The organism is Burkholderia sp. AU27893, assembly GCF_002223205.1.
Classification (GTDB): Bacteria; Pseudomonadota; Gammaproteobacteria; order Burkholderiales; family Burkholderiaceae; genus Burkholderia.
This window is the reverse complement of the sequence record NZ_NKFD01000004.1, coordinates 1,948,119-2,738,653: the sequence shown is the minus strand read 5'-3', so window position 1 is coordinate 2,738,653 and position 790,535 is coordinate 1,948,119. Positions and strand designations below refer to the sequence as shown.

At 66.3% G+C, this 790,535-nt stretch carries 729 protein-coding genes, 1 tRNA gene, 13 pseudogenes and 2 riboswitches (1 of these 745 only partly in view); of the genes and pseudogenes, 409 read left to right on the top strand and 334 right to left on the bottom strand.

The genetic code is table 11. The annotated features are described in order from the left end of the window. Together CFB47_RS32255 and CFB47_RS32250 are read right to left on the bottom strand one after the other, a co-directional pair. Positions 1-163: SDR family NAD(P)-dependent oxidoreductase (locus CFB47_RS32255; RefSeq protein WP_143330890.1), on the bottom strand; the 163-nt coding region annotated here is incomplete at its 3' end. Positions 164-215: 52 nt separating this feature from the next. Then, a complete protein-coding gene (locus CFB47_RS32250) occupies positions 216-956 on the bottom strand; it encodes an acetoacetate decarboxylase (protein WP_021157498.1) in 741 nt (246 codons plus the stop codon). A gap of 443 nt (positions 957-1,399) precedes the next feature. On the opposite strand from CFB47_RS32250, the gene CFB47_RS32245 reads away from it, so the two are divergent. Continuing rightward, entirely contained in the window at positions 1,400-1,981 is a 582-nt protein-coding gene (locus CFB47_RS32245) for an undecaprenyl-diphosphatase (RefSeq protein ID WP_089443706.1), read from the top strand. A 33-nt stretch (positions 1,982-2,014) separates the two neighbouring features. On the opposite strand, the gene CFB47_RS32240 is transcribed toward CFB47_RS32245, so the two are convergent. From CFB47_RS32240 to CFB47_RS32230, 3 genes are all read right to left on the bottom strand, one after another. Then, positions 2,015-2,239: a hypothetical protein gene (locus CFB47_RS32240; RefSeq protein WP_089463484.1), complete on the bottom strand. Its 225-nt coding sequence runs from the start codon at positions 2,237-2,239 to the stop codon at positions 2,015-2,017. Between the two features lie 173 nt (positions 2,240-2,412). Continuing rightward, the gene (locus tag CFB47_RS32235; protein ID WP_089463483.1) at positions 2,413-3,234 is read right to left on the bottom strand and encodes a siderophore-interacting protein; all 822 of its coding nucleotides are present in this window, start codon (positions 3,232-3,234) and stop codon (positions 2,413-2,415) included. 38 nt (positions 3,235-3,272) lie between these two features. Continuing rightward, a complete protein-coding gene (locus tag CFB47_RS32230; RefSeq protein ID WP_089463482.1) occupies positions 3,273-3,956 on the bottom strand; it encodes a PadR family transcriptional regulator in 684 nt (227 codons plus the stop codon). Between the two features lie 817 nt (positions 3,957-4,773). Here CFB47_RS32230 and CFB47_RS32225 point away from each other — a divergent pair. The 4 genes and pseudogenes from CFB47_RS32225 (at position 4,774) to CFB47_RS32215 (ending at position 11,909) form a co-directional block, all read left to right on the top strand. Beyond that, entirely contained in the window at positions 4,774-5,775 is a 1,002-nt protein-coding gene (locus CFB47_RS32225; RefSeq protein WP_089463481.1) for an FHA domain-containing protein, read from the top strand. Beyond that, positions 5,772-8,633: pseudogene (locus CFB47_RS32220) on the top strand (TOMM system kinase/cyclase fusion protein); the annotation flags it as partial. The gene CFB47_RS32225 and the pseudogene CFB47_RS32220, both read left to right, overlap by 4 nt. A gap of 130 nt (positions 8,634-8,763) precedes the next feature. After that, a complete protein-coding gene (locus tag CFB47_RS41380; protein WP_089457240.1) occupies positions 8,764-10,218 on the top strand; it encodes an aldehyde dehydrogenase in 1,455 nt (484 codons plus the stop codon). Between the two features lie 77 nt (positions 10,219-10,295). Continuing rightward, entirely contained in the window at positions 10,296-11,909 is a 1,614-nt protein-coding gene (locus CFB47_RS32215) for a GMC family oxidoreductase (RefSeq protein WP_089463480.1), read from the top strand. 67 nt (positions 11,910-11,976) lie between these two features. Here the strand turns inward: CFB47_RS32215 and CFB47_RS32210 are convergent, their stop codons facing one another. Next, entirely contained in the window at positions 11,977-12,864 is an 888-nt protein-coding gene (locus CFB47_RS32210) for a transporter (RefSeq protein ID WP_089463479.1), read from the bottom strand. A gap of 360 nt (positions 12,865-13,224) precedes the next feature. Here CFB47_RS32210 and CFB47_RS32205 point away from each other — a divergent pair, with 360 nt between their 5' ends. Further along, positions 13,225-14,199, top strand: coding sequence for a helix-turn-helix domain-containing protein (locus CFB47_RS32205; RefSeq protein WP_089463478.1), 975 nt, complete (start codon positions 13,225-13,227; stop codon positions 14,197-14,199). A 153-nt stretch (positions 14,200-14,352) separates the two neighbouring features. On the opposite strand, the pseudogene CFB47_RS32200 reads toward CFB47_RS32205, so the two are convergent. The 5 genes and pseudogenes from CFB47_RS32200 to CFB47_RS32180 all read right to left on the bottom strand — a co-directional run bounded on the left by CFB47_RS32200 (position 14,353) and on the right by CFB47_RS32180 (position 19,298). Then, positions 14,353-15,443 (bottom strand): annotated as a pseudogene (locus tag CFB47_RS32200) (porin). Positions 15,444-15,618: 175 nt separating this feature from the next. Then, positions 15,619-16,341, bottom strand: a complete 723-nt coding sequence (locus CFB47_RS32195) for an SDR family NAD(P)-dependent oxidoreductase (RefSeq protein WP_089463477.1) — start codon at positions 16,339-16,341, stop codon at positions 15,619-15,621. Then, positions 16,319-17,440, bottom strand: a complete 1,122-nt coding sequence (locus CFB47_RS32190) for a 2,3-butanediol dehydrogenase (protein ID WP_089463476.1) — start codon at positions 17,438-17,440, stop codon at positions 16,319-16,321. The genes CFB47_RS32195 and CFB47_RS32190 overlap by 23 nt, the downstream gene beginning before the upstream one ends. A gap of 1 nt (position 17,441) precedes the next feature. After that, a complete protein-coding gene (locus CFB47_RS32185; protein ID WP_089463475.1) occupies positions 17,442-18,746 on the bottom strand; it encodes an MFS transporter in 1,305 nt (434 codons plus the stop codon). A gap of 18 nt (positions 18,747-18,764) precedes the next feature. Beyond that, positions 18,765-19,298 (bottom strand): 2,4'-dihydroxyacetophenone dioxygenase family protein, encoded by a 534-nt coding sequence (locus tag CFB47_RS32180; RefSeq protein ID WP_089443698.1) that lies wholly within the window; start codon positions 19,296-19,298, stop codon positions 18,765-18,767. 178 nt (positions 19,299-19,476) lie between these two features. Between CFB47_RS32180 and CFB47_RS32175 the strand changes: the two genes are divergently transcribed. Next, positions 19,477-20,469, top strand: a complete 993-nt coding sequence (locus tag CFB47_RS32175; RefSeq protein WP_089463474.1) for a helix-turn-helix domain-containing protein — start codon at positions 19,477-19,479, stop codon at positions 20,467-20,469. 77 nt (positions 20,470-20,546) lie between these two features. Here the strand turns inward: CFB47_RS32175 and CFB47_RS32170 are convergent. From CFB47_RS32170 to CFB47_RS32160, 3 genes and pseudogenes are all read right to left on the bottom strand, one after another. Next, positions 20,547-20,687, bottom strand: a pseudogene (locus CFB47_RS32170) (GMC oxidoreductase); the annotation flags it as partial. A gap of 120 nt (positions 20,688-20,807) precedes the next feature. Then, positions 20,808-21,755 carry an aldo/keto reductase gene (locus CFB47_RS32165; protein WP_089463473.1) on the bottom strand — a complete coding sequence of 316 codons (948 nt, stop codon included), beginning with the start codon at positions 21,753-21,755 and terminating at the stop codon, positions 20,808-20,810. A gap of 378 nt (positions 21,756-22,133) precedes the next feature. After that, positions 22,134-22,754 (bottom strand): LysE/ArgO family amino acid transporter, encoded by a 621-nt coding sequence (locus CFB47_RS32160; protein ID WP_089443687.1) that lies wholly within the window; start codon positions 22,752-22,754, stop codon positions 22,134-22,136. Positions 22,755-22,864: 110 nt separating this feature from the next. Between CFB47_RS32160 and CFB47_RS32155 the strand changes: the two genes are divergently transcribed. Continuing rightward, positions 22,865-23,758 (top strand): LysR family transcriptional regulator ArgP, encoded by an 894-nt coding sequence (locus CFB47_RS32155; protein ID WP_089443686.1) that lies wholly within the window; start codon positions 22,865-22,867, stop codon positions 23,756-23,758. Between the two features lie 51 nt (positions 23,759-23,809). On the opposite strand, the gene fnr is transcribed toward CFB47_RS32155, so the two are convergent. From fnr to CFB47_RS32140, 3 genes are all read right to left on the bottom strand, one after another. Then, positions 23,810-24,556 carry a fumarate/nitrate reduction transcriptional regulator Fnr gene (gene fnr, locus CFB47_RS32150; protein WP_059523493.1) on the bottom strand — a complete coding sequence of 249 codons (747 nt, stop codon included), beginning with the start codon at positions 24,554-24,556 and terminating at the stop codon, positions 23,810-23,812. A 103-nt stretch (positions 24,557-24,659) separates the two neighbouring features. Continuing rightward, on the bottom strand, positions 24,660-25,127 hold the full coding sequence (locus tag CFB47_RS32145; protein ID WP_089463472.1) for a universal stress protein: 468 nt from the start codon (positions 25,125-25,127) through the stop codon (positions 24,660-24,662). 576 nt (positions 25,128-25,703) lie between these two features. Then, positions 25,704-26,114 carry a DUF3005 domain-containing protein gene (locus CFB47_RS32140; protein ID WP_089463471.1) on the bottom strand — a complete coding sequence of 137 codons (411 nt, stop codon included), beginning with the start codon at positions 26,112-26,114 and terminating at the stop codon, positions 25,704-25,706. Positions 26,115-26,391: 277 nt separating this feature from the next. On the opposite strand from CFB47_RS32140, the gene CFB47_RS32135 reads away from it, so the two are divergent. Together CFB47_RS32135 and epsC (CFB47_RS42080) are read left to right on the top strand one after the other, a co-directional pair. Then, positions 26,392-26,625 carry a hypothetical protein gene (locus tag CFB47_RS32135; RefSeq protein WP_011356723.1) on the top strand — a complete coding sequence of 78 codons (234 nt, stop codon included), beginning with the start codon at positions 26,392-26,394 and terminating at the stop codon, positions 26,623-26,625. A 137-nt stretch (positions 26,626-26,762) separates the two neighbouring features. Then, positions 26,763-27,683, top strand: coding sequence for a serine O-acetyltransferase EpsC (gene epsC / locus CFB47_RS42080; protein ID WP_089463470.1), 921 nt, complete (start codon positions 26,763-26,765; stop codon positions 27,681-27,683). A 43-nt stretch (positions 27,684-27,726) separates the two neighbouring features. On the opposite strand, the gene CFB47_RS32125 is transcribed toward epsC (CFB47_RS42080), so the two are convergent. The 3 genes from CFB47_RS32125 to CFB47_RS32115 form a co-directional block, all read right to left on the bottom strand. Further along, on the bottom strand, positions 27,727-28,530 hold the full coding sequence (locus tag CFB47_RS32125) for an SDR family oxidoreductase (protein ID WP_089457253.1): 804 nt from the start codon (positions 28,528-28,530) through the stop codon (positions 27,727-27,729). Then, positions 28,530-29,162 carry a GTP cyclohydrolase I FolE gene (folE, locus tag CFB47_RS32120; RefSeq protein WP_089463469.1) on the bottom strand — a complete coding sequence of 211 codons (633 nt, stop codon included), beginning with the start codon at positions 29,160-29,162 and terminating at the stop codon, positions 28,530-28,532. The genes CFB47_RS32125 and folE overlap by 1 nt, the downstream gene beginning before the upstream one ends. A gap of 96 nt (positions 29,163-29,258) precedes the next feature. After that, complete coding sequence (locus CFB47_RS32115) at positions 29,259-30,185, bottom strand: LysR family transcriptional regulator (RefSeq protein ID WP_089443679.1); 927 nt, start codon at positions 30,183-30,185, stop codon at positions 29,259-29,261. A gap of 116 nt (positions 30,186-30,301) precedes the next feature. Between CFB47_RS32115 and pobA the strand changes: the two genes are divergently transcribed. The 7 genes from pobA (at position 30,302) to CFB47_RS32080 (ending at position 37,247) form a co-directional block, all read left to right on the top strand. Then, entirely contained in the window at positions 30,302-31,534 is a 1,233-nt protein-coding gene (pobA, locus tag CFB47_RS32110) for a 4-hydroxybenzoate 3-monooxygenase (protein ID WP_089463468.1), read from the top strand. 141 nt (positions 31,535-31,675) lie between these two features. Then, the gene (locus CFB47_RS32105; protein ID WP_039344485.1) at positions 31,676-32,392 is read left to right on the top strand and encodes a 3-oxoacid CoA-transferase subunit A; all 717 of its coding nucleotides are present in this window, start codon (positions 31,676-31,678) and stop codon (positions 32,390-32,392) included. Between the two features lie 11 nt (positions 32,393-32,403). Beyond that, positions 32,404-33,060, top strand: a complete 657-nt coding sequence (locus CFB47_RS32100) for a CoA transferase subunit B (RefSeq protein WP_089463467.1) — start codon at positions 32,404-32,406, stop codon at positions 33,058-33,060. Between the two features lie 88 nt (positions 33,061-33,148). Then, the gene (locus CFB47_RS32095) at positions 33,149-34,522 is read left to right on the top strand and encodes a 3-carboxy-cis,cis-muconate cycloisomerase (protein WP_089463466.1); all 1,374 of its coding nucleotides are present in this window, start codon (positions 33,149-33,151) and stop codon (positions 34,520-34,522) included. Beyond that, positions 34,522-35,307 (top strand): 3-oxoadipate enol-lactonase, encoded by a 786-nt coding sequence (gene pcaD / locus CFB47_RS32090; RefSeq protein WP_089463465.1) that lies wholly within the window; start codon positions 34,522-34,524, stop codon positions 35,305-35,307. The genes CFB47_RS32095 and pcaD overlap by 1 nt, the downstream gene beginning before the upstream one ends. Before the next feature lie 10 nt (positions 35,308-35,317). After that, positions 35,318-35,704: a 4-carboxymuconolactone decarboxylase gene (gene pcaC / locus CFB47_RS32085; protein WP_046548861.1), complete on the top strand. Its 387-nt coding sequence runs from the start codon at positions 35,318-35,320 to the stop codon at positions 35,702-35,704. 184 nt (positions 35,705-35,888) lie between these two features. Then, positions 35,889-37,247: an MFS transporter gene (locus CFB47_RS32080; RefSeq protein ID WP_089463464.1), complete on the top strand. Its 1,359-nt coding sequence runs from the start codon at positions 35,889-35,891 to the stop codon at positions 37,245-37,247. A gap of 60 nt (positions 37,248-37,307) precedes the next feature. On the opposite strand, the gene CFB47_RS32075 is transcribed toward CFB47_RS32080, so the two are convergent. Further along, positions 37,308-37,556 carry a hypothetical protein gene (locus CFB47_RS32075; protein ID WP_046548863.1) on the bottom strand — a complete coding sequence of 83 codons (249 nt, stop codon included), beginning with the start codon at positions 37,554-37,556 and terminating at the stop codon, positions 37,308-37,310. 110 nt (positions 37,557-37,666) lie between these two features. Next, positions 37,667-38,281 (bottom strand): LysE family translocator, encoded by a 615-nt coding sequence (locus CFB47_RS32070; protein ID WP_089457258.1) that lies wholly within the window; start codon positions 38,279-38,281, stop codon positions 37,667-37,669. Between the two features lie 1,061 nt (positions 38,282-39,342). Between CFB47_RS32070 and CFB47_RS32065 the strand changes: the two genes are divergently transcribed. The 11 genes from CFB47_RS32065 to CFB47_RS32020 all read left to right on the top strand — a co-directional run bounded on the left by CFB47_RS32065 (position 39,343) and on the right by CFB47_RS32020 (position 54,793). Then, positions 39,343-39,699: a helix-turn-helix domain-containing protein gene (locus tag CFB47_RS32065; protein WP_085546120.1), complete on the top strand. Its 357-nt coding sequence runs from the start codon at positions 39,343-39,345 to the stop codon at positions 39,697-39,699. 286 nt (positions 39,700-39,985) lie between these two features. Further along, the gene (locus tag CFB47_RS41890; protein WP_256946790.1) at positions 39,986-40,621 is read left to right on the top strand and encodes a hypothetical protein; all 636 of its coding nucleotides are present in this window, start codon (positions 39,986-39,988) and stop codon (positions 40,619-40,621) included. Beyond that, positions 40,602-42,551 (top strand): Mu transposase C-terminal domain-containing protein, encoded by a 1,950-nt coding sequence (locus CFB47_RS32055; protein WP_089463463.1) that lies wholly within the window; start codon positions 40,602-40,604, stop codon positions 42,549-42,551. The genes CFB47_RS41890 and CFB47_RS32055 overlap by 20 nt, the downstream gene beginning before the upstream one ends. Beyond that, positions 42,541-43,470 (top strand): TniB family NTP-binding protein, encoded by a 930-nt coding sequence (locus CFB47_RS32050; RefSeq protein ID WP_256946789.1) that lies wholly within the window; start codon positions 42,541-42,543, stop codon positions 43,468-43,470. The genes CFB47_RS32055 and CFB47_RS32050 overlap by 11 nt, the downstream gene beginning before the upstream one ends. Next, positions 43,467-44,435, top strand: coding sequence for a TniQ family protein (locus CFB47_RS32045; RefSeq protein ID WP_089463462.1), 969 nt, complete (start codon positions 43,467-43,469; stop codon positions 44,433-44,435). The genes CFB47_RS32050 and CFB47_RS32045 overlap by 4 nt, the downstream gene beginning before the upstream one ends. A gap of 131 nt (positions 44,436-44,566) precedes the next feature. Continuing rightward, the gene (locus CFB47_RS32040) at positions 44,567-44,803 is read left to right on the top strand and encodes an antitoxin Xre/MbcA/ParS toxin-binding domain-containing protein (protein WP_089463461.1); all 237 of its coding nucleotides are present in this window, start codon (positions 44,567-44,569) and stop codon (positions 44,801-44,803) included. 31 nt (positions 44,804-44,834) lie between these two features. Beyond that, on the top strand, positions 44,835-45,605 hold the full coding sequence (locus tag CFB47_RS42170) for a TniQ family protein (protein WP_089463460.1): 771 nt from the start codon (positions 44,835-44,837) through the stop codon (positions 45,603-45,605). Between the two features lie 464 nt (positions 45,606-46,069). Next, positions 46,070-47,920, top strand: a complete 1,851-nt coding sequence (locus tag CFB47_RS32030; RefSeq protein WP_089463459.1) for an ATP-dependent endonuclease — start codon at positions 46,070-46,072, stop codon at positions 47,918-47,920. Between the two features lie 82 nt (positions 47,921-48,002). Next, positions 48,003-50,282: a hypothetical protein gene (locus tag CFB47_RS41375; protein WP_179259013.1), complete on the top strand. Its 2,280-nt coding sequence runs from the start codon at positions 48,003-48,005 to the stop codon at positions 50,280-50,282. A gap of 535 nt (positions 50,283-50,817) precedes the next feature. Beyond that, positions 50,818-51,645, top strand: a complete 828-nt coding sequence (locus CFB47_RS32025; RefSeq protein ID WP_143330888.1) for a hypothetical protein — start codon at positions 50,818-50,820, stop codon at positions 51,643-51,645. 13 nt (positions 51,646-51,658) lie between these two features. After that, positions 51,659-54,793 (top strand): DEAD/DEAH box helicase, encoded by a 3,135-nt coding sequence (locus CFB47_RS32020; RefSeq protein ID WP_089463457.1) that lies wholly within the window; start codon positions 51,659-51,661, stop codon positions 54,791-54,793. A 989-nt stretch (positions 54,794-55,782) separates the two neighbouring features. Here CFB47_RS32020 and CFB47_RS32010 read toward each other — a convergent pair. From CFB47_RS32010 to CFB47_RS32000, 3 genes are all read right to left on the bottom strand, one after another. Then, a complete protein-coding gene (locus CFB47_RS32010) occupies positions 55,783-56,187 on the bottom strand; it encodes a DUF2384 domain-containing protein (protein WP_089457286.1) in 405 nt (134 codons plus the stop codon). A gap of 598 nt (positions 56,188-56,785) precedes the next feature. Further along, complete coding sequence (locus tag CFB47_RS32005) at positions 56,786-57,229, bottom strand: nuclear transport factor 2 family protein (RefSeq protein WP_373453168.1); 444 nt, start codon at positions 57,227-57,229, stop codon at positions 56,786-56,788. A 180-nt stretch (positions 57,230-57,409) separates the two neighbouring features. After that, positions 57,410-58,294: an NAD(P)H-binding protein gene (locus CFB47_RS32000; protein WP_089463455.1), complete on the bottom strand. Its 885-nt coding sequence runs from the start codon at positions 58,292-58,294 to the stop codon at positions 57,410-57,412. A gap of 87 nt (positions 58,295-58,381) precedes the next feature. Here CFB47_RS32000 and CFB47_RS31995 point away from each other — a divergent pair, with 87 nt between their 5' ends. Beyond that, on the top strand, positions 58,382-58,987 hold the full coding sequence (locus CFB47_RS31995) for a TetR/AcrR family transcriptional regulator (RefSeq protein WP_089463454.1): 606 nt from the start codon (positions 58,382-58,384) through the stop codon (positions 58,985-58,987). Positions 58,988-59,041: 54 nt separating this feature from the next. On the opposite strand, the gene CFB47_RS31990 is transcribed toward CFB47_RS31995, so the two are convergent. Beyond that, the gene (locus CFB47_RS31990; protein WP_089448761.1) at positions 59,042-59,422 is read right to left on the bottom strand and encodes a helix-turn-helix domain-containing protein; all 381 of its coding nucleotides are present in this window, start codon (positions 59,420-59,422) and stop codon (positions 59,042-59,044) included. Between the two features lie 100 nt (positions 59,423-59,522). Between CFB47_RS31990 and CFB47_RS31985 the strand changes: the two genes are divergently transcribed. The 7 genes from CFB47_RS31985 (at position 59,523) to CFB47_RS31955 (ending at position 66,282) form a co-directional block, all read left to right on the top strand. Further along, a complete protein-coding gene (locus tag CFB47_RS31985) occupies positions 59,523-60,638 on the top strand; it encodes an NADH:flavin oxidoreductase (RefSeq protein ID WP_089463453.1) in 1,116 nt (371 codons plus the stop codon). Positions 60,639-60,743: 105 nt separating this feature from the next. Continuing rightward, the gene (locus CFB47_RS31980; protein WP_089463452.1) at positions 60,744-61,130 is read left to right on the top strand and encodes a nuclear transport factor 2 family protein; all 387 of its coding nucleotides are present in this window, start codon (positions 60,744-60,746) and stop codon (positions 61,128-61,130) included. 14 nt (positions 61,131-61,144) lie between these two features. Then, positions 61,145-62,002 carry an alpha/beta fold hydrolase gene (locus CFB47_RS31975; RefSeq protein ID WP_179259012.1) on the top strand — a complete coding sequence of 286 codons (858 nt, stop codon included), beginning with the start codon at positions 61,145-61,147 and terminating at the stop codon, positions 62,000-62,002. Positions 62,003-62,453: 451 nt separating this feature from the next. Then, the gene (locus CFB47_RS31970; protein WP_089463450.1) at positions 62,454-63,566 is read left to right on the top strand and encodes an alkene reductase; all 1,113 of its coding nucleotides are present in this window, start codon (positions 62,454-62,456) and stop codon (positions 63,564-63,566) included. Positions 63,567-63,650: 84 nt separating this feature from the next. Continuing rightward, positions 63,651-64,301, top strand: coding sequence for an NAD(P)-dependent oxidoreductase (locus CFB47_RS31965; protein ID WP_089463449.1), 651 nt, complete (start codon positions 63,651-63,653; stop codon positions 64,299-64,301). A gap of 293 nt (positions 64,302-64,594) precedes the next feature. Further along, complete coding sequence (locus CFB47_RS31960) at positions 64,595-65,569, top strand: LysR family transcriptional regulator (protein WP_089463448.1); 975 nt, start codon at positions 64,595-64,597, stop codon at positions 65,567-65,569. A gap of 398 nt (positions 65,570-65,967) precedes the next feature. Continuing rightward, the gene (locus tag CFB47_RS31955) at positions 65,968-66,282 is read left to right on the top strand and encodes a hypothetical protein (RefSeq protein WP_089463447.1); all 315 of its coding nucleotides are present in this window, start codon (positions 65,968-65,970) and stop codon (positions 66,280-66,282) included. Here the strand turns inward: CFB47_RS31955 and CFB47_RS31950 are convergent. After that, complete coding sequence (locus tag CFB47_RS31950) at positions 66,279-66,719, bottom strand: hypothetical protein (RefSeq protein ID WP_179259011.1); 441 nt, start codon at positions 66,717-66,719, stop codon at positions 66,279-66,281. The two genes, CFB47_RS31955 and CFB47_RS31950, sit on opposite strands and share 4 nt — an antisense overlap. A gap of 963 nt (positions 66,720-67,682) precedes the next feature. Here CFB47_RS31950 and CFB47_RS31945 point away from each other — a divergent pair. Further along, positions 67,683-68,939 (top strand): MFS transporter, encoded by a 1,257-nt coding sequence (locus CFB47_RS31945; protein ID WP_089463445.1) that lies wholly within the window; start codon positions 67,683-67,685, stop codon positions 68,937-68,939. Between the two features lie 6 nt (positions 68,940-68,945). Here CFB47_RS31945 and CFB47_RS31940 read toward each other — a convergent pair whose 3' ends face one another. From CFB47_RS31940 to CFB47_RS31930, 3 genes are read right to left on the bottom strand one after another with little or no spacing between them, the layout of a single operon-like run. Next, positions 68,946-69,680 carry a polysaccharide deacetylase family protein gene (locus tag CFB47_RS31940; RefSeq protein WP_089463444.1) on the bottom strand — a complete coding sequence of 245 codons (735 nt, stop codon included), beginning with the start codon at positions 69,678-69,680 and terminating at the stop codon, positions 68,946-68,948. Positions 69,681-69,703: 23 nt separating this feature from the next. Further along, entirely contained in the window at positions 69,704-70,270 is a 567-nt protein-coding gene (locus CFB47_RS31935) for a hypothetical protein (RefSeq protein WP_256946788.1), read from the bottom strand. Further along, positions 70,270-71,415 carry a glycosyltransferase gene (locus CFB47_RS31930; protein ID WP_089457295.1) on the bottom strand — a complete coding sequence of 382 codons (1,146 nt, stop codon included), beginning with the start codon at positions 71,413-71,415 and terminating at the stop codon, positions 70,270-70,272. The genes CFB47_RS31935 and CFB47_RS31930 overlap by 1 nt, the downstream gene beginning before the upstream one ends. Before the next feature lie 605 nt (positions 71,416-72,020). Here CFB47_RS31930 and CFB47_RS31925 point away from each other — a divergent pair. From CFB47_RS31925 to CFB47_RS31915, 3 genes are all read left to right on the top strand, one after another. Beyond that, complete coding sequence (locus CFB47_RS31925) at positions 72,021-73,325, top strand: dicarboxylate/amino acid:cation symporter (protein ID WP_089463443.1); 1,305 nt, start codon at positions 72,021-72,023, stop codon at positions 73,323-73,325. Between the two features lie 543 nt (positions 73,326-73,868). Next, the gene (locus CFB47_RS31920; RefSeq protein WP_089463442.1) at positions 73,869-75,803 is read left to right on the top strand and encodes an SMP-30/gluconolactonase/LRE family protein; all 1,935 of its coding nucleotides are present in this window, start codon (positions 73,869-73,871) and stop codon (positions 75,801-75,803) included. A gap of 353 nt (positions 75,804-76,156) precedes the next feature. Then, a complete protein-coding gene (locus tag CFB47_RS31915) occupies positions 76,157-76,996 on the top strand; it encodes a peptidylprolyl isomerase (RefSeq protein ID WP_089463441.1) in 840 nt (279 codons plus the stop codon). Between the two features lie 33 nt (positions 76,997-77,029). Here the strand turns inward: CFB47_RS31915 and CFB47_RS31910 are convergent, their stop codons facing one another. Both CFB47_RS31910 and CFB47_RS31905 read right to left on the bottom strand, forming a co-directional pair. Beyond that, complete coding sequence (locus tag CFB47_RS31910; protein WP_089463440.1) at positions 77,030-77,467, bottom strand: N-acetyltransferase; 438 nt, start codon at positions 77,465-77,467, stop codon at positions 77,030-77,032. 108 nt (positions 77,468-77,575) lie between these two features. Then, positions 77,576-78,481, bottom strand: coding sequence for a LysR substrate-binding domain-containing protein (locus tag CFB47_RS31905; RefSeq protein ID WP_089457299.1), 906 nt, complete (start codon positions 78,479-78,481; stop codon positions 77,576-77,578). Between the two features lie 162 nt (positions 78,482-78,643). Between CFB47_RS31905 and CFB47_RS31900 the strand changes: the two genes are divergently transcribed. The 3 genes from CFB47_RS31900 (at position 78,644) to CFB47_RS31890 (ending at position 81,618) form a co-directional block, all read left to right on the top strand. Further along, a complete protein-coding gene (locus tag CFB47_RS31900; protein WP_089463439.1) occupies positions 78,644-79,144 on the top strand; it encodes a lipocalin-like domain-containing protein in 501 nt (166 codons plus the stop codon). A 349-nt stretch (positions 79,145-79,493) separates the two neighbouring features. Next, positions 79,494-80,789, top strand: a complete 1,296-nt coding sequence (locus CFB47_RS31895) for an MASE1 domain-containing protein (RefSeq protein ID WP_089463438.1) — start codon at positions 79,494-79,496, stop codon at positions 80,787-80,789. 13 nt (positions 80,790-80,802) lie between these two features. Then, the gene (locus tag CFB47_RS31890) at positions 80,803-81,618 is read left to right on the top strand and encodes a carboxylesterase (RefSeq protein WP_089463437.1); all 816 of its coding nucleotides are present in this window, start codon (positions 80,803-80,805) and stop codon (positions 81,616-81,618) included. 84 nt (positions 81,619-81,702) lie between these two features. Here CFB47_RS31890 and CFB47_RS31885 read toward each other — a convergent pair whose 3' ends face one another. Then, the gene (locus CFB47_RS31885) at positions 81,703-82,323 is read right to left on the bottom strand and encodes an FMN-dependent NADH-azoreductase (protein WP_089463436.1); all 621 of its coding nucleotides are present in this window, start codon (positions 82,321-82,323) and stop codon (positions 81,703-81,705) included. Further along, entirely contained in the window at positions 82,323-82,772 is a 450-nt protein-coding gene (locus CFB47_RS31880; protein WP_089463435.1) for a GNAT family N-acetyltransferase, read from the bottom strand. The genes CFB47_RS31885 and CFB47_RS31880 overlap by 1 nt, the downstream gene beginning before the upstream one ends. Positions 82,773-82,856: 84 nt before the next feature. Here CFB47_RS31880 and CFB47_RS31875 point away from each other — a divergent pair, with 84 nt between their 5' ends. Beyond that, complete coding sequence (locus CFB47_RS31875; RefSeq protein WP_089463434.1) at positions 82,857-84,269, top strand: PLP-dependent aminotransferase family protein; 1,413 nt, start codon at positions 82,857-82,859, stop codon at positions 84,267-84,269. A 324-nt stretch (positions 84,270-84,593) separates the two neighbouring features. Here CFB47_RS31875 and CFB47_RS40810 read toward each other — a convergent pair whose 3' ends face one another. From CFB47_RS40810 to CFB47_RS31825, 9 genes are all read right to left on the bottom strand, one after another. Beyond that, positions 84,594-85,130 (bottom strand): hypothetical protein, encoded by a 537-nt coding sequence (locus CFB47_RS40810; protein ID WP_143329544.1) that lies wholly within the window; start codon positions 85,128-85,130, stop codon positions 84,594-84,596. Between the two features lie 565 nt (positions 85,131-85,695). After that, on the bottom strand, positions 85,696-86,721 hold the full coding sequence (locus CFB47_RS31865; RefSeq protein ID WP_089463432.1) for a MerR family transcriptional regulator: 1,026 nt from the start codon (positions 86,719-86,721) through the stop codon (positions 85,696-85,698). A gap of 113 nt (positions 86,722-86,834) precedes the next feature. After that, on the bottom strand, positions 86,835-88,301 hold the full coding sequence (gene xylB, locus CFB47_RS31860; protein ID WP_089463431.1) for a xylulokinase: 1,467 nt from the start codon (positions 88,299-88,301) through the stop codon (positions 86,835-86,837). Next, the gene (locus tag CFB47_RS31855; RefSeq protein ID WP_089463430.1) at positions 88,298-89,233 is read right to left on the bottom strand and encodes an AraC family transcriptional regulator; all 936 of its coding nucleotides are present in this window, start codon (positions 89,231-89,233) and stop codon (positions 88,298-88,300) included. The genes xylB and CFB47_RS31855 overlap by 4 nt, the downstream gene beginning before the upstream one ends. 30 nt (positions 89,234-89,263) lie before the next feature. Further along, positions 89,264-90,457, bottom strand: a complete 1,194-nt coding sequence (locus CFB47_RS31850; RefSeq protein ID WP_089463429.1) for an ABC transporter ATP-binding protein — start codon at positions 90,455-90,457, stop codon at positions 89,264-89,266. Positions 90,458-90,748: 291 nt separating this feature from the next. Next, the gene (locus CFB47_RS31840; protein ID WP_089463427.1) at positions 90,749-91,783 is read right to left on the bottom strand and encodes an NAD(P)-dependent alcohol dehydrogenase; all 1,035 of its coding nucleotides are present in this window, start codon (positions 91,781-91,783) and stop codon (positions 90,749-90,751) included. Positions 91,784-91,793: 10 nt separating this feature from the next. Next, positions 91,794-92,633, bottom strand: coding sequence for a carbohydrate ABC transporter permease (locus tag CFB47_RS31835; RefSeq protein ID WP_089463426.1), 840 nt, complete (start codon positions 92,631-92,633; stop codon positions 91,794-91,796). Next, the gene (locus tag CFB47_RS31830; RefSeq protein WP_256946786.1) at positions 92,621-93,589 is read right to left on the bottom strand and encodes a carbohydrate ABC transporter permease; all 969 of its coding nucleotides are present in this window, start codon (positions 93,587-93,589) and stop codon (positions 92,621-92,623) included. Before CFB47_RS31830 ends, CFB47_RS31835 begins: the two co-directional genes overlap by 13 nt. Further along, on the bottom strand, positions 93,573-94,838 hold the full coding sequence (locus CFB47_RS31825; RefSeq protein WP_261317208.1) for a sugar ABC transporter substrate-binding protein: 1,266 nt from the start codon (positions 94,836-94,838) through the stop codon (positions 93,573-93,575). The genes CFB47_RS31830 and CFB47_RS31825 overlap by 17 nt, the downstream gene beginning before the upstream one ends. A 160-nt stretch (positions 94,839-94,998) precedes the next feature. On the opposite strand from CFB47_RS31825, the pseudogene CFB47_RS42165 reads away from it, so the two are divergent. Together CFB47_RS42165 and CFB47_RS31820 are read left to right on the top strand one after the other, a co-directional pair. Next, positions 94,999-95,088: pseudogene (locus tag CFB47_RS42165) on the top strand (STM2901 family protein); the annotation flags it as partial. 3 nt (positions 95,089-95,091) lie between these two features. Further along, positions 95,092-95,457, top strand: a complete 366-nt coding sequence (locus CFB47_RS31820; RefSeq protein WP_089457314.1) for a DUF1493 family protein — start codon at positions 95,092-95,094, stop codon at positions 95,455-95,457. A gap of 129 nt (positions 95,458-95,586) precedes the next feature. Here CFB47_RS31820 and CFB47_RS31815 read toward each other — a convergent pair whose 3' ends face one another. From CFB47_RS31815 to CFB47_RS31790, 6 genes are all read right to left on the bottom strand, one after another. Further along, positions 95,587-96,546, bottom strand: coding sequence for an amidohydrolase (locus CFB47_RS31815; RefSeq protein ID WP_089463425.1), 960 nt, complete (start codon positions 96,544-96,546; stop codon positions 95,587-95,589). A gap of 1 nt (position 96,547) precedes the next feature. Continuing rightward, the gene (locus CFB47_RS31810) at positions 96,548-97,495 is read right to left on the bottom strand and encodes a YncE family protein (RefSeq protein ID WP_089463424.1); all 948 of its coding nucleotides are present in this window, start codon (positions 97,493-97,495) and stop codon (positions 96,548-96,550) included. Between the two features lie 51 nt (positions 97,496-97,546). Then, on the bottom strand, positions 97,547-98,839 hold the full coding sequence (locus tag CFB47_RS31805) for an MFS transporter (RefSeq protein WP_039344369.1): 1,293 nt from the start codon (positions 98,837-98,839) through the stop codon (positions 97,547-97,549). 122 nt (positions 98,840-98,961) lie between these two features. After that, a complete protein-coding gene (locus tag CFB47_RS31800) occupies positions 98,962-99,879 on the bottom strand; it encodes a dihydrodipicolinate synthase family protein (protein WP_089463423.1) in 918 nt (305 codons plus the stop codon). Positions 99,880-99,887: 8 nt separating this feature from the next. Beyond that, entirely contained in the window at positions 99,888-101,060 is a 1,173-nt protein-coding gene (locus CFB47_RS31795) for an L-rhamnonate dehydratase (protein WP_089443636.1), read from the bottom strand. A gap of 67 nt (positions 101,061-101,127) precedes the next feature. Further along, positions 101,128-102,183 (bottom strand): 4-hydroxythreonine-4-phosphate dehydrogenase PdxA, encoded by a 1,056-nt coding sequence (locus tag CFB47_RS31790; protein WP_089463422.1) that lies wholly within the window; start codon positions 102,181-102,183, stop codon positions 101,128-101,130. 115 nt (positions 102,184-102,298) lie between these two features. Between CFB47_RS31790 and CFB47_RS31785 the strand changes: the two genes are divergently transcribed. Beyond that, the gene (locus tag CFB47_RS31785; RefSeq protein WP_089457319.1) at positions 102,299-103,246 is read left to right on the top strand and encodes a LysR family transcriptional regulator; all 948 of its coding nucleotides are present in this window, start codon (positions 102,299-102,301) and stop codon (positions 103,244-103,246) included. 408 nt (positions 103,247-103,654) lie between these two features. Here the strand turns inward: CFB47_RS31785 and CFB47_RS31775 are convergent, their stop codons facing one another. After that, positions 103,655-104,932 carry an MFS transporter gene (locus CFB47_RS31775; protein WP_089463421.1) on the bottom strand — a complete coding sequence of 426 codons (1,278 nt, stop codon included), beginning with the start codon at positions 104,930-104,932 and terminating at the stop codon, positions 103,655-103,657. Positions 104,933-105,125: 193 nt separating this feature from the next. Here CFB47_RS31775 and CFB47_RS31770 point away from each other — a divergent pair, with 193 nt between their 5' ends. Beyond that, positions 105,126-105,812, top strand: a complete 687-nt coding sequence (locus CFB47_RS31770) for a hypothetical protein (RefSeq protein WP_089457321.1) — start codon at positions 105,126-105,128, stop codon at positions 105,810-105,812. Between the two features lie 39 nt (positions 105,813-105,851). Here CFB47_RS31770 and CFB47_RS31765 read toward each other — a convergent pair whose 3' ends face one another. The 3 genes from CFB47_RS31765 to CFB47_RS31755 all read right to left on the bottom strand — a co-directional run bounded on the left by CFB47_RS31765 (position 105,852) and on the right by CFB47_RS31755 (position 108,665). Next, complete coding sequence (locus CFB47_RS31765; RefSeq protein ID WP_089463420.1) at positions 105,852-106,937, bottom strand: ATP-binding protein; 1,086 nt, start codon at positions 106,935-106,937, stop codon at positions 105,852-105,854. 1 nt (position 106,938) lies between these two features. Continuing rightward, positions 106,939-107,676, bottom strand: coding sequence for a response regulator (locus CFB47_RS31760; RefSeq protein WP_089463419.1), 738 nt, complete (start codon positions 107,674-107,676; stop codon positions 106,939-106,941). A 95-nt stretch (positions 107,677-107,771) separates the two neighbouring features. After that, a complete protein-coding gene (locus CFB47_RS31755) occupies positions 107,772-108,665 on the bottom strand; it encodes a LysR family transcriptional regulator (RefSeq protein ID WP_226207436.1) in 894 nt (297 codons plus the stop codon). A gap of 173 nt (positions 108,666-108,838) precedes the next feature. On the opposite strand from CFB47_RS31755, the gene CFB47_RS31750 reads away from it, so the two are divergent. Further along, complete coding sequence (locus CFB47_RS31750) at positions 108,839-109,852, top strand: NAD(P)H-quinone oxidoreductase (protein WP_089458909.1); 1,014 nt, start codon at positions 108,839-108,841, stop codon at positions 109,850-109,852. Positions 109,853-110,026: 174 nt separating this feature from the next. Here the strand turns inward: CFB47_RS31750 and CFB47_RS31745 are convergent, their stop codons facing one another. After that, positions 110,027-110,182, bottom strand: coding sequence for a DUF3309 family protein (locus tag CFB47_RS31745; RefSeq protein WP_089443626.1), 156 nt, complete (start codon positions 110,180-110,182; stop codon positions 110,027-110,029). A gap of 206 nt (positions 110,183-110,388) precedes the next feature. Between CFB47_RS31745 and CFB47_RS31740 the strand changes: the two genes are divergently transcribed. The 6 genes from CFB47_RS31740 to CFB47_RS31715 all read left to right on the top strand — a co-directional run bounded on the left by CFB47_RS31740 (position 110,389) and on the right by CFB47_RS31715 (position 115,948). Next, positions 110,389-111,063, top strand: a complete 675-nt coding sequence (locus CFB47_RS31740) for a histidine phosphatase family protein (protein WP_089463418.1) — start codon at positions 110,389-110,391, stop codon at positions 111,061-111,063. Between the two features lie 19 nt (positions 111,064-111,082). Continuing rightward, a complete protein-coding gene (locus CFB47_RS31735; protein WP_089463417.1) occupies positions 111,083-112,114 on the top strand; it encodes a phosphotransferase in 1,032 nt (343 codons plus the stop codon). A gap of 43 nt (positions 112,115-112,157) precedes the next feature. After that, positions 112,158-112,922 (top strand): SDR family oxidoreductase, encoded by a 765-nt coding sequence (locus CFB47_RS31730; protein WP_089463416.1) that lies wholly within the window; start codon positions 112,158-112,160, stop codon positions 112,920-112,922. A gap of 7 nt (positions 112,923-112,929) precedes the next feature. Further along, entirely contained in the window at positions 112,930-113,688 is a 759-nt protein-coding gene (locus tag CFB47_RS31725; protein WP_089443622.1) for an SDR family NAD(P)-dependent oxidoreductase, read from the top strand. Positions 113,689-113,721: 33 nt separating this feature from the next. Continuing rightward, complete coding sequence (locus CFB47_RS31720) at positions 113,722-114,966, top strand: acyl-CoA dehydrogenase family protein (RefSeq protein ID WP_089463415.1); 1,245 nt, start codon at positions 113,722-113,724, stop codon at positions 114,964-114,966. Between the two features lie 76 nt (positions 114,967-115,042). Further along, a complete protein-coding gene (locus CFB47_RS31715; protein WP_089463414.1) occupies positions 115,043-115,948 on the top strand; it encodes a LysR family transcriptional regulator in 906 nt (301 codons plus the stop codon). 78 nt (positions 115,949-116,026) lie between these two features. Here CFB47_RS31715 and CFB47_RS31710 read toward each other — a convergent pair whose 3' ends face one another. The 5 genes from CFB47_RS31710 to CFB47_RS31690 form a co-directional block, all read right to left on the bottom strand. Then, positions 116,027-117,049: an AraC family transcriptional regulator gene (locus CFB47_RS31710; protein WP_089463413.1), complete on the bottom strand. Its 1,023-nt coding sequence runs from the start codon at positions 117,047-117,049 to the stop codon at positions 116,027-116,029. A 100-nt stretch (positions 117,050-117,149) separates the two neighbouring features. Beyond that, entirely contained in the window at positions 117,150-118,346 is a 1,197-nt protein-coding gene (locus CFB47_RS31705) for a porin (RefSeq protein ID WP_089463412.1), read from the bottom strand. 137 nt (positions 118,347-118,483) lie between these two features. Further along, on the bottom strand, positions 118,484-119,674 hold the full coding sequence (locus tag CFB47_RS31700) for an MFS transporter (RefSeq protein ID WP_089463411.1): 1,191 nt from the start codon (positions 119,672-119,674) through the stop codon (positions 118,484-118,486). Continuing rightward, positions 119,671-121,089 carry a D-arabinono-1,4-lactone oxidase gene (locus tag CFB47_RS31695; protein WP_089463410.1) on the bottom strand — a complete coding sequence of 473 codons (1,419 nt, stop codon included), beginning with the start codon at positions 121,087-121,089 and terminating at the stop codon, positions 119,671-119,673. Before CFB47_RS31695 ends, CFB47_RS31700 begins: the two co-directional genes overlap by 4 nt. Before the next feature lie 74 nt (positions 121,090-121,163). Then, the gene (locus tag CFB47_RS31690) at positions 121,164-122,390 is read right to left on the bottom strand and encodes an amino acid deaminase/aldolase (protein WP_089463409.1); all 1,227 of its coding nucleotides are present in this window, start codon (positions 122,388-122,390) and stop codon (positions 121,164-121,166) included. 430 nt (positions 122,391-122,820) lie between these two features. Between CFB47_RS31690 and plcR the strand changes: the two genes are divergently transcribed. Continuing rightward, positions 122,821-123,540 carry a phospholipase C accessory protein PlcR gene (gene plcR, locus CFB47_RS31685; protein ID WP_089463408.1) on the top strand — a complete coding sequence of 240 codons (720 nt, stop codon included), beginning with the start codon at positions 122,821-122,823 and terminating at the stop codon, positions 123,538-123,540. 66 nt (positions 123,541-123,606) lie between these two features. Beyond that, positions 123,607-124,983, top strand: a complete 1,377-nt coding sequence (locus tag CFB47_RS31680; protein WP_089463407.1) for a pectin acetylesterase-family hydrolase — start codon at positions 123,607-123,609, stop codon at positions 124,981-124,983. Between the two features lie 109 nt (positions 124,984-125,092). Here CFB47_RS31680 and CFB47_RS31675 read toward each other — a convergent pair whose 3' ends face one another. From CFB47_RS31675 to CFB47_RS31660, 4 genes are all read right to left on the bottom strand, one after another. After that, entirely contained in the window at positions 125,093-125,416 is a 324-nt protein-coding gene (locus CFB47_RS31675; protein ID WP_089463406.1) for a DUF4148 domain-containing protein, read from the bottom strand. Positions 125,417-125,691: 275 nt separating this feature from the next. Then, positions 125,692-126,807 carry a J domain-containing protein gene (locus CFB47_RS31670; protein ID WP_089463405.1) on the bottom strand — a complete coding sequence of 372 codons (1,116 nt, stop codon included), beginning with the start codon at positions 126,805-126,807 and terminating at the stop codon, positions 125,692-125,694. Positions 126,808-126,893: 86 nt separating this feature from the next. After that, positions 126,894-129,278 (bottom strand): DNA polymerase II, encoded by a 2,385-nt coding sequence (locus CFB47_RS31665; RefSeq protein WP_089463404.1) that lies wholly within the window; start codon positions 129,276-129,278, stop codon positions 126,894-126,896. Between the two features lie 140 nt (positions 129,279-129,418). Further along, a complete protein-coding gene (locus tag CFB47_RS31660; RefSeq protein WP_089463403.1) occupies positions 129,419-129,715 on the bottom strand; it encodes a hypothetical protein in 297 nt (98 codons plus the stop codon). A gap of 351 nt (positions 129,716-130,066) precedes the next feature. On the opposite strand from CFB47_RS31660, the gene CFB47_RS31655 reads away from it, so the two are divergent. From CFB47_RS31655 to CFB47_RS31625, 7 genes are all read left to right on the top strand, one after another. Next, the gene (locus CFB47_RS31655; RefSeq protein WP_089457341.1) at positions 130,067-130,270 is read left to right on the top strand and encodes a cold-shock protein; all 204 of its coding nucleotides are present in this window, start codon (positions 130,067-130,069) and stop codon (positions 130,268-130,270) included. Between the two features lie 234 nt (positions 130,271-130,504). Further along, positions 130,505-130,657 carry a hypothetical protein gene (locus CFB47_RS41370; protein ID WP_179250093.1) on the top strand — a complete coding sequence of 51 codons (153 nt, stop codon included), beginning with the start codon at positions 130,505-130,507 and terminating at the stop codon, positions 130,655-130,657. Between the two features lie 405 nt (positions 130,658-131,062). Next, positions 131,063-131,341, top strand: a complete 279-nt coding sequence (locus tag CFB47_RS31645; protein ID WP_089428589.1) for a hypothetical protein — start codon at positions 131,063-131,065, stop codon at positions 131,339-131,341. 47 nt (positions 131,342-131,388) lie between these two features. After that, a complete protein-coding gene (locus CFB47_RS31640; RefSeq protein WP_089443608.1) occupies positions 131,389-131,598 on the top strand; it encodes a hypothetical protein in 210 nt (69 codons plus the stop codon). A gap of 33 nt (positions 131,599-131,631) precedes the next feature. Continuing rightward, the gene (rpsU, locus tag CFB47_RS31635; protein WP_006754722.1) at positions 131,632-131,844 is read left to right on the top strand and encodes a 30S ribosomal protein S21; all 213 of its coding nucleotides are present in this window, start codon (positions 131,632-131,634) and stop codon (positions 131,842-131,844) included. 9 nt (positions 131,845-131,853) lie between these two features. Then, complete coding sequence (locus CFB47_RS31630; RefSeq protein WP_089463401.1) at positions 131,854-132,060, top strand: hypothetical protein; 207 nt, start codon at positions 131,854-131,856, stop codon at positions 132,058-132,060. 46 nt (positions 132,061-132,106) lie between these two features. After that, on the top strand, positions 132,107-132,418 hold the full coding sequence (locus CFB47_RS31625; protein ID WP_089457344.1) for a hypothetical protein: 312 nt from the start codon (positions 132,107-132,109) through the stop codon (positions 132,416-132,418). A gap of 89 nt (positions 132,419-132,507) precedes the next feature. Here CFB47_RS31625 and CFB47_RS31620 read toward each other — a convergent pair whose 3' ends face one another. Beyond that, the gene (locus CFB47_RS31620; protein ID WP_089463400.1) at positions 132,508-134,082 is read right to left on the bottom strand and encodes an EAL domain-containing protein; all 1,575 of its coding nucleotides are present in this window, start codon (positions 134,080-134,082) and stop codon (positions 132,508-132,510) included. Between the two features lie 488 nt (positions 134,083-134,570). On the opposite strand from CFB47_RS31620, the gene CFB47_RS31615 reads away from it, so the two are divergent. Beyond that, positions 134,571-134,867, top strand: coding sequence for a hypothetical protein (locus CFB47_RS31615; RefSeq protein WP_089463399.1), 297 nt, complete (start codon positions 134,571-134,573; stop codon positions 134,865-134,867). 34 nt (positions 134,868-134,901) lie between these two features. Here CFB47_RS31615 and CFB47_RS31610 read toward each other — a convergent pair whose 3' ends face one another. Continuing rightward, positions 134,902-135,207, bottom strand: coding sequence for a hypothetical protein (locus CFB47_RS31610; protein ID WP_089463609.1), 306 nt, complete (start codon positions 135,205-135,207; stop codon positions 134,902-134,904). Between the two features lie 74 nt (positions 135,208-135,281). Continuing rightward, positions 135,282-136,328, bottom strand: a complete 1,047-nt coding sequence (locus CFB47_RS31605; protein WP_089463398.1) for an AraC family transcriptional regulator — start codon at positions 136,326-136,328, stop codon at positions 135,282-135,284. Positions 136,329-136,422: 94 nt separating this feature from the next. Between CFB47_RS31605 and CFB47_RS31600 the strand changes: the two genes are divergently transcribed. Further along, on the top strand, positions 136,423-137,442 hold the full coding sequence (locus CFB47_RS31600) for a sterol desaturase family protein (RefSeq protein ID WP_089463397.1): 1,020 nt from the start codon (positions 136,423-136,425) through the stop codon (positions 137,440-137,442). Between the two features lie 91 nt (positions 137,443-137,533). Here CFB47_RS31600 and CFB47_RS31595 read toward each other — a convergent pair whose 3' ends face one another. The 3 genes from CFB47_RS31595 to CFB47_RS31580 form a co-directional block, all read right to left on the bottom strand. Further along, complete coding sequence (locus CFB47_RS31595; protein ID WP_089463396.1) at positions 137,534-139,153, bottom strand: histidine-type phosphatase; 1,620 nt, start codon at positions 139,151-139,153, stop codon at positions 137,534-137,536. 180 nt (positions 139,154-139,333) lie between these two features. Further along, positions 139,334-139,768, bottom strand: coding sequence for a phosphatase (locus CFB47_RS31590; RefSeq protein ID WP_089457348.1), 435 nt, complete (start codon positions 139,766-139,768; stop codon positions 139,334-139,336). A gap of 326 nt (positions 139,769-140,094) precedes the next feature. Next, positions 140,095-141,453: an NAD(P)/FAD-dependent oxidoreductase gene (locus tag CFB47_RS31580; protein ID WP_089463394.1), complete on the bottom strand. Its 1,359-nt coding sequence runs from the start codon at positions 141,451-141,453 to the stop codon at positions 140,095-140,097. 101 nt (positions 141,454-141,554) lie between these two features. Between CFB47_RS31580 and CFB47_RS31575 the strand changes: the two genes are divergently transcribed. Next, positions 141,555-142,508: a LysR family transcriptional regulator gene (locus CFB47_RS31575; RefSeq protein WP_046548935.1), complete on the top strand. Its 954-nt coding sequence runs from the start codon at positions 141,555-141,557 to the stop codon at positions 142,506-142,508. A 21-nt stretch (positions 142,509-142,529) separates the two neighbouring features. Here the strand turns inward: CFB47_RS31575 and CFB47_RS31570 are convergent, their stop codons facing one another. Next, positions 142,530-142,733: a hypothetical protein gene (locus tag CFB47_RS31570; protein ID WP_179259010.1), complete on the bottom strand. Its 204-nt coding sequence runs from the start codon at positions 142,731-142,733 to the stop codon at positions 142,530-142,532. Between the two features lie 194 nt (positions 142,734-142,927). Here CFB47_RS31570 and CFB47_RS31565 point away from each other — a divergent pair, with 194 nt between their 5' ends. Together CFB47_RS31565 and CFB47_RS31560 are read left to right on the top strand one after the other, a co-directional pair. Beyond that, positions 142,928-143,845, top strand: a complete 918-nt coding sequence (locus tag CFB47_RS31565; protein ID WP_089463392.1) for an AraC family transcriptional regulator — start codon at positions 142,928-142,930, stop codon at positions 143,843-143,845. Positions 143,846-144,108: 263 nt separating this feature from the next. Beyond that, positions 144,109-144,996, top strand: a complete 888-nt coding sequence (locus CFB47_RS31560) for an NAD(P)H-binding protein (RefSeq protein ID WP_089463391.1) — start codon at positions 144,109-144,111, stop codon at positions 144,994-144,996. Positions 144,997-145,021: 25 nt separating this feature from the next. Here the strand turns inward: CFB47_RS31560 and CFB47_RS31555 are convergent, their stop codons facing one another. Together CFB47_RS31555 and CFB47_RS31550 are read right to left on the bottom strand one after the other, a co-directional pair. Then, a complete protein-coding gene (locus tag CFB47_RS31555) occupies positions 145,022-146,224 on the bottom strand; it encodes a benzoate/H(+) symporter BenE family transporter (protein ID WP_089463390.1) in 1,203 nt (400 codons plus the stop codon). 185 nt (positions 146,225-146,409) lie between these two features. Continuing rightward, on the bottom strand, positions 146,410-147,435 hold the full coding sequence (locus tag CFB47_RS31550) for a fatty acid desaturase (RefSeq protein WP_089463389.1): 1,026 nt from the start codon (positions 147,433-147,435) through the stop codon (positions 146,410-146,412). A gap of 300 nt (positions 147,436-147,735) precedes the next feature. Between CFB47_RS31550 and CFB47_RS31540 the strand changes: the two genes are divergently transcribed. Further along, on the top strand, positions 147,736-148,560 hold the full coding sequence (locus CFB47_RS31540) for a phosphate/phosphite/phosphonate ABC transporter substrate-binding protein (RefSeq protein ID WP_089463388.1): 825 nt from the start codon (positions 147,736-147,738) through the stop codon (positions 148,558-148,560). Between the two features lie 159 nt (positions 148,561-148,719). Here CFB47_RS31540 and dbpA read toward each other — a convergent pair whose 3' ends face one another. From dbpA to CFB47_RS31515, 5 genes are all read right to left on the bottom strand, one after another. After that, positions 148,720-150,117 carry an ATP-dependent RNA helicase DbpA gene (dbpA, locus tag CFB47_RS31535; RefSeq protein ID WP_039344267.1) on the bottom strand — a complete coding sequence of 466 codons (1,398 nt, stop codon included), beginning with the start codon at positions 150,115-150,117 and terminating at the stop codon, positions 148,720-148,722. Continuing rightward, positions 150,114-150,311 (bottom strand): hypothetical protein, encoded by a 198-nt coding sequence (locus CFB47_RS31530; protein WP_011356541.1) that lies wholly within the window; start codon positions 150,309-150,311, stop codon positions 150,114-150,116. The genes dbpA and CFB47_RS31530 overlap by 4 nt, the downstream gene beginning before the upstream one ends. 277 nt (positions 150,312-150,588) lie before the next feature. Continuing rightward, positions 150,589-152,232: a malate dehydrogenase (quinone) gene (mqo, locus tag CFB47_RS31525; RefSeq protein ID WP_089463387.1), complete on the bottom strand. Its 1,644-nt coding sequence runs from the start codon at positions 152,230-152,232 to the stop codon at positions 150,589-150,591. 511 nt (positions 152,233-152,743) lie between these two features. Beyond that, entirely contained in the window at positions 152,744-153,049 is a 306-nt protein-coding gene (locus tag CFB47_RS31520) for a hypothetical protein (RefSeq protein ID WP_089463608.1), read from the bottom strand. Positions 153,050-153,119: 70 nt separating this feature from the next. Then, positions 153,120-153,608: an Lrp/AsnC family transcriptional regulator gene (locus CFB47_RS31515; RefSeq protein ID WP_039344260.1), complete on the bottom strand. Its 489-nt coding sequence runs from the start codon at positions 153,606-153,608 to the stop codon at positions 153,120-153,122. Positions 153,609-153,723: 115 nt separating this feature from the next. Between CFB47_RS31515 and CFB47_RS31510 the strand changes: the two genes are divergently transcribed. Beyond that, a complete protein-coding gene (locus CFB47_RS31510) occupies positions 153,724-154,761 on the top strand; it encodes a histone deacetylase family protein (RefSeq protein WP_089463386.1) in 1,038 nt (345 codons plus the stop codon). 143 nt (positions 154,762-154,904) lie between these two features. Further along, positions 154,905-156,038: a branched-chain amino acid ABC transporter substrate-binding protein gene (locus CFB47_RS31505; RefSeq protein ID WP_089463385.1), complete on the top strand. Its 1,134-nt coding sequence runs from the start codon at positions 154,905-154,907 to the stop codon at positions 156,036-156,038. A 68-nt stretch (positions 156,039-156,106) separates the two neighbouring features. Here CFB47_RS31505 and CFB47_RS31500 read toward each other — a convergent pair whose 3' ends face one another. Then, positions 156,107-156,976: a mechanosensitive ion channel family protein gene (locus tag CFB47_RS31500; protein WP_089463384.1), complete on the bottom strand. Its 870-nt coding sequence runs from the start codon at positions 156,974-156,976 to the stop codon at positions 156,107-156,109. A gap of 350 nt (positions 156,977-157,326) precedes the next feature. Between CFB47_RS31500 and CFB47_RS31495 the strand changes: the two genes are divergently transcribed. Further along, the gene (locus tag CFB47_RS31495) at positions 157,327-158,691 is read left to right on the top strand and encodes a M23 family metallopeptidase (protein WP_089463383.1); all 1,365 of its coding nucleotides are present in this window, start codon (positions 157,327-157,329) and stop codon (positions 158,689-158,691) included. 60 nt (positions 158,692-158,751) lie between these two features. Here CFB47_RS31495 and CFB47_RS31490 read toward each other — a convergent pair whose 3' ends face one another. From CFB47_RS31490 to CFB47_RS31480, 3 genes are all read right to left on the bottom strand, one after another. After that, on the bottom strand, positions 158,752-159,591 hold the full coding sequence (locus CFB47_RS31490; RefSeq protein WP_089463382.1) for an AraC family transcriptional regulator: 840 nt from the start codon (positions 159,589-159,591) through the stop codon (positions 158,752-158,754). Positions 159,592-159,738: 147 nt separating this feature from the next. After that, complete coding sequence (locus CFB47_RS31485) at positions 159,739-160,596, bottom strand: fucose-binding lectin II (RefSeq protein ID WP_089463381.1); 858 nt, start codon at positions 160,594-160,596, stop codon at positions 159,739-159,741. A gap of 143 nt (positions 160,597-160,739) precedes the next feature. Continuing rightward, the gene (locus CFB47_RS31480; RefSeq protein WP_043178912.1) at positions 160,740-161,129 is read right to left on the bottom strand and encodes a fucose-binding lectin II; all 390 of its coding nucleotides are present in this window, start codon (positions 161,127-161,129) and stop codon (positions 160,740-160,742) included. Between the two features lie 971 nt (positions 161,130-162,100). Between CFB47_RS31480 and leuA the strand changes: the two genes are divergently transcribed. After that, positions 162,101-163,810: a 2-isopropylmalate synthase gene (leuA, locus tag CFB47_RS31475; RefSeq protein ID WP_179259030.1), complete on the top strand. Its 1,710-nt coding sequence runs from the start codon at positions 162,101-162,103 to the stop codon at positions 163,808-163,810. On the opposite strand, the gene CFB47_RS31470 is transcribed toward leuA, so the two are convergent. Together CFB47_RS31470 and CFB47_RS31465 are read right to left on the bottom strand one after the other, a co-directional pair. Beyond that, positions 163,728-164,783: a LysR family transcriptional regulator gene (locus tag CFB47_RS31470; RefSeq protein WP_089463379.1), complete on the bottom strand. Its 1,056-nt coding sequence runs from the start codon at positions 164,781-164,783 to the stop codon at positions 163,728-163,730. The genes leuA and CFB47_RS31470 overlap by 83 nt on opposite strands. Before the next feature lie 113 nt (positions 164,784-164,896). Then, positions 164,897-165,670, bottom strand: a complete 774-nt coding sequence (locus tag CFB47_RS31465; protein WP_089463607.1) for a helix-turn-helix domain-containing protein — start codon at positions 165,668-165,670, stop codon at positions 164,897-164,899. 134 nt (positions 165,671-165,804) lie between these two features. Between CFB47_RS31465 and CFB47_RS31460 the strand changes: the two genes are divergently transcribed. From CFB47_RS31460 to CFB47_RS31445, 4 genes are all read left to right on the top strand, one after another. Further along, positions 165,805-167,220 (top strand): efflux transporter outer membrane subunit, encoded by a 1,416-nt coding sequence (locus tag CFB47_RS31460; RefSeq protein WP_256946785.1) that lies wholly within the window; start codon positions 165,805-165,807, stop codon positions 167,218-167,220. A gap of 58 nt (positions 167,221-167,278) precedes the next feature. Then, the gene (locus CFB47_RS31455; protein ID WP_089463377.1) at positions 167,279-168,397 is read left to right on the top strand and encodes an HlyD family secretion protein; all 1,119 of its coding nucleotides are present in this window, start codon (positions 167,279-167,281) and stop codon (positions 168,395-168,397) included. Next, on the top strand, positions 168,394-169,986 hold the full coding sequence (locus CFB47_RS31450; RefSeq protein ID WP_089463376.1) for a DHA2 family efflux MFS transporter permease subunit: 1,593 nt from the start codon (positions 168,394-168,396) through the stop codon (positions 169,984-169,986). Before CFB47_RS31455 ends, CFB47_RS31450 begins: the two co-directional genes overlap by 4 nt. Before the next feature lie 274 nt (positions 169,987-170,260). Next, positions 170,261-170,665 carry a peptide ABC transporter ATPase gene (locus tag CFB47_RS31445; protein WP_089463375.1) on the top strand — a complete coding sequence of 135 codons (405 nt, stop codon included), beginning with the start codon at positions 170,261-170,263 and terminating at the stop codon, positions 170,663-170,665. A 137-nt stretch (positions 170,666-170,802) separates the two neighbouring features. Here the strand turns inward: CFB47_RS31445 and CFB47_RS31440 are convergent, their stop codons facing one another. Continuing rightward, entirely contained in the window at positions 170,803-172,401 is a 1,599-nt protein-coding gene (locus CFB47_RS31440) for a tetratricopeptide repeat-containing glycosyltransferase family protein (protein WP_089463374.1), read from the bottom strand. Positions 172,402-172,868: 467 nt separating this feature from the next. On the opposite strand from CFB47_RS31440, the gene CFB47_RS40805 reads away from it, so the two are divergent. Then, positions 172,869-173,009, top strand: a complete 141-nt coding sequence (locus tag CFB47_RS40805; RefSeq protein ID WP_256946784.1) for a hypothetical protein — start codon at positions 172,869-172,871, stop codon at positions 173,007-173,009. Between the two features lie 126 nt (positions 173,010-173,135). Here the strand turns inward: CFB47_RS40805 and CFB47_RS31435 are convergent, their stop codons facing one another. From CFB47_RS31435 to CFB47_RS41875, 6 genes are all read right to left on the bottom strand, one after another. After that, on the bottom strand, positions 173,136-173,522 hold the full coding sequence (locus tag CFB47_RS31435; RefSeq protein WP_179257696.1) for an antitoxin Xre/MbcA/ParS toxin-binding domain-containing protein: 387 nt from the start codon (positions 173,520-173,522) through the stop codon (positions 173,136-173,138). Between the two features lie 85 nt (positions 173,523-173,607). After that, a complete protein-coding gene (locus CFB47_RS31430; protein ID WP_089428561.1) occupies positions 173,608-173,928 on the bottom strand; it encodes a helix-turn-helix domain-containing protein in 321 nt (106 codons plus the stop codon). 95 nt (positions 173,929-174,023) lie between these two features. Beyond that, a complete protein-coding gene (locus CFB47_RS31425) occupies positions 174,024-174,344 on the bottom strand; it encodes an XRE family transcriptional regulator (RefSeq protein WP_089428560.1) in 321 nt (106 codons plus the stop codon). Further along, a complete protein-coding gene (locus tag CFB47_RS41885) occupies positions 174,341-174,676 on the bottom strand; it encodes a type I toxin-antitoxin system SymE family toxin (protein WP_256946783.1) in 336 nt (111 codons plus the stop codon). The genes CFB47_RS31425 and CFB47_RS41885 overlap by 4 nt, the downstream gene beginning before the upstream one ends. A 284-nt stretch (positions 174,677-174,960) precedes the next feature. Then, positions 174,961-175,452, bottom strand: a complete 492-nt coding sequence (locus tag CFB47_RS41880; RefSeq protein WP_256946782.1) for a response regulator — start codon at positions 175,450-175,452, stop codon at positions 174,961-174,963. Next, positions 175,449-176,054, bottom strand: a complete 606-nt coding sequence (locus CFB47_RS41875; RefSeq protein ID WP_256946781.1) for an ATP-binding protein — start codon at positions 176,052-176,054, stop codon at positions 175,449-175,451. Before CFB47_RS41875 ends, CFB47_RS41880 begins: the two co-directional genes overlap by 4 nt. Positions 176,055-176,056: 2 nt before the next feature. On the opposite strand from CFB47_RS41875, the pseudogene CFB47_RS31410 reads away from it, so the two are divergent. The 3 genes and pseudogenes from CFB47_RS31410 to CFB47_RS31400 all read left to right on the top strand — a co-directional run. Continuing rightward, positions 176,057-176,443 (top strand): annotated as a pseudogene (locus CFB47_RS31410) (MarC family protein); the annotation flags it as partial. Between the two features lie 126 nt (positions 176,444-176,569). Then, the gene (locus tag CFB47_RS31405; RefSeq protein WP_089463371.1) at positions 176,570-176,776 is read left to right on the top strand and encodes a type II toxin-antitoxin system VapB family antitoxin; all 207 of its coding nucleotides are present in this window, start codon (positions 176,570-176,572) and stop codon (positions 176,774-176,776) included. Continuing rightward, a complete protein-coding gene (locus CFB47_RS31400) occupies positions 176,773-177,153 on the top strand; it encodes a type II toxin-antitoxin system VapC family toxin (protein ID WP_089463370.1) in 381 nt (126 codons plus the stop codon). The genes CFB47_RS31405 and CFB47_RS31400 overlap by 4 nt, the downstream gene beginning before the upstream one ends. Before the next feature lie 100 nt (positions 177,154-177,253). Here CFB47_RS31400 and CFB47_RS31395 read toward each other — a convergent pair whose 3' ends face one another. The 3 genes from CFB47_RS31395 to CFB47_RS31385 all read right to left on the bottom strand — a co-directional run bounded on the left by CFB47_RS31395 (position 177,254) and on the right by CFB47_RS31385 (position 179,410). Next, complete coding sequence (locus tag CFB47_RS31395) at positions 177,254-177,742, bottom strand: heme-binding protein (RefSeq protein ID WP_089463369.1); 489 nt, start codon at positions 177,740-177,742, stop codon at positions 177,254-177,256. Between the two features lie 144 nt (positions 177,743-177,886). Continuing rightward, complete coding sequence (locus CFB47_RS31390) at positions 177,887-178,723, bottom strand: ion transporter (protein WP_089463606.1); 837 nt, start codon at positions 178,721-178,723, stop codon at positions 177,887-177,889. 87 nt (positions 178,724-178,810) lie between these two features. Further along, the gene (locus CFB47_RS31385) at positions 178,811-179,410 is read right to left on the bottom strand and encodes an NAD(P)H-dependent oxidoreductase (protein ID WP_089463368.1); all 600 of its coding nucleotides are present in this window, start codon (positions 179,408-179,410) and stop codon (positions 178,811-178,813) included. Here CFB47_RS31385 and CFB47_RS31380 point away from each other — a divergent pair. Further along, positions 179,404-180,438: a LysR family transcriptional regulator gene (locus CFB47_RS31380; RefSeq protein ID WP_256946780.1), complete on the top strand. Its 1,035-nt coding sequence runs from the start codon at positions 179,404-179,406 to the stop codon at positions 180,436-180,438. The genes CFB47_RS31385 and CFB47_RS31380 overlap by 7 nt on opposite strands. 37 nt (positions 180,439-180,475) lie before the next feature. On the opposite strand, the gene CFB47_RS31375 is transcribed toward CFB47_RS31380, so the two are convergent. Continuing rightward, a complete protein-coding gene (locus CFB47_RS31375) occupies positions 180,476-181,285 on the bottom strand; it encodes a TlpA disulfide reductase family protein (RefSeq protein WP_089463366.1) in 810 nt (269 codons plus the stop codon). 503 nt (positions 181,286-181,788) lie between these two features. Between CFB47_RS31375 and CFB47_RS31370 the strand changes: the two are divergent. Then, positions 181,789-183,100: pseudogene (locus CFB47_RS31370) on the top strand (MFS transporter). Between the two features lie 98 nt (positions 183,101-183,198). On the opposite strand, the gene CFB47_RS31365 reads toward CFB47_RS31370, so the two are convergent. Beyond that, positions 183,199-183,789 (bottom strand): DUF4410 domain-containing protein, encoded by a 591-nt coding sequence (locus CFB47_RS31365; RefSeq protein ID WP_069250552.1) that lies wholly within the window; start codon positions 183,787-183,789, stop codon positions 183,199-183,201. Between the two features lie 222 nt (positions 183,790-184,011). Further along, positions 184,012-185,019 (bottom strand): hypothetical protein, encoded by a 1,008-nt coding sequence (locus tag CFB47_RS31360; protein WP_089463365.1) that lies wholly within the window; start codon positions 185,017-185,019, stop codon positions 184,012-184,014. Positions 185,020-185,211: 192 nt separating this feature from the next. Between CFB47_RS31360 and CFB47_RS31355 the strand changes: the two genes are divergently transcribed. Further along, on the top strand, positions 185,212-185,937 hold the full coding sequence (locus tag CFB47_RS31355; protein ID WP_089463364.1) for a class I SAM-dependent methyltransferase: 726 nt from the start codon (positions 185,212-185,214) through the stop codon (positions 185,935-185,937). 157 nt (positions 185,938-186,094) lie between these two features. Here the strand turns inward: CFB47_RS31355 and CFB47_RS31350 are convergent, their stop codons facing one another. The 4 genes from CFB47_RS31350 to CFB47_RS31335 all read right to left on the bottom strand — a co-directional run bounded on the left by CFB47_RS31350 (position 186,095) and on the right by CFB47_RS31335 (position 189,388). Further along, complete coding sequence (locus tag CFB47_RS31350) at positions 186,095-186,571, bottom strand: GNAT family N-acetyltransferase (RefSeq protein ID WP_089463363.1); 477 nt, start codon at positions 186,569-186,571, stop codon at positions 186,095-186,097. 283 nt (positions 186,572-186,854) lie between these two features. Then, positions 186,855-187,856: a zinc-dependent alcohol dehydrogenase family protein gene (locus CFB47_RS31345; protein WP_089463362.1), complete on the bottom strand. Its 1,002-nt coding sequence runs from the start codon at positions 187,854-187,856 to the stop codon at positions 186,855-186,857. 62 nt (positions 187,857-187,918) lie between these two features. Continuing rightward, positions 187,919-188,221 carry a helix-turn-helix transcriptional regulator gene (locus CFB47_RS31340; RefSeq protein ID WP_089428545.1) on the bottom strand — a complete coding sequence of 101 codons (303 nt, stop codon included), beginning with the start codon at positions 188,219-188,221 and terminating at the stop codon, positions 187,919-187,921. Positions 188,222-188,350: 129 nt separating this feature from the next. Then, positions 188,351-189,388, bottom strand: a complete 1,038-nt coding sequence (locus CFB47_RS31335; protein ID WP_089463361.1) for an aldo/keto reductase — start codon at positions 189,386-189,388, stop codon at positions 188,351-188,353. Positions 189,389-189,519: 131 nt separating this feature from the next. On the opposite strand from CFB47_RS31335, the gene CFB47_RS31330 reads away from it, so the two are divergent. The 3 genes from CFB47_RS31330 to CFB47_RS31320 all read left to right on the top strand — a co-directional run bounded on the left by CFB47_RS31330 (position 189,520) and on the right by CFB47_RS31320 (position 192,262). Then, on the top strand, positions 189,520-190,407 hold the full coding sequence (locus tag CFB47_RS31330) for a LysR family transcriptional regulator (RefSeq protein WP_089463360.1): 888 nt from the start codon (positions 189,520-189,522) through the stop codon (positions 190,405-190,407). Between the two features lie 182 nt (positions 190,408-190,589). After that, positions 190,590-190,889, top strand: coding sequence for a helix-turn-helix transcriptional regulator (locus CFB47_RS31325; RefSeq protein ID WP_089463359.1), 300 nt, complete (start codon positions 190,590-190,592; stop codon positions 190,887-190,889). 20 nt (positions 190,890-190,909) lie between these two features. After that, entirely contained in the window at positions 190,910-192,262 is a 1,353-nt protein-coding gene (locus tag CFB47_RS31320) for a pyridoxal-dependent decarboxylase (protein ID WP_089463358.1), read from the top strand. A 3-nt stretch (positions 192,263-192,265) separates the two neighbouring features. On the opposite strand, the gene CFB47_RS31315 is transcribed toward CFB47_RS31320, so the two are convergent. Continuing rightward, positions 192,266-193,183, bottom strand: a complete 918-nt coding sequence (locus tag CFB47_RS31315; protein WP_089463357.1) for a LysR family transcriptional regulator — start codon at positions 193,181-193,183, stop codon at positions 192,266-192,268. A gap of 141 nt (positions 193,184-193,324) precedes the next feature. Here CFB47_RS31315 and CFB47_RS31310 point away from each other — a divergent pair, with 141 nt between their 5' ends. The 6 genes from CFB47_RS31310 (at position 193,325) to CFB47_RS31290 (ending at position 201,871) form a co-directional block, all read left to right on the top strand. Continuing rightward, positions 193,325-194,548 (top strand): Zn-dependent hydrolase, encoded by a 1,224-nt coding sequence (locus CFB47_RS31310; RefSeq protein ID WP_089463356.1) that lies wholly within the window; start codon positions 193,325-193,327, stop codon positions 194,546-194,548. 119 nt (positions 194,549-194,667) lie between these two features. Beyond that, positions 194,668-195,135: a cupin domain-containing protein gene (locus CFB47_RS31305; RefSeq protein ID WP_089463605.1), complete on the top strand. Its 468-nt coding sequence runs from the start codon at positions 194,668-194,670 to the stop codon at positions 195,133-195,135. A 328-nt stretch (positions 195,136-195,463) separates the two neighbouring features. Beyond that, positions 195,464-197,935 carry a GH92 family glycosyl hydrolase gene (locus CFB47_RS31300; RefSeq protein ID WP_089463355.1) on the top strand — a complete coding sequence of 824 codons (2,472 nt, stop codon included), beginning with the start codon at positions 195,464-195,466 and terminating at the stop codon, positions 197,933-197,935. 67 nt (positions 197,936-198,002) lie between these two features. Beyond that, complete coding sequence (locus CFB47_RS31295) at positions 198,003-200,669, top strand: GH92 family glycosyl hydrolase (protein ID WP_089463354.1); 2,667 nt, start codon at positions 198,003-198,005, stop codon at positions 200,667-200,669. Positions 200,670-200,864: 195 nt separating this feature from the next. Continuing rightward, positions 200,865-201,035, top strand: coding sequence for a hypothetical protein (locus CFB47_RS41365; protein ID WP_179259008.1), 171 nt, complete (start codon positions 200,865-200,867; stop codon positions 201,033-201,035). 14 nt (positions 201,036-201,049) lie between these two features. Next, positions 201,050-201,871 (top strand): SDR family NAD(P)-dependent oxidoreductase, encoded by an 822-nt coding sequence (locus CFB47_RS31290; RefSeq protein WP_089463353.1) that lies wholly within the window; start codon positions 201,050-201,052, stop codon positions 201,869-201,871. 157 nt (positions 201,872-202,028) lie between these two features. Here the strand turns inward: CFB47_RS31290 and surE are convergent, their stop codons facing one another. The 3 genes from surE to CFB47_RS31275 all read right to left on the bottom strand — a co-directional run bounded on the left by surE (position 202,029) and on the right by CFB47_RS31275 (position 204,023). Beyond that, complete coding sequence (surE, locus tag CFB47_RS31285; protein ID WP_089463352.1) at positions 202,029-202,808, bottom strand: 5'/3'-nucleotidase SurE; 780 nt, start codon at positions 202,806-202,808, stop codon at positions 202,029-202,031. Positions 202,809-202,987: 179 nt separating this feature from the next. Then, entirely contained in the window at positions 202,988-203,296 is a 309-nt protein-coding gene (locus CFB47_RS31280; protein WP_089463351.1) for an AzlD family protein, read from the bottom strand. Further along, the gene (locus tag CFB47_RS31275; protein ID WP_089463350.1) at positions 203,289-204,023 is read right to left on the bottom strand and encodes an AzlC family ABC transporter permease; all 735 of its coding nucleotides are present in this window, start codon (positions 204,021-204,023) and stop codon (positions 203,289-203,291) included. Before CFB47_RS31275 ends, CFB47_RS31280 begins: the two co-directional genes overlap by 8 nt. 124 nt (positions 204,024-204,147) lie before the next feature. Here CFB47_RS31275 and CFB47_RS31270 point away from each other — a divergent pair, with 124 nt between their 5' ends. The 3 genes from CFB47_RS31270 to CFB47_RS31260 all read left to right on the top strand — a co-directional run bounded on the left by CFB47_RS31270 (position 204,148) and on the right by CFB47_RS31260 (position 206,256). Continuing rightward, the gene (locus CFB47_RS31270) at positions 204,148-204,606 is read left to right on the top strand and encodes an Lrp/AsnC family transcriptional regulator (protein WP_012365188.1); all 459 of its coding nucleotides are present in this window, start codon (positions 204,148-204,150) and stop codon (positions 204,604-204,606) included. A gap of 234 nt (positions 204,607-204,840) precedes the next feature. Next, on the top strand, positions 204,841-205,410 hold the full coding sequence (locus CFB47_RS31265) for a hypothetical protein (protein ID WP_089443768.1): 570 nt from the start codon (positions 204,841-204,843) through the stop codon (positions 205,408-205,410). Between the two features lie 144 nt (positions 205,411-205,554). Beyond that, entirely contained in the window at positions 205,555-206,256 is a 702-nt protein-coding gene (locus CFB47_RS31260) for a YebB family permuted papain-like enzyme (RefSeq protein ID WP_089463349.1), read from the top strand. Positions 206,257-206,359: 103 nt separating this feature from the next. Here CFB47_RS31260 and CFB47_RS31255 read toward each other — a convergent pair whose 3' ends face one another. From CFB47_RS31255 to CFB47_RS31235, 5 genes are all read right to left on the bottom strand, one after another. Further along, the gene (locus CFB47_RS31255) at positions 206,360-206,545 is read right to left on the bottom strand and encodes a hypothetical protein (RefSeq protein WP_089463348.1); all 186 of its coding nucleotides are present in this window, start codon (positions 206,543-206,545) and stop codon (positions 206,360-206,362) included. Positions 206,546-206,598: 53 nt separating this feature from the next. Then, complete coding sequence (locus CFB47_RS31250; protein WP_089463347.1) at positions 206,599-207,231, bottom strand: LysE family translocator; 633 nt, start codon at positions 207,229-207,231, stop codon at positions 206,599-206,601. A gap of 200 nt (positions 207,232-207,431) precedes the next feature. Next, positions 207,432-208,265 (bottom strand): hypothetical protein, encoded by an 834-nt coding sequence (locus tag CFB47_RS31245; protein ID WP_089463346.1) that lies wholly within the window; start codon positions 208,263-208,265, stop codon positions 207,432-207,434. Between the two features lie 150 nt (positions 208,266-208,415). After that, on the bottom strand, positions 208,416-208,748 hold the full coding sequence (locus CFB47_RS31240; RefSeq protein WP_089463345.1) for a DUF2322 family protein: 333 nt from the start codon (positions 208,746-208,748) through the stop codon (positions 208,416-208,418). Between the two features lie 198 nt (positions 208,749-208,946). Next, entirely contained in the window at positions 208,947-209,648 is a 702-nt protein-coding gene (locus CFB47_RS31235) for a flavin reductase family protein (RefSeq protein WP_089463344.1), read from the bottom strand. 226 nt (positions 209,649-209,874) lie between these two features. On the opposite strand from CFB47_RS31235, the gene CFB47_RS31230 reads away from it, so the two are divergent. Then, entirely contained in the window at positions 209,875-210,201 is a 327-nt protein-coding gene (locus CFB47_RS31230) for a thioredoxin family protein (protein WP_039369742.1), read from the top strand. 10 nt (positions 210,202-210,211) lie between these two features. Continuing rightward, positions 210,212-210,631 (top strand): secondary thiamine-phosphate synthase enzyme YjbQ, encoded by a 420-nt coding sequence (locus CFB47_RS31225; RefSeq protein ID WP_089428528.1) that lies wholly within the window; start codon positions 210,212-210,214, stop codon positions 210,629-210,631. A 53-nt stretch (positions 210,632-210,684) separates the two neighbouring features. Here the strand turns inward: CFB47_RS31225 and atsR are convergent, their stop codons facing one another. The 3 genes from atsR to CFB47_RS31210 are packed head-to-tail and all read right to left on the bottom strand — an operon-like array spanning position 210,685 to position 213,923. After that, on the bottom strand, positions 210,685-212,505 hold the full coding sequence (gene atsR / locus CFB47_RS31220) for a hybrid sensor histidine kinase/response regulator AtsR (protein ID WP_089463343.1): 1,821 nt from the start codon (positions 212,503-212,505) through the stop codon (positions 210,685-210,687). Continuing rightward, positions 212,502-213,005: a molybdopterin-dependent oxidoreductase gene (locus CFB47_RS31215; RefSeq protein ID WP_089457438.1), complete on the bottom strand. Its 504-nt coding sequence runs from the start codon at positions 213,003-213,005 to the stop codon at positions 212,502-212,504. The genes atsR and CFB47_RS31215 overlap by 4 nt, the downstream gene beginning before the upstream one ends. Before the next feature lie 42 nt (positions 213,006-213,047). Then, complete coding sequence (locus CFB47_RS31210; protein WP_089463342.1) at positions 213,048-213,923, bottom strand: helix-turn-helix domain-containing protein; 876 nt, start codon at positions 213,921-213,923, stop codon at positions 213,048-213,050. 360 nt (positions 213,924-214,283) lie between these two features. On the opposite strand from CFB47_RS31210, the gene CFB47_RS31205 reads away from it, so the two are divergent. The 21 genes and pseudogenes from CFB47_RS31205 to CFB47_RS31110 all read left to right on the top strand — a co-directional run. Then, positions 214,284-214,871, top strand: a complete 588-nt coding sequence (locus CFB47_RS31205; RefSeq protein WP_089463341.1) for a tetratricopeptide repeat protein — start codon at positions 214,284-214,286, stop codon at positions 214,869-214,871. A 123-nt stretch (positions 214,872-214,994) separates the two neighbouring features. Then, complete coding sequence (locus tag CFB47_RS31200) at positions 214,995-215,822, top strand: hypothetical protein (RefSeq protein ID WP_089457441.1); 828 nt, start codon at positions 214,995-214,997, stop codon at positions 215,820-215,822. Between the two features lie 114 nt (positions 215,823-215,936). Then, a complete protein-coding gene (locus CFB47_RS31195; RefSeq protein WP_373453163.1) occupies positions 215,937-216,206 on the top strand; it encodes a hypothetical protein in 270 nt (89 codons plus the stop codon). 343 nt (positions 216,207-216,549) lie between these two features. Then, a complete protein-coding gene (locus CFB47_RS31190) occupies positions 216,550-219,609 on the top strand; it encodes an ATP-binding protein (RefSeq protein WP_089463340.1) in 3,060 nt (1,019 codons plus the stop codon). 115 nt (positions 219,610-219,724) lie between these two features. Next, positions 219,725-219,892, top strand: coding sequence for a hypothetical protein (locus CFB47_RS41360; protein WP_179259007.1), 168 nt, complete (start codon positions 219,725-219,727; stop codon positions 219,890-219,892). 437 nt (positions 219,893-220,329) lie between these two features. Next, positions 220,330-221,001, top strand: a complete 672-nt coding sequence (locus tag CFB47_RS31185; protein ID WP_089463339.1) for a response regulator — start codon at positions 220,330-220,332, stop codon at positions 220,999-221,001. 166 nt (positions 221,002-221,167) lie between these two features. Further along, on the top strand, positions 221,168-224,176 hold the full coding sequence (locus CFB47_RS31180; protein ID WP_089463338.1) for a hybrid sensor histidine kinase/response regulator: 3,009 nt from the start codon (positions 221,168-221,170) through the stop codon (positions 224,174-224,176). Positions 224,177-224,751: 575 nt separating this feature from the next. Continuing rightward, positions 224,752-225,321, top strand: a complete 570-nt coding sequence (locus CFB47_RS31175; protein WP_089463604.1) for a fimbrial protein — start codon at positions 224,752-224,754, stop codon at positions 225,319-225,321. A 114-nt stretch (positions 225,322-225,435) separates the two neighbouring features. Next, positions 225,436-226,176 (top strand): molecular chaperone, encoded by a 741-nt coding sequence (locus CFB47_RS31170; RefSeq protein WP_373453162.1) that lies wholly within the window; start codon positions 225,436-225,438, stop codon positions 226,174-226,176. Between the two features lie 88 nt (positions 226,177-226,264). Next, positions 226,265-228,934 (top strand): fimbria/pilus outer membrane usher protein, encoded by a 2,670-nt coding sequence (locus tag CFB47_RS31165; RefSeq protein WP_089463337.1) that lies wholly within the window; start codon positions 226,265-226,267, stop codon positions 228,932-228,934. Positions 228,935-229,146: 212 nt separating this feature from the next. Continuing rightward, positions 229,147-230,097 (top strand): fimbrial protein, encoded by a 951-nt coding sequence (locus CFB47_RS31160; RefSeq protein ID WP_179259006.1) that lies wholly within the window; start codon positions 229,147-229,149, stop codon positions 230,095-230,097. A 218-nt stretch (positions 230,098-230,315) separates the two neighbouring features. After that, positions 230,316-230,540, top strand: a pseudogene (locus tag CFB47_RS31155) (integrase core domain-containing protein); the annotation flags it as partial. A gap of 178 nt (positions 230,541-230,718) precedes the next feature. Beyond that, the gene (locus CFB47_RS31150; protein WP_089463335.1) at positions 230,719-230,916 is read left to right on the top strand and encodes a hypothetical protein; all 198 of its coding nucleotides are present in this window, start codon (positions 230,719-230,721) and stop codon (positions 230,914-230,916) included. 303 nt (positions 230,917-231,219) lie between these two features. Beyond that, a complete protein-coding gene (locus CFB47_RS31145; RefSeq protein ID WP_089463334.1) occupies positions 231,220-231,747 on the top strand; it encodes a CS1 type fimbrial major subunit in 528 nt (175 codons plus the stop codon). Positions 231,748-232,013: 266 nt separating this feature from the next. After that, complete coding sequence (locus CFB47_RS31140; RefSeq protein WP_373453167.1) at positions 232,014-234,173, top strand: TcfC E-set like domain-containing protein; 2,160 nt, start codon at positions 232,014-232,016, stop codon at positions 234,171-234,173. 4 nt (positions 234,174-234,177) lie between these two features. Then, positions 234,178-234,864, top strand: coding sequence for a pilus assembly protein (locus CFB47_RS31135; protein WP_089463332.1), 687 nt, complete (start codon positions 234,178-234,180; stop codon positions 234,862-234,864). Beyond that, positions 234,864-235,355: a hypothetical protein gene (locus CFB47_RS31130; RefSeq protein ID WP_089463331.1), complete on the top strand. Its 492-nt coding sequence runs from the start codon at positions 234,864-234,866 to the stop codon at positions 235,353-235,355. The genes CFB47_RS31135 and CFB47_RS31130 overlap by 1 nt, the downstream gene beginning before the upstream one ends. Before the next feature lie 111 nt (positions 235,356-235,466). Continuing rightward, positions 235,467-235,979 (top strand): hypothetical protein, encoded by a 513-nt coding sequence (locus tag CFB47_RS31125; RefSeq protein WP_373453161.1) that lies wholly within the window; start codon positions 235,467-235,469, stop codon positions 235,977-235,979. A 45-nt stretch (positions 235,980-236,024) separates the two neighbouring features. Continuing rightward, positions 236,025-236,681, top strand: coding sequence for a hypothetical protein (locus tag CFB47_RS31120; protein WP_089463329.1), 657 nt, complete (start codon positions 236,025-236,027; stop codon positions 236,679-236,681). A gap of 194 nt (positions 236,682-236,875) precedes the next feature. Further along, on the top strand, positions 236,876-237,835 hold the full coding sequence (locus CFB47_RS40800) for a hypothetical protein (protein ID WP_143330887.1): 960 nt from the start codon (positions 236,876-236,878) through the stop codon (positions 237,833-237,835). Positions 237,836-237,949: 114 nt separating this feature from the next. Further along, positions 237,950-238,213: pseudogene (locus CFB47_RS31110) on the top strand (IS5/IS1182 family transposase); the annotation flags it as partial. A gap of 390 nt (positions 238,214-238,603) precedes the next feature. Here the strand turns inward: CFB47_RS31110 and CFB47_RS31105 are convergent. Continuing rightward, on the bottom strand, positions 238,604-242,002 hold the full coding sequence (locus CFB47_RS31105) for a GLUG motif-containing protein (RefSeq protein WP_089463602.1): 3,399 nt from the start codon (positions 242,000-242,002) through the stop codon (positions 238,604-238,606). A gap of 1,059 nt (positions 242,003-243,061) precedes the next feature. On the opposite strand from CFB47_RS31105, the gene CFB47_RS31100 reads away from it, so the two are divergent. From CFB47_RS31100 to CFB47_RS31050, 11 genes are read left to right on the top strand one after another with little or no spacing between them, the layout of a single operon-like run. Then, positions 243,062-244,471: an undecaprenyl-phosphate glucose phosphotransferase gene (locus CFB47_RS31100; protein ID WP_089463327.1), complete on the top strand. Its 1,410-nt coding sequence runs from the start codon at positions 243,062-243,064 to the stop codon at positions 244,469-244,471. Between the two features lie 35 nt (positions 244,472-244,506). Further along, entirely contained in the window at positions 244,507-245,739 is a 1,233-nt protein-coding gene (locus CFB47_RS31095) for a polysaccharide biosynthesis/export family protein (RefSeq protein ID WP_256946779.1), read from the top strand. Next, entirely contained in the window at positions 245,736-246,227 is a 492-nt protein-coding gene (locus tag CFB47_RS31090; RefSeq protein ID WP_179259005.1) for a low molecular weight protein-tyrosine-phosphatase, read from the top strand. The genes CFB47_RS31095 and CFB47_RS31090 overlap by 4 nt, the downstream gene beginning before the upstream one ends. Before the next feature lie 7 nt (positions 246,228-246,234). Next, complete coding sequence (locus CFB47_RS31085; protein WP_089463325.1) at positions 246,235-248,508, top strand: polysaccharide biosynthesis tyrosine autokinase; 2,274 nt, start codon at positions 246,235-246,237, stop codon at positions 248,506-248,508. After that, complete coding sequence (gene wecB / locus CFB47_RS31080) at positions 248,505-249,683, top strand: non-hydrolyzing UDP-N-acetylglucosamine 2-epimerase (protein WP_089463324.1); 1,179 nt, start codon at positions 248,505-248,507, stop codon at positions 249,681-249,683. The genes CFB47_RS31085 and wecB overlap by 4 nt, the downstream gene beginning before the upstream one ends. A 26-nt stretch (positions 249,684-249,709) precedes the next feature. Then, positions 249,710-250,954: a UDP-N-acetyl-D-mannosamine dehydrogenase gene (gene wecC / locus CFB47_RS31075; RefSeq protein ID WP_089463323.1), complete on the top strand. Its 1,245-nt coding sequence runs from the start codon at positions 249,710-249,712 to the stop codon at positions 250,952-250,954. A gap of 19 nt (positions 250,955-250,973) precedes the next feature. Then, a complete protein-coding gene (locus CFB47_RS31070; RefSeq protein WP_143330886.1) occupies positions 250,974-252,260 on the top strand; it encodes a hypothetical protein in 1,287 nt (428 codons plus the stop codon). Beyond that, the gene (locus CFB47_RS31065) at positions 252,257-253,507 is read left to right on the top strand and encodes a hypothetical protein (protein WP_143330885.1); all 1,251 of its coding nucleotides are present in this window, start codon (positions 252,257-252,259) and stop codon (positions 253,505-253,507) included. The genes CFB47_RS31070 and CFB47_RS31065 overlap by 4 nt, the downstream gene beginning before the upstream one ends. After that, positions 253,504-254,520 carry a glycosyltransferase gene (locus tag CFB47_RS31060; RefSeq protein WP_089463320.1) on the top strand — a complete coding sequence of 339 codons (1,017 nt, stop codon included), beginning with the start codon at positions 253,504-253,506 and terminating at the stop codon, positions 254,518-254,520. Before CFB47_RS31065 ends, CFB47_RS31060 begins: the two co-directional genes overlap by 4 nt. Continuing rightward, entirely contained in the window at positions 254,517-255,281 is a 765-nt protein-coding gene (locus CFB47_RS31055; protein ID WP_089463319.1) for a WecB/TagA/CpsF family glycosyltransferase, read from the top strand. Before CFB47_RS31060 ends, CFB47_RS31055 begins: the two co-directional genes overlap by 4 nt. Further along, complete coding sequence (locus tag CFB47_RS31050; RefSeq protein WP_179259004.1) at positions 255,271-256,020, top strand: heparin lyase I family protein; 750 nt, start codon at positions 255,271-255,273, stop codon at positions 256,018-256,020. The genes CFB47_RS31055 and CFB47_RS31050 overlap by 11 nt, the downstream gene beginning before the upstream one ends. A 96-nt stretch (positions 256,021-256,116) precedes the next feature. On the opposite strand, the gene CFB47_RS31045 is transcribed toward CFB47_RS31050, so the two are convergent. Next, a complete protein-coding gene (locus CFB47_RS31045; RefSeq protein ID WP_089463317.1) occupies positions 256,117-257,133 on the bottom strand; it encodes a 1-aminocyclopropane-1-carboxylate deaminase in 1,017 nt (338 codons plus the stop codon). Positions 257,134-257,330: 197 nt separating this feature from the next. Between CFB47_RS31045 and CFB47_RS31040 the strand changes: the two genes are divergently transcribed. The 8 genes from CFB47_RS31040 (at position 257,331) to CFB47_RS31005 (ending at position 266,321) form a co-directional block, all read left to right on the top strand. Next, positions 257,331-257,831 (top strand): Lrp/AsnC family transcriptional regulator, encoded by a 501-nt coding sequence (locus CFB47_RS31040; protein ID WP_089463316.1) that lies wholly within the window; start codon positions 257,331-257,333, stop codon positions 257,829-257,831. A gap of 201 nt (positions 257,832-258,032) precedes the next feature. Continuing rightward, positions 258,033-259,109, top strand: coding sequence for a linear amide C-N hydrolase (locus CFB47_RS31035; protein ID WP_089463315.1), 1,077 nt, complete (start codon positions 258,033-258,035; stop codon positions 259,107-259,109). A 235-nt stretch (positions 259,110-259,344) separates the two neighbouring features. Next, the gene (gene poxB / locus CFB47_RS31030) at positions 259,345-261,066 is read left to right on the top strand and encodes a ubiquinone-dependent pyruvate dehydrogenase (RefSeq protein ID WP_089463314.1); all 1,722 of its coding nucleotides are present in this window, start codon (positions 259,345-259,347) and stop codon (positions 261,064-261,066) included. Positions 261,067-261,377: 311 nt separating this feature from the next. Continuing rightward, positions 261,378-261,593, top strand: coding sequence for a GNAT family N-acetyltransferase (locus CFB47_RS41870; RefSeq protein WP_256946778.1), 216 nt, complete (start codon positions 261,378-261,380; stop codon positions 261,591-261,593). A 345-nt stretch (positions 261,594-261,938) separates the two neighbouring features. Next, on the top strand, positions 261,939-262,529 hold the full coding sequence (locus CFB47_RS31020) for a class I SAM-dependent methyltransferase (protein ID WP_089463313.1): 591 nt from the start codon (positions 261,939-261,941) through the stop codon (positions 262,527-262,529). A gap of 154 nt (positions 262,530-262,683) precedes the next feature. Then, positions 262,684-264,120 carry an alkaline phosphatase gene (locus CFB47_RS31015; protein ID WP_089463312.1) on the top strand — a complete coding sequence of 479 codons (1,437 nt, stop codon included), beginning with the start codon at positions 262,684-262,686 and terminating at the stop codon, positions 264,118-264,120. A 32-nt stretch (positions 264,121-264,152) separates the two neighbouring features. Then, on the top strand, positions 264,153-265,544 hold the full coding sequence (locus CFB47_RS31010; protein ID WP_089457449.1) for an alkaline phosphatase: 1,392 nt from the start codon (positions 264,153-264,155) through the stop codon (positions 265,542-265,544). 33 nt (positions 265,545-265,577) lie between these two features. After that, complete coding sequence (locus CFB47_RS31005) at positions 265,578-266,321, top strand: hypothetical protein (RefSeq protein WP_089463311.1); 744 nt, start codon at positions 265,578-265,580, stop codon at positions 266,319-266,321. 121 nt (positions 266,322-266,442) lie between these two features. Here the strand turns inward: CFB47_RS31005 and CFB47_RS31000 are convergent, their stop codons facing one another. From CFB47_RS31000 to CFB47_RS30980, 5 genes are all read right to left on the bottom strand, one after another. Beyond that, entirely contained in the window at positions 266,443-267,582 is a 1,140-nt protein-coding gene (locus CFB47_RS31000; protein WP_089463310.1) for an acyltransferase, read from the bottom strand. Beyond that, positions 267,579-268,388 (bottom strand): OXA-1043 family class D beta-lactamase, encoded by an 810-nt coding sequence (blaOXA, locus tag CFB47_RS30995; RefSeq protein ID WP_089463309.1) that lies wholly within the window; start codon positions 268,386-268,388, stop codon positions 267,579-267,581. Before blaOXA ends, CFB47_RS31000 begins: the two co-directional genes overlap by 4 nt. A 163-nt stretch (positions 268,389-268,551) precedes the next feature. Beyond that, entirely contained in the window at positions 268,552-268,764 is a 213-nt protein-coding gene (locus CFB47_RS30990) for a hypothetical protein (RefSeq protein WP_089463308.1), read from the bottom strand. A 10-nt stretch (positions 268,765-268,774) separates the two neighbouring features. After that, positions 268,775-269,764, bottom strand: a complete 990-nt coding sequence (locus CFB47_RS30985) for an RDD family protein (protein WP_089463307.1) — start codon at positions 269,762-269,764, stop codon at positions 268,775-268,777. A gap of 504 nt (positions 269,765-270,268) precedes the next feature. Next, positions 270,269-271,420 (bottom strand): porin, encoded by a 1,152-nt coding sequence (locus CFB47_RS30980; protein WP_089457452.1) that lies wholly within the window; start codon positions 271,418-271,420, stop codon positions 270,269-270,271. Positions 271,421-271,991: 571 nt separating this feature from the next. Here CFB47_RS30980 and CFB47_RS30970 point away from each other — a divergent pair. The 3 genes from CFB47_RS30970 (at position 271,992) to CFB47_RS30960 (ending at position 274,900) form a co-directional block, all read left to right on the top strand. Next, positions 271,992-273,029, top strand: coding sequence for an ABC transporter substrate-binding protein (locus CFB47_RS30970; RefSeq protein ID WP_089457453.1), 1,038 nt, complete (start codon positions 271,992-271,994; stop codon positions 273,027-273,029). A 69-nt stretch (positions 273,030-273,098) separates the two neighbouring features. Continuing rightward, positions 273,099-274,064: a proline/glycine betaine ABC transporter permease gene (locus CFB47_RS30965; protein ID WP_089443502.1), complete on the top strand. Its 966-nt coding sequence runs from the start codon at positions 273,099-273,101 to the stop codon at positions 274,062-274,064. Positions 274,065-274,078: 14 nt separating this feature from the next. Further along, positions 274,079-274,900, top strand: a complete 822-nt coding sequence (locus CFB47_RS30960) for a glycine betaine/L-proline ABC transporter ATP-binding protein (protein ID WP_089457455.1) — start codon at positions 274,079-274,081, stop codon at positions 274,898-274,900. A 151-nt stretch (positions 274,901-275,051) separates the two neighbouring features. Here the strand turns inward: CFB47_RS30960 and CFB47_RS30955 are convergent, their stop codons facing one another. Then, entirely contained in the window at positions 275,052-275,984 is a 933-nt protein-coding gene (locus tag CFB47_RS30955; protein ID WP_089463305.1) for an MBL fold metallo-hydrolase, read from the bottom strand. 1,295 nt (positions 275,985-277,279) lie between these two features. On the opposite strand from CFB47_RS30955, the gene CFB47_RS41355 reads away from it, so the two are divergent. From CFB47_RS41355 to CFB47_RS30930, 4 genes are all read left to right on the top strand, one after another. Next, complete coding sequence (locus tag CFB47_RS41355; RefSeq protein ID WP_218829432.1) at positions 277,280-278,260, top strand: hypothetical protein; 981 nt, start codon at positions 277,280-277,282, stop codon at positions 278,258-278,260. Positions 278,261-278,371: 111 nt separating this feature from the next. Continuing rightward, entirely contained in the window at positions 278,372-278,980 is a 609-nt protein-coding gene (locus CFB47_RS41865; RefSeq protein ID WP_256946777.1) for a hypothetical protein, read from the top strand. A 3-nt stretch (positions 278,981-278,983) separates the two neighbouring features. After that, a complete protein-coding gene (locus CFB47_RS30935) occupies positions 278,984-279,676 on the top strand; it encodes a C39 family peptidase (RefSeq protein ID WP_089463302.1) in 693 nt (230 codons plus the stop codon). Between the two features lie 8 nt (positions 279,677-279,684). Further along, entirely contained in the window at positions 279,685-280,401 is a 717-nt protein-coding gene (locus CFB47_RS30930; RefSeq protein ID WP_143330883.1) for a hypothetical protein, read from the top strand. Positions 280,402-280,506: 105 nt separating this feature from the next. On the opposite strand, the gene CFB47_RS30925 is transcribed toward CFB47_RS30930, so the two are convergent. The 6 genes from CFB47_RS30925 to CFB47_RS30900 form a co-directional block, all read right to left on the bottom strand. Continuing rightward, on the bottom strand, positions 280,507-281,871 hold the full coding sequence (locus CFB47_RS30925; protein WP_089443497.1) for an acetate kinase: 1,365 nt from the start codon (positions 281,869-281,871) through the stop codon (positions 280,507-280,509). A 277-nt stretch (positions 281,872-282,148) separates the two neighbouring features. Then, positions 282,149-283,816 (bottom strand): GMC family oxidoreductase, encoded by a 1,668-nt coding sequence (locus CFB47_RS30920; RefSeq protein WP_089463300.1) that lies wholly within the window; start codon positions 283,814-283,816, stop codon positions 282,149-282,151. Positions 283,817-283,831: 15 nt separating this feature from the next. Then, positions 283,832-285,049, bottom strand: a complete 1,218-nt coding sequence (locus CFB47_RS30915; protein WP_089457462.1) for a mandelate racemase/muconate lactonizing enzyme family protein — start codon at positions 285,047-285,049, stop codon at positions 283,832-283,834. Beyond that, on the bottom strand, positions 285,046-286,377 hold the full coding sequence (locus CFB47_RS30910; RefSeq protein ID WP_179259002.1) for a nitrate/nitrite transporter: 1,332 nt from the start codon (positions 286,375-286,377) through the stop codon (positions 285,046-285,048). Before CFB47_RS30910 ends, CFB47_RS30915 begins: the two co-directional genes overlap by 4 nt. Positions 286,378-286,509: 132 nt before the next feature. Next, on the bottom strand, positions 286,510-287,934 hold the full coding sequence (gene aldA / locus CFB47_RS30905) for an aldehyde dehydrogenase (RefSeq protein ID WP_089463298.1): 1,425 nt from the start codon (positions 287,932-287,934) through the stop codon (positions 286,510-286,512). A gap of 323 nt (positions 287,935-288,257) precedes the next feature. Continuing rightward, positions 288,258-289,196 carry a LysR substrate-binding domain-containing protein gene (locus tag CFB47_RS30900; RefSeq protein ID WP_027782159.1) on the bottom strand — a complete coding sequence of 313 codons (939 nt, stop codon included), beginning with the start codon at positions 289,194-289,196 and terminating at the stop codon, positions 288,258-288,260. A gap of 212 nt (positions 289,197-289,408) precedes the next feature. Between CFB47_RS30900 and CFB47_RS30895 the strand changes: the two genes are divergently transcribed. Then, positions 289,409-290,284 carry a LysR substrate-binding domain-containing protein gene (locus tag CFB47_RS30895; protein ID WP_089457465.1) on the top strand — a complete coding sequence of 292 codons (876 nt, stop codon included), beginning with the start codon at positions 289,409-289,411 and terminating at the stop codon, positions 290,282-290,284. A 170-nt stretch (positions 290,285-290,454) separates the two neighbouring features. On the opposite strand, the gene CFB47_RS30890 is transcribed toward CFB47_RS30895, so the two are convergent. The 3 genes from CFB47_RS30890 to CFB47_RS30880 form a co-directional block, all read right to left on the bottom strand. Then, complete coding sequence (locus tag CFB47_RS30890) at positions 290,455-290,808, bottom strand: hypothetical protein (protein ID WP_089463297.1); 354 nt, start codon at positions 290,806-290,808, stop codon at positions 290,455-290,457. Then, a complete protein-coding gene (locus CFB47_RS30885; protein ID WP_256941084.1) occupies positions 290,805-291,575 on the bottom strand; it encodes a hypothetical protein in 771 nt (256 codons plus the stop codon). Before CFB47_RS30885 ends, CFB47_RS30890 begins: the two co-directional genes overlap by 4 nt. Before the next feature lie 63 nt (positions 291,576-291,638). Continuing rightward, the gene (locus CFB47_RS30880; RefSeq protein WP_143330882.1) at positions 291,639-292,358 is read right to left on the bottom strand and encodes a hypothetical protein; all 720 of its coding nucleotides are present in this window, start codon (positions 292,356-292,358) and stop codon (positions 291,639-291,641) included. 229 nt (positions 292,359-292,587) lie between these two features. Here CFB47_RS30880 and CFB47_RS30875 point away from each other — a divergent pair, with 229 nt between their 5' ends. Beyond that, positions 292,588-292,845 carry a type II toxin-antitoxin system ParD family antitoxin gene (locus CFB47_RS30875; protein WP_089457468.1) on the top strand — a complete coding sequence of 86 codons (258 nt, stop codon included), beginning with the start codon at positions 292,588-292,590 and terminating at the stop codon, positions 292,843-292,845. Positions 292,846-292,847: 2 nt separating this feature from the next. Beyond that, positions 292,848-293,141 carry a type II toxin-antitoxin system RelE/ParE family toxin gene (locus CFB47_RS30870; RefSeq protein WP_373453160.1) on the top strand — a complete coding sequence of 98 codons (294 nt, stop codon included), beginning with the start codon at positions 292,848-292,850 and terminating at the stop codon, positions 293,139-293,141. A gap of 161 nt (positions 293,142-293,302) precedes the next feature. On the opposite strand, the gene CFB47_RS30865 is transcribed toward CFB47_RS30870, so the two are convergent. From CFB47_RS30865 to fae, 4 genes are all read right to left on the bottom strand, one after another. Then, a complete protein-coding gene (locus CFB47_RS30865; RefSeq protein WP_256946802.1) occupies positions 293,303-294,637 on the bottom strand; it encodes an MFS transporter in 1,335 nt (444 codons plus the stop codon). A 167-nt stretch (positions 294,638-294,804) separates the two neighbouring features. Next, positions 294,805-296,256, bottom strand: a complete 1,452-nt coding sequence (locus tag CFB47_RS30860) for an NAD-dependent succinate-semialdehyde dehydrogenase (RefSeq protein WP_089463294.1) — start codon at positions 296,254-296,256, stop codon at positions 294,805-294,807. Positions 296,257-296,317: 61 nt separating this feature from the next. Then, positions 296,318-297,340 carry an aldo/keto reductase gene (locus tag CFB47_RS30855; protein WP_089463293.1) on the bottom strand — a complete coding sequence of 341 codons (1,023 nt, stop codon included), beginning with the start codon at positions 297,338-297,340 and terminating at the stop codon, positions 296,318-296,320. Between the two features lie 48 nt (positions 297,341-297,388). Further along, positions 297,389-297,913 (bottom strand): formaldehyde-activating enzyme, encoded by a 525-nt coding sequence (fae, locus tag CFB47_RS30850; protein WP_011356415.1) that lies wholly within the window; start codon positions 297,911-297,913, stop codon positions 297,389-297,391. Between the two features lie 324 nt (positions 297,914-298,237). Here fae and CFB47_RS30845 point away from each other — a divergent pair, with 324 nt between their 5' ends. The 3 genes from CFB47_RS30845 to CFB47_RS30835 all read left to right on the top strand — a co-directional run bounded on the left by CFB47_RS30845 (position 298,238) and on the right by CFB47_RS30835 (position 300,442). Then, entirely contained in the window at positions 298,238-299,158 is a 921-nt protein-coding gene (locus tag CFB47_RS30845) for a LysR family transcriptional regulator (RefSeq protein ID WP_089443484.1), read from the top strand. Between the two features lie 231 nt (positions 299,159-299,389). Further along, positions 299,390-299,740: a hypothetical protein gene (locus tag CFB47_RS30840; protein ID WP_089463292.1), complete on the top strand. Its 351-nt coding sequence runs from the start codon at positions 299,390-299,392 to the stop codon at positions 299,738-299,740. A 141-nt stretch (positions 299,741-299,881) separates the two neighbouring features. Further along, positions 299,882-300,442: a hypothetical protein gene (locus CFB47_RS30835; protein WP_089463291.1), complete on the top strand. Its 561-nt coding sequence runs from the start codon at positions 299,882-299,884 to the stop codon at positions 300,440-300,442. Here the strand turns inward: CFB47_RS30835 and CFB47_RS30830 are convergent, their stop codons facing one another. After that, positions 300,443-301,318, bottom strand: coding sequence for a LysR family transcriptional regulator (locus CFB47_RS30830; protein WP_089428468.1), 876 nt, complete (start codon positions 301,316-301,318; stop codon positions 300,443-300,445). Between the two features lie 161 nt (positions 301,319-301,479). Here CFB47_RS30830 and CFB47_RS30825 point away from each other — a divergent pair, with 161 nt between their 5' ends. Both CFB47_RS30825 and CFB47_RS30820 read left to right on the top strand, forming a co-directional pair. Next, on the top strand, positions 301,480-302,799 hold the full coding sequence (locus CFB47_RS30825; RefSeq protein ID WP_089457473.1) for a DUF3422 family protein: 1,320 nt from the start codon (positions 301,480-301,482) through the stop codon (positions 302,797-302,799). A gap of 34 nt (positions 302,800-302,833) precedes the next feature. Then, positions 302,834-303,037 carry a hypothetical protein gene (locus tag CFB47_RS30820; RefSeq protein ID WP_089463599.1) on the top strand — a complete coding sequence of 68 codons (204 nt, stop codon included), beginning with the start codon at positions 302,834-302,836 and terminating at the stop codon, positions 303,035-303,037. Between the two features lie 75 nt (positions 303,038-303,112). On the opposite strand, the gene CFB47_RS30815 is transcribed toward CFB47_RS30820, so the two are convergent. The 6 genes from CFB47_RS30815 to cynR form a co-directional block, all read right to left on the bottom strand. Beyond that, complete coding sequence (locus CFB47_RS30815) at positions 303,113-304,885, bottom strand: phospholipase effector Tle1 domain-containing protein (protein ID WP_256946776.1); 1,773 nt, start codon at positions 304,883-304,885, stop codon at positions 303,113-303,115. A 249-nt stretch (positions 304,886-305,134) separates the two neighbouring features. Continuing rightward, on the bottom strand, positions 305,135-305,590 hold the full coding sequence (locus tag CFB47_RS30810; RefSeq protein ID WP_089463290.1) for a DUF3304 domain-containing protein: 456 nt from the start codon (positions 305,588-305,590) through the stop codon (positions 305,135-305,137). A gap of 17 nt (positions 305,591-305,607) precedes the next feature. Continuing rightward, a complete protein-coding gene (locus CFB47_RS30805) occupies positions 305,608-306,087 on the bottom strand; it encodes a DUF3304 domain-containing protein (protein WP_089463289.1) in 480 nt (159 codons plus the stop codon). A 16-nt stretch (positions 306,088-306,103) separates the two neighbouring features. Then, the gene (locus CFB47_RS30800; protein ID WP_089463288.1) at positions 306,104-307,150 is read right to left on the bottom strand and encodes a DUF4123 domain-containing protein; all 1,047 of its coding nucleotides are present in this window, start codon (positions 307,148-307,150) and stop codon (positions 306,104-306,106) included. Beyond that, positions 307,147-309,699 (bottom strand): type VI secretion system Vgr family protein, encoded by a 2,553-nt coding sequence (locus tag CFB47_RS30795; RefSeq protein WP_089463287.1) that lies wholly within the window; start codon positions 309,697-309,699, stop codon positions 307,147-307,149. The genes CFB47_RS30800 and CFB47_RS30795 overlap by 4 nt, the downstream gene beginning before the upstream one ends. 204 nt (positions 309,700-309,903) lie before the next feature. Next, positions 309,904-310,800: a transcriptional regulator CynR gene (gene cynR / locus CFB47_RS30790; protein WP_089463286.1), complete on the bottom strand. Its 897-nt coding sequence runs from the start codon at positions 310,798-310,800 to the stop codon at positions 309,904-309,906. A 113-nt stretch (positions 310,801-310,913) separates the two neighbouring features. On the opposite strand from cynR, the gene CFB47_RS30785 reads away from it, so the two are divergent. The 3 genes from CFB47_RS30785 to CFB47_RS30775 all read left to right on the top strand — a co-directional run bounded on the left by CFB47_RS30785 (position 310,914) and on the right by CFB47_RS30775 (position 312,655). Next, positions 310,914-311,573, top strand: coding sequence for a carbonic anhydrase (locus CFB47_RS30785; RefSeq protein WP_089463285.1), 660 nt, complete (start codon positions 310,914-310,916; stop codon positions 311,571-311,573). Between the two features lie 36 nt (positions 311,574-311,609). Next, the gene (gene cynS / locus CFB47_RS30780; RefSeq protein ID WP_089463284.1) at positions 311,610-312,080 is read left to right on the top strand and encodes a cyanase; all 471 of its coding nucleotides are present in this window, start codon (positions 311,610-311,612) and stop codon (positions 312,078-312,080) included. 107 nt (positions 312,081-312,187) lie between these two features. After that, positions 312,188-312,655: a nucleoside deaminase gene (locus tag CFB47_RS30775; protein WP_089463283.1), complete on the top strand. Its 468-nt coding sequence runs from the start codon at positions 312,188-312,190 to the stop codon at positions 312,653-312,655. Positions 312,656-312,817: 162 nt separating this feature from the next. Here the strand turns inward: CFB47_RS30775 and CFB47_RS41345 are convergent, their stop codons facing one another. Continuing rightward, positions 312,818-313,186, bottom strand: a complete 369-nt coding sequence (locus CFB47_RS41345; RefSeq protein ID WP_179258964.1) for a hypothetical protein — start codon at positions 313,184-313,186, stop codon at positions 312,818-312,820. Between CFB47_RS41345 and CFB47_RS30770 the strand changes: the two genes are divergently transcribed. The 4 genes from CFB47_RS30770 (at position 313,179) to CFB47_RS30755 (ending at position 316,719) form a co-directional block, all read left to right on the top strand. Continuing rightward, positions 313,179-314,279 (top strand): ABC transporter ATP-binding protein, encoded by a 1,101-nt coding sequence (locus CFB47_RS30770; protein WP_242808629.1) that lies wholly within the window; start codon positions 313,179-313,181, stop codon positions 314,277-314,279. The two genes, CFB47_RS41345 and CFB47_RS30770, sit on opposite strands and share 8 nt — an antisense overlap. A gap of 10 nt (positions 314,280-314,289) precedes the next feature. Then, complete coding sequence (locus CFB47_RS30765) at positions 314,290-315,276, top strand: ABC transporter permease subunit (protein ID WP_089461740.1); 987 nt, start codon at positions 314,290-314,292, stop codon at positions 315,274-315,276. Continuing rightward, positions 315,273-316,112, top strand: coding sequence for an ABC transporter permease subunit (locus CFB47_RS30760; RefSeq protein WP_011353448.1), 840 nt, complete (start codon positions 315,273-315,275; stop codon positions 316,110-316,112). The genes CFB47_RS30765 and CFB47_RS30760 overlap by 4 nt, the downstream gene beginning before the upstream one ends. A 172-nt stretch (positions 316,113-316,284) precedes the next feature. After that, entirely contained in the window at positions 316,285-316,719 is a 435-nt protein-coding gene (locus tag CFB47_RS30755; protein ID WP_089463282.1) for a GNAT family N-acetyltransferase, read from the top strand. 146 nt (positions 316,720-316,865) lie between these two features. On the opposite strand, the gene CFB47_RS30750 is transcribed toward CFB47_RS30755, so the two are convergent. From CFB47_RS30750 to CFB47_RS41860, 3 genes are all read right to left on the bottom strand, one after another. Then, positions 316,866-318,149, bottom strand: coding sequence for a cystathionine gamma-synthase family protein (locus CFB47_RS30750; protein ID WP_089463281.1), 1,284 nt, complete (start codon positions 318,147-318,149; stop codon positions 316,866-316,868). A gap of 146 nt (positions 318,150-318,295) precedes the next feature. Next, entirely contained in the window at positions 318,296-319,186 is an 891-nt protein-coding gene (locus CFB47_RS30745; protein ID WP_089457484.1) for a LysR family transcriptional regulator, read from the bottom strand. 16 nt (positions 319,187-319,202) lie between these two features. Further along, positions 319,203-319,325, bottom strand: a complete 123-nt coding sequence (locus tag CFB47_RS41860) for a hypothetical protein (RefSeq protein ID WP_256946775.1) — start codon at positions 319,323-319,325, stop codon at positions 319,203-319,205. On the opposite strand from CFB47_RS41860, the gene tam reads away from it, so the two are divergent. Then, positions 319,324-320,109 carry a trans-aconitate 2-methyltransferase gene (tam, locus tag CFB47_RS30740; RefSeq protein WP_089463280.1) on the top strand — a complete coding sequence of 262 codons (786 nt, stop codon included), beginning with the start codon at positions 319,324-319,326 and terminating at the stop codon, positions 320,107-320,109. The genes CFB47_RS41860 and tam overlap by 2 nt on opposite strands. Positions 320,110-320,149: 40 nt before the next feature. Here tam and CFB47_RS30735 read toward each other — a convergent pair whose 3' ends face one another. Beyond that, positions 320,150-320,740, bottom strand: coding sequence for a GNAT family N-acetyltransferase (locus CFB47_RS30735; protein ID WP_089443461.1), 591 nt, complete (start codon positions 320,738-320,740; stop codon positions 320,150-320,152). Between the two features lie 379 nt (positions 320,741-321,119). Here CFB47_RS30735 and CFB47_RS30730 point away from each other — a divergent pair. Beyond that, positions 321,120-321,383, top strand: a pseudogene (locus CFB47_RS30730) (porin); the annotation flags it as partial. 150 nt (positions 321,384-321,533) lie between these two features. Here CFB47_RS30730 and CFB47_RS30725 read toward each other — a convergent pair. From CFB47_RS30725 to CFB47_RS30710, 4 genes are all read right to left on the bottom strand, one after another. After that, positions 321,534-323,984 carry a phosphocholine-specific phospholipase C gene (locus CFB47_RS30725; protein WP_089463279.1) on the bottom strand — a complete coding sequence of 817 codons (2,451 nt, stop codon included), beginning with the start codon at positions 323,982-323,984 and terminating at the stop codon, positions 321,534-321,536. 44 nt (positions 323,985-324,028) lie between these two features. Further along, positions 324,029-324,166 carry a hypothetical protein gene (locus CFB47_RS41855; RefSeq protein WP_226239565.1) on the bottom strand — a complete coding sequence of 46 codons (138 nt, stop codon included), beginning with the start codon at positions 324,164-324,166 and terminating at the stop codon, positions 324,029-324,031. 169 nt (positions 324,167-324,335) lie between these two features. Next, the gene (locus tag CFB47_RS30715; RefSeq protein WP_089463277.1) at positions 324,336-325,016 is read right to left on the bottom strand and encodes an HAD family phosphatase; all 681 of its coding nucleotides are present in this window, start codon (positions 325,014-325,016) and stop codon (positions 324,336-324,338) included. A gap of 23 nt (positions 325,017-325,039) precedes the next feature. Continuing rightward, positions 325,040-325,981 carry a choline ABC transporter substrate-binding protein gene (locus CFB47_RS30710; protein WP_179259028.1) on the bottom strand — a complete coding sequence of 314 codons (942 nt, stop codon included), beginning with the start codon at positions 325,979-325,981 and terminating at the stop codon, positions 325,040-325,042. Positions 325,982-326,252: 271 nt separating this feature from the next. Here CFB47_RS30710 and CFB47_RS30705 point away from each other — a divergent pair, with 271 nt between their 5' ends. The 3 genes from CFB47_RS30705 to CFB47_RS30695 all read left to right on the top strand — a co-directional run bounded on the left by CFB47_RS30705 (position 326,253) and on the right by CFB47_RS30695 (position 328,359). Then, positions 326,253-326,933 carry an MgtC/SapB family protein gene (locus tag CFB47_RS30705; RefSeq protein WP_089463275.1) on the top strand — a complete coding sequence of 227 codons (681 nt, stop codon included), beginning with the start codon at positions 326,253-326,255 and terminating at the stop codon, positions 326,931-326,933. Positions 326,934-326,976: 43 nt separating this feature from the next. Continuing rightward, complete coding sequence (locus CFB47_RS30700; RefSeq protein ID WP_089463274.1) at positions 326,977-327,744, top strand: DeoR/GlpR family DNA-binding transcription regulator; 768 nt, start codon at positions 326,977-326,979, stop codon at positions 327,742-327,744. Positions 327,745-328,035: 291 nt separating this feature from the next. Continuing rightward, positions 328,036-328,359, top strand: coding sequence for a winged helix-turn-helix domain-containing protein (locus tag CFB47_RS30695; protein WP_034188511.1), 324 nt, complete (start codon positions 328,036-328,038; stop codon positions 328,357-328,359). Positions 328,360-328,468: 109 nt separating this feature from the next. On the opposite strand, the gene CFB47_RS30690 is transcribed toward CFB47_RS30695, so the two are convergent. Further along, positions 328,469-329,815 carry a DUF2325 domain-containing protein gene (locus tag CFB47_RS30690; protein ID WP_089463273.1) on the bottom strand — a complete coding sequence of 449 codons (1,347 nt, stop codon included), beginning with the start codon at positions 329,813-329,815 and terminating at the stop codon, positions 328,469-328,471. A 120-nt stretch (positions 329,816-329,935) separates the two neighbouring features. Continuing rightward, complete coding sequence (locus tag CFB47_RS30685) at positions 329,936-330,148, bottom strand: hypothetical protein (protein ID WP_256946774.1); 213 nt, start codon at positions 330,146-330,148, stop codon at positions 329,936-329,938. A 194-nt stretch (positions 330,149-330,342) separates the two neighbouring features. Here CFB47_RS30685 and CFB47_RS30680 point away from each other — a divergent pair, with 194 nt between their 5' ends. Continuing rightward, a complete protein-coding gene (locus CFB47_RS30680) occupies positions 330,343-331,227 on the top strand; it encodes a patatin-like phospholipase family protein (RefSeq protein ID WP_089463272.1) in 885 nt (294 codons plus the stop codon). 150 nt (positions 331,228-331,377) lie between these two features. On the opposite strand, the gene CFB47_RS30675 is transcribed toward CFB47_RS30680, so the two are convergent. From CFB47_RS30675 to CFB47_RS30665, 3 genes are all read right to left on the bottom strand, one after another. Beyond that, a complete protein-coding gene (locus CFB47_RS30675; RefSeq protein ID WP_089463598.1) occupies positions 331,378-332,859 on the bottom strand; it encodes an aldehyde dehydrogenase family protein in 1,482 nt (493 codons plus the stop codon). 22 nt (positions 332,860-332,881) lie between these two features. Continuing rightward, positions 332,882-333,832 (bottom strand): agmatinase, encoded by a 951-nt coding sequence (gene speB / locus CFB47_RS30670; protein WP_089463271.1) that lies wholly within the window; start codon positions 333,830-333,832, stop codon positions 332,882-332,884. 166 nt (positions 333,833-333,998) lie between these two features. Then, on the bottom strand, positions 333,999-334,883 hold the full coding sequence (locus CFB47_RS30665; RefSeq protein ID WP_089443450.1) for a helix-turn-helix transcriptional regulator: 885 nt from the start codon (positions 334,881-334,883) through the stop codon (positions 333,999-334,001). A gap of 198 nt (positions 334,884-335,081) precedes the next feature. Here CFB47_RS30665 and CFB47_RS30660 point away from each other — a divergent pair, with 198 nt between their 5' ends. From CFB47_RS30660 to CFB47_RS30645, 4 genes are all read left to right on the top strand, one after another. Then, positions 335,082-335,426, top strand: a complete 345-nt coding sequence (locus CFB47_RS30660; RefSeq protein WP_089457499.1) for a cupin domain-containing protein — start codon at positions 335,082-335,084, stop codon at positions 335,424-335,426. A gap of 85 nt (positions 335,427-335,511) precedes the next feature. Continuing rightward, positions 335,512-336,969 carry an FAD-binding oxidoreductase gene (locus CFB47_RS30655; RefSeq protein ID WP_089463270.1) on the top strand — a complete coding sequence of 486 codons (1,458 nt, stop codon included), beginning with the start codon at positions 335,512-335,514 and terminating at the stop codon, positions 336,967-336,969. 103 nt (positions 336,970-337,072) lie between these two features. Continuing rightward, positions 337,073-338,263, top strand: coding sequence for an MFS transporter (locus CFB47_RS30650; RefSeq protein ID WP_089463269.1), 1,191 nt, complete (start codon positions 337,073-337,075; stop codon positions 338,261-338,263). A 133-nt stretch (positions 338,264-338,396) separates the two neighbouring features. Further along, the gene (locus CFB47_RS30645) at positions 338,397-339,317 is read left to right on the top strand and encodes a LysR family transcriptional regulator (RefSeq protein ID WP_069250655.1); all 921 of its coding nucleotides are present in this window, start codon (positions 338,397-338,399) and stop codon (positions 339,315-339,317) included. Positions 339,318-339,336: 19 nt separating this feature from the next. Here CFB47_RS30645 and CFB47_RS30640 read toward each other — a convergent pair whose 3' ends face one another. Further along, positions 339,337-340,167, bottom strand: coding sequence for a helix-turn-helix transcriptional regulator (locus CFB47_RS30640; RefSeq protein WP_089463268.1), 831 nt, complete (start codon positions 340,165-340,167; stop codon positions 339,337-339,339). Positions 340,168-340,405: 238 nt separating this feature from the next. Between CFB47_RS30640 and CFB47_RS30635 the strand changes: the two genes are divergently transcribed. The 4 genes from CFB47_RS30635 to CFB47_RS30620 all read left to right on the top strand — a co-directional run bounded on the left by CFB47_RS30635 (position 340,406) and on the right by CFB47_RS30620 (position 346,341). Continuing rightward, the gene (locus CFB47_RS30635) at positions 340,406-342,139 is read left to right on the top strand and encodes an amidohydrolase (protein ID WP_089463267.1); all 1,734 of its coding nucleotides are present in this window, start codon (positions 340,406-340,408) and stop codon (positions 342,137-342,139) included. Between the two features lie 216 nt (positions 342,140-342,355). After that, complete coding sequence (locus CFB47_RS30630) at positions 342,356-343,471, top strand: polyamine ABC transporter substrate-binding protein (protein ID WP_089463266.1); 1,116 nt, start codon at positions 342,356-342,358, stop codon at positions 343,469-343,471. 98 nt (positions 343,472-343,569) lie between these two features. Then, positions 343,570-345,150: a DUF3138 family protein gene (locus CFB47_RS30625; protein ID WP_089463265.1), complete on the top strand. Its 1,581-nt coding sequence runs from the start codon at positions 343,570-343,572 to the stop codon at positions 345,148-345,150. 114 nt (positions 345,151-345,264) lie between these two features. Beyond that, positions 345,265-346,341: a C45 family peptidase gene (locus tag CFB47_RS30620; protein WP_089463264.1), complete on the top strand. Its 1,077-nt coding sequence runs from the start codon at positions 345,265-345,267 to the stop codon at positions 346,339-346,341. Between the two features lie 147 nt (positions 346,342-346,488). On the opposite strand, the gene CFB47_RS30610 is transcribed toward CFB47_RS30620, so the two are convergent. From CFB47_RS30610 to CFB47_RS30595, 4 genes are all read right to left on the bottom strand, one after another. Continuing rightward, positions 346,489-347,874: an MFS transporter gene (locus CFB47_RS30610; RefSeq protein ID WP_089463263.1), complete on the bottom strand. Its 1,386-nt coding sequence runs from the start codon at positions 347,872-347,874 to the stop codon at positions 346,489-346,491. A gap of 176 nt (positions 347,875-348,050) precedes the next feature. Then, positions 348,051-348,371 carry a hypothetical protein gene (locus CFB47_RS30605; RefSeq protein ID WP_089463262.1) on the bottom strand — a complete coding sequence of 107 codons (321 nt, stop codon included), beginning with the start codon at positions 348,369-348,371 and terminating at the stop codon, positions 348,051-348,053. Positions 348,372-348,428: 57 nt separating this feature from the next. Further along, positions 348,429-348,797: a hypothetical protein gene (locus tag CFB47_RS30600; RefSeq protein ID WP_089463261.1), complete on the bottom strand. Its 369-nt coding sequence runs from the start codon at positions 348,795-348,797 to the stop codon at positions 348,429-348,431. A gap of 31 nt (positions 348,798-348,828) precedes the next feature. After that, positions 348,829-349,221 carry a helix-turn-helix domain-containing protein gene (locus tag CFB47_RS30595; RefSeq protein ID WP_089463260.1) on the bottom strand — a complete coding sequence of 131 codons (393 nt, stop codon included), beginning with the start codon at positions 349,219-349,221 and terminating at the stop codon, positions 348,829-348,831. 136 nt (positions 349,222-349,357) lie between these two features. On the opposite strand from CFB47_RS30595, the gene CFB47_RS30590 reads away from it, so the two are divergent. From CFB47_RS30590 to arsH, 5 genes are read left to right on the top strand one after another with little or no spacing between them, the layout of a single operon-like run. Next, positions 349,358-349,990, top strand: coding sequence for a glutathione S-transferase C-terminal domain-containing protein (locus tag CFB47_RS30590; protein WP_089463259.1), 633 nt, complete (start codon positions 349,358-349,360; stop codon positions 349,988-349,990). Between the two features lie 60 nt (positions 349,991-350,050). Continuing rightward, positions 350,051-350,383, top strand: a complete 333-nt coding sequence (locus tag CFB47_RS30585; protein WP_089463258.1) for a helix-turn-helix transcriptional regulator — start codon at positions 350,051-350,053, stop codon at positions 350,381-350,383. Then, positions 350,380-351,450: an ACR3 family arsenite efflux transporter gene (gene arsB / locus CFB47_RS30580; RefSeq protein ID WP_089463257.1), complete on the top strand. Its 1,071-nt coding sequence runs from the start codon at positions 350,380-350,382 to the stop codon at positions 351,448-351,450. Before CFB47_RS30585 ends, arsB begins: the two co-directional genes overlap by 4 nt. Before the next feature lie 20 nt (positions 351,451-351,470). Next, a complete protein-coding gene (gene arsC, locus CFB47_RS30575) occupies positions 351,471-351,893 on the top strand; it encodes an arsenate reductase (glutaredoxin) (RefSeq protein WP_089463256.1) in 423 nt (140 codons plus the stop codon). Next, a complete protein-coding gene (gene arsH / locus CFB47_RS30570) occupies positions 351,886-352,608 on the top strand; it encodes an arsenical resistance protein ArsH (RefSeq protein ID WP_089463255.1) in 723 nt (240 codons plus the stop codon). The genes arsC and arsH overlap by 8 nt, the downstream gene beginning before the upstream one ends. Positions 352,609-352,689: 81 nt before the next feature. On the opposite strand, the gene CFB47_RS30565 is transcribed toward arsH, so the two are convergent. Continuing rightward, complete coding sequence (locus CFB47_RS30565; RefSeq protein WP_089463254.1) at positions 352,690-353,700, bottom strand: sodium:calcium antiporter; 1,011 nt, start codon at positions 353,698-353,700, stop codon at positions 352,690-352,692. Between the two features lie 81 nt (positions 353,701-353,781). Next, positions 353,782-353,949: riboswitch (yybP-ykoY riboswitch) on the bottom strand. 119 nt (positions 353,950-354,068) lie between these two features. On the opposite strand from CFB47_RS30565, the gene CFB47_RS30560 reads away from it, so the two are divergent. From CFB47_RS30560 to CFB47_RS30540, 5 genes are all read left to right on the top strand, one after another. Continuing rightward, positions 354,069-354,344, top strand: a complete 276-nt coding sequence (locus CFB47_RS30560; RefSeq protein WP_089463253.1) for a metal/formaldehyde-sensitive transcriptional repressor — start codon at positions 354,069-354,071, stop codon at positions 354,342-354,344. A gap of 12 nt (positions 354,345-354,356) precedes the next feature. Continuing rightward, positions 354,357-355,640: a CDF family Co(II)/Ni(II) efflux transporter DmeF gene (dmeF, locus tag CFB47_RS30555; protein WP_089463252.1), complete on the top strand. Its 1,284-nt coding sequence runs from the start codon at positions 354,357-354,359 to the stop codon at positions 355,638-355,640. Positions 355,641-355,642: 2 nt separating this feature from the next. Further along, on the top strand, positions 355,643-355,828 hold the full coding sequence (locus tag CFB47_RS30550; protein ID WP_089463251.1) for a DUF1289 domain-containing protein: 186 nt from the start codon (positions 355,643-355,645) through the stop codon (positions 355,826-355,828). 86 nt (positions 355,829-355,914) lie between these two features. After that, positions 355,915-357,123, top strand: coding sequence for an MFS transporter (locus tag CFB47_RS30545; RefSeq protein WP_089463250.1), 1,209 nt, complete (start codon positions 355,915-355,917; stop codon positions 357,121-357,123). Positions 357,124-357,378: 255 nt separating this feature from the next. After that, a complete protein-coding gene (locus CFB47_RS30540; protein ID WP_089463249.1) occupies positions 357,379-359,193 on the top strand; it encodes an ExeM/NucH family extracellular endonuclease in 1,815 nt (604 codons plus the stop codon). Between the two features lie 247 nt (positions 359,194-359,440). Here the strand turns inward: CFB47_RS30540 and CFB47_RS30535 are convergent, their stop codons facing one another. Continuing rightward, a complete protein-coding gene (locus CFB47_RS30535) occupies positions 359,441-359,671 on the bottom strand; it encodes a hypothetical protein (protein WP_256946773.1) in 231 nt (76 codons plus the stop codon). Between the two features lie 234 nt (positions 359,672-359,905). Between CFB47_RS30535 and CFB47_RS30525 the strand changes: the two genes are divergently transcribed. After that, positions 359,906-361,750 carry a peptidase S10 gene (locus CFB47_RS30525; protein ID WP_089463248.1) on the top strand — a complete coding sequence of 615 codons (1,845 nt, stop codon included), beginning with the start codon at positions 359,906-359,908 and terminating at the stop codon, positions 361,748-361,750. A gap of 53 nt (positions 361,751-361,803) precedes the next feature. Then, positions 361,804-362,235: a 2-oxoglutarate dehydrogenase gene (locus tag CFB47_RS30520; RefSeq protein WP_069250688.1), complete on the top strand. Its 432-nt coding sequence runs from the start codon at positions 361,804-361,806 to the stop codon at positions 362,233-362,235. A gap of 80 nt (positions 362,236-362,315) precedes the next feature. Here CFB47_RS30520 and CFB47_RS30515 read toward each other — a convergent pair whose 3' ends face one another. Then, complete coding sequence (locus CFB47_RS30515; protein WP_089457525.1) at positions 362,316-363,320, bottom strand: helix-turn-helix domain-containing protein; 1,005 nt, start codon at positions 363,318-363,320, stop codon at positions 362,316-362,318. Between the two features lie 177 nt (positions 363,321-363,497). Here CFB47_RS30515 and CFB47_RS30510 point away from each other — a divergent pair, with 177 nt between their 5' ends. Together CFB47_RS30510 and CFB47_RS30505 are read left to right on the top strand one after the other, a co-directional pair. Then, complete coding sequence (locus tag CFB47_RS30510; protein ID WP_089463247.1) at positions 363,498-364,745, top strand: D-arabinono-1,4-lactone oxidase; 1,248 nt, start codon at positions 363,498-363,500, stop codon at positions 364,743-364,745. 33 nt (positions 364,746-364,778) lie between these two features. Beyond that, on the top strand, positions 364,779-365,558 hold the full coding sequence (locus CFB47_RS30505; protein WP_089463246.1) for an SDR family NAD(P)-dependent oxidoreductase: 780 nt from the start codon (positions 364,779-364,781) through the stop codon (positions 365,556-365,558). A gap of 127 nt (positions 365,559-365,685) precedes the next feature. Here CFB47_RS30505 and CFB47_RS30500 read toward each other — a convergent pair whose 3' ends face one another. Both CFB47_RS30500 and CFB47_RS30495 read right to left on the bottom strand, forming a co-directional pair. Continuing rightward, positions 365,686-367,218 (bottom strand): amino acid permease, encoded by a 1,533-nt coding sequence (locus CFB47_RS30500; protein ID WP_089463245.1) that lies wholly within the window; start codon positions 367,216-367,218, stop codon positions 365,686-365,688. Positions 367,219-367,558: 340 nt separating this feature from the next. Continuing rightward, entirely contained in the window at positions 367,559-368,569 is a 1,011-nt protein-coding gene (locus CFB47_RS30495; RefSeq protein ID WP_089463244.1) for a GlxA family transcriptional regulator, read from the bottom strand. An 88-nt stretch (positions 368,570-368,657) separates the two neighbouring features. Here CFB47_RS30495 and CFB47_RS30490 point away from each other — a divergent pair, with 88 nt between their 5' ends. Then, on the top strand, positions 368,658-369,758 hold the full coding sequence (locus CFB47_RS30490; RefSeq protein WP_089463243.1) for a DJ-1/PfpI family protein: 1,101 nt from the start codon (positions 368,658-368,660) through the stop codon (positions 369,756-369,758). A gap of 16 nt (positions 369,759-369,774) precedes the next feature. Here the strand turns inward: CFB47_RS30490 and CFB47_RS30485 are convergent, their stop codons facing one another. Next, positions 369,775-371,259: an aminotransferase class V-fold PLP-dependent enzyme gene (locus CFB47_RS30485; protein ID WP_089463242.1), complete on the bottom strand. Its 1,485-nt coding sequence runs from the start codon at positions 371,257-371,259 to the stop codon at positions 369,775-369,777. Positions 371,260-371,457: 198 nt separating this feature from the next. On the opposite strand from CFB47_RS30485, the gene CFB47_RS30480 reads away from it, so the two are divergent. Further along, positions 371,458-372,072 (top strand): NIPSNAP family protein, encoded by a 615-nt coding sequence (locus tag CFB47_RS30480; RefSeq protein WP_089463241.1) that lies wholly within the window; start codon positions 371,458-371,460, stop codon positions 372,070-372,072. Between the two features lie 19 nt (positions 372,073-372,091). Here the strand turns inward: CFB47_RS30480 and CFB47_RS30475 are convergent, their stop codons facing one another. The 5 genes from CFB47_RS30475 to CFB47_RS30455 form a co-directional block, all read right to left on the bottom strand. Further along, a complete protein-coding gene (locus tag CFB47_RS30475; protein WP_179259001.1) occupies positions 372,092-372,424 on the bottom strand; it encodes a TrfB-related DNA-binding protein in 333 nt (110 codons plus the stop codon). Further along, positions 372,425-372,682, bottom strand: a complete 258-nt coding sequence (locus tag CFB47_RS30470; protein WP_089463240.1) for a PAAR domain-containing protein — start codon at positions 372,680-372,682, stop codon at positions 372,425-372,427. Positions 372,683-372,761: 79 nt separating this feature from the next. Next, a complete protein-coding gene (locus CFB47_RS30465; RefSeq protein WP_256946772.1) occupies positions 372,762-374,243 on the bottom strand; it encodes a virulence factor in 1,482 nt (493 codons plus the stop codon). Beyond that, entirely contained in the window at positions 374,240-376,552 is a 2,313-nt protein-coding gene (locus tag CFB47_RS30460; RefSeq protein WP_089463239.1) for a hypothetical protein, read from the bottom strand. Before CFB47_RS30460 ends, CFB47_RS30465 begins: the two co-directional genes overlap by 4 nt. A gap of 19 nt (positions 376,553-376,571) precedes the next feature. Further along, positions 376,572-379,340 (bottom strand): type VI secretion system Vgr family protein, encoded by a 2,769-nt coding sequence (locus CFB47_RS30455; protein ID WP_089463238.1) that lies wholly within the window; start codon positions 379,338-379,340, stop codon positions 376,572-376,574. 805 nt (positions 379,341-380,145) lie between these two features. Between CFB47_RS30455 and CFB47_RS30450 the strand changes: the two genes are divergently transcribed. From CFB47_RS30450 to CFB47_RS30345, 21 genes are all read left to right on the top strand, one after another. Next, complete coding sequence (locus CFB47_RS30450) at positions 380,146-381,402, top strand: MFS transporter (RefSeq protein WP_089463237.1); 1,257 nt, start codon at positions 380,146-380,148, stop codon at positions 381,400-381,402. A gap of 147 nt (positions 381,403-381,549) precedes the next feature. Continuing rightward, positions 381,550-382,479 (top strand): LysR family transcriptional regulator, encoded by a 930-nt coding sequence (locus CFB47_RS30445; RefSeq protein ID WP_089463236.1) that lies wholly within the window; start codon positions 381,550-381,552, stop codon positions 382,477-382,479. 115 nt (positions 382,480-382,594) lie between these two features. After that, positions 382,595-383,089 carry a hydroxyquinol 1,2-dioxygenase gene (locus tag CFB47_RS30440; RefSeq protein ID WP_089463235.1) on the top strand — a complete coding sequence of 165 codons (495 nt, stop codon included), beginning with the start codon at positions 382,595-382,597 and terminating at the stop codon, positions 383,087-383,089. A 38-nt stretch (positions 383,090-383,127) separates the two neighbouring features. Then, a complete protein-coding gene (locus CFB47_RS30435; protein WP_089443413.1) occupies positions 383,128-384,147 on the top strand; it encodes a hydroxyquinol 1,2-dioxygenase in 1,020 nt (339 codons plus the stop codon). A 51-nt stretch (positions 384,148-384,198) separates the two neighbouring features. After that, positions 384,199-385,665 (top strand): aldehyde dehydrogenase family protein, encoded by a 1,467-nt coding sequence (locus CFB47_RS30430; RefSeq protein WP_089463234.1) that lies wholly within the window; start codon positions 384,199-384,201, stop codon positions 385,663-385,665. Positions 385,666-385,673: 8 nt separating this feature from the next. Then, positions 385,674-386,741, top strand: coding sequence for a maleylacetate reductase (locus CFB47_RS30425; protein WP_089443411.1), 1,068 nt, complete (start codon positions 385,674-385,676; stop codon positions 386,739-386,741). Positions 386,742-386,769: 28 nt separating this feature from the next. Then, positions 386,770-386,913, top strand: coding sequence for a hypothetical protein (locus tag CFB47_RS41340; RefSeq protein ID WP_179259000.1), 144 nt, complete (start codon positions 386,770-386,772; stop codon positions 386,911-386,913). 5 nt (positions 386,914-386,918) lie between these two features. Beyond that, a complete protein-coding gene (locus tag CFB47_RS30415; protein ID WP_046549162.1) occupies positions 386,919-387,230 on the top strand; it encodes a YciI family protein in 312 nt (103 codons plus the stop codon). A gap of 3 nt (positions 387,231-387,233) precedes the next feature. Continuing rightward, positions 387,234-387,569 carry a Rieske 2Fe-2S domain-containing protein gene (locus CFB47_RS30410; RefSeq protein WP_089463232.1) on the top strand — a complete coding sequence of 112 codons (336 nt, stop codon included), beginning with the start codon at positions 387,234-387,236 and terminating at the stop codon, positions 387,567-387,569. A 197-nt stretch (positions 387,570-387,766) separates the two neighbouring features. Beyond that, on the top strand, positions 387,767-388,855 hold the full coding sequence (locus CFB47_RS30405; RefSeq protein WP_089463231.1) for a porin: 1,089 nt from the start codon (positions 387,767-387,769) through the stop codon (positions 388,853-388,855). A gap of 183 nt (positions 388,856-389,038) precedes the next feature. Beyond that, positions 389,039-389,854 (top strand): MipA/OmpV family protein, encoded by an 816-nt coding sequence (locus tag CFB47_RS30400; RefSeq protein WP_089443468.1) that lies wholly within the window; start codon positions 389,039-389,041, stop codon positions 389,852-389,854. 8 nt (positions 389,855-389,862) lie between these two features. Continuing rightward, the gene (locus CFB47_RS30395) at positions 389,863-390,537 is read left to right on the top strand and encodes a response regulator transcription factor (RefSeq protein WP_089463230.1); all 675 of its coding nucleotides are present in this window, start codon (positions 389,863-389,865) and stop codon (positions 390,535-390,537) included. A gap of 60 nt (positions 390,538-390,597) precedes the next feature. Beyond that, positions 390,598-391,950, top strand: coding sequence for a cell wall metabolism sensor histidine kinase WalK (locus CFB47_RS30390; protein WP_089463229.1), 1,353 nt, complete (start codon positions 390,598-390,600; stop codon positions 391,948-391,950). A 1,400-nt stretch (positions 391,951-393,350) separates the two neighbouring features. Further along, positions 393,351-394,985, top strand: coding sequence for a phenylacetate--CoA ligase family protein (locus tag CFB47_RS41850; protein WP_143330881.1), 1,635 nt, complete (start codon positions 393,351-393,353; stop codon positions 394,983-394,985). A 439-nt stretch (positions 394,986-395,424) separates the two neighbouring features. Further along, positions 395,425-395,528, top strand: a riboswitch (SAM-I-IV-variant riboswitch). Positions 395,529-395,570: 42 nt separating this feature from the next. After that, positions 395,571-395,903 (top strand): hypothetical protein, encoded by a 333-nt coding sequence (locus tag CFB47_RS41335; RefSeq protein WP_179258999.1) that lies wholly within the window; start codon positions 395,571-395,573, stop codon positions 395,901-395,903. A gap of 309 nt (positions 395,904-396,212) precedes the next feature. Beyond that, positions 396,213-397,094: an NmrA family NAD(P)-binding protein gene (locus tag CFB47_RS30370; RefSeq protein ID WP_089463226.1), complete on the top strand. Its 882-nt coding sequence runs from the start codon at positions 396,213-396,215 to the stop codon at positions 397,092-397,094. A 31-nt stretch (positions 397,095-397,125) separates the two neighbouring features. Beyond that, positions 397,126-397,500: a hypothetical protein gene (locus CFB47_RS30365; RefSeq protein WP_089463225.1), complete on the top strand. Its 375-nt coding sequence runs from the start codon at positions 397,126-397,128 to the stop codon at positions 397,498-397,500. 72 nt (positions 397,501-397,572) lie between these two features. Then, positions 397,573-398,286, top strand: coding sequence for an SDR family oxidoreductase (locus CFB47_RS30360; RefSeq protein ID WP_089463224.1), 714 nt, complete (start codon positions 397,573-397,575; stop codon positions 398,284-398,286). Positions 398,287-398,443: 157 nt separating this feature from the next. Further along, positions 398,444-398,905: a MarR family winged helix-turn-helix transcriptional regulator gene (locus tag CFB47_RS30355; RefSeq protein WP_089443404.1), complete on the top strand. Its 462-nt coding sequence runs from the start codon at positions 398,444-398,446 to the stop codon at positions 398,903-398,905. A 430-nt stretch (positions 398,906-399,335) separates the two neighbouring features. After that, a complete protein-coding gene (locus CFB47_RS30350; RefSeq protein WP_089463223.1) occupies positions 399,336-400,148 on the top strand; it encodes a hypothetical protein in 813 nt (270 codons plus the stop codon). Positions 400,149-400,222: 74 nt separating this feature from the next. Beyond that, the gene (locus CFB47_RS30345; protein ID WP_256946771.1) at positions 400,223-400,390 is read left to right on the top strand and encodes a helix-turn-helix domain-containing protein; all 168 of its coding nucleotides are present in this window, start codon (positions 400,223-400,225) and stop codon (positions 400,388-400,390) included. A gap of 308 nt (positions 400,391-400,698) precedes the next feature. Here CFB47_RS30345 and glmS read toward each other — a convergent pair whose 3' ends face one another. After that, positions 400,699-402,528, bottom strand: a complete 1,830-nt coding sequence (gene glmS / locus CFB47_RS30340) for a glutamine--fructose-6-phosphate transaminase (isomerizing) (RefSeq protein ID WP_089463222.1) — start codon at positions 402,526-402,528, stop codon at positions 400,699-400,701. 156 nt (positions 402,529-402,684) lie between these two features. Here glmS and CFB47_RS30335 point away from each other — a divergent pair, with 156 nt between their 5' ends. Beyond that, positions 402,685-403,176: an Lrp/AsnC family transcriptional regulator gene (locus CFB47_RS30335; RefSeq protein WP_089463221.1), complete on the top strand. Its 492-nt coding sequence runs from the start codon at positions 402,685-402,687 to the stop codon at positions 403,174-403,176. Between the two features lie 59 nt (positions 403,177-403,235). Here CFB47_RS30335 and panB read toward each other — a convergent pair whose 3' ends face one another. Then, positions 403,236-404,093 carry a 3-methyl-2-oxobutanoate hydroxymethyltransferase gene (panB, locus tag CFB47_RS30330; RefSeq protein ID WP_089463220.1) on the bottom strand — a complete coding sequence of 286 codons (858 nt, stop codon included), beginning with the start codon at positions 404,091-404,093 and terminating at the stop codon, positions 403,236-403,238. Between the two features lie 77 nt (positions 404,094-404,170). On the opposite strand from panB, the gene CFB47_RS30325 reads away from it, so the two are divergent. Beyond that, entirely contained in the window at positions 404,171-404,989 is an 819-nt protein-coding gene (locus CFB47_RS30325; protein ID WP_089463219.1) for a helix-turn-helix domain-containing protein, read from the top strand. 19 nt (positions 404,990-405,008) lie between these two features. Here the strand turns inward: CFB47_RS30325 and CFB47_RS30320 are convergent, their stop codons facing one another. Further along, on the bottom strand, positions 405,009-405,542 hold the full coding sequence (locus tag CFB47_RS30320; RefSeq protein ID WP_089463218.1) for a methylated-DNA--[protein]-cysteine S-methyltransferase: 534 nt from the start codon (positions 405,540-405,542) through the stop codon (positions 405,009-405,011). Beyond that, positions 405,539-407,023, bottom strand: a complete 1,485-nt coding sequence (locus tag CFB47_RS30315) for a bifunctional transcriptional activator/DNA repair enzyme AdaA (protein WP_089463217.1) — start codon at positions 407,021-407,023, stop codon at positions 405,539-405,541. Before CFB47_RS30315 ends, CFB47_RS30320 begins: the two co-directional genes overlap by 4 nt. A gap of 321 nt (positions 407,024-407,344) precedes the next feature. On the opposite strand from CFB47_RS30315, the gene CFB47_RS30310 reads away from it, so the two are divergent. Beyond that, positions 407,345-408,637, top strand: a complete 1,293-nt coding sequence (locus CFB47_RS30310) for an MFS transporter (protein ID WP_089443395.1) — start codon at positions 407,345-407,347, stop codon at positions 408,635-408,637. A gap of 78 nt (positions 408,638-408,715) precedes the next feature. Here the strand turns inward: CFB47_RS30310 and CFB47_RS30305 are convergent, their stop codons facing one another. Continuing rightward, on the bottom strand, positions 408,716-409,819 hold the full coding sequence (locus tag CFB47_RS30305) for a LacI family DNA-binding transcriptional regulator (RefSeq protein ID WP_089457553.1): 1,104 nt from the start codon (positions 409,817-409,819) through the stop codon (positions 408,716-408,718). Positions 409,820-409,901: 82 nt separating this feature from the next. On the opposite strand from CFB47_RS30305, the gene CFB47_RS30300 reads away from it, so the two are divergent. After that, the gene (locus tag CFB47_RS30300; protein WP_069250721.1) at positions 409,902-410,738 is read left to right on the top strand and encodes an NAD(P)-dependent oxidoreductase; all 837 of its coding nucleotides are present in this window, start codon (positions 409,902-409,904) and stop codon (positions 410,736-410,738) included. A gap of 19 nt (positions 410,739-410,757) precedes the next feature. Here the strand turns inward: CFB47_RS30300 and CFB47_RS30295 are convergent, their stop codons facing one another. The 3 genes from CFB47_RS30295 to CFB47_RS30285 all read right to left on the bottom strand — a co-directional run bounded on the left by CFB47_RS30295 (position 410,758) and on the right by CFB47_RS30285 (position 412,563). Then, positions 410,758-411,078: a DUF1330 domain-containing protein gene (locus CFB47_RS30295; protein WP_089463595.1), complete on the bottom strand. Its 321-nt coding sequence runs from the start codon at positions 411,076-411,078 to the stop codon at positions 410,758-410,760. Positions 411,079-411,289: 211 nt separating this feature from the next. After that, positions 411,290-411,988, bottom strand: a complete 699-nt coding sequence (locus tag CFB47_RS30290; protein ID WP_089463216.1) for a hypothetical protein — start codon at positions 411,986-411,988, stop codon at positions 411,290-411,292. Between the two features lie 104 nt (positions 411,989-412,092). Continuing rightward, positions 412,093-412,563 (bottom strand): MerR family transcriptional regulator, encoded by a 471-nt coding sequence (locus CFB47_RS30285; protein ID WP_089463215.1) that lies wholly within the window; start codon positions 412,561-412,563, stop codon positions 412,093-412,095. Positions 412,564-412,640: 77 nt separating this feature from the next. Here CFB47_RS30285 and CFB47_RS30280 point away from each other — a divergent pair, with 77 nt between their 5' ends. Continuing rightward, complete coding sequence (locus CFB47_RS30280) at positions 412,641-413,885, top strand: NADH:flavin oxidoreductase/NADH oxidase family protein (RefSeq protein WP_089463214.1); 1,245 nt, start codon at positions 412,641-412,643, stop codon at positions 413,883-413,885. A 170-nt stretch (positions 413,886-414,055) separates the two neighbouring features. Here CFB47_RS30280 and CFB47_RS30275 read toward each other — a convergent pair whose 3' ends face one another. From CFB47_RS30275 to CFB47_RS30240, 8 genes are all read right to left on the bottom strand, one after another. Further along, positions 414,056-416,173 carry a TonB-dependent siderophore receptor gene (locus tag CFB47_RS30275; protein WP_089463213.1) on the bottom strand — a complete coding sequence of 706 codons (2,118 nt, stop codon included), beginning with the start codon at positions 416,171-416,173 and terminating at the stop codon, positions 414,056-414,058. Between the two features lie 53 nt (positions 416,174-416,226). Further along, positions 416,227-418,341, bottom strand: a complete 2,115-nt coding sequence (locus tag CFB47_RS30270; protein WP_089463212.1) for a TonB-dependent receptor domain-containing protein — start codon at positions 418,339-418,341, stop codon at positions 416,227-416,229. Positions 418,342-418,515: 174 nt separating this feature from the next. Next, positions 418,516-418,959 (bottom strand): DUF2946 domain-containing protein, encoded by a 444-nt coding sequence (locus CFB47_RS30265; RefSeq protein ID WP_105749923.1) that lies wholly within the window; start codon positions 418,957-418,959, stop codon positions 418,516-418,518. Next, the gene (locus CFB47_RS30260; RefSeq protein ID WP_089463211.1) at positions 418,937-420,406 is read right to left on the bottom strand and encodes a PepSY domain-containing protein; all 1,470 of its coding nucleotides are present in this window, start codon (positions 420,404-420,406) and stop codon (positions 418,937-418,939) included. The genes CFB47_RS30265 and CFB47_RS30260 overlap by 23 nt, the downstream gene beginning before the upstream one ends. 242 nt (positions 420,407-420,648) lie before the next feature. Next, positions 420,649-421,134: a hypothetical protein gene (locus CFB47_RS30255; protein WP_089463593.1), complete on the bottom strand. Its 486-nt coding sequence runs from the start codon at positions 421,132-421,134 to the stop codon at positions 420,649-420,651. A 103-nt stretch (positions 421,135-421,237) separates the two neighbouring features. Then, positions 421,238-421,783: a hypothetical protein gene (locus CFB47_RS30250; RefSeq protein ID WP_089443330.1), complete on the bottom strand. Its 546-nt coding sequence runs from the start codon at positions 421,781-421,783 to the stop codon at positions 421,238-421,240. Further along, on the bottom strand, positions 421,780-422,031 hold the full coding sequence (locus CFB47_RS30245; protein ID WP_089463210.1) for a hypothetical protein: 252 nt from the start codon (positions 422,029-422,031) through the stop codon (positions 421,780-421,782). Before CFB47_RS30245 ends, CFB47_RS30250 begins: the two co-directional genes overlap by 4 nt. 94 nt (positions 422,032-422,125) lie before the next feature. After that, positions 422,126-422,449 carry a DNA-binding protein gene (locus tag CFB47_RS30240; protein WP_089443328.1) on the bottom strand — a complete coding sequence of 108 codons (324 nt, stop codon included), beginning with the start codon at positions 422,447-422,449 and terminating at the stop codon, positions 422,126-422,128. A gap of 591 nt (positions 422,450-423,040) precedes the next feature. Between CFB47_RS30240 and CFB47_RS30235 the strand changes: the two genes are divergently transcribed. After that, entirely contained in the window at positions 423,041-423,673 is a 633-nt protein-coding gene (locus CFB47_RS30235; protein ID WP_089463209.1) for a LysE family translocator, read from the top strand. An 18-nt stretch (positions 423,674-423,691) separates the two neighbouring features. Here the strand turns inward: CFB47_RS30235 and CFB47_RS30230 are convergent, their stop codons facing one another. Beyond that, positions 423,692-424,666, bottom strand: a complete 975-nt coding sequence (locus tag CFB47_RS30230) for a LysR family transcriptional regulator (RefSeq protein WP_089463208.1) — start codon at positions 424,664-424,666, stop codon at positions 423,692-423,694. Between the two features lie 271 nt (positions 424,667-424,937). Here CFB47_RS30230 and CFB47_RS30225 point away from each other — a divergent pair, with 271 nt between their 5' ends. Continuing rightward, positions 424,938-426,266: an MFS transporter gene (locus CFB47_RS30225; protein ID WP_089463207.1), complete on the top strand. Its 1,329-nt coding sequence runs from the start codon at positions 424,938-424,940 to the stop codon at positions 426,264-426,266. A gap of 128 nt (positions 426,267-426,394) precedes the next feature. Further along, on the top strand, positions 426,395-427,561 hold the full coding sequence (locus CFB47_RS30220) for a Xaa-Pro peptidase family protein (protein WP_089463206.1): 1,167 nt from the start codon (positions 426,395-426,397) through the stop codon (positions 427,559-427,561). Between the two features lie 66 nt (positions 427,562-427,627). Here CFB47_RS30220 and CFB47_RS30215 read toward each other — a convergent pair whose 3' ends face one another. Then, positions 427,628-429,256: an NADP-dependent glyceraldehyde-3-phosphate dehydrogenase gene (locus CFB47_RS30215; protein ID WP_089463205.1), complete on the bottom strand. Its 1,629-nt coding sequence runs from the start codon at positions 429,254-429,256 to the stop codon at positions 427,628-427,630. A gap of 126 nt (positions 429,257-429,382) precedes the next feature. Then, positions 429,383-429,865 carry a hypothetical protein gene (locus tag CFB47_RS41330; protein WP_179258998.1) on the bottom strand — a complete coding sequence of 161 codons (483 nt, stop codon included), beginning with the start codon at positions 429,863-429,865 and terminating at the stop codon, positions 429,383-429,385. Positions 429,866-430,175: 310 nt separating this feature from the next. Here CFB47_RS41330 and CFB47_RS30210 point away from each other — a divergent pair, with 310 nt between their 5' ends. Both CFB47_RS30210 and CFB47_RS30205 read left to right on the top strand, forming a co-directional pair. Further along, positions 430,176-432,305 carry a TonB-dependent siderophore receptor gene (locus CFB47_RS30210; RefSeq protein ID WP_089463204.1) on the top strand — a complete coding sequence of 710 codons (2,130 nt, stop codon included), beginning with the start codon at positions 430,176-430,178 and terminating at the stop codon, positions 432,303-432,305. Positions 432,306-432,349: 44 nt separating this feature from the next. Beyond that, positions 432,350-432,865 carry a hypothetical protein gene (locus CFB47_RS30205; protein WP_256946770.1) on the top strand — a complete coding sequence of 172 codons (516 nt, stop codon included), beginning with the start codon at positions 432,350-432,352 and terminating at the stop codon, positions 432,863-432,865. Positions 432,866-432,884: 19 nt separating this feature from the next. Here CFB47_RS30205 and CFB47_RS30200 read toward each other — a convergent pair whose 3' ends face one another. Further along, complete coding sequence (locus tag CFB47_RS30200; protein WP_089458925.1) at positions 432,885-433,832, bottom strand: LysR family transcriptional regulator; 948 nt, start codon at positions 433,830-433,832, stop codon at positions 432,885-432,887. A gap of 509 nt (positions 433,833-434,341) precedes the next feature. On the opposite strand from CFB47_RS30200, the gene CFB47_RS30195 reads away from it, so the two are divergent. Together CFB47_RS30195 and CFB47_RS30190 are read left to right on the top strand one after the other, a co-directional pair. After that, positions 434,342-435,370: a DUF1338 domain-containing protein gene (locus CFB47_RS30195; RefSeq protein WP_089463203.1), complete on the top strand. Its 1,029-nt coding sequence runs from the start codon at positions 434,342-434,344 to the stop codon at positions 435,368-435,370. Between the two features lie 393 nt (positions 435,371-435,763). Continuing rightward, positions 435,764-436,069, top strand: coding sequence for a hypothetical protein (locus CFB47_RS30190; protein WP_143330880.1), 306 nt, complete (start codon positions 435,764-435,766; stop codon positions 436,067-436,069). A 105-nt stretch (positions 436,070-436,174) separates the two neighbouring features. Here the strand turns inward: CFB47_RS30190 and CFB47_RS30185 are convergent, their stop codons facing one another. From CFB47_RS30185 to CFB47_RS41320, 6 genes are all read right to left on the bottom strand, one after another. Further along, complete coding sequence (locus CFB47_RS30185) at positions 436,175-436,423, bottom strand: GlsB/YeaQ/YmgE family stress response membrane protein (protein ID WP_256946801.1); 249 nt, start codon at positions 436,421-436,423, stop codon at positions 436,175-436,177. 132 nt (positions 436,424-436,555) lie between these two features. Continuing rightward, positions 436,556-436,777, bottom strand: a complete 222-nt coding sequence (locus CFB47_RS41845; protein WP_089463201.1) for a hypothetical protein — start codon at positions 436,775-436,777, stop codon at positions 436,556-436,558. A 56-nt stretch (positions 436,778-436,833) separates the two neighbouring features. Then, a complete protein-coding gene (locus CFB47_RS41840; RefSeq protein ID WP_256941090.1) occupies positions 436,834-436,965 on the bottom strand; it encodes a hypothetical protein in 132 nt (43 codons plus the stop codon). Between the two features lie 26 nt (positions 436,966-436,991). After that, positions 436,992-437,189 carry a CsbD family protein gene (locus CFB47_RS30175; protein WP_009694074.1) on the bottom strand — a complete coding sequence of 66 codons (198 nt, stop codon included), beginning with the start codon at positions 437,187-437,189 and terminating at the stop codon, positions 436,992-436,994. A 56-nt stretch (positions 437,190-437,245) separates the two neighbouring features. Continuing rightward, complete coding sequence (locus CFB47_RS30170; protein ID WP_089443316.1) at positions 437,246-437,596, bottom strand: BON domain-containing protein; 351 nt, start codon at positions 437,594-437,596, stop codon at positions 437,246-437,248. Between the two features lie 62 nt (positions 437,597-437,658). Continuing rightward, positions 437,659-437,823, bottom strand: coding sequence for a hypothetical protein (locus tag CFB47_RS41320; protein ID WP_179243696.1), 165 nt, complete (start codon positions 437,821-437,823; stop codon positions 437,659-437,661). A gap of 369 nt (positions 437,824-438,192) precedes the next feature. On the opposite strand from CFB47_RS41320, the gene CFB47_RS30165 reads away from it, so the two are divergent. The 5 genes from CFB47_RS30165 (at position 438,193) to CFB47_RS30150 (ending at position 442,995) form a co-directional block, all read left to right on the top strand. Continuing rightward, positions 438,193-439,725 carry a helix-turn-helix transcriptional regulator gene (locus CFB47_RS30165; RefSeq protein WP_089463200.1) on the top strand — a complete coding sequence of 511 codons (1,533 nt, stop codon included), beginning with the start codon at positions 438,193-438,195 and terminating at the stop codon, positions 439,723-439,725. A 140-nt stretch (positions 439,726-439,865) separates the two neighbouring features. After that, positions 439,866-440,057 (top strand): CsbD family protein, encoded by a 192-nt coding sequence (locus tag CFB47_RS30160; protein WP_089443314.1) that lies wholly within the window; start codon positions 439,866-439,868, stop codon positions 440,055-440,057. A 420-nt stretch (positions 440,058-440,477) separates the two neighbouring features. Next, complete coding sequence (locus CFB47_RS30155) at positions 440,478-441,629, top strand: branched-chain amino acid ABC transporter substrate-binding protein (protein ID WP_089463199.1); 1,152 nt, start codon at positions 440,478-440,480, stop codon at positions 441,627-441,629. Further along, a complete protein-coding gene (locus CFB47_RS40785) occupies positions 441,626-441,826 on the top strand; it encodes a hypothetical protein (protein WP_256941091.1) in 201 nt (66 codons plus the stop codon). Before CFB47_RS30155 ends, CFB47_RS40785 begins: the two co-directional genes overlap by 4 nt. After that, a complete protein-coding gene (locus CFB47_RS30150; protein WP_089457572.1) occupies positions 441,823-442,995 on the top strand; it encodes an FAD-binding oxidoreductase in 1,173 nt (390 codons plus the stop codon). The genes CFB47_RS40785 and CFB47_RS30150 overlap by 4 nt, the downstream gene beginning before the upstream one ends. Positions 442,996-443,103: 108 nt before the next feature. Here CFB47_RS30150 and CFB47_RS30145 read toward each other — a convergent pair whose 3' ends face one another. Beyond that, a complete protein-coding gene (locus CFB47_RS30145) occupies positions 443,104-444,285 on the bottom strand; it encodes a serine hydrolase (RefSeq protein WP_089463198.1) in 1,182 nt (393 codons plus the stop codon). Between the two features lie 365 nt (positions 444,286-444,650). On the opposite strand from CFB47_RS30145, the gene CFB47_RS30140 reads away from it, so the two are divergent. From CFB47_RS30140 to CFB47_RS30110, 4 genes are all read left to right on the top strand, one after another. Continuing rightward, positions 444,651-445,778 (top strand): aminotransferase class V-fold PLP-dependent enzyme, encoded by a 1,128-nt coding sequence (locus CFB47_RS30140; protein WP_089463197.1) that lies wholly within the window; start codon positions 444,651-444,653, stop codon positions 445,776-445,778. Between the two features lie 177 nt (positions 445,779-445,955). Next, positions 445,956-446,366, top strand: a complete 411-nt coding sequence (locus CFB47_RS30135; RefSeq protein ID WP_089463196.1) for a GNAT family N-acetyltransferase — start codon at positions 445,956-445,958, stop codon at positions 446,364-446,366. 508 nt (positions 446,367-446,874) lie between these two features. After that, the gene (locus tag CFB47_RS40780; RefSeq protein WP_143330879.1) at positions 446,875-452,739 is read left to right on the top strand and encodes a hypothetical protein; all 5,865 of its coding nucleotides are present in this window, start codon (positions 446,875-446,877) and stop codon (positions 452,737-452,739) included. Then, positions 452,736-455,042 carry a glycosyltransferase gene (locus CFB47_RS30110; RefSeq protein ID WP_089463191.1) on the top strand — a complete coding sequence of 769 codons (2,307 nt, stop codon included), beginning with the start codon at positions 452,736-452,738 and terminating at the stop codon, positions 455,040-455,042. Before CFB47_RS40780 ends, CFB47_RS30110 begins: the two co-directional genes overlap by 4 nt. Before the next feature lie 269 nt (positions 455,043-455,311). Here CFB47_RS30110 and CFB47_RS30105 read toward each other — a convergent pair whose 3' ends face one another. Next, entirely contained in the window at positions 455,312-455,770 is a 459-nt protein-coding gene (locus CFB47_RS30105; protein ID WP_089463190.1) for a GNAT family N-acetyltransferase, read from the bottom strand. Positions 455,771-455,983: 213 nt separating this feature from the next. Here CFB47_RS30105 and CFB47_RS30100 point away from each other — a divergent pair, with 213 nt between their 5' ends. Then, positions 455,984-456,358: a VOC family protein gene (locus tag CFB47_RS30100; protein WP_089457580.1), complete on the top strand. Its 375-nt coding sequence runs from the start codon at positions 455,984-455,986 to the stop codon at positions 456,356-456,358. Positions 456,359-456,552: 194 nt separating this feature from the next. Then, entirely contained in the window at positions 456,553-457,230 is a 678-nt protein-coding gene (locus CFB47_RS30095) for a hypothetical protein (RefSeq protein ID WP_089463189.1), read from the top strand. A gap of 86 nt (positions 457,231-457,316) precedes the next feature. Here the strand turns inward: CFB47_RS30095 and CFB47_RS30090 are convergent, their stop codons facing one another. Further along, on the bottom strand, positions 457,317-458,288 hold the full coding sequence (locus CFB47_RS30090; protein ID WP_089457582.1) for a LysR substrate-binding domain-containing protein: 972 nt from the start codon (positions 458,286-458,288) through the stop codon (positions 457,317-457,319). Positions 458,289-458,424: 136 nt separating this feature from the next. Here CFB47_RS30090 and CFB47_RS30085 point away from each other — a divergent pair, with 136 nt between their 5' ends. The 3 genes and pseudogenes from CFB47_RS30085 (at position 458,425) to CFB47_RS30075 (ending at position 461,585) form a co-directional block, all read left to right on the top strand. Beyond that, complete coding sequence (locus CFB47_RS30085; protein ID WP_089463188.1) at positions 458,425-460,725, top strand: NADP-dependent malic enzyme; 2,301 nt, start codon at positions 458,425-458,427, stop codon at positions 460,723-460,725. A gap of 153 nt (positions 460,726-460,878) precedes the next feature. Further along, positions 460,879-461,013 (top strand): annotated as a pseudogene (locus CFB47_RS41835) (GNAT family N-acetyltransferase); the annotation flags it as partial. A 110-nt stretch (positions 461,014-461,123) separates the two neighbouring features. Continuing rightward, positions 461,124-461,585 (top strand): SRPBCC domain-containing protein, encoded by a 462-nt coding sequence (locus tag CFB47_RS30075; RefSeq protein WP_179258996.1) that lies wholly within the window; start codon positions 461,124-461,126, stop codon positions 461,583-461,585. A 17-nt stretch (positions 461,586-461,602) separates the two neighbouring features. Here CFB47_RS30075 and CFB47_RS30070 read toward each other — a convergent pair whose 3' ends face one another. Beyond that, positions 461,603-461,758: a hypothetical protein gene (locus CFB47_RS30070; protein WP_242808535.1), complete on the bottom strand. Its 156-nt coding sequence runs from the start codon at positions 461,756-461,758 to the stop codon at positions 461,603-461,605. Between the two features lie 7 nt (positions 461,759-461,765). Continuing rightward, on the bottom strand, positions 461,766-462,695 hold the full coding sequence (locus CFB47_RS30065; protein ID WP_089443296.1) for a LysR family transcriptional regulator: 930 nt from the start codon (positions 462,693-462,695) through the stop codon (positions 461,766-461,768). Between the two features lie 258 nt (positions 462,696-462,953). Between CFB47_RS30065 and CFB47_RS30060 the strand changes: the two genes are divergently transcribed. From CFB47_RS30060 to CFB47_RS30040, 5 genes are all read left to right on the top strand, one after another. After that, positions 462,954-463,865 (top strand): DMT family transporter, encoded by a 912-nt coding sequence (locus tag CFB47_RS30060; protein WP_179258995.1) that lies wholly within the window; start codon positions 462,954-462,956, stop codon positions 463,863-463,865. A 62-nt stretch (positions 463,866-463,927) separates the two neighbouring features. Then, complete coding sequence (locus CFB47_RS30055) at positions 463,928-464,953, top strand: alpha/beta fold hydrolase (protein WP_089463185.1); 1,026 nt, start codon at positions 463,928-463,930, stop codon at positions 464,951-464,953. A 430-nt stretch (positions 464,954-465,383) separates the two neighbouring features. After that, positions 465,384-466,583, top strand: coding sequence for a PLP-dependent aminotransferase family protein (locus CFB47_RS30050; RefSeq protein WP_089463184.1), 1,200 nt, complete (start codon positions 465,384-465,386; stop codon positions 466,581-466,583). A gap of 12 nt (positions 466,584-466,595) precedes the next feature. Next, the gene (locus CFB47_RS30045; protein WP_089443292.1) at positions 466,596-466,787 is read left to right on the top strand and encodes a hypothetical protein; all 192 of its coding nucleotides are present in this window, start codon (positions 466,596-466,598) and stop codon (positions 466,785-466,787) included. A gap of 96 nt (positions 466,788-466,883) precedes the next feature. Next, a complete protein-coding gene (locus CFB47_RS30040) occupies positions 466,884-467,480 on the top strand; it encodes a pyridoxamine 5'-phosphate oxidase family protein (RefSeq protein WP_089463183.1) in 597 nt (198 codons plus the stop codon). Positions 467,481-467,496: 16 nt separating this feature from the next. On the opposite strand, the gene gcvA is transcribed toward CFB47_RS30040, so the two are convergent. After that, positions 467,497-468,390: a transcriptional regulator GcvA gene (gcvA, locus tag CFB47_RS30035; protein WP_089463182.1), complete on the bottom strand. Its 894-nt coding sequence runs from the start codon at positions 468,388-468,390 to the stop codon at positions 467,497-467,499. Positions 468,391-468,524: 134 nt separating this feature from the next. Here gcvA and CFB47_RS30030 point away from each other — a divergent pair, with 134 nt between their 5' ends. Together CFB47_RS30030 and CFB47_RS30025 are read left to right on the top strand one after the other, a co-directional pair. After that, positions 468,525-469,229: an SDR family oxidoreductase gene (locus CFB47_RS30030; RefSeq protein ID WP_089463591.1), complete on the top strand. Its 705-nt coding sequence runs from the start codon at positions 468,525-468,527 to the stop codon at positions 469,227-469,229. 200 nt (positions 469,230-469,429) lie between these two features. Then, positions 469,430-470,707 carry an epoxide hydrolase family protein gene (locus tag CFB47_RS30025; protein ID WP_089463181.1) on the top strand — a complete coding sequence of 426 codons (1,278 nt, stop codon included), beginning with the start codon at positions 469,430-469,432 and terminating at the stop codon, positions 470,705-470,707. A 186-nt stretch (positions 470,708-470,893) separates the two neighbouring features. Here the strand turns inward: CFB47_RS30025 and CFB47_RS30020 are convergent, their stop codons facing one another. Then, positions 470,894-471,334, bottom strand: a complete 441-nt coding sequence (locus tag CFB47_RS30020; protein WP_089463180.1) for an RICIN domain-containing protein — start codon at positions 471,332-471,334, stop codon at positions 470,894-470,896. A 201-nt stretch (positions 471,335-471,535) separates the two neighbouring features. On the opposite strand from CFB47_RS30020, the pseudogene CFB47_RS30015 reads away from it, so the two are divergent. The 16 genes and pseudogenes from CFB47_RS30015 to CFB47_RS29940 form a co-directional block, all read left to right on the top strand. Further along, positions 471,536-471,781, top strand: a pseudogene (locus CFB47_RS30015) (transposase); the annotation flags it as partial. A gap of 243 nt (positions 471,782-472,024) precedes the next feature. Further along, the gene (gene fabI, locus CFB47_RS30010) at positions 472,025-472,834 is read left to right on the top strand and encodes an enoyl-ACP reductase FabI (RefSeq protein WP_373453159.1); all 810 of its coding nucleotides are present in this window, start codon (positions 472,025-472,027) and stop codon (positions 472,832-472,834) included. Between the two features lie 61 nt (positions 472,835-472,895). Then, positions 472,896-475,244, top strand: a complete 2,349-nt coding sequence (locus tag CFB47_RS30005; protein WP_089463179.1) for a DUF3141 domain-containing protein — start codon at positions 472,896-472,898, stop codon at positions 475,242-475,244. 19 nt (positions 475,245-475,263) lie between these two features. Next, positions 475,264-476,202: a phosphate acetyltransferase gene (locus tag CFB47_RS30000; RefSeq protein ID WP_089463178.1), complete on the top strand. Its 939-nt coding sequence runs from the start codon at positions 475,264-475,266 to the stop codon at positions 476,200-476,202. Between the two features lie 4 nt (positions 476,203-476,206). Beyond that, entirely contained in the window at positions 476,207-477,385 is a 1,179-nt protein-coding gene (locus CFB47_RS29995; protein WP_089463177.1) for an acetate/propionate family kinase, read from the top strand. Between the two features lie 28 nt (positions 477,386-477,413). Then, entirely contained in the window at positions 477,414-477,668 is a 255-nt protein-coding gene (locus CFB47_RS29990; protein WP_089443285.1) for a hypothetical protein, read from the top strand. A gap of 268 nt (positions 477,669-477,936) precedes the next feature. Continuing rightward, positions 477,937-478,980, top strand: coding sequence for an alpha/beta fold hydrolase (locus tag CFB47_RS29985; RefSeq protein ID WP_089463176.1), 1,044 nt, complete (start codon positions 477,937-477,939; stop codon positions 478,978-478,980). Next, positions 478,980-479,522, top strand: coding sequence for a cytochrome P460 family protein (locus CFB47_RS29980; RefSeq protein WP_089463175.1), 543 nt, complete (start codon positions 478,980-478,982; stop codon positions 479,520-479,522). Before CFB47_RS29985 ends, CFB47_RS29980 begins: the two co-directional genes overlap by 1 nt. Before the next feature lie 284 nt (positions 479,523-479,806). After that, complete coding sequence (locus CFB47_RS29975; protein WP_089463174.1) at positions 479,807-480,151, top strand: DUF4148 domain-containing protein; 345 nt, start codon at positions 479,807-479,809, stop codon at positions 480,149-480,151. Between the two features lie 84 nt (positions 480,152-480,235). Further along, positions 480,236-481,027: an alpha/beta fold hydrolase gene (locus CFB47_RS29970; protein ID WP_089463589.1), complete on the top strand. Its 792-nt coding sequence runs from the start codon at positions 480,236-480,238 to the stop codon at positions 481,025-481,027. A gap of 76 nt (positions 481,028-481,103) precedes the next feature. Beyond that, positions 481,104-482,504, top strand: coding sequence for an amidase family protein (locus CFB47_RS29965; RefSeq protein WP_089463173.1), 1,401 nt, complete (start codon positions 481,104-481,106; stop codon positions 482,502-482,504). A 422-nt stretch (positions 482,505-482,926) separates the two neighbouring features. Next, positions 482,927-483,397 carry a rhodanese-like domain-containing protein gene (locus CFB47_RS29960; RefSeq protein WP_089443279.1) on the top strand — a complete coding sequence of 157 codons (471 nt, stop codon included), beginning with the start codon at positions 482,927-482,929 and terminating at the stop codon, positions 483,395-483,397. Positions 483,398-483,425: 28 nt separating this feature from the next. Beyond that, positions 483,426-484,364 carry a serine O-acetyltransferase EpsC gene (gene epsC / locus CFB47_RS29955; protein WP_089457594.1) on the top strand — a complete coding sequence of 313 codons (939 nt, stop codon included), beginning with the start codon at positions 483,426-483,428 and terminating at the stop codon, positions 484,362-484,364. An 8-nt stretch (positions 484,365-484,372) separates the two neighbouring features. Next, entirely contained in the window at positions 484,373-484,594 is a 222-nt protein-coding gene (locus CFB47_RS29950) for a helix-turn-helix domain-containing protein (RefSeq protein ID WP_006484517.1), read from the top strand. Between the two features lie 138 nt (positions 484,595-484,732). Then, a complete protein-coding gene (locus tag CFB47_RS29945) occupies positions 484,733-485,665 on the top strand; it encodes a family 2A encapsulin nanocompartment shell protein (protein WP_006479760.1) in 933 nt (310 codons plus the stop codon). After that, positions 485,640-487,640: a family 2A encapsulin nanocompartment cargo protein cysteine desulfurase gene (locus CFB47_RS29940; RefSeq protein ID WP_089463172.1), complete on the top strand. Its 2,001-nt coding sequence runs from the start codon at positions 485,640-485,642 to the stop codon at positions 487,638-487,640. Before CFB47_RS29945 ends, CFB47_RS29940 begins: the two co-directional genes overlap by 26 nt. Positions 487,641-487,700: 60 nt before the next feature. On the opposite strand, the gene CFB47_RS29935 is transcribed toward CFB47_RS29940, so the two are convergent. From CFB47_RS29935 to CFB47_RS29905, 7 genes are all read right to left on the bottom strand, one after another. Then, a complete protein-coding gene (locus tag CFB47_RS29935; protein WP_089463171.1) occupies positions 487,701-488,594 on the bottom strand; it encodes an acetylglutamate kinase in 894 nt (297 codons plus the stop codon). 70 nt (positions 488,595-488,664) lie between these two features. After that, positions 488,665-489,186 (bottom strand): PTS sugar transporter subunit IIA, encoded by a 522-nt coding sequence (locus CFB47_RS29930; protein WP_089463170.1) that lies wholly within the window; start codon positions 489,184-489,186, stop codon positions 488,665-488,667. Between the two features lie 132 nt (positions 489,187-489,318). Next, positions 489,319-489,537 carry a hypothetical protein gene (locus tag CFB47_RS29925; RefSeq protein ID WP_256946769.1) on the bottom strand — a complete coding sequence of 73 codons (219 nt, stop codon included), beginning with the start codon at positions 489,535-489,537 and terminating at the stop codon, positions 489,319-489,321. Between the two features lie 58 nt (positions 489,538-489,595). Further along, entirely contained in the window at positions 489,596-489,967 is a 372-nt protein-coding gene (locus CFB47_RS29920) for a DUF6697 family protein (protein WP_089463169.1), read from the bottom strand. A gap of 540 nt (positions 489,968-490,507) precedes the next feature. Next, positions 490,508-492,148 (bottom strand): chaperonin GroEL, encoded by a 1,641-nt coding sequence (gene groL, locus CFB47_RS29915; protein WP_039354347.1) that lies wholly within the window; start codon positions 492,146-492,148, stop codon positions 490,508-490,510. A 12-nt stretch (positions 492,149-492,160) separates the two neighbouring features. Continuing rightward, entirely contained in the window at positions 492,161-492,451 is a 291-nt protein-coding gene (locus CFB47_RS29910; RefSeq protein WP_011694564.1) for a co-chaperone GroES, read from the bottom strand. 143 nt (positions 492,452-492,594) lie between these two features. Beyond that, entirely contained in the window at positions 492,595-493,878 is a 1,284-nt protein-coding gene (locus CFB47_RS29905; RefSeq protein WP_089463168.1) for a lipase family protein, read from the bottom strand. Between the two features lie 390 nt (positions 493,879-494,268). On the opposite strand from CFB47_RS29905, the gene CFB47_RS29900 reads away from it, so the two are divergent. Continuing rightward, entirely contained in the window at positions 494,269-494,949 is a 681-nt protein-coding gene (locus CFB47_RS29900; RefSeq protein ID WP_089463587.1) for a class II aldolase/adducin family protein, read from the top strand. 120 nt (positions 494,950-495,069) lie between these two features. Further along, on the top strand, positions 495,070-496,206 hold the full coding sequence (locus CFB47_RS29895; RefSeq protein WP_089457600.1) for a sigma-54-dependent Fis family transcriptional regulator: 1,137 nt from the start codon (positions 495,070-495,072) through the stop codon (positions 496,204-496,206). Here the strand turns inward: CFB47_RS29895 and CFB47_RS29890 are convergent. From CFB47_RS29890 to CFB47_RS29875, 4 genes are read right to left on the bottom strand one after another with little or no spacing between them, the layout of a single operon-like run. Further along, the gene (locus CFB47_RS29890) at positions 496,197-496,985 is read right to left on the bottom strand and encodes an ABC transporter permease (protein WP_089463167.1); all 789 of its coding nucleotides are present in this window, start codon (positions 496,983-496,985) and stop codon (positions 496,197-496,199) included. The genes CFB47_RS29895 and CFB47_RS29890 overlap by 10 nt on opposite strands. A gap of 16 nt (positions 496,986-497,001) precedes the next feature. Then, positions 497,002-497,817: an ABC transporter permease gene (locus CFB47_RS29885; RefSeq protein ID WP_089463166.1), complete on the bottom strand. Its 816-nt coding sequence runs from the start codon at positions 497,815-497,817 to the stop codon at positions 497,002-497,004. Further along, positions 497,817-498,923 carry a PhnD/SsuA/transferrin family substrate-binding protein gene (locus CFB47_RS29880; protein ID WP_089443269.1) on the bottom strand — a complete coding sequence of 369 codons (1,107 nt, stop codon included), beginning with the start codon at positions 498,921-498,923 and terminating at the stop codon, positions 497,817-497,819. Before CFB47_RS29880 ends, CFB47_RS29885 begins: the two co-directional genes overlap by 1 nt. A 31-nt stretch (positions 498,924-498,954) precedes the next feature. Then, positions 498,955-500,031, bottom strand: a complete 1,077-nt coding sequence (locus CFB47_RS29875; RefSeq protein WP_089457604.1) for an ABC transporter substrate-binding protein — start codon at positions 500,029-500,031, stop codon at positions 498,955-498,957. A 455-nt stretch (positions 500,032-500,486) separates the two neighbouring features. Between CFB47_RS29875 and CFB47_RS29870 the strand changes: the two genes are divergently transcribed. From CFB47_RS29870 to CFB47_RS29835, 8 genes are all read left to right on the top strand, one after another. After that, positions 500,487-501,659 carry an LLM class flavin-dependent oxidoreductase gene (locus tag CFB47_RS29870; RefSeq protein ID WP_089457605.1) on the top strand — a complete coding sequence of 391 codons (1,173 nt, stop codon included), beginning with the start codon at positions 500,487-500,489 and terminating at the stop codon, positions 501,657-501,659. Positions 501,660-501,709: 50 nt separating this feature from the next. Beyond that, positions 501,710-502,756, top strand: coding sequence for an ABC transporter substrate-binding protein (locus CFB47_RS29865; protein ID WP_039354360.1), 1,047 nt, complete (start codon positions 501,710-501,712; stop codon positions 502,754-502,756). A 33-nt stretch (positions 502,757-502,789) separates the two neighbouring features. Then, entirely contained in the window at positions 502,790-503,593 is an 804-nt protein-coding gene (locus CFB47_RS29860) for an energy transducer TonB (protein ID WP_089457607.1), read from the top strand. Between the two features lie 41 nt (positions 503,594-503,634). Continuing rightward, positions 503,635-504,351, top strand: a complete 717-nt coding sequence (locus CFB47_RS29855) for a MotA/TolQ/ExbB proton channel family protein (protein WP_089428299.1) — start codon at positions 503,635-503,637, stop codon at positions 504,349-504,351. Beyond that, positions 504,351-504,761, top strand: a complete 411-nt coding sequence (locus CFB47_RS29850; RefSeq protein ID WP_089443264.1) for a biopolymer transporter ExbD — start codon at positions 504,351-504,353, stop codon at positions 504,759-504,761. Before CFB47_RS29855 ends, CFB47_RS29850 begins: the two co-directional genes overlap by 1 nt. A 34-nt stretch (positions 504,762-504,795) precedes the next feature. After that, complete coding sequence (locus tag CFB47_RS29845; RefSeq protein ID WP_089457608.1) at positions 504,796-505,872, top strand: ABC transporter substrate-binding protein; 1,077 nt, start codon at positions 504,796-504,798, stop codon at positions 505,870-505,872. Next, the gene (locus tag CFB47_RS29840; RefSeq protein WP_089463165.1) at positions 505,869-507,086 is read left to right on the top strand and encodes an MFS transporter; all 1,218 of its coding nucleotides are present in this window, start codon (positions 505,869-505,871) and stop codon (positions 507,084-507,086) included. The genes CFB47_RS29845 and CFB47_RS29840 overlap by 4 nt, the downstream gene beginning before the upstream one ends. A 213-nt stretch (positions 507,087-507,299) precedes the next feature. Further along, complete coding sequence (locus tag CFB47_RS29835) at positions 507,300-509,612, top strand: TonB-dependent receptor (protein ID WP_089463164.1); 2,313 nt, start codon at positions 507,300-507,302, stop codon at positions 509,610-509,612. A gap of 45 nt (positions 509,613-509,657) precedes the next feature. Here CFB47_RS29835 and CFB47_RS29830 read toward each other — a convergent pair whose 3' ends face one another. Beyond that, on the bottom strand, positions 509,658-510,617 hold the full coding sequence (locus CFB47_RS29830) for a LysR substrate-binding domain-containing protein (protein WP_089457611.1): 960 nt from the start codon (positions 510,615-510,617) through the stop codon (positions 509,658-509,660). 184 nt (positions 510,618-510,801) lie between these two features. On the opposite strand from CFB47_RS29830, the gene CFB47_RS29825 reads away from it, so the two are divergent. From CFB47_RS29825 to CFB47_RS29815, 3 genes are read left to right on the top strand one after another with little or no spacing between them, the layout of a single operon-like run. After that, positions 510,802-511,923: a M20 aminoacylase family protein gene (locus CFB47_RS29825; protein ID WP_089458929.1), complete on the top strand. Its 1,122-nt coding sequence runs from the start codon at positions 510,802-510,804 to the stop codon at positions 511,921-511,923. A 50-nt stretch (positions 511,924-511,973) separates the two neighbouring features. Next, the gene (locus tag CFB47_RS29820; protein ID WP_089457612.1) at positions 511,974-512,762 is read left to right on the top strand and encodes an ABC transporter substrate-binding protein; all 789 of its coding nucleotides are present in this window, start codon (positions 511,974-511,976) and stop codon (positions 512,760-512,762) included. A gap of 52 nt (positions 512,763-512,814) precedes the next feature. Then, entirely contained in the window at positions 512,815-513,999 is a 1,185-nt protein-coding gene (locus CFB47_RS29815; RefSeq protein WP_089463163.1) for a porin, read from the top strand. A 53-nt stretch (positions 514,000-514,052) separates the two neighbouring features. Here the strand turns inward: CFB47_RS29815 and CFB47_RS29810 are convergent, their stop codons facing one another. Then, the gene (locus CFB47_RS29810) at positions 514,053-515,072 is read right to left on the bottom strand and encodes an NAD(P)-dependent alcohol dehydrogenase (RefSeq protein ID WP_089457614.1); all 1,020 of its coding nucleotides are present in this window, start codon (positions 515,070-515,072) and stop codon (positions 514,053-514,055) included. A gap of 126 nt (positions 515,073-515,198) precedes the next feature. Between CFB47_RS29810 and CFB47_RS29805 the strand changes: the two genes are divergently transcribed. Beyond that, positions 515,199-516,110: a LysR family transcriptional regulator gene (locus CFB47_RS29805; RefSeq protein ID WP_089463162.1), complete on the top strand. Its 912-nt coding sequence runs from the start codon at positions 515,199-515,201 to the stop codon at positions 516,108-516,110. A gap of 45 nt (positions 516,111-516,155) precedes the next feature. On the opposite strand, the gene csgH is transcribed toward CFB47_RS29805, so the two are convergent. The 6 genes from csgH to CFB47_RS29775 form a co-directional block, all read right to left on the bottom strand. Continuing rightward, complete coding sequence (gene csgH, locus CFB47_RS29800; protein ID WP_089463161.1) at positions 516,156-516,476, bottom strand: curli-like amyloid fiber formation chaperone CsgH; 321 nt, start codon at positions 516,474-516,476, stop codon at positions 516,156-516,158. Between the two features lie 71 nt (positions 516,477-516,547). Then, positions 516,548-517,921, bottom strand: a complete 1,374-nt coding sequence (locus CFB47_RS29795) for a hypothetical protein (protein ID WP_089463160.1) — start codon at positions 517,919-517,921, stop codon at positions 516,548-516,550. A gap of 131 nt (positions 517,922-518,052) precedes the next feature. Then, positions 518,053-518,595: a hypothetical protein gene (locus CFB47_RS29790; protein ID WP_089463159.1), complete on the bottom strand. Its 543-nt coding sequence runs from the start codon at positions 518,593-518,595 to the stop codon at positions 518,053-518,055. 28 nt (positions 518,596-518,623) lie between these two features. Beyond that, a complete protein-coding gene (locus CFB47_RS29785; protein ID WP_089443253.1) occupies positions 518,624-519,523 on the bottom strand; it encodes a CsgG/HfaB family protein in 900 nt (299 codons plus the stop codon). Between the two features lie 62 nt (positions 519,524-519,585). After that, a complete protein-coding gene (locus CFB47_RS29780) occupies positions 519,586-520,008 on the bottom strand; it encodes a curli assembly protein CsgF (protein WP_223274286.1) in 423 nt (140 codons plus the stop codon). 45 nt (positions 520,009-520,053) lie between these two features. Beyond that, positions 520,054-520,659, bottom strand: a complete 606-nt coding sequence (locus tag CFB47_RS29775) for a CsgE family curli-type amyloid fiber assembly protein (protein WP_089463158.1) — start codon at positions 520,657-520,659, stop codon at positions 520,054-520,056. A 589-nt stretch (positions 520,660-521,248) separates the two neighbouring features. Here CFB47_RS29775 and CFB47_RS29765 point away from each other — a divergent pair. From CFB47_RS29765 to CFB47_RS29740, 6 genes are all read left to right on the top strand, one after another. Next, positions 521,249-523,207, top strand: coding sequence for an arylsulfatase (locus CFB47_RS29765; protein ID WP_089463156.1), 1,959 nt, complete (start codon positions 521,249-521,251; stop codon positions 523,205-523,207). Positions 523,208-523,223: 16 nt separating this feature from the next. Beyond that, positions 523,224-524,273, top strand: a complete 1,050-nt coding sequence (locus tag CFB47_RS29760) for a formylglycine-generating enzyme family protein (RefSeq protein ID WP_089463155.1) — start codon at positions 523,224-523,226, stop codon at positions 524,271-524,273. Beyond that, the gene (locus CFB47_RS29755) at positions 524,270-525,079 is read left to right on the top strand and encodes a MetQ/NlpA family lipoprotein (protein ID WP_089463154.1); all 810 of its coding nucleotides are present in this window, start codon (positions 524,270-524,272) and stop codon (positions 525,077-525,079) included. Before CFB47_RS29760 ends, CFB47_RS29755 begins: the two co-directional genes overlap by 4 nt. Next, positions 525,073-526,059, top strand: a complete 987-nt coding sequence (locus CFB47_RS29750; RefSeq protein ID WP_089463153.1) for a YkgJ family cysteine cluster protein — start codon at positions 525,073-525,075, stop codon at positions 526,057-526,059. Before CFB47_RS29755 ends, CFB47_RS29750 begins: the two co-directional genes overlap by 7 nt. A gap of 65 nt (positions 526,060-526,124) precedes the next feature. Beyond that, complete coding sequence (locus CFB47_RS29745; protein ID WP_089443247.1) at positions 526,125-526,451, top strand: antibiotic biosynthesis monooxygenase; 327 nt, start codon at positions 526,125-526,127, stop codon at positions 526,449-526,451. 197 nt (positions 526,452-526,648) lie between these two features. Further along, positions 526,649-528,349, top strand: a complete 1,701-nt coding sequence (locus tag CFB47_RS29740; RefSeq protein WP_089463152.1) for a hypothetical protein — start codon at positions 526,649-526,651, stop codon at positions 528,347-528,349. A 147-nt stretch (positions 528,350-528,496) separates the two neighbouring features. Here the strand turns inward: CFB47_RS29740 and CFB47_RS29735 are convergent, their stop codons facing one another. After that, a complete protein-coding gene (locus CFB47_RS29735; RefSeq protein WP_089457624.1) occupies positions 528,497-529,429 on the bottom strand; it encodes a LysR family transcriptional regulator in 933 nt (310 codons plus the stop codon). Between the two features lie 204 nt (positions 529,430-529,633). Between CFB47_RS29735 and CFB47_RS29730 the strand changes: the two genes are divergently transcribed. The 4 genes from CFB47_RS29730 to pdeR all read left to right on the top strand — a co-directional run bounded on the left by CFB47_RS29730 (position 529,634) and on the right by pdeR (position 538,137). Beyond that, positions 529,634-530,407: a putative hydro-lyase gene (locus CFB47_RS29730; protein ID WP_089457625.1), complete on the top strand. Its 774-nt coding sequence runs from the start codon at positions 529,634-529,636 to the stop codon at positions 530,405-530,407. Between the two features lie 91 nt (positions 530,408-530,498). Continuing rightward, positions 530,499-531,797, top strand: coding sequence for an MFS transporter (locus CFB47_RS29725; RefSeq protein WP_089457626.1), 1,299 nt, complete (start codon positions 530,499-530,501; stop codon positions 531,795-531,797). Positions 531,798-531,919: 122 nt separating this feature from the next. Next, positions 531,920-535,570 carry a hydantoinase B/oxoprolinase family protein gene (locus tag CFB47_RS29720; protein WP_089463151.1) on the top strand — a complete coding sequence of 1,217 codons (3,651 nt, stop codon included), beginning with the start codon at positions 531,920-531,922 and terminating at the stop codon, positions 535,568-535,570. A gap of 563 nt (positions 535,571-536,133) precedes the next feature. Next, entirely contained in the window at positions 536,134-538,137 is a 2,004-nt protein-coding gene (gene pdeR / locus CFB47_RS29715; protein WP_089443239.1) for a cyclic di-GMP phosphodiesterase, read from the top strand. A gap of 48 nt (positions 538,138-538,185) precedes the next feature. On the opposite strand, the gene CFB47_RS29710 is transcribed toward pdeR, so the two are convergent. Continuing rightward, complete coding sequence (locus tag CFB47_RS29710) at positions 538,186-539,049, bottom strand: crotonase/enoyl-CoA hydratase family protein (protein WP_089443238.1); 864 nt, start codon at positions 539,047-539,049, stop codon at positions 538,186-538,188. A 489-nt stretch (positions 539,050-539,538) separates the two neighbouring features. Here CFB47_RS29710 and CFB47_RS29705 point away from each other — a divergent pair, with 489 nt between their 5' ends. From CFB47_RS29705 to CFB47_RS41315, 4 genes and pseudogenes are all read left to right on the top strand, one after another. Further along, positions 539,539-541,509, top strand: a complete 1,971-nt coding sequence (locus CFB47_RS29705) for an APC family permease (RefSeq protein ID WP_089463150.1) — start codon at positions 539,539-539,541, stop codon at positions 541,507-541,509. 6 nt (positions 541,510-541,515) lie between these two features. Further along, positions 541,516-541,806 (top strand): annotated as a pseudogene (locus CFB47_RS29700) (DUF1840 family protein); the annotation flags it as partial. A gap of 150 nt (positions 541,807-541,956) precedes the next feature. Next, on the top strand, positions 541,957-543,861 hold the full coding sequence (locus CFB47_RS29695) for a DUF3857 domain-containing protein (RefSeq protein ID WP_089463586.1): 1,905 nt from the start codon (positions 541,957-541,959) through the stop codon (positions 543,859-543,861). A gap of 56 nt (positions 543,862-543,917) precedes the next feature. Next, entirely contained in the window at positions 543,918-544,085 is a 168-nt protein-coding gene (locus CFB47_RS41315; RefSeq protein WP_179258994.1) for a hypothetical protein, read from the top strand. A 94-nt stretch (positions 544,086-544,179) separates the two neighbouring features. Here the strand turns inward: CFB47_RS41315 and CFB47_RS29690 are convergent, their stop codons facing one another. Continuing rightward, positions 544,180-545,229, bottom strand: a complete 1,050-nt coding sequence (locus CFB47_RS29690) for an AraC family transcriptional regulator (RefSeq protein WP_089463148.1) — start codon at positions 545,227-545,229, stop codon at positions 544,180-544,182. Between the two features lie 70 nt (positions 545,230-545,299). On the opposite strand from CFB47_RS29690, the gene CFB47_RS29685 reads away from it, so the two are divergent. Beyond that, positions 545,300-546,511 carry an MFS transporter gene (locus CFB47_RS29685; protein WP_089463147.1) on the top strand — a complete coding sequence of 404 codons (1,212 nt, stop codon included), beginning with the start codon at positions 545,300-545,302 and terminating at the stop codon, positions 546,509-546,511. Positions 546,512-546,542: 31 nt separating this feature from the next. Here the strand turns inward: CFB47_RS29685 and CFB47_RS29680 are convergent, their stop codons facing one another. The 4 genes from CFB47_RS29680 to CFB47_RS29665 all read right to left on the bottom strand — a co-directional run bounded on the left by CFB47_RS29680 (position 546,543) and on the right by CFB47_RS29665 (position 549,918). Next, positions 546,543-547,388: a helix-turn-helix domain-containing protein gene (locus tag CFB47_RS29680; protein WP_089463146.1), complete on the bottom strand. Its 846-nt coding sequence runs from the start codon at positions 547,386-547,388 to the stop codon at positions 546,543-546,545. Between the two features lie 48 nt (positions 547,389-547,436). Beyond that, positions 547,437-547,994, bottom strand: coding sequence for a carboxymuconolactone decarboxylase family protein (locus CFB47_RS29675; RefSeq protein ID WP_089457633.1), 558 nt, complete (start codon positions 547,992-547,994; stop codon positions 547,437-547,439). Positions 547,995-548,107: 113 nt separating this feature from the next. Continuing rightward, positions 548,108-548,869, bottom strand: a complete 762-nt coding sequence (locus CFB47_RS29670) for an isocitrate lyase/phosphoenolpyruvate mutase family protein (RefSeq protein WP_089463145.1) — start codon at positions 548,867-548,869, stop codon at positions 548,108-548,110. Beyond that, the gene (locus CFB47_RS29665) at positions 548,866-549,918 is read right to left on the bottom strand and encodes a trans-acting enoyl reductase family protein (protein ID WP_089463144.1); all 1,053 of its coding nucleotides are present in this window, start codon (positions 549,916-549,918) and stop codon (positions 548,866-548,868) included. The genes CFB47_RS29670 and CFB47_RS29665 overlap by 4 nt, the downstream gene beginning before the upstream one ends. A gap of 118 nt (positions 549,919-550,036) precedes the next feature. Here CFB47_RS29665 and CFB47_RS29660 point away from each other — a divergent pair, with 118 nt between their 5' ends. Further along, positions 550,037-550,630: a TetR/AcrR family transcriptional regulator gene (locus CFB47_RS29660; protein ID WP_089443229.1), complete on the top strand. Its 594-nt coding sequence runs from the start codon at positions 550,037-550,039 to the stop codon at positions 550,628-550,630. Positions 550,631-550,666: 36 nt separating this feature from the next. Here CFB47_RS29660 and CFB47_RS29655 read toward each other — a convergent pair whose 3' ends face one another. Then, the gene (locus CFB47_RS29655) at positions 550,667-551,134 is read right to left on the bottom strand and encodes a MarR family winged helix-turn-helix transcriptional regulator (protein WP_089463143.1); all 468 of its coding nucleotides are present in this window, start codon (positions 551,132-551,134) and stop codon (positions 550,667-550,669) included. A gap of 81 nt (positions 551,135-551,215) precedes the next feature. Between CFB47_RS29655 and CFB47_RS29650 the strand changes: the two genes are divergently transcribed. Together CFB47_RS29650 and CFB47_RS29645 are read left to right on the top strand one after the other, a co-directional pair. After that, a complete protein-coding gene (locus CFB47_RS29650; RefSeq protein ID WP_089463142.1) occupies positions 551,216-551,584 on the top strand; it encodes a hypothetical protein in 369 nt (122 codons plus the stop codon). Between the two features lie 88 nt (positions 551,585-551,672). Continuing rightward, complete coding sequence (locus CFB47_RS29645; RefSeq protein ID WP_089463141.1) at positions 551,673-552,290, top strand: glutathione S-transferase family protein; 618 nt, start codon at positions 551,673-551,675, stop codon at positions 552,288-552,290. Between the two features lie 128 nt (positions 552,291-552,418). Here CFB47_RS29645 and CFB47_RS29640 read toward each other — a convergent pair whose 3' ends face one another. The 5 genes from CFB47_RS29640 to CFB47_RS29620 all read right to left on the bottom strand — a co-directional run bounded on the left by CFB47_RS29640 (position 552,419) and on the right by CFB47_RS29620 (position 557,492). Continuing rightward, positions 552,419-553,141: an HAD family hydrolase gene (locus CFB47_RS29640; RefSeq protein WP_089463140.1), complete on the bottom strand. Its 723-nt coding sequence runs from the start codon at positions 553,139-553,141 to the stop codon at positions 552,419-552,421. 22 nt (positions 553,142-553,163) lie between these two features. After that, positions 553,164-554,135 carry an ornithine cyclodeaminase family protein gene (locus CFB47_RS29635; protein WP_089463139.1) on the bottom strand — a complete coding sequence of 324 codons (972 nt, stop codon included), beginning with the start codon at positions 554,133-554,135 and terminating at the stop codon, positions 553,164-553,166. Positions 554,136-554,244: 109 nt separating this feature from the next. Further along, a complete protein-coding gene (locus CFB47_RS29630; protein WP_089443223.1) occupies positions 554,245-555,375 on the bottom strand; it encodes a DSD1 family PLP-dependent enzyme in 1,131 nt (376 codons plus the stop codon). Positions 555,376-555,503: 128 nt separating this feature from the next. Then, on the bottom strand, positions 555,504-556,430 hold the full coding sequence (locus tag CFB47_RS29625; RefSeq protein ID WP_089443222.1) for a LysR substrate-binding domain-containing protein: 927 nt from the start codon (positions 556,428-556,430) through the stop codon (positions 555,504-555,506). A gap of 147 nt (positions 556,431-556,577) precedes the next feature. Continuing rightward, a complete protein-coding gene (locus CFB47_RS29620; protein WP_089463138.1) occupies positions 556,578-557,492 on the bottom strand; it encodes an NAD(P)/FAD-dependent oxidoreductase in 915 nt (304 codons plus the stop codon). Between the two features lie 162 nt (positions 557,493-557,654). Here CFB47_RS29620 and CFB47_RS29615 point away from each other — a divergent pair, with 162 nt between their 5' ends. From CFB47_RS29615 to CFB47_RS29600, 4 genes are all read left to right on the top strand, one after another. Beyond that, positions 557,655-558,095: an Rrf2 family transcriptional regulator gene (locus tag CFB47_RS29615; protein ID WP_089463137.1), complete on the top strand. Its 441-nt coding sequence runs from the start codon at positions 557,655-557,657 to the stop codon at positions 558,093-558,095. A gap of 252 nt (positions 558,096-558,347) precedes the next feature. After that, the gene (locus CFB47_RS29610; RefSeq protein ID WP_089463136.1) at positions 558,348-558,935 is read left to right on the top strand and encodes a DUF2760 domain-containing protein; all 588 of its coding nucleotides are present in this window, start codon (positions 558,348-558,350) and stop codon (positions 558,933-558,935) included. Continuing rightward, positions 558,932-560,773 carry an Hsp70 family protein gene (locus CFB47_RS29605; protein WP_089463135.1) on the top strand — a complete coding sequence of 614 codons (1,842 nt, stop codon included), beginning with the start codon at positions 558,932-558,934 and terminating at the stop codon, positions 560,771-560,773. Before CFB47_RS29610 ends, CFB47_RS29605 begins: the two co-directional genes overlap by 4 nt. Before the next feature lie 5 nt (positions 560,774-560,778). Next, entirely contained in the window at positions 560,779-563,523 is a 2,745-nt protein-coding gene (locus tag CFB47_RS29600) for an Hsp70 family protein (RefSeq protein ID WP_089463134.1), read from the top strand. Positions 563,524-563,676: 153 nt separating this feature from the next. On the opposite strand, the gene ctlX is transcribed toward CFB47_RS29600, so the two are convergent. Next, entirely contained in the window at positions 563,677-564,681 is a 1,005-nt protein-coding gene (gene ctlX / locus CFB47_RS29595; protein ID WP_089463133.1) for a citrulline utilization hydrolase CtlX, read from the bottom strand. 59 nt (positions 564,682-564,740) lie between these two features. Further along, a complete protein-coding gene (locus CFB47_RS29590) occupies positions 564,741-565,820 on the bottom strand; it encodes an ornithine cyclodeaminase (protein ID WP_089463132.1) in 1,080 nt (359 codons plus the stop codon). A 297-nt stretch (positions 565,821-566,117) separates the two neighbouring features. On the opposite strand from CFB47_RS29590, the gene CFB47_RS29585 reads away from it, so the two are divergent. Both CFB47_RS29585 and CFB47_RS29580 read left to right on the top strand, forming a co-directional pair. Then, the gene (locus tag CFB47_RS29585) at positions 566,118-566,549 is read left to right on the top strand and encodes an Lrp/AsnC family transcriptional regulator (protein ID WP_039354504.1); all 432 of its coding nucleotides are present in this window, start codon (positions 566,118-566,120) and stop codon (positions 566,547-566,549) included. 401 nt (positions 566,550-566,950) lie between these two features. Next, entirely contained in the window at positions 566,951-567,649 is a 699-nt protein-coding gene (locus CFB47_RS29580) for an isoprenylcysteine carboxylmethyltransferase family protein (protein WP_089463131.1), read from the top strand. Between the two features lie 107 nt (positions 567,650-567,756). Here the strand turns inward: CFB47_RS29580 and CFB47_RS29575 are convergent, their stop codons facing one another. Genes CFB47_RS29575 through CFB47_RS29560 form a run of 4 tightly spaced genes read right to left on the bottom strand, consistent with a single transcriptional unit; the run spans position 567,757 to position 571,366 of the window. After that, on the bottom strand, positions 567,757-568,350 hold the full coding sequence (locus tag CFB47_RS29575; protein WP_089463130.1) for a peroxidase-related enzyme: 594 nt from the start codon (positions 568,348-568,350) through the stop codon (positions 567,757-567,759). Beyond that, entirely contained in the window at positions 568,347-568,877 is a 531-nt protein-coding gene (locus CFB47_RS29570) for a CMD domain-containing protein (RefSeq protein WP_089463129.1), read from the bottom strand. Before CFB47_RS29570 ends, CFB47_RS29575 begins: the two co-directional genes overlap by 4 nt. A gap of 45 nt (positions 568,878-568,922) precedes the next feature. Then, positions 568,923-570,353: an NAD(P)-binding domain-containing protein gene (locus tag CFB47_RS29565; RefSeq protein WP_089463128.1), complete on the bottom strand. Its 1,431-nt coding sequence runs from the start codon at positions 570,351-570,353 to the stop codon at positions 568,923-568,925. Then, positions 570,350-571,366 (bottom strand): LysR family transcriptional regulator, encoded by a 1,017-nt coding sequence (locus CFB47_RS29560; protein ID WP_089457652.1) that lies wholly within the window; start codon positions 571,364-571,366, stop codon positions 570,350-570,352. Before CFB47_RS29560 ends, CFB47_RS29565 begins: the two co-directional genes overlap by 4 nt. 355 nt (positions 571,367-571,721) lie before the next feature. Here CFB47_RS29560 and CFB47_RS29555 point away from each other — a divergent pair, with 355 nt between their 5' ends. From CFB47_RS29555 to CFB47_RS29535, 5 genes are all read left to right on the top strand, one after another. After that, entirely contained in the window at positions 571,722-572,915 is a 1,194-nt protein-coding gene (locus tag CFB47_RS29555) for an ABC transporter substrate-binding protein (RefSeq protein WP_089443208.1), read from the top strand. A 40-nt stretch (positions 572,916-572,955) separates the two neighbouring features. Next, positions 572,956-574,767: an ABC transporter permease gene (locus CFB47_RS29550; RefSeq protein WP_089463127.1), complete on the top strand. Its 1,812-nt coding sequence runs from the start codon at positions 572,956-572,958 to the stop codon at positions 574,765-574,767. 11 nt (positions 574,768-574,778) lie between these two features. After that, positions 574,779-575,636, top strand: coding sequence for an ABC transporter ATP-binding protein (locus CFB47_RS29545; RefSeq protein WP_089463126.1), 858 nt, complete (start codon positions 574,779-574,781; stop codon positions 575,634-575,636). Next, positions 575,633-576,397: an ABC transporter ATP-binding protein gene (locus tag CFB47_RS29540; RefSeq protein WP_039354526.1), complete on the top strand. Its 765-nt coding sequence runs from the start codon at positions 575,633-575,635 to the stop codon at positions 576,395-576,397. Before CFB47_RS29545 ends, CFB47_RS29540 begins: the two co-directional genes overlap by 4 nt. Before the next feature lie 96 nt (positions 576,398-576,493). Next, entirely contained in the window at positions 576,494-576,940 is a 447-nt protein-coding gene (locus CFB47_RS29535; protein ID WP_089463125.1) for a hypothetical protein, read from the top strand. A 41-nt stretch (positions 576,941-576,981) separates the two neighbouring features. On the opposite strand, the gene CFB47_RS29530 is transcribed toward CFB47_RS29535, so the two are convergent. Then, on the bottom strand, positions 576,982-578,403 hold the full coding sequence (locus CFB47_RS29530; RefSeq protein ID WP_089463124.1) for a sensor histidine kinase: 1,422 nt from the start codon (positions 578,401-578,403) through the stop codon (positions 576,982-576,984). Then, complete coding sequence (locus CFB47_RS29525) at positions 578,390-579,055, bottom strand: response regulator transcription factor (RefSeq protein ID WP_089463123.1); 666 nt, start codon at positions 579,053-579,055, stop codon at positions 578,390-578,392. The genes CFB47_RS29530 and CFB47_RS29525 overlap by 14 nt, the downstream gene beginning before the upstream one ends. Before the next feature lie 271 nt (positions 579,056-579,326). On the opposite strand from CFB47_RS29525, the gene CFB47_RS29520 reads away from it, so the two are divergent. After that, a complete protein-coding gene (locus tag CFB47_RS29520) occupies positions 579,327-580,343 on the top strand; it encodes an ABC transporter substrate-binding protein (protein WP_089463122.1) in 1,017 nt (338 codons plus the stop codon). Between the two features lie 111 nt (positions 580,344-580,454). Beyond that, positions 580,455-581,765, top strand: a complete 1,311-nt coding sequence (locus tag CFB47_RS29515) for an MFS transporter (RefSeq protein WP_089457659.1) — start codon at positions 580,455-580,457, stop codon at positions 581,763-581,765. A 12-nt stretch (positions 581,766-581,777) separates the two neighbouring features. Here the strand turns inward: CFB47_RS29515 and CFB47_RS29510 are convergent, their stop codons facing one another. Further along, entirely contained in the window at positions 581,778-582,455 is a 678-nt protein-coding gene (locus CFB47_RS29510) for a hypothetical protein (RefSeq protein ID WP_089463121.1), read from the bottom strand. A gap of 227 nt (positions 582,456-582,682) precedes the next feature. Here CFB47_RS29510 and CFB47_RS29505 point away from each other — a divergent pair, with 227 nt between their 5' ends. Next, complete coding sequence (locus tag CFB47_RS29505) at positions 582,683-582,958, top strand: YlcI/YnfO family protein (protein WP_089463120.1); 276 nt, start codon at positions 582,683-582,685, stop codon at positions 582,956-582,958. Continuing rightward, positions 582,955-583,254, top strand: a complete 300-nt coding sequence (locus tag CFB47_RS29500) for a type II toxin-antitoxin system RelE/ParE family toxin (protein ID WP_089463119.1) — start codon at positions 582,955-582,957, stop codon at positions 583,252-583,254. Before CFB47_RS29505 ends, CFB47_RS29500 begins: the two co-directional genes overlap by 4 nt. A 59-nt stretch (positions 583,255-583,313) precedes the next feature. On the opposite strand, the gene CFB47_RS29495 is transcribed toward CFB47_RS29500, so the two are convergent. Further along, a complete protein-coding gene (locus tag CFB47_RS29495; protein ID WP_089463118.1) occupies positions 583,314-585,119 on the bottom strand; it encodes a sensor histidine kinase in 1,806 nt (601 codons plus the stop codon). After that, on the bottom strand, positions 585,116-585,760 hold the full coding sequence (locus tag CFB47_RS29490; RefSeq protein ID WP_089463117.1) for a response regulator transcription factor: 645 nt from the start codon (positions 585,758-585,760) through the stop codon (positions 585,116-585,118). The genes CFB47_RS29495 and CFB47_RS29490 overlap by 4 nt, the downstream gene beginning before the upstream one ends. Before the next feature lie 323 nt (positions 585,761-586,083). Here CFB47_RS29490 and CFB47_RS29480 point away from each other — a divergent pair, with 323 nt between their 5' ends. Together CFB47_RS29480 and CFB47_RS29475 are read left to right on the top strand one after the other, a co-directional pair. Beyond that, positions 586,084-586,536, top strand: a complete 453-nt coding sequence (locus tag CFB47_RS29480; protein WP_089463116.1) for a hypothetical protein — start codon at positions 586,084-586,086, stop codon at positions 586,534-586,536. Positions 586,537-586,638: 102 nt separating this feature from the next. After that, the gene (locus CFB47_RS29475; protein WP_089463115.1) at positions 586,639-588,657 is read left to right on the top strand and encodes an LssY C-terminal domain-containing protein; all 2,019 of its coding nucleotides are present in this window, start codon (positions 586,639-586,641) and stop codon (positions 588,655-588,657) included. A 16-nt stretch (positions 588,658-588,673) separates the two neighbouring features. On the opposite strand, the gene CFB47_RS29470 is transcribed toward CFB47_RS29475, so the two are convergent. From CFB47_RS29470 to CFB47_RS41310, 6 genes are all read right to left on the bottom strand, one after another. Further along, positions 588,674-589,003, bottom strand: a complete 330-nt coding sequence (locus tag CFB47_RS29470; protein WP_011356110.1) for a DNA-binding protein — start codon at positions 589,001-589,003, stop codon at positions 588,674-588,676. After that, positions 589,000-589,332 (bottom strand): type II toxin-antitoxin system RelE/ParE family toxin, encoded by a 333-nt coding sequence (locus CFB47_RS29465; RefSeq protein WP_089463114.1) that lies wholly within the window; start codon positions 589,330-589,332, stop codon positions 589,000-589,002. The genes CFB47_RS29470 and CFB47_RS29465 overlap by 4 nt, the downstream gene beginning before the upstream one ends. A gap of 355 nt (positions 589,333-589,687) precedes the next feature. Next, the gene (locus tag CFB47_RS29460; RefSeq protein ID WP_089457664.1) at positions 589,688-590,242 is read right to left on the bottom strand and encodes a protein tyrosine phosphatase; all 555 of its coding nucleotides are present in this window, start codon (positions 590,240-590,242) and stop codon (positions 589,688-589,690) included. Between the two features lie 211 nt (positions 590,243-590,453). After that, positions 590,454-592,904: an alpha/beta hydrolase fold domain-containing protein gene (locus tag CFB47_RS29455; protein ID WP_089463113.1), complete on the bottom strand. Its 2,451-nt coding sequence runs from the start codon at positions 592,902-592,904 to the stop codon at positions 590,454-590,456. Continuing rightward, entirely contained in the window at positions 592,891-594,606 is a 1,716-nt protein-coding gene (locus CFB47_RS29450; protein ID WP_089463112.1) for a GMC family oxidoreductase, read from the bottom strand. The genes CFB47_RS29455 and CFB47_RS29450 overlap by 14 nt, the downstream gene beginning before the upstream one ends. A 26-nt stretch (positions 594,607-594,632) precedes the next feature. After that, positions 594,633-594,779 (bottom strand): hypothetical protein, encoded by a 147-nt coding sequence (locus tag CFB47_RS41310; RefSeq protein ID WP_179258993.1) that lies wholly within the window; start codon positions 594,777-594,779, stop codon positions 594,633-594,635. Positions 594,780-594,924: 145 nt separating this feature from the next. Here CFB47_RS41310 and CFB47_RS29445 point away from each other — a divergent pair, with 145 nt between their 5' ends. Then, positions 594,925-595,956, top strand: a complete 1,032-nt coding sequence (locus tag CFB47_RS29445; protein ID WP_089463111.1) for an AraC family transcriptional regulator — start codon at positions 594,925-594,927, stop codon at positions 595,954-595,956. A gap of 55 nt (positions 595,957-596,011) precedes the next feature. Continuing rightward, positions 596,012-596,521 (top strand): GNAT family N-acetyltransferase, encoded by a 510-nt coding sequence (locus tag CFB47_RS29440; RefSeq protein WP_089463110.1) that lies wholly within the window; start codon positions 596,012-596,014, stop codon positions 596,519-596,521. Between the two features lie 16 nt (positions 596,522-596,537). Here the strand turns inward: CFB47_RS29440 and CFB47_RS29435 are convergent, their stop codons facing one another. The 3 genes from CFB47_RS29435 to CFB47_RS29430 all read right to left on the bottom strand — a co-directional run bounded on the left by CFB47_RS29435 (position 596,538) and on the right by CFB47_RS29430 (position 598,493). Continuing rightward, positions 596,538-597,491 carry a leucyl aminopeptidase gene (locus CFB47_RS29435; RefSeq protein WP_089463109.1) on the bottom strand — a complete coding sequence of 318 codons (954 nt, stop codon included), beginning with the start codon at positions 597,489-597,491 and terminating at the stop codon, positions 596,538-596,540. A gap of 58 nt (positions 597,492-597,549) precedes the next feature. Beyond that, complete coding sequence (locus CFB47_RS41830) at positions 597,550-597,672, bottom strand: hypothetical protein (protein ID WP_006766865.1); 123 nt, start codon at positions 597,670-597,672, stop codon at positions 597,550-597,552. 365 nt (positions 597,673-598,037) lie between these two features. Continuing rightward, positions 598,038-598,493, bottom strand: coding sequence for an Lrp/AsnC family transcriptional regulator (locus tag CFB47_RS29430; RefSeq protein ID WP_011356102.1), 456 nt, complete (start codon positions 598,491-598,493; stop codon positions 598,038-598,040). 117 nt (positions 598,494-598,610) lie between these two features. Between CFB47_RS29430 and CFB47_RS29425 the strand changes: the two genes are divergently transcribed. Both CFB47_RS29425 and CFB47_RS29420 read left to right on the top strand, forming a co-directional pair. Then, entirely contained in the window at positions 598,611-599,156 is a 546-nt protein-coding gene (locus CFB47_RS29425; RefSeq protein ID WP_089463108.1) for an alpha/beta hydrolase, read from the top strand. Positions 599,157-599,382: 226 nt separating this feature from the next. Beyond that, entirely contained in the window at positions 599,383-600,651 is a 1,269-nt protein-coding gene (locus tag CFB47_RS29420; protein ID WP_089463107.1) for a YbfB/YjiJ family MFS transporter, read from the top strand. Positions 600,652-600,671: 20 nt separating this feature from the next. On the opposite strand, the gene hpaC is transcribed toward CFB47_RS29420, so the two are convergent. Further along, complete coding sequence (gene hpaC / locus CFB47_RS29415) at positions 600,672-601,217, bottom strand: 4-hydroxyphenylacetate 3-monooxygenase, reductase component (protein ID WP_069252858.1); 546 nt, start codon at positions 601,215-601,217, stop codon at positions 600,672-600,674. Positions 601,218-601,569: 352 nt separating this feature from the next. Between hpaC and CFB47_RS29410 the strand changes: the two genes are divergently transcribed. Continuing rightward, positions 601,570-602,202 carry a response regulator transcription factor gene (locus tag CFB47_RS29410; protein ID WP_089457670.1) on the top strand — a complete coding sequence of 211 codons (633 nt, stop codon included), beginning with the start codon at positions 601,570-601,572 and terminating at the stop codon, positions 602,200-602,202. A gap of 46 nt (positions 602,203-602,248) precedes the next feature. On the opposite strand, the gene CFB47_RS29405 is transcribed toward CFB47_RS29410, so the two are convergent. The 5 genes from CFB47_RS29405 to CFB47_RS29385 all read right to left on the bottom strand — a co-directional run bounded on the left by CFB47_RS29405 (position 602,249) and on the right by CFB47_RS29385 (position 606,410). Beyond that, on the bottom strand, positions 602,249-602,992 hold the full coding sequence (locus CFB47_RS29405) for an SDR family NAD(P)-dependent oxidoreductase (RefSeq protein WP_089463585.1): 744 nt from the start codon (positions 602,990-602,992) through the stop codon (positions 602,249-602,251). A 59-nt stretch (positions 602,993-603,051) separates the two neighbouring features. Next, the gene (locus CFB47_RS29400) at positions 603,052-604,176 is read right to left on the bottom strand and encodes an amidase (RefSeq protein ID WP_089463106.1); all 1,125 of its coding nucleotides are present in this window, start codon (positions 604,174-604,176) and stop codon (positions 603,052-603,054) included. Positions 604,177-604,214: 38 nt separating this feature from the next. Then, positions 604,215-604,736: a nuclear transport factor 2 family protein gene (locus CFB47_RS29395; protein WP_089463105.1), complete on the bottom strand. Its 522-nt coding sequence runs from the start codon at positions 604,734-604,736 to the stop codon at positions 604,215-604,217. A gap of 8 nt (positions 604,737-604,744) precedes the next feature. After that, complete coding sequence (locus CFB47_RS29390) at positions 604,745-605,122, bottom strand: hypothetical protein (protein WP_011356094.1); 378 nt, start codon at positions 605,120-605,122, stop codon at positions 604,745-604,747. Positions 605,123-605,216: 94 nt separating this feature from the next. Then, complete coding sequence (locus CFB47_RS29385; protein WP_089463104.1) at positions 605,217-606,410, bottom strand: acyl-CoA dehydrogenase family protein; 1,194 nt, start codon at positions 606,408-606,410, stop codon at positions 605,217-605,219. Positions 606,411-606,553: 143 nt separating this feature from the next. Here CFB47_RS29385 and CFB47_RS29380 point away from each other — a divergent pair, with 143 nt between their 5' ends. Further along, a complete protein-coding gene (locus CFB47_RS29380; protein ID WP_089463103.1) occupies positions 606,554-608,137 on the top strand; it encodes an ATP-binding protein in 1,584 nt (527 codons plus the stop codon). 59 nt (positions 608,138-608,196) lie between these two features. On the opposite strand, the gene CFB47_RS29375 is transcribed toward CFB47_RS29380, so the two are convergent. The 3 genes from CFB47_RS29375 to CFB47_RS29365 all read right to left on the bottom strand — a co-directional run bounded on the left by CFB47_RS29375 (position 608,197) and on the right by CFB47_RS29365 (position 610,546). Further along, positions 608,197-608,583, bottom strand: a complete 387-nt coding sequence (locus tag CFB47_RS29375; protein ID WP_089463102.1) for a tautomerase family protein — start codon at positions 608,581-608,583, stop codon at positions 608,197-608,199. 179 nt (positions 608,584-608,762) lie between these two features. Next, positions 608,763-609,266: an aromatic-ring-hydroxylating dioxygenase subunit beta gene (locus CFB47_RS29370; RefSeq protein WP_089463584.1), complete on the bottom strand. Its 504-nt coding sequence runs from the start codon at positions 609,264-609,266 to the stop codon at positions 608,763-608,765. Beyond that, positions 609,263-610,546, bottom strand: coding sequence for a Rieske 2Fe-2S domain-containing protein (locus CFB47_RS29365; protein WP_089463101.1), 1,284 nt, complete (start codon positions 610,544-610,546; stop codon positions 609,263-609,265). The genes CFB47_RS29370 and CFB47_RS29365 overlap by 4 nt, the downstream gene beginning before the upstream one ends. 139 nt (positions 610,547-610,685) lie before the next feature. Between CFB47_RS29365 and CFB47_RS29360 the strand changes: the two genes are divergently transcribed. Continuing rightward, on the top strand, positions 610,686-611,606 hold the full coding sequence (locus tag CFB47_RS29360; RefSeq protein WP_089443179.1) for a LysR family transcriptional regulator: 921 nt from the start codon (positions 610,686-610,688) through the stop codon (positions 611,604-611,606). Between the two features lie 256 nt (positions 611,607-611,862). Here CFB47_RS29360 and CFB47_RS29355 read toward each other — a convergent pair whose 3' ends face one another. Next, entirely contained in the window at positions 611,863-612,855 is a 993-nt protein-coding gene (locus tag CFB47_RS29355) for a PDR/VanB family oxidoreductase (RefSeq protein WP_089463100.1), read from the bottom strand. Between the two features lie 178 nt (positions 612,856-613,033). Then, a complete protein-coding gene (locus tag CFB47_RS29350; protein WP_089463099.1) occupies positions 613,034-614,431 on the bottom strand; it encodes an MFS transporter in 1,398 nt (465 codons plus the stop codon). 409 nt (positions 614,432-614,840) lie between these two features. Here CFB47_RS29350 and CFB47_RS29345 point away from each other — a divergent pair, with 409 nt between their 5' ends. After that, a complete protein-coding gene (locus CFB47_RS29345) occupies positions 614,841-615,959 on the top strand; it encodes a porin (protein WP_089463098.1) in 1,119 nt (372 codons plus the stop codon). Between the two features lie 77 nt (positions 615,960-616,036). Here the strand turns inward: CFB47_RS29345 and CFB47_RS29340 are convergent, their stop codons facing one another. Beyond that, complete coding sequence (locus CFB47_RS29340; protein ID WP_089463097.1) at positions 616,037-617,071, bottom strand: LysR family transcriptional regulator; 1,035 nt, start codon at positions 617,069-617,071, stop codon at positions 616,037-616,039. Further along, a complete protein-coding gene (locus CFB47_RS29335) occupies positions 617,068-618,042 on the bottom strand; it encodes an AraC family transcriptional regulator (RefSeq protein ID WP_089463096.1) in 975 nt (324 codons plus the stop codon). The genes CFB47_RS29340 and CFB47_RS29335 overlap by 4 nt, the downstream gene beginning before the upstream one ends. 159 nt (positions 618,043-618,201) lie before the next feature. Here CFB47_RS29335 and CFB47_RS29330 point away from each other — a divergent pair, with 159 nt between their 5' ends. Both CFB47_RS29330 and CFB47_RS29325 read left to right on the top strand, forming a co-directional pair. Next, positions 618,202-619,326: an NAD/NADP-dependent octopine/nopaline dehydrogenase family protein gene (locus CFB47_RS29330; protein WP_089463095.1), complete on the top strand. Its 1,125-nt coding sequence runs from the start codon at positions 618,202-618,204 to the stop codon at positions 619,324-619,326. Then, positions 619,323-620,330, top strand: a complete 1,008-nt coding sequence (locus CFB47_RS29325) for a 3-hydroxybutyryl-CoA dehydrogenase (protein WP_089463094.1) — start codon at positions 619,323-619,325, stop codon at positions 620,328-620,330. The genes CFB47_RS29330 and CFB47_RS29325 overlap by 4 nt, the downstream gene beginning before the upstream one ends. A 131-nt stretch (positions 620,331-620,461) precedes the next feature. Here the strand turns inward: CFB47_RS29325 and CFB47_RS29320 are convergent, their stop codons facing one another. Together CFB47_RS29320 and CFB47_RS29315 are read right to left on the bottom strand one after the other, a co-directional pair. After that, on the bottom strand, positions 620,462-621,799 hold the full coding sequence (locus tag CFB47_RS29320; RefSeq protein ID WP_089463093.1) for an MFS transporter: 1,338 nt from the start codon (positions 621,797-621,799) through the stop codon (positions 620,462-620,464). Between the two features lie 145 nt (positions 621,800-621,944). After that, positions 621,945-622,835 (bottom strand): LysR family transcriptional regulator, encoded by an 891-nt coding sequence (locus CFB47_RS29315; RefSeq protein ID WP_089463092.1) that lies wholly within the window; start codon positions 622,833-622,835, stop codon positions 621,945-621,947. Positions 622,836-622,936: 101 nt separating this feature from the next. Between CFB47_RS29315 and CFB47_RS29310 the strand changes: the two genes are divergently transcribed. The 11 genes from CFB47_RS29310 (at position 622,937) to CFB47_RS29260 (ending at position 635,122) form a co-directional block, all read left to right on the top strand. Next, positions 622,937-624,490 carry an AMP-binding protein gene (locus CFB47_RS29310; protein WP_089463091.1) on the top strand — a complete coding sequence of 518 codons (1,554 nt, stop codon included), beginning with the start codon at positions 622,937-622,939 and terminating at the stop codon, positions 624,488-624,490. Between the two features lie 11 nt (positions 624,491-624,501). Then, the gene (locus tag CFB47_RS29305) at positions 624,502-625,689 is read left to right on the top strand and encodes an acyl-CoA dehydrogenase family protein (protein ID WP_089457681.1); all 1,188 of its coding nucleotides are present in this window, start codon (positions 624,502-624,504) and stop codon (positions 625,687-625,689) included. After that, the gene (locus CFB47_RS29300; RefSeq protein ID WP_089463090.1) at positions 625,686-626,837 is read left to right on the top strand and encodes a CaiB/BaiF CoA-transferase family protein; all 1,152 of its coding nucleotides are present in this window, start codon (positions 625,686-625,688) and stop codon (positions 626,835-626,837) included. The genes CFB47_RS29305 and CFB47_RS29300 overlap by 4 nt, the downstream gene beginning before the upstream one ends. A gap of 44 nt (positions 626,838-626,881) precedes the next feature. Continuing rightward, a complete protein-coding gene (locus CFB47_RS29295) occupies positions 626,882-628,180 on the top strand; it encodes an MFS transporter (RefSeq protein WP_089463089.1) in 1,299 nt (432 codons plus the stop codon). A 119-nt stretch (positions 628,181-628,299) separates the two neighbouring features. Further along, entirely contained in the window at positions 628,300-629,361 is a 1,062-nt protein-coding gene (locus tag CFB47_RS29290; RefSeq protein WP_089463088.1) for a porin, read from the top strand. Between the two features lie 39 nt (positions 629,362-629,400). After that, positions 629,401-629,784 carry a BON domain-containing protein gene (locus tag CFB47_RS29285; RefSeq protein ID WP_089463087.1) on the top strand — a complete coding sequence of 128 codons (384 nt, stop codon included), beginning with the start codon at positions 629,401-629,403 and terminating at the stop codon, positions 629,782-629,784. A 387-nt stretch (positions 629,785-630,171) separates the two neighbouring features. Next, the gene (locus CFB47_RS29280; protein ID WP_143330878.1) at positions 630,172-631,299 is read left to right on the top strand and encodes a porin; all 1,128 of its coding nucleotides are present in this window, start codon (positions 630,172-630,174) and stop codon (positions 631,297-631,299) included. A 39-nt stretch (positions 631,300-631,338) separates the two neighbouring features. Continuing rightward, entirely contained in the window at positions 631,339-631,569 is a 231-nt protein-coding gene (locus tag CFB47_RS29275) for a DUF3311 domain-containing protein (RefSeq protein WP_089463085.1), read from the top strand. Beyond that, positions 631,566-633,044, top strand: a complete 1,479-nt coding sequence (locus CFB47_RS29270; protein ID WP_089463084.1) for a sodium:solute symporter — start codon at positions 631,566-631,568, stop codon at positions 633,042-633,044. Before CFB47_RS29275 ends, CFB47_RS29270 begins: the two co-directional genes overlap by 4 nt. Before the next feature lie 56 nt (positions 633,045-633,100). Beyond that, on the top strand, positions 633,101-634,573 hold the full coding sequence (locus tag CFB47_RS29265; protein ID WP_089463083.1) for an amidohydrolase family protein: 1,473 nt from the start codon (positions 633,101-633,103) through the stop codon (positions 634,571-634,573). Positions 634,574-634,657: 84 nt separating this feature from the next. Beyond that, positions 634,658-635,122, top strand: a complete 465-nt coding sequence (locus CFB47_RS29260) for an Ivy family C-type lysozyme inhibitor (RefSeq protein ID WP_089463082.1) — start codon at positions 634,658-634,660, stop codon at positions 635,120-635,122. A gap of 145 nt (positions 635,123-635,267) precedes the next feature. Here CFB47_RS29260 and CFB47_RS29255 read toward each other — a convergent pair whose 3' ends face one another. Next, on the bottom strand, positions 635,268-635,789 hold the full coding sequence (locus CFB47_RS29255; protein WP_089463081.1) for a GNAT family N-acetyltransferase: 522 nt from the start codon (positions 635,787-635,789) through the stop codon (positions 635,268-635,270). A 203-nt stretch (positions 635,790-635,992) separates the two neighbouring features. Between CFB47_RS29255 and CFB47_RS29250 the strand changes: the two genes are divergently transcribed. Continuing rightward, a complete protein-coding gene (locus CFB47_RS29250; RefSeq protein WP_039364182.1) occupies positions 635,993-636,376 on the top strand; it encodes a hypothetical protein in 384 nt (127 codons plus the stop codon). A 78-nt stretch (positions 636,377-636,454) separates the two neighbouring features. On the opposite strand, the gene CFB47_RS29245 is transcribed toward CFB47_RS29250, so the two are convergent. The 3 genes from CFB47_RS29245 to CFB47_RS29235 form a co-directional block, all read right to left on the bottom strand. Beyond that, on the bottom strand, positions 636,455-637,225 hold the full coding sequence (locus CFB47_RS29245; protein WP_089443156.1) for an ABC transporter substrate-binding protein: 771 nt from the start codon (positions 637,223-637,225) through the stop codon (positions 636,455-636,457). A gap of 142 nt (positions 637,226-637,367) precedes the next feature. Continuing rightward, positions 637,368-638,597 carry a cyanate transporter gene (locus CFB47_RS29240; RefSeq protein WP_089463080.1) on the bottom strand — a complete coding sequence of 410 codons (1,230 nt, stop codon included), beginning with the start codon at positions 638,595-638,597 and terminating at the stop codon, positions 637,368-637,370. Positions 638,598-638,792: 195 nt separating this feature from the next. Further along, a complete protein-coding gene (locus CFB47_RS29235; RefSeq protein ID WP_089463079.1) occupies positions 638,793-639,650 on the bottom strand; it encodes a helix-turn-helix transcriptional regulator in 858 nt (285 codons plus the stop codon). Positions 639,651-639,745: 95 nt separating this feature from the next. Between CFB47_RS29235 and CFB47_RS29230 the strand changes: the two genes are divergently transcribed. After that, complete coding sequence (locus CFB47_RS29230) at positions 639,746-640,639, top strand: SDR family oxidoreductase (protein WP_089463583.1); 894 nt, start codon at positions 639,746-639,748, stop codon at positions 640,637-640,639. A 55-nt stretch (positions 640,640-640,694) separates the two neighbouring features. Here CFB47_RS29230 and CFB47_RS29225 read toward each other — a convergent pair. The 4 genes and pseudogenes from CFB47_RS29225 to CFB47_RS29210 form a co-directional block, all read right to left on the bottom strand. Further along, positions 640,695-640,814, bottom strand: a pseudogene (locus tag CFB47_RS29225) (zinc-binding dehydrogenase); the annotation flags it as partial. 10 nt (positions 640,815-640,824) lie between these two features. Continuing rightward, positions 640,825-642,210: an FAD-containing oxidoreductase gene (locus tag CFB47_RS29220; protein ID WP_089463078.1), complete on the bottom strand. Its 1,386-nt coding sequence runs from the start codon at positions 642,208-642,210 to the stop codon at positions 640,825-640,827. Positions 642,211-642,431: 221 nt separating this feature from the next. Further along, positions 642,432-643,010 carry a hypothetical protein gene (locus CFB47_RS29215; protein WP_089463077.1) on the bottom strand — a complete coding sequence of 193 codons (579 nt, stop codon included), beginning with the start codon at positions 643,008-643,010 and terminating at the stop codon, positions 642,432-642,434. A 48-nt stretch (positions 643,011-643,058) separates the two neighbouring features. Then, entirely contained in the window at positions 643,059-643,523 is a 465-nt protein-coding gene (locus CFB47_RS29210; protein ID WP_089463076.1) for a GNAT family N-acetyltransferase, read from the bottom strand. Positions 643,524-643,672: 149 nt separating this feature from the next. Between CFB47_RS29210 and CFB47_RS29205 the strand changes: the two genes are divergently transcribed. Further along, positions 643,673-644,311, top strand: a complete 639-nt coding sequence (locus CFB47_RS29205) for a LysE family translocator (RefSeq protein ID WP_069252865.1) — start codon at positions 643,673-643,675, stop codon at positions 644,309-644,311. A 97-nt stretch (positions 644,312-644,408) separates the two neighbouring features. On the opposite strand, the gene CFB47_RS29200 is transcribed toward CFB47_RS29205, so the two are convergent. Then, positions 644,409-645,620, bottom strand: coding sequence for a hypothetical protein (locus CFB47_RS29200; RefSeq protein ID WP_089463075.1), 1,212 nt, complete (start codon positions 645,618-645,620; stop codon positions 644,409-644,411). Between the two features lie 619 nt (positions 645,621-646,239). On the opposite strand from CFB47_RS29200, the gene CFB47_RS29190 reads away from it, so the two are divergent. The 4 genes from CFB47_RS29190 to CFB47_RS29175 are packed head-to-tail and all read left to right on the top strand — an operon-like array spanning position 646,240 to position 651,345. Continuing rightward, positions 646,240-647,028: a DUF3348 domain-containing protein gene (locus CFB47_RS29190; protein ID WP_089463074.1), complete on the top strand. Its 789-nt coding sequence runs from the start codon at positions 646,240-646,242 to the stop codon at positions 647,026-647,028. A 10-nt stretch (positions 647,029-647,038) separates the two neighbouring features. After that, entirely contained in the window at positions 647,039-650,086 is a 3,048-nt protein-coding gene (locus tag CFB47_RS29185) for a DUF802 domain-containing protein (protein ID WP_089463073.1), read from the top strand. Between the two features lie 3 nt (positions 650,087-650,089). Then, the gene (locus CFB47_RS29180; protein ID WP_060343323.1) at positions 650,090-650,734 is read left to right on the top strand and encodes an OmpA family protein; all 645 of its coding nucleotides are present in this window, start codon (positions 650,090-650,092) and stop codon (positions 650,732-650,734) included. Beyond that, positions 650,731-651,345, top strand: a complete 615-nt coding sequence (locus CFB47_RS29175) for a DUF2894 domain-containing protein (RefSeq protein WP_089463072.1) — start codon at positions 650,731-650,733, stop codon at positions 651,343-651,345. Before CFB47_RS29180 ends, CFB47_RS29175 begins: the two co-directional genes overlap by 4 nt. 13 nt (positions 651,346-651,358) lie before the next feature. Here CFB47_RS29175 and CFB47_RS29170 read toward each other — a convergent pair whose 3' ends face one another. Together CFB47_RS29170 and CFB47_RS29165 are read right to left on the bottom strand one after the other, a co-directional pair. Further along, positions 651,359-651,931 (bottom strand): NADPH-dependent FMN reductase, encoded by a 573-nt coding sequence (locus CFB47_RS29170; protein ID WP_089463071.1) that lies wholly within the window; start codon positions 651,929-651,931, stop codon positions 651,359-651,361. Between the two features lie 63 nt (positions 651,932-651,994). Further along, positions 651,995-652,585 carry a histone acetyltransferase gene (locus tag CFB47_RS29165; protein WP_089463070.1) on the bottom strand — a complete coding sequence of 197 codons (591 nt, stop codon included), beginning with the start codon at positions 652,583-652,585 and terminating at the stop codon, positions 651,995-651,997. 709 nt (positions 652,586-653,294) lie between these two features. Between CFB47_RS29165 and cml the strand changes: the two genes are divergently transcribed. Further along, entirely contained in the window at positions 653,295-654,527 is a 1,233-nt protein-coding gene (gene cml, locus CFB47_RS29160) for a CmlA/FloR family chloramphenicol efflux MFS transporter (protein ID WP_089463069.1), read from the top strand. An 87-nt stretch (positions 654,528-654,614) separates the two neighbouring features. On the opposite strand, the gene CFB47_RS29155 is transcribed toward cml, so the two are convergent. Next, a complete protein-coding gene (locus CFB47_RS29155; protein ID WP_089463068.1) occupies positions 654,615-655,898 on the bottom strand; it encodes an isoprenylcysteine carboxylmethyltransferase family protein in 1,284 nt (427 codons plus the stop codon). A 120-nt stretch (positions 655,899-656,018) separates the two neighbouring features. Then, complete coding sequence (locus CFB47_RS41825) at positions 656,019-658,394, bottom strand: collagen-like triple helix repeat-containing protein (protein ID WP_089443141.1); 2,376 nt, start codon at positions 658,392-658,394, stop codon at positions 656,019-656,021. A 358-nt stretch (positions 658,395-658,752) separates the two neighbouring features. Here CFB47_RS41825 and CFB47_RS29145 point away from each other — a divergent pair, with 358 nt between their 5' ends. Beyond that, positions 658,753-659,151: a carboxymuconolactone decarboxylase family protein gene (locus tag CFB47_RS29145; RefSeq protein WP_047851740.1), complete on the top strand. Its 399-nt coding sequence runs from the start codon at positions 658,753-658,755 to the stop codon at positions 659,149-659,151. Between the two features lie 57 nt (positions 659,152-659,208). Here CFB47_RS29145 and CFB47_RS29140 read toward each other — a convergent pair whose 3' ends face one another. Genes CFB47_RS29140 through CFB47_RS29130 form a run of 3 tightly spaced genes read right to left on the bottom strand, consistent with a single transcriptional unit; the run spans position 659,209 to position 662,673 of the window. Beyond that, complete coding sequence (locus CFB47_RS29140; protein ID WP_089463067.1) at positions 659,209-660,192, bottom strand: alpha/beta fold hydrolase; 984 nt, start codon at positions 660,190-660,192, stop codon at positions 659,209-659,211. 7 nt (positions 660,193-660,199) lie between these two features. Beyond that, the gene (locus tag CFB47_RS29135) at positions 660,200-661,774 is read right to left on the bottom strand and encodes an NAD(P)/FAD-dependent oxidoreductase (protein WP_089463066.1); all 1,575 of its coding nucleotides are present in this window, start codon (positions 661,772-661,774) and stop codon (positions 660,200-660,202) included. Then, entirely contained in the window at positions 661,771-662,673 is a 903-nt protein-coding gene (locus CFB47_RS29130) for an SDR family oxidoreductase (RefSeq protein ID WP_089463065.1), read from the bottom strand. The genes CFB47_RS29135 and CFB47_RS29130 overlap by 4 nt, the downstream gene beginning before the upstream one ends. A 103-nt stretch (positions 662,674-662,776) precedes the next feature. Here CFB47_RS29130 and CFB47_RS29125 point away from each other — a divergent pair, with 103 nt between their 5' ends. Continuing rightward, positions 662,777-663,427, top strand: a complete 651-nt coding sequence (locus CFB47_RS29125) for a TetR/AcrR family transcriptional regulator (RefSeq protein WP_256946768.1) — start codon at positions 662,777-662,779, stop codon at positions 663,425-663,427. Positions 663,428-663,739: 312 nt separating this feature from the next. Here CFB47_RS29125 and CFB47_RS29120 read toward each other — a convergent pair whose 3' ends face one another. Both CFB47_RS29120 and CFB47_RS29115 read right to left on the bottom strand, forming a co-directional pair. After that, on the bottom strand, positions 663,740-664,003 hold the full coding sequence (locus tag CFB47_RS29120) for a fucose-binding lectin protein (protein ID WP_039356445.1): 264 nt from the start codon (positions 664,001-664,003) through the stop codon (positions 663,740-663,742). A 231-nt stretch (positions 664,004-664,234) separates the two neighbouring features. Continuing rightward, positions 664,235-665,185 carry a LysR family transcriptional regulator gene (locus CFB47_RS29115; protein ID WP_089463063.1) on the bottom strand — a complete coding sequence of 317 codons (951 nt, stop codon included), beginning with the start codon at positions 665,183-665,185 and terminating at the stop codon, positions 664,235-664,237. Positions 665,186-665,311: 126 nt separating this feature from the next. Here CFB47_RS29115 and CFB47_RS29110 point away from each other — a divergent pair, with 126 nt between their 5' ends. From CFB47_RS29110 to CFB47_RS29100, 3 genes are all read left to right on the top strand, one after another. Further along, positions 665,312-665,956, top strand: a complete 645-nt coding sequence (locus CFB47_RS29110) for a glutathione S-transferase family protein (RefSeq protein ID WP_089443133.1) — start codon at positions 665,312-665,314, stop codon at positions 665,954-665,956. A gap of 35 nt (positions 665,957-665,991) precedes the next feature. Beyond that, complete coding sequence (locus tag CFB47_RS29105) at positions 665,992-668,112, top strand: pyridoxamine 5'-phosphate oxidase family protein (RefSeq protein WP_089463062.1); 2,121 nt, start codon at positions 665,992-665,994, stop codon at positions 668,110-668,112. A gap of 122 nt (positions 668,113-668,234) precedes the next feature. Further along, positions 668,235-668,438: a DUF2970 domain-containing protein gene (locus CFB47_RS29100; protein ID WP_043178166.1), complete on the top strand. Its 204-nt coding sequence runs from the start codon at positions 668,235-668,237 to the stop codon at positions 668,436-668,438. Positions 668,439-668,487: 49 nt separating this feature from the next. On the opposite strand, the gene CFB47_RS29095 is transcribed toward CFB47_RS29100, so the two are convergent. The 7 genes from CFB47_RS29095 to CFB47_RS29065 all read right to left on the bottom strand — a co-directional run bounded on the left by CFB47_RS29095 (position 668,488) and on the right by CFB47_RS29065 (position 677,833). Then, entirely contained in the window at positions 668,488-669,627 is a 1,140-nt protein-coding gene (locus CFB47_RS29095) for a porin (RefSeq protein WP_089463061.1), read from the bottom strand. 325 nt (positions 669,628-669,952) lie between these two features. Continuing rightward, on the bottom strand, positions 669,953-671,278 hold the full coding sequence (locus CFB47_RS29090) for an NAD(P)/FAD-dependent oxidoreductase (protein ID WP_089463060.1): 1,326 nt from the start codon (positions 671,276-671,278) through the stop codon (positions 669,953-669,955). Then, complete coding sequence (locus tag CFB47_RS29085) at positions 671,275-671,967, bottom strand: S8 family serine peptidase (RefSeq protein ID WP_089463059.1); 693 nt, start codon at positions 671,965-671,967, stop codon at positions 671,275-671,277. The genes CFB47_RS29090 and CFB47_RS29085 overlap by 4 nt, the downstream gene beginning before the upstream one ends. Beyond that, a complete protein-coding gene (locus tag CFB47_RS29080; RefSeq protein ID WP_089463058.1) occupies positions 671,960-673,687 on the bottom strand; it encodes an ABC transporter ATP-binding protein in 1,728 nt (575 codons plus the stop codon). The genes CFB47_RS29085 and CFB47_RS29080 overlap by 8 nt, the downstream gene beginning before the upstream one ends. Positions 673,688-673,736: 49 nt before the next feature. Further along, positions 673,737-675,668, bottom strand: coding sequence for a sigma-54-dependent Fis family transcriptional regulator (locus CFB47_RS29075; protein WP_089463057.1), 1,932 nt, complete (start codon positions 675,666-675,668; stop codon positions 673,737-673,739). A 232-nt stretch (positions 675,669-675,900) separates the two neighbouring features. Then, positions 675,901-676,221 (bottom strand): high-potential iron-sulfur protein, encoded by a 321-nt coding sequence (locus CFB47_RS29070; RefSeq protein ID WP_089463056.1) that lies wholly within the window; start codon positions 676,219-676,221, stop codon positions 675,901-675,903. Positions 676,222-676,339: 118 nt separating this feature from the next. Continuing rightward, positions 676,340-677,833, bottom strand: coding sequence for an aldehyde dehydrogenase (locus CFB47_RS29065; protein ID WP_089457709.1), 1,494 nt, complete (start codon positions 677,831-677,833; stop codon positions 676,340-676,342). A 447-nt stretch (positions 677,834-678,280) separates the two neighbouring features. On the opposite strand from CFB47_RS29065, the gene peaA reads away from it, so the two are divergent. The 8 genes from peaA (at position 678,281) to CFB47_RS29025 (ending at position 689,328) form a co-directional block, all read left to right on the top strand. Further along, on the top strand, positions 678,281-679,894 hold the full coding sequence (gene peaA / locus CFB47_RS29060; RefSeq protein WP_179258992.1) for a quinohemoprotein amine dehydrogenase subunit alpha: 1,614 nt from the start codon (positions 678,281-678,283) through the stop codon (positions 679,892-679,894). Between the two features lie 71 nt (positions 679,895-679,965). Beyond that, a complete protein-coding gene (gene peaB / locus CFB47_RS29055; protein ID WP_089457710.1) occupies positions 679,966-681,396 on the top strand; it encodes a quinohemoprotein amine dehydrogenase maturation protein in 1,431 nt (476 codons plus the stop codon). Between the two features lies 1 nt (position 681,397). After that, positions 681,398-681,721, top strand: coding sequence for a quinohemoprotein amine dehydrogenase subunit gamma (qhpC, locus tag CFB47_RS29050; RefSeq protein WP_014900223.1), 324 nt, complete (start codon positions 681,398-681,400; stop codon positions 681,719-681,721). Positions 681,722-681,749: 28 nt separating this feature from the next. Beyond that, positions 681,750-682,868, top strand: a complete 1,119-nt coding sequence (gene peaD / locus CFB47_RS29045; RefSeq protein WP_089463055.1) for a quinohemoprotein amine dehydrogenase subunit beta — start codon at positions 681,750-681,752, stop codon at positions 682,866-682,868. A 45-nt stretch (positions 682,869-682,913) separates the two neighbouring features. Continuing rightward, complete coding sequence (locus CFB47_RS29040; RefSeq protein WP_256946767.1) at positions 682,914-684,686, top strand: AMP-binding protein; 1,773 nt, start codon at positions 682,914-682,916, stop codon at positions 684,684-684,686. A gap of 486 nt (positions 684,687-685,172) precedes the next feature. Next, positions 685,173-687,404: a TonB-dependent siderophore receptor gene (locus tag CFB47_RS29035; protein WP_089463054.1), complete on the top strand. Its 2,232-nt coding sequence runs from the start codon at positions 685,173-685,175 to the stop codon at positions 687,402-687,404. A gap of 59 nt (positions 687,405-687,463) precedes the next feature. Further along, on the top strand, positions 687,464-688,096 hold the full coding sequence (gene pnuC / locus CFB47_RS29030; RefSeq protein ID WP_089463053.1) for a nicotinamide riboside transporter PnuC: 633 nt from the start codon (positions 687,464-687,466) through the stop codon (positions 688,094-688,096). Positions 688,097-688,137: 41 nt separating this feature from the next. Next, positions 688,138-689,328, top strand: coding sequence for a phosphotransferase enzyme family protein (locus CFB47_RS29025; RefSeq protein WP_089463052.1), 1,191 nt, complete (start codon positions 688,138-688,140; stop codon positions 689,326-689,328). Positions 689,329-689,471: 143 nt separating this feature from the next. Here CFB47_RS29025 and CFB47_RS29020 read toward each other — a convergent pair whose 3' ends face one another. Continuing rightward, positions 689,472-689,921 (bottom strand): OmpA family protein, encoded by a 450-nt coding sequence (locus CFB47_RS29020; protein WP_089463051.1) that lies wholly within the window; start codon positions 689,919-689,921, stop codon positions 689,472-689,474. Between the two features lie 15 nt (positions 689,922-689,936). Further along, entirely contained in the window at positions 689,937-690,506 is a 570-nt protein-coding gene (locus CFB47_RS29015) for a M35 family metallo-endopeptidase (RefSeq protein WP_256946766.1), read from the bottom strand. 550 nt (positions 690,507-691,056) lie between these two features. Between CFB47_RS29015 and CFB47_RS29010 the strand changes: the two genes are divergently transcribed. From CFB47_RS29010 to CFB47_RS28990, 5 genes are all read left to right on the top strand, one after another. Next, positions 691,057-692,385, top strand: a complete 1,329-nt coding sequence (locus tag CFB47_RS29010; protein ID WP_089463050.1) for a TolC family protein — start codon at positions 691,057-691,059, stop codon at positions 692,383-692,385. Between the two features lie 34 nt (positions 692,386-692,419). Then, positions 692,420-693,895 (top strand): efflux RND transporter periplasmic adaptor subunit, encoded by a 1,476-nt coding sequence (locus CFB47_RS29005; protein WP_089463049.1) that lies wholly within the window; start codon positions 692,420-692,422, stop codon positions 693,893-693,895. 125 nt (positions 693,896-694,020) lie between these two features. Beyond that, positions 694,021-697,233 carry an efflux RND transporter permease subunit gene (locus tag CFB47_RS29000; protein WP_089463048.1) on the top strand — a complete coding sequence of 1,071 codons (3,213 nt, stop codon included), beginning with the start codon at positions 694,021-694,023 and terminating at the stop codon, positions 697,231-697,233. After that, positions 697,233-697,916, top strand: coding sequence for a heavy metal response regulator transcription factor IrlR (gene irlR / locus CFB47_RS28995; RefSeq protein ID WP_039349341.1), 684 nt, complete (start codon positions 697,233-697,235; stop codon positions 697,914-697,916). The genes CFB47_RS29000 and irlR overlap by 1 nt, the downstream gene beginning before the upstream one ends. Further along, a complete protein-coding gene (locus CFB47_RS28990) occupies positions 697,913-699,343 on the top strand; it encodes a heavy metal sensor histidine kinase (protein ID WP_089463047.1) in 1,431 nt (476 codons plus the stop codon). The genes irlR and CFB47_RS28990 overlap by 4 nt, the downstream gene beginning before the upstream one ends. A gap of 79 nt (positions 699,344-699,422) precedes the next feature. Here CFB47_RS28990 and CFB47_RS28985 read toward each other — a convergent pair whose 3' ends face one another. Further along, positions 699,423-699,710, bottom strand: coding sequence for a DUF4148 domain-containing protein (locus CFB47_RS28985; RefSeq protein ID WP_089463046.1), 288 nt, complete (start codon positions 699,708-699,710; stop codon positions 699,423-699,425). A 298-nt stretch (positions 699,711-700,008) separates the two neighbouring features. Between CFB47_RS28985 and CFB47_RS28980 the strand changes: the two genes are divergently transcribed. Further along, a complete protein-coding gene (locus CFB47_RS28980) occupies positions 700,009-700,257 on the top strand; it encodes a hypothetical protein (protein ID WP_256946765.1) in 249 nt (82 codons plus the stop codon). A gap of 199 nt (positions 700,258-700,456) precedes the next feature. Here CFB47_RS28980 and CFB47_RS28975 read toward each other — a convergent pair whose 3' ends face one another. Then, on the bottom strand, positions 700,457-701,617 hold the full coding sequence (locus CFB47_RS28975) for a porin (protein WP_089443123.1): 1,161 nt from the start codon (positions 701,615-701,617) through the stop codon (positions 700,457-700,459). Positions 701,618-701,934: 317 nt separating this feature from the next. Between CFB47_RS28975 and CFB47_RS28970 the strand changes: the two genes are divergently transcribed. Both CFB47_RS28970 and CFB47_RS28965 read left to right on the top strand, forming a co-directional pair. Continuing rightward, positions 701,935-702,210, top strand: a complete 276-nt coding sequence (locus CFB47_RS28970) for a DUF4148 domain-containing protein (RefSeq protein WP_089463045.1) — start codon at positions 701,935-701,937, stop codon at positions 702,208-702,210. A gap of 65 nt (positions 702,211-702,275) precedes the next feature. Further along, entirely contained in the window at positions 702,276-702,779 is a 504-nt protein-coding gene (locus CFB47_RS28965) for a hypothetical protein (RefSeq protein ID WP_089463580.1), read from the top strand. A gap of 22 nt (positions 702,780-702,801) precedes the next feature. On the opposite strand, the gene CFB47_RS28960 is transcribed toward CFB47_RS28965, so the two are convergent. Further along, complete coding sequence (locus CFB47_RS28960) at positions 702,802-703,527, bottom strand: ZIP family metal transporter (protein WP_089463044.1); 726 nt, start codon at positions 703,525-703,527, stop codon at positions 702,802-702,804. 187 nt (positions 703,528-703,714) lie between these two features. Then, entirely contained in the window at positions 703,715-705,010 is a 1,296-nt protein-coding gene (locus CFB47_RS28955; RefSeq protein WP_011356015.1) for an O-acetylhomoserine aminocarboxypropyltransferase/cysteine synthase family protein, read from the bottom strand. Between the two features lie 132 nt (positions 705,011-705,142). On the opposite strand from CFB47_RS28955, the gene CFB47_RS28950 reads away from it, so the two are divergent. Then, entirely contained in the window at positions 705,143-705,811 is a 669-nt protein-coding gene (locus CFB47_RS28950; RefSeq protein ID WP_089463043.1) for an O-methyltransferase, read from the top strand. A 9-nt stretch (positions 705,812-705,820) separates the two neighbouring features. Here the strand turns inward: CFB47_RS28950 and CFB47_RS28945 are convergent, their stop codons facing one another. The 4 genes from CFB47_RS28945 to CFB47_RS28930 all read right to left on the bottom strand — a co-directional run bounded on the left by CFB47_RS28945 (position 705,821) and on the right by CFB47_RS28930 (position 710,036). Continuing rightward, positions 705,821-706,981, bottom strand: coding sequence for a DUF1176 domain-containing protein (locus CFB47_RS28945; RefSeq protein WP_256946764.1), 1,161 nt, complete (start codon positions 706,979-706,981; stop codon positions 705,821-705,823). Between the two features lie 300 nt (positions 706,982-707,281). Continuing rightward, complete coding sequence (locus tag CFB47_RS28940) at positions 707,282-708,511, bottom strand: RtcB family protein (RefSeq protein WP_089463041.1); 1,230 nt, start codon at positions 708,509-708,511, stop codon at positions 707,282-707,284. A 53-nt stretch (positions 708,512-708,564) separates the two neighbouring features. After that, a complete protein-coding gene (locus tag CFB47_RS28935; RefSeq protein WP_089463579.1) occupies positions 708,565-709,707 on the bottom strand; it encodes a slipin family protein in 1,143 nt (380 codons plus the stop codon). Positions 709,708-709,965: 258 nt separating this feature from the next. Continuing rightward, positions 709,966-710,036, bottom strand: a tRNA-Cys gene (locus tag CFB47_RS28930). 335 nt (positions 710,037-710,371) lie between these two features. Between CFB47_RS28930 and rtcR the strand changes: the two genes are divergently transcribed. Then, on the top strand, positions 710,372-711,988 hold the full coding sequence (rtcR, locus tag CFB47_RS28925) for an RNA repair transcriptional activator RtcR (RefSeq protein ID WP_089463040.1): 1,617 nt from the start codon (positions 710,372-710,374) through the stop codon (positions 711,986-711,988). A 66-nt stretch (positions 711,989-712,054) separates the two neighbouring features. On the opposite strand, the gene CFB47_RS28920 is transcribed toward rtcR, so the two are convergent. After that, on the bottom strand, positions 712,055-712,642 hold the full coding sequence (locus CFB47_RS28920) for a nuclear transport factor 2 family protein (protein WP_089463039.1): 588 nt from the start codon (positions 712,640-712,642) through the stop codon (positions 712,055-712,057). A gap of 128 nt (positions 712,643-712,770) precedes the next feature. Between CFB47_RS28920 and CFB47_RS28915 the strand changes: the two genes are divergently transcribed. Beyond that, positions 712,771-713,313: a MarR family winged helix-turn-helix transcriptional regulator gene (locus CFB47_RS28915; protein ID WP_039349302.1), complete on the top strand. Its 543-nt coding sequence runs from the start codon at positions 712,771-712,773 to the stop codon at positions 713,311-713,313. Between the two features lie 58 nt (positions 713,314-713,371). On the opposite strand, the gene CFB47_RS28910 is transcribed toward CFB47_RS28915, so the two are convergent. Further along, positions 713,372-714,583, bottom strand: coding sequence for an IscS subfamily cysteine desulfurase (locus CFB47_RS28910; RefSeq protein ID WP_089463038.1), 1,212 nt, complete (start codon positions 714,581-714,583; stop codon positions 713,372-713,374). Between the two features lie 255 nt (positions 714,584-714,838). On the opposite strand from CFB47_RS28910, the gene CFB47_RS28905 reads away from it, so the two are divergent. The 4 genes from CFB47_RS28905 (at position 714,839) to CFB47_RS28890 (ending at position 718,099) form a co-directional block, all read left to right on the top strand. Continuing rightward, positions 714,839-715,387 (top strand): flavin reductase family protein, encoded by a 549-nt coding sequence (locus tag CFB47_RS28905; RefSeq protein WP_089463037.1) that lies wholly within the window; start codon positions 714,839-714,841, stop codon positions 715,385-715,387. A gap of 36 nt (positions 715,388-715,423) precedes the next feature. Further along, positions 715,424-716,902, top strand: coding sequence for a 4-hydroxyphenylacetate 3-hydroxylase family protein (locus CFB47_RS28900; RefSeq protein WP_089463036.1), 1,479 nt, complete (start codon positions 715,424-715,426; stop codon positions 716,900-716,902). Between the two features lie 48 nt (positions 716,903-716,950). Then, positions 716,951-717,337, top strand: a complete 387-nt coding sequence (locus CFB47_RS28895) for a cupin (RefSeq protein WP_089463035.1) — start codon at positions 716,951-716,953, stop codon at positions 717,335-717,337. Between the two features lie 72 nt (positions 717,338-717,409). Continuing rightward, positions 717,410-718,099 (top strand): DUF2848 domain-containing protein, encoded by a 690-nt coding sequence (locus CFB47_RS28890; protein ID WP_089463578.1) that lies wholly within the window; start codon positions 717,410-717,412, stop codon positions 718,097-718,099. A 24-nt stretch (positions 718,100-718,123) separates the two neighbouring features. Here the strand turns inward: CFB47_RS28890 and CFB47_RS28885 are convergent, their stop codons facing one another. Next, complete coding sequence (locus CFB47_RS28885) at positions 718,124-718,888, bottom strand: bifunctional 2-polyprenyl-6-hydroxyphenol methylase/3-demethylubiquinol 3-O-methyltransferase UbiG (protein ID WP_089463034.1); 765 nt, start codon at positions 718,886-718,888, stop codon at positions 718,124-718,126. 13 nt (positions 718,889-718,901) lie between these two features. After that, entirely contained in the window at positions 718,902-719,528 is a 627-nt protein-coding gene (locus CFB47_RS28880; protein WP_047851713.1) for a LysE family translocator, read from the bottom strand. 172 nt (positions 719,529-719,700) lie between these two features. On the opposite strand from CFB47_RS28880, the gene CFB47_RS28875 reads away from it, so the two are divergent. From CFB47_RS28875 to CFB47_RS28865, 3 genes are all read left to right on the top strand, one after another. Then, entirely contained in the window at positions 719,701-720,501 is an 801-nt protein-coding gene (locus CFB47_RS28875; RefSeq protein ID WP_089463033.1) for a helix-turn-helix domain-containing protein, read from the top strand. A gap of 125 nt (positions 720,502-720,626) precedes the next feature. Further along, positions 720,627-721,046, top strand: coding sequence for an ATP--cob(I)alamin adenosyltransferase (locus tag CFB47_RS28870; RefSeq protein ID WP_089443112.1), 420 nt, complete (start codon positions 720,627-720,629; stop codon positions 721,044-721,046). A gap of 95 nt (positions 721,047-721,141) precedes the next feature. Next, the gene (locus CFB47_RS28865; protein WP_256946763.1) at positions 721,142-722,137 is read left to right on the top strand and encodes a LysR family transcriptional regulator; all 996 of its coding nucleotides are present in this window, start codon (positions 721,142-721,144) and stop codon (positions 722,135-722,137) included. 263 nt (positions 722,138-722,400) lie between these two features. Here CFB47_RS28865 and CFB47_RS28860 read toward each other — a convergent pair whose 3' ends face one another. Then, positions 722,401-723,309 carry a LysR substrate-binding domain-containing protein gene (locus CFB47_RS28860; protein WP_089463032.1) on the bottom strand — a complete coding sequence of 303 codons (909 nt, stop codon included), beginning with the start codon at positions 723,307-723,309 and terminating at the stop codon, positions 722,401-722,403. 108 nt (positions 723,310-723,417) lie between these two features. Between CFB47_RS28860 and CFB47_RS28855 the strand changes: the two genes are divergently transcribed. Continuing rightward, positions 723,418-724,500, top strand: a complete 1,083-nt coding sequence (locus tag CFB47_RS28855) for a tartrate dehydrogenase (protein ID WP_089463031.1) — start codon at positions 723,418-723,420, stop codon at positions 724,498-724,500. Between the two features lie 249 nt (positions 724,501-724,749). Next, positions 724,750-726,060 carry an MFS transporter gene (locus CFB47_RS28850; RefSeq protein WP_089463030.1) on the top strand — a complete coding sequence of 437 codons (1,311 nt, stop codon included), beginning with the start codon at positions 724,750-724,752 and terminating at the stop codon, positions 726,058-726,060. A gap of 77 nt (positions 726,061-726,137) precedes the next feature. On the opposite strand, the gene CFB47_RS28845 is transcribed toward CFB47_RS28850, so the two are convergent. From CFB47_RS28845 to CFB47_RS28825, 5 genes are all read right to left on the bottom strand, one after another. Next, positions 726,138-726,932, bottom strand: coding sequence for a polysaccharide lyase family 7 protein (locus CFB47_RS28845; RefSeq protein ID WP_089463029.1), 795 nt, complete (start codon positions 726,930-726,932; stop codon positions 726,138-726,140). Between the two features lie 339 nt (positions 726,933-727,271). Continuing rightward, on the bottom strand, positions 727,272-727,769 hold the full coding sequence (locus CFB47_RS28840) for a shikimate kinase (RefSeq protein ID WP_089463028.1): 498 nt from the start codon (positions 727,767-727,769) through the stop codon (positions 727,272-727,274). A gap of 225 nt (positions 727,770-727,994) precedes the next feature. Then, positions 727,995-729,329, bottom strand: coding sequence for an argininosuccinate synthase (argG, locus tag CFB47_RS28835; protein WP_021157353.1), 1,335 nt, complete (start codon positions 729,327-729,329; stop codon positions 727,995-727,997). 331 nt (positions 729,330-729,660) lie between these two features. Then, entirely contained in the window at positions 729,661-730,731 is a 1,071-nt protein-coding gene (locus CFB47_RS28830; RefSeq protein WP_089463027.1) for an FUSC family protein, read from the bottom strand. 163 nt (positions 730,732-730,894) lie between these two features. Further along, the gene (locus CFB47_RS28825) at positions 730,895-732,427 is read right to left on the bottom strand and encodes a sensor domain-containing diguanylate cyclase (protein ID WP_089463026.1); all 1,533 of its coding nucleotides are present in this window, start codon (positions 732,425-732,427) and stop codon (positions 730,895-730,897) included. Positions 732,428-733,016: 589 nt separating this feature from the next. On the opposite strand from CFB47_RS28825, the gene CFB47_RS28820 reads away from it, so the two are divergent. The 4 genes from CFB47_RS28820 to CFB47_RS28805 all read left to right on the top strand — a co-directional run bounded on the left by CFB47_RS28820 (position 733,017) and on the right by CFB47_RS28805 (position 737,155). Continuing rightward, complete coding sequence (locus CFB47_RS28820; protein WP_089443104.1) at positions 733,017-734,552, top strand: amino acid permease; 1,536 nt, start codon at positions 733,017-733,019, stop codon at positions 734,550-734,552. 264 nt (positions 734,553-734,816) lie between these two features. Further along, positions 734,817-735,062 carry a DUF3717 domain-containing protein gene (locus tag CFB47_RS28815; protein ID WP_043178075.1) on the top strand — a complete coding sequence of 82 codons (246 nt, stop codon included), beginning with the start codon at positions 734,817-734,819 and terminating at the stop codon, positions 735,060-735,062. 250 nt (positions 735,063-735,312) lie between these two features. After that, complete coding sequence (locus tag CFB47_RS28810) at positions 735,313-736,230, top strand: LysR family transcriptional regulator (protein WP_011355987.1); 918 nt, start codon at positions 735,313-735,315, stop codon at positions 736,228-736,230. 109 nt (positions 736,231-736,339) lie between these two features. Next, positions 736,340-737,155 (top strand): alpha/beta fold hydrolase, encoded by an 816-nt coding sequence (locus tag CFB47_RS28805; RefSeq protein WP_089463025.1) that lies wholly within the window; start codon positions 736,340-736,342, stop codon positions 737,153-737,155. Between the two features lie 40 nt (positions 737,156-737,195). Here CFB47_RS28805 and CFB47_RS28800 read toward each other — a convergent pair whose 3' ends face one another. Beyond that, positions 737,196-737,549 (bottom strand): hypothetical protein, encoded by a 354-nt coding sequence (locus CFB47_RS28800; RefSeq protein ID WP_089463024.1) that lies wholly within the window; start codon positions 737,547-737,549, stop codon positions 737,196-737,198. Between the two features lie 307 nt (positions 737,550-737,856). Continuing rightward, entirely contained in the window at positions 737,857-738,477 is a 621-nt protein-coding gene (locus tag CFB47_RS28790; RefSeq protein ID WP_089463023.1) for a TetR/AcrR family transcriptional regulator, read from the bottom strand. A 95-nt stretch (positions 738,478-738,572) separates the two neighbouring features. On the opposite strand from CFB47_RS28790, the gene CFB47_RS28785 reads away from it, so the two are divergent. Then, on the top strand, positions 738,573-739,814 hold the full coding sequence (locus CFB47_RS28785) for a glycosyltransferase (RefSeq protein WP_089463022.1): 1,242 nt from the start codon (positions 738,573-738,575) through the stop codon (positions 739,812-739,814). Between the two features lie 20 nt (positions 739,815-739,834). On the opposite strand, the gene hutC is transcribed toward CFB47_RS28785, so the two are convergent. The 3 genes from hutC to CFB47_RS28770 form a co-directional block, all read right to left on the bottom strand. Continuing rightward, the gene (gene hutC / locus CFB47_RS28780; RefSeq protein WP_039349239.1) at positions 739,835-740,530 is read right to left on the bottom strand and encodes a histidine utilization repressor; all 696 of its coding nucleotides are present in this window, start codon (positions 740,528-740,530) and stop codon (positions 739,835-739,837) included. 182 nt (positions 740,531-740,712) lie between these two features. Next, complete coding sequence (locus tag CFB47_RS28775; protein WP_089463021.1) at positions 740,713-741,840, bottom strand: porin; 1,128 nt, start codon at positions 741,838-741,840, stop codon at positions 740,713-740,715. 185 nt (positions 741,841-742,025) lie between these two features. Next, positions 742,026-742,340 carry a hypothetical protein gene (locus CFB47_RS28770; RefSeq protein WP_089443098.1) on the bottom strand — a complete coding sequence of 105 codons (315 nt, stop codon included), beginning with the start codon at positions 742,338-742,340 and terminating at the stop codon, positions 742,026-742,028. Between the two features lie 336 nt (positions 742,341-742,676). Here CFB47_RS28770 and kdpF point away from each other — a divergent pair, with 336 nt between their 5' ends. Beyond that, a complete protein-coding gene (kdpF, locus tag CFB47_RS42160) occupies positions 742,677-742,757 on the top strand; it encodes a K(+)-transporting ATPase subunit F (RefSeq protein ID WP_076841383.1) in 81 nt (26 codons plus the stop codon). On the opposite strand, the gene CFB47_RS41305 is transcribed toward kdpF, so the two are convergent. Next, positions 742,727-742,897, bottom strand: coding sequence for a hypothetical protein (locus CFB47_RS41305; protein ID WP_174975849.1), 171 nt, complete (start codon positions 742,895-742,897; stop codon positions 742,727-742,729). The two genes, kdpF and CFB47_RS41305, sit on opposite strands and share 31 nt — an antisense overlap. Here CFB47_RS41305 and kdpA point away from each other — a divergent pair. From kdpA to CFB47_RS28710, 12 genes are all read left to right on the top strand, one after another. Next, on the top strand, positions 742,896-744,599 hold the full coding sequence (kdpA, locus tag CFB47_RS28760) for a potassium-transporting ATPase subunit KdpA (protein ID WP_089463020.1): 1,704 nt from the start codon (positions 742,896-742,898) through the stop codon (positions 744,597-744,599). The genes CFB47_RS41305 and kdpA overlap by 2 nt on opposite strands. 10 nt (positions 744,600-744,609) lie before the next feature. Beyond that, positions 744,610-745,311 carry a potassium-transporting ATPase subunit KdpC gene (gene kdpC / locus CFB47_RS28755; protein ID WP_179258991.1) on the top strand — a complete coding sequence of 234 codons (702 nt, stop codon included), beginning with the start codon at positions 744,610-744,612 and terminating at the stop codon, positions 745,309-745,311. Between the two features lie 56 nt (positions 745,312-745,367). Beyond that, a complete protein-coding gene (gene kdpB, locus CFB47_RS28750; RefSeq protein WP_089463576.1) occupies positions 745,368-747,416 on the top strand; it encodes a potassium-transporting ATPase subunit KdpB in 2,049 nt (682 codons plus the stop codon). Between the two features lie 80 nt (positions 747,417-747,496). Next, positions 747,497-749,203 (top strand): DUF4118 domain-containing protein, encoded by a 1,707-nt coding sequence (locus tag CFB47_RS28745; protein ID WP_089463019.1) that lies wholly within the window; start codon positions 747,497-747,499, stop codon positions 749,201-749,203. After that, entirely contained in the window at positions 749,200-749,952 is a 753-nt protein-coding gene (locus CFB47_RS28740; protein ID WP_089463018.1) for a response regulator, read from the top strand. The genes CFB47_RS28745 and CFB47_RS28740 overlap by 4 nt, the downstream gene beginning before the upstream one ends. A 273-nt stretch (positions 749,953-750,225) precedes the next feature. Beyond that, on the top strand, positions 750,226-750,999 hold the full coding sequence (locus CFB47_RS28735) for an ABC transporter substrate-binding protein (RefSeq protein WP_039344924.1): 774 nt from the start codon (positions 750,226-750,228) through the stop codon (positions 750,997-750,999). Positions 751,000-751,173: 174 nt separating this feature from the next. Further along, complete coding sequence (locus CFB47_RS28730) at positions 751,174-751,863, top strand: ABC transporter permease (RefSeq protein WP_089463017.1); 690 nt, start codon at positions 751,174-751,176, stop codon at positions 751,861-751,863. Next, a complete protein-coding gene (locus tag CFB47_RS28725) occupies positions 751,860-752,573 on the top strand; it encodes an ABC transporter permease (protein WP_089463016.1) in 714 nt (237 codons plus the stop codon). The genes CFB47_RS28730 and CFB47_RS28725 overlap by 4 nt, the downstream gene beginning before the upstream one ends. 33 nt (positions 752,574-752,606) lie before the next feature. Then, entirely contained in the window at positions 752,607-753,374 is a 768-nt protein-coding gene (locus CFB47_RS28720; RefSeq protein ID WP_039344915.1) for an ABC transporter ATP-binding protein, read from the top strand. 93 nt (positions 753,375-753,467) lie between these two features. Continuing rightward, positions 753,468-753,902, top strand: coding sequence for a cupin domain-containing protein (locus tag CFB47_RS28715; protein ID WP_089443093.1), 435 nt, complete (start codon positions 753,468-753,470; stop codon positions 753,900-753,902). A gap of 313 nt (positions 753,903-754,215) precedes the next feature. Next, positions 754,216-754,353 carry an HHHH-motif protein gene (locus CFB47_RS41820; RefSeq protein ID WP_167316040.1) on the top strand — a complete coding sequence of 46 codons (138 nt, stop codon included), beginning with the start codon at positions 754,216-754,218 and terminating at the stop codon, positions 754,351-754,353. A gap of 61 nt (positions 754,354-754,414) precedes the next feature. After that, positions 754,415-754,882, top strand: a complete 468-nt coding sequence (locus tag CFB47_RS28710; protein WP_089443092.1) for a DUF3761 domain-containing protein — start codon at positions 754,415-754,417, stop codon at positions 754,880-754,882. 105 nt (positions 754,883-754,987) lie between these two features. Here the strand turns inward: CFB47_RS28710 and CFB47_RS28705 are convergent, their stop codons facing one another. Beyond that, positions 754,988-756,343 carry a polyhydroxyalkanoate depolymerase gene (locus CFB47_RS28705; protein ID WP_089463015.1) on the bottom strand — a complete coding sequence of 452 codons (1,356 nt, stop codon included), beginning with the start codon at positions 756,341-756,343 and terminating at the stop codon, positions 754,988-754,990. A 288-nt stretch (positions 756,344-756,631) separates the two neighbouring features. Between CFB47_RS28705 and CFB47_RS28695 the strand changes: the two genes are divergently transcribed. The 10 genes from CFB47_RS28695 (at position 756,632) to CFB47_RS28650 (ending at position 765,397) form a co-directional block, all read left to right on the top strand. Continuing rightward, positions 756,632-757,297 (top strand): glutathione S-transferase family protein, encoded by a 666-nt coding sequence (locus CFB47_RS28695; protein ID WP_089463013.1) that lies wholly within the window; start codon positions 756,632-756,634, stop codon positions 757,295-757,297. 218 nt (positions 757,298-757,515) lie between these two features. Further along, positions 757,516-757,887 carry a hypothetical protein gene (locus CFB47_RS28690; protein ID WP_089463012.1) on the top strand — a complete coding sequence of 124 codons (372 nt, stop codon included), beginning with the start codon at positions 757,516-757,518 and terminating at the stop codon, positions 757,885-757,887. Positions 757,888-757,901: 14 nt separating this feature from the next. Continuing rightward, on the top strand, positions 757,902-758,285 hold the full coding sequence (locus CFB47_RS28685) for a hypothetical protein (RefSeq protein WP_089463011.1): 384 nt from the start codon (positions 757,902-757,904) through the stop codon (positions 758,283-758,285). 89 nt (positions 758,286-758,374) lie between these two features. Further along, entirely contained in the window at positions 758,375-758,806 is a 432-nt protein-coding gene (locus CFB47_RS28680) for a lytic transglycosylase domain-containing protein (RefSeq protein ID WP_039344980.1), read from the top strand. A 277-nt stretch (positions 758,807-759,083) separates the two neighbouring features. Beyond that, positions 759,084-760,325, top strand: coding sequence for a cyclic nucleotide-binding domain-containing protein (locus CFB47_RS28675; protein ID WP_089463010.1), 1,242 nt, complete (start codon positions 759,084-759,086; stop codon positions 760,323-760,325). Positions 760,326-760,338: 13 nt separating this feature from the next. Beyond that, positions 760,339-761,103: a flagellar motor protein gene (locus CFB47_RS28670; RefSeq protein ID WP_039344897.1), complete on the top strand. Its 765-nt coding sequence runs from the start codon at positions 760,339-760,341 to the stop codon at positions 761,101-761,103. Positions 761,104-761,142: 39 nt separating this feature from the next. Then, positions 761,143-761,823: an OmpA family protein gene (locus CFB47_RS28665; protein WP_089463009.1), complete on the top strand. Its 681-nt coding sequence runs from the start codon at positions 761,143-761,145 to the stop codon at positions 761,821-761,823. A gap of 169 nt (positions 761,824-761,992) precedes the next feature. Beyond that, positions 761,993-763,855 carry a methyl-accepting chemotaxis protein gene (locus tag CFB47_RS28660; protein ID WP_089463008.1) on the top strand — a complete coding sequence of 621 codons (1,863 nt, stop codon included), beginning with the start codon at positions 761,993-761,995 and terminating at the stop codon, positions 763,853-763,855. Between the two features lie 105 nt (positions 763,856-763,960). Continuing rightward, positions 763,961-764,749 (top strand): hypothetical protein, encoded by a 789-nt coding sequence (locus tag CFB47_RS28655; protein WP_089463575.1) that lies wholly within the window; start codon positions 763,961-763,963, stop codon positions 764,747-764,749. 192 nt (positions 764,750-764,941) lie between these two features. Further along, positions 764,942-765,397: a GNAT family N-acetyltransferase gene (locus tag CFB47_RS28650; protein WP_089463007.1), complete on the top strand. Its 456-nt coding sequence runs from the start codon at positions 764,942-764,944 to the stop codon at positions 765,395-765,397. 555 nt (positions 765,398-765,952) lie between these two features. Here the strand turns inward: CFB47_RS28650 and CFB47_RS40770 are convergent. Both CFB47_RS40770 and CFB47_RS40765 read right to left on the bottom strand, forming a co-directional pair. Further along, on the bottom strand, positions 765,953-766,993 hold the full coding sequence (locus CFB47_RS40770) for a hypothetical protein (protein WP_143330877.1): 1,041 nt from the start codon (positions 766,991-766,993) through the stop codon (positions 765,953-765,955). A gap of 344 nt (positions 766,994-767,337) precedes the next feature. Further along, positions 767,338-771,834: an H-NS family nucleoid-associated regulatory protein gene (locus tag CFB47_RS40765; protein ID WP_143330876.1), complete on the bottom strand. Its 4,497-nt coding sequence runs from the start codon at positions 771,832-771,834 to the stop codon at positions 767,338-767,340. A gap of 694 nt (positions 771,835-772,528) precedes the next feature. On the opposite strand from CFB47_RS40765, the gene CFB47_RS28630 reads away from it, so the two are divergent. Continuing rightward, positions 772,529-772,882, top strand: a complete 354-nt coding sequence (locus CFB47_RS28630) for a hypothetical protein (RefSeq protein ID WP_256946762.1) — start codon at positions 772,529-772,531, stop codon at positions 772,880-772,882. A 208-nt stretch (positions 772,883-773,090) separates the two neighbouring features. Here the strand turns inward: CFB47_RS28630 and CFB47_RS28625 are convergent, their stop codons facing one another. The 4 genes from CFB47_RS28625 to CFB47_RS28610 all read right to left on the bottom strand — a co-directional run bounded on the left by CFB47_RS28625 (position 773,091) and on the right by CFB47_RS28610 (position 777,290). Continuing rightward, positions 773,091-774,332: an amidohydrolase family protein gene (locus CFB47_RS28625; RefSeq protein ID WP_089463004.1), complete on the bottom strand. Its 1,242-nt coding sequence runs from the start codon at positions 774,330-774,332 to the stop codon at positions 773,091-773,093. Between the two features lie 12 nt (positions 774,333-774,344). Next, positions 774,345-775,661 (bottom strand): MFS transporter, encoded by a 1,317-nt coding sequence (locus CFB47_RS28620; RefSeq protein WP_089463003.1) that lies wholly within the window; start codon positions 775,659-775,661, stop codon positions 774,345-774,347. A 138-nt stretch (positions 775,662-775,799) separates the two neighbouring features. Next, complete coding sequence (locus tag CFB47_RS28615; RefSeq protein WP_089463002.1) at positions 775,800-776,711, bottom strand: LysR substrate-binding domain-containing protein; 912 nt, start codon at positions 776,709-776,711, stop codon at positions 775,800-775,802. Positions 776,712-776,816: 105 nt separating this feature from the next. Continuing rightward, a complete protein-coding gene (locus CFB47_RS28610) occupies positions 776,817-777,290 on the bottom strand; it encodes a cupin domain-containing protein (protein WP_179258990.1) in 474 nt (157 codons plus the stop codon). Between the two features lie 155 nt (positions 777,291-777,445). Here CFB47_RS28610 and CFB47_RS28605 point away from each other — a divergent pair, with 155 nt between their 5' ends. The 4 genes from CFB47_RS28605 (at position 777,446) to CFB47_RS28590 (ending at position 780,141) form a co-directional block, all read left to right on the top strand. Then, positions 777,446-778,189: a helix-turn-helix domain-containing protein gene (locus CFB47_RS28605; protein ID WP_179258989.1), complete on the top strand. Its 744-nt coding sequence runs from the start codon at positions 777,446-777,448 to the stop codon at positions 778,187-778,189. Positions 778,190-778,406: 217 nt separating this feature from the next. Next, complete coding sequence (locus tag CFB47_RS28600; protein ID WP_039344965.1) at positions 778,407-778,817, top strand: TIGR02594 family protein; 411 nt, start codon at positions 778,407-778,409, stop codon at positions 778,815-778,817. A 143-nt stretch (positions 778,818-778,960) separates the two neighbouring features. After that, positions 778,961-779,593 carry a glutathione transferase gene (gene yfcF, locus CFB47_RS28595; protein ID WP_081421180.1) on the top strand — a complete coding sequence of 211 codons (633 nt, stop codon included), beginning with the start codon at positions 778,961-778,963 and terminating at the stop codon, positions 779,591-779,593. Between the two features lie 119 nt (positions 779,594-779,712). Continuing rightward, a complete protein-coding gene (locus CFB47_RS28590) occupies positions 779,713-780,141 on the top strand; it encodes a VOC family protein (RefSeq protein WP_089462999.1) in 429 nt (142 codons plus the stop codon). Positions 780,142-780,205: 64 nt separating this feature from the next. Here the strand turns inward: CFB47_RS28590 and CFB47_RS28585 are convergent, their stop codons facing one another. The 5 genes from CFB47_RS28585 to CFB47_RS28565 all read right to left on the bottom strand — a co-directional run bounded on the left by CFB47_RS28585 (position 780,206) and on the right by CFB47_RS28565 (position 785,842). Beyond that, entirely contained in the window at positions 780,206-781,642 is a 1,437-nt protein-coding gene (locus tag CFB47_RS28585) for an efflux transporter outer membrane subunit (RefSeq protein WP_089462998.1), read from the bottom strand. Positions 781,643-781,661: 19 nt separating this feature from the next. After that, positions 781,662-783,236 (bottom strand): DHA2 family efflux MFS transporter permease subunit, encoded by a 1,575-nt coding sequence (locus CFB47_RS28580; protein ID WP_089462997.1) that lies wholly within the window; start codon positions 783,234-783,236, stop codon positions 781,662-781,664. A 13-nt stretch (positions 783,237-783,249) separates the two neighbouring features. Beyond that, positions 783,250-784,344 carry an HlyD family secretion protein gene (locus tag CFB47_RS28575; RefSeq protein ID WP_089462996.1) on the bottom strand — a complete coding sequence of 365 codons (1,095 nt, stop codon included), beginning with the start codon at positions 784,342-784,344 and terminating at the stop codon, positions 783,250-783,252. Between the two features lie 64 nt (positions 784,345-784,408). After that, the gene (locus tag CFB47_RS28570; protein ID WP_089428111.1) at positions 784,409-784,840 is read right to left on the bottom strand and encodes a MarR family winged helix-turn-helix transcriptional regulator; all 432 of its coding nucleotides are present in this window, start codon (positions 784,838-784,840) and stop codon (positions 784,409-784,411) included. An 81-nt stretch (positions 784,841-784,921) separates the two neighbouring features. After that, positions 784,922-785,842: a LysR family transcriptional regulator gene (locus tag CFB47_RS28565; RefSeq protein ID WP_089462995.1), complete on the bottom strand. Its 921-nt coding sequence runs from the start codon at positions 785,840-785,842 to the stop codon at positions 784,922-784,924. Positions 785,843-785,932: 90 nt separating this feature from the next. Here CFB47_RS28565 and CFB47_RS28560 point away from each other — a divergent pair, with 90 nt between their 5' ends. The 3 genes from CFB47_RS28560 (at position 785,933) to CFB47_RS28550 (ending at position 788,272) form a co-directional block, all read left to right on the top strand. Beyond that, positions 785,933-786,361, top strand: a complete 429-nt coding sequence (locus CFB47_RS28560) for a MarR family winged helix-turn-helix transcriptional regulator (RefSeq protein ID WP_089428109.1) — start codon at positions 785,933-785,935, stop codon at positions 786,359-786,361. 188 nt (positions 786,362-786,549) lie between these two features. Further along, positions 786,550-787,797 carry an aconitase X gene (locus tag CFB47_RS28555; protein WP_089462994.1) on the top strand — a complete coding sequence of 416 codons (1,248 nt, stop codon included), beginning with the start codon at positions 786,550-786,552 and terminating at the stop codon, positions 787,795-787,797. Next, on the top strand, positions 787,790-788,272 hold the full coding sequence (locus tag CFB47_RS28550) for an aconitase X swivel domain-containing protein (RefSeq protein ID WP_089462993.1): 483 nt from the start codon (positions 787,790-787,792) through the stop codon (positions 788,270-788,272). The genes CFB47_RS28555 and CFB47_RS28550 overlap by 8 nt, the downstream gene beginning before the upstream one ends. On the opposite strand, the gene CFB47_RS28545 is transcribed toward CFB47_RS28550, so the two are convergent. Continuing rightward, entirely contained in the window at positions 788,224-789,318 is a 1,095-nt protein-coding gene (locus CFB47_RS28545; protein WP_089462992.1) for an AraC family transcriptional regulator, read from the bottom strand. The genes CFB47_RS28550 and CFB47_RS28545 overlap by 49 nt on opposite strands. A gap of 85 nt (positions 789,319-789,403) precedes the next feature. Here CFB47_RS28545 and CFB47_RS28540 point away from each other — a divergent pair, with 85 nt between their 5' ends. Beyond that, positions 789,404-790,535, top strand: the 5' portion of a protein-coding gene (locus CFB47_RS28540; RefSeq protein WP_089458945.1) for an NADPH-dependent 2,4-dienoyl-CoA reductase. The gene runs 902 nt beyond the window's last position; 1,132 of the gene's 2,034 nt are visible here — the first part of the coding sequence; the start codon lies at positions 789,404-789,406; its stop codon lies off the right edge, out of view.

Here is a 790,535-nt window from a genome sequence, read left to right as displayed (position 1 = left end):
CGCCCGCCTTGACGATCTCGTCGGCGACCGCGTTCGCGCCGTCCTGGTTCAGGTCGGCGATCGCGACGGCCGCGCCCGCTTTCGCGAGCTCGAGTGCGATTTCCTTGCCGATGCCGCTTGCGGCGCCCGTGACGACTGCGGTCTTGCCATTCAGGTTGCTCATGTTCGAATTCCCGTGGTGAAAGGATTGACAGGGAGAAAGGACTGCGGACGTGTTACTGAGCCAGGTAATCGTAGACGACTTCGCCGAGGCCCAGTGTCAAATCCGCGACGATGTGGCGGGCTTCGACGATTTCGAGCACGGGCAGGTCGGCCACGGGCGCGAGCGCATGCGGCGCCAGCTCGAGCGATGCGGGGCCCGTCCATGCGCCCTTCATCTTGATGTCCTGCATGTAGTAGCGCACCAGTTCGCAGACGCGCGCGGTGCCGTCGACGTGCGGGATGATCTTCAGCAGGAAATTGGGGCCGGCGAGACGCTTGGTCTGCTCGTCGATGTCGAGTTCCTTGTGCTTGTAGCCCATCGTGCCGGTGGCGACGCGCACCTTGCCGTAGTCGAGCGTGCCGAGGAGGTGGTCGGTGTTCACGTGCAGCGTGGGCGATGCGAGCTTCTTCGGGAAGCCCCACAGTTCGCGGCCGCCGGCGATCGGCGGGTGATCGTCGAGATACATCGCGAGCGTATAGCCGCCCGGCTGGCCGTTGTATTCGACGGGAATCACCTGACCGCTTTCGGTGTAGTCGCCGAAGCCGGTCGAATCGGCCATGCGGATGAATTCGTAATGCACGAGCGGCTCGGTGACCTGCAGCGGCTCGGGGACGATTTCGCGGAGACGGTCCGGATCGGTGCGATACGTGATGATCAGGAACTCACGATCGACGAAACGGTAAGGGCCCATCGGGAAGGCGGGGCTGGTCAACGGCATCGCAAACGCTTTCGATCGGACATCGCTGGGTTTCATGCGGACTCCTTGTTGTTGATCGCTTCGTGGATGAGTGCTCGTAAGCTCGTAATCCTATGCCTGTGCGTGACCGTTGTGCGATGCCGCATTAGGAATTAATTGTTGCCGATTTCGCAGCATTCGCCGCGTAAATATTGAGATGAATGAGGTAAACGGCCTGGGTGGCATCCGGCGCCCCGATGTTTGCACACGTCGATGACGCCACGATGTGAAAAAGGTGAGTCTTTACGGGACGCCTGGTGAGCCTTTCCGGGAGACGGTCCCGCAGGAATGTGACAAATGTGTGAACTTGTGTTGCAGTGCGGGCTCTAAGCGCGTTCGCGGCGGCGGGCTTCGTCGCGCGCGGCCGTCTTATTAAGCATCGCTTAAGCGGGTGCGCCTTAGCATCGTTCGTATCAGGCCGGGCAACCGGCCGATTTTTTACGCCCCACGCAACCGGATTCATGCAGACCCTCAATCTCACCCTCTTTTCCGCCATCAACGCCGGGGTTGCGCCGCAGCCGGGCGTTGCCCGCCTCGCCATCTTCGCCGCCGACTGGCTCGTCTATGCGTTGCCCGCGATGCTGCTGCTGACCTGGATCTTCGGCACGCGCCCGACGCGGCGCCAGGCGATCGAAGCCGGCGTCGGCGTGTGCGTGGCGCTCGTGCTCGCGCAGGTCATCGGACATTTCTGGTTCTCGCCGCGCCCGTTCATGGCGGGCGTCGGCACGCAGCTGATTCCGCACGCGCCGGACAGCTCGTTTCCGAGCGATCACATGACGTTCGCGTGGAGCATGGCGGTCGGGTTGATGCTCGGCGGCACGACCCGGTTCACCGGGTTCGTGATGGTCGCGATGGCCGCGGCGATTGCATGGGGACGTATCTATGCGGGCGTGCACTGGCCGTTCGACATGGCGGGCGGCGTGCTGGTCGGCACGGCCGGCGCGCTGGCCGCGCACCTGTACGGGCAACGCGTGATCGCGCTGCTCGAACGGCTCGGCGATTCGGTGCATGCCGCCGTGATGGGCCGCCGGCACGCGCCGTAAGTCGTAAGTAGCAGGAGATCGGGCAGGACGCCGTCAGCCGGGTGTCTTGGCCGATTCGGCCGATGCGGACGGGCCAGCGCCCGCATCGTGCAGCTCAGCGGTATCGGCCGGGTGTTGCGCGGCGTCGCGGTCGAGTGCGCTTTCCTTCAGGATCGCGCACATCGCGACGAACAGCGCGAGCACTACCGCGGCAAGGCCGCAATAGCCGACGATCTTCAGGTGGCGAAGGAACGGCGAAGCGTGGCTTTCTTTTGTCATGACCGGGCGCTCCTGGGCGGGCTGCGGCGGCTGTCGCCCGACAGCGGCGTCGCACCCACAGATATATACCAGTCGCGATCGCGGTGCCAAGCCCGCTGGTGCGCCGACGCCACGATTGTGTCATCGGCCGGTCAATCTCAATCGGGTACCCGTTTGCCGGGCACCCGCATCCATCAGTCTTCCAACGTTTCGTGCACGGCCGCCGCGCCGCGCTTCCAGTAGGCCGCCGCGCGGATGCGCGACTTGTCGACGCCGCGCTCGCCGGTCAGGTGCTGGCGGACCGCGCGCATCGACAGCGCTTCGCCCGCCGCCCACACGTAGCCGTCGCCGGACGGCGGCAGCGGCAGGTCGCGCACGGCATTCAGCAGCACGTCGTCGTCCGCCGCGTCGGCTTCGGCGCGGAAGCGCCAGATTTCATGCACGTCGGCGCGCGTGTCGAACGCGATCTGCGCGGTGCGATCCGCGACTTCCATCACGACGGCTACGCGCGCGCCGGCCGGCAATTCCTCGAGACGCCGCGCGATCGCCGGCAGCGCCGTATCGTCGCCGATCAGCAGGTGCCAGTCGAAACCGGTCGGGACGACGAACGAACCGCGCGGGCCGCCGATGCCGAGCCATTGGCCGACACGTGCCTGGGCGGCCCACTGCGACGCGGGGCCCGGGTGGTTCAGCACGAATTCCAGATCGAGTTCGCCGGCGGCGCGGTCGAAGCGGCGCGGCGTGAAGTCGCGCGCGACCGGCTTCGGTTCGCCTTCCGGAAATTCGGGACCGTTCGCGCCGAGCGTCGGCAGCACCGGCCGTTCGGCGCCGGGCGGCGGGAAAAACACTTTCACGTGATCGTCGAACGACGCGGATTCGAAATCCGCGAGATCGGGGCCGCCGAGCGTGACGCGCAGCAGGTGCGGCGTGACGGTGTGCACGCGCAGGACCTGCAGCAAGCGGAACTTGAGGGTATGGCGCACGCGGGTCACGGTGCGGTCGGATGTGTTCTGCATCAGTCCGTTCTCCTTAGGGGTTGAAGGGGCGGCGCGGATTACGCACCGGTGCCCCCTTCGATTTCAGCCGTCGCGCGGCGCATGATGGCGGCGATGCGGCGCTGTTCGTCGGCGTCGGCGGCGCTCTTGTGCAGCAGCGCGCGCTTGAGTGCGAGACGCGCCTCGACGAACTCCGGCAGCCAGCCGGCTTGCGCGTCGTCCGGCGTTTCGTTGCCCGCCGATTCCCCGGCGAACGCGCGGCGCATGAATTCCATCTTGCGTGCGAGGTGCGTGAGGCGCGCGAACAGCGTGTCGACGCGCTCGCGTTGCGCGTCGAGATGCGCGCGGCCGGCGTCGGTCAGCGCATAGCGCTTGCGGTTGCCTTCCGCCTGCGACGCGACGAAGCCGACTTCTTCGAGATACGTGAGCGCCGGATACACCATGCCGGGGCTCGGGCTGTAGAAACCGTTCGAACGCGTGTCGAGCGCCTTGATCAGCTCGTAGCCGTGGCTCGGTTGCTCGGCGACCAGCGCGAGCAGCAACAGTTGCAGATCGTCGGAGCTGAACTGGCGGCCGCGCGGCATGCCGTCGTCGCCGAAATCGCCAAAGCCGCCGCGCCCGCCACGGCCGCCGAACGGGCCACCGCCGAACGGATCGTGGCCGCGGCGATGGCGGCCGATTGCGTACCAGAGACCGGCGAACCCGTCAGGGCGGGCATGGCCGCGGGAGGGGTTGTGTCGCATGATCGTGTCCTATATGTCGTAAAACATATCTAAAGATATATATCGAAAGATAGGTCGTCAAGGGGATTTATTGGGGCTGGATGGCGGGGCGGGGGTGAGGCTGGTGGCTTGCGGCGGAGACTGCCGTCGATGCGCTTCATCGGGTTCGTCGGCGAGTCGGCCGCGACGATCAGACAGTCGATGCATTGCCGGCTTCTGCAGCCTGCGCCAGCCGTTGATCGTGAGGCAGCCGCGTGCCGGCATGTATCCACATGCCGATGACATCGCGAGAAAATGACCGTGACACGCTTGAACCTTGCGGCAATTCATGTAATGCAATCTACTAAAACACCGGAAAACATTATTTAATTAGCTTGAACTGTTTAATTTATTTCCTGTTGATCAAACAAAACTTCCGCGCCAGCAAAGGTATTTAAATGCCCCCCCGTCATTCAATGTGGTGTTTCTGCTTGATGCAAGCCTGTCATGGGTTGCGAGGCGGTGAAGATTTTCGACCCTTTATATTTGAAGTGAAGATTCGTCGAAAATGTAAAGCATTGCAATATCAAAACGGGATTTGAGTATTTCGATTGCGATGCGGGATTTTGTTTGGCAGGATTTTAATCAAGTTGCTCGAATTTAAAACAACAAAACCACCGACCATTCAATTAGCCGAAATGACACGCGCCGGATGAGCAACGATCCGAAAGGAAGTTGGTGAAGAAACTGGTAACGAGGCGGCGAACGGTCCACACCGTTCGCGATCACTGAATCAATCGCTTTCCCGGGCGTCGACGCGTCACTCGAGCGATCCGGGCGAATCCGATACGGGGCGGCCATGGCGATACTCAAGAACGATTTTTCCGGGCAAGCGTGCCTGCTCCGCGCGTATCACGTGTTCGGCCGCGATGCCGCGCGCTGCGATACGGTCATCCGCGACGCGTCGGTGTCCCGGGTCCATGCCCATATCCGCTGGGTCGGCGGCCGATGGGAGCTCCATGATCACAGCAGCAACGGCACGTCGGTATCGGGCGTGCCATTGCGCGACGGCGAGCACGCGGTGCTGCAGCGAGGCGACGTGATCCGGTTCGGCAGGGCGGGTGTCGCGCCCTGGCGCGTCGCGTCGCTCGACGATCCGGCCGATACGCTGTGGCCGGTACGGGGCGCCGTGCACCCGATCGTGCTCACGCCGCGCCAGATCCTGGCCGCCCACGCCGCGCAGCCGGTCACGATCGTCCGGTCGCCGGCCGGCGATTGGCTGTGCGACGACACGTTGCCGCCGCGCGCGCTCCATGACGGCGATGAAGTGTCGACGGGCGACGTGACGTGGCGCGTGGCGCTCGTGCGCCACGGCTCGACGATGACGCTGCGCGCGCCGGCCGATCCGGCCGTGCCGGCCCGATTGCTCGAATTCTTCGTCAGCCGGGACGAAGAGCATGCGCGTGCGCTGCTGCATGTTCGCGGCGGCGTGGTCGATCTCGGCGAGCGCGCGCATCACTACAGCCTCGTCACGCTCGCCCGCGCACGTTCGGCCGACATGCAGGCCGGCTACGATGCTGCCACGCAAGGCTGGATCGAACTCGACCGGCTGGCGCGCATGCTCGGTATCGATACGTCCCATCTCAACGTGCAGATCCATCGCGCCCGGAGCCAGTTCGCGGCGCTGCCGGGGCTGGACGCGAGTCAGCTGGTCGAGCGGCGGCGCGGCAGCGTCCGCTTCGGCGATTTCCCGTTCCGCGTCATGCGCGGCGAGCGCCTCGAATGCCAGTCGGTGCCGGGCGTCGAGCCGCGTATCGGCATGCATCGTCCGGCGCCGGATCCGGTCGTCCATTGCTCGTGAACGCGGAACGACAGCCCGGGTTGTCGACCGCGACACACGCACGCGTCGCGCCGCACGCGCATGAATCGCAGCAACTTGCCGCGCCGTTCGCGGTGCTGGCCGGCAAGCGGCATTACCGGCTCGGTGCGCTGCTCGGCGAAGGCGGCAGCGGCGTGGTGTTTCGCGCGACTTGCGGCGAGACGGGGCAAGACGTCGCGATCAAGCTGATGCGGGACGAGGTCGCGTGGACCGAAGCCGAGCGCGCCCGCCAGCGCATGCGCTTCCGGCGCGAGACGAGCCTGTGCGAGGCGCTGCGGCACCCGAACATCGTGGCGCTGCTGGACCAGGGGGAAGCACCCAATGGGCGGCTGTTCGCCGTATTCGAATACGTGCACGGCCAGACCCTGCGCGACCGGCTTGCGATGGAGGGGCCGCTGTCGGCCGTCGACACGGGAAGGCTGATGACGGAGGTGCTCGATGCGCTTGCAGCCGCGCATCGCCGCGGCATCGTCCACCGGGATCTGAAGCCGCAAAACATCGTGCTCGCAATGGCCGACGACGGACCGCACGCGAAGCTCCTCGATTTCGGGATCGGCGCGCTGTTGCCCGGCGCGACAGATAGCGCGCCCCAGGACGCGACTCTCGGGGCCGAGGTGCTCGGCTCGCCGTCATACTGCGCGCCAGAGCAGCTGCGCAACGAACCGCCGACGCCCGGAAGCGACCTGTACGCGTGGGGCCTGGTCGTGATCGAATGCCTGACGGGCGAAGTCGTGATGCAGGGCGCCAGCGTGGCCGACGTACTTTATCAGCAGCTCAGTCCGGTGGATGTCGCGCTTCCTCCGGCGATCGCGTCGCATCCGCTCGGCTCGGTGCTGCGGCGTGCGTTGAGCAAGCATCCGGCGCAGCGTGCCGCCTCGGCCGACGAACTCGCCGAGCAGTTTCGCGTGCTCAATTTCGCCGCGCTGGTCGGTCCGTTCGATGCCGGCCGTGCAAGCCGGCCTATGCGCCCACCCCCGTGCATGCCGCACGGTGAAGCGATCGCAACGGCTGGCGAATACCGGCAGGTCACCACGCTCTGCTGTTGCGTGACGATCGCCGGAGACGGCCGGCAACGTCATGCGGGCACCGATCACGGCGCCCTGCTCGATCGCTACGAGGCGCAATGGTTGACGAAGTGCGCGGATATCGCCGTCGGCTATGGCGCGCAGGTCGACGAGCGGCTCGGCGACACGCTGCTGTTCCATTTTGGCCTGCAAGGCGATATCGACCGGCCTGCCCGCCGCGCGGCGCGTGCGGCGCTGGACATGGTGCGGGTGGCCGGGCGCGCGCGGCTGCCGGCGCCGGCCGAAGCCGGCTGTACGGACAGCGGCGAAGGCTGGCGCGTCGAAGTGGCCGCCGCGATTCACGTCGGGCAGGTGCTCGCGCCTGCGTCGCAGAGGCCGGGCGGATCGACGCCGGCCGCCGCGTCGCGGTTGTTGCGGCTGGCCGGGCCCGGGCAGATCCTGATCAGCGACGATGCGCGGCTCGCGCTCGAACGGCATGCGGATTTTCGGCCGACAGCGTTGCAGCTGGCCCAGGCGGGCCTCGCGCCACAGCCAGTGTATGAACTGCTCGGCGAGCGGCGGGCCGATACGCCGTTCGATTCGCTCGACGGCGGTATGCGGGCACCGATGATCGGCCGCACGCGCGAACTCGATGCACTGCTGCGTGCGTGGCAGGAGACGCTTGCACGTCATCGTCGCGCAATGCACGGTGTGCCGCCGCGACTTGTCGTCGGCGACGCGGGAATCGGCAAGTCGCGCCTCGTGCACGCGCTGTGCGAGGCCGTGCGGACACAGGGCCACGCGTTCGCGCATTGCGGATGCCAGCCGGAGCGGGAGAATCATGCGCTCTTTCCGATCTTGCGGTTCATCGGCGCGCATTGGCAGCTCGACGCCGACAGTCCGGCCGACATCACGCGCGCGGCGATCGACGCGATGCTGGCGGCGCTCGAATGCGATCGGGCGGTGGCCCGTGTCGCGCTTGCGACCTGGCTGGGGCTGCCCTGCGATGCGAAAGCGGCGAGGCGGACGAGCGAGTGCGAACAGGACGCGCTGTTTGATGCGCTCGAGCAATTGATCGTGTCGCTCGGCAATGGCGCGCCGGTGTTGCTCGTCGTCGAGGATGTCCAGTGGATCGATCGCTCGACCGAGGATTTTCTGGCGTACCTGCAGCGCTCGCCGCGTGCGGCGGCGCTCTGCATCGTGCTCACGTCGCGTCCCGCCGGGCTCGCGCGCTGGCGCGGCACAGCCGAGCGCCTGGTATTGCGCCGCCTGCCGCGCGACGATGCGCGGCGCCTGATGTCGGCGTATCTGGGCCAGGGCGCGCTCGATCCGACCTGGATCGATCCGCTCGTCCGTCGTACGGCGGGCATTCCGCTGTTCATCGAGGCGATCGCGCGCGAGCTGACGATGAGCGGCGCGGACGGCTCGCTCGCGGCGCTGCGGACGATGGACCCGTGCCCGCTTCCGCTCAGTCTCGGCGGAATGCTCGGTCGCGCGTTCGACCGGATCGACGACGCGCGCGGCACCGCGCAGCTCGCCGCGACGATCGGGCTCGAGGTGGATGCACACCTGCTCGCCGCGGCCTCGCCGCACGATCGCGCGACGCTCGACGCGCACCTGCAGCTGCTGCTCGAAGAACGGATCATGTACGCGCGGCATCGGCGCGATCGCGTGTTCTATTCGTTCCGCCACGCGTTGATTCGCGACGCGGCGTACGCGTCGATGCCGCCGGCCGTGCGGTGCGCCAACCATGCGCGAGTCAACCAGGCGCTGGCCGCGCATGCCGATCGCGGTGCGGATGCGCCCGCGTTCGGCGCCGACGAACACGCCACGCGCATGTGCATCTGAATCCTGCATTCGATGCACGGATGTCCCAGCGGCGCCGCCACCCGCGTCCTACAGTGGGCCAGATAGGCCGATCGGGTTTTCAGCGCCGGATCGGCCTTCAACAATCTGGAGACACCCCATGACAGCCGAGTACACCCTTCAACACCGGATCGCGGGCGACGCGTGCGACGCCGCGCGGGGCGAGTGGTTCGAGAAATTCGAACCGTGCACCGGACACCTGCTTGCGCGCGTGGCGGCCGGCACCGGCGCCGACGTCGACCGGGCCGTGCGCGCGGCCCGCGCGGAATTCGACGGCGGACCCTGGAGCCGGTTGCCCGGCGCGGCGCGGGCGAAGCTGCTGAACCGGCTGGCCGACCTGCTCGAGCAGGATGCGGAACGCTTCGTCGAACTGCTGGCGCGCGAACAGGGGCGCCCCGCCATGGAGGTGCGCATGATGGACCTGCCGATGTCGATCGACACACTGCGCTACTTCGCCGGATGGGCGGACAAGCTTGAAGGCCGCCAGATTCCGACCGGCGGCTTCATGGGGCGCCCGACTGTCAACTACACGGTGCGCGAAGCAGTCGGCGTCGCCGGCCTGATCGTGCCGTGGAATGCGCCGCTGATGATCGCGTGCTGGAAGCTGGCGCCCGCGCTCGCGGCTGGCTGCACGGTCGTGATCAAGCCGTCGGAGGACGCGCCGCTCGCGGTCGGGGCGCTGGCGGACCTGGCCGTGCAGGCGGGCTTTCCGTCGGGCGTCGTGAATCTCGTGCATGGCATCGGTGCGTCGGTCGGCGCCGCGCTGGTCAATCACCCGGGCGTCGACAAGATCAGTTTCACCGGCAGCACCGAGGTCGGCCGCACGATCGCGCGCCAAGCCGGCGCGCAGTTCAAGCGTCTGACGCTGGAACTCGGCGGCAAGGCGCCGCAAATCATCTTCGACGACGCGAATCTCGAGCAGACGATCGCCGGCGTCGCGATGGGGCTGTTCGTCAACCAGGGACAAACGTGCGCAGCCGGCACGCGCGTGCTGGTGCAGCGCCGCCACTACGACGACGTCGTCGGCGCGCTCGCGCATGCGGCGCGGTCGGTCAGGGTCGGCACGCCGTTCGACCCGGCGACGCAGATGGGCGCGCTGATCAGCGCCCGCCATGCCGACCGCGTGAAGACGCATATCGCCGTGGCGCTTCACGACGGCGCGACGATGGTCGCGGGCGACGAACCGGTGCCGTCGCAAGGCTTCTTCGTGCGGCCGACGGTGTTCGCGAATGTCGATCCGGCGATGCGCATCGCGCGCGACGAAGTGTTCGGGCCGGTCGGCACGATCATTCCATTCGATACGGAAGACGAGGCCGTCGCGCTGGCGAACGACACCGTCTACGCGCTGTCCGCGTCGCTGTGGACCCGCGATCTTGCGACCGCGCACCGCACCGCGGCCCGGCTGCGGGTCGGCGCGGTCGCGGTGAACGCGTGGAGCCCGCTCGACGCGCGGCTGCCGTGGGGCGGCTTCAAGGAGAGCGGCGTCGGGCGCGACCTGTCGCAAAGCGGGCTCGATGCGTACCTGGAGGAGAAGGTCGTCACGATCGCGATGTAGCCGTGCACGTGCCGGCTCGGAGACACAACAACAAGATCGCGGGCATTGCTCGCCCGCCTATCCCATTCGACAGACACATGACTACTCAAGACCTGACCTTCGATTACGTCGTCATCGGCGCGGGTTCCGCCGGTTGCGTCGTGGCCGCGCGGTTGATCCAGCAGAACGCCGGTTCGGTGCTGCTGCTGGAAGCCGGCACGCGCGACGACAATCCGTTTCACCGGATTCCGGGCGGCGTGATGCAGGTGTTCCAGAAGAAATCGTGGCCGTACATGACCGAACCGCAGCCGAACGCGAACGGTCGCAGCATGATCATCGCGCAGGGCAAGGTGCTGGGCGGCGGCAGTTCGGTCAACGGGATGATCTACATCCGCGGGCAGCGCGACGACTACGACGACTGGGCGACGCAGTGGGGATGCACGGACTGGCGCTACGACGACGTGCTGCCGTATTTCATGAAGGCGGAAGCGAACGAAAGCCTGGGGCCCGCGTATCACGGCCAGACCGGCCCGCTGCCCGTCAGCGAGAACCGCTATCGCCATCCGCTGACGGCCGCGTTCATCCGGGCGGGGCAGGAAATGGGGCTGCGCTACGTCAACGACTTCAACGGCGAAGTGCAGCAGGGCGTCGGCTATTACCAGACGACGACGCGCAACGGCGAACGCGCGAGCACCGCGCAGACCTATCTGGCGTCGGTGCGCAATGACGCGAAGCTGAAGGTGGTGACCGGCGCGCTCGTGCACCGGATCCGGACCGATGCGGGGCGTGCGGTCGCGGTCGAATTCAGCGAGGGCGGTCATGCGCCCGTGTCGGTGCGCGTGCGCAACGAGGTCGTCGTGAGTGCGGGAGCGATCGGGAGTCCGAAGGTGCTGATGCTGTCCGGCATCGGGCCGGCGGAGCATCTTGCCGCGCTCGGGATCGATACGGTTGCCACATTGCCGGTCGGCCGGAATTTCCACGATCATCTGCACATGTCGGTGCAGGCGTCGATTCGCACACCGGCGAGCCTCTACGGCGAGAACACCGGGCTCCGGGCGATGCGCCATTTCCTGCAATGGAAGTGCTTCAGGAGCGGGCTGCTGATCAGCAACATCCTCGAAGGCGGCGCATTCATCGACACGCTGGGCACGGGGCGGCCGGACGTGCAGTTCCATTTCCTGCCGTTGCTCGACAATTTCGACAACACGCCGGGAGAGAAGCCGCCGGCGAGCGAGCACGGCATGTCGGTCAAGGTCGGCCATCTGCAACCGAAATCGCGCGGGCGGGTGGCGTTGCGCAGCAAGGATCCGGCGGACCTGCCGACGATCGACGCGAATTTCCTGAGCGACCCGGCCGACCTCGACGGCCAGATCCGGGCCGTTCAGGCCGGGCTCAGGATCCTGTCGGCGAAGGCGCTGCAGGCGCACGTGAAGGAAATCGTCGCGCCTGCCCGGATCGATCCGGACGACCTACCGGCAATCGAGCGATTCGTGCGGCAGGACATCAAGACCGTCTATCACCCGGCCGGCACCTGCAGGATGGGTACGGACCCGCGGACGTCGGTGGTCGACCAGAAGACGCTGCGCGTGCACGGCTTCTCCAATCTGCGCGTGATCGATTGCTCGATCTGCCCGCAGGTGCCGAGCGGCAACACCAACGCGCCGGCAATCATGATCGGCGAACGCGGCGCTGACCTGCTGCTCGGTCGGTGAAAGAGGCGGCGCAGGGCTGACCTGCGCTGACTTCGCGTCGGGCGATGCCGACGCGGTTTCGTTCGAATCAGAGCGGAAACACGGCCTTGAGCCAGAACGCCGCGCCTTCCGGGCGGTTTCGCACATCGGTTTCCGTCTGGTATTTGGCGGTCACGAACCAGCCCTTCCCGCTGTCGTACTTGATCGACGGGCCGATCGCGAACGCACGGCCGCGATTGCCGGCGATGGTTTGCCCGGCCTGTGAGTCGTCCGTCATCTGCCGGTAGATATAGCCGCCCGCGCCGACCGTCAGCCCGTTGCCGATACCCCAGCCCGCCAAATAGTCGACGATGAATTCCTGGCCGGACCGGTAGTCCGTCGCGTGGTTGCGCTGGTTGAAGGTCCACATCAGCTTTGCATCGAACACCGGCCCGGTACGGCCGCCATACGAGATCCCCGCGATCGGCTGGATCGCCCAGACGTGTCGGCCGATGTTGGCCAGGTCGCTTTTGTCGTAACGGCCAGTCGGCGCGAAGAAATCGACGGCGAGCAGCGTGTGGAGCGTCGGCGTGACGTGCCAGCCGAGCGCCGGCCCGAACGTCATGTCGCCGACACCGGTCCGCCGCTGCGATTGCCCGCCCGCGTGCACGTCGAGCGTGACGAGCGGAAGCAGCGCATGCATGGCCAGCGACGCGCCGGCAAACGTGTAGGGCGTGACCCACACGATCCGTGGCGTCACCGAATAGGCAGTGATGCCGAAGTCCGGCGGCGCGACGTTGCGGCCGTCGTTGTCGCGCAGTTCGCCGGCGTGGTAGCGCTCCGCGTAGATCAGTGCATAGAGCCCCGGCGGCGGCAGTGCGCAGCACAGGTAGCCTTCCGCCCCGGTCGGATAGACGGAGCCGCCGCCTTCGGTTGCGTGAGCGCCGTGCGCGACGACAAGCGCGGACAGCATCACGGAAAGGGATCGTCGTTTCATCGGTTGTCTCCTCCTGCGGCGCACGGCCGGAAGCCGTCTTTCCGCCCGTCAGCAGGGTGCCGCGCCAGTTTTTCGCTCGCATGTGTTTGCGTGCAGAGCCGTCAGGAGTGCGGTGCATCTAGGGGAAATCTTTACAGCGTCAGGTAGCCTTCCGGCCACCCATGGGAGTTGTGCGAATGGTCTTTCGCATCGATGCGCCGTACGCTACGAGCCGATCCCCTCTCATCGGTGCTAGCCGGGCGCGTGTCGTCGCACATGACCGGAAGTCGGGCGAGTTGATCGTCGCGCCCGCTGCATGCGCAGGCAGGCGGCCACGCAACGGATGTACTTGAAAGCCGGATTTTTCTGGAGGCGAACGTCATGATCGATTCGGAAGCGCATCCGACGCTGCAGGCGGCCGGCGTGTCGTGCTGGTCGGAGCAGATCCGGCATCGGTTCTTTCCGCTGGAGCTGAACGCCGGCGCGTCCGGCGAATTCGATGCGAGCGTCGACGTGTTCGATCACGCGCGCTGCCGCGTGGCGCGCGTTGCGGCCAGCGCGCACAGCGTCTCCATCGGGCGCGACGCCTGCAAGACGCTGAAGCACCGCTATATCAAGGTGATCTGGCAACTGAGCGGCGTGGCGAGGCTCGAGCAGGGGGCGTGCGAAGTGATCGTGCCGCCCGGGCATTTCACGCTGTACGAGGCGAGCAGCCCATACTGGATTCAAAACGACGCACACGGCGAATTCGTCACGATGCTGTGCGAAGTGGCCGACCATGACGTGCTGCTGGCGTTGGCCCGGCAAGCGATCGGCCGCGCGATGCCGACGACGGGCGGCGCGGCCGTGGCGCTCGCGAGCCTGCAGGCGATGATCGCCGAGGGCCGGCGCATGAATCCGCGCAGCCGCTTCGGCGTGCTGGAACTGGTGGCGACGTTGCTCGCCGAGACCATCGATTTCGCGGACGGCACGGCGCCCGCTTCGCGGCGCAAGATCCGCGAGACGTTGCTGCGCGACGCGCAGCAATACATCCATCGGCATCTGGACGACGGCGAACTGTCGCCCGATCGTATTGCCGCCGCATTGAAGGTGTGCCGCCGCACGCTTTACCAGGCATTCGAATCGATCGGCGAGCGGCCGCAGGCGATGATCCAGCGCCTGCGGCTCGAGAAGTGCCACGAAGTGCTGTCGCAAACCGGCGCCGACGGTGCGAGCATTACGCGCCTCGCGCTGCAGTCGGGGTTTTCCGATCCGGCGTATTTCGCGCGCCTGTTTCGCCGGCGCTTCGGCGTCACGCCGTCGCAGTGTCGGGATGCGGCGATGCAGGACGGGGGCGGTGCGGGATCGTCGGGTTAGTCGCGGTGTGCATTCGTTGCGATTCGAACCGACTCGATCGGAGGATGGCCGGCAGCGTGTGACGACGAACGCGGCAGCGCGGGCCGACTCCGCGCCTGCGTCGTCAGGCGATCCAGACACAGGGTCGCTGCCAGAATCCGCCGAGAAGGCGGCCTAGAACCGCGTGCTGAACCCGACCCGCGCGATCGACTGCAGCGCGCCGCTCGACGCGCCGTTCGCATCCATCACGCCATTGATCTGCGCGTTGCTGCCGTGGTTCGCGCGCTGATGCACGCCCGCGACGTACACCATCGTGCGTTTCGACAGCCAGTACTGGACGGCGGCGAGCACCTGGTGCGCGTGCGCGTTGTCGAGCGTGTCGTTGCCCTTCATGTACGTGTAACTCGTGCCGATCACCCACGCCGGCGATGGCCGCCATGCGGCACCGGCTTCCGCCGACCACGCACCCGCGCCGTTCTGCGCGTTGCGTACGGTCGTGAAGAGCGCTTTCGCGGTGACCGTGCCGAGCGTGTAGTGCACGCCCGCGCCCCAGTTGCGCACGCTGGTCGGCGGCAGCCCGTCCGTCGCGCCGTACTTCTGGTTCGTATAGGCTGCGCCCGCGCCGAACGGGCCGTTGTCGTAGCTCGCGCCGACGCTGACCGTGTTGTTCGCGCCGACCGACCCCGCGACGTTCCCGAAGCCGTACAGCGCGCCGACGGTAAGGCCCGACAACGACGGGCTCGTGTACTTGACCGAATTCGCGACACGATTGCTGCCCGCGACGCGATCCCAGTCGAACGCGCCGGTCGGATTGTTCGGCAACGCGAGCTTGTCGAACGGCCCGTTGCGAAAGCCGTACAGGCCGACGAGATCCTGCGCGATCTCGTTGCCGCTCGCGGCCAGCGAATCGACCATGAACTCGTACTGGTTGCCGAGCGTCAGCGTGCCGTACCGGTCGTTCTGCAGCCCGACATAGGCCGTGCGTGCAAACAGCCCGCCGCCGATGATCGAGCCGTTGCCGAGCGAATACTGGTTGACGAGCCGGAAGATCGCGCGCGTGCCGCACCGAGATCCTCCTTGCCTTCGAAACCGAGCAGGTTCGGGAAGAAGATGTTGTCGTCGAACTTCGCGGCGCCGTGGCCGCCTTGATTGCTGACATAGCTGATGCCGGCATCCATCAGCCCGAACATCGTCACGCTGCTCTGCGCGAACGACACGACGGGAATGGTGCATGCCGCAAGCGCCAGAAGGGTCCTTTTCGTCATCTCCAATGTGCTCCTCACATGCTTCCGATCGAGTCGGATATTTTTGATTGGACTACTGATTGATATGAACAAAGTTGAGCCTGACGAATCCCGGCTCAGTGACAACCGAAGGAAATCGATGTGTGACGGGCATCGGCAGCAATCGCGGGCGTGCCGATGCCCGCTCGGCAGCGCACTAGACCGTCGAATACCCGCCATCGACCGGCACGACCGCGCCGGTCACGAACGACGCGCTGGGCGAGCACAGGAACAGGATCACGTCCGCGACTTCGTCGGCCGTGCCCCACCGCCCGAGCGGCGTGCGTTCGAGGATGCGCCGCGACGCCTGCATGTCGGCCATCAGGCCGCTGCTGAGCGGCGTATCGATCCAGCCGGGTGCGACGGCATTCACGCGAATGCCGCGATCGGCCCACGCCTGCGCGAGCGAGCGCGTGAGTTGTGCGATGCCGCCCTTGCTTGCGCTGTACGCGGGCCGGTCCTTGCTGCCGAAGTACGTGTACATGGACGCGACGTTGACGATGCTGCCGCCGTGCGCCGACAGCGCCGGCCGCGCGGCGTCGGAGGCACGCATCACCGAGGTCAGATTCACGTTCAGCACGAGCTCGAACTGGTCCATCCGGTATTCGTCCGCGTGCCGGCTGATGCCGACCCCGTTGATGAGCACGTCGAGCCGCGGCAGCGCCGCGATCGTGCTCGTCAGCGCATCGCTGTCGGTCACGTCGAGTTCCACGCAGCGAACAGCCGCATGCACGGGCGCGTGCGGGCCGGCTGCATCGAGCCCGAGCGCGACGACCGACGCGCCGGCTTCCGCGAACCGCATCGCCGTGCGCGCACCGATGCCCGACGTGCCGCCCGTCACGACGACGGACCGGCCTTCAAACGCCCACTGACGACTCATGCTCGACGCTCCCGATGGTCTGTGCGCGACGGGCCGGCCGTTGCGCGGGTGAAACGAGGATCTTGATTTGCGCGCGGTCGGCGAGCAGCGCGTCGAAGCCGTCGGCAACGGCGTCTTCGAGCGACACGGTGCGCGTGACGATCGACGTGAGGTCGAGCGCGCCCGTCGCGACGATGCGCAGCAGGTCTTCGTACGCATGCCGGTAACCGACGCTCGCCGTGAAGGTCAGCTCGTCGTTGACCGCGCGGAACGCGTCGAAGCCGGCATGCGGCATCAGGCCGACCATCACGACGCGGCCGCCCTTGCGCAGTGCCCCCATCGCCGATTCGAACGTGGCCGGCAGCCCGGCGGCTTCGAAACTCGCGTCGACGCCGAGCCCGCCCGTGACCGAGCGGATCGCGTCCTGCAGCGCGGATGCACCGAGTGCGCGCGCGTCGAAGATATGCGTCGCGCCGACGCGCGCGGCCGCCGCGAGCCGTTCGGACGAGACGTCGACGGCCACGATCGTGGTCGCCCCCTGCAGTTTCGCGAGCATGATCAGCAGCAGGCCGATCGGCCCGAGGCCGAACACCGCACAGGTTTCGCCGAGCCGCAGTTCGCCACGCCGCAACGCGTGCAGCGCGACGGCCGCCGGCTCAATCACCGCGGCCTGTTCGAGACTCACGCCGTCAGGCAGGCGATGCAGCATGTACGCCGGCACGACCGCGAAGTCGGCCATGCCGCCGTCGCCCATTAACCCGGCGAAACCCATCGATACGCACAGGTTGTACGACCCCGTGCGGCAATACGCGCACTGGCTGCAGCGATACTCGGGCTCGACCGCGACGCGATCGCCCGCGCGCAGCGCCGTCACGCCTTCGCCGACTTCGACGACGGTGCCGCAGAATTCGTGGCCGAGCGTCAGCGGCGCGGTGCGGCGCGACAGCGGATGCGGCGTGTCGACCGGAATCGCGTGCGGGCCGTCCGCATATTCGTGCAGGTCGCTGCCGCAGATCCCGCAGTACGCGACCGCGATGCGCACGTCACCGGGGCCGACGCGCGGTGTGTCGATTTCCACGAGACGGACGTCGCGCGGGCCATGCCATTGAAGTGCCCGCATGTCAGTGGCCTCCGAAATTCTGTGCATCGAGATGGCTCGCAGCCGAGCCGGCGAGTGCGCGCTTGCGCAGCACGGCGGGCGCGGTCTCGACGAGGCCGAAGGACAGCACGCACGCGAGGATCGCGCCGGCAGCCGACGTCCACATCGCGAACTGCAGGCCGTACGTGTCCGCCGCGAAGCCGGCGACGGTCGGTGCAACGAAGCCGCCGATCAACTCACCGGCACCCATGATCAGGCCGAGCGCGCTGGCGATCGCGCGCGGCGGCACCGTTTCGGCCGGGATCGTCGCCATGAACAGCGTGAAGCAGCCGAGGCCCGTGTACGTGGCGAACACGAGCGCGCCGAGCGCCCACAGCGAGCCGGCATGGATCATCACGACCGGGCACGCGGCCGCGATCAGCGCGAACGCGATCATCGTCGGCTTGCGGCCGATCCGGTCGGAGATCGCCGGCACCGCGAAGCCCCAGAACACCCACGCGGCGCCGAGGCAGGTCATCACGACGCCCATGTCGGACGGCGAAAGATGGCGGCTTTCCACGAGGAACACCGGCGCGAACGAGATGATCACCACGAACCACGTGAGAAAGAAGCAGCTGATCAGCACGCAGAGCAGGATGTTGCGCTCCTTCAGCAGCGCCCATCGATTGACTGCCGCGCCGCTCGCGGCCGGTGCGCCGGCGGGTTCGGCCTGCGCGTGCCGCACGCCGCCGGGCGGCGCCTCGCGCACCCAGCGCCAGATGCAGAATGCGATCAGGACGCCGGGAATACACGACACGTAGAATGCCTCGCGCCAGCCGTACGTGGTCGCGATGCCGATGACCACCGGCGGGCCGATCATCGCGCCGAGCAGGCCGGCAGCGGAGCCTTGCAGCAGGCCCATGTTCAGCCCGCGGCGGCTCGGCGTCGAGCTTTCGACCATCAGCGATTGCGACAGCGGCAGCACGGGGCCTTCGGCGATGCCCATCAGCGCACGGAACGCGATCAGGCTCGCGAAGCCGCCGACGAGCCCCGACAGCGCCGAGCACGCGGAAAAGCCGAGTACGGCCGCGATCAGCAGCGGCTTGCGCGTGCCGCGCGCATCGGACCACGCGCCCGTCGCGGCGCCGGACAATGCCCACGTGAGCGCGAGTGCGGACGACACCATGCCGAGCTGCGTGTTCGTCAGGTGGAGCTCGGCCGACATGAACGGGAACAGGAACGACAGCGCGAGGCGGTCGAAGAACACGAAGCCGAACGTCATGAACAGGATCAGCAGCAACCTGTTCTCGTACGTCCACGCGGATCGGGAGGAGGTGGAGGATGTCATGATGAGCCTCGCCGCACGTCAGCGGAACAGCTTCTCGATTGCTTGCGCGCCGAGGCCGACCCGCTCGTAATGCGCCTTGCACATCGCGATGTACGAATGCACGTCGAAGTAGCCGTCGGGGTTGCCTGCTTCGTCGAGCCAGATCAGCGGCCCCTTGACGATGAAGAACGCGCGCATCGGCTCCGGGTGATCGAACGCGACGAGCGTGTGGCCTTCGCCCGGCGTCTCGTACACGAAATCGCCGCGTGTCGCGGTCCATTCGTGCTCCAGATAACCCCACTTGCCTGACAGCGTGTAAGCGAACACCTCGTGCGGGTGATAGTGCCGGTTCACGAGCCCGGCTTCCTTGGCCATCAGGATGTCGCACCATTTGTTCTGCGACGGGGAGATCCACAGCGGCCGCGACGAAACCGTTTCGGTGAACGGAACGTAATAGCGCTCGTCGTCGGTGGCTGCGTCCGCGATGTACGCTTCGGGCAGTGCATCGGGCTTGAACGGATTGGCAATCGGCGGGATGTTTTGCCAGAATTCGGCTACGGCTTTGTCGACCACGGTTTGTCTCCTTGGGTATCGGTTGTCGTGGGCTCGACTTTAGCCAGCCGGTGCGCGCCGCTCTTGACTGGGCTGGACGAATTGCTTGACCGCGCCGGACATTGCATCGCACCAAAATCCAGACGAACCATCCCCCAATCCGTGCCGCTCCGCACGACAGGCGCCCGCAGGAGGCGACGTGACGAATTCGACCGTTTTTTCCCGCACGCGAGGCTCGACGGCCGACGTGCCGGCGCGCGACAGGATGGCGTACTGGGATGCGTTCAATGCGGCGACGCTGGTCGGGCTGCGCTGTTCGTCGCTGTCGCCGGCCGGGCTCGAGGTCGAGAAGACCGACATCGCGTTGCCGGGCCTCGGCATCGCGGACATCAGCGGCCAGGATCACGTGATCGAGCGCAGCCCCGCGCTGGTGCGGCAGTTGCCGAAGGAGTCGCTGTTCGCGTGCCAGATCCTGAGCGGGCGCGCATATTTCATCCAGCGGGACCGTTGCCTGCTCGCGGACGCCGGCGATGTCGTCGTCTACGACACGCGCGTGCCCTATCTGTTCGGATTCCTGACGCCGATGCGACAGCTGCTGATCGATATCCCGATTACGACGTTCGACGACCGGCTCGATGCGGAACTGGCGGCGCTGCCGCTGCGGATCGCGCCGAAACCGGGCGCGGGCGCGATGCTCGGCGCGACGTTGCGCGCGAGCGTCGAGCGCTTCATGAAGGATCCGGTCGAGCGTGACGCCGCGCGGTTCGCCGAACACACGCGCACGCTGATCGCGGAACTCATCGATGCGGAGGTGAATGGCGCGGGCGCGTCGCGTGCGTCGCTGTCGTATCTGCTGACCGCGAAGCAGTACATCGCGACGCATCTGGGCGACCCGGAACTCGGGCCGCAGGCCGTCGCCGATGCGGTCGGGCTGTCGTTGCGGCATCTGAGCCGGCTCTTCGCGGCCGAAGGCGAGTCGATCACGCAGCACATCTGGTCGGAACGGCTGTCGCATGCGTATCGCGAGCTGACCGATGCGCGGCTGCGCAAGACGAGCGTCGGCGAAATCGCGTTTCGCTGGGGCTTTTCGAGCCAGGCTCATTTCAGCCGTGCGATTCGCGAGCGCTATGGCGCGTCGCCGATGGCGCTGCGCGAGGCGGTGCGGGCGGACGGGGGTGATTCCGGCAGGTGATGCGGATGGAGCGGCGGCGCGTGTTTCACGCGCCGTTTTTATTGTCGGGAAGGAAAACGCCCGCGCGCCGCGTTGCGTTACTCTGCCAGCATGAATTCGGCGCAGCGCTCCGCGATCATGATCGTCGGCGCGTTCGTGTTGCCGGACACGATGCGCGGCATCACCGACGCATCGCAGATTGTGCGGCGGGCCACCCGGACCCGAGCCGTTGTATCCACCCGCCGTTCACGAATGACCCGCCCCCGCGAAGGCTGTGATGCGAGCGCGCACACGATACCGGCCGATCGCGGAGCCGCGCAGAATGCACGATCCGATCGACCGGCTCGCTACCACTAACTTCAGCCTGCGCTCGCCTCGTCGATCCGGCGAATGTCATCCTGATCGAGCTGAACCCGGATCGCTTCGCCGAGCGATGCCAGCTGCGCCAGCGACGTCGCGCTGGCGATCGGCGCGGTGATCGTTGGCCGCGCGATCTGCCATGCAAGCGCGATCGCGGCCGGCTGCGTGCCGTGCTTCTCGGCTACCGCATCGAGTGCCGCAAGAATACGCAGCCCGCGCTCATTGAGATACCCGGCGACGCGATCGCCGCGCACGCTCTTCTTCAGGTCGGCCTCGCTGCGGTACTTCCCCGACAGGAATCCGCTCGCGAGCGCATAGTAGTTGACGACCCCAAGCTTCAGGTCGCGCACGACCGGTTCGAGATCGCGCTCGTAGTCGGCGCGGTTGAGCAGGTTGTATTCGGGCTGGATGACCTGGTACGCGGGCAGCCCGTCGCGCTTGCTGATGTCGGCCGCTTCACGCAGCCGTGCGCCGCTGTAGTTCGATGCGCCGATGATCCGCACCTTGCCCGCGTCGATCAGCGTTTGATAGGCGCCGAGCGTTTCTTCGAGCGGGGCCGTATCGGCGAGGTCGCGATGCGAGAAATACAGGTCGATGTAGTCGGTCTGCAGGCGACGCAGCGAATCGTCGGCGGCTTTCAGGATGTTGTCGCGGGTCAGCCCCGCGCGCGCGGCGAGCAGGCCGACCTTGGTCGCGATCACGACCTGCTCGCGCTTGCCGGAACGCTTGAGCCACTTGCCGATGATCGTTTCCGACTCGCCGCCGCTGTTGCCGGGAACCCAGGCCGAGTAGACGTCGGCCGTGTCGATGAAGTTGATGCCGGTGTCGGCGAGCGCGTCGAGCAGCGCAAACGACGTGTTCTCGTCGACGGTCCAGCCGAAGACGTTGCCGCCGAACGCGAGCGGCGAAACCTGGATGTTAGATGTGCCGAGGGTGCGTAGTGCCATGTTCTGCTCCGATATCTGCGGGTGACGGAATGGAACTGCGGGATGGGCCGAGACGATCACGGCGAGACGACGGGGTACGTGGTGCGGTCACGCCGTTGTCGCGGGACGCAGGACATTCTCGCCGATCGCTTCGAATCGTGCAGGCGGCGCATCGTCGCGATGGCGGACGGCATGACGCGGATGGCGGACAACCCGTCCGCTGTGTGGGTGTTTCGCGTGGTTGCGTTCGATCGGGAACCGATTTTTTGTCGCGGCTGGCGCGAGGTGACGCGCAGCGGTGGGTGGCGGGCGGCGGGCGGGAGCGTGGATGCTCCGGCATTGCGCCGAAGCGGGCGGGACGACGGGCGGCAAGCGGCCGCCCGCGCATTGGCGAGCCGGTCAGCGCAACTGCACCGCCGCGAGAAACAGCACCATGCTGCCGATCGCGCCATCCAGCACACGCCACGCCGTCGCCTTGCGGAACCACGGCGCCAGCAGTCGCGCACCGTAGCCGAGCCCGAGGAACCACACGACGCTGACCGACATCGCGCCGATCGCGAACGCGAGCCGCGCGCCTTCCGGCTCGCGTGCGCCGGCCGTGCCGATCAGCAGGAACGTGTCGAGATACACGTGCGGGTTGAGCCACGTGAACGCGAGCGTCATCAGCACGATCGCGAGGCCGCTCTGCGGCGGCGGCGCGACCGCGTCGCCGCGCACGTCGAGCGTTTCGTGGCCGGGCTTGAACGCGCGGCGCAGCGCATTGATGCCGAACCACGCGAGATACGCGAGGCCGACGTACAGCACCGCATGGACGAAGGTCGGATAGCGTTCGACGAGCGCCGACGCGCCGCCGACGCCCGCGCCGATCAGGATCATGTCGGACAGTGCGCACAGCAGCACGATCTTGCCGACGTGCGAGCGCATGATGCCCTGCCGCAGCACGAATGCGTTCTGCGCGCCGATGGTGACGATGAGTGAGCCGCAGAGTGCGGCGCCGTGGGAAAAAGCGAGCCAGTTCATGATGGGTGACAGCAGTGGAAGCAGTAGACGAATGAATCGGGTAGCGCTAGTCTGCGGTCAGCCTGAAAATAAGAGAAGCTAAATCACCTAATGCCGATTAAGGAAATCTAATGCTCGACTACGCGTTGCTCGATGCCCTCGCGGCCGTGATCCGGCACGGCTCGTTCGAGCGGGCGGCCAAGGAGCTGAATGTCACGGCGTCGGCCGTGTCGCAGCGCGTGAAACTGCTCGAGGAGCGGGTCGGCAGCGTGCTCGTCAAGCGCGGGCAGCCATGCGTCGCGACGACGTCGGGCGCGCTGCTGTGCCGGCATACCGAGCGCGTGCAACTGCTCGAGGCCGAACTGGGCGGCCGGATGCCCGCATTGCCGGGCCAGATCGCGAGCACGTGGCCGACGTTGCGCGTGGCGGTCAACGACGACAGCGTCGCGACGTGGTTCATCGACGCGGTCGGGCCGTTCTGCACGGAGCGCGAAACGTTGCTCGACCTCGTGATCGACGACCAGGATTACACCGCGTCGCGCATTCGCGACGGCAGCGTGCAGGGCGCCGTGACCGCGCAGGCGGAGCCGATCCAGGGGTGCCGGTCGGAGCGGCTCGGGCGCATCCGCTATCGAGCGGTGTGCTCGCCGGCGTTTTACGAACGCTACTTCGCCGCGGGCATCACGCGCGATGCGCTGCGCCGCGCGCCGTGCGTGATGTTCAATCCGAAGGACGGGCTGCAGGCGCGTTTCATCCGGCGCGTGACGCGCGCGGATCTCGATCCGCCGCAGCACTGGATACCGCATGTCGCGGGCTACCTGCGTGCGTGCGAAACGGGATTGGGATGGGGGATGTGTCCGGACCGGATGGTCGACCGCCAACTGGCGGCGGGTGAACTGGTCGACATGTCGCGCGGGCGAACGATCGACATCGACCTTTACTGGCAGAGCTGGCGTTTGTCGATCGGCTGGCTCGACGATTTCAGCGCGGCGCTGAAGGCGCGCGCCGCGCTGTTTCTCGATTGACCGATCGCGTGACGCAGGCGGCGCGCGAGGTGCGCGCTGTGCGGCGTCACATCAGACGTGATGCAAGCCGTCGAAATCGACGATCTGGACGTGGCGGCCCTGCATCTCGATCAGGCCGCGCTTCTGGAATTTCGACAGCGTGCGGCTGACCGTTTCGAGCGTCATGCCGAGGTAGCTGCCGATGTCTTCGCGCGTCATCCGCAGATTGAATTCCGACGGCGAGTACCCGCGCTTCAGGTAGCGCGACGAGACGTCGAGCAGGAACGCGGCGACACGCTCTTCGGCATTCAGCGAACCGAGCAGCATCGTTTGCGACGTTTCGCGCACGATCTGTTCGCTCATCAGCTTGTGCATGCGCAACTGCATCGAACCGGCTTCCGAGCACAGTGCCTTGAGCGCGCTGTACGGAATCACGCAGACCGAGCTGTCTTCCAGCGCGACCGCGGTGCGCGGATGCGTGTCGTCGCAGATGCCGTCGAGGCCGAGCGCTTCGCCGGCGAGATGCAGGCCGGTGACCTGCTCGCGGCCGTCGTGGCGCGTCGCGACGGTTTTCAGCGAGCCCGAGCGCACGGCGTACAGGTTGTCGAATGCGTCGCCTTCGCGGAACAGCGCTTCGCCGCGCTTGACGGGGCGCGCCGCGCAGATGACCGACTCGAGGCGGCTGAGCGCTTCGGGTGCCAGGCCCTGCGGCATGCACAGGTGCCGCATGGCGCACGTCGAGCAGTGCGCGGCCTGGCGAGGAGCCCAGCTGCCGGCATGAGGCGTGGCGGCGGGACGTGTGGCGACGGGCGTCAGCATGATCGTTTACTCCGGCGTTGAATCGACGGAATCATTGTCCCACCGCAACTTGCTGCTGTCGGGTGACAAAACGTCGCGACTGCCCGCGCATGCCGAACGCTGCTTACGCGGCCGTTTCGTCGACGTTGGCGGCCGCCGGAATCAGCAGCACGGGCAGCGTCGCGTGGCGCACGCACTGCTCGGCGATGCTGCCGAGCACGAGGCGGCGGAACCCGCGGCGGCCGTGCGTGCCGAGCACGATGAGATCGGCATCGAACGCTTTCGCGCCCTCGAGGATCAGCGACGATACGTCGTTGAGCGACGTTGCTTCGCCCAGCTTCGTCTCGCCCTTCACGCCCGATGCCTGCATCAGCGCGGTGAAATCCTTCGCGAGTGCGTTGCCCTGCGCGACGAGCTGATCGCGCAGCACGGACGGATCGTAGCCGGGCACGTTGTAGTAGATCGCGGCGTTCTCGACGACGTAGAACGGTTGCAGCTCGGCGCCGTGCGATTTCGCGAGCGCCAGCGCGGCATCGAACGCATGGCGGGACGTGTCGCTGCCGTCGACGGCAACCAGAATACGCTTGTACATAGTGTCTCCGAGTGGCGGGTTGAAACGAAGTCGGCCGGATGGCCGTTGGGGCTGGGCAATGCGCAATGCTGCGAGGCAGAGTAAACCAACGGCCGGGACTTTGCAGTGAGGTGCCGGTCGTGCCGCCCGGCGGCGCCGCTGCCGTTGCCGCGGTGCATGGCCACGCACCTACGCATGCTGCGACACGCGACGCGTGTCGTGCGACGTGGCGGCCGCTGTTGTCTGCGGCGGGAAGGCATGTGCGCGCATCGGTGTCGCGTGTGGCGCACGCATACGCCGCGCCGCGCACGCCGATCACATCGACACGACACGACACGACGGTCACGCGGATGCATTGCCCGCATCGCCATTCAAGCGCAACCGCGCCGTTTCGACATGACCTCGATCAACGCATGTGCGTCAGTGCAATTCACGGCGTGCATGGTGCCGCCCGCGCTGCTGCGCGGAATCATTCGTTCGTGCATCGTGCGGTTGCCGGCACACGATCGGCGCACGGTCGCGTACGCCGATCCCCGGCCATCGGCTGTCGGCCGATACCGATCCGCAAACGAACGACCGATTCAAACGCCGCGCCGGCTATCTCGGCACGGCCGTCAGCTCGAAGACGCGCTCCGGCCGACGCTGGTGGCCGGGCCAGTACGTGCTGCCGTACATCCGGTGGACGGGGCCGAACAGCGCGTCGCTCGTGGGCGGCGGCGCGTCGAAGCCCTTCTCGATCACCATGTAGCCGGCGCGCAGCGCGAACGCCGGATGATTGCCGCCGGGGCGGCTGTCGAAACCGGCGAAGCCGTCGCCGGCTTCCGGCATCGCATTGACGAGCGACGCGTTGCTGCGCGTGATTTCGTCGGGCGAGATCGGCCCGCCGCCGGCGAGGCGCGACGCCTCGCGGTTCTTGCCGTCGGTGTCGACCGTGCTGTCGTGCGTGGCGTCGTTGTCGAGCTCGATGCTGCGCGGACGCGAACGACCGGTTTGACCGGATGATTCCATCGCGGCTCTCCTCGCGGCGAAGCGTTCCGGATCGAAGCAAATCCCGTTCCGGGCATGACGGGAAAAGGCGCGCGGGCGATCGCCGCGGTCGCCCGACGCGCACTGATTTGTCGTGATTTATTTCAGCTAGAAGACGCGTTTTCTACAGAGTATGATTCTTTTCCTGCGAAGCGGCGACAGGGGATTCAGTCGCGCCGCCTCTGCCCGCACCGGGGGGCCGAGCACCCTTAAAGACGGGTAGTGAACAACAAAGCAAGGGACTAGAGGTGGCGGATTCATGCAAGCGACTACTGCCTTCACGCACCGCGGTTATCTGTTGAACTGCGCGCCCGCGCGCGCCAGCGACGGTTCGTTCAAGCCCTACGTCGTGATCTCCCGATCGAGCGACGGGGAACTCGTTGCGAACCGATTTTTCCCGATCGAGCTCCAGTTCAACGACGAAGGCGACGCGATCGCGCACGCGCGCGACTGGGCCGTGCGATGGATCGACGCGAGCAGCATCACGATCTGACGCCGTCGCGATCCCGTGCCATCGTCCGTCCGGCCGAGCCCCGGCGTGCCGCTCCCGGACAAAAAACGCGGTAATCTTGCGGAACCCGTCACTTTATTAGCGGCCGTGCGACCGAGCGCGGCCGCCTGCATTGGCATATGTCGACATCACCCGCCCGTCAGTGGGGCCTTGAAGAAATCGTCGCCGGCTTGCGCGAGTCGCGCGAGGAACTCCATCGCACGCGCCATCCGCGCGGCATTCGCGAGCTGCCGTCGCGCGATGCGATCTGCAAGATTGTGACCGGCCTGCGCGCGTCGATGTTTCCGACGCACTACGGCGCAGCGGATCTGACCGACGAAAGCGTCGACTTCTACGTCGGCCACACGCTCGAAAGCACGCTGCGCATCCTGTCCGAACAGATCCGCCGTGCGTTGCCGTTCCTGCCCGAGCATGCCGATACGCCGTTCGCCGAGCTCGACGAACGCGCGTTCGAAATCGCGCGCGAATTCGGCCGGCAGTTGCCGGCGATCCGCGCGCTGCTCGTCAGCGATATCCAGGCCGCGTATGCGGGCGATCCGGCCGCGCAGCACATCACCGAGATCCTGCTGTGCTACCCCGGCGTGCTGGCGATGATGCATCACCGGCTCGCGCATGCGCTGCACCGGCTGGGCGTGCCGCTGCTGGCGCGGTTCATCAATGAAATCGCCCATTCGGCGACCGGCATCGACATCCACCCGGGCGCGCAGATCGGCCCGAGCTTCTTCATCGACCACGGCACGGGCGTCGTGATCGGCGAGACGGCGATCATCGGCGAGCGCGTGCGCGTGTACCAGGCCGTCACGCTCGGCGCGAAGAGCTTCCCCGCCGATGGCGAAGGTGCACTGGTCAAGGGCAATGCGCGGCACCCGATCGTCGAGGACGACGTGGTGATCTACGCGGGCGCGACGATTCTCGGTCGCGTGACGATCGGGCGCGGCTCGGTGATCGGCGGCAACGTGTGGCTCACGCACAGCGTGCCGCCCGGCACGAGCGTCGCGCAGGGCAAGGTGCGAGAAGGCGGGAGCGCCGACAAGCCGTAACGCGGCGCGCGCCCGACAGCCGCCGGCCGTCGACGCGCACCGGTCAGTGCTTGCCGTCGGGCGCGCGGTGCTTGTACAGCACGTCCTGGTCGACGCGGATCAGGTTCTGCCCCGCATCGACGACGAAATCCACGCCGTTGTACGCGTTGCCCGTCAGCATCAGGATCGCGCTCGCCACATCGTCGGGGCCCGCGATGCGCGCGAGCGGCGTCGAGGCGCGGCTCGCGTGCTCGAAGTCGGCCTGCGTCTGGTCGTCGCTCGGCAGCATCAGCCCGGGGAACACCGCATTCACGCGCAGCACCGGCGCGGACGACAGCGCGAGCATCTGCGTGAGGTTGCCGAGCGCGGCCTTCGCGACCGTATAGCTGAAATGGTCGCGGTGAAAGTTTTCCTTGATCTTCTGGTCGACCACGTTCACGACGACACCCTGCGCGCCGGCCGCGCGGGCCCGTTCGTAGAACGCGCGCGTGAGCAGGATCGGCGCGCGGCAGTTGACGGCCCACGCCTGGTCGAACGCCGCGAGGTCGAAGCTCGGGAAATGGTCCTGCCAGAACACCGACGCGTTGTTGACGAGCACGTCGAGGCGCCCGAAGCGCGCATACACCTGGTCGATCAGCGCGGTGATCTGCGCGGCATCCGACAGGTCGGCCTGCAGCGCGACCGAATCGTGGCCGCGCTCGGCGATCGCACGGGCCGCCGCCTGCGCGGCATCGGCCGAACGGTCGTAATGCACCGCGGTGCGATAGCCGTGCGCGGCGAAATACTCGGCGAACGCGCGCCCGGCCCGGCGCGCGGCGCCGGTCACGAGCACGACGGGCGCGTGCGCCGCTTGCTTCGTTTGCTCCATTACGTATTCGTCAGATTCACGGAAGAAGGATTCGCGACGATCGACAGGAATTCGCGCCGCGTCGACGGATCGGTGCGGAACGTGCCGAGCATGCGCGACGTGACCATCTCGACGCCCGGCTTGTGCACGCCGCGTGTGGAAATGCACTGGTGCGCGGCCTCGAGGATCACGCCGACGCCCTTCGGCTGCAGCACGTCGAACAGCGTGTCGGCGATCTGCACGGTCATCTTTTCCTGGATCTGCAGGCGCTTCGCGAACGCGTCGACGAGGCGCGCGAGCTTCGAGATGCCGACCACGCGATGATTCGGCAGATACGCGACGTGCGCGCGGCCGATGATCGGCACCATGTGGTGCTCGCAGTAGCTCTCGAAGCGGATGTCCTTCAGCACGATCATTTCGTCGTAGCCGTCGACTTCGCTGAACGTGCGCGCGAGGATGTCGCGCGGCTCCAGCGCATAGCCGGCGAAGAACTGCTCATAGGCGCGCACGACCCGTGCGGGCGTGTCGATCAGGCCTTCGCGCGCGGGATCGTCGCCGGCCCAGCGCAACAGCACGCGAACGGCGTCTTCCGCTTCTTCGCGGCTCGGTCGGGATGCGATCGGCTCGGGCCGCGCGGACTTCTTTTTAGCCATCTATTTGCTCCATCGAATGCCGCCGCCGGAGCGGCGCGGAATCCGGGCATTGTTTCATGCTTTCGCGGGGCGCGTGTGCGGCCCGGGGCCCGGCCCTCACTTCGGCCATTCGTCCTGCTCGTCGTTGAACAGCGACGCGACGACGCCGCGCAGCCACGCGGTGCGCGGATCGTTGTGATACTTGCGATGCCAGTGCTGCTTCAGGTCGAAGCGCGGCAGCGCGAGCGGCGGCTCGACGGGCACGATGAACGCGTGTTCGGCCGCGTACGCATAGCCGATCGCATGCGGCACCGTCGCGATCAGGTCGGTGCGGCTCAGGATGAACGGCAGGCTCATGAAGTGCGGCGTCTCGAGCACCGCGCGGCGCTGCATGCGCTGCTTCGCGAGGTATTTTTCGAGCACTTCCTGGCTGCGGCCTTCGGCGCGCACCACCGCGTGCCCGCACGTGAGGAACTGCTCGACCGTGAACGGCGGCGCCTGCTCGAACGGATGGCCGCGCCGCATCAGGCACACGAACCGGTGCGTGAACAAGCGCTGCTGGAAGAAGTTGTTGCCGTCGAGATCCGGGAAGTAGCCCACCGCGAGATCGATCGAACCGGCTTCGAGCCCACGCCCGACTTCGTCGTGCGCGAGCGAGACCGAGCGCAGGTTCGCGTGCGGCGCGCGCGTCGCGAACGCCTGCAGCAGCTTCGGCAGGAACACGATCTCGCCGACGTCCGACAGCGCGATCGAGAACGTATGCGTGCTCGCGACCGGGTCGAAGTCGTGCGGCGCGACGAGGCCGCGCTCGATCTGCGCGAGCGCGTCGCGGGCGGCCGGCAGCAGCGCGAGCGCACGCGGCGTCGGCTCCATCCCGCGCGACGTGCGCACGAACAGCGGATCGCCGAAATACTCGCGCAGGCGGCCGAGCGCCGTGCTCACGCGCGGCTGGCTGACGCCGAGCAGGTCGCCCGCGCGGCTCACGTTGCGCGTGTCGTCGAGTGCGACGAGGTAGGGAATGAGGTTCAGATCGAGCGCATCCATCGCCGGGCCAGTATCGTCAAAACGTATACAACATATCTCCTGAATCGCATTGCCGCATAGTCGGGAAAGCGCTCAAATGGGTTCCATTACTCGAACCAATGTTCAGGAGACGAACAATGCGCACCCAAGTCGCGATCATCGGCGCCGGCCCGTCCGGCCTTCTGCTTTCCCATCTGCTGCGCCTGCAAGGCGTCGATTCCATCCTCGTCGAAGCGCGTTCGCGCGAATACTGCGAGAACCGCATTCGCGCCGGCGTGCTGGAGCAGGGCACGGTCGACACGCTGAACGAAGCCGGCCTCGGCGACCGGATGCGCCGCGAAGGGCTCGAACACCACGGCATCGAACTGCTGTTCTCGGGCCAGCGCCACCGCATCGACCTGTCCGAGCTGACCGGCGGGCGGGCGATCACCGTCTACAGCCAGCACGAAGTGGTACGCGACCTGATCGCGGCCGGCGTCGAGCATGGCCACGCGATGCACTTCGAGGTAAGCGACGTCGCGCTGCACGACGTCGAGGGCGAGCACCCGTTCGTCACGTTCAAGCACGCCGACGGCCGCGACGACCGCATCGACTGCGACTACATCGCCGGCTGCGACGGCTTCCACGGCATCGCGCGCCAGACGATTCCGGCCGAGCGGCTGAACACGTTCGAGCGCGTCTATCCGTTCGCGTGGCTCGGCATTCTCGCCGACGCGGCACCGTCGCTCGACGAGCTCGTCTACGCGCATCACGACAACGGTTTCGCGCTGTTCTCGATGCGCTCGCCGACGGTCACGCGCCTGTACCTGCAGTGCAAGCCCGACGAAGACCTCGCCGAATGGTCCGACACGCGGATCTGGGACGAACTGCACACGCGTTTCTCGAACGACACGGGCTGGACGCCGACCGAGGGCCGGATCACGCAGAAGAGCGTGACGCCGATGCGCAGCTTCGTGTCCGAGACGATGCAGCACGGGCGCCTGTTCCTTGCCGGCGACGCCGCGCACATCGTGCCGCCGACCGGCGCGAAGGGGATGAACCTCGCGGTGGCCGACGTCCGTGCGCTGTCCCGCGCACTCGGTGCGCGCTACCGCAACGGCGACGCGACGCTGCTCGACACGTATTCCGCGACCTGCCTCGAGCGCGTGTGGCGCGCCGAGCACTTCTCGTACTTCATGACGAACATGCTGCATTCGTCGCCGGAAGATTCGCCGTTCGTCAATCGCCTGAAGTTTGCCGAGCTGAAATACGTGACGCGCTCGCGGGCCGCCGCGCAGTCGCTCGCCGAAAACTACGTCGGCTTGCCGTTCGACGACGCGGCGACCCCCGAGGCAACCCGCCTTGACAACGCGCTGTGCGCGACTCTATGATCGGCCATCGTTCGCTAATCGAATCTAGGTTCGAATAGCGAACAAAACCGGGGTCGACATCGGCCCCGGCGCGGCACGCGGCACGCGCGTGTCCCCTCGACAGGCCGCGCATCGAGCCGCGGGTTCGTATCAGGAAGAGACATGGTCAACAAGATTTTCGAATCGCTTCAGTCGGCGGTGGCCGACATCCACGACGGCGCGACAATCATGATCGGCGGCTTCGGCACGGCAGGCATGCCGTCCGAGCTGATCGACGCGCTGATCGAACAGGGCGCGCGCGACCTGACGATCGTCAACAACAACGCGGGTAACGGCGAGACGGGCCTCGCGGCGCTGTTGAAGGCGAAGCAGGTGCGCAAGATCATCTGTTCGTTCCCGCGCCAGAGCGACTCGCAGATATTCGACGGGCTGTACCGCGCCGGCGAGATCGAGCTGGAACTCGTGCCGCAGGGCAACCTCGCGGAGCGCATCCGCGCGGCGGGCGCCGGCATCGGCGGCTTCTTCACGCCGACCGGCTACGGCACCAAGCTCGCGGAGGGCAAGGAAACGCGCGTGATCGACGGCAAGCCGTATGTGTTCGAGACGCCGATCCACGCCGATTTCGCGCTGGTGAAGGCGTACAAGGGCGACCGCTGGGGCAATCTCGTGTATCGCAAGACGGCACGCAACTTCGGGCCGATCATGGCCAGCGCCGCGAAGGTGGCGATCGTGCAGGTGTCGGAAGTCGTGCCGCTCGGCGCGCTGAACCCGGAACACATCGTGACGCCGGGCATTTTCGTCCAGCGCATCGTCGAGGTGCCGCAGGCCGCGCACGCGGCCGAGCTGGCCGCCGAACACGCCACGTCCCAAGCCGCCTGAGGAGACCCGACATGAAACGACTGACCCGCGATGAAATGGCCAAGCGCGTCGCCCAGGACATCCCCGAAGGCGCGTACGTGAACCTCGGCATCGGCGTGCCGACGCTGGTGGCGAACCACCTCGACCCGAGCAAGGAAATCTTCCTGCACAGCGAGAACGGGCTGCTCGGCATGGGCCCCGCGCCCGCGGCCGGCGAGGAAGACGACGAACTGATCAATGCCGGCAAGCAGCACGTGACGCTGCTCACCGGCGGCGCGTATTTCCACCACGCGGATTCGTTCGCGATGATGCGCGGCGGCCACCTCGACTACTGCGTGCTCGGCGCGTTCCAGGTATCGGCGAACGGCGACCTCGCGAACTGGCACACGGGCGCGCCCGACGCGATTCCGGCGGTCGGCGGCGCGATGGACCTCGCGAGCGGCGCAAAGCAGGTGTTCGTGATGATGGAGCACCTGACGAAGCAGGGCGAAAGCAAGATCGTCGCGCAGTGCTCGTATCCGGTCACCGGCGTGCAGTGCGTGAGCCGCATCTATACGGATCTCGCCGTGCTCGACGTGACGGCCGACGGCCTGGCGGTGAGCGAGATCTTCACCGACCTGTCGTTCGACGAACTGCAGAAGCTGACCGGCGTGCCGCTGATCGACGCGACGCAAAAGGCCGCTGCCTGAACCCCGAGCGTGCCGGCGCGTGCGCTTGCGCGCAGGCCGGCACGCTTGGGTGGACAATAGGCGCACGCCGTTTCCCCTATCTGATGCCATGCTCGAAGACAGCGCCCGCCTGACCTCCCTCATCTGCGGCACCGAGCCGCTCAACCGGATCTGGTCGCCCCGCGCGACGATCCAGCGGATGCTCGACGTCGAGGCCGCGCTCGCGCGTGCGCTCGCCGCGCAGCAGGTGATTCCCGCATCGGCGGTCACGCCGATCGAACGCGCATGCGAAGCCAGCCGGCTCGACGCCGACGCGCTCGCGCACGGTGCGGCGCTCGGCGGCAATCTCGCGATTCCGCTCGTCAAGCAGCTCACCGCTCAGGTGAAGGCCGACGACCCCGAGGCCGCGAAGTTCGTGCACTGGGGCGCGACGAGCCAGGACATCATCGATACCGCCACCGTGCTGCAGTTGCGCGACACGCTCGACGTGCTCGAACCGATGCTCGACGAAGCATGCGCATCGCTCGCGGCGCTCGCGCGCACACATCGCGCGACGCCGATGATCGGTCGCACGTGGCTGCAGCAGGCGCTGCCGATCACGCTCGGCCTGAAATTCGCGCAATGGCTCGATGCGCTGCTGCGCCATCGCGCGCGCTTCGCCGAATTGCGCGAACGTGCGCTCGTGCTGCAGTTCGGCGGCGCGGCCGGCACGCTCGCGAGCCTGCGCGAGCACTCGGCCGGTGTCACGGCCGCGCTGGCGGCCGACCTGAAGCTCGCGGCGCCGGCGGTGCCGTGGCACACGCAGCGCGACCGCATCGCGGAAGCCGCGTCCTGCTTCGGGATGCTGACGGGCACGCTTGGCAAGATCGCGCGCGACGTATCGCTGCAGATGCAGACCGAAGTCGGCGAGCTCGGCGAGCCGGCCGCCGCCGGCAAGGGCGGCTCGTCGACGATGCCGCACAAGCGCAACCCGGTCGGCTGCGCAGCCGTGCTGACGGCTGCCGTGCGCGCGCCGAATCTCGTCGCGACGGTGTTCGCGGGCATGGTCCAGGAGCACGAGCGCGCGCTCGGCGGCTGGCAGGCCGAGTGGGATGCATTGCCCGATCTCGCGCGCCTGACCGGCGGCGCGCTGGCGCAGATCGCGCAGATCGTCGCGGGCCTCGACGTGAACACCGAACGCCTGGCCGCGAACCTCGACCTGACCCGCGGGCTGATTCTCGGCGAAGCGGTGATGCTCGCGCTCGGCGACAAGATCGGCCGGCTCGACGCGCATCACGTCGTCGAACACGCGTCGAAGGAAGCCGTGCGCACGGGCGCGACGCTGTTCGACGTGCTCGCCGCCGACGCGACCGTGTCGGCCCACCTGTCGCGCGACGCGCTCGCGCGGCTGCTCGATCCCGCTCATTACGTCGGCGAGGCGCAGGCCTACGTCGACGCCGTGCTCGCGCTGCATGCGGGCACGCAATCACCAGGAGAACATTGATGCCTTTCGCCACTGTCAACGGCGTGAAACTGCATTACCGGATCGACCGTGCCGCGCGCGACGACGCGCCGTGGCTCGTCTTCTCGAACTCGCTCGGCGCCGACCTGCAGATGTGGGCGCCGCAGATCCGCCCGCTGACGCAGCACTTCAACATCCTGCGCTACGACACGCGCGGCCACGGCCATTCCGATGCGCCGGCCGGTTCGTACACGATCGAGCAGCTCGCCGGCGACGTGATCGGCCTGCTCGACCACGTCGGCATCGCCCGAGCGCATTTCTGCGGGATCTCGATGGGCGGGCTGACGGGTGCGGCGCTCGCCGCACGCTTCCCGTCGCGCATCGTTCGCGCGGTGCTGTCGAACACCGCCGCGAAGATCGGCTCGCCGGAAGTGTGGGCGCCGCGGGCGCAGAAGGCGCGTGCCGAAGGGATGGCCGCGCTCGCCGACGCCGTGCTGCCGCGCTGGTTCACCGACGCGTTCGTCGAACGCGAGCCGCGTCTGTTCGATGCGATCCGCGACACCTTCGTGCATACCGACAAGGACGGCTATGCGGCGAACTGCGACGCGCTGAACGCAGCCGACCTGCGCGAAGAGGTGAAAGGCATCGCGCTGCCGGTGCTCGTCGTGACCGGCGCGAAGGACATGTCGACGCCGCCCGACCAGGGCCGCGCGCTGACCGCCGCGATTCCGGGTGCGCAGCACGTCGAATTCGACGCCGCGCATATTTCGAACATCGAGTGCACCGACGGCTTCAACCGCGCGCTGCTCGATTTCCTGACTGCGTGAGGCACCGGCGATGGATGACCAGGAACGTTATGAAGCAGGGATGAAGGTGCGTCGCGCGGTGCTCGGCGACGCGCACGTCGACCGTTCGCTCGAGAACCGCACCGAGGTGACCGACGAATTCCAGAACCTGATCACGCGCTATGCATGGGGCGAGATCTGGACGCGCGACGGCCTGCCGCGCCATACGCGCAGCCTGCTGACCATCGCGATGATGGTGGCGCTGAACCGCGGCGAGGAACTGGCGCTGCACCTGCGTGCCGCGCGCAACAATGGCGTGACGCGTGACGAGATCAAGGAAGTGCTGCTGCAGACCGCGATCTATTGCGGGGTGCCGGCGGCGAATTCCGCGTTCCATCTCGCGGACAAGATCTTCAAGGAGCAGGATGGGGCCGCCTAGGTGCGGCCGGTTAAGTACCTGTAGTCCGATGTTGAGTCGAGGCCCGCGGATGGTTCGCGGGCCTCGGCGATGAATGAACGTGCCGGCAGAGCATCGGCGCGCGGCGCACCGGATGGCCGGTGCGCGAATAAAGGCAAGACGTGGTTCCGAGGCCGCGTCGCTTGTATATATCAGGAGACTCGCGATGAATCGCACACCCGTGGTCGATGTCCAGACCTTCATCAACGAGCAGCCGTTCGGCGGTTTTCAATGGCTCGTATTCCTCATGTGTTTCGTGATCGTGCTGCTCGACGGCTTCGATACGGCTGCGATCGGCTTCATCGCGCCGTCGCTGCTCGGCGAATGGAACCTCACCAAACCCGATCTCGCACCGGTGCTGAGCGCCGCGCTGTTCGGTCTCGCGTGCGGCGCGCTCGTGTCGGGCCCGCTGTCCGACAAGCTCGGGCGCCGCTCGCTGCTGCTCGGCTCGGTGTTCCTGTTCGGCGTCGCATGCCTGATGTCCGCCTTCTCGACGACGATCGGACACCTGACGATCCTGCGTTTCATCACCGGCGTCGGGCTCGGCGCGGCGATGCCGAACGCGGTCACGATGATGGGCGAGTTCTGCCCGGACAAGCGCCGCGCGACCGTGATCAACCTGATGTTCTGCGGCTTCCCGCTCGGCGCCGCGTTCGGCGGATTCCTCGCCGCATGGATGATTCCGCATTTCGGCTGGCGCAGCGTGCTGATCCTCGGCGGCGTGACGCCGCTGCTGCTCGGCGTGCTGTTGCTGCTGAAGATGCCGGAATCGGTGCGCTTCATGGTCGCCAACCACCACGCCGTCGACAAGGTTCGCGCGACGCTCGCGCGTATCTCGCGCGATGCGCTGAACGCCGGCTCGTTCGCGCTGACCGAAGCCGCGCCGCAGACCGGCAGCAAGGGCCTCGGCGTCGTGCTGTCGCGCTCGTACATCGTCGGCTCGGTGATGCTGTGGCTCGCGTACTTCATGGGGCTCGTGATCTTCTACGCGTCGATCAACTGGATGCCGATCCTGCTGAAGGATGCCGGCCTGACGCCGAAGAGCGCGACGCTGATCTCCGCGCTGTTCCCGCTCGGCGGCGTCGGCGCGGTGCTGTGCGGCGTGCTGATGGACCGCTTCAACGCGAACCGCGTGATCGCGGTGTGCTACGCGCTGACGGCGGTGAGCGTCTACGCGATCGGGCAGGCGGCCGGCAACGTCGGGCTGCTCGTGCTGGTCGTGTTCGTGGCCGGTGTGCTGATGAATACCGCGCAATCGTCGATGCCGGCGCTCGCCGCCGCGTTCTATCCGACCGAGGGGCGCGGCACGGGTGTCGCGTGGATGCTCGGCGTCGGCCGCTTCGGCGGGATTGCGGGATCGTTCCTCGTCGCCGAGCTGACGCGCCGGCATTTCTCGTTCGCGGGCGTGTTCGCGACGATCGCCGTCGCGGGCTTGCTCGCGTGTGTCGCACTGCTGATCAAGCAGATGGCGCGGCCGCATGACGTGACGCAGCCGGCAGGCAAGATTGAATCGCTCGGGCATTGAGCGAAGCGCGGGCCGGTGCGATGCGCCGGCCCCCTGGGACGGCGGCCGTCGGGCCGCCGGCTATTCCTCCGTGTCGTGTTCCCTCACGAAGTTGCGCAGATACGCGCGCAGCGCGGCCTCCCGGCCGCGATGATCGGCGAGGTTCGCGGCGCCCATGTCTTCCTCTTCACCGAACATCGTCGGCGGCGCGCTGTAGATACCGATCTCGATGTCCTCGCGCAGCACGCGAATCTCGTGCGTGAGCGGGTGATACTCGGCGATCCAGTGCATCCCCTCGATGTGCTCGCCCGCCCTCAGCAATGGCTTCATCGACACTCTCCCGGCAGCAGCGGCGCAACCGGCGAAACGGCTGCGCGCGCCCGTAACAAAAGGGTACGCCTGCATCGGGCGAATCTCAACGGGCGCGCGGTGAGCGCTCACTACGCCAGCAGGTGCGCGACCAGCGGATACAGCGACAGGATCAGCAGCACGGCCATCGTCATGTTGAACATGCGCAGCGCGCGGGGGTTCGACAGGAAGCGGCGCAGGCCGAGGCCGAAAGCGGCCCACAGGCAGATGCACGGGAAGCCGATCAGGATGAACACGACGGCCATCCAGGCGGCGTTCATCCCGTAGTCGGCGGACAGGCGGACCGTCGTCGCGGCGGTCAGCACCATCATCCAGGCCTTCGGGTTGATCCACTGGAACGCGGCGGCTTCGATGAACGTCATCGGACGCGGCTTGCCGCCGTGGGCCTTCACTTCGCCCGACGTGCCGATGCGCCACGCGAGGTAGAGCAGGTACGTGACGCTCGCGACTTCGAGGATCGTGTACAGCAGCGGCAGGCGCTTGAACGCTTCGCCGAGGCCGAAGCCGACGCAGAGCATCAGGATCGCGACGCCGATGCTGATGCCGAACAGGTGCGGCATGGTGCGGCGGAAACCGAAATTGACGCCGGATGCGAGCAGCATCGTGTTGTTCGGGCCGGGCGTGATCGACGTGACGAGCGCGAACAGCATGCCGGCGGGCAACGCGCTGAGGGTGAGGAATTCCATCGCGGATTCTCCGTTCGGTTCTGGACTGGGATGGAGGTCAGTTTAGCGACGGTTTTCTGTACAGTACCGGTACAGTTGGTTTGACGAATGCCGGTACGGGAGAGGGGGTGGAATTGTTGTGGGGGCGACGCTTGTGTGGGCTCTCAGAAAAGATGTCCGTAGTCTCAATAAGTTGTCTTTGAAGAATTGGCTACCTTTCATGCGTTCGGCATGTAATCCGTAGGGATAGGCGGAAAATGATCGGAGAATATTTGGCAGTGACGGTCTACGACGCAATGTTTAGTCGATGGTGTCAGATCGATGCCGCCGCATTGACGACGCTCAATCGCCGTCTCACGTCTGGGCGTGTCTTCACAAGCCAATGAGGAGGTCGATGCTTAGTTCAGGGCGCAAGCCATCTGCCGAAGCTACTCGGCTCGTTCGGCTAACCCTCCCGCGCAGGTCGATGTGGTACTTGAGCGCATCGCCAAGATTGGCTTCTACGGCTGCTCTGAGTCGGAGGTTGTCGTGATCTTGCTTTAGCGAGAACTTGATCGAATCGCCGGGGATAGCTTTGTCGATCGTCTTGATTACCTGACGAAGTAGACCTAGAGGCTCTGTGCAGCCTTTCTGCGGCACACGCTTCAAATTGTCATACCAATCGCGGCAATGTGAGCCATGGCTATTTGTGTCGCTTTGCAACCCGGCCCACACTTGTCCTGGGAGTGTAACTTTCGCGCAACGGATGCTTTTCGGCCGGCCGGCACCGTTCATCCGTCACCGCAAATCTGCGTGTCGTTTGAACACCTATAGATTAATTTTCGTCGATTTCCTTGCGTATGCCGTTCAGAAGTTTGACGAATGAATCGACCCTACTCGAGAAACATACGAGCCGACACTTGTACAAAAAGGGAAATAATTTTCTTCTCCTTTTCAGCGTTTCCATAACGCCTGACTCTATTTTTTGATTCGAACGATGGTTCTTCCGCCTTTGTTGTCGCGGAGAAGAAGAAAAAATTTACTTGTCCGCCGGCTGGGTCACCACATACATTGAGAGATAGGACATGTGTAGGTGCAAGGCGATGACTCCATTCTCAAATGCATTGGCGTACTACCGAAAGCGAGCTGGTCTCAGTCAAACGAATGTGGCCAAGCAACTTGGGGTCGCGATTCAATATGTCTGGAAGCTCGAGCGCGCGGTTAAGCCGCCGCCATCGACCGAACAAATTGAGCGGATAGCTGCGGTACTCGGCATGAGCAACGCCGATGTCGCTTCATTGCTCGAGGCCGCTCTGGACTCGCAAAGGAAATTGCAGTTACCCGACGACCTGCACTCAGATACGTTGCGCCTGATCAATCGCCTGGTGCGGGCGTCGACGCGTCTAAGCGGTGACGAAGTCACCTTGCTTGATGAACTGGTGGCGAGGCTGGATCGGTAACGTCATCCTGAAAATGCCTTTTCCCATCAACCAATTGAATTAGGAGTACTGCCTATTCGAAAGAAAAGAAAAAACCAACCCTTTACGACGGATTGGTTCTTTCGACCCGACTGAGCGGGAGCACAACTGAAACCTAAGCGACTTCAGTATAGCTCCCTCCTCATCGGCGTCAAGGCCCAACTCGTCTCCTCGTTGCGTGGAAATGACATCCGCGCGGCCGGCGCTCGTCCATTCGGACTGGCGCTCCCCACATCCACGCGCCCGAAAGGGCGCAGGAGACATCATCATGCCTTCGTACGATACCCGCAGTGGCGGAAATTTTCGAGGTTTCACGCCCTCTGTCAAAAACGCTTGCTCGATGCCTTGGTATTCCCTTGCGGAAGAGGCGACGACCCTCTTGCTCGAGTTCAGCCCAGAAGTACTGCGCTTTCGTAGCGCTCAAGATAGAACATTTGTTCTCCGTGAGGCCGGCCAGGTTTTTCGGTACACGCCGGATTACGAGATTGTGCGGCGCGACAGTTCGACTGTCTTCGTCGAAGCCAAGCCAACAAAGGATCTGCAGAAGCCTTCAGTGCAGGCCCGCATGGCGCGTGCGAGAGCCGTCCTTGCCGAGCATGGACACGCCCTCTTCATTTGGGATGAACGTACCTACATCTCCGGCACTCGTCACGAGACTCTGCGGCTCTTGCGGCCGTGGCTGGGGCGAATTTCGTCCGAACGGATCCGGGAAGCACAGTGGCTCGTTGAAAAGAAGTATCCGAAAACCCTCCGAAACCTCGTGCATCTGGCCCGTTCACGCGACGTTGCGTTGACCTGGATCGCCAATGGCGCCGCGGGTATCGATCTCGATGTGCCGCTGACCTCCGACGCAGCCATTTACGTCGCTCCTTCGGAGGTGCGTCATGCAAAAATTTTTGCTTAAGCGTGGCGTCGAGTTCCGTGAGGGCGAGTATGTCTGGCGCGTTCAGACTGCGCTGCCCGATGGTCGAATCGAGCTCAGCTCCGACTACAGCTCGCCAATACGCCTGCACGAAACTGAAATATGGGCACGCCACGGTAATGGGACATGGTCCGTCAGTATCGAATCGCTACGTGAGACGGCTGCGTCGCCGATTGTTGTTGCTCGACGTGATGTCACCACCTTCAAAGAAGAAGATCTTGTCGTGATGCGTGCGCGACTCGTCTACCTAAGAGCCGTCGAGGAGGCGAAGTGCTCGCGCGTCCACGAAGTCGAGACCGTCATCAAACGGGTGGCGTGTGAGGTTGGCGCATTGATACCGCCAACCTATCGATCCTTCTGTCGGTGGAGAGAACGCTACCAGCCGTCACGTGATGTCATGGACGTGGTGCCGCGCCATGAAAACAAGGGACGACGCGAAATCCTCGATGGTCGACTGCTCTCGCTGGTGGAAGATGTCATCGAAACGCACTATCTCAATGGCCAGAAACTCAACGTGGCGAGATTGTACGATCAAGTAGAGGATGCCATTGACGCTCATAACGAACGTGACCTGGAAAATCCGTTACCCACGATTAGTAGAGCGACGCTTTATCGTCATGTTGGGAAACTGAACAGCTATCTCGTCACCGCGGCCCGGGAGGGCCGCACCGAAGCACTGAAGCAGTATCGACCGGTGTTCCGTCGGCTCAAAACAAAACGACTCAACGAGCGGTGGGAGATTGACCACACGCCGGTGAACTTGCTGTGCGTCTGTGAGCGCACCCGTATGGTCATCGTCCGTCCCGTACTGACGCTCATCATTGATGCGCACACTCGCATGGTGATGGGGTTTCATATCGGGGCGCGCTCACCTGGCCAGGAGGAGGTTGGATGGGCAATGCAAATGGCCATGCTCAGCAAGCGCGATCTACTGAACCGATTAAGCCTCGGGCATCTTGAATGGTTGGCGCGAGGTGTAGCCGAGATGATCTTCGGTGACAACGCGTGGGAATTCCACGGCGGCGCCACACGAGCTGGCTGCGACGAGTTGGGGATTTCACTCGTGTACTGCCCGAGCCGTGCACCATGGTTCAAAGGCCGTGTGGAGCGGTTCATGCGCACGATAGCGGAACAACTCTTCCATTTGATTCCGGGGACGACTTGGTCGAATACCAAGGATCGTGGAGAGTACCCGTCTGAGAAGCTTGCGTGTGTGACCCTCGAACAGCTAACGGTGTTTGTCGTGCGCTGGATTGTGGAGTGTTACCAGCACGCGCCACATCGTGGCTTGAAGGGCAAGACACCGTTTCAGGCATGGCAGGAAAGTGCACGGCTGACCCCTATCTACATGCCGGCCGATCCCGATCAGCTTTCCGTCGCGTTCTCGGACACCATCATACGTCCGATCACGAACAGTGGCGTGACGTTTGATCACCTGTCGTACAACTCCAGTGCGTTGCAACTGCTTCGTCACAGCATATCGGACGACGAAAAAGTCAAGGTTCGGTATTTCAACGAGCAGACCAGCTTTGTCTACGTCTACGACCCAAGGCAGAAAGAATACCTTCGCGTTGATTGCACCGATCCAGACTACACGAAGGATTTGACCAGATGGATGCACAACGAAGTCACGGGCGCCATGCGAGACAGCAGCGTCGATATCAACCCTGTCTCGCTTCGAAAAGCGCGTATCCGTCTCGCAGACGACATTGCCAAGGCGGAGCTTGATCAGAAACTCAAGAAGCGCAAATGGGTTGCGCAGATCAAGGGGAAGTCGAGCAAGGATCTTTTGTTGGGAGCCGCTGGTGGGAACGTCGTGGACGATTTCGCCCAGTCCGATCAAGTGGACTCCATGGTCGTTAGATTCGATAGTGTTCCTGAATTTTCTGTTACGAAGCGCAATGAACGGTAAGGAGCTGATCATGAAGCGATTTAATGTCCGTAAAAGCATTGTCGAACATCCCGATTTCGTTACTGCGCTCAAGAGTATCGAGGAGATCCATCAATGGCTGCGGGAATCCGGTGAAGCAGGATGTCTGGCGACGATTGGGGCGTCGGGAGCCGGAAAATCGACCGTGCTCGAATGCTATCGTGCCCAATTCCCGGTGCGAGAGGAGGTGTTGCGCCGGCACGTGCCGGTTCTCTATGTCATCGTGCCTGCAGTACCGACTGTCAGATCGCTGGCTGAAGCTATGTTGATTGCCTTGGGTGAAATCGCGCAAGCTGGTCAATCGAGTGCGCGCCTGACAGAGCAGATTGTCAAACTGGTACACGGCTGTGGCGTGGAGATCATCATGCTCGACGAGTTTCAGCACTTCGTCGAGGGCGATCGCCGTTCGCTGAGACAGGTTGCGAACTGGCTGAAGGTGCTGCTGGACCGGCTCCCAGCTGCTGTTGTGCTCGCGGGGCTGCCGTCGCTGCTGGGTGTGCTGCGAGTCAATGGGCAATTGCGGCGCCGGTTTTCTCGCGTGACGGAGATGCGCCCGTTCAATGTGAACACCAACGAAGGCGCCCAAACGTTCATTGGCGTGATGCAGGCGCTCGCCAAAGATATGCCATTGCCGATGACGGATATTGTCGACAAGCGTGTCGTGATGAAGTTGTACTACGCAACTGCCGGACTGGTGGACTACATGTGCAAGCTGTTGAATGGTGCTTACCAGGTTGCCGAGAGACGCGGTGGGAGAAGTGTCACGCTGAACGATTTTGCCGCGGCGTTTCGCGTTCATATCTGGAAGGATGCACCACCTTCTCGCGATCCCTTCGATTCGAAGTTTAATGGCGTTCCGCTTGACCAACCGGGTGAACCGTTTGCGGAGGACGTGCAATGACGACCCCTCTTCTTCTTGGCGTTGCTCCGCATCGGGGAGAGTCGCTTTCGTCGTTGCTGCATCGCGTTGCCGAGGTCAACGGGTTGAGTGGACCAGGGATGGTCCTGCGCCGCGCCGGCGTGGCTGCTGCTCGGCCGCGCTTTGCCTCGGAGGTCGATGCGGTTGCCCGTGTTTGCCGGCTTTCCCCGAAACTGCTCCGTGCGATGACACCGATGAACATAGGCGCGATGGACTGTAACGGGGTGAAGCACCCGAAGATCAGCTTGTACGGTCACTGGGTTGAGCCCGATGCAATCCTGGTCGGCGCCAATGAGCGCGTATGCCCGATGTGTATCGCCGAGCACCGACATGTGCTGGGTGTGAATGCTTACGTATTTGCGACGTGCTGCGCTGTCCACGGCGTCCAACTCCTCGATCGCTGTCCGGGCTGTCGACGTGATGTGTCGTCCATGCGACCGGGTCTGGCGCGTTGTCAGTGTGGGACGGATCTCGGGTCAGCCGCGTGTCAACTCGCGACGCCGGACGAATTGATGATCACTAGGCTCATCGATCGGCGCTGGCGCATGAGCTTCGAACATGACGTGCCGGACTGTCCGCCAGGCGTCCCTTCCGATTTCGCGGCGCTTGACCTTGGGGAGTTGCTGCGCGTGCTTTCGTTTCTCTATCGCGCCAGTGGTGCAACGATCGGGTCGACAGACAAGGGGCTGCGCTCGAAGGCCATTTCTGAACTGACGCCGCGCATGCAGAAAATCGGGCGGATCATGTCGGACTGGCCTCGGGGATTCGTGGAACTGGTCAACGCAGAACGGCAATACCGACCTCGGTCGGGTTCGATCTTGAGCTCGGTCAGGAGCGTTGAGCACATTTCCTTGCGTTTGTTCACGGAGTTGCCGGAGCCGCCATTCGCGTTCCTTCATCGCGCATTGGTCGACGCAATCGGCGGTCCAGTGGTGCAGGCCGTGTGACGCGGTGTTGTCGATGACCCGTGGCGATCCGATTCAAATCGGATCGCCACGGGTTCCGACGTGGGACTTCGAATCGGGGCGAGGTGGACATCATGAAAACGTGTCGTTGCGGCACATGGCGATCCGAATGTATGGTCGAGCCCGTGCCTGAAGCGATCTGGAACAGGCTCGTCAATCTTGTGCAGAAAATGGTCGACGAGTCAGGCGAGTCGGAGGGATTTGATGCGGAAAAGTGGTTGTGTACGTGGCTACACGAAGAGGTGCCGTCACTCGGGTGGAAGAAGCCAGTTACGTATCTCGATACCACCGACGGAGAGGAACTGGTGGCCCGGACGCTGCTGAGCATGCAGACAGGCGCCTACCGCTAGGAACGAGCACCGCATCGATCTGGAGTTCGATATGGAAAATCGAAGTTGGATGTCGTGCTCCGCAAGGCCAGCGAATGCGATGTTACGGCTGCCGCTTGCGCTTCGCGTCGAACCCTATCCCGACGAGTCGTTGTCGTCGGTGCTCATGCGTCTGGTGGACGCCAACGGTCTGAGAAGTGTTGGGGCGTTGCTACGCGACGCGGGTTGCGTTGCGTTCGGTCCGTTGGTTTCCGCCGAGATTGCAGAGCTGTCGCGTGTTTGCCGGATCGGGCAATCGACCATGAGATCGATGTGCCCGGTCGAAGTCGGTGGGCGAGCACGAGGGGCCGCCTTCAGTTACGCGGTGGGGCGTCACGTGATTGAGGCCCGGCACTTGCTTGTTCGAGCGCGCGAGCGAATCTGTCCGATGTGCCTGCTCGACGGCGGAATAATGCTTGCCGCCCATCGTCTTACCTGGATGACGGCATGTCCCGTGCATGCTGTTCAACTGCTTGACGTTTGTCCACAGTGCGAGAAGCCGATCATGGTGACGCGGCCGAGCATGGTGCGGTGTCGATGTGGTTCGGCTTTCTCGCACATTTCTCCTGTGGCGAGCGTCCCCGAGGAGATTGAGAGTGCACGCTGTCTGTACCAGTGCTGGCGTATGTCGGCGGCTACAGAATCCGGATTATCCGAAGGTCTAGCCGCGGTAGAGGAGCGAATAGACTGCCAACACGCCGTTGAAATGAGGCCGGGCAGTGGCAGGGTCGACCGGCGACGCGTTCCATTGCGTCAGATACGGTATGCGTTGGGTTTTATCTGACTCCGCAAGGAGCGTCACGGCATTGGGTGCGCATGTCGATAATTTCCAGTCGATGCAGCCACTGTTTCGTGCCAAGCAAGTGAAGCTGCACTCGTGATCTGATGGCAGGAACAACGGCTTCACTTCGTTCCGGTTGCACAGGGCCAGGACGTTGCAAGGAGGACGAGCATTCGGGAGATCCACCCCATAATAAGTTTCGAAATAGCCGACCAAGCAGTTCCTGATGCCGTTGGCTATTGATGACGCCACGTTGCTGTATCGAAACTAAGGCTGATCCTATTGTGATATATGGCCGACCATATCGGTCGACCGCAAGGTTCGGCAAGTAGTCAGTCGCGGCTATCTGGTTGTTGACGTAAGATTGGCGATGACTAGTCGTACTACGACGTCATCGAACGAGACAAATGAAGCTGATGTACTGAGGAGCCAGCGTTCAAGACAGTTTGATATCGGGGAGAAATCGCATGCGCCTGTGTCGCTTCGAGGTCAGAAATTTTAAGTGCGTCGAGTATGCCAGCTTGGAGTGGGAGGACTTGCTGGTGCTGATCGGTGAAAACAACGCCGGCAAGTCAACCATCCTGTCGGCCATTGCTGCTTTCCTGAGCGGCAGCGCTATTAAAGACCCATCGTTGTTCCGGCGACATCTGACCGATGTGGCGAACGCGATCGAGCTCATTGGACATTTCGACGGTCTCAGCGACGAAGAGACAACTCAGGTAGCAGTTCGTGGTCGCATGAACGGCGACCGCTGGGTCTTGAAGAAGCGCTACTGGTTCGAGCCCGGCGAGGACGGCGAATCGGGTGGGTGGAAAGAGGCGCTGTATTCCTTCTCCGGCGCGGAGCGATTTGAAGGCTGGCCAGAGGCTGACGCGACTTGGAATGCATTTCCAGAGGAATATCAGCCGCTCATTGCGGCGCTGCCAAATCGCGGAGTTCGCCCTACGAACGCTGCGAGAGAGACGCTGCGCGAGGCGGTGCGACGGCAACGGCCTGACCTCGTGGCTTTCGGGGCGCCCAATTGGGTGCCAAACCCAGGTGGCGGCGGAAATTGGAAAAGCAACGCCAACTCCATCCTGCCACGCCCCATATTGGTACGGGCGGTGCAAGAAGCTAGCGACGAGACCAACGCGAAGGATGCGTCGACCTACGGCAAGTTGGTGAATCTCATTGTCGAGCGAAGCTTGGCACAGCGCCCGGAAATGGTTCGGTTGCAAGAGGCGTTGGACGAGGTGTTGGCCTTGTTCCGCCCTGACGAGGCCAATCCTCAACGCCAAGCCCAGGAGGTTCGGGACCTACAGGACCGGATCAACCGGAGCCTTAACGAAGTAGTAGGAGGCCAGGCGCTGATTCGTACGGAAGCGCCGGAGATTCGATCGATGGTGCTGCCATCAACGTCTCTGGTCATCCGTGACGTGGAAGCAGGCATCGATACTGACGTTGGACACCAAGGACACGGCCTTCAGAGGACATTGGTCATTACCTTGCTGCAATCACTGGCCGATGCGCAGGCGCAGGTTGTACCTGGTGCGGCCCTCGCACCGGTAAGAGCCAACATCCTGCTGATCGAAGAGCCGGAGCTATATCTTCATCCGCAAATGGAGCGGTTGATGCGTGACGTTCTGTATCGTTTGGCTGAACAAGCTTCTACCCAAGTGGCATGCTGCACTCATTCACCAGTGTTCCTTGATATCGCCACCAAATATCGAGCTATCGTTAGGATGTTCAAGACGCCACAAGGTGACGCGGCTGCGCATCAGGTGACCCAAGATCTCTTTCCCGGGCAACCTCTCCAAGCCGACAGGCAGCGACTGAATACTGTGGCACGCTTCGATCCTACCGTGAACGAGCTTTTCTTCGCCAAACGGGTCGTGCTTATGGAGGAATTTAGCGCTATTGCAGCTTTCGAGCGAGGCGCAGAGCTAATGGGACTGTTCGAACGACATCTACGACTTCGGCGCGAGGTGTCGCTTGTGGACTGCAACGGCAAATCGAACGTCCCAGCGTTTCAGCGCGTGCTGAACGCATTCAACATCCCCTATCGCGTACTGCACGACGAGGATCCTGGCAATCCGGCCGAGCAGGCAAACAACCAGAATATTCTCGCCCTGTTAGTCGCTGGTGCCAATCAACGGCATTTGGTTGCGCCAGATCTGGAGGGCCTCTTGGGATATCAAGCGCCTCGCAAAAACAAGCCTTTTCTAGCCGTCAGGACCGTGGAAGATCTCCATGCTCAAGGCCAGCTACCAGCTGCGTTTCGGGAGGCCGTTTGCATGGCCTACTTTGGTCAAACTGCCGAACCGCTGCCGCCTCCCTGATCGCTGAACTCCCCAAATTAAGTTTGCAGGCAAGCTAACGAGTGATGTGTTGGGCTGGTGAAGTTGAAGGGGAAAAATGTGTATGGAAGACTTTAAATCGACTCCTCAGGCACCGAATGTATTTCTCGCGTTAAACACGCTAGGCTGGAAGGCCTTTCAAGATCTTTGCGCCCAAGTATGTGAGGTAGCGTTCAACCGTACCGTTTCAGTTTATCGCGAAGCGCAGGATGGTGGGCAGGATGCTGTCTTCATGCTTCCCGCAAGGGACGGGCGTGACCAATCCACTGAAGCAACTGTCCAATGCAAATTCAGTAGTCGGGCAGACGGCAGGCTGAGACCATCCGATATATCCGACGAATTGGATACTGTCAGGAACCTTGTTTCCGCCGGCAAAGCATCTGTCTACTACTTCATTACCAACCTTGGCATAGATGCTCCCGTAGCGTCGGAGATTCGAGACGCGCTGACTGAAGCCGGGGTTCTTGAGCCTCACGTTCTTGGGCGCGAGTGGCTCACGCTTCAAATTAAAAGCAGCTCGCGACTACGGGCGTTAGTGCCACGCGTCTACGGCTTGGGTGATCTATCAACTATTGTCGACGAAAGATGTGCAGCGCAAACGGAAGCCCTTCTCGGACACTTATTGCCAAGCTTGAAAGTTTATGTGCCCACCGGGGCGCACAGGACTGCCGTCCGAGCGCTCGGCGAACACAAGTTCGTTTTGCTATTGGGTTCTCCCGCCGCGGGCAAGTCAATGCTGGCGGCAATTCTGGCAACCACCGCGATAGACAGCGAACATCATCAAACTTTCAAGTGTGAAGGCCCTCTTGAGCTACGATCCCGTTGGAATCCGCATGAGCGAAATCGCTTGTTCTGGATAGACGATGCCTTCGGTCCGAATCAGCTGAGAGATGACTATGTCGACGCTTGGATCGAATTTATGCCGAAAATGAAGGCAGCGATTGAATTGGGCAATCACTTTATCCTCACGTCCCGTACACACATTTGGAATGCGGCAAAGCACAAGCTCGGCACCAGAAATCACCCCCTTCTTGCGGATGGTCGGGCGGTCGTGGACGTAGGTTGGCTCAGTCCCGAGGAGCGGCAGCAGATCTTGTACAACCACATAAAGGCCGGAATCCAGACGAAGACTTGGAAGCAGGCGGTGAAGCCTCACCTGCAAAGCTTGGCCGAACAGCCTTACTTGCTTCCAGAAATCGCGCGAAGATTAGGGGATTCGAGCTACACAACCGGCGTTAAGTCGCTGCCCGACGATCTATTTCGTTTTGTGCATGAGCCTCAGGAATTCCTAAAGGAAACGATTCTCGAACTCACAGCCGCGCAGCAAGCGGCGATGACGTCCGTTTTTCTTGCTCGCTCCGTGCTCCCTGATCACTCGGCCGGCGATTCGGAGTGTAAGGTGGCCGCAGACAAATTTGGAGTGCCGGTTGCGTCCGTCATCGAAGCACTGGGTCAGCTTCAAGGCGTTTTCTTGCTAAAACGCTTGGAAAGCGGGCAAATGTGTTGGGGATTCGTTCATCCTACGTTCGCAGACGCGATAAGCAGCATCCTGAGTGTTAGGTCAGATTTGGTCGGCCTATACGTTCGCGGCACACGCCTTGAAAACCTACTCAGCGAAGCCGTCTGCGAAGGAGCACCAAGCGTGCGCGACGCTGTAGTAGTGCCTGCTACGAGCTTCGACAATCTAATCGGACGCTTAGCCGATGCGCCGGATGCGGCAGGACTTAATGAGAAATTGTTTCTATTTTTGGTGGGGCGATGTCCGGAGTCTGTGGCCAACAAGGTCCTCGAACTCGACCCCTCCATTCTAAGAAGGCACGGCGACGAACGTTCCTGGCATAAGGTCGGGTGGAACAATCGTATTCGACTCCACGGGCTTGCTCATCGACTTGGAGTTCTGGAGGACAGTGTGCGTTTGGCAACGAGCGACGAGCTCCAAGAAGCAGCACTTCGCAATCTCGACCTGTCTTTCCTCCAGGACGACGACTTGCTCCGGCTTATTCCTCCTCTAGAACTGATGCGCCTTACCGGGAAACTACTCGGATTGCTGGACGAGAATATTGGTGACCGTATATCGAACCTCGCTGATAGCGCAGATCCAGACAGCGATCTCGACGATCATTTTGACCCAGTCTCTAGTTTCCTTCGCGACATCGAAGATCTGATTCCTGACGACTTGCAGAGCAGAATCCAAGAGTTACAAGATGAGTTGGCAGACGCTAAGAGATCGGTCAAGTCAACGGAGTCAGAGGACAGTTCAGCTAGCTTTTGGGAGAAAGTTGCACCTGCGAAAGTAAGAGACGTTACGGCAGGGCGGTCTATCTTTTCCGACGTCGACGATTAACATGAACGAATCGGGATCTGAACTATCACTCAGAGCTAGATCAAGTCGCAGGTACGAGTACTGGACTCGATCGCATTGGTCGTATAGATAGTCTTCCGGGTGGCTTACCGACAGCAACAGCGATTCTGGCCCAACGGGAATATCGCTGATACCTCAAGTGGGAGGTGGCTGTCATCTTTGACAGCTGCAGAATTTAGAGACTGTTTGCGACAATCGGACGTGAATCTCGCCTGGATGGCAGCACGGCCTCGGCGCCACTCGTTCCAATTGTCGGCCAATGTGGTGTGCTGATGGCCATCCCTACTAAATCAGCCATGCCGCAGTGACATAAAGGCTCCCATCTTATCCACTATCATCGGTATCCGACCTGCCTGCTAGGGTCTCACCTCCCTTCTCCACACACAAGCTTGATTAAATTAGCTAAAGCAGTAGATGATATGGGGAAGTTGGAGCTCTCCAAGCGGATGATGAGTGTTGGTGCAGTGTGTGAGAGACGATAAGAGTAGCGCCGAGGGGCCGTCGTAGACCAGACGGTTTGAAGAAAACGACCAAGACGTGTGTTCTTGGCAAAAAATCGAATTGTATGCTGCCTTCTTCCACGAAGCAGAACTATAAGTCCGCCGAGGCGGGTGTTGCGTACCTGGGGCTTTGTGTCGCTGACGAAGCCGATTGCATCGATTGGTTGAAGGGCCCAGTTCGCAACCGCGCGTATGACGCGGAGGAAGTTGCCGCCCTGAACGATTTCATGCGAGTCGAGGGGTTCGACGATACAGCGCTACACGCGGCGCTCATGGCTCCAGATGAGCAACTCTCGGAGAATGACATCGGCGAAGCAATGGCGGAACTCGCCTTGCAGTCACAGTTGCAAGCCATCTGGCCGACAAACCGTAGGCGAGACATGCGGTCAGTTCGCGCGAGCCTTCCAGGCGCTGACATAGTGGGTTTTATACCGTCGGATGACGGTGGCTACCGGTTCCTGTTTGCCGAGGTGAAGACCTCATCGGACTTGAAAGTTCCCCCGGCGGTCATGTACGGGAACAAAGGGTTAGAATACCAACTTTATACGCTTGCCACCGACTGGCGAGTGCTCAGGCGCCTTTTGTCGTACACATACAGCCGGGTTCGCGAGACCTCGCTTATGCCCGTCTGGCGGGAAGCTTTCAAGCGTCTTGCGAACGAATTTCCGACGGGGGCAGAGCTCGTCGGTGTCCTCGTTCGAGACACTACTCCGCAGGCGAAAGATGTTGCTCATCACGCCGGGGCGTTGTCGGGCAAGTTGCCGAACGTAGATTGCGTTTCGCTTCTCGCTCTGTATATCTGCGTTCCAGCCAAAAATTGGTCGCTACATTGCACACCGCTTTGATAGGTACAGCATCGTGGCTACTTCTGAAACCCTGCGAAGCGTCGAACGTGCACATGCCGAGGCGCAAAAGCGGCGTATCTATGAGACGTTTGGCCTATCGCTTCGCGATGAGGTTAGGGACGAACTCGCCTCAGTCATTGCCGAGCTTGCAGTTCTTGATGCCATGGGGCCGAATCAGCTTGCCCCCGAGCTTCGCAACCGGGCAGCAAAATCGTATCTCCTGCTTAAAGATGAGCGTCCCGACGATGAGCCACCAGAAGACCATCTGACTTGGCTGTTGCGGACAGCTACGCTCGCCATCATTGCTGATCGCCCGGCTGAAGCCCGCAGATTTCTGCGGACCGAGATGGCATCCATTTCTGCACCCCGAGAGCATTGGCTGCCATATGTGCGTCAGTCTGTTGCGTTTGCCTGGGTTGGCTTGTTGCGCAAGGACGGCCGCGACGACATTGATGCCACGGTCTCAATAATTGCGAGTCTGAGGGCGCAGCAAAAGACATACGAGAGTCGATGGCTCCAAGGACGGGGCACGCGGGAACAGAAATCTGCCGCCCTTGAGCTTGTGGGGCTCTACAATCTCGCCAGTGCGGCTGACCGGATGGCGTCCTACACGATAACTGGACGCAGTGAGGGTGCATCAGATATTGGCGCGCAAACCGACATGCAGTTCGAGCGTGCAATCGAGGCGTTTGAGCGCGCTCGCTCGTTAGATTTGCTCGACGTTGGGATTCTGTTGCATGCTGCCGCGAAGCAGTTGATAGCTAACTCGGTTCGCACCGCGGTTCGAGGTGCAAATTCTCTAACGCAGCGATTTGCTAATTACCTTGTAAATCGACCACACAATCCAATCTTCGAACTGCTTCCGCCTCAGCGGGCTGCCTTGGCTGAGGAAGGGCTCATTTCAACAGCCCGCCGCTCGATAGTCGTAAATTTACCGACATCTAGTGGAAAGACGCTTATTGCAGAATTCTCAATACTGCAAGCGATAAATGACCTGGGCAGCTCTAAAGGTTTTGTTGCTTACATTGCGCCAACGCGTGCTCTAGTCAATCAAATCTCGGCGAAGCTACGTCATGATTTCGGAGAGTTAGGTTTACGCGTTGAACGCCTATCTCCGGCATTGGAATTCGATTCTATCGAAGCGGCTATTTTGGACGCTGAGTCTGCTGAGAATTCCGAACCACCGGTCAATGTGCTTGTTTGCACACCCGAGAAATTTGATTTACTGATGCGTCGCGATGACATACGCGACAAGCTCGGCGTGCTTGCATTGGTCGTTGTTGATGAAGCGCACAATGTAGGTGGCTCAGACGACCGTGCCATCAAACTTGAATTGCTGTTGGCGATGCTGAATCGAGAGCATCGAGACGCGCGCTTTCTACTTTTGACGCCGTTTATTAAGAACGCAAAGGAAGTCGCGACGTGGCTCGATCAGGTAAATTATCAGGATTACTCCATCGCGGCGGATTGGGTGCCGAATGATAGAGTCGTCGGTCTCGCCCTGCCCCCTCGCGATAAGGCGAAGCGTGGGAAACTGCTAGAGGATATTCAATTTCGCACGCTGCATACGCCGAGGCGGACACTTTTCGTCGATGAAGTGGTGACGCTTCCCGGCGTGAGCCCATTGCTTGGACTTACGGAATCCGTATCCAAGACTGCGGTAAATAAGCTTGCTGTTGCTACTACTCAGGTTTTGAGTACGCGTGGCCCTACAGTTTTGTTGTGCGGTCGCGTTGACGCGACATGGGATGCTGCGAAAACGCTCGCGATGTATTTTGACAATCTTGGCGAACAGTCAAATACAAGGCGGGCTCTTGCTGCACGCTTTGTTGAATATGAGTTGGGAAAGGACTTTCCATTGGCCGACTATATAAACGTCGGTGTTGCGGTCCACCATTCGGGATTGCCTGAGGAGGTTGCCCAATTCATTGAGTTGCTTTTTTCCGAACGACAGCTTCACACTCTTTGCTCAACCACCACACTTGCGCAAGGGGTGAATTTCCCGATTTCGAACTTGGTGTTGGCGACGATTTCCCAACCGTATAAGTCGAAGATGGATTACTCCGAATTCTGGAATATTGCTGGACGCGTGGGGCGTGTTGACCAGGAAGCAGTCGGTGTTGTTGCACTCGCTAGCAGCACGCAAGAACAGCAAACCAAGCATGAGAAATTTGTAAGTGAAGCTCTCGAGAATCTCGCATCGAGGCTACTTGCAATGGCACAAAAGCTGTATGACGAGCGCGCCCTAAAAGGGCTAAGGGATTTCGTGTGGCAACCGGAATGGTCAGCCTTCGCTCAGTTCATTACTCACACGTTCCGGCGTGTCGGCCCCGTGAAATTTGCAGATGAGTTGGAGCTTATCTTGCGCGGAACATTGGGCTACAAAGCTCTCCGTGAGAACAATACGGTGCTGGCGCGACACCTGCTGATTCAAACGCAGCAATACGCACAAGGCTTTGCCTCGGACATGGGGGCGGTCAAGTTAGTCGATTCGACAGGATTTTCTATAGAAAGTGTTCGTCGTGCGTTGAGTGACTTGGCACAAGTTCATGCGCCTGAATCACTCTTGAGCGGAAGTCTACTGTTTAATGGAAAAAATAGGACTTTGAAGGAAGTCATGGGAATTTTGCTCAAGATTCCGGAAATTCGCGAGAATCTGGAATTTGGCAAGGGCTCGGATGGCAGCAAGTTAGCGTTCATGGTTGCAGATTGGGTGAACGGCCGCCCCATTCCTGACATTGCGAAGGAGTACTTCGAGGGTGAAACAGACGTAGAGAAAATTACGGAATGTATGAGAAACGTAAAGAAGATATCTACGTCAGCATCATGGGGGCTTGCTTCATTGATATCGATGAAGTTTGGTACGAGCCTTGAGTCAATGAGTGACGAACAGCGCCGCGAGGCGGCTAATGTTCCATCTATGGCCTTGTATGGTGTCAATCGCGACTCTGCGATCGCTTTGCGTAGTGCCGGGGTGCCACGCAATGCTGCGTTGGGCCTTGCTGCTAGGTCGTCACTTGGGCAGGGCGGAAGCGTTTATCGATTGCGCGAAGAATTAAAAGGCAGTCGTGAAACGTGGGCGAGTGCCCTTGGGAAGCAGCGTGGCGCAGACTATCACCAAGTATGGTCTATGTTAGAAGGTGTTTGACGAGCGTAGGTTAATTATTTGTGCGCGGTCTTTTGTTGTATGCGCTTTAAATGTATTTATCATGTATCTGGCTGTTATGTTCTATTCCCTGTCGGTGTGGGGAAATAGAATATTGCTTGTTTGAATTTAATGGCAAAAAACTCCGCCTGACCATTTGGCTCAGTGGCCTGTCGGGAATCGGTCAGTTTCTCTTCGGGCGTCCGCGATATTCGCAGGCGGGGACTTTGCCTCCTTTGCGGCCGATGTATTGTCGGTCGACTTGAACAGAGGGGCATCGATCTCAAAGGTGCTGACCGGTTTACCGGTGCGGACATCTCTCATGCCATGATTTGTGTGGGTAAGTCGAGTGTGATCGACTCCACTGGCGACGGTGTTCACGCACGCAATCTTGAGCGACTTATTCTTGATCCAGGCTGCGCTGGTCATGTACTTCGACCGGCGAAGCCGCTGACTACTGACCAATTGCACTCCGTCATTTCTTTCGCCAGAGCAGCGGTTGGTAACCTCGGTTATCAGATCGCAGACATGATCGCGTTATAGAAACGTAACAAGTCGTGCCAGCGGATCGCTTCCTGCGGTCGCTCAACTCTAAAGTTAAGCTTCGCATGAAGCCCATCAGAAAGAGCCCGATCAAGTTTGCAACTGAAGATATCCTAGTTACCGTTCGCCTCTGGCCGATACCTGCGGCGAACGCCGGTCACGAACCGGTCTCAATTGTGCGCTACACCCGATATCGAGGTCCACGAACTACCGTTCGTGGGTGCGTACGGGGCTGAAATGCCCAATTTTCGAGTGGGCATACGGTTAAGTGGGTGCTAAAAAGAAAATGCCCGCTCATCGAGCGGGCATTTGGGGAGGTGGGGCAGGAACATACCGTGGAATCACGTCCAAGCCGGTAAGCCCCGCACCCTGTTTTCTTTCGCCGAACGCAAGTTAACTACGATGTGAGAGTAGCCGCAATTTTGCGGACCCGCAACGTGTGTCTCCGGCTATCCAGCCGCACCGGCCTCGAGCGATGTGACGTAACGCAGCAGGTCTTCAGTGCGTCCCTCCGATATCAGCTCTTCGGCAGTCTTGTAGCCAAAGGTCGGCAGCGGTTCATTGCGATACCAAAACAGCGTGCTCCGTATATCTCCGGAGATATCGGTTGCAGCTCGGATGACCCGCAGCGCGTCTCGAAGATACTTTTGCACGCTTTCGGCGCCGGGAAGACGACTGATGGTATTGCGATGGACATGGGCCAGCCGTGCGAGTGTCTGCATATCGATATGCAGGGCGGCCGCGAAGCGTCGCGCCGAGACGATCGGCGCAGCGCTCTCCGAGTCCTTCAAAGACGCCAGGAAGTGATCGAAATCGAGGGGTGGCGTTGAGTCTCGGGCCAGACCGGGGTTCATGGAAGCTTTCTCGGCGCACACTATATGCACATTTATAGCACAAGAAGTGCCGACATCGCTGGCCGCTGAAACGCTCATCCATTGTGCTGCCGGTCGCCGAGTTCCGCCGAGGCGCCTAGGTAGGGGCGTGACATTCCGAAGGACATCTTTCCTGAGACAAGAAGCATGCGGTGTTCTCAAAAAAGATGTCCAAGTCCTTGATCTGTCTAGGGGGCCAAAGACACTTTTTCTGAGAGCCCACAGTGCTGTTCTACCAATTTTTTGTCCTATGGCCTTTTCGTCAGACGTAGCTCCTCAATTGCAATCATAGAGAGAGCGTCGCGGTGCGTACCCCAACCTTCCACGTGGCCGATAACCACTGGCCGTGCGCTACCCGGTGTATCTACCGCGCGGCTGTTGTTGGCTGAACCGCTGTCGGCAGCTTGTGCGAGACTTCGAGCACTTGCCTGTCACGCTTGCCGCGCAATACGTTGTGGTCCTCTCCGTACCGATCACTTATCCAGATGCCAGGCGGTCGGATGTCGTCGTGGAAGCGCGCCATGCCGGGAATCCATCGATGTAACTCCCGGCATGAACAGATCTGAATGTTTATTCTGGATCAGAACATAGTGTTCGAGTGAGGAATATTTTCAGGAATGGGCTGCAGAACGTCCCAGTGTTCTACGATCTTGCCTTGATCCAAACGGAAAATGTCCATTACGGCCTCTCCTCGCGTACCTGGCTCTCTAATTAAATGGACGTGCAAGATCACATAATCACCGTCGGCGAATACGCGCACGATGCGGCTATGTGACTGTGGGTACCTTTGCTTAAAAGCAGCCATGAATTGACGGAATCCTTCCTTACCATCCGCGATATGGGCATTGTGCTGCGTGTAGGTTGGACCCATCAAAGCGATCGCCGCTTCTGCGTCCTTGTCGTTCAGCGCCTCGTTATAGAAGGTGACGACGGTCGCCTTGTTTTTTTCGATTTGCGTGGGTTCGTCCGCATGAACGATTGCCGCAGCGAAGGTGATGCTTACGCCAAGAATGAGAGCCTTCATGAGAGACATTATTTAACTCCGAGTGATGTTCGGCGGTGGCTGCACCGGACGCTATATCTATACTTGCAGGCACGATAGTGCCGTAGCAGAAGTCAGCCTCTAGCGTCGAGTGAACCCCCGACCCTTTCGCCGTGCCCCTGTCGCCAATTGAAATTCAGACAGAGCACTTGTGAGGCAAATCTACTTCTTGAAAATGGAGATGTTTTCGGCAAGCCATTGGGTCAGGGGCAAAGGAGCTTCCCCCGTCACCTCCTGGACAGTCGTGGTTGTTTCACTCATTGCGGAGTCACGGAACACCTGATCTAGACCGACAAGCAAATCGGCGACGTATGCGGGCAACCCTTCCGCCAGTAGAACCTCTCGCTGCTGCTCGAGGGTCCGCTCTGCGTAAATAACATTACGACCTAGCAACTGTGAAAGTTCGTCGGCAATTTCATGCATCGTCATGGCACGCGGACCCGTGAGGTGATAAACCCGCTGGGAATCGGGTTCGACGTGCTCAAGCAAAGCAATGCGTGCCACTCTCGCAACGTCGCGCGTATCGATGAAATTGACCCGTCCATTACCGGCAGCGCCAGCCCACGAATCTGAAGCGATGGCAGCGGCGGACCGTTTGAGAACGTCCATAAATGTGGATGGTCGCAGTGTTGTCGAGGCCACGGCTTGTCTGGCCAGATGCTCCTCGATTTGCATATGCCATGCCATCGGGTTCAGGCGGGTCGGAGGCCCAAAGGACGAGAGCTTGACGATGTGACGAACCCCCGAAGCGACAGCGGCATCAATCAGCGCGACTTCGTTTGCCACCTGCTGCAATGATGTGCCATGTGAGACGAACAGGCGCTCCGTACCTCGAAGCGCATCGACGAGCGTACGCGGGTCACTGAAGTCCACTCCGGCTGCGTTCACTCCCGGTGGCAAATCAAGTGCATCGGGTGTGCGGGTCAAAGCGACGACGTCGACCGACTCTGAGGCAAGAAGGCTGATCAGCGACGAACCGACGCGGCCGGTGGCGCCGGCGATTGCGATACGTGGTCGTTGAGACATGACGGGTGAACCGACGGTCATGACGAGTCCCTTGATGTATCATGGAATGAACGGTACAAGAATGTTGGAACTATCGTTCCAACTTGTCAAGCTGTTCCTGAGGATTCCATGAGCGGAAAGCCGCAATTCGACGAAGCGGCCGTAATCGATGCGGCCATGAAGGTCTTTTGGCGCCACGGCTATGCAGCGGCATCAATTAATGACCTTACCGAGGCGACGGGCCTATCCCGCTCCAGTCTCTACCAAAGATTTGGTGACAAGGACGGTCTCTTCCGGGAGGCGCTCGCAGCGTACACAAAGCGAGTGCTCAGTCGGATGAACGGTGTAGAAGCGGATACGGCGCGGGGGCGTCTCGAAGGGATCCTGCGGGCCTACTTGCCTGCGCTCCCCGATCGGAAACGTCCAGCGGGTTGCCTGATATCGCGAAGCTGCGCGGAAATGGTGGATCTCACAGCGGACGGAAAGGCAGCTGCGCGAGCAAGTGCGGAGCTCCAGTACGAGATGCTTGCAGGCGTCCTGCGCGATGGGATCACGAATGGCGAGTTGCCGAACGACACGCGCGTTGACGCACTTGCGTGGCTTTACCTCGGGGTCTTGCATTCAATTGTGAATTTGCCGCAGGCCGGCGCAAGTGCCGACGCGCTCGATCGCATGATTGATATCGCCATGTCGGCGTGGCCACCTTCCCCGCACGCTCAGCCAGCGGCAACATAGGCCGCAGGAAATCGGTCAATACCCTGCGGAGCAAAGGTTTGGGCGCGTTTGCCGTCAATCTTGCGGCTGCGACGCCATGCGTGCATCGAACGCTTCGCGTGCGGTATCGAATTCGCCGAGATGTTCGAGCATCCAGTCATGGAGCGCCTTGAGGGGCCGTTGCAGCGCACGCCCCAAAGGCGTGATCTCATATTCGACCGCCACCGGCGAAACGGGTATCACCGTCCGGGAAACAAGTCCGTTTCGCTCGAGCCGGCGCAGACATTGCGTCAGTGCTTTCTGGCTAACGCCCTCCAGATGCCGCTTGATCGCGTTGAAACGCAACGGCCCGCTATCCAGCACCGTGAGGACCATCATCGACCACTTGTCGGATATCTGGTCGAACAGAAGGCGTGTCGGACAAGCGGCCGGAAAACGTTCAGGCTCAGCGGACATGGTTACCTCGAATATCCCTAGTGGAAGAAAAGTGCGTTATTGACACTAAGTTTACGAAGTATACCATCGAGCCTGGTTTCATCACCGGACGGCTCAACTCATGCACGCATCTCCCGAAATCCTGTTTCGGCCCTTCTCGGTCGGTTCGCTTACGCTACCGAACCGGATCGTCATGGCTCCCATGACCCGCTCCTTCGCCCCGCACGGTGTGCCTGGGCCAGCGAATGCCGCTTACTACCGGCGCCGTGCCGAAGGCGGCGTTGGCTTGATCATTTCCGAAGGCACCGTAGTCGACCGGCCCGCGTCCCGCAACGACCCCGATGTTCCTTCGTTCCACGGCGAAGCGGCGTTAGCCGGTTGGCAAGGTGTGATCGACTCGGTGCATGACGCTGGCGGCAAGATGGGCCCCCAGTTGTGGCACACGGGCGCGGTGAAGGGTTTTCAGACCGAATGGACGCCGAACGTGCCGGTGGAAAGTCCCTCTGGCTTCGATGCGCCCGAGGTCCAGCGCGGCGTGGCAATGAGCGATGCCGACATTGCCGACACCATCACCGCTTTCGCCAAGGCAGCCAGCGACGCCAAACGGCTCGGTTTCGACACCGTCGAACTGCACGGGGCGCATGGCTATCTGATCGATCAGTTTTTCTGGGCGGGCACCAACCTTCGGACGGACGCATACGGCGGACCAGACATTGGCGAGCGGGCGCGGTTTGCGGCGGAAATTATTGCGGCTGTCCGAGCGGCAGTGGGCCCTGGTTTTCCCATCGTTATTCGATTGAGCCAGTGGAAACAGCAGGACTATTCAGCGCGTCTGGCACGCACACCAGAGGAAATGGCGCAGTGGCTGGAACCCCTCGTGGCCGCCGGCGCGGATGTACTGCATTGCTCGCAACGGCGCTTCTGGGAGCCGGAGTTTCCCGAAGTCGATGGGGACGAGGGGCTTAACTTCGCCGGCTGGGCAAAGAAGTTGACCGGGGCCGCCACGATCAGCGTCGGGTCGGTTGGGCTTTCCGGCGAATTTATGAGCTCATTTGGTGGAGAAAAATCTACCAGCGTGGGGCTGGATGCGCTCATCAAGCGGATGGATCGGGGCGAGTTCGATCTGGTCGCGGTCGGGCGTGCGTTGATTTCTGATCCGCACTGGGTTGAAAAGATTCGCTCGGGAGAAGGCGAATTGCGAGGGTACGAGATCACGGCGTTGGGGGAGCTCGTTTAGCGAGCTTGTGATCTTGCTTGTGTCGGAGTGCTCCGGCCAGCGCAAACGGCTGGGGTCAACCTAAGGCTCGCGTGGGCCATCAACATCAACCTAAGGAAGGTTCGTATGTCGGATACGTCGCAGATTGCTCTCATCCGGAAGTTGTACAGCGCCATGGGAGACGTGAATACTTTCAAATCGCTCCTGGCGGATGACGCCGAGTGGGACATCACTGAAGGATTCCCCAACGGGGGCGTCTATCGCGGACTTGATGAGACGGTCAATGGTTTCTTCCCATTCATGGCCGATTTCGACGAGTTCTACGCGAAAGGGGACGAGTTCTTCGAGTCGGGCGATCACGTGATCGTTCTCGGACACTATTTCGCCCTTTCGAAGAGGGGTCGAAGGGTGCAATCCCGATTCGCCCATTTCTGGTCGATTCGAGATGGAAAAGTCGTGCGCCTGCAGCAGACCGCCGACACCCTTCTCATCGCACAAGCTCTGGGAAAATGACTGGAGCGCCGCGAATGGAACGAGTAAAACTGAACGGCGCGGACGTCGAATACGATGTCCGCGGGTCTGGGGCACCAGTGGTATTTATCCACGGAGCGATTCTGTCGGATGGGTTCGTGCCAGTGATCGAGCAGGCTGGAATCGCGGAGAATTTCCAGACCGTCCATTACCGGCGCCGTGGCTACGCCGGCAGCTCACGGGCTGTGGCGGGCATGACGATGCAGGAGTGGGCTGGTGACTGCATCGACTTATTGGATCACCTGGGCATTGCGTCGGCGCACGTGGCAGGGCATTCCTTTGGCGCAGGCATCGCATTGCAGATGGCGATCGATGCCCCGAGCAGAGTGCGGACGCTGGCATTGCTGGAGCCGCCGCTCGGGTCATTGGTACCGTCCGGGGCGCAGTTCGCGGAATGGACGACGACTGTCCGCGAGATCTACGACTCAGGAGACAAAGCTGCGGCCGCGGACATGGTCTTGGCAGGCGCGTATGGACAGGACTACCGGCGAATCACCGACATCGCACTGCCTGCGGGTGCGTTCGATCGCGCGATATCCGATATCGACACGTACTTTCAGGTCGAACTCGGGGCCATGCTGCGCTGGGATATCACAACCGAAGGCCTGAAAGATATTCGACACCCGGTGCTGTCGATGCGCGGCAGCGATACATTGCCGGTGTTCTTTGAGGGCGCCGATCTAATGCAGCAGTGGATTCCAGAAATCGACACGGTGTCGATCCCGCGCGCGAGCCACGACTTGCCGGGCAGGAATCCCGCCGCCGTCGCCACTGGTCTCGTCGAGTTCTTCACGACCTGCGAACCAGCACCGGTTGAGCGCGCCGGCGCCCGCCGGATGCGCCGGGCCGGGTAGGATCCGGCCGCGATTCGGATCTTGGCCTGCGCCGCTCGGAACACCGGTCAGCATAGCGGCGCAGGCCAAGCACCCACACGTTCCCGGACCGGAGCTCGTCGCGCAGTCCAGCAGTAAGGCAAGCTCCCAGAAGTGGCGATTTGCGATGGAATCGCCTGCCGCACCGGCGCGCCAGCAAGTCGTCCGGTCTAGCGTCGGAAACCGTGATGGCCTTCTTCGCTTTCAGCTTCTGGGAGGTTTTCACCGCTTCTAAAAAGGGGCAAGACGCACCCCGTATGAGTGCTTTCTTCTAATTCGCCACACGGCAATTATTTTAGTAATACTAATCACATAGATGATACGACTGCGGCTGACTCACCCAATCGCACCGTGATGGCGCCGCTTACTCGCCTATCAAAGATAGAGATGTTTTCGTTACACGTTGCCGCAGCCACATGCAAAGGACCTTCTAATGTCCCTGTTATCACTCTTCACGCCGCTTAAAGTCGGACGCTACAAGCTGGCCCACCGTGTCGTGATGCCTCCGCTCACACGCATGCGCGCCGGCGCCGGGAATGTTCCGAATCAGCTCGCCCCCGAGTACTACGGCCAACGTGCTTCCGAAGGCGGCCTCATCATTGCCGAAGCCACACAAGTCACGCCCAATGGACAGGGTTACCCTGCAACCCCCGGTATTCATTCCACGGAACAGGTGGCTGGCTGGCGGAAAGTGACCGATGCAGTGCATGCCAAGGGAGGCATCATCTTTCTGCAGCTGTTGCATACCGGACGGGCGTCACATTCGAGCTTCCAACCGAACGGCGAACTTCCTGTTGCACCATCGGCGATCGCGATAACGGGTCTAACCGCGCTGACCCCGGAATGGAAGTCGGTGCCTTACGAGATACCGCGTGCACTGGAGCTGGACGAAATTCCGGGGATCATCGAAGCCTGGCGCGAAGGCGCGCGCGACGCCATGGCAGCCGGTTTCGATGGTGTGGAAATTCACAGCGCGAACGGCCTCCTATTGCAGCAGTTTCTGGACGACAGCTCTAACAAGCGCGCCGACATTTACGGAGGTTCGGTCGAGAACCGGGCTCGGCTGCTCGTCGAGATCACGCAAGCGTTGATCGAGATCTGGGGCGCCGATCGCGTTGGCGTTCGCTTGTCACCATTCGGTACCTTCAACGACGTGGGCGATTCCGATCCAATTGGGCTTTACGGGCACGTACTCACGCGCCTGAGCAAACTCGGTATCGCTTACGTCAGTTTGATCGAGGCGCGTAGTGCGAGCGCCGGACTGGAGATCAATACCCCCCAGTCAGTCAGCCAGCTTCGTCCCTTCTGGCCGAAGACCCTGATCCTCGCCGGCGGATTCACCGCGGAGTCGGCGGACGAGGCCATCCGCTCGGGGCAAGCCGACGCGGTGGCATTCGGCAGGCAGTTCATCTCGAATCCGGACCTGCCTGCGCGCCTCAGGCGTGGCGCGCCGCTCAACCGCTATGACCGTGCAACTTTCTATGGCGGCGGTGCAGCAGGTTATGTCGATTACCCCGTGCTGGATACGGCGGGGCATACGGAGTGACGTCGAGGTTCACGGCACCACGGGCGTCGTGAATCTCCCGGCCATTCAACCAACAGAAGTGCGAATCCTTAAGGGACATTGAATATGAAAGTCGTCGTTCTTGCCGCCACCGGCCAGGTTGGCCGCACGGTCCTCAGCGAACTGATCAGCCGCGGTCATCAAGTCACCGCAGTCGCGCGCACTCCGGAGAAGCTTCCCAACAGCATCCATACCGTACGCGACGATCTGAGCAGCGCCGATCGAATTGCGGAGATCATCGCTGGGGCCGATGCAGTCGTCAGCGCCTTCGGACCTCCGAAGGAAGACGCACGTTTCTTCAGCGACGTGAGTTACACGGATCAACTGGCGCACGTGATCGAGCGGGCGATTGCCGCTGTTCGCAAGGCTGGCGTTCCCCGCCTCCTCATGGCAGGCGGATGCGGCTCGCTGTGGTTTTCGCCAGGTGTGACGGTCCTGCAATCCGGTCACTGGCCCGAGAAGGCGGTTCCGATTGCGACCTCCCATTTCAAGGCTTTTGCGGCGTTGAGAGCATCGGATATCAACTGGACTTATTTCAGCCCGCCGATGCAGATAGATCCGGGCGTGCGCACAGGCAAATTCCGTCTTGGCGGCGATGACCTCATCGTGGACGAGCAGGGCAAGAGCTGGGTCTCCTTCGAGGACTATGCAGTTGCGCTGGTCGACGAGTTGGAGCAGCCTGCGCACGAGCGAGCGCGCTTCACGATCGGCTACTAAGAAGTCCTCGTACGCATGGGCGGTTGCGCTGCGCATCCTGATGCCCGCGTTCCCGCCACGAGTTATCGGGATACGAAGGTGTCGCTTGCACGACACCATCGAGCAATTGCACGCTGCACCGGCTTCGGAATAACCTCGCTTCCAGGACGGCATCTCTCGGGCGTTTTTGCCGGGCACGCGCACCGGGTTCGGGACACGGTCGACTCAATCCCGATTTTTGACGACATGCGTTCCATTCGCGAGGTGATCGTGGTGGACATCCGACATGGTTCCTCCATCTTGGCGAGCCGGTAATGGACACGTTTCAATGCATGCGCATCTTTGCGAAGGTCGCGAACGATGGAGGTTTTTCCGCGGCGGCCAAGCGGCTCAACGTGAGTACGCCTGCCGTCTCGCGTGCCGTCAGCCAACTCGAAGCACATCTGGGCAGCCGGCTCTTGAATCGGTCGACGAGGCACGTTGTGCTGACGGAGGCGGGCGAGCGTTACCTGCGCCGATGCCAGGTGATTCTCGCGAGCCTCGATGACGCGGAATCCGAGGCGCGATCGGCGACGGCGCACCCCACCGGACGGCTGCGTGTTCACGCGCTATCGAGCTTCGGCCATCAACTGGTGGTGCCTGCCATACTGAAGTATCAGCAGCGGTTTTCTGAACTGAGGGTCGAGGTCACGATGACCGGCGCCATTCCCGACATGCTGGACGGCGGGTATGACGCGTCGATCGTTCTCGCGCCGGAATTGCCTAGCTCCGCGGTGGTTAGTCTGCGGCTCGGGAGAATACGCGGGGTCGTTTGCGCGTCCCCGCGATATCTGGCGAACCACGGCGTCCCGACAGTGCCTGAAGACTTACGCGAACATCAGTGCCTGCAATTGACCACGTCCGTGTTCCCGTTTGATAAGTGGGTATTCAAAGGTGCCGACGGCACGTTCCCGGTGGATATCGGTTCGTCTCGCCTGACGGTCAACGCGATGGAAGCGCTGGAACTTGCGGTAGCAGGGGGCCTTGGCATCGCGATCCTGCCCGCTGGCGTTGCGCTGCCCGGTTTGCGCTCGGGGGCGCTGGTATCGCTTCTTCGAGGATATGAGGCGCAGCGCGTGAACGTCTATGCGTTGTATCCGTCCCGACGCTTTCTCGACGCAAAGATCCGGACGTTCATCGACCTCCTCCGCGAAGAGGTGCCGTCGATGCTGGAGGCGGACGCGCGTGCACTCGCAGCGCTTGACGGATGCGAGCTCACGAGCTCTCCCGGGGCCGGGTGCCGATCGTGATGCCACCTCGATTCTTCACGAGTGGTCAGATACGACTACCCCTTCTCATGGTCGACATGGGCTCCCTGCCGAGAAATCACGTATCGAGCGGATAACCTTCCAAAAGACGACTTTTCTGAGAGTTTCCGTGCCCAAAGACAACTTTTCTGAGACGGGCAGCATGCGGTTGTCTCAAAAAAGATGTCCAAGTCCTTGATCTGTCTAGGGAGCCAAAGACACTTTTTCTGAGAGCCCACAGCTTGTTGGTTCTGAGAAAAGATGTCCGTGGTCTCAATTAGTTGTCGTTGAATAAAAGGCGGCATATCGGCGGGTCACGTCGTAACGAGTTCACGTGGCTCGTGACTACAAGCCCTCGCGCCTATGCAGCCACATCAAAGGTCCTTGGTCACGTTCCTCGCGTGCTTATCACCCCAGGGCTGCATCCTGAACTGGTCGAGCAGCGTGCGGGCGAGCTCCCTCAGTTGCTCAAGCAGATCGAGAAAGCGATGGCCATCGGTGAGGTGGGAATGGATGGCTCCTATCGCTTCAAATCGAGCTTGTCGTCTCATGGAGAAGATGTCTGCGGTCTGAATAGGCTGTCGTTGACGAATGGAGAGGGATGTCCGGCTTCTACCCTGGATTCCAGCTCGGACCTTGCGCTGTCGCGGCATCGTGTGGTGTTCGGCAGCGCGCTGGCCGCGATGGAGGTATCGGATTTCGGACACCGCACCTAGATGATTCGGCTCCATGAACCGCTTTCCGCTTTCTCCGGCTCGACGAATGCCCAGATCGAGCCGCAGCGGGTGCAGCGACAGTACATTGCAGAGCCCGCCGAATCGGGGCCTTCGGATGCAAAGTGAGGTTGAGGAACGTCGGAGAGGACGCCGCTTGCGATAGCCGCGTCGCGACGATGGATGTATTGCCGGTACTCCTGATGCGATACGAACGCCTTGGGCTCGCCGACGCAGAGACAATGGATGCAGGCCGGAAGCAGGCGCGCGATCGCACCGTTGCATTGTGCTTCAGTCCCTCGCGTAAGTTTCAGCCATGCACCGCGCGGGACTTTTGCGTCCACACGCGTGCTTTCGCGTTCAAGCCACACGCGTAATTGATGCAGGTCGATATCTCGCTCGCGGTAGCGGCGCAGCATGGTCTCAATATCGGGGTCCATTGCGGTCGTCCACATGAATGTCGGCGGGCGTCGGCCGGCAGAGACAACGCGATCGGCATCGCCACCACGATGCCGATCGCAAAATTGCCGCGGCTCGGTTTTCCTCAGGATTCGGATAGGACGGGTAGCGATCCGACACCTTCCCGATGATGTAATGGATTCGCGATGAAAAAGACCTGCTTCAGGCAGTCGGCCGTCGAAAATTTGAATCGCTGCTTCAAAACGCCGTGTGCAATTCTAGCGGCATCGACAGGACGTGAGAGGGACCGTCGATCGCGACACGATTGGCGCCGTTGGCGCCGGCCACCGCGCGGACCGACCGGGGTGTGCCGAGCTTCTCAGCCTACTCGCCGTAACTGGCCGTACTGCTGTACCGGACGGACTGCAATGTCTGCCATACCGATTGCTGGAATGGGCTGCCGGGCATGTCGAGTGTCAGGTCGAACCGCTTGCGTGTCCCGGCGAAGTACTCGCCGATCTCGCGCTCGGCCTGGCGTGTGTAGGCGTTTTCTCCCGTCAGGATGCGTGTTTATGCCGGTATGCGACTTGTCGTGTTGTCCATCGGCTTCCGCAACGGCAACCTCAACAACGGGTGCCTCGAACCTGCGACCGGAAAGCCGTGCGACGAGGGCTCGAGGCGCGGCCGTTCCCGGCGATCGCGCACAGCCAGGCAACGGCTGACCGGCTCACGTGAGCGGGCGCATTTTCCGTGATGTCGGCCGACTTCCCGTCTGGCCTGCCACGCAGTCGACGTATTGACGCCCGACAGCAGGTTGACTAGATTCCTCACATGAACGCACTTTTCGTCACGACCACGACTACCACCACGACCGCCAATGGCGGGCCGGGAGGAGGTCGCGCGTCGTAGGTCAGTGTGTCGAACCCACCCCAAGCCCCGCCGGAAACGGACGGGGCTTTTTTCATGCTCCGTCTGGCCGGCATTAAACGTCAGCGGAGAACGTGATGGATGATTGCGATCGCCGGGTGCCCGGCGACAGAGTCGACCCGTTTCGCCAGAAGCACAACAAACCGGCCGCCTGGCTCACCGGAATCGCGGAGGGCGTGCCGACGTCGACGCGGCTGCTGCTGATCTTCCAGTTCCTGGTGAACCTGTCGGTGTTCGGATCGCTGCCGCTGCTTGCCGCATTCCTCGACATGGAGCGCCATCTGGATGCGAGCAGCGTCGCCAGTGTGCTGACGATGAGTCTGCTGGCGAGCCGGCTGCTACCGCTGGTGCTCGGGGCGTCGACGGATCGCTTCAGCAGTCGCGTGCTGACGACACTCGGCCTGCTTTGCCGTGCGGCGGGGTTCGTCGGGTTTGCGTATGCGCGGTCGCTGCCGGGCCTGTTGACGTGGGCATGCGTGTCAGGGCTGGGCGCCGCGCTTTACGAAACGACTGCGTATTCGATCTTCGGCTCGCTCGACGGCGCCGTGCGTCCCAAGGTGTTCGCGTTGAACAATCTGGCGCTCAATCTCGGCGCGTTGATCGGCCCGGCGCTGCTGTTCGTCGTGCCGAACACGAACGGGGCGCTGCCGTTTCTGGTGAGTGGCGCGGTGTTCGCGGCGCTCGCGCTGATTGCGCCGTGGATCGCGGGGCGAAGCACGCACGATGCAGGCGCTGCGCACCCGCTGCGCGGCGTGCTGGTCGCATTCGGCGACCGGCGGTTTCGCCGGCTCTGCTGGGCGCTTGTCCCGTTCTGGATCGTGTACACGCAGATCTACGTATTCATCCCGTTGACCTTTTCGCATGGCGCGCACGGCTACAACGGCGTGCGACCGTTCTACATCACGAATGCGCTGATCGGAATCGCCACTGCGTGGCTCGGCATGGGCTGGTTTCAGCGCACGAACTGGCGATCGATGATGGTGATCGGGCATGTCGCGTTGTGCGGCTGTTTTGCGATGGCGGCGCTGTTGTTCGTCCGCGATCGGGGCGCGGATGCGTCGCTCGTGATCCTGGTCGTGATCGCGATCGTCTTCACGTTCGGCGAAAGCCTGATTCTTCCCGCGTCGAACATCGCACTCGCCGACCTGACGACGCACGGCAATGCCGGCAGCTATTTCGGCGCGTCGGCGATTTCGTGGGCGATCGGCGGGATGCTCGGCAACTTCATCGGCAGCGTCGCCGCAGGCTGGAAGACGCTCGCGCCGGGATGGTTCCTGTTTATGGGAATCGCGCTGGTGGGTCTGCTGACATTCTGCCGGCAGCGGCCGAAATAGCGTGACCTACCCGCGCCGCTGAACCCGCGCCTTCGCACACTTGAACCACAGCCGCATCGCGCCGACCCCGCCCGCGACCGTCATCCGCGGCAACAGGAACCGATCGTCGTTCACATCGGCGCAGCCGCGCCGGGTCGTCGTCGCGTTGCGGTAACCCGCGGCGGCGACCTGATCACGCACGCGCGGGTCCAGGTCGCCGTACGGGTAGCAGAACGATTCGACCGTCTGGCCGCTCAACGCCTCGAGCCGCTGCTTCGATTCGACGATCTGAACCTCCGACACGTGCGCCGGCACGTGCGACAGCGCGACATGATCGAGTGTATGCGAGCCGATTTCATGACCGTGATCGCGCCATGCGAGCATGTCCGCGTGCGTCATCAGCGGCGAGCGTGCGGTATCGGCGGCCGCATCCCAGTCGTTCTCGCCGCCGAACCGGCCGGCGACGAAGTAGCAGGTCGCGGTGAAGCCGAGCGCGTCTAGCACGGGCATCGCGTGCGTCAGCACGTTGAGAAAGCCGTCGTCGAACGTGATGCCGAAGACCTTCCCGCTGCGCTCGCCGCGCAGGTACGGCTGCAGTTCGCGCACGCTCAGGCCGCGGTAGCCGAGCCGCCTGAACAGCGTCATCTGGCGGCGGAACGCATCGGGCGCCACGCTCAGGCTGCGCAGCCGGTCGGTCGGCGGCGGCAGCGTGCGGATCTGGTGATACATCAGGATCGGGTAGCGCGTGGCGGACAGCAGCATGAGCGGCTCGCGGGAACGGGGAATTACGCGGCCTTGCGGAAGATCCGCAGGGTCTTGAAGTCGCCGATTTCGACGAAGTCGGCATGTGCCGCCCATTGCTCGATGATCGGCTCGGCCTTCCGGTACGCCGACGAGCCTTTGTAGAACAGCAGGTGGCCGTCGCGCGCGGTGTGCCGTGCGAACAGGTCGAGCACTTCGGCGTCGGTCTTCGCGCCGTAGCGGCTGTTCGTCTCGTCGCGGAATTCGCATAGATGGAACAGCGTGACGACGTCGAAGGCCGGCAGCAGGTCCGAGTTGCTCGTATAGATGTCGCCGAAATAGGCCAGATAGGTCTTGCTCACCTCCGGTTGCCGCGTGACGAGATCGACATACGACTTGTATTCCTTCGGCGACGCCGTCACGCCGAAGACGGTGTTGTTCAGGTGCGGCCGCGCGCATTCCACGCCGACATGATGATGGCCGCCGGTGCCGAAGTGATAGATGCGGATACCGTTGAGGCGCGCGGTTTCCAGCCATTCGACGAAGTGCACGTCACACGGGCACTCCTGCGTGCGCAGGTCCCAGTACTTCTTCCAGATATTCATTGCCATTAAACGGACCTCATGGATGTCACCCGACGATACGGATTGTGGCGAATCGATTTCTGATAGACGGACAGCGTCGCGTCGATGAATCGTTCGAACGAGAATTCACGCTTGCCCTTCAGCCGCGCACTGCGCCCCATCGCGCGCACGCACCCGGGCTCGCGCACGATCGCGCGCAGGATTTCCCCGATCGCTTCGGGCTCGCGCGGCGGCACGACCCAGCCGTCCACGCCCGGCTCGACGTTCTCGGGCAGGCCGCCCACGCGCGTCACGATCGCGGGGCAGCCGAGCGTCATCGCTTCGCGGCACGCATACGACAGGCTCTCGTGGTACGACAGCACGAACGACACGTCGATGATCGAGAACGGTGTCCGCACGTCGTCGAGCCGGCCGGTGAAAACGGTGCGCGCGGCCATGCGGTGCAGCGCGATCTGTTCGCGTTGCTCGGCGGTCGGCTCCGCGCCGACCAGCAGCACGCGAAACCGCTCGCGCTCGTGTTCGGGCAGGCGGCCCAGCGCCGCGATCAGGTCCATCCAGCCTTTCTCCGGCGCGGTGCCGGCGCTGCTGCCCAGCACGATCGCGTCCGCGGCGGATGGCCCGAACAGCGCGATCTTGCGGCGACGGATTTCGTCGCTGGCCAGTCGTTCGGCGGCCTGCCGGCGCACGCCGTGCTTGACGACGGTGACGTTCCCGTACGGCGACCGGAGCGCGAGCATGCCCGCGACGTAGTCGCTGACCGCGATGGTGTGGTCGGTGGCGAGGCGTGCGCGCAGCACGTTGCCGAAGCTGTCGGCGCGGTAGGTGTTGTGCTTGGTGAGCACGACGGCGGGCCGATACCGGCAGCCGAGCAGCGCGAGCATCACCTGCCGGTGATCGGCGGACCCGTTCACGTGGATGACGTCGAAGCGCTCGGCTGCGATCCGCTGGCGCAGCCGGAGGATTTCCTGGCACAGCCGGTTCCAGCGCGGTTTGAATTCCATGTCGAAGATGGCCACGTCGGGACTGTCCTTCAACAGTCGCGACAGGCGGCTGCCCTCCGGTGACGCGACGGTCACGCGATGGTGCCGGCTCATCGCGGCGGCGAGATCACGGACGTAGGTGTCCTGGCCGCCGCCGTAGTCGCCGTGGAAGTTGGTATACAGAATGTTCATCACGATGCCGCCTTTTCCCGATCATTCATTGGGCAGGACTGCTGAGAAAATAAGCGCGTCCGCCTGTTGAAAGCAATGACTCGAACCTGGTCCCGCGTGGTCGATGCGGGATCGCGCATCGACGCCCGGGCGGGGCGTCACCGCGAATCGTTTCCAAATATTACAGAAGCATTACGTACCGTAGTGTCAAGGTCTGCGCATCTTTGTGAACATGTGTCGCGATCGTTCACGGTGCCGTCACGCGGTGCGATGCCGCCGGGGAGGAGGGGTGTCCGGCGATAGGGTTCCTGTCGCCGGTGTGGGGAGCGTGGCGAGCCCGGTGCGACCGGCGATGCGGCCCGATTACCCTCGCCGGCGGGGGCAGGAAGCGGGCTGGATCGCGACAAAACCCGCTTTTTCGACGGCATCCGGACGCAGATCAACGCGCTCGACTTTCAGATTCGAAAGCCGGGCGGCCATTTGCGTTAGAATGCCCCCCCTTGTCCGCCATGGCGACTGCCAAAGGCGGACTCGTCGCACCCAGAGAGACGTGGGTTTCGATTCGTAGCCGGGCGCGGAAGATGTGCCAGCCGTTAGCAACATACGCTTTGTGATTTGGATTACTAATGAAGAAGAAGCACAACATCACCAAGTACATCGTTGTCGCGATGATCCTTGGAATCGCAGTGGGTTACGCCTGTCATAGCGCGTTTCCCGACCCGAACATGGCGAAGGAGGTCGCCGGCTACGTGTCGTTGCTGTCCGACGTATTCTTGCGCCTGATCAAGATGATCATTGCGCCGCTGGTATTCGCGACGCTGACCGTCGGCATTGCGCAGATGGGCGACGGCAGTGCCGTGGGCCGCGTCGGCATCAAGGCGTTCGGCTGGTTTTTCATCGCGTCGTTCACGTCGTTGCTGCTCGGCCTCTTGACCGCCACGATCCTGCAACCGGGCAGCCATCTGAGCCTGCCGCTGCCGGCGTCCGATGCGTCCCTCGGGCTGAAGACGGGCGCCTTCACGCTGAAGGACTTCGTGGTGCACCTGGTGCCGAAGTCGATCGCGGAAGCGATGGCGAACAATGAAATCCTGCAGATCGTCGTGTTCTCGATCTTCTTCGGCACCGCGCTGTCGGCGCTCGGCGAGTCGGGCAAGCGCCTGACCGGCGTGATCGACGATCTCGCGCAGGTGATGCTGAAGGTGACGGGCGCGGTGATGTGGTTCGCGCCGGTCGCGGTGTTCGCGGCGCTGGCGTCGACGATCACCACCCAGGGGCTCGGCATCCTGCTCACGTTCGCGAAGTTCATGGCGAGCTTCTATCTGGCACTGGCGCTGCTGTGGGGCGTGCTGACGCTCGCCGGCGTGACGTTCCTCGGCAAGCGCGCGTTCACGCTGATCCGGCTGATCCGCGAGCCGTTCCTGCTGTCGTTCGCGACGGCGAGCTCCGAAGCCGCGTATCCGAAGCTGCTGGACGCGCTCGACCGTTTCGGCGTGAACCGCAAGATCTCGAGCTTCGTGCTGCCGATCGGCTATTCGTTCAACCTCGACGGCTCGATGATGTACTGCACGTTCGCGGTGCTATTCATCGCGCAGGTGTACGGCATTCATCTGCCGCTGGGCACGCAGATCACGATGCTGCTGATGCTGATGGTCACGTCGAAGGGGATGGCGGGCGTGCCGCGCGCGTCGCTGGTCGTGATCGCGGCGACGCTCAACCAGTTCAACCTGCCCGAAGCCGGGCTGCTGCTGATCATGGGCGTCGACATGTTCCTCGACATGGGGCGCTCGGCCACCAACGCGGTCGGCAATTCGATCGCGGCGGCCGTGGTCGCGAAGTGGGAAGGGCAGCTCGACGACCCGCGCGACGACAATGATCCGGACAACGGCCGTGCGATGAAGGTGAAGGTGCCGGAGACCTCGGCATCGGCATGATGTGCGGCAGTGCGGCAGTGCCGCGATAGGGGTGCGCTGCCTGCTTTCCGGTAGTGGATAATCGCCGGCCTGGATTCGAAATGGATTCAGGCTGGCGATTTGTTTTTGGGACAATGATTTCGTCCTGAATGCGGTCGTTTTCCCTGATTCCCCGATTGATACGTGGCGCTCGCCGTTTCAATCCGTCGTCGTTGAACACACGGCGATATTCCCGCAGACAGGCACGCGCCTGATTTTCTCGATCCCCGATTCGCCGTGTAAGTGATCATTCACTGTCGCGCTGTCGCGCTCGCCGTCAGCGCGCCTGGGTGCCAACGGCAATGCCGTCAAAGCCGATTCCCTGAAAACCGCAATGACGCGAGCGATTCGCAATTTTTTTCGATTTATATAACGCTATTCTCGCGCTGCGCATTATCGAACGCATGCTGCACGTAATACCGACTGCGCCGGATGATTCACGGGAAGTATTTACGCATTACGGTTTTCGAGCCATCCGGCCAGCCCTTCATATGAGTGTTCGCACCATTCAGGAGAGCATCCGTCATGGTCGCCCGACAACGGTTTCAGGCTGCGCTTCTCGCCGCAGCAATCGCCGCGATGACTCCCGCCGTTCACGCAGGCAACACCACCGACTGGCTGGCGAATACGTACGGCACGCTCGCGGCCCACGTCGGCAACGTCGCGCGCGCGATGTGGGTCGCGCCCGAAGGCGTGATCTATACGGCGTCGATGTGGGACGAGGACGAGGGCGGTGTCGCGATCTACCAGAACGGCAAGAGCATCGGCTCGATCGGCACGCACTCGGAGTTCCAGGGCAGCGCGATCACCGGTAACGCGACGTCGCTGTTCGTCGCGCTGCAGCCCGGCAAGACATACGGCAGCGGCGCGGTGGGACGCTACAACCGCGCGACGAAGTATCGCGACCTTGTCATCCAGGTCAGCGCGGCGACCAACCAGCCGCGCATCGACGTCGTCACCGGGCTCGCGACGGCCGGCTCGCTGCTCTATGCAAGCGATTTCTACGGCAATCGCGTGCGTGTATTCACCACCGACGGCGTGTGGCAGCGGGACATCAACGTGTCGGCACCGGGCGCGCTCGCGGTGGATGGCGCGGGCAACGTGTGGGTCGCGCAGAAGAGCGCGGGCACGATCGTCGGTTTCAGCCCGGCGGGTGCGCTGCTGAACACGATCCGGATGCCGGCCGGGTCGCAGCCGTCGGCGCTGGCTTTCGATGCGGCGGCCGGCCAGTTGCTGGTCGGCGACGAAGGCCCCGACCAGAACATCAAGCGCTATACGGTGTCGGGACGGCCCGCGCTGGCCGGCACGTTCGGCGTGCGCGGCGGCTATCTCGACACGACGACCGGCATCAAGGGGCAGGTCGGCGCGCAGCGCTTCACGCGCATCGTCGGGCTCGGCAAGGACACCGGCGGCAATCTCTACGTGCTCAACAATCCATGGGGCGGCAGCTGGGATCTGGGCCGCAACGGCGCGACCGACATTCACGCGTACAGCAGCACCGGCGGCCTGCGGTGGACGCTGCAGTCGCTGAACTTCGAAGGGATCGCCGCGCCTGACCCGGTCACGGACGGCGCGCTGTTCTACGGCGGCACGCATGTGTACAGCGGCAGCGCGGGCGGCACGTTCGTCGCGAACACGGTCGACCCGTTCGCGTATCCGGCCGATCCGCGCATCAACATGAGCGACACGCAGCGCGACGAGCATTTCGGGCTGCTCACGTCGGTGGGCGCGAACCGGATTCTCGTCGCGGCGGGCCAGAACCCGCCGATCTTCTACTTCTTCCACTTCGACGCGGCGAACGGCTATATCGCGATCCCGGACGGCGCGATCCCGGGCCCCGCGTTCAACACGACGCGGCGCGTGACGAGCGGCTTCAGCATCGACAGCAAGGGCGGCGTGTGGGCCGGCCTCGACAAGACCGGCGCGATTACCCACTACCCGCTGACGGGTTTCGACGCGAGCGGCAAGCCGTCGTGGGGGCCGGGCGTCGCGACCCGCGTGCCCGACAGCATCCAGCCGCTCACGCGCATCGTCTATCTCGCGGACAGCGACACGATGGTGCTCGCGCAGGGCGCCATCGGGAGCAACGACTGGACCTCGATCGGCACGCGCATCGAGGTGTATCACGGCTGGAGCGCGGGCAACACGACGAAGCCCGACCCGGTGATCACGCTGCCGCACAGCGGCGCGAAGTCGATCGACGCGGTGGGCAACCATCTGTTCGTCGGCTACTGGTTCAGCAGCAGCGGGCCGCTGTGGCCGAACGTCGACGCGTTCAACCTCACCACCGGCAAGCTCGATACCACGCTGGTTAACACGAGCCCCGCGACCGTCGATACCAGCAGCGCGATCGATGCGATGTACAGCATCCGCGCATACCGCCGATCGAACGGCGAGTACGTGGTGATGAAGAACAACGTGAAAGGGAACAGCATCACCGTGTACCGGTGGACGCCCTGACTTTGACGATTCACGTTTGCCCGCCTCGGCTTCGGTCGGCGGCCGGGCTCGCGACGCCATGATGTGATTCATCGCGGTTTCGCGCGATTTCCATGCCGCTTCCACAGAATTTCCACATCCCGCGTTCGTAATGGCCGGCGTGCGCAACGCGCGCCTCACCGCCCGCCGGGCGGCTGTCCTGAACCTCCCGACACGGAAAACCCGATAAGGGCACAATGACAGCGGCGTCGGCGGCACTGCGCGTGCGCACGACGATGAACCGAATCGACTGACTGGTTGCACCGGCGCATTGCCGCGCCGGTGAATGTGCGCGGCAACCCCTGCCGCGTTTTTTGAGCCGAAGTGACGAAAAGATGAAGACGAAAACCACCCCGAATCGCCTGTTGCTGATCGCTGCGCTGGCCGGCGCGCTGAGCGGGACTGTCCACGCAGAGACGGCGCCGGCCGCGGCGACCGTTGCGACGGTCAACGGCACGCCGATCACGCAAGCCGACGTCGATACGCTGCTGCGCGCGTCCGGGCAACCCGACTCGCCGCAGATCCGCCAGGCGATCAAGAATCAGCTGATTACGCGCGTGCTGGTTCAGCAGGCCGCCGAGAAGGCGAACTATGCCGACAAGCCCGAGGTCAAGGCGGCGGTGCAGCAGGCGAAAACGAATGCCGAAGTGCAGCTTTACCTGCGCGACAACGTGAAGCCCGAGCCGGTGACCGAAGAACAGGTCAAGGCGCGCTACGACGAACTCGTGGCCACGCTCGGCAAGAACGAGTACAAGCCGCGCCTGATCATCGTCCAGGATCCGGTGACGGCCGCGACGGTGCTCAGCGAGCTGAAGGCGGGCAAGTCGTTCGAAGGGCTGGCGCGTCAGTACAGCATGGCGCCGAGCCGCGATGCCGGCGGCGAACTGCCGTGGGTGAGCTTCCACACGCCGGCGACGGAAGGCAAGACGTCCGGCCTGCCGCTGCCGGTCGCGCAGGCGCTCGAGAAACTGAAGGTCGGCGCCGTGACGAACGATTCGATTCCGGTCGACGGCGTGCGGGCGATCGTGAAGCTGGATGCGAAGCGGCCGACGCAGGTGCCGGGCTTCGCCGCCGCGAAGCCGGGGCTTCAGCAGCAACTGCAGGCGGCTGCGGTGGAGAAGGCGAGTGCGCAGATGATCGGCAACTTGTTGAAGGACGCGAAGATCACGCAGTAATGCAGTCACGCGGCGGCGTTGAAACGCCGGGCGTCACGCGCGCCAGATCATGCTCGCGCTCGTGTCGGTGTCCGATTCGCTGCGGAAGCCGAGCCGTTCGTAGAGCCGCCGCGCCGGGTTGCCGTGCAGCACGCTGAGCGACACCGGCACGTGCGCGCGTGCAGCGTCGTTCAGCAGCGCGTTCAGCACGGCTTCGCCGATGCCCCGGCCCTGATGCGCGGGGAGGATCTGGATCTGGTGTACGTGCCACTCGTCGGTGGCGCGTGTCACCTTCAGCAAGCCGATGGCTTCATCGCCGTCGCAGACGATCATCGCATCGTCGAAATGCGCGCGGATGCGCCGGTCGTGCGCGTCGTCGTCGGTCGGCATGCCGGCGCGTTGCAGATGCTCCGTCATCGTGAGCTTGCGAAGCGTCAGCAGGAACAGCAGGTCGGCGGCAGACGCCGGGCGCAGTCGGATTGCGTGTGTCATCGGGCGGCTCGTTCGTTCGGGAAGGTCGATCCCCGCAGCGCGTCATTCCCGATGACGGGCAGCGGGTCAAAGGTTGCAGCGCCGAATCCGGCACGCCTCCGGGGCCGATCATGCGGCACGCCGGCCGGACACCTTCTGCGCATCCGCGAGATTGGCGATCAGCGTGTCGACCACGACGCGTTTCAGGCTCGCGAGCGCGGAAGGCGCATCGCCTCCACCCGCATGGAGGCACACGTCGACTGACGGCAGCGGCGGCAACCCGTCGCGCTCGCCAAGCTGCCGCAATGTCTGCGGCACACCCACCATCGTTCTCGCCGTAATCCCCAGCCCGCCCGCGACGCCGGCCCACAAACTTTGCAGGCTGCCGGTCGTGTAAGCGAGCCGCCACGGGATCCCGGCCTTGTCGAGCGCCTCGGTACCGGCCTTGCGGAACAGGCATGGCGGCTTGTACAGCGCAAGATCCAGCGGCATGCCGGCGCGCGGACGTACATCGACGCCCTGCGGCCCGATCCACGCCATCGGCAGCGTGACCAGGTGTTCGGCGTCGGCACGATGCCCACGGCCCATCGCGAGTACGACGTCGAGTTCGCCGCCGTCGAGGCGGTCGAGCAGCGCGCCGTTGCCGTCGACGACGATGTCGACGCGCACGCCCGGGTGCGTGCGCTTGAACTGGCCGAGCGCGACCGGCAGCCACGATTCGGCGAAGTCGCCCGGTAGCCCGAATCGCACGGCTCCCTCGATCGCCGCGCCGCGGATCGCGCCGACCGCCTCGTCGTTCAGCTCGAGAATGCGGCGCGCATAGGACAGCATCAGTTCGCCGGCCTCGGTCGGCACGAGGCCGCGCCCCTGGCGGCGAAACAGCGGCTGGCCGATCTGCGTTTCGAGCTTGCGCATCTGCTGGCTGACCGCCGACTGCGAGCGGCCGATCCGGTCGGCGGCGCGGTTGAGGCTGCCGAGCCGATCCGCGGCGATCAGCGTGCGCAGCGCATCCATGTCGAGATTCGGGAGCGTCATGATTCGGTTTTTCTTATAAGTCGATGTCGAATTACCGTATTTATTGCACATTCCCGTCGCTACCATCAAGTGAACCGGTCGTTCCGGTTCACGGGGATGCGTGCAATACGCCGCTGCGGATGCCCGTGAGGTTGCTTCCCTTTTTTCTCACGAGGACCGTGAATGAACATCCGCTCGATATTCCGCCAAGGCTTTCCCGGCATGCTGCTGGCCGCATCGATGATTCCCGGCGACGCATCGGCCGCGCCGTCGCTCGCGGGGACATGGACGCTGGTCGCGGCGGACGTACAACATCCCGACGGCACGGTTGGCCGCGACTATGGCGCCGATCCGAAGGGGCTGCTGCTGATCGACGTGCATGGAAACTACTCGCTGCAGATCTTCAAGTCGGAGCGCCCGCGCTTCGCGTCGAACGACAAGGCGACCGGCACGCCGGACGAATTCCGTGACGCCGTGCTCGGGTCGAGCACCCACTACGGCACGCTGACCGTCGATCCCGCGAAACACAAGCTCGCGTTTCACATCGTCAATTCGTCGTACCCGAACTGGATCGGGCAAACGCAGACGCGAAGCTATCAGTTGAAGGACGGCGAGTTGAGCTACCGCGTGCCGCCGCGTGCGAACGGCGACATACCGATCTCGGTGTGGCGGCGAGTGAATTGAGGCGGGCGGGCGTCAAAGCCCCGGCAGCTGAATCTGCAGGTTGGCCGGGCGATGTTCGAGGACATTCGTGACTTCGTATTCGGTTTTTGCGCCGTCCGAGGTTTGCCACTGCTGCATGCAGAATTTGACGATTTTGGCCGTCCGGCCAGGCCGGCGCTCTGACGTGTCCCAGCCGAACCCGGCACACACCGAACTTTTTCGATAATTTCCCGGTCACAACCGCCAGCTCGCGGGCGCGCCGGCGCCCCGCACGCGGTTCCGGCCCCGGTATTCCCCGGCCCGCCCCGCCCGCATATCATTCGCACATCGCGCGCCTGCCGACCGCAGGCGCAGCACACAGGGATTCTCGATGGACACCAAACGATCGCGGCCGGGCCTCGTCGCCGCGCTGCTCTGGGCGGCGCTGTATCTCGCGGCCGGCTACATCTCGCACCAGTTCAACGGCCCCGTCCGGCTGACGGGCTATATCTGGCTGCCGGCCGGCGTGACCGTCGGCGCGTTCATGCTGCGGCCGATGCGCGAATGGCTGACGCTGGCCGGCGCGTTCCTGGTCGGGCAGCTCGCGCTGAGCGCCATCGAACAGGCCAGCCTGGTCAACGCGGTGCTGTTCACGGTCGACGAGGTCGGCGCGGCCGCGCTCGCGGTGTGGCTCGTCCAGCGCGTGCGCTTCTCGCTCGAAGGGCTGTATTTCCTGCGCTCGGTGATCCTCGCCGGCCTGATCGCGGGCGTGGTCGGCGCGATCGGCGGCGCGGCCTGGTACACGGTGGTCAAGGGCGCGCCGTTCTTCGACGTGTGGTCGGTGTGGGCCGCGTCCGATTTCGTCGGCGTGCTGCTGGTCACGCCGGTGCTCGCGTCATGGTCGCGCTTTCGCGCGCACCGCTCGGGCGATCACGAGCGCTTCGATCTCGTGCTCGGCATGGTCTCGTTCGTGCTGGTCGTGGGCGTCGCGCTCGTGATCTTCGACGGCGACACGTCACGGAAATTCGGCACCGGCGCGGGCTTCGCGCTGACGTATATCCCGTTGTTCCTCACCGTCGCGGTGACGCTGCTGCTCGGCGGCCGCGCAGGCTCGTCGTCGGTGCTGGTGCTCGCGCTGATCGTGATCGAGCAGACCGCGCAGGGCGACGGCCCGTTCGCGTCGTTTCACGAGCATTACGGCAGTGCGTTGCTCGAAGCGCAGCTTTATCTGGCGGTGGCGTCGCTGCTGGTGCTGACGGTGAGCACGCTGAAGACGACGCGCGAACGCGTGCACGAGCACGCGGCCGTCCTGCAGAACAACATGGAGCTCGCGCTCGCGAGCGCCGGCCAGATCGCGTACGTGCTCGACCCGGAATCGGGGCGGATCGAGTGGAGCGGCGACGTCGAGCGCGTGTTCGGCGTCGGCGTGGATGCCTCGCAGATCGCGAGCGTGCCGCTCGTGCTCGAACGCGTGCAGCCGGGCGACCGCGATGCGCTGCGCGACTACTGGGATGCGGAGATCGCGGGCGAGGATCGTGCGTCGCTGTCGCTGCGCATCGTGCAGCGCGACGGCGGCACGCGGACGGTCACCGATCATGGCGCGCCGCTGCTCGATTCGAATGTCGACGTGACGGTGGTGGCGGGCGTCTGGCAACTCGAACGCGTGTGGCCGGCGGCGGACGAATGAGCGGCCGCACGTCATGACGGGCCGCACGGGCGTCCTGCTGATCCACGGGCTCGGCGGCACGCAATACGATCTCGGTTCGCTGCACAAGGCGATGCGGCGCGCGGGCGCCGACACGCACATGATCACGCTGCCGGGGCACGGCACGCGCCCCGAGGATCTGGTCGGCGTGCGCGCGGAAACGTGGCTCGACGCGGTGACCGAACAGTATCGTGCGCTCGAAAACGAGTACGACACGCTGCATGTCGCGGGCATGTGCATGGGTGCGCTGGTCGCGCTGCTGCTGTGCCACCGCGTGCAGCATGCGCGCGGCCGGCTCGCGCTACTGGCCACGCCGCTGTTCATCGACGGGTGGTCGACGCCGTGGTATCGCGCGCTGCGGCACGTGCTGTACCGCGTGCCAGGTATGGCGGAGCGGATGCGTGTGGAAGAAGGCGATCCGTTCGGCATCAAGAACGCGACAATCCGCGCGATCGTGAAGAAGAAGTTCGAGCGCGAGGACAGTTTCCACTATGCGTGGGTGCCGCTCGCGTGCGTGCGGCAGGTCGACCGGATGCGCGACTGGGCGCTCGAGGCCGCGGCCGGCACGCCTTGCCCGACGCTCGTGCTGCATGCGCGCGAGGACGAATTGACGAGCCTGCGCTCGGCCGATTTCCTGCTGGAAAAGATGCCCGACGCGCGGAGGATCGTGCTGGAGAACAGCTACCACATGATCTGCGCGGACAACGATCGCGACGACGTCGCGCGCCACGTACTCGACTTCTTCGGGTTCGATCCGGTGCATGCGGTCAGCCCGGCGATGGTGCGCCGGATGGGACGGCTGGCGTCCTGACGGCGACGTGCGCGGCGCGGGATGCCCGATATTCGCTGCCCCGGTACGCATCGGGTCACGCATGCGTACCGGGGCGTGGCGAATTCATGCCGTTTCCGTTTCCGTCGCGCGTCGCGCCAGCAGGGTCGATGTGGCCAACTGGGCGCGTACCGCATCGATGGCGGCGTCGCTCGGCGCAATGCCTTCGAGGTAGATGAAGTCGACCGTCGACAGGCCGATGACGGCCAGCACCTGCTTCAGGTACGGGGTCAGGAAATCGGGCTGCCGTGCCGCTGCGCCGGTGCAGATGCCGCCCGAGCGTACCAGCACGAGCACGGGGCGATCGGCGAGCAGGCCGAACTTGCCCTCCGGCGTGGCCGTGAACGTGCGGCCGATACGCAGCACGAAATCGATCCACAACTTCAGCGCGGCAGGTACCGTGAAGTTGTGCATCGGTGTACTGATCAAAAGGCCGTCGCTGTGTTCCACTTCCGCGATCAGTTGTTCCGAGTACGCCAGTGCGGGATCGGCATCCGGCTGCCTCGCGACCACCGCACGCGCATAGTCGGCCGATAGCGAAGGCAAGCCGGGTTGACCGAGGCTGCGCGACACGACCCGCGCGTCGGGGCGGGCCGCCCGCCATTGCGCGATGGCTTCGTGCGTAAGGCGTGCGCCCAGCGAATGACTGCCATGCGGACTGGCATCGACAAAAAGAAGGTGGTTCATCAGAGCGCCTGTAGTGACTGACTGAAATGCACGCCGCGGGACAGCAGCCCCTGGCGGAAATAGAAACGCTGCGCGAGCGCGTTGGAGAGCCCGGTATCGAGTACCAGGTGCCGGCAGCCGTGTTGCCGCGCGTCGTCGCGCACCGCGTCGAGCAGCCGCTCGCCCAGCCGTTGACTGCGCGCGTGTTCGGTCGCGACCAGGTCGTCGACATAGACGAAGCGCCCGTACAGCGTGTTTTCGAGGTGACGGTATCCCGCCAGCGCGACGACCGCGCCGTCCGGGCTGCCGTGCCGTGCGGTCAGCAGCACATAGCCTTGTTCGGCCTGTCGGTGCATCTGCCGCACGAACGCATCGACATCGGTCAGGTGCGGGCGTAGTTCTCGCATCACGTCGAACGTCGACCGGTAATCCGCGTCCGTCATGGCGCGTTTCAAATGGATCTCTGGCATCACGATTGCTCCACGGTAACGTCGCTACTGTACGAATCGGATGGCGTATCCTGAAGGTCCAAAAAGTGACTATTTGACTGGGACATGAAATTCGACGATCTGATGCCGGACCGTCATCTCGACATGCCGGTCTATCGGCAGCTGGTCCGGCGCTTCCGCGAGGCGATTGAGACGGGCAAGCTGGCGCCGGGCAAGCGCGTGCCGTCGGTACGGAGCCTGGCCAGCGAACTCAATCTGGCACGCGGCACCGTCGAAGCGGCCTATCAGATCCTGATCGGCGAAGGGTACCTGGTCGCACGCGGGCCGGCGGGCACCGTCGTGTCGCCCCAGTTGCCGGACGGGCGGCAGCCGCGCGCCGTGGTGCCCCGGCCGGACGAACCGCCGCGCGGCGATTCGACGGCGATCGGGCCGAAGCCGTTCCAGATGGGCATTCCCGCGCTCGATGCGTTTCCGCGCATGCCGTGGATACGGCTCACCGGCCGACATGTGCGGGCGATGGCGACCCCGTCGCTGGACTACGCGCCGCCACAAGGTCACGACGGGCTCAGGCGCGCGCTGTCCGCCTATCTCGGCGTGTCGCGCGGCATCGACTGCTCGGCCGGGCAGATCTTCATCACCGCGGGGTATCGCGGTGCGCTGGACCTGATCTGCCGGACCTTGCTGCGTCCCGGCGACGCCGGCTGGTTCGAGGATCCCGGGTATATCCACGCACGCCGCGTGCTCGAGCACGCGGGGATGCGGCTCGTGTCCGTGCCGGTCGACGACGACGGCATGTGCGTGGAAGCGGGGCTGCGCCGGGCGGCCGATGCGCGTTTTGCCGTGGTGACGCCGACCCATCAAAGCCCGCTCGGTGTCGCGCTGTCGCTGCCGAGACGCCTGGCCTTGCTCGACTGGGCCCGGCAGCAGCGGGCCTGGATCGTCGAGGACGATTACGACAGCGAGTTCCGATACCACGGTCGCCCGTTGCCTGCGCTCAAGAGCCTGGATCGCCACCAGCGCGTGCTTTACACCGGGTCGTTCAGCAAGGTGCTGTATCCGGGATTGCGGCTGGGGTATCTCGTCGTTCCGGAAGAGCAGGTCGCGGCCTTTCGCGACACCGCCGGCTGGCTCGGCGGTAGCGGCCAGATGCTGATGCAATCGGTCGTCGCTGATTTCATGGAGCAAGGGCATTTCGCGCGTCATTTGAAGAAAATGCGGGCGCTGTATGCAACCCGCCGCGCGTGGCTGGTCGATGCGTTGGGCAAGGTCTTCGGCGAGACGCTGGACATTCCGACTCGTGCGGGCGGCCTGCATGTGGTGGCCTACTGGCGCACGGCGGTCGACGATCGCGCCGTCGCACGCATGGCTGAGTTGCAGGGCTTTTCCATTCAGCCGCTGAACGACTGGAGCCCGGGCGGCCGGATGCCAGCCGGCATGCTGCTCGGTTTCACGAACCTGACGTCGGCGCAGCAGGCGTTGACGCTGGTGCGGCGCCTGTATCGGCTCGTTTGCGGGTGAACCGGGTGTGGTGGATTACGCGCCGGTAGGGTGCCGGCGTGCGTGCGACTGGCGCCACGGTTTTGCGATTGTGGGATTTAAGGTATTGCGACCGTTCTACGCATGGTCGATAGCACCCCGTGATGTCGCCGTTCGGATTCACGCCTCATGGGTCGCGTGTTCACTTAGGGGGCACGGCCGGTACCTCGATTTTTCGACTTTCGACCGTGTCGACGTAACCGGCCTGGCTCGCAGCGCCGAGGGCGGCTCCGCCCGGGCCAGTCGTTCGTCATTCGGACTTTGGTTGTCGACAATCGGCCAACAAATACCGTGTGGCCTATCGCGTCAATCGAGACGCTGAAGATGGCGATACCAGAGAGCCTTGTTTGATTTGGGGTCAACAAGGGAGAGAATTAGGTCGCCTTGCACAAAGTCGATATCGCCTTTCTGGAAGCTGCTCTGAACGATGTCGGCTTGCCATATCTCGTGATAACCATTCTTATCTGAGCGACTTATGACGATATAGCCTTCTCCACTCGCCTCGACTGTTTCATACTTCCATGAAATTTCTGGCAGATTCGGTGGTGAGGCAAACGGCGGGGCGTCCATGTCGGTAGCCGTTAGTGGAGGACAAGGCGCAGCTGGTCGGCTCAAGCTTTTAAATACGCCATCTTTCCGGTAAGCGAACCACTGACACTCTGATGGCCATGGGTTCGCCCGAAGAATTTTCGCCTGGAGTGCATCGGGGAAACGCGCCAGTTGCCAGTCACCCTCTATTTCACGTTGGCTGGCAGGGCGTACCAATCGCGACGAATCAGTCTGGGAAAACGACGCGCACGGCAACGTGCACACGATAAAAAATGCGATGCTTTTCGCGAGCATGGATGATTTCCTGACGACACGGGAAAAATATATAAACGGCTGCTTTCGACAAATCTGAGGTCTGCTCGGGTCGGATTATGCGCATCGGACACGTGATGTTCACCAAACCTGAGAGGTCAAAAGCCCGGGGCTGGCCTCCATTGAACATTTTCCGGGAACGGCGTGCCTTTGAGAAAGGCTAGGAAGACTTCCAGAACCTGATCAGATAGGAACCATTCATCTGCACGCATCGGGATGCTTCCCGCTCGGAAGACAAGGAGCGTGCCATCTGGGCGCACAGGGGAAGGTCTATCGTGAAATGCTCTCCATCGTTGCGACGCGTTGACTTCGAAACGCTCGATCAGGCAACTAACGCCACCGCCGGCCACCTGAACATAGTTGCCTTCTGAATCGGTCAACGACGCGTAAGATGACTTCCCGAAGCTTCTCAAAGTCCGGATCCCCTTTGTGATTTGGGCTGGACTAGGAGTGCTGATCCCCGCCTTACCCTCAGCTTCGAATTTCATCGGTTCATTGCGAGGCATCTCGATCAAATTTCGCATCCTACCAGCCCGAGGCGATGCCCCTACCCCACCTCCGGTCGCCGTGCGATCCGCGCTCGGGTCGCAGGCGACGCAAGACAGGTAGCTACCGCTTCATAACCCGGTGCGCCGGGGTACGGCGCGACGCGGGCCGGCGGGCTATGGTTCGCGGGACACAGAATGATCGCTTCGTCGGGGCCGACGGCCGACAGGTCCAGCACGGCCGACGAGCGGGTCAGCATGAACAGCGGCCGCATGCCGTCGGCTCTGGCGCGCTGGCGAAGGCACGCAATCAGCGCCGCCTGCGTCGGCTGGTCGAGATCCTGTTCGATCATGTCCACGACCAAAGCACCCACGCCGTCCGCCTCAAGGCCGGCGAGCAGCACGGTCAGCGCCGCAGACGCCGTGGCGCCTTCGTCCGCGAGCCATGCCGACGTGCGTTCGACCCGCGCCTTCAGCGCCGGATCGGCCCGCAAAGTGGCGAACGCCGCCGCGCCGCCGTCTTCCAGCCGGTCCAGCCCGATGAACACCGCGCCGGGCAATGCGTCGGCCAGCCGATGCGCTAGACGGGTCTTGCCGCTACCCAGCGAACCGATGATGTAGTTCAGCGGACGGATATCGCGAAACTCGAACCATTCACCGTCCCACGGCCAAGGGAGGTTGAACGCAACGCCCGCGGCCGCCGGAGCGAGCAGGCGCGTCAGTTCGCCGTCGGCGGGCATGCGGCCGCGGGCAAGATCGGCGCGGATCGCGCGAACCTTGTCGACCTTGCCGACCAGATCCTGAATGTCGCGCCCGAGCGCCGCTTCATGCGTCGCCAGGGCGTCGCTCAGGCTGCGGGCGTCGCCGCCCAGCACGTTCGCGACCTGCGCCAGGCTCAAGCCGAGCGCGCGAAGCGCCGCGACTTCGGCCGCACGCGCCAGATCGTCCGGGCCGTAGGCGCGGTATCCGGCCAGCGTTCGCCCGGGCGTGACCAGTCCTTGCCGCTCATACAGCCGCAGTGCCTTGACCGATACGCCGAGCCGCATCGCGGCTTCCGATGCGCTCAGGCCGCGCGTGACATCGCTCATGGGTCACCTTCGGGTCGTCGATTCGTTGCGCCCAGCATAAAGGCGATCCCAAGGGCCGGGTCAAGCGCGACCTCGCGCCAATCGACGAAGATGCCAACCGCGCCGCGCGTCAGTCAGTCGGCCGCCGCGAATTCGTCGCGCAGCGCGTGATACAGCCGCCGATACCGCGCCAGCCGCCCCGCCAGCAGATCGACCATGGCCGCATCGGGCGCGACCGTCTCCGTGACGGGCGGCGCGACGCAGACTTCTTCAAGCGTGTCATCGGTCGCGGCCAGGCGCGCCAGCCGCGCCGCGCCGAGTGCCGCACCGACCGCGCCGTCCGCATGACGCCGCATCGCGAGCCCGGTCGCATTCGCGCACAGCCGCGCCCAGAACGCGCTCTTCGAGCCGCCGCCGATGAACGACACCGCGTCGAGCGTCGTGCCGGCCGCGCGCAGCGCGTCGTAGCCGTCGGCCATCGCGAACGCGACGCCTTCCATCACCGCATACGCGAGATCGTCCGCGGTGTGCTCGTTGGACAGCCCGAAAAACACGCCGCGTGCATGCGCGTCGTTGTGCGGCGTGCGCTCGCCGCCGAGATACGGCAGGAACAGCGGCGCACGCGCCGGCTCCGCGCGTTCGGCGCGCGAGGCCAGTTCGCCGGCGGTGGTGCCGTGCGCGCGCGCGAGCCAGTCGAGGCTCGCGGCGGCGGACAGGATCACGCTCATCTGGTGCCAGCGCCCTTCGACGCAATGGCAGAACGCATGCACGGCCGCATCCGGGTTCGGCGCGAAACGGTCGTTGCCGGCAAACAGGACGCCCGACGTGCCGAGCGACAGGAAGCCGCCGCCGGCGCCCGTGACGCCCATGCCGATCGCCGAAGCCGCGTTGTCGCCGGCGCCGCCGGCGATCGTCACGGGCCCCGCGATGCCCCATTCGCGCCGCAGCGCGTCGCGCAGTTGCGCGGCGGGCGCGTTGCCTTCGACGAGGCGCGGCATCTGCGCACGCGACAGTTCGGTCGCGGCGAGCATCCGGTCGGACCAGTCGCGGCGCGCGCAGTCGAGCCACAGCGTGCCCGACGCGTCGGACATCTCGGACACGAATTCGCCGGACAGGCGCCAGATCAGGTAGTCCTTCGGCAGCAGCACCTTGTGCACCGCGCGGAACACGGCGGGCTCGTATTTCGCGAGCCATAGCAACTTCGGCGCGGTGAAGCCGGGCATCGCCATGTTGCCGGTAATCGCGCGCGATTCGGGCACCAGCGCCTCGAGCTCGACGCACTCGGTGCCGGCGCGCGTGTCGTTCCACAGGATCGCGGGGCGCAGCACCTGGCCTGCGCGATCGATCAGCGTCGCGCCGTGCATCTGCCCCGAGAGCGCGATGCCGCGCAGCGCGGCGAAGCCGGCCGGATGCGCGGCGCGCACTGCCGCGATCGCATCGAGCATCGCGTGCCACCATGCCTGCGGGCTTTGCTCCGACCAGTGCGGATGCGGGCGGCTGATCGACAGCGCGGCCGAGCCGGTCGCGAGCGGGGCCGAACGGGAATCGGTGAGGAGTACCTTGACCTCGGACGTGCCGAGATCGATGCCGAGAAATGTCACGTGTGAAGCGTCCTGTCTGGGGCGCGCGGCGGCGTGCGTCGCGGGGGCGGCGCGTCGTCGCGGCCGTGCGGTTCGTTGAGCCGGTGCAGCGCGCGGAACCTCGACGGCGGCACCTGCTTCATCGCGAGAAACTGACGGTTGAAATTCGACAGGTTGTTGAAGCCAACCCGGTAGCAGATGTCGGTCACCGTCAGGTCGGAAAACATCAGCAGCTCGCAGGCCTCGTTGATGCGCAGCCGGTTCAGGTAGCGCACGAACGACGAGCCGGTATGGCGGCGGAAAAAGCGTGTGAAAGTGCTGACGCTCATGCCGGCGAACGCGGCCACGTCGGTCTCGCGCAGCATGCCGGGCAGGTTCTGCTGCAGGTACGACAGCACCTGGTTGATGGTCGACGACATGTAGTGCTGCGCGTCGCTGCGGTAGCCGGGGCCGGCGAGCACGCGCCGCTCGCGGCACGACGACAGCCGGTCGAACAGCGACATCAGGATCTCGACGCGCCGGCAACCATGCGCGTTCGCGAGTTCGAGCATCAGCGGTGCGACGTCGCGGCCGACGCGGTCGGGAAACTGCACGCCGCGCGCCGCGTCGTCGATCAGCTCGATCACCGGCTGCAGTTCGCTGAACGCGCCGACCATCTTCTCGATCGCGTCGCGCGAGAACTGCAGCACGACGTCGCGCGACGGCACGCGTTCGCCGTCGGCGAGTTCGCTGACCCAGTTGTGCGGCAGGTTCGGCCCGGTGACGATCAGGTTGCCCGGGCCGAAATCGCCGATGTGATCGCCGACGAACATCTTGCCGTGCGACGACTGGATCAGATGAATCTCGTACTCGGGATGGAAGTGCCACTTCGCGACCGAGTGCGGATAGTCGTGGATCCACGCGCGGAACGATTCGTCGCGGTGGGTGGGAACGATCTCGAGATCCGGGTTCATCGTGTGCTCCGTCGGGGGCGTGCCGGCGTGCTACGAACGGGACATCGACCAGCCCGTCGCGGCGGGCGGCGTGGTGCGCGATGCGGCCGCCGGCGGCGCCGCGTGCGCGATCGGGTTCGCGTCCGGCAGCGTGACGTTGCGCTCGGTGCCGGCGTCGAACAGATGCAGGGCTTCTTCGTCGAAGCGGAACGCTACCACGGCCCCCGGCGCCGGGGCCATCGGGGCCGGCACGAGGGCCGCGCACGGCTGGCCGTGCCAGTCCAGCGTGACGAGCGCCTCGGCGCCGAGCAGCTCGACGAGCTCGACCGTGCCGGTCAGCGTGAGCGCGCCCGGGGTCGGATCCGGTTCGGTGACGAGCCGCAGGTGGTTCGGGCGGATCGCGGCCTTTACCTGCTGGCCGTTGTGCAGCCCGGCGAAGCGCGGCGACGCGAGCGGCCAGCGCGCGCCGTTGCAGTCGAGCAGCACGTTCGCGCCGCGGCGCTCGATCGTGCCCGCCGCGAAGTTCATCGCCGGGGTGCCGACGAAGCCGGCGGCGAACACCGTATGCGGCTGCCCGTACAGCTCGGCCGGCGTGCCGATCTGCTCGATGTGGCCGCCGCGCATCAGCACGACGCGGTCGGCCAGCGTCATCGCCTCCAGCTGGTCGTGCGTGACGTACAGCGTGGTCGTCTTCAGCCGCCGATGCAGCCGCTTGATGTCGCCGCGCAACTGCGTGCGCAGCTTCGCGTCGAGGTTCGACAACGGCTCGTCGAACAGGAACACGGCGGGCGTCTTGATCATCGCGCGCGCGATCGCCGCGCGCTGCTGCTGGCCGCCCGACATCGCGCGCGGGCGGCGGTCGAGCAGCGCGTCGAGGCTCAGGATGCGCGCGACGTCGCGCACGCGGCGGTCGATCTCGTCGGCCGGCACCTTCAGGCGCCGCAGGCCGAACGCGATGTTGTCGTACACCGTCATGTGCGGGTACAGCGCGTAGTTCTGGAACACCATCGCGACATTGCGCTCGCGCGACGGCAGGTCGTTGACGACCGCGTCGCCGATCACGAGCTCGCCGCCGGTGATCGCCTCGAGGCCCGCGATCATCCGCAGCATCGTCGACTTGCCGCAGCCGGACGGGCCGAGCAGCACGATGAATTCGCCGTCGGCGATCTCGAGGTCGAGCGGATGCAGCACGGCGGGGCCGCCGTCGTAGTGCTTCGACAAACCTTTGCAGGTGATCTGGGCCATGGTTTAGGGCGTGTTCACGCTAATAACGGGCTTGCGCTGGCCCCCAGAAGGGCCGAGCGCGAGGATTGCGACGAAGCGAATACTCGACGTATTCGCGAGGAGCATGACGCGGCGATCGGCCCTTCTGGGGGCCAGCCCCGCGCATGTATTTTTCAAACAGGGGAACGTGCCTTTCCGCCCACATTGCGGCGTCGTGCGTCGCTTGTTTGGCACGGCCAAACGGCGCTCCTTACTCCTTGCACTGCGGGCGGAAAGGCACGTTCGCAAGCCCGTTATTAGCGTGAACACGCCCTAATCCATTTCAATCTGAATCTTGACGTCGCTCGGCCGGCCGCTCGCCGCTTCCTCGAACGCGCGCACGCCTTCGGAAAACGGGAACGTGCGCGAGATGAACGGCTTCACGTCGATCGCGCCGGACGCGATCAGCGCGAGCGCGCGCGGAAAGATGTTCGCGTAGCGGAACACCGATTCGATGCGGCCTTCCTTCGCCTGCAGCGCGACCACGTCGAGCGGCACCGGGGCGACCGGCATTCCGATCAGCACCGCGCAGCCGCCCGGGCACATCAGGTCGACGAGGTTCGCATACGCGTTCGCGCTGCCACTGGCCTCGAACACGACGTCCGCGCCCCAGCCGTCCGTTGCTTCAGATACCACGTCGGCGAGTGACTGCGTGCGCACGTCGACGGTCGTGACGGCGCGGTTGTCGGCGAACAGCGCGAGCTTGTCGGGCACGACGTCGGCGAGGATCACGCGCGCGGCGCCGCCGGCAAGCGCGGCAAGTGCCGTCATCGCGCCGATCGTGCCGGCGCCGATCACGACCGCGAGGTCGCCCGGCTTCATCGCCGCCTTCTTCGCGGCCTGCAGGCCGATCGACAGCGGCTCGACGATCGCGCCTTCGGCGAACGACACGGTGTCGGGCAGCCGGTACGTGAACGCGGCCGGATGCACGACGTACGGCGTCAGGCAGCCGTGGATGGGTGGCGTCGCCCAGAAGCGCACGTCGGGGTCGAGGTTGTAGAGCCCGCGCAACGTCGCGGGCGAATCGAGGCGCGGCACGCCGGGCTCCATGCACACGCGGTCGCCGACGCGCAGATGCGTGACGCCGGCGCCGGTCTCGACGACTGTGCCGGACGCCTCGTGGCCGAGCACCATCGGCGCGTCGACGCGAAACGGGCCGATCCCGCCGTGGACGTAGTAATGCACGTCGCTGCCGCACACGCCGACCGTATGAATCTTGATCCGGACGTCGCCAGGGCCGACCGCCTGCGGCAGGTCGATGTCGCGCAGCGCGAGCTCGCGCGTGCGTTCGAGTACGAGTGCTTTCAACACATCCTCCTTATTTTCCCTTGACCAACGAATTGAGCAGGCGGCTCAGCATGCCGACGAACACGAGCGGCGGCAGCGCGAGCAGTACCGTCGACGCGTTGATCACGCCCCACGGCACTTCCTGGCCGAGCGACGTGAACGCGGACGCAACCACCGGCAGCGTCGCGCTGCGCGACGACGTCAGCGCGAGCGCGATCATCAGTTCGTTCCACACCAGCACGAAGCTGAACACGATGCCGCCGAGCAGCGTGCTCGCGCACACCGGCAGCGCGATGTGCCAGAACACCGCGTACGGGCCGTAGCCGTCGAGCGCGGCGGCTTCCTCGATCTCGCGCGGCAGCCGGCGGAACACGGGGATCGACAGCCACGTGATGGTCGACAGCGTGACGAGCAGGTACGTGACGATCATCGACAGCTTCGTGTCGTACAGCCCGAGATCGACCCAGATCGCGATCAGCGGCAGCGCGACCGCGACCGGCGGCAGGAAGCGCAGCGACAGCAGGAAGAACTGGATGTCGCGCTTGCCGCGTATCGGGTAGCGCGCGATCGCATACGCGGCCGGCACGCCGAGCACCGCGCCGATCAGCACGGCCGCGCCGACGATCGCGATGCTGTTGCCGAGGCCGATCAGCACCTCGGGGCTAGACAGCACCTGCTCGTAGTTCGCGAGCGTCGGCGTGAAGATGAAGCGCGGCACGGGCGTGACGATGTCGAGCAGGTGCTTGAGCGAATTGAGCACGGCCCAGAACAGCGGGAACGCGGCGACGAGCAGGATCGCGCCGGCGATCGCGACAGTCGTTGCGGTCGAAACGGTCACGGCGGTGCCGCGGCGGGCCATCAGTCGTCCCATTTGTTGACCCTCTTCCAGATGAGCGTGAAGACGAGCGTGGTCGCGACCATCATCAGCACGGCCATGCCCGACGCATAGGACACCTTGCCGGCGAGGCCGATGCCCTGCTGGTACGCGTACAGGTCGAGCGTTTCGGTCGCGATGCCGGGGCCGCCCTTGGTCATCACGTAGATCAGGTCGAACGAGCGCAGCGATTCGACCATCTTGATGAACACGAGGCTCACGAGCGGCGCCTTCAGCATCGGCAACGTGATGTACGCATGCACTTGCCACGTCGTCGCGTAGTCGAGCCGCGCGGCTTCGAGCGGCTCGGGTGGCAGCGTCTCCAGCAGCTTCAGGATCACGACCGCGAAGAACAGCCCCCATTGCCACACGTCGACCAGCGCGACCGCGTACAGCGCGAGATGCGGATCGGCGAGGAACGCGGTGTTCTCGATCCCGAGCAGGCCGAGCAGCCAGCTCAGGATGCCGGTGAGCGGCGCGTACATGAACTTCCAGATGAACGCGGCCGACACGCGCGGCAGCAGCACCGGCATGATCAGCACCAGCGACGCGAGGCGGCGCCAGCGGCCGTGCACGCGCTCGAACAGGAACACGGCCAGCGCGATACCGACCAGCACCGCGCCGGCCACCGTGACGACTTCCCACAGCACCGACACCTCGATCGCGTTCAGGAAACGACGGTCCGACGCGAGCCGGATGAAGTTGCGCAGGCCGACGTATTCGCTGTCCGGATAGCGCAGCACGCGGTTGCGCAGCGCGAGGTTGATCGCGGCGACCGTCGGGACGAGGCTCAGGACCGCGAGCAGCGCGAGCGTCGGCGCGAGGAACACCCACGGCAGGCTCGTGCGGTCGCGGCGTGCGCGGCCGCGCCGGGCGGACGGTGCGGAAGGCGGGGCAGGGGCCGGACGGACGCCGAGCGCGCGTCCGCCGGCGCCGTCATTTGCGAGCGCCATGTTCGAGCGCATCCTTCGCGTACTGGTCTGCGTCGTCGAGCGTGCCGCGCACGTCCGTCTGCGTGCCGGTGAACACCTGCTCGAGCGCGATGCCGAGGTTGTCGCCGATATCCGGCCACTGCGGCGTGCGCCAGATCGTCACCTGCGTGACCGGGTTGGTGTCGTTCAGCCCGGCCTGGATCTGCGGCGCGACGTGCTGCTTGAAGTACGGGCTCGCGATCGTGCTCGACCGGTTGTAGTCGCTGAACACGCCGTTGCGCAGCCGCGCCTGCTCCTGGTCCTTGCTGGTCGCCCACGCGATGAAGCGGCCGGCGGCCATACGCGTGCAGTCGTCCTTCGCGCCGACCGCCGAGATCGCGAAGCCGTGGCCGTACGCGGCCGACGGCAGCGGTGCGGGCGGCCGCGTGTAGCCGACCTTGCCGGCCACGCTCGACTTGCTCGCATCCTCCATCCAGTCGGCGAACGGCGTCGATTCGATCATGAACGCGACCTTGCCCGAGCGGAACGCTTCGAGCGCGTTGCTCCAGTCGTAGGTCGCCGAGCCCGGCGGCGCGTACTTGAACAGGTCGCTGTAGAGCTGCGTGGCCTTCACGGCGGCCGGCGAGTTGAACGCGGGCTGGCCGCCCTTGTCGGTCCACGCGCCGCCCATGCCGAGCATGAACGGCGACCAGCGCCACACGTTCATCCCCGAGCCGCGCTGGCCGCGCGCGACCCAGCCGTACAGTTTCGGTGGCGCGTTGAGCTTCTTGATCGCGGCGACGAGCTGGTCGAGCGTCTTCGGCACCGGAATGTGCGCGGCGTCGAGCAGGTCGCGGCGGTAGAACAGGAAGTCGCCGCCGCCGATCAGCGGCGCGAAGTACGCAACGCCGTTGTAGCTCGCGACCGCGCGGCGGCCGGGCAGGAAGTCGTCGTAGTCGTATTCCTTCGGGTAGTACTTGAGGAGCGGCACGATCCAGTTGGCCGACGCGAATTCGGCGACGTTCGCCTCGTCGACGTAGTAGATCTGGTAGGAACCCGCGCCGGTCGACGCGTCGAGCCGCGATTTCGCGCGGCGGTCGTTCTCGCCGAAATAGCTGATCTCGACCTTGGTGCCGCTCTTCTTCTCGTAGTCGGCCAGCGATTTCTCCATCACCGACAGGCCGAGACTCTTCTGCGCGAGCACCCGAAGGGTCGGCACCTTGCAGACCTGCGCGGCCGCGACGCCCGGCAGACAGGCGCCGAGCAGCACGCCGGCTGCGACGATTCGCATCTTGTTCACCCGTGTCTCCTTGATTCTGCTTGTTCGAATGCCGTCGATGACGGCAGGAACAATGGTGTGACGGGGGCGATGCGGGCACCACATCAAAAGAAAACGCCAACCGATACTTTTTGCTCAAGGTTGATCGTGCGATGCACAAAATGTGGTGGTAGTGTTCCTGGCTCGCGACGCCTACCTGATCATGCGCAACACCGTGTCGACCTACAACCGAGTCGTAAAGCCCGAGGACCGGGTGCTCTGAACCATGAAAGACGATACCTGGGAACGCCTGGAAGCCTTCACACGCGAAGAACTCGGTCGGCCACTGCTCGGCGGCAAGCTGAACCTGCAGCCGGAATCCCGGCTTGAGCAGGATCTCGGCGTCACGGGCCTCGATGGGGTGGAGTTCATCGACAGGTGGGCGGAGACATTCGGCGTCGACGCCCAGGGATTCCCGTACCGGCGCTATTTTGGCCCCGAAGGTCAGGAACTGCTGTCGTCAATTATCGGGCTGTTCGTCAAGCGCCGCCGGCACCCGGAACGGCGGCCGCTGACCTTGGGGATGCTGGCCGAGGCAACGCGACGTGGGAAGTGGGACACGGACGCGATCGAGGCTGCCGTGGGGCAGTGATCGTATATCGCAGGGCCGGTCGATGTACTGACCGGGCCTTTTCACTGGCGTAAACACGATTACGCTACGCTAAATCTTGCTGCCTACCGATTTATCGCGCTTGAGCCGGTGCATGTATCGCGCGCGGCTTCATCCGCGTGCCGGCCCGTGCTGCGTGTCGAGCGCAATCCGGTACACCCGTACTGCGTTGTCATGCCAGATCGCGCGGCGCGCCGCGTCATCGAGGTGCGTCATCGCACGAGCGAACGTGCGCAGCAGCGCGGGATACGACACACGCAGCCCGGCCACCGGAAAGTTGCTGGCGAACAGGCAGCGCTGCGCGCCGAAGATCGCGATCGTGTCGCGGACGATTCGTGCGTTGTCGGTTTCGTTCCACACTGCATCGCGCAAGCCGAGTTCGGAAATCTTCACGGCCACGCGCGGCAACGTGGCCAGTGCCTCCATGCCGTGCCGCCAGCGCGCGAGCCCTGCATCTGAGCGATCCCATGGTAGCCCCGCATGTTCGAGCACGACGTCGACATCCGGTGCATCGGCGAGCATCGAAGCCGCTTCCTCGAGATGCCAGAACGGCACGCGCAGATCCCAGCAGAGCCCATGCGCGGCGAGGCGTTCCAGTGCGGCCAGCCAGCGCGGATCGCGCAGCGTGCCCGGCCCGTCGACCGACGCATCCGGCGCGGCCGCCGTACGAGGCTTGAAGCGCACGCCGCGCACGCGCGGCCATGCGGCCTGCTCGGCGAGCCGCTCATCCGCATCGTCGGCGAGCAGGTCGACCCACGCAACGACCGCCGACGGCAGCCCATGCGATTCCGCGACTTCATGCAGCCAGCGCGTTTCCGCCAGCGCCTCATCACGCGCACGTTCGGCCTCGACGTGCACGCTCGCGACGATCGGTGCGCCCCGCGCCGCGTGCCGGAGTTCGCTCACCCCGAAATCGCGGCACAGCGCCGTGTAATCACCGAACATGAAGCGCGCCGGATCGTAGCCCTCCTGTAGCCACGGATAGTGCGCGCCCGTATCGAGCCGCCACAGGTGGTGATGCGCGTCGACGAGCGCATCCGGCATGCCGTCGAGCGGCGACGTGTCGTGCATGTCAGCGCGCCCCGGTGAGCACGTACGACGCATCGGGCTCGCGCAGCGTCGCCAATGCACCGACGAAACGCCACGTATCGAGATCGAGCTCGCGCACGTAGTCGTCCTGGAACGACACGTACGCGACGCGCCGCGACGGATGGAACGACAGCGCGGTCGGGTTCGCCGGCAGCGCGATGCGTTCGATCTCCTCGAGCTGCCGCGCATCGAACACGGAGATCGACCGCTCGCCCGAATTGGTCAGCAGCAGCAGGTCGCGTCCGTCGGGCGCGCTCGTGCGGTAGATGCGGTTCGGATCGCTGCGCGTCTTCACACGGCGGCCGCAGGTCATCGTGTCGGTGTCGATTTCGACCAGCGTGTCGTCGCCGCGATTCGCGACGAACAGCGTGCGTTCGTCGCTCGACAGCGCGTTGCCTTCGGGACGCGGGCCGGGCATCACCGCGCGCGGCGCGACCGTCGCGTCGCGCGGATGGAATTGCGTGACCGTATTCGACAGCAGGTGCACGCCGTACGCGCGGCTCGCATCGCGCGTGAGCGTAACGAGGTGCGTCTTCACGCCGCCGGACGGCACGGCCATGTTCGGCACGGGCTGCTTGGTCGGCTCGTCGAACACGAGCAGCATGTCGTGCGCCTCGCTCATCGCGTACAGCCGGCCGTCGCGGTCGCTCGCCATCCCGTGCGGCCGGTAGTACGGCCACAGGTCGAGCATGCGCGTGTGCGTGCGTTCGACGAGATCGATCTCCGCGATCCGGTGATCGCCTTCATGGCCGCGCGACCACGCGGTCTCGATCCCGAAGATGCCGACGTACGCGAAGCGCTCGTTCACGTCGACGGTGAACTCGTGCGGAAAGTTCGGCAGCACGACGTGCTTGAGCGCGGTTTTCGTGTCGAGGTCGTAGAAGCTGAAGGTGTGGGCGCATTTCTGCACCAGCAACAGGATGTCGTTCATGGTGGGTCTCCGTCAATTCGTCAGCAAGCCTGCGTATTCGTGTATCCGGTGTCAGTCCTCGCAGCGTTTCGGCAGCGTCAGCGCGAGCAGGCCGGCCACCGCGAGCGTGATCGCGAGGCTGTACACGCCGGCCGCCGCGCTCACGTGCTGGGTCAGCACGCCGACCGCATACGGGCCGCAGAAGCCGCCGAGATTGCCGAGCGCGTTGATCAGGCCGCGCGCGCTGCCGGCCGTCTCGACGCTGCAGAGCTTCGGCGGAATCGCCCAGAACACGCCGGCGGCCGCCTGCAGGAAGAAGCCGCAGCCGATCAGGAACGCGAACGATACGGCCATCGACGCATGCGTGAGCACCGACAGCGCCAGGCACGCGGCGAAGCCGACGAGCGGCAGCAGCACGAACAGTCGGCGCTTGCCGGTTCGGTCAGACAAATACGACGTGACGAACATCCCGATCACCATCGCGACGTACGGGAGCATCGCGAGCAGGCCGATCTTGCCCATCCCCGTGTGCGTGAGGTTTTTCAGCAGGGTGGGCAACCACATCGTATAGCCGTAGATGCCGACCTGATAGCAGAAGTTGATGGCGATCAGCAGCCAGATCGTCGGGTTGCGCAGCAGCTCGCCGAACGACGCGGCCGCCGGCGTGCCGGCCGCGCGCTTGCGCTCCTGCTCTTCGCGCAACGCGTCGAGGATGTAGGCCTTCTCGCGCGGCGACACCCAGCGTGCGGTCTCCGGGCCGTCGTCGGCGAACATCAGCCACACGACGAGGCACAGCAGCGACAGCGCACCCGCACTGAAGAACAGGTGATGCCAGTCGTACGCGGCGAGGATGAAGCCGGACAGCGGCGCGGTGATCATGCCGGCGAGCGGCACGAACATGATGACCATCGCATTCGCGCGGCCGCGTTCGCGGTCGGGAAACCAGTGGCTGACCATCGTCAGCACGACGGGCAGCATCCCGCCCTCGGCCACGCCGAGCAGGAAGCGCAGCGTCAGCAGTTGCCAGGTGTGCGTGACGAGCCCGGTCAGCACCGACAGCACGGCCCAGCTCACGAGCGACCACGCGATGAAGGTCTTGCCGCTGCCGAGCGCCGCGCGGCGGCCGCCGGGAATCTGCAGGAACAGGTAGCCGAAGAAGAAGATGCCGCCGGCGAGGCCGGCCATCGTCGCGTCCATGCCGAGATCGGCGTTCATCCCGCCGGGCATCGCGAACGCGATGTTCACGCGGTCCATGTACGAAATGATGCAGGCGAGCAGCAGCGGCGGGATCACGCGCAGCCAGCGGCGGCGCGGAATGGCTTCGCCAGCTTCGTAGGCCGGGGTGGCCGGGTTCAACAGGGTCATGGTGTCTCCAATCTTGGTAATGGCGGCGGCGGTCTTCTGATGGACCGCTGTCACGCCGTGACGCGCCGGTGCGCAACGCCCTGCGGCGTTGCACGGGTGAACCGATGCAGGGTGCCTCGCGCCTAGCGCCCCCAGCGCAACACGAGCGGATCGAGCCGCCGCGCCGCGTCGAGCAAGCCGGCACGCACCTGCGGATGCAGCGCGGGCCACGGTGAGCGCGGGGCGTCGCACGCGATCACGCCGCCTTCGCGCATCAGCGCCTTCGCGGTCAGGAATCCTGACTGACGGTTCTCGTAGTTGATCAGCGGCAGCCAGCGCGTGTACTGCTCGACCGCTTCGTCTCGGCGGCCGGCGAAATACGCGTCGGTGATCCGGCGAATCCCGTCCGGATAGCCGCCGCCCGTCATCGCGCCGGTCGCGCCGGCATCGAGATCGGCGAGCAGCGTGATGCCTTCCTCGCCGTCCCACGGCCCCTCGATCGCATCGCCGCCGAGCGCGATCAGCTCGCGCAGCTTCGACGCGGCGCCGGCCGTCTCGATCTTGAAGTACGACACCGCGTCGATCTCGCGGGCGAGCGACGCGAGGAACGGCGCGGACAGCGCGACGCCGCTCGCGGGCGCGTCCTGGATCATCAGCGGAATGTCGAGGCCGTCGGTGACTTCGCGGAAGAACGCGCGCACCTGTGCCTCCGGCACGCGGAACGTCGCGCCGTGATACGGCGGCATCACCATCACCATCGCCGCGCCGAGTGCCTGCGCGTGCCGGTTGCGTGCCGCGCAGATCCGCGCGCTGAAGTGCGACGTCGTGACGATCACCGGCACGCGGCCCGCGACGTGCTCGAGCGTGGCGCGCGTGATCAGGTCGCGTTCGTCGTCGCCGAGCGCGAATTGCTCGGAGTAGTTCGCGTGGATGCAAAGGCCGTGCGAGCCGGCATCGATCATGAACTCGATGCAGCGGCGCTGGCCGTCGAGATCGAGCGCGCCGGTCGCGTCGAAGATCGTCGGCACGACCGGAAAGACGCCCTGGTAGCGTGCGTGCATGGCGGGCCTCACTCGACGATGTCGAACTGGTCGAGGAATTCGGTCTTCAGCGTGAGGCCGAGACCAGGCACGTCGTCGCGCAGTTGCACGAAGCCGTTCTCGGCCACCGGCTCGCCGTCGAAGATGTAATAGAACAGCTCGTTGCCGACCTCGACGTCGAACATCGGGAAGTACTCGCTCATCGGCGACGCGAGCGTGCTCATCGTCAGGTGATAGTTGTGCATCTGGCCCGCATGCGGGATCACCGGCACGCTGTACGCCTCGCACAGCGCGTTGATCTTGTGCGCCATCGTGATGCCGCCGACGCGGTTCGTGTCGTACTGGACGACCGACACGGCCTTGCGATCGAGCAACTGCTTGAAGCCGTACAGCGAGAACTCGTGCTCGCCGCCGGAGATCGGGATGCGCGTGAGCTGGTTCAGCTCCGCGTAGCCGTCGATGTCGTCGGCGATCACCGGTTCCTCCAGCCAGCGCGGCTGGTATTTCTCGAGCTTCGGCAGGATGCGCTTCGCGTATTCGAGGTTCCAGCCCATGTAGCACTCGAGCATCAGGTCGTTGTCGTAGCCGATCACCTCGCGGATCGCCGCGACCGATTTCAGGTTCTCGGTCACGCCCTGCTGCCCGTGCGCGGGCCCATAGCCGAAGCGCATCTTGAACGCGCGGAAGCCTTCCTTCAGGTAGCGCTGCGCTTCGTCCTGCATCTCCTTCAGGTCGGTGCGGTAGAGCTTCGAGTAGTAGCAGGGGATCTTTTCCTTGGTGCGGCCGCCGAGCAGCTTGAACACGGGCTTGCCGACGCTCTTGCCGAGGATGTCCCAGATCGCGATGTCGACCGCCGAGATCGCCGCCATGCCGATGCCCTTGCGGCCCCACGCGTGGGTCGCGCGATACATCCGCTGGTTCAGGTATTCGTAGTCCCACGGGTCCTGGCCGATCACGAGCGGCGCGAGGTACTGGTCGATGATCACCTTCGCGACATGCGGCGCGAGCGCGACGTTGCCGAGGCCGACGATGCCGTCGTCGGTCTCGACTTCGACGACCGTCCACGAGTGGAAGCGGAACGTGCTCATCGTTTCCTGCGGCGCGTACAGCAGGTCCATCGCGTTCGAGCAGAAATTGCCCTGGGGCGGCACGGTCTTGCCTTTCCACTGGAATACGCGGGCGCGCACGGATCGGATCTTCATCGGGTGTCTCCAGAGTTCGGTGTGATGTTGTCGTGTTGAAAAGCGGTCGGCCGGCGGGGCCGTCGGGTCAGGCGGAAACGGGCTGTGCGCGGCGCGCGGCGCCCATCCGGCAGGCAATCTGCAGTGCCTGCCAGGTCGCGCCGACGTCGGCCGTGCCGCGGCCCGCGATGTCGTATGCGGTGCCGTGCGCGGGCGTCGTGATCGGCACGGGCAGCCCGCCCTGCACGGTCACGCCGCGCGAGAAGCCGAGCAGCTTGATCGCGATCTGCCCCTGGTCGTGGTACATCGTGACGATCGCCTGGTAGTCGCCGGCCTGCGCCTTCAGGAAGATCGTGTCGGCGGGGAACGGGCCGTGGAACGGCGCGTCGGTCGGCCAGTCGCGCGACTGCAGCCGGCGCACGGCCGGCTCGATGATGTCGACTTCCTCGCGGCCGCAGCTGCCGCCGTCGCCGCCGTGCGGGTTGAACGCGGCGATCGCCACCTTCGGCGCGGCGACGCCGTTCGCGAGCAGCGACCGGTAGATCAGTTCGGACGCCTGTTCGATCCGCTCGATGCTCAGGTAGCCGGGCGCATCCTTCAGCGGAATGTGCGACGAGATGCGCGCGGTCCACAGCTCGCCGAGCGTGTTGAATTCGCAGAAGTAGCCGGTCACGCCGAGCGCCTCGGCGAAGTGGTGCAGCTCGTCCTCGTGCTTCAGCCCGCCGAGCTTCATCGCGTACTTGTTCAGCGGCGCGAAGCAGATCGCGTCGATATCGCCGGCGAGCGCGGCGTCGAGGCACAGGTCGAGCACGGTCAGCGTCGAGCGGCCGCCGGCCGCGCCGGGCTGCCCGACCGTGACGTCGGCCGGATCGATCGTGTCGACGGCGACGAACGCGGCGCGTTCGGTCGACGGCCGGCCGCGCGCGGCGGCGAGCGAGGCGACGGGTTCGACGTCGACCGTCACGCCCGCGACGCGCTGGCCGGCTTCCCACAGCCAGCGGTCGCCGATCAGCACGAGATTCGCGCGGGCGGTGGCGTCGGGGCGGGCGAGCAGTTTCGCGATCAGTTCGGCGCCGATGCCGGCGGGGTCGCCGAGCGTCAGCGCGACGACGGGCAGGGGCGTGGCGGGCGAGGGGGTGTTCATGCGGTGTCTCCGGTGGCGGCGCTGGGCCGTTTGTCTATGGGGTTGATGCTAGGTAGACGGAATGAGTCGGTAAATTGAAAACTCTTGATGAATCGATAACCTGGGGTAATCAAAGATGGGCTCGATCGACCGACGAGACTCGACGCCGCAGTTGCTGAACCGGCTGCGCATGCGGCAGATCGCGCTGCTGCTGGCCGTGGACGAATGCTCGACGCTGCGCGCGGCGGCCGACCAGATGGGCCTCACGCAGCCGGCCGCGACGAAGATGCTGGCCGAGCTGGAGAGCGCGCTCGGCCAGCGGCTGTTCGATCGCGTCGGGCGCGGGCTCGTGCTGAACCCGGCCGGCGAGCGCGTGCTCGGCTATTTCCGCGGGATCCGCGGCAGTGTGGAGGCGTTGAACCGCGAGCTTGGCGAGCTGCAGCTCGGCAGCGCGGGGCGGCTGGCGATCGGCAGCATCATGGCGGCGTCGCCGGGGCGGCTCACCGAGGCGCTGGTGCAGTTGAAGTCGCGTTACCCGCTGCTGGCGATCGACATCGCGGTGGATACGAGCGACCGGTTGATGCCGCAGCTGCGCGAAGGCGTGCTCGAAGTGGTGATCGGGCGCCACGTCGGGACCGATTGCGATTTCCGCGTGGTGGATGACGAGGCGCTCGCGATCATTGCGGGCCGCGACCATCCGCTCGCGGGGGCGGGGCCCGTGGCGTTCGACGCGCTGCTCGATTACACGTGGATCTTGCAGCCGGCCGGCAGCCCGGCGCGCGAGGTCGTCGAGCGCGAGTTCAATGCGCGTCATCAGCCGATGCCGCGCGGGCTGGTCGAAACGGGGTCGATCCTGACCACGATGAACCTCGTCGACCGTTCGACGATGCTCGGCGTGATCCCGCTGACGGTGGCGCAGCGCAACGCGGAGCACGGGCTCGTCGCGATCGTCGATTACACGCTCGAACAGAAGCTGCCGTCGTACGGCAGCCTCGTGCGGCGCGACCGGCCGCTGAGCATTCCCGCGCAGCAGTTTCTTGCGCTGTTTCACCGCGAAGGGGGCGGAGATGATGGCGGCGCTTGATGGGGCGGTTTGCCAGCCGAGGCGGCCGAGCCAGCCGCGCCGGCCGAGGTGGCCGAATCAACCACGTTGGCCGAATCTGCCGAGCAGGCCGAATCAGCCGAGCCGGCCGAGTCAACCTGGCCAGCCGCGCTACCCCGGCCAGCCGAGTCAGCCGAGCCAGCCGAGCCAGCCGAGCCAGCCGAGCCAGCCAAGCCAGCCAAGCCAGCCAAGCCAGCCAAGCCAGCCGAGCCAGCCGAGCCAGCCGAACCAGCCGAACCAGCCGAACCAGCCGAACCAGCCGGATTAGCTGAGCTAACCCAGCTAACCGGGCCGGCCGAGCCGGTCACGCACCACCATCGCGAAACGCAGTGAAGCGCGATAGTGCCGCCAACGAGACGGATAAGGCAGGCGACCCCGAAGCAAACCGCCTCAGCGAGCCGACGGCGCCGCAGGCGCGTCAACGAGCGCCGACATCGATTCCGCCAACGAGCGATCCGGGCGAATCCGCAGCGCGGCGACGATGCCGATCAGCAGCATCGCGACCGAGCCGATGAACGGCACGGTCCAGCTCCCGGTGCGATCGACGAGGTAGCCGAACAGGATCGGCGACAGGATCCCCGAGATCGCGGAGCCCGCGTTCATCATCCCGCTCGCGATGCCGGCGTGGGTCGGCGCGATGTCGCTCGGCACGGCCCAGATCGGCCCGATCGTCAGTTCGAGGCACAGGAACGACCCCGACAGGCACAGCGCGACGCCGGCCGTCGAATGCACGACCGCGAGCGGCAGCAGGCACACGAGCGCGCCGACGAAGCTCGCGACGATCACGCTCTGGCGCGACAGCGCGAGGTTGCCGGTCTTCCGGTAGATCCGGTCGCACAGCCAGCCGCCGAGCGTGTCGCCGACCACGCCCGCGAAGAACACGCCGGATGCGAACAGCGCGGTCGACTTCAGGTTCAGGCCCTGGCCGTTCAGGAAGAACGTCGGTAGCCACGTGAAGAACAGCCATGCGGTCCAGCCGTAGCAGAAGTAGACGAAGATGGTCGGGGCCATCCGGCGGAACAGCGACCCCCACGGCGTCGGGCCGGCGAGCGGCGCGGCACGGGCAGCGCGCGGGCGATCGTGGCCGGCTGCGTCGCCGAGCGGATGTTCGCGGAAGCCGGCGATCCACCACGCGAGCCACACCAGCGTGACCGCGCCGATCACGAAGAACGCCGCGCGCCACGACAGCCAGGTCATCAGCGCGGCGACGATCGGCGGCGTGACCGCGTTGCCGAGCCGCGAGAACGAATGCGTGAAGCCCTGCACGACGCCGCGCCGCTCGCGCGGGAACCAGTGGGTGATCGCGCGGGCCTGGGCGGGCAGCGTCGCGCCTTCGCCGATGCCGAGCAGCAGCCGCGCGGCGAACAGCAGCCCGAGGCTGTGCACGAGACCGGTGGTGAAGGTGGAGACGACCCAGATCAGCCCGCAGCCGATCAGCGTGATGCGGGCGCCGAACCGGTCGGCGATCCAGCCGCCGCCGATCTGGCAGATTGCATACGAATACGCGAACGCGGAGAATGCGACGCCAAGCTCGGTATTCGACAGGCCGAGTTCGGCCTTGATCGCGCCGGCCGCGGTCGCGAGGTTGACGCGGTCGACGTAGAGGATGAACGAAAGCGCGCACAGCAGCCACAGCGTGTGGCGCCGTTGACGGGGGTCGTTAGGCATGTGTCTCACTCCATTCTCGTGCGCGGCGTGACAATGACGCCGCGTTCACTGGCCGGGCCAGCATCGCGCGGCGGCGGAGACGCTGTCTAATGAATCTTTGGGATCAATCGATAACCCCAGGTATTCATTCCCGTTTCAGCGGCATCAGCCGCATCATCCGTACCCGACGCAACGGAGCACCACAGGTGAAGAATTGACCGACGACGAAGAACTTTCACTCCGCCGCGAGAGCCGCTTCTGGGAGCTGCCGCCGGTGAAATGGTGGATCCGCGGGCATGGCCGCGACGGCTATTCGTTCCGTCTGCTGCTGTGGCCGCCGGTGATCGTGTTCGTGCTCGAATTCGTCTGCGTGCTGTTCGACGCGCTGTACACCGCCATCGGCATCAGCGCCGTCGCGACGCTGTTCCTCGGCTTCGCCGGATACCACGGCGCGCAGCGCGAATGGCTGGTGCCCGCCGCGACCACGCGCGCGCTCGTGAAGGCGCGCATGAAGAAGGCGGCCGAACGGTTCTCGTCGCTCGGCGTGGGCGCGACCGTGCTGGCGATCTTCGTCGCGGCAACCTCGCTGTCGCTCGTGATGTCGGGTCAGCCGGTGCTGGACACCGCGTCGAAGGACGCGGTGTCGATCTTCATCGCGCTGGTGTTCCTGCCGGTGTACGTGTCCGGCGCGGTGCGCAAGCTGGCGATCGCGCGGATCGAGGAACTGGAGGCGCTGCGCAACGCGACCCTCGGCACCCGCCTGCAATTCGACCGCGCCGGTGCCGTGCGCGCGGTCGTCGTGCAGGGCGCGGCCGGGAAAGGAACGGTGTCCGTGCGGGAGTACACGGTGCTCGGGTTCAGCCCGCCGCTCGAACAGGTCGGGCGCGAACCGGGCGCGTGACGGTTGAAGCGGAGGTAAAGGTGCAGTAAAGGCAGTGCCTCAAGCCGGAAAGCGCGCGTTTCCCGGCGCCGGCACGAGGTTGTCGGGCCACTGCACTTCGAACCGCGTGCCGCCCGCGCCGGTCGGCACGCAGAGAGCCTCGCCGTGATGCGCATGGGCGATCGCCGCGACGACGGCGAGCCCGAGGCCGCTGCCGCCGGGCTGCGATGCGTTAGCGCGCCGAAACGCCTTGAACACGTGCGGCGCGAAATCGGCCGGGATGCCGGGGCCGTCGTCCTCGACGCGCAGCCGGCACATCCCTGCTTCGATGCGCGTCTGGATCCGGATCGTGCCGGGCACCGCGTGGCGGCGTGCGTTTTCCAGCAGCGCGAGCAGCGCCTGACGAATCCGCACCGGGTCGCAGCGCATGCGCCGCGGGTCGAGATCGAGCACCGGCTGCTGGCCGGCGGCCTGCAGCGCATGGGCGAACACGTCGACCACGGCGCGCACGTCGGCGGCAAGGTCGGCGTCGCGGATCTCGATGCTCAAATGGCCGCCATCCGCGAGGCTGACCACGCGCAGATCCTCGATCAGCCGCGTCAGCCCTTCGACCTGCGTGAGCAGGCTGCGGAACTGCGCTTCGTCGGGCTTGAACACGCCTTCGGCGAGCCCCTGCAGGCGCCCGCGCAGCACCGTGACGGGCGTGCGCAGCTCGTGCGCGATCGCGGCGTTCCAGATCGCCTGCTCGTTGGTCACGCGTTGCAGCTCGTCGGCGAGCGCATTGAAGTGGTCGGCGAGCAGCGCGGCTTCGTGCAGCGAGCGGTCGCCTGCCACGGCGCGCGCACCGAGATCGCCGCGCGCGACGCGGCGAATGCTGTCCGTGACCGAATTGAGCGGCACGAGGATGCGGCGCGCGAGATTGACGGCGACCGCGACCGACAGCACGAGGCCGACCGACGTGGTCGCGATCAGCCACAGCCATTCCGGCGCGGTCGGCAGCCATTCCTTCGTGTTGAAATGCGCGGGCCAGTAGTTGAACGCGACGTAGTAGAAGACGGAGGCGGTGAGCACCATCAGCAGCGTCACGCCGAACACCATCCCGGCCATCGTCAGTGCGATCTGCCGGCTCAGGCCGTCGAGCTTCACGTCAACTCCAGAGCTTGTAGCCGACGCCGCGCACGCTGACGGGCACGCCCTGCATGCCGAGGTCGTCCAGCTTCTTGCGCAGCTTGCTGACGTGGCTGTCCACCGTGCGCTCGAGCGCGTCGCCTTCCGGCAGGCAGGTGGCCATCAGCTCGGCGCGGCTGAACACGCGCCGCGGCGCACGCGCGAGCTGCGCGAGCAGCTTGAACTCGGTGAGCGTCAGCACGAGCGTGTGCCGTTCGCTGCCCACTTCGAGCGTGGCTTCATGGCGCTCGAGATCGATCTCGAACGGCGCGACCCGCAGCACGCGCTGCTCTTCCTGGCGGGAGCCGGCCATCGAACGGCGCAGCACCGCCTGCGCACGTGCGACGACTTCGGCGGGATTGAACGGCTTCACCACGTAGTCGTCGGCGCCGATGCGCAGGCCGGTGAGCTTGTCGATGTCCTGGTCGAGCGCGGTCAGCATGATCACGGGCGTGTCGCCGCGATGACGGATCTCGGCGAGCACCTTCCAGCCGTCGACGTGCGGCATCTGCACGTCGAGCAGCACGAGGTCGGGCTTGAGCTGCAGGTGCAGTTCCAGCGCGCGGCGGCCGTCGGCCGCGTGCACGGTGCGCAGGCCGCCGCGCGCGAGATAGGCGGTCAGGATCTCGGCGATCTCGGGTTCGTCTTCGGCGATGAGGACGAGCGCCTGGGCGTCCTGGCCGGCGCTGGAAGGGGGCGGGAGATCAGGCTGGGCCATACGTGTGAGTCCATCGGGGTTTCCATCGAGTCGCCATACTACCGCATGGGAAATGCTGTCGAGCAGCGGTCGGGCGGTGGTACGCGGCGGCGCGCTTACCGATGCGCGTCGAACGCGGACACGATCTCGTCGATCGTCGCGCGGATGCGCGCGGTGTGGCGCAGGTCGCGGTGCGTGACGAGCCAGACCTCGTAAGGCGCTTCCCGCGTCTGCGCGGGCCAGATGCGGGCGAGGCCGTCGCGTTCGCCCATGTGCACCGGTACTTCGCCGATGCCGAGGCCCGAGCGCAGCGCGGCACGCATCATCAGGCTCGAATTCATCCGCCCGACGATGCGGCCTGCGTCGATCGGCTCGCCGGCGATCGCCGGCTTGCGGCTCGCGTCGACATACGGCTGGTAGACGACCAGGTCGTGCCCCGCGAATGCACTGCCGCGCACGGGCTCGCCATGCCGGTGCAGATAGTCGTGCGAAGCGAACAGGCCCATGTCCCAGCGGGCGAGGCGGCGCGCGACGAGATCGGGGTTGTCGGGCCGCACGGTGCGCACCGCGATGTCGGCCTCCCGCTTCGCCAGGTTCAGGATTTGCGTCGACGTGTTCAGCGACACGCATACGTCGGGATGCTTCGCATGCAGCCGCGCGATCGACGGCATCACGAATTCGATCGCAAGCGCATCGGTCGTCGTGATCTTCACCTCGCCGGCGAGCCGCCGGTCGACGCCCTGCGTCAGCCGGACGAGCTCGTGCGCATGCTGCTCCATCGCCTCGGCGGCGCGCAGCGCCAGCGCGCCGACCGGTGTGGTCAGGTAGCCCTTCGACGAGCGCAGGAACAGCGTGGCGCCGAGCATGTGCTCGAGTTGCGCGAGCCGGCGCCCGACCGTCGCCTGGTCGACCCCGAGCGTTTGCGCCGCGCGGCGCAACGTCCGTTCGCGATGAATCGCGAGGAACACGCGTGCGTCGTCCCAGTTCATCGATGGTGCTGACTGATGCATTTTTGCATTCCTCGTTCGGCAATTCACTGCGTGCCCGCGCGCGGCACCGTCCCTAGACTGTCTTCACACCCATTGCGATGCCGCGATTCGAGGAGGTTCCGCGAATCGGCCGCGCATCGACGAACGCTGAGGATCATATCGTGACTGATGACGTGAAAACCCTGCCCGCCCGCATGACGGCGATCGAAATCGTGCGTCCCGGCGGCCCCGACGTGCTCGTGCCGACCACGCGTCCCGTGCCGTCGCCGGGCCCCGACGAAGTGCTGATCCGCATTCATGCGGCCGGCGTGAACGGCCCCGATGTATTCCAGCGCAAGGGGCTGTACGACCCGCCGCCCGGCGCGTCCGACATTCCCGGTCTCGAGGTGGCCGGCGAAGTCGTCGCGGTCGGCCGCGACGTCACGCGCTTCGCGATCGGCGATGAAGTCTGCGCGCTGATTCCGGGCGGCGGCTATGCGGAATACGCGGTGGCGAACGAGAGCAATACGCTCGCGATTCCCGACGGCCTCGACATGACGGAAGCCGCGGCGCTGCCCGAAACCTTCATGACGGTCTGGCTGAACCTGTTCCAGCGCGGCGGGTTCGCGGCCGGCGACAGCGTGCTGATTCACGGCGGCGCGTCGGGCATCGGCACGACCGCGACGATGCTGGCGAAGGCGTTCGGCGCGTCGACCCTCATCACGACGGTGGGCTCGGACGCGCAGCGTGACGCGAGCCTGCGGCTCGGCGCGGATCTCGCGATCGAATACCGCAACGAGGATTTCGTCGATGCGGTCAAGCGCTTCACCGACGGCAAGGGTGTCGACGTGATCGTCGACATCATCGCCGGCGACTACGTCGCACGCAATTTCGCGGCGGCCGCGATGAACGGCCGCATCGTCCAGATCGGCGTGATCAATGGGCCCGCGAAGGAGCTCGACCTGTTCCCGATGCTCACCAAGCGTCTCACGCACATCGGCTCGACGCTGCGCTCGCGTACCTACGCGGAGAAGGCGCAGCTCATCCGCGAGCTGGAGGAAGCCGTGTGGCCGCTGATCCGGCAGGGCAAGGTGAAGCCGCAGGTCTACCAGACCTTCGATCTGCGCGACGCGAGCGCGGCGCACACGCTGATGGATTCCGGCCGCCACATCGGCAAGATCGTGCTGCGCACGCCGGCTTTTGCCGCAGCCGGCAAGCATTCCGCATGACCGGGCCGCGCTTCAGCCCGGCAGACGTCGGGGCTGACACGCATCGCATGCGATGCGCGTCATGCCCGTGAATCGCCTGCCGGCCCTCCCGGTGCGGGTATGCGCACGTTCCGGGATGGCCGGCAGCGATTGTTTCAAACGGGCCTCTGCCTGCCCGGCTGGCGCGCTGCTGCGTCAGATCTGGCCCATCAGCACCAGTATCACGACAATGACGACGACCAGCCCGACGGAGCCCGAGGGCCAATAGCCCCAGCTTCGGCTGTGGGGCCATGCAGGAAATGCACCGATGAGTAGGAGAATCAGAATGATGATAAGGATAGTACCGAGCATCGCACCCCTCCTGGAACGGATTGGACTTCGCGGTTCTCCCGCCGAGGGCGATGAGCAATACGTGTGCCGCGACGGCGCGAGCCGAACAGCGGCAAGGCCCGGCGCGCGATGGATTCACAGAATGAATACCCCCGGATTCAGAAAATAAAGTTTAAAAATGCGTCCCTGCCCCCTATGCTGAATCCTTCTGATCTGGCGGGCATGCGATGGCTGAACTTTTTCTGGTACGGCACGGGCAGGCGTCCTTCGGTACGGACGACTACGACCGGTTGTCCGCGGCGGGCGAACAGCAGGGCGTCTGGCTCGGCGAATACTTCGCGCAGCAAGCGCTCACATTCGACCGCGTGATCTGCGGCACGCTGAACCGCCACGCGCAGACGGTCGACGCGATCCTGCGCGGGATGGGCCGCGAAGGCACGCCGGTCGACCGCCACCCGGGCCTGAACGAATACGACTTCCACGGGCTGTTCGCGGCCGCCGCGCACGACTACCCCGACATCGCCCGCCTCGCGGCCGGCTCGATGAAGGAGCATTTCCGCGCGCTCCGGCAGGTGCTGCAGCTCTGGTCGGAAGACAAGCTCGGCGATTCGGCCCCCGAGACCTGGGCGCATTTCCAGCAGCGCGTGGCCGAGGCCCGCGCGGCGATCCGCCACGGCGGCGGCCAGCGCGTGCTGGCGGTGAGTTCCGGCGGCCCGATCGCGGTCACCGTGCAGCAGGTGCTGGCCGCCCCGCCGTCGAGCGCGATCGCGCTGAACCTGCAGATCCGCAACAGCAGTCTTTCGCAGTTTTTCTTCAACGCCGAGGCGTTCCACCTCGCGTCGTTCAACGGCGTCCCGCATCTGGAGGATCCCGAACGACACGCGCTGCGAACCTACGGCTGACTCACGAACGATCGCGACGATGACGAACCCTACCCAGCAACTCGACGTAGCCCGCCTCACGCGCTATCTGGAAGCGCACGTGCCGGGCTTCGAAGGCCCGGTCGACACGGAGAAGTTTGCCGGCGGCCAGTCGAATCCGACTTTCCTGCTGCATGCGAAGAGCGGCCGCTACGTGCTGCGCCGCCAGCCGCCGGGCGAACTGCTGAAGTCCGCGCACGCGGTCGACCGCGAATTCCGCGTGCTCACCGCGCTGTCGGGCACCGCGGTGCCGGTCGCGCATCCGTATCACCTTTGCGAAGACCGCGACGTGATCGGCAGCCTGTTCTACGTGATGAGCTACGAGGACGGCCGGATCTTCTGGGATCCCGCGCTGCCGGAACTGCCGAAGGCCGATCGCGCGGCCTGCTACGACGCGTTGCTGCAGACGATGGCCGCGTTGCACGACGTCGATGTCGAGGCAGTGGGCCTCGCCGACTACGGCCGCCCCGGCAATTACTTCGAGCGCCAGATCGGCGTGTGGACGAAGCAGTACCGCGCGGCGGAAACCGAACGCCTCGACGCGATGGAAACGCTGATCGACTGGCTGCCGAAGGCGTGCCCGGAGGACACGGGCCGGCCGACGCTGGTGCATGGCGATTTCCGGATCGACAACCTGATGTTCGCGCGTGACAGCTATCGCGTGCAGGCCGTGCTCGACTGGGAACTGTCGACGCTCGGCAACCCGCTCGCCGATCTCGCGTATCTCTGCATGTGCCTGCGGCTGCCGTCCGGCGGGCAGGTGCGCGGGCTCGCGGGCCAGGATCGCGCCGAACTCGGCGTGCCGGACGAAGCGGCGATCGTCGCGCGCTATTGCGAACTGCGCGGCATCGAGCCGATCCGCGACTGGCATTTCTACCTCGCGTTCAGTTTCTTCCGGCTCGCATCGATCGCGCAGGGCGTGAAGGCGCGCGCGCTGCAGGGCAATGCGTCGAGCGAGCAGGCGCTGCGCGTCGGCGCGATGGCCGGGCGGCTCGCCGAACTGGCCGTCGGCGTGATCGACGCGCGTCGCTGAAGCCGTCGCGCAGGACAACATATCAATGGAGGAGCACAGCAACATGGCAACGAATCTGTTCGACCTGACGGGCAAGATCGCACTCGTGACGGGCGCGAGCCGCGGCATCGGCGAGGAAATCGCGAAACTGCTCGCGGAGCAGGGCGCGCACGTGATCGTGTCGAGCCGCAAGCTCGACGACTGCCAGGCCGTGGCCGACGAGATCGTCGCGGCAGGCGGCCGCGCCGAGGCGCTGGCCTGTCACGTCGGGCGGCTCGAAGATATCGCCGCGACGTTCGAGCACATCCGCAGCAAGCACGGCCGTCTCGACATCCTCGTGAACAACGCAGCCGCGAACCCGTATTTCGGGCACATCCTCGATACCGACCTCGCCGCGTACGAGAAGACGGTCGACGTGAACATCCGCGGCTACTTCTTCATGTCGGTCGAGGCCGGCAAGCTGATGAAGACGCACGGCGGCGGCGCGATCGTCAACACGGCGTCGGTGAACGCGCTGCAGCCGGGCGACCGGCAGGGCATCTACTCGATCACGAAGGCCGCGGTCGTCAACATGACGAAGGCGTTCGCGAAGGAATGCGGGCCGCTCGGCATCCGCGTGAACGCGTTGCTGCCGGGCCTCACGAAGACGAAGTTCGCGGGCGCGCTGTTCGCCGACAAGGAAATCTACGAGACCTGGATGGGCAAGATCCCGCTGCGCCGCCATGCGGAGCCGCGCGAAATGGCCGGCACGGTGCTGTATCTCGTGTCGGCCGCGGCGAGCTACACGAACGGCGAATGCATCGTCGTCGACGGCGGCCTGACGATCTGAGCGCACGATGAAGATCGACAGCTATGCCGGGCAAGCCGTGATGATCACCGGCGCCGCGAGCGGCTTCGGCGCGTTGCTCGCGAGCGAGCTGGCCGCGATGGGCGCGCGCGTCGCGCTCGGCGACCTGAACGCCGACGCGCTCGAACGCGTGGCCGCGCCGCTGCGCGCGGCCGGCGCCGACGTGATCGCGCAACGCTGCGACGTGCGCGTCGAGGCGGAGGTCGCATCGTTGGTACAGGCGGCGGCCGAGCGTTTCGGCCGGCTCGACGTCGGCATCAACAACGCGGGCATCGCACCGCCGATGAAGGCGCTGATCGACACCGACGAAGCCGATCTCGACCTGAGCTTCGCGGTGAACGCGAAGGGCGTGTTCTTCGGGATGAAGCACCAGATCCGCCAGATGCTCGCGCAGCGCGCCGGCGTGATCCTGAACGTCGCGTCGATGGCCGGGCTCGGCGGCGCGCCGAAGCTGGCGGCCTACGCGGCGTCCAAGCATGCGGTGGTCGGGCTCACGAAGACGGCGGCGATCGAATACGCGCGCCACGGCATTCGCGTGAATGCGGTGTGCCCGTTCTACAGCACGACGCCGATGGTCACCGACAGCGATCTCGGCGACCGCCAGGACTTTCTCGCGCAGGGCTCGCCGATGAAGCGGCTCGGCCGGCCCGAGGAAATCGTCGCGACGATGCTGACGCTGTGCGCGAAGGAAAACACTTATCTGACCGGGCAGGCCGTCGCCGTCGACGGCGGTGTCTCGGCCTTCTGACCGAACCGGACGAACGGAATCGAGGAGTCGATCATGGATTTTGGCTACACCCCGAAAGTGGAAGAACTGCGCAGCCGCGTGCGCGCGTTCATGGACGCGCATATCGTGCCGCGCATTCGCCAGTGGAACGAGGAAGTGCACGCGGGCCAGTATCCCGTGTCGTTCATGGAGGAGCTGAAGGCGCGCGCGAAGGCGGAAGGGCTGTGGAACCTGTTCCTGCCGCACCTGAAGGACGACGAGCCCGGCATGGGCCTGACGAACCTCGAATACGCGCCGCTCGCCGAGATCATGGGGCGGGTGGCCTGGGCGTCGGAAGTGTTCAACTGCAGCGCGCCGGACACCGGCAACATGGAGCTGCTGCACATGTTCGCGACGCCCGAGCAGCGCGAACAGTGGCTGAAACCGCTCTTGCGCGGCGAGATCCGCTCGGCGTTCGCGATGACGGAGCCCGACGTGGCGTCGTCGGATGCGACGAACATCACGACGCGCATCGAGCGCGTGGGCGACGAGTACGTGATCAACGGCCGCAAGTGGTTCATCACGAACGCCGCGCATCCGAACTGCAGGATCCTCATCGTGATGGGCAAGACCGATCCCGAGGCCGCGTCGCACCAGCAGCAGAGCATGATCCTCGTGCCGCGCGACACGCCGGGCGTGACGATCGTGCGCAACATCACGGTGGTCAATCACTACGCGCCGGAAGGGCACTGCGAGATCACGTTCGACAACGTGCGCGTGCCGGCGCGCAACCTGCTCGGCGAGGAAGGCAGCGGCTTCGCGCTCGCGCAGGCCCGCCTCGGGCCGGGCCGCATCCACCACTGCATGCGTTCGATCGGCGCGGCCGAGCTTGCGCTGGAGCTGATGGTCGACCGCGCGCAGTCGCGCGTCGCGTTCGGCAAGCCGTTGAACAAGCACGGCACGGTCGGCGAATGGATCGCGCGATCGCGCATCGAGATCGAGCAGGCGCGTTTGCTCGTGCTGAAGGCCGCGTGGATGATCGACAAGGTCGGCGCGAAGGCTGCCCGCAAGGAAATCTCGATGATCAAGGCGCTGGTGCCGACGGTCTATACGGACGTGTGCGACCGCGCGATGCAGGTGTTCGGCGCGGCGGGGTTGAGCCCCGATACGCCGCTCGCCGACCACTGGACCTGGGGCCGCGCGCTGCGCTTCGCCGACGGCCCGGACGAGGTGCACCTGCAGGCGATCGCGCGGATGGAAATCAAGGACGGCGAGCCGGGTTCGACGGCCGCGTACCTGACGCCGCCGCTGCGCGGCTGAGCGTCGCGCCACGATGCGCAGGGCCGTGGACGAACGGGAGGCGCCCGCCGTAATATGCCGGCAAGGAGATCCGGCGATGCGCCTTTCGAAGATTGACCTGAACCTGTTCGTCGTATTCGAGGCGATCTACACCAAGCGCAACCTGACGCGCGCGGCCGAGGTGCTGAACATCACGCAGCCGGCCGTCAGCAACGCGCTGGCGCGGCTGCGCAAGACCCTGAACGATCCGCTGTTCGTCAGCACGCCGGCCGGGATGATGCCCACGCCGCTGGCCGAGAACATCGTCGGCCGCGTGCGCGAGGCGATGCAATTGCTCGATTCGAGCGCGCACGAAGGCGACGTGTTCGATCCGGCGTCGTCGACGCGCGTGTTCCGGATGAGCATGAGCGACCTGACCGAGGCGCTGCTGCTGCCCGCGCTCGGCGAACTGCTGCAGACGCATGCGCCCGGCATGCACGTGCGCAGCTACACGATGGACCGCCGCGAAGTCGCGACCGCGCTCGCGAACGGCTCCGTCGACCTCGCGATCGACGCGCCGCTGATCGGCGATCCGCACCTGCACCAAGCGCTGCTCGTGCGCGACCGCTATGCGTGCATGATCCGCGACGATCACCCGTTCAAGGGCGCCACGCTCACCATGGACGACTACCTTGCGATGGGGCACATCCACGTGTCGAGCCGCCGCAAGGGCAGCGGGCACGTCGACGCGGAGCTGACGCGGCTCGGGCTGCGCCGCACGATCCAGATGCGCGTGCAGCACTACATGGTCGCGCCGCTGATCGCGATGCGCGGCGATCTCGCGTTGACCGCGCCGCTGCGGCTGCTGCAGCGCTATCCGGCGCGGATTCTCGAACTGCCGTTCGAGATGCCGGGCCTCGAATACTTCTGCTACTGGCATCGCAGCGCCGATCAGGACCAGGGCAGCCGGTGGCTGCGCGAGCAACTGATGATGCTGATGGGCGGGATCGGCGACGCGCAGTGATGCGCGTGCGGGCCACGTCAACGGGTAGATGCGGAAGCGGTGCGGCGCCACCGCCCGCCACGGTCGAAACCTTGCCCGTCACGGCGCCGTGCGCTGTCCCTCTCTCGGCCCGTGTCCCGTCCACCGCTTGAACGCGCGCCGGAAGTTGTGCGCGTCGCTGAACCCGACTTCATGCGCGACGTCCTCGATCGACAGCCGCGGGTTGCTCAGCAGCGTGAATGCGCGCTTGCGGCGGATCGTGTCGATCACCGTCTGGTACGACACGCCCTGATCGGCGAGCCGCCGCCGGAGGGTGCGCTCGCTCATGCACAGCTGCGCGGCGATCTCGGCAAGCGATGGCGCGTGCCGCAGGTCGCGCCGCATGATCCGTTCGATCGATTCGAGAAATTCGGTGCCTTCGGGTTCGGGCGGCAGCGCGTCCTGCAGGAATTCGAGCGTCTGCCGATGCGCGAGCGGATCGTGGGTCGCGATCGGGCGGTTGCCGAGCGCGGCGTCGCATGAGAACAGGTTCTGCTCCTGCTCGAACCGCACCGGGCACGGGAACACACGCGCGTATTGCTCCGCATAGGCCGGCGGCGGGTAGCTGAGATCGACGCCCTTCGGCTGGAACGCGGGGCCGACGAGCGAGCGCCCGATCTTCATGAAGCTGCCGAACGCTTCCTCGACGAGGAACGCCTCGATGTCGGGTTCGAGGAAGACGTTGGTCGCGCGGATCGACAGCGTGCGTGCATCCGACGTCACGTCGAAGCGCAACAGCGGCCCCGTGTGGCGCTGCAGTTCCATCCCGACCGCGATCGCGTCCTTCAACGTCGGGCTCGTCAGCATCGCATAGCCGACCAGCCCGATTGACGCGATCGTCTCGCTCGTGCCGAGTTCGAGGCCGAGCGCCCGCCCCGGCGCCATCTCGAGCGCGCGGCGGATCATCGTGCTCGCCTGGCGCAAGGAAATCCGGCACGACGGATTCGACAGGTCCGCGACGTCGAAGCCGAGCCCGAGGCACAGCCGCGTGGGGTCGATGCCCAGTTCCTTGCTTGTCTCCGCGAGGCACCGCAACAGATGGACCGGCAGATTCGCCGTCGTATAACGGTCGGGTTCGTCCATGGATGCTCCGTATTTTTTTCCATGGATTGTACTCGTCCCGCCCGGCCGGAAACCCGGCGCCGCCCCGGCCCCGATAGCCCACATCCTGCGCGGCCCCGCGTCAGAAGTAGTGGCGCAGGCCGACCGTCGCGCCGAGCTGCGTGGTGCTCGTGCTCGGCGCCTGTCCATTGATGCCGACCAGCTGCGCGCCGACCAGCCCGCCGCGATAGATCGCGTAGTCGACCTCCGCGTAGAGCATGCTGCGCTTCGACAGGCTGTAGCCGGCGATCACCTGGAACTGGCGCGCGCGGCCGTCGAAGTCCGGCGTGTAGCCCGACTGCGTGGTCCACCACGCGTTGACGGCGGCCGTGAACGCCGGCGTGAACCGGTAGGTCAGCCCCGCGAGCGCCATCTTGCGGCGCCGGAACCCGCCGGGCGTCGACGGATCGGCCACCTGCGCGGGCGAGATGATGCCGAGCGCGGCGAGATCGGTCGGGCTGAACGGGCCGTTCCCGAACGACGTGAAGTCGTTGTCGCGCGCGTTCTCGATATAGCCGGCGTTGACGGTCGCGTTGCCGAGCGTCACCGAGCCGCCGCCGCCGTAGATGTCGAATTTCGCGTGTGTGACGTCGTCCCAGCTGCGCATGAACGACGCGCCGACCGTGAACGGCCCCTTGTCCGGCGCATACGCGATTGCCGCGCCGGCCTGGCCGCCCAGCACGCCGCCGCCCGCATGGCCGCCCGGCGCGTACTGCGCGAGCAGGTACAGGCTGCCGAGCTGCGCGCCGTACTGGATCATGTTGCTGGTGCGCGAGCCCGCGAGCATCGTCTGCTCGGGCTTGAACAGGTTGAAGTACGGGTCCTGCGGGCCGGCCCACAGGTTCGAGCCGTAGGTCAGCGACACCATCTCGAACGGCACGTTGTACTGGCGGCCGAGCGCGAGCTGGCCGAGCGACGTCGACGTGAGCCCCACGTACGCGATCTCGAAGAAGTTCGGCGAGCCGGCCGGCACGATCGCGCCGCTGTTCGGGCCGAAGTGGCTTTCCACGTTGAACTGCGCGGACAGGCCGCCGCCGAGATCCTCCTGCCCCTTGAGGCCCCAGTAGCTCTCCGTCAGGCCGCCGCCGTCCGCCATCGAGATCTTGCGGCCCGTCGACACCGGCGCGCCGTCGGCGCCGTAGGACACGCCGTGGGTTTCGTAGCGGATGCCCGCATCGATCACGCCATACAGCGTCACGTTGCTTTGCGCGTGCGCGCCGGTAACGGCCAGGACCCACATCGCGCAGCACGCGGCGCGAACGTTATCGTGACGATTCATTGTTCTGGACTCCGCATCGAGCAGGGGGGCGGCGGCGCGTACCGCCGGAAACGACTGTAGAAAGCCAAATTTGCGCGGGCCAAGGCCGCGGCGGCCATTCTCGTGGTGCGTCGCGGCCACGGCGTGACGCACTGCGGTCACGGCGACGGCGACGCGCGCGCCACCGCGCCGGGCGCCGCGCGGCGCAGCGCAAGCCGCACGAATGGGGCGGCGGCCAGTACCACCACGCACAGCACGTGGGCGACGCGCGCGCCGCCGAAGCGGCCGAGCAGCGCGCCCGACAGCGCGGTGCCGATGCCGGCCGCGAAGAACGTGACGACGAGCGTGCGTGCGACCAGCGAGCCGTCCGGGTCGAAGTCGGACAGCATCCCGGTGAGGAACGGCACGATCACGAAGAACGCGCTGTTCAGCACGAACTGGCTCAGGAAGTACGCGCTGCCGCCGCGTGCGCTGAAGAACCATTCGATCGACGCGATCATCGCGAGCTGCGCGGCCCAGATCAGCGCGAGGCGGTGCTTGTGGCTGGCCGGATGCGACGGAATCGCCGCGCCGACGAAGCCGAGCAGCGACGACACCGACAGCAGCACGCCGATCGTCGTCGGCGACAGCCCGGCACGCTCGCCGACGAAGCCGGCGATCGCCCATTGCGACGCCTGCACGCCATAGACGAGCGCCGTCACGATCCAGATCGCGATCACCGGCCGCCACGGCAGCGTGCCGGCGCGCACGTGGGTCTGCGCGGGTGCGCTCGCGAATGCGTCGATGCCGCGGATCGCGGGCGCCAGCACGGCGACGACGGCCGCCAGCAGCGCGAACACCCCGCGCTCGAGCCAGCCGGCCGGCAACGCGGAGATCAGCACCAGGATGCCGCCGTTGATGACGCCCGCGAGCAGGTTGATTTGCCCCCACAGGCGGTCGGTCGATGCGCGCTGCGACACGCCGGACGCGACGACGACGAACAGCATCCCTTCGAACAGCCCCGTCATCCCGCGCGCGAGCGCCGCGGACACGATGCCGGGCGCGACCGCGCTCAGCGCCTGCCCGCCGAGCGTGCCGATGAGGCCGGCCAGCGTGAACGGCCGCGCGGCGCGCGCGATCCGGTGCGACAGCAGCGCGCAACTGATCGCGATGCCGAGGATCTCCGCGCTGACGAGCGCGGTCGCGGTGCCTTCGTCGAGCCGGAAGCGCGTCATCACGGCCGCGACGAGGAACGGCGACAGGATCAGGCCGTTGGTGGCCGCGGCGAACGCGAACGCGAGACGAACGACGGCGCCGGTCGACGGATCGGGGCGCGACTGCGCGGCGGCATGCAGGGTGGCGGTGCTCACGAGGCCTCCTGGTTGGATCGCGGCCGATCATGTGCGATGCCGGCCGTTTCGTGCATCGGGTGTGTCCCTCGGCGGGCCGGCATGGCGCGGGCGGCTGAGGCTGCGCGTGTACTTGCACTCGCGCGTGGCGGCAGGCCGAACAGTGTGCGCAGGTACGGCGTCAGGAAGCGGCCGTGCGGGTCCATCCGTTCGCGCAATGCGAGGAAATCGTCCCAGTGCGGATAGCACGACGCCAGCTCGGCGGCCTTCATCGCATGCACCTTGCCCCAGTGCGGCCGCCCGCCGTGATTGCGGCAGATCGCCTGCACACCCGAGAAGTACGCGTCGAACGGCATCCCGCGATACTGGTGCACCGAGATGCGCACGCTGTCGCGGCCGTAGTCGGGGCTCAGCCAGATGTCGTCGCCGCGCACCCAGCGGTATTCGAGCGGGAACATCAGCGGGAAGCTGCGGCGCGCGATGAACGCGCGGATCTCGCGCAGCGCATCGGCGCCGCGCTCGGCCGGCACCGACCATTCCATTTCGTTGAAGCGCACGCGGCGCACCGTCGACAGCATCGCGTAGCTCGCCTCCACGTGCCGGCCGGCGGACACCGTCGATGCGCACAGCCGGCTCAGCGCCGGGCACAGCGACGGCACGCGCCGGCCGAGCCCGCACAGCGCGCCGAACACCGTGTTCTCGAGGAACGATTCGGATGCACGGCTTGCCCAGTGCACTGCGTCGGCCGGCTCGTCGGTCATGTCCCACGCCTTGGTCAGCACGGTGTCCGTATGCGGGAACCAGTAGAACTCGAACGAGCGATGCTTCGCGATCAGCGCATCCGTTTGCGCGAGGCAGTCGTCGAGATTCATCCCGCCGCGCTCGAGGCGCAGCTTGAACGCGGGCACGAGGCGCAGGCCGATCTCCGTCAGCACGCCGAGCGCGCCGAGCCCGATCCGGCCGCCGGCGAACAGGTCGGGATGCGTGTCGGCGCTCGCGCGGATCTCGCTGCCGTCCGCGCACATGAAGGTCAGGCTGTCGATCTGCGTCGACAGGTTGCCGAGCGTGATGCCGGTGCCGTGCGTGCCGGTGCTGGTCGCGCCGGCGATCGACTGCACGTTGATGTCGCCGAGGTTCTCCATCGCGAGGCCGTGCGCGGCGAGCGCCGGGCCCAGCGCCCACAGCCGCGTGCCGGCATGCACGCGCGCGACGCGCCGGTCGCGGTCGACGTCGATCACGCCCTGCATCGCGTCGAGCGACAGGATCACGTCGTCGGTCTGCACGAGCGGCGAGAACGAATGACCGGCGCCGGCCGCGCGCACGGTGGCGCCGGCCGCCGCCGCGTCGCGCAGCACGGCCGCGAGCCCGGCGGGCGACGCAGGCGTCGACACGGTTGCATCAGGACTGCAGACATATCCCGACCAGTTGCGCCACATGGCATTGTCTCCGTGGTTGTCGTTTGAATGGATCGAACGGGTTGACCGGCGTTGAACGAGGGCCGTGCGGCCCGCTAGAAAAAGCTCTTGCCTTCGCCGCGATAGGTGGGCGCCTCGCCGACCACGCGCCCGCCGCGGATCAGCAGCAGCGTGTTGAAGCGTTCGCACAGTTCGCCGGCCTTCGCGTGGCGGAACAGGATCGGGTCGCCGATCGCCGGTGCGACGCCGCGCGGCACGCGCACGGGCGTCTGCACTTCGCCCGCGCCTTCGTTGTCGATCAGCGTGCAGCCGGCCGGCAGCCACGGCCGCGGCAGGCGGCTCTTGCCGGCCGGGCCCGATGCGACATAGCCGCCGCCCGAGCAGGTCACGATGCCCGGCTGTGGGATCCGCACGACCGGCAGCGCGAAGCCGGCGGCCGGCTGCGCATGAAACGCCGCGTAGTGATCGAACAGCGCCGGCGCGTAGAGGCCGGAACCGGCCGCGAGCTCGGTGACCGACGCGTCGCCGAGCGTGCTCTCGATACTGCCGGTGCCGCCGCCGTTCACGAAGCGCAGCGCGTGGCCGGCCGCCGCGATCGCCTGCACGGCCGCGTGGCGGCGCGCGTTGATCTCGCGCGCCGAGCGGCGCTTCAGGTGCCGCACCAGCGCGTTGCGTGCGCCGCTGCCCGGCTCCGTGTCGGCCACGCCGGCGATCTGTCCTTCGTAGCCCATCAGTCCGTCGAGCCGCACGTGCTGTCGCTCGCCGATGCGGTGCGCGAGCGCGAGTGCGTCGGCCGCCTCGTGCACCGGCGAGCGGTACATGCCGAAGTACAGGCCCGGATACGCGGACGACATGTCGAGATCGATCGCGAGCGGGATCGTCACGCGTTCGTCGTGGGCGATGCGGTCGATCACGTCGACCTGCGCGGTGTCGTCGACCATCAGCGTGATCGAACGGCCGCGCCTCAGCTGGGCGGCCACCGCGCGCAGGTCGTCGGGCTCGACGGTCGGATACGCGACGACGATGTCCTCGAAGCCGCCGTCCGCGAGCCACGCGGCTTCCGCGGCCGAGTAGCACAGCAGCCCCTGCATGAACGGGCCGGCGGCCAGCACCGCGCCAATCAGTTCGCGCGAGCGCACCGACTTCGTCGCGAGCCGGATCGGCAGGCCGCGTGCGCGGCGCTTCAGGTCGGCAAGGTTCGCGTCGAGGCAGTCGAGGTCGACGAATGCGGCAGGTAGCCGGCGGCCCGCGAGCGCGTCGCGATAGGTCGGATAGTCGTGGACGGCGGCGGGTGCGCGATGCGGAAGGTCTGCACGGCTCATGGAACGGGCTCGGCTGGGTGGGGTGGGCGTCGCGCCGACCGTTCGGCGCGTGTCGGAAACCAGCATAGGGCTGGCCAAAATCACGACCAAGCGCTCAGCGGGTCGTTCGACGGGTCTTATCCGGCCATCCGTATCGGTCACGCCGATGTGTGACAACCGCGCGCCGTGCGGCTGGATCGCCGCTTGCTTGGCGTCGCGGCGCACACGGTACGTGTCGGCCCGAACCGCCGCCGGACGGGCGTGACGCGCGACATCGCGCGCCTGGCCGACCGATCACGCAATGCGTTTCAAACGGCTTGCGGGACGCGGCTGCTGCGAGCAGCTTTAGTGCCGGCGTTCTAGTGCCGCTTTTGACTGCCTGCCGGATTCGACCTAGAACCTACTCGCGGATGCACCGGCGAAGAACGGCATGACGTGACGAGGAGGCGACGTGAAGAAGAACAGGGCACGCTGGCGGCGCACGGGCGCGATCGCGGCGATCGGCGTGGTCGTCGTTGCAGTCTGGCGATATGAAGCGGCGACGCCGGCGCAAGCCGCATCGTCCGGCGCAACGACCACGACGGCGAGCGCGCAGCCAGGCACAGCCGATACGTTCGGTACCGGCACCGGTGCCGCGACGCCCGGCCCCGAGGAGCGGCGGCTCGACGTCGACGCGCTGCGCCGCAGCCTCGCGGGGCGCCCCGATGCGGATGCCGAAGTGAAGCGCATCGTCGCGTTCGCGCGCTTTCGCGACGAGGTTGCCGCGTATGGGGATCGCCGCAACAGCATGCCGCCAGCCGAGCGCGCCGCGCTCGCGCACCGGATTCTCGACGCACTCCCCGATCATGTCGCGCGCAACGAGATCGTGCCGGTGCAGGCCGAGGCGCTGAGCGCGGCGCTGCTCACCGATACCGAAGCCGATCCCGCGACGCGCGGCGCGGCGATCCGGTCGATGCGCGCGCAATGGGACACCTATGCGCAGCAGACGGTCGGCCCGTCGCCGGCGCAGGACCCGCGCTATCGCTCATACGAACAGCAGAGCCGTGACGTCGTCCGGCAGGTTCAGGCGAGCATTCCCGATCCCGATCAGCAACAAGCCGTCATCGCGCAGCGCCTGCAGGCGTTGCGGGTCCAGCTGTTCGACGGTGCTTCATCGTCCGGCGTGCACTGAGCGCCGAATCCGCGACGCCGAGGCGAAGCCCGGCGGCCGCGTCATGTCCATCGACAAGGAGGGGAGATGTCCACAGCACGAAGCCTGCTGCGCGCGGCCGTTGCCACGCTGCTCGGTTGCGCGGCACTGAACGGCCACGCCGCCGATACGACGATGCCGGATCCGTCGATTCCGTATTATTCGTGGTACGAAGTGACGTTGCCGGAGAGCACCGGTGCATCGTGCGGCAACGGCACGCCGATGCGCTTCTACATCAATCGTGCGCAGTCGGACAACCTGCTGTACATGATGGAGCCGGGCGGCGCGTGCTGGGACTACGGCACCTGCACGCAGACGTCGACCGGCGCAGAGGCCGGCCTCGGCGGCTTCAACCCGGACGGCATTCCCCACAACTACATGAACGGCACCGCGAACCAGAGCCTGTTGTCGTCGTTCCTGTCGCCGCTGCTTACGCGGATGGATCTCGCGCATATTCTCGTCGGCGAACCAAAGGTCGAGACGCAGCAGTGGACACAGGTTTTCGTGCCCTATTGCACCGGAGATATCCACATGGGCAGCGCGGTGCGCAACTACACGTCGCCGAGCGGCGACTGGCGATTGCAGCACTACAGCGGGCTGAAGAACATCCAGGCCGTCGCGCAGTGGCTGACGTCGCACGGCTTCGGCAAGCCGAACCGGCTGCTGGTGTACGGGATGAGCGCGGGCGGCTACGGCACGCTCGCGAACTACGCGACGCTGCGCAACACACTGCAGCCGCAGGCGCATAGTTCGCTGCTCGACGACGCCGGTACGGTCTTCAACACGCCGTTCGATGCGGACGCGGCCACGCATCCGTCGGTCGGCCTGTACGACCGCGTGCGCACCGAGTGGGGGATGACGGGGCCCGACGGGATGATCACCGTGAACAGCCGGCTGACCCGCCATTTCGATCCGGGCAACATGGGGAGCGCGTATGCGGCGCTGTCGGCGACATTCCCGCACGACCGCTTCGGCTTCTCGAGCTACCAGCGCGACAAGATCATCGCCGCGTATCACTATCGCGCGTTCGTGCCGGCCGTGATCGCGGCGCCCGACGACGCGACGAAGGATACGCTGTCGCTCGCGATGTTCGCCCAGGAACTGGACGGATTGAAGCAGACGCTGAACCCGTTGCCGAACTTCGGCTACTTCATGCCGTGGGCGCGCAACGACTTCATCGACAACCACCAGGTGACGGCGGTCAGCTTCACCGGGTCGGGGATCCACGAGCACGGCATCGACGCGGATATCGGCACCTTCGTCGACAACCTGCTGAACCAGCAGGACCCGGCCGATACGCCGGTGATGAAGGCGTTCCGCACGCAGCAGGCGTCGGATTTCACGTTTTCGACGTTTCTGGCGTGGATCGACAGCATCTTCAACCTGACCGGCGAAGCGGGGCCGATCTCGGGGCACCGGGCGTGACGGGAAGCGGCGGTTCGCCCGAGCGGGCGAGCGCGGCGCAGTGCGGCGGCCGGGTGTCGTGGCCGCTCGCCTGCGTCGATGCGTGGCCGTGCGGCACGGCGTCTGGGCGTTAGGGCTTCACCACCGCAACCGCCGGCGCGCCCGAGTCGGTGCCGGCCGCACCGTTCGACCCGTAGGCCGCTTCGGCGCTCTTGCGCTCGGCGAGCCGCTTGGCGGCCAGACGCTCCTGCGCGGCGACGATGTCACCCGGATAGTTGTCGCCATCAGCGGCGATCGGCTCGTAGCCGACCGATTCGAGGTCGAACAATTCCTGGCGCACCTGCGCACGCGTGAGCGTCGAGTGCGACGATTGTGCGTACGACACGGCCGGTGCGGCGAGAAGGGTGGTGGCGGTAGCGGCGACGGTGGCGATGGTGACGATGATGGATTTCACGGTTTCCTCAGACGGTTTCGTTGCGGTTCGGCGCGATGGCGGCTGGCCGAACTGACGAGACAAGTTTAGGAACCCGGATCGGCCGGATAAATGCCGATTCCGGTCCAACTGTGTTTCCGAATCCGTGAGAGTGAGTGACGGACGGCGTCCTTGTTACCCGGTTTTGGGTGGGTTGATTCGCGTGGAATGCCGATCGATGCGGGGAACGCAACCGTTCTGTCAGACCGGCTATGTGCGCGATGCCTGGCGGGCAGACGCATCCTTGCCAGGCACGGCTAGTCGTCGAAACGCGGGAAGGCCCGCTGGCGCTTCATGTCCTTCAGCCATTCCTTGACGTTCGCCGGATCGTCGAACTCGCGCAGCGTCAGGTTCAGGTCGTGGATGCTGCGCTGCGTGCCGGCGATGTCGCGCGCGAGCATGCGCATGATGGTATCGGGCGTGACCTTGACCGACGGCGCGATCCCGTACGTCCGCCGGAATCCGGTCTCGACGTCCTGGATCTCCTGGTCCAGCTCGCGCAGCTGATCTTCCAGGATGCCGTTGTAGCGCGCGAGCCGGTCTTCGCCCAGGCCGTTGATCGCGTGCCGGTCGATCTGCTCGATCTCCAGTTGCAGCTCCAGCAGTTGCAGGAGCTTGCCGTTCGCGTAAGCGTGGTTGACCCGCTGCATCAGCACGGTCTTGCGTTCCTGTTCCTGGGGATCGGTCTCGCGATCGGGGTGCAGCGCGCTCGCCAGCTTCCGGTAGACCTCGCGGATCGACCGGCTCGCTTCCGCCTGCTCGGCTTCGCGCTTCGCCAGCGCAGCCGATTGGCGGGGCGCTTTCTTGCGCTTGGCGCGCTGTGCCTCGCGGGCCGCGTGCTGGGCCATGTCCCGTTCGAACTGCGCATCCAGTTCGGCCTGCATGCGCGCCATGAGCTCCTCGGGCGACAGTGCGTCGAGATCGTCTTCCTTCGTCACGCCAGGCGTCGATTCCGACTTCGGTTCCGGCTCCGGCTCGGTTGCTGCGTTGCTGCCGTGATCGGCGGCGCTGTGCCGGGCGTGGATGGCCTTCAACTGCGCGTCGTCGCTGAAGTCGAGCAAGTCGCGCGCCATGCTGGCGATCATCCCGGACAGGGTGTGCTGCTCGGCCTTGCTCAAGCCCTTCTGCAGATACGCGTCGTCGAGCTGATTGAGCAACCGGATTCGCAGTGCGGTGGAGGTCTGTTCGAGCGGCAACAGCTCGTCGACGAATTTCTTCTGGAAGGCCGGCATCGCCGCTTCCCACGCGCCAAGCCGCTCGCGCCGCTTCTCGATCTGCTGGACGAGCGTATTGAATGCTTTCTGGGCGTTCGACAGGCTGGCTGCCTCGTGGCCGGGCGCGATGGCGACCGCTGTTCCGCGACGTGCGGTCATGATGAATCTCCTTCGGCTGCGCAGGACGCGCAGCAGCGCGGTATTTTAACCGGCCCGCCGTGTCTTCCTTGCCCGACCTGGCGCGGCTACTCCAGGAACAACTGCCCCTGCCCGGAGATCACGCGCTCGAAGTCGTCGCGCAGGAACGGCAGGATCGCGTCGGCCACCGGCTGCAACTGGCGGCTCAGGTAGAACGCATAGTCGATCGGCGAGCGCATCGTTTCGAGCGGCTCGGGGCCGGCCGTCGTCATCACGTAGCTGATCCAGCCGCCGCGCTGATACTGCAGCGGCCGGCCCTGTTCCTGGTTGAACGCGTCGGCGATCCGCGCCGCGCGCACGTGCGGCGGCACGTTGCGCTCATACTCGCGCAACGGCCGGCGCACGCGCTTGCGGTAGACGAGCTGGTCGTCGAATTCGCCGGCCAGCGTGCGCCGCACGGTATCGCGGATGAAATCCTGGTACGGCTCGCGGCTGAACACGCGCCGGTACAACTCGCGCTGGAACTGCTGCGCGAGCGGCGTCCAGTCGGTGCGCACCGTTTCGAGCCCCTTGAAGACGAGGTCCTCGCCGCCGTCGGCCGCTGCCGCGAGCCCCGCGTAGCGCTTCTTGCTGCCTTCTTCCGCGCCGCGCACGGTCGGCATCAGGAAGCGGCGGTAGTGCCGCTCGTATTGCAGCTCCAGCGCGCTCTCGAGCCCGAAGGTTTCGCGCAGGTGCGTTTGCCACCAGCGGTTCACGTGCTCGACGAGTGCACGGCCCTTGGTGCCGGCTTCGTCGTCGTCGTGCGCGCGGCCGAGCCACACGAACGTCGAATCGGTGTCTCCATAGATCACTTCGTACCCCTGCGCTTCGATGAGCTCGCGCGTGCGGTGCATGATCTCGTGGCCGCGCATCGTGATCGACGACGCGAGGCGCGGATCGAAGAAGCGGCAGCCCGTCGAGCCGAGCACGCCGTAGAACGAATTCATGATGATCTTCAGCGCCTGCGACAGCGGCGCGTTGCGCTGCCGCTTCGCGTCGTCGCGGCCTTCCCACACACGGCGCACGATATCGGGCAGGCAGTGCGCGGTACGCGAGAAACGTGCGCCGAGAAAGCCGGGCACCGATGCGTCGTCGCCGGGATGCGCGAGCCCTTCGATCAGCCCGACCGGATCGATCAGGAACGTGCGGATGATCGACGGATAGAGGCTCTTGTAGTCGAACACGAGCACCGAATCGTACAGCCCGGGGCGCGAATCCATCACGAAGCCGCCGGGGCTGTTCTGCCCCGTCACGTCGCCGAGGTTCGGCGCGACATAGCCGAGCCGGTGCATGCGCGGCAGGTACAGATGCGTGAAGGCCGCCACCGACCCGCCGGTGCGATCGGCCGCGAGGCCCGTCACGCTCGCGCGTTCGAGCGCGAAGGACAGCAGGTCGGCCTTGTCGAAGATGCGCGTGACGAGTTCGCAGTCCTTCAGGTTGTAGCGCGCCAGCGCCGGCTTGTCGTGATCGAAGCGGCGCTGGATCTCGTCCATCCGTTGGTACGGGTTGTCGATCGACTTGCCTTCGCCGAGCAGCGCCTGCGACACGTATTCGAGGCTGAACGACGGGAACGTCCACGTCGCGGATTTCAGCATGTCGATGCCGTCGAGGATCAGCCGGCCGGCCGCGCCGGCGAAGAAGTGGTCGGGCTGCTGGCCGTGCGCGCGCCAGTCGAGCACGCTGCCGCCGCGGCCGAGCTTCAGCGGGATCCCGTATTGCTCCGAATGGGCATGCAGGATGCGCAGGTCGAACTGCACGAGGTTCCAGCCGATCACCGCATCGGGATCATGTTCGTCGAACCATTCGTTGAGCCGCGCGAGCATCGCGGGCCGGTTGTCGCAGTAGTCGAGGCGGAAGTCGATGGCGTTTGCTGCGTCACCGTCGCCGCCGTTCGGCGGGCCGAGCATGTAGACCTGCCGTTGCCCGCAGCCTTCGAGCGCGATCGAGTACAGCTCGCCGTGCACGCTGGTTTCGATGTCGAGCGACACGCAGCGCAGCGCCGGGCGATAGCCGGTCGCGGCTTTCAGCTCGGCGCCGGCCAGCGTGCCGTCGGGGCCGGGTTGCCCGCGAAACTGCACGCAGGCCGTGATGAAGCGCTCCATCGCATAGCGGTCGGGCGGCTGCACGTCGGCTTCGTAGACGTCGACGCCGGCCGCCGCGAGCCGCTTCTGCAGCCCGGACAGATGGCGATAGCGCTTGCAATAGAGGCCGACGACCGGGCGCTGCCGGAAGTCGCGCAGCGCGAGCGGGCGCAACTCGGCCTCGCGCTCGCCGGCCAGCGCGCGTTCGGCGAGCGCCTGCTGTTCGGCCGGAATGAACGCGACGGCTTCCTGCGGGCGCAACCGTACGCGGCGCGGACCGTGTTCGGTTGCCAGCCAGAACTCGATCTCGATGCCGGATGCGGTGTCCCGCCAGTGGCGGGTGAGGATGAAACCCTGCTCGAACGCCGTCAAAACGCTTGCTCGTGGTGGATGCCCAGGCGGCGGATTTTAGCGCTTGGGCGGGGGGCTTGCCGGAATGGTATGCACGACATTGTGCGCGTCTCGCTCGCCCCCGGTATGCATTCGGTGTGTGCCTGTTGCCCCGTCTGGAATCAGGCAACGGCGAGCCGTTGTGCGACGCGCCATTCGGTGCGCGCTGTACCGGAAGGTTTGAGCAGCCAGCGTCGCGCCGCTACCGCGTGCCGTTTTTGCGTTACGTATGCGTCGATGGCGAGTTCGAGCGCTTCGCCATCGATGCAGACGAGCGTCGCGGTCGCGCCTGATCCATCGGCGAACTCGACCACGGCCGGTTGCGGTTTCCCGGAGCGCGGCGCGTCGTGGTCGAGCGTCACGATGCTGCCGGGGTACAGGTGTGAATGGGTTGTGCGTAGCAGCAGGGCGGTGGGCATCGAAAGCACTCCGGACGTCGTGGTGCGGCTATGGAACCGAGAAAGAGCATCAACCGTGTTAGCTGGCCACCCTCTGATGTCGCCGCCGGGATGGCCATGGTCGACGAATGCGCCTCCCGCCGAAGCGTCGATCAGTGACGCCCGGACGGCAACGGCGCAGACCGCTCGTCCGCCGAAAGCGCTTGACACGCTCTGTGATGACACGTACTGTCGGTCGGTGAAGTATTCAAGAAGCGCGATTGCTGCTCCTCATCGACCGTAGCCTGCGGTATTCGTTGTCCTCCCCCTCCTTGATTCTTTTCCCGAACCCGTCAGGGTGCGCTACGCACGTTCATCTTCAGGAGATCTAACATGGATACCGGTACTGTCAAGTGGTTCAACGATGGCAAGGGCTTCGGCTTCATCACGCCCGACAAGGGCGGCGACGATCTGTTCGCGCACTTTTCCGAGATTCGCGGCGACGGCTTCAAGACCCTCGCCGAAGGCCAGAAAGTCAGCTACGAAACCAAGAACGGCCCCAAAGGCCTGCAGGCATCGAACATCACCCCGCTGTAATCGCCCTGAGCCGTCCGCCTCGTTCACGGAGCGGCGCGCAGTCGCCGCTTCTTGCGCTACGTGCCGCCGTCGCGGGCGCCACGTGTGCCGATGCAGGCCCGGCAGGGCCAGCGCGTTGCGCATCGGGATATCGAGCCCGCGTGCGCATCTGTGCGCCAACCGCTTTCGCAGCGTGTACACGATCGGACGAGCAGTGCTCATCGGATCGTGCACACCGCGCAGCAGGAGAATCGCATGACCCGAAGTCAGTCACGCAGCAACAAGGCGCCGCCGCGCGTCAAGCCGGCCGTGGTGCTGCCCAAGCTCGGCACGGCGCTGAACTGGGTGCCGCCGAAGCCGGCCCTGGATACGCAATCGCGTCCGAAGAAGCGCACGTCGGCTCCGTAATAGCGATCCGGATCATTCCGCCAGTCAAGAGGCGGCCACCGGCTGCTTCGCCAGGAGAGCGATTCCGGCGAGGCCGGCCCGATCGTGACCGGCTTCGTCGGTACAAGGCAACGCGGTCCGTGCGACACCCCGCAACCCGACACCGTGCACCTGCGGCGCGTCCGTGCGTCGTTGTGCGTCATCCAGAATAAGTTGGGCGCTCGGCAAACGATGCGCGTATGATGGGTTCATCCGATCGACCCTGGTAAGCCGGTCGCTCGCTCCTCCCTCTACCCGTTTGCTGCATCGCCCCACCTCCGCGCTGCAACGTTGTCCCTTTCACCTCACTGGCCCGCCCCGCAACGGGGATACTGGCCGGCCCTGTTCGCCCGTGCGATGCGTCGCGGCCGGACGCAGGAGCTTGTCATGAGCATGCATATTTACCGTGGATTCGAGATCTATCCACTGATTTACCCTCACGCGCCGGCGCTGGATGGCAGCCCGCACAACTACGATGCCGGTTTCGATGCGGCAGTCAAGATTTGCCTGCGCGGCGATACGCTGACGCACAGCCAGACCTTCAGGTTGCGGGACAACGCCCCGTTCGGCAGTGCCGGCGATGCACGTCGTGCTTCGCTGCGCTACGCCGAAAACATCATCGACGACAATCGCGACAAGCAAGGCTTCTTTTCCGGCACGCCTTGAGGCAAACCGCCAAGGCAACGCGATGTGTTGTCAATTCGGAGGACGAAATGATCATCGATGAACTGCTCGGCCTGATCAGGCGGCATGAGGTCATCAGGACCGATGCCATCCTGCCCACCGGAATCGGCGATTCAGCGCGGTGCCATCAGCAGGAACTGCAAATGTTCGTGGCGGTACGCGCGTTGTCGATCGGAGCCGGATATTCGGAGTTCGAGTCCGACGAGATCGCGAGTGCCGTCATGACACGACTCGGCTAGTGCGCCGTTCAACCATTCGAAAACAGGAACACCATGACGACCGTTACGCTGAAGGTCAACGAACCGATCGATGTCGCGCTGCGACGATTTCGGCGCGATATCGAGAAAACCGGGCTGATTCGGGAGTTGCGCAGTCGCACGGGCTACGAAAAGCCCACGACGGAACGCAAGCGGAAAAAGGCGAGCGCCGTGGCCAGACAGCGCTTGCGCGCGAAGCGCATGTTGCCGCCGCGCAAAATGTACTAGGAGGGCATTATGTACACCATGCCGGCCGAGGCGCCCCCGTTTTTCCCGCTGACCAAATGCCAGGTCGATCTCGATCGGCAGAAGGACATGGTGACGCTGCTGCCGAGCTTCTATGCGTTCGGATGCGAGTACACCAGCCGCGGTTTTCTGATCGGACGCGACGATGCGTTCAAGTTGATTGCCGCGCTGGAGAAGGCGCTCAGCGTCCAGGGATGAGCTGACGACGACACGCTCGCGAGCATCGACAACCCAAGGGCGAACCATGCGTGTCACGACGAAGTACGTCGATCTGCTCTATTTCCTCGTTGTATTGCAACTCGTGACGCAACGGAAGACGCACGAGTGGCTGTCGTCGTTTCAACTCGTCGAATCGCTGCAAGGCTGGCTGGTTATCCACCGTGCCAAATGCGATTGGCGCGATCGGGTCTGGATAGGCCATGCTTCGCTTCAGATCGCGAAGGCGGCCCGCCCGGTCGACGCTGAGTCGCCGGAGACGGGCGCGCCACGGGATGCGCTGGCAGACCGGTCGAGTTTGCGGATGAAGTGCATCCGCTACCTTCGGGAGCATGTCTGAGCGTGGTCGCGCTCACACGGGCGGCACGCGGGTGCCGGTCGGCGTCGAGCCGGCGTCAGTCATGCGGGATCGTGCAGGCGGCCACGCCGCTACACCGGCGCCCACGCAAACTCCTGCTTCAAATGCTCCACCCGCTGCGGCCGCTGATACAGATACCCCTGCGCATACTGAATCCCGACCGTATGCAGCGCGCGATGCTGCGCTTCCGTTTCCACGCCTTCCGCGATGATCTTCAGGTCGTAGTGATGCGCCACGGACGCGATCCCCTCGATCAACCCCGCGCTGCCGCCGTTCAGTTGGGAGACGAACTGGCGGTCGATCTTCACATAGTCGAACGGAAAACGTGACAGCAAGTCGAGATTGCTGTGGTGCGTGCCGAAATCGTCGATCGCGAACTTCGCGCCTTTCGCTCGCAGCGCATGGAACATCGCGGTGGTCCGCGCATTCTTCTCGAGCAGGATGCGCTCGGTGACTTCGAGCACGAGCGTAAAGCCGGGCGGCAGCGCGCGGATCGCCTCCTCGACGACGGACACGAACCGCGTGCGCTCGAGATCCTTCGGCGCGATGTTGACGGCGATCCGCAGCGGCGCGCAAGGCGTCAGCGCGGACAGTTCCGCCACGGCTGTCCGCAGCACGAATTCGGTCACTTTCGGCAGCACCGCGCTCGATTCGACCTGCGGGATGAACACGGCCGGGCTGATGGCCCCCCACTTGGGGTGCTGCCAGCGCAACAGCGCCTCGACGCCGACGGTCCTGCGCGTCTCGACATCGACGATCGGCTGGTACACGACGTGGAGCTCGTCGCGCCTGAGCGCGTTGCGCACGGCCTTCAGCAACAGCCGGCGCGGCGCCATCGCGAGCAGGTAGGCCGCCATCACGAGGCCGTCCGCCAGCAGCACGATCGTGATGCCGATCAGCCGATAGTGCTGCCGGACCTGCGAGGCATACTGCGCGGATGCGGCAACCCGCACCGTGAACGGCCAGCGGGGCGACACGATCGTGCTGCCCACCACGGGTTCAGTGGCCGATTCCGGCGTGAATTTCCCGTGTTGGTCGAGATGGCCCGAACCCGCGATCGACAGCGTCGCGGTTTCCGTCCCGTAGCGGGCGCCGTGCGCGAGCGCGTCGGCCACGTAGTCGCCTTCGATCAGGTAGAGCACACCCGCGCCGGGTGCGGTCGCGTAAAACACGGGCAGCACCGGGATGCCTTGCTGGAACGGCGTCTGGCGCAGCAACGTGACGAGCGTCGAGCCGGGTTCCGGCTCGTGGGTATACGCGCCGAGCGGCAGGTCGATCGCCCCCAGCGCCGACGAGCACATGACGCGGCCCTCGTGCACCAGCGCGACGGCGCGCAGATAGCGCAGGCGCGTGCCTATCTCGGCGAGCGTCCGGAACACCGCCGGGCATGGCCGCCCGACGAGCGCGGTCAGTTCGTCCACATGCCGCAGGCGCGCGCCGTCCAGGATGCGGTCCACCGAGGCCACGATGTCGTTCGCGATGACGCGCTCATGCTCGGTGACGGCGTCGCGCGCGTAGCGGTCGGCAAGCGCGATCGCGAATGCCGGCACGAGCACGCAAACGATTACGGCGGCGAAAAAGGCGACCCGCGGCCATGCGCCGCTGCGCTGGAAAACGGCCTTCGAGCCTGGCGTGAACGCTGACATTCCCGCGGTCGCCTTGGGTGTTGTGTGTATGGAGAGGCGAGTCTAACCGGTCGATACACCCCCGGCGCATGCGTCATGCCGGGTTCGGGTCATGCGCGGTGCGTGCCGGTATCGCAATGCGATCGATGCGACGGTCGCGACGGGCATCTGCGGCAGACCCGGCGCAATCGGCCAATCATTTCGGTGACTTGCCTTGAGAAAACATGTGCCTGCAGCACATGTAGATAGACGTAGCACACCGAAAAAAACCCGACCGCATGGTCTTGCGGCCGGGACGAAAAAGCACCGTCTCTTTGGCACGAGGATGGTGCGCGGCAAGTATAAGATGTGATGAGAGATTACGAAATATTGTTATTCAACTATTGGTGTAGTTTTGTCATTGCGTCTGGAAAGGAAACATTCTTTCGGGATGCTGTCTTCGTCGACCTGCCGACGGCCTGCGATCGGTCGCGGCGCGATACGGTCGCACGTCTCGCCGGAGCTTCGGGATGGAAGAAAATACCGCGCGCACGGTCATCGTGACCGATGGCGCAGCCGCCGCCGACGGCGGTTCGCTGTGGATCCGGATTGCCGTGAACGGGAACGCCAGCAACTACTCGCTCAACCGCTCGCTCGCTGCGCGCGGCACGCCGCGCTACAACACCATCAGCGGTGAACATGGCCCGCTTTCGAAAGGTGAGCGAAAGGAACTGCTCGCGCTGCTGCGCAGCATTGCCGACCCCGCGATGTGGGCCGGCATGGTCGGTACGTGCGTGCAGGTGCTGCAGGCGTCCGCAGAGGAGTGAACGATACGGCGCCGGCGCGTCGCGCGGGCCGTGTTCAGAAATCGTTGCGCATCTTGCGCAGCAGGTCACCGCCCGACTGGTGCGTATCCACTGCGGTGAGCACATCGGTCAGGAACCACGGCAGGTTCAGTTGCGTGTTGGCATCGCTGACACAAACGCGGATCGGCGGCGCTTTTGACGACGCGCGCGCGTCTGGCGTGGCGTCGCGGGACGGTAGGCAGTTTTTTGCGTGCACTTGAACGGGAGCAGGCTCGGCGCTACCGGCCGGCCCACCGGCGGCGGCCGGCAAGCTGACGGCGGCCAGCAGGGTCAGAAGAGCAACAGGGGCAGCGCGTTTCATGGGATTCTCCGGCGATGCTCGTTCGACCGCGCGGGCGGACGCGAGTTCGTCGGCGGCACGCTTGCGCGCGGCGCTCAGCCTCGCGCGACGTTCGCTGCCCGCACCGGTTGCCGGCTGCGCCACTGCTGCGGCGATTCGCCGGTCCAGCGCCGGAAGGCGCGCGTAAAGGCGCTGTGTTCCGAATAGCCGAGCAACCAGGCGACTTCCGCGAGCGTCAGCCGCGGATCGTTCAGGTGGTCGATCGCGAGCCGCCGCCGCGTGTCCTCGCGCAGTATCCGGAAGTTGAGCCCGAGTTCGGCAAGCCGTCGATGCAGCGTGCGCGACGACACATGCAGGTCCGCGGCGATCTGTTCGAGGCTCGCTTCGCCCTGCGTCAGCAGGCGCGCGACGGCTTCGCGCACCGACTGCTCGAGATCGTCCGTCTGCCGCAGCTCGGCAAGCAGCGCGCTCGCCTGGCGTTCCATCATCCGCAGCAGCGCATCGTCCGGCTGGCGCAGCGGCTGCATGAGCAGGTGCAGCGGGAACGCGAGGCGGTTCACCGGCTGGCCGAACCGCACCGGGCAGCCGAAATAGTCGATGTACGGTTGTTCGTCGCCGGGCGACGGATGCACGAAGCAGACTTCGTCGGGCCCGTGATGCGTGCCGGTGATGTTGCGTGCGAACTGGACGATGGCCGTCAGCGCCACTTCGTCGACGAGCGGGCCGAGCGGCTCGGGCGCGTCGTGCCATTCGATCGCGACCGACGTCGCCTCGACCCGCACCTCCATGCGCGCGACGTTCGCGATCAGGTGTTCGTATTGCTGCCAGCGCGCGAGTGCGGCGCCGGCATCGCGGCACGCATGCAGCGCATAGCCGAGCGCACCGAGATGGGCAGGCGTGATTCGCTGGCCGACGTGCAGGCCGAGCAGCGGATCGTCGAGCGCGCGCACCGCGCATTCGAGCAGGCGCCGCCAGTGAGCGCTCGCATACAGCGTGAGCCCGCGATCGTCCTCGGGCGGCCGCGCCTCGCCGAGCACGCGCGCGGCATCCTTGCCTTGCTCCGACAGATAGTCGAACAGCAGCCGCACGTAGGTGCTCGAGTAGTAGACGCGCTGCGTCGATAGCGGGGAGGCGGCGGGCATGGCGGAAAGTGTCAAGTAATCGTCGGCAAGTGTCAACGCGGGACGACCCGCGCACGACCATACTGCCGGTCAGTTCTTGATCGAGGCCGCGAACATGCCGACCGAGTTGATGACGTGGCTCCATGCGTTCCTGGGTAGCGACGTGGACTGGAAGCAGGTGCTGCTGATCGGCATGACGCCGGTCTTCCTGATCGCGTTCGCGATCGAATACGCGGTGATGACCGGGCGCGGCCGCCGCGAGCCGTTTCGCTGGAAGGAGATCGTCGCGAACCTGTCGCTCGGCGCCGGCTATCAGGTGGCCGAGACCGTGATGGGGCTCGTGTTCACGGGCGCGATCTTCGCGTGGGTCTATCGGCACCGGCTGTTCGACGTGCCGGTGAACGGCTTCACGATCGTGCCGATCTTCGTCGTCGTGGAGTTCTGCTACTACTGGTTTCATCGCACGTCGCATCGCGTGCGCTGGTTCTGGGCCGCGCACGTGCCGCATCACAGCGGCGAAGTGATGAACTTCACGACCGCGATGCGGCAGTCGCTGCTGAACGCGTTCGTCGGCGTGTTCGTGTTCTACCTGCCGCCGGTGTGGCTCGGCATCCCGCCGGCCGTCGTGCTGTTCCTGCTCGCGGTCGATCTCGCGTACCAGTACTTCGTGCATACCGAAGCGATCGGGCGGCTGCCGCGCTGGTTCGAGTACGTGTTCGATACGCCGTCGAACCATCGTGCGCATCATGGCCGTAATCCGCGTTATATCGACCGGAACTACGGCGGCGTGCTGATCATTTTCGATCGCCTGTTCGGTACGTATGTCGAGGAGACGGAGCTGGTCGACTACGGAATCACGCAGCAGATTCGTTCGTACAACTTCCTGGTGTTGAACCTGCACGAATTCGTCGACATGTGGCGCGACGTGTTCGCACCCGGGCCCGTCCTGCAGCGGCTGAAACACCTGTGGATGCCGCCCGAATGGGAGCGGCCGGGGCATCGGCCGATCCATACGTGGAGCGTCGAGCGCAAGGGCGAGGAGGAGACGGCGACAACCTCGGGTGCGATGCCCGATGAGGATGCGTCGGCGCCTGGGCGCAAGATCGTACAAGCCACCGGTACCCGATCCGGCTAACCTGCGTGCTTTCCTCGGCGAAAGGCGCGGCGGGCAATGACGAAGAAAGTTGCGGAGCGAGCGGGTTGCATAACCCGCCGCCCGCGCCGCCTCACTGATACCCGTAACACTGCTTCAACCCCGCGTAGTCGTAGAAGTGGCTGCCCGGCGCGATCTTCGCGCCGTCGCACGCGGCCTGGAAATCCGTTTCGCGCTCGTTGTACAGCATCTTCACGATGAGGCGCGAGCCGTTGCGATAGACATCCCACTGCATGTTCGCGGCCATCGGCGACACCTGATCGCCGCGCCACGGATTGTTCGCGTACGTGTACGTCTGCGCCTGCGGCGTCGGCACGAACACGTTCTTCAGGTTCATGATCGACGCGAACGGAATCACGATTTCCGCGTGCGTGAAGCGCAGCTTAGCGGCACGGGTCAGGTCGCCGCGCGCGATTGCATCGACTTCGCCGAAGAAATCGTCCTGCAGCACCTTCGCCATCCGGTACGTGACGGGGTTCGCTTCCTGGATGCCGGGGCCCTTCTGGTAGTAGTCCTCGGCATCCTGCAGATACGCGAGATACTGCGCCTGCTCCGCGCCGATGTACTTCTCCATCGTGACGCCGCCGGCTTCCGCCGTCATCGCGGGCGCGACCTGCAGCAGGTTGTACAACACGTTCACCGCGTCGACGGCCGTCGCGATCTTCGTCTTGCCGTCGCCCTTCAGCGTGTTGGTGAACTTGCCGTCCGCCGACGTGAATGCGTAAGTACCCGTGTTCGCGAACGTGTAGCCGTCGGTGCCGAGCTTCGCGATGAAGGCCTGCGACACGAGCGCGGACAGCACCGTGTGCGCGACGTCGGCCGCCTGCGGCGCGGCCTTGATCGCGTTGAGCTTCGCGGCCACCGCCGCGTCGCTCGCATAGGCCTGGTATGCCTGGCTCGCCTGGTAGGTCGCGTAGTACGGATTGCCCGTATCGGTCACGAGATCGGTGGCCGGCTTCAACGCATGGAAATACAGCAGGAAGCGGTTGGTGCCGGCCGGCTGCGCGACCGGCGCGTTCGTGGGGTAGCCGGACGGCGCGGCGGGCAGCGTGATCGCCGTGGCCAACGCCGGCTGCGCGGCCACGAGCGACGCGGAGAAATACGTCGAGCTGTCGACCGCGCGATCCTGGCCCGAGTTGACGACGACGACCTGCCGGTTGCCGGCCGCGAACAAGGCGGGCAACCGCTGCGCGAGCCGCGCGGCGAGTTGCTGGTGTTCGCGGATGCCGGTTTGCGTGAGATTGCCATACCCGGGCGTCGAGATGCCCGCCACGCCATAGCCGAGCAGCGCATTGGCCTTCATCATCGCGACCGTGTCGGCCTTCAGCTGCCCGCCGAGCGCGGTCAGTGCGCCGTCGGCCTCGGCCTTGACCAGCATCGCGTAGATCGCGCCGTCGTACTTGAAGCCCGACAATCCACGCGAGCCGTGGCGCGCGACGAGTTCCGTATAGACGGGCGCGTAGCCGGCGGGCGGCGCTTCGTACGTCGCGGCGTCCTGCTGCGGACGGTACGGCGTCTTCGTCTGGTAGTAAGTCGCGGGTGTCGGCTTGGGCTGAGGCTGCGGTTGCGGCGCGGGCGTCGAACCGCTGTTGTCGGCAGCGGCCGCGGGTGGTGTCGAGTCATCCCCGCCGCAGGCAGCGAGCAGCAGGCAGGTAATCGCGAGGGCGGTGGCGGTGCGGATCGGGCGTGTCATCGTGGCGGGCAACGGGCGGGACGAGGCAGGTTTGCGTCGTCCCGTCTCCGGGAGGGATCGGTCAAGCCCGGAAGTGTTGCAAGCGACTTTGACAGCAGAATGTCAGGATTGAGTATGGCAATCGTCGGACTGCCGCCCGCGTGGTACATGGTCGGCCACCGCCGGCCCGCGTGGTGGCGTTCAGTGCAGGCCGGCCGATGCGATCGAGCGCACGGTGTCGGTGATGTTCACGCAGCGCGACAGGCCGAAATGCTCGGCTTCGCGGCGCTCCGGTTCGCTGCTCGCGATGGCCACCGCGCGTTCGGGCGGCACGCCGAGTGCCTGCAGCGCGACGTCGAACGGGTGCTGACTTGATCGGGAGTCCTGCTGATTGGCGTCCGTGACGACGACCGAGAAGCGGTCGAGGTTCGCGCGGCCGAACTGGCCTTCGAACATGTCGCTGAGCCGTGCGGCCGGCAGCGTCGTGACGAGACCGAGTCGATATCCTTCTTCCGATGCCCGGTCGAGCCACTGGATGATCGCGTCGCGTTGATGGCGCGATTCATGCGAATCCGGTGTTGCTTCGATTTGTGCGAATGCTGCGTCGAGACGGGTGACGATGGCTTCGATAACCACGGTGATTCCTCTTCAGAGACGTGATGATCCGTTCGCCGACGGGAATGCCACACACCTTAGCGTCGATCCGGAAATCGCGACCAATTAATATTTATAGCCGACCCATACGATTCGACTAATGAATGGGGCGGCGCGCCAATGTGGGCGCGGGATGCGTGCCGCGCGGCCTGTTTCGCGCGAATCGCCTCGTATCGACGGCCTTCGATGTGATGCACCCGATTCGCGCACGCAATGAATGCACCGTGCAAGCGCAAATGAAAAAACGGCATATCGAGCGATGCACGCCCGATATGCCGTCTTGTGATGCTGCGTGTGAATCGACGTGATCAGTGCAGCTTGATCGACGGCTGGTTGCGGCTTTGCAGCCAGTGGCTCAACGACTGGAACAGCGCACGCTTCATGCCGACCACGCTGAACAGGTGCTTGCGATACAGGAACTTGTACAGCCCGATCGCGGCGAGCCCGTCGACGATCAGCGAGCGCGAACGCACGCTGATGTCGGCCTGGTACACGGCGCCTGCATGCCCGAGTGACACCACGGTGCCCGCATCGCGGAACGTGAAGCCCGCCACCGGCTTGCCGGCGACACGCCGCGCAAACGCGTTGACCAGGTACACGGCCTGCTGATAAGCGACCTGCGCACGCGGCGGCAGGAAGCCGTTCGCGCCGGACGTCGGGCACGCGGCGCAGTCGCCGAACGCATAGACGTGCGGGTCGTCCGGCGTCTGCAGCGTATCGGTCACGATCACCTGGTTCGAGCGATTGAGCGCGATGTCGCCGATCTGCCGCAGGAACGCAGGGCCCGCCACGCCGGCAGCCCAGATCGTGATGTCGCTCGCGAGCCGTTCGCCGGTCGAGGTCGTCACGGCATCCGCGCCGACTTCCGCCACGCGGGTATCGGTCAGCACGTCGACGTTCAGCGCACGAAGCTGCGCGTGCATCTTGCCGGAAAGCCGCTCGTCGAGCGCCGGCAGGATGCGCGGGCCGCCTTCGATCAAGCGGATGTGCACGTCGCGCGCGGACACCAGCGCCTTGAAGCGGTACGTCGTCAGCTGCCGGATCGCATCGCGCAATGCCGCTGCCAGCTCGACGCCCGTCGCGCCCGCACCGATCACGTTGATGCAGATCGGCGCCGCGCGCCGCGCAGGCTGCTGCTCGGCCAGGTGATTTGCCTTCGTGCAGGCCGCGAGGAACTTCCGGCGGAAATCCTCGGCCTGGTCGAGGTTTTCGAGCGGCAGTGCGTGGCGCTCCGCACCCGGCACGTTGAAGAAGTTCGTCACGCTGCCGACGGCGAGCACGAGATCGTCATAGCCGAGCTCGCGCTGCGGCAGGATTTCCGTGCCGTCCGCGTCCTGCACGGCCGCGATCGTCGCGGTGCGTGCCGCGCGGTCGACCTGTTGCAGCGCGCCCTGCACGAAGCGGAAGCCGTGGCGCTTCGCTTGCGCCGCGTATTCGATCGTGTGCGAGGCCGGGTCGCGATGGCCCGATGCGGCTTCGTGCAGCAGCGGCTTCCAGAAATGCGTCGGATAGCGGTCGACGAGCACGACTTCGGCTTGCCCGCGGCGTCCGACCGTATCGCCGAGACGCGTGGCGAGGTGCAGGCCGCCGGCGCCGCCGCCGACGATCACGATGCGCGGCAGGCGCGGGGCGCGGTCCGTTGCAAGGTTGGGCGTGGTGTTGTCCATGTAGGGCTCCCGCTTGAATGACGATTCGGATGACATTGCTCAAGAACCGACGATATAGTTTCGAACCTACTCGAACAATTTAATGTTTATAAGCGACTCATATGTATTCACTTATAGGAAAGACCGCGACGTTCCGGCAGCTGAAGGCGCTGGACATGATTGCGCGGCTCGGCAGCGTGTCGCGGGCGGCCGAGGAACTGAACCTGACGCAGCCGGCCGTGTCGCTGCAGGTTCGCCTGCTCGAGGAAGCGGTGGGCGCCGCATTGCTGCAGCGGGTGGGGCGCGGCGTGCAGCTGACCGCGGCCGGCGAGATCGTGTCGCGCTATGCGCGCGAGATCCTGCATCTGTGGAGCGAGGCCGGTGACGAAGTGGCCGCGCTGACGGGCGATCTCGGCGGCACGCTGCGGATCGGCGCGATCACGACGGCCGAGTACCTGATTCCGCCGCTGCTCGTGAAATTCACCGCGACGCGTCCGCATGTGAAGACGTATTTCAAGGTGGGCAATCGCGACGACATCATCCGCATGCTCGCCACGCATGAAATCGATCTCGCGGTGATGGGCAGTGCGCCGAAGGAGCTGCGCACGCATGCGGTCGAGTTCGCGAAGCATCCGATGGTGTTCGTCGCGGCGCCCGGCCATCCGCTGATGCAGCGCAAGCGCGTCGCGCTGAAGGATCTCGAATCCGCGCACCTGCTCGTGCGCGAACGCGGCGCGGGTACGCGCTCGACGGTCGAAAGCCTGTTCAAGAACGCGGGTTACCGGTTCCATGTGGGCTCCGAACTGTCGAGCAACGAGGCGATCAAGCAGATGGCCGAAGCGGGGCTCGGCGTGGCGTTCCTGTCGTTGCACGCGTGTGCACTCGAACTGCGCACCGGGCTGCTCGGGCAACTGCCGTTTCCCGGCAACCCGATCGAGCGCGAATGGTATGTGGTGACGCTCGCCGACCGGCGGATCTCGCAGGTCACGGGGCTGTTCCGCGATTTCCTGATCAAGCAGGGCGCGCCGGTGATCGACGGCGCGACGGTGGCGCCGCACGAGCGGCGGCGCAAATAGGCGGATGCGTCGGCCGGCCGGTCAGACGAGCCCGAAGTCGTCGTTGCTGTCGGGGATCGATGCGAGCAGTCGTTCGAGCCGATACCAGCCGACGATGCGCAGGCACCAGGCGGTGACGGTGGCGAAGGCGGTGCGGTCGTTGCGGGGGCCGGATGAAGGGCGATTGGCGGCGGAAGGCGAGCGCGCGGTGAACGCTGCGCGTTGCGCAAGGCACTGATGGGGCATGACGGTCTCCGTAGGTGTCGGATGGGGCCATCGTAAGCGGTGCGGCGCCCGCCGGCGCACACGCAAGGATGGCCCTGAGCAGGAACGGATGATCTTTTTTTGCTCGACCTGGGCGGGCCGCCGGCAGGCCCGGCAGACCGCCCGAAAACGCGTCACAATGCGCGTTCGACATCCCGATCCACTGGAGGAAGGCCATGAGCGATGCGATTCTCGCGGCGCCGACGGACAACGGCGTCCCGGTCAGCCTGCGCTCGAGCCGCGGGCTCGGCTGGCAGGGCTTCGGCGCGTCGCTGCTGGCCATCCGCGCGGGCACCTACCGGATTCCGGCGGCCGAGCATCACCGGATCGGCGTGCATATCGGGTCGCCCGTTCGCGCGGATTGCGTGTGCGACGGCGAGCGCGTGTCGCGCATCCAGGCGCATGGCGACGTCGACGTGATTCCGGCCGGCCTGCCCGGCCAGTGGACCGACAGCGCCGACTGCCAGATCCTCCATATCGCGCTCAGCGACACATTCGTGCGGCGAACCGTCGAGCAGCTCGAGCTGAAGCCGTCGCAGGGGCAGATTCGCCGCCGGCTGCAGGTGCGTGACCCGCGCCTGCAGCACATCGCATGGGCGATGGCCGCCGAACTCGAAGCGGAAGACGCGTCGGATCCGCTCTATGCGGAAAGCCTGTGCACGGCGCTCGTCGCGCGGCTGGTCGACGGCCAGCCGGCGTTCCGCGAGCGCCGTCGCACGCTCGCGCCGAAGGCGGCCGCGCGCGTGATCGACTACGTCGAAGCGAACTTGGAGCGGCGCATGACGCTGGCCGAACTCGCGGCGCTCGTGTCGATCAGCGTGCCGCATTTCAAGGTGCTGTTCCGCGAGACGCTCGGGATGCCGGTGCACCAGTACGTCGTGCGGCGCCGGGTCGAGCGTGCGAAGGCGTTGCTGCTCGCAGGCCGGCTCAGCATCAGCCAGATCGCGCTCGAAGCCGGGTTTGCGCATCAGAGCCACATGGCGAACTGGATGAATCGCGTGCTGGGGGCGACGCCGACCGAGATTGCGCGGTCGGGGGCAACGGGCGGGCTGCGGCTCGCGTATGACGGCGAAGGTGGCGGGCGTGACGCGTAGCGGAGCGATGGCACGGCGGTGGATATGAGGTGTCGCGTCGGCTCCCGCGGCAGTGCTCCAGCAGGCTCCTGGACTGTTTTCGCCCGCGCCCTCGGCTAGAGGCAGACCGTACGATTCGAAGCCGAAGGCGAGGCAGCGGACGGCCCGCATGACAGCCACCAGTCAATCCGTCATCCTTTCCTGCTGGTTTCATCCCTCCCTGCGCGCCGTTCCCTCCGCGCAAACCGACAATCACCGCACCTTCATCCCCTCAGGAGCGAATCGTGTTCGTGATCTTCGGTGCATCCGGCAACGTCGGCCAGTCGACCGTGACGGCCCTGCGCAACGCCGGCCATCCCGTGCGCGCGGTATTGCGCGACGCACGCCATCGTGAACGTTTCGCGCAGCTTGGCTGCGACGTCGTGATAGCCGAGCTGACGGACGCGACCGCAGTCGCATCGGCAATCGACGGCGCGCGGGCCGTGCAGATCCTGTGCCCGGTGCCCGTCGCCGATCCCGATCCGGCCGCGACGATGACACGGACGATCGACGTCGCCACCGCCGCGCTCGCCGCCAACCCGCCGCCGGTGCTGCTTGCACTGTCGGACTACGGTGCGGAGCGCGACGGCAATACGGGCATCACCCGGCTGTTTCATGACTTCGAGGAACGGCTGCGGACGATCCCGACACACGTGACGCTGCTGCGTTCGGCCGAACATCTGCAGAACTGGGCGCGCATCCTGCCGGTCGCGCTCGGCACCGGCGTGCTGCCGAGCTTTCACCATCCGGTCGGCAAGGTGTTCCCGACGGTCTGGGCGCCCGATGTGGGCGTCGTCGCGGCGCGGTTGCTGCTCGATGCGCCGGAGGGCGGCAACGGCCCGCGCATCGTCAGCGTCGAAGGGCCGCGGCGGGTGAGCGTGACCGCGATCGCCGATACGCTCGGTGCGGCGGCCGGCCGGGCAATCGTCGCGCATGAGTTGCCGCGTGACACCTGGAATGCGACGCTGCTGCGCGCGGGCCTCAGCGAACGCCATGCGCAGTTGATCGTCGATCTCTACGACGTGCACAACGCGGGGCAGATCGACGTCGAGGAGGGCGTGTCGGAGCGGCTTTACGGGACGACGACGCTGGCCGATGCGCTCGCGCAACTGGTGCGCCAGCACGCGCGGTAACAGGTGCGGCGACCCGCGTCGCGCATCACGCCGATCGCCGCACCTTGTTCAGTACCGCATACGAAATCGACCCGATCACGATCCCCCAGAACGCGGAACCGAGCCCGAGCCACGTCATGCCCGACGCAGTCGCGAGGAACGTGATCAACGACGCCTCGCGGTGGTTCTCGTCATCGAAGATCCCGTGCACGTTCGCGCCAATCGCGCCGATCAGCGCGAGCCCCGCGAGGATCGCAACGAACGCCTTCGGCAGCGCGAAGAACACCGTGACGATCGTGCCCGCGAAGAGCCCGCCGATCAGGTAGATCGCCCCGTTCGCGAGCCCGGCGATATAGCGCCGGTCCGGGTCCTCGTGCGCGTCCTTGCCGGTGCACAGCGCGGCCGTGATCGCCGCGACGACGATCGTGATCCCGCCGAAGCACGCAACCACGAGCGACATCACGCTGGTCGCCGTGATGATCGGCCGCGCGGGCGTGTGATAGCCGGACACGCGCAGGATCGTCATGCCCGGCAGGAACTGGCCGGTGAGGCTGACGACCACGAGCGGCAGCGCGAGGCTGAGCGTCGTGCCGAGCGTCCATTCGGGCGCGATGAAGATCGGGTGCGCGAGGCTCGCCGACACGTTGCCGAGATGCGTCATCCCGAGCAGCGTCGCGAGCGCGGCGCCCGTCAGCAGCACGAGCACGATGCTGTAACGCGGCAGCAGGCGCTTGAAGATCACGTAGGCGGCGATCATCCCGAACGCGAGCGCGGGCTGCTCCGACGCGGCGGCGAACGCATGCGTGCCGAACGGCAGCAGGATGCCGGCCATCATTCCGCACGCGATGCCGCGCGGAATGTGGCGCACGAGCCGGTCGAAATAGCCGGTCACGCCGATCAGCAGGATGATCAGCGCAGCGGTGATGTACGCGCCGACGGCCTGGTTGAGCGTCAGTTGCGGAAACAGGCCGACGAGCAGCGCGGTGCCGGGCGCCGACCACGCGGTGATGACCGGCACCTTCAGCTTCCAGCTCGCGAACAGGCCCGAGACGCCGGCACCGATCGAGATGGCCCAGACCCACGACGACACCATCGCATTCGACGCATGGGCTGCCTGCGCGGCCTGGAAGAAGATCGCGAGCGGGCCCGCGTAGGAAATCAGTACCGCGAGAAAACCCGCGGTAATCGCGGAAACGGACCAGTCGTTGCCGATCGCGCGGATTGCGCCGGGCGGGGTGTTCGGTTGCATCGTCGTGGGGGGCGTGCGGCGCGCGGCCGGGAGCAGAGCCGGGGCGAATGATTGTTGGAAGCCCCGGACGAGCCGTCATTCTGGGCATTGCCGGCGCAATTGGCAATGCGTGGGTGGGAGCGGTATTGTTGGCATTTCGTAAGAAATGCGTGGCGGGGCGGACGAATCGTCGGCTCCACCGAACGTCACGTACTGATCTGCAACACCTTGTCGACCACCGCCACCTTCACCCCGCTTCCCGTCGACAACGACGCCGTGCCCTGATCGAACGGATGCACGGGCGTATCGGTCGGCGTCCACGCATGGCGCGCGAGCAGTTCGCGATATCCGCCACGAATCACGAAGCCGCCGCATTTCCGCGCATAGGCGTCGCGGCGCATCCGGTACGCGCGCGGCAGGTCGTACCACGGCAGCTTCGGCAGGTCGTGATGGACGAGGTGATAGTTGTTGTTCAGGTACAGCAGCCGCATCGCGAAGCCCGCTTCATTGATCGCGATGCGCGCCTTCGGATGCGGTGCGGCACGGTGCTCGTACAGCGAGCGGATCATCGCGATCGACAACGCGGGCCACGTGATCACGAGCAGGTAATACCACCACGGCACGCCGATCGCCCCTTGCAGCCACGCGAGCAGCGCAGCCACGCAGGCGATATGCATCGCCCACATCGGCAGATAGCGGAAGTCGCCGCGACGAAACGCGGCGAATGCATCGATGCACATGGCAAAGATGCTCAACGGCGGCCCGGCGACGAATCGTCCGACGAAGGTCTTGCGTGCGACCGTCAGCACGCGGCGCCAGCGCGGCAGCTGCGCCCAGCGCTCGCGCGTGACGTAGTTCGTTTCGGGATCGACGCCCGGCACGGTCAGGTCTTCGTCGCGATGATGGTCGAGATGCGTGTCGCGATACAGCGTGTACGGATACCAGACCGTCAGCGGCGGATAACCGAGCAGCTTGTTCACGAGGGCGGAGCGCGTCGGATGGCCGTGCAGCAGCTCGTGCTGCAGCGACAAATGCCACGCGCCGAGCAGGATCAGCGGCGGCGTCGCGGCCGCGAGCGACAGGATGCCGTCGCGCACGAGCAGCAGCACGGCGAGCCAGCCGCCGTAGATCGCGACGACCAGGAGCCAGGTCGGCCACTCGGTGCGGGCGGTGAAGCGGGTGTCGAGCGCGGCGATCGCACGCGCGTGGTCGACGTCGAAGTATTCGGCCATGGCGTTGAGGCGGATTGAACGGGCAGTGCGGGGAACGAGCGGTTGAACCGGTGCGCTCGGCCCGGGTGCGCAGGTGTCTCGCGGATCACGGTCGGCCTGTCCGTTATCACGTGCAATGGCGATGCTCGGGCAGGCATCAGGACGGTACCGGGATCGCGCCGCGCGGCCAACCAATCGATTCGCATTTGCTTATCGCCGCGCGGCCGATAAGCTTCAGGCGCGCGGCGCGTCGATCAGCCCCCGTTTTACCGAGATCGAACCGGGTTCCGCTGCGTGAGCGGCGATGCGTAGAATGCCCGCATGAACCCATGGATCGCAGTACTGCCGATGTACAACGTGACGCCGCGCCACGACGCGTTGTGGCGCGCCCTGCTGCGCGACGCGCTCGATGCGTTCGCGAACGCGGGGGGGCCTGCCGATGTCACGCTTCCCGACGAACCCTTCGACGACCTGCACGCGCTGTGGCGGCGCGACGATCTGCTGCTGTCGCAGACCTGCGGCTACCCGTACCGGCTGCTGGGCCTGCGCGATGTCGTGCGACTGATTGCAACCCCCGTGTTCGATGCGCAGGGTTGCCACGGCGCGCACTACAGCAGTGTGCTGGTCGTGTCGGCTCGTGCGCATGCGGGCGGCGCGACGACGCTCGCCGCATGCCGCGGGCTGCGGGCCGCATTCAACGGTCGGGATTCGCACAGCGGGATGAACGCGCTCCGGCATGCGGTCGCGCCGCATGCACGCGACGGACGATTCTTCGGATCGGTTGCAGCGCTCGGCTCGCATCTGAACGTGCTGCGTGCGCTGGCTTCAGCGGAAGCCGATTGCGCGGCGATCGATTGCGTGACGTTCGCGTATGTGCGCGACGCATTGCCCGATCTGCTGCAGGACATCCGGATCATCGGGATGACGGCCGCTGCGCCGGGATTGCCGTTCATCGCATCGCGCGCACTCGAAGATACACAGGTCGCTGCTTTGCGAGATGCGCTCGACCGCGCGGTGGCGACCGATGTGGAGCGGGCGCGCGTGCTGCGGCTAAAAGGATTCGAACGGCTGTCGCCGGATGACTACGAGGCGATTGCGCGGTTCGAGCAGGAGGCTGCTGCGCACGGGTATCCGGCGCTCGCATAGCAAGCAGGCGATGCGGGCGGCTTGACGGGGCGGCGCCGATTGCCGAAAGAGGGGCGACGACCGCAGGTTGCCCGGGGCGATGCAAGGTCCGGGGCAGATTCAGGTTCGGCTTAGGCGCCACGGCGCGGCGATGCCGCCGCGACGCCTCCACGTTACCGCTTATTCTTCGTCCATCAACCGGACCTTGACCCGCTTGCCCTTGATCTTCCCGGCATTGAGCTTGCGCAGCGCGTCGCGCGCCACGCCGCGCTCGAGCGCGACATAGGTCGAGAATTCGGTCACGTTGATCTTGCCGATCTGCTTGCCGTCGAACCCGGCGTCGCCGGTCAGCGCGCCGAGCACGTCGCCCGGGCGGATCTTGTCCTTGCGCCCGCCGAGGATCTGCAGCGTTTCCATCGGCGGCGTCAGCACGCCGTCGTCGGCCGGCGTCAGTTCCGCGAGCGGATGCCATTCGACGTCGCGCTTCTGCGCCTGCTCGATCGCACCGACGCGACCCATCTCGTCCATGCTCGCGAGGCTCAGCGCCCAGCCGTCCTGATCCGCGCGGCCCGTGCGGCCGATCCGGTGCACGTGCACTTCGGGGTCGGGCGTCACATCGACGTTGATTACCGCCTCGAGCTGCGCGATGTCGAGCCCGCGCGCGGCGACGTCGGTGGCCACCAGCACCGAGCAACTGCGGTTCGCGAACTGGATCAGCACCTGGTCGCGCTCGCGCTGGTCGAGCTCGCCGTGCAGCGCGAGCGCGTGGAAGCCCTGCGCGTGCAGCACGTCGAGCAGGTCGCGGCACTGCTGCTTCGTGTTGCAGAACGCGATCGTGCTCACCGGCCGGTAGTGGTTCAGCAACTGGCCCACCGCATGCAGCCGCTCGTCCTCCGTCACTTCATAGAAGCGCTGGCGGATCTTGCTGTTGTCATGACGCTCTTCGAGCTTGATTTCCTTCGGGTTGCGCAGGAACTGCTGGCTCAGCTTCGCGATGCCGTCCGGGTAGGTCGCGGAGAACAGCAGCGTCTGGCGCGTGGTCGGGCACATCCGCGCGACTTTCGCGATGTCGTCGAAGAAGCCCATGTCGAGCATCCGGTCGGCTTCGTCGAGCACCAGCGTGTTCAGCGCGTCGAGCTTCAGGTTGCCGCGATCGAGGTGATCCATGATGCGGCCCGGCGTGCCGACGACGATATGCGCGCCGTGCTCGAGGCTCTGCGCCTGCGGGCGCATCGGCGTGCCGCCGCACAGCGTCAGCACCTTCACGTTCTCTTCGGCGCGCGCGAGGCGGCGCACTTCCTGCGCGACCTGGTCGGCGAGTTCACGCGTCGGGCACAGGATCATTGCCTGCACGTCGAAGCGGCGCGCGTCGAGGCGCGCCAGCAGCGCAAGCGAGAACGCGGCGGTCTTGCCGCTGCCCGTCTTCGCCTGCGCGATCAGGTCCTGGCCGGCCAGCGCGACCGGCAGGCTCGCGGCCTGGATCGGTGTCATGTCGACGTAGCCGAGCTGCGCGAGGTTGGCGAGCGTGGCGGGCGTCAACGACAGCGCGCTGAACGGCGTGGCGGTCGGCTGGGTCATTCCAGGTCTCCGAGGTAAGGACGGCCTTCCATCTGCTCGTAGACGACCTTGCCTTCGTCGTCTTCGAAGCGTTCGAGGTAGTTGCGCGCGCCGCACAGCGGGCAGCGGAACAGCAGCCCCTGGCCTTCGTCCTTGATGACGACGTCGGACTGCTCCCACGGCGTGCCGCAGCTCTGGTTTCGGCAGGTAAACACGGTCTTTCTCCAGCTGAATTCGGTTGATGGCGCGCCCGGGCGGGCGCGGCAACGGCGGGCGGCGCTCGCGCGGCTTGGGCGCGGGCCGCACCGGGCGTCGCTTGGATTGCGTCGATGCGGATGATGGATCGGGCGGCGACAGGGTCGCGCGTGCCGCAATTCTAGCGGAAGCGGGCGGCCCGCCGGGCGGTTTCGCCCGCGACCCGCCAAGAAAAACGGCCGCCCCGGAGGGCGGCCGTGTCAGGCGGCGCAATGGTGTCGCGCGGCGCTCGGTGCGTTACAGCGCCATGTCGGCCGCCGCCTTCGCCGGGCGGGCCGGCGCGGTGCCGGTGGCCTGCAACGGCGTGCTGACGTCGATCTTCGGCGGCGGCGAGAGTTGCAGCACGTCGCTGGTGGTCGTCCATTCCTCGACGACCTTCGCCGGGCTGTCGTTCAGCTTCGTGCCGTAGCTCGGCACGATCTGGCGGATCTTCTGCTGCCACTCGGGCGATGCGACCTTGTCCTTGAACACCTTCTTCATCAGGTTCAGCATGATCGGCGCGGCCGTCGACGCGCCCGGCGATGCGCCGAGCAGGCCCGCGATGCTGCCGTCCTGCGAGCTGACGATCTCGGTGCCGAGCTTCAGCACGCCACCCTTGACCGGGTCGCGCTTGATGATCTGCACGCGCTGGCCGGCTTGCCACAGGCGCCAGTCTTCCTTCTTCGCGTTCGGGAAGTACTCCTTCAGCGCGTTGAAGCGGTCGTCGTCCGACAGCATCAGCTGGCCGGCGAGGTACTGGACCAGCGGGAATTCGTCCACGCCCACGCGCATCATCGGTGCGACGTTGTGCGTGTTGGTGCTCTTGAGCAGGTCGAAGTACGAACCGTTCTTCAGGAACTTGGTCGAGAACGTCGCGAACGGCCCGAACAGGATGATCTTCTTGCCGTCGATGATGCGCGTGTCGAGGTGCGGCACCGACATCGGCGGCGAGCCGACCGACGCCTTGCCGTAGGCCTTCGCCAAGTGCTGTTTCACGACGTCGGGGTTGTCCGTCACGAGGAACGAGCCGCCGACCGGGAACGCGCCGTAGTCCTTCGCCTCGGGGATGCCCGATGCCTGCAGCAGGTGCAGCGCACCGCCGCCCGCGCCGATGAACACGAACTTCGCGTCGACCGACTGCGCCGGTTCATCCGAGTGCAGCTTGACCCACGTGACGTGCCACGTGCCGTCGGCATTGCGCGAGATCTCGCGCACTTCGCTCGACAGCGACAGCGTGAAGTTCGGCTGCGTCTTCAGGTAGCCGACGAACTGGCGCGTGATCTCGCCGAAGTTCACGTCGGTGCCGATCGGCGTCCACGTCGCCGCGACCTTCTGGTTGCGGTCGCGACCTTCCATCATCAGCGGCACCCACTGCTTGATCTGGTCGTAGTCTTCCGAATACTGCATGCCGCGGAACAGCGGGCTCGCCTGCAGCGCTTCGTAGCGCTTCTTCAGGAAGCGGACGTTGTCGTCGCCCCACACGAAGCTCATGTGCGGCGTCGAGTTGATGAACGAGTGCGGGTTCTTCAGCACGCCCTGCTTGACCTGCCACGCCCAGAACTGGCGCGAGATCTGGAACGACTCGTTGATCTCGATCGCCTTCGAGATGTCGATCTTGCCGTCCGCCTTCTCCGGCGTGTAGTTCAGCTCGGCAAGCGCTGAGTGGCCGGTGCCGGCGTTGTTCCAGCCGTTCGAGCTTTCCAGCGCGACGCCGTCGAGGCGCTCGACCATCGTCATCGACCAGTCAGGTTGAAGCTCGTGCAGCCAGACGCCGAGCGTCGAGCTCATGATGCCGCCGCCCACCAGCAGGACGTCGACCTTCTTCGTATCGGCGGCATGCGCGGACGATGTCGCGACGCACAGCGCGAGCGCCGACAGTATTACCCGTAACGTTTTGATCACAGCAGATCCCTTTTTCAACTTGGATGCATCGGTTTGCCAAGCCGCCCGGCGCGTGCGTCGATCGCGGTGAAACGCGGATCCGGAGATCCGGACACGCGAATCCGGAATTCCGGATCGACGCCGCACGCCGTTGCATTTGCGCACGCGAAGCCGTCGGGAAGGACACCTTCGGATCGGCTGCCTGCGGGCAGGCAAGCGCCTGCGTCACAGTGGCGCACAACGCGCCCGGGCCCTTGCGGCAAGCCTGGGCGGAAGACGCTTCAGGCTTGCGTGGAAAGAGGCCGCGCGCGACGCGTTTTGCGGAGGCGGGGTGGCAAGGGGCGCGTAATGTAACCGAACTCGTTTGCTGTGTCACAAACGAAAAAAGCCGTTGTTTTTGTGGGGTTTTTTGTGTGTCCGGGTTTCCGGAATGAAGGTCGCGGAAAGCGGGAACGCTGGGGATAACTGCGCGGGATCGGAGGTGTCGGGCGCGGCGTTGCACCGCGTCCCGATCACGTCATGCCATGTTGCGTCACTTCGCGAAGTTGTTCCGGCAGAACTGCTCGTACGCCAGCGCCGAATTCGCGAAGCCCTTCTGCTTCGCGAGTTCCCAGGGGCGCTCGCATTGCTGCGTTTGTTCGCACCACGAATAGCCGGCCGACGGGATGCAGCCGTGCGGATCGCGATCGCTGCCGGGCATCGGCGGCGCGGGCGGCGCGGCAGCCTCGGCCGGTGCCGACGCGGCGGCCGGCACGGTGGATTGCGCCGCACAGGCGCTCAACGCGAGCGCGCAGGCCATCGCGGCGGCCAGCGAAGCAGACGGAAGAAGACGTTTCATCAGGTAGCGCTCCATGGGATGACGATCGACAACGGATGCCCGGGGCACGGGCGAGCAACGGCATGAACGGTCAGTCGCCCGGCACCGGCACGCGCGACGAGAACTTCACTTCGCGCAATGCGAGGCTCGACTGGATCGACGATACGCCGGCCTGTTTGCGCAACACGCGCTCGACGAATTCCGCGTACGCGTCGAGATCGGCCGCGACGACCTGCAGGATGTAGTCGGCCGCGCCGGTGATCTTGTGGCAGGACGTCACTTCGTCGTGACGCCGCATCACGTCCTCGAAGTGATCGGAATCCTGGCCGGAATGCATGTTGAACGTGACCTGCACGAACGCGAACACGTTCATGCCGAGTGCGCGCCGGTCGAGGTTGGCCTGGTAGCCGGTGATCACGCCTTCGTCCTCGAGCCGCTTGCGGCGGCGCCAGCAGGGCGTAACGCTCAGCGACAGCTTCTCGCCGAGCGTCGCGTTCGACAGCGCGCCGTCGTCCTGCAGCAGGCGCAGCATGGCGCGGTCGACGCCATCCAGTTCGACCGAAGCGCGATTTTTGCTCATTTCCGGGCATCCGTAGGCGGTTTTCTCAAAATTGTACGAAAGGCGCGGGTCGAAAGCAAAGCTATTGCCGGTTGCCGTCAATAAACTGTTGCCACCCTCACTGCAACGGTCAACCATGCTCACGGTCTACAGCAGCGATCACCACCTGCATCGCGGCGTCGAACTGAAGGACGGCGCGATCACCGATTCGTTCGAAAACCCCCTTCGCGCCGAAACGGTGCTCGCGCAGGTGCGTGCCGCCGGGCTCGGCGACGTGATCGCGCCGAAGCCGTTCGACCGCGCCCACTACGCGGCCGCGCACAGTGCCCGCTACGTCGATTTCCTCGCCGGCGCGTGGGACGAGTGGGCCGCGACGGGCCGCACCTGCCAGGCGCTGCCGCTCGTGTGGCCGGTGCGCGCGATGCCGGCGGCCGCGACGCCGCCCGCGTTCATCGACGGCAAGCTCGGCTTCTACGCGATGGATGCGGGCGCGCCGATCAACGCCGGCACGTGGGATGCCGTGAGCGCGAGCGCGAACTCGGCGCTCACCGGCGCCGACCTGCTGTCGAGCGGCGCGGCGCGCGCGGCGTTCGCGCTGTGCCGCCCGCCCGGCCACCACGCGGGCCGCGAGTACATGGGCGGCTATTGCTACCTGAACAACGCGGCGATCGCCGCGCAGCACTGTGTCGCGCAGGGCGCGGCGCGCGTCGCGGTGCTCGACGTCGATTTCCATCACGGCAACGGCACGCAGGACATCTTCTACGACCGTGCGGACGTGCTGTTCGCGTCGATTCACGGCGAGCCGCCGGTGTCGTATCCGTACTTCTCCGGCTATGCGGACGAGCGCGGCATCGGCGCGGGCGAAGGGTTCAACCTGAACCTGCCGCTGCCGAAGGGCACGCTATGGGACACCTACTCTGTGGCGCTCGACCACGCGTCCGCCGCGATCGCCGCGCATGCGCCCGACGCGCTCGTCGTGTCGCTCGGCGTCGATACCTTCGAGCACGACCCGATCAGCCATTTCCGGCTGCGCTCGCCCGACTACCTGCGCGTCGGCGCGGCGCTCGCGCGCCTGAACGTGCCGACGCTGTTCGTGATGGAAGGCGGCTACATGGTCGACGAGATCGGCATCAACGCGGTCAACGTGCTGCTGGGATTCGAAGGGCGCGCGTAACGCGCGGCGCCGCAGCCGTGCCGCCGACAGGGATGCGGCCCGCGGTGCAGGACACGCTGCATCACTGACCGAAACCGATTCGTCATCCGAACCACAACACGTCCCGCGTTGAACGGGGCCACAAGACTGACCAGGAGACAGACATGCATCGACATTCCATGACGGTATTCGCGGCAGCGGCGGCGCTCACGTGCGCGCTGTCCGCACACGCGGACGAGGTGGTGCGCATCGGCCACGTCGCGCCGCTGACCGGCGCGATCGCGCACCTCGGCAAGGACAGCGAGAACGGTGCGCGCCTCGCGGTCGAGGAAATCAATGCGAAGGGCCTGACGATCGGCGGCAAGAAGGTCACGCTGCAGCTCGACGCGCAGGACGACGCGGGCGATCCGCGCACCGCGACACAGGTCGCGCAGCGGCTCGTCGACGACAAGGTCGTCGGCGTCGTCGGCCATCACAACTCGGGCACGTCGATTCCGGCGTCGCGTGTATATCGCGACGGCGGCGTCGTGCAGATCTCGCAGGCCGCGACCAACCCGACCTACACGCAGCAGGGCTTCAAGACGACCTATCGCGTGGTGGCGACCGACGCGCAGCAGGGGCCGGCGCTCGCGATGTATGCAGCGAAGAACCTGGGCATCAAGACGGTGGCCGTGGTCGACGATTCGACCGCGTACGGCCAGGGCCTCGCGACCGAGTTCGAGAAGGCCGCGAAGGCCGCCGGGATGAAGGTCGTGTCGCGCGACGCGACCAACGACAAGGCGATCGACTTTCGCGCGATCCTCACGAAGATCAAGGGCGCGAACCCGGACGCGATCATGTACGGCGGCATGGACGCGACGGGCGGGCCGCTCGCGAAGCAGGCCCGCCAGCTCGGCATGCGCGCGAAGCTCCTCGCCGGCGACGGCGTGTGCTCGACCGACCTGCCGAAGCTCGCAGGCCCGGCGTCCGACAACGTCGTGTGCTCCGAGGCCGGCATCGCGCTCGAGAAGATGCCGGGCGGCGCGGCGTTCGCAAAGCGCTACGAAGCGCGTTACCACCAGCCGATGCAGGTGTATGCGCCGTTCTCGTACGACGCCGTCTACATCATCGTCGACGCGATGAAGCGCGCGAACTCGACCGATCCGGCGAAGGTGCTGGCTGCGATGCCGGCCACCGACTACCAGGGCGTGATCGGCGAGACGAGTTTCACGCCGCAGGGCGACCTGAAGCACGGCGCGATCTCGGTGTTCACGTACAGGAGCGGCAAGAAGGCGCTGCTCGATATCGTGAAGATGTGATGGGGCGGTGACGTTGCGTTGACGTCGCGAAGGCCGCGAAGCAGGCGGTGCTTCGCGGCCTTCGCCGTTTACAGCGCGTGCGTTTGCGCGCGTTCGGCGCGACGCTCCGCGTCATGCACGATGTGCAGCTCGCGCGTGCGGATCGGCAACGCGCAGTTCGCGTCCGCGAGTGCCTTGCGAGCCTGCCGCGCCAGACGCCAGCGCATGTCCCAGAACTTGTCGGTGTGCGTCCACACGCGAACGTTCGCGATCGCGGTGCTGTCGTCGAAACGCATCACCATCACGTTCGGCTCCGGATCCTGTAGCACGTCGGGGTCGGCGAGCGCCAGCTTGCGCAGCGCGTCGAGCGCGCGATCGATATCGTCATGCACCGACACTTCCACTTCGAGATCGAGGCGGCGCGTCGGGTTGCGCGTGTAGTTGCGGATCGCGCTGCCCCACAGCGCGCTGTTCGGCACGTATTCGCAGATGCCGTCCGGCTTCGTCAGCCGCGTCATGAAGAGCCCGACCTCGTCGACGGTGCCCGCGACGCCCGTGCCGCCGTCGATATAGTCGCCCACCTTGAACGGCCGCAGCAGCAAAAGCATGATGCCGGCCGCGATGTTCTGCATCGTGCCTTGCAGCGCGAGCCCGATCGCGAGGCCGGCTGCGCCGAGCACCGCCACGATGCTCGCGGTTTCGATGCCGAGCTGCGACAGCGCGCCGACGATCGCGACGATACGGATGCCCCACACGGCGACGTCGCAGAGGATCGGCCGCAGCGTGTCGTCGACGCGCTCCTTGTTCGAGAGCAGGCGGTTCAGCCAGTTGCCGATGCGTTTCGACAGCCACCAGCCGGCGACGAGCAGCGCCAGGCCGGCGCAGAGCTTGAGGGAGAGCGTGGACAGCGCGTTCCACAGGAACGTCCAGCGTTCCGGATGTAGTTGATCGAGAAACATTAACGGGATTCCGGGTTGAAGAAACGATGCGTGACGCGTGGCGCGCTGGCCGTCATCGGGCAGGCTCATGCTCACGCGCCGGGCAGCGTTCGACCGTACACGGGGCACGATGGTTCGCGCGAATGAGTGGGGTCGAATGCCGCATGGCCGTGCTGCCCGGCCGTGAAATTGAGATTTCGGTTTTGTACTAACGGGCTTTTCCGTCAAATGAGACTAGTCCTATTCAGCCGATTCGATCGCGCCGATACACTCGTTTTCACGTTGCCGGGTCGCGACGATCGTTCCTCCGCGGTACCCGGTTCTTTCCCGATTTTTCACTGATTCATTGACAGACAGCGAGTGACGACGTCATGCGGTTAGACCTGCGTTTCCGTCTCGCACGCGAACAAGGTCAACCCGCACAGCGCGGCGTTCAAGGTTTCCCGATGCGCCGCGCGCTGCTGCGCGGTGTCATCGCGGCGGCCTGTGTGGCCAACGCACCGGGTGCGGTGGCAGATGCGTCGCACGACGCCGCGCCGTTCTCGCCCGTGATGGCCGACCTTGTCGACGTGCCTTTTTTCAATGCCGCGCGCACGACGTGGGGCGGCTTGCACTCATCGACGGCCGCGCCGCTCGACGTTGCCTACAGGTCGCATGCGTCGACCGCGCCGACGGCCGGCGAACGCGACGACCCCGTGGCGCGCTTCGGTGCGTGCGTGGCTTACCGCGTGCTGTGCGACGCGGCGCGCGGCGCGGTCGAACGCGCGTACGCGTCGCGATTCGATTACGGTCTTGCGTCGGCGTTGCCCGCGACGGGCGAGCCCGCCGCGTTCGAGCGGCGCCCCGTCGATCTTGCCGGCGCCGAGCCGTTCATGTTCGAGCAAGCCGTGCGTGGCGCGCGGGCCGGCGCGATCGTCGGCAGCCTGCAGGCGTCGCTGGCGCGCGCCGATCTGCCGGCCGGCGTCGCCGCGCAGATCACCCGCCTGCTCGCCGATCGCATCGACCTGAAACAGCACGGTGCGCTTGGCGACACGTTCCGCGTCGCCTACGAACCGGACAACGAGGCCAAACTGCCGGGCGGCGTGCGCGTGACGGCGCTCGAGCTTCGCTTGCACGGCCAGCACGTCGCGGCCGTGTGGTTTGCGCCCGATGCCGGCTCGCCGGGCGCCTATTACGACCTCGACGGCATACCCGTCGCCGGCGCGCGGTTTGCGATGCCGGTCAGCGCAAACCGGATCAGCTCGCATTTCGGTACGCGCGTGCATCCGGTCACCGGCGCACGTCACGTGCATTCCGGCGTCGATCTCGCGGCGCCGGCCGGGCGCGCGGTTCACGCGTCGGAGCGCGGCGTCGTCTCGTTCATCGGCACCGAGCCGCGCGGCTACGGCAAGTACGTGGTGATTCGTCATGACGGCGGCTATGCGTCGTACTACGCACACCTGTCGGCATTCGAGCCGACGCTGCGAACCGGCATGCGGGTTGCGCGCGGCCAGCGTGTCGGCGCGGTCGGCAGCACGGGTACGGCCACGGGGCCGCATCTGCACTTCGAGATCCGGCGGCATGCCCGTCTCGTCGACCCGGTCGCGCTGGTGCAGGCGGGCAAGGCAGCGAAGCTCAACGGCGAACGGCGCGTCGCGTTCAATCGCGTGGTACTCGATGCACGCACGCGACTGGCGTCGGCCGGGTGGTCGCAGCCGGTGGCGATGTCGGAGCCTGCCGGATCGCGCGCCGGTTGACGGTTCGCGCGGTGCCGCCGGCCGTGGCGAGCCACGCCGCGGCCGATCAAGGCAAACCGCTTACGCAGCAGGTTCGACAGGCAACCAGATTTCCAGCACGCCGGCGCCCGTCACCGGATCGTAGTCCGCGCTGTAGCGCTCGAACTCGGGCGCGTCGACCGCCTTGAATCCTGACGTAGGCAGCCAGCCGTTCCAGATGCTGTAGAACGTCTGGTGCAGCGTGGAGATATGCCCGACGTGTTCGAAGACCGCATACCGCTGCGGTTCGAGTTCGATCCAGCGAAAGGGCGTGGGCAACCGGTCGCGGCTCGTCACTTCCACGCCCGCGATGTATTCGAAGCTGCCATCCGCATCGGGGTTGCAGCACACGCCGTAGGTCACGTCGTCGACCTGGCCTAGAAGGGTACCGATGTATGGGATGAACGCTTGCCACAGCGCCGGAATGCCTTCGTTGGTTTCGAAGGTGTAGCGGTCGCTCATGCCGGCGATCAGCCGCTTGCCGGTGGTTTCGAAGCGTGACGGTACGACGTCGATGATCTTCAGTTCTTTCATGCGAAGCGGCTCCACTAGAGACAACCCGTCAAGGGTGCGCCGTGCCCGCACGTCTTCGGGCGTGATGCCGAAGCAATCGCGGAAGGCGCGCGTGAACGCCTCATGGGAGCCATAACCAGCATCGAGCGCCACTTGCAGGATGTCCGGCGCGCCTTGCGCCAGCGTGCGTGCCGCACGCGTCAGCCGCCTCGCCCGCACATAGCGCATCACCGGCCAGCCGGTGTTCATCGAGAACAGGCGCGAGAAGCCGAAGCGCGACATGTCGCAATTGGCGGAGATCCTGTCGAGCGTCAGTTCGCGGTCCAGTTTAGTTTCGATAAACCAGAGTGCTTGTCCTACCGGATTCATGGCTTTCCAATGAGCGTGTCGGGCGGACTATATGGTATCGGCGGCGGGGGCGTTTGATCGTTCTTGCGGGGCGGGGGCAGGCAGGGGCGTCCACGCGGATCGCCACGCCGGGCGGCGTGGCGATGAGGGATTGCTACGTGATGCTGCTTAACCGAGCGGCCAGTTCAGGAACACGATGCCGTCGTTGTAGTCGTCGTCGGCGCCGTCTTCCGAGCCGACGATCCCGAAGTACGACTTCTTGAAAATGTCGACCTGCCGTGAGCCGAGCCGCGACGGCTTGCCGTTCGCCATCACGATCACGCGCACGCGCCCCTTGCCGGAGTCGAGCACCTTGGTGCCGAGGTTCTGGTCCTGCACGCTGGCGCCCTTGAACGTGGCGGCCGGTTTCGGGTTGTCGTCGATGTAGATGTCGATCGTCTGGTCGTTCGCCGCGTTGGTGAGCGCGGTGACGCCGAACTTGATGTTCGGCGGCAGGTTGAACGTGCCGTCGCGCTCGCCGCCGCCGCCGATCGTGCCGCTACCCGTGCCACCCGAGCCATCCGCGCTGCCCGGGTTGCCACCCGCGCCGGTTTCACCGCCGCCGCTTCCGCCGCCAGGCGACGACGATTGCGCGGCGGTATCGCCGATCGCGGACAGGCTCGCGTACGAATCGATGTGCATCGCGCTGCCGCGCACGCTTTTCCACTGGCCCTTCACGAACGTGACGCCGGTGCCGACGTCGATCGTCGCGACGAGTGTGAACGGCATGCGCCCGGTGGCTTCGGGCACTTTCGACGAATAGGTGAAGCAGCCGTCCGCGACGACGCCCTTGTTGGTCGCGATCGCGAAATAGATGCCGGGGAAGTTGTTGCCGGTCGCATAAGGCGTCGGCACGTTGAGGATGACCTGCAGTTTCCCGTCTCGAATCTCTGCCTTGGCGATGTCGATGTACAGGCCCGGGATGTCGACGTAGGTTTCGGAGGTCGCCACGGGGGCGCTGACGATCGAAGCCGAAAGGAGGGGCATGAATGTCTCCGTTGGTTGGGCGGGTTTCGGTGCAAAAAGGGGGCGGTGCCGCGGAAGGCGGCGCGCAACCGCCGGCCGGCCCGGAGGCGGCCGGCGGGGGGGGCGTCAGATGCGCGTCGGGTGCGCATCGGGTGCGCGTCAGCTCAGCCGATCGGCCACTGGAGCACGACGATGCCGTCGTTGTAGTCGCTGTCGTGGCCGTCTTCCGACACGACGATTCCGAAGTTGACCGTGTACGGCGAGCCGTCCGATTTCTTGCCGTTGATCGGCGCGAGGCGCGCGTCGGTGGCCGACGGCTTGCCGTTCACCGACACTTCGAAGCGGATCTTGCCGTTGCCGGAATTCAGCGTCGCTTCACGCGTGCCGTCGCGCGTCGTCAGCTTGTGATACGCGGCGGGTTCCTTGCTGTCGCCGATAAACAGCTTGATGTGCTGCTGCTCGGCGGCATTCGCGAAGAAAATCGCGCGGAAATCGGTATTCGGCGGAATCGAAAACTCGCCGGCGCGATTGGATGACGTTTGAGAATCGGCCATGCTTTCCTCCTGAGGAATGATGGATAAGGCTTCCAGCTGTGTCGCACAAACGTTTGCCGTTTGAAATGCGACGTACCGAGCATGCCGAAAAATAAATAAGAAAATAATCGACGGGGAATGGCGATTATTCAGTCAATCGAAAATGACGGTTAATCGATTTAATAAAATGTGTTTAATGGAAGGTATTTCGATATATTCGAGAAACTATATCGGCGGGCGTATTGATTTTCTGAACGATGCGCGGTTGCGCAGGTGGAGCGGGCGGGGGAGGCGGGGGCAATCGGGCTTCGGCGCGGACGCTCGGCGTTCGCATATGGCAGCGTTGGTTTCAACATCAGCATCTCGGTCGTGGCCGCGCCCACCGGCCACCACCGAACGCCCACACCGAAACCCGATTGTTTGCAACAGGAGGGGGTGCGGCAACCGGCGAAGTACGTAGACCAAATCACTCCGAACGTGAACAGGGCCCTCACCGGCGCCGCACCCATGAAGCATATCGACGCGGCGGCGCGCCGCCTATCGGACAGGACTGATTCTGAGCGACCGAATTCCACGCCATTTGCACCCAGCCCGTTGACAGCCCCCATCGCCCTGTGATTTGATTTCGGCCATGCAAGCCGCCCAGTCCCTCTTCTCGCTACGACTACTAGCCCGTTTCTCCGGGCTGGGTCTGCGGCTGCGCGCTTTCCATCTGCTTCTTTCCTGAAGCGCCAGATTTCCCCCGCATCACCGACCTGGCCCCGGTTGTCGACCGGCGCCTGAGTTCGTCCTTCTTCCGAATCGCTCCGCTCCGTCCCGGTCGCTCAACCGCCAAGGCTGTCGTTCGCCGTACCGCTTTGCCGTTGTGCCGTTTGCTTGCCGCTTTCACCCGCTTTCACCCGTTTCTACCGCTGCGCGTGCAGCCTGCCATCCCGACGGATGGCCAGCGCGCCACGGGATCCTGACCAATCGACCGAGGACCGACCATCATGATGCTGAAGAACCCCGCGACGAAGTACCGACCGTTCACGCCCGTCAACCTGCCGAACCGCGTATGGCCGACGCGCACGATCACGCAGGCGCCGATCTGGATGAGCACCGACCTGCGCGACGGCAACCAGTCGCTGTTCGAGCCGATGGACGCCGCGCGCAAGATGCGGATGTTCAAGATGCTGGTCGCGATCGGTTTCAAGGAGATCGAGGTTGCGTTCCCGTCGGCGTCCGAGACCGACTTCAACTTCGTGCGCGAGCTGATCGAAGGCGGCCACATTCCCGACGACGTGACGATCGAGGTGCTCACGCAGGCGCGCGACGACCTGATCGAGCGCACCTTCGACTCGCTGCGCGGCGCGAAGCGCGCGATCGTGCACCTGTACAACGCGACCGCGCCGGAATTCCGCAAGATCGTGTTCGGCCTCGACCGCGACGGCGTGAAGACGCTCGCGGTGAACGCCGCACGCACGATCAAGCGCTTCGCCGACGCCGCGACCGACACGCATTTCACGCTGCAATACAGCCCGGAAACCTTCACGGCGACCGAGCTCGATTTCGCGAAGGAAGTGTGCGACGCCGTGTTCGAAGTGTGGCAGCCGACGCCGGAGCACAAGGCGATCGTGAACCTGCCGGCCACTGTCGAAGTCGGCACGCCGAACTTCTACGCGGACCAGATCGAATGGATGCACCGCAACCTCGCGCGCCGCGATGCGCTGATCGTGTCCGTGCATCCGCACAACGACCGCGGCACCGCGGTCGCGGCGGCCGAACTCGCGGTGATGGCCGGCGCGGACCGGATCGAGGGCTGCCTGTTCGGCAACGGCGAGCGCACCGGTAACGTCGATCTCGTCACGCTCGCGCTGAACCTGTACTCGCAGGGTGTCGATCCGGGCCTCGATTTCTCGCAGATCAACGAAGTCGCGCGCACGGCCGAGGAATGCACGCAGTTGCCGATCCATCCGCGCCATCCGTATGTCGGCGATCTCGTGTTCACCGCGTTCTCCGGCTCGCACCAGGACGCGATCAAGAAGGGCTTCGCGGTGCAGCGCCCCGATGCCGTGTGGGAAATGCCGTACTTGCCGATCGATCCGAGCGACGTCGGCCGCACGTACGATTCGATCATTCGCGTGAACAGCCAGTCGGGCAAGGGCGGTATCGCTTACCTGCTCGAGCAGAGCTACGGCGTCGCGCTGCCGCGCCGCCTGCAGGTCGACTTCAGCGCGGCCGTGCAGCGCCTGACCGACGACAGCGGGCTCGAAGTGACGAGCGCGCAGATCTGGTCGCTGTTCCAGCAGGAATACGTCGAAGGCGATGCGCCGCTGCGTTATGTCGGCCATGAGCTGACCGAGCGCGACGGCCGCGAGACGATCGTGCTGACCGCCGACGTGCACGGCGAGCGCCGCGTGCTGCGTGGTGAAGGCAACGGCCCGCTCGATGCGCTGATGCATGCGTTGCGTACGCCGCTGCGGATCCAGCACTACGAGGAGCGTGCGTTGTCGCAGGGTGCCGATGCGAAGGCGATCGCGATTGCGGAACTGGCCGGCACCGGCGTGCGCGGCAGCGCGTTCGGCGTCGGCATCGACGCGAACCTGACGACCGCGTCGATCCGCGCGGTGATCAGCGGCATCAACCGCGCGTATGCGCGCGCGGACGAATCGGTGCAGGCGACGTTTTTTGGCGTGCAACCGGCGGTGAAGGCTGTCGCGTAAGCGGGGGCCCTTTGGCCGCGCCGGGGGTGTCCGGCGCGGCTGCATCATCATCCGCGCGGCGGCTGCCGCCCGGCCCGGCGAGCCTGGCGCGCAATTCCGCCTTCATGAAATCCACCCACGCGCGGGTCTTAGCGTCGAGATGCTTGCGCGACGGATACACCAGAAACACGCCCACGTCTTCAGCCCGATAGTCGGACAGCACGCGCACCAGCGCGCCCGACCGCAGCCCGTCGTCCGCGACGAACGCCGGCAGCAGACCGATTCCCGCCCCTTCCCGTACCGCGATTTCGAGCGATGCTGCGACGTCGGCCGTCATCGATGGCTCGAACGCGATCGTTTCAGAATCCGCCCCGCGCGTCAGCGCCCATCCGCGCGGCGGGTACGCGGGCGCGACCAGTTGCAGGCAGCGATGCCGCGCAAGCGCGCGCGGCGTGTCCGGCATTCCGTGCTGCGCGACATAGGCGGGCGCAGCGCACAGCACGCTGCCGATCCGCCCGACGTCGATCGCGACCTGATCGGAACTCGGCAGGCTCGGCATCGCGATCACCGCGACGTCGTAGCTGTCGCGGATCAGGTCCGGCACCTGCGGCGCGAGCGTCAGGTCGACGCTGACGTCCGGATAGCGCGCCAGGAAGCGCGTGATGAGTGGAATCACGAAACGGTTCGCGATGCTGGCGCTGCAGTGTGCGCGTAGCCGGCCGTGCGGATGCAGCCGTGCACCGCGCGCTTCGCGTTCGCTCGCATCGACGGCAAGCGTGATGTCGCGTGCCCGCGCGAGATAGCGTTCGCCGGCTTCGGTCAGGCACATCGAGCGCGTCGTGCGGTTCAGCAGCCGGATGCCGAGATGCGCTTCGAGCGACGCGATCGTGCGGCTGACATGCGCGGTCGTGAGGTTGAGCCGCTTGCCGGTTTCGGTGAAAGTCCCCGCGTCGGCGAGCGTGACGAAAACCTGCATGCTTTGAATCAGATCCATCGGCGGGGCGGGCGCGTGGCGCCAGTGTCGTGCGATGCCGCTACTGTAGCGAGCGGGCTGTCGCACCGCGCGCGCACGTCAGCGCTTGATCGTCGCGAAACGGACAGACCGGTTCAGCGCCGCGGGAAGTATTCGCTCGGCGGCACGCCGAGTGCCTTGCGGAACATCGCCGCGAACGCGCTGGGGCTGTCGTAGCCGTGCTCGAGCGCGAGTTCGAGGATCGGCGTGCCGGCGGCGAGGCGCGGCAAGCTCAGCAGCAGCCGCGCATGACGGCACCACGCACCATGCGTCATGCCCGTTTCACGCTTGAAGGTGCGTGCGAGCGTGCGCTCGTTCATGTGCGCGTCACGTGCCCACGACTGCAGCGTGACGACCGAAGACGGTTCGTTGATGAGCCGCGTGCACAGCGCGGCGAGCGCCGGATGCCGCGGCATCGGCACATGCAGCGACAGCGGCGGCGCGATCTCGATTTCGTCGAGGATCAGCGCGAGCACGCGGCCCGCGCGATGCGCGAGGTCGTAATCGGCCGGCAGGTCACTCGCGGTCACGATCAGCTCGCGCAGCAACGTGCCGACCTCGATCACGTGGCATTCGCGCGGCAGGCTCGGCCGCACTTCGTGCGCGACGAACACCGTGCGCATCTGCACGTCGCCGGCCATCCGGATCTCGTGCCGGGTGCCGCCCGGCACCCAGACCGCGCGCCCCGTCGGCACGACCCAACTGCCGGCATCCGCATGCACGATCATCACGCCGGAAATCGCGTGAATCAACTGGCCATGTCGATGCGAATGCGGTGGATACGCGCTGCCGGCCGCCGCGTCGGACGCGACGACGGCGATCTGCTTGTGCTTGTCCTTGCGCTCGAGCGCACTGAAAAATTGATCCACGTGTCCTTTTCTCGACGACGAATGCGCTTTGCGCGCGAGATCGACCGAATGGGTCGAAATTACCATAAGCCCATCGTTTGTTCGACAGCCCTTGCACGATGCGCGCCTCGTCATTTCCTCCGGTTTCCTTCCGTTTGTCCGTTGCCATTGCGCTGAGCGCCGCGACGCTTGCCGCCTGTTCGGTCGGCGATCCGTATCGTCCGCCCGCGGCCGATGCGGCGCGCACGGCGCCGTTCGACGCGGCGGGCGATGCCCCCGTCGTGTCCGGCGGCGCGTTGCCCGATCGCTGGTGGCAGCTGTTCGACGATCCGGCGCTCGACGCACTCGTGCGCGAAGCGCTCGCGCAGAACCGTGATCTCGCGGTGGCCGCGGCACGTGTCGCGCGGGCGCGGGCCGTGCTCGACGAAGCGGGCGCCGCGCGGTTGCCCGATACGACGGCCGGCTTCGGCGTCGACTACGGCAAGCACGCGCCCGACCAGATCGTCGCGAGCGCGAAGGGCACCGATGCGCGGACGCGCTGGGGTTACTCGCCGTCGTTCGCGGTGTCGTGGGAAGTCGATCTGTGGGGGCGTGTCGGCCATCTCGTCGATGCCGCGCGTGCCGATTCGGAGGCCGTGCAGGCGGCGTCGGATGCGATGCGCGTCGCGGTGGCCGCCGAGACGACGGCCGCCTATGCGCAGGCATGTGCGTATGGCGAGCGGATCGACGTGGCCGAGCGTTCGGTCGCGATTGCCGACCGCCTCGCCGCGCTGACTGCACGGCAACGTGCGCACGGTCTCGTGTCCGATCTCGAAGTCGCGCGCTCGCGTGCATTTGCCGACGATACGCGCGCCGAACTGCCGGCGCTGGCAGGCGCACGCCGCGCCGCGTTGTATGAACTCGCCGTGCTGACCGGGCACGCACCCGGTGCGATTCCCGACGCGGCCGCGCGCTGCCACGCGACGCCGGCGCTGGCGCGACCGTTTCCGGTCGGCGACGGTGCCGCGCTGCTCCGGCGCCGGCCCGACCTGCGCGAAAGCGAGCGCCGGCTCGCTGCGTCGAACGCGCGGATCGGTGTCGCGACGGCCGAGCTGTACCCGTCGATCGTGCTCGGCGGGTCGGTGAACTGGCTGTCGACGACCGGCGATCCGTCGTCGCTCGGCGACAAGTACGCGATCGCGTGGGGCGTCGGGCCGCTGATTACGTGGCGCTTTCCGAATCTCGCGGCGAGCCGCGCCCAGCTCGCGCAGGCCCGCGCGGACGATGCTGCCGCGCGCGCGTCGTTCGATGCGCAGGTGCTGCGCGCGCTGAAGGAAACCGAGCAGGCGCTCGCCCGCTATGGCGCGGAGTGGCGCCACAAGGCCGCGCTCGACATCGCGCGAGCCGAGCACGCACGCGCTTACCGGCTCGCCGAACTGAACTACGACGCGGGCGCGCTGGATTTTCTCGGCGTGCTCGACGCGCAGCGCAGCCTCGTCGCGATCGATGCCGCGCTGGCCGCGTCGACGCAGCAGGTCGCGCTCGATCAGGTGGCCGTCTTCAAGGCACTGGGGGGCGGCTGGCAGCCTTAGCCGGCCGTTCGTGAATCCGCACGTCATCCGCACGCACACAACCATTCCGATTCCGATCATGAGCACCACAGCCGTACCCGAGAAATCCGCCCGTTTCGCGCGGCGTCACTGGATTGCCGCCGGCGCCTTCATCACCGTCATCGTGCTGGCCGGGTTCGGCTGGCGCTGGTGGACGGTCGGCCGCTTCATCGAGCACACCGACGATGCGTACGTGCGCGCCGATATCGTGACCGTCAGCCCGCGCGTGGCCGGCTATGTCGCACGCGTGGCGGTCGACGACAACCAGCCCGTGAAGCGTGGCGACGTGCTCGTCACGCTCGACGATCGCGACTATCGCGCGAAGCTCGACGATGCGCAGGCGGCCGTCGCCGCGGCCGATGCAACGCTGCAGGCCGAGGAAGCCGCCGCCGCGACGCTCGACGCGCAGGTCGGCCAGCAGCGCAGCGTGATCGAGCAGGCGCAGGCCGATGCGGCGGCCGCGCATGCCGAAGCCGCGCGGCGCGATGCCGATGCGGTGCGCTACCGGCAACTGCTTGCCGAATCGGCTGCCAGCGGGCAGCGCTGGGAACAGGCGCACGCCGATGCGCTGAAGGCGCGCGCGGAACTGGCCCGCGCGAGTGCGGCCGTGCGCGCGCAGGACGACCAGCAGACGGTGCTGCGCCGCCGCCGCGCGCAAAGCACGGCCGCGATCGAGCAGGCGCGTGCACGGCTCGCGGCGTCCCGCGCGAAGCTCGCGCTCGCGCAGCTGGATCTCGAGCATACGGTGATCCGCGCGACCCGCGACGGCACGATCGGCCAGCGTGCGGTGCGCGCGGGCCAGTGCGTCGAGGTCGGGATGCCGCTGCTCGCGGTCGTGCCGCTGCGCGACGTGTACGTCGTCGCGAACTTCAAGGAGACGCAGCTCGGCGCGATGCATGACGGGCAGCCGGTCGAGATCGACGTCGATACCTACTCGGGCCGCACGCTGCACGGCCGCGTGCTCGGGCTCGCACCGGGCTCGGGTGCCGAATTCGCGCTGCTGCCGCCCGACAACGCGACCGGCAACTTCACGAAGATCGTGCAGCGCGTGCCGGTGAAGATCCGCCTCGATGCGCCGCCGTCGGGCCTCGTGCTGCGGCCCGGTATGTCGGTGATCGCGCGTGTCGATACGCGCGGCGCGCCGGGAGCCGGATCGTGACCGCCGCAACCGGGCAGGCTGCGCAGGCCGCGCACGACGAAGCCGTCTCGCTGCGCGCGTGGGTCGCGGTGCTCGGCGGCGTGTTCGGCTGCTTCATGGCGGGGATGAACGTGCACGTGACGAACGCGTCGCTGCCCGACATCCGCGGTTCGCTGGGCGCGAGCTTCGAGGAAGGCTCGTGGATCTCGACCGCGTACCTCGTAGCCGAGATCGTCGTGATTCCGCTCACCGGCTGGCTCGTGCAGGTGTTCTCCGCGCGCCGCGTGCTGCTCGTCGGCGCAACGGGGTTTCTTGCGTTTTCGATCGCGTGCTCGGTCGCGCCGACCATCTCGTCGATGATCGTCGCGCGCGCGCTGCAGGGCGCGTTCGGCGGCGTGCTGATTCCACTGTCGTTCCAGTTGATCGTCACCGAGCTGCCGCCGTCGAAGCATCCGCTCGGCATGGCGCTGTTCGCGGTTGCGAACAACGTCGCGCAGGCGGCCGGGCCGTCGCTCGGCGGCTGGCTCACCGACATGTATTCGTGGCGCTGGATCTTCTATCTGCAGATTCCGCCCGCCATCGCGCTGATTGCGGCGATTGCATGGGCGATCCGCCCGGTACCCGTGCAGTTGTCGAAGCTGCGCCAGGCCGACTGGTTCGGGATCGCGACGATGGCGCTCGGCCTGAGCGCGCTGCAGATCGTGCTGGAGGAGGGCGGGCGCAAGGACTGGTTCGCGTCCGACCTGATCGTCGAGCTGTCGATCGTCGCGGCGGCGGGGCTCGTCGCGTACGTCGCGATCGAGCTGCGGCGCAAGGAGCCGTTCATCAACCTGCGGCTGCTCGGCCGCTACAACTTCGGGATCGCGAGCCTGATGCAGTTCCTGTTCGGCGCGGTGGTGTTCGGCGTCGTGTTTCTCGTGCCGAACTACTTCGCCGAGCTGCACGGCTACAGCGCGCGCGACATCGGCCTCGCGATGATCCCGTACGGGCTCGTGCAGTTCGTGATGTCGTTCCTGACGCCGCCGCTGATGCGCCGCACGAGCCCGCGCGCGACGATCGTGCTCGGCTTCGCGCTCGTCGCGGCCGGCTGCCTGATGAACATCCACCTGACCGCCGACGCCGCGTCGAACGTGATCGTGCCGTCGCTCGTCGTGCGCGGGATCGGGCAGTCGCTCGTCGTGATCGCGCTGTCGGTGATGGCCGTCGACGGGATCGAGAAGGCGCAGCTCGGCTCGGCGTCCGGCGTGTTCAACATGGTGCGCAACGTCGGCGGCGCGATCGGCATTGCGGTGGCGAGCCAGATCGTCGTCGAGCGGCAGAAGCTGCATGCGATGCGGATCGGCGAGGCTGTCTCGCCGTTCTCGGAGGCGTTTCAGGAACGCATGGCGATGCTGGCGCGGCTGCTGTCGCGCGTGCATGTGCCGCGTGCCGATGCGTTGCCGGGGGCGTCGACCGGTGGCGTGCACGAGCTGGCGCTCGCGCTCGTGAACCAGCGCGTGATGCGCGAGGCGCTGCTGATGGCATACAGTGACACGTTCCTGATCGCGGGTGTCGCGATGGTGGCGTGTACGGCGGCGGCGTTCGTGTTGAAGGGGAAGAAGAAAGCGTGATGGGGACAGACGCCGGATATTGAAGCCTGACATAGCTGACAGGCGTCGAATTCCGGCAATGCGCGTATCGTTCAAGCGGCTCGGGCGGGGCCCCCGCCCGACATCGATCAAGGTGCGGACCGATCCGCCCAGTCAGGCTGGCGCGTGTCGCCGGCCTGTCGTGTGTGGCGGCCTAGTGTCGACGTCGAACCCCTCTGTGGTTCCGTCCGCCCGTGCTCCGAAGTCCTTGTCCATTCAACCGGCCCGCTGCAGGGCCCATCGCGAGGAAAGCATCATGACGAAACCCGATTCCCTGAAAGGCGGCATCAAGGGCCAGGCCCAGGCCGCGGATCGCCACGACCTGGAGCGGCCGGATGGCGACAGCGCCCTGTGGGCGCGCAGCCTGACGACGCAGCGCGTGGCCGACCTGTTCCGGACCTTGCCGGGCCTGCCGGGTCACTGGATGCAGTTGCAGATGCAGGTCAACGCCGGGAATCGCCATTTCTGCGGCGGCCAGACCGGCCATCAGACCACCGAAGAGGGCAAGGTGCTGATTCGCTGGATCGCCGATGCCGTGATCAAGGCGGCCGAGCGGGCCACGTTCGATTTCAACTTGCAGCAGCTGCGTTTTACCGCCGACATGGGCTGGCTCAAGCTGCATCGGGTGGGTGGGCGCGTGCTGGTGTTGTCGAGGCCCTGAGCGGCGCGTCACGCGGCCACATCGCGCATCGACCGTAGATTGGCCGCGCAGGAAAGAAACCGTTTGATCGCGAGTGCACGCGCGATGTCCGGCGATCAGGCGGTGAGGCGGTTGCAGCGTACACCGGCGCTCGCCTGTCAGCCGGCGAGACCCCGAAGATCCGCCGTCACCTCGTCGAGCACGGGCTGCCAGTCGGCGAACGTCCGCTGGCGGTAAAGCGCCGCACCCGGATAGAACGCGCTGTCACGCCGGTCATGCTGCCAGACCCAATGCGGGTTCGCATCGAGCAGCACCCAGGTCGACTGGCCCAGCGCACCGCTCAGGTGCGCGACCGACGTGCAGACGGTGATCACCAGGTCGAGCGCACCGACGAACGCGGCGGTGTCGTCGAGCGTCTTCCATTCGCGCGTCATGTCGGTCACGTCGAACCCGGCCGCTTTCGCGGCTTCGACGTCATGCTGCGCGCCCGGTTGCAGCGAATAGAACGCGACGTCCTTCTGCAGGCCGGCGAATGCATCGGCGTAGCGTTCGAGCCCGACGCGGCGGAAGCGGTTGCGTTGATGGTCGAGGCTGCCTGTCCACGCAAGGCCGACCTTCAGCCGCTTCTCGCCGGACAACGCGTGGCGCCACGCGTCGGTGGCGCCGGCGTCAGCATGGAGGTACGGCACCGACGTGAAGAGGGTGTCCGCGTCGAGGCCGAGCATCCACGGAATGCTCATCAACGGCAGTTCGTAGTCGAAGTGAGGCAGGTGCTCGACGCGGGTGCGGGTATCGAACACGTCGGCGTGATCGCCGAGGCTGCGCTCGATCAGCGCGCCCATCTGCGGAAACGCATTCCACACGAGCCGCCCGCCTTCGCGATGCACGCGCTCCGCGAGCAGCGGCACATAGCGGCTGAACTGCAGTACGTCACCGATGCCTTGTTCGCCCCAGACGAGCAGCGTCTTTCCGGCAAGCGATTCGCCGCACCAGCGCGGCCGAGCAAACCCGGGCAGCGTGCCACGCAGTTCCGCTGCACCGTGCCAGCGCGCCTCGTAGTCAGCCCATCCCGATGCGAAGTCGCCGCGCGCGAGCCGTAGCAGCGACAGGTTGTGGCGGTGCGTCGGGTCGCTCGGATCTAGCTCGCACGCGCTCTGCGCGTACTGCTCGGCTTCGTCCCATCGTTGCGCTTCCTTGAGCGCGGTGGCCGCATTGTTGGCCGCGAGCGCGCTGTCCGGCGCAAGCGCCACGGCACGGGTGGCCGCGCGCAGCGCGCCGTCCAGGTCGAAGCGGTTGATGCGCGTGATGACCGCGTTGGTCCACGCCTGCGCGTGGTTCGGATCGTCGTCGAGCGCACCTTCGATGAATGCGTGTTCCAGGTCGGGATCGTCGCCCGACAGCCGGATCGCGAGCGCGAGATTGTTCTTCAGCGACGGCCACGCGGGGGCGAGCGCGAGCGTCTTGCGATACGGGACGATCGCTTCGGCGTGACGTCCGGCCATCTGAAGCGCATAACCGCAATTGAATGCCGCCGCAGGCGATGCCGGATGCTGTTGCCAGTGCATGACCGCGAGCTCGGCGGCGCGCGCGAGATCGCCGCGCTCGATCAGCGTTTGCGTGGCGGCGGCGACGGATTCGTCGAGCATGCCGGGCGCGGCCTTCGCTTCGATCGGAGCGGTTTGCGTCGGATCGGCGAAATCGAGCGGAAGTCGGGGGATGTCGGCAAGCGTGGGTATGTCGTGCGGGGTGATCTGCATGTGAGTTCTCTCCGGGAAGCCGTTCGCGCATCGGGCGGCGATCGGCTGCATCGTGAATCGGGGAGGGCCGGCAACACTTCGCGATGCGAAGCATGGCGCCGGATGGCGTCGCGGGCTGTCGTTCCGGTCGTGGCGGAAGGCCCGGTGCCGTGATGCACTCCACTTTATGCAGGTACCGTCGGCAATTGAATCGGACAAGTCCTAAACCAAGTCATTTCATATTTTGACTAGTACGTAACTCGTACGAACGTCGCCGGAAAGCCGTTGGACGTGTCCGCGTAGGCCGAGTCTGATTCGGGCGTATCGCGGGGGCGATGTAAGACCCGTCTGATGGAGATCGAGGTCGTCTGCGTTTTTAATGCGAGACATTCGGGGCCGGGACGTTCGGCCTCAATTCGATCGAGAGGACAGGCGATGTTCGATGCTGTGACGAAGAACCTGCGCGCGATGCCGACGGGCGCATCCGCATGAACACGGACGACCTCGCCGCGCGCACGATCGACGCGGCGAAGAACGTGCTGCGCCAGCAGCTCGAAGCGCAGGCGGATCAGCGGGCGATGGTTGCGCTGGTCGAGAAGCTGGCGGCGCAGGCGACGATTCAGCAGTAAGTTGGTGGTGTGTGAAGGGCTGCCTGGTGTGTCTGGCGACGTCCGTCAGACAGGATGGCAGACCGCCTTTCGTTCACGTGGAATTCCCCGCTCGGTCTGTTCGAGCAGATGTGAGTCTGATGCGGGTTATGCGCAGACTCCGTGAATGGCTCGTATCAGAAGCGTCCGTATGCGGTCGTGACCCTGATCCGTATCCAAACATTCAAGCGGTTTCTGCCCGGCAAGCTCAGTGTGTGGCAACTCTATCCATTGGGCGGCCAGCACTTCGCATTCGAACAATTCGACCGCGAGCTGGAAGGTGTCACGCAGGCTGGCGAGACGATCAGATTCCGTGGGCAACACGCGCGCTGCGCGCGCAAGCTCGCGGAGGATCGATTGGTTCGGGAGGGTGAGCGTTGCAGAATCAGCCTGGTCCGATTGGTTGTAACGATCGTTCACGTTAAATTGAATACGTGTGGTATCGGAGGGGCTTCGGCGGCGACCGTTGGGCCCGGTCGCAGTCATGCTATCCATTAATGGCGCTACTCCTAACGCTGCCCTATGCGAGCGCCGAGGATATTCCGGTACTAAACACTTCCTTTCCAGGACGGGGTCTTGGTCACGCTGCGACAGTGATAGCAGCCGAACACGAGCGGCTTGCAGGCTGCACCACGATTTCCACATGCTGGCCCAGCGAGACCAGCGCTTGCATCAGCCGCTCCAGAGAAATGTTCCGGAGTTGGTAGCGACGTACTTGGGACACCTTCGGTTGCGTCATGCTGATGATGGATGTCGTCTCGATTTGAGTCAGGCCGCGCGAGTCGATCAGTTCGTTGAGCTTGAGGGCGAGTGCGGCCTTGGCCGTCAGTGCCTGGGCATCATCGAAATCCAGGTCGACAAGCACGTTGTCGGTGCACTGAGGACATTCGTCGCGATTCATCACTGACCTATCCAAAGAATGTGGTGCCGAAACTGTTATGGCGGCGGCCGGAACCGGCCACCGCACACACGACTTTCCGTCTACTTCACCAACCGTCAGACCGAAACCGTGATTCCCACCGGCCCCGATTCCGTCGCGGGCCGCACTACGATTTCCACATGCTGGCCGAGCGAGGCGAGCGTCACCATCAGCGTTTCCAGCGAAACGTTCCGAAGCCTGTCGCGCTGCTCGGGGGTGACCACCGGCCGGGTCATCTCGGCCAGCGCAGCAGCCTCTTCCTCACTCAGGCCGCGGGACGCGATCAGCGCATTGAGCTTCAGCACGAGCGTGGACTTGGCCGCCAGTTCTCCGACGTCGTAGAAGTCGAAATCGGCCGGCACACCGTCGGTGTATTGGTTCGGGGCGTCGTGATTCATTGTGCTTCTCCTGCCATCACCGATTCCAGTTGCTGCCCCGTCGCGGGATCGCCATCGGGGCGTTCGTGCGTTACGCGACAATCGCTGCCCGCATCGTCGATCGGGGTAATCACCAGCCGCTTGTGCGATACCTCGATCTGCAAGCGTTGCTCCGGATCGAAACCCGCCGCTTCGATCCACCGGCCGGACAATTTCGTCCACAGATACATGACAGGCGGCGCCATGTCGGTCAGCCTGATGTGCGGGACGAGGCGGCCAGATTGAGAGGACGATTGCGGGGAGAAAAAACAATCGCGGAAACACGTCGGTGCGTTATGATTCGCGCCAGCCATGGTCAACTCCTTGGTTGAGTCGGTTGTGGTCAGCGGCCCGCAGGTGTTGTTGTCACCTGCGGGCCGCGCTCGTTGACGCAGTGGATTTCGATCGGCATTCCGCTACATGATTGGCATGTCGAAATGAATGAACTTTCCACGCGAGAACGTGTAACCACTCTACCGAGATTGAATGCTGGCTGATATCGGTCTTGTACGGTTTTATCGACATGGGCCATTCGGCCGATGTCTTGCACGCCTGAAGCCCAACGATTCCGGGGCAGTTGTGCCGGCGAACCGCTTCGTCATTTCATCGCCGATATGTCAGAAAACGTGTCAGCCGACTGTCGCGACTCGCCAGCCGCACGTCGCACGAGGATCTCGTTCGCATCGCGCCGATATCGCTCGAACTCACATGCGAACGCCGCGGCGTCGCCCGCCAGTGCCAACGCTTCAATCGATGCGCACAGACCGGCGATATCGTGTTCGCCGATCGTCGCGAAAGCGCCGCGCATGCTGTGAATCTCCGCTCGGGCAGCCTTCAAGTCACCGTCCTGGAGCGCCCGTGCGATTGCGCCATTCGACCGGTACGCGGTGTCGGGAAGCACCTTGTGCAGATCATGAGGCAGCGGCCCATACCGGCGCGATGGCGGTGAGGAATGCGGCGCCTGTGATGGACCCGTGTGCTTCGTGATCGCCAGCTCCAGGGACTTCAACGACGTCGGTTTCGCGACAATCTCGTCGATCCCCGCTTCACGCGCGAAACGCAATTCATCCGGCTCGGCATGGCCCGTCACCGCGAGAATCGGCCGCGCTCACGCAACACCCGCGCAAACGCATAGCCGTCGAGCCCCGGCATGTTGAGGTCGGTCATCACGAGCGCATAGTCATGTCGATCGGCGAGGTCGAGCGCCGCCGCGACGCTCGACGCGACATCGGCCGGATAGCCTAGGACGTCGAGCTGGTCGTGGATCAGCGAACGGTTCACCGGGTTGGCGTCGACGAACAGCACGCGGGCATTGGGGGCATCTGCGTTCGCATCGGCGCACGCGGCGCCCGGACGGTGACCGAGCGGCAGCGGCAGCGTAATGACGAACGTCGAGCCGACGCCCGGCACGCTGTCCACCACAATGTTGCCGCCCAGCGATTCGACGAGCTTGTGGCTCAGCGCCAGCCCGATGCCGGTGCCGCCGAATCGTCGCGCGATCGACCTGTCGGCTTGCGCGAAGGGTTCGAATATGTGCGCGAGCTGGTCGGGTGTCGTCCCGATTCCCGAATTGCTGACGCGGATCGTCACCGGCGTCGCATCGACCGCCGATGCCGATGCGAAAAGCGCGACCGTCGCTGCGCCGGGGTACGTCGGTGCCGCTACGTTGCTGCCGACACGTGGTGCGTTCACCCCACGCGCCCGACGTGCCGGGCGGCGACAGCGCCGTGCATGGCGACGATCTGCCGAAGCTGATGGCGCGGGCATTTTTCCCGCTCACGGTGCCGCTGACGATCGGCCCCGGCTCGATCGCGGCGGGCATCGCGCTGCATGCGAACCGTGCGCGCACGGTTGCCGACTATCTGGCGTCGGGGGTGGTGTCGGTCGCGGTCGCGGCGCTGGTCGCGTTCGCGATCTGGCAGATCTATCGCCGCGCGACGACGCTTGCGCGCTATCTCGGCAGCGAGGGGACGAAAGTGGCGATGCGGGTGTCGGCGTTCCTGCTGCTCTACGTGGATGTGCAGATCATGCTGACGGGGCTGGCGGCGTTCGCACAGACGCTGGGCGGGCAGGCGGGGTGACAAGGGCAGGAGTGATTGTGTAGCGATATATCCATTTCTCGGTGGACGAGGGTTTTCGTCTGCTTGCGTGAGCGGTTGGTGCTAATATTGAGGCAATATTGCATCAATATTGATGACGGGTGAATCATGCGAACTACAGTGACGATCGACGACGATCTCTATACGAAGGCACTGCAAATGGCTGAGCCAGGAATGGACAAGGCGGACCTGTTCCGGGAGGCAATCAAGACGTTTGTACGTGTCCAGGCCGCCAAGCGTCTGGCAGCGCTGGGCGGGACTATGTCTGACATGGCCGATATTCCGCGGCGGCGCCAAGAGCCGGAATCGCAATGAATGTGTTGATTGACACGTCTGTCTGGGTCGATCACTTTCGCAACAGAAATCAAACGCTGCTCGGATTGCTCGCGCTCGATGCCGTATTGATGCATCCGATGGTGCTAGGCGAACTTTCGTGCGGGACGCCGCCGGCGCCGCGGTTGCGAACACTCAACGACCTTGGGCTGCTTCAGGAGTGCAATCAAGCCAGCATGCAGGAGGTTATGGCATTCGTGGAGCGCGAGCGGCTATACGGCATGGGATGTGGCCTCGTAGATTTGACTTTGTTGGCGTCGACACTGATTACGCCTGGGGCGCACTTCTGGACGTTGGACCGACGCCTCGCCGCGTTGGCGGATCGCTTTGCCGTAGAGTTTCGCTCGACATCTGTCTAAGCGTCGTACGCGCCTTCGACGTTGGTTCGAGCCTCGTGGATCGACTAGCGGGATATGGCGCGTGCCCGGGGTTCAACTTGCCAAGATCCGCGCAACCGAGTTACAGCAATTTCGCCTGAACGCGCGCGATCCCCTGCTGCGCACAGGCTTCATCGAGGTGCCCGCCCGGCGCACCGCCCACCCCCACCGCGCCGATCACTTCGTCGCCTGCCTTGATCGGCACGCCGCCGCCCAGCACCAGGAACCCGTCGATGGCCGTCATCTGCGCGGCGGCCGGATTCTTCTGCAGGTTCGCGGCGAGCGTGCCGGTCGGCGTTTTCGTCGACAGCGCCGTGTAGGCCTTGCGCTTCGATGCGTCGACGGTATGCAGCCCCGCGTTGTCGCCACGCAGCACGACGCGTGCGAGACCGCTGCGATCGACCACGGTCACGGCCACGTTGTAGCCGCTGGCGGAGCAGGCCTGCACGGTCTGATGCGCGATTTCGCTGGCGAGGTTCAGCGGCAGGTTCTTTTCCTGAAGGACTTGTGCGGAAGCGGCGGTCGTCAGCGTGGCAGCGGCGAGCGTCACCAGGGTCGATCGAATGATCATTTGAACTCCTTATCGAAATGGCAGAAAGACGAGCGGCGAATCCGCGGTGCGCATCGCGTGTCGTGATGACCGGCGATGTGGCGAGCGAACCGCTCGATAAACCCAGTTTCGAACAAGGGGAGGTGAAGCTGAATAGGACGGGGCCTATTTTGGATGCGGCCTGTCGCTCGCACCGCGCTCCGGCAGCGCGACGCCGCAATGCGGGCAGCACGGTTCATCGCCCGCGTCCGGCCGCGCGTTGCTGCGCGTGCGCTCCAGCGCCGACGCCACCAGCTCCGCACCCATGATCCCGGTGGGAAACGCGATGATCCCGTAGCCGAGCAGGATCGCGCACGACGTGATGAGCCGGCCGAGCGGCGTATGCGGCGTCAGGTCGCCGTAGCCGGTCGTGCTCATCGTCACGGCCGCCCAGTACACGCCCACCGGAATGCTCGTGATGCCGTTCTCGGGCCCTTCGACGAGAAAGATCACGGTGCCGAGAATCACGGTCAGCACGAACATCCCGCCGATGAACACGAAGATCTTGCGCCGAGCGCGGGTCAGCGCCCGCATCAGCATCTGCCCTTCCTCGAGATAGATCGACAACCCGAGGATGCGGAACACGCGCAACAGCCGGAGCAGCCGCACGTCGATCAGCGCATGCAGGCCGGGGAAGAAGAACGCGAGATAGGTGGGCAGGATCGACACGAGATCGACGATCCCGAAAAAGCTGCGCGCGTACTGAAGCGGCTTCGGTGCGGATAGCAATCGCACCACGTATTCGACCGTGAACAGCAACGTGAACGCCCATTCGGCCGCATAGAGTGCGTGGCCGTACCGTTCGTGCAGGTCGTGCACGCTGTCGGCCATCACGACGAGCACGCTCGCGACGATCAGGGCGAGCACCACGATGTCGAGGTTGCGGAGGAACGCGGGGCGCCGGGTGCAACGCGCGACGGTGTCGCGCAGCGCGTCGAAGGTGGACTGGAGTGCGGAAATCATGCGCCGGAGTTTACGGATCGCATCCGGCACGGCCAATCGGACGTGTCTGATTTCGGCGTCGCGCTTTCCGCCGCGCGCGATCTGGCCTTACGCGTGCAGCGCATCCATCTGCCGGCGTGCATCCGCCAGCCCGGCCTCGACCCCGTGCGGCTTCATGTCGAGCCCTTCCGCATAGACGAATTCCACGTCCGAGATACCCATCAGGCCGAGCACGGCACGCAGGTACGGCGTGACCGCATCCGTTTCCTGGCCGACGTGCACGCCGCCGCGGGAGCTGAACACGATCGCGCTGATGCCTTCGACGAGCCCCACCGGGCAGGTCTCCGTGTACCGGAACGTCACGCGTGCCCGCGCGACGAGGTCGAACCAGTTCTTCAACTGGGTCGGCACGTTGAGGTTGTACATCGGCGCGCCGATCAGCAGCAGGTCGCTGCCCTTGAGCTCGGCGATCAGCTCGTCGGACAACACGATCGCCCGTTGCGCGCGCTCGCTCGGGTTGGCCGCGCCGCGCAGCGCATGAAACAGCTCGCTGTCGAGCATCGGCAGCTCGGCGTCGACGAGATGGCGCACGATCACGTCGTCGGCATGGCCGTTGGCCTGGCGCTCGGCCAGGAACGTGTCGATCAGCGCACCGGTTTGCGACTGGCTGCCGTTGATGCTCGATTTAAGGACGAGGATGCGTGCCATGCGAAGTGCTCCGTTGGGAAGGTGAGGACTGGAACCGATCCTATCAGCCACCTTTTATCTCCAAAAGCGATAAGATCGACGCACTGTGTAGCGTATTTATCCCCAATCGCATGCGAAACAACCTGAAGGGTATCGATGTGTTCGTCGCCGCGGCGGAAGCGAGCAGCTTTGCGGAAGCCGCGGAGAGGCTGCACATCACGCGGTCCGCGGTCGGCAAGAGCATCGCGCGCCTCGAGGAGCGGCTGGGCGTCGTGCTGTTTCAGCGGACGACGCGCAGCCAGAGCCTGACCGACGAAGGCGCGTTGTTTCACGACCATTGCCTTCGCGCGATGGAGCAGATCCAGGCGGGCGAGGCGCTGCTGGAAACCGGCAAATGGCAGATGAAGGGGCGCCTGCGCGTGTCGATGCCGACGCTTTTCGGTCATCTGTGTGTGGCGCCGATCCTGATCGATCTGGCGAAGGCGCATCCCGAGCTCGATCTCGACCTGTCGTTCAGCGATCGTTCCGTCGATCTGGTCGAAGAGCGTTTCGACCTGGCGGTTCGCGTCGGCACGTTGCCGAACAGCAGCGAACTGGTGGCGCGTCCGCTGGGCGAGCACCGGATGGCGTTCTGCGCATCGCCGGCATACCTGAGCCGCTGCGGCGAACCCACGACCTATGAAGCGCTCGAACGGCACAAGGCGCTGGCCTATACGCGTTTCGGCCAGGTACATCGCTGGCCCGTCATCGTCGACGGTCAGCGCGTGGAATTGCAGCCCGCCGTTCGTTTGCTGTCCGACGACTTGAGCGCGCTGATGGATGCGGCCATTGCGGATCTGGGCGTCGCATGGTTGCCGTACTGGCTGGTGCGTGACGCGTTGCGCAGCGGCACGTTGCGGGAGCTGCTGCCCGATCGGCCGGGCGTGATCTTTCCGATTCAGGCAGTGTGGCCCTACACGCTGCATCTTCCGCTGAAAGTCCGGGCCGCCGTCGATGCGCTGCTGGAACATCTGCCGGCGCGGCTGGCCGCGGTCGAGGCACGGATGTGACGAAGCGGTTGCCGCGATCCTTTGGACGAGACGCGCGTTACTGGCCGAAGCGGTCGGCCACGGCATCCTTCAGCCGCGCGGCGGTGATCTCGCCCATGTGCGATTCGACGAGATTGCCTGTCGCGTCGAAGAAGAGCGTCGTCGGCAGCCCGCGCGAACCGTAGGTTTTCATCGCGTGCAGCGTGCGATCGAGCAGCACGTGATCGAACCGCAGCCCTTTCTGTTCGAGGAACGCGCGCACTGCTTGCGCGTCCTCGCCCTGGTTGACCATCAGCACCGTCATGCCCGGATGATCGTGCTGCGCCTGCGCGAGGATCGGCATTTCGCGCTGACACGGCGGGCACCACGTGGCCCACAGGTTCACGACGACGGGCTTGCCCGCGAAACGTTGCACCGGCACCGGCGTGGCATCGAGCGCTTCGAGCTGCAACGCGGCAAGCGGCGGCGCACCGTGCTGCAATGTGGCGAGCGTGCCCTGCGCGATGCCCCATGCGGCGACACCGGCGAGCATGCCGGCCATTACCGGGCGACGCAGCACGGGCAGGCGGCGCAGGCGCCAGCCCGCGAACACGATGCCCGCCGCGAGACCGATGCGCCAGTCGAAGCCGCCGTCGCCGAGCGCGATGATCGAGCGCGGCGCGGCGGCGTATTCATGCCACCACTGCGCGACGTAGCCGATACGCGCGGCGAGCAGGCCGAACAGCAATGCATCGAGGATCAGGCTCGATGCGGTCTTGTGATGTCCGTCCGGCGGGCGACGCTGGATGAAACGGGCGACGAGCCACGCGAGCAGCGCGGCGACGGCTACCGCGACGACGCGGATCGAGAAGGGACCAATGCTCAGCATGAAAGGGCGGGACGTGATCGAGCGGGGCAGGAGAAGGGATTGTCCGCCACGGCGATGAAGCCGTCGACGGTCGTGCGGCGATTCGACAGGTTGCCGCGTATGGGGGTTCCCGTCGAGAACGTAACGGCGCGTTGCTGATTCGATGGAGGCGGCAGGCTCAGGACGCCGTGATTTTCATGCAGGGAGGTTGCAAATCAGACCGGTCTGATGGTCAGCGGAATCGCGTTCATCAACAATACGCAGGCCGGTCCGGAGTGGTGTCCGCCGGCATCCCGAACAGGGATCTCTCCTTGACGGCCGCTCTCCCCCGGGCGGCCGATTTTTTGTCGTCGAGCGTGCGGGCGCGAATGCCTGGTGGCGGCCGGTGGGCGCGGCCGCGACCCGACTCCTGTCGGCTGATCAAACGGAATAGGACCGCTGCCAGATGCGAGCACCGGGCATTCACTCGCGCATTGCACGACACCGGCCGTCAGCCGGCGGGAATCACCCGATGGAGGAGACACATGACGAACCATGACGCGGCACTTCGCACCGCGCACCCCGGCGACACCGCCACGACTGCCTCCGCGGGCCGCTATGTGCAGCTTGCGCTGCTCGTTTGCGCGGCCGGCGCGATCTACCCGATGCTGTACCTGCGCCAGTTCTACCAGGACACGATGCTGGACCTGTTCCAGATCACGCGCACACAGCTCGGTTATCTCTATTCGGCGCTCGGCACCACCTTCCTCGTCTGTTACCTGCCGAGCGGCTGGCTTGCCGATCGCCTGCCGCCGCGCTGGCTGATCAGCTTCTCGCTCGCCGGCACCGGCGCGCTCGGCTTCTGGTATGCGAATGCGAGCGCACCGTCGTATGCGACGTTGATAGTGATCTTCTGCGGCTGGGGCGTGACGACGGGCCTGACGTTCTGGGCATCCGTGATCAAGCGCGTGAAGACGATCGCGCGGCCGAGCGAGCAGGGGCCGGTTCTTCGGGTTTCTCGACGGCGGCCGCGGGTTGATCGAGGCGCTGCTGGCGACCGCGTCGCTCGCGCTGTTCGCCTGGCTCGTCGACACGCGCGGCGTGTCGCATGGCGGCGCGTTCCGGCAGGTGGTCGTCGGTTATTCGGCGGTATGCATCGCGCTCGGCGCGCTGCTGCTGTTCGTCAAGGATGCGGGTGGATCGGCGGCGCACGATTCGGTGACAGCGGAGCAAGGCCACCTCGGCCGCGACCTGCTGACGCTCGCGCGCAATCGCCGGCTGTGGGTGTTCGCGCTGATCGTGTTCTGCGGCTACCACCTGTCGTGGGCGACCTACAGCATTTCCCCGTATCTGCAGCAGAAGGGCGTCGGCATGTCGATCGTCGCGGCCGGCTTCATCGCGTCGCTGAAGCTGTGGATGCGGCCGATCGGCGGCATCGGCGGCGGCTTCGTCGGCGATCGCATCGGCACGCTGAACGTGCTCGGCGGCGCGCTGTTCTGCGCGGCGCTCGCGTTCATCGGGTTGATCGTGTTTCCGTCGCTCAACCAGATTGCGCTGCTCGTGGGCGTCGTGATCGTGATCGGCCTGCTGACGTATGCGGTGCGCGGCCTGTACTGGAGCGTGCTCGAACGCTGCGACGTGCCGGCTCGCATCACGGGGCTCGCGATCGGCATCATCTCGCTGCTCGGCTATTCGCCCGACGTGTTCCTGCCGTTGCTGAACGGCTGGTTGACGACCGCGTATCCGGGCATGCACGGTTATCAGCTGTACTTCGGCTATGTCGCGTGCGTGAGCGCGGTGGGTGGGGGCGCGTGTCTGCTGCTGAAGGGCATGCTGAAGGACGAACACGCCCGCTGAACGTTGCCCCGGTCGATATCCGCTTCGTCGTCGAAGCGGCGCGCGCCGGGGTGACCGCCCGACGAGCCGCGCATGTGCGGCCCGGCGGGCGTCGACGATTACAGCTTCTTCGCCTGCGCGGCGTCTGCCTGTTGTTGCGCGTCAGCCGCCGGTTCGAGCGTCGTCAGCGTCTTCTCGGTGAATTTCTCGTAGAGCCAGTTCATGCGCGTATCGTCCATGCCGCCGGCGATACCACCGAGCGCATACGAAGCCGACACCTTGAAGCGGTCGACCTGATGATTGTCGGCGTCGACGAGCGTCACGGTGCCGTCGACATGATCGTTGCCCGCCATGAAGCCGAACATGACGGCCGAGAAGCTCGAGCGTACGCGAATGCCGGTGACTTCCACGTTCAGGTGCATTGCATCGGTCGAATCCGCCTTTGCCAGCAGCTTGCGTGCGGCCAGCGCACTTTCGATTTTCCCTTTCAGGTTCTCGGGGCTGAATTTCAGGTTGTCTTTCAGCGCTTCCTGGGCGGCGTTGTCGAGCGTGACTTGCACGATCACGGGCTTCGAGCCGAATTTGGGCGTCGATGCCGTTGCGATGGCCCCCGCCTGATCACTGGCGTCGCGTGTCACGCTGCTCGCGCAGCCCGACAGGAAGCCGATCGTTACCAGTGCCAGCGCGGCATGACGGAATACAGATTTCATGATTTGGTCTTTTTTAGTTCGGGTTATTTGAGATGGCTCTGTGGCCGGGCGGGAATTTAACACCGGACGATTCGATTCAAAAGGTCGAAAAGATCGAAAATCGAGTCGGCATGGCTTCATCGCCGCGTTTGGCATGCATGAAAGAGCCGGCGACTGCGCGGCGAAAGATTTCTCACACCGGTGATCGGGTCTTGCCGTCGCGGCGCGGGTCGCCGCGGTCACTCATTGCCCTGTGCCGGACACCGCGTCGCCGAGCCGATACGCGGTGAAGAACTCATACCAGGGCGAGCCTTCTCCAACAGGCACATTGAGCACCGCCGTCCGCCGCTTCAACGCGCCGAACACGTCGTTGATCCGCGCCGTCTGCCCTGCATCGTTGAAAGGATAAGGCCGCGCCCTGCCGGCCGCGAATGCGCCGTACGCGATCGCAAGCAGCCGCGCGCTGTCGTCGGTCGACGCGATCGAGCCGTTGATCACTTCCGCGAAGCGCGGCCGGTCTTCCGCACGTGATCCGGACAGGCACAGGAACACGATCGCCGACAGTTCGTGCAGATCCTTCACGCGTAGCAGGCCCGGCAGCCGCGCGACGATCTTCTCGACCGGCTCGTCGCGCAGTGCATCGCTGAAGTCGAGCACGGCGGTCATCGGATTCGTGTCCGCTTTCAGGCGATCGAGCGGGGGCGGTGCGGACGGCGCGCTGGCGTCGTCCGGCGATGCTGTCGAAGCTGCCCGCAACGCATCGGCCACCTGCTGCGTCCATTCCGGAAAGATCATCCGCACGTTGCCGAACTGTTCGCCGCCTTCCGCGGCCGGATTCCATCGATACACGATCGTGCCGCCGCGAATGAACGGCGAATACAGGTGCTCGGGCGTTTGCGGCAGCGGCCGCCGGTTGATCGGCAGCCACGCGAGCGTCAGCCAGTCGTAGCGGCCGGTGGCGGGCACGGAAGGGCTCGAACTCGCGACGACCTGCCACGTGCCGCGGTTCGCATAGCGGCGTCGCGCGTCCGGCACCGGGACGGTCCGGCCTTTGGCGGTGTCGAAGTAGCTCGTGCCGGTCACGTTCGTGCCGCTGTCCGCGCCCGGCGTGACGGTGGCGATGACCCACGACGCACCGTCCGCCCCACGGTAGTCGGACGGCTTGAGCGTCGCGACGTCGTGCACCATGCGCGTTTCGGCCGCGACGGGGCTCGGGGGGAGATTGGCGGGCGCGGCCAGGATGCTCGGCATCGGATGTCCTCGGAATCGGGTGCGCATCGTCGAACGACGGCGACGTGCAACGGCGCAGATTGTTTTATGTCACTGTAGAACGTCGCAGCCGGAAACGGAAACCGGTTGCACGGCGCACCCGCCGACGCGTTCCGCCGCTTCGGCTTACCATGCGCAACCTGAGCCAATGACGCACATCGGGCGGGAGCGCACATGACCGACACGACAGCCATCACCGAACACTGGACGCAGGTCGCCGACCAATGGATCGACTGGGCCGGCAAGCCGGGGCACGACGCGTTCTGGAAATACCGCGCGGGGCTCGCGGCCTATATTGGCCGCGACACCGGCCGCGCGCTGGAGATCGGCTGCGGCGAAGGCCGCGTGAGCCGCGAGCTGAAGGCGCTCGGCTACGACGTGACCGCGACCGACGTGGTGCCCGCGATGCTCGACGCCGCGCGTCACGCGGATTCCGCGCATCGCTACCAGCTGGCCGACGCGGCGTCGCTGCCGTTCGACGCGGCCAGCTTCGATCTCGTGATGGCGTACAACGTGCTGATGGATCTCGACGACATGCAGCGCGCGTTGAACGAGGCGCGCCGCGTGCTGAAACCGGGCGGGACGCTGTTCATCTCGCTCGTGCATCCGTTCCGCGATCGCGGCGGGTTCGCTGGGCCGCAGCCCGATGCGCCGTTCGTGCTGAAGGGCAGCTATTTCGGGCGCGAGCATTTCGATGGCGTGGAAACGCGCGACGGGCTGTCGATGCACTTCGCCGGCTGGTCGCTGCCGCTGCAGGCGTACATGGAGGCGCTGGAAGCGGCCGGGTTCGCGATCGTGTCGCTGCGCGAGCCGCCGCCCGACCATGCCGATACGGATCAGTTGAAGCAGTGGGCGCGCGTGCCGCTGTTTCTGTGGATCAAGGCGCGGCCGGTGGCTTGATTGGGTAGCTCCGCGAGCGCAAAAATCGACCGAAAGGATGGTCTTGTATCCCAGGGGCTACCCAGTTTGCCGAAGCGGCTGTTTCCGGAAGCGATCGTAGTCTTCAATCGGGCGGGGCCATCCATGACATGGCGCGGCCCCTGTTTCGCCGTTCCGCTCAGCGCGACAGCTCCTTCCGATAGAGCACGGCCCCCGGCTTGGCCGCGACGGTGTCGTAGAGCCGCATCGCGGCGTGATTCGTCTCGTGTGTCTGCCAGTACACGCGTTCGGCACGATGCGCACGCGCGGCGTCGTACACGGCTTCGATCAGCGCGCGGCCGACACCCTTGCCGCGCTCGCTGTCGAGCGTGAACAGGTCCTGCAGGTAACAGGTCGGCCCGATATGCGTCGTGCTGCGGTGATACAGGAAATGCACGAGCCCGACGAGCCTGTCGTCGCGCTCGGCGACGAGCGCGTGCACGGGTTCGTAACCGTCGAAGAAGCGCGACCACGTGAGTTGGGTGACCCGCAGCGGCAGCGCCGTGTCGTCGAAGCGGCCATAGAAGCGGTTATAGCCGTCCCACAACGGCAGCCACTGGTCGTAGTCGTGTTCCGTGACCGCGCGTACGGTCAGTCCGGTGTCGTTGGCGTTCATGTTGGCGGACCTGTCGATGAGAAAAGGGGGCGCCGCCGATCCGGCGGGCGCGTCGCAGGTCTCCACGATAGGAAGTTCGCGGCTCCATGGGTAGGCCCATGGCGGCCGCATTCCATGGTGCCACGATCCGCGCCATTCTCGCGATGTCGACTGTCCGTCAGAACCTGCTGCGATCACGCCGGCTGTGCTTCGGGCTGTCAGGTTCGGCACCCGCGCAACCCTGATGCTCGCGGCTCACTACGAATCACGCACAGCGTGCTCCGGTAGACATGCGAGCAAAAGATCACGTCGCTCGAGTACCGGCAACACGTTCGGGATACGCCGACGGCTCGACCGCAATCGCGATTTTTCCTCGAAGTCCGTTGTTGGGGCGCTCCAGCAGGGCATGCGCGAGCGGAACGTCGGCAAGGGAATAGACCGCACCAACGTGCGGTCGCAACTGTCCGTGTTCGATCAACGCGCTCAACTCATCCAGCTTGCCGCGGTTTTGTCGCGTGAAGACGAAGTGATAACTCGCGTTCTTGCCCCAGGCCTGAATGACGTTTTGTGGCTGCGCGATGTCCACGATCGTGACGACGCGGCCAAGCTGGGCGAGCGCATCGGGGCTGCGCGACAGGGTGTTGCCGCCGATGGTGTCGAACACGACATCGACGCCGCGGCCGCCGGTGTCGCGCATGACGGCGTCGACGTAATCGTCCTTTTCGTAGTCGATGACGACATCGGCCCCCAGGCTGCGGGCGAACTCGACGTTTGCTTCGCGCACGGTGGTGAACACCCTTGCGCCGATGGCTTTCGCGAGCTGGATCGCCACATGGCCGACGCCTCCCGCGCCGCCGTGTACCAGAATGCTTTCCCCGACACGAAGCGCCGCACGCACGACCAGCGCTTCCCAAACGGTGCCGCCGACCAGGGTCAGGCTGGCCGCTTCGAGATGGCTCAACGAAGGCGGCTTCTTCCCGACGATGCTTTCGGCCGCCACGTGGTACTCGGCATAACTGCCCGGCCCGTCGAAGATTTGCGGGGTGTACCAGACTTCGTCCCCCGGCGAGAGGGCCGTCACGCCGGGCCCGACGGCTTCGACCACGCCCGATACGTCGTGTCCGGTAATGGCCGGAAGCGGCACCAGGTCCGGATAGTCTCCCCGTCGGACCTGGTAATCCAATGGATTGATCGAGGTGGCATGGACGCGAACCAGGACTTGTCCGGCGTGCGGCACCGGCTTGGGCACGTCGCGTAGTTCGAATGATTCCGGGCCGCCAAATGACTTGAGCAACAGCGCTTTCATTGCACATCCTCGTTTCGGTAAATAGGGATATCGAGAATTATCGATATAAAGGGGCAAAAAATTTACAGGTCTTTCCCGATGGCCTTGGCCAGCGCACTGATGGCTGCTTCGTTGCGCTTGTAGTAGGTCCACTGGCCGATGCGCCTGACTTCCACCAGGCCGGCTCGTTGCAGCGTCGCAAGATAATCGGACACCGTCGATTGCGACAGTCCGACACCTTCCTGAATACTGCTGACGCAGACGCCCACCGTATGAACGTCCCCTTCATCCTGCGGCGGGAAGTTCTTCACGGGGTCCTTCAAACCCTGCAGGATTTCAAGGCGAGTCCGGTTCGAGAGGGCTTTGAAGATGTCGAGCAATTCCATGGGCAGCGAGTATATCGAGAATTACCGATATGTCAATGTGAGCGTCGGCCGCCGTTTTGTCGAGTCTGGATGGTTCCGGAGCAACGCTCGAATTTGCAAGCCTCCCGTGAAAAGGGAGGCCGCCGGCGCTCACCCGCGCAGCGGCGGATTGAGCTGCGCGAACGCCTGCTGACGGCGATACGGAAAGTACGGATAAGGCGCTTCCACCGCGCTCGCCGCATCGAGCTTCGCGACCTGCGCATCGGTCAGCGCCCAGCCGACCGCGCCGAGGTTCTGCCGCAGTTGTTCCTCGTTGCGCGCGCCGATGATCACCGACGACACCGTCGGGCGCTGCAGCAGCCAGTTCAGCGCGATCTGCGGCACGGTCTTGCCGGTTTCCTCGGCGATCGCGTCGAGCGCATCGACCACGTCGTACAGGCGCGCATCGTCGACCGGCGGCCCGAAGCTGGCCGTTTCATGCAGGCGGCTGCCTTCGGGCAGCGGCGTGTTGCGCCGGATCTTGCCGGTGAGCCGGCCCCAGCCGAGCGGGCTCCAGACGAGTGCGCCGAGCCCCTGGTCGGCGCCGAGCGGCATCAGGTCCCACTCGTAGTCGCGGCCGACGAGCGAGTAGTAGACCTGGTTCGCCACGTAGCGCGACCAGCCGTGCCGGTCCGCCACCGCCAGCGACTTCATGATCTGCCACCCGGCGAAGTTCGATACGCCGATGTAGCGCAGCTTGCCCGCGCGCACGAGGTCGTCGAGCGTCGACATCACTTCCTCGACCGGCGTGCTCGCATCGAACGCGTGGAGTTGCAGCAGGTCGATGTAGTCGGTGTCTAGGCGGCGCAGCGCGTCGTCGACGGCGCGGACCAGCCGCGCGCGCGACGTGCCTGCGTCGTTCGGGCCGCTGCCGGTCGGCAGGCCCGTCTTCGTCGAGATCAGCACCTGGTCGCGACGTCCGTTGATCGCGGCGCCGAGCACGCGCTCGGATTCGCCGTCCGAATACACGTCGGCCGTGTCGAACAGGTTCACGCCGGCTTCGAGGCAGATGTCGATCAGGCGGCGCGCTTCGTCGACGCCCGTGTTGCCCCAGGCGCTGAACAGCGGCCCGGTGCCGCCGAACGTGCCGGCGCCGAAGCTCAGGGCGGGAACCTTGAGGCCGGAGCGGCCGAGGGTGCGGTATTCCATGGCGGATTTCCTTTGGGGTGATCGACGGGTCGAGGGGCGGCTGCGAGGCGACGCATTGGCACACTGTATCGCTTGCGGATATTTCGGATAATTGGGCTGACTTCGAAAATATCGTTCGGAAGGGGCGAATAATGCTGCTCGACAATCTCGCGCTGTTCCTGCGCATCGTGGAGAAGGGCGGCCTGGCCGCGGCGGGCCGCGAGTTCGGGCTGTCGCCGGCCACCGTGTCCGAGCGGCTGGCCGCGCTCGAGCGCCACTACGGCGCGGCGCTGCTCACGCGCACGACGCGCGCGATCAGCCTGACCGACGAAGGCCGCATGCTCGTCGACGGCGCGCGGCGCCTGCTGGCGGAGGCCGACGAACTCGAAGGCCGCGTGCGGCTCGGCGTGCAGACCTTGTCGGGGCCGGTGCGCCTGAGCGCGCCGGCCGATCTCGGGCGCGAGCGCGTGGTGCCCGTCGTCGACGCGTTCCTCGCCGAGCATCCGGGCGTTACGGTCGATCTGCATCTCGGTGACGGCTACGTGGATGTCGTCGGGCAGGGGCTCGATTTCGCGATCCGTCGCGGGGTGCTCGCCGACAGTTCGCTGCGCAGCCGTTCGCTCGGCCGTGCGCGGCGCGTGGTGTGCGCGTCGCCCGCGTATCTCGCAGCGCACGGCACGCCGCGGCATCCGGACGATCTCGCCGCACACGACTGCATCGTGATGCGCTTCGGGCCAGAGCTGTATGCCGAATGGCCGTTCAGCATCGATGGCGAACCCCGGCGCGTGACGGTGCGCGGCCGGCGGGTGGCCAACGACGGCGCGCTCGTGCGCGCGTGGTGCGTCGCGGGGCACGGCGTCGCGCTGAAGTCGCTGGTCGACGTCGAGCAGGATCTGGCGTCCGGCGCGCTCGTGGAACTCCTGCGCGCGTTCTCGCCGGGCGACGTCGACTTGCAGATCGTCTATCCAGGCAACGCGGTGCAGCCGCGGCGGGTGCGGGCGCTGATCGACAGGTTGGCGGAGGCGTTGGGCGGCGCGTAAAGGAACGGGCAGGGTTCATTCGATCCGATGAGCGTTGCAGCAGTTTGTTTTGCCACGCTCGCAGTGAAGGCCGGCGTGACGATCCGGCACGCGACGTCGCCAGCTAAAACCGGCGTTCGCCCGATTGCACACATTTCGTCATTTAGCTAATATTCGAAACGTTAATCGAGCTCCGCACTCTCATGGACGACGTCACCCGCATCAGCGCACTGGCCAACGAAAGCCGTCTGGCCGTAATGCGCTGGCTCAAGCAGCCGCGCGAGCATTTCCCGCCGCAGCCGCACGGCGATGTCGACGAACTCGGCGTGTGCTGCACGTACATCACCGAGAAGCTCGGTATCGCGCCGGCCACGACCACGCGCCACATGCGCATCCTCGCGGATGCGGGGCTCGTGCAGGCGACGCGCGTCGGCAAGTTCACGTACTACAAGCGGATCGACGGCGCGCTGCAGCAGCTCGGCCGCGATCTTTTGCAACTCTGATTCCCCACGAGGCAACCGACATGGACGAACTTTCATTGCTGGCCGACGCCGACCGGCGCGCGCACGCGTACCTCGCCGCGACGAACGAGCGGCGCGCGTTTCCCGACGCGGCTGCCCTGGCCGGCCTGGCGGCGTTCGACGAGCCGCTGCCCGATACGGGCGGCCCGGCCGACGACGTGCTGCGCCTGCTCGACGAGCGCGGCACGCCCGCGACCGTCGCGTCGAACGGCCCGAACTACTTCGGCTTCGTGATCGGCGCCACGCTGCCGGCCGCGGCGGCGGCCGAGCGGTTGATGCTCGCGTGGGACCAGTGCGCATCGTCCTATGCGAATTCGCCGGTGGCCGCGACGATCGAGCGCCAGGCCGCGCGCTGGGTCGTCGACGTGCTCGGGTTGCCCGAAGGCAGCGCGGTCGGGTTCGGCACGAGCGCGACGGCCTGCACGCTCGTCGCGCTGGTGGCCGCGCGGCGCGCGCTGCTCGCGCGCAAGGGCTGGGACGTCGATGCGGATGGCCTGATCGGCGCGCCCGAAGTGAAGGTCGTGATCTCCGAGCTGGCGCACATCACGGTGAAGAAGGCGCTGCGCGTGCTCGGTTTCGGGATGAAGCGCCTCATCGTCGCGCCGGTCGACGCACATGGCCGGATCGACCCGGCGCAGTTGCCCCCGCTCGACGACATGACGATCCTCTGCGTGCAGGCCGGCGAAGTGAACACGGGCGAGTTCGATCCGTTCGCGGCGCTGATTCCGCCCGCGAAGGCGGCCGGCGCGTGGGTGCACGTCGACGGCGCGTTCGGCCTGTGGGCCCGCGCCTCGTCGAAGCGCGCGCTGACGGACGGCATCGACGGCGCGGACAGCTGGACCACCGACGGCCACAAGTGGCTCAACACGCCGTACGACGGCGCGATGGTGATCTGCCGCGACGCGGCCGCGCTCGCGACCGCGATGAACAGCGACGCCGTGTACCTGAGCGGCGCGCAGGACGCGCAGAAGAACCTGAACCTCGAGTTCTCGCGGCGCGCGCGCGGCATTCCCGTGTGGGCCGCGCTGCGTTCGCTTGGCCGCTCCGGCGTGGCCACGATGGTCGAGCGGCATTGCGCGCAGGCGGCGCGGGTCGCGGACGGCCTGCGTGCCGCCGGCTACGACGTGCTGAACCGCGTCGTGCTGAACCAGGTGTTGGTGCGCGCCGGCACCGACGATGAAACGGCGGCAATCCTCGCGGCCGCGCAGGCGTCGGGCGACGTGTGGTTCGGCGCGACGGTGTGGCAGGGGCGGCCGGCATTCCGGATCAGCGTGTCGTCGTGGCGCACCGAAGACGCGCACATCGATCGTCTCGTGGCCTTGCTGACGGAGCTGCGCGGCGTGCACGTGCGCTGAGCATCATGCGCCGTCCGTGCCCTGAACGGTTGCAGCCGCGCCCTTCAGGCACTCGATGAAATGCAGCGCGGCCGGCGTCAGCAGCGCATGCCGCCGCATCACGATCGCGACCGTCAATGCGGGCATCGGCTCGGCGAGTTCCAGCGCGACGATGCCGCGTGACTTGCGTTCGACGTCGGCGAGCGGCCGCGCGAACACGCCGAGCGCATCCGTTTGCGACACGAGCCCGAGCGTCGCGGCAAACGACGGGCAGTGGACCACCCGCTTCGGCACGTCGATGCCGAACGGCATGAAGATCGAGCGCACCAGATCGTCTCCCTCGTCGCCGTAGCGCGGCACGCACCAGTGCGCATCGACGAGCTCGCGCAGCGAGCGGGCGCGCGCGAGCCGATGCCGGCTTCTCGCGACGACCGCGAACGCCGTCCGGAACAACGGAATGCTCGCGAATTCGTCGGGGTCCGGTATCGCGTTCGACAACTGATGCGTGACGATGAAGTCGAGCGAGCCGTCGCGCAGCCGCGCGAGATCCGTCCCGGTCAGCGCATCGTCGACGTTCAGCGTGGCGCCGGGCAGGTCGCGCGAGAACGCGGTGAAGGCACGCGGCAGGAGCGTCAGCGCGACGGTCGGGCTGACCGCGATCGATACCGAGCCGGTCGTGCCGAGCCGCAACTGCTCGATTTCGTCGCGCGTGCGCTGGATCTCCTCGACGATCAGCCGCGCGCGAATCGCAAACGCGCTGCCGTAATCGGTCAGCGCAATTCCCTTCACGCTGCGCACGACGAGCGGTACGCCGAGCTCCTGTTCGAGCTCGCGCACGATGCTGCTGATCGCCGGTTGCGTGACGCCGAGCGCGCGCGCCGCGCCGCGAATGGTGCGATGCTCGGCGACCGCGAGAAACGCATCGAGCTGCTTGAGCTTCATGAATGACCGATCCGAATGCGAAGGAAGCGCAGGCCGGGCCGAACGCCGGGTGACAAGAAAAAGTTATCGTCCACAACGAAATCTTGGATTTTTCTTATTGGATCGAGTGTATATGCTCGGTGCTTTTCAGGAGCGGTCACGATGATTCTCGTTAACCAGCAACGGCTGTGGGATTCGCTGATGGAGATGGCGACGATCGGCGCGACCGCGCACGGCGGCAGCTGCCGGCTCGCGCTCAGCGACGACGACGCGCGCGGCAGGCGCCGCTTCATCGCGTGGTGCGAAGCAGCCGGTTGCGAGATCCGCATCGATCCGATCGGCAACGTGTTCGCGCGCCGGCCGGGCACGGAACCGGGTTTGCCGCCCGTGACGTGCGGCAGCCATCTCGACACGCAGCCGCTCGGCGGCCGCTTCGACGGCGTCTATGGCGTGCTCGCGGGCCTCGAAGCGATTCGTACGCTGAACGAGCGCGGCATTGAAACGCGGCATCCGATCGACGTCGTCGCGTGGACCAACGAAGAGGGTTCGCGCTTCACGCCGGGCATGATGGGCTCGGCCGTCTATGCCGGTGCGCTGGATCTCGACTACGCACTGGATCGCCCATGCATGCAGACGGGCGTGCTGCTGCGCGACGAACTCGAACGCACGGGCTTCGCCGGCCCGGCGCGCGAGCGGCAGATGCCGAAAGCGTATTTCGAAGCGCATATCGAGCAAGGGCCGGTGCTGGAGCAGGCCGGCGTGCCGATCGGCGTCGTGACGGGCGTGCAGGGCATCTACGAACTCGACGTCACGGTGACCGGCTTCGAGTCGCATGCGGGCACGACGCCGATGAGCGTGCGTCGCGACGCGATGGGCGCGGCGGCCGCGATGATCGCAGCGATCGTCGAGCACGGTCACGCGTTCGACGCCGATGCGCGCGTGACGGTTGGCCATGTCGCTTGCCAGCCGAATTCGCCGAGCACGATTCCGGGCAAGGTCCGGTTCAGCGTCGACGTGCGTCACCCGTCGCGGCCGGCGTTGCAGCAACTGGTCGCCGACATCGAAGCGATCTGCACGCAGCGCACCGCGCTGCGCGGCACGAGCGTGCAGGTAGAGACGATCGCCGAATACGAGCCGGTGGTGTTCGATGCGGAATGCGTCGAGCGCGTGCGGCAGGCAACGGCGGCCGCCGGCTATCCGTACAAGGAGATGTGCAGCGGCGCGGGGCACGACGCGGTGAACTTGTCGTACGTCGCGCCTTCCGCGATGGTGTTCGTGCCGTGCAAGGCCGGCTTGAGCCACAACGAAGCGGAAGAGGCCGATCCGGTGCACCTCGCGCAAGGCGCATCGGTGCTGGCGAACCTGCTGGCCGATTGCGCGCGTTAGCCGTGTGCGAGGGCGGAGTTCGCGACCCCTCTGCAAGCGTGAAAATGTCGGACAATGGCCGCTGCGCGCGCCATGCCGGCGCCGCGTTCAACCGAAGCATTCACGCTTGCGAGATCCCCATGTCGACTCCCTTTCCCCGGGAACTGCTGAAGGCCGCCGATATTGCGAAGATGGAACCGACGCGCGCGGTGCATTCGCTGAATCCCAATGCCGTTCGTCTCAAGCGAACACTGAGCGACCTGACCGGCCTGACGCAATTCGGTGTTCACCTGCTCACGCTGATGCCCGGTCACGAATCGGCCGAGTATCACCGTCACCTGTACGAAGAAGAGTTCGTGTACGTGCTGTCCGGGACGGGCGCGGTCACGATCGGTGAACGCACCAGTGAAATCGGGCCGGGCGATTTTCTGGGCTTTCCGCGCGGCGGAGAAGCGCATACGGTGCAGAACACCGGCGATACGCCGCTGGAGCTGCTCGTCGGCGGGCAGCGGCTCGAACACGACGTCTGCGAATACCCGCGACTCGGCAAGCGGCTTTATGTCGCCGGCGAGCTCGAGGACTATGTGGATCTGCCGAAGCAGCCTTGATCGCCAATCGTGCATTCACCGTCCCCATTCCACATAAAAACCGAATCAATAACCTCGTGTTTAGATAAACGAAATAAAAATTCGTAAAAACACGGGGTAGAGAAAACGCGTTTATTTGGGCACGCTTGTGCGCATTGTTCGTTGCGGGGCGCCGGTATTTCGACATGCCGGCGCGTCTGTTTCCAGGTGCGCGCATTCGGAAATAACGACACGCAGCCGGGATTTTCGACCGATTGGCCGGGCAAGCGGAATTCATCAATAGCATCCTGATTGAAAGCTCAGTAGTTCGAATCAATATCCAGATTCAAGAACGATACGGAGACGGACGATGTCCAGGAACTGGGGGTTGGGAACGGCGCTGCTGGCGCTGTGCGTGGTCTTGTCTGCCTGCGGCGGTGATGGCGATTCACCGTCGGTGTCCGTGGCGAACCTGTCGGCTGCCGCGCAGTCGCAGGGCAATGAAAACGGCAACGGCGGCAACGACAACGGTAACGAGAACGACAACAGCAACGGCAACGAGTCGTCGAAGAAAAACGCCGACATCCACGTCGCGCAGTACGTCAATCCGCTGATCGGCACCGACTACGCGACCGACCAGCCGGCCGACCCGGTCGGCTCGGGCCTCGGCGGCGGCACGTTCCCGGGGCCGACGGTCCCGTTCGGGATGATGCAGTGGAGCCCGATGACCCCGACCGCCCAATACGACAGCAGCAAGGGCGACGGCTCCGGTTTCTCCGGCGGCTACTGGTACGGCGACACGTCGATCAACGCATTCAGCATCCTGCACCTGAGCGGCACCGGCTGCTGGGCGAACGGCGGCTACCTGAACGTAATGCCGCAGCTCGCACCGGGCGACGCCGGCACGCCGGCCAGCTTCAATCACGCGAACGAAACCGCGCAGGCCGGCTACTACGGCGTCACGCTCGGCAACGGCATCAAGGCCGAGCTGACGACGACGGTGCGCACCGGCTTCGCACGCTTCACGTATCCGGCGCTCGCGCAGGGCCAGCAGGCGACGATCGCGATCGATCCGACCGCGCTGAACAACCGCGCGCAGGGCACGACGGCCGACACGATCAGCCAGGTCGGCGACCGCGCGTTGTCGGGCACGATCGCGGGCGGCGGATTCTGCTGGGCCGGGCATGCGGTGCCCGTCTACTACTACGCGGAATTCAGCCAGCCGTTCGCGTCGAAGCCGGCGTTGTCGAACAACAGCCCGGTGACCGTGACGTTCAATGTCGACCGCAAGCATCCCGACGTGATGATGAAGCTCGGCATCTCGTTCGTCAGCGAAGCGAATGCGAAGGCGAACCTGCGCGCGGAAAATCCGGAGACGGATGCGCAAGGCAACCGGAACTGGCGTTTCGACACCGTGCGCCGCGCGGCGAGCGCCGCGTGGAACGCGCGCCTGAACGCGATCCAGGTCACGGGCGGCAGCGACGCCGACAAGACGAAGTTCTACACGGCTCTGTATCACGCGTCGCTGCATCCGAACGTGTTCAACGACGTGAACGGCCAGTACCCGGATTTCTACGCGTCGAACGGCGCAGCGGCCGCGCCGACGCGTCAGGTCGAAAAAGGCCGCACGATGTACGCGAACTTCTCCGGCTGGGACATCGACCGCTCGTTCATCCAGCTGCAGGCGTTGCTCGATCCGGTACGCACCAGCGACATCGTGCAGTCGCTCGTGCTCGATGCGAAGGCGTGCGGCGCGTTCCCGCGCTGGGCGTACTTCAATACCGAGACGGCCGTGATGCCGGGCGACGCGGGCTCGATCATCGTCGCGAATGCGCATGCGTTCGGCGCGACGAATTTCGACACACAGGCCGCGCTGTCGATCATGAAGAACAGCACGGCACCGGGCGCCGCCTGCGCCGGCACGCCGGTGATGGGCAGCCGCGCGGACTACGACCGGCTCGGCTACGTGCCGTCGTCGGGCTCGGGCGACAACCAGACCGCCTCGAACACGCTCGAATACGCGGTGCGCGATTTCGCGGTGTCGCGCTTTGCGGCGGCGCTCGGCGACACGACGACGGCTGGCGCGCTGCTGAAGTCGAGCGGCAACTGGCGCAACCTGTTCGACCAGGGTGCGATCCAGCCGAAGACGTCGGCCGGCGCATGGGTCACCGACGGCACCGGCTTCATGGAAGGCAATTCGGAGCAGTACACGTGGTACGTGCCGCACGATCTCGCCGGCGTGGTCGCGCAGGCGGGCGGCGCCGCGCCGGTCGTCAAGCGGCTCGATACGTTCTTCACGCATCTGAACATCGGCACCGTGCAGCCGTATTTCTACGTCGGCAACGAAGTGACGATGGCGGTGCCGTGGGTCTATGCGTGGGCCGGTGCACCGTCGCATACGCAGCGCGTGCTGCACGCGTCGCTCGCGAACGAGTTCGGCACGGGCGCGGCCGGACTGCCGGGCAACGACGATCTCGGCGCGATCTCCGGCTGGTACGTGTGGGCCGCGCTCGGTCTTTATCCGGTCGTGCCGGGCGTGAGCGGCGTCGCACTGTCGAGCCCGCAGTTCGAGAAGATCACGGTGCGCGTCGGGCAGAAGGACGGCAGCTACCGTCTGCTGCACATCGTCGCGCCGGGGGCAGGCTCGGGCGACAACGCGTCGTTCTACGTGAAGTCGCTGAAGCTGAACGGCGCACCTTACGCCACCGCGTGGCTGCCGTTCGCGCAGATCGCGAAGGGCGGAAAGCTGGCGTACGCGATGACGTCCGACGCGAGCGCCACGACCTGGGGCACCGACGCATCCGCGATGCCGTCGTTCCCGCAGGCGGCCAGCGCGCCGTAGCAGCCAGGGGGATCAACGAGCGGTTCTTGCCGACAGGATCGACGCAGAGAGAGGGAGGGACGAACGGATGAAGCTACGTCATGTAGTGGGTATCGGGTGCCTTGCCGTGTTGTCGGGGTGCGGGGGCGATCAGGGTTCGACGGATGCGAGCGTGCTCGCGCAGCGGTCGAACGTGCAAGGCAACCAGAGCGATCAAGGCAACCAGAACGACCAGGGTGACCAGAACGATCAAGGCGAAAACGGCGGCGCGACCAAGCGGTCGGTGCTGCACAGCGTCGACCCGATGATCGGCACCGCGAATCTCGACATCAACGCGGACTGGAGCAGCGGTGTGCGTGGCCACGGCCACGTGTACCCGGGCGCGACCGTGCCGTTCGGGATGGTGCAGCTCGGGCCGGACACGACCGGCGGCGCGCACACGCTGCCGTGGAACTGGGATCGCACGTCGGGCTACCAGTACGACGATCCGCTCATCACCGGCTTCACGCATACGCACCTGTCGGGCACCGGCATCGGCTCGGGCGGCGAAGTGCGGTTCCTGCCGACGCTGGCGCCGGTCGACACCGCGACGCTGGCGAAGGTCGTCGCCGATTCGTCGATCACCTACGACGCGTCGTTCAGCCACGACGACGAAACCGCGAGCCCCGGCTACTACCGCGTGAAGATGGCGCCGGTCGGCAGCGGCAACACGCCGTGGAACGTGCAGGGCGCGAAGATCCTCGCGGAGATGACGGCCACCGCGCATGCAGGCGTGCATCGCTACACGTATTTCCCGAGCGCGGCCGCGCAGAAGCGCAGCATGATCGTCAGCATCGACAACCCGATCGGCGGCTCGACCGCGAGCGGCAAGATCCAGGTCATCGACGCGCAGACGATCGCCGGCTGGGAGATCACGAACAACTGGGCGAACAACAAGCCGACGTATTTCGTCGCGCGTTTCTCGAAGCCGTTCGATACGAAGCACGTCGCGTTCAGCGCCGACGGCTTCAAGGCCTACCTGACGTTCGCCGACGGCAACGACAGCGGCGGCGTGGTGACGGTGAAGGTCGGCATCTCGCCGTCGAGCATCGCGGATGCGCAGGCCAATCTCGCCGCGGAAGTCGGCGCGAAGTCGTTCGACCAGGTGCGCGGCGCGGCCGAGCGCGTGTGGCGCGCCGCGCTCGACCGGATCCGGATCAAGGGCGGCAGCGCCGATCAGCGGACGATGTTCTACACGTCGCTGTACCGCACGATGCTCGCGCCGACCGTCTACAACAATGCGGACGGCAGCTACGTCGGCACCGATTCGACCAACGACGGCACGACGTCGCCGCCGACCACGAGCAAGCATGCGAATCCGGGCTTCGACTATTCGTCGACGTTCTCGCTGTGGGACACCTTCCGCGCCGAGTCGCCGTTGATGACGCTGGTGCAGCCCGAGCGCGTCGACGGCTGGGTGAAGTCGCTGCTCACGCAGTTCAGGCAGAACGGCAAGGGCGAGCTGCCGGTGTGGCCGCTCGCGCAGACGGAAACCTTCACGATGGCTGGCCACCCGTCGATCCCGCTGATCGCCGATGCATACCTGAAGCACCTGACGAGCGCGGGCATCGACGACATCTGGACTGCATTGACGACCACGCAGAACGCGAGCGCGCACGGCTTCGACCAGTATCGGCAGAGCGGCTATGTGACCGCCGGCGACAACGCATCGGTGTCGACGACGCAGGATTACGCGTTCGACGACTGGGCGACGGCGGCAGTCGGCAAGGCGGCGGGCAAGAGCACGGCCGACTATCGGCCCTACCTGCAGCGCAGCCAGAACTACCGCAACGTATTCAACCCGGTGCCGAACAACGGCTGGAAGTTTGCGCAGCCGAAGGATGCGCAGGGCAACTGGGTGGCGGGCTTCGACCCGACGGCGGCGGAAAAGACGGACTTCTCCGAATCGAATTCGTGGGTCGATACGTGGAACATCTTTCACGACTTCCCCGGCCTCGTTGCGCTGCTCGGCGGCAAGAGCCCGTTCATCGCGCAGCTCGACCGCACGTTCGATCCGGCCAATCCGCTGACCTTCCTCAACAACCAGGGCTTTCCGGACCTGACCGGCCGCAGCGGCCAGTTTTTCGCGGGGAACGAGCCGGCGAACCACCTGCCGTACCTGTACGACGTCGCGGGCATGCCGTCGAAGACCCAGGACCGCGTGCGCTCGGTGATGGACGACATGTACTCGCTGACGCTGACGGCCGGCGATCGCGCGCTGCTGAGCGGCGACAGCCTGAAGGCCGCACTGGCCGATCCGCGCCGCGTGCGCGATTCGGCGATTCCCGGCAACGACGATTGCGGTCAACTGTCCGCGTGGTACGTGCTGTCCGCGCTCGGCATTTATTCGCTGAATCCGGTGGGCGGCGTGTTCTACCTCGGCACGCCGCTGTTCGAGGAGGCGACGATCGACATTCCGGTGGCGTCGGGCGGCGGGGACGGCAAGAGCCTGAAGTTCGGCGCGACGCGGCGCTTCAAGGTGACCGCGCATACGGCCGGCGGCGGCGCGCCGTCATCGGTCAATCGCTATGTCCAGTCGGTCAGCCTGAACGGCACGCCGCTGCATCGGCCGTACATCACGTACGACGAGATGAAGGCCGGCGGCACGCTCGACTTCGTGATGGGTTCGACGCCGAACGACGCGTGGGTCGGCAACTGGAACGGGCAGGATCCGAACAGCGCGCTCGCGCCGTCGCTGGCGCTGGCCGGCAAGTAGCGGCTGCAGGCGGCCCGCGGCGACGCGGGCCGCGTCTCTTTCCCTTCATTTGACGGGACGGTGCCGGGCCGCGGCCGCGAGGCAGGAAGCGGCCTGCCCCGGGGATCTGTCCTTGGGCCGCGCGGCGGGGACCCCATGCGCCAACGCGGGGACTGCTTCGGCGGCTCACACGCAAACGGGGCGCGACAGCAGGCGATGGTTTCCGTCCCGGGCGGCAGATCGCTCCTGCCGCTCCGGCTCGGCATCGAATGGATCCGGCACCTGACGGCCGGCCGCTTCGGCTTGACCGGTTCAATCCCGGTGGTGGTCGCCGTCACGTTCGTGTCATGGGGCGTCGTCGCGCTTATGATGCGGGAACGCCACTGACAGGGTTCCCCGATATGGACGCGCCGCTCCCGCCGATGTCTGCCCCGATTTCCGAAACGGAACCTGAAACCGAAACCGTCGCCGAGCCGCGCGCGTCGCGCGTGCATCGGCCGGTCGCGCTCGTCACCGGATCGACGTCGGGCATCGGCGCGGCGATCGCGCGCCGCCTGGCGGCGGACGGCTACGCGGTGATCCTGCATTCGCGCCGCTCGGCCGACGTGGGACGTGCGATGGCGCGCGAACTCGGCGGAGCCTATGTGCAGGCCGATCTCGCGGACGATTCGGAACGCGTACGGCTGATCCGCGACGCACTGGCCGTACACGGGCGGCTCGACGTGCTCGTCAACAATGCGGGCGTCAGCCGCGTGATTGCGCATGACGATCTCGCTGCGGCGACGCCCGACGTGTGGCACGAGATGCACGAGATCAACGTGATCGCACCGTTCCGGCTCGTTGCCGAGGCGGAAGCTGCGTTGCGCGAGGCGGCGTCGCACGGGCGGGCCGGGTGCGTGGTGAACGTCAGCTCGCATGCGGGCGTGCGGCCGAAGGGCGCGTCGATTCCGTATGCGGCGGCGAAGGCCGCGCTCAATCACACGACGCGGCTGCTCGCGAAAACGCTCGCGCCGGCGATTCGCGTCAATGCGGTCGCGCCGGGTCTCGTCGATACGCCCCTCACGGCCGACTGGACGGATGCGCAGCAGCTCTGGCGCGAGCGCGCGCCGATGCGCCGTGCGGCGACGCCGGACGACATCGCGCAGACGGTCGCGATGCTCGTCGCGTCTGACTATGTGACGGGCGAGATCGTGATGCTCGACGGGGGAATGAACCTGACGTGAGGCGAGAGTCGGTGACGCATCGAAGCGCCGAAGCACCGAAGCACCGAAGCGCCGAAGCGCCGAAGCGCCGAAGCGCCGAAGGCGGATGCGGCCGCGCGCCCGCGCGCAGGTGCCACACGCACAACTACCGCGGCCGCTTGCTTGCCTAACGACGCGATCAGCCGAGCCGCGACCGCAGTTGCGCGAGTGCCTGATCGTGCGTGCGCTCGAACTTCAGCGGCGTGACGGCGACATACCCTTCGGCAAGTGCGACCGTTTCCGAATCCGCATCGTCGTCGCGCGGCGCGCGGGAGAGCTTCAGCCAGTGATACTCGAAGTCGCGCGGGTCGCGCCCCGACACGATCTCGACGCCCTGCAGCGTGCCGGCACCCTGGTTCGTCACCTTCAGGCCGCGCACGTCCTGCGCGGGCCGCGGCGGGAAATTCACGTTCAGGCACGCGTCGCTGTCCCAGCCGGCGGCCACGAGCCGGCGAATGACGTCCGGCGCAAGCGCGCGTGCCGTGTCCCACGGCACGGCATTGCGATCGGTGAAGGCCTGACTCAGCGCGATGGCCGGCACGCCGACCAGCATGCTCGTCATCGCGGCGCCCACCGTGCCGGAAAACACCGTTTCGGTGCCGAGGTTCCCGCCGCGATTCACGCCGGACAGCACGATGTCGGGCCGTGCGTCCTTCATCAGGTGGCTGGTCGCGATCGCGACGCAATCGCCGGGCGTGCCGCGCACCGCGAAGCGGCGTTCGCCCTTGCGATGCACGCGCAGCGGTTCGTGCAGGCTCAGCGAGTGCGACGTGCCGCTCTGATCTTCCGCCGGCGCGACGATCCACACTTCGCGTGCCAGTTGCGTGGCGACCTGTTCGAGCACGTCGAGGCCGGGGGCGTCGATGCCGTCGTCGTTGGTGAGCAGGACGCGGTCGAACAGCGGGCGGGTTTCTTGCATCGGGACGATCCTCGCGGAGTTGGACGATGAGAGGGGAATGCAGCGTGGCGCAAGCCTCAAGGCTAGCATTCCCGCGTGAGGATCGTCGTGTCGCGCGATGGGCGCGGATGTGAAAACGGGCGCACTGCGCGCCCGTTCGTGGTGACCGTGCCGCGGTGTGCGCGGCGGGTCGGAGCCGTTCAGCCGAGCAGGTGCCGCAGCAGGCCGGCCGACACGACGCCGACGATGACGGTCGGCAGGATCGACAGGCGCGTCGCCGCGATCAGCGTGATGGTCAGCGCGAGCAGGTCGGCCGGGCGCGTCGACACGAAGGCCGGCGCGATCACCGAGATCAGCACGCAGCCGGGCACGTTCTCCATCACCGACGCCATCCGCGGGCTCAGCGTGCGGTTGCGCAGCAGCATGTAGCCGAGGATGCGCGACAGATAGGTGGTCGACGCCATCAGCACGATCGTCGCGACCGTGCTGAAATCCGGGAAATCAGGCATCGCGCGGCTCCCACAGCAGCGCGGCGATCAGCCCCGCGCAGGCGCCGGCCGCGACGTACCACGCGCCGGGCACGGCCAGGTGCGTGGCCGCCGCGACCACGAGGCTCACGAACCACGGGCGGCTCGCGCGCATCCCTTTCCACATCCCGCGCAGCAGCACCAGAAACACGGCCGTGAACGCCATGTCGAAGCCATATTGCTCGATGTTGCCGATCGTCGGGCCGACGGCCGCGCCGAGCGTGGTCATCGAGATCCACGTCAGGTAGAGCCCCATGCAGATGCCCGCGTAATAGGGCACGCTGATGTGCGTGGCCGAGCGCGCCCGGGCGTCGGCGAGCGACATCGCCCAGCTTTCGTCGCACATGAAGAACAGCGCAAAGAACGCACGGCGGCGCGGCAGGCGGCGGATATACGGTTCGAATGCGGCGCCCATCAGGATGTGGCGCGAATTCACGAGGAACGACATCGCGACGATCAGCGCGATGTGCGGCGGCGATGACCACAGATGGATCGCCGCGAATTCGGAGCCGCCGCCGAAGTTCATGCCGGTCATCATCGGCACTTCGAACAGGCTCAGCCCTTTTTGCGCGGCCTGCGCACCCAGCACGAGCGCGAACGGCACGAAACCCAGCATGACGGGCAGCGCCGCGCGCAATCCGCGGCCCATCTCGGCGACATAGGCGGGCTTGTCGCGAAGCCCTGACGACGTTGAAACGCTACTGCTCATTACTCCTCCTTCGGGGGAGGAATTGTCTGCTTTTTTGACTCGAATCGGGTTGCGTTGTGGCCAGATTTTTCTCAGAATTTGGCATTGAACACGTGATTTAGAAATTTTTTGGAATCGGATGCCAATGAAACTTGACGCCATCGACCGCAGGATCCTGAGCGCGCTCCAGCGCGACGGCCGCATGCAGAACGTGGAGCTCGCGCACGAGGTCGGGCTGTCGCCGTCGCCGTGCCTGCGGCGCGTGCGCCTCCTCGAGGAAGCCGGCGTGATCGAGAAATACGTGGCCGTGCTGAATCCCGCGAAAGTCGGCAAGGGGCTGACGATCTTCACGCGCGTGTGGCTGAAGGGGCAGGACGCGGAATCGGTGAACCGCTTCGCGGAGGCCGTCCAGCAGATGCCGGAAGTCGTCGAATGCCACCTGATGGCGGGCGACTGCGATTTCCTGCTGCGCGTCGTCGCGGCCGACATCGACGATTACCGGCGCTTCCAGATGGAAACCCTCACGCGCATTCCGGGTGTGCTGAGCGTGAAGACCGACATCCCGATGCAGAAGGTCAAGCTCACGTCGGCGCTGCCGACCTAGCGTGACGCGAGGGCTCAGCCATGCGACGACGACGGGTCGACGAACGGTCACGGCTCGGTGACAATCGTCCGATAGACTGACGAATCACGCCGCTTCGAACCGGTTGCCTGTGTCGTCACATGACGTTCGATGCGCGAGCAACTAACGGTCAATGTCGACGCGATCGGGCAGGCGGTGCTGCGCCGCGCCGGATGCTGCGCAGAAGCGAATGCGTTTCTTCTTGTCGGGCCATTCATGCAGCCAATCAACACGCCGTGGAATTCGCTGGAAATCGTCAAGCTCGTGCTGGGCGTGCTGACGCCGCTGTCGGTCGCGTGTCTCGGCTGGCTCGTCGCGCGCCGGCTGAAGCGGCTCGAACTCGTGCAGTGGACCAACCAGCGATTGATCGAGAAGCGGCTCGCGCTGTACGACGCGGTCGCGCCGCAGCTCAATGCGCTGCTGTGCTTCTACACGTGGATCGGGTACTGGAAGGACATCTCGCCGGACGACGTGATCCGCGCGAAGCGCGACCTCGACCGCACGTTCCACATCTACCGCTACCTGTTCGACGACGACGTGTACGACGCGTATCACACGTACATCCACGCGCTGTTCGACGTGCATACGGGCCCGGGCCGCGATGCGCGGATCCGCTCGCTGATCCAGGCGCCCGACGGCGATCGCAGTGTGCACGGCGCGTATGAATGGAAACCGGCGTGGTCGGACCGTTTCGCGACGGCGAATGTCGTGCCGAAGGACGACGTGCTGCGCTACTACACGCAGTTGATGGAGCGGCTGCGCGTGGCGCTGGGCGCGACGCGCTGAAGGCTTCGGCACCCGCGCACCGCTTCACGCCGGTATCGAAATCCGCCACCCGGCGGCGCGGATACCCGCCCTCGTGCAGGAAGCGGATGCGGTGCGCGGCGGCTGCTGACATGCTCGCGCCATCTCCACTCGCGCGAGGTCCGTATGGTTGTCGATGCCGGCTGCCGGCCGCTCATGATCCGCCCGCCCGAAGCAGGCAGGCGGCGTCTGTTCTCTGTGGGTTCTTCCTATCCGCATGACATGCCGTTGCCGATCGACCCGGAGATCGGCGACATCGTCTTCATCCGCGTGACCGTGCGGCCGTTTCTCGAAGTGGCGAGCGCGACGCGCTCGTGGACGAATCACGTCGGGATCGTCGTCGGCGAGCGCGGCGGCGAGCCGTTGATTGCGGAGAGCACGTTTCCGCTATCGCGCGTCACGACGATGTCGCGGTTTCTCGCTCGTTCCGATCGCGGCGCGTGCGTGATCGCGCGGCTGAAGCAGCCGCTCGATGCCGCGCAGCGGCGCCGGCTTGTTGACGCGGCGATGCGCCGGATCGGCGTGGTCTACGACACGGGGTTCAATCTCGCATCGCGCCGGCAGTTCTGCTCGCGGTTCGTGCGCGAAGTCGTGCGCGATGCGACGCGGATCGTGCTCGGCGAAGTCGAGACCTTCGACATGCTGCTGCGCCGGAATCCCGATCATCCGCTCGGCTTCTGGAAGATCTGGTACTTCGGCCGGATTCCGTGGCGCCGCCGCACGGTGACGCCGGCGAGCTTGCTGAGGAGCGGGGCGTTGCGGGTGGTGGCGGATACACGCGGCGGCGTTGAAAACGTGTCAGAAGGTGACGATCCGGATAGCGATTGACTCGAACGAGCGAGAGCACGAACCATGCGTCACCGGCCGTCGTCTGCTTGAGCGGCGTATCGAGTGATCGCGCGCGTCGGCTCGCCACGAGCGCGAGCCGGTGTTATTTCCCGATGGGCGCGCTTGCATCGGTGTCTTCCACGATATTGCTCGACGCTACGCCGGCTGCGCGCCGCGCAACAAGCATTGCATCGAGCGCGGCAAAATCCTCGCGATTCAGGCGATCGTATTCAGCGCGCAACTCGGGGTCGGACAATGCGCGTTTGCGCAGATCGTCATACGTTCTCATACCAAACCTCATTCATTCGATTGCACCGGCGTGATCCTCCGGCAGGTTCACGACTACTGCCGCCCCGCCACCGCCAACCGCGCCGCCAGCCCCACGAACACCGACCCGAGCAGATACTGCGGCAGCTTCGACGGGCGGCGGCGCGCGCCGATCCGCTGGCTCAGCCGGCTCGCGGACAATATGACCGCGCCGTTCACGACGAGGCCGATCAGGTTCAGCACCGTCGCGAGCACGAGAATCTGCACGGCGATCGAACCGTGTTCGGGCCGGACGAACTGCGGAAACAGCGCCAGCACGAACAGCGCCATCTTCGGGTTCAGCAGGTTCGTCGTCAGTCCCTGGCGGAAGATCGCCGCGCTCGAGTGGCGTCGCGGCGACGCGACGGGCGACAGTGCGGTCGCATCCGAACGGAACGTCTTCCACGCGAGATACAGGAGATAGGCGGCGCCCGCGAAGCGCACCGCGTCATAGGCGAGCGGCACCGCGACGAACAGCTGCGACAGCCCGAGCGCGGCCGCCAGCGCATGGCAGTAGGTGCCGGCCTGGATGCCCGCGAGTGTCGCGAAACCTGCACGCCGGCCCTGGCTCACGCTGCGGGATGCGATCAGCAGCATGTCGGGGCCCGGCGTGGCGGTCAGCGCGAGACACGCGCCGGAAAACAGCGCGAGCGTGGAGAGGTCGATCATGGAAGTCCCTTTTGTGGATACCGCGTAAAAGGGAGGTCAGTCTAGGAGGGCGCGCGAGGCCGGTCAATCGAACGAACGGACGATGGGCTGGCGGGCCGTTGAGGCCGATCGTCACCGCGCGTGCGCTGCCTTTGGCACGTACGCTATTGCCCGACGCTGTATCAACATGGAGTGCGTGGGGTCGGCAATCGCCACCCTGCTCAGCGCTTGCGGCAGGCCACCTGATAATCGATCACGGTGTTTGCCGACGGCTTGTCCGGCTCGCCACCGACCGTCGTCACGCCGAGCACGCCGGCGGCGCTCCGATAGCGCAGCGCGCAATAGCCCATGCCGGTGCCCGAACAGGCTTCGGCTTCGATGATGCCGTGCTTCGCGAGCGTCGCCGCGCCGTCCATCGCATCCGGTTTCTCGCGCGGGCGCAGCGGTTGCCAGCCTTTCGCGATCAGGATCCGGCGCGCGACGTCGAGCGGTTTGCCGTACACGTTGGGCACGACCGCACGGCCCTGGCAGTAGGTGCTTTCAGCCGCGACCAGGGTCAGGCGCAGGTTGCCGTTCTCTTCGTGAAGTTCGCCGACGGGCGGCGCCGGGCCGTCGCCGCCCCAGATCAGCAGCGCGCCGTTTTCCAGCCGATCGGCCGTGCCGAGCTGCCAGCCCGCCTTGCGCGCCGTGTAGCCGAGCGCGACGAGCGTCGTGCCGTCGAACACGCCGACGTTGCCGTTGCGCGCGAAACAGATCGCGCTCGTGCCGGCACTGAATCCGCTCGCGAACGTGACGACCGTATAGCGGCCGAGCGGCGCTTCAGACGTCACGATCCAGTCGCGCTTCGCGACTTCACGGCCGGCCGCAGTGGTCGTCTTCGCGCGGTATTGCGTGCAGAACGGGTCGAGCGAACCGTTCTCCGGCGAGTGCGGCAGCACACCGAGCGGCACCAGCGACGCACCGGCGATATCGGAGGTCGTACGCAGCATGTCGGCCGATGCCGCGCCGCCGAGCGCGGCGCATGCGACGGCTGCGATCGACACGATCGACACCATCGATGCAAGACGGCGGGCAAACGGCAACGCAACGAAACGGGACACTTGGGTGGTCTCCGGGGAAAGGGGACGGGCGCGATGATCGCGGGTTTGCGCCCGCGTGTCACGGCCGCGCACCGTCCGGCAGCAGGCGTGTGTGCCGCCGGCGGCTCAGCCCTTCGCGACGACGTCGATCCGCAGCGCTTCGCCGCCGTCGACGATGGCCAGCAGGCGATCGACGTTCGGATGCGCGCCCGGGCGATTGCGTGCGTCGGCCGTATGTTCGGCGAACACCGCGAGGCCGTGCTCGGCCGCTTTCGCGTCGAGCGTGCCGAATGCCTGCTTCAGGTAGTGGTACACCGCGAGCGAGCCTTGCTTGCCCGGCTGGTTCTCGATGGTCGCGACCACGTCGCCGTTCGCGCCGACGAGATCGATGCGCGCGACGCCGTCGATGGCCGGCAGTTGCGCGAGGTTGTCCTTGAATACTGGGGTCGGTTGAATCACTGAAAACACTCCGTCGGTTCGGTCAGGGGCCAATGAGCATGGCCGGCCGTATCTTATCCGATCGGCCTTTGCGCACCGGCCGGCGAGCGGGTGCCGACCGTGTGCCACGCCAGCGCCGCGCTATCGTCCAGCGGCAACGATGCAGTTCAGGCATACGTGGTCGTTGCCCCAACCTGCTTGCCATCGCGCTGCACGCCACTACCGCCCCGCGCCGGCCGGCACGCCCGCATCGCGCGAGCGCTCGATATCGGGGCTGCGATACGCGCGCTCGGGAATCTCGGCGAGCCGCGATGCATGCACCTGATGCGGCGTAAGGCCGTAGAACTTCTGGAAACTCATGATCAGCGGCGACCACTTGTCCGGATCGATGCGGTCCGCGTGGCCGTCCATCAGCAGGTCGGGATGCACGTGCACGCGCTGGATGCGCAACTCGAACACGCAGATGTGGCCACGCACGTCGGGCGTTTCCTCACCGATCCCGTGCGTGGCCGCGACGACCGCTTCCATGTGCACCGGGCATTCGAGCGCACGCGGCGGCGCGACGGTTTGCGACGTCGCTTCGGTGAGCCCGGCCGTGCCGAACTTGTCGGGTTCGTACACGTAGCCCTTCGCGCGCTTGCCGTCCGGCACCGGGCAGGTGCCCGTCGTGCGCGCGATCCGGTCGACCGCGTGCGCCTGTGCCGACGACGGCAGGTTCAGTACGCACTCGCCGGTGCGCAGCAGGTTGCGAGTGGTTTGCGAGCTGGCGGCGATGCCGATCACGCCGCGCCAGCCGAGCCAGAACGCGGACGAGATCGGCGCGAGATTGGCCGTGCCGTCTTCGTTCAGCGTGCTGACCAGCACGACGGGCGTGCCGAAATAGAGGATGTTCGGTTCGGTGACGCAATGCGGAGCGTTCATGATCGGTGCCTTCGTTGAGGGATCAGTCCGCATGCTGATCCTGTCGCGACGGCGTCGCGCTCCGAATCTTGTCGTGTCATTCCGCAGGGGCGGGAACGGCCTTTGCGCGGGGCAGGAGCGCCCGGCATCGCGCGCGCTTTTCCGCTACAGTAGGAGATCGCAGGCCGCGCCCGCCGCGTCGAACGGGCACGCGCGGCCCCGTTCCGCCAACGCACACGAGGGCCCGATGGATACCGAGCAACGCTACACCGCCAACGCGCCGACGCGCGCGGAAGTCGACGCACTAGGCGGCCCGACCGTCATCGAATTCGGCGCGAACTGGTGCGGGATCTGCGCAGGCGCGCAACCGGCGATCGTCGCGTCGTTTTCCGCGCATCCCGCCGTGCGGCACCTGAAGATCGAGGATGGCCCGGGCCGGCCGCTTGGCCGCTCGTTCGGCGTGAAGCTGTGGCCCACCCTGGTGTTCCTGCGTGATGGTGTCGAAGTCGCGCGCGTCGTGCGCCCCGCCGACGCGAAGCAGATCGAAGCCGACGGCTTCGCCGCGCTGGCCTGAGGTCACGACGATGCAACAGGCGATCACGCATATCGGCATCGACACGCGCGGCAGCGGCCTCGTCGAATTCACGTCGCAGGTGCGCGCGTTCGTCGACCAGCAGGCGATCAGTACCGGCCTGCTCACCGTGTTCTGTCGCCATACCTCGGCATCGCTGTTGATCCAGGAGAATGCCGATGCGTCGGTGCAGCGCGACATCGAGCGCTACTTCGCGACGCTCGCGCCCGAGGACGCCACGCGCTACGAGCACGACACCGAAGGTACCGACGACATGCCGGCGCACCTGCGCACGGCGCTCACGCAGGTGCAATTGTCGATCCCGGTCGAGCAGGGGCGCATGGTGCTCGGCACGTGGCAGGGGATTTACCTGTTCGAGCATCGCCGCGCGGCGCACCGCCGCGATATCGTGCTGCACCTGATCGGCGAGTAAGCGGCAACCAGCGCAACGAGCGGCAACGAGCGGCGCATCGCCGGCGCACCGGCTCAGGCGAGCAGCTTCTCGACGAGCGCGCCGAGTTCGCGCAGGTGGACGGGCTTCGGCAGGAATGCGTCGAACACCTGCTTGTTTTCGCGCAGCGCGGCCGATTCATATGCGCTGACGCCGAGGATCGCCGGATGCCGGCCGTCGTCGTCGGGTACCGCGACCGTGCGAATGCGCCGCGCGACTTCGAAGCCGCTCACGTCCGGCAGTTCGAGATCGATCACGACGATGTCGTAATGGCCCGTGCCGAAGCGCGCGACGCCTTCCTGCCCGGTGCCGCACAGATCGGCGTCGATGCCGAGCGCCGACAGCATCGCGCCGAGCGTTTCGCGCGCGTTGTCGTCGTCGTCGATCACCAGCGCGCGCAGGTCGCGATTCACGGATGCGTGCGGCAGCGCGAGCGCGTCGCCGGCCGCGTGGCCGGTGGTGTCGATGCCGGGCACTTCGGCCGGCAGCGTCACGACGAACTCGCTGCCTTCGCCCACGACGCTGCGCACGTCCACATGCCCGCGCAGTGTCGTCACGATTTCGCGCACGACGGCGAGCCCCATGCCGATCCCGTCCACATGCAGCCCGACCGCGTCGTTCGCGCGATAGAACGGCTCGAAGATCTTCGACAGGTGCGACTTCGCGATGCCGGTGCCCGTGTCGCGCACGGCGATCTTCAATTGCTGGCCGGCCGGCGCGTCGGCGAGCGTGATCGACACGTCGATCGACCCGCCGAGCGTGTACTTGACCGAGTTCTCGATCAGGTTCGACAGCACCTGGCGCAGCAGCTTGCGATCCGAACGGATCGTGAGGTCGTGCGGCTCGACCTGCTGCGCGATCGCGATCCGCTTGGCCGCGATCTTCTCGCGCAACGGGTCGAGCACCTCGGCGAGCAGCGACGCCATGCCGACGGTTTCCCGTTCGGCGAGGCGCTTCGTCGAGCGCAGCTTGATGTAGTCGGTCAGATCCTTGACGAGCGCCTCGAGCGACAACGCGGAATTCTGCAGCCGCCGGATCGTCTTCAGGTTCGCCTCCGACTGCGGGCGCGCGAGCAGGATCTCGACCGATCCGCAGATCGCCTGCAACGGCGTGCGCAACTCGTGGCTGACCATCCCGAGGAACGCGTTCTTTGCCTCGATCATTTCGAACGCGCGGTCGGACGCCTTGCGTTCCGCGTCGAGCGCCGCGTCCTGCCGCTCGAGCAGGTCGTCACGCGTGCGCATCGTATAGAACAGCAGCAGGAACAGCGCGCACAGGATCACGCCGAGCACGATGCCGAGGATCAGGATCGCGCGCTGCTTTTCCTTCAGCTGATGGAACGTGAAGTCGCGCTGCGCCATCTCGATCGCGCGGAAATAGTTCGCGAGCCCGTTGACTTTCGGCCAGTACGCATTGACCTCGTCGATGACCTGCTGCGCGCTTTTCGGCGAATCGCGCAGCAACGGGACTTCGCGCTTCAGGCGCGCCATGAATTCACCGAGCGCGTCGATCTCGTTGCGCGCGCGCGGGATACGCAGCCAGTATTCGGATACTTCCGACGGCCGCTGCAGAAAGCCGAACGACACCGACAGGCTGTCGAGCTGCATCTGCACGTGATTGAAGTCGTCGTCCTGGTGCGTCGCGTAGAGGATCAGCTGCCGGTCGAACCGCGTATAGACGTTGCGGTATTGCGCGGCGGTCCAGAACACGCCTTCGCGCGGCCCTTCGAGCACGCCCTCGTTGACCGAGGTGGCGAGGAGGTCCCACAACAGGAACGCCCACGCGGCGAACCCCATGATCCACAGCGAGCCGAGGACCAGGATGATTTTTCTATTTTTCCATCGCCGGCGTTTCATTTCACCGTCAGGCCGATGATCTGCCACGCGAACTTGGCTTCGCCGAGCGGCGTCTTCAGTTCATCGGGATACTGGTCGCGCGGGTACATGATCCACAGCGGGCCGTAGTTGTCGTTGCCGAGCACCTTGCCGTTCATCGTCCGCGCGAGGATCACGCCGTAGCGATCGGCGTCGGACACGGGAATCGTGAACGTGTACTCGTCGATGCAGCGGAACTCGATCTGCGTGCCGTGCGCGCCGACGGTCTTCAGGATGTCGGACAGGCGCGGGCCGGTGAAGGCCGCCTTCGGCGTCCAGCTCGTCGACGTGACGATCGTGTGCTGCGGCAGCGCCATCAGCGCCTGCTCGGAAAACACGTACGCCGTCTTGCCCTGCTGGTTGTGCTTGTCGATCTTGCCGTCGACGGTGAACGTAAACGACGAAGCGGCCCAGGTCGCGGCGGCCATGCCGAGCAGGCAGGCCGTCAGCAGGTGCTTGGTCCAGATGGTCGAAATTCGCATGGGTTGCCCTCGGTCGTGCGGTGGTGATTTGTCGTTGGAGTCTCAGTTCGCGGCGGCGGTGGCGGCCGGCAGCGTGATCTTCAGTTCGCGCGCCACTTCGGCGAACAGGATCGGCAGGCGCACCGGCTTTTCCTCGCAGCGCGCGTTGTAGTGCGACACGATGTGCGCGATTTCGTCCTCGCTGGCTTCGCCGGTCGAGATCTTGCCGGTCAGCAGGAAGATCGGCGCGCCGCTGTTCTCGCTCGAGCGGATGCCGCGCACGAGTTCGGCGGCGGTCTGGTCGCCGAGCATCCAGTCGAGGATGTAGCCGTCGAAATCCTCGACCTCCAGTGCCTTGCGGAATGCCGCGCCGTCGAAGTACGGGATCGCGTTCACGCCTTTTTCGATGAAATATTCACATACCGTTTCGGCGACATCCTGCGAATCGTCGACCACCGCGATGCGCGCCGCATACACGTTCGGCTGGGCCGAGCGCAGTTCGATGACGTCGACCGGATACGTGCGGCCCTCGCGTGCGTGCTGACGCTCGGTGATCAGCCATTCGCCCTGCCACTGCAGCGCGACGAAATCCGTCTCGCTCTGGCTGCTGGCCTTGGTCGAGATCGCGGCGCGGCAGCGAAAGCGCCGCGACTCGATCACGAGCGTCGCGTCGATCATCTCGGCGGCGGCCGGCTGCGTGCCCTTGTCGTCGAGCAGGATCGCGGGCGGCACGCCGAAGTGCGTCGCGATGTCCTGCAACTGCGACAGGTTCCACGGGATCAGGCCTTTCATCTTGCGCGTGACGACCGAGAAGCTCAGGCCGAGCACGTTCGCGATCGTCGTGTTGTGACTTCGCGGCGGAATCCCGTTCCGGTTCAGTAGGTCGCGCACCTTGTTGGCGGTGATCAGATCGACGTTGGCCTGCTCGCTGTTGGACATCTCGATGGGGTCTCCAGGGGTTTTTGGCGAGGGTGAGCATATCAAAACTGACGCGTCATGCAAGCTTTGAAAAAGCGAATGACCTTGACATGCCATTTTTCTTCATTATTATTGCTCACCACGTCACTATTGTTTGTCGCGTCATGTTTTGAGATCGATGCCGGCCACCGCCGGAACATCGAAAAGCGACCGCAAGGAAGCAGTGACGGAACGATTCGAAGAGAGAACCTGAGAGAGCCTTGGAGTGCGTGTCGGCGTCGGCGGATTGTATCCGTTGCGCCGCGCGCCGCCGGGTACGAGCTCGCGGGGGTGGGATAGCTCGAAGAATTGCGGCGCCAATAAAACTTGAGGAAAGTAACAATGTACCGCCGTTTGATCGCATCGGGGCTGCTGTTGCTATTGGCCGCGTGCGCGCAGGATCCGTCCCTCACCAGCAACACGGTGCGGATCTGCGACGACACCGGCTGTTCCGACCGTCCTAAAGATCAGGTCTCCTATCAAAAAAGGGACGATTCGGAAGACCAGGAAAGCCCGCGCATCGCTGCGCTGAAGCAGACCGCGAAGACCCAGCCGAAGGCCGCCTACGACCTCGGCCTGCGTTATTTCCGCGGCGACGGCGTGCGCCAGGACAGCTACCAGGCCCTCAAGTGGATGCGCGAGGCCGCCGAGCGGGGCGACCTGCAGGCGCAGAAGGCGCTCGGCAGTTTCTACCTGTTCGGCCTCGAGGAAATGGGCTCCGACGCGCGCGAAGCGGAGAAGTGGCTGTCGATCGCGGCCGGCCGCGGCGACAAGGAGTCGAAGAAGCTGCTCGACCTGGCGCGCAAGGCCAAGAAGGAAGACGAAGAAGACTGGAAATGGCGCACGGAGTGGCGTGATCGCTATTACGGCTACTGGTACTCGGGCTATCCGTACTACGGCGTCTGGCAGCAGACGTACTGGTACTACTGACCGGGCCTGAAGCAACGGGGGGCAGCAGCGGGGAGACCACCATCGCGCGCCAGCCGGGGGGGCTTATCGAAGTTCGCACGAACACATAAGCCGAACAACGACTCTAAATCGATCGACAACGACATGAAGACCAACCTTTCCCAACGTCTCACTCAAGGTGCGCTGGTTGCAGCGCTTTGCGCGTCCGTGGCAGGCTGCGGCGGCGTGGTGACGCCCGGCGGCCAGAACGCGGGCGTGACCGGTGCCGCCGCGGGCGGCGCAAGCGCCGGCGCCGATTCGCAGCTGCAGCGCTGCACGTCGCCGCTGGGCACGATCGCGGTCGACGACGGGCGCAACGCCGACTGGTGGGGCCCGTTCGGCAGTGCGACCAAGGTGACGAGCATCGACCCGCTGCTGCGCCTGGCGGTGCAGCAGTCGAACTGCTTCGTGATCACGTCGATCGGCAACCAGAAGAGCGACGCGCGCCTGTCCCGCATCACGCAGCTGCAGCGCAACTCGGGCGAATACCGCGCGGGCTCGAAGCAGCAGAAGGGCCAGCGTGTCGCGGCCGACTATTACATGGAACCGCAGATCGTCATCAACGATTCGCCGATCGGCGGCATCGGCAGCATGATCGGCGGGCTGATCGGCAACAGCGCGGTGGCCGCGGTAGCGGGCCATCTGCAGACGAAGGCGTCGGTCGTCACGCTGACGCTGTTCGACGTGCGCTCGGCGGTGCAGATCGCGGCGTCGGAAGGCAGCTCGACGGCGACGAACTACGGCGCGGCGCTGGGCGGCTTCGGCGGCGGCGTGGGCGGCGGGCTCGCCGGTTTCTCGACGACGCCGGAAGGCAAGGCGACGGTCGTTGCGTTCATCGATGCGTGGAACAAGATGGTCGTCGCGCTGCGCAGCTACAAGGCGCAGGACGTCAAGGGCGGCCTCGGCCGCGGTGGCCAGCTCCAGGTCAACTGACGTCCCCGGGCCGGCGGTGCGCCGCCGGCCGATTCCCGATTCGTGATCCGTGACTGTCCGTACGCGCGGCGCGATCCGCGCGTACCGGGTTCATTCGCCTCGTTCGCCTGGAAGATGATCCAGATGAAGGCCGTTGCGCTGACCGCACCGACCTGTCTCGCGCTGACGTCGATGACGACCCTCACGTACCAGTCGACCGCGATCCAGGCGACCGGCGCGAGCTTCGTCCGGCAGTCGAACACGTTCGGCGGGCAGAGCAGCGCGTATCCGAGCGACATGGCGCTCGGCACCACGCCGCCGCTCGCGATGGCATCGTTCCATTTCGCGCCGAAGAACTGCTCGGGCTTCCGGTGCACGGCGCTGAATCCGCTCACGCAGAACTGAGCGAACAGGCGGCTGCGTCGCGCGGCCGCCTTCTGTCTTTTTGAAGCGGGGCGGGCACGCGTGTAACGGTGCCCGCCCCGTTTTCCATCGTCCCCCGCCGGTCCGGCGGTCATACCCCCCTGTCTCAACTCCGCCCCGACCGCCCGGATCGGGTCTGAATTTCGTTCAAGTTCAAATCTGATTTCCAATCATATTGGACATGTACTAAACCGTTCATATTGCACGGATTTTCGTCCAACGGTTTGGCATGATCGTGGCATTCCAATCGTCCTGGGCCACCTTCCTTCGCGACGCCGGAGCCGGATGAGATGCATGCCGGTGTCCGGCGTCGTCGCATCGCGACATGCCACACAATCCGCTTCAGTCCATTCGTCGCTATCAGAACATTTCGGTGTTCGGCGGCGGGATCGTCGTCACGATCCTGATCCTGATCGCCTGCGCGCTCGGGATGGGTTCGATCGTGTACGGCTATCTCGACGGCGAGCGGCACAACTTCCTGACGGGCATGGTGCAGACGCTCAACGAGATCAAGGTGAGCGAGACGTCGTTCCGCAACGGCGTGACCAATGCGCAACTGATCTGGAAGGGGATCGAACCCGCACCCGACAGCGTCGTCGATGCGTTCTACGAAAGCGGCGAGCGGGCCGCGATCAAGCCCTATCCGTCGCTCGTGTTCGGCGTGTCGGCACAGCCCGCCGAACGCGCGGACGCGGCGCGCTACCTGTCGTTGTCGGTGCTGCTGGCGCGTATCTGCGCGGCCAGCTCGATCAATCGCGGCCACACCCTCGTCGGCTATCACTACAGCACGCGCACGAGCCTGCTCGGGCTCGTGCCCGATTCGGGGGCCGGCGGCAGCGCGCTCGCGACGCCCGAGGGCCGCGCGCGCGTGATGGACGCACTGCGAATCGACTTCGGCGATGTCCCGGCGCAGGTGCCCGGCACCGCCGGTCGCCCCCACGTGCGCTGGCTGCCGCCGTTCATCGATCCGATCTCGGGCGCCGCGCGCATCCGGCTTGCCGCCCAGGCGCAGGCCGACGGCGAGCCGTTCGCGGTGCTCGTCACCGAATACGCGCCCGAGCACCTGCTGTCGTGGCTGCCCGAACATCCGGTCGACGGCGCGTTCTTCGTGACGACCGGCGACAACCGTCTCGTCGCGGCGAGCCCCGGCGTGGCCGCCGATGCAGCGCGCACCGGCCGCCTGCTGGCGCTCGGCGTGCCGAGCGGCCGCGCCGCTCCCGAGCAGGCCGAGTTCCGCGACGGCTTCGTGATCTTCCACGGCACGCTCGATGCCACGGGCTGGACCCTCGCGTACGCGCTGCCGTGGACGGCCGTCGTCGCGAACGTCGCGCTGCGCGCGAGCCTGCTGCTCGGTGCGTCGCTGCTCACGATCGCGATCATGTGGATCCTGCTCGTGCGCTTCCATCGCCGGGTGTTCGCGTCCGTCTATGCGCGCTCGCAGCGGGTGTTCGACAGCGAGGCGCTGTGCCGCAGCGTGATCGAGACGGCGCCGATCGGCCTCGGCCTGATCTCGCGCGCGGATGGCCACTTCATGCTCGTGAGTCCCGCGCTGGCCGAGATGATCGCGCGGCTCGGCAGCGACTATCGCGCGTTGTCCGCGCAAGCGGTCGCGCGCTACGACGCGTTCGTCGCGAGCGGCGCAGCCGGCGGCACGCTGCAGACCGATTTCGTGCTCGCCGATGTGGACGCGGGCGCGGCGCCGCTGCACCTGGAAGTGAGCGCATGCGGCGCGCGTTACCAGGAGATCGACGTGCTGATCGTCGCGGTCGCCGACGTCACCGCGCGGCGGCAGCTTGTTCAGCAACTCGAGGCAGCCGTGCGCGCGGCCGATTCGGCGAACGCGGCCAAGTCGTCGTTCCTGGCGGCGATCACGCACGAGATCCGCACGCCGTTGAACGTGATTCTCGGCAATCTGGAGTTGCTTGACCGTTCCGCGCTGGACGCGTCGCAGCACGGCCGCGTGCAGACGCTGCGCACGGCCGCGGCGGGCCTGCTCGGGCTCGTCAGCGACATTCTCGATTTCTCGAAGATCGAGGCGGGCGCGATGACGGTCGAAACGATCGAATTCGACGTGGCCGGCGTGATCGAGCGCACCCTTGGCGCGTTCGCGCCGGTCGCGAAGGAAAAGGGGCTGCCGCTGTATTGCGAGTTCGATGTGAGCGGCGTGCAGCGGATGCGTGGCGATCCGACCCGGCTCGGGCAGGTGCTCGGCAACCTGCTGAGCAACGCGATCAAGTTTACGGCCAACGGGCACGTGTCCGTGCGCGTGTCGGTTGCGTCGGCCGGCGGGAGCGCCGCGGAACTGTCGATCGCGGTCGAGGACACCGGCATCGGCATCGCGGGCGCCGATCGTCACAAGCTGTTCCAGGCGTTCTCTCAAGTCGACGCGACGATCACGCGCCGCTACGGCGGCACGGGGCTCGGGCTCGCGCTGTGCGATCGCCTGGCCACCGCGATGGGCGGCCGGATCGACGTGGCGAGCGCGCCGGGCACCGGCAGCCGTTTCACGTTGACGTTGCCGCTCGGGATGGCCGTCGTGCCGCTCGACGCGCAGCCCGCGCGTGGCGAGCGCGTGCCGGTGATCGTCGTCGCGTGCACGGAATGGCAGCGCTTCGCATTGCCGCATCTGCGTGCGTGGGGCTTCGACGTCGACGCGTACGAGCACCCGTTGCGAATTCCGGCCGACCGTCGTGCCAGGGCTGCCGCGATCGTCCTGTTCGGTGAGCCGGACGGGTGGTCGCGCGCGGCGCTCGACAGCCTGGGCGATGGCGGCCCGCTCGTGCTGGCTACACCGGACGGCCCTCCGCGAGCGTATCGGGCGGGCGACACGATTCACGTGTCGTGTTACGCGCTCGCCGGCCTCCGCGCAGCGCTCGCTCAGGCAATCGCGGAAGCGAGCGGGCAGGCCGCGCGCCTGCCGGTGATCGATCGAGCGGCATCCGGCCGTCCGCGCGTATCGCGCGTGATGCTCGTCGGCATCGATTCCGTCAGCAGTGCGTTGTTGCGTGAGCAACTGGACGTGCTGGGCTGCGAGGCGGAACTGGCGGGCTCGGCTGAAGCGGCACTCGGCCTGTTGGCCTGCGGCGAGTGGGACGCGTTGCTGCTGGATGCGGCGCTGGCCGATACCTCGGCGCGTGCGCTGACGAGCGCGGCGCGCGATCTCGGCATGGCTTGCGATGTGGTGGTCGTCACGTCGCATGTCGCGCCGGACGACAGGCGACGCTATGCCGACGCAGGAATCGGCTGCGTGCTGACGAGACCGGTGACGCTCGCGCATTTGCGCGCCGCCCTGGCGGGCACGGTGCGGCGGCGGGGCATGCCAGGTCGGGGAGAAGGGTTACAAGAACAGGACATCGCGTATCTCGCGCATGGTGACATGACATGAACACGTGTCGGTTGCCGCGGGCAACGATGAGGTCCGAAGGATGGAAGGCAGCGCGCCGTGCCGGCAGGGGCGGCGCAGATCAATCGGGTGAGAAGAGGGGAAGACCGTGCGCTACATGGTGAAAGTCTTCGTGATGCTGCTTGATTTCGCTACGCTTCCCGAGAAGTCCCGAAAGGATTTTCTCGGCAAGATCAACGAATTCCTGATCATGTCGCCGCTACAGCGGCGGCGTGCGATCAGCGAATGGAGGCAGGAGGTAGAGGAGCGGGACGAATCGAGCTAGCGCGTAGACAGTAACGACGATCCGGGCACGGCGGCACGCGTCGTTGCGGCGGTGCGGGATCGTGCAACGGCGGGGTATCGGGCAACGGGGCGTTGCGGCCAGGGAAATCGCCGCATGTGTCGCCTTGCGCCGCGCCTCGCTTGCGAGCGGCACCAGCCGCGGCCGGCATGCGGGTCGGCGCCGCCAGATCGCTGGCGCCGCGGTGCGCCCATGCCGATCGTACCGCTTGCCCGCGAGGTACCGTCGGGCGTGACGTGGCATCGGCCTTGCGGCCAATGCTTACGGTATTCGTCGCGTTTTATCTTAAAATCGAGTCGCGCTTGCATTCTCCGATGTGTCGAAGCGACGGATCAGTCGCTGGATGAACCGGAACGGCGGCCCGCCTCTTGCGGCTGCCGGCGGGTGCGCGATCGAAAGCCTCGGGGAGAACAGGGACGATGGATGAATTCTTTGTGCGTGTGATGGTGGCCGATGACCACCCGTCATCCGCGATCGGGATGTCGCAGGCGCTTGCCGAGAGCAGCACGATCCGGCTCGTTGGCTCCGTGTCCAACTCGACTGATCTCGTGGCCGCGCTCGACGAGAAGCCGAGCGACGTGCTCGTCGTCGACTACGTGATGCCTGGCGGCAAATTCGGGGACGGGCTCGTGCTGCTGGCGTTTCTGCAGCGCCGCTATCCGGCGCTGCGCCTCGTGACGATCACGATGATCGACAATCCGAGCGTGCTGCATGCGATCCGCAAGCAGGGCGTCGGCTGCATCCTGAGCAAGTCGGACGCGATTTCTCACCTCGTCGGCGCAGTGCACGCGGCGTATGTCGGCGCGAACTATCTGTCGCCGCATATCAAGCAACTGCTGGAGTCCACGGGTACGTCGGACGCGGCCCGCCCGCTGACGACGCGCGAAATCGAGGTGGTGCGGCTGTTCGGCGCCGGCTATACGGTGGGCGAGATCGCCGTCCAGCTGCACCGCAGCAAGCAGACGATCAGCTCGCAGAAAACCAGCGCGATGAAGAAGCTCGGTATCGTGCGCGACGCCGACCTGATCCGCTATGCCGGCGAAGGTCAACTGCCGGACGAGTCGGCCGATACGCCGGCCGCGGGCGAATAAGCGGTTTGCCGAACCAGGATTCGCGCCGTCGCGTGCCGGCGATCGTATCGCGCGGCACAGGACGATTCTCAGCCCGTGCATGCGCGTATCGGTCGGCCGCGCATGGTGTCACGCAATCGTGTGTATCTGCCGCCGCGTTTCCGGCTGGCGCCACCGACAACCCCCCATGCCTGCAAAACTGAAACGACTTTTCGCGCATGCGGCCGCGGGCCGCAAGCCGTTCGATCCGGGCCGAGTGAGGCGGCAGCAGCAGGTGCTGCTGTACGGCGGCGGGAGTGCGGTGACGGCGTTCGTCCTCGTGTGCGCGGCGCTGGTTGTCCGGCTCGACGTGCAGGACAGCCTGGGGCAGGCGCGGTCGACGTTTCTCCAGCGCGAGGCCGAGTTCTACGCGAACCTGCAGACAGTGGATCGGGTGCTGGCGACCTTCGGAACCCGGACGGAGCTGCTGTGGAACCAGGGGGCACGGCCGTCGACCGACGCGCTTCGGGGCTTCTCTGCCGGGCATGGCAGGCTGGTTGCCGCCACGATTGGCGGCGGGGAGCCGTTCTTCGCGATGGCTGAAGTCACGGCGGCTCGGCCGGCCGAATCGTATGCGCGATATCTGGGGGCGCTGCTTCCGCAAGCCGATCGTGGCTTGAGGTATGCGCCGCGTCCCGCGGAGGCGGAGCCGATTGGCGGTTACCTGATCGGGTTGGACAGCCCGTTTCTCGGCGTGGTGGGTGCGGGGGTCGTCGCGCGCGCGCGAACGCTGCCGATCGATACGGACTTGCAAGCGCTGATCGCTCGCCTGATGCCGACCGGTGCGACGAAGCAGAAGCCGGGCATGCATGGCGGCACCTACTCGCTCGATCGCCGTTACGACCCGATCGTCGGTCGCACCGTCGTGCGGTTCGCGCGCCGGCTCGACGACGCGGCCGGTCGCCCGTTCGGCTGGTTCGTGTTCAACGGCCTGTTCCGTCTCGACGACATCCTGTCGCCGCAGTCCGGCGACGAGGACGTGGCGATCGTGGACGCACGCGGCAGCATCGTCGTGGGGCGGCAGCGCGATCCGGCGATGATCGAAGGCGCGTTGAACGACACGCGCGCTTCATCCGGCGGGCATGTCGTCGTGCGTCGCGTCGGCACGCGATTCGTCATCAGCGACCGGTTGCCGGATTCCGACCTCGCCATGGTGACGACCTTTTCGTGGCGAAGCGTGGCGAGGGCGACCGCAGTCGGCGTTGGCACGGCGCTCGCGGCCGCGCTGTTCGCGATTGCGGCGCTGTGGATCGCGATCGTCATGTTCGACCGTCGCGCGCTGCGCCCCGCGAACCGGCGCGCGATCCGCCTGATCGAAAGCGAGGCGTTCAACCGCACCCTGATTCGCACGGCGCCGGCCGGCTTGCTGCTGCTGTCCGCGGCCGACGGCGAGACGATGGTGCGCAACGACGCCGCGCTCGCTTACGACGAAGACGTATCGGGGCCATCGCTCGGCAAGCGCATCTGGCATGCGTATCGCGAACGGTATCCGGCCGGCGCGGGAGAGCGGCGCTTCGTGATGCAGCAGGAGCTGGCGGTCGAGCATGCCGAACGGGGCACGACGTATCTGGCGGCGCATATCGTCCGCACCAAGTTCCGCGGCGCCGACGTGCTGTTGTGCACGCTGACCGACGTCACCGCGCGCAAGCTCACCGAGGACAAGCTGCGCGAAGCGCGCGCGGCCGCCGACGACGCGAACAAGGCGAAATCGACGTTCCTCGCGACGATGAGCCACGAGATCCGCACGCCGCTCAATGCGATCGTCGGCAACCTGGAGCTGATGGAACGGGCCGATCTGCCGGCGGTCGAGCGGCGTCGCCTGGAGACGATCGCCTCGTCGTCGGATGCGCTGCTGCGCACGATCAACGACGTGCTCGACCTGTCGAAGGCGGAATCGAACCAGATGGCGCTGGAGCACATTCCGTTCGATCTGCGGCGCGTGCTGCGGGACGTCGCGGCGATCTTCCGGCCGCTTGCCGAAGCGAAGGGGCTGGTGCTCGACTGCCATCTCGCGGCGGAGCTGGCCGACGGGTACGTGGGCGACCCGACGCGGTTGCGTCAGCTCGTGTCCAACCTCGTCGGCAATGCGATCAAGTTCACGGAGCACGGCATGGTCACCGTCGGCGCGCGGCTCGTGCGCAGCGGCGCCGGCGCCGGCTGTGTCGAGATCGGCGTGCGCGATACGGGCGTCGGCATTCCGGGCGAAGCGCTGCCGACACTGTTCGACGTCTACATGCAGGCCGATCCGTCGATCTATCGCCGCTTCGGGGGCACCGGGCTCGGGTTGCCGCTGTGCCGCCGCATCGCGCGGCTGATGCATGGCGAACTGACGGTCGAGAGCCAGGAGGGCGAGGGATCGACGTTCACCGCGATGCTGCCGCTGACCGAGGCGCCGGCGGGCTGGCGGGGCGCCGAACCCGAACTGGATGCCGCGCACGCCGCGCCAATCCCGGACCGGCATGAGGGCGCGGAACCGCTGCGCGTGCTGGTGGCCGAGGATCATCCGGCCAGCCGCGCGCTGCTGCGCGATCAGCTCGACGCGCTCGGCCACGACGCGACGATCGTCGAGAACGGGATGGAGGCGATGCGCGCGTACTTCGCACAGCCGTTCGACGTCGTGCTGACCGATCTGAGCATGCCGCAGCTCGACGGTTTCGCGTTGGCGAATTTCCTGCGCGAGCAGGGTGCGCAGGTTCCGGTGATCGCGATGACCGCGCACGCGACCGATGAAGACAAGCGTCGCTGCGCGCAGGTGGGCGTTGCCGAGGTGGTGATCAAGCCGTTGTCGATCGACAGTCTCGATGCGGCGCTGCGGCGGCACGGCAGTCGCGAAGGCGCGGCGGCCGATGCGATGGATGCCGGCGTGCGTGAGGCCGTGCCGGTGATGACTGGCGAAATCAGACGGACTTTGCGCGAGGCCACACTGCGCTCGCTGGCTGTGATCGAGACGGCGGTATCCGCGGGCGACACGGATTCGCTCCGGGTCGAGCTTCATTCCATGCGCGGCGGCTTTGCGCTGGCCGGCGAGAGCGCCGCGCGTGACGCATGCGCGGAGATGGAGGTCGTGGTGAACACCGGCGGCGCGGTGGCGTTCGAGTCGCGCTGGCCGGCATTCCGGCGTACGTTGGAGCAGGCGGTCGCGCGAATTGATCGTTGAGGTAGAGGGGCGACGCCACGGACCGCCGCGATACACCCCGTTCGAGGATTAAAAATAGCCGTAGATAAATCGGGTGACGGTCGATTTAATTTAAAGAAAATGAGTGTATTGCGTAGGGGCGGCCACGGTGACGTGGAGTCCCCTCCCGCACGATCGATGTAATTAATGTTCGAGTCGATTGAAGTAGTCTGATTCGAGTTGATCCTCCGGAAGCACCAACCGTATCCATCGGCGAACCCACTGAACCGGGCCTCGCCCAGGTCTACTCTGTGGTAGCTCGGCACAGCCGACGCATCTTGAGCGTTTTCCCTTTTTGCAGCGACCCCAACGACGCCGCGAGCACCGGAGCGCGTGGTGTTGCTCGCGCTAAGGAGCCTACGCGATGCGGCGCTCTGATGGATGGTCGGAAGAAATTGAAAAGAAAGATTAAATAAATTTAGTACAAGTACTAGTGATTATTTTTGTTATTTAGGACTTGTTTTATGGTTTGTGACTTTGTTGAAGGATAGTATTTGTCCAACTCTGATGAAGAGTTATTTGACTGATTTAAGCGGAGAAAATTTATGGAATGCAACATGACGAAAATCACCGTCGCAGCAGCGCTCGTGCTGGCAGCGGGTGGCGCAATGGCATCCGACGGCACCATCAACTTTTCGGGCTCGGTGGTCGCATCGACCTGCCAGGTCGATAGCGGCACGAAAGATCTGACGGTGAAGATGCCGCGGGCAGCGTCCAGCCAGCTGACCGCCCAAGGTTCCACGGCAGGTCGTACGCCGTTCACGCTGAAGCTGTCGGGTTGTACGACGGACAAGGATGGGACCGCCGCGCCGGTGAAGAAGGTTTCGGTGTCGTTCGAGCCGGGCCCGAACGTGAACATCGCGTCCGGCCGTCTGAAGCCGACCGGCGCCGGTACCGACGGTGTGGCAAGCGGTGTCGAAATCGGCATCCTGAACGATAAGTTCGAACCGATCAAGATCGGCGCGGAAAGCTCGGCACAGCAGGTGCAGACCGTCGATATCGATACCGCCGTCGGCGGCACGGGTTCCGCGACGCTGCAATTCGCGGCTCAGTATGTCGGGACGGGCGCCGCGATCAAGGGCGGCAAGATGGACTCGTTCGTTACGTATTCGCTGATGTACCCGTAAGCATTCGGTACGCCGAATGAGGCGTGTCGGCTGCCGGAAGGCAGCCGGCACATGAGTTTTTCGAGGTCGATACAACCTGACTTTAATTCGGACTGCAAATAAAGAGGAGATGAGATGAAGATGAACCGTCCGTATGGGATCTTGCTGATCCTGATGTCCATGCTGTTCTGCGCGAGCGTTCAGGCGAGTGTGACGTTGTCGGGCACGCGCGTCATCTTTGCCGGCAGCGAGAAGGAAGTCACGGTTCAGCTAACCAATGACGGCAACCTGCCGGCCCTGGTCCAAGTATGGATCGACAAGGGCGACGAACGCGCATCGCCCGACTCGATCGACGTCCCGTTCGTGATTACACCGACGGTTTTCCGCGTCGAGCCGGGCAAGGGCCAGACGCTGCGTGTCATTCATTCGGGCGAGCCGCTGCCGGCAGACAAGGAATCGCTGTTTTGGCTGAACGTGCTCGATGTGCCGCCCAAGGCGTCGACGAGCGACGACCTCAATCGCCTGCAGTTCGCGTTTCGCACGCGAGTCAAGCTGATGTACCGCCCAGACGGGCTGCGGGGCAACTCGCTGGATGCGCCGGGGAAACTCAAATGGACCCTCGCAACCGACAGCGAGCAGCGCACCGTGCTGAATGCGACCAATGAGACGGCGTACGTCGTCAACCTCTCCGGTATCGCGCTGAAGTCCAGCGGCAAGACCTTTGAAGCCGAGCTCGGCTATGTGCGGCCGGGCGAAACCGCGACGTTCCCGCTCAAGGGCGTGGCCCGCGCCGAACTCGACGGCGGAACGGTCCTGTACAGCAGCGTCGACGATTGGGGCAGCAATCACGGCCACGAAGCGCAGGTTTCGAAATAAGGCAGCGAGGGCAGGGCGTCCTTGTGGCCGGGGCCAGTCTGCGCAATTCATGTAATCAAACAAAGCAACATACGAGAACGGACGAATAATGGAGTGGCAAAACACAAGTGTGCGGGCAAAGAGCAGGCCAAGGCTGAAGCCCATTTGCGCGTTGCTTCTCACGATCATGGCCGGTTGGCAGGAAGTGTCGCGCGCGGCCCAGGCCGATGCTGGCGCGACGATTCAGCTCGCCGACGCCGGGACGATGCAGGTCGCGCAGACCGAATTCGCGCAGGTCGAATTCGAGAGCGGTTTCCTGCGCAACGGCGGCGGTGCGATCGATGTATCGCGCTATCAGCGCGGCAACGTCGTCCGCGCCGGGGCATACAGCCCGGACATTTACGTCGACGGCAACTGGGTCGGGCGCGCCGAGCTGCCGTTCAGGTCCACGCCGAATACGGTCGACGCGCAGCCGTATTTCGACAAGGCGCTGCTGAATCGCATTGGCGTCGACCTGACGCGCCTTCCGGCAGATGTCCGTGCGGCGCTCGATGAGCCCGGCACCAGCCTGCGCATCGGCCAGGTGATCCCGGAGGCGTCCGTCAGCTTCGACTTCAACAATCTGCGGCTGGACCTGAGCATTCCGCAGATTTCGCTGCAGCGTACGGCGCGCGGCTACGTGAGCCCCGATCAGTGGAGCGAGGGCGTGCCCGTCGCCATGCTCGGGTACAACGTCAATGCGTACCACTCGCGTGCCAGCGGCCAGAAGGGCGGTACACAGGGTTACGTCGGGGTCGACGGCGGGTTCAATTATCAGCGCTGGCATTTCCGGCACAATGGCTCGTTCAATTGGGACGACCGTGGTCAGCGCAAGTACCAGAGCGCGTCGACTTATGTGCAGCGCAATCTCGCCGCGTGGTCGTCGCAACTCGTCGTCGGCGATACGTACACGACCGGCGACCTGTTCGATTCGACGTCGTTCCGAGGTGTGCGCGTGTATACCGACGACCGGATGTTGCCGGAATCGCAGCGCGGCTATGCGCCCGTCGTGCGGGGTGTCGCGAACACCAACGCGAAGGTGACGATTACGCAAAACGGCGTGAAGCTGTACGAGACGACGGTCGCGCCCGGCGCGTTCGTGATCGACGACCTGTATCCGACCGGATACGGCGGCGATCTGCACGTGGCGGTGACGGAAGCCGACGGCTCCGTGCGGACGTTCTCGGTGCCATACGCGTCGGTGCCGATGTCGCTGCGCCCGGGGCAGAATCGCTACAGCTTCACGGTCGGCACCGTACGCAACCTGACCAACACGAAACCGTTCTTCGCGCAGGCGACCTGGCAGCGCGGCTTCACGAACATGCTGACGGGCTTTGGCGGCGTGACGGTAGCGCAGGACTACCTGTCCGCGATGGCCGGTGCGGTGCTGAACACGTCATGGGGCGCGTTTGGCGTCGACGTGACGCACGCGACGACGAAGATTCCGAACGAGCAGACTCATTCGGGGCAGAGCTTCCGAATCAGTTATGCGAAGACGGTGGCGGCGACCGGCACGAACGTCGCGATTGCCGCTTACCGTTATTCGACGAACGGCTTCTTCGGGTTGAACGACGCGATGAGCGCGCGCGACCTGGCGAAGGGCAATGTCACGTCGGAGGCGCTCTATCGCTCGCGCAATCGTGCTTCGCTGACGATGAGCCAGCAGCTTGGCGAGAAAGGCGGCAGCGTCAACGTCACCGCGTCGACTGCGACGTACTGGAATCGCAAGGGTTCTAACACCGATTTCACGGTCGGTTACAACAACTCGTTTCGCAACCTCTCGTACTCCGTGTCGGCATCGCGGCAACGTGATGCGTGGGGCGAGTCGAGCACGCTGATCTATGCGGGGCTGTCGGTTCCGCTTGGCAGTAAACGACCGGCGACGCTGTCGACGAACTTCAACTACGATTCGAGCGGTGCGACCCAGGTATCGACGAACCTGTCCGGTTCGCTCGGCGCGGACAGCAACCTGTCATACGGCGTCAACGTCAACCACGGCGCCGGATCGGCCAATGCGCAGACTAACGGCGGCGCGAACATGATGTATCGCGGTTCGAAAGCGGAGCTGAGCGGCAGCGTCAGCGCGAGTAAGGACTACCAGCAGTACTCCGTCGGTGCGCGCGGCGCGATCGTCGCGCATCGCGGCGGCGTCACGCTGTCGCTGCCTTTGTCGGAGACGTTCGCGATCGTCGAGGCGAAGCATGCGGAGGGTGCACGCATCACCAATGCATCGGGCGTGCGCGTGGACGGCAACGGCTACGCGATCGTGCCGTACCTGTCGCCGTTCTCGATGAACGATGTGTCGCTTGATCCGAAAGGACTATCGACGGACGTCGAATTGAAGGAAACGAGCCAGCGTGTCGCGCCGTTGTCGGGCGCGGTGCCGATGCTGGTCTTCAAGGCCGATTACGGCCGCTCGGCGGTGATTCGCGCACGGCAGGCCGATGGGGCGCCGGTGCCGTTCGGCGCGGTCGTCACGGACAGTGACGGCAAGGATGTCGGCGTGATCGGTCAGGGCGGCAAGCTGCTGGCGCGTGGCCTTGCCGAGCAGGGGGAGCTGAATGTGCAGTGGGAGAAAGACGAAGGCAAGGGCAATTGCAAGATCGCGTATTCGCTGCCGGTGCGCAAGCGGGCATCCGGTTATCAGCCGCTTCAAAGCCTCGAATTGCCATGCGTGGCGGGGGGCGCCGCTCAGTATGCTCCGCCAGTATCGAAGGTGACCACGCGCCCGGCGACGTGATGTGTCCAGGTGCGTAAGTGCATATCCGGTTATCAGCCGCTGCAAAGTCTTGAGTGGCCATGCGTGGCTGGGGGCGTCGCCGACTACGCGCCGGCGATATTGAAACCGAAAGTACACCCGGAGACTTGGCGCCTTTTAAGTGGTCAGTGGTATGAATGCGCCTCGTATATTTTTCAATAATCGCGGTGCTTGGAAATATGGATGATGGATCGATGAAGAAAATCTTTGTCTTGGTTTGGCTGCTGGTCGCATCGTTGAAGGTGTATGCGGTTTCGTGCTGGGATTACAGGTCGGGAGCGATGTCGGATGTGACCGAGCTTCCGGTTAATCTATATGTGCTGGCATCGACTCCGGATGGGACTACCATATGGGGATCCGACTTGATATCGAGGGAGATTTATTGTCGGTCAAGTGTGAAAGAGGTTATTTCTCTTTGGGTTAATCCGGAAAAGAAGGATCTCGCTTCCGGTGCGGAGGTCGCCTTAGAGTTTAATGGAGTTGTTTACTCTCAATCTTCCGGGGCTATTAGTTCCGGTAATAAAACGGGTAATTGTAGTACCTCCGAATGCAATGTGAGATTTTCTTTGTCTTACAGATTGATCGTTCGGCGAAAAGGGGCTGCGCCCAGTTCTGGGCTGGCAAATATTTCAAATTATTCGGTATTTCAGATTGATGGCGAAGGTGGATTGAATGGTGCTCAGAATCAGAATTTCCGCCATAAAATAAATGGATCTGTCAAATTTACTCGTGGTGTCTGCGCGATACGTGCCGGTGACGAAAATAGAGTCATTTCGTTGAAGCCGACATTGCTTACAAAGCTTCCCGGGGTTGGAGGGGCGGTCGGTCGGATGCCATTTTCACTCGGACTGGTGAATTGTGATGAAGGTGTCAAGGGCGCGACGTTCTCATTCAGTGGAACCCCCGACTCTGATAACAAAAATGCCTTCAAGAACGACGGTACGGCGAAAGGCGTTGCTATCTATCTCGGGAATGTAAATTCTGGTGCAGTCATCACACCTTCAGGTGCGGGAAGCAGTGTGGTTTCAGAAGTCAGTTCCAGTTCAACCGTGCTGAATCTTTACGGTGAGTATGTTGTGACACGCGATCCGGCTACAGCGGGAACGGTCAAGTCGACAGTGATTTTTACCGTCTCTTATCAGTGATTAGGCGTAGGGTGAAGCGATCCTTATAATGCTTCGGCACTCCGTCGAGATGTACTCGGTAAGGAGGCCGATACATCGACCTCGGAGTGGTCGGCTTGCCAGCCGACCGTCAAAAGGAGCTTCTATGGAATTGACGCGGGGCAACTATTATTACGCGTCGAAGGTGCAAATTGGCAGGCGGTACGCCGATGGCGAGACTTCCCGCGTCGGGAAACAACCTCTTGACGCTTCACAGCCTTCATGGTGCGCCTCGTTACTTGCGTTCAGACAACGGCCGAGAGTTCGTATCGCGGACCATCCTGAAGTGGGCGGCGCACAACGGCATGAACATGGCGCTCAGCGAGCCCGGCAAGCCTTGGCAGAACGGCGCGGACGAGGGCTTCAATGGCAGGTTCCGAGATGAATGCTTGAGCCTTGAATGGTTTCGAACGCGCACGGAATCCGGCTGGCGCGATGCGAGGCCACGCTGCGCTCGAGGGCTGCGATCGAGGCAGCCGTGTCCGTCGGCGACACGGATTCGCTCAGGGTGGAACTATATTCCATGCGCGGCGGCTTAGCGCTGGCCGGCGACTGAGTGGTGCGACGGCGTTCGAATTGTATTGGCCGGCATTCCGGCTGGAGATGGTGCATGCGCTGGAGCGGATCAACCGTTTGGGTGGCGCGCTGGTCGTCGCGCATCCTGCCGAATATGGCGTGATGAAATCCGCCCGGATGCGACTGAAATTGATCTGGCGCGCAATCAGGTGGCAGTTGTTTCATTTGAAGAAGAAGTTTGCCGTCCGTGGATGCAACGCGATTGCACGGCCCCGGGACGCGTGATCGAATCGTGCCCCCGACGACCGGACTGGCGACGGAGACGGCCTCCGGTTACCTGCTGTAGCAGTACCGGCATGGATGAAAATATTAAATTATCTCAAAATCAAAGAATTTGGGTTGATAGATTTTTAATTTCATACTCGTCCTAGATGTTTTGGCGAGATGATGGGGGGTCGTCCTATCGATCGCCGGTTGTTGCTCATCGAAAATGCCGTCCGTGGAATTTGTCTTCCACGCGTTTGAATACTGATTTTATTAATCTGTATTCGATCTCCGTAAATCAATATTTTTAATTGAGATCATTCGATGAAACTCAGCAAACTCGTTCTGGCAATGGGCGTCACCGCGGCGCTGTTCGGCATGGCACATACGGCACAGGCCGACACGGTGTCGAAGAAGGTCACGCTGACGGCCCAGATCAACGACGGCATCTTCGTGTCGAAGCCGGACGGCACGACCTGGTACACCACGGAAGAACTCGCGGCGACCGACTACACGCAAACGAAGTTCGCGACGTCGCTGCCGGTGCGCGTGTGGTCGAAGAACGCCAGCTTCAACGTTTCGCTGGCGCAGCCGCTGAAGTTGTCGAGCGGCAAGTACGAGATGAAGAACGCCAAGGTCATGATCGGCAGCACGGCGGGCGACGCCGAAGTCAAGTTCGGCGCGGTCCAGAAGGTCACGCAGACGGTCGCGGGCAACGGTGGCTACGATGAAGTCCATGACGTGAAGATCAATGTCGAAGCCCCGACCAAAGTCGGCACGCTGAGCACCAACGGCAGCTACAGCGGCGATCTCGTGATGGTGTTCGAGCCGGTTGCCGCATCCGGCAGCTAATCAGCCATTCGGCTTTCGTCGAGTTGCGAAGCCCACTTGGGTGGGCTTCGTCCTTCCTTTTTAAATACCGGGATTGCGTCGCCGATGTTCAGGCGGAGTGTTGATCCGCGTTTCGTTTACATCAGAAAGAGGGTGGCGTGATCGACTATCGAGCTCCATTTTCGTTCAACAAGCTGTGGCTCGGTGCATTCCTGTTCTTGTCGTCACAGTCGTTCGCTGAAGTCAAAGTGACCTACGGCGTGCCCGAAGGTTTCAGTGCAGCTGAATTGGACGACAGCGCAAATTACGTCGCGACGTTCAACGGCAGGACCCTGCCGGATTTCATCCGCTACTCGACCTCGGAGTCGGTGCTCGATTTCGACGCGGCCAAGTATGCGGCCAACGGCGTGTCGCCGGATGATATCGACATCATCCGCAAAATCGTCTCGCAAGTCGACTACAAGCGTTGCAGCAAGGGCTGCGACATCGAAGTCTCCGGGTACTTCGTCACCGTCGACAAGCAGAAGCGTTCCATTTCGATTCGCGATTCGCGCGAGGATTATTTTGCCCCGCAGACGGGGTTCGGGCTGGTGAACAACCAGTCGGTGGACTTTCGTGCGTCGTCCGACGGCTATCGCGCCGCCAACGTGAACGGTGCGACATGGGTTGGGTTGCCGTCGCAGAGCTTCGGTTACATGAGCTGGTACGCAAACCGCACGCAGCAGCGCGGCAACAGCTATGGCTCGGAAGGCGTCTCGTCGTATTACCTGCAGAAGAATTTTTCCCGCACCTATGTGCGGGCCGGCAAGCAGAACAGCATCGATTACGCGTCCGGCTCGGTCAGCACGCTGCTGTCGCCGAGTTTCGACCAGTTCGTCACGTTCGGCAGCCAGGGCAACCTGCAGGTTGATCGCAACGCGGGTTCGCTGGTGCTATATGCCACGGCGGAAGGCAACTACGAGTTTTACCGGAACGGCCGCCTCGTCATGAAGCGTCCGGCCGTGCTGGGGCGCAATGAAATCAGTTTTGCGGATCTGCCGGGCGGCTATTACCCGGTGCAGGTTCGCCTGGTCGATCGTAACGGCAACGTGGTCTCGCAGGAAATCCGCGAGATCAACAACGTCAATTTTGGTGCGTCGAGCAGTAACGCGTGGCATTTCACGGTCGGCAAGGAAATGAGCGACCGTGGCGGTTTCCTGATGGAAGCCGCGATGAGCCGGAACTTCAGCCAGTTCTACATGAACGCGTCGACACTCGTCGGTCGCGGCGGGGATTGGGCGGCTGAAGTCAACGTCACGCGGCCGACGAAGCTGGGCGACGTGGACGTCACACCCACGCTTGGCGTGCTGGCGGGGGAGCGCAAGGCAGGCGGCTACGTCAGCCTTGCGGCGTCGAGCGAAGCGCTCGGCAGCTTCTCGGCCAGTCATTACCTGAACAACGACGTGTCGCGGTTCTATTACGGCATGTCGAGCACCAGCGTTTCTTACAGCCGCATGGTGCGCAAGGCGATGCTGGGCTACAACTACCAGAAATCGGGGTTTGGCGCGACGCATCAGGCGGAGGTGCGCTGGAACTATCGGCCGAACGGCTTGTGGGCGACGTTCGCGCTCGGGGTTCAGAAGGGGAGTTTCAGCGGCACGAGCGGCGGATATGGCGTGTATTTCAACATGACCATGCAGCTCGACAAGGTTCAGGCGAGCTTCAGCGCCGCGCGTTCCGGCGGCCAGACGCAACTGAGCGGCGATTTCCGCAAGGATTTCCAGGACGGCTTCGGTACGACGACGCTCGGGATGACCGGCAACCGGATCAATTCCGATTACGGCGTCAACGCTTACGGTTCCCGTTCCGGTACGCGTGGCGACGCATCGCTGAATGTCGGCTACAACGGCAATGCGAGCAACGTCGACTTCAACTATCGCGGCATGGTTGCCGCCAGCAAGGACGGCGTCGCATTCGGCCGTTACAGCAACAGCGGCGGTGCCATGTTGCTGCATACACCGACGATCGACGGGATGAAGTACGGCTTCAACGTCGAGGGCAATCCGGTTGCCGGCGGCAGCACCTATGCGGTGCCGCTCAACGCCTATTCTGACGTGGCTTTTGCGCGCGTGTTGAGCAACAGCGAGAAGCTGGACATGAACATCGAGGTACCGGCAAACATCGTCCGTGCTCATCCTGGCCAGGTGTACGAAGCCAACGCGAAGGTCGACATCAACATGATTTACAGCGGCTTCCTGAAAGATGCGGACGGTAAGCCGGTGAGCGGGAAGATCGTTGAAACCGGCGATACCGCGCATCGCAACGGCCTGTTCTCGATCGTCAGCAAGGCGATGCTCTCGACGATCACGGTAGAAGGAAGCGGGCACCGCTATACGTGCAGTCTGAAAGACGCTAGCGGTAACGACTTCCGCTGCGCGTTGCCCGGCCTCAATCAGTCCAAGGAGTGACGAGATGAATTTCAAACTGAAGACGCTTGTACCGACGGCGATCGCGCTGCTTTGCGCGACGGCTCAGCCGGCGCAAGCCGAAGGCGAGTTGATGGTGATGCCGGCGGCGACTCGCGTCTATAGCAACCACGACCAGAAGGTGACACTGAGGAACATGGGCGATGCGCCGCTCTATCTGTCGGTGTCGCTGCAAAAGGTGATGAATCCCGGCATGACGCCGGAGCAAAAGGTCGACCTCGGGCAAGTCGACAGCCCCGGCGTGATCGCGAGCCCGGACAAGCTGACGCTCGGCCCGGGCCAGAGCCGTCAGGTCGACCTGAAATCGCTGATGGAGCCGGCACATGAGGAGCTGTACCGCTTGTATGTCGTGCCGGTGCGTTCGCTGAAGGTGGACGATGCGCCGCAGGACAAGATCACGGCGCCGATGTCGGTGGCGATCGGTTATGGCGTGCTGGTCCGCCACTTGCCGCCGGGCATCAAGCTGCATTCGGGCTGGACGCACCGCTGCGAAAACGGCGGGATTACGCTCGAAAGCACGGGTAACGTCCGGGAGATCTTCTCCGACGTGTCGTACGAAGGCGTGAAGCAGCCGCAGACTGTCGCCGTATTCCCCGGCGTGCCACAGCATTTCGCGACGAAGCGGATGACGCTGCAGGTCGATGACGAGCGCAAGACGCTGGAGTGTTCCTGATGCCGAAGCCGCGACTCGGCTTCGCGGTCGGGTTGCTGGTGTCGCTGGTCTGCTCGAGCTGCTTGGCGGCCGGCATGCTGAACCTGTCGCGTACCGAGATGACGATTGCGCCGGATCAGCCGCCGGGCGAGCTGTGGGTTGAGAACAAGGGGGATACGCCGTTGTATCTCGACGTGACGCAGCAACTCGTGACGAATCCAGGGCAATTGCCGGAGCATCTCGTACCGGTCGAGGAGGTGCCGCAGCCGACCCTGCTGATCCTGCCCAATCGATTGGTGCTGTCTCCCGGGCAGAAATACCGGATGGCGCTAAAGGCGCTCTCCAAACCAGATCGGGCGCTGGTGTGGCGGGTGACGTTTCGGCCGCGAGAGCGCATTGCCGTTGACGGGGATCACGGCGGCGAGGCTGCCGCCCCGCTGTTTGTCAGTATCGGTTATGGCGCGGTGATCTACCAGTTGCATGACGCGAACGGCAGCACGAGACGACAGTAGCGGAAGCCATCGATCAATCGCGCAGCGTCGCAGATCAAGTCGAGTGTCGACCATCACCAAATCGTAGGAGTTCTCATGAAGAAAGCAAATTTGGCAAAGTGTCTGATCGTCGTGTCGCTGCTTCCGGCCGTTTCGATCGCGCAGACGGTGAACCTGACAGGCAAGACCACGAGCAAAGTGACCGCCAAGGTGGTCAAACCGGACAAATTTGAAGTCACTGACGACAAGGGTGGATGGTTCGGGCAGGGGCTTCAGATGCAGCAGGTCGGTGGTTGGGATACCCCCTACGAGGTGAAGGCGCGATTGCGCGTGCTGTCGACGAGCCGCGATTTCCAGGTTCGGCTGGACGAAGCGGTGCAGATTCGTCACCAGACCAAGCCGACGCAGATTTTCCGCAACCCGAGCGTGACGCTCGGCGCGGACGGCGCCGCGGCGAAACCACTCGCCGTCGGGCAAAACGCATCGTTCACGAACCCCGCACCGCCAGTAGCCGGCAACGATTCGGAGGGCTACTACAACCTGAACGTATCGGCCTATCCGCCCGAAGGCGATTTCAAGAGCACCGCGGGGACGTATAGCGGTGTGCTGTCGATGACGTTCGAGCCCGTCGTTCGAGCGCCTTGAAGGCCATGCTCGGGCAGGGCGCTACTTTTCAGGAGCGATCCATTGATGAAATTACGAAGCGTGTTCAGCGGGCTTGTCTTGATGATGGCCGGTATGGCTGTCGCGGCGTCCGCGCAGGCAGCGATCGACCTGATTCCGAAGGAACTCGTCATTCGGGATAAGGCTGAAACCGTGCGCATCGTCAATCGCGGCGATCGCACCGAGTATGTGTCGATTTCACTCTCACGCATGCTTAATCCCGGCGTGGAGCTTGCCGATGAAAAACTGGAGCCGGTGGGCGACATGTTGCAGCCGGCACTGTTTGCGTCTCCATTTCGCGTGACGCTTGCCCCTGGGCAGACCAAGGTCGTCACGCTGAAACCCACGCGCTCCGTGGACGCCGAAACGGTGTACCGGCTCGATGTCCAACCGATGGTCAGGATGCTCGGGGAGAACCAGCAGCGCGCGGCCGGTAGTGTTGTCGTCAACCTGGCATTCAAGGGGCTTGTTCGCCAATTGCCCGAGCGGGAGCGAGCAACGGCGGAAGTGACCTGCGGCGAACACGGAGCGCGCATCACGGCGACTGGCAACGTGCGTTACACAGTGTCCGACGCGATGGTCGATGGTCACAAGCAGAATGATTTCAACGTTTACCCCGGAACGTCTCAATCGCTGAAGGGAGTCGTGATCGAGGTGCCGGGGCAACGGGTGTGTCGCGGCTAATGAGCACGGTGAGCCGATTTGTTGTCGGCACGATAATTCGGGGAATAATGAGATATCAATATTTTCGCTGAATGCGACTTGTGGTCAGCGGGGGGCGTGTGCCACCTGAAAAGGAGTCGCCATTCAATAACGGGCGCGTCGCGAAGATTTTCAGTGACGTAGGCGCGAAATATTCGTTGTGAGAGGTGGATGCGATGAAAATGAAGTCGGTGTTAATGGTAATTCTGCTTGTTGTTTCCGGTAAAGCATTTTCATGGGTGCTTTTTTCGGGTGACGTGATTAACAAGTACGAAGCATGCTCGTGGACCAATAATGGGAATGGGACAAGTACGATTCGCATTGCAGTGGATTTCAAGGAGGGGTTCGGAATACTGGGATGGGATTTTAAGAGTCGGGGGTTAATGATTTATACGTATGATAAAAATGGGAGAATGAAATCGAGTAGTGCTGCAGCTAAATCCGTATCCCTCAATGGTTCCGTAAACACTACTTATTTTGATGATGGCCTTTGGGTAATGTATCATAATTATGGCGGCACGGGACCCTGGGTTACGCGAGAGCCCTTCATAGCAAATTTTGAGGTCTTGATCAGTGACGAGGTCGTAAAAGATTGGCCTGCCGTTTCACTGCGGGCGGCGAACTTTACGGGCGCAAACAACGTCGCCGAGAATACGGGCGGTGTGTATGTCAGCAAAGACATGACGAGTGGATGCAAGGTCATCGACCCGGAGACGCCGCCTCCGCCGGACATCGGCATTTCCATGTCGGCACCCGACTGGAATCTTGGCGAGCTTCCACAGGGAACCCAGGAGAAGCAGATGTCGAACAGTGCGGATCGGCTCTGTTTTACCTACTCCGGGGCGGCAGTCGGTACAAAGAACTTCACAATCGACGCAATCAGCCAGAATGGTCGAGACGGAACGAAATTCAGGCTTCGCAACCTGGCTGACACCACTCAAATCGTGCCCTATGACGTCAAGCTCGAGGGTGCGGGTACCTCGTTGATGCTTCCGAATACCGGGAACGTTTCACTCAAGTTCGATGGCTCCGGAAAAACTTGTTTTACCCCGACCTTCAGAACGACGGTCGACAAGACCTTGAAGCCCGGCGACTATAGTGACGTACTGACGTTCACGGTCGTGACGAAATCGTGAGCGATTTCGCGACCTGTCTTCGAGCATACGTCAGCCGGTGCGGCAGGAACGATATTGTTCGTCACCGGAGGGGCTGCCGAGAGAGGGGCGACGCATCCTATTTGCCGTGCATGACTGGGTGAGGCGCGCGTTGAATAACTGCTGGCGGCGACGATCGAAGCGGCCAAACGGGCAGAGGTTATCAAGCGCGCGAGCCTGAAGCGCGTGATCGTCGACTCGACTGTGATGGAGAGGGCAGTCGCTCATCCCACCGATTCGCGCCTGCTGGAGCGCTGCCGGGAACACGAGGTCAAGGCGGCCGCCCGGCATGGCCTGACGCTGCGGCAGCGCGACAACCGAGTGGCGCCGCGCCTGGTGACCCAGATCGGCGGCTACGCGCGCGTGACCGCCACCGGGAACGTGCGTGACACGATCAACGGCGCGAAAATCGGCGGCCATGCGCTGGACGATTTCAATGTATATCCGGCGTTTCTCGACCATTGTCGGGGCGCGTCGTAACGATACCCGGCCAGCCGGCGTGCGGCGCGGAATCGTGAGTTGCGAACGATGCGTCCATAGGACGCTTTGTATTCGTCCGGCTTATTGTTGCAGGTGTTCGTTGCATGGGTCGGGATGGATCCGGTGAATCACGCGCCAGACGCATGATGGACTCGTCGATGCAACGCGCAGCAAGCAGGGGAACGAATTGCGCGGCCGTGGTCGGACGACGCAGGTGACGGAGGCCGGCGGCTCGTGATGCACGACGCCGGCCTCCGTTTATCCCGCCGCTTAGTCCTTCAACTGACCCAGGTTGCTGCCGACCAGCGCGACACCGCTGCTACTTGTGCGATTGCCGCTCAGCGTCCCGTAGTTGATGCCCGCGAGCGCGCCGTAGAGCTGGCCGAAGCCGCTCGTGAACGCGATGCGGCTGTCGGTCGTCGAGCCCTCGATGCGGCCGAGGTTGATGCCGGCCAGGCCGCCCAGGTGCGCATTGCGGCCGCCGGAGACGGTGCCGCTGGAGAACGACTTCGCGATCGTACCGCCGTTGAGGCCGACGAGCCCGCCAACCTGGCTTTGGGCGCCGGCGCGAACCGAGCCGGTCGCACGCGACCCGTCGACAGCGCCGCCGAGCCGGCCGATCAGGCCGCCGGCCGTGCTGTTGTCGCCTGCCTCCACGCTGCCCGACGCGACCGATTCCGCCACGCGGCCGGCTTCGCTGCGACCGATCAGGCCGCCGGCGTCGGATTGCGCGCCCGCCTGCACGTTGCCGGTGGCGGTCGATGCGAGCACAGTGCCTGCATTGCGGCCGATCAGCCCGCCGGCCGCGCTGCGGATGCCGGCCGTCACGTTGCCGGATGCGTCCGATCGATCGACGGTTCCCTTGTTGACGCCCACGAGGCCGCCTGCGGTGCTGTCGTTGCCGGCCAGCACGTCGCCGGTCGCGCTCGACGACGCGATCGTGCCGGTATTGCTGCCCGCCAGCCCGCCCGCGACGCTTGCATTCCCGGCCACGACCTTGCCGGATGCACGCGATCCGGCGATCTTGCCGGTGTTGTCGCCGACGAGGCCGCCCGCGGTGCTGTCGTTACCCGCCGTGACCGTACCTTCGGCGCTGGACGCATCGATGCTCCCTTCGTTGACGCCGACGAGGCCGCCCAGCGTGCCCTTGCCGAGCACCTGCACGTCGCCGCGAGCGGTCGATGCCCGGATGTCGCCGGTGCCGGCATTGCGGCCGACGAGGCCGCCGGCCATGCTATTGGCGCCTGCGAGCACACGGCCCGCGGCCGTCGCGCGGGCGATCGCGCCTTCGTTCTGGCCGGCCAGGCCACCTGCGCGGCTGGATGCGCCGGTCTTCACATTGCCGGATGCCTGGGAATCCGCGATGCGACCGCGATTCAGGCCGACGAGCCCGCCTGCCGAAGCGGAATCGGCCGTCACGACATCGCCGTGGGCGCGCGAGGTATCGATTTCGCCGTCGTTGACGCCGACGAGGCCGCCGGCGTTGGCGTTCTGACCGGCCGTCACGGAGGAGGACGACCATGAACCGGTGATGACGCTGCCTTTCCGGTTCACGCCGACGAGACCGCCGATCTTCGCGAAGCTGCCGCTGGCGATGACGCTGCCTGCGCTCGACGACGTTTCGATCACGCCGTCGTTGGTGCCGACGAGACCGCCGATGGCTTCGCTGCGCGCGGCGGCAACACGGACGTCGGCGTGGCTGTTGCTGATCTTCGCCGCGGGTGACCGCGGCCACAGCACCGTGGTGTTCTCGCCGACCAGCCCGCCGATCGCGAGGGTCGACTGGTCGCCGTCGACCTTGCCGGACACGGTCGCGCGGTCGATCGTGCCGCTGTAGTTCGAGCCGACCAGGCCGCCGATATAGGCGGGGCCGCTGGCCGCGACGTAGATGTCGCGAGCCGTCACGTTCGAGATCTCGCCGAGGTTCGCGCCGGCCAGCGTGCCGATCGAGACCGGGAAGCCGTTGCGCGGGGTCAGCGCCGTCGTCGTGATGCGTTGTAGCGAAAGGTTCGCGATGCGGCCGGTGTTGATCGCGAACAGGCCGACCATGCCGCGCCCCGGGTTGGTGATGTTCAGGCGGCTGATGGCATTGCCGAGGCCGTCGAACTTGCCGGTGAACGCATAGTCGCCGCCGATGCTGCGGAATTCGGCGTTGTTGCCGTCGATGCCGTTGCCGAGCACGTATCGGCCCTTCAGGTTGGAATCGACGCCGCGCAGCTCGTCGAGGGTGTGAATCACCTTGTAGTCCTCGCCGTTCGAGCGGAACGACGCGTTGTCGCCGGACAGCGTGACGACGGCGTTGGCCGTCTCGAACGCGTGGCCGTTCTTCGCGTTCAGCTCGAGATGCGCGTTGCGGCCGGTGAGCTTGACGGCGTCGCTCACGCGAATGCGGTCCGCTGCGTTGACGACGAGGCTCGCGTTCGCGCCGGAAGCGGACAGCGCCTTGCGCAGGTTCACGTTGGCGTTCTTCGACGTGAGCGTGAGCGCGTAGTCGCTGGCCCACGAGACGGGCGCGTCGACGTTGAGGTCGTTGCGGGTGTTGGTGAGCGCGACGTTCGTGGTGCCGAGGTTGCGCGACAGCGTGTCGGCGGCGATCGAGCCGTCGCCGCCGACGCCGGCGTTGGCGGCTTCGATGGTCCAGGTGCCGGCGGCGTTGCCCGAGCGGGTATCGACGGTCGTGTCGTTCGCGACGGTCACGCGCTCGCCGCGGGTGAGGACCGTGCCGGTGGGCGCGCCCGTTGCCGCGGCGCTCGCATCGAGCTTGCCCGCGACCTTCACGATGCCGCCGTCGAGGGTGATCTTGCCGCCGCGCGCGTTCAGCCCGCGCGCCTCGATGGTGCCGGTGTTGTTGACGACGGCGTCGAGCAGGTTGCCGGCGGAGCGGGCGGTCATCAGCACTTCGCCGCCGTCGGCCTTCAGGAGGCCGCCGTTGGAGGCCTGTGCGTCGACGGCGCCGGCGTCGACCTGCAGGTTCAGCAGGCCGTTGCCGTCGAAGTTGACGGTGAACGCGTTGCCCGCGCCGAGCGCGACACGGCCGAGCTTGGCCTGGATGGTGCCGTTGTTGGCGACGCGCGCGCCGAGCAGGGCGACGCTGCCGCCGTCGGCGGCGGTGATCTTGCCGTTGTTGACGACGGAGGCGGTGGACGAACCGGAGAAGCGATAGTTGCCGGCGAGGAAGTCGGCATCGGCGAGGTTCTGGGTGGAGGCGACGAGGCCGCCCACGTTGACCTGTGCGCCGGAGCCGAACAGTACGCCGTTGGGGTTGACGAGGAACACGCGGCCGTTGGCGGAGAGGTTGCCGTCGATGCGGCTGCCGGTGGAGCCGATCACGCGGTTCAGGGCGAGAGACTGGCTGTTGGGCTGGTTGAACGCGAGGCGCTCGCCGCCGGCGATGCTGAAGTCCTGCCAGTTGGTGATGAGCTTGTCGGTGTGCTGGTTGATGTTCATGGAGCGGCCGTCGTCGGAGCGGACGAAGTCGGCCTTGCCGGAGGTGACGGCTTCGCCGGAGGGCAGCGCGAAGGCGGGCAGGGCGACGAAGCCGAGCAGGGAGACGGCGGCGACGGCGGCGTGCTTGCCGCCGGCGGACTTGCCGCGGCGCCGCGCGGTTTCCCCGACCGCGGTCCAGCAGCGCTGCGCGCCATTCCACACCAGTGCGTAGGTCTTGTTCATCGTGGTCATTTCCTCGTGGTTGGGTGCTTCACCTGGAAAGGTGATTCGCATGCCTGATGAATGCATGCGTTGACGCGAAACATATGTTCCGCGTGGTGGCCGGCGGCGAGCCGCCGGCCTTGCTGCCCGTGTGCCGGCCGGTGCGGGCCGTCGGGCGGTGCTCGTCAATCCGGTGCGGCTCGCGACACGCCAGCGCTGCCGATAGTTGGCCGGGACGAACGCGGACGCATGCCTGGCGCGAGCATGTGCCGGTCGGATTGTTGGGGAGCCGGAAACGGAGGGAAGGCCGGGCGCGTGCCGATCGCTGCATGGGATCGCAGGCGCGGGGCATGCAAGCGGCGTCGAACGTCAAGGCGGGGAAAGCCGGCTATCTGGCGGGATTCGCGGAAGGCGCATGAAAAAGCGATGCAATACATGGGGCGAATCTTCCACCTTGATCGTGTTGGCTTTCGGTCCGGATAACTGCATGAGGACCGGATGCTGGGAGTCGATGGATATTACGAAACGCCTTCGAGGATGAGAATTGAACAAGTCCTAATGGGACTCCTTTAGTGATCGTTTTTGTCGGATTTTTAGTGGATCACGCGACGGGCTGCCCCGACGTGTCAGCATCGACGTTGCTTCGACTGTTGCCGGGGGGCGATGCGTGGAGCGGATGACAAGGCTGGGCAATGGATTGACCAGTTTTGCCTTTATGACTAGTTGAATTCGAATAACTATAAATAGGACGAGACCGGCTCCTATACCAATTTCTTTGGGACATGTCCGATTCAAATCAATGGGTCACGATGGCAGTATCCAGTCATGCATCGTTCCTTATAGAAGTGGCCCGGTGATTGGCAGGGTGAGACAGCCATTCTCGCGCGATCGGATCGTGACGTTCGGAGCCAACAATTAACAGTTTGTGACGTTAATCGGCGGTCGTTTAAAAACACTATGTTTCGCATTGCTTAATAATAGGAAAAGGCCTCCGACCGAGTCGGCGATCGATTCGTTCCGGCGCGAACGCACGCTGTCGGTGCGTCGTCGCGCGATCGGGACGGGGGCCGATCAGATGTCATGCACTCTTTCGATTACGCAAGCTATGGGTCGGTCGTTCGCGGGAAGGAGGCCTGGTTCCGGCTCGCGGACGCCGGCCTGCTCGCCGGCACTGCATGGGCGGCAAAAAGCTGGCTGGGCGATTCGCCTTACTCGACAGCGGACGCCGTGCTGATCGCGATTGCGCTGGTGTGCGCACTGGTGCTGTTTCCGTTGGTCGGCCTGTACGGCGTGCGCGGGCAGCGGATGCCGTGGCGTCGCGTGTGGCTGGCGCCGGCCGGCTTCGGCGTCGCCCTGTGCGTGGGCGCGGCAGCCGTCGTCGCGTTCGATGCGCGGTCCGGCGCCACGCTCGGCTGGGTGGTCGGCTGGTTCGTGTTGTCGGCGGTCGCGCTGATCGTGTCGCAGGCATTGTGGCGCTGGCTCGATGTCCGCGCCGCGGCGCGAAACGCGCGCCGCAAACCGGTCGCGCTCGTCGGGCACCGCGAACGCTGTCTGGCGCTTGCCGGCCGCGACGCACGCAATGAGACGGTGCGGCTTCCGGTCGCCGCGATCCTCGACCTGTCCGCAGGCGTGCCGGCCGGCGAAACCGGCGACACGGCAATCCACCGCGACCTGGGGGCGTTCGTCGAATGCGTGCGTCGCGCGCATGTCGGGGAGGTCTGGATCGGTTTGCCGCTGTCGGAAGCCGATCGCATCGGCGCGATCGTGCGCGCATTCGACACGGATCTCGTCGATATCCGGTTCATGCCGGATCTGGCGGGCATGACACCGCTTCATCCGAGCCGCCCGAGTCGCAGCCGCGCGCTCGACCTGGTCGCGTCGCCGCTGTCGGCACGGGCGCTCGCGGCCAAGGCCGTGTTCGACCGGGTGTTCGCGGCGTTGGCGCTGATCGCGATCGCGCCGGCGATGGGGGCGATCGCGATCGCGGTGAAGTGCTCGTCGCCGGGGCCGGTGCTGTTCCGGCAGCAGCGCCGGGGCGCCTACGGACGCATCTTCACGATCTACAAGTTCCGGACGATGCGCCGGCACGACACGGATGAGGCCGACGAGGTACGCCAGGCGACGCGGGGCGATCCGCGCGTCACGCGGGTCGGCGCGCTGTTGAGAAGGACGAGCCTCGACGAGCTGCCGCAGTTCCTCAACGTGCTGAAGGGCGACATGTCGGTGGTCGGGCCGCGTCCGCATGCGGTGGAGCATGACCACTTCTACCAGCACAAGGTCGACGGCTACATCCAGCGCTACCGGATCAAGCCGGGCATCACGGGCTGGGCGCAGGTCAACGGGCATCGGGGCGAAACGGATCGCGTCGAGAAGATGCAGAAGCGGGTCGAATACGACCTCTATTACCTGAACAACTGGTCGTTCTCGCTGGACATGCGGATCGTCGCGGCGACCGTTCTGTGCGGGTTCACCCATCGGAATGCTTACTGAATGACGCGTCGACGCACGCGGCTTGGACAACAGGAATGGAAACTGGAAAACGATCCCGCTCATGGGCGCGTGGCGCGCGACCGGCGCTGACGGCCTTGTCCGTCGTGCTGCTGTCGGCCTGCGCGGTCGAGCCCGGCATGCACATGAATCTCCCGCACGATGCGCCGCCGGGCGGCGGCATCGCGACGCGGACGCAGGAAAGCGGTCTGACGGTGTCGATGCATCGCATCGATGCCGCATCGCCCGGCCAGCCGCAACGTGAGCCGGCTTCGCTCGACGCGGCGCAGGTGCCGATCGGGTCGATCGACGGCGCGCTGATCGCGGCTCAACGGCGCGACGCCCGGGTGGAGGACGAACGGGCGCGGGCCGTGCTGTTTGCCGCCCCGGCGCCTTATGCGATCGGCGCGGGCGATGTGCTGCAGATTACCGTGTGGGATCACCCGGAACTGGCCGCGGCACAAGGCAACCCGGGCAACCAGACGGTGCGTCCCGCCGATCCGCCGACGGGTTTCGTCGTCGATCAGGCGGGCAACCTGGCGTTTCCATACGTGGGCGAACTGCCTGTCGCCGGCCTGAGCACGAGCGAGATCCAGACCGTGCTCCGGAAGCGGCTCGCGAAGTGGTTCGTCGCGCCGCAGTTGACGGTGCGCGTCGCGTCGTACCGCGCGAATCGCGTCTATATCGACGGCGAAGTGCATGCGCCGGGCGCGCAACCGCTCAACGACGTGCCGATGACGCTGCTCGAGGCCGTCACGCGGGCGGGCGGTTTCACGGCCGATGCCGATCAGAGCCGCATGACGCTCGTGCGCGGCGGCGTGGCCGTTCCGGTCGACTTGCCGGGGTTGATTCGCGAGCGTCTCGATCCGGCGCGCATCGTGTTGCGCAACGGCGACCTGCTGCAGGTCGGCGCGCGCGATCAGTCCGGCGTGTACGTGATGGGCGAGGTCAACAAGCCGACGACGGCGCTGCCGCTTCGCAACGGCCGCCTGACGCTGGCCGACGCGTTGTCGCAGGCCGGCAGCATCAACCAGGGCACGGCCGATCCGAAGCAGACCTACGTGATTCGCGCCGGCGCGGACCGGCAGGCGCAGGTCTTTCATCTGGACGGCCGCTCGCCGGTGTCGATGGTGCTCGCCAACGAATTCGAACTCCAGCCGCGCGACGTCGTGTACGTCGACAGCACGAAGCTCGCGCGCTTCGGCCGCGTGCTCGCGCAACTGCTGCCGGCCATCAACGCGGGCCTGACGGCCGCAATCGTCACGAAATGATGAAACGAATCCTGGTGGTGTGTACCGGCAACGTCTGCCGAAGCCCGGCCGCGCAGGCGCTGCTGTCGCGCGAACTGCCCGGCTGCACGATCGAGTCGGCCGGCATCGCGGCGACCGGCGGGATGGCGATCGACCCGGTGATGAACGAATGGCTGACCGCTCGCGGTTTCGACCTCGCCGCCCATCGGGCCCGGCGCGTGGACGACGCGATCTGCCGGTGGGCCGATCTGATTCTCGTCATGGAGAGCGCGCATCGCGAGCGGATCGCGCGAACGTATCCGATGACGCGGGGCCGCGTGTATCGCCTCGCCGAACGCTACATGGCCGACGTGCCGGATCCGTACCGCCGGAGCCGCCATGTGTACGACTACGCGGCGACGCTGATCGAGCACGGCGTCGCCGATTGGGTCGCCAGGATCGCCGGCCTCGAACGCGCCGGGCCGCGACGTCCGGACACCGGTGCGGACGCACCGGACCACTTGCAGTGAGTCTCATATGAACGCATCGAATCCACATCAACCTCTCTCGCGCGACGCCGACGAGCTCGACGTGCGCGGCCTGCTCGACGTGCTGATCGGGCATTCGAAGTGCATCGTCGCGACCACGGCCGTGTGCGCCGCGCTCGGGGCCGCCTATGCGCTCGTCGCGAAGCCGGTCTACCGGGCGGACATCGCCGTGCAGGTGGAAAGCGGCGGCTCCGACCTGCGCAGCATGGCGGAGGGCGGGCTGGTCGGCGGCCTCGGCGCGCTGTTCGACGTGAAGTCGACCGACGACGGCGAAATGGAAATCCTGCGCTCGCGGCTCGTGACCGAACCGGTCGTCGATCTTCAGCACCTGTACGTCGATGCCCGGCCGCGGCGCGTGCCCGTGCTCGGCGCCATCGTCGCGCGCTTCAATGGCGGGCTGTCGACGCCCGGCCTGTTCGGCGCCGGCGGGTTCGTCTGGGGCGACGAACGCATCGACGTTCCGGTGTTCGACGTGCCGCACGCGTTCGTGGAGCGAACCTTCATCGTCACGTCGCTGGGCGACGGGCGCTATCGCCTGTCCGGCCCCGGTCTTGATCGCAGTGTGGAAGGCACGATCGGCGAGCCGCTGCGCGCGGCGACGGCCGCCGGCGACGTGGCACTGCAGGTGTCCGGCCTCGAGGGCGCGGCAGGCGCGCAATTCGTCGTGAAGGCGGACTCGAAGCAGGTCGTGCTCGCCGAACTGCAGAAGAAGCTGACGATCGCGAACCGCGGCAAGGATCAGTCGGGCGTGATCGGCGTGTCGTACGAAAGCCGCGATCCGGTGCGTGCGGCCGCGGTGCTGAATGCGATCGCCGACAACTACGTGCGGCAGAACGCGAACCGCAGGGCGGCGACCGCCGAGAAGTCGCTGGCGTTCCTGAGCGATCAGGTGCCGGCGGTGGAGCGTGAGTTGCGCGCGGCCGAGGATCGCCTCAACACCTACCAGGCCCGCCATGAAATCGTGGATCTGACCGAGCAGGCGAAGGCGCTGCTGACGCAATCGACGGCCGCGCAGACGTCGCTGTTCGAACTCGAGCAGAAGCGGCTCGCGCTGGCGTCGACGTTGACGGCGGCTCACCCGGAGCGGGCGGCGATCGACCGGCAGATCGCGGCCGCCAACGCGCAGATCGGAATGCTCAACGACACGATCCGGCGCTTGCCCGACGCGCAGCGCAACGTCGTGCGCCTGCGCCGCGACGTCACCGTGCAAACCGAGATCTACGTCGGCTTGCTGAACAGCATCCAGCAGCTTCGGCTCGCGACCGCGAGCAAGATCGGCAACGTGCGCGTGATCGATCGCGCGATCGTGCCGGATGAGCCGGTGCGGCCGAAGCCGGCGCTGGTCACGGTGATCGCGGCGCTGTTCGGGCTCGTGCTCGGCACGTGCGGCGTGATCGGTCGTGCCGTGCTGTTCGGCGGCGCGACCGATCCGGCGGAAGTCGAACGGGAAACGAACCTGAACGTGATGGCGACGGTGCCGTACAGCGCCGCGCAGCGGCAGGTCACGCAACGCGGCGCGGCCGCGGATGGCGGTGCGCCGATCCTGTCGCTGGCGCGGCCGGGCGACCCGGCCGTCGAGGCGCTGCGCAGCCTGTGCACGGCACTGCGATTTCATCTGACGGACCGCCCCGAAGACAACCGCGTGCTGATCACGGGGCCGTCGGCGGGCGTCGGGAAGTCGTTCGTGTCGGCCAATGTCGCGGCATTGCTCGGGCAAGCGAACCAGCGGGTACTGCTGGTCGACGGCGACCTGCGGCGCGGCGAGCTGGCGAAGCGCTTCGGCGTGCGGCCGGACGTCGGCCTGTCGACGGTCCTGCGCGGCGGCGTGAGCGCCGACGACGCGATCGTGCGCGACGTCGCGCCGAACGTCGATTTGCTACCGGCCGGCCCGCGCGCCGAGCGGCCGGTCGAATTGCTGTCGTCGGATCGTCTGGCGGCGGTGCTGGCGCACGTGGCGCGCGACTACGACATCGTACTGCTCGACGCGCCGCCGCTGCTGCCCGTGACGGACGCCGTCGTGCTCGCCGCGCACGCCGAAACGATCCTGCTTGCCGCGCGCTCCGGCGTGACGACCACGGGCGAGCTGCTCGAATCGGCGAAGCGGATCGAACGCGCCGGCGCGCGCACGACCGCCGTCGTGTTCAACGGCTTCCGGCCGGGGCTGCGCTCCGCGCAGTACGGCAACTACGGCGCCTATGCCTACGACGGCGCCGATTCGCACACCGCTGCGGATCGCACGATCCGCCGACGGAGAACCCGATGACCCATCACCCCGAAAACATTCTCGTTACCTTCGGCACGCGTCCGGAAGCCATCAAGATGGCGCCGCTCGTCCACGCGCTGCGGGCCCGCGACGGCGTGCGCTGCGGCGTCTGCGTGACGGCGCAGCATCGCCAGATGCTCGACCAGGTGCTCGACCTGTTCGGCATCGTGCCGGATTTCGATCTCGACCTGATGCGCGCCGGGCAGACGCTCGGCGGCCTGACCGGGCACATCCTCAATGCGCTCGACCCGGTGCTGGAATCGTTCCGGCCGGATCTCGTCCTCGTGCACGGCGATACGACCACGACGCTCGGCGCGACGCTTGCCGCGTACTACCGGCGCATTCCGGTCGGTCACGTGGAAGCGGGCCTGCGCACCGGCAACCTGTATTCGCCGTGGCCGGAAGAGGCCAACCGGAAGGTGACGGGCGCGCTCGCGCTGAATCACTTCGCGCCGACGGAAACCGCGCGCGCGAACCTGCTGGCCGAAGGCGTTGCCGTCGAGCGCATCCATGTGACCGGCAACACGGTGATCGATGCACTGCTGACGGTCACCCGGCGCCTGACGCGCGATCGGGCGCTGGCGCAGCAGATGCGCAGGCGCTTCCCGTTCGTCGACGACGAGCGTCGCATGATCCTCGTCACGGGCCACCGCCGCGAGAACTTCGGCCGCGGCTTCGAGCAGATCTGCGAAGCGCTCGCGAAGATCGCGAAGCGCTATCCGGAGTGTCGGATCGTCTACCCGATGCACCTGAACCCGAACGTGCGCGAACCCGTCACGCGGCTGCTCGGCGACATCGGCAACGTGGTGCTGATCGAGCCGCAGGAGTATCTGCCGTTCGTCTACCTGATGAGCCGCGCGTGGCTGATCCTGACCGACTCCGGCGGCATCCAGGAGGAGGCGCCGTCGCTCGGCAAGCCGGTGCTCGTGATGCGTGACACCACCGAGCGGCCGGAAGCCGTCGCGGCCGGCACGGTGCGGCTGGTCGGCACCGAGGTCGAGCGCCTGGTCGGCGCGGTGGTCGAGCTGTGGGAAGACGGCGGCGCCTATCGCGCGATGAGCCGCGCGCACAACCCGTATGGCGACGGCCGCGCGAGCGAGCGGATTGCCGATCTGCTCGTCTCGCCGCCGGTCGTGACGCAAGGGCCGGCGCATCTGGCCGGCTCGCCCTGCTGAATCCCCGAGTCTGGAGAACCCCATTCATGTCATTCGAAACCGTTTCCGTCATCGGGCTGGGCTATATCGGCCTGCCCACCGCAGCGGCCTTCGCCGCGCGTCGCAAGCGCGTGGTCGGCGTCGACGTGTCGCAACACGCGGTCGACACGATCAATCGCGGCCGGATCCATATCGTCGAGCCCGAACTGGACATGCTCGTGCAGGCGGCGGTGACGCAGGGCTACCTGCGCGCGACGACGGTGCCCGAGCCGGCCGACGCGTTCCTGATCGCGGTGCCGACGCCGTTCGCCGACGGCAACAAACCGGACCTGAGCTATATCGAAGCCGCGTGCCGGTCGATCGCGCCGGTGCTGAAGAAGGGCGACCTGGTGGTGCTGGAGTCGACGTCGCCGGTCGGCGCGACCGAGCGGATGGCCGCGTGGCTCGCCGAGCAGCGCCCGGACCTGACGTTCCCGCAACAGGCCGGCGAGCGGTCGGACATCCGTGTCGCCCATTGCCCCGAACGCGTGCTGCCGGGCCATGTGGTGCGCGAACTCGTGGAGAACGACCGCGTGATCGGCGGGATGACACGCAAGTGCGGCGAGCGTGCGCAGGCGCTGTACGCGGTGTTCGTGCGCGGCGAATGCATCCTGACCGACGTGCGCACGGCGGAGATGTGCAAGCTCACCGAGAACGCGTTCCGCGACGTGAACATCGCGTTCGCGAACGAGCTGTCGGTGATCTGCGACCAGCTCGACATCAACGTGTGGGAGCTGATCCGGCTGGCGAACCGCCATCCGCGCGTCAGCGTGCTGCAGCCGGGGCCGGGCGTCGGCGGGCATTGCATCGCGGTCGATCCGTGGTTCATCGTCGATTCGGCGCCGGAGCACGCACGGTTGATCCGCACCGCGCGCAACGTGAACGACGCGAAGCCGCATTTCGTGTACGAACGCGTGCGGCAGGCGGCGAGCCGGTTCCGCGAGCCGGTGATCGCGTGTCTCGGTCTCGCGTTCAAGGCGGATATCGACGATCTGCGCGAAAGCCCGGCGATGGAGATCGTCGCGGCGCTGGCCGAGCACGTCGACGCGACGCTGCTGGTCGTCGAGCCCAACGTCGCCGCGTTGCCGGCGTCGCTCGAAGGCGGGGCCCGGCTGTGCGACCTGAACACCGCGCTGGCCGAAGCCGACGTGATCGTCATCCTCGTCGATCACGCGCCCTTCCGGCGCATGGACCCGGTGCGGTTGCAAGCCCGTGTCGTGATCGACACACGCGGCGTGCTGGCGCGCGGCTGACGGCCCGGGCGCGAACGTCATGTTGCGAAACGCCGATGCCGGAAAGCTGCTGGGCCGTCTTGAAGCGCTCGTCTGTACCGGGGCGCCCGGCCTTTATCGGGTGCTGACGTTCTGGGTCGTGCAGCGGATCTATTCGCTGGACGCGCTCGGGCACGCCGCGGCCAATCTGGCGATCGCGCAGATGATCGCCTTCTTCACGGCCATCGGCTGGGCGACGCTGATCCTGGTGCGCGTGCCGGCGAGCGACGGGCCGCAGGCGGCTCGTGGCGCGTTCTATTCGCTGGTGGCGATGGCGGGATGGACGACCGTGGCCGCGACGCTCGCGTGCGTGCTGGTGTCCGCGTCCGGTCTCGTCGGGTTCGACGCCGGCGGGGTGGTCGCGCTGATGTGGGGCTGGACCGTGTATCAGCTCGCACGGCATTTCTTCGTGTCGTATCGCCGCTACCGGATCACGATCGCGTTCGACTGCGTGCTGATCGCGGGATCGTGCGCGCTGCTGCAGGCCGGCGCGCGGCTCGGCTATTCCGCTTCGTTGTGTCTCGCCGTCGCGCTGATCGCGGTGGCCGTCGCGATGTTCGTCGGGATCGGTGCGCCCGCCCGTCGCACGGTGTCGATGCGCATCGATGTGAAGGGGCTGCAGTTCGGGTTGACCAATTTCCTGTCCGGCGGCATCGCGCTCGCGATCGTGCCGGCGGCGAAAGCGATGTGCGGCGCGCCGTTCGCGGGGATGCTGTCGCTGTTCTCGTCGTTGACGGCGGTCGGCAACCTGCTGCCGCGCGCGATCTCGATCGCGCAGTTGCCCGATCTCGTGAAGCGGAAGAAGGACCAGGTGCCGCTCGATGCGACGTTGGGCGCGATGCGGCGCAACATCGACCTGTCGAACCTGGTCGTGCTCGTCGCGAACCTCGCGATGGTGGCCGGGCTGACCTGGCACTACGGGCTGAACGGCAGCGGGGCGTACCTGGCGCTCGCGGGCGGCGCGCTGCTGGCGATCCAGTGCGCGGCCGGCGTGCTCGGCGTCGTGAGCAGCAACGTGATGATGGCGTTCGAGCAGAGCGCGGCCACCGCGCGCATCAACATCGGCACGTCGGCGCTGTTCGCCGTGCTGCTCGGCGGCAGTGTCGCGGTGGGCGGCGCAGCCGGGTTCTTCTGCATGCTGGCGGCCGCGGTGGGCGTGACGCTGCTCCGCAATGCGATCGTCGCGATGCAGGCGCGCCGCGTGTGCGCTGCGTACCTGGAATCGATCGCGGCTGCGGCGCGGGCGGAGAGGCGGCCGGTGCCGGCGGCGACGGGAGCGCGGCCATGAGCGCGACGATTCGCACAGCGGCGGGCGTGCCGTGCCGTCGATCGCGGGTGGCCAGTCTCGGCGCCGGCCTGCTGGCGCTCGCGTTCGTGCTGTTCTGTGTGAGCGACACGCTGCTCACGCTCGACGACGATCGTTCGCCGCTCGTGAAGATGGGCGCGTTCGGCCTGGTGTTCGCGGCGATCCTGCTGCGTCCGCGCGTGCACCGGCTCGCCGGCGTCGCGCTGCCGATCGCCGTGTCGCTCTGCATCGGGATGCTGTTGACGTTCGACGCACGCGCGGGGATCGAGGAACTCGTCCGCTTCCTCTTCCCGGTCGCGATCACGGTGGCGATCTTCCCGTACCGCGACCGGCTCGACGTGCTGGTCAAGACCTTCATCGCCGTGGTCGTGAGCAACGATCTGTTCCAGCTGTATTTCTACGTGTCTTATGCAACCGGGTTGCCGCTGTTCATGCCGGTGCGGATCGATTCGGGCCTGTTCCTGCGCGCGCAGGGGTGGATGGGGTTCTTTTCCGAATTCAGTTTCATCAATTTCTGTGCGTTCCTGCTGTGCCGCTGGTACTGGAGCGGCCGTCGCGCGGCGATCGCATCGTGGGGCTTCCTGTTCTTCGGGCTGCTCGGCTTCTCGTTCAAGCTGTTCGCGGCGCTGGCGTTCTATCCGTTCGTGAGAAACGTCAGGGATGTTCGCGCGTGGCTGGTTGCCGCCGGGATCGCGGGCACGATGCTCGTGCTGATGGCGATCGGCATGCTCGATTCGCTGTTTAAGGTCGGGATGGCGAAGATCCTGTTCTACGTCGTCGCCGGCAATTCGGCGCGCGCCGAATCCTATCGCGTGATGGTCGAGTCGATCCTCGACGGCAACCTGCTCGGCGAAGGGCTCGGCAGCTTCGGCGGCCCCGCGTCGGTGCGCTTCTCGTCGCCGCTTTACCAGGCCTATCACTTCGACTGGTACGGGCTCGGCGGGCTGTTGAAGACCACCGACACGTTCTATCCGCACCTGTTCGTCGAGATGGGCGTATTCGGCGCGATCGCATGGCTGGGTTTCGTGCTGTTCTACGGACAGCGGCGGCGCAAGCCGGCCGTCTGGTTCTACATCGTCGGCGCGTTCTGCTTCGACAACATCTTCTCGATGGCGTTGGTGTCGCCGTCTTACGTGTTTTCCGCGCTGCTGGCCATGTACGCGTTTTCCTGGGGGCGGCCGGGCGCCGCCCCGGCGTCTCGCGGCGGTGCGATGGAGGTCCGCTCATGAAAATTCTCGTCGTCACGAACATGTATCTCGGCAGCAATCGCGCGAGCCCGTGGCAAGGCGTGTTCGTCACCGAGCAGGTCGAGGCGCTGCGGCGTTCCGGCGGCTGCACGGTCGACGTGCTCGTCATCGAAGGGTATCGCGACAGGCGCGAGTACCTGCGATCGATCGGGCACGTCTGGAAGGCGGCCCGAGCGGGCCGGTACGACGTCGTGCATTACCACTTCGGCCTGAGCGCGTGCTCCGCGCCGCTGGTGCGGTTGTTCACGCGGGCACGGGTCGTCATCACGTTCCACGGCACGGACATCCTCGGCCCGCTGTGGATGCGCGCGGTGTCGAAATCGATGGCCTGCTTCGCGCATGCGTGCATCGGTGTGAGCGCGGAAATTTCGGCGCGCCTGCGCGGGCGGCGGCGCCGCTGCGAGACGATTCCGTGTGCCGTCGACGAGACGGTTTTTTTCGCGCATCGCGACGATGCACGCACGGAATCCACGGCGCCGATCGTCGTCTTCCCGTCGTCGCCGAAGCGGCCGGAAAAGAACTATCCGCTGTTTGCGCAGGTGTTGCGGCAGCTTTCGGCGCAGCACGGCATCGAGGTGCAGGAGCGGCACATCGACGGTCTCGACCGCGGCGAGGTGCGCGACCTGCTCGCGCGCGCCGCATGCCTGCTGATGACGTCGACCCGGGAAGGATCGCCGCAATCGGTGAAGGAAGCGATGGCGCTCGGCCTGCCGGTCGTGTCGGTCGATGTCGGCAACGTGCGGCACCTGCTCGACGGGCTGTCGCCGGGCATGGTGGTGTTCGACCACGACGCAGGCCGCCTCACCCACGAGCTCGCCGACGTGCTGAAGAATGGCACGCGATCCGACGGGCGTGCGCGGCTGGCAGCGCTCGGCTATTTTTCCGCGGAGGTATCGGCGAAGTTGAAGACGTTGTATGCATCGCTTCATCGGCCGTCCCGATTCGTCGGCGAGGGTGCGGATTCCGACAAACCTGATGGCGAGGTCACGCAATGAACCAGGCTGAATTCTTTTCATGTCCGATCCATCTGGTGTCGATGGACGAGACGGTGGACTGGATCGACGCGAGAGTGGAGGCGCGGCGCTTCACGCAGCATGTCGTCGTCAACGTCGCGAAGATCGTCAACCTGCAGCGCGATGCGGCGCTTGCCGCGTCGGTCCGGGAATGCGACATCGTCAACGTCGACGGCATGGGGGTGGTCTGGGGCGCACGGTTGCTCGGCATCCCGGTGCCGGAGCGCGTCGCGGGCGTCGATCTCTTCGAGCGGCTGCTGGCGCTGGCCGCAACGAAAGGGCTGCCGGTCTATCTGCTCGGCGCGACGCAGGCGGTCGTGGAGCAGGTAGTCGAGGTGGCCGCCGCGCGCTATCCGCGATTGCCGATTGCCGGGTATCACCATGGCTATTTTCAGGATGACGAACAGGCGGTCGTGGACGATATCCGCCGCTCGGGCGCACGGCTGCTGTTCGTCGCGATCACGTCGCCGTACAAGGAGAACTTCATCAATCGCTGGAAATCGCAGCTGGGCGTCGATTTCGTGATGGGTGTCGGCGGGACGTTCGACGTGGTGGCGGGGAAGGTGAAGCGGGCGCCGCCGTGGATGCAGCGCAGCGGCCTGGAATGGGCGTTCCGCGTGATCCAGGAACCGGGGAGGATGTGGAAGCGCTATCTGTCGACCAACACCCGGTTTCTTGCGATGCTGGCTTATGCGTTCGTGTGCCGGTCGTTCCGGCGAATGGGAGGAGGCAATGCGCAGTAGAGCAGTGGTCGCCGCGTGCATGTTCGCGGCATCTGTGTGTCAGGCGAGCCCGGAAAGCGGCGCGCGCAACGAAATGGCGTTCTATCGATCGGACTGGGCGAGCGGGATCGATCCGCGGCTTCGGCTGCAGGAGCCGGCGCCGCAGAACATCACGATTGCCGGCATTCGCGGCGCATTGCTGAAGGTGACGATGCGCCGCTCGCAGGACTTCAGCGGCGTGGCGAGCGGGACGCCGCGCTCGGAGGTCAGTTTCGCCCCGGTGTTTCGCTTCATCAACGGCCACGACTATGAAGTGAGCTGGTCGACGGAGATCCCTGCCGATTACCGGTTCGATTCCCGGCAGCCCGAACTCGTCGCGCAACTGCACCAGGGCGGCAGCGACGGGTCGCCGCCGTTCGCGCTGCTGCTGAACGACGGGAAATACGAAGTGGACGTGCGCGGTGCGCCGGGCACGCCGAGCCAGTCGTTCGCGTTCGGCGACCCGGCGGCGGACAAGGGGCAGCCGGTATCGTGGGTGTTGCGGTACCGGCCGGATGGCAGCGGCGCCGACGCGCTGACCGAGGTGTACCGGAACGGCAATCGCGTCGTGCACGTCGCGGGCGTTCCCAATGCCTATCCGGGCGACCGCGACGCCTACTTCAAGCTCGGCCTCTACAAATGGTGGTGGAAGACCCGCCCGTCCGACGTGACCGAGCGGACGATCTATTACGGCGACATCGAGATGAAGCAACTGCGCTAGGCCGCGTGCAAAGTCGAACCGGGCGCGTGTCGCACCGGTTCGACGGAAACCCGGAACCGGTGCGGTCGGCGTGTGTCGCGGCCCCGGCCGACGTTGTCACCCGTTCCGGAAGATTTCGCTGTATGCGCTCAACGCCGGCACGCCGCCGAGATGCGCGTACAGCACCTTCGACCCCGGTTCGAATTCGCCGAGCCGGACCTTGTCGATCATCCCGTGCATCGACTTCCCTTCGTATACCGGATCGGTCAGCATGCCTTCGAGCCGCGCGCACAGGCGGATCGCTTCGAGCGTGCCGTCGTTCGGCAGCCCGTATTCGGGGCCGGCGTAGCGCGTGTCGAGCACGACGTCCGCCGCGGTGATCGGCCGGCCGAGATCCACGAGGTCCGCGGTGTGCCGCGCGATGCGCGTGATCTGCTCGTGCGTGCGCTCCGGCGTGGCTGACGCGTCGATCCCGATCACGCGGTCGGCGCGCCCGTCGGCCGCGAAGCCGACGACCATTCCCGCCTGGGTGCTGCCCGTGACCGAGCACACGACGATGTAGTCGAACTTGAAGCCGAGTTGCGCCTCCTGCGCACGCACTTCTTCCGCGAAGCCGACGAAGCCGAGCCCGCCGAGCGGATGCTCGGAACAGCCGGCCGGAATCGGGTAAGGCTTGCCGCCCGCCTGCCGCACGCTCTCCATCGCTTCTTCCCAGCTGCGGCGAATGCCGATGTCGAAGCCGTCGGACACGAGCCGCACGTCCGCGCCCATCATGCGCGACAGCTGGATGTTGCCGACCCGGTCGTACACCGGATCCTCGTAGTTGACCCAGTGCTCCTGCACGAGCACGCATTTCATCCCGAGATGCGCGGCGACGGCCGCGACCTGGCGCGTCTGGTTCGACTGCACGCCGCCGATCGACACGAGCGTATCCGCGCCCTGCGCGAGCGCATCGGGGACGAGGTATTCGAGCTTGCGCGTCTTGTTGCCGCCGAACGCGAGGCCGCTGTTGCAGTCCTCGCGCTTCGCATACAGCTCGACCTTGCCGCCGAGATGTTCGCTCAGGCGCCTGAGCGGCTGGATCGGCGTCGGGCCGAACGTGAGCGGATAACGGGAGAAACGTTGCAGGTTCATCGGCGGGCTCCGGAAAGCAGTGGACAAGGCGGGAAATCGGATCGTTCGGGCGCGGCCGGCTGGCCGGGTACCGACGAGAAAAATGGTAGGCGGAAGCGCGAGAAATGAGCTTGCGAAATCAATTGCGACGACCTACGTTATCGACGATATGAGAACGCGATAAGCAATCTGGAGTCGCCGAAAAGGAGGATGACGCAATGAAATTAGATCGAAGCCGCGCATTGCCGGCCGACACCGCACCGGCGCTCGACCGCATCGACCGCGCGATCCTGCGGCAACTGCAGCAGGACGCGTCGATTTCCAACGTGAGCCTCGCGGCGAAAGTGAAGCTGAGCGCGCCGGCGTGCCTGCGGCGCGTCGAGCGGTTGAAGGACATGGGGCTGATCCGTGGCATCGTCGCGCTGCTCGACCCGAAGCCGCTCGGCGCGGGGATGCTCGTCGTGATCGGCTTCGTGCTCGACCGCTCGACGCCGGAAGCGTTCGCCGCGTTCGAGCAGGCCGCGCAGAAGGTGTCGGGGTGCGTCGAATGCCACGTCGTGACCGGCGAGTTCGACTACTTCATGCTGGTGCGCACGCGTGACAACGACAGCTTCAACCGGCTGCACGCCGAACAGCTGCTGTACCTGCCGGGGGTGCGGCAGGTGCGTTCGTTCATGGTGCTCAAGGAGATTCTTTCGACGCATGCGCTGCCGTTGTGAACGCGCGGCGGCGTGCGGCAGGCCGGGTGCGGCGCGGTGCGCGCGGTCCCGGGCCGCGGCCGGCTTGACGTTGCCGGTTGCTGCGCCGATGATGCCTGTCCAACAACCCGCGAGAGGCGCTCGATCGTCCGGCCGAGTCGCCCCGCACGGTGCGGTCTGCCGCCCGGCGGCTGCACGATTTCCGATACGAGGGCTCACCACATGGTTTCCGTTCGTTCCGGTTTTGCGGTGCGCGCGCTGAGCGCGGCCGGGCTGGCCGCCGCGCTGTCGATCGCCGCGCCTGCCGTCGATGCATGCACGCGTCTCGTCTATCTCGGTGAAGGCGGCAACGTGATCACCGCACGGTCGATGGACTGGAAGGCCGACATCGGCACCAACCTCTACATTCTGCCGCGCGGGATGCATCGCGACGGCAAGGCCGGCCCGAACTCGATCCGCTGGACGTCGAAATACGGCTCGGTCGTCGCGACGGGCTACGACGTGTCGACCACCGACGGCGCGAACGAGGCGGGGCTCGTCGCGAACGCGCTGTGGCTGACGGAGTCGCAATATCCGGCGTTCGACGCCGGCAGCAAGCCGGGCCTGACGATCGCCGCGTGGGCGCAGTTCGTGCTGGACAACTACGCGACGGTTGCGGAGGCCGTCGCGGCACTCGAGCAGCAGCCGTTCACGATCGTCACCGACAAGGTGCCGGGCGAGGAGCGCCTGGCCACGCTGCACCTGTCGCTGTCGGACGCGTCCGGCGACAGCGCGATCGTCGAGTACATCGGCGGGCGGCAGGTGATCCATCACGGCCGGCAGTATCAGGTGATGACGAATTCGCCGACCTACGACCAGCAGCTCGCGCTCGATGCGTACTGGAAGCAGATCGGCGGCACGGTCATGTTGCCGGGGACCAACCGCGCGGCCGACCGGTTCGCGCGCGCGTCGTTCTACGTCAACGCGATTCCGAAGCGGGGCGAGCCGAACCGCACGCTCGCGAGCGTGTTCGGCGTGATTCGCAACGTGTCGGTGCCGTATGGCCTGTCGACGCCGGACCAGCCGGAGATTTCGTCGACCCGCTGGCGCACCGTGTACGACCACCAGCGCAAGCTGTATTTCTTCGAATCGGCGCTGACGCCGAACACGTTCTGGGTCGACCTGAAGAAGATCGATTTTTCCGCGGCCACCGGCAAGGTGAAGAAGCTCGATCTCGGGCCGAACCAGGATCACACGTTCGCGGGGGACGCGACCGGCGCGTTCGTCGAGTCGCAGCCGTTCGAGTTCCTGGGGCTGTGACGAGGGCGGGTTGCACGCCGGTGACGGATGTCGCATCCGATCCCGGACGGTTGTCCGTGTCGCTTGCGTGACAACCACCCGACGCGGCCGAAAGGGACCGAACGCCACGCGCGCAGCAGCATTGCACCTTCACGACGCGGCGCGAAACGATCGCGTATGCTCGTCCGTTCGGTGGCGCAGGTGGCCACCGCAGCCGATTCATTCATGTGACGACCCATCAACGAGCGAGGACAGCATGGCCAAACAGACGATGGCGGAATACCTGGCGAAGACGCTGGCGGCAGCAGGCGTCGAGCGCATCTGGGGCGTGACGGGCGACAGCCTGAACGGCCTGTCGTTCAGCCTGAGCCAGATCGGCTCGATCCGCTGGATGCATACGCGGCACGAGGAAAGCGCCGCGTTCGCGGCCGGCGCGGATGCCGCGTCGACCGGGCGGCTCGCGGTATGCGCGGGCAGCTGCGGCCCCGGCAACCTGCACCTGATCAACGGCCTCTACGACTGCCACCGCAATCATCAGCCGGTGCTCGCGATCGCCGCGCACATTCCGTCGACCGAAATCGGGCTCGGCTACTTCCAGGAAACCCATCCGCAGGAACTGTTCCGCGAATGCAGCCATTTCGCGGAGCTCGTGACGAACGCGTCGCAGTTCCCGCGCGTGCTCGCCCGCGCGATGCGCACCGCGATCGACGAGCGGGGCGTCGCGGTGATCGTGCTGCCGGGCGACATCGCACTCGGCGACGGCCCGGAAGAGGCGCCCGCCTGGAGCGAAGCGGCACCGCCGGCGATCCTGCCGGCCGATGCCGATCTCGACCGGCTCGCGGCGCTGCTCAATGCGTCCGACGCGGTCACGCTGCTGTGCGGCAGCGGCACGCAGGGCGCGCACGACGAGGTGGTCGCGCTGGCCGACACGCTCGGCGCGCCGGTCGTGCATGCGCTGCGCGGCAAGCAGTTCGTCGAATGGGACAACCCGTTCGACGTCGGGATGACGGGGCTGATCGGCTTCAGCTCGGGTTATCACGCGATGGAATCGTGCGACACGCTGCTGATGCTCGGCACGGATTTCCCGTACCGGCCGTTCTATCCGTCGAACGCGAAGATTGCGCAGATCGACTGGAAGGGCTCGCAACTCGGCCATCGCGCGCCGCTCGCGCTCGGCCTCGTCGGCACCGTGAAGGAAACGATCGCGGCGCTGCTGTCGCGCTTGACGCGCAAGACGCAGCGGCGTTTCCTCGAGAATGCGTTGAAGCACTACGCGGCGGCGCGCAAGGGGCTCGACGATCTCGCGGTGGCCGAGCCGCCGGGCCGCGCGATCCATCCGCAATACCTGACGAAGATCGTCGACGAAGTCGCCGCGGAAGACGCGATCTTCACGGCCGACGTCGGCACGCCGACGCTGTGGGCCGCGCGCTACCTGACGATGAACGGCAAGCGGCAACTGCACGGCTCGTTCAATCACGGGTCGATGGCGAACGCGATGCCGCAGGCGCTCGGCGCGCAGGGCGCGCATCCAGGGCGGCAGGTGGTGTCGTTGTCGGGCGACGGCGGCCTGTCGATGCTGCTCGGCGATCTGCTGACCGCGCGCCAGCTCAAGCTGCCGATCAAGATCGTCGTGTACAACAACAGCCTGCTCGGCTTCGTGTCGATGGAGCTGAAGGCGGCCGGCTATCTCGACACGAACGTCGACCTGAGCCCGACCGACTTCGCGGCGATCGCGAAGGGCGCGGGCATCTTCAGCGTGCGCGTCGAGCATTCGGAGAACGTCGAGGAAGCGCTGCGCATGGCGTTCGCGCATGACGGGCCGGCGGTCGTCGACGTCGTCACGTCGAAGTACGAGCTCGCGATGCCGCCGAAGATCGAACTCGCGCATGCGAAGGGCTTCAGCCTGTTCATGCTGCGCGCGATCTTGAGCGGTCGCGGCGACGAGATCGTCGAGCTGGCGAGAACCAACCTGCGGTAATGCGGTGCCGCGCGCGATGCTGTGGGCAGCGCGCGCGGCGTGACGCATCGATGAGCGTGCGGGTGAGCGTTCGTCTTCGCAGCACGCATTGAACAACACAAGCAACATGGCAATCGAGATTCGCGCCTACGAGGCATCCGACCTGCGCACGCTGTCGGCCATCTGGTTCGACGCATCGCTGCTCGCGCATCCGTTTCTCGGCGAGGCGCGGCTGCGCGAGCAGCGCACGCTGATCGAACAGGTTTATCTACCCGAGGCGGAAACCTGGGTCGCGTGTCGTGGCGGCGAACCGGCCGGCATCGATCGGCGGATTGTTCGTCGCGCCGGCGGTGCACGGCCATGGGATCGGCCGCGCGCTGGTCGAGCATGCGCTCGCGCTCAAGGGCACGCTCGATCTGGAGGTGTATGCCGACAATCGCGATGCCCATGCGTTTTACACGCGGCTCGGCTTCGACGAAATTTCGCGGCGCGACGAGGACGACGAAGGCCTGCCGTTCGCGAATATCCTGATGCGCGCGACGCGCTGAGCGAACGGGCATGCCGACCGTCGGCGATCTCGCCGCGATCGAGACCGCACTGCAGCAAATCGGGATCGTCGGCGAGCGCTATCCCGCGCATTTCCAGCAGCGCATCGACCGCTGACCGGGCGCGTGCCAGCTGATCCGGCACGAATTGATCAGGCAAATCAGGGTCAATCTTCACGTCAGCTTAAGTTTGCGTTTCCTAGAATCGATTGACACGTCGCGTGTACAGCGACGGACCGATTCGCTTAGGAGGAGGATGCGCATGAACCCAACCCGTGTCGCCGTAGCCCCGTTCCGCGCGGTCATCGGCACGCCGCCGCTGGCCGCGCAAGCGCCGGAGGCCCGCCGATGATGTGGCCGAACGCGTGGCGTGTCTCGGCACTGTTCGTGCGCGAGTGGGTCGGCCGTCCGGCCGCGGTGGGTGCGTTGTGCCCGAGTTCGCGGCAGCTGGCGCGCGAGATGGCCGACGCGGTGCCGGACGGCGACGGGCTGGTCGTCGAGCTCGGCGGCGGCACCGGCGCGATTACCGCGGCGTTGCTCGAACGCGGTGTCGCGCCGCGGCGGCTCGTCGTGGTCGAGCGTTCGCCGGCGTTCGTCCAGCATCTGCGGCGACGCTTTCCGGGCATCTCGATCGTGTCGGGCGACGCACGGCAGCTCGAGCGGCTGCTGCCGCCCGATGCGCGCGTCGATGCGATCGTGTCGTGCCTGCCGCTGCGCACGCTGCCGCGCCCGGACGTGGCGGCGATCGTCGATCAGTGTCATCGCGTGCTGTCCGCCGACGGCGTGATGATCCAGTTCACATACGACCTGCGGCCGCCCGGCCGTCATCCGCTCGGCGATTCGGCATTTGTGGCCTGCGGCAGCCGGATCGTGTGGGCAAACATACCGCCGGCGCGCATCGTGACCGTGCGCAGCGCTACCGCCGAACACGCGGAATGACACGGCTTCACACGGGGCGCTCGACGGTGGCGCCTCGCCTTCTACTTTCATAAGCCCTTCGCATCCTTCCAATCACCCTTCATATTGCCGTCACATCAGGTTCCTACCATCGCCTTTCATTTCGAAAGCATCAATGGCGGGGGGAGCGGGCAACATGAATCGAATCAAACTGGCGGCGCTGCTGTGCGCGGGCGCCTTTGCACTGGCCGGATGCGGCAGCGACGACGGCCCGACCAGCAGCACGTCGCCCGCGCCCGTGCAGGCGGCCGCGCGCAACGTGATCTTCTTCCTCGGCGACGGCATGGGGATCACGACGTTGACGGCCGCACGCATCTACGCGGTCGGTGAAGACGGCGCGCTCACGATCGATACGCTGCCGGAAACCGCGTTCGTGAAGACCTATTCCAACGATGCGCAGGTGACGGACAGCGCGCCGTCGATGTCGGCGTACATGACCGGCGTCAAGACCAACAACGAAGTGATCTCGATGTCGCCCGACACGAAGGCGATCGAGCCGACCGCGAGCCTCACCGGCAACTGCGGCGCGAACAACGGCAAATCGGCGACGACGCTGCTCGAGATCGCGAAGGCGCAGGGGCTGGCCACCGGTGTCGTGACGACCACGCGCGTCACGCACGCCACGCCCGCCGCAACGTATGCGCACGTGTGCCATCGCGACGCCGAGAACGACATCGCCGCACAGCTCGTGCCGGGCGGCGCGGGCTACAACGGCGCGCTGGGCGACGGCGTCGACGTCGTGCTCGGCGGCGGCACGCAATTCTTCGTGCCGAAGGACGGCGGCGGCAAGCGCACCGACGGCCGCAACCTGGTCAACGAGCTGAAGGCGAAGGGCTATGCGGTCGCGCAGAACCGCGACGACCTGCTGGCCGCCGACGCGACGAAGGGCGGCAAGCTGGTCGGCCTGTTCTCGTCGAGCCACATGAGCTACGACCTCGATCGCGGCGCGACCAAGGAGCCGAGTCTCACCGACATGGCGACGCGCGCGCTCGACGTGCTGCAGAAGAACCCGAACGGCTATTTCCTGATGGTCGAAGGCGGCCGGATCGACCACGCGCTGCACGACACCAATGCGAAGCGCGCGCTGCAGGACACGGTGGCGTTCGACAACGCGATCAAGGCCACGATCGACAAGGTGCGCAAGACCGATCCCGACCTGAAGAACACGCTGATCGTCGTCACCGCCGATCACGACCACACGCTGGTGCTGAACGGCTACGCGGCGCGCACCGGCAAGACCGAGGCGGGCAAGCCCGGCGTGCTCGGCGTGCTGCGCAGCTACCAGACCGGCTCGGTCGCGAAGGATGCGGACGGCGCGCCGTACACGATCATCGGCTTCGGCAACGGCGAGAACCGCGTGCAGGGCAGCCGCGCGGGCACGGCGCTCACCGACGCGGTGACGGGCGCCGACGACTATCGCCAGGAGGCGGTCGTGCGCATGGACAAGGGCAACGAGACGCACGGCGGCACCGATGTGTTCCTCGGTGCGATCGGCCGCGGCGCGGATGCGTTCCACGGCGTGATCGAGAACAACAAGGTGTTCGAGCTGGTGCGCAACGCGGTGCAGCTGTGAGCGCCGACCATACGGGTACAGGGGAATACAGGATGTCGACCATCAAGTGCATCGCGGCGGCGCTGGCCGTCGCGGGTTTCGCGTGTGGCGCGGCGCAGGCCGCCGGCCAGGCGAAGAACGTGATTTTCTTTCTCGGCGACGGCATGGGGCCGACGACGGTGACGGCGAGCCGGATCTACAAGGTCGGTGAGTCGGGACAACTGACGATGGAGAAGCTGGCCCGCACCGCGCGCGTCAAGACCTTCTCGAACGACGCGCAGACGACCGACAGCGCACCGTCGATGGCCGCGTACATGACCGGCGTGAAGATGAACAACGAAGTGCTGTCGATGTCGTCGGACACGCGCGCGGTCGCGCCGGGCAATGACGCCAACGGCAACAAGACGGTCAACAACTGCGCGCCGGGCAACGGCCAGCCGGTCGCGACGCTGCTGGAACTCGCGAAGGCGCGCGGCAAGGCGGTGGGCGCGATCACGACGACCGAGCTCACGCACGCGACGCCCGCCGCGACCTATTCGCACATCTGCCATCGCGATGCGCAGTACGACATCGCCGCGCAGGCGGCGCCGGGCGGCGCGGGCTACAACGCGGCGCTCGGCGACGGCGTCGACGTGCTGATGGGCGGCGGGCGCAACCACTGGACGCCGTTCGATCCGGTGGCGAACAAGCGCGGCCGCGCGGACGGGCGCAATCTGCTGGGCGAGATGAAGGCGAAGGGCTACACGGTCGTCGCGACCCGCGATCAGCTCGCACAGGCCGGCAACGGCAAGCTGGTCGGTCTCTTCAGTTCGACGAGCCACCTCGAGTACGAACTCGATCGTGTCGCGGGCAAGGGCGAAGGGCCGACGCAGCCGAGCCTCGCCGAGATGACGTCGAAGGCGATCGACGTGCTGTCGAAGAATTCGAACGGCTACTTCCTGATGGTCGAGGGCGGCCGGATCGATCACGCGCTGCACGGCACCAACGCGAAGCGCGCGCTGGAGGACACGGTGGCATTCGACGAAGCGATTCGCGTCGCGCTGTCGAAGGTCGACCTGTCGAACACGCTGATCGTCGTGACGGCCGACCACGACCACACGATGACGATCAACGGCTATTCGAAGCGCGGCAACCCGATTCTCGACATCAGCCGCAACTATCGCGACGGCCAGCCGAGCAAGGATGCCGACGGCAACACCTACACGACGCTCGTGTTCGGCAACGGCGCGAACCGGCCGAACGTGCGTGCGTCGGTCGATTCGGCCACCGCGACGAACGAAGCGTATCTGCAGGAAGTCGGCGTGCGGATGGGCAGCGCGGGATCGGAGACGCACGGCGGCGGCGACGTGATGCTGTTCGCCGACGGCGCGGACGCGAAGGCGTTCAAGGGCACGATCGACAACACGAAGGTGTTCGGCCTCGTGCGCTCGGCGTTCGGTTTCTGAATCCGTTGACGGCATGAGGAACGGGAACGCCCGATGAAACGTCAGCTACTCTGCGCGCTCGCTTGCGGGTGGGTCGCGCTGCCGGCCCTTGCAGCGGCCGATCTCGACGCGGTGCTGCTGCACGAGAGCCGCACGGTGTCGGCCGATGGCGTGACGCGCACGACGATGTATCGCGAACGGATGGTGCGGCGCGACGCTCACGTGTGGGTCGAACGCGTGCTGCCCGTCGCGGCGGCGGGTGGTCATGGCGACGATCACGACCATGACCACGACGCGGGCGGTCGCACCGGCGTGCAGCCGGCCGCCGCGCACGCCGCCCAGGCCGGTCACAAGCATTTCAACTTCCAGGCGGCCGCGCGGCACGTGACGTACGACGGCAAGACGGCGCGCATCGAGTACGTGGACGCGGCGAACCGGACGGTCGTCAGCGTGCCGCCGGCCGAGTACGAAACCACGGGCTTCGACGGCTCGTGGGACAACGCGTACTACGTCACGCCGCCGTCGCAGTTGAAGCGGCTCGCGGTGGCGAAGCGCGGCGACGCGCCCGGCACCCGCTGGTACGAGCAGGCGGTCGACACGCCGGGCGCGCGCGGTGTGAACCGGATCCTGTGGAGCGAGAAGCTGCAGGCGCCGCTGTCGGTCGAATTCCGGAGCGCCGACGGCCGCGTCGTGCGCAAGCTGACGCTGACCCCGGCGCCGGCCGCGCGGCGCGAGACGCTGCCGTGGCAGACGCTCGCCAGCTATACGCGCAAGGAATACGCGGACTATCTCGACTGATCGACGCTTTCGACCGTCTGTACGCGGGGCTTGCGGTCAGGCCGGCCGGTATCGTCAAGCGATACGGCCGGGCCCTGGCCGATTTTTTTGCGCCTACGCGGCAGCCATTGCCGATGACACGCTAGAAGCGCGCACCGTCCGGCACGCGCGCTGAAGGCCGCGACGCGACCCGCTTGACGAAGCGGTCGAGCGGTGCCGCATAGCCGCGCGCGATCGCCGCGCTCAGCGCCGCCGACAACACCAGATACGCAATCAGCAACAGCAGCTTCGTGTCGCCGTGCGTGGCCGACGGCGGCCAGACCGTGCGCAGCGCGCCGAGCACGATCAGGTGGAACAGGTACAACTCGTAGCTGAGCTTGCCGGCGCGGCCCAGCGGCGCGAGCAGCTGGCCCTGCACGCGTTCGCCGTTGACGTGCGCGCCGATCAGCAGCACGGCCGTGCCGAGCGCCATCGCGGTGACGCCGGCGACATGGCTTTGCGCGATCGGCCACGCCAGATACAGCGCGGCCATCGCCGCCGCGACGGGCCACTGCACGAGCGGCGCGGCCAGCCGCTGCCCGTTCACGCGCTCGGCCAGCAGCGCGGTGCAGCAGCCGATCGCGATCCCGTCGAACGACGCGAAGTACGCGTAGAGGAACCCGCCTTCGTCTCCGGCATGCGTGAAGCGGTACACGGGCCCGATCGCGGCGATGACCACCCAGAACGCGACGAGCCGCGCATCGCGGCGCAACGCGATGCACAGCAGCGGAAACGACAGGTAGAACACCTCTTCGACCGACAGCGACCACAGCACGCCGAGCGCGTAGTTGACCCACCCGTACGCGCCGATCAGCACGTTCATCCAGAACGTCAGCGATGCGAGGTTCACGAGCCAGAATGACACGGCGATGCCCTCGGGCGCATGGTTCTGGAAGATCGGCACGCCGGCCGCCGCGAGGCCGTTGACGAGCGCGAGCAGCAGGAGCAGGCACGGGACGATGCGCGCGAGACGCGACACGTAGAACGCACGCACGTCGACCGCGCCGAGGCTGCCCCAGCGGCGGCGCGCATTCGACGTGATCAGGTAGCCGGAGATCACGAAGAACATCGTCACGCCGTAGTTGCCGTTGCGCGCGATCGCATGCACGACATCCCAACCGAATACGCGTGCGAGCGACGTGTCGCGCAGCGAGTAGGGGATGTTGAAGTGATGCAGCAGGACGAGCACGATCGACACGCCGCGCAGCAGGTCGATCCGCGCGTTGCGCGGGCCGGTGCTCATTGCGGACTGCCCGGTTCGGCGAGGGCCGGCAGTGTCGCCAGGAACGTATCGCGTGCGCGCAGGCCGGCGTTCGGCGTCTGCCGCTCGTCGTCCTGGATCAGGTATGCGAACGCGACCTTGCGCGGCCCCTTGGCCGCCCAGCCGACGAACCAGCCGTACGCGTGCGACGCATCGTACTTGCGCCCCGGCGACCCGGTGCCCGTCTTGCCATGCACGATCCAGCCGTCGGGTTGCGTGTCGATCAGCGTGATGCGCTCGGTCATGTCGTACGCGTGCGCGCTGACGGGCAGCGTCCGGTTCGCGATCTTGCGCATGAAGTCGACCTGCTCGAGCGGCGAGATGCGCAGCGACGCGTTGACCCACGCGCCCATCACACCGTTCAGTTCGCCCGTCGGACGGGTCGCGCTCTCATTGCCGTAGCCGAATGCGGTCGTGTATTGCTGGAAGCGCGCTTGCCCGAGCGCCTGCGTGACCTGCTGCGAGTACCAGAAGACCGACAGCTTCATCCAGCGCGCAGGATCGGTCGGCGCGCGCCACGGCGCGCCGCCCCAGTCGGGGTAGCCGGCGTGGAAGTCGAGCGTCGGGGTGTATTCGTCTTTCAGGACGCCCGCATCGAAGCCCATCAGGCTGATGGCGACCTTGAACGTCGACGCCGGCGTCACGCGGGTCGCGCAGTCGCCTTGCTGCACGAGCAGCTGGCCGGTGGCGGCGTCGGCGACGACGGTGCAGATCGGGCGGGCATCGGAAGTCGCGGCGGCCAGGAGGCCGGCGGCGAAAGTGAACAGCGCGCGGCGCCAGTGCTTCAAGTGACACTCCTTCGGGTGGGGTGGCGCACAGTGTATCGACGGATGGCCGGCTGTCGACCTGTCATGGTTGACGGGACGGGCCGGCGCATCACGAGCCGCGTTGACGGGATCGCGCCCGGATCTTCGCGGATATCGTGCGGTCGCGCATGCAATGCGCCGCTGCTCAATATCCGGCGATCGCGTAGTAGATCCCGAGGCACGCAACGGCGATGAGCGGGAGCGCGATGACGATGAAGGCGATTCGACCGATGCCGCGCAGGTGCATCACGCCGACATACAGGCAGAGGGCCCCGAAAAAAAGCGTCAATGGCCAGTAGATGGCGCCGTAAATGACCGGGACGATCCAGAGCGGCAGGTCGATGCCGATGTCACTCATTTTTGCTTCCTCACGTCGACCCGGTGCCGGCCATCGCGGTCCATTCCGCAGGCGACCGACCCATGAAAAACTGGGTTCGCCACGTCGCAATGCCGAGATTGACCGCGCGGACACTCACCACGTTGACGAGATCCTGTCTTCGCAGCCAGGCCGATGAGGCAAGCGCTGCGTGCGCGACAGCGGTCGCCCCGACCTTGTTCATCAGCGCCGGCGTGCTCGTGAGCACGGTGATGGTGGCGATCGCTTTCGGTGGTTGGCCCGCCGCGCCGACCATGCGCATGTTGCTCATCCAGACACCGCTCTGGACCACGCCCGGAACGGTGGATGCCGCACGCTGGATCTGGTGGATATCGGCCATGCGATCGTCATCGATCAGCCGCGTTGTGGCAAAACGACTGCCGACCAACAGAAGCAGGCCAAGGACGGCCAGGATCGCCCAGTGCTTCCGGCCAACCGGCGCGGCATCCTCGACGGGCGCCGCGACATGCACGACCCTGCTGGCGGTGAGCAGATCCTGTACGGACTGGCGGCTCGGCCTGTTGAAAACGAACAGATACAGCAATGCCAGGCCCCAGAAGAACACGATCATGCCGTTTGCCGTGGCGAGCCATTCCATGCCTGGATCGTGAAGCGCGGGCAGGTCGATGAAGCTGATGCCGCCGAGTGTCACCGGAACGGCGATCAGCGCGTACCGTGCCCAGGCGCGAACGTACCCGGGACCGGAGCCGTCGGGGGTGGCGCTATCAGCAACACGGATATTCATCACCCGCTTGCCGAGCGATTGGTGCCGATGCCCGCCCTCGAGCAGGCCAAAGTAGATGGACCCTATCAGGAAGCCGATCAGCCTTCCCCATTCGCCAATCGTCGAAAGGGCATCGAAGAACCCGATCGCGATCGCGAGCCCAATCAGGCCGAGAAGGATTGAATCGATCGAGAAGGCGGCAGTGCGTCGCCAGAAGCCCGCATCGCCGTGCGTTTTTTGATTTTCGTTGCCGTCCATTGCCGTAGCCCCCGATGCGTGGTGTTAGTCGAGCCGTTTGGGCTCTTTGCGGCGCGTAGCCGTCTGATTGCCGATGCCGATACCGCCCCGCTGGTGACAGGCAGATCATATCGACCGGCTTGACGTGGAATTGCAAACTATTGTGAGCAATGCGCAAGCGCGAACGTCTTCCATCCCGCAGGCGGCATGGCTGCGATCGATCCGAACGCGGCGCGGGGTGCGCTGCCGCATGGGGAGCGCAAGCCCTGCGAACGTATCGGCCGGGCATCGGATCGAGACCGGCACCGACGGACATGAAAGGCTGAAAGCGATTGTCGTGGATTGTCGCGAGGCCGTCGAACGCGTGGGTCCGGTTCGACGGGGCAGCCGCTGTCGCGCACGCGCGCCGCAAAGCGGCGACGAACCACGAAAAAACCCGCCGGCAGGCTGGCGCTTGCGGGCGGGCAAAGACACCTCGGGCAGACCCGCGCGGGTGTCGCGTGAAGAACGGAGAACCGCGTTACATCAGAACTTGTGGCGCAGCGCGACGCGCACGGCCACCTGGTTCGACGTCGACGACGGCGCGTCGGTACCGGGGATGAACGCGTTGTCGAGGATCGAGTTCGTCTTGTCGCCGGCGATGTGCTGGTACGCGGCCTGCACGTACACGTCGGTGCGCTTCGACAGGTTGTAGTCGGCCATCAGCCCGGCCGAGTGGATCTTCGGCTTCGCGTTGCCGGTCGATGCGTCGTACTTCTCGAGCGACAGCACGTACTGCGCGCCGACCATGAACGCCGGCGTGACCTGGTACGAACCGTTCACCTCGAAGTTCTGGTACTTGATCGCGCTGACCGTCGCGCCCGGGGCGATGATCGCGCCCGGCGTGCCGAGGTAGCCGTTGCCGGTCGGGTTCTTGTAGTTCGAGTTCGTGTACGCGAAGCCGACCGTCGCCTGGCCGAACGTGTAGTTGATGCCCGCGCCGAACACGCGCATGCGCTCGGCGATGTAGCTCGCGTCGTTCGCGGTGATCGCGCCGGCCGAGCCGTCGCCCGGACGGTTCGCCTGCAGGTACGCGGCGCCGATCAGCAGGCCGTTGTTCTGGTACTGCGCGCCGAAGCTGTACGCGCGGTTGTCCGAGAAGTTCGTGCTGTTGCTGAAGCTGTATGCACCGCCGAACTGGAAGCCGCCGAAGTTCGGGCTCGCGTACTTCACCGTGTTGTCGAGGCGGAACGAGTTGTCGGTGTTGTCGTTGTCGAACGGGTGCGCGAGCAGGTAGCCGCCCCAGTTGCCGTTGGCCGTGGTCGGCGCGAGATAGTCGACGACGGAGTCGTACTGGCGGCCGAACGTCAGCGTGCCGTACTGCGCCTGGCTCAGGCCGACGTAGGCCTGGCGGCCGAACATGCGGCCGCCCTGGTTGAGCCGGCCGCTGTTCACGTCGAAGCCGTTTTCGAGCTGGAAGATCGCCTTCATGCCGCCGCCGAGATCCTCGCTGCCCTTCAGGCCCCAGCGGCTGCCCTGCGCGTAGCCGCTCGCCATCTCGTAGACGTGGCCGGTGCCGACGTTGTTCGTGTAGTTCAGGCCTTCGTCGATCACGCCGTACAGCGTGACGCTGCTTTGCGCGAACACGGGGGCCGCGAAGGTTGCCGTTACGGCGAGCGCCGTCAGGGTCTTTTTCATTGAGAGATCTCCGTGATATCCAGCTGGTATCGGTTGTCGTGAGCGCGCCCGGCGTGGCGCTCCCCGTCATCCGGGGCGACCCGGTGCAACGCGTGCGGCGCCGGTTCGCGCAACGCGCGGCGGCGCGGCAACCGGCAGCGTCGGGTCGTGTCTCCTCCGATGACACCGCGCATTCTTCCCAAGCCGGCCAGGAACCGAAAGCGAGTAATTTCGATGGATGGGATCGGGTTCGCCAATGGGGTCGCGACCGCCGGTTTCGGCAGTCGAAACGGGGGCGCCGTGCCGCGCTGCAACGCCGGCCGAGCAACGGCCGAACGTGGGGGCGACATAGCCCGCGCCGGGCCTTGAACGGACTCGGAAAATCAGCTGAAGGGCCCGTCCGGCGGGCCTGGCAGGGGTGCCGGAGGATCGATTGGCGCCGCCGATTGCAATGATCGGAATTACTCGTTTCCCTAAACAAATTGGCGGCGGAAACATGCAGGCTGACCGGACGTGGATGCGTTCACGCTTCGCCGGTCGCCGCGCATGCCGCGACGCACAAACAACAGATTCGATTTGGAGACGACCCACCATGCAGATTCGACGACTGAAGACGGTCCTTCTCGCCGCCGCGGCGATCCTGTCCGCGCCTGCCGCCCACGCGGCCGGCGGCGCGTGCACCGACGGCAAGACGGTCCATTTCGCGGGCATCACGTGGGAAAGCGGGTCGTTCGCGACCGAAGTGCTGCGGCAGATCATGGAGAAGGGCTACGGCTGCAAGACGGACGTCGTGCCGGGCAGCACGGCTGCCACAGAAACGGCGCTCGCGCGCAACGACCTGCAGATCTGGGCCGAGCAGTGGACGGGGCGCAGCGAGATCACCGCGAAGGCCGTCTCGTCGGGCGCCGTGAAGCTGATCGGCGACACGCTGCCGGGCGGCACGACGGAAGGCTGGTTCGTGCCCGACTACGTGGTGAAGGGCGATCCGGCGCGCAACATCAAGCCGGTCGCGCCGGGGCTCGTGTCGGTCGACGATCTGCCGAAGTACAAGCAGGTGTTCGCCGACGAGGAGGAACCGGACAAGGGCCGCTTCCTGAACTGCCCGACGGGCTGGGACTGCGAGCGCGTGAACACGCGCCTCTTGCGCGTACTGAAGCTCGACCAGTCGTACACGAACTTCCATCCGGGCACGGGCGCGGCGCTCGACGCGGCGATCGCGTCCGCGTACCAGCGCGGCGCGCCGATCGTGTTCTATTACTGGGGCCCGGCCGCGCTGATGGCGAAATACAAGTTCACCGCGCTGAAGATGCCGGCCTATAACGAAGCATGCTGGAAGACGTTGCGCGACGAGAGCAGCACGCACCAGTGCGCGTCGTCGTACATGGTGTCGCGGCTGACGGTCGGCGTGTCGAAGCCGTTCGGCGATGCGAACCCCGATCTCGTCGGCGTGTTCGGCAAGGTGCGTTTCCCGATGGACTTCCTGAACCAGACGATCCTCGAGATGACCACGAAGAAGATCGACGGCGCGGCGATGGCCACGCAGTTCCTGAAGACCCGCCAGGACATGTGGAAGCAGTGGGTGCCGGCCGACGTCGCGCAGAAGATCGCCGGCAGCCTGAAGGGCGCGTAACCTGCGCGCGGCGGCGGGCCCGCGCCCGTCGCCGCCGTCACGCGCCTTCGCGGCGCGACGGAGAATCAAATGAACGGCTTCTTTCTGCACCTGTCGATCGCCGACTGGGTGAACAGCGCGCTCGAGACGTTCGTCGCGCAATACGGCGACGGCTTCCATCACTTCAGCGTGCTGGTGCTGCGCTACCTGCTCGTGCCGCTCGAAGGCGCGCTGCGCGTGGCGCCGCCGTGGCTCGTGCTGCTGGTCGTCGGCGCGATCGCGTGGAACGCGACGCGCCGCATCGGCCTCGGCGTGCTCTTCATGCTGCTGCTGTATGCGATCGGCTGCTTCGGCCTGTGGGACAAGCTGATGCAGACGCTCGCGCTGATGCTCGTCGCGACGGTGCTGTCGGTCGCGATCGGCGTGCCGGTCGGCATCCTCGCGTCGCGCAGCGCGTGGCTGCGCCGGATGCTGCTGCCGGTGCTCGACGTGATGCAGACGCTGCCGAGCTTCGTGTACCTGATCCCGGTGCTGATGCTGTTCGGCCTCGGCAAGGTGCCCGCGATCCTCGCGACGATCATCTATGCGCTGCCGCCGCTGATCCGCCTGACCGATCTCGGCATCCGTCAGGTCGACCCGGACGTGACGGAAGCCGCGCGCGCGTTCGGCACGACGCGCTGGCAACTGCTCGTCAACGTGCAGTTGCCGCTCGCGCGGCCGAGCATCATGGCCGGCATCAACCAGACGACGATGATGGCGCTGTCGATGGTCGTGATCGCGTCGATGATCGGCTCGCGCGGGCTCGGCGAGGACGTGCTCGCGGGCATCCAGACGCTCGACGTCGGCAAGGGCACGCAGGCCGGCCTCGCGATCGTGATTCTCGCGATCGTGATCGACCGGATCAGCCAGGGCTTCGGCCAGGAGCGCCGCGCGCGGCGGCGGCTCGCGCAGCAGCGCCGGCAGAAGGGCGCATCGCGCGTGCCGTACCGGCTGCCGCGCAAGGCGCAGTCGGCGGGCGTCGATTCGAATCAGGCGACGCAGTCGTCGCGGGCATAGGACGGGAGACAGACATGGCGACCATCGACGTCAAACACGTGTACAAGCTGTTCGGGCCGCAGGCCGCGCATGCGCGCGTGCTCGACCTGCTGCGCGCGGGCAAGCGCAAGGCCGACGTGCTGGCCGAAACGGGCTGCAACGTCGGGCTCAACGACGTGAGCCTCGGCATCGAGTCGGGCGAGATCTTCGTGATCATGGGGCTGTCGGGTTCGGGGAAATCGACGCTCGTGCGGCACTTCAACCGGCTGATCGAGCCGACGGCCGGCGAGATCGTGATCGACGGCCGCGACGTGATCAAGCTCGACGCACACGGGCTGCGCGAGCTGCGCCGCTTCAAGGTCAGCATGGTGTTCCAGAACTTCGGGCTGCTGCCGCACCAGACCGTGCTCGACAACGCCGCGTATGCGCTGCGCACGCGTGGCGAGAAGCGGCACGATGCGGCCGAGGCCGCGCGCAACTGGCTGACGAAGGTCGGGCTCGACGGCTACGGCGATCATTACCCGGACGAGCTGTCGGGCGGGATGCGGCAGCGCGTCGGGCTCGCGCGCGCGCTGGCGGCCGATACCGACGTGCTGCTGATGGACGAGGCGTTTTCCGCGCTCGATCCGCTGATCCGTACCGAGATGCAGGATCAACTGCTCGAGCTGCAGGCGACGCTCGCGAAGACGATCGTGTTCATCACGCACGATCTGGACGAAGCGCTGCGCATCGGTGATCGCATCGCGATTTTGCGCGACGGCACGCTCGTGCAGGTCGGGACGCCGGACGATATTCTCTCGCGGCCGGCGGATGATTATGTCCGGCGGTTCGTGGAGAAGCGCACGAGTGTGAATTGACGAAGTCGTCCGGGCGGGAAGCCGGGATGGCGGCATGCTTCGTTCCGGGGCCACGGCGACGACACTTCATCGTCCACGAAAAACCGCCGCGAGTCTCGTGGACGCGCGGCGGTTTCGTCGTGATCGTCGAGTACCGATCCGTGACCAGTAATCAGTAATCCCACAGAACCGGCACGAACCGGAATCCATCGCCGTTCCTGGCGATATGACCGATGGACGGAAACGCGACGTGCGCGGCGGCCAGCAGCGCGCCGGTCTCGGCGGCTTCATTGAACAGTGCGATACGCACGGCGGCAGCCGTTTCAGGATCGTGCTCGAAGCCGTTTTGCCACTCGGGATGATCGAAGTTGACTTCGAAGATCGCATCGCCCGCGAACGTCAGCTTCTCGCCGTTCGATGCGATGTCCACGACGCAGTGCCCGGGCGTGTGCCCGCCCGTCACGCGCGCCGACACGCCTACGGCGACTTCGACGGTCTGGTCGAACTGGACGATGTTTTCGCCGTAAAGCGTCACGAACTTCTCGGCCGCCTTGCGCAGGGCCGGCGGCACCGTTTCCGGCATCACCGTCTTGCTGAAGTCCGGATTTTTCCAGAACGCCACTTCCGCGGCCGACACGTGAATGCGCACGTCCGGGCGCAGCCTGGCCTTGACGCCGTCGACGTTCAGCCCGCCGACGTGATCCATGTGCATATGGGTAATCACGATATCGGTGAGCGCGGACAAATCGATGCCGGCCGATTCCAGACGCATCACCGACTTCCCGGCGCGCGTGAAGTATTCGAAGCCGTCGCCGACGCCGGAGTCGATCAGGATCAGGCGTTCGCCGCTGCGCACGAGCGCGATGTTCAGCGCCCAGTCGAACATGTCGCGTTGCAGGAAACGGCCGTCGAACCAGGCATTGCGGTCCGCTTCGCTTACGTTGGTGGACATGGTGGAGGTCGGCAGCGGCAGGATGCCGTCGCTGATCAGCACGACGTCGACGTCACCCACGCGCACGGCGTAGCGGGACGGCACGAGTTCGCCTGAACCTGGCTTGCCGAGGTCGGAGATAACCGGCTGAACATTGCGGGTGGTTTCGCTCATCATCAATAGTCCTATTCATCGAGTGGGGTAAGTCGCACTGCAGGGTGCGGTTCACGAGCACGACCACGACTTTCGCGCGTTTCGCTTCGCTCGCCTTTCAACCGGGCGTGAGAAGGATTGTAGTCAGGGGGATGAAAGGCGGAAGCACCGGGCGCGCACACATCATGTTGTTCGACCGGCAACAATCGACGACGGGCGGGAAACGACGGGCAATGCGAGGGGGATGGATCGACGCGCCGTTCAACGACCGCGATGCGTCATATCCGCAGACGGTTGCGTGGTGGCTGCACGCTGCGCCTGGCGTGATTGGGCCGAACCTGACTTCGAGTGCACGCTCGCCGTCGCCGATCGCGAGCAGCGACAGCGTCCAGATGTTGTCCGGCCGGGTTGCCCGAGATGCGTGGTCATCGCGTTCTCCTTCCGTGACGACCTTCTGTCTCGTCCGGCGGACGAGTCGGTGTGAAGGTTCTACGTCGCCATTCCTTCGCGTCCGTCGGCCGAAATCCTCATGCCAATCGATCACCCGATCCGCGCGTGCCGGCGCTACCCGCTGACGGGCGCCGAAGAAAAAAGGCGACCTATCACATTCGAAACATTTCTGAATGGCGCTTTATCGGGGTTTTTAACGCCTCGGCGGAACGAATTCGCGCGCGTCCTTGGGGGTGCGCGGGTTTGCGATCGAGATCGAATATCCGGCACGACAGGCCAACCCGAATGGGCCCTCGACGGCAATCTCAAAAATGAAACATGGCGCATTTGCCGTGCCCGCGCCGGCTAGATCGGCAAGCCCTTGAATGCAAACGGGAAAGGCATCTCCGCGTCGCGGACGCCGCGGTATCGTGCCGCTCCGCACGTTTCAGCGTTGAAACATGAGTGGCGTGCCGGCGTCGCGCGGGGCTGGCCATGTCGCGTGAAAAATCCCACGGTCTCTTGGTATTCGGGCCGCTTGGCGGCGTGGCATCGCCGATGCGTGTTGTCGTCCGGATTGGTGCGGTCGGCCAAGCCGTTCCTCGTTACTTCAGGAGGATTTCATGCGTAAGACTTTATTGGCGTCCGCTGCGCTTCTCGCCTTGGGATGCAGCGGCTACGCGATGGCGAATCCATGCAGCAGCAATGCCAGTTCGACGTGCAGCCAGAAAGCGGATGACGGATCGAACACGCTCAGCAATTCGGTCAGCTCAAGCCAGACCAGCACCACCGGGTCCAATGCAAATGAAGTCTCGCCTGGCGCGAGCGTCTATCAGGATTCCTACAACAGTACCAAGATCGTCGCGATCAGCAAACTCGACGGGTACGTGAGCAATGTCCAGGTCTGGGGCATTGGCAACAACGCGACCAATTCGGGCAGCGCGGCCGGCGGAAGCGGTGGCAAGGGCGGCAACGGCTACGGCTACGGCGGCGCGGGCGGTAACGGCGGCGGCGGCGGCGCGGGCGGCGGCGGCGGGAAAGGCGGCAGCGCGCATAACGGCAGCGCCACGGCAGGCAACGCCAGCAACGGCAGCGCGACGGCCGGCACCGGCAACGGCGGTGGCGGCGGAACCGGCGGTTCACCTGACGCCAGCGGCGGGGCCGGCGGCAAGGCCACGGCGAGCGGCGGCTATGGCTCCGGCAAGGGCGGCGGCGCCATCGCGGCTTCGGTCGGCGTAGGCGGCTCCGGCACGGGTGCCGGCACCGGCTGGGGCGGCGGCACCGGTGCGGCCGATGCCGGTTCCGCGTGGGCCAAGAATCATGGCAGCGGAAGCGCGTCCGCATCGGCCGGCAGCGGTACCGGCACGGGCACGGGCACCGGCAGCGGTTCGGGTAGCGGCACGGGCGGCGCAGGGTCGGCGGGTACGTCGACGGCTTCGGGCGGATCGGGCTCGGGTACCGGCGGCAGCGGTGCGGCCGCGGGCGGCACCGGCGGCGCGGCGACGGCCACGGCGGGCAACGGCGGAGCCGGCGGCGCGGGCACGGGCGGCGGCGCGACGAACGGTGGCGCGACGACGACGGCCAGCAACGGCAGCGCGACCGCGGGTAGCGGCGCGGTGGGCGCGATGGGCGGCGCGGGCGGCGCAGGCGGCGCGGGCAACGGCGGCGTCGGTAACGGCGCGGTCGGCGGCGCGGGTGGCGCAGGCGGAGCCAATACGGTCAACGCGGGGACATTCAACATGTCCAACGCAATGGCGAGCGTCGGCCAGACCGCGGCGGGCATCATGGTCGCCAACCAGAACAGCGGCATGGCGTCGCTCGTTCAGCAGGCCGTGACCGTGCAGGCCAACCTGTCGGTCGGACGTTAGAACGGCCGGTTGGTCCCGGCGAGCCGGATGCGTCGACGCGGGCGCGGGCGACCCCGCGGCTCGCGTTCCATCGCCAAGGGACTGGCGCGCCGGCAAGGGCGGGATGGCCGAATGGCCGTCTCGCTCTCGTCGGCGCAGGCCGGGCCGATTTCCGTCGATCGACGATCACGCGGATTCCGCTCCCCGTGCGCCCGGTTCGTGCCGGCTCGCGCGGGGATCAAGGAGACAGCCATGCGAATCCGAACGGCACTTTCGCAGGTGATATTGCCCGCAGCGCTGCTGCCGGGTATGACGGCCCATGTTATGGCTGATGAGGCGCGAACCGTCGCGGTGGAGTCATCTGCCGGCGTTGTGCCAGGCGCGCCCCCTTCCCCACCCGCCGCACGCGCCGATCAAGCTGATCCGGCCGCGACCGTCTCCCCCCCGGCGACGGCGACACCCTCCGCGACGGGCGCCGCGACCGCGCAAGCGGCCGGCTTCGGCGTCGCGATGACGCCCGACCAGCTCGACGAGCATCGGGGCGGCGATGCGCTGATCGGCCAGAATTATCTGACCGGCGCGGTGGCCGACAACGTCGCGAACCGGGTGTCGACCGGCTCGAATGCGATCACCGACGGCTCCTTCGCCAATGCGAGCGGCCTGCCGACGGTCATCCAGAATACCGGCGCGAACGTGCTGATCCAGAACGCGACGGTGCTCAACGTGCGCTTCGGGAATTGAGCGATGAGACAGGTTGCCGCCACGTGCATCGTGGCGCTCGCGTACGCGCTATCCGGCCCGGTTGCATCGGCGGACGAGATGACGATCGTCGATCCGGCGGGCGCCGGTTATGCGATGCACGTCACGAGTCTCAAGGAAGCGCGGTTCAAGCGCACCGTCAAGCAGCAGTTCGATTTCAGCTGCGGGTCGGCCGCCGTCGCGACGCTGCTGACTTATCAGTATGACTATCCGATGACCGAGCAGACCGCCTTCGCCCAGATGTGGGAGAACGGCAATCAGGAGAAGATTCGCCAGCAGGGCTTCTCGCTGCTCGACATCCGGCGTTTTCTCGACGCGCACGGCTTCGTCGCGGATGGCTTCGAGTTGCCGTTGCAGACGCTTACGAAGACGCACACGCCGGCGATCGTGTTGATCACCGAGCACGGCTATCACCATTTCGTGGTCGTGAAGGGGCTGCGTGACGGGCGTGTGCTCGTCGGCGATCCGGCCACCGGCACGCGGCCGATGTCGCTGGCGAGTTTCGAGCAGAAGTGGGAAGACCATGTGATTTTCGTGATCCACAACCGGCCCGAGCGGGCGGTGTTCAACGATCCGCGGGACTGGCGCGTTGCGCCGAGCGCGCCGCTCTACACCGGCATTGCCCACGACGGCCTGTACAACGTCGTGATGCCGAAGCACGGCCCGAGCGACTTTTGAGGATCGTCATGAGATCCGAGACCAGGAGGATCGCCGGCATCGCCGCGATGGTGTGCGGCGGGGCGACGTGCATGAGTGCGGCGGCGATGCAGGACGGCGCGCCGACCGCGACGGTCGAGCCTGTCGCGCAGGCGAGCAGCGTCGTGTCGGCAGCCGCCGCGAACGCAGGCGTCGATACGGCGCCTGCGGAGTCGGCGGCCGGGGGCGCGCCGATCGAGCGTGCCGGGCCGCTCGCGATGGCGGAGTGCGCGGCCGGGCCGCCGGCCCCGGAACCGGAGTCGGGCGGCGCGCAGCAACGAAACTGGGCGGCAACCGGTGCGATCGCGCTCGGCGACGCGCGCCTCGATGCGATGCGCGGCGGCTTCGATATGCCCAGCGGCCTGAAGATTTCGTTCGGCGTGTCGCGTGTCGCATTCGTGAACGGCACGCTGGTGACGACGACCAGCTTCAACATCCCGGACATCAGTCATATCACCGCGCAACAGGCGCAGGCGCTGGCGGCCGCGAACGCGGGCGCGTTGATCCAGGTGGGCGCGGGCAACGCCGCGCAGCCCGCCGCGCTGCCGGCGCTGACCGGCGCGGTGATCCAGAACACGTTGAACAACCAGCAAATCCAGGCGCTGACGACGATCAACACGACCGTCAACACACTGGCGACGTTCAAGAACCTGAACGTGATGTCGACGCTGAACCATGCGCTGCTCGGCGCGTTGCCGGGACGATGAGGTGCGGCGAGCGGTCGATGATCGGCGGAGGGGCGGGTCATCGCACGCGGGTGCCGGCGTGCGTCGCGCGGGCCGCCGTCGGCGCGTGTCGGCGCATGTCGGCGATCAGAATGCAATCGGCACGCGCAGCGTCATGACCACGTCCGGCGTGTCGCGCGTGAGGCCCGCGCCGATCGAAAGATTCAGCGTGGTCTTCGGCGACAGCCGGTACGAGTAGCCGAGGAGCAGTGAACCGAGGATCACGCGTACCGAGCTTGGAATCGTCTGGCCGTTCTGTTTCGTGGGCAGCACGATGCTCTGGTCGTAGCCGAGGCTCACCGACGCTTTCTCGTTCAGCGCGAGGCCCATGCCGATGTTGAAACCCCAGATGTCGCCGGGTTGCAATTTTCCGATGAAATCCTTCTGCCCGTCGCGAATCGTGAGGCTCAGATTGTCGCGGCTGAAGCTGTGCAGATAGCTCAGGTTGCCGAAGAACACCACCGGGTCGGACGGAAAGAGCCAGGTGAGGCCCGGCTGGATCGCGTAGAAGCCCGAGCCCGTCGGCTGCTCGAGCGGCAGGCCGGTGCCGGTGGCATTGCCGACGCAGCGCGTGACGCAGTCGGTGACGACGTCGAACGGGCTCTTGCCGGTGGCGGTCTTGAAGCGCAGCCAGCCGATGTAATAGAACTTGTCGGGGCCGCCGGTATTGAACTGGTAGCGCAGCGTCATTTCGACGTCGCCGAGGCCCTTGCCGTGACTGTTGAACGCGTTGTCCTGGGCGGAACCGGTGAAGATCTCGCGACTGATCGTGTCGTTCGTCGAGTACACGTAGGGGACGCGGACTTCGACTTCCATCCGGTTGGTGATCCCGTAGCGCACCGCGACCGCGCCGGTCAGCGTGGTCGTCTTGACTTCCCGCACGTCGACCAGGCCGATCAGCAGCGCGGGGATGATCGTGTAGCCGACGAGTGCGACGCGGTTCGACGACGAATAGTTGAACTGGAACGACGGCTCGACGACGAACTTGTGCTTCGGCGTCAGCACGCCGGGCTGATCGAAGATCGGCGCGACGGGCGGCGGCGCGGTTTCCGCCACCGGCGCCTGGCCGATCGGCTGGCTCGGTGGCGCGGCGGACCCGGCCGCGGATGGCACGTTGTCTGCCGTGCCGGGTGCGCCGCCCGGGGCGCCGGTATCGGCCGGCGCCGCCGCGTCGCCGGAGCCGCCGGCCTCACCGGGGCCCGCACCGCGCCGGGCCGCGAGTTCCCGGTCGTCCAGCGCCCGGCTCAGGCGCGACAGATGGGCTTCTTCGTCGTTCAGTTTGCGCTTGAGCGCGTTCAGTTCCTGCAGATGACGATCGACTTCGTGGCGCAGTGCGGAAATGTTCTCCTCGGTCGACTGGGCGTCCAGCGACTGCGCCTGCGCCTGGGCCTGAAAGAGCAGCACGCTTGCATACGTGATGGCACGGATGCAGCGAAATGGCATGCGTTTCACGACGCGTCTCCCCCATCGGGCCTGCGGTTCCCCCTTGGGGCACACCGCCGGCAGGCCGGCGCGTGCGTTGCCCTGGATCGCTTCGCTTCGCGTCGCGCTACGCGTTTGCCGAACGCGCGTCACATCGCACGCGAGCCACCCGTTTCTCGGGGACTTTCGTCAAAACCGAATGCACGTTTCGAGCCTGTGCACACGGGTCGCGCGGCCTGTTCGTGGCAGTGTTTTCCCGTGTGCCGGCGGGCATTGTCCCGAGCGGACGAGGCAGGGGGGCGGCGCGTCAGTGCGGGACGGTTTCGCGGGTGTGCGCCGGCGCGCCGGCGGTTTCCGTGCGCAGCGCGTCCGCCAGGATCAGATCCGCGCCTTTCTCCGCGACCATCATCGTCGGCGCGTTGATGTTGCCCGACGTGATGTTCGGGAACACCGACGCATCGACGATCCGCAGCGCCTGCAGCCCGTGCACGCGCAGCGACGCATCGACCACCGACGTCGCCGCGTCGGGCCCCATCGCGCACGAGCCGCACAGGTGATAGATCGAACCCGACTGCTCGCGGAAGTACTGCAGCATCGCTGCGTCGGAATCGACCTGCGGCCCCGGCGAGATTTCCTCGACGGTCATCGACTTCAGCGCCGGAGCACGCATCAGCGCACGGATCACCTTGCTGCCCTGCACGGCTTCGTCGAGATCCTTCTGCGTGGTCAGCGCGTTGATGTGGATCTTCGCGGCATCTTCCGCGCGGTTCGACGCGATCTCGATCGTGCCGCGGCTCGTCGGCCGGCACGGGTTGAACGCGATCAGGAACCCCGAATAAGGCTCGGGCTTGATGCTCGCGCGGTCGCTCTTCGGGATCCGGTACGACAAAGGGTTGAAGTAGAGCTGGAGGTTCGGCTCCGGCGCATCGTCCGTGCCGCGGAAGAAGCCGCCGGCCTGGTTCACGCTCATCGCGAGCGGGCCGCGCTTCGTCAGCAGGTAGCGCAAGCCGATCTTCATCTTGCCGATGAGCGTGCCCATCTCGTCGTTCAGCGTCGGCCGGTTCGCCTTGAAGTAGAAGCTCACGCACAGGTGGTCCTGCAGGTTGCGGCCGACGGCCGGCAGCGCATGCACGAGCGGCACGCGCCGGCGCGCGAGCAGCGACGGATCGCCGACGCCCGACAGTTGCAGCAGCTTCGGCGTATCGACCGCGCCGGCCGCGAGGATCACCTCGCGCGCGGCGACGAGCGTTTCGTCGCCGTGTTCGCCCGCGACGACCACGCCGGTCGCGCGCGTGCCGTCGAACGTCACGCGCCGCACGAGCACGCCCGAGCGCAGCGTGAGGTTCGCGCGGCCCAGCGCGGGGCGCAGGTACGCGAAGCTGCTGGAGCAGCGCTCGCCGTTTTTCGTGTTCAGGTCGTAGATGCCCGCGCCTTCGAACCGCGCGCCGTTGAAATCGTCGGTGCGCGGCAGGTTCAGTTGCCCGCAGCCCTTCAGGAATTCGTGGACGATCGGGTGCACGTCGGCCTTCATCGACGTGATGTGGATCGGCCCGGTCGAGCCATGATGCTGCGGATCGGTCGCGCCGGCCGCGTGCGTTTCGAGCTTGCGGAAATACGGCAGCACGTCGTCGTACGCCCAGCCCGGGTTGCCGGCGTTCGCCCAGTCGTCGTAGTCGCTGCGCTGGCCGCGCACGTAGACCATCGCGTTGATCGAACCCGATCCGCCGACCACCTTGCCGCGCGGGCAGTACAGCTTGCGGTCGGCGAGCTGTGCCTCGGGCTCGCTGTAGTACATCCAGTTGTAGCGGCGGTTGTAGTAGGTCTTGGTGAAGCCGACCGGCACCTTGAACCAGAACGACGCGTCGCGCTCGCCCGCTTCGAGCAGCAGCACCGAGTGCCGGCCCGATTCGCTCAGGCGGTTCGCGAGGATGCAGCCGGCCGAGCCCGCGCCGACGATGATGTAGTCGTAGCTCATGTCTGTCCTTTGCGCTCAGCCCTTCGCGGGGGCGAGATCCTTCACGTCGACGGGGTGCTCGCCCATCTGCAGGTGCAGCCGTTCGCCGGTGTACGGTGTGTGGCGCTTCACGACGTCCATGTCGAGCTCGATGCCGAGGCCCGGTTCGTTCGACGGGACGATGTAGCCGTCTTCCCAGCGGATCGGCGTCTTCACGACCTCCGCGTGGAAACCGCCCCACGTCATGATGCTTTCCTGGATCAGGAAGTTCGGCGTGCAGGTCGCGAGCTGGATGCTCGCGGCCGCGCCCACCGGGCCGTTGTACAGGTGCGGCGCGATCTGCGCGTAGTGCACTTCGGCGAGCGTCGCGATCTTCTTCGCTTCGAGCAGGCCGCCCACGCGCGCGACGTTCAATTGCAGGATCGATGCGCCGCCCGCCTGCAGCAGCTTGTGGAATTCGTACTTGGTCGTCAGGCGCTCGCCGGTCGCGATCGGAATCGACGTGTGCTTCGCGACTTGCGCGATCGCTTCTTCCTGGCCGGGGGGGACCGGCTCCTCGAACCACAGCGGGTCGTACTTCTCGAGCCGCTTCGCGAGCCGGATCGCCGACGACGGCACCATCTGCCCGTGCGTGCCGAACAGCAGGTCGGCCTTGCTGCCGACGGCTTCGCGCACGCGGCGGCAGAACAGCTCGCAGCGGTCGAGTACCTCGAGCGACAGCTGGTGGCCCGAGTAAGCGGTGTACGGGCCGGCCGGATCGAACTTGACGGCCGTGAAGCCGAGCTTCACGTTCTCGGCCGCGCATTCGGCGGCGAGGTCGGGATCGTCGTAGTCGTATTCGCCCTTCGCGTTCTTCGGGTACAGGTACGTGTACGAGCGCAGCCGCTCGTGGATTTTCCCGCCGAGCAGTTCGTACACCGGCTTGCCGGCGGCCTTGCCGATGATGTCCCAGCATGCCATCTCGAGGCCGCTGACGACGCCCATCATCGTGAGATCGGGCCGCTGCGTGAAGCCGCTCGAATACGCTTGGCGGAACAGCCGCTCGACGTGATGCGGATCGCGGTTGAGCAGGTGGCGTTCGAACACGTCGTCGATGATCGGCGCCATCGCCTTCGGGCCGAACGTCGCCGAGTAGATCTCGCCGACGCCTTCGATGCCGTCGTCGGTCTTCAGCTTCACGAAGATCCAGTACATCCCGCCGACATGCGGCGGCGGCACGGCGACGATATGGGTTTCGAGCGAAACGATCTTCATGCGGACTCCTGGATGCGGTTGAGGCGGTACTTGAGGAAGGCGGCGGCACCCGCGCCGCAGAGCGCGATGGCCGCGATATAGCCGAAATAGAGCTGGTAGCCGTGCGCGCCCGGGTAGGTCTGCGTCACGTAGCCGTTGATCAGCGGCACGAACACGTCGGGCGAATAGCCGAGCACCGAGATCAGGCCGATCGCGAGGCCCGCGCAATGCGTCGGTACCTTGCAGTCGTCGAGCAGCGACCAGTACAGGCCGCGGACCGCGTAGGTGAGGATGCCGATGAACAGCACGAGCACGACGAGCATCGCCTGCGGGCTGTGTGCCGGTGCCGCGATCAGCCCGACGAGCGACAGCGCGGCGAGCACGAGCGCCCAGAACAGCACGGACACCTTCGATACGCGGTCGCCGAGGAAGCCGCCGCCAATGCCGCCGACGGGGCGCATCCACAGCTTGAGCGTCGTGATGAAGCCGGCCGCCGTCGCGCTGAGCCCGAAATTGCCTTCGTGCAGGTACGCGGAGAAGCTGTAGGTCGCCCAGAACACCTGGTAGCCGCAGAACACGATCGCGGCGACGAGCCACAGTTCGGGGATCGCCGCGAGCGTCTTCAGGTCGGTCAGCACGTTGCCCCGGGTGCGCTTCGCGGCCGCGGCACGGTCGCCCGTATTCGACGGATCCTTCACCAGCGCGAGCAACACGCCGAGCGCGATGCAGAAGAATGCGTACAGGTGGACGACGAGCTTGAAGCCGGCTGCGTCAGTGCCGCCGCGCGCCTGCGTCACATAGGCGAACAGCGTGATCGCGATCGTCGCGAGCAGTGCCTCGACGAGGCCGCGGCCGCCGTCGAGCAGGCCGAAGAAGCGGCCCTGTTCGTCGGGGCCCGCGATCATGTTCACGCGCTTGATCACGGCGGCCCAGAACGTGAGGCCGGTGGTCAGCCCCCAGCCGCCGAAGATCAGCACCAGCATGTCGAACGACGGCCCGGTCGCGTAGACGAGCCCGAGCGCGCCGGTGGCGAGCAGCGAGAAACAGATCAGCCAGCGCGGCGACAGGCGGTCGGCCAGCCAGCCGCTCGGCAAATAGCTGATCAGGAAAATCGTGCCGAGCGACGAATACAGGTAGCCGAGCTGCACGTCGTCGATACGGAAGAACTGCAGCATCGTCGGCTGGTACACCTGCCGCAGATACAGCATCGGGTAGATCGCGCCCGCGGCGATCACGACCAGCAGCAGTTGCACGTAGCGTTGCGCGCGGGAATGCTGCGACGCGTGGGCGTCGCGCGCTTTGTCCTGCAACGCGAGCGACGCGGCGGGTGTCGACGGTTGGGTCGGCATGATGTCTTCCTCCATCAGGCGTCCTTAAGGCGGACGCCTGCAGATTTTTTATGTTCTGGTTGGGTCAGGGGCGGCGCGCGCGGCGTGGTGTCCGGGTGCGCGCGCCGGAAACGGTGCGTTGGCGTGACGGCGTCAGTACTTCATGACGACGAGGCGCGTCTGCGTGAATTCGAGCATCCCGTGCTTGCCGTCGTCGCCGCCGAGGCCCGAGCGCTTCCAGCCGGCGTGGAAACCCTGGTACGGATCGGCCGGCGTGCGGTTCACGTACAGCTCGCCGGCTTCGATCGCGTTCGCGACGGTCATCGCGGTGCGGTAGCGCTCGGTGTAGAGCACCGACGACAGGCCGAACTGGTGGTCGTTCGCGAACCCGATCGCTTCGTCGATCGTCGTGTAGCGCAGCACGGGCATGATCGGGCCGAAGGTTTCCTCCTGCACGATCTCCATGTCCTGCCGGCAGTTCGTCAGCAGCGTGGCCGGGTAGAAGAAGCCGGGGCCGGCCGGAATCGCCCCGCCGGTTTCGAGCGTCGCGCCGGCCGCGATCGCGCGTTCGACCATCCCGTGGATGTGCGCGCGCGCCGATGCGCTGACGAGCGGGCCCATCCGCGACGCGTCTTCCGCACGGTCGCCGATGCGCACGGCCGCCATCTTCTCCTTCAGCAGCGCGACGAAGCGGTCGTGCACGCTGTCGTGCACGTACACGCGTTCGATCGCCGTGCAGAGCTGGCCGCAGTGCGTCGTCTTCGACGCGACGAGTGCGGCGGCCGCGCGTTCGAGGTCGGCGTCGGGCTCGATGATCGCGGGCGTCTTGCCGCCGAGTTCGAGCGACGGCTTCGCGATGTTCACCTTGCAGTAGTCGAGCACCTTGCGGCCTGCGTTCACGCTGCCGGTCAGCGTGATCATGCCGACGGCCGGATGCGTGCACAGCGCTTCGGCCGTCGCGTGATCCATCGTCAGGATGTTGACAACGCCCGGCGGGAAGCCGGCATCGTCGGCGGCTTTCGCGATCTCGAACGCGGACACCGGCGTGTGGTTGCTCGGCCGCACGACCACGGTGTTGCCGGCGATCAGCGCGGGCGCGACCTTGCGCAGCAGCGTGTAGACCGGGTAGTTGAACGGGATCAGGCACGCGACGACGCCGATCGGCTCGCGCTGCAGGAACAGGTTTTCGTCGGGCGTGTCGCTCGGGATGATCTCGCCCTCGATCCGGCGCGCCCACTCGGCGTGGTAGCGCGTGATCTGGCCCGCGTAGACGGCTTCGTTCGACGCGTCCTCGACGCTCTTGCCGGATTCCTGCGCGAGCGCCGCGCCGATCTCGGGCGCGCGTGCGGTCAGCGCGTCGGCGAAGCGGTGCAGGTAGGCGGCGCGCTCGGCGCTCGGCAGCGTGCGCCACGCCTTCTGCGCGGCGGCCGCGGCGTCGACGGCGGCGAGTGCCGCGGCCGGCGTGGCGGCCGGCACGCGCGCGAACGGCGCTTCGGTGGCGGGATTGTGGACGACGATGAACGTGTCGCTTTCCGGGGCGACGAAACGGCCGTTCACGTAATTGCGTTCGGTGCGCATGAAGTGACTCCTCCGATGAATGCAGGCGGATCGCTTCGAGTGGCGACACGCGTGGCACGGGATAGCGGCCATTCTGTTCATGCGTTTAGCGCACGACAAACGACTTATTTTCGCGTCGAACATGAGAAAAACGCACGTTACTCGGCGAATCGGCTGGAGTCGCCCGTCCGGCAAGGGTGTCGTGGCGTGGGCCTGGAGTGAAGCGGGCGGAGGGCTGTCGTATTTTCCGACTGGTCCGAGTGCGGACGGGCGTGGAAGCCGGTAAGGTGTCGCCCGCGGCGGTGGGTGGAGGGGCGGTTGGGGCCCTAGGGCGTGAACACGCCCTAGGCCAGCGGCACTTGCGGCAGCGGCGACGACGGTTCGAGATGGCGCTTCGCGAGCCACACTTCCTGCTGCAGCCAGTCGCGGAACTGGACGATGTGCGGCAGGTTCGTCTGCTCGGGCCGCGTGACGAACCAGTACGACTGGTGGCCGTCGACGTGCACGTTGAGCACCTGCATCAGTTGCCCGGCCGCGAGTTCGCGCGCGACCATGTGGCGGTCGGCGATCGTGATGCCGAGGCCGTCGATCGCCGCGCGGATCGCATGGTCGAGCAGGTCGAATTCGTAGCCGCCGCGCGTGTCGACGTCGGCGATGCCGGCTGCTTTCAGCCAGTGCTGCCAGGTCAGGTAGCGCTGGTCGTCAGTGGCGAGCACGTGCAGCAGCGTGAAGCGGTTCAGGTCGATCGGCGCGCCGTCCTGCCGCAGCCGCGCATACAGCGCGGGCGCGCAGACGGCGATATGCTGCTCCTGCATCAGCAGCGCGTTGTCGAAGCCGTCCCATTCGCCGTCGCCGAACCGGATCGCGCAGTCGAGCACGCGCGATTCGCCGAGGCTGTCGTGGATGCGGGTCGTGAGGCTCAGCTCGAATTCGGGATGCGCGTCGCGCAGCCGGCCGAGGCGCGGCATCAGCCAGCGCGCGGCGAAGGTGGGCGGCACGTTCGCGCGCAGGCGGTTCAGGTGGGTTTTCTCCTGCAGGCTGCGCACGGTCAGCTCGATCTTGTCGAACGACTGCTGCAGCGCGCGCAGCAGCACGCGGCCGGCCGCGGTCAGTTCGAGCTGGTGATGGCGGCGCTCGAGCAAGGTTTCGCCGAGCTGGCCCTCGAGCTGGCGAACCTGGCGGCTCACCGCGCTCTGCGTCACGTTGAGCAGTTCGGCCGCGCGCGTGAAGCTGCCGGTGCGGCCGGCCATCTCGAAGGCTTTCAGCGCATTCAGCGCCGGCATCTTGCGTCTCACGGGGCGGTGTCGTGTGGGGTGCGGGATGCTTATTGTAGGCGGGTGGCGCGGGCGCGGCGACGCTGAATGAGGGCGGCGGCGGGCGCGGGGTTTTATGGGATGGCGGCTGGCGTGCCTTGTCGCGACAAGGCTGCCCGCAGGAGGGCCGGCGCTGCCGGCCGGCAACGACACGAACGATACGAACGAAGGGGACACACATCATGCGACGCCTGCCATCGTTGATCGCATTGCGATTTTTCGAGGAGACCGCGCGTCACCTGAGCTTCAACCGCGCGGCGGTTTCGCTGTGCGTGACGCAAGGGGCGGTGAGCCGGCAGATCCGGCTGCTCGAGGAAGCGCTCGGCACGCGGCTGTTCGAGCGCGATCACAAGGGCGTGCGCCTGACCGATGCCGGCGAGCGCTTGCTGCCGTTCATCGGGCAGGCGTTCGACACGATCGAACGGGGCGTCGGCGAAATCGCCGCCACGCGGCCGGGTGCGAAGCGGCGGCTGACGGTGTCGCTGCCGCCGACGTTCGCGACGCAGTGGTTTTCGCCGCGGCTCGGTACGCTCGCGGAGGCGCTGCCCGACGTCGAGCTGTCGATCCGCACGGAGCCGGATGACGATTGCCATTGCCACATCCGCTTCGGACGCGCGGCGCGCGCCGGGATGCAGTCGGAGCTGCTGATGATGGAGCGGCATGCGCTCGTCGGCGCGCCGCGCTATCGCGGCGATGCGCTCGACGTGCTGCTCGGCCGGTTGCCGTCGCTGCATGTGCTGCACGAAGGCAAGCGCCTGACGCTGTGGGCCGACTGGTGCGAGCAGGCGGGCGTGCCGCCGGCGCGGATCGGCGACGGCATCGAGTTTTCGACGCTCGAACAGGCGATCCGCGCGGCGCGCAAGGGCGCGGGGCTCGCGGTGGTCGACCTCAACATGATCGAGGAGGAGATCGGCGAGGGCAGCCTCGTGCGGCTGTCGCCGGTGCAGCCGATCGGGCCGTTCGGGTATTGGCTCGATGTCGAGCCGGAGAGTGTGGCGGTCGAGCCGGTGGTCGCGTTTGCTGCGTGGTTGCGGGGGCAGGCGGGGAGAAGGGGGTAGGGCGGCCTCGTTGCTGAGACGCGGCTGATCTTTCCGTGGAAACAATCGGATCAGTCCGCGCCGATCGTGTCGTGTTTCCTGCCTGGATATCTGTCAAAGATCGTTACGAGCTGAAGACTGGCTAGATCGTCGTTGAAGCGAGCCGTGCGGTTGCGCTCCATTGCCGCGGGTTACAGGTCGGGATCCTGTCCGAAGTGCATGAGTGTTTCCCGGCGACAGCGGGCTTCGGCATCGGCCATCGAGATGATCTGCAACGTGCTCTTCGAGTGATCGATCGGTCCCACGTCGAAGACTTTTCTTTGTGGCGGTGATACCGGCTTGCCGGCCGGTTGCGCGGGGTATTCGGCGGCAGATGTCAGCGCCGCCGGCGCTTGACCCTGATGGCGTGCGCTCGTGACGAGTTCGCCGATGAGCAGCCGGATTTCCGAAAGACGAATGGGGCGATTCTCGTTCGTCGTGCGGCTGCGCCTGGCTATTTGCTTCGCGGAACGGAAGCCCGTGATCGGATGGTGCTTTAGGGTCATTCGTAAATTCCTTTTTCGATCAGGTATTGCTGCAGCGTCAGCACTGAATGGGCATGCGGGGCAACCTCGAATGTCATCCAGCGATGCGACCCGGCGACGCGCCAGAAGTCCCGCCCGAATCGCGTTGCGTAGAGGGCACGTAGCGACCGAAGCGACCGGTCGGCCAGCCCGACCGGATATCCGGGGAAATACTGGAACAGCGCAGCCTCGTCACCGTGCCGATCCGGAATGGGCGCATCGAAACCGAACCTGGGCCATGCGTAGTATCCGGAGAGCCGCGGCCCGCCGGGTTCCGGCGCGGCTTTGCGACCGCCTATCCCGAACGCGCTGATCCGGGCAATCTTCAACCTATCGCACGCTCTAACGATTCGCCATAGCATCGCTGCACCGAGTCCGGCGACAGCGTTATCGACGAGATCGATGGATCCCAATTCGAGTACGGACGAGTCCCGGGTTTGAAGCACGGAGACGCGATTCTCCGATCGGATCAATGTCGGATGCGTGACGGCGAACGTCAGCCTGTCCGTGCTGTCGAGATAGGCTTGAATGTCCGATCCGGCAGGCGCGCCGCACAACGCAACGAGCAGTTCGTCGGGGACGTTGCCGCTCACCCCGAGCAACGCGGAAATATCGAGATCGTTTCGATCGACCTCGAGCCGATCGTCGAAGTACGACGTTTCATAGGGCAGGACATGACCGAGATCGACAGGTTGAGCGGGCATGGCTTCCGGCAATGAATGGAAAGCCCCCAGCATATCGGCGCTCATCCGGCGGGCAGAGTCCGCCAAACGGCCAATCACGAGGCGGCGCGACCGCCCGTCCCGCCCGCCCTACGACCAGTCGAACGTCAGCAGCGCCACGCGGCTGGCCGGCTCGTAAAACAGGAGAATCGAGTCCGCGCCCATCGCGCGGTATTCCCAGCCGGTGACGCGGGCGACGAAGCGAAAGCGCGCACCGTCCGGGCCGATCGGCCGGATGTCGTCGGGATTGCGGTCGTCGACCGGAAAATCCGACGCGCCCGACCAGTTGCCCCAGCCGACCGATCCGCCGAGCTGGTCGATCAGGTTGCACGGCTTTTCCTGGCTGAAATCGCGCTCGTCCGGCGCGTACTGGTTGGACGAGTAGAGCACGCCGTATTCGGCGAACCGCTTGCGCGCGGTTTCGAGGCTGGCCTGCTGCTCGGCGTAGTGCGCCTCCAGTTCCGCGCGATAGCCCGCGTCATGCGCGCCGGGCGGGTTTTCCAGATAGAAGTAGCGCGGGTCGCCCAGCAGCGTGTAGCGGTTGTTCTCGTCGAGCCGGAACCCGATCCAGTTCGCGCGCAGATAGTCATTGTGATACGCGGCCGTGTCCTGCCCGACGAGCCCGTCGTACGGCTCGACGGGGCTGAGCAGGTGGATCCAGCCCTCCCACGACGCATTGACCGTCGACAGGTCGATCGATATCAGCGGATGCAGGTGGCGCGCGAGTGCGGCGTTGGACTCGGCAAAGACGTCGGCGTCTGGCGGGTAGACCTTCAGGCCAGGTTGTGGCGTGACGATGTCTTCAATCATGATCGCTGCTCGCACGGTGAGGGTCCGGTAAGGCTACACGAATGTGCACGAAAACCGGATGAAGGTCCGGCGCCAGAGCAGCCTGCCTGAAGCGCGTCCCGTTCCTTTCTTCCGTCCGATCGGCACGTCGAAAGCATTCGCGCCGATCCTTTGGAACTCGTCTCATTGATAATAGTTGATAAAGTGAATACGCTCGACGGATCGAATTCAATCCGGTCGGGAGGTCGACATGATCAGTGCGGAACTGGGCCAGCAACTGGAGGCTTACGTCGCGAAGCTGGTCGAATCGGGGCGCTACGGATCCAAGAGCGAAGTGCTTCGCGAAGGTGTACGCCTCATCCAGGATCGCGAGGCACAGCTGAACGCGCTGGACGCGGTGATCGCGCGCAGCCTGTCCGATGCGGAAGCCGGACACAGCGCCGACGCAGCGGAAGTCTTCGATCGTCTCGAGGCGAAGTATCGGGCCCAGGCGGATCGGCAGGCCTGACCGTGCGCCTGTCCCATTTTGCGATTGCCGAACTCGAAGCGATCGCCGACTACATTGCACGCGACAACCCGCAACGCGCCGTCACGTTCGTGCGGGAGATTCGCGATCAATGCCTGAGCCTGGCCGCGATGCCGCCGGCGTTTCCGCTGGTGCCGCGCTACGAGCGTCATGGCGTGCGGCACCGCGTGTACGGCAACTACCAGATCTTCTATCGGGTCGTCGGCGATCCGCCTGCGCGGATCGACATTCTTCACGTCCTGCACGGCGCGCGGGACTACGCATCGATCCTGTTCTGAGCGAACGTGCGCATCGCATCGCGTCCCAAATGAACGAACCCGGCCGCGGCCGGGTTCGTTCGAATCGAGCGCAGCATCGCCGCAGCGTATCAGCGGCTCGTCGACACGAAAGCCTCGATCGAGCACGATGAAGCACGCGGCCACACAACCTGCCGCCCTCATCAATGCCCCGACGCCTCCTCCAGCGTCAGGTGCTTCGTCTCCGGCGCCCACGCGATCGACACGATCATCCCCACCAGCAGCACGCCCGCGAGCGCGAACATCGTCGCGTGAAAGCCGAGCGTCGCGATGCCGACCGGCAGCAGGAACGTGCCGATCGCCGAGCCGAGCCGGCTGCACGCGATCGCGAGCCCCACGCCGCTCGCGCGCACTTCGGTCGGGAAGCACTCGGGCGGGAACACGCCCACGAGGTTGCTGAACGCCGACATCGTCAGCGTGAAGATCGCGAACGCGACGATCATCGCGACGGCCGCCGACGACGGCAGCACCGCCAGCGCGACGAGCGACGCGCACGTCACCGCGAACGAGCCGATCAGGAAGCCGCGCCGCGACAGCCGGATCGTCAGCCAGATGCCGATCAGTGCGCCCAGCACCAGGAAGCCGTTCAGCAGCAGGTCCGCGCCGAAACCTTCGGCGAGGCCGATCGTCTTCAGGATCGTCGGCAGGAACGTGTAGATCGCGAAATACGGAATCACGAGGCACACGAAAAACGCGCAGTTGAACATCGTGCGGCGGATCAGGTCACGCTGGAACAGCCGCGCGAAGCCGCCATGCGCATGCGGCTCGGTCGAACCGTCGAGCATCACGTGCGGCCCGAAATGCTTCGCGACGATCGCACGCGCTTCCTTCTCCCGGCCCTTGCCGAGCAGCCAGCGCGGCGATTCGGGCGTGCCGATCCGCAGCACCAGCACGATCAGCGCGGGCAACGCCGCCGACGCGAGCAGCCAGCGCCACGCGTCGGGCGTGACGTCGCTGTACGCGAGGCCGAGCACGTTCGCGGCGACATAGCCGATCGTCCAGATCACGCTGAACGAACCGAGCAGCGCGCCGCGATGCTTGCGCGGCGAGAATTCGGCGAGGATCGCATGGCCGACCGTGAAATCGCCGCCCATCCCGAAGCCGATCAGCACGCGCAGCACACACAGTTCGAGCGGCGACGTGACGAAGAACTGCGCGAACGCGGCCGCCGTGATGATCACGAAGCTCGTCAGGAAGATCTTCTGCCGGCCCATCCGGTCGGACAGCCAGCCGAACACGAGGCTGCCGAAGAAGATGCCGATCAGCGCGGAGCTGCCGATCATCCCCATCCAGAACGCGTCGATCGGCATCTGCCGGCCGAGCGCGGCGAGCGCGTAGCCGATCGTGCCGAGCGTGTAGCCCTCGGTGAAATGCGCGCCGAACGTCAGGGCGGCGATCTTCACGTGGAAGCGGTTGAGCGGCACGTCGTCGAGCGCGACGGGGCGGTGCGGCGCATCGGCGCCACGCGACAGCGGCAACGCGCGTGCGGTGCCGGATTGAACGTTGGCTTGAGTCAAGCTGCCTCCTGGATTGTTATCGGGCGCGCAGCGGCGCGCGCAGGCGGAGCACCGCCGCGCGTGCCGTGCAGGGCGCCGCGCGGCCGGACGGCGCGCGGCGCGGGTCGGCCGCGGGGAGCGGCCGGCGGTCAGCGGCCGAGGCCTGCCATCAGCGTGTACTTGAGTTCCACGTATTCGTCGAGGCCGTACTTCGAGCCTTCGCGGCCGAGCCCCGATTGCTTGACGCCGCCGAACGGCGCGACTTCGGTCGAGATGATCCCGTCGTTGACGCCGACCATCCCGCTCTCCAGCGCACCCGACACGCGCCATGCACGGCCGAGGTCGCGCGTGTAGAAGTACGCGGACAGCCCGAACGGCGTGTCGTTGGCGGCGGCCACGGCTTCTTCCTCGGTCGTGAAGCGGAAGCAGCCGGCGACGGGGCCGAAGGTTTCTTCTTCGGCGATCAGCATGTCGGCCGTCATGCCGGTCAGCACGGTCGGCTCGTAGAACGTGCCGCCGAGCGCGTGACGCTTGCCGCCGGTGAGCGCGTGTGCGCCCTTCGCGGTGGCGTCGGCCACGTGCCGCTCGACCTTGCCCAGCGCCGCCTCGTTGATCAGCGGCCCCTGGTCGACTTCACCCGCGAGCGCGTTGCCGACGCGCAGCTTGCGCACGGCATCCGCGAGCTTGCGGGTGAACGCGTCGTACACGCCGTCCTGCACGAGAAAGCGGTTCACGCACACGCAGGTCTGGCCCGTGTTGCGGAACTTCGACGCGATCGCGCCTTCGACCGCCGCATCGAGATCGGCATCGTCGAACACGATGAACGGTGCGTTGCCGCCGAGTTCGAGCGACAGCTTCTTCAGCGTGTCGGCCGACTGCTTCGCGAGCAGCTTGCCGACCTGCGTCGAGCCGGTGAACGACAGCTTGCGCACGACGGACGAACTCGTCAGCGTTTCGCCGATCGCGACTGCGTCGCCCGACACCACGTTGAACACGCCGGCCGGCACGCCCGCGCGCTCGGCGAGCACCGCGAGTGCGAACGCCGACAGCGGCGTTTCCTCGGACGGCTTCAGCACCATCGTGCAGCCGGCCGCAAGCGCGGGGCCGGCCTTGCGCGTGATCATCGCCAGCGGGAAATTCCACGGCGTGATCGCCGCGACCACGCCGACCGGCTCGCGCGTGACGACGATCTGCGTGTTCGGCTTCGGGCTCGGGATCACGTCGCCGTACATACGCTTCGCTTCTTCCGCGAACCATTCGAGAAAGCTCGCCGCATACGCGACTTCGCCGCGCGCTTCCGCGAGCGGCTTGCCTTGCTCGCGCGTCAGCAGCTCGGCGAGCGCGTCGCGGTTGTCGAGCATCAGCTCGCCCCAGCGCTTCACGCGGGCGCCGCGTTCCTTTGCGGTCAGTGCGCGCCATGCCGGCAACGCGCGTGCCGCCGCATCGATGGCGCGTTGCGTGTCGTCGGCGCCGCCTTTCGCGACCTTCGCGATCGTCTCGCCGGTCGCCGGGTTCAGCACCGGATAGGTTGCATCGCTCGCGCCATGCGATTCGTGCCATTCACCGCCGATGAAATGGCCGGTCCTCAGAAATTCGTTCATTGTGTGTCGTTCCTTCAATGCCTCGGAGCTTCGTGCATCAGTGCGTCAGTGCATCAGTGCTTCAGTCCGTCGCGAAACTGCCCTGCGCCGGACGCGATTCGCGCGCGATGCGCTTGCCGGCCGTGTAGTCGTTGATCAGGTCGCACGGCGTGTAGTTGCGTTCCAGCTCGTGCAGCTCTTCGTCGGTGAGCTGCGTTTCGAGCGCGCCGAGCGCGCTGTCGAACTGCGCGACGGAATCCGCGCCGACCAGCATGCTCGCGATGCCGGGGCGGCTCAGCACCCATGCCTGCGCGATCTGCGCGGGCGGCACGCCGCGGCGCTTCGCGACCTTCGCGACCGATGCCGCGATCGCGAGCGACGACGCATCGCCGTACATCTGCGCGGTGAAGAAGTCGGTCTGGTTGCGCGTCGATTGCGGCTCGCAGGTGAGCAGGCCGCGCGCGAGCGGGCTGAACACCGATACGCCGACGCCCTGGTCGATGCAGTACGGCACCATCTCGCGCTCTTCCTCGCGATATGCGAGGTTCAGCTGCAGCTGCATGTTGATCGGCTTGTCCCAGCCGTTTCGTTCGCAGGCCTGCATGATCTTCGCGAACTGCCACGTGTACATCGTCGACACGCCGATATAGCGCGCCTTGCCCGCCCGCACGATGTCGTGCAGCGTGCACATCGTTTCCTCGACGGGCGTGTTCACGTCGAAGAAGTGCAGCATGAAGATGTCGACGTAATCCATCCCGAGGCGCTTCAGCGACCCGTCGATGCCGTCGAGCACGTGCTTGCGCGAATGGCCGCCCGCGTTCGGATAGCTGCCCATGTCGTAGCCGACCTTGGTCGTCACGACGAGCTCCTCGCGGCGCGCGTTGCGCTTCAGGATGCGGCCGACCACTTCCTCGCCGACGCCCGTCGAATAGAAATCCGCGAGATCGATGAAGTTCACGCCGGCGTCGAGCGCGCGGCGCACGATCGGCTCGCTCTGCGCTTCGTCGAAGATCCAGGGCTTCCATTCGGGGGTGCCCATGTTCATCGTGCCGAGACACAGGCGGGACACCTTCAGGCCGGACTGGCCGAGGCGGACGTATTCCATGTTTCCTCCAGATGCGGCCGTCCGTCGCGCGTCGGCCGCTTGTCGTCGTCAGTTTTTCTTCGGGGTGTAGAACGGGTTCGACACGTCGCGGGCGGCGGCGAACACCGCGTCGCGATGCGGCAGCCCTTCCATCGCGGCGACGATCGCGTTGCGGCACGCGCGGTAGTTGTTCTCGAACACGGCGTCGAGATCGTCGGTCTGCGGGTTCACCCAGTTCGCCGACACGACGACCCAGTCGTTCTCCGCTTCGGGCGGCAGCGTGCCGTTCTCGAGCGCTTCGGCCACAGCCTTCGCGATGCCGGCCTGCGACGCGCCCCACGTGGCATTGCCGTGGAAATCGCTGGCGATCTGCGCCTTGTTCACGTACAGCGTGAGCGGCTTGGTCGGCACGCCCGGCTGCGCGATCACGACGAACGGCGCATGGCCGGCCGACGGTGTCGCGAGTGCGGTGGCGAACGCCTGGCCCGCCGGGCCGTTGCGCGGGCCGACCAGCACGTTGATGTGCGCGAGGTTGACGCCGGGGCCTTCGAAGCCTTCGCCGATGTAAAGCTGCCTGGGTTGGGATGCGGTCATTGCGGTGTCTCGTCGATGAGGTGGGGTGAGGCGATTGTGGTGGGCCGCGATGCGGCCGGTGAATCGATGTTTTCTGATCGGGCCATGAGTTTTCGTCGTCTCCGGGAAAGCCCTGAAGCCGGCACGCGCATGCCCGCCGGGCGGGCCCCGGCCGGTGTCGTCACGGCGGGCGGGGCGGGATCGGCGGGTGGGCATGCGCGTGCCGGCTCCGGGTTTGTCATACCCGGGCAGGGGTTGGAGGGCCGAGCGCATCTGGACAACAATCGGCGTACTCCGAGCCCTATCTTTCGTCTTCCCTTCCTTTTTCGAAAGCGAGTAATTTCGATGGCTGCCATTCAAAAGCCCGATTGGTCGAAGCTCAGTTCGCTGGATCCGGAACTGATCCGGGCATTCGTCGCGGTCGTCGAAAGCGGTGGCTTCACCGCGGCGGCCCGGCAACTGCATCGCACACAATCGACGATCAGCCTGCGCATCCGCACGCTCGAGGAACGGCTCGACACGCACCTGTTCATGCGCAACAGCCGGCGGCTCGAGCTGTCGCGCGACGGCGAGAATTTCCTGATCCATGCGCGCCGGATCATCCAGGTGCAGAACGACGCGATCCTCGCGCTGAAGCAGGCGAGCAGCGACCGCGGCGTCGTGCGCTTCGGGCTGCCCGAGGACTACGCGGAGCTGTGGCTGCCCGACCTGCTGAAGTCGTTCTATGCGATGCGGCCGGGCGCGCGCCTGCACGTGCATTGCCGGATGTCGCTCGAATTGCTCGACCGGCTGCAGGCCGGCGAGCTCGACGTGGCGCTCGTCGTGCGGCACGGGCCCGGCGCGGGCGGGCGGGTGCTCGGCCGGCACGACGTCGTGTGGGCCGCGCACCGCGATTTCGCGCTCGACCGCCATGCGTCGGTGCCGCTCGCGCTGTTCCCGGAAACGTGCTGCTACCGGCAGCGCGGGCTGCAGGCGCTTGCGACGGCCGACCGGTCGTTTCATGTCGTCTACACGAGCCAGAGCCCAACCGGCATCAAGATCGCGGTGAACCACGGCGCGGCCGTGACGATGATCGACCGCTGCACGCTGCCCGAGAACTGGCGCGTGCTCGACGAGGCGGACGGCTTTCCGTCGCTGCCGGCGGCCGACCTCGAACTGCATCGCTCGCCGGGCATCTGCGATCCGCTGACCGACGATCTGGTATCGCTGATCGAATCGATGGTCGACGAGCGGCGGCGCGCGTCGCTCGAGGCGTTTGCCGCGTAACGGGAGCACCGCCAAGGCGACCGCGGCGCGGGTGAAGTCGACGCGAGCCGCGGCGCGTGATCACCGGGCGCGGACGACGGCGCCCCGCCGGCCGCCGGTCACCGCCCGGTGATGTGATGTGTCCCCCCATGCCGTTTTTTGCATCGGCGGGACGTTTTTTTGCACGACGTTTATGTCGTCTCTTCTAAGCTGGGGATGTGTCGAACAGCCGAGACGGCTTCCGTCCGCTCCATGACCTTCATTCGTCCCGTTCCCGCCGTCCACGTCGCCGGCCGCCCGTTACGCGCCGGCGCACCCGACAACGTCATTCCGTTCCCGCCGCCGCGCCCGCGCCTGCAGTTGCCCGTCACGCTGACGGCCGACTCCGGCGAAGCCGCGCACGCCCGCCTCGCTGCACTGCTGCATTCCCCGCTCGGCGTGTACGTCGTCAGCGCGCGCGCCGTGCGCGACGTGGTGCACGTGCACTTCGACATCGCGCCGGAAGACCTCGATTTCACGCTGCACATGCTGATCGCGCAGCAGGCCGATGCGGTGATCGGGCCGGTCGCGCGCCGCGTGCGCGTCGGGCCGAACGCGCGGTAAGTCGAGGAACGGTTGTTGCTCGTTCCTGAATGGTTTGTCCGATCCGCCGCCCGGGTGCCGGTCGCCGTGCCGTCCGCCCGCAGGCCGCGGACAGGCGCGCGACATCGCGTGCGCGGCGCCGATCATGAATACGGAGGGGTCATGGGCCTCATGGAAGCAGTACCTGTCGCGCGGCCGGAAAGCCGTCGCGTAAGGACGGCGTCGCTGCCGTCGGGCCAGCAGCTCGCGCGTCAGCTCGTGACGACGGTGCGCGTGGCCGAAGTGCTGCTGCACCAGGCGATCGTCCTGCCCGACCGGCATCAGTGGTCGGTCGACACCGAACGGGTCGACGCGGCCGGCGGGCCGCTCGAGGCGTGGGAAACCTGCGTGACCTGGCGGATCGGCAAAGTGTTCGCGTCGACGGTCAGCCCGGCCGCGCGCGTCAACGATCGCGACCAGGTCGCGGTCGAGATCCGGCTCTATTTGCCCGAACAGGACTACGTGGCCGGGCGGCACGTGAACACCTTCGGCCTCCGCCACGGCAACGCGTTCGGCGCGACGCTGTCGGTCGCGGCGGGCGCGCAGTGGGGCTGGCAACGCCAGGAGCACGTCGCGCCGGAACACCGGCACGTGCGCGCCGACACGCTCGAGGCGCTCGTCGATACGGTGGCCGCGAACGTCAACGCGGCGCTGGGCGCGGCCGGGTTTGGCGCGACGCGCTGATCAGGCTTCGCCGGTCTGCCCGGTCTGCCGCTGCAGGTCTTCCATCAGCTGTTCCGCGAGAAAGTCGCACGGCGGCCGCTTCGACTTGGTGCTGCGCGCGAGGATCAGCTCGAGCGGCGGCAGGTCGGGCAGCCCGTGCGAGCGGCCGAGCATCGACAGCTGCGCGGGAATCGCGCAGCGCGCGAGCGGCGCGACGGCCAGGCCGGCCTCGACCATGCTGAGCAGCCCGAGCAGGCTCGGGCTTTCATAGGAGGTGCGATACGGCACCTTGGCGCGCTCCAGGCTGCGGATCGCGTTCTCGCGCGCGACGCTGCCCGGCATGAACACCGCGATCGGCAGCGGCCGCTCTTCCCACACGCGCGGCCCGTTCGTCATCGCGGCCCACGCCATCGGCTCGTGGCGAATGAAGTCGCCGGACAGCCCCTTGATGCGCGTGCCGCACACGAGATCGACGGTGCCGTCCTTGATCAGCGGCGCGAGCGCGCTGCTCGGCAGCCCCATCACCTGGATCTCGACCTTCGGGTAGGTCGCCGAGAATTTCTTCAGGACCGACGGCAGCAGCGACGACGCATAGTCGTCCGGCACGCCGATCACGACCTTGCCGGTCACCTCCGGCCGCACCACGGCCGCCCAGGCCTCGTCGCGCAGCGCCAGCATTCGTCTGGCGAATCCCAGCAGCACCTCGCCTTCGCGCGTCAGCACGATGCTGCGCGGCTTGCGCACGAACAGCGGCCGGCCGATCGCGTCTTCCAGGCTCTTGATCTGCATGCTCACGGCCGACTGCGAGCGGTTCACGGCCTCGGCGGCGCGGGTCATGTTGCCGGTTTCCGCGACGGCGACGACGGTGGCCAGCACGTCGTGATCGAGCATCTTCATAGGTATCAGGAAAACTGAACGTAACGATCAGCATTATGCGTTTTTATTGTTGCTGTGTGTCTGCCATAGTGCGATCACGCTGGCGTTTCACCCGAGGGTGGCGCGGCGTTCGGGCCGGCCGAGCCGGCGTGCAGCACTGAACAGGAAAGCGTGGTGTCTCGATGATGGACCATCCGTTGCGCGCCGCACTGGCCGCGGAATTGCATGCCCGGCCGTTCCTGCGGCTCGCCGAAGCCGTGTCGCTCACGCATTACGCGATCTACGCGGACGGCCAGCCGGACATCCACGAAACGCTGCTGCACGCGCTGTGCCGCGACACCGGCATCGCCGCGCCACACGAAGGCGCGACGCACTACGCGGTGCAGTCGCCGAGCGGCTGGCACCTGAAGTGGGAACGCCACACCGAATTCTCGACCTTCACGTTCGTCGCGCCGCGTCGCGACACCGGCTATTTCGACGATCTCGCGATCGAAGGCATTCCGGCCGCGTGGTTCGCGCGGCTGGCCGGCATCCGCTTCGTCGCAGTGCGCATGGAGCTGCTGTCGGGCGACGCCGCGCGGCTCGTGTGCGGCGACCTGCGCCGCTGGATCGACGGGCCCGCGCTCGTCGGCAGCAACGTGCTCGGCGGCGGCAAGGTGTTCTGCGACTGGCACGTGCGCGACGACGGCTTCATGCGCTTTCTCGTGGTCGACGAGGATTTCCGCGAGGAGCAGGGCGGCCGGCTGCTGCAGCGCCTGTATGAAATCGAAACCTACCGGATGATGGCGCTGCTCGCGTTGCCAGTCGCGCGCCGGATGAGCCGCGAGCTCGACGAGATCCACGCGGCGCTGCACGCATTGATGCAGCGGATGGACGCGAGCGGCGCGGACGGCGACGACACGGCGCTGCTCGTCAAGCTCACGCATCTCGCGGTGCGGGTCGAATCGCTGTCGGGATCGGGCGCGCGTTTCAGCGCCTCGCGGGCGTACGAAAAGCTCGTGCTGGCACGCATCCACGAGCTGCGCGAGGAGCGCATCGAAGGGATGCCGACGATCGCCGAATTCATGGAGCGCCGCTTCGCGCCCGCGATGGAAACCTGCCGCAGCGTATGGGCGCGCCACGAGCAGATCGCCGCGCGGATCGCGCGGGCGGTCGACCTGCTGCGCACGCGCGTGAATCTTGCGCAGGAAAAGGACGTCACACGCCTGCTTGCCGGGATGGAGCGCACCGCGCGCAATCAGCTTCACTTGCAGCACGCCGTTGAAGGGCTGTCGGTGGCGGCCATTTCGTACTACGTGCTGTCGCTCGCGACGGCGGCGTTCAAGGCACTGCATGTGATGAACCTGCCGGTCGATCCGGAGCTGGCGGAAGGCCTGCTGATCGCGCCGGTCGTGTTCGCGGTGATTCACATCACGCGGCGCACGCGCGCACAGCTGGCGCGCTCGGAGGCCGCGCATGACGGTGCGCCCGTGCATGCGGCGGCGTTGAAGCAGGCTGGTTAGAACATCTAAAACACAATCAACGAAAGGAATGGAGATGACTTTTTCGCAGACACAAGCAGGCTTTTACAGCGGTTTCGATGCCGCGTTCGATGAGCCGGCAATGGATGAGCCGGGTGCGTCGGACGAGCCGCGCGTCACGTCGTATCAAGCCGTGCTGCAGGAGCCGATGACGTCGCTCGTCGGGAATACGATCGATCGGCCGGACGTCGCGGCGGTGGCGATTCTCGGGTACAACTGACGGGGAATGTGCTCCGCCCGGCTGCGCAGGCAGCGGGCGGGCATGCCGGTTGATGCAGCGGGCGACGGATGTCGCTCAGTCGCCGGAGAGGTCGCCGATCGATGCGCCGTGAGGAATCTGGCCGGACGTGACCTGCTTGACGTATTCGTCCTGCGCGTCTTTGATGTTCTTTGAGATGTTGCCGAGGACTTTGTGCACGTAATCCTTGGCGGCGTAGGTCTGGCGCGCCATCCAGCCTTTTTCCTCGATTTCGCGAAGCGTCATGAACACGCCGTCGCCGAGTGCTACGTTATTAAGTCGCGTAATCGTGTTGTGCACGAAGTTGTCGAAGAACGCGATGACTTCCGGCGTCAGCTTAGGCGGGTGCACCCATGCGTTGGCCAAGGCCCGCACGGTCTTGTCCGAGATGTCGTCGACTGTTCGGCGTTCACCGAATGTGTACTGCGGGACCTTGGAGTTCGGGTCTTGGCTCTTGTAGTACCAGTCCCGGCCCTCGTAGTTCGGCAAGCCGCCTCCATGCGGGAATACCGCGTTGTAGACGTCGGCATCCACGGTGTTAATGAACAGATTGTTGCCGGTGCTTTCATGCGCCGTGCGGTCATGGACGTAACGTGCCCACGACACGAACAGCTTCTGGTGCTCGAGAAAATGCGTTTCGAGCGGGCCGTTAGATTTCGGCAGCATCGCGGTGTAGGCCGCGAAGAGATCATTTACGGTGAGATTCTTTCCGTTGACGTTAACGGTCTTCTGGAAATCAAACTCGCGAGCAACCCTGGGGTCGGTTTTTCGAAGTTTGTCGAGTGGCAGAAAGGGTACGCCGGCCGACCAGGCACGATCGAGCATATTCCGAGCGGATACGCGCGCCAGTTCGGCCGATTTGTGATCCTCTCCTTCATGAAATCCGCCTCCTACGTCCGCCTGACTGCCCGGATAGACGATCTCCAGGAGGTTTGCGTGGTCGGAAGATTTTCTGGGCGAATCCAGATTTTTGTAGAAGCGCAATTCTGTCGCCGCAACGTGGTGGACGATCGACTTGAACTCCTTTTGGATATCGTATTCACCAAGCGTCTGCTTGGAAACGGCGAGAAACACACTCAGCCCCTTGATGGTGAGGCTGGCGCCTTTCCCTGCGGCCGGCACGACACCAAGAACGGGGGCGACTGCCTTTGTGAATATCGAGTCGGCGTAGGATGTCGAGACGCAATCAAACAGCCCCATGAAGTCGAATTCGACCGGTATCCCCTTGTATGCCGGCTTCCCGTCCTTTGCCTTGCATACCTTGCCGATCAATTCGTTTGCGAATTTCCGAGCGATGGTGCCGCCTCTGTCGTAACCGAAAACTGCAACACGAATGCGCTTGATTTCGCGCGGGTCGCGGGTAGCACGGTCGACATTGGCTTCAAAGTCGGCAATCGCCTGACTGACGCGAATGTCGAATCCGGTGCCCAGGTAGGCTGCCGAGAATTCGCTGTCACGGACTGCCGGCACCGAGTCGGCCACGGTCGAGATCCCGGCAGGAATCAGATCGACGCCGATCTTTTTGACTGTAAAGGATTCCTTGAGGGATTTTTTTATGGTGTCAGGGGCGTTGCTGATGGCATCGAGTATCGACGATTTCGCGTGTGAGAATATCGATTGATTGGCGCGATCAGAAATTAGGCGCTTGCCAATATCATCCCTGACCTTTTTGGCGGGATCATCTATGCCTTTGCCTTTGGCCTCCTTGAACAGTGCGGAGCCAGTATCGGTTACCGCCTTCTTGAGCGTGCCTACTGTCTGGTTGGGTAGTTCCCTCCCCATGCCTGCATAGTACGTTCGGTAGACGCCCGTTGAATTATCGCTTTCCATGTGGGCGCTTATACAGGCGCGCGATATTCGAAGAATTCTCGTCATCGAGGCTCTGTCCGAAGCCGTCAAAAAAGAATGACTGGTAGATTTCCTGGTGGCAACGGAAGCAGGGGCTGGGGGGGTCAGCGGGAAGTTGCGTGCTGACGCTGGCTGCCCGCGTGGCGCGCGCCGCGCCGGCATTGGCGCTGGATTGTGCTGGCGCGGCGCCTTGTGCTGGGATCGTGTCGTTAGGCATACTTTTCTCCCGTTTTACTGCAGATTCGGATTGTGCGGATCAGTCGGAAGCTTGGCCCATCGCGCTTCAATCTTTTGTTGCGGCAAGAAGTAGAATTCGATATATCCGTCGTGCTTGTCGGGAAGCGGCGGAATAGCAATATCGGTCTCGAAGACGTCACTGGGCAGATTTTTTTTGTATTGCTCTTGCGTCAACTCGTACTCGAGTTTGATATGCCAAGTTTTTTTACCCCGAGGTACGTCCATGCAGCATACGGTTCCACCACCTCCACCGGGCTTGTTCGCACGAACGTTTCCTGCGCCAAATTCGTCGATCTTGACGCTATAGATGCTGCGATTGGTGAAGTTATAGCCAATGACGCGATACGGCCCGTAGCTTGCGGTCTGCGCATGCACCCACCACGCTCCGCCAAGCAGCACCACCGCGATGACGATCGGGTTGCGAATGAGGCGGCGAAGAATATTCAGCATGTCGATGTTCCTGTCATTCAGTTCGTCGTGGACGACGCGTTGCTCGTTGTATTCGGGTTGCGCGGATCGGGCGGGTATTCGACCCATTTGGCTTCGATCTTGCGGTCGGGTAGGAAATGAAACTCGATGTAGCCGTCGTGCTTGTTCGGTAGCTTAGGGACGGCGACTTCTGTTTCGTAGATCTCCGGCGACAGGTTCCTGGCATCTTCTTCCGGCGTCAGGTCGTATGTGACCTTGAGGTGCCAGGCCTTCGTGCCGCGCGGCACTGCCATGCAACAGACCGTGCCGCCACGGCCGCCGAATTGACGGGCATGCACGCTACCTGCGCCAAAGCCGTCGACGACGAAGTTGTAGATGCCTCGGTCGGCGTAGTTGAAACCCACGACGCGATACGGACCGTAGCTCTCAAGCTGAGCCTGCACATTCCACGCGCTACCCATCATCAACATCCCGACCGCGACCGGCTTGCAAACCGCACGACGCATCCCGTTCAACATCCCCGTCTCCTGCCACTCAACCGGCTTCGGGCAGCACATTGGCCGCCGCCATCTCTTGTTGCCGCCCGTCCGCATACCCCGCCAGCGGATGCGCATCGAGCAACGCGGCCCACACGTCCGCGTCGACGTCCGCGAGTGTTGCCGACAGCGGCGGCGGATGTTCCCCGCGCGCGGCGATTTTCCCGGCGATCGCCGGATGCGCATCGAATGCCGGATGCACGTTCATCCCGACCAACACGAAATACGCGAGATCGTTCTCGTTCGCGAGCCCGTGCTGTGTCCGTGCCCGCGTGACGAGATCCTTCGCATAACGAATGCCCCATCGACTCGGCACCGCCGACATCGGCGGCAGGAATTCGTCATGCAACTGGAAATACAGCGTCTCCGCGAAACCCTCGCGCGCCAGCGCTTCATACTGTGCATCGGTGAACACGACCGGCGTCGCGGCGGCCGCAGGCAGCGGCCCTTGCTCCTCTCCGACCATGCTCTCCCACGGATCGAACCGGTAGCGCAGTTCGACGAACGTCGCCAGCAGTTCGCGCCGCTGCGGCGCCGTCAGGACCGGCAAAAGGTTCTCGAGAATCGACGGATCGTAGTAACGTAGCAGTGCCTGGCGCGTGTCGGGCAGCGTCGCTTCGGCGAGCGGATGCAGATAGGCAGCGAGGTCCGGCATCGCATGGCCCGTCGCGAGCCACACGACGAGATCCGAATCGCCGCCGGCATTCAGCAGGTCGAGCACCATCGCGCGCGATGCGTCGTCGTCCGCCGTCAGGTCGAGCAGGAACGGGCCGATCTCGGGCCGCGAAGACTCGAGCATCGTGGCCGGATACAGCGACTGCCAGGCGATCCCGCGCCAGCGGGCCGCATCGAGCATCGTGTCGTCCAGCGCACCGTCGACGAGCGCCAGCAGGCGCAGCGGGCGCGCATCCGCGACCTGCCGCGTACGATGCCAGTCGCGCAGGTCGTCGTGCCGTTGCGCGGCGTTCGTGCGCGGCCATTGCGCCGGCAGCGGCAGCGCGCGCGTCAGGTCGTGAAACGGCTTCATCGAGGCGACAGGTGTCATGTGCGGGGCGTGAGGGCGGATTTCATTTTCGCCGCGCTGCGCCGGCATTCCGAGCACACGCCTTCGGGCAGCCGCGGCAGCGGGTAGTCGTTGCTGGCCGGCCCCGAGAAGCTGTGGTTGCCGCCCTTGAAATCCACCTTGCCGGGTGCGTGGATCTCGATGTTGCCGTTGCCGATGCGGATGTAGGCGCCACCGGACGTCAGCAGCAGCGGCTGCTTCGACGCGACGTCGATCTGCCCGGTGGCGGCGACGATCTTCACGGTATTCTGCGCGGTCAGCTCGATGTTGTCGTCGTGCGCACGAATCTCGACCTTGCCCTTGCCGGCGAACAGCTTGATCCCGGCATTCTGCGCGAACAGGCTGACCGACGAGATCACGCTCGCGACGAGCGATTTGCCGACCGCGAGATGGGTACTTTGTCCGCTCACGACGTTAACGTGCCGGTCGGCGACCATCTGCAGCGACTGCTGGCTCGCCATCCCGATGCCGGCCGGGCTGCCGAACAGCATCACGGGCTGCGCGAACGCGTTCGCGTTACCGGTGCCGCCGCCGCCCGTTCGCCCGCCCGACGCCGCGCCGGGCTGGCTTTGCTGGGTTGCGTCGGTGAACGTCTTGAGCGCATCGCGGCCCGGCTTCAGCGTGTCGGCCTGATGCGTCTCGCTCACGTCGGACAGCGATTCGATCAGACTTTCGGCACCGACGAGCTGTTGCTGCGTTTCGCGCACGTCGAGTGGCTGGCTCGACATGGTCTTGGGATGCGTCGTGACGTACAGGCCCTGGTTCGCGCGCACGGCGCCATACGCATCGGTCTTCAGGTCGAAGCCGCTGCCGACGTACGCGCCGCGTGTGTTGCCCGACTGCTCGATCAGATAACCGACATGCAGCAGGCTGTTTGCCACGCTGCTGTAGAGCTGCGCGCGGTTCTGCCCGGTTGCGTCGTCCATCACGAGCTGGTTGTAGCCACTGCCGGCGTATTCCTTCGAACGGAAGCCGGACAGCAGGCCGTCCGTGTGCCATTGCGGCTTGGTCGCGCCGTTATAGAGCCGGGCGGTGACGATGGGCCGGTCACAGTCGCCGGACATCCAGTTGACCACGACTTCCTCGCCGATGCGCGGAACATGCACGCTGCCGTACCCGCCGCCCGTGTCGGACGACGCGACGCGCAGCCAGCACGACGCGCGCTCGTCGCCTTCGTTCAGGCGATCCCAGTGGAACCGGACCTTGATCCGGTTCAGTTCGTCGGTATGAACCTCCTCGCCCTTCGGTCCCGCGACGGTGGCGGTTTGCAGATGCATCTCGGGCTTCGGATGCTCGAACGGACTGCGGAACGGCACCGTCTGGCGCTGCGCTTCGATTTCGACGAGATAGAAGCCTTCGCTGCCGTCGGCGTGATGCACCGTCATCGCGTCGGCCGTGTCGCCGAGCCGTGCCTTCATCGCGTCGAATTGCGCGGCCAGGCCGTGCGGAAAATGGGACGGCGCGGCCGGAATGTTGTTCCTGATCCACCAGACGGTTTCGATGACGGCGAACCGGTTGCCGTCCTGTTCGGCCGGCGGATGGGCTGGATGGTCGGTCAGCTCGAACACCCGGCCCGCATCGATGCCGCGCATGCCGCCAATACCGTGGAACCGCTTCGCGCGCGATTCCCATTCTTCCATCCGGATGGTCGACTGGCGGTTGCCGTCGCCCTGAGCGCCGTATGTATAGGCGCCCGTGTACGTATAGACCTCGGTCTGGTTCGGCAGGTCGCCCTGATCCTGCCGGGTCGGAACGTCGGTGCCTTTGGGATTGAGCGCGGTACCGGGCGATTTGTAGTCGAACGTGCGCGTCGTGTAGTGGCTGCTCTGCAGCGTGCGCGAGCCCGACCACTGGACGAGCGCCTGGGTTTCGTTATCCGAGGCCGCGCGCTGGAACGGCACACGGGCCGGCGCGGTGGCGGGCAGCGCATGGAGCGAATCGGTGATCACCAGCGTATGGTGCGAACCGTCGTCGGCCTGCTCGAAGTAGCCGAACAGGCCTTCATCCTCGAGCAGTCGATGGACGAAATGCCAGTCGTCCTCGAATTGCAGGCAGAACGACCGGTTCCGCAGCGGCGTGGAGAGCGCGAACCGGAACATGCCGGAGGCTTGCGGATGCTGGTTGAACACGTCGGTCAGGATTTCGTCGGCGGTGCGGTCCTGCCAGATGCGCTGGTCGCGGCGGTACCGCAGGAACCCGAGCCACGACATGAAACGGATCTGGTAAGCGGTGATGCCGCCGTCGAAGCCGAGCCGGCGCGCGGTTTGCACGTAGCCGTGCCACGGCAGATAGGTGTCGCCTTGCTGTTCGATCCACAGCGTGACGGGCTGCGCGATCAGCTTCTTCAGTTCGACATTGTCGCGAGTCGAGACGGCATCGACCGTCAACGTGAATTCGCGGCCCAACCGCGATACGCCGTGCACCGTCTGAGGCAGCAGGACATGCTGGCCCAGCGGTGTATCGAGCTTGAGCAGGCGAGCTTGCTGAAACAGGCCGCCGCTGATCGCGCGAACCAGTTCTTGGGAATTCATCGTCGTGGCCCTCTCGAATCGGGAACGATGAGTAATGGTTACCGGATGACCGGTTTTGTCGTACAAATTCTCTCGATTCGGGATTTTACAGGATAAATCGCGGGATTTTGGCGTCCGCAGCCGGCTGGAAGCGGGGCCTGGCGCGTCAGGTGCAGCCGGCGCGGACGCCCGTCAGCGTCCAGGCGTGCCCCTCGAAAGCCGGTTTCATCGCGAACGCGTGCCTTTCCCCGCCTGCTGCGCCAACGCCAGTGCGACGAACGCGCGCGCGGCCGCGCTCCGGTACGCCCCCTTGCGCTGCAGCAGCACGGCCGTGCGCCGCAGCACGGCCGGATCGAGCGCGACGGCAGCGAGATCGTCATGCCCGGCCGCGATCGTCGCCGGCAGCAACGTCGCGAGATTCGTGCGGCGCACGATCTCGATCACCGCCCCCAGTGAATTTGCCTCCATCAACACGCGCGGCCGCACGTCGTGCTCGCGGAAATAGCGGTCGATCTGCACGCGTGTCGCGAACTCGGCCGTGAGCAGCACGAGCGGCGCGTCGTGCAGCGCGCGCAGGCCGGCCCTGCGTTTCCCGGCGAGCGCATGCGCGCGGTTCACGACGAGCGCGAGCGTTTCGACCAGCAGCGTTTGCGCGTCGATATCCGCCGTCTGTACGTCCTCGAACGCGATGCCGACATCGAGCTCGTCGTCGGCGAGCAGCGCCTCGATGCGCTCCTGCGACATCTCGCGCACCGACAGCGACACATCCGGGTAGCGGCCGTGAAACGCCTCGACGAGCGGCCCGACGAGATAGCTCGTGAAAGTCGGCGTGACCGCGATCCGCAGCGAGCCGCGGCTCAGGTCCTGCACGTCGTGAATCGCGCGCCGGCCTTCCGCGAGATCGTGCAGCGCCTGCCGCGCATAGCGGAAATACACGTCGCCGGCGTCGGTCAGCCGCGTCACGCGCCCGGTGCGGTCGAACAGCTGCGCGCCGAGCGTCTCCTCGAGCTGGCGGATCTGCTGGGACAGCGCGGGCTGCGACACATGCAGCGCGGCGGCCGCGCGCGTGAAGCTGCGATGCTCGGCGACGGCGAGGAAGTAGTGGATATGGCGCAGCAGCATGGCGGTTCCTATAAGTCCTGCTTATCGGGAAGATCATAAATCAGTCTTTTACGTTATTGGAAGTCCGGCGTAACCTGCCCTTCATCGATTCCACCTGCACCGGAGAACACACGATGAAGGACATCATCGAAGGCTTCCTGAAGTTCCAGCGCGACGCCTATCCGGAACGCGCCGCGCTGTTCCGCGATCTCGCGCGCAGCCAGAACCCGCGGGCGCTGTTCATCTCGTGCTCGGACAGCCGGCTCGTGCCCGAACTCGTCACGCAGCGCGAACCGGGCGACCTGTTCGTGATCCGCAATGCCGGCAACATCGTGCCGTCGTACGGCCCCGAGCCGGGCGGCGTATCGGCGTCGGTCGAATACGCGGTCGCCGCGCTGCGCGTGACCGACGTCGTGATCTGCGGCCATTCCGATTGCGGCGCGATGACCGCGATCGCCACCTGCCAGTGCATGGATCACATGCCGGCCGTCGGCCACTGGCTGCGCTACGCCGATTCGGCGCGCGTCGTGAACGAGGCGCGCGCGCATCGCAGCGAACGCGAGCGGATCGACTCGATGGTGCGCGAGAACGTCGTCGCGCAACTGGCGAACCTGAAGACGCACCCTGCCGTGCGGCTCGAGCTCGAAGAAGGGCGCCTCGCACTGCACGGCTGGGTCTACGACATCGAATCGGGCTGCATCGACGCCTACGACGGCGCGACCGGCCGGTTCGTCTCCCTGGCGGACCACCCCGAGGTCCGCGCCACGCCCGCGACGCTTGCCGTCGCGGCCTGAATCCGGATTGCTCCCACCCCACCCCGAGGAATTGCCATGATCCAGTCCCAGCACAGCCAGACCGCCCGCCACGCGCTTGCCGAAACCATCGTGCTCGCGAAGGCGCGCAAGAACCTGTCGTTCGCGCAGCTCACCGAAGGCACGGGCCTGAGCGAAGCGTTCGTGACGGCCGCGCTGCTCGGCCAGCACGCGCTGCCGGTGCGCGCCGCACGCAGCGTGGCCGACAAGCTCGGCCTCGATGACGACGCGGTGTTGCTGCTGCAGATGATCCCGCTGCGCGGCAGCATCGACGATCGCGTGCCGACCGACCCGACCATTTACCGGTTCTACGAAATGCTGCAGGTGTACGGCACGACGCTGAAGGCGCTGGTCCACGAGAAGTTCGGCGACGGCATCATCAGCGCGATCAATTTCCGGCTCGACGTGAAGAAGGTCGATGATCCCGAAGGCGGGTCGCGCGCGGTGATCACGCTCGACGGCAAGTACCTGCCGACCAAGCCGTTCTGACGTCGGCGCGGCGCCGCAACAGCGGTGCCGCGCAGGTTCCTGCCCGACGTGCGTGGGCCGCCGGCCGGCGCACGTTCCCGCCATTCCGTTTCAACGAGGACGCAGCCATGGATTTTGTGAAGCGCACGATCGATCTTGCGATGAAGAACGTGGAAGAGGGCGGCCGCCCGTTCGCGACGGTGATCGTCCGCGACGGCGAGATCGTCGCGGAAAGCCCGAACCTCGTCGCGCAAACCAGCGACCCGACCGCGCACGCCGAGATCCTCGCGGTGCGCGATGCATGCCGCAAGCTCGGCACCGAGCACCTGAGCGACTGCGAGATCTACATTCTCGCGAGCCCGTGCCCGATGTGTCTCGGCTCGTTGTACTACTGCAGCCCCAAACGCGTGATCTACATCACGACGCGCGAGGACTACGCGCCGTTCTACCGCGACGACCGCAAGTATTTCGAGCTCGACACGTTCTACGCCGAATATGTGAAGCCGATCGACGAGCGCCGGTTGCCGATGGTGCAGCAGAAGCACGGCGACGCGATCAACGTCTACCGGCGCTGGAAGGAACTGAACGCGAAGTGACGTGATTCGCGCGGCGCACCGGCCGCGCGCGGCAGCCGCCCGGCTGCTCGTTTTCCCCACCCTCCGTTTCACCCGGCGGCGCCCATGCCGCCGGGCGCCCGCGCTGCCGCACGGGGCCGGCTCGTGCCCCCGTTTTCCCGCCTCGCCAAACATCGATCCCGTTCAATGTCCGGAACCGAAATCCGCGATCCAAAAGCTTTTTGACGGGTTTAAAAATTCGCACTGGAGACGACAGAAACGTGCGGAAAGCCCGATGAAAACCGATGAAATCTTCATGACAGCCAACGCGACGCCCCCGGTCGGTCGCGGCTGACAGCCGCCGATCGCCGTGCGTTCCGCCACCCCTGTTTCATTGCGCCATTCGTTGCGGACGAGGAATCGCTCGATCCCTCCCCGCCAGCACCGCGCGACCGGCCGGCCGGTTGCGCCTGACGCCTGAGATTCGCTTACCTGCCTAACACGGACCATCATGAAACGGGATTCATTCAGTACACCTGATGCGCTGCATCGCCCGGCGACGGACATGCTCAAGCCGAACGACGCCTTCGTGCGCATCGAAAACGTCGTGAAGAAATTCGGCGACAGCACCGCCGTCGACAACGTGAACCTGACGATCGCGAAGAACGAGCTGTTCGCGCTGCTCGGCAGCTCGGGCTGCGGCAAGTCGACGTTGCTGCGCATGCTCGCCGGGCTCGAGACGGCCACCTCGGGCAAGATCTTCGTCGACGGCGAGGACCTCGCATCGCTGCCACCGTACCGCCGCCCGGTGAACATGATGTTCCAGTCGTACGCGCTGTTCCCGCACATGACGGTCGAATCGAACGTCGCGTTCGGCCTGAAGCAGGAAGGCACGCCGAAGAACGAGATCAAGGAGCGCGTGGCCGATGCGCTCGCGCTCGTGCAGATGAGCAAGTACGCGCAGCGCAAGCCGCACCAGCTCTCCGGCGGCCAGCAACAGCGCGTCGCGCTCGCGCGCTCGCTGGTCAAGCGCCCGAAGCTGCTCTTGCTCGACGAGCCGATGTCCGCGCTCGACAAGAAGATCCGCCAGAAGACCCAGCTCGAACTCGTGAACATCATCGAGAAGGTCGACGTGACCTGCGTGATGGTCACGCACGACCAGGAAGAGGCGATGACGATGGCCAGCCGCCTCGCGGTGATGAGCGAAGGCAAGATCGTGCAGATCGGCGCGCCGGGCGAGGTGTACGAATTCCCGAACAGCCGCTTCTCGGCCGAATTCATCGGCTCGACCAACCTGTTCGAAGGGCGCGTGGTGGAAGACGAGCCCGATCACATCTTCGTCGAGAGCGACGACCTCGAAGCGCGCATGTACGTGAGCCACGGCATCACGGGCCCGCTCGGCATGCCGGTGGGCATCTCGGTGCGCCCCGAACGCATCCACGTGTCGCGCGAGAAACCCGGCTCGAAACACAACTGGGCGCGCGGCGTCGTGACCGACATCGCGTACATGGGCAGCTACTCGCTGTACCACGTGCGCCTGCCGAGCGGCAAGACGGTGGTGTCGAACCTGTCGAGCTCGCACCTGATGAACGACAACGCACCGGCGTGGAACGACGACGTGTTCGTGTCGTGGTCGCCCGCCAGCGGCGTCGTGCTGACGCAGTGAGGACGCCACGATGAGAACCTCCGCCTCCAATCCGTCCGCGCCGGTGCCGACCGGCACCGCGAGTGCCGGCGCCGGCCGCGCCCGCCCGGGCCGCCTTGCCGCGCTGTCGCGCTTCCTGCCGTCGGGCCGCAGCGTCGCGATCGGCGTGCCGTTCGTGTGGCTGGCCGTGTTCTTCGCGCTGCCGTTCGTGCTGGTGCTGAAGATCAGCTTCGCCGACCAGGTGATGGGCATCCCGCCGTACACGTCGCTCGTCGAGATCAAGGACGGCGTCGTGCACTTCGCGCTGCAGCTGTCGCACTACGCGTTCCTGCTGCAGGACGACCTGTACATCGCGACCTACCTCAGCTCGCTGAAGATGGCCGCCGTGTCGACGGTGCTGTGCCTGCTGATCGGGTACCCGATGGCGTACTACATCGCCCGCTCGGAACCGAACCGCCGCAACGTGCTGATGATGGCCGTGATGCTGCCGTTCTGGACGTCGTTCCTGATCCGCGTGTACGCCTGGATCGGCATCCTGAAGGACGACGGCCTGCTGAACCACACGCTGATCGCGCTCGGCATCATCCACACGCCGCTGCGCCTCTACCACAGCGATGCAGGCGTCTACATCGGGATGGTCTATTCGTACCTGCCGTTCATGGTGATGCCGCTGTACGCGCACCTCGTGAAGATGGATCTCACGCTGCTCGAAGCCGCGTACGACCTCGGCGCCAAGCCGTGGGTCGCGTTCACGCGGATCACGCTGCCGCTGTCGAAGAACGGGATCATCGCCGGCAGCTTGCTGGTGTTCATCCCGGCGGTGGGCGAGTACGTGATTCCGGAGCTGCTCGGCGGCGCCGACACGCTGATGATCGGCCGCGTGATGTGGGATGAATTCTTCAACAACATGGACTGGCCGATGGCGTCCGCGGTGACGGTCGCGATGGTGATGCTGCTGCTGGTGCCGATGGCGCTGTTCCAGTACTACCAGGTCAAGGAACTGGAGGACGCGAAATGATCAAGCCGAGCAAACCGCTGTCGACGGGCGTCCTCGCCTTCGGCTTCCTGTTCCTGTACATCCCGATCATCAGCCTGGTCGTGTACTCGTTCAACGAGTCGAAGCTGGTGACGGTGTGGTCGGGCTTCTCGCTGAAGTGGTACTCGGCGCTGCTGGACGACGACGAGCTGCTGACCGCCGCGTGGCTGTCGCTGAAGATCGGCCTCTTGACGGCCACCGCGTCGGTCGTGATCGGCACGTGGGCGGGCTTCGTGCTCGCGCGCTTCGGCCGCTTCAAGGGCTTCACGCTGTACACGGGGATGATCAATGCGCCGCTGGTGATTCCGGAAGTGATCCAGGGCATCTCGCTGCTGTTGCTGTTCGTTGCGCTGGAGCAGATGTTCGGCTGGCCGAAGGGGCGCGGGATGGTGACGATCTGGATCGGCCACGTGATGCTGTGCGTGTCGTACGTGGCGATCATCGTGCAGTCGCGCGTGAAGGAGATGAACAAGTCGCTGGAAGAGGCCGCGCTCGATCTCGGCGCGACGCCGCTGAAGGTGTTCTTCGTGGTGACGCTGCCGCTGATCTCGCAGGCGCTGCTATCGGGGTGGCTGCTGTCGTTCACGCTGTCGATCGACGACCTGGTGCTGTCGGCGTTCCTGTCCGGGCCGGGCTCGACGACGCTGCCGCTGGTGGTGTTCTCGCGCGTGCGGCTGGGGCTGAACCCGGAGATGAACGCGCTGGCGACGCTGTTCATCACGGCGGTGACGATCGGCGTGATCGTCGTGAACCGGATGATGATCGCGCGCGAACGGCGCCGTATCGCCGACATGAAGGCGGCGTTCGCGGTGGCGTGAGGGCAGGCGTGAGGCAAGGGCATGAACGCGGCCAGCCACGTGACGCGTGACGGCGGATGACGAAGGCGGCGGGTGAGCCGGCACGGCATGCCCGCCGTCGCGCTATAGTCGTACGATTCCCGCCCCGGGTGTTGGATGCCCGGCGGTAGCTCTCTTCGACCGAACCCGCCCCATGACAACGCAACCCGACGTTTCCATCCGGCTCACCGACACCGAACAGCCGGCCGCACACGACTTCATCAGCCGCAAGCTCGGCGAATTCAATCACGCGATGACCGGGCGCGCCGACGCGGCCACGCTCGACGTGTATGTGAGCGATCCCGCGACTGGCGAGATCATCGGCGGCCTGACCGGGCGCACGTCGCTCGGCCTCTTCTTCATCGACCTGTTCTACCTGCCCGAATCGCTGCGCGGCGGCGGATTCGGCAGCCGGCTGCTGCGCGAGGCCGAGGCGGAAGCGAAACGACGCGGCTGCGCGCGTGCGGTGCTCTACACGATCTCGTTCCAGGCACCGGATTTCTACCGGAAGCAGGGATACGAAGCGTTCGGCGAAGTGCCGTGCGAGCCGGAAGGGACGTCGCGCGTGTTCATGGTGAAGGTGCTTTGAGCCAGGGCGGGCGGCTCGCGTCGCGCGGCAAGCACGCTGGCGTGGCGCGAATGCCGGCAACCGGGCGCGGGCGGCGTCGCTGAATACACGCACCGCGCCCGCCGGTTTCACCCCTGCGAACCGCCACGGGGTGCATGCGACGCAGGTCAGCAATGCTCCAGCGCGTACGACAAGTCGGCGATCAGGTCGTCCGGGTGTTCGAGCCCGACCGACACGCGAATCAACCCTTCCGACACGCCCGCCGCCGCCCGCGCGTCGGCCGGCACGCCCGAATGCGTGGTCGACGCCGGATGGCAGATCAGCGACTCCGTGCCGCCGAGACTGACCGCCGACTTGAAGAGCGTCAGGTGGTTGATGAACCGGAACGCCTGCTCGCGGCCGCCGTCGAGGATAAACGCGAACGTCGAGCCCGGCCCGCTGCACTGGCGCTGATAGACGGCCTGATACGCCGGATCGTCGATGAGCTCAGGGTGCAGCACGCGCACCGGCCGATACGGATTGTCGGCGAGCCAGCGGGCGACGGCGCTGCCGCTGCGGGCGGCCTGCTGCATGCGCAGCACGAGCGTTTCCATCGAGCGCGTGATCATCCACGACGAATGCGGGTCGAGCTGCGAGCCGAGCGTGCTGCGGACCGAGCGGATCTTCGTGATCAGCGCGCGGCTGCCCGTGACGCCGCCGGCGACGAGGTCGCTATGCCCGCCGATGTATTTCGTCAGCGAGTACACGCTCAGGTCGATGCCCTGCCGCGACGGCTTCTGGTAAAGCGGCCCGAGCAACGTGTTGTCGCAGACCGACAGCGGGCGATAGCCGTGGCGCGCCTCGAACGCGTCGATCTCGCTGCGCAGCCCTTCGAGGTCGAACAGCGCGTTGGTCGGGTTGGCGGGCGTCTCGATGTAGCACATCCGCACGTGGCCCTTTTGCGCGGCCGCTTCGAGCGCGGCGCGGATTGCGTCGGTGGACAGCCCGTCGGCGATCACTTCGGAGCGGATGCCCCACTCGGGCAGGAACTTCGAGATCAGTGTTTCGGTGCCGCCGTAAAGCGGCACGGACTGGACGACGCAGTCGCCCGGCCGCAGGAAGGTCAGCAGGATCGCGGCGATGGCCGACATGCCGCTCGACGTCACGACGGCGGCTTCGGAATCGTCGAGCAGGGCGAGGCGATCCTCGACGATCTCCAGGTTCGGGTGATTGAAGCGGCTGTAGACGAGGCCCGCGCCTTCGCCTTCGGGTGAAGGCTTGCGCCCGGCCACGACGTCGAAGAATTCGGCGCCGTCCTCGGCCGTGCGGAACGCGAACGTCGACGTGAGGAACACGGGCGGCTTCACCGATCCTTCCGACAGGAACGGATCGTAGCCGTACGACATCATCTGGGTTTCGGGATGAAGCTCCCGGTCTGCAATCTTGCGCTTGTGATAGTTGCGGTAGGCCATGCAGTGCTCCTTGCAAGGGTGGTGAGGAACGGCCGTTGCAGCGGTGGCATGACGCGCGCGGCGCCGGGTAGGCACCGGCCGTTGCGACCGCGTGTGGCGATACTACCCCGAAGGCGCTGCTTCGTGATGCACCCCTGACACAGTCGTCAGGGTGTCGCCTGTTCGACGATCATGTCGTACAGCGCACGAGCGGCCGGCGACAATTGCGCGCTCTTGCGGGTGACGAGCACGAGCGTGCGCGACACCGCCGGCTCGACGAGCTCGATCGTGCGGATCATTGGATACGCGTTCTTCTGGATCGCGAGCTTCGGCACCACGGCCGCGCCGAGCCCTTCCGCGACGAGCCCGAGCGCCGTCGAGCTGCGCTGCACTTCGTAGAACGAATGCAGCGATACGCCGCTCGTCTTCAGCGCGCCGTCGAGCAGCCCGCGATTGCCGCTCACTTCACCGGCGAAGATCAGCGGATGCGGCTGCAGTGCGGCCCAGCGAATGCGCCGCCGCTTCGCGAGCGGATGATCGTCGCGGCACACCAGCACGTACGGATCGCTCGTCAGCGGCACGTTGACCAGTTCGGGATGCTGATCGCCCGCGATGCCGATGCCGAACTCGGCCTCGCGATGCAGCACGGCCTGCAGTACCGACGCCGATGCATGATCGAGAATCTTCACGCGATCGTGCGGCCGGTGCGCGGAGAAGGCGCGCAGGATGCGCGGCAGGTATTGCACGCCGACCGTCGGCACGCACGCGATCGTCACGTCGCCGCGCTGGCTCAGGCCGGTTTCGCGAATTTCGGTGAGCGCATCGGACAGTTCGTTCAGCAGCCGGCGCGCTTGCGGCAGGAAACGCCGGCCGATTTCGGTGAGCGTGGTGCGGCGCGTGGTGCGCTCGACGAGCGCGACGCCGAGGAAGGTTTCGAGCTTGCGCAGCCGCTGCGTGATGGCTGTCTGCGTGACGTGCAGCGTGTCGGCCGCCTGCCGGAAGCTGCCGCCGTCCGCGATGGCGACGAAGGCCTGGACACCGAGCGTATCGATCTTCATCAGAAATTTGAATCAATCACGATATTAAATTCATTTTACTGAACTCGGTGACGATCGCAGAATGCGGTGCATCGACGGCCACCGGCATCCCATCCGCATGGAAGCCAAGGCCGTCCACGCCGACCAGGAGAAACCACATGACGACCCCACTCGATCGATACGCGGCCCAGTACGTGCAATTCGAGGACGAACGCACACGGCCGATCCGCGATCTGCTGGCCGCCGTGCCGAACACGCCGATCCATACCGCGATCGACATCGGCTGCGGGCCCGGCAATTCGACCGAGGCGCTGATCGCACGTGCGCCGCACGCAACGGTCCACGGGATCGATGCGTCGGCGGACATGATCGACGCCGCGCGCACGCGCCTGCCGGACCTGCGTTTCGACGTCGTGGATATCTCCACCTGGGACGATCCGGGCGGCTACGACCTGATTCTCGCGAATGCGGTGCTGCAATGGGTACCCGCGCACGACACGCTGTTTCCGGCACTCGTCGGCCGGCTCGCGCCGGGCGGCCATCTTGCGGTGCAGATGCCGGACAACCTCGACGAACCCGCGCACCGGCTGATGCGCGAGGTCGCCGCGGCCGGGCCGTGGGCGGACAAGCTGAAGGGTGCGGCACGTACCGAGCGGTTCGATGCACGTTACTACCACGCGCTGCTGTCGCCGCTGTGCTCGCGGGTGGACGTATGGCGCACGACTTATTACCACCCGCTGCGCGGCGGCGCCGACGCGGTCGTGGAGTGGTTCAAGGGCAGCGCGCTGCGGCCGTTCCTCGCGGCGCTCGACGACGGCGAGCGCGCGGCGTTTCTTGCGCAGTATCGCGATGCGCTCGCCGGCCCGGGCGGCTATCCGGCGCTCGCCGACGGCACCGTGCTGCTGCCGTTCCCGCGCCTGTTCATCGTCGCGACGCGGAAGTAAGTCGGCAAGGATTCGGCCATGACGCGCGGGCGGCCGTGCGTCAGCGCACCGGCCGCACCGATTCCGGGTCGACCGTGCGGATTCGCGCGGTCTGCCCGTCGCGCAGGTCCTTGTACCAGAACAGCGCCACTTCGCCGTCGTTCTCGTCGTCCGCATACAGCAGGCGATCGTGTCCGCCCAGCACGAAGCCCGAGCGGGCATACGTGCTGCACGCGGCAACGTTGTTCGACTGCGTTTCCAGCCGCATGAAGCCGAACCCGTGGCCGCGCGCCCACGATTCGGCAGTCGCCAGCAGCAACTGCCCGATGCCTTGCCGCCGGTACTGGCGGTCGACGGCCAGCTCCGCGATCTCCGCCATCCCGTTCCAGCTCTGGCCGATGGCCACGAACCCGGCAAGCCGGTCGCCGGCCGTCGCACGAAAGAGCGCCGTCTTGCCGGTCGCTTCGTCCGCCCAGCCGGCCGGATCGAACCCGTAGTTCTTGCGGCGTGCAGGCAGCGCGCGCAGATCGAGCAAATCCTGATACGGCGCGTTCAACTCCCAGGCGATGTCGAACGAGAAGTCGCATCGGTCCAGCTCGTCGGCGGGCAGCCCGCTCGTCTGTTCGATGCTGATGTGCTCGGCGCGGTCCATGTGTCGGTGTCCTGTCTTCTGCGGGATGCGTGGTGGTGTCCGTGATGCGATTGCCGGCGCCATGATATGCGCCGCATCGAGTGTGTTTCTGCTTCGATTTTTTGTGCCCGCACAATCTACCGCGCGTGAGACCGGCACAGACCGGCTGCGTCCGTGCCGGCGGAATGCGGTCAAGCGACGAACCGGACGGCCGCGCAAACGTGTGCGGGGTTCGCGCGCCGGCAGGGGCGCTCGTTCAATCGCCTGATTATGCTGGATTTCGGCGGTGGCGCCGTGCTCGCATCGCTGCGATGACGGCCGTCGCGTGTCGTGCCTTCGATCCGCATGGCCGCCGGTCGCATCTGGATGAAAGACGACAGGAACCCGAACCATTGTCTACGGCAGTCTCGGCGATACGTTCTCGAAGCTCGACGACCGCTTCGATGGCCAGTGCCTCCAGGTCAACGCCGCGGTCGACCATGCGCTGCCGAAGCGCACAGACGTGTACGCGAGCGCGGCCTGCCGAAGGGCGTCGGGCAGCGACACGATCAACGGTCGCGTGGTGCCGGTGCAGGCCGAGATCGGCTTGTCGGGGTCGTTCGTCGGCAACGCGGGCGCGAACACGCCGTTCGTCACATGGATCGGCCGGCGTCACAAGTGCTGACATCCGACACTGCCGTTCGGCGCATGCAACGAGGATCCGCTCGTCTAGCGCGTGCCGCGTGGCTGAAAAAGCATTCGGGCGCGACGGGGTACGTTGCGCCCGAATGCGTGTCGGCCCCATGCGGGCGGCCGACACCGGCTGGTCATCCCGTCAGATGTTGATCGTGACGGGGCCCGCGAGCGGCGTGTAGCCGTCGTCGAACAGGAACCACGCATCGTACTGCCCCGACGCCAGCGAACTGTTCGCCGTGGACGAGAACAGCAGCGAGCCGCAGCTCTTCGGCAAGTACGCCCACGACTTGTAGCTGCCCTTGGTCGGCTGCGCGCCATGCGCAAAGATGCCCACCCAGTTCTTCGGGCTGTGGCTCCACGGCGGCGCGACGTAGTCGAACCGCAGCGTGCCGAACGTCGAACCCTGCGACGCGAGTGCCGCGACGAACTTCTTGCTGGTATTACCGATCGCCGAATCCGTGAGCAGCGTGCCGGATTGCGTCTGCACGCAACCGGCCACCCGGCGCAGGAAGTTCGGATCGTTCGCGTCGCGGATGCTGGCGTCATACCAGCCGCCGTCGCCGTACCACGTGACGGCTTGCGTCGCGCCGGCGGCGACGGTGACCGACTGCCGCGTGTTCATCCCGTAGGCGTTGTCGGTGAGCTGGAACGTCGTCGCGCTGGTGCCCGCCAAGTTGTCGAGCGTGATCTGCACGTTGCCGTTCGCCACGTCGTAGCACAGGCTGATCTCGGCGGTCGATCCCGTGTTGCCGGACGAACCGATGCTGCCGCGGAACGTCTGCAGGAAACCGTTCGGGCCGTAGACCGAATAGTCGTAGCCGCCGCCGCTGTTCAGCGCGAACGAATCCGACAGGTTCGTGCACGGGCTCGAGCCGGCCGCGATCGTGTAATGGCGGGGAATCGTGTTCGTGCCGTCGACCCACGCCTGCAGGTGCACGCCCGCGGCGCCGGTGTTGGTCATCGTCAGCGCGAGCGCGCGGCCGGCGCGGTTGACCTTGCCTTGCACGAAGAACTCGTAGGGCAAGCGGCAGGCCGTGCTGCGGCCGGTGGCCTGCGCCGGCACTGCGGTGGTGGTCGGATAGGGGATCAGGACGGCCGGGCCGTTCGGGTTCATGTTGCTCACCGGCGGCTGGATCGCGGGCACGGTCTGGTCGGCGTTCGAGAAATCGAAAGCCGACGTCAGGTCGCCGCACACCGTGCGCCGCCACGGCGTGATGTTGGTTTCCTGCAGCCCGAAGCGCGCTTCCAGGAAGCGGATCACCGAGGTGTGATCGAACACCTGCGAGTTGACCTTGCCGCCCTTCGACCACGGCGAGATCACGAACATCGGCACCCGCGGGCCGAGCCCGATCGGCACGTCGCCGCTGGCCGAGCCGTCCGATGCGGCGCCGGTGCTCGCGACGAATTCGGCGGCCGTCGAGACCGTCGACTGCCCGGTGCCGGCCGCGGTGCTGGCCGGGACGGCCGGCGGCATGTGATCGAACAGGCCGTCGTTCTCGTCGTACATGACGAGCAGCACGGTGCTGGCCCATACCGCCGGATTCGACGTCAGCGCATTGAGGACGTTGCTCACGTACCATTCGCCGCCGCTCGCGGCCCACGACGGATGTTCGCAGTACGCGTACGGGGCGGCGATCCACGACGCCTGCGGCAGCGTGCCGTTGGCGACGTCGGCCCGCAACTGGCTGAAGAGATTCGTGTCGTATTCCTTGCCGCCGCCTGACGGGTCGATCTGCGTGCCGTTGAGCGCCGGCGCGAGCGGATCGCTCGCACCGAGGTTCTGGTACTGCTTGAAGTTCAGGATGACGTTGTCGCCGTAATTGCCGTTCCACCAAAGATCGCTTTTCGAGCCGTTGTATTCGCCGTAGCCATGGCCGGCATCCAGGCCGTTGCCCTTGTCCTGGTAGAACTTCCACGTGACGCCCGCCGTGTTCAGGCGCTCCGGCATCGTGGTCCAGCCGGTGCCGGTCATCGTGTTGGTCGTGTACGGCGAATAGCCGGGGACGTTGCCGCAGCACCCGGTCCACAGATACAAACGGTTCGGGTCCGTCGGGCCGAGCATCGAGCAGTGGTACGCGTCGCACACCGTGAACGCGCTCGCCAGCGCGTAGTAGAACGGAATGTCGCTCTGCGTGAAGTAGTACATCGTGCCGCTGGTCTTCGCGGCGGTCCAGTTGTCGTAGCGGCCGTTGTTCCAGGCGCTGTGCGTGGTGCTCCAATCGTGAGGGAGGTCGCCGTAATAGGTGTCGCCGTTCGCCGTGCCGGAGGGCGAGGAGGGGTTGAACGGGAACACGTAGGACAGCATCCAGGGCTGGCGCCACACCGGATACCCGCTCGAAATCACGACCGGCCGCGGATCGCCGAAGCCTCGCGCCCCGCCCAGCGTGCCGAGGTAGTGGTCGAACGAGCGGTTTTCCTGCATCAGGATCACGACGTGCTTCACGTCCTGGATCGTGCCGGTCACGGTGGCCGCCGGAATGGCCTGCGCGCGGGCGATGCTTTCGGGCAGCATGCCCGTGATCGCGGTGGCGCCGGCGAGCTTCAGCGCATCGGCGATGAATTGACGTCGTGTTGTGGGTTTGTTTTGCATGATCGCTCTCTGTCTTGGATGACGGGCTTTGCGGCCGGCGTCGGTCAGTGGCACGCGCTCGCGCAGTGCAGGACGGGCGTGGACGCCGAGCCCGGTGCGGCCGCACGCGCGGCCGCCACGCTGGCTGGCGTGCCCGAGTCGCCGTCGCCGCAAGCGGCCAGCGTGCACAGGAGTGCGATCATGAAAACGCCGCGCCAGTGCGGAAAGCGGCTTTCCGGCTGGCGCGAGTTGACGGCAGGTTTTCGATCCGATTCGAGTCGGATTCCTGAATGATCGAGACTGTTGCTGCGTGCTCCGTATTTCATTACCCCTCCAGACATGAAAAATGGACAGCAGAGGATATCGCCCGAATCAGAACAACTTCATGACAGGCCACCCGCGCGTGCCTGCCACGTGCAACAGCTTCGAGTCGGGATTGGTGGCGACCGGATGCGTGACGTAGTCCAGCAGCGGCACGTCGTTGATCGAATCGGAGTAGAAGTAGGTGCGTTCGAAATCGGACGGCGCGTAGCCAAGTGAGGCCAGCCACGCGGTGGTGCGCACGATCTTGCCTTCGCGAAAGCTCGGCACGCCCGTACTGCGCCCGGTAAATGCACCGTCCGGCGTGCCGTCGTCGGTATCGAGCTCGATGCCGAGCAGGTGCTCTATACCGAATTCCGCCGCGATCGGCCGCGTGACGAAGACGTTGGTCGCCGTCACGATGCAGCAGAGATCGCCGTTCTCGCGATGGCGGTCGACCAGCTCGCGCGCCTGCGGCGTGATCGCCGGGCGGACCACTTCGTCCATGAACCGCGCATGCCAGCGTTCGAGCACCTTGCGCGGATAGCGGGTGAGCGGCGCGAGCGTCACGGCGAGATACGCGTCCATGTCGAGCGTGCCCGCCGCATAGTGAGCGTAGTGCTCGTCGATCAGCGCCACGTGTGCGTCGTCTTCCCGCCAGCCGACCCGCGTAATGAAGCGGCTCCAGGCCTGGTCGCTGTCGAGCGGCAGCAGCGTGTGGTCGAGGTCGAACAGCGCGAGATTCTTGTGCATGGAGGATTCCTTGTGTTGCGGGGTCATGTGCCGATGCGCTTCTCGATCGCGTCCTTCGCGCTCTTGCCGTCGATGGTCGTGACGCCGTCGAGCCACTTCGACAGCACGCCGGGGTTCTTCTTCACCCATTCCTTCGCCACGGCGACCGGATCGGCGTGATTCATGATCGGCACCATCAACTGGTTCTCTTCGTCGGTCGTGAACTTCAGGTTGGTCAGCAGCCGGCCGACGTTCGGGCAGCGTTCGAGATAGCCGGGCGTGACGAGCGTATAGACCTTCGCGGAGCCGTAGCTCGGGCCGAATACGCTGTCGCCGCCGTCGAGATAGGCGATCTTGAAGTTGATGTTCATCGGATGCGGCTCCCACGCGAGGAACACGATCATCCGGTGCTCCTGCACCGCGCGCATGACCTGCACGAGCATCCCGGCCTCGCTCGATTCGACCAGCTTGAAGCCGCCGAGCCCGAACTCGTTCTTGTCGATCATCCGCTGCACCAGCGCGTTGCCGTTGTTGCCGGCGCCGATCCCGTAGATCTTGCCGTCGAGCTGGTCGCGGAATTTGGCAATGTCGGCAAAGCTCTTGAGGCCCTTGTCCGATGCGTATTGCGGCACGGCCAGCGTGTAGCGCGCGCCGACCAGGTTCGGCTGCGGCAACTGGTGGACGGCGCCGGCATCGACGAACGGCTTCACCGTGGGCGTCATGCTCGGATCCCAATAGCCGAGGAACGCGTCGATCTGCGCCTTCTTCACGCCGGCCAGCACGATCGGCGGCGACGCGATCGTCTTGGTCGCCTCGTAGCCGAGCCCGTCGAGCAGCATCATCGCGACACCGGTGGTGGCCGCGATGTCGCTCCAGCCGACATCGCCGAGCGTCACCTTCTTGCAGACGTCGCCTTCCGACGCGTGAGCGGGGGCCGTGGCCAGCGCGGCCAGCAGCGTGGCTGCCAGCATCCATGCGTTCTTCATCATGTGGGTCTCCTAAGCAAGTGTTCCGGATCGTGCTGCCTGAATGGTATGACGATTGGTCGTGCTGATCGGATGAAACAAGCGAACCTGGGTCTGGCTTTGTAGTTTTGCGTACCGTATATTAGAAAGCACAAAATCGCAAGATTGCACAAAAATACAACTTGCCGGTTGTCGAGGTTGGCCACGGGCGGGCGAGGGCAGGAAGAATCGGGCGGCGGCCCAGGCGGGCCGTGCTTCATCAGGTAGACCAGGCAAAGCAAGGAGACCTCGCATGATCAGTCAGCTGGAAATCGTGTCCCGCCTGTTGCTGGCGGCATTGCTCGGCAGCATCGTCGGTATCGAGCGCGAGCGCCTGTCGTGGGCGGCCGGATTGCGCACGCACATGCTGGTGGCGGTGGGCGCCGCGCTCGTGATGGTCGTGTCGGCGTTCGGTTTCGCGGATATCCAGGACGCGAAGAACGTGTCGCTGGACCCGTCGCGCGTCGCCGCGCAGGTGGTGTCGGGCATCGGCTTCCTCGGCGCCGGGTCGATCATGCTGCGCGGCGAGATCATCCGCGGCCTGACGACCGCGGCGAGCCTGTGGGTCGTGGCGGCGGTCGGGCTCGCGGTGGGCGGCGGCATGTACGTGGCCGCGATCGCCGCGACGGCAATCGTGCTTGCGATCCTGGCCGGCCTGAAGCCGATCGAGAAGCGCTTTTTCGCCGCGCGGCAGCGCTGGGGCGTGCGCATCCTGGCGAGCCGCGGCGCGGTGAAGCTGACGTCGCTGCAGGCGATGCCCGGCATCGACCAGGCGCGCATCGTCCAGTTCATCATCGAACAGGACGACACCGCGCCGGACGACGATCGCATCCACGTGGTGTTTTCGAAGATGACGAGCCGCGAATTCCAGACGGTCCGTCAATCCCTCCAGACCCTCGTCGGCATCAAAAAGATGGAGGAAAGCGCAGCGTAGTCCGCCGTTCGAATAACATTGGCGTTCATTCCAAGGACATTCCATGTGGCAAGAAGAGCGATACCAGAGGATCCGGCTTCTGTTATCGAAGATGCAGCGCGTTTCCACCGACCGGATCATGGCCGACCTGAACGTGTCGCGGGAAACCGTGCGGCGCGATCTCGTCGATCTCGAGGCGCTCGGTGAATTGAAGCGCGTACACGGCGGCGCGGTGCAGGTGGGCGACGAAGCGCCGATCGCCGAGCGCGCGCAGACGCACGTGAAGGCGAAGCTGGCGATTGCCCGCGCAGCGGCCAGGCTGGTCACGGGCTCGCAGACGCTGTTCATCGACGCGGGCACGACCACGACGCTGCTGGCCGAGGAGCTGGCGAAGCTGTCGGGCCTCACGATCGTCACGAATTCGATCGACGTCGCGTTGAAGATGCGGTCGAGCGACCCGGGGCAGGCGAGGAACGAAACGATCCTGCTCGGCGGGATGATCGGCAGCCGGGCGGCGGCGACCGTCGGTGACGGCACGGTCGCCGAGATCTTCCGCTACCGCGCCGATCTCGCGCTGCTGTCGCCGGTGGGCGTCGATGCCGTGCGTGGTGCGACCAACTATGACCGGATGGAAACCGAAGTGGCGCGTGCGATGGTCAGCAACGCGGCGGACGTCGCGATCCTGGCCGATTTCAGCAAGCTCGGCACGAACAGCCGGATCAGTTTCTGCGAGCCGGCGCGGATCGGCGCGCTGGTGACGGATGCGAAGGCGGAATCGGTCGACAGCTTCAAGGGTCTCAAGAAAGTCATCAAGCGCATCGTGCTGGCGTAGCGCCGGGCCGCACGGGGCACGATCGGCCGCTGTTATGCCGCCCATGCGGCGCACATTCTGTCGGCGCGCTTTTTAGCGGCGTAATAGATTCGCCGATACAACGCAGGCTCGCCCAGCGGCGCACCGCTGCTGTACTCGGGCGCCGACCTCCTGCCCGCGCCGCGCCACGTGAAGCGGCTGGCCGGCGCCGGCGCGCGCCGCACCAGCCATCGTGTATGCTTGCCCGCATCGTTCAAAGGGCAGGACAACATGAAGACACCGGCACACCCCAAGCCTGAGGTGCGGTTCAGGATGCGTATCCAGCAAGCCGACACGATCGCGCTCGGGCCCGGCAAGGTCGCGCTGCTCGAAGCCGTGCGCGAGCATGGTTCGATTTCGGCGGCGGCGCGCAGCCTGAAGATGTCGTACCGGCGTGCGTGGTTGCTGATGGACGAGCTGAACCGCTCGCTGAAATCGCCGGCGACGGTGTCCGAACATGGCGGGCAGAGCGGCGGCGGCAGCGTGCTTACGCCGGTCGGCGAGGAGATCATCCGCCTCTATCGCGGGATCGAGGCGCGCGCTTATGCGGCTTGCGCCGACGACATCGCCGCGCTCACGAAAATGGTCCGGCGTTAAGGGCGTGCTGAACGTGTGTGTTCCCGCAGAGCCGCTTCAGGCTGACGACGGGCTTTCACTGACGCCCTGAGGGGCAGCGCGCAACGCCTGCCGCGAAACGAACCTGACCTTAGCCGTGCCGCAGGCAAAAGCGCGACGCGTCGCCCGTGGCGGCATCCGGCGCCATCCCGTCGCGCGCCTGCGCATCGAGCCGCCCGATTAGCTCGACGAAACTGGCGACGCTCGCCGTGCGCAGCGGGTGGTACGCGATGTGGTGGCGTTCGCAGATGCGCTTGAGCAGGTTCATCGAATCGTGGTCGATACAGTCGACCGGGAACACGACCATGCGCGCACCCGGTAGCGCCGCCGCCAGCAGGCCCTTGCGATCCTCGATGCCGCCGTCGTGCAGCGTCACCTCGCCGCCCGCCGTTTCGACGATCCGCTTGATCGCGCGATTCGAGCCGGGACGCCCGCCGACGTACACCAGACGCGTACCCTGAAGGATCGACAGCGGATCCATCGCGCGTTCGGCCGGATCGTCCGCCGACACCTGCACCGCCTGTTCGATCGCGCTCGCTTCGGCGCGCAGCGTCTTCACCATCGCCATCAGTTCGTCTAGCCGCGCACGCATCGCGCGGGCGCTCGCCTGTTCCGCGGCGATCCGCTGCTCGGCGGCCTCGCGACGGCTCGTGTGCAGCGCGAGCCGTTCGTCGCGCGCGGCCAGCGCTTCGCGCAGTTCGTGGACTTCGTCGCGCAAGACGCTTTCCGCCGCCAGCGGCTGCGCGTTCTGGCGCGCGGCGAGGGCATCGCGTTCCTGCAGCGCCGCGTCGCGCTGCGCGCTCATTTCGTGCAGGCGCACCTGCTGCCGTTCGATCTTCGCGTGCAGCGCCGCATTCTCATCCTCCAGCGCGACCAGCCGCCGGATATCCGCACGATTGGCCGCGCCGACCAGGTGCGACAGCATGTGAAGGTCGCCGAACGCGGCCTGGCGCACGCCCATCGTCGTGCGCGGATGCGTCATCAGCGCCCAGTACGCGGGTGGAACGTCGCCGCGCTTCAGCGCTTCCTTCCAGCGCGCGAGGAGTTCATCCGCATCCTTCGCGCTGTCGAACACGTGGATCGCACCGGCGTAGCGCTCGTCGAGCGCCTTGTGCAACGCCTTCGCGCCGGCCGTGCCGTCGATGGCGAGTTCGACGGCCGCGTGATGGATCTCGAGGTCGGTCGCGCGCTGGCGATCGAGGTCGGTGAACTTCGGCACGAGCCTGCGCAGCTCGTGCGTGGTCAGGCAGGTGCCGATGATCGAGCAGTGCAGGTTCGCATCGAGTTCGGACAGGCGTGCGCGGCGTGTCAGCTCGGTCGGTTGCGCGCGCGACGGCGCGCAGCATGCGTCGATCCGCGTGCCGGTTGCCGCGGGCAGGGTACCGCCGGGCGACGAAAGATCCGCCGTGCGGGCAAGGCGAAAAGGCGGAGCGTGCATGTTGACCTCTGTCCGGCATGGTCGGGCCGGAGACGGATGCGCGAAGGATTGGCGAAATATACCATGGAATATAACGCTGGAAATTCCGGGGAAATCACGAAGCCAGGCCGCGCGGCGCGGTCAGCAGAGTGCGGTCGAATGGTCGGTGAGCGGCAGTGCGGCGGGGGCTGGGGTTGGGGCCGGCGCTGCGGGCGAAACGGGGAACGATGCCGTCGCGTGACGCGCGATCACGTACTCGACACACAGCCCGACGAACAGCACGTCGACGCGCTCCAGCGCGGCGACCGCGTCGCGCATCGCGGCCGGGTCGTTGCTGAACGAGTCGGAAAACACGTCGTCGTGGGTGTGCCTGATGCCGCCGCGTGACTGCCGCCGGCAGCACGCTGGTCCGGGCGCCGGCCGTTTCGTCCATCGTCGGCCGACCGGCTGGATCCACGTGCCGGCAGGGTTTTCAGCAGGACATCCGGAGCGCCGCACGATCCATCATGGCGAATCCACCGTCGCAGCCAACCGCAGGAGGGCGCGCCATGACGTCCGATTCCATTCCCTCGACCGCCTTCGTGTTCGCCGGCGGCGGCAGCCTGGGTGCGATCGAGGTCGGCATGCTCCGCGAGCTGGTCGCGAGCGGCGAACGGCCCGATTGCGTGATCGGCGCGTCGGCGGGCGCGATCAACGCCGCCTATTTCGCCGGCCGGCCGGACGCGGACGGCATCGCGATGCTTGAAGCGCTGTGGTGCAGAATCCGCCGCCAGGACGTGATGCCGTTCTCGATGCGCAGCCTCATCGCGATGCTGCTGCGCAACCGGCCGCATCTGGTCGAGGCCGATGCGCTGCGCCTGCTGCTGGAAAAGAACCTGCCGTACCGCCGGATCGAGCAGGCCGCGTTGCCGCTCCACATCGTCGCGACCGATGTGCTGAGCGGCCGCGAAGTCGTGCTGTCGGCCGGCTCGGTCGTGGATGCGGTGCAGGCCAGCGCGGCGATTCCCGGCGTGTTTCCGTCGGTCAGCATCGACGGCGTGGAGCTCGTCGACGGCGGCGTCGCGAACAATACGCCGATCTCGGTGGCGATCGCGCTCGGCGCCAAGCGGATCGTCGTGCTGCCGGCCGGGTTTGCCTGCGCGTTGCGCGTCCCGCCGCGCAGCGCGATCGCGCATGCGACGCACGCGCTGACGCTCGTGATCGCGCGGCAACTGGTGCGCGATCTGGAGCTATACGGGGCACGCGCGCAAATTCATGTCGTGCCGCCGCTCTGTCCGCTCGAAGTGTCGTCCTACGACTACTCGCAGTGCGCGCAACTGATCGACCAGGCAGCGGAACGCACACGCGTGTGGATCGAGGAGGGCGGGCTCGCGGCGTGTGCGATTCCCGGCCAGTTGCGCGAGCACGATCATGCCGCGGCGTTGTCGCATTGAGGGCGGCTCGCGTGCCATGCAAACGCAGGACCGACGAACGCCGGTTGCCGGGCTGTCCGAGCCCCGTTCCGGAAATCGGTAAAAAAACGGCACCGTGCCACGAGACACGGTGCCGACAACGGCCTGGAAGGCCCCACTGGTCAGTCGTCGTCAGTCGATCGCGCGCATCGCGTGGCGCAGCTCCTGATAGCTGCGCAGCCCCGCCACGCCGAGTTCGCGCCCGATCCCGCTGAGCCCGAACCCGCCCCAGCACACGTGCGGGTAGATGAGCTGCGGCGCGTTGATCCACACGAGCCCCGCGCGCACGCGCTGCTGGAATTGCTTTGCGATCGCCGCATCGCGCGTCACGACGGTCGCGACGAGCCCGTAGCGCGTGTCGTTCGCGAGCGCGATCGCTTCGTCGTCGGTGCGGAACGATTTCACGCACGCGACGGGGCCGAACACTTCGTCGGTCCACAGCGGGTTGTCGGCCGCCGGCTCGGCGATCACGACGGGCGCCATGAAAAAGCCGTCGCCGCCGGCATCCGCCACGCGGCCGCTGAAGGCGACGCGTGCGCCCGCCTCGATGCCGTGCTGGAGCATCGCTTCGACGCGCGTACGCTGCGCGGCCGAGATCAGCGGCCCCATCGCGACGTGTTCCGCGGCCGGCGGCGCGACGACGAGCGCGCGCACGGCGGTCTCGAACGCGGCCATGAAGCTGCGGTACACGCTGTCGTGCACGAGGATGCGCGCGGTGGCCGAGCACATCTGGCCCGCGTTCGTGAAGGCGCCCGCGACCGCGAGCGACACCGCGACGTCGAGGTCGGCGTCGTCGCGCACGATCAGCGACGACTTGCCGCCGAGTTCGAGCGTCACGCGCTTCATGTCGACGGCGGCGGCCTGCATGACCTTGCGGCCGGCCGCGGTGCTGCCGGTAAACGAGATCTTGTCGATCAGCGGATGCGCGGTCAGCGCTGCGCCGACGTCGGCGCCGCCGTTTACGACGTTGACGACGCCGGCCGGCACACCGGCTTCGGCGACGATGTCGAGCAGCGCGTGTTCGGTCGGCGACGTGAGTTCGGACGGCTTCAGCACGACCGCGCAGCCGGCGGCGAGCGCGGGCGCGAGCTTCCACGCGGTCGTGACCATCGGGAAGTTCCACGGCATGACGAGCGCCGCGACGCCGACGGCATCGTAGAAGCGCTCGGCGGTGACGGCGTCGCTCGGCAGTGCGACCGGTTCGGCCGCGAACAGCGCCGGGTCCTCGCACAGCTTCGCGTAATACGCGAACGTCGCGGCGACATCGCCGACATCGGCGTCGGCTTCGAACGGCGGCTTGCCGCTCACCTGCATCTGCAGCGCGGCCAGGCGATCGCGGGACGCTTCGACGCGCTCGGCGATCGTCGCGAGAATCCGGCCGCGTGCCGCCGGTGGCGTATCGCGCCAGCCGGCGAACGCGTCGCGCGCGGCGCGCACCGCGGCGTCGACGTGCGCAGTCGTCGCGAATGCCTGCCAGCCGATCGCGGCACCGGTCGACGCGTCGAAGATCGGCGCGCCGGGCGCGTCGGCAGGCGTGCGCACGGGCTGGCCGGCGATGTGCGCCGCGGGCAGCACGAACGTGGCGGTGGAACGGGAAAGCTCGGCGGTGGACATGAAGGTCATCCTGTCGGTCGGGTTAGCGGTAGACGACGCCCGGCATCACGCACAGCATTTCGTACGCGAGGTTTGCGCCGGTGAGCGCGGTGGTGCCGGTCGGATCGTACGGCGGCGCGACTTCGACGAGGTCCGCGCCGACGATGTTCAGGCCCTTCATCCCGCGCACGATTTCGAGGCCCTGCTGCACGGTGAGGCCGCCGATTTCGGGCGTGCCGGTGCCGGGCGCGAACGACGGGTCGAGGCCGTCGATGTCGAAGCTCAGGTAGACCGGCGTGTCGCCGACGCGTTCGCGCACCTGCGCCATCAGCGGCGCGAGCGACTTGTTCCAGCACTCTTCCGCCTGCACGACGGTGAAGCCCTGCTGGCGGCACCAGTCGAAATCGTCCGCGTGGTAGCCGGTGCCGCGCAGGCCGATCTGCGTGACCTTGTCGCATTGCAGCAGCCCGTCTTCCACCGCGCGGCGGAACGGCGTGCCGTGCGCGATCTTCTCGCCGAACATCGTGTCGTTCACGTCCGCGTGCGCGTCGACGTGCACGACGGCGACCTTGCCGTACTTCTTGTGCAGCGCGCGCAGGATCGGCCACGCGATCGTGTGGTCGCCGCCGAGCGTGATCGGCCGGCAGCCGTTCGCGACGATCTCGTCGTACGCCTCCTCGATGCGGCGCACCGAGTCCTTCAGGTCGTACGGGTTGGTCGCGACGTCGCCGATGTCGGCCACCTGCAGCGAGTCGAACGGCGCCGCGCGCGTGGCCATGTTGTACGGGCGCAGCAGCACGGATTCGGTGCGGATCTGGCGCGGGCCGAAGCGCGAGCCCGAGCGGTTCGACGTGCCGAGGTCGAGCGGCACGCCGACGAAGCACACGTCGAGGCCGTCGGTCGTCGCGGCTTGCGGCAGCCGCATCATCGTGGCGATGCCGCCAAAGCGCGGCATCTCGTTGCCGCCCATCGGTTGATTCAGGTCGCGGGGCATGGGCCGTCTCCTTTATTTGAGGTCAAGCGATCGGCCGATGGTAGAGGAGAACACGCGCGCGAAGATTTTGAAGTCGCAACGTTTACATCGACGGGATTCGATGCAAGTGGCGCCGCCGCATCGACGCGGCGCAACCGAACGCCGCCGCGCGGCGCGGCCGGGTGGGTCAGCGCGAGATGCCGGGCGACGCGGTGCCGTCGTGCGCGCCGGCGGAAGGGAACGCGGTGGAGGCCGACCCCCACGCGGCGAGTTCGCGCTTCGTGCGCACGCCGAGCTTCGCGAATGCGCGCTTCACGTACGACTCGGCCGACGCGACCCGCACGCCGAGGATCTCGGCCGTCTCCGGCACGGTCTTGCCGGAGAGCAGGTGCTTGCAGGTTTCGTATTCGCGCTTCGACAGCTTCACGCCGTCGGCGGCGATGCGCGCATCGAACTGCGCGAGCGGATGGACGTCGGGCGTCGGGTGCGCGACGCGCCGCACGGCCGTGGTCGACGCATGCAGTTCGAGCAGCGGGAACAGCATGTCGCTGATGCTGCGAAAGCGGTTCATTTCGGCGAGCGTGAACGGCGGCCGGTCGCGGCCGCGCTCCAGCGCGATCGAATGCTGCGAATAGCGCGTGCCGCGCGCGAGCACGCATTCGTGCCCGATATGCACGTCGTCGAACAGCCGCTGGCGGAATTCGCCGGGCGGGATCGCCGCGATGTCGCGCACCACCAGCATCGTGCCCGTCTTGCCGCGCAGCCCCGCGAACAGCGGGTCGCTGTCGAGAAAGCGCTCGTAGTAGAGCGTCATCACGTCGGAGATTTCGGTGGATTCGGTATCGATGCCGCTGCTGCCGATCCATTCGCATCGATAGCCGGTGGGCATCGAGCCGTCGACGCGAGAGCGCTCGACGTGCGCGACGTCGAGCGGCACGACTTCATTGAGCAGTTGCGTGAGGCGCGGCACGAAGTGCGGCGTGCCGACCGTCTCGATCAGCTCGCCCAGCGCCTTGAACGACACGTTGAAACGGTCGTTGTCGCGGTGGAAGGGGTTCACGTTGAGCAGCATGCGGTTCCCCGGGTGAAAAGCCGGCGGATTGTAGCGTTCGCAACCGAAAACGTCATTAGGGAGAAACACCGTCGGTTGTCCTGCCGACCCGTTCACCCCGGAAAACACAGCTTGTCCCCCCCGGAGGGGGGCATACCGGGCCAGTGTAAATGAGTAACTTTGTCTCTGCTTTTTTCAATCAAGAGACGAAAGATTCACATGACCAAACTGATCAAGGACATCCTGCCGCTCGGCGCAGGCATCGGCGAATTCACGAAGCTCGACTTCGGCATGGACGAAAGCGACTGGCGCGCGGCGGAAGGCAAGAGCGGCAACTACATCGTCGGCTGGTGGGAAGGCAAGGTCGGCTCGGTGGAGTTTCCGGAAACCGCGGCCGACGAAGCCGTGTGGCTCGTCGAGGGCCGGATCGCGCTGACCGACGTCGAAGGCAACCGCAAGGAATTCACGCCGGGCCAGGGCTACCTGCTGCCGGCCGGCTTCGCGGGCCGCTGGGAGACGATCGAGGACGCGAAGAAGTTCTACGTGCTGCTCGAGCAGTCGTGATGTCCGAAACCGCCGCCGCGGTGTCGTCGTCCGTGTGACGCGCGCCCGGCGGCGGTTTCGCTTTTCGCGTGTGATGGCTGGGATCATGGAAATGGAAGTCAAGACAAGAGAGACTGCACCGGAGCAGGCGCACGCAATGCGTGGCGCACCGGTCGCACTGGGCGTCGAGGCGGCGCTCGCGAATACGAAGCTGTTCCCGTACTGGCTCGACAACCCGGCGGCGCCGGCCGCCGAGCCGGAACTCGTCGGCGACGCGACGGCCGACCTGCTGATCGTCGGCGGCGGCTTCACGGGGCTGTGGGCGGCCGTGCAGGCGAAGGAACAGATGCCGCACCTGAACGTGGTGCTGATCGAGGCCGGCAAGGTCGCGCACGGCGCATCGGGCCGCGCGGGGGGGATCATCTCGACGTCGGTGATGCACGGGCTGCCGAATGCGGTGCGCGTGTTCCCGAACGACATCGCGCAGCTCGAGGCATTCGGCCATCACAACCTCGATGGTTTCGAGGACACGTTGAAGCGCTACGACATCGACGCCGACATCGAGTGGAACGGCGAGATGACGGTGGCGGTCGATCCCGAGCACATCGCGCATCTGAAGGGCGACTACGACCTGCATCGCGAGTACGGCCACAACGTCGTGCTGCTGAACCGCGAGGAAACGCTCGAACAACTGAATTCACCGCTGTTCGCGGGTGCATTGTGGTCGCGCAATCGCAGCGGCATCGTGCACCCGGCGAAGCTCGCGTGGGGGCTGAAGCGCGCGGCGCTGCAGCTCGGCGTGAAGCTCTACGAGCACACGCCGCTCGTGACCGTGAGCGACGAAGGCAGCACGGTGTTCGTGACGACGCCGAAGGGCAGCGTGCGCGCACCGCGCGTGGTGTTCGGCAGCGGCACCGCGAAGGTCGGGATTCCCGACATCAACCGCCGCGTGATGCAGGTGCGCGACCACGTGCTCGCGACCGAGCCGCTCACCGACGAGCAGCTCGCGCGCATCGGCTGGAAGAATCGCCAGGGCGTGTACGACACGCGCACGCAGCTCAACTATTTCCGGCTGACGAAGGACAACAACATCATCTTCGGCGGGCTGGTGAGCTATCACTTCGACGGCGACCCGGAACCGCACCAGGACGGCCAGCGCGAAACGTACTACCGGCTCGCGGAAGCGTTCTACCGCACGTTCCCGCAACTGGGCGACGTGCGTTTCTCGCACGCGTGGGGCGGCCCGATCGACTACTGCTCGCGCGGCTCGGTGTTTGCGAAGCGCTATCTCGGCGACAAGGCCGTGTTCGTCGCCGGCTATACGGGCTTTGGCGTCGCGGCGAGCCGGTTCGGCGCGTTCATGGGGCTGAACATCCTGTTCGATCGCGACAGCCCCGAGCGCAAGCTCGACATCGCGAACCAGAGCCCGAGCTACATCCCGCCCGAGCCGGTGCGCTGGGTCGCCGCGAAGATCACGTTCCATGCGTTCGACGGCGCGGATGCGGAAGGCGGCTGGAAGCGCGCGTGGATCAGCGGCATCAAGGCGATGGGCTTCCCGATGTAAACGACGACGGGGCGGCCCCACGGGGCGCCCCGTCATGGCGGCACAACAAAAAACGATCCCCAGAGGACACGGTCCGCGCCGCGGACACGGAGAGAGACACCAGATGAATGTAGTCAACCTGCAGGATGAAGCGCGACAGGAAAGCGCGCTGTTCGTCGTCGTGATGCTGCTGCTCGGCATGCTCGGGCCGACGGTCTTCCTCGGCCTGCCCGCGATCGTCGGGCAGGTCGAGCGTCATTGGGGATTCGGCGAAGCGGCGCTCGGGCTGTCGAGCTTCATCGAGGTGGTCGGCGAATCGACGGGCACGCTGCTCGTCGCGTTCGTGCTCGGCCGCCAGCCGGTGCGGTGGGTGCTCGCGGGCGCGGTGACGCTCGCGGCCGGCGCGAACCTCGGCACGCTCGCGACACACGGGCTGGTGGCGTATTCGGCGTTGCAGTTCATCGCGGGCGTCGGCTCGGGCGGGCTGAACGGCATCGCGCTGCGCTACCTGTCGTATTCGCGCGCGCCGGAACGCAATCTCGGGATCATGCTGATGGGGCAGGTGACGTGGAGCATGGTGCTGCTCGCGACCATCTTCCCGATGCTGAGCGACACCTGGGGCGCGCACGGCGTGTTCGGCTTCGTCGCGTGCGTGCTCGGCATGTTCGTGCTCGCGACGCCGCTGTTTCGCCGCGGCGAGACGCTGGCCGCGCCGGCGCCGGAAGGCGTGGCCGGCCGCATCGACCGCAAGGGCGCGATGCTCGTGCTGTGCGCGCAGCTCGCGCTGTACGGCGGCGTCGGCGTCGTGTGGACCTTCCTCGAGAAGATCGGCACCGCGGCCGGCCTGAGCGGCCAGTCGGTGTCGCTCGTGCTCGGCGCCGCGAACGTCGCGAGCCTCGTGATCTGCGCGGCGATGCCGAAGCTCGGCGCGGGCGCGGGCCTGCGCCGCTGGGCGCTCGTGAACCTCGGCGGCTGCGCGGTCGCGGCCGTGCTGCTCGCGCTGCCGGCCTCGGCCGTGACGTTCACGCTCGGCGCGATCGTTTTCATCGGCTGCTGGACCGGCGGCGCGCTGCTGATCTACGCGACGATTCCGCAGTACGACCTGGTCGGCAAGTCGGCCGCGCTGTCGCCGGGCTGCGTCGCGCTCGGCTACGGCGTCGGCTCGGTTGCGGGCGGCTCGCTGATCGAGCGCGCGGGCACGCAGTCGGCGCTGATCGCGGCGATCGTGCTGTGCGCGGTGGCGTTCCTCTGCTACCGGCGGCTGCGGCCGGCCGTGTTCGGCATGGAGCGCGCGCTCGCAGTGGCATCTGAATGACGGTGGCGACGCGCGCCGCTGCCGATGGCGGCGCGCGTCCGGTTCGGTTCATCGGCGCAGGCGGCGAGCGTGACGTGCGAGGCGCGTCGGGCTGGCCGGCCGGGTAACGCGCACACGCGCAGCGGTTTGAAGCATGTTCTCGAATACTTCCGATCTCGATCTCCGGCTCATCCGGGTCTTTCTGGCCGTCGTCGACGCACGCGGCATCACGGCCGCCGAGGCGTCGCTCGGCGTGCGGCAGTCGACCATCAGCACGCAGCTGTCGGCGCTCGAAGCGCGCGTCGGCTTCAAGCTGTGCGATCGCGGGCGCGGCGGCTTTCGCCTGACGTCGAAGGGCGAGCGCTTCGCGGCCACCGCGCGCACGCTCGTCGCGGCCACTTCCGAATTCGTCGCGCGGGTGCGCGACATCGACCGCAAGCTGGTCGGCACGCTGTCGATCGGCCTGATCGGCCAGGCGCCGCTCGTCGAGAACGCACGCGTGGCCGACGCGATCGGCGCGTTCCGCAAGCGCGACCAGGCGGTCACGTTCGCGATGAAAGTCGCGTCGCCGCAGGAGCTGGAGGAAAGCCTCGTCAACAACCAACTCGATCTCGCGATCGGTTATTTCTGGCATCGCGTGCCGGGGCTGCTCTACACGCCGCTCTTCACCGAGCAGCAGGTGATCTACTGCGGGCGCGGGCATCCGCTGTTCCATGCATCGCGGCCCGTGACCGCGGACGACCTGCAACTGCACGACTGGGTCTGGCGCACCTACCCGGTGCCGGAGGAGCAGTATCCGCTGCCCGAGCGGCGCGTGACCGCGAGCGCGGACAGCATCGAGGCCGCGACGATCCTGATCCTGTCGGGCGGCCACCTCGGCTACCTGCCCGCGCACTACGCGGAGCCGTTCGAGCAGCGCGGGCTCGTGAAGGCCGTCGGCCGCGCGACGTTCAGCTTCGACGTGCCGCTGCATCTCGCGATGAAGCGCAGCGCGAGCGACAAGCCGATCGTCGACGCGTTCTGCGAGGACCTGCTGCGCGCGTTCAACATCAAGGCGGCCGCGCTGGCCGCTTAGGGCCACGTACGCCGCGCGTTCAGCAGTCGACCAGCACCCAGTCGAACAGCTCGCGGCGCGTGCGCACGCCGAGCTTCGCGAACGCGCGCTTCACGTACGACTCGGCCGTCGACAGCTTCACGTCGAGTTGCTGCGCGGCCTCGGGCACCGAGCGCCCGCACAGCATCAGCCGGCAGATCTCGTGCTCGCGGCGCGACAGCTGCACGTCCTGCCGTTCCAGGCGCGCGTCGAAGCTCGCCGGCGACGCGGTGTTCACCGTCCCCGACGCCACGCGCCGCGCCGCGCAGCTGCGCGCATGCAGCTCGAACATCGGGAACAGCAGGTCGACCATCTGCCGGAAGTGGAACAGCTCGTCCATCGTGAACGCGGGCCGGCCGACGGTGCGCGCCAGCCCGAGTGCGTATTGCAGATGCGCGTTGCCGTGCACGAGCATGCATTCCTGCTCGATGCCGGGTTCGTCGAAGATCCGGCGGCGGAACTCGCCGTGCGCGATCCCTTCCACGTGGCGCTGCACCAGCAGCGTGCCGGCCTTGCCGCGCAGCGGCGCGACCAGCGGATCGACCTGGCAGTAGTCCTGGTAATAGAGATCCATCACGCGCAGCGTGTCGGCCGCGAAGCGCAGGCTGCCGCTGCCGATCCATTCGACGACGAAGCCAGACGTGCTGCCCGTATCCGCGCGCCAGCGTTCGAGGTGCACGGCGTCGGCGTCGATGCTGTCGTTGACGAACTCCGTCACCGCACCGACGAAATCCGGCGTGCCGACAGCGCGCAACGTCGCGCCGAGCGTATCGGGGCGCACACCGATCAGGTAGTGGCCGCGGGCGGACGGGTCGGGCTGGAGAAGTCGCATGGTCGGGCGTGGGCGGTCAGGGGACAGTGCGACGTTACGCGAACGATATACGCGCGTCAGCCGGGAATTCACCGAATCAACCCGACCAATTTCGCGCGTTGTCCCCAAAACGATGACAAGACCGTGCCCGCGGCGGCCGGAATTCGTCCAAGCCCCGGCGGCGGGGGGGCATACCGCCGTGAATCGTCTGCCTATAGTGAAAGCACTTCGAAAACCTGATCAACAGAAAGGACAGGCCATGCAGATGCAACCGACGCCCGCCGCCGTCAAGGATTCGGCACCGGCGGATTTCGTTCTCACCAACGCGAAGGTGTACACCGTCGATCCGCACAAGCCGTGGGCACAGGCGGTTGCCGTGCGTGACGGCCGGATCGTCCACGTCGGCGACACGGCGGCCGTGCAGGCGTACGTCGGCGCGGAGACGAAGGTCGTCGACGCGGCCGGCCGGCTCGTGCTGCCGGGCTTCGTCGAATCGCACTGGCACTTCGAGACGACCGCGTTCGCGTTCCAGGCATTCGTGAACTACGAGGATCCGCAGAAGGTGCTCGCCGCGCTGCGCACGTACGTCGAGTCGCATCCGCACGAGCCGGCGATCACCGGGATGGGCTGGGTGCAGGCGACGATTCCGCCGGCGCTGCTGCGCAAGGAGACGCTCGACGCGATCTGCGCGGATCGCCCCGTGTGCCTGCTGTCGACCGATTTCCATTCGATGTGGGTGAACTCGAAGGCGCTGGAGATCGCCGGGATCGATGCGTCGACGCCGCCGGTGCAGGAAGGCGCGAGCTGGTTCGAGAAGGACGCGGTGACCGGCGAGCCGACCGGCCTGATCGTCGACGGCGCCGCGTATTCGTTGCTGATGCAACGGATCAGCGCGGCCGGCCTGCTGCCGACCGGCATCGACCTGTACCTGAAGTCGATCCCGCCGTGGCAGAAGAAGCTGTGCGCGGCCGGCGTGACGACCGTATTCGACGCGGGCTTCTTCGACGCGAGCGGCAACCAGTCGCTGCTGTACGAGACGCTGCAGACGATGGAGCGCGCGGGCGACCTGAAGCTGCGCGTGGTGGGCAGCGTCGCGGTGATCGGCGAGATCGACGATCCGGTCGGCACGCTCGTCAAATACCGCGAGCAGTACGATTCGCCGCTCGTGAAGGCGCGCGCGCTGAAGCTGTTCCTCGACGGCACGGAGGCGAACCACACCGCGTACCTGCTCGAGCCGTATGCGGACCGCCCCGACACCTGCGGCGCGCCGACGATGCCGGCCGACACGTTCAACCGCTATCTGGTCGAAGCCGATCGCGTGAACGCGAACGTGATGGTCCATTGCGTCGGCGACGCGGCGGTGCGGATGGCGCTCGACGGCTTCGACGCGGTCAACCGCACGAACCCGCCGCGCGACCGCCGCCACGTGATCACGCATGCGTTCCTCACGCATCCGGACGACATCCCGCGCTTTCGCCGCGCGGGCGTGATGGCGAACACGCAGCTGCAGTGGGGCGTGGTCGACGCGTACACCGAGCAATTGCGCGACCACTACGGCCATGAGCGCTGGAGCAACATGTACAAGTTCCGCACGTTCCTCGACGAAGGCGTGACGGTGTCGATCGGCATGGACGGCCTCGCGTGCCAGTGCCGCTGCCAGCACAAGCCGCTCGAGCACATCGAGTCGGGTCATACGCGCCAGCTCGCGGGCGAGCCCGATGCGCCGGTGTTCCCGGACCTCGCCGAGCGCCTGAGCATTCCGCAGCTGATCGCCGCGTACACGATTCACGGCGCGTACCAGCTCGGGATGGAGCACGAGGTCGGCTCGCTCACGTCCGGCAAGCGCGCGGATCTCGTCGTGCTGGAGAACGACCTGTTCGAGGTCGGCCAGTACGACATCGGCCGCATCGACGTCGCGCTGACGATGATGGACGGCCGCGTCACGCACGTGGGCGAGGACTTCGGCGTGCGCACGGGCGTGCAGGCATCCTGAGCGGTTTGCGGTTGGCGTGACGAAGCGGCGAAGAGAGCTTTCAAATTGCTTCCGCTTAGGGGCGCTCGGGGCATCCGCCCGGAACCGGATGCCCCGATTGTGCGGCGTGTCCCCCTAACGGCAGGGCAGACCGGCCAATTTCCTCTGGCTACATTTTTCCGGACCGAAGCACACACCGTTCATCGCGAGCGGATCATGATATCGACGGAGGAAACCATGGCAGGGGAAGGGAGCAAGCATCTGAAAGCGGCATGCGCGGCGCTCGCGCTGGGCGGCGCGCTGTGGGCCGGCGCACCGGCGGCGCACGCGGCGGACGTCGTCAACGTGTACAACTGGGGCAACTCGATCGGCAAGGCGACGATCGCGAACTTCGAGAAGGCGACCGGCATCAAGGTGGTCTACCAGGAGTTCGATTCGAACGAGACGCTGCAGGCGAAGCTGCTGTCGGGCACGTCGGGCTATGACGTCGTCGTGCCGTCCGACATCTTCTGGGCGCGGCAGCTGCAGGCCGGCATCTACCGCAAGATCGACAAGAGCCAGGTGCCGAACTACGGGCTGCTCGATCCGGAAATCATGAAGGTGCTCGCGAAGGACGATCCGGGCAACCAGTTCGGCATTCCGTGGACCTGGGGCACCGACGGGCTCGGGATGAACGTCGAGAAGGTGAAGGCCGCGCTCGGCAACGACGCGCCGCTCGACAGCTGGGCGCTGCTGTTCGACCCGAAGTACGCGCAGAAGCTGAAGCACTGCGGCATCTCGGTGCTCGATTCGCCGGTCGACGCATTCGGGATGGCGTTCGTGTACCTGAAGAAGGATCCGAATACGACGAACCCGGCCGACTACCAGGCCGCATACGAGCTGCTGAAGACGGTGCGGCCGTACATCACGCAGTTCAATTCGAGCAGCTACATCAACGACCTCGCGGGCGGCGACATCTGCCTCGCGCTCGGCTGGTCGGGCGACGTGAACTCCGCGCGGATCGCGGCCGCTTCCGCGAAGAAGCCGTATCACATCAAGTACGTGATCCCGACCGAGGGCAGCGCGATGTGGTTCGACATGATGGCGGTGCCGAAGGATGCGCCGCACCCGGACGCCGCGCTGAAGTTCGTCAACTTCGTGCTGTCGGAGAAGGAGAGCGCGAACCTGACCAACGACACGTCGTATCCGTCGGCCGTGTCGTCGTCGAAGCACCTGGTGCGCGCCGACGTGACGAGCGATCCGGCCGTGTTCCCGCCCGCCGACGTGATCCGCAAGCTGAGCCTCAGCAAGCCGGTTCCGCCTGAGCTGATGCGTCTGCAGAACCGTCTCTGGACGAAGCTGAAGACCGAGTAAGCCGGCCGCCGCTTCTCCCCATTCCCGTATACCTTTCGCGCGCCCCGCCGCTCATCGCGGCGGGCGGGGGCGCGCGCGTCCCGACGACCACCCACACCATGAAAATCACACACATGACGGCGCTGTGCCTGCTGGCGTTCGAAGCCGCCTCGGCATTCGCGCACACGCCGCAGGCGACCGACGCGAGCCGGATGAAGGCGCTGCAGGCGCAGGTCACCGCGCTGCAGCAGCAGGTGAACGAGCTGCGCGCGAGCATGCTGGCGGCAAAGCCGGCCGGCGCGGCCACGACGGCCAATGCCGCCTCGGGCGGCACGCAGATCGGCACGATCAACACGGCGGCGGCCGCCGCACCGGCCGCCGATGCGCCGCCGGCGTTCACGAACGACGACCTGCAGCAGATGCGCGAGCAGATCGCGAACGCATCGCTGAAGGTCGACTCGCTGCAGGAAGCCGCGACCACCGGCCCGCTCGCGGGCCTGAGCATCACCGGCTACGTCGATCCCGTGTACCTGTTCAACCGCGCGCAGCGCACGTCCGGCTTCCAGTTCCTGAACCACGACCCGGGCGCGTACGACTACTTCAACAGCACGATCGGCGACGTCTACCTCGACATCAAGAAGACCTTCGGCGTCGGCCCGATGGCACCGGCGGCGGAAATCGTGATCCAGCCGAACCGCGGCTTCGGCAACGTGTTCAGCAATTCGCACGGCGGCGTCGGCAACAACATCATCACGCAGGCGGTGGTCACCGTGCCGCTCAGCACGACGCGCACGTTCGAGATCGGGATGATGCCGAGCCTCGCCGGCTACGAGGTGCAGCCGTCGAACCAGATGCTGACGCTCACGCACGGGCTGCTGTACGACTTCAGCGAGCCGGGCAACCTGATCGGCGTCGGGCTGAAGGGCTCCAACGCGGCGATGACGCGCTTCTGGCAGGTCGTGATCGGCAACGAGGTGCTGCGCACCGCCGGCGCGATCGCGAACGCGGCGAACAACACGACGAAGACCAACTGGACGCCGACGATCACCGCGCGCTTCGACAACGCGACGTCGACCGCCTTCGACTTCGGCCTCTCCGGGATGCTCGGCCGGCAGTCGCTGTTCTCGCCATGCGCGCAGGCGGGCGGCTACGGCTACCAGTGCAGCGGCTCGTCGCCGACCGGCCTCTACAAGTACGTGGAAGCCGACGTGACCTATACGCACGACAAGACGCAGGTCAACGCGCAGGTGGACTACGGCGAACTGCAGAAGGGCGCATGGAACGGCGGCACCGCGCGCTGGTACGGGATGTCGCTGCTCGGCCATACGAAGTGGACGACGTCGTGGGTCGGCCGCATGGGCGCGACGCTGCGCTTCGACTACCTGAACAACACGTCGAACGGCGGCGGCGGCACGAACATCCAGTACGGGCTCGCGGGCGGCAACCCGTCGGTGAACGGGTCGAGCGGTTTCGGCATCGATCCGGCGTGCTTCCAGGGTTCGTCGACGAACGGCACCGAGTGCAAGGGCGCGCAGCGTTATGCGATCACGGCCGACCTGCTGTTCTATCCGACGCAGCAGATCACCGTGAAGCTCGAATACCGCCACGACGCGGCGAACCATCCGGTGTTCCTGAAGAGCAACGGCACGTACGCGCGCAGCAACGACCTGGCCGGGATGCAGTTCATCTATTCGTTCTGACCATTCTGATCGTGCTCGCCGTTCCGGCCGGCGTGCGTGCCGGTCGGGCGGCTGCGCGATGCATCACGTTCCGGGCCGCGCGGGCCCGGCGCATTCAACCCAGGAGATTTGACCTTGAAGCTGCACACCTTCGCGACCGACATCACCGATCCGCGCGAGCGCGGCCGCCTGATCGGCGAGCGCTTCGCGCCGGCTATCCGCGAGACGGTCGCGCTGTATCTCGCGTTCTTCCCGAAGCTCGGCATCGCGCCGCAGCGCGCGCGGGAGATCGGCGAAGCGAGTCTCGCCACGCTCGGCGCGTGGTGCCCGCGCCTCGTCGTCGAAGTCGAGGCGATCGCCGACGGCGTCGACCTGCCGCGCTGGCAGCTCGCGTGCCTGAACGCACGCACCGAGATTCTCGCCACCGCACCTGCATCGGCCGAAGGCGAGTGCTCGACGACCGTTTACGCTCCGGCCGGCCCGCATGCGCCGCGCACGCTGCAGACGTGGGACTGGCACGACAGCCTCGCGCCGCAGGGGCTGCTGATGCAGGTCACGACGCCGCACGGCCGTACCGTCAAGCTGTTCTCCGAATTCGGGATGCTGGCGAAGCTCGGCGTGAACAGCGCGGGGCTCGGGCTGCACTTCAACATCCTGCATCACGCGAGCGACAACGACAGCGCCGGCGTGCCCGTGCATGCGATCGCGCGGCGCCTGCTCGAAGACGCGACGACGGTGCAGGAGGCGATCGACATCGCGCGCACCGCACGCGTGAGCGCGTCGACGGTGCTGACCGTGTTCACGCGGCACGACGCGAACCTGCGTGCGGCGAGCATCGAGCTGAGCCCGTCAGGCGTGGGCGTGGTGGTGCCGCGTCCGGACGGCTGGCTGCTGCATACGAACCACTTCCTCGATCGTGCGTTGAGCCGCGGCGAGTGCATGCCCGACAGCTCGACCACACGCGAGCGTTTCGCGCACCTGAATGACGTCGTGAACGGGATGACGAGCGCCGATGTGCGCGAGCGCGCGGCGGCGATGTGCGGGGCGGCCGGCGATCAGGCCGTCGTGTGTTTCCATCCGGACCTGTCGATGCCCGACACCGAGCGCTGGGAAACGCTGCTGACCGTCGGCATCGATACCGATGCGTGCGCGCTCGACTATGTGGCGGGCAATCCGCACGACCTTGCGCGCGACGGGGCTCAGCGGTTCTGATGTGATGCACGACGCACGACGCACGACGCACGACGCACGACGCACGACGCACGACGCACGACGCACGACGCACGACGCACGACGCACGACGCGCGGTCAGCGGTAGCGGTAAGGCCGGGCGGCACGCGCGTGCCGCCCGCGTGACGCTCATGCGTCGATGCGCTCGACCTTGCCGACCAGCAGCCCATACGACAGGCTGCCGGCGAGCGCCATCGCGGCGATGTAGGTGATCGCGCGCGAGAAGTCGGCCCCGTCCACCAGCAGCCCGATCACGATCGGCGTCGCGATCGCGGACAGGTTGCCGATCAGGTTGAACACGCCGCCCGTGAGGCCAAGCAGCCGCGCGGGCGCGAGCCCCGACACGAGCGACCACGTGATCGACGCGAAGCCGTTGCCGAAGAATGCGATCGTCATGAACGCGATCACCCAGCCGGTCGACGTCACGTAGTTCGCGCCGATGATGCAGGTCGAGATCAGCAGGCCCGAGATGATCGGCAGCTTGCGCGCGAAGCCCTGCGATGCGCCGCGACGCATCAGCCAGTCCGACAGCACGCCCGAGCACAGCACGCCGACGAACGCGGCGAGGAACGGCAGCGACGCGAGGAAGCCGGACTTGATGAAGTCCATCCCGCGATACTTGACGAGGTAAGTCGGGAACCACGTGAGGAAGAACCACAGCGTCGAGTTCAGCGCGAACTGGCCGAGATAGATGCCCCACAGCTTGCGCCGGCCGAGCACGACGCCGAGGTCGCGCCACGTCGACGGCGCGCGTTCGGTGCGCGCCGCGACGCGGTCCTCGAGATCGACGAGCCCGCCGCCGTCGCGGATCAGCGCGATCTCGGCCGCGTTGACGCCACGAAACGCGCGCGGCTCGCGATACACCGCATACCAGATCGCGGCCCACACGATGCCCGCGAGGCCGGTCGCGACGAACACCATGTGCCAGCCGAGATGCACCTGCAGCCACGCGAGCACCGGCGTAAGGAACGCGAGGCCGACGAACTGGCCCGACGTGTAGCCGCCGATCGCGCTCGCACGTTCGCGGGTCGGGAACCAGGTCGTCACGACGCGATTGTTGATCGGATAGGCCGGCGCCTCGAGCGCGCCGACCGCGAGGCGCAGCACGATCAGCCCGACGAACGAGCCCGCGAAGCCGAGCAGCAACGTCGCGGCCGACCACAGCGCGAGCGCACCCGCATACAGCACGCGCGGCGACACCTTGTCGACGAGCCAGCCGCCCGGAACCTGCATCAGCGCGTAGGTCCAGCCGAACGCGGAGAATACGAGGCCCGCGCGCACCGGATCAATGTTCAGTTCCTTGAACAGCGCGGGCGCGGCGATCGACAGGTTACTGCGGTCGAGATAGTTGATGACGACCGTGACGAACAGCAACGCGAGGATCAGCAGCCGCTTGCGGCTGGCTGGTGTGGCCTGCGCCGCGGCTGTGCGGGCGGCGGAATCGGATGCGATGTCGGCGTGCGCGGGCGGTTGTTCCGGTGGGTGGGCGTGGGTACGCGACGCGGATTGGGCCACGGTTGTCTCCTGTGTTCTGTGCCCGGCCGTCGCCCGCGAGCGGGGCGGCCGAATCGAATGGCATTGGGGCGAACGTTAGAGCCGTGGAACGACGTGCGTCAACATCTGGGCAGGCATCCCTAATAATGGGACGTGATCCGCTCAATATGTGGGAATGATGGTGTGAATACGGTGCCCTAGTCGTGCTTGCTGCATTGACGTTCATCCAGGTATTCACACACATCGTTTCGTATGGATGCGTCGATGCATAGCTGATTGGCCCGCCACGTATAAATGACCACGCCATGGTCGAGGCTCTGCGATTTCGTTTCGCCCAGCGTTGCGATCAGGCGCTGCGCGGGCTTGCCGATGTAATCGGCGCGGTCGAGCAAAACCTGGCGCATCAGGGCTTCTTTCGCGTCCCTGTCCCTGCGCACGGGCGCCGTGAATCGTAAGTAGCGCGAACGAAGCCAAAGCACGATCGCAACCGTCAACGCCAGGATGAGCAGCATCTTCATGTATGTGGACCTCGAGCCGGGCTGTCGTCGTGGCGCTTCGATTGGCGTGACGACACGTCAGCCGCGCGTGCTGTCGTCCCGAAAGCCGCTCTTGCCGACGAAGATCTCCTTCAGCGCGGCGCGTAGCGTGACCGGATCGTATTGGCCGGGCGCGAGATGGATCACGTAGCGCGTCTGGCCGTCGAGACGCGCGGCGAGGGCGGGTTCGATCTCGACGTCGATCGTGTCGTCCGTCAGGCGCACCGACAGATCCTTGACGCGCACGGTGATCTGGTCGCGCACCATCACTTCGATCAGCGCGTCGTCCGGAAAGCGCGACAGCGCGAAGCAATAGTCCTGCTCGGCGTCGTGACAGTAGATGTTGGCGAAGCTTTCGTCGTCGTCGAGATCGGACGTCGCCGCGCCGATGGTAGCGTGAAGTTCCATGAGTGTGGGTTCCTGCGTAGGGGAGTCGGGGTTATCGGGTGGAATGGTGTGCTGTTTCGATCGCGACGGCCGCATCGGGCGCGACGCCAATATCGCACGACGCATCGGCATCGCGTGCCTTCAGCCACAGGCCGAATTCGCGCATGACTTCGACGACGGGCCGCAGCCGGTCGCCGTCGGCGGTCAGATCGTACTCGACCCGCACCGGCACTTCCGGGTAGACGGTCCGCCGCACGAGCCCGGCGTCTTCGAGCGCGCGCAGGTCGAGCGTGAGCATCCGTTGCGAGATGCCGGGCATGTCGCGCCGCAGGTCGCTGAAGCGCCGCGGCCCGTCGAGCAGATACGACACCAGCAGCAGCCGCCAGCGGCCGCCGAGCAGGCGCATCGCTTCTTCAACGGAACATCCTGTCGCACTCGTTTTCATCGTGCCGAATCCTGGTCGGTAAATTTTTTGTGACTACGGCACAAACGACTGCCGTCTTCTCAGCCCTGCGCCGATGCGAGATATTAGCGCCCGCGTCGCGGCGAATCGATACATGGACAACCCACGAAGGACACGCATGAAGCTCTATCACGCTCCCGGAAGCTGTTCCCAGGCGATCTGCATCGTGCTGCGCGAAGGCGGCATCGACGCGGAAGTCATCAAGGTCGACGCGCGCAAGCATGTCATTGAAGACGGGCGCAATTACTACGATGTGACCGAACTCGGCTACGTGCCGCTGCTCGAACTCGACGACGGCACGCGGCTGCGCGAAGGGCCGGTGATCGCGCAGTATCTTGCGGATCTGTGTCCGCAGGCGGCGCTCGCGCCGGCGTACGGCACGCTCGCACGCTATCGGCTGATGGAGTGGCTCAACTTCCTCGGCACTGAGATCCACAAAGGCTTCATCCCGCTGCTGTACGCGGTGCTGGCGGGCAAATACGTCGACCCGGCGAGAGCGAAGCTCGACAGCCGCTTTGCCTGGATCGATCGCCAACTCGACGGCAATCCGTTCTTGATGGGCGACACGTTCACGCTCGCCGATGCCTACCTGTTCGCATTGACCGGCTGGGGCAAGGCGGAATGGCTGCGGTCGGTGTACCACGCCGATATCGACCTGACCCGGTATGCGCATCTGCGTGCGTGGTACGAGCGGGTGCGGGCGCGGCCGGCGGTGCAGGCGGTGCTGGAGGCCGACGGGCTGAACGCGTAGCTAGCACCATCATTTCAACAATACTTGAAATATCGAAATGATGACGCTATCCTTCGCGCCATGGACTCCAATCTCGTCGTGCGCGCGCTGGGCGCGCTTGCTCATGAAGCGCGCCTCGCCATCTTTCGCGCGCTGGTCGTGGCCGGGCCCGAAGGGCTGCCGGCTGGCGCGATCGCCCAGCAGATCGGGCTGTCGCCATCGAGCCTGTCGTTTCATCTGAAGGATCTGTCGCACGCCGACCTGGTCACCGCGCGTCAGGATGGCCGGTTCATCTATTACGCGGCGAATTTCGAATCGATGAGCGGGCTCATCGGGTTCCTGACCGAGAACTGCTGCGCCGGCGCGGCCTGCGGCGTGCCGGCTGCCCCCGACTGTTGCGGAGGCGACGCATGACCGGTTCGAACGTTGTACGGCCGCCAGCCGTGGCGGCCCCGCCCGCCATCGGCTTCTTCGAGCGCTACCTGAGCGTGTGGGTGACGCTGTGCATCGTGCTCGGCATCGCGCTGGGCCAGGCGCTGCCCGCGCTCTTTCAGCACATCGGCCGCATGGAATACGCGCAGGTCAACCTGCCCGTCGGGCTGTTGATCTGGGTGATGATCGTGCCGATGCTGGTCAAGGTCGATTTCGGCGCATTGCATGAGGTTCGGCAGCATGTGCGGGGGATCGGCGTGACGCTCGTTGTGAACTGGCTCGTCAAACCGTTTTCAATGGCATTGCTCGGCTGGCTGTTCATCCGGCAGCTATTCGCGCCGATGCTGCCCGCCGACCAGATCGACAGTTATATCGCCGGCCTGATCCTGCTGGCCGCCGCGCCGTGCACGGCGATGGTGTTCGTGTGGAGCCGGCTGACGGGCGGCGATCCGCTGTTCACGCTGTCGCAGGTCGCGCTGAACGACAGCATCATGGTGATCGCGTTCGCGCCGCTGGTCGGCCTGTTGCTGGGCATGTCCGCGATCACGGTGCCGTGGGCGACGCTGCTCACGTCGGTCGTGCTCTATATCGTCATCCCGGTGATCCTCGCGCAAGTGTGGCGCAGGCTGTTGCTCGCGAAGGGGCCGGCGGCGTTCGACCGCGCGATGGCGAAGATCGGCCCTTGGTCCATTGCCGCGTTGCTGGCCACGCTGGTGCTGCTGTTCGCGTTCCAGGGCGAGGCGATCCTGAAGCAGCCGCTGGTGATCGCGCTGCTCGCGGTGCCGATCCTGATCCAGGTGTTCTTCAATGCAGCGCTCGCCTATGGGCTCAATCGTCTCGTCGGCGAGAAACACGGCATCGCGTGTCCGTCGGCGTTGATCGGTGCGTCCAATTTCTTCGAGCTGGCCGTGGCCGCCGCGATCAGCCTGTTCGGCTTCCACTCGGGCGCCGCGCTCGCGACCGTCGTCGGCGTGCTCGTCGAAGTGCCGGTGATGCTGCTCGTCGTGCGTGTCGTCAACCGTTCGAAGGGCTGGTACGAGCGCGCATGAAACCATTCAGGAATCCGTAAATGACCGACATCACGATCTATCACAACCCCGATTGCGGCACGTCGCGCAACACGCTGGCGATGATTCTCAACTCGGGCGTCGAGCCGCGCGTCGTGCTTTATCTGGAAACGCCGCCCGACGGCGAGACATTGCGCGCGCTGATCGCGGCGATGGGCGTGCCCGTGCGCGACGTGCTGCGGCGCAAGGGGACACCGTATGAAGCGCTCGATCTCGACAATCCGAAGTGGAGCGACGACGACCTGATCGGCTTCATGGTCGCTCACCCGATCCTGATCAATCGCCCGATCGTCGCGACGCCGCTCGGCACGCGGCTGTGCCGTCCGTCCGAGCAGGTGCTCGACATCCTGCCCGATCCGCAGAAGGGGCCGTTTGCGAAGGAGGACGGCGAAATCGTGATCGGCGCGGAGGGCAAGCGTGTCTGACCGACTGAACGAACTGCCGCAACTCGATGCCACGCTGTTTCGCGTGCCGGACGCGAGCCGGCTGCAACCCGCGCGGCCGTCGACGCATCCGCCTCGAATCGTGTTGCTCTACGGGTCGTTGCGCACGCGCTCGTTCAGCCGGTTGCTGGTCGAGGAGGCGGCGCGGTTGCTGGCGGCGATGGGCGCCGAAGCCAGGATCTTCAATCCGGCCGGCTTGCCGCTGCCTGACGATGCGCCCGACGACCACCCGAAGGTGGCCGAGTTGCGCGAGCTCGTGCAATGGTCGGAGGGCATGGTGTGGTGCTCCCCCGAGCGGCACGGCGCGATGACCGGCGTGATGAAAGCGCAGATCGACTGGATTCCGCTGTCGGTCGGCGCGGTGCGGCCGACGCAGGGCAAGACGCTGGCGGTCATGCAGGTCAGCGGCGGATCGCAGTCGTTCAACGCGGTCAACCAGATGCGCGTGCTCGGCCGCTGGATGCGCATGCTGACCATCCCGAACCAGTCGTCCGTCGCGAAGGCGTTCATGGAATTCGGCGACGACGACCGGATGAAGCCGTCCGCGTATTTCGACCGGGTCGTCGACGTCATGGAGGAACTGGTCAAATTCACGCTGCTGACGCGCGACGTCGGCGCGTATCTGACTGACCGCTACAGCGAGCGCAAGGAAAGCGCCGAGCAACTGTCGCAGCGTGTGAACCAGGCGCGCCTCTGAACCGCTTTCCGGCGAGCGCCGCGACGATGCGTCGTTCGCGCCGGGCAGCAGGATCGTGCCCGGCGCGTCCGTTGAGCCGGATCAACGCACCAGCGTCAGGAACAGATACCCCGCATACCCCGCGCCGTTCGCGAGCAACGCCCAGATCGCGAGTCCGCGCGCGCGTGCATTGATGCGTAGCCATGCCGCCGCCGCGAGCGTGATGATCACGCCGGTCAGCACTTCGGGGCGCGGCTCCCACGGCGTCAGCATGATGCCGATCGCCGGCAGCAGCGTGCCCTGGAATACCATCGCGCCGGTGATGTTGCCGAACGCGAGCGTGTCCTTCCTGCGTCGGATCCACAGCACGCTGTTGACCTTCTCCGGCAGTTCCGTCGCGATCGGCACGATGATCAGCGACAGCAGCAGCGCCGATACGCCCAGCGCGTGCGACACGCCTTCCACGCCGTGAATGAAGCCCTTCGCCCCGCCGACCAGCAGCGCGACGCCGAGGAGCAGTTGCAGCGCGATCGTCGCGAGATTGGTCGGCACCCCCAGGCGCGACAGGAACATCGTGTGCGGCGCCTCGGTGCCGTGCCCGGCATCGACGAGCTGGCTCGACGCGCGGAACGTCATCACGACATACATCACGTAGATGCCCACCAGCATCGCCGCGAGCAACGCACGCACGGCCCCGTTGTGATGCGGGACGAACATCGCGACGGTGGCTAGCGAAAACGCGGCGAGGAAGTAGTTCATGTCGCGCACGAAGCCCGTGCGTTCGGGCGCGATCGTGCCGCGCAGCCCGCGCGAGCGGATCACGGCGAGCGTCATCAGGAAGGTGGTGAGCGTCGCGAGCATCAGCGGCGCGCCGAGAATTGCGCCGACGCCGATCTCCTCGTTCACGGCCTGGTTCGCGGTGCCGCCGGCGAGCGCGAGCAGCGGCACCATCGTTTCGGGCAACGCGGTGCCGACGGCGGCGAACAGCGAACCGGTGACGCCTTCGGATATCTTCAGGCGCTCGCCGAGATGCTCGAGCGCATTGGTGAAGACTTCGGCGGCGACGAGGATGACGACCAGCATGAACGCCAGTTCGACAAACATGAAAGTCATGCGGCACCTCCGCAGGCATGCGCGCGGACGGCGGCGAAACGCGGGAAGAGGGCGGTGAGGAACATGGGGACTCCGTGGTCGGACGCTGACGAACCATGGCGCATCCGCCGACGTCCGACCAGGAACGACGCGATGCACCCATGGTCTCGCCAGGCCAATCAGGCTGATCGTGCCACGGCCGCAGGCCGAGTGTGTTGACACGATCGCTTTCCGGGGACGGAAAGCAGGCTACTCCCCAAAGACGAAGGGCAGTCTAGCCGGGCGAATTGCTTTCGGCAAGCCTTCATCTCAAAAAATATACCCCTCTCCCCTATAGGGCTAGCCTCCCGGCTATATACTCCCCCTCCCTATGTTGGAGTCCGTCATCGATGAGCCATACCGTTCGTGAAAAACAGAAGCTGCTGAACCGCGTGCGCCGTATCAAGGGCCAGGTCGAGGCGATCGAGCGCGCGCTCGGGGGCGAGCGCGGCTGCAACGAGGTGCTGCAATTGATCACGAGCTGTCGCGGTGCGATGAACGGGCTGCTGGCCGTCGTGCTGGAAGACCACATTCGCGAGCACATGGTCGATGCGCATGGGCCGGATGAGCACGAAGGCAGCGCGACCGAGCAGCTGATCGACGTGGTGCACAGCTATTTCAAGTGATCGGGGTGGAGCATGAGCAATTTCACGAATGATGCGTTCGGCGCGGGGCACGACCATATCTTCCTGGGCGCCGCGCACGAGCGGAACGAGCGGCGGACGTGGATGGTGATCGGCCTGTGCGCGGCGATGATGGTGGCGGAGATCGTCGGCGGCACGCTGTTCGGGTCGCTGGCGCTCGTCGCCGACGGGCTGCACATGTCGACGCACGCTGGCGCGATGCTGATCGCCGCGCTGGCCTATACCTATGCACGCAAGCATGCCGACGATCCGCGCTTCGTGTTCGGCACCGGCAAGCTGGGTGACCTGGCCGGGTTCACGAGCGCGATCGTGCTCGCGATGATCGCGATCCTGATCGCCTACGAGGCGGTTGCGCGGTTGCTGGCGCCGGTGCCGATCCATTTTGGCGAGGCGATTCCGATCGCGGTGCTCGGTCTCGCGGTCAACCTGGCGAGCGTGTGGCTGCTGAGCGGCGGGCATCACGGGCACGATCACGGCCACCATCACGGGCATGGCCACGGCCACGGCCACGTGCACGACGATCACGCGGATGAGGCCATGCGCGTGTTCTCGACAGCCGGCGTGTTCGACGTATCGGTGTTCGAGGACGGTGTGCCGCCGGTGTTCCGGATCGCGCCTGCCACCGGCGAGTCGAGCGTCGACGGGGTGTCGGCATCGATCACGACCGTCCGTCCCGACCAGTCGCGACAGCATTTCACGATGGTGGCGCGCAACGGCTTCCTGGAATCGCGGGAGACCATTCCCGAGCCCCATGCGTTCGATGCGATCGTGACGCTGGACGGTAACGCGCACCCGCTGACGTTCGTCGAACACGATCATCATGAAGGCGCGCACGCTGCCTCGGCCCGCGATCACAACATCCGGTCGGCCTACGTTCACGTGATCGCCGATGCCGCGGTATCGGTGCTGGCCATTATCGGGTTGCTGCTCGCGCGCGCTTTCGGCTGGGTCTGGATGGACCCCGTCGCGGGCATCGTCGGCGCGCTCGTCATCGCGAACTGGTCGTACGGGCTGATGCGCGATACGGGCGGCATCCTGCTCGACGTCAATGTCGATCGCAAGCTGGCGGAGCGCGTGCGTCAGGCGATCGAGGCGTTTGGCGACAAGGTCAACGATCTTCACGTGTGGCGTGTCGGCCCCGGCCATATGAGCGCGATCGTGTCGGTCGAGACCGTCGATGCGGCGCGCGACGCGCGCTTCTACCATGCGCTGGTCGAAGGCTTCGGCGGCGTGTCGCACGTGACCGTCGAAGTGATGACGCCGGCAAAGGCAGCCTGACCGTGGCCGTGAAATCGCCGTGCGTCGAGCTGTGCGCGTTCGACGGCCGCACCGGATTCTGCACGGGCTGCCTGCGGACGCGCGACGAGGCACGCGACTGGAAGAAGCTGACCGATCACCGTCGGCACCAGATACTGAACGACCGCCATCGCCGCCAGGCGAAGATCAGGCGCGAGACGGAAAAATAGCACGGGCCGGCATGCGCGGCCGTGTCACCGGACTGCAGTAGCATCACCGGCATCCATTGTCGGGATGCCTGAACCGCGAGCGACCCATGCAGACCGAACCGTCGACCGGCGTTCTTCGCCAGATTCCGCGCAGTGTCTGGGTGCTGGGCTGCGTCAGCCTGCTGATGGACGTGTCGTCGGAAATCATCCACAGCCTGTTGCCGATGTTCCTGATGGCGGGGCTCGGCGCGAGCGCGGCCGCGATCGGCGTCATCGAGGGGATCGCCGAGGCCACGGCGCCGGTCGTCAAGGTGTTTTCCGGCACGCTGAGCGACTACCTGCGCAATCGCAAATGGCTGGCGGTCGCCGGATACGGGCTCGGCGCGCTCAGCAAGCCGCTGTTCGCGATCGCGCCGACGCTCGGCCTCGTCGTGACGGCGCGGATCGTCGACCGGATCGGCAAGGGAATCCGCGGTGCGCCGCGCGATGCGCTGGTGGCCGATGTCACCCCCGTCCACCTGCGCGGCGCCGCCTACGGGCTGCGACAGTCGCTCGACACGGTGGGCGCGTTCCTCGGGCCGTTGCTGGCCGTCGTCATCATGCTGGGGTGGCACGACGATTTCCGCCTCGCCTTCTGGCTGGCCGTGATTCCCGGCGTGCTGGCCGTGGCGTTGCTCGCGTTCGGTGTCGACGAGCCGGCGCGTGCGCCGGGCGAACCGCGTGTCAACCCGATCCGCCGCGATGTCGTCGCGCAACTCGGCGCGCGCTACTGGTGGGTCGTCGCCGTGGGCGCCGTGTTCGCGCTGGCCCGCTTCAGCGAGGCGTTCCTGGTGCTGCGCGCGATGGGCAGCGGCGTGCCCGTCGCGCTCGTGCCGCTCGTGATGGTGGCGATGAACGTCGTGTACGCGCTGTCGGCCTATCCGTTCGGCAAGCTCGCCGACACGACGAGCCACGCGAAGCTGATGGTGGCCGGGCTCGTCCTGCTGATCGCTGCCGATATCGTGCTTGCGCTTGGCGCGCATTGGGCAACCGTCCTGGTCGGTGTCGCGTTGTGGGGGCTCCATATGGGGATGACGCAGGGGTTGCTCGCGACGATGGTCGCGCAAGCCGCGCCGTCCGCATTGAGAGGCACGGCGTTCGGTGTGTTCAATCTGCTCAGCGGCGTGGTGACGCTCGTGTCGAGTGTCGTCGCGGGCATCCTGTGGGATCGGGTGGGCGCCGCGGCGACGTTCTATGCAGGGGCCGGGTTCAGCGTGGCAACCATCGTGTTGCTCGTCTGCTTGCGCGGATCGTCCGTCGCTGCACAGAATTCCTAGTCGCGATACGGCGACGAACGATCGGGTTTCTACACGAGGTAGCGCGACGCCGCGGCAGAGAGGGCACGCGGGGCAATCGTCACGGGCTCGGCGGATTTTCATCAGACGATTTCCCCGCTTTTTCAGGCGTAAACACACGCTCGACGGCGATCGCAGCGTGATAACGACAATTACATCCGCCTGTCTTTTCATTACCAAAAACTGTCATTGAGCGCCGCTAAGCTTTCGCCACCCTCACAACCGGGATTCCCCGTCATGCGCTCGACAATCCGCCTCATCACCCCGCTATTGCTGCTTCCGACGCTCGCCGCGCCGGTTTTCGCCGCCACTGCCGCGCCCGTCAGCCCGAACTGCGGCGGCAGCACGACGCCGATCGCCGAAATCCAGGGGCCGGGCGCGCCGTCGCCGCTCGCCGGCCAGAACGTGTCGATCGAAGCGGTCGTCACCGCCGATTTCGGCGGCACGGACGGCTTCGGCGGCTTCTTCGTCCAGCAGGCCGACGCGCAGCGCCGCAACCAGCCGGGCGTGTCGGAAGGGCTGTTCGTCTACGCGCCGAAGGTGCGGGCGAAAGCGGGCGACCTCGTGCACGTGACGGGCAAGGTCGAGGAGAAGTACGGCCAGACGCAGCTCACGCAGTCGGGCGCGATCGCGGTGTGCGCGAACAACCAGACCGTCACGCCCGTGACGCTCACGTTGCCGGTCGACAGCTCGAACGCGTTCGCCGCGTATGAAGGGATGTTGGTGCGCCTGCCGCAGACGCTAAACGTCACCGACAACTACGAGCTCGGCCGCTACGGCAGCGTGATGCTGAGCAACGGCCGCCTGCGCACGCCGACGAGCGTCGTGCCGCCCGCGCAGGCGCAGACGCAGATCGAGGCGAACGCACGCAACCGCCTGATCCTCGACGACGGCTCGAACAAGCAGAACCCCGCCACCGTGCCGTACCCGGCGCCGGGCCTGTCGGCCGCGAACACGCTGCGCGCGGGCTACACGGTGCGCGACGTCGAAGGCGTGCTCGAAGTGCGTTACGGCGCATGGCGCGTGCAGCCGCTGCCGGGCGCCGCCGTGCCGGCGTTCGACGCGCGGCCGAACCCGCGCACCCAGGCACCGGCGCGCGATCCGAAGTCGAACCTGCGTGTGGCGTCGTTCAACGTCCTGAACTACTTCAACGGCAACGGTCTCGGCGGCGGCTTCGACGATCCGAACAATCGCGGCGCGAAGAACTTCCAGGAATTCCAGCGCCAGGAAGCGAAGATCGTCAGCGCGCTGAAGGCGCTCGACGCCGACGTGATCGGCCTGATGGAGATCCAGAATAACGGCTACGGCGAACTGAGCGCGGTGCGCCAGCTCGCGGCGAAGCTCGGCAACAACTGGCGCGTCGTCGATCCGGGCGTGTCGCGCCTCGGCGGCGATGCGATCACGGTCGCGATGATCTACGACAGCCGCAAGGTCGAACCGGTCGGCCGCGCGGCCACGCTCGCGATCGACGACAAGAACCGCCAGCCGCTCGCGCAGTCGTTCCGGCTGATCAACGGCAACAAGCAGTCGCTGACGGTGGCGGTGAACCACCTGAAGTCGAAGAACTGCCCGGACGCCGCGAACGACGATCTCGACCAGGGCGACGGCCAGGGCTGCTGGAACCCGACGCGCACGCGCGCGGCGGCGAAGGTGGCCGACTGGCTCGCCGGCAACCCGACGGGCGTCGCCGGCCAGGGCGTGCTGCTGATCGGCGACTTCAACAGCTACACGTACGAAGACCCGATCCGCGCGCTCGAATCGCGCGGCTACCGCAACCTCGTCGCGCGCTGGATCGGCGCGAATGCGTACAGCTACGTGTACAACGGCGAAGCCGGCTACCTCGATCACGCGCTCGCGACGCTGCCGCTCGCCTCGCACGTGAAGGCCGTGCACGAATGGCACATCAACGCGGACGAGCCGCTCGCGCTGCAGTACACGCTCGCGTACAAGTCGGCCGAGCAGCAGAAGACGTTCTACTCGCCGGATGCGTATCGTTCGTCGGATCACGATCCGGTGCTGATCGATATCGCGATGCCGGGCGGCGGGAAGTAATGGCGGATTGAATGTGGATGAAGCGCGGCATGCGGCGAGGCGGCATGTCGCGCTTCTTCCCTGTTGGAAGCGCCGGCAGGAGAAAAGGGTAAATAATTCCGCTGAATTTATTGGAACTCGAGAAATCGGTATTTTATGGATGACGCGGTGCGGATAAGCGCATCGATTGAAGAATGGATGAAGTGACTTGAATCATTGAATGGCGGCCCGCGTATGCCGTCACGCTTAATTAAGCGATTCCCGATAATTAAAATGAAAGAATAATTCCGGTGATCTGAAGGATTTCGTGTCGCAACATCATTGCCAGTAAAGGATTGCTGGTTGTTCGATAAAAGCGGCGGATTCTGCGGATTATTGTCGACAGCGCGCGCAATGCATGAATAATCCCGTTTTCTTTCAATTGCCAGACACTGTCCGCCGTTAGCATCATTGCGGGTTTTTTAATATCCGAATGATCTTTGACAACGCGGCGCAGCACCGCCTATTTTTGTGTTGTCGTAAATTTGGGTCATATAAAAGTTGTCCAGACTGCAGGGGGCGTCCGAGCACCATTCTCGCCAGCAGTTTGCTGTGTCTGTATCAAGTTCAGTCTCTTGGAAGTCCAATCCCCAACCGCCGACTGCCGACCGTGCAACGCGAGTGGCGGGTTCGCCTGCGCGTTCCGCAGGCGTTGGCGGCCTGTGTGAAACGGTATCCGAATCAAAGGACAGAGATGAAACCAGACAGGAGCTGTACCGGCAGCCGCCGTGGCCGTCACGGCCGGTTGGCCGGGCTAGGTGCATTGACCGTCATGACACTGGCGCTCGCGGCATGCGGCGGCGACGATTCGTCGTCCGTCGGTGCGTCGAGCCTCGCGCAGGCCACCGCCAGCCAGCAGGCCAGCGCGCAACAGGCGGCCGCGCAGACACCGGCCAACCAGCCGTACGTCGACCCGGTCGCGTATTCGATGAATGCGACCGACGGCCTCGCGCCCGGGCAGGTGTCCGAGAAAACCGCCGTCATGCATTACCAGTGGAAAAACGGCGGCACGACCGTCAACTACACGACGACCACCGGCCACCTGACCGCGCAGGACGCGAACGGCAATGCGGAAGCGTCGATGTCGTATGTCGCGTACACCGCGCCGAGCACGAACGGCAAGCCGCGCCCCGTCACGTTCGTCTATAACGGCGGCCCCGGCTCGTCGTCGATCTGGCTGCGGCTCGGCTCGTTCGCGCCGACCCGCGTGGCCACGCCCGATCCGCTGTTCGGCAGCAACTGGCCGAACTATCCGCTCGTCGACAACGCCGAAAGCCTGATCGACACCACCGACCTCGTGTTCATCGACCCGCCCGGCACCGGGCTGTCGGAAGCCGTGCTGCCGAACACCAACCAGAAGTACTGGGGTTCCGATGCGGACGTGAACATCATGCGCGACTTCATCCAGCGCTACCTGAACGTCAACAGCCGCGGCACGTCGCCGATCTACCTGTACGGCGAATCGTACGGCACGCCGCGTACCGACATGCTCGCGCTGGCGCTCGAATCGGCCGGCGTGCACCTGACGGGCATCGTGCTGCAGTCGGCGATCCTGAACTACTTCGCGGATGCGGTGGAAGCCGTCGCGATCACGCAGTCGACGGAGGGGCTGCTGCTCGAAACCGATACCGTGGCCGGCTACCTGCCGGGTTATGCGGCGGTCGCGGCGTACTTCAACCAGGTGTCGCCGGCACCGGTGAACCCCGATCTGTACGCATTCCAGACGGAACTGTTCACGACGCTGATCTACAACCAGCTGCAGAAGTATTCGCAGTCGTGGGTGTTGAGCCAGCTCGGCATTCCGGATGCACTCGGCACGCCGGTGTTCCCGAGCGATGCGACGCTCAGGCTGTGGTCGATCCCGTCGAGCCTCACGCAACAGGCGCTGCGCGGCTACTTCAACGCGAATCCGTTCGGCACGAGCCTCTTGCCCGGGACGACGATCGGCCGGTATGACGGACGCGTATCGTTGCCGAATTCCGATCCGCGGCTGCAGAACGACGGCGACCCGTCCGACATCCTGATTTCGCAGCCGTTCACGAACGCGCTCGCGACGCAGATGCCGGATTATCTCGGCTACACCGCACCGAACGCGACGTACCTGCCGCTGAACGACAACATCATCGGCGTCTGGGACTTCACGCACGACGGCCAGCCGATGCCCGACACGATCCCCGATCTGCTCGGTGCGCTGCAGCTCAACCCGAAGCTTCGCGTGCTCGCGGAGAATGGCTTCCACGATCTCGCGACGCCGTTCTTCAACACCGAGAAGCAACTCGCGCGGCTGCAGACGGTGAAGGGCTTCAATCCGAAGCTGCAGGTGAACTTCTTCCAGGGCGGCCACATGATCTACCTGGACGACGTCGCCCGTCCGCAGATGAAGCGGGACCTGAAGACGTTCTACAAGGGCGCGCGGATTCCGACGGCGCTGACGCTGCACACGCTGCCGCCGCCGTGGCCGGATGAAAACCCGCCGAGCGTGCCGACCGGCAGCGTCCCGGGCGCGACCGCCGGGACGACGCTGGCGGCGGCCCCGTGAGCGGCCCCGAGCGACGGACTCCTTGTCAAAGGAACCCTCTATTCATCCATTGAATGCGAGTGATCATGTCCCTAATCAAATTGATGCGGCGTATGTCTCCGTTGATCGTCCTCGGTGCCGTGATGAGCAGTGCCTACGCGTTGCCGCCGCAGGCGGTGGCGCCGGTGAAGCTGCCGCACGGCGGGCGCGGTGTCGACGGTCCGTTCTTTCCCGCCACGAAGGCGGCGCCGGTGTTGCCGTCGACCGGCGCGACGCTGCAGCAGCAGGCGCAGCAGCGTGTCGATGCGCGGCTCGGCGCCAATACGGTGCTGAGCAACGGCGCGGCCGTGACGAAGGCGCAGGCGCAGAGCAGCGGTCTCGGCTTCGTGTCGAAGCACTTCGACGAGATCGATGCGAAGCACACCGGCCGCGTGACGATGAGCGATGTGCGGCAGTTCATCCAGCAGCGGCAGGTGCAGGCGCAGCAGGAACAGCAGGACGAGTGACGTAGCAGGCAGGGCCGCGGCCGGTGCGGAAGCCTTCGCACCGGCCGCCGGAAGATGAACGACAGCGTGAACGACAGGCGCTAGAGCGCCTGGCGCGCGTAGCGCTTCGCGGTGGCCGACGGCAGTTCGCCGAACATCGCGCGGTAGTCCTGCGCAAAACTGCTCAGGTGCCAGAAGCCCCACTTGGTGGCCGCGGTCGTCACGGAGTCGCCGAGCCGAAGCTCGCGGCGCACGTGGTTCAGCCGCACGGCCCGCAGGTACGCGATCGGGTTCAGGTTCAACGTGTCCTGGAACGCGTATTGCGCGGTGCGCCGGCTGACGCCGAGTTCCACGCACAGCTCGGCGATCGACAGCGGGCACGTCGATGCATCCTGCAGCCGCTCCCGCACCGCATTGACCAGCGACCAGTACTTCGTCGGGCGCACGAGCTGTGCGCCGGCCTCCGGCGTCGCGGCCGTCATCACTTCCGAGATCGCGTAGAGCACGGTGCGTTCGAGCAGTTCGATCCTGTCCTGCGTCGTCACGTCGTCGATGCGGGTGGTTTTTACGGCGGCGGCAAGTGTCTGGCGCAGCAGGTCGCGCAGATGATCGGCCACACCGGTCGCCATCGGGATCACCGGCGCATGGGTTTGAGCGCGCAGCGACGCGGCCACCGTGCGCAGCGCCTGCGTCGACAGTTTCTCCGGTTCGATTTCGACGTTCACGAGCAGATGGCGGTCGGGCGAATAGAACTCGAAGGCCGGCTGGCTCGAGAACACGTGCAGGCTGTCGCGCCCGCTCTTCTCGCCGCACAGGCGCGCATGCCCTTCCAGTTCCAGCGGCACGGCCACGGCGATCCGCTCCGTCGGCACCGCGCCTTGCTGCAGGATGACCTTGTCGAGATCCTCGACCAGCAACTTGATGCCGCCCAGCGACACGATCGACGACGAGCCGTGAAACCGCCCGCCGGAGATCTGCGTGTAGTTCATGTTCCAGCCGTCGAACGCGCGCGCCTGTTCCTCCACGTCGGTGAACGCGCAGAACGCGACCGTTCGCGCGAACAGCGGGTCGCCGGAGAAATCGCTCGGGTGGGCAGGCGGCGTCATCGAGGGCGGAGGGCGGGAACGGGCGGGCCGGATCGATTCATTGTAGCCGCTCGTCGCGTCGGTCAAAAAGCGCCGGACTGGCATCGCCTCGTCAAAACCCTGACTTGCCGAAATCCGATAGTGGAAAACCTTTCGGCACCCTATCTTTGGCAGCAATAGAACGCTGGAGAGACGGTGATGGAACTTCCCCGTGGCGGATTCTGGAGAAACTGGGTCGGCAATCAGTCGTGCGTGGCCGCGCATCTGGCCGCGCCCACCAGCGAGGCCGAGATCGCGGCGCTGGTGCATGCCGCGACGCGGCAAGGCAAGCACGTGCGGTGCGCGGGGTCGGGGCACTCGTTCACGCCCGTGGTGGCCACCAGCGGGCTGCTGCTGTCGCTGCAGGACTACCAGGGCATCGTGGAGGTCGACGAAGCGCGCAAGCGCGTGACCGTGAAGGCCGGCACCAAAATCAATGCGGTGACGCGGCACCTGAAGGCACTCGGCCTGTCGCTCGTCAACCAGGGCGACATCGATTCGCAGGCGATTGCCGGGGCGCTGGCCACCGGTACGCACGGCACCGGGACGACGCTCGGCAACCTGTCGTCGCAGGTCGTCGGGATGCGCATCGTGCGCCCGGACGGCTCGATCATGAAGGTGAGCGACCGGCAGGATCTCGACCTGCTGCATGCGACGCAGGTGAACATCGGCATGTTCGGCGTGGTGTCGGAGATCACGCTGCAGGTGACCGATGCGTTCTGGCTGCACGACCGCGTGTGGCGCGAGGACTTCGACGCGCTGATGGAGCAGTACGACGACCTGGCCGCGAAGCACCGGCATTTCGGTTTCTTCTGGTGCCCGACGTCGGCTAGCCGCGATCTCTACTGCCTGCCCGACACCACGAAGGTGTCGAACTCGAAGAAGGACTACGACGTGTGCGAGATCAAGGTGATGGATATCACCGACGCGCGCACGTTCCATGAAGGCGAGCACGAGAAGATCGCCTACAGCTCGGAGGTGTATGCGATCCACTACGTGCCGAACTTCCACGAGCTCGAGTACGCAGTGCCCGCGCAACACGGCAAGGAAGCGCTGCGCCGCGTGCGCGAGCTGATCCTCACGAAACATCGCGACTGCATTTTCCCGGTCGAGTACCGCTTCACGAAGGGCGACCCGGCGTGGATCAGCCCGTTCAACCACCAGGACAGCGTCACGATTTCATGCTCGGGCGGCCCGAACGGCGTCGACTACTGGCCGTTCCTGAAGGACGTCGACGCGATCCTGCGCGACTACGGCTCGCGGCCGCACTGGGGCAAGCTGCATTTCACGAACCGCGAGGACGTCGATCGCTGGTTCCCCAAGGCCGAAGCGTTCCGCGCGCTGCGCCGCAGCGTGGACCCCGAAGGCTATTTCCTCAACGATCACCTGCGGACGCTGTTCAGTTGAGCAGACCGAACGAACCAGAATGGAGCACGCAACATGAATGTCAAGATTGACGGCCGCCTGGCCGGCAAGGTCGCGATCGTGAGCGGCGGCGCCGGCGGCTGCGGCGGCGCGGCGTCCGAACTGTTTGCCGCCCAGGGCGCGAAGGTCGCGATCATCGACCGCGACGGCGCCGCCGCCGAAACGCTCGCGTCAAAGCTGCGCGACGCGGGCCTGCAGGCGATCGGCCTCGGCGCCGATGTGTCGAAGCAGGCGGAAGTCAAGCAGGCCGTGAGCGCCGCACGGGAGCAGTACGGCAACGCGGACATCCTGTTCAATCACGCCGGCACGCTGATCGTCAAACCGTTCCTCGACATCGAGGAGTCGGAGTGGGACTGGCTGATGGGCGTGAACGTGAAAAGCATGTTCCTGATGACGCAAGCGGTGCTGCCGCAGATGCTGGAGAAGGGGCGGGGCAGCATCGTCTGTACGTCATCGATTTCCGCGGTGTGCGCGACGCCGGGCGAGGTGCTGTATGACGCGACCAAGGGCGCGTGCCACATGTTCGCGCGGGCGATTGCGGTCGAGTATCGCGACCGCGGCATTCGCTGCAACGCGCTCGCACCGGGGTTCATTCGCACGCCGCACGGGATGCGCGAACTGAAGGACCTGCAGGCGATGGGCGTCGACGCGACCGAGGCGGCGATCGCGGTTCAGCAAGGCCGCCTGTGCGAGCCGTCGGAAGTCGCGGCCGCCGCGCTGTTCCTCGCGTCCGACGAGTCGAGTTTCGTCAACGGCACGCACCTGTTCGTCGACAACTGTTTCTCCGCCGTCTGATCGCGGATGCCCGCAAGATTCAACCGCTGCGAGGCGGTTGAATTTCGTCGTTGCGCGTAGAGATAAAAAACCGACTCGCGGCACGAAGCCGGCGAGTCGGTTTTTTTCAACCTGCGTCGAAGCCGCTTCAGACAGACGGATCGACGTTCGCTTCGAGTTCGCGGATGCGGTCGAGATTGCGCGTGTCCTTCAGCACCGGCGGCCCCGCGAACGTGTTTCGCACGCCGAAGCCATACCAGATCACCATCAGCACGACGACGAAACCGACGAGCACGTACAGCACCTTCTCGTTCGGCGGCTGGATGCCGACATAAGCGAGCACGCAGGCGCCGACCAACGCGAGCAGCGCACACGGCTTCGACCAGATCCCCAGTTGAAACGGACCCTTGTCGGTCCACGAGCGGCCTTCGGCCAGCATCCCGGAGCCGATCGGCATCGCATACGAGATGAACAGGAACACCGCGCTGCCGGCGCTCAGCACCGAGAACGCGTCGCCGTACAGCGTGACGACGATCGCGAGCACCGCGCACGTCCAGATCGCGGGGCCGGGCGTGCGGTGCGTCGGGCTCACGCTGCGCAGCAGCTTCGACGCCGGCAACCCGCCATCGCGCGCGAACGCGTACACCATCCGCGACGTCGACATGATCGCCGCGAGCCCGCACACGTAGTTGATGAAGAACATCGCGAGTTCGAGGGTGACGCGCAGCGTCTTCGGAATCGGCGCGAGAATCGCCTCGAAAAAGCCGGTGCCCTGCTTCATGCTGGCGGTCAGGTCGGGCATCACCAGCACGAACGCGCACACCATCACGTAGCCGAACACCGCGGACCAGAACACCGACCCGATGATGCCGCGCGGCACGTTTTTGGCAGCGTCGTGCGTCTCTTCCGACGTGTGCGCGGAAGCGTCGAAGCCGGTGATCGTGTAGGTCACGAGCAGCAGGCCGGACAGGAACGCGAGCGGCGTGGCCTGCTTCGGCCATGCGCCGCCATCGACGCCGGTGAAATTGGTGAACGTCACGAGGCGATGCGCATCGAACGCGACCGGCGAGTAGACGAGCAGCGACACCACCAGCGCGATCGTCACCACGAAGATGAGGTAGCCCGACAGGTCGGTGATCTTGCTCGCGATCCTGATGCCGCGCGCATTCAGGATCGCCTGCGAGATCGTGATGAACGCGATGAACGCCGTCTGGTGCCACCAGGTCAGGCTGTCCGGGCTGACGCCGAACATCGGCGCGATCAGCGTCTTGAAGAACGGATCGTAGGTGCCGAAGTTGATCGCGGCGATCACGAAGATCAGGCCGAGCAGGTTGAGCCACGCCGTCATCCACCCCCATTTCTTCCCGCCGAGGATCGCGCCCCAGTGGTAGAGGCCGCCGGCCGTCGGAAACGCGGACGCAATCTGCGACATCGACACCGCGACGATCAGTGCGAACAGCGAGCCCAACGGCCAGCCGAGGCCGATCGACGCGCCGCCCGTCGCGGAAAACGCGAGCTGAAACGCGGTAATGCCGCCCGACAGGATGCAGATCACGGAGAACGACACCGCGAAGTTCGAGAAACCGCTCATACGTCTCGACAGTTCCTGCGCATAGCCCATCTTGTGCAGCAGGCTTACGTCACTGTCGGTGCCTGAATCAGGCAGGCGTTTTGCATCCATGGTCGCTCCGTCACGAATGTCCTGCTTGGCAGGACCGTCATCGCCGCCCGGGCCAGGCAAGCTGGCCCGCTCCTGGGATTCGTCGGCGGCTCGCGATGCCGTGTGGAGCGGCCATCGTTTGCCAGTCCGATGCGTGAACGGTATGAAATCAAATTTCCCGGCTCTATCAGATTTCGGCAATGGAGTGAAAATCCCGAGGGATGCACCGGAACAGGGCGTGTCGGCCTGTTTCGTCGCCGGGAGGAATGGGAGCGTGACGGATGCGCGCCGGCGGCGATGGGCGGTCGCCGCATCGCCGCCACGCCAGTGGCCCCGGACGCACGCCGGAGCCGGCGACGGCCTATTCCGCTTGCGGCTTGCCGTGTCGCGGTCCGAAGCGCGCGCGATAGTCGCGTGGCGATACGCCGACCTGCTTCGCGAACGCGCGCTGCAACGCGTCGACGCTGCCGAATCCCGACCGCTCGGCGATGCGTTCGAGCGGCCAGTCGGCTCGCTCCAGTAACGCCTTCGCGCGCTCGACGCGTGCGGCCAGCACGAACTGCGCGGGCGATCGTCCGGTCTCCTTGAGAAAATTGCGCGCAAACGTGCGCTCGCTCATGTGCATCCGCGCGGCCAGCGCGGCGACGCCGAGATCGCCGGCCGGATCGTCGGCGATCTCGGCGAGCAGCGCGCGCATGCGCGGCGTCGCGTTGGCCAGCGAGCCGAGCCCGACGCTGAACTGCGCCTGGCCGCCGGGCCGGTGCATGAACAGCACGAGTTCGCGTGCGACCGCGAGCGCGGTCTGCGCGCCGCAATCCGCCTCGACGAGTGCGAGACACAGATCGATGCCGGCCGTCACGCCGGCCGACGTATGGAAGGGGGGATCGCTGACGTAGATGGCGTCCGGTTCGATCCGCGCGTCGGGACGCAGCGCCTGCAACATCGCGCACTGGTTCCAGTGCGTGGTTGCGCGCCGGCCGTCCAGCCATCCGCCCGCCGCCAGCACGAACGCGCCCGTGCAGATGCTCGCGATGCGCCGCGTGCCGGCGATTCGCGTGCGCAACCACGGCAGCACGCCGGTTTCCGACGCGGCGTGGCGCAGCGCCGCTTCATCGCCGCCGGCGACGATGAGCGTGTCGATCCGCTCGGGCAGCGCCGCGAGCGCGGCCGTGCCGGCGAGGCGCAGGCCCGCGTGCGTGACGATGTCGCCGCCGTGTTGCGACGCGAGCGTGAGCCGGTACGGCGCGGCATGGTCGGGAAGGTGACGGTTCGCGACCGCGAACACTTCCATCGGGCCCGTGATGTCGAGCGACTGGACGCCTTCGAAGCCGACGACGACGATGTCGCGTGCCGAACAGGTTGACTGGGACATGGCGGAAAGTGCGGTGGAGTTGTCCTTGTGACCGCGTGCATGATCCTTGTAATTTTCCGGACATGCAATCGACGGATCCGGGTGAACGATGCGGGGACGGAAGACAGGCGGGGCGGTGCTGCTGGTGTGCGCGATGCTGGGCGCATGGGCCGCGGCGTGGCATGTGCCGGTGAAGGCGGAGGACGCACGGCCGGTCGCCCAGGCGCTGACGATCGGCGCGCCGAAGGCGGCACGCACGCGGCCGCTCGTGGCGATCGTCGCGGGCAACGCCGGAACGGAGACGACCGATTTCATCGTGCCGTACGCGATGCTGAAGGCATCCGATGCGGTCGATGTCGTCGCCGTATCGGCCGACGAAGGCGAAGTCGAACTGATGCCCGCGCTGCGCATGCTGGCCGATACGACGTTCGACCGGTTCGATGCCGCGACGCCGGCGGGGGCCGACGTGGTGATCGTGCCCGCGCTGCATCGCGCGGACAGCCCGGCCGTACTGGCATGGTTACGCAAGCAGGCCGCCGCCGGCGCGACGATGGTGGCGATCTGCGAGGGTGCGGCAGTCCTCGCGAACGCCGGCCTGCTGCGGCATCGCACGGCGACGTCCCACTGGTATGCGCGCGACGGCCTGCGCCGGCGCTTTGCCGATACGACGTGGGTCGACGATCGCCGCTATGTGATGGACGGCAACGTCATGACGACGACCGGCGTGTCGGCCTCGATTCCCGCTTCGCTCGCGTTGCTGAATGCGCTGGCCGGGCCGGCAGCGGCGCGCGAGACTGCTCGACGCGTCGGCGTGCACGCGTGGAGCGACGTTCACGACGGTAGCCGGTTTGCGTTGACTGCGCGTGCGGTGGCGGTCGCGCTGACGAACCGTGTCGCGTTCTGGCGGCACGAGACGTTCGATCTTCCGGTCGAAACCGGGTTCGACGAGCTTCCGGTTGCGTTGACCGCCGACGCGTGGGCGCGGACCTGGCGCAGTGACGTCGTCGCGACGGCAAATGCGCGCGAGATCGTGTCGAAGCACGGGCTGCGGCTGCTGACGCAGCCGGCCGGTGTCGGGCATGCGCCCATCGTCATGCCGGAAGGTCTGCGCGGCGATGCGGTGCTGCCCGGTGTGCTCGAGGAGATCGCGTCACGCTACGGTGGCGCGACGTCCGATTGGGTGGCGTTGCTGCTGGAGTATCCGCGTTAGCGGTGCGGTGCCGGGTTCAGGCCGCGGCCGTGCGTCGGGCGGACAAGCGATTCCACAGCATGCCGGAGCGGCTGCCGCTGCGGCAGTACGCAAGCACCGGCTTCTGCAGCGTGTCGATCAGCTCACCGAATGCGTCGATTTCCGCATCGCCGATGCCGTCGCGCTCGACCGGCAGGTAGCGCGCTTCGAGGCCCAGTTCGCGGGCCGCTGCGGCGATTTCGTCGAATGCGGGATGGGCATCGCCTTCGCCGTCCGGCCGGTTGCAGATGACCGAGCGGAAGCCGGCATTGCGGATCGCCTTCAGGTCGGCCGGCGTGATCTGCCGCGACGCGGAGAACCCGTTGGCCGCCGTCGCGCGGCACTGCTCGATTGCCTGGCGGAAACAGGCGATCGCGAAGTCGACATCCTGCTCCGTCGTGAAGCGGCCGAAGCTTACGCGCACGGTGCGGCCGGCCGTTTCCGCATCGAGGCCGATCGCGGTCAGCACGTGGGACGGTGCGCCGCTGGTCGAGTTGCATGCGGACGTCGACGACACCGCGAGCGCTTCGCCGAGCATGAACGGGAAGAAGCCCGGCGCATTCACCGTCAGGCTCAGCGTGTGCGGGATGCGGCGCGCGGCGGCCGCGTTCTGCGTGACGTCGCCGAGGGCGACCAGCGCGTCCGTCAGGCGCGCGCCGAGCGCCGCGATGCGAGCGGCTTCGCCGTCGAGCTTCTCGGCGGCCAGTTCGCATGCCACGCCCATGCCGACGATCTGATGCGTCGCGAGCGTACCCGAACGCAAGCCGCGCTCATGCCCGCCGCCATGAATCTGCGGAGCGATTCGGTCCGCGATATCGCGGCGCACGAACAGCGCGCCGATCCCCTTCGGGCCGTACACCTTGTGCGCGGACATCGACAGCATGTCGATGCCGAGCGCGCGCACGTCGATCGGCGTCTTGCCGAGCGCCTGCGCGGCGTCGACGTGGAGCAGCGCGCCCGCGTCATGCACGATGCGCGAGATTGCGCCAATATCGGTCAGCGTGCCGAGTTCGTTGTTCACGAGCATCAGCGACACGAGGCCCGTATCGGGGCCGATGGCGGCCGCGACCGCATCGGCGGTGATCTCGCCGTCGCGGGTGGGCGCGAGGAACGTGACCGACGCGCCGTGCTTCGACAGGTTCGCCATCGTGTCGAGAATGGCCTTGTGCTCGATGCGGCTCGTGATCAGGTGGCGCTTGCCGGTCGCGTTTTCCGCATAGCCCTTCAGCGCGAGGTTGTTCGATTCGGTGGCGCCCGACGTCCAGACGATCTCGTCGGCGTCCGCGCCGATCAGCGCGGCGACTTGCGCGCGGGCCTGCTCGACCTTGTCTTTCGCGCGCAGGCCGGCGGCATGCGAGCTCGATGCCGGGTTGCCGAAGATGCCGTCGAAGCCGAGGCAGGCCGTCATCGCTTCGATCACGCGCGGATCAGCGGGCGTCGTGGCAGCGTAGTCGAGGTAGTGCAGCGTGGTGGTGTCGCTCATGTCCTTCTCATGCTCGTTTCTTTCGGAATGGAAGAAATGATACGGGGGACAGAAGGGAAAAAGGATCCAAAGTTGGCTGGCGATTCAGCTTGATATGGAATAACGTTTTATAGGAATGTGGATTGGGGGAATTTATTTTCTTGTGGCGAGCGGGTGCGATGTGCGTGTCCGCAGCCCATTTTGCGAGGGATTGTCGAGATGCAGTATGAACTGACCACGTTGTCGTGTTTGCTGCTGGAGCAGGATGCCGTTTCCGCCGGTGCGCATCGATGGGTATCGGCTCCGGGAGCCGCGGGGCGTCTCCTTGGCGCATGGCGTTCGGAAATCGGTGAGCTGGGGCAGATCGTCGTGTTGCGAGGTTTCGACGAAATCGACGAACTGCAGCAGGAGCGCCGTCGTGCGTTGATGAGCGGCGGGCCGTTCAATATCGACGGTGACCACGTGGGTCTCAGCATGGAAACCTACGAACTGTTTCCGTTCCTGCCTGCGATCGAGCCGTCGACGCTCGGCAGGTTCTACGAATTTCGCCGCTATTGGCTCAAACCGGCCGGGATCGCGCCGACGATCGCCGCGTGGGAGCAGGCCATCGGCCCCGCGCAAGCCTATACGTCGCATCTCGTCGCGAACATGTACGCGATCGACGGCCCGCCTCGCATCGCCCATATCTGGGGGTTCTCGAGCCTGGAGGAGCGCATGGCATTGCGCGCGCGCCACTATGCCGAAGGGCTTTGGCCGCCCAAGGGCGGACCGCAGCAGATCGAGCGGGCCACGTCGACGATTTGCCTGCCGGAGGCGTGGTCTCCGCTGGGTTGAGTCTTCGGTGAATTGCCGATCAGGTCGCTGTATCTTGTTCGTTCTGCATCGCCAATCGATAGGCATCCCGCACCCATGCCTGGAGTGCGGGTTCATATCTGGCCGGGATCGTGATCGTGAGGGTGGTGAGGCGCGTGCAGTTTCCCGGTAGCTCCAGATACCGCTGCCACACCTTTCGTACGAGCTGCGACATCGCGGAACACGTCATGCCGACTTCCGCCGCCACCGCCCGCTGTGATCGGCCCTTGACGAAAATCTCATGGAGAGCCCACTGGTTCAAGGGCTTGATTCGTGTATTTTGCACGCGCAACAGGCGGAACTGTTCGGCAGTCATGCGTCGGGTCTTTTGCATTCAAACTCGCCCGGAAGTGTGAAGTGAAGAAATCAAGGTCGCGCCGCATGAAGTCTTGTGACCATCGAAGGCAGCGTCTCGACCTTCGACCTTGAAGGCCGTGTCGCCTTCGGCAATCGTGCAAGCGCCATGAATCGGACACGAGCATGGGTCGCCGATGCGGGCGACCGCGCGCCCCATCACCGTGCTTTTTCGGGCGCCGGATTCGACCCGGCCGCCGTGGGTGTGCGTATCTTCTACCCGGATAATTCCCCGCATGGGATTCCGTCCTCCAAAGGGTTTGAGGTCTGACGCGGCGATCACGCTCGGATGAAGCAATCTGCCGCCCCGGTGTGCATCACCATGAATAGCCCTGCATGCCGTAATTGGTATCGTGCCGGCGTCCCCACCACGGCAGGTAGGCGTTGTTTCCGCCGCGCGCGCGGAACCAGTCCTTGTCGGGGTCGATCGCCGTGAGCTTCGACGGTGGCCGGACGACGACCGCGACCGGGTGATCCGGATCGGTCGTGCCGGCGACGAGTGCGTTGCCGCCGAAGTGGTTGATCCGGCCGATCGCGAGCGCGACGTCGGTCAATGCGCTGCCGGTTCCCATGTCGCCGAGCAGGGCGGCTGTGTTGAATGTCTGCTTTTGGTGGTCGTATTCGGGAAGTGTCTCTGTCAACGTCTGAGCGAGCGCGGCAATGCGTGACGACGCTGCATCGCTGCCTGCACCTGCGTCGTGGACGATGTAACTCAGGTTCGTGACCGCGACGCCAGCATTGCGAGCAGCCTGATCAATGGTTGCCTTCCACGCCTGCACGGCGCGGGTCGTGCCGACCTTCTGCGAAAAATCGAGCGTATTACCCGTCGCGGCCTTGCCGATCCATGCGAGCGGTTCACGCTCGGTGTTGAAGGTTGGACCGGCGAGGAACAGCACGACAAGGTTCTCGTTGATCTGCGCGTCCGTGGGCGGGAAGTTGGGTGCGTCCCAGTTCACTACCCAGACGCTCTTGTCGGGGTTCGCCTGCAAGTAGTCCAATGCGTTGTTCAATGAAGTGAAGCCGGCGTTCGCGCCGCCTTGTGTGATTTGTACGTCGGGGAGCGCACTGCGACTCCACATCGTCGGGAAATGTGGGTTGCCTATAAAGAAGGTTTCTCGGAGCGACTCCGTTAGGTATTCGCGCGCGATATCCGAATCAAGGCGCTCAGGAACTGCAGCCTCGATGCGAATCCCGGAAAGTTCGCGCCAATCATTTTTGCTATCTGGCTTTACTGTGTAGAAGTACTTTGCGTTCATCGCGTAACGACTGCTCATCAGGCCGGGAAATTTTTCCATGTACTTGTGGTAGAAGCCCTTGAATGTCTCGGCGCCACGATTTCCATAAGCGATTCCGGCTACCGATTGCAACGTCGTGAAAGACTTCGGATCGGTGCGCACCATGTCGTCATTCTTGTTCGGCACGGCAAGCCCTTGCGTCCATAGCAATTGCCATTCGGTCGGATAGTCCATGCGTTGCAACGGATTCAACCAGATCAAGCCGACGACCTGTGCCACAAACGGCCTCACTGATTCCTCTATGGTTGGAGTTGAATTTGCTACCGACTCCGGGGAAGGTGCGGAATGTGCCGAACGCATCACGGCTGTAGTGAAGAGAAACACCACGAGCGCCACTAGGCTGGGTACAACGACAAATCGTTTCATCCAATCTCCTATTTCCAATTGTGCGGGGTCCGGTTGTTCTACGTGCGCCATCAGGGAGGCCATGAGTAGGGCTGCGATCATCCATGCAGCCACCGCAACGGCAACACGTCGCGGCCATTCGGCGATCAGCGCCTTCATATCGCTCCCCCGACCTTCAGATAGAACTGATCTTCTCGTTCATTCGTGATCGCGTCCGGCATCTTGCCTTCGCTGCTCTCCGCATGTACCCACACATGCATCGGCAGGTCGTAAATTGCACCCTTGGCAAAGTACTTTCCATATTTCTTGTTCGGATGGCCTTCGGGAATCCCATCAGACATCCGCCAATCCGCCTCAATCCGCAAGTCATAGAGTTGCTCGGGCGTCAAATAGCAAACCCCAATCGCCACATCGTACGAAAGCGCCTTTTCCGCATGCTCCGGATTGGTCATCGTCGTGGAATGATTCGTCGGGCTGTTGGTCGAGCCACGATCGAGCCAATCGACAATCTGCTTGTCGCGCCATTCCTTGTAGCCGTCCGGCATTTCGCTCTTGCCGTCCTCGCCGATCACGTGGCCATCACCATCGAGCCATTCCGTATTCAGCGTTCGCCGGGCCTCCATCCGCATCAACGCGCGGTCCTCGTAACGCTGTCCCGCTTCGCTCTCTGCCGTGCCTTGCGCGACGCTGTCATTGTTCTTCGCGTTGTACTGGTCGTAGGGATCGTCCGCGCGCTTGTCTGCCTCGCTCTTGCTTGCGTCGCGCCATGCGGCCGGCGGATCGTTGCCTTCGTTGAAGTCGCTTGTCGCATTGCCGTCCTTCGTTTCGATGGGCTTGCCGAACCGAAACGCCTTCGGCGTAAACGGTTCGTCGAGTGCCGGCGCGTCCGCCACCACGGTCCAGCCCTCCGGCGGAATGGCGTTCACGCGGAACATATTCAATGCCGAGCTGATCTGGGTCACGAAAAACATGATCGGCGCGGATGCAAGCGTGGCCGCTATCCCGAATACGGACTCGTTTCCCTTGAGTGCACCGATGAGATTGAATTTGGCAGGTGGTGAAGGCGGATACCAGAAGCCCGACGTTTTTCCCTTCTGTACATACCGCCAGTCATCCTCCCGATACCGATAGCGTTTCTGCACGCCGACGTGGAAGCCGGAGGCAAAGACGCGCTGCGTCAGCACACCGGGGACGCTGATATCGTTCAGCTCGTTCTCGTCGATGCCGCGCCAGCCGATGCCTTGAACCGTGACCGCCGAAATCACCTGGTCGTGGGGACAGCAATACGCGGTGACGCGACCATACGTCGATCCGTTCAGGCCGTGGCGTACCCGATCTTCTTGTGCGGCATAAGACTTCTTGCTGGTCGGCGATACCCGTTCGTTCGCCATGTCTTCATCGATCTTGTCTGCGGGAAGTTCGTATGCCTTTCGACTGCCGATGATCGACAGAAACTTGCCGAACGTTTTCGTGCGGGCGGTATAGGTCTGCCGCCCGCGACGGCCGCCACCGTCCCTGGTCGCGCGTTGCGACCAGGTATCCATGAACGTATCGGATGGATTCGGGCCGTCTGCGCGCGCAAGGCTGTACGGCGCATTCGCCAGCACGTAGGCATCCGCCACGCAATGCCCGCTACGTCCCCACGGATCTTCGACATCGGGTAGTGCATCGCCGAAGAAAGTCGCGGTAAGGCCCACGATGTTGCCCTGGCTATGGCACACGACGGTAATCGGTACGTCGGCCTGCATGCGCCGGATCGACTCGATCAACTTCGCAAGGCGCAACGCCGCGAGCACGCCATACGCGCGGGGCGGCGCGCGATACAGCGGTCGATTGGTCGGGTTGATCCCCTGGACGGTCAACCACCCGGCCGCGCGGTCGTCGAGGCCACCGTGCCAGAGATCGGGCAGGCTCGCGCAACCGTTCGTGAACGGGCCGCCGCCCCAGTAGTCCTTCTCGTTCAGAAAGATCTTGTCGCCATACTCTTTCAGCTCGGCGGCGGTCGCCCGATAGCCCCATCGGAAATGAATGACGGGAGAGAAGGATGGGTCGGATTTGATGTAGTCGCCGGCCCAGAGCTTGGGATTCAAAAACCCGTCCGGCGTCACGCTTTCCGTGTACTTCGCAGGCACCAACTGCCCGGCATCGATGCCGCGATACTTGAGTTGATCGTCCAGCCGCCCGAGCCGGCGATTCAGGCCATCACACAGCCCCTGCTCGGCGGCTTCGAACCATTCACCTTCGGAATTCACCCCATGCACGAAGATGACGATACCGGGCAACGGCATTTGCTTGAGGCAGATCAGCCGAGTGCCTTTCGTCCACATCGCGACCCCGTCGCTCCGGCCGACGACGATCTGCGGCGGCTCCGGGCGCGGCGCAACCGCGTCGGGCACGTCGGTCTTCGCGGCATGCTCGTTGGGGCGGGCGTCCGCAGCCGGTCGAGGATCGAGAGATGAATCAGTCATACGGAGTCCTGCGCTTGCGTTAAACATTCTTCTTGGTGAACTGCACCGCCAGCCTCTCGAACCGATCGGTATCGACGCCCGGCAGTTCCCCGGCCATGTCGGTCGTCAAATCCGACAGCGTTCCCGATGCCTTTCGAATCTGTCCTTCGAACCCCGGTGCCGCGTGACCGTCCGTTGGGCGGATCAGCTTCGGGACGCGTCCGAGCGGACGTTGATCGAATGTCGGCAAGTCGACGCTCATGCTGGCGGGGCCATCCCATGCATGGCCATCGGATTTCACGGTGAACTTGCCGGGGCATCCCAGTTCGATATCGCCGCCATGCAGCCTGAGATACGCGCCGCCGGACGTGACGAATACGACTTCGTCGCTTGCCGTGCCCGCGAGCTTGCCGTCGGCGGCAGTCAATCGGATGTTTTTGCCGGACTCGATTTGCGTGTCGTCGTTCTGCGATTGAAGGGCGACTTTCCCCTGATTCGCGATCGCCGATACGCCGTTGCTGTGCGCGAACATCGCGACGCCATGCCCGGCGTGCAGATTGATCCGCTCGCCGCTCGTGATCTGCATGTGTTGTTGTGCAATCTGATCGATGTTCTCGCCCGCATACATGACGTGCGTTTTCGGCGTGACGTTCAGCGACCCCGCTTGCGCGCCGAACGCCATGAACGCCGATGCGTCCCCCGTGGCACGGGATTCCGAACCGCCGGGTGTCCAGTGACGGAATGCGCTGGCGAGGTTGTCCTGGCCCGCCGTGTCGGCGGATTGCCCACCATGCTGGCCGGCATGATCACCGAGCGACTTGAACAACTCCGTGCACTGGTCGAGCAAGCGGATCAGTTCGTCGCGATCCAGCTGACCACCGGTGGCGTGTGTGCGCGCATAGGTCGTCAACAGCATGCCCCGCGCGGCGCGCAACGCCGCAGCGGCATCGGTGCGCAGTTCCGCGCCTTCACCCCGGTCGCTCCCGTGTCCATCACGACGGGGCTGCGTCAGATAGCCGAGATTCAATTGGGTGTGCGCATGTTCGCTCGCCAACTGCGCCGAAATTTGCGACGGCGTATCGTCGAGACGAAGCTGGTTGTACCGATGACCGTCGATTTCCTTGGTCTTGATCCCGGACAAGTAACGGTTGCCGGGTAGCGAACCGGTATCGCTGAAGGTCGCGGGCGGGTTCGCGCCGTTGCTCAGGATTCCGATGATCACCAGACGGTCCGGATCGCCCGACAGGCTGCCCAGCAAAACCTCCATGCCGACCCGAGGCAGGAAAAGCGTGCCGAAGTATTTCCCCGCCAGGCTGGCGCCGACGCGAATCGGCGCACTGTCGCCGGCCAGGCCGGTCGTTCCGGCGCCTTGCGCGTGGGCGTGATCGACCGGGTCGTAGCCGTGAATCTGCACGCGCACGCGGCCGGCGTCATCGCAGAACACTTCCTCTCCCGGTGTGCCGACGATCGTGCCGGTGAGCAGGTGGACCGGCGGCACATCGATTCGCGGATCGTAGGAAGGCGTGAGCGGCACGCCGCGTCGCACGCACGTGAAACGGTTCTCATAGCGCGTGTCCGTTCGTTCCGATGCATCGGCCTGCGCCGGCGGAACGACTTGCGCCAGGTGACGGCTTGCCGTGAACAGCCCGTTGGCGCGACCTGCCAGCATCTTCGGCAGGTTGTTCCAGATATCGTGCCGAACCGACGTGACGACAAACTGCCGATGATCGGCGGGCTTCATGTCCAGCTCGGGGGCGCCGGTCAACGTGAACCAGTGACCGACCGGCAGGTCGCGCACGCTGCCGATGCCTTCATGGTGTACGGCTTCGAACTGATGCGCGAGCATCCGGTCGTGCGTGAGGCGATCGTGATCGCTCCACGAATCGCCGACGTGCGGAATGTCGATCGCGACGTCGGTCAGCAGGCGCGCAAGGTCGTTTCCCGACTCGCCCTGATCGATGCCGGTGACGCTCGTGGATTCGTCTACACGGGCTTTCTTGTAATCCCACGATGGACGGCTGACTTGGCCGGGCGACAGGCCTTGGCAGCATGCAAAGAGCGTTACCGTGTCGCGTGGCTCGGCTCCGGCATCGCGAGGATGGACGCGGACAGTGCCGGCCGGCGCTTCCGTCAGGCGATAGGGATCGTCGCAAAACAGGAGGGTGTGGACCGGGCGTTCATCGGGCATGCCGCTCGCCCCGCCGATCGGTCCCGCCTTCGCAAATACCGTGATGCCGTCCCGACGCAGCAGACGCCGGATGAAGCGCGCGTCGGACTCGTTCACCTGCCGTGTCAGTTCGCGCACCGGATAGCGTTCGGCCCGCAATGCCGACAGGTCGAAATCGAAGGCCTGCGCGAGTGCGGGGCTGCGATGTTTCCACTCATTCATCAGCGTCGCCAGAATGTCGATCACGTTGCACGATCGGAACAGGCGGGCGTTCGTGCGGCGGTCCATCAGCGACAGGGCGTCGCACACGTGCAACTGGTACACGGTCAGTTCACCGTCGGATTGGCCGGTCCGCACGTCGCGCACGATCGCATTGATCGTTCGTATGCCGCCGCGATCGGTCGTCAGCCGGACCGACACGGGCAGACCGAGAAACAGCGCAGGCGATAGATGAGCGTGAGTGGACACGCAGGTCAGGTGACCGTCGATCCCCGATATCAACCCTTCGCGAATATCGGCGTGATGGAGCGCCAGCAGATGGCCGACCGTGCGTTGCGCCAGCCCGAAATAGAGATCGACAGGCCGCTTGTTGCCGCCCATCAGACCGGACGCAAAATTTCGGAAGGTACTTTCTATCGACATCACCGTAATCTCGTTATTTTCGTTCTCAATTCGGATTGGTTCGAATTGAGCTTTGAGGTAAATAAAAAGAAGGTTCTGGGAAATTTGCGGTGGAGAGTATCAAACTTATTTGCCGCGATAAATGGTTTGATATTTAGAGATGGTTTTTCTATTTCGGGGAGACTGTATTTGACATTCTTTTCGATGGATTGAAATTTGTGTTTTGTAATTAGAGTGAATGTTTTGAATGGGGATTTATTGCTGAGCAGGCGAATATCAATTTATTTTTCGTCGAAATAAATTGAATGAAAGGTGTGAAGAATAAGATCCATCCCATGTCTGGATGAACTGCGGCGCATTGTGGTGTCGGAAAGGGGGGGAACAGGATTGCGCCGGTGCTCGTCCGGTGCATCTTGGGTTGCCCCTATTTTTCGCCCCCCGCTACCCGGCGGTCGGCTTCTGTGCATGCATGGCGTGAATGGCGCCGTGCGCGGATGCCCCGATGTCCATGAGGGAATTCCCCGTGACGCGCGAGCGAGCGTCACTCCGACGCCGCGCCCGTTCGTTTCGCGCTGTCCCGTCGACCATTTCCGGCACCCCCCGCGATTATTTGCGTTTCGCGAATGGCGCGTTCGCCGGTTGTTCCCTACCCGATTGGCGGCCGTGCACCTATCGTGGTGACGTCGGCTGATTGAACCCAACGCGTCGCACCCGAACGCCAGCCGGCACTTCCTCGCGATTCGCGTCGCACACAAAAACCATCGGACCTGGCTCATGCGCAGGCGCTGCGGCGCGCGCAGGCGAACCTGTGTCCACGGAGACGGACATGAAAGCAAACGAGTGGGATACCTCATACGAATGGAAGGCGGTCACGCTGCTGGCGCTCGGCTTCGGGCTGGTCGGCCTCGATCGCTGGCTGATCGCGCCGCTGTTCCCTTCGATCATGAAGGACCTCAACCTGAACGCGCAGGACGTCGGCAACTGCATCGGCGTGCTCGGCCTGTCGTGGGGTATCTTCGCGGCGCTGATGGGCGGCATCTCCGACAAGATCGGCCGCCGCAAGGTGCTGATTCCGGCCATCATCGCGTTCTCGCTGCTGTCGGGCTTCTCGGGGCTCGCGGGCGGCCTGCTCGGGCTGATGGCGATTCGCGGCCTGATGGGCGTCGCGGAGGGCTCGTTCTGCCCGACGAGTTTCGCCGCGACGGCCGATGCATCGCATCCGCGGCGGCGCGGGCTGAACCTCGGCCTGCAGCAAAGCGGCTTCGCGCTGTTCGGGCTCGCGCTGTCGCCGATCATCGCGACGCAGCTGCTCGGCTTCGTGTCGTGGCGCTGGGTCTTTGCGCTCGTCGCCGTGCCCGGCCTGATCCTCGGCGCGATCATGTTCTTCGTGATCCGCGAGCCGAAGGTCACCAAGGCCGTCGCGTCCGAGCATGCGCCGGCGTCGCTCGGCCACGTGCTCAGGAGCCGCAACATCCTCGTCGCGATGGCCGCGTTGTGCTGCGCGATGACGGGCGTGTTCGTGCTCGGCGCGCTGTTGCCGCTGTACCTGACCGACTATCTGGCGCTCGGCACGCAGAAGATGGGCCTCGTCGTGTCGGCGATCGGTTTCGGCGGTTTTCTCGGGCAGTTCGGCTTGCCGGGCCTGTCCGACCTGGTCGGCCGCCGCGTCGCGAGCATCGTCGGCTTCGCGGGGACGGCCGTGATGCTCTACATTTTCCGCGGCCTCGGCCCGCAGCCGCTCGCACTGTTCGGCGTGCTGTTCGTCGCGTCGTTCTTCACGCTCGGGCTGGTGTCGCTGCTGTCCGGCCCGGTGGCGACCGAGGCCGCGCCCATCGGGCTCGTGTCGACGTCGATCGGCGTGGTGGTCGGGGTCGGCGAGATCTTCGGCGGCGGCATCGCGCCGGCGATGGGCGGCTACGTCGCCGCACACTTTGGCATCCAGAACATTCTGTGGCTGCCGATGTGCGCGGTCATGCTGGGTATCGTGGTCAGCCTGCTGCTGAAGGAAACCGCGCCGGCCGTGCTGCAGCGTCGCATGGCGGCCGTGCAACCGGAACTGGCGGCGGGCGAGCAATCGCGGTAAGGCAATACAGCGGCAGGGCTGCGCATGCGCGGGCCGGCGTTATCGGCGATTGACATCGATTGGGTGACAGAGTGACGCCTCCCGCATGACACAGCCCGTGATCCGCACGGGTAGACTGCCGGTTTCGCTGTCGAAAAAGGGCGCGGTATGGACCGGTTCCTGAGCATCGAGGCATTCGTCCGGGTGGCGGAGGCGAGCAGCTTCGCCGAGGCGGCGCGGCAGCTTGGCGTGACCAGCTCGGTCGTGACGAACCGCATCCAGCAGCTCGAGAAGTTCGTCAACGCGCCGCTGTTCCATCGCAGCACGCGCCACGTGCGCCTGTCCGAAGTGGGCGAGGCGTTTTATCGCGAATGCGCGGAGGTGGTGGGGCGCGTCAACGAGCTGACCGACCAGATGCGCGAGCTTCGCGCGACCCCGACTGGCCGGCTGCGCATCCAGATGCTGCCCGGTTTCGCGCTCGATCACTTCGGCGCGCCGCTGATGGAATTCAACCGGCGCTATCCGGGCATCCAGCTTGACGTCATCGTCAATGACCGTGTCGTGGACCCCGTCGAAGAAGGGTTCGACATCGCGTTCCAGATCTTTCCGCCGATTTCCGAGTCGCTGATCGAACGGCGGTTGTTCACCGTCAGGCGCCTCTTTTGCGCGTCGCCCGCGTACCTCGCCGCGCATGGTGCGCCACAACATCCGCGCGACTTGCTGCAGCACACCACCGCGCTTTATTCAGGCTATCCGTCGCGCAACCGCTGGACGATGACGCGCGGCGACGAGGTCGTCGAAATGGAGCTGCCGGGCATGATCCGCTCGAACTCCGTGCACCTGCTGCGCGAGTACGCGCTGTCGGGCGGCGGCGTCGTGTGCCTGCCCACGCTCGTGGCGAGCGAGGCGCTTGTCGCCGGCCGGCTGGTGCCGATCCTCACCGACTTCCAGCTCGCGCCGCTGAGCTTTGCCGCGGTTTATCCCGCCACGCAGCGACAGGCGTTGAAAGTGAAGGCGCTGGTCGAATTCCTCGCGGAAACCATCGGCGACGAATCGCCGTGGGATGTTCCCCTTCTGGAGCGTGGCTGGGTGCGGTGAAGCGCGCGGATTATTCGCGAAACGCAAATGCCGTAGTCGCCGTCCCGTGCCTTGTTGCGGGTGGGCCTTGCCCCTAGAGTGGAATCCAACAAGCGGTTCAACTCAGGAGACAGAAATGACCGACACGGCATTCCACACCGTCTTTGGCTCGCTCGACAGCTTCAAGAAAGGCGAGATCGAAATCACCAGCGGCAGCGCTCAACACTACGCGTTCTCGAATGTCTTCGAGGTCGCATCGAAGTCGGCCCCTTACGAAAAGGTCGTCGCCGGCAAGAACCTCGAATACGTGATCGAAGTGCTGCGAACCGACGGCCAGTCGCCGTGGTTCGCGTGCGCGCACGACGAGTTCGTGATCCAGATGGATGGCGAAGTGCGGATCGAATTCATCAAGCTCGATACGCCGCCGCAGGCGGGGCGCGGCACCGTGAATGCCGGCACGCAACCGGCCGGCCGCAAGATGGGCTACGTCGTATTGCGCCAGGGCCATCAGGCGCTGCTGCCGGCCGGCTGCGCATACCGCTTCACCGCCAGCCGGCCGGGCGTCGCACTCGTGCAGACCATCCTCGGCGAGCTGTCCGTGGAGAAGTGGGCCGACATCTGCCTGCACTGATTCGTCCGACCTCATTCGACACTTCCAGGAGACACGTTATGGCCACCCTCGACACCCTCGACACTTCCGCAGGCTTCGCCGCCGATCTGGTGCAAGCCACCGAAGCCGATGCCGTCACCGGCTACCGCCGCTTCCAGCTCGGCGCATTCGAATTCCAGCGCGACGAATATTTCGTGAAGATCAGCTGGCCCGCGAAAGGCCAGACCCGCACGCACGCGATGCCGGCGGACGCGTTCCTGCGCGCGATGATGCGCGACGTGGCGTGGGGCTTCTTCTACGGCTGGGTAAACTTCGACCACGTGTTCGGCACGCGCAATCACTACGGCAAGGTGGACATGTATGCCGGCACCTTCAACGGCATCCTGAAGGACGCCGGCGTGGACTACACCGAGACCTTCGACACGCCCACGATCATGGCGACCTTCAAGGCGATGCTGCACGACTGGACGAACGAAGGCTTCGATCCGTTCGCGGCCCCCGAGGAAACGGGCACCGCGTTCGGCCGCAAGCACGGCGAGAACGGCGCGGCGATCGAGCGCACGCGGATCGCGACGCGCCGCATGCCGGGCCTCGAAGGCGATTCGCCGCTGCGCGACGACCTGCCCGTCAACCGCGCGTTCCTTGACGTCGCGCAGGACGAGCCGGAAGTGCACGTCGAGCCGGGCTTCGAAGGCGAGCTGCACGCGTTCAACCTGTTCAAGTACCTGTCGCGTTCGGACGTGACGTGGAATCCGTCGGTCACGTCGGTGTGCGGGCGCAGCCTGTTCTGCCCGACCACCGAGGAATTCATCCTGCCGGTGTTCCATGGCAACGACCGCGTCGAATGGTTCCTGCAACTGTCCGACGAAATCGTGTGGGACATCGGCGACAAGAACACCGGCGCGCCGCGCGCCCGCGTGACGATGCGCGCCGGCGACATCTGCGCGATGCCCGCCGACATCCGGCACCAGGGCTATTCCACGAAGCGATCGATGCTGCTGGTCTGGGAAAACGCGACACCGAACCTGCCGCAGCGCTACGAGAGCGGCGAGCTCGCGCCGTATCCGATCGCGTTCTGAGCGGCGCGCCGGTTTCCGCTTCCGCTTCACGCCATCCACCGAGGACGATTCATGCAAACCCAACTTTTCATCGACGGGCGCTTCGTCGACGCCGTCGACCGCGGCACGATCGACGTGCTGAACCCGCACGACGGCTCCGTCATCACGAAGATCGCCGCAGCCACCGCGGCGGACGTCGACCTGGCCGTCGAAGCCGCGACGCGCGCGTTCCCCAAATGGTCGGCGCTGCCGGCCGCCGAACGCGGCCGCTTGCTGTTGCGTCTGGCTGATGCGATCGAGGCCAACGCGGAGGAGCTGGCGCAACTCGAATCGCTGGACACCGGCCACCCGATCCGCGATTCGCGTGCGCTCGACGTGCCGCGCACGGCCGCGTGCTTCCGCTATTTCGGCGGCATGGCCGACAAGCTGCAAGGCTCGGTGATTCCTGTCGAGACCGGCTTCCTGAACTACGTGCAGCGCGCGCCGATCGGTGTCGTCGGCCAGATCGTGCCGTGGAATTTTCCGCTGATGTTCACGAGCTGGAAGATGGGCCCGGCGCTCGCGGCCGGCAACACGGTGGTGCTCAAGCCTTCGGAAATCACGCCGCTGTCGACGCTGCGCATCGTCGAGCTGATGGCCGAGGTCGGGTTTCCGGCGGGTGTCGTCAACATCGTGCCCGGCTATGGGCACACGGCCGGCCAGCGGCTCGCCGACCATCCGGGCGTCGGCAAGATCGCGTTCACGGGATCGACGGCCACCGGCCGGCGGATCGTCGAAGCGTCGCAGGGCAACCTGAAGCGCGTGCAGCTCGAGCTGGGCGGCAAGGGCGCCAACATCGTGTTCGACGATGCCGATCTCGACGCGGCCATCAACGGCGCCGCGTGGGCGATCTTCCACAACCAGGGGCAGGCGTGCATCGCAGGCTCGCGTCTCGTGCTGCACGAGCGCATCGCGGATGCGTTCCTCGAACGCTTCGTGGCGCTCGCGTCGTCGATCCGCATCGGCAATCCGCTCGATGCGAACACCGAGATGGGGCCGCTGACGTCGAAGCAGCACCTCGATCGCGTGCTGGCGTTCGTCGATGTCGCGCGCGAGCAGGGCGGCCGCGTGCTCACCGGCGGCAGCGCGCCGCAGGACCCGGCGCTCGCCAACGGCTACTACGTGCGCCCGACGGTCATCGAGGCCAGGAGCGCGACCGACCGTATCGCGCAGGAGGAAGTGTTCGGCCCGTTCGTCACGGTGCTGCGTTTCGGCAGCGACGACGAAGCGCTGGCCATTGCGAACGCGACCGAGTACGGATTGGGCAGCGGCCTGTGGACGAAGGATCTTTCCCGTGCACACAAGATGGCGTCGCAGATCAACGCGGGCATGTGCTGGATCAACTGCTACAAGCGCGTCAATCCGGGCAGCCCGTTCGGCGGCGTCGGCCACTCGGGCTACGGCCGCGAGATGGGCTTCGAGGCGATGCACGACTACACCGAGGCGCGCTCGGTGTGGGTCAACGTCGACGGCAACGTGGCGCCGCACTTCAAGCGCTGAGGTTCGCCATGGATCGCTTCGTTTATCAGGGCACGCCGTCCCGCGTGGTGTTCGAATGGGGCGCGCTCGCGAGGCTGCCGGACGAGCTGTCGACGCTCGGCGCCCGCCGCGCGCTGATCCTGTCCACGCCCGAGCAGCGGCCGCTCGCCGAGCGTGTGGCGGCGATCCTGGGCGAGCGTGCGGCCGGCATCTGCGCGCAGGCGGTCATGCACGTGCCGATCGAAGTCGCACACGCGGCGCGCGAGATGGCCGGCGAACTGGACGCGGACTGCTGCGTCGCGATCGGCGGCGGGTCGACGATCGGGCTCGGCAAGGCGATTGCGCTCGAATCGGTGCTGCCGATCCTGGCCGTGCCGACGACTTACGCGGGCTCGGAGATGACGCCGATCTTCGGGCTCACGGAAGGCCGGCTGAAGCGCACCGGGCGCGACGCGCGCGTGCTGCCGCGCACGGTGCTCTACGACCCGTCGCTGACGTTGTCGTTGCCGCCGGACATTTCCGCGGCATCGGGCATCAATGCAATGGCGCATGCCGTCGAGGCGCTGTACGCGGAAGATGCGAACCCGGTGATCAGCCTGATGGCGGAAGAATCGATCCGCGCGCTCGGCGAAGCGCTGCCCGTGGTCGTGCGCGATCCAGCGAACCGCGACGCGCGTAGCCGCGCGCTGTACGGCGCGTGGCTTGCGGGAACCTGCCTGGGCGCAGTCGGCATGGCGCTGCATCACAAGCTGTGCCACACGCTCGGCGGCACCTTCAACCTGCCGCACGCGCAGACCCATGCGGCGATGCTGCCGCATACCGCGCACTACAACCACGCTGCCGCGCCCGATGCGCTGCGCCGCGTGGCGCGCGCGCTGGGCGGGAACGATGCCGCCGAAGCCGGCCCGCTGCTGTTCGCGCTGAACGCACGGCTCGGCATCGCGCCGGCGCTCGCCGATATCGGAATGCCGGAGGCCGGCCTCGACGAAGCGGCCGATCTCGCGTGCCGCAACCCGTATGCGAATCCGCGGCCGATCGAGCGTGAGGCGATTCGCGCGCTGCTTCAGCGCGCATGGGAAGGGCGTGCGCCGCAATGAGCGGCTGCATGCGCCAACGGAGACAACCATGAGCCTTGACCACCATGACGGTGACGCCACGCTGGCCGACCCGGCCGTCGCCCGCTTCGACGCCATGCCGAGCCCGCGCTTGCGTGCGCCGATGCAGCGCCTCGCGCGGCTTCTTCATGCGTTCGTCGTCGATCGGAGCTGACCGTCATGGCAAGATTTTTTGCGGTGTTTGCGACGGACCAGCCGGGCATGCGCGACGTGCGCGATCGCGTGCGGCCGATTCACCGGACGTACCTGCGCTCGGCCGACCAGCACGGCGTGGTGGTGCGGCTCGGCGGCCCGACGCTCGACCCGCACGGCGACGCGATGAACGGCACGCTGCTCGTCGTGGAGGCGGACGACATTCAGGCAGTGATGCAGTTCATCGGCAACGATCCGTATGTGAAGGAAGGGTTGTTCTCGCACGTGGAAGTGCGTCCGTGGGACTGGAGCCTCGGCAACCCCGAGCAGAGAGTGTGAATCATGGACGCACGACAACTCTGCCGGTTTGCCGAGGTGCCTGACGGCGGCGCGCGGGTCGTCGACGAAGCATGCATCGGGCGCCCCGTCATCGTCGTGCGACGCGGTGAGCAGGTGTGGGCTTATGTGAATCGTTGCCCGCATTTCTCGGTGCCGCTCGATTTCGTGCCGGGGAGCATTTCCTGCTATCGGTCGCAGGTATTGATGTGCGCCCATCACAGCGCGCTGTTCCGGTTCGACGATGGCGTGTGTATCGACGGGCCTTGCTCGGGATCGGCGCTGGAGGCCGTGGCGGTCGACGTGGATGCCGCCGCGTGGGTCGTCTATCGAGGCGCTTGATTCAGGTGTTTTGATGAAGGGCGAGCGGTGCCGTTCAATGCGATGGCCATCGTTTTTATCGATCAGTAAAGCTAATCATATTTCGGGTGTCTGGTAATCGACACCTGAATGATGGCGATTCCTTGTGCGGTACCGAGCGAGCACCTGCCACGTAGCGGGTGGTGTCCTCGCTTTTTCATAAAAAAGACGGAGACAAAATGAAACTCAGGTTTGGAGCAGTGGCGATTCTCGCCGTGGCGCAGGGCGCATGGGCACAGAGCAGCGTGACGATGTTCGGGCTGATCGACGCGGGCGTCTCGTATGTCAGCAACGAGGGCGGCGGAAAGAACGTCAAGTTCGACGACGGCATATTCGCGCCCAACCTCTTCGGCTTTCGCGGCACGGAAGATCTCGGGGGCGGATATCGCGCGATCTTCGCGCTCGTGAACCAGTTCTCGATGGCGAACGGCGCGATCATCGGCACGGGGATTTTCGGGCGCAACGCGTACGTGGGCCTCGAAAGCAACCGGTTCGGCAGTATCACGCTGGGCAATCAGTATGACTTCATGGTGGATTCGCTGTTTTCGAAGAACAACGCGATTTCGCGGGATATCTCGGGGCTGTACGGCTTTCGCAATGGCCCGTTTCAACATCTCGCGCTTCCGGACAATCCCACCGGTGCATTCGATTGGGATCGCACGGCGGGTAGCAAACCGATCGCGAATTCCGTCAAATACAGTTCGCCGACGGTGTCGGGTTTTTCCGGCGGCGCGATGTATGCGTTTGGTGGGGTGGCTGGGTCGGTCGGGGCGGACAATGCGGTCAGCGCCGGGGTGAACTACGAGATGGGGCCGTTCGGTGTGGGCGCGGCCTACACGAACGAGAAGTACGGCCCCGCGCCCGGCGCGCCGTCCACCAGCGTGCGCAACTGGGGCGTCGGGATGCATTACGACTTCGGTGTCGTGACGGCGAATGCGCTGATGACCACAGTACACAACTCATTCAACGATGCCGGCGTGTGGATGGCCGAAGCGGGCGGGCTGTGGCACGTGAGGCCCGATGTCGTGCTCGGTGCGAAGTACATGTACATGAAGGGCAATGAAGCGGTGAACAACAACCACGCGCATCAGCTCAGCGTGGCGCTTCAGTACCTGTTCTCGAAGCGGACGATGGTGTACGTGTCGGCGGATTATCAGCGCGCGAACAACGGCGCGAATGCGCAGGTCAATGGCGTGCTGGATCCGAACGGGGCATCGAGTTCCGCGAGCCAGACGGTGGCGCGGGTGGGGTTGCATACGGTGTTTTGACGGGGCGTGGCACCCGTTCCTCAAGCGCGCAGGGCGACCCATGCTCGCCCTGCGTCGATATTCTCCGTCACCGATATGCGTCGCAGGATTTGCGGCACGACGATATTTTCCTGGTAAGTGAGCGGTAAGTCGACTGGTCCTACAGTAGCCCCCGTTTCGATCGTCGACTCCAGGAAAATGATTGTGAAAACAGCCTTCCGCCGCGAACGTCCGTTACTGCTGCTTGCCGCTTCATTCGCATTTGCGTCTGCTTCCGCCTGGGCGGACGACGGCATGATCCCGCCCGATCCCGATAATTCGGGGCTGACCATTCTCAACAACGCGACGAATGTGACGCATTGGGGACTGGGTGCCGGCGTCGGCTTCGAGCCATCGACCTACAAGGGCGACAGCACCCGCGTGCTGCCGTTTCCGCTGGTCTATTTCGACAACAAATGGGTACAGGTCATCGGTACCACCGCCGATCTGAAAATCGGGAGCTGGAGCGGCGTCAGTGTCGCGCTTCGCGGCCAGTTCTCGCTGTTCGACGGATACAAAGGCTCCGACGCACCGATCCTGAACGGCATGGAAAATCGCAAGGGCGCACTCTGGTACGGGCCTGCACTGTCATGGGGCACCGGGTTCGGAACGTTATCGGGCACTTTCCTGTTCGGCGGAAACAAGGGCGAGCGCGCGAAAATCGGCTTCGAGAAGGCATTTGCGTTCGGCCAATTCTCGATCACGCCGCATGTCGGCGCGGAATGGCTGAGCAACAAATACGTCGACTACTATTACGGCGTGCGACCATCGGAGGCGCGCGCCGATCGTGCCGCCTACAGTGCGGGTTCGACGGTGAACGTGTCGGCCGGCACGCGCATCGACTTCCGGCCGACGAAGCAGCAGACGATATTTCTGGACGTCGGCGTGTCGCGTCTCGGCGACGCCATCACCGACAGTCCGATCGTTGGAAGACGGTTCGTTCCCGAAGCAAGAGTGGGCTACATGTACCGGTTCAAGTGAGAGCGGCGATGCCGAGAGTTGCGATTGTCGAGGATCATGAGCGCCTGGCCGGCATGTTGAGCCAGGCGTTGGCCGCAGCGGGGATCGAATCCGACCGCTTCGGCAATCTCCGTGAAGCCGCCTACGGTGTCGACCGGGCCGACTACGCACTGCTGATCGTCGACCGCGGATTGCCCGACGGCGATGGCCTGGCGTTCTTGCGGACGCTGCGCGCGGCGGGGCGCATGATGCCTTGCCTGATGCTGACCGCACGCGATGCGTTGCACGACCGCATCGACGGACTCGAAAGCGGGGCCGACGACTATGTGACCAAGCCGTTCGAAATGAGCGAACTCGTCGCCCGCGTACGCACGCTGATGCGGCGCCCGGCGCTGCTGACGACGCTCGTCGCATCGTTCGCGGATGTGACGGTCGACCCGCCACAGCGCGCGATGTGCTGTGGCGACCGGACGATACCGCTTGCGCCGGCCGAGTTGCAGGTCATGCTGTGCCTGATGGAAGCCGCGGGCCGGACGGTACGGCATTCGATACTCGAGCATGCCGCGTGGGGGCTCGGGGAGGCGGTCACGCCGAACGCGCTCGAGGTGACCGTGCATCGCTTGCGCAAGAAGCTGGCGGCGATCGGCGCAACGACGCGGCTGACCAATATTCGCGGTGCCGGTTTCGCGCTGCGGGACGCATGACGCTGCGCCGCGTCTTGCTCGTTGCCGCTTCAGCTTCAGCTTCAGGGTAAGGAAGCGACCATGTTCGATCATTGGATTCGACGCCTGTCGACGCGTCTGTGGATGACCAACGTCGGGGCGTTCGCCATCAGCCTGGCGCTGCTGTCTGCGCTCGCCGTGTATGCCCTCGATCGCTATCCGGCGTTCCTCGGGCGGCGACAGCAGATGGAGATCGTCGGTCACGTCGTGACCGGTTTGAGCTTCGACGACGCCGGGCGTCCGGTATCCGTGCAACTGGACGGCCGTCCGGCGCTGATGTTCCGGCTCTTGTCGAGCGAGGTGAAGTATCGCGTGCTCGATTCGACGGGGCGGCTGTTGCTGGCGTCGACGCCGTCGAACGGGGGCCGGCCGTGGCTGACGGAAGACCTCGCGAAGGCGGCGGGCAAGGTGGTGCCCGCCACGATCGACGGCAACGTATATGCCGTCGCCACACGACGCATGTCGAAAGGAGGCGTCGATTATTACGTGCAGGTTGCGCAAAGCAGGCAGCTTATGGACGCGCTTGTCGTGTCGAAGATCGAGCCGATCCCGAAGACCGTCGGCTATGTGCTGCTCATCGCGACCATCATTTTCGGGCTGACGCTTCCACTGACGATCAGCCACGTGTTGAAGCCGTTGCGAGAGGTGTCGCGTGCCGCGAGCGGAATCGAGCCGCACAACCTGAAGACGCGACTGTCGTCGGACGGGATTCCGAGCGAGATCAAGCCGCTGATCGATGCGTTCAACGATGCGTTGACGCGACTCGAGAATGGCTTCGCCGTTCAGCAGCGGTTTCTGGCCGACGCCGCGCATGAGTTGCAGACACCGCTCACGCTGGTCAGAGGCCAGATCGAACTGCAGCCCGACATCCGGCACAAGGCGCTTCTGCTTCGCGAGATCGACCTGATGGCTCGGCAGGTCAAGCAGTTGCTGCACCTGGCGGAAGTCAGCGAAGCGCAGAACTTCAGCTTCGACGACGTGAACAGCGTCGAAGTCGCGCGAGACGCCGTTGGCTTGCTGGCCGGCAAGGCCGATGCGAAGCAGGTGAAGCTCCATATCGAAGCGCGCGACTCCGCGGCGCCCATCCGGGCCGACGGCGGGGCGCTCTTCATCCTGCTCAAGAACATTCTCGAGAACGCGATCAATGCGTCGCCCACGGCGGGCGTGGTCGTGCTGACCGTACTCGATGCGGCGATTCACGTCGACGACGAGGGGCCGGGCATTCAGCGGGAGCATGTCCCGCTGCTCTTCGACCGATATTGGCGGGCGCCGGATTCAAGGTATGACGGTGCCGGTCTCGGGCTGGCGATCTGCAAGGAGATTGCGGTGGCGCATCAATGGAAACTGACGGTCGATGTGCTGGTCACGGGGACGCGGTTCAGCGTGTGGTTTTAGTCTGAGCGGTTGTCGAGCGGGGCGGGGTTCACGCAGTACAAGGGCCGGATCGGGGGGGCCGCGCGGTCGAAGGAGGGCTTTTCCGAGGTTCGTGTTCGAAGCTGGAGCAACACATAGTGATCTGGAGAAGCATAGGTCGATGGTCTCGTTCCCACCTCGGTTAATGCCTTGAGCGTTAGGGGACACGAGGGATTCTGTTTGACGCTCGCCACCCTTGATGAGCTACCCAACCTTTCTTGGAGATGGCTCGATGGCAGGGGGCAGCAGTGCTTCCCCTTGTTCGCGCTCCGCTTCGGTGACGGCCGACGGTGTCACTTTCTACGCCGATGTTTTCGGCATAGTCCTTCTACGCCGCTAGATTAGGCAACCCCCGGCCCTCATGTAAGATGCGCACAGCTTCACCCGGTCTTGAGAGGGGCCGGTTCTCGCTTCATAACGGCAATCAGCCGCACAACAACAAGGAAGCCACGAAATATGCCGGGGATTCCCACCCAAGCCTTTACTGTCTGGCACACGATCCTGTCCGTGGCCCGACATGCACCGTCACCGCACAACGTTCAGCCGTGGCGCGTGCAATTGATTTCGGACGATTACGCCGAGCTGTTCATCGACGGCACGCGCACGCTGCCCAAGGAAGACACGACAGGTTCGTTTCTGCTGTCCGCGATGGGCATGTTCATCGACGCGATCGATCTGCTCGCGGCACCGCACCGCTTGCGTGTCGAATGGCAACTGCATCGCCCGGTGCAGGAATTCGCTGCCGCACTGTCCCGGCCTACGCCGCCAGCGTTGATTCCGTTCGCCGCGTTGCGACTCGTCGCGAATGCCAACGCGGACGGTTCGCGCGACGACCCGTCCGCACTGATGCTGGCCCGCCGTACATCCCGCGTTTCGATGGATCCGACACCCGTACCGGACGCGGCCGTCGCGCAATTGGCGGCGTTGGCCGACGAATGGGGGCATCGATATACGCACCTGTCGGGCGCGGAACTGATCGAGCCGATCATCGCGACGAACATCGACGCCGTGTTCCATGACATGAACGTCGCGGACTACCACGACGAAATCACTGCCTGGTTTCGCTTCACGGAAAGCTCGACCGCTCGCCATCGCGACGGTCTCGACTGGCGCTGCATGAACCTGTCGCGGGCGGAATTCTGGATGTCCGCGCGACTGTCGAAAATCCTGATGTTCAAGCCGACGCGCTTCTATTTCAAACGTCGGTATCGATCGCAACTGGGACACGTGCCCGCGATCGGCGTGTTGAGTGGCGATTTCTTCAACCCGGAGAATGCAATCGAGTCGGGCCGTTTCCTGCTCCGCTTCTGGCTGGCTTTGACGAGTCTCGGCCTGTACCTGCATCCGTACGGCAACCTGGTCACGAACCCCAACGCCGCCGCGTGGTTCAGCACACATACCGGGGTCGACCGGGCATGGCTCGTGTTCAAGGTCGGGTACTCGCGTACGCCGCCGCAGAGCCAACGCAGGGCACTTGCCGACATCCTCGTCGACGCGCCGGTTCCGTCCTACTCGCCGAGATCCGCATGAACACGCTCCTTCGTCTCTTTCTCGAAGCCATTCTCTGGACGCTCTGGTTCCTTCGTCGCGTGATCAGCGTCGACGGCCGTCTCTACATATTCCTCAACGCGCCGATCTTTCAGCCCTATCTGGCTTATGTCGGCCGCATGCGCGCCCGCGTCGCCTTCCTCAAGGCGAGCACGTCGTGCCCTGCGTACGTCGAGTTCCTGAAGGCCGAAGGCTACAAGGCCAGCGGCAAATGGCGGCTGTCGGATCTGCCCGCCATGACCAAGGAGAATTACATCAAGCGCTATTCGATCGAGCAGCGCTGTTACGGTGGTGCGATTCCGAAATCGGGTGTCGTCATCGACGAATCATCGGGGTCGACCGGCCAGCCGAACAACTGGGTGCGCAGTGCGGCAGAGCGCAGCGACGTCAAACGCATCCTGCAGCTGAACTATCAGCTGGTGTTTCGCGACTCCGGCAAGATGTTGTTGAACTGCTTTGCGCTCGGGCCGTGGGCGACAGGCATGAACGTATCGATGTCGCTCGTCGACGTCGGCATCATGAAGTCGATCGGCCCGGACAAGGCCAAGCTGATCAACACGCTGAAGCTGTTCGGGCCGAAGTACCAGTACCTGATCTTCGGCTACCCGCCGTTTATTCGCTCGGTGGTCGACGAATGCGATCTCGACCTGACGCCGTATCACATCGATTTCATCGTCGGCGGGGAAGGGGTGTCGGAAGCGTTGCGCGACCATCTGCTGCGCAAGGCGAGCACGGTGATCTCGTCGTATGGCGCGTCGGACCTCGAGATCAACATCGGTGTCGAGACGCCGACGACGATCGGCTTGCGGCGTGCGTTGCTGAGTCGCCCCGAGTTGTGCCGCGAACTGTTCGGGCGCGATTCGCCGCCGATGATCTTCCAGTACAACGCGCTCGACTACGTGATCGAGACGAATGAGGACGGTGAACTGCTGGTGACGATCGGGCGGCAGTCCGGTGCGGCGCCGAAGATCCGTTACAACATTCGCGACTCGGGTGGGACGTATACATTCCGCGAGCTGAACAAGCGTCTGTCGGCACATGGCATGCGCCTGACGGACTTCGCATCGCGCACCAGCCATTTTCCGTTTTTGTTTGTGTACGGGCGCAACGATTCGAGCGTGCCGTTCTACGGCGCGAAAGTGTTCCCGTCGGATATCGAACAGGTTCTGTCCGCTTCGCCGATGCTGCATGACGCGGTCAGTACGTTCCAGCTCGCTACGACCGAGGATGCGCAGTTGACGAGCTTTCTGCATGTCCATCTTGAGCGGGCTTTGGGGAATGGGGCGGTGCAGCTCGACGATGCGGTGCTGCACGGCGAGATGTTCGAAGGCATGAAACGCGTGAATCAGGATTTTCGCGAGGTGTCGCGGTTGTTCGATCCGAAGCAGGTGATCGTGCATGTGCATGACCACGATACTGGGCCGTTTCAGGGGCGGGATATTCGGATCAAGAACAAGTACATTGCGTGAGGGGCAAAGCTCGCCGTCGAGTTGCCCGTGGCGTTGCACGCGGGCTGATGTGGTGAATTGCCCCGTAGGCGGCGGGCCCATCGACTTACTCATGCACTTCCACGATGGACTTGGCCACCGTGTACCGGAACCCAGCCAACACCTGCAGACAGGCCTCTTGACGCCCATACCCAAGGCTGTTGTGGATTGAACAACGTTCGTTGTGCAATAGGCAACAGAATGGAGTGACATAGCGCGCCGATACACGGAACTCACCAGTGGCTGGCTTCAGCAAGGACATTTGGCCCTTCTCAAGTAGTTGACAGGCCGCGAAGACTCCTCCGGTCCGCGGGCCGGATCGACGGCACCATCCGACAGAAATGCCTCTCTCCCGCCCCTTCTTGTCCACCGTCAGTTTTTCGGTATAATGAATCCGCGTTCGGAATGTCGAACGTAAGAAGTCAAGCATCCAGAGTCGGATTCTCCGACGCCAACCTGCCCTCCCGGGCAAGGTGGACGCCTCTGAGGCGATGCGGCCGATTTACGGCAACGAAACGGGAGCAGCATGGCTGGCACCGGTTCGATAACCACTCATCCGGAGCAACCATGCGTCAAGATACCTCTGCCTTCCGCCCCGCAGTCTGTGAAGACTGGTCACGCTACCTCCCTGGTTTCACGCTGACGCATACGGTTCATCTCGTGTCGAGACGGAATCCGGGCATTGTCTCGACCGCGGCTGCCGTGCTCGAAGGTGAAACCGCCACGGTCGACCGTTGGGCCATCACCCGCTGTGGTGACGTTCTCGAGCAAAAGATCGTTCTCGGGGAAATGACGGAAGGGCAGGCGGTGCGGCTGCGTGAACGACTGGCCGCGCTCGAGGGCGTGCTGCGCACGAGGGTGGAGCATCACTTCGTGCGAGCCGGGTCGGCTGCCTCCTGAAATTCACCGGAGAGTGGCCGTCAGACGATGGATTCCCGTCGTCGCCGTATCGGCGCGAAGCGGCCTGGCAATGATCCCCTCCCGGGTCAAAGATAGGACCAGATCAAACCGGCAGCGTCAGATCGGCTGACTCCGTTCGGCCATTTCAAGCTGTGCGCTCGTCCCCGAAATGCCACCCGCTGAATCGAGTGAGTCGTTCCTCGGCGTTCCCCGGCATGCACGCAACCAGAAAAACTTGACAATGCGAGCACATGCTCCTATCTTTGCCTTAAGGGAGCATATGCTCTCATTTTCGAACGGAGCGAAGCGATGAATGAAGCCGAGATTCTTGTGAGTGGTGCAACCGGGCGGACCGGAGGGTTTGCCATTGACGAACTGCTCAAGCTGGGCAAGCGCGTGCGGGCATATGTGCGCACGGATGACGACCGGGCGGCCGCGCTGCGGCGGCGCGGTGTCGATATCGCGGTCGGGGACTTCACCGACATCGACGCCATCCGGGCAGCGATGGAAGGTATCCGGTCGGCCTATTTCCTTTATCCGATCGCGCCGGGAATCATCGGGGCCGCGGCCTATTTCGCGCAGGCAGCCAAGGAAGCGGGCGTCTCGGCGATCGTCAACATGTCGCAGATTTCCGCGCGCCGTGAGTCGGCGAGCCACGCGGCACAGGATCACTGGGTTTCCGAACGGGTCTTTGATTGGTCAGGTGTCGCGACGACGCATTTGCGCCCAACCTTCTTCGCCGATTGGCTCGTCTATCCGCATTTTGCAAAGGAAATCCGGGCCACGGGGAAGATCGAATTTCCGTTTGGCAACGGCCGTCACGCGCCGATCGCTTCCGACGATCAGGGGCGCGTCATCGCGCATCTCCTCGCCAACCCCGCAGGTCACGAGGGCAAGGTCTACACGCTCCACGGCCCCGTCGAGATGAACCATGTCGAGATCGCGGCCGCGATGAGCGAGGTGCTCGGCACCCAGATCGAATACGCGCCGACTTCCATCGAGGCATTCCGAATCAAGATGGAAACCCTTTACAAGTTTCCGCCGTTCCTCACGCAGCATCTGGTCGAGGTCGCGCAGAACTACCGCGACGGCATTTTTTCGGGCACCAATGATGTCGTCGAGACAATCACCGGGACGCCGCCGCTGTCGGTCCAGGCGTTTGTCGCCAGGAATCGGTCCGCATTCGCGTGAACCCATCCATAAAACGAATCGAGGGTTGAACATGTCATTCAATCAAAACGAGCGTCACCCGTTTCTCGACGATCTGACGGCCGATGCGGAACTGATCAGTTCGGTGTTGCGTGGTCCCGTCATCGGACGCGACGACATCCGGCTCGCCGTCGACGCCGTCGGAACCTTCTACGCGTCCCAGACGCCCACGTTTCTTCAAACCGTCGGCTCGCGGCTTTTTCTGGAATACGACGCTGTCCTGACGAGCGGCGAGAAGTTGAGCGCGGTCGTTGTCGTCGATCGCAACGCCGACGGATCGGTGCCGCGCGTCAGCGTGCGGATGAGCCCGCTTGGCGCCGTACTGACGCTCGCCACCCATCTGCGTGGGGCGCTCTCGAAGCAGTTGCCGGAAAACCTCTTTCTTTGAACCGAGCACGCGCAGGCAGGCGGCGGGAGTCGACTCGCCTCCAGCATGCGGCGTTTGAAACAGGAGCATGTGATGGATATCAAGAACGCCACCGTCTTCATCACCGGTGCCAATCGCGGTCTGGGTCTGGCTTTTGCGCGAGAGGCGCGTCGTCGCGGGGCGGCGAAAGTCTATGCGGGCATGCGCAACACGAGCGGTTTCGACGAGCCGGGCGTCGTGCCGGTCAGGATCGATGTCACGGATCCGGCGTCGATCGCCGAGGCCGCGAAACTGGCGACCGATACGACGCTGCTGGTCAACAACGCGGGGATTGCCGCGCTGATCGACGGGCCGCTGGCGGCCGACATGGAAGCGCAATCCGCCCGCATGTTCGATACGAACTACTACGGCGTGGTGCGCGTCACACAGGCCTTCGAGCCGATTTTGGCGGCCCAGCCGCATGCCGCCATCATCAACGTGCTGTCCGACATCGTGTGGCTTCCGCGGCCCTATCTGACGCCGTATGCTGCGTCGAAGGCCGCCGCGTGGAGTTACACGAACCAGCTTCGCCTGTCTCTGCACGAGCGCGGCATTCAGGTTCTCGGCCTGCACGTCGGGTTCGTGGATACCGACCTGACCCACGGCATCGACGTGCCCAAGGCCAGCCCGGAGGACGTTGTGCGACAGACCTACGACGCGCTCGCCCTCGGCAAGAGCGAGGTGATGGCCGACAAGGGGACCGCGTTGCTGAAGCGTACGCTTGCGGCCGAGATACCCGGCTACATCACGCCGCCGGCAGGGCTTTGAATGCCGCAGATGACACGGGGCGGTCGCGGCGGCGAGACATGCGGTGCGTGGATCGTCGTACGCCACCGCTGCCGGTTTTCATCGAAAGATACCGCTGCGCCTTCGCGTGACGTACGCTTGGCGTTTGCGCGATCAACCGAAACCAGGAGTAGAACAGATGTTGCCGGTCAACCAGCCGCTTGGAATCGATCAATGCAACTGCTTCGCCGTGAGGAAGGCGAGCAGGCAGATCTCCCGACTCTACGATAGCCATCTCGAGCCCGCGGGCCTGCGCATCACGCAATTCCTCACGCTGGCCGCCCTGAACGAGGTGGGAAGTACCCCGGTCAACGCCCTTGCCGAACGGCTCGATATCGAACGAACCGCGATGGGGAAAATGGTTGGCTTCCTGGAACGCGACGGCTTCGTCACGATCAAGCCGTCGCCCACGGACGGCCGAAGCCGCCTGATCGAGCTTACCGAGGAAGGGCGGCGCCTGCACGACAGGGCGGCCCCGCTCTGGCAGGAGGCGCAACGGGAGTTCGAGCAACTGAACGGGGCAGACAACGTGACGGCGTTGCGGGAGGGGCTGAGAGGCGTGGTCGTCGGCGACGTGTCGATGCATTCGTCAGAAGGCTGAGCCTGCAATGCATGGCGATGGCAACATGATTCGTGACACGAGTCATCATTCGGGGAAGGGCGATGAAACCGCCTGTCGCCATCGCGGGCGTGCCGCGCATGACCGGAAGACGGCGATGAACCCGTTCGCGATCCTCGGCGAGGATCGATTCGTTCGACGCTCCGCGTGAATCTCGACCCGCCTTGAATACGGAAACGCTGACACTCCCGGTTCGCTCGACACCGGACTATCTTGCCGCTGCTCGTTTGTCGTGGATTGTTGTAGCCTGGGCAATACGATAGTGTGGCGCACCGGCCTGCCGCCGAACTGACAATGAACCTATGATGGGTCGCGCAGGCGATCGGTGAATACGAACAGTTGGACCGTTACCGATCGTTTGATCCTGCCGATTTCATCGTCGACCGATTCGCCAGAAAATCAGGAGTGTGTCGTGTTTCACCGGAGATCCATGTTGGGCTGTCGGAGTATCGCGTGCGTCGTCGCCGTGGCGATCATGCTGGCCCCGGTCGCGGCGCGTGCAGCGGCCGACAATATCAATGAAACGGCGAGCGTCGCGCCGGCCGTTTCGGCCAACACGTCGCTTACGCGGCCGATCGTCGGCGACGATCCGGTTGCGATTCGGGAAGCACTGGAGAAGCTGCACGTCAAAAGCGCGTCCCCGTCCCTGAGCGAGCGCGTCCGCGGCCTGATCCCCGGCGTGGCCGACAAGCATGGCCAGGACGCCGACCTGACCGCGGTCAACCTGGATCGTGAGGTCACTTTCCTGGTGCCGGTGTCGTACGGGCTGCGATATCAGTCGCAGAAGCATCTGTTGAAGGTGAACGTCGACCTGGTCGACCCCGACGGCGAAGGCCGGACAGGCATCCTGCTCAGAAAGGTCATTACCGGGCCGCGAGGGCGAGGGCTGGTGATCGCACCCGAGGCGAAGGCAAAAGGCTATATCCAGCAGATCGACATCATCGAACTCGATCCCGGAAAAGGCGGGAAGTCCACCGTGCGCGGCAGCGTGAAGCTGTCACCCGCTGCGTACGCGCAAGCGCAGGGCGGGTTCGCGTTCGCTCTTTCCGGGCGCCTGGTCCGGCCGTATCTGACCGAACACATCGAGCACGCCGAGCCGAACAACGACGAGCCGACCGACATCACGACGAGGACGTCGAGGTTGCATCTGGATATCGAATCCATTTCGCTCGTGAGTCGGGCGAGTGGGGCGGTGTTGTTGAAGAAGCTGAGTTTCTCGAAGTAGTGGGTTGCTTGCGCGAGGTTTTGCGCCGTTGAAGGGGTGCCGCAACGGAACATTTCGGGCGCGCGGGGTTGAGCGTGCGCACGCTGCAGCAGCGTTTTTCCAGCGATGTGGGCGTGATGCCGAAGCGGGTGATCTGTCGATACCGGTTGCATGAGTCCATCGGTTGGCTCGCCGGCGGCGAGCCGGTTGATCTCGCGGAACTGGCTCATGCCCGCTCGGGTATCTTGATCAGGCTCGCTTGACGCGCGATATCCGCAAGCTGGCGGGGGAAGATTCGGGCGGAGACGTGGGCTCAGCGGCCAAGCGGGCCAGAACACCTCTGGGAGTCATCGTAACCTATTGATTTATAAAGATTGGCCGTTTGTGGTACAAAAAACAGACCTCTACGGCCAATGCTCAACTACCTGCCACTCTCGGACAAGCTGCTCGTCAGCTATCGACTCGTCTACCGTGTCCGAGGAGTTCTGTCGGACGAAATCCGAGGCTTTGAAATGTGCCGGAGGTATGTACAGGAAAACCCAGGGACCTTAGGCCCCGGATAGGTCCACCCTCACTCCACCGTCACCGATTTCGCCAGATTCCTTGGCTTATCGATATCCGTCCCTCGCGCCAGCGCAGCGTGATACGCGAGCAGTTGCATCGGCACCGTATGCAGAATCGGCGAAAGCGGCCCGTAGTACTCGTTGAGTCGAATCACCTCGATCCCTTCACTCGGCACGAGTCCGCAGTCCACATCCGCGAACACAAAAAGCCGCCCATTCCGCGCACTGACCTCATGCATGTTCGACCGGAGCTTTTCAAGCAGCATGTCATTGGGCGCAACCGCAATCACCGGCATTTCGTTACTCACCAGCGCCAGCGGCCCATGCTTCAGCTCTCCGGCGGGATAAGCCTCCGCGTGAATATACGAAATCTCCTTCATCTTCAGCGCGCCTTCGAGCGCGATCGGATAATGCATCCCGCGCCCGAGAAACAGCATGTTGTCGCGCCGTGCGAGCAGTTCCGACCAGGCCATGATCTGCGGTTCGAGCGCGAGCACTTTCGACATCGCATCGGGCAGATGCCGCAGCGCACGCAGATGCTCCTTCTCCTCGTCGTCGCTCAACCGCCCGCGCACCTGCGCCAGCGACAACGTCAGCAGAAACAACGCAACGAGCTGCGTCGTAAAGGCCTTCGTCGAAGCCACCCCGATTTCGACGCCCGCACGCGTGACGAACTGCAGCGCACATTCACGCATCAACGCGCTCGTCGCGACGTTGCAGATCGCGAGCGTATGCATCATCCCGCTGCGCTTCGCGACATGCACCGCCCCGAGCACATCAGCCGTCTCGCCACTCTGCGACACCGCGACAACGAGCGTGCGCGGATTCGGCACACTGTCGCGATACCGAAACTCGCTGGCGATTTCCACGCTGGCCGGCAACTTGGCGATGCTCTCGATCCAGTACTTCGCCGTGAGGGCCGCGTGATAACTACCGCCACACGCGAGCAACAACACCGAATCGACGTCGTTGAAAACCCGCCAAGCGCCATCACCAAACGACTCCGGCATGATCGATGAAACATCGAGCAACGTATCGGCCACCGCTTGCGGCTGCTCGAAGATCTCCTTCTGCATGTAGTAGCGATACGACCCGAGATCGGCTGCACCGCTATGCGCGGCGACCCGCTGCACGGCGCGCTCGACACGCTGGCCGGCCGCATCGACGATCCAGTAGCGATGCAACTGGATATCGGCAACATCGCCGTTCTCGAGGTAAGCGATGCGATCGGTAATGCCCGACAGCGCAATCGCATCCGACGCCAGAAAATTCTCGCCTTCGCCGACGCCAACCACGAGCGGCATGCCATCACGCGCACCGACGATCCGGTGCGGCTCGTCGCGGCACATCACCGCGATCGCATAGCTGCCGCGCAGTCGCGCGACCGCGCGCCGGACCGCATCGAACAGGTCGCCGTCGTAAAGATGATCGATCAGGTGCGCGATCGCCTCGCTGTCGGTCTGGCTCGCGAACACGTAGCCATGCGCCTGCAATTCCGCGCGCAGTTGATCGCAGTTCTCGATGATCCCGTTATGCGACAGCGCGATGCGCGCATTGGCGTCGCTCGGGGAGAAGTGCGGATGCGCGTTGAGCGTGACGGGCGCGCCGTGCGTGGCCCAGCGCGTATGCGCGATGCCGGTGTAACCCGACAGCGCCTGTTCGGCGATCTCGCGCTGCAGGTTGGCCACGCGGTCGACGCTGCGGGCGCGCGCCAGCGCCCGGTCGCGGTAGACCACGACGCCGCACGAATCGTAGCCGCGGTATTCGAGCCGCTTCAGGCCGTCGACCAGGTTCGGCAGGATGTCCCGCTGGGCAACCGCCCCGACAATTCCACACATATCGCGCTCCGTAAATGTCCTGTCTGGATCAGTGAGAGCGATGGTAGGGCGAGCCAAATGGAATTAAATTTCAAAATACGACAAAAAATGAAACAGATGGCAGATCGTCTATCATATTGAAATTAAATTTCACGCCCTGACCGGAAGGAGCCGCCGATGGCCGGCATTACCCTCGACGATCTCGACCTGCGCATCCTCGCAATCCTGCAGGACGACGCGTCGGTATCGAACCTGCAACTGGCCGAGCGCGCGCTGTCGTCGCCGCCCACCTGCATGCGCCGCGTGCGCCGGCTGACGGAGGCCGGCGTGATCCGCAGGCAGGTCGCGGTGCTCGATCCGGTGGCGATCGGCACGGCCGTCACCGCGCTGATCGAGATCAGCCTCGACCGGCAGACGGCCGAAGACTACGACGCGTTCGAAACGTACGTATGCGCGGAGCCGGCCGTCACGCAGTGCTATCGCGTGTCGCCGGGGCCGGATTTCGTGGTGGTGGCCGATCTGGCCGACGTCGCCGAATACGACGAATTCGCGCGACGGCTGTTCACCGGCGCATCGAACGTCCGCAACGTGCGGACGTTCTTCTCGACGCATCGCGCGAAGTTCGAAGCGAACGCGCGAGTCACGCACGCGATGCGCAAGCGCGCGTGAGGTGATCGCGCGATCATCCGCGATGCGTTCGCGAATGCCTGCGCGACGTCATCACGTCATCACGCAGCCGCGTCAGCCGCGCCCACGAGTTGCAGCGGCTTGCCATACCCGAAGCAATGCGCCGGCTCCGGAAACACACGCTGCCGCACGTCGTGCGCGTACTGACGCATCGCATCGCGCATCACCGCATTCGCATCGGCATAGCGCTTCACGAAGCGCGGCGTGTACGCATCGAATGCGCCGATCATGTCCTCGGTCACGAGCACCTGTCCGTCGCACGCGGGCGATGCGCCGATGCCGATCGTCGGGATCGTCAGCGTGTCGGTGATATGGCGCGCGAGCGCTTCGGCCGTCCCTTCGATGACGACGCTGAACGCGCCGGCCCGTTCGGCCGAACACGCGGCATCGAACACCTGCGCGGCCGAGCGCGGGTCCATCCCCTGCGCGCGGAAGCCGCCGGTCGCGTTGGCTTGCTGCGGCATGAGGCCGACGTGCGCCATCACCGGAATGCCACGCTCGGTCAGGAAGCGGATCGTGTCGCCCATCTCGCTGCCGCCTTCGAGCTTCACGGCTTGCGCGCCGGTTTCGGCGAGCAGACGCGCGGCGGAGCGATACGCCTGCGCGGGCGATTCCTGGTACGTCGAGAACGGCAGATCGACGACGACGCATGCCTGCGCGGCGCCGCGGACGACGGCCGCGCCGTGTGCAATCATCATGTCGAGCGTGACGCGCAGCGTATCGGGCATCCCGTACAGCACCATGCCGACGGAGTCGCCGACGATGATCACGTCGGCCACCTCGTCGACGAGCTTCGCCATCGGCGCGGAATACGCGGTCAGCGACACGAGGCTGCCGATGCCCTTGGTCGAACGGATCGCGGTGACGGTCTTGCGGGTGGTGCGGGTATGAGCGCTCATGAACGGAAGCCGTGTGAAGGAAGAGCTGCCACGGTAGCATCACGCTCGTTCGTTCAATGACCTTCGGAGGACGTCTTATGGTGCTGGCGGGACAATCGGGTGACCCTTACGCGGTGCCGCCGATGGCACGCCTGCCGAGGCCGCTGTATGTGCGCGCGTTCGGGATTCCCGGCAACGTGAGCATCGACGCGCACAGTCATCCGTGGGCGCAGCTGATGTATGCGACGAGCGGGGTGCTCGAGGTGTCGACGCCGTCGGGCCGGCACCTGCTGCCGCCGCACTATGCGATGTGGATTCCGCCGCACGTGCCGCATGCGGTGTCGACGCGCGATTGCGTCGCGTTCCACAGCCTGTATCTCGATGCGGCGATCGCGCGCGACGACGTGCACGACGATTGCGCGATCCTCTGCATGACGCCGCTGCTGCGCGAGCTGGTGCTCGCGACGGCCGAATTGCCGGTGAACTACGACGAGGCGGGGCCGGACGGTGCGCTCGTTTGCCTGATCGCCGACCGGATCGCACGGATGCGGCAGGCGCCGCTGACGGTGCCGCTGCCGCGCGATCCGCGTCTGCTGAAAATCGCGCGCGCGTTGCATGCGTATCCGGGCGATACGCGCAATCTCGACGAATGGGGCCATCAGGTCGGCGCGACGCGACGCACGCTGTCGCGGCTGTTCCGGCAGGACACGGGGCTGTCGTTTACCGAATGGCGGCAGGCGGTGCGGCTGCTGGCGGCGCTGCCGCTGCTCGATGCGGGCGAGCCGATCGGCGCGGTGGCCGCGCAACTGGGCTACGACTCGACGTCGTCGTTCATCGCGCTGTTCCAGGCGAAATTCCAGCTGACGCCCGGCGCGTATGCGAAGCGTGAGGCGCGCCGGCCCGTGCTGAACGCGTGATGCGGCGGCACGTCGACATTCAAAACGCGAGCGCCTGCTGTACCGGATGGTGGGCGCCGCGCTCGAACCCCGCGCCTTCGAGCGACAGCAGCGCGCGCTTGCGATCGATGCCGCCCGCATAGCCGGTGAGGCTGCCCGATGCGCCGACCACGCGATGGCACGGCACCATGATCGACACCGGGTTGCGGCCGACAGCACCGCCCACGGCGCGCGCGCCGCTCATCGGCAACCCGACGCGCTCGGTGATGTCGCCGTATGTGACGAGTTCGCCGAACGGAATCGCGAGCAGTTCCTTCCATACCCGTCGTTGAAACGCGGTGCCTCGCAGGTGAATCGGCACCGAGAACGTCTCGCGCGTGCCGGTGAAGTACTCGGCGACTTCTTCCGCGACCTTGCGCGCGAGCGGCGACATCGCGAGCGCGTCTGGCTCGGTCACGATCGCAACCGGCGGGAAGTATTTCTGGCCGACGAAGTAGAGGCCCGTCAGCGCATCGTCCTCGATGCGCACGGCGATGTCGCCCAGCGGGCTCGGAATCAGGTGAGCGGGAGTCATCGCAACACATCTCCATGAAGGCGCCACACGTGCAGTGCGGCATACGCGCGCCACGGCGCCCAGCGCGCCGCATGCGGCGCGGATGATGGCACACGGGCGCGTTCGCTGCGCGCGGGCAGCCACGCATCGTCGGCCGGGAACGCATTCGGCCAGGCCATCGCGCGCATCGCGACGTACTGCACCGCGTGCTCGTCGAAACCGGGCAGCGCGCGCAATGCGTCAAGCGTCGTGTCGAGCGGCGCCATCGGTTCGAGTGAGAGCGTGCCGTCGTCGACGGCGCGGGCGAGCGACACGATCGCCCGTGCGGGTTCGCGTGCGATGCCGATCGTTTCAAGCGCGGAAGGCGGCAGGGTGGCCAGCGTCGCGGCGGAGGGCAGCGCGTGCGTGAGGCTTGGCGGCGCGCCTTCGATCGATGTACCGAAGCGCTCGGCGATGCGCGCCAGCACCGGCGCGCCCGCATGCGTCGCCGCAAGCCGTTCGCCTGCAATCGCACGGATCGCAATCTCGACACCGTCGAACGCGCCGGGGACACGCAGGCCCGGCGAGCCGCTCGCGAGTTCGCCGAGATGCGCGTCGATCACGTCAGGGCGGCTGTCGAGATCGAACAGCCGCCGCACACGCGCGAGCACGGCCGGCACGACCGGCGTCAACGAGGGCGACACGGTGACGGCCAGCGCGAAGCGCTGCGGCACGTGCGCGACGGACAGCCAGCCGGCTACGCGCCCGTTGTCGGCGGTGGTGTTCCCGTGCCGATTCGGCAATTCAACGACTCGCGCATAACCCTGCGCATCGATCCGCTCGACACCGGCGATCTGCCGCTGCGCGAGAAAGCGCATCAGGTCGCCCCAGGCGAATGGCGGGCGATACGGCAGCGGAAACGTCATGTCGCCGTCGGCCGACGCGCGGGCTCCTTTGCGCAGCCTCAACGGATTGAGGCCATAACGCTGAAGGAACAGATCGTTGAAGCGCCGCACGCTGCCGAACCCGGCCGTCGACGCAACGACGGCCACCGGCAGCGCGGTGTCGGTCAGCAAGCGCTTGGCCATCAGCAACCTGTGCGTCTGCGCGAATTCGACTGGCGACACGCCGATCTGCGCACCGAAGATCCTGCGCAGGTGCCGTTCGGTCACGCCGACGCGCCGTGCGAGCGCATCGACGGAATGCGCGTTCAGGAAACCGTCCTCGATCAGCGTGGCGGCTGCGTCGGCGAGCGTCCCCGACAGGTCGAGCAGCCCGTGGCCGGGCGCGAGTTCGGGGCGGCAGCGCATGCAGGGTCGAAAGCCGGCTTTCTCGGCGGCCGCGGCGCTCGGGTAGTAGCTGCAGTTCTGCGCCTTCGGCGGCTTCACCGGGCAGACGGGGCGGCAATACACGCCCGTCGTCGCGACGCCGACGAAGAACCAGCCGTCGAAGCGGCGGTTCCGCGAAAGCAGGGCGTCGTAGCAGGAATCGGGATCGAGGCGCATGGGACGACTGTAAACCATCCCGGCCCCCGATTCTGGCTGGAATCGGACATGTGTCTCGGCGGCCATCCTCACGCGCGCTCGTCAGGAAAATCCGGGAAAAACGGTTAATGCCATGTAGTGAAACAGTCGTCTCTTTTGCCGAGACTAATTTGAGATGACTCATCGAAATCCCCGACTGACAGGGCATGGGCGCGCGTCCTATTCTTTGAAAAACGTTTTCCAGATTGATCGGCGGAATCGGCCGTGCGCGACAGGCGCGCCGCCGTCCGCCCCGGCGCCGGTCGCCGGTCAACGAACATAGTGCGGCGCGACGGGCGCGGCCGCGCCTCGGAGACATTCATGCAATCTGCCGTCGTCGGCGCCGTGCGCGCTGTCGCCAGCCGCTACCGCTGGACCGTCTGTGCGCTGCTGTTTTTTGCGACCGTCATCAACTACATGGATCGGCAGATCCTCGGCCTGCTTGCGCCGATGCTCCAGCACGACATCGGCTGGAGCCAGGTGCAGTACGGCCGTATCGTGATGGCGTTTTCCGCGTTCTATGCGCTGGGCCTGCTCGGCTTCGGGCGCATCGTCGACCGGCTCGGCACGCGCATTTCATACGCGCTGGCGATGCTGGTGTGGAGCATCGCCGCGATGCTGCACGCGGCGGTCGGCTCGGTGATGGGCTTCGCGTTCGTGCGCGCGCTGCTCGGGATCGGCGAGGGCGGCAACTTCCCGGCCGCGATCAAGACGACGGCCGAATGGTTCCCGCGCCGCGAACGCGCGCTCGCCACCGGCATCTTCAACTCGGGCGCGAACATCGGCGCGGTGTTCGCACCGGCGATCATCCCGGCGATCGCGGTGGCCTACGGCTGGCGCGCCGCGTTCGTGATCGTCGGTGCGATCGGCATCGTGTGGCTCGCGGTGTGGCTCGTGCTCTATCGCCAGGCCGATACGCGCGCGCTCGCCGCGGAATACGACGAGCCGCGCGACGAAGCGGAAGCGCTCGACGCGGCGAACGCGAACGCCGGCGCGCCGCGCTGGGGCGAACTGATCCGCAAGCGCGAGACGTGGGCGTTCCTGATCGGCAAGTTCCTGACCGACCCGGTGTGGTGGTTCTACCTGTTCTGGCTGCCGAAGTGGCTGAACGAATCGCGCGGGATGGACATGCAGCACATCGGCCTGCCGCTCGTCTGCATCTATGCGCTGACGACGGTCGGCAGTATCGGCGGCGGCTGGCTGTCGTCGATGCTGCTGCGTGCGGGCTGGAGCGTGAACGGCGCGCGCAAGACGGCGATGCTGATCTGCGCCTGCTGCGTGCTGCCGATCGCGTTCGTGTCGCAGGTGCAGAGCCTGTGGGCCGCGGTGCTGATCGTCGGCCTCGCCGCCGCCGCGCACCAGGGCTGGTCGGCGAACCTGTTCACGACGGCATCCGACCTGTTTCCGCGCCGTGCGGTGGCATCGGTGGTCGGCATCGGCGGGATGGCCGGTTCGATCGGGGGCGTGCTGTTCTCGGAAGTGATCGGCCAGGTGCTGCAGCGCACGGGCCACTACTGGGTGCTGTTCGCGATCGGCGCGTCGGCCTACCTGATCGCGTTGGGCGTGATGCACATGCTCACGCCGAAGATGAAGCCTGCGCAGCTCGACGCATGAGTGCGTGATTGCGTGTCGACAAACGAACGCGCCGCCCTTGGGCGGCGCGTTTTCTTTTGCAGGCGCGAAACAGGGAACTCAGCCGGCCGCGGCCGTCGACGCGCGCATGATCAGCCGCGGCTCGAACGTCGAATAGCTCGCATCGGTGCGGCCCGCGAGCGCATCGATCAGCTTCTGCATCGCGAGCTCGCCCATGTTCTCGCTCTGGATGTCGACGGTGGTCAGCGCGGGCGCCGCGTATTCGCCGTACGGCACGTTGTCGATGCCGGCGACCGACACGTCCTGCGGCAGCCGGAAACCGAGCGACGCGGCCTCCTTCATGAAGCCGAGCGCGATCAGGTCGTTGTAGCAGATCACGGCTTGCGGGCGCTGCGGCCCGAGCATCACGCGCGAACACGCACGCTCGCCGGCTTCGGCGGTCGGCGCATGCGCATCGTGCACGTCGAGCGTGAGCCCGGCTTCCGCGAGACAGTCGCGCGCGCCCTGGATCCGTTCGTCGTTCACGCGTGCCGTGCCGAAGCCGAGATACGCGATGCGCGTGTGGCCGAGATTGAGCAGATGGCGCGCGAGCATGTAGGTCGACAGCCGGTTGTCGATGCCGACGCTCGGAATCGGCAGGCCGGGGCTGCGACGCAGCAGCACGAGCGGCTTGTTGAGATCGAGCATCCAGCCGGCTTCGTCATCCGGCATCCGCGTGCTGACGATCAGCCCGTCGACGCGTTGCGCGAGCGCTTCGATCAGCGAACGTTCGCGCGCCTGGCTCTCCTCGGTATCGACGAGCAGCAGCGTGTAGTCGTGCTGCAGCGCGACGCGGTTCGCGCCTTTCACGACGTTCGTGAAGTGCGGGTTGCTGATGTCGAGGATCACGAGGCCGATCGTGCGCGTGCGGCCGGTGATCATCGAGCGCGCGAGCGGGTTCGAACGGTAGCCGAGCCGCTCGATCGCCTCCTTGAGCCGTGCCTCGACGGTCGGCGAGAAACGCTGCGTGCCGTTCACGTACTTCGATACCGTCGCGACCGACACGCCGGCTTCCGCCGCCACGTCGCGGATCGTCGGGGAAACTTTTTTCATTCGAAGGGTAACGTTTTCGTTCCGTAAGGCCGGATTGTGGCAGAAAAAGAGCACGCGCGGCCACGCGCCGATATCGGGAAAGTGCGGATAGATGCGACCGGGTTCGGCCATTGACGTTCGGCAGTGCGCCCGCGTATAGTTGGAAAACGTTTTCCGATTCAGTCAGATTTCAGGTCAGATTCAAGGAGAGTCAATGAACGCCTCATCCACCGGCGCGCGCAAACCGTTCGGGCGCCTGCTGCTGACGGGCGCGGCCGGCAACCTCGGCCGCCAGTTGCGCGGCGCGCTCGCCGACTGGGCCGACGTCGTGCGCGTCAGCGACATCGCGACGCTCGGCGACGCGGCCGCGCACGAAGAAACCCGCGTCGTCGACCTGGCCGACCGGGCCGCGGTGATGCAGCTCGTCGACGGCGTGGACGCGATCGTCCACCTCGGCGGCATTTCGGTCGATGCGCCGTTCGACGATCTCGTCGGCGCGAACATCACCGGCACGTACAACCTGTACGAAGCCGCGCGCAAGCACGGCGTGAAGCGCGTCGTGTTCGCGAGCTCGAACCATGCGATCGGCTTCCACCCGGTCACGGAAGTGCTCGACGCCGATTCGCCGCTGCGCCCCGACAGCCTGTACGGCGTGACGAAGTGCTTCGGCGAATCGCTGTCGCGCTATTACTTCGACCGCTTCGGGATCGAAACCGTATGCCTGCGGATCGGCTCATCGTTCGAAGTGCCAAAGAATCCGCGCATGCTCGTGACGTTCCTCAGCTATCGCGACTTCATCGAGCTCGTGCGCTGCTCGCTGCTGACGAACCGCGTCGGGCACGCGATCGTGTACGGCGCGTCGGACAACCCGGTGAAGTGGTGGGACAACACGAAGGCCGGTTTCCTCGGCTTCCGCCCGCGCGACAGCTCCGAGCAGTTTGCCGGGCTGTTCCCGGTGACGGCGCCGACCGCCGACTACGACGATCCCGCGCAGCGGTTCCAGGGCGGCGGGTTCGTCGTCGGCGAGCCGATGGAGCGCAACGCGTCGTAAGCGTCGCCGGCGTCGCGCCTCAGCGCAGGATGTCGGTCGCCTTGTGCCGCGCGTCGACGCCGTCGATCAGGATCAGCGGGCCGCTCGCGTGCCGCGCGCGCAGCGGCTGGATCTGCCGGTATGCATCCGATTCGTACCACGCGCGCGCCGTGTCGAGATCGGGAAACGCGATCGCGATCAGGTCGCCGCGCCACACGCCTTCGCGTACGTCCGGCCGCGCGCCGTGAATCACGAAATGTCCGTTGAAAGGCGCAAGCGTGCCGTCGATGCGTTCGAGGTATTCGACGATGTCGTCGCACATCTCGACGTCGTGCAGGTGGGCGATGGCGTAGGCGGTCATGGCGGGCTCCTCGATGTGATGCGGTTCGTGCATCGATGGAGCCATGATCGCGGCGCGGGCGGCGCGCGTCGATTACCTGCGACGTAAGCGAATCCGCGCGGACGAGAAAGGGGGCATGCGCGTGCCGGCAGACACACCGCTCGTGTGGCGCGGCGGCGTTCGCGCATACCGCTCACTTGAATGCATCGTCAGCCAGAGCGCGGCGTCGCCGTCAACGCGTTTTGCTGCAAGCCGGATCGCTACCTCGTCGCTCGGCGGAATCACACCAGTAATCCGGCCGCCACGCTTCGAACGTGACCGCTTTCGCCGAATTGGCGCGCGTGACGCGCACCGGGTCGGCTTTCAGCGCATCGCCGTTCGGATCGTCGTTGAAGCGCCAGTTCCGGAACACCTCGCGATGGAACACCCACGTGCGATGCGCAGTGTCGTAGCGAAACGTGACACGGTCGCGCCAGTGGTCATGGCCTGCGAACACGCCCTGTTCGACCGTGAACGTGCGCGGTTCGATCGTCAGCGCGTTCTCGGCGACGCCATCCAGATACGGGTCACCCATCCCGCCTTCGTCGGCCTTCATGATCACGGCATCGTTGCGCGCCGCGAGCCGGTAGTGCCCATCCTTGTCCGGCAGGAAGATCATCAGCGGACGCAGCGACGCCTTGCGCATCGAGTCGTCGGGCTGATGCGCGACGACCACATAGCCGATGCGGACGCCGTCGGTCAGTCGCCCTGACGCGGCATCCATCGCTTCGTAGCCGGCCGGCAGCTGCGCGACGATGTCTGCCGGAAGCTCGGGGGCGGTGGGGCACGCGAACGACGCAGGCGTATCGGCGCACGTCCTGGCGCAAGCGCTGCCGATGCCGAACGTCAGCAGTGCGGCGACGAGGAATCCTGTGGTGCGGGGGATCGTCATGCGGATCGGGTCTTGAAGTCGCGCCGCGAAAGCCGGCGCGCGCGCGTCGACTCGTCTTGCCGCCGCGCTGGTTGAGGTTTTTTCAGGTGACGCAGTGTAACCAGTCATGCACGCTTGCGCGTCGGCCGCGGGACCGGCGCGGGCACCGGTGCCGACGCCGGCGCTTCGTCGGCCTGCGCGCTCAGCCGGTCGAGCATCCGTTGCGCGGTTTCCGCGCAGTCCTCGCCCTCCGGCTTGTTTTCGATCTCGTCGATCAGCACCTCCAGTTGTTGCCGGTTCTGCGCGAGACGCCGTTCGAGCAGCACGATTTCGTCGACCTTGTGCCGCAGCGCCACCAGCAGCTCGTCGCGCGGCCACGCGCCGAGATCGGGCGGACACACCGCGCGGATCTCGTCGAGCGCGAAACCCGCGCGCTGCGCGCGGTCGATGATCGCGAGCCGCATCAACGCTTCCGACCCGTATTCCCGATAGCCATTGGCCTGCCGACGGGCCGGTTCGAGCAGCCCGCTCGCCTCGTAGAAGCGGATGCGGGACGCCGCGAGGCCGCTCGCCTTCGCCAGTTCGCCGATTTTCATGCAGTGCTCCAAAAGGGCTTGACCTTAAAGTTGACTTTAAAGTTATCGTTGGGCATCGTCAATCGAGGGTGTCCTCCATGAACCTGTTTACACCGCTGACACTGCCCAACGGGGCGGTGATTCCGAACCGTCTGGCCAAGGCCGCGATGGAAGAGAACATGGCCGATGCGAACCACGCACCGTCCGACGCGTTGCTGCGCCTGTACCAGGCGTGGGCCGACGGCCAGGTCGGCCTGATCCTGACCGGCAACGTGATGGTGGACGGCCGCGCGATGACGGGGCCGAACGGCGTCGTGCTCGAGAGCGATGCGCATCTCGAGCGCTTTCGCCGCTGGGCGCAGGTGGCGCGCTCGGGCGGCGCGCACGTGTGGATGCAGATCAATCACCCGGGGCGCCAGATGCAGGCGGCGCTCGGCCAGACGACGCTCGCGCCGTCGGCCGTGCCGCTCGCGCTCGGTGCGCTGTCGAAGCAGTTCCCGATGCCGAAGGAGATGACGCCGGCCGATATCGCCGACGTGCAGCGCCGCTTCGTGCGCGCCGCGCAACTCGCGGAGCAGAGCGGCTTCACCGGCGTGGAGATTCATGCGGCGCACGGCTATCTGCTGAGCCAGTTCCTGTCGCCGCTGACGAACCGCCGGCAGGACCAGTGGGGCGGCAGCATCGAGAATCGCGCACGCCTGCTGCTCGACATCGTGCGGGACGTGCGCGCGACGGTGTCGCCGGCATTCGCGGTCGCGGTCAAGCTGAACTCGGCCGATTTCCAGCGCGGCGGCTTCAGCGCGGACGAGGCGAAGCGCGTGGTCGAACTGCTGAATCCGCTCGGCGTCGATCTCGTCGAACTGTCGGGCGGCAGCTATGAAGTGCCGGCGATGCAGGGCGAGGCGCGCGACGGGCGCACGCTGGCCCGCGAAGCGTATTTCCTCGAATTCGCGCGCGACATCACGGCGGTCGCGCGGATGCCGCTGATGGTCACGGGCGGCATCCGGCGTCGCGTGGTGGCCGAGCAGGTGGTCGACAGCGGCGTGGCGATGGTCGGCATCGCGACCGCGCTGTCGATCGAGCCGAACCTGCCGCGCGACTGGCGGGCCGGCAAGGACACCGCACCGGTGCTGGAACCGATCCGCTGGAAGAACAAGGCGCTGGGCGCGCTGGCCAACATGGCCGTCGTCAAGTTCCAGCTCACGCGGCTGAGCGCTGGCCGGCGCACGCACCCGCAGGTGTCGCCGCTGCGCGCGCTGGTCAGGCAGCAACTGGCCGCGCAGTGCCAGACGCGGCGCTACCGGAAATGGATGGCGGGGCGTGCGGCGGGCACGCGGGCGTGACGTGCGGTCATGCGGCCCGGCGAGGGATTCGTCGGGCCGCTGCTTTGCGGATCCAGGGCGTTCATGCGGTTGCGTGAGTGGCCGCGCATTCGCGGTGAGGTCGCGATGAGGCCGCGATGAATGCCCCCGCCGCAGGGCATGCGCACGGGCGGCGGGTGCGGCGCACCGCATCAGAACCGGTAGTTGGCCACCACTTCGAGCCGCCGATCGTTGCCGAGCAGGTACTGCGTCTCGTTGTAGTACGCGGACTGCACGAAGCGCCGGTTGAACACGTTGTACGCGCGCGCGGTGATCGTCGTGTCCTTGCGCGGCTTCCACGCGAGGCCGAGGTCGACCGTGGTGTACGACGGCATCACGAGCTGGTTCGTGGTGTCGGCGAAGCGCTTGCCGACGTACTTGACGCCCGCGATGCCCGTCCAGTCCGGGGCGAAGCGCCAGCTCACCCACAGGTTCGCGAGCCGCTGCGGCACCGATACCGGCACGTTGCCCGCACGCGACACCGTCGTGCCGCCGGACGTCTGCTGGAAGTCGTCGTATTTCGCGCGCAGGATCGACACGTTCGCGTCGACGCGCCAGTCCTTCGCGATCTCCGCGCCGACCGTCGCCTCGAGCCCGCGCGACGACTGCTGGCCGATCTGGATCGACTGGTTCGGGTTCAGCGGATCGGCGGTCAGCAGATTGCTCTTGACGATCCGGTACGCGGCGAGCGTCCATTCCGCCTTGCCGTCGAGGAACGACTGCTTCACGCCGATCTCGATCTGCCGGCCGGTCGCGAGCGTGAAGTTCGCCTTCGACGCGTTCAGCGACAGCAGCGAGCTGATCGGATCGGCCGCGACCGAGTACTGGCCGTACACGGCGAGGCCGGGTTGCACGTCGTACACGGTGCCGATGCGCCAGCCCGTGTTCGCGAACACCTTCGTGAACGCGCCGCCGTTCACGAGATCGTCGCGGTTCACGCTTGCGTGGTCGTAGCGCAGCCCGCCGATCACCGACCAGCGCGGCGTGATTTCAAGCCGGTTCTCGGCGAACAGCGCGTACTGGTTCGCCTGGCTGCGGTACTTCGGATAGGTGCCCGCCGTGTTGATGAAGCTGCCCGGATCGAAGTTGAACGGATCGACCGTCGACGTGCCCGAATACGGCGAGTTGTTGTCGTGCTGGAACGTCGTGTGATTGAACTCGACGCCCGTCGAGAACGTGTTGCGCATGCCGAGCAGCGCGGTGGTGACGGTGGCCGCCGTCACGTTGCCGTACTGTTCCTGGTCGTGGAAGATTTCCGTGAAGCTGCTGCGCCGCACTTGCGCGGTCGACTGCAGGTACGTGTAGTACTCGGCGTCCTTCCAGTGACGGTTGCTCTTCATCCGGTAGAGCGTGCTCGTCACGTTCAGGCTGTCGCTCGGCTGCCAGTTCGCCGCTATTGTCGCCCAGCTGTCGCGGAACGCGATGTCGCTGTCGCCGACGTTGTAGTTCTTCTTGTCGAGCGCGCGATCGCGCGCGCCGTTCACGAGCGGCACGCCGAAATACTGCATCGGGTGCTGGAAGCCCTGCGCATACGACGCCGTCACGTACAGGTCAGCGCTCACGTCGTAGCGCAGCGCACCGGAGATCGACAGGTTGCGCGAATTGCCGCGGTCGACCCAGTTCGACGAACGGTTGCCGCTGATGTCGAAACGATACGACAGCGTGTCGTTGATCGCGCCGCCGCTGCCGAACGCGACCCGCGCCGTGCCCTCGGTGCCGCCGCCAACTTGCAGTTCGTTCTGGATCGCGCCGCGCGTCGGCTTCTTCGGCACGATGTTGACGACCCCGCCGATCGCGCCTTCGCCGTAGATCACCGACGCCGGGCCGCGCAGCACGTCGATATGGTCGACCGACCACGTGTCGAACGGAAACGTGATGCCGATCGCGCCGTACGGGCGCACGCCGTCATAGAGCTGCGTGACCGACGACGCACCGACGAAGCCGCGCGCGCCGAGCTCCGAGCCGCCGTTGCCCGGATGCGGCGACGCGCTGATGCCGGCGGCGCGGCTCACCGCGTCGACGATCGCGCTGTCGCCGCGCGTGTCGAGCGTCTTGCGATCGATCTGCTCGACGCTCGCGGGCGTTTCGAGCGAGGTCAAGCCGAGACGGCTGCCGGTGTCGAGCGGCTGCGTGAGCGGTGTCGCCTTCTGGGCGCTGACGCGAATCGGTGCGAGCGTGGCGCCGGCGCTCGCGGCATCGCTTTCCTGTGCCTGGCCCGTGGGCGAGAAGGCCGCGAGGACGGCGGCGGGCAGCATCAATCTGAACTTCATGTTTCGAGATCCTTTGAATCTATTCAATGCGGTGTTGCTTGTCAGGCCGGGCATCAGAACGCGTACCGCATGCCGGCGAACACGCTGCGCCCTTCGCCCGGATAGAAGATCGCGGTATTCGCGGTGCGCGCATTCGCGACCGTGCTGATGTCGCTCACATAGCGCTTGTTGGTCAGGTTGCGCGCGTCCACGAACAGCGAGAGGCCATTGCGGAAGTCGTAGCCGGCCTGCAGCCCGAGCAGCGTGTAGCTCGGCACGCGCAGCGTATTCGCATCGTCGGCCCACGCGCCCGACGGCACCCAGTCGAGCGTCGCCGCGATGTGGAAGCCGCTCGGCCGCGCGTAGCCCAGCGTCGCGCGCAGCACGTTCAGCGGCACGCCCGCGATCCGGTTGTTGCCGTACTGCGGATCGTTCTTGAAGCGGAAGTCGTTCAGGTTCCAGATGCCCGACAGCGTGACCTTGTCGCCCGCGCCGCGCCCGGTGACGTTGCGCAGCAACTCGACCGACGCGCCGGCCTCGATCCCTTGCAGCACCGTCTTGTTCGCGTTGAACGTCGACGCCGGCACGTCCGGGTTCGTCGTGTACTGCAGCAGCTGGTCGCGCACGAGCGAGCGATAGGCGGTCACGTCCCAGCTCACGCGCTCGCGCGCGCCGCGCGTGCCGAACTCGATCGTCCACGCGTGCTGCGCCGCGAGCGGCGTGAAGCGCGTCGTGTTCGAGAAGGTCTGCGTGAGGTCGGTGAAGTCGGGCACGTCCTGACTGCGCGTGACGTCGACGTAGGCCTGGGTGTGCGCGTCCGGCTGCCACAGCAGCCCGAGCTTCGGATTGACGCCGCTGTAGCTCGCGTTCGTCGACTTGTAGTTCGGGTCACGCGGCAGCCCGCCGTTGTCGATGTACTCGCGCACCGAGTGCAGCACCTTCACGCCTGTCATCAGCGCGACGGTCGGCACGAAGAACAGCCGGTTCTCGACATACGCCTCGTAGTTGAACGCCGTCTGCGTCGAATCGAGCGTCTGCGCGCCCTTGTTGCCGTTGACGTTCACGTACTGGTTCGCCTGTGTGCGGCCGCCGAAGAAGCGCGCACCGACGATCAGGTCGTTGCGCATCCCGCCGAGCGTCAGGTGGCCCGTGTAGCGAGGCGCGAAGCCGTAGGTCCAGCCGTCCTGGTCGAGTGCCTGGAAGATCGGGTGATAGAGGCTCTTGTGGATCGCCCAAGTGTCGAACTGCAGCTCGCCCGAATCGAGCTTCACCGTCGTGCGGTTCGCGATCCGCTCGGTGCGCGTGTTGCGCGCCTGGTCGCCCGAGATCGCGTTCGGCGCGGCCTTGGTCGGATTGTTCAGCGCATCGGACAACGACAGCGTGCCGGGCAGCAACTGGTCGACGACGTACACGCCGACGTAGAAGCGCGTCTCGACCGTCGGGCTGAACCGGTAGCCGACGTTCGCGTTGAACTGCTCGTATTGCCCCTTCGAATGATCGCGATAGCCGTCCGCGTGATTGACGCTGAAGTTCGCGAGGAAATCGAGCGGGCCGAGCACGCGCGAGATCTGTGCGCTGGTGCGCACCGTGCCGTAGCTGCCGCCTTCCACGCGCACGATGTTCGGCGCGTCGGCGGTATGAGCGGTCGGCGTGATGAAGTCGATCGCGCCGCCGAGTGTCGACGCCCCATACGCGAGGCCGTTGCCGCCCTTGTAGACCTGCACCGCCTGCAGTGCGAGCGGATCGATCTGGTAGTAGTCGCCGCTGCCGTCCGCGAGGTTGGTCGGGATGCCGTCCTGCAGGATCTCGAGGCCGCGCGTGTGGTACGAGCGGGCGATGCCCGAGCCGCGAATCGACAGCCGCAGTTCCTGGCCGTAGCGGTTCTCGACGAACACGCCGGGCACGTCCTTCAGCACGTCGCGCAGCGTGAACGCGTAGGTATTCCGGTAGCTGTCGGCATCGACGAAGCCCACCGAGCCGACCGTCTGCTCGAGCGTGCGCTTCAGCTTGCCGGTCGATTGCGATGTCAGCGAGTCCATCTCGCGGGTTGCGTTGACGTTGATCGCGGGCAGCGTCGACGCGGCCGGTGCATCGGTGGGCGCGTCGGCGCCTTGCGCGCAGGCGGCCGACGCGAAGAGCACGGAGATCGCGCCGGACAGCGCGGCGGCAATACGGGTCGAGGTAAACATGTCGTTGTACGTAGGGTGATGGTGACGATGATGAGACGGACACGATGCGCGCCATGCACGGCACCGGCCGCCGCGCGTGGTCACTCGCGTGGGTTCGGCATCGGGCACCGGCAGGGCGGGCAGGCGAAGCGGGGCGGCGCCGCGCGGCATACGGCGGCGCGGTCGCGAGGTGCGTCAGGCGCGGGCGGAAGGCGGCCCGCGCGCGGCGAGCGCGTAGCGCTTCGGCAGGTGGCAGGCAGAGGGGATCAGCGGCGCGGGCGGCGCATGCCGCACGGCCGGGGAAGCGGAGAGCAACACCGCGGACTGCAGCGGCGGATGGCCGGCGAGCAGGCCGCAATAGCCGCAGCGGTCGAAATGCTTGCCGGATGGAGAATCGGACAGCGAATCGGAAGACGCTTTCGGTTCCGCGTGCGCCACGAGCGTGTTGCCGGTCGCCGAGCAGATCGGTGCGGCCGGCAGGCCGTCATCGGCTGCGGCAGCGCGCAGTTGCGAGATCAGCGGCGCGACGAGCGCGAGCACGAGCGCGAACAGCCCGAGCCACGCGGTGGCCCGGGCTTGTCGCGTCGGCGCGCCGCGTATGCCGGCGCGCGATGAATCAGGCCGCTGCGCGTGCCGCACGGCCGAACAGCAGACGGTCGATCAACCAGACCGCGACGATCGTCGCACCCATCAGCGGGAACACGACGCCGAGCAGCACGAGCCCCGCGATCCAGCCGCGCATCGGCGGCGCGCCGCGCTCGCGCGACGGCGCGCCCAACTTGCGAGCCGGGCGGCGCTTCCACCACATCACGGTGCCCGTGACGGCCATCGCGGCCAGCCCGAGCGACAGCACCGCGCAGACGATCTGGTTCGCGAGCCCGAAATAGCGGCCCATGTGCAGCGACGTGCCGTACGACACGGCGCGCGATACCGCGCCGTAGTCGTCGTAGCGGATGTCCTTCAGCACGGCCCCGCTGTACTGGTCGAGGTAAATCGTCCGCTCGGCTTTCGGGTCGTCCGGGAAGTACGACGCGGTGAACACGCCGTCCGCGCCGGACGGCAGCGCGAGCGTGTAGCCGCTCGTCACGCCGAGACCCGCGACGATCGCGATCGCGCGGGCCAGCGGCAGCGGTGCCGGTGCCGGTGTCGGCGCCGACGGCGAATGCGGGACGGGCACGTTGCCGACCGCCCACGGCGTTTGCGGCAACGGCAGGTCGTCCATCACCATCCCTGGCATCGACTCGCCGGAGTCGTGGTGATGGCCGGCCGGCGCGGCAGCCTGGGCAGGTGCGGGCGCCGCGGCGGCGCCGGGGCGCGTCGAGCGTACCGATCCGCCGCCCCATGCGCCTTCCGGCGCGCCGAGGTTCACGGTCGCGGCCAGCGCCTTGAAGTTCTTGCCCCACGAGCCCGACCACGGCAGCCCCGTCAGGATGAACGCGATCGTGCCGGCCGCGAGCCAGATGCCGGCGGTTGCGTGGAGGTTTTTCCACAGCGGCCGGCCGCGCAGCGACAGGTCGGGGCGCAGCGCCTGCCCGACGCGCGTCGCGCCGCGCGGCCACCACAGCGCGATGCCGGTGCCGATCATCACGAAGGTCCAGCACGCGGCGAGCTCCATCAGCAACTCGCCCGTCTTGCCGAGCAGCAGCTTGCGATGCAGCATCCGGTCGATCTGCATGAAGCGGTTCTCGACGCTCAGCGTGCCGAGCACGCTGCCGTCGTACGGGTTCACGTACACGCTCTCGCGGCTGCCGTCGCGCAGCCGGAACACGTATTCGGCGCTGCGGTCCGGCGCGGTCGAGACCTGCACGGACACCGGCGTCGCGCCGGCCGGCATCGCGGTGCGCGCGCTCGCGAGCAGTGAGTCGGCATCGAGCCGCGGCGTGGCGCGCGGCTCGACGACGAGCCGGTGCGGATACAGCAGCGGCTCGATCTGCGGCTGGAAGCAATAGAGCGTGCCGGTGATCGCGAGGACCACCAGGAACGGCATGACGAACAGGCCGGCATAGAAGTGCCAGCGCCAGAGCGTCCGGTAGCCGGCGTGGGCGGATTGGGCGGGCGAGATCGCCCGTTCGACGGTGGTCGACATGGTGTCAGCTCCTCGGGTTCGTTGAGCGGCCACGCCGGCACGGGCCGGCGGGCGTCAACGCGCGTTGCGCCCGCCTGCACGCATCGACGAAACGGGCGGCGCGGCGCCATGCGCGGAAGCGGTGCATGACGGCGTCGCCCGCGCGAGGCGGGCAGGCGGGTGAACGCTTGAATCAGGTCGTGTGAGACGAACGGCATGCAGGCCCGCGCACGTCGACGTGCACGAGCCGCGGGGCGGAACCGTCAGCAGAACAGCGGAGGGGCGCGGGAGGGTGGGCGATCGTCGAAGATCGATCGCACGACGGGAATACGGTCGAAGTAAACCCGGAAGCGCCGTGGCGCGGCGGCGGGAAACAGCAGCACCAGCAGCACGAACGACGCGAGCGCGGTGAACAGCGCGGCGCCGAATGCGCACAGGCTGTCGCCGCTGCCGGACGACGCCGTGTTGTCGGCATGCCCGTCATGCTTGAGCGCATCGGCGAGCGCGAGCGCGTCGTTGGCCGGTGTGATCGGCGCGCCGGCATCGAAACGGGCCGCCAGCGCGGCCACGTTGACGATCAGCGGGCCGCGGCCCGAACACAGCACCACCGAGCCCGCATCCGGACCGTCCGGATCGAGCATCACGGCGCCCGACATCAGCGCGCGGGACAGCAGCGTCACGAGGAGGAACCCCCACAGAAGCTGTCGCGCGACGCCTTGGCGGAGCAGGAAGCGGCGAAGTGCGTTCATGGCGCGCGATTGTACCTCCGTTTGCGGGGCGAGGCCGTCCGCCACGCTGATGCACGGCATCAGCCCGGCGCGCTGCCGGAAGTGGACGAAAGCACGCGGGCGGCTATTCGGCGCCGAACGATTCGCTGCCGGGCGGCAGGTTCGCCGGGCCATACGACCAGGTGCCGTCGGCGCGGGCGGTCAGCACGTTGCCCGAGCGCCGGTCGTACAGATGCCACTGTTCGTCGGCCGGATCGTCGCCGTACGGCCAGGTCGTCAGCTTGCCGCCGAGGTCGAAATCGAACGTCCACGAACCCGGCTGGGCACCGGGCGTGACCGACTGCAGGATCTGCCCGTCGAGCCGTTGCGCGGCGGCCGCGATGTCGCCGGATCGGGATTCGCTGTGCGCGAGCTCGTGGCCGTCGAGCGCGATCGACCAATGGCAGTAGCAGATCCACAGATGCCCGTTGCCGGCCACCGTCACGTGCCGCGACGCGAGCCTGTCCCGTGCCGTCGCGGACAGGCCGGGCGAGCCGGCGAGCGGCTCCCGCACATGCAGCGCGGGTTGCCCGAATTCGAACGTGAGAAAGCTGCCCTGGCCTTTCGTCACGGACCAGGCAGGGGTTTCGCAGATGGCCGGCCAGATCCGGTCGAAATCGACAGCGTTCACGGCGTGCGTCTCACATCGGCGAAACCGGCTTCGGCCTCGGCTTCAGTCTCGGCGTCGTCGGCGCTGCCGTCAGCGTCGGCCATCGAATCGGACAGGTCGGCCGGCGACACGCGCCGCATCGTCCGCTCGACGTCGCGATCGTCGCGGCGATCGTTCGGGTCGAGCGGCTTCTGCGCGTCGCGGCCGTCGTGTTTCACGAACGCGCCGAGTGCGCTGGCCAGTCGGGATCGCCGGTTCCTGGGGATCATGCGGCGAGGTCATCGGGCATGCGTGTGCCGCGAATCGGGGAAGGGCCGCCGCAGCCATGCGTGACGCCCGCGGCAGCCGATGCAGTGCGCCGGCTCAGGCCGGATACGCATCGTCGACTTTCAGGTTCGCGAGCCGGAACAGCGTGCGCAGCGTCTGCGGATGAATGTCGCGGTGCGCGGCGAGCGACGTCAGCATGAAGTCGAGCACCTTCGCGTAGCGGAGCAGCACGAGGCAGCGCGCGAGATCGGGCGTGCGGCCGCGCATGTCCTCGGCGAGTTGAACCATTTCGGTGGACAGCGAGCGTGCCATCTCGAGTTCCATCTGCTGTTTTTCGGTCCAGTCGGGCAACGGCTGTTCGAGCACCTTCGCGAGAAAGAGCTGGAACGACGTGTCGGACGAATTGGGCAGTGCATCCATGAAGGGCCTCGTTACTTGCTCGGATCGTTCGGGCGTATCCGCTGGATGCGCCCGAGGTGGGTTCGTGTCCGCGCGGTGATCGGCGCGGTGGTTACCTGAACGGGATGCAGGTTTCGTACCAGCGGCGCGAGACGATTGTTGAGTATTGTTGAGCCGCGACGCGACGCGGGCCGCGAGTCCCGCCGGTATTGGGGGGCGGAGGGGACCGAGGAGGCGGTCTACCGGCGCGGCGCGATGCAAATCGAGTCCGCGGAGCGGCTCGCCGACGCGAAATGCTTCACGGATGTAACGTAACGCCGGGATAAATTGCGTGGCGCGTTCCCCGGCCATCTGACGAAACGGGCCGGCCCGCGCGTGCCGCCTGCGCCTGTCAAGCGTGCGGCCCGGTGGAAGCGGCAGGACAGGACGTCCGCCATGCTCGGCGAAAGCTGTCGGCGAATGTGACGGGTGTTTCAAATCCGAGACGGATTTACTCGTGGCGACGCGGTTGCGCGCCCCGTCCAACTGGCCCAGCGATTTGTCGGCCAATTGTCCATGGGCAGACGGCGCGCGTTTGCCAACAATGCCCCGATCATCCCTGCGAGGTTCGACATGAGCGTCCACGCCTTCTTCTCGGCCAACCTGCTGCTGGCCTACACGGCTTATTTCATCGGGACGGCCAGCCCCGGGCCGAGCAATCTCGCGATCATGTCGGTTGCCGCGAACCAGGGCCGCAAGGCGGCGCTCGCGTTCGCGCTCGGCGTCATTTCCGGGTCGATGTGCTGGGCGACGGTGGCGGCGCTCGGCGTGTCGGCCGCGCTGCTCGCGTGGTCGAAGCTGCTGGTCGCGATCAAGCTGTTCGGCGGGCTGTACCTGCTGTGGCTCGCGTTCAAGTCGGGGCGCACGGCGTGGTCCGGCAACGCGGCGGCGTCGACGAACGCAGCGGGCGAGCAGCGGCTGTCGCGCTTCTACGTACGCGGCGCGATGCTGCACCTGACCAATCCGAAAGCGATCCTCGTGTGGGTATCGATCGTCGCGCTGTCGTCGAACGGCGCGGGCGCGTCGCACGGTGCCGTCATGCCGGGCTGCCTCGTGATCGGGTGCCTGGTGTTCGGCGGCTACGCGCTCGTGTTCTCGATGGACGGCGCGCGCCGGCTCTACGTGCGCGGCCGGCGTGCGATGGAAGCGTGTCTCGCCGTCGTGTTCGGCGTGGCGGGGATCCGGCTGTTGGTGTCGAACGTCTGAGGCGGCACGCCCGCGCGTCTAGCTCTGGCGCGTGGCGCGGCGCTTGGGCGAACGTACGGCGTTGCCCGGCTGCTCCGCGGGGCGTGTGAACAGCGACACGATCGTCTGCCGGAGCCAGCGGTGCGCGGGATGGCTGTCCCAACGCTGATGCCAGATCACGCAGTAAGGTCGCGCGGGCATGCGCACCGGCGGTTGCCGCGATACCAGTGCCTTTTTGTGGATCGACAGATCGAGCAGTGTGGTCGGCAGCACGCCGATGAAATCCGATTCCCGGATGATCGCCAGCGCGGGCGAGTACGCATTCAGCGTGAGGACGAGATTGCGCTGCAGGCCGTGCGCGGAGAGCAGGCTGTCGTACACCGGCACCCGCATGCCGGAAAACCCGACGTCGAGATGCCGCGCCGCGAGAAAGCGCTTCAACGTGAGCGGCCCCTTCGCGAGCGGGTGATCCTTGCGCATCAGGCAACTCCAGTGGATCGGCCACATCTCGTGCGTGCGCACGCCGCTGCTCGGGCTCGAGTCGTTCAGGTAGCCGCCGATCGCGAGGTCGACGCCGCCGCGGTCGAACATGCCCGGCAGGTCGGCGACGCTGAACGGCGTGAGCTCGAGTCGCATCGACGGCGCATGCGTGCCCATGTACTGCGCGAGGCGCGGCATGATGCGCTCGACCGAGTAGTCCGACATCGCGATCGTGAAGGTGCCCCGATGTTCTTGCGGGTCGAACTGGTCGGGCGAGATCGCCTGCTTCAATGCGTCGAAGTGCGGCTGGACCGCCGACCACAGCTCGCGCGCCCGTGCGGTCGGCCGCACACCGGAGACGGTTTTCTCGAACAGCACGTCGCCGAGCGATTCGCGCAGCCTGCGCAGCGCATTGCTGACCGCCGACTGTGAAAGCGCCAGCCGTTCGGCGGCGCGCGTGACGTTGCCTTCGGCCATCAATGCCGCGAACACACGCAGCAGGTTGAGGTCGAGCTGGCGGAACACATCCTTCATCGCACATCTCCCATTCGGGTGCCGGCATCCCGCGCGTGACGTCGGGAGCCGGAACGTCGTGGCGGCCAGTGTCCGGGCCGCGGGCCGTTCGCGCAAGGTCGCGTTTGCCCTTCCAGAGAGCCGGCTGGCGCCGCGACGAAGTCGCACGCCGCGCTCGCACCGTTATTCACGTTGGTGATGATCATATTCTGGAAATCCGTTGGACGCGGTAACGGTGCGCATCGAACATGAGCACGAAACCACTGCAGCCAGCAGCGGGAGGAGACAGACGATGAAAGAGGATGCAGTGAATCCGGCGGGCGCCCTCGCGCTCGATCGCCTTTCGGCCGCGGCGCAGCCGTCGGAGCGGGCAGGCACGCTGCGCGACGTCGCGGCGGCCGCGGCCGGCAACGCGCTCGAATGGTTCGACTTCGTGATCTACGGCTATTTCGCCAGCGTGATCGCGAAGCTGTTTTTCCCGGTGGCCGGGCCGGTCGGATCGCTGTTGCTCGCGACGGCGACCTTCGGCGTGGGGTTCGTCGTGCGGCCGCTCGGCAGTGTCGTGCTCGGGCTGTACGGCGACCGGTACGGCCGCAAGGCGGCGATGTCCGTCACGATCTGGCTGATGCTGGCCGGCACGGCCGCGATCGCGGTGGCGCCGCCGTATGCGCAGGCCGGCTGGCTCGGCGCCACGATCCTCGTGCTGGCGCGGCTCGTGCAGGGCTTCGCGGCATCGGGCGAATTCGGCAGCACCGTCGCGTTCCTTGCGGAAAAGGCGCCGCCCCATCGGCGCAACTTCTTCGTGAGCCTGCAGATGGCGAGCACGATGCTGGCCATCGTGCTGGGCGGCACGATCGGCACGATCCTGACGACGTCGCTCAGCCCGCATCAGCTCGAAAGCTGGGGCTGGCGCGTGCCGTTCGTAGTCGGCCTGCTGATCGGCCCGGTCGGCTTCTACATCCGTCGCAGCGTGTCGGAAACCGATGCATTCGTGCACGGCGAAGCGCTGCCGGTCGCACAGGTGCTCAAGCGCCTGTTCGGCGAGCACCTCGCGTCGTTCCTCGCGGCGATCGGCGTGACGATCGTCAGTACCGCCGCGTTCTACATGGTCCTGATCTACATGCCGACGTTCGCGGTGAAGCAGCTCGGATTGCCGATGTCCGCGCCGTTCATGAGCACGACGGTCGCCGGCGTCGTGATGGTCGCGATCGCGCCGCTCGCGGGCCTGCTCGGCGACGTCTGGCGTCGGCCGGTCGCGATGGTCGCCGCCGCGATCGTCGTGCTGTCCGCGATCACGCTGCCGCTCTATATGTGGGTCATCGCCAGCCCGTCGCTGCGCAACCTGTTGATCATGCAGGCCGCCGCCGCCGCGCCGATGGGCGTGCTCGTCGGGCTGGTGCCCGCGCTGGCCGCGCGCGCGTTCCCGGCCGCGGTGCGCAGCACCGGGCTCGCGGTGTCGTACAACATCCCGACGACGGTCTTCGGCGGTTTTTCCCCATTGATCGTCACGTGGCTAATCGCGACCACGCACAACAAGGCGTCGCCCGCGCTGTACATCGTCGCGATGTCGGTCGTGAGCTTGGTCGCGCTGCTCGGGTTTCGACGCTTGCCGAGCGAATAAGCGAACCGGATTCGGTCGCCATTCGTATCGCTGAAATGCAGGATAACGAATCAAGTGAAGCGGTATGGCGACGTCGCAATGGCCGACCGATGCGGCCGTCCCGTCACTCTCAACAGGAGAAGTCACGCATGAAATTCACCCCCACGTTTGCGCCGCCCAGCGAGGCGGAACTCAAAGGACGCCTCGAGCGCGTGCGCGCCCGCATGGCGGAAGTCGGCCTCGATCGCTATGTGGCGTTCTCGCCGGACAACATCTATTACCTGACGAACTTCGCGAATATCGTCCACGAGCGGCCGTTCGTGCTGGTCATTTCGCGCAGCGGCCCGCCGCAGTTCGTCGTGCCGCAGCTCGAGCAGCCGCATGTGCGGACGCGCTCGATCGGCGAACTCGAGCTGAGTCCGTATTTCGAATTTCCGGCGCCGGCCGGGCGCGAATGGAGCGACCGGTTCAAGGCGCTGTTCGGGCCGGGCGAGCGTGTCGGCGTCGAGTCGGTGTGTCCGTTGCAGGTCTATGCGCAGACGCCGGGCGAGCGCGTCTGCATCGACATCATCGACGACGTGCGGATGATCAAGTCCGACTACGAGATCGGCCGCCACGTGTATGCGTGCGGGATCGCGACAGACGCGCACAACCTGCTGCTGAACGAAGCGCGCCCAGGCCTCGGGATGGCGGAGATGTCGTCGCGCATTCGCGGCTTCATCATGCAGCGGCTGCTGGCCGACGATCCGACGCTGAACCCGTTGGCGACGCGCATCGTCGCGGTGTTCCAGCCGGGCAGCGTGTCGCACGATCCGCACAACTTCAGCAACATCGACATGCGGATGGAGGAGGGTGGCCCGCACGTGTCGATCGTCAATGCGGTGATGAACGGCTATGGCGCGGAAGTCGAACGGACCTTCTTCCTTGGCCACGTGCCCGACGCGGCGCGACGCGCGTTCGACGTGATGTCGGAAGGGCGGCGGCTCGCGTTCGACGCGGCGATGCCGGGCGCGCTGCTGAGCGACGTCGATCGCAAGGTCAACGACTATTTCCGCCACGCGGGGATGGGCGACCGGATGCTGCACCGGACCGGGCACGGGATGGGCGTCACTGCGCACGAGGCGCCGTTCTTCGCCGAAGGCTACGACCGGCCGATCGAGAAAGGGATGTGCCTGACGATTGAGCCGGGCATCTATATCGAGGGTGTCGGCGGCTTCCGTCATTCCGATACGGTGCTGATCGGCGATGAAGGCCCGGTCCAGCTGACCGGCGGGCCGCTGGAACTCGACGCGTTGACGTTCCCGGTTCGGGCGTAGTGACGCGCAGGCGTAAAAAAGCCGCTGCGTGGGTGGGTGCAGCGGCTTTTTTACGAGCGGCGCGCTTCAGAAAATAAAACCCGTATTGATGAACTTCGAGTAGTGATCCGACACGATCGAATCGAGCAGTTGCTTGCTGCTGTCGGTCTGCTTCGCCGCGACCATCGAGCGGATCGAGAACGCGCGCAGCGCGTCGCTCACCGACAGCGTGCCTTCCGCCGAATCCTTGCGGCCCGCGAACGGGAACACGTCGGGCCCGCGCTGGCACTGGCAGTTGATGTTCACGCGGCACACCTGGTTCACGAGCGGATCGACGAGCGCGCCGATCTGCGCCGGGTCGGAACCGAAGATGCTGACCTGCTGGCCGTGATCCGACGTCGTCACGTAGTCGAGCGCGGTGTCCACGTCGTCGAACGTCGCCACCGGGATGATCGGCCCGAACTGTTCCTCGCGGTACAGCTTCATCCCTTCCGACACCGGGTACACGACGGCCGGATAGAACAGCGTCTTGCTGAACTCGCCGCCCGAATGGTTGACGACCTGCGCACCCTTGGCCTTCGCGTCGTCGATCGCATCCGTCATGTAGGCCGTGCGATGCATGCCCGGCAGCGGCGTGATGCTGACGCCTTTCTCCCACGGCATGCCGATCTTCAGCTGTTCGAGCGCGGCGGTGAAGCGCTTCAGGAATTCGTCGACGATCGAACGGTGCACGAGCAGCATCTTCAGCGCGGTGCAGCGCTGGCCGTTGAACGACAGCGCGCCGAGCAGGCATTCCTTCACGGTGAGGTCGAGATCGGCGTCGGGCAGCACGATCGCCGCGTTCTTCGCGTCGAGGCCGAGGATCGCGCGCAGCCGGTGCGACTTCGGGTGCTGCTTCTTCAGGTGGTCGGCCACCTTGCTCGACCCGATCAGCGCGAGCACGTTGATCTTGCCCGACGCGAGCATGTGCGGCACGACCACCGCGCCCGGCGCATAGATCGTGTTGATCACGCCCTTCGGGAACGCGTCGCGGAACGCTTCGAGCAGCGGTTCGAACAGCAGCGTGCCGTATTGGGGCGGCTTGAACACCACGGTGTTGCCCATCAGCAGCGCGGGGATCAGCGTCGCGAACGTTTCGTTCAGCGGATAGTTGTACGGGCCCATGCACAGCACGACGCCGAGCGGCGTGCGGCGGATCTGGCCGATCGTGCCTTCGGCGATCACGAAGCGCGAATTCGCGTTGTCGAGCTCCTTCAGCGCGTCGATCGTCTGCGTCATGTACGTGACGGTGCGGTCGAACTCCTTCTGCGAATCGGCGAGGCTCTTGCCGATCTCCCACATGATCAGGTTCACCACCAGCTCGCGCTGCGCGACCATCCGCTTGATGAAATCCTGCATGCACGCGATGCGCTGCTCGACTTTCATCGTCGGCCACTCGCCGCGGCCGGCGTCGTACGCGCGCACCGCGGCGTCGAGCGCCGCGTCGCTTTCCGTTTCGCCCATCACCGGGTAGCTGCCGATCTCGACCTGCTCGACGCTGCCGTCCGCCTGCCGCACGCACACGGGCGACAGCACGGTCTTGGTCGCGCCGTCCCACGGCCGTAACGCGCCGTCGACGAGCGACACGCGCTGGTGAATCGGCGAGGCGAGCCGGTACTCGGCGGGGATGTCCTGAAAGGCGGGAAACAGCTGCTGCAGGGAGGCGGAATCGGGCATGACGGTCTCGTTTGACGGGGTGTCCGGGAAGGACGGGCGATGCGAATCCTGAGCGGGGAGATCCTCGATCCTGAATCGGCATCATGACGCGCGGACGACGACACGTCACGCTTGGCCCTGGCCGATTCAACGATTGGAACCAGTTCCATTAAAAAGGAACGCCGGCGCGAATGCAAGAATTGCCGAACCGTCCCACAGGCGTTGAAAGCATTTGGAAAGACTGTTTCCGAATCCTTGGTATAAGGCGCCAACAGCACGCGCAAACGTTTCAAACGGGCCGGTTTCAGCGGATAATGGCCCGGCGCGGCGAAGAAAAAAATGAAGTGAGCCTGAGAGCATATGTAGTGAAGAACGAAAGAAGGTCCGCCGCGCTGCCGATGCGAGGTCGGCTGCCCGGAGCGCCGGGTCGGGGTTGCCCGGTCCGGCGCGCACCGGACTTCGAATATGCGCCGTCCGCTTCGACGGATGCTTCGTGATCCTCTCCACTCCTTTCGTCGTCGTCTCCCGAATCCCGCCTGTTGCCTGGCCCTTCATCGCCTGATGCGGCCGAAGAATTTCTTTCGTTTTTATTACGATCGAGTCGCTTAAACGCGCGAAATAGAAAGGCATTCGTCAGGAATACAGAGCGCCATGCGCCTGCACGTTGCGGGCAGGCGACACGTTAAAAATTAACTAAAAACACGAATCATTCTCGTTTAATATTTCGCTCCGTTACGAGCCGTGACGGAGCGTCATGGCCTCTTTCGTGCCGGTCCTGCCGGCCGGCTGCCACCCGCGCCGGCCGTTCACGGCCCGTCGGCGCGACGAGGCGATCCCTGCGCGCCGCTGCTTGTTCACGGAAAGTCTGTCGCCAGCCCGATTCACGGCGTTGGCCGGATGCGTTTCCGTTCGCCGTTTTCCCTCAGCCTCTACTTCAACGATGAAACTCAACAAGAGCGCCTGCCATGCGCTGCTGATCGCCACGTCGCTGGCCGGCGCACGCACCTCCTTCGCACAGGCGAGCGACGCCGCGGCGACCTTTCCCGCGATCTCGGTCAAGGCGACCGCCGAGCATGCGTCGTACGACGGCGGCCGCTCGCGTGCCGCCACCAAGACCGACATGTCGCTGATGGACGTACCGCAGACGGTGAACGTCGTGCCGCACGCGGTGATCGAGGACCAGAACGCGACGTCGATGCAGGATGCGCTGCGCAACGTGCCGGGCGTCGGCTTCTCGGTCGGCGACGGCCAGCGCGACCAGATCACGATCCGCGGCTTCAACAGCATCACCGACCAGTACGTCGACGGCATCCGCGACGATGCGCTCTACTATCGCGACCTGTCGAACGTCGATCACGTCGAAGTGCTGAAGGGGCCGGCGGCCGTGCTGTACGGCCGCGGCTCGGCGGGCGGCATCGTGAATCGCGTGTTGAAGCGGCCGGACGCGAACCCGGTGCGCGACGTGGGCGTGACGCTCGGCACGCGCGGCGAGCGGCGCGGCGAATTCGACCTCGGCTGGAATGCGAACGACGCGGCGCGTTTCCGCATCACCGGCGCGGCCGAAAACTCGAACAGCTTCCGCGACCAGTTCCAGCTCAACCGCCAGGCGATCGCGCCGTCCGCGCAGTTCAAGCTCGACAGCAACACGGTGCTGAACGTCGAATTCGACTACCTGCACGACCGCCGCACGTCCGACCAGGGGCTGCCCGCGTATCTCGGCCGGCCGGTCGACGTGCCGATCAACACGTTCTACGGCTCGGCCGACGCGGCGAACAGTTCGTACAACGACGTCTCCGCGAAGAGCGCGACGGTGTCGCTCGATCATCGCTTCAACGATTCGCTGTCGTTCCACGGCGCGATCCGCGCGTACGACTTCTCGCTCGAACGCAAGAACTACGTCACGTACGAGCCGATCAAGACGGCCGCGCACCCGGTCGTCACGCTCGACCAGTCGACGCGCCAGCGCACCGACCACGGCATCGACGGCCTGTTCGAACTCACGCAGAAGACGTCGCTGTTCGGCATGCGTCACGAGCTGCTGTACGGGCTCGAACTGTCGCAGCAGCAGAAGTTCGACACGATCTACGGCGTGTCGAAGGTCGCGACCTACGATCTGTTCAATCCGCAGCAGGTGGTGCTGCCCGGCGTGCCGACCGGCGCACGGGCGAAGACGAACGCATCGACCGTCGTCGGGCTCGCGGGCGTCTATGCGCAGGACCTGATCTCGCTCACCGAACACTGGAAAGTGCTCGCGGGGCTGCGCTTCGACTACCTGAACCAGATCCGCCACGACTACACGTCGTCGAACGTCAACCTCGATCGCACCGATCACGCGTGGAGCCCGCGCGTCGGCCTGATCTACGAACCGCTCGACTGGCTGACGCTGTACGGCTCGTTCAGCCAGTCGTTCTCGCCGCTGGCCGATACGCTGATCAGCTCGGGCGCATTCTCGAACGGCGCCGCGCTCGCGCCGCAGAAGACCACCGCGTATGAAGTCGGCTCGCGCTTCGACCTCGGCGGCAAGGCGACGGCCAGCGTCGCGCTGTTCGACATGCGCCAGACCAACCAGCAGATCGGCGACCCGGCGAATCCCGGCTATGCGCTGCCGATCGGCACGCAGCACGTGCACGGGATGGAACTCGGCTTTACCGGCGAGATCGCGCCGAAGTGGTCGGTGTATGCGGGCTACGCGTACCTGAACGGAACGGTCGACGGCTCGGCGCAATCGACGGCGGCCGGTGTCGCGGTGTCGAGCAACACGCCGGGGCTGATGCCGCGCCACAGCGCGAACCTGTGGGTGAAGCGCGAGCTGCCGTACGGCTTCTACGCGGCTGCCGGCATGCAGTTCCAGTCGGCGCGCTACACGTCGGCGAGCGATCTCGTCACGCTGCCGTCGTTCACCGTGTTCAACCTGGGCGCCGGCTATCGCAGCAAGAAGGTCGACGTGACGCTCACGCTCGACAACCTGTTCAATCGCCGCTACTTCATCGCCGCGCACGGCAATGCGGATCTGTACAACATGCCCGGCGATCCGCGCACGCTGACCGCCACGGTGAAGTGGCACATGTAATGCACGTGATGCATGCGCCGGGTGACAATGCGGGCTTCGTCACGATGACCCGCCCCTCACTGCCCATGATCCGCCAATCGATTGATGTATCGAACCTGACCGGCCGCGCCCGCGTGCTGTGCGCCGTGTTGTGGCTGGCTTGCGGCGCGGCCGCGGCGCATGCGCAGACGATCCCGGCCGACGCCGAACCCGAATGCCATTCGGTGTACGTCGGCCGTGCGATCACGCTGTCGGGCCGTTACGCGGTGGATTACGGCGACGAAGAGAGCGGGGAGGATGTGTGGTTCGAGGAGGACGACGCATCGGCGCGGCGCCTGCCGGACCGTTCGCAACGCGCGGGGGTGATCCGGTTCACGAACCAGCGCGATGCTCGGCGCAGTCTGCGGCTGCCGGCGGCGCAACCCGAAGGCGTGTGCCGCTTCGACGGGCATGCGACGCTCGTGATTCGCGATCTGGAAACCGTGTGCCCGGGGCTGGAGGAGCCCGACCACGCGCGGCTGGTGAAGGTCGTGACGGCCAGCCCGCCGACGCGACATGCGTGCGAGGCCGCCGCGCCATGAGGCGGGCGCGACCGCGCCGTTACTCGACGTCCTCGTCGTCCTCCAGATCGTCGCCGTCCGCATCGGGATCCGGCGATGCATACGCGCTCGCCTGCTCGAGCAGCCAGCCGCGAAACAGCTCCAGCGGCTTGCTGTGGCTGAGCTCCGTCGGATACACGAGGTAGTACGCGGAATCGCCGACGGTTGCCGCATCGCACGGCACCACCAGCCCGAGCTGCTGCAGCTGTTCCTCGACGAAGAATTTCGGCACGAGCGCGATGCCGAGCCCGGCCGCGGCCGCGCTGATCAGCATCGTGTGCAGCTCGTAGCGCACGCCCTGCATCGTGCGGATGTCCTCGACGCCGTGCGTCTCGAACCACTGCGCCCACGCGCCGGGGCGCGTCGTCGAGTGCAGCAGCGGGTAGGCGAGCAGGTCCTCGACGCTGTGCACAGGCCCGTCGAGCAGCGCCGGCGAGCAGATCGGCACGACTTCCTCGCCGAACAGGTAGTCGGACGACGTGCCGGGCCAGGTCGGCTTGCCGTAGTGGATCGCGGCCTCGAAGTGGGTGTCCTCGAACGAGAACAGGTCGGTGCGGCTGCCCATGTTCACGCGCACGTCGGGCGTGCGGTCGTAGAAGCTCTTGATGCGCGGGATCAGCCAGTGCGACGCGAAGGTCGGCAGCACCGCCAGCTCCAGGTAGCCGCCGCCGCTGCCGTGCGCGATGATCGACAGCGTGTCGCGGTCGAGCGCTTCCAGCGCGCGCCGCACCTGGGTGCCGTACAGCTTGCCGGCGCGCGTCAGCACGACGCGCTGCTTCACGCGGGCGAACAGCCGCACGCCGAGGCTCGCTTCCAGCGTCGCGATCTGGCGCGATACCGCGCTTTCGGTCAGGAACAGCTCCTTGGCCGCGTGCGTGAAGCTTTCGTGGCGCGCGGCGGCTTCGAAAGCCACGAGCGCGCCCATGTTGGGGATCTTGAATTTACGCATGATGTCAGGGTCTGTTTAGATATGGAACGCGCATGCGTTGCCACGAGAACGGCCGCTCGCGAGGCGCGCGACGCCGCGAATACTGACGTATTCGCAAGGAGCGCAACGCGGCGAGCGGCCGTTCTCGTGGCAACCCCAAATTAAAAAATCATGCCACGGGAATGCCCGAAATCGCCCGTATGGCGGCGTCGCTCGTCGCTTGTTTGGCTCGGCCAAACGGCGCTCCTCACTCCTTGCCCGACGAGCGATTTCGGGCATTCGCATGTGCGTTCCATATCTAAACAGGCCCTGAATTCGTCTGACGAACGCACCTGCCCGGTGCGGGCCGGCGGGCGAAGCCGGGAGCGGCTGATAATTCCAAAAACTCATCACATATCAATTTAATCTCGCTTTACGCCCGGCTGCAACCCTTTGAATAATGCTCTCCACGCAAGGTCAGGCGCCCGCGGGGCGGCCGGCCGACGAGTTGCCGGCACGTTTGCCGGCGGTCCCCCGAGACGAGAATCCTGATGCGCAATCCGAATATCGAGAGCTTGCTGACGAAGCTGCTGGGACAGGCGAAGACCGACGCCCTGTTCTCGACCCTGAACATGCCGGCCATCCTCGAAGAATGGGAAGACGGCGTCGTGACGCGCGCGGAAATCGCGCAGGCGATGAACATGGCGCTGTTCGAAGGGCTGCTCGAACGGTCGGCGAACGGCCGCGCGTACACGGCCGAAGCGGTCGAAAGCGGCGGCTCGGTCTATTTCGACCACGGCGCGTTGCGCACGGTGCGCTGGCCGCACACCGGCGCGCTGCCGCCGGGCGAGGCCGCGTTCACGCGCATCCTGCGTCCGCTCGGCTTTCGCCTGAACGGCCGTTACCCGCTCGACAAGCTCGGCATGACCGGCCGCGCGTATGCGCATGAAGACGCACCGGACGAAATCGCGCAGTTCTTCGTCAGCGAACTGCACCCGGAGCGTTTCTCGAAGGAATTCCAGCAGGCCGTGACGAACGTCGTGAGCACGTCGCGCGATCCGCTGTCGCCGGCGGCCGTCGCGCTGCTGTGGGAAGTCGAGCGCGAAGGCTGGCTGCCGCTGGAGGCCGCGCACGCGCTGCTGCCGGAGATCGTCGGCGCGTTTGCGCGCCAGCACGACCTGCCGAACGAACTCGACTACGAAACGCTGCTGCTCGAATCCGCGGAAATGGCGTGGATCGCGACCGAAGGCAACGCGTTCAACCACGCGACCGACCGCGTCGCCGACGTGTTCAAGCTGTCCGACGACGAGAAGGCGAAGGGCCGGCCGATGAAGCCGGAAGTCGAGCGCTCGCGCTCGGGCCGCGTGTTCCAGACCGCGTATCGCGCGGATACCGTCGAGCGCGAATTCCGCACGCGCGACGGCGGCACGGTGAAGCGCAACGTGCCGGGTTCGTTCTACGAGTTCATCACGCGCAAGCGCACGTTCGACCAGGCGGCGCGCCGCTGGGTGACCGACCTGCGTTTCGATGCCGGTAACGCGCAGGGCATCTTCAAGATGACGGCGAACGCGGCGAAGTAACGAAAGGAAAGCGCGGGGGCTGCGCCGGCCGAGACCGATTGGCCGGCGCACGCACGAACCGCGGCATGAAGCGCCCTGCGAATGCAGGGCGTTTGTCATTTCGGGGGAGGGGCGTCATGGACGCCACGGCCGGGCGCGCGGGATGACGCGACTCCGAAAATCTCATCGAGCCGTGTCATATCCGCCGGTATGGGACGACAAACGTCTCGCCAGTCGAATCATCATTCATCGGCCGATTCCTCGTAGCACGTGTCAGGGAGACGCCTTTCGATCATCGGGTCGATGGATTGGACGAGGTCTTGATGTCAGCTGGCAGTTCATGACACACGCTCAGGAAACCCGTGCATGCGACACGGGCGCTTCCCGACGTCCTTTCTTGACAGGAGAACCCGGATGAACCCGATTCGCAAGCTCATGCTGTGTGGCGCCATTCCGTTCCTGCTCGTCGCGGGCGCGGCACAGGCAGACGGTGGCGGCATTGGTCGCAGCGGCACCTACATGTCGCATACCACCGACTGGACCATGATGATGATGGACAAGCTCACGCCCGAGCAGCGTACTCAGGCCATCGGTATCCAGCAGAAAATGATGGCGATGGAAATGCAGCACAACGAAGCGATGGCGAAGCTGCAGACGCAGCACGACAAGGACATGATGGCCTTGCAGAGCCAGTTGCTCGAACTCTACAAGGGGCACTAAGTGTCGCGAGCCCGGTGTCGAACACCGGGCTCGTCCATCATGGCGTCGAACCTGTCATTGTGGAGTTCTTTGACGCAGCGCTTCGCCAGCGCGCTCGATGACCCGTCACGTTGCGCGATTGAACAGGCGAATCACGAGCAACAGGATCACCGCACCGATGAGGGCGATGACGATCGAGCCGAGAATCCCGCTGAAACCGATCCCGAGCACGCCGGCGAGCCAGCCGCCGATCACCGCGCCCAGAATCCCGACGACGATGTCGATGAGCAGGCCGAAGCCGCCGCCCTTGACGAGCACGCCCGCAAGCCAGCCGGCGATGGCGCCGATGACCAGCCATATGATCAAGCCATGCATATCCATGAACGATTTTTCCTCTGGATTGGCGAAATTTTTGTAAATCCGGCGGTCACGCCTTTACCTGCGGCCTCCGGCGCGCGGCGCAACGCCGGCGGTTCCGGCGAACGTCCGCCGGCCCCGTCGAAGCGTTTATTGCGACGCGGCCGTTGCCGCGCTTGCCGCCTTCGCTTTCTTTGCCGCGTGGTGGTGGCCGATCGCGCAACCCGCGGCCGCGCCCACTGCCCCGTGGTGCCCCGCAACATGGCCGGCGACCCCGCCTACGGCCGCGCCCTTCAGGCACCCTGCCGCGAATCCCGGGATCGAAGCGCTCATCAAGGCGATGCAGGCGACCGAGATCGAAAGAAATTTCATTGTTTATCTCCCTGAAAAACGAGTTGTTTTGATCGACTCTGATCGAGCCGGCACGCTCAGAAGACGTGCGTGATCAGAAAGAACAGCACCAGCAGCCCGACCGGCACGCCGAGCAGCCAGGCGATCAGGTATTTGCCCATGTCGTTGTCCTGGTGGCCGCGGCGCCGTGGGCGCCGCGGCGGTTGCATTGAAGCGCGATGGAAACGCTGTCGCGTTACAGCTCGCGGTCGAATTCCTTCAACTGCTTCTCGGCTTCGTCGCGTGCGATGCCGTAACGCTCCTGGATCTTGCCGGCCAGATACTCGCGATTGCCGTCGGCCACCTTCAGGTCGTCGTCGGTCAACTTGCCCCACTTGGCCTTCAGCTTGCCCGAGAGTTGCTTCCACTGACCCTTGATCTTGTCCTCGTTCATCATGTGCTCCTTGTCATGCAGGGATAAAAGGCGCGGCGGCATGCCGCGCCGGGAGGTCAGGCCTTCGCCTTCAGGCCGGATGCGTCGACGTGCTTCACGCCCTTGATCGCGCGTGTCACGGCGATAGCCTTCTTCACGGCGACCTTGGTCGGCAGCACGCCGGTGAGCGTGACGACACCGTCGACCGTCTTCACGCTGATGTCGGTGCTCTTCACGCCGTCCGTGGTCGCGAGTTCCCCCTTCACCTTGGTGGTGATCCACGTGTCGGTGACGGGCTGGTTCGATTCGGCCGTCATGCCGCTGTCGGTGGACGAGGCTTGCGCCTGCGCATTCGTGAGCGGTGCGGCGCAAAGCAGGAAAGCCGCGCTGGCGGCGAGCAGCGTCGAAAGGTGCGAGGTCTTGTTCATTGATGTTCTCCTTCGATTGGCGTGGTGAATGGATTGACTGCCGAGCACGGCGCGTGCCCGGATCAACCGGCGATCGGCGTGTCGTAGCCGGGCTCGCGCGGCGGCATGTCCGGGCGCGGCACGTCGGGCGGCAGCGGCACCGGCGGATCGGTGCCGGGCGGCGGTTCGGGCGGATTGTCCGGGGCCGGTTCGGGCCGCGTCGGATCGGGTGTCTGATGCAGCTTCATCGTGCTTCTCCTCTGCGGTTCGGAAGGCAGCGCATGAGCGCCGATGCAGTACCAGCGTACCGATGCAAACGGGCGTGGACATCGCGCAAATTCACCTGATCGGCTAGTGCGTTTGCACGGGGTGTCGGGAAGGGGGCGGGGTGCGCCTGTCGGCCGGGGCGTGCGGAAAGCAGGTGCAGCGGGTGCTTCGGGGATCGGCGGGACACCGCACGGTGGGGCAGGCCGTGCGCATGTACTATGACGAATAGTGCATTCGCGACTGTCATGCCCCGGTGCGGCACGCGATCATCGCCACACGCGCCGGCCGGCGCGTGTCGACGTGGCGGCAACCGGGCCGGCAGTCATGCTGACGACAGGGACAACCATTCGATGAACGAACAGGTAAACGAACAGGCGCTGAAGTCGCATACCGATCGGCGCCAGCTGCACCAGATCATCGCGGGGCTCACCGAGGGCGTGATCCTGATCGAGCCCGACCAGCGGATCGTCTGGGCGAACGAAGCCGCCCTCGCGATGCACGGCGTGACCGAGCTGAAGGCGCTCGGCGCGACCGTCACCGATTACCGCGAGCGTTTCCGGCTGCGCTACCGGAACAACCATCCGGTGCGCGACGGCCACTATCCGATGGATCGCGTGATCGCGGGCGAGGAGTTCAGCGACGTGACGGTCGAAGTGGAATCGGCCGCCGACGAAACCGTGAGCTGGGTTCACCGCATTCGCAGCCTCGTGCTGACGAACGCGGCCGGCGAACCCGATTGCCTCGCGCTCGTGCTGCACGACGCGACCGAATGGGCGAGCGCCGAGGAACGCTTCGAGCGCACCTTCAACGCGAACCCTGCGCCGGCCGTGATCTGCCGGCTCGACGACCTGCGCTACGTGAAGGTCAACCAGGGCTTTCTCGACCTGACCGGCCACGCGCGCGACGACGTGCTCGGCCGCTCGGTGTACGAGATCGACGTGCTCGACCAGGCCGAGCGGCGCGACCTCGCGATCGAGCGGCTCGGCGAAGGCGCGACGATCCCGCAGATGGAGGCCGTGCTGAAGCGCGCGGACGGCAGCACGAAGGCCGTGGTGGTCGCCGGGCAGCCGATCGACATGAACGACGAGGCGTGCATGCTGTTCACGTTCATGGATCTCGAGCCGCGCAAGCAGGCCGAGCGCGCGCTGCGGCAGAGCGAGGAACGCTTCGCCACGGCGTTCCGGATGGCGCCGGTCGCCACCGCGATCGTCACCGCCGACCGCTTCGAACTGCTCGACGTGAACGACGCGTTCGCCGCGATGACGGGCCACACGCAGGACGACCTGCTCGGCAAGTCCGCGGACGAGATCGGGCTATGGGCCGAGCGCGGCGCGTGGCAGCGCATCGAGGGCCAGCTCGCGCGCGACGGCAGCGTGCGCAACGCCGACGTGCAGATCCACACGCGCGAAGGCGACGTGCGCGATTGCGTCGTGTCGGCCGATCCCGTCGCGATTCACGGGCGCGATTGCCTGCTTGTCGCGCTGCTCGACATCAGCGACCGCAAGCGCACGGAGATGGAGCTCGTCTACGCGATCGAAACGGCAATGCAGGATGCATCGTGGTTCAGCCGCACGCTGATCGAGAAGCTCGCGAACGTGCGGCGTGCGAATGCGCCGGATGCGGGCGCCCAGCTGTCGGACCTGACCGCACGCGAGCGCGACGTGTTCGACCTGCTGTGCCATGGTCTCGCCGACAAGGAGATTGCCGGCCGCCTCGGGCTCGCGCCGAACACCGTGCGCAACCACGTCGCGACGATCTACGCGAAGCTCGACGTGCACAGCCGCGCCGAGGCGATCGTGTGGGCGCGCGAACGCGGGATCGTCGGCGCGGCCGACGCGAATGGCGCGCGTGGCGAGAAGGGCGGCGCGAAGGACAAGGACTGACGCCGTCGGTACGAATGCACCATGCGCGCTGGTGCATCCGCATCTGCCGCGCGCGGCCTGCGCTTGCGATCCTGTCCACTCGGCGGTGCGACGCAGGCCGTCACGCCGCCGGCTCTCTCCCACCATCGCAGGAGACGACCATGGACAGGAATCGTATCGAAGGCAAGCTCAAGCAGGTCAGGGGTTCGGTCAAGGAAGCGCTCGGCAAGGTCACGGGCGACCGCGAGACGGAAGCGGAAGGCGTCGCTGAACAGGAGGCCGGCAAGATGCAGGAGCAGGCCGGCGAGGCGGCCGATGCGGTGCGCAACGAGACGGGCACCGATCGGCACTGACCGATGACGCGGCGCCGCGGGCGTCGCGATGGCCGGCCGGGCCGTCATCGCAACGATGATGCGCCGCCGGCATGACCACGGCGGGCCTTGATGGCCGGGCGCCGGCGCGGCATTCCACGGTAGCGATTTACCCGCGGCCCACCGTTGCGTGGGCCGCGGGCCGCCCGCGTACGCGGAACTTGATGACAAATCCTCACAACATAGTTCCGATATTTCGTTTGCTGCACGGGTATTGGCTATCCACAATCCATTCACCTCTTTCGCGATGAAAGGCTCTTCGGAGACGGAGCCGCGGCGATCGACCATCCGGCAAGGGCGTTGCATGACGCCCCGCAGGCGGACGACATGACCGGCACGCAGGAGGTTGCCGACGCGCGGCGATTCGCGCGTTGCATCCCGGCCCCCAGAACAAGGATTGTCATGACGTTCCGCATTCGTTCGCTTTCCGGCGTCGCATTGACCGCCGCGATTCTCGCGCTCCAGACCGGCGCGGTTCACGCGCAGGAGACGGTCGTCAAGGTCGGCGTGGCCGGCCCGCTGACGGGCGGCGGCGCCGCCTACGGCAAGGACATCGAGAACGGCGTGCGCATGGCCGTCGACGAAGCGAATGCCGCGCGTACGACGGTGGGCGGCAAGCCCGTGAAGTTCGTCGTCGCGTCGCAGGACGACCAGAGCGATCCGCGCACCGGCGTGCAGGCCGCGCAGCAGCTCGCCGACGCGCAGGTGGCCGTCGTGATCGGCCACTTCAATTCGGGCACGACGCTGCCCGCATCGAAGATCTACGCGAAGGCCGGCATTCCGATGATCACGCCGTCGGCGACCAATCCCGACATCACGCGCGCCGGGCTCGGCACCGTATACCGCGTGATCGCGACCGATACGCAGAACGCCGGCAACGCAGGCGCGTATGCGGCGAGCGTGACCAAGGCGAAGCGCATCGCGATCATCGACGATCGCACCGCGTTCGGCCAGGGCGAAGCCGACGAATTCGAGAAGGCCGTGAAGGCGAACGGCGGCACGATCGTCGCGCGCGAATTCACGAACGACAAGGCCGTGGACTTCAGCGCGCAGCTCACGAAGATCAAGAGCACCAACGCCGATCTCGTGTTCTTCGGCGGCCTCGACGCACAGGCCGCGATGCTCGTGAAGCGCATGCGCCAGCTCGGCATCCGCGCGCAGTTCCTCGCGGGCGGCGGCGTGATGAACGCGAACTTCATCAAGCTGGCCGGCAATGCGGCGGAAGGCGCGTCCGTGTGGGAATACGGGCAGCCGCTGGCGCGCCTCGCGAAAGGCAAGGAATTCGAAACGAAATTCAAGCAGAAGTACGGCATCGACATGCTCGCGTACGCGCCGTTCGCGTACGACGCGACGTGGATCGCGATCAACGCGATGCAGAAGGCGAACTCGACGAAGCCGGCCGATTTCAACGGCGCGCTGAAGGGCACGCGCTACGACGGCATCACGGGCACGATCGCGTTCACGAACACGGGCGACCTGAAGAACCCGAGCTCGACGCTGTATGAGGTGAAGAACGCCGCGTGGCAGCCCGTCACGACGAAATCGGCGGATTGAACGCCACCCGCGCGCGGACTTTCGCGGCGCTGCCGGACGTGCTGAAATGCCATCAGCGATCGATGACGATCGCGGCGCACGCCGGTGTGGCAGCCGCACGAGTCTGCCCGCGCGACGCCGCGCGTGACGCGGCACGAACAACCCACGGGCGGGGCCGGCTGGCCGCGCCCCATCTGTGCAACTGGAGTCAGTCGTGAGTTCTCAAGTCGTCATCGTCGGCGGTGGTGTGATCGGCAGCTCGATCGCCTATTTCCTGCGCGCCACCGATCCCACGGTTTCCGTGACCGTGATCGAGCGCGACCCCACCTATGCGCGCTCGTCGTCGGCGTTGTCGGCCGCGTCGATTCGCCAGCAGTTCTCGACGCCGCTGTCGATCGAGATGTCGCTGTTCGGCATCGACTTCCTGCGCACGATCGGCGAGCGCCTCGAAGTGGACGGCCACCAGCCGTCGATCGACCTGCACGAAGGCGGCTACCTGTTCCTCGCGACGCCGGCGGGCGACGCGACGCTGCGCGAGAACCATGCGCTGCAGACGAGCCTCGGCGCGGACATCCGGCTGATGGATCGCGATGCGCTGCGCGCGAAGTTTCCGTGGCTGAACGTCGACGATCTCGTGTCGGGTGCGTATGGCGTGAGCGGCGAAGGCTGGTTCGACGGCTATGGGCTCGTGCAGGCGCTGCGCAAGAAGGCGCAGGCGCTCGGTGCGCGCTATGTGCCGTCCGACGTGAAGGACGTGGTGCGCGACGGCCGCAAGGTGACGCACGTGGTCACGGCCGACGGCGAACGCTATGCGTGCGACACGCTCGTGAACGCGGCCGGCGCGTGGACGCGCACGCTGTCGTCGATGATGGGCATCGACATCCCCGTGTATGCGCGGCGCCGCAGCATCTTCAACGTGTCGTCGCCGGCGAAGCTCACGGATTGTCCGCTGCTGATCGACCCGACCGGCGTGTATTTCCGGCCGGAAGGGCGCACGTATATCTGCGGGACGTCGCCGAGCCCGGATCGCGACCCGGACGACCTGCCGCTCGACGAAGTCGACCACGACCTGTTCGACGAGGTGATCTGGCCGACCCTCGCGAACCGCGTGCCGGCGTTCGAGGCGCTGCGCGTGGAGAACTGCTGGTCGGGGTACTACGAGTACAACGTGTTCGACCACAACGCGATCATCGGATATCACCCGGACCTCGACAACGTCGTGTTCGCGAACGGCTACAGCGGCCACGGGCTGCAGCAGGGGCCGGCGACCGGGCGCGGCGTCAGTGAACTCATTCTGGGCGGGCGTTACGACACGCTCGACCTGTCGACGCTCGGCTGGGCGCGCGTGCTGGAGAACCGGCCCATCGTCGAAAAGAACGTCGTGTAGCGCGGCGTGACCCGCCCGGTGTGGTGGGCGGGATTCTCCTTGTGTCTCACCTCATTGGCCCGACCGTGTCGGGCCTTTTTTGTTGCGCGTGCAATGACATGGCGCGGGTCAGCCGACGCCGTAGACCGCGTCGCGCAGATCGAGCGTGTACTGGCCGTTCATCCCCTCGTAGAGCGTGTTCGACAACGACACGACGGTGAGCCCTCGTGCGCGGTCGACGAACCACGAATGACCGTAGACGCCGCCCCAGCGCCACGTGCCCGGCGACTCGGGCGACAGCGCCGCGCGCGGGTCGCGCAACACGGAAAACCCGATCCCGTAGCCCGCGCCGGGCAGGTCGGGCAACGCGAGGTTGCCGGTGTGGATGCGGCCCATCTCGTCGACCAGCTCGGCCGGCAGAATGGCGCCGCCGCCCGCCCGCAGCGTGTCCAGCACGTTCAGCACGTCACCGGCGGTGCCGACCATCCCGCCGCCGCCCGATGCGAACGCGTCCTTGTCGAGCGCGCGCGACGGCGAGAACGTCACGCCGACGGAGCCTTCGTAGATGGGGACGGCCTCGTTCTCGGCGAGCCGGTGCGGCTGCGGCGTGTCGTTGACGTAAGGCGTCGCGAGCCGTGCGGCATCGCGTGCGACGAATCCCGTGTCGCGGGTGCCGAGCGGGCGGAGCACCAGCGCATCGACCGCATCGGCGAGCGGCTGCGCGGTGACGGCCTCGATCACCGCGCCGACCACGTCGATGGAGAGCGAATAGTTCCAGCCGGTGCCGGGCGCGTACTGCAACGGCACGCTCGCGATCCTGCGCAGGTTCTCGGCGAGCGTGATCGATGCGCCATCGAGCCCGTCGGAGACGCCCGCGCGTGCATACGGACCCGCCGCGTCGGCTTCCGCGTAGCGATAGCCGAGGCCGGCCGAATGCGTGAGCAGGTGGCGTACCTTGATGACCGGCACGCTGCCGTCACGCAGCGCCGGGCGGAATTCGGGCAGCCACTTCGTGACGTCGTCGTCGAGCGACAGCTGGTGCCGGGCAACGAGCGCCATGGCGGCCGCCGCGACGATCGGCTTCGTGACCGACGCGAGCCTGAACAGCGTGTCCTCCTGCATCGGCGTGCGTGCTTCGCGATCGGCGAACCCGGCTGCGCGGCGATAGACGAGCTCGCCGTCGCGTGCGACCAGGACGACCACGCCGACGAGGCGTTGCGTGTCGAGTTGGCGGGACAGTACCGCATCGATGCGCTCGGCGAGCGCGGGATCGGCCGACGGCTGCTGGGATGATGCTCGGTTGGGGATCATCGAAGACTCTGTCGTGAAGGGGGAGCCGACATGGTAGGCGGCATGCGGCGGACGTGCCATTTACCCGTACATGGAACAGGGCTTCGCGGGCGTCGTGCGCTGCAACGATGCGCGTGGACGGCCACGGGGCGGGCGCTTCAGCCGGGGGGCGCGGCGGCTCCGTTGCGGCGCGGCGCGTCGGCCGGCGGCGGCGCTCCGTCACGCCTGCGGCGGACAGCCGACAAAATAGGCCCCAAGCGGCGCGCGGCCTTCGTTAGAATCTGCTTTCGTCGAGAAAATAACGCAATTGCATGGGTGCAGCGCGGTATCGCATCACGGACACTGCTCGCCCAGATTCCATCGTTCATCTTTCACCGGAGGCGAGCATGCCAGGATTACTTCCCGATGTTGACCGCGAGGGGCTCCTCGAATATTCGGTGGTGTACACCGATCGCTCGGTCAACCATATGTCGCAGCGCTTTCAGGGCGTGATGCGCGACATCTCCGGCACGCTGAAGAAGGTCTACCACGCGAAGTCCGTCGTGATCGTCCCCGGCAGCGGGACGTTCGGCATGGAAGCCGTCGCGCGGCAGTTCGCCACGAACAAGAAGTGCCTCGTCATCCGCAACGGCTGGTTCAGCTTCCGCTGGTCGCAGATTTTCGACATGGGCAGCATTCCGTCCGAAACGACGGTGCTGAAGGCGCGCCCGGTCGAAGCGGGACGGCAGGCCGCCTATGCGCCGGCGCCGATCGACGAAGTGGTCGCCGCGATCAACGAACACAAGCCGGATCTGGTGTTTGCGCCGCACGTCGAAACCGCATCCGGGATGATGTTGCCCGACGGGTATCTGCGCGCGGTGTCCGACGCCGTGCATGCGGTCGGCGGCATGTTCGTGCTCGATTGCATCGCGTCCGGCACGGTGTGGGTCGACATGCAGGCGAGCGGCGTCGATATCCTGATCAGCGCGCCGCAGAAGGGCTGGAGCGCATCGCCGTGCTGCGCGATGGTGATGCTCGGCGAGCTCGCCCGCGAACGCATCGACGGCACGACCAGCACCAGCTTCGCATGCGATCTGCGCAAGTGGCTGCAGATCATGGAAGCGTATGAAGGTGGCGGGTTCGCGTACCACGCGACGATGCCGACGGACAGTCTCACGACGCTGCGCGACGTGATGAAGGAAACCGAGGCGTACGGCTTCGACAAGGTGAAAGCGGAGCAGCTCGAGCTGGGCAAGCGGATTCGTGCGTTGCTGGCCGAGAAGGGTTTCCGGAGCGTGGCGGCGCAAGGGTTCGAGGCGCCGGGTGTCGTGGTCAGTTATACGGACGACGACGGGATTCGAACCGGGAAGAAGTTTGCCGACGTCGGGTTGCAGATCGCGGCCGGCGTGCCGCTGATGTGCGACGAGCCGGAGGATTTCAAGACCTTCCGGCTGGGGTTGTTCGGGCTCGACAAGCTGCATGATGTCGAGGGGGCGGTTGGGCGGTTTGCGGATGCGCTGGAGCGGATTCTTTAAGGCGCTTGGTGGATTGGGCGAGGCAGTGGGTGATGGGTGTGCGCGCCTTTGGTCTACTGCCTCGCTGGATGGAGGGTCATGGTCTTGTCCGATCCGCGCGTTCGGGTTCGTGGTTCGATGGGCTCATGCGCAGCGAGGCCGGGCCATCTGCCTGTACGGCTAACCTGAAGGGTTCGCATGGCATACGTCGTTCGACAGGAAGTCCCGTCGGTATCCGACTACATCGGCATTCGTCTTGCCGCAGGGTTGAGCAGAAAGTCGGAACAGGCTGCGACGATCGGGCTGAAGAATGGCCTTTTCAGCGTCGTGGCGTATTGCGACAGCGATCCGGTCGGAATTGGCCGCGTCATCGGCGACGGCGGCTGTTTCTTCGAGATCGTCGATATCGCGGTGTTGCCCGCTCACCAGAAGAAGGGCGTGGGCGACCTGATCATGCGGGCACTCATGGGCTACGTTCACGAGCACGCGCCGCCGACCGCCTACGTCAGCCTGATGGCAGATCACGGGACACCGAAGTTCTACGAGCGTTACGGTTTTCAACCGTCGGTGCTGCCTGAGAAGGCGGGGATGTTTCTGCGGATTGCATGATGCGTGGGATGCGTTTATCGCGACACGCGCGTCAGGTGGCGTGATCGTTGTCTTGCCCGAGCGACCCGCCTTATTCTCCGCGGTCGTTTTGAAGGTCTCTTCGACGGAGAGGATAATTGAGCAATTGCAAGGTCAGCTATTTCCGTCACGATGTCGGCAATGCTCCACCGGCCGCCATGCGCTGGTTGTCCGATCCCGACCAAAATCTGCTTGATGTGGATATCTGAAGACGACCGACATCTGCCTGTCGCTCTGTCTGAGGTTCAACGGCGGAAAACTTAGTGGTTTGGTCAGCTACGCCCGCTTTCTGGAGGCGGCGGTTCGGCCAAAGCAGGCGGTAACAGACCGGTCACGGTACAGCGACTGTGCGTTGGATTGCAGTAGTTCGCAAATAGACAGGTTTCTGTCCGTGTGTATACCTAGTAAACAGTGATCGCCGCACATCAGACATAACTGATAACATTGAGACGAGCAAGGCAAAAATCAATCAACACAGTCAGCATACGAGATGAAGCGTTCGCAAACCCGGGGACCACAACGAGGATCGCTTCCCGCGCTCTTCTATCGAGACAACGGCAATATTGACATAGAACTAATTGCCGATATGTGGAATCGATCCGTTAGCTCCATACGGAAAATGAAGCCGCTGATTGGGCCAGAGAAATTTTCGAGTGGAAGCGATACAGATCGATTTCATGCGCTTGCTTCGCTGGCGGAAGATCGCTCGATGCGCAAGCGGTGGTACGAAGACTATGAAGCCAGAAAAAAAGATATCGTGGCTTCATTTCCACTGCTTGCTCAACGATATGTGATCCAGATCGCGCCGGAACTGGACTTGAGCGGCGAGGAAATGAGCCGTGCATTCAAGAAAGCACCCGATGGCAAGTTCTACCCAGACTTGGCTCATGTAGGCGATCTCGCTACGACTCTCCTTAAATATTTTGATTCCCATCCGCGCGAGACAGCGCTTTTCGGCTGGGCGCTGATGGAACATGCGCAGATGAGCAAGGCGCGTGGGCTTGCAACTAAGGAAGCTGCTTTGCGGCAGTTTCCAGACATGCTGATGCAGGTACTGGAAGAGAGAGGGGCAGACGCTCTGTTGACTCTCCTTGGTCCGCCGCTGAGAGAATCTCGGGGTGAAGTGACCGACAACAATGAGAAGTCTCAGCTTGTGCACGAATTTCGGCGGTCTTCCTCGGCGTTGCTTGATAAAGCAAAGATAATTCCGCCGGCACAAACAACGCGGGATCCAGGAATTGAGTCCGTGCGGGTGCGGATGACCACATGCTACAACAGTACCACTTCTGAACTAGAGGCTCGGCAGCGATTGTTGGCGGCGCTCTGCGCAGAACTGTCCGAGTCGCGAGATCCTTTGCAAGTGGTCAACAAAATCAAGGTCAGGGTTACGGAGACAGAGGGGGTTATTGAGAAAGCGGCGTACGAGCGGAATGTCATTGCCACGGAACTGTTGGCAAGAGTTGATACCCTGCCCGGCCTTGGTAGTGTACCAAAGAGGTGGCTTGAATTGCCTCTCATCTTTGGCTTGCGTGGCGAAGCACACGAGATCGATTTGTTTTGCGAGGACATGCAGCGGCTGCTCAATGTCAAGCTTCGGTTTTCAACCTTGCCACTTGAGACGGTTGAACATTTTCGTGCTCGTATTGATGAGAGCATGCAAGGAGACCGTGCGCATGGACTGATGACACTGCTCCAACTGGCAAGCGACGCTGAAACATATTCGGCGGATCAACAGGTGCGTGCCGCGGCGCTGAAATACATCGGAGCTGTCGCCGAGAACACGGAGTGGCTGGCGACCGACGACACAGGCATGGACGCCTACTGGCCTAAGTTGGCTAAAACCATTTTGCGTGCGAAACCGCTGGATCCGGTTTCGTGGTTGATGTGTCGACACGCATTTTCGTCTGTTCTTACAGAAATAATTGTCGTAGCAAAGACTGAGCTTGAGCCGCGATGTAACGTTGATATCGTAAGTGTCTGCAGATGTCTGTCGGCTCTGAGTCCGTATCAACTCGAACAGCTTTCTGAGGCTGTACCCGGACTGGATACGGCGATAGCTCTTACCCAAGCATTTGGATTTCTAGTTGCGCTTAAGTTGCGTGATGAGAAAAAGTTTGACTACTGGTCACTGAAGCCACTTCGCCGTTATACGAAAGATGCTAGCGACACGGAGCTTCCCCTTCTCGACCGTCTGCTCGCAACTATCTTTGCAGAAGGCTCTGCCGGCGAGGCTGACAATGCTATTGCTGAAATAGTCGAGATTTCGCGTGAGCGCCAGACCGAGTTCGATAGCGCACAGCAAAATGATACGAAAACATGGGCTGCTCTTGATCAAATCCTTGCATTTCGCCCGCGTGGTCTCGGACATTACGCCGCGCTGTGGCGCATTGCGTACAGAGACTGCATAGAGCCGCTTATAAAGATTAGAAAATCGGAATCGTTACTCGATTGCGCAAATCTACTTCTTGATGCAATAGAAGACATTGACGTCGATGCCGCATATCCGCGGTGGGTTCGCGCAACGGATGCCCCAATTCTCAGTGAGTCTCAATATGAGGCTGCGACCAAGGTGTATGTTACCGGACGTCTGGAAAAAATCCGCGACTGGTGCGCATCTACGCTAGAAGCAGCGACGGATTCAGTATCGTCTCGTCAATCCATTCGTGCTGTACTTGCAGCCTCGCAGACTTCACCAGATCGTGATCGATTGATGACTTGGTTGAAACAAGCGGGAACCGATCTGGCGGAGCGGCAATTGAGCGTTCCGGTGCTGCGATCAGATGAGCAGGATACGTTATTTGGCATAGGCTTTACTCCTACCGTCCAGATGCCGCGCTCCTACCTCGCGTGGCTTGCCGGAAAGCCAGTACGTTGGGCAGGAGTGGTGACCGATGCTTTAGCTGGTCTTGCCGGCGCGACAGGGCCTTCGGCATTATGGAGCTTTTATCGCGCGAAAAAGTCACTAGAAGCTCAGGAACGATTGCGAGATGAGTGCAATGATGAGCTTCCAGAGATGGACACTAGAGCGCTCGATCAGGAACTACAGTTTCAGTCGCTGAAGTTGGCCATTCGCATTTCCGATCTGCATTCAAAGCTACTTTCAATGGATACGACGGGTAGCGCGAGTGCTGTTGAGCGGCAGGCGCGGCTCTACTATGAGGAGAAGCGGTGGACACTCTGTCACGAGAAGATTAGCGAGCTGACCAAACTGGTCCAGGCTCTGGAGGATCGCTACGCTGAAAGCGAAAAGCGCGCCAATCTTGAGCGCGATATTGCAGCTCTTAACGGTGCTTCTGACGCGAGCGCCAGCGTTGCAGTGCTTGAGGAAACACTCGCCACACTCCTGAAAAACTCTTCCAGTCGCCGCCAGCATATTGTCGTACTCGAACAATTTGCTTCGACTCGCAACCTTACACAAAATCTAATCGAGGTGGCTCTAGAGGCTGTCCGACATCTAAGCGCTCCGCAACGATTGCCCGACCCTGATGGTTCTGCATTTCTAGCGGAGGCCTGGGGTGCTTTCCTGTCGCCAATCTCGGAACAGCTGAAGCGCCCCCATGTCCTTGTGCCAGGGTACAGGGAACTACTGGAGGTACTTGCGGGAAAAGTGATTCGTGTCATGGGTCATGAGCCGGCCGCCGGGAACATAGATGCTCCGTTTACCAACGCCTGCATTGACTGTGCGCAGCTTCTTGATTCTGCGGCGAGCCCCTCGGACCTTGAGGCGCTCATCGGTAGATTTGCAGAGGCCGCAGAAATGCCTGATCTCGTTGAGCTTCTCGAGACACAGGGGATGTCTGCATCCGATAATCAAGCGTCCGCTGGCGAAATGGCTCCTGCTTTTTCCGTCGTGGAACGCGAAGGCGAAACGCAGCAGTCTGGGGCCGGGAACGCGATTGCTGCAAGTCTAGAGTGGATAAAGCGCCACTCTGTTGAAACGGGGGTAGTTAGCCAGGATTTTCGCCATATATTTAAATCAAGCGAATGGTCATCTGGCATTGCATATTGCCTTCGCATACTGAACGGGGTGCAATCCATCACGATTTCAGAGAATTCGCGTGAGCGCGATGCGCTACTCATTGGGATCGTTTGCACGGCACAAATGCCCAATGCTCTTTCTGATTCAGAGGCCTGTACCGCGCTAGGGTTGCTCGGCTTATGCGAAGACTCTAGCGTAGCTCAGTGGATACTTTCGGAGAAAGGGCGTTTCGGTGGTAACGTTGCTGCCGACCTGTACGGTGGAGTGCTTGTACATTGGGCCGCAGGCGACATCACCGATTTTGCAAAGGGTCGTACTGACGCGCGCAATGCTGTTACGTCGGCGATCCGGGCGCTGGGAGATATGTCAGGACTTAAAGTTCCGCGACAGGAGGCAACCGCTTTGTTTGGTATTGCCCCCGCCGCTGGCTTCCCTGCTGGACTTGCCGTCAAGTCAATCTGGGATGCGTTTACTGGAGACAAGGGGCAGGCGGAAGTCAGAGCGTCATTTATGCAGATGCTCTTCAAGGCAGGTCTCTACAGACATGTCGGCCTGTGCTTTACATTTTTCCCAATTGAGATGGAAAAGCGAGTTGCATTGGCTTATGCGCAACTGCTTCAGAATTCAGATTCCGCTCGTGGCCGGGAAGCGTTGGAAAACATTCGGAGTGCGTCGCAGGCCAAGCCGTTTGTTGCTTTTGCTCAAGCCGTACTCGCGACACTTTCACGTAGCCAAGGTTTGCCCGCTGAAATCCTATTTGCAGCTCCGCTCGAAAAAACCGCAAATCACCGTACCTGGCTTGGTGTACTAACGATTAACCCGCGAGCGATTAATCCCCCGCTCGACATCGAGATCGAACTCCCGGTCGATTGTGGGATGAAATTCATAAATGGGCGTAGAAAAATTAAGTTTGAGGGACCGTTTCTCGAAACTCGGGATGAGCGTATAGAGTTACTCATCGATGTTCCCGAGATCCACTCAACCATCATTAGTGCTCGCTGTGTTTTTCACACCCTTGAAGACTCAGACGTGGTAGCAGATGTAGGGCTGAACATCCATGTGGCGGGTCTTGATCCATTCAAGAGTGTAAGTGATGAACAGATTGAAAGTGCATTCAATTATTTTCCTCAGTTCCAAATGCGTGGTGATCAGTACGTTGTGAGGGACGAGGATGAGAAGAAAATTGAAACGATTCTATTTGGTCGTGAGCGCGCTGGCAGTCTTTGGCTTTCCAGTCCCCGAAGATCGGGCAAGACGACTATGCTTTTCCGGATTCTTGATGCGTTTTCACACGTCATGGGTCGGGACAATGGCATCATTTTTCTTTCGTTGGATAAGGGCTTTCAGTCGGTCGAGGAATTCAATAGGTGGGTATGGTTGCGAGTTCAGTCAAACGAAGAAAATAGCGATTTAAGGGATTTGATCGACGATTTCTCTCGGATTGGGGAGGGGCTGCCATTCGCCGCAGGAGCGGATGTCTTCTTGACTGCTCTATCGAAAGAGATACTGAATAAGATACCCAAGCTTACTCGTGTGTACTTCCTTTTTGATGAGATTGACAAACTTGCGGAGATGACGTTCTCAAAAGGAAAGGGGAAGGAAGTTGCCACTGAACTGACCTGGCAGTTTCGCTATATCCTCAGCTCCCAGCCGGCCATCGGCATCGTTTTCTGCGGTTCGAATCCCGCAAGACAACTTTTTGTGCGAGATCCGGCGGCGGCGCTCTATAACAGCATTACGAACTTCGAGTTGACGCCTTTTGGAACAGAAACAGATCTTCAGAAACACAGATCGCGAGAGGTTGTTGAGCCAGGCGTGTTGCGGGGTCGATATCGCTTTCCAGACAAGACCCTGACCTTCCTAATAAGAATCACGGCTGGGATTCCCTATTATATGAAGCTTGTAGCTGGCGCTACCTACGGTGTCGCGAAACAGGCCTATCTTATGCCGTCTGATGTTGCGAATGGATTGACGGCCTTGCTGGAGAAATCCACGGGAGTGACCGCCTTGGACAGTCTGGACGACCCAGGCGAGGATGAACTTCGCGTACTGGTTGCTCGACAAGATGAGGACCAACTGCTTATTCGCAGTGTGCTCTATGCGGCTGCAGAAATAAAAAGCCCCGTGTCAGGCGGACATCTGATGGTGCGCGAGCTCAGCTCCGACCGGTCACCACTCGTTAGCCGGTACAAGCTGTCGAGGGCTGACATCAATTCGGGGTTGGAAAGCGCGCTACAGCTTGGTTATCTGCGCCGGTTACGCGACATCGCGGCGGTTGAATTCGCTATTCCAATGCTTGGAGAGTCCATCCGGGCCCGTTCCGGAGCGCTTTGGGCCATCATCAACGACAAGCTGGAACAACGGTCTTCACAATGAACGATTTACTGATCCCCGCATCATCCGTTGAGACCGCTCGAAAAATTGTGCGATCGTGGGCAACTCCCCGAAGCAATTTTATTATTGTCACTCCACCGTTAACGGATGCCTCGCCGGTCATCGACAAATTGTTGGACGAGCACTTTTACGACGAGTGCGGGATTAACGGAAAGCTGCCAGCGGTCGCGCGTTTCCGTGCGGGACGCGTACAGAGCCCTGAGACATTTGTAGCTAGCATTGTGTCGCAATGGAATGCCGCTGGCGCCACATTTAATCCGAGCAACGACATTGGTGCAGACCTGGCCAATGCAGTGAGACTGCTGCGCGACGCAGGACGCATTCCGGTTCTTGTGATTGAGGCGTTTCATCGCGCTATCAGGAACCTAACTTGGGACGTAGGCACTGCGTTGAGGACACTTGAACATTCGCTGCAACTAAGAACAGTGGTTGAGATGCCTGTCAAGTTGAGTACGCTGCGTACTCGATGGGCCGTGCAGCAGGATGAACCCCCGTTCTTTGCATCGGATTTCGGTCAGGGCCATGGGACGCATGTGCTGGGAGCGTACACAGATGAAGAGGTGGCTCGGCTTGCGGTCGCGCATGGGCTCTCGGACTGGAAAGGTGAGGCCGTGTTGCGGCTTTCTGGGGGTATTCCTGATCTCGCCTGGTGGCTTGCCCGTGAAATACAGGATTGTTCAAGTCTCGACGACATCATGGCATTTGCGGAGAGAGATGCATACGATATTTGTCATCGCTTTCTGAAATGGCTTGACGGTCCCGACGAGACATCATTCACGAAAGCCCTGCAAACACTTCATCGTGGAGGTACGATTAAGTCTCTCGTCGTAACCCTGGATCGCCACGATTGGGCGCAATTCATCCTGAACAAGAAAGGGCAGTTAAGATCCGGCATGCTTGGAATGGCATCATTGCATAAAATGAAAGGGGAAGGAAGTGTGATGGCATATGCCAATCAAATTCCCTCTTCAAACCTATGTCGAGCGGACGCCTTCGTGATCGAAGCCGATTCAGACGGTGCGAATACTGCAAGTCCCACTCACAACGATTCATCACATGATGACTCGAAAGATACTGTCGAGACGATAATCGTGGCGGCCACATGCTGGGGGGTGGTGCATGGAGGTATCAACTCGTTTAACCTTGAGTTCTGCAGAGCGCTCGTAGCAAATTCGCCTACTAGCCGGCGAGTGATTTGCGTGGTTCCGACTGATGAAAGTATCAGGGAAGATTTTCTAGGTGTAGAAGTGATTGCAATTCGAGCTCAAGGAGATCAGGAATTTTTCGATTTTGATGTCAACCTGGTCATTGACCGTCTTTCGAAAATCGCGAATATACGATATGTCGTGGGGCATGACCTGAAAACTGGTCTGTTTGCGAATGAACTGGCACGTCGGCTTTACGCTAGATCTGTCGTTTTTTGCCACATGGCTTACGCTGCATATTACGCAATGATGCGACCGTCCGCAGATAGTGAGAAAAAAGAGCAAGAACAGCGGACAGTATTCGCGGCAGCAGACGCTGTTGTTGCTGTAGGTCCGAAATTGATCAAGCATGTCAAATCAATTCTCCGGACCACCACATCACGCAACCGAAGCTTTGAATATCTCCCTCCTTTGCTCTCAGTCGATCCCGTCGATGAGCCGAGGCCAATCGCTTGCATAACCTATATTGGGCGCCTTGGAACTGGGCCGGAACTCGTCAAGCAAGGGTATCTTGCGGTGACTGCTATCGGCAGCGCATTGAAAGCGGCTAATCTGAGAGATCCGATCGTTAAAATTATCGGTGGGATAGAAGGTGCTGAAGAGCAAGAATACAAAGACCTAGTCGTTAGACAGGCAGGGCGGCTGGTAAGTACGCATTTTCTACGTTTTAATGAGAAAAGGGATGATGCTCTTGCGTACATCAAGGACAGCAGTCTGGTCGTGATGCCGTCGGTGCATGATGGATTTGGGCTCGTCGGATGGGAAGCAATCTCCTTGGGTATCCCGTTGATAATTTCGATCAATACGGGACTGTATGAGCATCTCGAAAGCATCGGGCTACATATCTACGTTGGCGCAGTGGACATACGAGGAGGTCTGTCCGCACCTGATCTCAATGATGTGGATGTGCTCTCAGCCGAAATTCTGAAGAAGCTGGCCGACCCTGAAAAATCTCACGCGGATGCCGCCACATTGTTGACGCGGCTCAGACAGCAGCCGACTGATGCGATAGCGCAGTTCTGCCGCCAGATGGATGAGACGTTTGATGGCGGTCGAGCGACGCCTCTGAAAGTGGGCTAGGCTCGGTGCGACCTGCTGCGGACCACGACTCCTTGTCAGGGGATTGAACGTGTCGGCCCAATGTCGGCATCGGCCGAAGAGCGAGCGTCCGTCCTCTACGATTGGATGGCTGGTTTCAGTGCGGAGCCGGCGCCTGGACGTCCGACAACCGACGCATGTGAACGACGCTTCGTGGCCGTTTGTCGAGGGGGGCACTAGTCGTTTCTGATGCTGAGCAGTCCGTCAATCTCGCCAATGACGAGCAGGTGAGGCGGGTCGGATAGCCGAAGCTACCGCGTCAAACAATACAAGACATCGGGGCAGCCTTCCTCGTTCCTGCTCCCGTCGCTGTACGCAATTGCAACGAACCCGTGCCGTTCATAAAACGCAGCGGCGTCGAGATTCATCTGGAACGTGTAGAGCTGGAGCTTGCCAACCGTCTGCGATTTCACCGATTCGAGGAGTGCAGAACCAATCCCTCGTCGCTTGAATTCGGGGCATACATACAACTGGTCAAGCCATGCCACGCCGTCGGCGACAACGTGCGCGGCCATGCCGACGATGCGGTTGTCGTTCACGGCGACGGTAACGTTGCCCGACGGCACAAGTCGGTTGGCAACCCAATCGCGGACGGCGGTTTCCGAATGCGCAAGCGGCGCATAGGATGCCAGCGTGTTGCGCGACCGTAGATAGACGTCAGCCACCTCTGCGGCATCAGCTGCAATCGCTCGACGCAAGATCAAGGGCATGAATCTCCCGCTCCGAAATCGTCAAAAGGTGCACAACGATAGCAGTGTGGAATCGAGCTTCCAATATCGCGCAGCATGCTGTTGAAACTGGCGAAATCGGAAGTTTTGTTCGGTCGCGAGCGGGGATGCCGGCGACGGCCATGTGTGGCAACATCGCGGTGATTTCCACATTCCATCCGGGTGCCGGCAGACCCATCTATCCGAGGGGGAGTCATGTTTGACCATGTCAAATTCGGCGTGACCGACTATGCAGCGAGCAAGGCGTTTTTCCTGAGCGCACTCGAGCCGCTTGGCGTCGTGGTGCAGGGCGAGGGCGAGCCGTCGTACGGCATCGAGATCTCTCCGCCGGGCAAGCCTTCGTTGTGCCTGTTCCAGACGACGGAGAAACCGGCCCATCTTCACATCGCGTTCGTGGCCGACAACCGGCAGCAAGTCGACGCGTTCTATCGCGCGGCGCTGGCGGCCGGCGGGAAGGACCATGGCGCGCCGGGGCTGCGGCCGCACTATCACGCGAATTACTACGCGGCGTTCGTCATCGGGCCGGATGGACACAATATCGAGGTGGTGTGCCATCAGGCGCAGGGGTGAGCTGCGCAAGCGTGTGGGACGCGGCGATCAATGGAGCGTCCCACCTCACGCATTGAAGGCCCCCGCGCTATCTCGCGAACCGCCCCGACGGGCGCCATTTCGGTAGATCGCCGGCCGCAACCGCTCATTCGACAGAACCGGCCGGATCATCGACAATTCGCGCCTATCAAAACATGAGAGAAGAGGGCAGGCGCATGCGCGGGTTCCGTAAAACGCTTGGGGTGATCCTGGGCCTTACCGTCGTTGGCGTCACCGGCGTTCAGGCCGCTTCCAGCGAACTCGCCTTCCCCCGTTTCGCCCAGGCGGAGGGTCGAACGGACACCGACGGCCTCCCGCTGTCCGGCGTGAAACTCTGCGTGCTTCCCGACCGTGCGCCATGCTTCCAGATGCCACCCGCGCCGCTTCCGAATTCGCCGAAGGAGCTTTACCAGTTCGGGCTGACGCCAAGGTCCGAGCGGCTGCCGCTTGCGTCGGGCGGCTCGTGGGTGTTCTTCTCGGGAATGTTCTCGGGCGGCGGCAGCGGGATGCTGGAGCGCGTGGCGATCCTGCGTTACGGCGCGAACGGCAAGATCGAGAACCTGATGCCGGAAGTCACGCAGACCGAGCTGGCCGACCGCGCGATGTGGAAGGTGCCGGACGTGTCGCCTTATCCGGTGTTCGTTCGCGCCGATTATGTGTGGGGCAAGGACGAGAGTCATTTCGAAGCGCACCTGTTCGACGTCGATGCGTGGGTGTTCGATCCCGCTGCCAACCAGTACAAGAAGCGGTTTTCCTACCGGACGACCAAACGCTATGACCGCGGCGAGGGCTCGGACCATGTGCTGAGCGCCGAGCGTGCGGAAATCCTGCGGCGCCTCGCGGCCGGCAAGTAGCCCGGGGCCGGTGGCGCACCGGGAAGCCGTCGAGACGCACGACGGGTTTCGGCGGCCCGTTCAACGCAGGCGTGGCACGTGGAACCCTACCGCTGCGCGTCTCCGTAAGTCTCCCTGCAAACCTCGCGCAACGCGTCGACGAGCAGATCCCGCGCCGGCGAGCGCGACTCGGCGGCGCGGGTAAACAGCGCGATGGGCGGGAGCGTCCACACCAGCGAGTAAGGCACGATCGCCACCCCGGCGATCCGCACCAGTTCTTCCGCGATATCGGCGGGCACGATCGAGACGGCCTCGTCGCTCGACGCGATCATCTCGCCGATCAGCTTGGATGAATAACTCTCGACGATCGGAACGGGCGGCGCGATGCCGGCCGACAGGAACAGGTCGGTGACCTGTTCCCGCATCGGCGTATGCGGCGCGCCGAGAATCCAGTCGAGCGCGTGCAGCTTGTGCCAGTCGAGCGCGGTGCGGGCCAGTTTCGCGGCAAGCCGCCGGCTCGCGATCATGCGCGGCTGCTGCTGGTACAAGACCTCGAAGGAGACCTGCCCCAGGTCGATCGCCGACGACGCCCGCCCGATCACGATGTCGACGCTGTGATCCCTGAGCTGCAGCAGCAACTGATCGCTGGTGCCTTCGTGAATCGTCACGGTCAGGCGCCGCTCCATGCGCGCCTGCAGCCGCTTGAGCGCCGCCGACAGCATCTGCCCGGAAATGAACGGAATCACGCCGATGTGCAGGTGGGCCGCATGCCCGGCGGCGACGGCCTCCATCTCGCGGGCGAGGTGGTCGAGATCCTTGATCATCGCCTTCGCCCGCTCGAGCACGACCGCGCCGAGCGCGGTGGGCCGCATGCCGCGCGACGAGCGCTCGAACAGCGGCGTGCCGAACATGCTCTCCAGCTCGGACAGCGCATTGGTCACGGCCGGCTGGCTGCTGGCCATGTGTTCCGCGACGCGCGTCAGCGACCCGTGCTGCTGAATCTGCAGCAACAGCACCAGGTGCCGCATCTTCAGGCGGGCGCCCAGCCGCCTGACCACGTCGTTTGCGTCAAAATTCATTGACTGGTCATGTATCCATCATGAAAAAGTGATGGACCGATATTAAAACAGAATCAACACCTTATGGCAGATCCCTAGAATCCCCTTCATGGATCGCGCCGGGACTGGCCTGGCGCCCGAGCCCGGATCGAAAAACATGAAACAGACTGAGACACAGCAGCAGGCAGCATTCGACTATCACGAATTTCCGACCCCGGGAAAGATCTCGGTCGTCGCCAGCAAGCCGCTCGTGACCCAGCGCGATCTCGCGCTGGCGTACACGCCGGGCGTGGCGGGCGTGTGCGAGGCCATCGCCGCCGATCCGCTGCAGGCGCACCGGTTCACGAGCCGCGGCAACCTGGTGGGCGTGATCACGAACGGCACGGCCGTGCTGGGCCTGGGCAACATCGGCCCGCTCGCGTCGAAGCCGGTCATGGAAGGCAAGGCCGTGCTGTTCAAGAAGTTCGCGGGGATCGACGTCTTCGACATCGAGATCAACGAAACCGACCCGGACAAGCTGGTCGACATCATCGCCGGCCTCGAGCCGACCTTCGGCGGCATCAACCTCGAGGACATCAAGGCGCCCGAGTGCTTCACGGTCGAGCAGAAGCTGCGTGACCGCATGAAGATCCCCGTCTTCCACGACGACCAGCACGGCACCGCCATCACCGTCTCCGCCGCGTTCATCAACGGGTTGAAGGTGGTCGGGAAGTCCATCAAGGAGGTGAAGGTCGTGACGTCGGGAGCCGGCGCCGCGGCGCTCGCCTGCCTGGACCTGCTGGTCGACCTCGGGCTGCCGGTCGAAAACGTGTGGGTGACCGACATCGAGGGCGTCGTCTATCGCGGCCGCACCACGCTGATGGACCCGGCGAAGTCGCGCTTCGCGCAGGAAACCGACGCGCGCAAGCTGGCCGAAGTGATCGGCGGCGCGGACGTGTTCCTGGGCCTGTCGGTCGGCGGCATCCTGACCGCCGACATGCTGAAGGCGATGGCGCCGCGCCCGCTGATCCTCGCGCTGGCCAATCCCACCCCGGAAATCTTCCCGGAACTGGCGCATGCGACGCGCGACGACGTCGTGATCGCGACGGGCCGCTCGGATTACCCGAACCAGGTCAACAACGTCCTGTGCTTCCCGTACATCTTCCGCGGCGCGCTGGACGTGGGCGCGACGACGATCACCCGCGAAATGGAGATCGCTGCGGTTCACGCGATCGCGGGGCTGGCCGAGGAAGAGCAGAACGAAGTCGTCGCGGCGGCCTACGGCGCGTACGACGTGGCGTTCGGCGCGCAATACCTGATTCCGAAGCCGTTCGACCCGCGCCTGATCGTGCGGATCGCACCGGCCGTGGCCAAGGCGGCGATGGACGGCGGCGTGGCGAAGCGCCCGCTGACCGATCTCGACGCGTACGTCGAGCAGCTGCAGCAATTCGTCTACCACTCCGGCGCGTTCATGAAGCCGCTGTTCGCGACGGCGCGCCGGCTGGTGCGCGATGGCGGCAAGGCGCGGATCGTCTTTACCGAAGGCGAGGACGAGCGCGTGCTGCGCGCGGTGCAGGTGATCGTCGACGAGAAGCTGGCGCGGCCGATCCTGGTCGGGCGTCCCGAGGTGCTGCTGGCGCGCATCGAGCGGTTCGGCCTGCGGATCCGGCTCGGTCAGGATGTCGAAGTAACCAATCCGGAATATGACGAGCGCTTCCCGCAGTACTGGACGAAGTACTGGGAGCTGCGCTGCCGGGACGGCATCTCGAAGGAGATGGCACGGGTCGAGATGCGCCGCCGCCTGACGCTGATCGGCGCGATGATGGTGCGGCTCGGCGATGCGGACGGGATGATCTGCGGGACGGTGGGCGAGTATCACAACCACCTGCGGTTCGTCGACGAGGTGATCGGCAAGAAGCCGGGGGCGTCGACCTATGCGGCGATGAACATCCTGTTGCTCGACCAGCGGACGGTCGCGCTGGTGGATACGCACGTCAACGACAATCCCGACGCGGAGCAGATCGCGGAATTCACGATTGCCGCGGCGCGCCAGATGGAATGGCTGAACCTGACGCCGAAAGCGGCGCTGCTGTCGCGGTCGAACTTCGGGTCGGGGAGCGCGGCGTCGGGCGTGAAGATGCGCCGGGCGCTGGAGATCGTCCGGGAGCAGGCGCCGGACATCGAGGCGGACGGCGAGATGCATGGCGACTGCGCGCTGGATGAAGGGTTGCGGGCGAAGCTGCTGCCGATGTCGCCGCTGAAGGGCGCGGCCAACCTGCTGGTTTGTCCGAACGTGGATGCGGGGAATATCGCGTACAACCTGCTGAAGACCGAGGCGGGCAGCAACGTGGCGGTGGGGCCGTTCCTGCTGGGCGTGAACGCGCCGGTGAACATCCTGACGTCGAGCGCGACGGTGCGCCGGATCGTGAACATGGCGGCGTTGACGGTGATCGAGGCCAACCGGAATGTGGCGGGCTGATTGATCGGTTGTTGTGGGGCGGCTGAGGCCGCCCCTTGTTTGTCGGCATTCGGCCATTTTGAAACACTCGACGCCGCCGATTGAACTGCCGACAATCATCTTTCCCGGACACGCATCGATCAATCGGCATGAGCGCAATCAAACTGTTGAGGCCTCGATGCAACGCTGAATGCAGCGCCGTTCTATCGCAGTTGTGGTTGGACGGGCGACGCGGTTTCGGTATATCGGACGACGCGTGGATTGGAATTGGCGTGCGTACCGATGAATAAGTGCATCGCCCTCGCGTAGGCTGCATTCCGTGCCGCGTGCGCTTGCGCTTGCGGGCAGGAGCAGATGATCGCTACCGATCGCTCTCGATGACCATGGACCTGCCGACCACGAAATGTCTCCGAGGCCTTATGAGCACGACATCCGATCATCTGTGTGATGAGCCCGTCGAACGTACGATCTTCGTCGCCGCGCCCATCGAGATCCTGGCGGCCAGCCTTGCCGAGCCGTCGCGGATGGCCGAGTGGATGGGCGACGACGTCATGCCGGTGTCTGTCGAGCATGAGGGACGCGCGGGCGGCTTGATCGTCGTACGCGGGCGGCAGCACGTGCCGTTCGAGAATCGTGGCCGCATTGTGCGCTGGGATCCGCCGCGGCGTTTCAGCTGGACGCACCTGAGCACATTGTCAAACCTGCCGGACGAGCCGGCCAGCTACACGACGCTGGATTTCGCGCTGGAGCCCGCTTGCAGCGGCACGACGCTCTCGTTCACGATGCACGGCTTCCCGACGCTCGTCATCCGCAAGCATCTGGTGCTCTACTGGGCGGTGACGCTGGACGTCATCCGGCGCCATGCGGAGGGCTACGCTTGATCCGAGACGAACCTGCGTCATTGAATGCGAAGAAACATACCGGCTTTCTCGGGAAGTAACGACGGCTGGAAGCCATAGCGCCCGTAGAACGTCGGCGTCCCGTGATCCGCCATCAGACTGACATGGGCAGTCGGTGGCGCATTCTCGTGAATGTAGTTGATCAGTGCTCGCATGACCAACTTAGTCGACGAACGGCAGCCGCTCCACACCGCGCCAGATCTGGCTGTCGACGATTTCGTCGACCATCGCGAGAACCATCCGCTTGCCTTCAAGCACCGCTTGCGAATGCGAGCGCGCCGCATTTTCACAGAGCGCCCAGGTGAGATAGGCGCCCCGGATCGGACTCCACGAGATTGATTCTTCCCAGAACGCGTTGCCGCTGACCGCGCAACATGGCGTCACGGTATCCGCGATTCCCCGCCGAGCGAGGTCCATCGACAGATGCATTGCATCGAGTTCGAACAGGATGTCGAGTTCGACATTGCGACGGACCATCGCGTGCTCGATGGTCGAGCGGATGACATTCTGTTTTCCCGCCAGCGCGAGTTTGCGATCCCTGAGACGCGACAGCGGCACCGCTTTGTCGGGCCTCAAGCCGGCATCCTTGGCACTCACGAGAATGAGCGGCTCCCGAACGAGTGGAGTATGGACATAGCCCTGCGGCGGCGACGCTTCGAACGGGACGATGGCGAGGTCCAGCATGCCGGCATGCATGACGTCACGAAGCTCGTGGCTCACGCCCTCGTGAACACGAAGCCTCACGCGTGGATAGTCGGCGACCAGGCGCGCCACGAAGTTCGATGTGAACAGGTTGCGCCAGGAAGGCGCAATGCCTATCGCCAACTGGCCTGCCGCGCGGTCGCCCACCTGCTCGACCAACGAAGTCAACTGACGAAGAATGGGCCGCGCGCGCTCCATCAGCAGCGTGCCGGCCTCCGTCAGCTGAACGCCGCCCTGCGTTCGCGTAAAAAGCTTCGCGCGAAGTTGATGCTCGAGCAGCGCGATATGGCGCGATAGCGCTGGCTGGGAGAGCCGCAAGTCAGTTGCGGCCTTGTTGATACTGCCGAGTTCGGCAACACGCAAGAAGTACTCGATAAGGCGAGAGTCCACTGGCGCCTCCGTGCATTCCAGTTGGGTCTATTGCACAAGCAGGGCAAGCATAACGCCGTTATTCAGTATATGGATAACAGCCATAAAACGTCCGCATTATCGGGATAACGATGCGCTCGGTAGCATTGAAGTCATCGCATACGAGGTCGTCGACCGTAACGGTCCCAGGGCAGCGCCGTACAGGGAGCATTTCATGAGCCAGTGCCCGGGCGGCAAGGCGGCCACGATCGCCGGATTCGTGAGACAGGAGGTCGCAAAGTGACTGTGACAACCACGGCCCCTACCCGGTGGAGCGCGCATCGCGGGTGGGTCGCGCTCGCCGTCGGCTACCAATGGTTCTACAACGGGGCCAATTTCCTGGCTTTCAAGGTGGCCGGGAACGCGTGGCATCCGCTGATGGTGGCGACATTGCGCTTCTCGCTCGCGGCGCTGGTCGTTCTGCCTTTCGCGCTGGCGCGCTGGCGCCGGTCGCCTGCGTCGGTCCGCGAGTCGGGGGGGGCGGCGTTGATTGGCGTCACCATGCTGGTGGCCAGTCAGGCACTCGCGATCTGGGGGACGCATTTTTTGCCGGCAGGGGTGGCCGCGGTATTCGGTTCGTCTTCGCCGCTCTTTCTGGCGGTGTTCGCATGGGCCGTGTTTCACCAGCCGCTGACCGGCCGTCAGATCGCCGGGGTCGCCGTCGGCTTTGCCGGTCTCGCGCTGATGGGCTGTACGTCGGCTGCCGGCGGCGTCTTCCGGCCGATGGGCGCGGTGCTTGCGCTTACCGCGACTGCGGCCTGGGCAGTCGGATCGTTGCTTGCGCCGCGGCTGGCGTTGCCTCGCGATCCCGTGATCAGCCTCGCGATACAACTGATATCGGCCGGCGCGCTGCTCGGCGCGATCGTCGCCGTGTCGGGAGTCGCTGCCACGACGCACCTGGCGCGCGTGCCGCCAGCGGCGTGGGCCGCGCTCGCGTTCCTCGTCGTGGCGAGCACGCTGATCGGCTACGCCGTGTTCCTGACGCTCAACGCTCAGGTCTCGACGACGCTCGCCAACACCTTCAACTATGCCGCGCCGGTGATCGCGCTATGTCTCTCCGCACTTGTGCTGCACGAGCCGTTGACGTTCGTGAAGCTGATTTCCGGCGGCATCGCGTTGGTGGGGGTGGCGCTGATGATCGATCGCAAGTAGCCCGGCGAACGGCTGGCTTTTCACCTTCAGCAGACCGCTGAAATCGACTGGAGTCCTGAATCATGACGGAAACATCTCGACACCCGCTGGTATCACGCACGTTCAACATGACTGGTCGGTCGACGCACTATCTCGAGAGTGGGCCGGCCGAGGGACCGCTGATGTTCTTTCTGCACGGCTGGCCGAGCGTCAGTTTGATGTGGCGCGCCCAAATGGAAGCCTTCGCCGCTGACGGCTGGCGCTGCGTTGCGCCGGACTTGCGCGGCTACGGTGGTTCCTTTGCGCCCGAAGCCACCGACGCCTACACCATCGAGGCCGTCGTGACGGACATGAACGAGCTGCACGACCACCTCGGCGGCGCGCCTGCGATCTGGGTCGGGCACGACTGGGGAAGTGTCGTGGCCGCAGAATTGTCCGCGCATGAACCCGAGCGTAGCCGTGGTGTGGTGCTGACTTCGCTGGCCTATCAACCCGATGGGCACGCGCTGAGCACGGTCGTTCCACTGGTCGACCGGGCGATTTATCCCGCCGACGCGTATCCCGATGGTCAGTGGGATTACTACCGTTACTACATGACGCATTTCGAAGCGGCGGTCGCGGACCTGGATGCGGACCGGACGGCATCGCTGGCGTCAATTTTTCGATCGGGGAACCCCGATGGTATCGGCAAGGTGTCGCCGAATGCCGTCGTCACCCGCAATGGAGGGCGTTTCGGTGCCGCGCATCGTGCGCCGCCGACTCGCCCTGATCCGGCTCTGTGGCCGCCGGCGGACTTTGAAGCGCTGGTAGCGTCGTTCGATACGCATGGCTTCCGTCCCGCCTGTGCGTGGTACCTGAACGACGAGGCCAACATCGCTTACGCGCGCCACGCGCCGGATGGCGGCCGTCTCTCGCAGCCGGTGCTGTTCGTCAACGGCGAATTCGATCAGATTTGCAGCATCACCGGAAATCGCCAGGGCGATCCCATGCGTGCGGCGTGCGCAGACCTGACCGTGGCAACGATGCCGGCCGGACACTGGTTGCCGCTGGAATGCAAGGCACAGCACATCGAGGTTCTCCGTGCGTGGCTCCGGAGCAGAAATCTTTGATGCGGAGAGACGTCGGTCGGACTGGGTGCATCGATTCAAGTCTCAGCGGCGGGGCAAGGAGAAGGGAGTCGAGTTTCAGCCGCGCGAAGCGGTGGTCGTCGCGTTGAAGCGGCGCCACCCACGATTTACGATTCGCGCTAAATCGCCCAAGCCAGGGAAGCAGTAGTGATCATCGTGACCCCATCCGACGAAACAATCCCCCGAATCAAACACCCGTTCGACAAACCAGCCGAACCCCGCGCCCCCAAACACCCGCCCCACCGCCATGTAATGACCAAACCGCAAGACCTAGTGCATAGATATCGTTTGCCGTGGCCTTAATGACTATCGACAATCGTGGCTCGATTTCACCGCCGTGGCGCCAGAAGCGCCGCGGTGGCCGGTATCGGGCGGCTATCCCGGCCGTCCGCGCCATCCAGCCCACGACGACATGTACGCGTTCACTCCCTCATTCCAGAATCCCGCCGGCTCGCCGATCCGCGAACTGTTCAAGTACCTGTCCGAACCGGGCATGATTTCCTTCGCGGGCGGCTACCCGGCCAGCGACCTGTTCGACGTCGACGGCCTGAACGCGGCCGCCGAGCGCGCGTACGCGCAGCCCGTGCGCTGCCTGCAATACGGCCCGACCGACGGCCTCGCCGAACTGAAGCAGCAATTGATCGCGCTGATGGGGCGGCGCGGCGTGACGTGCACGGCGGCCGAGCTGCTCGTCACGACCGGTTCGCAGCAAGGCCTCGACCTGCTGCTGCGCGTGATGGTGTCGCCCGGCGACGTCGTGCTGACCGAGCAGCCGGCTTACCCGGCGACGCTGCAGGCGATGCGTCTGCAGCAGGCGCGCATCGTGACGATTCCGGTCGACGGTGCGGGCCTCGACGTCGATCGTCTCGGCGAACAGCTCGCGTCCGGCGCGATCGCGCAGCCGAAACTGCTCTACACGGTCCCGACCTTCGCGAACCCGACGGGCGCGACGCTCACGCGCGAGCGCCGGCTGAAGCTGCTGCGCCTCGCGGTGCAATACGGTTTTCTGATTATCGAGGACGATCCGTACGGCGACCTGCGTTTCGCCGGCGAAGCCGTGCCGTCGATGCTGGCACTCGCCGACGAAGTGGACGGCGCGCGCGACTGGATCGTGCATTTCGCGAGCCTGTCGAAGATCGTCGCGCCCGGGCTGCGCGTGGGCTGGACGATCGCGCCGGCCGAGATCGCGCGGCGCTGCGTGATCGCGAAGCAGACGGTCGATCTGTGCAGCACGCCGTGGACCCAGGCGGCCGCCGCCGAGTATCTGGCCGACGGTGCGCTCGAACGCCATCTGCCGCGCATCACGGCCGCGTACCAGCGCAAATGCGACGCGATGTGCGACGCGTTGCGCGACGGCCTGGGCGATGCGATCGAATTCCATCGTCCCGAAGGCGGGATGTTCGTGTGGGCGCGGATCGGCGCGGTGTCGTCGGACGTGCTGCTGCAACAGGCGATCGCAAACAAGGTCGTGTTCGTGCCGGGCAAGGCGTTCTTCGCGGACAACGTCGACGCGGCGTCGCTGCGCCTGTCGTTCGCCGCGCCGGACGTCGACGCGATCCGGGAAGGCGTGGCGCGCCTCGTGCGCGCGTATGGTGCGGCGCTGGCCGCGTGAGGAGACATCAACGTGAACATCACCGTCAACGACACCGTATCGATGAGCATCGCGCCGGGCGCGGGCGATAACCGGCCGGTCGCACACCGGTCGTCGCAGATCAGCGCCGGGCCGCAGTATGTGGCCGACGTGCTCGGCCGCTTCGGCGCGGAGCCGGCGGCCGACCTCGGCGACGCGGCACCGGTCGTACTCGGCTACAACTGAACCGCCCGGCGGCGGCCGGCGCGCCACACGCGTGCCGTCGCCGCAGCAAAACGGTTAAGCTGGCGCGATCGCCACCCGCCGGATCGCAGCTTCGTCATGCCTGACGCCACTTCCGAATCACTCGCGCAAACCTACGAACGCCTGTGGTCGTGCCTCGAATCCGGCGTGAGCGCGCAACGCTCGCCGTTCACGATGCTGCAGGCCGCGACGCTCGGCATCGACGGGGCGCCGAAGGTGCGCACGATCGTGTTGCGTCAGGTGAGCCGCGCCGATCGCATGCTGTCGTTTCATACCGATGCGCGTTCGGAGAAGGTCGCGGAACTGCGCCGCGATCCGCGCATCGCGCTCGTCGCCAGCGATCTCGATGCGCTCGTGCAGATTCGCGTGGAAGGTGCGGCATCGATCTGCGACGACGAAGCGCAACGGCGGGCGATCTGGCAAGCGAGCCGTCCGCATACGCTGCTGCTGTATCGCGCACCGTTGCCGCCGGGTACGCCGGTCGCGTCGCCGGAAGACGCGCATGTCCCGGCGAGCCAGGATGCCGCATCGACCGATGACGGCTACGACAATTTCTGCCTGCTTCACGTGACCGTGACGCGTATCGACTGGCTCGAACTCGCGCGCGCCGGCCATCGCCGCGCGGTGTTCGACCTGCATGAAAGCGGCTACGAGGGCCGCTGGGTCGCGCCCTGACGCGGCCGACGCCCGCTCAAGGGCGCCCGTCCGACACGGCCTGCATGGCCATCCATTCGCGCATCACGACGATCGCATCGTCGTCGCGCCGCTCGGCCGGATACACGAGATAGAACCCCACCGACAGCGGAAACGCGAAATCGAACGGCTTGCACAGCCGGCCCGCGGCGATGTCGCGCTCGACCAGCGGATCGGTGGCGAGCGCGATGCCCTGGCCGGCGACGGCCGCATCGATCGCAAGCGACGTCTGGTTGAAGCGCAATCCCTTGTGCGGATCGATGTCGACGGGCTCGGGCATCGCGGCGAGGAACTCGGGCCACAGGTCGTGCGCGTCGTGCAGCAGCACGTGGCCCGCGAGCGCGCGCGGCGACGCGGGCGCGGCCAGCAGCGCGGGGCTGCATACGGCACACACGTCGAGCGGGAACAGCGCATGCGTGGCGAGATGCTTGCCGAACGGCGGCTTGCCGTAGCGGATCGCGAGATCCACGCCGTCGTGGCGGAACGTCGCGATCTGCGGGTCGGCGATCACGCGCACGTCGTAGTCGGGATGCGCATCGGTGAACTGCGCGAGCCGCGGGATCAGCCATTTCGACGCGAACGACGGCGTCGTGCTGATCGTCAGCGCGGCGCGCCGCTTCACGAGCTTGTCGGTCGCGTCGGCGATCGCATGCAGCGCGCGCTGCACGTCGGAGAAATACGCGGCGCCGTCGTGCGTCAGCGCGAGGCCGCGCGGCAGGCGCTCGAACAGCTTCAGGCCGAGCACGTCCTCGAGGTGGCGCACCTGCTGCGCGACGGCACCCTGCGTGACGCCGATCTCGTCGGCGGCGGCGCGGAAATTGAGGTGCCGCGCGGACACTTCGAATGCACGAAGCGCATTCAGCGGCGGCAGGCGGGAGGGGCGAGGCGGCATCGTCAGGCTGTAGAAAAACTATCGGCTGGAGGCAGAAATACTGGTTCGACAGTCGTGATGGATGCGCCTACATTACCACCATGGCGGGCCGAACGGCGGCTGCGCGGCGGCAGGATTCGAACGAGGAGTACATCGTGACTGTAGAAAAAGTAGCGTTGATCACGGCGGCAGGCAAGGGCATGGGCGCGGCGATCGCGCGTGAGCTGGCGGCGACGGGCTATCGCGTCGCGCTGATGTCGCCGTCGGGCAGCGCGGTGGCGCTCGGCGAGGAACTGGGCGGGTTCGGCATCCAGGGCTCGGTGACGGAAGAAGCCGACATCGACCGGCTCGTGCAGGAAACGGTGGCGCGCTACGGTCGCATCGATGCGGTCGTGAACAACACCGGGCACCCGCCGAAGGGCGATCTGCTGGCGATCACCGACGACAACTGGCACGCGGGGCTCGACCTGATCCTGCTGAACGTGGTGCGCGTGATGCGCCGCGTGACGCCGATCTTCCAGGAGCAGGGCGGCGGCGCGGTGGTCAACATCTCGAGTTTCGCGGCGGATGCGCCCGAGCAGCCGATGCCGGTTTCGTCGGCGCTGCGCGCGGCGCTGAGCGCGTGGACGCGGCTTTACGCGGAACGCTATGCGGCCGAGAACATCCGGATGAACGCGGTGCTGCCGGGCTTCATCGACAGCTGGCCGGAAACGCCGGAGATCGTCGCGCGCATTCCGGCCGGCCGCTTCGGCAAGACCGGCGAGATCGCGAAGACGGTCGCGTTCCTGCTGTCGGACGGCGCGGGCTACATCACCGGCCAGAACATTCGCGTCGACGGCGCGATCGTCAAGGCGCTTTGAGCGGCGGGCGGGCGGCTGCAGAGGCCGGCCCGCTCGCCGCCCAGCCGCTACAAACGCGTACAAATCAGACAAATACGGGATACATCAGACCTTTCAAATGGGCGACGCCGCGTGACGCGGGCGCGCCGGATTGAAAGCGAAGGCGCGCTTCCCGCGCGCGGCATGTTCACTTTCCACTTCACGAAAGGAGATGCCGAACGATGTCTTCCACACCGTTTTCCCCGATGCGTCGCCACCTGCTGGCCACCTCCGTGGCCGCCGGGGTCTCGGCGATGCTGCCCACCGCGCTGCATGCGGCGACCGGCGCGACCGGCATACGCCCGTTCACCGCACACATTCCCGATGACGCCGTGGCCGACCTGCGTCGCCGCATTGCCGCGACGCGCTGGCCGGGCCGCGAGACCGTCGCCGACGAATCGCAAGGCGTGCGCCTCGCGCGCATGCAGGCGTTGCTGCGTTACTGGGGCACCGACTACGACTGGCGCAAGGGCGAGGCGCGCCTGAACGGCTTCCCGATGTTCATCACGGAAATCGACGGGCTCGACATTCATTTCATTCACGTGCGCTCGCGGCACGAAAACGCGATGCCGATGATCATGACGCACGGCTGGCCGGGCTCGATCTTCGAGTTGCTGAAGGCGATCGGCCCGCTGACCGATCCGACCGCGCACGGCGCGAGCGCGGACGATGCGTTTCACGTCGTCGTGCCGTCGTTGCCGGGCTTCGGCTTCTCGGGCCGTCCGACGCAGACCGGCTGGGGTTCCGACCACATCGCGCGCGCATGGGGCGAGCTGATGGCGCGGCTGGGCTATACGCGCTTCGTGTCGCAGGGCGGCGATTGCGGCTCGGTGATCTCGCACCGGATGGCGATGCAGCGCGTGCAGGGCCTCGCCGGGATTCACGTGAACATGCCGGCGACGGTGCCGCCGGATATCGCGACGCTGCTCGCGACCGATGCGCCCGCGCCGGCTTCGCTGTCGCCGAAGGAGAAGGCCGCGTACGAGAAGCTCGCGACGTTCTATCGCGACAACTGCGGCTACTCGGCGATGATGGTCACGCGCCCGCAGACGGTCGGCTATGCGCTCGCCGATTCGCCTGCGGGGCAGGCGGCGTGGATGGTCGACAAGATCTCGCAGTGGACGTACAGCGGCGGCGTGCCCGAACGCTCGATTCCGCGCGACGAGATTCTCGACGACATTTCGTTGTACTGGCTGACGAACACAGCGACGTCCGCCGCGCAGATCTACTGGGAGGATCACTCGAACAACTTCAACGCGGTGGACATCTCGCTGCCGGCCGCGATCACGGTGTTTCCGGGCGAGATCTACCAGGCGCCGCGCAGCTGGGCCGAGCGCAGTTATCACAACCTGATCTACTTCAACGAAGTCGACAAGGGCGGGCATTTCGCGGCATGGGAGGAGCCGGAACTGTTTGCGCGTGAAGTGCGTGCCGGATTCCGGCCGTTGCGGCGCGTGTAAGCGGGGACCGGATGGCGAACGCGGGCCGGCGCGGTCATGCGGCCTGCGTTTGTTTCTGTTTTGCGGTTCAGCACGCCCACGCGGATGGCAACCTCGGCTGCCTGCGATTCGATGTGTGGTGCCCACCTGCAGTGACGAGGGTGCGCCGAACAACTCAATCGGCGCACCACCGACGCGTGGCTCAGGTCACTTCTTGAACGAATCCTGCGGGACCGGAACCGGGCTCCAGATCTCCGCATCCGACGCGTTGGCCGCGTACGTCCAGATGTACGTGCCCTTCGCGACGTTTCTCCATTGGAGGTCGAAGACCAGTTGCGAATTGCTCACGTTTTCGATGTAGCCCGATTGCGGGTCGTCCGACTGCGGGTCGAATTGCCATTGCTGAGAGGCCGACGCGTTGTTTTTCTTGTAGGTGTTCAGGGTAAGGTACTGCTCGGCGGATACCGTTCCGCAGTCGATGGCGAGCGTGGGGTCGCTGTGCAGCGTGATTGCGCCATCCGGTTGGAAGTCCCACTCGGTATACAGGTTGTCCGTACTGGTGGGAAGGAGCACCAGCCGGTTGCCTTTGACGCGATCGGTGACGCCGATGAGCCAGCTGTTGTCGGCCGAGTAAAAGATTTTTGCCATTTTTCCCTCTGAGCGGTAATTGAATGAGTCGATAAATGAACGCTACTTTCCCGACAGCAGCCTCACGTGCAAATCATCCTTGCTCAAGACCCTCGATGTATCTGCATATAATCGACGAAAAATCGTCGGCGCTTGATTGGCAAGGTTTAATGATGGGCTTCTGCCTGGGATGAACATTAGGGCCGCCACAACGCTGAATCAATTACATGCAATTACACGAAGGCGCGCTACCGTGTCGGGAACGGCTCGACCTGCAACGCTGCTCTGATCAACCGACGGAACGTCACGAAGTGGATCGATGAAGCCGCCCTGGCGGGCATGCCGGAGGCCGAGCCAACGCGCGGGCGTCCGCGCCTGTCGAGCACCGCGCCGATCCAGGCGCTGGTGGGCATCAAGACCGTGTTGCGCCTGCCGCTGCGCGCGCTGCCAGGCTTGGCGCAAAGCCTGGGTCCGACTGCCGATTTGCGTCATCGCACACGATTGAATGACATAACGATGAAAATCCATCCTTCCGGATCGAAACATTCCATCGTAATTATCTGATTTGAAAGCGATTTTGATAAAAATCAAAAATATATCGCGTGAATGATCGGGTAGTTTGAAACCCTCAATACAATGATTCGCGGCACCAAGGCAATTCGGCCCATTCGCAGTTTCGCCCGATGAAAAAATACGATCCGAGGTTTCGCGATGACGAATAATGACGTGCGCGAATCGCGCGCGCCCGGCAATGGCATGCGGCCGCTTGAAGGCAAAAGGGGCATCGTCGTCGGCCTGGCGAACGAACAGAGCATCGCCTGGGGATGTGCGCACGCCTTTCACGCAGCGGGGGCCGAGCTGGCCGTGACTTGGCAATCCGAGCGCGCGTTGCCGTACGTCGAGCCGCTGCTGGAACAGCTGAAGCCGGCGATCGCGATGCCGCTCGATGTCAGCCGGGCCGACCAGATGCGCGACGTGTTCGACACGATCGGCGAGCAGTGGGGCCGCCTCGATTTTCTGCTGCATGCCGTCGCCTATGCACCGAAGGCCGACCTGCACGGGCGGGTCGTCGACAGTTCGCCGGAAGGGTTCGCCCTCGCGATGGATACCTCATGCCACTCGTTCATCAGGATGGCGAAGCTTGCCGAGCCGTTGATGAGGTCCGGTGGCAGCCTCCTGGCGATGACCTATATCGGCGCTGACCAGGTCATCGCCGAGTACGGCGTGATGGGGCCGGTCAAGGCGGCGCTGGAGGCCAGCGTTCGCTATCTGGCCGTCGAGCTGGGGCCGGCAGGCATCCGCGTGCATGCGGTGTCGCCCGGTGCGTTGCCCACGCGGGCGGCCTCCGGGCTGCCGAACTTCGATCACCTGCTCGACGACACCGCACGACGTGCGCCATTGCGCCGGCCGTTCGACACCGACGACGTCGGCGCGCTGTGCACCTTTCTTGCCAGCGATGCCGCACGCGCGATGACCGGCGGCGTTCACTACGTCGACGCGGGGATGCACGTGCTCGGCTGACGCGAGACGGCCGCTCCCGGAATGCGTCGGGATTCACCTTGCCCCTCTGGAGAACAGTGTTATGGATGCTGCCACGCAACTGGCGCGCAGTCATGAGATCGCCGCGGAGATTGTCCACGTGCTGCAAAAGCGCACGCAGCACGCGCTGGAGCAGTACGGGAAGCGGTTGAGCGAAGCATTCGACGGCAGCGACAGCCCCGGCCACGACCCGGGCGCCGCGCCCTTCGCCACCGCGCTCTCGCCGTTGAGCGCATGGCATTACGCGGTCGACACCGTCCAGCGCGCGTTGCTGTTCTGGGACACGCTGCGCGAGCGCGGCACGCAATACGTCGAGCGCGCAGCCCAGGGGCTCAAGCCGGTGCTGCATTTCGACTACGACGTGGTGCTCGACGGCCGGCAGTTCGAGCGGCCCGTCAATTACGCACTCGTTCACATCCAGGCGCCGGACGGCGTGATCGTCGACGCCGCCAAGCGGCCCTACCTGATCATCGATCCGCGCGCGGGTCACGGCCCCGGTATCGGCGGCTTCAAGGACGATTCGCAGGTCGGCGTGGCGTTGCGCGCGGGGCATCCGGTTTACTTCGTCGTGTTCTTCCAGGAACCCGAGCCCGGCCAGACGCTGCTCGACGTGTGTGCGGCGGAACAGGCGTTCGTCCGCAAAGTGCGGGAGCTGCATCCGGACAGCCTCAAGCCGGCCATCGTCGGCAACTGCCAGGGCGGCTGGGCCGCGATGATGCTCGCAAGCTCGTCGGCGGACGATACGGGCCCGATCGTCATCAACGGCGCCCCGATGTCGTACTGGAGCGGCGCGTGGAGCGACGGGCCCGGCGACAATCCGATGCGCTATGCCGGCGGCCTGCTCGGCGGCACCTGGCTCGCGTCGTTCGCGTCGGACCTCGGCAACGGCAAGTTCGACGGCGCGCATCTCGTCCAGAACTTCGAGAACCTGAACCCGGCGAACACGTGGTGGGACAAGTATTACCACGTGTACGACCACATCGACACCGAGCCGCCGCGCTTCCTCGAGTTCGAGCGCTGGTGGGGCGGCTACTACCTGATGAACCGCGAGGAGATCGAATGGATCACGCGCAACCTGTTCATCGGCAACAAGCTCTGGTCCGGCGAGGTGCGGGACGGGGCGGGCAAGGCGTTCGACCTGCGCGAGATCCGCTCGCCGATCATCCTGTTTGCGTCGATGGGCGACAACATCACGCCGCCGCAGCAGGCGTTCAACTGGGTCGCGGACATCTACGGCAGCACGGAGGAAATCAAGTCGCGCGGGCAGGTGATCATCGGCTTGATGGAGGAGGATGTCGGGCATCTGGGTATCTTCGTGTCGGGCAAGGTCGCGAAGAAGGAGCACGCGCAGATCGTCAGCGTGCTGGATGCCGTCGAAACGCTGCCGCCCGGCCTCTACGCGATGTCGATCGAGGAAGTGAACGGCGCCGACGGCAAGGTCGCTTACGAGGTCACGTTCGCCGAGCATCGTCTCGAAGAGATCGCGCAACACTTCAACCGCTTCGGGCGCAAGGACGAACATGCGTTCGAGGCGGTCGCCGAGCTGTCCGAATTCACGCAGCGCGCGTATGAACTGTTCCTGCAGCCGTTCGTGCAGCAGGCCTCGAACGAAACCACGGCGCGCCTGCTGCGGGATTTTCATCCGCTGCGCGTTCAGCGCTGGGCGTTTTCGGATCTGAACCCGTGGCTTGGCTGGCTGAAGCCGGCTGCCGACACGGTCAACGCGCATCGCCAGCCGGCCGACGATATCGAACCGTGGCGCAAGCTCGAACGCCGTGGCTCGGACATCATCAGCGCATCGCTCGATTTTTTTCGCGCGATGCGCGATGCGAGCACCGAGTCGCTGTTCTTCACGCTGTACACGCAGCCTTTCATGCTTCATTTCGCGGAACAGTATCGCGACCATCATGCCGCGTCGCCGGTCGCGACGGATCCTCGCGACCTGCCGTTCGTGAAGGACGCGCTCGCGTCGATCGATCGGGGCGGCTACACGGAAGCGGTTGCGCGCGCAGCGTTTCTGCTCGAACGCAGCGGCGAGCCGTTTCCGCTGGCGCAACTGGCGACCGAGCGTGAACTTGCTGAAACCTACGTCGAGTATCTGCCGGACCTGCCGCCCGACCAATGGCGGCGCATCTATGGCGAGCAGGAAATCATCGCGACCTACGCGCCGCAGCAGGCCGTTGCCACGCTGCCGGCGCTGCTGGCCCGCCCGGAGGACCGCCAGCGGCTGCTGACGTTGCTGGACAAGCTGCTGGGCGATCCGCGCGTGCAGAGCGCGTCGGTGAGCGAGCAACAGTGGGCAGCGCTGCAACGCATCCGCGCGGTGCTGGGTGCGCCGCCCGCGCAGCGGCCGGCCAAGGGGCCGGTAGCGGCCCTCGACCGTGTGCAGTGACGGACAGCCAGGAACCACGATGGAAAACAGACACGAGAAATATCTCCGCCTCATCGAACACTGCAGGATGCTCGCGCCGATGCCGACGGCCGTCGCGCACCCGTGCGATCGAAGCTCGCTCGAGGGGGCGCTGGAGGCGGCGCGCAAGGGGCTGATCGAGCCGATCCTGGTCGGCCCGCGGGCCCGGATCGAAGCGACCGCCGCGGCGTGCGGGCTGTCGATCATCGATCACGAGATCGTCGATGCGCCGTACAGCGAGGCGTCGGCAGCGGCGGCGGTGCGGCTCGTTCGCGACGGGCGGGCGGCCGCGCTGATGAAGGGCAGCCTGCATACCGACGAGCTCATGGCCGAAGTGGTGCGTCACGATGCCGGATTGCGCACCGGCCGGCGCATCAGCCATTGCTTCGTGATGGACGTGCCCGCGCATGCCGATCCGCTGATCGTGACCGACGCGGCGATCAATATCGCGCCGACGCTCGAGGACAAGGTCGACATCCTGCAGAACGCGATCGATCTTGCGCATGCGCTGGACCTTCCGCAGGTGCGCGTGGCGATCCTGTCGGCGATGGAGACGGTCAACCCGAAAGTGCCGTCGACGCTCGAAGCCGCCGCGCTGTGCAAGATGGTGGACCGGCGGCAGATTACCGGCGCGCTCGTCGACGGCCCGCTCGCGCTCGACAACGCGATCGATCCCGAGGCCGCGCGCATCAAGCAGATCGATTCGCCGGTGGCCGGGCACGCGAACGTGCTGATGGTGCCCAACCTCGAAGCAGGCAACATGCTCGCCAAGAGCCTGTCGTTCCTGGCCGGCGCGGACGCCGCCGGGATCGTGCTCGGTGCGCGCGTGCCGGTCATCCTGACGAGTCGTGCCGATTCGTTGATCACCCGGCTGGCTTCATGCGCGGTCGCGATGCTCGTCGCGAACGGGCAGCGTGAAGCGGCCACGCACGCGGGGTGATGCCATGGCAGACGTGATTCTGGTGTTGAATGCCGGCTCGTCGAGCATCAAGTTTTCCGCGTTCGACGTGCAGGGCGACACGCTCGGGCTGATCGTGCACGGCCAGGTCGATGGGCTTTACACGGCCACCGCGCACTTCAGCGCGGTCGACCATCATGGGGAACATCACGAGCAGCGATGGGCCAGCGGCGAGGCGTTCGGCCATCACGAAGGGCTCGAGCAGATCGCCGCGTTCCTGGAGGCTCACCAGGAAGGGCATCGTCTCGCGGCGGTGGGCCATCGCGTCGTGCATGGCGGGCAACGCTTCAGCGGCCCGGTGCGCGTCACGCCCGAGATCGTGGCCGAGCTGGAGAAGCTCACGCCGCTCGCACCGTTGCATCAACCGCACAACCTCACGCCGATTCGCATCCTCGAAACGGTGCAGCCCGGCATCGAGCAGGTGGCCTGCTTCGATACGGCATTTCACCGCACGCAGCCTGCGGTCAACCAGGCGTTCGCGCTGCCCGAGTCGATCACCCGCCGGGGCGTGCGCCGCTACGGCTTCCACGGGCTCTCGTACGAGTACATCGCGAGCGTGCTGCCCGACGTCGCGCCACAGGCCGCGCGCGGGCGCACGGTCGTCGCCCACCTCGGCAACGGCGCAAGCATGTGCGCGCTCGTGGCGGGCAAGAGCGTCGCGAGCACGATGGGGTTCACCGCCGTCGACGGGCTGCCGATGGGCACGCGCTGCGGCAACCTGGACCCGGGCGTCGTGCTCTTCCTGATGGACGAACTCGGGATGGACGTGCGCGCCGTCGAGGATCTGATCTATCGGCGCTCCGGGCTGCTCGGGGTGTCCGGCATCTCGAGCGACATGCGCACGCTGCTCGCGAGCGACGATCCGCATGCGCGCTTCGCGATCGACCTGTACATCACCCGCATCGCGCGCGAACTCGGGTCGCTCGCCGCCGCCATGGAAGGCATCGACGCGATCGTCTTCACGGCCGGGATCGGCGAGCACGCGGCGGCGATTCGCGAACGGGTGATGCGCCGTGCGGCCTGGCTCGGCGTCGAGATCGACGTCGACGCGAACCATGCCGGCGGGCCGCTGCTCACGACGGCGTCGAGCCGCGTGTCGGCGTGGGTGATCCCGACCAACGAAGAACTGATGATCGCGCACCATACGCGCCGGCTGATCCGGTGACGGCGGTCGAATCGAGAAAGGAGCCGTCATGGCCGAACTGCTGCTGATCAATGTCGAAGAACACGCACGCGACGACGAGGTCGGCGCGTTCCTGACCCGGTATGGATTCCCGCTGTTCGATTCGATCGAGCGCGTGCCGGCCGGGATCGGCGACCCGATCGCGCTGCTCAGGTTCAGTACGCTGTCGTCGGTGGCGCTCTACACGCTGCGCGCACGGATCGATCACCTGTCGTGGCGGGGACGGTCGATTCGTGCGCATATCCTGCCGGATCGGAAGGTGTGAGGGGCTTTTCGCATCCGCGCGGTTGAAGGGGGGATGCGGGCCGATTCCCCTGTAAACACGCCTCTCCAGCACGATTTTTGAATCGCCGTGTGTCGTGTTCACGCACAGATACGTTGGGATACAAAGCGTGAGGATGGATCGGATATAAATCCGGTGAAGCGAATCACACGGCAGCGCAGTGCCAGCGCCGCCGCCGCGAACGCGGATTCCCGAGCGCCCCTGCGCGCCGCGGGTCCCTTCCTTACCGATCGACACTGGAGAACGAGTCATGCCTGAAACCGTGAACACCCGCCGCCGCCTGATCCTCGGTACGACGCTCGCAAGCCTGAGCCTCGCCGACCTCGGCTTCAGCGCCCTCGCGCATGCGCAGTCGGCGCCCGATGCCGCGCCCGCCAAGCGCACGGCCGGCGTCGCGTCGCTGGGCACGATTCACCAGATCGACGCGGGTGTGCTCAACGTCGGGTATGCGGACCTCGGGCCGAAGAACGGCCCCGTCGTGTTCCTGCTGCACGGCTGGCCGTACGACATCCATAGCTATGCGGAAGTCGCGCCGCTGCTCGTCGCGGCCGGCTATCGCGTGATCGTGCCGTACCTGCGCGGCTACGGGTCGACGACGTTCCGTTCGGCCGACACGGTGCGCAACGGCCAGCAGGCCGTGACGGCCGTCGACATCGTCGCGCTGATGGATGCACTCAAGATCGACCGCGCGGTGTTCGGCGGCTACGACTGGGGTGCGCGTACGGCCGACATCATTGCGGCACTGTGGCCGCAGCGCGTGAAGGCGCTGGTATCGGTGAGCGGCTACCTGATCGGCAGCCAGGCGGCGAACGCTACGCCGCTGCCGCCGCAGGCCGAGTTCCAGTGGTGGTATCAGTTCTATTTCTCGACTGAGCGCGGCGAACTCGGTTACACGCAGAACCGCGATGCGTTCAACAAGCTGATCTGGCAGCTCGCGTCGCCGAAATGGCAGTTCTCCGACGAAACCTATGCGCGCACGGCCGCGTCGTTCCAGAATCCCGACCACGTCGCCGTCGTGATCCACAATTATCGCTGGCGCCTCGGGCTCGCGAAGGGCGAAGCGCAGTACGACGACATCGAGCGCCGCCTCGCGGCGGGGCCGGCGATCACCGTGCCGACGATCACGATGGAAGGCGACGCGAACGGCGCGCCGCATCCGGCGCCGGCCGCGTACGCGAAGAAGTTCACCGGCAAGTATCAGCACCGCACGATCACCGGTGGCATCGGCCACAACCTGCCGCAGGAAGCGCCGCAGGCGTTCGCGGATGCGATCCTGCAAGTGGAGCACCTGTGATGCGGGCGCGCGTGAGTGCAATGCGTCGCGGCATGCGACGCACGGTCGTCGCGGGCGTGCTGCTGGCCGGCGCGTGGTCGGCCAGCGGTCCGGCCGCATTCGCGGAGCAGCCGAAGCCGGCCGCCGCCGCTTCGCCGATCTATGGCGTGACGATCCCGCCCGGCTACCGGAAGTGGGAAATGGTCGCGCCGGCCGAGGAAGCCGCACCGCTCGATGAACTCCGTGTGGTGCTCGGCAACCCCGTCGCGATCCGCGCACTCGAGCAGGCGACGCTGCCGTTCCCGGACGGCACGATCCTCGTGAAGCTCGCGTACAAGCGCAAGCAGTCCGACGAGCTCCCGAGTGCCACGGTGCCGGGCCAGGCGACGACCGTGCAGGTGATGGTGAAGGACTCGCGCCGCTATGCGTCGACGGGCGGCTGGGGCTTCGGGCGCTTCATCAACGGCGTACCGGCCGATATCGGCCAGCATCAGACGTGCTTTGCGTGCCACCAGGCGCGCGTGAAGAACCACGACTACGTGTTCACGCGGCTTGCGCCGTGACGCGCGTGGTGTGACGGGTTCGACGGAAAGGCGTGCCATGCGTGGCGCGCCTTTTTTCATGGTGGGCGGGCTTGGAGGACAGCGAACGATGCGACAGCCCGGTTTGTATCGCACTGTATCTGCGGCGGCTCCTGAAAAACTGGCATGCAGAAAGCACCCGTTTCGGAAACATCGCAGATACGTGCGCGGGTTCTACTGTCGACATGCAGGAAACGTTCGATGCCAGCCGAACTGGATCGGATGCCGAATGATCGACTGACCTACCTCTCTCAAGGAGAACCCTCATGAAAGCCGCTCGAATCCTCGCCGTTGCCGTCCTCGCCGCCATCCCCGCCCTGTCGTTTGCCGATACCGGCCACGGCCTCACGCGTGCCGACGTGCGCGCCGATCTCGTCCGCCTGGAGAAGGCCGGCTACCGCCCGGCAAGCAGCGAAGCGAACTATCCGAACGATATCGAGGCCGCGGAGAGCGCCGTCGCCGCGCAGCAAGTCGCGCGTTCCGACCAGAACGGCCCGTCGAAGTCGCAAGGCGACAACGTGGCCGATGCGTCGACGCCGGCCAGCCATCGCGACGCGGCCCAGTCGCGCTCCGCACGGAACGCTGCCGACGACCTGTACGCGCATTCGTGATGGTCTGCCGCGCTTGCCGCAGGCGGGCGCGGCCACCCCAGCAGCACCACATGTGAAAGACACAACAGAGCAAGGAGCATGACGATGGCCGGTTTGATGAAACGCGTTCTGGTATCCGCCGCGGTGATCGGCGGACTGTTCGGGGCGGTGGCGGCACAGGCCGCGCCGAAGGAAGATCTGAAGGGCACGAACGTCGTGCTCGTGCACGGCGCGTTCGCCGACGGGTCGAGCTGGAACCGCGTGATTCCGCTGCTCGAGGCGCGCGGGCTGCACGTGGTGTCGGTGCAGAATCCGCTGAGCTCGCTCGCCGACGATGCAGCCGCGACGAAGCGCACGGTGGACGCGCAGCAGGGGCCGGTCGTGCTGGTCGGCCATTCGTGGGCCGGCGTCGTGATCAGCGAGGCGGGCAACGACGACAAGGTGAAGTCGCTCGTGTACGTCGCCGCGTTCGCGCCCGACAACGGCCAGTCGATCGCCGACGTCACGCAGGGGCTGCCGGCGCCCGCGTGGGCCGGTGAGCTGCGCAAGGACGCGGGCGGGTTCGCGACGCTGTCGGACAAGGCGATCGCACAGGATTTCGCGCCGGACCTGCCGCCCGCGCAGCAGCGCCTCGTTGCGGCGACCCAGGGGCCGTGGTATAGCGGTTGCATCTCGGAGAAGGTTACGCAGGCCGCGTGGCATGCGAAGCCGTCGACGTTCGTCGTCGCGACGCAGGACAAGATGATCGACCCGACGCTGCAGGAAGCGATGGCGAAGCGGATCGGTGCTGCGGTCACGCGCGTGAACGGCAGCCATGTGTCGATGCTGAGCCAGCCAAAGGCCGTGGCCGACGCGATCATCGCGGCCGCCGAACGCGCGAAGCAGGATACGCAGTGAGTGAACGCGGCACCGCGCTTTCGTGGGGAAGCGCGGCGCCATGAGCGAGTGTGATGTCCTTCCACCAGGAGAAGTCATGACGGAACTCTGGCAACTGCCCGCAACCGAACTCGCGAAGCGCGTGCGGCATCGTGACGTGTCCGCGCGAGAAGTAGCGGATGCGGTGCTCGATCGTCTCGAGGCGGTGAATCCGGCGATCAACGCGGTGGTCGAACATCGGCCCGACGATGTCCGGCGGCAAGCCGACGAAGTCGATCGCGCGATTGCGCGCGGCGACGATCCGGGGCCGCTCGCGGGCGTGCCCGTCACCGTGAAGATCAACGTCGATCAGGCGGAATTCGCGACGACCAACGGCACGCGCCTGCAGGAGAACCTGATCGCGCGCGCCGACAGCCCGGTGGTCGGCAACATCAGAAAGGCCGGCGGGATCCTGCTCGGCCGCACCAATTCGCCGACGTTCGCGTTGCGCTGGTTCACGTCGAATCTCGTGCATGGCCACACGCGCAATCCGCGCAACCCGTCGCTGACGCCGGGCGGATCGAGCGGCGGCGCGGCGGCAGCCGTGGCCGCCGGGATCGGTCCGCTTGCCGTCGGCACCGACATCGGCGGTTCGGTGCGTTATCCGGCCTACGCGTGTGGCGTGCATGGCATTCGTCCGTCGCTCGGTCGCGTGCCGGCGTTCAATGCGTCGTCGCCCGAGCGTGCGATCGGCGCGCAGCTGATGTCGACGGCGGGGCCGATTGCACGCACGATCGACGATCTCTCGCTCGCGTTGCGTGCGTTCGCCGCACCGGACCCGCGCGATCCGTGGCACGTGGCGGTGCCGTTCGACGGGCGCGAGGTGCCGAAGCGCGCGGCGCTGTGCGTGCGGCCGGGTGGGTTGCAGGTCGTGCCCGAGGTCGAGGCCGCATTGCGCGATGCCGCGCGGCGGTTGGTCGATGCCGGCTGGACCGTCGACGAGATCGACGACACGCCGCCGATGCGCGAGGCGGCACTGTTGCAGGAGCAGCTCTGGCTCGGTGACGGCTTCGACGCATTGACGAGCGCGGTCGCGAACGACGGCGATCCGGGTGCGGCTGCCGTGGTCGAGGCGGTGCGCGGCAAGGTGCGCGACCTGCCGGCCGACGTGATCAGCCGCGCGCTCGTCCGGCGCACGACGCTGACGCGGCAGTGGCGGCTGTTTCTCGACGCGTATGCGGTGGTGCTGCTGCCGGTGTCGTCGGAACTGCCGTTCCCGGACGATCTCGACCGCCAGGGGCAGCACGGGTTCGATCGCGTATGGGAGGCACAGCTTACGTTGCGCGCGCTGCCGGCGATGGGGCTGCCCGGGCTGGCCGTGACGACGGCGCTCGTGAATGGCGTGCCGGTCGGCGTGCAGGTGGTTGCGGCGCATCATCGCGAGGATCTGTGCCTGCTCGCGGGGCGCGATATCGAAGCGCGCGGCGTGCCGGTCGCGCCGGTCGATCCGGTGGTGTGAGGCGTTGAAGCGCGAGTGCATCGGCGATGCCCATCCGGCATCGTGCCGATGCATTCCGGCAACCCGCCTGGTTTCCCGAGTCGTCCACGCATGCGCGCCCTTGCATGCATGCCATTTCGGATTCCGTTGCAACGCGCCGCACGCCGCGTTGATCGTCTTTCTCGAACCCTTTCAAATTCCTTCGATGCGTGACATCGAACGGTCACCCTTCTTCCCGTCCTGCTCGCCGATGAACCCGCCCCGATAGCGCACGTCTGCTATTGCATTCCCCGTGGCGCTGATTAGGAAATGAATTTTTATTGGTTCAGCTTGCCCGGCCGCAATCGCATAGTGGCGCTGACGGCTATAGACAGCACGCAAGCTGCAACGGCCGCATTCCCGGTGTCTTTGATCATACGAATCAACGAAAACAAGGAAGTGTCATGACGGTTGCATTGGAAGAACGAACTGCTGCGCAACAGGCGCTCGAAGACGCGCGCGAAGCGGCTACGGCGGCCGGCACGCCCTATGCGGGCGGCGTCGCGCCGGAAGTGGCGTGGGCGTTGTTCTCCGCCGGCGATGCATTGCTGGTGGACGTACGCACTGCCGAGGAACGGAAATTCGTCGGCCACGTGCCGGAATCGCTGCACGTGCCGTGGGCGACGGGCACGAGCCTGACACGCAACCCGCGCTTCGTGCGCGAACTGGAAGCGAAGACCGGCAAGGAGGCCGTCGTGCTGTTGCTGTGCCGCAGCGGCAACCGTTCGGCGCAGGCGGCCGAGGCGGCGACGAAGGGCGGCTTTACGCAGGTATTCAACGTGCTCGAAGGGTTCGAGGGCGACCTCGACGAGCGGCAGCAGCGCGGCGGCAGCAATGGCTGGCGTTTCCGCGGCCTGCCGTGGGCGCAGGACTGATTCACGGCCGTTACGGGGAGAAAGCAGCATGGCCGCATTCGACATCGACGACATCGTTCAATCGCTGCAGACCGTGCGCCGCGCATGGCGCGAGAAGCAGCGGCGCTCGCTCGAACCGGGCGGGCGCGACCTGCCGGCGCGCGAGGCGCTCGCGCAGATCATCGGCGCGCTGAAAGGCGTGCTGTTCCCGATGCGGCTCGGGCCGCCCGACCTGCGCCAGGAGAGCGAGAACTTCCACGTGGCCCACGCGCTCGACGCCGCGCTGAATGCGCTGCTCGCGCAGGTGAAGCTGGAATTGCGCTACGCGGCGCGGCAGCGCAATGCCGACGGGCCGGTCGACAACGTCGATGAAGTGGCGTCGACGGCCGTGCAGGCCTTCGCCGCGCGCTTGCCCGAGATTCGCCGGCTGCTCGACAGCGACGTGCTGGCCGCGTTCCATGGCGATCCGGCGGCCGGCAGCGTCGACGAGGTGCTGCTGTGCTACCCGGGCATCCTCGCGATGATCCATCACCGGCTCGCGCACGAGCTGTACGGGCTCGGCCTGCCGCTGCTCGCGCGGATCATCGCCGAGCAGGCGCATGCGGAAACGGGCATCGACATTCATCCAGGTGCGCGCATCGGCGCGGGCTTCTTCATCGACCACGGCACGGGTGTCGTGATCGGAGAGACGGCGATCATCGGCGAGCGGGTGCGCGTGTACCAGGCCGTCACGCTCGGCGCGAAGCGCTTTCCGCGCGATGCGGATGGCCATCTGGAGAAGGGGCACGCCCGCCATCCGATCGTCGAGGACGACGTGGTGATCTATGCGGGCGCAACGATCCTCGGCCGCGTGACGATCGGACGCGGCGCGGTGATCGGCGGCAACGTGTGGCTCACGCAGGACGTGTCGCCCGGCGAAAACGTCACGCAGGCCGTGCTGCGCAGCGAAGCGAACGCCGCGCCGCGCGCGGCGGCGCGCGTCGCCTAGGAGGCGCAATGAGCGACCTCATCCATCACTTCGGCGCCACCGTGCGCAAGCTGCGTGAAGCACGCACATGGTCGCAGGAGCAACTGGCCGAGCATGCGGGGCTGAACCGCTCGTATGTCGGCGAGATCGAGCGCGGCGAGGCGATCGCATCGATCGTCACCGCCGACAAGATCGCGCGCGCGTTCGACGTGTCGATCTCGACCCTGCTGCCGGGCGCGTACGTCACCTGAGGCTGCCTCGTTTCATTTCCCTTTCGGTTGCACGCGACCTGACGGCTATAGCATGTTGAGCCGGCAGGTGCGTGCTTCCGATAATCACCGAGCGTCATAAGCAATCCCGTTTTTCATCTAAAGAACCCGGAGCCACACATGTCGACCGTTGCAAGCGGCACGGCTGCGCTGAGCGATCACGCCGCCCGCCAACTAGCGAACGCTACCAAGACCGTCCCCCAGCTTTCCACGATCACGCCGCGCTGGCTGACCCACCTGCTGCAATGGGTGCCGGTCGAGGCCGGCATCTATCGGCTGAACCAGGTGAAGAACCCGGAAGCCGTGCGCGCCGCGTGCACGCAGCTCGAGGACGAAAGCGTGCTGCCGCAGACCTTCGTGCCGTACGAGGAACAGCCGCGCGAGTATTTCCTGAACGCGGTGAGCACGGTGCTCGACGTGCATACGCGGATCTCCGATCTTTACAGCAGTCCTCACGACCAGATCAAGGAACAGCTGCGCCTGACGATCGAGACGATCAAGGAGCTGCAGGAAAGCCAGCTGATCAACAACCCCGACTACGGACTGCTCGCCAACGTGACCGACGAGCAGCGGATCTTCCCGCTGACGGGCGCGCCGACGCCAGACGATCTCGACGAGCTGCTGACCAAGGTGTGGAAGGAACCCGCGTTCTTCCTCACGCACCCGCTCGCGATCGCCGCATTCGGCCGCGAATGCACGCGGCGCGGTGTGCCGCCGCCGACGGTCAGCCTGTTCGGTTCGCAGTTCCTCACGTGGCGCGGCATTCCGCTGATTCCGTCGGACAAGGTGCCGGTCGCGGACGGCAAGACCAAGATCCTGCTGCTGCGCGTCGGCGACAAGCGCCAGGGTGTGGTCGGCCTGTATCAGCCGGGCGTCGCGGGCGAGCAGGGTCCGGGCCTGTCGGTGCGCTTCATGGGGATCAACAACCAGGCGATCGCGTCGTACCTGATCTCGCTGTATTGCTCGCTCGCGGTCCATTCGCCGGATGCGCTGGCTGTCCTCGATGACGTCGAAATCGCCAAGTTCCATGACTATCCCGACACCTACCGTTAATCCCGGCCTGGCCGGCGGCGACGCGCACGCGCTGCCGCACGCGCCGCTGCCGGCCGGCTTGCCCGATCCGGCGACGCTCGCGCGGCTCGCGTCCGAGTTCTTCGCGACGCCGCCCGGGCAGGCTACCGCGCCTGGGCTGTCGGCGGGCAGCGGTGCGGTGGGCGGCGTGCCGTCCGCCCTGCCGGCCGCCGCGCCGATCCTGGCATCGGTGAGCAACCCGGTACCGGGCGGCTCGCCGCTCGCGGGGCCGGGCGGTGCGGGCACCGGCGTGCCGGGTCTCGCGCTCCCGCAAGGGAAGGTGCCCGGTGCGAATCTCGCGCCGTCCGCCCCGACGCACGTGCTGTCGCTCGGCAACCGCGCACCCGCGCTCGCGCCGCATGCGGCCGCGCAGAACGGGCTGCCCGACAACGTCGTGTCGATCGCGCCCGCGCTCGAACCGCGCGTCGGCGGCGCGGCGCTCGGCGTGCCGCAAGTGAATGCGCCGGTATCGGAAGGCGCGGCGAAGGCCTCGCCGTACTACTTCACCGACGGTTCGCTGCAGGGCTGGCAGGCGACGCCGCAGGACATCGTCGTGCCGTCGAACGGTCTTGCTTCGCCGGAAGCGTTCGGGTTGCCGGGCGACGACGCGCTGCGCGCACTGCTCGCCGTGCATCGCGACGTGCCGGTGTCGCGTGCATCGGGCGCCGACGTGCCGCGTTACTTCATCGACGATGCGCACGCAGCCGAGCCGCAAGGCCAGCTGTATCGCGGCGCGCATCCGCCGTTCGACGTGAACGCGATCCGCCGTGATTTCCCGATCCTGCAGGAGCGCGTGAACGGCAAGCAGCTCGTGTGGTTCGACAACGCAGCGACGACGCACAAGCCGCAGGCCGTGATCGACCGTCTCGCGTACTTCTATGCGCACGAGAACTCGAATATCCACCGCGCGGCCCATGCGTTGGCCGGCCGTGCGACGGACGCGTACGAGCATGCGCGGGAAACGGTGCAGCGCTTCATCGGCGCCTCGTCGCCCGACGAGATCGTGTTCGTGCGCGGCACGACCGAGGCGATCAACCTGATCGCGAAGTCGTGGGGCGTGCAGAACGTCGGCGAAGGCGACGAGATCATCGTGTCGAATCTCGAGCACCACGCGAACATCGTGCCGTGGCAGCAGCTTGCCGCGCTCAAGGGCGCGAAGCTGCGTGTGATTCCGGTCGACGATTCGGGGCAGGTGCTGCTCGACGAATACCGGAAGCTGCTCAACGACCGCACGAAGATCGTGTCCGTCACGCAGGTGTCGAACGCGCTCGGCACGGTCGTGCCGGTGAAGGAAATCGTCGAGCTCGCGCATCGTGCGGGCGCGAAGGCGCTCGTCGACGGCGCGCAGTCGATCTCGCACATGCGTGTTGACGTGCAGGCGCTCGATGCGGATTTCTTCGTGTTCTCCGGGCACAAGATCTACGGGCCGACCGGGATCGGCGTCGTGTACGGCAAGCGCGCGATCCTCGACGACATGCCGCCGTGGCAGGGTGGCGGCAACATGATCGCGGACGTGACGTTCGAGCGCACGGTGTTCCAGCCGCCGCCGAACCGGTTCGAGGCCGGCACCGGCAACATCGCGGATGCGGTGGGGCTGGGCGCCGCGCTCGACTACGTGAACCGGGTCGGCATCGAGAACATCGCGCGCTACGAGCACGACCTGCTTGCGTATGCAACGAGCGTGCTCGCGCCGGTGCCCGGCGTGCGGCTCATCGGCACGGCCCGCGACAAGGCGAGCGTGCTGTCGTTCGTGCTGAAGGGCTATGAGACCGAGGAAGTCGGGCAGGCGCTGAACGAAGAGGGCATCGCGGTGCGCTCGGGGCATCACTGCGCGCAGCCGATCCTGCGGCGCTTCGGGCTCGAGGCCACGGTGCGGCCGTCGCTCGCGTTCTACAACACGTGCGATGAAGTCGATGCGCTGGTGAGCGTCGTGCGGCGGCTTGCCGCGCGGCGCTGACGCCATTCGCTTGCGGCGGCCCGGGTGGGTCGCCGCAAGCGTTTTATCGCCACAAGAAAGTCAGAACCGCACGACCTGCTTCTGCTCGACGTTGAAGCCGTCGCGCAGCACGCTGGCCGAATCCGCGAAGTAGCGGCGGGTTTCCGACAGCAGGTCGGTGTTGCCGCGCCGGCAGAACACGACCCCCGATCCTTCTTCCGTCAACAGTTCGTCGATCAGCGATTCGGGTTGCCCGATATCGGCGAGATGGACATTCTGTACGCCGTGCGCAAGCGCATCGAGCGCGTCCCGCACGCAGGGCGCCGCCGTGGCCGCCGGGTGCTCGGCGAGCCAGTGCTCGAGCTCCGTGATGCCGTACAGCCCCGCGAGTTCGTCGAGTTCGCGCAGCAGCGCGCCGTCGACCATCATCACCAGCGTGACGGCGCCCGTGCGCTGCGCGAAGAGGCTGCCGAGCCGTTCCGCGCGCAGCAGGTGATCGTGGCCTGCGTCGTCCGGGGCGACCGGCATCACGACGGGCACCAGCCCGTTCTCGAGAAACGCGTTCAGTGCGGTGCCGTCGAATCGTGCGACCGCGCTCGCGTCGGTGCGGTCGGCATCGGCGCTCGCCACCAGCAGGCCGCCGTCGTGGCCGTCGATGCCGATCGCCTTGGCGCCGTGACTGCCGATCAGGCGCACCAGTTCATGATTGACGCCCGCCATCGCCGCGTGAACGGCGTGGATCGATTGCGTGCCGGCCGCGGCCGGCACGCCCTGGACGACGATCGGGCGAACGCCGGTGAGGGCGAGCAGCGCGACATCCTGCGCGAACGCCTGGCGGGCGCGTGTATCGCTCGCGGCGCCGCCATCGACGATGACGACGGTCTGCCCGTGCAGGGCCTGCATGAACGGCAGCGAGCGCGCCAGGCCGGCTACGCGGCGCGACGTCAGGGTGGGACTTTCAGGGTCTGGGAACATGGGAATCCGAATGGATGAAGGGAGTGCGTGTTGCCGCGCGGTGCGGCATCAATGAGGCATCAATGAGGCATCAATACGTGCGTTGCATCAGCTGGTGAATCTCGTCGGGCGTCAGCGCGTCGCGCGATGCCTGCCGGAACGGGCGGTCGCTGAAACAGCGCGCCGCGTCGGCGAGCAGTTCGAGGTGTGCGCGGTTGTCTTCCTGCGGCAGGACCAGCACGATGAATTCGCGCACGGGCTTGCGGTCCGGTGCGTTGAAGCTGAACGGATACTGCGCGCGGACGAACAGCGCGATGGCCGAGCGGAGACCGGCGACACGCGCATGCGGAATCGCGACGCCCTGGCCGAGGCCGGTCGAGCCGAGTTGCTCGCGCTTCGTCAGTTCGGTCCGGATCCGTTCCGCGGATACGCCGCTGCTGCGCTCGATATAGCGCGCGACGAGGTCGAACAACTGGATCGCGCTTTCGACCGGTACGTCGAGCAGGATGTGGTCCGGCGGGCAGGCGTCGGCCAGCCGGGTCGCGAACGGTGTGCCGCCGCGTCGGTAGGGAAGGTCGGGTTGGCCGCCGGCGGCGGCCTGCTGCGTTTGCATGCGGATCTCTCCGTGTCGGGATGACAGGGAAATCCTAGACAAACCCGCGTAAAGACGGTGTTAGATACGAGCGGGCCCGACATTAAAATTGTGTATCGATTGCCGATGGAACCGGGCCCGGCTTATACCGCTTCAGGTACCCGACAGCACGAACGGCAGCGTCGTCAGCAGAAACACGGAAATGCCGACCACCGGCGCGCCGAACGCGATCGCCGCGAACGCCACCGCGGCGCTGGTGAGCACGAGTGTTCTCGACACCCGTCGGTGCCGGTCGTGTGCAGCCGCGCTGTCATCGCGGATTGCACCGGTCCGCGCACCGATCACGTGTTTCCAGAACGTCAGGCCAAGCATGATGGCTCCTGTATGAAAGTTGACTGAGACCGGGCGCGCGCTGCGCCCGTCAAGCGGGTCAGCAGCGCTTGAGCTTGAGCACGCGCGAGATCTGCCCGGGCGTGAAGCTGCTGTTGCGCACGTAAGACGCGCAGTCGAGCGGTGCGGTGAGCGATTCGCTGACGACGTACTGGCCGACGAAGCGGTACGCGTCGGTGGCCATGCGGATGAACACCGGAATCGCATCGCGTTGTGCGGCGAGCGTCCTGCCGGCTGCCCGCGCGGACGCGCTGCCGTCGCAGAGGATCACGTCGGGGGCGTGCGGGTTGAGGTCCGTGCGCAGGCAGGCGGCCACGACCTTGCCATTCTTCGTCGGCAGGAACGCCTGTTTGCTGCCGCCGCACGCGGTGTGGATGAATTCACGGGTGTACTGCTTGTCGATCTCGAACATGATCGGGCTCCGGTATCGGAAACGTCCGTTGGTTAAATCAGGTATGCAAAGTAATCAGGCTGGATCGACATGCGGGATGCGCGGCAGGCCAGTCGATCGTTGCCGCGGCGGCGGATCGATGGCGCGTCGTGAGGCGGGAATTTCCGCGCGCACACGCTTGCATCGCGCGATGCGCGGCTAACGCATCGACGTCGTGTTCAAGCGTGCACGGGAAGGACTACGGCGCGCACCGTCCGCCTGTTGGCAGGACGGTGGCTCGGGAACAAAGAGACGCAGGCGTCCTGCCGATCAGGCAGACAAGCAACTCGGAGGGCGAGGACTTCGGATGCGCATGGGCGTACTCGTGGATGGATCGATTGCGAACACATTCTAGTGAACGCATGCGCGGGCGCAAGTAAAAAGGTCGTAAAGGTTGTGTGGCTCGTGCGGCGTGGCGCACCAAGAAAAAAAAGCGTGACGACTTTCGTCGCCACGCGCAATGGGAGTCTGCAAGGTCGCGCGCATGCCGGCGAACCGGCACACGGCACACGCGCGACACCGTCAGAAATCGAACCCCGGCCCACCCGCACCCGGGCCGCCCGGCGCTGCCGCCGGTGCCGCATCCTTCGGCGCTTCGAACACGGTCGCATCGGTCGTCAGCAACAGCCCCGCAACCGACGCCGCGTTCTGCAGCGCCGTGCGCGTGACCTTGGTCGGATCGAGCACGCCCGACTCGACGAGGTCGCCGTATTCACCGGTCTGCGCGTTGTACCCGAAGTTGCCCGAGCCTTCGGCCACCTTCGCGACGACGACGCTCGCTTCCTCGCCCGCGTTCGTGACGATCTGGCGCAGCGGTTCCTCGAGCGCGCGCAGCACGATCTTGATGCCCGCGTTCTGGTCGGCGTTCACGCCCTGCAACTCGCGGATCGCCTGCCGCACGCGGATCAGCGCGACGCCGCCGCCCGGCACGATGCCTTCCTCGACGGCCGCGCGCGTCGCGTGCAGCGCGTCGTCGACGCGGTCCTTCTTTTCCTTCACTTCGATTTCGGTGGCCCCGCCGACCTTGATCACCGCGACACCGCCCGCCAGCTTCGCGACGCGTTCCTGCAGCTTTTCACGGTCGTAGTCCGACGTCGCTTCGTCGATCTGCACGCGGATCTGCTTCACGCGCGCCTCGATGTTCTTCGCATCGCCCGCGCCGTCGATCACGGTCGTGTTTTCCTTGCCGACCTCGATGCGCTTCGCCTGACCGAGTTCGGCGAGCGTCGCCTTCTCGAGCGTCAGGCCCGTTTCCTCGGCGATCACCTGCCCGCCGGTGAGGATCGCGATGTCCTCGAGCAGCGCCTTGCGGCGGTCGCCGAAGCCCGGCGCCTTCACGGCGACCGTCTTCAGGATCCCGCGGATGTTGTTCACGACCAGCGTCGCGAGCGCTTCGCCTTCGACGTCTTCCGCGATGATCAGCAGCGGCCGGCCCGACTTCGCGACCTGTTCGAGCACCGGCAGCAGGTCGCGGATGTTCGAGATCTTCTTGTCGTGCAGCAGGATGTACGGGCTTTCGATCTCGGCGATCTGCTTGTCCGGGTTGTTGATGAAGTACGGCGACAGGTAACCGCGATCGAACTGCAGCCCTTCGACGACGTCGAGCTCGTCCGCGAGCGACTTGCCGTCCTCGACGGTGATCACGCCTTCCTTGCCGACGCGGTCGATCGCTTCCGCGATGCGCTGGCCGATCGATTCCTCGCCGTTCGCGGAGATCGTCGCGACCTGCGCGATTTCCTTGCTCGTGGTGGTCGGGCGGCTGATCTTCTTCAGCTCGTCGACGGCCGCCGCGACGGCCTTGTCGATGCCGCGCTTCAGGTCGAGCGGGTTGAGCCCGGCCGCGACGTATTTCTGGCCTTCACGAACGATCGCCTGCGCGAGCACGGTGGCCGTCGTGGTGCCGTCGCCGGCCGCGTCGCTGGTGCGCGACGCGACTTCCTTCACGAGCTGCGCGCCGATGTTCTGCAGCTTGTCCGCGAGTTCGATTTCCTTCGCGACCGACACGCCGTCCTTCGTGACGACCGGCGCGCCGAAGCTGCGTTCGAGCACGACGTTGCGGCCCTTCGGCCCGAGCGTGACCTTCACCGCGTTCGCGAGAATGTTCACGCCTTCCGTCAGCTTGGCCCGTGCGACGTCGCTGAAAATGATTTCCTTCGCTGCCATGATTGCGCTCCGTTATTGATTGACGACCGCGACGATGTCTTCTTCGCGCAGCACGAGAAACTCGTTGCCGTCCACCTTGACGGCTTGCCCCGCGTACTTGCCGAACAGCACGCGCTCGCCGACCTGCAGGTCGGGCACGATGCGCTGGCCGTCCGTGTCCTTGCGGCCGGGGCCGACGGCGATCACTTCACCCTGGTCGGGCTTTTCCGCCGCGCTGTCGGGGATCACGATGCCCGATGCGGTGGTGGTTTCCTGGTCGAGTCGTTTCACGATCACGCGGTCGTGCAAGGGGCGTAGGCTCATTGGTTCGTCCTGTGCTGATCTGTTGAGATGGGCTGGCACTCTTTAACAGAGAGTGCTGACGAGTATAAAAATGCGCGGCGGCGCAATCCAATAACGGATTCCGAAATGCATTCGCGCCGCCGTGCAAAAGCGCGTCGCCGCCGCTATTGCGACACGGCCGGCTGGGCGGCGGGTGTGCAGACCGGGCGGATCGTCTCGCCGGCGAGCACGCGCTTCACGAACGGAATCGAATCGGCGAGCGACGCGTTCACGGTGCCGTTGTGTTCGCGGCCCGCATACAGGTGCGCCTCGACCGTCGTGCCGGCCGCGCACGCATCCTTCGCGAGCGCGAGTTCGAGCGGCGCGAGCCCGTCGTCCGCGCCCGCGCCGATGAAGACGGGTGTGGCAATCTTCAGCGTCGGGTATTTCAGGTATTCGTCCCACCATGCCTTCAGCCGTGCATCGCCGCCGGGCTTCACGGTGTTCGCGTGCGTGAGGTGCGCGAGCGCCGCGTCGTCCTCGAGTGACGCGAGGCAACTGATGCGCGCCTGTTCGAGGATCGGCAATGCCTGGTCGGTCAGCACCTCGTCCGCGCGCAGCGACGGGTCGATCTGCTGCGCGGAGAGCACCGAGTAGAACTGGTACGCGAGCGTCGGATCGACGCGCTCGGGATCGCGCCGGTACGCGCTCTCGAACTTCGGCAGCGCCGCGAGCGTGGTGGGCGACGCGTTGTAGATGGTGCCGGTGGCAACGGTCGCGCGGATCGCGAGTTCGGGCGCATAGGCGGGTGCGTAGCCAGCCGCCGCGAACACGGCCGAGCCGCCCTGCGACTGGCCGACGAGCACGACCTCGTTCGCGAGGCCCGGCACGCCGCCGAGCACCGCGCGCGCGCTGTCGAGCAGCGTGTAGCTGTTCGAGCGGTTGTTGAGCTGCGGATTCGGGCCGGGCGTGCCGAGCCCCTGGTAGTCGGTCGCGACGACCGCGAACCCTTGCTGAAGCCACGCGTTCAGGTAGCGCACGTCGCGATACGAGCGGCCGAACCACGACGGCGCGCAGATGTCGGCCATCCCGAACGTGCCGTGCGCCCACGCGACGATCGGCCAGCCGCCGGCCGGCGGCTGGCCGCGCGGCACGAACAGCGCACCCGACACGGCGATCGGCGTGCGGCCGCCGACGCCGTCGGTCGATGCATAGAGGATGCGCAACTGGCGGCCGGCGCTCGCGAGCCCGAGCGTCGCCGGCAGCGGCTCGGTGCGCAGCAGCACGCCGGGCGTCGCCGGAATGTCGCGGTCCCATGTGTAGAACGCGGACACGCGGCCGTCGCCTTGCAACGGATCGGGCGCAGGCACACGGCCGGGGGACGCCGCATGCGAGAGGAGAGACGAGACGGCGAGCGCCGAAGCGAGCAGCGTGTGCGCGGCGTAGCCGTGCAGGGAGAGGAGCGTCATGGTCGGATGGGTATCGGTGAAGTCGGATCGGGCGCGCCGGACAGCGCGCGGCGCGGGCCGACCACGACGCAAGTTTCGAACCAGCGCAGCCGTAGGGCGCGTGGCGCGAGGCACGACGGGCCGCTGCGCCGTACGGCGAGCCGCGCACGCGTTCAGCGGCTGCGCGTCGCGCAACAATCCGGGCCGGCAGGCTGTTGCTCCCGCAACAGAGGCGCACGCGGGGATCGCATGACGCGCGTCGTGCAACAGGCGCACACGCACCGTGGCACGGGCCTTCGGCGCATGCATGCCCGGCTGGCACGATTGCTGCTGATCCGGTGGCCGTGCGTCGCGGTGTCACGACATCGCGATGCGAGCCCATCCGTCCATCCGATCAAGGAAACCGTCCTCATGCCAGTCACCTCAACCATCGACACCGGCGAACTCGTGGCATTCGTCGAGCGCGCCACGCGCGAATTCACGCAGGCCGAGCGCGTGCTGAAGGACACGCGCACGCTGTCCGCGACCAACACGTTCCAGGCGTTCCAGCGCGTGCCGGGCACGGAACTCATCGTCGCGCTGTCGGCGCCGAGCCCGTGGGCCGCGTCGCAGGAGATCCAGCCCGTCGTCGTGACGTTCGACGGCGATGTGCTGCACGGCGACGCGCGCGCGGGCGGCAACGGGCCGCGCTATGCGGACGTGTTCCGCGAGGTGCCGGAAGTCGGCGTCGTGATCCACGTGCACGGCCCGTACCTCGGCGCCTGGGCGAGCGCGCATCGCCCGCTGCCGATCCGCTATGCGCCGGCCGCGCGCTACACGCGGGCTCGCGAGATTCCGGTGTACGTCGATCGTCGCCCCGGCGAGCCGCGCTTCATCGTCGACACGATCCGCCGCGACCCCGAGGTGCCGGCGATCATCGAGGCGAACGGCGGCGCGACGTTCTGGGGTAAATCGATCCTCGACGTGTCGAAGTACATCCTGATCCTCGAGGAAGCCGCGTATTTCCAGGCGCTCGCGGAACCGCTCGGCGGCTCGCTCGAATTCGGGCCGGGTGCGCTCGAGCAGCAATGGAAGATGACCGGCCTCGCGTGACGCCGCGCGGCGGCCGGCGCAATCCGGCCGCCGTCATACCGATAGCTCGATGAATTGGTTCGTGGCCGGCGCGCGCCTTGCTATCGTCGAACCTTCCCCGTTCAACACGCCGGTCGTGCCATGGCCATCTTCAGCTTGCCGGACCCGACTTCGCATGCGATCACGATTCGTGCGAAGGCGCTGACGTTCGACGATCCCAAATCGCGGGTGCTGCTCGAGCGCATCCAGCTCGTCGCGCCCAGCGACGCGACCGTGCTCGTCACCGGCGAGAGCGGCACCGGCAAGGAGCTGATCGCGCGCCTCGTGCATTCGCTGAGCGAGCGCCACGACGGCCCGTTCGTCGCGGTCAACTGCGGCGCATTCTCCGAGACGCTGATCGAGAGCGAGCTGTTCGGCCACGAGCGCGGCGCGTTCACCGGCGCGATCAACAGCCAGCCCGGCTGGTTCGAATCCGCGAATCGCGGCACGCTGTTTCTCGACGAGGTGGGCGACCTGCCGCTGTCCGCGCAGGTGAAGCTGCTGCGCGTGCTGCAGGAGCGCGAAGTGACGCCGGTCGGCTCGCGCAAGACCGTGAAGATCGACGTGCGGCTCGTCGCGGCCACCAACGTGAATCTCGAAGCCGCGGTGCGCGCGGGCAATTTCCGCGAGGATCTGTACTACCGGCTCAACGTCGTGAAACTGAGCCTGCTGCCGCTGCGCGAGCGGCCCGGCGACATCGCGCCGCTGATCGAGCACTTCATCGACACCTACGCGAAGCGGCTGCGCGTGGCCGCGCCGACGCTGACGGACGCCGCGCGCGCCCGGCTGCATGCACACGCATGGCCCGGCAACATCCGCGAACTCGAGAACGTGATCCACCACGCGGTGCTGATCTGCGCGGGCGGCGCGATCGACGTGGGCGACCTGCAGTTTTCCGCGCTGTCGCTGTCGCCCGATGCCGGCGACCCGCGCACCGCGGCGGCGGCACAGCCGCGCCGGGCGCGTGACGTGGCCGAGGCCACCGATGCGCTGCGCCACGCGGTGATCGAGCTGCTGGATCTCGGCACGCCGGCGCTGTGGCAGCACATCGAGGACACCGTCTACCGCAGCGTGTTCGACTACAGCGACCACAACCAGCTGCGCATGTCGCGCCTGCTCGACCAGTCGCGCAACATCGTGCGCGCGCGGCTCGCGCAGCTCGGCATCCTGAAGCCGCGCGACGCGGGCGACGCGGGCGACGCGAGCGACGCCGACGCGCGGCTGCGCCGTCAGGCGTGATCGCGCCAGCGCAGCGCGCGCTGCGCGATCCGCTCGCATAGCGCACTCATGCCGACGGCGAGCGCCGTCACCCCCAGCACGCAGACCAGCAATACGTCAGCGCGCGCGCCGGCCTGCGCGTTCTGCATCAGGCTGCCGACCCCCGCGCCCGCGTTGAACAGCAGCTCGCTGCTGGTCGCGGTGATCCACGCGAACGGCACGGCCTGCAACACGCCCGCGAACAGGTCGGGCAGCGCGCCCGGAATCAGCACGTCGCGCCACAGGCCGATGCGCGTCAGGCGATACGACTGCGCGAGTTCGACATAGCGCGGATCGACGCGGCGCAGCCCGTCGAAGCTGGCGGTGGTCATCGGGTAGAACGCGGCGAGCGCGATGATGAACACCTTCGCGAATTCGCCGGTGCCGGCCCACAGGCTCAGCAGCGGGATCAGTCCGAGCACCGGCACGTAGCGCAGCGCCTGGAACGCCGGCTCGCCGAGCTTGCGCGCGAGCGTCGAGCGCGCCATCGCCGCGCCGAACACGAGCCCGAACGCGACACCCGTCAGGAGGCCGACTGTCGTGCGGCGCAGGCTCGCACCGAGATCGGTCGCGAGTTCGCCGCTGCGTGCGAGTTCGACGAGCGCGGCGCCGACCTGCTGCAACGGCACGAACGCGTATTGATGGGCCGCGTCGCCGGACGACGCGTATTGCCAGGCGGCGACCAGCAGGGCCGGCACGACGAGGCCGCGCGCACGACGGCGCAGCGCGGCGAGCGAGAATGGGGTGATGGCGACGGTCATTCGGATACCTGTTCGTTCAGCGCGCGGGCGTCTGCCAGCGCAATGCGTAGCGTTGCACGAGTGCGATCGACCGGTCGATCGCGAAGCCGATCAGCCCGATCACCGCGACGTCGATGAGTACGACGTCGAGGCGCAGCATCTGCCGCGCCAGTTCCATCATCTGGCCGATCCCGCTGTCGGCGCTGAGCAGCTCGACCGCGACGAGCGCGAGCCACGCGCGCGCGAGCGCGATCCGCACGCCGGTGAGCAGCGGCGGCAACGCGGCCGGCAGCAGCACGTCGCGCAGCAGCGCGAAGCGGCCGAGCCCGTAGTGCCGCGCCATCTCGACGAGGTCGCGCGGCGCGTCGTGCACGCCCGTGTACGCGGCCAGCGCGACCGGAAAGAACACGGCCTTGCCGACGACGACGAGCTTCAGCGGCTCGTCGACGCCGATCAGCAGGATCAGCAGCGGAATCAGCGTGAGCGTCGGCACCTGCCGCAGCAGGTCGAACGTCGGCCGCAGGTAGTCGGCGAACAGCCGGCTGCGCGCAAGCAGGATGCCGAACGCGGCACCGCCGGCCGCGCCGATCGCGAAACCGAGCGCGAGGCGATGCAGCGTGATCAGCAGGTTGTCGCGCAGTTCGCCGGTGTCGAGCAGCGTGCGCAGCGTTGCCGCGAGCCGATCCGGCGGCACGACGAGCTGCGGCGGAAACCAGCGCTGCGCGCTCGCGAGCCACCACAGTGCGACGAACGCGACGGGCGTGGCCCACCACAGCGCGAGCCCGCCAAGCCGGGCAATCCCGGGCAGGCGCAGCGCGCGTGTGCCGTTCGACGCGAGGGCTTGCATCGGCATCAGCGGCTCGCGACGCGTGCCGCGTCGGCGCGCCAGTAGCCGTCGAGCCCGAGCTGCTTGAGTGCGGTCGACACGAACGTCGGCGCGAGCAGCGCGTTCACGTCGACCGGCGTGGACGTCAGGCCGGCCTGGCGGCTGTACGCGATGACGTCGCGGTAGTGGCCGGTCAGCGCGGGCGTGAAGAGCGGCGTCCATTGATCCTTCCACGGTGTCGCCTCATCCGCGTATTCGCGGCGCACGACGCTTTCCGGCTGGCCGGACGCGCTCAGGATCTTCACGTACGCGTCGCGGTTCTGCGGCTGCGAGATCCAGTGCGCGGCGCGCACGTAGGCCGTCGCGACGAGCTGCGTGATATCCGGGTAGCGCCGCACGAAATCGTCGGACGCCCACAGTTCCGCGCGCATTTTCCAGTCGTCGGGCGCGGTCTTGGTCGACCAGATGATCTTGCCGACGTTCTTGTCGACGAGCGAATACGCGTCGGACAGCGTGAAGAAGCCGTCGACGCGTCCGGCCGCGACGGCGGCCGCACCGGCCTGCGGGTCGAGGTTGTAGATCTTGAAGTCGGACAGCTTCAGCCCGTTCTCGGCGAGCAGCTTGCTGAACGTGACTTCCCACGGCCGGCCGCGATTGAGCGCGATGCGCTTGCCTTTCAGGTCGACGATCGACTTCGCGGTCGAGCCGGCCGGCACGACGAGATAGGTGTTGCTGCCGACACCGCCCGGCACGATCAGCCGCGTATGGGTGCCCGACGCGTTGACGACGACCGACGGCAGGTCGCCGTAGCCGGCGAAATCGATGCTGCCGTTCGTGAACGCTTCGTTCACGAGCGTGCCGACCGCCGCGGTCGACACCGGCACCCATTGCAGCTTCACGTGCCGCGCGGCAAGCGCCTTCTCGAGCGACTTGTCGGCGTCGATCAGTGCCGACGCGCCCGCGTACTGCGTCTTGCCGCCGCTCGAATAGGCGACGACGGCGATCCGCACGACCTTGGGCGCGTCGTCCGCATGCGCGGCCGGTGCGGCGAGCGATGCCGCGACGAACGGCAGCGCGGCGAACAGCGCGTGCAGCGGGCGGCGCAGCGCGGCGAGGGAGAGCGTATGTTTCATGATGGTCGGGAACGATAGGCGGAAAAGGGGCTCACGCGCGCTTCTGCAGCGACGGCCGCAGCACGTCGGCGAGCGGGCGCGGGTCGATCCAGTCGGCGACGTCGAAGTCGGCTTCCAGAAAGCCGTGGTCGTGCAGGAACGTCTTGAAGTCGTCGAGCGCGGCGACCGATTCGTCGTCGAGGTTGACGCCGAGATGGCGGTGCAGCTGGTTGCCGTACGCGGCGCGGACCCAGTCGATCGACGACGCGGTTTCGCCGGCCACGTAGAGCGCGGTTTCGTCGGGATGCGTGCCGGCCCAGTCGCCGGCCGCGACCACGAGCTTCAGGAAGCCGGCGACGATGTCCGGATGATTCGCGAGCACGTCCGCGTTGACGGTCAGCGGGCGCGGCGTGCCGTTGTTGTTGCGGATCGCGCGCTCGGGATGAAAGCCGATGTCGATCACGACGTGCGCGCCGATCAGCTGCGCGATCTCGAGGCCGGTCGAGCCCTTCACGTAGATCGCGTCGACCTCGCCGCGCAGCAGCGCGCCGGCTTCGGCTGCGTACAGCGCGCGGCTCGAGAAGCCGTGCGGCGACGCGAACAGGTCCGCCGCGCGCGCCGGCCCGACGGCCTGCAGCGTGCGTGCCCGCACGTCGACGAGTTCGACGTCGCGCGTGGTCAGCCCGTCGAGGCTCAGCGCGTTGACGAAGCCGCGCAGCGCCGACGCGCGAAAGATGTCGATGCGGTCGTCGGGGCGGCTCGGGATCGCGATGCGGCGCCCGCGCAGGGCCTTCACCGAGCGGATGCCCGACTCGGGCCGCGCGAGGATCAACTGCGATTCGTCGACCCACGATAGCCCGATCACGCGCGTGTTCGCGCCGTTCGAGCGCGCCCACATCGCGGGGATGCTGCCGCCCTGGCGGAACGACTGCGCGAGCGTGTGATCGCTGATCGACGACACGTCGTGCCGCGTGGCGCCGCGCGGCGAGCGGATCGCGACACCGTCGGCCGACGTCTCGCCGTTGAGCCAGCCGAGATGCACGGCGATGCCGAGCGGGGTCGGCACGGGCGACCGGGCGTACCAGAACGTCTGTTGCTTGTCCGATGACGAATCGGGCCTGTCTGTCATGGGTGAGATTCCCTCTCTGCGTAAGCATGGTTGAAGCCCGGTCGTGCACGGTGTCGGTGTCGCACGCGCGGGCCGGTCAACGTTGCAAGTTCCGGGCCAGTGAGCGGAAACGGCGCGGCCGCACGCGGTGCGGGCATCGCGCGGGACGGGCGGTGCGCGTACTGATGCAGCGCCTGTTGCGCCAGCAACAGTCGCGTCGGCTGCTGTTGCGCGCGCAGCAGCAGTGGGGATGGTGCAGCAGCGCGATACGCGCGTGTCGCGGCGGCACGGGCAACCGCGAGCAGGTGCGATCCGATTGCCGCTGATGCCCGGTGTGCAAGGCACTGCGCAGGTTCGCCGGCAGCCGCGCAGCTGCCGTGGCGAGCGCGTTGGCACACCGCGTGCTTTACAGCGCAGCACTCGCGCGGCACGCCGATGCCGCACGCAATCCGAATGGCCCGACCAGGAGAACTCCGATGGCTGTTGAATTTCTGTGGCGCCTGCCGATGCACGGCGACGGCCGGCGCGCACACGACCTGCATACGCGTGGCGAATGGAACCGCCAGCGCGCATCGCGCGTCGCGCCGAAAGTCGACGACGACGATTTCGGCTACATCGACTATCTATCGCAGGTCGCACGCGCGGCCGATATCGCCGGCTTCCATGGCGCGCTGATTCCGATCTTTCGCTTCACCGAGGAACCGTGGGTCGTGGCGGCCGCGCTGGCGCGCGAGACGCGCCGGCTGCGGCTCCTGATCGCGCTGCAGCCGCATTTCGTGCATCCGGTCTATGCGGCGCAGATGGCCGCGAGCCTGCAGCGGATCAGCCGTGGGCGCGTCGAGTGGAACGTCGTCACGGGCGGCGGTGGCCCCGACCAGCGTGCGTACGGCGACTTCATCGATCACGACAGCCGCTATGCGCGCACCGACGAATTCCTCGATGTCGTGAAGGGCGTCGCGGCCGGCGAGCCGTTCACGTTCGACGGCCGCTTCTATCGCGTCGAAGCCGGCGGCCTGCTGCCGCCGCTGAGCGGCCAGAAGCCGCCGCGCATCTACCTGGCCGGCGCGAGCGACGCCGCGCTCGCGGTGGCCGCGAAGCATGGCGACGTGCACCTGAGCTGGGGCGAGCCGCTCGCGAAACAGAAGGAGGTGATCGATGCGGCGCGCCGCGCGCTCGACCGCCAGAACGCCGAGCGCGACCTGCGCTTCGGCATGCGCATCGACATCCTGGCGCGCGAGACCGAGGAGCAGGCGTGGGCCGAGTTGCGGCAGATGTTCGCGACGGTGGGCGACGCGACGCGCGGCGGCTTCGGCGGGCGCGGCGAATCGTCGGAGTCGGTCGGCGCGAAACGCCAGTTCGCGCTGCACCAGGGCCACACGCAGCACTTCGACGACCTGATCGTCGGCCCGAACCTGTGGGCCGGGATGTCGCAGATTCGCGGCGGCCCCGGCTGCGTGATCGTCGGCAGCCACGAGCAGGTGGCCGAGCGGCTCGCGGAATATGTCGACATCGGTGTGTCGACGTTCATTCTCGCGAGCAACCCGCATCTCGAGGAGGCGTACCGCGTGGGCGAGGAAGTGCTGCCGCTCGTCGACGGCGCGCTGAACGCGCGCGGCACGCAGGCGGCGCTGCGCGTGGCCGGCGCGTGAGCGCGACGGCATTGCCGCGCCATCCAACGACATCGACAAGGACATTCACCATGACGACACTCGCTGCGCAGGCCACGGCTTGCGACGCACTCTGGTACACGCGCTGCCCGGTACCGACCGCGCTTGGCATCGCCGTGCATCGCGGCTGGTTCGACGAGGAGTTCGGGCCGGACGGCATCACGCTGAATTCGCTGCAGGAGACGGCGGACGCCGGCAAGCGCGAATCGCATTTCGATCACAGCCTGCCGCACTCGTTCCGGCAGGGCGGCAACATTCCGGCGCTGTGGGCGCGGGCACGCGGCGCCGATACGCGCGTGATCGGCCTGTCGTGGACCAACGAATTCCAGGCGATCGTCACGTTGCCCGATCGCGGCATTCGCTCGGTGCGCGATCTGCGCGGCCGGCGGCTCGGGTTGCCGCGCCATCCGATCAGCATCGACTTCTGGCGGGCGGCCGCGCTGAAAGGCTTCCTGAGCGCGCTCGAACTCGAAGGGCTCGGGCACGGCGACGCCGAATGGGTCGACCTGCCCGACGAACGCGAACGTCGCACCGGCCCGGCGTCGTTCACGCGCGGCCCGCACGAGTACGGGATCGAGATCGCGGCGCTCGTGCGCGGCGAGGTCGACGCGGTGTTCGTGAAAGGCGTCGAAGGGCTCGAGACCGTGCATCTGATCGACGCGCAGGTCGTCATCGATCTCGGCGCGCACCCCGATCCGCTCGTGCGGATCGGCAACGGCACGCCGCGCACGCTGACCGTCGACCGCGCGCTGATCGACGCGCGCCCCGATCTCGTGAGCCGCTTCCTGTCGGTGGTGGTGGGGGCGGGCGACTGGGCCGCGCGCCATCCGGCGGAGACGGTTGCGTATATCGGCCGCGAGACACGGGCATCCGACGAGTGGGTGCGCTATGCGTACGGCGCGGACGTGCACCGCCATCTGGAGACGGGGCTCGCGCAGACGTCGATCGACGGGCTGGTCGCGTTCAAGGATTTCCTCGTCGAATGGGGCTTTCTCGAACAGGATTTCGATGCGCGCGCGTGGATCGACCCGGCGCCGTTCACGCGCATCGACCGGCAGCGCCATGCGTGGGTCGCGTAGCGCGCCGCGGCGCGTCATTGCAAGGAGTCGAGCATGACAGGTCTGACGATCGAATACGGCGTGTCGCCTGCGCGCCGGCATGCGGCGCGTGCCGTGCCGCGTGCGGGTGCGAGCGGGGCGGCGGCGGTCGCGCGTCCGCCGTCCGCGTCGCCGTCGGCACGGCCGGGTGCGCCGAAGGCGAAGCCGGGCGCGTGGCGCGTCACGGGGGCGATTGCGCTCGCCGTCACGGCGCTGCATGCGGGTGTCGCGTTGCTGGCCGCGCGCACACCTGCCGCGCCGCCCGTGCAGCCGCCGCGGCCGCTGCCGATGACGGTCGAACTGACGCGGCCGCCCGAACCGTTGCCGCAGGCCGCGCATCCGCCGCCACCGGCAGTGCCCCCGAAGCCGCTGAAGCAGGCGCCGACCCCGCCGAAGCCGCGTGCGGCCGTCGCGCATCCGGCGCCCGCTGCCGCGCCGCAAGTCACCCGCGAGGCGGCCGCGGCGACGGCGGCACCGGCCGCCGCCGCGCCCGCCGCACCGGCTCCCGCGCCGGCCGCGCCTGCCGCACCCGTGCGCGAAACCGCACCGATCGGCGACGCGGCCTACCTGCGCAACCCGGCGCCCGACTATCCGGCGTTCGCGCAGGACCAGGGCTGGGAAGGGCGCGTCGTGCTGCGCGTGCACGTGCTCGCGAACGGCACACCCGATTCCGTCGAGGTCCGCACGAGCAGCGGCCGCCGCATGCTCGACACCGCGGCGGTGGCCGCCGTGAAGCGCTGGACGTTCGTGCCCGCGAAGCGCGGCGACGAAGCGGTCGACGGCTGGGTCAACGTGCCGATCGATTTCAAGCTGGGCTGACCCGCCGGGCGGCCCGCCATATTTTTCAAGGAACTCACATCATGAACGGTATTCCGACCACCTTCATCGTCCAGGGCGCGCTCTGGCTGCTCGTCGTCTTCTCCGTCGTCACGTGGACGCTGATCGTCGTGAAGGCGATCCAGAGCCTGCGGGCGAGCGCGCGCAACCGGCGCTACGTCAGTGCGTTCTGGGCGGCGAACAGCTTCCACGAGGCCGCCGCGCTCGACGGCGCGAACAGCCCGGTGGGCGAACTCGCCGCGACGGGCTTCGACGCGCTGCGGCGCGCCGACGAGAGCAGCGCGCACGATCTCGAACACAGCTGGAGCCGCCACGACCTGCTCGAACGGCATCTGCGGCAGCAGATCCACAACGCGCGGCGGCGCGAGGAGGCGGGGCTGGCGGTGCTCGCGTCGATCGGCAGCACCGCGCCGTTCGTCGGCCTGTTCGGCACCGTGTTCGGCATCATCCATGCGCTGACCGCGATCACGCACAGCGCGTCGGCGAGCATCGACGTCGTGGCCGGGCCGATCGGCGAGGCGCTCGTCGCGACCGGGATCGGCATCGCGGTGGCCGTGCCGGCCGTGCTCGCGTACAACTTCTTCGTGCGCCGCGTGAAGGCCGCGTCGGCCGACCTCGACGCGTTCGCCACCGATTTCGTCACGCTCGCGCAGAAGGCCGGCTTCCGCGTGCCGGCCGCCGCCGCCGCGCCCGCACCGGCACGCCGTGCCGGCGACACCCGTCAGGAGGCCTTCGCATAATGGCTTTCTCCTCTTCCTCCGACAACGACGACGTGCTCAGCGAAATCAACATCACGCCGCTCGTCGACGTGATGCTCGTGCTGCTCGTCGCCTTCATCGTCACGGCGCCGCTGCTGAACAACGCGGTACACGTGAACCTGCCGAACACCGTCGCCACGGCGCCGGCCGATCGCAAGCCGAACGTCACCGTGAGCGTCGACGCCAAGGGCGTCGTGTATCTCGACAAGCGGGCGGTCGCACTGGCCGCCGTGCCGGCCGAGCTGGCCGCGCTGAAGGCCGGCCGGCCCGACGTCGCGCTCGACCTGCAGGCCGACGAGCACGTGCCGTACGGCACGGTCGCGAAGCTGATGGCCGCGATCGAGCATGCAGGCATCACGCGGCTGTCGGTGCTCACCGCGCCGCGCGGCTGACGCGCGGTTCACGACTCTGTCCACGAACGCATCCATGAGCATCACGGCTTCCTCCAATGTCCAGTCGATCTGGTACACACGCTGTCCGGTGCCGACGCCGCTCGGCATCGCCGCGCATCTCGGCTGGCTCGACAGCGAATTCGCCGGCGACGGCATCACCGTGCGCGCGCTGCAGGAGAGCCAGCACGCGGCACTGCATCACGCGCACGTCGATCATTCGCTTGACAACGCATTCCGGCAGGGCGGCAGCATTCCCGCGCTGTGGGCGCGCGCGGCCGGCGCCGACACGCGCGTGGTCGCGCTCACGTGGGTCGACGAGGCGCAGGCGATCGTCGCGCTGCCGGAAAGCGGGCTGACGCGGCCGAAGGACCTGCGCGGGCGCCGCATCGGCCTGCCGCGCCGCGACGGCGAGCGCATCGACATCTTTCGTGCGGCGGCGCTGCGCGGCTTCGTCAGTGCGCTGTCGCTCGACGGGCTCGGCCCCGCCGACGTCGAATGGGTCGACGTGCCCGCGTCGAACCTGCGCGCACCGGTGTCGACCCCGGCGACGCGCGACGCGGCCTTCAGCCATCCCGCGAGCCTGTCGAGCCGCCGGCTCTACGCGGCCGAAGCGGCTGCGCTCGTGCGAGGCGAAGTCGACGCGATCTACGTGAAGGGGTCGCTCGGGCTCGAAACCGCGCACCTGATCGGCGCGCAGGCGGTCGTCGACATCGGCTTTCATCCCGATCCGCAGATCCGTATCAACAACGGGTCGCCGCGGCCGCTGACCGTCAATGCGTCGACGCTCGAACGGCATCCCGACATCGTCAGCCGCTTCCTCGCGCGCGTGACCGATGTCGAAGGCTGGGCGCGCGAGCACGAGCAGGACGTGCTCGGCTATCTCGGCCGCGAGACAGGATCGGGCCATGACTGGCTGCGGCTCGCGTACGGCGCGGACGTGCACCGGCGGCTGCGCACCGATCTCGACGAAGTATCGATCGCCGCGCTCGACGATTTCAAGCGCTTCCTCGTCGAATGGCGCTTCCTGCCGGCCGACTTCGACGTGCATGCGTGGATCGACCGGCGTGCGCTCGACGGCATCGCGACGCGGTCTCGCGACACCGCGCGGTGAGCGCATCGGCACGCGTCGCCGACGCATGGCGGCGCGAGCGTTTCACCGGCGGCTTCATGCTGCTGGCGCTCGCGAGCGGCACGACGATCAGCATGGCGCAGCTCGCGACGACGCTCTACGCGCTCGCGCTCGGCGTCGACAGCGCACGGCTCGGCATCATCGCGGCGATGGAGCCGCTCGGCATCGCGCTGATGACGCTGCCGGCCGGGTTGCTCGTCGCGCGCTACGGCGCGCGGCGCGTGTACTTCGTCGCGAGCATGGGGCCGATGCTGCTCAATCTCGTCGTGCCGTTTACCGGCGCGTGGCCGCTGATCGCGCTCACGCAAGTGCTGATCGGGCTGTGCATCCCGTTCCGGATCGTGTCGATCAACGGCGTGTTCCTCGCGCGTCTCGCGCAGATCGGCCTCGCGCGCGCCGGCTGGTACCGCGCGGCGATGTCGGTCGGCACCGGCATGGTCGGGCCGTGGCTCGCGAGCGGGCTGATCGGCGCGCACGGTGCGGTCGCGACGTTCTGCGTGGCATCCGCGAGCTTCGCGGGCATGGCGCTGTTCAGCCGGACGCTGCTCGGCGATGCGGAGCCCGCGGCGCGCGGTGCGCCGCCTGAACCCGGCGGCCTGCGCGCGTTGCTGGCGCTCGCGTGGAATCACGACGTGCGCGAGCAGCTCGTGCTGGAAGCCGTGAACAGCTCGACCCGTTCGCTCGCCGGTGCATATACGGTAGTGCTGGCGATCCAGTCGCTCGGGCTGTCGCAGACGAAAGCCGTCGCGCTGCTGACGCTGCAGGGCGTCGTCGCGGTGATCGCGCTGTTCGGGCTCGGGCACGTCGCGCAACGGATGACCGCGCGCCGTTGCCAGGCACTCAGTCTTGCCGGTGGCGTGGCCGGCTTGCTCGCGCTGGGCCTGGCTCATGACGCATGGGTCGTCGGCGCGGGGCTCGCCGCGCTGTGCGCCGGCTCGTCGCTGCTGCATCTCGTCAACATGCAGCGTCTCGGCCGTCACCCGGCCGACAAGAGCCAGGTATCGAGCCTCTACAACCTCGCATCGATGACGGGCGCGTTCTGCGGCCCGCTGGCCGGCAGCGCGCTCGTGCCGATCGTCGGGTTGCCGGGCGTGTTTCTGTGCTGGCTGCCCATCGTCGTGCTGGTCGGGCTCGCGCTGCGCGCGTCGACAGGGCGGCGCGAGGCATCGCGTGCTGCAACTGCGAAGCTGTCCTGACGACCATCGAATCGGGTGGGGCGGAATCCGCGCGGTGTTGCGTGACCAGCAGTTTGCTCCCCGTCACAGATGCGCATGCAGCAACACCTGCACCACGCGCAGGCTGGAAGCCCCGTGCGACGGGCTTCTCGATGCTGGCATCCGAATTGCAATAGATCACCCGTGCGTCGCGCACGCACGTGCGTTCAACCGATCAAACAGGATGACTCATCGATGTTCAGGAAAAAACTAATCGTCACCGCGCTGGGGGGACTGCTGACGGGCGCAGCCGTATCGTTGCCCGCGTGGGCTGAAGAGGGCGCGGTGACGGCGGCGCCGGACGCGAAACCGGCGCAACCGGGCGCGGACGATGCCGCCGCGGCGGCGCCGACGGCCGCCCGTGCGACCCGCGGCACGGCCACACGCGAAACGAATCTCGGCACGGTGACGGTGACCGCGCGCCGGCGCAAGGAGAGCATCCAGGACGTGCCGGTCGCGGTGAGTGCGCTGAGCGGCGACACGATCAGGAACAACGAACTGCGCGTGGTGAACGACGTCACGAAATATGTGCCGAACTTTACCGGCCAGTCGACCGAAGGCCGCGAGCGGCCGCGCTGGTTCCTGCGCGGCGTCGGCAGCAACGATCCGTCGGACCTGTCGCTGAGCCCGATCGGCGTGTACTTCGACGACGTCTACATCAACAGCGTGTTCGGACAGGGCTTCCCGCTGTTCGACCTCGATCGCATCGAAGTGCTGCGCGGCCCGCAGGGCACGCTGTGGGGCAAGAACACCGTCGGCGGCGCGCTCAGCATCACGTCGCAGAAGCCGACCTTCGACGTGAGCGGCTACGGCAAGATCGGGCTCGGCCAGTACAACAGCCGGCTCGCGGAAGCCGCGATCGGCGGCCCGATCGGCAAGAACGACGTGCTGGCCGCGCGCGTGTCGGTGTATCACGAGAACGCCGACAGCTTCTACACGAATACGGTGCAGCAAGGTCGCTTCGGCGGCTTTCACGACAATGCGGTGCGCTTCCAGGTGCTCGCCGTGCCGACCTCGGATACCGACTTCCTGTTCAACATCCACGGCCGCAACTACACGGGCGGCGGCAATGCGTGGCACGCGCAGGGCGCGGGGCCGGGCGGCGCGAACCAGTTCGGCTTCGTCGGGTCGAGCGATCCGTACACGGTGTCGCTCAATGCGCCGTCGAGCGATCACATCTCGACCTGGGGCACGTCGCTCACCGCGCACTGGCGCATCAATCCGGCGGTGACGCTGACGTCGATCACCGCGTTCGAAGGGCTGCACCGCTGGTACCAGGACGACGAGGACTATTCCGCGTTCGATGCCGCACGCTCGCACGATCGCCTGTCGAGCCGCCAGTTCTCGCAGGAATTCCGGCTCGAATCGCCGCAGAACGACCGGTTCAGCTGGCTCGTCGGCACGCACCTGTTCACCGAGCAACTGGCCGAGCAGGGTGCCGGCGGCGGCCTGCCGGGCTCGCCGTCGCCCGCGTTCTACCACCTGACCGACCTCACGCAGCACACGCAGAGCGCGGCGATCTTCGGCAGCGTGAAGTACCGCTTCACCGACCGCTTCAACGTGACCGGCGGGCTGCGTTACACGATCGAGCGCAAGAACATCAACCTGACCGGGCTGCAGGGCACCGGCAACGTGACGTTCAGCAATCCGGGCAGCTGGTGGGATCCGTCGTCGGTGTCGTCGCCGCTGGCGGTCAGCGCGCGGCAGAACCAGACGAACACGTGGCGCGCGCCGACCTGGGACCTCACGCCCGAATATGCGCTCAGCAGCAACGTGCGTGCGTATTTCCGCTATGCGCGCGGGTTCCGCTCGGGCGGCTACAACGGCAACGCGTACACGCAGAGCACGGTGTCGACCGTGTCGCCGGAGTACCTGACCGACTACGAGGTCGGCATCAAGAGCGAATGGTTCGACAAGCGGCTGATCGTCAACGCGAGCGTGTTCCACTACGACTATCGCGACATCCAGGTGTTCGCGCTGGCGCCGAACCCGTTCGGCGGCCCGCCGGTGTCGACGCTGTCGAATGCGGGGCAGGGGCGCGCGGACGGCTTCGAGCTGGAGCTGAAGGCGCAGCCGGTCAACAGCCTTTACCTGTTCGCGAACCTCGGGATGCTGAACACGCGCTACACGGAGTTCCGCTACGTACCGACCGCCGTCGGCAATTCGTTCGCGCGTTCGCCGCATACGACGATCAACGCGGGCTTCGACTATCGCGTGCCGGTGTCGTTCGGCACGCTGACGGCCGGCGGCGACGTGAATTACCGCAGCCTCGAGTACTTCAGCGCGACGCGGCAGACGATGCCGCAGCTCTGGCAGGGCGGCTACACGGTGCTGAACGCGCACGTGTCTTACACGACGCCGAACCAGAAGTACATCGTGACGGGCTACGTGACGAACCTGACCAACAAGGTCTACAAGAAGCTCGAGCTGCTGCCGTCGTATGGCGCGTATCCGGTGCTGTATGGCGATCCGCGCACGGTCGGGATCACGCTGACGGCGAAGATCTGACGGGCAACATGCGGCGGCGCGGCGGCGAGCCGCGCCTGCCGCGCGTCAGATCAGCAGCGACAGCGTCCTGAACAGCGCGAGATCCGCCTTGCGTGCCGAGCGCGCATGCCGGCGGATCACGTGCAGCAGGCAGTCGATGAAGCAGCGCGCGGCGTCGCTCAGCGTGCTGCTGCGCCGCGTGACGATCCCGAGGTCGCGCGGCTCGAAGGTCTCCTTCAACTGCAACGCGCGCATTCGTTCACCGAACGACGGCACGGCCGCGAGGATCGTCGGGCACCACGTGCACATGTCGGCCTGCTCGAGCATCGTCTGCAGCATCGCCACCGACTGCGCACGCACGATGCGTCGCTCGTCGATCTTGGCGCCGTGGCGCGTGAACAGGTAATCGACGAGCGCGGCCTGCCCGTCGGCCGCGAAATTCAGCACCCAGTCGTGGTCGAGCAGGTCATGGATCGACCGCGCGTGCTCGAGCGGATGGCCGGCGCGCACCATCACCGCGGTCTCGTAGCGCAGCATCGGCTCGAACGCGAATTCCTGCGTGCCGCCCGGTTGCACGTGCCCGAGCGCGAAGTCCATGCTGCCGTCGCGCAACAGCGGCTGCGCGACGGCCATCAGCGCCTCGTAGAGCTCGAGGCGCACGTCGGGCATCTGCTCCCGAAAACGCAGCACCGCTTCCGCGAGGAAGGTCATCGTCAGCCACGGCGTGACGCCGATGCTCAACCGGCCCTCGACGCGGCCGCGCATGCGCTCGAGATCGCTCTGCGCGTGTTCGAGCTGCTTCAGCACGAGCTTCGCGTGCGTGAGCAGCGTCTTCCCGTATTCGGTGAAGCCGATGCCCTCCGGCGCGCGGACCAGCAGCGGCAGGCGTTCGCTCGCCTCCAGCTCGCGCAGCGCGCGCGTGACGGCCGCCTGCGACAGCCCGAGCGTGCGCGCCGCGCCGCGGATGCTGCCGGCCTCCGCGCTCGCGACGAGCGCCTGCAACTGATGCAGCTTGATCGTGCTCATGGTGCGATACCCGACAACGAAAGGTTGTCATCATAACGAAACCGCGGCTGTTCGCCGGGATTTTCGCTGCCTACGATGCGGACACGATCGGTCATTCGGGCGATCGGCAACCGGAACGCATCGAGGAGAATCGGGGTTGGACCACACACACATCCAGCCGGAAATGGCGGCCATCGAGGCGGAAATGATCGCGCTGCGCCGCCGGCTGCACGCGCATCCGGAGCTTGGCTTCGAGGAACACGCGACGAGCGATCTCGTGGCCGGCCTGCTGACAACGTGGGGTTATCGGGTGACGCGCGGGCTCGGCGGCACGGGCGTGGTCGGCACGTTGACGCGCGGCGCCGGGAAGCGGCTCGGGTTGCGCGCGGACATGGACGCGCTGCCGATCCGCGAGACGACCGGGCTGCCGCACGCGAGCCGCTGCGACGGCGTGATGCACGCGTGCGGCCACGACGGCCACACGGCGATGCTGCTCGCGGCGGCGCGCTGCCTGGCCGAGCGGGAGCGCTTCACAGGCACGCTGAACCTGATTTTCCAGCCGGCCGAGGAAGGGCTCGGCGGCGCGAAGCGGATGATCGACGACGGACTGTTCGCGCAGTTTCCTTGCGATGCGGTGTTCGCGATGCACAACGTGCCGGGCCTGCCGGCCGGCGTGCTCGGTTTCTGCGACGGCCCCGCGATGGCCTCGGCCGACGAGGTGCAGGTGCGCGTGACCGGGCGCGGCGGCCATGGCGCGGCCCCGCATACGACGATCGATCCGGTGGTCGTGTGCGCGTCGATCGTGATGGCGCTGCAGACCGTCGTGTCGCGCAACGTGAACCCGCAGGAGATGGCGATCGTGACGGCCGGCTCGATCCATGCGGGCGCCGCATCGAACGTGATTCCGCCGTACGCGGATCTGGCGCTCAGCGTGCGTGCGCTGTCGCCGGACGTGCGGGCGCTCCTTGAACGGCGCATTCGCGAGATCGTGCACGGGCAGGCCGCGAGCTATGGCGCGACGGCCGAGATCGACTACCGGCACGCGTACCCGGTGCTCGTCAATCACGCGGCGGAAACCGCGTTTGCCCGCGACGTCGCCCGCGAATGGGGCGGCGACGGCGCGCTGATCCCGCACCTGCGGCCGATCGCGGCCAGCGAGGATTTCGCGTTCATGCTGGACGCGTGCCCCGGCAGCTACCTGTCGATCGGCAACGGCGACGGCGCCGCCGGATGCGGGCTGCACCACCCCGGCTACGACTTCAACGACGCGTGCCTCGCCACCGGCGCGAGCTACTGGATTGCACTGGCGGAGCGCTACCTCGCGTGATGGGCCCGCACGATTTTGACTGACGATTCACACAAGGAAGGAGACTGGCAATGAAGCAGTGGAAACGGATGGCGGCGCTCGCGGTGGCGCTGGCGGCAGGGGCGGCGCATGCGGGCGACTGGGCGGGCAAGGAGATCCGCCTCGCGGTCGATCCGACTTACCCGCCGCTCGAATACAAGCTGCCCGACGGCACGCTGACGGGTTTCGGGATCGACATCACGAACGCGTTGTGCGCGGAGCTGCATGCGCGCTGCGTGTGGGTCGAGTCGAGTTTCGACGGGATGATCCCGGGGCTGCTCGCGCGCAAGTTCGACGTGATCGCGTCGTCGATGACGATCACGCCGAAGCGCCAGCAGCAGATCGCGTTCACGAACCGGATCTCGAATGCGCCGGCGCGCCTCGTCGCGCGCAAGGGTTCGCCGCTGCTGCCGACGGCCGACGCGCTGAAGGGCAAGCGCGTGGGTGTCGAGCAGGGCTCCGCGCAGGCCGACTACGCGGTCGCGAACTGGCAGCCGGCCGGCGTGCAGGTCGTGTCGTACCAGAACCAGGACCAGGTCTATGCCGATCTCGTGACGGGCCGGCTCGACGCGGCGTTCCAGGCATCGATCGCGGCGAGCGACGGTTTCCTGAAGAAGCCGCAGGGCAAGGATTTCGCGTTCGTCGGCGCGGCGATCGACGACGTGAAGTACTTCGGGCAGGGCGACGGGCTCGGGCTGCGCAAGCAGGACAACGACCTGCGCGACGCCTTCAACCACGCACTTGCGACGATCCTCGCGAACGGTACGTACCAGCGGATCAACAAGAAGTACTTCGACTTCGACATCTACGGCGCGAAGTAAGCGGCGACGCCCGGAAAACGGGCAGTCGCGACACGATAAATAAGGAAAACGAATGAACTGGAGATTGGCTTTCGTCGCGGTACCTGCGCTGTGTGCGGCGCCCGCGTTCGCGCAGGGCAGCGTCACGTTGTACGGGCTCGTCGACGCGGGTATCGACTACACGAACAATGTCGGCGGCCACAGTGCGTGGCAGATGGCGAGCGGCTTCGCGCAAGGCAGCCGCTGGGGGGTGAAGGGCACCGAGGATCTCGGCGGCGGCTACAGCGCGCTGTTCCAGCTCGAGAACGGCTTCAACGTCAACAACGGCACGCTCGCGCAGGGCGGCCGCATGTTCGGGCGGCAGGCGTACGTCGGGCTCGGCAGCGCGCGGTTCGGCACGCTGACGCTCGGCCGGCAATACGATGCGGTGGTCGACTATCTCGCGCCGACGACCGCGAACGGCAGCTGGGGCGTCTATCCGTTCTCGCATCCGCTCGACAACGACAACACCGGCAACACGTTCCGCGTGAACAACACGGCGAAGTATGCGAGCCCGGATTTCGCCGGCTTCTCGTTCGGCGGCACATACAGTTTCAGCAACGACACGGGCTTCGCGAAAAACCGGCAGTGGAGCGTCGGCGCGCAGTACGAGCAGGGCGGCTTGCTGGTCGGCGCGGCGTTCCTGAATGCGGACAACCCGGGCGCGACGGCGGGCGGTGCGATCGCGGGCTCCGGATCGGTCGGCGCCGATGCGAACTTTGCGTCGGCGCGGCTGCGGATCTTCGGTGCGGGCATCAACTACACGGCGGGGCCCGCGACGGTCGGGTTCGCGTACACGAACAGCAACGTCACGCGGCCGAGCGCGAACGTCGGCTACCTGTTCGGCGACGAAACGATTGAGCCGGTGACCGGCCCGCTCGCGGGCGGCACGGTGTCGTCGATCAAGTACCAGAACTTCGAGGTGAACGGCAAATACCAGTTCACGCCGGCGTTGTTCGTCGGCGCGCAGTACGTGTATACGACGGTGCGCTACGACGCGACGACGGGCAGCGCGAAGCCGAAGATCCATTCGCTCGGGCTGATGGCCGACTACAGCCTGTCGAAGCGCACGGACGTGTACCTGATGGGCGCGTACCAGCGGATCGCGGGCGACGCGACGGGCTCGTCGCTCGACCAGGCCTATGTTCCCGGCGCGGCGGACCTGTCGTCGACCTCGAAGCAGCTGATGGTTCACGCGGGGATCCGTCACAAGTTCTGATGGCGCGATGACGGAAGAGGCGGCGGGCCGAGCGACCCGCCGCCTCGATGCGCTTACTGCGCGACGCGGATCACGACCTTCCCGAAGTGCTGCCCCGACTGCAGATAGGCATACGCCTGCGGCGCCTCGTCGAAGCCGAACACGCGATCGACCACCGGCCTGATCTGCTTCGCGTCGACGAGCCGCACGACGTCGTCGAGCATCGCGCGGCTGCCGACCATGATCCCGTGCAGCTGCCGGATCCCGCCGATCAGCGACAGCAGCCCGAGTTCGGGGCCGGCGAAACTGCTGAGGCCGCCGATCACCGATACGATGCCGCCCAGCTTCGTCGCGGCGACCGAGCGCGGCAGCGTGTCCTTGCCGCCGACTTCGACGACCAGATCCGCCCCCGCGCCGCCGGTGAGCCGCAGCACCTCGTTTTGCCACTCGGGCGTCGCGCGATAGTTGATGGTGGCGTCAGCCCCGAGTGCGCGGGCGCGCTCGAGCTTCGCATCGCTCGACGACGTGACGATCGTGCGCAGCCCCGCCGCATGCGCGAGTTGCAGCGCGACGATCGACACGCCGCCGGTGCCGAGCAGCACGACGGTCGCGCCGGGCGCGAGGCCGCCGTCGGCGAACAGCGCGTTCCACGCGGTAATCCCCGCGCACGACAGCGTCGCCGCCTCGTCGTAGTTCAGATGCGCGGGAATCGCGACCAGCGCGGCTTCGTCGGAGACGAAATGTTCGGCCAGCACGCCGTCGAACTGCGCGCCGGGCGACCCGGAGACTTTCTGCGGCGTGGGCGGCCCGTCGATCCAGTGCGGAAAGTACGTGTTGATCACGCGATCGCCCGGCTTGAAGCGCGTCACGTCGCGGCCGGTTTCGACGACTTCGCCGGCGCCGTCGGCCACCGGGATCAGCGCGTCCGTGCCGATGCCGAGATAGTCGCCGCGCGCGAACATCAGGTCGCGGTAGTTCAGCCCGGCCGAGTGGATCTTCACGACCACGTCGGTCGGCCCGACCGCGCGGCGTGTCGCGTCGATGCGCCGAAGGCCGGCCACGCCGTCGCCCGGTTTCACTTGCCATGCGTGCATGTCGACTCCTTTTCGAGATAGAGCGGACTATCATAGTGTTGCGCACGCGGACGCATTGGCGAGAATTTGGCCGATGACTGTCGCCTGTGCGGACACAACCCTGTGACCCAACTGGAGCGAAATGGCATGGACGAGCGGCTGAGAGGCGTGGCCGAATTTGTCGACGTGGTGGAGTCGGGCAGCTTCGCGGCGGCCGCGCTGCGGCTCGGCGTCACGCGCTCGGCCGTCGCGAAGGTCGTCGCACGGCTGGAACGCCGCCTCGGCGCGCGGCTCCTGCAACGCACGACCCGCCAGCTCGGCCTGACCGACGAAGGGCTCGTCTATTACGAGCAATGCCGGCGGCTGCTGGCCGAACTCGGCGAGACGGAGGCCGCGCTCGACGCGGGGCAGCGCGAGCCGGCAGGGCGGCTGCGCGTCAGCGTGCCGGTGCTGTTCGGGCGGCAATGCGTGGCGCCCGTCATGCGGCGCCTCGTCGAGCGCCATCCGCGGCTCGAGATCGACGTATCGTTCAGCGACCGCGTGGCCGACCTGGTCAACGACGGCTTCGACATCGCGGTGCGCATCGGCGAGCTGGCCGATACGAGCGCGCTCGTCGGTCGCAAGCTCGGCGTGCAGCGCATGGGAATCTGCGCGTCGCCCGCATATCTCGACCGTCATGGCCGGCCGGCGGGGCTCGACGCGCTCGCGTCGCATGTCGGCATCGCGTACTCGCGCGGCGGACAACCGACGCCGTGGCGGGTTCTCGGCGCGGACGGCGCGGTGCATGACCATCGCCCGGCCGGCCGCCTGCGGCTCGACGACCTGCAGGCGATCGCCGATGCCGCCGCCGCCGGCGCGGGCCTCGCATGGCTGCCGTGCTGGCTGATGGCGCCTTACCTGCGCGACGGCCGCCTCGCGCTCGTGATGGACAGCAACAGCGTGTCGGGCGCCGAAGTGTTCGCGGTGCGGCCGGCCTCCCGCCAGGTGCCGTCGAAGGTGCGCGTCGTCATCGATGCGCTCGTCGACGAGATACCGCGCATGCTGGCGTCGGATGAGTGAGGCGGCCGCGGTGCGGCGTTCGCGCCGGGCCCGCGCCGCACCGGCTCAATTCGGGGCCCGATGCGGATTGCAGTCCACCGAATACTCCGCGTGCTCGCCATTGACGTGCAGGACCAGCGTCGCCATGCAGATGTCGCCCGAATCGACGCTCAACCGCAGCGTCGCGAGCGGCCGGTCCTCGCCGCCGGCGAGTCGCGATTCGCCGGAGCGTGTGAGCGAGGCCGAGCCGGCGCCGCCGGTTTTGGTGATGCGCAGGCTGTACGACACGTCGACCGGCGCGGCCGCCCGCACGTGCGGCACGATGTTCACGCCGCCTGCACTGGCGGCGATGTCGAAATAGGCGTTGAGATCGTGAATGCCGACCATGATCGTCCCCTGTCGAATGAAAAAAAGGCCGAACGGGCAACCGTCCGGCCTTTTCGTGACACCGGCGGTGCTCAGTGCTGCTTGATCGACGCGGTGTTGAAGGCGCCCGTCTGGCTGATGCTCGCGTAGTTGCCGTTGCCTTGCTGCAGCAGCGTGGCGTTGTTGCCGAAGCCGATCTGCGTCACGTAGCCCTGGTTGCCCGTGCCCGACACTTGCGACGCGTTGATGATGTTGAAAGCACCGGTTTGCGAGAGGCTCAGCAGGTCATCCGTACCCGTCTGCGACGCATTGGCGTAGTTGCCGATGTCGCCCGACTGGCTCACCGTCGTCGACGAACCCGATGCCGACTGCGCCACCGACGCCACGTTGTCCGCCGAAGACTGCGTGATGGATGCCGTCGAACCGTTCGAGCTGCTTTGCGTGATCGACGCCGTGTTGAACGCGGCCGTTTGCGTGATGGACGCGCCGTTGCCGTAGCCGTACTGCTGCGTGATCGTTGCGTTGTTCGACGCGGCCGACTGGTTGATCGTCGCGCTGTCGCCGGACTCGAACCACTGGTTGACCGTGGCGTTGTTGCCGTCGGCGGTCTGCGTGATCGACGTCGCGTTGCCGGCCGCCGCGAGCTGGTGCACCGTGGCGTTGCTGCCGCTCACGCCGCCCGATTGCGAAATCGTCGTCGAGTTGCCGGCGCCGAACGACGAATTCACGGTGGCGGTTGCGGTGCCGCTCTGGGTCGTCGTGACCTGGTCGCCAATCTCGCCGAACTGCGTCACGCTGGCGTTGGTCGTGCCGCCCGTTTGCGTGATCGACGTCGCGTTCCCGCCGCCCCAGGTCGTCTGGACGTTCGCGGTGCCGTTGTTGCCGGTCTGCGTGATGCCGACGGTGTTGCCGATCGTGTCCGTCTGCGTGACGTTCGCGGTGTTGACGATCGCCGACTGGCTCGGCGAGCCCTGGTTGATCGTCACGGAGTTCCAGCCGCCGCCCTGCTGCGTGATCGACGCGCTGTTGAGGTAGGTGTACTGGTTGATCGTGTTGGTGTCGTATTGCGGGCCGCCCGTGTAGACCGACGTCGTCTGCGTGATGGTCGCCGAGAAGTCGCCGCCACCGGACTGCGTCACATAGTTCCGCTCATGCGACGTGCCCGTCTGCGACACGTTCACGCTCGAATACGGCTCAGCCCACCCGGAGGTCTGCTGGATCACGGTCGTGTCGCCGCTGCCGCCCGCGGTCGTCACGTTGGCGACGAACCCGTAATGGGGATCGTCGGCTGCTGCCCACTGGTTGATCGACACCGAATCACCGCTCGTCGCCGTCTGTTCGACGGTGGCCGAGTTGAAGCTGCCGATTTGACCGACGCTCACGTTGTTACCCGACGAATCGGCCTGTGCGGCAGCCGATGCGAGCATCAGCACTGCGATTGCGATTGCAGACTTGGTCACCTTCATTTCTTGCTCCTGATTCGAAAGAAAATTCGCCGGAAAAGTGGGTCTTCGCCGGCACCCCCGCCAATTGAGGACGCTCTCACGTCCCACACGTCACACCACTTGAAGCAAAGCACCTGCAAACTGAATATCCGTTACCGCGTCAGCACCGTCGCGCGCGCACCGTTGCCGGTCTGGATCACCTGGATGCCGGTGTTCGATCCGCCCTGCACGAGGTTCACCGCGTTGTTGCTGCCGTTCTGCGTGACGCGCGCCGACAGCGACGTGCCGACCTGTGTCGAGTCGACCGAATTGCCCGCGCCGTTCTGTTGCACCTGCAACGTGTTGCCGTTGCCGCGCTGCGTCGCATTCAGCTTGTTGCCGACGCCGGCCTGCGACGCCGCGATCCAGTTCTGCGCCCCGGCCTGCCGCGCGACGATCGCGTTGCCCTCGCCGGCCTGCCAGATCAGCGCGCCGTTGTGGCCCGCCTGGTCCAGCGACGCGGCATTGCCGACACCGCTCTGGCGGACCGCGACGATGTTGCCGCTGTAGTCGAATGCCGGTTCGGGCGGGCCGAGGTCGTTGAGCGGCACGGGGGCCGCTGCAGCCGCCTGCATCGTTGCCGCTGCCCACACGGTCGCGAGCACCCGCCACGCCGCGCGGGCGCGCCCGTTCCGATCACGCTGTCGATTCATCATGTGTTCTCCGCTGGCCGGCCTGCGCCGGTTAATGAGTGGACGCGCCCTGGCGATCGATCTTCTGCGGGTCGTACGCGGTGTTCGCGTCCTCCATGTCCTGCGCGTATTTCCGGTCTTCCTGCAGATACCGCTGCATCGTCGGGTCGTACCAGTCCTGGTCGTTCTTCAGCGCCCAGGTCTGGTTCGCGACCCCCTGGACGATCAGGTGCGTGAGCGCCGATTCGATCGCCTCGTTCACGCAGATCTGCGCGGGTTCGTTACGCGTCAGCCCGGCTTCCGCCTGCAGCAGGTCCTTGAAGCCGACGAAGCGATAGATGCCCGTGTCGACCTGGTAGGAGTAGACGGTCTTGGTCGTCGACACGCTGTTGAGCACCTGGCCCGTTCGGATGTCGATCGCGCGCAGGTTGACCGTGACCTGGTCGATCCGGTATTGCGTCGACCCGCTGATCCCGAGGTACGCGACGCCGGCCCCGCCGGTCCGCACGTTCGTGTCGTAGCCGACGATGCCGCCCTCGAGCACGATGTTCGCGGGCATCAGCGGCGCCATCGCATCGTTCTGCGCCTTCTTCGCATCCGCGCCGTCGGTGGCGCGCATGATCTTGCGTTCGGTCAGCAGGTCCTGCAGGTTCTCGCGTTCCACCGGCGTGAACCAGCCGGAGTCGCGCATCGCCTTGACGAGGAACGACGCGCCGCCCTGCGTGACCTGCGACGAGAAGGAGCTGTCCGGCGACGCCTTGTACTGCCCGGTCAGATCGCGAAAGCCGTACACGGCCGCGACGATCTTGCCCTTCGGCGGCGGCAGGTGCGTGAGGTCGCGAGTGGTACGCGTCGGCGGCGTCAGCGTCGCGTTGCTCAACGCCGGCATCGGCCGCGTGACGCAGCCGGCCAGCGCCAGCAGCAACACCGCGCCCATGGCGACCCGTGTCATCCCCGTGTTCAAGCGTGTGCGTTCAGCATTTTTTTTCATGATTCGCTCAGTCGTTTTTTGATTTATTGGCCGTTGCTGACGATGAACGTCGAGGTCGCACCCGTCGTCTTGTCGGTGGTCGTCACTTGCAGGTTGCCGTTGCCGGCCGCACTCACGACGATCGTGAAGTTGCCCGTGCTGATCGTCCCCGGCTTGAGCTCGCCGTTGGTGCCGACGATCGAGTTCGTCACCGAGCCGGCGACGCGCGACAGGATCGCCTGTTGCAGCTGCGCATTGAACTGGTCGAGCGATGACGTGGACGTCGGCGATGAAAAGGCCGACAGCGACGGATCCGTGTGCTTGTTCTGCGCGTTGGCCTCGTTGAGCAGATTGGGGCCGTTTGCCGGGTTGCCGCCGAAATTCGGGTTGTTCGGCTGATAAACCAGCGTCGACGACCACGCATACGGCGACACCGCGGTCATCGCGACCAGGGCGATCAAGCTCAATCTGATTCGATTCATTTTCCCCAACCCCCGTTTTTGATTAATCGATTAAATTTCGTCTTTGGCCAGATCCGAATCGGGAAACAGCAAATTCGAAAGATCGTCCTGAATGACGGTCTGAAAGGAAATGCCGGCGGCGCTTTCGGCCACGGCCTTGACGTTTGCCCGTGCGATCGGCAGGAAAGTCTGGAATACGCGCTTTTGCTGGAATTCGACCCAGATCAGGCTGCCGTAACGCCCGGACGGGCGTTCGTGAATGGCGACCATGTAGCGCTCGCTCAGCGGGATTTCCGACCACGTCTGCGAGAAGTAGGTATAGAAATCGCGGCCGGCGAGCGTCACGGCATCGGTCGTGACCGTGCCGCCGAGCTGGTCTTCCGGCAGGGCGTGGCGGGTGGCGGCCCGGGCGCCCGCCGATGCGGCGCCGGCGGCCGGCTTCGCCGCGGCCGGGCCCGCGCCGGGCGTGGGCTTCGGGGCTTCAAGGACGCGTTCGGCGTTCAGCAGCGTCGAGGGCGGCGCAATCGGATGCCCGCCGTTTACCGCCGCGGACGGCGGTGCGTCGACGGTGTCTTGTGCCTGCGTGCGCGCCGTCGCGAATAGCGACAGGCACGTCACGGCCCCCCAGGCCAATCGCCTCCTTGCGCTCGATACCATTTCCCCGACCCCGGAATCATTTGTACGAAATAAGGCCCCGCCCGATTTTCGGGTTATTCGTTCCTGGTGGAACGCGGCACATGGTGGGGGGAGTCAGCAAGAGGCATGCCTGCCGTTGTTTTAAACGGTATATTTTGTTAAGTCGTTATTCGTCTAATTTTTGAGTTGCATATTTTCGTCACGTAAAACGTTTGCGAGTTCGATATTCATTAACAAGCTTTCTTTTATAAATAGAGCATTACAGTTTAATCAGACGATATTTTCTAAAAATCGTGATTTAAAAATTCCTGGCGATGCAGAGGCGGAGAAAACGTAACGTATTGCTACGGGTTCGGCCGTAACGACACGACGTAACGTCCCGTTACGCACGTGAAATCGTCCGACGAAAGCGCGGGTTCCGGTGCTCGCGACGATTCCCGCGCGCCGGTTTCGGCGCGCATCGCGCTCGCGCACATGTGTGTGCGCTGATGTCGGGCATTCTGTTTGCGCGCATATTCCGTCACCCCGTTAGCATGTGACGAATCGGACTTTGGTTGCCGCGTACGCGACGCTAAGATCGCCGATCCCGTAGATCGAGCGTTCCAGAACAATGAAAAAGTCCGCGTCGCCGTTGCATGCTTTTCGTTTCCGTGTCGTCTGCGCCGCGATTGCCGGCGCGATGTCGCTCGCGTCGTGCGGCGGCGTCGACAGCGATACGCCGTCGTCCCCGACGAACACCACGCCGCCGCTGGCCGCGAAACGCCCGAACATCCTGTACATCATGGCCGACGATCTCGGCTATTCCGACATCCATGCATTCGGCGGCGAGATCAACACGCCGAACCTCGACGCGCTCGTCGCGTCGGGCCGCATCCTGTCGAACCATCACACGGGCACCGTCTGCGCGATCACGCGCGCGATGCTGGTGTCCGGCACCGACCACCATCTCGTCGGCGAAGGCACGATGGGCGTGCCGACCGACGAACGGCGCGGGCTGCCAGGCTACGAGGGCTACCTGAATGACCGTGCGTTGTCGTTCGCACAACTATTGAAGGATGCCGGCTACCACACGTACATCGCGGGCAAGTGGCACATCGGCTCGGGGATCGTCGGCAGTGCGACGGGCAGCGGGCAGACGCCCGACCAGTGGGGCTTCGAGCGCAGCTACGTGCTGCTCGGCGGCGCGGCGACGAATCACTTCGCGCACGAGCCGGCCGGCTCGTCGAACTACACGGAAGACGGCCGCTACGTGCAGCCAGGTCAGCCCGGGCAGCCGGGCGGCACGGGCGGCAGCCCGGCCGTGTTCTATTCGACCGATTTCTATACGCAGAAGCTGATCTCGTACATCGATTCGAACCAGCGCGACGGCAAGCCGTTCTTCGCGTACGCGGCCTATACGTCGCCGCACTGGCCGCTGCAGGTGCCCGAGCCATGGCTGCACAAGTACGCGGGCGTGTATGACGCCGGCTACGATGCGATCCGCAACGCGCGGATCGCGCGGCAGAAGGCGCTCGGCCTGATCCCCGCCGATTTCAAGCCGTTCGACGGCCTGCCTGAAACCACGGCGGCATCGCCCGCGACCGCGAACAACGGCACGGCCGCCGCGAAATACATCAGCGCGGTGCATTCGGCCGCGGACGGCTACAGCGACTACGGCCCCGGCAAGGTCGACAAGCTGTGGTCGAGCCTGTCGCCGGCCGAGCGCAAGGCTCAGGCGCGCTACATGGAGATCTATGCGGGGATGGTCGAGAACCTCGACTACAACATCGGCCTGCTGATCCAGCACCTGAAGGACATCGGCGAGTACGACAACACGTTCATCATGTTCCAGTCGGACAACGGCGCGGAAGGCTGGCCGATCGATTCGGGCGCCGACCCGACGGCGACCGATACCGCGAACGGGCAGGACCCGATCTACTCGACGCTTGGCACCGACAACGGCAAGCAGAACGCGCAGCGCCTGCAGTACGGGTTGCGCTGGGCCGAAGTGAGCGCGTCGCCGTTCCGGCTCACGAAGGGCTATTCGGCCGAAGGCGGCGTTTCGACGCCGACGATCGTGCGCCTGCCGGGCCAGACGCAGCAGTTGCCGACGCTGCGCGCGTTCACGCACGTGACCGACAACACGGCGACGTTCCTCGCGGTCGCGGGCGTCACGCCGCCGTCGCAGCCGGCGCCGCCGCTCGTCAACACGCTGACGGGCGTCGACCAGAACAAGGGCAAGGTCGTCTACAACAACCGCTACGTGTATCCGGTCACCGGCCAGTCGCTGCTGCCGGTGCTGACGGGCACGGCGACGGGCGAGGTGCATACCGCGCCGTTCGGCGACGAAGCATACGGCCGCGCGTACCTGCGCAGCGCCGACGGCCGCTGGAAGGCGTTGTGGACCGAGCCGCCGCTCGGGCCGCTCGACGGTCACTGGCAACTGTACGACCTCGCGGCGGATCGCGGCGAGACGACCGACGTGTCCGCGCAGAATCCGTCGGTGGTCAGCACGCTCGTCGACCAGTGGAAGACCTACATGAGCAACGTCGGCGGCGTCGAGCCGCTGCGTCCGCGCGGCTACTACTGAAGCCGGGAGCGACACGATGCGGTTCCGGTTCTGGACGATCGGCGCGGCGCTGGCCGTCACGCTGTTCGCCGCCGCGTTCGCGGCCGGCTATGCGAATCCCGTCGCGCCGGCGGGCGGCGCCTTCGACGACGCGAATCGCGGCCGCGCGCTCGCGCCGCTCGGCTCGGAGCGGCAGTGCGCGCGCTATTCGGGGCTGCCGGCCGGATGGCGCGACGACCCGAAAGCCGGGATGGTGCACCTGCGCGGCGGCGCGTTCGTGTTCGGCAGCACGCGCGGCTATGCGGACGAGCGCCCGGCGGGCGACGGTCGCACGCGCGTCGGCGGGTTCTGGATCGACCAGACCGACGTGACGATCGCGCAGTTCGCCGCGTTCGTGCAGGCGACCGGCTACGTGACCGAGGCCGAGCAGCAGGACGGGGCGGCCGTGTTCCATGTGCCGACGCGCGACGAGATGAACACGCGCGATCTTGCCTGGTGGTCGTGGGTGAAGGGCGCATCGTGGCGTCATCCGCACGGGCCGGGTAGCGGCATCGACGGGCTCGGCAACCTGCCCGTCACGCTCGTCACGCAGCGCGATGCGCTCGCGTATGCGCGCTGGCTCGGCCGCGACCTGCCGACCGAAGCCGAATGGGAATACGCGGGCAAGGCCGGCCGCGACGACGCAGCGCTCGACGCGGCGCCGCGCGATGCGCAGGGCAAGCCGGCCGCGAACTACTGGCAGGGCGTGTTCCCGGTGCTCGATACGGCCGAGGACGGCCATGCGGGGCTCGCGCCCGTCGGCTGCTACGCGGCGAACGGGTTCCGGCTCTACGACATGATCGGCAATGCGTGGGAATGGACCAAGGACGCATACACGGGCCCGCATCAGTCGCATACGAACGGCGACACGGCGGCCGTCGCGCCGCCGACGCGGAAGCACGATACGCCGATGGTCATCAAGGGCGGCTCGTTCCTGTGCTCGCGCGACTACTGCGTGCGCTATCGCGCGTCGTCGCGCGAACAGCAGGAAGCCGATCTCGGCGCGTCGCATATCGGGTTTCGCACGATTCTGAGGGATGCGTCATGAAGCGCGTCATGGTTTGCGTGGGCGCGTGGCTGATGGCGGCGTGCGCAGTCGTTCATTCGGGTTTGACCGTGGCCGCCGAATCGGCCGCACCGGCGGTGCGCGTCGGCGTGACGCGCGGCGTGCATGCGCAGATCCTCGGCGAAGTGAAGCGGGTCGCCGCATCGCGAGGATTCGGCATTGACGTCGTCGAATTCGACGATGCATCGCGCATCGACGCGGCGCTGGCCGACGGCCGGATCGACGCAGCCAGTTTCGAGGATGCACATCAGCTTGCGGCGACGCGCGCGCAGAAACGCTACGCGCTGGCCGAAGTCGCGCCGACCGTCACGCTGCCGATGGCGCTCTATTCACGCAAGCTGAAGAACCTGAACGAACTGCAGCCCGGTGCGACGGTCGCGATTCCCGCCGATCCGCGCGGGATGGCGCGCGCGCTCGTGCTGCTGCAGAACGACACGCTGGTGACGCTGCGCGAGCGGGCCGGCCTGCATGCGACGCTGCGCGACGTGACCGGCAACCGGCTCGGGCTGAAGCTCGTCGCGCTGCGGCGCGATCGCCTTTATGCTGCGCTCGACACGGCCGCGTTCGTCGCGATCGACAGCGACGATGCCGCGCGTGCCGGGCTGCAACCCGCACGCGACAGCATCAGCCTCGAGGATGCGCGCTCGCCGTATGCGAACGTGCTGACGGTGCGCGAGGCCGATCGCGCGAAGCCGTGGGTCACGCAGCTCGTCGCCGCGTATCACTCGGACGACGTCGCGCGCTTCATCCTCACGCGCTACCAGGATTCGGTGCGGCGGCCGTGGTAGACACCTGGCTGCTCGCGTGCAACGCCTGCGGACGCTGCTGCAACAGCGCGCCGACGCTGTCGTTGCGCGAACTGTTCCGGCACGGGCACCGCTTCGTCGGTGCGCTGACGATCCGTCGCGTGCCGACGCGGCGAACCGGCGAGCGCTGGCGTGCGGGCGGCCGCGAGCACGCGCTCGATGCGGACGACGTCGCGGCTTCCGATGCGCTGTCGGCGCGGTTGTTTCATCGCAGCGGCGGCGCGGGGAGCGAATGGATCGCGCTGACGCTGCAGGGCTACGACTATCCGTCGCTCGGCCGTTGCGCGGCGCTGGCCGACGACGGGCGCTGCAGCGTGCATGCGGACAAGCCGTCGATCTGCCGCGCGGTGCCGCTCGATCCGATGCTGCCCGACCGCTTGCAGTCGCGCGTGCTGGCCGCGCGGCGCGACGATGCCGGATGGCTCGGCGCGAACTGCATCGTCGAAACGGCGAGCGCGCAATCTTCCGTTGAATCGTCATTCCCGATTCCGCTGGTGACGGCCGGAGAGGTCGCGGACCGCGCGGCGCTCGACGCGTATCGCGATGCGCTCGTGTTCGAGCGCGCGGTGTGGCGGGATGCGGTGTTCGCATCGTTGACCGATGGCGGGCAGGACGTACGTCATGCCCTGTCGCGGCTTGCGCCCGGCGGCTACCTGACCGTGTCGATCGTGCCGGTGCTGCTGGCCGTTGCGTCGATATCCGCGCATTGCCGCGTGCTGTGTCAGACCTTCATCGACGCGCAACTTGCATTGATCGGCATGAACATCGAAGCAGCCCTCGCGCGCCGTCACGCCGACGACCGGCCCGCGACGCGCGAGTTGCGCGGCTTCGCGCAGGCGCTTGAACGGGCACGGCACGCCCTGGCCGCGATGCCGGTGCCCGCGGCCGGCGTGCGTGACGACGCCCCACGCATCGACGCGTGGCTCGCCGATCGGCCCGACTTCGATACGCTCGCTGCGTAACGACGGCGGCCTGCCGCACCTGCCTTACAATCGGCGCTCTTTCAATCGCTTTCGATGGAGCGGGCATGTACGCGTCGACCTTCATTTTCCGCGCCGGGCAATACGACGACGAATTCCACCGGCTCGACCGGCAGATCGCCGACATGGCGCGCGCGACGCCCGGCTATCTCGGCGAGGAGACGTGGGAGAACGCCGCATCGGGGCTGATCCAGAACGTCTATTACTGGGAGTCGGAGGCGGCGCTGCAGCAACTGATGCAGCACCCGGCGCACCTCGAGGCGAAGACGAAACAGGCGCGCTGGCTGGACGGCTATCGCGTCGTGATTTCGAAAGTGTTGCGCGAGTATGGCGACGGCAAGCTCGCGCAGCCGCATGCGGGGCAGTCCGCCTGAATGGCTGTCTGATTCATTTCTTTCGCATTACGGATCAATAACAAGGCGCCACACTCGGCAGCCCGTGTTTTCACGCGGGTTTCCGCAGGATCGCGTGCAATCAATTCTTCATCAAGCATGGCTAAGGTGGCGGGGCTTCACGTCGTCAGTCTGTCCACCCACAACGTCCTCACTCGCTGTCGTACGGAGCCTTGTCCATGCCGAATCTCGCCTTGTCCGCGAAGCGCCGCCGCGCGCTGCGCGATCGTACCGTTCCCGTCTTTGCACTCACGCTGATCGCCGCGAGCATCGGCGCGCACGCTGCTCCGCACGACAACGACGGCGACAGCCGTTTCGAGCCGGGTTTCGTGCCGGGCTTCCTGGTTCTCAGCCGCAGCGTGTACGACAACGTGTCGAGCAACGTCCAGCCCGGCGCGATCCTGCCGCCGAACTGCGCGAAGACCACCGGCGGGTGCGGTGCGGCATCCGGCGCGCCGAACGACGGCACCTATCCGACCGTGTGGAACAATGACCGCTACGACGGCAGCTTCGGCATCACGTCGCGCATCTTCCTCGACCAGATCACGCCGGCCGGCGGTGTCGTCAGCACGCTCGAAGTGCCGAACAGCCTGCAGAAAGGCTTCGCGCACGACCAGATGGTGACGAGCTTCAGCTCGAAGTCGGAACTCGGCCTGCACCTGTCGCTCGACGGCCGCTACCTGACGTTCATGGGTTACGTTGCGCCGGTCAATGCGATCGACGTGTCGAACTCGAACACGCCGCTCGCGGTCGACACGACCAACCCGGACGGGCAGAACTTCTATCGCGCGATCGCGCGCATCGATCGCCACGGGCATTTCCGCTTCACCGAGACGAACGCGTACAGCGGCAACAACGGCCGCGCGGCGATCCTGAACAATCGCGACGGCCGCGAGATCTACTACACGTCGGGCAACGCCGGTAACGGCGCGAACCCGCAGCCGCAGAACGTGATCCTCGGCGCGGGCGCGCAGCTCATCGACGGCGCGAAGCATCACGAAGCGCAGCAGGATCCGGGCGTGCCGACGCCGCTCGCGAGCTTCTCGGTCACGGAGCTCGGCGCGAAGGCCGACAAGATCGGCAAGGACGACAACTTCCGCGGCATCGCGGTGCACGACAACGTCGTGTACTACACGAAGGGCAGCGGCGGCAACGGCGTGAACACCGTGTACTTCGTCGATACGACCGGCACCGCGTGCCCGTCGGGCGTCGGCGTGCCGTCGCCGAAGGCCGTGCTGCCGACGGCGCCGCTTGCATACAACGCCGCCACTGTGCAAACGGCTGGCCTGCCGAACAACATGTGCGTGCTGGCCGGCTTCCCGAGCACGCCGAACAAGACCGCGACGACGCTTGCCTATCCGTTCGGGATCTGGTTCGCCGACGCGAACACGCTGTATGTCGCGGACGAAGGCGACGGCTACACGGGCGGCGCGGACCTGTACACGCACGCCGCCGCGCAGACGACGGCGGGCCTGCAGAAGTGGGTCTACGACGCGGGTGCGAAGCAGTGGAAGCTCGCGTACACGCTGCAGAACGGGTTGAACCTCGGCCAGCCGTATTCGGTTGCCGGCTACCCGGCGGGCAACAATTCGGCGACGGGCCTGCCGTGGGCGCCGGCGACGGCCGGCCTGCGCAACCTGACGGGCCGCGTCGAGCGCGACGGCACGGTGACGATCTGGGCGATTACGTCGACCGTCAGCGGCAACGGCGACGTCGGTGCGGATCCGAACCGGTTGGTGGCCGTGCGTGACGTGTTGAAGAACACGAGTGCGGCCACGGCTGCGCATGAGCAATTCGCGGTGCTGCGGACTGCGAAGTTTGCGGAAGTGCTGCGGGGGATCGAGTTCGCGCCGGGGACGGATACGGGGCGGTGGCACTGAAGCAGGAGACCCCCCCGGCTGATTGATGCCGGGTGACAGGGGCACGGTCACGCGTTTGTGTGGCCGTGCCCTTCGACTTCGCCGTGGTACGGATTCAGCCGGCGCGTTGCGGGATGCCCGGCCTTGCCTCCACCGGCCCGCACCGCATCAAAGCGCCTCAACCAGCAACCGCTTGCTCTTCTCGCAATACTCGTGACACGCTGCCCGCGCCGCAATCGACGCGCCATGCACGAACCGCGGCGCATCGGCCCGCCGCGACATCGACACGACGATCGACGGCGGCGACGGCTGCAGCGGTAACTCGACGACTTCACCACTTTCGATCAACGCGTCGACGAACAGCACCGGAATCGCCGCCACGCCAAACCCGTCGCGCACGAGCTGCACGATCACCGAGATCGACGGCGACCCGGTGATGCGCGTGTCCGACAACGGCACGCCATGCGCATGCGCGAGCGTGCGGACGATATCTTCGAGCGCACGATGCGGCGCCGTACCGCGCCCGTAGGTGAGAATCGGCTGCCGCAGCACCTGCCTGGCGAGCCCCGTGCGCGTATTCGGCAGCAGCCCCGCGCGCGCGATCCAGCGCACCGGATAGTTCGCGAGCGCATCGCACACGACCGACGCCTCGTCGCTGCCTTCCACGCGGATGATCAGGTCGAGTTCGCCGGCCATCAGCCGGCGCTGCAGCACGACGCTGACGTCGACGGTCAGGTCGATCTCGAGCTGCGGATAGTCGGCCGCCAGCCGCCGCATGTAGTGCGGCAGCCAGCTGTGCACGACGGTCTCGATCACGCCGAGCCGCAGCTTGCCGCGCAGCGGGCGCTCGCCGGAGGCCGCGGCCTGCAGCTCCTGCGTCGCCTCGACCACCGCCTTCGCATAGCCGAGCAGGTATTCGCCGTTCGGCGTGAGCCGGAATTCGCGGCTGTCGCGGTCGACGAGTACCGTCTGCAGTTCGTCCTCGAGCGCCTTCAGGCGCTGCGAGATCGCGGCCGGCGTTGCGTGCAGCGCGGCGGCCGTCGTGCGGAAGTTGCGCAGCTTCGCGAGCGTGACGAAGGTTTCGAGAAAACGCGTGTTCATGGCGGTCGGACGGAGGGTGAGCGCGCACTTTGCCGGTGAGGAAAAGTGAACGGAGCCGGGGAAAACCCCGAGATCTGTTAAGAAATTCTATACACGAAGCGCAAAAAAACTCGTTGGCGACAAAATTTTTTCTTTTCTACTCTTCGCTGTACCGATGACACGCCACCGTCATCCCGACGACACACCGATCTGCGACAGAACCTCATGACCCCTTCCGAATTCCGCCAGTCCGTGCGCCACGGCGCGTTCCGCGGCCCGACCGCCGGCCACTGCGGGCCGTACGCGCAAGCGAACCTCGCGATCCTGCCCGAGGCGTATGCGCACGATTTCCTGCGCTTCTGCCAGGCGAACCCGAAAGCCTGCCCGCTGCTGGGCGTCGGCGAACCGGGCGCGTTCCGGGTCGACGTGCTCGGCGAGGATCTCGACATCCGCACCGACGTGCCGAGCTACAACGTCTACCGCGACGGCCGCCTGACCGAACGCGTCGAATCGCTGGAAGCGCTGTGGTGCGATGATTTCGTCGTGTTCGCGATCGGCTGCTCGTTCTCGTTCGAGGACATGCTGGCCCGCGAAGGCATCGGCCTGCGCCATGTGGAGGAGGGGCGCAACGTGCCGATGTACCGCACGTCGATTCCGAATCGCCGCGCGGGAATCTTCGGCGGCCAGCTCGTCGTGTCGATGCGGCCGATGCGCGGCGCCGACGCGATCCGCGCGGTGCAGATCACGAGCCGGTTTCCGGGCGTGCACGGCGCGCCGATCCATCTCGGCGATCCGCGCGAGCTGGGCATCGCCGACCTGAACGCCCCCGAATTCGGCGACGCGGTGACGATCCGCGACGGCGAGCTGCCGGTGTTCTGGGCGTGCGGCGTGACGCCGCAAACCGCGCTGATGGACGCGAAGCTGCCGATCGCGATCGCGCATACGCCCGGCCACATGCTAATGACCGACATCACGAACGCGTCGCTGGCCGTATTTTGAGCCGGGGCGATGACCCGCACGACGCACCCGCACGACACACCCCCGCACGCACGATCGCCATTCGACGGCGCATAACGACAGGAGCACCACCATGGAAAGCAAGACCCTCGCGGCGCACGCCGCGGAGCCCGCGAGCCCCGAGCGCAGCGGCCTGTTCTCGTGGTACGGGGACGCGCAGCCGCGCGAGCGCCGCGCGTTCTGGAGCTGCAAGGTCGGCTACATGCTCGACGGGATGGACACGCAGATGCTGTCGTTCGTGATCCCGACGCTCGTCGCGACCTGGGGCATCTCGCTCGCCGACGCGGGCTTCATCGGCACGATCACGCTGCTCGCATCGGCGGCCGGCGGCTGGATCGCCGGCATCCTGTCCGACCGGATCGGCCGCGTGCGCACGCTGCAGCTCACCGTGCTGTGGTTCGCCGTGTTCACCGCGCTGTGCGGGCTCGCGCAGAACTACCACCAGTTGCTCGCGGCGCGCGCGCTGATGGGCTTCGGCTTCGGCGGCGAATGGACGGCCGGTGCGGTGCTGATCGGCGAAGTGATCCGCGCGCGCGACCGCGGCAAGGCGGTCGGCCTCGTGCAGTCGGGCTGGGCGATCGGCTGGGGGCTGTGCGCGCTGCTGTATGCGCTGCTGTTCTCGGTGCTGCCGGCCGAGCAGGCGTGGCGCGCGCTGTTCCTCGTCGGCCTCGCGCCCGCGCTGCTGGTCGTCGCGATCCGCCGCTACGTGAAGGAGCCGGACGTTTACGAGAAGGAGAAGGCCGCGCAGGCGAAAGTGGCCGATGCGCCGCGCCTCACCGAGATCTTCGCGCCGAAGCTGATCACGACGACGCTGCGCGCGGCGCTGCTGACGACGGGCGCGCAGGGCGGCTACTACGCGATCACGACGTGGCTGCCGACCTTCCTGAAGACCGAGCGGCACCTCACGGTGATGGGCACCGGCGGCTATCTCGCGATGATCATCTTCGGCTCGTGGGTCGGCTACCTGACGAGCGCGTACCTGACCGACCGGCTGGGCCGCAAGCCGAACTTCATCCTGTTCGCGGTCGGCTCGATGGTGATCGCGTTCGCGTACACGTCGCTGAACCTGACCAACGCGTCGATGCTGTGGCTCGGCTTCCCGCTCGGCTTCTTCGCATCGGGCATCTTCTCGGGGATGGGCGCGTTCCTCACCGAACTGTTCCCGACCCGCGTGCGCGGCTCCGGCCAGGGCTTCTGCTACAACGTGGGCCGCGCGATCGGTGCGCTGTTCCCGTTCCTGATCGGCGCGCTGTCCAAGCAATACGGGCTCGGCACGAGCATCGGCCTGTTCGCGGTCGCCGCGTACGGCGTGGTGATCGTCGCCGCGCTGACGCTGCCCGAGACCCGCGGCCGCGAACTCGACGCCGCGTAAGCGGCAAGGGCGGCCCGCCCTTCGTTTTTTCTTCCCCTTTGACCGACCCCGTGACACGGTGCGCGACGCGCGCCGTGCGGCGGCGCTCGTCCCTCGACTCAACGACGCATCGACCCGACATCATGACTGACCGACACCTTTCCTCCGTTCCGTCCGACGCCGCACGCTGGCAATTCTGGATCGACCGCGGCGGCACCTTCACCGACATCGTCGCGCGCCGGCCCGACGGCACGCTCGTCACGCACAAGCTGCTGTCGGAGAACCCCGAGCAGTACCGCGACGCGGCCGTGGCCGGCATTCGCCACCTGCTCGGCCTCGCGGCCGGCGAGCCGATCACGCCCGAGCGCGTCGACATGGTGAAAATGGGCACGACGGTCGCGACCAACGCGCTGCTCGAACGCAAGGGCGAACGCACCGCGCTCGCGACGACGCGCGGCTTTCGCGACGTGCTGCGCATCGCGTACCAGAACCGGCCGCGCCTGTTCGACCTCGACATCGTGCTGCCCGATGCGCTGTACGAGACCGTCGTCGAGATCGACGAGCGCATCGGCGCGCACGGCGAGGTGGTCGTGCCGCTCGACGTTCAGGGTGCCGAAGCGTCGCTGCGCCGCGTGTTCGACTCGGGCGTGCGTGCGCTCGCGATCGTGCTGATCCATGGCTATCGCTACACCGCGCACGAACGCATGCTGGCCGAACTCGCGCGTCGTATCGGCTTCACGCAGGTGTCGGTGTCGCACGAGGTGTCGCCGTTGATGAAGATGGTGTCGCGCGGCGATACGACCGTCGTCGATGCCTACCTGTCGCCGATCCTGCGCCGCTACGTCGAGCAGGTCGCGCACGAGATGCCGGGCGTGAACCTGCAGTTCATGCAGAGCAGCGGCGGGCTGACGCGCGCCGATGCGTTCCAGGGCAAGGACGCGATCCTGTCGGGCCCGGCCGGCGGGATCGTCGGGATGGTGCGCGCCGCGCAGGCGGCCGGCTTCGAGCGCGTGATCGGCTTCGACATGGGCGGCACGTCGACCGACGTGTCGCACTACCACGGCGAATTCGAGCGCGTGTTCGAGACGCAGGTGGCCGGTGTGCGGATGCGCGCGCCGATGATGAGCATCCATACGGTGGCCGCGGGCGGCGGCTCGGTGCTCGGCTTCGACGGCGCGCGGCTGCGCGTGGGGCCGGAATCGGCCGGCGCGAACCCGGGGCCGGCCGCCTACCGGCGCGGCGGCCCGCTGACGGTGACCGACTGCAACGTGATGCTCGGCAAGATCCAGCCCGATCATTTCCCGCGCGTGTTCGGCCCGCATGCCGACGAACCGCTCGACCGCGACGGCGTGGTCGCGAAGTTCGCGGCGCTCGCCGACGAGATCCACGCGGCGACCGGGCGGCGCGAGACGCCCGAGGCGCTCGCCGAAGGCTTCCTGGAAATCGCGATCGGCAGCATGGCGAACGCGATCAAGAAGATTTCCGTGCAGCGCGGCCACGACGTGTCGCGCTACGTGCTGACGACGTTCGGCGGCGCGGGCGGCCAGCACGCGTGCGGCGTGGCCGATGCGCTCGGCATGACGCAGGTGTTCGCGCATCCGCTGGCGGGCGTGCTGTCCGCATACGGGATGGGCCTCGCCGACCAGACCGCGATGCGCGAGCGCGCGGTCGAGGCCGTGTTGTCCGACGATTCGCTGCCGGCGCTGAATGCCGCGCTCGACCGGCTGGCCGACGAGGCCGTCGGCGCGCTGCTCGAACAGGGCGTGCCGCCGGAGCGGATCGCGACCGAGCGGCGCGTGCACCTGCGCTACCAGGGCACCGATTCGGCGCTCGACGTGCCGGCCGGCAGCGTCGCCGAGATGCAGCACGCGTTCGAGGCCGCGTACCGGCAGCGCTACGCGTTCCTGATGCCCGGCACGCCGCTCGTCGCCGAGCTCGCGTCGGTCGAGGCGATCGGCCGCTCCGACGCGCCGGTGGAGATCGCACCGCTCGCGCCGCGCCACGCGGGCGACGGCGACGATGCCGTGCTGCGCGCCCATTCCGCGGTGCGCTTTCATTCCGGCGGCCAATGGCACGACGCGGCGCTCTACGTGCGCGACACGCTGCGGGCCGGCGACGCGATCGACGGCCCCGCGATCGTCGCGGAGCAGAACGGCACGACCGTCGTCGAGCCTGGCTGGCGTGCGCAGATGACCGCGCAGGGCAACCTCGTGCTGACGCGCACGACGCCGCTGCCGACGCGCCGCTCGCTCGGCACCGACGCCGACCCGGTGCGGCTCGAGATCTTCAACAACCTGTTCATGTCGATCGCCGAGCAGATGGGGCTGCGGCTGCAGAACACCGCGTACTCGGTAAACATCAAGGAACGCCTCGACTTCTCGTGCGCGATCTTCGACGGCGACGGCAACCTGATCGCGAACGCACCGCACATGCCCGTGCACCTCGGCTCGATGGGCGAGAGCATCCGCACGGTGATCGAGCGCAACCGCGGCCGCATGCGCGACGGCGACGTGTTCATGCTGAACGACCCGTATCACGGCGGCACGCACCTGCCGGACGTGACGGTCATCACGCCGGTGTTCGCGGACGGTTCGGACACGCCGCTGTTCTACGTCGGCTCGCGCGGCCACCACGCGGACATCGGCGGCACGACGCCGGGCTCGATGCCGCCCGATTCGACCCACATCGACGAGGAGGGCGTGCTGATCGACAACTGGCAGCTCGTGTCGGCCGGCACGCTGCGCGACGCGGACACCCGTGCGCTGCTCGCATCGGGCCGCTACCCGGCGCGCAACGTCGAGCAGAACATGGCCGACCTGCGCGCGCAGGTCGCCGCGAACCAGAAGGGTGTCGACGAGTTGCGCCGGATGGTCGCGCAGTTCGGCCGCGATGTCGTGCTCGCGTTCATGGGGCACGTGCAGGACAACGCGGAAGAAGCCGTGCGGCGCGTGATCGGCGCGCTGCAGGACGGCGCGTACCGCTACCCGCTCGACAACGGTGCGGAGATTCGCGTCGCGATCCGCGTCGACCGGGCGGCGCGGCGCGCGGAAATCGACTTCACGGGCACGTCCGCGCAGCTCGACAACAACTTCAACGCGCCGAAGGCCGTGTGCATGGCCGCCGTGCTGTACGTGTTCCGTACGCTGGTCGGCGACGACATCCCGCTGAACGCCGGCTGCCTGAAACCGCTCACGGTGATCGTGCCCGCGCGCTCGATGCTGAACCCCGAGTATCCGGCGGCGGTCGTGTCGGGCAACGTCGAGACGTCGTCGGCGATCACCAACGCGCTGTACGGCGCGCTCGGCTGCGTCGCGTCGAGCCAGGGAACGATGAACAACTTCACATTCGGCAACGATCAGTACCAGTACTACGAGACGATTGCGGGCGGCAGCGGCGCCGGTGACGGGTTCGCGGGCGTCGGCGCGGTGCAGACGCACATGACGAACTCGCGGCTCACCGATCCCGAGGTGCTCGAATGGCGCTACCCGGTGCGGCTCGACTCGCACCGGATCCGCGCCGGGTCGGGTGGCGCCGGGCGCTGGCGCGGCGGCGACGGCGCGGTGCGGCGGATCCGCTTCCTGGCGCCGATGACCGCGTCGATCCTGTCGAACAACCGGATCCACGCGCCGTTCGGCGCGGCGGGCGGCGAGGCCGGCGCGCTCGGCCGCAACACGATCGAGCGCGCGGACGGCACGGTCGAGGCGCTCGACCATATCGCCCGCGCGCAGATGGCGCCGGGCGATGTATTCGTCGTCGAAACCCCGGGCGGCGGCGGCTACGGCGCGGCGGGCTGAGCCGGGCAGCCGGTGCCGGCGCGCTGCGCCGGTGCTCGATCGACATTGCAACGGACTGTGGAATAAATCCGCGCATTAACGCACCCAAGGAATCAAATTCGACGGAAAGTCGGGTCGCCGGAGGGCGATCCGACCCTTTCGTTGCGGTCGCGTCATCGCGCACTCCCCGAATGGTGGAATCCGCCGCAAACGCCCGCCCGGCGGGGCACTCAGCCCAGCCGCCGGGCCCGCTTCGCGGCGCCGCCACGCTCATTGAGCCGGTTTCCCATCATGAAAAATCCGGCTTGCCAATCGAGTCCCAATTCCTTGACACTCTGCTCTAAATGTGAGTGCCAATCCTGATCGTCATTTGATAAGATGGCTCTCATCATTCGTTAGGCAGCACCTGCGCGCATGACGCGCGAACGCCGGGTCGCATTAGCGGGAAACAAGTACGGGACGAGGCCCATCATCACGGCACTTACGGCCGCCCTGCCGGGCGCGCATCACGCGCGGCCCGGCAGGGCGGCCGGCCGGCTCGCCTCCGTCTACACTGTGCGTTTTTTCTGGATCGGGGCGTCTCCATGGATGACGAAAACGATAGCGCGGTGCTCGAGGCGCACGTCGGTACGCGCAGCCCCTGCTGGCGTCTCGGCAGCGACAGCAATGCACTCGAACTGGCGGCCGTCCGCGGCCTGACCAACGTGGCCGTCGCGCTGACGGTCGAACAGGCCGCGTGCATCCGCGCGCTGACCGGGGTCACGTCGCACCTGGTGCTCGACATCACGCTGTTCGGCGAGCCGGTCAAGCTCCACCTCGTCGGCCGCAAGGTCGACACGACTAACTGGGCCGGCACGGCGTCCGCCTATTCCGATGCCGAGTCCGTCGCGGGCGATCTCGCGCACGGGCTCGCATTCGCCGAGCAGGTCGTGTCTGAAGTGAATTCGCTCGTGGTGATCCTCGACCGCAACGGGATGGTGCAGCGCTTCAACCGCCTGTGCGAGGAAGTGACGGGCAAGCGCGAGGTCGACGTGATCGGCCGCAGCGCGTTCGAGCTGTTCATGACCCCCGAGCAGGGCGCGCAGTCGCGCAGCAACATCACGGGATTTTTCGCGAGCAACCATTCGTTCGCGGTCGAGCGCTACATCAACACGGTCAACGGGCCGCGCCTGTTCCAGTTCCGCAACAAGTTCGTGCAGAGCGGCAGCGGCGTCGACGAGCAGTTCCTGATCTGCTCGGGCATCGACATCACCGAGGAGCGTAGCGCGCAGCAGCGGCTCATCGAGCTCGCGAACACCGACGTGCTGACCGGCCTGCCGAACCGCCATGCGATCAACGAGCGCATCCACGCGGCGATCGCCGCCGAGACCGCCGCGACGCGCGGGCAGGTCGGCATCCTGTTCCTCGATCTCGACAACTTCAAGCGCGTCAACGATCACTACGGGCACATCACCGGCGACCGGTTGCTGCAGGACGTGTCGGCGATCATCAGCGGCTGCCTGCCGTCCGGCGCGACGCTCGCGCGGCTCGGCGGCGACGAATTCCTCGTGCTGTTCGAGCACGGTACGCGGCCGCTGCTCGAAGCGACCGCGCAGATCATTCTCGAGCGGCTGCGCACGCCGATTCATCTCGGACTGATGGAGGTCTACACGAGCTGCTCGATCGGTATCGCGATGCATCCGCAGCACGGCGATTCGCTCGAGACGCTGATCCGCAGCGCCGATACCGCGATGTACGTCGCGAAGGAAGAGGGCAAGCATACGTATCGCGTGTTCTCGCTGGAGATGAACCAGAAGGTCGCGAAGTACATGTGGCTCGACACGAACCTGCGCAAGGCGCTCGAAGAGGAGCAGTTCGTGCTGCACTACCAGCCGGTCGTCGATATCGCGACCGGCGACGTGCACGGCGTCGAGGCGCTGATCCGCTGGCAGTCGCCCGATCGCGGGCTCGTCGCGCCGGTCGAGTTCATCCGCTTCGCGGAGGAGTCGGGCCTGATCGCGCCGCTCGGGCGCTGGGTGATGCGTACCGCGGCCGCGCAGGCCGCTGCGTGGAAGGCGAAGGGGCTCGGCATCCGGATCGCGGTGAACGTGTCCGCCCGGCAGTTGCAGGACATGAACATCGTGCACCAGCTCGCGTCGATCCTCGACGCCGCGGGGCTCAAGCCCGGCCTGCTCGACATCGAGCTGACCGAGAGCTGCTTCATCGAGGACGAGGATGCGGCCAACGGGCTGATGCGACAGTTCCGCCAGCTCGGCGCGCAGATCCATCTCGACGATTTCGGCACCGGCTATTCGTCGCTGTCGCAGTTGTCGCGCCTGCCGCTCGACGCGATCAAGCTCGACCGCACCTTCATCACGGGCATCGACCGCAATCCGCGCTCGCAGGCGCTGGTGCGCTCGGTCGTGTCGCTCGCGAAGGCGCTGAATTTCGCGGTGGTCGCCGAAGGCGTCGAAACGCATGCGGAAGCCGAATTCCTCAAGCAGCTCGACGTCGATCATGCGCAGGGCTACTACTACGCCCGCCCGATGCCGGCCCAGGCGTTCGAGGCGTGGCTCGCGGAGACGAGGAAGCTCAGGCTGATCGCCTGAGCCTCGTTCACGAACGGGCGCCGCCGCTCGCCGGCGGCGCCCGTCGCATTACACCGTGCGCAGCTTCGACACGCGCCGGTTCTGCAGCATCACGAGGCGTTCCATGTACGCGAGATCCTTCGGCTCGATCGTGAACGCCGCATGCACCCAGGCTTCCGTGATGTCCATCAGCTCGGAGCGCGTCAGCTGGAACACCCGCTCGCGCGCGCGCAGCATCGCGCGCACGCCGTTCAGCTTCGGCTTCGTCACGTCGATGAAGGTGCGCGTCGCGAGATACGCGTCGCCCGCGTCGAACGTCTGGTCGACCAGCCCGCGATCCTCGTACCACTCGGACGCGTGCGCTTCACCGGTCGAGATCAGTTGCTCCGCAATGCCCCGGTCGGCCTTGCGCGCGACCAGCGAATAGCCGCCCATGCCCGGGAACAGGTTGAACGCGATCTCGGGAAACCCGAGCTTCACGCCCTTCTGCGCGAGCACGTAGTGATGCGCGAGCGCGGCCTCGAAGCCGCCGCCGAGCGCGCTGCCCTCGACCATCGCGATCGAGATCGCCCCGGTGCCGAAGCCCGTGTAGATCTCGTACACGCCGTCGATGCACGAGCGTGCATAGGCCATCAGCAGGTCGCGCTTGCCGCTGCGGATCGCGTCGACGAAAAAGCTCAGGTCGCCGCCGACGTTGAACAGCTCGGGGACGAGCGAGCCCGTCACCCAGAAGTCGAACGGCAGGCCCGAATCGCGTGCGACGCGTGCGAGATGGATGATGTCGGTAACGAGTTGCTGGTTGAAGCACGGCCGCGGCTCCGATCGCAGCATCATCCACATGACATTGCGTCCCTCCTCATAAAAGGCAGTCAGTTGCGTCAGTTCGCCGGCTTCATAGAACGGGCGGCACGCGGGATGGGATTGGAGTTGCATGGTATGTCCTCGTGAGATGTGGTTTTTGAAAACCGTCGCGCCCGGTGCCGAGCGGGAGACGGGTTTCCCGCAGGGCGCCGGGCGCGAGGCATCGCCATTGTTGCGCGCGCACAAAAGTCGAATTGCGAGGAACCACGCACGACCGGGACGCGGGGGGCGGTCGCATCGGCATGGGCGGGGAAGGGGGCGGCGCGCACCGCCGGCCGCTTTCGGGTGAACCTGGGCGGCGCGTCGGCCGGTGCGCCGGACGGGGCCGGCAGGCATGCGAACGCGGCCGGAAAGGGAGCCGTGCAGGTTCGCCGCGTTGCGCGAATGCGTGTAAACAGCCGATCCGGCGCGCGGCCGCCGGCGTTGTCCGCTTACATGCTGAAAGCGGTGCCGGGCCGCCGTGCGGCCCCTATGGAAGATGCGGACTGGCGCCGCGCCCGTGCGTCGATTAGCTTTAAAGGATCACGCCGCGCGTCGCGCCAGGCGTGCCGGGAGGGGACCATGACCACGTTCCAGAAAGTGTGGCAGTTGCTCGTCGGAAAGCCGCTCGACCCGCTCGATCCGCGTACGCGGCATGCGATCGCCGTCACGCCGCTGCTGGCCTGGGTCGGGCTCGGCGCCGACGGGCTGTCGTCGTCGTGCTACGGCCCGGAGGAGGCGTTTCTCGCGCTCGGCCAGCACCATGCGCTCGCGCTGTTCCTCGCGCTCGCGACGGCGGCGACCGTGTTCATCATCGCGCTCGGCTACAACCAGGTGATCGAGCTGTTCCCGACCGGCGGCGGCGGCTACCGCGTCGCGACGTCGCTGCTCGGCTCGAAACCGGGGCTGGTATCCGGCGCGGCGCTGCTGGTCGACTACGTGCTGACCGTCGCGACGTCGCTCGCGAGCGGCGTCGACGCATTGTTCAGCCTGCTGCCGGTGAGCGCGCAGGCGTTCAAGCTCACGACCGAGATCGTGCTGATCCTGATGATGACGGGGCTCAACTTCCGCGGGATGCGCGAATCGATCATGGTGCTGCTGCCGATCTTCATCGGCTTCGTGATCCTGCACTTCGGGCTGATCGTGTACGGCGTCGCCGTGCACGGCAGCAGCCTCGCGATGGTGGTGCCCGACGCCGTGCACGAAGCGCACGGCATGTCGCAGTCGCTCGGCCTGTTCGTGCTGCTCGCGCTGCTGATGCGCGCGTTCTCGCTCGGCGGCGGGACTTATACGGGCCTCGAGGCGGTGTCGAACAACGTGAACATGCTCGCCGATCCGCGCGTGCCGAACGGCAAGGTGACGATGTGGTACATGTCGACGTCGCTCGCGTTCACGGCCGGCGGCATCATCCTGCTGTACATGCTGTGGCACGCACGGCCCGTCGACGGCCAGACGCTCAACGCGGTCGTGTTCGGCAGCGTAATCGACCATCTCGGGCTCGGCTCGGCCTTCGCGCGCCACGCGTTGCTCGCGGCCGTGCTCGCGTTCGAGGCCGGGCTGCTGCTGGTCGGCGCGCAGACCGGCTTCCTCGACGGCCCGGCCGTGCTGTCGAACATGGCATCGGATTCGTGGGTGCCGCGCCATTTCCGCGACCTGTCGGGGCGCCTCGTGCGGCAGAACGGCATCATCGTCGTCGGGCTGTCGAGCCTGCTGATCCTCTTGTGGACGCACGGCAACGTCGACGTGCTCGTCGTGCTGTACAGCATCAACGTGTTCCTCACGTTCAGCCTGTCGCTGCTCGGGCTGTGCACGTACTGGTGGCGCCATCGCAGCCAGCAGGGCTGGTTCAAGCACTTCTTCCTGTCGGCGCTCGGGCTGAGCGTGACGGCGACCGTGCTCGTCATCACGCTGATCGAGAAGTTCACGGCCGGCGGCTGGCTCACGGTGCTCGTGACGAGCGCGGTGATCGCGCTGTGCTTCATGATCAACCGCCACTACGCCTATACGCGCGCGCAGCTCGCGAAGGAAGACGCGCTGTTCTCGGGCAAGGCACCCGAAGTCGACGAGGCCACCGCGCCGGGCAAGCCCGACCCGTCGCAGCCGACGGCCGTGCTGCTGGTCGGCAAGCATCGCGGCGCGAGCATGCACGCGCTGCTGTGGGTCAACCGGCTGTTTCCCGGGCACTTCCGCAACGTGATCTTCCTCGCGGTCGGTGAAGTCGACGCGAAGGCGTACGACGGTCACGAGCATCTCGAACGGCTGCGCCACACGATCACCGAATCGCTCGACTACTATGTCGCGCACTGCCGCCGCCACGGCATCGCGGCCGACTACCGGATCGCGTTCGGCACGAACCCCGTCGTCGAGTTCATGAACCTGGCTTCGTCGACGCTCGACGAATACCCGAACGCGGTGTGCTTCGCGAGCAAGCTGATCTTCCGGCGCGTGAATTTCCTCACGGCCTGGCTGCACAACCAGACGCCCGTCGAGCTGCAGGCGCGGCTGCACGTCGAGGGCAAGCAGATGGTGTTGCTGCCGATGAACGTCGGGTAGCGGGGCATGTCGCCCGAGACTGCGGGCGACGCAGACCTTACCGTTACGTGCCATTCAGGGGCCTCCGCCGCACCCGATATCGCGATGCTGCTCGATCTGGCGCAGTATCTGCCGGGGCTGGGCGGCAAGGGGCCGGACGTTCGCCGCGTGATTTCCACCGACGCGCTGCCGGGTGCGATCGCGCGGCTCGAAGAGGCCATCAGCGACGATGCGGCGCGCGAACGCGCACACGAGCATTCGACGCAGGCGCTGCGCGACGACCCGTCGCCGCATCGCGCGCAGGCTCGCCGCCGCGCGGCTTGACGGTCGCCGGCACGTCACCCACACTGGTTCGCACGACGGGCATGCGGCGTGTGAGCTGTCATGTGTGCGTCATGCGGATCGAACCATCCGCGCCGGCGCACCGCCCTGGCGCCCGGCAATGAACGCCCGGAGTGCTTCGACGTGATGCATTTTCCTTCCGGATGGGCCGGCCGGCTGCTCGCCTGCGCGATCGCGCTCGGCGTTGGCGCGGCCATGGCCGATGTGCGCGACGACGGCAACACGCTCGACACGGCCGGCGGCGCGCCCGTCACGATCGTCAGCGATGTCCACGAATTCGTGATCCAGCACGACGGCTCGCTCGACGAGCACGACGATTCGACGCTGCGCGCGAACGACGCGAACGGCATCGATGCCATCGCGCAGCGCTACGTGTGGTTCGACAAGAATCTCGAGAAGGTGGACCTGCTCGCGGCCGAGACGATCGGCCGCGACGGCGTTGCGCACCCGGTCGGCGCGGACGGCATCCGCGACGTGCAGGAGCCGCGCTCGGCCGGCGCGCCGACGTTCCAGGACGGGCTGCTGCGCACCGTCGTGTTTCCTGGCGTCGAAGCCGGATCGAGCACGCGCGTGGCGTTCCGCAAGACCCGCACGAAGCCGGTCAACCGCGGCTACTTCGGCTATACCGTGGAGCCGTCGCGCGAGCCGGTCGACAACCAGCGGCTGATCTTCGACGTGCCGGCCGACATGCCGCTGTATGCGGATGCGCGCGGCTACGTCGCGCTGCCGCCGGTCACCGCGAACGGCCGCACGCGCTACGAATTCGACTACCGGCACGGCCCGTACGACCGCATCGAAAGCGGCGCGGTCGGCTACGCGACCTACGGCGACCGGCTCGTCGTGTCGACGCTGCCTGACTACGCGGCGTTCGCCGCGCGCTACCGCAACGCGGCCGTCGATCCGGGCGCGGACGATCCGGCCGTCGCGCAGCTGGCGCGCACGCTCACCGCGGGTGTCGCCGATCCGCACGACCAGGCGCGCATCCTGTACGACTGGGTACAGGCGAACATCCGCTACGTCGGGCTGTTTCTCGGCGAAACGGCCGCCGCGCCGCATCGCGTGACCGACATCCTGCGCAACCGCTACGGCGACTGCAAGGATCATGTCGCGCTGTTCGGCGCGCTGCTCGCGGCGGTCGGCATCCGCAGCGAGCCGGTGCTGCTCAATCTCGGGTCCGTCTACACGCTGCCGTCGGTGCCCGGCTACGGCGGCGGGGCGATCAATCACGCGATCACGTGGCTGCCCGATCTTGCGCGCTACGCGGACACGACGACGGCCGGCATCGCATTCGGCTATCTGCCGCCGATCGTGATGGACCGTCCCGCGCTGCTGGTCGATACGGGCGTGCTGTCGCGTACGCCGGCCACGCAACCGCGCGGCCGCGTCGCGCGGGTGGAGATCGATGCGGCGGGGCCGGGCGCCGCGCGTTTTCATGCGTTCGTCGAGGACGACGGCTGGACGGCCGAACTCGAACGCAACCTGTTTCGCCGCGCGACGCCCGACTCCGTCGCCCAGCTCGCGAACAACCGGCTGCGGCAAAGCGGCCTGCGCGGCCGCGCGCAGCTGTCGACCAGCGACCGGCGCGTGACCGACGGGCCATTCGACGTGACGATGTCGGGCACGCTCGATCATTTCGTGTGGCCTGACGGCACGACCGCGTTGCCCGCGCTGTCGAGCCTGACGGGCGGCATCGCGACGCAGGTCGAGAACTGGCTCGCCGAGCCCGTGCGCACGCAGCCGTGGGGCTGCATCGGCGGCACGTTCGACGAGACCGGCCAGATCGCGCTGCCGGCCGACGTCGCGGTGACCGACCTGCCGGCCGATACGGCCGTCCACGACCGCTTCGTCGACTTCACGTCGCATTACGTATTCGACGCGGCCGCGCGCGTCGTGCAGGTCACGCGGCGGATGACCGCGGATTTCGGCCGTCAGGTGTGTACGGCGGACGAATTCACGGCGCTGCGCGCGTCGCTCGAACGCATCGAACGCGACACGCAGGCACAGATCGTCGTGCGGGCGAACGGGCGTTGAACGGGCAGGGAAGGTGACCGCATCGATGCGATCGGTCGACGCGCAGGAGGGACATCATGACGGAACGGGATCACGAGATCGCCGATCTCTCGAAGGAATTGCTGGGCCGGATCGTGCAAGGCACCGTGGCGAGCGGCGCGGTCGTGGATGCGGAGCAGTGCGCGGCGCTTGCCGTGCAGTGCGCGACGGCGCTGGTCGACAAGCTGGAAGCGCGCAGCGACTGAACGACGCTGCTGTCACGTGTGAAAGCGATGGGAGCGACGCCTGGCGGCCGCGGCCGGCATCACGCGTGAAGCGTGACGCGCGCCCCGTCACGCATTAGGCCTCGACCCGCACCTCGCCGTCCGCGCGCACGGCGCCCGGCGGCTTGCCCACCACGCGCTTGAACGCGCGGCTGAACGCGGCGAGCGAGCCGTAGCCGAGCCGGTACGCGACGGCCTCGATCGTCTCGTGGTCGCGCGTGATCCATTGCGCGGCGAGCCGCATCCGCAGCTCGGTCAGGTAGCGCACCGGCGTCATCCCGGTGGCCGCGAGAAAGCGTTCCGCGAACACCGAACGCGACACGCCCGCTTCGGTCGCGAGTTCCGCCACGCTCCAGTTGCGGCCCGGATCGCGATGCAGCGCGACGATCGCGCGGCCGAGCTTCGGTTCGCGCAGCGCCTGCACCCAGCCCGTCGCATCACCGCATCCGCATTCGACCCAGCCGCGCACGATGAACGCCGCGACCACATCCGCGAGCCGCGCGAGGATGCCCGCGAAACCCGCGCGTGCCGAGCACGCTTCGCGCTCCATCGCATCGAGCATCGGGCGGATTTCCGGGTAGCGCGCGAGCAGCGTGCCGACGTGCATGAACTCCGGCATCGTGCCGACCAGCGGCTGCATGCCGCCGAGATCGAGCTCCATGCACGCGCTGAAGATCAGCGCATCGCCGGCGCCCGGCTCGGTCGTCGCGCAGCCGGCGGGCGACACGCCGGCCGATGCCACCGATGCGACCGTGTCGCAGATCTTCGCGACCTCGAAGCCGTTGATCTCGCGGCACGGTGCATCCGGGTCCGACACCAGCGCGTGCATGCCGCCGTGCGGCAGCAGGATCGCGTCGCCGGCTTCGAGCCGCATCGTGGCGCCCGACGCGTCGCGCAGCAGCACGGGCCCGCGCCCGACGAAATGGAACTGCGCGCGGCCCGTCACGTGGCCGAAGTTCAGCCCGAACGGCCGCGCGACCTGGATGCGGCGGTACTGGACGCCGCTCAGGCGCATCCCCAGCAGCAGCTCGCTGACGAGGTCGTGCACATCGGGAATAGGGGGCAGAAGGGGCTCGGACATAGCGAGATACGGACGATCGATCAACAAGAACGGATTGTATGTCATAGACCGTCCTGACGTGGTTCCTTACGATACGCCCTCATCAGTACTTTCCCTAACCGACACGGAACCACGCATGAATCCCGGAATCTCCACGGCCGCCTCGACGGCGGCCCCCCGCGAACCGGCCTGGGGCGCAGTATTCGCGATGACGCTCGGCGTGTTCGGGCTCGTCACGGCCGAATTCCTGCCGGCCAGCCTGCTGACGCCGATGGCCGACAGCCTCGGCGTGACCGAAGGCGTGGCCGGGCAGGCCGTCACGGCCACCGCGACGGTCGCGCTGGTCACGAGCCTGCTGATCTCGGCGCTCACGCGCACGATCGACCGGCGGCGCGTGCTGCTCGTGTTCTCGGTGCTGCTCGTCGCGTCGAACCTGGCGGTCGCGTTCGCGCCGAACCTGGCAATGCTGCTGGTCGGCCGCGTCGTGCTCGGCATTGCGCTCGGCGGCTTCTGGACGATGGCCACCGCTACCGCGATGCGGCTCGTGCCGACGGCGATGGTGCCGCGTGCGCTGTCGATCATCTTCAGCGGCGTGGCGGTCGCGACGATCGCGTCCGCGCCGATGGGCAGTTACTTCGGCCACCTGATCGGCTGGCGCAACGTGTTCCTGATCGCGGCCGCGCTCGGCGGCATTGCGTTCGTGTCGCAGATCCTCACGCTGCCGTCGATGCCGCCGAGCGGCACGACGCGGCTGCGCACGCTGATCGACGTGCTGCGCCGGCCGACCGTCGGCCTCGGCATGTTCGCGACGATCCTGGTGTTCACCGGGCACTTTGCGTTCTTCACGTACCTGCGGCCGTTCCTCGAACAGGTCGCGGGTGTCGGCGTCAACGGGCTGTCGGCGATCCTGCTCGGCTACGGCATCGCGAACTTCGTCGGCACGTCGCTCGCCGGCCGCGTGCTCGAACACCGGTTGCGGCCGATGCTGATCGGGATGCCCGCGCTGATGGTCGTGCTCGGCGTCGCGCTCGTCGCACTCGGCCGTGCGCCGATGATCGACGCGGTGCTCGTCGCGTTGTGGGGGATGGCGTTCGGCGGCGTGCCCGTCGCGTGGTCGACGTGGGTCACGCGCACCGTGCCCGACGAAGCCGAGAGTGCGGGCGGCCTGATCGTCGCGGCGATCCAGCTTGCGATCGCGACGGGCGCGGCAGCCGGCGGCGTCGTGTTCGACGCGAACGGGGCGGCCGGCGTGTTCGTCGCGGCAGCCGTCGTGCTGGCCGTTGCGGTCGCAACGATCGTGACCGGCGTACCGAAGCGCGTCGGCGTGGGGCCCGCGCTGGCGGAATGACGTTGTACCGGCGGGCCGCCCGGCCCGCCGCTCAGCGCACCGGTGCGTGCGTGTCGAGCAACTGCCGGTGGCGCGCTTCGGTCGCGTCGTCGGCGGGGAACAAGCACTCCATGCGCAGCTCCTGTGCGGCGGCGCTCTGCGGTGTCCCCACCGTCGTGACCAGCGAGAAGTAACGCAGCACGACGCCTTCATGCACGAAGCCGATCGGGATGACCGGCAGCGACGGCGCGGCGGCCGGCGCCGGCGGCGTTTTCCAGTCGCGCGGCGCATCGGGGCTGGCGAGCAGGTCGTCGAGCAACTGCCGCGTGCCGTCGTCGATCACGCGGCCGACCGCTTCGCGCTGCACGCGTTGCAGCAGGCTGCGCGATACCGTCTCCCAGTCGGCCAGGAACGGCCGCATCCCGTGCGGATCGAACATCAGGCGCAGCAGGTTGCGCGGGCCGTCGCGTGCGGCCATGTCGATGAAGCAGCTAAAGAAGCGCGGCGCCGCGTCATTGGTCATCAGCACGTTCCAGTGGCGATCCATCACGATCGCCGGAAACGGATCGTGCTGGCGCACGACCCGTTCGAGTGCGCCGATCACGCCCTGCATCTCCTGCGCATCCCACGGCGCTTCCGAATACACCGGCGCATAACCGGCCGCGAGCAGCAGCGCGTTGCGCTCGCGCAGCGGTACGTCCAGCGTTTGCGCGAGCGTCAGCAGCGTGTCGCGGCCCGGCACGCTGCGTCCGCTTTCGATGAAACTGATCTGGCGTTGCGAGATGCCCGCGTCGAGCGACAGGTCGAGCTGGCTCACGCCGCGCACGTCGCGCCAGTAGCGCAGCAACTGGCCGAGTTCGTGCGGCGGCGCGCGCAGTTCGCGGCGGCTGGCGTTCATCGTGCCTCCCTGGGCGTTCCGTGAGCGACGCGATCGACTATATCGGACTCACGCGGCGTTCGCGTGCCACGCGAATGCGTCGAACGGCGCTTCGAGCGCGGGCTGCGTCACGCTGCCGACGTAGTTCGTGATCGTCGATGCGGCGACCACCGCGATCACTTCCAGCAACTGTTCGGCGCTGAAGCCGGCGTCGAGGAACGCCTGCCGGTCGGCATCGGGCAGGCGGCCGCGGGTCTCGATCAGCTTGCGTGCCGTGGCCGACAGCGCGGCCAGTGTCGCGTCGGCGGGCAGCGCGCCATGGCGGATCGCATCGACGTCGGCGTGGGTCACACCCTGTTTCAGCGCAAGCGCGGTGTGGAAGGCGACCGGCCATTCGCTCGCGTTCGTGACCGCGTTGGTGAGCAGGAGCGTCTGGATCTGCGGCTCGGTGAGGCTGCTCGCGTGTACGCGCTCGAACAGGCCGATGAAGCCGTTGATCAGCACCGGCGACGCGGCCATGGCCGCCGCGATGTTCGGGACGATGCCGAAGGTGTGCTGGAGCTGCTGGAGGACGGGCCTGGATGCGGCCGGCGCCGAGTCGATGGTGTGAAGCGGGTAGGCGGACATGATGTCTCCGGGGATGAGCGCCGCCGGATTGGCGGCGCGACACCCGAAGCGTAGGAGCGGCCGTGTCGCGCGCCAATTACATGCGATGTAATCGTCCGATGCGCGCGAAGCGGTCAGCTGCCTTGCCTGACCATCTCCGCCAGCGCCTTCATCGCCTGCAGGTACGGATACGGCCCGTGGCTGATGCGGGCCACGCCGTATTCCGCGAATTCGGCGAGTGTCGGCGTCTCCGTGACGCGCATCACGTTCACCGGCAGCGGCGATGCGGCCGTCAGTGCGCGAATGAGCGCCGGCGAGCGCAGCCCCGGCACGAACAGGCCATCGGCGCCGGCCGCGGCATACGCGCGTGCGCGGGCCAGCGTGGCGTCGAGCAGGCGCTCGTCGTGCGTGTCGGCCGGCGCCTTGAAGAACACGTCGGTACGCGCATTGATGAAATAGTCGGCACCCGCGCGATCCGCGGCCTGGCGTGCCGCTGCGAGACGGGCGGCGGCTGCGTCGACGTCACGCAATTCACCCGTCGCCGGGAAGCTGTCTTCGAGATTGCAGCCGATCGCGCCGGCCTTGATGCTGAGCGCGATCGTCTCGGCGACATCTTCCGGCCGCTCGCCGTACCCGCTTTCGAGATCGACGGTGACGGGCAGGTCGGTCGCGCGCGTGATTCGCTCGAGCACGTCCATCATCAGCGCGCGCGGCATCTGCTCGCCGTCGCCGAAACCGTTGGCCGCCGCGACCGACCAGCTGCCGGTCGCCAGCGCGACGGCGCCCGCGTCGGCCGCCGTGCGCGCGCTGCCGGCGTCCCATACGTTGAACAGCGCCAGCGGCTGGCCCGCACGGTGAAGCGAACGGAAATATGCACCCTTCTCATTGCTGCTCATGCTTGCGTCTCCTGGTTGAAAACCGGATCGGTTGTCGTGCCGAACGATACTGCCACCGTATCGAGCGCCGCGAGGAAGTCACGTGCGTCGAACAGCTCGCCGAGACTGCGCACGCCGCCCGACACCACGGTGTCGCCCGCGATCAGCCGCACGGCTGCCTCGACGATGATCGGTGCGCTGACTGCGTAGATGTCCTGCCCGGACGCCGTCGCGCGGTGCGTCGTGCCGCCCTGCACGACGATCGCGTCCATCGCGAACTGCTGCGCCGAGCGGCCCAGCGCGTCGGTCGGCTCGGGCGGCGGCGTGGCGGCATCGCGCACGTCGCGCAGCGCGACGGTGGCGAGCCACGATTCGATCGTATCGATGCGCAGGTGACGCGACAGTGTCATCACTTCCGAAAACGGCAGCAGCGTCACGTCGACGCGGCCGATCGGCGGCGGGAACGGCCACGCGCGTTCGCGTGCGGTCGACGGCACCGGCGTCGGCTTCCCGTCCTTCTGCACGAGCCGCACCGCGCGATTGCGCTCGCCCGTCACGCGCGTGCCGCGCGTCGGGTGCCAGCGGTCGAGGCCGGTCGCGACATCGACGCGTTCGATCGGTTGGTGCGGGTCCACGACGGCTGTGACGAGCAGGTCGGCCAGGCCGCCGTAGAACGCCGCGGCCGGCACGAGCGTCACGCCCGCGGCGCGCGCCCGCGCATCGCGGTGTTCGGCCAGCGCCAGCACCGACGGTTGCTCGGCGGTCAGGTCGAGATAGGGGATGCCGGCCCGCAGCGCCGCATCGGCCAGCGGCAGCGCAGTATCGAGGTACGGGCCCGCGCAGTTGATCACCGCATCCGCGCCGCGCAACGCGGCGTCGAGCGCGGCCGGGTCGTCGATCGCGGCGACGCGTGCGAGCGCGAGCGCCGTATCGCCGCCGTGTTCTGCGAGCCGCGCGGCATCGCGCCCGATGCGGATCGCACGCAGGCCGCGCCGGGCCAGCTCCGCGACGACGAACCGCCCGGTATGACCCGTGGCGCCATAGACTGCAACCGTCATTCGATCATCCATGATCTACTCCGCTACAGAACGGTCTGTTTTATAGTACAGACCTGTAGCGTCGTCAAGCACGCGGTGCTATGATCGGTTCACTGTTGCGGGAGTGGGCGGCCAGCCAGGCCGGGTCGGGATGAAAAAGGAAACAGGCACACCAGGGAGCGCGCCCGATACGCGCGAACGCATTCTGCAGACGGCGAGCGAGCTGTTCTACCGGGAGGGTACGCGCGCGGTCGGCGTGGACCTGATCGTCGCGCAGGCGGGCGTCGCGAAGACGAGCCTCTATCGTCACTTCGCGACGAAGGACGACCTGATCGAAGCGTTCCTGCTGCGCGAGGACGCCGATTTCTGGGCGCATTGGGATGCGGTGGCCGCGCAGTACCGGCGCACGCCGCGCGAGGAACTGGATGCGCAGCTGCAATGGATCGGCGAGCGCATTGCGCGCCCCGGCTATCGCGGCTGCCCGCAGATCAACATCGCCGCCGAATACGCGGACGGCAACCATCCGGCCCGTAAGGTGGCCGTCGCGCACAAGCAGGAATTGCGGCGCCGGCTGGCCGAGCTGGCGGAGGCGATCGGTGTCGACGAGCCGGAAACCTTCGCGCTGCGGCTCGCGACCGTGATCGACGGCGCACTGAGCAGCGGGCAGGCGCTGCATGCGCATGGGCCCGTGGCCTTCCTGCAGGAATTCGCGCAACTGCTGTTGCCGAAGAAGGGCCGCAAGTAAGCCGCGTGGCCGCGGCGATCCGCGCGCCGGTTCGGTTCAATCGCGCGCGGCCGGATCGACCGACAGCGCGCGCAACTGGCCGCGCAACTGATCGACTTCCCCCGGCGCGAACGGCCGCTCGATCTCGGCATGCGTCTGCTGCCACAGCGGAAACGCCGCGGCCAGCAGGTCGTGGCCGGCCGGCGTCAGTTCGAGCAGGCGGCTGCGCCGGTCGTCCGGATCCTGGATGATCGTGACCAGGCCGCGCCGCTCGAGCGGCTTGAGCGCGGCCGTGAGCGTGGTGCGGTCCATCGCGAGCAGCGACGCGACCGATTTCATCGGCGCCGGCTGCGGCCGGTTCAGCGACATCAGCAGCGAAAACTGGCCGTTGGTGAGATCCAGCGGGCGCAGCACATCGTCGAAGATCCGCGCAAGATTGCGCGCCGCGCGCTGCATGTGCAGGCACAGGCAGCAATCGCGCACCATCAGCGTCGTTTCGAAAGGGAGCGGTTCTTTTCGTGCCATGTTGCAATTGTGTTGATATCAACCTATCTTGTCAAGGTCGAGGCGCGACAGCCCGTCGCGTCCGTCACCGGAGGAGACAGCATGAGTGCGCAACAGCAGTTGTATCTCGCGGTATTTCTCGGGACGAAGGATAGTCCGGCGATGAAGGCGTGGATGGCGCTGCCGGACGAGGCGCGACGCACGCGCGAGCGTGACGGCATCGCCGCATGGCATGCGTGGGTCGACCGGCATCGCGACGCGATCGTCGAGATGGGCGGCCCGCTCGGCAAGACGAAGACGATCGATGCCGCCGGCGTCAAGGACACGGCGAACGCGATGAGCGGCTTCACCGTCGTGCGGGCGGCCTCGCACGAAGCCGCGGCCGCGCTGTTCGAAGGCCATCCGCATTTCACGCTGTTCCCGGGCGTGGCGATCGACGTGATGCCGATACTGCCGATTCCCGGCGCGTGAACGACGCGCGAGGCCCGGCGCCGTGTATCGGCGATGCGCCGCGGCCGGCAGGGGGACGCTTTCCCGACATTCTGGATGGAGACTGGCGATGAAGCTTTACGGATTTGCCGGCACCCGCTCGCAACGCGCGCTGTGGGGGCTGAAGGAGCTGGATGCCGATTTCGAGTTCATCTCGGTGAACCTGCTTCAGGGCGAGCACAAGCGGCCCGAATTCCTGCGCCTCAATCCAGCCGGCAAGGTGCCCGTGCTGGTGGACGGCGACCTCGTGATTCCCGAATCGGCCGCGATCGTGCTGTATCTCGCGGACAAGTACCCGGAGAAGGCGCTGCTGCCGGTCGATCCGGCGCTGCGGGCCGAGGCTTACCGGTGGGTCATGTTCGCGGTGACGGAGCTCGAGCAGCCGCTGTGGCGGATCACGCGGCACTCGTTCATCTATCCGCCGGAGAAGCGTTCGCCGGCCGATATCGAGCTGGCGCGCGAGGATTTCAGGACGATGGCGGCGATCCTCGACAAGCATCTCGAAGGGCGCGCGTTCATCGTCGGCGATTCGCTGACGGTGGCCGATTGCGTGACGGCTTACCTGATCGACTGGGCGGGCGAGTGCAACCTGATCGAATCGTTTCCGCAGTTGCGTGCGTATCTCGAACGGCTGTATGCGCGGCCGACGGCACCGCAGCGGATCGCGGACGCGCGCAAGGCGGCGTGAACGGGCAGCGGCCGGTCAGGCGTTGGATCGGCATGGCCGACCGCTGCGTCGGTGCGTTCGGCGAGCGGCGGTCTTGCCGCGTTTCAGGAGGGTGAAGCGTGCGTCGCGAACGCGGCGCACGCAGGTGCTCACACCACGTCGTCAGGCCCACCAAGCATGCGACACAGCATCGACAGGTCGCTGAGCGTGACGTGCGGCGTCGCGGCCTGCTGCTGCACGCGCTCCGCTTCCCGGTGCGTATCGCGCACCACCCACGCCGCCTGCAGCCCCGCGTTCAATGCGCCGACGATATCGAGGTGGTAGTCATCGCCGACATGCAGCAATTCCGCCGGTGGCACGTCGAGCGCGTCCGCCGCCGCATGGAAGATCCCGGGCTCCGGCTTCGCGACGCCGAACGCCTGCCCACTGAGCGTCGCACGAAAGAATTCGCCGCCGCCGGTGAGCCGCAGATCCGCGTTGCCGTTGGTCACCGCGATCAACGGAAACCGCGCACTCAACCACGCAAGCGCCGGCAACGCATCTTCATAGAATTCGACCCGGTTGCGTGCGGCATAGAAGGCCGCGTACGCACGGTCGGTGAGCGCGACATCTTCGTTCGCGCGCTCCAGCGCAAGCCGGATCGAGCCGATTCTCATCGCGCGGAAGTCGCCGGCGAGGTCGGGGCACAATCGTTCGTATTCCTCACGCAAGTCGCTCAGCGCCTGCTGCGTGGGCAGCACCCGCTCGGTACCGGGCGCGTGCTCGATCAGCCACGTGCGAAGCTCCCCTTCGGCCCGTACGACGGATGGGCCGAACGGCCACAGGGTGTCGTCCAGGTCGAACGAGAGCGCGGAAACTTGGGTGAGACGCATGGAGGTTGACGGGGCGTTTTGTTTACCAGGGCCACGGAATGGCGATTCCGGTGCCGTTTTCGAGGGCCTGCCGATACAGGAAGCGTGCGACGGTCAGGTCCTGCAGCGCGAGCCCGGTCATGTCGAAGACGGTGATCTCGTGCGGCGCGCGGTCGACCGTCGCGGTTCCCGCGAGGATGTCACCGATTTCCGTGCGTGGCAAATCCGGCGCCCACTGGCACTCGCCGATGCTGCGCGCCTGATCGTGATCGTCCACGACAATCCGCGCGCGTTCCAGCACGCCAGCCGGCAACTCGCGCTTGCCGGCGGTGTCGGCGCCCACGCAGGTCAGGTGGGTGCCCGGCTGCACCGCATCCGCATCGAACAGCGGGCCGCCGCCGGGCGTTGCCGTGATCACCACGTCGCTGTTGGCCACTGCGTCGTTCCCGTCGCGCGCCACGCCGATCGTGCATCGTTCCCGGAAGGCCGATTCGAACGCCGGGTCGGGCTCGCCGCTGGCGCTCACGTACTGCACGGTGCACCGTTGCGGCAGCAGCCCGAGTGCATAGTCGAGCTGGACGCGCGCCTGCACGCCGGTGCCGAACACGCAGATTCGCGTGCTGTCGCGTCGCGCGAGCAGTTGAAGACCGAGGCCGCCGGCGGCGCCGGTTCGCGCGGTGGTGATCGCATTGCCGTCCATGATGCATAGCGGTCGGCCCGTGGCCGGGTCGAACAGCGCGACGGTGGCCTGATGCGGTTCGCCGCCGAGCCGGCGGTTGCCGGGCCAGAATCCGGCCGCCTTGAAACCGAGCAGGTCCTGATTCGCGACGTCGCCGGACTTGATGCCGAACACGCCGCCGGTGTGCAGCTTCTCGCGCACCACCGGGAACACGCGTCCGGCCCGTTGACTGTGCAGCACGAAGGCTTCGCGAACGGCCGCCGTCACTTGCGCGCCCTGAAGGGCGGGCGCGACGGTGTCGCGGTCGAGAAGCAGGAGTCGGGCGTCGGTCGGCATGTTCGGGCAAGCGCTCTCGGCGCCAGGCAAATCGGGTTGGTTTAAAGTTTGTCCAAATCTGGACAAATAGTCAATTCGTCGAAGGGGCGACGTGGGCGCGCGGTTTTGCTCACCACCCGTAGAAGCGTGGCCACGTCTGCGCGCCGCCTGTAGCGCCGATCGCCTGATACTCGGGATGTTGCGCCCCGGTGGCGCACGCGTGATTCGGCAGGATGCGCAGGCGGGTGCCGATCGGAAACCGTTGCGCGATGCCGGCGTCGGGCGTGCCTGCCCGCGACACGATTCCGTGCTCCTGGTTGGCGGCGCTCATCACGTAGTCGCCGAGCACGTCGCCTTGTTCGGTGCAAACCTGCCCGTAGCCGAAGTCGTGCGCCTGACGCTGCGTGCCGCGGTCGCGGCTCATCGCCATCCAGCCGGCGTCGACGATCGCCCAGCCTTTCTCTTCCTGGTGGCCGATGACGGTGGTCAGCACCGACAGCGCGATGTCGGACAGGTCGCACACGCCGATGTTGTGCATCACGAGGTCGAACATCACGTACACGCCGGCGCGCACTTCGGTCACGCCTTCGAGATGTTCCGCCGCGAGGGCGGTGGGGGTCGAGCCGATGCTCACGACCGGGCAAGGCAGACCGGCAGCCCGAAGGCGCTCCGCCGCCTGCACGGTGCGGCTGCGTTCCTGCTCGGCGATCGCCGCCAGTGCGTCGGGCGTGTTGTATTCGTAGCTGGAGCCCGCGTGCGCGAGCACCCCGCCGAGCACCATCCCGCCGTCGACCAGCGCGCGGCCCACGTCGATCAGCAGGTCGGCGTCGGGCGGAATCCCCGAGCGGTGGCCGTCGACGTCGACCTCGATCCACACGTCGAAGCGCTCGTCGTGTGCCCGCCCGAATTCGGCGATCGCGTGCGCGGCCGGCAGGCTGTCGGCGACGAGCTTCAGGTCGCAGCCCTGCCGGCGCAGCGCGAGCGCCTGGCCCAGTTTCGCGGGCACCATGCCGACGGCGTAGACGATGTCCCGGATCCCGTGCGCGAAAAACTGTTCGGCTTCCTTGAGTGTCGACACCGTGATGCCCTGCGCCCCGGCCGCGATCTGGGCATCGACGACCTGTGTGCATTTGGTGGTCTTGACGTGCGGCCGGAACCTGACGCCGAGCGCGTCCAGATGGGCCTGCATGCGGCCGATGTTGTGTTGCATGCGGCCGACGTCGATCAGGGCGGCCGGGGTGTTGAGGGTTTGAAGGTCCACGATGCGTTGCCTCGGAGGGTTGCCGATGCGAACACTGTAGGGCCGTGGATGAATTTCGGGTTTAACGGATCGCTAATCCGGCATTAAAGCTTGTTTAATCCAAAGGATCGCATGGATCGTGGCGCCGCTCACGCGTTGCCACGCCACGGCGGCGGGCTGAGAAACCGTGTCGCGGCTTCGAGGAACACCCGTTGCCGCGCGGAACGGCCGGTGCGCGACGGCAGCAGCGCCGTCACGGGGGCGGGCGGCAGGTGCCAGTCCGGCAGCAACCGCACGAGCTTGCCGTTCGCCAGCAGTGGCGCGACGTCCCACTCGGAGCGCTCGACGATCCCGAGCCCCGCCAGCGCCCATTCCGTGATGACGGTGCCGTCGTTCGACGACAGCGCGCCGCTGACGCGGATCACGGCGGACCGGCGCGGTTCGCCCTTGACGTCGCCGCCTTGCGAGAAGCGCCAGCGCGGGATGTCCTCGTCGTTCTCGCGCAGGCACAGGCAGTCGTAGCGGGCCAGGTCGGACGGATGGTTCAATTCCTTGATACGGCGCGCATAGGCGGGGCTCGCGCACAGAAAGCGGTCATTCGGCGCGAGCGGATACCCGATCCACGACGACGACTTGAGGCTGCCGACGTGAACGACCACGTCGGCACCCGGCGCGCTGGTCAACGGGCTCTCCGACAGGTGGAGCGCGATGTCGAGCTTCGGATGCGCGCGCTGCACGTCGCGCACGATCCGCGCGACGTACTTGCGGCCGAAGCCGAGCGGGGCGACGACGCGCAGCGTGCCGCGCACGTCGCCGTGGTCGCCCGAGATGCTGACCGGCAGCGCCTCCACGCGCTCGAGGATGTCGACGGCTTCCTGGTACAGACGCTGCCCTTCGTCGGTCAACGCGATCCCTTTCGGCTGCCGCACGGCGAGCCGAGCGTTCAGTCGCGCTTCCATCCGCTGCAGGCGAATCGTGACCGCGGGCGGCGTGAGATCGAGCAGCCGCGCGGCCGCGGCCAGCGAGCGGGATGTTCCGATCGCGCGGACGAGTCGAAGGTCGTCGAGGTCGAGCATTTCGTGTCTCTTAATGCTGGGAGTGCCGAGCATTAAACCGCACATCGCGACGCGAATCCATCGATGCGGCGGTGGATCGCGTCGGTCGCGCATCGAATCGGATTGCCCGGCCGCTTCGAATCACACGGCCCGCGACGCCACGCACCGTTACCGGCCGAGCCCGACAATCAGCGACCGGTGCGCGGCGACCCCGGCCATCACGCCCGACGCCGATGCGAACGTTGCGTTGGTCATCGGCGTCGACGCGTCGCCGGCCGCGAACACGCCGGCGACGCTCGTCTGCTTCATTGCATCGACGCGCACGACCGGGCCGAGCGGCCCGTCGTCGAATGCACAGCCGAGCTGCTGCGCGAGATCGCTCGCCATCGCCGTGCGTGCGCCGACGAACAGCGCATCGATCGGCACGACCTGCCCGTCGGCGAGCCGCAACGCATCGATTCGCGGCGCATCGCCGAGGATTTCCACGACCGGCGACCGTTCGATGCGCACGCCGCGCGCATCGAGCAACGCGGCTTCTTCTTCGTTCGCCTCGACTACACCCTGCGTGAACCACGTCGCCGGGCCCCAGTCCGGAATCAGGATCGCCTGATGCACCGACAGCGGATGCGTGGCGAGCACGCCGAGCCGCTGGCCGCTCACCTCGTATCCATGGCAGTACGGACAATGCAGCACGCTCACCCCCCAGCGTTCCGCCAGCCCTGGCAGTGCGGGCAGTTCGTCGCGGATACCGGTCGCGAGGATCAACCGGTCGGCGCTCGCACGGCTGCCGTCGGCGAGCGTCACATGGAAGCGGCCGTCCGCATCGCGCTCGGCCGCGCGCACGTCGCCTGCGATCCGCTGCACGGTGGGATACGCGGCGAGCTGCGCGGCGGCTTCCTCGACGATGGCCGCGGGCGGCTTGCCGTCCTGCCCGAAAAAGCCGTGCGCGTGCGCGGCAAAGCGGTTGCGCGGCTGGCCGGCATCGATCACGAGCACGCGGCGGCGCGCCCGCGCAAGCTGCATCGCGGCCGACAGCCCCGCAAAGCTGCCGCCGATCACGATCACTTCATGGTGGTCATGCATGCCTCCACTCCTTTCCTGAACCTGCGTGAACGACGGACGTGCTCCGACGGTGGTCGACTCAAACGCAATTCAACCCAACTCACGAAACACGAGAAGTTGCATGATAGGGCGATGGTATCATTCACGCAACTTCAAAAGTTTCGAGAGAGGGGAGCGCCGCCCGTGAGAACCGATAGCCGCTTGTCGCGGATGCTGCATGCGCTGATCCACATGGATCAGGCCGACGGCCCGATGACGTCCGAAGCGATCGCGACGATGCTGGGCACCAACCCGGTCGTCGTGCGGCGCCTGCTCGGCGGCTTGCGCGACTGCGGCTACGTGCAGTCGGAGAAGGGGCATGGCGGCGGCTGGGTGCTGAGCGTCGCGCTCGACGACATCACGCTGCTCGACGTCTATCGCGCGGTGGGCGAGCCGCCGCTGTTCTCCGATCTGGTGACCGACGACGAGGCCGAATGCCTGGTCGAGCAGGCCGTCAACGCGCACCTGTCGGCCACGCTGAAGGAGGCCGAGACGACGCTGCTCGCCCGCTTCGGCGAAGTCACGCTCGGCATGCTGTCGCGCGATTTCGAGGCGAAACACGCGAAGCGGCGCAAGCCGCGCTGACGCGCCGCAGCATCGCGGCCGGGCGTCGCGCAAAGCGCACGCCGACGCGGCCGAAAACGCTGCACCGCGATGTTCTGTCCCCCAACTTCTGCCCGGTTCGCCCGCCACAGGGCAAAATACGGGTTTTCCGCACCCGCGAGGGCGCGACCGAATCACGCGCCGGTCGGCGGCGGTGCGCCATCCGCACGCCGTCGCCCGGCGCCCAGGCAAGAAACGCTCGCCCTGTCGCGAGCCCACAGGAGTCCAGACCCCATGCCCGAATCCAACCTGTCCTTCTTCGGCCGGCTGTCGCTGGCCGTCGGCACGTTCTTCTCCGTGCTCGGTAACCGCGAGTTCGCGGCCGGTGTGCTGCGCGTGCGCGATGGCGCCCCGGCACCGGTCGCGCCGGCCCCCGCCGCGGCCCCGGCCCCGGCGCCTGTCGCCGCGCCCGTGAAGGCGCCGGCGCCCGAGCTGCGCGAAGCGAGCCCGCAGGCTGCGCTGCAACTGCTCGGCCTGCTGCAGCGCGATGCGCGCTTCATCGACTTCGTCGAGGAAGACATCGCCGGCTACGCGGACGCCGACATCGGCGCGGCCGCACGCCTCGTGCACGACGGCTGCCGTGCCGCGCTGCGCGAACACTTCACGATCGTGCCGGTGCGCGACGAAGCCGAAGGCAGCCGCGTGACGCTGCCGGCCGGCTTCGACGCGACGGCCGTGCGCGTGACCGGCAACGTGGTCGGCGCCGCGCCGTTCACGGGCACGGTCAGCCATCGCGGCTGGCGGGTCGCCGACGTACGCCTGCCGAAGCTGACGGGCAGCCATGACGCGTCGGTCGTCGCACCGGCGGAGGTGGAACTGTGAGCGATCCGCGCTATTCGATCGGTATCGATCTCGGGACGACCCATTGCGCGCTGTCGTACGTCGACAGCGCCGCGAGCGACGGCGAAACCATCACGCAGCAGGTGCTGCCGATCGCGCAGCTCACCGCGCCCGGCGCGCTGGAGTCGCGCGACCTGCTGCCGTCGTTCCTCTACCTGCCGCATGAAAGCGAACTCACGCAGGGCGACCTGACGCTGCCGTGGACGGCCTCGCGCGGCTTCGCGGTCGGCGAGATGGCGCGCACGCGCGGTGCCGGCACGCCGATCCGCCTCGTGTCGAGCGCGAAGAGCTGGCTGTGCCACCCGGGCGTCGATCGCCGCGCGGCGATCCTGCCGAGCGATGCGCCGCCGGAAGTGGCGCGCGTGTCGCCGCTCGAAAGCTCGATCCGCTACCTGACGCACCTGCGCGAAGCGTGGGACCACGCGCATCCCGACGCGCCGTTCGCCGACCAGGACGTGACGGTCACGATCCCCGCGTCGTTCGACCCGGCCGCGCGCGAACTGACGGCCGAGGCCGCCCGCGCCGCCGGCTACTCGCGGATGACGCTGCTCGAGGAGCCGCAGGCCGCGCTGTACAGCTGGATCCAGAAGAGCCAGGGCGGCTGGCGTAAGCAGGTGCAGGTCGGCGACCTGATCCTGTGCGTCGACGTGGGCGGCGGCACGACCGACCTGTCGCTGATCGCGGTGGTCGAGCGCGACGGCAATCTCGAACTGCATCGCGTGGCGGTCGGCGAGCACATCCTGCTCGGCGGCGACAACATGGACCTCGCGCTCGCGCATGTCGTCGCGCGCAAGCTCGCGCAGCAGGGCACGCAGGCCGATCCGTGGCAACTGCGCGCGCTCACGTACGCATGCCGTTCCGCGAAGGAAACGCTGCTGTCCGACCCGACGACCGATGCGGTGCCGCTCGTCGTGCCGAGCCGCGGCTCGAAGCTGATCGGCGGCTCGATCCGCACGGAGCTGACGCGCGCGGAACTCACGCAGACGATCCTCGAGGGCTTCTTCCCGCAAGTCGACGCGGCCGCGCGCCCGGTGAGCCGCGCGCGCGTCGGCCTGACGCAGCTCGGCCTGCCGTATGCGCAGGACGCGGGCATCACGCGCCATCTCGCGGCGTTCCTCGGCCGCCAGGTCGCGGCGCTCGATTCGCTCGAAGGCGTGCAGCGCACGCTGCCGCAGGGCGCGACGTTCCTGCATCCGACCGCCGTGCTGTTCAACGGCGGCGTGTTCAAGTCGACGCTGCTCACGCAGCGCGTGCTCGATACGCTCAACGGGTGGCTCGCCGCCGAAGGTGCGCCGCCCGCGCGCCTGCTCGAAGGCGCGGATCTCGATCTCGCGGTCGCGCGCGGCGCCGCGTACTACGGCTACGTGAAGCGCGGCCGTGGCGTGCGCATTCGCGGCGGCACGGCGCGTGCGTACTACGTCGCGATCGAATCGGCAATGCCGGCCGTGCCGGGGCTCGAACCGCCGGTGCAGGCGCTGTGCGTCGCGCCGTTCGGGATGGAGGAAGGCTCGGACGCGGCGCTGCCGCCGCAGGAGTTCGGCCTCGTCGTCGGCGAACCGGTGCAGTTCCGCTTCTTCGGGTCGTCGGTGCGCCGTCAGGACCAGGTCGGCACGCTGCTCGACTACTGGTCGCCGGAAGAGCTGCAGGAGCTGGAGGAAATCCAGGCGACGCTGCCCGCCGAAGGGCGCACCGTCGGCGAGGTCGTGCCGGTGAAGCTGCATGCGCGCGTGACCGAAGCCGGTACGCTCGAACTCGAGGCGATCCCGAGCGGCACGGACGAGCGCTGGAAGGTCGAGTTCGACGTGCGCGGCGCCGCCTGAGCGCGATGAAGCGCTATACGGTCGGGATCGACCTCGGCACGAGCAATACGGTCGTCGCGTACGTCGAGGCCGGTTCCGACGCGATCCGCGTGTTCGACGTCGAGCAGCTGGTCGGCCCCGGCGCGGTGGCCGCGCAGCCGCTGCTGCCGTCGGTGCGCTATCACCCGGCGGCGGGCGAGCTGCCGCCGGACACGCTGCGGCTGCCGTGGGCGGCCCACGCGAAAGCGAGCGCGGCCGGTGCGACACCGGCCGTGATCGGCCGCTACGCGCGCACGCTCGGCGCGCAGGTGCCGGGCCGGCTCGTGACGAGCGCGAAGAGCTGGCTGTCGCACGCGTCGGTCGACCGGCTCGCGGCGATCCTGCCGTGGGGCGCGGCCGACGGCGTCGACAAGGTGTCGCCGGTCGATGCGAGCGCGAGCTATCTCGCGCATGTGCGCGACGCGTGGGATGCCCGCTTTCCCGATGCACCGCTCGCGAAGCAGGACGTGATCCTGACGGTGCCCGCATCGTTCGACGATGGCGCGCGTGCGCTGACGGTCGAGGCCGCGCGGCGTGCGAAGCTGCCCGCGCTGCGGCTGCTGGAAGAGCCGCAGGCCGCGTTCTACGACTGGCTGTACGGGCAGCGCGACACGCTGCGCGAGACGTTTGCCGCTGCGCGCCGCGTGCTGATCTGCGACGTCGGCGGCGGTACGACCGATCTCACGCTCGTCGATGTCGCGCCGGGCGGCGACGGCGAGCCGACGTTCACGCGCGTAGGCGTCGGCAACCACCTGATGCTCGGCGGCGACAACATGGACCTCGCGCTCGCGCGCCTGGTCGAGTCGCGGCTGACCGAGCCCGGCACGCGGCTGTCCGCCGCGAGCCTGTCGCAGCTCGTCGAGCGTTGCCGTGCCGCGAAGGAGCGGCTGCTCGGCGACGATGCCCCCGAATCCGTCAACGTCACGCTGCTCGGCGCGGGCAGCAAGCTTGTCGGTGGCGCGCGTTCGGCCGAGCTGACGCGGCAGGAAGTCGAGCAGATCGTCGTCGACGGTTTCTTTCCGCAGGTCGAAGCCGGCGAACTGCCGCGCCGTGCGCGCGCCGCGATCGTCGAATGCGGGCTGCCGTATGCGAGCGACGCGGCCGTCACGCGGCACGTCGCCGCGTTCCTGAACCGGCATGCGGAAGGCCCGCTGCCCGACACGCTGCTGCTCAACGGCGGCGTGTTCCGCGCGGGCGCGCTCGCCGGCCGTCTCGCGCAGACGCTTGGCGCGTGGCGCGGTGCGCCGCTCGACGTGCTGCACAACGCGCATCCGGACGTCGCGGTCGCGCGCGGCGCGGTGGCCTACGGGCTCGCGCGCGCCGGGTATGCGCCGCGCATCGGCGGCGGGTCCGCGCGCAGCTATTTCCTCGTGCTCGACGATGGCGTCGAAGGCGCGGCCGCGCGTGGCGTGTGCCTGCTGCCGCGCGGCACGGAGGAGGGCCACGAGATCCGGCTCGACGATCGCACGTTCGCGCTGCAACTCGGGCAGCCGGTGCGTTTCCACCTCGTGTCGACGGTGGCCGACACCGCGTATCGGCCCGGCGATCTCGTCGATCTCGACGGCGGCGATTTCGTGCGACTTCCGCCGATCGCGACGGTCGTCGACGCGAAAGCGGGCGGTGATGCGCGCGAAACCCCGGTGAAGCTCACCGCGTCGCTGACGGAAGTCGGCACGCTCGAAATGCACTGCATCGCGACCGACGATGCGGCGCGCCGCTGGCGGCTCGAATTCCAGTTGCGCGGCGATACGCCCGCGCAGGGCGACGACGCTGCGCTCGCGCGCCATCCGCGGCTCGACCAGGCGCTCGAACTCATCGAGCGCTCGTTCGGCAGCAAGGCCGCCGGTGTCACGCCGAAAGACACGCGCCGGCTGCGCGCGCAGCTCGAGCAGGTGCTCGGTGCGCGCGAAGAGTGGGACGTCGCGCTCGCGCGTGAATTGTTCGACGCGTTGCTGGCACGCGCGCGGCGCCGCCGGCGCTCGGCCGATCACGAACGTGCGTGGCTGAACCTGGCCGGCTATTGCCTGCGTCCGGGCTTCGGGCATCCGCTCGATGCATGGCGCATCGAGCAGCTGTGGCCGCTGTTCGACGACGGGATTCAGTATGTGACCGACGCTCAGGTGTGGTCGGAGTGGTGGACGTTGTGGCGGCGCGTGGCCGGCGGCCTCGACGACGACGCGCAGACGCAGGTGCGCGACGCGATCGCGTTCCTCGAACCGACCGACGACAAGCGGCGCAAGCTGCCGTTCGATCCGGGCAAGGTCGGGCCGGCCGACATGACGCGATTGTCCGCGTCGCTCGAACGGCTGCCCGTCGAACGCAAGGTCGAGCTGGCCGAGCGGTTGATCGCGCAATTGCAGAAGCCGGCCGAGCGCACGCTGTGCGCGTGGGCACTCGGACGCATTGGTGCGCGCCGGCCGTTCTACGGCAGCGCGCACAGCGTCGTGCCGGCGGACGTCGCCACCGGCTGGCTCGATGCGCTGTTCGCGCTCGACTGGAAACAGGTCGAGCCGGCGGCGTTCGCGGCCGCGCAGATCGCGCGGATGACCGGAGACCGTTCGCGCGATTTGCCGGACGACACACGCCAGGCCGTGATCAAGCGCCTGTCGGCCGCGAATGCATCGGCGGCGTGGATCGACATGGTGCGCGAGGCGATCGCGTTCGACGAAGCCGACACGGTGCGCGTGTTCGGCGAAACGCTGCCGGCGGGGTTGAAGTTGCTGGCGGGGTGAGCAGCCCGGTGTGCTCCGGCATCATTCGGATACCGGAGCATTGCGCGGCGTTGCCGATGCGGGCCGGCGCTCGCCGATTCAACGTTCTTCGAATACGCAAACGGCTGCCGTTGCATCGCATCGGCAGCCGTTTGTGCGTTGTGAGCCCGTCGGTCACATCCGTGGGATCGTCTCGCATGGCGATGCGGCCAATTCCGCGGCTATCACGTTCGGCGCCACCGCCCGCCGCGCCAGATGAATCCCCGCCAGCATGCAGCGCACCGATCCGCCGGCCAGTTCGATCGTCGGCACATCGAGCGGCAGCAGCCGTGCCGAACGCTCGATCGTCGCGCGCTGTACCGGCGTGAGGCAGTCGTACGCGCGCCGCGACAGTGCGAGCACACGCCCTTCCTTGCCCGACAATTCCAGCGTATTGCCCGCGAAATTCGCGATCTGCGAGGCATCGAGCGCGATCACCGTGCGGCCCGTTTCGGCCAGCCGTTGCGCGATCTCGTCACGACGACGGCGGTCGGGAATGAGTTCGAGGCCGACCATCGCGAACTCGGTCGCGACGCTCATCATCACGTTCGTGTGATAGATCGGCTTTCCGTTCGCATCGGCCGTATCGAAGCAGATCGGCTCGAAATTGAAGTTCGTGCAGAAGCGCTCGAGCGCGACCGGATCGGCGCGGCGCGAACGCGCGGTGTACGCGATCCGCGCGACGTGGTCGAGCACCATCGCGCCGGTGCCTTCGAGGAACACGTCGTCGTATTCGAGGCCCGAGTAGTCGATCACGTCCTGCACGCGGTACTCGGCCTTCAGCATCTCGATCACGTCCGCGCGCCGCTCACGGCGCCGGTTCGCGCTGAACATCGGATAGAGCGCGACGTGGCCGCCCGGATGCGTCGAGAACCAGTTGTTCGGGAACACGGAGTCGGGCGTGTCGCGCTCGCCGTGGTCGTCGAACACGTGCACGCGCACGCCCGCATCGGCGAGCGTCCGCGCGGCGGCCGTGACTTCGTCGCGCGCGGCGGCCGATACCGACGATGCGTCTGGTGTGCCACCGCCGGTCGCCGTGCGCTGGAACGCGTTGTCGGCCGCGGTCTGCGGGTTCGGCCGGAAGCGGTGCGGCCGGATCATCACGACGGCGGCCGGTGCCTGGATCGATACGAGATTCATGGAAGGCAGGAACGAAAGGCAACGGGCCGGGCGGCGCACGGCCCGCCCGGGGATGACGGTCAGCGCGCGAACGCGGCGACGGCTTCGGTCACGTGCGCCGCGTGACCCTGCGCGATCGCGGCCGGGTCGTCGATCAGCGCGAACAGGTTCTTCGGGTCGACGGCCGGCGGAATCAGCGCGATCTCGACGCCCGCGTTGTGCTGCTGCGCGAGCGCATACAGGTAGCGCAGCGCCGAGTAATCCTCGAGCGCGAAGCCGACCGAGTCGAACACCGTGACTTCGTCCGCGCGTTCGCGGCCGGTCGTCTCGCCCTGCAGCACGCGCCACAGCTCGGTGACGGGGAAGTCGGCCGGCATCTGCTGGATCTCGCCCTCGATGCGCGACTGCGGCTCGAATTCGACGAACACGCGGCCCGCCTGCAGCACACCGGCCTCGAGTTCGGTCTTGCCCGGGCAATCGCCGCCCACGGCGTTCAGGTGCATGCCGGGTTCGATCATGTCGGCCGTGACGATCGTCGCGTAGGCCTTGTCGGCGGTGACGGTCGTCACGATGTCGGCGCCGCGCACGGCGTCGGCGGTCGACGCGGCGCGCACCACGCGCAGCGCCGGGTAGGCGGCGAGGTTCTGCACGAGCTTGTCGGTCGCGTGCGGATCGACGTCGAACACACGGATTTCGTCGATGCCGAGCAGCGTGTGGAACGCGATCGCCTGGAATTCGCTCTGCGCGCCGTTGCCGATCAGCGCCATCGTCCGTGAATCGGGGCGGGCGAGGGCTTGCGCGGCGAGCACCGACGTCGCCGCCGTGCGCAGCGCGGTGGTCAGCGTGAGTTCGGCGAGCAGCAGCGGGTAGCCGGTATCGACTTCGGCGAGCGCGCCGAACGCCATCACCGTGTGCATCCCGCGCGCGGCGTTGACGGGGTGGCCGTTCACGTACTTGAACGCGAACAGCGATGCGTTCGCGACGGGCATCAGTTCGATCACGCCGTCGCGCGAGTGGCACGCGACGCGCGGCGACTTGTCGAAGTCGGCCCAGTGCAGGTAATCGGCGCGCAGCGCGTCGACGAGCTCGCGGAGGAACGTCGTGACGCCGGTCTGGGCGATCAGTCGGGCGGTGGCGGGAACGTCGAGGAAGCGGGTCATGCGTTTGTCTCCATATGCTCAGTGCCGGTACGGGTGTCCCTGGCGTTCTGGTCGACCGCGCGGTGCTTCGGCGCGCGTTCCGGCTTGCTGGAAGCGGCGGTGCGGCACATCTCGCCGGTCGATAGCGTCATTATTTCGGCGAGTCGAGCCAACAAAAAGACGGCAAAAGTGGCAGATTTATCGATAGACTTTGCAAATTGCTGGCCTGATATGGCGGTTTGACCAAGTTGCGCGGGTCGATAGGCGAAAACTCCGGCACGCTGGCGGCCGGTTCACGTTCAACAGGAAGGCTCGTTCATGATCACGCTCGACGACGTCGACCGGCAGCTCATCGCGCTGCTGCGCGACAACGCGCGACTGCCCGTCGTCGCGCTGGCGAAGGAATTGCGCGTCGCGCGCGCAACCGTGCAGAACCGGCTGACGCGGCTGGAGAAGCACGGCGTGATCGTCGGCTATACGGTGCGGCTCAAGCCGGCGGCCGAACGGCACCGGATCCGCGCGCTGATGTCGATCGCCGTGCAGGGCAATCGCGGCGCGGAAGTGGTGAAGGTGCTGCGCGGGCATCCGAACGTCGCGTCGATCCACAGCACCAACGGGCGCTGGGATCTCGTCGCCGAACTGCATGCCGATTCGCTCGAGCACTTCGATCGCGTGCTCGGCGCGATCCGGCTGATCGACGGGATCGCGAATACCGAGACGAGCATTTTGCTGTCGACGCACAAGGCGTGATGCGGGCGGGGCGAGCTGGCTGCATTGCCGCCAAAGCGCCCGGCCGCGGCTGGATCGGTCACGTAGCGGTGGCGAATCAAGGCGGTCGGCGCGGAATGTGCCGCGTCGCGCCGTTGTCCGATTTCGATTTCAATCACGACATCGCGAGCTGAAAGCGGGCCGGTGTTTCACCCGGCGTAACAGCCAATCGTTTGCGCACGACGTAGATGATCCTGTCCGCGCGGCGCACGATACGAGCCGTGAACCGCCGGGCAGGCCCTGGTTTGACCCATGGCTCGGGAATTACGCTAATGAATGTCAGAAAGTCAAAACTTTGCCACTCGGTAGTCGAGCGGGCGTGCTAGTCTGAAACGGTAATGCGAGGTAATGCAAAAGTCCTTAATAAATTACAAATCAATAACATGGCACAAGCGATACGGGATGCAAGGGGACGGGGAACGTGCGCGCCAGGTACGCCGGCAGGGCACGCGACGGCCAGCGACGAATCGGAGCGGATCAATCTGATCGAGCTCGGCGCTCGCGTGTGTTCGGTGACGGTGCTGGGCCTGTTTGCCTATGCGATCTATCTGCAGTGGCGAGTGAACCCGGGCCGGATCACGCTGATCCTGCTGCTGGTTTCCGCCGTACTGACCGTCGGATTCTCGGCTTTTGCAAAATTGCCCAGACGACGGGACTGGCATCCCGTCTCGGTGTGCTCTGCGATCGGCGGTTCGTTCTATTGCCTCGCCTATCAACTGACCGCCAGTACCCACCTGATTCCGGAGTGGGCCGGGGGCGGCTTTCAAATTATCGGGATTGTGTGGCAATTGTTCGCCAAGCTGTCGCTGGGGCGCTCGTTCGGTCTGCTGCCGGCCAACCGCGGGGTCGTGTCGTCCGGTGCGTACCGCTTCGTGCGTCATCCGATCTATGCCGGTTACCTGCTGTCTGAAATCGGTTTCCTGCTCAGCAATTTCAGTACCCGAAACCTGGTCACGATCGGCGCCTGGATGCTGTTGCAGATCGGGAGAATCGTGCTGGAGGAACGTGTGCTGTCGGAAGACGAAGCTTATCGTGCGTACAAGTCGCAGGTTCGATATCGACTGATTCCGGGCGTGTTCTGACGGGCATGCCGAAAGCTCGCCATGCCCGACCCTAGGCGACGCGCCTGGGCGTGAGACCCGGCGCAGCCTTGCCCGCCGGTTCACGTCAGGTCAGCGCCCCGGAAGGGTCAGGCGCTGGCCGCCGATTCCGCAAACACCGGCTCGCCCAGCGTCAGCATCAACCGGTTCGCCCACGCGAAGATCGCGACCGCGTGCGACAGGTCGAGAATCTCCTCATGCGTCAGCCCTTCGGCTTCCAGCGCGGCGATATCGCCCGCGTCGACCGTGTCGGGCCGCTCCGTCAGCGCAATCGCGTAGCGAATGATCGCGCGTTCGCGCGCCGTCGTGCCGGCCGTCGCCGGATCGTCGAACACCTGCTCGATCGCATCGGTGCGCTTCGCGAGCTGGGTAAAGCGCTGCGCATGCACGGACGCGCAGTACACGCAGCCGTTCACGCGCGACACGGCCGTGCTCGCCAGTTCGCGCTCCGCGCGCGACAGTCCGCCGGGGCCGTACATGATCGCGTTGAAGACGCCCGAGCGTTGCCGCAGGATCTCGGGAAGATGGACGAGCAGCAGGTAATAGTCGGACGTCTTCGCTTGCGAGTGGCTCGCTTCGAGCACGGCCAACTGATCGGGCGTCGCGGCATCGAGCGACACGGTGTCGAGCCATGCCCGCCAGCCGAGCGTGTCGGACGTGAAGCCGTGAGTGGTCGTCGTCATGCGGCCTCCGTTGCAGCACGTGCCTGAAGCGCCTGCGCGGCCACCGCGACGCGCAACTGATACGCGACGAACGCCACGAGCTGCGACAGCGCGACGATCGCGGGCGTCGTGAGCCCGGCCGACTTCAGCGCGTCGAGATCGGATGGCCGTGCATCGACCGGCGAGTGCGTCAGCAGGCGTGCATGCGACAGGATCGCGCCGAGGCGGCGGGGCAAGGTGTCGAATGCATCGGCGTTTGCGCGGGCGATATCGTCGAGCGTGCCGCCTGCATCGAGCAGTCGTGCGCGATAGGTGTCGGCCAGCACGCGAGCGTTTGATTTTTCTGCAACATACCGCGCCGCGTGCAGTCGTTCGATCAACGAAAGATCGGGCAACGCGGGATCGAACAGCGCCGCTTCGCTCAGCCGCGTATGGCGCAGCACCTTGTCGCGTGCGCGACGCAGCGCGGCGACGGCGTCGCCATCGCGCAGGCCGGCCACCGCGTCGATAGTGTCCGGCGCATCGGCCGGCGTGATGGATTCAGTCATCGTTTCGGGTTTCCTTCGTCGTCAATGTGATCGATGGACGCGTGTTCATGCGTCGGCATCGTGCCATTCGTCGCCTTGCAGTTCCGCGTTTGCATACGCGACGAGTGCGTCGTAGTGGCGATCGCGGTCCGCGTCGAACAGCCGGCTCGCAATCCCGCACGCGAGCCGCTTGGCACCCGCGCTGATGGCCGGGATATCGCCGGACAGCTTGCCGTGGCTCAGGCTCGCGGCATGGTTGAAGCAGTGGATCCGCGTAATGGCCGCGCACGCGCCGGGCTCGCGTTCCTGGAACGCGAACGCGGGGCCGAGATCGGGCGACTCGGCGAGCTCGTCGATCCACGCGCCCGGCTCCGGTCGGTAACGATCCTTCCAGCGCCGCACCTGCGCGCCGAACGACGCGAATTCCGCGCGCGTCGTCCAGTCCGAATGAAAGCCGGTCGCGAAGATCAGGAAGTCGACCGTGTAGCGCCCGCGCGGCGTCGTCACATCGAGTCCATCCGCGTGTCCGGCGAGCGTCTCGATCGGGCTGTTCGCGTGGAAATGCGCCTGCGCGTGGCGCGACACACGCAGCACGCTGTCGCGCGGCGGCGGCGTTTGCGACGTCAGCGCGTAATGCATGAAGCGCCATTTCGTCGTGTCGTCGAGATCGGCGTAGCCGTGCACGAGGCCCGGGCTGCCGATGCCCGTCAGCTTGTTGATGCGCGGAATGTCCGCGCGGCGGAAGAACAGGTCGACGCGTGCGGCGCCGGCTTCGAGCGCGGTGCCCGCATTGTCGAATGCGGATGCGCCCGCGCCGACCACGCCGACCCGCTTGCCCGCGAGCGCCGCGAAATCGATCGGCTCGGACGAATGGGCCCAGCGCGTGCGCGGCGCGCGTTGCGCGACGGGCGGTACGTACGGGCCGCCGAGCCCGTCGCGGCCGGTGGCGAGCACCACGTGCCGCGCGAGCAGCGTCTGCGCTTCGCCGTTGCCGCGCACGTCGAGTGCGAGCAAGCCGTCGTCGCGCGGGCGCAGCGCGACGAGCGTGGTGTCGTTGCGCACCTGCAGGTCGAGCACGCGCCGGTACCAGCGCAGGTAGTCCATCCATTGCGTGCGCGGAATCTTGTAGAGCGCGTCCCAGGCGTCGCGGCCGTATTGCGCTTCGAACCACGCGCGGAACGTCAGCGCGGGCAGGCCGAGCGCGGGCCCCGCGAGCTGCTTCGGCGAGCGCAGCGTGTCCATCCGCGCGAACGTGACCCACGGACCTTCGTAGCCGGCCGGCGCGCGGTCGATCACGCACTGGTTGTCGATGCCGAGCAGGCGCAGTTCGGCGGAAGCCGCAAGCCCGGCCATGCCGCCGCCGACGATCGCGACGTCGAGCACGCGTGTGCCGTCGGCCTCACGCGGCGGCACCCACGATGGAGCGGGCAGGTCGAGCCAGCGCAGGTCTTGCGCGAGCCGGGCTTCGAGTGCGTGCAATTGATCGGTCGTTGTCATGCCGCCTCCGGGCGGGTCCGGCGTGCACGCGTCGTGCGGGTTGCCGCACGCGGCGCACGCTCGGCGCGCAGCCGGTCGCCGCGCAGCAGCGCGTCGTGCGCGGCGGCGTCGTGGAAGATCACGTCGTCGAGCAGCGCGCGCGTCGTACGGTGCAGCGCGTCGAGCAACGCATCGACGGCGGACGTGCGTGCCTTGCCGGCCGGCGTCGCGACGCCGAACGCGAACGGGATGTCGACGTCGAGCGGGCGCGCGACGACGCCCTCCACCGGCAGTGCGACGCCCGTGGCCGGATCGACGATGCCGATCCCGATGCCTGCACGCGCGGCCATGACCGCATTCAGCGACGCATTGGTTTCGATGAACACGCGTGCATCGACCCGCGCGGCCGCGAATGCCGCATCGATCCGCTGGCGCAGCCGGTGGCGGTTCGCGACCGTCACGATGCGGCGGCGCGCGAGGTCGCGCAGCGCGATGCGCGGCTGCGCCGCGAGCGGATCGCCGGCGGGCAGCACGGCCACGCACGGCGTCTGCGCGATCCAGTGCACGTCGAGCCCCGCGTGCGCCATCGGCAGCGTGACGACGCCGACATCGGCCGTGCCGGCCAGCACCTCGTGCACGACATGCTCGGCCGATTCGCTGCGCAACTGGTAGTGGGGCGCCTGCGCATCGTCAGGCAGCGCGGCGAGCGCGGCTGGCACGAGCGTGGCCGCGAGCGAAGGGGTTGCCGCGATGCGCACGGGCTCGGCGCTTTCATCGCCGAGCGCCCGGGCGCGCGCCTCGATCGCACGCAGGCCGACCAGCGAGCGTTCGACTTCCTCGTAGAGCAGGAATGCGCGCCGCGTCGGCGTGACGCGCGGGCCGTGCCGGTCGAACAGCGCGTAGCCGAGATCGGCTTCGAGCTCCTGGATCTGCCGCGTGACGGCCGGCTGCGACCGGCCGAGCAGTTCGCCCGCGCCGGTCACGCTACCTGCCGACATGACCGCGGAAAAGGCTTCGAGTTGATGCAGCTCCATGACACCTTCCGATGATGCGATTTGCGCATTGTAGGAGTGTGAGCATGCGTGATTCATATAATGATTTTTGCTATCGACAGCGCGAAAGCTGCGAAGCGCCCGATCGTTGCGATAGACGATCGCGCGTGCTTGAACGCGGGTTGCGATCGGCGCCGTGAACGAAACACCAATCGAATCAAAGCGATGCGATGCATGCCTTCACATCGCGCGACGCAGGGTGTGCAGACGAGCGTTCGCGAGCAGCAACCCCTTCGCGCCGCGCACGATATCGATATGCGCAAAACTTCGTTGGATCGTCCTGAACCGGGTGGTTACATGCCCTCACTCTTTTCGACTGACTGAAGCTGGGGGACGCATGAACGTTTCGGGGAACGACGCACGCGGCGCATGGCGGCGCGTGCTGGGCACGGTGGCGGCGCTCGCTGCCGCATGGGGCTTGTCGACGGGCGGTGCGCTCGCGGCAGGCGTGTCGGGCGAGCCGGTGGTGATCGGCGTGAGCGGTCCGCTCACGGGCCAGGACGCGCAGTACGGCGAACAATGGAAGCGCGGCTTCGATCTCGCGCTCGACGAGATCAACGGCAGCGGCGGCATTCACGGCCGGCCGCTCGCCGTCGACTTCCAGGACAGCCGCAGCGACCCGCGCCAGGCGGTGGCGATCGCGCAGAAGTTCGTCGCCGATCCGCGCATCGCGATCGAGCTGGGCGACTTCTCGAGCGCGACGTCGATGGCCGCATCACCGATCTACCAGCGCGGGCAGCTGATCCAGTTCGGCTTCACCAACTCGCATCCGGATTTCACGAAGGGCGGTGACTATCTGTGGAGCACCGCGCTGAGCCAGGCCGAGGAGCAGCCGCTGCTCGCGCGCTACGCGGTGAAGGAACTCGGCTTCAAGCGGATCGCGGTGCTGTACCTGAACACCGACTGGGGCCGCACCAGCAAGGACATCTTCGCGAAGGCCGTGACGGGGCTCGGCGCGCAGGTCGTCGCGGCCGAAGGCTATCAGCCGGCGGAGAAGGATTTCCGCTCGACGCTCGTGCGCATCGGCGAATCGAAGCCCGATTCGATCGTGCTGATCTCGTACTACGCCGACGGTGCGCAGATCGTGCGCCAGGCGCGTACATCGGGGCTCACGCTGCCGATCGCGGCGGTCGGTTCGGTGTACTCGCCGAAGTTCCTCGAACTGGGCGGCACGGCCGTTGAAGGCGTCTATACGGAATCGAACTTCTTCCCGGCCGAACCGCGCCCCGAGGTGCAGGCGTTCGTGCAGCGTTATCGCGCGAAATTCCACGCCGATCCCGATTCGTTCGTTGCGCGTGCATACGATGCGCTGATCCTGTCGGCGGAAGTGCTGCGCCGCTACGGCACGACGCGCCAGGCCGCGCACGACGGCTTCGCAAAAATCAGCGACGTGCCGAGCGTGATCTTCGGCAAGGTGCGCTTCGATCCGCAGACGCGCCGCGTCGCGGGCGCACGCACCGTGTATCTGGTCGTGAAGCAGGGGCAGTGGGCGCTGTGGGACGGCGCGAAACCGCAGCTCGCCGCGCGTTGAGCCCGGCCCTGAACAGCATGCATGTAACGGACGCATCGTGATGGCTTCCTGGCTCGACTACACGCTCAACGGCCTCATCGTCGGCAACATCTACGCGCTGCTCGCGGTCGGACTCGCGCTGATCTTCGGCGTGTCGCACCTGATCAACTTCGCGCACGGCTCGGTCTACATGGTCGGCGCGTTCATCGGCTGGCTGTGCCTGACGCGCTTCGGGCTGCCGCTACCGGCGGCGCTCGCGGCGGTCGTCGTCGGCTGCGGTGCGCTCGGCATCGCGATCGAGCGCATCGGGCTGCGGCCGCTGCGCCATGCGGCACGCATCGCGCCGCTGCTCGCGACGATCGGCATCAGCTTCATCCTCGACCAGCTCGCGCAGCTCGCGTTCGGCGCCGACCCGCGCGCGGTGCCGACGCCGCTGCCCGACTGGCACGTGCGGATCGCCGGCGCGACGCTCGGCTCGCTCGACCTGTTGATCGCGGGCATCGGCATCGCGGCGGCCGCGCTGCTGTACGGCTTCCTGCGCTTCACGCGGCTCGGCTGGGCCGTGCGCGCGACCGCGCAGGATCGCGACGCGGCGCTGCAGATGGGCGTCGACGTCGACCGGGTGAACCAGACCGTGTTCGCGATCGCGTGCGCGCTCGGCGGCGTGAGCGGGCTGCTGGTCGGCATGTACTACAACAGCATCGATCCGGCGATGGGCTTCCAGGCCACGCTGAAGGGCGTGGTCGCGCTGTTGATCGGCGGGCTCGGCAACGTTCCGGGCGCGATCGCGGGCAGCCTGCTGCTCGGTCTCGTCGAAAGCTACGGCGTCGCGCTGTTCGGCACCAGCTACCGCGACCTGTTCGCGTTCGGGCTGCTGATCGTGTTCCTCGTGTGGCGGCCGAACGGGCTGTTCAGCGCGAACCGCGCGCTGCCGCCCGAGCCGATGACGGGCACTTTCCTCGCGGCCGCGAAGGCCGTGCGCGTGCCGCGCCCGGTACTCGTCGCGCTGGTCGTGGCGGCGGCCGTGCTGCCGTGGCTCGGCGCGTCGCCATACGTGCTGCAGACATTGACCAACGCGTGGCTGTACGGGCTGCTCGCGCTGAGCCTCACGCTGGTGGCGGGCACGGTCGGGCAGATCTCGCTCGGCCACGCGGCGCTGCTCGTGATCGGCGCGTATGCGTCGGCGCTGCTGTCGTCGGATCTCGGCTGGTCGCCGGCCGTGACGATTCCGTGCGCGGGCGTGATCACCGCCGTGCTCGGCACGCTGCTCGTGTATCCGGCGTTCCGGCTGCGCGGGCACTACGTGTCGATCGCGACGCTCGGCATCGGCGAAGTGGTGAGCCTCGTGATCCTGAACTGGGACGGCCTCACGCGCGGCCCGCTCGGCATCACCGGCATCGCGCCGCTGCCGTGGGCGACGACTGCGCGTGCCGCGTACTGGTTCACGTTCGCAGTGCTCGTCGGGTTCGCGCTCGTGCAGGTGCGGCTGCTGCGTTCGCATCTCGGCCGCACGCTGCGCGCGGTGCGCGAGGACGACGTCGCCGCGCGTGCGCACGGCATCGCCCCGAACCGCTACAAGGCGATCGCGTTCGCGGTCGGCGGCGTCGCGGCCGGCGTGAGCGGCGGGATCGCCGCGCACCTGTACAGCTATATCAACCACCAGACCTTCGATTCGCAGGTGTCGATCCTCGCATTGACGATGGTGATTCTCGGCGGGCTCGGCAACGTGCTCGGCGGCATCGTCGGTGCGATCGCGCTGATCGGGCTGCCCGAGCTGTTCCGCTGGGCGGCCGACTACCGGATGCTGATCTACGGCCTCGTGCTGTTGCTGCTGGTCCGGTTCCGGCCGCAGGGCCTGCTCGGCACGGTGTGAGGAGGAATGCGATGACCACCAACCGACCTTTACTCGACGTGCAGGGCCTGACGCGTCGCTTCGACGGCGTGACCGCACTCGACGGCGCGAGCCTGTCACTCGCAGAAGGCGAACTGCTGAGCGTGATCGGCCCGAACGGCGCGGGCAAATCGACGCTGTTCAACCTGATCGCGGGCGCCGACCGGCCCGATGCCGGCCGCGTGACGTTCGACGGCCGAGACATCACGGGCACCGCGCCCGAGCGCCTCGCGACGCTCGGCATCGCGCGCACGTTCCAGCACGGCCGCGTGTTCGGCAATCTGAGCGTGCTCGACAACGTGCTGATCGGCGCGCATGCGCGGCTGCGCGCGGCGCGGCCGGGCTGGCCCGCGCTGGGTGCGGCGGCCGAGGTGCTGCGCGCGCTCGTGCGGCCCGCGGCGGTGCGGCGCGAGGAAGCCGCGCTGCGCGACGAGGCGCGCGCGATCGTCGCCGGGTTCGGCGAGCGGCTGACGCCGCGCATCGATCATCCGGCGCACAGCCTGTCGTATGCGAACCGGCGGCGTGTGGAGATCGGCCGCGCGCTCGCGCTGCATCCGCGCCTGCTGCTGCTCGACGAGCCGACGGCCGGGATGAACGAGACGGAGACGGCCGAGATGCTGCAGCTGATCCAGTCGTTGAAGGCGCGCGGCCTGACGATCCTGCTGATCGAGCACAAGCTCGAACTCGTGATGCGCGTGTCCGACCGCGTGATGGTGCTCGACAACGGCGTGAAGATCGCCGAAGGCGCGCCGCGCGACGTGCGGCACGATCCGCGCGTGATCGAGGCGTACCTCGGCCGCCGGCATGCGGGCGGCGCGCCGGCCGACCGCACGGCAAAGGCGGCCGCATGACGGCACTTTCTTCCGGACCCGACACGACCATGACCGACGCGCTGCTGAAACTCGAACACCTGGACACGTTCTACGGGCCGGTGCAGGTGCATTTCGACGTGAACTTCGAAGTCGGCCGCGGGCAGATCGTCAGCCTGCTCGGCGGCAACGCGAGCGGCAAGTCGACGACGATGAAGCTGATCCTCGGGCTGATGCGGCCGCGCCGCGGCGTCGTGCGTTTCGACGGCGACGACGTGACGGCGCTCGCCACGCCGCAGCGCGTGCGGCGCGGGATCGCGGCCGTGCCCGAGGCGCGGCGGCTGTTCGGCGACATGAGCGTGCGCGAGAACCTGCTGATGGGCGCGTACACGCGTGGCGACCGTGCGGCGGTGGCGGAGGACTACGAGCGTGTGCTCGACCTGTTTCCGCGCGTGCGCGAGCGGCTGACGCAGCGCGCGGGCACGCTGTCGGGCGGCGAGCAGCAGATGCTCGCGATGGCGCGGGCGCTGATGGCGCGGCCGAAGCTGATCTGCATGGACGAGCCGACGATGGGGCTGTCGCCGCTCTACGTCGACAAGGTGCTCGAACTGATCGACGCGATCAACCGGCAGGGCGTGACCGTGTTCATGGTCGAGCAGAACGCGAGCCTCGCGCTGGAGATCGCGCATTACGGGTACGTGCTGCAGACGGGGCGCGTCGTGCTCGAAGGGCCCGCGAAGGCGCTGCTCGACGACGAGCGTGTGCGCGACGCGTATCTCGGCGGGGAGGCGGTGGCGGCGTAGCGGGTGGGGCGGTGGGGCAAAAAAGCGGTGATAGACGCGGGATTGTCAGGTAGATTGGCGCTCAGTCGCCATCACCGCCACCGGGAGCGCCGCACCATGTTGACCTATTCCGTTCAGAAAGTCGGCTACGATTTCAAGCAACTGGATCCGCAGGGCGCGACGGATTACGCGTCGTTCATGCAGGCGTTCGATGCGTTTCCGTGGGCGGCGCAGCATGCCGAATGGGACACCACGCAGGACGGCCCGTTGCCGGCCCTCGTGCTGCAGCATGTCGACGATCAGCGGGAGTTGTGGGTGACCGCGCTGCGCGATGCGCATGCGGACGGCTTCCAGCTGAATGCCGTCTCGATGCGGATGAAGAAGGGGCTGTTCGGGATCGGCAAAGGCAAGCTGGAGCAGCACGTCGATACGATCGACGTCAGGAAGCGTACCGACGTCGACACGTTGTGCCGGCTGTTCTGCGATCGTCAGTACGACGAGCTGGACCGGGTGGTGGAGCGGCACGTGGAACGCAACCGCTTCGAGGACGGCACCGACGATTGAGGTCCCGCTGCGCACGCGACCGAACCGGCGCAGTCCGCCGCTCACGCCTGCGCTGCGCCGCTCCCCGCCGCACGCGGAAACGTCAACACCACCGCAAACCCGCCGGCCTCGGGAAACGCAAACCCGACGCGCCCGCCGTGCGCCTTCATCACTTCCTGCACGATCGCGAGCCCGAGTCCCGACCCGGTGCGCCGCTCGCTGCCGTCCGGCGTGATCCGCACGAACGGTTGCAGCGCGGCATCCCAGTGCTCGGGTGGAATCCCGCGGCCGTTGTCGGTGACGGTCAGCGTCACGGCATCGCCGGCGTTGCCCTGCGTCGCGACCGACACGACGATGTCGTCCGCATGACCATGCAGCAGCGCGTTGTGCAGCACGTTCGACAGCGCTTCCTGCAGGCTGATCGCGTCGCCGTCGATCCACGCGAGCGGCGCATCGCTCGCGAACGCGACGGCCACGTCGCGCTCGCCCGCGAGCGGAATCGCGCGGCCGAGCACGTCCTTAGCAAGCGCGACGAGGTCGACGGGCTGCAGCGGCACGGCCTCGGTGCGATGAATCACCATCGCATGATTGAGCAGCTGGCCGGTGAGCCGGCCGACGTCCGAAGAGGTCGCGCGCAGCGCATCGAGCCGTGCCGCGTGGCGCGCGGGATCGGCTTCGCCGTCGAGCAGCTCGATCTGCGCGTCGAGCCGCGCGAGCGGCGTGCGCATCTGGTGTGCGGCATCGGCGATGAAGCGCTGCATTGCGTTGATCCGCTCGGCGAGGCGGTGCATCAGCCCGTTGATCGACCCGATGATCGCGTCGATCTCGCTCGGCGTATCGACGGCCACCGGCCGCAGGTCGGCCGGGTCGCGCGCGGCGATGATCGTGCCGATCTGCGCGAGCGGGCGCAGGCCGCGCCGGATCGCGAGGCCGCTCGCGCCGATTGCGAGCACGCTCATCAGCAGGATCAGCGTCCATACCTTGAAACTCATGTCGTTCGTGAGTTGCTGGCGCGCGTTGGTGGTTTGCGCGACCGTCACGAGCGCCCAGCCCGGCGTGCTTTCCTCGGGCATGTAGCGCGCGATGGTCGCGGTGCGGATCCGGTGCCCCTGGTACAGGCCGTTCGCGAACGCGGGGCCCTGTTTCGCGGCGGCGAGCGTCGCGGGGCTCGCGAGATCGTTGTAGCCGGCCACGACGATGCCGCGCGAATCGACCACCTTGTAGTAGACGAGGTCGTAGCGCGACAGCGTCGACAGCGCGGCCACCGGCGGATTCAGCGCGAGCACGCCGCCCTGCACGTAGAGGTTTTCCGCGACCTGGATCGATGCGCCCGCAAGCAACTGGTCGTACGCGCGTTCGGCCGCGACGCCCGCGTAGTAGCGCGCGATCGCCGCGAGCGCGAGCGCGCCGGTCGCGACGACGAGCGCGATGAAGAGCAGCGTGCGCCCGAACAGCGTCTTCGGGAACCAGTCAGTGCGCCGCAATCTGATACCCCATCCCGCGCGCGGTACGGATCTCGACCGAGCTGCCCTGCAGCTTCTTGCGCACGCGGGTCACGTATTGCTCGACCGCGTTCGTGGTCGGCTCGTTGCCGAAGCTGAACAGCTGGTTCAGCAGTTCGTCCTTCGAGAAGATCCGCTGCGGGCGGCTCGCGAGGATCTCGAGCAGGGCGAATTCCTGGCGCGACAGCGACAGCGGCTGGCCGTCGAGTTCCGCGAGGCGGCTGCTGCGGTCGATCACGAGGCCGCCGAGCGTCAACACGTCGTTCGCGTGGCCGCTGTTGCGGCGCAGGAGCGCCTGCACGCGCGCATCGAGCTCGCGGTAGTCGAACGGCTTCACGAGGTAGTCGTCGGCGCCGAGGCCGAGGCCGCTTACGCGGTCGTCGATCGCCGAGCGCGCGGTGATGAGCAGCACGGGCGTCGTGCTGCCCGATGCGCGCAGGTGGCGCAGCACCGTGAAGCCGTCCATGCCGGGCAGGTTCGCGTCGAGCACGACGAGGTCGAAGCGCTCGACGCGCAGCAGCCCGTGCGCGGTCGCGCCGTCGGTTTCGAGATCGACGGCATGGCCGAGCCGCGCCAGGCGGTTGCGGATCGCCGCGCCGATTTCGGCATCGTCCTCCACGACGAGAATGCGCATGGTGCCGTTTCGCAGGTGGGTGGGTTAGGGGTTTTCCCGGGGCCGGGATGTCAGCATTTTCTCAGACTCGGTCGATAACCTGTGTCGAGCCGGACGATGCAAGGACGGCCATTAATACCAGAACCACAGGAGACGGCAACATGCAGCAGCAAACGGGTGCGCCGAACGCGCGATGCAGCGCGTCGCCGGCCGGCGCTCGCCGGTGCGGCGACGCGGGCCCCGGCCGCCTGGCGTTTGCCGCTCGTGCCGCGCGTGCAGGGAAGGCCGGCGCATGACGACGTCGCCGCGCCGCCGCGCGTTGATCGCCGCCGGCCTCGGCGTGCTCGCCGCGCCTGCGCTCGTGCGCGCGAAGCCGCGCACAGTGCGGATTTCCAAAGGCTATGGCGTGCTGTACTTGCCGCTGCTCGTGATGGAGAAGCAGCGGCTGTTCGAGCGGCACGCGGCGCGCCACGGCGTGCGCGACGTCGCGGTCGACTGGGTGCTGCTCGACGGCGGCAATTCCGTCAACGACGCGATGATGGCCGGCACGCTCGATTTCGCCGGGGCCGGCGCGCCGGGTTTCATCGAGCTGTGGGCACGGGCGCGCGGCATCCCGAACGTCGAGGTGATCGGCATCAGCGGGCTGTCGACCACGTCGCTGTCGCTGAACGCGAACCGGCCGGGCCTCGTGTCGCTGCGCGACTTCACGCCGTCCGACCGGATCGCGGTGCCGGGCATCCGCACGTCGCTGTCGGCGGTGGTGCTGCAGATGGTCGCGAGCCGGCAGCTCGGCCCGAAGCATTTCGCGCAGCTCGATTCGATCACCGTGAACCTGCCGCATCCGCAGGCGATGCAGGCGCTGATCCGCCGCGAGAACGGCGTCACCGCGCACTTCACGTCGCCGCCGTTCTCGACGCTCGAGCTGCGGCAGCCGGGCATCCACCGCGTCGTGAGTTCGGTCGACGTGCTCGGCCCGCTGACGCTCGATGTCGTGTTCGCGCCGAAGCGGCTCGTCGGTACGGAGCCGGCGCTGGCCAGCGCGTTTCTCGGCGCGCTCGACGAGGCGAACCGCCTGATCGCGCAGGACCCGCGCGCGGCGGCCGCGCTCTATGCGGCGTCGTCCGGCGTCGGCGTGTCGCACGACGACGTGATGCGGATGCTCGCCGCGCCGGACACGCGCTTCTCGGTGCTGCCGAACCAGCTGATGGACTACGTCGAATTCCTGTACCTGGCCGGCACGATCAAGGCGAAGCCGCGGGCGTGGCACGAGATGTTCGCGCCGATGCTCGACGACTATCGATCGGGTTGATGCCGCCGCGCCCTTTCATCGAAACACCTCGTGCCCGTGCGCTTGTCGCGCGCAGCGCCGATTCAACCGATACGCAACCGCTATGCAACCGTTTCACGCAAGGAGCCTCAAGTGAACGCCACTGAAACCCTGGACCCCGCGTCCGCCGAAGAGCAGCGCATCATGTCGAAGATGGCGCGGCGCCTGCTGCCCATTCTCGTCGTGATGTTCCTGATCGCGTTCATCGACCGGCAGAACGTCGGCTTCGCGAAGCTGCAGATGGTGCACAGCCTCGGGATGACGGAGGCCGCGTTCGGGCTCGCGTCGTCGCTGTTCTTCATCGGCTACCTGCTGTTCGAGGTGCCGAGCACGCTCGCGCTGCATCGCTACGGCGCGCGCGTGTGGCTCGCGCGGATCATGCTGACGTGGGGGCTCATCACCGTGCTGATGGGCTTCACGACGTCGATGCCCGCGTTCTGCGCGCTGCGCTTCGTGCTCGGCATCGCCGAGGCTGGTTTCTATCCGGGCGTGATCTACTACCTGACGCTGTGGTTCCCGCAGAGCTACCGCGCGAAGGTGCTCGGCATCTTCACGCTCGGCAGCGCGCTCGCGAACATGCTCGGCTCGCTGGTCGGCGGCGTGTTGCTGAGCCTGAACGGCGTGTGGGGGCTGGCGGGCTGGCAGTGGGTGTTCGTGGCGACGGGCATCCCGGCGGTGATCGTCGCGATCGTCGTGTTCCGTGTGCTGCCCGCGTCGGTGCGCGACGCACGTTTCCTCGACGACCGCGAGAAGCAGATCGTCGAGGCCGCGCTCGAACGCGAGAAGCCCGCGCGAGCCGAGCACGGGCAGCCGTGGAAGGCGCTGCTCGATCCGCGCGTGATGCTGTTCGCGGCCACCTACATGCTGATGTCGACGTCGCTGTACGGCGTGACGTACTGGTTGCCGACGCTCGTGAAATCGTTCGGCGTGTCGAGCAGCATGAACGGCTTCCTGAGCATGCTGCCGTGGGCGCTCGCGGTGTTGCTGCTGCTGTGGCTGCCGGCGAAACTGCGTCGCGCGAAGAGCATCCTGCGCACGATCGCGATCGTTGCCGCGCTTGGCGCGCTGGGCTTCCTGCTGAGCCTCGTGCTGCCGTCGACGCCGCTGCGCTTCATCGCGCTGGTGCTCGGTGGCGCATGCATCCCGCTGCTGTACCCGTGCTTCTGGTCGATGCCGCCGCGCTACTTCACCGGTGCGCGGGCGGCGGCGAGCGTCGCGGCAATCAACTCGATCGGCAACCTCGGCGGCTTCTTCAGCCAGAACCTGATGCCGTTTGCCGGCAAGGTGACGGGCACGGCGTTCGGCCCGATGATCGTGCCGATCGTGTGTCTCGCGCTGCTCGGGATCGGCGCGCTGGTCGCGTGGACGCGCTCGGAACGGGGGATGGTGGCGGCGCGCGCGTGACGGCGCGCGGTGTTACCGCTTCATCAACTGGTTCCCGACGACCGTGAAGTTGGCTGTAGCGTGCGTGTTCGACAGCAGGTATTTGAGCGCGTGGATGTCGGGGGCGGTCGTCGTGAAGCGGTTGTCGCCGTCGAAAATGAAGTCCCACGTGACGATGCCGCGGCTGGTGCCGGGATCGTCCACGTGGATCTCCTTCAGCGATGCGAGCGGATACGCGCGCTCGTGCCAGTCGAACAGGTGTCGGACGTAGAGGTGATCGGGTGTGACGATCTCGTAGCGCCGCTGGAAGGGTATCGCGACGAGGAGCAGCACGGCGGTCGTGACCAGCCCCTGGCGCACTGCGCGCCACACGACCGCTCGTGACGCGCGGCCGCGCGGCTTGGTGCGGTAGTGCCGGTAGGCGGCCGGCACGATCAACCACGCGGCGAACCACCACGCGATCGCGATGAACCCGAGCGGCATGTTCATGAACGGCACCGAAAACGCGCCCACGAAGCTCGTCGGAAAATCCAGGAGCCGTGCGGTCGATACGAACCCGAGCCCGATGTAGCTGCCGGCCGGATGCGGGATGAATACGGTCGTCGTCAGCGCTTGCAGTGCGAGCAGGATGGGCCAGCACAGCAGCGATACGGCCAGCCAGCCGCCTGCGACCGCGCAGAAGGCGAGTATGTAGTTGCGGAGAGTTTTCATCTTGGTGGAGGGGGGATGCGTTTGGCTGGCGCATTGGCGCGCGAGGGACGCGGGACGGTGATGGCGAAGGATTGTAGCGCCACGCCGATGCTGTCACCGGGCGTTGCACGCGGGGATTTGAAAATGGGGCGAAAACAACTTCGTAAGCCGACCGTCCAAATGGCCGACTGTTCGCAAGGAGGTCAGCGTGGTACCATGCATTACATATGTAATGCATGGAGTGTGCAATGAAAACAGCCACGATGCCTGCACTGCGGGTCGATCCGAAATTGCGCGAAGAGGCGGAGTCTGTCCTTGCGGAAAACGAGACGCTGTCCGCGTTCATGGAGTCGGCGTTGCGCGATGGCATTGCGCGTCGACGCCTGCAGCACGAGTTTGTCGCACGCGGTCTGGCGTCTCGCGACGAGGCGCGGCGTACCGGCGAATATGTCGATGCGGCGGAGGTGCAGAGCGAACTCGAGAGCATGCTGAACGCCGCTCGCGCAGCGAAGGCGGCTGATTGAGCTACCCGGTTCGCTATACGCGCGCAGCACGTGAAGATCTGGTGCGGTTGTATCGATATCTGCTCGAACGTGATGTAGATGCCGCTGCGAGGGCGCTGGAGGCGATCGAACGGGGCGTCGCCATGCTGAGACTGTTCCCATTCACGTGTCGCAAAATCGACGAGGGCAATCCGTTTCTGCGGGAACTGATCGTGTCCTTTGGCACATCAGGCTATGTCCTGCTGTTCGAGATCGAAAGTGCGGAGCAGGTCACGATCCTCGCTGTCCGTCATCAACGTGAAGACGACTACCACTGACCGGCCAGCGGCGGGGCATCATCGCGGCACCCGCCCGTACCACCGCCTTCACTGAGTCTCTACCCGCGCGGCGCCCCATCCCCACCATGCGCGACCGTCACCTGCGCAGGCGCCAGCGGAATCTCGACCTCGACCGTCGTCCCTTCGCCGAGCGTCGTCGCGATCCGCAGCGTGCCGCCGACGAGATACGCGCGCTCGCGTAACCCGACCAGCCCGAACGATCCCGACTTGCGCGGCACGCCGGGATCGAAACCCGCGCCGTCGTCGCGAATCGTCAGCTCGAGCGCATTGCTCGCATGCACGAGTTCGACGGTCGCATGCGACGCGGCTGCGTGCCGCGCGACGTTCGCGAGCGCTTCCTGCGCGATGCGGAACACCGCCGTCGCGTAAGGCTCGTCGAGCTGCAGCTCGGGCGGCTCGACGTGCAGCGTGCATGCGATGCCATGACGGTGCCGGAAATCCTCCACGAGCCACTGCATCGCCGCGGCGAAGCCGAGATCGTCGAGCATCAGCGGGCGCAGGTCCGACGCGATGCGGCGTGTCGCGGCCACCGCGCCGCGCGCCAGCGCGTGCATCGCCGCGATCTTGCGCGCCAGCAGCGCATCGTCCTGCGGCACGCGGTCGAGCAGCCATTCGAGATCGTTCTTCAGCGTCGCGAGCGTCTGCGCGAGCTCGTCGTGCAGCTCGCGTGCGATGCGGCGCTGCTCGGCTTCGCGTGCGCTCGCGCTGATCGCGGCAATCTCGCGCAGCTCCTCGCGCGACGTCTGCAGTGCCCGCTCGGCACGCACGCGGTCCTCGACTTCGCGCCGCAGGTCGCGGTTCGACGCGCTCAGTTGCGCGGTGCGCGCGGCGACGCGTTGTTCGAGCCGTTCGTTCGCGTCGTTCAGCTGCGCGCTCTTCTGCACGACGAGCAGATGCTGGTAGCGCGCGCCGGCCAGCGCGCGCACCGTCTGCGCATGCAGCCTGCCGTTCTCGAACAGCATCGCGAACAGCACGACACCGGACGCGACGAGGCCGTACGCGCGCCCCGCGTAGAAGCCGAGGTCGTAGCGCCCGTGATTCAGCATCGACGACAGCGCGATGTCGAACAGCCACGCGACGAGCACCGTCATCACCCACAGGTCGAGCACGGAATGGCGCCGCCGCCGCTGCCACATCAGCATCAGCGCGACCAGGTTCAGCCCCCAGACGACCGTGATCGCGTACGTCATCGTCGCGGCCATCCGGTTGCCGTTCATGATGCGCGGCAGCAGGTCGTGGCCGGCCGTCGCGAGCAGCGCGAGCGCGACCGTCGCGCCGACCGCGGCCGCGATGCACAGCCCGACGGGAATCGCCGCGCGGCGCTGCGGGGCCGGGATCGGCCCCGGCGCACGCGACTTCGCGCGCAGCAGCGCGTACGCGGCGACCGCCAGCGGAAAGCCGCCGTGCCAGAACAGGTACAGCCAGGCGGTGGTCTGGTCGCCGCCGCCGAGCAGGCCGGTCGGTGCGAACAGCCCGGGAAAGGTCAGCATGTGGGTGCCGGCCATGAAACCCGTGAACAGGTAGCCGCCCGCGAGCACGAGCAGCGGCCGCTGGCGCAGGATCGCGTACTGGCCGAGCAGCAGGCCGGCCGTCACCATGTCGTTGACGACGATCGCCGACTGGTACACGGGGACGAACGCCCAGCCCGGCGCAAGCGGCCTGCCGGCGAACGGTGCAAGCGCGGTGAAGATCACGGCGGAGACGAGCACGGTCGCGAGCGCGAGCCGCCGTTCGCGCCGGCCCGGCGGCAGCGACGACATGAACAGGCGCGACGCGTCCGGGTCGTCGTCCGCGGGTGAGGGCGAGGGCGGCGATGAGGGCGGGACGCGGAAGGCGGCGGTCATGCGTCGCCGCCGGGGTCGAGTTCGTGGCGCACCGCGTAGCGGACCAGCGCGGCTTCGTGCGGTAGGTCCATCTTCTCGAGGATCCGGGTCTTGTAGGTGCTGACCGTTTTCGTGCTGAGCGCGAGTTCGGTCGCGATCTGCGTGACGGTCTGGCCCGCGACGATGCGGCGCATCACGTCGAACTCGCGCGCGGACAGCCGCTCGTGCGGCAGCGCGGCGGCCGGCGTGCGCAGCGTGAGCGCGAGACTCTCGGCCGCCGACGGGCTCACGTAGACGCCGCCCGCGGCCACCTTGCCGACCGCCTCGACGAGCTCGGCGGTCGCGCTGTCCTTCGTCAGGTAGCCGGTCGCGCCGGCCTTGAACGCGCGCGCCGCGTACTGCGCCTCCGCATGCATCGTCAGCACCAGCGTGCGCAGCGACGGCGCGTGGTGTTTCACCAGCCGGATCAGCTCGATGCCGGTCGGCGCGGGCATCGACAGGTCGAGCAGCAGCACGTCCGCGGCGCCGCGCTCGACGAGCGCAAGCGTGGCCGAGCCGTCGCTCGCCTCGCCGACGATTTCGAAACCGCCGGCCGTTTCCAGGATGTGACGCAATCCGTCCCGCATGACTGCGTGATCGTCAGCCAGAATTACCCTGATCATCTAGCGATCCTCTTCGGGATGACGCCGCGCCCTGCTGTCCGGGAGTCGCCGCGGCTGTTCTTCTGATCAATATATTCCGCAGAATCCGAAAACGGTACACATCCGGGAAATTTTCGAGATAGTCGAGCGTGGAATGTGTACTGAAACGAAATAATCCCAGGGAGCAAGTACGAGGAAGAGCCGGCAGGAATCAGGGTATTCCCTGAATAATTTTGAGACCGGGGAGGGGCGACGCGTCGCGTCGCGAGCTACCCCGCGAGCCGTTGCGATTCGGGACTAAACTGGTGCCCGATGCCACTACAACCCCCCCGAGGAGCCCCACGATGATCGATCTTGCCGATATCCTGCCGTCCGCACTGCCCGCTGCCATTGCATGGGCGGAAGCCGAGGCGGCGCGCGGGATCGCGCAGGGGGCGCCGCTGACGCCCGAGCAGGCCGACGACGCGCGCACGGTGGGCGTCGCACAGCCGGAGCGGATCCGCGTGGTGATCGTCGAGCGCATGCCGTTCCCCGAGGTGCCGTCGCTGGCCGCGATCGCCCGCGACACGGGGCTCCTGGCGCCGGGGACGATCGGGCTCACGCTCGGCCATGCGGTGTATGTGCTGCGCGGGCAGGACACGCGCCGCCTGCTGACCCACGAATTCCGCCACGTGCATCAGTACGAGGCTGCCGGCTCGATCGGAGCGTTTCTCGCGCGCTATCTGCAGGAGATTGCGACGGTCGGCTACCACGACGCGCCGCTCGAGGCCGACGCGCGGCAGCACGAGTTCGATTGACCCGCCCCGCCGGCGCGACCGCGCGCACCGCCCGATGAACCTTCACGCTGCCACCACCGGCCCGGTGTTCGCACACCGGGGCGCTCCGCCGAGGCGCGTGCGATGAGCGACACGATCCACGCATGGATCGGTGCGATCGGCGCACATCCGCTGCTCGTGCTCGCGATCGTGTTCATGGCGGCCTGCGCCGAGGCGATCGCGCTGATCGGCACGGTCGTGCCGGCCGGCGCCGTGATGTTCGCGGCCGGTGCGCTGATCGGCGCGGGCGCGCTCGACGCCTGGACGACCATCGGTGTCGCGGCGGCCGGCGCCGTGATCGGCGACGGGATCAGCTATGAACTCGGGCGGCACTATCGCGGCGTGATCCGCAACGCATGGGCGCGCTTCGGCTATGCGGCCGCCTTCGCGCGCGGCGAGGAGTTCGTGCTGCGCCATGGCATGAAGAGCATCGTGCTCGCGCGTTTTCTTGCGCCGGTGCGCGCGGTCGTGCCGGTCGTGGTCGGCTGCGCGACGCTGCCACGCCGGTCGTTCTATCCGGTCAACGTCGTCTCGGCGCTCATCTGGGCGCCCGTGCACGTCGCGCCGGGCATCCTGTTCGGCGCGTCGGCCGCGCTGGCCGCGGCGATCAGCGTGCGGGTCGCCGTGATCCTGCTGGTCGTCGCGGCGCTGGTCGCGCTCGTGTGGGTCGGCGTGCGGGTCGCGTTGCGGCGCGGCTGGCCGCTGTTGCGCCGTGCGCTCGTCGAAGGCGTGCATGCCTGCGCGCGCCGCTGGCCGCGGTTTGGTGCGCGGCTGCACGACGCGATCGCTTACGTGCGCGGCCTGCCCGGCGCGGTGCCCGTACTCGCGCTGCTGTTCATCGGCTGCGTGTGGCTGTTCGCGGGCCTCGTACAGGATGTCGTCGCGAACGATCCGCTGATCCACGCAGACATCGCGCTGTATGCATTCTTGCAGAACCTGCGCACGCCGCCGGTGGACGCCACGATGCGCGCGCTGGCCGTGCTGCACGGGCACGATACGGGGCTGATCGTCGCGGCCGCGTTTCTCGTCTGGCTGATGATCCACCGCTGCTGGCTGACGGCCGCGTGGTGGCTCGCGACGGTCGGCGTCGCCGTCGTGCTCGGGCCGGTGTTCGGCGCGGGCATACCCGGCGCGACGCCCGCGAGCCTGCCGCCCGGTGCGCCGCACGTGCCGCTGCCCGACGCCGAAGCGGCGTTCGCGATTCTCGCGAGCAGCGGCCTCGGCTGGGTGCTCGCGCGTGACCGGCCCGCGCGGTGGCAAATCCCGGTCGTGACGGCGGTGGTGTTGTGGATCGTGCTCGGCGGCTTCGCGCGGCTGTATGTGGGCGACACGTGGCTGTCGGGCCTGCTGGGCGGCTGGAGTCTCGGGCTCGCCTGGTTCGCGTTGCTGGCCGGCGCGTATGCGTACTGGCGCGTGCGCGAGCACGTGCAGCCGAGGGGCGCGCTCGTCGCGGTGACGGTGGTGCTCGCGACGGCCGGCGTCTGGACGGTTCCCGCGCAATGGCAGCTCGACCGCGCGGCGCGCCCGCATGTCGGCGACGTGGTCGCGATGACCGTCGACCAGTGGCTGCGCGGCGGTTGGCAGCGCGTGCCGGTGCGGCGCACCGAGATCGGCGGCGACCGCGAGGAATATCTGCCGCTGCAATGGAGCGCGACGTCGGACACGCTCGACCGGCATCTCGCGCAGGCGGGCTGGCAGCGCGCGGCGCCGTGGTCGCCGGCCACCGCGCTGCGCTGGCTGCTGCCGCAGGCGCCGGCCGATGCGCTGCCGGTGCTGCCGCGCTACACGCACGGCGAAAGTACGCGCCGCGTGTTCGTGCGCGTCGATCCGGGGCAGCCGGCCAGCCGCCTCGTGCTGCGGCTGTGGCGTTATCCGTACGTACTGCAGGACGCGCTCGGCACGCGGCCGCTGTGGTACGGCGCGCTGTACCGCGAGACGCTGCACCGGCCGGCGCGACTGATGACGATCGTGCGCACGACGACGATCGACGATGCGGCGACGATGGCGAAGGCGCTGGCGGTCGAGCCGGCGATCGAGCATCCGCCGGCGGGGATGACGAACGCGCCGGCGGAGATGCTGCTGGTGTGGATGGTGCGGCCGTGAGCGGGCGGTGTGCCGCTTACGCGTGCGCCGGCTGCGCGGGGACGACGGACAGGCGCAGGCCGACGGTCTTGAGCACTGCGAGCAGGGTTTTCAGTGTCGGGTTGCCGTTTGGCGAGAGCGTGCGATACAGCGATTCGCGGCTGATGCCGGCTTCGGCCGCGACGGCGCCGAGCCCGCCGTATGCTTCCGCGACCGTACGCAGCGCGAGCAGGCCGGCCGCGCGGTTGTCGGGATCGTCGAGCGATTCCATCGCGACGCGCAGATAGGCCACCGCGAGTTCGCGGTCGGCGCCGAGTTCGGCGACTTCCGCGTCGTGGTGCGATACCGCACCTTTGAGCTTGGTCATGTTTGCCTCCGTTTCCAGTTCGACCAGTGTTCCTTGGCGCGCCTGATGTCGTCGGGTTGACTGCTTTTGTCGCCACCTGAAAGCAACAGCACCAGTGCGCCGCCGTACCGCCCGAAATACACGCGATATCCGGCGCCGACGTGGACGCGCAGTTCGATCACGCCTTCGCCGACCGACTCGCAATCGCCGAAATTGCCGGTCTGCACGCGGCGCAGGCGTTCGCGAATCCGTGCCTGCGCAAGCTTGTCGCGCATGGCGTTCAACCATTCGGTGAAGGGCTCGCGACCATCGTCGCGCTGATAGCGAAGAAGTTCGAACTTGGAGAGCATTGTAACTTATAAGCTACAAAAAGAAAGAGGATTAAATGGAGTGGTCGTGCGAGCGGCCGGGTGATGTGCGCGGGGCGTGCGCGCATTGCCGAGTCGGGGCAACACACGACACCGCACGCGCGTTGCTGCGCATACGGTGCCTTCGAAGTGCGGGATCTCAGGCCGCGAAGCCGGCTTCCCGGACGAAGATCATTCTTTCATCCGGTGCGCAGGGTGACGATTCGGCCGGATGGCCAACGTCAACGGCCCGGTGACGGGCACGCGCGGTGGGTGGGGTGTAAGGGGGGCAACGTGAACAGCAAACCTGTCGGCACCGGCGCATCGCGCGCCTGACGAGCCGACAGGCCTCCTGACATTACTGCTTCGCCGGCACGGCCGTCGCGATCTTGTCGAGCGCCGCCGGGATGTACGTGTCGAGCTGCGCCGTGACCGATTCGTAGAAATCGATCGGCTTGCCCCACGCGTCGGGCACGTCGACGTGCTTCCCGGACGCATACTCGGCAAGCGTGAACACCTTGCCGGCGGCCGACGGATAGAGCGCAAGCACCTTCTCCTTGTGTTTGTCGGTCATCGTCAGGATCACGTCGGAATGCTTGATGTCGTTGGCGTTCAACTGCACCGAACGATGCGCGGACGTGTCGATGCCACGGCGCTTCATCAGGATCACGCCGTTTTCTTCGGGCTTTTCGTCATACGGATCTTCGTCGACCGCACGTGAAATCACCGCGATGTGCGCGTGGCGCTGCGCGATCAACTGGCCGGCGATCGCTTCGGCCATCACGCTGCGCCCGGTGTTGCCGGTGTCGACGAACGCCACCTTCTTCGGCTCGTCGGCGAATGCAGACGTCGCGCACTGGATGCCGACGCAACAAAGCAGTGCCAGCGTGTTGAGGGTGTGCCTTCTTTTCATGATGTCTCCGCGAGGGTGGGGAACCCCGGCGGCGCGCCGGGGCTTGCGGAAGATCATGACGGCCGCCTGCGACGGAAAAAAATAAACGGCCGGTTTTTGCAAGACGACGTCGCTTCGTGGCAAACGGGTCCGGTGACGGCGCATGCACCGCGCACCCGACCGGGGCGGCCGCCAACTACGGCCGCGATCGCGGCGCGTGACTGCTTCGTCGTCACGCCGTTATCGCCACCCGTTGCGCCGCAAACCCCGCCAGCGTCCGCAACGCATCCCGCGCCGACCGCAGGTAAAACGCCTGCAGATGAAACACATGCCAGCGCGCCGCATGAACCTCCAGCCGGCACGGCACGCCGCAGGCCCGCGCATGACGGGCCAGCCGCTGCGCATCCGACAGCAGCAACTCCTGGTCGCCGGCCTGGACGAGCATCGGAGGCAGGCCGCGCAGTTCGGTGTCGAGCGGGCCGCGGGCGGCGACCGAACCGGCGCCGTGATACCAGCGCAACCCTTGTTCGAGCCAGCCGCGACGGATCATCGGATCGTCATGACGCCGCGAAGCCAGCGTCGCACCGCCGAGCGCGGGATCGGTCACGGGCGAGATCAGCAGCAACGCGGCGGCGGCCGGCTCGCCGCGCTCGCGCAGCGCGATGGCCAGCGCGAGCGCCAGCGCACCGCCGGCCGAATCGCCGGCGATCACGATCCGGTGCGGCGCGTGGCCTTGCGCGCGCATCGCGTCGTAGACGGCCAGCGCATCGTCGAGCGCGGCCGGGCTCGGATGCTCGGGGGCCAGCCGGTAGTCGGGCACCCACACCGGCAGGGCGGCCCCGTTCGCCAGCCGCGTCGTCACGCCGCGATGCGTATGCGGCCCGCCGAGACAGAATGCACCGCCGTGCAGATAGAGGATCGCGCCGCCGGTGTCGCCGCGTTTCGGCGCCACGACTTCGACCGGCACGCGATGCGCGGACGTGCGGTAGCGCAGCGTGCCGCGCGTGCCCGGCATCAGCGGCGACAGCAGCGCGACCACGCACCGCTGCATGCGCGCGCCGAACGGCGGCCCGATCAGCGGCCGGAAGGCCACCCGCAGGAAGCCGCGCAGCGATGCGGCGGTCAGCGCCTCCAGCCGGCCGGCGGGCGGCGCGATCACCACGTCGCGCGCCGGTGCGGCCGACTCGGGCAACGGATGCGTGAAGCGATAAGCGCTCATCCCGGTGAAGCGCGTGATCCACCGGTAGGTCAGCGTGAAGCCCGGCCAGTTCGTGCTGTTGTGGCCCGACGCATCGACGTACCAGCTCTTGCAGCTGTTCCACACCGAGCCTTCGAGCCGCTGCTGCACATGCACGTTGAAGCGCCGGTAGCGGCGCGCATCGACGTCGATCTCGCGCGCGCCATCGCGGCGCATCGTGCGCAGGCAGCGCATCACGTGCGCGATCTGGCTTTCGAGCATATAGACGATCGAGTTGTGGCCGAGGTTGGTGTTCGGGCCGTACAGCATGAAGAAGTTCGGAAAACCGGGCACGGTGAGCCCGAGATACGCCTGCGCGCCGCGCCGCCACGCGTCGTTGAGGTCGAGCCCGTCGCGGCCCGTGATGCGCATCGGCGACAGGAACGCGGTCGCCGCGAACCCCGTGCCGTACACGATCGCGTCGACCGGATGCTGGACGCCGTCGACGGTCTCGATGCCGTCCTCCGTCACGCGCCGGATCCGCTGCGTGACGAGCTCGACGTTGTCGCGGCTCATCGCGGCAAGGTAGTCGCTCGACAGCAGGATGCGCTTGCAGCCGATCGGATAGTCGGGCGTGAGTTGTGCGCGCAGCGCGGGGTCCGGCACGTCGCGTGCAAGCAGCGTGTGGAACGGCCGGCCGACCGCGACCTTCATCAGCTTGTGCAGCCGCGTGAACGCGATCGCGCGCGATTCGTAGCGCAGGTAGATCGAGGCGCGATGCAGCTTCATCGCCCACGGCAACCGGCGGAACAGCGCCTGCTCCCACGGGCGGTACGCGCGGTCGGGGCGCGGCATCACATGGGCCGGCGAACGCTGGAATACGACCAGTTGCTTCACATCGCCCGCGATCGCCGGGACGAACTGGATCGCCGACGCGCCCGTGCCAACCACCGCCACGCGTTTGCCGGCGAGCGAATAGTCGTGATCCCAGTGCGCGGAGTGGAACGCGCGGCCGCGAAACGTGTCGATGCCGGGCAGGTCGGGCAGCGCGGGGCGGCTCAACTGCCCGGTGCCGCTGACGAGCACGGCGGCGCTGAGCGTCGTGCCGTCGGCGAGCGTGACGCGCCACAGCGCCGCGGCTTCGTCGTAGTGGGCGTGCGTGACCTCGGCGCCGAAGCGCAGGTAGCGTGCGAGGCCGTACTTGCGCGCGCAATGCTGCAGGTACGCATGGATTTCGGGCTGCGGCGCGAACACGCGCGACCACGCCGGATTGGGCTCGAACGAGAACGAGTACAGGTGCGAGGGCACGTCGCAGGCGGCGCCCGGGTAGCGGTTGTCGCGCCACACGCCGCCGACGTCGTGCGAGCGTTCGACGATCGCGAAATCGTGGATGCCGGCGCGTTGCAGCGCGATCGCCATGCCGATGCCGGCGAAACCGGCGCCGATGATGATCGCCGCGAGCGGGGCGGCGGAGTCGGCGGTGCGAGCGGTATCAGGCGACAACATGGCGGGTTTCCTCGGGCTGGATGGCATCGTGCGCGGTACACGCGGCAGGAACGGTGTCGCGTTCCGTCGTTGTCCTGACGGTTTCGCGTTGCGGCTGTACCGACGTGCGGCACACGCCGCGAATCAGGTCGACGGCCTTCTCGGCGATCATGATCGTCGGCGCGTTGGTGTTGCCGCCGATGAGTGTCGGCATCACCGACGCATCGACGATGCGCAGCCCCTGCAGGCCGCGCACGCGCAGTTGCGGATCGACGACGGCGAGCGCGTCGTGCCCCATCCTGCACGTGCCGACCGGGTGATACACGGTGTCGGTGCGCCGCCGCAGCACGTCGCGGATGTCCTCGTCGGTGTTGACGTTCGCGGTGAACAGGTCGCGCGTGGTCCAGCCGGCGAGTGCCGGCGCTTCCATCAGCCGTCGTGTGAGGCGAAAGCCTGCGACCATGTCGTCGAGATCGCGCGGATCGTCGAAGAACGCGGGATCGATGCGCGGCGCCGCGAGCGGATCGGCGCTGTTCAGTGTGACCGAGCCGCGGCTGCGCGGCCGCAGCAGGCACACGTGGCACGACAGCCCGTGGCCGGCGTGCAGCTTGCGCGCATGATCGTCGACGAGCGCGACGACGAAGTGCAGCTGGATGTCCGGCGCGTCGAGCTCGGCGCGCGTCTTCAGGAAGCCGCCGCCTTCCGCGAAATTCGACGTCAGCATCCCGCGCCGCTCGCGGCGAAACCGCACCAGCTCGCGCAGCATGCGCAGGCCGCCGCCCGCGGACACGCCCATCGTGTCGACGCTGCGCGTGCGGTAGCCGAAGATGAAATCCGGATGATCCTGCAGGTTGCGGCCGACGCCGGGCAGGTCGGCGTGCACCGCGATGCCCTGTTGCTGGAGCGCGCGGCCCGGGCCGACACCCGACAGCATCAGCAACTGCGGTGTTTGTAGGGCGCCGGCCGCGAGCACGACTTCACGCCGCGCGCGCAGCGTGCGGACCTCGCCGCGCTGCCGCACCTCGACGCCGATCGCACGCGTGCCGTCGAACAGGATGCGCAGCACCTGCGCATGCGTCTCGACCGTCAGGTTGTCGCGGCGGCCGACGTGCGGCAGCAGGTACGCGCGCGCCGCGCTCCACCGTTCGCCGTGCTTCTGCGTGACCTGGTAGAGGCCGATGCCTTCCTGCTGCGCGCCGTTGAAATCGTCGGTGAGCGGCAGGCCGGCCTGCTGCGCGGCTTCCAGGTAGCGCGCATGGAACGGGTTGCCGGTGCGCAGGTCGCTCACCCACAGCGGGCCGTCGCGGCCGTGCCACGCATCGTCGAAGCGCTCGTTGTGCTCGCTCAGGCGGAAGTACGGCAGCACGTCGTCGTAGCTCCAGCCTTCGTTGCCGAGCGCGGCCCAGCCGTCGTAGTCGACGCGATGGCCGCGGATATAGACCATCGCGTTGATGGCCGACGAGCCGCCCAGCACCTTGCCGCGCGGCTGGTAGCCGATGCGCCCGCCGAGGCCCGGCTGCGGCACCGTGTCGAAGGCCCAGTTGTTGATGCGGGTCGGCATCATCGCGACCGCGCCGGTCGGCACGTTGACGAGCGTGCCGTCGCCGCGGCCGCCGGCCTCGAGCACGCAGACGGTCACGGCCGGGTCCTCGGTCAGCCGCCCGGCGACGACGCTGCCGCCCGAACCGCCGCCCACGACGATGTAGTCGAAAGTCTTGCTCATGGATTCGTCCTCCGAGGGTCGATGGATCAAGCGAGGCGCGGCAGCGTGCCCGGGCGGCCGGTGTGCGGCAGGCGGGGCGTGAGCGGCGGCGCGGGGCTGCGGGCGAACGCGACGAAAGCGTCGCGCCGGTATGCGAAGCGAGCTGCGGGATCGGTCGGGCGATTCGGTCGCATGGTGTCTCCTCCGGGGGGCGATGGCGTCGTTCGGATGACGACTGGATGACGCCGATGGTGCTGGCCGCATGGGAAAACACCAATGCTGCTTCGGGACAATTGTTTTAGTATTTGGGCCAAATCGGCGCTTCGAGGGTTTCTCCGCATGAGCTTCTGGGATTTCACCCGGAGTCCGGCCAGCGCCCGGCTGCTGGTCGATTTCGGCGACGAACGCGGCGTGCCGCACACGACGCTGCTGGCCGGCACGGGGCTCGCCAACGCGCAGCTCGACGATCCGAAGGTCGAGGTGACGGCCGCGCAGGAACTGCGGCTGACCGGCAACCTGCTGCGTGCGCTCGGGCATGCGCCGGGCCTCGGGTTCGAGGTTGGCCAGCGCTATCACTTCTCCGCGTACGGCGTGTGGGGCTACGGGCTGATCGCCAGCGCGAGCGCACGCGACGCGCTCGCGCTGGCGCTGCGCTTCCTGCCGCTCACCTATGCGTTCACGGTGATCACGTACCGCGAGGAAGGCGGCACGTGCATGCTCAATTTCGGCGCGCCGGAACTCGATGGCACGCTGAGCCGGTTTCTCGTCGAGCGCGACATGACGGCCGCGGCCGTGCTGCTGCAGGAAATCGGCGACGACACATTCGCGTTGTCGCGCTTCACCGTGCAGGCAGCGCGCATGCCTGCCATGCCGGTGCCGCGCATCGCCGGCATCGAGCCCGTGTTCTCGGCGCGTGCGAACAGCCTCGCTTTCGACCGCGCGTTTCTCGACCGGCTGCTGCCGCACGCGAATCCGCTGACGGTGTCGATGTGCGAGCAGATGTGCGGCCAGCTGCTCGAAGCGCGGCGTGCGCGCGTGGGCACGTCGGAGATGGTGCGCCAGTATTTGAGCGCGACGCCCGGCCCCGCGCCGTTCTCGCTCGAGGACATGGCGCGGCTGATGAACACGAGCCCGCGCACGCTCAAGCGCCGGTTGCAGGAGGAGGGTACGACGTTCCGCGCACTGCTCGCGCAGGCGCGTGGCGCGATGGCCGAGACGCTGCTCGGCGACGCGCGGCTGTCGCTCGCGGAAGTCGCGGAGCGGCTCGGCTTCAGCGACCTGTCGAGCTTCTCGCAGGCGTTCAAGCGCTGGTACGGCGTGCCGCCGGGCGCGTATCGCAGCGCGGCGCAACGGGACGGCAGCCGTTCCTGAATCACGGTACGATCGCTGGCGTGCCTGCCGACATTCCCATCACGAGAGACTCCGCATGATCACGATTCGCCCGATGACCGACGACGATTTCCCGCGCTTCTGGCCGACTTATCGCGCGATCGTCGCCGCTCAGGAAACCTATGCATTCGATGCAGCGCCGACCCAGGAAGCGGCGCGCGCACTGTGGCTCGATGCGCCGCTGTGCACGTGGATCGCCGAAGAGGACGGCGTGCTCCTGGGCTCGTACTACCTGAAGGCGAACGCCAGCGGCCCCGGCAATCACGTGAGCAACTGCGGCTACATGGTGAGCGAGGCCGCGCGCGGCCGCGGCGTCGCGCGCCTGATGTGCGAGCACTCGCAGCAGGTCGCACGCGAGCGCGGTTTCCTCGCGATGCAGTTCAACTCGGTGGTGTCGACCAACGAAGTGGCGGTCGCGCTGTGGCAGAAGCTGGGATTTGAAATCGTCGGCCGCCTGCCGCGTGCGTATCGCCACGCGCGGCTCGGTTTCGTCGACAGCCTCGTGATGGTCAAGTGGCTCGGCGACCCGGCGGCCGCCGAAGCCTGAGCACGCAGCCGCTTCGTCAGACGGCGAACGCGCCGTCGAACACGATCCGCTCGTCGAGCGCGAGCGTGCCGCGCGCGAAGATCAGGTCGAGATGGTGGCTGCCGTTTTCGCCGCCGCCGAGCCCGAGGTGCAGGCCCGGATGGCGTTCCTCGAACCCCGCGTTGCGGCCGTACAGCCCACGAATCCCGAGGTTCGTGCCGATGCCGAATTCCTCGATCCGCCGGTGATTCGGATGCCGGTCGAGATAGGTCGAGAAGTCGCGCCGGAAACCTTCGTTATCCGTATCGAACCCGACGATCGTACTGTTCTCGACGCGCAGCGTGGCCAGTTGCTCGGCCACCTTGTACTTGATCGCGAACGGCACGGTGCCGAGAAACGTGCCGCTGAAGACGACCGTGCCGTTGAGGTCGGTGACGTGCGTCGCGATCTCGCCGGGCACGACGTCGAGGTTGCCCATGCCGTCCACGCTTGTCCATTTCTGGTCCGGCGCGAGCGAGCCCGTCAGCGTGTTGCCGGCTTCGTCGATGAAGCGGATCTGCGACGCGCGTGTGGCTGCGTCGATCAGCCGGCCGTTGCGTGCGGCGATGTCGTCGAGCGATTCGGCGAACGCCTCGTCGAGATGCGGGCCGTAATCCTTGAACAGCACCGACTTGCTCCAGTGCTCGACGATCGCGGGGCGGATCGCGGCGAGAAACGGCGGCCCGCTCGGCGACGGCGTCGGCAGGCACGACGAGTCGTACAGCAGCACGAACAGATCGGCGCGATCGAGCGCGGCGGCGATATCGGCGGGTGGGGTGCTTTCGAGGCAGAGGGTGGTCGCGTCGAGCGAATCGGGGAGGGCGGAAAACGCGCGCAATGCGATGTCGCGGTTGCGGGTGTCATGGCCGACCAGCAGTTTTCCCGACTCGCCGCGCGCCAGCTTGTCGCGCAGCGCAGGGTGGAAGCCCAGCGCGCGATGCAGGTTCAGCATGCGTGTCTCCGGAAGCGGCGGAAGGGCCGCGGCCCTTCCGCAAGAACGGGTGGCCCGCTCAGACCGGCCAGAGCGCGGTGCCGAACGGCACTACGGCGTCCTCGACCATCATGTCGACGGCCTCGGGGTGCGTGTCTTCCTGCATCCAGTCAAGCAATTCGATCTGCTGAGTGTCCTGCATGTCAATTCTCCTGTGGTGAACATGAGTGATTCAACATGAAAGCGCGGCTAAAAAGTTGCCACTCCTCATCACGCATTTCGTGAATGCGCGACGAGTGGCGTTGATATTAGTCTGACGAATTTGCGAATGCAATGCGTTGCAAGGTTTTTAGCCGAAGCGTGCTAAACACGGGGGATTGGCGGGGCGCGTGACGTAAAACACGGATAAAGCGAATGACGGATTCGATGTCATTTTTTCAATGACGGGAATTCCGAGCGTTGTATTGCATTCGGCGATTTTTCATTGGGAATTCAATCGCCGCAACCCTGCGTGCGCGCGAACGCGTCGCCGGTCATCGGCGGCGCGTCAGCGGCCCGCTGCGCGTGTCAACCGAGCAGCGCCTTGCCGAGCGGCTTGGCCGGCTCGGAGCGCAGCACCAGCGACGTCGTGACCGCGCCGAAGCGGGCGATCGCATCGATGATGGTTTCGAGTTGACCCGGTGTCGGCACCAGGACCTTCAGCAGGAAGCAATCCTCGCCGGTCATCCGGTGGACCTCGATGACGTGCGGCATCTCGGCGAACGCGCGCAGCGCAGGCTTGATGTGTTCATGCGTGGTTTTCAACCGGATGATGGCCATCATCCCCAACCCGAGCGCAGCCGGATCGATCCGCGCGCCGTAGCCCGCGATGATGCCGCGCTCTTCCAGCCGCTTGACGCGCTCCGACGTGGCCGGCTGCGACAGGCCGATGCGGCGGCCTACTTCCGACAGCGGCATCCGTGCATTTTCCTGCAGCGCCTCGAGGATCGACAGATCCAGGCGATCGAGCTCTCCGTTCGACATGTCCGCTTTCCCGCTCCGTTAATTCATCGGCATATTGTCTCAATATCCGATGATTTGCCATTCCCGGCCGGTTTCCGGCAGGCCAGACTGCGAGCTCGCTTATTCGTGGAGACGGAGATGGACCAGACGATCGTGATCGTGCCGGGGATCGGCAACTCGGGACCGGATCATTGGCAGAGCCACTGGGAGGCCGCGCTGCCGGGCGCCGTGCGCATCGCGCCGGCGTCATGGGATGCGCCGGACCTGCGCGACTGGATGGCGGCGCTCGATGAAGCCGTTGCGCAAGCCGCGTCGCCGCCGGTGGTGATCTGTCATTCGCTGGGGTGCCTGCTGTTCGCGCACTGGCGGGCGGCGTCGACGCGCGTCGTGCGCGGTGCGTGGCTCGTGGCGGTGCCCGATCCGGGCGGCCCGCGTTTTCCGGCTGCGGCCCGTGCGTTCGCGCATGTGCCGGACGGCGATTTCGGCGGCTTGCCGGTGCTGGCGATCGCCAGTTCGGATGACGGGTACGACCCGTCCGGGCGCGGCATGGCGTGGGCGAAAGCACGCGGCGCGACGCCGCTGCTGCTCGGCCCGCGCGGCCATCTGAATACGGAAGCGGGATTGGCGGAATGGCCCGAGGGACGCGCGTTGTTCACGGCTTTCATGGCGGGATTGCGGGGGTAGCGCGGGCAAGCGGCGGACGTGCGCCCGCGATGGCTTGCGGCGGGCAATGCGTGGACGATCCGGCTGCGGTGGCCGGGTTCCTGCCGCGAACGCATGCCGGCCCGCGACGGCTCAAGTATGATCTTCCGACAGAATCGGAAGCCTCGACAGTCGGGATGGGCGCGTGCGGAACACCGGTGCCGCCGTCACGACTGGCCGCGGCTTCGAACGACCAAGGAGACACGCGATGCGCGCAGCGCCGCAACCGGAGCAGGCCGGCCCGTCGCGGCCTGGCACCGGCGCGACCAGGACCTTCCCCGAACGTGACCCCGATCGCATCGCCGCGTGGCGGCTCGCGATCTGCCTGTCGCTCGGCAGCGCGATCGCGCTCGGCCTCGCGCGCTTTTCGTATGCGCTGCTGCTGCCGCCGATGAAGGCCGATCTCGGCTGGACGTTCGCGCAGGCCGGCGCGCTGAACACAGCGAACGCGGCCGGCTACCTGGTCGGCGCACTCGCGTTTCCGTGGCTGTCGCGGCGCTGGCGCACGGGCTCGCTGCTGGCGGCCGGATGCGTGCTGACTGCGCTGTTGATGGCCGCATGTGGGCTCACGTCCGGCATGCATGCGCTCCTCTTGCAGCGGCTCGCGACCGGCGTCGGCAGCGCGCTGATCTTCATCAGCGGCGGCGTGCTGGCCGCGCGGCTCGCATCGGCGTCGCCACGCGATGCGGGCTTGTTGCTCGGGCTCTACTACGGCGGCACGGGATGGGGCATCGTCGCATCGTCACTGCTCGTGCCGGCGACGCTTTCACACGGCGTACACGGCTGGCAACCCGCGTGGTTCGCGCTCGCGTTCGCGTGCGTGCTGTTCTCGGCCGTGGCCGTGTCGGCCGCGCGGCGCATCGAGCGCATGCACGCGGCACCGACGGCGCCGCGCGGCGGTGCGGCGCCGGCCGCGACCGCGAGCCCCGCGCGCTTCGCGCTCGCGCTCGCCGGCTACGGCCTGTTCGGCGTCGGCTACATCGGCTACATGACTTTCATCGTCGCGCTGTTGCGCGGCGCGGGGATGAGCGGCACGGTGGTTGCCGCGTTCTACGTGATGCTCGGCGTGGCGACCGTCGTGTCGGCGCGGCTGTGGTCGGGGCTGCTCGACCGGATGCGCGGCGGCCAGGCGCTCGCCGTGCTCAACGCGCTGCTCGGCATCGCGACGCTGATGCCGGCGATGTTCGTGCATCCGGTGGCCGCGTTCGCGTCGGGCGTGCTGTTCGGCGCGACGTTCCTGTCGGCCGTCGCATCGACGACGGCCTTCGTGCGCCACAACCTGCCGCCCGACGGCTGGGCGAAGGGGATCAGCGCGTTCACGACGGTCTTCGCATTCGGGCAGATCGCCGGGCCGGTTGCGATCGGCTGGGTGTCGGACAGTGCAGGGCTCGCGCGCGGGCTCGTGTATTCGGCGCTGACGCTGTTCGCGGGCGCCGCGCTCGCGGCCGGGCAGCGCGCGTTGCGTGCCGCCGCGTAATCACGCGCGAGAGGCGGCATTCACCGCACGCACGCCGTGCGCGACACGCGATGAAACGCACGGCTGAAGTAGATCAGGCTGTCGCCGTCGTCGCGCACGCGGATCGACGTCGCCTCGATGAACATCACCGAATGCGAGCCGACTTCCTTCATGTCGGCGATCGTGCCCTGCAGGCTCGCGAGCGCGTCGCGCAGCACGGGCACGTCCTGCTCGCCGCGATCCCACACGGGCAGGTCGAAGCGCCGTTCCATCGGCAGGTCGGTGAGCCCCGCGAAATGCCGGGCGAGCTGCTCGTGTTCGGCCGGCAGCACGTTGATGCAGACGTGGCGGTTGCGTTCGAACGTCGCCCGCATCGCGCTCGACCGGTTGAGGCACACGAGCAGCGTCGGCGGCGTGTCGGTGACGGAGCACACGGCGCTCGCGGTGATGCCGCAGCGGCCGTGCGGCCCGGCGGTGGTGATCACGTTGACGGCCGCGCCGAGGTGGGCCATCGCTTGCCGGAAGGCCTTCTGCGCGTCGCTCGGCTCGACGCGTGCCGGTCGCTGGATATCGGTCGTGGAAGACATGGGCGCTCCTGGTTGGACGAACGCGGCGATCGCGTGGCGCTGCCGGTGCAGCGCCGGTTCGCCGACGATGACCCAAGCGTACGACGCGAAAATGCCGGCGACCATTCGCACGATTGACGATGGAGATGGCGTTCTCGCCAACGCGTCTAAAGGTTCTACCTAGATGCGCGGCGCACCGCGCGAAAAAAATCGGGATTGCACGTTCATGCGGCCCGTGAAGGGGTGTTCAGCGGGTTTTCGGCTCGATATGATGTGCCGCACACCCCCTGCGAACGACGCGCGCGGCGAGCCGGAACCGGCCCCGTATGCGGCGCGTGCGATACCGATACCGATATTCAGTGAGACACCCGCGATGACGTCACCCGCACCGATCGTATACATCGTCGACGACGACAACGGCATGCGGACGTCGCTCGCGTGGCTGCTCGAATCGGTCGGCATCGCGTCCGAAGGGTTCGCGAACGCCGCCGATTTTCTCGCGCGCTTCGACGTGAACCTCCCTGCATGCCTGGTGCTCGACGTGCGGATGCCGGAGAAGAGCGGCTTCGACGTGCAGGCGGAACTGAACGCGCGCGGCGCGACGCTGCCGGTGATCTTCGTCAGCGGGCACGGCGATATCCCGATGTCCGTGCGCGCGCTGCAGAACGGCGCGATCGATTTCGTCGAGAAACCGTACAACTCGCAGCAGATGCTCGAGCGCGTGCAACGCGCGCTTCGGCTCGCGCAGCAGCGGCATGCGGTGAGCCAGCGTCATCGCGAGCTGCGCCAGCGGCTCGATGCGCTGACCGCGCGCGAGAAGGAAGTGCTGCGCGGCGTGGTGGACGGCAAGGGCAGCAAGCAGATCGCGTCGGACCTGTCGATCAGCGTGAAGACCGTCGACGTGCATCGCGCGAGCATCAAGGAGAAGCTCGGCGCGACGTCGATCGCCGCGCTCGTGCGCGACGTGATGGTCGTGTGGGGCGACGACGGGGACGCGTCGCGATAGGGGCTCGCCGCGGCTTCGGCGAAGCGCTGCACGCAATGCGCGACGCTCAGCGCATGTACAACCCGCCGTTGATGTCCCAGCACGCGCCGTTCGCGAAATGCGCGTCGCCCGACGCGAGCAGCACGGCCGCGTCCGCCACGAAGCCGGCCGAGCCGAGCTTGCCGCCCGGCAGGCTCGCGAGCACCTGGCGCAGCTTCTCCGGCGCGACGCTTTCATACACGATCGGCAAATCGAGCGGGCCGGGCGAGATCGCGTTGACGGTCACGCCCTGCGCGGCGAGGTCGCGCGCGAACACCTTGGTCAGCGTCAGCGTGCCGCCCTTCGCGGCCGCGTAGTGCGCGCCCGTCGCCGAGCCGCCGTTCTGCCCGGCAAGCGACGCGATGTTGACGATGCGGCCCGCGCCGCGCGTCGCGAAATACTGGCCGAACACCTGGCAGCCGAACAGCACGCTGCGCAGGTTTACATCGATCACCTGGTCGAACTGCTCGGCCGTGATCTCCATCGCGGGCACGACCTTCGAGGCGCCCGCGTTGTTCACGAGCACGTCGATCGTGCCCCAGCGTGCGACGAGCGCATCGCGCGCGGCTTCGAAATCGCGTTTCGACGTGACGTCGAGCGGCAGCGCGATCGCCCGTTCGCCGCGCGGGTCGAGTTCGCGTGCGTGTGCCTGGATCGCGTCGGCGGCAATATCGGCCAGCGCGACGCGGTAGCCGGCCGCATGAAAACGTTCGGCGATGACGGCGCCGAGCCCGCGCGCGGCGCCGGTGACGAGGACGACTCGGTCTGACATGGTGTGTGCTTCCGTGGTTCGCGAGCGCGCATCCGTCGATGTCGCGCCCGCATCGTGGTTCATGAGGCGAGTGCCGTTTCGAAGTGTGCCGCAATCGCGCAGACCTGCTCGTCCGCGCCCTTGCGCCCGACGATCTGCAGGCCGGCCTTCAGCGGCGAACCGGCGAGTGGCAGCGGCAGGCTGAGCGCCGGATGGCCGCTCAGGTTGAACGGCCGGATCAGCGACGACATCGCGATCACCGATACGCCATCGCGCGCCTGCTGCAGCGTGATCGGCAGCGCGGGCAGCGTCGGCAGCACGAGCACGTCCGCGTGTTCGAGCGCGGCGTCGACCTGTGCGGTGAAGCGTGCACGTACGGCTTCGGCCTCTCGCAATGCCGCGGGCGTGGTCGTTGCGGCCGCACGCAATCGCGCATCGAGGTCGGCGCCGAGCTTGCCGGTTTCGACGAGATGGCCGAACGCGCGCGACGTTTCCGCGTTGATCACCGTGAGCCCGGCGGCAAACGACGCCGGCATGTCGTCGAGCACGACCGCGTGCGCGTGCAGGCCCGATGCGCGTACGGCCGCGTCGAGTGCGGCGGCGATGGCCGGATCGGCATCGACCGTGACGTGCGCGACCGTGCAGCCTGCCACGGAGGCCGCGGCTTGCGCACGATCGAAGCCCGGCGCGATCGCGGCCATCACCGCAACCAGCGTGCGGATGTCGCGTGCGAACGGCCCGACGCAATCGAGTGTGGTGTCGACGGGCGCAACGCCGCGCCGCGATACGCGGCCGAACGTCGGCTTCAGCCCGGCCACGCCGCAGCAGGCCGCCGGCCCGCGAATCGAGCCGCCGGTGTCGGTACCGAGCGCCGCATCGACCGTGCCGAGCCCGACGAGCGAAGCGGAACCGCTCGACGAGCCGCCCGGAATGCGCGCCGCGTCCTGCGGATTGACGGGCGTGCCCGTGTAGTCGTTGATGCCGGTCATGCCGAACGCAAGCTCGTGCATGTTCGCCTTGCCGGCAATCTGCCAGCCCGCGTCGAGCAGCAGGCGGACGACGTCCGCGTGTTGTGTGGCCGGCGGTGCGTCGGCGAGCGCACGGCTCGCCGCGCGGGTCGGATAGCCTGCGATGTCGATCGTGTCCTTGATCGCGATCGTGGGGCCGGGGCCGCCGAGCGTGAAGGTGTCGATGAAGCCTGTCATGGTCGGTATCGTGAGCAAGCGGTGGAAAGGAGCAGGAATCAGGACCGCGGCGCGGCGGCGAGCGGCCACGGGCCGTCGAGTACGCGTTCGGTGCGGAAATGGCGGATCAGCCACGCAGCGCCGTCAGCGGCCGGCGCGAAATCGACGGTCAGCCGCGCGGCGATCAGTTCGGCCGAGCCGTCCGCGTAGCGCGACGCCTGCAGCATGATCCAGCGGCCACGCGCGCTTGCGTTGCCGACGCCGATTTCGATCGACTCCGACGTGAGGAAGTGCAGGTTCGCCGAGAAGTGCGGATTGGGCGGCAGGTAGCGGCCCAGCATCGCGACGATCGCGGCCGTGCCTTCGAGGCGGCCGAACTTTTGCGCGTACTGCGGGCCGATGCCTTCCCACACGGCATCGGGCGTGAACAGCGCGGCGAGCGACGGGCCGTCGCCGGCATCCTCGGGCACGTCGCACAGCGCCATGTAGCGCGTGATCGTCGCGCGTACCGCGCGTTCGGCGTCGAGCGCCGCCAGGCGCTGCGCGAGCGCATCGATCAGGCCGGGGGACAGGTCGGTCATCGCGCGCCTCACGCCGCGGGCTTCGCGGCCGGCGGCACCGTCAGCGCCCGGCCGACGCGCGCTTCGATCTTGCCGTAGCGCCACAGGTTGTATTCGCCGACCGGCGTCGTGCGATACAGGTTGCACACGGCGACCGTCGTGTCGAAGTCGGCGACGTCGGCCATGATGTAGAAGGTCCACGGCGCGCCGTCGGCCTGGCCGACCACGAGGCGGTCGTCGTCCATCACGCCGAGCACGCGCACGCCGGGCATCGCTTCGACGGCGGCGAGCATCGCGCCGTACGCCTGCCACACTTCGCCGATTTTCTCGCGCGGCAGGTCGAAGAAGTTTTGCGACACGCCGCAGCAGAACAGGACGCGCAGCGGCAGCGGATTCGAATCGGACATATCAGGTTCTCCAGAGGAATCGGTGGGGCGCATGAACCGGCCGGCGACGGTGCGTCGGCTTCATGCGCGTTCAAAACAATTCGGTCGATGCAGGTTACAGATAGCCGGGGAACGGCGTGACGCCGGTGAACACCGCGCCGGCGCCGTCGAAGTTGCCTTCGCCGAGAAACGCGTGCTGCGTGACGACCATCGCATCGCGCAGCAGCCGCTGCAGCGGGTGCGTGCGATAGATCGCCGCCGTGCCGCCGAGCCGGTACGCGCGTTCGACGACGCTCGCGCCTTCGCGTGCGATCTGCGTGGCCGCGAGCCGCAGCAGGCTGACCTGATCGGGCGTCACCGGGTTGCCGGCGAGGATCGATTGCCACACGCCGTCGGTTGCGTCGTAGAAGAACGCGCGCGCCGAGCGCAGTTGCGCCTCGGCCTTCGCGAGCTCGATGCGGTAGTACGCGCGATCGGCGAGGCGCGGTGCGCCGGTCGTCGTCTGCCGGCCGCCCGACATCCGGTTCACGACGTCGAGCGCCGCGCGCGCGAGGCCGAGGTTCACGACGGCGAGCACCTGCGCCGCATACGCGACGGTCGGGTAGCGGTACAGCGGCTCGTCGACGGTCGGCTCGCCGCCGCGCACGAAGGTCCACGCTTCAGGCACGAAGCGGTCGTCCACGCGCAGGTCGTGGCTGCCGGTGCCCTGCATGCCGACCACGCTCCAGTTCTCGACGATCTCGACGTCGGCCGCGCGGAACACGGCCGTGCGCGGCTTGTTCGGCGCGGCGTCCTGCGCGCCCGGCACGGCGATGCCGACGCCGAGCCAGTCGGCGCCCTTGCAGCCGCTCGCGAATTTCCACGTGCCGTTCACGCGCCAGCCGCCCGGCGCGGGCTGGGCCGGCTGCACCGGGAACAAACCGCCCGCGAACACCTGGTCGGGGCCGCTCGCATACAGCTCGGCCTGGGTCTCGAGCGGCAGCGCGGCGAGATACACGTTCGCGGAGCCGAAGCTCGCGACCCACGCGGCCGAGCCGTCGGCGGTCGCGATCCGCTCGATCATGTCGAGGAACGCGGTCGGCGCGAGCGCATCGCCGCCGAACCGGCGCGGCGTGCCCGCGCGATAGATGCCGGCCTGCTTGAACAGCGCGATCACGTCGCGCGGCACGTGCGACAGGCGGTCGAATTCTTCGCGGCGTGCGGCGACGGTCTCGATCACGACGTCGAGCGGCGACAGCCGGGCGGCCGGTTCGCTGGCCGCGTGGGGGGCGCCCGGTGCGGTATCGAGGGCAAGGGCGGCGTGGGGCATGGCTGTCTCCTGGGGCGGATGGGGTTCGAATGCGGGGTGGTCACGACGATGCAAGCAGTCTAGAAACGCCGAAAACGCGCAGCAATTGGGACGAAAAGCCGCGCGACTGGTGACGTTCCGTGCCGCACTAAAGAAATCTTCAGATGCGGGCGGCGCGCGCCGGTGCTATGTTGGGTTTCCGGCCGCGCGATGCCGCGCGGCCTCATCCGAAGCCGATCATGAGTTTTCCCGACGAAGACGATTTCCACCGGCTGCTCGACGCGCTGACGACTTGCGTGCTGCTGCACGACGCGCACACCAAGGCGATCGTGTGGGCGAACCGCGCCGCGTGCATCGCGCTCGGTTTTTCCGTCGAGGAGCTGCTGCCGCTGAAGGCGCCGGACATGACGCGCCCCGAGCCGAAATACCAGCGCGAAATTGCCGTGAGCGCGTGGGATCGCGCGCTCGTCGACGGGCCGCAGGTGTACGAGTGGTGCTACCGGTCGCGCACGGGCGTCGACATGCTGTCCGAGGCGACCGCCACCTACGTGCCGTTGCGCGGGCGCGACGTCGTGATGGTGCAGTTCCGCGACATCAGCGCGGAAGAGGCGGTGCGCCAGCAACTGCGCCGCTACGAGGCGCGGCTGCGCGAATTCATGCAGGACCTCGACGAGGGCATCGCGGTCGTCACGCCGCACGGCGGCGTGCAGTTCATCAGCGAGTCGGGCCGCCGCGTGCTCGGGCTCGCGCCCGACGAAGCGCTCGGCGAGGTGCTCGACTACTGCTCCGAGGCCGACCGCGACCGGCTCGTCGCGCAGCTGCGCGATGCGCCGTCCGCGTATCCGTCGGCGCCGCAGCGCTACCGGATCGTGCGGCGCGACGGCTCGCCCTGTTGGCTGCGCATCCTGTGCCGGCAGGTCGAGATCGAGGACGATCTCGACGGCCTGCTCGTGCAGTTCCGCGACGTGAGCGACGAAGTCGCGATCGAGGAGGCCCGCCGCGCGGAGGCACGCATGCTCGAACACTCGGGCCGTTACAACGCGATGGGCGAGATGGCGAGCGTGATCGCGCACGAGCTGAGCCAGCCGCTCGCGGCCGTGCGCAATTTCATCGAAGGCGCGGTGCAGCGGTTGAACGCGCGCGGCGCGATCGACGATGCGATCTGGGGGCTGCGCAGCGCGGACCGGCAGGCCGAGCATGCGGCGCTGATCATCAAGAGCGTGCGCGAGTTCATCGTGAAGCGCGAACCGGTCGTCGCGCTCGCCGACCTGCGCGACATTCTCGCGGACGTCGCGTATTTCATCGAGCTGCGCGCGAAAGAGGCCGGCGTGACGGTCACGATCGTGCAGGCCGACGCGCCGCTGCCGATCCGCTGCGAGCGCGTGCTGATCGGGCAGGTGATCCTGAATCTCGCGTTCAACGCGATCGAGGCGTTCGCCGGTTGCGAGCGTGTGCCGCGCATGCTGACGCTCGGCACGGCGAACCTCGGCGGGCATGCGGAGCTGCGCGCGATCGACAACGGCCCGGGTATCGCGGCCGATGCGCACGACCGGCTGTTCGACGGCTTCTCGTCGTCGAAGGCCGGTGGGAACGGAATCGGGCTGTCGCTGTGCAAGAGCATCGTCACGCGCCACGGCGGCCGGATCGCCGCAAGCCCGGCCGCTGGCGGCGGGCTCGACTGCCGCGTGACGCTGCCGCTCGCCGGGACGAAGGCTCAGGCGGACGCGTCGTCGCGGGGAAATGCTTGATGCCGCGGCCGCCCGGCGGCCGCGGGGCATGAGCGGGCAGGCACGCGCGCAGCGCATGATCAGCGCCCGAGCGCCCGTGCGGTTTGCCCGCCGATGCCGAAATCGGTGTTCGGGATGTCCTTGATCATCACGCGGGTCGCTTGCAGCGGTGCGTCGAGCACGCTGGCGCTCGTCTCCGACAGCGCGGCGATCAGCGCGCGCTTCTGCTCATCGGTGCGGCCGGCGATCAGGATCGCGACGATCACGGGCAGCGATGGTGGTGCGCCGTCGGCGGCGCTGCGGCCGCCGAGGCCGATGTGCGTTGCGGGCAATTCGGTCAGCAGCACGCGCACCGATTCGATCGGTGCGCCGATCGATTCGACGGTCGCACCGGTCAGCCGTGCGATCAGTTCGGCCTTGCGGGCGTCGTCATGACCGGTCGGCAGGAAAACTTCGAGTGTGGGCATGGTCGTCGGGAAAGGTGAAGGTGACCGGCTCACCGTTGCGCTGGCGGCGGCAAACCGGTGGTCGCTCAAAGGTGAAGGTGACCGGCTCACCGTTGCGTTGGCGACGGCAAACCGGTGGTCGCTCAAAGGTGAAGGTGACCGGCTCACCGTTGCGCCGGCGACGGCGAACCGGCGGCCGCTTACAGCAGGAAGCCGATCGCGCTGAGCGCTTCGGTCGAATCGATCAGGCGCACGACCTTCTCGGCGATCCGCATCTCGCCTTCCGCATCGACGTGCAGCTTGTGCGTGACGTCGGCCGCGAACAGCGTCGCGACGCCGCGCTTGTACGCGACGACGACCTGCGCCGATTTCAGTTCCACGGTGTCGGCGCTGCCGCTTTCCAGCGTGAAGCGCGACACGGTGCGCACCGTGCGCGCCGCGTCGGTCGCCGACGCCGAATAGCCGGACACCATCCGCTGCACGCGCTTCTCGCGCATGTCGTGGTCGTCGAACACGTAGTTCAGCGTGGCGGCGAAGTCGGTCGTATCGGGATCGATCGGCACCACGTAGTGACCGGCCGGGTCCCACAGGTCGAGCCACGCGCGATAGTCGCGGCGGTCGAGCATCTCGGCTTCGCGCCACACGAATTCGACCGCGCGGGCGAAGGTCTGCTCGGAAAAGAGGGCGTTGCGGTCGTCCATTATTGTTGCTCCATCATCTTGCGCCATTGCTGGTAGGCCTCGCGCATGCCGGTCTCGTCGGTCGCATGCGCGGTCTTTTCGCCGTTCGCGGCGGTCGTTTCCCGGTTCAGCCCGCGATTCACGAGGATCGGCACGTCGGGGCCCGCATGCGCGCCGCGTTGCACGCGCTCCCACGCTTCCGCGTCGTCGGGGCTGCCGAAACCGAACGGGCCCTGGAAGTGCTCGTGGATGCGCAGCCGCTCGCGGTTCGCTTCGTCCGGGCCGCCGTCCATCGCGAGCGCGACGTGGCGGATCTCGGTTTCGTTCGCGGAGATCGGCCGCAGCACGCGGAAGAACGCCATCGACAGCGCGAGGTTCGGGAACAGGTTCAGGTTGAAGCCGACGCCCATCAGCGAACGCACGATGCGGCGCACTTCCTCCGGCGTGTGGCGCTCGGCGAGCGTCGCCGCGAGCGGCGCGAAGCGCTCGGGCAGCGGCGCGCCGTCGTCTTCGTCGAGGTCGATCAGCTCGGGCATCAGCACCGCGAGGCTGTGGCCGTTGCCGAGCCCGCGGCAGAACGCGTCCTCGCTCGTCATGAAGCTCGTGATCGCGGCGGCCGTCTCGTCGTCGATCGACTTCATCCACGACTTGTGCACGACCGGGAAGTGATAGAGGTCGGTCGTGTTCTCGAGCTGGATCTTCCAGTTGCCCTTGAACTTGAACTTGTGCTCGCCGTTCGCCTTGATCGGGTAGCCGGCGCCCTGTTTCATGAACAGGTCGATCCACGGCTTCGCGCCGCCGAGGAAATCCTCGAGCGGTTCGATCGCATCGTTGAAGCTCGCGAAGATCAGCCCCTGGTACACGCCGACGCGCAGCTTCACGAGCGGCAGGTCGCCTTTCTCGCACACGCCTTCGTAGCCGTCGCCGTACGGCAGCGCGCGCAGCGTGCCGTCGAGCGCGTACGACCAGCTGTGATACGGGCACGTGAAACCTTTCGCGTTGCCCTTGTGCGATTCGCACACGGTCGCGCCGCGATGCCGGCAGCGGTTCTGCAGCACGTTGATCTCGCCGGTCTTGTCGCGCACGACGATCACCGGCTGGCGGCCGATCGTCGTCGTGATGAAGTCGCCCGGGTTCGGCAGCTCGCTTTCGTGCGCGACCCAGATCCAGGTGCGGTAGAAGATGCGGTCGAGCTCGGCTTCGAACAGCGCGGGATCGTGATACATCGCGGGCGCGATGCGGTCGGGTTGCGCGAGGCCATGCAACGCGCTGGTGTCGATCGTCTGGTAGGAAATGTCGCTCATCGTCGTGTGGGGGAAAGAGTCGCGAAATCGGGCCGCGTCGCGCGCGGTGTCGAGTACCCAGTCTCGTCTCCCACTACATATCCGTCAAATTGATCTAAAATTGGCGGATCAATAAATGCGGCAAATAATGGAGGCGGTCATGACATCGGTCGATCATCTCGATCTGAACCTGTTGCGCGTATTCCAGGCGATCGTCGAGGAGCGCAGCCTGACGAAGGCCGGCGAGCGGCTCGCGCTGTCGCAGCCGGCCGTCAGCTATTCGCTCGGCCGGCTGCGCACGCTGTTCGACGATCCGCTGTTCGTGCGCACACGCGCGGGCATGCAGCCGACCCCGGTCGCGCTCGAACTCGCGGGCATCGTCGGCAAGGCGCTCGACATGGTGCGCGTGGCGCTGCGCTACGCGGAGCGCTTCGATCCGGCCACCAGCACGCGCACGTTCCGGCTGTCGTTGTCGGATGCGGGCGAGATGGCGTACCTGCCGGCGATCTGTCAGGCGCTGCGCGAGCGCGCGCCGCGCGTGACGCTGAGCGTGCAGCCGCTGCCGGTGGAGGAGATCGAGGAAGCGCTGCGCGCGAGCCGGCTGGATTTCGCGATCGGCAACCTGCCGGAGCTGATGCCGCGCACGCGTCACCAGACGCTGTTCGAGGAAACCTACGTGTGCATGACGGGCCGCCGGCGCGGGGTGCCGAGCGGCGCCGCGCTGAGCCTCGAGCAATTCGTGCGCGCCGCGCACATCAACGTGAAATCGGTCGAGCACAGCCACCACGCGCTCGACGATGCGTTGCGCGCGCAGGGCGTGGGCCGCAACATCGCGCTCGAAGTGCCGCATTTCGTCGCGCTGCCGAGCGTGCTGTCGGTCACCGATCTGTATGCGACGTTGCCGAAGCGGCTCGCGCAGATCCTGAATCGCGACAATGCGTTCCGGCTTTATGACCTGCCCGTCACGCTGCCGCCCGCGCCGGTGACGATGCACTGGCACGAACATTTCCATGAAGACGAAGGCAACGCGTGGATGCGCACGCTGCTGGCCGAGCTTGTCGAGCGGTTCGATGACGTGTGATCGATGAGGGCGCCAGCAACGCACGGTTGCTCGCGTTGCTTGCCGAGCGGATCGGATCGCGCGACGACGCGTGACACGTGAGGACGAGGGCCGCGCGTGGATGCGCACGCTGCTGGTCAAGCTCGTCGAGCGTGTCGGCGGCGTGTGATCCATGAGAGCGCGGGCAGCGCGTTGGAGGCGTGCGTGGCTGGCCGGATGCATCGAGCCGTTCGAGCGCGCGCGACCTCCTTGACGGACGTCGCCCGTACCGCGCGCATCAGAGATCGAGCACGAGCACCGCGGAGCGCGCACGCGACACGCAGCAGCAGATCACCGTGTTGCTCGCGCGCTCGGCCTTGCTGAGGCAATGGTCGCGATGATCGGGCTCGCCGTCGATCACGGGCACCATGCAGGTGCCGCACACGCCTTCGCCGCATGACGTGTCGACTTCGATGCCGATGCGTGCGAGCGCGTCGACGATCGACGTGTCGGGCGCGACGCGTACCGATTGCCCGCTGCGCTGCAGGCGCACTTCGAAACCGTCGGCGGCCGGGCCGGCGCCGGCATCGGCATTGCCCGCATCGGTGGCGGCAGGCTCCGCCGCGAAGCGTTCGAGATGGATCGAATCTTCCGGCAAGCGTGTCGCGGCCGCCGCGACGACCGCATCCATGAACGGCCCCGGCCCGCATGTATAAACATGGGCACGCGCGTCGACCGATTCGACGCAGCGGCCCAGCTCGGCCGCGAGCGCGACGGGCTCGATGCCGTAGTGGAACGTCACGTGCGACGCGAACGGCTCGGCCGCGAGTTCGTCGACGAAGGCCGCGTGCTCGCGACTGCGCGCGAAGTAGTGCAACCGGTAGCGCGCGCCGCGCCGGTGCAGCGCATATGCCATCGACAGCAGCGGCGTGATGCCGATGCCGGCCGCGATCAGCACGTGCTCGCTCGCGTCATCCGTCAGACGAAACAGGTTGCGCGGCGCGCCGATCGACAGCTCGGCGCCGACCTGCACGTCGTCGTGCAGCGAACGTGAGCCGCCGCGCGACTGCGCTTCCTTCTTCACCGCGAACAGGTAGCTGCCGCGCTCGTCGGGGTTGCCGCACAGCGAGTACTGCCGCGTGATGCCGGACGGTGCGGTCACATCGATATGGGCGCCTGGTTCGTACGCGTCGAACGGCTGGCCGTCGACGCGCGACACCCGGAAACAGCGGATGTCCTGCGCCGCGTCGATCAGCGCGTCGATCCGGACTTGGTGGCGGTTCGCTTGCATGGGTCAATCCGTGGGGTAGGGGAAACGCGGCGCGGCGGGAACCGCGCCGTCATGCGATCGAGAATAGGGATGGGCATCGCATAAATCAAATCGATTAAAAACCGATGCCTTAATCAGTGATATGGATGATGGTCGGGCGGCGCGATTGCGCCTGATTGCGCCTGATCTCGCCCGGTGTTCAGCGCGCGGCGATCGCGTTGCCCGCTTCGGCGGCGTGCGGCGCGGTGGCCGACGCCAGGCCGCGTTCGCGGTCGAGGCTGCGGCGATAGTGCCGGCACCCGGCGGCGAGCAGCAGCGCGGCGAGCGTGGCCGCCGCGACGTTGACGATCGACATCGAATGGCCGACCGCCGCCGGTGCACCGAACACGCGATCGGTGAACAGCGCGACGACGGTCGTCCCGATCCCGAGCGCGATCAGGTTCGACACGAGCAGAAAGAGCGCGGAGATCTGCGCGCGCATCTGGTTCGGCGCGAGCGTCTGCATCGCGGCGGTGGACGTCGGCATCGGGAACGACGCGAAGAACATCGCGACCACGAGCATCGCGAGCGATGCGGGCAGCGAGTCGAGCTGCGTGAACAGCGTCGCGGGGATCACCATGCACGCGGCGCCGATCGCACCGGCGCGCATCGGCGCATCCTCGCGGCCGCGCCGCAGCAGCCAGTCGTTGAGCCAGCCGCCGCAGAACACGCCGGCCGTGTTCGCGACCAGCAGCACGATGCCGAGCGTGTAGCCGGCTTCGACGGCCGTCATCCCGAAGTGGCGGATATAGAACGCGGGCGTCCAGCTCAGCAGGCAGTACAGCGTCATCGCGTAGAACGAGAAGCCAAGGTAGTGGCACGAGAAAGTCGCGCGATGCGTGCCGACGAAGCGCAGCGAATCGCGCATCGACACGCGCCGCACGGCGCCCGAGCGATCCTGAGCGAGCCCCTTGCGCTGCGGGTCGCGCACGGTCGCGGCGAACAGCAGTGCCACGAGGATCCCCGGCAGCCCGACGATCAGGAATGTGACCTGCCACGCATGCACCTGCCCGACCACCGGCAGCGTGAACGCGCTCGCATGCTTGAGCAGCGCGATTACGTAGCCGCCGATCAGGAACGCGACGCCGCCGCCGATGAACGAGCCGAGCGAATACACGGCGATCGCGCGCCCGAGCTTCTCCTTCGGGAAGTAGTCGGCGAGCATCGAGTACGCGCCGGGCGACAGCGCGGCTTCGCCGACACCCACGCCCATCCGCGCGATGAACATCTGCACGAAATGCTGGCTGAGCCCGCACGCGGCAGTCGCGACGCTCCACAGCGCGATGCCGAGCGAGATGATCCGCGGGCGCGCATAGCGGTCGGCGAGATACGCGACGGGCAGCCCCATCACCGCATAGAACAGCGAGAACGCGAAGCCGTTGAGCAGGCTGAACTGCGTGTCGGACAGATGCAGATCGCGCTTGATCGGCTCGATCATCAGCACGAGGACCTGGCGGTCGACGAACGAAAAGACGTACGCGAGCATGCAGATGACGACGACATACCATTCGTACGTATAGCGCTTGCCGTCGGCAGCGCGGGCCGTGGATGCGGACATGCGGATTCTCCAGGAGCGGGCGGTGAAAAGCGCGGCAGCGGCCTGGCGGGCCGGGCGCCGTCGCGGCGCGAAAGCGTGCGGGGGCACGTGTCGGAGACGCAGCGTAGTCGGCCAAATTCGGCCGCCATAGCCGGAGTGACAGCCGCGCCACACGGGCATTTACCGACCCGGATAAAGAAAACACCAGGGTCGCGCGCGCCGGCCGCCGCGCAGCGCGCCTGCGGCGGGGCGCACGTGCATCATGCGGTGCATCTATAAGCGTTATAGAGCGCATTGCGTCGACGTCCGAAATTGTCGTTCCTAGACTCGGCCCGTTTTTGATCGGCAGCGTTGGCCCTTCGCGGCGAACGCGCTTCACACCACACGGCGCAACGCCGACCGGCGCCGCAAACTCTACGGGACGACGACGATGAACCAACCGAACGGGCGGGCCGACCGGCTTGCCGTACCGCTTGCCGCGCTGCTTGCCTGCGCGGCGCTGCCCGCCTTCGCGCAATCGAGCGTGACGCTCTACGGCCGCATCGACACCGCGATCGAATACGCGAACGCCGGGCCGAACCACGTGACGCGCATGGGCAGCGGCAACCTGTGGGCGTCGCAGTGGGGGCTGAAGGGTGTCGAGGATCTCGGCGGCGGCTACGCGACGATCTTCAAGCTGGAAGATGGCTTCAACGCGGCAAGCGGCGCACTGTCGAACAGCAACGCACTGTTCGGCCGCGAGGCGTGGGTCGGCATCACGGGGCCGTTCGGCGGCGTGCAGTTCGGCGAGCTGTACACGATCCTGCACACGACGCTCGTCACGTACAGCCTGCCGGGCCTCGGCGCGGGGCTCGCGTGGGGCAATGCGACGAACAACTTCGTCGGGCCCGCGTTCCTGCGCGTGCGCAACTCGATGCGCTACACGTCGCCGCGCTATGCGGGCTTGATGCTGCGCGCGATGGCCGCGCGCGGCACCAACGGCGCGGCCGGGCAGCCGGCGACGCTTGGCGATACGTACGGCGCGGGACTCAACTACGTGCGCGGCGGCCTGTCGGTCGACGTCGACTATATGCAGCAGAAATTCAGCCCGGTGGCGGCGTCCGCGCTTGGCGACACGAGCCCGGCCGCGAACGGCAACTACACGCTCGGCGCGATTTCGTACGACTTCAGCGTCGTGAAGGTGGCCGCGCTGTACATGCGCCATCGCGGCGGCCCCGACGTCGCGACCGCGATCGACAGCCAGAGCGCGTATCCGCACAGCGACATCATGGAGCTGAGCGCGACGGTGCCGATCGGGCGTGCGTCGCTGCTGCTGAGCGTGGGCCACTACCGCAAGGTCGCGGACAGCGACGGCAATGCCGATTCGTACGGCATCCGCTTCGACTATCCGCTGTCGAAGCGCACGGTGCTTTACACGGGCGCCGCGATGGTGCGCAACGGCGCGTATGCGCGCTTCGTCGTGAACGGCGCGGCGGGTGGCGGTGTCGCGGTCGCGAAGCCGGGCGCGACCGCGAGCTCGATCGTCGCGGGCATCCTCACGGCGTTCTGAACGCTTCGGTTGCTTCGGCCGTTTCGGTCGGTTTGGCCGCCTCGCGCTTGCGTGCGCCTCCGTACCCGCTTGCGCCGCTACGCGCAGGCGGGCGGCTGCGGCGCGAGCCATGCATCGAACGGCGCCAGCTCGCCGATGTTGAACAGTTCGAGCAGCAGCGCGCGCAGCCAGCGATGGCCGGGGTCGGCGTCGAAGCGCCGGTGCCAGTACGCGTTGACGGCCCATTCGCCCGCACCGGCGATCTCGTACAGCGCACACGGCTGTCGCGCCGCGAACGTGATCGCGATCGTCTCCGGCAGGATCAGCGCATAGTCGCCGTCCTGCAGCAGCGCGGGCACCACCATGAAATCGGGGAGCGCCGCGCGCACGCGCGGCATCAGCCCGTGCCGTTCCAGCAACTGCATCGATTGCGGATGCGACGTGACCGCGACGAAGCGCAGCGTGTCGGGCGCGTCGCCATCGAGCACGTAATCGTCAGGCAGCGCGACGCGCTGCGCGGTGCGGCGCGGCATCAGCAGCACGCAGCGCTCGTGGAGCAGCGCGGTGCGCTGGAAGTGGCTCGACGCATCGGCGAAATGCCCGAGCGCGAAGTCGATACGCCCCGATTCGAGTGCGACATTGAGCTGGCATTCGTCGACGTGCAGCGTCTCGATCACCGCGCCCGGCGCGCGGCGGTCGAATGCGGCGAGCAGCGTCGGCAGGAACGCGCTCGCCGCGAAATCGCTCATGTGCAGGCGGAACACGCGCTGCGTGCTGTCGGGCGTGAAGCGCGAGCCCTCGTCGAGCACGTCCTGCAGGATCGCGAGCGCCTTGTCGACCGACAGCGCGAGCCGCTGCGCGCGCGGCGTCGGCTCGACGCCGGTGCCGGTGCGCACGAACAGTGCGTCGCGGAACATCAGCCGCAGCCGGCCGAGCGCGTAGCTGACGGACGGCTGCGTGACGCCGAGCCGCAGCGCCGCGCGGCCGACGTGCCGCTCCTCGTACACGGCGCGAAACGTCTTCAGCAAGTTGAGATCGAGATCCTGCACGCGCAACTCGGACGGGTCGTTGTCGTGCGGGGCGGATTCGGTGCGGGCCGGGGCCGCCGGGCGGCCGGGTGCGGAGTGCGTCATCGGGGTTGCCTCGCGGTGACCGAAGGCGCGTGGCCGTAACGCCGCGCATACGCCTTCGCGAAATGGCCGAAGCCATGGATGCCGTGCGCGATCAGCACGTCGGTCACGCTGCGCGCGTCGCCGCGTTGCAGCGCCGCGTGCACGGCGGCGAGCCGGCATTCGCGCACGTAGGCGGCCGGCGTGGTGTGCAGGAACGCGCGGAACGCGTGCTGCAGCGTGCGCGGCGCGACGCCCGCGACGGCCGCCAGCGCGGCGAGTGCGAGCGGTTCGCCGAGGTGCGCATTGACGTGATCGCACGCGCGCCGCACGTGCGTCGGTAGCGGCGGCGTGCCGCGCGTGAGCGCATCGCTGTACGAATGCGGCAGGTGCGTGAGCAGCAGCGACATCAGCCACGTGGTGAGGTCGGCGCCGAAGGTCGTCGCGGCCGAGCCGAGGCCCGGCTGCGCGCCGAGCCGGCACAGGTATTCGAAGGTCGGCAGCAGCAGCGCGGCGCCCGCGCCGGTGCCCCCGGCCGCGAGATCGAACTGCAGCGGCCGCGTGAGCGTGGCCTGCAGCATGTCCTGCAACTTGCGTTCGAGCGCGCCGCGTTCGAGCCGCAGCACGAGGTTGCGGCAATCGGGGCTCGTGCTCAGGCGGCTCGCGAGCGCCGGTGACGACACGGTCAGATCGCCGGGGCCGGCGCGCGCGATGACGCTGCCGGCCTGCAGCTCGCATGCACCGGCGAGCGTCAGCCTGAACAGGAAGTGTTCGGCGTCGTCGCCGAAATCGATGCGCGTTTCGCGGCCGTAGCAGAGTTCGAGCAGCGCGCCGTGATGCAGCGGCACTTCGTACAGCTCCGCATGAAACGGATCGCGGCCACGCGCGGCCATCCGGTGCGGCCCGAGCCGGTGCGCGACCGCGCGTTCGACTTCGTCGGGGGCGTGCAGCGTGCCGAGCCGGTTCGGCGCATGGCGTGACAGGGCGATATCCATTCACGGACCTCGTAGCGGATGCGGCGGATGCGGCGGGCGCGGCGGCATGCGCATCGCCGCGATTGCGTTGCGCGAACGGGCGTGCCGTTGCGCGTTTTGAAGCGACGTGGCGAAAGCGGCCGCGTAGTCTCGGAAACACTCAATCACCGGGAGAAGACGATGAAGGTATGTGTTCTGGGCGGCGGCCACGGCTGCCATGCGGCGGCGATCGACCTGCTCGAGAAGGGCCATGACGTGACGTGGTGGCGGCGCGACCGCGAGCCGCATGCGCGGCTGCGCGAGCTTGGCGTGCTGAACGTCACCGACTATCGCGGCACGCGCGCGGTGCCGCTCGGCGATGCGCCGGGTGCGATCCGCCTGACCGGCGATCTCGCGGCCGCGCTGCGCGGTGCGCAACTCGTCGTGGTGCCGCTGCCGGCTACGTCGCACGAAGCGCTCGCCGCGCAGGTCGCGCCGCTGCTGGAGGACGGCCAGGTCGTGTTCCTGCCGCCCGGCACGTTCGGCAGCTTCGTGTTCGCGCAGGCGGCGGCCGATGCCGGCAACCGTTCGCGCGTCGCATTCGCCGAGACGGGCACGCTGCCGTACCTGGTGCGCAAGCATGGCGACAACGACGTCGTGATCAGCGCCTATGCGACACGCTTGCCGACCGGTGTATTTCCGGCGAACGCGGCCGGCTGGGCGTTCGATGTGCTGCGCGCGGGCTATCCGTCGGTCGAGCCGGTCGAGGATGCGTTGTCCGGTGCGCTGATGAACGCAGGGCCCGTGATCCATCCGCCGCTGATCCTGATGAACGCCGGGCCGCTCGAACACTTCGACGCATGGGACATTCACAACGAAGGCACGCAGCCGTCGATCCGCCGCGTGACGAACGCGCTGGATGCCGAACGCATCGCGGTGCGCGAAGCGCTCGGTTACCGCGCGCCGCATTTCCCGCTCGCGGATCACTATGCGGCCGATGGCGACGAATGGATGTACGGGCGCGGCGCGCACGGCAAGCTGACCGATAGCGGCGACTGGCGCGAGAAGATCGATCTGCGTGCCCATCGCTACATGCTCGAGGACACCCGGCTCGGGCTGTCGTTCATCGTGTCGTGCGGGCGCTGGGCCGGTGTGCCGACGCCGGTCGCGCAGGGGCTGTTGAGCATCGCGAGCGCGGTCGCGGTGCGCGACCTGTATGCGCAAGGGCGCACGCTGGAGCGGCTCGGGATCGCGGCGCTGTCGAAGAACGCGATGCGTGCGCTGCTCGACGACGGAGTCGCGGGCGTTGCGGGAGTTTCAGCATGAGCGCCGTCGACGTGACGCGCGTGCACGTGCTCGGCGCGGGGCGCATGGGGCAGGGGATCGCGCTCGTGTTTGCGTTCGCCGGAATCGACGTGACGCTGATCGACTTCAAGCGGCGCGATGCGGCTGGCCAACGCGCCTTCGACGGTCGCACGCGCGACGAGATCGCCAGGCCGCTGCATGCGCAGGTCGCGCTCGGCCGCATCGAGGCCGCACAGGCCGATACGGTGGTCTCGCGCATCTCGCTCGTCGCACGGGACAGCGCGGCCGAAGCCGTGCGCGATGCAGACGTCGTATTCGAGGCACTGCCCGAAGTGCTCGACGCGAAGGCCGACGCGTTGCGCTGGCTCGGCGAGCATATCGATGCGCACGCAACGATTGCGTCGACCACGTCGACGTTCGTCGTCACCGAGTTGCAGCGCCATGTCGCACACCCCGAACGGATGCTGAACGCGCACTGGCTGAACCCTGCATTGCTGATGCCGCTCGTCGAGATCAGCCGCAGCGACGCCACCGCCCAGCCGGTGGTCGATGCGCTCGCCGCGCTGCTCGAACGTGTCGGCAAGAAGCCGGTGATCTGCGGGCCGGCGCCCGGCTACATCGTGCCGCGCATCCAGGCGCTCGCGATGAACGAGGCCGCGCGGATGGTCGAGGAGGGTGTCGCAAGCGCGGAGGATATCGACACGGCCATCCGCACCGGCTTCGGCCCGCGCTTCGCGGTGCTCGGGCTGCTCGAATTCATCGACTGGGGCGGCTGCGACATCCTGTACTACGCGTCGAAGTACCTGGCCGGCGAGATCGGCCCGCGCTTCGCGCCGGCCGCGAGCGTCGTGCGCAACATGGAAGCCGGGCGCGACGGGGTGCGCACGGGGGCCGGCTTCCACGACTATGCGGACGTCGACGTGCCCGCCTACATGCGGCAGCGGCTCGGTGAATTCGCGCGGTTGCTCGATCATCTGGGACTGGCCCCGGTGTTCGACGGCGGACGAAGCAGGCAGGATGCGTAGCGCGGATATCGATGTCGCGCGCGCTCGCGGTGCCACGAAAGCGCGCAGGTGGCACCGTGAGCCGGTGTGTCCGACACCCGCCGGCAAGCGCACGGAAACGGAAGCGCAGGCGGCCGACGCGTGCCGCACGCTCACACCGTATCGCCTCGCGCGCCGGCGTCGGGCGCGACGCGCGTCTCGCGCATCACGCACAGCGTCGCGACGGTCACGAGGCCGAGCGCAACGAGAAACAGCGACACGGGCCACGACGCGTGATAGCGCGCGAGCAGCGCGGTCGCGATCAGCGGCGACATCCCGCCCGCGAAGATCGACGCGACTTCATGCCCGAGCGCGACGCCCGAGTAACGCACCTCGGTGCTGAACAGTTCGCCGACGAGCGCGGGCAGCGTGCCGATCATCGCGCCGTGACTCACGGCGGTGGCGACCGTGAGCGCGAGCCACACGAGCGGCGTCACGCGCGTGTCGAGCAGCCAGAAGAACGGGAACGCGCACGCGACGAGGCTCAGCGCGCCGATCAGGTATACGGGCTTGCGGCCGATCCGGTCGGACAGCTTGCCCCACGCGAGCATCGCGCCCATCTCGACGATCATCGCGATCATCACGCCGGTCAGCATCACGCCGTTCGGGATGCCGACGTATTTGCCGTAGACGAGCGAGAACGCGAGGAAGATGTACGCGCCGCCGTTCTCGGCCACGCGCAGCCCCATCGCGAGCAGGATTTCCTTCGGATGACGACGAATGCATTCGACGATCGGCAGGTGCGTGTGCGCACCGCGCTTGCCGGCCTGCTCGAAGTCGCGGCTTTCCGGCAGATGGCGGCGGATGTAGATGCCGATCGCGAAGATCACGACGCTCGCGAGGAACGGCAGCCGCCAGCCCCACGTGCGGAACGCGTCGTCCGGCAGCGCCTGCGCGGCGAGAAACGCGGCCGACGACAGCACGAAGCCGCCGCCCACGCCGAGCTGGCTCCACGCGGCGTAGTAGCCGCGCTGTTCCGGCGGCGCGTTCTCGCTGATCATCAGCACGCCGCCGCCCCATTCGCCGCCGGACGCGATGCCTTGCAGCAGGCGCAGCACGACGAGCGCGGCCGGCGCCCACACGCCGATCTGCGCATAGGTCGGCAGCAGGCCGATCGCAAAGGTCGATGCGCCCATGATCAGCAGCGTCCACACGAGCGACGCCTTGCGCCCGTAGCGATCGCCGACGTGGCCGAACACGATCCCGCCGAGCGGCCGCGCGACGAAGCCGAGCGCGAAGGCCGCGAACGCGGCGAGGCTGCCCGTGAGCGCCGATGCGCCGGGCGGGAAGAACACATGGCCGAACACGAGCGCCGCGGCCGTGCCGTACACGAAGAAGTCGTACCACTCCATCGCGTTGCCGGCGACGGAGGCGATGACGATCCGGCGCAGTTGCCGGTCGGCGAGCGGCCGGGCGGCGCTCGGGGATTGCACGGTGTCGGTTGGATACATGGCGGACTCTGAAGGGGAAGGCAGGCGCGTACTGTCTGTGCAGCACTGCGGGCTAGTGTTGTCGGCACCGTGCCCCCGGTCAAATCCGCAGAAAAAGGGGAGGGTCATCACTCCCGCTGATGATGGTCGCGGCGCGTCCCCGCGCCTACCCTACGCTTTCCCGCAGCAGCGCGATCATCCGCTGCGCCAGCGGCGGCACGTACGCGCCTGCCCGGTGCATCGCGCCGATGCGGCGGTCGAGGTCGAGCTCGCCGGCCCGCAGGTCGAGCGCGCGCAACCCGGTGACCTGATCGAGCGCATCCGCGCCGCCGACACACAGCAGCGGCGTACCGCGCAACAACTGCAGCAGCGACGTATTGCCGAAGTCCGTCTCGATGCGCAGGCGCGGCGCGGGCAGGCCGCGTGCGCGGAACGCGTCGTCGATCCGGTGCCGCACGGGAAGCGTCGCTTCCGGCAGCAGCCACTCCTGATCGGCGAGATCCGCGAGCGTGAGCCCGCGCTTGCGCTGCAGCGGGTGCGCGGCGTCGGCGAGTACCGTCAGCCGGTCGTCGAACAGCGCGATGGTGTCGAGGCCGGCGTCCGGCTGCTGCGGTTCGGGCGCGACGACGAGGTCGAGCTCGCCGGCCGCGAGCAGGTCGAGCAGTTCGCGCGCGAGCCGGCAGCGCAGCCGCAGCCGCGCGGCCGGCCGCTCGCGGATCAGCTGCCGGCACGCACCGAGCACGAACGCATTGGGCACGGTCGGCGAGTAGCCGATCCGCACCACGCCCTGCTCGCCGCCGCGGATCGCACGCATCTCCTGCATCGCGTCGTCGAACTCGAGCGCGATCCGCTGCGCGCGCGCGACGAAGCGGGCGCCGGCCGGCGTCGGCGTCATCCCGTTCGCGGTGCGCTCGAACAGCGTCACGCCGACCTGCGCCTCCAGCCGCTGCACGGCTTTCGTGAGCGCCGGCTGTGACAGCCCCAGCGCCTCGGCGGCCTTGCCGATGCTGCCGTGCCGCTCGACGGCCAGCAGGTACTCCAGATCGCGCGTGTCCATCGGGGGATTCCTGTCGGTTATGACTTTATATCCGGTGATGCATTGTGGTGATGCCTGGGCATCTTACAGACTGGCGGCACTGTTCGACCAGGAGAATCGTTTTGAGCTTCGCCTACTTCCTGCGGCGCGCGGCCCGCTACTGGGGCAGCCAGCCCGCCGTGATCCACCGCGACCGCGCCGTCACGTACCGCCAGCTCGACGAGCGCTCGACACGGCTCGCGAATGCGCTACGCGGCCTCGGCTTCGCCCCCGGCACCCGCATCGCCGTGCAGGCGCGCAACTGCATCGAGCTCGTCGAGATCGAATGCGCGCTGTACAAGGCCGGCCTCGTGAAAGCCGCGCTGAATCCGCGCTTCACGGCGGCCGAGGCGGCCGACGTCGTCGGCAACTGCGCGCCCGCCGCATTCATCGGCGGGCGCGGCTACACCGATTACACACCCGATTCGCCGGGCTTTTCGTCGGTCGAGCGGTTCGTGTCGATCGGCGGCGCGGTGGCCGGCTATCTCGACTACGACACGCTGGTCGCGAAGGGCAGCGATACGCCGCCCGACTATCTGCCGGCGCAGGACGACCTCGCCGTGCTGCATTTCTCGTCCGGCTCGACGGGGCGCATCAAGGCCGCGATGCAGAGCTACGGCAACCGCCTCGCGTCGCTGCGCAAGATCGTGCTGGGGATGGATCGCCCCGCGCAGCCCGGCGATCGGCTCGCGCTGATCGGCCCGATCACGCATGCGTCCGGGATGCTGATGCAGCCCTACCTGTTCTGCGGCGCGACGCTCGTGCTGTTCGACGCGTTCGAGCCCGCGCATTTCCTCGCCGAGGTCGCGCGCCAGCGCATCACGCACACGTTCATGGTGCCGGCGATGGTCAATATGCTGCTGAACGCGCCGGAGCTCCCGCAGGCCGACCTGCGCAGCCTGAAGGTGCTCGGCTACGGCGCGGCGCCGATGGCGCCGGCGCGCATCGAGGAAGCCTGGGCGCGCATCGGCCCCGTGCTGTCGCAAGGCTACGGCGCGAGCGAATCGACGTCGGGCGTCACGCGGCTCGGCATCGCCGACCACGCGCACGCGCTGCTGCACGATCGCGAGCGGCTTGGATCGTGCGGCCGGCCGCTCGGCGAAACCGAGGTGCGGGTGGTCGATGCCGACGGGCGCGAAGTCGAAGGCGACGCGATCGGCGAGATCGTGATTCGCGGCGCGGACGTGTTCCAGGGCTACTGGAATGCGCCGGAGCTGACGCGCGAGGTGCTGGTCGACGGATGGCTGCACACGGGCGACCTCGCGCGCACCGATCGCGACGGCTTCATCTATCTGGTCGACCGCAAGCACGACATGATCATCTCGGGCGGCTTCAACGTGTATCCGACCGAAGTCGAAGCGGCGCTGTACCGGCACGAAGGCGTGCTCGAGGCCTGCGTGGTCGGCGTGCCCGACGACAAGTGGGGCGAGGCCGTGAAGGCCGTGGTCGTGCTGCGCGCCGGCCGTGATGCGCAGGCGGACGATCTCGTCGCGCACTGCCGCGCGCAGCTGGCCGACTACAAGCTGCCGCGCTCCATCGATTTCGTCGCCGAGCTGCCGAAGAACGCGAACGGCAAGATCGCCCGCAAGCTCGTGCGCGAGCCGTACTGGCGCGGTGTCACGCGCCGCGTCAACTGAAGGAATCCGCCATGTTCGATCATCTGCAACGCCCTGAATTCGTCGCGCTGCGTGCGGCCGTGCTGCGCTTCGTCGACGACGAACTGCGCCCGATCGAGCGCGAACTGCGGCTCGACTCGGAAGACGTGTGGCCGCGCGACGTGCTGCGCCGCGTCTGGCAACGCTCCGCCGCGCTCGGCTTCTATACGGCGAGCCTGCCCGTCGAGATCGGCGGGCAGGGGCTGTCGATCGCCGAGGTGTGCGCGCTGAAGGCCGACCTCGCCGCGAGCGGCGCGGCGCTCGCGCCGCACGTGCTCGGCGAACTCGGCGGGCCGCCGCGCGTCGGCAACATGCTGAAGTACGCGACGCCCGCGCAGCTCGATCGTTATTTCAAGCCGGTGATGCGCGGCGAGAAATCGACGTGCTTCGCGCTGACCGAACCGCACTCGGGCTCGGACGCGATGAGCATCCGCACCACGGCGGTCGAGGACGGCGATGCGCTCGTGATCAACGGCACGAAGCACTACATCAGCGGCGCGCCGTTCGCCGATTTCGCGATCGTAATGTGCGTGACCGATGCGTCCGCGACGCCGCCGCAGATCACGGCCGTGCTGGTCGATCTCGACCTGCCCGGCGTGAGCGTGGAGCACGAGTACGTGCCGATGTCCGGCCAGCACATCGATGCGGACCTCCGCTTCGTCGACGTGCGCGTGCCGCGCGAGAACGTGTTCGGTGGGCTCGGCAACGGCTTCCGGCTCGGCATGTCGCGCATCAACGTGAACCGGCTGCTGCATTGCCCGACGATGCTCGGCCTCGCGATGTCGGCGTACCGGGCGTCGCTCGACTACGCACGCACGCGCCGGCAGTTCGGCGGCCCGATCGCGCGGTTCCAGGCCATCCAGCACATGCTCGCCGACATGGCCGCCGCGCTGTGGGCATGCGAAAGCATGATCGCGCATACGGCCGCGCTCGCCGATGCAGGCGCCGACCTGCGGATGACGGCCGCCGCCTGCAAGCTCTACGTGTCGGAGCGCTGCTTCGAGGTCGCGGACAAGGCCGTGCAGATCCACGGCAACGTCGGCGTCACGCGCGGCCATCCGGTCGAGCAGACGTTCCGCAAGCTGCGGATGTTCCGGATCCTGACGGGCACCAGCGAGATCCAGCGCAACACGATCGCGAAGGCGATTCTCGAGCCGGCCGGCGCGGGAGGCGCTGCATGACGGCCCGCGACGACGCACGTGGCGCGTGGCCTGCCGCCGATGGTGACGGCGACGCGCCGGCCTGGTCGTGCCTGCGCGGCGTGCGGATCGTCGATGCCGGGCAGCTGCTGCCCGGGCCGCATGCGTGCGCGTTGCTGCGCCAGCTCGGCGCGGACGTGATCAAGGTCGAGCCGCCGGGCGGCGACGCGTTGCGGCAGTTCGGCGCCGACACGTTCGCGCAGTTCAACCGCGGCAAGCGCTCGATCGTGCTCGACCTGAAGACGTCCGACGGCCGCGCACGCTTTCTCGATCTCGTGCGCGACGCCGATGCGGTGGTCGAAGGCAACCGGCCCGGCGTGATGGCGCGGCTCGGGCTCGGCTACGACGTGCTGGCGCACGCGAACCCGCGCATCGTGCTGTGCTCGATCACCGGCTATGGGCAGCACGGCCCGTATGCGAACCGTCCCGGCCACGACCTGAACTTCCTGGCCGACGCCGGTTACTGGTCGGTGCCCGCGCAGCTGCATGACACCGTCGCGCGGCCGCGCGTGCGGCTGGCCGACCACGCGGCCGCGTTGCACGCCGCGCTCGCGCTGGCGGTGGCCGTGATGAGCGCCCGCACGAGCGGGCGCGGCCAGCATCTCGACGTGTCGATCCACGACGCGATCTTCGCGTGGACCGCACCGGCCGCGTGGGCGCTGCGCACCGGCCGCGATACGCCCGACACGGCGCGCTGGGTGATGCCCGACAACGACCTGTTCGAGACCGCCGACGGCCGGCACATCGTGCTCGCGACGCTCGAGGACAAGTTCTGGGCCGTGTTCGCCGATGCGCTCGGCGACGCGTATCCGGCGCTGCGCGAACCGCGCTTCGCGCAACGCGCGGGCCGGCAGCAGCATCGGCACGCGCTGGGTGCGCTGTTGCGCGCGATCTTCGCGACGCGCACGCAGGACGACTGGATGCGCGTGCTCGGCACGCTCGGGCTGCCGGTGTCGCGCGTGCCCGACGCGAGCGCGGTGTTCGACGATCCGCACGTGCGCGAGCGCGGCGTCGCCCGCGAGGTGGCGGCCGACCGGTCGCTCGCGGTGCGCTTCCCGGTGAAGTTCTCGCTCGGCCTGCCGGACGGTGACGACCGGGTGCCGGCGCCCGGCGAGCACGGCGGCGGATAGCGCGACGCCATCGGCCGCCGACGATAAATACACAGGAGACAGCCATGACGAATGGTGCGCAGTACCGCCCCGGACGGGCGTGGTCCATCGCGACGATGCTCGCGCTGATGATGCTGGTGAATTTTCTCGACAAGGTCGTGCTCGGCCTCGTGTCGGTGCCGATGATGCGCGACCTGCATCTGAGCCCGACGCAGTTCGGCGTGATCGGCGGCAGCCTCAACTGGCTGTTCGCGGTCGCGGCGGTCGCGGGCGGTATCGCCGCGAACCGCTGGCCCGCGAAATGGCTGCTGTTCGCGATGGCGGCCGCATGGGCGCTGCTGCAACTGCCGATGCTCGCCGCGAGCTCGATCTGGGTCGTCATCGCGTGCCGCGTGCTGCTCGGCATCGGCGAAGGGCCCGCATCGCCGGTCGCGACGCACGCGATCTACAAATGGTTTCCCGATACACGGCGCAATCTCCCGGTCGCGCTGCTGCACCAGGGCAGCGCGACCGGCCTGCTGATCGCGGGGCTCGCGATTCCGGTCGTCACGTCGCACTGGGGCTGGCGCGCGAACTTCGCGGTGCTGGCGGTGCTCGGGGCCGTGTGGTGCATCGCGTGGGCGGTGCTCGGCGAGGAGGGCACGCTGTCGCGCGGCCCGCGCGCGGCCGGCGGCGAACGCGTGCCGTACGGGCGGCTGCTCACCGACCGCACGGTGCTCGGCAACTTCCTCGGCCACTTCGCGGCGAACTGGATTCTCGCGATGACGCTCACGTGGATGCCGACCTACCTGCAGCTCGGGCTCGGCTTCGGGCCGCACGAGGCGGGGCGCATGTTCGCGCTGTTCGTCGCGGTCACGTCGCCGCTCAGTCTCGCGCTGGCCTGGCTGTCGCAAACCTTGCTCGCGCGCGGCATGCCGTCACGCCACGGGCGCGGCACGTTCATCGCGGTCACGCTCGCGATCGCCGGCGCGATGCTGGCCATGCTGCCGGTGCCGGAGCTGCCGCGCGCGGCGAAGCTCGTGCTGCTGACGCTCGGCAGCGGCCTCACGCTGACGATGTACTCGATCGGCCCCGCGATGCTCGCCGAGGTGACGCCGGATGCCCAGCGCGGCGGCGTGCTCGCGCTCAGCAACGGCTTCGCATCGCTCGCGGGCCTCGGCGCGCCGGTCGTCACCGGGATGCTGATCGAGGCGAGCGGCGCGTCGGTCGCGCGCGGCTTCGAACAGGCGAGCGTCGTGTGCGGCGTCGTGCTGATCGCCTGCGGCGTATTCGCCGCCTGGTGCCTCGATCCGCAGCGGTCGCTGCGGCGCCTCGCGGGCGACACGGAGCGTGCCGCGCCGACGGTCGGCGCGTGCGGCCGCTAGCGCTTGCCGCGCACATCGCATTGCATCGCATTCGGCGTACGGCCTGCCAGTCGGGCCGCGGCGCCTTTCGACGGGAGCAGTACCACGACACGCCGCGCGATGACGCGGCAGGAGGAGACATGAAGAAGATGGTCGCGGCGGCGCTGATCGGCGCGCTGTGGGGGAGCGCGCATGCGCAGTCGAGCGTGACGCTGTTCGGCCAGGTCGGCGGCGGCGTGCGATGGGTCAACGGGCAACAGGGCGGCAGCCAGGTGGGCTTCAACGGCACCAACATCATTGCCGGCAACGAGTTCGGGATACGCGGCAAGGAGGATCTGGGCGGCGGCACGACCGCGCTGTTCGTGCTCGACGGTGCGTACAACACCGGCACCGGCGCGTTGAAGACGCCGGGCACGCTGTTCTCGCAGGCCGCCTATGTCGGCGTGTCGGGCGCGTTCGGGCGATTCACGTTCGGCCGCCAGTTCAATGCGGCCGAGGATCTCGGCATCGCGCTCGATCCGCTCGGCGGGCGCGGGCAATCGCTGACAGTGGAGCCGGGCGTGCAGTTCGTGGGCAATTTCTTCACGCTCGACTCGCGCTTCAACAACACGATCAAGTATCTCGGCCAGGCGGGCGGCCTGCGGTTCGGCGCGAGCTATTCGCCGGGCGGCGTCGCGGGCAACACGCGTGCCGGCACGAATTTCTCGGCGGCGGCAATGTACTCGTTCGCGAACGTGATGGGCGGCGCGTCCTATTCGAAGACGTACAGTGCCGACGGCACGCAATCCGCGCAGACGATCCAGACGGGCGGCACGCTGCAGTTCGGGCCCGCGCGCCTGTATGCCAGCTACGCGTCGCTGGCCGTGACCGCACAACGCGCCGGCGCGCCGACGCGACACGATGATATCCCGTCGCTCGCGCTGCTCGTGCAGCCGACGCCGCGGTTGCAGTTTTCCGCAGCCGGCTTCTACGACATCGCACGCCGCATCGGCAATGTCCCGGGCGCGGACGGCAACAAGCTGACGGTCTACGCGGTCGCCGAGTACTTCCTGTCGAAGCGCACAGAGCTGTATGTCGAACTCGATCGCAACGGCATGACGGGCGCTTATATGCGCGACCCCGTGACGCGCGCCGCGTTGGGTTTGCGGCCAGGCGCGAGTGCGACGACCGGCGCGACGCTCGGGATGATGACGCGCTTCTGAACGCGGCGTCTTTCTCATTCTATGAAAAGAGGAATCCTTATGAACATCCTGAAGAAGTCCGTTGCGTGCAACATGCTGGCGATCGCAGCGTGCTGTACCGCCCTGACGCCAGCGTTGGCGCAATCGGACGCGCCAGCCGGGCCGTCATCCGCGCCGGTTGCCACTGCCGCGCCGGCGGCATCGGTCGTCAAGCAGCGCAAGGCGGCCGACCGCAAGCTGATGCGGCGCGTGAGCGCGGCACTGGCCCGCACGCAGGGGCTGAATGCGACGCGCGTGCTCGTGCGCGTGCGAGACGGTGTCGTGACGCTCGCCGGGTCGGTGTCCGACACGGGCCAGGCTGCGCTGGCGGCCGAGGCGGCGCGGGGCGTCGACGGCGTCGTGTCGGTCGTGAACCAGTTACGGATCGACAGCCAGCCGTTGTGACGCGTACGGCTCGGGCTCACGGCCCGAGCGGTCGGTGCCCGAGCGCATGCCGTTGCGCGCATCGCACGGGCTATCCGGGAAAACCGCATAGGCGCATCACGCGTCGCCGTTTCGTCAGCTTGCTTACGCAAGCCATTCATGTCTGAGTAAAGCGCGCCATGTCCAGCGGACACGCACGCTTTCGTTTGTCTTGCAGCGGCGCGCCGTCCCCGCTCGTTTCCTCGTCATTCGATTTTCAACTGCCGCTCAGTTGAACATTTCATTTCTTGATGTGATTGCGGCTGGATACCATCCAGCGACTGTCTATACAACCCGATCGGCGCGTATGGGCGGGCTCAAAAAAAACACAACACATCGATGAACAGGTTTGGAGCGGAGAAGACGGAGATGGTGAGAATCAAAGGTGGGAAGGCGGGCGCCGCAGGCGTGGGCGCGGCGGTGGTCATGCTGTTTGCCGGCGCCGCGCACGCGCAGTCGACGGTGACGCTGTACGGGATCGTCGACGCGGGCGTGACCTACACGAACAACGCGAAGGGCCACGCATTGTGGCAATTCACCGGCGGCAACGAATCGGGCCCGCGCTGGGGCTTGATCGGCACCGAGGATCTCGGCGGCGGCCTGAAGGCGAACTTCCGTCTCGAAAACGGCTTCAACGTCGCGAACGGCGCGCTCGGGCAGGGCGGCCGGATGTTCGGGCGGTCTGCGTGGGTCGGCCTGAGCGGCGCGAACTGGGGCGCGGTGACGCTCGGCCGCCAGTACAACTCGACGCAGGACATCCTCGGCTCGCTGCAGATGAGCAGCTTCCTCGCGCAGTACTCGACGCACCCGTTCGACAACGACGACATCAACAACACGTTCCGCACCAACAACGCGGTGAAGTATGTGTCGCCGACGATCGCGGGCCTGCAGGCGAACCTCGTGTACGGCTTCTCCAACTCGACCGGCTTCGCGAACGACAACAGCTGGAGCGCGGGCGTCACGTACGTGAACGGGCCGCTCAACGCGGGCGCCGCGTATGCGCGCGTGAACCATCCGGCGGTCAGCACGAGCGGCGCCGTTGCTTCGGACAACTACTATCCGGCGTCGGCATCGGTGTTCGGCGCGAGCCTCGGGAACGCGATCCGCCAGCAGATCTGGGGCGCGGGCGGCAGCTACGCGATCGGGCCGGCCACGCTCGGCCTGCTGTACACGGGCTCGAACTTCGGGCAGGCGACGGGCGGTGCGCTGCGCTTCAACAACTACGAAGGCAGCCTGCGCTACCTGATCACGCCGGCGCTGATGGCCGCGGCCGGCTACACCTATACGCAGGTCGCGCGCGCCAGCGACAGCGGCCACTACCACCAGGTATCGGCCGGCGTGCAATACCTGCTGTCCAAGCGCACCGACGTGTACGTGAACGGCTTCTACCAGAAGGCGTCGTCGGGTGTCGGCCGGGCGTGGATCGACGGCACCGACAGCGCGTCGTCGACGACGTCGCAGGTGGCGGTGGTGGTCGGCATCCGCCAGAAGTTCTGATGTTCTGACGCATACGCGCGTCTTCCGGAGGAGGCACTCATGAAACTCAAACTGTTGCTGGCGGCGTTGCCGTTCGTCGGGATGTATGCGGGCGGCTCGCTCGCCGAGGTGCGGCCGCTGCTGTTCGGGCTGCCGTTCCTGCTCGTCTGGAACCTGGTCTGGATGGCGGCCACCGCCGCGATCCTCGCGATCCTGTTCCGTCTCGATGAACGCGATGAACGCGATGAACGCGCCGCGGCCCGCGCCGGCCGCCCGGGAGACGTGCGATGAACGCTTCGATCCTCATCATCGCGGCGTTCGCCGTGTTCGCGCTCGCGATCGGCGTGATGGCGCGCCGCGGCCGCAAGCTTACGCTCGAGCAGTGGGCGGTCGGCGGGCGCGGCTTCGGCTCGCTGCTCACGTTCCTGCTGATGGCCGGCGAGGCGTTCTCGACGTTCTCGTTCCTCGGCGCGAGCGGCTGGACCTACAGCAAGGGCGTGCCCGCGTTCTACATCCTGTCGTACGGCTGCCTCGCGTTCGTGATCGGCTACTGGATGCTGCCGGCGATCTGGCGTTACGCGACGGCGCGCGGGCTCGTGTCGTTCGCCGACTACTTCGCGGCGAAGTACGACAGCCGCGCGATCGGCGTGCTGGTGTCGGTCGTCGCGGTGTTCGCGATGGTGTCGCTGCTGATGATCCAGTTGCGCGGGCTCGGCGTGATCGTGTCGGAGATGTCGTACGGGCTGATTCCGCAAGCGGCCGCGATCTGGATCGCCGCGACGCTGATGGCCGTGTACATGGTCGTGTCGGGCATCCACGGCTCGGCGAGCATCGCGATCTTCAAGGACGTGCTGATCCTCGCGATCGCGATCTTCCTCGGGCTGTACCTGCCGATGCATTACTACGGCGGCCTCGGCGCGATGTTCGCGAAGCTCGATGCCGCGCATCCCGAACTGCTGCGCATGCCCGAGCACGGTTTCAACCTGAGCTGGTACAACTCGACGATCCTGCTCACGTCGCTCGGCTACTACCTGTATCCGCACGGCTTCACCGCGATCTACGTCGCGAAGGACGAGCGCGCGCTGCGCCGCAACGTGATCCTGATGCCGCTGTACCAGGTGCTGATCGCGTTCCTGTTCCTCGTCGGCTTCGCGGCCGTGATGACCGTGCACGGGCTCGAAGGCGCGCAGGCCGATCTCGCGCTGCTGCGGCTCGTGAAGCAGACGTTTCCTGCATGGTTCGTCGGCATCGTCGGCGGCACGGGCCTGCTGACCGCGCTGGTGCCGGGTTCGCTGATCATGCTGAACGCGTCGACAACGATCGCGCGCAACATCTACCGCGAAGGTTTCGCGCCGAACGCGACCGACCGCGAGGTGACGCGCGTCGCGCGGATCGCGCTGCCGATCTTCACGCTGGTGGTCGTCTACTTCGTGCTGCGCGGCGGCGCGACGTTCGTCACGCTCGCGATCTTCTCGTCGAGCCTGCTCACGCAACTCGTGCCGATGCTCGCATCGAGCTTCCTGAAGCGGCCGTTCGGCACGCGCGAAGGCGCGTTCGCGGGGATCGCCGCCGGCGCGATCGTGATCGCGATGACGAACACCTATGGCGTGACGCTCGCGTCGCTGTTCCCGCGCGTGCCGAACACGCTGACGTCGATCAACCCCGGGCTCGTCGCGCTCGCGGTGAATGCGGTGGTGTTCATCGTGATCAGCGCGGGGCAGCGCAGGCTGAAGGCGCGGGTTGCTGCGCCGGTCGGTTCCGCGTGACGACTGGACGGCTGGGCGGCAGTGAAATCAATCGAACGACAACAGGACACTATGCGATGACGACCGAGGACAACCAGGCGGACAACCGCGAAGCGATCGACACGCTGATCGCGAACGGCTGCGTGATCACGATGGACCCGCAGCGGCGCGTGATCGAGCATGGCGCGGTCGCCGTGAAGGGCGATCGGATCGTTGCCGTGGGCGGCACCGATGAACTGCAGGCCCGCTACCGCGCCGCACGCACGATCGACGCGCGCCGCAAGGCCGTGCTGCCGGGCCTGATCGATGCGCATGCGCATGCGGGCCACGCGATGCTGCGCACGATCGGCGGCGCGGACGGCGATGCATGGTCGGCCGCGGCCGAGACGATCTACACGCGTGCGTCCGACGAGGCGTTCTGGGAGACCGAATCGCACCTGGCCGCGCTCGAGCGGCTGAAGGCCGGCGTGACGACGGGCGTGTCGCTGCTCGGCGGCGGCAACTCGATCATGCGCGTCGACGATCCGGTCTATGCACGACGTCATTGCGATGCGGTCGTGCGCACCGGTACGCGCTCGATCGTCGCGGTCGGCCCGTCGCGGCCGCCCGCGCCGCGTGCTTACACGCGCCACACGCCGGACGGCAGCGACACGCGCGACATCGACTTCGACACGATGTACGCGGTGTGCCAAAGCATCATCGACGAATGCCACGGCGATGCCGACGGCCGGATCCGCATCGCGCTCACGCTGCCCGTGTACGGGCCCGAGCACGACCCCGAACTCGCGCGGTACGAACGCGACTTCCGCGACCAGGCCGCGCGTTACGGCGCGCTGGCGCGCGAGCGCGGGCTGACGTTCACCCAGGACGGCCACCGCGCGGGCACGCTCGCGTTCGCGCACCGCGAGCTGGGCTTGCTCGGCCCGACGTCGTTCATGTCGCACAGCATCGACCTGACCGACGACGACATCGCGGCATGTGTCGAGACGGGCACCGCGATCGTCCACAACCCGAGCGCGATCATGTCGATCATCGGGCGCTGCCCGGTGCCCGAGCTGATCGATGCGGGCGTGACGGTGGCGATCGCGTCGGACGGCGCGGCGCCCGATCGCGGCTACGACATGTTCCGCCACATGTGGCAGTGCATGCATTACCACCGCCGACATTTCCGCGACCCGGACGTGCTGCCGCACGGCAAGGTGCTGGAGATGGTGACGATCGACGCGGCGAAGGCGCTGTCGGTCGATCACGAAGTCGGTTCGCTCGAAGCCGGCAAGCTTGCCGACATCATCCTCGTCGACCTGTTCCGGCCGCACATGATGCCGATGAACATGCCGGTGTATCGCGTGACGTGCTTCGCGAACGCCGCCGACGTGTGCATGACGATGGTCGGCGGACGCGTGCTGATGGAGGATCGGCGCGCGTTGTCGGTCGATGAGGAGGCGATTCTCGAACGGGTGAACGAAGTCGCGGCACTCACGATCGAGCGCAGCGGGTTGCGTCACCTGCTCGACGAGCCGAAGACGCTGTGGGGGCGCAGCCGCTATTGACTGACAAAAATTGACATGACGGGACGAACTCTTGTCGGTTTTGTGGCGACTAAGGAATCGTCACATCGATAGGAGTATGGATAAATGAACGTCAGGATGCCTCTTGCCGCTGCCGCACTGATCCTCGCCCAGGCCGCATGGGCCGCGGGCCCCGCGCCGACGAAAACCTGGACGATGAGCGCGATCCCCGGCGATCGCGCGGCGAGCGATGCATTCGCCGCGATGAAGAAAGGTCACACGGTGCCGGCATGGGTGACGAACGGCACCGAATCTCCGGCAACCACCGTCGTGTTCGGCGGGCACGACGTCTACGTGATGACGGCCTGCAAGCCGCACAACTGCGGGACGGAGCGCGTCGCGGTGCTGTACGACCCGCAGAAAAAGGTGATGTACGGTGTGCTGTCCGTCGCAAGCCCGAAGGGGGGCGCCGAGAAGCTGACGTGGCTCAATATCGGCGGCGGTAGCGAATCGATCGACGGACGGACGATTCTGTATGCGGCGCTGACGGGCAGCCTCGAGAACCATCCGGACGCGTTCAATTACAAGTGATGCCGGCCGATTGACGGCCAGTCATGCATCAATCGCCGTCGCTGCACGAACGGGGCGGCCGAAGTGAAGCAGGGGCGTCGCGCGATCCTACGCGACGCCCCTTTTCTTTCTCAGGTGCGGCTTGGTCGGCATGCCGCTGCGAAGGTCAACGACGGTAGATGAACTCCAGGTCGGTCGCCTCCCCGACCTTGAAATCGTACGTGCCCACGCGCTTGAACCCGGCTTTCTCGTAGAAGGCAATGGCCTTCGCGTTGCCGGACCACACGCCAAGCCACACCGGGCCGGGGCGTTCCGTGGCCAGATAGTCCAGTGCGGAGTCGAACAACGCGCGCCCGGCACCGGTTCCTTGCGTGCCGCGCCGAAGGTAGATCTGATGGATCTCCCCGGCACCGTCGGCAACCTCCGGGTGCGGGAGCTTGCACGGCCCCGCGTGCGCATACCCTACCAGCCGGCCGTCGTCGCTTTCGGCGACCCACGTGCGGCACTGGGGATCGTTGAGCTGGCCCGTGACCGTTTCCACCGAGTAGGTCTGGGTTTCGTACGCAGCCAGATCGTGCGGCGGGTAGTCGATATTGAATCCGTCTTGCAGAAAGGTTTCGCGAAACGTGTCGCGCTTCAGTTCGGCGAGCGGGATGGCATCGGACGGCGTAGCAACGCGGATCAACATGGAGGATGGTTGGGTTCGTGGATCGGGCCGACAGTTTATCCCGGCTGACGAGCGGCTTGCGAGCGCCCGGTCGATCTGCGTGTAAGCCGTATCAAGGGCGTGTGAGCCCGAACCTGATCGACCGCAAGGCGATCGTGCCGATGCCGGTGGTTGACCGCCGACGGACATGCTAGGATTTCCGACAAACAACTTCGGAGACTGCCATGCCGTTCATCTGCGAAAACGTTGCATGCCGCGCCGTGCTGGCTCGCGGGCAGGTCAGGCCCCATCAAGAGGACTCCGGGTGGTGTTTCTACTGCCCGGACTGCAACACCCGGAACGAGTTGATGTATGTCGACGTGGCCGGCGGCGCCGTCGAACTGGTTCAGCCGGAGCGCGCCAGCCCGCCGCACAAGGTGGTGGCGACGGCCCGGCCGTTGCAGGACGGCAAATACGCCGCGCAGTTGAGCGTTCAGCGGGCGCTCGCCGTGAAGGGAACGTACGCGGCCGAAGAACACTGGGATGAACTCGGTGTGTTCGGCGACGCGCAGGAAGCCGTCGCGCACGCGAAGTCGTTCGCTACCGACCTGTTGCAGCGAGCGGCGTAGTCGAAATCATTCGGTCAACGAACCAGCGGTGTCGCGCATGCGTGCGTGACACCGCTTCGCGTTGCCCGTTCGTTCCCGTCAGTTGTAGATGTCGAACGAGAAATACTTCTTCGCGATCCGCTGGTACGTCCCGTCCTGGATCAGGCTCGCCAGCGCCTGGTTGATCTGCGTGCGCAGCGCGTCGTCATCCTTGCGCACGCCGATCGCCGAACCCACACCGAGTGTCTTCGGGTCATGCAGCGGCGGCCCCGCGAATTCGAAGTTCGCGCCCTTCGCGGTTTTCAGGAAACCGAGGTCGGCCTGCACCGACGATTGCAGCGACGCGTCGAGCCGCCCCGACAGCAGGTCCTGGTAGACGAGATCCTGCGTCTGGTACGTGCGGACGATCACGCCCTTCGGCTCCCAGTACGTGCGCGCATAGGTTTCCTGCGTCGAACCCTGCTCGACGCCGACGCTCTTGCCCTGCAGCGATTCGGGCGTCGGCTGCAGGTTCGAGCCGCGCCGCGCGACGAGCCGGGGCGGCACGTTGTCGATCTTGTCCGTGAATGCGATCTGCGCGAGGCGCTTCTCGGTCACGCTCATCGACGACAGCACGCCGTCGAACTTGCGCGCCTTCAGCGCGGGGATCATCCCGTCGAACGCGTTCTCGACCCACACGCAGCGCACCTTCATCCGTTCGCAGATCGCATTGCCGAGATCGATGTCGAAGCCGACGAGCTTGCCGTCGGGCGCGAGCGATTCGAACGGCGCATAGCTGGGGTCGACGCCGAGGCGCAGCACTGCCGGGTCTTTCGCGGCGGCGGCGCCGGCCGTCAGCGCGAGCGCGACGGCGAGAACGAGCTTTTTCATGTCTGTCTCCAATACCGATTGATGTTGTTTGTCGTGAAGCGAACCAGCGGCCGTCGGGCGTGACTGCCCGCGCCCGGCCATGCGCGGGCGGCTGGACGTTGCGCCGACAGCGGCGGCGAAACGTCCGGATTCGAAGGGGGCGTTAGCGGGCGGCGCGGGTGATGCGCACCATGCTGTGCCGGTAGCCGGCGGGCACGAACGCGGCATTCAGCGCGGCCATCGCGGCGATCACGCCGAGATGCATCCACCACGCGATCGCGAAGCCGCCGCCCGCGTCGCGCAGCCAGCCGATCAGCCAGGGGCTGGCCGCGACGGTCAGGAAGCCGATGCCCTGCACGAACGCGGCGAGCGCGCCGGCGAGCCGGGCATCGGGCAGGTGGTCGAGCGTGACGATCAGGCTCATCGAGAAGAAGCCGCCGAGACCGAGGCCGACGCTCGCGACCCAGAGCCATGGCGCGAGCGCGGGCAGCGTCGCGAACCCGATGAAGCCGGCCGCCTGCAGCGCGAGCGTGAGCCACAGTACGGCGCGGCGGTCGGGCGAACGTTTTGCGAGCATCGGCATCGCGAGCGCGCCGCTCGCCTGGAACAGCGCCATCCACGCGAGCAGGTTGCCGCTCGCTTGCGGACTCATGCCGATGCCGCGGTAGAACGCGGGCAGCCACGCGACGAGGCTGGCGTAGCCGCTGTTGCTGAGGCCGAAGAACAGCGCGAGTTGCCACGCGCGCGGAATGCGGATGAACGCGGTGAGCGGAGCCGATACGGCCGTCGCGCGCACGGCGTCGCGCGGCGCCTTCGCCCGCCACAGCGCGAGCGTGACGAGCGCCGGTACGGCCCACACGGCGAGCGCGAGATGCCAGCCGCCGTGCGCGGCGAGCCACGGGCTCGCGACCGCGCCGAACGCGCCGCCGCCGACCAGCGCGGCCGAGTAGAGGCCCATCGCGAGCGGCAGCCGGTCGACGAACCAGCGTTTCGCGAGGCCGGGCACGAGCGCCTGGATCACGGCGACGCCGGCGCCCGCGACGATCGCGGTGCCGATCAGGCCGGCGCTGCCGTCGGTCCACAGGCGCACCGTGCAGCCTGCCGCGATCAGCGCCAGCGCGACGCTCAGCGCGCGCTGCTCGCCCACGCGCCGCGCGAGCCCGACGCCGACTCCGGCGACGACACCCATCAGCACGAACGGCAGCGTGGTCAGCAGCGCGGCCGCGCGAAAGCCGAGGCCCGTGTCGGCGCGCACGACGTCGAGCACGGGGCCGAACGCGGTCAGGAACGGACGCAGGTTGAGGCCGGCCAGCACCAGCAGCGCGAGCGCGCCATAGGACACGGAAGCCGCATGCGGGCGGGGGACGGCTTGCGCGGTGCCGGGGTCGGACATCGGAATGCTCCAGGGAAGGGCCGGTGGCCCTGTGATGCGATGCCGAAAGGGTAAGCGCGCGCTACGCCAGGTGAAAATTAAATATTCGACTGGGAATCAGTGCGGAATGCGATGGGGCGGAGCGGGGCGACGGGGGGGATGGCCGTGGCCGGCGAGACTGTTCGACGGCGCGTTCATCAGATGAAACGCGCGCCGTCATGCCACGGGCATCTGCTCGGCCAGCGCTTGTGCGCGCGCGGCCACCAGCGACCGGACGAGCGCGCGATCGGCCGCCGTTTCCGGCGTAAAGATCACGAGCGTCTGGTCGGGCCGGCCGTTTACCGCGAACGCCGAATATTCGAGCGCGATGCGCCCGACCGTAGGATGGTGGATCTCCTTGGTGCCTTCCTCGTGCGAGCGGACATCGTGGTCGCGCCACAGCGCGTCGAACTCCGCGCTCGCCGCGCGCATCTCGTCGACGAAGGCCTGAACGGCCTGCGTCGCACCGCCGCGCGCAACGTCGGCGCGAAACGCGCCCACCGCGAACCGCGCGACGCGTTCCCAGTTCGCCTGCACGCCGCGCACGTGCGGATCGACGAAGATGAGCCGCAGGATGTTGCGCCGTTGCGGCGACAGCGTCGTGTAGTCGGTCAGCGTCGCGGCTGCCGCGTCGTTCCACGCGACGACGTCCCACGTCGCCGAGCGCACGATCGCGGGGCTCGCATCGAGCGAATCGAGCACGTGCTGCACGCGCGGCGACACATGGTCGGCCGCGTGATAGCGCACTTCCGGCAGGTGGCCGACGCCGATCAGGAACAGGTGCTCGCGCTCGGCGTCGTTCAGCAGCAGCGCGCGGGCGAGCCGGTCGAGCACGTCGGCCGACGGCGCTCCGCCGCGCCCCTGCTCGAGCCACGTGTACCACGCGGTGCTCACGTGCGCACGCTGGGCGACTTCCTCGCGCCGCAGGCCCGGCGTGCGGCGGCGCGTGGCCGGCAGGCCGAGCGCGGCCGGGTCGAGTTTCTCGCGGCGGGCCCGAAGGTATGCGCCGAGCAGGTTGTCGGGGGCGTCAGCCATAGCCTGTTAGTTCGTTTACCGGTAAACCGTCACGGCTTCACCGTGCACGGCGATCGACAGATAGTAAGCCTCCCTGCCATCCGGAGGTGTTGAACATGCGTGTCTTTGTTACTGGAGCGTCGGGCTTCGTCGGCGCGGCCGTCGTGGCCGAACTCATTGCTGCCGGGCACTCGGTGCTCGGCCTCGCGCGGTCCGATGCGGCCGCGTCGTCGGTCGCGGCGGCCGGCGCCGAGGTCCACCGCGGGTCGCTGGAGGATCTCGACAGCCTCACGCGCGGCGCCGAAGCCGCCGATGCGGTGATCCACACGGGATTCAATCACGACTTCTCGCGCTTCGCGCAGAACTGCGAACTCGATCGCCGCGCGATCGAGACGATCGGTGCGGCGCTCGCGGGCTCGGCGCGGCCGCTGGTCGTCACGTCGGGCCTCGCGCTCGTCGCACCCGGGCGCGCGGCAACCGAGGACGATCCGCCCGTGCCGGTGTCGTCGACCTACCCGCGGGCGTCCGAAGCGACCGCGGCCGCGCTGGCGGCGCGCGGCGTGCACGCGTCGGTCGTGCGCCTGCCGCCGTCCGTGCACGGCGACGGCGATCACGCTTTCGTGCCGCGCCTGATCGCGTTCGCGCGGGAGAAGGGCGCGTCGGCCTACATCGGCGAAGGCGACAACCGCTGGCCGGCCGTGCACCGGCTCGACGCGGCACGTGTGTACCGGCTCGCGATCGAGCGAGGCGCGGCCGGCGCGCGCTATCACGCGGTCGACGATACCGGCGTGCGGTTCAGGGACATCGCGGAAGTGATCGGCCGGCGGCTGAACGTGCCCGTCGTCGCGAAAACGGCGGCGGAAGCCGGCGAACACTTCGGCTGGTTCGCGATGTTCGCGGGGATGGATGCGCCGGCTACGAGCGAGCGTACGCGGGCGTCGCTCGACTGGGCGCCGACGCAGCCGGGGTTGCTGGCCGATATCGACCGGCCGCGGTATTTCGAAAGCTGAACGGCGGCGGGCATGCTGCTGTTGACAGACGAGTGGCCCGCCCGCCTCGCACCGTTCAGACCGTGACGACGATCTTCCCGACCTGCGCGCCGGCTTCCATGTAGCGATGCGCTTCGACGATGTCGTCGAACGCGAACGTGCGATCGATCAGCGGCTTCAGCGCGCCGGCTGCCACCCGCCACCCGTCATTCGACCGGATGCAGATCCTGCAGCAACGTCGGCACGAGTTCCGCCACGGTCGGGTGGATATGCATCGCACGGCTGATCGTCGTGTACGGCGCGCGGGCGGCCATCACGTCGAGCATCCCGTGCACGACTTCGTCGCCCGTCACGCCGAGGATCGATGCACCGAGGATCGCGTGGCTGTCCGCGTCGACGATCACTTTCATGAAACCCAGGCTCTCGCCTTTTTCCACCGCGCGGCCCACGCGCGTCATCGGGCGCGTGCCGACGAGCAGCCGGCGGCCGGTCTGCTTCGCTTGCGCGAGCGTCATGCCGACGCGGCCGAGCGGCGGATCGATGTACAGCGCGTACGCCGCGATGCGATCGGACACCTTGCGTGGATCGTTGTCGAGCAGGTTCGCCGCGACGATCTCGTAGTCGTTGTACGCGGTGTGCGTGAACGCGCCGCGCCCGTTGCAGTCGCCGAGCGCCCAGATGCCGGGCACGTTCGTGCGCAGCTGTTCGTCGACCTCGATATAGCCGCGCGCGTCGGTCGAGACGCCCGCGCGGTCGAGCCCGAGATCGTCGGTGTTCGGCACGCGTCCGACCGCGAGCAGCAGGTGCGAGCCCGCGACCTCGCGGCCGCCGCCCGCGCAGTCGAGGCCGACCGCGATGCCGTTGCCGTCGCCGTTGCGCCGTGCGCTCAGGCAGGTCGCGTCGAGCTGCACGTCGATCCCTTCGTTTTCGAGAATCTCGCGCACCGCCTGCGACACGTCCTCGTCCTCGCGCCGGATCAGGCGATCACCTTTCTCGACGATCGTGACCTTCGACCCGAAGCGGCGATACATCTGGCCGAATTCGAGCCCGATGTAACTGCCGCCGACGATCACGAGATGCTCGGGCAGGAAGTCGACGTCCATCATCGTCGAGTTGGTCAGGTACGGCACCGTGTCGAGGCCGGGCATGGCCGGCACCTGCGCGCGCCCGCCGACGTTGATGAAGATGCGTTCCGCTTCGAGCAGGTCGTCGCCCACGCGCACCGTGTTGGCCTGCTCGAAGCGGGCGTGACCCTGAAACACGGTGGTGTTCGCGAGGCCGCGCACCCATTGCTCGACGCCGTGGTTCGAGCGGCCGGAGATCTGGTCCTTGCGCGCCTTCACGGCTTGCATGTCGACGGTGACGGGGCCGCCGACCGACACGCCGTATTCGCCGGCGCGCCGCGCGAGGTGCGCGGCGTACGCGCTCGCGATCAGCGTCTTGGTCGGGATGCAGCCGGTGTTCACGCAGGTGCCGCCGAAGCGGCCGCGCTCGATGATCGCGACTTTCATCCCGGCGGCGGACAGCCGCGCGGCGAGTGGCGGCCCGGCTTGACCGGTGCCGATGACGATCGCGTCGAAGTGTTGCGTCATGACGTCCTCCAGTGCGGGTGCAGCGAGGGAGCGCGTGCGGGCGAGCCGCGTGCGAGGCCGCCGCACGGTCGCGCGACGGCAAGCGTTCATGGTAGTCCTGTTGGCGTGCGCTCGCGAGCGCGAGCGCGAGCGCGGGAGCGGCGGGGCGTGACGGTATCCGGCCGTGCCCGCGCCTGCCGGCGTCCGAGGCAACCGACGCGCAGCGCGCCGGACTGGCCGCGTCAGTCCTTGCGTTGCCACTGACCGAACGACACCGGCCGATGCGCATCGGCGCGCGTGACGGTGACGTGGTCGGGCTGGTCGTCGAGCGGGAACGATTCGGTGACGATCTGGTTCGAGAACAGCCACCCGTGCGTGTGCGGGTCGTAGCGGAACGTCACGTAGTCGGTCCAGTGCTGCCCGCACGCGACGAAGTTCTGCACGGTGAAATAGTGGCCCTTGATCGCGAAGCCGTTGTCGGCGGCATCTTCGGGATCGAACGGATCGCACTGGCCGCCTTCGTTCGCGCGCAGCACGACCTGGTCGTTGCGCGCGACGAGCCGGAATCCGTGATCCGGTTGCTCCTCGAAGATCAGCAGCGGACGCGGCGACGGCTGCTCGCGCGTATCGACCGCCCGATGCACGACGACGAGCAAGCTGTGCCGCCCGTTGTCGAGATCGGGCCCGGCATGCGCGACGAGCGGCTGGAAGCCGGCGGGTAGCTGCGCGGCGACCGATTTCGGCAGGTCGCCCGCGCGGGCGTTGAACGAAAGCGCGGCGAGCAGCGGAAGGAGCACGAACGGCAGGCGGGAAGCGCGCATCACGAGGTGTCCGGTCGAAAGGAAAGAGAGGTGCCGATGGCGTGGATATTACAAGTCCCGCCCGAGAAACTCGGTGCCCGGCACCGGATTGAACGCGACGGGCGGCGCGGGCGTGAAGCCGAGCGACGCATACAGTTTCCTGGCGGCGACGAATTCGGGCAGCACGTCGAGGCACATCCGCGCATAGCCGGCCGCCTTCGCGTCGTGCAGCAGCCGTTCGACGAGCTGGCGGCCGACGTTCAGCCCGCGCGCGTCGGGACGCACATAGACGCGCTTCATCTCGCACGTCGTCGCGTCGATTTCGCGAAACGCGGCACAGCCCACCACGCGCTCGCCTTGCCACGCGAGCAGCAGCCGCCCGCGCGGCGCTGCGTACTTGCCGGGCAGCGCAACGATCTCGGGCTCGTAGTCCTGGAAATCGAGGCTGACGGTCGGGCTCGCGATGTACTCGCGGAAGATCGCCTCGACGGCACGGGCGTCATCGGGATAGCGGGCGGCGCGAATCTCGATCATGGGGGCGGCGCGAATCACGGGAAAGGGGCCAGCATAGCAGCGCAAAGTTGCTTTCGGCCATGCGCGAAGCGTGCCAGAATCAGCGGCTCGACCCTCGGAAACAACACGCAGGCGCTGGCGATTCGGCGTCGCTCACCAAGGAGACTTCGATGACTGCATCGGCTGCCGTACTCGCCATCCTGGCCGCGCTGTTTCTCGGCGCGATGATTCCGGGCCCGAGCTTCGTGCTGGTTGCCCGCAATTCGATCGGGCTGTCGCGCCGGGACGGGCTCGCTACCGCGCTCGGCATGGGCATCGGCGGCATCGTGTTCGGCGGCGTCGCGCTGGCCGGGCTCTATACGCTGCTGCAGGCCGTCGAATGGCTGTACGTGGGGCTGAAGGTGGCGGGCGGCGCGTACCTGATCTACATGGCGTCGAAGATCTGGCGCGGCGCCGACCGGCCGATCGCGATGGACGATCCGCAGGCGATGGCCGGCGGCAGCGCGCGCAAGTCGTTCTGGACGGGCCTCACGACCCAGCTCAGCAACCCGAAGACGGCGATCTGGTACGGCAGCATCTTTGCGGCGCTGCTTCCGCAGCATCCGCCGCTGTGGTGCTATCTGGCGCTGCCGCCGCTCGTGTTCGGCGTCGAGTTCGGCTGGTACACGATCGTCGCGCTGTGCTTCTCCACGCGCCGGCCGCGCGAGCTCTACCTGCGCGCGAAGAAGTGGGTCGACCGCATCGCCGCCGGCGCGATCACGCTGCTCGGGCTGCGACTGATCCTGAATGCCCCGAAAGCGGGCATCTGACCGCATCTGACCGCTTCCATTCCCGATCTGCATCGCACGGCGGCCGGCCATTCCCGTGGCCGTCCGCCGGCGCGCGCCGCGCGAACACGCATCGGCATCAGGCTTCGCTGAACCGCGCCAGCAGCGCCGCGAACCGCGTGTCGTCCGGAAATGCCTTCACTTCATAGCGCACCGGGCGATGCCCGGTGGCCGTCATCAGGTCGCCGCACGTGCGCAGCAGCTCGGCCAGCGGCACGTAGGCGGACTGCCCCGTCGAGCCGCGATGGAGCGCGACGATATCCGTTTCGGGCAGCAGGGAAGGCACGCCGTCACTCCATACGCCGACGCTGAACAGGCTGCCGTCCTGGCGTTTGTACACCGAGTAGGCCGCCACGAAGAGGTCGGTGCCGTTGCGCTCATGCACGTCGTTGAGCAGCATCCGCTGATCCTGGTAGTCGCCCGCGAGCTCGCCGATGCGCAGCGCATGCAGCTTCGCTTCGAGCCCGGCCGGCACGAAGCGCCGCCAGGCGGTGCCGTCCCAGCGCAGCATCAGCGGCGGCAGCGGGCGCGGCTGCGCCTGCGCGTGTTCGGCGAGGTCGACCATGGCGGCGAGCCCGGCCGGGTTGCGGTCGCCGGTGAGCAGCAGCACCGCGCGGTTCGGCGCCATCACGACCGGCGCGCCGGCGATCGGTTGCCGGTGGAGCAGGTCGGTCAGCAGCAGCCGCGCCGCGTCGTACGAGTCGTCGAATTGCGACAGGAATACCCCGTTCGGCAGCGCGGCCCACGGCGTCGACGATGCGGCCCGCAGGTTGTCGATCGCGATGTCGCAGGCTTCGTCGAACGAGACGCCCCATTGGTCGAGCGTCGCGGTCGGCAGGCGCGCGATGTTGAACTCGCCGTCGTACGCGATGCCGATTTCGAGGTTCTCGCACAGCGGCCGGAACGCCAGCGCCGTGATGCCGGGCTGCCCGGCCAGTTGCAGCGCGGCTACGCAGCGCTCGGTCGCGCTGCGGATCACGGGCCGCAGCTTCGCGCGCGCGACGGCGAAATCCGTCGGGATCTCGTGCTGCATCATCGCGTTCGCCTGGCGCTTCAGCACGATGTCCCGCTCGGACGGCTTCGCGGCCGCGTAGTCGCGGAACAGGTTATTCAGGTTGATGATGTTCGACGGCGCATCCGACTGGACGAGGCAGCCCTTCTCGTCCTCGTGGCGCCAGGTGCGCGTGTCGCCCGACGCGCGCAGCGTGGCGATCAGGCGTTCCGCGAAGGCCTGCGGGGTCGGCGGTTTGCCGAAACGGTCGCGCAGGCGCGTGACGAGATTGGCAAGCATCGTATGCGGTCGGGCCGGGCCCGTCTGTTGTCGTCGTGGGTCGGTGGCGCCCGGTCTCGGCGGCGCCGCCCGCGGCCGGCTCGCATGGCTCGACGGGTGCTTTGATGGTAGTGCAACGCGGCCGGTATCGTCGGACGATATTCGTAACCGGCGGGGGCGCGCGGTGGTGGGCGGGAGCAGGGGCAGGAGCAGGGGCAGGAGCAGGAGCAGGAGCAGGAGCAGGAGCAGGAGCAGGAGCAGGAGCAGGAGCAGGGGCAGGGGCAGGGGCAGGGGCAGGGGCAGAAGCACGGGCAAGGGCACGGGCACGGGCAAGGGCAAGGGCAAGGGCAAGGGCAAGGGCAAGGGCAAGGGCAAGGGCAAGGGCAAGGGCAAGGGCAAGGGCAAGGGCAAGGGCAAGGGCAAGGGCAAGGGCAAGGGCAAGGGCAAGGGCAAGGGCAACGGCAACGGCAACGGCAATTGCCCGGCAGGACCGCAGCAGCAGCCTCCAGTCGCCCGCCAAGCCTTGCGCGGCGGGCGTTCGCGTGTGTCGCCCGCCGCGCCGATCGGCGCCGCTTCCCCGATTCTGGCGGCCGACCGCCCGGCGACGTGTAAACTGCTGCCTTTTTTGACGGTTTGCAGCATGGTGCAAGCACCTCCGCGCCCGGCGCTGAGCGGCCCGGCGCTCGTCCGGTTGCTCGCGCGCCTGGCCGATGCCGACGTCGCGGAATCCCGGCAGACGCTGTCCGATCGACTGAGCCAGTGGCTCGGCTGGACCGACGCGATCACGCTGTCGTCCGCACTGAACGCGAGCCCGCCGGGCGTCGCGGCCGGCGTGCGCGGCTACGACGCGGAGCGCGACTGCGCACGCGTGCGCCACGAGCTCGCGCAGGCGATCACGGCCACGAACCGGCCGCGTGCGCGGCGCCGGCCCGGCGATCCGCCGCCGCCGGCCGCCGACACGGCCGATTTCGCGGACTTCCGCCAGCGTTATCTGACCCTGCAGCAGGACATGGAAACGGCGATCGGCCAGTTGCGCGGCCGCCTGCGGGTCGCGGTCGCCGCGCGTTCGTCCGGGATGGCGCGGCTCGCGACGCTCGACGCGATCATGGAGCGCGTGCTCGGCGCGCGCGAGCGCAGCCTGCTGTCGGCCATCCCCGCGTTGCTCGCCACCCGTTTCGGGCGGCTGCGTGACGCGGAGCGGCAGGCGCTGGCCGATGCCGAATCCGCAGCCGCAGCCGCAGCCGCAGCCGCAGCCGATCCGGCCGATGACGACGGCGCGGTGGTGGCCGATGCCACGGCCGTCGCGGCGATCGTGCCCGGCGCATGGCTCGATACGTTTCGCGACGAGATGCAAAGCATCCTGCTTGCCGAACTCGAAGTCCGGTTTCAAACGGTAGACGGGCTGCTCGCGGCCCTTCGCACCAGCTAATCAACACGCTATGTCCAGAATTCGCCTTGATCTCGTTGTCTTCGTCGCCGGTCTGCTCGCTGTGGGCTGGATCGGCGTCGGCTATGTCGCGTCGAACCCGCTGGCGGCGGCCGTCACGCTGCTGATCGCCGCGTGCTACGTCGCCGGCGCATGGGAACTGCTGCGCTACCGGCAGGCCACCGCCACGCTGTCGCGCGCGGTCGCCGGCCTGACCGAGCCGCCCGCGAAGCTCGACACGTGGCTCGACACGCTGCACCCGGGCCTGCGCGGCGCCGTGCGTGCGCGGGTCGAGGGCGCGCGCGTCGCGCTGCCGGGCCCGTCGCTCACGCCTTACCTCGTCGGCCTGCTCGTGCTGCTCGGCATGCTCGGCACGCTGCTCGGGATGGTCGTCACGCTGAAGGGCACCGGCGCCGCGCTCGAAAGCGCGACCGATCTCGACGCGATCCGCGCGTCGCTGATCGCGCCGGTGAAGGGCCTCGGGTTCGCGTTCGGCACGTCGATTGCCGGCGTCGCGACGTCCGCGATGCTCGGGCTGCTGTCCGCGCTCGTGCGCCGCGAGCGGATCGACGCGGCCCAGCAGCTCGACGCGAAGATCGCGACGACGTTGCGCGTGCATTCGTCCGCGCATCAGCGCGACGAATCGTTCCGGCTGTTGCAGCGCCAGGCCGACGTGATGCCGGCGCTGGTCGACCGGCTGCAGACGATGATGACGACGCTCGAGGCGCGCAGCGTCGCACTGCACGATCGCCAGATCGAAAGCCAGCAGGCGTTTTTCGACCGGACCGAGCGCGCGTATGCGGGCCTCGCGTCGAATGTCGGCGACGCGCTGAAGGAAAGCGCCGCCGAGAGCGCGCGCGTGGCCGGTGCCGCGCTGCAGCCGGTCGTCGCCGCGACGATGACGGGGCTCGCGCAGGAGATGGCCGCGCTGCGCGACACCGTGACGGGCGCCGTGCAGCGTCAGCTCGACGGGCTGACGGACGGCTTCGAGAAGACCACCGGCAACGTGACGGCCGTCTGGAACCGCGCGCTCGACGAACAGCGCCGCGCGGGCGAGGCCGTCGCGCAGCAGTTGCAGACGACGCTCGGCCAGTTCACCGACACGTTCTCGCAGCGCTCGACGGACCTGCTCGACGGCGTGGCGACGCGCCTCGAATCGACTGAAAGCCGCCTGGCGGATGCGTGGCGCGATGCGCTGTCGCGCCAGGAGCAGGTCGGCGAGACGCTGGCCGGCCAGCACGCGCGCGCGCTGGGCGAGGCAGCCGCGACGTTCGAACGTCATTCCGGCGCGGCGCTTGCCGCGATGCGCGAGTCGCACGCGGGGCTGCAGGCCGACCTGGCGGCACGCGACGAGCAGCGCGTCGCTGCATGGAACGATTCGCTGGCCGCGCTGGCCGCGAAGCTCGGCGACGAATGGCAACGCGCAGGTGAGCACAGCACGGGCCGTCAGCAGGAAATCTGCGACGCACTGGCGCAAACGACGCGCGATCTCGCGGCGCAGGCTTCGACGTTCGAGCAACGTTCGAACGAATTGCTGTCGACGATCCGCGATTCGCACACAGGCTTGCAGACGCAACTGGCCGCACGCGACGAAGAACGCCTCGCCGCATGGAACGACTCGTTGGCCGCGATGGCCGCGAAGCTCGGCGACGAATGGCAACGCGCAGGCGTGCACAGTGCGGGCCGTCAGCAGGAAATCTGCGATGCACTGGCGCAAACGACGCGCGATCTCACGGCGCAGGCATCGACGTTCGAGCAACGCTCGAATGAGCTGCTGTCGACGATCCGCGATTCGCACACGGGCCTGCAGACGCAACTGGCCGCACGCGACGAAGAACGCCTCGCTGCGTGGAATGACTCGCTGGCCGCGATGGCCACGAAGCTCGGTGACGAATGGCAGCGCGCAGGTGTACACAGTGCGGGCCGTCAGCAGGAAATCTGCGACGCACTGGCACAAACGACGCGCGACCTGACCGCACAGGCGTCGACGTTCGAACAACGCTCGAACGAACTGCTGTCGACGATCCGCGATTCGCATACGGGCCTGCAGACGCAACTGGCTGCACGCGACGAAGAACGCCTCGCTGCATGGAACGACTCGCTGGCCGCGATGGCCGCGAAGCTCGGTGACGAATGGCAGCGCGCAGGCGTGCACAGCGCGGGCCGTCAGCAGGAAATCTGCGACGCACTGGCACAAACGACGCGCGACCTGACCGCACAGGCTTCGACGTTCGAACAACGCTCGAACGAACTGCTGTCGACGATCCGCGATTCGCATGCCAGCCTGCAGACGCAACTGGCCGCGCGCGACGAACAGCGCCTGGCGGCATGGAACGACTCGCTCGCCGCGATGGCCGCCGCGCTGCGCGACGAATGGGCACAGACGAGCGCGCAGGCCGCGACGCGCCAGCAGGACATCTGCGACACGCTGGCCCGCACCGCGAACGACATCACCGCGCAGGCGCAGGTGCACGCGAGCGACACGATCAACGAGATCGCGCGTCTCGTGCAGGCTGCCTCGGAGGCGCCGAAAGCCGCGGCCGACGTCGTCGCCGAGCTGCGCCAGCGCCTGTCCGACAGCCTGGTGCACGACACCGCGATGCTCGAGGAACGCAGCCGCCTGCTCGCGACGCTCGAAACGCTGCTCGGCGCGGTCAATCACGCGTCGACCGAACAGCGCACCGCGATCGATGCGCTCGTCAGCACGTCGGCCGACCTGCTCGATCGCGTCGGCGCGCGCTTCAACGACACCGTCGATGCCGAAACGCGCAAGCTCGATTCGGTGGCCGCGCAAGTCACGGCGGGCGCCGTCGAGGTCGCGAGCCTCGGCGACGCGTTCGGGATGGCCGTGCAGGTATTCGGCGAGTCGAACGACAAGCTGCTGACCCATCTGCAACGCATCGAGGCCGCGCTCGAGAAGTCGCTCGCGCGCAGCGACGAGCAGCTCGAGTACTACGTCGCGCAGGCGCGCGAGGTGATCGACCTGAGCATGATGTCGCAGAAGCAGATCGTCGAAGACCTGCAGCAGCTCGCCGGCCGGCGGGCGAGCGTCGGAGCGTAACGCATGCATGACGAAATCGACGGCGGCGCGTCCTCCGCGCCGGTATGGCCTGCGTTCGCCGACCTGATGTCGGTGCTGCTCGGCGCGTTCGTGCTGATCCTCGTCGGCGTGATCGGCATGCAGCTTCAGCTCACGTCGAAGCTCGAGGAGGCCGTGCGTGCGCGCCAGCAGGAAGCGCAGCAGCGCAAGTCGCTCGAGCAGGCGCTTGCCGGGCCGCTCGCGGCCGGTCGCGTGACGCTCGTGAACGGCCGCATCGGCATCAGCGGCAACGTGCTGTTCGCATTGAATTCCGACCAGTTGCAGCCAGCTGGCCGTGACCTGCTGAAGACGCTGGCTGCGCCGCTCGGCGCCTACCTGAAGACGCGCGACGAGATCCTGATGATCAGCGGCTTCGCCGACGACCAGCAGGTGCATGCGGGCAACCGCCTGTTCGCGGACAACTGGGAACTGTCGGCCAAGCGCGCGTTGACGGTCACGCGCGCGCTGATCGACGCCGGCGTGCCGGCGTCGTCGGTGTTCGCGGCCGCGTTCGGCTCCGAGCAGCCGGTCAGCTCGAATGCGGACGATGAAGGCCGCGCGAAGAACCGCCGCGTGGAGATCGCGCCGGTGCCGCGCAAGTCGGCTTCGAACGGAGGGAAGGCGAAGTGACCGGCGACGCGACGCACGTTCGCGCGACGCTCGACGCATGGCGTGAGCAGGGCGCCGACCGGCTCGATCCGGTGCGCTTTCACCGGATCGACGCGCTCGAACGGCGCGCGGCCGCGGTCGAAGGCGATGCGCGCGCGTTGCTCGACGCACGGCTGGCGACATTGCTCGCAGGCTTCGAGGAGATCGTTGCGCGCGCCGGTGACACGGCAACCGCAAGCGGCGCGGCCGGTGCGCCCGCGCGCGGCGCGCTGGCGGCACTCGTCGAGCGGCTCGCGCGCGATGCGCAGGCCGACCGGCGCGGGCTCGATCCCGAACTGGTCGACTACTTCCGTACGATGTGGTCGAAGGTCCGCACGGAGCAGCAGTACCGCCAGTCGCTCGACCAGGTGCCGCGCAACGCGGGGCCGCTCAATTCGAACAGTCTCGTGCACCGGTCGCTCGCGACGATGCGCGAGTTGTCGCCAGCTTATCTGCAGCAGTTCCTGTCGTATGTCGACGCGCTCGCGTGGCTCGAGGATCTCGCCGGCGGCGGCGCGCAGCCCGAGAAGGAAGCGCCGCGCGCGAAGGCGACCAAGCCGGCGAAGAAGGTGACGCGCGCGAAGGCGCGGTAACGAACGCGGGTGGCTACCGGCCCGGCTCGGCCTCCTGGATAGCCGCGCGCAGCGCGTGCAACGCATCGGCCAGCGCCGCTGCGAACGGCGGATGCGCGGCGATCCCCGCCGCGTCGAGCTGGCTCCCGAGGATCGGCAGCGTGATCGACGCGCGCTCGACGATGTTCGCCGACATCACCGACAGCGTCTCCCGCAGCGCGGCGTCCGCATGCGTCGCGCGCGGCGACGCATTCAGCACCGCGACCGGCTTGTACACGACGGCCTCGCATCCCACGATCCAGTCCAGCGCGTTCTTCATCACGCCCGATACGCCGTGCGCGTATTCCGGGCTGGCGATCAGCAGGCCGTCGGCGGCATTCACGCGGTCGATCAGGTCGTGCACCGCGGCGGGCGACGGATATTCGGTATCGGGATTGAACAGCGGGAATTCGCCGAGACGATCGAAGCGCACGATGCGCATGCCGCGCGGCGCGACGCGCGCGGCCGCATCGAGCAGGGCGGCGTTGTACGACTGCGCGCGCAGGCTGCCGCACAGCGCGACGATGTCGAGGTGGCGGTCGGCGTGGGGGCGGGGATCGGTGGTCATCGATGGGCGTGTCGGTTGGCGCGTCGCGTCGCGGAGAGCATCGCGTCGCGCAGGTCGCACGGATTATCGCACCGGGGTTCGGGCGGCGCCGGCCATCCCCGTCACGCGCGCGAATTCCCCGATCTCCCATCCCTGACCGAGCATCAGCCGCCGCGTATGCAGCGCGCCGTGCACGTCGTCGGCGACGGTTTCGCCGAGATAACGCAGCGCACGCCCGTCGATATCGACGAAGCCGTGCCGGTAATCCTGCGCGAGCGCCGTCCACAACTGCGCGGCGCCCACCGACTGGCGCGCGCCGCTGATCAGGCACAGGCCCGCGTCGAGCCCCCAGCGATACAACGTCGTCGCGAGCCCCTTGCGTTGCGCGGACCCGCGCAGCCGCGTATGCGGTGCGCGCAGGTAGCGGTCGGCGCGGCGCGGGATTTCGGGCAGGCGGTTGAACACCGTATAGCCGGCGAGCTGGCGCGCGGCCGGATCTTCGACATACAGGAAGTACTCGCCGTCCGCCTCGCGGTGGCGGACGATCAGGCCGGAGCGGCCGAGCGCGACCGCCGGCAGGCCGTGCAGGCGATGGCCGGGCTGGTGGAGACGCGCGTAGAGCGTGTCGAGTTCATCGTCGATGTCGTGCTGGGAATGCTGTACGTCGATACGCATGGCAAAGGTCGCCCGTCCCGGGCGGTCCGAGAAAGTGGTTCATCGCAAACGGGGAAAGGAATGGCTGCGGCCCCCGGGCTCGGCGAAGCGAGCCGGGGCCGCGAATCAGCTGGGGATGTGCTGGAAACCGGCGGCGATCGCGGCGAGGCCCGCGATGCAGAGTGCGAACAGGATCAGGACTTTGTGGATCACGTCTCTCTCCTCATGAATGCGCGGCGCCGGAGTGCGGCATCGCGGAGACGGTGAGTGGCGGGCACGGCCCGCGCGGCCGTCGTGCGGGACGACGGTCGAAGGTCCGGGCGACACGCGCGCAGGTCGGGCGCCGTATCGCACGCGGACGGGCAGCACCATACGCGACGTGATTCGGGTGGGCAATCGGACAGAAGATGAAAAGCGACGAAAGGCGGAGAATCGCGTCGTTTCGCGACAATTGGCCGCATGGGGGCGTGCCGTCGCCCGAGCGGAGGGCGACGCGGGGCGGCCCGACAGCCTCCGCTGGCCGTGCGCACGCGGCTGGTGCCGCCCGGTCGAACCGACTACACTGCGCAGTCAACGCACACCGCAAGGATTTCTCCATGGGAGCCGGCCCGTCCACGGATCGCTAAGCCGCAACGACCTTCGTCAACCGGTCGTTGCGGCGATCTCCCGTTGTCCCTCGCTGACCAGGCAGATCGCCGCCAGATTCCCTTTTCTGAGCGGATGCCTCGTCATGCCTGAACAATCCACGCCCGTCTGGGCTTATTCGTTGCCGTCGGCGCTGCTGCTGATGGCGCCTTTCGATCTTCTCGCGTCGCTGGCGATGGACGTGTACCTGCCGGTGATCCCGGAGATGCCGTCTGCGCTGGGCACGACACCGGCCATCGTCCAGTTGACGCTGAGCGTCTACATGGTCGTCCTTGGCCTGGGGCAGATGCTCTTCGGCCCGATATCGGACCGCGTCGGCAGACGGCCGGTAGTGCTGGGCGGCGCACTGTGTTTTGCGGCGGCTTCGCTGGCGCTTGCAATCGCGACCGGCGGCGGCCTGTTCGTTGCACTGCGTGTGCTGCAGGCACTGGGCGCGTCGGCCGCGCTCGTCGCCACGTTCGCGACCGTGCGCGATGTCTACGCCGATCGCCCGGAAGGCCGCACGATCTACAGCCAGTTCGGCGCGATGCTGGCGTTCGTGCCCGCGTTGGGCCCGCTGCTCGGCGCGGCCATCGCGACGGCCTGTGGATGGCGCGCGATCTTCGCGACGCTCGGCCTGCTGGGGCTGTTCGCGTGCGGCCGTGCGTGGCCACGCTGGCATGAAACGCGGCCGCGGACGGCAAACCGGCAGGGGCCGTCCGTCGCATCGATTCTCTGCAGCCGGCCCTTTCAGGTTCATACGCTCGCGTTTGCCGCCGCGATGGGGGCGTTCTTCGTGTTCTTCTCCACCGCGCCGCGCGTGCTGGTCGGCGGGGCAGGCTATTCCCGCGAGGCGTTCAGCCTGGCCTTTGCGACCGTCGCGATCGTCATGGTCGTCGTGTCGCGCTTCGCGGGAACGTTCGTGTCGAGGTGGGGCGAGGCGGGTTGCGTTGCGCGAGGGGCGTTCACGATGACGACGGGTGCGATCGTGCTGGCCGTCTGTACGGTCCTGGCGAAGCCGTCGTTCGCGACGTTCGTGATGCCGATGTGGCTGGTCGCGGTCGGTATCGTGCTGATGTCGTCGGTGTCCGCGAACGGCGCGCTGCGCGATTTCGGCGCTGCCGCCGGCAAGGCGGTTGCGCTCTACTACGCGGTGCAGGGCGTGATCGTCACCGGCGTGGGCACGCTCACGACGCTGGTCTTCGACGGTGCCACCGCGTGGCCGCTGGCGGCCTGCTGCTTCGGTATGGGCCTCGCGAGCTTCGTCGCGATCAAGGGGCTGACGCGTGCAACCGGTCGCGCGCGTGACGGGTGCGACAGCAGCGTCTCGTTCGACTGAGCATGCGCGCGGCGACGCGCTGTGGTGTGGGGCCGCGCGGCGCTTCGATGAAGTGGCGGGGCAGCGAGCCCCGCCATTGGCCCAGCGTCAAGCCGGCGCGCGCTGCCCGAACGCCTGCCTGATCCGCGCGAACAGCCCGTGCTGCTCGATCCATTCGGCATACGCGCGATAGTCGGGATCGCGCATCAGGTGGCGCTCTTCCGTCTTCGCCCGCGTGTAGTAGATCAGGTTGATCGCGACGAGCCCCGCGCAGTGCATGAGCCCGACCTGCCAGCCGAGCGGCTCGACGAACGGCACCGACACCATCCAGTACGACAGGTTCTTCGTGATGTACGCCGGATGCTTCGTGAAGCGGTACGGGCCCGACGTGATGATCCCGCGGTTCGTCAGGTTCGAGAACCGCAGCCCGAACGAGATCGTGCACAGCGCGTAGGTCAACAGCAGCAGGATGATCACCGCGCCCCAGATCACGCGCAGCGTCGGGGCCGACATCAGCCAGTTGTCCCAGAACATCGAGCCTTCGTAGCGGATGTAGTTGTTCGAGAACAGCGACCAGAACGGCTGGTAGCACATCAGCGCGGCCACCCAGCCGAGCGTCGTCGGCTCGACGGTGCGCACGTGGCTGTCGAGGATGCGGAACGTGCACAAATAGCCGACCGTGCCGAACATCAGGTCCATCGTGAACGACAGGTCGTACATGAACACGAAGGTTGCGATCGTCATCGGCGCATGCATCGCGTTCGCGAGCGACGCGGTCAGGTGATCGGCGTCCTTCGACAGGTAGACGGTCATCAGCGGCAGGAAGAACGCCTTCACGCCCCAGCCAGCCAGCATCTCGCGCACCGGCTTCCAGCTTGCGGGCTGCTCGCGGCGGAACAGGAAGCGGCCCCACAGCAGGTACGCGTCGTCGGTCTCGCGCTGGTGGCGGTCCATCCACGCGAAGTAGAACGGCGCGGCGACGATCACGTACGGCGCGAGCGAGCGCAGCAGCGACCAGAACGGCAGGTAGAACTTGCCGTGGTATTCGGGCAGCAGCCAGTAGATCACGCCGATGGCGGCATAGATCGACGTCAGCGCGCCGAGCCGCGTCGCGACGCGCGCGATGCCGAGCGGCCGGACGGCCTGCCGCGACAGGCCCGCGCTCGGGCGCAGGTAGACGCGCGAGATGAAGATTTCGTGCAGCGCGATCGTGCCGATGATCGCGAGGCTCGCGATGACCGCGCGGGTGGCGGCGTCGAGGCTCGGCTGACCGCGCGTGATCCACAGCGCGAAGAGCCCGGCGGTGATGCCGAGCAGGCCGGCGCGCAGCGGCGTGGCGGAACGGGGTGGGCGGTCCTGGACCGCGGCGATGCCGTCAAGCGTGGAATTCATGATCGGATCCTCGTACGGATGAGGGCCGGCGCCCCCGCTTGGCGGGTGACGCCGGCCGTCGGCCGGGCTTTGTATGGATGCGCGCCCGGCCATTGGCCTGTGGTTTTGATAGGTAAAGCGTTACTTCTTGTTGCCGCCGCCCAGCAGACCGCCCAGGAGGTTCGTCACCGGCGACAGCAGGTTGCCGGCGCCGCCCGCGGCACCACCGCTCGAGCCGCCGGTCAGGCCGCCCACCACGGAGCCGCCACCCGCCGGCGTCGTGACCGTGCCGGCCGCACCGCCGGGGCTGGCCGTGCCGGTGGCGCCCGCGCCGCCTGCCGGCGTCGTCAGCGCACCCGTCACCGTGCCGACCGGGCCGCTCGACAGCAGGCCGCCGAGCGTGCCCGTCACGTTGCCGCCCGGCGTCGTGACCGTGCCGGTGAGGCTGGCGCCGAGCGGCGTCAGCGAGTTGACGAGGTTGGTGACCGGCGCGAGCAGGCCGCCGATACCCGCGCCACCAGTGCCGCTGGTGCCGCCCGTGCCGCTCGTTCCGCCGGTACCGCTGGTGCCGCCCGAACCGAGGCCGCCGAGCGCACCCGTCAGCGAGCCGAGCAGGCCCGTGACCGGTCCGAGCGGGCCGCCGCTGCTCGTGCCGCTGGTACCGCTGGTGCCGCCGGAACCGCTCGAGCTGCCGCCGCCGAGGCCGCCCGTCAGCGTGCCGAGCAGGCCCGTGATCGGGGCGAGCGGGTTGCTGCCGCCCGTGCCGCTGCTGGAGCTGCCCGCGTTGTTGTCGTGGACGAGGCCGCCGGTGGACGTCACCGTGTTGCCGAGCTGTGCCACGACACCGCCGAGCGCGCCGCCGACCGGGTTGTCGGTTGCGCCGCCGACCTTCGTGCCGGCGCTGGCGAGGCCGTTGCCGAGTGCGCTCAGCAGGCCATTGAGCGGCGTGCCGAGCAGCGTGACGCCGCCGAGCGTCTGCGTGGCGCCCGGCGTCGTGACCCCGCCGGTCAGCGTGTTCGTGATCGGGTTGATCACCTTGCCGACCTGCGTCTCGAGCTGCTGGACCGGCGAGCTGTTCAGCGCCGTGTTGAGGCCCGACGCGGTCGAGTTGACGGCGCCGCCGACGGTGTTGACGAGATCGCCGACGAGCGTCGTGACCGGCGACAGCGGCGACAGCGGGCCGGAGCCGAGGCTCTTCACCGCGTTGCCGAGGTTGTTGACCGCGCCGCCGGCGCCGGTCAGCAGGCCGGTGGTCGACGTCAGCGTCGGTCCGAGCGGGTTGGCGGACACGCCGATCGAGCCGAGGCCGGCCGCGACGCCGTTGCCGAGCGCCTGCACGCCGTTGCCGAGGCTCGTGACCGCGTTGCCGACGCTGGTGGCCGTCGTCGGGTTCGTGCCGGGGATCTGCACGCCGCCGATCTGCGCGCCGCCGGTTGCGACCGTCGTGCCGAGTGCCGTCACGAGGTTGCCGGATTTTTGAAGAACATTGCCGAGGGGGGTGACGCCGGTGCCGGAGGTGCCGGAGGTGCCGGAGGTGCCGGAGGTGCCGGAAGTGCCGGAAGTACCCGACGTACCGGAGGTACCCGACGTACCGGAAGTGCCGGAGGTACCGGAAGTGCCCGAGGTGCCGGAGGTGCCCGACGTGCCGGAGGTGCCCGAGGTACCGGAAGTGCCCGACGTGCCGGAGGTGCCGGAGGTGCCGGAGGTGCCGGAGGTGCCCGACGTGCCGGAGGTGCCCGACGTGCCGGAGGTGCCCGAGGTACCGGAAGTGCCCGACGTGCCGGAAGTGCCCGAGGTACCGGAAGTACCCGACGTGCCGGAGGTGCCGGAGGTGCCGGAGGTGCCGGAGGTGCCGGAAGTGCCCGACGTGCCGGAAGTACCCGACGTACCGGAAGTACCCGATGTACCAGAGGTGCCCGAGGTGCCCGAGGTGCCGGAGGTGCCCGAGGTGCCGGAGGTGCCCGAGGTGCCGGAGGTACCGGAAGTGCCCGAAGTGCCGGAGGTACCCGACGTACCGGAAGTGCCCGAGGTGCCGGAAGTGCCCGAGGTGCCGGAAGTGCCCGACGTGCCGGAAGTGCCCGACGTGCCGGAGGTACCCGACGTGCCGGAAGTACCCGACGTGCCGGAAGTACCCGACGTGCCCGAAGTGCCGGAGGTGCCCGACGTGCCGGAGGTGCCCGACGTGCCGGAGGTACCCGAGGTACCGGAAGTACCCGACGTGCCGGAAGTACCCGACGTGCCGGAAGTACCCGACGTGCCGGAGGTACCCGACGTACCCGAAGTGCCGGAAGTACCCGAAGTAGTACCCGACGTCCCGGACGAGCCCGACGTACCAGAAGACCCCGAAGTACCAGAAGACCCCGACGTTCCCGACGTCCCCGAGCTGCCGCCCGTCCCTGACGTGCTCGGCTTGATCGTCGGCGGCGTGGTCGGTCCATCGACCGAGCCGCAACCATAGAGTGCGAGCAGCGACGAGACGGCCATCGTTACCGTCGTCTTCTTGAAGAGTTTGTGCATGTTGGCCTCGACATTGGAAGTGTGTCCAAGCCACCACTGCAAATTTCGCGCCACGACAATATTCCCGAAACGGTGTCGCGCTTTATTGCAGGAATCGGGAATATACGTGCGATTTAAACGGAGTAGCGGGGCTTTCGCGCGACGGGCACGCAGGGTGCGCCGGCGCGGCAGTTGCGATGTTCCCGCACGCGGCCGTAACGCGCGGCGCGATGTTACGTAGCGTTCGACATCGCGTGACGCGGGCGCCTCGAACCGAGGCCCGCATCTTTGACGAAACGCGCGGGCCCGATGAACATGGCGCGACATCCCCGGCTGGCGGCGACGCCGCAACACCCACGACTCCACACAGGACACGGACATGAGCGAACAGGACAGGGAATACGGCAAGGCGCGACGCATCGACGTGATGGGCGAGGCGTTCGTCGAGCGTGCGATGCGCGACCTCGACGGTTTTTCGCGGCCGCTGCAGAACTGGCTGAACGAGCACGCGTGGGGCAGCACGTGGCAGCGGGGCGGGATCGACCTGAAGACGCGCAGCCTGTGCACCTGCGCGATGCTGGCGGCGCTTGGCCGCAGCACGGAACTGAAGGGTCACATTCGCGGCGCGCTCAACAACGGCGCGAGCCTCGTCGAGATCCGCGAGGTGTTGCTGCACAGCGCGCTGTACGCGGGCGCGCCGGCCGCGGTCGAGGCATTCCGCAGCGCGCGGGAGGTGATATCGGATCTCGGGCTATCGCTGCCCGACGACGAAACCTGATTCCGCCGCAGCGCCGGCGGCACGGCACGGAATCAGGGTCTGCTACACGATCCCGGCTTACGCGATGCGTGCCGACGGCGCGGCCACCTCGGCCGGCGCGGCGGCGACTTCGAGCAGCCAGTCGGCGGTGGCTTCGGGAATCGTGACCGGCAGCATGTGCCCGCCCTCGACGACCTTCAACCGCACGCGCGCCGATTTCTTCGCGAGCGCTTCGCCGTGCTCGCGCCAGTTCAGGATCGGATCGGCACGGCCGTACAGCACGTCGACCGGCAGTGTGAGCTCCGGGTAGCGGCGCTCCATCGCAGGCAGGTCGACCGGCGCCGACAGCAGGTCCGTCGCCGTCGCGTAAAACACGTGCGGGCGCATCCCGAGCAGGCCGCCGCCCTTGACCGGGAAGTCGCGCGGCACGTCTTCCGGCGCGAACACCTGGCGCACGGCCTTGCGGCCGGTCAGGATCGTCAGCGGAATCGCGAAGGTCCACGACACGAAGCGGCGCACCAGCGGCGACGGCAGCATCAGCGGCTTGAACGGCGCCGGCGGCTCGCTTTGCTCGTGCGACAGCGGCGCGATCAATGCGAGGCGGCTCACGCGGTCCGCATGATTGAGCCCGACCGCGAGCGCGATCGCGCCGCCGAGCGAGTGGCCGACCAGCACCGGCTTGTCGAGCTTCAGCGCATCGATGAACGCGGCGACCGTGCGGGCCTGCGCGAACACGTTCGCCTGCGAACCCGCGCCGCGGAGCGAGCGCCCGGCGCCCGGCCGGTCGATCAGGATCACGCGATGCTGCTGAGCGAGCCGCGCGAGCGGCAGGTACGCGAAATTGCGCAGCTGCCCCGCGAGCCCGTGGACGAACACGATCGGCGGGCCGTTGCCGTATTCGACGTAGTGGATGCGGTCGCCGCCGATGTCGACGAAGCGGCCTTCGGGCGGAAACGCGCGCGTCACGCGGCGGGCCACGTAACCGGTAAACAGCGCGAGCGCGGCGAGCACCGCGACGACGCCGAGCAGCACGTTCTGGATCAGATGGAGCGTAGGGGTCATGTCGGCCTCAGCGGGTTTCGAGTGCGGGTTCGGCAACCGGCGCCGTGGGGGCCGGGCCGGCTTTTGCGCGGCGTTCGAACTGCATCGCCGAATCGGCGAGTCCGCTGAACTTCAGCGATGCGAGATCGAGCACGTAGTTCTGGTGGAATTTCCACGGCTTGCTGTGCCCCTGCTTCGGCAGGATGCCGGCCGCGCGCTGGATGTAGCCCGAGCTCAGGTTGACGGCCGGCACGTTGCCGAGGTCGCCGGCGCCGAGCCGCGGCACGCACGTGTCGTAGCCGTTCGCGCGCATGTGGTTGAGCAGCCGGCACACGTAGCGCGCGATCAGCTCGGCCTTCAGTGTCCACGACGCATTCGTGTAGCCGAACGACGATGCGAGGTTCGGCACGTCGCTGTACATCATGCCCTTGTACGACACGGTGTCCGGCAGGTTGACCGCTCGCCCGTCGACGGTCACGCGCGCGCCGCCGAGCATCTTCACCTTCAGCCCGGTCGCGGTCACGATCACGTCGGCGTCGAGTTGCTGCCCGCTCTTCAGCTTGAGGCCGGTCGGCGTGAAGCGCTCGATCTCGTCGGTGACGATCGACGCGCGGCCCGAGCGGATCGCCTTGAACAGGTCGCCGTTCGGCACCAGGCACACGCGCTGGTCCCACGGCATGTAGCGCGGCGTCAGGTGTTTCGCGACGTCGAAGCCGGGGCCGACCTGCTTGCTGGCCGCGCGGATGATGAACTGCTTGGTCCGGTCGGGCTTGCGGCGCGACACGTTGTACAGGTACATCGTCAGCAGCACGTTCTTCACGCGCACGAGCCGGTGCGCGAGCCGCGACGGCAGCACGCGGCGCAGCGCGTTCGCGATCTTGTCGCGCGCGGGCAGCGACACGATGTAGGTCGGCGAGCGCTGTAGCATCGTCACGTGCTGCGCATCGGCCGCCATCGACGGCACGAGCGTGACGGCCGTCGCGCCGCTGCCGATCACGACCACGCGCCGGTTCGCGTACGACAGGTCCTTCGGCCAGTGCTGCGGATGCACGAGCTTGCCTTCGAACGTGTCCATCCCGGCCCAGTCGGGCAGGTAGCCGGCGTCGTAGTCGTAATAGCCGCTGCACATGAACAGGAAGCGGCAGGTGTAGACGAGCGAGTCGGTCGCACCGTTTCGCGTGCGCTCGATGCGTACCGTCCAGCGCGCGCGGTTCGAGTCCCAGTCGGCTGCCACCACCTTCTGGCCGTAGCGGATCGTCTTGTCGATGCCGTATGCGCGCGCGGTGTCGCGGATGTAGTCGAGGATCGTCTGGCCGTCCGAGATCGCCTTGTCGCTGTGCCACGGGCGGAAGCTGTAGCCGAGCGTGAACATGTCGGAATCCGAACGGACGCCCGGATAGCGGAACAGGTCCCAGGTGCCGCCGATCGCGTCGCGCGCCTCGACGATCGCCACGCTGGCATACGGGCAGCGCTGCTTCAGGTGATAGGCCGCGCCGATGCCGGACAGGCCGGCGCCGACGATCAGCACGTCGAGGTCGTTGCTTTCCTGGCGGGCGTCGAGGGCGGGCGGCGCGTCGCGCCGGTCGGTCGTCGTCGAGGTCATGCGGGATCCTTGGTCGGCGTGGTCGGGAGTGCGGCCGGGGCGTGCGCGCGTTCAAGGTTACGGGCACGGGCGCGGCGCACGTGGCGCAGCATCAGCCACTGGTAGCCGGCGCCGAGCAGGCGCGCGATCCGGTCGAGCCGGCGCGCGTCGGCGCCGACGAGCACGCGGCGCGCATTGCGCTCGACCCCCGCGAGGATCTGCCGCGCGGCGTCGTCGGCTGTCGTCGCGTTGATCAGGCGGTTGGCCTGGCGGCGATGGGTCGCTTCGTCCTGGCCGGTGAGCGCATGGATGCTGGTATCGACGCGTCCCGCGTCGACGATGTTCGTCGCGACGCCGCCCGGATGCACGCAGGTCGCGCTCACCGGCGCGCCGTCGAGTTCGAGCTCCATCCGCAGCGCCTCGGTAAAGCCGCGCACCGCGAACTTGGTCGCGTTGTACGCGCTTTGGGTGGGCATCGCGACGAGGCCGAACAGGCTCGACGTGTTGACGACGTGCCCGTCGCCCGACGCGCGCAGATGCGGCAGGAACGCCTGCGTGCCGTGCACGACGCCCCAGAAGTTGATGCCGACGATCCATTCGAGATCGGCGATGCGCGCGGTCTCGGCGCTGGCGGCCAGCGACACGCCCGCGTTGTTGAAGACCAGGTTGACCTTGCCGTGCTCGGCGCGCACGAAATCGGCCCACGCGAACACCGCATCACGGTCGGCGACGTCGAGCCGCCGCGTGCTCACGCGCACGCCGTGCTGCGCGCAGGCGGCCGCCGTGCCGGCGAGCCCGACGTCGTTGACGTCGGCGAGTGCGACCTCGCAGCCGCGCCGCGCGAGCTCGACCGCGAGGCTGCGGCCCATGCCCGAACCGGCGCCCGTGATCGCGGCGACCTTGCCGGAAAACCCGTTCATCCGTCGTTCCTCCCGTTCCGCTTGCGCTGTACCGGCGGCGCATCTATTGTGGTGTTGTTCGTCACCACTTTAGTTTTAGGGTGTCCTGATGTCAAATAGCGGAATGGAGAAAGCACTCGAAACGGAAAAAACGGAAAAAAGGGGCCGGTCGTACGGTGGCGTGGCGCCCGAGGTGCGGGCCGCGGAGCGGCGCGACGCGCTGATTCGCGCGGCGACGCGCGTGTTCGGCACGGTCGGGTTCCGCAAGGCGACCGTGCGGTCGATCTGCCAGGAAGCGAAGCTGAACGATCGCTATTTCTATGCGGCGTTCGACAGCACCGAGGATTTGCTGCGCTGCACCTACCTGCATCATGCGCAGCAATTGCACGAAGCGGTTGGGCGGGCGGTGGCCGAGCGCGGCGGCGATTTGCACGAGAGCGTCGATGCGGGGCTCGCCGCGTTCTTCGCGTTCCTGCGCGACCCGTGCGCGGCGCGCGTGCTGCTGCTCGAGGTGATGGGCGTGAGCGCGGACACCGACATGACCTACCAGCGCATGCTGATCGACTTCGGCAAGCTGATCATGGCGATCGGCGCGCCGCGCGAAGCGGCAACGCCGGCGGAGCGCACCGAGCAGCGGCTGATCGGGCTCGCGCTCGTCGGCGCGATGACGAACGTCGGCGCGGCGTGGCTGCTCACCGACTATCGCGATCCGGAGGCGCAGATGGTCGCGAGTTGCAGGAAGGTGCTGCTGGGGACGTTGCGGGAGGTGGGGTAACCGGAAGGCATCGCGCTTTTGCATGGCCGCCCGGCATTGCCGGTCGAAAATGGAAATAAAACATCAGCTGCACGGCTACCGGAGCCGTGCTGTTTTCTTGCTCGATTTAATCGCCTTTTGCATAAATAAAAAATCGGCGATATTTGGGGGTAAAAAATTTCAAGAAACTGTCATTGTTTTTAATTCTGATTCCATGTGGCGGTGAATTGATCAAAACAACGTGGAGCGAATTAAAAAGCGGCGCAAGGCGAAATCCGGTTCGCATTGCGCCGATCGTGGCGCGAAACCCCCTCGCGCCCCAGGCACGCTCGATCAGGAACCCGTATAGCCGCCCCGGGTCCAGCCGTCGCCATCCCAGCACCACTCGGTCGTCGAGCCGCCGCTGGTCGCGTACACGCGGATGTGGACCGCGCTTCCGGCCAGCCAGCACGTGGCGGACACGTTGTCGCCTGCCTGGTTGAACGCGCCCGTGTACCAGTTCTGGCCGTCGTAGCAGCGTTCGGTGATCTTGTTGCCGTTGGCCGTGTAGACGCGGATCGACGGCGTGGTTCCCCATGAAATTGCGGCGGTTTGCATTTCAGACTCCTTGATTGAATAAATTGGAGAATTGAAACGTTTCGGTAAACGCAAATCAGCGTATTACCGGGAATAAGATTAGTAGAAAAATGGGAAAGGCAATGCCTGTTTTTTGGAGATGATAAAGGGCGTATTCGTTTTGAATGAGAAAGCCCGGAGAAAGGATATTGGAGGTGAGTCAATGCGCCTGGATTGCAGGCGGTCGTGCCGGAGTGGGCCGGCTATCCGGAATCAGCTGCTTGTGGGTGGTGCTCGCGTCGCATCCACCCGCGTCCCCGCCGTCTCCCCGATCCTCGCCTTCATCGCGTCGACGAACGCCCGCACTTTCGGCGAAGGCAGCCGCGTCGACGGATATACCGCATGAATCCCGGCCGGCGCCGAGCGCCACGTGGGCAACAACCGCACGAGCCGGCCCGCCGCGACGTCTTCGGCGGTCGAGAAATCCGTCAGCAGCCCGAAGCCGCCGCCCGCGAGCACGATCGCGCGGCACGCGGTGGCGGTGTTCGACACGACCTGCGCGACGCAGCGCACGGAAGCGGTGTTGCCGTTCGCGTCTTCCAGTTTGACCGTATGCGCGTGCGGCAGCGACGACAGCATCACGAACGGCAGCGCGGCGAGCGCATCCGGTTCTTGTGGCCGCCCATGGCGGGCGACAAACGCGGGGCTCGCCACCAGCCATTTCTCGTACGTGCCGAGCTGCACCGCCCGATAGTTCGAATCGGCGAGACGGCCGATGCGGATCGCGACGTCGAGGTTGTCCGCGACGAGATCGACCACGCGGTCGTTCGCGACGAGTTCGACGTCGAGCCCCGGATGCCGGTCGCGCAACGCGACGACGGCAGGCGCGACGACCAGCGCACCGTAGTCGATCGGCACGCTCACGCGCAGCGTGCCCCGAAGCGGCCCCGTATCGGACGACACCGCGTCGAGCGCGCTTTCGGCGGCGCGCACGATGTCGCGGCACGCGTCGTAGAACGCCCGCCCCGCATCGGTCACGCTCAGCCGCCGCGTCGTGCGCACCAGCAGGTTCGCGCCGACCTCGGATTCGAGGCGCTGCATGTGCGTGCTGACGACCGTCTTCGCCAGGCCGAGCCGCTCGGCCGCGGCTGTCAGCGAGCCGGCGTCGACCACCGCGACGAAGATCGCCAGCCGGTTCAGGTTCACGTCGCGCAGGTCGGCCATCGTCGATTGTCCTATGGAAGAGGATGATGTTTCCGTGATTATCCGTCTTCTGGTGACGAACGGCGAGCGCTACGCTGCGGTTGTGCGTCGCCGATCCCCGGCGGCGCGAGAGCCCGGAGCGTTTCCATGTCTGCCGCTAACAAGCCTGCTTCACCGATCCGTGTCTATTCGTTCCTGCTGTCCGGGCACGCTCATCGCGTGCGGTTGTTCCTGTCGCTGCTCGGCCTGCCGTCCGAGACCGTCGACGTCGATCTGGCCGCCGGCGCGCAACGCGAACCGGCGTTTCTCGCGCTCAATCCGCTCGGGCAGGTGCCCGTGATCGACGATGGCGGCACGGTGATCGCCGATTCGAACGCGATCCTCGTGTACCTCGCGAAGCGCTACGGCGACGCGCACTGGCTGCCCGACGATCCGGCTGGCGCGGCGGTCGTGCAGCGCTGGCTGTCGTATGCGGCCGGGCCGATCGCATCGGGGCCGGCCGCCGCGCGGCTCGTGACCGTGTTCGGCGCGCAGCTCGACCACGAGGCCGCCAAGCGCACGGCCGCCAAAGTGCTCGACGTGATCGACCGCGAGCTGGCCGGCAAGCCGTTTGCCGCCGGCGCTCAACCGACGATCGCCGATGTCGCCGCGTATTCGTACATCGCGCACGCGCCGGAGGGCGGCGTGTCGCTCGAACCGTATCCGCACGTGCGTGCGTGGCTGGCGCGCATCGAGGCGCTGCCGGGCTTCGTCGCGATGCCGACGACGCGCGCGGGCCTGCTCGCCGCGTAACACCACCGAAGCCGAGCCTGCTCAGGGAGAACGCGATGAATGCCCCGACTGTTCCGACCGCCGTCGTACCGGGCTGGGAACTCGATACCGCGCCGTTTCACGCGGGCGAGCTCGCCGTGCAGCAGCGCGCGGGCGTGACGGACGCCGCGGGTTCGGCCGGACGGCGCGGGATCCGGCGCTTCATGCCGGACCAGCACCGGGCGTTTTTCGCGCAATTGCCGTTCTTCGTGCTCGGCGGCGTCGACGCGCATGGCCAGCCGTGGGCGTCGCTGCGAGCCGGCGCGCCGGGGTTCGTGACGTCGCCCGATGCGCGCACGCTGCGCATCGCGGCGCGCGCGCTGCCGGGCGATCCGCTGGCCGGCGCGTGGCAACCAGGTGCGCCGCTCGGCGGGCTCGGGATCGAATTCGATACGCGGCGGCGCAATCGCGTCAACGGCGTCGTGCGCGCAGCCGACGACGATGCGCTGACGATCGCGGTCGAGCAGAGCTTCGGCAACTGCGCGAAGTACATCCAGGGGCGCAAGCCGACGTTCGTCGCACGGGAAGTCGATGCGTTCGCCGAGCCCGACGTGTCGGACGCGCTGAACGACGCCGATCGCGCGCTGCTTGCGCAGGCCGATACGTTCTTCGTCGCGAGCGCGAACACGTCGGCGGACGCGGGCGCCGCGCGCGGCGCGGACGTGTCGCATCGCGGCGGGATGCCGGGTTTCGTGCGCGTCGACGATGCGCGCACGCTGACGACGCCGGATTTCAGCGGCAATCGCTTCTTCAATACGCTCGGGAACCTGCAGCACGATCCGCGCGCGGGGCTGCTGTTCATCGATTTCGACCACGGCGACCTGCTGTATGTGGCCGCGCGCGCCGAGATCGTGTGGGACGGGCCGCTCGTCGCGTCGTTCGACGGCGCGCAGCGGGTCGTGCGGTTCCATGTGCGGGAAGTGCGGCGCATGCGCGCGGTGCTGCCGTTCCGGTGGTCGGCGGTCGAGCGTGCGCCGCAGTTCGCGGTGATGGCGGCGGGTGTGGTCGCAAACGCAGGCGCAGGGGCAGGGGCAGGGGCAGGCGTGGTGGTATCGTCCGCATCCGCATCCGCATCCGCATCCGCATTGCCGACCGCATCGGCGTCGGCACCCGCATGGCGTCCACTGCGAATCGCAAAGATCGTCGACGAAGCGCGCGCGATCCGCTCATTCCATTTCGAACCGGTGGACGGCGGCCCGTTGCCTCCCTATGAACCCGGGCAGCACCTGACGCTGCGCATCCCGCTGCCGGGCAGCGATGCGCCGGCGATCCGCAGCTACACGCTCTCCGATGCACCGGGCGGCGCGCACTATCGAATCACCGTGAAGCGCGAAGGGCGCGTCTCGGCGTGGCTGCACGATCACGCGCACGTGGGCATCACGCTCGACGCGCAGATGCCGCGCGGCCGCTTCTCGTTCGATCTGGCGAGCCCGCGCCCGGCCGTGCTCCTGTCGGCCGGTATCGGCATCACGCCGATGATCGCGATGCTGCGCCGTGCGCTGGCCGACGCTCAACCGCTACGCCGCGTGGTGTTCGTACACGGTGCGCGTGAAGCGGCTGATCGACCGTTCGCCGAGGAACTGGCACGCGTCGCCGCCACCGACGCGCGCTTGTCGCTCCACTGGTTCGACAGTCATCCTCACGAAGGCTCGGCAGCGCATGCCGGCCGCATCGACATCGCTCAACTGAAGCGGATCCTTTCGTTCGACGATTACGATTTCTACCTCTGCGGGCCGTCGGCGTTCATGCGCGATTTGTACGACGGATTGCGCGCACTGAACGTGCCGGACGAACGCATCCGTTTCGAGGCATTCGGGCCGTCGAGCGTGGCACGCAGCGCGACCCGCGCGGCCGCAATGCCGGCGGCGGTAGCGAGCGTGCCGGTCGTCTTCCGGCGCACCGGCCGCGAAGCCGCGTGGACGCCCGCCGACGGCACCTTGCTCGAATTCGCGGAGGGGCAGCGCGTGGACGTGCCATCCGAATGCCGCTCCGGCTCATGCGGCACGTGCGCGACGCGCGTGCTGTCCGGCGCGGTCGACTACGAGCAGGCGCCCGATGCCACGGTCGAACCCGGTTGCGCGCTGCTGTGCGTCGCGCGGCCCGCGAAGGGGTCGGAACGGCTCGTGCTCGACCGCTGACGCACGCTGCGACATGCCGCCGCAGACAGCCTGCTGCGCGAAAAGCGCACGCAACTGCTTCTTTTCTCAGATGCCGGTCGGATCGACGATAGCGTCAACCGATAGATGAAAGGAGCGCAATCATGAAACTGCTCGGCATGATCAAACTGGTCCTGTGGAGTTTCTTCGGCGTACGCAACAGCAAGGCGCACGCGACTGATCTCGCGAATGCCAACTTCACGATGCTGCCGTTCGTGGCGATCATCCTCGCGGTGCTCGTCGGCGCGGTCATCTACGGCGTCGTGCACCTGGTCGTCGATCCGACCGTGACGATGCAGGGGTTCTGAGCGTCGCGCGTGCCGCACGCGTTCCCGTGGCGGCACGCGGCGCACCCGTTCAGAACGTGTGATTCATCGCGACGCGCGCGACGAGCTGGTGCCCGTTTGACGACGCGCCGGGTGAACCGGGCACGAGCCCGCCGTCGAGCGGCGTGCCGGTCGCGCTACCGCCCACCAGTTGATACGCGACCTGCGTATAGACCGAGGTGCGCTTCGACAGCAGGTACTGCGCCATCGCGCCGAACTGGTTCCAGTGCAGCGAGGACTTCGCGCCGGCCCGATCGAGTCCGCCGCGCGTGTACGTGTACATGCCGCCGACGAGGAAGGACGGCGTCACGTTGTACTTCGCATTGACTTCGACATTGTCGAACGTGAGTCGCGCATTCGCGAGGCCCAGGCTGCCCGCATAGATCGACGCGTCGGGCTGGCCGACGTTCACGTGCGAATAGACCGCGCCCAGCGTCGCAGGCCCGATCCCGTAGTTCACGCCGATCCCGTAGATCTTCTGGTTGCCTGCGACGAAATCCGTGTCGTCCGGCGTCAGCGCGCCGCCCGCCGTGGTGCCGGGATTCGACATGTTTTCGTAGACAGCGGCGACCGACAACGTCTGGTAGGCGTAATTCAGCCCGACGCCGAGCATCCGGTTCTGCGCGAAGCCGCCGGCCAGGTTGCTTAGTCCAACCATGACCGTGCCGGAAAAGCCGCCCCACGTGGGGCTCGTGTACTTCACCGCGTTGTTCGCGTGGAACGACGCATCGGTGTTGTCGTTGTCGAGTGGATGCGAGAACAGGAAGCCCGCCCAGCTGCCGTTGGCGGTCAGCGGCCCGATCGTGTCGGCGACGGTATCGAACTGGCGGCCGAGCGTCAGCGTGCCAAGCCGGTCCGACTGCAGCCCGGCATACGACTGGTAGCCGAACAGACGGCCGCCATAGCCGAGCTGCCCGCTTTCGACCAGGAAGCCGCTTTCGAAGTCGAAGATCGCGCGCAGCCCGCCGCCGAGATCCTCGTTGCCCTTGATGCCCCAGCGGCTCGTCGCGAGATCGCCGCTCGCCATCTGCCAGGACGACTTGCCGCCGACATTGCTCGTGTAGTTGATGCCTTCGTCGAGGATGCCGAACATCAGGACGGAGCTCTGCGCATGCGCGGTCGAAAAACCGATCAGGAATCCTGCTGAAAGGATGAAGCGTGATTTTTTCATGTGGGGTGTGGGCTAGAAAGGTGAAACGGTCGATGGTCCTGCGCGCGGCGTGAGCGGCGCGTGACCTTCGACAAGCAGATGGCGTGCCATCACGCGTTTCAAGACCGCGATGCGCGGGCTGCGTTCCGTTTCATCGTGACGCGATCGTCGAACGGGCTTGATCGCGCGCAAATCGCGTAGCAATTCGCATCGCGTGTCGCATGTTGCGTCTCAGATTGAGACTGTCGGCGAGGCGCAATCGTGCGGGCGCAAAAGCGCGTGCCGCGATGCGTGAGTCGTGGCATGACGGAGCGGGAGAAGTGAACGAAGCAGAAGCAGCAGCGCGTCACGCGCGCACGAACGGATATCCCTGCGTTTCGAGCCAGTGCCGCACCAGCGCGGCCTGCGGCGGCGCGAACGCTGCCAGCACCTGCGCCACCGGCTGCTCGCGCAGCGCCGCGACGATCGGCGCGAGCGGGATGCCTTGCAGATGCCAGCTGCCGAGCGGCTGATCGGGGCTCGTGACGACGTCGGCCTCGACGATCGTGTCGCCGTCGATCACGGGCGCACGCTCGATCGCGAGCGCGCCGAAATCGGGCGCGCGATGCGATGGCGTATCGTCCGGCCACGCGCGGCGCGCATGCCAGAACGGCCGGTCGGCCCATTGCGTGTCGAGCGCGTAGAAGTCTCGGCCGATCCGCGCGAAACGCATGAACAGCGCGGTGATGCGTCGCGCGTGAAAGCGCAGCGCGAGTGCCGAGCGTTCGGGATGCTTGAGCAGCGTATGGATGACGGCCGGCGCCTGCAGTGCCGACGACAGCGACTGGAAGATGCCGTTGCCGGACAATGGGTCGACAGCCATCGCCGCGTCGCCGACACGCAGCCAGTTCGTGCCACCGGTGTCGCCGCACAGCGTCGCGCTGCTGGTGCGCGCGAACACCCGCGCAGCGGCGCCGGTATCCCGCCCCCCCGCACCGAAGAAGTCATGCGCGAGCGGCGTCTGCCGCAGTGTTGCGCACCATGCGGGCAGCGCGTCGCGTGGCGGTAGCGCCGCGGTCGCGACGTCGAGCGTCGCCTGCCAGTAGCAGCGGCCGTCAGGCAGGCGCGCCATCCACGCCCAGCCGTCCGGCAAGCTCTCGATCGCGCAAGCCGCGTCGCCGGGCGTGCCTTGCCACACGTTCAGCAGGCTCAGCGTCTGCGGGCCGCGCATCGCATCGCGTGCAAGCGGCGCGAGCCGGCCGCGCGCCTCGACGACGAACGCCGCATGCAGCGTGACGTCACCGGCCGGCGTGTCGATGCGGATCGCATGCCCGTCGCCGTCGGCTTGCACCGCGCGGACGGTCGCTTCGCGCACCGCCATGCCGGCATCGGCCAGATCGTGGCGCAGCGCCGCGTCGAAACGGCGGCGGTCGATCAGGTGTTCGCGATTGAGCGTACGCGTGTCGCCGTTCCAGCGGGTCGCGCGTGCACAGGGCGGCAGCGCGCAGGCGGCCGCGTGCGTGAGGCCGGCATGACGCAGCCCCTGCAGCACGCGCTCGGACACGCCTTCGACCGCGTCGAAGCGCCGCCATTCGCTGACGACCGTGACCGGATAGCCGAGCCGCGCGAGCCCGAGTGCGGTGGCGGCGCCCGCCGGCCCCGCGCCGAGTACGACGACCGATGCGCGGTTCATGATGCGTGCGTACGTCGCTCGACGCCGATGTAGGTGGCGTCCGTGCGCAGGTGATCGAGCAGGGCAGCCGTATCGGCATCCGGATGACGCGCGAACCAGTCCGCCGCATGGCCGCTGAGCGCGGCGCACGCGATGCTCGCGCCGGCCGGCGCGCGCGGTGCGCCGCTCGACACGACCGCGCCGAAATCGGCCTGCGCACTGTCGAGCCACGACCATTGGCCCGACACGCAGCGCGCATCGCCCGTGACGCGCACGATGCCCGGATAGCTTGCCGGAAACACTGGCGTGCCTTGCGCGGGGCTCGACGCGAAGACGGTCACGCGTTGCGCGATGGCTGTCGCGCATGCGTCGCGCAGCGTGTCGCGATCGGCGCGCACGCCGAGGCTCAGGTTGATCACGCGAACGCGTTGCATGAGCAGCCAGTCGATTGCGTCGGCGATCTGTGCGGCACTCGTCACGCCGCGCGCCTCGAACACCTGCGCGACGCACAACGCCGCCTCGGGTGCGGCGGCCGCGATCGTCGTGCAGATCGCGCTGCCGTGACCGATCCGGTCGGGCTCGACGGCACCGGCCTGCACCACGGAAGCCGCGTCGAACGAGAAGCGCCGCGCGGCGGCGACGCGTGCGTCCAGCGCAGGCGGATAGCCGCTGTCGACGACGCCCACGCGCACGGCCCGATCGTCACGCATGCGCGATATCCCGGTGCGTGCGCCGCGCGAGTCGTCCGTCCGCGAGTTCGAAATGCAGGTCGACGCCGGCGAGCGTCGATGCGCGGTGACTGACGAGGATGCGCGTGCGGTCGCCGAACAGCGTGTCGATCTGCGCGATGACCTGCCGCTCGGTCGCTTCGTCGACCGCCGACGTCGCTTCGTCGAGCACCAGGATCGCCGGTGCCTGAAGCAGTGCGCGCGCGATCGCGATCCGCTGCTTCTGGCCGCCGGACAGTTGCTGTCCGCGTTCACCGACCGGCCCGTCGAGCCCGCCCGGCAGCGTCGCGATCAGTTCGTCGAGCTGCGCGGCGCGGGCGGCATGCACGATGTCGTCATGGGTCGCGAGCGGCGCCGCGTAGCGGATGTTGTCGGCGAGGCTGCCGCGAAACAGCACGATGTCCTGGCTGACGACCGCGACGTGGCGACGCAGCGCGTCGAGATCGACGTCGCGCAAATCGATGCCGTCGATCCGCACGCTGCCGCGCTGCGGGTCGTAGAAGCGCTGCAGCAGGTCGATCAGCGTCGACTTCCCGCTGCCCGACAGCCCGGACAGCGCAACCTTGCTGCCGGCCGGCACGCTTGCACCGGCGCCGCGCAGCACCGGCTGCGCGCGCTCGTCGTGCGCGAACCACACGTCGACGAATTCGAGATCGCCGTGCGCGGGCAGCGCACGTGCGTCGGCCGGCGGCTGCACGGTGACCGGCGCGCGCTGCAGCTCCATCACGCGCCCGAGGCTGACCGTCATCCGTTGCAGCGCGACGTAGAGGCCGAGCAGGCTTTTCACGGGGCCGATCGCCATCCCGAGATAGCTCGAGAACGCGATCAGCGAACCGAGCGGCCAGTCGCCGCGAATCACCCAGTAGCCCCCGACGATGAATGCACCCGCGCGCGACAGCGACGTCAGCGTGCCGGGCACCGATTGCGTGATGAACTCGGTGACCTGCAGCTTCAGCAGGCGTTCCATGTAGCGATCACCGAGCCCGTCGAGCCGCGCCTGTTCCGCGCGCTGGCGACCGGCGGCCTGGATGAACTTCATCGCGGGCAGCGTCTCGACGAGGAACGACGACACGTCGGCCGCGCCTTCGCGCACCGATCGCGCATCGCGCTCGACCTTGCGGCGCATCGTGCGCAGCCACAGGACCTCGAACGGGATCAGCAGTAGCGCGAGCAGCGACAGCTTCCACGACAGCGTGACGAGCAGCACCAGCGTGCCGACCAGCCCGATCACGTTCGAGACGGCGGAGAACAGCGCGTCGAGCGCGAAGCGCTGGATTTCGGCGACGTCGCCGTCGAGGCGCGACAGCAGGTCGCCGAGGCGGCGCTGGCCGTAGAACGACGGCGACAGCCGCTGCAGGTGCGCGTAGACGGCGCTGCGCAGCGAGAACAGCACGCGGCCGGACAGCCGCGTATGCAGGTAGCGGTTGATGCCGCCGAGCAGCGTGCCGACGAAGCCCGCGAACACCATCGCGAACGCGATCGCGACGAGCATCCGGACATCCTTGCCGATCAGCCCGCGATCGATCAGCTCCTTCGTGAGCCACGGTTGCGCGAGCGCGAGCAGCGACGCGCAGGCCGACAGCGCGAGCAGCCCGGCGATCGCGAGCCGGTGCGGCCGCACGAAACCGTACAGCCAGCCGAGCGCGTGCGCGAGCTGCGCGCGGTCGTCGGTCTTCACGAAACGCAGGACGAGTTTCAGCATCGGCGCGACCGGCCCGTCACGAACGCAGCGGACGAACGCGCGCGCAGCCTCATGACTGCAGCCGCTTGAGGCGACGGTACAGCGTCGCGCGGCTGATGCCGAGCGTCTGCGCCGCGGCCGCGACGTTGCCGTCGTGGCGCGCGAGCGATTCGCGGATCAGGTCGTCCTCGTGGCGGCGGATCAGCCCGAACGACGCGTCCGGTGCCGGGCACACGCCGTCGATGAAGCCGTCGCACAGATGATCGAGACCGAGCACGGCGTCGTGCTCGTCGCGCACGGCGAGCGCGGTGCGCAGCACCATCTCGAGCTGGCGGATGTTGCCGGGCCAGCGATGCTGGCGGAACACGTCGGCGAGTTCGGCGTTCACGCTCACGTGCGGCGCACCGAGCCGCGTGAGCAGCGCCGTGACGATCAGGTCGACGTCGTCGCGTTCGCGCAGCGCGGGCAGCAGGACGTTCACGCCGTGAATCCGGTAGTAGAGGTCTTCGCGGAAGGACTTGTCACGCACCATCGTCTGCAGGTCGCGGTGCGTCGCGCAGATCACCGCGATGTCGATCGCCTGTTCGTCGCCCGCGCCGAGCGGCGCGACCTTGCGTTCCTGCAGCACGCGCAGCAGGCGAGCCTGAAGGTGCAGCGGCATGTCGCCGATCTCGTCGAGAAACAGCGTGCCGCCGTGCGCCTGCATCAGCCGGCCCGTCATCCCGCCCTTGCGCGCGCCCGTGAACGCGCCGTCGCGATAGCCGAACAGCTCCGACTCGATCAGCCCTTCCGGAATCGACGCGCAGTTCACCGCGACGAACGGCTTGCCGGCGCGCGCGCTCGCATCGTGCAGCGCGCGTGCGACGACTTCCTTGCCGGTGCCCGTCTCGCCCTGTACGAGCACGGGCAGCCCGTTGTTGAGACCTTGCCGCGCCATCGTCAGCGCGCGCAGCAGGCGCGGCTGGCGGCCGGCGAGGGCCGCGAGCGCCTGCGCGCCGGCATCGTGGCGAGCGGCGGCGGCCGGGGCCGGCTCGCGTGCGCGCAACTTCGGCACCGCGGTCGCCCGCGGCAGGCGCAGCGCCTTGCAATGGAACGCGGCGTCGACGCCTTCGACGTGCAGCATTCCGCCTTGCTCGGCGAACGCGACGAACGACGGCGTGCGCGTGAGCGCCGCGCTTTCGCAGCGGCGGCCGACGAGCGCGTCGCGTGCCGTGCCGAGCAGGTTGCACGCATGCGGGCTCGCGGCGACGATGCGGCCGTCTTCCGACACGGCAAGCACGCCGCTCCAGCTCGAACCGAGATACGCACGGCGGGGGTGGAACACGAGCACGACGTGCTCGGGGAAATAGGCATCGAACAGGCGCGTCTCGATGTGCGTGGCCGCGGCGCTCATCAGCATCGACATGTCGTCGAGCGTGAGCGGCAGTTCGCCTTCGCGGGTGAGGTCGAGCACGCCGATCGGCTTGCCGTGCGGGTCGCACAGCGGCAGCGAGCGGCATGAGAAGCGGCTCAGCCGGCCGAGGAAATGCTCGCCGCTGTCGATCGCGACCGCACGGCCTTCGACGAGCGCGGTGCCGAGCGCGTTCGTGCCGCGCAGCGATTCGCACCAGCTCGCGCCGGCGCGGATATCGCCGATGCCGAGCGCGGCGAGCTGGCTCGCGTCGCCGTCGACCGACAGGATCGTTGCGTGCGCATCGGCCAGCAGGATCATCCCGTCGCGTCCGCAGCGCTCGGCGAGGAATTCGAGCTCGGGGGCGGCCGCGGCGAGCAGCAGGCGGTTCGCGTCGTGCAACTCGTCGAGGTTGCAGAATTCATGCAGGTTCAGCCGCGCGTCGTCGTCCCAGCGCACGCCGTGATCGAGGCTGCGCCGCCACGACTGGTCGATTTCGATGCGCAGGCAACCCTGCGGCAGCACGCCATCGGAACTGAGGCGCTCGCGAATCAGGCGGGTTGCCTGCAGCCGGTCCGGAAGTCGTTGGCCGGAAGGGAAGTAGTCTTGCACGTCGCCCCTCCTCAGGAGAATGTCGGGCCGTCCGATCCGGCGCGGCCTCACGCAAAAAGGCCCGCCGAGTCTGTCATAAGCCCGCGCATAAATCCATCGGGTCAAAAACCTAAGGCCCAGGCGGGGCGCGGCAGTGCGGGCGATTCGTGCGGGCGGGCGGACCGCGATCGACGTGCGTGACGGGGCGGCGTGCATGGCTCGAGGGTGGGCGGAATGCTTGCGACGGCGACGCTTACGTCCGCGGGTTGTACGCGTTGCACCAGCCGCCGTTCGCGACCCGTTTCCCGGCGAACAGCGGGCACGGTGCGTCCGGATCTGCGGCCTTGCCCTGGTACAAGCTGCAGCGGCCGCAGTCCTGGCCAGGGGTATAGCGCGCGAACGCGGCGCGGTTCACGTGAGCGGCGTCGGTGCGATAGCCGAGCGCTTTCGCGGCCGGATCGGTTTCGTCGAGCAGCGCCGGCGCGGCGGAGGCGGCACGCGGCAGCGCGGCGGCCGACAGCAGGCCGGCCGCCGCGATCATGAAGGTACGGCGGGAAGCGGGGAGGCGGGGCATCGGGTGTCTCGGTGTCGTTGGAGTGGGGGAAAGGCGCGGCGGAATGCGGGCACGGGCGGACCGGCACGCCGCGCGACCGTGTCGCGCGGCGCGGGTGTCGCTCAGCGCGGCGACGCGATCACACGTTCATCAGCACCGATTTCAACTCGGTGTAATGCTCGATCGCGGCCGCGCCCATTTCGCGGCCAAAGCCCGACATCCGGTAGCCGCCGAACGGCAGCGCCGGATCGAGCGCGCTGTGGCAATTGACCCAGACCGAGCCCGAGCGGATCTTCGGGATCATCCGGTGCGCGGCCGACAGGTTGTTGGTCCAGATGCTTGCGCCGAGGCCGTAGCGCGTGTCGTTCGCGAGGCGGATCGCATCGTCGATCGTGTCGAACGGCATCGCGACCAGCACCGGCCCGAAGATTTCCTCCTGCACGAGCGGCCCTTTCTGGTCGACGTCGACGAGCACGGTCGGTTTCACGAAGAAGCCGGGGCCGTACGCTTCGCCGCCGCACGCGAGCTGCGCGCCCAATTCGCGGCCGCGCTCGATGTAACCGGCCACGCGCTGTTGCTGCTTTGCCGAAATCAGCGGGCCCATGTCGACCGACGGGTCGAGCGCGTTGCCCAGCTTCATGTTGCTCGCGATGCCCGCGATGTCGCCGACCACACGATCGAAGTGCTTGCGCTGCACGTACAGGCGCGAGCCCGCGCAACATACCTGGCCGTGGTTGAAGAAGATCGCGGTGGCCGCGCCCGCGGCCGCGACGGCCGGGTCCGCATCGTCGAACACGATCGTCGGCGACTTGCCGCCGAGTTCGAGCGTCACGCGCGTCATCGATTCCATCGCGGCCTTGCCGATCAGCTTGCCGACTTCGGTCGAGCCCGTGAACGTCAGCTTGTCGACGTCGGGGTGGTGCGCGAGCGCGGCGCCCGCTTCCACGCCGGTGCCGGTGACGACGTTGAACACGCCGGCCGGATAACCGGCTTCCTGCACGAGTTCCGCGAGCCGCAGTGCGGTGAGCGGCGTTTCGTCGGCGGGTTTCAGCACCATCGTGCATCCCGTTGCAAGCGCCGGGCCGAGCTTCCAGCACGCGAGCAGCAGCGGGAAATTCCACGCGACGATCGCGCCGACCACGCCGACGGCCTCGCGCCGGATGAAGCCGTGGAACTGGCTGTCGGGCATCAGCGGCATCGACACGTCGACGGTCGCACCTTCGATCTTGGTCGCCCAGCCGGCCATGTAGCGCAGGAAGTCGATCGACAGCTGCACGTCCATCGCGCGCGCGATCTGCGCGCTCTTGCCGTTGTTCATGCATTCGAGTTCGGCAAGTTGCTGTGCGTCGCGTTCGAGCAGATCCGCGAGACGCCACAGCAGGTTCTGCCGTTCGCGCGGCCGCATGCGGCTCCATGCGGAATCGTCGAACGCGTGGCGGGCGGCGCGAACTGCGCGGTCGACGTCGGCCGCGCCAGAGGCCGGCACGCGGCACAGCTCGTCGCCGGTCGCGGGGTTGTGGACGGCCAGGGTGGCGCCGCTTTCGGCGGCGCGCCACGTCTCGCCGATCAGCATCGACGGCGTACGTGCGATGAACGACTGGGTTTGCGGAAGTAACGACAACGTTGCCTGCATGGAAGCTCCTCGCTCATCGGGGTTCGGGTGTCGAGGCGAAAAGCAGCTTCCATACCAACGTCGACGCGGCAGCCTGCGTGCGCGCCGCGCCCGCCATGCGGCGCGGGGCGCGCGGCGTGACGGCCCGCGATCGCGCACACGTTCGGCGTCGCGCCGCGTTGGCCGAGTGGCGTCTCAATTTGAGAATCCGGATGCAACGTGAGACGCGACATGCGGCACGCATGCTGCCGGCCGTCATGGGCACACCGCCGCAACGGCGCGCGAATGCCGGTTTGGCGCGCCGGTTTGAATCGGGATTTTCCCGAGCGTTCGGCGGTAAAAGCGCGTGTTTTCCTTGTGGCAAACCCGACGTCGGCAATTGGCACGGCCTGTGCTTGAAGAGCATGAGACAAGCGCCGCAGCGCTGCAGGCCGGACGATTCGAGACCCCACGTAAAGGAGCAGAGCCTTGTTCAAGACTTTCATTCGACGCAGCCGGCGGCCCCGGGCGGCCGCGGCCGTCGTGGCCGCCGGTGCGCTCGCACTGGCCTCGGGCGCCGTGCCGGCGCAGACCCAGGCCCAGGCACCACGCGACGCTCACGCGATCCTCAGCCAGACTTGCGCGGCGTGTCACGCGGCCGAGTCGAAGGATTCGTGGAGCCGCATCAGCCATCAGCGCAAGACGCCGGAAGGCTGGCTGATGACGATCGCGCGGATGCAGACGATGCACGGCCTCACGATCAGCGACGACGAACGGCGCATTCTGGTGAAGTACCTGTCGGATACGCAGGGGCTTGCGCCGTCGGAGTCGAAGGATTTCCGGTACGCGCCCGAGCGCCGCCTGAACACGCAGGAGACCGTCGGCAACGAGGAATTCAAGCAGATGTGCGCGCGTTGCCACTCGGCCGCGCGCCCGCTGCTGCAGCGCCGCCCGGTCGCCGAATGGGACAAGCTCGTGAACTTCCATCTCGGGCAGTGGCCGTCGATCGAGTATTCGGCGATGGGCCGCGACCGCGACTGGCTGAAGATCGCGCTCACCGACATCGCGCCGATGCTTGCGAAGGACTACCCGTACGACAGCAACGCATGGACCGCGTGGAAGCAGCACCATCCGCCCGCGACCGCGCTGGCCGGCACGTGGAGCTTCGGCGGCCACATGCCGGGCAAGGGCGATGCGTACGGCACGATGACGGTGAAGGGTGGCGCGGGCGACCGCTTCGACGTCGAGCTGAAGGGCCGCTTCGCGGACGGCAGCCCGCTCGTCGGCACCGGCACCGCGACGCTTTACACCGGCTACGAATGGCGCGCGAGCGTGAAGATTGGCGACACGACCATGCGCCAGGTGCTGATGGCGAGCGACGGTACGTTGCGCGGCCGGATGTTCGACGATGCCCATGACGAACGCGGCCTCGACTTCAACGCGGCGAAGCTCGGCAACGCGCAGATCGTGGCGGTGCAGCCGGCTTACGTGAAGGCAGGCGAGGAGACCGACGTGACGATCGTCGGCGCGAACCTGCAGGGCACGCCTGCGTTCGGCACGGGCGTGACGGTTGCATCGGTGCTCGAGCGCACGCCGCAGTACGTGCGGGTGCGCGTGAAGGCCGCCGACGGCAGCGCGGCCGGCGCGCGCCGGGTGAGCGTCGGCGCCGCGCATGCGGACGGCTTCGCGGTCTATCGCGAGATCCACGACGTGAAGGTCGAACCCGACTACGCGGTTGCGCGCATCGGCGGCAACGGCGGCTCGACGCCGAAGGTCGAAGGGCGTTTCGACGCGGTGGCCTGGGGTGTCGACGGCGCGGGCAAGCCGTTCCGCATCGGCGTCGTGCCCGCGCAATGGTCGGTCACCCCGTTCGACGATCAGTCGAAGGGCGATCGCGACACGCAGTTCGCCGGCACGATGCAGGCGTCGACCGGCATCTTCACGCCGGGTAACGCGGGCCCGAACCCCGCGCGCCGGATGGGCACCAACAACACGGGCAACCTGAACGTCGTCGCGACGGTGACGGACGGGGCACGCACGGTGACGGGCACCGGGCACATGATCGTCGGCGTGCAGCGCTGGAACAACCCGCCGCTGCCCTGAACGGTCCGCATGTCCGCGCGCCGGGCCGCAACGCGGCCCGGTCCGAATCCGACGAACGCAAGGAGAATCCGATGAGCGCCCTGTTGAACGTGGTTGAACGCAACGTGCACGAAGTGCGCGTCGACGACGAGCGCCTGATGTTTCATGTGCCGAGCAGCTCGCTGTTCGCGGCCGATCGCGTGACGGCCGACATCATCGACGCGCTGCGTGCGAGCAGCTGTACGGCCGACGAGCTGTTCGCGCGGCTGGCCGGCCGCTCGCCGCACGGCGAACTCGCCGAGACGCTTGGCGAGCTGATGGCCCTCGAGGTCGTCAGCGACGGCTCGCCGCTCACGCCAGAGATTGCGGTGAAGCGCGTCGAGCGCACCGCGATCGACACGGTCGTGCTGAACGTGAACACCGGCTGCAACCTGAGCTGCACGTATTGTTACAAGGAAGACCTCGATACGCCGTCCGCCGGGCGGCGGATGGACATCGACACCGCGAAGGCGTCGGTCGAGATGCTGCTGAAGGAATCGCCCGACCTGCCGCGCTACACGGTCGTGTTCTTCGGCGGCGAGCCGCTCAGCAACCGCAAGCTGATCGAATGCATGGTCGAGTATTGCGAACTGCGCTTCGGCGCGCTCGGCAAGCAGGTCGAGTTCGTGATGACGACCAACGCGACGCTGCTGACCGAGGAGATCATCGACTGGCTCGATGCGCATCGCTTCGGGCTGTCGGTCAGCATCGACGGGCCGCGTTCGATCCACGACCTGAACCGCCGCACGGTCGGCGGCGCGGGCACCTACGACGTCGTGCGCCGCAAGGTCGAGATGCTGCTCAAGCGCTACCGTAGCCGCCCGGTCGGCGCGCGCGTGACGCTGACGAGCGGCGTGACCGACATCGAAGGCATCTGGGATCACCTGTTCAACGAGCTCGGCTTCGCGGAAGTCGGCTTCGCGCCGGTCACATCGGGACAGCTCGAAACGTTCAACCTGCAGACCGATGAACTCGCGCAGGTGTTCGCGAACATGAAGGCGCTCGGCCGGCGCTACCTGGCCGCCGCGCTCGAGAACCGCAACATCGGCTTCTCGAACCTGCACCAGCTGATCACCGATCTGCACGAAGGGCACAAGAAGTCGCTGCCGTGCGGCGCCGGGCTCAAGATGCTCGCGGTCGATCACAAGGGCGATCTGAACCTGTGCCACCGCTTCACCGGCTCGGCGCTGCCGACTTTTGGCAACGTGCATGAGGGCGTCGCGCAGGCGGAGCTCAACGACTTCCTGTCGCAACGCCTCGAGCGCAGCGGCACCGGCTGCGAAACGTGCCGGATCCGCAACCTGTGCTCGGGCGGCTGCTATCACGAGAGCTACGCGCGTTACGGCGACCCCGCGCATCCGACCTACCACTACTGCGAGCTGATGCGCGACTGGATCGATTTCGGCATCGAGGTCTACAGCCGGATCATCGCCGGCAACCCGGCGTTCATCGACAACCACATCACTCCGCGCAAGGCGAACTGACATGAAACATCTGAAGCCGCTCAACAACAAGGCGAAAAAGCTCGAGGAGGCCGTGCAGCAGGATCGCCTCGAGGAAGTCGTCGCGATGACGTCCGTCGCGGGCTGCACGTCGACGACCGACCCCGGCTGGGAAACGGACGTGTTCGGCGGGGTCGCGTCGCTGTGCCAGCCGATGGAGGCCGACCTCTACGGTTGCTCCGACCCGTGCTGGTGGCCCGCGCAGGTGCCCGACATGATGAGCACCTATCCCGACTGGAACAAGCACGCGACCGATTCGGGCGCGGACTGGCGCCAGCTCGGCAGCGTGTTCCCCAAAGACAAGTGATCCACCCGGCACCGATCAAGGATTCTCCATGCGATTCACGACACCCCTGAGCCGCGCGCTCCTCGCCGCCGTGCTTGCCTCGGCCGCGTCGCTGTCGGCCGCCGCCGACGGCCCGCTGCAGGCCGGCCACGAGTACCTCGCCGTCACGAACTATCCGAACAACCTGACGGTGATCGACACGGCCACCGACAGCGTCGTCAAGACCTGCTCGCTGCCCGACGCGTTCGGCCCCGGCACGATCCAGATCAGCCCGGACCGTACGCGCGCATACGTGCTGAACAACCATTACGGCGACCTGTACGGTGTCGATCTCGATTCGTGCCGGACCGTGTTCCATGCGGAGCTCGCGGAAGCGGGCAACGAGCGGGCGCGCGCGATGTTCTCGGTCGGATTGAGCCCCGACGGCAAGGAGATCTACAGCGTCGTCAACCCGACGAAGCTGAACCGCGACAGCTATGAAGTACAGTCGCCGCGCCTGCAGGTGTACCGCACCGATGGCGGACTCGACGCGAAGCCGGTGCGCACCTTCGCCGCACCGCGCCAGACGACGATGCTGCAGGCCGCCGACGACGGATCGTTGTTCATCGTCGGCGCGGACATCTACCGGATGAACGCGCAGACCGGCAAGTACGACGTCGCGGTGCCGCTGCGCAACTGGAAGCAGCCGCTGCACGGCCAGCCCGACGTGCTGTACGTGTGGCCGCAGCAGCGTCCGCAGCATACGTTGAACCTGCTCTATACGGCCGACCGCTTCAAGGACGAGAAGAAGGACCCGGCCTCCGCGCAGACGATGTACGGCTACGTCGACATCGATCTGAAGACGGGCAACGCGACGGTCAAGGATTTCACGCCGGTGACCGAGGTGTATTTCACGGGCGGGCTGTCGCCGAAGGATCCGAACGCGATGTATGGCGTGCTGAACCGGCTCGCGAAGTACGACGTGAAGAACGAGAAGCTGGTCGAGGCCGCGCCGCTCGATCATTCGTATTACTGCCTGTCGTTCAATCGCGAGGGCAGCAAGCTCTACCTCGCGGGCACCTTCAACACGGTTGCCGTGTACGACGCCGATACGCTGAAGAAGCTGAAGGACATTCGCGTGCCGGGCGGCGACATGGCGATCACGACCGCGCAGATGTTTACACGATGATGCACGCGCCGGCCCGCGGGCCGGCGCGGCCGATCAGGAGACACCATGACCACCGCCACCGCCACCGCCACCGCCACCGCCACCGCCACCGCCACCGCCACCGCCACCGCCATCGCCACCGGCGTGCCGCTCGACGGCGTGTCGATCGTGCGGGGCCGCACCGACGTGCCGCTGTCGGATGCGACCGTCGCCGCGCTGCTGCACGACACCGCGTCGTGCTTTCCGGCGCGGCCGGCCGTCGTGTTCCGCGAGCAGGGCATTCGCTGGGACTGGCACACGTTCGCGCACGAGATCGACGTACTCGCGGCCGGCCTCGTCGCGCTCGGGATCGAGCCGGGTGACCGCGTCGGCATCTGGTCGCCGAATCGCGTCGAATGGCTGCTCACCCAGTTTGCGACCGCGCGCATCGGCGCGATCCTCGTCAACATCAACCCGGCCTACCGGCTCGCGGAACTCGACTACGCGCTGAACAAGGCAGGCTGCCGCGCGCTGATCGCGGCCGAGCAGTTCAAGTCGTCGAAGTACCTGGAGATGTTGCAGGCGCTCGCGCCGGAACTCGCGCACTGCGCGCCGGGCGAACTGCATGCGGCGCGGCTGCCGGCGCTGCGCATCGTGATCCGGATGGGTGACGGCCGCACGCCGGGCATGCTGCGCTATCCGGACGTCGTCGCGCGCGGCCGCGACACGCTCGATGTCGCGCGGCTCGATGCGATCGGCGCAACGCTCTCGGCCAACGAGCCGATCAACATCCAGTTCACGAGCGGCACGACCGGCAGCCCGAAGGGCGCGACGCTCACGCACCGCAACGTCGTCAACAACGCGCGCTTCATCGCGATGGCGATGCGGTTCAGCGAGCAGGACACGCTGTGCATCCCGGTGCCGCTGTATCACTGCTTCGGGATGGTGCTGGCCGTGCTCGCCTGCGTGTCGACGGGTGCGGCGATGGTGTTCCCCGGCGAGGCGTTCGACCCGGTCGCGACGCTCGCGGCGGTGGCCGACGAGCGCTGCACCGCGCTGCACGGCGTGCCGACGATGTTCATCGCCGAGCTCGATCACCCCGAGTTCGCGAAATTCGACCTGTCGACGCTGCGCACCGGGATCATGGCCGGCTCGCCGTGCCCGATCGAGACGATGAAGCGCGTCGTGTCGCAGATGCACCTGTCGGAGATCACGATCGCGTACGGGATGACGGAGACGAGCCCCGTGTCGTTCCAGAGCTCGACCGACGATCCGCTCGAGAAGCGCACGACGACGGTCGGGCGCATCCAGCCGCACCTGGAAGTGAAGATCGTCGATCCGAGCGGCGCCATCGTGCCGGTCGGCACGACGGGCGAGCTGTGCACGAAGGGCTATTCGGTGATGCTCGGCTACTGGGACGACGAAGAAAAAACGCAGGAGACGATCGTCGACGGCTGGATGCATACGGGCGACCTCGCGACGCTCGATGCGGACGGCTACTGCAACATCGTCGGCCGGCTGAAGGACATGGTGATTCGCGGCGGCGAAAACATCTATCCGCGCGAGATCGAGGAATTCCTGTTCCGCCATCCGAAGATTCAGAGCGTGCAGGTGTTCGGCGTGCCGGACGCGAAGTACGGCGAGGAGCTGTGCGCGTGGATCGTGCTGCGCGCGGACGAGCAGATGACGGAGGACGACGTGCGTGCGTTCTGCAACGGGCAGATCGCGCACTACAAGATTCCGCGCTACATCCGCTTCGTCGACGAGCTGCCGATGACGGTGACCGGCAAGGTGCAGAAGTTCGTGATGCGCCAGCAGATGATCGACGCATGGGGGCTGAAAGCCGCCGATACCGCGTAGTACCGGACGGGCGGCCGCCTTGCCGCCCGCGACACTTGCGACAACCATCCGCCGGGCGGCTTTCCCTGCCGCCCCGTCCGCCCGGGGTAAAATGCGCGCCACGCCGCGATGTCGCGCGCGACGGACATCCACCGCCCCGACGAACGGTGCACGCAAATGTCCGGCGCCCGCGCCGGGGCGTTCGAAGCGTCCCCCCGCATGAAATGACCGCGCGAGGCAGCCGGCCGCCCGACAGGCACCCGATCCACGGATCGGCGGCTGCGTCGGCGCCCGGCGCGTCGCCGGCCTCCGATGCCCATCCTGCGCTTTCCCGATCGAACGGCCCGCATGCGGCCGGGTCGTCCGATTCGTCGGATGAATGTCGCGCCGGCTTGCCCACGATGTCCGGCGGTTCGCCGGGGGCCATCGCGGGCTCATGTGCGGGCACGCTTCGCAGCTTCGTAACGGGTTTCGACAGGTCGAGTGGCGAGTTTTCCATCCAGAACAATGACGGTGAATAGAACAACAGCGTCGCGCGCACGGCGGCGGCGCGCGAAAGTCGGGCTTGGCGTCGGTCTCGGCATCACGCTTTTCGCGGCCCAGGCCGCCGCGGCGCAGGGCGATACGCCGGCGCCGAACACGGAGGCAGCCGGCAGCGCGACGCTGCCGACGATTACGGTGAGCGGCGAGCGCGGCAATGCGCTGCGTGTACGCAACGCATCGGTCGCGGGGCTCGACGACACGCCGCTGCGCGACACGCCGGCGTCGGTGAGCGTCGTCACGCGCGCGCAGCTCGACGACCAGCAGGCGAAGCGGTTGAGCGACGTCGTGCGCAACGACGCGTCGGTCGTCAACGACTATGCGCCGGTCGGCTATTTCGAAGGCTTCGCGATCCGCGGCTTCCCGGTCGATCTCGCGAGCGCGATCCGGATCGACGGGCTGACGGTGTCCGGCGAACAGAACGTGCCGCTCGAGAACAAGGAGCGCGTCGAGATCCTGAAGGGGCTCGCCGGCATCGACAGCGGCGTCGTCGCGCCGGGCGGCGTGATCAACTTCGTGACGAAGCGCTCGGCGAACGTCGCGAGCGTGACGGGCGGCGTCGACAGCCGCGGCTCGACGTCGGCGGCCGTCGATCTCGGCCGCCGCTTCGGCCCCGACAATCAGTTCGGCTTCCGGATCAATGCCGCGAAGGAGAACATGCACTCGTATATCGACGGCACGAACGGACGGCGCACGTTCGGCTCGATCGCCGCCGACTGGGACATCAGCCCGCGTGCGAGCCTGCAGCTCAACGCCGAATTCCAGCAGTGGATCCAGCGTTCCGCACCCGGCTATCAGTTGCTCGGGGGCACCGTCGTGCCGTCGGTCAAGACGACGTCGAAGGCGCTCGGCACGCAGCCGTGGGCGAAACCGGTGACGACCGACGCACTGAACCTGAACGCGCGCTTCGACTACCAGTTCAACGACGACTGGAAGGCCTACATCGCCGCCGGCCGCAGCCGCACGATGATCGACGACAACAGCGCGTTCGCCTATGGTTGCTCGACACAGGGTAGCTGCGTGGCCGGCACGAATTCGCCGTTCTTCTTCGGCGCGAACGGCGACTATGACGTCTACGACTTCCGCAGCCCCGGCGAATATCGTCGCAATGACGACCTGCGTGCGGTCACGACCGGCAAGTTCGCGACCGGCCCGCTGCGGCACGAGCTGACGCTCGGCGTGAGCGTGCAGCGCCGCGTCGTGAGCATGGCCGACGCCGTGTACGACTACGTGGGCAGCGAGAACGTCTACGGGCCCGACACGACGTTTTCTCCGTCGCCGAATTCGCCCGGTCCATCGTATCCGCGCCTCGATGCGTGGCAGTACGGCGTGTTCGGGCTCGATCGCATCAGCATCGGCGAACACTGGCAGGTGCTCGCGGGCGGCAAGGAAGTGCTGCTGCGCCAGCGCAGCTGGAGCAGCCTCGACGGCGACGCGACGCATACCGACCGCTCGGTGTTCCTGCCGCAAGTGGCGCTCGTCTACAAGCCGGTGAACGTGCTGTCGCTGTACGCGTCGTACAGCAAGGCGCTGTCGCTCGGCGACCAGGCGCCTGTGCGCGCGACCAACGCGTATGCGTTCCTGCCGCCGGTCGAATCGCACCAGTTCGAGGTCGGTGCAAAATACGACTGGCTCGACCGGCTGAGCCTCACGGCCGCCGTGTTCTCGATCAGCAAGCCGTTCCAGTTCGCCGACCCGGACGCATCGGGCACGAGTTACACGTTCGTGCAGCGCGGCACGCAGCGGCACCAGGGAATCGAGCTCGGCGCGGCCGGGCGCGTGACCGAGCGCCTGGGGCTGACGGCCAGCGTCGCGGCGATTCGTGCGCGTGCGTACGATTCCGGGTCGCCGGCGTACGAAGGGCACCAGATCATCAACGTGCCGGCGCTGCGCGCGTCGCTGTATGCGGACTACGCGGTGCCGGGCGTCGCGGGGCTGAACGTGCTGGGCGGCGTCGAATACAGCGCGGCCCGCAACGCGAACGAGGAGGGCACAGCGCGCGTGCCGTCGTGGTTCGTGTTCAATCTCGGCGCACGCTATACGACGAAGATCGGCGGCCATCGCACGGTGCTGCGCGTGTCGGTGGACAACCTGTTCAACAAGTTCTACTGGCGCGACGCGGGCGAGCAGCAGGGCGATGCGTACCTGTTCCCGGGTGCGCCGCGCACCGCGCGCGTGTCGTTGACCTATGATTTCTGACCGACCGGAACCGGCCGCGTGATGCGCGGCCCCGGCGGCTAACCTGGAGAGCACGGACGATGTCCCCACTCGAAATCGCCGGCGTGATCGTCAGCGCGCTCGCGATCTGGCTGACCGCGAAGCGGCGCATGCTGTGTTGGCCGGTCGGGCTCGTGTCGGTCGCGCTGTACGGCTGGATCTTCTTCGACGCGAAGTTGTATTCGGACATGCTGCTGCAGGGCGCGTTCGCGGTGCTGCAGGTGTACGGCTGGCAACGCTGGCTCGCGCAGCGCGCCAGCGAGGCCAATGGCAGTGCGGCACCGGCGGGCGACGTCGCACCCGTCACGGGCGTGCGGCCGCTGCAGATGCTGCCCGACCTGATCGCGGCCGTCGTCGGTAGCGCGCTGCTCGGCGGCATGATGGCGCGCTGGACCGATGCGGCGCTGCCGTTCGTCGATGCATCGCTGACCGCGTTCAGCCTCGTCGCGCAATACTGGACCGCGCGGCGCTACATCGCGTCGTGGGGGCTGTGGATCGTCGTGAACGTCGTGTACGTCGGGATGTTCGTGTTCAAGGAACTGTATCTGACGGCCGGACTCTATGCGCTGTTCATCGGGCTGGCCGTCGTCGGCTGGCGCGACTGGAGCCGCACGGCCGCGGCGCTGCGCGCGGCGGCCGGCGGTGCGCTGGCAACCGGCAGCGGCGCGCGCTGATCCGCGTGCCGATCTGAATTCACCACGGAGCAACGTCGTTCATGTCATTCCCCCTCGAGCCGGACGGATCCCTGTCGCGTGACGTCGCGCCGCCGCAATTCGGCGTCGACGGCGAGCAGGCCGAGCGCGACTGGCCGCTGATGACGCACGACGAGGTGGCGGCGGTGCTCGCCCGGATCGACGGCGTCGGCGAGCCGGCGCGGCTCACGTGGCACAGCCCGCGGCAGTTCGCGGCGGCCGTCCTGGTGCAGATGACGGACGGGCGCGGGCTGTTCGTCAAGCGTCATCACGTGAGCCTGCGTGATGTGGAAGGGCTCGAGGAAGAGCATCGCTTCATCGCGCATCTGCGCGAGCGCGGGATGCCCGTGGTGGACATTCTTGCCGATCGCGACGGCGCGACCGCATTCGCATCCGGCGACTGGACCTACGAGGTGCACGTACGGGCACCTGGCGTCGACCCGTATCGCGGCGTGATGTCGTGGCAGCCGTTCACGCATGCTTCTCACGCGTACGCGGCCGGCCGCGCGCTGGCCGAGCTGCATCGCGCGTCGGCCGGCTACGATGCGCCGGCGCGGCCCGTGCGGACGCTGCTGTCGAGCTTTCGCGTGCTGTCGTCCGCCGATCTGGCGGGCGCGCTCGAACGCTGGGTCGACGCGCAGCCGCTGCTCGTGCGCGCGCTCGGTGCGCGTGACTGGCGCGGCGACGTGGCCGACGCGATCGGCCCGTATCATGCGCGCCTCGTGCCGCTGCTGCCTGCGCTGCCGCCGCTGTGGACGCATGGTGACTGGCATGCGTCGAACCTCCTGTGGACGGAGGCAGGGCCCGGCGCGCAAGTGCGGACCGTACTCGATTTCGGGCTGTCGGATCGCACCTGCGCGGTGATGGATCTCGCGCTCGCGATCGAGCGCAATACGGTCGACTGGATGGCGCCGGCCGATGCGCGGCGCGTCGAGTACGCGCAGATCGATGCGCTGCTCGACGGGTACGAATCGCTCGAACCGCTGGGCGACGAAGCCTATGCGGCGCTGGTCGCGCTGCTGCCGATCGTGCATACGGAGTTCGCGCTGTCGGAAGTCGCTTATTTCGGCTGCATCATCGATGCGCCGGCCATCGTCGACATCGCGTACGACGGTTACCTGATCGGGCATGCTCGCTGGTTCGGCGAGCGCGACGGGCGGCAATTGCTTGACTGGCTCGTGCAGCGGCGGAGGGCGAAGCGAGGGGCCGTTTGATTCCTGAGAACACCCGGATAGCTTCAGTTACGCTCGAATCATTGTCGATTCGAACATCGAAATCTCGCCCGGATAGATTCGATGGGCCGTCGCGCGAAAGCGCTGGATGTGTGGGGTTCAACGCAAGCGCGGCGGCGTTCATGTCAACGGCCCGTACAGCAGTTGTCGGGGCAGCCGGGGCTCACTTGAACGGTGACCTCGCGGGTGTCCGATGGTGACTCGGTTGTGCTATTGGCTGGATAAATTTGCGTTTTGATCTGAAGCGGCGCGTTTGTCAGGCCGCTGTCTATGACCACCTTCGCCGTTGCCGAAGCACGTTTCGTTGCAAGTTGATCGGGGCTAATTTCATTTCCTGATGCACTGCCAATGATGTCGATCCAGTTTTGTATTGGATACTTGGTGTTCATTGTCGAGGCCCATCGTTCAATTCGCATCCGTTCGGATTTGGAGACTTCGTGACTGTTGGGCGAGAAAGCCACGAAAAATTGCTGTGACGGCAGATTTTGTGATCCCTGGCATTCTGCTGCGGCATGGGTGGAGAAAAAGAACGACGCTGCGATGGGTGCGATGAGTGCCGAGATAAAAATTCTCATGCTGATTCCAGCTCCTTACTCTGCAAATAAATCTTCGCCGTAGATCACGAAGCCGGTGAGTGTATCCGCATTTCTCAATGCCAGTTCGGGATTGGCTCTTGCCCATGCGGCTGCCGTGGGGTCGAGCCCGTAACGAGGGTCACGGCTACCGAAGGTGTCAACGAAATGTGTTACTTCGTGAATGAGCGTAGATAGGCGGGAATCTCCATACATATTCTGATCACGCAAGCCGGTGCAAAATTTCTCGGCGATACTTATAAGCCTGCGCTCCGTGTTAGGCCCGCAAACATGAGCGGCCTCGTTGTCAATTTCACCCATATTCGGGACGCAACCTAACATTCTATCGAGTTTCGGATCAGGTCGAACGAAGTTGTGTGGTGTTATTGTTTTAAGAACAGAGAGCTGTCGTGAGAAGCCGTTGATAAGATATTGTCTTGTATTCTCATCGCACCGATTGAACCAATAGATCATCCTTTCTTTGGTTCTTTCGTCATATTGCTTCAGGTCGGTGACTCTTCGGCTCACTAGAATTGTGGACCATTTAATCAGTCTCGCGACCATAACTCTAAATTCTCTGTTGGTCATGTTGGGGCAGATAGGGGTCGTATTGATGTAAACATGAACCATCGACCCCGGATTTGTGTTGGTGACGGCCCCGGAGTGAACGATAAATCATTCGTTGTCTTCGTCTGCGTCAAAATCATAATCGTTGCGATCGGAGAAATTGTTCATCTTTTCAAATCTCTGCTGTTTAGGTTTTCAAGGATTCCGCCCGATCCGGGGGCGTGGAGAGGCATAGTTACGCTTGTGTTTTCGGAACCTTGAAAAGTCATATTTTCGAGTGACTATGTCTATAGAACTCGTTCGAAATTTTCGGATGAAAAATATTTTTATGATTTTGACGCGACCGAATTGAATGATCGGGAGCGATGAGACGAGTCCGATGAAAATTGACGGCATCATCGGATCGGACGGGAGCGCTTGGGCGTCGCGTACAAATGGCTATCTGCACGGATCCGTACGCTGGCTCGGCGAATACCACGCCCCCAACATGACGGAAATATCATCTTCGCCTCATGTTCGCACTGCGGCCGGACCGTAGCATCGGTCGCGAACCGTTACCGCAGAACCGAACATGCTCAAGCTCAACCTCGCCGTGGCCATCGTCTTCGCGATGGCCGCGACGGCTCATGCGCAGCCGTCGCTGTCGCCGGGGCCGGCCCCGTCTGCTTCCGGCAGCGTCGCGCCGATCAGCGCACCGCCCCCCGATACTCCCCCTTCCAATTCGTTGACCCTTGCCGATGCGCTATCGGTCGCGGCCCGGAACAACCCGGCGCTGCGCGGCGCGCGCGCGGACGTCGAGGCGTCGGCCGGCGCGCTGATGCAGGCCGGCGCGCGTCCCAATCCCGAAGTGTCGTTCCTGCAGGAAGGGTTTCGCCGCGCGGAACGCACGTCGACCGCGCTGATCAACCAGACGATCGAACTCGGCGGCAAGCGCAGCGCGCGGCTCGATGTCGCGTCGTACGGCAGGGAAGCGGCCAATGCATCGCTCGACGAGCAGGGCGCCGTCGTGCGCGCCGACGTGATCGCCGCGTTCTACGGGCTGCTCGCCGCGCAGCGCCAGCTTCAGGTGACCGAGGAATCGGCCGCGATCGCCGCGCGCTCCGCGGATCTCGCGAGCCGCCGCGCGCAGGCCGGCAAGGTGTCGCCGGTCGAGGCGACCAAGGCGCACGTGGCGGCCGCCGGCGTGCAGATCGAAGTGGTGACGGCGCGCGGCCGTGTCGAGGTCGCGCGCGAAAAGCTGAACGCGGTGATGGGCGAAGCACGCGACGGCCGGCTTGCGGTGCAGGGCGATCTCGAAGCCGTGCCGCCGGTCGAGCAACTGTCCGCGCTGACCGCGCAACTCGACGACGCTCCGCTGGCACGGATCGCACGTGCCGAGATGCTGCGCTCGAACGCGGCCGTGTCGCTTGAACGCGCGCGGCGCATTCCGGACGTGACGATCAGCGCGGGCGTGAAGCGCGTGACCACGGGCGGCGTGCCGGACAACCAGGCGGTCGTCGGCGTGTCGATCCCGATTCCGCTGTTCAACACGAACAAGGGCGCGCTGCTCGAGGCGACGCACAAGGCCGAGCGCGCGAATGCCGATCTCGATCGCGAACGCACGCGCCTGCGGCTGGACCTCACGCAGGCGTACGCGAATTTCGAAGCCGCCGCGCAGGAAGCGCAGCGGCTGAAGGCCGACATCCTGCCGGCCGCGCGCCTTGCACTCGATGCGATGTCGCGCGGCTACGAGCTCGGGAAGTTCAGCTTCCTCGACGTGCTCGACGCGCAGCGCACGCTGTTCCAGGGCCAGTCGCAATACGTGCGCGCACTCGCCGATGCCCATACGGCTCGCGCCGACATCGGCCGGCTGGTCGGAACGCCGCTCGCGCCGCTCGCACCGGCACCGGTCGCGCAATAGCGCAACGGACGCCTCTTTCACCTGAAGGATCACCATGTCACGCAACAGAATCCTGATCATCGCGGCGGTCGTGCTCGGCAGTGCCGGGATCGTCATCGGCGCACTCGGCGTCACCCGCAACAGCGGCGGCAGCAGCGCGTCCGCATCGGCGGCGGCCGTTGCCGCTTCATCCACCGAAGCCACCGGCGAGCGCGGCGGTGTCGTGCTCAAGCGCGGCAAGCTGTCCGTCGAAATCGTGATGACGGAAAAGCCCGGCGATGCGCGCCTCATCGTCTATCCGTTCGTCGACGGCAAGCCGGCCGACAAGGGCGTCACCGTGTCCGGCACGCTGGTTCGCTACGACCGCACGCACGAGCCGTTGCGTTTCGACGCGGCCGGCCAGAAGTTCGTGTCCGCGCAGTCGATCGGCAAGCCGCACGTGTTCGACGCGACGATCGACGTGAAGGCGGGCAATGCATCGGCATCCTTCCCGTTCGCGCGCGCCGACGGCGCGATCGCGTTGACCGACGCGCAGCTCGCGACCTCGAAGATTGCACTGGCAAAGGCCGGCCCCGCGCAGATCGCGACGCCGTTCCAGTTGCCGGGCGAGATCAAGTTCAACGAGGATCGTACCGCGCACGTCGTGCCGCGCGTGGCCGGCATCGTCGAGCAGGTGTCGGTGTCGCTCGGGCAGAACGTGGCGAAGGGGCAGGTGCTGGCCGTGATCGCGAGCACCGATCTCGCCGACCGGCGCAGCGAGCTGCTGACGGCCGAGCGCCGGCTGTCGGGCGCCCGCGCGACCTACGAGCGCGAACGCACGCTGTGGAAGGAGCGCATCTCGGCCGAGCAGGACTACCAGCAGGCGCAGGTGCAGTTGCGTGAAGCCGAGATCGCCGTGCAGAACGCGCGGCAGAAACTCGCGGCGCTGAACGCGCCGGTCGGCGCGGGCGCGCTGAACCGCTACGAACTGCGTGCGCCGTTCGCGGGCACGATCGTCGAGAAGCACGCGACGCCCGGCGAAGCGATTGCCGCCGATGCCAGCATGTTCGTGATCTCTGATCTCTCGACGGTATGGGCCGAGATGGCCGTGCCGGCGCAGCGGCTGAACGACGTGCGGGTCGGCCGCGATGCGACGGTCATCGCAACCGCGTTCGAATCGCGCTCGAGCGGCCCGATCGCGTACGTGGGGTCGCTGCTCGGCGAACAGACGCGCACCGCGCCGGCGCGCGTCGTGCTGCCGAACCCGGACGGCGTGTGGCGGCCCGGGATGTTCGTGAACGTGTCGGTCGACGCGGGCAAGCAAAGTGTGCCGCTCGCGGTCGCGAGCGACGCGCTGCAGGACGTCGACGGCGCACCGTCCGTCTTCGTGCGCTCGTCGAAGGGCTTCGTCGCGCAGGCCGTCGAAACGGGCCGGCGCGACGAACGGGCGACCGAAGTGCTGAAGGGGCTCGAGCCGGGCCAGGAATACGCGGCGTCGAACAGCTTCGTGCTGAAGGCCGAACTGGGCAAGGGGAGCGCGGAACATGAATGAGCGCTACGTGTGTGCCATTGCACGCCTCGCGGCCCGATATGCGGCCCGCTTTCCGGCCCGCCGTGTAACTGGCCGGGCGGCTCGTCCGTCGAGGGTGACCGTGCCCCGTTTCAAGGAAACCCGCCATGTTTGAACGCCTGATCCGCTTTGCGATTGCGCACCGCTGGCTCGTGATGCTGGCGATCGCGGCCGTGGCCGCGCTGGGCGTGTTCAGCTACCAGAAGCTGCCGATCGACGCGGTGCCCGACATCACCAACGTGCAGGTCCAGATCAACACGGCCGCGCCCGGCTATTCGCCGCTGGAGGCCGAGCAGCGCATCACCTATCCGGTCGAAACCGTGATGGCCGGCCTGCCGGGCCTCGAGCAGACGCGCTCGATCTCGCGCTACGGGCTGTCGCAGGTCACGGTGATCTTCAAGGACGGCACCGACATCTACTTCGCGCGGCAGCTCGTCAACGAACGCATCCAGGAAGCGAAAGACAAGCTGCCGGCCGGCATCGCGCCCGCCATGGGGCCGACCTCGACGGGCCTCGGCGAGATCTACCTGTGGACCGTCGAAGCCGACGCCAACGCGCGCAAGCCCGACGGCACGCGCTATACGGCGGCCGACCTGCGCGAGTTGCAGGACTGGGTCATCCGGCCGCAGCTGCGCAACGTGCGCGGCGTGACCGAGGTCAACTCGATCGGCGGCTACGTGAAGGAATACCGGGTCGCGCCGAACCCGGCGAAGCTGATGTCGTACGGGCTGACGCTCGCCGACGTCGTGCGCGCGCTGGAGCGCAACAACGACAACGTCGGCGCCGGCTACATCGAGAAGCGCGGCGAGCAGTATCTGGTGCGCGTGCCGGGCCAGGCGCGCACCGTCGACGACATCGCCAGCATCGTGCTGACCAACGTCGGCGGCGTGCCGGTGCGGATGAAGGACGTCGGGCTGGTCGACATCGGCCGCGAGCTGCGCACCGGTGCGGCGACGTCGGATGGCGAGGAGGTAGTGCTCGGCACGGTCTTCATGCTGATGGGCGAGAACAGCCGCACGGTCGCGAAGGCCGTCGCCGCGAAGATGGAGGACGTGAACCGCACGCTGCCGTCGGGCGTGAAGGCGATCCCCGTGTACGACCGCACGGTGCTCGTCGAGAAGGCCGTCGCGACGGTGAAGAAGAACCTGCTCGAAGGCGCGATCCTCGTGATCGCCGTGCTGTTCCTGTTCCTCGGCAACATGCGCGCGGCGCTGATCACCGCGCTCGTGATCCCGCTGTCGATGCTGATGACCTTCACCGGCATGGTGAACGCGAAGGTGAGCGCGAACCTGATGAGCCTCGGCGCGCTCGACTTCGGGATCATCGTCGACGGCGCGGTGGTGATCGTCGAGAACTGCGTGAGGCGGCTCGCGCATGCGCAGGCCGCCGCAGGCCGGCCGCTCACACGCGACGAGCGCTTCGCGGAAGTGTTCGGCGCGTCGCAGGAAGCGCGTCGCGCGCTGATATTCGGGCAACTGATCATCATGGTCGTGTACCTGCCGATCTTTGCGCTGACGGGCGTCGAGGGCAAGATGTTCCACCCGATGGCCATTACCGTCGTGATGGCGCTCGCGGCCGCGATGGTGCTGACCGTCACGTTCATTCCGGCGGCCGTCGCGCTGTTCATCGGCGAGCGTGTCGAGGAGAAGGAGAACCGACTGATGGGCTGGGCGCGGCGCGCGTACGAGCCGGCGCTCGCCGCATTCATGACGCGCCCGGCGCGCGTGATGGTCGGCGCGGGCGTGATCGTGCTGGCCACGCTCGCGCTGGCCACGCGGCTCGGCAGCGAGTTCATCCCGAGCCTCAACGAAGGCGACCTGGCCGTTGCTGCGTTGCGGATTCCCGGCACGAGCCTGTCGCAGTCGGTCGAGATGCAGAAGTCGATCGAGAAGACGCTGAAGGCGCGCTTCCCCGAGATCGAGCGCGTGTTCGCGCGCACCGGCACGGCCGAGATCGCGGCCGACCCGATGCCGCCGAACCTGTCGGACGGCTACATCATGCTGAAGCCGGCCGACCAGTGGCCCGACCCGAAGAAGCCGCGCGACCAGCTCGTGCGCGAGATCGAGGAAGCGCTCGCCGAGCTGCCGGGCAACGCGTACGAGTTCTCCCAGCCGATCCAGCTGCGTTTCAACGAACTGATCTCGGGCGTGCGCAGCGACGTCGCCGTGAAGATCTTCGGCGACGACATGGCCGTGCTGAACCAGACCGGCGAGCAGATCGCGGCCGCGCTGCAGAAAGTGCCGGGCGCATCCGAAGTGAAAGTCGAGCAGACCACCGGCCTGCCGGTGCTGACCGTCAACCTCGATCGCGACAAGCTCGCGCGCTACGGCGTGAGCGTGGCCGACCTGCAGGATACGGTGGCCGCGGCCGTCGGCGGCCAGAAGGCCGGCACGCTGTTCCAGGGCGACCGCCGTTTCGACATCGTCGTGCGGCTGCCCGACGAGCTGCGCTCGGACATCGAGGCGATCAAGCGGCTGCCGATCGCGCTGCCCGCACCGGCGGCCGGCGCCAGCGCACCGCTCGCGGCGGCGCCGTACGTGCCGCTCGCGGAACTGGCGACGATCGACGTCGCGCCCGGCCCGAACCAGATCAGCCGCGAGGACGGCAAGCGGCGGGTGGTCGTCAGCGCGAACGTGCGCGGGCGCGACGTCGGGTCGTTCGTCGCCGACGCGCGCGAGCAACTGCAGCAGGACGTGCGCGTGCCGGCCGGCTACTGGGTGTCGTGGGGCGGTCAGTTCGAGCAGCTGCAGAGCGCGAGCGAGCGCCTGAAGCTGGTCGTGCCGCTCGCGCTGTTCATGGTGTTCGTGCTGCTGTTCGTGATGTTCAACAACGTGAAGGACGGGCTGCTCGTGTTCACCGGCATTCCGTTCGCGCTGAGCGGCGGTGTCGTGTCGCTGTGGCTGCGCGGGATTCCGCTGTCGATCACGGCGGCGGTCGGCTTCATCGCGCTGTCCGGCGTCGCGGTGCTCAACGGGCTCGTGATGATCTCGTTCATCCGCAACCTGCGCGACGAAGGGATGCCGCTCGAGGCCGCCGTGCGCGAAGGCGCGTTGACGCGGCTGCGGCCGGTGCTGATGACCGCGCTCGTCGCGTCGCTGGGCTTCCTGCCGATGGCGTTCGCGACCGGCACCGGCGCCGAGGTGCAGCGCCCGCTCGCGACGGTCGTGATCGGCGGTATCCTGTCGTCCACGGCGCTGACGCTGCTGGTGCTGCCGGTGCTGTACCGTGTCAGCCACGCGGTGTCGTGGCGCGCGGCGTTGCGCGGCGGCTTCGGCTCGGGCGTGCTGCGCCGGCTGGGTTTCTTCAAGGGTAATGCGTAATGCGAATTCTGATTGTCGAAGATGAACCGAAGACGGGCGCGTACCTGCGCAAGGGGCTGACCGAGGCCGGCTATGTCGTCGACTGGGTCGAGGACGGCATCACGGGCCAGCACCAGGCCGAGACCGAGGAGTACGATCTGCTCGTGCTCGACGTGATGCTGCCCGGGCAGGACGGCTGGACGCTGCTGCAGAACCTGCGGCGCAGCAAGTCGACGCCCGTGCTGTTCCTGACCGCGCGTGACGATGTCGGCGATCGCGTGAAAGGGCTCGAGCTCGGCGCCGACGACTATCTCGCGAAGCCGTTCGACTTCGTCGAGCTGACCGCGCGCATCAAGTCGATCCTGCGGCGCGGCCAGCCGCGCGATTCGAACACGTTGCGGGTGGCCGACCTCGAACTCGATCTCACCCGCCGCAAGGCCACCCGGCAGGGCGACACGATCCTGCTGACCGCGAAGGAGTTCGCGCTGCTGTGGCTGCTGATGCGCCGCGAGGGCGAGATCCTGCCGCGCGCGACGATCGCGTCGCAGGTGTGGGACATGAATTTCAACAGCGACACGAACGTCGTCGATTCGGCGATCCGGCGCCTGCGCTCGAAGATCGACGATGCGTACGACCCGAAACTGATCCATACGGTGCGCGGCATGGGCTACGTGCTCGAGGCGCGCGGCGGCAGCGCGGCATGATCGCGCGCCTGCTGCCGCGCACGCTGCGCGGACGCCTGACCGCACTGATCATCCTGTCGACGTCGGTGATCCTCGCGTCGAGCGGCGTCGCGCTGTACGAGGCGCTGAGCAATCGCGTCGAAACCGCGGCGGCGGAGCAGATGGCCGGCATCTCCGCCGCGCTGGGCGCGCATCTGGCCGAAGCGCGCTCGACCGCCGACGTCGCGCGCAACACCGACATCTGGATCGACCAGCTGCATGGTCATCCGAACATGGATCTCGCGATCTTCGACGCCACGGGCGCGCGTTTGGTCGGCACGCCCGGCTTCCGCCTCGTTGCGCCGCTGATGTCGCTGAATGCCGGGCGCGTGCCGGTCAGCGTCGCGCCGCCGGGCTCACGGCAGCAGTATCTGGTGACGAATGTTCCGCTTGCCGGTGCGGGCACGGGCGCGCCCGTGGTGCGCGTCGTGGTGCAGTACGACCGCAGCGCCGACGTGCTGCTGCTGCGCACGCACGCTTATACGATCGTCGTGATCGAGGTGTTCGGTGTGGTGCTCGCGGCCGCGATCGCTTACGGCATCGCCGCGCTCGGGCTGAGCCCGCTGCGGCGGTTCGCGGCGCGCGCCGAACAGATGTCGACGAGCCGGCTCGCCCATCCGCTGCCCGCGCTCGATACGGCCGGCGAGCTGAAGGAGCTCGAGCACGCGTTCAACGGCATGCTCGAACGGTTGAACGAGGCGTTCACGCGGCTGAGCCAGTTCTCGTCGAACCTCGCGCACGACATGCGCACGCCGCTCACGAACCTGCAGGCGGCCGCGCAGGTCGTGCTGTCGCAGCCGCGCAGCGCGGACGAATACCGGAACGTGATCGAGTCGAGCATCGACGAATACCAGCGGTTGTCGCGGATGATCGAGGACATGCTGTTCCTGGCGCGTTCGGAACAGGCCGGCACGTCGATCAGCGTGCGGCGCCTGGATGCGTCGGAAGAGGCAGGGCGCGTCGCGGGCTATTACGAGCCGCTGGCGGAGGATGCCGGCGTGACGGTGAAGGTCGACGGCCATGCGTGGGTCGACGCGGATCTGATGCTGTACCAGCGCGCGCTGAGCAACCTGCTGTCGAATGCGCTGGCCTACGCGCCGCGCGGCAGCATCGTGACGATCGATTGCGTGGAGCAGGGCGGGGCGACGACGATCGCCGTGTCGGATGCGGGGCCCGGCATCGAGGCCCAGCATGTTGGACGGATCTTCGAGCGCTTCTATCGCGTCGATCCGTCCCGGCACAATTCGGCGCAAGGGACGGGGCTGGGGCTCGCGATCGTCCGGTCGATCATGGACAATCACGGCGGCGAATGCGGCGTCGACAGCGAACCCGGCCGGCGCACGACGTTCTGGCTGCGCTTTCCGCGACGGCCGGCCGAGTTGAAACGGCCGGCGGCCATCGATACCTGACACCGCCGGCGGGCACACCCGCGTGTTCGCCGGGAGGCGGCCGCGCGCGGCGCGCTCCCCGCGGTCGTATGACCGACCGTCATTTCTGCGCGGTCAGGTTGTCGTGGTTGTCGGTCTGTGGCTTCTTCTCGCCGCCATGCACCGAAACCCCGTGAAGCTCCTTGTTGCGCGCGACGAGCTCGCCGGTCGGCGGGTACTGCGTCTTGCTCACCGGCACGACGCCGTCGTGCTGCGCCTGCTTCAGTTCATTGACGACCTGCGTGCGGGTCTTGCCCTGCGTTTGCGTCTGCGCGAAGGCGGCCTGCGTGGCCATGCCGAGCGACAGCGTGGCGGCGACGAACAGTGCGGCGAGTTTTGCGGTTTTCATCGAGTGCTCTCCTTGATCAGGGCCGCCGGGTGGCGAACCATGGACCCAGTATGCGAAAGCAGCCGTGCGTGATCGTGATCGCGAGATGAAAAATGCGTCAGATTGCGTGATGAGGAGACGCGCGGTTCGGACGCGACCGGCATGACGCATTCGTCATGTTCCCGTCATGGGTGCGATGAGCGGGAAGCGGAACATGAAGTCTGCCGATGGCCGACGTGGCCGGCGGCATTCATGCCGTTTGCGATAGCTGTATGGAACGCGGGCGGCGTTGTTCTGACTTTCACACCGGACTTGAAACGTGCCTCGTCCCGCCATTCGCCTCGCCTTGATCGCAGTCCTGATCGTCCCGTTCTTCGCGGGCTGCGCATCGACACGTTCCGGCACTACGCCAACTTCGCAGGCCACACCGGCCGCCGCGAAAAAGCCGGTGCCGGCCGACCTCATGCCCGGCGAGCAGATCGATTACGCCGGGCATCGCTGCGGCAATCCGAACCTTTATGTGAAGACGCATAACTGCCTGTTTCCGCAACGCACTTCAACGCCCTGATCGTCGGCGCGCGATCAAAAAAAGGCCCGGCACTCGACGTGTCCGGGCCTAACGCGTGACGCGCCGTGCGGCAGCGACTCGCTTGCGTGGTCTGGAACGGGCGCTGCCCGTCACGGTTCCGATCGTAGCGATGCGACGCTTCGCGAACCTGATCGGATCATGAAATTTTCGTCATGCGGCGCGCGTATGGCCGCCATGGTCAGAACCGGTGGCGCAACCCGAGATTGACGATGCCCTGCGTGCGCGTTCCGCCATAGCCATACGACCCGATCGACGCCTGCGCCGTTTGCGTGCCGCCGTCGAGCGTGCGCTGTTCGCCGTTCGCGCGTTGCCATGCGCCGACGGCGTAGAGATCGGTGCGCTTCGACAGCACGTAGTCGGCGCCGGCGGACACTTGATGGTAGGTCGCGCTCGTATCGCCACGGGCACGCGTGTAGCTGTAGCCGACGCCGACGAGCAGGCTGGGTGTCGCCTGATAGTTGAAGAAGCCGCGCGCGGTGTCGTACTTCTGCGTGCTGCGAAACGCGGACATCGCATCGGCCTTGTACAGCGCGTTGCTGTAGTCGATGCCGACCGCGAACGGCGCGAAGTTGTAGCGCAATGCGCCGCGCGCGATGCCGATCGATTTCGCGGAGATATAGCCGCCGTTGACCAGCGACCCGTCGAACGTGCCGTCGGATGTGCCATTCCAGCCGGTGCGGATGCCGTTGGTGAGTGACGAGCGATTGGCCGCGTAGTAATAGCCGCCCGCCGCGTCGACCGGGCCGTTGCTGTACGACAGGCCGGCCGACCAGGTTTGTCCGGCGCCGCTCTTGCCTGCCACGCCGCCCAGCGCATACATGCCGACGAACTGGAGTCCGCTGATCACGGGCGACGTGTATTTCACCGCGTTGTCGGTGCGCGACGACGTGTCGTAGTTGTCGACGTCGCCGGGTGTCGCGTAGACGCTGCCGAAGTAGAAGTCGCCGGTGACCGGCCACGCGACATCCGCGAGCGCGTCGTACTGGCGGCCGAATGTCAACGTGCCCCAGCGCGCGCTGTCGAGGCCGACGAACGCCTGCCGGCCGAACATCCGGTTGCCTTGCCCGAGCGCGCCGGTGTTCGGATTGAAGCCATTTTCCAGCGTGAAGATCGCTTTCAGCCCGCCGCCCAGGTCTTCCGCGCCCTTCACGCCGAAGCGGTTGCCGAGCAGATTGCCGTTGCCGAGGCCGACGAGATTCTTGCCGTCCGCATTGGCGTTCCATACATACGTCAGCGACGTATCGAACAGGCCGTATAACGTGACTTCCGCTGCATGTGCCGCGTGAGCGGTCGCGAGCAGCGCACCCGACATCATGGCGAGCCGAACTGGAGTTTTCATGGTGTTCCCCTGGGATTCAAGATGATCGTTTCGTGCATCGGTCGATTCCGCGCCGTGCGTGGCACCGGCGGGCGCGGAATGTCGCGATGGCGTTGCCGATTCTGGAAAGCGTTCGGATCGTGAAGGTGAGGGACAAATGAGAAAAATGTCATCGCCGCGTCATGCGCGCGGAAACGCGTCACGTATTTTCATTCGTAGTGCGATGCAGGGAAGGTCGCGGTGGTGACGAAACCGTCATGCTGCGATCACGATTCCGCACCGCTGCCGGCTCAAAGTGAACGCTCCCGTCACGGTTTTCCAGGCAAGGAGCGAACCACATGAACATTCTGCGACCGATGAGCGTCATCGCCGCTGCCGTACTGTCGATGGCGGCCTTGTCTCAGGCAGTGGCCGCGCAGCAGACGACCCGGCAGGAGGTCCGCCAGGAACTGGTGCGTGCGCGCCACGACGGCGTGATCCCGAGCCCGAATCACGACTACCCGGCGAGCCCGGCCGCCGTCGCGCGCAACCAGGAAATCCATCGTGCGACGGTGCATCGCGGGGAGAGGGCGCCGCTGGTCGATGCGCACGACAACCGTTTCGCGGTGCGTTGACCGTTCATTCGCGGCCGGCAGGCGCGGTGCCCGCCGGCCGCACCCCACACGAAGAGGAGCGTGCCATGCGCCATTTCATGAAAGGAATCGTGCTTGCGGCGTGCCTGATGTCGACGGCCGCGATGGCGGCCGGCTGGCCGGAACGTGCGTTGTCGCACGCGTCGGCGCATGACGTCGGCCGGCGCGCGAGCGAGCGGATGCGCTGCGAGTTCGCGGCCGTGCCGGCCGGCGAGTGGAGCGCGACGTTCACGCGCGGGCAATGCGAGGTCGACAACGGCCGGCTGACGTTCGTGCCGGCGGATGCAGGCGGCGAATCGACTGTCGCCGAGCAGCGGATCGTGCTCGGCGACGTCCGCACCGCGTCGCATCAGTCGCGCAAGCTGAAGGAGCAACTGCAACTGGCGACACGCGACCAAGTGATCGCGCTGAACGTGCTGACCGACGACGGCAGCCGCAAGTCGCGCGAACATGCGATCGACCTGTGGGCCGCGCTGCGCAGCGAAGGCGTGACGCCCGTCAACGGCACGCGCATCGTCGAACCGTACCCGACGGGCGCGACGACGTGGTAGCCGGCGCGCCGGCGCGCGTGGCTTATCCGGCCTTCACCGATCCTTCGATCAGAAAGAATACGATGAAGCCGATGAAGAACGCGGCGGTCGCGAACGGCGTTTCAGGGACCTCGTGCGCCTCGACCAGCAGTTCCTCGGTGACGAGGTACAGCAGCGCGACGGTGCCCAGCCCGAGCAGTGCGGCGTAGATATTGGAGGGAAGTCCGGCGAATGCCGCGTTGCCGGCCACGGCCGCGATGCTCAGCAGCGCCGCGAGCCCGACCGGTATGACGATCGACAGCAGGCGGCCGATGCCGGCGGCCGCGAGCGCCGCGCTGACCGACAGCGCGAGGAACAGCACCTCGAGCGTCAATGCGACGGTCAGGATGATGCCGCTTTCGTCGCTGGCCGAGAACGCGATGCCGAGCACGAGGCCGTCGATGACGACGTCGATCGCGGTGACGATGATCAGGCTCACGGGCAGCCGCGCTTGCTCGAAGCGCGTCTCGATCGCGCCCGACAGTGCACGGATCGCGAGCATCAGCGCGATGCCGAGCACGAAGCCGACGACGACCGGAAACAGCGCATGCGCGCGATCCTGCGGCAGCAGTTCGAGCGCGGCGGCCGCGAACACGATGCCGCCGGTGAAATGCTGGATGACGCTCGATGTTTTCGGGCCGGGGGCACGCCAGGCGGCCGCGAGGGCGCCGAAGCAGGCCGCCAGCAACGGCGGTAACGTGAGCAGCGCGAGCTTCGCGGTCGGTGTCATGCGGCCTCTCGGACGGTTGGCGTACCGCAGCGGACTCAGCGTCTGGCCATCCGGCTGCAGGGTACGGGTGGTTCGTACACGCCGGGCATCGCCCCGGCATCAACCGGGGATTGAACACCTTGAAGCCGCTTCAAGGTCAACATATTCGAGGCAGGGCGCACCGGCAAGCCGGCGCGCCCGTTATCCGTCAAAGCTGCGCGAGCGCCTGGTCGAGGTCGGCGAGCAGGTCGTCGATATGCTCGATGCCGATCGACAGCCGCACCGTTTCTTCCTTCACGCCGGCCTTCGCGAGTTCGGCCGGCGACAGTTGCCGGTGCGTCGTCGATGCCGGGTGCGTGGCGAGCGATTTCGTGTCGCCGATGTTGACGAGCCGCGTGAACAGCTTCAGCGCGTCCTGGAACTTCGCGCCGCCGTCGCGGCCGCCCTTCACGCCGAACGTCAGGATGCCCGGCGCGCGGCCCGACAGGTAGCGCGCGACGAGCGGATGGTCCGGGTGATCGGGCAAGCCCGCGTAGTTCACCCATTCGACGTTTTCGTGGCGCGCGAGATGTTGCGCGATCTTCAGCGCGTTGTCGCTGATGCGCTCGACGCGCAGCGCCAGCGTTTCGATGCCCTGCAGGATCTGGAACGCATTGAACGGCGAGATGGCCGCGCCCATGTTGCGCAGCGGCACCACGCGTGCGCGGCCGATATAGGCGGCCGGCCCGAACGCTTCCGTGTAGACGACGCCGTGATAGCTGACGTCGGGCTCGTTCAGCCGCTTGAAGCGGTCCGCATGCTCGGCCCACGGGAACTTGCCCGAATCGACGATCGCGCCGCCGAGGCTCGTGCCGTGCCCGCCGAGATACTTCGTCAGCGAATGCACGACGATGTCCGCGCCGTGCTCGAACGGGCGCAGCAGATACGGCGACGGCACCGTGTTGTCGACGATCAGCGGGATGCCGTGGCGATGCGCGACTTCCGCGAGCGCGGCGATGTCGGTGACGTTGCCGAGCGGGTTGCCGACCGATTCCGCGAAGATCGCCTTCGTGCGTGCGTCGATCAGCGGCTCGAACGACGCGGGGTCGCGCGGATCGGCGAAGCGCGTCGTGATCCCGTATTGCGGCAGCGTATGTGCGAACAGGTTGTAGGTGCCGCCGTACAGCGAACTCGCGGACACGATGTTGTCACCGGCTTCGGCGATCGTCTGGATCGCGTACGTGACGGCCGATTGCCCCGAGGCCAGGGCCAGCGCGCCGATGCCGCCCTCGAGCGCGGCGATCCGCTGCTCGAGCACGTCCGTCGTCGGGTTCATGATCCGCGTGTAGATGTTGCCCTGGACCTTCAGGTCGAACAGGTCGGCGCCGTGCTGCGTGTCGTCGAATGCGTACGCAACGGTCTGGTAGATCGGCACGGCGACCGCGCGCGTGGTCGGGTCGGGACGATAACCGCCGTGTACGGCGATGGTTTCGAGGCGCCAGTTCGATGCGGCCTGATCGGTCATGGGTGCTCCGTCTGTTGTTGTGGTGGTCGAGCGATTATAGGAGCACGATCGCCACGGCCCTTAGAACGAATGGTGTGTTGCTTATGGCAGTGCGGCGCATAAAATGCCTGTTCCGCAAACAAGGGGCGCTCGATGAATCAGGATCATTGGAACCAGGTGGATGCGTATTTCTCCGCGACGCTCGTGCCGTCCGACGACGTGCTCGACGCCGCGCTCGCGGCGAGCGACGCGGCGGGGCTGCCCGCGATCAACGTCGCGCCGAACCAGGGCAAGCTGCTGCAACTGCTCGCGACGATCCGCGGCGCGAGGCGGATCCTCGAGGTCGGCACGCTCGGCGGCTACAGCACGATCTGGCTCGCGCGCGCGTTGCCGCCGGGCGGCACGCTCGTGACGCTTGAACTCAATCCCGCGCATGCGAAGGTCGCGACGCAGAACATCGCGCGTGCCGGGTTCGCGGATGCCGTGACGGTGGTGGTCGGCAGCGCGAAGGACAGCCTCGCGCGGCTCATCGACGCGGGGGCGGCGCCGTTCGATTTCATCTTCATCGATGCCGACAAGGACAACAACCCCGTCTATCTCGACGCGGCGCTGAAGCTGTCGCGGCCCGGCACGGTGATCGTCGTCGACAACGTCGTGCGCGGCGGGCGCGTGGCCGATCCGGACAATCGCGAGCCCGACGTGGTTGGCGTACGCGACGGGTTCGCGCGTCTCGTGGCCGCGCCGAATCTCACGACGACGGCCGTGCAGACGGTCGGGCAGAAGGGCTGGGACGGGTTCTCGATCTCGATCGTCGGCGCGTGAGGTGGTGCGTCAGCGCGGGCTGGCCGCCGCATCGGCCCGTCGATACAGGCGTGGCCACTGATCGTCGAACAGGCCGTTGCATGTGCCGTGCGTGGCGATATCGCTGAGCATGAAGTGCCGGCCGTCGAAGATCCACGTGGCGGTCGAGCCGCAATCGCCGGCACTGCGCAGCTTGACCTTGCTCGACAGCATCGCGCCGATCGTGGCATAGCCGGCGTCGGTCAGTTCGTTCGCGAATGACGCCGAATCGAGCCCCGCATTCGCGTTCTCGCCGAAATTCATCGCCGTCGGCGTGAACGGTGCCGTCCGTCGCACGCGATACCACAGGTCGGTGTGGTTATACAGGCTGCTGGTCTGGCACGGAATCGAGACGAGCGCCTCGTCGGCGGAGATCGCGTAGGCGAACGACGCCTTCCTGCGATCGCTGGCGGACATTTCGTCTTCGACGTCGGCCGCACATTGCTTTACGTCGCCGCCGAATTTCGCGAGCACCGCGTCGACGAGCGGGCCCCGTTCGGCGGCCGACACGGCGGCGGCCGGCAGCGGCGCCGGCACGACGGCGGGCGGGAGTGCCGGTGCGGCCGGCACCGACGACGCGGGCCGGGTGCCGGGGCGCAGCAGCGCCGTGACCGTGCCGACACGGCCCTGCGTGTCGTCGATCAGCAGTAGCGCGGCGCTCAATCCCGACAGCGGCGTGCGGGCGGTATGGGCCGACGCTGGATCGCCGAAGCTCAGCAGTTGCCCGTTGCGCGTCGCGGCGAGCCAGGCGGCAACCGTTGCCGGATCGCTGGTCCGCATCCGGGCACGCGTCCAGTACGAGGGCGCGTCGTCATTCTTGTCGCCGGACGCCTGCCATTGTGCGGGAGCCGCATCGAACGGCCGGCCGTCGACGCGTGCGGTGCGCAGGTCCAGCGGCACCGTCGCATAGAGGTCGAGCGACGCTTGTGCGTCCGGGCCCGCGTCGCGCGTCACGCGCAGGATGAGGCGGGTGCGTGCGTCGTCGATATCGTCGGCGTGGCTTTCGGCAATGCAGCGGTTGCCGTTGTCGCAGACGACCGACCAGTTCTTGAAATCGCGCTCGACCGGCGGCCGCGCGAGCGGGCGAGCCTGGGCAACGATCGGGGAAACGGCGAGGAGGGCGGCGATGGCGAGCGAAAGGCGGTGCGACATGACGGTTCGTATCGACTGTGGATGGGCGGGCGGAAGACGTCGGACTGCAAGCGCATCGTCAGCAAGCGGGGCAGGTCGAAGGCTGCGGCGGCGCGCTTTGGCGAACGGCATCGAGTATACCGCCGCAATGGGCTGCGAATCGTGACTACGCATGCGTAATGCGCGGGCACGTCCATTGCGGGCGTGCATTGGTCGGACCAGAGCGGATGCGGAAAACGGCGCGACACCCAGAGGCATCGCGCCGTTCGTTTTTCATCGACCGCCGACCACGTCGCGCAGGAACGCATCGAGCGCACCGCGCTATCCCTTCACGCACACCACCTGGCGCAGCGTATGCACCACTTCGACGAGGCTGCGCTGGGCCGCCATCACCGCGTCGATGTCCTTGTAGGCCATCGGGATTTCGTCGACGACGCCCGCGTCCTTCCGGCATTCGACGCCCTGGGTCGCCTTCACCTGGTCGTCGACGGTGAAGCGGCGCTTCGCTTCGGTACGGCTCATCGTCCGGCCCGCGCCGTGGCTGCATGAGCAGAAGCTGTCCGGATTGCCGAGCCCGCGCACGATGAAGCTCTTCGCGCCCATCGAGCCCGGAATGATCCCGAGCTGCCCCTTCTGCGCGGACACCGCACCCTTGCGCGTCACGAGCACGTCTTCGCCGAAGTGGCGTTCGCGCTGCACGTAGTTGTGGTGGCAGTTCACCGCGTGTTCGTCGACCGAGAACGGCTTGGCGATCACGCCGCGTGCTGCCCCGATCACCGCATCCATCATCGCCTGCCGGTTGCGGCGCGCGTAGTCCTGCGCCCAGCCCACCGCTTCGACGTAGTCGTCGAAGTGGCGGCTGCCCTCGGTGAAATACGCGAGGTTGCGATCCGGCAGGTTCGCGATGTGCTGCCGCATGTCGGCCTGCGCGAGCTCGATGAACAGGCTGCCGATCGCATTGCCGACGCCGCGCGAGCCGCTGTGCAGCATGAACCACACGTGGCCCGCTTCGTCGACGCACACTTCGATGAAGTGATTGCCGGTGCCGAGCGTGCCGAGATGCGCGTAGTGGTTCGTCTTTTCCAGCTTCGGATACTTGTCGACGATCCGCTGGAAGCCCGGTTGCAGCGCTTTCCACGCTTCGGTCACGGCGGCCGGCGTGCGGTCGCCCCACGCGCCCGGATCGCGGCGACCCGGCGCGCGGCCGTGCGGCACCGCGCGTTCGATCGCGCTGCGCAGGCCTGCCAGCGAATCCGGCAGGTCGGACGCCGTCAGCGTCGTGCGCGCGGCCATCATCCCGCAGCCGATGTCGACGCCGACCGCGGCCGGAATGATCGCGCCCTTCGTCGGGATCACGCTGCCGATCGTCGAGCCCTTGCCGAGGTGGACGTCCGGCATCACCGCGACGTGGCTGAAGATGAACGGCATCTGCGCGGTGTTGCGCAGTTGCGCGCGCGCTTCGTCTTCCACGGCCACGCCTTGCGTCCACATCTTCACCGGCTTGCCGTGCGCCAGTTCCATGACCTGATAGTCCATTTCACTGATGTTCATCACCTTGCTACTTCGTTCATGAGACACGGCGCGCGTGCGCCGTGCCCGGTCATTCATGACGCGCCCTTGATGCTGACGAGTCCGTTCAGCACCTGGTCGAGACCGCCGAACACCGAGATGCGGTCGATCCGTTCCGCGACGCGCTCGAGCGTTTCCAGCTCCTTGAGCCGCAGCGCGGTCGGGTTCTCTTCCATCACCTTCGCGGTGTTCAACAGCGAGCGCGTGGCCGCCGTTTCCTCGCGGCGGCGAATCACGTTCGCCTGCGCGGATTTCTCCGCCTCGACCACCTGCGCGAGGATCGTCTTCATGTCGCCCGGCAGCACGATATCCTTCACGCCGACGCTGCGCACGTCCACGCCCGAATGCTCGAGACGGGCACGCACCTGCGCGATCACGACGTCGTCGATCGACTGCTTGTCTTCCAGCAGCTCGTCGAGCGAGCGCGTGCCGACGGCCGATCGCAGCGCGAACTGCAGCTCGCGATACAGGTGCTCGACCGGCTTCTGCAACTGGCCGAACGCATGCAGCACGTCCGCATAGCACCACGTCGCCGACAGGTTCAGCCGCAGCGCGACCTTGTCGCGCGTCAGGATTTCCTGTCCGCCGACTTCGATTGCCTGCAAACGCAGGTCGACCAGCTCGACCGCGACGTCGCGGTTGAAGCGCCAGAACGCCGCGACGCCCGCGTCCAGCAACCGCTCGATCTTGCCGTCGATCTTCAGCACGCCGACGTGGTACGCCGGCACCTGCGCCAGCAGCACGCCCGTCAGGCCCGCCACGCCGCGCGCACGCAGCGCCGGTTGCGCGATGCGCTTCACGAGCGTGGCCGGCAGCAGGCTGTCCTGCGCGAGATCGACGCGCTCGAGACGGTGCGCGGTCAGGCCGCGCCAGTACAGCCGGCGCGTGCCCGGCGCCAGGATCTCGACGAGCACGTCGTCTTCGTAGCGCAGGCCCGCTTCATCGTCGGCGAGATCCATCGCGACGAAGTGCTGCGCGAGCACGTCCGGCGCGTCGTGACGCAGGTAATCGGCCAGGGCCGCGTCGGCGAGCGGCGCGTCGAGACGCGCGGTCTGCACCGACAGGCGCTTGAACGGATCGAAGGCCTTGAACACGCCCGGTTCCAGCACCTTCACGAAATCGCCCTCGTTCATCAGCAGCGCGCGTTCGTTCTTTTTCACAACATGTCGCATCCACATATTCTTGTCCTTTTCTTCATTGACCGCCGGGTAACACGCATCGTGCGGATCGCGGGGCGACGCAACCGGGCGGGCGGCGCGCTGGCCCGGCGTCGACGTGCACGGCGACGCATCCTGCATCGCGTCGTCGTGCGCGTTCGCGCGGGCCGTGCGGCCGTCCGGCCGATCGCGCGGAACCGCAACCGGTCCGACGCGCGGCGGGCCTCGCGGCCCGCACCGGCGGGTACTGCTTTCATCAAGAGACTGTCCTTGCGGACAGTGTTCGAGCGGGATTCGAACCCGCTACACACCGGCTTGCGCCGGCTGCTCTACCTATGAGCTTCCGAACGGAGGGCGCCCCGGGATTCGAACCCGGGCGAAGCGCCTTGCGCGCCCGTTTGCCTTCGTCTGCCCATGGCGACATGCGCTGCCGCGACGAACCAGGTTCGGCGGCGGCGCACCAGCAGGGCTTGGTGAACCCTGACTCGTGGGCCAGCGGGACATCCGGCGCTTTATCTTTAGCGAGGAGCGTGCCAGCGGGTGACTCGGTGCTCGATAAAAATCTCAAGCTATTGAAGTAAAAGGGGAAATTATTTTTATTGGCAGGTGAGGCCTGAATACCCGATGGTGGCTCGATCTGGAATATTCGATACAATCGGATCGCTTCTTATCCCATGAGATAAACATGCGAAAGACTGTTGCGATCGGTTTTCTCGGTACCGTGCTCGACCAGGGCGGCGGCTCGCAGCGCCGCTGGCGCAACTGGCGGCCGACGATTTCGCTGTGCGAGCAGCGCGACACGCCGATCGACCGGCTCGAATTGCTGCACGCGCCAAACTACGCGCGGCTCGCGGACCGCGTGAAGCAGGATCTCGAACGCGTGTCGCCGCACACCGACGTGCGGCTGATCCCGATGGAGATTTGCGATCCGTGGGATTTCGAGGAGGTCTACGCCACGCTGCACGATTTCGCGCGCGCCTACCCGTTCGATCTCGACCGCGAGGACTACCTGATCCACATCACGACCGGCACGCACGTCGCGCAGATCTGCTGGTTCCTGCTGGCGGAGGCGCGCTACCTGCCCGCGCGTCTCGCGCAGACGGCGCCGCCGCAAAAGACCGACGAAGGACCGAGCGGGCCCGGCACGATGTCGGTGATCGATCTCGACCTGTCGCGTTACAACCGCATCGCGCAGCGCTTCACGCGCGAGCGCGACGAAACGGTGTCGTTCCTGAAGGCTGGCATTGCGACGCGCAACGCGCGCTTCAACGCGCTGATCGAGCAACTGGAGCGCGTGGCCGTGCGTTCGCGCGCACCGATGCTGCTGGTCGGGCCGACGGGCGCCGGCAAGTCGTTTCTCGCGAAGCGCGTGTACGAGCTGAAGCGCGGCCGTCATCGGCTCGCGGGCCCGTTCATCGAGATCAACTGCGCGACGCTGCGCGGCGACGCGGCGATGTCGACGCTGTTCGGTCACGTGAAGGGCGCGTTCACGGGCGCGCAGTCGGCGCGGGCCGGGCTGCTGCGCGCGGCGGACAGCGGCCTGCTGTTTCTCGACGAGATCGGCGAACTCGGGCTCGACGAACAGGCGATGCTGCTGAAGGCGATCGAGGAGAAGCGGTTCCTGCCGGTCGGCGCGGACGTCGAGGTGACCAGCGATTTCGAGCTGATCGCGGGCACGCACCGCGACCTGCGGCAGATGGTGGCGGCCGGCACGTTCCGCGAGGATCTCTACGCGCGGATCAACCTGTGGACATACGAATTGCCGGGGCTGGCCGAGCGGCGCGAGGACATCGAGCCGAACCTCGAATTCGAACTCGACCGCTTCGGCCGCGAGCAGGGCGAGCAGGTGCGGTTCAACGTCGAGGCGAAGCGGCGTTATCTCGCGTTCGCTGCGTCGCCACGCGCGGCGTGGGCCGGCAACTTCCGCGAGTTGTCCGCGTCGGTCACGCGGATGGCGACGCTGGCCGATGCGGGGCGGATTACCGAAGCGCTCGCCGAGCAGGAAGTCGAACGGCTGACGCGCACGTGGTCGTCGCGGGGCGGCGCGGGTGCGTCCGATGCATGCGTCGACACAGTGTTCGGCGCGCGTGCGGCGGAACTCGACCTGTTCGATCGTGCGCAGCTCGAACGCGTGCTCGACGTGTGCCGTGTGTCGGCAAGCTTGTCGGAAGCCGGACGCACGCTGTTCGCGGTGTCGCGGCAGAGCAAGAAGCAGCCGAACGATGCGGACCGGCTGCGCAAGTATCTCGCGCGATTCGGGCTGGATTGGGACGGGGTGCGGCAGGCGCTCGACGGGGCATGACGCGTCCGGCGGCGCGGGCGCCGCGTGCAGCCGGAGTGCACGGCACGCGGTCATCGATCGGAAAGGTTACACCGCCGCTGCCTCGTGAAACGGCGCCAGGAATGCCCACTCCGGCTGCGCAGCCGCCACATCCGCCAGCCCGCGCGCGAATGCGTGTGCCGGCAGCCACGGATACCCGAACGCCGCGTGCAGCGCATCGAGTTTCACCGACTGCGGATCGTCGATCGTATCCATCCGTTCGATATGAATATGCAGCGCGGCAATCCGCGCGGCGTGTTCGCTTTCGCCGTTGCCCGCGAACTGCCAGCGGTACGTGCCATGCCCGATCCGCAACGCGCCGTTGTCCTTCTGGCGCATCACGACGAGCCACGACATCCCGCTGACGCCGTGCGGGTCGACTTCGGGTGCCGCGCAGACGTAATAGGTCCGGCACCGTTCGAACCGCTCGCCGAATTCCTCGACCAGCGTGCGCGCAATCGCAGCCGCACCCGTTACGCGCGGTGGAAAATCGATATCGTCGTTCGCGAGCGAAAAGCTCAGCTCGGCATCGGCCGCGAAGCAGTCGGCGATCAGCGCGGGACGGTTCAGGTCCTTCGCGCGCAGATAGCATTCGAGCAGCGCGCGAACCGAGGCGGGATGAAGCGGAAAGGGCATGGACGAGCCTCCTGTGTCGGGAAATCGGGGCATAGGCGCCGGCCGGGCCGAGCCCAGGGCGTAGGTGCCTTTGCCGTATAATTTCGTTTCAAAGCTAAATTCGCATGACCGTACGGAGCGTCGAAGTCATGGCCAAGCAGCAAGAGGAGTCCGTTCTGACCATTACCAACCCGGCCTGCCTGATCGACGGCACGGACACGGAATTTCGCCATCTGATCAACGGGCTGCTGCCGTTCGCGGCCCGCCTGCTGTCGGTGCGCGACGGCTTCGGCTCGTTGATCGGCCTCACCGGCATCCAGTATTCGCTGCTCGTCTCGGTTTCGCATCTGTCGCACGACGATGTCGTGACCGTCAACCGTCTCGCCGATCACCTGCACCTGAGCGGCGCATTCGTCACGATCGAGACCGGCAAGCTGAAGAAGCTCGGCCTGATCGACAAACGCTCGGACCCCGACGACAAGCGCAAGATGCGGCTCACGGTCACGCCGGCCGGCGCGAAGCTGCTGAAGGCGTTCGCCGAAACGCAGCAGCGCATCAACAACGTGCTGTTCGAGGGCGTGACGAAGACCGAATTCAAGGCGCTCTGCTCGGTGATCGACCGCCTCGTCACCAATGGCGACCGCGCGACGCTCGATCTCGCCCACCTGATCGCGCGCCAGGAAAAAGGCTGACGCGTACCGGCTGCGGGATCGCCCGCGATCGCCGGCCGGCCTGACGCATCGGCCGTGCTCAGTGCGCGGCCCACTCGATCGTATTCAGGTCGACCCCATCGAGATGCATGTCCCACAGCGGGCTCAGCTCACGCAGCTTGCCGACCGTGTTGCGCACCTGCGCGATCACGCTGTCGACTTCGGCTTCGGTCGTGAAGCGGCCGAGCGTGAAGCGGATCGAGCTGTGCGCGAGTTCGTCGCTGCGGCCCAGTGCGCGCAGCACGTACGACGGCTCCAGCGATGCCGATGTACATGCGGAGCCTGACGACACCGCGACACCCTTGATTCCCATGATCAGCGATTCGCCTTCGACGAAATTGAAGCTGACGTTCAGGTTGTGCGGAATCCGGCGGGTGAGGTCGCCGTTCACGTAAACCTCGTCGAGCGTCGACAGGCCGGCCAGCAGCCGGTCGCGCAAGGCGCCGACGCGGCGGCTTTCTTCTGCCATCTCTTCCTTCGCGAGCCGGAACGCCTCGCCCATCCCGACGATCTGGTGCGTCGGCAGCGTGCCCGAGCGCATCCCGCGCTCATGGCCGCCGCCGTGCATCTGCGCTTCGATCCGCACGCGCGGCTTGCGGCGTACATACAGCGCGCCGATTCCCTTCGGGCCGTAGACCTTGTGTGCGGTCACCGTCAGCAGGTCGACGTTCAGCGCATTCACGTCGACCGGAATCTTGCCCGCCGCCTGCACCGCGTCGCAATGGAACACGATGCCGCGCGCACGGCACAGCGCGCCGATCTCGGCCACCGGCTGGATCACGCCCGTTTCATTGTTCGCGAGCATCACCGACACCAGGATCGTGTCGGCGCGCAGCGCCTGCTGCACGGCATCGAGATCGAGCAGGCCGTCTTCCCGCACGTCGAGGTACGTGACGTCGAAGCCCTGGCGTTCGAGTTCGCGACACGTATCGAGTACGGCCTTGTGCTCGGTCTTCACCGTGACGAGGTGCTTGCCCTTGCCCTGGTAGAAGTGCGCCGCACCCTTGATCGCGAGGTTGTTGCCCTCGGTCGCGCCGGACGTCCACACGATTTCGCGCGGGTCGGCGCCGAGCAGTGCGGCGACGTGCGCGCGCGCTTCCTCGACGGCCTGCTCCGCTTCCCAGCCGTAACTGTGGCTGCGTGACGCCGGGTTGCCGAACTGCTCGTGCAGGAACGGCACCATTTTGTCGACCACGCGCGGATCGACGGGCGTCGTCGCGCTGTAGTCCATGTAGATCGGACGGGATTGCATCGATGCGGCTCCGGAAAGCGGTGTCTCCCGCGGTGCCGGAAAGCACCGGGGAATCGGGTAGCCGCAGTGTACGTGGACATTCCCGGACGCCGCGCAACATCCATCCCATCAGTAGGGTCGTCTTTCAAACAAAGCTTTCAAGTTCAGGGTTTACGACAGCTTGAACCCGCCTTTGTGTTTACATTTAATAAAAGCTAAATAACAAAGCTAAATCATGATGCTTTGTTGAGCCGGATTCCACTGCGGAATCCGGCGATGCAACCCAAGGAGGACGAGATGAGCGAGAACCATGCCGGAACCAGCGCGGACGCTGACGAGCAGCGGCGCTTTCGCGCGGCGCTGTCGATGTTCGCGACGGGCGTCGCGGTGATTACCGCCCCGCGCAAGGAAGGGATGCCGATCGGCATCACGGTCGCGTCGTTCAATTCGGTGTCGCTGGATCCGCCGCTGATCCTGTTCTCGGTCGACCGTCGCAGCCTGAGCCTCGGCGACCTGGCCGGCGCAGGCGGCTATGCGGTCAACGTGCTCGACGAGACGCAGCAGCACCTGTCGAACTGCTTCGCGAAAGCGAACGGCGACAAGTGGGGCTGGCGTGCGGACGCGGCCGATGACGATGGCGCGGTGCTGCTGCCCGATGCGCTCGCGACATTCGAATGCGAACCCTATGCGCAGTACGACGGCGGCGATCACGTGATCTTCGTCGGCCGCGTGACGCGGCACTGCGCGCGTTCGGAAGGGCGCCCGCTGATTTTTTTCGGCGGCCGCTACCGCACGCTCGACGGCATGCACGCGCCGTCTGCCTGAATGCAACCCACGCTTCATTCCACCCTGGAGGACACCATGATCAAGAACGGGACTCAGCACATCGCGTCGCTACGCGACGGGCGGCAGGTCTACCTGAATGGCCAGCCGGTCGGCGACGTGACCGCGCATGCGGCATTCCGCAATTCGATCCGCAGCTACGCGAGCCTGTATGACTACCAGGCGCGCGACGAGAACGTCGAGAAGATGACGTTCGTCTCGCCCGACTCGGGCCACCGCGTCAGCCGGATCTGGCAACTGCCGACGTCTTATGACGAACTCGTCGAGCGCCGTGCCGCGCTGGAAGCGTGGTCGGAGCTGCATTACGGCTTCATGGGGCGTTCGCCGGACCACGTCGCATCCTGTCTCTCCGGCATGTTCATGGGCGCCGACGTGTTCGAGCAATACGATCCGGCGCGCGCGGGCGCGCTGCGCGACTACTACCGCTATGCACGCGACAACGACCTGTTCCTGACCTACGTGATCGTGAATCCGCAGGCGAACCAGTCGAAGTCCGCACACGAGCAGGAGGACAAGTACCTCGCGGTCGGCATCGTCGATCAGGATGCCGAAGGCATCACGGTGCGCGGCGCGAAGATGCTCGCGACGAGCGGGATCATGGCGAACGAGGTGTTCTGCAGCTGCATCCAGCCGCTGCGCGAAGGCGACGAGATGTACGCGTTGTCGTTCGCGGTGCCGATGAACGCGAAGGGCATGAAGATCCTGTCGCGCAAGTCGTACGAGGAGAACGCGACGTCGGTATTCGACAACCCGCTGTCGAGCCGCTTCGACGAGAACGACGCGGTGCTGTATTTCGACGACGTGAAGGTGCCGTGGGAACGGATCTTCGTCGCCGGCAACACGGCGATGTGCGCGAAGCAGTTTCACGCGACGCCCGCGCACGTGTACCAGAACTACCAATGCCAGGTGCGGCTGATGACGAAGCTGCGCTTCCTCGTCGGGCTCGGGTTGAAGATTTCCGAGGTCAACGGCACGAATACGTTCCCGCAGGTGCGTGAAACGCTGGGCCAGCTCGCGGCCGAAGCGTCGATGGTCGAGGCGTGGGTCTACGGGATGGAAGCGAAGGGCACCGTCGTCAACGGTTTCTACGTGCCCGATCGCACCATGCTGTACGGCTCGCAGGTCGTCACGCAGCAGCTCTATTCGAAGGTGCTCAACACGCTGCGCGAGCTCGCCGGCGGCGGCATGATCATGCTGCCGTCCAGCGTGCGCGACTTCGAGAACCCCGACCTGCTGCGCATCATCGAGAAAACGCAGAAGTCGCCCGTGTGTTCGTCCGAGGACCGCGTGAAGTTCTTCAAGCTCGCGTGGGATGCGGTCGGCTCCGAATTCGCATCGCGCCACAACCAGTACGAGCTGTTCTATGCCGGCGCGTCGTTCGTCACGAAGGGGCACGCGTATCGCACGTACGACTGGCAGCGCGCGTCGCATCTCGTCGATTCGATGCTCGGCAGCTATTGGCTGAACCAGGAACTGTCTACACCGCGCGCCGCCTGATGCGTCGCCGTGCGTCCGACCCACCCGCTATCGCCACAGGAGAGACAGATGGCCATCAACAAGCTTCACGACGAATTCCATACGCTGGACATGCAGCGCGACTGGCGGCTGCCGGACGGCTATGACCCGGCGTCCGGCGCGCAGGAGCTGATCCTGTCCGGCGCGCTCGACACCCAGCGCAAGCGCGGCAGCCGCACGCGCCTGCTGCGCCTGCCGGCCGGGCTGCACACGAAGAAGCCGTTCGTGCATGACTACTGGGAAGAGGTGTTTCTCGTCGAGGGCGACCTGACCGTCGGCAACGACGAGCACGGCAACGGCGGTACGCCGTTCAAGGGCTATACGTACGCGGTGCGTCCGCCCGGTGCATGGCACGGCCCGTTCAAGTCGAACGGCGGCTGCGTGCTGCTGGAGATCCACTACTACGACCCGGCGTAAGCACGGCCGATCAAGGACACACGGCAGGTGGCAGCACGCAGCGCGTGCGCTGCCCGCCACGAGGAGCATTCGATGAAAACCATCACGTTCGCGATCGACGGTCGCGACGGCTGCACCGAGCGCGCGATCGCGATCGACACGCTCGTGATCGCGGGCTGGACCGGCCGCGACGCGGTCGCCATGGAGCAGCACATTCGCGAGCTGGAAGCACTAGGCGTCAAGCGCCCGGCGACGACACCCGTGTTCTACCGCGTCGCGGCCGATCGTCTCGATCCGTCGCCCGCGATCCAGGTATCGGGCGGGCAGAGCAGCGGCGAAGCGGAATTCGTGCTGGTGCGCGACGGCGGCGAGACGTTCGTGGGCATCGCGTCCGACCATACCGACCGCGAGGTCGAGACCTACGGGATCACCGTGTCGAAGCAGATGTGCGGCAAGCCGTGCGCGAACACGCTGTGGAAGTTCGACGACGTGGCCGGGCACTGGGATCAGCTCGTGCTGCGTGCGTATGCAACGATCGACGGCGAGCGCGTGTTGTACCAGGAGGGCAACGTGACTGCGATGCGTGCGCCGGACGACCTGCTCGCGCAGTTCGCGCGTCATGACGGCCGCTTCATCGACGGCACCGCGATGTTGTGCGGCACGCTTGCGGCGATCGGCGGCATTCGGCCGGCCGAGCGGTTCGAGATCGAGCTGGAAGATCCGGTGCTGGGGCGCACATTGCGGCATGCGTATGCGGTGGACACGCTGCCCGTGGCGGGCTGACGCGGTAGCGGCGCGCGCAAGCACTCACGCGCGGCAGATCGCGATGATCTCCGCGCTGGTCGCTTCGTCGAACGGCGCGTGCTGCCAGTCGCCGTACCAGTCGGCCGACGAGAATCCGGCTGCGATCACGCGTGCCAGCAGGTCGGGCTGCGCGATGAAACGCAGCCGGCTCGTGTTCGTCAGCACCGTGCCGTCGCGGCGGAAGCGGTAGTGCGTGTCGAACGTCACGATCGCACCGTCCACCGAGCGCACCGCATGATGAAGATCGACGATGCCTGCCTCGCGTGACTCGACGCTGCGTGCCGAATGCTCCGGCGTCCATGCACGCCACGGCTGGATGCGCGGATTGCGCGTGTCGAACAGGAAGCGGCCGCCGTCGGCGAGTACGCTCCGCACGGCGCGCAGCGTCGCGTCGATTTCGGTGTCGGTCAGCAGGCACTGGAACGCATGCCCGGTCATCACGACCGCATCGAACGGTGGTGCGTCGGGCGGCAGGCTGTCGAGCCCGCATGCAAGCCAGCGCACGGTGGCGGCGCCGGGCTGGCGTCGGGCGTATTCGATCATCGCCGGCGCGGGATCGATCGCGACGACGTCGTGCCCGGCTGCCGCGAGCCGGCGCGCGAACGTGCCGGTGCCGCAGCCGAGATCGAGGATGCGTTGCCGCGCGGCACCGATCACGGACGCGTAGAACGCGAAATCCTGGTCGCCCGCGTTGAACAGGTCGTAGAGCGCGACGAGGCGCGGGTCGGTGTAGAGGGTTTCGCCGGCGGGCGCGGCGGCAGACGTCATGCGGTCGCGCGTGTCAGCGCTGCTGCACCGCCACGCGCAGCCCGAGCGCGATGAAGATCGAGCCGATGATCTTCCCCTGCCAGCGCGTGAGCCACGTGAGCCGCTTCACGATGCGGCCGAGCGGGCGGATGGAGCACGCGATCAGCGTCGTGTAGAGCGAGCTGAGCACGACGAAGATCAGCCCGAGCACCGCGAACTGCACGAACGTCGAGCCGCGTTCCGGATGCACGAACTGCGGCATGAACGCGAGGAAGAACAGCGCGGTCTTCGGATTCAGCACTTCGGCGGGAATCGCCTGCAGGTACGCCTTGAGCGGCGTGACCGGCGATACGCTCGGCAGCGACGGATCGGACGGCTTCTCGATCAGCGCGCGCACGCCGAGGTAGATCAGGTACGCGGCGCCGACCACCTTCACGACGTTGAACGCGAGCGCCGACGTCATCAGCAGCGCCGACAGGCCGACGGCCGCGAACAGCGTATGCACGAAATCGCCGCTGGCGACGCCGAGGCCGGTCAGGATGCCGGTCCTGCGGCCACCCTGCACGGTGCGGCTCAGCACGAGCAACACGGCGGGGCCGGGAATCAGGAACAGGCCCAGGACGACGGCCGTGAAGGTGGTCAGCGTGGTCAGGTCGAACATGGCGGCTCCGGCAGGTGGGCGCAGCGACGGGGGATCGGGGCATTGTATTCGTTTCGTCGCCCGACTGCAGACGCAGCCCCGGCACCCGCACGGCCCCACCGGCCCCTTTCTGGTATAAGCACGAAAGGACGCGCGGGCAGCGCGTCCGGCTTCCTCCATCGTCCATCGTTTCATGCGCGAGCTTCCACCGACCACCGATCCCGCAGCGGATGACGAAGTTTTCCACGTGCCGCGTCCGCTCGTCGTGTTCGGCGGCTCGGTCGTCGAGCCCGAATGGCGACTGGAGCGGCACAGCCATCCGCAGGCGCAACTGCTCTACACGCTGAGCGGCGTCATCTACTGCGAGGTCGACGGCGGCGTGTGGAGCGCGCCGCCGCAATGCATGGTGTGGATTCCCGGCGACGTCCCGCACTCGGCGCGCGGCTCGGCCGGCGCGACGTTCTACGCGGTGCTGGTCGAACCCGATGCCGCGCTCGACCTGCCGGTGCGCTGCTGCACGCTGTCGGTGTCGCCGCTGCTGCGCGAACTGCTGCTGAAGGCGGCGAGCTTCCCGAACCTGTACGACGTCGACGGGCCGCAGGGGCGATTGATCGCGACGCTGCTCGACGAACTCGTCGCGGCGCCGGTCGAGGATCTGTACCTGCCGATGCCGGCCGACCGGCGGCTGCGCAAGCTGATCGACCATCTGCTCGACGACCCTGCCGACAAGTCGCCGCTGCCCGAACTCGCGCGACGCGTGGGCATCAGCGAGCGCAGCCTGACGCGGCTCGCGGCGAAAGAGCTCGGGATGAGCCTCGGCGACTGGCGCCGGCGGCTGCACGTCGCGCTGTCGCTGCGGATGCTGACGGCCGGCCGCCGCGTGCACCAGATCGCGATCGATCTCGGCTACGAGAGCGCGAGCAGCTTCGTGACGATGTTCCGCAAGGCGACCGGCAAGTCGCCGACGCAATTCCTGACCGACCGGCAACGCTGAGCGATGAAGGCCGTGCCTTCGTGCCTGCGCGATTGGCCGGATTGAGCAAGCGGTTGGCCGGGACGATAAATGACGCCACAGGCCTCGATCCATAAAATGAGAATCGTTCTCATCTGGAGGCCGACATGCAAATCGTCACGACTGAATTCCCGTTTGTCTGGTTGCGTTATACCGGTTCGACGCACACCGATCCCGTCCGTCTGATCGCCGAGCTCGACGCGTTGCTGGCGCGTCGCGAACCGTTCGTTCTGCTCACCGACGATGCGCCGTCCGGCGACGATCGCGGCGGGGACGATCACGAACTGCGCAAGCAGCTCGCGAAGTGGAGCAAGGCCAACCGCGCGCAGTCGCGCGAATGGATTCCCGCGATGATCGCGATCGAGCCCGACGCGGCGCGACGTGTGGCGCTCAACGCATTCTCGGGTGCGTTCGAGAAGGTATGGGGCTATCCGCTGAACGCGGCAGCCACCCGCGACGACGCGCTCGCACTGGCGCAGCAACTGCTCGACGAACCGGCGCGCGGCGCCGCGGCGGCGAACGGCTGAAGCCACGCTGCCGCGCCGGCGGCGCGGCGTTCCTCGATACGCATGCACGGCGCGCCAGCGCGCCGCGTCATGCGGCCAACATGCAGGGGTGTCCGGTGGACAATCCGATCCGCGCGATGCGCATCTTCACGCGCATCGTCGAAATGAACAGCTTTACGCGTGCGGCGCAGGCGCTCGGCATTTCGCGCGCCACCGCGACGCGGACCGTGCAGGAGCTCGAAACGGCGCTCGGCATGCCGTTGCTGGTGCGTACGACGCGCGCGCTGCGGGCGACGCCCGAAGGCGACGCGTATTACCGGCGCTGCGTGCGCATCACGGCCGACGTCGACGAACTCGAAGCCAGCATTCGCGGCGCGGCGCTGCGTCCGAGCGGGCCGCTGCGCGTCGAGTTGCCGGCGGCGGTCGCGGACGCGATCGTGCTGCCGGCGCTCGGTGAGTTTCATGTGCGGCATCCCGATCTGGTGCTGACGCTGGGTGTCTCCGGGCGCGCGGCCGATCGCGTCGGCGATGCGATCGACTGCAGTGTCCGGCTCGGCGAACTGCCCGACTCGTCGCTCGTCGCGCGCCGGCTCGGCATGCTCGAGCGGGTGACGTGCGCGAGCCCCGCGTATCTCGACCGCCACGGCGTGCCGCGCGTGCTCGACGATCTGGCCTTGCATCGCGCGGTTGGTCTGTCGTCCGTTCAGGGCCAGCGCACGGCCGAACTCGATTTCCTCGTCGATAGGGCGGTACGCAAGGTGCGGATGGACGGAATCGTCAGCGTGGACGACGAGCCTGCGTATCTGGCGTGCGGCGTGCACGGCCTTGGGCTGATCCAGCCGCCGCGCGTCGCCGCGCAGCCGCTGATCGACGCGGGGCGGTTGCGGGAAGTGTTGCCGCGCTGGCGGCCCGATGCGGTCGCGGTGTCGGCCGTCTATGTGAAGCGGCCGCATGTGTCGCCCGGCGTGCGCGCGTTCGTCGACTGGATCGTCGAGCGTTTCGAGGCGGCGGTGAGCGGCCATGCGGGCATGATCACCGCACGGGTGTGGCGGCCGACGGCGGGCGTCGCGGACAGGGTTGATCAGGTGGACGCCCAGATGGCCGCAGCTTGATCGGCAAGTGTCGGGTCAGGCGCGCTCAACGGTTCGCAATCGTCGTGGGTGCGCGCTCTTGACCGACGAGATGGCGCAAGCGGATCGATGATCCCGCCGGGTTGCCGTGGCGAAGCGGACAGCGGCGGCCGGGCGCTGGCGGTTCATATGGAAGTGTCAATATTCTGGCGATTTTTTGACGAAATAGCTGAAATACTGGCTCTTTTGAGCGAGCCGCACGTTGGTCTCTCCTGAGTCGATGGACGTCGTTTCGTGCGTCCCGATCACTGCCCCAGCTCGTCCGCCAGAAAATCGACGAACGCGCGAATCCGCGTGGACATCTGGTGGCGCTGCGCATACACCGCATAGATGTCGGCGCTCGGCGTCTCGTAGTCGGGCAGCACGACCACCAGGCGGCCGTCGGCGAGATAGTCGCGCAGATCCCATTCCGCTCGCATCAGGATCCCGTGCCCGTCGAGCGCCCATTTCACGGCGATCTCACCATCGTTCGTCGTCAGGTTGCCGTTGATCCGCACGGCTTCCGTGTGGCGTGATGCGCCGCGCCCGCTCGTCAGGCGCCAGATTCCGTAACCCTCGTCTCCCTGCCGGATGCCGATGCAGTTGTGCCGCGTCAGGTCGTGCGGTGTGACGGGTGTGCCGTGCTGCGCGAGATACGCGGGCGCCGCGCACAGCAGCCGGCGGTTCGGCGCGAGCCGCCGCGCGACGACCCGCGTATCGGGCGGCTCGCCGAAGCGGATGCATACGTCGAACGCGTCGTCGGTGAGCGGCGGCGGCATGACCGACAGCTGCAGCTGCACCGACACCTCCGGATAACGCGCGACGAAGCGCGAGATCGCGGGGCCGACCTGGTTACGCCCGAAGCCGAGCGTCGCGTTCACACGCAGCAGCCCCTTCGGGCGCTGCTTCGCGCTGCCGAGCAGTTCGCCGAGCTCGTCCATCTGGTCGAGGATCCGGCGCGCATAGTCGAGATACACGTCGCCTTCCGGCGTCAGCATCATCCGCCGCGTCGTGCGGTTCACGAGCGTCACGCCCGCGCGCCGCTCCATCTGCGTGAGCCGCTTGCTGACGGCTGCCGCGGTCAGCCCGAGTTCGCGCGCGGCCGCGCTCAGGCTACCCGACGCGGCCAGCGTCGAGAAGAAGCCGAGATCGGCCGGCTGGACGGTATCCGCCATGACGGGATTCATGAATTGAAGTTAAAGATGCTTTGAGTCTAGCACCGGTTCCCACACTGCTGGTTCGGTAAAGTGCCTTCACGCTGACGATCAATCGAGGATGTGCGCATGAAGACCTACCGTATCGCAACGATTCCCGGCGACGGGATCGGCAAGGAAGTCGTGCCTGCCGGCAAGCAAGTGCTGGAAGCGCTGGCCCGCGGCAGCGACCACTTTGCGTTCGAGTTCGAGGATTTCGACTGGGGCGCCGATTACTACCGCCGGCACGGCGCGATGATGCCGGCCGACGGCCTCGATGCGCTGCGCGGCAAGGACGCGATCCTGTTCGGCTCGGCGGGCGACCCCGACGTGCCCGATCACGTGACGCTGTGGGGGCTGCGCCTGAAGATCTGCCAGGGCTTCGACCAGTACGCGAACGTGCGCCCGACGCGCATCCTGCCCGGCATCGACGCGCCGCTGAAGCGCTGCGGGCCGGACGACCTGAACTGGGTGATCGTCCGCGAGAACTCCGAGGGCGAATATGCGGGCGTCGGCGGCCGCGTGCACCAGGGCCATCCGATCGAGGCCGCGACCGACGTGTCGATCCTCACGCGTGCCGGCGTCGAACGCATCATGCGGTTCGCGTTCCGGCTCGCGCAGTCGCGCCCGCGCAAGCTGCTGACCGTGATCACGAAGAGCAACGCGCAGCGCCACGCGATGGTGATGTGGGACGAGATCGCGAAGCAGATTGCGCAGGAATTTCCCGACGTGACGTGGGACAAGGAGCTCGTCGATGCGGCGACCGCGCGCATGGTCAACCGGCCGGCGTCGCTCGACACGATCGTCGCGACCAACCTGCACGCGGACATCCTCAGCGATCTCGCGGCCGCGCTCGCCGGCAGCCTCGGCATCGCGCCGACCGGCAACATCGATCCCGAGCGCCGCTATCCGTCGATGTTCGAGCCGATCCACGGCTCCGCGTTCGACATCATGGGCAAGGGGCTCGCGAATCCGGTCGGCACGTTCTGGTCGGTCGTGATGCTGCTCGAGCACCTCGGCGAAACGGCCGCCGCCGCGCGGGTGATGCAGGCGATCGAGGCGGTGACGGCCGACCCGTCGCTGCATACGCGCGATCTCGGCGGCAGCGCGACGACCGCGCAGGTGACGGCGGCGGTGTGCGAGCGCGTCGCGAACGCGGCGGTCGCCGCCTGACGACGAGCGCGGCGATGGGTGGGCGGGCCGCGACATAGCGGCCGGCGACCAGCGGCTGGCGGCTGGCGGCGGCGCGCATGCGCACCCAGTCACCGTTCGTTGCCTGCTCATCGTCCCCGGATTTTCCTGCCCCGCGACTCGCGCACCCGACGCGAGCCGGGCGCGCCGGCCCACGCGCTTCGTCGCGACGCCGGCGAGCATTCAAACACCGAGCACGACTCGACGGCTCGACCTCGAAGGAGGAGACACATGCAAGCGGATCTGGAAACCCGCGTCGCGCGGAAACTGATGTGGCGCATCATTCCGTTCGTGATGCTGCTTTACTTCGTCAGCTTTCTCGATCGCGTCAACGTCGGCTTCGCCGCGATGACGATGAACAAGGCGATCGGCCTGTCGCCGACCGCGTTCGGATTCGGCGGCGGCCTGTTCTTCATCGGCTACTTCCTGTTCGAGGTGCCGTCCAACCTGATTCTTCATCGCGTCGGCGCGCGCATCTGGATCGCACGCGTGATGATCACGTGGGGGATCGTGTCGGCCGTGTCCGCATTCGCGGCCGGGCCGACGAGCTTCTACGTGCTGCGCTTCCTGCTCGGCATGGCCGAAGCCGGGTTCTTCCCCGGCATCATCCTGTACCTGAGTCTGTGGTTTCCCGCGAAGCAGCGCGCGGTGGCCGCCGCGTGGTTCATGGCGGCCGCGCCGATCTCGACCGCGATCGGTTCGCCGCTGTCGGGCGCGATCATGCAAATGCCGCCGATGTTCGGGCTCGCCGACTGGCAGATGCTGTACCTCATCGAAGCGCTGCCGGCCGTCGTGCTCGGCTTCGTCGTGCTCAGGTGCCTGACCGACTCGCCGTCGAAGGCCGCGTGGCTGCGCGAGGACGAGCGCGACTGGCTGGTCGCGAAGCTGAAAGCCGAAGCCGCTGCGCGCCACACGCATGCCGGGCATACGGCCGGTGCGTGGCAGGCGCTGCGCGACCCACGCGTGCTGGCGCTCGCGCTGATCTACTTCGGCACGTCGGCAGGGCTGTACACGCTTGGCCTGTGGGCGCCGCTGATGGTCAAGCAGTTCGGCTTCACCGCACTGCAGACGGGCCTGCTCACGGGGATCCCGAGCATCGCCGCCGTCGTTGCAATGATCGCGTGGGCGCGGCATTCGGACCGCACCGGCGAGCGCACGTGGCACGTCGTGATGCCGTGCGTGCTTGCCTGCATCGGCTTCGTGTTCGCGGGGCAGGCGAGCACGGCGCTGCTGACCGTGCTCGCGCTGGTCGTCGTCAACGTCGGGATCAGCGCCGCGAAGGCACCGCTGTGGGCGATGCCCAGCGCGTTCCTGTCCGGCGCCGGCGCGGCGGCGGGCATCGCGATGATCAACTCGATCGGCAATCTCGGCGGGTTCGTGGGGCCGTTCGCGATCGGCTGGTTGAAGCACGTGACGGGCGGGTATGCGGCGGGGCTCTACGTGGTGGCGGGCACGCTCGCGGTGTCGGCGGTCGTCACGCTGATGTTGAGCCGCAAGGGCGCGAGGGACGCCGCCGTGTCGGGGGTGCGGCATCACTCGTAGGCTCGACGCGTGCATCGAAACGCCGGACGGTCGCATAGGACGTGCGCCCGTCCGGCTTCATGCATCGTGCCGCGCGGTCAGCTGTGCGTGAGCGTCAGCGCATAGAACTTCACGACGGTGCCGGGCGTCGTCAGCGGCGTGCCGGACACAGCCGTCTGATCGTAGTCGCCGGCCTTGAAGTAGAAGCTCTCGCCATCGAAGCTCGAATCCATCGTGAAGGTCTTGGTCGTGCCGTTCGCGGTGACGGTGATCGTCGTGCCGCTCAGGCTCAGCGCATAGCTGAACTTCTGCCCGACACCGACCGTGGTGATCGGCGTGGTCGTCGACTTGCCGCCCTGGTTGGTGCTTTCGAGCAGCAACTGCACGACGCCGCCCGACGTGAACTGCAGCTCGCACAGCGGCTTGCTCGGGCCGGTGCCCTGGAAGATCTGGCCGATCGTCGTGTGATCGGGCACCTGCGTGACGGCCACCGTCGCGTTCAGTCGGTTCGTGCCGGAAGTCGGCCAGATCGTGTTCTCGCGCAACTCGGTGCGCGGATGCAGCGAGCCTGACGTCGTCCAGCCCTGCGTCGGGTCCATCATCACCATCGATCCGTCGCTGGCGTCCGTGTAGAAATACGTCGGGTTCACGTAGCCGCCCGCGAGCGACGAGCCGCTCACCGTGTCGACCTTGCCGGACGAGCCGGTCGGCAACTGCAGCGTGAACGGCGCGAGGTTGAAGTTCGAGCCGGGCGGGTTCGACGGGCTGAGCGCCATCGCGGTGGCCTGCTGGCGAGCGGCGGCGGCCGGGCTGGCCGAATCGTCGCCGCCGCACGCGGACAGGCACGCAACGGACAGAACGGCGACGACGCACGGGATGATCCTGTTCTTCATGGTGTCTCTCTCTGATGGTCCGTGGCGGGGTGCCACGTGATGGATAACGTTTTCCTATTCGGGTGCCTGATCGTTGAAACGAGATCGGTGCCCGTAGAATGCACGCCAAAATACAGAAAGCAGATGAGGCTCGAAGGCTGGAACAGTGATGCCAGGAATTGCGGGGTTTTCAACGCTTGCAATCGGCTTTCCATGAATGCGCGCAGGCCGACCGAGGATGATCCTAGCAAGAAGTGCCTGAAGAGTAAACGTTTTCCAATTTTGGCTGGAGAGACGGTCTTTCGCTGGTTGCTGCAAGGTATCGCGTGCCGGCGTGGCGGGCGCGGGTAAGTGTGCCGGTTACGACTCCGTCGCCGCGACGTGTTGCGCGATACGCGCCGCACAAGCATCGGGCGTTGCATCGGACGTATCGAGCACCATCTGGCTGAACGGCCGCGACGCATAGCCTTCGCGATACATCTCGGCGATCCGGTTGCGCTCCCAGTCCGTCAGCGCACGCGAGCCGCGATTCGACGCTGCGATCGCTTCAGGCGGCGCGAGCGTCACGATGAAGAGCCGCGCATCGCGCGCGTCGCAGGCCGCGCGCAACCGCTCGAACTCCGTTTCGCCGATCGGATAGGCGATGACCAGATGACGCTCTCGCGCGTGCGTGATCTGCATGACGAGACGTTCGAGCGCGATCGCCCACTGCACGTCGAACGGCGCATCCTCGGGCGCATCGTGATCGTCGCCGTCGATGAAGCGTGCGTCGGGCAGCAAGCGTGCGAGCGCGACACCGATCGTCGTCTTGCCGCTGTTGATCGGGCCGTTCAGGTGGATGACGGTAAGGGCGGTCATGAGTCGGCGCCGGAATCGGAAGACTCGCAGCTTGCCATGACTGGCGCGGCGATGCCGTGGCGTCGGTACGTCACGCGGGGCGGGGCGATTGCGGAGGGGGGAAGCAGACAGGCGAGGGGGAGAGGCGGAGGAAGCGGCAGGCCGAGTGCGCGAAGCGGATGCGCCCACCCAGCCTGCCCAACCGTACCGCATCCAGCGATGCGGCACGGCGTCGAGCGAAGCGACTTACTTGTCGTCGCCCTTGATCTGCGGCAGCGCCGATGCCTCACCCGGCGTCAGCAGCCCGACTTGCGAGTACACGCGCAGCTTGTCGCGCGTATCGGTGATGTCGAGGTTGCGCATCGTCAGCTGGCCGATCCGGTCGCGCGGCGAGAACGTCGATGCGACCTTCTCCATCGACAGGCGTTCCGGCTGGTACGTGAGGTTCGGCGACTTCGTGCTCAGGATCGAGTAGTCGTTGCCGCGGCGCAGTTCGATCTTCACTTCGCCGGTGATCGCGCGTGCGACCCAGCGTTGTGCCGTTTCGCGCAGCATGATCGCCTGCGGGTCGAACCAGCGGCCCTGGTACAGCAGGCGGCCGAGGCGGCGGCCGTTCTCGCGGTACTGCTCGATCGTGTCTTCGTTGTGGATGCCGGTGACGAGACGCTCGTACGCGATGTACAGCAGCGCGAGGCCCGGGGCTTCGTAGATGCCGCGGCTCTTCGCTTCGATGATCCGGTTTTCGATCTGGTCGCTCATGCCGAGGCCGTGGCGGCCGCCGATGCGGTTCGCTTCCAGCAGCAGTTCGACCGGGTCGGTGAACTCGACGCCGTTCAGCGCGACCGGCTGGCCGGCTTCGAAGCGCACCGTCACTTCTTCCGCGGCGATCTTCACGTCGTCGCGCCAGAACGCGACGCCCATGATCGGGTTCACGATCTTGATGCCGCTTTCGAGGCTTTCCAGATCCTTCGCTTCGTGCGTCGCGCCGAGCAGGTTCGAATCGGTCGAGTAGGCCTTCTCGGCCGACATCTTGTACGCGAAACCGGCCTGGTTCATGAATTCGGACATTTCGGCACGGCCGCCGAGCTCGTCGATGAACGTCTGGTCGAGCCACGGCTTGTAGATCTTCAGATCCGGGTTCACGAGCAGGCCGTAGCGGTAGAAGCGCTCGATGTCGTTGCCCTTGTACGTGCTGCCGTCGCCCCAGATGTTGACGCCGTCTTCCTTCATCGCGGCGACGAGCATCGTGCCCGTCACGGCGCGGCCGATCGGCGTGGTGTTGAAGTACGTGACGCCGGCCGTCGTGATGTGGAACGCGCCGCTTTGCAGCGCCGCGATGCCTTCGGCGACGAGCTGCGCGCGGCAGTCGATCAGGCGGGCGCCGGCTGCGCCGTATTCGATCGCGCGTTTCGGGATCGCGTCGTAATCGTCTTCGTCGGGCTGGCCGAGGTTCGCCGTGTATGCGTACGGGACGGCGCCCTTGAGTTTCATCCAGTGCAGTGCAGCGCTGGTGTCCAGGCCGCCGGAGAAGGCGATACCGACCTTCTGGCCGGTCGGGAGGCTTTCGAGAATCGTGCTCATAGGAATTACCGTGGATTGAAGCCGGTGGGATCGTATTTCGCGGAATATGCGAGTATCGGCTGTCCCGGAGGTTGGGGCAAGGGCTGATTTTCGCGCGGAACCGTCGTCGAGCCTGTCGCGGCGGGCCTGGCGGGCGATTAACCGGGTGGAGAATACCGCGCTCGCCGGTGCGAAATCGCGGCAGAAACAGGCATCGGCGAGCCCGGCTGCGGGCCGTGTTTCCGGGGCCGGATCGGCTGACGGGCGGGCCGGGCCGCCGTCAGGATGCCGATGGGCCGAGCCGAAAGGTATATGAAAGACGGGCGAGCAAAGCCCGGAATCCCCGCCGACGTCAGATGTTCCACGACTGCGCGGTATCGAGCAGCTTCTCGCGCAACTGGTCGACTTCCCCGGCCAGCTTGGCCGTGATCGACACGTAGCCGGACAACTGCGGCGGCGGCGCGTCGTGCGGCGGGTCGACCGGCCGGCGGCGCGGCGAGAGCCGGCTCGGCGTGCCGAACTTGAGCGCGCGGCTCGCGCCGACCAGCGTGTCGCGGATGCGCCGGTTCACGGCCTTCATGTCGACGCGCATGTACTCGCGGGCCGCGATGTCGTCGCGGGCCGGCAGCGCGCTCGACAGGATCTCCAGATAGCCGATGCACAGGCGCAGGCTGCGCTGGATCGCCTCGAGCTGCGCCATCGACGTCTCGCATTCCTTCGACACCGACGGCATCAGCGAGCGCAGCTGCACGAGCAGCGCGCTCAGCGCGGCCATTTCCTTCAGGTGCGCGTCGTCGCTGACCTGGCGGTCGCCCGCGAGCCGCGCATGCACGGCCGCGCACGCGCGCAGCGCGTCGGCGAGCTTGTAGCGCCACGAGTAGGTGGCATAGAGCGGCAGCGCGAACGAGAACGCCAGCGCGATCGCGATGCCGACCAGCACGTTCACCGCGCGCCACAGGCCGTCGACGATCTCGTTGTCGCCGTGCCCGGCGACGATCACCATCGTGATCGCCGACAACAGCGCGATGTAGCCGGCCTTGCCGATCGCGTGATACGCGCAGATACCGCACCCGACGGCCATCAGCAGGTAGATCGCGAACGGCGCGTGCAGGAACGAGTAGAGGAGGATCAGCCCGAGGCCGGCGAGCGCGCCGATCGACGTGCCGAGCGCGCGCTCGGCCGCCTTCTTGCGGATGTTGCCGTGGTGCTGCAGCCCGCCGACGACGATCAGCACGGTGATCGTCGACCACTCGCCGTGCGGCACGTTCAGGCCGGTGGACAGCGCGATCGACACGAGAATCGCGAGCGACACGCGCGCCGCATGGATCAGCTTCGCGTGCCGGTAGCGGCGATACGGGTCGAGCAGCGGGCGGAGCGCGTGGCGCAGGAACGGCGGCAGCCGGGTAGGGAGCGGGGTGGTCATGGCGGAACGGGAGTGGCTGGAACGCGCACGGCGGCCAGCGCGGGCCGGCGCCGCGCCGCGTGCGCAGCAGGTGTCACGCTAACCGAACGCGGGAAGGCTGTCCACGGTGCGGTCATCCGGCCCGGCCGGCCGCCGCGCGACTTCACGCCACGTCACGGCGACGTCATGCGCCGGCGGCGCTCGGCTGTGCCTCCAGCACGCGATTGCGGCCGCCGGACTTCGCGCGGTACAGCGCCTCGTCGGCCCGCTGCAGCAGCGTCGCGGCGTTCACGCGGCCGTCGGTGGCGGTCGCCGCGCCGATGCTCGCCGTGACGCGCCCGTACGGGCTTTTCGCGTGCGCGATGTCGAGCGCCGCGATCGCGCGCCGGATGCCCTCGGCGACGGTCAACGCGCCTTGCGCATCGGTGTCGGGCAACGTGACGACGAATTCCTCGCCGCCGTAGCGCGCGACGTGATCGCTGTCGCGGCGCAGGCAGCGCGACGCGGTTTGCGCGACGCGCCGCAGCACGTCGTCGCCGGCCGGATGGCCGTAATAGTCGTTGAACGCCTTGAAGTGATCGACGTCGACGAACAGCACCGACAGCGGGCGGCCGCTGCGCGACGCACGCTGCGCCTCCTTCGCGAGCACCGCGTCGAACGTGCCGCGGTTGTCGAGGCCCGTCAGCGCATCGGTGTGCGCGAGCCGGTACAGCTTCGATTCGGCGACCTGGCGGCGCTTCAGTTCGCGCGACAGCGCCAGCGACCCCCACGCGATGAACCCGGTGAACAGGCACATCAGCACGACGGTCCAGATTGCGCGGTGCTGCCACGACGCGTAGACGTCGACCTCGGCGGGCGCGACGTCGACGATCAGCGGCAGCGCGGCGAGATGCTTGTAAACATAGATGCGCCGGATGCCGTCGATCGCGCCGACCCCGGCCAGCTCGCCGTCGGGCGCGCGCTGCGATTCGATGAACAGCGGCGAGCTGTGCAGGTCGAGGCCGACCACGTGCGGGTCGTACGGCAGGCGCGACACGAGCGTGCCGTTGTCCTCGACGATCGCCGCGCTGCCGTGCTTGCCGACCGCGAGGCCGTCGAGCAGCGCGCGGAAGTAGTCGATGCTGAGCGTGCCGACCACGATGCCGGCGAACGTGCCGTCGGGCCGGTTGATCCGCCGACTGAGCGCGATCGTCAGGGCACCGCCGCGTAGCCGGGCCGCATACGGCTTGCTGATGTAGAGGCCCTGCGCGAGCCCGTCGCGATGGACGGCGAAGTAGTCGCGGTCGGCGAAATTGCCTTGCCGCGCGGGCGACGCGCTCGAATCGATCACGATATTGCCGTGCGCGTCCATCACGAAGATCGACCCGAGAAATTCGCCGGTGGCCGCGCGGTCGAACAGCAGCCGGTGACGCTGGCGCGGCGGCAAGGCCATCAGTTCCGGGTCGGCAATGCCGTCGACGACGTTCTGCAGCGACAAATCGTAGAGCGCGATATTGCGGGCGATATCGCGTTCGATCAGCAGCATCAGGTTGCGTGCATTTTCGACCGCATGGTCATTTGCGTCGCGCCGCGCCTCGATTAAAAGCGACGTGGAAAGCCCCCAGCTGAACATCAGCAGCACGATTCCCGCCACGAGTACGCCGCGTGGCGACAGAATGCGTGCCACGATCGACGCGGTATGGCGGCGCAGCGCGGCGGGCAGCGTGAGTGACTTCATCCTCGATGGGCGGCGGGCGGCGGATTTTCGCGTCGTTGGCGATTCCGTACGCTGTTTATTTTGAATCGGGCCGCATTATCTCGCGAATTCCGGCGATTCGCGTGCGCATGCAAAACATGCATGCGGATACGGCGATTCCGAATTGTTACGCATCATTACCGCTTTACACATGCGTGATTTGATTTGAATCAATCGCCGATACCGGTTGTATTGTCTGAATAATCCCGCGATTACCGGCGATTATGCGCGCTGGCGCGATATCGGGCGGATTGCGACGGGACGGTGGTGAAACCCCGACGGGATCGCAGAACCGGATAACCATCCGTGGCGCGGGTTTTTGAGCCGACCTGCGACGGCGGCCCGGTTCGACGCGGCCAACCCCTTGATTCTGCGAAATCTCCGCGGCGGCGGCGGGCGGCGCCACGTGAGCTGTCCCCGTGACGAATCAGGTAGAATCCGCGCTTCGCCGCAGGCGCCCGCCGCGCAACGCGTATCGGGGCCGCATCGAATGCATCGCAGGACGCGCACCGCGCTCCGATTTCGCATGCGCCGGCTACGGATGCCGGCCCGCTCAACGTTCGTCTCGTTTATGTCCGCAATTCCGAAATCCGACCCATCCGGTTCGTCAGCGAACCCACCCAAGCTTCATCGCGCGCTGAAGGCGCGCCACCTGACGATGATCGCCATCGGCGGCTCGATCGGCACGGGCCTGTTCGTCGCGTCCGGCGCATCGATCTCGCAGGCCGGCCCCGGCGGCGCGATGGTCGCGTACATGGCGATCGGCCTGATGGTCTATTTCCTGATGACGAGCCTCGGCGAAATGGCCGCGTTCATGCCGGTGTCGGGCTCGTTCGCGACTTACGGCGCGAAGTACGTGGACGAAGGCTTCGGTTTCGCGCTCGGCTGGAACTACTGGTACAACTGGGCCGTGACGATCGCGGTGGAGCTGGTCGCCGCGCAGCTCGTGATGCATTACTGGTTCCCGAACGTGCCGGGCGTGTGGTGGAGCGCGGCGTTCCTCGGCGTGATGTTCCTGCTCAACGCGCTGACCGTGCGCGGCTTCGGCGAAGCCGAATACTGGTTCGCGCTGATCAAGGTCGTCACCGTGGTTGCGTTCATCGGCGTCGGCCTGCTGATGATCTTCGGCATTCTGAAGGGCGCACCGAGCAATGGCTGGGGCAACCTGACGATCGGCGACGCACCGTTCGCGGGCGGCCTGCCGGCGCTGATGGGCGTCGCGATGATCGCGGGCTTCTCGTTCCAGGGCACCGAGCTGATCGGCGTCGCGGCCGGCGAATCGGAAAACCCGCGCACGACGATCCCGCGCGCGGTGCGCCAGGTGTTCTGGCGGATCCTGCTGTTCTACGTGTTCGCGATCTTCGTGATCGGCGTGTTGATTCCCTATACCGACCCGAACCTGCTCAAAACGGACGTGACCGACATCGGCGTGAGCCCGTTCACGCTCGTGTTCCGCCATGCGGGCCTCGCGTTCGCGGCCGGCGTGATGAACGCGGTGATCCTGACGGCCGTGCTGTCGGCCGGCAACTCGGGCATGTACGCGTCCACGCGGATGCTCTACAACCTCGCGACCGAAGGCCGCGCGCCGAAGATCTTCGCGAAGCTGTCGCGCGGCGGCGTGCCGCGCAACGCGCTGTACGCGACGACGGCCGTCGGCGCGTTGTGCTTCTTCACGTCGCTGTACGGCGACAAGACCGTGTACCTGTGGCTGCTGAACACGTCGGGGATGACCGGCTTCATCGCGTGGCTCGGCATCGCGGTCAGCCACTACCGGTTCCGCAAGGGCTACGTGAAGCAGGGCTACGCGCTCGACCAGCTGCCGTACCAGTCGAAGTGGTTCCCGTTCGGCCCGCTGTTCGCGTTCGTGCTGTGCCTCGTGATCGCGCTCGGCCAGGACTATCAGGCGTTCCTCGCGAACCGGATCGACTGGGCGGGCGTGGCCGCGACCTACGTCGGCATTCCGCTGTTCCTGGCCGTGTGGCTCGGCTTCCGGCTCCTGAAGAAGAGCCGCTTCGTGCGCTACGAAGACATGGAAATCGCGCCGTGGATCGCCGCGAGCCGTGGCGCCCAGCGGGAGCCGGTGGCGAACCGCGAAACCGCGGGCTGACGCGGGCGCGGCACGTGGCCGCGTGACGTACGACGCAACGGGAAGCCTCGCGCTTCCCGTTTTTTTTGCCCGGCTTTTGCCTGCACGGGGTCAAAGCCGGTTATATTGCCCGACCCTACCGGGCCACGGCCCGGCCGGCGCGAGGCGCGCCGCGCGGATCGGCATCCGGCGCGCGCGACAGGCGGCGGCCGGCGCGATGCCCGGCGTTTTCATCGTTCCATCCGGGCCGATCCGGCCCGCGGAGCGCGCAACCCAGAGGAATCCATGAGCGCATCACCCGCCGAGCGGAAGGCCGGACCCGTTTCCATCGTGCGACTCGAAGCCGCGATCAACGCGTGGCGCGAAGTGTACCCGCCGGCCCCGGACGGCGAGGACGGCTACGCGCTCGACGCCGGCAGCAATTGCCTCGCCGAGCTGTACGGCACGATGATCTGCTACCAATTGCCGGACGTGCCGCTCGACTCGCTGAGCGACGCGCAGCGCGACGCGCTCTACGCGACCGAGGTGTGATGCTCGGCCTGCACGGTGCCGCGGCGCGGTATCGGTGAACGAACGGGAAGCGTTGCGGCTTCCCGTTTTGCTTTGCGCGGCGCCGCCCGCCGCTGCACGCGCCATGCGGTTCGCGCCGGGAGCGGTGCCGGCTGAGGTATCGTGACGGGATCGGGAAGCAGGTGGCCGACAGCGCCGGTGTGGACGGCCGGCGCGCGCGCCGTGCGCGGTGCGGAATCAACATCCGTCGCCTGCCCGGGAGGATTCGAACATGGAGTTGAGACACCTCCGCTACTTCGTCGCGGTCGCCGAAGAGCGGAATTTCACGCGGGCGGCCGAACGGCTGCATATCGCGCAGCCGCCGCTGAGCCGGCAGATCCAGCAGCTCGAGGAAGCGCTCGGCGTGCCGCTGTTCGAGCGCAACGCGCGGCCGCTGAAGCTGACCGACGCGGGCCGCTTCTTCTACTCGCACGCGGTGCAGCTGCTCGCGCAGACGACCGAGCTCGAATCGATGACGAAGCGGGTCGGCAAGATCGAGCGCAGCATGTCGGTCGGTTTCGTCGGCTCGACGCTGTACGGGATGCTGCCGAAGATCATCCGGCGCTTTCGCAGCGAGTATCCGGCGGTCGAGCTGAGCCTGCACGAGATGTCGACGATGGACCAGATCAAGGCGCTGAAGGAAGGGCGCATCGACGTCGGGTTCGGGCGCATCCGCCACGAGGATCCGAGCGTGCGGCGCGTCGTGCTGCGCGAGGAGCGGATGATCGTCGCGCTGCCGGTCGGCCATCCGCTCGACAGCGCGAAGCCGGTGCTGTCGCTGCACGATCTCGTGAACGACACGCTGATCATCTTTCCGAAGGCGCCGCGCCCGAGCTATGCGGACCAGGTGCTCGCGGCGTTTCACGATCGGGCATTGCAGCCGCGCAAGATCTACGAGACGCGCGAACTGCAGATCGCGCTCGGCCTCGTCGCGATGGGCGAGGGCGTGTCGGTCGTGCCGCACAGCGTGTACGGGCTGAAGCGCGACGACATCAGCTACAAGCCGCTCGACGATCCGAACCTCGTGTCGCCGATCATCATGAGCATGCGGATGCTCGACGAATCGGAGGATCTCCGCGCGATGCAGGCGCTGATCTACCGGCTGTACGACGAGGCGCAGATGGAGTATCTGCCGCCGCAACCCGAATGAACGCGCGGGCGGTGGGGGCTTGCTTGACGCTGCATGCGGGCAAGGGACAACATCGCAGGATCCGATGCGGCCGCCGAGGGGCGGCCGCTTTCATGCAGACGACACACACATGACCGATATCCCGATCGAGGAGACCACCGTCGAGACGCCGCAAGGGCGCCTCTTTGCGAAACGCTGGCGCGGTGGTCTGGCGCAACCGGCGGTAGGTGCGCCGGAGTCGGCCGCGCCGATCGTCCTGCTGCACGATTCGCTGGGCTGCGTCGAACTGTGGCGCGACTTCCCCGCGCAGCTTGCGAGCGCCACGCAGCGCGACGTGATCGCCTACGATCGCCTCGGCTTCGGTCGTTCCGATCGTCATCCGGGGCAACTCGGCACGACGTTCGTGCGCGACGAGGCCGATCACGCGTTCGCGGCGCTGCTCGAACAACAGGGCGTCGACGCGTTCGTCGCGCTCGGGCACAGCGTCGGCGGCGGGATGGCGGTCGGGTGTGCGGCCGCGCATCCGGAGCGTTGCCGCGCGCTCGTGACGATCGCCGCGCAGGCGTTCGTCGAGGATCGCACGCTGGCCGGCATTCGCGACGCGGGGCAGCAGTTCGACGAACCGGGCCAGCTCGACCGGCTCGCGCGCTATCACGGCGACAAGGCCGAATGGGTGCTGCGCGCGTGGGTCGACACGTGGCTGTCGCCGGCGTTTCGCGACTGGAATCTCGACGACGACTTGCCGCGCGTGCAATGCGCGACGCTCGCGATTCACGGCGAAGACGACGAATACGGATCCGACGTGCATCCGAAGCGGATCGCCGCGCGCGTCGCGGGGCCGTCGTCGTATCTGTTGCTCGCCCAGTGCGGGCACATGCCGCATCGCGAGCGAACCGGCGACGTGCTGGCCGCCGTGACGACGTTCCTGCGCGACGCGCGCGCCTGAGCGCGCTCGCGATCGCCCGCGGGCAGACGCCCGCCGGCCTTCAGAACGCGATCTGGATCGCGAGGTCGATCGCGAGCACGGCGATCGAGAGACCGATGCCGAGAATCACGTTCGGCAGCCGGTGCTCGAAGTCGCGATTGTCGCGACGCATCGCGGCGCCGAGCAGGAAGATCGCCTCGACGACGATCTGCAGCCCGACGAACAGCAGCATCAGCAAATACTCGTAACCCATCTGCTTGAACGCGGCGAATTGCATCCCGTGATCGCGGATCCATTGGCCGACGCGCAGCAGTTCGTACACGAACAGCAAGGCGGGGAACAGGTAGCTGATGAAATAGGTCGGCGCGGTGGCGTGCCGTAGTTCGAGGTGGAAGTGCTGATGCGTGGTTGCCATCACGAATCCCTCCTTGCAACGCATGATTGCGGTCGCGACGGCGGCGCGACAACGTGCAAACGAAGGGATTACCCGAAGCGTCGCGCGCGGCCGTACGACATCAGCATACTGCTGCACGGGAAATTTGGCATGCGATGCGTGCGGCCGTCGTAAAAATGCATCGGCGCCGGGGACGCCTTGATCGCACCGTATTCGCCGAATGCGCGGCGCCGGCCGCCTCAGTGGCGCTCGCTCCTTGCGGTCGTGCCCGGGCGCTTGCACCCGGCGAGCGCCCGACCGGCCACCGGACATCGCTTACCGGCGCCGCTCACCCTTTCGCTCGAGCACCTTCGACGAACAGCTTCGCGACCGCCTGGAACTCCCGTTTCAGCGACAGCCCCGGCACGGTCAGCCAGCGCAGCATCGCCGCGAGATACAGGTGATGGAACCACGTCGCGAGCTGGTCGGCCGGCAGCGTGCCGTTCAGTTCGCCGGATTGCTGCCCGGCCGCGATCAGTTGCTGCCACACGAGCGCGATATCGCTGCCGTTCTCTTCACCACCTTCCGCTTCAACCGTTCCGATGCTCAGGAAGCGATGGCGCAAATACGCGAGCAGATACGCGGGATGCTGCTCGCACCACGCAGCCGACGCATCGAGCACGCAGCCGATGCGTGACGCGAAGGTCTTGCGCCGCGCGACGTCACGCTGCAGATGCGCGAGATCGCGTGCGAGCTCACCCTCCAGCCAGTGCGCGAGCACGGCTTCCTTCGTTGCAAAGTGGTTGTACAGCGTGCGCTTCGCGACATCGGCCTGCGCGGCGATCTGTTCCATCGTGACGGCTTCATAGCCGTGCGCGTCGAACAGGCGTGCGCCAGTGGCGGCGAGATGCGCGAGCATCTGGATGCGCTTGCGCGCGCGGCGGCCCGGATCGTCGGTCGGATTCGTCATGGCGGAGGGGTTGACTGAAAGTGCACGAGTTGCATTAGTATACGACGTGCATTTTTACGAATCCACTCATTGCCGCCGGGCACGAGGAGTCACGCATGAAGCTCGTCATCGCCACCTACGGCACCGAAGGCGACACGCGCCCGCTCGCTGCGCTCGGCCGTGCGTTGATCGATGCCGGCCACGATGTCCGGCTGCTGGCCGATGCGGCGACGCTGGGGTCGGCCGCGGTGCTCGGCGTGCCGTCGGCGCCGTTGTCCGGCGACATCCGCCGCGCGATTGCGCCGGATGGTGCATTGGCGGATGCGGTGCGCGGGCGCGGCGGCTTCAACGACACGTCGAAGGCGCTTGCGGCGATTGCCAATGCGAACACGGCCGCGTGGATGCGCGAAATCGCGGATGCATCGGAAGGCTGCGACGCGATCCTCGCGTCCGGGCTCGCATCGTTCGCCGGCTTGTCGGTCGCCGAGTATCGCGGCGTGCCGGCGATCGGCACCGGCATGATCCCGATCACGCCCACTGCGGAATTCGCGTCGCCGTTCCTGCCGCCGGGGAAGGTGCCGAGCTGGCTGAACCGCGCGAGCCACCGGTTCGTGAACGCGCTGCTGTGGCAGGCGTTCAGGAAGGCGACGAATGCGGCACGAGCGAGCGTGTGCGGGTTGCCGCCGCGCAAGCAGGTGTGGACCGATCATCCGATGCTGTACGGCGTATCGCCGGCGCTGCTGTCCGGGCCAGACGACTGGCCGTCGAATGTGCAGGCATGCGGCCAGTGGCGGATCGATGCGCATGCCTGGGCGCCATCGTCCGAACTCGCGGCATTTCTCGAAGCGGGCGATCGTCCCGTGTACATCGGTTTTGGCAGCATGGCCGGCTTCGATCGCACCGCGATGATCGAGGCACTGACGCGTGCGCTCGCCGGCCGGCGCGCGTTGTTCTATCCGGGCTGGAGCGGTATCGACGCGTCGATGCTGCCAAAAAACGTTCACGTGATCGGCGATACGCCGCATGACCGGCTATTCCCGCAGGTATCGATGGCGATCCATCACGGCGGATCGGGCACCACGCATTCGGCGGCGCGGGCCGGCATTCCGTCGGTCGTCGTGCCGTTCGCGGGCGATCAGTTCTTCTGGGCGAACCGGCTGCAGCGACTCGGCGTGGCGGATGCGCCGGTGGCGGGGCGGCGCATGGACGCCGCTGCACTTGCAAGGGCGATCGCATTTGCCGAACGGGACGAAACGCAAGCGCGAGCGATCGAACTCGGCGCGCGCATCGCACGAGAGGAAGGCTTGAAGCGGGCCGTCAGCGCGATCGAGCGATGGGGGCAGCCGGGCGCACGGTAAGCCCGCGCCTCCACCTCAGCTCAGAAATGCCCGGTGAACCGGTACCGGCTGCCCGGGTGCCACAGATTGGCGACCGAAGCGACCATCCCCTGCGACCACGTGCGCCGATGCAGCAGCAGGCACGGCTCGCGGTCGTCCATCGTCAGGTGGCGGCGCGTTTCGGTGTCGGGCATCGCGGCCTCGATCCGGTATTCGACGCGCTGCAGCGGCGCGACGCGCGTCAGGTACTGGTTCGGCGTCGTCGTCGTGAAGTCCTGCAACGCATACTCCGGTGCGCAGGCCGGATTGACCCAGCGTTCCTCGAGCTGCACCGGCGTGTCGTTCTCGAAGTGCAGCACGCGCGAATGGAAGATCGGGCTGCCCGTGTCGATCTGCAGCTCGTCGGCGAGCTTCGCATCGGCGACGGCCGCGCCGACCTGCAGCACCTGCGCGCGATAGCCATGGCCGCGCGCGGCGACTTCGTCCGAGATGCTGCGGATCGCGACGAGCGTCGATTCGTATTTCGGCGACGCGACGTACGTGCCGGAGCCGCGCGTGCGCGTGAGCACCTGCTCGGCGGTCAGCTCGCGCAGCGCGCGGTTGACGGTCATCCGCGCGACGTTGAATTCGCGCGCCAGCTCGTTCTCCGACGGCACCTGGTCGCCTTCCGCCCATTCGCCGGCATGAATGCGCGCGAGGATGAAGTCCTTGATTTCCTGATAGATCGGTGTGGTCATGGGATCACGATTCCAGAGTCGGCAGCGGCCCGCCGCCGAATGCCGATCCGGCGCGCGCCCGGCGCCGAGTGTACCGGTTTCGCAGGCGCGCGGGCCCGGATTCCCCGAATGATCCCTGTTCGGCCGGCGCGCGTCCATGCGGGATTGCACAGAGCGGCCGGCCGTGGGCGGCTGGCGAGCGCTCAGAACCGATGCCGGATACCGACCGTCCCGACCACCTGCGTGTTGGTCGACGAAGGCGCGAGCCCCGTGACGTTCGCGAACCCGAGCGTCGCACCCGCCGGCACGCCGAACTGGTGCTGGTAGACGGTTTCCGCGTACACGTCGGTGCGCTTGCTCAGCGCGTAGTCGGCCATCAGCGTTACCTGGTGCCATTTTGGCCGATGGCTGCCGGTTGCGTCGTCGTAGCGGCCGTGGGTGAACGTATAGGCGCCCGCGAACGAAACGGCCGGCGTCAGCGCATAGCGCGCGTTGACCTCGAAGTTGTCGAAGCGCAGCGCATTCAGCGCGCCGGGCAGCGACGACGCGGCCGTTTCGTCGAACATCGAATGCGTCCACAGCGCGCCGACCGTCAGCCGGTCGAACGCGTAGCTGCCGCCCGCGCCCATCACCCGCTGGCGCACGGCCGGGAAGTTCGGGCCGTCGTTGGTCGACAGCGCACCGCCGGCCGTCAGCCCGCCGCGGTTGAGCTGCACGTACGCGGCGCCGAGGCTGACCGGCCCGTTCGCATACGACACGCCCGCGCTGTACGCGCGGTTGTTCGCGAAGCCGCCGGCCGCGTTGCTGAACCCGTACAGGCCGCCGAACTGCCAGCCGGCGAGCGTCGGGCTCGTGTATTTCACCGCGTTGTCGATGTAGAACGAATCGTCGAGGTTGTCGTTGTCGAACGGATGCGACGCGAGGTTGTTGCCGTCGCCGTTGTTCGCCATCGCGAGCGGGCCGAGATAGTCGACCACGGCATCGTACTGGCGGCCGAGCGTCAGCGTGCCGTACGGGTCGCTCTGCAGGCCGACGTACGCGCGGCGGCCGAACATCGTGTTCTTGTAGGACTGCGTGCCGTTGTTCAGGTTGAAGCCGTTCTCGAGGCGGAACAGCGCATGCAGGCCGCCGCCGAGATCCTCGTTGCCGCTCAGGCCGAAGACCGTATTCGACAGCAGGCCGCTGCCTTGCTGCCACGCGCTTTTACCCGACTGGTTGTTCGTATAGACGATACCCGCATCGAGCATCCCGTAGAGCGTGACGCTGCTTTGCGCATGCGCGGCCGCGCTGAGGAATGCGAGGGAGAGGGTACCGGCAACTGCTTTTTTCATTGTGAGTGCTTCCTGGAAAGGCCCGTAGCGACGGGAACGACGATCCGGCGCGCATGCCGGTGGCGAGCGTGCGCGGCTCGTGACGAAGACGAACCGCACGCGTTCGCGTCGGCAACGCGCGTTCGAATCGATGAAAGGGGAGCGGGCGCGTGATGCGTGTCACGCGCGGCCGCAATGGAGGCCGGCTAGTGCTGCAGCAGGCGGATCGTGCCGAATTCGGCGGCCGGCAGCAGGCGCAGGATCGACAGGATGGCAGGCGACGCCTGCGACCGCGCGACTTCGAGCTCGATGCACGCGCGCCCGGTGCGGTTGTCGATCGCGGCCGTGTAGAAATTGAGCGCGGTGCCGACTGCCTGGTGCAGCAGGCGCCGCACGACGGCGAGGTTGTCCGATTCGACGCGGATCGACAGCAGCACGAGTTCGTCGGCGGGGCACCGGCGCCGCGCACGAACGGGCGGCAGGTCGCGTGAGGCAGCGGTTTCGGTTCTGGTCGGTTTCATGCTGGCATCCCCGGTCGCATCGTGCTCCGCACCGCGGAGATCTCGTCTTGGACATGCCGCTCATTCTAGGAATGGCAACGAAGATACGGTGTATAGACTCGCATTGGCCCTGAAAAGAACGCATAAAAATGCCATCGCCGCCGGCTTTCGTCTTTACACCTTTTTTACTTTGCGTAAGGAAATTGAACACCGCTTTGATACGCGGATTTCTACACTGTCGCATCCCATTCGCCAACTGAGCATGGGGGCGTCACACGGGCCTGCGCCAGCGCGGCGAGGCCCGATACGCCGACGATCGCGCGGCGTTGCCGCGCATACAGAGAAAAGGGGAAAGCCATGTTGTGGATCACCGGCGCGTTGTCGCTCGCGCTCTTTATCTATCTGTTTCATGCGTTGATCCAACCCGAGCGGTATTGATCGGCGCGATTCAACAGGAATTCGAAAATATCGGTGAATGTCATGAGCGATCTGCTTTTCATCTTGTTCACGCTCGCGTTCTTTGCCTTGACGGCCGGTTTCATCACCGGCCTCGACCGGATCTGAGCGAGCGTCGACATGTTCAACAATCTCATTCAATTCGCGATCGTTCTCGCGATCATGCTGGCGCTGGTGCCCGTCGTCGGGAAATGGCTCGCGCACGCCTTGACGAGCCCGCGCCACGCGTGGGTCGAACGCCGTACCTATGCGCTGCTCGGCGTGAATCCCGACGAAGCGATGTCGTGGCAGCGCTACGGGATGGTGCTGCTGCTCAGCAATGCCGGGATGATGCTGCTCGGCTATCTGCTGCTGCGCATCCAGGACACGCTGCCGTTCGACGCACTGCAGCGCGCGTCGCAAAGCCCCGACCTCGCGTTCAACACCGCCGCGTCGTTCATCACGAACACGAACTGGCAGGCGTACGCGGGCGAAAGCAGCCTGTCGAACTTCTCGCAGATGGCCGTCATCACGTTCCTGATGGTGGTCAGCGCGGCCACCGGCGTCGCGGCCGCGGGCGGCTTCATCCGCGGGCTGAGCCGCAAGAGCGCGGCCGACCTCGGCAACTACTGGGTCGATTTCACGCGCGTGACCTATCGTGTGCTGCTGCCGCTCAGCTTCGTGATGGCGCTCGTGTACGTATGGCAGGGCATGCCGCAGACGCTCGCGTCCGACGCATGGGCGACCACGCTCGAAGGCGCGCGCCAGCAGATCGTGATGGGGCCCGTGGCCAGCCTCGAATCGATCAAGCATATCGGCACGAACGGCGGCGGCTTCTTCAGCATGAACGCCGCGCACCCGTTCGAGAATCCGACGCCGCTCACCAACACGCTGCACATGCTGTCGATGCTGCTGATTCCGTCCGCGCTGACCTACACGCTCGGCACGATGATCGGCCGGCGCCGCCAGGGCTGGGTGATTCTTGCCGCGTTCGTCGTGATGTTCGTCGGCTTCCTGGCCGTGATCTATTCGGCCGAGCAGCACGGCAACCCGCTCGTGACCGGGCTCGGCGTCGACCCGCAACTGAGCGCCACGCAGCCGGGCGGCAACATGGAAGGCAAGGAGATGCGCTTCGGCATCGCGCAGACGAGCCTGTTCGCCACCGTCACGACGGCCGCGACCACCGGGTCGGTCGACGCGATGCATGACTCGCTGACGCCGCTCGGCGGGCTCGTGCCGATCGCGCAGATGATGCTGAACAACGTGTTCGGCGGCGACGGCGTCGGGCTGATCAACCTGTTCACGTTCGCAATCCTCACGGTGTTCCTGGTCGGGATGATGATCGGGCGCACGCCGGAGTTCCTCGGCAAGAAGATCGAGGCGCGCGAGATGAAGCTCGTGATGCTTGCGGTGCTCGCGCATCCGTTCAGCATCCTCGGCTTCACCGCGGTGGCGTCGATGCTGCATTCGACGATGGACAGCCTCGCGAACCTCGGCCCGCACGGCTTCAGCGAAGTGCTGTACGCATACACGTCGGGCACGGCCAACAACGGCTCCGCGTTCGCGGGCCTGAACGCGAACACGCCGTTCTTCAACACGACGATCGGCTTCGCGATGCTGATCGGCCGCTACCTGACGCTGCTGCCGATGCTCGCGGTCGCGGGCAGCCTCGCCGCGAAGAAGAGCGTGCCAGAAAGCGCGGGCACGCTGTCGACGTCGACGGGCCTGTTCGCCGGCCTGCTGGTCTTCGTGATCCTGGTCGTCGGTGGCCTCACGTTCCTGCCGGCGCTCGCGCTCGGCCCGGTCGTCGAGCACCTGATGATGTCGGGCGGCCAACTGTTCTGAGGAAAACATCATGATGCAAGGCAATCGCCAGGCCGCGGCCGCCGCCGCGCCGGCACCCGGTTCTTCGTTCGGCGCGGCGACGCGCGGCCTCGTGCGGCCCGTGATCGCGTCGTCGGTGCTGTTCATGCTCGTCACGGGTATCGCGTATCCGTTGCTCACCACCGGCGTCGCGAACGTGCTGTTCCCGTCGCAGGCGCGCGGCAGTCTCGTGCAGCAGCACGGCACGACGGTCGGCTCGGCGGTGATCGGGCAGCCGTTCACGCGGGCCGGCTACTTCCACGGGCGGCCGAGCGCGACGGTCGGCACCGATCCGGCCGATCCGTCGAAGACGGTCGACCAGCCGTACAACGCGGCCGGCAGCGGCGCCAGCAACCAGGGCGCGACGAGCAAGAAGCTGCTTGCCGACATCGCACAGCGTGTGCGCGCGTACCGGCAGGAGAACGCGCTCGCCGCCGGCACGCCGGTGCCGGCCGATGCGGTGACCGCGTCGGCGTCCGGGCTCGATCCCGAGATCTCGGTCGCGAACGCGCGGCTGCAGGCGGCGCGGGTCGCGCAGGCGCGCGGCGTGGATGCCGCGCAGGTCGCGGCGCTCGTCGATCGGATCGCCCTGCCGCGCCAGCTCGGCGTGCTCGGCGAACCGCGCGTGCGCGTGCTCGACCTGAACCTCGCGCTGGATCGCGCGTTCGGCCACGTTGCCGGCGCGAAGCAATAGCAGGAACCACGGAGTCACTCATGTCCCATATCGAAACCCCGATCAATCCAGTGGCGATGCCGGTCGGCGGCGTGCCGCCGATGCGCTGGACGGCCGTGCTGCGCGAGGCGTTCCGCAAGCTCGCGCCGCGCGTGCAGTTGAAGAATCCCGTGATGTTCGTCGTCTATCTCGGCAGCATCGTCACGACCGTGCTGTGGTTGCAGGCGCTGGCCGGCACGGGCGACGCGCCGGCCGGCTTCATCTTCGCGGTCGCGTGCTGGCTGTGGTTCACCGTGCTGTTCGCGAACGCGGCCGAGGCGCTGGCCGAAGGGCGCGGCAAGGCGCAGGCCGACGCGCTGCGTGCGGCGCGCAAGCGCGTGTATGCAAAGGTGCTCGACGAGCCGAAGCAATTCGGCAGCACCAGCCATCGCGTGCCGAGCGACGAGCTTGCGGCCGGCAGCATCGTGCTCGTCGAGGCCGGCGACACGATTCCGGCCGATGGCGAAGTGATCGACGGCGTCGCGTCGGTCGACGAATCGGCGATCACCGGCGAATCCGCGCCGGTGATCCGCGAGTCGGGCGGCGATTTTTCGTCGGTGACGGGCGGCACGCGCGTGCTGTCCGACTGGATCATCGTGAAGATCACCGCGCAACCGGGCGAGGCATTTCTCGACCGGATGATCGCGATGGTCGAAGGCGCGAAGCGCGGCAAGACGCCGAACGAGGTCGCACTGACGATCCTGCTCGTCGCGCTGACCATCATCTTCCTGCTCGTGTGCGTGACGCTGCTGCCGTTCTCGCAGTTCAGCGTGTTGCTGAACGCGTCGGGCACGGCGGTGAGCCTGACCGTGTTGATCGCGCTGCTCGTGTGCCTGATCCCGACGACGATCGGTGCGCTGCTGTCGGCGATCGGCATCGCGGGGATGAGCCGCATGATGCGGGCGAACGTGCTCGCGACGTCGGGCCGCGCGATCGAGGCGGCCGGTGACGTCGACGTGCTGCTGCTCGACAAGACCGGCACGATCACGCTCGGCAACCGCGAGGCCGTGCAATTCCGGCCGGCGCCGGGCGTGGACGAGCGTGCGCTGGCTGAGGCCGCGCAACTGTCGTCGCTCGCCGACGAGACGCCGGAAGGGCGCTCGATCGTCGCGCTCGCGAAGCAGCGTTTCTCGCTGGACGTGGCCGCGACCGCCGGCAGCATCACCGTGCCGTTCAGCGCACGCACGCGCATGAGCGGCCTCGACATCGGCGAGCGTCAGGTGCGCAAGGGCGCGGCGTCGGCGGTCCGCGCGCACGTCGATGAGTTGGGCGGCGTGTTTCCTCAAGCGGTCGAGACGGCCGTCAACGACATCGCGCGACGCGGCGGCACGCCGCTCGTCGTGGCGGACGGTGCCCGCGTGCTGGGCGCGATCGAGCTGAAGGACATCGTCAAGCACGGGATCGCCGCGCGTTTCGCCGAGCTGCGCAAGGTCGGCGTGAAGACCGTGATGATCACCGGCGACAACCGGCTCACCGCGGCCGCGATCGCGGCGGAAGCCGGCGTCGACGACTACCTCGCCGAAGCGACGCCCGAAGACAAGCTGCGGCTGATCCGCGAGCACCAGGCGAAGGGCCATCTCGTCGCGATGACCGGCGACGGCACCAACGACGCGCCCGCGCTCGCGCAGGCCGACGTGGCCGTCGCGATGCACAGCGGCACGCAGGCGGCGAAGGAGGCGGCCAACATGGTCGACCTCGACAGCAACCCGACCAAGCTGATGCAGGTGGTCGAGGTCGGCAAGCAGATGATCATGACGCGCGGCGCGCTGACGACGTTCAGCGTTGCCAACGATCTCGCGAAATACTTCGCGATCATCCCGGCCGCGTTCGTCGCGACGTATCCGGCGCTCGGCGCGCTGAACGTGATGGGGCTGCACAGCCCGACGTCGGCGATCCTGTCGGCGGTGATCTTCAATGCGCTGATCATCGTGGCGTTGATCCCGCTCGCGCTGAAGGGCGTGAAGTATCGCGCGGAGCCGGCCGAGAAGCTGCTGGGGCGCAACCTGCTGATCTACGGCGTGGGGGGCATCATCGCGCCGTTCATCGGCATCAAGCTGATCGACATGCTGTTGACGCCGTTTATCTGACCGAACGCGCCGTCGCGGCCCCGCTCACGCCTTCATGGCGTGCGCGGGGCCGTTCGGCGTTTCAATTGCCGGAAGCGATCATGGATGTGAATGTGAACGTGAGCGAAGCGAATCGACGGGCAACGGGGCCGCGGGACACCGCTGCCCGCCGCAGTGGGGGAAGCGTGCGCCGCGACCGCTGGCGCGGCGTGCTGCGCGTAGGCGCGACGCTGGCCGACCGCATCGCGGGCGCCGGGCCCGACACGCAGCCGACGCTGGCCGTGCGCGAAGCGCGACCGCGCACGCACGTGTGGATGTCGCAGTACGCGGTGCCGTTGCTGCTCGCCACGCTCGTGTGCGCGCTGGCGACACTCGCGGCCAGCGCGCTGCTGCGCGTGTTCGACCTGTCGAACGTCGTGATGCTGTTCCTGATGACCGTCGTGCTGATCGCGCTGCGGCTCGGCCGGCTCGCCGGTGCGTGGGCCGCGTTCGTGTGCGTCGGCTGCTTCGACTTCTTCTTCGTCGAGCCGAGGCTGTCGTTCGCGGTGTCCGATACGCAGTACGTGTTCACGTTCGCACTGATGCTGGCCGTCGCGCTCGCGATCGGCCAGCTCGCGGCGCGCCTGCGCGCGGAGGCGCGGGCCGCGCGCGCGAACGAGAAGCGCTCGGCGGCGCTGGCACGGGTCGCGCATGACCTGTCGGCGGCGATCGAGACCGAGCAGATCGCATCGATCTGCACCGGCACGATCGCGCCGCTGCTCGGCGTGCGCGTCGCGCTCGTGCTGCCGGATGCAAATGACCATCTGATGCCGGCGCAGCACGCCCGGTTCGTCGAAGCACCGATCGCCCGCTGGGTCTACGAGCATGCGCGTGGCGCCGGGTGCGGGCTGCCGCCGTTCGAGCGCGCGGCCGCGCAGTACCTGCCGCTGAAGGCGCCGATGCGCGTGCGCGGCGTGCTCGTGCTGTTCGGCGACGCGCAGCCGGTGCCCACCGATCCCGACGATCGCCGCCTGATCGACGCATTGTGCTCGTCGATCGCGATGGCGCTCGAACGCGTGCACTACGTTGGTGTCGCGCAGCACACGCTGGTTCGCATCGAAGGCGAGCGGCTGCGCAACGCGCTGCTCGCCGCGGTGTCGCACGACCTGAAGACGCCGCTGACCGCGATCCGCGGGCTCGCCGAGACACTCGAGCGGCCCGAGCGGCTCGCCGACGGGCAGCCGGCCGCGCTCGCGCACGGCATCCGCAACCAGGCCGAGGCGCTGCACGGGCTCGTCGTGAACCTGCTCGATCTCGCGCGCATGCAGAGCGAGGGCGTGCGGCTGAATCGCGAATGGCACATGCTTGACGAGATCGTCGGCAGCGCGCTCGCGCATTCGGCCGGCGTGCTGGCCGGCCGCGACGTGAGCACCGACTTGCCGGCCGATCTGCCGCTGATCGACGTCGACGCGCTGCTGATCGAGCGCGTGCTGATGAACCTGCTCGACAACGCGGCGAAATACGCGGGCGCGGATGCGGCCGTGGCTGTACGCGCGCGCGTGTTCGGCGAAACGCTGTACGTATTCGTCGAGGACGACGGCCCGGGCTTCATCGCGCGCAACACCGAGCCGCTGTTCGAGCCGTTCGAGCGCGAGCGCAAGGAATCGTCGATCAGCGGCGTGGGGCTCGGGCTCGCGCTGTGCCGCAGCATCGTCAACGCGCACGGCGGCTCGATCCGCGCGGTGCCGCTCGATCCGCACGGCGCGCGGTTCGAGGTTCGCCTGCCCCTGGGCGCGCCGCCCGATATCGAACACGAGAGCCGGACATGATCAGATCGCGCGTACTTATCGTCGAGGACGAAGCGGACATCCGCCGTTTCGTGCGGATGGCGCTGGAACAGGAAGGGCTCGACACCTGCGAGGCGTCGACGGCCCGCGAGGCGCGGATGTATGCGTCGAGCAGCAAGCCCGATCTCGTGATCGTCGACCTCGGGCTGCCGGACGACGACGGCAAGACCTTCATCCGCGAACTGCGCAAGTGGTCGACGGTGCCGGTGATCGTGCTGTCGGCGCGGCAGCAGGAAGTGGAGAAGGTCGCGGCGCTCGATGCGGGCGCGGACGACTACCTGCCGAAGCCGTTCGGCGTGCCCGAACTGCTCGCACGGGCGCGTGCGCAGTTGCGGCGCGCGGCGTTCGTGTCGGCCGACGGGCAATCGTCGTCGATCGTGCGGTTCGGCGACGTGACCGTCGATCTCGGCAAGCACGAAGTGGCGCGCGGCGGCGCGCCCGTTCACCTGACGCGCCTCGAATTCCGGCTGCTTGCCGCGCTGATCCGCGCACGCGGCGGCGTGATCGCCGCGCGGCAATTGCTGGCGGAGGTCTGGGGCATCCACGACGCCGACCGCGCGCACTACGTGCGCGTGTACATGACGAACCTGCGGCAGAAACTCGAGCCGGTGCCGGCGCGCCCGCGGCACCTGCTGACGGAGCTGCAGTTCGGCTACCGGCTGGTCGGTCTGGAAACGGTCGCCACGGCGGACGGGCCGCGCGACGCGGCGCCGGCAGGTCTAGACAACTGAAATCCCGCTCCCGGCCGTGCGCCGGCGCGCGGAGAAAGCTGTTGTTTAGCTCGGTGTAATTCGCAATTAATTGAAATATAAGGAAATTTGCGACCCGCGATCCTATTGAACCGACAATTAGAGATAAACACGGATTGCTGGCGCACCTTCTGAAAAGGCAAAGTTGTATGTACAACTTGGGATGTTGCCGAAAGGGGCGGCCTCCGGGTTGGAAGGGTTCACGGCGGCGCCGCCCGACGGAACCCGGCCCAGTTCGCCTCTGACAGGAACGCCATGAAGAAACTCGCGCTCAGTATTGCCCTTGCCTGCATCGCGGTCGGTGCCCACGCCAAGGATTGGTCGACGATCCGGTTCGGCGTCGACGCCAGCTATCCGCCGTTCGAATCGAAGGACGCGAGCGGCAAGGTCGTCGGCTTCGACGTCGATCTCGGCAACGAGATCTGCGCCCGCCTGAAGGCGAAATGCGTGTGGATCGAGAACGACTTCGACGGGATGATCCCCGCGCTGAAGGCGAAGAAGTTCGACGGCGTGCTGTCGTCGATGTCGATGACGCCGGCGCGTGCCGAGCAGATCGCGTTCTCCGACAAGCTGTTCAACACGCCGACGCGCCTCGTCGCGAAGAAGGGCACGAACCTGCAGCCGACGGCCGAATCGCTGAAGGGCAAGTCGGTGGGCGTCGAGCAGGGCACCATCCAGGAAACCTACGCGAAGGCCTACTGGGCGCCGAAGGGCGTGCAGGTCGTGCCTTACCAGAACCAGGACGGCGTGTACCAGGACCTGATGTCGGGCCGCCTCGACGCGGCGCTGCAGGACGCGGTGCAGGCCGACATCGGCTTCCTGAAGACGCCGCGCGGCGCGAACTTCGAATTCGCCGGCAAGGACATCGACGATCCGAAGACGCTCGGCAACGGCGCCGGCATCGGGCTGCGCAAGGACGACGCCGACCTGAAGGCGAAGATCGACCACGCGATCGCCGACATCATCAAGGACGGCACGTACAAGAAGCTCGAGAAGAAGTACTTCGCGTTCGACGTCTACGGCGGTTGATGCTCCCCGCGGCGCGCACCGGTTGCGATGCGCGCCGCGTCCGTCGCGGGTGCAACCCGCTTCGCGCGATGCGTCCGACTTGATGAGCAGGCTGCATCAGGTAGTGCGCAGATATCGTTTGATGCGCGGGTAATGGCTATTGACAATCCAGCCACATCGTTCTGGATCCCTCCTATGATCTTCCAAGGATTTGGCCCGCTGTTGTGGGCCGGCACGGTGGAAACCGTGAAGCTCGCGGTGCTGTCGCTCGCGGCGTCGCTCGTGCTGGGCCTCGTCGGCGCGAGCGCCAAACTGTCGACGAACCGCATGCTCAAGTCGATCGGCACCTTCTACACGACGCTGATCCGCGCGGTGCCGGACCTCGTGCTGATGCTGCTGCTGTTCTACGGGATCCAGATCCTGCTGAACAACGTCACCGACATGCTCGGCTGGGACCAGATCGACATCGACCCGTTCGTGGCCGGCGTCATCACGCTCGGCTTCATCTACGGTGCGTACTTCACCGAGACGTTCCGCGGCGCGTTTCTCGCGGTGCCGCGCGGCCAGCTCGAAGCGGGCTTCGCGTACGGGATGAGCGGCTGGCGCGTGTTCCGCCGCATCCTGTTCCCGCAGATGATGCGCTTCGCGCTGCCCGGCATCGGCAACAACTGGCAGGTGCTCGTGAAGGCCACCGCGCTCGTGTCGATCATCGGCCTCGCCGACGTGGTGAAAGCCTCGCAGGACGCCGGCAAGAGCACGCTCGATTTCTTCTTCTTCACGCTGGCTGCAGGCGCGATCTACCTCGCGATCACGACGGTATCCAACGTCGTGCTGCATCACCTCGAGAAGCGTTATTCCGTCGGCGTCCGGAGGCTCGCACTGTGATCGAACTCGTCAGCCAGTACTGGCAAAGCTATCTCTATACCGACGGCTACCGCTTCAGCGGCCTCGTGATCACGCTGTGGCTGCTGGTGGTATCGATCGCGTTCGGCTTCGCGCTCGCTGTGCCGCTCGCGATCGCGCGCGCGTCGTCGAACCGCTGGATCTCCGGTCCGGTGTGGCTCTATACGTACGTGTTCCGCGGCACGCCGCTCTACGTGCAGCTGCTGATGTGCTACACGGGCATCTACAGCCTGCAGGTCGTGCACAACCACGTGCTGCTCGACACGTTCTTCCGCAACGCGATGAACTGCACGCTGCTCGCGTTCGTGCTGAACGAATGCGCGTATGCCACCGAAATTTTCGCGGGTGCGATCAAGGCGACCTCGGCCGGCGAGATCGAAGCCGGCATGGCCTACGGAATGTCGCGCTTCAAGCTCTACACGCGGATCATCCTGCCTTCCGCGCTGCGCCGCTCGCTGCCGAGCTACAGCAACGAAGTGATCCTGATGCTGCACGCGACGACGCTCGCGTTCACCGCGACCGTGCCCGACATCCTGAAGGTCACGCGCGACGTCAATTCGGCAACCTACATGTCGTTCCAGGCCTACGGCATCGCGGCCGTGCTGTACGCCGCCGTCGTGTTCACGCTCATCTGGGCGTTCCGCAAGCTCGAGACGCGCTGGCTCGCGTACCTCTCGCCGCGCGGCCATTAACGCATTCGCAAGATTCGCAAGGAAGGACCCAGCATGTACAAGCTTACCGTTGACAACCTGCACAAGAAGTTCGGCGACAACGAGGTGTTGAAGGGCGTGTCGATGAAGGCGAAGGCCGGCGACGTGATCAGCATCATCGGCTCGAGCGGCTCCGGCAAGAGCACGTTCCTGCGCTGCATCAACTTCCTCGAGCAGCCGTGCTCCGGGCAGATCACGATCGGCAGCGAGCCGATCCAGACCACGCGCGACCGCAACGGCTCGCTGCGCGTGGCCGACCAGAAGCAGCTGCAGCGGATGCGCACGAAGCTGTCGATGGTGTTCCAGCACTTCAACCTGTGGGCCCACATGACGGTGCTCGAGAACATCATCGAAGCGCCGATGGCCGTGCTCGGCGTCGGCAAGGACGAGGCGATCGCGCGGGCGCGCAAGTACCTGGAGAAGGTCGGCCTCGCGCCGCGCGTCGAGGGCATGTATCCGTCGCACCTGTCGGGCGGCCAGCAGCAGCGTGTGGCGATTGCACGCGCGCTCGCGATGGAGCCGGAAGTGATGCTGTTCGACGAGCCGACGTCGGCGCTCGACCCGGAGCTGGTGGGCGAAGTGCTGAAGGTGATGCAGAAGCTCGCCGAGGAAGGCCGCACGATGGTCGTCGTCACGCACGAAATGGGTTTTGCACGCAACGTGTCGAATCACGTGATCTTCCTGCATCAGGGGAAGATCGAGGAGGAGGGGAATCCGCAGGAGATTCTCGTGAATCCGAAGAGCGAACGGCTCGGGCAGTTTCTGTCGGGGCGGTTGAAGTAAGCGGGCAGGCGGCGTCGCGCATCATCGGCGACGTCGCATACTGGAACGCTAAATGCTTGTCACGCGGGATCCTTTCAATGAAGGAGCACCGCGATGAGCACACCGATCACCACCGCCTTTTCCCATGTGAAGCCGCAGGACACCGCGTATCGCGGCGAAGGCCTGCGCGACTTCTTCCTGTATCGCGATCTCGGTATCGCGGCCGCGACGAACGGCAAGGTCGTCGCGCAACTCGTCCGGGCGAATCATGCACCGGAGGCGGGCACCGGCTGGCACCGTCACGAGGCCGAGTTCCATATCGTGATCATGCTGAAGGGCTGGGCGCGCTTCATGTACGGCGACCAGGAAACGCTGGTGGCGGCCGGCGACTGCGTGCACCAGGCGCCGGGGATCGTCCACTATCTGTTCGACTACTCGCCTGACATGGAGTACCTGGAGATCGTCGGGCCTGCCGATTTCACGTCGATCGACGTCGAAGGGCCGTGCGCGGTGCCGCCGCCGACGCCTTGGGGAGAGGCGGGGGCGTAGCTGCGTGGTGTTGCCGCGTGCATCGTCGGTACGCCTGTTTGTGACAAACCGCCCTCGTGGCGGTTTTTTCTTGCGCGTTCCACGGAGGTTTCCGTGCGATCCGCTTTCGGTGCTTCACATTCTTTCGAATTCCGAATGGTCGCGAAGCTGAAGATCCGGTAAGAAAAGAAAGACATTCGTCAGCTTCGATGCGTTGACGGCGCCGCGATGTCAAAGATCGTCAATTGCGCGTGGACGCGGTGCACGGCGAGTCGACGACCGGCGTTAAGGAGGTACCAGCCGGATCACCGGTTGGGTTACCCGGGAGAGTTTCATGAAGCGCATCGCGAAGATCCTGACGGCCACTGCAGTGGCATGTGCCGTCCTTGCTCCGGCACTGGCCGAAGCGCATTCGCACCGTGTGTGTCATGTCGATCATCACCACCATCGCGTGTGCCGTTGGGTGCGGTAACCGCGACTTTCCCGGGAATACCCGGAACGCAGGCTTCATTCAGGCAAATCAGGAGAGGACTATGAAAAAGACGATGTTGATCGCCGCGCTGGTCGCCGGCATGGGGTTGTCGATCGGTGCATTCGCGCAGGTTCCGGCCAGCGCGCCGGCCGGCACGACCGGTCTGTGCAAGGATGGCTCGTTCTACTCGGGCGCATCGAAGAAGGGCGCGTGCGCCGGCCACAAGGGTGTGAAGACCTGGTACGGCGCATCGTCGGCGGCAGCCGCCAGCGCACCGGCCGCAGCGCCGGCTACGGCCGCCTCCGCAGCGCCTGCATCGGGCACCGCGCCGGCGAAGAGCGCGGCAGCAACGACCGCGGCGGCAGCGCCGGGCGGCGGCGCGGGCAAGGTATGGGCCAATGACAGCACGAAGGTCTATCACTGCTCGACCGACAAGTACTACGGCAAGACGAAGCACGGCAGCTACATGTCGGAAGCCGACGCGAAGGCGAAGGGCTACCACGCATCGCACGGCAAGGCCTGTTCGTAACGCAGGCTGACGCGCGAGCCGCTCCCTCGCGCGTCGTCCGAACACTGCGGCAACGCGCGCCCCGCCATCAACGGCGGGGCGTTTCATTTTCAGCGCCGTCCGGCTTCAGTGGGCGAGCTGCGATTGCGTGTCGGTCGCTGCATCGTGCGCGGTTGCGCGGGCGTCGAGCAGCGCGCGCAGCGTCACGTAGTGCGTGCCGTCCGGGTTACCGTCTGCATCGGCAGTGCGATCGTATGGCTCGTTGTCGTGGATCGTCGCGCGCACGATCGGATAGATCTGCGTTTCCCAGCGGCTGCCGTTGAACACGCCGTAGTGACCTGCGCCCGTCTGCACGTGATGGGTCTTCAGGTACGGCGGCAACCCCGAGCACAGCTCCTGCGCGGCCACCGTCTGGCCGACCGCGCAGATGTCGTCCTTCTCGCCCTCGATCGTCAACAGCGCGGTGCGATGAATCGCCGCCGGTTCGACGAGCCGGTCGCCGACCGTCAGCTCGCCGCGCGCGAGCGCGTATTGCTGGAACACCTTCTCGACCGTTTCCAGATAGAACTCTGCAGTGAGATCGGCGGTGGCGAAGTATTCGTCGTAGAAGTGCCGCAGCGTGTCGGCCTTCGCCGGATCGCCCTTCGCGCGCTCGTAATACAGGTCGGCGAACGACGCCGCATGGCGATCGGGATTCATCGACATGAACGCGCCCACCTGCACGAAGCCCGGATACACGCAGCGCTGCGCCCCGACGAAACCCGCCGGCACGACGCTGATCAGGTTGCGCGCGAACCATTCGATCGGCTGGCTCGTCGCGAGCGCGTTGACCTTCGTCGGATTCACGCGGCAATCGATCGGGCCTGCCATCAGCGTCAGGCTCGCGGGCTGCGCCGGATCGCCGCCGGCCGCCATCAACGAAACTGCCGCGAGCGCGGCGACGGTCGGCTGGCAGATCGCGAGCACGTGCGCATCCGGGCCGATCTGGTGGATGAAGTCGATCACGTGCGCGACGTATTCGTCGAAGCCGAACCGTCCGGCCGTCAGCGGGATGTCGCGCGGGTTGTGCCAATCGGTGATGTACACGTCGTGGTCGGCGAGCATCGTCTGCACCGTGCCGCGCAGCAGCGTCGCGAAATGCCCGGACATCGGTGCGACGATCAGCACGCGCGGCTGGCGCGCCACCGGCCGCGCCTTGCGGAAATGCAGCAGCGTGCCGAACGGTGTGGCCGCGGCGGCTTCCTCGGCGATCGGCACCGTTTCGCCGTCGACGACGATCGACGCGATGCCGAACGGCGGACGCCGATGCGAGAACGCGCAGCATTCGAGCAGTTCGCACAGCGCGTCGAGCATGCGGCCGGTCGGCGTCGCGGCGGCGGGCGGCCACAGCGACATCGTCGCGCGGGTAGCGGCGGCCCATGCGCGCGCCGGGCGCGTGCATTCTGCAGACCATTGATAGAACGGATAGGCAAGCAGATTCATGGCTGTCGCTCGTTGTGCCGCGTTGCAGGGAACGAGGCAAGCGATGTGCCAGCCGCGGCTGGCACGCGCGTTGCACGCGGTTCGGGAACGCGGCGACGCAGGCGGCACGCGACACACGGCAGCCGCACGCGATGCGTTGCCCGGCCGGCCTGTCGTGCGGCACGTGACGCGACAGCGTGCGGCGCTGCGCCAGTTCGGCGAATGCGCGGCACCGGCATGGTGCGGGTGACGCCGCGCGGCGTCCGCTTTCGGTGCAGGGGCACGAACGGTCTTGAACAGGGGAGCGACATGGAAGTCACCGGAGGACAGACGACGCTGACCATCAGCAGCCGCAATTACTCGTCGTGGTCGATGCGCGGCTGGCTGCTCGCGAAGCTGAGCGGGCTCACGTTCGAGACGGTCAGCGTGCCGATCGACGCCGCGTCGCGCGCGGAGTTGCTGCTGCTGTCGCCGTCGATTCTCGTGCCGTGCCTCACCCACGACGGCAACACGGTGTGGGACACGCTCGCGATCGCCGAATACCTGAACGAAATCCGGCCGCAGGCGCGGCTGCTGCCTGAAGACCGCAGAGCCCGCGCGCATTGCCGGTCGATCTGCGGCGAGATGCATTCCGGTTTCAGCGCGTTGCGCTCCGCGTTGCCGATGAACCTGCGCGCGCATTTCCCCGGCTTCCGCATCTGGTCGCGTGCGCAGCACGACATCGAGCGGATCGTGACGATCTGGCGCGAGTGCCTGGCCGCGTATGGCGGCCCCTGGCTGTTCGGCGCGGAGATCGGCATCGCCGATGCGATGTATGCGCCGGTCGTCACGCGCTTCCTGACCTACGACGTGAAGCTCGAGCCCGATATCGCCGAGTACTGCATGCAGGTGCTCGCGCATCCGTTCGTCGCGGCGTGGATCGATGCGGCGAAGGCCGAGCACGAAGACATCGACGAACTCGACATGGAGTTCTGACGCGCCGGATCACGTGCGGCACACGCGTCGTCATGCATGACGCGCTCAAATATCGGATGAATGGCGTCTGACCAAAGCGCGCTTAAATCGGACGAATCGCCGCCACGGCGTGAGGCCCCGTGCGGCGGGCCTCGTGCGTTATCGGGGTAAACATCGCGGGCGCGGTGCCGATAACGCAGGTCCAGTGACCGCAAGAGAAACACGTGAAACCGTTCGTCATGCTTGTCTTTGCCGCTGCGCTCGTCACGTCAGCCGGCTGCGCCCAACTTCAACCCGCACACCAGGACGCGAATACGCACCCCGATGCGCCGTCCGCATCGACGTCGCTCGTCGATTTCGTCATACCAGCCGATGCGCTTGGTGCGCGCGATCCGCAGTTGACCGCGTTGCTTATGAAAGTCGGTGCGCTGGCATCGAAGCAGTCGCAACCGATGACGATTCGCGTGGCCGCGCTGCCGCAGGATTTCGGCTACCTGAACCAGTCGATCAAGCGCGGCATTGCGACGCCGCGTGCTGCGGCGGTGCGCGTCGAGAACGTCGCGGCCGGCAGTTGCCGGCCGTACAGCGTCCAGGTCGGACCGAGCCAATAACAGGAGATCCCGCGATGCTACGACTGTCGATCTGTGCCGCCATGTTCGTGTGCGGCACCGCGTGTGCGGTGCCGCCCGGCGATGGCGCGCCGTTTGCCCCTGCTGCGTCCAACCAGGTGTTTCCACCGCTGCCGCCATTCGCGTCGCTGCCGCCGGGAGCGGGCGGCGACGACGAAGTGCAGGCACCCGCACCGACGAGCGGCCGTCACGCGAAGAAGCTGCGCCACGCACCGCCCGTGAAGAAGGCGCCGGAATGGCAGGTGCATCTCGTCGTGACCGACGAGTCGCGCGCGGCGCTCGCCGCCGAGGACAAGAAGCTCGACGACGCGCTGGCGAAAAGCACGCACGAGCGGCGCACGACGGGGGCCGGCGCGGCAGCGCTGGCGATGACGCCATGAGCGCGCGGATTCGAAACGGCGGATACGTGACGGCTCGAACCGGAGTCGCGTCGATGCAACGACGTTGCACGCCATGGCTGTGGTTCGCGATGCTGGTGTTGAGCGCGCTCATCGTCACGCCGGTGCGGGCCGCCGACGACGCGCCCGGCAACGAATGCTTCGAGCGCGCGGCCGGCTATCAGGGCGTCAACCCGCATATCCTGCGCGCGATCGCCTGGTATGAATCGAAAGGCAATCCGGCTGCCGTGCATCGCAACGCGGACGGCAGCATCGACGTCGGCCAGACCCAGATCAACTCGGTGCACTTCGGAGAGCTGCGCCGCTACGGCGTGCCGCCACGCGCGCTGAAGGATGCGTGCGTGAACATCTACGTCGCGGCGTGGATGCTGAAACGCAAGATGGTCCGCTACGGGAACACCTGGCAGGCGATCGGCGCCTATCACTCGGAAACGCCGCGCTATCGGGACGAATACGCGCGAAACATCCATGCGGTGGTCGTGTCGTGGGGCTTGCACGAATGAGCTGCCTCTTTTTGAGTGTTGAAGGCCGCAAGTAAGGATCGCGGCGGGCCCAGCCGGTTCGACGAACGTGCCGCAGCCTGTCGTTTTCCCGAATGCATCAAGCCGATTCTGCAGCGCAAACGATTTACATCAAATTCTGCTCAAGGAACGCCTGCGACGAGGTTAAAGAACTCCACCGCGTATGTCGTAAACGGGAGCACGGGGAACGGCGGCGATGATCGCGCATGCAGCGCGACGCGCCGCCGCACAAGAAAGCAAGCGCAGCAGGGGAATCGACTTGAATCGTCAGCAATCGTGGACGCGTACGGCGGCGCCCGGAGAAATCATCTACTCCGAGGGCTTTGCGGGTGAGCCCGTCATCTTCTTGATCACCGACGGCAAGGTCGAGCTGTCCACGCGATGCGAGGACAAGCGCGTCGTCGTCGCGACACTCGGCCGCGGCGAGTTCTTCGGTGAATCGGCATTGCTCGCGGCCGAGCCGCGCGCTCATACCGCGAAGGCCCTTTCATTCTGTCAGCTCACGGTCGTGCCGGCCGGCATGCTCGACGAAGAAATCGAGCGCGTGTCGGCGCTGCTGCGCCACATCGTGCGAACGATGATCCGCCGCGTGAAGCGCAAGGACGACCAGCTCGCCACCTACACCCATGCCGACTTCATGCCGGGCGTGCTGTCGTATGCGCATGTGCTGTCGCTGATGGCGGGCGCCGAAGCGCGCGATGGCGGCGATTCGTGGGTGCGCCGGCCGATGCAGGCCCATGCGGCCGAAACCTCGGTGCCGCTCGCCGAAGTGATCCGCAAATGCCGCGCGATCGCCGGCCATTCGCGGCCGCACGTGCTCGCGATGCTGCGACGCATGGAGAAGCTCAATCTCGTCACGGTCGAAGCGGCGCAGGCGGACCATGCGGGCGGGGCGGTCGACTATGCGGCGTCGTCGGATGCGCGCCAGGTCGTCACGTTCGACGCCGCGCGCGTGATCGATCGCGCACAGCAGGTGGCCGATCACGATCTCGACCTGTCGATCAACAGCGAACTCGAACTCATCGAACTGGCCGATCTCGAAGCGCTGATCGGCGTCGAGAAGACGATGCTGCTCAACAAGCTGTCGAACGGCGAGATTGCCGACGAGTTGTTCGCGTTCCGCAAATCGAAGGTGCTCAGTTACGTCGAACAGAAGGGCGTGACGTACTTCTCGCGGCGCAACGCGCGACGCGGAGAGGTGCGCTCGCTGGAGGATCTCGTGACGATCGACCAGCGCACGCTGTTCGACGTCATCAGCACGTTCGACACCTACGATCTCGCGAAGTTGATCGCGAATCTCGACGATCGCGCGGTGGCCGACAAGCTGTTCTCCGTGATGACCGAGGCGCGCCGTAACGAGGTGTCGTGGGTGATGCGTCGCGAGCTCAAGCTCGATCCGGTGGAGATCGAGGATATCGAGCAGCGCGTGCTGGATGCCGTTCGCGCGGCGAAGGCGCCGGCGGTGGGCGCCGTGCCTGTCGCATCGGCATCGGACGCATGACGAGGAGACGCGCATGGACCTGTTGACCCTGGCCGGTGTGCTGTTGGGCGGCGCGGCGATCGTGTTCGGTTTCGCGCTGGAAGGCGGGCATTTCTCGATGCTGTTCCAGTTCGAGGCGCTCATCATCGTGCTCGGCGGCACGCTCGGCGCTGTGATGATCCAGAACACGTGGGCACGCTTCTTCGACGCGGTGAAACAGCTGCGGCTCGCGTTCGTCCGTGCGCGCGAGGTCGATCGCAAGAACCTGTCCGACCTGCTCGAATGGGGCGACCGCGCGAAGCTCGACGGGCTGCTCGCATTCGAATCGATGGACGTGAGCGGCATTCATCCGTTCGCGCGCCGCGGGCTCGAACTGCTGGCGAACGGCGTATCGACTGCGGTGCTCGAAGACGCGTTGCAGCGCGAACTCGATGCCTACGAACGCAGCCGCCTCGCCGCCGCGCGTGTATGGCAGCAGGCGGGCGGCTATGCGCCGACGTTCGGCATTCTCGGGTCGGTGCTCGGGCTCGTGCAGGTGACGAGCCATATGCTCGAACCGGCTCAGCTCGGGCCGGGCATCGCGGTTGCGTTCATCGCGACGCTGTACGGGCTGGCGTTCGCCAACCTCGTGTTCCTGCCGCTTTACGGCAAGCTGCGCGCGCAGATCGACAGCGAGCTGCGGTTTCGCAAGCTGTATCTCGACGGCTTGCTCGCGATCTCGCGCAAGGAATCGCCGCATACGATCGAGACGCGCCTGACCGGCGACGTGCGCGGTCGCGCGGTCGAATCGCTCGCGTGATGCGCGTGTGTCGTACGACGAACCCGGAATGCCAACCGCATGACTGCCCGAACTGACGGCGCATCCGCCGCCGATCGCGACGACGACGAACTCGAAGGCGCGCAATCCGGCCGCTGGCTGATTTCGTACGCGGATCTCATCACGACGCTGATGGTGCTGTTTCTCGCGTTGTACGTACTCCAGCTCGCGAAGTACAACGCGCTCGATGCGCGGTACCAGACGCTCGCGCGGCATGCGGAAAGTGCGGTGAGTGCATCCGCTGCTGCTACCGCTGCCGTGACACCCGAACACGCACCGCCGTGGCTCGCCTTGCTCGATTCGTTGAAGTCGAACGGCCGGATCTCGCTCGTGAAGGCGCCGCATGGCGTCGAGATCGGCATCGACGCGAAGATCCTGTTCAACGTAGGCGATGCGCGCCTGCTGCCCGATTCGTCGCCGGTGCTGAACCAGATCGCGCAGGCACTGAGCGATCACGCAACCGGCGAGATTCTCGTCGAAGGCCACACCGACAGCGTGCCGATCGCGAACGCGAAATACGAATCGAACTGGGAGCTGTCGTCGGCGCGCGCGGGGAGCGTCGTGCGCTACCTGACCGAGCGCGGTGTCGCCCCGCACCGGCTCGCGGCGATCGGGCGGGCCGATACGCAGCCGCTCGTCGCGGGGGACGATGCCGCCGCGCGGGCGCGCAACCGGCGTGTCACGATCTTCGTTGCATATTGATTCGCGCTGAATTTTCGTTGCTCGCGCATCTATAAGCGGCCGCATATGCTTGCCTGACAACAACATAACGAATCTCGCATGATGAACATGTGAGATCAGCGATGCGGTTCTGCGCGTGCATGCCGATAACCCAAACTGGCTCAGACCGAGCGGTTATCGAGGGTTCCCCATGCATTTCTGGCGCAAGCTTTCCATACAGAACAAGCTGATTCTCAGCATGACGAGTTGCCTGCTCGTGTTCGTCGCGATCTCGAGCGGACTCAGCATCCGCCTGATCGGCAACGCGGTGCGTGATCGTGTCGTGCGCGAAGAGCTGCCGACGGCCGTGAACGGCATCCGCGCCGACGTGCAGCGCCAGATGGCCGGGCCGATCGCCGCGTCGCGGATTCTCGCGCGCGATGCGTTCCTGCTGCAATGGGAAGCTGAGGGCGAACCCGATGCCGGCACGCGCAACTGGATCCAGCTCGCGAAGAACGTGAAGGACGAGCAGAAGGCGGCGTCGGTGCAGTGGGTGTCCGTGAAGAGCGGCAACTACTACAACGAGTCCGGCCTGCAGCGGAAGGTGACGGACAAGGATCAGTGGCTGACCGGCTTCCTGTCGTCCGGCAAGGCGTTCGACGTGAACATGGATCGAGAGGTGACGGTCGGCGGCTACATGATGTTCATCAACAGCCGTGTTGAACTCGATGGCGTGCCGATCGGTGCGGCCTGTATGAGCCTGTCCGTCGATGCGCTTGCGAAGGGTATTGCTGCGTATCGAATCGGCGAGACCGGGTTCGCGTATCTCGTGCGTCCCGACGGCGCGATCATGATGCATCGCGATTCGTCGCTGATCGACGGCAAGCATTTCATGAAGGATCAGCAGGGGTTGCCGGGGGATGCGTCGGCGACGCTGTTGGCTGGGCAGCCGTATGCGTACCTGAGCTACAACGGTGATGGCGGTGCGCGTTTCATCGCGACTTCGTTCATTCCGGAGTTGAATGCGTATGTGGTTGTCGAGGTGCCGCAGGCCGAGTTGCTCGGGCCGGTGACGCGTGCGATTCGCAGCGCGGCGCTGGTTGCGGCGGTGGTGGGGCTGGGTGTCGCGCTGCTCGTGATCTGGCTGGTGGGGCGTGCGATTGCTGCGCCGATTCGTCGCGCGGCGACGCTGCTGTCGGAGATCGCCAGCGGTCAGGGTGACCTCACGCGCCGGATGACGGTCGAGAGCCAGGACGAGATCGGGCAGTTGTCGGATGCGTTCAACCGGTTCGTGTCGTCGCTGTCGACGCTGGTGCACAGCATTCGCGCGGCTTCGTCGTCGATTGCGACCGGGTCGGCGCAGATTGCTACCGGGAATGCGGACCTCAGCGAACGTACCGAAGGGCAGTCGAGCAACCTGGAGCGCACGGCTTCGTCGATGGAAGAGATCACGGCCGTGGTGCGGAACAACACTGAAACGGCGACGACGGCCGCGAAGATGATCAACGGTGCCGCCGATACGGCGGCGCGCGGCGGGCAGGTGGTGGGTGAAGTCGTGACCACGATGCAGGAGATCAGCGACGCGTCGCAGCGGATCTCCGAGATCATCGTGATGATCGACAGTATTTCGTTTCAGACGAATATTCTGGCGCTGAATGCGGCTGTGGAAGCGGCGCGGGCCGGGGAGCAGGGGCGCGGGTTTGCGGTGGTGGCTTCTGAGGTGCGGAATCTGGCGCAGCGCAGTGCGCAGGCGGCGAAGGAGATCAAGACGCTGATCGAGCATAGCGCGGGGACGGTGAATACCGGGTCGCGGCTGGTGAGCGAGGCGGGGAAGGTGATGCGCGATGTCGTGTCGCAGGTTCAAGGCGTGAGCGCGATGATGAGCGAGATCGCTGAGGCTAGCCTGGAACAGAGCGCCGGGATCGATCAGATCGGGGACGCGGTGCAGTCGCTCGATCAGATGACGCAGCAGAATGCGGCGCTGGTGGAAGAAAGCGCGGCGGCTGCGGCGAGCTTGAAGCAGCAGGCGGCGGAGTTGACCCGGCTGGTGTCGGCTTTCAAGGTGGATGATTAAAGTCTGATTCGCGATTTAGAATAAGGCGTTTCTGTGGGACGGCTGTCGTGGATTCACGGCAGCCGTTTTTGCATGTCGGAGCGGGATTGGGTAACGCTTATAAAAATGAAACGCATTTCCAAGTGGAAGATCGGGGTGGGGGCGGCGGTGCTCGTCGCGGTTGCGGCTACAGTGGGGGCGAAGGTGATTGCGTCGCCTACCGATTCTTATCTCGCCTATCGGAAGAAAGCCGTCGACGCGATTACAGCGGCACGGATGGAAGATCAAGCGGATCTGGACAAGAAATACACCGCTGAGGTGAATGCGCGGCTGGTTAAGCTTGTCGGGACGGTTAGGGCGAAAGGGTTTTCCTCAAAGACGGGGAGTACCGTGGAGACCCTCGTCATCGACAACGGGATGACGCCCGGGCCGGATGGACTGCGCTTGAAGTCGAATGACGGGAAGGTGAATCTCGTTGTGACGACGGTTCCGCTTTTGAAGGCCTGGGTGGCGACGGCGGATGCGGGGATCAAGTCCACGGACGATGTTGCCGTTATCTTCGATAACGAGACGTTTTATACCGACGTACTTGGTGGCGACGCCGCGGAGTATCGGTTTGCCGAATTGCCCGTGAAGCGGAAACCGGTTGATGCGGTAGTGAAGGCGTTGCTGCTGGGTGACAGCCAGGACGGGATGCCGGATGGGCCGAATACGTTGATGGTGTCGGTCAGGCAGGGTGTGCGGGTTTATCTCATGTGGCGGGATGCGACGTTGCCAACGATTGTCGCTTGCAGTGCGGGGCACGTGGCCGAGGAACAAAGGCCAGCCTGTTACGCGCAGCAACTGCCCAAGCAGAGGCGCTATTCACGGTTTGTGTCGGAAGCGCAAGCGATGGTCGATGCGGTTGCTCAATAGGATGCAATTGTCTCTATGGTCGTTGAGTCGAGTGATATCACGAGGGGATCGGAGTCGACCGGATTTTTGAGAGGTTCGACAGTACCGGAAGCATCGCAGACAATCAGTGTCTGAAGACCGGACCGTCATCGATGTTGAGCACTGCTTCATCGCCGGGTACTTCAATTGCCCTTTTGCACAGCTTTGTCTGTCATGACTATCGCCTTTGAGTCTCCCGACCAGCCCGACGTGATCGCCCTCATCGCCGATCTGGATGCATACCAGGACACCCTGTATCCGCCTGAAAGTCGGCACGCTCTGGATGTCGCGTCGCTGAAGCAATCCAATGTGTTGTTCGCCGTTGCGCGGGACAGCGAAGGTAAAGCAATGGGGTGCGGGGCGATTGTCCTCAACCCTGACTTCGGTGAATTGAAGCGGATGTATGTCAGCCCGCGTGGTCGTGGGCAGGGCGTGGCGAGGAAACTCATGACGATGCTTGAGTTAAGCGCGGTCGACTCGGGTTGCAAGGTCATCAGGCTAGAGACTGGACCCTATCAACATGAAGCGCTGGCTTTGTATGCGTCTGCCGGATATCAGCGTCGGGGACCGTTTGGTAATTATGCGGACGATCCGTTGAGTGTTTTCATGCAGAAACACATCGCGCCCTGAGTGGCAGGCTCGCGCGGACTCGAAACGGCATCTAGTGATGTCCAGTTGGTCGTCCGGTTTCGGCCATCACGTGCCACTCTTCAACGCAGCCGGGCAGTCACTCGAGCGGCTGTCTTGCACTCGAATGCGGTCGCGCTGCCCAAATCATATTGACCGAAAGAAATCCAGAGTCGGAGGCTCATGTTGCAACAGAATAAAATACGACTCATCGCTCCTGCTTCGAGCGTCGGGCAGATAAACGCAAGGCATGGGAAATGATTGAACGGGTGACACGTTGCTTACGGTTCACCCCCTCCCGATATTCAACAGATCAACTACCAACAGACATTCTCGGCGGCGTATCAATCATACCTTCGACTGAAAGATGCCCGCTGAACAGGAGTTCAGTGAGTCCGGGCCCAGGCATTCCATCTGCCAAATATCCCTAATCAGGCTGAGTGAAAAAATCAGCATCAAGATTTAAATCAGTAAAGACCTATTATTATATGATTGCTTTGCGATATATTGCTCATCCTCGTTATTAAAATACTTCGCGCTCACTTGGTCAACACCCGATTACAGAAGATCCAGATCATGGAAGCTAACATTTCCCTGCTTGTCTATCGAATATGTGGCCACGCGGAACTTAAGCTCATTCGCTATGACATCAGCAATGTGCTTCATAGGTTGTTCGGGGACGATCAGCACCTGAACGATCGGCTTTTTGAGCCTTTCCTTTGCAGGAACGACGTGAACGGAAAGCTGGCCAATTGCTGTGTAGATGCTTTGTGTATCAGAGCTCGTCTTCACTTCAAATAGCAGCGCTCTTTTTTTCTGCTCAACTACTAAATCAATCGCGCGGGATTTTAGGGCTTTACCATTGTTTGAAAATTCTTCTCTAAGAGCCTCGACCACCTTGCCATGATTTGACTTTGGGTATAATCTCCTGGGTTTGTGTGATTTTCGCTCTCCGGTGAATTCCTTGAAGTAGTCATTAAGTTGGTCAAAGCCAGATCTTTGAGTCTTCTCCTGCAAATCATCTCTCGATTTTGAACCGAATTCTGCATCCTCAGCCTTTGATCTGACGGAATCCCGCAACTCACTGGCAAATTCACCAATATCTCTGAGCAGGCTTTGGGAGTTAAGATCTGTTATCAGCAAAAACTCGACTTGCTTACGGCTAGATTGAGCATCTACAGCATGACCTGCCATAGCTTCGAAAGCTAACTCTTTGGGTATCCGATTGAGAACAGTGATGATTCCCCGATGAGCGAGCGAGATTTCGCCAGTTTCGCTATCTTCAAGAAAGGCGCCACCCAGACTCTTCTTTATCTTGGTCGTCGAATAGTTGAATTGCAGGTCAATGAGAAGTGTGCGATTCGAACCAAATTCACCGCGTCCGAACAAATTGACAACTTCGCCATTTTGATTGGTCCAGCTGTGATGCCAAATGGCACCAGGCCCACTATTAAGAAATTTTACGCGCTCAACTATGTGGCCACTTGGGTAGCCAATTGCCCGTTCCTCATAAAGCTGCCCTCTCTTATTCAGATTGTCGCGCAACTTTTTGTCGAATTGTCTTATTCGATAAATCTCTTCAACTTCTTTATAGGCCATCGAGCGTCCCCGCAGTTATTTTGCCGTATTTCAGTTTATCGGAAAATAAAATATTTACATCGCGCAAATCTCCATATTAGATCTACATATTATCCAATCTGATTCGCTCGCCATGGAGCGAGTGGCGAGCGCACAGCTGAAATGAGTCGTTGTAGTAGCGGAAGTCGAACGACGGTTGCGGGATCGGAAGTGAACATTGGCATACATCGAAATTGAACGTTCGTTCCGGGTCGAATGCCGCCACCCACGTTGGGCGGCTGCTGGCCGGGATTGGTCAGGTGCGACCGCCCCCTTTCTGTTGAGCTAGCCGGGTCGCGGCCCAAGCGCTATCGCCGTCTGAATCTTCACGCACCTGGAGTAGCAGCCCACTGGGCGCAGATTGCGGAATCGGCCCCAGCTTTAGGCTGGCTGATGTCAAAGTCGGATAGCGTCTTACCCACAGCGAGAGCGTCGTTCACCCACTTTGGCCGGCGGCCCTTTCCAGACCACGTGTTGCCATGCGCGTCCGCGTACTTCGAGGGCCCGCTTATGGCGGCCTTCGTGATGGCCATCGTTTTGCGAAAATCGTCTTGCGGCGCCGCGTCAATGCCAACGATGCGCAAAAAGAGGGCGGGGTCCGTGGCTTGCAACTCCAGCGCCTTCCGTTTGAGCAGCGCAATCAAGCCATCAAAATCCAACTTACCGCCAGCCGGGTTGTTCCACGTCCTGCGGCGCTGGAGCACAACTACGAAGAAGCCAATCTTCGAGTTCGGAGTCTGCATGTACTGCCCCTTCAACTGCTCGTCCAAGGCCACGAGGTAGTCGGCAACAGTCCAACGCTCGGACATCTTGAGCTCAACAGTGGCTCGAAGTTCACCTACCTGACACAGCACATCGCGCCGGGTTGCCGCTGGAAGGATTGGCTCCAGTGTCACGACATAACGACCGCCGCTTGCATGATTCAACTCGCTCCCGAGAAGTGCCTGGAAGTCTTCTTCGAGGGCCAGGCCTTCGGTTTCCTTCTTGATGTGCTTCATGACCACAAGATTGAACATACGCCGAAGGCTGAATTCGCCATGTTCGATGTCACGTTGTACCGCGAGCAGGTCGTTGTGGACGGCTTGAGCGAAAGCGGTGAATCCAATGGATGGAGGCGCGAAGTCGCGTTCGAACTTGGCGTAGTTCTGCTGGGTGACAGGAACGACGTAGGCTTCCTCTTCGCGCATCTGAAATTGCAACTGCCTGATGTATTTCGCTCGCGCCCCGCTGGTCTTCTCTCGAAGGTCGTCTAGTACGACGTAGGCCGCTTGGGACTTGGCACTTGAGATTACGGGGAGCAGCGAGTCGCGAAGACGCTGTGCGTGATCACGGGCGCCAACGTGAAACACCCGTCCATCTTCGTGAACGATATCATCGGGCTCACGCACGACAGTCACCACCCACTCGTATAGGGCCGCGAGAGCCCTCAGGCCGTCCATGCCTCTCTCTGTTAAGCCGCTCAAACGGCTCCGCTGGTCCTGGCCGACATACGCGGCCAGATCGAATATGAATTCTTCCGCGGCGCGCTGCTCGGCTGCATGCCAACTGTCCCACCGCGCACTGAAGGTTGCCGGGTAATGAAACAGCCAGAACTGCCCCCACACGACCGCGTTTGAGCGGAGGCGCGTCATGGCGCTGATACGGGCCTCAAGATCACTACGCACTTTCTGCTCATCTGTATCCCCAGGTGAGGCGAGAGAACCATGGGTGGGCAGTGGGTCGCGGAAAGCTACAGACATGTGCGACCAAGCTTCGCCTTCGAAAGCGCCTTGGTCTAGATCTGCCCCTTCAACCACCGCGCAGGTCAGGGCAGCTGTAAGCGCATACGAGTCAACGTTAGCTGAGCTTGTCGCGAACGTCCAAGCCGCGCCGGACAGGCCACGCTGAACCGCAGAAGGCGCGTCCGGCAAATGCCGAATCAGAGCATCTGCCTGGGCAGCTGAAACCGCACCGGCGTCTGCCTTGGCCAGTACTTCGTGGAATTCCTCGAGGGCTACCGCCTCATTGGCGCGCACGACGGACCAGAACCACTTCGGATATCCGTTGATTTCAAAGCGACCGTAGGAGAGAGCTCGCTTAACCTCGGTGGTGGACAGCACCGGAAGCTTGGCGCCATCTCCAAGATCAAGGTGAAGCCCCTGAAGGCCGGCGACGGTCACATAGTATGTGGTGTTGCGCTCGTGCTCCTGAAACTTCGGTTCACGCGTGCGCCATATGGCGCTAAGCCCTGCTCGGGCGGCGTTAGCAAGGTCGACGCCCGCTGCCTTTTCGAACGCCGAGAAGTCGCACTCGCCGTAGCGTGCGTCGCGGTTTGTCCGGCATAGCCAATTGGCAATCCAGGCAAGCGCATTCGTGTTCGAGCCGTCTCTCACGCTACCAATTTCGATGGACAGCGCGTCCTTGGACTGTTTGCCCAGCTCCAGCTTCTCTTGCTTCGCCGTTTGGGGCCGAGTAACCGACTTCTGTGCAGCAGCCTTTTCCTTGAACGTGGATACCAGTTCGGTGAATCCAGGCTCGGTAAGCGCATCAACATCGCCATCTTGCCAAAGCGAGTACATCCCGTAGGAGACAAACGTCTTCCAGATTCCTTCATGCGTTCGGTCACTTTGAGCGATGACTGCTTGAAGTAGGTTCCGGCGAACGGCGTCGGACACCTTCAGCGCGGCGCGGAGTTCAGCCTGCTCGCCGCTTCCAAAGTGGAGCTTGCCTTGCGCCTGGTAGTACGTCAGGCACAGCTTGGTGACGCGTTCGACAGGAAGGCTATCGGTTCGAACAACGAGCGCAATCAACTCTTGAACAGCATCTGCAAAGTTGTCGCACCTTTCGTGGTGTTCGTAACGCTTCGCGTCAAAGCTTTTCACCATGCGGCATAGCAACCTCTCGGTGAGCGCCGCAAGTTGCTCCGGGCTTGCGGAGTCAGCGACATCGTGTGTGAGAGCCCAAGTGAGATTGAACCCGCCGCCGTTGCATATGTACTGCTTGCTTGCCAGTTCAGCGATCGTGTCAGCGTCGAATGTCCTCCACGCAAGCTCGCTAAGAAGAAGCTGAAGCGTTCGTTCTTCAAGGTGCGGGCACGTCTTAGCCGCATCAGCGAGTGATTGAGCATCGTCATCTCGTTCGAGCGACATCAGATACACGAGCTCGGCTGGATTTCCTAGCAGCTTCGCGTAGTCGTTGCCATGCTCGGACAGAACCTTGTCACGGAAGACATCCAGACGAGCGTAGGTAGCGATATCGAGAAGCGCGACGCGTGCGTGCCAGTCAGAGCCAACGCTGTCGTAGGCCTCCAGAAGTGTCGGTTCAATTCCGGGCTTTGCGGCTTGCCAGTAGTTCTCCGCCGTCAGAGTGAAATGATTGCGTCCTAACGTGTCGCCGCAAGTGTCCAGCCGCTCCACGCTGCGCTTCAGTGCTGCGCTCGCGTCCGCCAACGGAACTTGCGTACTGCGCAGGTCACCGAAGAACGCAACGGCCTGCGGTTCAACCTCTAGCAACTCCAACCTGCAGTGCACATTGAATGTGGATAGCCAGCCGGCGAGAGTCAGGTACGCTCGATGTACTCCACATTCACCAGTCGCTGCCCTCCACGACAGCGCAGCAACAAGCCGGTGCGCGTCTTCGGGCGACTGAACCAGGGACGAGAGGCGCTTTGCGGCGAGATAGGGAAGCAGTTGATCGGGATAAAGCTTGACCTGATGCTGGCCCGAATCGATGAACAGCCTGGAGCCAAGCAGATACGTCAATGAACTTTCAGAGAGCAAAGAGCCCACGAGCGGCCGGCACGACAGCACTCCATCCTGCACTCTGAGAACATCCGCGGCCAACTCCATATTTGGCAGCTGACAAACGGCCGAAGCTGCCGCGAGCTTCTCCAAAGCCTCGTTCAGGCACTCCGGGGAAGGCCGTCCCACCAGCGTTTCGCGGCGGTCTGAGCGTTGCTGAGCCTGGACAGCAGAAACCATTCGCTCAAAGACGGAGGTTAGGTCGCTAGGCGGATTGGTCACCGGGTCGACGTAAGCCAGTACGTCGAGACTTCCGGGGCCATCCGCGAGTTCATTTAGCCCGAAACGCCGCGCTGCCTCCAGCAATGCCTTGCCGTTAGCGACACTATGGCGATTCTCGAGGTACAACCTCGCCGCCCTCCTTGAGAGGGGAAGTAACCGGAAGACCTTCAAGTGCTCCTTCGGGGCTGACCTCGACTTAACCGTGCTGCCGGCATCGAACACGGCGAGTCCAGCGCTCGGAGCTTCGGTTACTTCCACTTCTTCTGACGTGTCGTCGGGCGACTCGTCGTTCGCGTCGCCCGCATAGAGCGTTGCACGAAGTTCTTCTTGAACAACATCAAGAACAGAAGGCGTGAGAGTAGCGGGGCGCGACGAGAGAATCCAACTGACATCTGCACCTGGACGCCCAACTGCCCTGGACACCCTACGAAGAGCTGACTGTAGCCCCGACTCCCGGCCTAGCACTGCCTCATCCAGAGAATCAACAAACATGTGCAGTCGCTCGGTGGGCGAGGCCTCCCATGCTTCGAATGCTTTGGCTTCGGTGGCTTCAAGAGCGATTTGAAAGTCGAGTTCTTCGAGAAGTCGGTGAAGGGCAACGAACACTGCATGCTGACCGTTGTCACGGAGGCGCTGCGCGCAAGCTCGCAGCTCCGTTGTTTTGCCGAAATTTGCGCGTGCAGTGATGAGCGAGAATCGTCCGGCGAGGAGTTGCTCCCAGCCTAAGTGCTTGCGGCCAAAGATATTCAAGGTCAGAAGCTCCTTGACCGAGTACTCGGTCAAGAGGCTAAAACGTCGTTCTAGGTCGAGATAATCAGTCATCGCGGAGCAGCTCGGTCAGATTCTTCTTCGTTATTGTCGGCTAGGCCGAGTTTGAGCACGGCTGCCTATGTACCTATTTTGGGATTTATCGAAGGCCTGGACAAGCCCCTAGGCTGCGCGGGAGAACTCCGCCAGCGACGTTTCCAGAGCAACTTCCGAAGAACCTGCGCAGTTCTCCGAGGCACGTCTGTTCCCGCGCCACTTACCGCGGAGGTACGCGTGGCGGCTAGGGATCGATTTCCGACGTTAGCGTTGGCGGTAATCGCGCACGAGTGGCGTTCCAACTCAGTCCTTAAGGGACGGCCGCGTGTGGCCGTTCGTCATTCACGCGTTGAGCGCCAACGATCGTGTGCCATACGGCTTAGGAAGAGTCGAGGTTGAAGTACTTCCCGCAATCGAAATAGTTCTGGATCGATCGGCCCTAGCGATTCATAGGGTACAAGTCCTCCGAATCACTGACATGAAGCATCAGGCACGGACACGCTCCCTATACCTAACGGCCAATCCCCCCAATCCCCCATTTCTGAGATGCCAGCACGACTACACTGGTCTTGAAGCCTTGCTTCTCGTCATCGGGAGTAGAACGCATTCCCCTTCGCACCGATGGTCGAACGTAAGCCGTCTTGCCCAACAAGACCCAGCGAAGAAGGGAGAAAGAAGGAGAAACCCAAGGCATCAAAGAAGCGCGGGCCGCATGGGCGGCAACCCATACGACCCGCTGACCACCACCAACTCGAACCAGGAGTCGGAAATGGCTGACGCCAATACTAAGCCACGTCGTAGAAAGAACAAACCGGTCAACATGCAAAAGACGTTTGAGCTGGTCCTGCGCAACTACCCGGACCTTCCCAAGCGAGGCTGGCCGTATCTGCCGTGGATGAAGGCGATCGACATTGATTTCAAGATCTTCGGATTTAGGCCTGGCGACCGCGTATACGTGGACGCCAACTACGCGACCCGGCAGATCACGATCACGCCGGATTACAGCCAGTTGGCGTTGCGAGAGCAGCCGTACCACGATCCTGACCGTGGACCGTCGTCGCTATAACGCCTGCTAGGGCCGCTTGATGCGGCCCTAGCGAGTGGAATGCAGGTGTTTCCCGAATGCGACTGACTGCCGGGGCGACACCGCCCCGGCCATTGCCGCAAACGCCGCGACTCACACCTCCAGCCACCTTCAACAACTGTCACGACCGCAAGGCGCGTGAGGCGACACGGCGCCCGCCGAAACAGTCGAATGGCGTCAAATCATCAAATCAACGCCCACCGGCTTGCCGCTTCACAAGCGCCCCCCGCTGCAACACATACTCGACCCGCGCGCCTTCATCGGCCACGACTCCGATATCCTCAAGCGGATTCCCATCCAACACGACGAGGTCGGCGATCGCCCCCACGGCAACCACCCCAAGCTGCCCCTGCATATTGACGATCTCCGCCGCGACGGTCGTCGCCGACCTGAGCGCTTCCAGATTCCCCAGCACCTCCGCCCGAATCCGAAACTCTCCGCTTTGAAACGCGTGCATTTCCCCGAGCAGATCCGACCCGAACCCCATCTTCACGCCGGCGTTCGCATAGATTTCCAGCGATTCGCGTCCCTTTTGCTGAACGGAAGCCACCTTCGCCACCGAATCCGGCGGCATCCCGAACTCCGCGCCGTGTTTGGCCAACGCGTCATAAGTGACAAGCGTCGGCACGACAAACGCGCCATGCTCGTGCATCAACTTCGCCGCCGCCTCATCCACCAGATTCCCATGCTCGATCGTCCTAACCCCACACCGCACCGCCCGAGCAATCGCCCGCCCCGTATACGCATGCGCCATCACATAAGTATTCGCGGCCTCGGCTTCATCCACGATGGCCCGAATCTCGTCCTCGGAATACTGCGTGTTCGCAATCGGGTCGGTCGGCGAAGCCACGCCACCTGACGCCATGATCTTGATCTGCGTCGCGCCTTTCTGAATTTCTTCACGCACGGCAAGCCGCACACCTTCGACCCCGTCCACCACCCGAGCAATCGCCCCCGTCCTGAAGCAGCAAGAACAAGGCTCCAGCAAATCCCCGCGCGGCCGAAAATCCCCATGCCCGCCGGTCTGCGACAACGCCTTTCCCGACGGAAAAATCCGCGGCCCCGACACCAGCCCGGTTTCGACCGCCTGCATCAAGCTCCAATCAGCACCCCCAGCATCCCGCACGCTGGTAAACCCACGCGACAACATCGCATCGAGAATCGGCAACGATCGAATCGCCGCAAGAATATTCGGCTGCGTCGCATTCACACCGAGATTCGCACTCGAAGCCAGCACGTGCACATGGCAATCGATGAACCCCGGCATCACGGTCTTGCCGCGCACGTCGATCACCTGCGCATTCGGAAAATCCACCGGCCGATCGGTGACTTCGACGATCCGTTCGCCGTCGATCACGACATGATGATGTTCGAGCAGCACGCCCCGTTCGAGATCGAGTACGTTGCCGCCTTGAAGCACGGTAATGGTCATGAAGAGGGATCCTTATCGATTGACGGAAGCACCACGCTTCGCATCCTTCACGAAGCGCGTGCCGATGAAGCTGACGGCCGCCGCGAGCGTCACGTAGAAAGCCGGCGCCATGTTGCTGCCGGTGCGGGCGATGAGCCACGTGATCAGGAACGGCGCGAAGCCGCCGAAGATCGTCACCGCGAAGTTGTAGGCAACGGACAGCCCGGTCGACAGCACCTTGGTCGGGAACAGTTCGGCGAACGCCGCGAGGATCGGCCCCGTGTAGGTCGCGATCAGCACGCCGAACACGGCCTGGAACACGATCAGCGACGTGAACCCGGGCGCATGGTTGATCCACGCGAACATCGGCCACGCGAGCACGAAGATGGCCAGCGCCGAGCCGGACAGGAACACGCGTCGCCCCCACACGTCGGCGAGCCGGCCGACGATCGGCGAGCAGCACATGATCATCAGCCCGCCGACCATGCCGGCCGCGAAACCGGTCGATTGCGGCAGATGCAGCGTGCGCACGGAATACGTCGGCATGTAGAAGAGCAGCACGTAGGTGCAGACGGTCCACAGAATGACCATCGAAAAACTCGCGAACGTCTCGCGCGGGTAGGTGGACAGCACTTCCTTCAGCGGCGAGCTTTCTTTCGCCTGCGCTTCGACGGCACTGAATGCGGGCGTCTCGTCGATATGGCTGCGGATGTAGTAGCCGACGGGCCCGACGATGATCCCGAGCAGGAACGGCAGCCGCCAGCCCCAGCTATGCAGCGCCTGCGTGTCGAGCGACGTCGTGACGAAGGTGCCGGTCGCGGCGCCGAGCAGCACCGCGAAGCCGATGCTCGACTGGATCCAGCTCGAGTAGTACGCGCGCTTCTCCGGCGGCGCGTATTCGGTGAGGAACGCGGTGGCGCCGCCCATCTCGCCGCCGGCCGAGAAGCCTTGCAGCAGCCGCGCGACGACGATCAGCAGCGGCGCGGCGATACCAGCCTGTTCGTAGGTCGGCGCGAGCCCAATGAGCGCGGTGCCGGCGGCCATCATGAGGATGGTGAGCGACAGCGCGGCCTTGCGCCCGACCTTGTCCGCGTAGATGCCGAGCACGATGCCACCGACGGGCCGCATGAAGAAGCCGACGCCGAACGTCGCGACGGTCAGCAGCACGGACGTCAGTTCGTTGCCGGTCGGAAAGAACAGTTTCGCGATGATGACCGCGAAGAAGCTGTAGACGGTGAAATCGAACCATTCGAGACCATTGCCGATCACGGTCGCGACGATGGCGCGGCGGCGCTGCTGCACTGCCGCATCGACGGCAAGCGCGGCGCGCGGGGAAAGCGTTCCTTGCATGGTCTCTTCCTCTATCGGAATCAGAAGACGGGACGGCTGCCCCGCGTGAACCCATGCTAAGGACAGCGCGATTTTTTTCTGAAACGAAAGATTTGCATGCACGCATGCGCTGGGCGCATGCGTTGCGTCCCGGATGGATCAGGGCGCCATCTGCCGCTCCGCCTGTTCGAACAGCCAGCGGGTGAACAGGCGGGCGGCGTGGTTCTGCGCGCGGTCGTTCGGCGAGATCACGTAATAGCCGCCGCCGTGGCTCGCCGACGCCTCCGTCACGCGCACGAGCAGCCCGGCCTCGATGCATGCGTCGATCATGTAGCGCCAGCCGAGCGATATGCCCTGGCCGAGGATGGTCATCTGCACGATCTGCGGATACGAGTTGATTGTGATGTCCTGCGGCTGCGCCTTCTGCCGGTCGATGTCGTTCTGGTCGAACCATTCGGACCACGACATCCACTGACGCTGCCCGTCCTCGAGGCGCAGCAGCGTCTCGTGCGCGAGATCGGCCGCCGCGAGCGTGCGGCCGGCCAGGTAGCCCGGCGCGCAGACGGGAAACACTTCCTCGTCGAACAGGCGCCGCGCGGTGTATTCGGCGGGCGCCTGCTGGCGCACGTAGTAGATGCCTACGTCGAACTCCGCCGGCGACATCGACGCGAGTCCGTCGCGCACGATCAGCCGCAGCTTGATGTCCGGATACGCGGTGCGAAACGCGGGCAGGCGCGGCGTGAGCCACAGCAGCGCCACGCCGGACGAGCACGCGATCGTCAGTTCGAGATCGCCATAGGGCTTCATCACATCGTGCGTGGCTTCCGCGCATTGCGTGAGGAGATGGTGCACCTGCGCTGCGTATTGCTCGCCGGCGATCGTCAGCCGCAGCGAACGATGCTCGCGCACGAACAGCGAGCGGCCGAGGAATTCCTCGAGCTGCTGGATTTGCCGGCTGATCGCGCTTTGGGTCAAATGCAGCTCGGCGGCCGCGCGCGTGAAGCTCGCATGCCGCACGGCGGCTTCGAACGCGATGAGGCACTGAAGGGGCGGCAGGGGCGTGATGCGCATGGCGGGCGTGAGGGTGGTGTGGCTCGCGACATCATAAGCGGGGATCGCGACGGAATCGCAAACCCCCGCATGGGTGAAAGCCCGACCCGCTGCAGCGTGCCCGCCTCAAGCCGCAGGCAGGTAGCGCAGCTTGTACTTGCGTTGAAGCGCGGCAAGCGCGTCGACGGAAGGCTTGCCGGGGGCCGCCAGCCGCACGAGCTCGCCCGCTTCCTTGAAGAACCCTTCCGCCCCGCCGGGCGTGAACGTCGTCAGGAATCGGCAGGGCGCCGTGCCGGCATTGTGGAATTGCTGGGTGATCCCCTTGGGCGCGACCACATAGCTGCCCGCCTTTGCGGTGTACTGAACCTCGCCGATCAGCATCGTCAGCTCGCCTTCGAGAATGAAATTGTTCTCGTCCTCGTCTTCATGGATGTGCAACGGCACGGTTCCGCCGGGGGGCAGCACGGTTTCCATGAGCGAATAAGCCCCGCCTGTTTCGGCGGCGAAAACCTTGATGTTCATTCGGGCGCCCGACGGATGCAGGACAGGGTGTCCATCGGCGGATTCGATCATGCGCGCGATCGTGGTGGCGTCAGTCATTCGTTCTCCAGTGGTGGCATGGGGCAGGGAGACGGAGGCGTCCGTCATACGGCATGCAGGTTACTGGAGCGGTAGGCTTGCGGATATCGTGTATTTTGACAAAAAATACGTGTAACTCGACAAACCGTGGTGTGCATCTCCTTGCGCTTCGACCGATGACCTTTTCCGTGACCGCAGCGCGCTTCGGCGCCTTGAGTGAAAGCGTGGCAGGCCGCCGCCATACCCATCCGGACGGGCAGCTGGTTCTGTCGCTTCAGGGTGTGGTGGCTTGCGAGGCGCGCGATGCGCACTGGATCATCCCGCCGCATTGCGCACTGTGGCTCCCCGCGGGGCTGCCTCACGTCAGCCGCGCTTCGCCCGCGGCCGAAGGGTGCTTCGTCTTCATTCACCCATCGGTGACGGGGCTGCCGGATGAATGCCGCACGCTGCGCATCAGCCCGATGCTGCGCGAGATCATCGTCGAACTGGCAAACAGGCCGCCCCAACCCGGCGTCAGGCGACACGCGTTGATGGTCGAGCTGTTGATCGAAGAGCTCGCCATCATGGAGCGGGTGGACACGCACTTTCCGATCCCGAGGCACCCTCGCGTCAGGCAGATCGCGCAGGCGCTGATCGCCTCGCCGGGCGATCGCCGTACCGTGGAAGAGTGGTCCCGCCACGTCGGTATGGGCGAGCGGACGTTGTCGCGGCGCTTGTTCGAGGAGACCGGCATGTCGTTCGGCAAATGGCGGCGGCAGTTGCATCTGATGGTCGCTCTCGAGGCGCTGGCGAAAGGCAGAAGCGTGCAGCAGGTCTCGGATGAACTGGGCTACGAGGCCGTGACGAGCTTCATCAACATGTTCAAGCAGGCGCTGGGTACGACACCCGCGAAATACCGCGCGCTTCAACCCAGTCCGTAGTGCGCCCCGGCCGCCGAACGCCGGCATGGCGAAGCGCGCCACCGGAGCCGGTCGGCAAGCCGGTCCCGGATGGCGGATGACATCGGGCATCGCGTGGACGGCGGGCTCGTCGCCATGCGCGATTCATGCGACGATTGGCGATCAATTTCCATGAATCGAGGCAGACGTGACCCGATCAACCTCCGAGAGCAAGCCGGACGCCGTCCATCCGCCGTGGATGCCCGTCGCGATGGCCGAACTCGGCATTCGCCGCCATCCTCCCGGAAGCGTCAACCCGCGCATCGTCGAATACAACAACCAGACGAACCTGGTCGGCTACGACGACAAGATTTCCTGGTGCTCGTCGTTCGTCAACTGGTGCATGACGCACGCCGGCGTTCGCGGCACGGGCTCCGCGCTCGCGCGTTCATGGCTCGAATGGGGCCGGCCGCTGGAGCGCCCGGTGTACGGCTGCATCGCGATCCTCACGCGCGACGATCCCGCGAGCTGGAAAGGGCATGTCGGGTTCTACCTGCGTCACGACGACGAACAGGTGTATCTCTTCGGCGGCAACCAGCTGGAAGAAGTCCGCGAGCTTGCGTACCCGTTGACCGAAGTGATCGGATACCGCTGGCCCGACGCCGGATGATCTCGCCGCGGCAGCGGACACAAAACTGCAATCAACGGCGCATCTGCTGCTGCTAACCTGTCGCACAACCGCATCGACCCACCCGAAGCCTGTCGGCGCATCAACGTGCCGCCGCCGGCCTTCGCACCCACAAGGAGCCAGCAGTGCAAACCGGTCATCTCCGTCTCTACGCCGATACGCAATACGCGAGCCCTTACGCGATGTCGGTTTTCGTTGCGCTCGAGGAAAAGGCGCTGCCTTATGAACTGGTGACCGTCGATCTCGGCAACCGCGCGCATTTTGCGCCCGACTACGCGGCGACCTCGCTGACGCAACGCGTGCCGACGCTCGTGCACGACGATTTCGCGCTGTCGGAATCGTCGGCGATTACCGAGTATCTCGACGAGATCTTCCCGGGCACGCGGCTCTATCCGGTCGAGCCGCGCCAGCGTGCGCGGGCGCGGCAGGTGCAGGCGTGGCTGCGCAGCGACCTGATGCCGGTTCGGACGGAGCGGTCGACCGAAGTGCTGTTCTACGGGCCGTCGAGCGAGCCGTTGTCGAGCCTGGCGCAGGCGGCCGCGCAGAAGCTGTTCGCGGCCGCCGACAAGCTGCTCGCGCCGGGCGCGGCCAACCTGTTCGGCGAGTGGAGCATTGCCGATGTCGATCTTGCGGTGATGCTGAACCGCCTGGTGCTGAATGACGATCCGGTGCCGCAGCGCCTCGCCGACTATGCGCGGGCGCAGTGGGAGCGGGCGTCGGTGCAGCGCTGGGTGAAGCTGAAGCGGCCGCCGTTGTAATTTGCGGATGCGCCGGCATGCGTGCATGGCGCGAAGCGCGCACTGGACCGGTCAGCGAGGCGGAACACGCGCGGTCATTCGCTGAACAAGTGATACCCATCCACGTTGGAGGTAGCTCAATGATCGACCACGTCTACATCTCCGTCGCCGACATCGACAAATCACTGGCTTTCTATGCAGAAGCCTTGAAGCCGCTCGGGTGGCGCGTATTCGGCAACTACGACTCCGCCAAGGGGCCAGCAGGCGTTCCCGATCTCTACGGCCTGGGTGACGACGTATACGGCAGGGGAGCGGCGGTCGGATCGAGTATCTGGTTGCGTCAGCGCAAGCCCGGCGAAACCGGTCTGTACCTCGGCATCGTTTGCGATTCCAATGAGCTGGTCGACGCAGCCTACGCGGCGGCCATCGACGCCGGCGGCATCGACGAGGGGAAGCCCGCGGATCGTACCTACTTTGCTCCCGGTTACTATGCCGCCAATGTGGCTGATTTCGACGGCAACCGCCTCGAGTTCGTACACAAGGCATGGAATCCGAAGCGGCACCCGTAGCCAGCAGCGCACTGCGTCGGAAAGTCGAACCAGGTGGCTTTCCGATGCAGGATTCGCGCTGTACTCAGTTCTTCGCCACTGCCTCCACCTCCGGCCCGCCCGCCGCGTCATTCCTGCTCCACCCACCCCCAAGCGACCGATAAAGCGCCACCGCCGCCAGCGCATGTTCGCGCTTGACCTGGTTGAGCGAATCCGAATCCCGCAGATAAACCTCCTGCGCGGACAGCACATCCAGAAAATCCGTCGCACCGCCCTTATAGAGCTGATTCGCCAACCCGAGCGCCTTGTCCGAAGCAGAAAGCGCGCTACCAAGCTTGCGCGTCGCCTCATCGGAACTGACGAGATTCGCGCGTGCATCCTCGACTTCCCTCAGCGCCTGCAGCATCGTCTGCCGTAACCCGAGTTCCGACTCGCGCATCCGGCTTTCGCTCTGCGAGATATCGGCGGTAATCCGCCCCGCATTGAAGATCGGGCTCGTCGCACTCAACGCTGCACTGAACAGGTTATCGGTCAACGTCGGCAACCCGAGATAAGAAGCCGCCAGAATCCCGTCCGTCAGGTTCAACGAAAACTTCGGATACCGTTCGGCCTTCGCCACACCGACTTGCGCCGCGCGCCGCTCGACCTGCGCATACGCCGTCAGCACATCCGGCCGCCGCAGCAACGCCTGCGAAGGCAGCGTCCCCGGCGCGCCAACCGGCGGGGCAGGAATCTCCCCGGCCTGTACCAGCAAGAGCCGATCGACCGATTCCGGCGTCCTCCCTGAATACACCGCAATCAGATTGAGCTGATGCGCAATCTGCGCCTGCGTCGGCGGAATCCGCGCTTCGAGCGCATCGAGCTGGTTTTGCGCACGCGTGACGTCAAGCTCGGTCGACAACCCGAACGCCTGCCGCTTGCGCGTGAGTTCGAGCGCATGCTGCCGGATTTTCGCGTTGTCCTGCAGGATCTTCAGTTCCTGCTGCGCCCAGCGCAGATCGACATACGCGGAAGCCGCATCGGCCGCGAGCGCGAGCCGCATCGCATCTTCCGCATGCTTCTGCCCAACCAGCTCGGCCTGCGCGGCAAGCAGATCGAGCCGTTCACCGCCGAACACATCGGGCGACCAGCTCAACGCGAGCCCCGCGCCCGCCTGCCGCACATAGCCGAGCGGCGGCGGCGTGTTCTGCCGTGCGTCGGCCGCATGCGCGGTCGCGTCGAGTTCGGGCAGCAGCACCGCGCGCTTCTGCACGGTCAGCGCCTGCGCCTGCTTCACGCGTTCGGCGGCGGCCTGCAGATCGAGGTTGCCGTCGAGCACGGTGGCGATCAGCCGGTCGAGCGCGGGATCGTGGAATTGCGCCCACCACGCGGCGGCGTCGATGTCCGCGCGCGGCACATCGGTGTCCCATGCGTCCGGCGCGAGCGTCCGAACCGAATCCTGAAGCGCCGGATGCTGCGCGGGCTGCACCGCACATCCTGCGGCGAGTGCGCTGACGGCAAGGGCGACGAGAAGTTTTTTCATGATGGTGATGACCTCAACCTCAGTGCGCGTCCGGCGGCGGCGCGTTCAGGGAAATGGGTTTGGAGAAGACGACCGCGAGCAGCGCGACGACGAAGCACAACGACAGCGCGTAGTACGCATCGGCATAGGTGAGCGTGAGCGCTTCGCGATAGATCAGGTGATGCAGGTTCGCGAGCCCGGCTTGCGCGGTGTCCAGCGTGTTGCCGGCCACCGATGTCCAGTACGCGGCCTGCCGATCGAGCAGCGACGCGATCTGCGGCTGGCCGGCGCTCACGTGCTCGTTCAGGCGCAGGTAGTGAAAGTTCAGCCGGTCGTTGAGCATCGTCGCACTCACCGCGATCCCGATTGCCCCGCCGAGATTGCGCATCAGGTTGAACAGGCCACTGGCGGATTTCAGGCGCGACTGCGGCAGCGAGCCGAGCGCCATCGTCACGATCGGCGGCACGCTGAACTGCTGGCCGATGCCGCGCAGCGCCTGCGGCAGCAGCAGCTCGCGCCAGCCCCAGTCGTGCGTGATCGGCGTGTACAGGTAGCAGCCGAGCCCGAAGCAGATCAACCCGAACACGAGCAGCGAACGCAGGCTGAAGAAGCGCGCGGCGAACGCATACGCACAGAGCGCAATCAGCTGGAATGCGCCGACCGACAGTAACGCCATGCCGATCTGCAGCGAGCTGAACGCGCGCACCTGCGCCAGAAACAGCGGCGTCAGGAACACGGTCACGAAGATCCCGATGCCGGTCACGAACGACAGCAGGCTGCCGATCCCGAAGTTGCGCACGACGAGCGCGCGCAGGTCGACGATCGGATCCTTCGCGGTCAGCGCATGCACGATGAACAGGAAGCCGCAGATACCGGAGATCCACGCGCAGATCACGATCGCGTCGTCGCCGAACCAGTTCTTGCGCGGGCCTTCCTCCAGCACGTATTCGAGGCAGCCGAGGAAGCCCGACATCAGCACGATGCCGAGATAGTCGCCGCGCTTGATGAGGCTGAGGTCGGGTTCGTCGATGTGCACGTAGCGCGGCACGAGCGCAGCCACCGCGATGCCCGGCACGAGGTTCAGGTAGAACAGCCAGTGCCACGACCATTGATCGGTGATCCAGCCGCCGATCACGGGGCCGATCGCCGGCGCGAGCGACGCGAGCGCGCCGATGGTCGTCGACGCGATCAGCCGCTGCTTGCCGGGGAACAGCACGAACGCGGTGGTGAACACGGTCGGGATCATCGCGGCGCCGAGTGCGCCCTGCAGCCCGCGAAACAGGATCATCGAGTTGATGTCCCACGCGACGCCGCACAGCATGCTGGTGATCGTGAAGCCGACCGCCGATGCGGCGAACAGCCAGCGCGTCGACATCACCTTCGACAGCCAGCCCGACATCGGGATCACGATGATCTCGGCGATCAGGTAGGCGGTTTGCACCCACGACAATTCGTCCTGGCTGGCGGACAGGCCGCCGCCGATGTCGCGCAGCGACGACGCGACGATCTGGATGTCGAGCGTCGCCATGAAGAAACCGATGCACATCAGCGCGAACGCGAACACGCGCTGCTTCGTGGGTTGCGACGCCGGGTCGCCGGAAAACGCGGTGGTCATCGTCGTCTCCCGCTCAGTTCGCGTGGTCGGTATGCACGGTCACGACCGCGGACAGGCCGGGGCGCAGCACGTGGTCGAGGCCCGGCTGCGGATCGAGGTGCACGCGCACGGGCACGCGCTGGACGATCTTCGTGAAGTTGCCGGTCGCGTTCTCGGGCGGCAGCACGCTGAAGGTCGCGCCGGTGGCGGGCGCGAGGCTGTCGACGCGGCCGTGCAGTTTCGTGTTCGACGCATCGAGCGACACGTCGACGCGATCGCCCGCGTGCATCTTGCGCAGCTGGTCTTCCTTGAAGTTCGCGTCGATCCACAGCCCGGAAGCCGGCACGACCGTCAGCAGCGGCACGCCGACGTTCGCGAGCATCCCGACGCGGCCCGTGCGGTTGCCGACGTAGCCGTCGACCGGCGAGCGGATCGTCGTGTATTCGACGTTGAGCGCGGCGACGCGCTGCGCGGCAAGCGCGGTGTTCACGCGGGCCCGCGCATCGGCGAGCTGCGCACCGAGTACGTCGAGCTGCCGCTTCGACGCGAGCAGCGCGGCGTCGCTGCGGTCGACGGCGGCGCCGGCCTTTGAATAATCGGCGTCCGCGCGTTCGACGATCTGGTTCGACACGGCGTCGGATTTCACGAGCTCGCGATAGCGCACGCGGTCCGACGCGGCACGCGTCAGCTCGGCCGACGACGCATTCTTCTCGGCCGCCTGCTGGCCGATCACCGCGAATTGCAGTTGCTGCTTCGCCTCGAGTTCGGTCACCGCGGAGCGCGCGCTGTCGACTTCGGCGCTGGCCTGTGCGAGCTTCGCGTCGTAGTCGCGCGCATCGAGTTGCACGAGCACGTCGCCGGCCTTCACGCGCTGGTTGTCGGTCACGAGGATCTTGTCGACGAAGCCGTTGACCTTCGGCGCGAGCACGGTCACGTCGCCGCCGACATACGCATCGTCGGTGCTTTCCTGAAAGCGCAGCACGAACAGCCAGTCGAGCGCGGCGGCGGCGGCGACGATGACGACGGCACCCACCGCGATGCGCATCCACGGCACGCGACGCTGTTGCTTCGCGGGCTGGTCGAGTGTGGCTGCTTCGCGGGATGAGGCAGCGGCTTGGGTCGTATCCATCGATTCACCTATGTATATGCACTTATCAAGTCGATCGACGGCATGTCGTCGATCGGGGAAGGGGCTAGCGTTCCGGCAGGTTGTGCGTGATCCGGAACAATTCGTCTCTGAGGCGGGCCGCCTGCGCCGACCCGAACCGCTGCTCGAACGCTTCCTGCGCGGCGAGCCAGTGCACGTGCGCGTCGGCGATCTTCGTTTCGCCGTGCGCGGTCAGCGCGAACGTCTGGCGGCGGCATCGCGGCTCGATCCGTCCGGCCACCAGCGCCGCGCCGATGAGCGGCTTGAGCGCGCGCAGCAGCGCGGTGCGTTCGATCACCAGCACGGTCGACAGCGTCGCCATCGTCAGGCCGGGCCGGTCGCGCAGCAGCGCGAGAATGCTGTACTGCGACGGCGTCACGCCCGCCCGCGACAGATAGCGCTCGTAGAACTGCGAGATCCGTCGGGCGGCTTGCCGGACCGCGAAGCAATCGTCATCGGTGAGCGTCATCTTGTGCATGTACACATGTTAGGAGGCAATGCGGCCCGGAGCGAGCGGCGGGGCGCGATCAGATTGTTGTCGCGGCTGTACCAATCGGCGTCAGGCGGCCGCCGGAACGATCCAGCCTTCGCGGTCGCAATAGGCGGCCGTGTAGTCGATGAACGTCTTGACCTTGGCGGGCAGCAGCGCGCGGTTCGCGTAGGCGAGCTTGATCTCGACGGACGCATCGACGAGGTCGGCGTCGGCCAGCAACTGCACGAGCGCGCCCGACGCAAGCTGGGCATCGACGAGCGTCTTCGGCACGACGCCGATGCCGAAGTCGTGCATCACCATTTCACGGTTGAAGACGGGGCTGTTCGACGAGATGTCGAAGCGGAACGGCACGGTCAGCGTGTTGCCGTCGACGCGAAACGACAGCGCGGGCCGGCGCAGCGACGGCGACATCGGCACGAACGGATGGTCGGCGAGATCGGCCGGCGCGACCGGGCGCGAGTGGGCGCGCAGGTACGCGGGGGTCGCGACGATCACGAGCGGAATCCGCTCGATCAGCCGCACGACGGTCGATTCGTTCGTCAGCATGTACGGGACGACGATACCGATGTCGTAGCCTTCGCCGACGAGATCGATGGGGCGCTCGGTCAGCGTCACGTCGAGGCGCACCTTCGGGTGCGCGGCCTTGAAGCCGGCGATCAGCGGCACCAGCCGGTTCAGCGTGGCCGTCGTGTGCGCGACGAGCCGCAGCAGGCCTTCGGGCTCGCGCGTCGGCGACTGCGCTTCCGCCTCGAGCGAGTCGAGTTCGTCGAGCACGGCCGCGCAGCGCTCGTAGATGCGCTCGGCCGTCTCGGTCAGCGACACCTGGCGCGTGGTCCGGTGCAGCAGCCGGCTGCCGAAGCGCGCTTCCAGATCCGCGACCGCGCGCGACACGACCGGCCGTGCGAGGCCGTGCATGTCGGCGGCGCGCGTGAAGCTGCGCATCTCCACCACCGACCGGAAAATCCGCAGCTTGTCGATGTAGTCCATGTCCGTCTCCTTGACGCGAGGCCGGCCGCCGGCCTTGTTACGGCGGAGTGTACATTGACTTTATGCATATGCACATATAAATTGCGAAACATGAACGACACCTCGATTGCCCAGGCGTGCAACTGCCTCGCGCTGCGTCAGGCGGCGCGCTTCGTCACGCAACTGTACGAGCGCCATCTGGCCCCGGTCGGCGTCACGCCCGCCCAGTTCTCGATCATGGCGAACCTGACGCGCCAGCCCGGCCTGCTGATGAGTGAACTCGCCGATACGCTCGTGATGGATCGCACGACGCTGCTGCGCGCGCTCAAGCCGCTGCAGCGCGACGGCTTCGTCGCGACGGCCGCGTCCGAGCACGACACGCGCGCGCATGCGCTGAGCCTCACGAAGCTGGGCGAGCGCACGTTCGCTGAAGCGAAAGTCGCCTGGCAGGCCGCGCAGGACGAATTCGAGACGCAGTTCGGCCGCGATCGCGCGAAGGCGCTGCGCGACGAGCTGTTCAGTGTGACCGCGGAACGCTAGACGGCGGGCCGGCGGCAAACTGGAGCTAAATTCGAGCCATTGGTCGCTTCAGAGCCGCTAAATGGCGGAAATTGGTTTTTGAAACTGTCCGGTCAAGTGCTGATCTGGACAGTTTTTATTTCCAGTTGTAGAGTCCCCTGACGGATTTCACGAGCCGGCGCGGCCGGCACGCGTCAGAGGAGTAACCGATGCTGCAGTTGAGTGACCGCGACAGCGCGATGCTGCGCGGGGATTTCGGCGAGGGCGTCGCGCGCGCGATGCGGATCGTCGCGCGCACGGCGCACGTGATGTCCGCGCCGCACCTGATCGACATCACGTCTGCCCATATCGACGGCTGCCTTTACCACGGCCAGACCAGCCTCGACTTCGTCGAGTATTTCGTCGACACCGGCGCGAAGGTCGCGGTGCCGACCACGTTGAACGTCGGGTCGCTCGACCTGATCCATCCCGAGCTGTACCACGGCGACCGCACGATCGAGCGCGATGCGCAGCGCCTGATGGACGCGCATCTGCAGCTCGGCTGCGAATCGAGCTTCACGTGCGCGCCCTATCAACTGAAGAACCGTCCAGCGAAAGGCGAGCAGATCGCCTGGGCCGAATCGAACGCGATCGTGTTCGCGAATTCGGTGCTCGGTGCGCGGACGAGCCGGTACGGCGATTTTCTCGACCTGGCCGCCGCGATCACCGGGCGTGCGCCGTATGCGGGGCTGCATGTCGAAGCGAACCGCGCCGCGCGGATCGTGTTCAACGCACCGGATTTCAGTCGCTTGGCGTCGCGCGACATCTATTTCGCCGCGCTCGGGCTGCTGATCGGCAGGATCGCGGGCGCGGTCGTGCCGGCGATCGTCGGGCTGCCGGCGGACACCACGGAAGACGAACTCAAGGCGCTGGGTGCGGCTGCGGCATCGAGCGGGGCCGTTGCGCTGTTCCATGCGGTCGGCGTGACGCCCGAGGCACCCACGCTCGACGCCGCACTGCATGGACAAGCGGCGCAACGCACAGTCGATGTCGCGATGGCCGATCTCGACGAGATCCGCCGCACGCTGAACCATGGCGCGGCCGGCGATGCACTCGTCGCGGTGGCGCTCGGCACGCCGCATTTCTCGCTGGCCGAATTTCGCACGCTCGACACGTTGCTCGACGCGTTCGACGGCAAGCCGGCCTGCGATTTCTACGTGAACACGAGCCGATTCATCCTGTGGGAACTGGAGGAGGCCGGCCTCGCGGAGAAATTCGCGGCACGCGGCATCCAGATCGTCGTCGATACCTGCACGTACATCACGCCGGTGATGAAGCAACTGTCGGGGCTCGTGATGACCAATTCGGGGAAATGGGCGTCGTATGCGCCCGCGAACATCGGCGTGACGGTCGCGTACGGCAGCATGCGCGAATGCGTGCGTTCGGCGTACGAAGGAAAGGTGCGATTCGATGACTGAAGTCACGCGCAAGGGTTTGACGGGCGACACGCTCGTGCCGGGCAGCGCGTGCGCGCGCCCGTTCGTGCTCGACAAGCCGCTCAGCTTCTGGGGCGGCTACGACTCGGGTGCGGGAAAGATCGTCGATCGCGGCCATCCGCAGGCCGGCGCGAGCCTCGCCGGCAAGGTGATGGTGATGCCGCACGCGAAGGGCTCGAGTTCGAGCAGCAGCGTGCTGGCGGAAGCCGTGCGCAACGGCACGGGGCCAGTCGCGATCGTGCTGAAGGAGCGCGACCTGATCATCTCGATCGGCGCGATCGTGGCGGCCGAGCTGTATGCGATCGCGGTGCCGGTGGTGTGCGTGACCGACGACGTGTACGACGCGATCGCCGCCGCGACGGGGGAGGTGCGGATCGAAGCGGAAGAGGGGGATGGCGGTGCGTCGATCTATCTTGACGACGCCGGTTCGTCCAGTCCTCCCGCGGCCTCCCGGTAAGCACTCGGCGTCTGCCCGGCCCAGCGCCGGAACGCGCGCGTGAAATTCGCCGGGTCGGTGAATTGCAGCCGCTCGGCGATCGTCTTCAGGTCGAGATCCGACGCAGCAAGCAACTGCTTCGCGTCGCGAAACCGGGCTTCATCGAGCAATTGCCGATAGCTCGAACCGGCTTCCTCGAGCCGGCGCCGCAGCGTGCGTGTGGATACGAGCAGCGCGTCAGCGAGTGTCTCCGGCCCAGGATATTCGCCAGCCCCGCGTGCCAGCTCCGCGCGCACGCGTTCGACGAGATCGCCTTCCTCCTGGCGCACCTGCGCATACTCGCGCTCCACCTGCACGAGCGCCTGCCGGTGCGCGACTTCGTCGGCGAGCGGCAGCGGCCAGTCGAGCACGTCGTGCGCGATCCATAGCGCATTGGCGGCGCAGCCGAATTCGACCGGCGGCAACTGATCGCGATAGCGCGCGAAATAGGGCGGCTCCGGCCACGCGAATTGCAGCTTGATCGGCGGCGACGTGCGTCCGGCCCATTGAGAGATGTTCTGCGCAAGCCCGGTCAACACGAATTCGAACATCACGTGATGCTGCAGCACGGGGCTGGCCTGCACGCCGTGCAGTTCGAGCGTCGCGCCGCGTTCGTCTTCTGCATAGGTCAGCCGATATTGGCGATTGCGCATCCGGAAGTAGCGCTGCGTGACGGCGAGCGCTTCCCGGATGTCCCGCGCGGTCAGCGTCGCATAGCCGAGAAAGCCGTGCACGGTCGGCTTCAGCAGCAGCCCGAACGCGAGCCCGATGCCCGGATCGCCGCCGATCGCGATCGCATTGAGCACGAGCCGCCCCCATTGCGACGGCGCGACGCGCGCGTCCGGTTCGGCCAATACCGCATCGCGCAGGCCCGTGCCGGCGCGCACGGCGGCCAGATCGACGCCGCGTGCGGCCAGCGCCTGCAGCAACAGGCGCGGATAGGCGACCGGAATCGTCGGCCGGCGTAGCCCGAGGCGGTCCTTGGCGAGAGGGGAGGTCATGTCGTCTTGGCCGGAAATGACAAGCATTATGGCTGTTTGCCCCCTCACGTTCAAGGCAGCGCGCGCCTACGATGTCACGCATCGCTTACTGGCACGCATCGGCACGCTCATCATGACCACGACCTTTCCCCACCTGCTCGCCCCGCTCGACCTCGGCTTCACGACGCTGAAGAACCGCGTGCTGATGGGCTCGATGCACACGGGCCTCGAGGACAGCCGCAAGACGCTGCCGCGGCTCGCCGAATATTTCGCCGAGCGCGCCCGCGGCGGCGTCGGCCTGATCGTGACGGGCGGCTTCGCGCCGAACGTCGCCGGCTGGACCAAGCCGTTCGGCGGCACGCTGATGACGTCGGCTGCCGCGCGGCGGCATCGCGAGATCACGGATGCCGTGCATGCGGAGGATGGCAAGATCGCGCTGCAGATCCTGCATACGGGACGCTACGGCTATCACCCGTTCGCGGTCGCGCCGTCGAAGATCAAGTCGCCGATCTCGCCGTTCGCGCCGCACGAACTGAGCGCACGCGGCGTCGAGCGGCAGATCCGCGCGTTTGTCCGCTGCGCGAAGCTCGCGCGGGAAGCCGGGTATGACGGCGTCGAGATCATGGGCTCCGAAGGCTACCTGATCAACCAGTTCATCTCGATGCATACGAACAAGCGCACCGACCAGTGGGGCGGTTCGTACGAGAACCGCACCCGGCTGCCGATCGAGATCATCGAACGTACGCGCGAAGCGGTCGGCCGCGATTTCATCCTGATCTACCGGCTGTCGATGCTCGACCTGATTCCGGACGGCAGCGACTGGAGCGAAACCGTGCAGCTCGCGAAGGCCGTCGAGCGCGCGGGCGCGACCATCATCAACACGGGGATCGGCTGGCACGAGGCGCGGGTGCCGACGATCGCGACGTCGGTGCCGCGCGGCGCGTTCGCGTGGGTGACGAAGAAGATGAAGGGCGAGGTAGGCATTCCGCTCGTGACGACCAACCGGATCAACCGCCCCGAAGTGGCCGAGCAGATCCTCGCGGACGGCTGCGCGGACATGGTGTCGATGGCGCGCCCGCTGCTCGCGGATGCCGAGTTCGTCGTCAAGGCCGCGCAGGGTCGTGCCGACGAAATCAATACGTGCATCGGCTGCAACCAGGCGTGCCTCGATCACGCGTTCAAGAACCAGATCGCGTCGTGCCTGCTGAACCCGCGCGCGTGCCACGAGACGGAACTGAAATACACGCCCGCCGCGCGGCCGAAAC

Bases quoted from the DNA above. Each gene is read 5' to 3' on its own strand.
- CFB47_RS29325 (WP_089463094.1), top strand. From the start codon at position 619,323: ATGAGCGCCGTCGACGTGACGCGCGTGCACGTGCTCGGCGCGGGGCGC.
- CFB47_RS30935 (WP_089463302.1), top strand. From the start codon at position 278,984: ATGAGACAGGTTGCCGCCACGTGCATCGTGGCGCTCGCGTACGCGCTA.
- CFB47_RS29270 (WP_089463084.1), top strand. From the start codon at position 631,566: ATGAACGCTTCGATCCTCATCATCGCGGCGTTCGCCGTGTTCGCGCTC.
- CFB47_RS30410 (WP_089463232.1), top strand. From the start codon at position 387,234: ATGGACGCACGACAACTCTGCCGGTTTGCCGAGGTGCCTGACGGCGGC.
- CFB47_RS28920 (WP_089463039.1), bottom strand. From the start codon at position 712,642: ATGCCCTTTCCGCTTCATCCCGCCTCGGTTCGCGCGCTGCTCGAATGC.
- CFB47_RS31915 (WP_089463441.1), top strand. From the start codon at position 76,157: ATGAAGACGAAAACCACCCCGAATCGCCTGTTGCTGATCGCTGCGCTG.
- CFB47_RS30745 (WP_089457484.1), bottom strand. From the start codon at position 319,186: ATGAAGATCGATACGCTCGGTGTCCAGGCCTTCGTCGCCATCGCGGAC.
- CFB47_RS28625 (WP_089463004.1), bottom strand. From the start codon at position 774,332: ATGACCATTACCGTGCTTCAAGGCGGCAACGTACTCGATCTCGAACGG.
- CFB47_RS30465 (WP_256946772.1), bottom strand. From the start codon at position 374,243: ATGAAGGCGCTGATCGCCGAATGGCCGCGACGTGTTGCCGTTGCGGTG.
- CFB47_RS41855 (WP_226239565.1), bottom strand. From the start codon at position 324,166: ATGATCGCACTCCTGTGCACGCTGGCCGCTTGCGGCGACGGCGACTCG.
- CFB47_RS31940 (WP_089463444.1), bottom strand. From the start codon at position 69,680: ATGCTGCTGTCCGCCACGCGCTACCCGATCCTGATGTATCACCAGATC.
- CFB47_RS28810 (WP_011355987.1), top strand. From the start codon at position 735,313: ATGGAGTTGAGACACCTCCGCTACTTCGTCGCGGTCGCCGAAGAGCGG.
- CFB47_RS32205 (WP_089463478.1), top strand. From the start codon at position 13,225: ATGATCGATTCGGAAGCGCATCCGACGCTGCAGGCGGCCGGCGTGTCG.
- CFB47_RS41335 (WP_179258999.1), top strand. From the start codon at position 395,571: ATGCGTCAAGATACCTCTGCCTTCCGCCCCGCAGTCTGTGAAGACTGG.
- CFB47_RS30215 (WP_089463205.1), bottom strand. From the start codon at position 429,256: ATGCCCGATTCCGCCTCCCTGCAGCAGCTGTTTCCCGCCTTTCAGGAC.
- CFB47_RS31270 (WP_012365188.1), top strand. From the start codon at position 204,148: ATGAAACTTGACGCCATCGACCGCAGGATCCTGAGCGCGCTCCAGCGC.
- folE (WP_089463469.1), bottom strand. From the start codon at position 29,162: ATGGCTAAAAAGAAGTCCGCGCGGCCCGAGCCGATCGCATCCCGACCG.
- CFB47_RS31630 (WP_089463401.1), top strand. From the start codon at position 131,854: ATGTACACCATGCCGGCCGAGGCGCCCCCGTTTTTCCCGCTGACCAAA.
- CFB47_RS30510 (WP_089463247.1), top strand. From the start codon at position 363,498: ATGGAACTTCCCCGTGGCGGATTCTGGAGAAACTGGGTCGGCAATCAG.
- CFB47_RS29695 (WP_089463586.1), top strand. From the start codon at position 541,957: ATGCATTTTCCTTCCGGATGGGCCGGCCGGCTGCTCGCCTGCGCGATC.
- CFB47_RS30750 (WP_089463281.1), bottom strand. From the start codon at position 318,149: ATGGCCTACCGCAACTATCACAAGCGCAAGATTGCAGACCGGGAGCTT.
- CFB47_RS30230 (WP_089463208.1), bottom strand. From the start codon at position 424,666: ATGAAGGATGTGTTCCGCCAGCTCGACCTCAACCTGCTGCGTGTGTTC.
- CFB47_RS30295 (WP_089463595.1), bottom strand. From the start codon at position 411,078: ATGACCGCCTACGCCATCGCCCACCTGCACGACGTCGAGATGTGCGAC.
- CFB47_RS30655 (WP_089463270.1), top strand. From the start codon at position 335,512: ATGGAAATGGAAGTCAAGACAAGAGAGACTGCACCGGAGCAGGCGCAC.
- CFB47_RS29895 (WP_089457600.1), top strand. From the start codon at position 495,070: ATGGCCATCTTCAGCTTGCCGGACCCGACTTCGCATGCGATCACGATT.
- CFB47_RS31695 (WP_089463410.1), bottom strand. From the start codon at position 121,089: ATGTGGCGCAACTGGTCGGGATATGTCTGCAGTCCTGATGCAACCGTG.
- CFB47_RS28790 (WP_089463023.1), bottom strand. From the start codon at position 738,477: ATGACGAATCCGACCGACGATCCGGGCCGCCGCGCGCGCAAGCGCATC.
- CFB47_RS29810 (WP_089457614.1), bottom strand. From the start codon at position 515,072: ATGCACGCATGGCAAGTGAAACCGGGCGACGGCGTGGCCGGCCTTCGG.
- CFB47_RS30255 (WP_089463593.1), bottom strand. From the start codon at position 421,134: ATGAACGCACTTCGCCGCTTCCTGCTCCGCCAAGGCGTCGCGCGACAG.
- CFB47_RS29315 (WP_089463092.1), bottom strand. From the start codon at position 622,835: ATGGACACGCGCGATCTGGAGTACCTGCTGGCCGTCGAGCGGCACGGC.
- CFB47_RS30955 (WP_089463305.1), bottom strand. From the start codon at position 275,984: ATGAGCGAAACCACCCGCAATGTTCAGCCGGTTATCTCCGACCTCGGC.
- CFB47_RS31210 (WP_089463342.1), bottom strand. From the start codon at position 213,923: ATGTCCAACAGCGAGCAGGCCAACGTCGATCTGATCACCGCCAACAAG.
- CFB47_RS30885 (WP_256941084.1), bottom strand. From the start codon at position 291,575: ATGAGCGCCGATATGCTGGGGGCTTTCCATTCATTGCCGGAAGCCATG.
- CFB47_RS41315 (WP_179258994.1), top strand. From the start codon at position 543,918: ATGACGGAACGGGATCACGAGATCGCCGATCTCTCGAAGGAATTGCTG.
- CFB47_RS31470 (WP_089463379.1), bottom strand. From the start codon at position 164,783: ATGGATCTGATTCAAAGCATGCAGGTTTTCGTCACGCTCGCCGACGCG.
- CFB47_RS31820 (WP_089457314.1), top strand. From the start codon at position 95,092: ATGAAAGACGATACCTGGGAACGCCTGGAAGCCTTCACACGCGAAGAA.
- CFB47_RS31925 (WP_089463443.1), top strand. From the start codon at position 72,021: ATGAAGAAGAAGCACAACATCACCAAGTACATCGTTGTCGCGATGATC.
- CFB47_RS31135 (WP_089463332.1), top strand. From the start codon at position 234,178: ATGAATTTCAAACTGAAGACGCTTGTACCGACGGCGATCGCGCTGCTT.
- CFB47_RS32240 (WP_089463484.1), bottom strand. From the start codon at position 2,239: ATGACAAAAGAAAGCCACGCTTCGCCGTTCCTTCGCCACCTGAAGATC.
- CFB47_RS31720 (WP_089463415.1), top strand. From the start codon at position 113,722: ATGGATTTTGGCTACACCCCGAAAGTGGAAGAACTGCGCAGCCGCGTG.
- CFB47_RS30825 (WP_089457473.1), top strand. From the start codon at position 301,480: ATGATGGACCATCCGTTGCGCGCCGCACTGGCCGCGGAATTGCATGCC.
- CFB47_RS31300 (WP_089463355.1), top strand. From the start codon at position 195,464: ATGTCCAGGAACTGGGGGTTGGGAACGGCGCTGCTGGCGCTGTGCGTG.
- CFB47_RS31335 (WP_089463361.1), bottom strand. From the start codon at position 189,388: ATGGAATACCGCACCCTCGGCCGCTCCGGCCTCAAGGTTCCCGCCCTG.
- CFB47_RS30165 (WP_089463200.1), top strand. From the start codon at position 438,193: ATGAACGAACAGGTAAACGAACAGGCGCTGAAGTCGCATACCGATCGG.
- CFB47_RS28990 (WP_089463047.1), top strand. From the start codon at position 697,913: ATGATCGCGCGCCTGCTGCCGCGCACGCTGCGCGGACGCCTGACCGCA.
- CFB47_RS30075 (WP_179258996.1), top strand. From the start codon at position 461,124: ATGAGCACGACATCCGATCATCTGTGTGATGAGCCCGTCGAACGTACG.
- dmeF (WP_089463252.1), top strand. From the start codon at position 354,357: ATGAGCAATTTCACGAATGATGCGTTCGGCGCGGGGCACGACCATATC.
- CFB47_RS31100 (WP_089463327.1), top strand. From the start codon at position 243,062: ATGCACTCTTTCGATTACGCAAGCTATGGGTCGGTCGTTCGCGGGAAG.
- CFB47_RS29105 (WP_089463062.1), top strand. From the start codon at position 665,992: ATGAATGCCCCGACTGTTCCGACCGCCGTCGTACCGGGCTGGGAACTC.
- atsR (WP_089463343.1), bottom strand. From the start codon at position 212,505: ATGAAACGCCGGCGATGGAAAAATAGAAAAATCATCCTGGTCCTCGGC.
- CFB47_RS28955 (WP_011356015.1), bottom strand. From the start codon at position 705,010: ATGACCGATCAGGCCGCATCGAACTGGCGCCTCGAAACCATCGCCGTA.
- CFB47_RS31190 (WP_089463340.1), top strand. From the start codon at position 216,550: ATGCCACACAATCCGCTTCAGTCCATTCGTCGCTATCAGAACATTTCG.
- CFB47_RS31250 (WP_089463347.1), bottom strand. From the start codon at position 207,231: ATGATCGACCTCTCCACGCTCGCGCTGTTTTCCGGCGCGTGTCTCGCG.
- CFB47_RS30245 (WP_089463210.1), bottom strand. From the start codon at position 422,031: ATGATCCCCAGGAACCGGCGATCCCGACTGGCCAGCGCACTCGGCGCG.
- CFB47_RS31290 (WP_089463353.1), top strand. From the start codon at position 201,050: ATGGACGCGCCGCTCCCGCCGATGTCTGCCCCGATTTCCGAAACGGAA.
- CFB47_RS29320 (WP_089463093.1), bottom strand. From the start codon at position 621,799: ATGTATCCAACCGACACCGTGCAATCCCCGAGCGCCGCCCGGCCGCTC.
- CFB47_RS29335 (WP_089463096.1), bottom strand. From the start codon at position 618,042: ATGGATATCGCCCTGTCACGCCATGCGCCGAACCGGCTCGGCACGCTG.
- pcaC (WP_046548861.1), top strand. From the start codon at position 35,318: ATGGATGACCAGGAACGTTATGAAGCAGGGATGAAGGTGCGTCGCGCG.
- CFB47_RS29065 (WP_089457709.1), bottom strand. From the start codon at position 677,833: ATGCAGGCAACGTTGTCGTTACTTCCGCAAACCCAGTCGTTCATCGCA.
- CFB47_RS29425 (WP_089463108.1), top strand. From the start codon at position 598,611: ATGGACCAGACGATCGTGATCGTGCCGGGGATCGGCAACTCGGGACCG.
- CFB47_RS31565 (WP_089463392.1), top strand. From the start codon at position 142,928: ATGAGCGATGCGATTCTCGCGGCGCCGACGGACAACGGCGTCCCGGTC.
- CFB47_RS31365 (WP_069250552.1), bottom strand. From the start codon at position 183,789: ATGAAATCTGTATTCCGTCATGCCGCGCTGGCACTGGTAACGATCGGC.
- CFB47_RS28665 (WP_089463009.1), top strand. From the start codon at position 761,143: ATGACTGCCCGAACTGACGGCGCATCCGCCGCCGATCGCGACGACGAC.
- CFB47_RS31515 (WP_039344260.1), bottom strand. From the start codon at position 153,608: ATGAGCAAAAATCGCGCTTCGGTCGAACTGGATGGCGTCGACCGCGCC.
- CFB47_RS31035 (WP_089463315.1), top strand. From the start codon at position 258,033: ATGGTTTCCGTTCGTTCCGGTTTTGCGGTGCGCGCGCTGAGCGCGGCC.
- CFB47_RS29525 (WP_089463123.1), bottom strand. From the start codon at position 579,055: ATGCGCATTCTCGTCGTGGAGGACGATGCCGAAATCGGCGCGGCGATC.
- CFB47_RS31170 (WP_373453162.1), top strand. From the start codon at position 225,436: ATGAAGATGAACCGTCCGTATGGGATCTTGCTGATCCTGATGTCCATG.
- CFB47_RS30360 (WP_089463224.1), top strand. From the start codon at position 397,573: ATGGATATCAAGAACGCCACCGTCTTCATCACCGGTGCCAATCGCGGT.
- CFB47_RS30760 (WP_011353448.1), top strand. From the start codon at position 315,273: ATGATCAAGCCGAGCAAACCGCTGTCGACGGGCGTCCTCGCCTTCGGC.
- CFB47_RS31435 (WP_179257696.1), bottom strand. From the start codon at position 173,522: ATGGATAGCATGACTGCGACCGGGCCCAACGGTCGCCGCCGAAGCCCC.
- CFB47_RS30735 (WP_089443461.1), bottom strand. From the start codon at position 320,740: ATGGACCGCGCCGAGCACATCAGCATCGAACAGACGAGCGGGCTGCCC.
- CFB47_RS41330 (WP_179258998.1), bottom strand. From the start codon at position 429,865: ATGCCTTTCTATTTCGCGCGTTTAAGCGACTCGATCGTAATAAAAACG.
- CFB47_RS41365 (WP_179259008.1), top strand. From the start codon at position 200,865: ATGGTTTCCGTCCCGGGCGGCAGATCGCTCCTGCCGCTCCGGCTCGGC.
- CFB47_RS29985 (WP_089463176.1), top strand. From the start codon at position 477,937: ATGCCTGAAACCGTGAACACCCGCCGCCGCCTGATCCTCGGTACGACG.
- CFB47_RS30665 (WP_089443450.1), bottom strand. From the start codon at position 334,883: ATGCTGCTCAACGTGAACCCCTTCCACCGCGACAACGACCGTTTCAAC.
- pcaD (WP_089463465.1), top strand. From the start codon at position 34,522: ATGCCTTTCGCCACTGTCAACGGCGTGAAACTGCATTACCGGATCGAC.
- CFB47_RS30445 (WP_089463236.1), top strand. From the start codon at position 381,550: ATGGACCGGTTCCTGAGCATCGAGGCATTCGTCCGGGTGGCGGAGGCG.
- CFB47_RS30900 (WP_027782159.1), bottom strand. From the start codon at position 289,196: ATGCCGGCGCTGAATGCGCTGAAAGCCTTCGAGATGGCCGGCCGCACC.
- CFB47_RS29990 (WP_089443285.1), top strand. From the start codon at position 477,414: ATGGCCGAACTGCTGCTGATCAATGTCGAAGAACACGCACGCGACGAC.
- CFB47_RS29660 (WP_089443229.1), top strand. From the start codon at position 550,037: ATGAAAAAGGAAACAGGCACACCAGGGAGCGCGCCCGATACGCGCGAA.
- CFB47_RS31950 (WP_179259011.1), bottom strand. From the start codon at position 66,719: ATGGACCCCGATATTGAGACCATGCTGCGCCGCTACCGCGAGCGAGAT.
- CFB47_RS29905 (WP_089463168.1), bottom strand. From the start codon at position 493,878: ATGACGCTCCTCTCCCTGCACGGCTACGCCGCGCACACGCTGCTCGCT.
- CFB47_RS31640 (WP_089443608.1), top strand. From the start codon at position 131,389: ATGATCATCGATGAACTGCTCGGCCTGATCAGGCGGCATGAGGTCATC.
- CFB47_RS29720 (WP_089463151.1), top strand. From the start codon at position 531,920: ATGACTGACCGACACCTTTCCTCCGTTCCGTCCGACGCCGCACGCTGG.
- tam (WP_089463280.1), top strand. From the start codon at position 319,324: ATGACGACCCCACTCGATCGATACGCGGCCCAGTACGTGCAATTCGAG.
- CFB47_RS31890 (WP_089463437.1), top strand. From the start codon at position 80,803: ATGACGGGCCGCACGGGCGTCCTGCTGATCCACGGGCTCGGCGGCACG.
- CFB47_RS31345 (WP_089463362.1), bottom strand. From the start codon at position 187,856: ATGAAAGCGCTGTTGCTCAAGTCATTTGGCGGCCCGGAATCATTCGAA.
- CFB47_RS41340 (WP_179259000.1), top strand. From the start codon at position 386,770: ATGAGCCTTGACCACCATGACGGTGACGCCACGCTGGCCGACCCGGCC.
- CFB47_RS29255 (WP_089463081.1), bottom strand. From the start codon at position 635,789: ATGTTGATCCGCGTTGCTACGCCGTCCGATGCCATCCCGCTCGCCGAA.
- CFB47_RS30910 (WP_179259002.1), bottom strand. From the start codon at position 286,377: ATGCCGACCCAACCGTCGACACCCGCCGCGTCGCTCGCGTTGCAGGAC.
- CFB47_RS32215 (WP_089463480.1), top strand. From the start codon at position 10,296: ATGACTACTCAAGACCTGACCTTCGATTACGTCGTCATCGGCGCGGGT.
- CFB47_RS29880 (WP_089443269.1), bottom strand. From the start codon at position 498,923: ATGAAACATACGCTCTCCCTCGCCGCGCTGCGCCGCCCGCTGCACGCG.
- CFB47_RS28875 (WP_089463033.1), top strand. From the start codon at position 719,701: ATGCGCGAGCTTCCACCGACCACCGATCCCGCAGCGGATGACGAAGTT.
- CFB47_RS31425 (WP_089428560.1), bottom strand. From the start codon at position 174,344: ATGAATCACGACGCCCCGAACCAATACACCGACGGTGTGCCGGCCGAT.
- CFB47_RS30545 (WP_089463250.1), top strand. From the start codon at position 355,915: ATGCAGACCGAACCGTCGACCGGCGTTCTTCGCCAGATTCCGCGCAGT.
- leuA (WP_179259030.1), top strand. From the start codon at position 162,101: ATGCTGAAGAACCCCGCGACGAAGTACCGACCGTTCACGCCCGTCAAC.
- CFB47_RS31320 (WP_089463358.1), top strand. From the start codon at position 190,910: ATGGACGAACTTTCATTGCTGGCCGACGCCGACCGGCGCGCGCACGCG.
- CFB47_RS29240 (WP_089463080.1), bottom strand. From the start codon at position 638,597: ATGTCCGACCCCGGCACCGCGCAAGCCGTCCCCCGCCCGCATGCGGCT.
- CFB47_RS29260 (WP_089463082.1), top strand. From the start codon at position 634,658: ATGAACGTCAGGATGCCTCTTGCCGCTGCCGCACTGATCCTCGCCCAG.
- CFB47_RS30585 (WP_089463258.1), top strand. From the start codon at position 350,051: ATGGACTCCAATCTCGTCGTGCGCGCGCTGGGCGCGCTTGCTCATGAA.
- surE (WP_089463352.1), bottom strand. From the start codon at position 202,808: ATGCAAGAAACCCGCCCGCTGTTCGACCGCGTCCTGCTCACCAACGAC.
- CFB47_RS29870 (WP_089457605.1), top strand. From the start codon at position 500,487: ATGGCTGTTGAATTTCTGTGGCGCCTGCCGATGCACGGCGACGGCCGG.
- CFB47_RS31740 (WP_089463418.1), top strand. From the start codon at position 110,389: ATGGCTGAACTTTTTCTGGTACGGCACGGGCAGGCGTCCTTCGGTACG.
- CFB47_RS29635 (WP_089463139.1), bottom strand. From the start codon at position 554,135: ATGCCGACCGACGCCCGACTCCTGCTTCTCGACCGCGACACCGTCGCG.
- CFB47_RS29560 (WP_089457652.1), bottom strand. From the start codon at position 571,366: ATGGAGCTGCATCAACTCGAAGCCTTTTCCGCGGTCATGTCGGCAGGT.
- CFB47_RS41320 (WP_179243696.1), bottom strand. From the start codon at position 437,823: ATGAAGCTGCATCAGACACCCGATCCGACGCGGCCCGAACCGGCCCCG.
- CFB47_RS29155 (WP_089463068.1), bottom strand. From the start codon at position 655,898: ATGAATTCCACGCTTGACGGCATCGCCGCGGTCCAGGACCGCCCACCC.
- CFB47_RS29900 (WP_089463587.1), top strand. From the start codon at position 494,269: ATGCCAGTCACCTCAACCATCGACACCGGCGAACTCGTGGCATTCGTC.
- CFB47_RS30220 (WP_089463206.1), top strand. From the start codon at position 426,395: ATGAAATTCACCCCCACGTTTGCGCCGCCCAGCGAGGCGGAACTCAAA.
- arsB (WP_089463257.1), top strand. From the start codon at position 350,380: ATGACCGGTTCGAACGTTGTACGGCCGCCAGCCGTGGCGGCCCCGCCC.
- CFB47_RS31795 (WP_089443636.1), bottom strand. From the start codon at position 101,060: ATGAAGATCCGATCCGTGCGCGCCCGCGTATTCCAGTGGAAAGGCAAG.
- CFB47_RS32080 (WP_089463464.1), top strand. From the start codon at position 35,889: ATGAATCGCACACCCGTGGTCGATGTCCAGACCTTCATCAACGAGCAG.
- CFB47_RS28850 (WP_089463030.1), top strand. From the start codon at position 724,750: ATGCAAGCGGATCTGGAAACCCGCGTCGCGCGGAAACTGATGTGGCGC.
- CFB47_RS31010 (WP_089457449.1), top strand. From the start codon at position 264,153: ATGTCGACCATCAAGTGCATCGCGGCGGCGCTGGCCGTCGCGGGTTTC.
- CFB47_RS31750 (WP_089458909.1), top strand. From the start codon at position 108,839: ATGACGGCGATCGAAATCGTGCGTCCCGGCGGCCCCGACGTGCTCGTG.
- CFB47_RS28655 (WP_089463575.1), top strand. From the start codon at position 763,961: ATGAAACGCATTTCCAAGTGGAAGATCGGGGTGGGGGCGGCGGTGCTC.
- CFB47_RS41830 (WP_006766865.1), bottom strand. From the start codon at position 597,672: ATGCAGGACACTCAGCAGATCGAATTGCTTGACTGGATGCAGGAAGAC.
- CFB47_RS29460 (WP_089457664.1), bottom strand. From the start codon at position 590,242: ATGAAAAGAAGGCACACCCTCAACACGCTGGCACTGCTTTGTTGCGTC.
- CFB47_RS30305 (WP_089457553.1), bottom strand. From the start codon at position 409,819: ATGGCCGAACCCGGTCGCATCTATCCGCACTTTCCCGATATCGGCGCG.
- CFB47_RS31275 (WP_089463350.1), bottom strand. From the start codon at position 204,023: ATGAGCAGTAGCGTTTCAACGTCGTCAGGGCTTCGCGACAAGCCCGCC.
- CFB47_RS30135 (WP_089463196.1), top strand. From the start codon at position 445,956: ATGGCATACGTCGTTCGACAGGAAGTCCCGTCGGTATCCGACTACATC.
- CFB47_RS29410 (WP_089457670.1), top strand. From the start codon at position 601,570: ATGACGTCACCCGCACCGATCGTATACATCGTCGACGACGACAACGGC.
- peaB (WP_089457710.1), top strand. From the start codon at position 679,966: ATGAGCGCCCTGTTGAACGTGGTTGAACGCAACGTGCACGAAGTGCGC.
- CFB47_RS29450 (WP_089463112.1), bottom strand. From the start codon at position 594,606: ATGAGCAAGACTTTCGACTACATCGTCGTGGGCGGCGGTTCGGGCGGC.
- CFB47_RS29510 (WP_089463121.1), bottom strand. From the start codon at position 582,455: ATGAAAACTCTCCGCAACTACATACTCGCCTTCTGCGCGGTCGCAGGC.
- CFB47_RS29390 (WP_011356094.1), bottom strand. From the start codon at position 605,122: ATGTCCGATTCGAATCCGCTGCCGCTGCGCGTCCTGTTCTGCTGCGGC.
- CFB47_RS31050 (WP_179259004.1), top strand. From the start codon at position 255,271: ATGCGCAGTAGAGCAGTGGTCGCCGCGTGCATGTTCGCGGCATCTGTG.
- cynR (WP_089463286.1), bottom strand. From the start codon at position 310,800: ATGCTGCTGCGCCATATCCACTACTTCCTCGCCGTCGCCGAGCATCGC.
- CFB47_RS29550 (WP_089463127.1), top strand. From the start codon at position 572,956: ATGGCTTCCTGGCTCGACTACACGCTCAACGGCCTCATCGTCGGCAAC.
- gcvA (WP_089463182.1), bottom strand. From the start codon at position 468,390: ATGCCGCCTCGCCCCTCCCGCCTGCCGCCGCTGAATGCGCTTCGTGCA.
- pdeR (WP_089443239.1), top strand. From the start codon at position 536,134: ATGGATGACGAAAACGATAGCGCGGTGCTCGAGGCGCACGTCGGTACG.
- CFB47_RS41305 (WP_174975849.1), bottom strand. From the start codon at position 742,897: ATGTCGACGCTCGCTCAGATCCGGTCGAGGCCGGTGATGAAACCGGCC.
- CFB47_RS31105 (WP_089463602.1), bottom strand. From the start codon at position 242,002: ATGAACAAGACCTACGCACTGGTGTGGAATGGCGCGCAGCGCTGCTGG.
- panB (WP_089463220.1), bottom strand. From the start codon at position 404,093: ATGAGCGCTCATACCCGCACCACCCGCAAGACCGTCACCGCGATCCGT.
- CFB47_RS31855 (WP_089463430.1), bottom strand. From the start codon at position 89,233: ATGAACCCGGATCTCGAGATCGTTCCCACCCACCGCGACGAATCGTTC.
- arsC (WP_089463256.1), top strand. From the start codon at position 351,471: ATGACCGACATCACGATCTATCACAACCCCGATTGCGGCACGTCGCGC.
- CFB47_RS29490 (WP_089463117.1), bottom strand. From the start codon at position 585,760: ATGATCAGGGTAATTCTGGCTGACGATCACGCAGTCATGCGGGACGGA.
- CFB47_RS30830 (WP_089428468.1), bottom strand. From the start codon at position 301,318: ATGAAGATGCTCGATCACGACGTGCTGGCCACCGTCGTCGCCGTCGCG.
- CFB47_RS30105 (WP_089463190.1), bottom strand. From the start codon at position 455,770: ATGCCCTTGATCTTGCGTCGAGCGATTGCAGCTGATGCCGCAGAGGTG.
- CFB47_RS30320 (WP_089463218.1), bottom strand. From the start codon at position 405,542: ATGACTCCCGCTCACCTGATTCCGAGCCCGCTGGGCGACATCGCCGTG.
- CFB47_RS31620 (WP_089463400.1), bottom strand. From the start codon at position 134,082: ATGTCAGCGTTCACGCCAGGCTCGAAGGCCGTTTTCCAGCGCAGCGGC.
- CFB47_RS30635 (WP_089463267.1), top strand. From the start codon at position 340,406: ATGCAGATGCAACCGACGCCCGCCGCCGTCAAGGATTCGGCACCGGCG.
- CFB47_RS28555 (WP_089462994.1), top strand. From the start codon at position 786,550: ATGCTGCAGTTGAGTGACCGCGACAGCGCGATGCTGCGCGGGGATTTC.
- CFB47_RS28975 (WP_089443123.1), bottom strand. From the start codon at position 701,617: ATGAAAACTCCAGTTCGGCTCGCCATGATGTCGGGTGCGCTGCTCGCG.
- CFB47_RS29690 (WP_089463148.1), bottom strand. From the start codon at position 545,229: ATGACATACAATCCGTTCTTGTTGATCGATCGTCCGTATCTCGCTATG.
- CFB47_RS30920 (WP_089463300.1), bottom strand. From the start codon at position 283,816: ATGAGCTACGACTACATCATCGTCGGCGCGGGCTCGGCCGGCTGCATC.
- CFB47_RS31150 (WP_089463335.1), top strand. From the start codon at position 230,719: ATGGTGCATGCGCTGGAGCGGATCAACCGTTTGGGTGGCGCGCTGGTC.
- CFB47_RS31180 (WP_089463338.1), top strand. From the start codon at position 221,168: ATGCCTGCAAAACTGAAACGACTTTTCGCGCATGCGGCCGCGGGCCGC.
- CFB47_RS30895 (WP_089457465.1), top strand. From the start codon at position 289,409: ATGCGACGCCTGCCATCGTTGATCGCATTGCGATTTTTCGAGGAGACC.
- CFB47_RS31575 (WP_046548935.1), top strand. From the start codon at position 141,555: ATGTATTCACTTATAGGAAAGACCGCGACGTTCCGGCAGCTGAAGGCG.
- CFB47_RS30800 (WP_089463288.1), bottom strand. From the start codon at position 307,150: ATGACACCTGTCGCCTCGATGAAGCCGTTTCACGACCTGACGCGCGCG.
- CFB47_RS31975 (WP_179259012.1), top strand. From the start codon at position 61,145: ATGGAACGAGTAAAACTGAACGGCGCGGACGTCGAATACGATGTCCGC.
- CFB47_RS30440 (WP_089463235.1), top strand. From the start codon at position 382,595: ATGACCGACACGGCATTCCACACCGTCTTTGGCTCGCTCGACAGCTTC.
- CFB47_RS31850 (WP_089463429.1), bottom strand. From the start codon at position 90,457: ATGGCCCAGATCACCTGCAAAGGTTTGTCGAAGCACTACGACGGCGGC.
- CFB47_RS31910 (WP_089463440.1), bottom strand. From the start codon at position 77,467: ATGACACACGCAATCCGACTGCGCCCGGCGTCTGCCGCCGACCTGCTG.
- CFB47_RS29250 (WP_039364182.1), top strand. From the start codon at position 635,993: ATGCCGTTCATCTGCGAAAACGTTGCATGCCGCGCCGTGCTGGCTCGC.
- CFB47_RS29440 (WP_089463110.1), top strand. From the start codon at position 596,012: ATGATCACGATTCGCCCGATGACCGACGACGATTTCCCGCGCTTCTGG.
- CFB47_RS41310 (WP_179258993.1), bottom strand. From the start codon at position 594,779: ATGCGACCGAATCGCCCGACCGATCCCGCAGCTCGCTTCGCATACCGG.
- CFB47_RS28650 (WP_089463007.1), top strand. From the start codon at position 764,942: ATGACTATCGCCTTTGAGTCTCCCGACCAGCCCGACGTGATCGCCCTC.
- CFB47_RS28945 (WP_256946764.1), bottom strand. From the start codon at position 706,981: ATGTCGCACCGCCTTTCGCTCGCCATCGCCGCCCTCCTCGCCGTTTCC.
- CFB47_RS30810 (WP_089463290.1), bottom strand. From the start codon at position 305,590: ATGCTGAATATTCTTCGCCGCCTCATTCGCAACCCGATCGTCATCGCG.
- CFB47_RS30770 (WP_242808629.1), top strand. From the start codon at position 313,179: ATGCTCAAGCCGAACGACGCCTTCGTGCGCATCGAAAACGTCGTGAAG.
- CFB47_RS31000 (WP_089463310.1), bottom strand. From the start codon at position 267,582: ATGAGCACCGGCCCGCGCAACGCGCGGATCGACCTGCTGCGCGGCGTG.
- CFB47_RS30460 (WP_089463239.1), bottom strand. From the start codon at position 376,552: ATGACTGATTCATCTCTCGATCCTCGACCGGCTGCGGACGCCCGCCCC.
- CFB47_RS28965 (WP_089463580.1), top strand. From the start codon at position 702,276: ATGCGCCATTTCATGAAAGGAATCGTGCTTGCGGCGTGCCTGATGTCG.
- CFB47_RS40780 (WP_143330879.1), top strand. From the start codon at position 446,875: ATGAAGCGTTCGCAAACCCGGGGACCACAACGAGGATCGCTTCCCGCG.
- CFB47_RS31775 (WP_089463421.1), bottom strand. From the start codon at position 104,932: ATGCCTAACGACCCCCGTCAACGGCGCCACACGCTGTGGCTGCTGTGC.
- CFB47_RS29620 (WP_089463138.1), bottom strand. From the start codon at position 557,492: ATGCATGACCACCATGAAGTGATCGTGATCGGCGGCAGCTTTGCGGGG.
- CFB47_RS29210 (WP_089463076.1), bottom strand. From the start codon at position 643,523: ATGATCGAGATTCGCGCCGCCCGCTATCCCGATGACGCCCGTGCCGTC.
- CFB47_RS30880 (WP_143330882.1), bottom strand. From the start codon at position 292,358: ATGATTGAAGACATCGTCACGCCACAACCTGGCCTGAAGGTCTACCCG.
- CFB47_RS28605 (WP_179258989.1), top strand. From the start codon at position 777,446: ATGACCTTTTCCGTGACCGCAGCGCGCTTCGGCGCCTTGAGTGAAAGC.
- CFB47_RS31230 (WP_039369742.1), top strand. From the start codon at position 209,875: ATGGATACCGAGCAACGCTACACCGCCAACGCGCCGACGCGCGCGGAA.
- CFB47_RS28985 (WP_089463046.1), bottom strand. From the start codon at position 699,710: ATGAAAACCGCAAAACTCGCCGCACTGTTCGTCGCCGCCACGCTGTCG.
- CFB47_RS31595 (WP_089463396.1), bottom strand. From the start codon at position 139,153: ATGACACGCCCGATCCGCACCGCCACCGCCCTCGCGATTACCTGCCTG.
- CFB47_RS29405 (WP_089463585.1), bottom strand. From the start codon at position 602,992: ATGTCAGACCGAGTCGTCCTCGTCACCGGCGCCGCGCGCGGGCTCGGC.
- CFB47_RS31015 (WP_089463312.1), top strand. From the start codon at position 262,684: ATGAATCGAATCAAACTGGCGGCGCTGCTGTGCGCGGGCGCCTTTGCA.
- CFB47_RS28590 (WP_089462999.1), top strand. From the start codon at position 779,713: ATGATCGACCACGTCTACATCTCCGTCGCCGACATCGACAAATCACTG.
- CFB47_RS28740 (WP_089463018.1), top strand. From the start codon at position 749,200: ATGATCAGATCGCGCGTACTTATCGTCGAGGACGAAGCGGACATCCGC.
- CFB47_RS32055 (WP_089463463.1), top strand. From the start codon at position 40,602: ATGCAAAAATTTTTGCTTAAGCGTGGCGTCGAGTTCCGTGAGGGCGAG.
- CFB47_RS28910 (WP_089463038.1), bottom strand. From the start codon at position 714,583: ATGCAATCCCGTCCGATCTACATGGACTACAGCGCGACGACGCCCGTC.
- CFB47_RS31760 (WP_089463419.1), bottom strand. From the start codon at position 107,676: ATGGCCCAGCCTGATCTCCCGCCCCCTTCCAGCGCCGGCCAGGACGCC.
- CFB47_RS31045 (WP_089463317.1), bottom strand. From the start codon at position 257,133: ATGAACCTGCAACGTTTCTCCCGTTATCCGCTCACGTTCGGCCCGACG.
- CFB47_RS30085 (WP_089463188.1), top strand. From the start codon at position 458,425: ATGAAACAGACTGAGACACAGCAGCAGGCAGCATTCGACTATCACGAA.
- CFB47_RS30820 (WP_089463599.1), top strand. From the start codon at position 302,834: ATGACTTTTTCGCAGACACAAGCAGGCTTTTACAGCGGTTTCGATGCC.
- CFB47_RS30430 (WP_089463234.1), top strand. From the start codon at position 384,199: ATGCAAACCCAACTTTTCATCGACGGGCGCTTCGTCGACGCCGTCGAC.
- CFB47_RS30325 (WP_089463219.1), top strand. From the start codon at position 404,171: ATGGTGCTGGCGGGACAATCGGGTGACCCTTACGCGGTGCCGCCGATG.
- CFB47_RS30185 (WP_256946801.1), bottom strand. From the start codon at position 436,423: ATGCATGGCTTGATCATATGGCTGGTCATCGGCGCCATCGCCGGCTGG.
- CFB47_RS28720 (WP_039344915.1), top strand. From the start codon at position 752,607: ATGTACAAGCTTACCGTTGACAACCTGCACAAGAAGTTCGGCGACAAC.
- CFB47_RS31625 (WP_089457344.1), top strand. From the start codon at position 132,107: ATGCGTGTCACGACGAAGTACGTCGATCTGCTCTATTTCCTCGTTGTA.
- CFB47_RS31395 (WP_089463369.1), bottom strand. From the start codon at position 177,742: ATGATCATTCGATCGACCCTGGTGACGCTCGCCGCTGCCACGCTGACG.
- CFB47_RS29865 (WP_039354360.1), top strand. From the start codon at position 501,710: ATGACGACACTCGCTGCGCAGGCCACGGCTTGCGACGCACTCTGGTAC.
- CFB47_RS28815 (WP_043178075.1), top strand. From the start codon at position 734,817: ATGAGCGCATCACCCGCCGAGCGGAAGGCCGGACCCGTTTCCATCGTG.
- CFB47_RS29795 (WP_089463160.1), bottom strand. From the start codon at position 517,921: ATGAAGGTGACCAAGTCTGCAATCGCAATCGCAGTGCTGATGCTCGCA.
- CFB47_RS29025 (WP_089463052.1), top strand. From the start codon at position 688,138: ATGTCATTCCCCCTCGAGCCGGACGGATCCCTGTCGCGTGACGTCGCG.
- CFB47_RS29725 (WP_089457626.1), top strand. From the start codon at position 530,499: ATGGAAAGCAAGACCCTCGCGGCGCACGCCGCGGAGCCCGCGAGCCCC.
- CFB47_RS31900 (WP_089463439.1), top strand. From the start codon at position 78,644: ATGAACATCCGCTCGATATTCCGCCAAGGCTTTCCCGGCATGCTGCTG.
- hutC (WP_039349239.1), bottom strand. From the start codon at position 740,530: ATGACCACACCGATCTATCAGGAAATCAAGGACTTCATCCTCGCGCGC.
- fnr (WP_059523493.1), bottom strand. From the start codon at position 24,556: ATGCTGACGCCCGTCGCCACACGTCCCGCCGCCACGCCTCATGCCGGC.
- CFB47_RS29215 (WP_089463077.1), bottom strand. From the start codon at position 643,010: ATGCGCGCTTCCCGCCTGCCGTTCGTGCTCCTTCCGCTGCTCGCCGCG.
- CFB47_RS31670 (WP_089463405.1), bottom strand. From the start codon at position 126,807: ATGACCGCACGTCGCGGAACAGCGGTCGCCATCGCGCCCGGCCACGAG.
- CFB47_RS41375 (WP_179259013.1), top strand. From the start codon at position 48,003: ATGGAAGACTTTAAATCGACTCCTCAGGCACCGAATGTATTTCTCGCG.
- CFB47_RS30480 (WP_089463241.1), top strand. From the start codon at position 371,458: ATGCAGTATGAACTGACCACGTTGTCGTGTTTGCTGCTGGAGCAGGAT.
- CFB47_RS31390 (WP_089463606.1), bottom strand. From the start codon at position 178,723: ATGATTTCCGCACTCCAGTCCACCTTCGACGCGCTGCGCGACACCGTC.
- CFB47_RS31145 (WP_089463334.1), top strand. From the start codon at position 231,220: ATGAAACTCAGCAAACTCGTTCTGGCAATGGGCGTCACCGCGGCGCTG.
- CFB47_RS28685 (WP_089463011.1), top strand. From the start codon at position 757,902: ATGCTACGACTGTCGATCTGTGCCGCCATGTTCGTGTGCGGCACCGCG.
- CFB47_RS29380 (WP_089463103.1), top strand. From the start codon at position 606,554: ATGCGGGCGGCGCGCGCCGGTGCTATGTTGGGTTTCCGGCCGCGCGAT.
- CFB47_RS28575 (WP_089462996.1), bottom strand. From the start codon at position 784,344: ATGGATACGACCCAAGCCGCTGCCTCATCCCGCGAAGCAGCCACACTC.
- CFB47_RS29340 (WP_089463097.1), bottom strand. From the start codon at position 617,071: ATGACGCACTCCGCACCCGGCCGCCCGGCGGCCCCGGCCCGCACCGAA.
- CFB47_RS29970 (WP_089463589.1), top strand. From the start codon at position 480,236: ATGGCCGGTTTGATGAAACGCGTTCTGGTATCCGCCGCGGTGATCGGC.
- CFB47_RS32225 (WP_089463481.1), top strand. From the start codon at position 4,774: ATGGCGATACTCAAGAACGATTTTTCCGGGCAAGCGTGCCTGCTCCGC.
- CFB47_RS28940 (WP_089463041.1), bottom strand. From the start codon at position 708,511: ATGAACATCAGTGAAATGGACTATCAGGTCATGGAACTGGCGCACGGC.
- CFB47_RS31235 (WP_089463344.1), bottom strand. From the start codon at position 209,648: ATGAACGCTCCGCATTGCGTCACCGAACCGAACATCCTCTATTTCGGC.
- CFB47_RS30000 (WP_089463178.1), top strand. From the start codon at position 475,264: ATGGAAAACAGACACGAGAAATATCTCCGCCTCATCGAACACTGCAGG.
- wecC (WP_089463323.1), top strand. From the start codon at position 249,710: ATGTCATTCGAAACCGTTTCCGTCATCGGGCTGGGCTATATCGGCCTG.
- CFB47_RS29465 (WP_089463114.1), bottom strand. From the start codon at position 589,332: ATGCTCTCCAAGTTCGAACTTCTTCGCTATCAGCGCGACGATGGTCGC.
- CFB47_RS31480 (WP_043178912.1), bottom strand. From the start codon at position 161,129: ATGGCCGATTCTCAAACGTCATCCAATCGCGCCGGCGAGTTTTCGATT.
- CFB47_RS29960 (WP_089443279.1), top strand. From the start codon at position 482,927: ATGACGGTTGCATTGGAAGAACGAACTGCTGCGCAACAGGCGCTCGAA.
- CFB47_RS28840 (WP_089463028.1), bottom strand. From the start codon at position 727,769: ATGACCGCCCTTACCGTCATCCACCTGAACGGCCCGATCAACAGCGGC.
- CFB47_RS31885 (WP_089463436.1), bottom strand. From the start codon at position 82,323: ATGAACCACCTTCTTTTTGTCGATGCCAGTCCGCATGGCAGTCATTCG.
- CFB47_RS29625 (WP_089443222.1), bottom strand. From the start codon at position 556,430: ATGCTCGACCTCGACGACCTTCGACTCGTCCGCGCGATCGGAACATCC.
- CFB47_RS28560 (WP_089428109.1), top strand. From the start codon at position 785,933: ATGAACGACACCTCGATTGCCCAGGCGTGCAACTGCCTCGCGCTGCGT.
- CFB47_RS30020 (WP_089463180.1), bottom strand. From the start codon at position 471,334: ATGGCAAAAATCTTTTACTCGGCCGACAACAGCTGGCTCATCGGCGTC.
- CFB47_RS28915 (WP_039349302.1), top strand. From the start codon at position 712,771: ATGGCCAAGCAGCAAGAGGAGTCCGTTCTGACCATTACCAACCCGGCC.
- CFB47_RS30100 (WP_089457580.1), top strand. From the start codon at position 455,984: ATGTTTGACCATGTCAAATTCGGCGTGACCGACTATGCAGCGAGCAAG.
- CFB47_RS30205 (WP_256946770.1), top strand. From the start codon at position 432,350: ATGACCCGCCCCTCACTGCCCATGATCCGCCAATCGATTGATGTATCG.
- CFB47_RS29235 (WP_089463079.1), bottom strand. From the start codon at position 639,650: ATGGCTGACGCCCCCGACAACCTGCTCGGCGCATACCTTCGGGCCCGC.
- CFB47_RS29290 (WP_089463088.1), top strand. From the start codon at position 628,300: ATGAAGAAGATGGTCGCGGCGGCGCTGATCGGCGCGCTGTGGGGGAGC.
- CFB47_RS29540 (WP_039354526.1), top strand. From the start codon at position 575,633: ATGACGGCACTTTCTTCCGGACCCGACACGACCATGACCGACGCGCTG.
- CFB47_RS29685 (WP_089463147.1), top strand. From the start codon at position 545,300: ATGAATCCCGGAATCTCCACGGCCGCCTCGACGGCGGCCCCCCGCGAA.
- CFB47_RS29125 (WP_256946768.1), top strand. From the start codon at position 662,777: ATGGAGAAAGCACTCGAAACGGAAAAAACGGAAAAAAGGGGCCGGTCG.
- irlR (WP_039349341.1), top strand. From the start codon at position 697,233: ATGCGAATTCTGATTGTCGAAGATGAACCGAAGACGGGCGCGTACCTG.
- CFB47_RS30235 (WP_089463209.1), top strand. From the start codon at position 423,041: ATGAGCGTCCACGCCTTCTTCTCGGCCAACCTGCTGCTGGCCTACACG.
- CFB47_RS32040 (WP_089463461.1), top strand. From the start codon at position 44,567: ATGGTCGAGCCCGTGCCTGAAGCGATCTGGAACAGGCTCGTCAATCTT.
- CFB47_RS40800 (WP_143330887.1), top strand. From the start codon at position 236,876: ATGAAAATGAAGTCGGTGTTAATGGTAATTCTGCTTGTTGTTTCCGGT.
- CFB47_RS31040 (WP_089463316.1), top strand. From the start codon at position 257,331: ATGAAATTAGATCGAAGCCGCGCATTGCCGGCCGACACCGCACCGGCG.
- CFB47_RS29395 (WP_089463105.1), bottom strand. From the start codon at position 604,736: ATGACCGACCTGTCCCCCGGCCTGATCGATGCGCTCGCGCAGCGCCTG.
- CFB47_RS30490 (WP_089463243.1), top strand. From the start codon at position 368,658: ATGCGGGGACGGAAGACAGGCGGGGCGGTGCTGCTGGTGTGCGCGATG.
- pobA (WP_089463468.1), top strand. From the start codon at position 30,302: ATGCGCACCCAAGTCGCGATCATCGGCGCCGGCCCGTCCGGCCTTCTG.
- CFB47_RS32185 (WP_089463475.1), bottom strand. From the start codon at position 18,746: ATGACATCCTCCACCTCCTCCCGATCCGCGTGGACGTACGAGAACAGG.
- fae (WP_011356415.1), bottom strand. From the start codon at position 297,913: ATGACCGCATCCCAACCCAGGCAGCTTTACATCGGCGAAGGCTTCGAA.
- CFB47_RS29930 (WP_089463170.1), bottom strand. From the start codon at position 489,186: ATGCAAACGCAGCAGGCCGCCGCCGGCGGCCAACCCGACCTTCCCTAC.
- CFB47_RS30840 (WP_089463292.1), top strand. From the start codon at position 299,390: ATGACCTTCATTCGTCCCGTTCCCGCCGTCCACGTCGCCGGCCGCCCG.
- CFB47_RS29585 (WP_039354504.1), top strand. From the start codon at position 566,118: ATGATCACGCTCGACGACGTCGACCGGCAGCTCATCGCGCTGCTGCGC.
- CFB47_RS29925 (WP_256946769.1), bottom strand. From the start codon at position 489,537: ATGCTTGGCCTGACGTTCTGGAAACACGTGATCGGTGCGCGGACCGGT.
- CFB47_RS29765 (WP_089463156.1), top strand. From the start codon at position 521,249: ATGAAAAAGTCCGCGTCGCCGTTGCATGCTTTTCGTTTCCGTGTCGTC.
- CFB47_RS30140 (WP_089463197.1), top strand. From the start codon at position 444,651: ATGCCAGGATTACTTCCCGATGTTGACCGCGAGGGGCTCCTCGAATAT.
- CFB47_RS28735 (WP_039344924.1), top strand. From the start codon at position 750,226: ATGAAGAAACTCGCGCTCAGTATTGCCCTTGCCTGCATCGCGGTCGGT.
- CFB47_RS30450 (WP_089463237.1), top strand. From the start codon at position 380,146: ATGAAAGCAAACGAGTGGGATACCTCATACGAATGGAAGGCGGTCACG.
- CFB47_RS30280 (WP_089463214.1), top strand. From the start codon at position 412,641: ATGAACCTGTTTACACCGCTGACACTGCCCAACGGGGCGGTGATTCCG.
- CFB47_RS29570 (WP_089463129.1), bottom strand. From the start codon at position 568,877: ATGACTGAATCCATCACGCCGGCCGATGCGCCGGACACTATCGACGCG.
- CFB47_RS31745 (WP_089443626.1), bottom strand. From the start codon at position 110,182: ATGCTCGGTACTATCCTTATCATCATTCTGATTCTCCTACTCATCGGT.
- CFB47_RS30625 (WP_089463265.1), top strand. From the start codon at position 343,570: ATGAAAATCACACACATGACGGCGCTGTGCCTGCTGGCGTTCGAAGCC.
- CFB47_RS41885 (WP_256946783.1), bottom strand. From the start codon at position 174,676: ATGGCTGGCGCGAATCATAACGCACCGACGTGTTTCCGCGATTGTTTT.
- CFB47_RS29875 (WP_089457604.1), bottom strand. From the start codon at position 500,031: ATGACAGACAGGCCCGATTCGTCATCGGACAAGCAACAGACGTTCTGG.
- CFB47_RS29535 (WP_089463125.1), top strand. From the start codon at position 576,494: ATGTTGACCTATTCCGTTCAGAAAGTCGGCTACGATTTCAAGCAACTG.
- CFB47_RS29375 (WP_089463102.1), bottom strand. From the start codon at position 608,583: ATGCCCACACTCGAAGTTTTCCTGCCGACCGGTCATGACGACGCCCGC.
- CFB47_RS29385 (WP_089463104.1), bottom strand. From the start codon at position 606,410: ATGCCCCACGCCGCCCTTGCCCTCGATACCGCACCGGGCGCCCCCCAC.
- CFB47_RS31310 (WP_089463356.1), top strand. From the start codon at position 193,325: ATGATTCTCGTTAACCAGCAACGGCTGTGGGATTCGCTGATGGAGATG.
- csgH (WP_089463161.1), bottom strand. From the start codon at position 516,476: ATGGTCGGCATTCACGATCTCAACGCCTATTTCGACATCGCCGCCAGT.
- CFB47_RS30960 (WP_089457455.1), top strand. From the start codon at position 274,079: ATGGCGACCATCGACGTCAAACACGTGTACAAGCTGTTCGGGCCGCAG.
- CFB47_RS30700 (WP_089463274.1), top strand. From the start codon at position 326,977: ATGTGGCAAGAAGAGCGATACCAGAGGATCCGGCTTCTGTTATCGAAG.
- CFB47_RS29845 (WP_089457608.1), top strand. From the start codon at position 504,796: ATGAGCATCACGGCTTCCTCCAATGTCCAGTCGATCTGGTACACACGC.
- CFB47_RS30805 (WP_089463289.1), bottom strand. From the start codon at position 306,087: ATGTTGAACGGGATGCGTCGTGCGGTTTGCAAGCCGGTCGCGGTCGGG.
- CFB47_RS31965 (WP_089463449.1), top strand. From the start codon at position 63,651: ATGAAAGTCGTCGTTCTTGCCGCCACCGGCCAGGTTGGCCGCACGGTC.
- CFB47_RS28855 (WP_089463031.1), top strand. From the start codon at position 723,418: ATGAAGACCTACCGTATCGCAACGATTCCCGGCGACGGGATCGGCAAG.
- CFB47_RS31800 (WP_089463423.1), bottom strand. From the start codon at position 99,879: ATGCACGCACGCTACCAGGGCGTCTTTCCGGTCGTGCCGACGATCTTC.
- CFB47_RS30515 (WP_089457525.1), bottom strand. From the start codon at position 363,320: ATGACGCCGCCTGCCCACCCGAGCGATTTCTCCGGCGACCCGCTGTTC.
- CFB47_RS31060 (WP_089463320.1), top strand. From the start codon at position 253,504: ATGAAAATTCTCGTCGTCACGAACATGTATCTCGGCAGCAATCGCGCG.
- CFB47_RS30630 (WP_089463266.1), top strand. From the start codon at position 342,356: ATGGCAGGGGAAGGGAGCAAGCATCTGAAAGCGGCATGCGCGGCGCTC.
- CFB47_RS28775 (WP_089463021.1), bottom strand. From the start codon at position 741,840: ATGAAAAAAGCAGTTGCCGGTACCCTCTCCCTCGCATTCCTCAGCGCG.
- CFB47_RS30195 (WP_089463203.1), top strand. From the start codon at position 434,342: ATGCGCAATCCGAATATCGAGAGCTTGCTGACGAAGCTGCTGGGACAG.
- CFB47_RS28785 (WP_089463022.1), top strand. From the start codon at position 738,573: ATGAAGCTCGTCATCGCCACCTACGGCACCGAAGGCGACACGCGCCCG.
- CFB47_RS29655 (WP_089463143.1), bottom strand. From the start codon at position 551,134: ATGGCACGAAAAGAACCGCTCCCTTTCGAAACGACGCTGATGGTGCGC.
- CFB47_RS29135 (WP_089463066.1), bottom strand. From the start codon at position 661,774: ATGACCTCGACGACGACCGACCGGCGCGACGCGCCGCCCGCCCTCGAC.
- CFB47_RS30225 (WP_089463207.1), top strand. From the start codon at position 424,938: ATGAAAGAGGATGCAGTGAATCCGGCGGGCGCCCTCGCGCTCGATCGC.
- CFB47_RS32095 (WP_089463466.1), top strand. From the start codon at position 33,149: ATGCTCGAAGACAGCGCCCGCCTGACCTCCCTCATCTGCGGCACCGAG.
- CFB47_RS29365 (WP_089463101.1), bottom strand. From the start codon at position 610,546: ATGAGCGACATTTCCTACCAGACGATCGACACCAGCGCGTTGCATGGC.
- cynS (WP_089463284.1), top strand. From the start codon at position 311,610: ATGATCCAGTCCCAGCACAGCCAGACCGCCCGCCACGCGCTTGCCGAA.
- CFB47_RS28845 (WP_089463029.1), bottom strand. From the start codon at position 726,932: ATGAAGAACAGGATCATCCCGTGCGTCGTCGCCGTTCTGTCCGTTGCG.
- CFB47_RS29830 (WP_089457611.1), bottom strand. From the start codon at position 510,617: ATGAGCACGATCAAGCTGCATCAGTTGCAGGCGCTCGTCGCGAGCGCG.
- CFB47_RS30835 (WP_089463291.1), top strand. From the start codon at position 299,882: ATGGGCCTCATGGAAGCAGTACCTGTCGCGCGGCCGGAAAGCCGTCGC.
- CFB47_RS31385 (WP_089463368.1), bottom strand. From the start codon at position 179,410: ATGGCACGCATCCTCGTCCTTAAATCGAGCATCAACGGCAGCCAGTCG.
- CFB47_RS29455 (WP_089463113.1), bottom strand. From the start codon at position 592,904: ATGTTGTCGCCTGATACCGCTCGCACCGCCGACTCCGCCGCCCCGCTC.
- CFB47_RS30335 (WP_089463221.1), top strand. From the start codon at position 402,685: ATGGCCGGCATTACCCTCGACGATCTCGACCTGCGCATCCTCGCAATC.
- CFB47_RS29200 (WP_089463075.1), bottom strand. From the start codon at position 645,620: ATGCTTGCCAATCTCGTCACGCGCCTGCGCGACCGTTTCGGCAAACCG.
- CFB47_RS30285 (WP_089463215.1), bottom strand. From the start codon at position 412,563: ATGAAAATCGGCGAACTGGCGAAGGCGAGCGGCCTCGCGGCGTCCCGC.
- CFB47_RS30425 (WP_089443411.1), top strand. From the start codon at position 385,674: ATGGATCGCTTCGTTTATCAGGGCACGCCGTCCCGCGTGGTGTTCGAA.
- CFB47_RS31340 (WP_089428545.1), bottom strand. From the start codon at position 188,221: ATGGAATTGCTCGACATCTTCAAAGCCCTCTCGAACCGGACTCGCCTT.
- CFB47_RS30470 (WP_089463240.1), bottom strand. From the start codon at position 372,682: ATGCGGGGAATTATCCGGGTAGAAGATACGCACACCCACGGCGGCCGG.
- CFB47_RS30590 (WP_089463259.1), top strand. From the start codon at position 349,358: ATGAAGCTCTATCACGCTCCCGGAAGCTGTTCCCAGGCGATCTGCATC.
- CFB47_RS31215 (WP_089457438.1), bottom strand. From the start codon at position 213,005: ATGCGAATTTCGACCATCTGGACCAAGCACCTGCTGACGGCCTGCCTG.
- CFB47_RS30055 (WP_089463185.1), top strand. From the start codon at position 463,928: ATGACGGAAACATCTCGACACCCGCTGGTATCACGCACGTTCAACATG.
- CFB47_RS28895 (WP_089463035.1), top strand. From the start codon at position 716,951: ATGGCCATCAACAAGCTTCACGACGAATTCCATACGCTGGACATGCAG.
- CFB47_RS28770 (WP_089443098.1), bottom strand. From the start codon at position 742,340: ATGAAACCGACCAGAACCGAAACCGCTGCCTCACGCGACCTGCCGCCC.
- CFB47_RS32010 (WP_089457286.1), bottom strand. From the start codon at position 56,187: ATGAACCCCGGTCTGGCCCGAGACTCAACGCCACCCCTCGATTTCGAT.
- CFB47_RS31090 (WP_179259005.1), top strand. From the start codon at position 245,736: ATGATGAAACGAATCCTGGTGGTGTGTACCGGCAACGTCTGCCGAAGC.
- CFB47_RS41845 (WP_089463201.1), bottom strand. From the start codon at position 436,777: ATGAAATTTCTTTCGATCTCGGTCGCCTGCATCGCCTTGATGAGCGCT.
- CFB47_RS30095 (WP_089463189.1), top strand. From the start codon at position 456,553: ATGCGCGGGTTCCGTAAAACGCTTGGGGTGATCCTGGGCCTTACCGTC.
- CFB47_RS30540 (WP_089463249.1), top strand. From the start codon at position 357,379: ATGCGCTCGACAATCCGCCTCATCACCCCGCTATTGCTGCTTCCGACG.
- CFB47_RS31610 (WP_089463609.1), bottom strand. From the start codon at position 135,207: ATGAAACGCGCTGCCCCTGTTGCTCTTCTGACCCTGCTGGCCGCCGTC.
- CFB47_RS32140 (WP_089463471.1), bottom strand. From the start codon at position 26,114: ATGGAATCATCCGGTCAAACCGGTCGTTCGCGTCCGCGCAGCATCGAG.
- CFB47_RS31655 (WP_089457341.1), top strand. From the start codon at position 130,067: ATGGATACCGGTACTGTCAAGTGGTTCAACGATGGCAAGGGCTTCGGC.
- CFB47_RS31600 (WP_089463397.1), top strand. From the start codon at position 136,423: ATGCCGACCGAGTTGATGACGTGGCTCCATGCGTTCCTGGGTAGCGAC.
- CFB47_RS29940 (WP_089463172.1), top strand. From the start codon at position 485,640: ATGACTATCCCGACACCTACCGTTAATCCCGGCCTGGCCGGCGGCGAC.
- CFB47_RS29300 (WP_089463090.1), top strand. From the start codon at position 625,686: ATGACGGCCCGCGACGACGCACGTGGCGCGTGGCCTGCCGCCGATGGT.
- CFB47_RS29420 (WP_089463107.1), top strand. From the start codon at position 599,383: ATGCGCGCAGCGCCGCAACCGGAGCAGGCCGGCCCGTCGCGGCCTGGC.
- CFB47_RS31165 (WP_089463337.1), top strand. From the start codon at position 226,265: ATGGAGTGGCAAAACACAAGTGTGCGGGCAAAGAGCAGGCCAAGGCTG.
- CFB47_RS31930 (WP_089457295.1), bottom strand. From the start codon at position 71,415: ATGAACATTCTGTATACCAACTTCCACGGCGACTACGGCGGCGGCCAG.
- CFB47_RS28715 (WP_089443093.1), top strand. From the start codon at position 753,468: ATGAGCACACCGATCACCACCGCCTTTTCCCATGTGAAGCCGCAGGAC.
- CFB47_RS31500 (WP_089463384.1), bottom strand. From the start codon at position 156,976: ATGTTTCTCGATCAACTACATCCGGAACGCTGGACGTTCCTGTGGAAC.
- CFB47_RS29675 (WP_089457633.1), bottom strand. From the start codon at position 547,994: ATGTCCGCCTACCCGCTTCACACCATCGACTCGGCGCCGGCCGCATCC.
- CFB47_RS29945 (WP_006479760.1), top strand. From the start codon at position 484,733: ATGTCGACCGTTGCAAGCGGCACGGCTGCGCTGAGCGATCACGCCGCC.
- CFB47_RS31935 (WP_256946788.1), bottom strand. From the start codon at position 70,270: ATGGCAATGAATATCTGGAAGAAGTACTGGGACCTGCGCACGCAGGAG.
- CFB47_RS28960 (WP_089463044.1), bottom strand. From the start codon at position 703,527: ATGACACCGACCGCGAAGCTCGCGCTGCTCACGTTACCGCCGTTGCTG.
- CFB47_RS31070 (WP_143330886.1), top strand. From the start codon at position 250,974: ATGTTGCGAAACGCCGATGCCGGAAAGCTGCTGGGCCGTCTTGAAGCG.
- speB (WP_089463271.1), bottom strand. From the start codon at position 333,832: ATGCCCCGCGACCTGAATCAACCGATGGGCGGCAACGAGATGCCGCGC.
- CFB47_RS28730 (WP_089463017.1), top strand. From the start codon at position 751,174: ATGATCTTCCAAGGATTTGGCCCGCTGTTGTGGGCCGGCACGGTGGAA.
- CFB47_RS29730 (WP_089457625.1), top strand. From the start codon at position 529,634: ATGACCCCTTCCGAATTCCGCCAGTCCGTGCGCCACGGCGCGTTCCGC.
- wecB (WP_089463324.1), top strand. From the start codon at position 248,505: ATGACCCATCACCCCGAAAACATTCTCGTTACCTTCGGCACGCGTCCG.
- CFB47_RS29020 (WP_089463051.1), bottom strand. From the start codon at position 689,921: ATGAGAATTTTTATCTCGGCACTCATCGCACCCATCGCAGCGTCGTTC.
- CFB47_RS31755 (WP_226207436.1), bottom strand. From the start codon at position 108,665: ATGCATCAGTCAGCACCATCGATGAACTGGGACGACGCACGCGTGTTC.
- CFB47_RS29610 (WP_089463136.1), top strand. From the start codon at position 558,348: ATGCCCGAATCCAACCTGTCCTTCTTCGGCCGGCTGTCGCTGGCCGTC.
- CFB47_RS28805 (WP_089463025.1), top strand. From the start codon at position 736,340: ATGACCGATATCCCGATCGAGGAGACCACCGTCGAGACGCCGCAAGGG.
- CFB47_RS29265 (WP_089463083.1), top strand. From the start codon at position 633,101: ATGACGACCGAGGACAACCAGGCGGACAACCGCGAAGCGATCGACACG.
- argG (WP_021157353.1), bottom strand. From the start codon at position 729,329: ATGAGCACGATTCTCGAAAGCCTCCCGACCGGCCAGAAGGTCGGTATC.
- CFB47_RS30970 (WP_089457453.1), top strand. From the start codon at position 271,992: ATGCAGATTCGACGACTGAAGACGGTCCTTCTCGCCGCCGCGGCGATC.
- CFB47_RS31790 (WP_089463422.1), bottom strand. From the start codon at position 102,183: ATGAACACCCCCTCGCCCGCCACGCCCCTGCCCGTCGTCGCGCTGACG.
- CFB47_RS30520 (WP_069250688.1), top strand. From the start codon at position 361,804: ATGCGAGTGATCATGTCCCTAATCAAATTGATGCGGCGTATGTCTCCG.
- CFB47_RS31490 (WP_089463382.1), bottom strand. From the start codon at position 159,591: ATGAATCCGGTAGGACAAGCACTCTGGTTTATCGAAACTAAACTGGAC.
- CFB47_RS31550 (WP_089463389.1), bottom strand. From the start codon at position 147,435: ATGGCCGAATACTTCGACGTCGACCACGCGCGTGCGATCGCCGCGCTC.
- CFB47_RS31325 (WP_089463359.1), top strand. From the start codon at position 190,590: ATGGACGACGTCACCCGCATCAGCGCACTGGCCAACGAAAGCCGTCTG.
- CFB47_RS31330 (WP_089463360.1), top strand. From the start codon at position 189,520: ATGCTGCTCGACAATCTCGCGCTGTTCCTGCGCATCGTGGAGAAGGGC.
- CFB47_RS30755 (WP_089463282.1), top strand. From the start codon at position 316,285: ATGACAACGCAACCCGACGTTTCCATCCGGCTCACCGACACCGAACAG.
- CFB47_RS30990 (WP_089463308.1), bottom strand. From the start codon at position 268,764: ATGAGTGACATCGGCATCGACCTGCCGCTCTGGATCGTCCCGGTCATT.
- CFB47_RS30705 (WP_089463275.1), top strand. From the start codon at position 326,253: ATGATCAGTCAGCTGGAAATCGTGTCCCGCCTGTTGCTGGCGGCATTG.
- CFB47_RS30495 (WP_089463244.1), bottom strand. From the start codon at position 368,569: ATGTCCCAGTCAACCTGTTCGGCACGCGACATCGTCGTCGTCGGCTTC.
- CFB47_RS41370 (WP_179250093.1), top strand. From the start codon at position 130,505: ATGACCCGAAGTCAGTCACGCAGCAACAAGGCGCCGCCGCGCGTCAAG.
- CFB47_RS29545 (WP_089463126.1), top strand. From the start codon at position 574,779: ATGACCACCAACCGACCTTTACTCGACGTGCAGGGCCTGACGCGTCGC.
- CFB47_RS31510 (WP_089463386.1), top strand. From the start codon at position 153,724: ATGCTCACGGTCTACAGCAGCGATCACCACCTGCATCGCGGCGTCGAA.
- CFB47_RS31960 (WP_089463448.1), top strand. From the start codon at position 64,595: ATGGACACGTTTCAATGCATGCGCATCTTTGCGAAGGTCGCGAACGAT.
- CFB47_RS41380 (WP_089457240.1), top strand. From the start codon at position 8,764: ATGACAGCCGAGTACACCCTTCAACACCGGATCGCGGGCGACGCGTGC.
- CFB47_RS30370 (WP_089463226.1), top strand. From the start codon at position 396,213: ATGAATGAAGCCGAGATTCTTGTGAGTGGTGCAACCGGGCGGACCGGA.
- CFB47_RS41360 (WP_179259007.1), top strand. From the start codon at position 219,725: ATGGTGAAAGTCTTCGTGATGCTGCTTGATTTCGCTACGCTTCCCGAG.
- cml (WP_089463069.1), top strand. From the start codon at position 653,295: ATGCCTGAACAATCCACGCCCGTCTGGGCTTATTCGTTGCCGTCGGCG.
- peaD (WP_089463055.1), top strand. From the start codon at position 681,750: ATGCGATTCACGACACCCCTGAGCCGCGCGCTCCTCGCCGCCGTGCTT.
- CFB47_RS31690 (WP_089463409.1), bottom strand. From the start codon at position 122,390: ATGAGCCGTGCAGACCTTCCGCATCGCGCACCCGCCGCCGTCCACGAC.
- CFB47_RS30315 (WP_089463217.1), bottom strand. From the start codon at position 407,023: ATGGTTTACAGTCGTCCCATGCGCCTCGATCCCGATTCCTGCTACGAC.
- CFB47_RS30005 (WP_089463179.1), top strand. From the start codon at position 472,896: ATGGATGCTGCCACGCAACTGGCGCGCAGTCATGAGATCGCCGCGGAG.
- CFB47_RS29580 (WP_089463131.1), top strand. From the start codon at position 566,951: ATGGCACAAGCGATACGGGATGCAAGGGGACGGGGAACGTGCGCGCCA.
- CFB47_RS28950 (WP_089463043.1), top strand. From the start codon at position 705,143: ATGAATCAGGATCATTGGAACCAGGTGGATGCGTATTTCTCCGCGACG.
- CFB47_RS29130 (WP_089463065.1), bottom strand. From the start codon at position 662,673: ATGAACGGGTTTTCCGGCAAGGTCGCCGCGATCACGGGCGCCGGTTCG.
- CFB47_RS29120 (WP_039356445.1), bottom strand. From the start codon at position 664,003: ATGCAAACCGCCGCAATTTCATGGGGAACCACGCCGTCGATCCGCGTC.
- CFB47_RS28660 (WP_089463008.1), top strand. From the start codon at position 761,993: ATGCATTTCTGGCGCAAGCTTTCCATACAGAACAAGCTGATTCTCAGC.
- CFB47_RS31660 (WP_089463403.1), bottom strand. From the start codon at position 129,715: ATGCCCACCGCCCTGCTGCTACGCACAACCCATTCACACCTGTACCCC.
- CFB47_RS31805 (WP_039344369.1), bottom strand. From the start codon at position 98,839: ATGACCCTGTTGAACCCGGCCACCCCGGCCTACGAAGCTGGCGAAGCC.
- CFB47_RS30930 (WP_143330883.1), top strand. From the start codon at position 279,685: ATGAGATCCGAGACCAGGAGGATCGCCGGCATCGCCGCGATGGTGTGC.
- poxB (WP_089463314.1), top strand. From the start codon at position 259,345: ATGGCCAAACAGACGATGGCGGAATACCTGGCGAAGACGCTGGCGGCA.
- CFB47_RS29190 (WP_089463074.1), top strand. From the start codon at position 646,240: ATGGTGCAAGCACCTCCGCGCCCGGCGCTGAGCGGCCCGGCGCTCGTC.
- CFB47_RS30605 (WP_089463262.1), bottom strand. From the start codon at position 348,371: ATGAAGATGCTGCTCATCCTGGCGTTGACGGTTGCGATCGTGCTTTGG.
- CFB47_RS31835 (WP_089463426.1), bottom strand. From the start codon at position 92,633: ATGGGACGACTGATGGCCCGCCGCGGCACCGCCGTGACCGTTTCGACC.
- CFB47_RS30475 (WP_179259001.1), bottom strand. From the start codon at position 372,424: ATGCAAAAGACCCGACGCATGACTGCCGAACAGTTCCGCCTGTTGCGC.
- CFB47_RS31440 (WP_089463374.1), bottom strand. From the start codon at position 172,401: ATGCAGATCACCCCGCACGACATACCCACGCTTGCCGACATCCCCCGA.
- CFB47_RS30485 (WP_089463242.1), bottom strand. From the start codon at position 371,259: ATGAGCGACACCACCACGCTGCACTACCTCGACTACGCTGCCACGACG.
- CFB47_RS31920 (WP_089463442.1), top strand. From the start codon at position 73,869: ATGGTCGCCCGACAACGGTTTCAGGCTGCGCTTCTCGCCGCAGCAATC.
- CFB47_RS30145 (WP_089463198.1), bottom strand. From the start codon at position 444,285: ATGATCCCCAACCGAGCATCATCCCAGCAGCCGTCGGCCGATCCCGCG.
- CFB47_RS29140 (WP_089463067.1), bottom strand. From the start codon at position 660,192: ATGACCCCTACGCTCCATCTGATCCAGAACGTGCTGCTCGGCGTCGTC.
- CFB47_RS31495 (WP_089463383.1), top strand. From the start codon at position 157,327: ATGCGGTTAGACCTGCGTTTCCGTCTCGCACGCGAACAAGGTCAACCC.
- CFB47_RS31375 (WP_089463366.1), bottom strand. From the start codon at position 181,285: ATGCTGAGCATTGGTCCCTTCTCGATCCGCGTCGTCGCGGTAGCCGTC.
- CFB47_RS32030 (WP_089463459.1), top strand. From the start codon at position 46,070: ATGCGCCTGTGTCGCTTCGAGGTCAGAAATTTTAAGTGCGTCGAGTAT.
- CFB47_RS30680 (WP_089463272.1), top strand. From the start codon at position 330,343: ATGACGTCCGATTCCATTCCCTCGACCGCCTTCGTGTTCGCCGGCGGC.
- CFB47_RS28935 (WP_089463579.1), bottom strand. From the start codon at position 709,707: ATGTGGATGCGACATGTTGTGAAAAAGAACGAACGCGCGCTGCTGATG.
- CFB47_RS29435 (WP_089463109.1), bottom strand. From the start codon at position 597,491: ATGCTGAACCTGCATCGCGCGCTGGGCTTCCACCCTGCGCTGCGCGAC.
- CFB47_RS30525 (WP_089463248.1), top strand. From the start codon at position 359,906: ATGAAACCAGACAGGAGCTGTACCGGCAGCCGCCGTGGCCGTCACGGC.
- CFB47_RS29965 (WP_089463173.1), top strand. From the start codon at position 481,104: ATGACGGAACTCTGGCAACTGCCCGCAACCGAACTCGCGAAGCGCGTG.
- CFB47_RS30390 (WP_089463229.1), top strand. From the start codon at position 390,598: ATGTTCGATCATTGGATTCGACGCCTGTCGACGCGTCTGTGGATGACC.
- CFB47_RS28550 (WP_089462993.1), top strand. From the start codon at position 787,790: ATGACTGAAGTCACGCGCAAGGGTTTGACGGGCGACACGCTCGTGCCG.
- CFB47_RS29085 (WP_089463059.1), bottom strand. From the start codon at position 671,967: ATGCGTGACGATCGGGCCGTGCGCGTGGGCGTCGTCGACAGCGGCTAT.
- CFB47_RS29305 (WP_089457681.1), top strand. From the start codon at position 624,502: ATGTTCGATCATCTGCAACGCCCTGAATTCGTCGCGCTGCGTGCGGCC.
- CFB47_RS29495 (WP_089463118.1), bottom strand. From the start codon at position 585,119: ATGACCGCCGCCTTCCGCGTCCCGCCCTCATCGCCGCCCTCGCCCTCA.
- CFB47_RS29100 (WP_043178166.1), top strand. From the start codon at position 668,235: ATGAAACTGCTCGGCATGATCAAACTGGTCCTGTGGAGTTTCTTCGGC.
- CFB47_RS30890 (WP_089463297.1), bottom strand. From the start codon at position 290,808: ATGACCCTAAAGCACCATCCGATCACGGGCTTCCGTTCCGCGAAGCAA.
- CFB47_RS30875 (WP_089457468.1), top strand. From the start codon at position 292,588: ATGATCAGTGCGGAACTGGGCCAGCAACTGGAGGCTTACGTCGCGAAG.
- CFB47_RS31405 (WP_089463371.1), top strand. From the start codon at position 176,570: ATGCGAACTACAGTGACGATCGACGACGATCTCTATACGAAGGCACTG.
- CFB47_RS29145 (WP_047851740.1), top strand. From the start codon at position 658,753: ATGAGCGAACAGGACAGGGAATACGGCAAGGCGCGACGCATCGACGTG.
- CFB47_RS31645 (WP_089428589.1), top strand. From the start codon at position 131,063: ATGAGCATGCATATTTACCGTGGATTCGAGATCTATCCACTGATTTAC.
- CFB47_RS28620 (WP_089463003.1), bottom strand. From the start codon at position 775,661: ATGCAAGGAACGCTTTCCCCGCGCGCCGCGCTTGCCGTCGATGCGGCA.
- CFB47_RS42170 (WP_089463460.1), top strand. From the start codon at position 44,835: ATGGAAAATCGAAGTTGGATGTCGTGCTCCGCAAGGCCAGCGAATGCG.
- CFB47_RS29170 (WP_089463071.1), bottom strand. From the start codon at position 651,931: ATGACCACCGATCCCCGCCCCCACGCCGACCGCCACCTCGACATCGTC.
- CFB47_RS29805 (WP_089463162.1), top strand. From the start codon at position 515,199: ATGGACGAGCGGCTGAGAGGCGTGGCCGAATTTGTCGACGTGGTGGAG.
- CFB47_RS29330 (WP_089463095.1), top strand. From the start codon at position 618,202: ATGAAGGTATGTGTTCTGGGCGGCGGCCACGGCTGCCATGCGGCGGCG.
- CFB47_RS30260 (WP_089463211.1), bottom strand. From the start codon at position 420,406: ATGTCGACCACCGTCGAACGGGCGATCTCGCCCGCCCAATCCGCCCAC.
- CFB47_RS29680 (WP_089463146.1), bottom strand. From the start codon at position 547,388: ATGAACGCCAGCCGCCGCGAACTGCGCGCGCCGCCGCACGAACTCGGC.
- CFB47_RS32005 (WP_373453168.1), bottom strand. From the start codon at position 57,229: ATGAAGGCTCTCATTCTTGGCGTAAGCATCACCTTCGCTGCGGCAATC.
- CFB47_RS29475 (WP_089463115.1), top strand. From the start codon at position 586,639: ATGAGCGACACGATCCACGCATGGATCGGTGCGATCGGCGCACATCCG.
- CFB47_RS31570 (WP_179259010.1), bottom strand. From the start codon at position 142,733: ATGCCCCATCAGTGCCTTGCGCAACGCGCAGCGTTCACCGCGCGCTCG.
- CFB47_RS29015 (WP_256946766.1), bottom strand. From the start codon at position 690,506: ATGACCAACAGAGAATTTAGAGTTATGGTCGCGAGACTGATTAAATGG.
- CFB47_RS29040 (WP_256946767.1), top strand. From the start codon at position 682,914: ATGACCACCGCCACCGCCACCGCCACCGCCACCGCCACCGCCACCGCC.
- CFB47_RS31445 (WP_089463375.1), top strand. From the start codon at position 170,261: ATGACGAAACCCGATTCCCTGAAAGGCGGCATCAAGGGCCAGGCCCAG.
- CFB47_RS29565 (WP_089463128.1), bottom strand. From the start codon at position 570,353: ATGACAACGACCGATCAATTGCACGCACTCGAAGCCCGGCTCGCGCAA.
- CFB47_RS32155 (WP_089443686.1), top strand. From the start codon at position 22,865: ATGCTCGACTACGCGTTGCTCGATGCCCTCGCGGCCGTGATCCGGCAC.
- CFB47_RS30765 (WP_089461740.1), top strand. From the start codon at position 314,290: ATGAGAACCTCCGCCTCCAATCCGTCCGCGCCGGTGCCGACCGGCACC.
- hpaC (WP_069252858.1), bottom strand. From the start codon at position 601,217: ATGTCTTCCACGACCGATATCCAGCGACCGGCACGCGTCGAGCCGAGC.
- CFB47_RS29350 (WP_089463099.1), bottom strand. From the start codon at position 614,431: ATGTCCGCATCCACGGCCCGCGCTGCCGACGGCAAGCGCTATACGTAC.
- CFB47_RS29070 (WP_089463056.1), bottom strand. From the start codon at position 676,221: ATGCCCCGCCTCCCCGCTTCCCGCCGTACCTTCATGATCGCGGCGGCC.
- CFB47_RS32250 (WP_021157498.1), bottom strand. From the start codon at position 956: ATGAAACCCAGCGATGTCCGATCGAAAGCGTTTGCGATGCCGTTGACC.
- CFB47_RS31540 (WP_089463388.1), top strand. From the start codon at position 147,736: ATGAACCCATGGATCGCAGTACTGCCGATGTACAACGTGACGCCGCGC.
- CFB47_RS29790 (WP_089463159.1), bottom strand. From the start codon at position 518,595: ATGATGAATCGACAGCGTGATCGGAACGGGCGCGCCCGCGCGGCGTGG.
- CFB47_RS31980 (WP_089463452.1), top strand. From the start codon at position 60,744: ATGTCGGATACGTCGCAGATTGCTCTCATCCGGAAGTTGTACAGCGCC.
- CFB47_RS31970 (WP_089463450.1), top strand. From the start codon at position 62,454: ATGTCCCTGTTATCACTCTTCACGCCGCTTAAAGTCGGACGCTACAAG.
- glmS (WP_089463222.1), bottom strand. From the start codon at position 402,528: ATGTGTGGAATTGTCGGGGCGGTTGCCCAGCGGGACATCCTGCCGAAC.
- rtcR (WP_089463040.1), top strand. From the start codon at position 710,372: ATGCGAAAGACTGTTGCGATCGGTTTTCTCGGTACCGTGCTCGACCAG.
- CFB47_RS30210 (WP_089463204.1), top strand. From the start codon at position 430,176: ATGAAACTCAACAAGAGCGCCTGCCATGCGCTGCTGATCGCCACGTCG.
- CFB47_RS32105 (WP_039344485.1), top strand. From the start codon at position 31,676: ATGGTCAACAAGATTTTCGAATCGCTTCAGTCGGCGGTGGCCGACATC.
- CFB47_RS29505 (WP_089463120.1), top strand. From the start codon at position 582,683: ATGAAAACAGCCACGATGCCTGCACTGCGGGTCGATCCGAAATTGCGC.
- CFB47_RS31905 (WP_089457299.1), bottom strand. From the start codon at position 78,481: ATGACGCTCCCGAATCTCGACATGGATGCGCTGCGCACGCTGATCGCC.
- CFB47_RS29430 (WP_011356102.1), bottom strand. From the start codon at position 598,493: ATGTCGAACGGAGAGCTCGATCGCCTGGATCTGTCGATCCTCGAGGCG.
- CFB47_RS28870 (WP_089443112.1), top strand. From the start codon at position 720,627: ATGCAAATCGTCACGACTGAATTCCCGTTTGTCTGGTTGCGTTATACC.
- CFB47_RS30240 (WP_089443328.1), bottom strand. From the start codon at position 422,449: ATGGATGCACTGCCCAATTCGTCCGACACGTCGTTCCAGCTCTTTCTC.
- groL (WP_039354347.1), bottom strand. From the start codon at position 492,148: ATGGCAGCGAAGGAAATCATTTTCAGCGACGTCGCACGGGCCAAGCTG.
- CFB47_RS29295 (WP_089463089.1), top strand. From the start codon at position 626,882: ATGACGAATGGTGCGCAGTACCGCCCCGGACGGGCGTGGTCCATCGCG.
- CFB47_RS40765 (WP_143330876.1), bottom strand. From the start codon at position 771,834: ATGACTGATTATCTCGACCTAGAACGACGTTTTAGCCTCTTGACCGAG.
- CFB47_RS29345 (WP_089463098.1), top strand. From the start codon at position 614,841: ATGAACCAACCGAACGGGCGGGCCGACCGGCTTGCCGTACCGCTTGCC.
- epsC (WP_089463470.1), top strand. From the start codon at position 26,763: ATGTCGACATCACCCGCCCGTCAGTGGGGCCTTGAAGAAATCGTCGCC.
- CFB47_RS31430 (WP_089428561.1), bottom strand. From the start codon at position 173,928: ATGAATCGCGACGAATGTCCTCAGTGCACCGACAACGTGCTTGTCGAC.
- CFB47_RS31785 (WP_089457319.1), top strand. From the start codon at position 102,299: ATGGGCTCGATCGACCGACGAGACTCGACGCCGCAGTTGCTGAACCGG.
- CFB47_RS30985 (WP_089463307.1), bottom strand. From the start codon at position 269,764: ATGGACGGCAACGAAAATCAAAAAACGCACGGCGATGCGGGCTTCTGG.
- CFB47_RS32100 (WP_089463467.1), top strand. From the start codon at position 32,404: ATGAAACGACTGACCCGCGATGAAATGGCCAAGCGCGTCGCCCAGGAC.
- CFB47_RS31295 (WP_089463354.1), top strand. From the start codon at position 198,003: ATGAAGCTACGTCATGTAGTGGGTATCGGGTGCCTTGCCGTGTTGTCG.
- CFB47_RS28600 (WP_039344965.1), top strand. From the start codon at position 778,407: ATGCCCGTCGCGATGGCCGAACTCGGCATTCGCCGCCATCCTCCCGGA.
- CFB47_RS30565 (WP_089463254.1), bottom strand. From the start codon at position 353,700: ATGACTTTCATGTTTGTCGAACTGGCGTTCATGCTGGTCGTCATCCTC.
- CFB47_RS28800 (WP_089463024.1), bottom strand. From the start codon at position 737,549: ATGGCAACCACGCATCAGCACTTCCACCTCGAACTACGGCACGCCACC.
- CFB47_RS32245 (WP_089443706.1), top strand. From the start codon at position 1,400: ATGCAGACCCTCAATCTCACCCTCTTTTCCGCCATCAACGCCGGGGTT.
- CFB47_RS28570 (WP_089428111.1), bottom strand. From the start codon at position 784,840: ATGCACAAGATGACGCTCACCGATGACGATTGCTTCGCGGTCCGGCAA.
- CFB47_RS31580 (WP_089463394.1), bottom strand. From the start codon at position 141,453: ATGGACAACACCACGCCCAACCTTGCAACGGACCGCGCCCCGCGCCTG.
- CFB47_RS29000 (WP_089463048.1), top strand. From the start codon at position 694,021: ATGTTTGAACGCCTGATCCGCTTTGCGATTGCGCACCGCTGGCTCGTG.
- CFB47_RS40770 (WP_143330877.1), bottom strand. From the start codon at position 766,993: ATGGCCTATAAAGAAGTTGAAGAGATTTATCGAATAAGACAATTCGAC.
- CFB47_RS31350 (WP_089463363.1), bottom strand. From the start codon at position 186,571: ATGAACGCCAACGACACCGGACTGACCGTACGCGCGGTCACGGAACAC.
- CFB47_RS29860 (WP_089457607.1), top strand. From the start codon at position 502,790: ATGACAGGTCTGACGATCGAATACGGCGTGTCGCCTGCGCGCCGGCAT.
- ctlX (WP_089463133.1), bottom strand. From the start codon at position 564,681: ATGAATCTCGTATCGATCCAGGCACCGGCCGCCGTCGTGATGATCCGG.
- CFB47_RS29575 (WP_089463130.1), bottom strand. From the start codon at position 568,350: ATGACGACGACCACTCACGGCTTCACGTCCGACACGCTCGGCTGGCGG.
- CFB47_RS29590 (WP_089463132.1), bottom strand. From the start codon at position 565,820: ATGACCCGCTTCCTCGACGTTCCCGCCACCGCCCGACTGATCGCCCAG.
- CFB47_RS31825 (WP_261317208.1), bottom strand. From the start codon at position 94,838: ATGCGAATCGTCGCAGCCGGCGTGCTGCTCGGCGCCTGTCTGCCGGGC.
- CFB47_RS31205 (WP_089463341.1), top strand. From the start codon at position 214,284: ATGTACCGCCGTTTGATCGCATCGGGGCTGCTGTTGCTATTGGCCGCG.
- CFB47_RS29115 (WP_089463063.1), bottom strand. From the start codon at position 665,185: ATGGCCGACCTGCGCGACGTGAACCTGAACCGGCTGGCGATCTTCGTC.
- CFB47_RS32065 (WP_085546120.1), top strand. From the start codon at position 39,343: ATGACTCCATTCTCAAATGCATTGGCGTACTACCGAAAGCGAGCTGGT.
- CFB47_RS30395 (WP_089463230.1), top strand. From the start codon at position 389,863: ATGCCGAGAGTTGCGATTGTCGAGGATCATGAGCGCCTGGCCGGCATG.
- CFB47_RS29980 (WP_089463175.1), top strand. From the start codon at position 478,980: ATGCGGGCGCGCGTGAGTGCAATGCGTCGCGGCATGCGACGCACGGTC.
- CFB47_RS30500 (WP_089463245.1), bottom strand. From the start codon at position 367,218: ATGGATGCAAAACGCCTGCCTGATTCAGGCACCGACAGTGACGTAAGC.
- CFB47_RS28820 (WP_089443104.1), top strand. From the start codon at position 733,017: ATGTCCGCAATTCCGAAATCCGACCCATCCGGTTCGTCAGCGAACCCA.
- CFB47_RS29005 (WP_089463049.1), top strand. From the start codon at position 692,420: ATGTCACGCAACAGAATCCTGATCATCGCGGCGGTCGTGCTCGGCAGT.
- CFB47_RS30090 (WP_089457582.1), bottom strand. From the start codon at position 458,288: ATGAATTTTGACGCAAACGACGTGGTCAGGCGGCTGGGCGCCCGCCTG.
- CFB47_RS29885 (WP_089463166.1), bottom strand. From the start codon at position 497,817: ATGCCGATGCAAGCCCTCGCGTCGAACGGCACACGCGCGCTGCGCCTG.
- CFB47_RS41840 (WP_256941090.1), bottom strand. From the start codon at position 436,965: ATGCAACCGCCGCGGCGCCCACGGCGCCGCGGCCACCAGGACAACGAC.
- CFB47_RS31865 (WP_089463432.1), bottom strand. From the start codon at position 86,721: ATGAGCGATGTCACGCGCGGCCTGAGCGCATCGGAAGCCGCGATGCGG.
- CFB47_RS32000 (WP_089463455.1), bottom strand. From the start codon at position 58,294: ATGACCGTCGGTTCACCCGTCATGTCTCAACGACCACGTATCGCAATC.
- CFB47_RS30270 (WP_089463212.1), bottom strand. From the start codon at position 418,341: ATGTTTACCTCGACCCGTATTGCCGCCGCGCTGTCCGGCGCGATCTCC.
- CFB47_RS31305 (WP_089463605.1), top strand. From the start codon at position 194,668: ATGTCGACTCCCTTTCCCCGGGAACTGCTGAAGGCCGCCGATATTGCG.
- CFB47_RS29355 (WP_089463100.1), bottom strand. From the start codon at position 612,855: ATGCAAGCGAACCGCCACCAAGTCCGGATCGACGCGCTGATCGACGCG.
- CFB47_RS30155 (WP_089463199.1), top strand. From the start codon at position 440,478: ATGACGTTCCGCATTCGTTCGCTTTCCGGCGTCGCATTGACCGCCGCG.
- CFB47_RS32075 (WP_046548863.1), bottom strand. From the start codon at position 37,556: ATGAAGCCATTGCTGAGGGCGGGCGAGCACATCGAGGGGATGCACTGG.
- CFB47_RS31260 (WP_089463349.1), top strand. From the start codon at position 205,555: ATGGTTGTCGATGCCGGCTGCCGGCCGCTCATGATCCGCCCGCCCGAA.
- CFB47_RS29360 (WP_089443179.1), top strand. From the start codon at position 610,686: ATGACATCGGTCGATCATCTCGATCTGAACCTGTTGCGCGTATTCCAG.
- CFB47_RS41860 (WP_256946775.1), bottom strand. From the start codon at position 319,325: ATGTGGTTTCTCCTGGTCGGCGTGGACGGCCTTGGCTTCCATGCGGAT.
- CFB47_RS30435 (WP_089443413.1), top strand. From the start codon at position 383,128: ATGGCCACCCTCGACACCCTCGACACTTCCGCAGGCTTCGCCGCCGAT.
- CFB47_RS32115 (WP_089443679.1), bottom strand. From the start codon at position 30,185: ATGGATGCGCTCGATCTGAACCTCATTCCCTACCTCGTCGCACTCGAC.
- CFB47_RS31005 (WP_089463311.1), top strand. From the start codon at position 265,578: ATGAAACGTCAGCTACTCTGCGCGCTCGCTTGCGGGTGGGTCGCGCTG.
- CFB47_RS30405 (WP_089463231.1), top strand. From the start codon at position 387,767: ATGAAACTCAGGTTTGGAGCAGTGGCGATTCTCGCCGTGGCGCAGGGC.
- CFB47_RS32135 (WP_011356723.1), top strand. From the start codon at position 26,392: ATGCAAGCGACTACTGCCTTCACGCACCGCGGTTATCTGTTGAACTGC.
- CFB47_RS28905 (WP_089463037.1), top strand. From the start codon at position 714,839: ATGCAACCCAAGGAGGACGAGATGAGCGAGAACCATGCCGGAACCAGC.
- CFB47_RS29445 (WP_089463111.1), top strand. From the start codon at position 594,925: ATGAGCTTCTGGGATTTCACCCGGAGTCCGGCCAGCGCCCGGCTGCTG.
- CFB47_RS29935 (WP_089463171.1), bottom strand. From the start codon at position 488,594: ATGTTCCCAGACCCTGAAAGTCCCACCCTGACGTCGCGCCGCGTAGCC.
- CFB47_RS29080 (WP_089463058.1), bottom strand. From the start codon at position 673,687: ATGCTGAAACTCGTCCTGCGTTTCGTGAAGACCGACGACCGCGCGCAG.
- CFB47_RS31705 (WP_089463412.1), bottom strand. From the start codon at position 118,346: ATGAATCGTCACGATAACGTTCGCGCCGCGTGCTGCGCGATGTGGGTC.
- CFB47_RS29480 (WP_089463116.1), top strand. From the start codon at position 586,084: ATGATCGATCTTGCCGATATCCTGCCGTCCGCACTGCCCGCTGCCATT.
- CFB47_RS29245 (WP_089443156.1), bottom strand. From the start codon at position 637,225: ATGAAAAAGCTCGTTCTCGCCGTCGCGCTCGCGCTGACGGCCGGCGCC.
- CFB47_RS29735 (WP_089457624.1), bottom strand. From the start codon at position 529,429: ATGAACACGCGTTTTCTCGAAACCTTCGTCACGCTCGCGAAGCTGCGC.
- CFB47_RS31485 (WP_089463381.1), bottom strand. From the start codon at position 160,596: ATGCCCCTCCTTTCGGCTTCGATCGTCAGCGCCCCCGTGGCGACCTCC.
- CFB47_RS28880 (WP_047851713.1), bottom strand. From the start codon at position 719,528: ATGTTCGACCTGACCACGCTGACCACCTTCACGGCCGTCGTCCTGGGC.
- CFB47_RS31990 (WP_089448761.1), bottom strand. From the start codon at position 59,422: ATGTCCGCTGAGCCTGAACGTTTTCCGGCCGCTTGTCCGACACGCCTT.
- CFB47_RS31715 (WP_089463414.1), top strand. From the start codon at position 115,043: ATGCGCCTTTCGAAGATTGACCTGAACCTGTTCGTCGTATTCGAGGCG.
- CFB47_RS30980 (WP_089457452.1), bottom strand. From the start codon at position 271,420: ATGAAAAAGACCCTGACGGCGCTCGCCGTAACGGCAACCTTCGCGGCC.
- CFB47_RS29185 (WP_089463073.1), top strand. From the start codon at position 647,039: ATGTCCAGAATTCGCCTTGATCTCGTTGTCTTCGTCGCCGGTCTGCTC.
- CFB47_RS28580 (WP_089462997.1), bottom strand. From the start codon at position 783,236: ATGACCACCGCGTTTTCCGGCGACCCGGCGTCGCAACCCACGAAGCAG.
- CFB47_RS31880 (WP_089463435.1), bottom strand. From the start codon at position 82,772: ATGCCAGAGATCCATTTGAAACGCGCCATGACGGACGCGGATTACCGG.
- CFB47_RS31095 (WP_256946779.1), top strand. From the start codon at position 244,507: ATGGAAACTGGAAAACGATCCCGCTCATGGGCGCGTGGCGCGCGACCG.
- CFB47_RS32195 (WP_089463477.1), bottom strand. From the start codon at position 16,341: ATGAGTCGTCAGTGGGCGTTTGAAGGCCGGTCCGTCGTCGTGACGGGC.
- CFB47_RS32160 (WP_089443687.1), bottom strand. From the start codon at position 22,754: ATGAACTGGCTCGCTTTTTCCCACGGCGCCGCACTCTGCGGCTCACTC.
- CFB47_RS28630 (WP_256946762.1), top strand. From the start codon at position 772,529: ATGGGCGGCAACCCATACGACCCGCTGACCACCACCAACTCGAACCAG.
- CFB47_RS30040 (WP_089463183.1), top strand. From the start codon at position 466,884: ATGCCTGACGCCACTTCCGAATCACTCGCGCAAACCTACGAACGCCTG.
- kdpB (WP_089463576.1), top strand. From the start codon at position 745,368: ATGCCGGTCGGCGGCGTGCCGCCGATGCGCTGGACGGCCGTGCTGCGC.
- CFB47_RS30815 (WP_256946776.1), bottom strand. From the start codon at position 304,885: ATGGAAAGCGATAATTCAACGGGCGTCTACCGAACGTACTATGCAGGC.
- CFB47_RS29600 (WP_089463134.1), top strand. From the start codon at position 560,779: ATGAAGCGCTATACGGTCGGGATCGACCTCGGCACGAGCAATACGGTC.
- CFB47_RS30050 (WP_089463184.1), top strand. From the start codon at position 465,384: ATGTACGCGTTCACTCCCTCATTCCAGAATCCCGCCGGCTCGCCGATC.
- CFB47_RS30645 (WP_069250655.1), top strand. From the start codon at position 338,397: ATGTTCTCGAATACTTCCGATCTCGATCTCCGGCTCATCCGGGTCTTT.
- CFB47_RS41890 (WP_256946790.1), top strand. From the start codon at position 39,986: ATGCCTTCGTACGATACCCGCAGTGGCGGAAATTTTCGAGGTTTCACG.
- CFB47_RS30860 (WP_089463294.1), bottom strand. From the start codon at position 296,256: ATGAACGAATTTCTGAGGACCGGCCATTTCATCGGCGGTGAATGGCAC.
- CFB47_RS29035 (WP_089463054.1), top strand. From the start codon at position 685,173: ATGACGGTGAATAGAACAACAGCGTCGCGCGCACGGCGGCGGCGCGCG.
- CFB47_RS28690 (WP_089463012.1), top strand. From the start codon at position 757,516: ATGCTTGTCTTTGCCGCTGCGCTCGTCACGTCAGCCGGCTGCGCCCAA.
- CFB47_RS30775 (WP_089463283.1), top strand. From the start codon at position 312,188: ATGGATTTTGTGAAGCGCACGATCGATCTTGCGATGAAGAACGTGGAA.
- CFB47_RS29205 (WP_069252865.1), top strand. From the start codon at position 643,673: ATGACTGCATCGGCTGCCGTACTCGCCATCCTGGCCGCGCTGTTTCTC.
- epsC (WP_089457594.1), top strand. From the start codon at position 483,426: ATGGCCGCATTCGACATCGACGACATCGTTCAATCGCTGCAGACCGTG.
- CFB47_RS30455 (WP_089463238.1), bottom strand. From the start codon at position 379,340: ATGTCGATAGAAAGTACCTTCCGAAATTTTGCGTCCGGTCTGATGGGC.
- CFB47_RS30855 (WP_089463293.1), bottom strand. From the start codon at position 297,340: ATGGAATACGTCCGCCTCGGCCAGTCCGGCCTGAAGGTGTCCCGCCTG.
- CFB47_RS29650 (WP_089463142.1), top strand. From the start codon at position 551,216: ATGAGTGCGCAACAGCAGTTGTATCTCGCGGTATTTCTCGGGACGAAG.
- CFB47_RS30025 (WP_089463181.1), top strand. From the start codon at position 469,430: ATGTCTTCCACACCGTTTTCCCCGATGCGTCGCCACCTGCTGGCCACC.
- CFB47_RS29775 (WP_089463158.1), bottom strand. From the start codon at position 520,659: ATGGTATCGAGCGCAAGGAGGCGATTGGCCTGGGGGGCCGTGACGTGC.
- CFB47_RS30170 (WP_089443316.1), bottom strand. From the start codon at position 437,596: ATGAACAAGACCTCGCACCTTTCGACGCTGCTCGCCGCCAGCGCGGCT.
- CFB47_RS28680 (WP_039344980.1), top strand. From the start codon at position 758,375: ATGCTGGTGTTGAGCGCGCTCATCGTCACGCCGGTGCGGGCCGCCGAC.
- CFB47_RS30695 (WP_034188511.1), top strand. From the start codon at position 328,036: ATGCGTATCCAGCAAGCCGACACGATCGCGCTCGGGCCCGGCAAGGTC.
- CFB47_RS30300 (WP_069250721.1), top strand. From the start codon at position 409,902: ATGAACGCCTCATCCACCGGCGCGCGCAAACCGTTCGGGCGCCTGCTG.
- CFB47_RS29950 (WP_006484517.1), top strand. From the start codon at position 484,373: ATGAGCGACCTCATCCATCACTTCGGCGCCACCGTGCGCAAGCTGCGT.
- CFB47_RS29010 (WP_089463050.1), top strand. From the start codon at position 691,057: ATGCTCAAGCTCAACCTCGCCGTGGCCATCGTCTTCGCGATGGCCGCG.
- CFB47_RS30965 (WP_089443502.1), top strand. From the start codon at position 273,099: ATGAACGGCTTCTTTCTGCACCTGTCGATCGCCGACTGGGTGAACAGC.
- CFB47_RS30640 (WP_089463268.1), bottom strand. From the start codon at position 340,167: ATGCGACTTCTCCAGCCCGACCCGTCCGCCCGCGGCCACTACCTGATC.
- CFB47_RS30415 (WP_046549162.1), top strand. From the start codon at position 386,919: ATGGCAAGATTTTTTGCGGTGTTTGCGACGGACCAGCCGGGCATGCGC.
- CFB47_RS29785 (WP_089443253.1), bottom strand. From the start codon at position 519,523: ATGACACGGGTCGCCATGGGCGCGGTGTTGCTGCTGGCGCTGGCCGGC.
- CFB47_RS28830 (WP_089463027.1), bottom strand. From the start codon at position 730,731: ATGACCACCCCGCTCCCTACCCGGCTGCCGCCGTTCCTGCGCCACGCG.
- CFB47_RS28615 (WP_089463002.1), bottom strand. From the start codon at position 776,711: ATGCGCATCACGCCCCTGCCGCCCCTTCAGTGCCTCATCGCGTTCGAA.
- CFB47_RS31120 (WP_089463329.1), top strand. From the start codon at position 236,025: ATGAAATTACGAAGCGTGTTCAGCGGGCTTGTCTTGATGATGGCCGGT.
- CFB47_RS32190 (WP_089463476.1), bottom strand. From the start codon at position 17,440: ATGCGGGCACTTCAATGGCATGGCCCGCGCGACGTCCGTCTCGTGGAA.
- CFB47_RS29705 (WP_089463150.1), top strand. From the start codon at position 539,539: ATGACCACGTTCCAGAAAGTGTGGCAGTTGCTCGTCGGAAAGCCGCTC.
- aldA (WP_089463298.1), bottom strand. From the start codon at position 287,934: ATGCGCACCGAACGCAATTACGTGAACGGCCGTTTCGTCGCCCCGGAA.
- CFB47_RS29220 (WP_089463078.1), bottom strand. From the start codon at position 642,210: ATGACGCAACACTTCGACGCGATCGTCATCGGCACCGGTCAAGCCGGG.
- CFB47_RS29975 (WP_089463174.1), top strand. From the start codon at position 479,807: ATGAAAGCCGCTCGAATCCTCGCCGTTGCCGTCCTCGCCGCCATCCCC.
- CFB47_RS28545 (WP_089462992.1), bottom strand. From the start codon at position 789,318: ATGCTTGTCATTTCCGGCCAAGACGACATGACCTCCCCTCTCGCCAAG.
- CFB47_RS31225 (WP_089428528.1), top strand. From the start codon at position 210,212: ATGCAACAGGCGATCACGCATATCGGCATCGACACGCGCGGCAGCGGC.
- CFB47_RS28860 (WP_089463032.1), bottom strand. From the start codon at position 723,309: ATGGCGGATACCGTCCAGCCGGCCGATCTCGGCTTCTTCTCGACGCTG.
- CFB47_RS29520 (WP_089463122.1), top strand. From the start codon at position 579,327: ATGACGACGTCGCCGCGCCGCCGCGCGTTGATCGCCGCCGGCCTCGGC.
- CFB47_RS29825 (WP_089458929.1), top strand. From the start codon at position 510,802: ATGATCGCGCTGCGCCGCCGGCTGCACGCGCATCCGGAGCTTGGCTTC.
- CFB47_RS29230 (WP_089463583.1), top strand. From the start codon at position 639,746: ATGCGTGTCTTTGTTACTGGAGCGTCGGGCTTCGTCGGCGCGGCCGTC.
- CFB47_RS31615 (WP_089463399.1), top strand. From the start codon at position 134,571: ATGGAAGAAAATACCGCGCGCACGGTCATCGTGACCGATGGCGCAGCC.
- CFB47_RS28670 (WP_039344897.1), top strand. From the start codon at position 760,339: ATGGACCTGTTGACCCTGGCCGGTGTGCTGTTGGGCGGCGCGGCGATC.
- CFB47_RS31055 (WP_089463319.1), top strand. From the start codon at position 254,517: ATGAACCAGGCTGAATTCTTTTCATGTCCGATCCATCTGGTGTCGATG.
- CFB47_RS29855 (WP_089428299.1), top strand. From the start codon at position 503,635: ATGAACGGTATTCCGACCACCTTCATCGTCCAGGGCGCGCTCTGGCTG.
- CFB47_RS32045 (WP_089463462.1), top strand. From the start codon at position 43,467: ATGACGACCCCTCTTCTTCTTGGCGTTGCTCCGCATCGGGGAGAGTCG.
- CFB47_RS29670 (WP_089463145.1), bottom strand. From the start codon at position 548,869: ATGAGCAGCAATGAGAAGGGTGCATATTTCCGTTCGCTTCACCGTGCG.
- CFB47_RS31730 (WP_089463416.1), top strand. From the start codon at position 112,158: ATGGCAACGAATCTGTTCGACCTGACGGGCAAGATCGCACTCGTGACG.
- CFB47_RS29640 (WP_089463140.1), bottom strand. From the start codon at position 553,141: ATGCGTCTCACCCAAGTTTCCGCGCTCTCGTTCGACCTGGACGACACC.
- CFB47_RS31815 (WP_089463425.1), bottom strand. From the start codon at position 96,546: ATGCACGACACGTCGCCGCTCGACGGCATGCCGGATGCGCTCGTCGAC.
- CFB47_RS41865 (WP_256946777.1), top strand. From the start codon at position 278,372: ATGGCCGTCTCGCTCTCGTCGGCGCAGGCCGGGCCGATTTCCGTCGAT.
- CFB47_RS30365 (WP_089463225.1), top strand. From the start codon at position 397,126: ATGTCATTCAATCAAAACGAGCGTCACCCGTTTCTCGACGATCTGACG.
- CFB47_RS30070 (WP_242808535.1), bottom strand. From the start codon at position 461,758: ATGCGAGCACTGATCAACTACATTCACGAGAATGCGCCACCGACTGCC.
- CFB47_RS32165 (WP_089463473.1), bottom strand. From the start codon at position 21,755: ATGGCACTACGCACCCTCGGCACATCTAACATCCAGGTTTCGCCGCTC.
- CFB47_RS29470 (WP_011356110.1), bottom strand. From the start codon at position 589,003: ATGACCAAGCTCAAAGGTGCGGTATCGCACCACGACGCGGAAGTCGCC.
- CFB47_RS28745 (WP_089463019.1), top strand. From the start codon at position 747,497: ATGGATGTGAATGTGAACGTGAGCGAAGCGAATCGACGGGCAACGGGG.
- CFB47_RS30600 (WP_089463261.1), bottom strand. From the start codon at position 348,797: ATGGAACTTCACGCTACCATCGGCGCGGCGACGTCCGATCTCGACGAC.
- CFB47_RS28970 (WP_089463045.1), top strand. From the start codon at position 701,935: ATGAACATTCTGCGACCGATGAGCGTCATCGCCGCTGCCGTACTGTCG.
- CFB47_RS31195 (WP_373453163.1), top strand. From the start codon at position 215,937: ATGATCCAGATGAAGGCCGTTGCGCTGACCGCACCGACCTGTCTCGCG.
- CFB47_RS30795 (WP_089463287.1), bottom strand. From the start codon at position 309,699: ATGAATTCCCAAGAACTGGTTCGCGCGATCAGCGGCGGCCTGTTTCAG.
- qhpC (WP_014900223.1), top strand. From the start codon at position 681,398: ATGAAACATCTGAAGCCGCTCAACAACAAGGCGAAAAAGCTCGAGGAG.
- CFB47_RS30355 (WP_089443404.1), top strand. From the start codon at position 398,444: ATGTTGCCGGTCAACCAGCCGCTTGGAATCGATCAATGCAACTGCTTC.
- CFB47_RS30200 (WP_089458925.1), bottom strand. From the start codon at position 433,832: ATGCGTAAATTCAAGATCCCCAACATGGGCGCGCTCGTGGCTTTCGAA.
- CFB47_RS29995 (WP_089463177.1), top strand. From the start codon at position 476,207: ATGGCAGACGTGATTCTGGTGTTGAATGCCGGCTCGTCGAGCATCAAG.
- pnuC (WP_089463053.1), top strand. From the start codon at position 687,464: ATGTCCCCACTCGAAATCGCCGGCGTGATCGTCAGCGCGCTCGCGATC.
- CFB47_RS31085 (WP_089463325.1), top strand. From the start codon at position 246,235: ATGAACGCATCGAATCCACATCAACCTCTCTCGCGCGACGCCGACGAG.
- CFB47_RS31725 (WP_089443622.1), top strand. From the start codon at position 112,930: ATGAAGATCGACAGCTATGCCGGGCAAGCCGTGATGATCACCGGCGCC.
- CFB47_RS31315 (WP_089463357.1), bottom strand. From the start codon at position 193,183: ATGAAGCTCAAGCAGCTCGATGCGTTTCTCGCGGTCGCCGAGCATCGC.
- CFB47_RS29110 (WP_089443133.1), top strand. From the start codon at position 665,312: ATGTCTGCCGCTAACAAGCCTGCTTCACCGATCCGTGTCTATTCGTTC.
- CFB47_RS30595 (WP_089463260.1), bottom strand. From the start codon at position 349,221: ATGAAAACGAGTGCGACAGGATGTTCCGTTGAAGAAGCGATGCGCCTG.
- CFB47_RS29280 (WP_143330878.1), top strand. From the start codon at position 630,172: ATGGTGAGAATCAAAGGTGGGAAGGCGGGCGCCGCAGGCGTGGGCGCG.
- CFB47_RS28610 (WP_179258990.1), bottom strand. From the start codon at position 777,290: ATGACTGACGCCACCACGATCGCGCGCATGATCGAATCCGCCGATGGA.
- CFB47_RS29645 (WP_089463141.1), top strand. From the start codon at position 551,673: ATGAAGCTTTACGGATTTGCCGGCACCCGCTCGCAACGCGCGCTGTGG.
- CFB47_RS28900 (WP_089463036.1), top strand. From the start codon at position 715,424: ATGATCAAGAACGGGACTCAGCACATCGCGTCGCTACGCGACGGGCGG.
- CFB47_RS30560 (WP_089463253.1), top strand. From the start codon at position 354,069: ATGAGCCATACCGTTCGTGAAAAACAGAAGCTGCTGAACCGCGTGCGC.
- CFB47_RS31245 (WP_089463346.1), bottom strand. From the start codon at position 208,265: ATGGTGTCGATCGTGTCGATCGCAGCCGTCGCATGCGCCGCGCTCGGC.
- CFB47_RS30160 (WP_089443314.1), top strand. From the start codon at position 439,866: ATGGACAGGAATCGTATCGAAGGCAAGCTCAAGCAGGTCAGGGGTTCG.
- CFB47_RS28890 (WP_089463578.1), top strand. From the start codon at position 717,410: ATGAAAACCATCACGTTCGCGATCGACGGTCGCGACGGCTGCACCGAG.
- CFB47_RS41820 (WP_167316040.1), top strand. From the start codon at position 754,216: ATGAAGCGCATCGCGAAGATCCTGACGGCCACTGCAGTGGCATGTGCC.
- CFB47_RS31255 (WP_089463348.1), bottom strand. From the start codon at position 206,545: ATGAGAACGTATGACGATCTGCGCAAACGCGCATTGTCCGACCCCGAG.
- CFB47_RS31995 (WP_089463454.1), top strand. From the start codon at position 58,382: ATGAGCGGAAAGCCGCAATTCGACGAAGCGGCCGTAATCGATGCGGCC.
- CFB47_RS29400 (WP_089463106.1), bottom strand. From the start codon at position 604,176: ATGACAGGCTTCATCGACACCTTCACGCTCGGCGGCCCCGGCCCCACG.
- CFB47_RS30915 (WP_089457462.1), bottom strand. From the start codon at position 285,049: ATGAAGATCGTTTCGCTCGAAACCCATATCGTCGCCGTGCCGCCGCCG.
- CFB47_RS29555 (WP_089443208.1), top strand. From the start codon at position 571,722: ATGAACGTTTCGGGGAACGACGCACGCGGCGCATGGCGGCGCGTGCTG.
- CFB47_RS28885 (WP_089463034.1), bottom strand. From the start codon at position 718,888: ATGACGTCTGCCGCCGCGCCCGCCGGCGAAACCCTCTACACCGACCCG.
- CFB47_RS31280 (WP_089463351.1), bottom strand. From the start codon at position 203,296: ATGCCTGATTTCCCGGATTTCAGCACGGTCGCGACGATCGTGCTGATG.
- CFB47_RS31020 (WP_089463313.1), top strand. From the start codon at position 261,939: ATGATGTGGCCGAACGCGTGGCGTGTCTCGGCACTGTTCGTGCGCGAG.
- CFB47_RS32235 (WP_089463483.1), bottom strand. From the start codon at position 3,234: ATGCAGAACACATCCGACCGCACCGTGACCCGCGTGCGCCATACCCTC.
- CFB47_RS32145 (WP_089463472.1), bottom strand. From the start codon at position 25,127: ATGTACAAGCGTATTCTGGTTGCCGTCGACGGCAGCGACACGTCCCGC.
- CFB47_RS32210 (WP_089463479.1), bottom strand. From the start codon at position 12,864: ATGAAACGACGATCCCTTTCCGTGATGCTGTCCGCGCTTGTCGTCGCG.
- CFB47_RS31520 (WP_089463608.1), bottom strand. From the start codon at position 153,049: ATGAAACGTCTTCTTCCGTCTGCTTCGCTGGCCGCCGCGATGGCCTGC.
- CFB47_RS31605 (WP_089463398.1), bottom strand. From the start codon at position 136,328: ATGCCCGCCGCCTCCCCGCTATCGACGCAGCGCGTCTACTACTCGAGC.
- CFB47_RS30715 (WP_089463277.1), bottom strand. From the start codon at position 325,016: ATGCACAAGAATCTCGCGCTGTTCGACCTCGACCACACGCTGCTGCCG.
- CFB47_RS40810 (WP_143329544.1), bottom strand. From the start codon at position 85,130: ATGCTCGCGAAAAGCATCGCATTTTTTATCGTGTGCACGTTGCCGTGC.
- CFB47_RS30310 (WP_089443395.1), top strand. From the start codon at position 407,345: ATGCAATCTGCCGTCGTCGGCGCCGTGCGCGCTGTCGCCAGCCGCTAC.
- rpsU (WP_006754722.1), top strand. From the start codon at position 131,632: ATGACGACCGTTACGCTGAAGGTCAACGAACCGATCGATGTCGCGCTG.
- CFB47_RS31130 (WP_089463331.1), top strand. From the start codon at position 234,864: ATGCCGAAGCCGCGACTCGGCTTCGCGGTCGGGTTGCTGGTGTCGCTG.
- CFB47_RS31555 (WP_089463390.1), bottom strand. From the start codon at position 146,224: ATGCAACCGAACACCCCGCCCGGCGCAATCCGCGCGATCGGCAACGAC.
- CFB47_RS31810 (WP_089463424.1), bottom strand. From the start codon at position 97,495: ATGAACGACATCCTGTTGCTGGTGCAGAAATGCGCCCACACCTTCAGC.
- CFB47_RS32230 (WP_089463482.1), bottom strand. From the start codon at position 3,956: ATGCGACACAACCCCTCCCGCGGCCATGCCCGCCCTGACGGGTTCGCC.
- CFB47_RS31400 (WP_089463370.1), top strand. From the start codon at position 176,773: ATGAATGTGTTGATTGACACGTCTGTCTGGGTCGATCACTTTCGCAAC.
- CFB47_RS30175 (WP_009694074.1), bottom strand. From the start codon at position 437,189: ATGAACGAGGACAAGATCAAGGGTCAGTGGAAGCAACTCTCGGGCAAG.
- CFB47_RS29665 (WP_089463144.1), bottom strand. From the start codon at position 549,918: ATGGATGATCGAATGACGGTTGCAGTCTATGGCGCCACGGGTCATACC.
- CFB47_RS31065 (WP_143330885.1), top strand. From the start codon at position 252,257: ATGAGCGCGACGATTCGCACAGCGGCGGGCGTGCCGTGCCGTCGATCG.
- CFB47_RS29275 (WP_089463085.1), top strand. From the start codon at position 631,339: ATGAAACTCAAACTGTTGCTGGCGGCGTTGCCGTTCGTCGGGATGTAT.
- CFB47_RS31710 (WP_089463413.1), bottom strand. From the start codon at position 117,049: ATGGACGAACCCGACCGTTATACGACGGCGAATCTGCCGGTCCATCTG.
- CFB47_RS31200 (WP_089457441.1), top strand. From the start codon at position 214,995: ATGAAGACCAACCTTTCCCAACGTCTCACTCAAGGTGCGCTGGTTGCA.
- CFB47_RS30650 (WP_089463269.1), top strand. From the start codon at position 337,073: ATGAATGTAGTCAACCTGCAGGATGAAGCGCGACAGGAAAGCGCGCTG.
- CFB47_RS31895 (WP_089463438.1), top strand. From the start codon at position 79,494: ATGGACACCAAACGATCGCGGCCGGGCCTCGTCGCCGCGCTGCTCTGG.
- CFB47_RS28585 (WP_089462998.1), bottom strand. From the start codon at position 781,642: ATGAAAAAACTTCTCGTCGCCCTTGCCGTCAGCGCACTCGCCGCAGGA.
- fabI (WP_373453159.1), top strand. From the start codon at position 472,025: ATGACGAATAATGACGTGCGCGAATCGCGCGCGCCCGGCAATGGCATG.
- CFB47_RS29820 (WP_089457612.1), top strand. From the start codon at position 511,974: ATGAAGCAGTGGAAACGGATGGCGGCGCTCGCGGTGGCGCTGGCGGCA.
- CFB47_RS29745 (WP_089443247.1), top strand. From the start codon at position 526,125: ATGTACGCGTCGACCTTCATTTTCCGCGCCGGGCAATACGACGACGAA.
- CFB47_RS28565 (WP_089462995.1), bottom strand. From the start codon at position 785,842: ATGGACTACATCGACAAGCTGCGGATTTTCCGGTCGGTGGTGGAGATG.
- CFB47_RS31505 (WP_089463385.1), top strand. From the start codon at position 154,905: ATGCATCGACATTCCATGACGGTATTCGCGGCAGCGGCGGCGCTCACG.
- CFB47_RS30690 (WP_089463273.1), bottom strand. From the start codon at position 329,815: ATGCACGCTCCGCCTTTTCGCCTTGCCCGCACGGCGGATCTTTCGTCG.
- CFB47_RS30660 (WP_089457499.1), top strand. From the start codon at position 335,082: ATGACCAAACTGATCAAGGACATCCTGCCGCTCGGCGCAGGCATCGGC.
- CFB47_RS40805 (WP_256946784.1), top strand. From the start codon at position 172,869: ATGAACACGGACGACCTCGCCGCGCGCACGATCGACGCGGCGAAGAAC.
- CFB47_RS28710 (WP_089443092.1), top strand. From the start codon at position 754,415: ATGAAAAAGACGATGTTGATCGCCGCGCTGGTCGCCGGCATGGGGTTG.
- CFB47_RS29285 (WP_089463087.1), top strand. From the start codon at position 629,401: ATGAACATCCTGAAGAAGTCCGTTGCGTGCAACATGCTGGCGATCGCA.
- kdpA (WP_089463020.1), top strand. From the start codon at position 742,896: ATGTTCAACAATCTCATTCAATTCGCGATCGTTCTCGCGATCATGCTG.
- CFB47_RS30845 (WP_089443484.1), top strand. From the start codon at position 298,238: ATGGCTGCCATTCAAAAGCCCGATTGGTCGAAGCTCAGTTCGCTGGAT.
- CFB47_RS29920 (WP_089463169.1), bottom strand. From the start codon at position 489,967: ATGTTCGAGATCGACAAGCAGTACACCCGTGAATTCATCCACACCGCG.
- CFB47_RS31830 (WP_256946786.1), bottom strand. From the start codon at position 93,589: ATGGCGCTCGCAAATGACGGCGCCGGCGGACGCGCGCTCGGCGTCCGT.
- CFB47_RS41825 (WP_089443141.1), bottom strand. From the start codon at position 658,394: ATGCACAAACTCTTCAAGAAGACGACGGTAACGATGGCCGTCTCGTCG.
- CFB47_RS30290 (WP_089463216.1), bottom strand. From the start codon at position 411,988: ATGACGATCCCCCGCACCACAGGATTCCTCGTCGCCGCACTGCTGACG.
- CFB47_RS31265 (WP_089443768.1), top strand. From the start codon at position 204,841: ATGCAGCCAATCAACACGCCGTGGAATTCGCTGGAAATCGTCAAGCTC.
- CFB47_RS31735 (WP_089463417.1), top strand. From the start codon at position 111,083: ATGACGAACCCTACCCAGCAACTCGACGTAGCCCGCCTCACGCGCTAT.
- CFB47_RS29815 (WP_089463163.1), top strand. From the start codon at position 512,815: ATGAACTGGAGATTGGCTTTCGTCGCGGTACCTGCGCTGTGTGCGGCG.
- CFB47_RS30725 (WP_089463279.1), bottom strand. From the start codon at position 323,984: ATGCAAAACAAACCCACAACACGACGTCAATTCATCGCCGATGCGCTG.
- CFB47_RS29890 (WP_089463167.1), bottom strand. From the start codon at position 496,985: ATGACCGTCGCCATCACCCCATTCTCGCTCGCCGCGCTGCGCCGTCGT.
- CFB47_RS31355 (WP_089463364.1), top strand. From the start codon at position 185,212: ATGACCGACACGACAGCCATCACCGAACACTGGACGCAGGTCGCCGAC.
- CFB47_RS31360 (WP_089463365.1), bottom strand. From the start codon at position 185,019: ATGCCGAGCATCCTGGCCGCGCCCGCCAATCTCCCCCCGAGCCCCGTC.
- CFB47_RS30710 (WP_179259028.1), bottom strand. From the start codon at position 325,981: ATGAAGAACGCATGGATGCTGGCAGCCACGCTGCTGGCCGCGCTGGCC.
- CFB47_RS32125 (WP_089457253.1), bottom strand. From the start codon at position 28,530: ATGGAGCAAACGAAGCAAGCGGCGCACGCGCCCGTCGTGCTCGTGACC.
- CFB47_RS31455 (WP_089463377.1), top strand. From the start codon at position 167,279: ATGAGCACCACAGCCGTACCCGAGAAATCCGCCCGTTTCGCGCGGCGT.
- CFB47_RS31680 (WP_089463407.1), top strand. From the start codon at position 123,607: ATGTCCACAGCACGAAGCCTGCTGCGCGCGGCCGTTGCCACGCTGCTC.
- dbpA (WP_039344267.1), bottom strand. From the start codon at position 150,117: ATGACCCAGCCGACCGCCACGCCGTTCAGCGCGCTGTCGTTGACGCCC.
- CFB47_RS29090 (WP_089463060.1), bottom strand. From the start codon at position 671,278: ATGAACCGCGCATCGGTCGTCGTACTCGGCGCGGGGCCGGCGGGCGCC.
- CFB47_RS30190 (WP_143330880.1), top strand. From the start codon at position 435,764: ATGAACCCGATTCGCAAGCTCATGCTGTGTGGCGCCATTCCGTTCCTG.
- CFB47_RS31160 (WP_179259006.1), top strand. From the start codon at position 229,147: ATGAAGAAAATCTTTGTCTTGGTTTGGCTGCTGGTCGCATCGTTGAAG.
- CFB47_RS28695 (WP_089463013.1), top strand. From the start codon at position 756,632: ATGGAAGTCACCGGAGGACAGACGACGCTGACCATCAGCAGCCGCAAT.
- CFB47_RS29165 (WP_089463070.1), bottom strand. From the start codon at position 652,585: ATGCGTATCGACGTACAGCATTCCCAGCACGACATCGACGATGAACTC.
- CFB47_RS29755 (WP_089463154.1), top strand. From the start codon at position 524,270: ATGAAGCGCGTCATGGTTTGCGTGGGCGCGTGGCTGATGGCGGCGTGC.
- CFB47_RS29180 (WP_060343323.1), top strand. From the start codon at position 650,090: ATGCATGACGAAATCGACGGCGGCGCGTCCTCCGCGCCGGTATGGCCT.
- kdpC (WP_179258991.1), top strand. From the start codon at position 744,610: ATGATGCAAGGCAATCGCCAGGCCGCGGCCGCCGCCGCGCCGGCACCC.
- CFB47_RS29850 (WP_089443264.1), top strand. From the start codon at position 504,351: ATGGCTTTCTCCTCTTCCTCCGACAACGACGACGTGCTCAGCGAAATC.
- CFB47_RS29835 (WP_089463164.1), top strand. From the start codon at position 507,300: ATGTTCAGGAAAAAACTAATCGTCACCGCGCTGGGGGGACTGCTGACG.
- CFB47_RS30785 (WP_089463285.1), top strand. From the start codon at position 310,914: ATGAAGGACATCATCGAAGGCTTCCTGAAGTTCCAGCGCGACGCCTAT.
- CFB47_RS31945 (WP_089463445.1), top strand. From the start codon at position 67,683: ATGGATGATTGCGATCGCCGGGTGCCCGGCGACAGAGTCGACCCGTTT.
- CFB47_RS30110 (WP_089463191.1), top strand. From the start codon at position 452,736: ATGAACGATTTACTGATCCCCGCATCATCCGTTGAGACCGCTCGAAAA.
- CFB47_RS31985 (WP_089463453.1), top strand. From the start codon at position 59,523: ATGCACGCATCTCCCGAAATCCTGTTTCGGCCCTTCTCGGTCGGTTCG.
- CFB47_RS29910 (WP_011694564.1), bottom strand. From the start codon at position 492,451: ATGAGCCTACGCCCCTTGCACGACCGCGTGATCGTGAAACGACTCGAC.
- CFB47_RS29095 (WP_089463061.1), bottom strand. From the start codon at position 669,627: ATGAAAAAATCACGCTTCATCCTTTCAGCAGGATTCCTGATCGGTTTT.
- CFB47_RS31185 (WP_089463339.1), top strand. From the start codon at position 220,330: ATGGATGAATTCTTTGTGCGTGTGATGGTGGCCGATGACCACCCGTCA.
- CFB47_RS30675 (WP_089463598.1), bottom strand. From the start codon at position 332,859: ATGTCCACCGCCGAGCTTTCCCGTTCCACCGCCACGTTCGTGCTGCCC.
- CFB47_RS30275 (WP_089463213.1), bottom strand. From the start codon at position 416,173: ATGAAGTTCAGATTGATGCTGCCCGCCGCCGTCCTCGCGGCCTTCTCG.
- CFB47_RS28705 (WP_089463015.1), bottom strand. From the start codon at position 756,343: ATGAATCTGCTTGCCTATCCGTTCTATCAATGGTCTGCAGAATGCACG.
- CFB47_RS29760 (WP_089463155.1), top strand. From the start codon at position 523,224: ATGCGGTTCCGGTTCTGGACGATCGGCGCGGCGCTGGCCGTCACGCTG.
- CFB47_RS32070 (WP_089457258.1), bottom strand. From the start codon at position 38,281: ATGGAATTCCTCACCCTCAGCGCGTTGCCCGCCGGCATGCTGTTCGCG.
- CFB47_RS28825 (WP_089463026.1), bottom strand. From the start codon at position 732,427: ATGAAGTCACTCACGCTGCCCGCCGCGCTGCGCCGCCATACCGCGTCG.
- CFB47_RS32050 (WP_256946789.1), top strand. From the start codon at position 42,541: ATGAACGGTAAGGAGCTGATCATGAAGCGATTTAATGTCCGTAAAAGC.
- CFB47_RS29740 (WP_089463152.1), top strand. From the start codon at position 526,649: ATGCCGAATCTCGCCTTGTCCGCGAAGCGCCGCCGCGCGCTGCGCGAT.
- kdpF (WP_076841383.1), top strand. From the start codon at position 742,677: ATGTTGTGGATCACCGGCGCGTTGTCGCTCGCGCTCTTTATCTATCTG.
- CFB47_RS29710 (WP_089443238.1), bottom strand. From the start codon at position 539,049: ATGCAACTCCAATCCCATCCCGCGTGCCGCCCGTTCTATGAAGCCGGC.
- CFB47_RS31875 (WP_089463434.1), top strand. From the start codon at position 82,857: ATGAAATTCGACGATCTGATGCCGGACCGTCATCTCGACATGCCGGTC.
- CFB47_RS30505 (WP_089463246.1), top strand. From the start codon at position 364,779: ATGAATGTCAAGATTGACGGCCGCCTGGCCGGCAAGGTCGCGATCGTG.
- CFB47_RS31175 (WP_089463604.1), top strand. From the start codon at position 224,752: ATGACGAAAATCACCGTCGCAGCAGCGCTCGTGCTGGCAGCGGGTGGC.